Below are 914,329 nucleotides of genomic sequence, written 5' to 3' on the forward strand. Positions count from 1 at the left end.
GGTGACGCGCACGTCGTGCTCGACCGCCGCGGCCACGAGGCGGTAGCCGGGGTCGGACACGCTCGGCATCCCGGCGTCGGTCACCAGCACGACGCGGTCGCCCGCGAGCAGCGCCTCGAGCAGCGCGGGGGTGCGCGCCTGTTCGTTGCCCTCGAAGTAGGACACGACCCGGCCACCGAGGGTGATGCCGAGGTCGGCGCACAGGCGCTTGAGCCGGCGGGTGTCCTCGGCAGCGACGACGTCCGCTCCGGAGAGCTCGGCGGCCAGCCGGGGAGGCGCGTCGCCGGCCTGCCCGATCGGGGTGCCCGCGAGGACCAGGACGCCTGACATGGGTCGATCATCTCAGGCGCGGCGCGGCGTCGACCGCCGGCGTGCGCGGCACCCGACGCGCCGCCCGGCTCTGGCTAGAGTGCCCGCGTGACCCCGACTGCCGCCGAGCGGAACCGCCCGCGCTGGCGCTCGGAGGACCCGCTCCTCGGGTGGGTGGGTGCCCTGTGCCTGACCGCCTTCGCATTCTTCCTGCGCAGGTGGCACCTCGGCACGCCGCACCAGTTCTCCTTCGACGAGACCTACTACGCCAAGGACGCGTGGTCGCTGCTCCAGCACGGCTACGTGCGCGGCTACGTCGAGGACGCCGACAAGACCATCCTCAACGGCGACCTCACGGGCCTGTTCCAGGACGGTCCGTCGATGATCGTCCACCCGGAGGTCGGCAAGTGGCTCATCGCCGCGGGCATCGAGGTCTTCGGGATGGACCCGGAGGGGTGGCGCACGGCGTCGGCGGTCGTCGGCGCGCTGATGGTGCTCCTCATGTGCCGCTTCGTCCGCCGGGTGTCGGGGTCGACGGCGATCGGGCTGGTCGCGGGGCTGCTGCTGGCGGTCGACGGCTTGCAGCTCGTGCTCTCGCGGCTGGCGCTGCTCGACATCTTCCTGGCGTTCTTCGTGCTCTGCGGCGTGCACTGCGTGGTGGCGGACCGGCAGTGGCTGCGCGACCGGCTGTCCCGCGAGGGCGGGCAGGGCCGGTGGCTGGCCTGGTGGCGGCCCTGGCTGCTCGCCGGCGGCCTCGCGTTCGGCCTGGCGTGCGGCACCAAGTGGTCCGGCGCCTACCCGCTCGCCGCCTTCGGCCTGCTCGCCTGGCTGTGGAGCGCCGGGGCTCGGCGCGCGTTCGGCCAGCGCCGCCCGCTGCTGCGCTCGGTCGTCCTCGACGGCGTGCCGGCGTTCGTCGCGCTCGTCGGCGTCGCGCTGGCGACGTACGTCGCCTCCTGGACCGGCTGGCTGGTGCACGCAGAGGTCTACGAGGAGGCGTTCAGCAACACGCAGTACACCTCGTACGGCGGGGACGACCCGTGGCCGAGCGCGAGCGAGCCGGACGCCGACGGGCTGGGCGAGGTCACGCAGTCGTTGCGCTCGCTGTGGTCCTACCACCAGGACGTCTACACGTTCCACAGCCACTTCCTGGACGACTCCTCGCACGTCTACGCGTCCAAGCCCTCGACGTGGCTGGTCATGGGGCGTCCGGTCGGGGTGGACGCGCAGACGGACATCCAGCCGGGGTCACAGGGGTGCGAGGCGCCGTCCGGGTCGTCGTGCCTGCGGCAGGTCCTGCTGATCGGCAACCCGGTCGTCTGGTGGGGCGGCTGCCTCGCGATGGTGGCGTCGCTGCTGCTGTGGATCGGTGCGCGCGACTGGCGGCACGGGGTGGCGGTCGTCGGGCTGGCGAGCACCTGGTTGCCGTGGTTCCTCTACGACGACCGCCCGATCTTCTTCTTCTACGCGATCACCTCGCTGCCCTTCCTGGTCCTCTCGACCGCACTCGTGGCCGGCCACCTCGTCGGAACCTCGGACGTGCCGACGCCGCGCCGCACCTTCGGCGTCGTCGTCGCCGGGAGCTTCACCGTGCTGGCCCTCGTCGCCTTCGCCTGGTTCTGGCCGATCTGGACCGACGCGCTCCTCACCAAGTCGGAGTGGGACGCCCGGATCTGGTTCCAGCGCTGGATCTGAGCCTCCGCTCGGGGCCGTGAGCCATCTCGGCGCGACGCCGACGCGGGTCGAGGTTTCGTCAAGGTCGCTCGGAACTTCCCTCTGGACCCTGTTCCTCGCCGCCGTGATCGACCGACCATGGGTCACCGATCCGCTCCGGTCGACACGAGGGAAGACTGCGATGGACCCCACGACGATCCACGTGTGCCTGCAGACGCCGGGCGCCCCGACCGACGAAGGCCACGAGGTCGGCGCGCGCTGGGTGTGCGGCTGCGGGGACACGTTCGTCTACCGCGAGGGCTTCAACCGCGCCGGCTACCGCACGTTGCAGTGGTGGCCGGCCCCGGCGATCCCGCAGCCCCGCGACGGGCGCGTGCGCGGCCTGCTCTTCGGCCCGCGGAAGGGCTGAGCCGCCCCGAGTCGCGAGCGCTCCTGGACCCGACCCCGCCCGGCCCCATCCGGGCGGGGTCGCCTGCGTGCCGGCACTGCGGGCGCGGCCACCGCTGCGTCACCAGGATCCGGGGAACCGGTTCGACCCTGCGACCAGGAGCAGGCCGGCCGGCACGGCGACACCGACCGCCACCAGCAGCGCCAGGCCGACGTGGCGCCGACCCGGCACCACGAGCAGCACCCGACCGGCGACCGCGGTCAGCGCCGGCAGCACCCACACGGGCACCAGCGCGGCGAGCACACCGGCGAGCACCGCGAGGCCGACGCCGCCCGCCGCCGCCGGGCCGAGCGGGACGGGGCGGGGGGCGCGGGGCAGCCCGACCTCGGTGACCGACCCCGCGGCCGGCAGCTGGTCGGGGGCGAGCACGCGGAGCAGCAGCGTGATCGTCGCGGGGTCGGCCACGACCACCACGTCGCGGTAGCGGTCGGCGACCGCGTGGCGGCGTACGACCTCGTCGAGGCGGTGCCCCCGGTCGGTGTCGGGGAAGCGGACCGGCGCCAGCACGACCTCGGGCGCCGCCTCCCGCCCGAGCCCCTGCACCACCCGCTTGGCCTCACCGGTGGGCGCCGTGAGGACGACCGCGGACGACCCGAGCGCCTTGCGCACCCGGCCGACGTCGGCCGCGCTGGCGTGCGTGCTGACCACGACGATGCGCTGGTAGTCGGTCACCAGACGACGGTAGCGCCGAGTCCGATCGGGGTCGGCATGGCCGCGGCGCCCCTCGCGGACGATCAACGGCACGTCAACGCCTCGGCCACGCGCGGGACACCGTTCCTCCGTCCCGCGGACGGTGGCACCGACCGCGTCTAGCCTCCTGGCAGGACCCAGCCCTCGGTGCTCGAGCCGTCCGCCGGGCGAGTCCTGACGACGCCCCGCCCTACGGGTGTGCGGCGGCGTTGCCCCGGCACTGCCGGGGTACCGCCAACGGGATCGAGCGGTCGTGGGGACCTTCGATCCGGCCCCGCCGGTCCCCCGTGCCCGGTGGGGCCGTCCCGTGCGCTCGGGCGGGCGCCGTCGCCGCGCGTCGGTCGCGTCCGGCGTGGCGGCCGGGCCGGGCCCGCCTCATCCCGAGGGTCGGTGTCAGCGGCCGTGCGCCCTTGTACGGTTCTCGACCATGCAGCCGCTGAGCGACTTCGAGAGGTCCGTCCTCGACTTCGAGCGTGCCCTCTGGCGGCACCTGCGTGCCAAGGAGGAGGCCATCGAGGAGACCTTCGGCGTCTCCCCGGCCCGCTACTTCCGGTTCCTCGACGTCATCATCAGCAAGGACGCGGCCCTCCGGCACGACCCTCTCCTCGTGCGGCGCCTGCGGCGGCTGCGCGACACCCGGGTCGCGGACCGGCGGTCGGCACGGCGCCCCGGCCCCGGCGACGAGCGCGAGGCCTGACCGGGCCGGGCTCGACCCCGGGACCCCGGCAGACCAAGGCCTCCCATCCATCTGGATGTCGCGTGCCGCGATGGGCGTTGCGTCTGGAGCAACGCATCGAGGACCCGTGGAGACTCCACACCTGACCGTGGCGGCCGCGCTGGCGTACGCCACCGAGACCATCAGCCAGCCGCGCACCCTCGAGGACACCCTCGACGCGGTCGTGCACGCCACCCCGCGCCTCCCTCCCGAGCTTCGGGCACGTCAGCGTCTCCGAGCGGCACCGGAGCGGGACGATCGAGACGCGAGCGGGCACCGACCAGCTCGTCTGGGAGCTCGACGCCCTGCAGTACGACCTCGACGAAGGACCGTGCGTCGAGGCGCTGGAGCACGAGCCGGTCGTCGCCGTCGAGCACCTGCGCCACGAGCAGCGACAGCCCCGGTACGTCCCGACGTCGCCGAGGAGATCGTCACCACCAGCATCGAGCAGTACCGCCGCTCCTGACGCGCTGGAGCAGTCGCCCGCCCGACGGGCTGGAGACACAGGACCGCCCGCCACCTGTCGCAGGTGCCGGGCGGTCCTCACGTGGTGGAGCTGAGGGGATTCGAACCCCTGACCTTCTCATTGCGAACGAGACGCGCTACCAACTGCGCCACAGCCCCAAGCGCCTCACGGCGCGACGCCAAGATACACGAGCGGTCGGTGACCGACCGAATCGGCTCCTCGTCAGGCGCCGCTGGCGCGGCGGGCCTCCGCCGCGTCGTGGGCCTCGCGCGTCGTCCGCGCCGACTGCTCGGCGGAGCGGGCCAGGGCGGAGTCCTCGTCGTTGCGCCCGCTCGACCAGACCCCGGTCGAGTCCAGGTCGATGGTCGACACCGTGCGCCGCTGGGCGGCGGGCTTGCTGACGTAGGTGGGCAGCGTCGTGGGCACCATGTCCCAGCCACCGACGACCGGGACCTCGCCCGTGGCGACGGCCGGCGCGTCGGCGGCCGCAGACGGCTCGAGAGCCGGTTCGTCGGGGGACATGGGCGTGACCGGCGCGGGCACGGCCGGCACCTCGCCCGTGAGGTCGACGTCGTCGTCCGGCTCACCGACCTCCGGAGGGACGCCCGTCTCGATCGCCCCCCGGCTGGCGCGGCGGCTGCGCTCGGCACGGACCGAGACGCGGCAGGCGACCAGCCAAGCGACGAGGGGCACGGCCGGCGCGGCGAGCCACGGCCAGGCGACGACGTCCGCGACGGCCAGGGCGGCCACGACGGCGTTGGCGAGGACGACGAGGGCGAGGACGTTGCGGCGGCGCCTGGCGGCGCGGCGCGCGGAGGCGCGCTCGGTGGGGCGCTCGATGGGGGGCTCGGTGGCGGCGGACCGCGACCGCGATGGCGTACGTCGGGGGACCACCGAGGTGGTGACCTCGCGGGTCACCGTCGTCGTGACCGACGCGGCCACGGCCTCGGGCGCCGCGTGCGCCTTGGTCTCGACCGGCGGGCGCGAGGTGGGGCGGACCGGCGACACGACGAGGCGGGCGTTGCGGCGGTCGACGGGCTCGCGGCGGGCGAGGACGCGCATGGTGTGGGAGAACTTCTCGACGGAGCGGCTCCGGACGACCTCGTCGTGGTGCTTGAGGGCCTTCGGGATCAGGTAGACGGCCCACGCCACGGCAAGGGCGACGAAGATGAGAGCACTCAGGTCCACGCTCGAAGCGTAGGAGCGGGGAGCGGGACCGGGGCGGATGTCAAGTGGTGTGTCGCAGAACTACTGCTGTGACTGGTGTGCCACCAGCCTGACGAGCACCCCTTCGGGCGCCTCCTCGGCGGTCACGGCGAAGATCCGGTGGTCGCGCCACGCCCCGTCGATGTGGAGGAAGCGCGGCGCGTAGCCGACCTGCTCCAGGCCGAGCTTCTCCACCACGCGCAGCGAGTTGGTGTTCTCCGGGCGCACGCAGATCTCGATCCGGTGCAGCCCCACTGGGCCGAGGCAGTGGTCGATGACCATCCCCACGGCGCGGGGCACGATGCCGCGGCCGGCCACGTCGGCGGAGATCCAGTAGCCGATCGACCCCCACTGGGCCGACCCGCGGGCGACGTTGCTCACCGTCACCTGCCCCACGAAGCGGCCGTCGACCTCGATGACGAACGGCAGGCACTGGCCCTGCTTGGCCTGCTGCAGCAGCGAGCGGGTCACGACCTTGTACGACGCCGGGCGCGGCGCCGCACCCGGCGGGACCGTCGCGTCCCACGGCCGCAGCCAGTCGTGGTTGCGGGACCGCACGGCCTGCCACTCCTCCGCGTCGGAGCGCCGCAGCGGACGCACCACGACACCCTCGGACTCGAGGCGGGCGGGCCAGCCGGGCGCCGAGCCGGGCGTGGCGCTCAGTGGTCGCTCCCGACGACCTGCTCGACGGCGTGCCGCACGACCGGCTCGAGCACCCCGAGCCCGTCCTTCACGCCGCCGCGTGAGCCGGGGAGGTTGACCACCAGGCAGTCGCCGGCGATCCCGGCGAGGCCCCGCGACAGCATCGCGGTCGGCACGCCGGCCGCGACCCCGGCCGCGCGGATCGCCTCGGCGATCCCGGGCACCTCGCGGTCGAGGAGCGGGCGGGTCGCCTCCGGCGTGCGGTCGGTCGGCGTCAGTCCGGTGCCGCCCGTCGTCAGCACGAGCCGGGCACCCGAGGCCAGCGCGGCCGCGACCGCCTCGCGCACGGGGTCGCCGTCGGGCACGACCACCGGGTCGGCGCAGTCGAAGCCCTGCTCGCGCAGCCACGTGGCGATGAGCGGGCCGGTCTCGTCGGCGTACGTGCCCGCGGCGGCGCGGTTGGACGCGACGACCACGGCCGCGAGGAGGCTCATTGCGACCAGTCCCCCGACCGGCCGCCGGTCTTGGTCTCGACGCGGACGTCGGTGATGACCGCCGCCTTGTCGACCGCCTTGACCATGTCGACGACGGTGAGCGCCGCCACCGACACCGCGGTCAGCGCCTCCATCTCCACGCCCGTGCGGTCGCTGGTGCGCACGGTCGCGGTGATGTCGACCGACGCGTCGCTGACGGCGAGGTCGACGGTGACCCCGGAGATCGCGAGCGGGTGGCACAGCGGCACCAGGGCCGGCGTCTGCTTGGCGCCCATGATCCCGGCGATGCGGGCCACCGCGAGCGCGTCGCCCTTCGGCACGCCCTCGCCGCGCAGCAGCTCCACGACCGCCGGGCTGACGAGCACTCGGCCGCTCGCGGTCGCCGTGCGCGTGGTGACCGGCTTGTCGCCGACGTCGACCATGCGGGCCGCCCCCGTCTCGTCGACGTGGGTGAGCCTGCCGTCGCCGGACGCCATTCAGAACTCCTCGTCGAGCTTGCGGATCGCGACCATCTCGCCCGCCGCGATCGCGGTGGTCCCGGCCGGCACCTCGATGAGGCAGTTCGCCGCCGCGAGGTCGCCGATGAGGTGGGAGCCGTGGCCCCCGACGGGCGAGACGAAGGTGCCGCCGCGGTCGGTGTCGTAGAGGGCGCGCACGAGCTGCACCTTGCCCTCGGGCGAGGACAGCCCGTGGGTGAGCCGGGCGCGGCCGGTGGGTCGGACGTAGGGCAGCTTGCCCATCATCCGGCGGATGGCCGGGAGCACGAACATCTCGAAGGAGACGTACGACGAGACCGGGTTGCCCGGGAGCGTGAACACAGGGGTGTCGTCCTCGCCGATCGTGCCGAACCCCTGCGGCTTGCCGGGCTGCATGCCGACGCCGCCGAACCACATCGAGCCGTGGTGCGACAGCGACTCCTTCACGACGTCGAAGTCGCCCTCGCTCACCCCGCCGCTCGTCACCACGAGGTCGGCGCGGACCAGCTGGTCGCTCAGCGCCTCGGTGAAGGCATGCGCCTCGTCGGGGACGATGCCGACGCGGTAGGCGATGGCGCCGGCGGCGCGGGCGGCCGCGGCGAGGAGGTAGGAGTTGCCGTCGTAGATCGAGTCGCGGCCCAGCGGCGTGCCGGGGTCGCGCAGCTCGGAGCCGGTGGAGATCACGACGACGCGCGGCCGGGGCCGGGTGCGGACGGTCGCGCGGCCGACCGCGGCGAGCATGCCGAGGTGCCGCGGGCCGAGGACGGTGCCCTCCTCCAGCAGCATGTCGCCCTGGGCGATGTCGTCCCCGGTGGGGCGGATGTGCTGACCCGGGATCGCGGCGCGCTCGATGCGCACGGTCGCGACGCCGCGGTCCGTCCACTCGTACGGCACGACCGTGGTCGCGCCGGCGGGCACCGGGGCCCCGGTCATGATCTTGACCGCGGTGCCGGGCGACAGGGCCAGGATCGACGACTGGCCGGCACCGATCTCGCCCACGACCGGCAGGGTGACCGGCGCGTCCGCGCTGGCACCGGCGACGTCGTCGGCCACGACGGCGTACCCGTCCATCGCGGAGTTGTCGAAGCTCGGCAGCGAGATCGGCGCGACGACGTCCTCGGCGAGGGCGAGGCCGAGGGCCTCCATGAGCGGCTGCGGGAACGCCGGCAGCGGGGAGACGGTAGCGAGGATGCGCTCGACGTAGTCGGCCACGGGAAGGAGGCCCGGGAGCCGGTCGGGGAGCGGGTCAGCCATGCCGCTCCTGCTCGTCGAGGACGGTGCCGCCCTCCACGCGCTTGGCGGCCGTCGCGCTCAGGGTCACGTCGCCGACGACCTTCACGCCGGGCCCGAAGGTCCAGTCGCCCTCCACGGTGAACGAGTCGGCCTCGCGCAGCGACGGCGCCCCCTCGGGGAAGCGCTTGTCGAAGTCGCCGACCAGCTTGTAGAAGTCGCCGTCGAGGGTGACGTACGGGACGTCGTGGGCGGCCCGGTCGAGCACGAAGTCCTTGCCGATGTCGTAGACGTCGGAGCGCAGCACCAGGAGGTCGTCGGTGGTCTTGACCGGGACGAACCGGTCGCGGCCGACCTCGATGGTCCGGGCCCCCTCGAACACCTCGATCGCCGCACCCATGGCGGTCTCGACCTGGATGACCTCCGGAGTCGACGGGTCGGCCGGGTCGAGGTGCTTGACGTTCTTGATCAGCGGCAGGCCGAGGATGCCGCCGCGGGCGTCGAGCGCCTCGACCATCGCCTGGAGGTCGAACCACAGGTTGTTGGTCGAGCAGTACCGGTGGCGGCTGAGGTCGGCCAGGGCCTCCTTGTCGGCGTCGGGCGTCTGCGCGGTCTCGCGGAGCACGATCCGGCCGTCGGCCTTGCGGCGGGCGAAGTGACCGCCCTTGCGGTCCGAGGGGGTGCGGCGCACGGCCTCGATCGCGAACGGGGCGCCGCTCTGGGCGAACCACCCCGCGACCCTCGCGTCGGGCACCGCGCCGAGGTTGTCGGAGTTCGAGACGAAGACGTAGCGGTAGCCGGCGTCGATGAGCCGGGTGAGGAGGCCGGTGCCGCGGAGCGCGGTGTAGATGTCGCCGTGGCCGGGCGGGCACCACTCGAGGTCGGGGTCCTTGGGGTACGCCGCCGGCATCAGGTCGGCGGCGAGGAGCTTGGGCTCCTTGTTCTGCAGGAACTCCAGCGGCAGCCCCTCCACCGGCAGGTCCTCGTAGCGCTCGAGGGCCGCCATGGTGTCGGCGGAGGTGCGGAAGGAGTTCATGAACATCAGCGGGAGCGGCGCGTCGTACTCCTTGCGCAGGTGCAGCACCTGCCGCGCGATGATGTCGAGGAAGCTGAGCCCGCGCCGCACGCACAGCAGCGACTTCGCGCGGTCCATGCCCATCGACGTGCCGAGGCCGCCGTTGAGCTTGATCACGGCCGTCCGGCGGATCGCCTCCGCCGCGGTCTCGTCGGGCACCTCGACGTCGGCCAGCGCCTCCATGTCGATCGGCTCGATGGTGTCCTCGGGGATCATCCCGGTCTCGCCGTGCTCGAGGAGCCGGTAGTAGTGCGCGAACGTGTCGATCGCGACCTCGTCCACCCCGGCCTGGCGCATCTTCTCGCGCGCGATCTCCAGGCCCCGGCCGCTGCCCTTGCTTGCCATGGTTCGATCGTAGGCTGCCGACGTGAGCACGCCACAGTCGGCCGACAGCGCAGCGGCGAAGACCGCCCTCCGCGACCAGCTGCTGGCGGCGCGCAAGCGGCGCCCGCTGTCCGTCGCGGCCGAGGCCGCGGCCTCCCTCGCGGACGTCGCGCTGCGGTGGGACCGCGTGCGCGACGCGGCCACCGTCGCGGCCTACGTCTCCGTCGGCGGCGAGCCGGGGACCGGGCTGCTGCTCGACGCGCTGCTGGCGGCCGGCAAGCGCGTGGTGCTGCCGGTGCTCCTGCCCGACAACGACCTCGACTGGGCGGCGTACGCCGGACCGGCGCGCCTCACGAAGGCAGTTCGCGGCCTCTACGAGCCGGCCGGAGCGCGGCTGGGCGTCGACGCGGTGCGAACTGCCGACGTGGTGCTCGTGCCGGGGCTCGCGGCCTCACCCGCCGGCGACCGGCTGGGTCGTGGCGGCGGGTCCTACGACCGGGCGCTGGCCCGGGTGCCCGCCGGGACGCCGACCGCGGTGGTGCTCTACGACGACGAGGTCGGCCTGGCCGTGCCCACCGACGCCCACGACGTCCGGGTCGGCTTCGCCCTCACCGCGGGCGGGGTGCGGGCGCTGCAGGGGTCCTGAACCCGCGTTCCTCGGGGACCGCTACTCCGCGGCGGGGGTCAGCACCAGCCGGTCCTCGGCCGCCGACTCCACGGCGCCGCGGGTGTACGCCCAGGGCAGGGTCTCGCCGTCGACGTAGAGCTCGGTCTGGTCGGAGTAGTGCGAGGACGCCGGGTGGCCCGAGACGCCGGTGAGGTTGATCCAGCGCGAGTCGTCCCAGTCGGCCAGCGAGACCACCATGCGCATCGAGGGCGCGGCGGTGACCTCGTAGCCCTCGACGGCGTTCCACGAGGTGGCGTCCACGATCGAGGAGCCGCCGCCGACCTCCCAGCCGTCGCGGTTGAACAGCCGCTCGACCGGCTTGATGCCGGAATCCCCGAGCGTCGCGTTGCGCAGGTTCAGCCGGTGCAGGTGTCCCCAGGTCCACAGCCGGGGGTCGCGCGACTGCCGCCGGGTGAGCTCGTCGCGCGCCTCGATCAGCGCCGCGCGCAGGATGTCGTCGCGGGTCTCGACCCGGTCCTCGGTGCCGGCGTCGTCCCACCACGGCCCCGCCGGCTCGGTCAGCATCGCGCTGACCACGCGGAACCACCGGTCGCCGCCGTCGGGCCACGTGCGCTGCCGCAGGTCGTCGTGGAAGGTCAGCTCGAGCAGCGTGCGCCACACGACGTTGAAGTACGCCGCCGCGGCGCTGTCGGCGGGCGAGGTGTGGTCCCAGTCGCGCAGCAGGTTGAGCGCGTTGCGGTAGTAGGGCGAGGGCAGCCGCTCCACGTCGAGCAGGTAGGGGACGAGCGTCTCCGCCATCGGGTTCGTGGTGTCGAGCTGGAGCTCCGACATCTCCGCGACCGACAGCTCGCCTTCCGCCTCGAGCGCCTCGCGGATGCGGGTGGCGCGGTAGCCGTAGTCCCAGTCGTGGGTCAGCAGGTAGGGGTAGCGCTCGTCGATGACCGCCTGGTTGGCCGTCGCGATGAAGCCCTCCTCCGGGTCGAGCACGCTGGGGAGGCCGTCGAAGGGGACGTGGTCACCAGTCCAGTCGTTCGCGCTAACCCAGCCCTCGACCGGCATGGTGCCGTCGTTGCCCGCCCGGCGGACCGGGATCCGGCCCGGCGCCTGGTAGCCGATGTGGCCCTCGCGGTCCGCGTACACCAGGTTCTGCGCGGGCACCGCGAAGTCCGCGGCGGCCGCGCGGAACTCGTCCCAGTCCGACGCGCGGTTGAGCCCGAGGATGGCGTCGGCCGTGGGCGCGGGCTCGAGGGCCGTCCACGCCAGCGCGACGGCGTACCCGCTCCCCCGCTCTCCCGACTCGTCCGTCGGCGCGTTGGCGCCGACCGTCGCGAACTCCGGCGACACGTCGCTGATGAGCGGTCCGTGCACGGTCTCCCGCACGCGCAGCTCGACGTCGTCCTGGCCGCGCACCTCGATCGTCTCCGTGCGGATCTCCAGCGGCTCCGTGGCGCCGTCGCGGACGTAGCGGTCGTCGCCCTCGGTCTGCTCCAGGAAGAGGTCGGTGACGTCGGGACCGAGGTTGGTGAAGCCCCACGCGATGTCGGCGTTGTGGCCGATGATCACCCCGGGCACGCCGGAGAAGGTGAACCCCGAGGTGTCGAGCGTGCAGTCGGCGGTCCGCTCGCGGCAGTGCAGACCCATCTGCATCCAGATCCCGGGCTGGCTGACGCCGAGGTGGGGGTCGTTGGCCAGCAACGGCATCCCGGTCGCACTGTGGTCGCCGTCGACCACCCACGAGTTGCTGCCGATGCCGCGCCCGCGGCCCACGAGCTCCGGCATCGCGTCGAGCCGGTCCTGCACCCGCTCGAGCGCCTCCACGACGCCGCGCGGGTACGCCGGGCGCCGCGGGTTGCGGGTGGCGTTGGACGTCGCGTTCTGCTCGAAGACCCCGTCGACCACGCCGCCGCCGGACACGATCGGCGGGTGCTCGTCGTAGGGGTAGTCGGGCCACAGCGCGGCGATCTCCTCCTCGCTGTGGTCCAGCGACAGCAGCACCCGGTCGACCTCGGCGTCCATGTTGCCGCGCAGGTCCCACGCCATCGCCTTGAGCCAGGCCAGGGAGTCGACCGGCTCCCACTCCTCCGGGGCGTAGTCCAGCCCGGTGAGGCCGAGGATGCTGTACTCCGCCGCCAGCCGCGAGGGGCTGCGGTCGGCGATGTAGGCGTTCACGCCCGCGGCGTACGCCGTGAGCGCCTCGCGGGTCGCCGGCTGGAGGAGGGCCCACTCCTGCTCCGCCACCCGCCGCCAGCCCATCGTGCGGATGAAGCGGTCGGTCTCGAGGGTCTCGGCGCCGAAGATCTCCGAGAGCCGGCCGGCCGTCACGTGCCGCCGGACGTCCATCTCGAAGAACCGCTCCTGCGCGTGCACGAAGCCCTGGGCGAACATGAGGTCGGCGTCGGTGTCGGCGTACACCTGGGCGATGCCGTGGGCGTCGCGGACGACCTCCACCGACGCGGAGAGCCCCGGGACCTCGATCTCGCCGTCGACCTGGGGCAGCGGGCGTCGTACGACGACCACGGCGGCCGCCGTCAGCGCGAGCAGCACCAGGACGAGGCCGAGCGCCGTCCACGCCGCCCAGCGCACCGGGCGGGGCGCGCGCCGGAAGGCCTGCCAGCGGCTCCGGCGCGGCGGGTCGGTGTCGGGGCTGGGCGTGGTCGCGGGGGTGGGTGACGGCTCGCTCATCGCTTGGCCATTGTGCCGTACGATTGGCAGTCGAAGGGCCCGAGTGCCAGCGCGTTTCGCCGGCCCGGCCGAACGCCCGTCGTGACACCCTGACCGAGGACCAGATGCCGACCTACCAGTACGCCTGCACCGAGTGCGGCCACAGCTTCGAGCAGTTCCAGAGCTTCAGCGAGGACGCCCTCACCGTCTGCCCCGAGTGCAACGGCCGCCTGCGCAAGCTCTTCAACGCCGTGGGCGTGGTCTTCAAGGGCTCGGGGTTCTACCGCACCGACAGCCGCTCCGGCTCCTCGCCGGCCGGCTCGAACGGCTCGTCGGGCGGGTCCAAGGACGGCACGTCCGGCACCGGGGGCAGCGCGTCGACCTCGTCGACGCCCTCGACCTCCTCCACGTCCTCCTCGTCCTCCTCGTCCTCCTCCACGTCGTCGTCCGACTGACCGCACCTGTGGAGAGGCGCAGCGGGCGCCGGCCTCCCCGGCCTAGCGTCGGGACATGTTCCCGGGACTCCCGCCGGCGCGCCGCCGGCTCCGTGCCGTACGCCACCAGCTCCGGCGCCGACGCCGCCTGATCGCGGCTACGCTCGCCGCGGCGGCCGTGTTCAGCGCGCTGCGCACCCTCGCCCCGCCGCCACCGGACACCGTCGACGTCCTCGTCGCCGCGCGCGACCTGCCCGCGGGTTCGCTGCTCGGTGACGACGACCTCGTCCGGCGCGCGTGGCCGGCCGAGCTCGCGCCGCCGGGCGCGGCGGACGTGGCGGCCGGGCGGGTGCTCGCCGGTGCCGTCGGACGCGGCGAGGTGGTGACGGGCGTACGCCTCGTCGGCCCGGACCTGGCCGACGCCGAGCCCGGTCGGACGGTCGTGCCGGTCCGGCTGCCCGACGCCGGCATGGCGACCCTGCTCCGGCCGGGCGACGAGGTCGACCTGATGGCCACCGACCCGGGCACCGGTGAGTCCGAGCTGGTCGCCGGCGGTGTGACGGTCCTGGCGACGCCGACCGGCGTGCCGGAGGGACCCGCGGGCGGCTCGGGCGGCGCGCTCGTCGTGGTGGGCACCAGCCCTGCGGAGGCGGTGGCCGTCGCCGGGTCGGCGCTGACGCACTACCTGACGGTGTCGTGGCGCTAGCGTGGCCCGCGGTCATCCATCCGCGGCCCCCAGGGGGCCCTTCCACGAGGGGAAGCACACATGAGCGGCTTCAAGAACTTCATCCTCCGCGGCAACCTCGTCGAGCTGGCCGTCGCCGTCATCATGGGCACGGCGTTCGCGGCCGTGGTCACCGCCTTCACCGGCATGCTGCTGTCCGCGGTCACGCGGCTCACCGGCGGCAAGGAGGTCAACTTCGACAACTTCGCCCCCGGCGAGGTCCTGGTCGGCCCGTTCCTCACCGCGCTGATCGCCTTCCTGATCCTCGCCACGGTGATCTACTTCTTCGTCGTCCTGCCCTACACCAAGGCCAAGGACAGGTACTTCCCGGCCGAGGAGGCCGGCACCCCCGCCGACGTCGCCGTGCTCGAGGAGATCCGCGACCTGCTCAAGGCGCGCGGGGGCGACACCGGGACGACCGGGACCCCCGGCAGCACCGTCTGACTCGGCGCCAGCGCTTCGGGGCGGTAGTCGCCTGCCCGCGCCCGAGCCCGCCGTCCCCGGTAACGCCACCAACCGGCCACTCCCGCCCCCGCCGTCCCCGGTGACGCCACCAAACGAGCACTCCCGCCCCCATCAGTGCTGGCGGGAGTGCCCACGTCAGGGCGTTACCCGTTGTGGGCGGGACCTGCTCGCGATACCAGTCGCCTGCCCGCGCCCGCGCCCGCGTCCCGGTAACGCCACCAAACGAGCACTCCCGCCCCCACCAGTGCTGGCGGGAGTGCTCACTTCGGGGCGTTACCCGTGGTGGGACGGGGCGGGTCACCCCTGGTGGGACAGGGCGTTACCCGTGGTGGGGCGGGACCTGCTCGCGGTACCAGTCGTCGCCCTTGCCGGCGCGATCCTCGCGGTCGTCGCGGTCGTCGCTGGTCTGCTCGGGCACGCCGTCGCCGAAGACGGCGGCCAGGCGGCGCCGGCGCTTCCACTCCGGTTCCCGCTCGGCGGCCGGGGAGGTGGCGTCGTCGGCAGGGCTCACGCGCAGATCCCGGGGACGGGGTCGGGCTTCGTCGTCTCGGGCGCCTCAGGAGTGGCCGTGTCGCTCGGCGAGGCGGTGTCGGTCGGGGTCTCCGGCGTGGCGGGCGACTCGGTGGCCGAGGGCGACTCGCTCTCGCCGGCGTCCGGGGTCTCCGAGGAGCCGGCACTGGGGCTCGGCGACGAGCCGGGCGGGCCCTCGGCGCTGACCGAGGTGTCGCCGATCAGCTTGGCCGGCAGCGGCTTGTCCTGGGCGACGAGGTCCCAGATCTTCTCCGCGTCCTCGGTCCAGTAGACCTTGCCCCAGAACTCGGAGTCCCGGGAGTAGTACTCGGTCGGCAGGGTGACGAACCTGACCTTGTCGAGACCGATGCCCTGCAGCTGCATGGCCACCTTGCCCAGCCGCGTCACCGACGCGAACTCCTCGTCGGTCTGCAGGGCGTTGGTGGCGGCGTCGAGGAACCGGACGACCTTGTCGAGGCGGGTGAGCGTGCCGGCCGACATCACCTCGCGGACGAGGGCGCCGATGAACTCCTGCTGGCGCCGGATGCGCGAGATGTCGTTCTGCTGGAGCTGCTCGCCGACGTAGCGGGCGCGCACGTAGTCCAGCGCCTCGTCGCCGGTGAGCACGGACGGGTTGCCCTTCGGCACGAAGATCTGGTGCTCGCGGTCGACGATGTCCTCGGGCACGCACACCGGCACGCCGCCGACCGCGTCGACCATGGATCCGAAGCTGGCGAAGTCGACGACGACGAAGTGCTCGACCCGGATGCCGGTGTTCTGCTCCACCTGGGCCAGCGTGCAGACCGGGCCGCCCCTCTGGAACGCCTCGTTCCACATGACGTCGGTGCCGCCGGAGTCGCACCCCGTCTCGGGCCGGTCGACGATCGAGTCGCGCGGGATCGAGACGGCGTACGCCCGGCTGCGGTCGGCGGACAGGTGCACGAGGATGGTGGTGTCGGAGCCGCCGCCACCCTCGGCGTCGATGTCGCAGCCCTCGCACTCGCGAGAGTCGGACCCCATGACGAGGATGTCGAGCGGCTCGCCGTTGCCCCTGTAGACCTCCTCGGGACGGTCGTCGCCGAGCTCCTCGAGCGAGATGCCCTCGATGTTGCCGTTGAGGTGGCGGATGAAGTACACCGTGCTGAGACCGGTGATGAGCGCCAGCACGACCGCGCTGATCAGGACGACCCGCCCCACGGTGTGCTTGCGGGCGGCCTTGCCGCGGCGCTTGGGCGCGCTCGAAGGAGGCTCCGGGCGCGACTCATCGGACACGGGGCTCACCTTCGACAGGGGGACGTACTGACCGGAACGGAAATCTACTTCACTTCGGCAACTTCCCAGCCGTCCGCGAGACCGGGTGCGCCTCGTGCCGCTGCGTGGTCGCGGTGGACCAGTCCGCCTCGCCTAATACCCCCGGGGGGTATAAGATGGTGGTCAGGACAGGCCCACACGCACGACGACGGAGGTACGTCCCATGGCCGCCACACCGCACCAGCACCACTCCCCACCCTCGGACCCACCCTCGGACCAGAGCCACGGGAGCCACCCCGCCCCGCACCACGCGACCGCCCACGACCACGCGGCCATGGGCGGCACGAGGGCGATGGCGCTCAGCGCCACCCTGCACTGCCTCACCGGTTGCGCGATCGGCGAGATCGCCGGACTCATGATCGGCACCGCGATCGGACTGAGCACCGGGTGGACCGTCGCGCTGGCCGTCACGCTGGCCTTCGCCTTCGGCTACCTGCTCTCGACCCTGCCGCTGCTCAGGGCGGGGCTCGGGCTCGGTGCGGCACTCTCGGTCGTGCTCGCCGCGGACACCCTGTCGATCGCGACCATGGAGGTCGTCGACAACGCCGTGATGGCCCTGATCCCCGGCGCCATGGACGCCGGCCTGGTGAACTGGGTGTTCTGGGTCGCCATGATGGTCGCCCTCTCAGCCGCGTTCGTCGCCGCGTACCCCGTCAACCGCCACCTGCTCGCGCGGGGACGCGGCCACGCCCTGACCCACGAGTACCACGGGGCGCCCGCGGCCAGCGGCGCGCGGCGGCACATCCCGGCCCTCTCGACGCCGACGCTCGCGGGCGCCATCGTCGCCTTCATGCTCGGCGGGCTGGTGGTGTCCGTCGCCGCGGCCCTCGACGACGGCGCGGACACCAGCGGCAGCCACGCATTCGCCTCATCACGCGACGGCTGACAAGATGTGCCCGCCGGCGTGCTGCGCCGGCTCGCCCCAGTAGCTCAGTGGATAGAGCAGCCGCCTCCTAAGCGAAAGGTCGCAAGTTCGACTCTTGCCTGGGGCACCTCGTGGCCTACGACGTCGCCCGGGCGCCGGCCCGACGAGGGCGCGGCGTGCCGACGGACGAGCCGGATGCGACGCGGGGGACATGCCGACGGCCCCGTCCCCGGCATCACCGGGGCGGGGCCGCGTGGCGTGGTCGGTCAGCGCAGGACGCCGCACAGGGCGGGGTCGGTGGCCTCGGCCGGCAGGCTCGGGTCGAGCTCGCTCGCGCCCGCACCCTCGAAGTCGTAGGTCCCGTTCCCGTTGTGGTCGACACCGTGGATCACGATGACGCCCTTGCCGCTCTTGATCGCGCGCAGCACGGCACCGGGGGCGAAGTTGATGGTCCGCTCGTACTTCTCGACGCCCTTGGGGGTGGTCGGGAAGCGGTCGACGGCCAGTCCGCTCTTGGGGCTGGTGTCGCCGGAGGTGGTCAGGGACTTCAGGATCGGGCCGTAGTCCGGGACGCCCTCGACGACGTTGAGCCGGTGGTCGTTGTTGGCGTCGTCGAAGACGTTCGGGCACTCGTTGCGCGCGTCGGCGCCGAAGTGGAGGTGCTGGGCGTGCGGGAGGTTCTTGGCGAGGCCACGGGCGTGGATGTGGACGCGCGCCTTGCGCCCCTTGAACTCGGCGTGGACGCGACCCTTGGCGCCCGAGTCGTTCAGCGACTTCAGGTTGGCCTCGAGCTGCACGTTCCCGCGAGCGGACGAGGACGTGGTCGACTCGTTGGCGTTGCTGGCCTGGATCCCGGCGATGCCGGCGGTGCTGGCGAGGACGAGGCCCCCGATCCCGGCATAGAGCTTGCGATGCTTCATGGAGACTCCTAGGTGACGAAGGTCGGACACGGCATCCGTCCTTGGGTGGGGTTCGTCACACCGCGCCGGAACGGATTGGTCCGACTTCGATCTGATCGCCGGCGCTCGATCGGCCGGCGGACCGGGACGTCGCTGCGCGCCGCGGAGACGTCCCGCCGACGTCGTCAGACCGTCTCGAAGCGGATCCCCGCCGCCTGGAGGCGCGCGAGCAGCGCGTCGCCCATCGCCTGGGCCGTGGTGACCTGCCCAGCGGTCACGGGGTTGTCGTCGAGGGCCAGGCAGAGCGCCGCCTCCGACAGCATCTTCGCCGTTCCGGTGTAGCCCGGGTCGCCGCCCGAGACGCGGGTGCGGACCGTCCGGCCGCCACCCTCACCGACGAAGTCGACGGTGAACCACGACCGGGCGCGCTTGCCCTCGTCGGGACCGGTGCCCTGCGGCACCTTGCTCCGCAGCAGCTCGCGCAGCGGTCCCACTTGGGCGGCGGCCGCCAGCGCCCCGACCCCCAGGGCTCCCCCGGCGGCGAAGCGCAGCGTCTTCGTGCCGGCCCAGTGCGAGTAGCGGAAGCGCGGGCCGTACGCCTCGAGTGCGGCGCCGCTGCGGGCGACGACCATCGGGTCGATCGTCGGCAGCGGGAGCAACCAGTAGCCGAGCACCGGGTCGCGGTGCGGCTTGCCGCCGACCGCGCGCGAGGACCGGCCCTCGGGTCGGGCCTCGGCGCGCCGGCGTGCGGCGTGGGCCTTCTTCATCTCCTTCCCCCGCGCGAACTGGTTCAACGCCGAGTGGAACGTGCCTCCGGAGAAGGTGCCGCCGGAGCGGACGACCCCGCGCAGCGTGATCGGCTGGTCGGCCGGCAGCTGCTGCACGGTGAAGTAGGCCCCGAGGTCGTGCGGGACCGAGTCGAAGCCGCAGGCGTGCACGAGCCGGGACCCGGTGCGCTCGGCGGTGCGGTGGTGCTCGAGGAACATCCGGTCGACGAACTCCGGCTCGCCGGTGAGGTCGAGGTAGTCGGTGCCGGCCTCCGCGCAGGCGGCCACGAGGGGGGCCCCGTGCTCGAGGTAGGGGCCGATCGTGGTCACGACGACGCGGGTGCGGCGCGCGATGTCGGCCAGGGCGGCGGCGTCCGTGGAGTCGGCCACCAGCACCTCGACCTGCTCGGCCGCGCCGGCGCCCAGGCGGCGGCGTACGCCCTCGAGCTTGGCGGCGTTGCGCCCCGCGATCGCCCAGCGCAGCCCCGCCGGGGCGTGCGCGGCGAGGTAGTCGGCGGTGAGGCCCCCGGTGAAGCCGGTGGCGCCGAACAGGACGATGTCGAGGTCGCGGGCGCGGTCGTCGCTCATCGCGCCATCGTGTCACGCGGGGTGCGGCGGTCGGGTCCGCCGGAACCCCGGCCCGGACCGGACCGTCCCATGCCCATGAGCCTGCGCACGACCGTCACCAGCATCGCCGTCGTCACCGGCCTGGCCGCTGCCGCGGGGCTCGGCTACGCGATCGGCGACGACGCCGGACCCGGGGGGCCGCCGACCTCGCCGCGGCTCGTGCTCGCGAACGCGGACCTCACCGTCGCCGACGGCTGCGACGCGCTGCTCGCGTCGTACGTCGACCGGGCGCTCGACGAGGTCGGCCCGTACGGCTGGGGCGACGGGATGGTCTTCGGCGAGTCCGCCGGTGCCGACGCGAGCTCGTCCGCCGCGTCGGGGAGCGCGCGCTCCACGGTGACGACCTCGCGAAGCGTCAGCAACGGGACCGGCACGAACGTGCAGGAGGTCGGCGTCGACGAGTCCGACGTCGTGAAGGTCGCCGGCGATCTGCTGGTGCGGTTGCGTGACGGCGAGCTGGTGGCGTACGACGTCGCCGGGACGACGCCGCGCCTCCTGTCGTCGACCGCGATGGACCACGCCCGCGGCACGACGGGCTGGGCCGGCGACCCGGGTGGCGAGCTGGTGCTCGTCGACGGACGCGCGGTGGTCCTCGGGACGTCGGCGGACGGGCTCACGACGACCATCACCACCGTCGACCTCGCGGACCCGACCTCGCCGGCCGTCGTCGACACGACGACGATCCGCGGGCGCGCGTCCGCCGTGCGGCTGCACGGCGACGTCGTGCGGGTCGTGCTGCAGAACCGCCTGCCCGAGCTCGGCTTCTCCTTCCCCGACGGGGCGTTCGGCGGGATCCGGTCGCGGCTGCGCAACCGCGCGCTCGTGCGTGACACCACGCTCGCCGACTGGCTGCCGACGGTCGACGGCGAGCCGGTCGTCGCCTGCGAGGACGTCGCCATCCCGGACGACGAGGTCGCGCTCGGCACCACCACGCTGCTGGCCTTCGACCCCGCGGACCCGACGTCGCGCACCACGACCGCCGTGGCGACCGACTCGGACGTGTCGTACTTCTCGACCGACCGCTTCTACCTCGCGGCGGCCGCTCCCCTGTGGGGATGGACCGACTGCATGGGGTGCCGCCCCGCCGTGCCCGCCGGCAGCGGGACCACGCCGCTGTTCGCCTTCGCGCTCGACGGCCTGGACGCGACGTACGTCGCCTCCGGGGAGGTCGCGGGCACGATCGCCGACCGCTGGTCGATGGACGCCGTCGACGGCTCGCTGCGGGTGGCGGTCGGGCCGAGCAGCGAGACCGGCAACTTCAACTCGGTCGTGACGCTGCGCGAGGACGGCTCGGACCTCGTCGAGGAGGGCCGCGTCGACCGGCTCGGGGTCGACGAGCAGATCATGTCGGTCCGGTGGTTCGACGACCTCGCGATCGTGGTGACCTTCCGCCAGGTCGATCCCCTCTACGCGGTCGACCTCTCCGACCCCGCGGCGCCCCGGTTGCTGGGCGAGCTCAAGATCCCCGGCTTCTCGGAGTACCTCCACCCGCTCGGCGAGCACCGCCTCATCGGCATGGGCCAGGACGCGACGCTGTCCGGGACCACCCGGGGGGCCCAGGCGGCGCTGTTCGACGTCACCGACCTCACCGAGCCGCGCCAGATCGACGTGGTGCGCTACGCGCCGAACAGCCAGGCCGGCGCCGCGACCGACCCTCGCCAGTTCACGTGGCTGCCGGACCGGCGGATCGCCCTGACGGTCGTCTCCGAGGGCTGGACCGGCACCACCGGCTGGGTCTCGGTGCTCACGCTGGACGACGGCGCGATGCGCAACCGGATGATCGAGGTGGAGCACGGCAGCGACGTGGCCGACGTGCGCCTCGTGCCGCTGGCGTCGGGCGAGGTGGTGCTCGTGACGGGCCGGGACGTCTCGTTCCTCCCGCTGCCCGGCTGAGGTGCCACGCAGCGACCCTCGAATCCCGGCCGCCACCGGACGTACGCTCGTCGCATGTGCCGCAACATCCGACCGCTCAACAACTTCGAGCCGCCCGCCACCTCCGACGAGGTCACCGCGGCCGCGCTGCAGTACGTCCGCAAGGTGGCCGGGACGACGAAGCCGTCGCAGGCCAACGAGGAGGTGTTCCACGCCGCGGTGAGGGAGATCGCCCACATCACCGAGCACCTGCTCGCCGACCTCGTCACGTCGGCGCCGCCGAAGAACCGTGAGGTCGAGGCCGCCAAGGCCCGCGCCCGGGCGCAGGCGCGCTACGCGTGACCCTCGCAGCCCCCAGGCCCGTCGCGGGCGAGGTCCTCGACCTGCTGGCCACCCGCCCGCTGGTCGCGCTGACCGGCGCCGGGCTGTCCACCGACTCCGGGATCCCGGACTACCGCGGCCCGGGAGCACCCGCGCGGATGCCGATGACCTACCAGGAGTTCGTCGCCACCCCCGAGGCCCAGCAGCGCTACTGGGCGCGCAGCCACCTGGGGTGGCAGCGGATGGGGCGCGCCCTGCCCAACGACGGCCACCGCGCGCTCGCCGCGATCGACCCGCTGCTGCTGATCACGCAGAACGTCGACGGCCTCCACGAGGCGGCCGGGGCGCGGTCGGTCGTCGCCCTGCACGGCCGTGTGGCGGACGTGGTCTGCCTCGGCTGCCGCACCACCTCGTCGCGGGCGGCCCTCGAGCGCGAGCTCGACGCGCTGAACCCGGGCTGGCTCGAGCGGCACGGGTGGGTGGAGTCGCGGCCCGACGGCGACGTCGACCTCGACGACACCCGCGACTTCGTGGTCCCGCGGTGCCCGTGCGGCGGCTCGTTGAAGCCCGACGTCGTCTTCTTCGGGGAGAACGTGCCTCCCGACCGGGTCGCGCGGTGCTACGCCGCGGTCGAGGCGCTCGGTCGCGACGGCGCGCTGCTGGTCGCCGGCTCGTCCCTGACCGTGATGAGCGGCCTCCGGTTCGTCAAGCGGGCGGCCTCGACGGGGACGCCGATCGTCATCGTGAACCGCGGCGAGACCCGCGGCGACGCGCTGGCGACGTACAAGCTCGAGGTCGGCTGCAGCGAGTTCCTCGTCGCGCTGGCGGAGGTACGGGCGCCGGGCGCCCCGGTTGGGGCTCGTTGAAATCCCCCGCTTAAGCGGGGGATTGCGAACATATCGGGGTCTGCACGCCCCTATAAGTTCACACTCCCCCGGCTAAGCGGGGGAACAAGGGACGGATGTGGCTCAGCGGCGCACGAAGATGTGCTCGGCCGCCTCGACCACCAGCTCGGCGGTTTCGCCGCCGGACCCGATGAGGATGCCCTCGTCGGTGCGCGCGATCGTGACCGTCTTGCCCGGGAGGGCGCCGACGCGACGCAGGAGGCCCATGAGGTCCTCGTCCTTCTGCATCTCCTCGGAGATCCGCTTGACGTGGACGCGCTGGTCCTCGCTGACGGCGGCGTCGGACAGCGGCTCCACGTTGTCCATGAACTCCTCGCCCACCTGGTCGCCGAGCTCGTCGAGCCCGGGGATCGGGTTGCCGTACGGCGACTCCGTCGGGTGGTCGAGCAGGTCGAGCAGCCGGCGCTCGACGGTCTCGGACATCACGTGCTCCCAGCGGCACGCCTCGGCGTGCACGAGCTCCCAGTCGAGGCCGATGACGTCGGTCAGCAGGCGCTCGGCGAGCCGGTGCTTGCGCATCACGCGGGTGGCCAGGCGCCGGCCCTCCTCGGTCAGCTCGAGGTGGCGGTCGCCCTCCACGGTGAGCAACCCGTCGCGCTCCATGCGGGCGACGGTCTGCGACACCGTCGGCCCCGACTGGTGCAGGCGCTCGGCGATGCGCGCACGCAGCGGGACGATGCCCTCCTCCACGAGCTCGTAGATCGTGCGGAGGTACATCTCGGTGGTGTCGATCAGGTCGCTCACGGTCGTCATTGTGTCCCATCCGCCAACTGCGGCGCGCACCCGTGGCATGGCACAGTGAGGCCGTGACCGAGCTGATCGTGCCGCGGCGCTTCTGCGGCCCTCCGGACTCCGGCAACGGCGGCTGGACGGCGGGGGCGCTCGCCTGCCTCGAGGACGCCGACGCCCCCGGGCACCGGTCCCCGAGCCGGCCGCCGATCGAGGTGTCGCTGCGCAAGCCGCCGCCCCTCGACACCCCCCTGCTCGTCACCGCCGGGCCGGCCGGGACGACCGCGTCGTACGACGGAGCGACGGTGGCGACGGCCCAGCGGGTCGAGCGCGCCCTCGTCGAGGTCGAGCCGGTCGACCCGCACACCGCAGCGGCCGCCGAGCCGGCGTACCCCGGGCACGACTTCCACCCGTTCCCGACGTGCTTCTCCTGCGGCACGGCGCGTGCGGAGGGCGACGGCCTGCGCATCTTCCCCGGCCCCGTCCGCGAGGGCCCCGGCGGCGACCTCGTCGCGGCCACCTGGACCCCGCACGAGAGCCTGCGCGAGGACTGGCACGCGTACGTCGACGAGCACCCGCGCGCCTCGGTGGCCGCCACCTGGGCGGCGCTGGACTGCGTCGGCGGCTGGGCGGGCGACCTCACCGAGCGCCTCATGGTGCTCGGCCGGATGACCACGCGGGTCGACGACCTGCCCGTCATCGGCGAACCGCACGTGGTCGTGGGCGAGGGCCGCGGCCACGACGGACGCAAGACGCACACGGCCTCGACGCTGTACGACGCCGACGGCCGCGTCGTGGGCACCGCCGAGCACACCTGGATCGCCGTCGACCCGGCGATGTTCGGCGGCGTGGCCCCCACCGCCCGCGGTTGACCAGTCGGCCCCGGCCTTTGAGAGGATGGGTCCATGGCCGATTTGAACGATCCAACGACGTCGTGGTGGCGCAACGCCGTCGTCTACCAGGTCTACGTCCGCAGCTTCGCCGACAGCGACGGGGACGGCGTCGGTGACCTGCCCGGCATCACCTCGCGGCTGCCGCACCTCGCCGAGCTCGGCGTCGACGCCCTCTGGATCACGCCGTTCTACACCTCCCCGCAGCACGACCACGGCTACGACGTCGCCGACTACCGCGACGTCGACCCGCTCTTCGGCAGCCTCACCGACGCCGACGACCTCTTGGCGCGCGCGCACGAGCTCGGGCTGCGGGTGATCGTCGACCTCGTCCCGAACCACACCTCCGAGGAGCACGAGTGGTTCCGGGCGGCCCTCGCGGCAGGCCCCGGGAGCCCGGAGCGCGCCCGCTACCTCTTCCGCGACGCCCCCGAGGGCGAGCTCCCCAACAACTGGAGCTCGGTCTTCGGCGGCCCGGCGTGGACGCAGGTCGACGACGGCCAGTGGTACCTGCACCTCTTCGACTCCACCCAGCCCGACCTCGACTGGCGCAACCCAGAGGTGCCGGCGATGTTCGAGGACGTGCTGCGCTTCTGGCTCGACCGCGGCGTCGACGGCTTCCGGGTCGACGTGGCGCACGGCCTGTTCAAGGAGGCGTCGCTGCGCGACCAGGAGGTGGGCGAGGACGAGCGACCGACGTCCGGCGCCACCACCGAGCACTCGATGGTGGAGCGCGACTTCAAGGACGAGCCGATGTGGGACCAGCCCGAGGTGCACGAGGTCTACCGGTCCTGGAGCAAGGTCCTCGACGAGGCGGGCCCCGACCGGATGGCCGTGGCGGAGGCCTGGACGCAGACACCGGAGTCGATGGCGGCGTTCGTCCGCCCCGACGAGCTCGACCAGGCCTTCAACTTCGCCTGGCTGCTGGCCGACTGGTCCGCCGAGGCGTTCGCCGGGGTCATCACCGACACCCTGGCGGCGGTCGCGCCGGTGGGCGCGTCGCCGACGTGGGTGCTCAGCAACCACGACGTCGTACGCCACGTCACCCGCTACGGCGGCGGCGCGCAGGGCCTCGCCCGCGGCCGCGCCGCGACGCTGGCCATGCTCGCGCTCCCCGGCTCGAGCTACCTCTACCAGGGCGAGGAGCTCGGCCTGGAGCAGGTTGACGTCGCGCCCGAGCACCGGCAGGACCCGTCGTACCTCCGCACCGGCGAGGTCGGTCGCGACGGCTGCCGCGTGCCGATGCCCTGGGGCGGCAGCGAGCCGCCGTACGACTTCGGCCCGGCGGCGGGCCAGCCGTGGATCCCGCAGCCGGCGGACTGGGCGGCGCTCACCGTCGAGGCGCAGACCGGAGACCCCGGCTCCACGCTGGAGTTCTACCGCAGCGCGCTGCGGCTGCGGCGCGAGTTCGCGTGGACGGCCGGCGACGCGGTCGAGATGCTGGACCTCGGCGCGGAGGTGCTCGCCTTCCGCCGCGGCCCGCTCACCGTCGTGGTCAACTGCGGCGACAGCGCCGTCGGACTGCCGGAGGGCGAGGTGCTGCTCGCCAGCGGTCCCCTCGAGGGCGGGCTGCCCGCCGACACGGCCGTCTGGCTGCGCTGACCCGTTCGGCGTCCGGCGTACGCCCGCCGCCCGCGGCTCTGCGTCATGCGTTCCGGCACCCATGGGTGCGGGTCCGCATGACGCCGGGCCTCGGGGGCGGCGCCGTCCCCGGGGCGGCGGCGTACCGGCGGAGGTCAGTCGTCGGAGAGGAAGCGGTTGTACTCCGCCAGCTGGTCGGCGAACCGCTCGACCTCCGCGTCCGACCAGCCTGAGAGCCGCTGGTCGAAGCGGTCGCTGCGGCGCCGGCGCATCACCTCGAGCCGCTTGCGGCCCTCCTCGGTCGCGTCGAGCAGGATCGCCCGTCGGTCCTCGGCGTCGGGCCGCCGCTCGACGAGCCCGAGGTCGACCAGCGCCTGCACCTGCCGGCTGACGCCGCCCTTGTCCATCCCGAAGGCGTCGGAGAGGTCGGCGCCGCGCATCGGCCCCTCCTTCGCCAGGTGGGTGAGGATGAGGAACGTCATCGGGTGCAGGTCGGGGTGCACCTCGCGGGCACGCTCGCCCATCACGCGCTTGACGCGGCGGATGAGCGTGCCGACCTCGGACTCGATGCGGCGGAGGTCGTCGTACCGGGCGCTCATGCCTGCGGGGTGGCCGGGGAGATCTCGGCCGCGAGCTCGTCGTCGCGCTTCACCGAGGTGCGCAGCGGCACCTCCTTGATGAGGAGCACCGCGATGAGCGCACCGATCGCGAACGGCAGGGCGACGAGGAAGATGTGCCCGGTCGCGTCGCCGAACGCGCTCTCGAAGACCACGCGGACCGGGGCGGGCAGGTCGGAGACGTCCGGGATGCCGCCGGTGTCGTGCGAGACCGCCGCGGCGTACTCCGGGTGGGTGGCGAGCAGCTTCGTCAGACCGGACTCGACGGCGTCGGCGACCTGGTGGGCCAGCACGGCCCCGAGCGCGGCGATGCCGATGGAGCCACCGAGGGAGCGGAAGAACGCGACGACCGACGAGCCGGCGCCCATGTCGGCCAGGGCGATGGTGTTTTGCACGGCCAGGACGAGGTTCTGCATCGTGGCGCCGAGGCCCAGGCCGAGGACCGCCATGAAGAGACCGGTGCGCCACAGCGGGGTGTCCGCGTCGATCGTGGCAAGCAACCCGATCCCGGCGATGACGGCGACCATGCCGCCGACGAGCCAGCGCTTCCACAAGCCCGTGTCGGAGATGACGCGGCCGCTCACGATGCTCGAGACGAGCAGTCCGCCGACCATGCAGATCGACATCAGGCCGGCCTCCGTCGGGCTCATGTCCTTGGCGCGCTGGAAGTACAGGCTCAGGTAGACCGTCGAGCCGAACATCGCGACCCCGATGAGCACCGACGCGATCGTGGCAAGGGTGAGGGTGCGCTCACGGAACAGGCGCAGCGGGATCACCGGGTCGACGGCGACGTTGGCCTCGACGTGGACGGCCAGGGCGGTCACGACCACCGCGGCGACCAGCAGGGCGCCGCTGGTCCAGGAGACCCAGTCGAAGTTCTGGCCACCGAGGGACATCCAGATCAGGAGGATCGAGACGCCCCCGACGAGCAGGAAGGCGCCGAGGTAGTCGATGGACACCTCGCGCTTGACGACCGGCAGGTGCAGGGTGCGCTGCAGCACGACGAAGGCGAGGGCGGCGACGGGCAGTCCGGCGAAGAAGCACCAGCGCCAGCCCACCGTGTCGACGAGCACGCCGCCGATGAGCGGGCCGCTCACGGTCGCGAGGGCGAAGACGGCTCCGATGTAGCCGCTGTAGCGGCCGCGCTCGCGCGGCGAGACCATCGTGGCGATGACGACCTGGACCAGTGCGGTCAGGCCGCCGACGCCGAGGCCCTGCACGACGCGCGCGCCGATCAGCACCTCCATCGACGGCGCGAAGCCGGCGATCAGGGAGCCGACGGAGAAGATCACCAGCGCGGACTGCACGAGGGTCTTCTTGTTGAACATGTCGGCGAGCTTGCCCCAGATCGGGGTGGTCGCGGTCATCGCGAGCATCGTCGCGACGACGACCCAGGTGTAGCCGGTCTGGCTGCCCTTCAGGTCGTCGACGATGGTCGGCAGCGCGTTGCTGACGATCGTGCTGGAGAGCATCGCGACGAACATCGCGAGGAGCAGCCCGCTGAGTGCTTCGAGCACCTCGCGGTGGGTCATCTGCCCGGACGGCGCAGGGCTGACGGTGGGAGCTTGGGTCACTACGTGCCTTCGATTCTGGTTGCTTACCGCAATAGTTGTTGTACACAACCATAGGCGCGACTCATGCCTGCGCCAAGTCGGTACCCACATGAGGTGGCACACACCGGCTCGGCCGGGGCGGCGGTCGGCGTTGGGGAGCGGTCGGGCCGGTGGGCAGGGGCGGCTGCGTCATGCGAAGGCGTACGCATGGGTGCGGGTCCGCATGACGTACGACGGCGGCGTCATGCGGACCCGGACATGCAGCGACCCGCAGGCCTGCTGCTCCTGGTGGAGGAGCCCCGGAGGATGACGCCGGGAGCCTGCGGGTCGGGTGGCTGCAGTGGATTCGCCGGCAGCTGTCGGCGGACCGGGCTGCCTAGCGGGCAGCCACCTCACTCATCCGAAAAGAACTCATTCTTCGGATCACCTCCCTTCTGTGTGCTTCGAGCGTACGTCGGCGCCGGACCCCGCTCAACGCATTTCCGCACGCCTGGACTTCTCGGGGGTTGTGCGAACTTCTGGGGGCGTGCAGACCACCGGAAGTTCGCAATCCCCCGCTTGAGCGGGGGATTCGAAATACAACCTCTACGGAGCCAGGCGCTCGATCGCCCAGCCGGCGCCGGCGCGGCGGTAGACGAGGCGGTCGTGCATCCGGCTGCGCCGCCCCTGCCAGAACTCCAGCACGTCCGGCACCACGCGGTAGCCGCCCCACTCGGGCGGGACGGGGACCTCGCCGGCCCGGTCGTCGCCGCCGAAGCGCTCCTCGGCGCGGGCGAAGGCCTCCGCGAGCGCCGAGCGGGAGGCGACCGGTCGTGACTGCGCCGAGGCCCAGGCGCCGAGCTGCGCCCCGCGCGGGCGCGAGTGGAAGTAGGCCGCCACCTCCTCCGCGCCCAGCGGCGATGCCGTCCCCTCGACGCGCACCTGCCGCTCGAGCGGGTGCCAGGGGAAGAGCAGCGCGCAGTGCGGGTTCGCGGCGAGCTCGGTGCCCTTGCGCGAGGCCTGGTTGGTGAAGAACACGAAACCGTCGGGACCGACGCCCTTGAGCAGCACCATCCGGCTCGACGGACGTCCCTCGGGTGTCGCCGTGGCGAGGACCATCGCGTTGGGCTCGTGCAGGCCGGCGTCGACCGACTGCTGCAGCCAGCGCTCGAACATCTCGATCGGGTCGTTGGTCAGGTCGGGCAGGTCGAGGCCTCCCCGGCCGTACTCCTCGCGCAGTCCGGACAGGTCCATGCCGCGACACTAGAACGGGATCGCAACGTGCGACCGCGCGCGGCGCGTCCACCGCGGACGGCTCAGCCGGCCGCCGCCGGCACCTGGGCGGCGTACCACGACGTCCTGCCCCTCGCCCCCTTGCGGGTCAGCGAGATGTGCATGTGGTCGCGGTGCCGCAGGGTCGGCGAGCACGTCCGCCGGCTGCGGCAGCCGGAGCTGAGGTAGCGCTCGGCGACGAAGCCGTCGTACGAGGCGTAGATCCGGTCGTCCCAGATGATGTACATGATCCCCATCCGGCGGGCCAGCGCGTGCGTCTGACCGGTGTCGTCGGGCGCGAAGACCTCGTCGAGGAGCGCCGCCGCCAGCGCCTTGTCCGCGGGGTCGCGGGCGTCGAGCAGCCAGTCGAAGGCACGCGCCTCCTTGTGCTCGCTCGTGGACGAACCCGCGCACGACCGGCTGATCGGACCGTAGCCACCGCCGCGCGCGACGAGCCAATCCGCCAGCGCGAGCACGCCCGCCCGCGGGCTGTGCCGGCACGTCGTCTGCGGCTGGTAGCCGGCGTACGGCTCCACCGGCTGGAGGTACGGCGCCGAAGGCGTGACGGTGCCGCGGCGAACCGGCTCCTGGGCGCTCGCGACCGCGGGCCCGCTCGGCAGCAGCGCCACCAGCAGGGCGGCGGTCCCCACGACCCGTGCGACGACACCCCTCGTGGCTCGCATCGCGACGCCCCACCTCTTCCTCCGACCACACGTGCCCGGCGACCGTACGAGGTCCCGGGAGCGCGGGTCAGGGGTTCAGCCGAACATCAGCGCTGTAGTTCGCAGGCCGGCGTGCCACCCGGGAGGCGGGCCCGGTTGGCGGCCACCCAGTGGTACGCGCGACGGGCGAGCGGGTCGACCGGCCAGACCGTCATCAGACGGCCGACGAGCCGCCAGGGCGCCGGGCCGGTGCGGAGTATCGCCGCGAAGGCACGGTGGCCGTAGTCCACCCGGCCGTCGGGATGGACGTACGGCATCTCGACCACGGCTCGCTCGGGGTCGACCCCCAGCGCAGCGAGGTCCGCGGCCTGGACGGTGGAGCTGTCGACGTCGACGCCGAGTCGCGGGACCAGCCGCGCGGTGCGCATGCAGAAGCCGCAGTCGGCGTCGTTGAGCATGAGTCCCCGGGCCATGGTCACCACGCTACGCCGCCGCGCTGCGCCTCGTCGCCGGCACCGTCAGATCCGGCGACCGAAGGTACGGCTCAGCGGGGCGTCGGCGTAGAAGCCGAAGGCGGGCACCGGCTCGTAGCCGGACGAGAGGTAGAGCGCGATGGCCTCGGGCTGCTTGGTGCCCGTCTCGAGGACGAGCGCCTCGATCCCGGCGGCGGCAGCGGTCGCCTCGAGGTGGGCCAGCATCCGCCGCGCGAGGCCGCGCCGCTGCGCGGCGGGCACGACGTACATCCGCTTGACCTCGGCGGTGACCTCCGCTCCCAGCGCCCGGACCGGGCTGCGCCGCCAGGCACCGGTGGCGACGGGCGCGCCGTCGAGGTAGCCGACGAAGAACTGGCCGACCGGGTCCTCGAAGTCCGCCGGGTCGACCGGCGACTCGTCGCGGCCGCCGTAGCGGGCGACGTACTCCTCCTGCACGGCCTCGACCAGCAGCTGCGCGTCGGGATGGGTGATCGGCAGCCGTTCGATCCGGAGGTCGGCTGCGACCCTGGCGTTGCTCATCCTTCGTCCCCCTCGGACAGCGGGCTCCTGCGGGTGCCACAATAGGGACCGCTGACAGCGTCGTCAGGACCACCCTTCCGCACCCCACGTGAGGTTCCTCCATGACCGACGCCTCGACCGACGCCCTGCAGATCCCCGCCGAGCTCCTTCCGGCCGACGGCCGCTTCGGCGCCGGACCGTCGAAGATTCAGACCAGCCACCTCGACGCGCTCGCCGCGACGGGCTCGTCGCTGATGGGGACCTCCCACCGGCAGGCGCCGGTGAAGAAGACCGTCGGCCGCGTCCGCGAGGGCCTGACCGCGCTCTTCGAGGTGCCGGAGGGCTACGAGGTGGTGCTGGGCAACGGCGGGGCGACCGCCTTCTGGGACATCGCCTGCTTCGGCCTCATCCGCGAGAGGAGCCAGCACCTCTCCTTCGGCGAGTTCTCCTCGAAGTTCGCCACGTCGGCGAAGAAGGCGCCGTGGCTCGCCGACCCGTCGGTCATCGCCAGCGACCCGGGATCGCGTCCCGAGCCGGTGGCCGAGGAGGGCGTCGACGCCTACGCCTGGGCGCACAACGAGACCTCGACCGCGGTGATGGCTCCCGTACGCCGCCCGGTGGGCGTGGACGACGACGCCCTGGTGCTCGTCGACGCCACGTCGGGCGCCGGCGGCCTGCCCGTCGACCTCGACCAGGTCGACGCCTACTACTTCGCGCCGCAGAAGTGCTTCGCCTCCGACGGAGGCCTGTGGGTGGCGCTCATGTCGCCGCGCGCCCTCGCGCGGGCCGAGGAGATCGCCGCGAGCGACCGCTACGTGCCGCCGTTCTTCGACCTGCCGACCGCGATCGACAACTCCTCGAAGAACCAGACCTACAACACCCCGTCGGTCGCCACCCTCTTCCTGATGGCGGAGCAGCTCGACTGGATGAACGGCCAGGGCGGCCTCGAGGGGATGGTCGCACGCACCACCGCCTCCTCCGACGCGCTCTACGGATGGGCCGAGCGCACGGCGTACACCACGCCGTACGTCGCGGACCCGGCCGACCGCTCGCTCGTCATCGGCACCATCGACTTCGACGACGCCATCGACGCCGCCGCGGTGGCCGCCACCCTGCGCGCCAACGGCATCGTCGACACCGAGCCCTACCGCAAGCTCGGCCGCAACCAGCTCCGCATCGCGATGTACCCCGCGGTCGACCCGGCCGACGTCGAGCAGCTCACCCGGGCGATCGACTTCGTCGTCGAGAACAGCTGACCGCCCGCGACGCCGAGCGGGTCGTGCTCAGGCCGCGAGGAGCTTGAGCACGGCTCGCTCGAGGGCCGCCTGCCGCGCGTCGGCGGACTCGTACGACGTCCTGACCTTGATCGTCCGGCCGCGCTCGTAGGCCTCCACGACCCGCGGGTCGACGTACGACGACCGGGCCAGGGTCGGCGTGTTGCCGAGGAACTCCGAGACCTCCTTCATCGCCCCCGAGACGGCGCGCTTGCGCGAGGCCTTGGTCGTGCCCGGCTCGGAGGTCTCGGCTAGGGCCGCCGCGGCGATGACGGTGGCGTGCCACGTGCGGAAGTCCTTGGCCGTCGCCTCGATGCCGAAGCAGCTGCGGATGTAGTCGTTGACCTCGGCGGCCGAGAGGTCACGCCAGGTCTTGCCGTCCTTCCAGGCCAGCAGCTCGTCGCCGCCCCCGCGACGGCGCCGCATGACGTCGAGCGACTCCACGGCGGCGGGGTCGTCGATGTCGATGCAGTGCTCGACGCCCGACTTGCCGACGAAGCAGAACCGCATGCCGCCGCGGTGGCGCGAGACGTGCTCCTTGCGCAGCGTGGTGAGGCCGAACGACCCGTTGGTGTCGGTGTAGACGTCGTTGCCGATGCGGAAGTAGCCCAGGTCGAGGAGACGGACCGCCACCGCGCAGGCGCGCTCCTTGGACATGCCTTCGGCGCCGATGTCGGCCAGCACCCGCTCGCGAGCCTTGGACAGCGCCTTGCCGAAGCCGAGGATCCGGTCGAACTTGGCCGCGTCGCGGCTGCTGCGCCACTGCGGGTGGTAGAGGTACTGGCGCCGACCGGCGTCGTCGGTGCCGACCGCCTGCAGGTGGCCGTTGGGGTACGGCGTGATCCAGACGTCCTTCCACGCCGGCGGGATGACCAGGTCCTTGCAGCGCTGCACCTCCTCGGCACCGAGGCGCTGGCCGTGCTCGTCGAGGTAGACGAAGCCCTTGCCGGACCGGCGGCGGGTCCAGCCGGGCTGGTCGGGGAACGTACGCCTCAGTCGCGGCATGCGGCGAACCTAGCGAACGCTTCACAGGTGTCCGGCCACCCGCAGGGATGGCTAGGCCCCCAGCGCGGCTGCCACCTCGTCGAAGGCGGCCCGGCCGAAGGCGACGATGCGGGCCTCCTCCACCGACGTGCGCGTCGAGCGCAGGGTCTCGACCGCCGCGGCGATGGCGTCCTCCCGCGGCCATCCGTAGATGCCGGCGCTCACGAGGGGAAAGGCCACCGTGCGGGCGCCGAGCTCGTCGGCCACGGCCAGCGCGTTGGCGTAGCACGAGACCAGCAGCGACCGGTCGCGCTCGCCGCGGCGCCAGTTGGGGCCCACGACGTGGATCACCCAGGTCGCCGGCATGGCGCCCGCGGTGGTCCACCCGGCGGCGCCGGTGGCGAGGCCGTCGGGGAAGCGCCGGCGGCAGTCCTCGAGCACCGCCGGCCCGCCCGCCGCGTGGATGGCGCCGTCGACGCCTCCGCCGCCGCGCATGGCCTGGTTGGCGGCGTTGACGACGGCGTCGACCTGCTGGGTGGTGATGTCGCCCTCGACGACCGTGACCCGCACGCTCAGACCTCCGTCGTGCCGGACCCGAGGATGCGCCGGGCGAGCTCGGCCTGGCTTCCGGTCAGCAGGTGCTCGGGCACCCGCACCGGGGCACCGCCGTCGACGGTGAACGTGTAGACGAACATGTCGGGCTTCGGCGGTGCGTCGTGCGTCGGCGACGACAGCACCGCCTGCTGGACGAGGTCGCCCAGGTCGGGGTCGTCGGTGGCGAGGTCGACCTCGGCGGACTCGGTGCGGCCGGCGAAGCCGCCGCTGCGCTCGACGCGCAACCGGCCGCGGGGCTGCGGGTGGACCGCGCGCTGCCCGCCACGGCGGCCCGGCTCCACCCCGACCCGGGCCCACGCCTCCTGCACGGCGTCCGCGTGGCTCCCGGCGGCCGCGACCGTGGCGGCGGCGAAGGCCGCGAAGTCGGCATCGGGCGGGACGTCGCCACCGGTGAGCGCGGCGTACCAGATGCGTCCGGCCCCCTCGACCGCCGTGCCGCCGATGGCCACGGCCGCGAGCTGGAACGCCTTGTTGGGGATGCCGGAGTTGAGGTGGACGCCGCCGTTGTCGGCCGTGGTGTCGACGTAGTCGTCCATGTGGCCGACCTGCGGGTCGGTGCCGACCTCCGGGTCGTCGTAGGCGGTGCCGGGAGCCGCCATGTCGCGCAGGGCCCGGGCCCGGACGGCCGGCGTGAAGATGCCCTCGCCGATGAGCCAGTCGCCGTCGGCGGCCTGCTGCCCGAGCAGACGCTGCTTGAGGCACGAGGCGAAAGCGTCGGCCACCGACTCGTTGAGCGCGCCGGACTGGCCGCTGTAGGCGAGGTCGGCGGTGTGCTCGACGACGGCGTGGGCGAACTCGTGGGCCAGCACGTCGACGGGCTTGGTGAACCGCTCGAACACCCGGCCGTCACCGTCGCCGAAGACCAGCTGGGTGCCGTCCCAGAAGGCGTTGTTGTAGCTCGAGCCGTAGTGCACGGTGAGGCTGACCGGTGCGCCCGCGTCGTCGTGCGAGTCGCGGCCGAGCACGTCGGCGAACATCGCGAGGGTCGCCGTGATCCCGTCGGCGGCCTCGTCGACGGCGACGTCGCCGGTCTCCGGCTCGCCCGCGCGGCGGACCGGCGTGCCGGGGAGCGAGGTGCCCGAGCCGGCGTCGTGGACGGTCCACGCGGGACCTCCGGCGGTGGGCACGGCGGTGGTGCGGGCGGCGCGTTGCGCGCGCGCCCGCCGCAGCGCCTCGTCACGCTCGACCTGCTGCGGCCCGTCGACGAGCTCGGCGAGCCAGGGAGGGATGAAGGCACACCGACGCGGAGGGTCGTGAGGAGCAGCCGTACGGAGGTCCCGAGAGGTCATGGGACAGGTCTACCCGCCTGCTCCGACAGCGGGAAGGGCCTGGGGGGCGGATCGGCCGGGCGGGTGGCGGCGGGTTCCGGGCGGGCAGAACCTGCACCACGCACCGCTGGTGCGGTGACGCCGCCCGCGGCGGTGCGTGAGACACGTTCCCCGCCAGCAGAACCTGCACCACGCACCGCTGGTCCGGTGGCAGGGCCCGCCGCGGTGCGTGAGACACGCTCCCCGCCGGCAGAACCTGCACCACGCACCGCTGGTCCGGCAACGCCGCCCTGCGGTGCGTCAGGCAAGTTTCGCACCTCCAGAACCTGCACCACGCACCGCTGGCCCAGCAACGCCGCCCGCGGCGGTGCGTGAGACACCTTCCCCGCCGGCAGAACCTGCACCACGCACCGCCCGGCCGGTCGTCACGAAATCTGGATCTCGGGGCCCGCGCACTAGACTCGGCACGCTGCGGCCGTGCTGGCCGCGCCCGGCCGCTGGCCGCTCGTTCTCCGCCCGGAAGGCTCCTGCATGTCCACCCAGTCCCGATCCGACCTGCGCAACGTCGCGATCGTCGCCCACGTCGACCACGGCAAGACGACGCTGGTCGACGCGATGCTCCGCCAGGCCGGCGCGTTCACCGCGCACCAGGCCGAGAGCGTGGCCGACCGGGTCATGGACTCCGGCGACCTCGAGCGCGAGAAGGGCATCACGATCCTCGCGAAGAACACCGCCGTCCACTACACCGGCCCGTCTGCGCCCGAAGGCATGACGATCAACATCATCGACACCCCGGGCCACGCCGACTTCGGCGGCGAGGTCGAGCGCGGCCTGTCGATGGTCGACGGCATCGTCCTGCTCGTCGACGCGTCCGAGGGCCCGCTGCCGCAGACCCGCTTCGTGCTGCGCAAGGCGCTGAACGCCGACATGCCGGTGATCCTGGTCGTCAACAAGACCGACCGCGGCGACGCCCGCATCAGCGAGGTCGTCGACGAGTCCTACGAGCTCTTCATGGACCTCCTGGACGACAGCCACAGCCAGGACGCGCTCGACTTCCCGGTCGTCTACGCCTCGGGCAAGGCCGGCATCGCCTCGCTCGAGCAGCCGGAGAACGGCTCCATGCCCGAGGGCTCGGACCTCGAGCCGCTCTTCAAGACGATCCTCGAGACCATCCCCGCGCCGCAGTACGACGACGAGGCGCCGCTGCAGGCCCACGTCACCAACCTCGACAGCTCGCCGTTCCTCGGCCGCCTCGCGCTGCTGCGCATCCACCAGGGCACGCTCAAGAAGGGCCAGACCGTGGCCTGGATGCGCCGCGACGGCGAGGTCAAGAACGTCCGCATCACCGAGCTGCTCGTCACCGAGGGCCTCGAGCGCAAGCCCGGCGAGTCCGCCGGCCCCGGCGACATCGTCGCCATCGCCGGCATCCCCGACATCACGATCGGCGAGACCCTGGCCGACGCCGAGAACCCGGTCGCCCTGCCGCTGATCCACGTCGACGAGCCGGCCATCTCGATGACCATCGGCACCAACACCTCGCCGCTCGTCGGCAAGGTGAAGGGCTCCAAGGTCACCGCCCGCCTGGTCAAGGACCGCCTCGACTCCGAGCTCATCGGCAACGTGTCGCTGCGCATCCTGCCCACCGAGCGTCCCGACGCCTGGGAGGTGCAGGGCCGCGGCGAGCTCGCGCTCGCGATCCTCGTGGAGCAGATGCGGCGCGAGGGCTTCGAGCTCACGGTCGGCAAGCCGCAGGTCGTCACCCGCGAGATCGACGGCAAGCTGCACGAGCCCTTCGAGCGCCTCACCATCGACGCCCCCGAGGAGTACCTCGGCACCATCACCGAGCTCCTCGCCGTCCGCAAGGGGCGCATGGAGGGCATGACCAACCACGGCACCGGCTGGGTGCGGATGGAGTTCGTCGTCCCGGCGCGCGGCCTGATCGGCTTCCGCACCGACTTCCTCACCGAGACCCGCGGCACCGGCATCGCCCACCACATCTCCGAGGGCTACTTCCCCTGGGCCGGAGAGATCCGCTCGCGCAACAACGGCTCGCTGGTGGCCGACCGCGCCGGCGCCGCGACGGCGTACGCCATGACGTCGCTGCAGGAGCGCGGCGTGCTCTTCGTCGAGCCGGCCACCGAGGTCTACGAGGGCATGATCGTCGGCGAGAACTCGCGCGCCGACGACATGGACGTCAACATCACCAAGGAGAAGCAGCAGACCAACATCCGGTCCGCGACCTCCGACAACTTCGAGAAACTGATCCCGCCGAAGAGGCTCAGTCTCGAGCAGTGCCTGGAGTTCTGCCGCGAGGACGAGTGCGTCGAGGTCACGCCGGAGATGGTGCGCATCCGCAAGGTCGTGCTCGACGCCAACGCCCGCGCCAAGACGGCCTCCCGGGCGCGCAAGGCCAACAAGTAGCCCGGACGGTCCCGATGCCCTGCTCCTCCCCCGACCCCCGGCTCGCCGAGCAGCTGGCGGGCTGGCTGGAGGACCTCGGCCTGGCCGACCAGCTGGCCGCGGCGGGCCTGCCGACGTACGTCCGCGACGCCGGCGGCGTGCGGTGGACCGACCCGGCCAGCGGCGACCCTCTGGGGCCCGACCGACTGGTGGAGCTCGACCGGCTGCTGCGCGCACAGGGCGACGACCCGGCGCACGCCGTCCCCGTCGCCCTGGTGCAGCTGCGGCGGGAGACCCGCCTGCGGCAGTCGCTGCTCGAGCACGGGTCGCTGGACTACGCAGGCGTCGCCGCGCTGCGCGGCACCTCGGAGAACGCCGCACGGTTCGCGCTGCACAAGGCTGCCGGTCGGCGAGCCGTCCTGCTCGTCCAGCACGAGGGGGCCACGCTGGTGCCGTCCTTCCAGCTCGACGAGGCCGGGGAGGTGCGCCACGAGCTGCTCGCGGTGCTGGAGACCCTCCTGGCCGCCGGGCTGGACCCGTGGCGCGCGTGGATCTGGCTCACCTCGCCCGCCGCGCTGCTCGGCGGCGCCGTGCCGCACGAGGCGGCACGCGATCCCGAGGAGCTGCCGGTCGTGCAGCGGGCGGCGGTGGCGCTGGCCGAGCGCGCCCGCGCCCCCCAGCGCTGAGCCGGCCGCCGGCACGTACGAGGTGACCGCGGGCGGTCCGGCGGCACTGACCGCCGCTCGGCTCAGGCCCGGGCGGAGCGCAACGTCGGCGCCAGCACCACGAGGCCGAGCAGCGGGAGGACCGCGAGCACGAGCACCGCGCCGGCCATGCCGATCGGCCCGCTCAGCCCGGCGACCACGGCCGAGCCGACGCTGCCACCGATGAGGAAGAGCAGCGTCGAGACGCCCAGGGCGACGCCGCGCACGTCCTCGTGGACGGCGTCACCGACCACCGCGCTCAACGCCGGCTGTCCGAGACCGAAGGCGAACGTCACCCCGATGATCGCGACGACCAGGACCGGTGCGCTCGACCAGTGGGCGCCGGCGGTGGCGACCAGCAGCGCCCCCGAGGCGACGAGGCCGGCGACGGCCAGCGCGCGGCCCGGACCGATCCGGGTCAGCATGGGTCCCGTCACCTGCGGGACGGCGAGCGCCACCGCGGCGCTCGGGACCATCGCGAGGCCGACCTGCCAGGCCTCCCAGCCCTCCCCCAGGAGGATCGCGGGCAGGGCGATGAGCAGGGCGAACCACGATGCCGGCACCGCGGACGCGGCGACGGCGCTGCGCACCACCGTCCCGTTGCGGATCACCTCGACCGGCAGGAAGCCGTCGGGGCGCCGGCGTACGGTGGCGCGCACGGCGGGCACGCCCACCACGAGGAGGACCGCGCCGATCCCGGCGACGAGGAGTCCGGCGGACGGCGACTGGACGAGCAGGACCATCCCGGCGGCGGTGAGGGCGACGACGACGGCTCCCACGATGTCGAGCCGGGCACCACTGCCTCCTGTGGGCAGGGCGCGCCACAGCAAAGGTACGACGAGGGCGCCGAGGATCGGCAGCGCCATCACCGCGCGCCAGCCGAACGCCGCCTCGACCAGCCCACCGATCAGCGGACCGAGGCAGCTGACCGCCGCGGCGACCCCGGCCAGCCGTCCGAACGCGAGGCCGCGGACCTCGCCGGTGTACCTGGCCGACAGGACGGCGACGCCGAGCGTCGGGACGGCGGCGGCGCCTGCGCCCTGGACGATCCGGGCGACGAGCAGGACCTCGAACGTCGGCGCGAGCGCGGCGACCAGCGCGCCGACCGACATGAGCACCAGCCCGGCGAGCAGTGGGCGGCGCACGCCGACCAGGTCGGAGATGCGGCCGTAGAGGGCGGTGGTCACCGCGAGCATCAGCACGTACAGGCTGATGACCCAGGCCGCGAGGCCGGCGCTCACCTCGAGGTCGTCGGCGAGCAGCGCGAGCGCGACGGCAGCGCTCGACGAGCCCATGCCGGCGAGGCCGAAGAGGAGGCCGAGCAGCACGGAGACCCGGCGCGAGTCGTCAGCGTGGTCGGTGGCCGGGTTCCGGGCGGTGGAGGTCATCAGGGAGCGACAACAGCCTGCGGCGCCGGCTTGTTCCCCTCGCGCGAGGCAGCACGGGTGACGAGCGGCGACCGACGCCGGGGCGCGGCGCACTCGGGCGACGTGGTCAAGGCTCCGCGGGAGGCCCATGACCAACGTCTGTCTAAACTTCAACGGTTCCGGTAGTCCACCCGTCAGAGGTTGTCTCATGCCCCCCTCGGTCCGCAACGGCAGCGTCGCTTCCCAGTCCGGGCTCCCCCGCCGCACCGTGGTTCGCGCCGGCGCATGGACTGTCCCGGTCGTCACTGTTGCGACGGCCGCGCCGTCGTTCGCCGCGTCGCCGTGCGCCACGGACTACTCCTACCTGCTCGACTGGGGGTCGAGCACGTCGAGCTTCAGCCGCGGCATCGGCGGCACCGCTGCAGCGGCGACGGCGACGACCACCTCCGGCGCGGGAGGCCAGTCGGTCCGCGTGGAGTTCGCCAGCGCTCTCATCGGCACGGTCGCCAATGGCTACACCCTCGACCCGACGTACAACCTGTCCGTGCCCGGTCCGAGCGGCGGCGGTACCGCGCCGAACGTCACCAACCTCGGGAACCTCACGCCGGGCGGCGCAGAGCGTGGGCTGTGCCTCCAGCACTCGACCAGCACGACGGCCTCGGTGAACGCGACGACGGGCAACCCCGACCGCGGCCAACGCCTGACCATCAGCTTCCCTCGTGCGGTCTCCAACCTGTCGTTCTGGCTCGTCGACATCGACAGCACGAGCACCGGCTACTGGGACCGTGTCCGGTTCACCACGGTTGCGCCCACTCCCAGCGAACCGAGCCCCAACATCAACGGCACCGGCTTCGGAACCTCGCCCTTCCGATACGGCACGGCACAGTCCAACAGCAACATCGACGAGAACAGCGCGGGCGCGCGCGTACGCGTGTCGTTCGGCGGCCCGGTCTCCACGCTCGTCCTGGAGTACTGGAACGCCGCGTACAGCAGCGGCAGCAGCATCCAGCGCCTCTTCCTGAGCGACCTGAGCTTCACCGCGAAGGGTTGCTAGGCCCGGACACCCAGGCGTGGCCGCTCCTATCCTTGTGACATGTCGTCGGCACCGCTCCCTGCCCTCGTCGTCGCGCTGACGCTGGTGGCGGTCCTGGCGACGAGCGGGGCCGCGAAGCTGCGTGACCGCCGTGCCACCCGCGACGCCTTCACCGCGCTGCGGGTGCCGGGGGTCGTGCCCGCCGACGCAGCGGCAACGGTGCTGCCGTGGGCCGAGCTCGCCCTCGCGGTCGCGCTGGTGCTGGCGCCGGACGGGTGGCTGACGGTGGCTGCGGCGGCCGTGCTCGCGCTGATGCTGGCCTACACCGCCCTCGTGGCGCGGGCCCTGCGCTTCGAGGAACCGGTCACGTGCTCCTGCTTCGGCAGCCTGGGACGGCACGACGTCGACCGCACGACCGTGGCCCGCAACCTCCTGCTGTCCGCGCTGGCGGCGGCCCTCCTCGCATCCTCGCTCGACGGCGGCTCCGTGGTCGCTGCCCTCGGTGCCCTCGACCGTGACGGGTGGTGGGCGCTGCTGGCCACCCTCGCTGCAGCCGCCGTGGCCGTGCTCGTGGTCGGCGGTCCGGGCTGGTCCCGGTCGCCGGCGGCGGACGACGACCTGCTCGACTACGAGAGGCAGGCCGTCCCCTACGGCTCGCTCACGCTCCGCGACGGACGTACGGCGTCGCTCCTCGAGCTGAGCGCGACCCAGGCCCGACTGTTGGTGGTCCTGACCCCGGGGTGCGGCCCCTGCGTGCGGACGGCCGAGAGGCTCGACGCCTGGGCCGCCCGGCTGGGACCGGCGGTGGGGGTGCTCGCTGTCTACCCGGACGAGCAGTCCGCTGAGGCGGCCGTCGGACACGCTCCGGAGCTGGCCGCGTGGGAGCCGGAGCTCAACGTGCGCCGGTTGTTCTCCGTCGGCGCGCCGGCCGCGGTCCTGCTCGGCGCCGACGGCTACCTCGCCGGCGGTCCGGTGGCCGGCGAGGAGGGCGTGGCCGACTTCGTCGAGGAGGTGCTGGCGGCCCTCGCCGACCAGCCCGATCCCACAGGTGACGCCCCAGCCCACCTCTGAGCCGCCTATTGAGCCCCCCACGTCATCGGCCGCGGCACGAGCTGCTCCGACCCCAGCCCGACAGCGGTCAGGAGGTCCGAAGGACCACGGCCATCGGATCCGCCTCGTCCATGAGGACGGTGACGATCGAGTCGCCGGTCGTGGGCTGGTGGTCCGACCAGTACAGCTCCAGGCCTGCCTCACGGAACCGGGCCTCCGGGTCGTCGCCCATGTAGGCCCGAGCGCCCGGGCCGGCCAGGTAGGCCGATCCGCCCACCATCCGCACCTGCTCGACGAGGCGCTCGGCCGCCGCCTCCTTCGGGGGCTCCGTGATGAGCAGGGGCGTGTCGATCCCCAGCATCTCGCGCACCACCTCGATCATCGCCGTGTTTACCTCGTGGAGCAGGTGGCCCTGGCAGGCACGGATCCTCTCGACGAGCTCGACGCCACGGCTCTGGAAGTAGGTCGCACCGGCGTAACGCCCGCGGATGACGTCGGTGATCCGCTGCTGCCAACCCTCGGCCACCTCCACGGTGTTGATCGGCACCAGCGCCGGCTTGCCGACCAGCTGGTGGGAGCACCAGGCGTCGCGCATGGTGACCCGCCGCTGGTAGCCGTGCTTCTGGAACTGGTCGTGCACCGAGAGGATGAAGGCGTCGGAGGTCGCCATCTTGAACCAGAAGCCGGAGTAGGGCAGCAGGTCCGGCTGATGGATGGTGACCTTCACCGGCGGACCTGCCGCACGAGGGCGTACTGCTCGGCGAACTCGACCTTGCGCATGTGACCGACCGTTGCGGCGATCTCCTTGATGCTGTTCATCGGGTGCGGGCCGCCCGGGTTCTCGGAGACGTACGCGGCGCATGCCGCCGCCTTGAGGTCCGCCTGCTCCTCCGTGAGGGCCTCGAAGACGTTCCACCGGAGGTCCGAGGGGTAGAGGTTCACGTCGTAGACGGCGATGTCGTAGACCAGCACGCTGTTGGGCACCCAGTGACCGAGCGACATCGAGAGCCGCGCGGAACGCATTCCTGCTTCGTAGACACCGATGTGGTCCTGGTGCAACGACGGGAAGGGGAGGTAGACCTCTTCGGGTTCCACCTCTGCCATGACGAGGTCGAGCTGATGGACCAGGTCGGACATGTGCTGCTGGGTCGTGCCGTCGACGAAGTCGAGGCAGCGCGAATCCGTGACCCCTAGGACGTCCATCGCCTCTGCGTGCTCCCGGCGTCGGGTGTCACCGCTTTGCGTCACCACCACCACGGTGGACTCCTGGGGGAACTTGGCCAGCAGCCCTCCGCACCCGAGGGACTCGTCGTCCATGTGCGGAGCAACGATGAGACGTCGCACAGTGATCGTTCCTCCATCGGGGGCTCGGCGGCGAGGGCGCCGGTTGCGTCCAGTCGTGGTCGCGAGTCGCGGACAGGGTAGCGGCGATCACGAGCACGCCGTTGCCTACGATCGAGCCATGCCAGGTGACCCTTCGGTGTCGATTGTCGTCCCGAGTCGCGGCGGGGCGGGACATCTCCCGAGGCTGTTCGAGGCACTGGCTCGTCAGTCCCTGGACGACTGGGAGGCCGTGGTGGTCCTCGACGGTGACGTGGACGACTCCTCTGCGGTCGTCAGGCTCGCTGCGAAGGAGCTGCCGGTGCGCCTCGTGGTGTTCGACGACAACCAGGGACGCCCGGCTGCCCTCAACGCCGGCTTCCGGGCCGCCAAGGGCGACGTGCTGGTGCGCTGCGACGACGACATGGTCCCGGGCCCCAACTACGTCGAGAACCATGCGCGAGCGCACGAGGAAAGGGACGTGGGGGTGGTGGGTCTCGTCCGCAACGTCTACCCGGACACCTCGTACGCCCGCGCCTACGGTCGAGCGTGGGACGCGCGGTACCGACGCGACGCCTACCGGGTCGACCCCGCGGAGACCTGGCGGTACTGGGCCGGGAACTGCTCGGTCACGCGGCGGTTGTGGGAGAGGGTGGGCCCGTACGACACCGCGTTCCGGTCGTATGGGTGGGAGGACGTCGACTGGGGCTACCGGCTGTCCCGCACGGGCGTCCCGATCGTGCTCGACCCGAGGCTGGAGACCGAGCACAGGGGCCCGGCTGCTACGACGGCGGCGCGCGCCCAGCGGGCGTTCTACGCCGGCGCCGCCAAGCGGCGCTTCGACTCCAAGCACGGCATGGTGCCGGCCAGCGGTACCCAGCGCTCGGCCTGGCGGAGCGCGGTGATGGGCTTGCAGCTGGGTCTCGACGAGAAGCGGGTCACCCGCCTCGGTCGTGCGGTCGACCGCGCCGCCATGTTCCTGCCGCGACCGCTTGCCCACAAGGCCGTGGCGCTCGTGGTCGAGGCGTCGAGCGAGGCGGGCCAGCGGATCAGCGCCGCCGGCGACGCGATCTAGACACGCGACCCGGGTGGGCCACCTACGCCTGCGGTGTCCTGCGGAACCTGTGCCTCGCCCCGGGCAGTGTGGTCGGCGAGGCGAGGGTGGAGCCGGGCGTAGCGGTCGAGACGCTCCGTGATCCAGCACCACCGCCGTACGTGGGTCCTCAGCTCCCAGACCTCCTCCTCGAGCTGGTTCCGGTACGTGAACAGGCTCTCCGCGTGGTCCGCGAAGAACTCGACGTTGTTGCGGAACACGACCGCCTGCGCGGCGGCAGTCTTCCCCGGGTCCTCGGCGATCCTCGTCGTCAGCGAGTCGCTGCGGATGCGGTAGTGGAAGAGGATCTCGTTCAGCCTGACGACTCCGCGCGGCAGCGAGGTCACCCGCAACCAGAAGTCCCAGTCCTCGAGCCCGAGCGCGGCGTCCTCGTTGAGACCCCCGACGCGCTCCCAGTCCCCGCGCCGGAACATCGCCGAGGCGAAGATGACGTTGCCGCGCGCCATCTCCTCGGGCGAGTAGTCCGGAAGGTCCCACGTCCCGGTCCGACCGTCGAAGAACTCGGCGCGGCAGTACACGACGCCGACATCGGCGCGGCCCTGCATCACGTCGACGGCCCGGCGCACGTAGTCGGGGTGGATCCGGTCGTCGGCGCTCAGCGGCAGCACGTAGGCACCCCGTGCCGCGGCGACGCCCGCGTTCAGCGCTGACGGGCAGCCAGCGTTCTGCTTACGGATGACGCGGGTACGCGGCTACCGCGCGTGGTCGAGCACTCGCCGGGTGGCGACGTCCGTCGACCCGTCGTCGACCACGACCACCTCCACGTCGGCGTACGTCTGGTTCAGCGCCGAACGCACCGCCTCCTCGACGTACGCGCCCAGGTTGTAACAGGGCACGACGATGCTGACGAGCGTCACTGCTTCTACTCCCCCATGCTTGCCGATGGGCGCGAGCGTGTGCCTCCACCCGCATAGGATCATCACACCATCAGCGCAAGGAGGGCGATGAGCGAACCGGGGCCAGTCGACGTCGCGGTCTTCGTACCAGGCCTGGACTCGGGCGGGGGAGCCGAGAAGACGGCCCTGGTGACCGCCCGGGCTCTCGCCGACGCGGGACTGACGGTGACCTGCTTCACCGACTCGCGGGTCTCCCCCGGTCACCTGCGCGAGCACTTCGGAGTCGACATGGGGAACGTGCAGCTGGAGCAGCTGCCGTCACCTCGCGTGCACCGTCGCCTTCCTCGCGCCGTGCGGGACCTGGTTCGCGACGTCGCACACGTGAAGGCGATGCGCGCGCGTGTCCCCGGGTTGTTCATCAACATGAAGTTCAAGAGCGAGCTCCCCGGCATCGGCGACCGCAGCTGGTACTACACCCACTTCCCGCACGTCCTGCACCTGCCGACGCGATCGGGCGCACACGCCTTCTACCTGCGACTGGTCGCCGCCGCGCGGCACAGGCTGCTGCTCCGGGGCGCGTCCCGGTTCATCGACACCTACGAGGTCGTCCTGGCCAACTCCGAGTTCACCCGGGAACACGTCCACCGCCGCTGGAACGTCGACGCCATCACCCTCCACCCACCGTGCGCGCAGCTCACAGGCGCCGCGGCGGCGGATCGCGCGAAGACGATCCTCAACGTCGGCCGCTTCCAAGCCGACGGGCCGAACATCCCGCACAAACGACAGGATGTGCTGGTGCAGACGCTCGCCGACATGCCCGACCTGGCTGCCGACGGCTGGTCGCTGCACCTCGTCGGCGCCGTCGGGACGAGCGCGGCGGACCGCGCCTACCTCGAGCACGTCCGCACCATGGCCCACGGCTTGCCCGTCTCACTCCATCCCAACGCCTCCCACGAGCTGCTGAGCGAGCTCTCGGCCCACGCGCGCCTCTACTGGCACGCGCAGGGATACGGCACTGACAGCGACCGGCACCCGGAGGCGCAGGAGCACTTCGGGATCTCCACCGTCGAAGCGATGTCAGCCGGCATCGTGCCCCTCGTCTACGCCACCGCGGGTCCGGCCGAGGTCGTGCAGGACGAGCCCGACCTGACGTGGCGCACCCCTGCGGAGCTGGCGGCCAAGACGCGAGCACTCCTCGACCCCGAACGATGGACGAGCTGGCACGAGCGTTGTCGCCGACGGGCCGAGGAGTTCTCGACCGACGCGTTCTCGGGATGCCTGCGCGAGCTCTACGCGAGCCGCGTCGGTCCGCTCCCGGCGCACCGGCGAGGTGGAGGATGACCCGCGCCCTGATCCTGGCCGAACGCAACTTCGACACCTGGCACCAGCAGTACCTGCGTGGCGAGGCGATCGCCCCTCTGCCCTACGGACTGGAAGCGCTCGAGCGCCACGGCTTCCAGCTCGAGTGGGCACGCCGTCAGGAGGCGGCGCCATGGCGCAAGCCGCGTGACGTGTTCGAGCACCGCACCGGGATCCCTGTCGAGCGCGCGATCCGCGGAGCGAGGCTGGCAGCCGAGGCCGACGTCGTGATCGCGCTGCTGGAGCAGCAGGGCTACGCGGTGGGACGGGCGAAGCGCTGGAGCATTCCTCCGTACGCGCGCACGCCCCTGGTCATCTGGACCTGCTGGTTGGCAGACGAGCTCGTCACCGCGACGCCGCGCCGCCGCTCGTGGCTGCTGCGCAATGTCGCCGCCGCCGACCTGATCACCTACTTCGGACCATCGGGAGCCGACGTCCTGGCTGACATGGGGTTCAGCGCCGAGCGCATCCTGGAGCTGACCTGGGGCGTGACGACCGCGTTCTATGCACCGGGCGACCGGGCCCGTGACATCCAGGTGCTGGCAGTGGGGCAGGACCGTGGCCGGGACTACGGCTCCCTCCTGGCCGCGTTCGAGGCCCTCGACTTCCCTCTCGACCTGGTGTGCAAGCCGGAGAACATCGCGGGACTCAGGGTCCCGGCGAACGTCCGGCTGCACGGGACCGTCGGCATGGCTGAGTACCGCGCGCTGCTGCAGCGTGCGCAGGTGGTCGCAGTCCCGACCCATGAGCTCGTCTACCCCACCGGCTCGAGCGTGGCCCTCGAGGCCGCCTCCACCGGCTGCGCGGTCGTGGCCACCGCGACCCCGGGGCTGAGCGCCTACTTCGACGACGGCGTCGACGGCCGCCTGGTGCCGCGCGGGGACGTCGACGGCTGGCGGCGGGTGCTGCGCGAGCTCGTCACCGACGAACCCCAACGTGAACGCCTGGGCGCCGCCGCGCGGGAGCGGGTGGTCCGGCGCAACAGCTCGGAGGTCATGTGGCGTGAGCTCGCGCAGGCACTCGACGAGCGCGGACTCACCACGACGTCCAGGACCGCCACGTGACCGGGCCCGCGACGAGCGCGCCCGCCACCGAGGTGACGGTCATCGTGGTCAGCTACAACCACCGGGACTACGTGGCGGAGGCACTGGACTCGATCGCCGCCCAGACCTTCCCGCCGCGCCGGATCGTCGTCGTCGACGACGCCTCGACGGACGACTCGACCGAGGTGATCGACCGGTGGATCGAGGGGCACGCCCACCTCGACGTCCACACGATGTTCCACCGGTCGAACACAGGCCTGTGCACCAGCCTCAACGAGGCTCTCGCCGATGTCGACACCCCGCTCTACACCTACCTCTCGGCCGACGATCGCATGCTCCCCCACCGTCTCCAGGCGCAGCTCGACCGATGGGAGCAACGCGACTCGCCCTCCTGCGCGGTCTACTCGAACGCCCTGCGCATCGACGAGCACGGCCAGCCCCTGGCTCCGGACTACGGGACGCTCAACGACTGGGAACGCGTCACGTCGTTCGAGGGCCGGCTGCACACGGAGCTCTTGAAGCACAACTGGATCCCTGCGGCGTCCGTGCTGCTCGACACGCGAGCGGTACGACGTGTCGGCGCGTACAACGACGAATGGTTCTACGAGGACCACGACCTGTGGCTACGGCTCGCGGCCACTGGCGACGACATCCTGTGCGTGGACCAGCCGCTGGTGGCGGTCCGGGAGCTCCGCACCTCCCTGGGCAGCACACACTTCGGTGCCGACAAGCCGCTCCACCTCGCCGCTCGGCTGGGCATCCTCCTGGACCAGTGCGGCGTGTCGGACGCCGGCGACGCCTACATCCGGGACACCGCGCCGCACCTGGCTCTCATGCTCTGGCGCACGGGAGAGCGCCCCGACCTCGTCGCCCGAGCACTTGCCCTCCCCGGAGTGTCCTCGAGCCCACGGTGGCAGGTCCGGGCGCTTCTCCTGCGCCTGGGGTTCGCGCAGGAGCCGCGGCTCCTACGACGGGCGACGGCCGGCGTACGACGGCGACGGGAACTGGGAGGATGAGCGGGGTCGGGGTCCAGGGCTGGCCGGGCGGGTGCGAGCGCGTCGTGTTCTTCGCGCCGCGGACACCGGAGACGAGCGGCGGCGCCAAGGTGGTGCACACCTTGTCCGCCGCCCTCGTCGCGAGCGGGGTTCCGGTCGAGCACATCTCGCTCCGACCCGGGAGCCGGGCCGCCCAGTTCCCGACCCACGTGGTCGACGCCCACCCGGAGCGCCAGCGGCGGTCGTCGTTCCGGATGTCGCAGGGCTGGCGCAACCGCGCACGCGGGCTCGTCGAGGTCGTGGTGAAGCGCGTTGACCGGGTACGCAACCGAGCCCGCCTGCGCCGCCTGCTCCAGCGTTACGGCAGCGAGACGGCGCTGGTCTTCTCGCACGTCAGCACGAAGATCGCCGCCGACGAGACGGGTTGGAAGCGCGACGGCAGCGGCCCTCTGCTCGTCGGTCAGCACCATTCCCAGTTCGAGAGCATCGACCTCGAGCCGTGGCTGCGAGGCGCCATAGCAGACCACTTCCAGGACCTCGACGTGTTCATGGCGCTGACGGAGGCCGACGCCGCGCGGTTCCAGGAGATGCTGCGGCCGCGATGCGTGGCGATGCCCAACCCGGTAGAGCCCTCCGAGGTCGCACCGCGGACCAGGCGACCGACCGCCGTCGCGATCAGCCGCTTGTCGGGCGAGAAGGCCGTGGACGTGATGGTGAGGTGCTTCGCTGCAGCCACCCGCGACGATGCACTGGGTGACTGGCAGCTGGACATCTACGGCGAAGGGGACCAGCTCGACGTGGTGAGGTCTGCGATCCACGACTCGGGATGCACGAGGATCCGGCTGGCCGGGCACTGCGACGACCCCTACGAGGTGCTGGCGGAGGCTTCGGTGCTCCTGATGACGTCATGGATGGAAGGTCTGCCGATGTCCATCCTCGAAGCGGCTGTCATGGGGGTCCCCGCGATCGCGTTCGACTGCTCTCCTGGCGTCCGTTCGCTCGTCGGTGAGGACCGTGGCTACCTCGTCCCGCCGGGCGATGAGGGGGAGTTCACGCGCGTGCTCCATTCCGCCCTGCAGTCGCCCGACGAGCTCGCACGACGAGGCGAGGCCGCGCGAGCGCGAGCCGGCGAGTTCCTTCCCGGGCCGGTGCTCGAAGCCTGGGGACGGGCCTTGACGTCGTGCTACGAGCTGCGCGATGAGCGGTGCGACTGAGCCGGGGCCAGGCGGTCGATCGCGCGACGAGCAGTCGCTCGCGACGCGACGCGGAGGCGGTTCCACGGGTCGGTCGCGGGAGCATGCGCTTGATAGTGGCTCAGCACGACACTCTCTCGGATCATCGACCCGGAACCGGGAGCGAGTATCTGGTCGAACGCCGCCTCCAAGCCGGCGCGTGACTGCGCGACGTTGTAGTGATCGGCGACGAAGCGCGCGGCTGCGCTCGTGCGCTCGTCGAACTGCGCTCGGTCGTCGCTGAACCACCGCATGGCCTCGAGGGTCCGTGCCGCGGCCTGGACACAGTCGGACTCGGGAACCGGAGACGAGTGCTCCTCGAGCATGTACTCCTTCGCGCCGTCCCCGGTGAACCCGACCACGTAGCATCCAGCTGCCATGGCCTCCGCACCGGGCAGCCCGAAACCCTCCCTCTCGCCGCCGAACAGGAAGATCGCAGCGGTCCCCAACGCACGCGCCACCTCGGCCTGTGACATCTTGTCGATCAGCACGATCTCCCAGCCGTCGAGGCGGCCCGAGCGCCGCAGCAGGTGCACCGTGGCCAGCAGGTCCTCCCGGCGGCGCCTCGGCATGAGGGCGATCTGCGGTCGCTTCTCGCGCGGGACGAAGTAGTCCTCGATCTCCAGCGGCACGTGGTGGATCGGGAAGTCGGCGGGACAGGCAGCCCTCAAGAAGGCGTCGATCGACGTCGACGTCGCGATCGCCGCGGTGGCATCGGGCCACCCCGGATAGTCACCGCGCTCGTCGACGAGGAAGTCCGACGAAGCGAAGATGAAGTCGACCCCCTGGCACAGGACGACGAACGGGTTGCCCTCGGCGAGGAAGTTCCAACGACCGACCTCGGACATCACCAGGACGTCACCGGGATCGAACCGCAGGCGCAGACCGGTGTCGACGGGAGCATCCGAGCGCCACGAGTCGAAGGAGAAGCCGGGAGCTCCGTGCCACACACGAGCGTCGTGACCCAACGCCCGGAGGTTCTCGACGAAGCGGTAGATCACCTTGATCCCACCGCTGGGGGCGGCCAGGTCGGGCGCCATGACACGAACAACCACACGCCGACCCTAGTAGGTGCGCGCGATCGGGGAACCGCGGTCCGGGCTGCACCTAGCATGTAGCCATGAGCGAGCCGGTACCCCCACACGCGGTCTACACCGACGAGGAGGTGGTGGCCTTCTACTCACGCTTCGAGGAGCAGCGGCCCGCGGAGCTGGCGTGGGTCCAGGAGAACCGGGAGCTCCTGGGCGAGTCCAGGGTCCTCGACCTGGGTGTGGGGGCCGGCCGTACGACGCCCCTGCTCATGCCGTTGAGCAGGACCTACGTGGGTGTCGACTACTCACCCCCGCTCGTCCACGCCGCTCGCGAACGCTTCCCGGATGCCGACCTGCGCGTCGGCGACGCGCGGTCCATGCCGTGGATCGAACCGGCGTCGATCGACGTGGTGGTCTTCTCCTTCAACGGCATCGACACCATGGGGAGCGACGACCGCGCCCTGGTCCTCGCGGAGGTCTTCCGCGTGCTGCGTCCGGGGGGATGGTTCCTGTTCTCGTCGCACAACCAGGACGCACACGGCTACCGGCGGCTCGCCCGCTTCGAGCGACCGCGCCTGAGCCGCGTGTGGTTGAAGCGCACGGCCCGCCGCCTCAGCGCCCTGGCCCGACACGCGCGCATGCGACGCGACGAGGTGTTTGGGGATGGCTGGTCGATCATCAACGACGAGGCGCACGACTACCGGCTGATGCACTTCTACGCCACCAAGGAGTACCAGGAGCAAGCCCTGGCCGGGGCCGGCTTCGAGCTGGCGCAGGTGTACCGCCAAGATGGTCGTCACTGGACCGGGCCCGACACGGAGTCCCTCGACCTGCACTACTGGTGCTGGAAGCGGGGCTGAGTCCGCTGAGCGACGGTGCTTCGCAGACCGTGTCGACCAGCGCGGGATCAGTCCACCTGGTGCGCCGAGCCCTCGCCCTCTTCGACGCAAGCACCACGCGTCGGTTCTTCCTCGCGATAGCCGGATCAGTGGTCGTCGCGCTGGGCGAGGTGCTTGCGCTCCTCCTGGTCCTGCCCCTCATGCAGCTCATCACCGGCGACACCGCCGCCGGGGCCCTGCCGCGCCTCCGGGAGCTCCTCGGCAGCCCCGACGACAGCCGCCTCGCGATCTACCTCTCCAGCGCCGTCATCGGGGGGTTCATCGCGAAGAGCCTGGTGGCTCTGGCGATCAGGTGGTGGACCAGCGGGTTCGTGCTGCGCCGAGGCGCTGTGGCCTCCAGCGCGTTGATGCGCTACTACCTCAACGCCCCGTACTCGCTGCATGTCCAGCGCGGCGCCGCCGACCTCCTGCGTCGCATGTCCGACGCCATGGCGCAGGTGTTCGACCGCGTCCTCAACCCGGCCATCTCCTTGGCGACCGAGCTGGTGACGATCGCCGCGATGGCGACAACCCTCCTCGTCGTGGCCCCCGTCCCCACGCTCGCCGTCACCATCTACTTCGGCCTGGCCGCCTACCTGCTGCAGCGCCTCGTCCGCGAACGCATGAGGCGCTCGGGGCAGGAGCTGATGACGGCCAACCTGGAGATCCTCCGCTACGCGCTGCAGGCCCTGTCCGGGATCAAGGAGATCCAGCTGCGCAACGACCAGGAGGTCTTCGTCCAGCGCTACGAGGGCGCCAGGCTCAGGGCCGCCATGGAGCATCGCACCATGGGCTTCATCAGTGAGCTGCCCAAGTACGCGATGGAGATCCTCTTCATCGGCGCCATCGGCATCATGACGGCGTTGTCCTTCGCGCTCGAGTCCCGCACCCAGGCCCTCGGCGTGCTGGCCCTGTTCGCGGTAGCCGGCTTCCGCGTCCTGCCCAGCTGCGTCCGCTCCATCGCCTCCCTCAGCCTGCTGCGTTCCGGCGAGGAGGCTCTCGACCTGGTGGAGGAGGACAGCAGAGCGGCTCACCGGACCTTGGTCGAGGTCACCGGCGCACACCCTGCGGCTCTGCCGTTGAACGACGCGCTCACGGTCCGCGACCTGACGTTCCAGTACCCGGATGCCGACGCACCCGTCCTCGTCGACGTCAACCTCACGATCCCTGCTGGCTCGTCCCTGGCCCTGGTCGGCAGGAGCGGATCGGGCAAGTCGACCCTGGTGGACCTCATCCTCGGCCTCCAGCGACCCACAGCCGGCGTCATCCTTGCCGACTCCGTCGACATCGGGGGTGCCTTGAAGGCCTGGCAGGCCGGCCTCTCGATGGTGCCGCAGGACGTCTACCTGCTCGAGGGGTCGATCAGGGACAACGTGTACTTCACCCCAGGGGTGGACGACCCCGGTGACGCGCGCCTGCACGCGGCGATCGAGCAGGCCTCGCTCGCCGACCTCATCAGCGAGCTCCCCGACGGCGTGGAGACCGAGGTCGGGGACCGCGGCACCAGGCTCTCCGGCGGCCAGAGGCAACGCGTCGGCCTGGCGCGCGCCCTCTTCCGGTCGCCCCACCTGCTCGTGCTGGACGAGGCCACCTCCGCTCTCGACAACGAGACCGAGCACGAGGTCAGCCGCACCATCCGCGAGCTGCACGGTCGCATCACCACCATCTTGGTGGCGCACCGGCTCTCCACGGTCAAGCACTGTGACCAGGTGGCGTTCCTGGAGGGTGGACGGGTCAGCGCCATCGGGACGTTCGACGAGCTGAAGGAGAAGAGCCCGGCCTTCGCTCGCCTCGTCGCGCTCGGGTCGCTCGACTCGGGCCTCGACGCGACGTCCCCGGGGACCGCCAGGTGACACGCGTCCTGCTCGTCGCGCCCGCCTTCCACGGCTACGGCGACTCGATCGCGAGCGCGCTGAGTCGGGCCGGGCACGAGGTGCGCGTCCACTCCTACGACCTCAACGCGTCCCTCGGCGCCAAGCTCCGGACGAAGCTCGTCCATGAGCTCCCCAGCCGCCTCGGATCGCCCGCCGGGGACCGCGCCCGGCGACGGCTGCTCACCGCGCGGGCGGTCGATGTCGTACGGGCCGAGCGGCCGGACGTCGTCGTCACGGTCAGGGGCGACGTCCTCGGCCCCGCCTACTGGGAAGCTGTCGACGCCTCGGGGGCCCGTCAGCTGCTCTGGCTCTACGACGAGCTCGCGCGCATGCGCTTCGACGACGAGGTCCTCTCCTCCCGCCCCTCCGTCGTCTCGTACTCGCCCGACGACGTGTCGCACCTCCGCTCCCGCGGCCTCCGGGCACATCACGTGCTCGACGCGTTCGACCACACCGTGCCGTTCACGCCGGCTCCCAGCGACGAGGTCGTCTTCATCGGCGCTCGCTACCCCGACCGCACCCACCTCCTCGAGGGCCTGCACGAGCGAGGCGTGCCCGTGCGGGCCTACGGCCGGGACTGGTCGCACCACCCGTTCGACCGGGTCCGCACCTGGCAGGTGCGGCGTCCCGGTGTCCCGTCGGCGCGCGAGGTGGACCGCGCGACGGCCTACGGGCTGACGGCCGGGGCTGTCGCGGCCCTGAACTCCCACACCGACCAGGACGGCTTCACGATGCGCACCTTCGAGCTGCCCGGCACGGGCTCGCTGCAGCTCATCGACCGCCCCGACGTCGACCGGCTCTACGAGCCCGGCACGGAGGTGCTGGTCTTCTCCGGGCTCGACGAGCTGGCCGACCAGTGCCGGCGTGCCGTGGTCGACCGCACGTGGGCCCGCACGATCGCCGAGCGCGGGAGGGCCCGCACGCTCGCCGAGCACACCTTCGACCACCGGGTGCCCGTGCTGGAGGCCGCATGGGGCTGAACCACCCCCGGGACCTCGCGGCCTGGCGGGACTGGCAGCAGTCCCGGCACCGCCTGCGCCGGCTGCGTCACGCCGTCCGCCCCGCCGGCGGACCGCAGGTCGAGCGATTCGTGCTGACGACGTACGACACCGAGCCGCGGCTGCTGGTCGCCGTCGACTCCGCGTCTCCCACGAACCACGCCGCCCTGGTCGAGCCGCTGCGCCACCTCGAGCTGCCGGTCGCCGTGCTGTCGCCGGGACCGCCGCCCGAGCTTCCCGGGCGGACACCCCTGTCGAGCGCGGAGGTGGCGACCGACGTGCCCGTCGCGCTCCGCGGCCTCACCGCCGTCCTGTCGCTCGGACACCACCTTCCCCGCGGAGAGGTCGCGCAGCACTGGGCGAGCGTCCTCGGCGTCACCTCGGTGGTGGTGCAGCACGGCGCCCTGACCCCTCACGCCCCGCCGCTGCCGCAGGGCGCGCGGCTGCTGGCCTGGAGCGACGTCGACGCCGACTTCTGGCGCTCGGGTCGCAGCGACGTCGAGCACGAGGCCGTCGGCAGCCAGCTGCTCTGGGGTGCCGCCGGCCGGCGGGCGGACGGAACCGGCCTCAGGCTCACCTACCTGGGGCAGATGCACGCCGCGGAGCTGTCGCGGGGCCGGCTCGTGACCGCAGCCGCCGCCCACTGCCGCTCGCACGACGCCGTCTACCGGCCGCACCCCTCGGAGACGGACCGCCTGTCGCGACTGGTCCACGGCGCCTACCGGCGCTCGGGCATCGAGGTCGACGGATCCACCCCGCTGGCCGGGCTCGACGGCCCCGTCGTCAGCGTCTTCTCCACCGGCGTCCTCGAGGCGGCCGCGCAGGGCCGCGACGCGTGGGTCGACTTCCCGCGTCCTCCGGCGTGGCTCGTGGAGTTCTGGGAACGTTACGGCATGCACCGCCTCGGGACCACCTCCACGCCCGCACCGAGCCGGCCGGCCACCGAGCCGGCGCGGCGGATCGCCGAGATCGTGACGGCGGCCGCGTCGTGAATCCTCTCGACACCCTCTGCGTCATCCCGGCCCGCGGCGGCTCGAAGGGCGTGCCGCGCAAGAACCTCCTCGACGTGGGCGGGAAGCCGCTGATCGTCTGGACGATCGAGCAGGCGCTCGCCGTTCCGGAGCTGGACGTTCTGGTCTCGACCGACGACGAGGAGATCGCGCACGTCGCCCGCGAAGCCGGCGCGCGCGTGCCGTGGCTGCGGCCCGCCCACCTCGCCCAGGACACCACCCCGACCGAGCCGGTCGTCCGGCACGCGATCGAGCAGGTCACCGCGGAGCGCGGTCGTCCCGACGCGGTGATGCTGCTCCAGGCGACGTCGCCGGTGCGGCACGACGACACGCTGGCCCGCGCCCTCGCCGAGTTCGCCGCCACCGGGGTGGACTCGATGGTCGGCGTCGTCGAGCAGCCGCCGTTCGTCTGGCAGGCCGGCGACCCCCCGCAGGCCGCGTACGACGTGGCGGCGCGCCCGCGCCGGCAGGACCTCACCGCCGAGAACCGGCGCTACCGGGAGACCGGCTCCCTCTACCTCACCCGCACCGAGGTCTACGAGCAGCACGACAACCGGCTGGGCGGGCGCATCGGCCTCTTCGTGATGGCCGAGGACGAGGGCGTGGACATCGACACCGATCTCGACGTCGCGCTCGCAGCGAGGTTGCTGGAGCGACGCGACCGATGATGAACACGTTGCGGCGCATCGCCTCGCTGCCCGGGCTTCGCCGGGTGCTGCTGCGACCGCGGGTGCGACGGGCCGTCGCCGCGCTGCTCGCCCTGCGGTTCCTCAGGGCAGCACTGCTGACCACGACCCCGATCCGCTTCGCGGTGGCCGACCTGCTGACCTCACGCGGTCGGGTCCGTTCGTGGACGCTGCGAGACGGTGGCACTGTCACGCTGATGCACCGACGTGACCTCGAGGCCTTCCACGAGCTCATGGCCGCCGGCGAGTACGAGCCCCCCGCTGCGCTTAGGTCACGCCTCGCGCGCCCCGGTCGCGTCCTCGACATCGGCGGCAACATCGGGATGTTCGCCCACTGGGCGCACCGCCGCTGGCCCGACGCCCGCATCACCTCGATCGAGCCCGACCCGGACAACCTGGCGGTCTTCCGCGCCGGCCTGACCGACCAGCCGATCGTGCTCGTCGAGGCCGCCGCCATGACGCGGCCCGGCCACGCGGCCCTCTCGTCGGGCTCCGGCGCCGGCCGGCAGGTCGAGTCGAGACCGGACGCCCTCGCGGGATCGGTGCCGGCGGTCGACGTCTACGAGTTCCTCCGAGACGCCGACTTCGTGAAGATGGACATCGAGGGCGGGGAGTGGCCGATCCTGGCCGATCCCCGCCTCGCTGAGCTGGACGACCTCGTCTGGGTGATCGAGTTCCACCGGGCCGGGGCACCGACCCTTCCCGCCCGGGACGCGGCACAGCGGCTGTTCGAGGCGGCCGGCTTCCGGGTCGGTCACGAGAGGCTGAACCACTGGGGGCACGGCACCCTGTGGGCGTGGAAGGACTGATCCGTCCCCACGGGTGTCGCCATCGGGCTACCCGGGCTGCGGCGAGCGGTTAGCGTTGCGCCCGTGATCATCGAGCGCGACCTCACGCCGTACGTCGTCTACTCGGGCGACCCGGTCCTGCGCGCCTTGGAGAAGATCACCGCCAACAAGGCCCGCGTGATCTTCCTCGTCGACGCGCACGGCCACCTCGACGGCGTGCTATCCGACGGCGACTTCCGCCGCTGGGTCAGCAGCGCCGCCAGCCTCACCGTCGACGTCCCGGCCATCGAGGCCGCCAACACCTCACCGCGCAGCCTGCCGGTCGGCAGCAGCCCTGCCGAGATCTCCCACGCCTTCGGCTCGGGCATCGACCACGTGGCGCTCGTCGACGAGCGCGGACACCTCGTCGCGATCGCGATCAACCGGGCCGACGAGCTGCGCATCGGGCGCCACGTCGTGGCTCCCGACGCCCCCGCGCTGATGGTCTCCGAGATCGGGATCAACCACCAGGGCGACGTCTCGCTCGCCAGGAAGCTCGTGGACCTGTCGGTCGAGGCCGGTGCGGACGTCGTGAAGTTCCAGCTGCGCGACATGGAGTCGCTCTACCGCCAGGGCAGCTCCGGCTCGGGTGGCGAGGACCTCGGGCCGCAGTACACCCTCGACCTGCTCGCGAAGTACGACCTCGGCGCCGACGGGCTCTTCGAGGTGTTCGACCACTGCGGCGACGTCGGCATCGACGTCATGTGCACGGCCTGGGACCCGGTCAGCGTGGACCGACTCGTCGACTACGGCGTCCCCTCGCTGAAGGTGGCCTCCGCCGACATGACCAACCACGCGCTGCTGCGCCACATGGCGGCGAGCGGCACCCCCATGGTGATCTCGACGGGCATGTCCACCGAGGGCGAGATCCGCGAGACCGTCGACCTCGTCCGCGGCACCGGCGTGGCGCACGCGTTCCTGCACTGCCAGTCGACCTACCCCGCGCCGTTCAAGGACGTCAACCTCGCCTACCTCACCCGGCTCGCGGAGCTCACGCAGGCGCCGGTCGGCTACTCCGGCCACGAGCGCGGCTTCCACGTCGTGCTCGCGGCCGTCGCGCTCGGCGCCCGGATCATCGAGAAGCACGTCACCGTCGACCGCGACCTCGAGGGCAACGACCACAAGGTCAGCCTGCTGCCGGGCGAGTTCGCCGAGATGGTGCAGCGGGTGCGGGAGGTCGAGGAGGCCCTCGGCACCGCGGCCCCGCGCGCGGTCTCCACCGGCGAGATGATGAACCGGGTCAACCTCGCCAAGTCGCTCGTCGCGGCGCGCCGCATCGAGGTCGGCGAGACCCTGACCGACGCCGACATCGACATCAAGAGCCCCGGCCGCGGTCTGCAGCCCAACGCCTACGACAAGCTCGTCGGCCGCACGACCACCCGCGCGCTCGACGCCGGCGACTTCTTCTACGCCACCGACCTCGGTGACGCCGTGCCCCGCGGCCGGGAATACGCGTTCCGGCGCCCGTGGGGGCTCGCCGTGCGATACCACGACATCGACGCGATGACGAAGGACACCACCCCGGACTTCCTGGAGTTCCACTTCTCCTACAAGGACCTCGACCTGCCGGTCGCCGACGTGTTCGCGAAGTACCCAGGCGGGCTGCCGACGGGGTTCACGACCCACTCCCCCGACCTGTTCGCCGGCGACTTCCTGCTCAACCTCGCCTCGCCCGACGACGACCACTGGGAGCGCTCGATCCGCGAGCTCCAGCGGGTCGTCGACACCACCCGCGAGATGCAGCAGCACTTCACCCGCGGTGCGGACGCGCGGGCCGACGCGGAGGGACCGGTGGTCGTGGCCAGCCTCGGCGGCTTCACCAGCGACGCGTTCGTGCGTCCGGAGCAGCGCGCTGCGATGTACGACCGGGTGGCCGCCGGGCTGGCCCGGGTCGACGACTCGGGGGTGCGGCTGTGCGCGCAGACGCTGCCGCCCTACCCCTGGTACATGGGCGGACAGCTCTACTGCAACCTCTTCGTCGACCCCCGCGACACTGCCGAGTTCGCCGAGCGCCACGGTCGTCGCCTGTGCTTCGACGTCTCGCACTCCAAGCTGTCGGCCAACTACCTCGGCATGTCGTTCGCCGAGGCCACCGACCTGCTCGCACCGCACACCGAGCACCTGCACCTCGTGGACGCGACGGGCGTGGACGGCGAGGGGGTGCAGGTCGGCGACGGCGAGATCGACTGGGCCGTGCTGGCCCAGCAGCTCGACGCCATGGCTCCGGGAGTGAGCTTCATCCCCGAGATCTGGCAGGGACACGTCAACGACGGCGAGGGCTTCTGGATCGCCCTCGAGCGGTTGGAGCAATGGTTCTAATCCCACCCACCGCGCTCTGGGTGGTGCCGGTCAGCGACCTGGCGGGAGTGGCGCGGCACGTCCTTGACGTCGCCCGCCACGGCATCCCCGGCTGGCGCCTCGTCGTGCTCACGCCCCCCGGCGCGTTGCCGGCGCGGCTGCGCGAGCTGGGTGCGGCGGTCGTCGAGGCGCCGTTCGGCCCGGACCACGGGACCCGCCCGTCGGTGTCCTCCCTGCACCACGCCGTCCGCACCCTGCGGCCGGCCGTCGTGCACAGCCACCTGTCGTACGCCGACGTGGTCGCCGCGCTGGCCGTCGGCGGCGCCGCCCGGCTGGTGACCACCGAGCACGGGATCGCCCGGGACGACGTCGTCTACCACCGCTCGGCCGCCAAGGCGCGCGTGATGGGAGCCGTCCACACGGCACGGCTGCGGCGCTTCGACGCCGTGATCGCGGTGAGCCAGGCGACGGCCGGCGTCATGCGCGAGAAGTGGCACGCCGGCCGTGCGGTCGAGGTCATCCCCAACGGCGTCGACGTGCCGGCCCGCGTGCCGAGGCGCGAGCCGGGGCTCCGCGTCCTCAGCCTCGCCCGGCTCGCGCCGGAGAAGCGGCTGCCGGCCCTGCTCGATGGCTTCGCCGAGCTGCGTCGGCGGCATCCCGACGCCCGGTTGACCTTGGCCGGCACGGGACCGGAGGAGGCGGCGCTCCGCGCCCGGGTCGAGCGCCTCGACCTGGTGGACGCCGTGTCGCTGCCCGGCTTCCTCGACCCCGAGGACGCGATGGCCGAGCACGACGTCCTGGCGATGCTGTCGGTGTGGGAGAACTGCTCCTACGCGCTGCTCGACGCGGCGGCGCGGCGTCTCGGCGTCGTCGCCAGCGACGTCGGCGGCAACCCGGAGATCCTGCCACCCGCCTCCCTCGTCGACGCCGCGGACGCGTCCGCCGTGGCCACCGCCCTCGCGACCCAGGGACTCGACCCCGCCGCCCGCCCGACGCTGCGCGACTGGCCGACGGTCGACGACATGTGCCAGCGGGTCGCCGCGACGTACGACGCCCTCGGGGTGCCCGCGTGAGGGGGCGGGTCGTCTCACCGTGGGACCTGCCCGACACGTCGGTGCAGCGCGCCGACGACGCGGACCGCCAGGTCCGCGCCACCGACTTCCTGCTCATGGCGATGGTGCCGCTGCGGGTGGTCGAGGTCGCCGGCCTCCCGCTCAACGAGCTGGCCATGGCGGCGCTCGTCGGCCTCTGCCTGCTCCGGCCGGCGCGCGGCGGAGCCCGGCTGCCCGGGACGGTGGTCGTGCCCCTCGGCGGCCTCCTCGCGCTGCTGACCTGGTCGGGCCTCGCCAACGACGTCGACTGGATCCGGCGGGTGGGACACGTCGCGGTCTGCTGCGGGCTCGTCTGGGCCTTCGGCACGGGGCGGATCTCGCTGCGCTCAGCCGGCGCGGGGCTGGCGGCGAGCCTGGTCGCGGTGATCGGGCTGGCCCTCGTCGGCATCGGCGGCGACTCCTACCCGGGTCGCCTCACCGGGTACCTCGGCGACCCCAACGCCGGCGCCTTCTTCATCGCCGTGCTGGGCGTGCTGGCGGTCTTCTTCTGCGACGACCGGTGGCAGGTCCGCCTCGCCGTCGCCGTGCCCGTGGTCGCGGGGCTCGTGCTGACCTACTCACGGACCGGTCTCCTCGCCGGCGCCTTCGCGGTCGTCTGGGTGCTGCTCGGCCGCCGGCTCGGGCCGGCAGGCGGAGCGATCATGGCGGCCGGGCTCGTCTGGATCGTGGACAACGTCCCCCGGAGCCTGACGACCTTCGGGCCGTTCTCGGACCGCTCCGGCAGCGACGCACTCCGCGAGCGGATCGTGGCCCAGGAGAAGGTCGAGCTGGCGGGTGCGCCCTGGTACGGCAACGGGCCCGGCACGGCGAAGGTCGACATCCGCGACCTCGAGTTCTTCTTCCACAACAGCTACCTCGCCGTCCGGCAGGAGGGCGGGTGGCTCGCGCTGCTGCTCGTCCTGGGCCTCATGGTCGTCGCGTTCCTGCGGCTGTCGCGGCGGTCGCGGGCCGGCGACCTGGCCGCGGCCGGGGCACAGGCGGCGATCATCGGCACCGCCGTCATGGCCATCACCCTCGGCGAGGTGCTGCTCGACACCCCGATGGCGATCGCGGTCGGCTCCGCGCTCGGGCACGCGCTCCGCTGCCCGCCGGAGGCGTCCTCCGATGGGTGAGCGGATCCACCTCGCGGCCAACAACCCGGACCTGGGCGGCGGCGAGCAGGTGCTGCTGCGCCACGCCGAGGCGCTGCTCGACCTCGGGCACGCGGTGACGGTCGTCTCGGCGGACCGGCCCACGGAAGTGCTCGACGCGGCCGCGGCGGCCGGCGCCGAGGTGGTGGCGATCCGCGCCGACGACCGGCGCGACTACCTCCGTCGGCTGCGGGCGTGGGACCGGGCGGAGCGCGACGGGGTGGTGTGGTGCCACGGGCTCGTGCCGGCGGTCGCGACCGCCGGCCACCGCAGGCGCATCGTGCACCTGCACCAGGATCCGCGCGGGCGCGGACAGGTCGCGGCCGCCGCGGTCGCACGTCGCGGCGCTCTGGTGACCCTCGTGCCGTCGACCGACATGGCCCGCCGTGTCCCGGGCAGCCGCGCACACGCCAACTGGACGGCCGACCTGCCGCTGCTCGACCGCTCCGCCGTCGGGTCGCGGGACGTCGGCTACCTCGGCCGCCTCTCGACCGACAAGGGTGTCGACGTGCTCGCCGACGCCGTCGGCCGGCTGTCGGGCGTCGGGGACCTCGTGGTCGCCGGCGACGCCCGGTACGTGCCGGAGCCGGACGTGCGGGTCGTCGAGCGGGCGCTGTCCGCCCTCGGGTCGCGCGTCGTACGGTTGGGCCACGTCGCGCCGGGCGAGCTGTTCGCCCGTGCCACGGTCGTCGCCTTCCCCAGCGTCTGGGCCGAGCCCTTCGGCCTCGTTGTCGCCGAGGCGATGGCGGCCGGCGTCCCCTTCGTCGTCTCCGACGCCGGGGCGCTGCCCGAGGTGGCGGGGCCCGACCACCCGTGGGTGGCCCGGGCGGGCGACGCCGCGGACCTCGCGCGGGTCGTCGGCGACGCCCTGGCGGCCACCCCGTCCGAGGTGCGTGCCGTGACCGATCGCGCGCGCAGCCGTTGGGCGGAGCACTACTCCCCGCGCGCCGGCCGGCTCCGGGTGCAGCGGCTCCTCGACGACCTGGGGGTGGGATGAGCGCCGGCACGACGTCGCCGCCCGTCGCGATCGCCCACGACTACCTCACCCAGCGCGGCGGCGCCGAACGGGTCGTGCTGACGATGCTGCGGGCCTTCCCCGGCGCTCCGCTGCACACCACGCTCTACGACCCGGAGGGCACCTACCCGGAGTTCGCCGGGGCCGACCTGCGGACCTCGCCCATCAACCGGGTCAGGACGCTGCGGCGCGACCACCGGCTGGCGCTCCCGGTGCTCGCAGCGGCCGCCTCGCGGATGCGGATCGACGCCGACGTCGTCGTCGCCTCCAGCAGCGGCTGGGCCCACGGCTTCGACACCGACGGTCGCACGGTCGTCTACTGCCACAACCCCGCCCGGTGGCTCTACCAGACCGACGAGTACCTCGGCGGTGCCCCGTGGCGCTCACCGATCGGGCCGCCCCTGATGGCGATGCGGCCGTTCCTCCGGCGGTGGGACCGCACCCGCGCCGACCGCGTCGACGTCTACCTCGCCAACAGCCTCGTCGTGCAGCAGCGGATCCGCGCGACGTACGGACGCGAAGCCGAGCTGCTGCCACCCCCGCACGGGATGGACGCCTCCGCACCCCGCGAGCCCGTGCCCGAGCTCGCGGACTGGGACCCCGGCTACGCCCTCGTCGTCTCCCGGCTGCTGCCATACAAGAACGTCGACGCCGTCATCGAGGCCGTGCGCGGCACCGGCCGCCGGCTGGTGGTCGTCGGTCGTGGCCCGGAGGAGGGGCGGCTGCGTGCGACGCTGCCCGACAACGTGCACCTGTTGGGCGGGTTGAGCGACGCACAGCTGCGATCGGTGTACGCCGGCGCGGGGGTGCTCGTCGCTGCCAGCCACGAGGACTTCGGCCTCGCGCCGCTGGAGGCCGCCGCCTTCGGAGTGCCGGCCGTCGCCCTGCGCGGGGGCGGGTTCCTCGAGACGGTGCTCGAGGGCGAGACCGGGGTGTTCTTCGACCAGCCGGACCCCGACCAGGTAGCCGCGGCCCTGGCGGCGTCGGATCGCCACGACTGGGACCCTGCAAGACTGCGAGCCCGGGCCGAGGAGTTCGGCGAGGCTCGCTTCATCGCCCGGATCCGACAGATCGCGTCAGAGGAAGGGAGGCGAGCCTGACGTGCGGCCCGAAGGCATCCGCCTCCTCCCGTGGCTCGTCGGCGCCGTCGACCTGCTGATGCTGGCCGTCGCGACCGTGCTTGCCATCCGGTTCCGGCTGACTCTCTCGATCTTCGACACCGCCGCCGACCTCCTCGAGAACACCGCCCTCGCCAGCGTGTTCTTCGTCGCCACGTGGCTGGTGCTGCTGGGGTTCTTCGGCACCTACGAGCGCCACGTGTTCGGAGCCGGCACCGAGGAGTTCAAGCTCGTCGTCAACGCCTCGTTCTTCACCGCCGCCCTCGTGGCGACCATGGCCTACCTCATGCAGTACCCGCTCTCCCGCGGCTTCTTCCTCCTCTACTTCCCCATCGGGGTCCTGCTGCTCCTCGTCGGCCGCCTGGCCATGCGGCGCACCCTCCAGCGCCTCCGAAGCGCCGGACACTTCACCGAGCGGGTGCTGCTCGTCGGCACGCCGGGCTACATCGGCGAGATCCACACGGTGCTGGCCCGCGAGGCGTGGCTGGGCTACGAGGTGATGGGGTGCCTGGTGCCGCCCGAGTACGCCGGGCTCGAGGTGACCTCGGCCGGGGTGCCGGTGCTGGGCCTCACGGGCGAGGTGCGGCAGGTCGTCGACGACGTCTCCCCCGACATCGTCTTCTTCACCGCCGGCGCGGTCAGCTCGTCCACCGCCCTGCGCCGCCTCGCGTGGGACCTCGAGGACCACGCCGACGTGCAGATCATCGTCGCCCCCAACGTCACCGACGTATCGAGCGAGCGGGTGCGCATCCGCCCGGTCGCCGGCCTGCCGCTGATGCACCTCGGCCGGTCGCGGTCGCAGCTGGCCACCAACGACGCCAAGCGCGCCTTCGACGTCGTGGGAGCGCTGCTCGTCCTCGCCGTGGTGTGGCCGCTGCTCCTGGCACTCATGGTGTGGATCAGGCGGCACGACGGCGGGCCCGCGCTGTTCCGCCAGACGCGCGTGGGCCGCGACGGAGCCCACTTCACCTGCCTGAAGCTGCGGTCGATGTCGGTCGACGCCGAGGAGCGCATCGCCGAGGTCGAGGCCCGCGACCACGTGCTGCTCAAGAGCACCCGGGACCCCCGCGTCACCCGGCCGGGGCGGTTCATCCGGCGCTACTCCCTCGACGAGCTGCCGCAGCTGTGGAACGTGCTCCGCGGCGAGATGAGCCTGGTCGGGCCGCGTCCCCCCCTGCCGTCGGAGGTCGAGCAGTACGAGGACGACATGCTCCGCCGCCTCAACGTGATGCCGGGGATGACCGGTCTCTGGCAGGTCTCGGGCCGGTCGGACCTGTCCTGGGAGGACACCGTCCGGCTCGACCTCTACTACGTCGACAACTGGTCGATGGTGCAGGACCTGCTCATCCTGGCGCGCACGGTCACCGCCGTGCTCGCCAGCCGCGGCGCGTACTGAACCGCCGCTCGGTCAGGACCGGGCGGCCTTCGCCTCCCTGCGACGGCGCCCCTTGCCCGCGGTGGAGTAGGCCTCGAGCGAGGCGTACTCGGCCTTGTAGCCGCCGTAGCCCCCGTAGCCGTCGTAGCCGCCGCCGTAGGCGATGGCGGAGGCGCCCTTGACCGGCGCCTTGTTGAGCACGACGCCGAGCAGCCGGCTGCCGACCTGGTCGAGGATGCGGCGGCAGTGCTGGCTCTGCTCGATGTGGGTCTTCCCCGCCGCCTGCACGAGCAGCGCGCCGTCGCAGAACGCCGACAGCAGGCCCGCGTCGGTCACCGGGAGCAGCGGCGGGGCGTCGAGGATCACGAGGTGGTCGTGCGAGAGGTCGTCGACGAACTGCTTCATCCGCAGCGAGCCGAGCAGCTCGCTGGGGTTCGGCGGGATGCGGCCGGCGGGCAGCAGGCTCAGGTTGGGCGTCCCGCTCTCGACGATGACGTCGCGGACGTCCACGTCGCCGGCGAGCGCCTGGGTGAGGCCGACGGCGCCGTCGACCTCGAAGGTCGTCGCGATGGTCGGGCGGCGCAGGTCGGCGTCGACGAGCAGCACGGGCGTGCCGGCCTGGGCCACGAGCCGCGCGATGTTGGCCGACACGGTCGACTTGCCCTCCCCGGCCAGCGCCGAGGTGACCACGATGCGCCGCGGCTCGTTGTCGACGTCGACGAAGCGCAGGTTCGTGCGCAGCTGCCGGAACGCCTCGGCCGCCCGGCCAAGGTCGCCGCGCACGCCGCGGTGGGCGCGGCCGAGCGCGTCCTCCTTGGGGATGATGCCGAGCACGGCGGCGCCGGTGGCCTCCTCGACGTGCTTGGCCGAGCGGATGCGCCGGTCGACGAGTCGCCGCGCGATGAGGACGGCGTACGCCAGGACGAGCCCGCCGGCGGCGCCCTCCATCGCCGCGCGGCGGTAGTCGGGCGTGAACGGGGCGCCGGGCAGCTGTGCCGGCTGGAGCGGGACGATCCGGGTCAGGGGCTCTCCTCTGGGCGCCTCCCCGGTCTCGATCTCCTGCGCCACGACCACCACGGCGTCCACGACGGCGTTGGCCAGGTCGCGCGCCTCCTCCGGCGTGGTGCCCGTCGCGGTCACGGTGAGCGCGTTGACCGAGGCGTCGACGGACGCGGAGAACCGGCCGGCGATCGCCTCGGGCGGGACCTCGAGGCCGAGGTCGTCGACGACCTGCTCGGCCACGGGCGCCGTGGAGACCAGGAACGCGTAGAGCACGGCCTTGTCCTCGGCGAGCTGGGTGTTGCCCTGCTCCTCGCCCGGGGTCGTGGCCTGCCCGACCCGGACCAGGCCCGACGACGTCGCCGCGTAGAGCACCGGCTCGCGCGTCGTCTTGGCGACCATGAGGAGCGCGCCGAGGACGGTGCAGCCGATCAGCACCCAGACGTAGGCCCGGGTGAGGCGTACGAAGTCCCCGAACGTCATGCGCGCGAGTCTAGGGCGCGCGACCGGGCCGACCACCCGAAACGGCGAGACGCCGGCTGGCACCATGGGGGCATGAGCGATGAGGGCGAGGGCCGGTCGGCGCCCATCGCCGCGCGGGTGCACCTCGCCCACGCCGTCGTGCAGAAGCTCGCCGACGACCGCTCGATCGACCTGCTGCACCTCAAGGGCCCGGCGGTCCTGCCCGGGCTGCGCCCCGAGGGCCGGCAGTCCAGCGACGTCGACGTCCTGGTGCGGCCCAGCCACCTGCCGCGCCTGGTCGCGGCGCTCGAGTCCGTCGGCTTCGAGCAGCGCACCGACTTCTCGACCGGGTCGGTGTTCGCCCACGCCGCCAACTGGTGGCACGACGACTGGGGCTGGGTCGACGTGCACACGAGCTGGCCGGGCGTCATGCTGGACGCCGAGGCCGCCTTCGACGTGCTGGCTCGGACCAGCGTCCAGCGCCAGATCGCGCACTGGGACTGCCCGGTGCCCGATCGCACCGCCCAGCGGCTCATCCTCGTCCTGCACTCCGCCCGCTCCGAGGGCACGACGGACGTCGACCACGCATGGCTGGGCGCCGAGCCGGCCGAGCGGGACGACGTGCGCCGCCTCGCCGCCGAGCTGCGTGCCGAGGTGGCCCTCGCCGCCGGCATCGGCGAGCTCGACCGGCACCGCGGGGCACCGACGTACGCCCTCTGGCGTCACTTCACCGAGGGCGGCAGCCGGTTCGACGAGTGGCGTGCCCGGTTCGCGGCGGCACCGACCGTGCGCGCCAAGGTCGCCCTGCTGACGGCCGCGATGCGCGTCAACCGCGACCACCTCCGGATGGAGCTGGGACGTCCGCCCACGCGCGAGGACGTGCGGGCGCGCCAGCGGCTCCGCGTGAAGAAGGCGGTGGCGGAGCTCTCCGACCGGATCGGGCGGTCGTGACGCGCTACCGGATCGCCGACGACGTCGCGTGGGTGAGCGAGGAGGGCCTCGACGGCGGTGACGCGCCGACGGCGTACCTCACCCGCGTGCCGAAGGGGCCGCCGATCCTGCTGGAGGGGTCCGGGTGCGTGGTGTGGCTCGCCCTCGCGGAGGGAGGCACGATGGAGGACGTGGTCGCGGCGGCCGCCGCGATGGCGGGCGCCGGGGCCGAGGACATCCGCGACGACGTGGAGACCCTGGTCGACCAGCTGGTCGTCATCGGCGTCGTGCGCGAGGACTGACCAGCAGCGCCCCGAGCGCCGCCCCCAGCGTGTTGGCAGCCACGTCCTGCCACGTCCCCTCGCGCGCCAGCCACAGCCCCTGGACGAGCTCGATCGCGGTCGACCCGGCCGCGGCGGCCAGCGCCGCCTGCCACCACGGCCGCCGCGTGAGCAGCACGAACAGCGCGCCCAACGGCACGAACAGCACCACGTTGAGCAGCACGCCGTAGTGCTCGGGGGCCACCCACGCGGGGGCGATCGGCCAGTCGTGACGGAACCGGACGTAGCACGCGACGGTGAGGCGGTTGAGCGCCCAACCCCACGGGCCCGCGACCAGCACCGCGAGACCGACGAGGTAGACCGCCGCGAGGCCGACCAGGAACCGACGTCCGCGCGACCAGTCCACGCGGCCACCCTAGAGTGACCCGCGTGAGCCGAGGAGGGACGTCGCCCGAGGTGGTCGTCGAGGCCCTCGGCGTGCCGATCGGCATCCCGGTCACCGGCGCGGCCGCCGACCGGCTGCGGCGGCAGTGGAGCCGCGCCCTCACCGACCGGGAGCCGGCCACCGTCGTGGACCTCGAGCACCTCGACGGGCACGACCCGGTCGCCCTCGACTACGCCCTCACCTCACGCGTGACCCTCGCCGCCCTCGATGCCACGGCCGGGTCGCGCGTGAACCTGCACGCCGGCGCCGTCGCCGACGACGAGGGCCGGGCGCTCGCGGTGGTCGGTGCGTCCGGCGCGGGGAAGACGACCGCGGTCCACCACCTCGCTCGCCGCCTGGGCTACCTCTCCGACGAGACCACGTCGGTCGACGAGGGCCTCCTCGTCCATCCGCACCCCAAGCCGCTGTCCGTCATCACCGACGCCGACGCCCCCCGGGTCAAGCAGTCGCTGTCACCCGACGACCTCGGTCTCCTGCGCGCGCCGGCGACGTCGTACCTCCACCGGATCGTGCTGCTGCACCGCGGGGAGGACGACTCCGGCCTGGCGCCCCTCGCGCCGGCCCGGGCGATCGCGGAGATCGTGTCGCAGACGTCGTCGCTGCCGCGGCTGGAGGACCCCGTCCGACGCCTGGCCGACATGCTCGACGCGTGCGGTGGCGCCTGGGGGCTGCGCTACCGCGAGCTCGAGCACTGGGTCGACGACCTCGTCGGCCTCCTCGACGTCGAGGGGCAGCCGCCGCTCCCCCGACTGCACCACCCCGGGCGCCGGACCGACGACCCCGCCGGCGACGACCCCGCACCCCACGCCTGGGTGCGGGCCTCGTGGCGCGACGCGGTGGAGTACGACGACGAGCTGGTGGTGATGGTCGGCGACCGCGTGCACGTCCTCGCCGGCCTCGGCGTCGTGCTGTGGCTCGTCCTCGAGGTCCCGCGGACCACCGACGACCTCCTCGCCGAGGTGCGCGAGCTCTGGGGGGACCACCCGGACGCCGTCGGGCTCGTCACCGGCGCCCTCGAGCTGCTGGCGCACGAGGGGCTGCTCCGCGCGCCCGACGCGGCCGGCTGAACCGGCCCCCACCCGCGGCCGCGGAGCACGCTCGGGCCCGCGGGTAACGTGCGCGGCATGACCGCCCGCCGCCAGCTGCCCACCGACGAGGCCCGCGACCTGCTCGCCCTCACCCGCGAGATCGCGACCAAGGAGCTCGCCCCCCGCTCGGCCGAGGCGGAGGCCACCGAGACCTTCCCGCGCGACGTCTTCCGGATGCTCGGCCAGGCCGGGCTGCTGTCCCTGCCCTACCCCGAGGAGCACGGCGGGGGCGACCAGCCCTACGAGTTCTACCTCCAGGTGCTGGAGGAGATCGGTGCCGTGTGGTCGTCGGTCGGGGTAGGAGTGTCGGTGCACGCCCTGTCCTGCTTCGGGCTGGCCCACTTCGGCACCGACGAGCAGCGGGCCGAGTGGCTGCCCGACATGCTGGGCGGTGAGCTGCTCGGCGCGTACTGCCTCTCCGAGCCGCACGCCGGCTCCGACCCGGCCGCGATGCGCACCACCGCCCGCCGCGACGGCGACTCCTACGTCCTCAACGGCGCGAAGGCATGGACGACCCACGGCGGTCACGCCGACTTCTACAAGGTGATGGCGCGGACCTCCGACGACCGCAACGGCATCTCCTGCTTCCTCGTGCCCGCCTCCGCGGAGGGCCTGTCGGCCGACCCGCCCGAGCGCAAGATGGGCCTGACCGGCTCGGCCACCGCGACGATGCGCTTCGACGGCGTGCGCGTGCCCGTGGAGCGCAGGCTGGGCGCGGAGGGCGAGGGCCTGCGGATCGCGCTCGCCGGGCTGGACTCGGGCCGGCTCGGCATCGCCGCGGTGGCCGTCGGCCTCGCGCAGGGCGCCCTCGACGCCGCGGTGGCGTACGCCAAGGAGCGCGAGACCTTCGGCACGAGGATCATCGACCACCAGGGACTGGCCTTCGTCCTGGCCGACATGGAGGCCGCGATCGTCTCGGCGCGCGCGACCATGCTGCACGCCGCCCGCCTGCGCGACGCGGGCCTGCCGTTCTCCCGCGAGGCCTCGATCGCCAAGCTCGTCGCGACCGACAACGCCATGAAGGTCACCACCGACGCCGTGCAGGTCCTCGGCGGCTACGGCTACACCCGCGACTTCCCCGTCGAGCGCTACATGCGCGAGGCGAAGGTCATGCAGATCTTCGAGGGCACGAACCAGATCCAGCGCATGGTGATCTCGCGCTCGCTGGCGAGGGACAACGCCGGCCTGATCGGCTGAGGCCGGCCGCGGTCGGCCCGCGGTCGGCCGCGCCACCCACCGATCTCACACGTCGGTGACGCGCACCCCCGCGTGCGCCTTGTAGCGCCGGTTGATGGCGATCAGGTTGGCCGTCAGGGCCTCGACCTGGTGGGCGTTGCGGAGGCGACCGCCGTACATCCCTCGCATGCCCGGCACCACGTCGGCCAGCGCCTGGACGAGGTCGGTCGCCTCGCGGTCGTCACCGAGGACGAGGACGTCGGTCTCGACCCGCTCGACGTCGGGGTCCAGCAGCAGGACCGCGCTGACGTTGTGGAACGCGCCCACGACGCGCGACTCCGGGAGGATGGCGGCGGCCTGCTGGGTGGCCGAGCCCTCCTCGACCGGCAGGGCGTACGCCCCCTGCTTGTCGAAACCGAGGGGGTTCACGCAGTCCACGACGACCTTGCCGGCCAGCTCGCTGGTGAGCGAGGAGAGCAGCTCGGCGTGGCCCTCCCACGGCACGACGACCAGCACGACGTCGCCCGCCGCGGCGGCCTCGTGGTTGTCCGCCCCGCGCACCCGGCCCACGTCGCCGAGCCCCGTGGCGGCCTCGCGCGCCCGGTCCGCGCTGCGCGAGCCCAGCACGACGTCGAGGTCCGCGGCCGCGAACCGGCGGGCCAGGCCCCGCCCCTGCGGCCCCGTGCCGCCCAGGACGGCGATGGTCAGCGAGGCGAGGTCGTGGTCGGTCATTGCGCCGACGCTAGCGAACGGCCCGACCCGTCCGGTGCCCGCCCGTCCCGTGGGTGCGGACGAGCGGCCCACCCCTCCGTGGGTTGTCCACCCTCCAGGTGCGAGCGAGCGTGGAGGCATGACCAAGCGCATCGCATTCCTGACCGCTCTCGAAGGTGTCGAGGAGGTCGAGCTCACCAAGCCGTGGCAGGCCGCCGTCGACGCCGGCCACACCGCCGAGCTGCTGTCGCTGGACGAGGGCGAGGTCCAGCTCTTCCAGCACCTCGACAAGTCCTCCACCCAGCGCGTCGACCGACGCGTGAGCGACGTGGCCGTCGCCGACTACGACGCCCTCGTCCTGCCCGGTGGCGTCGCGAACCCCGACGCCCTGCGCATGGACGAGGAGGCCGTCGCGTTCGTGCGTGACTTCATCGACTCCGGCAAGCCCGTCGCCGCGATCTGCCACGCCGCCTGGACCCTCGTCGAGGCCGACCGCGTGCGGGGCAAGCGGGTGGCGAGCTGGCCGAGCCTCCAGACCGACATCCGCAACGGCGGCGGCGACTGGGTCGACGAGGAGGTCGTCGTCGACGGCAACCTCATCACCAGTCGGAACCCCGACGACATCCCGGCCTTCTCACAGGCGCTGCTCGAGGCCCTGTCCTCGCGGTGAGGCCCGGCCGGGGCCGGTGGACGTCCGGCCTCGGCGTCGACTACCCCGGCTGGACCAGCCAGCGGCCCAGCAGCGTCCCGTCCTGCTCGAGCAGCAGGGCGGGACGCAGCCGCACGTCCACCTGCGCACCGGTCGCCATGCGCACGGCGTCCCCGCCGGCCAGGCGCGGCACCACGGTCCAGCACAGCTCGTCGACGACGCCGGCCGCCAGCAGGTCCGCGAACAGCGACGGCCCGCCCTCGCAGAGGATCTCGCTCCACCCCCGGTCGGCCAGCGCCGGCACGAGGGCGGCGAGGTCGATGTCGTCCTCGCCGAGCACGAGCACGTGCTCGTCCCCGAGCCGCTCCCGGGCGGCGTCGAGGCCCTCCGACGAGGCCACGGTCGCCATCAGCACGCGGCCGCGCGGCGCCTCGCGCAGCGTCGGCGGCACGTCGGCCGACCGGCTCACGACGACCAGCGGCAGCGGTGGGACGTCGTACCCCTCCGTGCGCAGCGTCCCCGCGCCGACCACCAGGCAGTCCGCCCGGCTGCGCAGCATGTGGAAGACCCGCTTGTCGGCGGCGTTGTTGATGCTCTTGCTCAGCCCGTCGCCACCCTGGGCGGCGCCGTCGACCGTGCTGACGAAGTTCACCCGCAGCCAGGGCCGACCGTCCGGGGCGTACGCCGCCGCCAGCTCCTCGTCGGACAGGTCGGCCAGTCGTCGCAGCTCGAGGGGGTCGCTCACCCCCCTACTGTTGCACCGTGATCTCGCTCGCCGACCTGGCCGCCCTCCAGAACGCCCACGGCGACGCCTGGGCCGCCCCGGTCGCGCCCGTCGTGCTCGACGGGCCGCGGGGGCCGGCCGTCATCGGCGACGGGCCGGTCACGCTGATGGGTTGCATCAACCTCTCGCGCGACTCCACCTACCGCGAGAGCATCGCGACCAGCCCCGCCGACGCCGTGCGGATGGGACGCATCCAGGTGGCGCAGGGCGCCGCGATCGTCGACCTGGGCGCGGAGTCGAGCACCGCCGCGGCCGCCCGGGTCTCCGCCGATGACCAGGTCGCCACCCTGGTGCCGGCCGTCGAGGGGCTCGCCCCGGAGACCGTGGTCTCGGTGGAGACCTACGAGCCCGACGTCGTGCGCGCCTGCCTCGACGCCGGGGCGCGGGTCCTGAACATGACCGGCCGGCAGCACGAGGACGAGATGCTCGCGCTCGCCGCGGAGTACGACGCTGCGGTCGTGATGTGCTTCGGCACGACCACCAACGTCCGCGAGGTCGCCGACGTGCCTCCCGACGACGACCCGGTCCCGGCGCTGCTCGACCACTTCGCGCCGCGGCTCGCTCGCGCCCGCTCGCTCGGGGTGGACAAGGTGGTGATCGACCCGGGCATGGGCTTTTACTACGGCAACCTCGTCGAGCCGATGACCCGTGCCCGCCACCAGGCGCGGGTGCTGGCGCAGACGTTCCGCCTGCGGCCGCTGGGCGTGCCGGTCTGCAACGCGCTCCCGCACACGTACGACATCTTCGGCGACGAGTTCCGCAAGGCGGAGGGGTTCTACGGGACGATCGCCGCGCTCGGCGGTGCGCACCTCCTGCGCATCCACGAGGTGGCCCACCTGCGCGTGGTGCTCCGGGGGCTCATGGAGCTCGAGGTTCGCTGACCGTCACCGTGCAGGCAGCTCGCTCCGACGAGCCGGTGGCCCACGCTCAGGCGGCGAGGGCGTGACGCCCACCTGCCTGCACGGTGCGCCGGACGACGACGTCGGCGATCGCGGCCGCCACGTCGTGGGCCCGAACATCACGTCGGACCAGGAGAACCGGAGCACGACGAGCCCCAGCCGCGCCGCCGAGGTGTAGCGGTCGACGTCGCGCTGCAGGCCGGCCCTGGTCCAGTGGTGTCCTCGAACGACTCCGCCCCGCTGCCGGAGTCATCCACAGGCCGCGGTCGTGCACCAGGACGGCCGTCCGGGCACGCCGGCCGGAGGCGGGCGCGGCCTCAGCCGGCGTACCCCTGGGGGTTCTGCGACTGCCACCGCCACGCGTCGGCCGCCATCTCGTCGACGGTCTTCTTCGTGCTCCAGCCGAGCTCGCGGTTGGCCTTGCTCGGGTCGGCGTAGGACACCGCGACGTCACCGGGCCGGCGCGCGACGACCTCGTAGGGGAGCTCGCGGCCGACCGCCCGCTCGAACGCGTGCAGCAGCTCGAGCACGCTGGTGCCGTGCCCGGAGCCGAGGTTCCACACGTTGACGCCCTCGGCGGTGGTGGCGAGCGCCTCGAGTGCGGCGATGTGCCCGGCGGCGAGGTCCTCGACGTGGATGTAGTCGCGCACGCCGGTGCCGTCGGGGGTGTCGTAGTCGTCACCGAAGACCGACAGCTTGTCGCGCTTGCCCACCGCCACCTGGGCGAGGAAGGGCATGAGGTTGTTGGGTGTGCCGGACGGGTCCTCGCCGATCGTGCCGGACTCGTGCGCCCCGACGGGGTTGAAGTAGCGCAGCAGCGCGAAGCGCATCCGCGGCTCGGCCGCGGCCACGTCGCGGAGGATCTGCTCCTGCATGACCTTGGTCCAGCCGTAGGGGTTGGTGGCGAACGTGCGCCGGTCCTCGGTGGCTCCCGCCTGGTCGGTGCCGTAGACCGTGGCACTGGAGGAGAAGACGAGCTTGTCGACGTCGTGCTTCTGCATCGCGCGGACCAGCGAGAACGTGGAGACGAGGTTGTTCTCGTAGTAGTCGAGCGGCTTGGCGACGCTCTCCCCCACCGCCTTGTAGCCCGCGAAGTGGATGACGGCGTCGAAGTCCTCGGCGGCGAAGAGGTGCTCGGTCTTGTCGTAGTCGCACAGGTCGAAGGAATGCGTGGGCAGGCTGGTGCCGGTCAGCGACTCCATCCGCGCCAGCACCGTCGGGTGCGCGTTGCTGAAGTTGTCGACGATGACCACGTCGTGTCCGGCGGCGACGAGCTGGATGACGGTGTGCGAGCCGATGTAGCCGGCACCCCCGCTGACGAGGATCTTCATGAGGCCCACCCTAACGAGCAGCGCCCTGACAGACTGTCGGCCATGCCCTCCGCACTCATCACGGGGATCACCGGCCAGGACGGCCTCTACCTCGCCGAGCTGCTGCTCGCCAAGGGGTACGACGTCCACGGGCTGATCCGCGGCCAGAACAACCCGCGCCGCGAGCTGGTCTCCAAGGTCGTCCCCGACGTGCAGCTGCACAACGGCGACCTGACCGACCTCTCCAGCCTCATGCGCGCCATGCGTGACTCCGAGCCCGACGAGGTCTACAACCTCGGCGCCATCTCGTTCGTGGCCTACTCGTGGGAGAACGCGTTCGTCACCAGCGACGTCACCGGCATGGGCGTGCTCAACATGCTCGAGGCCGTGCGCCTCCACGCCGGCGACGACCCGGCCGCGATCCGCTTCTACCAGGCGTCGAGCTCGGAGATGTTCGGCAAGGTGCAGGAGGTCCCGCAGTCGGAGACCACGCTGCTCTGGCCGCGCTCGCCCTACGGCGTGAGCAAGGTCTACGGCCACTACATGACGATCAACTACCGCGAGTCCTACGGCATGCACGCCTCGTCGGGCATCCTGTTCAACCACGAGTCGCCGCGCCGCGGACCCGAGTTCGTCACCCGCAAGATCAGCCAGGCGGTCGCCAGGATCCACCTCGGCCGGCAGGACTCCGTGGCGCTGGGCAACCTCGACGCGCAGCGCGACTGGGGCTACGCCGGCGACTACGTCGAGGCGATGTGGCGGATGCTCCAACAGGACGAGGGCGACGACTACGTCATCGCGACGGGGGAGACCCACTCGATCCGCGACTTCCTCGACCTCGCGTTCGCCCACGTCGGCATCGACGACTGGAGCAAGCACGTCACGCAGGACCCGCGGTTCATGCGGCCCGCCGAGGTCGAGCTGCTGATCGGCGACGCGTCCAAGGCGAGGGACAAGCTCGGCTGGACGCCGACGGTCTCCTTCGCCGAGCTCGTGGCGATGATGGTGGACAGCGACATCGCGGCGGTCAAGGCGGGCTGGTGACCGCTCGCGCGTTCATCACGGGCATCGGTGGGCAGGACGGCACGTACCTCGCCGAGCGCCTGGTCGGTGAGGGCATGGAGGTGCACGCGCTCGTGCTCTCGTCCGACGGGCACCCGGCGCACTGCCCCGACGAGGTCGTGCTCCACGACGGCGACCTCGGGGACGTGGCGGCCACCCGCAGGCTGGTGCTCGACATCGCGCCGCAGGAGGTCTACAACCTCGCCGCCATCAGCTCGGTCGCCCAGTCGTGGGCCGAGCCGGACCGCACCGCCCACGTCAACGGGCAGGCCGCGGTCGCGCTCATGGAGACCGCACGGCAGGCCGGCGGCGTACGCCTCGTGCAGGCCTCCAGCGCGGAGATCTTCGGCGAGGCCGCCGAGTCGCCGCAGGACGAGCAGACGCCGATCGCGCCGGTGAACCCGTACGGCGCGGCGAAGGCCTTCGCCCACCTCGCCGCCCGGGTCTTCCGGCAGCGCGACGTGCACGTGTCGAGCGTGGTCCTCTACAACCACGAGTCGCCGCGCCGCCACCCCCGCTTCGTGACGCGGAAGATCACCTCGACGGTCGCGGCCATCGCTCGCGGCCGCGCCGACGAGCTGGTGCTCGGCAACCTCGACGCCCGCCGCGACTGGGGCTGGGCGCCGGACTACGTCGACGCGATGGTCCGCGCCGCCCGCGCCGAGGCCCCGTCGGACTACGTCGTCGCCACCGGGACGGCCCACTCGGTGCGTGACTTCGTCGCCGCGGCGTTCGCCGCCGCCGGCATCGACGAGTGGGAGCACCTGGTGCGCCAGGACGAGGCGTTCCTCCGGCCGGCCGACCCGACCGAGCTGGTCGGCGACGCCGGACGGGCTCGCGAGGAGCTCGGGTGGGCCCCTACCGTCCACTTCACCGAGATCGTCCGGCGGATGGTCGCCGCGGACCAGGCCGCGGTTGGCTGACCACCCGCCGTCAGTCGAGCGGGATCTCCTCGGAGTTGTCGCGGTCGACGGGCTCGGTGTCCTTCGGTACCTCGACCTCGCCCTCCTGGTCCAGGCTCAGCACCAGCTCGCGCTCGCCGACCTTGGTCCAGCCGATGGTGGTGCGGAAGTCGTCGCGCTCGAGCTGCACCCACGGCTCGGTGGAGTCGAGACCCTCGGCCTTCCGCGTCCAGCCGGCCCCCTCGAGCGCGGTCGCGGCGCGGTCGACCTGCTCGCCCTCCGCGCCGTCGCCGAGCACGACCGCGGTGGCGCGGTAGTCCTCCGCGCGGTAGGTCGACATGCCCTCGCTCTCGACGCGGCCCGTCGCGCGCTCGACGGCGAGGCCCTCCCCGGTCAGCGCCGCCGCCATGTCGCGGAGCTCCGTGTTGACCGCGGACTTCATCGACGCGAGGTCGTCGGCCGCCTGCTCGGGGTCGGGGTCGCCGCACGAGCCGAGGCCCATCGCGAGGGCGAGGGCGAGGAGCAGTCGGAGCGGCAGCAGTCCTGTGCGCATCATGGCCTCATCATCACCGGCGGGCGGTCGTGTCGGAGCGGCCGGGCTGGTCCGCCGTCGGGTCGCGGTCCCACTCCGGGTCGACCGCCGGCCCGTACCACGGGTCGTAGCTCTGCGGGGCCTCGTTGATGTCGCCTCCGTGCCCGTCGACGATGCGCCCGATGTTGTAGAGCGACTCGGTGTCGTTGTCGAGGTAGGAGCTGTGCGCGTCACCGGTGTTGCGGTGCCAGGACCGGTCGACGTCCTCGGCCTCGAAGCGGTGGGCGTCGAAGTCCTCCGAGGAGGGATCCGTGCCCAGGCCGATGCCGAGCTTGCCGATCCAGCCCTCGTCGCCCAGGACCGCGACGAAGTCGCGGCTGTCGCGGCCGACGTAGACGTGGTCGGCTCCCGGCCCGAGGTCGTCGGCGTGGCCGGCCGGACCGGCGCCGGGGCTGCCGATGAGCACCACCTCGTCGACGTCGGAGGCGTCGCCGTGCGTGGCGTACGCCGTGGTGGTCGAGCCGTAGCTGTGGCCGATCGCGGTGAGGTGTGCGGGGTCGTCGGGCCGCGAGGCACGCAGGCCGTCGATCGCGTCGGCGAGGTTGCGTCCGCCCTCCTCGGCCCGCCCCTCGCTCAGCGTCGCCAGGTCCGTGGGGCCGTGCGGGGCGTCGTAGCCGAGCCAGAACATCGTCGCCACGCTCGAGCCGTCGCCGTTGTAGCGCGTCGACTCGTAGAGGTTCATCATCCGGTCGGTGTAGTAGGTGGTGTCGGTCATGTCGGTGTTGATGCCCGGGGTCATGACGGCCACGTCGCTCGCGTGGTCCAGGTCGCCGACCGCCACGGCCACCCGGCCGTCCCCGTCGTAGGCCGCCGGGTCGTAGAGCCAAAGCGTGCCGCCGGGACGGAGCGACGGGTCGAGGGGGTCGGTGTAGGCGTCGGCGTTGACCAGCGCGTCGCGGGCCTGCCCGGCGTTGGCGAGGATGCGGCGCTCCAGCTCGGAGAGGGTGCCGTCGTCGTCCTTGGCGCCCAGCCGGGCGAGGTCGTCGTCGAGCATCACGCGGTTGGCCTGGTCGCGCGCGTCCGCCGGCAGTCCGTCGCCCTGCCCGATCCGCTCGGGGTAGGCAGCGATCACCGCCTCGCGCTCTGCCTCGCTGAGGCCTTCCCACCAGCGCCGGACCTGCTCGGGGCTCGCGCCGCTGCCCGGCGCGCCCGGGCGGTTCATGGCGGACTCCGCGATCGGGGGTACGCCGCCGTCCTCCGACAGCGACTCCGACAGCGTGTCGGCCGCCTCGAAGACCTGCCGCAGGAGCGTCTCGTTCTCACGCACGCGGCGCCGCAGGTCGTCGTCGGCCCTCACCAGATCGCTGTAGCCGGCGCGCAGGTCGACCGACCGCTCCCGGAAGGCGGCGATCTCGTTGTCGGTGGCGTCGGTCGCGGCGTTGATGTCGGCGATGAGCTGGGCTCGCCGGTCGTCGAGGCCGCGCTTGCGCTCGACGAGGTCGTCGTGGTCGGAGACCAGGTCGCGCAGGGTGTCGGCGAAGGCCGTCACCCCGCGGGCGACGCGACGCACCGTGGTCGCCATCGCGGCGTGCTCACCGGAGGCCTTCGCGGAGGCCTCCTTGTAGCCCTGGTAGGCGACACCGGCCCAGCTGCCGAGCTCCTGCAGCTCGCGGGAGCGGTCGGCGAACTCCTCGTAGCGCCCGGCCGCGGTGTAGAGCGTGGTGGCGAGGGCGTCGGCGCCGCCGGCGTCACCCTCGGGCCGCTCGAGCCGGGCGGGGACGGACGCGGGGATCTCGATCGTGACGGTCATCGCCGCGGCCCCAGCCGTCCGTCGAGGTCGCTGAACTGCCGGTCGACGGCGTCGTCGGACGTCGAGTAGTCGTCGGCGGTCGCGTGGAGGGCGCCGACGAACCGCTGCGCGATGGCGGTGCTCTCGTCGGCGTACCCGGCCCAGCGCGACAGGAACGCCGTGGCGGCGCCCTGCACGCTCGGCGGCAGCGCCGACGCCGAGGCGTTGCGGAAGTCGCGTGCGGTGGCGTCCATGAGGGACTCCTGGTCCTCCCACCCGTCGGTGCCGGTCCGCAGGCTCGCGAGCTGCCAGATGAGGTGGCTGCCCATCAGGCACCGCCGTCCAGCGCCTCGCGGACGGCCCGGGGACCGACGACGACCAGGGCCGAGCGGACGCGGACCACGACGCGGGAGCCGCTCGGCACGAGCACCTGGACGTCCTCGCGGCCGAGCCGGGCGGGCCGCCCGGCCAGGACCCGCGGGATCCCGTCGGCCGGTGCCAGGACGTGCCAGCCGTCCTCCTCGACCAACAGGTCCCGTGCCCGCCGCAGGGCGCCGGAGGCGACGACCGGGTCGAGCTCGTCGAAGGTCGCGGTGCCCTGCCACCGCAGCGTGCCGGGCGCACTGCCCGCGAACCAGACGTCGTCGAGGTGGGTCGGCTCCGCGTCGACGCCGAGCGCCGCCCAGAGCGCCGCCATCCGGCCGCGCAGCTGCTCGCGGGCGGTCGCCGGGTCCGTCGTCGGCTCGTCGCCGGCGACCTCGGGCGCGGCGGCCGCCTCAGGAGGGAGTACCACGACGTCGACGTCGGGATGCCGGCGCACGACGGTGGACCAGAACGGGTCCTCGGCGACCTGCCGGGCGGCTGCCGCGCCCGTGACGAGGTCGAGGGTTGACGGGTCCGGCACGGCGCCCTCCTGCGGGTCAGGTCGGGACCGGGGTGGTCCCTGTCCCTGACCCTCCCCCGCCGGTGGCGGGTCGAAACGCGGTCAGCCGTGCTTGAGGAGAGCGGCGAGGTACTCGCCGTAGCCGCTCTTGCGCAGCGGCTCGGCGCGCTCGAGCAGCTCGTCGTCGGTGAGGAACCCCATGCGCCAGGCGACCTCCTCCGGCGCGCCGACCTTGAAGCCCTGTCGGCCCTCGATCGTGCGCACGAAGTTGGAGGCGTCGTTGAGCGAGTCGAACGTGCCGGTGTCGAGCCACGCCGTGCCGCGGGGCAGGACCTCGACCTGCAGGCGTCCCTCCTCAAGGTAGCGGCGGTTGAGGTCGGTGATCTCCAGCTCGCCGCGCGCGGACGGGCGGAGGTCGGCGGCGTACTGCACGACGTCGTTGTCGTAGAAGTAGAGCCCCGGGACCGCGAAGTCGCTCTTGGGGTGCTCCGGCTTCTCCTCCAGCGAGAGCGCCCGGCCCTCGGCGTCGAACTCGACCACGCCGTAGGCCCGGGGGTCGGCGACGTGGTAGCCGAAGACCGCGGCGCCGTCGAGGTCCTTGAAGCGCAGGAGCGTCGTGCCGAGGCCCGAGCCGTAGAAGATGTTGTCACCGAGGACCAGGGCGGACGTGTCCCCGCCGATGTGGTCGGCCCCGATGATGAAGGCCTGGGCGAGCCCGTCGGGGCTGGGCTGCACGGCGAAGGTCAGGTTGATGCCGAACTGCGAGCCGTCGCCGAGCAGCCGGTGGAAGCCGTCGGCCTCGTGGGGCGTGGTGATGATGAGGATGTCGCGGATGCCGGCGAGCATCAGCGTGGACAGCGGGTAGTAGATCATCGGCTTGTCGTAGACCGGCACGAGCTGCTTGCTGATCCCCTGGGTGATCGGGTGCAGTCGGGAGCCGGTGCCACCGGCCAGGATGATTCCGCGCATGGGAGCACCCTAGGGCCACGGTCCGCCCGACGACGCGCAGACGGTTTGGCACCATGTGCGCATGCCGTCCTCCCGTCCCACGTCGAAGCGGCGGCTGGTCCGACCCTCGACGGTCGTCGGCGGCCTCCTGCTGCTGCTGGTCGGCCTGGCCCTGCTCGCCGTCCCGTTCCTCAAGGCGCCCGGTCACGCGCAGGGCGCGAGGACCGACCTCGAGGCGGCGCGCAGCTCGCTGGCGGCGGGCGACGTCGCCTCGGCCGAGGCGAGCGTGCAGAGCGCGCGGCGCCACGCCGACGAGGTGCAGGGCGCGATGCAGGGCATCGGCGGCGACATCTGGAGCCTGGTGCCGGTGCTCGGCGAGCCGGTCGCGGACGTGCGCCACCTCGGCAACGCCCTCGACCACCTGACCTCGGCGGCCGAGGTGGCCGTCGGGACGTGGCCGGCCGTCAACGGCAGGCGGGCCACCCTGTTCGGCAACGGCTCGGTCGACATCCCGACGCTCGACCGGCTCGTGCGGGCAGTCGATGCGGTCAGCACCCACCTCGACACCGCCCAGCTCGAGCTCAGCGAGGTCGGCGACTCCTCCGTCGGTGTCGGCACGCGCCTCGCCGACGCCCGCGACGAGGCGACCCGCGTCGTCAACCCGCTGGCCGCCGCGGCACGCCGTGCCCGTCCGCTCACCGACGTCCTGCCCGAGCTCTTCGGCGCCCAGGGCGAGCGGACCTACCTGCTGGCCCTGCTCAACCCGAGCGAGCAGCGCTTCTCCGGCGGCGCTCCGCTCACGGTGGTGCCGATGGACGTCTCTGACGGCAGGCTGGCGATGGGCGTGGCACGCGACACCTCCGACCCCGACCTCTTCCGCGTCGGCCGCTGGGACAAGGTCGAGGGCAACCCGTTCCACGACGGCAAGCTGCGCCTGTCGACCTCGACGTACGCGCCCGACTGGTCGGTCTCGGGCGAGGAGCTGCTGCGGGGATGGGAGCGGCGCACCGACTCCGAGGTCGACGGCCTCGTGGCGGTCGACGTCGTCGCACTGGCCGACATGCTGCGGATCACCGGGCCTGTCGAGGCCCCCGGCTACGGGACGCTCGACGCCGTTACGTTCACCGAGAAGCTCGTCGGTGACTACGACACCTTCCCCGACAACGAGGCCCGCAAGGAGCTCAACCGCGCGATCGTCCCCCTGTTCGCCGAACGGCTGCTCCAGCCCGGCGACGGCGTGGCGAAGATCGAGTCGCTCCGGGCGTCGGCCCGGGGCCGCCACTTCGCGCTGTGGATGCGTCACCCCGACCTCCAGGCGGCGGTCGCCGACGTCGGCCTCTCCGGGGAGCTCTCCGACACCCCTCACGACTACGTCGCCGTCTTCAACCAGAACACCAACCGGAGCAAGGCGGACTACTGGCAGCAGCGCGACGTGACCAGCGACGTCCGGCTCGCCGAGGACGGGTCGGCCCGCGTGCGGCTGACCGTCTCGGTCCACAACGACTCCCCGCCCTACGTCCAGCCGTTCCCGGACCCCCGCGCCGGGACCTACGTCACCAAGTGGAACGGCATGACGATCGGCGTGTTCCTCCCCGAGGGGGCCGAGGTCACCCGTGCCGTCGCCGGCGGCACGCCCCAGGGCACCCGCGTGTTCGACTACTACGGCCGCCCCTACAAGCTGCTGCGGCTCACGCTGCCGCCCGGCGCGACCCGGGAGGCGGTGCTGGAGTACGACGTGCCGGCGGCCGCGGTCGCACCCGGCGACGGCACCGTGACCTACCGGCTCGACGCGACTCCCCAGGGGCTGGTTCGTCCGCAGGCGCTGTCGGTGACGGTGCACTGGCCCGAGGGCTACGACGTCGACGAGCTGCCGGAGGGCTGGACGCGCACGGGCCGCGGGGTCGCGTCGTACTCCGACCCCGGCCTGGTGACCCAGCCGGGGTTCAGCGTCACCGGGTCGGTCGCTGCGGCCGCTGCGCCCTAGACTCCCCCGCATGGAACGCCTTCTCGTGACCGGAGGCGCGGGGTTCATCGGGTCGAACTTCGTGCACCACGTCGTGAACCACACAGATCTGCACGTCACGGTGCTCGACAAGCTGACCTACGCGGCCTCGCGCGAGTCGATCGCCGGGCTCCCCGAGGGCCGGGTCGAGCTCGTGGTCGGCGACATCGCCGACGACGACGCCGTGGACCCGCTCGTCGCGGCGCACGACGCCGTGGTTCACTTCGCGGCGGAGTCGCACAACGACAACTCGCTGCACGACCCGAGCCCCTTCATCCGCACGAACATCCTGGGCAGCTACACGATCCTCGAGGCGGTCCGCCGGCACGACAAGCGGCTGCACCACGTGTCGACCGACGAGGTCTACGGCGACCTCGAGCTCGACGACCCGAAGCGCTTCACCGAGGACACGCCCTACAACCCGTCCTCGCCCTACTCGGCGTCGAAGGCCGGCTCCGACCACCTGGTCCGCGCCTGGGTGCGCAGCTTCGGCGTCCGGGCGACGGTCTCGAACTGCTCGAACAACTACGGTCCGTGGCAGCACATCGAGAAGTTCATCCCGCGGCAGATCACCAACGTCATCGACGGCATCCGTCCCAAGCTCTACGGCTCCGGTGAGAACGTCCGCGACTGGATCCACGCCGACGACCACTCCTCGGCCGTCCTGGCGATCCTCGAGCGGGGCCGCATCGGCGAGACGTACCTCATCGGCGCCGACGGCGAGAAGAACAACCTCGAGGTGGTGCGCCTGATCCTCAGGCTGATGGGCCGGTCGGAGGACGACTTCGACCACGTCACCGACCGCGCCGGTCACGACCTGCGCTACGCCATCGAGTCCGGCAAGCTGCGCCAGGAGCTGGGCTGGCAGCCGAGGTTCCAGGACTTCGAGTCGGGCCTCGCCGACACGATCCGCTGGTACCAGGAGCACGAGGACTGGTGGCGCCCCCACAAGGACGCGACCGAGGCCAAGTACGCGGAGAAGGGCCAGTGAGCCTGCCGTCCCTCGAGACCACGCCGATCCCGGGCCTCGTCGTCGTACGCCTCGACCGGCGCGACGACGACCGGGGGTTCTTCAAGGAGAACTGGCAGCGCGAGAAGATGCTCGCGATCGGGCTACCGGACTTCGGTCCGGTGCAGAACAACGTCTCGTTCAACACCGACCGGGGCGTCACCCGGGGCATCCACACCGAGCCGTGGGACAAGTTCGTCTCCCTCGCGACCGGCCGCGTCTTCGCCGCCTGGGTCGACATGCGGGAGGGGGACACGTTCGGGACGACCTTCACCCTCGAGATGGACACCTCGGTCGCGGTCTTCGTGCCGCGCGGCGTCGGCAACAGCTACCAGACGCTGGAGGACGCGACGGCCTACACCTACCTCGTCAACGAGCACTGGCGCCCGGGCATCGCCTACCCGGCCCTCGCGCTCGACGACCCGACGGTCGCGATCGACTGGCCGATCCCGCTGTCGGAGGCCATCGTCAGCGAGAAGGACCGCGGCAACCCCGCACTCGACCCCGCCACCGCCATCGCCCCTAAGCGGACCCTCGTCCTCGGCGCCGGGGGCCAGCTCGGCCGCGCCCTCGCCGCGGCGTTCCCCGGAGCCGACACCCGCACCCGCGCGGAGCTCGACGTGAGCGACGCCGAGGCGGTGGCCGCGTTCCCCTGGCACGAGTACGCCGTCGTGCTCAACGCTGCGGCGTACACCGCCGTCGACGCCGCGGAGACGCCGGAGGGCCGCCGGGCGGCCTGGGCCGCCAACGCCTCGGCGCCGGCGACGCTCGCCGGGCTGTCCCGCCAGCACGCCTTCACGCTCGTGCACTACTCCACGGAGTACGTCTTCGACGGCACGGCGCCGCTCGCACCGGGGCACTCCGAGGACGAGCCGCTGTCCCCGCTCGGGGTCTACGCCCAGTCGAAGGCCGCCGGCGACCTGGCGGTGGGCCTCGCGCCGCGCCACTACGTGCTGCGCACCTCGTGGGTGATCGGCGAGGGCAGGAACTTCGTGCGCACCATGCAGGCGCTCGCGGAGAAGGGCGTCTCGCCCAGCGTGGTCGAGGACCAGGTCGGGCGGCTGACGTTCACCGAGGAGCTGGTCCGCGCCACGCGGCACCTGCTGGAGACCGGCGCCGCGTTCGGCACCTACCACGTCTCCAACGGCGGCCCCGCGATGTCGTGGCGCGAGGTCGCCCAGGCCGTCTTCGCCCGGTCCGGCCGGCGGGCCGAGGACGTCTCCGGCACCACCACGACGGCGTACGCCGAGGGGGTGTTCGCGCAGGGCAACCCGTTCGCGCCGCGCCCGCTCAACTCGGCGATGTCGCTGGACAAGCTCCGCGCCACCGGCTTCGAGCCGGAGGACGCGATGGCCGCCCTCGACCGCTACCTGGGCCGGCCCGGCATTTAGCGGGGCGAGGTCACCTCGCGGAGGGCGGGGCGGACGTCGGCGAGGTAGACGAGCGCCGCGATGGTGAACACCAGGCTGATGATGTTCAGCGGCGACCCCAGCAGGATCAGCTGCGCGGCGAAGCCGAGCCCGGTGATCGCGCACCACGCCTGCTTGGTCAGCTTGCCGGCCGCGTCGTAGGCCTCGGCCGACCACATCAACGAGCTAACGAACGCGAAGCCCTTGATCGCGAGCAGCACCACGAGCACGACGAGGAAGAACGTGCCCTGGACCTCGTAGATGTTCACCGCACCAGAGTAGGGGAACGCAGGAAGGCCCCCGTCCGCGCGGACGGGGGCCTCCTGCTCCGGAACGACTGCGGGCTGCGCTCGCGACGGCCGGCTCGCGTCAGTCGCCGACCTTCTGGGCGGCGTCGGTGACGGCCTGCGCGGCGCTGGCAGCGGTCTTCCTCGCCGCGGCGGCGGTGTCCTTCGCGCTGCCCCCGGCGGCGCTCGTCTTGCGGGCGGCCGTCCTGCGTGCGGTGGTCGCTGCGGCCTTCTTGGCCGCGGCCTTCCGCGTGGCCTTCTTCGCGGTCGGCTTCGGGGCCGGCGCGACCTTGGTGGCAGCGGTCCTGTCAGCGGCGTCGGCATTCGCCTCGGCGGCCTCCCTGGCCTGCGCGGCGGTGGCCTTGGCTCCGGCGACGGTGGACCGCGCCGAGGAGACGGTGGCGGTGGTCGACTCCTGGCGGCGGATGCGACCCACCAGCGACTCGCCCCGCTTGACCAGGTCGGCGTAGGCGGCGTTGGCGGCCGCGACGTTCTCCCCGAGCAGGCTGGAGACCTGGGTGGTGATCTTGGCCGGGTACGTCCTGGCGCCGGCCCGGAGCTCGGCGACCCGGGCCTCGACGGCGGCGCGCTGCACCCGGGCGTCCAGCCTCTGCACGGCGGCGACCCGCTTCTGCACGTCGCCGACGGCCTCACGGACGGCCTCGACGGCGAGGTCGGTCGCCCCGACCCCGGCCAGGACGGGCTTGAGGGCCTCGGTGACGTCGAGCTTGATGTCGAACCTGCTGGGCATGTGGTGCTCCTTCTGCTGCGGGGCCCGGGCGGATCTCACTCGGGCGGGTCGGTGGGTCGTGCGGTGGTGGCCTCGGGAAGGTCGTTCAGCGCGAGGAACGACGCGTAGACGTCGAGGAGCGAGTTCTTCTGCCGCTCGGTCAGGCCGGTGTCGGCGAGGATCGCGAGCTCCACCGATCCGGCCTGTCCCGGATCGGGGTGGACGATCCCGGCGCGCACGTAAAGCTGCTCGGCCGAGACACGGAGCGCCCGCGCGAGCTGCTGGAGGACCTCGGCCGACGGCTTGCGCAGGCCACGCTCGATCTGGCTCAGGTAGGGGTTGCTCACGCCGACCTGGTCGGCGAGCTGCCGCAATGACAGTTGGGCGGCGAGGCGGTGCTCCTTGAGGTAGTCCCCGAGCGAGCCGATCGAGCCGGCGACGGCCTTGGTGGCCCGGTCGCCCGCCTTCGTGCTCCTGTCCTTGGCCATGCCTCCCAGTGTGCTAACAACGGTTAGCAGCCGCAACCCCGCAGAACGGTGAGCAGCCTCACAAAAGCCATCCCTATCGTGATGGAAGGCGCTAGCTAGAAGGCAGCACGGATCTCGCCGACGGGCTTGCCGCCGCCCATCAGCGGGAGTCGGCCGGTGGCGGCAACGGCGGCGGCGTCGACGCCGTCCTCCTCGAGGACGCCGGACCGGCGCAGCGCCTCGGCCATCAGCACGGGTCGCACCCGCGCCGCGCCGTCGTCTGTCTTGAGGGCCCACGCCCGCCCGTCGGGCACGGCGACGGCGTAGCAGGACTCGGCGCCGGCCTTCCCGATCAGGCCGGGCACCGCGCGGTGCAGCGCCAGCTCGTCGCGGGTGGTGCCGCTAACGAGCTCCGGGTGGCGCCTGATCGCCTCCGCGACCCGGTGTGCCGGGCCGTCGGTCGCCGTGGCGAGGTGGGCGAAGGCGCGGGCGAGCCCGGTGAGCGAGGTGGCCAGCAGCGGGGCGCCGCAGCCGTCGACGGCGACCGCGGCGACGGGCTCCCCGGTCACCCGGGCGAAGGTGTCGTGGATCGCGACCTGCAGCGGATGGGCGGGGTCGAGGTAGGTGGCGGTGTCCCAGCCCCGGGCGACGCAGGTCGCGAGCATCGCGGCGTGCTTGCCGGAGCAGTTCATCAGGATCGGCGCCCTGGCTCCGCCCGCGCGGACCACGGCTTCCCGGGCGGCGTCGTCGAGCGGGTAGTCCGCCGGCGTCTGCAGGGCGGACTCGTCGAGCCCTGCCGAGGCGAGCGTGCGGCGTACCCCCTCGACGTGGAACGGCTCGCCGGAGTGGGACGCGCACGCGAGCGCGAGCAGGTCGTCGGGCAGGTCCAGGCCGAGGTCGACCATCGCGAGCGCCTGGAGCGGCTTGTTGCACGACCGCGGCAGGACCGGTGCCGCGACCTCGCCGACCGACCACTCGACGGTGCCGTCCGCGGCCAGTGCCACCACGGACCCGTAGTGGTGTCCCTCCACGAACCCCGACCGGACGATCTCGGCGACGACGGGCAGACCAGCGGCGGCGGCAGACGACATGGGCGCAGGCTACTTCTCGCCCGGGTGAGAGGATGCGCGGGTGATCCAGCACTGCCCGACGCCGACCGAGCTCGACGACCTCGAGCTCCTCGCCTCCGGCGCCTACGCGCCGCTCCGCCGTTTCAACGAGCCGGGCAGCGTCGTCACCCTCCGGCTCCCCGAGGGCGTCGACGAGGCGGAGCTGGTGGACCCGGAGGGGCTGCCGCTGGCGCGGGTGTCGGCCGACGGGTCGCTGGAGCCGCTGACCCACGCGCAGTACGGCCCCTTCCGCCGGCTCCACCTCACGCCCGCCGAGGTCCGTGCGCAGCACGCCGGCGCCACCTTCGTCCCCGTCGCCGATGCGCTCACCGACGGCGACCTGGCGCAGCTGCGCGAGCTCGGCCGCGTGGTGCTGCTGGCCCTGACCGGCACCGGCACCGCCACCCTCTCCCCCGTCGCCCTGGTCCGGGCGAGCCTCGCGGCGGCCGAGCTGCTCGGCGACGCGACCGTCGTCGCGGTGCCGTTGCCGTCCCACGGCGACGCCGAGGCGGACCACGCCCTCGGCACGCAGGTGGTCGCGACCTACGCCGGGGGCGACCCCGTGCGTGCCCTGGCGGACCACGACGGGGACCTGCCGGCCCCGATCGCCGCCATCGTCGACGAGGACCGGCCCGCGGCTGACGAGCAGGGCCTCGTCCTCTTCTTCACCGGGCTCTCAGGGAGCGGCAAGTCCACCCTCGCCCGCGCCCTGATGGACCTGCTGCTCGAGCGCGGCGGCCGCACGGTCACCAGCCTCGACGGCGACGTCGTACGCCGCCACCTCTCGGCCGGGCTGACCTTCTCGCGGGCCGACCGCGAGACCAACATCCGCCGCATCGGCTGGGTCGCCGCCGAGATCGCCCGCCACGGCGGGGTGGCGGTGTGCTCGCCCATCGCGCCGTTCGCCGAGACGCGCCAGCAGGTGCGCGAGATGGTGGAGGCGGCCGGCGGGGCGTTCTTCCTCGTCCACGTCGCGACGCCGCTCGAGGAGTGCGAGCGTCGCGACCGCAAGGGCCTCTACGCCAAGGCCCGGGCGGGCGAGATCCCCGACTTCACCGGGATCTCCTCGCCCTACGAGGAGCCCGAGGACGCCGCCGTCCGCGTCGACACCACCGGCCGCTCCGTCGAGGACGCGCTCCACGACGTGCTGGTCGCGCTCGACGAGTCCGGCCACCTCCACCTCACGGGCGGCCATGCCTGAGCCGCTCCGGGTGCTCTTCGTGTGCACCGCCAACATCTGCCGCTCGCCCACGATGGAGCTCATCGCCCGCGACCTGGCCGGCGACGCCGACATCGTGTTCGGCAGCTGCGGCACGCACGCCCGCGACGGCCACCCCATGGACGCCGAGGTCGCCCCGACCCTCCCCCCGACCCTCGCGCCGGGGGCGGGCGACGGGTTCCGCAGCCGGCTGCTCACCGCGCAGCTGCTCGAGGAGTCCGACCTGGTCCTCACGGCCGAGTCCGTGCACCGCCAGCACATCCTCGACGACTTCCCGCAGCTGCACCGCAAGGTCTTCACCCTCGGCCAGTTCGAGGCGACCATCGCCGACCTGCCCGGCCTCAGCGGACGCGAGCTCGTCGAGGCCGCCGGCCAGCGGCGTGCCCCGACCTCGCCCGACCACGACGTCGCCGACCCCTACCGGCGGGGCAGGGCGGCCGCCACGACGGCGACCGGCAGAATCACTGCCATGCTGAGCGTCGTCGTACCCCGACTCCTCGGAGACCGTTGATGCTCGAGCTCCTCACCGTCACCTTCTTCTCGATCCTCGCGGCCGGCTTCTTCGTCGGCATCGTGGTGGGGCTCACCGGCATGGGCGGCGGCGCCCTGATGACGCCGGCGCTGATCTTCCTCGGCGTGGGCGAGGCGGCCACCGTGGTGACCGCCGACCTCACGGCCGCCGCCGTCTACAAGTCCGGCGGCGCGCTCGTGCACAAGCGCGAGGGCTCGCCCAACATGAAGCTCGCGATGTGGCTGATGATCGGCTCCATCCCGATGGCCCTGCTGGGTCCGCACCTCGTGTCGTGGGCGGTCGATCCCGAGGACATCGACGAGACGTTGCTGCTGTGCATCGGCTTCGCCCTGCTGCTGGCGGCGGCGACGTACGCCCTCCGGCTCTACCTCAACCTGCTCCGCGTGCGCGGCGGCGAGCACCCCGACGACAACCCCCGACTGCGCCCGGTGCCGACCCTCCTGGTCGGCGCGCTCGGCGGCCTCCTCGTCGGCATCACCAGCGTCGGCTCGGGCTCGGTGATCATGATCGCGCTGCTGATGCTCTACCCGGGGCTGTCCGCGGTGAAGCTCGTCGGCACCGACCTGGTCCAGGCCGTCCCGCTGGTGCTGGCGGCCGCGGTGTCCAACATCGTCCTGCACGGCATCGACTGGGGCATCCTCGTGCCGCTGCTGCTCGGCTCCGTCCCGGGCACGCTCATCGGCTCCGCGCTCGCGCCGCGCGTCCCGCAGTCCTTCATCCGGCGCGGCATCGTCGTCGTGCTGACGATGAGCGGCGTGGCGCTGCTCGACAAGGCCGGCTGGGCGCCGCTCGGCAAGGAGGAGACCCACCCCATGCTCATCGCCGGCGTCGGCATCGCGGTGCTCCTCGTGCTGCCGATCGTGTGGGGCTTCATCCGCAAGCAGCAGGGCCTGCCGATGTTCGGCTCGCCCACGATCGCCCAGCTCGAGGACCCGTCGTACCGTCCGGGGCTGGTCGGCATGAAGAAGGTCGACGGCTCGTAGGTGCCGGCGGGCGTGGCGCCGGCGGGCGTCATACGAAGCCGCACCTATAAGTGCCGGTCCGCATGACGCTGGCGCCGCCGCGGGCGGACGTCATACGAAGCCGCACCTATAGCCCCCGATCCGCATGACGCTGGCGCCTCGGGCGCCGGCGGGCGTCATACGAAGCCGCACCTATAGCCCCCGATCCGCATGACGCTGGCGCCTCGGGCGCCGGCGGGCGTCATACGAAGCCGCACCCATAAGCGCCGGTTCGCATGACGCTGGGGGCCCGCCCCGCCCCCCGCCCCCCGCCGCCTGCCGCCGCGCGCGGAAGTCAGGACAGCCCGAGCAGCTCCCGGCACTGCGCCGGCGCCATCGGGGTCCGCTGCGCGATCCGGCCAAGGTCGACGGCGCGCGAGACCAGCTGGGCGTTGGACTCGACGGGTACGCCGCGGCTGATGGTGAGCACGTCCTCCATGCCGACGCGGAGGTGACCCCCCATCGACAGCGAGGCGAGGGCGACCGCGAGGGTGGAGCGACCGATGCCGGTGGCCGACCACGAGGTGACCTCCGTGGGGAGGGCCGCGACGCCGGCGACCAGGGCCGGCGCCGTGCCGGGCATGCCGCCCGGGACGCCCATGACGAAGTCGACGTGGACCTTGCCGCCGGCCGGGACGCCGTACTCCCGGACGAGCCGCCCGAGCGCATGGACCTGCCCGAGGTCGAAGAGCTCGAACTCGGGGGCGACGCCGCGCTCGAGGGCGAGCTGGTAGAGGTCCTTCACGAAGGGCCACGGGTTGAGGAAGACGTCGTCGCCGAAGTTCGTGGTGCCCATGGTGAGGCTGCACGAGTCGGGCTCGGCGTCGAGCACCCTCAGCCGCTCGTCGAGCGGGTCGTGCACCGAGCCGCCGGTGGAGAGCTGCACGACGAGCGAGGAGGACGAGCGCACCGCGGCCACCCACTCGCGCAGCAGACCCTGGTCGAGCGTGGGCTGGTGCGAGGTGTCGCGGACGTGGATGTGGATCATCGCCGCGCCGGCCTCCTCGCACTCGGCCGCGGTGCGCGCGATCTCCTCGGGGGTGGTGGGGAGCTGCGGGCAGTCGGCCTTGGCGGTCTCGGCCCCGGTGGGGGCCACCGTGATCAGCAGTGGGTCAGCCATGGCGGCATCCTTGCACCATGCGCGCCGTCATCCAGCGGGTCCTCTCCGCCACCGTCCGGGTCGACGGGGAGGTCGTGGGCGAGCTCCACCGACCCGGCCTGCTGGTCTACCTCGGGGTCACCCACGACGACGGCACCGCCGAGGTCGCGTGGATGGCCCGCAAGGTGTGGGAGCTGCGCCTGCTCCGCGACGAGCAGAGCGCGAGCGACGTGGGCGCACCCGTGCTCGTGGTCAGCCAGTTCACGCTCTACGGCGACGCGCGCAAGGGCCGCCGACCCACGTGGCAGGCGGCGGCGCCCGGCCCGGTGAGCGAGCCGGTGTACGACGCCGTGTGCGCCGAGCTCGAACGTCTCGGCGCGCACGTCGAGCGCGGCCGCTTCGGGGCCGACATGCGGGTCGAGAGCGTCAACGACGGTCCGATCACCCTCGTCCTCGACAGCCCCTGACCCACGGGAACACCCAAGGTTCCCTCAAGCCCCTGCGCCACCTCCCGCCACCAGGGAGCATCGTCGCCGTGACCAACCTGCCGCGCCGGTGGTGGCGCAGGACCCGCTGTCGGCTCAAGCACGGGCAGGCCTGCCCGCACATCGCCCGCTACCACCGCTGACCGCCCGCTGGTCGAGCAGCGAGCGACCCCTCTGCTGGTCCAGCAGCGAGCGCAGCGAGCGTATCGAGACCCCTACTCCGGCCCGGTCTCCCACACCCGCGCCCAGTCGACCTTCATCGTCTCGGGCAGCTCGCCGTTGAAGCGGGGCAGCTCGTAGTCCGACGACAGGAGGCTGAGGATGAGGAACTCCTCGCGCCCCGACGTCGGCCCTTCGAGCCGGTGGGTGACCTGGCCGTCGATGCGGAAGACGTACTCCTCGGGCGTCCACTCGACCGAGAAGACGTGGAACTCCTCCGCCCAGTCCTCGCCGTACTCCTCGAGGTCCTCCACCCAGCCGCCGTCGGTCTGCTTCTCGCCGTCCTCGTCGAGGTAGTAGGTGAAGCTGGTGAGCCCGCCGAGCGGGTGGTCGTCGCCGAAGTACTCCATGACGTCGATCTCCGCCCCGCCCTCCTCCGGGCCGCCCGCGCTCTGGCCGCCGGTCGCCTGCAGCCAGAAGGCCGAGTGCTGGCCGCGCGCCGCCTGCGTCTTGATGCGCGCCGCGGCGAAGCCGTAGGTGAAGCCGTACACGCCCTCGGTGCCGACGTGGCCGTTGAGGCGGTAGGGGAACTGCTTGCGCCGACCCGGCAGCCGGCACTGCCCGGACGCGTCCTCGTCCTCGAGGACGCTGAGGCGCAGCACGCCGTCGCCGACCTCGGCGGCCGAGGCGTCGGCCCGCGAGCACGTGCGTACGCCGATGTAGCCCTGGTCGCGCGTGAACCAGCTGCCGCCCTCGGCGTCGACGGTGTCGGAGTCGAAGTCGTCGGTGAAGGTGGCCTCGGGAGCGTCGTCGGTCGAGACCTCCGTGCCGATGGCGTCGGCGCCGTCGCCGACCACCACGTGCAGCTCGCCGGACGACCGGCCGGTCAGCGCGACGCGGCCCTCGTCGTCGGTCTCCTCCTCGTCGACCTCGGCCCACCCGTCGTCGGTCCTGGCGACCAACGCGACGGCGGTGCCGTCCTGGGCGTCCGCGACCGTGACGTCCACGACCCACGCGGCGTCGTCCGCCGCCTCGACCTCCGGACCGGTCGCCGCGAGCTGCGGCAGCACCCGTGCGCGCACCGCGTCGCTCCGCTCGTACGACGGCGACGCCGCCGGCTCGTCCCCGCCAGAGGACGAGCAGCCCGCCGTGACGAAGACCACGGCGACGAGGCCGCTGGACAGACGCCTGCGCGAGGCGGAGCGAGGAGCGAGTCGAGGGGTGCGGCTCATTCGGCCGAGTCTGGCCGACCGCGCCCGGCAGTGCGAATTCTTCGTGGCGACGCTCGTCGCTACGATGAGGGCTGCTGTCCCAAGAGAGGCCCTTGCCACGCCATGACCACCACCCACGTCGACTACCAGCTGAGCCAGCTGGACCAGCTCGAGGCGGAGTCGATCCACATCTTCCGTGAGGTCGCCGCCGAGTTCGAGAAGCCGGTCCTGATGTTCTCCGGCGGCAAGGACTCCATCGTCATGCTCCGCCTGGCGGAGAAGGCGTTCTTCCCGGCCAAGCTGCCGTTCCCGCTGCTGCAGGTCGACACGGGCCTCGACTTCGACGAGGTCCTCGCCACTCGCGACTCCTGGGTCGAGCGCCTCGGCGCCCGCCTGGTCGTCGCCTCGGTCGAGGATGCGATCAAGGCCGGCCACGTCGTCGACGACGGCAAGACCAGCCGCAACCGCCAGCAGATCGGCGCGCTGCTCGCCGCGATCGAGGACAACGGCTTCACCGCCGCCTTCGGTGGCGGTCGCCGCGACGAGGAGAAGGCACGCGCCAAGGAGCGCGTCTACTCCCACCGCGACGAGTTCGGGCAGTGGGACCCCAAGATGCAGCGCCCCGAGCTGTGGAGCCTCTACAACGGCCGCATCCACGCCGGCGAGCACATGCGCATCTTCCCGCTGTCCAACTGGACCGAGCTCGACATCTGGCACTACATCCACCGCGAGCAGATCGAGATCCCGTCGATCTACTTCGCCCACGAGCGCGAGGTCGTCGAGCGCGACGGCATGCTGCTGTCGATCGGCCCGGAGATCCAGCCCAAGGGCGACGAGCAGGTCGAGAAGAAGATGGTGCGCTTCCGCACCGTCGGCGACCGCACCCAGACCGGCTGCGTGGAGTCGGTGGCCACCGACACCGCGGCCATCATCGACGAGATCGCCATCGCCCGAGTGACCGAGCGCGGCGCCACGCGTGGCGACGACCGCTTCTCCGAGGCCGCCATGGAAGACCGCAAGAAGGAAGGCTACTTCTGATGGCCAGCACCCCTCAGACCTCCGACGCCCACACGATGGCGCAGGGCGAGATGGACCTGCTCCGCTTCGCCACGGCCGGGTCTGTCGACGACGGCAAGTCCACCCTCATCGGGCGCCTGCTGCTCGACTCCAAGTCGATCTTCGAGGACCAGCTCGAGGCGGTGGAGTCGACCAGCCAGTCCAAGGGCTACGACTACACCGACCTCGCGCTGCTGACCGACGGCCTGCGCTCCGAGCGAGAGCAGGGCATCACCATCGACGTGGCCTACCGCTACTTCGCGACGCCCACCCGCAAGTTCATCATTGCCGACACCCCGGGCCACATCCAGTACACCCGCAACATGGTCACCGGCGCCTCGACCGCCGACCTGGGCCTCGTGCTGGTCGACGCCCGCCAGGGCCTGACCGAACAGTCGCGCCGCCACGCTGTGCTGCTGTCGCTGCTCCGCGTGCCCCACCTCGTGCTCGCGATCAACAAGATGGACCTCGTCGACTGGTCGCAGGAGGTCTACGAGAAGATCCACCGCGAGTTCACGCAGTTCGCGACGAAGCTCAACATCCCCGACCTCGAGGTCATCCCGATCTCGGCGCTGCAGGGCGACAACGTCGTCAACCGCTCCGAAAACACGCCGTGGTACAGCGGACCCACGCTCATGCACCACCTCGAGCACGTCCACGTCGCTTCCGACCGCGACCTGGTCGACACCCGCTTCCCCGTGCAGTACGTCATCCGTCCGAAGTCGGACCAGTACCACGACTTCCGCGGCTACGCCGGGCAGGTCGCCGGCGGCGTCCTCAAGAAGGGCGACGAGGTCGTCGTCCTTCCCAGCGGCATGCCGTCCAGGATCGCGCGGGTCGAGCTCTTCGACCATGAGATCGCGGAGGCGTTCCCGCCGATGAGCGTCACGGTGCACCTCGAGGACGACGTCGACGTCTCCCGCGGCGACATGATCGCCCGGCCCAAGAACGCGCCCAAGCCCAGCCAGGACATCGATGCGATGGTCTGCTGGATGACCAACGAGCCGCTCAAGCCGCGGCAGAAGCTGGCCATCAAGCACACCACCCGCACCGGCCGGGCCATGGTCAAGGACATCCAGTACCGCCTCGACGTCAACAGCCTCCACCGCGACCAGGACACCAAGGAGCTCGGCCTCAACGAGATCGGCCGCGTCCAGCTGCGCACCACCGTGCCACTGCTGTGCGACCCCTACTCGAAGAACCGCACCACGGGCTCATTCATCCTGATCGACGAGGCGACCGGAGTGACCGTCGGCGCCGGCATGATCAACAGCGGCAGCTGACGCCAGCAGCCAGTCGAACGCGCACCAGCGGCGGTCCCGTGCTTAGCGGACCGCCGCTGTTCGCGTATGCGCCGCCGACCCCGCGTTAGTGGCGGCCAGAAGCGCGCCCGGTCCCGTGTGCTTGCTCATGACACCGTCGCGTCGCGCTTGCCTCGCAAGCCCGCTACCAGGAGCGCCACGACGAGCACCTGCCCGACGACAGTCGCCGCGGTTGCTCCGACGACCCCCCATACCGCAGCTGCGGGCAGCGTGACGACCACCAGCACGAGCGCAGCGAGCGAGTACGACAGTGCGGCCGCACGCGCAGAGTCGCCCGCCACGAGGACGCTGAAGGCCCAGACCTCGAGCCCGGCCAGCAGCAGGGCAACGGAGAAGAGCTGCAGCACCAGGACCGCGACGGGCGCCTCGACACCCAGGTAGGATGTCGTAATCCACTCGGCGCTGAGGAAGATCGCCACGGCGAGGACCGCATGCGGAACGACGAGCGCCAGGAACGGCCGGCGCTCCCACCCCTGCACTCCACTCGCGTGGGCCAGGGACATCTGCGGGAAGAGAACTGTCTGCACCGGAGTCACCGAGCTCCGAGCCGCAGCAACGATGCGTGCCGCCCCGCTGAAAATGCCCACCTCAGCTGGTGTTCGGAGGACGCCGAGCGCGATGCTGCCGGCACCGATGAGCACCGCACTGGCAAGGGATGCGGTGAAGGCTGCCGAACCAGATCCGAGGGCCCGCGCCATGCCGCCGGTCGGCCTGGGAAGCCGCACCTCTCCTCGCACCATGAGGAGCACCCAGCCGATTAGCGCAGAGCCCAGCACGGGCGACAGCATCAGAGCGAGGGCCACCTCGCGGTCACCTGGGCCGTCCACCATCAACGCCAAGGCGCCGAGCGCGACGAGCCGCGACGCCCCCAGCGAAAACGCGAGCGCTGCGACTTGCTGCAACGCCTGTAAGATCCACCCGACTTGGATGACGTTCCCAAGCAGGGACGCAGCGGCGATCAGCAGCAGAGGAGCGTCCAAGGTGGGGACGGTGAGCGCCACGGTGGTGGTCACCGTCGCGGCGAGCGCGGCAAGCAGCATGCGGGCACTGACCGTACGGGAGACTACCTCGTGCATCCGTTCCGGATCCTCGACGCGAGCTACCGTAAGGGCGTGCATCGAGCTGACGTTGAACCCGAAGTCGACCAATACGCCGAGATACATCGCGATGGTGAAGACGAACATCACCTCGCCGAAACCCGACAGGCCTAGCCTGGAGATCAGCAGCGGGGTCGCCAGTAGGGGAAACAGCATCGCGGTTGCTTGGCCAGCGAACATAAGCAGGAGCGCGCTACTGAAGCGCGCGCGGAGTTCACGCACGCGGCTCATCGTCGAGGTTTCTCGATGCCCGACGTCAGTCACGACATCCCGGATTGCGAGCGCGACGCAGCCTCGTCGGAGCCGGTGAGCATCGCGTTGAGCACCCCGGCGGCGAGCGCGACCCCCCATCCGTGACCGTAGGTCTGCAGGTAGGGGTTCGACCCGTTGGCGATCAGCAGGCACAACGCAGCCGTCGTGCAGGCGGCGATCACCGGTACGTGCCCTGGGTGCGTGCGGGCGGCCGTACGCACGGCTCCCACCGCTATTAGCACCAAACAGATCGCCGACAGCACGCCCACCAGACCGAAGTTGAACAGAAACTGGTGATACTGCAGCTCGAACAACCACGGCCGCTCGAAGTTGCGCTCGAACCCGGTCGCCAGCTCGGCACCGAGGCCGCGCCCGAAAACGGGGTCCTCTCCCCAGGCAGCGATGAGCTGGTCGGCAGAAGTCCGTCGTAGCCGATCGTCGAGTTCCTTGTCTGTGGACACAGCGGAGCCGAGCCCGAGGAAAAGCGCCGCGCCGTCTCGAACTGCGGTCCAGCCGCGGGCCACCAAGCCAACACCCGCGGGCACGACCACGACGGCGAGCACCAACCCCGGGGCGAGGACGACCAGCGAAGGGGGGATCCGAAGCTGACGGGGGCCGGGGCGCAGGACCGACTGGATTTGGAGCATCAGCACAGGACTGAGGAGGGTCACGGCGGCAATGGCTCGTCTCCCGGCCACCAGGGTGGCGACTACCACCAACACGCCTGCCAGGACGGACAGCCATCGACGGGGCAGCAGGTCGTTCTTGCGCGCCACCATGCACGCTGCCATCAACGGCCCACCGGCAGCCAACGTGGACAGACCGTACAGCCGGATCGCGGAGCCACCGTCTGTCTCGGCGAACCCGGCTTCCTGACTTTCGAGGAGGGATGCAGGAAGGAGAGCGGGGACGAGACCCCGCTGTGCGGCGACGTAGTACACGATAAGCGTGCTGAGCGCGACGATGACGACCGCGATGCCCTCGAACATGGCTCGCAGCCGTTCGACCTGGATGGCCAGCGTCCACGGGAGCCAGATGACGAGCATCCCGACCCACAACTGGCACTGATGGAGAAGGCCCGGGTTCCCGTGGAAGGAACCAACGAGGAGTCCGACGGACAGCAGGCAGAGGATGCCGAACAGCATCCCGCCCAGGTGGGCCGACAGGCGCGGCGGTGACGTGCGCATCACGATCAGGGCCGAGCTGGCGGCGAGCACACCGAGAACGGCCAGGAGCACGGCCTGGTTCGAGACGGGGCGCCAGAGGACGTAGGCGAGGCACAGGAACGACGTCACGCGCAAGGCGCTCCGAGGGGGGACGCTCGCCGCCGTATTGACCGTCCCACGTGATCGAGCGACGACGAACGGACATCGATGAGTCATGGCCTGCGGCTCCGTCCTGCGTCGCGCCGGAGCCCATGGCTGGACCGCCGGGCACGGAAGGCGACGCCGTACAGCCACGGGCTTACCTTTAGGGCGGCGCAGCTCAGGGCCAGCCTTAGGTCCCCCGCCTCGATACACACTTTGATTCTGTTCCACGTCAAGTGGCCCATCGCGACGCCTCGAACTTCACGTGCGAGCTCCGAGTCGCTGCCGAATGCAAACGCCTGGTGACAGACCGTTCGACTCAGACGGAGCACCACCTGCGCGTCTAGGTGAGTCGCACGAGGCTCTCCGATGTGTGCGTGGATGGACTGCACTGCCACGTCCATCCCGACGAAAAGGTGCAACACCGACGGCCGCAGCACGCCCGTCTCCGATCCACCCCGCCTGAAGTACCGGTACATCGGTTCAGGTAACACCCGCACGCTGCGAAGCGAAGGCAACGCCTCGGCCAGAAAGATGAAGTCCTCGAAGCGGTACCCCTCGGTGAAACGCGCGGAGTCGAACACCTCGGCGGCGAACAGCATGAAGCAGACGGACGAGGGGAATCGACCCGTGCACATCCTCTCGAAGACTTCGATGCCAGCGAGGGTCTCTGCCGTGGTGGTTATGCCAAGGCGCTCCCCCGGCCGCCCGCCGATGACGGTCGCGCCACAAGCGGCCGCTTCGGTCTCCGAGGACAGGGCCGCTGTCGCGAGCGCCTCAAACATTCCGTCCTCGACGACGTCGTCCGGGTCGACGAAGCCGATGTACTCACCACCGGCCGCCCGAACTCCTGTGTTGCGAGCACTCGACACGCCGGAATTGCGTGCGAGTCGGATCAACCGGCCCCGGAAGCCCGGGTGACTCGCGAAGTAGTCTGCGACGACGTCAGCGGAGCGGTCCGTCGACGCGTCGTCGACGACGAGAACTTCCAGAGACCGCCACGTCTGCCGCCGCAAGGAGTCCAGGCAGGCGACGACGAAGGGCTCTGCGTTGAAGAGCGGGACGACCACGGTCACTAAAGGCGCCGACGGGGCGTTCACGCTGGCCTCCCCACGGGCGTGACCGGCAGGGCCAGCGCGGCGCACCACGCCTCACGCCAGGACTCGAACGAGTACTTCCGCGCGACCCCCGACGCAGCGGCCATACCTCGCGCCTGACGAAGGTGCGCAGGTTCGGCCAGGAGTTGCACCAGTGCGTCGACCCACTCCGACGCGTCTGCTGCGGCAATGCCGGCGAAGTCGGCCAGCGCCGCCTTGTTGGCGCCCACCGGGGAGCCGACGATGGGCAGTCCAGTCGCTGCGTACTGCAGCAGCTTGTATGCGCACTTTCCACGCGCATAGGGCGTGTCGGCCAGCGGCGCAATCGCGACATCGGCAGCGCTGAGGTGCTGCGCGAAGGTGTGCGGGTGCCACGGGACACGCCGCAAGATGGGCTCTAGGGCGGACAACCGTGGGTTCTCTTTACTCGAGCTGATGAGCGTCAGTGTCGCTCCGGTCAGTCGATGTACCTCGAGCAGGGGACGAGCGACGTGCTCCACGTACTGCTCCGTCGCGAACGACCCCAGCCACACGATCGAGGGCCTGTCGCCACCACTCCAGCTCGACTTCAGCTCGTAGTCAGCAGGCTCGATGCACGACGGGATCATACGTACGTCACGCGCGTGGGCAGTGGCCCAATCGGCGAGCACCTCGCTCCCGGCGATGACCACGTCCGCGGCTCGGCTTAGACGCTGAGCCTTGTGCGTACCGCCCGATGCGCGCCTTGCAAGGCTCGGGGGCAAGTAGATGGCATCGTCGAAGTCAAACACCCCATGGTCCGCGCGACGGAGAGCCCGGGCTTCCGCCACGCCACGGCCGAATGGCGTTGCCTCGCGCGACACGATCATCCGTGCAGCGAGGGGCGAGAGGCGCCGCGTCCTCACCTCAGCCTTCAAGGTTCGGACCGGGTGCGAGCACAGCGTGCGCGGGGTGTTGTCCGCCGTACCGGCGTAATCCGACAGCACCGATCGCAGACCCAGGTGGCGAATCCAGTCGTGGAGCCGGACTCGCGCACTCGATCCACCACGCCCGTACGAAGCGACTGCGTGCAGGTCGTACGTCATGACTCGTCCGACCGGGGCTGCAGACGGAGAACGTCGGCGACGATGGCTCGGGGCTCGAAGGCCGACACGACCCAGTCTCGACCCGACCTGCCCAGCGACTGCCGGTCGGCGTCCGAGGCAAGAGCCTCGATGGCATCGGCTAGCGCCGTCGCGTCGCCCACCGGGAAGATCAGGCCGGTCTTCCGGTCCAGAACACTGTCGACGCAGCCGGTTGCGTCGGAGACCACGCTCGGCACGGTCATCGATGCAGCCTCGAGCACCACGTTGGGGAAGCCCTCGCGGCGCGAGGGCAGGACGTGCACATCCGTGACCCGGAGGTACGGTCGTGTGTCGACGACCGCCCCGGTCAGGATGACGCGCGCCGGGAGCCGCTCGAGCCTCTCGACCAGGCTCGGTGCGTCGGGCTCGTCCAGCGGGCCCACCACCAGCAGCTGGTGCGCCACGTCACGGGCGGTCAGGATCTCCGAGGCCAACGCAAGCTCCTCGATCCCCTTGTCCCGCGTCAGCCGACCGATGAAGGTGATGGTCAGGAGTCCGTCCTGCAGGCCCATATCGCCCTTGGCGACCGGCGGGACGACGGACTCGTCGAAGTGGGCGGCGTCGACGCCGTGGCTAGAGCCCGGACTCGTCACGCGAAGCTTCCGTGACGGGGCCAGCCCCAGCTCCTCGTAAACGTCCCGGAGGGACCGGGAGTTCACGACGACCTCGGTCGCGCAGGCGACCGTCAGCTTCTCCGTCAGCGTCAGGACGGAGCGCCGGAGCCCGGCTTCGCTTTCGAGCCGGAGTCCACCCGACAGGTAAAGCCTCCGGCGGGTCCCGACGACACGGCCCGCCATCATCGACAGCAGCGCCGCCTTGGGCGTCATGGCCACGATCACGTCTGGACGTGACGCGCGAAGCCGGCGCACCCAGGCGATCAACGCGACGAGGTCGCGTAGCGGTGTCACCTCGCGAGCCATCGGCAACGCGACCACTTCCGCCCTCGGGTGCCTGCGTGCGAGCGTCGCGAGTTCGGATCCGGGCGACGTGACGACCACCGTCTGGTGGTCGCCTGCCTCTAGCTGGTCCACGTACTCGCCCATAAACTTGTCGATGGTGACCGGCACGGTCGTCGTCACGATCGCGCGCTTGCGCCTCATCGTGCCGGTACCCCCTTCACCACGCTGCCACCGGCAACCTGCCGGACGACGCACGCCGCGGCCCCGACGACGGCGTCTCGGCCGACGGTGAGCTGGTTCAGCACGACGGCGCCCACTCCTACAAGCACGCCGTCCTCGATGACGCAGTCACCCGAGATGGATGACGATGGGTTGAGGCTGACGAAGTTAGCCAACGTGGTGTCGTGGCCGACCGTGGCGTTGGGGTTGACGTGCACGTGCCTCCCGATCTGGATGTTGGTCGTCAGGCGAGCGCCGGCGCAGATGACAGACCCGGCGCCGACGGTTACCTCGGAGCCGAGGGTCGCCTGAGGGTGGATCAGCGTCGTCGCGGAGAAGCCCGCCGCATCGAGACGCTCGGCAATGCGTCGGCGCACCGAGGGTGATCCGATGCCCACGACGTAGCGCGGGCGTGACTCGCGCGCGAGCAGGTCCTCAAGAGATCCCAAGTGCCGCAACCCACGCGCGCGAAGGCGCTCGGCGTTTCGCGCTGTTAGGGCGTCGTCGACCAGCCCGCAAAGGTGCCAGGACGGAACGGCGGCAGCGGCGTTGATCGCCTCCACGACGTCAACGGTTTCTCGTCCGAAGCCACCGGCGCCAACGATGATCAGGTCCTCAGCCACGCGTCGGCCCCATGAATTCAGGCATAGTCACATCCCCGCTCGCGGAAATGCCGTCACGGCGGGCCACCTGGGCGAAGGTGCGCCAGATGACCGCCAAGTCGAGTCGAAGGCTCCGGTTGTCGACGTATTCGATGTCCTTGGCGAACTTCTCGTCCCACGTGATGGCGTTGCGACCGCTCACCTGCGCCAGCCCAGTGACGCCGGGGCGCACCTCGTGGCGGCGGGCATGCTCGGATGTGTAGCGGTCGAGATAGTCCACGAGCAGCGGACGGGGTCCGACCAGGCTCATGTCGCCCTTCACCACGTTCCATAGCGACGGCAGCTCGTCGAGGCTGGTGGAGCGGAGGAACGATCCGAAGGCTGTCATCCGCTGCTCGTCTGTGACGAGCCCTCGGGACTCGTCGGGCTCCAGCATCGTGCGAAACTTGGCCAGCTCGAAGATCTCGCCGTCCTTGCCCGGACGCGGCTGGCGGAAGAGGACGGGCGAGCCCAGCTTCCGGCGCACGATCAGTGCCAGTACACCCTGCAGGGGGGCGGAGAGAATCAGTGCGACTGATCCAACCACGACGTCGATGCCGCGCTTGACAAGGTCGTAGGGCTTCACGCGACCGTCACCTCCAGGATCGCGTGTTCGATCCGCTCGAACTCGCTGTCCGTCAGCACGGAGCCGGCCGGGAGGGTCAGTCCATGAGCGAAGAGGCGCTCGGACGTTCCGTCGAGCGTTCCGCGAAGTCCCTCCGAAACCGGCTGCAGGTGCATCGGCTTCCAAACCGGCCGCGTCTCGACGTTCGCCCGGTCGAGGGCGGCGCCGAGATCGGCGGCCGTCCATGCGGACGTGTCAGGGTCGACGACGATCGCCGTCAGCCAGCAGTTGTCACCCGCGTCGTCCGCGCCGCCGAGGATCGACACACCCGGCTGGTCAGCGAGGAGTGCCCGGTAGCGCTCGCGCCACTCACGACGCCGCTTCAGCATGTCGTCGAGGCGCACGAGCTGCGCCCTGCCCATCGCAGCGAGGATGTTGGAGAGTCGGTAGTTGTAGCCGATCTCGGTGTGCTCGTAGTGCGGCAGGGGCTCGCGCGCCTGGGTGGACAGCTTTCGGACGTGCTGGGCAAGCGCAGCGTCGTTGGTCAGCAGCATGCCGCCGCCCGACGTCGTCATGATCTTGTTGCCGTTGAAGGAGATGACCGAGGCGTCACCGAAGGAGCCGGCGGGCTTACCCCGGTAGGTGGCGCCGAACGATTCGGCCGCGTCGCAGAGGAGCCGGGCACCTGCACCGACGGCAATCTCGCCGATCGTCGCGTAGTCGACGCACTTGCCGAGCATGTCGACCGGCACGATCGCCGGGACGCTCCGCCCACGGGTGCGCAGCTGGTCCACCGCGTCCTGCAGCAGCACCGGACTCATGTTGCCCGTCTCGTCGCAGTCGACGAAGAAGGGCTCGGCACCGACGTAGCGGATGGCGTTGACCGTCGCAGCGAAGGTGAACGTCGAAACGGGCACGACATCACCAGGTCCGACGCCCCACGAGACCAGAGCGAGATGGAGCGCTCCCGTGCCGGATGCCAGGCCGACGGCGTGGTCGACGCCCACGCGCGCCGCGACCTCGGCCTCGAAGGCGTCCAGGTCGGGACCGGCAGGGGCCACCCAGCCGGAGCGCATGGCGCGCATGACGTACTCCTGCTCGATCTCGCCCACGTCAGGCGGGGAGAGGAGGATCCGAGACTCACTCACAGACGAATCCTTCACGAGACTGCCACAGGCTCGTCAATTCGCGCATCGACGACGGGCGCGTCCACCCGTGACGGGTCGGGCAGGTGCACCCAGTCCTCGAAGGCCTGCAGCATGCCGAGGTGGGTGCCGCGGAGGTCGTGCGCGCGCACCACGTCGACACTGAGCGGCGCGACGTTGGCGTGCGACACCATCGGGTGACGGGACCGCTCGTCGTCCTCAGCGCCGCCGAAGAGCTGCTCGTGCAGCTTCTCGCCCTCGCGCAGGCCGGTGAAGACGACCTCGATGTCCTTGCCCGACTGGGCGATCAGCTGGTGGGCGACGTCGAGGATCTTCACGGGCTCGCCCATGTCGAGGATCATCACCTCGCCGTCCTCGCCGATGGCGCCGGCCTGGATGACCAGCTGCACGGCCTCCTCGACGGTCATGAAGTAGCGGGTGACGTCGGGGTGCACCACCGTGACCGGACCGCCCGCAGCGATCTGGGCGGTGAAGGTGTGCAGCACCGAGCCCCGACTGCCGAGGACGTTGCCGAAGCGGACGCTGAGGTAGGAGCCCTCTGCCCTCTCGGCCATCGAGGCAGTCAGCCGCTCGGCGATGCGCTTGGAGTAGCCGAGCACGCTCTTGGGGTCGGCCGCCTTGTCGGTGGAGATGTTGACGAAGGTTTCCACGCCGACCTCGCACGACACTTCGAGGACGTTGGCCGTGCCGAGCACGTTGGTCTTCATCGCCTCGTAGGGGTACTGCTCCAGCATCGGCAGGTGCTTGAGCGCCGCGGCGTGGAACACCACCTCCGGCCGACGCTCCTGGAAGATGCGGCGCAGTGCCTCGATGTCCCGGATGTCGTTGAGCACGACCTCGTCGCTGTCGAGCAGGGCCTGGCCGCGGATCGACAGCTGCACCGCGTGCAGCGCCGACTCGTCCCGGTCGAGCATCATCAACTCTGCGGGGCCGAAGTGGTCAAGCTGGCGGCACAGCTCCGAGCCGATCGAGCCGCCGGCTCCGGTGACCAGCACCCGCTTGCCGGTGACGTAGCCGGCGATCGACGCGACGTCGGTCTCCAAAGCGGCACGACCGAGGATGTCGTGGAGGTTGACGTCGCGCACGTCGCGCACGTCCGCCTTCGAGGCGAAGCTCTCGGCGAAGCTCGGCAGCACCTTGAGCTCCACTCCAGCGAGCCGCGCCTGCTCGGCCAGTGGTCGCAGGAGGTCCTTGTCCGCCGACGGGATCGCGACCACGACGGTGTCGGCGTCGGTGCGGGCCACCACCTCGGGGAGCTGCTCCAGCGTGCCCAGCACCGAGATGCCGTAGTGGCTGCGACGTCGCTTCCACTGGTCGTCGTCGACGAAGGCGACCGGCCGGAAGCCGGTCTCCGGACGGCTCAGCATCGACCGCACCAGCCGGGTGCCGCTGTAGCCCGCTCCTACGACGACGGTGCGCTTGCCTTGGCTGGGAGTCAGCACGAAGACGTGGTCGGCACGGTAGCGCCACACCGCGCGAGCGACCAGCATGAGGAGCAGCGCCAGCGCCGTGCCGGTCAGCGGGACGCTGCGCGGCAGCCAGAACGGATCGGTGAGCATGTTGAGCACCGTGAAGGCGATGCCTATCGATCCCGTCACTCCCCCGAGCAGCAGGGTCTCCTCGATGGAGGCGACCGCCACCCGACCCCGGTAGAGGTAGGTGACGAGCCCCAGCACGAGCTGAAGCAGCAGGGCGACGACCGCCGTGGTGGCAGCGTGTCCGAGGTAGCCCTCGGGACCCGCGGTACGCACGAAGACCGCAACGACGTATCCCGCTACCAGGGCGACGGCGTCGAACGTCATCAGCACAGCCGGGCGTCGGCCGCGCACGGCAGAGTGAATCGTGGTGCTCATCAGATCAACATGTCCCCACAGCATGCGAACGGCCGCCCCCACGACGGCCTCGAACCCCGCCGCAAACCCACCGGCAGGCAATACCCACCCTACGTCAGATCGCCCTTGACATCCGGAACTTGACGATTAAACGAGACGTTCTTTGCGGTGGGTGCGCTCACTGTTCATCGACCCGGCACGGTGCAGGCACGAACTGCTCGGCTCCTCCGTGGTGCACACCGGGCGTGCTGATGAACTCGACGCCGCCCGAGTGACCGGGCCCGGACGTCGCCCGCCAGGTCAAGGTGACCACGTCGCCGGGAGTGAGCAGGATCGGCACCGACACCACCGGGCGTCCCCGGAAGGTCCGGTTGGTCCCCCGCGACTTCACGCCGTTGACGGTCACGTCGGTGATCTCGCCGCCGGTGGGCGCCACCAAGTCGAAGACGTTGAGGTGGTCGCCCCGGGCCACGCCGTAGCTGCCCGGACCCGTGACCGTCGGCGGCAGCGACGCGGCATCCGCGGGAGCCCTGGACTGGATTCGGAGCGTGCCGTTGAAGCCGATCACGTCCGCGGCGCACGACACGCTGCTGATGCGGGCGTCGTAGTCGAGGAAGTATCCCATCTTCGAGCCGGTGGCGTCGTTGACGTAGGCCGCGGCCTGCGCGGGTCCCTCGCTGCCGTGCGGGAACTCGCCCGCGATGCGCGTGCCGGCGAATGCCTCCTGGTCGGCGGGGTCGGAGGAGCGCACGAGCAGCCGACCCTCCTCGGCACCTCGCGACAGAGCGCTGACCAGGGCGGACGGGTCGGTGCCGGCACCCAGGATGCGATCGAAGAGGGTAGTCAGCACGCCGGAGAAGAAGGCGTCCTCTGCGGCCGGGTCGTCCTGGTAGCGGAGGTAGGGCTGGTGCAGCATCTCATCGACGAAGTTGTCGCTCGTCAGCTCGCGGCCGTCGATCGCGATCGGCCCGGTCGCCTCGAGCAGGTAGGACATCGCCACCGGGTCGACGGACAGGACGCCGTCGACGGACGCCCCGGTCTCGAGCTCCCAGCGCGCGGCCATGAGCTGGGCGGCTCGCTCGAAGTCCGGGATGAAGACGGCGTCCTGGAACCACGTCCCGGGCTGGTCGTGCCAGATCCCCTGCTCCTCCTCGGTCAGGGGCAGAACCGGCTCGTCCAGCTCACCGAACGTGCTGGTCGCGACGGTGTCACCTAGCGTGACCGCGCCCATGTCCGCCCGCAGCGGCGCCATGAGTCCCGGCATGCCGCCCAGCGAGCGCGGCTCGGCGTTGTTCTGGAAGACCAGGAGGTAGTCCCGGGCGCTGTCGGACCCGAGCATGGTCGGCAGCACCTCGGCCGCGCGGGTGGCGCCGTCGAGCGTCCGAACGCCGTCGTCCACCTGTTCGATGAGGGTCTCGAAGTCCGGGCGGAGCTCCCGCGCCAGTCGGTCCACCTCGATGGGCTCGAGCTCGGCGCGCGCCGCCTCGAAGCCCCGCCGGGCTGCGGCCAGCGGTTGCGCGGCGTCCGCGATCCTTCCGACGGGCAGCCGTCCGTTGCGCGGGGCGAAGGTCTTCGCGCTCAGGCCGCTGGCCACCAGCGGGTCGACGGCCTCGCGGGCCAGGACGTCGACGGCCCGAGCCGCGTGCGCGGCAGCCCCGAAGTCGTCACCGACCACCGGGACGGCGCTCAGCACGCGCCAGGTGGCGCCGGAAGTGCGCTTCTCCGCAGCGGAGGCGTGCTGCTGGAGGTCATCGGCCAGCCGGGCGGGCTCGCCGCCGCCCCGCGTGAGCGCCGCGGGCAGACCGACAGCGGCCGTACGCGCAGCGCTGATGTCGCGCTGCGCCTGCCAGACCGTCCAGCCTGCCCACGCCGCCGCGAGGCCCAGCACCACGGCGACGCCGAGCGCGGGCCAGCGCCAACGACGCCGGACGGCTCGTTCGTTGCGCTCCCGAGAGGTCACGGTCACACCAACACACTCCCTGAACGAGACTGCTGCCCACTGGCGACGCCAGTGGGCAGCAGGCCGACTTGATGCTGAAGGCCGCGATCAGAAGCGGTTGCGCACCTTGATCTTGGCGGTCGAGGCGGAGCAGTTGCGGAAGACCGAGGTGCTCTTCGCGGCGGTGTCGAACTCGACGTAGTAGTTGCCCTTGCGCTCGAACGAGAAGTTCTTCGTCTGGGCCTTGTTGGCCGCGCCGCTCCAGAAGGAACCGGTCTCGACCACGCCGGTGCGCACCCGCCTCACGACGTACTCCACACGACCCTTGGGCGTGATGTTGCCGTCGGCGGTCCACTTGAACTTGATCTTGACCGTGTCGCCGGGGCCGACCGTGGTGTCGGCGGCGACAGCAACGCACTCGGTGTCGATGGAGCGCGGGTAGGGGTCCGCCTGCGCCGCGGGCGCGACGACGAGCGAACCGAGAGCGGCAATGGTGGTGGTCGCAGCAGCGACGGCCATCTTCTTCATGCGGAAGACCCTTCCATAGGTCTGAGAGTGGAACCGCCCCCTGCGTGTTCGGCCCCAGACGACTGCGCCCGATCTCCTTGACGAGTCAACGAGGCACACCGTAACCGAGACGTCCACGGGACGGGCAATGACCGTCAACATTCGGCCAAGTTGCCCTGCGCGCCCGCCGTGGCTGAGACTGGCCGCTGCTCGTCGACCGCTGGGGGATGGAGAATCGTGGAGCTGGCCGACTACCTGCGCATCCTGCGGCGCCGTTGGCGCCTTGTGATGGCAACGGTCCTCCTGGTCGTCGTCGCAGCAGCGCTGGTCACCTGGCGGACCACCCCGCAGTATCAGTCCACCACCCAGCTCTTCATCTCGACGAGCGCCTCGTCGTCGGCCGAGGCCTACCAGGGCAACCTGTTCAGCAGCCAGCGACTGGCGTCGTACGCCGACCTGGCCACCGGCACCGAGCTTGCCACGCGCGTGGTGTCCGCGACCGGCAGCTCGCTGTCGCCCAAGGAGCTGGCCGCCAAGGTCACCGCTCAGGCCTCGCCGGACACCGTCCTGCTGAGCATCTCGGTCACCGACCCCGACCCGGAGGTCGCCCAGCAGCTCACCCAGACCTACGGGGAGGAGCTGGTCGCCCTCGTGGCCGAGCTGGAGACCCCTCCCGGTCAGAGCAGACCGGTCCTCAAGGGCACGATCGTCGACGCGGCCTCGCTGCCCGGTGGACCGATCTCCCCCAACCCCGTGCGCAACCTCAGCCTGGCGCTGGTGCTCGGACTTCTGCTCGGCGTCGGGCTAGCCGTGGTGCGCGAGCTGCTCGACACGAGCACGAAGTCGGCCGACGACCTCACCAACGCACTCGACGCGCCGATCCTCGGGACGATCGCCTTCGACCCCGAGGTGGCCAAGCGCCCGCTGGTCACGCAGCTCACTTCGCACGAGCCGCGCGCCGAGGCCTTCCGGGTGCTGCGGACCAACCTGTCGTTCGTCGACATCGACGCGACGTCCAAGGCGATCGTCTTCACCAGCGCCCTGCCCGGAGAGGGCAAGTCCACGACGGCGGTCAACATCGCCCTGGCCTTGCACCAGGCCGGCGAGCGCGTGCTTCTCGTCGACAGCGACCTGCGCCGGCCACAAGCCGCGGCCCTGCTGAACCTCGACGGCACGATAGGTCTCACGACGGCCCTGGTGGGCAAGGTGGCGGTCTCGGACGTCGTGCTGGCCCACAGCTCCGGGCTGCACGTCCTGCCCTCAGGACCGGTACCACCCAACCCGGCCGAGCTGCTGCAGTCGCGGGCGATGGCCGTCGTGCTCGGGGAGCTGCGCGCGGCGTACGACGTCATCGTCATCGACGCGCCGCCCCTGCTCCCCGTCACCGACGCGGCGTTGATCGCGTCGCAGGTGGACGGAGCCGTCGTGGTGGTCCGGCACGGGAAGACCACCCGGGAGCAGCTCGCCGCCGCCCGCGAGCGCTTGACAGCCGTGGGCGCCCATACGCTCGGCGCGGTGTTCAACATGGTGCCGAAGAAGGGTCGCGGCGACTACGGCTCGGGATACGGGTACGGCTACGGGTACGGCTACGCACCCGAGGCGGCGCTCGAGGAGCGTCCCAGCGGCGAGTCCGCCGGGCGCCGACGCAAGTGAGTTGCTGCGGCTAACCAGTTGCGCGAGATCTTGCCCGAAATCGACACCGTCGTGGCAAGACGTGCACCACAATGTCCGGATGGACTCGCGTCACGCCGAGCTGCTGGAGCACACCGACCGGAAGGCACTGGGCCGTCGCCTGCGCGCGGCACGCCTCGCTCGCGGACTCACGCAGGGTGAGGTCGCCCGGACGATCATGTCGGTCGCCTACCTCTCCCGCATCGAGGCCGGGCACCGCGGGCCGACGTACCCGCTGCTGGTCGCGCTGGCCGAACGGCTCGACGTCACGGTCGAGTCGCTGCTCGGCGAGCCCGACCGCCACGCGGTCGACGAGATCCGGCTCGCGCTCGACTACGCCGAGCTGTCCCTGGAGTCCGGCCAGCCCGAGGACGCCGAGAGGCACCTCACGTCCGCCCTCGAGCAGCTGCAGACCTCACGGGTCGAGGGCATGCGCGATCGCGCGCGGCTCCTGCACGCGCGCGCTCTCGAGGCGACCAACCGCGAGGACGACGCGATCGTCGAGCTCGAGTCGCTGGTCGACGACGGCGAGGCCGACGGGCTCACGCGGATCCGCGCCGGCATCGCCCTCAGCCGCATCTACCGCGAGACGGGCGACCTGGGCCGCGCGATCGAGTGCGGCCAGCGGGTGATGGCCTACGTCGAGGAGGCCGGGCTCGACGCGTGCGACGAGGCCGTGCAGCTCGCCGTCACCATGGCCGCGGCCCACTTCGAGCGCGGCGACACCGGCCACGCCGTCCGCATGTGCCGCAAGGCCATCACCCGCGCGGAGTCGCTCGGGTCGGCCCAGGCGCGCGCCTCGGCCTACTGGAACGCGAGCGCCATGCAGGCCAGGCGCGGCGACGTCACCGCCGCGGTCCCCCTCGCCGAGCGCGCGTTGGCGCTGCTGAGCGAGGGCCGCGACGCCCGCAACCTCGCCCGCCTGCGCACCGAGGTGGGCCGGCTGCAGCTCGAGCTCGACCCGCCCGCGATCGACGAGGCGCGCACGAACCTCGAGCAGGCGGCCGCCGAGCTCGAGTGGAGCAGCGGCACGCCGGTGGACCGCGCGTGGACGCTGCTCGGCCTCGCGCGCGTGGCGTTCCTCGCCGGCGACCCGTCGACCTGTCGCGAGCTGATCGCGCAGGTGCACGCCACCGCCGACGGGCACGCGCCCCTGGCCGAGGCCGAGGCGCTGGTCCTCGAGGGCAGGACCCTGGCAGCGGAGGGCGAGGCAGACCTCGCCGCGCAGGCCTACCAGCGGGCGGTGCACCGGTTGTCGGCCATCGGCGCCGACCAGAGCGCCGCCCAGCTGTGGTTCGACCTCGCCGACCTGCTCTCGAGCGTCGGCATGGCCGAGGCCGCCATGGACGCCTACCGGCGCGCGGCGGTCTCCACCGGGCTGCGGGCGCGCGTGGCGTCCACCACGCTCGCCCGCAGCTGAGTCGGCGTCAGCCGGACGCGAGGGCCGGCCGAGCGCTAGAGGGTCAGCAGCACCACACGGTGCGGGTCGTCGTACGGACCTGCGCCGCCTCGGCGGGCGCGGCGAGGCCGGCCACGCTGACGAGGGCGACGGCGGCGACGAAGAGGCGGGTGGCGCGGTTCATGGTGTCTCCAGGGGTGAGTGCTGAGTGGGGTTGGCGGGCGTCCCGAGCCGGTCCAGCAGAAATCTTGTCAAAACAGATGCCGAGTGTCGCCGCCTTTGGCAAACTTGGGCAAGCCCCCTGGCAAATGGCCTCGGCGTCGGGTGGGCGACCTCGCAGGCTCCCCCCTGCGAGACCTGCACCGGACCCCACCCGGTTGCCGCTCGGACCCCCCGCCCGCGGCGGGGGGTCCCAGCACGTCCGCGGGACGACGGGCAAGCCTCGGACCGGCGGGTCAGTCGTGGCCGCCGGGCAGGAGCACGCGGACGCAGGTGCCGGCCCCGGGGGCGCTCTCGAAGCGCACCTCGCCGCCATGGGCCTCGATGATCGTCCGTACGTTGTGCAGCCCCAGGCCCGCCCCGGGGACCCGGAGCCGGCGGGCGTTGCGGCCGCGGAAGAAGCGCTCGAAGACCTCGCCGACCTCGTCGTCGTCCATCCCCGGACCGTGGTCGGCGACCGTCACCACGGCGTGCGCCCCGTCCCGGACGAGGTCGACCGCCACGGTCCCGCCGGGCGGGCTGTAGGCGATCGCGTTGGCGAGCAGGTTGTCGAGGACCTGGCGCAGCCGCATGCCGTCCGCGACGAGGGCCAGCGACGCCGGGCGGCGGCAGGTGATGCGTACGCCCCGGTGCGCCGCGTCGAGCTGTGCTGCGTCGACGGCCTGGTCGAGCACCGACGCGAGGTCGACGGGGTAGCGGTCGACGAGCGCGGACCCGGCCGAGGCGCGCGTGCTGTAGAGCAGGTCCGCGACGAGGTGGGACAGCCGGAGCACGTTGCGGCGCACGGCGTTGACCTGCTGCTGGTCCTGGCGACTGACGTCGCTGGACTCGTCGAGCAGCTCGAGGTAGGCCAGGGCGGACGTCAACGGCGTCCGCAGCTCGTGCGACACGGTGGCCACGAACTCGTCCTTGACGTTGAGCGCGCGGACGAGATCGGTGACGTCGTGGTAGGCCAGCACGGCACCCGAGGCCGTCCCGGCGCGGTCGACCACGGCCCGCGAGGAGACGGAGAGGGCGCGGCGCGCGGCCGGGTCCTTGCCGACCCACACGCGCAGGTCGTCGAACTCCTCGCCCCGGGCGGCGCGCGCCGAGGGCATGTCGCGCGGCGCCAGGACGTGCCGCTGGTCGGCGCTGTAGGTGAAGCCCGCCTGGCCGGCGAGGCCGCGGTGTCCCGACGGGAAGGCCAGGGCGAGGAAGTCTCGGAGCCGGTCGTTGCAGGCGAGGTAGCGACCGCGGGTGTCGACCTGCAGGAGCCCGACCGACACGCCCTCGAAGATGGCGTGCGCCTTGCGCCGCTCGGTCTCGGCGGCGCTCTCAGCGGCGTCCAGCCGCTCCACGAAGGCCTGACGCTCGGTGAGGTCGGCGACCTGGGAGACGAAGTGGACCGGCGCACCGCCGGCGTCGCGGAGCAGGGCGACGGAGAGGTCGCCGACGACGATGCGCCCGTCGGAGCGGACGTAGCGCTTGGTGATCCGGTAGGAGCCGATCTCGCCCGCGAGCGTCCGGTCGACCAGCCGCAGGTCGTCGGCCAGGTCGTCGGGGTGGGTGATGTCGGACAGGGTGAGCGTCGCCAGCTCGTCGGGCTCGTAGCCCAGCATGTCGCAGAGCGCGCCGTTGGCGGTGACGACGCCGCCGGCCAGGGAGACGATGGCCATTCCCACCGGCGAGTGCTCCATGGTGAGCCGCCAGAGGTCGTCGGCGAGGGAGACCCGACTGTCGGGCACGACCACCTCTGCCCCTTCCGACGACATGGTGCGAACCTCCACCGTAGGGGTGGGTCCATGCCGCCGTCCGGCCCTGTGGCCGATCAGTGGTGAAAATGAGGAGATCACCCCGGACTCGGGCGTCCGGGGTGATCTCGGGTGTCCAGACCAGTGCTGCTCGGCCGGCGGCTAGGCGGTGACGAGCACCTGCACCTCGGCCACCGACCCGGTCGCGGCGACGACCCGGGTGTCGACCGGCTGCGCCTTGGGAGCGAGGGTCCGCAGGGTCCACTCCCCGTCGCCGGCGAAGAAGCGGAAGTGCCCCGTCGCCGAGGTCGGGACCTCGGCGGTGAACTCACCGCTGCGGTCGAGGAGCCGGACGTACGCGTTGGGGACGGGCTCGCCCCCGGCCGCGCCGCCGCGCAGGACCTGGCCCTGGATGACGGCCTCCTTGGCGACGTTCACCCCGTCGAGCGACAGGCCGCCCTCGGTCGCGCCGCACATCAGGCTTCACCCGGCTCGTCGCCGAGGGCGACCGGGACGCCGACCAGCGAGCCGTACTCGGTCCACGAGCCGTCGTAGTTCTTCACGTTCTCGTGACCGAGGAGCTCCTTGAGCACGAACCAGGTGTGCGAGGAGCGCTCGCCGATGCGGCACAGGGCGATGGTCTCCTTCGTGTCGTCGAGGCCGGCGTCGGCGTAGATCTGGCGCAGCTCCTCGTCGGACTTGAAGGTCCCGTCGTCGTTGGCCGCCTTGCTCCACGGCACGTTGATCGAGGTCGGCACGTGGCCGGCGCGCTGCGCCTGCTCCTGCGGGAGGTGCGCCGGGGCCAGCAGCCGGCCGGCGTACTCGTCGGGGCTGCGGACGTCGACCAGGTTCTTCACGCCGATGGCGGCGACGGCCTCGTCGCGGAACGCGCGGATGGAGTGGTCCTGCTCGGTCGCGGTGTACGACGTCTTCTCGCGGGTCGGCACCTCGGCCGTCAGCTCGCGGGAGTCGAGCTCCCACTTCTTGCGGCCGCCGTCGAGGAGCTTGACGTCCTGGTGGCCGTAGAGCTTGAAGTACCAGTAGGCGTAGGCGGCGAACCAGTTGTTGTTGCCGCCGTAGAGGACGACCGTGTCGTCGTTGGAGACGCCGCGCTCGGACAGCAGCGCCTCGAACTGCTCCTTGTTGACGAAGTCGCGGCGGACCTGGTCCTGGAGGTCGGTGGTCCAGTCGAGCTTGATCGCTCCCCGGATGTGGCCCTTGTCGTAGGCGGTGGTGTCCTCGTCGACCTCGATGAGGACGACGCCGTCGGTGTCGAGGTTGTCCTCGACCCACTGGGCGGTGACGAGCGAGTTCTCGCGGCTCATGGTTGGTGTGCTCCTTGCTGGTGGTGAACAGTCGGGGTGCGGTGCGGTGGAGGGTGCTGGGTCGGACGTGACGTGCTGTCAGGAGGCGATGCGTCGGGCCGTGGCCCGGCGGATCAGGAGGTAGGCCTCGCAGCCCAGGCAGAGCCCGAAGGCGGCGTTGAGGAGGGCGGCCACCAGCGCGAGGCCGACCGCGACCTGGCCGACCACGGTGGCACCGGCCAGGAGCGCGAGCAGGCCCACGAGGGCGAACCCGAGGCCGACCGCCTGCGCGAAGCGGGGCGGCTCCGGCGCCTCCCACTCGCTGGGCGGGGCCAGTCGCGGGCGGACGAGCGTGCGGAAGAGCCACGCCTGCGGCGTGGCCTGCACGCCGCGCACGGCGCCGGAGGCGAAGGCCCCTGCCTGCGCGGCGAGCAGCACCACGTCGTACGGCGACGGGAGCAGGAGCACGGCGAGCAGGACGACCGAGGTCAGGGCGGCGGCGAGCTGGGGCCCGCGGGGGTCGATGCCCCCGTCCGGACGGGACGCGCCCGCTGCGGAGCGCGGTGTGGCGGTGGTGGTCATGTCTCTCCTGGGATGTCGGCGCCGCACGAGGCCGGGCGCACAGGGGCGCAGGCCAGGGCGGGTCCCACCGACGAGCACGGTCCCGTGGCGGGAGGACGTCGGGCTCAGGCGAGCGGCGGGACCGCTACGACATTCGACACAGCGCCGAGCGCACGCGGCAGTGGTCCACTGCGCGGCGCCGGGTGAGCATGGTCGAGGACATGACCACGACAGTAGGCGGTCCTGCGAGCCGCTCGCGCCGTGGTCTCACGATGTGGTCGACGCATCCGGATCTTGAGACGGCACGCGGGCCAGAGCCGTCAGGACCTGGTCGCGGGTGGGTGCGCCGGTCGCGCGGGTCACCTCGGCGCCCGACCCGTCGAGGACGAGGGTGGTCGGCGTGCGCAGGATGCCGAAGGCCCGCGTGGCGTCGAGGTGCTGCTCGGCGTCGACCTCGACGTGGGTGACCCCGGGGACGAGCCGCGAGACGTCCTCCAGCACGCGCCGGGTGGCGCGGCACGGCGCGCAGAAGGCGCTCGAGAACTGCAGCAGGGTGGCCCGCTCGCCCAGCTGCTGACCGACGACGGCGGCGACGTCCGCGCCGGGCGGCACGTCGGCGGGCGGAGGCGCCGCCACGTCGTCCGGGTCCTTCCCGTGCTCCACCTCCCGCAGGTGGGCCGGTGCCGGCGAGTCCCCCGCGCCGGGCGCGGCTGCAGCACCCACCGCGCGGCGCGGGCGGAAGCGGCCGTCCGTCGCGTTGCGCCACAGGCCGAGGCCGACCGTCAGCACGACGGCGGCGACGGCGATCCAGGCTCCTGTGGTCACACCCGACGAACGTCGTGGGTGCAGCAGTTGTTCCGCACGACTGCGTCCCGGTTCGGAGCAGGCTCCGGAACTCGCGACGCGGCGGCGCCTCCTGCCGCTCGGCGGGGACGCTCGCTCAGCCGCCCGCGAAGGGCGGCAGCAGCTCCACCACCGTCCCCGGCGGCACGACGACCGCACCCGGGTCGCGCGACCCGACCGGCTGCTCGCCGAGGAGCACCGAGCAGACGGCGACGGTGCGTGCCATGCGGTCGCCGGGGTGACGCTCGAGGACCAGGTCGACCACGTCGGCCAGGGTCAGCTCGGTCCCGGCGACGTCGAACACGTCCTCCGCGGTCCCGGCCGCAGCCCGGGCACCCGCCCAGTAGCGCACGGTGATCGCTGTCTCACGCCTCCGGTCCCGGTCCGTGGGGTCGCTCATGCGGACTATCCTTCACCATTCCCGGCTGGTCACCGGTCGGCCCGGCGAACGAGGAGGGTCCGCATGAGCGCACTGCTGCTGCTCACCAGCGCGCTCCAGCCCTCGGCCGAGGTGCTGCCGGGCCTCGCCCTGCTGGCCCACACCGTGAAGATCGTCCCGGCCCAGGGCAGCGCGCTGCTCGACGCCCCGGAGTCCGACCTGGTCCTCGTCGACGGCCGCCAGGACCTCGCCGCCGCGCGCGACCTCTGCCGCCTGATCCGCACCACCGGTGCGGACGCGCCGGTCCTCCTGGTGGTCACCGAGGGCGGCCTCGCCGTCGTGGCCCACGACTGGGGCATGGACGACGTGGTGCTGCACACGTGCGGGCCCGCCGAGCTCGACGCCCGGATCCGCCTCGCGATCGGCCGGGCGAGCGCCGCCGCACCCGACGACCCGTCGGCCCACGTCATCCACCGCGGCGAGGTGGTCGTCGACGACGCGACCTACACGGCGCGGATCGGCGGCCGCGCGCTCGACCTCACCTACAAGGAGTTCGAGCTCCTCAAGTACCTCGCGCAGCACCCGGGCCGGGTCTTCAGCCGTGAGCAGCTGCTGCAGGAGGTGTGGGGGTACGACTACTTCGGCGGCACCCGCACCGTCGACGTCCACGTGCGCCGCCTGCGCGCCAAGCTCGGCACCGAGCACGAGCACCACATCGGCACGGTCCGCAACGTCGGCTACCGCTTCGTCGTGCCCACGCGCGACTCCGCCGGCGCGGAGACCGAGTCCGCCTCGTCCTGAACCCGGGTCCGGTCCGGGTCCGGCTGGGTCCGGCTCGGGCTCCGGCTCGCGTCGGACACCGGGCTCGCTAGGGTCGCGACATGGACGTCGTCGACCGGGTGCTGCAGATCGCCGGAGAGGCCGCGGCCGCCGACGGCGCCGACCCCCTCGACGAGGCGGCCCGCATCGCGCTGGCCGACGGCGTCGCCGAGGTCGGCCTCGAGGACGACGGGTTCACGCTGCTCCACGACGGCGACCTGGCGCTCGTGGTGCGCCCGTCGGCGCGCCGCCGCGGGACGGGCGGCGCCCTGCTCACCCGCGCCGAGGCGTCGTACGACGGCGCGCTGACCGCCTGGTCGCACGGCGACCACCCGGGCGCCGCCCGGCTCGCGGACCGGCACGGGTGGGACCGGGTGCGTGACCTCTGGGTGATGCGTCGAGCGGCGTCGTTGCCGCTCCCGCCGCTCGTGACGCCGTCGGGCGTGAGGATCCGGTCGTACCGGGACACCGACGCCGCCGACGTCGTCGCGGTCAACGCCGCGGCGTTCGCCCACCACCCCGAGCAGGGCGCGATGGACGAGGACAACCTCGCCCGCCGGATGGCCGAGCCGTGGTTCGACCCGGCGGGGCTGCTCGTGGCAGAGGACGACTCCGGGATGCTCGGCTTCCACTGGACCAAGCAGCACGACGCGCGCCACGGCGAGGTCTACGTCGTGGGGGTGGCGCCGGCGGCGCAGGGACGCGGGCTCGGCAAGGTGCTGACCCTCGCCGGGCTGCACCACCTCGCCGGGCTGGGGGTCGACGAGGTGCTGCTCTACGTCGAGTCCGACAACGCCCGAGCCGTCGCGGTCTACTCGGGGCTGGGGTTCGGCCACGCGGACGCCGACACGCACGTGCAGTACCGGCGCCGCTGACTGGTGCCGCTGGCGTCGCTCCTGTCGCCGCCCGCCGCTACGTGTCGCTGACGGTCGCTGCGTCATGCGAAGGCGTACGTATAGGTGCGGGTTCGTATGACGCTCGCGCCGGCGCGCACCCGGAGCCTGCGTCATGCGAAGGCGTACGTATAGGTGCCGGTCCGTATGACGCCCGCGCCGGCGCGCGGACTGCGTCATGCGAAGGCGTACGTATAGGTGCGGGTTCGTATGACGCCCCCGCCGGCCCGGGGCCCGCGTCATGCGAAGGCGTACGTATAGGTGCGGGTCCGCACGACGCCCGCACCGGCGCGCGCGCGGCCTGCGTCATGCGAAGGCGCACCTATAGGTGCCGGATCGCATGACGCAGGCGCGACCTCAGCGGAGGGGGCGCACGTGCAGGCCGACCTCGGGGTCGACGACGACCTCCTGGGCGGCGGGCATCCCGTCGACGACGAGGGGCGCGTCGACCGGGACGTTGCGCTTGACCAGCGCCAGCGCGATGGGGCCGAGCTCGTGGTGACGGGCGCTCGACCCGACGAACCCGAGGTCACGGCCGTCGTGCGAGACGGGCGAGCCCGCGACGGGCAGCCGGTTCTCCGAGCCGTCGAGGTGCAGCAGCACCAGCCGCCGTGGGGGCCGGCCGAGCGTGTGGACGCGCGCGACGGTCTCCTGGCCGCGGTAGCAGCCCTTGTCGAGGTGGACGGCCGCACCGATCCAGCCGACCTCGTTGGGGATCGTGCGGTGGTCGGTGTCGATGCCGAACCGCGGCTCGCCGCGCTCGATGCGCAGCGCCTCGTACGCCCACAGGCCGGCGGCGGGCCCGGCCGCCTCGGCGTACGCCTCCAGCCGCTCGCGCGGGACCAGGTCGTGGCGACCGCTGCCCTCCCCCGGGCGCCACATCACCGCGAGGTCCTCGACCAGCGAGACCTCGACGCGGGTCATGAACTTCATCCGCTCCAGCCACTGCACCAGGGCCGGCGCCGCGCCGGGCTCGGTGTGCGCGGTGAACGCCTCGCCGTCGTCGACGCCGGTGAAGGCGTGCTCGACGTGGCCCTGCGGGCTCAGCACGAGGGCCTGCGTCCAGGTGCCGGGCGCGAGCCCGTCGAAGTACTGGGTCGTGAGGCTGTGCAGCCACGAGAGCCGGTCGGGCCCCGCCACGCGGAACACGTCGCGGTGCGAGAGGTCCACGAAGCCGTCGCCCCGGGCGAGGCTGCGCTGCTCGGTGTTGAACGAGCCGTAGTGCGCGGCCACCGGCGCGTCGATGCCGTCGCCGGCGACGGCTCCCGGGAGGGCGAGGAGGGGGCTGGCCATGCCCCGAGTCTAGGTCGGCCGTGGCTGCTCGTCCGCGGCGGAGCAGTCCGCGCAGGTGCCGAAGATCGCGAGGTGGCCCACGTCGACCACGAAGCCGTCGTCGGCCAGCGCCGCGACGAGCGGCTGCACGAGCCCGGGGTCGTAGGAGCGCACGGCGTGGCAGCGGCGGCACACGACGTGCACGTGCTCGTGCTCGTCGGTGGAGTGGTACGTCGGCGCGCGGTCGCTGAGGTGGGTGTGCCGGACCAGGCCGAGCTCCTCGAGCACCTCCAGGGTGCGGTAGACCGTGGAGGCGTTGACCGAGCTCACCTGGTCGCGGACGTGTGCGAGCACCTCGTCGGGCGTCGCGTGCCGCAGCTCCTCGACCGCCCGGAGGATCAGCTGGCGCTGCGGGGTGAGCCGCAACCCCTGCTCGCGCAGCCGCTGGGCGAGGTCGTCGCTCATGGGATGGTCCTCATGGCGTCAGGCCCGCTGGAGCCGGGCCCACGTGTGCGGCTGGAGCTCCTGGCCAGCGGCTGCGAGGTCGTTGGCGTACAGCAGGTCACCCTCGACGTTGCCGTACATGCGCGACCCGGCCGTGACCTCCTTGGCCGTCTCGGTGTAGGAGACACCCGCGGTGTGCAGCTCGATCCGGCCGCCTTCGGCCGCGCCGTACCAGATCTCCGAGATGCCGGTGTTGTGCGCGAGGAGGAGCTCGACCTTGCCGGGCTCGGGGCACCTCAGGAACCCCGTCTCCATCGCGCCCTCGCGGACGAACTCCCCCTGCTCGTCGACGACCCAGGCACGCGACATGTAGTGGAAGAACGGGCGGCCGTCGTGGGTGAAGATCAGCTCCTGGCCGAACTGGAACGACTCGATGGTCGGGTACGCCCCGTGGCCGTTGCCGCGCCACGTGCCGAGCAACCAGGCGACGGGGCCGCAGTTGGGATGCAGGTTGTCGGGCAGCTCGAAGGGCATGGGTCGACTCTAGTCCGCCCGCTTAGGCTGCCGGCATGGCTCGATCACTGGTCGTGAAGGTCACCTGCGGGGCCGAGGACGCCGAGCGCTGCAACCAGGGGTTCACGGTCGCCGCGGCGGCCGCGGCGTCCAGTGCGGAGGTCTCGCTCTGGCTCACCGGGCAGGCCGCCTGGTTCGGGGTGCCCGGCCGGGCCGAGGAGTTCAACCTCGACCTCGCCACGCCTCTCGACCAGCTGATGCAGGCCGTGCTGGCGTCTGGGTCGGTCACGGTCTGCTCGCAGTGCGCTGCGCGTCGCGGCATCGTCGCCGGCGACCTGCGCGACGGCGTCACGATCGCCGGCGCCGCGGTGTTCGCCGAGCAGGTGCTGGGTGAGGGCGTGCAGGCGCTGGTGTACTGAGGCGGACGTCACCCGGCGTTCACCAAGCGGTGCCACACTGGAAGGCATGACCGACCCGGCCACCCTCACCAGCGCTGCCTCCCCGTCGGTCGAGGAAGGGCCGGTCGCCGAGCCGTTCGGGCACCCGAGCGACACCTTCGACGTCGAGCCGCCCTACACACCCGACGCCGCGGCGATCGAGGCGGTGCAGAAGTTCGAGGACCGGTTCATCGACCGCGAGACCTCGTGGGTGCGCTTCAACCAGCGCGTCCTCGAGCTCGCCGAGGACCCCATCCTGCCGCTGCTGGAGCGGGCCCGGTTCCTCGCGATCTTCGCCAGCAACCTCGACGAGTTCTTCATGGTCCGCGTCGCCGGACTCAAGCGCCGGATCGCCGCGGGCGTCGCCGTGCGCGCGGCGAGCGGGCTCATGCCGCGCCAGCAGCTGATCCAGCTGTGGACGGGTAGCCGGGAGCTCATGGAGCGCCACGCCCAGGCGTTCGTCGACCTCCTGCCCGAGCTCAGCGAGCAGGGCATCGAGATCGTGCGCTGGGACGAGCTGAACCGGGAGGAGCAGAAGGTCTGCAAGAAGCTCTTCAAGGAGCGGATCTTCCCGGTCCTGACCCCCCTCGCGGTCGACCCGGCCCACCCGTTCCCCTACATCTCCGGCCTGTCGCTCAACCTCGCGGTCGTCGTACGCCACCCCAAGACCGGCACCGAGCACTTCGCCCGGGTCAAGGTGCCGCCGACCTTCGGCCGCTTCGTCGGCCTGGGCAACCAGCGCTTCGTGCCGATCGAGGACGTCATCGGCGAGCACCTCAAGAAGCTCTTCCCGGGGATGGAGGTCATCGGCTCGCACACGTTCCGTGTCACCCGCAACGAGGACCTCGAGGTCGAGGAGGACGACGCCGAGAACCTGCTGAAGGCGCTGGAGAAGGAGCTGCAGCGACGCCGCTTCGGTCCCCCCGTCCGGCTCGAGGTCGAGCAGTCGATGGACCCCAAGGTGCTCGACCTGCTGGTCTCCGAGCTCGGCGTCGGCCGCGACGAGGTCGTGTCGCTTCCCGGTCCGCTCGACCTCACCGGGCTGCACTCCATCGCCGACCTGCCGCGCGACGACCTCAAGTACGCCGCCTTCCTGCCGTCGACCCACCCCAGCCTGGCGGAGGTGGAGTCGTCCTCGCCGGTCGACGTCTTCGACTCGGTCGGGCGGCACGACGTGCTGCTGCACCACCCCTACGACTCCTTCGCCACGTCGGTGCAGCGCTTCCTCGAGCAGGCGGCCGCCGACCCGCACGTGCTGGCGATCAAGCAGACGCTGTACCGCACCTCCGGCGACAGCCCGATCATCGAGGCGCTCATCGACGCCGCCGAGGCGGGCAAGCAGGTCTTGGTGATCGTGGAGATCAAGGCGCGCTTCGACGAGCAGGCCAACATCCGCTGGGCACGCAAGCTCGAGCAGGCCGGCTGCCACGTCGTCTACGGGCTGGTCGGGCTGAAGACCCACTGCAAGCTGTCGATGGTGGTGCGCGACGAGCCCGAGGGGATCCGGCGCTACGTCCACCTCGGCACCGGCAACTACAACCCGAAGACCGCCCGCGTCTACGAGGACCTGGGCTTGCTGACCGCCAACCAGGAGATCGGCGAGGACGTCGCGCTGCTGTTCAACAACCTGTCCGGCATCAGCCGCAACCGCACCTACGACCACCTCCTCGTCGCGCCGCACAGCGTCCGCGAGGGCCTCATCGCGCAGATCCACCAGGAGATCGCCCACCACCAGGCGGGGCGACCCGCCGGCATCCGGATCAAGGCGAACTCGGCGGTCGACGAGGCGGTGATCGACGCGCTCTACCTCGCCTCGCAGGAGGGCGTGCGCGTCGAGATGCTGATCCGCGGCATCTGCGCCCTGCGCCCCGGCGTACCCGGGCTGTCGGAGACCATCCGCGTGCGCTCGATCCTCGGTCGCTTCCTCGAGCACAGCCGCATCTTCTGGTTCGACAACGGCGGCGACCCCGCGGCCTGGATCGGGTCGGCGGACATGATGCACCGCAACCTCGACCGCCGCGTCGAGGTGCTCGTACGCCTGCGCGACCCGCACGTCGTCGAGGAGGTCGACGCGCTGCTGGACCTCGCGCTCGACGAGCGGACGACCGCGTGGGAGCTGGGGCCAGACGGCGAGTGGCAGCTGCGGCACGGCGAGCGTCACCTCCACGACGAGCTCATCGTCCGCCAGCGCAGCCGGCGGCGCTGAGCGCTCCGTCACACGAGCGTGCGCGGAGGCACCCGAACTTGCGTCGTTGGGCCGTCGACCCCCTAGCATGAGGCACGGTTCATCCGCCCCCCGTTCGGAGTTCGCCGTGCGTTTGAAGTTCCGCCCTGTCGACAGCTCGTTCTACGACCTCTTCAGTGAGGCCGCCAACCACCTCGTCGTCGGCGCCCAGCTGCTCAGCGAGATGCTGTCGGCCGGCAACTCGAAGGCCGAGATCGCGCAGCGCATGCGTGAGGCCGAGCACGCTGCCGACGAGACCACCCACTCGATCGTGCGCCGGGTCAACAGCACCTTCGTCACCCCGTTCGACCGGGAGGACATCTACTCCCTCGCGTCGGCGCTCGACGACGTCATGGACATGATGGACGAGGCCGTCGACCTGGTGCTGCTCTACGAGGTCACCTCGCTGCCCGCGGAGACGACCCAGCAGGTGGAGGTGCTGCAGCGCTGCGCCGAGCTCACCGCTGCCGCCATGCCGTCGCTGGAGTCGATGAGCTCGCTCGACGAGTACTGGATCGAGATCAACCGGCTCGAGAACACCGGGGACAAGGCGTTCCGCCGGATCCTGGCCAACCTCTTCAGCGGCGAGTACGAGGCGCTGGAGGTCCTGAAGCTGAAGGACGTCGTGGAGTCCCTCGAGGGGGCGATCGACGCCTTCGAGAAGGTCGCCAACATCGTGGAGCAGATCGCCGTCAAGGAGTCCTGACCCTGATGGAGATCGGGATCATTCTCGCGGTGGTCGTCGTCGCCCTGGTGTTCGACTACACCAACGGCTTCCACGACGCCGCCAACGCGATCGCCACGTCCGTCTCGACGGGCGCCCTCAAGCCGCGGGTCGCCCTGGCGATGGCCGCGGTCATGAACTTCGTCGGCGCCTTCCTCGGGCAGGAGGTCGCCACCACGGTGTCCGACACGATCGACCCGGGGACGGGCAGCCACGGGCTGGTGATCGTCATGTGCGGCCTCCTCGGCGCCATCACGTGGAACCTCATCACCTGGTACTACGGCCTGCCGTCGTCCTCCTCGCACGCGCTCATCGGCGGCCTGGTCGGCTCGGCCGTCGCGGCCGGCGCGACCGCGAACTGGGACGTCGTGCTCGAGAAGGTCGTCATCCCGATGTTCCTCTCGCCGCTGGTCGCCTTCAGCCTCGGCTTCGCCCTGATGGTCCTGATCATGTGGGCGTTCCGCAACGCCAACCCCGGCCGCGCCAACCGCGGGTTCAAGGTGGCGCAGACCATCTCGGCCGCCGCCATGGCGCTGGGTCACGGCCTCCAGGACGCGCAGAAGACGATGGGCGTCATCTTCCTGGCGCTGCTCGCCGGTGGCTACGTCGCGGAGTCCGACCCGCTGCCGCTCTGGGTCATCTTCGCCGCCGCGGCCGCCATCTCCGCCGGCACCTACTCCGGCGGCTGGCGCATCATGCGCACGCTCGGCCGGCGCATCATCCACCTCGACCCGCCGCGCGGTTTCGCCGCCGAGGCGGTCGCGGCCTCGGTGCTCTACACGACCGCGTACGCCTTCCACGCCCCGATCTCGACCACGCACACCATCACCTCGGCGGTCATGGGCGTCGGCGCGACCAAGCGGCTCTCGGCGGTCCGCTGGGGCGTGGCGAAGTCGATCCTGACGGCGTGGGTGCTGACCTTCCCGGCCGCTGCCTTCGCCGCGGCGGTCTGCTACTGGGTCGCGCGGATCTTCCTCCCCTGACCTCGCGGCCCGGGGTCCTCGGGCGTCCGAGGGTCGCCGGAGGGTCTTCGCGGCGTCGTTCCGGCGGCGCCGGCCAGCGTCATACGAAGCCGACGCTATAGGTGCGGGTCCGTATGACGCGCGGGGCGGCGTCGGGCTTGGGGCGCCGGGCTCGGAGCGCCGGCGAGCGTCATGCGAAGCCGTTGCTATAGGTGCGGGTCCGTATGACGCTCGGGGCGCGGGCAACGCAGCGTCATACCAAGCCGTTGCTATAGGTGCGGGTCCGTATGACGCTCGGGGCGCCAACGACGCAGCGTCATACGAAGTCGTCCCTATAGGTGCAGGTCCGTATGACGTCCGGGGCGTCAACTTGGCGCCGGCGGCCTCTCGCCGGCTGCAGCTCGAGGGCGTACGCCGTCCGGTCAGGCCGCGGGACCAAGGCCGGACCATCCGGCGTCCACGAGGGCGCGCTCGATCTGCGCGAAGAACTCGTCCGCCGCCACACGGAGTCCGAGGACGGGCAGCCGGAGGACGGTGAGGTTGACCAGGGTGACGTCGTTGTGCCGGAGCGCGTCGGCGACGACGTGGTCGGCGAGGACGTGCTGGATGCCGTCGACCTCGACGACGACGCCCCACTCCTCCCAGAGGACGTCGAGGTAGTAGCGGCCGTCCGGCCCTCGCCGTACTGCCTGGCGGGACGGTTCGGGCAGCCCTCGGTCGCGGCACGCGCGGGCGAAGTCGAGCTCGGCGAGGCTGCGGACGCCACCGAGCAGGTCGGTCACGACGTCGGTGACGAGCGCCAGTCGACGATCCCTCTTCACCCGCAGCAGCGCGCGGGCCACGAGCTCGGCCGACGCGACGCCCTGCTGCACCGCCATCGTCAGCAGCAGTGCGGCCTGGCGGTCGCTCCTCGCCCACAGCGCGGCTCGTACTGCTGCGACCTCGGTCCGCGTGCGGGCCGGGCCGGGGCCGGGCGCGAGGTCGTCGTCGCGCCACCTTCGGGTCTGGCGTACGTCGACGAGCTCGTCACGGAACACCCTCGCTCCTCTCGGGACCGACACCCGGTGGCGCTCGACGGTGAAGCCCGTCAGGCCGCTCGCGACCAGTGACGACGCCCCGTCGAGCCGCGCGCGCGGTCCTCCCGAGAGCTGGGCGGCCCACAGCACCGTCTCTTCGGCCAGCGGACCGTTGTGCACGACGACGACGTGCCGTCCCACCCGCTGCCAGCGTCGCGCCCTCACGTTGGCCCTCACCTCCGCGCGCGTGAACCCGGCGGCGTAGAGCTGGCTCCGGGAGAGCGCGCCTCCCTGTCGGCTGGCGGCGCGCTCGGCGCGGCGCCGCCGGGCGTGCCGCAGCGAGGCGGAGGCGGAGCGGGGCTCGGGCTCGGGCATGCCCCCACGGTCCTCCTGGCGCGTGTCCGCCGCACGCGGGCGATCGCCGCCCTGGTGATCGTCCCGCGGAACGGTGCCCTGTGGAGGTTTTGCGCGCCGACCCGTCGGAGGCGAGCCGCCAGCGTCATACGAAGCCGAACCCATAGGCGCCAGCCCGCATGACGCAAGCCCCGGCCCAGGGAAACGAACCGCCCCAGGACCGCCAGCGTCATACGAAGCCGAACCCATAGGCGCCGGTCCGCATGACGCAAGTCCCGGCCTGGGGGACGGACCGCGACCCCCGGCCCGGGGGACGAACCGCGAGCCCCGGCCGCGCCGGGGCTGTCGGCTCAGCCGAAGCGGCCGGAGATGTAGGCCTCGGTCGCCTCGTTGTCGGGGTTGGCGAACATCTTCTGCGTGGAGTTGAACTCCACGAGGTGTCCGGGCTGGCCCGCCGCCTTGAGGTTGAAGAAGCCGGTCTCGTCGGAGACCCGGGCGGCCTGCTGCATGTTGTGGGTGACGATGACGATCGTGTAGTCGGACTTCAGCTCGTGGATGAGGTCCTCGATCGCCGAGGTGGAGATCGGGTCGAGGGCCGAGCACGGCTCGTCCATCAGCAGCACCTGCGGCTTCACGGCGATCGCGCGGGCGATGCAGAGGCGCTGCTGCTGCCCGCCCGACAGTCCCATCCCGGGCTTGTCGAGGCGGTCCTTCACCTCGTTCCAGAGGTTCGCGCCCTTGAGCGAGCGCTCGACGACGTCGTCGGCCTCGGACTTCTTCATCTTCTTGGAGTTGAGGCGGTTGCCGGCGAGCACGTTCTCGTAGATCGACATCGTCGGGAACGGGTTCGGGCGCTGGAAGACCATGCCGATCTGGCGGCGTACGGCGACCGGGTCGACGGCGGCGTCGTAGAGCGACTGCCCGTCGACGGTCACCTTCCCCTCGACGCGGGCGCCCGGGATGACCTCGTGCATGCGGTTGAGCGAGCGCAGCACGGTGGACTTCCCGCAGCCCGAGGGGCCGATGAAGGCGGTCACGGAGCGCGCCTTGATGTGCAGGTTGACTCCCTGCACGGCGAGGAAGTCTCCGTAGTAGATGTCGAGGTCGGAGACGTCGATGCTCTTGGCCATGGTGGGGGTGACTCCTTGAGGGGGCTCGGTCGAGCGGGCGCTCAGCGGCCGGTCTTGGGGGCGAACGCCTTGCCGACGATCCTCGCGACGAGGTTGAGCGACATGACGATGATGATGAGGAAGAGGGCGGCGCCCCAGACCCGGTCGGTCCAGATCTCGCCGTACTTGAAGTGGGTGGTCTGCCCGAGGGACTGGAAGATGTAGACGGGCAGGGTCTGCACGGGGCCCTCGAACGGGTTCCAGTTCGCGACCCGAGCCGTGCCGAGGATGAGGAGCAGCGGTGCGGTCTCGCCGGCGACGCGCGCGATCGCCAGGGTGACGCCGGTGACGATGCCCGCGACCGCGGTCGGGAGGACCACCTTCACGATGGTGCGCCACCGCGGCACGCCGAGGGCGTACGACGCCTCGCGCAGGTCGTCGGGCACCAGCTTGAGCATCTCCTCCACCGACCGGATCACCGTCGGCAGCATGAGCAGGGACAGCGCGATGGCGCCGCCGATGCCGACCCGGGGCAGCGGGTCGCCGGTGATGACGATGAAGAGGGCGATGGCGAACAGTCCGGCGACGATCGACGGGATGCCGGTCATCACGTCGACGAGGAAGGTGATGACCTTGGCGAGGCGGTTGTTCTTGCCGTACTCGACGAGGTAGATCGCGGTGAAGAGGCCGATCGGCACCGCGATGACGGCCGCGATCAGCGTGATCATGATCGTGCCCATGATCGCGTGGTAGATGCCGCCGCCGACCCCGAGCAGGGCCCGCCCGCTCATGTCGTCGTTGAGGAACTGCGGGGTCAGCACGGGTGCGCCGCGGGCGACCACGGTCCACACCAGGCTCACCAGCGGCACCATCGCCACGGCGAACGCGGTCCACATGAGGGTCTTCACCAGCGTGTCGGTGGACTGTCGGGAGCCCTCGACGGCGCGGGTCCAGCCGGTGATGCCGACCAGGTACGCCAGCCAGGCGACGACCACCGCGCCGCCGACGCCGAGCCCGAGGAGCCAGGCCAGCACACCCAGCGCCACCGAGCACACGCCGACGAGGACCGGGGCGATGCGCGGCAGCGTGCCGCCGGTGAGGGGCTCGAGCCGGTCGACCGGCTGGGTGTCGGTGTCGATGACGGTGCTCATGCCTTCACCTGCCCGCGGGTCGCGATGTAGCGACCCAGGAAGTTGACCACGAATGTGAGGACGAAGAGGGCCAGGCCGGCGAAGATCAGCACGTTGATCTTGAGGCCGGCCGCGTTGGCGTAGTTGTTGGCGATGCTGGCGGCGATGGTGTTCGAGTTCGCCGACGAGATCACGTCGAAGCTGACGATGGCGCCGGTGGCCGAGAGCACCATCGCGACCGCCATGGTCTCACCGAGGGCGCGGCCCAGGCCGAGCAGCAGCGCGGCGACGATGCCGGAGCGCGCGTAGGGCAGCACGGCCATCCGGATCATCTCCCAGCGGGTCGCGCCGAGGGCGAGGGCGGCCTCCTCGTGCATCGTCGGCGTCTGGGCGAAGATCTCGCGCAGGATCGCGGTCACGATCGGCAGCGCCATCAGCGCCAGCACGACCGACGCGGTCAGCAGCGTGCGCCCCGAGCTCGACACCGGCCCCCCGAAGAGCGGGATCCACCCGAACCAGCTGTTCAGCCATTCGTAGACCGGCACCAGCCGCGGCGCCAGCACAGCGATGCCCCACAGGCCGAACACGACGGACGGCACGGCCGCCAGCAGGTCGACGAGGTACCCCACGGGCTTGGCGACCCGGCGGGGGGCGTAGAGCGAGATCACGAGGGCCAGGCCGATCGCGAGCGGCGTCACGATGACCAAGGCCAGCACCGAGGACAGCACGGTGCCGAAGAGGAGCGGCCCGACGAGGGACCACACACTGGGCTTGCCGTACGCCTGCTCGCCCGAGGCCTCCAGGGCAGGCAGGCCCTGCGCCACCAGGAAGACGGCGACTCCGGCGAGCATGCCGACGACGAGCAGCGCGGCACCGAGCGCGGTGCGGCTGAAGACCGCGTCCCCCACGCGGGTGGTCCGGGCCCGTTCCTGTGGTTCCTGGAGGGGCTCCTGGATCGCGGTGGTCACTCTTCTCCTCCTGTGGCGGCTGCCGGGTGACGACGTGTCGGCAGGGGCCGGGCCTGATCGGCCCGACCCCCGCCGCTGTGCTGGTCGGTGCTCAGCCGGCCGAGATGGTCTCGACGATGGACTGCGCCTCGCTGATGACCGTGTCGGTCAGCGGGGCGGAGCCCGCCTCGGACGAGCCGATCTCCTGGCCCTCGTCGCTGAGGATGTAGGAGAGGTAGCCCTTGACGTTCGCGGCGGTCGCCTCGTCGTCGTAGGTCTGGCAGGCGATCATGTAGGACGTGAGGACGATCGGGTAGACCCCCGCCTCCTCGGTCGTGTAGTCGAGGTCGTAGGCCATGTTGACCTCCGAGCCCTCGTCCACGCGGGGGGAGACCTCGAAGATCTTCGCGGCCGCCTCCGGGCTCGGCGCCACGAACTCCTCGCCCACGCCGATGTTGGCCTGGCCGAGGCCGCCCGCCTGGCTGGCGTCGGCGTAGCCGATGGTGTTGGGGGCGTCGGTGACGACCTGCACGACGCCGGAGGTGCTCTTGCCGCCCTCGCCGCCGGCCTCGTTGGGCCACTGCTCGACCTCGCCGTAGGTCCAGGTGTCGCCGGCGACGGTCGAGAGGTAGTTGGTGAAGTTGCCGGTGGTGCCCGACTCGTCGGAGCGGTGGACCGGGGTGATGTCCTCGTCCGGCAGCTCGGCGTCCGGGTTGTCGGCGACGATGGCCTCGTCGTTCCAGCTGGTGATCTCACCGGCGAAGATGCCGGCGAGCGTCTCGGGCGAGAGGTTCAGCTCGTCGACGCCCTCGAGGTTGTAGATCACCGCGATCGGCGAGACGTAGTTGGGGATGGTGATGGGCTCGGAGCCGCACGTCTCGGTCGCCGCGGTGAGCTCGCCCTCCTCGTCGTCGAGGTAGGAGTCGGTGCCGGCCGTCGGGAAGCCGCCGGAGATGAAGTTCTCGCGACCGCCGCCGGAGCCCACCGGGTCGTAGGAGACCGTCACGCCGGGCGCCACCTCGCCGAAGCCGACCATCCAGGCGTTCTGCGCGGACTCCTGCGAGGAGGCGCCGCCGATGGCGAGCTCGCCGGACAGGTCGGCGTAGTCGCCGCTCGACTCCGAGGAGCCCGTGTCCCCGGTGTCGGCCGCGGCCTCATCGGCCGAGTTGCCGCCACCGCAGGCGGTCAGGGAGATCGAGAGGGCAAGCACGGCCACGCTGGGGGCCAGCAGCTTGCGGTAGGAAGTGCGCTTCACTTCGGGTGCTCCTGATGAGTCTCGTGAGTCTGATGAGTGCTGACGCCGGTGACGGTAGGCAGGCCAGGAGAACGACCACCGCGCCGTCGGTGAACGGCCGATGAACTCGATCAGGCCGGTTGGCGTCGCGCATCCGTGCGTGAGACGGCGATCACATGAACTCGCCCGTCAGGCCTTGACGGGCGCGGCGCCACGCAATAGGCGCCGACGCTCAGGGACGGTGCACCTCGGTGGCCACGACCCGGCCCTTGCGGTGGTGCACCACCAGCATCGCGGCCGGCTCGAGCTTGACGTCGGGCACCTGCAGCGCGTCGAGCACGGTCGGCAGCACGGGCCGGTGGGTGCACAGCACGGTCCCTTCGCCGCTGTCGAGCAGGCCGTCCACGAGGTCGACGACGGCGTCGACCGAGGCGTCCTGCTCGCTCAGCTCGTCGTGGAGCTTGACCGGCCACCCGGTGGCGTCGGCGTACGGCGTCACCGTCTGCACGCAGCGCGTGCTCGAGGACGTGTGGGCGACGGTCACGTCGAAGGCCGCGAGCAGTGGCACCAGCCGCTGCGCCTGCGCCTCGCCGATGGGCAGCAGGGGGCGCAACCGGTCGTCTCGCGTCCACGACCCGCGTGAGCGTGCCTTGGCGTGGCGGAGCACCACCAGGGCACGGGTCCTCCGGCGCAGGGGTCGGGCCTCGGCGAGGGTCGCCCGGTCGTGGGCGTACGTCAGCCGGCTGACCGCGGCCTTCCGGTCCACCCACTCGACCGCGTCGATCTCGTCGTTGGGCTGGTAGCCGCCCACGTCGTCGCTGCCGACCACGCGCGCGGTCCAGTAGTCGACCGTCTTCCACCTGCCGGTGGCCAGCCGGTAGCGCTGCTGCGACAGCGCCGGGCCGAGGCGGACGTGGAGCCCGGTCTCCTCGGCCACCTCGCGCACCGCGGCGGCGAGCACGTGCTCGCCGGCGTCGACCTTGCCCTTGGGAAAGGACCAGTCGTCGTACTTGGGCCGGTGGACGAGCAGGACGTCGTCACCGCGCGTCACCACGGCACCGGCAGCGCGCACGTCGCGGGGCTCCATGGAAGTAGTGTCACACCGACCCCCGGACCGCGAGGAGCGCCGTGCCACATCGTGTCGTGCCCCGCGCCACCCTTGTCATCGCAACCGTCGTGGCGGTCGTCGCGGCGGCCGTCGGGGCCCTCGCCGCCTGGCGCCTCGTGAGCCCGGAGACGCCGCTGGCTCGTGCCATGGCGCTCGTGCCGGCGGACGCCACGCGCTTCTCCTGGACGGACTGGGCGGGAGTGCGCGCCGAGCTCGGCGCCGACCTCGACGCCCGCTCCTCGGCCGAGGAGGTGGAGGCCTTCCTCGCGGAGGCCTTCGAGGAGGACCTGTCCTCGATGTCCGCCCTCGCGACGTCGGCCGGGGTGATGCAGGACGAGCTCGGCTTCTCCCCCGCCACGGTCTCCTGGGAGCTCCTGGCGCAGTCCGGGTCAGGTGCGGTGGCGGTGATGGGCGTCGGCGACGACGTCGACCTGGACCGCGTGGCGGACCTGCTGGCCTCCCACGGCTGGTCGCCGCCCGACGACCCGGGCGGCGTGTGGGAGGGCGGACCCGACGTGCTGTCGGGCGTGGGCCCGATGCTCACGCCCGAGCTGCAGCACCTCGCGCTGCTGGCCGACGAGGGCGTCGTGCTGGCGTCGGACCAGGCGCCCCACCTCGAGCAGGTGCTGCGGGTGGTCGCCGGTGAGGCGGACGGCGCCGACGGGCTCGCGGAGGTCGTGGCGCGGCTGGAGGAGCCGCTGGCCGCGGCGGCGTACGACGGGGCGTACGCCTGCGAGCACCTGGCCATGGCGCAGGCCGACGACGCGGCGCGCGCCGAGGCCGACGGGCTGCTCGCGGCGGCGGGCGAGGTCCACCCGCTCACGGGGTTCGCGATGGGCGTGCTGCCCGGCGGCGACGTGCGGGCGGTGCTGCAGGTGGAGGACGCCGACGACGCCCCGCGCGACGCGGAGGCGCGTGCGGCCCTGGCGTCGGGACCGGCTCCCGGACAGGGTGGCGACTTCACCGACCGCTTCTCGGTGGAGGCGGCGGGGGCGGAGGGGCGTGAGGTCGTGCTCGACCTCAGGCCGGTCGCGGGCAGCTACGTCCTCTCGGACCTCACCAGCGGTCCGGTGCTCTTCGCGACCTGCTGAGCCGCGACGCGGTCAGTCCTGCGGCTTCCTCGGGGTGACCCCGAGCAGCCGGTCGATCTCCTCCTGGGAGAGGTGGTCCTCGGACTCGCTGGCCGCGATGATCAGGGTGGTGGTGAGCTCGACCTCGCCGAGGAGGTCGCCGTCCTCGAGGGTCACGTCGAACTGGTCGTGCACGTCACCCTCCCTTCACTCCCACCTTCGACTGTAGGTGCTCGGATCAAGTCTGACGGACGCCCCGGCCGGACGGAATGACCCGAACGAGTCACCTGCCCCGAAAACGAACCTGGCCCCACCCCGTTACGGGGAGGGGCCAGGTTGCGGTCAGACCTTGAACAGGTCCATCGTCAGCCGATCAGAGCGGACGGACGTTCTCCGCCTGCGGGCCCTTGGGACCCTGCGTGACGTCGAACTCGACCTTCTGGTTCTCGTCCAGCGACTTGTAGCCGTTGGTCTGGATGGCCGAGTAGTGCACGAAGACGTCGTCGCCGCCGTCCTCCTGTGCGATGAAGCCGAAACCCTTCTCGGCGTTGAACCACTTGACGGTGCCCTGAGCCATGATGCTCGTTACTCCTTTGTCGGGGCGGGAGTCGCCACCTCGGCGACCCGCACCAGATGCGGTGACACGCCGCTTGCGACTCACGAGCTGGCAGGGCCCGAAGAACAAACGCCGTTGGATCACAAACTCCGCGGGCGTCGACCTGCTGGAACTTGCACCTGTTGCAGGACAGACACTACCAACAAATCGGCCCACGTCACCGCTCGCGAGCCACGTCGTGGTGAACTCTCACCCCACGGGGCTGCCGAGGGACCTCCCGGAGCCGCCTGACACCATCCGGGAACGTGACCACCGACGCCCGCCGTCCGGCCCCTCCACGCGTCGCCGTGTGCGGCATCAGCCTGGAGGCGTCGACGTTCTCGCCGGCCCTCACCACGGCCGCGATGCTCGCGCCGCGCCGGGGGCGGGACGTCCTCGACGCCTGGGACTTCTGGGGCGAGGGCGGCGCGCTCTTCGACCGGGCGGAGTGGATCGGCATCCTCCAGGCGCGCAGCATCGCCGGGGGCGCCATCCCCGCCGACGACTACGCGACGCTCAAGGCCGAGATCCTCGCCGGCCTGGTCGCCACTGTGGCCGAGGCGCCGCTCGACGGCCTCGTCCTCGACGTCCACGGCGCCGCGAGCGTGGTCGGGCTCGACGACATGGAGGGCGATCTCGCCGTGGCCGTCCGCGCGGTCGTCGGGCCCGACTGCCTCATCAGCACGGGCATGGACCTGCACGGCAACGTGTCCCGCACGCTCGCGGAGACCGTGGACCTGCTGACGACCTACCGGACAGCCCCGCACGTGGACTGGCAGGAGACCAAGGAGCGTGCGGCCCGCAACCTGCTCGAGCGGCTCGCGCTGCCGCCCGGCGCCCGGCGACCCGCCAAGGCGTGGGTGCCGCTGCCGATCCTGCTGCCCGGGGAGATGACCAGCACGCGCCAGGAGCCGGCGAGCAGCCTGTACGCCCGGGTGCCGCGCATCGAGTCGCTCGACGGCGTCCTCGACGCGGGCATCTGGATCGGCTACCCGTGGGCCGACGAGCCCCGCAACGGCGCGGTCGTGATGGTCGTCGGCGACGACGCGGAGCGCGCGATGGCCGAGGCCACCGGGCTCGCGGGCGAGCTGTGGGAGCGGCGCGAGGAGTTCGGCTTCGTCGCGCCGACCGGCACGCTGCCGCAGGTGCTGCGCGCGGCGCTCGCCGCCCCGACGGGGCCGTACTTCATCTCCGACTCGGGCGACAACCCCACCGCCGGCGGTGCCGGCGACGTGACGTGGACGCTCGCCGAGCTCCTCGCCAGCGAAGAGCTGGCCGCGAGCGGCAAGCGGGCGATCTACGCCTCGATCCCCGACGCCGCCGGCGCGCTCGCCGCGGCGGAGGCCGGCATCGGGGCCGACGTCCGCCTCACCGTCGGCGCCCGGGTCGACGCGCGACCGGCTCCACCGCTGGAGGTGTCGGGCGAGGTCGTCGCCGTGGTCCCCACCGACGACAACCTCGAGGTCGTGGTTCGCACGCCGGCGGTCGACGTCGTCGTGACGCGCAGGCGCCGTCCCTACCACCTCGAGTCCGACTTCACGCGGCTCGGCCTCGACCCCCGCCGCGCCGACATCGTGGTGGTCAAGATCGGCTACCTCGAGCCGGAGCTCTTCGACATGGCGGCCGACTGGATGCTCGCCCTCACCCCCGGCGGCGTCGACCAGGACCTCGCGCGGCTCGGGCACCGCCGGATCCGCCGGCCGATGTTCCCGCTCGACGACGTGTCAGACGTGGACCCGCTCGCCCACGCCGTCCTGTTCCCCGGCGACACGGCCGGCTGAGCGGGACCCGGTGGGCGACCTGGTGGGCGACCTGGTGGGCGACCTGGTCAGCGGCCCAGCGCCGCCATGACGTCCGCCAGCACCGCCGCGCTGGTCACGCTGCGCCGGCCGTCGTCGTAGCCCGCGGACACCCCTGCGGGGGTGACGGTCCCGGGTGCGCGCAGGTGGACCTCGCGGGCACCCGTGGCGTCGACGATGCGCGCCACGTTGGCCGGACGTACGCCGCCGCCGACCGCGATGCGCACGTCGTCGCCGCCGCGCCGCACGAGGTCCGCCAGCTCCGGGAGGTGCTCGAGCGCGGGGCCCGGGCCACCCGATGTCAGCACCCGCGAGACGCCCAGGTCTGCGAGCAGCGCCAGCCCCGATGCCTTGTCGGGCACGGAGTCGAAGGCCTTGTGGAAGGTCACCGGGGCGTCCCCGCACGCGGCGACGAGTCGGCGTACGGCGTCCACGGCGACGGCGCCGTCCGGCTCGAGCGTGCCGACCACGAAGCCGAGGGCGGCCGCGTCGCCGATCACGGCCCGGGTGGCCTCGATGTCGGCGACCATCACGTCGACCTCCTGCGGGGAGTGCACGAAGTCGCCGGGCCGCGCGCGGACGAGCACACGGACCGCGAGTCCGGGAGCAGCATCGGCGCAGTGGCGGACGAACCCGAGCGTCGGGGTCGTGCCGCCGTCCGCGAGGCCGGCGCACACCTCCAGCCCGTCCGCGCCCGCGGCCGCGGCGAGGGCCGCTCCCCCGACGTCCTCCAGGCAGATCTCCACGAGCGTCGTCATGGGACCACGCTAGGGCTCCAGGCGGCGCCCGTGCGCACGGCGCGGCTCGCGCCTCTGAGATGATCGGCCCAGGCGCGACGTGCCCGCGCCACGGGCCTCTGGGGGGTCAGGGGATTAGTTCTGACCTGCTAGTTGCAGAGAAGGCTGGCCCCCGGGCACTCGATGAATGGAACGCTCGGACCTCAGTGTCGGAACGACACTCGGCTCTCTGGCCCAAGGTGAGCCCGCGGCGTACGGGTGCAGTCAACAACCTCATGAAGTAGACGACTAACTCCGTGCGCCGTCCGCCCGCTCGATGCTCAGCCGGTACTTCCGACGGAGCCGCGCCTCCTCGACGGCCGTCACCGCCGCGTCCCACAGATGCCCGCCCTCGTCACGTACCCGGACGAGGTCGTCAACAGCAAGTTCTTGGCCCGCGTCCAGGTAGACATCGTGCAGGTACGTCACCCCGATCTGCCGCGCCATCGGGGACAGCTCCAAGTCAAAGATTGGAACTGACGTGGTCATACTTGCGACGGTACCTCGGGGCCGCCGACAGTTGCACCGACCTCAAGGTGAACGAACTGTGCGAACCAGGTTGTTGAATTCGGAACGCGCTCATTGCGGCATGAGCGGACATTGGGCCGAGCCAGGCAGCGTGTCGCCGCCACACTTGTCGGTTGATTGAGGAGCCGTCACGGGGCGGGTCGGGACCACACGGTCGCCGTTCCGACCAGCGGACGTCCCACACCCCTGACCCGCATGCCTTCGGCTTGGTCGAAGGTGAAGCCGAGACGTGTTAGGTGCACGGCGTCCGGGAGGAGCGGGTCGTCCAGCCAGACGATGCTCCCAGGGTCGAGATGAACCGTGTCCTCGACGGTGAACTCCACAGTGCCCGGCTCTTCCCCGTGGGCGGCGAGATCGGTGACGCCGGTCAGGCCGACGGCACCATAGACGGCGAGCTGGCCGAACACGTCGCTGGCTGCGAGTTCGATGAGCCGGTCGGCTGCGTCGAACGAGTCCGCGTAATCACTCGCCGGCCCGGTGAGCGCCCCCACGGCGTCGGCGACGACCTGCTGCCGGTAGGCATCCCGCGGAATGGCGAGGTCGGGCTCATGGGCGTCTACGACGGCCGACTTCAGTGCGTCGGCAATCGCCTTCCGCGCCGCTATGAGCTCGGCGCGGTCGTCCGGCGAAAGCGCGGCGTCGGCCGCGTGGAGCCGCTGCCACTGCGCCGTCCCTGCCAGCGCGAGCGCGAGCTGCCGCGCCGCCTCGCCCGCACGCGCGGCCTGCTGCTCCGTGGCGCCGAGAACCTGCAGCGGCTTGGTAGGCGGGTCCTGGAACTGAAATCCGGCCGCAAGTTCTTCCCGTGTCCACGGGAGCCGATACGTGAACTCGTCGGTCGTCAGGGGCGTTCCCCGCCCTAGCTGCGGGGCGGGGAGCTGCGGGTATCTGGGCAGCCGTGACCGCAGCCACGCGATCGTGACGCGGTGGACCCCCTCCACGTAGGACGCGTCCTCGAGCCACTGGTGGAGGACGCCTTGGTCGACCGATGGAACGCCGTCGCCGACGATGGAAAGCATTTGGGGCACGTTCGTGCCCGACCGCAACGGCCGGCCGGCAACCTCGCCCCCGCTGGCGGTGACGTGTTGGAGCAGGCCCGGGAGTCCGAGCGACCGCTGGGACGCGTTGCGGGGCAGCTGCGCGGCGAAGCGGCGGATCACCGGCAGGTCCGCCCAGACCGACGCCTGCCTTGCCACCGCCTCCCAGAGGGCGGCCTCGCCGCCCGAAGCCACGGTCACAGCCACCGCCCCCCGGCCATCCTGTCGATCGCCTTGCTGACCCGTTTCGCGGCCTCCGCCGACGCTGGGACACCGATCATCGAGTCAAGCGTCCCGCGCGAGAGGTGCACGTCGCCCACCGAAGGCCCGTCGGAGACGCTGACGTCGATGCCCTCGGTCCGCGTGTAGGCCACGGTCCAATCAAAGCCGTCGCGTCGCAGACTATCGGGTGCGGGAAGGAGCTGTCCGGTGAGGCCCTTAGGTCCGATCTCGGCCGCGACGGCGGCGCGGTGCCCGGCAGGTACTGCCGCGCCGACGAGCCTCTCGATCTCGGCGGCAACATCAGCTGCGTGCGACGCCACGGCGTCGCGGGCCTCCTCCGCCGACCTAGGGCGCGGCAGGCCCGCCCCGCCCGAGCCTCGCAGAACGGCGACGAGCCACTGACGCCAGAGCCGGACCGCGACGTCGACTGGTCCGCCCGTTCCTACCACCCAAGGCCGCGAGGCCATCGCTCCGCGGGCGTCGTCATCCGTCAACCACGCGCCAGCGTCGGAGCGGGGGAACGCGACCACCCGGCCGTCGGGGTGGCGCCAAAGGTCCGCCCCAGCGGGTGCGCCGGGCGGGAGGACAGTTCGCAGGACCGCCGACACCTCTTCGGCGGAGCCGTCGCCGAAGCCGCGCTGGTCGAGGGGGGCGAGCCTAGGTAGGGTGAATGGGAGCCGCGACGCGACGGCTTCGGCGAAAGCCCGATCGATCCCGCCGATCTGCGCCGCGAACAGCAGGCGCTCCTGGTCGCCCGGCTTGACGTCAGCGGGGAACGGCACCGCTCCACGGGCGAGCGCCAGCCCCGCGAGGTAGTCCGCGAATGAGTCGTGGACCGCCGCGACCGTCTCCGACTGGCCAAGCCGTACGATCAGGCCGGATCTGCGGGCCGCCTCGTCAATCACGGCCGCTTCGATAGGCCCGATGACGGTAGATTGGTCCCGCACTGCCTCGACCACGAGACGGCGCCACGTGTAAGGATCGGCATAGCGGCGGCCGTCGTCGAGGAGCCGGGCGAAGCACGCTCCGAGCACGACGGTCGCTACGCCGAGCCCGTCGGCGCCTGTCTTGATCGCGAGCTGGTCGAGGAACGCGCTGTACACCGCCGCGCGATCCTCAAACGGCACCCCCGACGCGATCAGGCCGAGCGTCATTTCGAGGAGCATCGGGTTTCCCGCGGCGTCGCCAAGGGCCCTTTCCGCCCGCGCCAGGACGACCCGGGCCGCGCCGTTGTCAGCACTGGTGTCGACGGCGGCCTCCGCGAGGGCCTCTCGGCGCTCGCGCCCGAACGGTTCCATGCGGAACAGGGACGGCGCGGACGACGCCGGCAGAACCGAGCGGACGGCGGCGAGGTCACGCCCGAGCAGGATGAGGCGCGCCCCGCGCCCGGCCGCAACGGGCGCCCGTAGATCCTCTGCGAGGGCGGCCCGGACCGGCTCGGGGACCTCGGAGACGCCGTCGATAACGACGGCGGTGCCGTTGTCCGCAAGGATTTGGCGGCCGGTCAGCGTCGGGATCTCACGGCGCAGGACGTCGGAGACGGCCTCGGCGACGAGTGCGTCGACGCGGCCGGGAATGTAGGTCTCCGCGTGCGCCACGACGACGACGCGGCCTTGCGTAGCCGCCGCGGTCCTGAGCTCGCGGGCCGCGGTCGACTTGCCGGCGCCGGTCGGCCCGGCCACGGCCGCCGGCATGACCCCATCGGCCAGCAGCGCGTCGACGCCCACCGCCAACTGGTCCGCCTCGGGCTTGAGCCTGGCCGGGACGGCCGCTGCCGGGGCCTCAGCGGCGATCGCGGCGAGGTACCGGTCGCGTACGTCGCCGGCCCATGGCCGGACCGCCGTCGAACTCGGCGGGATTCCCAACGCACAGCAGATCTCGTCCCGCGACACCACGCGGTCCGCTGCGTCCGGCCGGCAGGCGCGGTCCAGCAGGAGCCGCAACAGCGCGTCCACGGCGGATCTTGCCTGCTCCATCGCGTCGGTCGCCGACCTGGCAGACGGGAGCAGCGCCATCACCTGCCGGTCCGCCCGTGCGAGCAGTGCGCCCGTGCCGCCGGGGTCTTGGACGACGGTGGCACGGGCAGCCCTGCGCACGGTGGCGCCGTCGGCCTCCTCCCCCAGTAGAGCGGCGAGCGAGTCTCGGCAGCCCGACGCGGCCTCTGCCAGGGCATCGCGGACTTGTTCGCCGGAGGGCCCGAGGCGCCCGTCTGTTACAAACTGGAATGTGGCACCGTCTGGGGCGTCGACCGCCGCCCACCGACGGAGCAGCCCGACCAGGTCGGCTTTGGCCCACGTGTACTCGTCGGCCCGGACCTTGGCCTGCTTTCCGATGGCGACCCGACCTTTTGTGTCAAGCAATTCGATGTCGATGACGTCATCGGCGCCCTCGACCCTAATTGCCGAGAACTCGTCGCTCTCCAGGACGTCGAGCGCGGACAGGACGGCCTGCGCGTGCTGGTAGGCGATGCCACGATACGTGTCGACGCCCCCCACGGGCCGTAACTCTAATCGACGCGGCGGCTTCGTCGATCGGGCCGGGAGGAAGCGGAGCCGGTCGCTCATCGGCATGTCCGTACGTCTCGACCCCAAGGGCTGTCACACCGCAATCGCAGAGCGGCCGCGGGCTCACCGGTTGTCGACAAGTCTGGATGATCGAATAGCAGTAGGAAAACGTGACGTCTGGCGTCCGGTCCTCTTCGATTGACTGGTGCGTTCGGCGGACAACGGTGAGCCGACGCACCTAACATCTCTTGCGATTCGGGCGGGCAGAAGAAATGTCCGTGGAGACCGTCACCATCAGCCACGTCGCTTCCGGGGCGACGCGAGACTCGGCGCCAAGGCAAGCGGCCTGTAGTTCGCGCGTCGTCCTGTGCGGCAAGGCGCTGCTACGCAATGTGAGAAATTTACGGGGGAACCATGAGCACGGTTGACGAGCAGATCACGAGCGCGGCGGGCGCAATTTCACAAAACATTGCTGCGCTTCGCCATGACCGAGCCCTCATGGCACAGAACATCCTCAGCCAGATGCGAAACCTCGTCGAAGGAGTCGCGGTCCGCGCTCAGGCCGGTCGCGGCGACATCACGTTCGACTACGCACTAGTCGGAGCGGCCATCTCGCACGTTGGCTCCCACGGACGGCTGAACTTTCTTTCGAGGCTTCACAAGCTCATTCAGATCAGTGCCTCGCACTACACCATGGGTGGCGATCCGTCCGAACGACTGATGCTGAAGTACTACAGCTACCTTCACCGGATCCGTGACCTGGCGAGCAACGAGCTGGGCATGGCGATCCTGCCGAACCTCGAAGACTTCCCGGTTGATCTGGACCCGTCCCTGCGTGAATTCCACGACAAGATCGCTGCCCGAATCGCGGCCGCGCGCACACGCTCACTGACGAACGCACGAAAGTCTCGGTACTACATCCACGCCGTACGACCCTTCTACTCCGCAGGCCGCATCTACTACGAGGTCACCTTCTACAACGCCGCGAACCGCGTCCCAAAGCACGACCGGATCATCGGCTTCACGGACATCGACATCACGGGCCAGTACTCCGCCAATCTCACGTTGGAGAGCGATTCCATCGACGTGCTCGGCGAAACGATGCCGGTGACCATCATCCGTGAGTGGGAGGTGTCGATCCGACCGTGCGAGTTCGACAACTTCGCGCGCATCTTCGACCACAAGATGAAGGTGTCCACTACTAGCTCCGAGTACCGGCGACTCATGGAGTACCTGACTAGTTCTGCCTCCACGCTGCTCGACGTCGTGGACATGTCTGACGAGCAGTACGCACACCTCACAGCATGGGTGACCCAATCCTCGCAGCGTCCTCAGATTTTCCCGATCCTGGACCGGACGCGAGCGATAATCCAACGCAAGGGTCCCGGAGCGAACGTATTGCGTTACCTACTCCTCCGGATGAACAATCAGATCATCAAGTGGCAGTACGCAACCGAGCCATGCGGTCGACTCTCGGGCCTGCACCTCGAATGGGGCTGCATCCCCTTTGACACGATGCCGTTCTGCACCTCACTGTTCGGCCACAACCCACGCTTTGCGGATCTCGCGGAAAGCATCGACACAACCGACCGAGTCCACGAACTGCTTGCTCGACGAGTCAAGACCAACGTCGAAAGCCGCGGCATTCTCTACACGTCAATCGCTGACCTGCAAGACATGGGTGACGTCGACGAGCTCGTGCGGGCCTACAACTCCAAGCTGTACTACAAGCACACCGGCCGCACCATGATAAAAGACATGGGCCACGTCTTCATGCGCGACTACGAAGACGGCACGGTCGAGATCATCCAGGAGCTTCAAAGCCGCGCCGGAGCCGGCGTCCCCGGTTACCGCACGGCAACCGAGCAGGGGCTGGCGCAGACGACCCCGGCACCCGACGACCCAGTCAAGGTCGATGCCCTAAAGGACTTGTTCGCTGACTCGCAGGTGGCGTTGATCTACGGCGCGGCAGGCACCGGAAAGTCGACTATGGTCAGCCTCATCGCTTCGTACTTCAACAGCAACAACAAGCTCTTCCTCGCGCACACCCACCCGGCCGTAGACAACCTCGAACGTCGAGTCAAGGCGCAGAACTCAACCTTCCGGACGGTTCGGAGCCAGGCCAATCGCAACGACTCCACCGTCTACGACGTCCTCGTGATCGACGAGTGCAGCACGGTGAGCAACGCCGACTTGCTTGCAGTGCTTCGGCGAACCAAGTTCAAGTTGCTTGTCTTGGTTGGCGACGTCTACCAGATCGAGTCGATCCAGTTCGGGAACTGGTTCGGCCTCGCTCGCTCATTCGTCCCTGACACGGCAGCGTTCGAGCTGACCACGCCCTACCGCACCAAGAACGACGACCTCCTCGACTTGTGGTCCACGGTGCGCGAGTTGAAGGACGACATCTCCGAGACGCTGGCACGGAACGGCTACTCCACCGTCCTCGATCAGAGTCTCTTCACCGCTCAGCGCGACGACGAGATCGTCCTGTGTCTCAACTACGACGGCCTGTACGGCATCAACAACGTCAACCGCTTCCTGCAGAGCAGCAACCCCGGTGCTGCCACGGTGTGGGGTGCGACTGTGTACAAAGTCGGCGATCCCGTGCTCTTCAACGAAACGAACCGCTTCGCCCCCCTGATCTACAACAACTTGAAGGGCAGGATCGAGAAGATCGACGTGACGCCGGGCCGCATACGATTCGACGTCTCAATCGATCGGCCCGTGACAGCCATGGACGTTGACGGCGTGAACCTGAGGTACGTCGGCGACGCAACGGTGCAGTTCGACGTGTACGAGATCGGCAACGGTGACGACGATGACGACAGTTGGACCGGGTCCGTGCCCTTCCAAGTTGCCTACGCGGTCTCGATTCACAAGGCGCAGGGCCTCGAATACGACTCAGTGAAGATCGTCATCACAGACGCCAACGGAGACGACATCTCGCACAGCATCTTCTACACGGCTATCACCCGCGCGCGAGAACGTCTCAGCATCTTCTGGACCCCGGAGACCGAGCACGCGGTCATCAACAGCCTGGAGCGCCCTGTGAACAGGAAGGACGCGAGACTGTTGGCGAATCGGCGCGGTCTGACCTTGGCGCCCTAGCGCGACCACACCAGCCTCACGCCTAGCCGATTCGCCTCGTCGCGTATTGCGGCATGTGCGTGCTTGCTGGACACGCGCGCTACCCACCGCGGTCGCATAGGAGCAGCGCGGGCGCCGAACGATGACCGCCTGTCAAAAGCCGCCGTCCGCGGGTTCGTGCTCATACCATCGGAAAGACCAATCAGAGACGGGGAGCATTGGTGGAGACGAACGTTCGTACGCCATTGGATGTGTTCAACCTGCCGCAGCACCTAGTGGTGCCGCTCTTTCAGCGGCCCTACGTGTGGGACGAGACCGAACAGTGGCTGCCCTTGTGGCAGGACGTACGCCGTCTCGCGGAGTTGCGGCTCGCGGACCCGTACGCGCCGGCGACTCACTTCCTCGGTGCTGTGGTGCTGCAAGCGCAAGACAACCCCACGGGCAATCTCCCGTCGCGGAACGTCATCGACGGACAGCAGCGCCTAACCACCCTGCAGCTGTTGATGGACGCCGCTGGGTCGGTGCTCGACGAACACGGCTTCGACACACTGTCCGGGCAGCTCGAGGTGCTCACGCACAATCTGGAGCTCTACGTCACCGGTGACGCCGTCCGGTTGAAGCTGCGCCACACCAACCGGGATCAGGCTGCCTTCGACGAGGTGATGAACGCAGAACCGCCCATCGACCACGACACACTGAAGCATTCCGGAGCGCTGCTCGTTCGCGCCCACCGGTTCTTCACCGACACGGTCGCGACCTGGCTGGGCGAGGCACCAGACGAATCCGGAGTGGTCTCACGTGCGACCACGTTGGTGCAGGTCCTCACCCGGCACCTCCAGCTGGTGGTGATCGATCTCCAAGCACAGGAGAACTCGCAGGAGATCTTCGAGACTCTCAACGCACGAGGAACGCCGCTCACCGCCGCGGACCTGGTGAAGAACTTCGTCTTCCAGCGCCTCGATGCCGAAGGCGTAGACACCCGGCGCGCCTACGCCGAGGACTGGCCGTTCGAGTCGAAGTTCTGGGAGACCGAGGTCAGCGTCGGTCGGTACAACATCTCCCGCAGCTCGCTGTTCCTCAACCAGTGGCTGGGTTCGCGTACGGGCGAGGAGGTGAGCCCGCGCACGACCTTTACCCGGTTCAAGCACTACGCCGATCATCAGGCCGGGCAGAAGATGAGCGAGCTGCTCGCCGTCATCAAACAGCAGGCCGATCTGTACGAGGAGTGGACTCTCGCCGCAGCCGACCCGGACCGGGCCCTGACGCCGGCTCAGATGGCGGTCTACCGGATGCAGGCCGCTGGGATCGAGCTGCTCAAGCCGATCTTGATCTGGCTGCACGACCCGGAGCTCGACATTCCCGAAGCCACCGCCCACCAGGTGATCGCCGCGACCGAGAGCTGGGTCATGCGCCGGCTCATGCTCCGGCTCCCGTCCGCTGACTTGGGCCGCATCGTCGCGGAGATCATTCGCACGCACCGCACCGCACCACCAGACGAGCTCGACGAACGCACGGTGGCACACCTGACCGGCCTCGCCTCGGCCAGCAGCTACTGGCCTGGAGACGACGAGGTCCGCAGCAACCTGGCCACGGAGAATGCGTACCGACGCTTCCCCAGAGCGCGACTCCGGATGCTGCTGGAGACGGTCGAGGACCACCTGCGGGGAAAGTACGACTACCCACCGGTTCCGCGACGGGGGTACCACATCGAGCATGTGCTGCCACAGAAGTGGGACACCCACTGGCCCGTCCACGGCCTGGAGGAAGAGCTGCAGCGGGGCGCCCACGTGCACCGCCTCGGCAACCTCACCCTGCTCACCCGCGGCCTCAACGCCGCCGTCTCCAACGGTCCGTGGGACCTCAAACGGGCCAAGGTCGCTCAGCACGACGTGTTCTTGATGAACCGCCTTTTCCAAGACCCCGCAAGTGAGACCTGGGACGAAGAGCAAGTCGACGCCCGCTCACAGGCGATGATCGATGCGCTTCTCACCACCTGGCCTGTTCCCGCTGGCCACACCGGCGCGGTTCAAGACGCTGGGCAGAAGGATCAGATGTCGTGGGTGGAGCTGAAGCACCTCGTTGGTGCCGGCCTGCTCCAGGCCGGCGACCGGCTCATCCCGCGCGCCGGCCAGTGGACATCCACCGAAGCTGTCGTCCGCGCCGACGGGACGCTCGACATCGACGGCAAGACCTTCGCCACGCCTTCGGGTGCCGGCAAACACGTCAAGGGCGGCATCACTAACGGGTGGCACTTCTGGCGTCTTCAAGACGGCCGGAGGCTCGCAGATGTGCGCGCCGCCTACCGCGGCAGCCGTCCGGCCAGCGAGGTAAAGAAGGCAGCCTTCGACTGGTCCGGGCTCCACGCAATCCTGGAAGAGCTGCCCGAGGGCAGGTGGACCACCTACGGCGACCTTGCAGACGTCGTGGGTACGGCCCCTCAACCGCTGGGCGCCCACATCATGAACTGCGGGCAGTGCGCTAACGCCCACCGCGTCCTCACCAACGACGGACGAGTAGCCGAAGCATTCAAGTGGGGCGACCCAGACGATCGCCGTGACCCCAGGACCATGCTGGCCGCCGAAGGACTTGGCCTGGTGGAGGGAAGAGCGGAGCCGGATCAGCGCCTGAGCTCGTCGGAGTTGACCGCGCTGCTCCGCGAAGCCTGATCAAGGGCGGCGCACCGATTACGCCGGGAAACGTCCGAAGGGACCGACCCAGTTCTGGAGGTGGGGGGCCAGGAACTCCTGCGTGAGGGCGGGCGTGACAGGTACGGCATGCACGTCGCGCATGGGGTCGGTGCGTGCGAGATGCCGTCGCGACCACTCGATCCACTCGATTGCCGCAGCTCGTTCTTGCTCGGGGCGCCCCGCGAGATGCCGTTCGACCTCATGGATGTAGGCGGCTGTGTTCCGCCACTCTCGCCAGGATCGGGCACGCTGCGTGAGTACGTCTGCGCGGTAGGCCCGGGTGGCGCGGATCGCGGCGTCCTCCACAGCCTTTGTCCAGCGTTGTTGCTGCTCACGCGCGTCAACTTCGCGTTCTTGTTGTTCCTGCTGGTGTTCCAGCAGGCGCATCTCGATCTCGCGCACGACCCCAGACACGACCTCCTCCAACCGGTGGTTTCGGGTGTCACTGAATCGGAGCTGGCGGCCCGCGCGGAGACCGTAGGCTCCTCCGACCTGCAAGGTGAGGTTGCCGGTGGAGATGAACTGCTTCTGGCGGCGTGCCTGCCAAGCAGGCAGCGTCTTGAACCGCCCAGTTGTGTAATGCGGGGTTGGAGCTCCACCGGGTGCCGACTTCTCCGAGAGGCGCACCGGAACACTCCAGTCGCCGACTCGGGCGCGGAACTGGCCGTCGGGCGCGTGCCTCGTGTCAAGGACCAGCTCAAGGCCGAGCTCCTCGAGCGTTGTGGCGAGCGCATGCACAATCCGTACAGCACGGGTCACATGCGAATTCGACACCTCGTGGTGGTCACGATCGACGCGATAGTCACGCGCCACCGGATGAGGTTTCGTGAGTCTCGTCGGAACGGGGACGGGACGTGCCGCAACGACCGCCCGCGGGTCGTCGGCGAGGTAGAGAAGCTGGTGGTGCCAGCCCCTACGTCGTGTGCGGAGCACTCGACCGGAAGGCGCGAGCCCTGACTCGAGTAGGTCGCGGGCGGCCCGGCCAACTCCTGCGTCGGCGACCTCCATACGGCCACCCGCCACGAGCAGGCGCAAGTAGAGCCGCTGGGCGTCCGTCGGGGCGGGAGGCTTAGGGGAGTGGCATCCGCGATCGGGTGAGGCTGTCTCGGTTCGGCTGCTAGGTCTGGCGTGCTTGCAGAGAGGCGGCGGCGCGCTCGCGCCGGCATGTTCGCCTCTGGGTCCCGCGGCTCGTCTGGAAACGTCCCATGGTCGAGGAAGTGTGCGCCCGCCTCGGTGATCGACGCTGTCCATCTACCGTCCCTGCGCGTTACGCGCGCAAGCCCACGAGCGGCAAGTGCACGCGCCGAGTGCTTGTGCGACTCGTCGGGCCAAGCCCGGTTCGGACACCCCTCGGCGATCCAACGGAGCACCTCGACTTGGCGTGAGTTCACAGCCCGGTTCATCGCTGCACCGTAAAGGTTGGCAAGCAAACAACGCCGAACCTGTGTATGACTGCTTCTCGACAGGCGCGAGGGGCTTCCGCTGAGATGTCCTGTGCGTTCCTCGTTGGACTTGGGCTGGCGGCATTCGGGCCGGGGCGGGTGCCGTCTTCGAGTGCGGTGTGGTTCACCTCCGATCTGACCGGACTCGGGTTGGGCGACACCCCGGCCCGTCTCGTGGAGCCGCTCGGGTTTGCCTGACTTGTTCCACTCTTGAGTTGTCAAGATTCCCCCAGCCGTGGCGTCACAGCTGACAGCGGCGACCGTCGGCGGTGCCTGCCGCTGCGCAATCGACCTTTTCGGAGTCCGGCGCAAGTGGCCAGCACGGCCCAGCGAGACTTCGGGCGCCTTATTGAGCGTGGCCATGTCCGGTGCGGGACGTGGACCCTCAACCCCGTTAGTCGTGGCGTCACGGATGGACCCGATGGCAGCAGGTGACATCGAGACGTACCAGGCGCCGCACCAACCTGGCATCGAGCACGTGTTCGGTCTTGTGATGCAACTCCGCCCCCTCGGCGAAGCCTGACCTCATGAGCCGGACGGTGGTCGTGGAGAGCCAGTCGGTTGGTGTCGCGCGACCGGTAACGTGCCACGCATGTCAGATTGGGCTGACGAGTGGGTGACCATCGAAGAGGCCGCTCACCTCTTGGGCGTTCACTACTCAGCCGTGCCGAAAATGATCCGTCGCGGAGACCTGACCTCGCGCCGAACACGCCCCAGCCTGTCGCGGCAGGCGATCCTCGAACTGCGTGCCGCCAGAGACGAGCAAGCACTTCTGCGCGCGCTGCCGACCCCGCCTCGCCAGGCGCCGCTACCGCAGCCGCCGGACGAAGAGCACGACTGGGTCGATGCCAAGGCTGTGGCGGCCCATCTCAAGGTCGGCGTCACCGCAGTCCACCAGCGCGCTCGCCGGGGCCGCTTGGCATTCACCGTGGGATCGGACGGACTGACGCGCTTCTACCGGCTGGCCCAGGTTGACATGGCAATTCGCGCGCAGGAGGCCACCCGGCGGCAGCAACTCCCGGACATGTCCTCGGGCTGACCTACGTCCACCATTGCACTCGCACGCGGGTTGCGGACCGATCCCGACCGATACTTTGCCAATGTGTAGGTCGGGATAGGCGCCGGCCCGGCGGGTCGTGGAGTCCCGCGACTCCCTTCCAGGCGGTAGCCACCGCGCGTAGAGCAGCAGATCGCTGACGGCGCCAAAGTCACCGACCGCGTCGGTGACCGTAGTGGCGAGGGCAGCCGTGGTCGTCAGAGCCCGAATGTCGATGGGCTGATCCCAGTAGAAGGTTCCTGCGGCGTGGTTGAACATGAGCGTGAGAAGGGCCCACTCAAGCGGGACGAACCAGGCAATCGGCCCACACCTCTTGAGAAGCTCCTCGTCGTCGTGATCGGGGTCGGTGCTGACTAGGCGCGCTCGATGGGCCGCGATGACAGAGATGAGCGCCGACCAGATGTCCTCGAGGCGTGGGGAGTCAGCCAGGCAGGCGCTGAGATCGTCGAAGACGTCCTGAGCCTCGAGGTCCGACTGGGCGGCCAGCAGATGGGCGATCAAGACATCGGCCACGCCCTCGGGGGCGGGCATGGAGGAGATGAAGTCACGAACGCGAACGAGGGCGGAACGGTCGAGAGCTTCGCGAGTGAAGACAGCAATCGGTTCCCGGTAGGCCATCACGGCCACGTCCTCAAAGTCGTCGCGCGTTCGTGCGTGCGCCAGAAAGGGAGGGGCGTCCCGCGGCGAGGGGCGCAGGGTGCGGAACAGCATGCGCAGGGCGGTGCGACGGGCATGACGGGTGGCCAGCTCGGGCGCTCGTCTCTTCACGGTGCGGGCGTCGACGAATCCGCGACAGTGAAGGGTGGTGATGTCGGCCGGCGCGGTGACCCCCTGCGCATCCAGCCTGCGCGCGAAACGGGTGGCGGTCTCGCCGCACCGGGTCAGGGTCTGCTCCGAGACCTCTCCGGAGGCTGCCCAATGGGCGACCACGGCGGCGACGATCGCAGGGATGACGCCGCGGCCCGGCCGCGGCCCGTCGGCACCCCCAGACGGTTCGAGGTCCGCGGCGACCGCCTTCTCGGGGACCCCGTTGCCGCGCTGGGCGAGCTCGTCTGCGCCGCCGGCCTGGTGGCTGTTCGGTGCTTGCGGATCTGAGGGGGACATCGCTTCTCTCCACCTCTGACGCTAAGGCGCAGCGTCCCCTGACGGCCAGCCTCTGAGCCGTGCCGGAACGCCGGCGGCCGGCTTCCAGAACGGGTAGCGCGAAACGAACTTCGAGATGAGGGGTGCAGCGACTGCGCAGCTCTCTGGGCACCAGACCTTCCTCGGTTGCCAGAACCGGCGCATCAGCGCCGGACCAGAACCGAGTACGGAGAGACCACCCATGCCCATCAACCCCTTTGTGCGAAGTCGCAACACCTCGACCGGTGGATCGAAGATGACCCCCGGCGACCAGATCGTGGCCCTGTTCGGATTCATCGGGCTCCACGAGCTCCGGAACGTGTTCCTTCCCGCCGAGTCCCTTCCCAGCGAGTCCCTTCCCGCCGAGTCCGACGCCTCGGGTGACATCACGTCCACCCCCACGGCTGACTCCGACTGCAACTCCGAATCGACGCCGGCTCAGCGCCGCGGACGCAAGGCGGCTACCCACCGCTGGCGCTCCTCGCCGTCATCGCCGCCGGTCGCAGCACCGGATCGCTGACCTCGGCGCTCGCCTTGCTCCACGACGACAACGCCCTGTGGGAGCGCTGCGTCGAGGCGTTCGAGCAGCGCTCCGGGCTGCGGCTTCCCCCTGTGGCGCCGACCCGCGATCAGGTGGTCTACTTCCGCGACCAGCTCGCCGTGGCCCCCGACCAGATGGAAGACCTGCAGAGGACGTTCCGTGGCCTGGCCATTGGGCAGGCGAGGATGCTGGGCAACCTGCGCACCGGCCAGGAGCCGAACTGGGCCGACCCTCTGGAGTCGCACGTCGTCTACGGGACCGTGATCGCCAAGTACTCCGACGTCCGAGAGGTCGTGCATCCCGCGACCGGTGAGGTCACGGTCCTCGGTAGCCGCGCCAAGCACCCGGCGATGGCACGCATCCAGCGCTTCGCCAGCGCGTTCGACGAGGACGGCAAGCAGGGGCAGGTCCCCGACGGACTGAACATGGTGGCGATGCACACCCGGACGACGAGCGGGCGCGTCACCCTGGGCACCGCGGTAGCACTGGGCGGGGAGGCGTGGGCGGCGATGGAGCTCATCGAGAGCCTGCACGAGATTGCCGGCGACGGCATCCACTCCCTCGTCTACGACCGCGCCATCACCGGCTGGCACGTGGACTCCCTCATGGCGAACCAGCGCATCCAGGTGATCGGAAAGGCCGTCGGCGCGACGTCCGAGCAGCCGGCGTCGGAGCGGATCACCGACAGCGACCTGCGCGACGCGGTTGCCCGGCGCGCGGCCGAGTACGACGTGGCCAGCAGCACCGACACCCTGCACCTGCTTCGCCGCGACCTGCTCGCGGACATGCTCCGCTACCACGAGCGCCTGCCGCTCGGGCTGTGCCTCTACCCCACCAGCAACCGCAACTTCGACCTCGTCCGCGGCTGGACTCGCGAGCTCAACCCGGTCGTGCACCAGGGAACCGACGGCGAGTGCGTGCACCGCATCGCCGTCGACGACGGCGGCCTGTTCGAGGTCGAGGAGCACCCAGACAACGACGACCAGCTCCGCAAGGTCCGGGTCCTGCGCTGCGCGAGCAGCACGCCGTTCAAGAGCGACGACGACCGGTGGGGCACTCGCAACCGCTACCCCATCGCCTGCATCCACGGCGACACCGAGTACCTCCACACCTGGACCCCGGTCGGCGTCCGGCACAAGCCCGACAGCAACCCCAAGAACCGGGCGCCGAAGGACCCCGTCGGATGGCGCCTCAGGCCCCTGTCGCGCGCCGACGACATCGCCGCCTGGTACAACGCCCCGCAGGGAACGACCGACCACTTCGAGACCCCGCGCCCCTTCAGCGACATCTACTCCAGACGCAACGACTCCGAGTCCTTCAACGAGTGGTACCAGCAGAGCCTGCCCCACCACGGGCGCGCCGCCAGCCTGCTCATGGCAGCGCAGGAGATCGACTTCCTCGCCGGCGCACTGCTCAACAACTGCATCACCTGGGCCAACCGCCGGCGCACGCTTTCTGGCGTCGACACAGGTACGCGTGAAAGCGCCACAACTCCACGGTGACGCAAGCCGGGTGCAGCGATTGCCCGACCCCCCGCCCTACGAACGGTTCCACCCGTCCTCTTATCCCCTACCCCAGAAGGACGGGTTACCCATGAGCTCCAAGACCAGCTCCAAGACCAGCTCCAAGAACAAGAAGCCGGACCTCTCTCCGACGTTGCGGACCCTCCCGGCCGTGACGGGCATCGAGCGGCTGCGTGCGCTCAACGACGAAATCGGCCTCATCCCCCAGCCGGCCGCCGCCGGCATCGACGCTCTCCTCGCTGACCTGGAGGAACTCTTCGTCGAACACCAGATTACGACACTCGAGCTGGCCGCCAACGGTGCACGCGTGCTCGGTATCGCAGCAGGAATCGAGGACACGGCGGTTAGCCGTTACCACGCCACCGAAGTCGCCGAACGACTGCACGCCTACCGCAACCTGATGGTCGCTATCGCGGCACTGGCCGCCAGCACGATCGAGACCTCGTCGCCTGGGACCGACCCGGCAACCGTGTACGCCCACGCCGTCCGGCTGACTCGCCGCACCGTGCAGGTACGTCGCGCGTTCGCCGACGACGAGGTCGTGCTGTTCCGGGTCGCGGCGTACCTGGCCGCGACCTCCGACCCTCGCCACCACACCGCCGCCGTGTACACCCTCCTCGACGCCGGCCTCGTGCCAGGCGAGACGACCGCCGTCCGGATCGACGACAGCGACGACGCCGAACAGCCCACCGAGCTGCTGGCCGCCGGCAACGCCCACCTGAAGTCCCGCTTCGTGCACCTCGACCCCTTCACGCGCTTCGTCCTCAGCCGCCACCTCCAGCACGCCCTCCGGGCCGGTTTCGACCCCACCACCCCGCTGCTCTACACGCCGCAGAACCGCGGTAAGGACACGCACCAGCCCGGATCGCCGTCGGCCACCGCCTCCGCTCAGCGGTGCATCGACCGGTTCATCGCTCAGCTCGGCCTTCCCACCGGCGACATCACCGCGAGCAGCATCACCCAGTGGCGGGTCGGTGCCACGCTCTTGAGCCACGGGTCCGACACCGCGTGGGCCCTCAGCGGCCGAAGCAGCAAGGAGGCCATGTGGCGCGCACTGGGAGCGACCAGGCCCCGTACGACCATCCGCCCCGACGACGACGGTGAGTCCTTCGCCGCAGCCATCTGATCAACGACACGGCCACAAGTGCCGACCATCCCGACCGGCCCGCAGCGCACCTCAGCTGCGGGCCGGTCGGCGTCACCCCCCGTCCTCCCGAGACGCAGCAACGTCGTCCAGTGCCCACATACCAGCGCGTCAGCCCGCGGACTTCTCAAGTAGCCACGTGTGAACGACTTCGCTGGGCCACGACCCGTGGGAGACGTCCGCCGGCCACTCAGGTACGGGGATTGCGCCCCCGCAGCCATCACCGACCATCCACGTCGTCCGACCGGCCAGCCCGCTCCTTCTCACGAACGGAGCGTCGCTTCGGAACGGACCTGCCACTTGACAACTCCACAGAGGAACGAGCCCGACCATTGGCGCACGGTCCGTGCTTGAGGGCGGCCGGACGAAAGGAGGTGAAACACCCCGGCCGCCCTCCGGGAACGGGCCGCCGACTGGGTGCCAGACGGGCAAGCAGCCACCGGCCCGTCCCGAGCCTCACTTAACCCCGATGGACCTGCGACACTAGTTTTCTGAAAACTCTTGCAGTCAATGAGTCCACGTGATTGACTGGCGCACGTCAATCAGAAAACCGCTGTTAGGAGTTGGGTATGTCAACAGGTTCACGGGTCGCGCTCCCCGCCAAGAAGCGCATTAGGCAGGGACGACGGCTCGTGTTGGTCGACATCGAGAACCTCGCCGGCGGGGCCGACCTCTGCCCTACGTCGGTAGCGGCGTGGCATGACGATCTGGCCGCCAGTGGCCTCATCCATGGCAGTGACCAGGTCGTCCTTGCCGGCAGCCACCACGCGATGCAGGTCGCAGCCTTTGCCTGGCCCGGCCAGCCGCTGCGCAAGGTTCGTTCGGGTCCAGACGGAGCCGACCTGGCGCTGCTGGATCACCTGGACTACACCGTCGGGCAACGGTTCGACTCCGTCGTCATCGTCTCGGGCGACGGCATCTTCACCTCCGCCGTAGCCCCGCTGACAAGCCAAGGGGTGATCGTCACGGTGGCAGCACGCACCGAAACCCTGTCCGCCCGGCTCCGACTCGCGGCCACCCATGTGGTCTTCCTGTCCGATCTCCTGCATGCCGATGAGAAGGTGTCCGCCTGATGAGCCCCGACCAGAACCCCCCGCGCAACGAACACCTGATCACGTCCAGCGAGATCGCGAACCTCGCCGGCGTCCAGCGCCCGACCGTCAGCAACTGGCGCCGTCGCAACGTCGACTTCCCCCCGCCCGTCGCAGGTAGCAGCACCAGCCCCCTCTTCGATCGACGCGAGGTGGACGCCTGGCTGGCCACCAAGGGGTACTCCCTTGGCCGCAACGCCGAGGAGGAATCGCTGTGGAGGGCGCTGTCGGTGATGCGCGATGCCGGTTTCGGCACCGAGGAGCTCGTCGACATGGCCCTCACGGTCGCCACCGCGCGCAGGCTGTCCGACGAAAGCGCCAGCCTGATGCCGCCCTGGCAGCAGATCGTTGCAGACTCACCCCAGATTGGCTTCGGCGCCCAGCTGACCGTGGCGGCCGCCGAGTCACTTCGTGACAAGCGCTGGAGCGACCTCGCCGACGTCCCGACCCACTGGATCAACAGGGTCCCTCACAACGTCGTGGCCGCCCTCGTCCTGGCAGTCGACCAGATCGACCCGGCTGACTTGGGTGACGTCACCGACCGAATCCTGGCTCGCCTGAACACAACGCGAGGCCGCGGCGGGTTCGAGTTCGGCTTCGTCGGGTCCCGCACCTCCAAGGCGCTCGCCAACATGGTCGAGTTCGTCGACGGACCTGTGTACGACCCCGCGTGCGGTATCGGCGAGGCGCTCCTGCAAGTCGCCAAAGACCACGGCAACGACGACCACTTCGTCGGGCACGAGGTCAACGCCGACGCCGCGCGAACAGCGCAACAGCGTTTCCTCCTCCACGGGGTCCAGACCGATGTCGTGGTGGGCGACGTCCTTGCCAAGGACCCGGACCCCGCGTTGAAGGCAAGGCACATCGTCCTCGAGCCGCCCATCGCCCTGAAGTGGGAAGGGTCTCGCAACATCAACGACCCCCGGTGGCGTTATGGCATTCCACCAGCCTCCTCGGCCGACTTCGCCTGGATCCAGCACTGTCTTGCCCACCTCGAAGACGGTGGTCGCGCCCACGTCATCACCGCCATGGGTTCCCTTTTCCGCGGCGGACAAGAAGGCGCCATCCGTAGCGAGCTGATCCGACACGGGTGCGTGGACGCCATCGTTGCCCTTCCTGGGAAGATGCACCCCGGCATCTCGGTCCCCCTCGCCCTCTGGATGCTGTGCCCACCCGGCGACGCCAACGACGACACGGTTCTCCTCGTCGACGGCAGCGACGTACCCGACGCCGAGAATCATGTCCGACGGTGGATGGCTCTGGGCGGGGGTCAGGAAGCAGAGGATGACCCGCCCTGGGCCGTCGTCCCTTACGCGGAACTGCTCTCCAGCGGATCCGTACTAACGCCGCGCAGGTGGATCGGCGAAAAGGACACCGACACACAGGAGATCCGCCGCCTCCACCACGCGGCGCGACACCAGGTGGCCAGCTCCGCCAGCCTGATCGGCGACCAGGCGCGGCGACTGGAGGAGGGGTTCACACACGCTGCCCCCACCTCGCAGGCTCGACTCATTGCCATGCGGGACCTGATCGCCGTCGACGCCATCAACGTGCGAACGGGGCGCCAGCGCTCCGACGAAGGCGGCCCGCTTTCCGTCATCACGCCTCGCGATGTGCGATCCGGGGCGCTCGCCTCCCTCGAGAACGAGACACCCGCGCTCGGCGACTCTTTGAGCCTCAACCCAGACCTCACCAGGCCAGGCGACGTGCTCGTCACCACGATGAACGGCATCCACGCCATGGTCGACCACCAAGGCGGCCATGCGATCGGCATCGGCGTCCAGCGTGTCCGGGTCTCCCAGCCTGACCAGATCCTCCCCGAGTACCTGGCGGCCGCGCTTGTCGGGTCCTGGAACGAGCGCTTCCAAACGGGGCACACCGTTCCAAAGGCGGACCTCAAGTCGCTGGAAATCCCCGTCCTTCCCCTCGCCGATCAGCAACGACTCGTCGATGCGATCACCGCCCTTCGAGAACTCGGCGCCGGAGCCATCGCATTGCAGGCCGCAGCTGAAGCTGCGGCAAGGACCCTCCTTGAGGCCGTACGGTTCAACGTTGAACTCGACCCCAGCGAGGCCCCCGAATGAGCAGCACGAGCGACCCTTCCGAGGTGCCTACCCCTAGGGTGCCCGACGGTCAGCGCCCGCCGAGCCCTGCTGGTGCACCCCACGCTCACCCCTCAACGTCCCAGAATGGAATCCCACGCGTGTCGCAGATGACCAAGGAAGCCGAGCGCTCCGAACTCCACAAGACCATCTGGAGGATCGCCAACGACCTGCGGGGCAGCGTCGACGGGTGGGACTTCAAGGCCTACGTCCTCGGCATGCTCTTCTACCGGTTCATCTCCGAGAACCTCACCGCGTACCTCAACGCCGCTGAGCGGGAGGCGGGTGACCCCGACTTCGACTATGCGAATTTGGGTCACGCCGACGCGGAGCATGGTCGCGCCGAGATTGTGGCCGAAAAGGGCTTCTTCATCATGCCCGGCGAGCTCTTCGCCAACGTGCGTGCCAACGCCCGGGGCGACGAGAACCTGAACGAGACCTTGGCCCGGGTCTTCGCCAACATCGAGGGCTCCTCGGTCGGCACGCCGTCCGAGCACGACTTCAAGGGCCTCTTCGCCGATCTTGACGTCAACAGCGCCAAACTGGGGCCGACGGTCGCCAAACGGAACGAGCGGCTGGTCAAGCTACTCGACGCCATTGGCGGCCTCCCGCTCGGCGGGGAGTTCTCCGAGAACACCAACGATCTCTTCGGAGACGCTTACGAATTCTTGATGGGAATGTACGCCTCCACGGCCGGCAAGTCCGGTGGCGAGTACTACACCCCTCAGGAAGTCTCCGAGCTCCTCGCAAAAATCGCGGTCGCTGGGAGGACTGAGATCAACAAGGTCTACGACCCCGCGTGCGGATCCGGCTCGCTGCTTCTGAAGTTCGCCAAGGTGCTCGGCCACGGCAAGGTACGCGCGGGGTTCTTTGGGCAGGAGATCAACCTGACCACCTACAACCTCGCGCGCATCAACATGTTCCTCCACGACGTGCCGTACGAGAAGTTCGACATCGCGCACGGCGACACGCTCACCGACCCCGCGCACTGGGACGACGAGCCGTTCGAGGCGATCGTCTCGAATCCGCCCTACTCAGTGTCTTGGCCGGGTGACGCCGACGTCACGCTCATCAACGATGAGCGCTACGCTCCCGCCGGGGTGCTCGCCCCCAAGAGCAGGGCCGACATGGCCTTCGTCATGCACATCCTTCACTGGCTTTCCGTGGACGGCACCGCCGCCATCGTCGAGTTCCCCGGCGTGCTCTACCGCGGTGGCGCGGAGAAGAAGATCCGCGACTACCTCGTCGCCAACAACTACGTTGACGCCGTCATTCAGCTGCCACCCGACCTCTTCTTCGGTACGCCAATCGCGACCTGCGTCATAGTGCTGAAGAAGTCGAAGTTGTCCAACGACGTAGTGTTCATTGACGCTTCCGCCGAGTTTGCCCGGCAGGGCAACAAGAACAAGCTCACCCTGGATAATCAAGGCCGCATCCTCGACGCACTCTCGGCGCGCGAAGATGTCGAACACTTCGTGAAGATCGTCACCAACGAGCAGATTCTCGACAACGACTCCCTGCTCACCGTCTCCTCCTGGGTGAAGGGAGCGGATACCCGCGAAGCCGTCGACATCGTCGCGCTCAACGCCGAGGTCGACCAGATCGTGAAACGGCAGGCGGTCCTGCGCGATCAGCTAGATGCCCTCTTGGTCGAACTCGAGGCTGACTCATGAGCAGGGTCGATGACCTCCTCGCAAGGTTCTGCCCTGACGGAGTCGAGATGCAGCCGCTTGGCGAAGTGGCGCCCTACTCGACTTCGAGAGTCGACTCATCGACACTTGATGCCACGAACTTCGTCGGTGTCGACAATCTCTTGGCAGACCGGAAGGGAAGAACAGACGCTTCCCACCAACCGAACACAGCACGGGTCACCGAGTACAGGCCTGGCGACATTCTGCTGGGCAACATCCGCCCCTACCTGAAGAAGGTATGGCTCGCTGATCGGAGCGGCGGAAGCTCAGGCGACGTCCTAGTGCTGCGAATCAGTGGTCGTTGGAGAGGCCGCGTGCTTCCCGAGTATCTGTACCGCGTCGTCGCCTCCGACAGCTTCTTCGACTACAACTCCGCGAACGCCAAGGGAGCCAAGATGCCCCGCGGCTCGAAGCAAGCCATCGCACGCTTCAACATGGCCGTGCCGCCGCTTGCGGTCCAGCGCGCAGTGGTGGAAGCCCTTGCAGAATTGGAACGGTTGGAAGTTGGCTTACGAACCGAGTTGGCGGCAGAACTTGACGCCCGATCTCGCCTTGCCGAGCATCACAGAAGGACGCTGCTCTCATTCGGATCGGCTGTCCCTCGGGTAGTGCTGCGAGAGATCGTCCACTTCGAGAACGGGCGCGCTCACGAGCGACTAGTCGACCCGGACGGCGACGTCTCGCTCGTCACCGCGCGCTTCATTTCGTCAAACGGACTGCATGTCCGCCGTGTGCCATCGGCGGACGTTCGAACACCTGCATTGAGGGGCGACGTCTGCCTCGTGATGTCCGACTTGCCCAAGGGCCGCGCTCTCGCGCGTGCTTTCTTGGTTCCCGCGGATGGCGAATACGCCGTGAATCAGCGTGTCTGCATCCTACGAACGCTCAGCGAGCACGCAGTCCTGCCACGGTTTGCGTACTACGTCTTGAACCGCAACGACCAACTCCTCCGTTGGGACAACGGACAGGATCAGACGCATCTCAAGAAGGACCAGATACTCAACCTTGAGTTCCCCCTTCCGGCTGTGGAGGAACAGCGGCGCATCATCGACCTTCTCGATGCGTTGACGCAACATACGGATTCACTCGTCAAGAGCCTCTCGGACGAGATCGAGGCCCGTCGCAGGCAGCACGAGTACTACCGCAACCTGCTCTTGAACTTCCCGAGGAAGACGGCATGACCCAGGATTTCGAGGAACTTGGCCAGCCTGGCAGCGCCACTCACTTCGAGCCGATCATGGTCGGCGATGAGTCCACCGTCGTGGCGGCATACGAGCCAGTCGCGGACGATGACGACGGCTACCAGAGTGAGGCAGCGCTCGAGGACGCGTTCATCGCCCAGCTCGTCGCCCAGGCATACGAGCGACTCCACATCACCAGGACTTCCGACCTCGAAAGCAACCTCCGCGCACAGCTCGGGGCGCTCAACCAGGTGACATTCAGCGACCAAGAGTGGATGCGGTTCTTCACCGAGAAGATCGCTTCGCGCAACGACGGCATCGTCGAGAAGACCGCCCGCATTCAGGAGGACCACGTTCAGGTCTTGGTCCGCGATGACGGATCTGTGAAGAACATCAGCCTCATCGACAAGACCCACATCCACAACAACCGGCTCCAGGTCATCAACCAGTACGAGGTCGACGGGCAGGCCGCTGGGGTACGACGCGCGAATCGGTACGACGTCACCATCCTCGTCAACGGGTTGCCAATGGTGCACGTCGAGCTCAAGCGACGTGGGGTGGCGATCAAGGAGGCGTTCAACCAGATCGACCGCTACCAGCGCGAGTCTTTCTGGGCCGACTCCGGGCTGTTCGAGTACGTCCAGTTGTTCGTCATCTCCAACGGACGCCACACCAAGTACTACGCCAACACCACGCGCGACCGCCGCATCAAGGAGGCCGAGGGCGGACGCCGCGGCCGGAAGCAGACCTCCAACACCTATGGGTTCACGTCGTGGTGGACCGACGCCGACAACAAGCGCCTCGGCGATTTGACGTCCTTCACCCAGACGTTCTTCGCCAAACACACGCTGCTCAACATCCTGACCCGCTACTGCGTCTTCGACGTCGCCCGGACCCTGCTGGTCATGCGGCCTTACCAGATCGTCGCCTCAGAGCGGATCCTCCAGCGCATCGCCACAGCAACCAACCATCGCCAGCTCGGCACCAGAGCCGCTGGCGGTTACATCTGGCACACCACCGGCTCCGGCAAAACGCTCACCAGCTTCAAAACGGCCCAGCTGGCCTCGCGGCTCCCCGGTGTCGAGAAGGTCTTGTTCGTCGTCGACCGCAAAGACCTCGACTACCAGACCATGCTGGAGTACGACCGGTTCGAGAAGGGAGCGGTCGACGGCACCCGCAACACCGCGCAGCTCAAGAAGCGCCTCGAGGATCCCGACTCGCGAATCCTCGTCACCACCATCCAGAAACTGGCCCGCTTCATCGAGCAGAACAAGGGCCACGAGATCTACTCGGGCCATCTCGTGATCGTCTTCGACGAATGCCACCGCAGCCAATTCGGGGACATGGGCACCGGAATCCGCAAGGCGTTCAAAAAGTTCCACCTCTTCGGCTTTACCGGCACGCCCATCTTCGGCGAGAACGCTGGCGCCAGCCGCGGCGCTCTGCGAACCACGGAGCAGGTCTTCGGAGACCGTCTGCACACCTACACGATCGTCGACGCAATCAGCGACGAGAACGTACTGCCGTTCAAGGTTTCCTACCACGACACGGTCCGGGTCGCCGACCAAGTCGCGGACAAGGAGGTCGAGGCGATCGACACCGACGAGGTGCTGATGCATCCCGACCGCATCTCCGGCGTCGTCGGGTACATCCTTGACAACTTCGACGCCAAGACGAAGCGCACCGCTGGGTACACGCTGTCCGACAAGCGGGTGCGCGGCTTCAACTCGATGTTCGCCGTCTCATCCATCCCTGCGCTGCGTCTGTACTACGACGAGTTCGCAAAGCAGCAGGCCCAGCGCCAGCAGAACGTGCCGGGATTCCAGCCCCTCAAGGTGGGCACGATCTTCTCCTACCCCGCGAACGAGGAGAGCGGCGGAATCCTTGGCGAGGAGGGTTTCGACACCGGTGACCTCGACGACTCATCTCGGGACTTCCTTGAGCGCGCAATCGCCGACTACAACGCGATGTTCGGCACCAGCTACGACACCTCCGCGACGAAGTTCGAGAACTACTACAAGGACCTCGCCAAGCGCATCAAGTCCCGCGAACTCGATCTGGTCATCGTGGTCAACATGTTTCTCACCGGGTTCGACGCGACGACCCTGAACACGCTGTGGGTGGACAAGAACCTTCGGCAGCACGGACTCGTCCAAGCCTTCTCCCGGACCAACCGGATCCTCAACTCGGTCAAGACCTACGGCAACATCGTCTGCTTCCGGAACCTCGAGGACAACGTCGACGACGCGCTGGCGCTGTTCGGCAACAAGGACGCGCACGGGATCGTGCTGCTCAAGCACTTCGACGAGTACTACTCGGCGTACGAGAGTCTCGTCACGGAGCTGACATCGACCTTTCCGGTCGAGGAGGATCCGCTCGGAGAGGCCGCCGAGAAGCGGTTCGTGAGTCTGTTCGGCGCCATCCTGCGCGTCCGGAACATCCTGACCTCGTTCGACGAGTTCACCGGCGACACCCTGTTGACCCCGCGGCAGCTGCAGGACTACCAGTCCGTCTACCTGAACCTGCACGACAAGCATCGTGGAAAGGATGCCCCGGAGAAGGAATCCATCCTCGACGACGTCGTCTTCGAGATAGAGCTCATCAAGCAGCTTGAGGTCAACATCGACTACATCCTGCTGCTCGTTCAAAAGTGGCGCGACGCCAAGGGCAACGGCTCCGACAGGGAGCTCGAAGCCCTCGTCACCATCCAGAACGCAGTCGACTCCAGCCCGTCCCTGCGGAACAAGCGCGACCTCATCATGGAGTTCGTCGACTCCATCTCCGCCGCCGGCGTGGACAAGGACTGGGCGAACTTCGTCTCAGAACGCAAGGAGGCCGAGCTCACCGACCTCATCGCAGCCGAGAGGCTCAAGGACACCGAGACGCGAGCGTTCGTCGACGAGGCCTTCCGCTCCGGCGCCGTCCCGACCGCGGGGACCGCCATCACCCAGATCTTGCCCCCCACCTCCCGGTTCTCCCCAGGAGGAGAGCATGGCGCGAAGAAGCAGCGCGTGGTCACCAAGCTGACCGACTTCTTCGAGCGCTACTTCGGACTGGGGTGACCGCCATGACCCGCATGAACCCGCAGGCCCCGCTCCACGAACCCGAGTGGCCCCTGCCCCCCGACTGGGCCGGACCGAAGTTCGTCGACGACACGTGGGCCAGTCGCGGCCTTTCGGTGTGGACCCGGGAACCCGGTGAATGGGCGTGGACCTGCATGTCCGAGGACTTCGCGAACCAGCCCATCGTGGAGTGGTCCGACAAGGACCGTGCTGTGGTCACCGCGACGTTCGAGCCGGACCCCGAGGACGAGTGCACCATCGAGGTCTCCTGGCCGCCAACCCCGAGCTTGTGGACCGCCGGCATCGCCGTCCAGACCAAGGACGGCGACCTGGACGTCACCCTTGCGGAATGGCGCTGGCACGTGCACGTGGTAGTCCACGAGATAGTCGAGGGCGGACGAGCCCTTGTGGAGGTGGACAGCACGCGGGAGCACATCCTGACCACCAAGGTGGATCCGCGGTCGGTTGAGTACAGCCACTCGGCACTTGGCTGACCTGCGCCCCATAGGTACCGCGACAAGGTCCCCTCGTCCGCACCTACTCCGTGCCCGGCCCGGGGGACTGCAGCATGCCTGCCCTGACGTCTCCTGCGCGGGACCGGGTAGTGTCGCGACGGGTGGTCGAACTACACAGGAGTTATCCCGAGGGTTCTCCCGACTAATCTACTGACCCCCCGGGCCTCTAGCTCAATGGGTAGAGCAGCGGACTTTTAATCCGTTGGTTCAGGGTTCGAGCCCCTGGAGGCCTACGCCCCAGCCCACGCCCAGCACCACGCCCGGAGTCCCATGCCGCCCACGCCCGCCGCCCCTCCCCTCGACGCACCCGCACGGTGGCAGGGACGGAGCTCGTGGGGCTTCCTGGTCGCCAACGCGGCCCTGATCGGCGCGGTCACCTTCATCGCCAGCGCAGCCCTCGACCGCCCGGTGGCGGACCCCGAGGGCAGCTTCCTCGGTCCGTCGTGGGTGCGGCTCCCGGTCCTGTGCGTCGCTGCCATCGTCATCGACCTGCTCCCCCGCGCCCTGTGGCAGGGGCGCCTGCACCCCGGCCGGACGGTGGCGGCGGTCCGCGAGCGGCTCACCACGCACTGGACCCGGGCCCGGCTGCAGCTGGTCGTGGTCGGGATCTCGGGCTTCTACGTCGTCTACGTGGCCTACCGGAACCTGAAGTCGCTCCTGCCGCTGGTGCGGGAGGTCAAGTACGACAGCGAGCTGCGGGTGCTGGACCGCCTGCTCCTCCTCGGGCACGACCCGGCGACGGTGCTGCAGGACCTCCTCGGGACCACCGTCGCCGCCCACCTGCTGTCGGCCGTCTACCTGGCCTACATCCCCCTCGTGGCCGTCCTGGTCACCGTGTGGCTGGTCTGGTCGCGGAACATCGGGCACGGCTGGTGGTTCGTCACCGCCCAGGGCGTCGCGTGGACCCTCGGGACGGTGTCCTACTACCTGCTCCCGACCCTGGGGCCCGGGCTCGCCTACCCGTGGCTGACCAGCGACCTCGCACCCAACGGGACCTCGGACCTCATGGACTCGCTGGTCTACTCACGGCAGGGGTTCCTCTGGGGCGAGGGTGACTACCAGGGCGTCGCCGGCTTCGCGAGCCTGCACACCGCCATCGCGCTGCTGTGGGCGCTCATGGCGCGGCACACGGTCCGCAGCCACACCGTCCGCGTCGTGCTGTGGGTCAACTTCGCCGCCACGGTCGTGGCGACGCTGTACTTCGGCTGGCACTACGTCGCCGACGACGTCGCCGGGGTCGTCATCGCCGTCGTCGCGTTCCGCGTCGGCGCCCGCGTGACCGGCCACGACCTCTCGCCGGCAGCCCGACAGGAAACCGGCTCGCCGCCGGACGCCGCCCGGGTCTAGCGTCCGCGGGATGGACCGCGACCTCGCCGACCGGATCACCTCGCAGCTGCGGCAGCGCTACGTCGTCCCGGAGGTGGGGGCCCGCACCGCCGACGCGCTCGCGGCGGCGCTGGGCGGCGGCGGGCTCGAGGGCCTGGCCGGCGCCGAGCTCGCCGACGCCGTCACCCGGGTGCTGCGCGAGGCGTCGGCGGACCGCCACCTCTCCCTCCGGTGGAGCGCCACGGCGAAGGCCCCGGCCTCGGGCGACGAGTGGTCCGATCCCGCCTACCTCGCGACCTACTGGGCCGAGCAGGACCACCACAACCAGGGCGTCCCCAAGGTCGAACGGCTCCCCGGCAACGTCGGCCTGCTGGTGGTCGAGTCCCTCGACGAGCCGGAGGGCACGGGCCCGGTGCTGGACGCGGCGCTGTCGTTCCTGGGCCGGTGCGCCGCCCTGCTGCTGGACGTCCGGCTCAGCACCGGCGGCGCGCCGACCGGAGTGGCCTACCTGGTGAGCCACTTCGTGGCGCCGCCGACGCGCAAGCTGCTCGACGTCGTGGACCGCGACGGGACGGTCGTCCTGCAGACCTGGACGCAGACGCACCTCTCCGCACCGCGCTTCGTGACGCAGCCGGTCTACGTGCTGGTGAGCGCCCGGACGCCGTCCGGCACCGAGGAGCTGGCCTACGACCTGCAGGCGATGGGCCGGGCGACGGTGGTCGGGGAGACGACCGTCGGTGCCGCAACCCGGTCGAGTCGGTGGTGGTCGACGCCCACTTCGTGCTGCGCCTGCCGACCCAGCGCGTCGTCGTCGCCGACACCGGCAGCAACTGGGAGGGCACTGGCGTCGTGCCGGACGTGGCCTGCGACGCCGAGGACGCCCTCGCCGTCGCGCACCGCCTCGTAGCCGAGCGGCTGCTGGCCGCCGACGGGCCCGTGCCCGACGCCGTCAGGCGCGAGCTCGAGCAGGTGGTCGCACCGCCGGCCTGAGCCGACGTACGCCGCTCAGGCGCCGCCGACCCGATCGGCCGGCACGCCGCGGATGCCGGAGTCGGTGAGCTCGGCCTCGCGCGCGGCCGCCTGCTCGAGCTCCTGGCGACGCGTCTCCTCCATCATGGCCCGCGTCGCGTCGTAGATGCCGGGGTCGGACACCAGGTCGGCCGCGCCGCGCCGCAGCCGCGCGAGCGCCGCCCGGGCGAAGATCTGCTGCTCGGTGGTGGTGCGCTCGGAGCGGTCGTTGCTGATGAACGTCACCGCCCAGCGCATCAGCGCGGAGACACGGTTCTTGAAGCCGGTCAGGTACACCAGGTGGACCGCCAGCCACATCAGCCAGGCGATGACGCCGGTGAGGCGGAGCTTGCCCACCATCGCGACGGCGCGGAAGCGGCTGATGATGGCCATCGAGCCCTTGTCGAAGTACTTGAACGGGCCCTGCGGCGGCTTGCCCTCGACGCGGTTGCGGATCTCCTTGGCGGCGTACTTCGCGCCCTGGATGGCGACCTGGGCGACGCCGGGGAGGTTGTCGAGGGCGATCATGTCGCCGACGACGAAGACCTCGGGGTGGCCGGGGAGCGTCAGGTCGGGGTTGACGGAGATGCGGCCCGCGCGGTCGAGGGGGGCGCCGGTCTGCTCGGCGAGCGTCTTGCCCAGCGGGTTGGCCTGCACGCCGGCGGCCCAGATCTTGGCGACGGAGTTGATCCGCTCGACGCGCCCGTCCTTGAACTTGACCTCGAGGCCGCGCTCGTCGACGTCGGTCACCATCGCGCCGAGCATGACCTCGACGCCCAGCTTCTCCAGCTCGGACTTCGCCTTCGCGCCGAGCTTGCTGCCGAACGGCGGGAGCACCTGACCGGCGGCGTCGATGAGCACGATGCGCGCGTTGCGGGTGTTGATCGCGCGGAAGTCCTTGCGCAGCGTGCGGTGGGCGAGCTCGGCGATCTGGCCGGCCATCTCCACCCCGGTGGGTCCCGCGCCGACGACGACGAACGTCAGCAGGTGGTCGACGTCGTCGCCGCGGTTGGCGCCGAGCTCGGCCATCTCGAAGGCACCGAAGATGCGTCCGCGCAGCTCAAGGGCGTCGTCGATGCTCTTCATGCCGGGAGCGAACTCGGCGAAGTGGTCGTTGCCGAAGTAGGACTGCCCCGAGCCGGCGGCGACCAGCAGCGAGTCGTACGACGTCACGGTGTCGCGGCCCAGCACCTGCGAGGTGACCGTCCGGGCCTCGAGGTCGATGGCGGTGACCTCGCCGAGGATGACCTGGGCGTTGTCCTGGCCGGCGAGGATCTCGCGGGTCGGGGGCGCGATCTCGCCCTCGGAGAGGATGCCGGTCGCGACCTGGTAGAGCAGCGGCTGGAAGAGGTGGTGCGTCGTCTTCGCGACCACGGTCACGTCGACGTCGGCACGGCGGAGGGCCTTGGTGCCGAAGAGGCCGCCGAAGCCGGAGCCGATCACGACGACCTTGTGACGAGGTGCCTGCGTGGAGGTCATGGAATCTCCTGGTGTCTGGGGGCCGTCGTGCTGTCCGCTCACGTCCATTGTCCTCCGCGACCGCTGAGGCGCGAAACGCCGGGCACGTCTACTTGCTCACACCCACTACCCAGACGTCGGAGAAACTATGGTTGGTCAGGTTTGAACCACTCGCACCCGGGTAGAGGTGCGCCCACTGGACTGTCCGCCCCCCGCTCGCTGAAAAGAGTCCCAGTGCCGCTGAGCTCTGAGTTGACGCTGGCCTCGTCGCCGCGCGCCGCGGCCGACGCGCGGCGGTGGGTCAGCACCATCTGCGAGCGGCTCGAGCGGACGGACCTCGTGGAGTGCGCGGAGCTCGGGGTCTCCGAGCTGGTGGCCAACGCACTGCTCCACGCGTCCGCGCCCTACAAGGTGCGGGTGCGCGGCACGGCGACGCACCCCCGCATCGAGGTGGTCGACGGGTCGACGCGACCGCCGGTGCCGCCGGTCGTGGCCGAGGACGACGACTTCGACCTGCTGCTCACCTTCGGACGCGGCCTGTCGATGGTCGCGCAGTGCGCCACTGCCTGGGGTGCGACGATCGAGGGCGACGGCAAGATCGTCTGGTTCGAGCCCGCCCCCGAGATGACCGACGCCGGCGCCGCCGAGTGGGTGATCGACCACCACGACCGCTCGCACCCGGAGCCGACCAGCGAGGAAGCCGTCGACGTCAGCCTCATCGGGCTCGACATCCCGCTCTACGCCAGCCTGCGCCGGCAGTACCACGAGCTGCGCCGCGAGCTGCGCCTGCTGTCGCTGTCGCACCAGTCCGACTACCCCCTCGCCGGCGACCTCACCTCGATGTTCGCCAACTTCGAGCGGCAGTTCCCCGACTCGTTCGGCGAGCAGGTGCGCGACGCGGAGGCTCGCGGTCTGCCGCGGGTCGACGTCACCTTCCCGATGGTCCGCGAGGCCGGACCGATCTTCGTCACGATGACCGAGATGTTCGACGTCGCCGACGCGTTCTGCCGCGCCGAGCGGCTGCTGTCGATGGCGCGGACCCCGCTCGAGCGCGCCTTCCACAACTGGCTGCTCAGCGAGCTGGTCCACCAGCTCGACGGCGCGGCCGCGCAGCCGTGGAGGGGCAGCCCGCCTCCTGACGCACGCTCGGCCAGCCGGGTCGGGTGACCACCGCGCCCCTGCGAGCCACCGACCTCGCGCTGGTGGCGGTGGGCGGGGCCGCGGGCGCGCTGCTGCGACACCTGGTCGACTCGGTGGCACCCGCCACGCTGCTGCCGTGGCACACGACGGCCGTCAACGTGGTCGGCGCCCTCGCGCTGGGCGCGCTGCCCGCCCTGGCGGCCGTACGCCGTTCGCACCGCGTCGCGACGCTCCTCGGCCCCGGCGTCCTGGGCGGCTTCACCACGGTCTCCACCTGGGCCGGCCAGGTGCGCGAGCTCGCCGCATCGGGCCACGAGGTCGCGGCCGGCGCCCACGTGGCACTCACGCTCGCGGCCGGGCTGGCTGCCGCCGCCCTCGGCCGGTGGCTGGCCCGCCGTCGCGAGCCCGACGAGGCGCTGCGGTGACGGCGCTGCTCGTCGCGCTGGGCGCGGCCGCGGGGGCGCCGCTGCGCTACCTGCTCGCGCGGCTCGACGGGGTGTTCCCGCGCGGCATGCTGCTGGTCAACACGCTCGGGTCGGTCGCCTTCGGCCTCTTCGCCGCGCTGTCGCTCGGGGAGGCGGCGTGGGCACTGCTCGGCACGGGGTTCTGCGGGGGGTTCACGTCGTTCTCGTCCTTCGCCGTGCAGGCGGTCGAGGCGCCGCGCCGCGTGCGGACGGCGTACGTGCTGGCCACGACCGTCCTGGCGATCGGCGGCTGCGCGGCCGGCTGGGCCCTGGGCGCGGCGCTGGTCTAGCCCGCGGCGCCGGTGGTCGAGCCGCCGCCCATCGACACGCCTGCCGGGACGCCTGCCTGGACGCCTGCCGGGACGCCCATCAGGACGCCCGGCGTCACCCCCAGCCCAGCTCGTGGAGCCGGTCGTCGTCGAGCCCGAAGTGGTGTGCCACCTCGTGCACGACCGTGATGCGCACCTCCTCCTCGAGGTCCTCGACCGTCTCGGCCATGTCGAGCAGCGGGCCGCGGAAGAGCAGGATCCGGTCGGGCAGCATCCCGGCGTGGTTGGCCGGCCGCTCGGTCAGCGCGAGCCCGTCGTAGAGGCCCAACAGGTCGGGGTCGTCGGCCGGCGCCTCGGGCTCGACGAGCACCACGACGTTGTCGACCAGGCGCGCCAGCTCGTCGGGGAGCCCGTCGAGGGCGCGACCCACCATCTCGTCGAAGGCGTCGTCGGACAGCTCGATCGGCATGCGCACAGCGTAGGAGCCGCAGGAAGTCCGTCGCGGGCCCGGAAATGCCGAACAGGGTGAGCCTGGTGGCTCACCCTGTTCGGTCGTGCGCTGGCGACCCCGACGGGACTCGAACCCGCGGCCTCCGCCGTGACAGGGCGGCGCGCTAACCAACTGCGCTACGGGGCCAGGTGCTCCTGGTGAAGCGGGTGGAACTCTAACCCATGGCCTTCGGTGCCACACAATCGGCGGCGCCACCGGGGCCTGGTCGCACCCCCAACCGGATTCGAACCGGCGCTACCGCCGTGAAAGGGCGGGGTCCTGGGCCGCTAGACGATGGGGGCCAGCCCGTCCGGGACGGACCCGGTCGAACGACGCCCAGCATAGGGCCAGCACGCGCCCGCCTCCCAACCACGGGCTCGGCGTGCCCGTGGGGTCGCGGGGCCGTCGCACGCGGCGATCGGACACGGAGCAAACTGCGAGACTCCCAGCGCGTTGCCATCGCCTTTGACTAACCTTGACTCGTGAGCAGTGACGGGCGGCACCTGCGGTTCCTCGTGGTGGACGACAACGAGGACATCCGCGACGTCTTCTGCCGCCTCATCGAGCGCGCCGGCCACGACGCCTCGACCGCCGTGGACGGCGAGGACGCGGTCGAGACGCTGCAGGCCGAGTCCTTCGACGTCATGCTGCTCGACCTGACCATGCCGCGCATGACGGGCGTGGACGTGGTGCGGTGGCTGCGGTCGCACCCCGACGTCGCACCGGACCTGCGCATCGTCGTGATCAGCGCCTGGGCGGGCGAGCACAGGGCGGTGCTCCAGGAGCTCGGGATCGAACGAGTCATGCAGAAGCCGCTGCGGATCCAGCAATTGACTGATCTTATTGCCGAGACACTACGCGACATGGAGTCCTGAACCCGTCCCTGAAGCGCAACACCGGGTCCGGGGCTCCGAGTGGTGTCCCTGCACGTCGACCGGCGTGCAGGCCAACCCCAACCCTGGAGGATCACCATGATGAACCGCATCCGCACCCGCATCGAGGCCAAGCGTGCCGCCACCCAGCTGCAGTCGATGTACATGTGGCGCCCGGGCCCCGGCCGTCGCTGACGGGTCGGTGACTCACCACTCGTGAGGCACCAGCCTTGAGGCACGTCGGCAGCGCCGAGTCGGCCGGTGGCCGGCTCGGCGCTGTCCTTGCGGCACCGCGCTCCGGCGTGGTGCCCCTCGGGTCCAGCGGTCCGTGGCTGGCGGCGACGCCCGCCGCGGCGAGGCGCGTGCTGACCGATCCTGCGGTCTTCGACTTCCCGGGGGACGTCACTCGCAGCGGCGACCTGTCGGGCAGCCGGGGCGACACCCGCTCGGGCCACGTCACCTTCCCCCCGCTCACCCCCGACCAGGTCGCCGCCGGCGTGGAGACCTTCGCCCGCGAGTGGGAGGCAGCCGTCGCCGCGCACGTCCGCGAGCTCCGGGGCGAGCCGTACGACGCCATGGTGCTGCTGCGCCGGCCGGTGGCCCGCTCCACGACCGCCGCCGTCCTCCCCTCGGTCGACGCACGCTCGCGCGACGAGGTGGCCGACCTGGTGCTGGCCTGGATCGACGCCCTGGCCCCCGTCATCGCCGCCCGTCGCCCGCCGCGCCGCTGGAGCCGTGCCCGCCGCGCCGAGCACCGGGCGCGGCTGGCCCTGGAGGACGTCCTCGCCGCCGCGCCGGGACCCGGGCAGCCCCCGGAGCTGACCGCCACCCTGCTCGCCGCCGGCGTGCAGGTCCCGATCGCCGCCGGCGCCTGGCTGCTGGCCTGGCTGGGCGGCGCCCCCGGCCGGACCGTGGATCCCGTGCACGCCGTGTGGGAGACGCTGCGGCTCACCCCGCCCACCTGGATCACCGCCCGGGTCACCACGACGGCCGTCGACCTCGACGGCGTGACGATCCCCTCCGGGGCGGTCGTCATGGTCAGCCCGCTCCTGCTCGGCCGCCTCGAGACCCTCGTGCCGGGCGACCCCGCGGGGCTGGCCGGCTTCGACCCGGACCGCTGGCGGACCGCGGACCAGCGCCCGGGCGCCTGGCTGCCCTTCGGCGCCGGACCGCACGCCTGCCCCGGTCGTACGCTCGGACTGGCACAGCTGGTGCGGCTGGCGCAGTGGGCCGGCACGCACGTCATCACGTTGAGCGAGCACGTCGGGATCGACCAGAGCCGCGGCATCCGTCCGTCGCCCTGCCGGTTCACCGTCGCCCCGAGAGAAGGTGGACCGTGAGCACGCACCCCGCGCTGCAGGACGCGTCGGGCGGCGCCGTCTCGGGGGCGGCCGGCGAGCTCGCGACCGCGATCCTGCAGGGTGAGATCAGCCCGGACGACGCCATCGTCCGCACCGCGGCGCACTTCATGTCCGAACCGCGGGTCGAGGTGGTCGCGGTCGCGCTGACCAGCTTCACCCCGGAGGCGACCGGGGACTGGGCCCGGCTCGGCGGCCGCGCGTGGGTGCGTCAGTGGGTGCGACCCGGCTCGCCCTGCACGATCCTGCCGTCCCCGGACGCGGGCCCGGAGGCGGCGCTGAGCATGCCCTGGCTCTCGAAGATCGCCCGCCACGAGCTGGTCGTCCTCACCGACCGCGACCTGCTGCCGCCCGAGGCCGAGCAGGACCGCTCCGAGCTCGCCCGGGTCGGCGTCCAGAGCCTCATCGCGTCGACCTTCGCAGGCAGGGGCACGATGTTCGGCAGCCTCTCCGTGGGGGGCCGGCGGCCCGGCCCCTGGGACGAGCGCCTCGTGCAGGACTTCCGGCTGCTCAACGCCGCGATCCTCTCGCGGCTCACCCTCGAGCAGTCGCGTCGCGCGCTGGCCGAGGCGATCGCGGCCGGCGCGGAGGCGCAGGAGGCCTACCAGCAGTTCTTCGGCGCCGTCGGCCACGAGCTGCGCACGCCGCTGTCCGCGATCCTCGGCTACACCGAGGTGCTGATCGACGAGGCGGACCAGACGCCGGCCGACCCGGTGTCGGGGGCGATGCTGCGCGACGGCCCGGTCATCGTGAGGGCGTGCGAGCAGCTCCTCGGCGTGGTCGACAGCCTCCTCGGCGCCGGACGGACGCTGGCCGGCGACGAGGAGCGACAGGACGTCCTGGTCGCCGACGCCGTGGCCGACGTGGTGCACTGGCACCGGGTGCCGGCGGGGACCGCGAGGGTGGCCCTCGTCGTCGACGTGGACCCGGACGCGACGGTGCGCGCGCACCCCTCGGGAGTGCGGCAGGCGCTGAGCAACCTGGTGGGCAACGCCATCACGCACCACCGCCCGGCGGGCGGCGAGGTCCACCTCACCACCGAGCGGCTGCTCGGGGAGAGCGGCCAGGAGATGGTCCGCATCATCGTCCGGGACGACGGCCCCGGCCTGACGCCCGGGCGGCTCGAGCACGTCTTCGACCCCTTCGTCCGCTACGCCGAGCCGACCGTCCAGGGCAGCGGCCTCGGGCTGCCGATGGCGCGCACCATCGCCGAGCGCGACGGCGGCGCCGTCCGCGGCGAGTCCACCGCGGGCGTCGGGTCGTCCTTCTGGCTCGAGCTGCCCGTGCGCGACCCGGCGGCCTGAGCCGATTGCCACCGCGGGTGTGGGCTCATGTATCCTCGACCACGCTTGGGCAGGTAGCTCAGTTGGTACGAGCGATCGCCTGAAAAGTGATAGGTCGGCGGTTCGACCCCGCCCCTGCCCACAAGCACAGCAGGGCCCCGATCACGTCCCGATCGGGGCCCTGCTGCGTGTCCGGGAGGTGGTCCCCGTGCGGCGTCCGGCGCGTCGGCGAGGATGGACCGGTGCTCCCCCGCCTCGAGATCGTCCGCCGGACGCGGCCCGTCGACCTGGTCTCCCCCGGCTCGGTGCGCCTCGACCGGGCCTCCGGCGGCACCGTGCCGCTGCCCTCGGTGGCGCCGTACGTCGCTGCGACCACGCCCGACGTCGCCGGACCGGTCGCGCTGCACCTCGGCGGCAGCCGCCTCGCGGCCGTCGCCGACGGCGGCTCGGTGTCCCTCGACGTCGACGGCACCGACCACCGCAGCCGGCGCTTCCACCGCACGGAGTCGCCCACCGGGCTCGCGGTGACGCTCACCGGGACCCACGCCACCGCGTGGAGCCTCGAGCCCGCTGGCTGGGTGGCGCGGGCCCGGCACGACCTCCGCGAGGTGCTCGACACCCGCGAGGAGGCCGCGCTGGCCGGTCTCCAGGTCGAGCTCCCACCCGCCGGCGGCCTCGCGGGCGGCTTCGGCCAGCTGGGCCTGCGCGACGTCCGCTTCGTCACCGAGGAGGACGGCGCGCCGCTGCGCGACGGCGGCGCGCTCTGGCTGACCGCGACGTCCGCCGGGCCGGGCTTCTTCGACACCGCCCACACGAGCGTGTGGCGCCTGGACCCCGACACCCTCGACCTTGCGCACAGCGCCGACCTGTTCTTCCGGCGACCCGACCGCCCGGGGGTCTTCGGCGACCACGCCACGCACGTCGTGCGCGCCGCCGGCCGCTGGCTGGTCGCGACGAGCACGTGGGGCGACTTCGAGGCGCCGACGACGCGCGCCGGACGTCGTACCCCGGCCGGCCTGCGGGTCACCCTCGCCGAGCCGCCCACCGGCACCGACGTGCTGCGGGGCACGCACGTCCTCGACACCCGGGAGCTGCCGCTGCCGACCGACGGGCTGGAATCCATCGCCACGTGGGACCCGCACCTCGTGCACCGCGACGGTGGGTGGCTCGTGGGGTTCGTGAGCGCACGGCGCTTCTTCGACTTCCACCCGGCCCTTGCCGGCGGGGCCAGCCTGGAGGACCTGCGGCTGCTCGGCGCCGCCACCGACCGGCGCTCGACCGAGGGCACCACCCTCGTCGAGGTCGACGGCCGGATGGTCGTGCTCGCGAGCGACGGTCGCGACTCGAGACGTGGGCAACGCGCGCGGTTCGCGGCGTTCGACCTCGCGATGCGCGACCTCGGGACGCTGGACGCGCCGTACCCGACGAACCTCCCCTGGCCGACCGTCGCGCGCACCGACGAAGGGTGGCTGATGGTGACCTTCAACGGCCGGGCGGCCGGCGGGAGCCTGCTCGGCTACGGCACCCACGGCGACGTGGTGGTGATGCGGTCGCGGTGACGGCCCGGGTCTACCCTGAGCGTGACGGCGGTCACCACCCCTCGACCGCACGACCAGGTCCGCACACCCCGCGGCCGCACCCACAGAAAAGGACCCACGAGCATGTCTGGAGCACCCACCGGCGTCGACGTCTTCGAGCTCGGCACCGAGCACGAGCAGGTCGTCTTCTGCAACGACAGCGCCACCGGCCTCAGGGCCATCGTCGCCATCCACTCCACGGCCCTCGGCCCGGCCCTCGGCGGGACCCGGTTCTACCCCTACGCCAGCACCGACGACGCGATCGTCGACGTCCTGAACCTCTCGCGGGGGATGTCCTACAAGAACGCGCTCGCCGGCCTCGACCTCGGCGGCGGCAAGGCCGTCATCATCGGCGACCCGGCGGAGCTGAAGACCGAGGCCCTGCTGCGCGCCTACGGCCGCTTCGTCCAGTCGTTGGGCGGGCGCTACTTCACCGCCTGCGACGTGGGCACGTTCAGCGAGGACATGGACCACGTCGCCCGCGAGTGCGACTTCGTCACCGGCCGCACCGTCGCCCACGGCGGCGCTGGCGACAGCTCGGTGCTGACGGCGTTCGGCACCTTCCAGGGCATGCGGGCCGCCGCCGAGCAGGCGTGGGGCGAGCCCACGCTCGCGGGCCGCACCGTCGGCATCGCCGGCGTCGGCAAGGTCGGTCGCCACCTCGTGCGGCACCTCATCGAGGACGGCGCCCGGGTGGTCGTCACCGACGTGCACGCCCCGTCGGTCGAGGCGATCCGCTCCCAGTTCCCGCAGGTCGAGGCCGTCGCGTCCACCGAGGAGCTGGTGGCGAGCGAGATCGACGTCTACGCCCCGTGCGCCATGGGCGGCGCGATCAGCGACGAGGTGCTCGACGTGCTGCGCGCCACGATCATCTGCGGCGCGGCCAACAACCAGCTCGCGCACCCGGGCATCGAGAAGCAGATCGAGGAGCGCGGCATCCTCTACGCACCCGACTTCTGCGTGAACTCCGGTGGGGTGATCCAGGTCGCCGACGAGCTCGAGGGCTTCTCCTTCGACCGCGCCAAGCAGCGCGCCACGGGCATCTTCGACACCACTCGGCGGGTGTTCGAGCTCGCCAAGGCCGACGGCGTCACCAGCGCGGAGGCCGCCGACCGCCTGGCGGAGCGCCGCATGCGCGAGGTCGGCCGCCTGCGCGGCATCCACCTGCGCTGACCCCGCTCGCCGGCGACGGGTCGGCGCGTCCTCACCGTGAGGTCAGGACGCGCCGGCTCGTCGTCCCGGCGCAGCACACCCGTGCACGCTCCGCGCCGGGGCGCGGTCGTACGCCCACCCACCCGGTCCCCCCGGGTGAGGTGATCAGGTGCGATCAGTCAGTCTGCGCGACGACGGGGGTCGGCATAGTCCGACCACTCGTCCTCGTCGGGCTCGACCTCACTCGTGGAGTGAGTCGCCTCTCCGTGCAGCTCCTTCGCCAGCGCGCCGAAGTCCGTCTCGTGAGTCCGGTACTTCAGGTCGCGGGCAACCTTGGTCTGCTTCGCCTTCGCTCGGCCGCGCCCCATAGGGTCGACCCCCTCGCACACTTGGCCGGGGCTGTCGAGGAGCTCCCCGACGCACCCGGTCTGAACGGTTACATATCGTGGGGACAACGCTACCTGAGGGGTGGCTGTTCCCGCACACCGTGGTCCGGCATTTCGCGGGTGAAAGTTGCCCGCGTCTCACCAGCCGGGGTGCTGGCCCTCCAGCAGGACCCGCCCGCCGTCGTCGGCGTCGATGCGCGCCTCGCCCGCGACCCAGGCCCGGATGCCGTGACCGGCGAGCACCGAGATGGCCGTGTCGACGGCGTCCGGCGGTGTCAGCGACACCATCCCGACGCCGCAGTTGAGGGTGGCCTCGAGGTCGGCCTGCGGCACGTCCCCGACGCGGCGTACGACGTCGAAGACCGGCTGCGGCGTCCACGTGGAGCGGTCGATCCGCACCGACAGCTCCGCGGGCAGCACGCGCTCGAGGTTCGCCGCCAGGCCGCCGCCGGTGACGTGCGACATCGCGTGCGTCTCGGTGCGCTCGGCGAGGTCGAGGCAGGCCTTGGCGTAGATGCGGGTCGGCTCGAGCAGCTCCTCGCCGAGGGTGCGGCCGAAGTCGTCGACCTGCCGGTCGACCGTCCACCCGGCCTGCTGCAGCAGCACGTGGCGCACCAGCGAGTAGCCGTTGGAGTGCAGGCCGCTGGCCTCCATCGCGATCACCACGTCACCGGGCCGGACGCGGCCGGGACCGAGCAGCTTGCTCGCCTCGACGACCCCGGTCGTGGCGCCCGCGACGTCGTAGTCGTCTGGGCCGAGCAGGCCGGGGTGCTCCGCGGTCTCGCCGCCGATGAGCGCGCAGCCGGCGACCACGCACGCCTCGGCGATGCCCTTGACGATCGCGGCGATGCGCTCGGGCACGACGCGGCCGCACGCGATGTAGTCGGTCATGAACAGCGGCTCCGCGCCGCACACCACGAGGTCGTCGACGACCATGCCCACGAGGTCGAAGCCGATCGTGTCGTGGACGTCCATCAGCTGGGCGATGGCGACCTTGGTGCCGACCCCGTCGGTCGACGTGGCGAGCAGCGGCGCCTGGTAGCCGGTGAGCGCCGAGGCGTCGAAGAGGCCGGCGAACCCGCCGAGCCCGCCGATCATCTCGGGCCGGCGCGCCTTCTCGACCCAGCCCTTCATGAGGTCGATGGCGCGGTCGGCCGCCTCGATGGAGACCCCGGCAGCGGCGTAGGCGCCCTCGGTCTGGGCACTGTCGTGCTGCTCGGTCACGGCTCTCCTCGGTGTGGGGGGCGGGTGGCGGCGTGCGGGTCAGGGGTTGTTGAGGACCGGCAGCGCCCGGCCCATCGTGGGCGACTGCAGGGTCGCCTCGAGCAGGTGCTTGCCGAGCAGGCTCTCGTCGGGCAGCTCGATGGGGTACTCACCGGTGAAGCAGGCCTGGCACAGGCGCTCGGCCGGCTGGCCGGTGGCCTCGACCATGCCCTCGAGCGAGATGTAGCCGAGGCTGTCGGCCCCGACGCTCGCGGCGATCTCGTCGACGTCGAGGCCGTTGGCGATGAGCTCGGCGCGCGTGGCGAAGTCGATGCCGTAGAAGCACGGCCACTTCACCGGCGGGCTGGAGATCCGCACGTGCACCTCGAGGGCACCGGCCTCGCGGAGCATCCGCACCTGGGCGCGCTGGGTGTTGCCGCGCACGATCGAGTCGTCGACGACGACGACGCGCTTGCCGCGGATCATGTGCTCGAGCGCGTTGAGCTTGAGCCGGATGCCGAGCTGGCGCAGCGTCTGGCTCGGCTGGATGAACGTGCGTCCGACGTAGGCGTTCTTGACGAAGCCCTGTCCGAAGGGGATGCCGGACTCGGCGGCGTACCCGGACGCGGCGGGGGTGCCGGACTCGGGCACCGGCATGACGAGGTCGGCCTCGACCGGGAACTCGCGCGCCAGCCGGCGGCCCATCTCGACGCGCGCCTCGTGGACGTTGCGGCCGCTGATCGTGGCGTCGGGGCGGGCGAGGTAGACGTACTCGAACACGCACCCCTTGCGCGCGGGCTCGGCGAAGGTGTGGGAGCGCAGGCCGTTCTCGTCGATGACGATCATCTCGCCGGGCTCGACCTCGCGGACCACGCTGGCGCCGATGGTGGCGAGCGCGGCGTCCTCGCTGGCGACGACCCAGCCGCGGTCGAGGCGCCCCAGCACCAGCGGCCGGATGCCCTGCGGGTCGCGGGCGGCGTACAGCGTGTGCTCGTTCATCCAGACGAAGCAGAAGGCACCCCGCAGCTGGGGCAGCACCTCGAGGGCGCGCTGCTCGAGGCTGGTGTCCGGGTGGTGCGCGAGGAGCGCGGTGACCAGGCTGGTGTCGTTGGTCGCCTCGACGCCCTTGATGTCGAGCTCGCCGGCCGCTCCGGGCAGCTCCGCGACCTTCTCGCGCAGCTCGTGGGTGTTGATGAGGTTGCCGTTGTGGCCGAGCGCGATCGACCCCTCGACGGTGGGCCGGAAGGTCGGCTGGGCGTTGTGCCACGTCGAGGCGCCGGTCGTGGAGTAGCGCGAGTGGCCGATCGCGAGGTGGCCCTTCAGCGAGTCGAGGGTCGACTCGTCGAAGACCTGCGAGACCAGGCCCATGTCCTTGTAGACGAGGATCTGGCGCCCGTTGCTGACCGCGATGCCCGCGGACTCCTGGCCGCGGTGCTGGAGGGCGTACAGCCCGAAGTAGGTCAGCTTGGCGACGTCCTCACCGGGGGCCCAGACGCCGAAGACGCCGCACGCGTCCTGCGGGCCCTGGTCGTGGGGGTCGATCGCCGTGGTCAGGCGGCCGTCGCCGCCCTTCCGCTTGCTCGTCGGCTGGGGCACCACCCCAGTCTACGGCCGATCGCGCCGCAGCCCCCAGTCGCCGCCGGGCCCCCGCGTCGTCAGGTGTCGGGCAGCAGGCCGCGCAGGCGGTGCAGGGCCAGCCGGGCCGCGGCCCGCCCCGAGGCGGGGAGCGGCACGACGTCGAGCAGGGCGTTGCCGCGCGCCCACGCGGGATCGGACGGCAGCCCGCCCTCGGGGCCGGCGTACATCGGCGTGAGCGCACGCCGTACGGCCTCGTCGAGCCCGAGCAGCGGTCCGCCGGTGCGCGGCTGCCAGGTGTGGGCGGGCCGGCAGACCATGTCGTGGTGCAGGGACTCGACGAGGGCGGTCACGGTGTGGAACGGCGCCGTGGTGACCAGCGCGGTCGCGAGCCCGACGAGCCCGGTCGGCGCGACCGGCGCCGGGAGTCGCAGCCGCGCGAGACGTGCCTCCTGGCCGCAGAGGGCCAGCAGGTCGGGATACTCGACGACGTCCGGCCCGCCGAGGTCGACCGCGCCGCGTGGGCCGTCGTCGCCCAGCGCCTCGCGGATCGCGCGCAGCACGTCGGAGACCGCCACCGGCTGCACCCGGCTGCGCATCCATGCCGGGACCGGCTGCACGAGGAACAGCGTCGCGACCTGCCGCACGATCTCGAACGACGTGGAGCCGGCGCCGATGACGACCCCGGCCCGGAGCGCCACCGCACCGTCGGTCGAGGCCAGCAGGATCCGCTCGACCTCGAGCCGGGACGCGATGTGCGCCGACAGCTCGGGCTCGGGCACGTCGGGCACAAGACCGGAGAGGTAGACCAAGCGGCTCACGTCGCTGTCGGCGACGGCATCGGCGACCGTCCGGGCGCCGACGCGGTCGCGGTCGGGGAAGTTGGGGCGATCGAGGGAGTGGACGAGGTAGACGACGGCGTCCACGTCGCGGACCACCTCCGTCACGGGCACGGGGTCGGTGACGTCGCACTGGACGGCCCGGACGCGGTCGTCCCAGCCGAAGCGGTCCGGTCGGGGCGGGGAGGAGGAGGCCGCGACGACGTCGTGCCCACGCTCGACGAGGTGCGGCACGAGCCGCGAGCCGACGTACCCCGTGGCGCCGAGCACCAGGATCCTCATGCCTCCCCCAGGTGCCGGAGCAGGTTGCGGGAGAAGACCGCGCCCATGTGCTTGACCACGCCCGCCATCACCCGCTCGACGGCCGGACGTACCAGCGCCGGGAGCGGGAGGGTGCAGGCGATCTGCAGGTCGATGCTGACCTCGGTGCCCCCGCCGGGGTGGTCGGCGAGGACGTACGTCCCCATCACCGACGTCATCTCGTCGGGCTTGTCGGGGTCGTGGGTGAACACGATCCGCTCCTGCGGGTGCAGGTCCATCACCTCGGTGAACGTCGGCGCGACCGAGACGCCGAGCACGGGGATCATGCCCATCCGCCAGGTCCAGCGGTCGCCGTCGACCTCGATGCCGGTGACGTAGGGCGTCATCCGCGCAATCAGGGCCGGGTCCGTCAGGGCCGCCCAGACCTCGCTCCGAGCGGAGCGCAGCACCGCCGAGGAGCGGTCGCGGGCACGGAACGTCGCCATGGCGCCACGCTACCGACGGGTTCCAGCGCTCCGCGGTCTGGCGTCGCCGGGGGCGCGGTGCGTGAGGCAGGTTTTGAGGCGCCAGAACGTGCGTGACGCACCGCTCGGGCAGGGGCCGCCCGGGGAGCGGTGCGTGAGGCAGGTTTTGAGGCGCCAGAACGTGCGTGACGCACCGCTCGGGCAGGGGTCGTGCGCGCAGCGGTGCGTGAGGCAGGTTCCGAGGCGGCAGAACCTGCGTGACGCACCGCTCGGGCAGGGGTCGGCCGGGGAGCGGTGCGTGAGGCAGGTTTTGAGGCGCCAGAACGTGCGTGACGCACCGCTCGGGCAGGCGTCAGCCGCGCGGCAGCTCGCCGAGGTTGCGCAGCAGCAGGGCCTCGGCCTTGACGACCTTCTCGAACTCGGCGAGGTGCAGGCCCTCGTTGGCGCCGTGGGCGCGGGTGTCGGGGTCCTCGACGCCGGTGACCAGGACGCTGGCCTCGGGGAACGCCTCGAGGAACTCCGCGATGAACGGGATCGAGCCGCCGACGCCCATGTCGACCGGGGCGGTGCCGTCCCAGGCCTCGGCGAACGCGGCCCGCGCGGCGTCGTACGCCGGACCGCTGGCGTCGATCTGCGTGGCCTCGCCGGTGTCGACGACCGTCGTGGTGAGGGTCGCTCCCCAGGGCGTGTGCTCCTCGAGGTGCGCCTGCAGGCGCGCCACCGCGTTGGCGGTGGTGTCCCCGGGCGCGATGCGCATGCTGATGCGGCAGCGGGCGGCGGGGACGAGGGTGTTCGAGGCTCCCTCGACCTTGGGCGCGTCGAAGCCGGTGATGGTGATCGACGGCTTGGTCCAGAGGCGCTCGACGATCGGGCCGGAGCCGATCCACTCGACGCCGTCGGCGGCGCCGGACTCCGCACGCAGGCGGGCCTCGGGGTACTCCACGTCGGCCGCGGGGCCGGAGTGCAGGCCCTCGACGGCGACGTTGCCGGCGTCGTCGACCAGGGTCGCGACGACGCGGCTGAGGGTGAGGATGGAGTCGGGCACCAGGCCACCCCACATGCCGCTGTGCACGGCGTGGGTGAGGGTGCGCACCTCCACGTCCATGCGCACCAGGCCGCGCAGGCTGGTCGTGAGGGCCGGCTCACCGATGTCCCAGTTGCCGGAGTCGGCGATGACGATGACGTCGGCGGCGAGCCGCTCCTTGTGCGCCTCCAACAGCTCGACGAGGGTGTCGGAGCCGACCTCCTCCTCGCCCTCGATGAACATGACGAGGTTGACCGGCAGGTCGTCGCCGAAGATGCGGACCGCGCCGAGGTGGGCGGCGATGCCGGCCTTGTCGTCGGCGGCGCCGCGCGCGTACAGCCGGACGTCGCCGCGCCCGTCCTCACGCTCCGTGGGCTCCCAGGGCGGGGAGTCCCAGTCGGCGTGGTCGTTCTCGGGCTGCACGTCGTGATGGGCGTAGAGCAGCACCGTCGGCGCGCCCTCGGGGCCCGCCTTGCGCGCGATGACGGCCGGGGGCGCACCGTCGTGGGCACGCACGATCTCGGCCTCGAACCCCTCGGCCGCGAACAGGTCGCGGGTGGCCTCGGCGCTGCGCTCGACCTCGCCGGCCCGGGCGGGGTCGGCGGAGACGGACTCGATGCGGATCAGGTCCTCGAGGTCGCGGCGGATGCCGGGCATGACCTCGGCGAGGCGAGCGGCGATGTCGACAGTCATGCGCACACCCTAGGAGCAGGTGACGGGACGACGGCGAGGCGGGCTCAGCGGAGCGTCTCGAGCTCCTCGAGCAGCTGGCGGGCGGTCCGCGCGAGGCGGTCGATCCGCTCGTCCGCGGCATCGGGGCGCGCCGACGGCGGGACCGACTCGACGTCGAAGGCGGCCAGGTCGCCGCGGTGCCAGGTCGAGAACTCCTCGAGCGCCCGGCCCTCCCGATCCACGCTGCGACCCTCCAGCAGGAGCAGCGGGGCGCCCACGGCCACGCCGAGCAGGTCGGCCAGCGCGGCGGTCGCCGGGACCGCCCGCACCTGGTGGTGGCCGCCGACCACGTGCCGGTCGAGACGGTCGGCCAGCAGCTGGTGCAGCGAGGCGTCGACGAGGTCGTCGCGGCTCACCGCGTCGGCGACGTCAAAGGGCAGCCACGTGCGAATGTAGCTGAGCACCACCCCGCCGACCGACCGGACGCGGCCGAGCTGCAGCACCCGCTCGTCGGGGATCGACCGCAGGTGGTCGGGGCGCGCGACGACGTCGTACGACACCACGCGCGTCGACACCTCGCCGGCGCCGCCGGCCACCAGTCGCAGCCCCGGGCGCCGGACGTCGCGGTGCACCTCCCGGTGCTCGGCGACGACCGAGCCGCGCCCCCGCACCTTCCGGATCAGGCCCTCGGCCTCCAACGTGGCGAGCGCCTGGCGCACGACGGAGCGCGAGACGTCGAACTCCTGCTGCAGCGCCGCCTCGCTGGGGAACAGGTCGCCCGGGCGCAGGTCGCGGCTGTCCAACCGCTCACGCAGCGCCCGCTCGACCTGGGCGTGCAGGGGCAGGGGGCGCTCGCTCACGGCCGCAACCCTATGCGCCGTCTTGGACCCCGGCCGGGCCGAGGCCCGACCTCAGACGGTGACCCGCTGCGCGGTCCGCCACACCGAGTCCCACCCGGGCGCCAGCGCCGCAGCCCGCCGCGTCGCCAGCACGAGGCTGGCCTCGCGGGCGACGCCCGTGCCGGCGATGTCGAAGGCGGTGCCGTGGTCGACGGACACCCGCACGACGGGCAGGCCGACGGTGATGTTGACGCCGTCGTCGCCGTAGACGGCCTTGAAGGGAGCATGGCCCTGGTCGTGGTAGCACACGACCACCAGCTCCCACTTGCCTCGCACCGCCTGGGGGATCAGCGCGTCGGCCGGGAGCGGGCCGTGGGCGTCGATGCCCCGCTCCCGCGCGCGCTGCACCGCCGGCTCGAGGACGTCGGCGTCCTCGTCGCCGAAGAGACGGTTCTCCCCGGCGTGCGGGTTGAGGCCGGCGACCCCGACGGGGGTGTCGGGACGGCCCATCGCCCCGGCGAACGCGTGCACGAGGTCGAGGACGTCGTCGGTGCGCTCGGGGGTGATGCCCGCGATCGCCTCGGTGAGCGAGACGTGCGTGGTGAGGTGGAAGAAGTAGAGGTCTCCGGCCGACAGCACGAGCGAGAAGTTCTGCACGCCGAACTGCTCCGCGAGGAGCTCGGTGTGCCCGGGGTACTTGTGCCCGCCGGCGTGCATCGCCGCCTTGTTGAGCGGAGCCGTGACGATCCCGTCGATCGCGCCCTCCTTCGCGAGATCGCAGGCGGCGACGACGAAGCGGTACGACCCGTCGCCCGCCACGGCGCTGAGCTGGCCGAGCGGGACCTCCTCCATCGGCTCACCGACCTGGAACACCTCCACGAGCCCCGGGTCGTTGGTCGCCTCGGACGGGTGGTCGACGGTGACGACCACCTCGGGGTCGATGCCGACGAGCGCGGCCGCGCGTCGCAGGGCGCCGGCGTCGCCGACGACGACCGGCACGCACTCCTCGCGCAGGTCGGGGTGGTCCAGCAGGGTGCGCAGGGTGATCTCGGGGCCGATGCCGGCGACGTCGCCGAGGGTGAGGCCGAGGACGGGCAGGGTGCTCATGGTGTGCTCCTCAGGCGCCGCGCACGGCGCCGATCAGTTGGGTCAGGGTCTGGGTGTTCCCGAAGCCGCCCGCCTTCGTGGCGACGACGAGGCCCTCGCGGGGCCCGCCGACCAGCGTGCCGACGGGCACGCCCTCGACGGGCGCGTCCAGGACGCCGATGCCGGTCGCGCCGAGGGCGCGCAGGACCTGCGCCGCCCCGTCGCCGCCGACCAGCACGAGCAGGTCGTGGGACCGGTCGGCGAGGACCTCGGCGGCTCGGGCGCCGAGCTCGCGGGCGCGGCGGTCGGCGGTGCCGTCGACACGCTCGGCGGGGGTGACGAGCAGATCGACCGACGCGTCGGCCGCGCGCTCCAGCTCCGCGACCTGGTCGCGGGCCACGGGGTGGAGCGACGAGACGACGACCAGCGTCCGGCCGTCCGCCGGGACGCTCACGTGACCGAGGGTGGCCGGCGGCGGACCGGCGCGCCAGGCCCGGCCGAGGGCGCCGGCCAGGCCGGCCGAGCCGACGGGCACGGCGTCCGGCCCGATGTCGGCGATGGCGGCGGCGAGCCGGTCGAGGTCGGCCTGGTCACGCGCGTCGACGAGGACGACGTCGTGGTCCTCGGCGGCCCGGCGGATGGCCGTCCCGAGGTCGTCGCCCGTGGCGAGCGCCGCCCCCGGGACGAGCGCGCGCAGGTCGGACTGCTCCACCGGTGTGACCGGGTCGTCGCCCGCGGCGCTGCGGTGTACCGGCACGCCCTCGACGAGCACGTGCCCGTCCTCGACCGTGCGGCCCATCGCGGGGTAGGCGGGGCACAGGACGGCGTACGCCCCAGGGCGCGAGCGCCGGCGACCGGCGACCGCGCCGTGCACCTGCTCGGCCACGCGGCCCCGCACCGTCGAGTCGATCTTCAGGTAGAGCAGGTCGGGAGCGAGGTCGCCCACGGCCTGCGCCGTCACGGCGGCGGCCCGCGGGTCGCGGCGGCTGTCCAGGGTCACGGCGACGGCGTCCTGGGCGGGCTCCTGGCGCCACCCCCCGCTCAGCGAGAGCAGGGAGGACCAGCCCGACCGGGCGAACGACACCACGCTGTCGCCCGCTCCGGTCAGGTCGTCGGCGAGGACCAGGACCTTCACAGGCGAGGTTCCTTGACGCCGAGGTCCATGTCGTCGAGGCGCTCGATCTCCTCCTCGGTGAGGAGGCCGCCCTCCTTCTTGAGCACCGCGGACGCCAGCAGCGGCGCCACGATGGCGGTCACGAGCACGGCGGCCGCGACCTGGGCGGTGGCCGTCTCGACGTACGGCGCGAACTCGGGGTCGGCGAGACCGATGATGGCGGGCGTGGCGATCGCGTTGCCCGCCGTCGTGCCGGCGGCGAAGCCGATGCCGGACCGGTAGCCGCGGCGAAGCAGGAAGCGGTAGCCGAGGTAGACGAACAGGCCGGTGACCGGGGCGACGATGACACCGACGACGAGGCCGCTCAGGCCGCCCTTGACGATGTTGTTGAGGTCGATGCCGGTGCCGAGCGCCAGCGCGAAGAACGGGATCACGATGGCCGGGGTGGGACGCAGGACCTCACGCCAGTGCGGGTTCAGGTTGCCGACCAGCATGCCGAGGAGGAACGGGACGATGGCGGCGACCATGGCGCTCACGGGGATGTCCGCGAGGCCCGAGGCGCCCAGGAAGAGCATCGAGAAGAAGGGGCCGTCGTTGAGCGCCGAGGCGATGTAGGCACCGCGGTCGCGCTTGTCGCCGTAGCGGCCGGTGAAGGCCAGCCACAGCCCGCCGTTGCTGTTGTCCACGGCCACCAGCAACGCCAGGATCGAGACGCCGAGGACGCCGTCGATCCCGACGACCTGTCCCAACAGGATCACGATCGTCGCCGGGACGATGCTCTTGCAGAGCAGCACGACGCCCGCGGTAGCCACGACCGGCCCGCTCGTCTTGAGCGTCACCTGCGTGCCGGTGGCGAAGATGAGCAGCGCGATCAGCGGCAGCGCGCTGTCCTGGAACAGTGCCGTGGTGAAGGAGCCCATCTCCAGGAAGCCGGAGGCGAACGTGCCCAGCAGCGAGCCGATCACCAGCGGGATCAGCATCAGTCCGCCGGGGATGCGCGCCATCCACTGGTAGAGCGGGGCGATCTCGCGGTCGCCGGTGGTCGGGTCGGTCATGTCGGTGTCACCTCGGGGGATCCGTCTTGTACGTACAACTTGTACGTACAAGCAGAGTCGCACGTGGACGCGACCGTGTCAACCGTCACAGGGGCACGGGTCCGCGTCAGGGCCCCCCGGGACACGGGTGCGGACCCCGGGCCGAGGCGGGCGCGGCAGGGCTGGGGCGGCAGGCGGCGGGAGCCGCGAGGGGAACGGGCGGCGGACGGCTTCAGCGGTCGTCGAGCGACGCCCACTCGCCGCCGCGCTTCTCCATCATCAGCTGCCGCTCGGCGTCGACGAAGCCCAGCCGGCGGTAGAGGCCGATGGCCTCGCCGTCGGTGTCGGCGACGATGACGAGCGTGCGTACGCCGAGGCGGTCGAGCGCGTGCCGGCCGGCCGCGTGGACGACGGCTGATGCGAGCCCCCGGCGCCTGTGGTCGGGATGGGTCTCGACGCTCTGGAAGCGGGCGACGCCCTCCTCGGTGACGAACACGCCGGCGGTGGAGACCAGCGCCCCGTCGACGAACGCGCCGAAGCGCCGGCCGCGACCGGCGTCGACGAGCCGTCGCTCCTGGACGTTCTTGTTGCGGGCGAAGGCCAGGAACGCCTCCTCGGAGGTCTCCGGGTAGAGCCGCCGGCTCAGCTGCGCGCGCGCCTCCCAGTCCTCCTCGGACTCCAGCGGCCTGACCTCGGCCTCGACCTCGCGGGGAGCGCGGAGCTCGGTGGCGGTGAGCACGGTCGCGACGTCCACGGTCAGGCCTGCGGCCTCGAACGCGGCGCGGGCCTCGTCGGTGAGGTCGGCGGTGTCGATGCCGATGCTGACGTGGTCGGCGTTGGGGAACTCAGTGTGGAACGCCCCCACCACCTCCTTCTCGCCGCCCGGGACGGGAAGCCGGGCGAGCAGGAAGAAGTTGCCCCAGAAGTACGACGGGTTCTCGGGCGAACGGACCACGAGGTGGGTGCCCCGGTCCTCGACGAGGCTGCCGGACGCGGTCAGCAGGGCCAGGTCGGTGCGGAAGCCGAGGGAGCCGACGTTCATGGGCGGAGGTTAGCCCGACGTCAGCGGCAGGTAGGGCGACAGGTCGGTGCGCTCGCCGCTGGCGACGGCAGCCCCCGAGCCGAGCGCCTCGGCCCACGTCGTCCGTCCGGTCGCGAGCGCGAGCCAGGTCTCCGCGTCGGTCTCCACGACGGCCGGCGGCGTGCCTCGCGTGTGCCGGACGCCGGGGACCACCTGGACGGCGGCGTAGGGCGGGACCCGGACCTCCACGGACCGTCCGGGCGCGCGCTCCTCGAGCACTGCGAGGTAGTGCTTGACCAGCGCCCGCGTGTCGGAGTCCCTCCGGGCGGCGTCGAGCTGCTCGGGGGTCAGGACTCTGAGGCGTGCGGGCACGACCCGAGGCTAGACCGGCGTCGTGCAGGCAGTTCGAGCGAGGTGGGCCGGCGGCGAGCGTGGAGCCTCGGCGGCGGCACGCGAACTGCCTTCGGGGTGCTCAGCCGATCGAGTCGAGCACCTCGACGCACGCGGCCCACGCCGGGCTGCTCGGGTCGATGACCCCGAAGTGGCCGCCGGTGACCTCGACGAGGGTGGCGTCCGCGCCGGCTGCCGTCGCGGTCCGGACGTAGGTCGCGGCCTGCTCGAACGGCACCGTGTCGTCGTCGCGTGCGTGCACGGCCCACAGGGGCACGTCGAGGGGGACCTGGGCCAGCGGGTCCGCCTCCGCGTACGCCGGCTCCCCGGCGTCACCGAGGAAGGCGAGGGCGGCACCGTCGCCGAGGTGCTCTGCGACGGCGGAGCGCAGGTCCAGCACGCCGGCCTGGCTGACGACGTGGGTCAGGGGCGGCCCGTCGCGCCACCGCTCGAAGCGGGTGCGGGCGCCGGCCCAGGCGGCGAGGTGTCCCCCGGCGGAGTGCCCCAGGGCGACGAGCGGACCCGCGGCGCCCGTCGGATCCTGCCGGGCAGCCGCGCCGATCGCTGCGTGGACGTCGTCGAGGGTCGCCGGGAAGCCGCCGCCGATGCCGACCCTGCGGTACTCCACGTTGGCCGCGGTCCAGCCGCGCCCGGCCAGGTCCTCCGCGAGCGGGGCGCCGTACTCCGCGCCGTACTGCGCCTTCCAGAAGCCCCCGTGGACCACCACCACGAGGCCGCGGCTGCGACCGGCGGGGGCGTGGAGGTCGAGCCACTGGCTGGGGTCCTCGCCGTAGGCGATCCTGGTCGGCGCGGTCACCCGGCGAGCCTACGGTGAGCCGACCCCGCCGCTCGTCAGGCGCCGAGGACCGCCGGCAGCGTGGCCCGCCACGCGGCCTTCGCCTCCGCCACCGGGAGGTCGAAGACGCCCTCGACAGCGAGGCTGTCGCCGCCGGTCCGCCCGAGCGGCGTGAGGGGTACGCCGTGCTGCCGCGCCAGCTCGACCAGCGCGTCGGCCCGGTCGTCGGCGACCGTGACGAGGGCGCGGGCGGTGGACTCGGAGAAGAGCGCGACGAACGGGTCGTCGGCCACGCCCGCCAGCGAGACCGAGGCCCCGATGTCGGCGCGGAACGTCGACTCCACCAGCGCCTGCGCCAGACCCCCGTCGGACAGGTCGTGGGCGCTGGTCACGACGCGGTCGCGGGCGGCGTCCTGGAGCAGCGCGGCCAGCGCCTGCTCGGCGGCGAGGTCGAGCCGCGGCGGGAGACCGCCGAGGTGGCCGTGGACGACGTGGGCCCACTCGGAGCCCGACAGCTCCTCGCGGGTCTCACCGAGCAGGAACACGCGCTCCCCCGCCGCGCCGAAGCCGGTCGGCGTACGCCGGGTGACGTCGTCGATCACGCCGAGGACCGCCACGACCGGGGTGGGCAGGATCGCGGTCTCGCCGGTCTGGTTGTACAGGCTCACGTTGCCGCCGGTGACCGGGATGCCCAGCTCGAGGCACGCGTCCTTGAGGCCGCGGCACGCCTCGGCGAACTGCCACATCACCGCCGGGTCCTCCGGGGAGCCGAAGTTGAGGCAGTCGGAGACCGCGAGCGGCCGGGCGCCGCCGGTGGCGACGTTGCGGTAGGACTCGGCCAGCGCGAGCTGGGCGCCCGTGTAGGGGTCGAGCTTGGCGAAGCGACCGTTGCAGTCGGTGGCGACCGAGACGCCGAGGTTGGTCGAGGGGTCGACGCGCACCATGCCGGAGTCGGCCGGCTGCGAGAGCACGGTGTTGCCCTGCACGTAGCGGTCGTACTGGTCGGTGATCCACGACTTGTCGCAGAGGTTGGGGCTGGCCACCAGCCGCAGCAGGGTCTCGCGGAGCTCGGCACCGGTCGTCGGCCGCGGGAGCCGCTCCGCACCGTCGGCCTGGAGCTCGTCCTGCCAGTCGGGGCGGGCGTAGGGGCGCTGGTAGGTGGGTCCGTCGTGGGCAACGGAGCGCGGGGGCACGTCGACGACCCGCTCGCCGTGCCAGTCGATCTCCAGGCGACCGGAGTCGGTGACCTCACCGATCACCACGGCCTCGACGTCCCACTTCGCGCAGATCGCCATGAACGCCTCGACGTCGGCGGGCTCGACGACCGCCATCATCCGCTCCTGCGACTCGCTCATGAGGATCTCCTCGGGCGCGAGCGTGGAGTCGCGCAGGGGCACCCGGTCGAGCTCCACGTGCATGCCGCCGTCGCCGGCCGAGGCGAGCTCGGAGGTCGCGCAGGACAGGCCGGCGCCGCCGAGGTCCTGGATGCCGGCGATCACGCCGGCGGCGAACAGCTCGAGCGTGCACTCGATGAGCAGCTTCTCCATGAAGGGGTCGCCGACCTGCACGCTGGGCCGCTTGGCGGGACCCGTCTCGTCGAAGGTCTCGCTGGCCAGCACCGAGACGCCGCCGATCCCGTCGCCGCCGGTGCGGGCGCCGTAGAGGACGACCTGGTTGCCGACGCCCGACGCCTTGGCGAGGTGGAGGTCCTCGTGGCGCAGCACACCCACGCACAGCGCGTTGACGAGCGGGTTGCCGGCGTAGGTCTCGTCGAAGACCGCCTCGCCGCCGATGTTCGGCAGGCCCAGGCAGTTGCCGTAGCCGCCGACGCCGGCCACGATCCCCGGCAGCACCCGCGCGGTGTCAGGGGCCTCGAGCGGGCCGAAGCGCAGCGGGTCCATCACGGCGACCGGCCGGGCACCCATGGCGAGGATGTCGCGGACGATGCCGCCGACGCCGGTGGCCGCCCCCTGGTAGGGCTCGACGAACGACGGGTGGTTGTGGCTCTCGACCTTGAAGGTCACCGCGTAGCCCTGGCCGATGTCGAGCACGCCGGCGTTCTCGCCGATGCCGGCGAGCATCTTGCCGACCGGGGTCTCCTGCGGGATCTCACCGAACTGCTTGAGGTGCACCTTGGTGGACTTGTAGGAGCAGTGCTCGCTCCACATCACCGAGTACATCGCGAGCTCGGAGCTCGTCGGCCGACGGCCCAGGATCTCGCGGATCCGGGCGTACTCGTCGGCCTTCAGGCCGAGGTCCGCCCACGGCTGCTCGCGCGTGGCGTCGGTGGACGCCAGGGCCACCGTGTCCAGGGTGCCGGTCGCGCCGGACGTCGTCAGTCCGGCGGTCGTCAGGGAGGGGGACTGCGGGGCGCTCGTCTCGGGCACGACCCCAATCTACCGGCGCTGTTGCGCGCGCCCCGCCTCGGGAGTCGGCTCGTGGACGCCGTCGACGACCTCGCGGCGCTCGTCATCGGCACGAGCGGCGCGGCCCACCCCGGTGCGGCCCTCCGCCCGGCCCTCCGCCCGGCCCTCCGCCCGGCCCTCCACCCGACCCTCTGCCGGGCGATCCGACCGGCCGCCCGCGAGGCGCTGCGCCTCGCGCTCGGCGCGGCGGGCAGCACGCTCCGCGCGCTTCTCCCCCAGCACCGCCCGCTTGGACTCCCTGGCCGCCTCCCTCGCTGCTTCCGCGGCCGCCTTGTCCCGGGCGGCGCGCGCGGCGGCCTGCTCCGCGGGAGCCCGCTCCGGGCGTGGCGCCGCCGTCGGTGACGGCCCGGTGCGGCCGCTCGGGGTGCCGCGCGACGTCGTCCCGGCGCGCGCGGCCACGGCGCCGGCGCCCACGCCGCCGATGGGCGGCGCGACCGTGGACGCGGGCGTGCCCCCGCGTCGCCGGGCGGGCAGCCCGCCGGCCGCGGCCGCGGCGGCGCCCAACGGCGCGACGGCAGCCGCGGAGATGCCGGTGAGGTCCGGGAGCGACGCCGCGACCCGGCCCAGGGGCGGCAGTGCGGTCGCGACGCCGCCCTGCGCAGCGCCCGGCACGGACGTGGCGACGGCCGGGGCGGTGCCGACGCCGGACGCCTCCGGCACCGGACCGGCGCCGGGGAACGTGCCGCCTGCGAGCGTCGTCAGCTCGGTGCGCACCGTGACGAGATCGGCCCGCGCCGACCGCAGCCGTGCGCCCTCCTGGTCGAGCGCCAGCGTCAGGCGGCGACGGATCTCCTCCGCCTCCGCCTCGCCGGCCGTGACGGTGCCGCGCTCGTCGTCCTCCGCGGGCGCGAAGACCAGGTGGCGCGCCTCACCGACGACCTCGTGCGGGACCATCGCGACCTTCGTCCACGCCTGGTCCAGCTCCTTCTGCGCCTCGGTGAGGAGGGAGCTCACGGCGCAGAGGAGGCGGGAGACCTGGGCGGCGAGCGTGGTGAACCGGTCCAGGTTGTCGAGCACCCGGCGGCGGTGGTCCTCGTAGCTCTCGGCGGACGACGCGTCCCAGCCCTCGGTGGTCCGCCGAGCCGCGTCGACGAGCTCGTCGCCGTGGCGCGCCATGAGCGTGCCCACCTCGGCCCACCGCCGGGCGGCGGTCTCGAGCGGCCGGACGTCGGCACGCAGCTCCCAGGGGTGGGCCGGCACGGTCAGCGACCCCCCTGCCCCGGCGGGATGGCGGGGACGTCCTGGCCCAGCAGGTGGACGGTCCGGTCGAGGTCGGACGCGACGGCGTCGTCGGCCCGTACGGCGTCCTGCGCCGCGTCGACCAGCCCGGAGACGCCGAGGTCGAGGGCGTCGGTCAGCGCGAAGACGACGTCGCCGGCGTCCGTCAGCGAGTCGAGGTAGGACGCCGTGAGGCCGGCAGCGCCCGCAGCGTCGCCGAGGCGGTCACAGGCCGCGGACAGCTCGGGGAGGGCGTCGACCCAGTCCTGGCGCATGGCCGCCAGGATGCGCTCCGACGAGGCCGCCAGCTCGACGAGCCTGGCCGGCTCGACCTGCATCAGGGAACGCCTGCCGCTTCCGCTCACCTCACCTCGATACCCGCGCGGACGACCGGCGAAACACCCACCCGGCGGTCCTGCGGACGAGTCGATCCGCAACCGTCGGTTTCGCCCGGGCGGGATCGGGGAAGTCGACCAACGACGCGCTGAGCGCCACCTCCTCGCCCAGCCACCGGAACCCCCAGGAGCCGCGATGAACGCCGTGATGACCGTCGACCTTTCGGAGCTCGACGCCTGGACCGTCCAGGTGCAGCGAGCCGGCGACGACCTGGCCGGCATCGCGCGCAACGGGGGTCACAGCCTGGTCCAGGCCGACTTCGGCCCCATCCTGGAGACCATGACGGGCGCCTACCACGCGCTCCTCCCGTCGCTGCACCAGTCGCTGGAGGACAACGGCGCCGGGATGCGCGACCACGCCGAGGCTCTGCGCGCCACCGCCCGCGACTTCACCCTGACCGAGGACGGCATCGTCCGTCGCCACCAGGCCCGCGGCGTCGACGGTCGGGACGGATCCGCCGGGTTCTGGGACGTCGCCGACACCACGATCCGCCGTGCTGCTCCGACCGAGACCAGCCTGCCCCGCATCAGCCTCGGGTTCCCCTACGACACCGTGTGCGACCTGGTGCGGATGCTCACCGGCTTCGACATCCGCGCCGAGCTGGCCGACAGGATCGGTGGTGACGTGGTCGGCGCGTCCAGCCAGGGCTCGTGCCTCGGGAACCTCGGTCAGTCGATGCAGGGTGTCGCCGCCAACCTGCAGAGCGGCGGGCAGACCATCTCCCGCACGTGGCAGGGCGGCGCCTCCGACGCGGCGATCAGGCAGATCGGCACCTGGGTCGGGTCGCTCGACGCCCAGGCCGGCCAGCTCGTCCAGATGGGTCAGACCGTCGTCCAGATCTGCCGCGACGCCTGGCAGACCGCGCTGTCGGTGGTGCAGTGCGTGCAGTCCGCGGTGCAGACCGTGTCGTCCGCGCTCGCCACCATGAGCATCCCCGGCGTCGGCTGGGCCCGCGTCGTGCAGGCGGTGTGGCAGGCGTTCGAGGCGGTGATGAAGGCGTACAAGGCCCTCGTGAAGCTCATCGACGTCCTCACGCAGGTGCGCTCGCTCATCGAGAGCGTGAAGGGCTTCTTCGACGGCGATAGGGCGCCCGTCTCCAGGCCGACCGCGCCCGCCGCGACCGGTGCGCTGAGCAGCCTCACACGCGACCCCGGCACCGTCACGACGCCGACCATCGGCCAGCGGCCGGCACCCGTCGCGCCGGCCGCCCCCGCGGCCGTCACGGCGTAGGCGCCCGGCATGGACGAGCCCCGCAGCCAGGCCGAGATCCTCGCGGCCATCGCCGCGGCCCGCGAGGACCTGACGGCCGGCCTCGCCGACCTCAGGGCGACCGTCGAGGAGCTGAACGCCCGCCCGCTGCTCACCGAGGACGAGAGGGAGGCCCTCGAGGAGCAGGCGCGGTCGGGCGAGCTCGGGGAGGACATGCAGGCGCTGGTCGCGAGGATCACGAGCGGGGAGGACACCTGGGAGCGGGTGTTCTCGGGCGAGTCCCCCAACGGCGCCCTGCTGCAGGGACACCTCTCGAGGATGGTCGAGGAGCACCAGGAGGACATCGCCCTCGCCTTCGAGGAGCTGGTCGAGCAGGAGGAGGCGAGGGGCAACTACCTCCTCGACGAGGTGCCGGACCGCGGCTCCGGAACTACCGCAGTGTAGTTCACGCGAACCACTGTTACGGCTGTGACTGGAGTGGTTTCGTGGCGCCCGCCCGCCCACACCCCGCCTGCTGGAGTCCTCATGCGACGCCTCGCCCTCGCCGCCCTCGCGCTCGTCCTCGTCCCCGTCGTCGGACCCGCTCCCGCGACCGCTGACGGAGCCGGCTCCCGCGCGGCCGGCACGCCTGCGGCCGGCGCGCCTGCGGCCGGCGCGCCTGCGGCCAGCGCCCGGAAGCTGGCCACCCAGCGCCAGATCGCCCTGGCCACCCCGGGCGACTTCACCGGTCACGGCTTCGACCAGTGCCTGGCGCCGACGCAGGCGGCGATGGACACGTGGTGGCGCACGTCCCCGTTCTCCGCGGTGGGCATCTACATCTCCGGCGACTCGCGCGCCTGCCGCTCCCAACCGAACCTCAGCCCGACCTGGGTCGCGACCCAGGTCGCGCGCGGCTGGCGGCTGCTCCCGATCGCCCTCGGCCCGCAGGCCTCCTGCCAGCCGCGGTTCCCCCGCTACAAGGACGACTTCTCGATCTCGCCGAACCCGACGGGCGGCTACGCCCAGGCGGCCCGGCAGGGGGCGGCCGAGGCCGACAAGAACGCCGCCGACGCGGCGGCGTACGGGATCGGGCCCGGCAGCACGATCTGGTACGACCTCGAGGGCTTCGACCTCGGCAACACCCACTGCCGCGAGTCGGCGCTGGTCTTCACCTCGGCGTGGGTGACGCGGATCAAGGCGCTCGGCTACGTGGCCGGCTTCTACTCCAGCGCCAGCTCCGGCATCAAGATGCTCGACGACGCGCGGCGGCTGCGGCCCGGCCGGTTCGCGCTCCCCGACCGCATCTGGATCGCCCGCTGGGACGGTGCGGCCAACACCTCCACGACGTACATCCCCGAGGACGGCTGGCGCCCGGGCGGCCGGATGAAGCAGTACCGCGGTGGCCACGACGAGACGTGGGGCGGCGTCACGATCAACATCGACAGCAACTTCATCGACCTCGGCGCAGGCTCCCAGCCCCGGCCGGAGGGCCGCTGCCCCGGCACCCGGCTCGGCTACTGGAAGTACCCGACGCTCTCGCCCGCCTCGGCGCAGGCGACGCGCGTGAAGGTGCTGCAGTGCCTGCTCAAGGAGCAGGGCACCTACTCCGGTGCGGTGAGCGGCTCGTACGACGCGGCCACGATCGCCGCCGCCCGGGCCTGGCAGGCCGCCCGCAGGTTCACCCCGACCGACACCTTCGAGAAGCGGCACTGGGTCGCCCTGCTCTCCGCGGGGGCACGTACGACGGTCAAGCGCGGCTCCTCCGACGAGGCGGTGCACCGGCTGCAGCGCGCGCTCAACGCGGCCGGCGCCGGGCGGTTCCGCGCGACCGGCGTGTTCGACGCGAAGACCGAGTCGGCGCTGCGGGCGTACCAGTCCCGCCTCCGGATCGCGGTCTCCGGGGTCGCGACGCGGCAGACCTGGAACAAGCTCCAGCGGGGGTTGTGAGGGCGGCGGCCTTCTCGAATCCCCCGCTTAAGCGGGGGATTGCGAACTTCCGGGGCCTGCACACCCCGAGAAGTTCGCAGACCCCCGCCTAAGCGGGGGATCAGGGGGCGGGTGGGGCGGACCGGCGGACCGGCGGGCCGCCGCCCGCGCGTCAGGCCGGAGGACCGACGAGGAGCGCCACGCCGGTCAGGCCGGCGACGGCGACGAGGCCGACCAGCAGGCCCTGGGCGGGGCGCCGCAGGAGCCACGCGGTGACCGTCTCCAGCGGCCCGCGGGGGTGCTCCGAGCGCAGCCGCCAGGCGTCGCCGAGCAGCCTGGAGCGCTCGGCGTACCTCTCGAACGGCACCGTCGCGAACGGCGGCACGGCGGCGACCAGGCCCAGCGCCAGGCGGCTCACCGGCCACCGCTGGTCGACCCACAGCAGCACCGTCGCCAGGCAGTACGCGATGAACACGACGCCGTGCACCATGCCGAAGACCCGGACCCCGAGCTCGGTCGTCTCGGTGACGTACTTGAGGAACATGCCGGTCAGGAGCAGCGCCCAGGTGACCGCCTCGGCGACCGCGACGACGCGGTGGAGCCGGCGTGGGGTCACGCGGAGGCTCCGGCGAAGGCGTGCTCCACCAGCGAGGTGAAGAAGCCCAGTCCGTCGGTGCCGGGGCCGGTGAGGTCCTCCACTGCGTGCTCGGGGTGCGGCATGAGCCCCACGACGTTGCCGCGCTCGTTGGAGATGCCGGCGATGTCGCGCAGCGAGCCGTTGGGGTTGCCGTCGAGATAGCGCGCGACGACGCGGCCCTCGCCCTCGAGCAGGTCGAGGGTGTGCTCGTCGGCGACGAAGCCGCCCTCGCCGTTCTTGAGCACGATGGTGACCTCCTGGCCCGGTGCGTACGCCGAGGTCCACGGGGTGTCGACGCGCTCCATGCGCAGCCGCTGGTCGACGCACACGAACCTGCGGTGGTCGTTGCGGATCAGCGCACCGGGCAGCAGGTGCGACTCGCACAGGATCTGGAAGCCGTTGCAGATGCCCAGCACCGGCATGCCCTTGCCCGCGGCCTCGATCACCGAGGTCATCACCGGCGCGAAGCGCGAGATGGCCCCGCAGCGGAGGTAGTCACCGTAGGAGAAGCCGCCGGGCAGCACGACCGCGTCGACGCCCTTGAGGTCCTCGTCGCCGTGCCAGAGGGCGACGGCCTCGTTGCCGCCGATGCTCACCGCGCGGCGGGCGTCGACGTCGTCGAGCGAGCCGGGGAACGTGACGACGCCGACCCTCATCGGCCCGCCCCCTGGGCGACCTCGGCCACGGAGTGCTCCTCGACGTGGACCTCGAAGTCCTCGATCACCGGGTTGGAGAGCAGCGTCCCGGCGACCTCCTCGATCCGGGCCAGCACGGCGTCGGTGATCTCGCCGTCGACCTGCAGCTCGAACCGCTTGCCCTGACGGACGTCGGTGACGAGGTCGAACCCGAGGCGGGGCAGTGCTCCGAGCACCGCCTTGCCCTGGGGGTCGAGGATCTCTGGCTTGGGCATGACGTCGACGACGACTCGGGCCACGAAGTGCTCCTGGGGACAGGCTGGAGGGGGCGAGCACGATTCTAGTGACCGGGCGGCCGGGTCCGAAGTCGGCGACGCATGCCCGGACGCCAGGCGGGTACGCGGGGTGCTCACCGTGCGACGGAGGTGGCAGGAGGTGCCCATGATCCGGGTCGGCATCTCCGGCTGGAGGTACGCCGGGTGGCGCGGGCAGTTCTACCCGCCGGGGCTTCCGCAGCGGCTCGAGCTGGCCCACGTCGGCGAGCGGATGACCAGCGTCGAGGTCAACGGCTCGTTCTACTCGCTGCAGCGGCCGTCGAGCTGGCGGACGTGGGCCGAGCAGGTGCCCGAGGACTTCCTCTTCGCCGTCAAGGGCCCCCGGTTCATCACGCACATGAAGAAGCTCGTGGACGTCGAGGTGCCCCTCGGCACGTTCCTCGCCTCCGGCGTGCTGTCGCTCGGCGACCGGCTGGGGCCGATGCTGTGGCAGCTGCCGCCCAACCTGGGCTTCCACCCCGACCGGCTGGCGTCCTTCTTCGACCTGCTCCCGCGTCGCACCACCGACGCCGCCGCGTACGCCGCCGCCCACCACGACCCCGACCGGCTCAAGGAGCCCGCCGACCCCACGACGCCGGTCGACCGGCCGCTGCGGCACGTCCTGGAGGTCCGGCACCGCTCCTTCCGCACCCCCGAGTTCTGCGAGCTGCTCCGCGCCCACGACATCGGCATGGTCGTCGCCGACTCGGCGGGCACGTGGCCGATGTTCGACGAGGTCACGAGCTCGCTCGTCCACGTCCGCCTGCACGGTGACGAGGAGCTGTACGCCAGCGGGTACTCCGACGCCGCCCTCGACATGTGGGCCGACAAGGTCCGGGGCTGGGCGGCGGCCGGCCTCGACGTGCTCGTCTACTTCGACAACGACGCCAAGGTGCACGCCCCGTTCGACGCGATCGCGCTGCAGGAGCGGCTCGGCATCACGCCCGCGGGGCCGAGGCCCCCGCCCCGGTGACGCTCCGTCGGCCGTAGGTCACCTGGGGCGGCGCGACGCCGCGATCACCAGCGCGACGCCGAGCCCGGCGACGAGCGGCCCGATGATCGCCCACACGGCCTCGTCGGTCATCGGGCTGCCGCCGACGTAGCCGAGGCCCTGGCCGGTCCACAGCGCGCCGACGAGGACCATGAGCACACCGAGGGCGACGAGCAGTGCACGCATCAGGCCAGCTCCCGCTTGAGGATCTTGCCGGTGGCGGTCATGGGCAGCGCGTCGACGAACTCGACGATCCGCGGGTACTTGTAGGCCGCCATCTGGTCCCTGGCCCACGCGACCAGCTCGTCCTCGGTGAGGTCCGCGCGCTCGGCGCGGATGACGAAGGCCTTGATCTCCTCGCCGTGGCTCTCGTCGGGCACGCCGATGACGGCCGCCAGCGACACGCCGGGGTGGGTCAGCAGGACCTCCTCGATCTCGCGGGGGTACACGTTGTAGCCGCCGCGGATGATCATGTCCTTGGACCGGTCGACGATGTAGTACCAGCCGTCGGAGTCCTTGCGGGCCAGGTCGCCGGATCGGAACCAGCCGTCGACGATCGCCTCGGCGGTCGCGTCGGGGCGCCCGTGGTAGCCCTTCATGACGTTGGGGCCCTTGATCGCGATCTCGCCGACGACGTCCTCGCCCTCGTCGAGGTCCTCGCGCACGCCGGGCTCCGGGCTGATCAGCTTCATCTCGACCCCGGGGATGGGGACGCCGATCGAGCCCACCCGCACCGGCTCGCCGTACACCGAGAAGCTGGCCACCGGCGAGGTCTCCGATAGTCCGTAGCCCTCGAGGATCGTCACCCCGAAGCGGCGCTCGAACTCCTTGTGCACCTCGACCGGCAGCGCGGAGCCGCCGGCGACAGCGACGCGCACCCGCTCGGCCACCGTCCGCACGTCGACGCCGGAGTCGTCGAGGGCGCCGAGCAGGCCCCAGTACATCGTGGGGACGCCCGCGAAGAAGGTGACGCCCTCCTTCTCCATCAACGACAGCGCGGGGCCGGCCTCGAACCGCGGCAGCAGCACGATCGTTCCGCCGAAGGCGAACCCGGCGTTCATGATCACCGTCTGGCCGAAGGAGTGGAAGAGCGGCAGGACGCAGAGCAGGGTGTCGGGGCGCTCGGCGTCGGCGTCGAACAGCTGGTCGCTGACGAGGGCGTTGGAGATCATGTTGCGGTGCATCAGCTCGGCGCCCTTGGGCTGGCCGGTGGTGCCGGAGGTGTAGAGGATGACCGCGGTGTCGTCGCCGTCCACGTCGCGGGTCTCGAAGACCGGCGACCGGCCGACGAGCGCCTGACCGAGCGTCTGGGCCCCCGGGATCGGCGACTCGGCGGCCGGGTCGGCGGTGATGACGAAGAAGTGCTCGCAGCCTGCGGCCTGCTCGAAGCCGGCGTGCCCCTCGGCGCCGATCGGCAGCTCGGCGGTGCCCTGGAAGCAGAAGTACGCCTTCGCGTCCGAGTCGTCGAGGTGGTAGGCCACCTCGCGTCCCTTGAGCAGCACGTTGAGCGGCACCACGGTCGCCCCGGCCTTGAGGATCCCGTAGTAGACGATCGGGAAGTGCGGCAGGTTCGGGCAGCTCAGCGCCACCTTGTCGCCCGGCTCGATGCCGCGGGAGACCAGCAGGTCGGCGACCTGGTTGGCGGCGGCGTCCACCTGTGCGTACGTCAGGCGCGTGTCGCCGAGCACGAGCGCCGTGCGGTCGGGGTGGGCCTCGGCGGAGCCTTCGAGGAGCGAGGAGAGGTTCGGCATGGCGCCAACCTACTCAGGGCGCCTGCCGATCGGCGAGGATCCGGCCGGCCTTGCGCAGGTCCGCCGCGATGGCGCCGGAGGCCAGCACGCCGGCCGCCACGGCCGGCAGCGCCCACAGCCCGCGCCCGTCGACCTCGCCCTCCGCGCGCACCCGGCAGCCGCCCGGCAGCTCGGTGAAGTGCAGCGCGAGGGTGGCGGTCACCCCGCGCCAGCGGCCCCGCTCGGCCCAGACGCGGAACGGCACCAGCTCGGTCGTCTCCAGGTGGGGGCGCACGCCGACCGTGGTGGTGTCGCGCCACACCTGCCCGAGGTGCGGCTCCTCGTCGGCGGGCACGTCGACCGAGCGCAGCGAGGACTGCCACTCGGGCCGGTTGCGGGGGTCGCAGAGGTAGCGGAAGGCCGTCTCCGCCGGGACCGGCAGCCGCACGGCCGCCTCGATGCGACGGGCGCTCAGAACCGCTCCCCGGTCAGCAGCTCGTAGGCCTCGACGTAGCGGGCCCGGGTGCGCTCCACGACAGCGTCCGGCAGCGGCGGCGGCGCCTCGCCCGACGTGCGGTCCCAGCCGGACTCGCCGGTGAGCCAGTCGCGCACGATCTGCTTGTCGTACGACGCCTGCGCGCGGCCCGGCTGCCACTGGTCGGCCGGCCAGAAGCGGCTGGAGTCGGGGGTCAGGACCTCGTCGGCGAGGATCGTCGTACCGTCCGGCCGCCGGCCGAACTCGAGCTTGGTGTCGGCCAGGATGATGCCGCGGCCGCGCGCCAGCGCGTGCGCCCGGTCGTAGACCTCCATGGTGAGCCTGCGCAGCTCCGCGGCGGCATCCCCACCGACCGCGTCGACGACGGCGGCGTAGTCGACGTTCTCGTCGTGGTCGCCCAGGGCGGCCTTGGTCGCGGGCGTGAAGACGGGCTCCGGCAGGCGGCTGCCGTCCTCGAGACCCGGCGGCAGCGCGATGCCGCACACCTCGCCGGTGCGGCGGTAGTCGAGCAGGCCGGACCCCGTGAGGTAGCCGCGCGCCACGCACTCGACGGGGAACATCTCGAGCCGCTCGCAGATCACGGCACGGCCGGACACGGCGGCCGGCACGTCGGTCGAGACGACGTGGTTGCCCACCAGGCCGGACAGCTGGTCGAACCACCACAGCGACATCCGGGTGAGGATCTCGCCCTTGTCGGGGATCGTGGAGTCGAGGACGAAGTCGTAGGCCGAGATGCGGTCGCTGGCGACCATCAGCAGCCGGCCCTCGTGCTCACCGCCGTCGATGCGGTAGAGGTCGCGCACCTTGCCGGAGTGCAGGTGGGTGGTGCCCTCGACCACCGGGGCGGCGGGGATGTTCAGCTCGGCCACGCGCCGAGCCTAGTGCGCGCGGCCCGGTCAGGGGACGGCCCGCCGCCGTGCGGGACCTACCGGTGCAGCCACCAGCTCATGCGCCTGGTCATGAACGGCAGGAAGACGTAGGTCATCAGCGGCGTCATCACCGTGGTCACGAGCGCCACGCGCGGCACGAGCGGCCAGTCCGAGATGGTGCGCGAGGCGACGAAGTTGGCGAGCAGGCTCAGCGGCAGGAACACCATGAAGATGACGATCATCTGCTTCCACCGCGGGGGCGCCACCGGTGCGGCGCTGAGCATCTCGACGGACGCCGGCTCGTCGAACCAGCCCTCGATCCCCGTACGCCGCTCACGGCTCTTCTCCTCCACGCTGCCCTGGGCCGCCTCGAGCCACCACGCGCGCTGCGGGGAGGCCTCCCAGGCGGCGAGCGAGTCGGCGTCGGCGAAGCGGTAGAGCATGTGCCACTCCGAGGAGTCCTCGCTGGGACGCACCCAGCCCGACCCGAGGAAGCCGTCGAACCGCTCGGCCAGCGACGTCCCCGCCTGCACCCAGGCCAGCATCTCCGTCGTCCGCGACGGGTCGACGTGGCGGGTGACGGACACGGTGACGGGGGCGGTCATGGCGCCAGTGTCGTGGGCACGGACCCGCCGCGCGAAGCCGAGGACGACGAGATCCCGGCCACGTCGTTCAGCCGACGACCTCGAAGCCGCCGGCGCCGCCGACCTGCGCGTCGCGGACCGCGACGTGCTCCACGCGCGCCGTGGCCGGGCCGTCGTGGCACCACGCGACGAGGGCGTCGACCGCCTCGTCGTCGCCCTCCGCGTGCAGGAGCACCGAGCCGTCCGGCTCGTTGCGCACCCATCCCGCGACGCCGAGCCGGCGCGCCTGCTCCTGGGTGTACCAGCGGAAGGAGACGCCCTGCACCCGTCCGGTCACGCGCACCTGGACTGCCTTCACACCACCATGATGGACCCTCCCGGATGGTCCGCGGCGTGGCACCGGATGGAAGGCTGGCGTCGATGACCCGGAGCGAGGAGACCGACGCCGCCTCGGCGGAGGCGTCGGCGTACGAGCCGGACCCGCGCCGCTGGCGCGTGCTGGCCGTGTCGCTGGTCGTCGGCTTCATGTCGCTGCTCGACGTGACCATCGTCAACGTCGCCGTCCCCTCGATCCGCTCGAGCCTGGACACCTCGGCCGCGACCATCCAGTGGGTCGTCTCGGGGTACGCCCTCGCGTTCGGCATGACGCTGGTAGCCGGCGGGCGGCTCGGCGACGCGCACGGCCGCCGCCGGCTGATGACGATCGGCCTCGTCGGCTTCGTGGTGTCCAGCGCCGCCGTCGGGCTGGCGCCCAACGCCGCGGCCATCGTGCTCGCCCGGCTCGTGCAGGGCGCCAGCGCCGGGCTGCTGACACCGCAGAACTCCGGCCTGATCCAGCAGCTGTTCCGGGGCGAGGAGCGCGGGCGCGCCTTCGGCATGTTCGGCTTCACCGTGGCCGTCGCCTCGGCCACCGGACCGCTCATCGGCGGTGCCCTCATCGGCCTGCTCGGCGAGGAGGACGGCTGGCGCTCGCTGTTCCTCGTGAACGTGCCGATCGGGCTCGTGGCGCTGGTGCTGATCCGGCGGATGGTGCCCGACAACGACGCGGGGGCGGAGGCCGAGAAGGACCCCCGCGTCGACCTCGTCGGCGCGGTGCTGCTCGGCCTCGCGGTCCTGGCCGTGCTCTTCCCGCTCATCAGCCTCGAGGGCGGGGCCGGGCTGCCGCTGGTGCTGCTGGCGGCCTTCCCGCCGCTGGCCTGGGCGTTCGCGCGGTGGGAGCGGCGCACCGTCCGGCTCGACCGCCCGCCCCTGCTCGACGTCTCGCTGCTCAGCGGACTGCCGGGCTACGCCAACGGCCTGCTCGTCGGCACGCTGTACTTCACCGGCTTCACCGGGATCTTCCTCGTGCTGTCGGTGCACCTGCAGGAGGGCGAGGAGTTCGCACCGCTGCACGCGGCGCTGCTGATGACGCCCTTCGCCGTCGGCGCCGCCACCACGTCGCCGCTCGCCGGCCGGCTGGTCGGCCGGATCGGGCGGCGCGTGACGCTCCTCGCGCTGTCGGTGATGATGACCGGCACCGCCCTCGCCGCGTGGCTGGTCACCCAGCCCTCCGACCGGCTCTGGTGGACCTTGGCGCCGGCGATGTTCCTCGCCGGGGTCGGCGGCGGGGGTGTCATCTCCCCCAACTTCACCCTCACCCTCGCCGACGTGCCGCCACGCATGGGCGGGGCGGCGGGCGGCGCCCTCCAGACGGGCCAGCGGATCGGCTCCGCGCTCGGAGCTGCCCTGCTGATGACCGTCTACCAGGCCGTCGACGCCGTGGCCTCGGCGCCGGTCGCGGCGCGCTCGGCCCTGGTCGCTGCGCTCGCCGTGCTGTCGGTCGCGCTCGCCGCCGCTGTCCGGTCCTGGCGGCTCGGGGACTGACCGGTCCGCGCCGACCGGTCCGGCGTCAGAGGATCGCGCCGGGGGCGTACGCCGCCGCGCCGGGATGCCGCTGCGCCAGCGCCTCGACCCGGGCCACGACCGCGCGGGTCTGGGCCACCGCGGCGCCGGTGAACTCGATCGGGTCGGCGACGAGCGTGTCGATCTGGTCGCGGGTGAGCCCGAGCCGCTCGTCGGCGGCGAGCTTGGCGAAGACGTCGTTGTCGGCCTGGCCCGAGCGCATCGCGAGGGCGGTGCCGACGGCGGCCTCCTTGATCGCCTCGTGCGCGGCCTCGCGGCCGACGCCGTTGCGCACCGCCGCCATCAGCACCTTGGTGGTGGTGAGGAACGGCAGGTAGCGGTCGAGCTCGCGCTGGATCACCGCCGGGAAGGCGCCGAACTCGTCGAGCACCGTGAGGAAGGTCTGGAAGAGCCCGTCGGTGGCGAAGAACGCGTCGGGCAGCGCGACCCGGCGCACGACCGAGTCCGACACGTCGCCCTCGTTCCACTGGTCGCCGGCGAGCTCGCTGATCATCGACAGGTGGCCGCGCACGACCACCGCGAGGCCGTTGACCCGCTCGCACGAGCGGCTGTTCATCTTGTGCGGCATCGCCGACGAGCCGACCTGGCCCTCCTTGAAGCCCTCGGTCACCAGCTCGTTGCCGGCCATCAGCCGGATCGTCGTCGCCAGGTTCGACGGGCCGCTGACCAGCTGCACCAGCGCCGACACCACGTCGAAGTCGAGCGAGCGCGGGTAGACCTGGCCGACGCTGGTCAGCACCTGCTCGAAGCCGAGGTGGCGGGCGACCCGCTCCTCCAGCGACGCGAGCTTCGCGGCGTCGCCGTCGAGCAGGTCGAGCATGTCCTGCGCCGTGCCCATCGGCCCCTTGATCCCGCGCAGGGGGTAGCGGGCGAGCAGCTCCTCGATGCGCTGGACCGCGATGAGCATCTCGTCGGCGACGGTGGCGAAGCGCTTGCCGAGGGTGGTGGCCTGGGCGGCGACGTTGTGCGAGCGTCCGGCCATCGCGGTCGTCTCGTGCTCGGCGGCGAGCCTCCCGAGGCGCACCAGCGCGGCCACCGCCCGGTCGCGCACGACCTCCAGCGAGCGGCGCACCTGCAGCTGCTCGACGTTCTCGGTGAGGTCGCGCGAGGTCATGCCCTTGTGGATGTGCTCGTGCCCGGCGAGCGCGGAGAACTCCTCGATGCGCGCCTTCACGTCGTGGCGGGTGACCCGCTCGCGGGCGGCGATCGAGTCGAGGTCGACGCGGTCGACGACGCTCGCGTAGGCCTCGACGACGCCGTCGGGCACCGCGATGCCGAGGTCGCGCTGCGCCTTCAGCACGGCGATCCAGAGCTGCCGCTCGAGGACGATCTTGTGCTCGGGCGACCAGATCTCGGCGAGGTCGGCACCGGCGTAGCGGGTGGCCAGCACGTTGGGGACGTTCACGACCCGATCCTCCCATCCTGCGGCGTCCAGCCGTCCCACGGCGCCCACCAGCGGTCGTCGCGGTCGAGCAGGTCGGCGACCTCGCTCGCGGCGGCGAGGACGGCGAGCAGCTCGTCCTGCGTGATGCGGCCCGACGCGAGCGCCGGCGCGAGGTGGTGGACGTCCTTCCACCGCCACGACCCGTCGGGGTCGATGACGACGTCGAGCTGGAGGTCGTCGACGTCGACGCCGTCGGCGGTGCGCAGGACCGGTGTCTCGAAGTTGACGTACCAGGAAAGGAAGAAGAGGCCGTCGGCGCTGAAGAACTTCCACACCGAGTACCAGTCGCCCGCGCGGCGCAGCTTGAGGACGGTCGTGCCGGTCCACGCGGCGAGGTGTCCCCACGGGTGCGGGAACGGGTGGTCGGCGAACGCCAGGGGTGTGCCGTCGGCCACCACGCTCGCGAGGAGGTGACCGTCGTCGGAGACCACGCGCTCGTCCCACGAGGCCCACTCCGCGCCGTGCAGCACCTCGCGCACGTGCAGCGCGGCGCCGGGCGGGAACGGGGCGTCAGCCACGCGAGGCGGCGCCCTCGACGACGCCGAGCGGCTCGGCGGCGATGTCGGAGCGTCGCTGCAGGCCGTCGAAGGAGATCAGGTCGGCGGCGGCGTACGCGCGCGCTCGGGCGTCGGCGACGTCGTACCCGACGGCGCGTACGGCGAGCACCCGGCCGCCGGCGGTGACGAGGTGGCGGTGGTCGGGGTCGCCCTCCTCGGGTGCGGCGACGATCGCCGTGCCGGCGTGGATCACGTCGACGTCGTGGACGCCGTTCGCGCTGCCGACCCCGCGGATCACGTCTCCCGTGGACGAGGTCTCGGGGTAGCCCGCGCTGGCCAGGACGACCGACACGGCCGCGCCGTCGGCGAACGTCGGCTCGGGTGCGGACGCCAGGTCGCCCTCGGCCGCCGCCAGCAGCAGCGCGCCCAGCGGGGAGGTGAGCAGCGCGAGGACCGGCTGGACGTCGGGGTCGCCGAAGCGGCAGTTGAACTCGATGACCTTCGGGCCCGCGGCGGTCAGCGCGAGACCGACGTAGAGGCAGCCGACGAAGGGCGCTCCGCGGCGCCGCATCTCCGCCAGCGTCGGGGCGACGACGTCGGCCATCACCGTGTCGACGACGCCGTCGGGCAGCCAGGCCAGCGGGGCGTACGAGCCCATGCCGCCGGTGTTGGGTCCGCGGCCGCCGTCGAAGATGCGCTTGAAGTCCTGGGCGGGCAGGAGCGGGCGGCCGACGGCGCCGTCGCAGACGACGAACAGGGAGAACTCCGGACCGTCGAGGAACTCCTCCACCACGACCCGGTCGCAGCCGGCCGCGTGGGCCAGGGCTGCCTCGCGGTCGCCGGTCACGACGACGCCCTTGCCGGCGGCCAGCGCGTCGTCCTTGACGACGTAGGGGGCGCCGAAGGCGTCGAGCGCCGCGGCGACCTCCTCGGGGGTCGTGCAGGTGCGCGAGCCCGCGGTCGGCACGCCGGCCGCGGCCATCACGTCCTTGGAGAACGCCTTGGAGCCCTCGAGCCGCGCGGCGGCGCGGGAGGGACCGAAGACGGCCGCGCCGGCCGCCCGCACGGTGTCGGCGACGCCCGCGACGAGGGGCGCCTCGGGGCCCACGACGACCAGGTCGGCACCGACGGCGGTGGCGAGGGCGGCGACGGCCTCGCCGTCCATCGGGTCCACCTCGTGGAGGGTGGCGACCTCGCCCATGCCCGGGTTGCCCGGAGCGGCGTGCACCTCGCTGCCCGGCTCGGCGGTGAGGGCGAGGACGAGCGCGTGCTCGCGCCCGCCGCTGCCGACGACGAGCGTCCTCACCCGCGCACCACCACGGTCTGCTCGCGGCCCGGGCCGACGCCCACGCCCCAGATGGGGGCACCGGACATCTCCTCGAGCGCCTCGACGTAGGCCTGCGCGTTCCTCGGCAGCTCGTCGAAGGTGCGGCAGCCGGAGATGTCACTCTGCCAGCCGTCGAAGTACTCGTAGACTGGCGTGGCGTGGTGGAACTCGGTCTGCGTCATCGGCATCTCGTCGACCCGCTCGCCGTCGACCTCGTAGGCCACGCACACCGGGATGCGCTCCCACGCCCCGAGGATGTCGAGCTTGGTGAGGAAGAACTCCGTCAGGCCGTTGACCCGGCTCGCGTAGCGGGCCACCACCGCGTCGTACCACCCGCACCGGCGGGTGCGGCCCGTGGAGACGCCGACCTCGCCGCCGAGCTGCTGCAGGCGCGCGCCGTCCTCGTCGAACAGCTCGGTCGGGAAGGGCCCCGAGCCGACGCGGGTCGTGTAGGCCTTGATCACCCCGATCACGCGGTCGATGCGGGTCGGGCCGACGCCGGCGCCGACGCACACGCCGCCGGCGACGGGGTTCGACGACGTCACGAACGGGTAGGTGCCGTGGTCGACGTCGAGCATGGTGGCCTGCGCGCCCTCGAACAGCACGGTCTGGCCGGCGTCGAGCGCCCGGTTGAGCAGCAGCGAGGTGTCGCACACCATCGGCCGCAGCCGCTCGGCGTACGACGTCAGCTCCTCCACGACCGCGTCCACCTCGATGGCCCGCCGGTTGTAGACCTTGGTGAGCAGGTGGTTGCGCACGTCGAGGGCCGCCTCGACCTTCTGCGTGAGGATCTTCTCGTCGAACAGGTCGGCGATGCGCACGCCGACGCGGTTGGTCTTGTCGGCGTAGGCCGGCCCGATCCCGCGTCCGGTCGTGCCGATCTGGTTCTTGCCGAGGAAGCGCTCGGTGACCTTGTCGATCGTGGCGTGGTAGCTCGCGATGACGTGGGCGTTCGCGCTCACCTTGAGGTCGGCCACCTCCACGCCGCGGGCGAGCAGCCCGTCGAGCTCGCGGAACAGCGCCTCCGGCGAGACCACCACGCCGCCGGCGATGACGGAGGTGGCGCCGGGCGTGAGGATGCCGCTGGGCAGCAGGTGGGTGGCGTACTTCTCGCCGTTGACGACGATGGTGTGGCCGGCGTTGTGGCCACCGCTCGTGCGGACCACGTAGTCGATCGGGTCCGTGGTGGCCAGCAGGTCGGTGGCCTTCCCCTTGCCCTCGTCGCCCCACTGGGCGCCGAGCACGACGATCGCGGGCATCTCAGCCCTCCTCTGTCTCACGGCTCTGCCTCACGGCGGGACCACCGGATGGAGCCAGCACATGGGAACAGCCCCGGCACGAGGCACGGGGCTCTTGCGGCCCCACGCTACCGCACCCGGGCGGTGTGCCCCGGCGGGCGTCCCGGGGGCGGGGCCGCGGTGGGCTATGGTCCGGCCGTGCGATCCCTCCTCGTCATCACCAACGCCGAGGCCGGCACCTCCGACGAGGTGAGGCTCAACTCGGCGCTGTCGGTGCTGCGCGACAAGGCGTCGGTCGAGGTGGAGCGGACCTCCAACCCCGGCGAGCTCGACGGCGTGCTGCACCGCGCCGGCGGGCGCACGGTCGTGGTGGCCGGCGGCGACGGGAGCCTCCACGCGGTCGTGACGGCGCTGCACAAGCGCCACGAGCTCGCCGACGCCACGCTCGGGCTGCTGCCGATGGGCACCGGCAACGACTTCGCCCGCGGCAACGACATCCCACTCGACATCGAGGACGCCGCGCGCCTGGTGCTGTCCGGGCGTCCGCGCCGGGTCGACCTCATCGTCGACGAGACCGGCAACGTGGTGGTCAACAACGTGCACGTCGGCGTGGGCGCGCAGGCGAGCCGCAAGGGCGCGAAGTGGAAGACCCGGCTCGGCGCCGTCGGCGTCGGCAGCGTCAACCTCGGCCGCCTCGGCTACCCGATCGGCGCGCTCCTGTCGGCCTTCCACCCACCGAGCTGGCGCCTGCGCGTGGAGCTCGACGGGACGGTGGTCAACGACGTCGACCGGCCGGTCCTCATGGTCGCCATCGGCAACGGCGCGCAGGTCGGCGGCGGCACCGAGCTCAACCCGGACGCCGACACCGAGGACGGCCTGCTCGACGTGATGATCAGCCGGGCCGTGTCGCCGACGGCCAAGCTCGGCTACGCCGCCGGCCTGCGCAAGGGCGAGCACGACGAGCGCGACGACGTGGTCACGCTGCGCGGCACCTCGGTGAAGGTCAGCGGCGACGAGTTCTGGCTGTCCGCCGACGGGGAGGTCTCCGGCCCCGAGCGCAGCCGCAGCTGGCGCCTGGAGCGCGCGGCGTACTCGATGATCCTGCCCTGAGCAGGGGGACCACCGCCCAGGCCCGCCCAGGGCCGCCTGCCTAGAGCCAGCCGCGCCGGACCGCCTCGGCGCCCGCCTGGAACCGGGTGTCGACGCCCAGCTCGGTCATCAGGCTCGCGACGCGGCGACGCACGGTGCGCAGTCCGAGCCCCAGCTTGCGGGCGATGACCTCGTCGGTCGCACCGGCCATCAGCTGGTCGAGGAGGAACTGACGCTCGTCGGGGTGCCCGGTGCCGGTCTCGAGCTCGGGGACCGGCGCGGCGCGCGACCACAGGAGCTCGAACCACATGGTCAGTGCCGCCACGATCGAGCGCTGCCTCACGTGGACGCGCGGCTCGTCGGTGTAGCCGATCGGCTCGGGCAGCACCGCGTGGGCGTCGCCGAGGATGAACATGCGCGTGGGGAGCTCCGACATCACCCGCACCTGCTCCCCGAGCCGCGCCCGGGCCCGCAGCGCCTCGGGCGCCTCGGTCAGCGCGCGGACCGGGTAGATCGCGCGCGAGCGTCGTCCGCTGGCGATCGCCTCCCCGAGCAGCTCGCCGACCCGGGACTCACGAGGCAAGGCCCACGCGTCAGGCCGCAGCCACAGCATGTCGCCCCGGCTGGTCCGCATCATGAGGTGCAGCAGCTCCAGCGGGTCGCCGCCCGAGCTCAGCTCGCCGTCGAGCGGGCGGATGTCGCTGAGGTCCCCGACGTCGGGGCGGGTCGCGGCCGCCACGAGGTGCGGCAGCGCGCGGGACAGCTCGTGCAGCCGGGACGCCGAGGTGGCGGCGAGGCGTGACTCCTGCTCGACGAGGTCCGAGAGCACCTCCGCGAGCGGCGGCACGACCAGCCTGTCCTCGTCCAGCACCACCAGGCCGAGGGCCTGCAGCGGGGCGAGCCGCCCCAGGAGGCTGGCGGGCGGCTCCTGCACGAGCCGGGCGACGCCGACGAGGGTGTGCCCCGAGACCGGCACCAGCCGGAAGTACAGCTGCTCGGCCCGCCGGTCAAGGCCCAGCGCCGCGAGGACCGAGGACGGGTCTGCTGCCATGCTGGCAGGTTACTGCCAGCGGCACTTATGACCACGGTGGCAGCGACCGGCCACTTCATACTGGTCCCGGCCGGTCGCGGACGGGGGTGCGCGGCGGCCCGCTCCCTGGGAGCACAGCGTCGGAGCCGCCACGGGGGACGGCTCCGACGCCCCGGCAGCCCCGATAGCCTTGCGCCCATGGCACGAGGTGGACAGCAGGGCGATCCGGTCGACTGGGTGACGCGGGCGGCGGACGACGCCGTACGCCACGCCGGCGACGGCCTGGTGACCGTCGCCTCCGGCGCCTCCCCCAGCGGCCCGATCCACCTGGGCAACCTGCGCGAGTTCATCACCCCGCACTTCGTCGCCGAGGAGCTGAGGCGCCGCGGCGTGCCGGTGCGCCACCTGCATTCCTGGGACGACTTCGACCGCTTCCGCAAGGTCCCGGCGGGCGTGCCGGCCGAGTGGGCCGACCACATCGGCCGCCCGCTGACCGCCGTGCCGGACCCGTGGGAGTGCCACGCCAACTGGGCCGAGCACTTCAAGGCGCCCCTGCAGGCGGCGCTGCGCGACCTCGGCGTCGAGATGGAGGAGATCTCCCAGACGCAGATGTACACCTCCGGCGCCTACCGCGAGCAGGTCCTCCGGGCGGTCGCACGGCGCGACGAGATCGAGGCGGTGCTCGCCCGGCACCGCACCAGGAAGGTCACCGCCGGCGAGGACGCGTCCGCCCAGGAGGCCGCCGACCTCGCCGACTCGGTCGCCAACGAGGACGCCGAGCCGGCCGCCGGGGGCACCGGCGACGCGATCGCCCGGTTCCCCTACCGCCCCTACTGCCGCCAGTGCGGCCGCGACACGGTGACCACCACGGCGTACGACGACGCCACCACGACGCTGTCCTACACCTGCTCCTCGTGCGGCTACGAGGGCACCACCGACCTGTCCACCGACACCGACGGCAAGCTCGTGTGGAAGGTCGACTGGCCGATGCGCTGGGCCTACGAGTCGGTCAACTTCGAGCCGGCCGGGCGCGACCACATGACCCCCGGCTCGTCCTACACCGTCGGCACCGAGATCGTGTCGTCGATCTTCGACTGGCGCGCGCCGGCACGCGTCATCTACGCGTTCGTCGGGTTCGCCGGCGTGCAGAAGATGTCGTCGTCGGCCGGAGGCGTCCCGACCGCCGCCGACGCGCTGCGGATCCTCGAGGCGCCCCTGCTGCGCTGGCTCTACGTCCGCCGCGCCCCCACCCAGGCCTTCGACATCGACTTCGGTCCCGCCGTCGTCCGCCTCTACGACGAGTGGGACGCCCTCGGCCGCAAGGCCGCCGACCCCGCCAAGGCCGACGTCGCCACCCTGGCGTGGCACCGCGCCTCGGCGACCGCCTCGGCGGGGCGCCTGCCGACCCCGGCCGTCGCGGTCCCGTTCCGCACCCTGTCGTCCGTCGCCGACGTGACCGCCGGCTCGGCCGAGCTCATCTCGCGGGTCATCGAGTCCTCGGGCTTCCCCCACGCCTCCGTCGCCGACCTCGAGCCGCGGCTGTCCAAGGCGATGCAGTGGACCGCCGAGCACGTGCCGGCCGACGAGCGCACCACGGTGCGCGAGACGCCCGACGCCGAGCGCCTCGGCTCGCTCACCGAGGACGAGCAGCTGTGGCTGCGGATCTTCCTCGACCGGCTCCCCTCCGACCCGGACCTCGACACCGTGACGTCCGTCGTCTACGGCGTCCCGAAGGTCGCCCGCGGCCTCGGGTTCGACGACGCGCCCACCGACGAGGTGAAGGCCGACCAGAAGGACTTCTTCCGCCTGCTCTACAACCTGCTGGTCTCCGCCGACCGCGGGCCGCGCCTGCCCACCCTGGTGCTGGCGCTGGGGCCGGCGAGGGTGCGGCAGCTGCTGGGCGCGCCCGAGTCCTGACCTTGCGTCGCCCGGGCCCGGGAGGGGCTCGACCGGAGGTTCAGCGGCGGAAGCCCACCGGGTCGCCGAGGTAGCGCTCGAGATCGGTGCGCACCGCGTCACTGATCGTCCACGCGGACTGGGCATGGTGGTCCCACAGCACGTTCACGCATTCCCACACCGCCGCCGGACCCCCGCCCGCCTCGACGCGGAGCTCGGCGGCGACGGTGAACGACGAGCGGCCGACCCGTGAGACCCAGAGGGAGGCGAGGAACGGCTGGTAGGGCACGAACCGCATCTCGGAGTGGTACTCGATCGTCTGCGAGGCGACGAGCTCGGAGACCCCGGGATCGGTCCCGTGGAGCAGCCCGGTCGCGCCGTCCGGCAGGCCCGGCAGGCGGGCGAACCGCAGAAACTCGTAGCGCGCCTCGTCGAGCACCCGGACCGCCTCGACGTTGTCGACGTGCCCGGCGAGGTTGATGTCGCGGTAGCGCGCCTGGATCTCGGTCGTGAAGGTCTGGCCCATGGGGGAAGTGTGTCGGACCCCCGCCTAGGGTGGGGCCATGACCTCCGCCTTCGGCCGTGACCTGATGGCCGGTCCGCCGCCCACGCACCTGCCCGCCGACCCCGCCGACGCCGAGCTGTCCGGCGGTGACGCACCGGCAGCCGTCGTACGCCGCCACCCCGCCTCGCCGGCCGCCTGGGCCGCGCTCGCCCAGCAGGCGCTGGACGCCGGGGCCGACGACGTGACCGTCTACGCCTACGCGCGCGTCGGCTACCACCGCTCGCTCGACATGCTGCGCCGCAACGGGTGGAAGGGCCACGGGCCGGTGCCGTGGGAGCACGAGCCCAACCGCGGGTTCCTGCGCGCCCTCGCCCTGCTCGCGCTCGCGGCACGCGCCATCGGCGAGACCGACGAGTGGGGGCGCTGCTCGACGTTCCTGCGCGACTCCAGCCCCGCGGCGGCCGACGCGCTGCTGGGCTGAGCCGCCGGCCGCTCGTACCGCTCGGCGCGCCGGAGCGACCGCTGGCCGCGTCACCGCTGAGGGTGGGTGACGACCGTCACGGCGGGAGTAGTGTCTCGCGCGTGAATTCCGGGACCACACCGCCGCCGCGCCCCGACCAGGGCCCACCCCCCACCGACAAGCGCAAGATGGCCCTCGCGGCCGTCCTGCTCGCGATCCCCGTCGTCGTGCTCCTCTGGGTGCCGCACTACGCCCGGGTCGAGCCCAGGCTGTTCGGCTTCCCCTTCTTCTTCTGGTACCAGTTCCTCTGGGTCTTCCTCTGCTCGGCGATGACCTACGCCGCCTTCCGCCTCACGCTCTCCGCGCGCGGCAAGACCTCGCACGAGGCCGGTGAGGACCGATGACCCCCCAGCTCACCGGGCACTCCCTCGCGGCGGCGGCCGACACCGGCGGCGTCAACGGCGTCGCGCTGTCGGTGCTGATCGCCCTGTTCCTCCTCGTCACCGTGGCCGGGTTCATGGCCACGCGGTTCAAGCGCGCGGAGTCCATGGAGTCGCTCGAGGAATGGGGGCTCGGCGGGCGCACGTTCGGCACCTGGATCACGTGGTTCCTGCTCGGCGGCGACCTCTACACGGCGTACACCTTCGTCGCCGTGCCCGCGGCGATGTTCGCGACCGGTGCGGTCGCCGGCTTCTTCGCGGTGCCCTACACGATCATTCTCTACCCGATCATCTTCATCTTCATGGCGCGGCTCTGGTCGGTGAGCCACCGTCACGGCTACGTCACCCCGGCCGACTTCGTCCGCGGCAGGTACGACGACCGCGGGCTGTCGCTGGCCGTCGCGATCACGGGCTTCGTGGCCACGATGCCCTACATCGCCCTGCAACTCGTCGGCATCCAGGCGGTGCTCGAGGTGGCCGGGCTCGGCGGCGGCGACAACATCGTCGCCAAGGACGCGCCGCTGTTCATCGCCTTCGCGGTGCTCGCCGCCTACACCTACTCGAGCGGCCTGCGGGCGCCGGCGGTGATCGCCTTCGTCAAGGACATCTTGATCTACCTCGTGATCATCGTCGCGGTGATCTACCTGCCCGGGCAGGTCGGCGGCTGGGAGGCGATCTTCGGCGCGGCCGAGGAGAAGATGGCCGCCAACAACGCCGCCGCGACCGAGGCGGGGCTGAACCCGACCTCGTCGTTCGTGCCCGGCTCCGGCGCGTTCTGGGCGTACGCCACCCTGGCCCTCGGGTCGGCGATGGCGCTGTTCATGTACCCGCACTCCGTGACGGCGTCGCTGTCGTCGAGCTCGCGCAACACGATCCGTCGCAACGCCTCCATCCTGCCGGCGTACTCCTTCGTGCTCGGCCTGCTGGCCCTGCTCGGCTGGGTGGCCATCGCGGCAGGGACGCAGCCGATCGGGCTCGACGGCGAGCCCAACGCGCAGCTGGTGATCCCGCAGCTGTTCGAGGACATGTTCCCGTCGTGGTTCGCGGGCGTGGCCTTCGCCGCCATCGCGATCGGCGCGCTGGTGCCGGCCGCGATCATGTCGATCGCCGCGGCCAACACGTTCAGCCGCAACATCTACAAGGAGTGGCTGAAGAAGGACGCGACCCCGGCGCAGGAGGCGAAGGTCTCCAAGCTGATGTCGCTGCTGGTCAAGGCCTTCGCGCTGGTGTTCGTGCTGACGCTCGACAAGCAGAACGCCATCAACTTCCAGCTCCTCGGCGGCATCTGGATCCTGCAGACCTTCCCGGCCATCGTGTTCAGCCTCTTCACCCGGTGGTTCCACCGCTACGGCCTGCTGGCCGGCTGGGCGGTCGGCATCGCGTACGGCACGATCGAGGCCTACCAGGTCGTCAACCCGGTGACCGGCAAGCACTTCGGCGGCTCGACGGCGCTGATCCCGGGCATCGGCGAGCTGGGCTACATCGCGGTGACCGCGTTCGTGATCAACGTCGTGGTCGCTGCCGTGGTGAGCGCGATCCTCCACGCCACGAAGGTGTCCAACGGGCGCGACGAGACGATCCCGTTCGACTACTTCGCCGACGCCGACGACCCGCGGGTGCAGAAGGACCTCGTCGAGCACGACGCCGACGACGAGACCAGCTCCCGGGCCCCGCACCACGAGGCCGACGGCGACGACGTGACGGGCGGCGCGCCGGCGCGCTGACGTTCGGGGCTGCCCCCGTCCGCCGCCCGCCGACCGCGGACTCCCCCGCCGACCGCGGGCTCCCCCGCCGACCGCGGGTAACGCCTCCGTCCGCGCACTCCCGCCCCCACCAGTGGGGGCGGGAGTGCCGGCGTGGTGGCGTTACCCGGGCGCAGGCACGCCGACCGGCCCCCTGAGGAGGCCGAAGGACGTCCACAGGCGGTCGACCGTACGCGCCCTCCACAGCGCCGGCGCCCACCTCGGGCACGGGGTGATCGCCGGACACAGACTCCCGGGGTGGACCTCCTCAGCCACCAGACCGCTCGCACACAGCACGGCCTCATCACGCACCAGCAGGCCCTCGCGACGGGCCTGTCCCCGCGCGACATCGCCCGGCTGGTGCGCGCCGGGGCATGGGCGAGGATCCGCAAGGGCGTGTACGCCGACGCGGAGGCGTACGCGGCCGCCGATCCCCACCGCGAGGCGCCGATGATGCGCATGCGGGCCGTGGTCCTGTCCCTCGCGCGGACCCCGGTCTTCTCCCACGACTCCGCGGCCATCGTGCTGGGCCTGGGGGTCCCCGACGCGGCGCGCGCGGCCGTCCACGTCGCCCGGCCCGAGCACCGAGCGAGCAGGAAGTCCGGTGGCGTCGTGACCCACGGGGCGCCGTTCCGCGACGACGAGGTACGGGTGGTCGCCGGCCTGCGGGTGATGGGCGCGGCCCGGACCGCTCTCGACATGGCGCGCTTCCACGGGCTGTGGCCCGGGCTGGCGGCCTGCGACGCCGCGCTGCGGTCGGGCGTCACGCGCGCCGATCTCGAGGCCGCGGCCGCCGTGATGCGCGGCTGGCCGTACAAGGCTCGTGTCGACCGAGCCGTCGAGCTGGCCGATGCCGGGTCCGAGAGCTACCTGGAGTCGCTCGCCCGAGGCCTGGTCGTCGACCTGGGCATCGGGACACCGCAGACGCAGTTCGGCCTCACCGACGGGCACCGCGTCGCATGGTGCGACATCCGCGTGGACCGGCACGTGTTCGAGGCCGACGGCCTCCTCAAGTACGCCGCCGACCCCGACCGGGCCCTCAAGGAGGAGAAGAACCGCCAGGACTTCGTCTGCGGGTTCAAGCTCGGGGTCTCGCGCATCACCCTGCACGACTGCCTCGCCGGGCGGCGGGCCGCGCTGCGCCGCCTGGCGCGGGAGTACGCCGACACCTGCACCCGCTTCGGCACCTCGATCGACGACCTGGCCCCGTACGTCCTCCCGAGCTCGGCCCGGCTCGCCCGCCGCAGCGGCTGAGGCGTCCTGCCGCGCGGCGGCGTACCTCCTCGAGGTGCCCTCCTGCGGCCCGGCCGGCGCCGGTAACGCCACCATCCGCGCACTCCCGCCCCCGTCAGTGGGGGCGGGAGTGGTCGCGGGGTGGCGTTACCCGGGAAGCCGGGTGTCGCGCGGTGGCGTCACCCGGGCAGGGGCCAGGCGGGGGCAGGGGCCAGGCGGGGGCCGGTCGGGGCGGGGCGGGAGCCGTACGCCGGTCAGCGGCCGAGCGAGGTACCCGCGGAGCGGAGGTTCTCGCAGGCCTCGACGACGCGCTGGGCCATGCCGGCCTCGGCGGCCTTGCCCCAGGCGCGGGGGTCGTAGGCCTTCTTGTTGCCCACCTCGCCGTCGACCTTGAGGACGCCGTCGTAGTTGCTGAACATGTGCGCCGCGACCGGGCGCGTGAAGGCGTACTGCGTGTCGGTGTCGACGTTCATCTTCACCACGCCGAAGTCGACCGCGTCGCTGATCTCCTGCGCGGTCGAGCCCGACCCGCCGTGGAAGACCAGGTCGAACGGACGGGCGTCGGCGCCGAGGCCGAGCTCGGAGGCGGCGGCCTCCTGGGCGGCCTTGAGGATCTCCGGGCGGAGCTTGACGTTGCCGGGCTTGTAGACGCCGTGCACGTTGCCGAAGGTGAGTGCCGTCATGTAGCGGCCCCGCTCGCCGGCGCCGAGCGCCTTGACCGTCGCGATGGCGTCCTCGGGGGTCGTGTAGAGCTGGTCGTTGATCTCGTTGGCGACGCCGTCCTCCTCGCCGCCCACCACACCGACCTCGATCTCGAGGATGATGTTGGCGGCCGCGCACTTGGCGAGCAGGTCCTCGGCGATCCGCAGGTTCTCCTCCAGCGGCACGGCCGAGCCGTCCCACATGTGCGACTGGAACAGCGGCGCCTCGCCGCGCGCCACGCGCTCGGCGGAGATGTCGAGCAGCGGCCGGACGAAGCCGTCGAGCTTGTCCTGCGGGCAGTGGTCGGTGTGCAGCGCGATGTTGACGGGGTAGTTCTTGGCGACCTCGGCGGCGTACGCGGCGAAGGCGACGGAGCCGGTGACCATGTCCTTCACGCTCGGACCGGACAGGTACTCCGCGCCACCGGTCGAGACCTGGATGATGCCGTCGGAGCCGGCGTCGGCGAAGCCCTTGAGCGCGGCGTTGAGCGTCTGCGAGGACGACACGTTGATGGCCGGGTAGGCGAAGGACTTCGACTTCGCCGCGTCGAGCATCTGCGCGTACACCTCGGGGGTGGCGATGGGCATCGGGAATCTCCTCTGAAGCGGTCAGGCGAGCGCTGCCAACCCTAGTGGCTACCCACCGGTCCGGGACGACGCGGAACGTCGTCTCACGACGTGGCAGCCGACGTGGCAGCCGACGTGCAGCCGGTGCGGTCGCCGGCGCTAGCCGCGCCAGGCGTCCTCGCCGGTGAGGTCGGCGTGCGCCCGCACCCAGCCGTGCATCGCGATCGCGGCGGCCGAGCTGGCGTTGATCGAGCGGGTCGAGCCGAACTGCGCGATCGAGAACGTGCCGTCGCACACCTCGCGCGCCGCCTCCGACAGGCCCGGTCCCTCCTGGCCGAAGAGGAAGCACACGTCCCGCGGCACCTCGGTCGTCTCGAGGTGCATCGACCCGGGGAGGTTGTCGATGCCCAGGAGCCGCACCGGGGGGTCGAGCGCGTGGAGGTACGCCGCCAGGCTCGCCGGGTCGGGATGGTGGCGCACGTGCTGGTAGCGGTCGGTCACCATCGCGCCGCGGCGGTTCCACCGGCGGTTGCCGACGATGTGCACCTCGGCGGCGAGGAACGCGTTGGCCGTGCGGACGATCGTGCCGATGTTGAAGTCGTGCTGCCAGTTCTCGATGGCGACGTGGAACGCGTGCCGGCGGGTGTCGAGGTCGGCGACGATCGCCTCGAGCGTCCAGTAGCGGTAGCGGTCGACGACGTTGCGGCGGTCGCCCTCGCGCAGCAGGTCGGGGTCCCACTGCCGGCCCTCGGGCCACGGCCCCTGCCACGGGCCGACCCCCACCACCGGCGGTCCGTGCGGCATCGGGTCGTACGGCGCCCGCTGCTCCTCGTCCCGCGGATCGTGCATGCGAGCACCCTAGGCACCCCCGGCGCGACGGGAGCTGTCGGGAGCCGCCGGGAGCGCTGGCTAGGGTGGCGCCCGTGAGCGCTCCGTGGGTCGACGTCCTCGCCCAAGCACCCCTGCACGCCGTCCAGCCCCTGCTGCTCGGCATCGACTGGATGGATCCCAACTGGCTGCTGGACAGGTTCGGGGCGGAGCTGTTCTGGATCAGCCTGCTGATCGTCTTCGTCGAGTGCGGGCTGTTCTTCCCGATCCTGCCCGGCGACACCCTGCTCTTCGCGCTCGGGCTCTTCATCGCCACCGGCCAGCTCGACCTGTTCCCCGGACCGCCGTTCGTCGAGCTGCTGCTGGCGATGGCGGCGCTGTCCGCGGCGGGGTTCCTCGGCAACGTCGTCGGCTACGAGATCGGCCGCAGGATCGGTCCCCCGCTCTACGAGCGCGACGGCCGCATCATCAAGCGCAAGTACTTCGACCAGACCACGGCGTTCTTCGACCGCCACGGCAGCAAGGCCCTCGTCATCGGCCGCTTCGTCCCCTTCGTGCGCACCTACATCACCGTGGTGGCGGGAGTGACCCGGATGGACCGCCGCCGGTTCTTCGTGTGGAGCCTGGTGGGCGCCGTGCTGTGGGTGCTCTCGATCTGCCTGCTCGGCTACTTCCTCGGTGACGCCTTCCCCCACCTCGGCGAGAGCATCGACAAGCTGATCATCGTCATCGTGGCGTTCTCGCTCGTACCGATCGTCATCGAGTGGTGGCGGCACAAGCGCACGAACGCGCCCGGCGCGGAGGTGGGGCCGCACGACGGCGGCCCGGACCGGGACATCACCGGCCGCGACCTCTGACGCGGGCCTCCGGGCTCGTACGACGCCCGCACGTCAGCGGTGGACGGCGTCCAGGTCGTCGCGGGTGAGCACCGAGCGGACCTCCAGGCCGACGTCGGCCAGGGGCTCCTCCCCCGCCGGTGAGCGGTCGATCGCGCAGACGACGACCTCGACCGTGGCGCCGGCTGCCCGCAGCTCACGGGTGGCGTCCCGCACAGCGCCGCCGGTGGTGACGACGTCCTCGATGATCGTGATCCGCCGGCCGGCCACGTCGGGACCCTCGGCCAGCTTGCAGGTGCCGTACTCCTTCGCCGACTTGCGCACGAACAGAGCGGGCAGGCCCGTCTTCGCCGACACCATCGTGGCGATCGGGATGCCGCCGAGCTCGAGGCCCCCGAGCAGCTCGGTGTCCCCGGGCAGCAGGTCCAGCATGCGGGTCGCGACCCGGTCGAGCAGCGCCGGCTGGCTCTCGAAGAGGTATTTGTCGAAGTAGGTGTCCGCGACCTGGCCGGACCTCAGGGTGAACTCCCCGGTCAGGCGGCAGGCCGCGTCGATGTCGCGTGCGAGCGTCTCGTCAACCACGACCGCAGCCTAGTCACGGCCCGCGCCGGCGCGCGTCAGCGTCCGGCGCGCTCGCGCGAGACCAGGTGCCCGAAGGCGACGAGCCGGTCCTCGTTGTGGAGGTCCCAGCGGGCGCCTGCCAGGGTGTCGGCCATGCCTGCAGGGTGCAGCCGGCTGACCCGGACGGCCCTCCCGACTAGCCTCGACGGCATGCCCGCGACCGTCCCGCTGTCCGCCCGCCTGGCCCACGTCCCGCCCACCGTCTTCAGCGAGATGTCGGCCCTCGCGGTGCGCACCGGCGCGCTCAACCTCGGTCAGGGCTTCCCCGACGTCGACGGCCCCCCGTCGGTCATCGCGGCGGCGGTGGAGGCGCTCGAGGCGGGCGCGAACCAGTACGCCCCCGGCATCGGCGTGCCGGCGCTCCGGGAGGCCGTCGCGCGGCACCAGCAGCGCCACTACGGCCTCGCCGTGGACCCCGACCGCGAGGTCGTGGTGACCACCGGCTGCACCGAGGCGGTCGCCGCGGCCCTCCTCGCGCTGGTCGACCCCGGCGACGAGGTGGTCGTGCTCGAGCCCTACTACGACTCCTACGTCGCGATTCTCGAGATGTGCGGCGCCGTACGCCGCCCGGTGACGCTGCGGGCGCCGCACTTCCGGCCCGACCTCGACGAGCTCCGGGCGGCCGTCGGCGACCGCACCCGCGCGATCCTGCTCAACTCCCCGCACAACCCCACCGGCACGGTGCTGACCCGCGACGAGCTGCAGGTGGTCGCCGACCTCGCGACCGAGCACGACGTCCTCGTGATCACCGACGAGGTCTACGAGCACCTGGTCTTCGACGACGCCCGCTCCGCCGAGGGCCACGTGCCGATCGCCACGCTGCCCGGCATGTGGGACCGCACGCTGACGCTGTCGAGCGCCGGCAAGTCGTACTCCTTCACGGGCTGGAAGGTCGGCTGGGCCACCGGCCCCGCGCCGCTGGTGCAGGCGGTCCTCGCGGCCAAGCAGTGGCTCACCTTCACCTCCGGGTCACCGCTCCAGCCCGCCGTCGCGCACGCGCTCGACCACGAGCCCGACTGGCCGCGGGCGCTGGCCCGGGACCTGCAGGTCCGGCGCGACCTGCTCTGCGAGGGCCTCACCGCCGCTGGGCTCGTGCCGCGCGTGCCGGAGGGCACCTACTTCGCCACCACCGACGTCAGCCACCTGGGCTGGGCCGACGGCCGCGAGCTGTGCCTGGCCCTGCCGGAGCGCGCCGGGGTCGTCGCGATCCCGGTCCAGGGGTTCTACGACGACCCGCACGAGGGCAGGCAGCTGGTGCGGTGGGCCTTCTGCAAGGAGCCCGACGTCATCCGCGAGGGCGTGCGCCGGCTGGCCGCGGCCGACCTGCACCGCTGACGGACCGCCCGGTCAGCGCCCCGAGCCCTCGGGGCCGTCGCCGCCCGAGGGCGGCCGGCCGTACGGGTCCTGGCCGTAGGGGTTGTCCCGCCCGTAGGGGTTGTCCTGGCCGTACGGGTCGGGCGAGGCGTCGGAGCCGGTGGCCCCGCTGCCCTGGTGGCTGGTGCCCGGGTGCTGCTGGCCCTGGTACGCCGGCACCCCGCCGGAGGCCTGTCCCCTGAACCAGTCGCCGGCGCCGCCGACGAAGAGCAGCACGATCACCGCCAAGGCGGCCACGAGCGGCACGACCGAGATGCCGCTGGCGATGCCGATGAGCGAGAAGAGCGCCGTCACGGCGCTCGAGATGACGAGCAGCACACGCGCGACGTTGGACCGGCGCAGCACGAAGACCGCGAGCACGAGGGCGATCAGCGCCCAGATCGCGAAGGCCACGAGCACCGCCACGATCACGCCGGCCAGGGACTCGGCGTCGACGTCGAGCTCGGAGGCGCCCACGCCGTTGCGCATCTCCTCCTCGAAGGCGGTGACGAAGTCCTCGCGGGCGACCACGAAGACGACGGCCACCAGGGCGAAGAGGATCGCGGTCAGCGCCGAGAAGACGATCGTGATCCACGCCGCCGCGGTGACCGTGCCGGGGCGCCGGTCACCGGCGGGCTGCTGCCCGTAGGCCTGCTGGCCGTAGGTGGGCGGCTGGCCGTAGGAGGGCGGCTGCCCGTAGGGGCTCTGGCCGCCGGTGGGCGGGACGCCGTAGGGGTCGGACTGGCCGTAGGGCCGGTGCGTCGGGCCGGGCTGCTCCTGGTCGCTCATGGCTACATCTCACCACGCCGGCCCACGGCCCGGCCCGCGTCGCGGCCGCGGCTCAGCGCGCGTCGAGGGCGAACCAGCGGCGTACGTCGCCGCGCCGCAGGCACACCACCGTCGCGACGGCCGCCGCGGCCGGGACGAGCACGATGGGCGCCGTCAGCACGAGCACGAAGCAGGTGCCGGCGCTGAAGGCCGCGCTGGCCATCAGTCCCCGCCGCGCCCACTCGCGCCGGGCCATCGCGAAGCCGGCGAGCACCAGCGCGACGGCGCACCAGACGATGAAGGCGCCGGAGACGGCGACGACCACCGCGCGCACCTCCTGGAGCGTCATGCCGTCCTCGACCAGCTGCGGCTGCTCCTGCTCCAGCACGCTCATCAAGAAGTCGGGCGACAGCCCGGCGATCGCCAGCCAGAGCAGGGACATCGCGAGCAGCCCCCCGGCGGTGACGACCGTGATCACGAAGGCAGCGACCAGCGCACCGGGACGCGCCTGCGGACGCGCGGGCTGGTGCCAGGGGGCCGCCGCGCCCTGGGCGTGCCCGGGAGGGTACGGCTGGCCGTAGGGCGAGGTCGACGCGTGGGGCGCGACCGGTCCCTGCGCCGGCGCGCCCGGCTGCCCGGGTCGGCCCGGCTCCCCCGACGGCGCCGGCTCGCCGAACGGGCGCGAGGCCGGCGGCGGGCTCGTCGGCCCCTGCGGGGCGTCCTGCGCCGGCCGGGCCCAGGGGTCCGGGGGGCTCGCCGGGTCCGCCGGCGGCGCACTCCTGCCCGCCCCGCGGCCCCGTCCGGCGGCGGGGTCGGGCGGGGTCCACCTGCCGGTGGCGAACCACTCGCGGGCGGGCTGCAGCCAGAGCATCGCGGCGCCGGCCGCGACGAAGGAGCCGGCGAGGCCCCCCGCGGCCATGCCGGTGACGAAGACCGGGACGGCGAAGAGCGTCAGTCCCAGCCGGGCGGCGCGGTCCGGCCTGCGGGCGTACCACCCGAGGATGGCGGTCGCGCACGCGCACGCCGCGGCGACCATGCACATGACCCGGATCAGGTCGGTCGTGGCGTTGACGGTGAGGTCGAGGGAGGAGAACGGCGCCTCGGCCAGCGCGTCGCGGACCGCCTCCTGCGTCTCGAGCGAGCCGAGCGTGGTCACCCGCTCCCAGACGGACAGCAGCACCACCACCGACGACAGCACGACGATGCCCACCGCCAGGGTGACCTGGGGTGGACGCTGGCTGGTCGGCTGGCTCACGCGCCCATTGTCCCAAGGTCGTCCCAACGGCCCGCGCGGGCACCCCCGAGCACCGGCTGCGGGGTTCCTCGGGGTCGACCTCAGGGGCCGGCGGGGCCCTGTCCCCGATGCGCCGGCGCCTGCCCGGCCGGGACGCTGGGACGCATGATCAGCGTCGAGCACCTCACCAAGCAGTACGGCTCCTTCACAGCCGTCGACAACGTCTCCTTCACGGCCGCGACCGGTCGGGTCACCGGCTTCCTCGGTCCCAACGGCGCCGGCAAGTCCACCACCATGCGCATCATGGTCGGCCTCACCCGCCCCGGCTCGGGCCGCGTGACCATCACCGGCCGCGACTACCGCGAGCTCGTCAACCCCGGCCTGGAGGTCGGCGTGCTGCTGGACGCCTCGGCCCAGCACGCCGGGCGCACCGGCCGCGAGATCCTCGCGATCGCGGCGCAGACGATGGGCCTGCCCAAGAGCCGCGTCGCGGAGACCCTGGCCCGGGTCGGCCTCACCGAGTCCGAGGCCGAGCGCCGCGTGCGCAACTACTCCCTCGGCATGCGCCAGCGCCTCGGCATCGCCACCGCCCTCATCGGCGACCCGCAGGTGCTGATCCTCGACGAGCCCGCCAACGGCCTCGACCCGGCCGGCATCCGGTGGATGCGCGACCTGCTCCGCGGCTTCGCCGACGAGGGCGGCACCGTCCTGCTGTCCTCCCACCTGCTGCACGAGATCGAGGTGATCGCCGACGACATCGTGGTGATCGGCCAGGGCCGCATCGTGGCGCAGGGCAGCAAGACCGAGCTGCTCGCCGCCGCCGGCACGCTGGTGCGCACCGCCGACGTCGACCGCCTCGCCCGCGCCCTCCACGAGGCCGCGGTCGTCACCACCCCCGTCGACGGCGGCCTGCGCGTCGACGCGGACCCCGAGCTCGTGGGCGCGACGGCCCAGCGCGCCGGCGTCGTCCTCCGCGAGCTGCGGCCCGCCGACGGCGCCGGCCTCGAGGAGATGTTCCTCGAGCTCACCGCCCAGACCTCCCGCGACGAGACCGCCCCCGAAGGAGCAGCAGCATGAGCACCAGCACGAGCACCGCCACCCGCACCCCCGACCACACCGCCGGCCACACCGCCGGCCACACCGCCGGCCACACCGCCGGCCCGCACCCCGCCCCGGGCGTCGCGCGGGCGAGCGCCGGGGCACCCCGCCCGGCGCGCGCCGTACGCCCCATCCCGACCACCCGCCTCGTCGGGGTCGAGCTGCGCAAGATGTTCGACACCCGCGCGGGCTTCTGGTTGATGGCCAGCGTGGGCATCGTCGCGGTGCTCGCGTCGGCGGCGGTCATCCTGTGGGCGCCCGACGAGGCGATCACCCTCGAGACCTTCGCGTCGGCGATGGGCATGCCCCTGTCGGTCGTGCTGCCGATCATCGCGATCCTGTCGGTCACCAGCGAGTACAGCCAGCGCACCGGCCTCACGACGTTCACGCTCGTCCCGTGGCGCGGCCGCGTGGTCGCCGCCAAGCTCGTCGTCGCCGTCGCCATCGGCGTGGCCGGCATGGCGCTCGCGCTGGCCGTCGGCGTCGTCGGCAACCTCCTCGCCTCGGCCGTCACCGGGCTCGACCCGGTCTGGGACGTCTCCGCCCTCGAGTTCGGGCGCATCGTCCTGGCCAACGTGCTCGGCATGCTGATCGGCTTCACCCTCGGCGTGCTGTTCCGCAGCTCGGCCGGCGCCGTGGTCGGCTACTTCGTCTACTCGCTGGTGCTGCCCGGTGCCTTCGCCGCCCTGGCTGCGTTCCAAGAGTGGTTCCGCGACCTCCAGCCGTGGGTCGACGTCAACTACGCCATCACGGGCCTGTTCAACGACACCGTGACCGCCGAGCAGTGGCAGCACCTCGGCGTGACCACCCTCGTGTGGCTCTGGATCCCGCTGGCCCTCGGCCTGCGCGCGGTCCTCCGTGCCGAGGTGAAGTAGCCGCTTCCCTCGTGCCCACCAGCGGCCGCCGGTCGGGGGACCGGCGGCCGCTGCCTGCCGTGGCGGGGGGCGGGCGCCCGCGTGCGGGTGGCCGCCGCAGGGCTGCGCACCCGACCCGCGGCTTCTGACAGGGTGGTCGCCATGCACCCCGACGCCTGGCTGGTCGTCATCGACCCGCAGCGGATCTTCGCCGATCCCGCCAGCCCCTGGGGCTCGCCGATGTTCCCCGCGGTCGTCGAGCCCGTACGACGCCTCGCCGCCGCGGCGGCCGAGCGCACCGTGGTGACGCGCTGGGTGCCGTCGGCGGAGCCGGAGGGCAGCTGGCAGGCGTACCTCGACGCATGGCCGTTCGCGCAGGTGCCGGAGGACGACCCGCTGCTCGAGGTGGTGCCGGAGCTGCATGACCTCACCGACACCGTCGTCTCGCTGCCGACCTTCGGCAAGTGGAGCAAGGAGCTGCAGGCGGTGACCGGCCCGACGCCGCACCTCGTGCTGGCGGGCGTGTCGACCGACTGCTGCGTGATCTCCACGGCACTGGCGGCTGCGGACGCCGGGGCCACGATCACCCTGGTCACCGACGCGTGCGCGGGGTCGACCCCCGAGAACCAGCGGGCCGCCCTGGACGTGATGGCGCTCTACCCGCCGCAGATCACCCTGGCCACCAGCGAGGACGTGCTGCGGTGAGCCGGGTGGTCCACACCGGCCAGGCCCTGGTCGACGTGGTGGTCGAGGTGCCCGACCTGCCCGCCCGCGGCCAGAACGTGATGGCGTCCTCGGCCACCGACTACGCCGGCGGGGCGGTGACCGTGCTGGTCGCCGCGGCGCGCTTCGGCGCGGACTGCGTGCACGCGGGAGCCGTCGGCACCGGACCGCACGGCGACCTGGTCCGCTCCGTCCTGGCCGCCGAGGGGATCGCCGCCTCCGCGGCCCCGGTGCCGGGGCTCGACACCGGCATCTGCGTCGTCATGGTCGAGCCGAGCGCCGAGCGCACCTTCGTCACCACGCTCGGGGCCGAGCGCCGGATCTCCGTCGCCTCGTTGGCGACGTCGGTCCCGCAGCCGGGAGACCTGGTCTGCGTCACCGGCTTCTCGCTCGCCCTCGCGAGCACCCGCGACCCGCTGCTGGCCTGGCTGCCGCAGCTGCACCCGGACGTGGTCGTCGTGCTCGACCCCGGCGCCGCCTTCGCCGGTCTGCCGGACGACGTGCGCCGCGAGATGCTCGAGGTGACCGACGTGTGGTCGAGCAACGCCGAGGAGGCCGAGGACCTCCTGCGCGTCACGGGCCGCACGCCGCCGGCGGGTCTGGCCGACCTCACCACCGCGGTGGCGCCGCTGCTGCGCGGCGACGCGGTCGCCGTGGTGCGCGACGGACCGCAGGGGTGCGCCGTGCGCGTCGCCGGCGCGACGACGTACGTCCCAGGGTTCCCGCAGACGCCGGTGGACACCAACGGCGCGGGCGACACCCACACCGGCGCGCTGCTGGCGGAGGTCGCCGCCGGCACGCCCTGGGTGGAGGGCTGCCGCCGCGCGAACGCCGCGGCGGCGATCAAGGTCACCCGCCGCGGCCCGGAGTCCGCGCCGACGGTGGCGGAGGTCGACGCGTTCCTCGCGGCGGCGGGCTGACCGCCGCTCGTCAGGACTCCTTGCCGCGCGACGCGCGCAGCCGCCGTCCCCGCTCGATGTCCTCCTGCTCCTTCGCCGCCGCCTTGTCGGACTTGCGCGTGTCGCGCGGCGGGAGCTGGAGCTCCTCCTCGGCAGCAATGCCGGCCTGCAGCTGCCGGCCGCGCTCGAGCTCGGCGTCGAGCTCCGCCCCGAACAGCAGGGCGAGGTTGGTGATCCACAGCCACAGCAGGAAGGCGATGACACCGGCCAGCGAGCCGTAGGTCCTGTTGTAGTTCGAGAAGTTCGCGACGTAGAAGCCGAAGGCCGCCGAGGCGATGACCCACACGATGATCGCGGCCAGGGCGCCCACGCTGATCCAGCGGAACTTCGGCTGCTTGACGTTCGGGGTGGCGTAGTAGAGCAGGGCCACGATGAGCACCACCACGGCCAGCAGCACCGGCCACTTCGCGATGTTGAACACGGTCACCGCGGTGTCCCCCAGCCCGATAGCCCTGCCGACGGCCTCGGCGGCCGGACCGGTGAGGACCAGGCCGACGGCGACCACCGCGGCGAGCAGCACGGTGACGAGCGTGATGAGCAGCATGACGGGACGCAGCTTCCAGACCGGTCGCCCCTCCTCGATCTCGTACACGCGGTTCATGCCGCGGCTGAAGGCGTTGACGTAGCCGGACGCCGACCAGAGGGCGGTCGCCAGGCCGATGACCAGCGCGAGGCCGGCGCCCTGGCTGCCCGCCAGCTGGGTGAGGGTCGGCTCGAGGGTGTCGGCGGCCGAGGACGCGCCGATGTCGCGCAGGATCTGCAGCAGCGTGTCGACGGTCTGCTGCTGCTGCCCGACGAGGCCGACGAGCGACAGCAGGGCGATCATGCCGGGGAACAGGGCGAGGACGGCGTAGTAGGTGAGCGCCGCGGCGAGGTCGGTGCACTGGTCGTCCAGGAACTCGCGCAGGGTCTTGCGCAGGGAGTAGCCCCAGGTCGGCTTGCGCAGGTCGTCGGGCGAGTCGGGCTTGCCGGCGTCCTCCGGGTCGGGGGCCGAGCGGTCGCGCTGGGCACTGTCGGATGCGGGCTCGTCCTGTCCTCGGTGCGTCATGCGTTCTCAGTGCCCGGGGCCGTCCGCGTCATGCGCTCCGGGCGACGGCCACGTCGACCGGCGTGAGCCGCACCCGGTCGCTCCCGTCGGGGAGGGTCGGCATGCGCGCGGCGTCGATCCGGACGCCCGGGAAGTGCGCGTCGAAGCCCGCGAGCACGCGCGTCGTCTCGCTCAGCAGCCGCAGGGTCAGTGACTCGCCCGGGCACCGGTGACCCGAGGGGTGCCCGCCGCCCTGCGGCACGAGCTCGAAGGCCAGCGGCGCCGGGACGGTGCCGTGGTCGAGGAAGCGGTCGGCCACGAACCGGTGCGGCTCGGGCCACCGCGACGGGTGGTGGTCGATGCCGATGACGTCGAGCAGCAGCCGGTTGCCCCGGCGCACGCGGACGCCCGACACCGTCGCCCCGCGGAGAGCCGTGGCCGTCAGGACCGGCACGAAGGGCGAGGTCCGGCGCACCTCTTGTGCGAACGCGAAGCGCTGCCGGTCGCCGGTGGCGGAGCGGAGCACGGCGCGCTGCTGCGGCGTGGTCGCGGCCAGCGCCACGGCCACGAAGGTGCCGAGCCAGCTGACGGCGACCGTCGGCCGGAGCACGTTGAGCAGCTCCACCCCGGCCGTGCGGGCGTCGAGGTCGCTGTCGGCGAACGCGCGCACCGCGGTCCCGGGCGGCGCGTCGATGCGCCCCCGCCGGGCGTCCGAGACGACCCCGCGCGCCCAGCGCTCGGCCCAGCGCCGTCCCCGCCAGCCCCGGACGTAGGCCCGGCCGGCGAAGCCGAAGCCGTCCACGATCTCGGACAGGCGCCGGCTCACCAGGTCCGCCTCCCGGCGGGGCAGGTCGAGGCCCGCCCAGCGCAGAACCGCCGAGCCGTAGACCGACACGAGCTCGCGGTGGAGGTCGGCCTCCCGGCCGGCCCAGCCGGCCGATCGCGTCACCAGCGCGCCGCGGACCTCGTCGAGGAGGAGGTCGAACCCGGCCGGGTCGAGGACGTCGAGGAAGAGCCGCTTGCGGTCGCGGTGCGGGGTGCCGTCCATCCCGTGCACGGCGCCCCGGCCGAACAGCAGCCAGGCGAGGGGCGGCGGGATGGCACGGGCGCGCCGGGCCAGCGACTCGTCGTAGAAGGCCCGCGCCCCCTCGGGCTCACCGAGGACCACCGTCCGGCGGCCGAGGAGCCGCGAGACGTAGGTGTCCCCGCCGCTGCGGGCGGCACGGTCGCGGGCGACCGCGGTGTAGCCGTGGCGGGCGAGGAGGAGTCCGAGGTCCGTCATGGGCGCCCGTTCCCGTCGCCGAGGCACGGCATGCGCTGCGGAGCCGGCGTGCGGACCGCCTCAGCGTCCCGTCACCGGACCAGGCACGGCCGCTTGGGGTCGAACGCCCAGTCCTCCACGAGGTACTGCATGGCCACCGCGTCGTCGCGCGCGCCGAGCCCGTGCTCGCGGTAGAGCTCGTGCGCCTCGGCCAGCCGGTCCCGGTCGAGCGTGACGCCCAGGCCGGGGGCGGTGGGCACCTCGATCGCGCCGTCGCGGATCCGGAGCGGCTCCGTCGTCAGGCCCTGTCCGTCCTGCCAGATCCAGTGGGTGTCCAGGGCGGTGATCTCGCCGGGCGCCGCGGCACCGACCTGCGTGAACATCGCCAGCGACACGTCGAAGTGGTTGTTGGAGTGAGAGCCCCACGTCAGGCCGAAGTCGTGGCACAGCTGCGCGACCCGGACCGAGCCGGCCATCGTCCAGAAGTGCGGGTCGGCGAGCGGGATGTCGACGGCGTTGGTGCGCACGGCGTCGGCCATCTGGCGCCAGTCGGTGGCGACCATGTTGGTGGCGGTGCGCAGGCCGGTGCGGCGCTTGAACTGCGCCATCACCTCCCGACCGGAGTAGCCGCCCTCCGCGCCGCACGGGTCCTCGGCGTAGGCGAGCACGTCGTGCGTGCCCGCCAGCAGGCGCACCGCGTCCTCGAGCAGCCAGCCGCCGTTGGGATCGAGGGTGATCCGGGCGTCGGGGAAGCGTTCGTGCAGGGCGGTGACGGCCGCGACCTCCTCCTCACCCGGCAGCACACCGCCCTTGAGCTTGAAGTCGGCGAAGCCGTAGCGGGTCTGCGCGGCCTCGGCGAGCCGGACGACGGCCTCGGGGGTCATCGCCTCCTCGCGGCGCAGGCGCTCCCAGTCGTCGGCACCGTCCGGCTCCCGCAGGTAGGGCAGGTCGGTGCGGTCGGGGTCGCCGACGTAGAACAGGTAGCCGAGCATCGGCACGCTCGCCCGCTGCTGTCCGTCGCCGAGCAGCTCGGCGACCGGCACGCCGAGCGCCTGGCCGGAGAGGTCGAGCAGCGCCGACTCGAGCGCGGTGACCGCGTGGATCGTGGTGCGGAGGTCGAAGGTCTGCAGGCCCCGACCGCCGGCGTCGCGCTCGGCGTACGCCGTGGCGACCCGCCGCAGCAGGCTGCGGAACGCCGCGACCGGCTGCCCGACCAGGATCTGCGCGGCGTCGGCGATGGTCTGCCGGATGGCCTCGCCGCCCGGCACCTCGCCCAGGCCCTCGCGGCCCTCGGAGTCGGTGACGATCGCGATGTTCCGGGTGAAGAACGGGCCGTGCGCGCCACTGAGGTTGAGCAGCATCGAGTCGTGCCCGGCGACCGGGACGACGTCGACCTTCGCGATCGTCGTGGCGCTCACTCGAGCTCTCCGTCGATCCGGCGGCGCAGGCCCCAGGGGTTGTCGTCGCTGACCGCGGCCGGCAGGAGCGCGGGCGGGACGTCCTGGTAGGCGACGGGACGCTGGAAGCGCTCGATGGCGAGGCTGCCGACGCTGGTGCTGCGACCGTCGGAGGTGGCGGGGAACGGGCCCCCGTGCACCATCGCGTGGCCCACCTCCACGCCCGTGGGCCAGCCGTTGAACAGGATGCGTCCGGCTCGCAGCTCGAGCACCGGGAGCAGCGCCGCGGCGTCCTCGCCGTCGGTGTCCGGGTCGGCGTGGACGGTGGCGGTGAGCTGGCCCTCGAGGCCCTCGAGGCGCGGCAGCAGCTCGGCGACGTCGTCGAAGCGGACCACCACGCCGGACGCACCGAACACCTCGTCGGTGACCGTGGTGTCCTCGAGCGCGAGCAGCTCGGCCGGCGCCTCGTAGATCACCGGCGCCGGGGCGTGGTCGCCGGAGGCCGTGCCCTCGCCGACCACCCGGATGCCCTCGGTGCCGCGCAGGCTGGCGGTGCCGCTGGCGTACGCCTCGGCGATGCCGGGCGTCAGCATCGGCTGCCCGGCGGCCGCGGCCACCGCGTCGCCGGCGGCGCGCAGGAACGCGTCGCCCCGGTCACCCGACGGCAGGAACAGCAGGCCGGGGTTGGTGCAGAACTGGCCGGCGCCGAGCGTCAGGCTGGCGACGTACGCCTCGGCGAGCGCGGTGACGTCGCCGGCCAGCGCGCCGGGCAGGACGACCACCGGGTTGATCGACGACATCTCGGCGTAGACCGGGATCGGGACCTCGCGGGCGGCCGCGGCCTGCACGAGGGCGAGCCCGCCACCGCGGGAGCCGGTGAAGCCGACCGCGGCGATGCGGGGATCGGCGACGAGCTCCTGGCCGGTCTCGATGCCGCCGAGCACGAACGAGAACGTGCCCGCGGGCAGGCCGCACCGCTCCACGGCGCGGGCGACCGCTCGCGCGACGAGCGTGCCGGTGACCGGGTGGGCGGGGTGGCCCTTGACGACGACCGGGCAGCCCGCCGCGAGCGCGGAGGCGGTGTCGCCGCCGGCGGTCGAGAAGGCGAGCGGGAAGTTGCTGGCGCCGAAGACCGCGACCGGGCCCAGCGGCACCATCCGCTGGCGGATGTCGGCGCGCGGCAGCGGCGCCCGCTCGGGCATCGGGGGGTCGATGCGGACGCCGAGGTGGTCGCCGCGGGCCACCACGCCGGCGAACATGCGCAGCTGGCCGGTCGTGCGGCCGACCTCGCCGGCGATGCGCCCCTCGGGCAGTCCGCTCTCGCGGACGGCCTCGGGGACGATGGCGTCCTTGTCCGCCTCGATCTCGGTGGCGACCGCCTCGAGGAAGGCGCTGCGCTCCTGCGGCGTGGTCGAGCGGTAGGCGGCGAACGCCGCGGCCGCGGCCGTCGTGGCGGCGGCGACGTCGGGCTGCTCGGAGTCGGTGCCGGCGATGATGCTGGTGGCCTGATCGGTCACGGGGGTGTTCCTCCCAGTTGTCCTGCTGGTGCTGGCGGGCTGCGGGTTGGAGACGCTCAGGCCTTCGAGCCTGCCACCTTGTCCACGAGCGTCTGGAGCTCGGAGCGCTCGGCCTCGGTGAGGTCCGACAGCGGCGGGCGCACCGGGCCCGCCGGGCGGCCGACGGCGGCGAGGCCCGCCTTCACGATCGACACCGCGTAGCCCGACTCGCGGTCGCGGATCTTGGTGTAGGGGATGACGAAGTCGTTGAGCATGGCGTAGACCGTCGCCTGGTCCTGGCGGCGCACCGCGTCGTAGAAGTCGAGCGCGAACCGCGGCACGAAGTTGAAGATCGCCGAGCTGTACGTGGTGACACCGAGCTGGAGCAGCGGCAGGGCGAACACCTCGGCGGTCGGCAGCCCGCCGACGTAGACGAGGCGGTCGCCGAGCTGGGCGTAGGTGCGGGTCATCTGCTCGATCGAGCCGACGCCGTCCTTGAACCCGACGAGGTTGGCGTTGCGCGCGCAGGCCTGCTCCAGCGCGTCGGTACCGAGGACGGCGTTGGCGCGCGAGTAGTAGATGACCCCCAGGTCGGTGGCCGCGCAGACGGCGCTGATGTGCTCGACGAGGCCCCGCTGGCCCGCCTCGGTGAGGTAGGGCGGCATGAGCAGGATGCCGTCGGCGCCGGCCTCCTCGGCCGCCCGGACCTGCGCCACCGCGTTGACCGTCGAGCCGGTGGCGGGCGCGAGCACCGGCACCTTCCCGCCGGCTCCGGCGATCGCGGCCCGCACCACGCGGTCGGCCTCGTCGGCGCTCAGCGAGAAGCCCTCGCCCGTGCCTCCGGCGGCGAACAGCCCGGCGACCGGGTAGCCGCTGAGCCACTCCAGGTGCTCGCGGTAGGCCGGCTCGTCGAGCTGCAGGTCGGCGTCGAAGTGGGTGACCGGGAACGACAGCAGTCCGCCGCCCAGGGTCTCGACGAGCTCGGTGGGGCTGTACTTCGTCACGCTGCGTCCTTCGGTCCGAGGCGGGTGCACGGTGTCGTGCCACCGCCGGGATGTGGCGGTGCTCACCAACCTAGGAAGAGGTGACGATGCCTGTCCAAGCCCCATTTTGTATCTGGTGATGCTCCTCCGGCATCCAACCGCGGGTAACGCCACCAACGCCGCGCTCCCGCCCCCACCGGTGGGGGCGGGAGTGTCGGCGTGGTGGCGTTACCTGGGGGCGGGGGTACGGACGGACGGCCCGGCGGGAGCGGAGGACGCCCACGGAGGTGCGAGGTCGTGGTCGTGGGCGGGTACGTTCGCCGCATGACCACCGACGTCCTGCTCGTCGGCTGCGGCGACCTCGGGGCCGCGGTCGGGCTGCGGCTTGCCGGACTCGGCCACGGCGTGCTGGCGCTGCGCCGCAACGCCGACCGGGTGCCTGCCCCGCTGGTCGTCCGGTCGGTGGACCTCTCGCGCGAGGCGCCCGACCTGGGCGACGTACGCCCCCGCCTGGTGGTCGTCGCGCTGACCGCGCGGCCGCGGACCGAGGAGGCCTACCGGGCGACGTACGTCGAGGGGATGGCGCGCGCGCTCGACGCGCTGGCCGCCCCGCCGGAGCGCGCCGTCCTCGTCTCCTCGACCGCCGTGCACCCGAGCGGTGCACGCCCCGACCTCGAGGACGAGACGACCCCGGCCGCACCGGCCGACGGGCCCGGACGGGTGCTCGTCGAGGCGGAGGAGGCGTTCCACCGGCGCCTTCCGCGGGGCACGGTGCTGCGGCTCTCGGGGCTCTACGGCGGCAGCAGCACCCGCCTGCTCGACACGGTCCGGGAGGGGCGCGTCGACGACCCGCACCGCTGGACGAACCGCATCCACCGCGCCGACGCCGCCGCGGCGGTCGTGCACCTGCTGACGATGGACGCCGAGCCCGAGCGCCTCTACCTCGGCACCGACGACGAGCCGGCGCAGATGGGCGACGTGGCGGCGTACCTGGCGCAGCGGCTCGGGGCGCCCGCGCCCCCGCCGGCCGACCCGGAGCAGGGGCACGGCAAGCGGCTGACCAACGCCCGGCTCCGGTCGACCGGCTGGGCCCCGGGCTTCCCGACCTACCGCGAGGGGTACGCCGCGCTCACCGCGCGCCGACCCCACGCGACGACGTCATGAGGATCTCCGGCCCGGAGCGGAGATCCTCATGACGTCCGGTGCGCGGGTGGCGCTCACATCGTGACCGGCTGCCCCCCGGTGACCGCGATGACCTCGCCGGTGATGAAGCTCGACTCGGGCGAGGCCAGGAAGACGAAGGCGGTCGCGACCTCGGCCGGCTGGCCCGCCCGTCCCATCGGGGTCTGCTCGCCGAACGTCTTCACCTTCTCGGGCGGCATCGTGGCCGGGATGAGCGGCGTCCAGATGGGCCCGGGCGCGACGGCGTTGACCCGGATGCCCTTCTCGGCGACGGTCTGCGCGAGGCCGCGGGTGAAGTTCACGATCGCGGCCTTCGTCGCCGCGTAGTCGAGAAGCTCGGGCGACGGCGAGGACGACTGCACCGAGGAGGTGTTGATGATGGAGGCGCCCTTCTTCATGTGCGGCAGCGCCATCTTGGACAGCCAGAACATCGCGTAGACGTTGGTGCGCATCACCCGGTCGAGCTGCTCGGTCGTGATGTCGGCCAGGCCGCCGGGCTGCGCCATCTGGTACGCCGCGTTGTTGACGAGGATGTCGATGCGCCCGAGCTCCGCGACGGTCCTGTCCACCAGCGCCTGGCAGGCCTCCTCCTCGACGAGGTCCGTCGGCACGAGCACGGCCCGGCGTCCGGCGTCCTCGACGAGGCGTCCGGTCTCGCGGGCGTCGTCGTCCTCCCCCTCGAGGTAGGCGATCACCACGTCGGCACCCTCGCGCGCGAACGCCAGGGCGACCGCGCGGCCGATGCCGGAGTCGCCGCCTGTGATCACGGCGACCTGGTCGAGGAGCCGGTCGTGCCCCCGGTAGGTCTCCTCGCCGTGGTCGGGCTTCTCACCCATCTCCGCGGTGACCGACTGGTCGTCGCCGGGCTTCGGGAGCTGCTCGCCCTCGGTGTCGGGCTGCTCGTGCACCTGGGTGGGGTCCTGCCGGGTCTGGTCTGCCTGTCCGTCGCTCATGCTCGGCGGTACCCGGCATGGAGGAGTCGATGCGGGGCACCGGGGGCCCATGGCACCCAAGGACGCAGCGGTCGCGGCCACCGACCGGTGGACCGACCCCGACGGCTTCCGCGCCCCCGCCGGCCTCGTCCACGCGTGGCTGCGGGGCACCAACCAGACGCTGTGCGGGATCCCCCTCAGCAAGGCGCGCCTGCACCGCTTCCCGCACATCCAGTGGGTCGACGCCCAGCCCGCCACCGGCCGTGACGCCGACCGGGTCAGCGAGGTCTGCCGTCGCTGTGCCGCCGGCATGGGCGAGAAGCGCGACAGCCGGCCGTGGAAGCGGACGAACCCGCGGCCCTGACCGGATCCGGCCACGTCGGCCGGGGGGCTCTGGTGCCGTGTCGGACGATCGACGTACGGTGCGTGCACCTGTCGATCGCTCGGCTCGCCGGGCACAACTGATGTGGAGAACGCATGTCTGCACGACGTTGGACGGCCGTCCTCACCGGACTGGCCCTCCCTCTCGGGATCGTCGCCATGACCACCTCGTCACCCGCGACCGCCATCCCGCCGGAGTCGCACTGCGGCACCGAGGCCTCGGGCTCGGGCAACAACGGCTTCGTCAACCACGCGCAGCTCACCCGGACCCTCGAGGGCATCGAGCGCTCGACCAAGGGCGTCGTCGACGTCGAGGTCGTGGGCGAGAGCAACCAGGGCCGCGAGATCTACACCGCTCGCGTCGGCGAGGGCGACACCGTCGTCTTCGTCCAGTCGCAGATCCACGGCAACGAGAACCACGGCACCGAGGCGCTGCTCGACCTGCTCCGCCGCTGGGGCGGGGCGACCCCGGAGGCCGCGGCGCTGCGCGAGGAGGTCACCATCGTCGCGATCCCCCGGCTCAACGTGGACGGGGGCGAGCGCGACACGCGGCAGAACGAGATGACGTGGGCGGACGTCGTGGCGGCCTTCCCGCAGCTCGCGGGCGTCGCCCCGGCGTGGAACTACAACACCCGCGTCGGCGGCTTCGACGTCAACCGCGACTTCAACCCCGACCTCGACTACGTCCCGCAGCCGGCCGACTTCCCCGGCAACAGCGCCGACACCGGCTGGTACATCACGCCGGAGGCCCAGACGGTCCGTGACGTCTACCGCGGGCTGGAGGCGGAGTTCGGCACGGTCGACTACTTCGTCGACCTCCACAACCAGTGGTCCTGCTACGCCACCGAGGACCTCGAGAGCATGTCGCCGCTCTCGATCTCGGCGAAGTTCATCGACGACCCGAGCGAGTTCGGCACGTGGCCGGAGTTCGACATGGAGGCGTCCAAGCGCGCCAACGTCGCGGTCTACGAGGCGCTCCAGGACTACGGCCGGTCCGGCTACGGCGACCTCACGCTGTACCCGCAGGACACGAACCTGCCCGGCACCGCGCTCGGCTCGTTCGCCCTCCGGGGCAGCGCGGTCGTGCTCTTCGAGACGTCCAGCCAGACGCAGTACGACGGCATGAAGCGCAACGGCATGCTGCGCAAGCAGATCGAGATCGGGCTCGGCGGCCTGGTCGACGCCGTCGCCGACGGCTCGATCGCCACGCTCGACCCGTCCGTCTACGACACCATCCCGCAGCGGGTCTACCTGCCCGCCGACTGACCGGACGCGAGCGCGGTGGCTGGGGCGCACCACCCGGTGCGCCCCAAGCCACCGCGACGTCACCTCTGCGAAACATCGCTGTCCCACACTGGCCCCGTGCACATCTCCCGCGCCGACTTCACCGATCCGCGACTCGCCGCGTTCCTCCAGGCGCACCTCGACGACATGGAGCCGACCGCCCCTCCCGAGAGCCGCCACGCCCTCGACCTGACCGCGCTGCAGGCCGACCACGTACGGCTCTGGGTCGCGGTCGCGACGCGGGACGACGACGGGGCCGACGGGGCCGACGGGGCCGACGGTGACCGCAGCGCCGGCGCCATCGTCGGCACGGCCGCCCTCGCCGGGCTCACCGAGCGGCACGAGGAGCTCAAGAGCATGCGCACCGAGCCACGGTCGCGGGGGCGGGGCGTCGCGACCGCCCTGCTGGCGCACGTCCTGGACGACGCACGGGCGCGCGGGGTCGAGCGGGTGTCGCTGGAGACCGGCAGCATGGCGTTCTTCGAGCCGGCGCGGAGGTTCTACGCCGCAGCGGGCTTCGTGCCGTGCCCACCGTTCGGGTCCTACGTCGAGGACCCGAACAGCACGTTCATGACCCTCACGCTCAGCCGTCGCTGACGTCGCCCTCGTAGGCGGGCAGCGAGACCGTCACGGTCGTGCCCCGACCCCGCTCGGAGTCGAGCTCGATGGTGCCCGCGTGGCGGTCGACGATGCGGGCCACGATCGCGAGCCCCAGTCCGGTCCCGGGCCGCACGAGCGCGGCGGGGTTGGTGGAGCGGAAGAACTCACGGAAGAGCTGCTCCTGGTCGCGGCGGGAGATGCCGATGCCGGTGTCCTCGATGCTGATCGAGACCCGGCCGTCGCACTGCTCGACGCGGGCGGTGACCCGGCCGCCCGGATCGGTGTACTTGATGGCGTTGGAGGCGAGGTTGGTCAGCAACCGGTGCAGCTCGTCGGGCTGCCCGGCCACGAACGCCGGCTCGTTCGGCAGGTGGGCCGCGCACTCCACGCCGCCCGCCGACGCGGCGGCGTGGCACTCGTCGTAGACGTCGTGCACGACGCGGCGCAGGTCCACCGGGACGGGATCGAACTCCCGGCGCGGGTCCGACATCTGCGCCACCGTGAGCATGTCCTCGATCACCGCCCGCATGCGGGTGGCGCCGCGACTGGCGGCCGCCACCGACCGCCGGCTCTCCTCGTCGAGGTCGCCGACGTCGAGCAGCTCGAGGTTGGCGCTCATCGAGAAGAGCGGGTTGCGCAGCTCGTGGCCCAGGGTGTTGACCACCTCGACGCGGTAGCTGTCGAGCCGGCGGAGCCGGTCGGCGACCGCACGCTCGCGTTCGAGCTGCCGGGCGTTGGCGACGGCGCGACCGAGGTCGCGCCCGATGTCCATCGCCGCGTCACGTTCCACGTCGGTCCACGCACGCACGTCCGAGACCCGGGTCAGCACGAGGAAGCCCAGGCACCGCGGTCCCGCGCCCAGCGGCACGAACAGCACGGACCCGATGCCGATGCGGTCGAGGAAGGCGAGGAGGCGCTCGGCGTCCTCGGGCGGCAGGCCGGGCTGGGCCGCGTTGGCACGCGAGAAAGGGGCGACGTACTGGTCGGCCCAGTAGCGGTGCGCCAGCCGCACCACGACGTCGTCGATCTCGGAGAAGGGCGGCGCGACGTCGCTGCCGCGGGAGTAGGAGATGGTGGAGGTGGCGCCGTCGTCGTCGAACGCGGTCAGCCAGATGCCCGCGGCGCCGAAGCACGACACCAGCGTCGACCGGCAGGCCTCCAGGACCAGGTCGAGCGTCGGCTCGCCCGACGCCTGGCGGACGATCTCGCGGGCCTCGGTCGCCATCCGCACCCGCTCGGCGAGCTCCTCGCGCTCGAGCGCGAGGAGGACCAGCGTGCGGGCGAGGCCGGCGTACTTGGTGAGCACCGCCAGCTGGTCGGGGCCGGGGACGCGGCCGTTGTGCGGGCTGTCGACCGACAGCAGGCCGCGCAGCCGTCCCTCCTCGTCGTGGAGCGGAGCGGCGAGCAGGTTGTGGGGGTGCCAGGCGTCGTCGCCTTCGAGGGGCGTCACGTCCGGGACGTAGCTGTACTCCAGGACCTCCGCTGTCGTGCGGTCGTGCGGCACGAAGCGCCACACTCCCCAGTCGTCGGCGCCGGCCAGGTCCTCCTCGATGGCCCGGGTCGGCACGAGCCGTCCGACGAAGCCCTCCTCGACGCCGGCCGCGGCGACCACCTCGAAGTGCCCGTCGCGGCGCAGGCTGATGGCCGACTGCTCGAAGCCGGCGAGCGTGGCGACGCCCTCGACGAGCACCTGCAGGTGCTGGCGCGTCTGGTCGTCGGCCCACGGGACTCCCGTGTCCCGGCCTGCTGTCTGGTCCTGCATCGCACCCCCTGCCGCACCTCGGCAGACGGCACGTCCCTCCAACTGTCACACGGGAGCGGGCGCCATGGAACCGAAACGGCGCGGATCAGCGGTCCGCGGCCGTGGCCACCACGTCGAGCACGCGGCGCACGACCGGGGTGACCGCCTCGCGGGACCAGATGGCGTGCAGCTCCACGGGCCGGTCCGGGTCGGCGTCGACGCGGGTGTCCCCGCCGTGGTGCGCCAGCTCCTTGAAGACCACCCCGTCCACGTGCAAGGACTCCGCGGAGGCCGGCGCGAGGGTGACCCCGCGCTCGGCGCTGACGAGCAGCATCGCCGTGAGCACCTGGTGCACCCGCTGGTCGATGCGCGGGTGGGCGTTGGCGAAGAAGCGCACGGACAGCTCGTGGAAGTAGCGGGACTGGTCGGGGTTGTAGCCGATGACCGTCGCGCCCTCGAAGTCGTCGGGCGTGAGCGGCCGCTCCACCCCGGCCAACGCGTGCGAGACCGGCACCACCGCCATGAACGGCTCGCGCAGCACGACGCGCGAGCGCAGCAGCGAGGTGTCGAACGGCGGTCGCGCCAGGCCGATGTCGAGCTCGCCGCGGCGGATGCCGTCGACCTGTGCGTTGGTCACCCGCTCCGAGAGCACCACCTCGACGTCGGGCAGCTCGGCGGTCAGCCGGCGCAGCAGCGGGCCGAGGATCGAGATCGCCGAGACGGCGGTGAACCCCAGGCAGACGACGCCCGCGGCCCCGGCGTCGACCCGGCGGGCGAGGTCGCCCGCGCCCTCGACGAGGTTGAGCAGGCGGTAGGCCTCGTCGAGGAACGCCAGACCGGCGCCGGTCAGCTCGACGCGACGGTTGTCCCGCTCGAGCAGGCGCGCGCCGACCGACTTCTCGAGCTTCTGGATCTGCCGCGACAGCGGCGGCTGCGTCATCCGCAGGCGCTCCGCGGCGCGCCCGAAGTGCAGCTCCTCCGCGACCGCGACGAAGGAGCGGACCTGGTCCAGGGTGATCACGCGGCGAGGGTACGATGCACGGGATGGATCAGTCCATGCCGAAACGGGCTTGGACCGGCATCGTCGTCGAATCCTAGTGTCGGTGGTCACACCCCGAACAAGGAGCACCACCATGCGCAAGCAGACCCTCAGCCTGGCGGCCGTCGCCACTGGCGCCGCCCTTGCCCTGTCCGCCTGCGGCGGCGTCTCCACCACCACCGGCGGGGACGACGGCGGCGCGTATCCCTCCGGCTCGGTCGAGATGTACGTCGGCGCCGACCCGGGCGGCTCTTCGGACCTCATCTCGCGCCAGATCGCCGGCGGCCTGTCCGACGAGCTCGGCGAGACCTTCTCGGTGCTCAACCGCTCCGGGTCCAACGGCGCTCTCGCGGCGGCCGAGGTCCAGCAGGCCGAGCCCGACGGCTCCATCATCTCGATCCAGAACGCCTCGCTCTTCGCGATCACGCCCCTCGCGGTGGCCGAGGACGAGGTCACCAGCATCGACGACTTCGACGTCGTCGGCGGCGTCTCCCGCGACGACTACGTGCTCGTCACCAACTCCGAGAACCCGTGGACGAGCATCGACGACCTGAAGGGCGCCGGCAAGAAGCTCACCTACGGCACCACCGGCGTCGGCACGGGCGCCCAGCTCGCCTGCGCGCTGACCTACGAGAGCGGCGACATCGACTCCGAGGCGGTGCCCTTCGACGGCGGCGCCCCGGCCCTGACCGCGCTGCTCGGCAACCAGGTCGACACCGCCTGCCTGCAGACCGGCGAGGCCATCGAGAACATCGAGAACGGCAAGCTCACCGCCCTGTCGGTGTACGCCCCCGAGCGCATCGACTTCCTGCCCGACGTCCCGACCGCCACCGAGCAGGGCCTCGACGTCGAGGTCTACCAGTACCGCTTCATGACGACCCCCAAGGGCACGCCCCAGGACGTCAAGGACACGATCTGGGAGGGCATGCAGGCCACCTTCGAGACCGAGGACTACCAGGCGTTCAACGAGCAGAACAGCCTCACTCCGCTCGAGGTCCCCGGCGACGAGGTCGTCGAGATGCTCGAGAGCGACCGCGAGCGCTACGCCTCCCTGGTCGAGGAGTACGGCATCGACCTCGGCGACGCCAGCTGACCACCCCCACCCCGGAGGAACGACGATGAGCGACGAGCGCACCACCGCGCGGCGGGTCGGCGAGGGCGACATCCTCGCCGAGCTCGAGGCCGAGGTGGCCCACGAGCTGGAGGAGCAGCGACCGCCCGCGGGCGGCCCGGCCTACCAGGTCGTCGCCGCGCTCGTCACGCTCGGGGTCGGCCTCGCCGGCGCGGTGCTCGCCCAGGGCTACGGGCTCGGGTCGCTCGCGCGACCCGGCCCGGGCCTCTGGCCGATGGTCGTCTCGGTGGTCGTCGTCGTGCTCTCGCTCGCCCTGCTCCTCGTCGGTCGTGGCCTCACGGACAGCGAGCGGTTCAGCCGCGCCAGCGCGCTGCCGCTCGTCGGGGTCGCGACCTTCGTCGCGCTCGGCCTCCTGATCCCGACCCTCGGGTTCGAGATCCCCGCCTTCGCCCTGTGCGTGGTGTGGCTGCGCTTCCTCGGCGGCGAGTCCTGGCGCTCCACGATCGCGGTCTCGCTCGGCACCGTCGCGGCCTTCTACGCCCTGTTCCTCTACGGCCTGCGCATCCCGCTGCCGCACCTGTTCTGAGAGGCGGACACATGGACGCGTTCCTCGACGGCTTCTCCGTCGTCACCCAGCCGGGCAACCTGCTCTACTGCCTGATCGGCGTGCTCATCGGCATGCTCATCGGCGTGCTGCCCGGCCTCGGCCCGGCCGCGACGATGGCGATCCTGCTGCCCATCGTCGTGACCGTCGACCCGGTGGCGGCGGTCATCATGCTCGCCGGGATCTACTACGGCGCCCAGTACGGCGGCACCATCACCTCCGTGCTCCTCCGGCTGCCCGGCGAGGCGTCGTCGGTGGTGACCGTCTTCGACGGCTTCGCCCTCGCCAAGCAGGGCAAGGCCGGCACCGCGCTCGGCATCGCCGCGATCGGCTCCTTCGTCGGCGCCACGGTCTCCATCGTCGCGCTCAGCCTCACCGCCCCGATCGTGGCCGGCTGGGCGCTGGACTTCGGCCCCGCCGAGTACGCCGCGCTGGCGCTGCTCGGCGTCCTGCTGATCGCGACCATCGGCAGCGGCCACCCCGTCAAGGCGCTGATCGCCGCGTCGGTGGGCCTGCTCCTCGCGACCGTCGGCCGCGACAGCTTCAACAACTCCCAGCGCTTCACCTTCGACAGCCTCCAGCTCGCCGACGGGCTCGACTTCGTGGTCGTCGCGATGGGCCTCTTCGGCGTCGGCGAGATCCTCTACAACCTCGAGGAGCGGCACGGGAAGGTGCACGTGCCCGCCGCGGTCGCCAACGTCTGGCCCTCGCGCACGGAGCTCCGGCAGGCCGCCCCCGCCATCGGGCGGGGCTCGGCGCTGGGATTCTTCCTCGGCGTGCTGCCCGGCGGCGGCGCCGTGATGGCCTCGCTCGCGGCGTACGCCACCGAGAAGCGCGTGTCGAAGACGCCCGAGCGGTTCGGGCGCGGTGCGATCGAGGGCGTGGCGGCGCCGGAGACCGCCAACAACGCGGCGGCGACGTCGTCGTTCATCCCGCTGCTCACCCTCGGCATCCCGGCGAACGCCTCGATGGGCATGCTGTTCGCCGCCCTGCTCGTCCTGGGCATCACGCCGGGACCGCAGCTGCTCGAGGAGCGGCCGGACCTGTTCTGGGGCGTGGTGAACTCGATGTACATCGGCAACCTGCTGCTGCTGGTCCTGAGCCTGCCGCTGGTGGGGATCTTCGTGCGGATCCTGCGGGTGCGTCCCGCGATCCTGGCGCCGATCACCGCCCTGATCACGATCCTCGGCGTCTACACGATCAACAACTCCGTGTTCGACATCTTCGTGATGATCGTCTTCGGCGTCCTGGGCTACCTGATGAAGAAGGTCGGCTTCGAGCCCGGCCCCATGGTGCTGGCCTTCGTTCTCGGCGCGCTGCTGGAGAACAACGTCCGGCGGGCCCTGCTGATCTTCGAGGGAGACCCCACCGGCTTCGTCACCCGACCGATCTCGGGCACCATCCTGGCTCTGTTCGTCCTCGCCGCCGTGCTCCCGATCGTCCAGGCCGTGCGCCGCCGCCGCACCGCGACCCCCCACCCGAACACCCAGCGAGAGGACTCCCTGCGATGACCATCGTGATCGGCTACGTACCCAGCGCCGTCGGCGCGGCGGCCCTGGAGGCCGGGCTCGCCGAGGCCGCCGCCCACGGCGAGGAGGTCGTGATCCTCAACAGCCCGCGCCGGCGCAGCACCGTCGACGCCGACCTCATCGACACCGCCGCGGCCGACGAGCTGGTCGCCCGCGCCGCCGCGGTCGGGGTGACGGCCAGGGTCGACCACGCCGACCACGGCGACGACCTCGTCGAGACCTTCGAGCGGGTGGTGGCGGCCGCCTCCGCGCGGCTCGTGGTCATCGGGCTGCGCCGGCGCTCGCCGGTCGGCAAGCTCGTCACCGGCAGCGACGCCCAGCGCCTGCTGCTCGACCTCGACGTGCCGATCCTCGCCGTGAAGCCGGCGAAGTGACCCCCGGGGTCAGCCGCAGCCGCATCTCCCGGGTCGTCGTCACCCCGGTCGCCTTCGAGGACCCGCCGCTGCTCAACGTCGTCGGCGTCCACCAGCCGTACGCCCTGCGCGCCATCCTCGAGCTGCACACCGACTCGGGCCTGCTCGGCCTGGGCGAGACGTACGCCGACGAGACGCACCTGGCCCGGCTGCAGGCCGTCGCCGCCGCGCTGCCCGGCCACGACCCGTACGACCTGCACGGCCTGCGCCGCCTCGTCACCGACGTGCTCGGGCGGGAGACCGGCGGAGGCGGCGCGTCGTTCGGAGGCATGCTCGACGTCGGCTCCGCCGTCGACACCGTCTGCTCCCCCTTCGAGGTCGCCTGTCTCGACCTGCAGGGACGCGCAACCGGCGTGCCGGTGAGCGACCTGCTCGGCGGCGCCGTTCGCGAGCGCGTCCCGTTCAGCGGCTACCTGTTCTACAAGTGGGCCGGTCATCCCGGACGTCCCGACGACGCGTGGGGCGAGGCGCTGACGCCCGACCAGGTCGTCGCGCAGGCACACCGGATGGTCGACGGCTGGGGGTTCGGCTCGCTCAAGCTCAAGGGCGGCGTCCTCCCGCCCGAGGAGGAGTGCGCCGCCGTCGAGGCGCTGCGCGACGCCTTCCCCGACCTGCCGCTGCGACTGGACCCCAACGGCGCGTGGACCGTCGAGACGTCGGTGGCGGTCGCCGACCGGCTGGCCGGCGTCGTGGAGTACCTCGAGGACCCCACGCCGGGCATCGAGGGCATGGCCGCCGTCGCCGCGCGCACCGACGTGCCGCTGGCGACGAACATGTGCGTGATCGCGATGGAGCACCTGCCGCCCGCGATCGCCCAGGACGCCGTCCAGGTCGTGCTGTCCGACCACCACCTGTGGGGCGGGCTGCGGAAGTCCGCGCTGCTCGGCGGCATCACCGAGGTCTGGGGGTTGGGGCTGTCGATGCACAGCAACTCCCACCTCGGCGTCTCGCTCGCGGCGATGGTGCACCTGGCGGCGGCCACGCCGAACCTCACCTACGCCTGCGACACCCACTACCCGTGGAAGACGCAGGACGTCGTCGCGGGCGACGCCCTGGCGTTCGCCGGAGGTTCGGTCGCCGTGCCGACCTCGCCGGGTCTCGGCGTCGAGCTCGACCGCGACAAGCTGGCCGAGCTGCACGAGCTGTACCTCTCCTGCGGCGTGCGCCGCCGGGAGGACACCGTCTACATGCGCTCGATCCGGCCGGACTTCACCCCGAACACCGCCCGCTGGTGACGAGCAGGCGCCAATGTCCCGGGATCTCCCGTCGAGTCGGCGCCAGTGTCCCGCCACCCCGGGGCGAGTCGGCGCCAGTGTCCCGCCACCTTGCGGCGAGGCGGCCCCAGTGTCCCGTAGTTCGCTGGGACACAAGCGCCCACTCGGCCCCCAATGCTGGGACGCACGCGCCCACTCGGGCCGCGATGCTGGGACGCACGCGCCCACTCGGGCCGCGATGTGGGGACGCAGGCGCCCAGTCGCCCCTGCTCAGGTGACGCGGCGGCGGGTGTTCCCCAGGTGCAGCCGCATCGCCGCCCGTGCGGTCTCCGCGTCGCCCGCGAGCACGGCTGCGGCGACGTTGTCGTGCTCACGCTGGACGCGCTCGACGTGGGTGGCGTCGGTCATGGAGTACGCCTCGCCCAGGCGGGTGCGCGGCAGCATGATCATCATCGGGCCGAGCGAGCCCATCAGGTCGACGTAGAAGCGGTTGCCGGTCGCTCGGGCGACGGCGAGGTGGAAGGCGAAGTCCGCCTCGACCGCGCCCTCGTGCCCGGAACGGACGAAGCCGGAGAGCGCCTCCTCGATCGAGGTGGCGTCGGCCGACGTGTGGTGCACCGCCGCCAGCGCGGCCGCCTCGCTCTCGACGCCGATGCGGAAGTCGAGCATCGCCAGCACGTCGGCGTGCGTGCGGATGGCGGACGCCTCGACGCTGAACGACGAGGCCTCGGGCACCGCGAGCACGAAGGACCCGCGGCCCTGCTGGGTCTCCACCAGCCCCTCGGCCCGGAGCCGGGTCACCGCCTCGCGCACCACGGTGCGGGAGACGGCGTACTCCTCGATGAGCTCGGCCTCGGAGGGCAGCTTGGCGCCCGGGGCGAGGTCGCCGGCCAGGATCTTGTCCTTGAGGCCGGCGACCACGCGCTGGGCGAGCGTGGTGGTCACGCGCCGAAGGTAGCGGTCTCCACGGTGAGCGAGCGCATCTCCTCGGTCAGCGTGAAGCCGAGGCCCGGGCGGTCCGGCACGAAGATCCGGCCGTCGCGGATGTCGATGCGCTCCTCGAAGAGCGGGTTGAGCCACTCGAAGTGCTCGACCCACGGCTCGGTGGGGTACGTCGCCGCGAGGTGGAGGTGGATCTCCATCGCGTAGTGCGGCGCGAGGTCGAGGCGGCGGTGCGCGGCGAGCGTGGCGAAGCGGAGGAACGGCGTGATGCCGCCGATGCGCGGCGCGTCGGGCTGCACGATGCCGCGGTAGCCGGCGTCGACCAGGCCCATGTGCTCGTCGACCGAGGTCAGCATCTCACCCGTCGCGATCGGGGTGTCGAAGGCCTGCGACAGGTCGGCGTGGCCGGTGTGGTCCCAGGCGTCGAGCGGCTCCTCGATCCAGACGAGGTCGAACCGCTCGAGCTCGCGGCACATCCGGCGGGCGCGGGCGCGGTCCCACTGCTGGTTGGCGTCGACCATGAGCGGACCGTCGCCGAGGTGCTCGCGCAGGGCGGCCACCCGGCGCAGGTCCTCGCGCCAGTCGGGTTGGCCGACCTTGATCTTGATGCCGCCGATGCCGGAGGCGAGCGAGGCGGTGGCCTTGTCCTTGATCTCCTCGACCGAGGCCTGGAGGAAGCCGCCCGAGGTGTTGTAGACGCGGCACGAGTCGCGGTGCGCCCCGAGCAGCTTGGCCAGAGGCAGGCCGGCACGGCGGGCCTTGAGGTCGTGGAGCGCCACGTCGAGCGCAGCCACGGCCTGCGTCGCGACACCCGAGCGGCCCACCGAGGCCCCGGCCCACATCAGCGACTCGTAGATCTTCGCGATGTCGCTCGGGTCCTGACCGATGGCGACGTCGACGACCTCCTTGAGGTGGGCGTACTGCGCGCGGCCGCCCGCCCGCTTCGAGTAACTGAACCCCATGCCCTCGAAACCCTGCTCGGTGGTGAGCTCGACGAAGAGCATGACCGTCTCGGTGAGTGGCTTCTGGCGACCGGTGAGCACCTTGGCGTCGCTCACCGGGGTCGGCAGGGGGAGCACCACGTGGGAGAGCGTGATGCTCCGGATGCGGTCACCGGTGCCGGTCGGGGTCGGTGCCGGCGGGGTGGCGGTCTGGGTCATGGGGGTTCCTCGGGTCGAGCCTGACTTGTATGATGAGTGTGCAACTTGTTACATGAGTCAGTCAACCCCGTCCCGCGAGGAGCCCACCGATGACGCAGCTCAGCAGCCGCCGCCAGGTCCCGCGGTGGCGGGACCTCGAGCCCTTCCTCCGTCCGCGACCGCTCGAGCGCGACGTCGTACGCCGCCGGCTCGCGCGCTGCCTGTCGGTCGACGACGTCGAGCGCCTCGCGCGCCGCCGGGTGCCCGGCGCGGTCTGGGACTACGTCGCCGGCGGGTCGGACTCGGAGATCGCCATGCGCCGCAACCGCGACGCCTTCGACCGCGTCGAGCTCCGCCCGACCGCCTTCAGCCAGGTAGCCGAGCCCGAACTCGCGACCACGCTCCTCGGGCGCCCGGCAGCGGCCCCGATCGCGCTGGCCCCGACCGGGTACACGCGCCTGGGCCACCACACCGGGGAGCGGGCCGTCGCGGCTGCGGCGGAGCGCGCCGGGCTGCCGTACACCCTCTCGACCTACGCCACGACCTCGATCACCGACGTCGCGCGGGCCGCACCGGGCGGTCGCAACTGGTTCCAGGTGTACCTGATGAAGGACCGCGCGGTCACCGGGGCGCACCTCGACGAGGCGCGCGCCCAGGGGTTCGAGGCGCTGGTGCTCACCATCGACACGACGGTCACCGGGATGAAGCGCAAGGACAAGCTGAACGGCTTCGCGATCCCGCCACAGCTCACGGCGCGCACGATGGCCGGGATGGCCAGGCACCCTCGCTGGGTCGCCGACATACTCACGACCGAGCCGCTGAGCTTCGCGACCTTCCCGGCGGGCTCGGAGTACGCCCGCTGGGGCATGTCCAACCAGCTGCGCGAGCAGCAGATCCGCCCCGCGGATGTCACGTGGCTGCGCGAGCGGTGGGATGGCCCCGTCGTGGTCAAGGGCGTCCAGTCGGTCGGCGACGCTGTCGCCGCGGTCGACGCCGGGGCGGACGCCATCGTGCTGTCCAACCACGGCGGACGCCAGCTCGACCGCGCCCCGGTTCCCCTGGAGCTGCTCCCGCAGGTCGTCGAGGCGGTCTCAGGCCGCACGGAGGTCTGGCTGGACTCGGGCGTGCGCAGCGGGGGCGACGTGGTGGCGGCGGTGGCCCTCGGCGCCACCGGCGTGATGGTCGGCCGGGCCTACCTCTACGGCCTGATGGTCGGTGGGGAGCGCGGCGTGACCCACGTGCTCGACCTGCTCGCCGAGGAGATGCGCCGCGCGATGTGCATGCTCGGCACGCCCACGATCGCCGACCTCACGCCCGAGCACGCACGGCTGCGGGACCGATGACCTCATCCGACGGGGGTGACCAGCTCGCCGCGCTCGAGGAAGGCGTCGATGTTGGCGAGCACGAGCCGGCCCATCGCCTCCCGGGTCTCGGTGGTCGCACTGCCGACGTGCGGCAGCAGCACCACGTCGTCGCGCCGCAGCAGCGCCTCGGGCACGTGCGGCTCGTCGGCGAAGACGTCGAGCCCGGCCCCGGCGATCCGGCCGTCCTCGAGCGCGGCCACCAGCGCGTCCTCGTCGACGACCGAGCCCCGCGCGACGTTGACGAGGTAGCCCTCGGGGCCCAGCGCGTCGAGGACCGCTGCGTCGACGAGCTTGTCGGTACCCGCTCCGCCGGGCGTGAGGACCACCAGCACGTCGCTCGCGGCGGCGAGCTCGACGGGGCTCGGGTGGTAGGCCCACGCGACGGCCTTGCGGCTGCGGGAGTGGTAGTGGATCTCGGCCCCGAAGGCCTCCAGCCGCTCGGCGGCGGCGGTGCCGATGCGGCCGAGGCCGAGCACGCCGACCACCGAGCCCCGCACGTCCCGGGTCAGCGGCACCCGCTCGCCGCGCGACCACGCGCCGCTGCGGACGAACCGGTCCGCCGCGGTGATCCCGCGCAGCACGTCGACGACCAGGGCGGCCGCCAGGTCGGCGACGGCGTCGGTCAGCACGTCGGGGGTGTTGGACACGACGATGCCGCGGCGGGTCGCCTCGGCCACGTCGACGTTGTCGTAGCCGACGCCGAAGTTGGCGATCGCCCGCAGGTCCGGCAGCGCGTCCAGCTCGGCCGCGCCCACCTTCGCGCCGCCGCCCACGACCGCGACCTCGACGCCTGCCGGGTCGGCGAGGTCGGCGAGCCGCGGGGCGGCGTACCGCTCCGTCAGCCACTCGCGCACGAACGGCATGAGCCCGCCGAGCTGGACGACGCGGACCTGGTGCGTGGTGTCGGTGGTCACCGCGCCATCCTTGCCGTGCGGCGGTCGTCGCGTCCAAGACGAGCTCGACATCGCGCGATACCCCGTGCGGCGCAGAGGGAGAGGGAGCCCGCGTGGGTCTGCTGATCGGCTTCACCACGATCCTCCTCGTCATCGCCGCCGGCGCCGCCCTGGCCCACGTCGGCGTGCTCGACAGCCGCTCGCAGCGCACCCTCGGCGAGATCGCGTTCTTCGTGGCGTCGCCGGCCCTGATGGTGGTGACGATCAGCGAGGTCCACCTCGAGGCGGCCGCGGCCAACCTAATCGCCTCGAGCGTCTCGCTCGGCGCGTGCTTCTGGGCGTACGTCGCCATCGCCCGGCTGCGGTGGCGCCTCGACACCGGCGCGCTGCTCATCGGGGCGCTGTCGGCGTCCTACGTCAACGCCGGCAACCTCGGCATCGCGATCGCGGCCTACGTCGTCGGCGACATCACGGTCGTCGTGCCGACGCTGCTGGTGCAGATGCTGCTCGTGCAGCCCGTCGCGCTGGTCGTCCTCGACCGGGTCACCGGCCGCGGCGACGGCGTGCGCGCCGCCGTCCGCCGCCTCGTCACCAACCCCCTCACCGTCGCCGCCCTCCTCGGCCTGGTGCTCGCGGTCACCGGGTGGCGCCTGCCCGCCCCGGTGCTGTCGCCGCTCGAGCTGCTCGCGGGCGCGGCGATCCCCCTCATGCTGATGTCGTACGGCGCTGCGCTCCGGCTGAGCCCGCCCGTCGGCAGGGCCGGCCACAACGGCGAGGTCCTCCTCGTCACAGGCCTCAAGATGGCGGTCATGCCGGTCGTCGCCTGGCTCGTCGGCGTCGGCCTCGGGCTCGACGGCCCGGTCCTGCTCGGCGTGGTCATCACCGCCGCCCTGCCCACCGCGCAGAACATCTTCCTGCACGCCACCCGCTACCGCGTGGGCGAGGACGTCGCACGCGAGACCATCCTGATCACCACCCTGGCCTCGCTGCCCACCGCGCTGCTCGTCGCGGTGCTGCTGGGCTGAGACCCACCGAGGAGACCACCGTGACCGACCTGCTCGAGCAGCTGCGCGCCGCTGTCGGCGACGCCCACGTCCTGACCGACCCCGAGGACGTCGCGGCGTACGTCGTCGACTGGACCGGCGTCCACACGGGGCGCGCGCTCGCGGTCGTGCGCCCCGGCTCCACCGACGAGGTGGCGGCGGTCGTGCGCGCCTGTCGCGGGGCACGCGCGCCGATCGTCCCGCAGGGCGGCAACACCGGACTGGTCGGCGGCGGCGTGCCGGACGGCTCCGGCAGCCAGGTGGTGCTTTCCCTCGGCCGGATGCGGACCGTCCGTGCCGTCGACCCGGTCGCGGGCACGGTCACCGTCGACGCCGGGGTGGTGCTGGCGGACGTGCAGGCCGCGGCGGAGGCGGCCGGTCGGCTCTTCCCGATGTCACTGGGCTCCGAGGGCAGCTGCACGATCGGCGGCAACCTCGCCACCAACGCGGGCGGCACCGCGGTGCTGCGCTACGGGATGACCCGCGAGCTGGTGCTGGGCCTGGAGGTCGTGCTCCCCGACGGGCGGGTGTGGGACGGGCTGCGAGGCCTGCGCAAGGACAACACCGGCTACGACCTCACCCAGCTGTTCGTCGGGTCGGAGGGCACGCTCGGCGTGATCACCGGGGCGGTCCTCCGGCTCTTCCCGGCCACCCCGCGGCACGCCACCGCCTGGGTGGCGGTACCCGACGTCGCGGCCGCGGTGGCGCTGCTCGCGGTCGCCCAGGAGCGGGCGGGGGCCCACCTCACCACCTTCGAGATCGCCAACCGGCAGGCCCTCGACCTCGTCCTCGCCCACCTGCCGGGCGCCGTCGACCCGCTCGACGAGCCGAGCGACTGGTACGTCCTCGTCGAGCTCGCCGCGACCGAGGCGGACCACGGGCTCGACGACACCCTCGAGGCGGTCCTCGGGGAGGCGGTCGAGACGGGGCTGGCCACCGACGCCGCGATCGCCGGCAGCCGCGCGCAGCGCTCGGCGCTCTGGTCGCTGCGCGAGGGCATCTCCGAGGTGCAGAAGGTCGAGGGGGCCACCCTGAAGCACGACGTCACCCTGCCGATCGCCGACCTCGCCGCCTGGACCGACGCCATGGGCCCGCGGCTGCAGCAGATCCTGCCGGGTGTGCGGCCGGTGACCTACGGCCACGTCGGCGACGGCAACCTGCACTACAACCTGAACGCGCCGGTGGGTCGCGACGACGACCTCCGGGCGGCGGCCGCCCAGCTGTCCACGGCGATCTACGACGCGGTGGCCGCGGCCGACGGCTCCATCAGCGCCGAGCACGGCCTCGGCCGGACGAAGGCGGCGGCCGCGGCGTCGTACAAGTCCGACGTCGAGGTCGACCTGATGTGGGCGGTCAAGCGGGCGCTCGACCCGGAGGGCCTGATGAGCCCCGGGGTCCTGGTTCCGGACTGATCCGCGCGCCCTCCTAGGATTCGCGCCGTGAACGACGCGCACGTCCTGGTCTACTTCGGCGAGGACCCCTCCCGGGCCTACCAGCTCGTCCAGTGGCTCGACGTGCTGGCCGTGCTCGACGCCACCCGCCCGGTCACCGTCGTGCTGCGCGACCCCGCCGTCGCCAGGCTGCTCGACGGCAGCACCCGCCTGCCCGTGGTCACCGCGGAGTCCTACCCCGAGCTGATGGAGGCCTACGCCGAGCTCGACGCGAAGGTGGTGCTCTACGTCAACAACTCCCCCACCAACTTCGCCTCCCTCGTCGACAGCCGGATGCTCCACGTGCACATCAACCACGGCGAGAGCGACAAGCACAGCATGGCCAGCAACAACGCCAAGGCCTACGACCGCGTGCTGGTCGCCGGCGAGGCGGCCGTGCGCCGGCACACCGAGGCGCTGATGGAGCTCGACACCTCCCGGCTGGTGCGCGTGGGCCGACCGCAGCTCGACCTGCCCCGACGGCCGCTGATCGAGCGCTCGGACCGGCGCACGATCCTCTACGCACCGACCTGGGAGGGGGACGCCGACTACAACGACTACACGTCGCTCGACGTGCTCGGCGTGGAGATCGTCCGGGCCGCGCTCGCGGTGCCCGGGGCCCGCCTGGTCTACAAGCCGCACCCGAAGATCGTCACCAGCCTCACCCCCGCCGTCGCCGAGGCGCACCTGGCCGTCCTCGAGCTCGTCGAGCAGGCCGCCGCCGCGGACCCGGCCGCCGGGCACACCGCCGTCGTGTCGGGCGACATCCTGGCCGTGATGTCGGACTGCGACCTGCTCGTGTGCGACGTCTCCTCGGTGGGGCTCGACTGGCTCTACCTGTGCACGGACCGGCCGCTGGTGCTCACCGACCGGCACGACGACGCCGCCCTGTTCGCGCGCGACGTGCCGGTGAGCCGAGGAGCCGACGTGGTCACGGCGCGGACCGTCGCCGACCTCGCCGACCTCCTGGCCGACCGCCTGGAGCAGGACGAGCACCTGCTCGCCCGCCATCAGCTGCGCCGCTTCTACTTCGACGACCTGGCGGTGGGCGAGAGCACGGTGCGCTTCGTGCGCACCGTCTCCGACCTGTGCGACCGGCGCGACCGGCTGCAGGGGCTCGGCACCGACGAGGCGCTGCCCGTCCCGTCCTAGCCGGCCGCACGACCAGCAGGACCGGCAGGACCGGCAGGACCGGAGGGTTTGGGCCCGCCCACCGGGGGCACGAAGGGCCCGAGAGAGAAGGGGGACTCCCATGTCCAGCACCACGAAGCTGTCGGTCGGCGTGGCCGGCCTGTGCGCCATCGCACTGGCCGCCACCACCGCACCCGTCACCACGGCCACCGCATCGGCCGACGAGGACGCCCGTCCCGTCGCGCTGCTCAGCGCCGCGCCGGCCGCGCGCGCCACACCGGGCGCCGCGGGTGAGCGGTCCCGGGCCGTCCGCATCGACACCGCCGCGCTGCGCGGCGTGCGAGCCGGCGACCAGGTCAGGCTCGACCTGTTCGGCGACGCCAGCGTCGTCGCGGCCGTCGCCGACCGCGACACCGCGGACGGCGTCACCTCGTGGACGGGCGCGCTCGTCGGCACGGCCGGCACGTTCAGCGCCGTCGAGGTCGACGGCGTCGCGCACGTCAGCGTGACGTCCGCCGAGGACGGCTCCTTCGAGGTGCGCAGCACCGGCAGCGGCGGCTACGAGGTCGTCGAGGTCCCGGCGAACCCGGCGGCCGGTGACGACGCCGTACGACCGGGCGACGAGCACGCGCTCCACGCCGCCGAGGACGCCGGGCACGCGGGGCATGCCGGGCACGCAGAGGACACCGGGGACGCCGGCGCGCCGGACGGTCGGGCCGCGCGCAGCACCGACGCCTCCGAGGCGCCGGTCGCCGCGGACGCTCCGTCGGTGATCGACGTGGCCATCGTCTACCCGGCCTCGCTCCCCGCGCAGTTCGGCACCCCCGCCATGGAGGCGATGTTCGCCCAGGGCATCGCCCAGACCAACCAGGCCCTCGCCGCCTCGGGCGTCGGCACCACGGTGCGCCTCGTCGGGACCCGCCAGGTCGCCGCTCCGCAGGCGTCGACCCTGATGGCCAACTACACGGCGCTCGGGACGCCCCGTGACGGCGTCTTCGACGAGGCGCAGGCACTGCGCGAGGAGACGCACGCCGACCTCGTGAGCCTCTGGCTCGGCGGCACCTACCCCTCCGGGACGTCCTGCGGGCTCGGGTCGCTCGGCGGCTCCAGCCCCCAGCACGACCCCGAGCGCGCCGCGTGGACGGTGGTGTGGGCCGACAGGTGCGCCGTCGGCAACCTCACCTTCGCGCACGAGATCGGCCACAACCTCAGCGCCGACCACGACGCCAGCGCCTCCGCTCCTCCCACCGGCGGCAAGCCGTACGCCCGCGGCTACGTCGACGTGGCGGGGAAGTTCGTGACGGTGATGGCGTACCAGAACAGCTGCAGCGACTGCACCCGCATCGGCTACTTCTCGAACCCCGGCGTGTCCTACGGCGGCCGGCCCACCGGCACCCCCGCCGCACACAACGCCCTCGCCATCAGCGAGCAGGTCGGTGCCGTCGCGAACTACCGGCAGTCGCAGATCTACCCGGGGCAGGTCAGCATCGCCGGGCGCGCCCGCTCCAAGGGCACCGCCTCGGCCGCCTCGACCCCCTGGGCGCCCGCCGTCACGCTGGGCTACCAGTGGCTGCTCGACGGGGTCGCCGTCCCGGGCGCCACGGGCAGCACCTTCAGGCTCTCGCGCCGCGACATCGGCAAGGTCCTCACCCTCCAGGTGTCCGGCTCGGCGCCCTGGTACCAGACGGTCGCGGTCACCACGCCGCCCGTCGTCGTCGGCAAGGCCCAGTTCAGGACCTCGCGACCCAGGCTGAGCGGCGTGCCCCGCGCCGGGCGGGTCCTGTCGGTGACGGTGAAGGGCTGGAAGCCCAAGCCGGCCAAGAAGGGCGTCAAGGTGCGCTACCAGTGGCTGAAGAACGGGAAGAAGATCAAGGGCGCCAGGAAGGCGACCTACCGCGTCCGCCCCAAGGACCGCGGCACGAAGATCTCCGTCCGCGTCACGACCAAGGCCACCGGCTACGAGAAGGCCTCACGCACCTCGAGGAAGGTCAAGGTCCGCCGCTGAGACGCGGACGTCCTACGGACGCGCGAGGCATCGCGCGTCCGTGGGACGTCCGGACATCACAGGGTCGGCAGCCAGTCGACCCGCCCGGCGAGCGCGGCGTACCCCACGAACGCGCCCACGTCGAGCAGCGTGTGCGCCACCACGAACGGCAGCACCCGTCCCCAGCGCCGGAAGAGCCAGCCGAAGAGCAGCCCCATCGCGAGGTTGCCGACGAAGCCGCCGAGCCCCTGGTAGAGGTGGTAGCTGCCGCGCAGCAGCGCCGCGAGCCCGATCGCCGCGGAGTCGCCGAAGCCGATCTGGCGCAGCCGCACCTGCACGAAGCCGAGCACGACCAGCTCCTCGAGCACCGCGTTCTCCGCGGCCGCGAGCACCAGAACCGGCACCTGCCACCACTCCCCCGGCAACGACTGGGCGACGACGGTGAGGTTGGTGCCGAGCGCGAAGGTCGCAAGGTAGAACACCACGCCGAGCGACCCGACGCCCGCGGCCAGCAGGGCCCCGCGGCCCCAGTCGGCCCCCGTGCTCCAGCCGCCGTCGCGGGCCCAGACGTCGCGCAGACGGGTGCCGGAGCGCACGAGGAGGTACGCCGCCAGGGCGACGGGCACGAGCGCGAAGGCGATCCGCAGCAGCTGGTAGGTCAGGTCGAGCCACGGCCGGTCCGGCGCGAGCGAGTTGTTGAGGGTCGCCGCTTGCGCGGACAGCGGCCCGGGCGCGGTGAGCGCCGAGACGATGCTGACGACCGAGTAGACCGCACTGCGGCCGAGGGAGAGGAGCAGCACGAGCGCCAGCTCCGTCCAGAGCAGCGCCTTCGCTAGGTCGGGCACGCCGCCCGGCACCGGCGTGTCCCGCAGCTTCCACCACGGGCGCGCGGCGTCGGTCAGGGTGCTCACCCTGACAGCATCCCCCAGCGGCCAACTGCGCACCGGCCGCCCCGGCACCCGCCCGCGCCCGCCTGCACCGCTCGAGGGGCCTCAGCCCAGCGGTCGCTCGTGGACCACGGGCACCAGGGCCACCGCCACCAGCGGGAACAGCGCCGCGAGCGCGAACGTGCCGGCGTACCCCGCACTCGCGACGGCGAGCCCGCCGATCGGCGGCACGAGCGCCGCCGCGAGGAACTGGGCGGTGTTCTGCACGCCCAGCGCGCGACCTGACCAGCTCGGCCCGGCGCGCTCGGCGACGGCCGTGAACGCCAGGCCGTTGTCGGCGACGGTGATGATCGTCGCGACGACGAGGAGCGGCACGGCGACCGCTGCGTCGACGCCGGCCGCGAGGCCGAGCAGCGCCATCGACAGGCCCGCCGCGATCGCGACCCACCGCAGCGGGCGCATCCGCGACGCCACGTGGTCGGAGAGCTGACCCGCCCCGATGCGGCCGAGCGCCGCGAGCAGTTGCGTGCTCGCGACGAGCGACCCGGCCGCGGCGGGCTCCCAGCCCCGCTCCTGGATGAGCCACACCAGCGCGAAGGTCCAGACGACGAACTGGGGCACCACGAGCAGGACCGAGACACCGTGGATCCGGGCGAGGTAGCGGTCGCGGTGGTAGGGATTCGGGGCGGCTCCTGCCTCCGGAGCGGTCCGCGGCGGATCCAGCACGACCAGCGCGACGACGACGGCCGCGGCGGCGCAGGCGATCGTGGGCACCCAGAGCGCGGCACGCACGCCTTCGGCATGGGCGACGACGGGCACGGTCAGGGCAGCGACGCCCACGCCGACCGGCTGGGCCATCTGGCGGATGCCCATCGCCAGCCCGCGCCGCCGCGGCGGGAACCAGCCGGCCACGACGCGTCCCGACGCGGCGTTCGTCGAGGCAGCGGCAGCCCCGCCGAGGAAGAGCGCAGCGGCGAGGAGCGCGCCGTCGGACGCCGCGACGGCCAGCAGACCGGCCAGCGTCGCGAGGCCCAGGCCGGCGAGCAGTGCCAGTCGTTCACCGCGCCGGTCGGTGAACCAGCCCCAGGCGACGAGCGTCAGCATCACGCCGACCATCGGAGCCGCCGTCACGAGGCCGGCCTCCGCGAGGCCCATGCCGCGCTGGTCGTGCAGCGCCGGGATGAGGAAGACCGCGCCGTTGGTCATCACGGCTGCGGCTGCCTGCGCCGCCGTGCTCGCCGCGAGCATCGCCCATCGCCGGGCGGTGCCGACCGGGCTGCGGTCGACCAGCCTGCTTCCCGTCACGGCTGCACGCTAGGCGCCGGCGCGGACCGGCGCCCAGCGTGTTCCACCGCCCGAGATTCGGACGGCCGCCCGGGATCAGGTTAGGGCCAGGCCCTCGTCCCCGACGTCGACCGTGACGGAGCCTCCGTCCGTCACCGTGCCGGCGATCAGCATCCGGGCGAGCGGGTCACCGATCGCGGACTGGATCAGCCGCCGCAGCGGCCGGGCGCCGTACGCCGGGTCGTAGCCCGTCTCGGCCAGCCACGCCCGCGCCGCGTCGGTCACCGAGATCGTGATCCGCCGGACGGCGAGGCGCTTCTCCAGCAGCGCGAGCTGGAGGTCGACGATGTGGGCGAGGTCGTCCTTGGTCAGCGCCTCGAACATCACGACCTCGTCGAGCCGGTTGAGGAACTCGGGCTTGAAGTGCGCCCGCACCACGCCCATCACCGACTCCTTCTTCACCGTCGGCTCCATCAGGGGGTCGACGAGGAAGTTCGAGCCGAGGTTGGAGGTCAGGATGAGCAGCGTGTTGCGGAAGTCCACCGTGCGGCCCTGGCCGTCGGTGAGCCGGCCGTCGTCGAGCACCTGCAGGAGGATGTCGAAGACCTCCGGGTGCGCCTTCTCGACCTCGTCGAGCAGCACCACGCTGTAGGGCCGGCGCCGCACCGCCTCGGTCAGCTGGCCGCCCTCGTCGTAGCCGACGTAGCCGGGCGGGGCGCCGACGAGCCGCGAGACCGAGTGCTTCTCGCTGTACTCGCTCATGTCGATGCGCACGATGGCGCGCTCGTCGTCGAACAGGAAGTCGGCGAGCGACTTGGCGAGCTCGGTCTTGCCGGTGCCGGTGGGTCCGAGGAACAGGAAGGACCCGGTCGGCCGGTTGGGGTCGGAGATGCCGGCGCGCGAGCGGCGTACGGCGTCGCTGACGGCCTCGACCGCCTCGCGCTGCCCGATCAACCGCTGGCCGATGACCTTCTCCATCTCGAGCAGCTTGGCGGTCTCGCCCTGCAGCATCTTGCCGGTCGGGATGCCGGTCCACGCCTCGACGACGTCGGCGATCTGCTCGGCGCCGACCTCCTCGCCCACCAGCGGCTCCAGGTCGGCCTGCTCATTCTTCTCGACCTCGGCGATCTGCTTCTCGAGCTCGGGGATCTTGCCGTACTGGATCTCGGAGGCGCCCGCGAGGTCGCCCTCGCGCAGCTTCTTCTCGGCCTCGATCTTCAGCTGGTCGAGCTGGCGGCGCAGCTCGCCCTCGCCCTGCAGCTGGTCCTTCTCGCGCTCCCAGCGGGCCTCGAGGCCGCGCAGCTCCTCCTCGCGGTCGGCGAGGTCCTTCTGCAGGACCTGCAGCCGCTCGACGGACGCGGGGTCGGTCTCCTTCTCGAGCGCGAACTGCTCCATCTTGAGCCGGTCGACCTGGCGGCGCAGCACGTCGATCTCCTCGGGCGAGGACTCGTGCTCCATCCGCAGCCGCGACGCGGCCTCGTCGATGAGGTCGATGGCCTTGTCGGGCAGCTGCCGGCCGGTGATGTAGCGGTCGGACAGCGTGGCGGCGGCGACGAGCGCGGCGTCGGTGATGCGCACGCCGTGGTGGGCCTCGTACTTCTCCTGGATGCCGCGCAGGATCTGGATGGTGTCCTCGACGCTGGGCTCGCCGACGAAGACCTGCTGGAAGCGGCGCTCCAGGGCGGGGTCCTTCTCGATGCGCTCGCGGTACTCGTCGAGCGTCGTCGCGCCGATCATGTGCAGCTCGCCGCGGGCGAGCATCGGCTTGAGCATGTTGCCGGCGTCCATCGCGGAGTCGCCGCCGGCGCCCGCGCCGACGACCGTGTGCAGCTCGTCGATGAACGTGATGACCTGACCGCCGGCGTCCTTGATCTCCTCGAGCACGGCCTTGAGCCGCTCCTCGAACTCGCCGCGGTACTTCGCGCCCGCCACCATCGCGGCCAGGTCGAGCGCGAGCACGCGCCGGCCCTTCAGCGAGTCGGGCACGTCGCCGGCCACCACGCGCTGGGCGAGGCCCTCGACGACGGCGGTCTTGCCGACGCCGGGCTCGCCGATGAGGACGGGGTTGTTCTTGGTGCGTCGCGACAGCACCTGGATGACCCGGCGGATCTCGGCGTCGCGACCGATGACGGGGTCGAGCCGGCCGTCCTCCGCCGCCTGGGTGAGGTCGACGGAGAACTTCTCCAGCGACTCGTACGACGCCTCGGCGCTCTCGCTGGTCACCCGCCGGCTGCCGCGCACGGCGGTGATCGCCTCGCGCAGCCCGGCGGCGGTGAGGCCCGCGTCGGTGAGCACCCTCTGCGCCGGCGACTCGACGGTCGCGATGGCGACGAGCAGGTGGTCGGTGGCGACGTAGTCGTCCTTCATCGACCCCGCGAGGTCGAGCGACGACGCGAGCACACGGGTCAGGGCAGCGGACGCGGCGGGCTGCTGGACGGTCGAGCCGGTCGCGCGGGGCAGCTGCTGCTGGACGCCCTCGGCCTGCGCGAGCAGCGTGGCCGGGTCCACGCCGGCCTTCTGCACGAGGCTGCGGGTGGCGCCGTCCTCCTGCCGGAGCAGGGCGACGAGCAGGTGGATCGGCTCGGTGGTGCTGTTGCCGCCGGTGGTGGCGGCGAGCTGGGCAGCCTCGATGACCTCGCGGCTGCGGGTGGTGAACTTCTCGGCACCGAACTGGCTCAACTCAGTCTCCTGGGTCACGGACGGATCTGCGGGGACCACTCTGGTCCCACCTCGGTCAACGCGCCAGGAGTTGAGTCGATTCCCCTCAACTTTGAGGATTTGGGCGAGCTCGGGCTGCCGGCCCCCCTGCCGCCGCCGCCCCCTGCGTCATACGAACCCGCACGCATAGGTGCCGATCCGCATGACGCTCGCCCCGGGTACGGCCCAGCGTCATACGAACCCGCACCCATAGGTGCCGAACGGCATGACGCTGCGCCCCGGGCCCCCCTGCGTCATACGAACCCGCACCCATAGGTCCCGGTCCGCATGACGCACGGTCACCGGCGCCGGAGCAGGTAGGTGTCCATCACCCAGCCGTCCGCGTCCTTCGCGCGCCGGCGGGCGGCGCGGACGTCGTCCACCACGTCGCCCAGCCGCCCCGCGACGAGCTCCTCGTGCGGGCTGCCGAGGTTGGCACCCCACCAGATGTCCCACGCGCCGGGGAGGGAGGCCGCCTGCAGCCCGCCGTCGAGCATCACGACCAGGTTGTCGTGGCCGGCCGCGACCTCGCCGTGCAGGCGCCGGCCGGTCGTCACCAGCACCGGCCGGCCGACCTCGTGCAGCACGATCCGGTGCCGGGCCGCGAGGAGCGAGAGCGCGGAGACCCCAGGCAGCACGTCGTACGGCAGGTCGAGGCGGTCGACGACGCGGATCGTCGAGTCGTAGAACGCCGGGTCGCCCCAGACCAGGAACCCCACCGTCCCGGGCCGACTCGCGATGAGGCTGCCGTACGCCGCCGCGCGGGCGTCGTGCCAGTCGAGGACCGCGCCGTCGTAGTCGGCCGGGTCGTCGCGGTCGCGCGGGGGGTCGGGGACGGCGACCAGCTCGACGCCGAGGTCCGCGCAGACGGCGCGGCGCAGCGCGAGCAGCGGGTCGTCCGGACCGTCACCGGAGCCCTTGTCGGCCGCGATGACGTAGTCGCACGCCGCGATCGCCTCGCGCGCCTCGGCGGTCAGCTGACCGGGATGGCAGCCGATGCCGACGATGCGGATCCGCGACACCGCGCCGACCTCGATCACCGGTCCTCCAGCTCGCCCTCGACGTCGAGGTAGACCTGCTGCAGCGCTGCCATCACCTCGGCGTCCGGGTGCTCCCACAGCCCCCGCTCGGCCGCCTCGTGCAGCCGCTCGACGATGCCGCGCAGCGCCCACGGGTTGGAGGTGCGCAGGAACTGCTGGGTGGTCTCGTCGAGGACGTACTCCCTGGCCAGCGCCTCGTACATCCAGTCGTGCACGACCCCGGCGGTGGCGTCGAAGCCGAAGAGGTAGTCGACGGTGGCGGCGAGCTCGAAGGCACCCTTGTAGCCGTGGCGCTGCATCGCGCCGATCCAGCGCGGATTGACCACGCGAGCGCGGAAGACGCGGGTGGTCTCCTCCTGCAGCGTCCGGGTGCGGACCGCGTCGGGCGTCGTCGAGTCGCCGACGTACGCCCTGGGGTCGCTGCCGGTCAGCGCGCGCACCGTCGCGACCATGCCGCCGTGGTACTGGAAGTAGTCGTCGCTGTCGGCGATGTCGTGCTCGCGGGTGTCGACGTTCTTGGCCGCGACCTTGATGCGCCGGTAGTTGGTGCGCATGTCGTCGGCGGCCGGCGCCCCGTCGAGGTCGCGGCCGTAGGCGAAGCCGCCCCACGTCGTGTAGACCTCCGCGAGGTCCTGGTCGCTGCGCCAGCTGCCGGACTCGACGACCTGCAAGATGCCGGCGCCGTACGACCCGGGCTTGGAGCCGAAGATGCGGGTGGTCGAGCGCCGTTCGTCGCCGTGCTCGGCGAGGTCGGCGCGCGCGTGCGCCCGGACGTGGTTGTGCTCGTCGGGCTCGTCGAGCCCGGCGACGAGGCGCACGGCGTCGTCGAGCATCGCGACCACGTGGGGGAAGGCGTCGCGGAAGAAGCCCGAGATGCGCACGGTGACGTCGATGCGGGGGCGGCCGAGCTCGTCGAGCGGGATGACCTGCAGGTCGTTGACCCGGCGGGAGGCCTCGTCCCACACCGGGCGTACGCCGAGCAGGGCGAGCACCTCGGCGACGTCGTCGCCGCTCGTGCGCATCGCGCTCGTGCCCCACACCGACAGCCCGACGGACTCTGGGTAGCCGCCGGTCTCGGCGACGTACTTCGCGACGAGCGACTCGGCCATCGCCTGCCCGGTCTGCCACGCCAGCCGCGACGGCACCGCGCGCGGGTCGACGGTGTAGAAGTTGCGGCCGGTCGGCAGCACGTTGACCAGCCCGCGCAGCGGCGAGCCCGACGGCCCGGCGCTGACGAAGCCGCCGTCGAGCGCGTGGAGCACGGCGTCGAGCTCGTCGGTGGTGCGCGCGAGGCGCGGCACGACCTGGGTGGCGGCGAACTCCAGCACCCGCCGGACCTCGAGGTCGTCGTGGAGCTCGGCGGCGCGTGCCGGGTCCCAGTCGGCCTTGTCCATCTGCTCGACCAGCTCCCGCGCGAGTGCCTCGACCCGGTCCACCTCGCCCGTGCCCTCGGTGGTCGTGTCGAGCCCCAGGCCCAGCGCGGAGCGCAGCCCCGGCACCGCCTGCGCCTGTCCGCCGAACACCTGCGCGGCCCGCAGGATCGCGAGCACGAGGTTGACCCGCGCCTCACCTTCCGGGGCCTGGCCGAGCACGTGCAGGCCGTCGCGGATCTGCGCGTCCTTGATCTCGCACAGCCAGCCGTCGACGTGCATGATGAAGTCGTCGAAGTCCTCCGCGTCCGGCTGCTCCTCGAGCCCGAGGTCGCGGTGCATCTCCGCGGCGTGCATCAGCTGCCAGATCTCCCCGCGGATCGCCGGGAGCTTGGCCGGGTCCATCGCGGCGATGTTGGCGTGCTCGTCGAGCAGCTGCTCGAGGCGGGCGATGTCGCCGTAGGACTCCGCGCGCGCCATCGGCGGCACGAGGTGGTCGATGATCGTCGCGTGCGCGCGGCGCTTGGCCTGCGCGCCCTCGCCCGGGTCGTTGACGAGGAACGGGTAGATGAGCGGCAGGTCGCCGAGCGCCGCGTCGGTGCCGCAGCTCGCCGAGAGCGCGGCGTTCTTGCCGGGCAGCCACTCCAGCGACCCGTGCTTGCCGAGGTGCACGACCGCGTCGGCGCCGAAGCCGCCCTCCTCGACGGGACTGCGGAGCCACCGGTAGGCGCCGAGGTAGTGGTGGGTCGGCGCGAGGTCGGGGTCGTGGTAGATCGCGATGGGGTTCTCGCCGAACCCGCGCGGCGGCTGGATGAGCAGCACGACGTTGCCGGCGCGCACGGTCGCGAGCACGAGCTCGCCGGCGTCGTTGACGAACAGCGACCCGGGCGCCTCGCCCCAGGCCTCGACCATGTCGGCGCGGAGGTCGGCGGGCAGGTCGGCGGTCCACGCGGCGTACTGCTCCGGGGTGATCCGCGCGTGCGCGTCGGTCAGCTGGGCGTGGGTGAGCCACTCCTCGTCCTGGCCGCCGGCCGCGATGAGGGCGTGGATGAGCGCGTCGCCGGCCTCGGTCTCGTCGGCCATCTCGAGGATCCGCGTCACCTCGTTGTCGCCGCCGAGGTCGTAGCCCTCCGCCCGCAGCCGCCGCAGCAGCCGGACCGCCGAGACGGGGGTGTCGAGGCCGACGGCGTTGCCGATGCGGGCGTGCTTGGTCGGGTACGCCGACAGCACCAGCGCGAGCCGCTTGTCCGCGTTCGGGACGTGGCGCAGGCGCGCGTGCCGCACCGCGATGCCCGCGACGCGGGCGCAGCGCTCGAGGTCGGGGACGTAGTGCGGCAGCCCGTCGGCGTCGACCTCCTTGAACGAGAACGGCGCGGTGATGATGCGGCCGTCGAACTCCGGGATCGCGATCTGGGTGGCGGAGTCGAGCGGGCTGACGCCGTCGTCGGACGACTCCCACTCCGCGCGGCTGCTCGTCAGGCAGAGCCCCTGGATGATCGGGATGTCGAGGGCGGACATCCGTGCGACGTCCCACGACTCGTCGTCGCCACCGGCGCCGGCGCCCGCCGGGACGCTGCCGCCCGCGGCGAGGACGGTGACGATCAGCGCGTCCAGCGTGCCGAAGGCGTCGTACAGCTCGTCGGGCGCGGCACGCAGCGACCCGGCGAAGATCGGGACGCCGACCGCCCGGCCCGTCGCGTCGACGGCGTCGGCCAGCGCGTGGACGAAGGCGGTGTTCCCGCTGGCCTCGTGGGCGCGGTAGTAAAGGACACCGATGCGCGGCAGGTCGCTCGTCGCCGCCGGCCTCGCGGCGTACCCCCACTGCGGCAGCACCGTCGGCGCCTCGAACCCCTCGCCGGTGAGCAGCACCGTGTCGCTGAGGAACGCGTGGAGCTGGCGGAGGTTGTCCGGCCCGCCCTCGGCGAGGTAGCGGTGCGCCTCCGCGGCGACCCCCATCGGCACCGACGACAGCTCCATCAGCTCGGCGCTCGGCGTCTGCTCGCCGCCGAGCACGACGACGGGCGTGCCCGTGGCTGCGATGCGGGTGAAGCCGGAGCATAGGTCCTGCGGCGAGCCCAGCAGCCGGCCGACGACGAGGTCGCAGCCCTCGAACACCTCGGCCATCGACTGGTGGCCGGGCCGCGCCGGGTTGGCCAGGACGTAGTCGGCGCCGGACGCTCGCGCGCTCAGCAGGTCGGTGTCGGACGTGGACAGCAGCGCGATGCGCACGGTTTCCTCCCGGGGGTTCTCGCCCCTCGTCGTCGGATCCCGCGTGGACCAGTGTCTGGCTGGGACCGGTGATGCTGGCCCTCACAGTGGCGGAACCGCCCCGGACTCGCACCGGGTTCCTGGGTTCCACGCAGGTGGCCCGCGCAGCCTAGCGGGTCGCTCGTGCCAAGATCGCCGTCGTGACCGCGCGGACCCGAGGCGACCTCTGCCCGGGCGTCTTCCGTCCCTGGCCGGCCGACGACGGAGCGCTCGTCCGCCTCCGCATCCCCGGCGGCCACCTCACCCGGACGACGCTCCTGGCGCTCCTCGACGTCGCCGAGACGTACGGCGACGGCCGGGTGCACCTGACCAGGCGCGCGAACCTCCAGCTCCGCGGCCTTCCTCTGTCAGACGGTGCCGTCCCCGCCGAGGTCGTGTCCGCGGTCCGCGGCACCGGACTCCTCCCGCACCCGGACCACGAGCTGGTCCGCAACATCCTCGTCTCACCGCTGACGGGGCTGGCCGGGGGCCGCGCCGACCTGCGGCCGGTGACCGCCGAGCTCGACGAGCGCATCTGCGCGACCCCGTCGCTCGCCGCGCTGCCCGGCCGCTTCCTCGTCGTCCTCGACGACGGTCGCGGCGACGTCGCCGGGCGCTCGTGCGACCTCGGACTGGTCGCCCTGTCACGCGACGAGGCCCAGCTCCGCATCGGCTCCACCGGCTGGGGACCGGTGGTCGCACTGCACGAGGCCGCCGCCCGGCTCACCGGCCTGGCTCGCGCGTTCCAGCAGGTTCGCGGCCGCGGCGACGACGCCGCCTGGCACGTCGACGAGCTGCCCGTCCCGCCGGCCTGGCAGCCGCCGGACCCGCGCGCCCTGGTCGGCTCTGCTCCGCCGGCGTACGGACACCTCACGGGGGACGTCGTGCACCTGGAGGTCCCGGGCGGGGTCCTGGACCGCGGACGTGCGGCCGACCTGCCCGAGCAGCTGGTCGTCACACCCTGGAAGTCCCTCGTCACCACGGGTTGACCACCGACACCGGGAAGGCAGTTCGGGTGCCGCCGGGCGACGGCCACGCTCAGCCCGCACGCTCGCGCCGCGAGCTGCCCGCCGTCACGCCAGCGCGTACGGCGGGACCAGCAGCGCCGTGTCGGCCGCGCGGACCCGCCTGCCCTAGGCTGCCCCCGTCACGCGACGCAGGAACCCGGTGCGAGTCCGGGGCGGTTCCGCCACTGTCAGTCCCTCCAGCCGGATCGGAGGGGCGAGCCAGACACTGCGCGCGCGGCGTACCTGCCACCCAGGGGCGCGAACCCCGAGGAGCCGTGATGACCCTGCTTGCCCGCCCGACCCGGCGCTACGACTACGTCGCCGACGGGGCCGCGATCTACGACGAGTCGTTCGCGACCATCCGCCGCGAGGCCACCTTCGACCACCTGCCGGCCGACGCCGAGCGCGTCGCCGTCCGGATGGTGCACGGCACCGGCCAGACCGACCTCGCCCACGACCTGGTCGTCCACCCGGGCCTGGTGGCCGCGGCCCGTACGGCGCTCGAGGCGGGCGCGCCGATCCTCACCGACGCCCACATGGTCGCCAGCGGCGTGACCCGCGCCCGCCTCCCCCGCGACAACGAGGTGCTCTGCGCGCTCCGGGACCGGCGTACCCCCGAGCTCGCGCTGGCGTTGGGCACCACCCGGTCCGCCGCCGCGCTGTCGCTGCTGGCCGACCGCCTCGAGGGCTCGGTCGTCGCCATCGGCAACGCCCCCACCGCGCTCTTCCACCTCCTGGAGATGCTGCTCGACGGCGCGCCGCGACCGGCCGCGATCATCGGGGTCCCCGTCGGCTTCATCGGCGCCGCCGAGTCCAAGCAGGCGCTGGAGGACGCCCCGGCAGACTGGGGGCTCGACATCCCGTTCCTCACGGTGCGCGGCCGCCGCGGCGGCTCGGCCATGGCCGCCTCCGCCCTGAACGCCCTCGCCCAGGAGCGGGAGTGACCGGGCGGCCGGAGGGCCGGCTCTACGGGGTGGGCCTCGGCCCCGGCGACCCCGAGCTGATCACCCGCAAGGCCGCGCGGCTCATCGGGTCGGCCGACGTGGTCGCCTTCCACGCCGGCGTCGGCAAGACGTCGAACGCCCGCACGATCGCCGCCGACCTCGTCCCGGCCACGGCGATCGAGGAGGAGCTGCGCTACCCCGTGACCACGGGCACCACTGCGCACCCGGGCGGGTACGCCGGCGCGATGGCGGAGTTCTACGAGGAGTGCGCGTCCCGGCTGGCCGCCCACCTGTCGGCCGGGCGCACGGTCGTGGTGCTGGCCGAGGGCGACCCCCTCTTCTACGGCTCGTTCATGTACCTCCACGACCGGCTCTCGCCGCGCTTCGAGACCGAGGTCGTGCCCGGCGTGCCGGCCTTCGCCGCCGCGACCGCCGTCCTCGCCTCGCCGCTCGTGCGGCAGACCGACGTGCTGACCGTGCTGCCCGGCACCCTGCCGGTCCCCGAGCTCGCCCGCCGCCTCGCCGACACCGACGGCGCGATCATCATGAAGCTCGGCCGCCGCTTCCCCGGCGTCGTCGACGCCCTGCGCCAGGCCGGCCGCCTCGAGCACGCGCTGTACGTCGAGCGCGCCTCGATGCCCGCCGAGCGCTGGATGCCCGTCGTCGACGTCGACCCCGCGTCCGTCCCGTACTTCTCGCTGATCGTCGTCCCCGGCGACTCCAGGGCCGCCCACCCCCACGGCCGCCGCCGATCCGGGTCGAGTGCGCGCGCGGTAGCGGTCGACGCGGAGCCGCGCACTCGACTCCTCGTCGTCGGCCTCGGCCCCGGACCCGACCGCTGGCTCACCCCGGAGGCGGCCGAGGCGCTGCGCACCGTCGACCACGTCGTCGGCTACGCCCCGTACGTCGACCGCGTCCCGCAGCGCGAGGGCCTCACCCGCCACGCGTCGGGCAACACCGTCGAGGTCGACCGCGCCCGCCTCGCCCTCGACCTCGCGAGCACGGGCGAGCGCGTCGCCGTCGTCTCCGGCGGGGACGCCGGGGTCTTCGGGATGGCCAGCGCGGTGTTCGAGGCCGCCGCCGCCCGAGCAGAGGAGGGGCTGCCGGACGTGCCCGTCGAGGTCCTTCCCGGCGTCAGCGCGGTCCAGGCCGTCGCGGCCCGGGCCGGCGCCCCAGTCGGCGCGGACTTCGCAGTGGTCTCGCTGAGCGACCGGCTCAAGCCGTGGCCGGTGATCGAGAGGCGCCTGCGCGCGATCGCCGAGGCCGACCTCGTGCTCGCGGTCTACAACCCCGCCTCGCGCAGCCGCACCACCCAGGTCGCCGACCTGCAGAAGCTGTTCCTCGAGCACCGCAGCCCCGACACGGTCGTGGTGGTCGGTCGCGACGTCGGCCGCGCCGAGGAGTCGCTGACCGTGACCACCCTCGCCGAGCTGGAGGCCGACACCATCGACATGAAGTGCCTGCTGATCGTCGGCGCCTCGTCGACCACCGTGACCGCGGCCGGCCGGGTCTGGACGCCTCGCTTCGTGGAGGAGCGGTGAGCGTCCACTTCGTCGGCGCCGGCCCGGGCGCGGCCGACCTGATCACCCTGCGGGCGGCGTCGCTCCTCGCGGCCGCCGACGTCGTGCTCTACCCGGGGACCTACCTCGACGCCGAGGTCCTCTCCCACTGCCCGGACGCCCGCCTCGTCGACACCCAGACCCTCGACCTCGACCGGATCACGTCGGTGATGGTCGACGCCTCGGCCGAGGGCTTCGAGGTCGTCCGCCTCACCTCCGGCGACCCGTCCCTCTACTCCGCCCTCGCCGAGCAGACCGCCCGCCTCGACGCCGCCGGGGTCGCGTGGGACGTGTGCCCGGGAGTCCCGGCGTACGCCGCCGCTGCCGCCGCGGTCGGCCGCGAGCTCACCGTCCCGCTGGTCGCGCAGTCGGTCGTGCTGACCCGCACCCAGGCCCGCTCCACCGCAATGCCGGAGTCCGAGTCGCTGGCGGCCTTCGCCGCCACGCGCGCCACGCTCGTGCTCCACCTCGCGATCACCAGGACGCGCGAGCTCGCCGCGTCGCTGGTCGACGAGTACGGCGCCGACTGCCCCGCCGTCGTCGTCCACCACGCCTCGCAGCCCGACGAGTTCGTCCTCCGCGGCACGCTCTCCGACATCGCCGAGCAGGTGGAGGCGGCCGGCCTCAGGCAGGCCGCCGTGATCCTCGTCGGCCGGGCGTTGGCCCGCGACGGCGCCGAGTCCTGGCTCTACCAGGCCGACCGCCTGCGGGCGTCAGCGGAGTCCTGAGCCGGACCTCCGACGGAGCCGAGCGGCGTAGCGGCGGCGGCATGGTCTGGTCCAGTTCTCAACCACTCGGCAACAGGACAGCCACCGCGCGGCGCGCAACGGACACAAGAGATCCATTCGTCGTGGGTGGGAGTCCCCGCCGACCGAGTGTGCGGACATACGCATCGTGTCGCGATGCCCCGCACTCCTTCGGAGGAGACATGCACAAGCACAGCAAGCTGGGAGGCGCCGCACTCGCCGTCACCGTGGGGATCACGTCGGCGCTTCTCGTCGCCGCGCCGGCGGAGGCCGCCAAGCCGACCCGCATCAAGGGTCTCGTCGCCACGGCGGACGGGGTCGGCCTCGCCGGCATCGTCGTGACGACCCTCGCCGACCCCACGGGCACCGGCCAGTGGGTGCCGGTGGACGACGCGGTCACCGGCATCGACGGGAAGTACAACGTCGGCAAGCTCGACGACGGCTGGTACCGCGTGCGGTTCGACGACCCCACCGGCGCCTACGCCACGGAGTTCCACCACGACGCCACGCGCATCGAGTCCGCGACGCCGGTGGACCTGACGAACGGCGGCATGCCGACGCTCGCCACGGCGTACCTCGACGGAGCGGCCCACCTGCTCGGGACGGTGTCCGGCAGCGACGGCAACCCCGTCGCCGGCGCCGAGGTGACGGCGTACGTCGTCCAGGGCGCCGCCTGGACGTCCTTCCGGACCGTGGTGGCCGGACCCGACGGCGCCTACGACGTGGGCGGCCTCCCGGCGGGCGACTACACGCTCGGCTTCCGCGACCCGGCCTCGGGCGTCACCGAGTACTGGAACGACCGGCACACGATCAGCGAGGCCGACCCGGTGACGGTCCCCAGCGTCGACCGCTACGACGTCGAGCTGGCCACGCCGGGCACGCCGCAGGAGCCCACGCCGGAGCCGGACCCCACGCCCACGACGCCGGACCCGGCGCCCGCGCCGACCGTCGCGGCGACGCCTATCACGACGACCACCGCGACGCCCGCCACCACGTCCCCGGCCCCCGCCGCGTTGAGCGTGGTCAGGAAGCCGCGGATCAGGGGGCTGGTCAAGGTCGGCCAGCGCCTGCGGGTCACCAAGGGGACCTGGAACGCCCCCTCGCTCACGCGCAAGGTGCAGTGGCTGGCGAACGGCAAGGTGATCACGAAGGCGACCAAGACCCGCCTGCGCCTCACTCGCAAGCTCCTCGGCAAGCGGATCTCCGTGCGCGTGGTCGCCACGGCTGCAGGGCACACGCCCGTCACCGTCACGACGCGGCGGACCAAGAAGGTCGCGGGCTGACACCGACGAGCTGCCGTCCCGCCGTCCCGCCGTCCCGTTCCCGGGGAGCGGGACGGCGGCGACGCGGACACCGCTCGCCGCCCCGAGGCGGCGGCGTGCCGCTGCCGGTCATCGGCCAGGCGTGCCGGTCCAGGCCCACTGCGTCACCGTCCGGGCGGGCGTCCAGCCGGTGAAGGTGCCGATGGGAGCGGCGGTCTCGACGCCGATCCGGGTGAGCTCGCCGCCGTGGTCGGCGTACGCCTGGGCCAGCAGTGCCTCGGTCTCCACCGTGACGCCGTGGACCACCAGGCGGCCACCGGGCCTGATCGAGGCCAGGCAGCTCTCGAGGACGCCCTCGCGTGTGGCGCCGCCCCCCACGAACACCGCGTCCGGGCGTTCGAGGCCGGACAGCGCCGAGGGGGCACGGCCCTGCACGACCTGGAGGTCGGGGACGCCGAGGGCTGACGCGTTGCGGGCGATCCGGGCGGCTCGTCCCGGGTCGGACTCGATGGCGATCGCGCGGCAGGTGGGGTGCGAGCGCATCCACTCGATGCCGACCGAGCCGGCTCCGGCGCCGACGTCCCAGAGGAGCTGGCCGGGGGCGGGCATGAGGCGGGCGAGGGCGGAGGCTCGCAGGTCGCGCTTGGTGAGCTGGCCGTCGTTCTCGTAGGCGTCGTCGGGGAGTCCGGGCGACCAGGAGGCGAGGCCGTCCCCGGAGACCTCGACGGCGACGACGTTCAGCGCCGGGGAGTCCAAGGACCACGAGGACGCGACGCCCGACACCGAGGCTTCCGACGACGAGCCGAGGTCGCCGAGCACGGTCATCCGTGACGCACCCCAGCCGGAGGACGTCAGCAGCGCAGCCACCGACGCGGGGGTCGAGGCGTCCGACGACAGCACCAGGACCCGGCGGCCCGGCGCCAGGGCCGGCACCAGCCGCTCCAGGGGCCGGCCGACCAGCGACACGACCTCGCACGACTCCGCCGACCACCCCATCCGCGCCCGGGCCAGCGCGACCGACGACACCGCCGGCACCACCCGCACCGGCGCGCCGAGGGCGAGCAGGGTCGAGGCGATCCCCGACACCAGCGGGTCGCCCGACGCCAGCGCGACGACGCGACGCCCGGCGTACCCAGCGAGGAGGCCGGGGAGAGCCGACGACAGCGGCGACGGCCACGGCACCCGCTCCTGTCCGTCGACGGACGGCACCAGCGACAGGTGCCGCGCCCCGCCCCACAGCACCGGCGCCTCCAGCACCAGCGAGCGCGACGACCCGGGGAGGCCGGCCCAGCCGTCGGCGCCGATCCCGACGACCACGACCTCGCTGGGCACCCCGCTGGCGGACATGGCCGCAGACGCTATCGTGACGCGCACCAGGCGAGAGGTGCCCCGAACTCTGGGGAGAATCTGGGAAGCCGGTGAGAATCCGGCACAGGGCCCGCTGCGGTGACTCGCGACGTCGAACATGGCGATGGCGAGAAGTCCGAAGACCGGCCTCCCGCCGTCCATGAAGCTGGCAACGAGAGCGGGAGCCCCCATGCCACTGCAGTACCCCCTGTCCGCCGTCGTCCCCTCGCGGGACACCGGGGACGACATGACCCTCGCCCTCGTGCTCACGACCATCTCCCCCGAGGTCGGCGGCGTCCTCGTGCGCGGCGAGAAGGGCACGGCGAAGTCCACGACCGTCCGGGCCCTCGCGTCCGTGCTGCCGCCGATCGAGGTGGTCGCCGGCGACCGGTTCTCCTCAGCCCCCGGCGAGACCTCGCCGGACGGCCCGGCGCCCGATCAGGCATGGCCGCTCGACGCCGAGACCGAGACCCGGCCCGTACGCCTCGTCGAGCTGCCCGTCGGCGCCACCGAGGACCGCGTGCTCGGCTCGCTGCACCTGTCCAAGGTGCTTGCCGACGGCGTCGCCGAGTACGAGCCCGGCCTGCTCGCCCGCGCCCACCGCGGCATCCTCTACGTCGACGAGGTCAACCTGCTGCACGACCACCTCGTCGACCTGCTGCTCGACGCCGCCGCGATGGGCCGCTCCACCGTCGAGCGCGACGGCGTCTCGGTCGCGCACGCCGCCCGCTTCGTCCTCGTCGGCACGATGAACCCCGAGGAGGGCGAGCTCCGCCCCCAGCTCCTCGACCGCTTCGGCCTCACCGTCGAGATCGCCGCGCCGCGCGACCCGCGGCTGCGCGCCGAGGTCGTGCGCCGCCGGCTGGCCTTCGACGCCGAGCCCGAGGCCTTCGTCGCGTCGTACGCCGACGCCGAGCGCGCGCTGACCGACCGCATCGCGGCCGCCCGCACGCTGCTGCCCGAGGTCGCGCTCACCGACGCGGTGCTCACCAAGGTCGCCGAGGTCTGCGCCGCCTTCGAGGTCGACGGGATGCGCGCCGACATCGTCACCACGCGTACGGCGATCGCGCACGCCGCCTGGAACGGACGCACGCACGTCACGAGGGCCGACATCCGGCAGGCCGCGCTGCTCGCGCTGCCGCACCGGCGACGGCGAAACCCGTTCGACGCGCCGGGACTCGACGAGGAGCTGCTCGACGAGGTGCTGGGCGACGAGGAGCCGGACCCCGAGCCGCCGGCACCGGACCCGGAGCGTCACGAGGACGGGTCGTCCGAGGAGCCGGACTCCCCGACGTCCGAGGGTCCCGCCGACGGCAGCCGAGCCGACAGCGACCCGGGACGTCCTGAGGATCCGCGCTACGAGCCGGAGGATTCCCTGACGTCCGCCGAGTCCCCCGACGTCGAGCCGCCGAGCGACCCCCGTGCGGGTGCGCTCGCGCCGACGTCGGTCGTCGGGGCGGCCGATCCGTACAAGGTCCGCCGGCTCGAGGTCACCGGCACCGGAGCCGGGGAGTCCGGCAGGCGGAGCCGCGCGCTCACCACGAACGGCCGGAGGGCCGGCGTCGACCCCACCGGCACCGGCGGGCTGCACCTCGTCGAGACGATCCGCGCCGCCGCGCCGCACCAGCGGAGCAGGGGCCGGAGCGACGGCCGACTGAGGTTCGAGACGAGCGACCTCAGGACCGCCCGGCGCGAGGGCCGCGAGGCCAACCTCGTCCTCTTCTGCGTCGACGCCTCCGGATCGATGGCCGCGCGCAAGCGGATGGAGCAGGTCAAGACCGCCATCCTCAGCCTGCTGCTCGACGCCTACCAGCGCCGCGACAAGGTCGGGCTGGTCACCTTCCGCGCCGACTCGGCCGACGTCGCGCTGCCGCCGACCCACTCGGTCGACATCGCAGCGTCGCGCCTCGCCGAGCTGCCGGCGGGTGGGCGTACCCCCCTCGCCGAGGGCCTGCTGCGGGCGGCGGAGGTGCTGCGCGTGGAGCGGGTCCGTGACCCGAGGCGCCGTCCCCTGCTGATCGTCGTCACCGACGGGCGGGCGACGCACGGCCCGGACGCGGTCGGACGGAGCCGGCAGGCAGCCGCCTGGATCGCCGAGCAGCAGACCACCACCGTCGTCGTCGACTGCGAGCAGGGCCCGATGCGGTTGGGTCTCGCCGGACACCTCGCGGCGACCATGCGGGCCACCCACCTGCCGCTCGCCGACGTCAGCGCCGACGCCCTCACCAGCGTGGCGCGTGTCGCATGAGCCTCCCCCCGAGCACGGACCTGTACGACGTCATCGCCCGCCGGCGCGACGTACGCGCCGAGTTCAGCGGTGAGGCGATCGACTGCGACGTCCTGCGGCGCGTGCTGGACGCCGCGCACAGCGCACCGAGCGTCGGGCACTCCCAGCCGTGGGACTTCGTCCTCGTCGCCGACGAGGGCAGGCGGAGCACGTTCGCCGAGCACGTCGAGACCGAGCGGCGGGTCTTCGCCGACCAGCTGGCGGGCGAGCGGCGCGAGAGGTTCGAGCGGATCAAGGTCGAGGGCATCCGCGAGTCCGGCCTCGGTGTCGTCGTCACCTACGACAGCAGCCGCGGCGGGCAGCACGTGCTCGGCCGCCACGCGATCGCCGACACCGGCCTCTACTCCACCTGCCTGGCCATCCAGAACCTCTGGCTCGCCGCGACCGCCGAGGGCCTCGGCGTCGGGTGGGTGTCGTTCTACCGCGAGGAGTTCCTCGCCGACCTCGTCGGCCTGCCCGACGGCGTACGCCCCGTCGCCTGGCTCTGCCTCGGGCCGGTCACGCAGCTGCAGGACGTCCCCGACCTCGTGCGCCACGGCTGGCGCACGGGCCGGTCCCTCGACGACGCCGTCCACCTCGAGACCTGGAGGTCCTGAATGCCGCAGGGAGTGCCGACCACCGTCCCCGACGACGGCCTGACCACCCGCCAGCGCCGCAACCGCCCGCTGCTCGCCGTCCACACCGGCGACGGCAAGGGCAAGTCGACCGCTGCCTTCGGCCTCGCGCTGCGCGGCTGGAACCAGGGCTTCGACATCGGGGTGTTCCAGTTCGTGAAGTCGGCGAAGTGGCGCATCGGAGAGCAGACCGTCCTCGAGCGCCTCGGCCGGCTCCACGAGGAGACCGGCGAGGGCGGGCCCGTCGCGTGGCACAAGATGGGCTCCGGCTGGTCGTGGTCGCGCAAGGGCGGCACCGACGAGGACCACGCCGCCGACGCCGCCGAGGGCTGGGCCGAGATCACCCGCGCGCTCGCCGAGGAGCGGCACGACCTCTACGTGCTCGACGAGTTCACCTACCCGATGAAGTGGGGCTGGGTCGACGTCGACGAGGTCGTGGCCACGCTGACCGACCGGCCCGGGCGGCAGCACGTCGTGATCACCGGCCGGTACGCCGACCCGCGCCTCCTCGACGCCGCCGACCTCGTCACCGAGATGACCAAGGTCAAGCACCCGATGGACGTCGGGCAGAAGGGTCAGCGGGGCATCGAGTGGTGACCCGCCTCCCCCGGCTGGTCGTCGCCGCGCCCGCCTCCGGACACGGCAAGACCACCGTCGCCACCGGGCTCATGGCCGCGCTCGCCCGCGCCGGTCACAAGGTGAGCGGCCACAAGGTCGGCCCCGACTACATCGACCCCGGCTACCACGCGCTCGCCACCGGCCGCCCCGGCCGCAACCTCGACCCGCACCTCGTCGGCGAGGAGCGGCTCGTGCCGCTGCTGCTGCACGGTGCCGCCGGCGCGGACCTCGCGATCGTCGAGGGGGTGATGGGGCTGTACGACGGCCGGATCGGCGGGGACGGGTTCGCGTCGACGGCGCACGTCGCGGCGGTCACCCGCACGCCGGTCGTGCTGGTGGTCGACATCTCGTCGGCGTCGCGCACCATCGCCGCGACGATCCACGGTCTCTGCACCTGGGGCGCGCCCCCGGTCGACGTCGTGGGGGTGGTCCTCAACAAGGCCGGCTCCGAGCGGCACGCGCAGGAGGTCGTCCGGTCCATCGGCGACCGGGTACCGGTGCTCGGGATCCTGCAGCGCGACGACGGCATCGAGGCGCCGTCGCGGCACCTGGGGCTGGTGCCCGCCGCGGAGCGGGCCGACGCGGCGGCGGCGCTGGACCGGCTGGCCGCGCAGATCGGCGAGGCCGTCGACCTCGAGCGGGTCGTACGGCTGGCGTCCGCCGCGCCGGACCTCCCCGAGGCCCCGTGGCACCCCTCGGTAGTCCACCGGGAAGTGGCTGCCAGCGAGGGTCCGGGACGACCGTCTCCCGGTGGACTACCCGGGAGGGGGGCGAGGATCGCGGTCGCCGGCGGACGCGCGTTCACCTTCCGGTACGCCGAGACCGTCGAGCTGCTGGAGGCCGCCGGGGCGGAGGTCGTCGACCTCGACCCCCTCACCGACACCCGGCTGCCGGAGGGCACGACCGGGCTCTACCTCGGCGGCGGCTTCCCCGAGATGCACGCCGTCGAGCTGGGCGCCAACGAGCGCCTCCGGCGCGACATCCGTACGGCGATCGCGCGGGGCCTGCCGACCGTGGCCGAGTGCGCCGGGCTGCTCTACCTCTGCGAGTCGGTGCAGGGCCCCGACGGCCCGCCCGTGCCGATGGTCGGCGCGATCGAGGCGACGGCCGCGATGGCGCCGCGGCTCACGCTGAGCTACCGCACCGCCACCGCGCCGGCCGACAACCTCCTGGCCCGCGCCGGCGACGTGGTCACCGGTCACGAGTTCCACCGCACCCACCTCACCCGTCTCCACCAGGGCGACCCGGCGTGGCTGGTGCCCGACCCGGCGGGCGTCGCGACCACCCGCCTGCACGCGTCGTACCTCCACACCCACTGGGCCGGCCATCCCCGCCTCGCGCGGCGGTTCGTCGAGGCGGCCGCCGCGTTCCGGGGCCCCGACCTCCGCCACCACGGCGACAGGGACGCCGCGCCCGGACTGGTCGACCTCGCCGTCAACGTCTTCGACGGTCCGCGCCCCGCCTGGCTCGACCGGGCCCTCGCCGACAGCCTCGCCGAGGCCGGGTCCTACCCCGACGCCCGCGACGCCGAGGCGGCGGTCGCGCGGCGCCACGGCCGGAGCGCCGACGACGTCCTCGCCACCGCCGGCGCCGCGGAGGCGTTCACCCTGCTCGCCCGGCTCCGCGAGTGGCGCCACCCGGTCGTCGTGCACCCGCAGTTCACCGAGCCCGAGGTGGCGCTCCGCAGCGCCGGACACACGCCGGGCCAGGTCCTGCTGACCCGGAAGGACGGCTTCCGGCTGCGGCCCGAGGAGGTCCCCGACGACGCCGACCTCGTGGTCATCGGCAACCCGACCAACCCGACCGGCGTACGCCACCCGGCCGAGGCGATCACGGCGCTGGCGCGGGACGGCCGGCTGGTCGTCGTGGACGAGGCCTTCCTCGACGACGACGTCGAGACGCTGGCCGACCGGCGGCTCGAGGGGATCGTGGTCCTCCGCAGCCTCACCAAGCTGTGGTCGATCCCCGGGATCCGCGCCGGCTACGTCCTGGCCGAGCCGGCGGTCGTACGCCGGCTGCGCGACCTCCAGACGCCGTGGTCGGTCTCCGCGCCGGCGATCGCCGCCCTCGTCGCGACGAGCACCCCGCACGCGCAGGACGAGGCCCGCAGGAGGGCCGACGAGCTGGCGACGCGACGCGCGCACCTCGAGGCCGGGCTCCGCGAGCTCGGGATCGAGACCGTCGCCAGCACGGCGCCGTTCGTCCTCGCCCGCACCGGTCCGGGCAGCCGGGAAGCCCTGCTGCGCCGCGGTCTCGCGGTCCGCAGGGCCGACACGTTCCCCGGGCTGGGCGAGGAGTGGGTCCGCATCAGCGCCCGCCGGGCGGCGGTGACCGACGAGCTCCTCGGTGCGCTACGCTCGCTCCACCCAGTCCCGAGGAAGCCGGTGGGAATCCGGCGCAGTGGCGCTACTGTGACATCGCTCCGAGGCAACGCGGAGCGGTGAAGTCAGACCCGACGGACTGGAAGTCACTCCCATCGACCCGGGACGCTTTCATCCCGAAGGAGGAACCATGGCGCACGCCATCTCCAGCCCTGCCTCGATCTCCGGTGCGGGCTCCGCGCCGTCCGACCTCGCCATCCCCGTCCGCGAGCTGGCCCCCTGGCTGGTCCTGGGCGCCCTGCTCGCCCTGTCGGTCCTCGTGCTGATCAGCTCGGTGCAGGGCGCGATCACGATCCCCGAGGGCACCGCGATCCACGAGTGGGTCCACGACGGCCGGCACCTGCTCGGCTTCCCCTGCCACTGACGTGCGCGGGTTGAGCACCCGGACCTTCCTGGTCCACGGTCTGCTCGCTGGTCTCCTCGCCGGTCTCGCCGCGTTCGTCGTGGCGTACGCCGTCGGCGAGCCGCACGTCGACAGGGCCATCGCGCTCGAGACCGGTGCCGCCGACGAGGCCGCCGGCGCCCCGGCGCCCGACGGGCACGACCACACGCACGAGCACGCCGCCGCGGACGGCCACTCCCACGGCGAGGACGCCGCGGTGTCGCGCACCACCCAGTCGACCTGGGGCCTGGCCACCGGCACCCTCGCCATCGGCGTCGTCCTCGGCGGCCTCACCGGCCTCCTGTCCGCAGCGGGGCTGGGCCGCCTCGGCTCCCTGCGGCCGGCGGCCAGCACCGCGCTGGTCGCCCTGCTGGGCGCGGTGTCGTTCAGCCTCGTGCCGTTCCTCAAGTACCCCGCCACCCCGCCCGCCGTCGGCTCCGGCGAGACCGTCGACAGCCGCACCGCGCTCTACTTCGGGTTCGTCGCGGTGTCGCTGGTCGCGGTCGTCGCCGCCGTCGCCGCCGCCCGGCGGGCGATGCACCGGTGGGGCGCGGTCCCCGCCGTCGTCGCGGGCCTGGCGACGTACGTCGCTGCGGTGACGGTCGCGGCGCTCGCGTTCCCGAAGGTCGACGAGCTGGGCACCTTCCCGGCCGGCGTCCTGTGGGACTTCCGCGTCGCGTCGCTGCTGACGCTGCTGGCGACGTGGGTGGTGATCGGCGCGGCGCTCACGGTGCTGGTCGACCGCACGTGGCGGCGGCAGGCCGCGGTGGAGGCGCAGCGCGCGTTCGCCGCGTCGCTCTGACGGCGGGCTGAGAAAGGTGAGCCGCGCGCCAGCCGGCCGGGCCGTCGGCATCGTGCTCGGCCACCTCGCCGACCGGCGCTTCGGCGACCCGCGCCGCGGGCACCCCGTCGCGCTCTTCGGCCGGGTCGCGACCGCCCTCGAGGAGCGGACGTACGCCGACGCGCGCGGCCGTGGCGCCGTCCACCTCGCCCTCCTGGTCGGGGCCGTCGCGGGAGGCGGCCTCGTCCTGGAGCGGCGAGTGGCGGAACGCCCGCTCACCCACGCGCTGGTCACCGCGGCGGCGACGTGGACGGTCCTCGGCGGCACGTCGCTGGGGCGCGAGGCCCGAGCGGTCCACGGCCACCTCGACGCCGGCGACCTGCCGGCCGCCCGGCGGCGGCTGACGCACCTCGTCGGCCGCGATACCTCCGTCCTCGACGAGGCCGAGGTCAGCCGGGCGGCCGTGGAGTCCGTCGCGGAGAACACCTCCGACGCCGTCGTCGCCCCGCTGGTGTGGGGAGCGGTGCTCGGCGTGCCCGGCCTCCTCGGCTACCGCGCCGCGAACACCCTCGACGCCATGGTCGGCCACCGCGGGGCGCGCTACGGCCGCTTCGGGTGGGCCTCGGCGCGCCTCGACGACCTGCTCAACCTGCCCGGGGCGCGGCTCAGCGGCCTGCTGGCCGCGGTGCTCGCCCCGGTCGTGGGCGGGCGACCGGCTGCCGCCGTCACCGCCTGGGCCCGCGACGCGCGGCGCCACCCGAGCCCCAACGCCGGCGTGGTCGAGGCCGCGTTCGCCGGCGCGCTCGGCGTACGGCTCGGGGGGCGCAACCACTACGCCCACGGCATCGAGGACCGCGTGCTGCTCGGCGACGGGCCGGCGCCCGGCCGGGACGACATCGCCCGCGCGGTGCGGCTCGCCGACGCGGTGGGCGCCGCGGCCGTGGCGGTCGCGGCGCTGGTCGCGTGGCGGGCCCGACCGGGTCGGGTGCGCGTCTAGGCGAACGGGTTCGGCAGGGCTCCCGGCAGCCCGGCGAGCAGCTCGCGCGCCCGCGCGGCGTGCTTGTTCTCGACGAGCACCTCGTACTTCGTCGCGACCACCTGGGTGACCGAGGAGAAGTCGCGCTGCCCGCGGGTGAAGGCGTAGCCGATGAGCGCCCAGACCAGGCCGAAGGTCGCGCCCATGAAGGCGGTGCTCAGCAGCACCTGCCACAGGTCGGAGGTGGTGAACAGCGCGAAGATCAGCCCGACGAAGACGCCGAACCAGAGGCCGGACAGGATGCCGCCGACCGCAATCCGGGCCCACGTGAGCCGGCCGGTGATGCGCTCGATGCGCTTGAGGTCGGTGCCCACGATCATCAGCTGGTCGACGGGGAACTCCGCGTCGGCGAGGAAGTCGACGGTCCTCTGCGCGGCGGCGTAGTCGTCGTAGACCGCCAGCGACTGCGGGAACTGCAGCTTCACGGGCGAGGCGGGGGTGAGGCCCGGTGTCGACATGTCACCACGATACGTGCGGCACGCAGGCTCAGGACGTCCGGCGCAGGACCCACTCCGCGGCGGCGGCCGCGTCGGGCACGGTCGCCACGCCGGGCACCTCCGGCTGCCGGCGTACGACGACCACGGGCACGCCCAACTGCCCGGCCGCCTCCATCTTGGGCCAGGTGTGGCGGCCGCCGGAGTCCTTGGTCACCAGCACGTCCACCCCGTGCTCGCCGAACAGCTCCAGCTCCCCGGCGAGGTGGTACGGCCCCCGGTCCAGCAGCACCAGCCACGACGCCGGCACCTCGACCTCCGGCGGGTCGACCACACGGGCGACGGCGCGGTGCCCGGCCAGCGGCCCGACGAGCTCGGCCAGGGGCTGGCGCCCGACGGTGAGCAGCGGGCGGCGGCCCAGCGACGCGGCGAGCGCGGCCGCGGTCGCGTGGTCGTCGACCCAGTGCCAGTCCTCCGCGCCGGGCGCGTCGCCCCAACCCGGTCGCGCCAGCCGGAGCAGCGGGACGCCGGAGGCCGCGCACGCCGCGGCGGCGTTGGCGGAGATGCCCTCGGCGAACGGGTGGGTCGCGTCGACCACCGCGGTGGCGCGGTGCTCCGCGAGCCACGACCTGAGGCCGTCGACCCCGCCGAAGCCACCCGAGCGCACCTCGCCGACCGGCAGCCGCGGGCGCTCGACCCGACCCGCGAGCGACGACACGACGCGCACGCCCGCCTCGTCCAGGAGCGCCGCGAGCTCGCGCGCCTCCCCCGTGCCGCCGAGCAGCAGGACCGTCATCGCGACGCCCCCGGCTCGAGCGCCGGCAGCCCGGCAGGCGCTCCGGACGTCGCGAGGTCGAGCAGGGCGTCGAGGTCGAGGTGCTCCTCGGCCAGGTCGCCGAGCAGGTCGAGCCGGCGCTCGCGCATCTCCGCGAAGCCGACGTCGCCCGGCTCGTACGCCGCCCCGGCCGCGGTGGCGACCTCGGTGAGCAGCGCCCGGCGGAAGTCGTCGCCCTCCAGGCTGCCGTGCCACATGGTCCCGAAGACCGCACCGGCCCGGGCGCCGCCGAGGAACTCCTCGCCGCCGTGGCGGGTGGTCCGGCCGTGGTGGATCTCGTAGCCGTGGGCGTCGGCGCCGAGCGCGGTGCCGGTCGGGAGCCGCAGCACCTTGTCCGCCGCGAACGTCGTCGTCACGTCGAGCAGGCCCAGGCCCGCCTCGTCCGCGCCCGTCGCGCCCTCCACGCCGTCGGGGTCGAGGATCCGCCGCCCGAGCATCTGGAAGCCGCCGCAGATCCCGAGCACCGGCCTGCCCGCGCGGGCGTGGTCCGCGACCGCGCGGTCGAGTCCGCGGGCGCGCAGCCACTCGAGGTCCGCCAGCGTGGCACGCGTGCCCGGCAGGACGACGAGGTCCGCGCCGGCGAGCGCGCGGGCGTCGGACGCGAACGTGACGTCCACCCCTGGCTCGATGCCCAGCGCGTCGACGTCGGTGAAGTTGGAGATCCGCGGCAGGCGGACCACCGCGACGCGCAGGCGCGCGTCCGCATCGGTCGCGCGGCGCCCGCCGAGGTTGAGCGCGTCCTCGGAGTCGAGCCAGAGGTCCGGGTGCCAGGGCAGCACGCCGTACACCTCGCGCCCGGTCAGCGACGTGAGCTCCTCGAGGCCCGGGCGCAGCAGTCCCACGTCGCCGCGGAACTTGTTGACCACGAAGCCGGCGACGAGCGCCTGGTCGGCCGCGGACAGCAGGGCGAGGGTGCCGAACATCGCCGCGAACACGCCGCCGCGGTCGATGTCGCCGACGACCACCGTGGGGACCGCGCCGTGCCGCGCCAGCCCCATGTTGACGTAGTCGCCGGCGCGCAGGTTGATCTCGGCCGGGCTGCCCGCCCCCTCCACGACGACGAGCTCGTGGCGCGAGCGCAGGTCGTCGAAGGCGGCGTACGCCGCGTCGCGCAGGTGGGTGCGTCCACCGACGAAGTCCGTGGAGTCGATCGTGCCGGCCGGCCGGCCCATCACCACCACGTGGCTGCGCCGGTCACCGCCCGGCTTGAGCAGCACCGGGTTCATCGCGGCCTCGGGCTCGGCGCCCGACGCGACGGCCTGGACCCACTGGGCGCGGCCGATCTCCGCGCCGTCGGCACAGACCATCGAGTTGTTCGACATGTTCTGCGCCTTGAAGGGTGCGACGGCGAGCCCCCGGCGCGCGTACGCCCGGCACAGGGCCGTGGTGACGATGGTCTTGCCGGCGTCCGACGTCGTCCCGGCGACCAGCAGCGCACTCACGCCGCCAGCCTAGGCGTCCCCAACGCGGGCGAAGTTTTACCTCCGAGCTGTTTGATTCCGCGGACGAGCGGGCACAGTGGGTGCTATGAGCAAGCTCCTCCTCGACAACCGGTTCGTGGGGGCCGCGTTCGTGTTGCTGCTGGTCGTCAACGCGTTCGCGATCCAGCACGGCTGGTACGCCTGACGCCTCGTCCGCGAGGCGCCCACGTCCGTGCGACGATGCCCGCGTGGCGACACCCGGGCTGACTTCCGACTGCGCACGGTGCTTCGGCCTCTGCTGCGTGCTGCTCCCGTTCTCGGCGGCGTCGGGCTTCGGGGTCGACAAGCCGGGCGGGCGGGCGTGCCACCACCTCGCCGACGACGACGGCTGCCGCATCCACGCCACGCTGCGCGAGGACGGCTGGCCCGGCTGCACCGTCTTCGAGTGCTTCGGCGCCGGCCAGCAGGTCTCGCAGGTCACCTATGGAGGGGTCTCCTGGCGGGAGCAGGGCAACCTCGGTGAGATGGCCGCCGTCCTGTCGGTGATGCGCCAGCTCCACGAGATGCTCGCGCACCTCGTCGAGGTCGCCCGTCGCTGCCCGGACGCCGTGGCGGCCGCGGTCCGCGCGGACGTGGAGGACCTCACCGGTGCCGATCCGGAGACGCTGCTCCTCGCCGACGTCGACGACCTGCACGCGCGGGTGGGCGGGGTGCTGGCCGACGCCAGCGCCCGGGTACGCCGAGGGTGGCCGGCCGCGCGGGACTCCTCGCGGGCCGACCTGGCCGGGCGGCGGCTCGCGGGCGACCACCGCGGCTGGACGTTCCGCGGCGCGCTCCTGCTCGGCGCGGACCTCCGTGAGGCCGCGCTCGCCGACGCCGACCTGCTGGGCGCCGACCTCCGCGGGGCCGACGTACGCGGCTGCGACCTCTCGAACGTGCTCTTCCTCACCCAGCCGCAGGTCAACGCCGCGAACGGCGACGCCACGACCGTGCTGCCGGCGGGACTGGACCGTCCCGGCCACTGGACGGGCTGAGCCCGGCCGGAATACGTCCCCGCCGCCCTGCGCTGTGCCTGGCATGACCGTTCCCACCATCAAGCTCCACGACGGCACGTCCATCCCGCAGCTCGGCTTCGGGGTGTACCAGATCCGTCCCGCCGAGACCGCCGAGGCCGTGACCCAGGCCCTCGAGGTCGGCTACCGCCACATCGACACCGCCGAGATGTACGGCAACGAGAAGGAGGTCGGCGAGGCGCTGCGCGCCGCCGGCCTGCCGCGCGAGGAGGTCTACGTGACCTCCAAGCTCAACAACGGGTTCCACCGGCCCGACGACGCCGAGCGCGCCTTCGAGCAGACCCTCACCGACCTCGGCCTGGACCGCATCGACCTCTTCCTCATCCACTGGCCGCTCCCGACGCGCTACGACGGCGACTTCGTCTCCACCTGGCGCACGCTGGCGTCCTTCGTCGAGGACGGCCGGGCCGCCTCGGTGGGCGTCTCGAACTTCCAGCCGGCCCACCTGCAGCGCATCGTCGACGAGACCGGCGTCGTGCCGGTGATTAACCAGGTGGAGGTGCACCCCTACTTCACCAACGAGGCCGTGCGCGCCGCCAACGCCAGGCACGGCGTGGCCACCGAGGCGTGGTCGCCCATCGCGCAGGGCGCGGTGCTCGACGACGCGGTCCTGACCGAGATCGCCGAGGCGACGGGCAAGTCGACCGCCCAGGTCGCGCTGCGCTGGCACGTGGAGCGCGGCGACATCGTCTTCCCGAAGTCGGTGAACCCGGGCCGGATGAAGGAGAACTTCGACATCTTCGACTTCTCCCTCAGCGACGACGACGTCGCCCGCATCTCCGGCCTCGACCGCGGCGAGGCGGGCCGCACCGGCCCGAACCCCGACACCTTCGACTGGATCCCCGCCTGATCAACGCACCCGCACGGGCCCGGCTCCTCGTAGGAGCCGGGCCCGTGGCGTGTGTGGCAACACGGTTCGCGTACTCAGGCGCGCCCTCGCCCGGTGCCCCACACTCTGCGCATGGACACCAGCACCTGGCAGCGCCCCGGCCTGCGCGCCGCCCTCCTCTACGCCGTCGCCGCCGGCCTCCTCGGCGCTGTCGTCTCCGCCGTCAGCCGGCTCGAGCTCACCCGCCGCGGCGTCCCGGACGGTGAGCTGCCGGACGGCCCCGTCATCGTGGTCGCGAACCACACCAGCTTCGCCGACGGCGTCCTGCTCGCCCTCGTCGGGCGCCGCCTCGGCCGCTCGCTGCGGCTGATGGCGACCGGCGGGGTGTTCCGCTCCGGCCTCGTCGGGCCCGTCGTGCGACGGCTGGGCTTCATCCCCGTGCTGCGCGGCACCAGCTCCGCGGCCGGCTCCCTCGACGCCGCGGCCACGGCCCTCGAGGCGGGCGAGGCCGTCGGACTGTTCCCGGAGGGACGGATCACCCGCGACCCGCAGCACTGGCCCGAGCGCTCGAAGACCGGCGCCGTGCGTCTCGCGCTGCGCACCGGGGCCCCCGTCGTCCCGGTCGCCCTGGTGGGAGCGCAGCAGGTCGTGGGCAGGACCGGCATCGTGGCGAGGCTCCTGCGCAACACCGTGCTGCGCCCGCGCGTCGCCGTCGCTGTCGGGGAGCCGATCGACGTACGCCGGCTCGCGGGCGTCGTCGGCGACGCTCCCGTCGACGAGGCGACCGTACGCCGCCTGGCCGACGAGGTGATGTCGGCGCTGGTGGCGCAGGTGGCCGAGCTGCGGCAGGAGCCCGCGCCGTACGCGGCCGGGGTGCCGGAGGAGGCGCTCAGCGCCTGAGTCGGGCGTCAGGAGTAGCGGTGGGTCTTCGCCGCGTGGCCCCGCTCGCGGGTGCACGTGCGCCCGCCCATGTTGCGGTGCCCGCAGAGCTCCTCGGCGGCGGGGGCCTCGCCCCGGGCGGCCCGGGCGGCCGGGGCTGCCGTGCTCGCGCTGCCGCCGGCAGCAGGGGGCGCCACCGGGGCCTTCGGCCGTGCCGGCGCCGAGGCCGCGCGCTTCTGCGCCTCGGCGTAGCGGGCCTCGCGCATCGCCCGCAGGTTGTCCATCTTGCTCATCGCTCACTCACGCCCCTGACCCTAGGCGGCGGGACGGACATCCGCAGACTCAGCGCCCGAGCCGGGACGCCGGTCGGGCGAGGGAGGGGCCGGACCCGCCGCCGGCGGGTCTTCGGCGTCGGTCAGCGACCTCGCCGCCAGACGACCAGGGACTGGCCGGCGGCCTGGTGGAGCACCGGCAGCTTGTTGGCCGGCTGCGCCGCGGCGGCCCGGGCGGCCAGTCCGCGACGGACGGCGTCGAGCTCGGCGACGAGCTCCTCGTTGCGGGCGCGCAGCGCGTCGACCTGGTGCTCGAGCTCCATGATGCGCCGCACCCCCTCGATGCCGATGCCGGCGCTGGTGAGGTCGGCGATCTCGCGCAGCCGCTCGATGTCGCGGTGGGAGTAGCGGCGACCGCCGCCGCCGGTGCGGCCGGGCTGGATGAGGCCCATCCGCTCGTAGGCCCGCAGCGTCTGCGGGTGCAGGCCGGTGAGCTCGGCGGCGACGGAGATGACGTAGACGGCCGCTTCCGGATTCGGTTCACGTGAGAAGTGGGATCGACTCATGCGGGGGCCTCGCGGCGTCGTCCGGCGGAGGAGCGAAGCGGAGGAGACGGGGAACGTCGTGGGGTGCACTGGACGGCCGCGTCGGGGGACGGCGCTCCGAACGGGCTGCTCATTCGAACAGCCCTGCCCGCAACGGCTTGCCGGCCGTCGCCGCGCGGTAGGCCTCCAGGGCCTCACGGGCGGTCTGGTCGAGGCTCGCCGGCACCTGCACCTCGACGGTGGCCAGCAGGTCGCCCTTGCTGCCGTCGCGCTTGGTGGCGCCCTTGCCGCGGACGCGGAAGGTGCGCCCGTTGGGCGTCCCCGGCGGCAGGCGGAGCGTCACCGGCGCGCCGCCGAGCGTGGGGATCTTCACCTCGGCACCGAGCGCGGCCTCGTCGAAGGAGACCGGCACGGTGAGGGTGAGGTTGTCGCCGGACCGGCCGAAGATGCGGTGCGGCGTGACCTTCACGGTGACGAACAGGTCGCCGGCCGGTCCGCCGTTCTCGCCGGGCGCGCCCTTGCCCTTCAGGCGGATCCTCGCCCCGTCCTTGACCCCGGCCGGGATCCGGGCCTGGATGGTGCGCGCCGACGTCCCCCGGCCGCTGCCGTGGCAGGTCGGGCAGGCCTCGTCGTAGACGAGCTGCCGGCCGCCGCAGGACGGGCACGTCTCGTTGATCGAGAAGGCGCCGCCCGTGCCGGACACGACGAAGCCGGCGCCCTCGCACTCGGGGCAGATGTGCGGCCTGGTGCCGGGCTTCCCGCCCGTCCCGGAGCAGGTCGGACAGGCCGTGTCGGACGTGAGCCGCAGCGACACCGTCACGCCCTCGAGGGCGTCGGTGAAGCCGATCGTGGCCGAGCTCTCCACGTCGGCGCCCCGCCGCGGGCGTCCCTGTGTCTGGGTACGCCCGCGCTGGGCGCCGCCGAAGAGGTCGCCGAACATGTCGCCGAGGCCGCCGCCGCCCGCGCCGCGGTCGCGGAGCAGGTCGTCGAGGTTGAACCCGCCCCCGCCGGCGCCCCCGCCACCGAAGCCGCCGCCGAAGCCGCCGCCCATGCCGGGTCCGAAGCCGCCGCGCGCCGCGAGCGAGCGGAGCTCGTCGTACTTCGCGCGCTTGGCCTCGTCACCGATCACGTCGTAGGCCTCGGCGACCGCCTTGAACCGGTCGTGCTTGGCGTCGTCGCCGGGGTTGGAGTCGGGATGGTTCTCCCGGGCGAGCTTGCGGTAGGCCTTCTTGATGTCGGCCGCGCTCGCGTCCTTGGCGACCCCGAGGACCTGGTAGAAGTCCTTGGTCGCCCAGTCGTTGCGCCAGCCGTCGTTCCGCTGACCGTCGTTGTCAGCCATGGGTGGACCCCCTCTCCAGGATCGGCGTGGTCATCGCTGCGCGGCGGGCGTCAGGCGTCGGCCGGGTCTACCACGAGCACCTGGGCGGCGCGGACGACGCGCTCGCCGAGGCGGTAGCCGCCCTTCGCGACGTGCTTGACGGTGGTCACCTCGACCTCCGGGTCGGTGCCGAGGTGGCTCAGCGCCTCGTGCAGTGTCGGGTCGAAGGCGTCGCCCGGCTCGCCGAAGCGGACCAGCCCGGCGGCCGTGACGACCCGCTCGAGCTGGTCGGCGACGGCCTTGAAGCCGCCCTCGAGCTCGCCGTGCTCCTTGGCCCGGTCGATGGTGTCGAGCACCTCGACGACCGGGGTGAGCGCCTTGTAGGCGGCGGTCTCCGCGACCAGCTGGCGGTCCCGGTCGACGCGCTTGCGGTAGTTGGCGTACTCGGCCTGGAGGCGCTGGAGGTCGTTGGTCAGGTCGGCGATCGCGTTCCTCAGCGAGGACTGCTCGTCGTCCTGGGGGCGCTCCTCCGGGGTGCCGGGCTCGTCGCCCGCGACGGCGTCGCCGGCGACCTGCTCCTCGACATCCGTCTGGGCCGGTGCCTCACCGGCGGCCTCGCCGAACCCCTCGGCGGGACCGCCCTCCGGAGAGGGAGCCGCGGTGGGCTCCCCCTCCGGGAGGTCCTGCGCCTCGGCGCCCGTGGTGGGCTCGTCGGGGCGGTCGGTCACTTGGACTCACCCTCCGAGCCGGCCGTGCCGGTCGCGTCGCCGGAGCCGTCGACCGTCTCGTCGACGATCTCGGCGTCGACGACGTCGTCGTCGGCCTCGCCCGTGGCGCCGGTGGCACCGCCCGCAGCGGCCTGGTCGGCCTCGGCGGCGGCGTACATCGCGGCGCCCATCTTCTGGCTGGACTCGTTGAGCTTCGCCACCGCGGTGGTGATCTCCTCCGCCGAGGCGTCCTCCTTCTCGAGGACGACCTTGAGGGCGTCGACGTCGGCCTGGACCTCGGTCCTGACGTCCTCGGGGAGCTTGTCGGCGTTGTCGGCGAGGAACTTCTCGGTCGTGTAGACCACCTGGTCGCCCTGGTTGCGGGCCTCGACGGTCTCGCGACGCCGCGCATCCTCCTCGGCGTACTGCTCCGCCTCCTTGACCATGCGGTCGATCTCGTCCTTGCCGAGCGCGGAGCCGCCGGAGATGGTCATCGACTGCTCGCGGCCCGAGGCCTGGTCCTTGGCGGAGACGTGCACGATGCCGTTGGCGTCGATGTCGAAGGTGACCTCGATCTTCGGCACGCCGCGCGGGGCCGGCGGGAGGCCGGTCAGCTCGAAGTTGCCGAGCGGCTGGTTCTGCGACCACATCTGGCGCTCGCCCTGCGCCACCTTGATCTCCACCGACGGCTGGTTGTCGTCGGCGGTGGTGAAGATCTCCGACCGCTTGGTGGGGATGGTGGTGTTGCGCTCGATGAGGGTGGTCATCACGCCGCCCTTGGTCTCGATGCCGAGCGAGAGCGGGGTGACGTCGAGGAGCAGCACGTCCTTGACCTCGCCCTTGAGGACACCGGCCTGGAGCGCCGCGCCGACCGCGACGACCTCGTCGGGGTTGACGCCCTTGTTGGGCTGCTTGCCACCGAGCAGCTCGGTGACGAGCTCGGTGACCGCCGGCATGCGGGTGGAGCCACCGACGAGGACCACGTGGTCGATGTCGGCGACCGCGACGCCGCCGTCCTTGAGCACCGACTGGAACGGGGCCTTGGTGCGCTCGAGCAGGTCGGCGGTGAGCTTCTGGAACTCGCTGCGGGTGAGCCTCTCCTCGAAGTGGAGCGGACCCGACTCGCCGTGGGTGATGTAGGGCAGGTGGACCGTGGTCTCGCTCGAGGAGGACAGCTCGATCTTGGCCTTCTCCGCGGCCTCCTGCAGGCGCTGCTTGGCGATCTTGTCGGCGCCGAGGTCGACACCGTTGTTGTCCTTGAACTTCTTGACCATCCACTCGACGACGCGGTTGTCCCAGTCGTCGCCGCCGAGGTGGTTGTCACCGGAGGTCGCCTTGACCTCCACGACGCCCTCACCGATCTCGAGCAGGGACACGTCGAACGTGCCGCCACCGAGGTCGAAGACGAGGATCGTCTGGTCCTCGCCCTTGTCGAGGCCGTAGGCCAGCGCGGCCGCGGTCGGCTCGTTGACGATGCGGCTGACGTTGAGGCCCGCGATCTCGCCGGCCTCCTTGGTGGCCTGGCGCTGGGCGTCGGAGAAGTACGCCGGGACCGTGATGACGGCGTCGGTCACGGTCTCGCCGAGGTAGGCCTCCGCGTCCCGCTTGAGCTTCTGCAGCACGAACGCGCTGATCTGCTGCGGGGTGAAGGTCTTGTCGTCGATGTCGACCTTCCAGTCCTCGCCCATGTGGCGCTTGACGGACCGGATGGTGCGGTCGACGTTGGTGACCGCCTGACGCTTGGCGACCTCGCCGACGAGGACCTCGCCGGACTTGGTGAAGGCGACGACGGACGGGGTGGTCCGGGCGCCCTCGGCGTTGGCGATGACGGTGGGTTCGCCACCTTCGAGGACGGCGACGACGGAGTTCGTCGTACCGAGGTCGATGCCGACGGCTCGAGCCATGGTGTGTTCCTCCTGCTGGGATCTCGCGTGGATGCCTGGGTTGTCGCCATCCTGCCGCGCTGCGGATCAGGAGGCAAAACAGTTGAGTCGATCTGACTCAAGTCTGCTCATGGGTTCCAACGCAGGGGCGGTCCGGATGTTCCCGGATCCGGACACTTTTTCCGACGAGTTCGCGTGCGCCCTAGCCTTGCCGCATGATCCGGCACACCGTCGCCTTCCGGCTGCACCACGCCCCCGGCTCGAGCGAGGAGCAGGACTTCCTGACCGCTGCTCGCGCGCTCGCCGACATCCCCGGGGTCGAGGCGTTCGAGCAGCTGCGGCAGACCAGCCCGAAGAACGACTTCGCCTTCGGCTTCTCGATGGAGTTCGCCGACCAGGCGGCGTACGACGGCTACAACGAGCACCCGGTGCACACGGCGTTCGTCGCCGAGCGCTGGGTGCCGGAGGTCGCCGACTTCCTCGAGATCGACTACACGCCGCTGGGCTGAGGCCGACTTCCCGAGGGTTGTCGGAACTTCCGGGGGTGTGCAGGCCCCCGGAAGTTCGCAATCCCCCGCTTAGGCGAGGGATTCGCGACAGGCACGGACCGACAGAAGTCAGGGCGAGGCGGCCGACCGCTCCCACACGTACGGCGTCGTGGTCGTCACGGCCTTCAGGCCCGCGCGCTGCAGGATCGGGCGCGACATGTCGGTGCAGTCGGAGTGGATCAGCCGGATGCCGCGCGACACCGCGGAGCGGGCGCGCGCGGCGACGAGGGCCCGGTAGATGCCGCGGCCGCGGAGCTCCGGCAGCGTCGAGCCGCCCCAGATGCCGGCGAAGTCGGTGCCCGCGACGGGCGTGAGCCGGCCGCCGGAGACCACCCGGCCGCCGACCTCGGCGATCCAGAACTCCGACTCCCCGGCCTCGAGCTCGGCCAGCGACGAGCGGACGGAGGGTCCCCGACCGGTGCCGAAGACCGCCTCCTGCGCCTCGAGCATCCGGGTCACGTCGGCCTCCGCGCCCGGACCGGGCTCGATGCGGCGTACGACGACGGGGCCGGCCGGGGTGTCCTCGAGGGGCACCTCGACCGCGAGCTTCGACGCCTCGCCGACCATCACGGTCTCGACCGGCTCGGGGACCAGCCCGTGGGCGACCAGCCGGTCGCCGAGGTCGGCGGGCCGGTCGTGGCCGCGGGTCTTCCACTCGAACGACGCCACGTCCGTGTCGTCGCGGTAGTGCGCGACGGTGCGCGCGACGAGGTCGTCGAGCTCCTCGCCCTCGAGGCCCCCGAGGTCGCGGTAGGACACGAAGCCACCGTGGTCGAACACGCCCCACAGCAGCGGCCCCTCCCGCCGCACGTCGAGGGCGCGCGCCATCTCGGCGTCCGTGCGCAGCTGCTCGTCGTAGGCGGCCAGGAGGGGGTCCGACGTCATGGCGGGGAGCCTAGGACGAACCGGCTCCCGGGCGCCGCCGGTTTTGTCCGCACCGCCTCGCCCGTGCGCGGGTCCCCTCACGCGGGGCGGGCGCGGGACCACCGCCGCCGGATGTCGGGGAAATCTCAGGGGGATTCCCCTGCCAGGGGCGAGGCGCAGGCCGCACACTTCTTCTCGTGGTCCTTCGGGGAGACGTGCGCCGGGTCGTCGGCGCCGCAGCGGTCGTGACGCTGCTCGCTGCCCTGATGGCCTTCTACGTCGCCGGCACCGCCGACGCCGGCCCGACGCGGTGCCAGCAGCACCGCCTCGACGCGCGCGAGCGCGCCGGCACCGTCACCGGTGAGGGGGCGCCGGTCCTCGTCATCGGCGACTCGTGGTCGGTCGGCCTCGGGCAGGACGACCTGGCACGGTCGTGGCCCAGCCGGCTGCCGGGCGCCGTGCACGTGCTCGGCTTCTCCGGCTCGGGATTCAGCGCCGGGGCGAGCCGCTGCGGCGCCGTTTCGTTCCACGACCGCGCGCCGACCGCGGTCGGCGTGCGGGCCCGGCTCGTGGTGGTCCAGGGCGGGCTCAACGACTACGACCAGCCCGGAGCGGCGATCGACCACGGGTTCCGGTCCCTCATGGCCGACCTCGCGGGTCAGCGCGTGGTGGTCGTCGGCCCCGCCGACGCACCCGCTCGCTCCGGCGCCGTGCCGCGGGTGGACGCGCAGCTCGAGGTGCTCTCCGAGCTCTACGGCGTTCCCTACGTCCGCACCAGCGACCTCGACCTCGACTACCTCCCCGACCGGCTGCACCTGACCGAGGAGGGCCACCGCGCGTTCGGCGACGCCGTGGCGGCACGTGTCGCCGAGGCCGTCCCGGCCCGCCCCGCCGCCCTCGGTCGCTGAGCCGCACCACGGAGAGCCCGGCGCCCGGTCGACCACCGGACGGGAGGCCGTCCGCGCGGCGGGGGCCGGTGCCGGTCCGCTACTCCGCGAGCCAGGCAGCCCAGCTGTCGAAGGAGTAGGGCCGGCCCAGGAAGTCGGCGACGAGGTCGGCGGCGTCCCCGCGACCGCCCATCGCCAGCACCTTGTCGCGGTACGCGTGGGCCACCTCGGGGGCGAACAGGTCGTCGGTGTCGAAGGCGGAGAACAGGTCCTTCGCGATGACGAGCGACCACATGTAGGTGTAGTAGCCCGACGAGTAGCCGTCGAGGTGCCCGAAGGCGCAGTGCATGTGCGCGCCGTCGAGCGGCGGGAACACCGAGTAGCGCCGCTGGAGCTCGTCGCCGTAGGCGGTGAGGTCGTCGTGCGGGACGGCGTGGAACCAGTAGGACCGGGCGGCGTACGACATCTGCTGCACGGCGTAGGTCCCCTTGCCGAAGTGGTCGGCCCGGCGCATCGCCGCGACCAGCTCGGCGGGGATCGTCTCGCCGGCGCCGTTGCGGGCGAAGGTCGCCAGGACGTCGGCGTCCCAGGCCCACTCCTCGAGCATCTGGCTGGGTGCCTCGACGAAGTCCCACTCGGTGGCCACGCCGGAGAAGCGTGCCCACTCGCCCTGGCCGGCCAGGACGTGGTGGACGAGGTGGCCGAACTCGTGGAAGAGGGTCACCACCTCGTCGTGCTCCATCAGGCCCCGGCTGAAGTTGCACACGAGGACGCCCTCGGGCAGCTGCGCACCGGCGATGCCCTTGACCAGGTCGAACTGCGCGGCGTGCTTGTACTTCCCCTCACGCGGGTGCAGGTCGAGGTGGATCCGGCCGATCCTCCTGCCCTCGAGGCCGACGTCGTAGCTGGCGACCTCCTCGTGCCAGGTGCGCGCGTCCTGGGGCGACACGGGCGTCCACTCGAGGCCGAAGAGGCGACCCGTCACGTCGAGAAGGCCCTGGCGGACCTGCTCGAACGGGAAGTAGGTGCGCACGACCTGCCCGTCGACGTCGTACTGCTCGCGGCGGACCAGCTCGGAGTAGTAGCGCGCGTCGTAGGTGGCGACCGAGTCGGCCGACGGGTCGTCGCGGCGCTTGCGCTCGAGCAGCACGGCGACCTCCTCGGCGGCGCGCTCCTTGGCGGCCTCGCCGACCCGGTCGATGAAGTCGGCCACCGCCTGGCCGGTGCCGATCATCTTGACCTCGGTGTCGTAGTCGGGCCACGAGTCGTAGCCGAGCAGGCCCGCGGTCTCCCGGCGCACCGCCAGCAGGTCCTGCAGGACGCCGTCGTTGACCGGCCACGCGACGTTGTTCTGCGCGAGCGCGAGCTCGTGCCGGGCCTCGGCGTCCGAGCCGAAGGTGAGGAACGGCACGAGGTCGGGGTAGTCGGTGGTGATGGTGACCAGGCCGTCGTCGTCGGGCCGGTGGGCGTCGCGGTAGTCGTCGGGGAGCCCGGCGAGCCGCTCCGGGGCGATCCGGATGGAGCGCACGTCGTCGCGGATGTTGCGGCCGAAGTCCTGCGACAGCCGGACCCCGCGCTCGCTCAGCTCCCGCAGGCGGTCCCGGGTGGCCTCGTCACGGTCCACGCCGGAGCGGCGGAAGTCGCGCAGCGTGTGCTCGAGGACGCGGCGGCCGTCGTCGTCGAGGCCGGTCGTGTCGCCGGACAGGGAGTCGAACGCCGCGTAGAGGTCACGGTCGAGTCCCAGCTCGGTGACGTACTTCTGCACCTGCTGGCTGAGGTCGTCGGCCCGGTCGCGCACCCCCGCGTCGGGGTGGACCTCGGCCCACAGCGCGACGGCCTCCGCGTTGGCGAGGGCGGTCTCCGCCTTGTTCCACGCCGCGAGCACCACCGGCGCGTCGGAGGAGCCGGCCTTCACCAGGCCGACCTGGCGCCGTGCCTCCGCGAGCTGGCCCTCGCAGTGCTCGGAGACCCAGGCGAGCCAGTCGCCGGTCCCCGGCAGGTCGAGGGGTGCGGGCTGTATGTCGGTGCGGGGTTCGGAGGCCACGCCCGCGAGCCTACGGGCGAGCGGTGTGGCGCTCCACCGGGTTGCGCGTCGAGCGGTCGGCCGGCGCCCGTAGCGTGTGTCCGTGAGCACCTCGGGGGACGCCGCGTTCCGCTTCCGCGACATCTGGCTCGTGGCGTACGGCCCCTCCATCGTCTCCGCCGTCGGGCACGGCGCGATCATGCCGGTGCTCGCCATCCGCGCGCGCGACCTCGGCGCGGACGTCAGCACGGCGGCCGCCGTCGTCGCGCTGACCGGGGTCGGGATGCTGCTGGCGAGCCTGCCGTCGGGCGCGCTGGTCGCCCGGATCGGCGAGAGGCGGGCCCTGGTGGCGGCCGGCCTCGTGGACGCCGTGGCGATGGCCTTCGCGGCGCTCACCGACTCGGTGCTCGGCCTCGCCGTCGGCGTCCTGCTGAGCGGGGTCTGCTGGACCCTGTTCCTCATCGCCCGGCAGGGCTTCATGATCGACGTCGTCCCGGCCACGCACCGCGCCCGCGCCATGTCGCTGCTGGGCGGGTCCTACCGCGTCGGCGTCCTCGTCGGGCCGCTGATCGGCGCGGGACTGATCCACCTCACCGACCTCACCAGCGTCTTCTGGCTGGGCGCCGCGATGTCGGTCCTCGCCTCGATGCTCGCCGCCACGATGCCCGACCTCGGCGAGGAGAAGCGCGCGGCGGCCCGGGCGAGCGGTCACCTCCGCGTGTGGGCCGTGATCGCGGCGCACCGCCGGGTGCTCGCCACGCTCGGCTCCGCCGTGGTCATCCTCGGCACGAGCCGCTCGCTCCGGCTCAGCCTGCTGCCGCTGTGGGCCGACCACCTCGGGCTGGCGGCGTCGACGACCTCGCTCATCTTCGCCGGCGCCGCGGCCCTCGACGTGGCCTTCATGTGGCCGGGCGGGTGGCTGATGGACACGCGTGGGCGCATGGTCGTCGCCGTGCCGGTCGTCCTCTCGATGGCGGTGGCGTGCCTGCTGCTGCCGCTGGCGACGGACGCCGTCTCGGTCGCCCTCGTCATGGCCCTCATCGCGTGCGGCAACGGCCTCGGCTCGGGGATCGTGATGACGCTCGGCGCCGACGCCTCACCCAGCGACGGACGGCCGCAGTTCCTCGGCGCCTGGCGACTGTGCGGCGACATCGGCAACACCGGCGGCCCGCTGGTGGTGGGCGCGGTCGCTGCCGTCGCACCGCTCGCGACGGCCTGCCTGGTCGTCGGCGTGCTCGGGCTCGCCGGAGCCGCGTGGGTGGGCTACTGGACGCGACGCGTCGACGTGGCCCGCGAGCAGCAGCTCAGCCGACGGTGACCGTGACCTCGTTGGAGACCACGTCGGAGTCGGTGTCGACGACGCGGAACTTGTTGGGTCCCGTGCGGCTGGTCTGGACGTACGTCGCGAACGTGCCGCCACTGACCGACATGGTCACCGGGAAGTCCGACCACGTACCGTTCTCGAGGCGCTGCACCTGCAGGATCGCTCCCTCGCCGGCCTGGTAGGTCCCCGTCAGGTCGATCTGCTGCATCGGGCTCACCGACTGCTGCGTGGCCGACAGCGAGATGCCCTGCGCGGGGGCGGCCTCGGACGAGGTCTCGGTGCCGGGACCGGGCTCCACGGGGTCGGTCGGCACGGTCTCGGTGCTGGTCTCGCTCGGCTTGGGCAGGCTGAAGGTCGCGGGCGTGCCGCCGCCACCCCCGGCCGACGAGGTCTCGCCGATGCCCGTGGCCTTGACCCCGACCAGCACGGCGAGCCCTGCGAGCAGGCCGATGGCCACGGCGACGCCAACCAGGGCGACGAGCCCGGTCAGGACGGGGCGGTTCTCGGTGTCCATGGAGACCTCTCACGCGGGTGCTGGGGCCCGAGGTGCTGGGCCCGGCCATTGTCCAAGACGGGTGGTGAGGAGGCCAACCGAGGCCCGTCGGGGAGGATGGGCGCATGCAGTCCCCGTTGCGACACGGCAAGGCCGCCCTCGGCACCACGATCGCCGGCGGTGCGCTCGCCGCGCTGTCCCAGGCCCCCGAGCGCGCGTCCCGCCTGCTCCGGCACCGCTACCCGACGGTCGCGGTCACCGGCATGACCGGCGTCGGGAAGACCCGCCTGGCCGACCGGCTGTCCCGCCGTGCCGGGTCGCAGGCGGCCGCCGGCGGCGGGCCCGACGTGGGTTCGGCGGTGATGGAGCGGCGTACCCGCCGCACCTCCCGGTTGCGCGGCTACCGGTTCCGCGTGGTCCCGGGGGAGAACGCCGCGACCCGCCTCGGAGCGCTCGACGAGGTCTTCCACGACGAGCCCGTCGACGGCGTGCTGCACGTCGTGGCGTACGGGCACGCGACGCCCCGGCGCACGGCCGGCACCACCGGCGCGGCGGTCGCCTCGCGTGAGGAGCAGCTGGCCGCCGAGCTGGACGACTGGGCGATCACGGCCCACCGGATCGCGAGCATGGCGGTGCGGCGCGAGCGCCCGACGTGGTTGGTGGTCGCCGTGACCAAGGCCGACCTCTTCGCCGACGACATCGACGCGGCCGTGCGCTACTACTCCCCCGGCAGCGGGTCGCCGTTCGGCGACAGGCTCGACGAGCTGCGCGCCCTCGCCGGCGGGGCGAAGCTCTCGATCGACGTGCTGCCCGTGTGCGCGCAGGGCGGCGACAAGCGGTCCGCCATGCCGGAGAAGGGGTGCACCGACCTGCTCGACCGGCTCGAGCTGCGCCTGGCGCAGCTCAGCGGCCACGTGTGAGCGCCGTGCGACGGGGCCGTCTCGCACTGCTCGTCGTGGCGGGGACGTACGCCGTCGCGCTGGCGTGGGCGGCCGCCGTCCTGCCCGCCCGCGCACCCGCGCACTTCGACGCCGCGGGGCGGGTGGACGACTGGTCCAGCCGCGGCGGCCTGCTGGCGCTGTGGACCGTCGTCGGCCTGGTCGTGCTGGTCGGCGTGCCCGTCCTGACCCGCCTCGGGCTGCGCGGCGACGGCACGTGGGTCAACCTGCCGCAGGCCACGAAGGACCACTGGCTCGCCCCCGAGCGGCGTGCGGAGCTCCGGGCGCGGTTCCAGGACGACATGGAGGGGTTCAGCGCCCTCACCGGCGGGCTCCTGCTGGCCGTCCTGGCCGTCACGACGTGGGTCGGCACCACCGGGCGCGACGATGCGCCGTGGTGGGTCCTCGCCGGGCTCGTCGGCGGCTACCTCGTCATGGCGGGGGTGTGGGCGGTGAAGACGCGCCTGGCGTACCGGCCACCTGGCGCGGGCTGACGCACCGCGCGGTCCAGACCAGCGCGCGAAGTGGTTCACAACTTCACCACTTCGGGTTTCGGCTCCGTACATCGGGGCAGGAGGTCGCCATGAGGCCGATCGCGATCAACCAGCGGGCGCTGCGCGGCGCCAAGGAGGAGCTCGACTCCGCCCGGGAGGCGCTGCGGGCCGCCCTCGGCGAGATCGACCACCCCGCCGACGACTTCCCCTGGCGCGACCTCGTGGTCGAGGGCGTCCGCAAGCTCGTCGAGGACGCCGAGCAGGTCGCGAAGCGGTGCCGCACCATCGCCGGTGCCATCGACGACTCGGTCGTCGACTTCGACGAGCTCGACGTCATGGTGGGCGAGGCTGCGCGGGCGGCCGCGCGGCTCGACCAGGTGACGCCATGACGAGGACCGCGGCCGACCGTCTGGAGACCCAGCGCGACCAGCTCCGGTTCGGCGACCCGATCGGCTGTCACTACCACTGGCTCGAGCCGGGCGCGATCGAGGGCTACGGAGACTCCGTGCGCCGTCTCGCCGGCAAGGTCGACGGCGCCGCCGACGGCTTCGAGCGGACCGCGACGATCTCGGAGGAGGTCTTCGCCGGCGAGGCGGCCGACGCCCTGCGCGCGCGAGCCGCCCGGCGCCACGAGGAGTCGGTGACGGTCCGTGACGACCTCCGCGGCCTCGGTCGCGCGATCATCGCCTACGCCGACGTCCTGCGGCAGCACCGCGAGGGCCTCGAGCAGCTGCGCGCGTTCGCCACCGGCCGGGGCCTCGAGGTGCGCGACCACCGCATCTGGCCGCCGGTCGCCTCGTTGCCCGGCGACGCCACGCAGGACCAGGCCGATGCGTGGGAGGCCGACTGGAAGGCCTACCAGGCGTGCTTCGAGACCAAGGTCGAGCTGCGCGACACCCGCCGGGCCGGCACGCGTGAGCTGGTCGAGGCGCTCGCCGAGCACGCCGGCGTGCACCCCGACGAGGCCGAGAGGAGGCTCGTCGCGGTCGGCGCCGGCCAGGTGCGGTTCGGCGACCTGCGGCGGGAGGCCGCCGAGGAGGCCAGGGAGGCAGTGGACGCCGCTGGTGCCGCCGACGCCGCCCGGCGCACGGTTGAGGGGCTCAAGCGCCGCGAGCTGGCCGCGCTCGACGGCCTCGAGGCCCTGGTGATCGCCGAGGCGCCCGCGGAGGAGATCCAGGCGCAGGCCGCCCGGGTGCAGGCGCTGCACCGCGAGCTCACCGAGGCGCGCGTCGAGCTGCGCGACGCCGAGGCGGTCGCCGAGCGTGAGCAGGCCCAGGCCAACCGCGCGGCGCGCCACCTCGAGGCGGCCCAGGAGGGCGGTCCGCGGGAGCGGGTCGCCTGGCAGCATGCCCCCGAGACGGGCTCGCGTCCTGTCGACCTCCGGCACCGGCTGGGCTGAGCCCGACGGCCCACGCTCGGCTCAGGGCACCTCGCGGACCTCGACGACCTCGTGGCGCCACACGGCGCTCTCGCGGCGCGCCGAGCAGGTGAGCTGGTACGTCGCCTCGTCCGGGACCCGGCGCACGACCACCTCGCGCCGGCCCAGGCCGCGCACCTCGAACCGGGCGGTCGTGAGGTCGCCGTCGGAGCGCACCGCCTCGGGACGTACGTCGTCGAACCCGGTCAGTCCGTGCTCGCGCCGCACCGCGATGTCGGCGGCCTGCGCCGCCATCGGCAGGTCGGAGCGGCCCCGGAGGTGGTCCAGCAGCAGCTCGTCCGCGGCCGTGGCCGCCGCGACGCCGAGAGCGGTCTCGGGGTCGAGGCCGCCGTAGTAGTAGCCGCGCGGCAGCACGACCAGGTTGCCGGCGAACCGGTCGCCCCCGACGTGCGAGACCTCCCACACCGCGGCGGCGTGGGCGCCATCGGCCAGTGCCCGGGCCACGGGGCGGCCGAGCTCGGCGCAGCAGGCGTCGTGGCGGCCGTGCGTGCAGACCGCCATCAGCGGAGCGTCGTGCCGCTCCAGGCCGGGCGAGCGTCCGGCGCCCAGCGCGGCCAGGTCGAGGTCGCGCACGTCGTCGATCCGGTCGAGCAGCGCCGTCTCGAGCCACGAACCCGCCCCTGCTGCCCGCGCCGCGAACACGCGGGTACCTCCGCCGGCGGCCTGGCGCCCCGGGCGTCGCACGAGGAGGACGCGGACCCGGTGGCGGCCGGCCGCCTCGCGCAGGTGGGCGCCGAGCCCGTCGGGCATCCGGGCGTCACGGAGGGCCTCGGCACCCCACGGTCCCGGGTGCTCGACGAGCAGGAAGCTGCGCACGGTCGAGGCGGTGCCGGCCAGCTCGTCGGCGCGCGCCCGGCTCGCGACCGCACAGCGGAAGTCCGTCACCGGGCGACCTCGAGCAGCCCCTCCCGGACCAGTCGGCGACACAGCACCACCGCGCTCTCGGCGTCGGTCGAGGGGAGCTCGCCCGGCGTCAGCCGGGTGTGCGTCGCGACGTGCTCGAGCGCGGGCCGCACCCGGGAGGGGATGCGCAGGACCCGGTCGCCGATCAGCACCCGGACGGCGTCGCCGTCGTCGACCAGCACGCACGGGTGCCCGGACCGACGCCTCAGCGCGGTGTCGGCGGTGATGCCGGTCGTCAGGGCGTCGCGGTCGAGCAGCGCGCCCGCCATGCGCGGCGGGCGGCCGCTGAGGAACGCCTCGGCCTGGCCCGCCGCCAGCCCGGCGGGGTCGAGTCGGCGTACGTCGTCGGCGAGCGCGGCGAGGTGGTCGGCGAGCCCGTCGGCCAGGCGGGCCGGGTCGTCGAGGTAGCCCGCCGGGAGGTGCTCGTCGGGCACCTCGGCCAGCAGGCGGCCGACCTCGCGCTGCAGCAGCGTCCGCCACGTCAGCTGGTTGATGCCGATGGTCAGGTGCAGGGACACCGACTCCTGCGCGCGGGCGGCGTGCGGCGTGCCGGTCGGGAGGTAGGCCACGACGCCCGGCTCGAGGAGCAGGTCGCCGGGGCCGCCGTCGCCGTGGACCTCCCACATCTTGGTGCCGTGGGTCTGCATCACGAAGACGTCGTGGGAGTCGGAGTGGACGGCGAATCCCTGGGCGCCGGGCGGGGTGAGATAGGCGTTGGCCTGGCACGGGTGGCCGAGCTCGAGCTCCAGCTCCGCGACCAGGTCGCCGACGGGAGACCAGTAGCGCTGCAGCCCCTGGAGCACGATGGTGGCGCCCTCGTCGAGCAGGCGCATCAGCTTGACCGGGTCGACCAGGCCGGTCAGCGGCTTGCCGGCGAGGCTGCCGCCGCGGGTGTACGACGCCTCCGGCAGCACCGACCCGTCGCGCGCCACGCGGACGGCGGGCGTCCGGATCGCGGTCTCGGTCAGCAGGTGGTCGACGTGCGCGAGGGACAGGACCTCGGCGCCGTGGCCCGGGTCGGTGCGGTGCACGTGCACGCGCGACGCCCAGACCTTGTCGAGGAAGGTCTGGGCGTCGCCCGTGAGGCGGTCGAGAGCGCTCAGAGCGCGGTCCCGTCGGTGCCGTCGGCGTCGGTGGAGTCGCCGTCGGTGCCGTCGGCGTCGCTGCCGTCGGCGTCGGTGCCGTCGGCGTCGGTCGAGTCGCCGTCGCTGCTGTCGGTCGAGTCGCCGTCGCTGGAGTCGCCGTCCGTGCCGTCGGCGTCGCTGCCGCCCGCGTCGGTGCCGTCGGCGTCCGTGCTGGGCCCGGCCGACACACCGGTCGGGTCGACGCCCTCGGTGGTCATCTCGTCGTCGCCGAGGGGGTTGTCAGGAGTCGTCGTCATGGATCCTCCTTGTCGTGCCGCGACGGACCGTCCGTCCCGGGTGCGCCTCGAGTCTGGTGGCGTGGCACTCACGGTCCCACACCCCTGGGGACGGGTCGCCCGCCGCCCGCGCGGCTGCGCGGCGGACCTCAGACCAGGCCGCGCCGGCGGGCGACCGCTGCCGCCTCGGTGCGCGAGGCGGCGTCGAGCTTGGCCAGGATGTTGGAGACGTGGACCGACACCGTCTTGGTGCTGATGAAGAGCTGCTTGCCGATCTCGCCGTTGGAGCGCCCCTCCGCCACGAGCGCGAGGATCTCGGACTCGCGCGGCGTCAGCGCGGCGACCTCCGACACGGCGACCGGAGCCGGGGCCGAGCCCTGGGCGGTCAGCTCGGCCAGGAGCGCGCGGGACCGCAGCGCGTGCGCCGCCTCGCGCGCCTGGTCGCCCACGGCTCGAGCGGCCGCGGCGTCGCCGGTCGCGCGCAGGACGCCCGACAGGCGCACCCGCACCTGGGCGACCTCGGGGACGCTGCCGTAGGCCACCGCCGTGTCCTCGGCGGCCCGCCACGCCTCCACGAGCTCGTCGGAGGACGGCGGGTCGACCTGGGCGAGCCACCGCCACCGCAGGTGCTCGGCGGTGCGGCGGGCGACCCACATGCGGTACTCCGGACCGTGGCTGCCGTCGTAGGGGGCGTAGAAGTCGATCACCCGGGCACCGTCGGCCATCATCCGGTCGACGACGGCGGCGGACGCCTCCCGCTCCTCCGCGGACTGGTGCGGCGCCGCTGCGGCGAAGGCGCTCACGGCGATGGTGGCGAGACGCATCCGGGCCTGGAACCACTCGTGCCAGAGGGGTACGACGGCCGCGAGCACGTCGTCGTAGACCGAGACGGCGGTGGCCGCGTCGCCCGCCGCGGCCGCGCGCAGGAGCTCGGCGGTGCCGGCCGAGATCGCGGTCAGGCCGTCGGTGCCCCAGTAGTCGCGGAGCCGCTCGAGGGCCTTGGGCTTGGCCTCGCCGCGGATGCCGATCGTGATGAGCATCTGGTGGGCGAAGTAGAGCCACTCGAAGACCATGGGCGGGTTCTGCCCGCTGACGTCGAGCAGCTCCCACGCGTCGTCGAGCAGCCCCTGGTGGGTCAGCGCGACGGCGAGCAGCAGGCGCGCCTCCGCCGGGTACGGCGACCAGGTGAGGCCGCCCACCTCGCTGCGGGCGATGACCTCGCGGTAGACCGCGACGGCCGCCCCCAGGTCGCCCTCGTCGTGGTGGAGGCGGCCCAGCAGGTAGAGGGCCCGCAGCTCCGGCTCGATCAGCCCCGCGCGACGCGCCCGGTCGGCGGCGGCCCGCCATCCCGCCACCGGGCTGGAGCCCGACGTGGGGTCGAGGCCGGCGATCGTCGTGTGCAGCTCGACGGCGAGGCTCTGGAGGTCGTGGCGCTCGGCCAGCTCGAGCGCCTGCAGCGCGACGCTCCGCGCCTCGTCGCCGTGCCAGCTCCCGAGGCTCTGGGCCAGCACGAGGAGCGCCCGGGCCAGCAGCTTGGGCGGCCCGTCCTGCAGCAGCGCGACGGCCTCCTCCGCGGCCTCGCGCGGCGAGTCCGTGGTGTCGGTGAGCAGCAGCGCCGACGCCAGGGCGGTCAGCAGCTGGCCGCGGTCGACGTCGGACGCCCCCGGCGGGAGGGTCGCGAGCCGGGCGCGGAGCACCTTGACGGCCTTGGGGACGCGGCCCGCCGCGATGAGCGCCTCCGCGCACCGGCGGGCGAGGGCGTGCACGTCGACGTCGGTGACCGGGGTGCGCGCGGTGTCGATGAGCTCCAGGGCGTCGAGGAAGTGCGTCGAGGCCTCCGACGGCCCACCCACCGCGAGCGCCTCCTCGCCGGCCTCGATCGAGGCGCGGATGGCCACGGGACGGTCGTCGGCGCGGCGGGCGTGCTGGGCGAGCTCGGCCGCCGTGCCCACGGCCCGGCCCTCCCCGAGCGCCGCGACGAAGTCGGCGTGCAGGCGCATCCGCTCGCCGGGCAGCAGGTCGTCGTACACCGCCTCGCCGAGCAGCGCGTGCCGGAAGGCGTAGGTGCCACCGCGCGAGGCGACCAGCACGTGGGCGTCGACGGCCGCGCGCAGGGCGGACTCGAGCTCGGTGGAGCCGAGGTCGGAGACCGCGGCGAGCAGCGCGTGGCTCACCTGGCGTCCGGCGACCGACACGAGGCGGACCACCTGGCGGGTCGTCTCGTCGAGGCGGTCGAGGTGCACCAGCAGCACGTCGGCGAGCTCGCCGGGCACCTGTCCCGACCACGTGGCGCCGACGAGCTCCTCGATGAAGAACGGGTTCCCCTCCGCGCGGTCGACGATCGAGACGTACTCCGCCTCCGACAGCGTGGTGGGGTGCAGCGCGCGGACGAGGCGGCGTACGGCGTCCTCGGCGAGCGGCTCGAGCTGGAGGCGGTCCACGCCGCGCAGCCGCATCCACTCCGCGACCTGGCGGCGCAGCGGGTGGCGACGGTGGAGGTCGTCGGCGCGGTAGGAGACGGCGAGGGAGACGCCGGGCAGGGGACGGGAGAAGAGGAAGCTGAGCATGTCGCGCGTCGACTCGTCGGCCCAGTGGGCGTCCTCGACGAGGACGAGGAGCGGCGCCTGCTCGGCGACGGCGGAGAGGAGGTCGCCGACCGCGTCGTAGACGTTGCCGCGGTCGAGGGCCTGGTCGCCCGACGCGGTCTCGCTGCTGCGGATCCGGCGGCCCGGCTGGAGGCGGGCCAGCGTGGGGTGCACGTCGAGCACACGGCCGGCGACGTCGGGGAGGTCGGCCATGACGCGGCCGAGGATCTCGGAGAAGGGGAGGTAGGGCAGGGAGGAGTCGGCGAGGTCGAGGCAGTGGCCGGCCACCACCTGCCAGCCGGCGTCGAGGGCGGCGTCGCGCAGCGCCATCAGGACGCGGGTCTTGCCGACTCCGGCGTCGCCGGCGACGAGCACCGCCCGGGCGGTCGCCTCGTGCGGGTGGTCGGCCCCGGACGTGCGGATGCCGAGCTGGGCGGTGAGCTGCTCCAGCTCGGCATCGCGTCCGATGAGATCGGTGGTCCGCAGCGCCGGCACGGACGACATTGTGTCGTGCGCGTCGGACGACGGCGGGTCGATCGCGGTGCGGGTCACTTCTGGGTGGCGTCGGAGCGGACGCGGGTCCAGCGGCGGAGCCCGTAGTCCTTCCTGATGCGGTCCTGTCGGTAGGCGATCTCGGCACCCAGGAAGCTGTCGGTGGTGAACATGTCCTTCTCCTCTTCTCGGCACGGTCCTCGTCGACCGTGGGACGAGGTTCCGTCCGTGAGGTAGGGGCGGACATCGGGCGGGTGCCCTATTCGCGCGCGGGCGGCTACCTCAGACGCGCGCCGGGCGGCGTACGACGACCGCCTGAGGTAGCCGGTAGTCCACCGGCGAACGGTCGTCCCGCGGCCGCCGCGGCAGCCACGTGCCGGTGGACTACCGGGTGACGGCCGGGGGACGGCCGGGGGACGGCCGGGGGACGGCCGGGGACGGCGGGGGACGGCCGGGCAGCCACGTGCCGGTGGACTACCGCGAGACGACCGGGCGGCCGGCCTGCCACACCCCGGCGACGAGCGGGACGCCGGGCCGGTAGGCGAGGTGGAGGTACGACGGCGCGTCGAGGAGGACGAGGTCGGCGGCCTTGCCGGGGGCCAGCACGCCGACGTCGTCACGGTCGAGCGCGGCCGCGCCCATGGCGGTGGCCGCGTGGAGGGCCTCGGCCGGGCTCATCCGCATCTCGCGCACGGCGAGCGCGATGCACAGCGCCATGGAGGAGGTGAAGCACGAGCCGGGGTTGCAGTCGCTGGCGAGGGCGACCCGGACGCCGGCGTCGACCAGCCGGCGGGCGTCGGGGTAGGGCTGCCGCGTGGAGAACTCGACGCCCGGCAGGAGCGTCGCGATGGTGCCGCTGGCCGCCAGCGCGGAGACGTCGTCGTCGGCGAGGAACGTGCAGTGGTCGACCGCCACGAGACCGAGCTCGCAGGCCAGCCGCACGCCGCCGCCGTAGGTCAGCTGGTTGGCGTGCAGCCGTCCGCGCAGCCCGCTGGCGGACCCGGCCGCCAGGATGGCGCGCGCCTGGTCGACCCCAAAGGCGCCCTCCTCGCAGAACACGTCGATCCACCGGGCGTGCGGTGCCGCCGCCGCGAGCATGGGGCCGGTGACGAGGTCGACGTAGTCCTCGGGGGTGGTGCCGGCGGGGACGACGTGGGCACCGAGGAACGTCGTCTCGTCGGTGAACTGCCGGGCCACCGCGAGGCTGCGGGCCTCGTCGTGGACCGTCAACCCGTAGCCGCTCTTGATCTCCAGCGAGGTGGTGCCCTGTGCCCGCATCTCGGCGACGAGCCGGGCGACGTGGGAGGTCAGCTGCTCGTCGGTGGCGGCGCGGGTGCGCGCCACCGTCGTGCGGATGCCGCCGGCGGTGTAGGGCTCGCCGGTCATCCGCGCCTCGAACTCGGCGGCCCGATCGCCGGCGAAGACGAGGTGGCTGTGGGAGTCGACGAAGCCCGGGATGACGGCCCGGCCACCGGCGTCGACCTGCACGTCCGCCGCGGGGGCGTCCGCGGCGGGCCCGACCCAGGCGACCCGGCGGCCCTCGACGACCACGGCCGCGTCGCGGACGAGGCCCAGCAGGCCGCCCTGCTCCGCACGGGCGGGGTCGTTGGTGACGAGCTCGCCGATGCCGGTGATGACGGTGCTGCTCATGCGAGGGCCTCCCAGGTGCGCGTGACGGCGTCTTCGAGCTCGCGCCCGATGGCGGCGCGGTCACCGTCCTCGACGATCCAGCGTCCGTCGGCCATCACGCGCCGGACGTCCTCGGCCGCGGCGGCGAAGACCGCGGTGAACTCGTCACGGCCGGTGCCCGCCGTGCGCGGGGTGCCGGGGTCGATCACGACGAGGTCGGCGCGCCGTCCGACCGCGATCGCCCCCGCGTCGGGCCAGCCGAGCGAGGCGTGCCCGTCGGTGGTCGCCGCGGCGAGGAGCTCCGCGGCGGTCCAGTGCCCGCGCTGCTGGGTGGCGAGCCGCTCGTCGAGCTCGACGGCGCGCATCTCCTCGAAGGGGTCGATCACGGCGTGGCTGTCGCTGCCGAGGGTGAGCCGGGCGCCGGCGTCACGGAGCCGGCGGCTGGGACCGATGCCGTCGCCGAGGTCGCGCTCGGTGGTGGGGCAGAACGACACGTGGGCGCGCGCCGCGCCGATGAGGTGGATGTCGTCGTCGGTCAGGTGGGTGGCGTGGACCAGCGTGGTCCGGTCGTGGAGCAGGCCGTGCCGGTCGAGCAGCCGCGCCGGGGTCACGCCGGAGGCCGCCAGGCAGCCCTCGTTCTCGGCGACCTGCTCGGACAGGTGCACGTGGAACGGCTGCGAGGGCTGGTCGCTCATCGTCGCGGCCACCGCGGCCAGCTGGGTCTCGGCGACGGCCCGCACCGAGTGCACCGCTCGTCCGACCCGCGCGGCGGCGGCGTCGACGCCCGCCTCGAGCCCGGCCACGCGCGCGGCCCAGCGGGCGACCGAGCCGTCGCTGTAGCGCACCTGCACGCCCTCCGCGGGCGCGCCGAAACCCGACGACAGGTAGAGCGTGTCGAGCACGGTGACGCGGATCCCCGCCTGCCGGGCCGCCTCGACCAGCGCCAGCCCCATCGCGTTCGGGTCGTCGTACGGCGTGCCGTCCGGCCGGTGGTGGAGGTAGTGGAACTCCCCGACGCAGGTGATCCCGGCCGCCGCCATCTCGCGGTACGTCGCCCGCGCGAGCGCGAGGTAGGCCTCCGGGTCGAGCCGCGCGGCGACGTCGTACATCTGGTCGCGCCAGGTCCAGAACGTCCCGCGCCCCCGCTGGGTGCGACCGCGCAGCGCACGGTGGAAGGCGTGGCTGTGGGTGTTGGCGAGGCCCGGCACGACGAGGCCGCGGACCGGCACCGCGCGTGCCGGGTCGGCGTCCGGCGTGACCGCGGTGAAGCGACCGTCCTCGACCTCCACGAGCACGTCGTCGCGCACGCCGCCGGACTCCGGCAGCCAGGCCCGTTCGAGGAGGTACGCCGTCACGCCGGGGCCCCGGTCAGCTCGGCCAGCACGTCGGCCAGGGCCTCGACGCCGGCCAGGCAGTCGCCGGCCTCGGCGTGCTCGTCGGGCGAGTGCGAGACGCCCGTGGGGTTGCGGACGAAGACCATCGCGGTGGGGATGCCCGCGGCGGAGAGGATCCCGGCGTCGTGGCCGGCCTGGGTGGGGATGACCGGCCAGTCGCCGAGCGCCGCGAGGCGGGCGGCCAGGCCCGGGTCGAAGGCGACGGACCCGGACACCGACTCGGCGGTGACCGCGAGCGACGTGCCGTCGCGGCCCGCTCGATCACCGGCCTGCCGCTCGATCGACGCGACCAGCTCGGCGAGCGCGTCGTCGGACGACGCGCGGGCGTCGAGCCACGCCGTCACGAGGGACGGCACGGCGTTGGTGCCGTTGGGCTCAACGGCGAGCCGGCCGAACGTGGCGCGCTCGCCGGACAGCCGGGCCTGCTTGTTCGCGGCGAGGGCCGTCATGGCGTAGGTCAGCATCGGGTCGTGCCGGTCCTCCATGCGGGTGGTGCCGGCATGGTTCGCCTGGCCGCGGAAGTCGAAGCGCCACCGCCCGTGCGGCCAGATCTCGCTCGCGAGTCCGACGGCCGCGCCCCGGTCCACGAGGTCGCGACCCTGCTCGACGTGGAGCTCGACGAACGTGCCGACCCGGTCGAGCGACAGCAGGCCCCTCGACGGGTCGAGCCCGGCGTCGGCGACGGCGTCGGCGAGGAAGACCCCGTCGCGGTCGCGGAGCTCCTTCGCCTCGTCCCACGTGGTCGCGCCGGTCACGAGGCGCGAGCCGAGGCAGGCCCGGCCGAAGCGGGAGCCCTCCTCCTCGACGAAGACGCCGATGCCGAGCGGCCGGGCGGGCGTGACGCCGCGGTCGCGCAGGACGTCGACCGCCGCGAGCGCGGAGGCGACGCCCAGCGGGCCGTCGTACGCCCCGCCGTCGAGGACGGAGTCGAGGTGCGAGCCGGTGAGCACGCCGGGCACGTCGGCGTCCCCCCACCAGGCGACCTGGTTGCCCAGCCCGTCGGTCTCGACGGCGAGGCCGCGCGTGGCGCACTGCTCGGCGAACCACGAGCGGAGCTCGGTCTCCGCCGAGGTCCACGGCTGGCGGAAGTATCCGCCGGAGGAGGCCGACCGGCCGACCGGGGCCAGCTGGCGCCACATGTGCTCGAAGTCGGGTGGCGCGGGCATGCCAGCAGTCCACCGGGATCGCCCCGGAGGGTCAACGCACCGCGGCGGCGAGTCGTCTCGGATCCGAGACGTGGTTGGCTCGGCGCATGGAGTTCCGCGAGGTCGTCCGCCGCCGCCGGATGGTGCGCCGCTACTCCGGCGACCCGGTCGACCCCGCCGTGGTCGACCGGATGCTCGAGCACGCGCAGCGCGCGCCGACTGCCGGGTTCACCCAGGGATGGGCGTTCCTCGTGCTCGACACGGCCGAGGACGTCGCGCGCTTCTGGGAGTCGACGGGCGCCGACCCGGAGACCCACAACGCCTGGCTCGACGGCATGCGCACCGCCCCGGTGGTGATCGTCCCGCTCGCGTCCAAGGCGGCCTACCTCGAGCGCTACGCCCAGCCCGACAAGGGCTGGACCGACCGCAGCGAGGAGCGCTGGCCGGTGCCCTACTGGTACGTCGACGCCGGGATGGCGGCGCTGCTCGTGCTGCAGACCGCGGTGGACGAGGGCCTCGGGGCCTGCTTCTTCGGCATCCCCGGGGAGCACCTGGCGTCGTTCCGCGCCGCGTTCGGCGTCCCCGACGACCACGCGCCGGTCGGCGCGATCACCGTGGGCCACCGGGTGCCCGACGCCGGCGCGGCGGGGTCACCGACGCGCCGCGAGCGACGCACGGACGTCGTCCACCGCGGGCGCTGGTGAGCACAGCGGCTCGAGCGCCGAGCGCACCTGGCCCAGCAGCGGACGCGCGGACGGGTCGAGGCTGACGCACGCGGTCAGCACCTCGCGCACCTCCTCGGGCAGCTCGTCGACGCCGTCCGGCGTGCGCGGCATCCGGCGGTGCACGAGGGGCCAGCGGCGGCGACTCTCCCACGTCGCCTCGTCGCCGTACGGCGCCGTCCGGGCGAGGGCGTCGATGAGCGTCATGCCGAGCCCCCAGACGTCGGTGGCGGGCGAGAGCCCGCGGCCCGTCGCCTGCTCCGGCGCCAGGTAGCCCCGCGTCCCGGCGCCCGGGCGACCCCGCCCGGGGCGGCCGGCGAGGCTGAGGTCGATCAGCACCGCCAGGCCGTGGTCGACGACGACGTTGTCGGGCTTGAGGTCGAGGTGCAGCCAGTCGTGCCGGTGCAGGTAGCCGAGCACCGACGCGAGCTGGCAGCCGAGCTGCGCGACGTCGGACAACCCGAGCGGCTCCTCCTCGACGAGGGCCGAGAGGGTGGCACCGCGCAGCGTCTGGAGGACCACCGCAGGAGGGTCGTCGAGGACGTCGTAGCCGCGCACGAGGTGCGGGTGGGCCAGGGTGGTCGCCAGGTGTCCCTCGAGCAGCACCGCCTGGCGCACCCGCGGGTCGTGGCGGCGGTCGGCCCGCAGCAGCTTGACGACGCAGCGGGTGCCGCGCGCCTCGTCCCAGGCGTCCCACGTCTCGAGCCGCCGCCCGTCGGCGAGCAGCGCCAGCGGCCGGTAGCCGGCGGGGAGGTCGCCGGTCGGCGTACGTCGCCGGGTCACGCGGTGACCTCCGCGGGGGTGCGGTCCAGCGACACCACGCGGTCGACGTGCTGGAGGACGGCCGGGTCGTGCGTGAGGACGAGGACCGTGCGGTCGCGCGGCCCGGTCGTCAAGGCGACCATCAGCCGCCGCGCGGCCTCCGGGTCGAGGCCCGTCGTCGGCTCGTCGAGCACGAGCACCCGTCCCGGGCGCAGCAGCGCCCGCGCGAGCGCCAGCCGTTGGCGCTGTCCGCCCGAGAGGGACCGGCCGCGCTGGCCGATGCGTGTCTCGTAGCCGCGCGGCAGGGCCTCCACGAACTCGTGCGCACCGGCGTCGCGCGCGGCCGCGCGCACCTCGGCGCGGGTGGCGTCCGGACGGCCGAGGACGAGGTTGTCGTGGACCGAGGCGTCCAGCATCAGCTGCTCCTGGTGCACGACGGTGACCGCGTCGCGCACCGATGCGGCGGTGTGCCCCGCGACGTCGTGCCCGTCGACCGCGACGACGCCCGCGTCGGCGACGAGCTGTCGCGACAGCAGCCGGCCGAGGGTGGACTTCCCCGACCCGCTCGGTCCCACCAGGGCGACCACCTCGCCGGCCGCGACGTCGAGGGAGAAGCCCGCGAGCGCGGGAGCGGCCGCGCCGGGATAGGCGTACGACACCTCGCGCACCGAGACGGCACCGGGCCCGGGGGGCAGCGGCGCGGCACCGTCGCGGTCGCCGCCGGCCGGCTCGTCGAGGAGCTCGACGACCCGCTCCACGCCGGCGCTCGCGGAGTAGAGCGCCGGCACCAGGTCCGCCAGCGTCCGCACGGGTCCGAAGCACTGCAGGAGCAGCGTCAGGAACGCGAGCAGGCCACCGAGGGTGAGCCGGTCGGTCGCGAGCGACCAGACGCCGAGGCCCACGACGAGGAGCACGCCGACGAGCTCGGCCAGGTCGACGAGGGGCAGGAACAGCGCGCGGATGCGGCTGGCGGCGAGCTCGGCGCCGGCGATCGCGCGGTTGTGCCGGTCGTACGACGCCACCGCGGCGTCCTCCCCGCCGTAGGACTGGACGAGTGCGGCGTTGCCGAGCGCCTCCTCGGTCACGCTGCCGAGGGAGCCACCACGGCGGCGACGTTCCCTCGAGACGTCGCGGGTCAGCCGGGCGAACCGGGTCGAGACCCACCAGAACAGCGGCGCCACCACCAGCGAGGCGAGCGCCAGCTGCCAGTCCATCCAGACCAGCGCCCCGACGAGGACGAGCAGGCGCACGAGCGCGCCCACCCCGTCGCCGACCTGGGACACCATGAAGCGCTCGACCGCGGCGACGTCGGAGGTCAGCCGGGTGAGCGTGTCCCCGAGCCGTCGGCGGTCCGAGGCGGCGGCCGGCAGGGACAGGACGTGGGCGAACACGTCACGGCGCAGGTCGACGAGGAAGCGCTGCGAGACGTACGTCCCGAGGTAGTCGTCGGCGCCCGACACCACGCCGCTGACGAGGTTCAGCCCGATGTAGAGGAGCGCGAGGAGGACCAGCGGCTCGAAGGCGGCCGGGACGAGCACGTCGTCGACGAGCCGCTGGTAGAGCACGGCCTCGGCGACCGAGACGGCCGGGGCGGCGAGGAGGAGGACCAGGCCGAGCAGGAGCCAGCCGCGCAGGGGGCGCAGCCGCGGCCAGAAGCGTCGGGCGATGTCGACCAGCCGGAGCGTCGCGGCGACGTCGACGAGCGCCGACTCCTCCGGGGCGGCGCGCAGCGCCTCGGCGAGGCGGCGGCGTACGGACATCGGCTCTCCCCCTGGGCTCGTCGGCGGGTGGTCGGCGGGTGGCGCGGGTGGCGCGGGTGGCGCGGGTGGCGCGGGGACGGGTGGGCAGCCCGGGTGGGCGCCCACCCGTCGTGGTGGCGCTGCTCGGCTCAGTCGGTGCGCGAGCGCGAGCGGCTGCGGTTCCGGCGCCGACGACGGCGACGGCGACGGCGGCCGTCGTCGCTGGAGGAGTCGTTGCGACGAGCCTGGACGGCCGGCGCGAGGGCGGTGAGGATTCCGGAGCGGGCCATGGCGGCCTCCTTCGGTCTCGGTTCCCGGGTCTTCCCGGCTGACGTCGATGACTCTGGTCCCCCGACGTGATGCGGGGATGAGTTGCTCGTGAGAGCGCCCTCATGGACCGGCGGGCGACGTCACCGTGTCGCCCGGGAGCGACGCACCGGCCGGCTCGCGCACCCGCGCGCCCCGGCGCGTCTAGTGTCGGGGCAGGCTCCGGCGACCGGCCGGACGAGCAGGCGGGGGACCAGATGAGCGAGACGACGACCGGACCGGGCACGACCGCGGCAGTCGACGACGGCGCGAGGTTCCGGGCCTTCACCGGGCTGGGCCTGGCACTGGTGGCGCTCACGGGTGGCGGCGTGGTCGCCAACGGCGTCCAGTGGCTGGTCATCGGCCGGTTCCCGGCCGGCGACGACCTGACCTACTGGTCCGTGGTCGGTGGCGTGCCGCTGCTGATGGGTCTCGTGGGGCTGTGGCTGGGCACCGGTGCGGCCTCCTCCGCGGATGCGCTCGCCCGGCCCCTGGGCCGAGCGACCCAGGCCCTGTCCGCCCTCGCGGTGCTCGGCGCGGTCGTGCTGGTCGTCGCGCTCGTCCTCGGACAGTGAGCGCGCGCGCCCGCGGCTGCTCGTACGCCCGCTCCGTCGACGTCACGTCGGAGCGTCCGACGACCTGAAGTAGCGGCGGGCGGCAGCGGCACACGGGCCGTCGCGTGCACCGGGCCGGTTGAGGTCGTCCGACGCGCCGGACCGGCGCCGACCGCGGCCCCCGCCCCTCAGCGCGTCGGGTTGCAGCCGCCGCCGGGTTGTCCTCGCTCGGCATGAGGAACCACAGCAGCGGATAGACCAGCAGCTGGCTCCCCGGGATGGCGAAGAGGGTGACGACGAAGAGCAGCCGCGTCGTCCACGGCGTGAGCCCGAGGCGCCGGCCGACGCCGGCGCAGACCCCGCCCAGGACGGCACGGTCGGCGGGGCGGACGAGTCCCTGGCGGGCGAGCGAGGTGCGGATCTTCTCCATGCCCCCAGCCTGCGCCGTCCACGTCCTGGCGACCATGGGGATCGACCCCCGCCGACCCCGAGACGCCCCGAGCCGCCCCGAGCCGCCCCGGCCCGACCCCGAGCCGCCCCGAGCCGCCCACGGGTGCTAGTCGGCGCCCACCAGCCCGTGCTCGTGCGCGAAGACCACGATCTGCACCCGGTCGCGCAGCGACAGCTTCCGCAGCACCGAGCCGACATGGGTCTTCACCGTCGACTCGGAGGCGAAGACCAGCCCGGCGATCTCGGTGTTCGACAGCCCGCGGGCGACGGCGGCGAACACCTCGCGCTCCTTGTCGGTGAGGGAGAGGTACGCCGCGGGGGCGGGCGCCCGTGCGACGAACTGGCCCTGCAGCAGCAGGGACAGGTCCGCGGGGGCGAGCACCGCGTTGCCGGCGTGCACCGTGCGGATGGCGTCGCGCAGCATCACCGGGGTGGTGTCCTTGAGCAGGAAGCCGCTCGCGCCGTAGCGGATCGCCGTGGCCGCGCGGTCGTCGAGGTTGAAGGTGGTGAGGACCACGACGCGCAGGGGGCTCTCGCGCTTCGACACCCGGTCCGGGGCGAACAGCTGGCGCGTGGCCTCGACGCCGTCCATCTCGGGCATCCGGATGTCCATCAGCACCACGTCGGGCTGCAGCTCGTCGCAGACCGACACCGCCTCGAACCCGTCGCCGGCGACGCCCACGACCTGCATCCCGTCCTGGGCGTCGATGATCGTGCGCACGCCCTCGCGGAACAGCTCCTGGTCGTCGACCAGCACGACGCGGATCACGCGCCGCCCCGCACGGGCACCCACGCGGTGGCGGTGAACGTCTGGCCGCCCGCCTCGTCACGACGACGTACGTCGAGCCTGCCGCCCACCGCCTCGAGCCGCCGGCGCATGCCCTCGACGCCCTGCCCGGGCGCCGGGGCGGTCGCGGAGGACGCGTCGCCGGGCACGGCGCGGATCGGCTGGGTGACGTCCTGGACGGCGTCCTGGGTGACGGCCTGGGTGACGGTCGGGGTGGCGTCCTGAGTGGCGTCCCCGCCGGCGTCCCGGGAGGCGTCCGGTCGGACCACGTTGCGCACCTCGAGGCGCAGCTCGCCCTCCCAGTGGCGCTCGACGGCGACCGGGGTGTCGCGGCGGCCGTGCTTGATGGCGTTGGTCAGCATCTCCTGGAGCACCCGGTAGGCGACGGTCTCGAGCTCCGGCGGCAGCGGCTGCGGCCGGCCCACGACGGTCGACACCACCTCGTGCCCGCTCGACCGCACACCCTCCACGAGGCTGTCCAGGCTGCCGCTGCGCCCGGACGACGTGGCGCCCTGCGTGGTGGTGAGCACCTGCCGGACGTCCTGCAGCGAGGTCCGCGCGGACGACGCGATGGTCGCCATCGTCGCCTTCAGCCTCTCGGTGTCGGCGTCCTCGATGTACTGGGCGGACTCGGCCTGGGCCAGGATCACCGCGAGCGAGTGGCCCACGACGTCGTGCACGTCGCGCGCCATCCGCGTCTGCTCCTCGCGCAGCCGGGCGATCTCGCGGGCCTGCTCCGACTCCTGCACCGCGCGGGCGGCATCCCGCTCGGCCGCGACCTGCGACACCCGCGACTGCTCGGCCCGCGAGCCGAAGCGCAGCGCCAGACCGGCCAGCCACGGCGCACCGAGCACGAGCATGCCGAGCACCGCGGCCCCCACCTGCCAGGTCGGACTGAACCGGTAGGCGTTGTTGATCACGCTGTTGTAGTCGATGACGTCGGTGACGACTCCGAAGATCTCGAACGCGGCGAAGCCGACGGCGATCACCGCGGCGGCCGGGATGGAGAGGGCGCTCAGCCACAGCGTGGCCGTGCTGCCCCACCGGGCGGTGCCGAAGGCCACGAACGCGACCGTCAGCTGGGTGATGAGCACCGGGGTCCCGCTGGCGACCTGGAGCAGGCACGTCACCCACACGATCGCCAGGGACAGGCCAGGCGCCCGCCGGCTCAGCCCGACGGCGCCGGCGAAGGCCAGCACGACGAGCACCAGCGGGACCTGGCTGCCGTACGCCTGCACCGTGTTCACGCCCTCGAGGAACCCGAGGAGCAGCACCAGCCCGGCCAGGGCGAGGTCGGGCGCCGAGGCCCGCAGGCGCTCGAGGTCCGGGCTCATGCCGCCACCGCCTCGGGCGTACGCCGGACCGGCTGCGCGCGGACCTCTACGAGGTGCCAGCTGACCGCCGCCATCACGAGGGTGAGCGCGGCCGCGACCGGGCCGGCGAGGCCGTCGAGCGACGGGCGCAGCCACAGGGTCAACGGGTAGTTCCACAGGTACGCGCCGTAGGACACCGTGCCGAGCACGACGAGGGCCCGCAGCGGTCCGGTGACCGTCGTCCAGGTGCGCCACGACAGCAGCAGGACCACGGTCAGCGCGGCGATGGCGGGGCCTCCTGCCAGGTAGGTGAGGGCGTGACCCCGCAATGGAACCACGCTCAGGACCGCGAGCCCGACCAGAGCAGCGGCTGCCGGCCACGTGCCCCGGACCGGCGCGGCCTCGCCCGCCGGCCGGGCGAGGAGCCGGGCCGCGCCCCCGACCACGAAGCAGAGCGCCCACGAGGTCGGCAGGACGTACGCCAGGTCGGGGTCCTCGCGCAGCCACAGCACGGTCGCGACACAGGCGAGCAGGCAGGCCACGCCCGCCGCGAGCAGCGCGAGCCGCACCCGTCCGCGGACCAGCGCCAGCACCAGCACCGCGGGCCACAGCAGGTAGAACTGCTCCTCGGTGGCCAGCGTCCAGAGGTGGAAGGTCGCCTCGCTCGTGTGCCCGACGGGCAGGTTGGCGGTCCAGGTGAGCGCCACCAGCACGGTGCGGCCGAGCTCGTCGCGGTCGCCCAGCGGGTCGAGGAGCAGCGTCACGACCACCACGCCGGTGACCAGGAGCAGCAGCGCGGGCACCAGCCGCCGGGCCCGGCGCGCGTAGAAGCGGCGCAGATCCACCCGGCCGGTGCGAGCGGCCTCGTCGGCCAGCACCCCGGTGATCAGCCAGCCGCTCAGGGCGAAGAACATCACGACGCCGACCACTCCGGCGCCCGGGAACAGCGACGGCCAGGCGTGCCGCAGCATCACCAGGCCGACGGCGATCCCGCGCAGCAGGTCGACGCCCTCGATGCGTGCGCTCACCGGGGCAGGACGTCGCAGACGAGCCGGTCGAGGAGCTGGGCGTACGACAGGCCGGCCGCGGCGAACATCTTCGGCACCTGCGACTGCGCGGTGAAGCCGGGCATCGTGTTGACCTCGTTGAGCACCGGCCCGTCGGGGGTCACGAAGAAGTCCACGCGGGCGACCCCGGCGCAGCCGAGGGCGTCGTAGAGGGCGAGCGCGGCCTCCTCGAGGGCCTTGCGCTCGACGTCCTCCAGCGGCGCCGGGATCCGGAACTCCGCTCCCCCGCCGTACTTCGCCTCGTGGTCGAACCACCCGTCGACGACCACCTCCAGGGCCGGCGGGACGAGCCGGCCGCCGTCGGCCGTGCCCAGCACGGCGACGTCGACCTCGCGACCGATGACGACGTCCTCGACGAGGACCCGGTCGTCGAGCGCGAGCGCGGCCTCGAGGGCGTCGGGCAGCTGCGCGGCCTCGCGCACCATGCTCACGCCGTGGCTCGACCCGGCGGCGACCGGCTTGACGACGACGGGGTGGGTCCACGCGTACGTCGCCGCGCCGGCCGCGGTCAGCAGCACCGCAGGGGCGGTGGCGATGCCGACCGCCTGCGCCACGAGCTTGGTCGCCCACTTGTCCATCGCGAGCGCGCCGGCCGCGACCCCGGAGCCGACGTAGGCGACCCCGGCCAGCTCGCAGAGCGCGGCGAGGGTGCCGTCCTCGCCGCGGGGTCCGTGCACCACGGGCAGCACCGCGGCGCAGGACTGCAGCACCGCGACGGCCTCCCCGAGCGGGAGCGCGCGGTCGCCGACGCGCCAGGCGCCGTCCGGCCCGATGGTCAGCCGGACGACGTCGTACGACGCGGGGTCGAGGGCGTCCGCGACCGCGGCGGCGGACGCGAGCGACACCTCGTGCTCGCAGCTCTGCCCGCCGCCGACCACGGCGACGCGGGTGGGAGCCGGCGGCGCGGTGACGGCGGTGGCGGCGGTGGCGGTCACGACAGGCTCCTGAGACGAGGGGACGGGCTGGGGGCGGGGGAGGTGGCGCGTCGCACGCGCGAGCCGATGCCGGTGACGACCTCGTGCTCGATCGTCCCCGCCCAGGCGGCCCACTCGGCCACCGTCGGCTCGCCGGCGTCGCCGGGGCCGAAGACGACCGCGACGTCGCCGGGGTCGACGTGGTCCTCGCCGAGGTCGACCACGAGCTGGTCCATCGAGATGCGGCCGACCACCGGCCGGCGGCGACCGCGGAGCAGCACCTCGGCACGGCCGGCGGCGGCGCGCGGGACGCCGTCGGCGTACCCGAGGGGCAGGAGGGCCAGGTTCGTCACGGCGGGCGCGGTCCACGTGTGGCCGTAGCCGACGCCCGACCCTGCTCGCACCCGCCGCACCGTGACGACGGGCGCGGTGAGGGTGAGGGCGGGGCGCAGCGGCGTCGTGCGGGTCGGGTCGATGCCGACGAGGCCGGCCCCCAGCCGGACCACCGTGTGGTGGCTGCGGACGTCGAGGAGCGTCGCGGCGGTCGCCGCGAGGTGACGCTGCGCGGGCCGGAGACCGGCCGCACGGGCGGTCTCGACGCCCCGCGCGAAGCGGCGGCGACCCAGCACGTTGCACACGTCGGCGGGGTCGTCGGCACAGCCCAGGTGGCCCATCACGCCGACGACCCGCACCAGGCCGGCCCGCTCCGCCCGGCGGGCCGCCCGGCAGAGCGCGGGCCACGCGGCTGGTTCGGCACCGTCCCGGGCCATGCCGACGTCGAGGTGCAGGTGCACCCGGGCGGGGCGCCGGCGCGGCCCCGCCTGCTGGGCACGCACGACGGCGTCGAGGTGCTCGCGGGAGGGGACGGCCAGCTCGACCCGGGCGGCCAGGGCGGCGTCGTACGCGGCTCCGAGCGGGTTGAGCCAGCTCAGCACGGGGGCGCCCACCCCCTCGCTGCGCAGGGCGAGCGCCTCGTCGATGCTGGTGACGCCGAGCGACGTCGCGCCGTGGGCGAGGGCGGTGCGCGCCACGTCGGCGGCGCCGTGCCCGAAGCCGTCGGCCTTGACGACCGCCATCACCTGCGCCACGGTGCGGGAGGCGAGCAGGCGGGTGTTCGCGGCCACGGCCGAGAGGTCCACCTCGAGCCGCGGGCCGGTTGCGGTCGACCGGGTCACGACGACGGCGAGCGCGCTCACGCCGCCGTCTCCGCGTCCACGCCCGGGTCGACCGGTCCGTAGGACGCCGCCTCGGCACCGGTCGCGAGCGCCCAGTAGCGGTCTCCGTGGCTCCAGTGCCACCACTCGGTCGGGTAGTTCACCAGCCCGGCGCCGGTCAGGGCGCGGGAGAGGAGGTCACGGTTCGCGCGCGCGTCGGCGCTGATGCCGGTGGCGGCGGAGTAGCAGGCACCGGCGGACTGCTCCGGTGTCGCGTCGATCGGCGTGCCCATGTCGAGCTCGTGGCCGCACGCGTCGACCAGCGTCAGGTCGACGGCGGCGCCGGCGACGTGGGGCGCGACCTCCACCGGCGAGACGAAGCGGCTGGTGAGGCGGTGCAGGTCCGCGGGGGAGATGCCGGGGTGGGCCGCGCACACCTCGGCGGCGTAGGCGGCGATGATCGCGCGCTGGTCTGCCACCGACCGGTGTCCCTCGACCACCCGCACCCGGACACCCGCCGGGAGTGCGAGCTGCGCCGCGGCGAGACGGTCGGCCAGGCCGAGCCGCACCAGGGCCCGCTCCGGGCCGAAGGAGGCGTCGAGGCGCGTCAGGGCCTCGCCGGACTCGCGGACGGGGACCGCGGCGACGCGCGGGTCGGAGAGCAGGATCACCATGACCACGAGGTTCGCTGTCCGTGAGGCGCCTGCGCCTCCACCTCAGGTGCCGGACCGCTGTCCTCGAGGACGAGACGTCCTGGCCCTCCGTAGACTCGGGGCCATGCCGGAGCGAGACCGGGACGACGCCTTCGACGTCGCGGACACCGAGTCCGTGCGCCGCGAGGCCGAGCGCGACGACCGCACCGGACGCTCGGCCGCCGCGGCCCGCATCGCCCATCAGGCCAGCTGGGTCGACCTGCAGGTCCGGCAGGCGATGGAGCGCGGCGAGTTCGACGACCTGCCCGGGCAGGGGAAGCCGATCGCCGACCTCGGGGTCGAGCACGACCCGGACTGGTGGGTGAAGAAGCTCGTCGAGCGGGAGAACATCGCCCTGCTGCCGCCCGCCCTCGCCCTCCGCAAGGAGGACGCGGAGCTCCACGACCGGCTCGACGCGATCACCGTCGAGGCAGAGGTGCGGCGCGAGCTGGAGGACTTCAACCGCCGGGTGGTCGAGACGCGCAGGCAGCTGCAGGGGGGTCCTCCGGTGATCACGCCGGTGCGCGACGTCGAGGCCGAGGTCGCGGCGTGGCGCGAGCGCCGCACCGCCAGGATCGAGGCGCAGCGCGCGGCACTCGCCGCCGAGGGCGAGCGGCCCGCCGCCGCGAAGCGGAGCTGGTGGCGGCGACGGCCCGGCGCCCGGCGCGGGTGACGTCCGCGGCCCCTCTCCCCTCGCCGGTGGCCGGCCGCGGCGCGAGACATGCGTCATATCCGCCGCCCGCTACGCGGCGGTAGTTTGCGGGCCATGACTCGTTCCGCCAAGGACTTCTTCGCTCCCCTGGCCGTCGGAGCACCGGCGCCGCTGCGGGAGATCCCGGCCCGGCCGAGCCGCGCCATCCACTTCTTCGACCCGGGCAACCCGAAGATGGCCGCCAAGGTCCCGGGCATGGTGGGCACGGTCGACGTGCTGCTCGGCAACCTCGAGGACGCGGTCAAGGCGGAGAACAAGGAGGCGTCGCGCCAGGGCCTGGTGGAGATCGCGCGCAGCACCGACTTCGGGCCGACGCAGCTCTGGACCCGGATCAACTCCCTGGACAGCCCGTGGGTGCTCGACGACCTCACCACCCTCGTGCCGGAGATCGGCCACAAGCTCGACGTCATCATGGTCCCGAAGGTGCAGGGCGCCGAGGACATCCACTACGTCGACCGGCTGCTCGCGCAGCTCGAGGCGAGGGCCGGGCTCGACCGGCCGCTGCAGGTGCACGCCATCTTGGAGACGGCCCGAGGAGTGGCCAACATCGAGGAGATCTGCGCGGCCAGCCCGCGGATGCAGGGCCTCTCCCTCGGCCCGGCGGACCTCGCGGCCGACCGCCGCATGAAGACCACCCGCGTCGGCGGGGGCCACCCCGGCTACCTCGTCCGGCAGGACGCCCCGCGCGACGAGGCCGGTGGGACGCGGTACGACGCCGCGCGGGCGACGTACCAGCAGGACCTGTGGCACTACACGATCGCCCGCATGATCGACGCGTGCGCGATGCACGGCATCTACCCCTACTACGGGCCCTTCGGCGACATCGCCGACACGGTGGCCTGCGAGGACCAGTTCCGCAACGCGTTCCTCCTCGGCTGCGTCGGCGCGTGGAGCCTGCACCCGGTGCAGATCGCGATCGCGAACAAGGTCTTCTCCCCCAGCGTGGAGGACGTCGCCCACGCGCGTCGCGTCATCGCGGCGATGGGCGACGGCACCGGTGCGGTGATGATCGACGGCAAGATGGAGGACGACGCCTCGGTCAAGCAGTGCCGGGTGATGGTCGCCCTGGCCGACGAGCTCGCCGCGATCGACCCCGACCTGAGGAAGGCCTACGACGCCATCCCCGACCAGCCGGAGGCCTGACATGAGTGACTTCACTCCCCTGCGCTCTGTGCTCTACATGCCGAGCTCCAACGAGCGGGCGCTGGAGAAGGCCAAGACCATCGCCTGCGACGCGCTCATCCTCGACCTCGAGGACGCCGTCGCGCCCGACGCCAAGCCGGCGGCCCGCGACGCGGCCGCCGCCGCAGCCGCGAGCGGCGCGTACGGACGGCGCGCGGTCACCATCCGCGTCAACGGCATCGGCACCGAGTGGCACGACGACGACATGGTCGCCGCCAGCCAGGCCGGGCCGGCCGCGATCGTGGTGCCGAAGGTGAGCAGCGCGGAGGAGGTCGCCGGGCTGGTCGCGGCGATGGAGCGGGCGGGCGCCCCGGAGCACACCCGGCTGTGGGCGATGGTCGAGACCCCGGTCGCGGTCCTCGACGCCCTCGCGATCGCCCGCGCGTCGGAGCGTCTCGGCGCCTTCGTGCTGGGCACCAACGACCTCGTCAAGGAGCTGTACGCCGAGCACGTCCCGGGCCGCGCGCCGATCCTGCCGAGCCTCCACACCGCGCTGCTGGCGGGGCGCGCCGCGGGGATCGCGGTGATCGACGGCGTCTACAACGACGTGTCGGACGTCGAGGGGTTCCTCGCCGAGTGCGAGCAGGGCCGCCAGATGGGCTTCGACGGCAAGACCCTCGTCCACCCGCGCCAGGTCGAGGGCGCCAACGCCGCGTTCGCGCCGAGCGAGCGGGCCGTCGCCGACGCGGAGGGCCTGATCGCGGCGTTCGAGGAGGGCAGCGGCGCCGGCGTCGTGACCTACAACGGCCGGATGGTGGAGAACCTGCACGTCGAGTCCGCCCGCCGGACCCTCGCCATCCACGAGGCGATCCGCGCCCTCGGCTGACCTCGCCGCCCCCTCGGCCCACCGGCAGGGCCGCGCCACGTCCCGCCGGGGCTCAGGCGCTCTCGCCGCGGCGGAACCGGTCGTTGAGCCAGGTGCTCGCGGTGCCCATCCAGCCGGCGAGGTCGTGGACGAGCCGGCCGAGGGTGTCCTGGGTGCGCTCGAACGCCACCGCGTAGCTCGCGGCTGCCTCCTGCGCGGCCTCGCTGACCGAGGCGCTGTCGTCGTCGGCCCGGCGCGGGTAGTCGCCGCCGAGGATGGCGGTGTAGGCGCCGGAGTCGATCCAGCGCCGCAGCTCCGTGGCCCGGACGACCGCGAAGGGGTGCGACTGCTGCTGGAGCAGGGACAGCTTGATCAGCGACTCGCGGACGTCGCCGCCCTCGTCGTACTCCGCGCCCTGCGAGAGGAACGAGGTGACGTCGAGCTCCTCGAGCGTGCCGCCGCTGGCGATCTTCATGTGCGTGCGCAGCACGGCGGTGGGGTCCTGGGTGGCGAGCAGGCCGGCGCGGTCCGCGGACAGCTCGGCCTTGCGCGACCACTCCAGCAGCGCGACGGTCACCATCCGGATGCCGAGCGCTCCACCGGGGACCGCGTTGAGGAGCCCGCCCAGCCCGAGCAGCCGCAGCAGCAGGGTGCGGTAGACCGCGTGCCCGCTGATGGCGTGCCCGAGCTCGTGGCCGATGACGAACCGCAGCTCGTCGTCGTCGAGGTGGTGCACCAGGCCGGACGACAGCACGATGATCGGTCGGTCCATGCCGATGGTCATCGCGCTCAGCGCCGGGTCCGCCTGGACGTACATCTCGGGCAGGTCGGTGGCGTCGAGGCTCCGGCCGACCTCGGCCAGCAGCCGGTGCAGCCGCGCGAACTGGCGCTCGTCGACGCGGACCGCGGAGCCGAGCAGCGTCAGCCGCCAGGCCCGCTCGCGGAAGACCCCCGACATGGTCTTGAGCAGCACGTCGAAGCCCTTGAGCTTGCGGAGCGCGACCAGTGCGCCCTTGTCGGCGGGGTGCTCCCACGCCCGCGAGCTGATGTCGGTCAGCACGACGCGCGAGCGCGCCGGCTTGTTCTCCCCCGTGGCCATGGAGGGATCCTGACCTACGGGGCCGGGATTGTCAGCCGTTCGAGAGTCTCCCCCGCGCCGCACCACTGCGGCGCGTCGGACGACCAGAAGTCCAGCGCAGCGACTGGGTGCAGCCTGACCCGATCGGCACCGAGCACCTCCGGTCGTCCGACGCGCCGACCGTCCGTGTCGCGGGGTCCTCCGCGCCGCACCACTGCGGCCCGGCCTCAGCCGCGCCGCATTGGGATCGGCACCCCGCGCTCCTCCGCCACCTCGACCGCGCGGTCGTACCCTGCGTCGACGTGCCGGATCACCCCCATGCCGGGGTCGTTGGTGAGGACCCGCTGGATCTTCTCGGCAGCGAGCTCGGTGCCGTCGGCGACGGTGACCTGGCCGGCGTGCAGCGAGCGGCCGATGCCGACGCCTCCGCCGTGGTGGAACGACACCCACGTGGCGCCGGACGCGGTGTTGACCAGGGCGTTGAGGATCGCCCAGTCCGCGATGGCGTCGGAGCCGTCGAGCATCGCCTCGGTCTCGCGGTACGGCGAGGCGACCGAGCCGCAGTCGAGGTGGTCGCGGCCGATGACGATCGGCGCGGACAGCTCGCCGCTGGCGACCATCTCGTTGAACCTCGCGCCGGCCTTCGCGCGGTCGCCGTAGCCCAGCCAGCAGATGCGCGCCGGCAGGCCCTGGAACTGCACCCGCTCGGCCGCCATGTCGAGCCACGTGTGCAGCCGTGCGTACTCCGGCTTCTCGTCGGCCGGGAAGAGCTCCTTGATCGCCCGGTCGGTGGCGGCGATGTCGGCCGGGTCCCCGGAGAGGGCCGCCCAGCGGAAGGGACCCTTGCCCTCGCAGAACAGCGGCCGGATGTAGGCCGGCACGAAGCCCGGGAACTCGAAGGCCCGGTCGTAGCCGCCCTTGCGCGCCTCGTCGCGGATCGAGTTGCCGTAGTCGAACACCTCGGCGCCGGCGTCCTGGAGCTCCACCATCGCCCGGACGTGGCACGCCATCGACTCCTGGCTGCGCTTGGTGAAGCCACGCGGGTCCTCGGTGCGCTCGCGCTCCCAGTCCTCGTACGCCGTGCCGGACGGCAGGTAGAACAGCGGGTCGTGCGCCGAGGTCTGGTCGGTGACGATGTCGACGAGCGGGCCTCCGCCCTCCTCGCCGGCCCGGCCCGCGCGGTCGAGGTGCCGCTCGAGGATCTCGGGCAGCACGTCTGCGGCGTTGCCGAGCAGGCCGATCGAGAGGCCGCGGCGGGCCTCGCGCGCCTCCAGGGCCAGCTCGATCGCGTGGTCGAGGTCGCGGGCCTGGACGTCGAGGTAGCGCGTCTCGAGGCGCCGGTCGATGCGGTGCTGGTCGCACTCGACGCAGATAGCGACCCCGTCGTTCATGGTGACCGCCAGCGGCTGCGCACCGCCCATGCCGCCGAGCCCGGCGGTGACGGTGATGGTGCCGGCGAGGGTCCCCCCGAACCGCTTGTCCGCGATCGCGGCGAAGGTCTCGAACGTCCCCTGCAGGATGCCCTGGGTGCCGATGTAGATCCACGAGCCCGCCGTCATCTGGCCGTACATCGTCAGGCCGAGGTCCTCGAGGCGGCGGAACTCCTCCCAGTTGGCCCAGTCGCCGACGAGGTTGGAGTTGGCGATCAGCACGCGCGGCGCCCACTCGTGGGTGCGCATGACCCCGACCGGCTTGCCCGACTGCACGAGCAGCGTCTCGTCGTCCTCGAGGTCGCGCAGGGTGCGCACCAGCGCGTCGTACGCCTCCCAGCTGCGGGCGGCCTTGCCCGTGCCGCCGTAGACGACGAGGTCCTCGGGACGCTCGGCGTTGTCGGGGTCGAGGTTGTTCATCAGCATCCGCAGCGGCGCCTCGGTCTGCCACGACTTCGCGGTCAGCCCGGTGCCGCGCGCGGCGCGGATGGGCAGGCGGGGGTTGGTCTCGGTCACTTCAGCTCTCCGATCACGGACTCGGCGGCGGCGAGCACCGCGCCTGACTGGACGAGGTCGACGGTCGCCTCGATCTCGGGTGAGAGGTGGCGGTCGGGGCCGGGGCCGGCGACCCCGTTGCTGCGCAGCAGCTCCACGACCGCGCCGGTGGCGGGTGCGGGGGTGAGCGGCGCGCGCAGGTCGAGGGCACGGGCCGCGGTGAGCACCTCGACGGCGACCACGCGGGAGAGTCCGTCGACCGACCGGCGCAGCTTGCGGGCGGCGTTCCAGCCCATCGACACGTGGTCCTCCTGCATGGCGCTGGAGGGGATCGAGTCGACCGAGGCCGGCACGGCCAGCCGCTTGAGCTCGGAGACGATCGAGGCCTGGGTGTACTGCGCGATCATCAGGCCGCTGTCCACGCCGGGGTCGTCAGCCAGGAACGGCGGCAGCCCGTGGTTGCGGGCCTTGTCGAGGAAGCGGTCGGTGCGGCGCTCGCTGATGGAGGCGACGTCGGCGGCGACGATCGCAAGGAAGTCCAGGACGTACGCCACGGGCGCGCCGTGGAAGTTGCCGTTGGACTCCACCCGGTCGCCGACGACGACCGGGTTGTCGATGGCGCTGGCGAGCTCGCGGCCGGCCACGAGCGCCGCGTGCTCGACGGTGTCACGGGCGGCGCCGTGCACCTGCGGCGAGCACCGCAGCGAGTAGGCGTCCTGGACGCGGTTGCACTCCACGGTGTTGCCGGGCCCGGTCCGGTGCGAGGCGACGACCGCCGAGCCGGCCATCAGCGCGGTGAGGTTGGCCGCCGACAGCGCCTGTCCGGGGTGCGGGCGGATGGCCTGCAGCTCCGGTGCGAAGACCCGGTCGGTGCCGAGCTGGGCCTCCACGCTCATCGCCGCGGCGATGTCGGCGGTGCGCAGCAGCATCCGCAGGTCGGCGATCGCCATCACCAGCATCCCAAGCATGCCGTCGGTGCCGTTGATCAGCGCCAGTCCCTCCTTGGCCGCCAGCTCCACGGGCACGAGACCGGCGGCGGCGAGCGCCTCTGCGGCGGGCAGGAGGGTGCCCGACGCGTCGCGGACCTCGCCCTCGCCCATCAGCGCGAGCGCGCAGTGCGACAGCGGCGCGAGGTCGCCGGAGCAGCCGAGCGAGCCGTGCTCACGGACCACGGGCGTGATGCCGTGCGTGAGCAGGTCGGCCAGCAGCATCGCGGTCTGCCGGCGCACGCCGGTGTGCCCGGTCGCGAGCGTCGACAGGCGCAGCAGCATCAGGGCGCGGACCACCTCGCGCTCCACCTCGGGGCCCGAGCCGGCGGCGTGCGAGCGGACGAGCGAGCGCTGGAGCTGGGCGCGCATCTCGGCCGGGATGTGACGTGTGGCGAGCGCGCCGAAGCCGGTGCTGACGCCGTACGTCGGCGTCTGCGCCGCCGCGAGCGACTCGACGACGCCGCGGGCGCCGTCGATCGCCGACAGCGCGTCCTCGGCGAGGCTCACGGGAGCGCCCTCCCGGGCGACGCGGACGAGGTCCTCGAAGGAGACGGGGCCAACCCCGACCTGGATCTTCTGCATGCCTCCATGGAACACGCGCCCGAGCCGGTCCACCAGCGGTCCGCAGCGCGGAAGGGTCTCACATACGAGACACCGCGCTCACCCGTTCGGAGGGCACCCGTCGCGCCCCGGTTGTGGCACCGTGGACGGAGGAGCGACCCGCCCCGGGTCGCCGGAGGAGGGAGGTCCCCATGGACACGACAACCTGGATCATCGTCCTGGTCGTCGTCCTTGTCGTGGCGGCACTCGTCGCCTGGCTCGTCGTGCAGCAGCGCAAGAAGAAGCAGCACGAGCACGCCGAGCGGCTGCGGACGGAGGCTCAGGAGCACGCAAGTGGGATCCCGGAGGCGCAGGTGCGCGCCAAGGAGGCCGAGGCCGAGGCCGAGCGGGCCCGGCTCGAGGCGGAGCGGGCCCGAGAGCGTGCGCAGGAGGCCCAGGTGGCCGCCACCCAGCAGGAGGCGGTGCACGAGGACCGCCTCCGCACCGCGGACCGGGTCGACCCGCACGTCGACACCTCGTCCGACGACTACACGCCGGGCAGCACCGGCGACCCGGACACGGTGCTCGATGCCGACGACCCCCGTCGCACCGGCGGCGGCGGCACCGGCGGCACCGGCGGAGCACACTCCGCCTGACGCCGAGCCACCCGAGGGAGCGGCCGTCCAGCACCGCGACGCGGTGCTGGACACCGCCGCGCCCACTGACACACTGAACGCTCGCCCTGCCCTACGAGAGGTGCCTCGTGACCGCGCTCATCATCATCGTCGTCGTCCTCCTCGTCCTGCTCGCCGTCGGGGCCCTCGTCGTCCGGCGCAGGAACAGGGAGGCGAACATCCAGCGGGCCGACGAGCTGCGCCAGCAGGCCGCGTCGCGCGCCCAGGCGACGATCGCGCCGGCGCAGGAGCGGGCGGCGGCTGCCGAGGCGCAGGCGGCCCAGGCCCGCGCCGCCGCGGAGCGGGCCGAGGCCGAGGCGGCCGAGGCCCGCGTGGCGGCCCAGCAGGTCGAGGCGTCCCACGAGGGCCAGCTGCGCGCCGCCGACCGGCTCGACCCGCGGGTGGACCACACGGCCGACGACTACTCCCCGCAGGTCCCCGGCACGGCCGACCAGCAGCCGGCGGCCGGCCAGCCGCCGCTGCTGCCGCGCCGCACGCCGGGCGCCAACGAGATGCCGGGCAAGCCGATCGAGAAGACCGACGGCGGCGGGGGCTGGTTCACCAAGGGCTCGGACCGCGACCGGTCGTGACCGGGCGCCGGTGAGCCACGTCCCGGCGGCGACACGCGCCCTGCGGGTGCTGCGGTTCCTCGCCACCCAGGCCGACCCGGTCCCGCTCGACCGGATCTCGCGCGCGTGCGACCTGCCGCGCAGCACGGCGTACCACCTGCTCAACACGATGATCGACGAGGGCTTCGTCGTGCACCTGCCCGACGAGCACCGCTACGGGTTGGGAGTGGCGGCGTTCGAGGTCGGCAGCGGCTTCACCCGCCAGGAGCCCCTCGCCCGCCTGGCCCGGCGGCCGCTCGCCGAGCTCGTCGACCGCACCGGCCACGGCGCGCACCTCGCCGTGCTGCACGGCCGCGACGTGCTCTACGTGATCGAGGAGCGGGCTCCGGGTCGACCGCCGCTCGTCACCGACGTCGGCGTCCGCCTCCCCGCCCACCTCACCGCCTCCGGCCGGGCGATCCTCGCGGCGCTCCCGGCCAGCCAGGTCCGCGCGCTCTATCCCGACCGCGCCGCGTTCGTCGACCGCCACGGCAAGGGGCCGGCCTCCCTCAGCGCACTGCGCACGGTCCTCTCCGCGACCCGGCAGCGCGGTCACGCCACCGAGGACGGCGAGGTGACCCCGGGCCTGCGCAGCGTGGCCGCCGCCGTGCTCGACCACAACGCCCACCCGGTGGCCGGGGTGGCCGTGACGTTCCCGGGTGAGGCCGGCGACGACGACGCGACGGCTCAGGCGATCGCGGCAGCCGTGACGGCGACGGCCCAGCGGCTGACCCGGCGGGTCAGCGGCGCGGCTGCGTCGTCGCGCTGAGGCGCCGGCGGTGCCCGAAGGCCCGGCTCAGCCGGCGCTCGCGGCGGCGTCCAGCACGGCGAGGTCGACCGCGTGGGCGTCGAGGTGGAGCACCTCGGCAAGACCGGCCGGACGGCCGTCGACCAGCAGGACCAGCGGCACCCCGGCCGCGCGCTGCACCGCAGTGCTCAGCACGATCGGGTCCGGGCCCCCGCCGAGGACCGAGTAGACGGGCCACGTGCGGCCGCCGATGCCGACGAGGGTGGCGACGGCGCGCCGCACGACCGCGCCGTCGCCGTGCTCGAGCAGGGCCGCGCGGACGCGCCGGTCCAGGTCTGTCATCGACTCCGGCCCTGCCTCCACCCGCAGCTCCTCGCCCTCGGCCGCGGTGAGCGCGGCCGGCACGGGAAGGCCGTCGGCCACCGCGAGCACCTCGCGCGCCATGGCCGGCGGGACGACCTGCTCGGACGCCAGGCCCGGGTCGATCCTCACCCCGAGCGGCCCCTCGGCGCGGTCCACGAGGTCGGCGACGAAGGCCTCGCGGATCGTCAGCTCCTCCACGTCGGCCCCGACCCCGGCCGTGAGCCGCACGGGCGTGGAGTACGCGTGGACGTAGGACTCGCCGTCGGCGCGCGACGTCTCGGCGCGGCCGTCGTCCCCCACCCGGAGGTAGACCGGCGTGACGGCGAGCGCGCGCACGAGGATCGGCCACGGGGAGGTCGCGGCGGCCACGTTGCGCACGACGTCGAGCACCGAGGCGGTCGTCGACGACGTGGCGAGCGCCTGCCAGCGGGCGTACGCATCGCTCACCGGCGCCCCGGTCGCGTCACCCATCGGCCGGCCCCCGGTGCGCCTCCACCGCGAACCGCATCGAGGACAGGCGCCAGGAGAGTGCGTCCACGCCGCTCCGGACGAGGTCGGCTGCCGGCCGCAGGGCCTGCCACTCGACCTCGGAGTAGCGGTGCTCCTCGACCGCCCGCTCGACCATGCCCAGGCCGAGCGGGTCGGCGTAGCCGACGGAGGCTCTGGTCTCGCAGCCGGGGTACCAGCGGACCTGGCCCAGCGCGCGGCCGGGGTGCAGCTGCACGGCGCGCCACGGCTGGACCGCACCGGCCGCGGCCCGCCACGCCCGCTCGGCCGCCAGGTGGCGCTCGTCGCGCTCGGGCAGCACCTCGCGGGCCGCCGGGTCGGTCAGCGCCGCCTCCACCAGCCGGCTCCACCGCGCGCGGGTGCCGGCGGCCGGCTCCCCCGGACGGCGACCGGACAGCTGCGCCTCGGCGTCGAGCAGCGGCGCGGCGGCGGAGGGCTCCTCCCCCAGCGCCGTGAACAGGTCGTCGAGGCCCCCCGGCGTCGGCTCGTGACCGAACCACGGCGAGGTCGGCCCGTCGACGAGCGACTCCCCGAGGAGGGCGACCGCGAGCCGGCCGCCGGGACCCAGCCCCGCGGACGCCGCCTCCGCGGTCGCGGCCCAGCGCTCGAGCGCCTCGTCGGCGGGCGCCGCCTGCGGCGCGGGCGGCCGGGCGGAACGACCGAGCAGCCGGTCGACCAGGCTCACGGGCCGCCGTCCTCGGCGGCGGCACCGACCAGGAGGCTCCCGCCGAGGCCGGCGGCGGCCCCGTGGCCGAAGCCGGCCCACGCGCCGTCCGGGACCGTGCTGACCCACGGAGCGGGCCCGGTCCACTGCGACGCCTGCCCCTGGGAGTAGAACGGCTCGTCGAGACCCATCACGTGCTGGGTCGCCCCGCCAGGGGTCGTCGGCTGGGGCCCGATCGTGCCCTCCTGGACCCGCATGCCGTCCCCCTCGGTGAAGTCGCGCACGGTGATCTCGTCACGCGGCTTGTAGGTGCCGTCCCCATTGTCGTACCAGCTCTTCTCGAGCGCGAGCCGGTCCATCGCCTGGGCCTCGGTGCGCAACGACGCCGCCTCGCGGGTGTCGGTCCAGAACGTGCCCGACCCGGGGTCGCCCGCGCCGTGCAGGTTGACCAGGGTCTCGCTGCGCGGGACCGCGTCGTACGACGTGACGGGTCCGTCGAACGTGTCCGCCACGCGGCCGTAGTCGGTGTCCCACCTGTGCTCGCCGAAGACGTCCTCGAACGTCCCCAGCTGCGGCTCCGACCCGCGGCGCAGCAGCCGCGCCTGGTCCTCCGGGGAGAGGGAGTCGAGGTGGCGCCCCAGCTGCACGTCGTCCATCCGCGACAAGCCGGTCAGGTCCCCGAGGTCCATGCCGCGCAGCGACCGCAGCCCGTGCAACGGGCGGGCGAGCGTGGAGATGTCGTGCAGTCCGTCGAGACCGCGCAGCGCCTTGAGGCTGGCGCCGGCACCGCCCGTGGCGATGGTCGCGATCGCGTCGGGGACCAGGTGACCGATCGCGCGGGCAGGGTCGTCGGCCCAGGTGTCCCAGTCGAGCAGGCTCTTGCCGAGGTTCTTGCCGAAGCCCACGGGGTCGGTGGTCAGCCCGGTGTAGATGCCCTGCGCCATCGTCCAGGCGTTCTCGGCGGAGAGCTCGTACTTGGTGCTCAGCTCCTCCGGCGTGATGTCGCCCGTCGCGAGCTGGTAGGAGTCGATGACCAGGTTCACGGGACTGAAGGGCACCATCGTGAGCAAGTCCCAGACGGCCTCGCCGGCTCCCTCGAGGATGCCGCCGACGAACTTCAGGCCGGACTCCAGCCAGTTGGGCTCCTCCGGCGCGTCGGCGCACCCCGCGCGCACCTCGCCGGCGCAGGTCGCGGCGGCGGCGTCGAGGTCGGCGCGGGCGGAGGCGAGCGCCCGCAGCGCCTCCTGCTGGATGGGCTCGCCCCAGTCGACGAACGGCTCCGCCTGCTCGGTGCCGCCGCTGCTCCAGTAGGAGCGCATCCGGTCCATGTAGGTGCCGTACTGCGCCCGGGCGTTCTCGGACTCGCGCCGGCCACGCTCGTGCTCGGCGCCGGCCTCGGCGGCGCGCCGCTGGACGTCCTCCAGCACGCCGGCGTACGCCGTGAGGGCGGCGGCGGCCCTCTTGAAGCCGTTGCCGGACGCGACCCAGCGCTCCGGCTCGAGGTCGTGCGCCTCCCGGAACTCGTCGGCGGCGCGGCCCACCCAGCCCGAGACGTCGATCCTGCCGAGCGCGTCGCCGGTGTCGTAGAAGAGCTGGCCCTTCTGCTCCAGGGTGAGGGCCTTGGCCCGGATGTTGCCGGGACTGCCCTCGATCTCGAAGTCCGGCACGTCACATCACCCTGATCGCGGCGATGGTGCCCTTGAGCGCCGAGAGGGCGTCGTGGCCGGCCTTGTCGGTCTCGAAGTAGTTCATCGCGATCTTGCCGAGCCGCCCGGCCATCTCCTCGACGTCCTGGCAGAGGTTGTTCACGCCCTCCTCCCAGCGGTTCTTGAACTCGTCGAGCGCGTCCCACACGACGTCGCTGCCGACGTCGCCGCGGGACGGCACGAGGTCCTCGACGTCCTTGTCCTTGAAGAGCTGGAGCGTCTCGCTGAGCCCCTGGGCCGCCTTGCCCATGCTCTCGAGGTCGACTTCGTAGTCGTAGGACGGCATGGCAGGAGGCTTCCCCAGCGGCTGCGCCCTCAAACTGCGGAGTTTTCCCGCGGCGCGCGTGTAGATGGCCGGCGCGGAGGGTAGGAGGGCGCCGATCGACCAGCGAAAACCCAGCGACCCGAGGAAGGGGGCGGCCGTGGCCGTCGGACTTGTCTACGCCGAGGTGCAGGCGGCGGCCCAGGCCGCGGCCGAGGCGGTGGAACCGCTGCAGGAGACCCTGCGCACGCTCGGGGCCACGATCGAGTCCGAGGCCGGCACCGGGTTCCGGGGGCAGGCGGCCGCCGGCTTCGGCGAGGCGATCAACGCCTGGTTCGACGTCGCCGTCACCCTCGGCCCGATCCTCGAGGCCTACTCGCAGGACCTCGTCCACCTCGCCCAGGAGCACGCCACGAACGACGTCGCGCAGGCCGAGCGCGCCGGACTGCTCGCCGACCGTCTCGGAGGCGGTGCCCGGTGAGCGAGCGCGGACTCGTCGTCCACCAGGGCGCCCTGTCGAGCATCGAGTCGGCGCTCGCCGACGCGACCACGTCGATCACCGGCCAGGTCCAGGACCTCCTCGAGCGAGTGGAGGCGCTCACCCCCGGGTGGGACGAGACCAGCGACTCGCACGCGGCCCACCTCGAGCACCAGCAGAAGCTGCGCGACGGCGTCGAGCGCCTCACCGACGCGCTCGACCAGCTGCGCACCCGGCTCGCGGCACACCGGGAGGACGCCCGGGAGATCGAGGTCGAGAACGTCGCGCTCGTGAACTGACCCTCACCGCGTCCCGGTCACAAGTTACCTGCGGGTAGGATCTTTCTCACTCGGCAGAGCCCTGCCGTCGGTCCGTAGGGCCGACCTATGCTCCGGCTCTGTACGCCCCGACCGAGGAGCCGCACCTCATGCAGACATTCGCGATCGTCGTCTCGTTCGCACTGACCGCCGTCGCCGTCGCGATGCTGGTGCCGGCCGTGCGCCGGATGCTGGGCGTGATCCGCGCGGCCCAGCCGGCTCCCGGCCGCGCGGACAACCCGGTCGGGCGCACCGCGACGATGCTCAAGGAGACCTTCCTCCACACGCGGATGCTGCAGCGGCCGTGGATCGGCGTCATGCACTGGTTCGTCTACGCGGCGTTCCTGTTCCTCAGCACCGCCGTGGGAGCGGCGTACTTCCAGCTCTTCGAGCCGTCGTTCGCGTGGCCGCTGATCGGCCACTGGTACCCGTACGAGTGGTTCAGCGAGCTCATCGGCGTGCTCAGCACCGTCGGCATCGTCTTCCTCATCCTCGTCCGCCAGCGGCACCACCCCCGCACCGAGGGACGGGGCAGCCGCTTCTTCGGCTCGACCTTCTGGCAGGCCTACTTCGTCGAGGCGCTGGCCCTGCTCGAGGGCGCGGCGATCCTCTTCGTGCGCGCGGCGGAGTGGAAGCTCGACGAGGACGCCGGGCGCAGCCACTACCCGGTCGCGTCCTGGATCGGTGACGCGTTCTACCCGAGCTCGACCGAGGCCCTCGAGAACACGATCTACGCCATCGCCGCCTTCAAGATCGTGCTCGCGATGATCTGGCTGATGGTGATCGCCCGCAACCTCACCATGGGCATCGCCTGGCACCGCTTCACCACCTGGTTCAACATCTGGTTCAAGCGCGAGGCCGACGGCAGCACCGCCCTGGGCGCGATGAAGCCGCTGACCTCCGACGGCAAGCCGGTCACCCTCGACGACATCGACGACCTCGACGAGGAGTCGGTCCTCGGCGCCGGCAAGGTGGAGGACTTCTCGTGGAAGGGCATCCTCGACTTCACCACCTGCACCGAGTGCGGCCGCTGCCAGTCGCAGTGCCCGGCGTGGAACACCGAGAAGCCGCTGTCGCCGAAGCTCGTGATCACCAGCCTCCGCGACCACGCGTACGCCAAGCACGACGGCGACCCGGCGCACGCCGAGCGGCAGCTGGTCGGGGCCGGCTCCAAGGGCGAGACCCACGGCGCCGGCACCGACGTGCTCGACTACTTCTACAACCCCACCGACGGCGACTTCGTCATCGACGAGGACGTGCTCTGGAGCTGCACGACCTGCGGCGCCTGCGTCCAGCAGTGCCCCGTCGACATCGAGCACGTCGACCACATCATGGACATGCGGCGCTACCAGCTGCTGGTGGAGTCGAACTTCCCCGCCGAGCTCAACCAGCTGTTCAAGGGCCTGGAGAACAAGGGCAACCCGTGGAACATGTCGGCCTCGGCCCGCATGGACTGGGCCAAGGGCCTCGACTTCGACGTGCCGGTCGTCGGCGAGGACCTGGAGTCCCTCGAGTCCGTGGACTGGCTCTTCTGGGTCGGCTGCGCGGGTGCCTACGAGGACCGCGCGAAGAAGACCACGCGTGCGGTGGCCGAGCTGCTCGACATCGCCGGCGTCTCCTTCGGAGTGCTGGGCAACGGCGAGACCTGCTCCGGAGACCCTGCCCGGCGTGCCGGCAACGAGTTCGTCTTCCAGGGCCTCGCGCAGCAGAACGTGGAGACCTTCAAGGAGTACAAGGTCAAGAAGGTCGTCTCGACCTGCGCCCACTGCTTCAACACCCTCAAGAACGAGTACAAGGACTTCGGCATCGAGCTCGAGGTCGTGCACCACACCCAGCTGCTCAACCGCCTCGTGCGCGAGGGCCGCCTGACCCCGGTCAAGGACGGCGCGGGCGCCGCGAAGCGCTCGATCACCTACCACGACCCCTGCTACCTCGGTCGCCACAACCAGGTGTACGAGCCCCCGCGCGAGCTGCTCCAGGTGCTGCCCGGCGCGGAGGTCGTCGAGATGGAGCGCAACAGCGAGCGCTCCTTCTGCTGCGGCGCCGGCGGCGCGCGCATGTGGATGGAGGAGAACCTCGGCGAGCGCATCAACGTCAACCGCACGAAGGAGGCCGTCGGCACCGGCGCCGACCAGATCGCGGTCGGCTGCCCGTTCTGCCGGGTGATGCTCTCCGACGGGCTCACCGCCCAGCAGGCCGCGGGCGAGGCGCGCGAGGAGGTCGAGGTCCTCGACGTCGCGCAGATGCTGCTCGCATCGGTCAAGGGCGAGCAGGCGACCAAGGCCGCGCCGGGCTCCGCTCCGACCGCAGCTCCGGCCGCAGCTCCGGCTGCCGCCTCCGGCGCCGCTGCCGCTGCTCCGGCCGGCGACGTGGCCACCAAGGACGAGCCGGAGGCCGGCGACGTCACCGTCACCGACGACACCGTCACCTCGACCGCGGACGCCGGCCCCGCCGCCAAGGCGTCCGGCGGGACCTCGCTCTTCGACACCCCGGCCGACTCCGCCGGCTCGTCCGACACCACCCCCGCTGACTCCGCCGGCTCGTTGTTCGACACCCCGGCCGACTCCGCCGGCTCGTTGTTCGACGTGCCGGCGCCCGAGGCCGCGGCGACGACGGACGCCGGAGCGCGGGCCGGGTCCTCCGCCGAGGCGGCCCCCGGGCCGGCGTCGAGCGGCTCGCTGTTCGACGTACCCGCGCCGGAGCCGGAGCCGGAGCCGGCGCCCGAGGCGGCGCCCGAGCCGGCTGCGTCCATGGACCTCGGCGCGGGCGGCTCGCTCTTCGACCTCGGCACGCCCAGCGAGCCCGAGACCGCTCCCGCCGCGGAGTCCGCTGCTGACGCGACGGTCGGCGAGCCCGACGAGGCAGCTCCTCCTGCCACCGCGGCCCCTGCGCCGACCGCCGGCCTGGGTGGCGGCGGATCGCTCTTCGACATCGCAGCCCCGGAGCCGACCTCGTCGAGCACTCCCGCAGCGGCACCGGAGGCCTCTTCGGCAGCGGGGACGCCGGCGTCGGAAGCGGCCGCTGAGCCAGAGGCCGAGGCCAGGGCGGGCGCTGGGGAGGCTGCCCCGCAGGTCGCACCCGCACCGGAGGCGGCCGCGACCGGCACGACGTCGACGCCCACCACGGACGCCGACATCTCCAGCCTCGGCTCGCTGTTCGACCTCGAGGCCCCGGCCGCCGACGCCACGCCGGCCGCCGGTCAGCAGCCCGAGTCGGCCCAAGCGCCCGCAGCCGCCGAGCCGGAGCCGGGGGCCGAGCCGGAGCCGGGGGCCGAGCCGGAGGCCGAGTCGGAGGCCCTGCCGACGGCCGCGGAGGCCCGAACCCCGGCCGCACCGCAGCCTGCGGCCGCCCCGAGCGCCGGGGCGACCCCGACGCCTCGCACGGACACCGACATCTCCAGCCTCGGCTCGCTGTTCGACCTCGAGGCCCCGGTTGCCGAGCCTGAGCCGGTCTCCGCCGCTGCCGACCCGTCCGTCGAGGGCTCCGGGGTAGAGGACTCGCGGGTCGAGGACTCCGCGCCGGCCGCGCCCCCGAGCGGCGCGGACCTGAGCCAGGCGGCGACGTTCAGCGACGCGGAGCCGGACGGCGAGCCGGCGGTGAACGGCGAGCCGCAGGCCGAGGTCGGGTCTGCGCAGGAGGCCGAGCCGGAGCGGGAGGCTGAGTCGGAGCTCGAGCCGGAGGCCGAGTCGGAGGCCGAGCCGGAGGCTGAGTCGGAGGCCGCGTTCGAGGTCGAGGTCGAGGACCGAGGGAAGCCGAGGACGCCCAGCGCCTCGTCGCCCGACGCCCCCGCGCACACGCCCAGGACCGACGCCGACATCAGCGGAACGGGTTCGCTCTTCGACCTCTGAGGGGACGGGGACCGGCAACGAGTGGCAGCCCCGCCGCCATCCGACGTCCCTGCGCGCCTCGTACGCCCGGCGGGTCACGCCGGCCCCGCCCGCCCCGCTTGCCCGCCCGCCCGCCCCGTGCGTCATACGGACCCGCGCCCATAGGTGCGGGTCCGTATGACGCACGACCCGGACGCGCCTGCAGCGCGACACCGCGTGACGTCACTCCCCCCTTGACGTGACGTCATCATGATGTCATCGTGGTGCGCATGGACATCACGCCGTACGTCGACTCCCTCCGTCGCGACCTCGTCGCGGCGGCCGAGGCCGGGGGCGACGAGCTGAAGCAGGCGGCCGAGCGCCTCGCCTTCGCCCTCGACCCCAGCGCCCGGCTGGCGCTGATGGAGGCCATCTCCCACGCCGCGGCCGAGATCACCGCCGAGCTCCCGGACGGCAGCGTCGACGTACGCCTGGCGGGCCGCGAGCTCGACTTCGTGGTCGAGGTCGCCCCGCAGGCCGCCATGCCCGCGCCGCCCCCGCCGCCGGCACCGCCGGCTCCCCCCGAGGAGGAGGACGGAGAGCTGGCCCGGATCACCCTCCGCATCCCGGAGGCCGTCAAGGCCCGTGCCGAGGAGAAGGCGGCGGCCGCCGGGCAGAGCCTCAACACGTGGATGGTGGCCGTCGTGCGCCAGGCCACCAGCGAGCACGCCGTCAACATCGACATCGACCTGAGCAGCGTGCCCTTCGTGGGCTACGACCCGTTCGCCGCCACCCGCAAGCAGGGGAGCCGCCGGATGACCGGCTGGCTGTGACGCCCAGAGGCTGACCGGCCCGGCCGCCCGGCGCCCGGCCCGAGTCCCGCCCGCACCACCCCAACGCACCGGCCCCGCCGGCGCGTCGGACGAGCACACCCTCGGCCACTCACCTGCATCCCCACCTGCACCCTCGACCTGCACCCGACCACCGACTGGAGACCCGGATGAGCAACCAGCTCGACCTCACCTTCGACACCCCCGAACCGGTCGACCTCTACGTCGAGAACCGCCGCGGAACCGTCGACGTGACCGCCACCGACACCACCGAGACGACCGTGCGCATCACCGGCGAGCGCGCCGAGGAGTTCGACGTCCGCGACCTCGGCGACCGGATCGCGATCATCGCCCCGCCACGCTCGAGCGGCCTCCTGGGCAGGGACCCGCACGCCACGATCGCCGTGGAGGTGCCCGTCGGCAGCGGCCTCACCGCGAAGGTCGGCAGCAGCGACGTCGTGGCACGCGGCCGCTTCGCCGACAGTCGCGTCGACAGCGGGTCCGGCGACGTCACCCTCGACGTCGTCGAGGGGGACGCCGTCGTCCACTCGGGCTCCGGCGACCTGGTCGTCGAGCACATCGTCGGCGAGGCGCACCTCAAGTCCGGCTCCGGCGACGTCGTCGTGCGCCGCGCGGAGTCGTCCCTCGTGGTCGCGACCGGCAGCGGGGACGTACGCGTGGAGTCCGCGCGCGACGACCTGGCGATCAAGACCGGCTCGGGCGACGCCCTGGTCCGGTCGCTGGGCGGCGAGGCTGTCTTCACCACCGGCTCGGGGGACCTCGTGGTCACCGAGGTCGCCTCCGGGCGCATCACCGCCAAGACCGCCAGCGGCGACGTCCGGATCGGCGTGGTGCCGGGCACCCCGGTGTGGACCGACGTGCGCACCGCCAGCGGCCGCCTCGCCTCCACCCTCCCGAGCACCGGCGAGCCCGCACCCGACCAGCCCTACCTGGAGGTGCGCGCCACCACCGCATCAGGCGACGTCACGCTCCACCAGAGCTGACCGCACCGCGACACCCACCACCGCGACGCCGAACTGAAAGGAGAAGGCCGTGCACGACTCGTTCACCGACCTCGAGCTGATCGCCCGCCACCGCATCGCGGAGCGCGTGCGCTACTCCCCGCGCACCCGGAAGCGCCGCTGACCGCGACCCTCTACGTGCCCCACCGCCCCCGGCAACGCCCCGGAACCGGCACTCCCGCCCCCGTCAGTGGGGGCGGGAGTGCCGGTTTCGGGGCGTTACCTGCAAGGGGCCGGGCGGGAGGGGTCGGGCGTCAGGACCTCATCGCGACGCCGCGGCGCCAGTAGCCCATGAACGCCACCTGGCTGCGGTCGAAGCCGAGCTCCTTGACCAGGTGCCGGCGCAGTCCCGTCACCACCGTGGACTCCCCCGCGATCCAGGCGTACGTCCCGCCCACGCCCGTCACGTCGCCGGGCACCTCCTCGCCCGACGAGGAGTAGAAGGGCGTCTCCCACAGGTCGGGGTCGACCTCGTCGGCGGAGACCTCGACCCGCGCGCCCGGGATGCCGAGGTGCGCGACGACCGCGTCGTGCAGGCCCTGCCCGAGCTCGGCCCCCTCGCGGGCCAGCCACACGACCTCGAACCCGGCGGGCGCGCGTACGTCCTGGACGTCGCCGGCCTCCGGCACCTCCATGAACGCCGTGCCGCGGGCGTCGGCCGGCAGCTGCTCGAGCACGGCGCAGATCGCGGGGACCGCCGTCTCGTCGCCGACCAGCAGCAGGTCGGCGCCCGGGGCGGGCGTGAACTCGATCCCGCCGTAGGGGTAGCCGCGGCGCGGCGCGAGCATCACGATCCGGTCGCCCACGGCCGCCCGCGAGGCCCAGGTCGAGCCCGGCCCGACGAGCTCGCCCTCGAGGTGCAGCACGATGTCGACCACGAACCGGGTGTCCGCGCCCGACCCGACGACGTCGCGGATCGTGTACGTGCGCATGTGCCCCCGCTCCTCGGCCGGCTGCTCGAGCCAGGTGGCGAGCCACGAGTCGTCCGCACCCTCGGTCGAGGTGATGCCGCCGGTCACGGGGTCGGGGAAGATCAGCTTGATCCGCTGGTCCCACCGCTGGCCGTCGACACCGAACTCGGCGAGCTCGGCGCTGCCGAGCTCGAGCCGGACGAAGCTGGGCGAGATCCGCTCCACGGAGACCACCTCGACCTCGGCGAACAGCATGGGCAGGACGGAGGTGGTCACGGTCATCGGGTCTCCTGGAGCGGGGCGGGATGCTGGTCGGTGGGCGGCTGCGGTGCGGACGGCTGCGCGCCGGACCGGCGCCGGAGCCGGGGCTGGTGGCGGCCGACGGGGACCACCATCGGCGTGTGCGAGACGGGGTCGTCGATCACCCGGTTCTCGAGGCCGAAGACGGTGCGGACGAGCTCCTCGGTGACCACCTCGCGCGGCGTCCCCTCGGCGACGACGCGGCCGGCGTGGAGGGCTACGAGGTGGTCGGCGTAGCGGGCGGAGAGGTTGAGGTCGTGCAGCACCATCACGATGGTGGTGCCGCGGCGGGCGTTCAGCTCGGAGAGGAGGTCGAGCATCTCCACCTGGTGGGCCACGTCGAGGTACGTCGTCGGCTCGTCGAGCAGGAGGAGGTCCGTGCCCTGCGCCAGCGCCATCGCGATCCACACCCGCTGGCGCTGGCCGCCGGAGAGCTCGTCGACGACGCGGTCGGCGAGACCGAGCGTGTCGGTGAGGGTGAGCGCCTCGGCCACGGCGTCGTCGTCGGCGCTGGTCCAGCGGCCGAACGTGCCGTGGTGGGGGTGCCGGCCCCGGGCCACGAGGTCCGCCACCGTCACGCCCTCGGGGGCGACCGGGTTCTGGGGCAGCAGCCCGAGCGTGCGGGCCACCTGCTTGCTCGGCAGCCGGTGGATGGCCTCGCCGTCGAGCAGCACCGCCCCCGAGGCTGGGCGGAGCAGCCGCGCCATGCCGCGCAGCAGCGTCGACTTGCCGCAGGCGTTGGCCCCGACGATCACCGTGACCTGTCCGTGCGGCACCTCGAGGTCGAGGCCGTGGACGACCGCCGTGTCGGCGTAGCCCAGCGTCAGGTCGCTCGCAGCCAGCCGGGTGGTCGGGGTCGGGCCACCGGTGCCGGTCGTTCCGGCGGAGCCGGTCCTGCCATCGGTGACGGTCATGCCACCCTCCTTCCGGTGTGGCCGCGGGCGAGCAGCCAGAGCAGGAACGGCGCGCCGAAGGCGCCGGTGACGACGCCGACGGGCAGGTTGAGGTCGGCGAAGGCGTAGGCGCCGACGTGGTCGCCGACCAGGACGATCACGGCACCGACGAGGCCGGCGGCCAGCAGCGTCGTGCGCCCACGGTTCAGCGCGCGGGCGATGGGACCGGAGAGGAACGCGACGAACGCGATCGGTCCCGCGGCGGCGACGCCCACGGCGACGAGGAGCACGCCGAGCAGCATCAGCACGTCGGTGCGGCCGCGACCCACGCCGAGTCCCGCGGCGGTGTCGTCGCCGAGCTCGGTGGCCGGCAGCGACCGGGCGGCCCACGCCGTGGCGGGCAGCAGCACGGCCAGGGAGAGGGCGAGCAACCCGATGCTCGGCCAGGCCACGCCGTTGACGCTGCCGGTCAACCAGCGCAGCACCAGCTGGACGTCCCACTCGTCGACGCGGGTGAAGACGTACTGGATCACCGACTGCATGGCGGCCGCGAGCCCGATCCCCGCGAGCACGAGGCGGAACCCGCCGTGGTCGCCGGCCACGCCGCGCACGGCGAGGGCGACGCCGAGCGCGCCGGCGACCGCCGCGGCCGACACCGGCCAGCCGGACCACCCGGCCAGCGTGATCGCGGAGACGGCCGCGGCGCTGGCGCCCAGGCTGACGCCGACGATGTCGGGGCTCGCCAGCGGGTTGCGCAGCGTGGTCTGGAAGATGGCGCCGCCGATGCCGAACGCCAGGCCCGCCAGCACGGCGAGGACGGCGCGCGGGAGCTTGGACTCCATGACGATGTAGGTGGCACCCGGGATCTGCTCCCCGCCGAGGATGCGGACGAAGTCGGGGATCGTGACCGTGTAGTCGCCGAGCAGCACCCGTGCCGCGAACGCGCCGACCAGCACGACGACGAGCACGCCGACGAGCCGGAGGAGGTGGCGCCGGGGCGCCCGGCGCGCGCGTCGTACGACGACGCGGGCGTCGGCGGCGTCGGCCGCCCTGCCGGGCGCGGGGGAGGCGGTGACGGGGCGGTGCACCGTGAGGCTCACAGCGCCCTCCCGGTGCGGCGGACCAGGGCGAGGAAGACGGGGACGCCGACGGCGGCGGCCATGATCCCGACCTGCACCTCCGAGGGCGGCAGCACGACGCGGCCCACCGTGTCGGCGACGACGACCAGTGCGGCGCCGGCCAGCATGGAGAACGGCAGCACGCGCGCGTGGTCGGGTCCCACGAGCCCCCGGACGACGTGCGGCACGACCAGGCCGACGAAGGCGATCGGCCCGGCCAGCGCGGTGGCGGTGCCGGCCAGCAGCACGATGGCCAGGGCGATCACGAGCCGGTCGCGGGTCGTACGACGCCCCAGGCCGCGTGCCAGGTCGTCGCCGAGCGCCAGCGTGTTCAGCAGCCGGGCGCCCGTCAGCGCCAGGAGCGTGCCGGCGGCGAGGAAGGGCAGCCCGGAGAGCAGGACGTCGAACCCGCGCCCGCCGATCGTGCCGACCTGCCAGTAGCGGAAGGACTCCATCGTCCGGCGGTCGGCCAGCAGCAGGCCGGTGGTCCAGCTCGACAGGCCCGCGGTCAGGGCGGCGCCGGTGGTCGCGAGCTTCATCGGGGTGGCGCCGTCACGGCCCAGCGAGGCGATCGTGTGCACGAGCACGGCGGCCAGCGCCGCGCCCGCGAAGGCCAAGGGCAGGAACTGGCCCATGGTGGCGAGGCCGAACGTCGACATCCCGACGACCATCGCGAACGTGGCGCCGGCGTTGACGCCGAGGATGCCCGGGTCGGCGAGCGGGTTGCGGGTGAGCCCCTGCATGAGGGCGCCGGCCAGGCCGAGCGCCGCCCCGACGGCGAGGCCCAGGACGGTGCGCTCGAACCGTGCCTGCACGACCGGGGCCAGCGGGTGGCCCGGCTCCCAGAGCGCCTCCAGCGGCACCGCCCGAGCCCCGACGACCAGCGAGAGCACGCCGGCACCGGCCAGCACCGCGACCGTGATCGCGGCGCTGGCCGGCAGGGCGAGCCGTCGCCTCGGACCTCCCCCCGGAGGGTCCGTGGCGGCGTCCCGCGTCGGAGCGAGGGCGGACACGGGCCTAGCCCTCGAGGGCCTCGACGACGTGGGGCACGAAGTCGCTGATGATCGTGGGGATCGAGAGCGGCGTCGGGTTGGTCGACGCCATGGCCGTGGCCTTGTCGGTCTCGGCGTACCAGTGGCCCTCGGCGATCGCCGGGATCCTGCCGAGCAGCTTGTCGTCCTCGATGGTCTCGACCGCGTCGGCGGAGTCGACCCAGGTGAGGAAGACGTCGGAGTCCAGCTCGCTGGACTGCTCGGCCGAGACGCTGCCGTAGAACGCACCCGGCTCGATGGCGCCGGCGACGGCCGGGGCGTCGACCATGCCGAGGTCGCGCAGGAACGCCACGCGCGGGTCCTCCGGCGCGTAGATGCCCACCGACGAGAGGTCGGCGGGGGTGAGGTAGCCGTAGATGAGCTCGGCGCCGTCCAGCTGCGGGTTGGCGGCCCTGGCCTCCTCGATCGCCGCGTCGGTGTCGGCGAGGACCTCCTCGGCCAGGGCGGTGCGCCCCAGTGCCTCGCCGACCATCTCGAGCGAGGTCTGCCACGGGGTGGTCCACGGGTCCTCGGGGTAGGCCACGACCGGCGCGATCTTGGAGAGCTTGGCGTACTCGGCCTCGGTGATCCCGGAGTTGGTCGCCAGGATCAGGTCGGGGGCGAGCTCGGCGATCTCCTCGACCGGCGCGCCGTCGGCGTCGTCGTACCGGACCGGCGCCTCGGCACCGGCCTCCTCGACCGCGGCGTCGAACCACTCGGTGGAGCCGCCCGCATTGCCGCCCCACGCGATCTTGGTGGCGCCGACCGGCACCACGCCGAGGGCCAGCGCGTGGTCCTGGTCGGTCCAGCCGAGCGTCGCGACGCGGGTGGGCTCGGACTCGATCGTCGTCTCGCCCAGCGCGTGCTCGATGGTGACGGGGAAGGCGTCGGCGTCGGCCGTGGTCGTGGCCGTCGGCTCCGATGCGGTGTCGCCGGTGGTCGAGCCGGTGCTGCAGCCGGTGAGGGCGGAGAGCAGCAGGGTGGCCGCGGCGACGGGCGCGGCGAGACTTCGCTTCATGAGGACTCCGTGTGCGGGGGTGACGTCAGGCTTACTTAGGACAGCCTAACCACACATCGTCCGCATTAGGTCATGCGGGTGTGCCGTAATTCGGGCGACCGCGCCCTCAGATCTCCGTGCGGTGGAAGCCCTGGAAGGACCTGCTCGGGGTCGGCCCGCGCTGGCCCTGGTAGCGCGAGCCGTACCTCTCCGAGCCGTAGGGGTGCTCGCTCGGCGAGGTGAGCCGGAAGAAGCAGAACTGACCGATCTTCATGCCCGGGTAGAGCTTGATGGGCAGCGTCGCGACGTTGGCCAGCTCGAGGGTGACGTGGCCGGAGAAGCCCGGGTCGACGAAGCCGGCGGTCGCATGGGTGAGCAGCCCGAGCCGGCCGAGCGACGACTTGCCCTCCACGCGAGCCGCGATGTCGTCGGGCAGGGACACCACCTCGTACGTCGAGCCGAGGACGAACTCCCCCGGGTGCAGGATGAACGGCTCGTCGCCGACCGGCTCGACCTCGCGGGTGAGGTCGGACTGGTCGGCCGCCGGGTCGATGTGGGGGTAGCGGTGGTTCTCGAAGACGCGGAAGAAGCGGTCGAGGCGCACGTCGACGCTCGAGGGCTGCATCATCTGCGGGTCCCACGGCTCGAGGGCGATCCGGCCGGCGTCGATCTCAGCGGTGATGTCGCGATCAGAGAGCAGCACGCGGCCGACCTTAGCCCTCGTGCCGGGTCGCGTGGCGCCCTGATCACAATGGACCGGTGACCTTCCACCGCTACGTCGCCCTGGGCGACTCGTTCACCGAGGGCGTCGGCGACCCCGACCCCGCGCGCCCCAACGGCCTGCGCGGCTGGGCCGACCGCGTCGCCGAGGTCCTCGCCCTCCAGACCGACGACTTCGGCTACGCGAACCTCGCCATCCGGGGCCGCAAGCTCGGAGCCATCGTCGCCGAGCAGCTCGAGCCGGCCATCGCGCTGGAGCCCGACCTCGTCACGATCCACGGCGGCGGCAACGACGTGCTCCGACCCCGGGTGGACCTCGATGCGCTCGCGCGGACGTACGACGACGCCGTCGCGCGGCTCGCGGCGACGGGCGCCCGGGTCGTGATGTTCACGCTGTTCGACCCCGGCGCCGGCGGCATCTACGGTCCGGTCCGCGGCCGGATGGCCATCTTCAACGAGTGGGTCCGCGAGATCGCCGACCGGCACGGCGCCACGATCGTGGACATGTGGCGGATGCGCGACGTCGAGATCGACGGCGCGATGGACACCGACCGCATGCACCTCAACCCCTTCGGCCACACCTACATCGCGCGCGCCGTGCTCGAGGCCGTCGGCGTCGAGCACGGCCTGGAGGACGTGGCCATCGAGCCGCTGCCGGTCCTCGGCCGGCGCCAGGCCTGGGCGGCGAACGCCCGGTGGACCCGCGAGTTCCTCGTGCCGTGGGTGCACCGTCGCGTCACCGGCCGCTCCTCCGGCGACATGGTCTCCCCCAAGCGCCCGAGCCTGTCGCGGCTCCGGTAGCCCGGTCCGGTAGCATCGCCCTCGCCGTCTCCGGACGGCACTGCGGATGTAGCTCAGTTGGTAGAGCGCGACCTTCCCAAGGTCGATGTCGCGAGTTCGAGTCTCGTCATCCGCTCCACCTGCTCGACTGCTGCCCACTGCCGCTTGCGGCCGCTCCTCGACGAGCACACCAGCCGTCCGGGTGGCGCGTCCCTCACCTCGCCGGTTCGCTCCGCCGCCCGCCCGTGCGCGCCGGATGGGGGACTTGCTTACTCCTGTGACCAGAGGGGACAGTGGGACGTCCGTCTGACTCGGATCGAAGGTTCCTTCCCCATGCCCGCTCCCCGTTTGCTGCGCCGTTCGGTCGCCCACCGCATCGCCACCGAGGACGGCTCGCGTCCGCTGTGGCGCCACCCCGCCGCCATCGCCCTCGCCGCGCTGGCGCTGGTCCTCGGCACCGGCCGGCTCCTGCCCGACGCCCCGCAGGAGCCGGACCGCGACGACCGCGGCGCCATCGCGCCGGCCGCCACGTCCGCCGCCGCGCCGCGCGCGGTCGCCCGCGGCGGGCTCACCCCCGCGATGCAGGCGGAGATCGACCGCGTGCTGGCCGAGGGTGCCGCGCTCGACCGCGCACAGGGGCGAGCGGCGCTCGCGCGGTCGTCCGTGCGGTGCGCCGTCTTCGAGGGCCAGCGCTACTGCCTCGGCTTCGGGTGGACCGACCAGTCGCGCGAGGACCTCGCGGCGCGCCTGGCGAGCCGTCCGCCGCGCCAGCGCGAGCGCACCGGCGACCTCGACGCCAGGGGCATGCTCGCCCGTGCCGAGCGGCGGACGCCTGCCGCGCGCACCGAGGCCGAGCGCGCCGAGCTCGAGATGGCTGCCCGCTCGGTCGACAAGGTCTGGCTGCTCCGCCACGAGATCCAGGGCGTCCCGCTGCCCGACGGCTTCAGCGAGCGCCACCCCGAGGCCGCGGCCGGCCTCGACGCCCGCGGCGGGTTCGGCGCGTCGTACCCGACCCGGTCGAAGATCCTCACGAGCACGGTGGCCCGCGCCCAGCGCCGGACCTGGTGGTGCGGACCGGCCACGATGCAGGCGATCGGCTGGTCCGCGCAGGGGGAGCGTCGCACGCAGTCCTACTGGGCGCGCCGCCTCGGCACCACCACCGCCGGGACCGCCATCACCGACATCGTCCGACAGGTCAACGAGACGACCGACTACGACGACGAGTCCCACGCCGGGCCCTACGTCGTCCTCGACATCGGCGACTTCACCTTCAAGCAGTGGTACCGCCTGATGATGCGCCACGTGCACGACTACCGGGCCCCGGTGGTGCTGCACCCGGTGCTGCTCAAGCAGTACTACCCCTACCTCGACGACGACGCGAGCGGGCACTTCCAGGTCGGCCGCGGCTTCGACCAGGACCCGGGCGGGAACCGCAGGATCGGCTACTTCGAGCCCTGGGACCAGTCGCGGTTCGACCCCAGCGAGCCGGCCATCGGTCGCGTCCAGTGGCGCAACGCGTACCGGTCCTACCGCGCCAACCTCGACCACTTCCAGCACAACGTCGGGGTCTGAGGTGCGGGCGCGTACGGCGGTCGCACTGGCGCTGCTGCTCGCGCTGGCCGCCTGCGCCGACGGCGACGAGCGGCCCGAGCTGCAGCCGGACGGGCCCTCGCCCACCAGCGAGCCGGCGCAGCCGCCGACCGACGGACCGCAGACCCCCGAGCCGACCCCCGAGCCGACCCCCGAGCCGACCGTCGCGCCGCTCGACTGGCGAGACACCGGCGTCGAGGCCGGCACGAGGTACGTCCGGGGCACGGACTGGGAGGCGGTCGTCGACGCCGGCGGGAGCCGCGTGGAGCTGAGCGCCGGCGACCGCTCCGTCACCGTCGCCGCCGGCCGGGACCGCAGGATCTCCGAGGTCCTGATGAGCGAGGACTGGGCGGTGGTGGTCCGGCAGGACCGGGCCGAGACCGCGCCCAGCCTCGTGGTCGCGGTCGACCTCGCGACCGGCGAACGACGCGACGTCACCACGCCGCCCGCCGCGAGCGGCGGCTCGTGGGCGCTGAGCGGCGGTGACCTCCACTACCCGACGTACGGCGACGACGGGGCGTACTGCCTCGCGACGGCCGCGCTCGCCGACAGCAACGGCGAGGACGGCTGGTGCGCGCCCAGCCGGTCAGGCTTCTCGGGCCTCACCGCGAGCGAGCACGGTGTCGGGCTGATGACCTTCGACGACGCGCGACCGGTCGCCTGCCGCACCGTCAACCTCCTGCAGGCCGGTGTGCCGCAGCCGGTCGAGGGGCCGAGCGACTGCCTCGCCTGGGACGTCGCCGCCACGGCCGACGGCGCGGTGTGGTCGGAGGTCCCCCGGCCCCGCCGGCAGGAGGAGGCGGTCGTCCACGCCGACGCCGACGGCACGGTCGTCGACCTCGGCCCCGGCACCACCGGCACGGTGACGCCCTGCGGCGGCTCCGTCTTCTTCGTCCGCGATCCCCAGTCCGCTGACGAGCCGGCGCGCCTGATGCGCTGGACGCCCGACCACACGCTGGAGGTCGCCTACGAGTCCTCCTCCACGGGCAACGCCTTCCTCGGCGAACCGACCTGCGGCGGCGGCGTGCTCACCGTCGCCTCCTTCGGCGACGAGGGCGACGAGCACGTGTGGGCGCGCGTCATGCCCTAACGTCGCGGCGTGAGCTTCACCGGATTCCCCGTCGCCGCGCTGGACTTCTACGACGACCTCGAGATGGACAACTCGAGGTCGTTCTGGGAGGCCCACCGCCAGGTCTACAAGGACGCCGTCGAGGCACCGATGAAGGCGCTGACCGCCGAGCTCGAGCCCGAGTTCGGTCCGGCGAAGGTCTTCCGTCCCTACCGCGACGTCCGGTTCGCGAAGAACAAGACGCCGTACAAGACGCACCAGGGGGCGTTCGTCGCGGCGGGGCCACGCACCGGGTGGTACGTCGAGATCTCCGCGCGCGGCACCCGGGTAGGCGCCGGCTTCTACGACGCGGACGGCCCCACGCTGGCGGCCATCCGCGCAGCCATCGCCGACGACACCACGGGCACGGCGCTCGACCGGCTGCTGAGGCGGCTCGAGAGGGACGGCTTCGAGGTGGGCGGTGAGCAGCTCAAGACGTCGCCGCGTGGCTACGACGCCGCTCATCCGCGCATCCACCTGCTGCGCCGCAAGCAGCTGTTCGTCGGTCGGTCCTACGGCTTCGAGCCCGACGCCATCGACGCCGGCCTGGTCGACCGGGTCCGCGCCGACTGGACGGCCCTGCGCCCGCTCGTCCGCTGGATCGCCGCGGTCGAGGTCGACTGAGCCGGCGGTCGGCGGCGGCCTGCGGACCGGCGGAGTTCCGCGGGACGACAGCCCGGGTTCACGCGCCCGACGCCCGGCCGCAGCAGGCTGGCGCCATGGCCAAGAGACTGTTCCTGCTCCACCTCGGCCCCGGCGCGGTGGACGTGTCGGCGATGACCGAGGCGCTGGCCCTGGGCGGCGTCACCGTCCCGACGGCCGACTCCGAGGTCTTCGAGCACGCGGAGATCGAGATCCTCCGCTCCCACAAGGCGGCCGGACTCAAGCGCAAGCAGGTCGAGGGCGCCTGGGCACGGGTGTGCCGTCGCGCGCGCAAGACCAGGTCGCACTGCTTCGTCAGCATGCCGGCGCTCTTCACCGCCACGCCCGAGCAGGCCGCGCTGGCCCACGACGCGCTCGCCGAGTTCACCGTCGTGCTCGTGGTGACCAGCGGCTTCACGGTCGAGCCGCCGGCGGCGTGGACCTCGCTGGTGAAGGAGGGGCGCACGCACGTGCTGCCCTCGCGCCTCGACGCCGAGAGACTGGCCGCCCAGGTCGCCCGGATCGCGCTGATCGAGGAGGAGGCGCGCCTCGACAAGCGGCTGGCGAAGCTCGGCCGACGGCGCACGCTCGTCAACCGCAGGCTCGCTGCCTGAGCGCGGACGGCGCCGGTGCCGGCCTCGGCCGGACGGCACGGTGGGCGTCAGTGCGGCTGCCAGGCGTCGTCGTCCTCGGTGAGGGCCGCGACGCCGCTCGGCAGGGTGCCGTCGGCGAGGTCCTGGATGGTGACCTGCTCGAAGACCCCTCGCAGCGAGCTGCGCGCTGCGATCCACACGTGCTGCAGGACCTTCGCCGAGTCGTCGTACTCCACCGCCTCGGGGCGCAGGCCGTAGACCGAGACGAGGGGGCCGTCGACGGCGCGGATCACGTCGGCCACGCTCACGGCCTCGGGCTTGCGGGCGAAGCGCCAGCCGCCCGACTGGCCACGCTGCGACACCACGACGTCGGCGCGACGCAGGTCGGCGAGGATGGCCTGGAGGAAGCCGTGCGGGATCCCCTGCGCCTTGCCGAGCTGCTCGGCGCTCACGGCCGCCCCGTCGCTGCGCACCGCGATCTCGATCAGTGCCCGGAGGGCGTAGTCGGCCTTGGCGGAGACGCGCATATGGCCAGTTTGTCAGATATGTCGGCAGAGTCAGTGCTCTTGGGGGGCGGCGGCCCGGGACGGGCCGAGGCGGCTGCGCGCCGCCGCGCCGGCCGAGGAGAGGCCGGGGCGGCGGCGTGCGACGCGCGATCAGGCGGTGGCGGGCTCCATCTCGGGCTCCTCGAGGCGGGCCGCCCTGGCGGCGCGCTCCTGCTTGACGGCCCACGTGATGGCCGAGATCCACAGCACGAAGACGACCGCAGCGGTCACCGCGACGCCGATGCCCGGCACACCGACGGCCTCGAGCAGGGTCTTGGAGTTGGTCAGGATGATCAGGCCACCGGCGGCGGTGCCGAGGACGCGGGCGGCGAGGTGCTTGACCAGCCACGCGGCGATCGGGGCGGCGACGACGCCACCGGCGAGGAGGGCACCGGCGTACCCCCAGTTGATGCCGGCCGCGCCCAGCCCGAACAGGAAGCCCAGCGAGCCGCCGACGGCGACGACGAACTCCGAGGTGTCGATCGAGCCGACGACCTTGCGGGGCTCGAGGCGGCCGCTGGAGAGCAGCGACGTCGTGCCGACAGGACCCCAGCCGCCGCCACCCACGGCGTCGAGCGTGCCGGCGACGAGGCCCATCGGGGCGAGGAACGCGGCCGACGGGTGGCCCTTGAAGCTCGGTCGGGCGCCGCCGAGGCGCAGGAAGCGGTAGACGACGTAGAAGCCGAGGCTCAGCAGGATGACCGCGACGACGGGCTTGGCGACCGCGGCGTCGAGGTTGGAGAGCAGGGTGGCGCCGAGGAACGCGCCGACGAAGCCGGGCACGGCGAGGATCGACACGGTGCGCCAGTCGACGTTGCCGAGCTTGTGGTGCGAGGCGCCGGAGACCAGCGACGTGCCGATCTCGGAGAAGTGGACGGCGGCGGACGCGGCGGCCGGGGCCACCCCGGCGGCCAGGAGGAGCGTCGAGGACGTCACGCCGTAGGCCATGCCCAGGGATCCGTCGATGAGCTGGGCGATGAGGCCCACGACACCGAGAACGATGAGCTTGCGCATGGGGGTCCTTCCGGGGTTCCTCCGGCGCTCGCGCCGGGTAGTCATGTGACTGCGGTATGTCGCGTCAAAGAGTAGACATACTCTGGGTGATAGACAAAACCGACGAGATGGTCGGCGTGTCCTGCCACCTCGTTTCCGCTTCCTCGGACCCTCGTCGGGAGAAGCCGTGATGCCTCGCCACCGGCGACATCCCCGAGTCCGTGTTGCGCGCACGTCCGCGCCGAGGCATGATTTGTTACCGGCGAGTAGCCGCACCGCCCCTCGCCCCTACGACCGCCCGCACACGGAACAGGTGGAAGCTGTGAGCCACTACAAGACCAACCTCCGCGACATCGAGTTCAACCTCTTCGAGGTGCTCGACCGGGACGCCGTGCTCGGCACCGGCCCGTTCGGCGAGGTCGACGGTGAGAGCGCGCGCGAGATCCTGCGCGAGGTCGAGCGCCTCTCCCGCGAGGACCTCGCGTCGTCCTACGAGGACAGCGACCGCAACCCGCCGGTCTTCGACCCCGCCACGCACACCGCCCCGGTGCCGCCGTCGTTCAAGGCCAGCTACCAGGCGTGGATGGACTCGGAGTTCTGGCGCCTGCAGGTGCTCGAGGAGATGGGGGGCACGCCGGCGCCGTCGTCGCTGATCTGGGCGATCGGCGAGATGGTCCTCGGCGCCAACGCCCCGGTCTGGATGTACGCCGCCGGACCGGCGTTCGCCAACGTCGTGCACCGCAACGGCAACGAGCGCGACAAGCGCATCGCCCAGCACATGGTCGAGCGCCAGTGGGGCTGCACCATGGTCCTCACCGAGCCCGACGCCGGCTCCGACGTCGGCGCCGGCCGCGCGAAGGCCGTCGCCAACGACGACGGCTCGTGGAGCATCACCGGCGTCAAGCGCTTCATCACCAGCGCCACGCACGACATGAGCGAGAACATCATGCACCTCGTGCTCGCGCGCCCCGAGGGTGTCGAGGGCGCCGGCGGTCCGGGGACCAAGGGCCTGTCCCTGTTCTGGATGCCCGAGCACCACTTCGACCACGAGACCGGCGAGCTGACCGGTGAGCGCAACGGCGTCTACGTCACCAACGTCGAGCACAAGATGGGCATCAAGGTGTCCAACACCTGCGAGGTCACCTTCGGCGACCCGCAGGTCGGCGGCGGCGAGCCGGCGCGCGGCTGGTTGCTCGGCGAGGTCCACGACGGCATCGCGCAGATGTTCCAGGTCATCGAGAACGCCCGGATGATGGTCGGCACCAAGGCCATCGCCACGCTGTCCACCGGCTACCTCAACGCGCTGGACTACGCCAAGGAGCGGGTGCAGGGCGCCGACCTCACCCAGGCCGCCGACAAGACCGCGCCGCGCGTGACGATCACCCACCACCCCGACGTACGCCGCTCGCTGATGACGCAGAAGTCCTTCGCGGAGGCCATGCGCGCGCTGGTGCTCTACACCGCCACCTGGCAGGACCAGGTCATGCTCGCCGAGCACGCGGGCACCGCCGACTCCGACGAGGCGCGGCTCGCCGCGGCCGTCAACGACCTGCTGCTCCCGATCGTCAAGGGCTACGGCTCCGAGCGTTCGTGGGTGCTGCTGGGCACCGAGTCGCTGCAGACGTTCGGCGGCTCCGGCTTCCTGCAGGAGTACCCGATCGAGCAGTACGTCCGCGACGCCAAGATCGACACGCTCTACGAGGGCACGACCGCCATCCAGGGCCAGGACTTCTTCTTCCGCAAGATCGTCAAGGACCAGGGCCGTGCCCTGGGCCACCTGGCGAAGGAGATCGAGGCGTTCATCGCCTCGGAGGCCGGCAACGGGCGCCTCAAGAACGAGCGGGCCCTGCTCGCGACCGCGCTCGAGGACGCCAACGCCATCGTCGGTCACATGATCAACGACCTGATGAGCTCGCAGGACGACGTGCGCAACATCTACAAGGTCGGCCTCAACACCTCGCGCCTGCTCATGGCGCTCGGCGACGTGGTCTGCGGGTGGCTGCTGCTGCGCCAGGCCGACGTCGCGCTGGGCAAGCTCGCCGGCGAGGTGTCGGCGAAGGACAAGGCGTTCTACGACGGCAAGGTCGCCGCCGCGCAGTTCTTCGCGCAGACGAACCTGCCGCGGATCAGCGCCGAGCGCGCGATCGCCGAGGGCGCCGACCTCGACCTCATGGACCTCGACGAGTCGGCCTTCTGACGGCCGTCCTTCGGGTAACGCCCTGATCCGGGCACTCCCGCCCCCACCAGTGGGGGCGGGAGTGCGCGTTTGATGGCGTTACCGGGAGCGGGGGGCCGGTGCCGCCGGATGACGGGGATGACAGGTGTCACGGGGAGGTCGTGACACTTCCGTCAGGGACCGGGGGCCGTACGTCGGCAGGCTGGGCGCATGACCTCCCCAGCCGCCGTGCCCGCGATCCGCGCGACGGGGCTGCGCAAGCAGTTCCGCGGCTCCGACCAGAGCACCGTCGTCGCCGTCGACGGCATCGACCTCGTCGTCCAGCCGGGCGAGATCGTCGCGTTCCTCGGCCCCAACGGGGCCGGCAAGACGACGACGGTCGACATGATGCTCGGGCTCACCCGGCCCGACGCCGGCCGCCTGGAGGTCTACGGCACCTCCCCCGGCGAGGCCGTGCGCCGGGGCCTGGTCTCCGCGGTCATGCAGACCGGCGGGCTGCTCAACGACTTCACGGTCGAGGAGACGGCCCGCGCCATCGCGGCCCTGCACGGCCGGACGGACCGGGTCGAGGTGGTCCTCGAGCGTGCCCGGCTCACCGATCTCGCCCGCCGCCGCGTCGAGGCGTGCTCGGGCGGGGAGCAGCAGCGGCTGAAGTTCGCCCTCGCGCTGCTGCCCGACCCGGACCTCGTCATCCTGGACGAGCCCACCACCGGCATGGACGTCGGCGCCCGCCAGGAGTTCTGGCAGGCGATGCGCGCGGACGCCGCCCACGGCCGCACGATCGTGTTCGCCACCCACTACCTCGCCGAGGCCGACGAGTTCGCCGAGCGCACGGTCCTGATGAACCGCGGCCGCATCGTCCACGACGCGGCGACGACCGACGTGCGAGCGGCGTACGGCGGACGCACCGTGACCCTCCGGCCGCCGCCCGCGGTCGAGCGGGCCGACGGCATCGACCCGGCCTGGCTGGCGCAGGTGCGCCGGGTGCTCGAGCCGCTCGGCGTCACCGACGTGGAGGTCTCCGCCCCCAGCCTGGAGGCGGCGTTCCTCGCGCTGACCTCGGGAGCCGGCCACCCCGACCGCCCCGGCCACCGCGACCACCTCGTCGGAGCCACCCGATGACCGCCAGCGCCCTCCGCGCCGCGCGGCCGGCCGCCGACCCACGACCGGTGCCCCGCCCCGCGATGCTGCGCTACGCCCGCCTCGACCTGCGCCGCCAGCTGCGCGACCGGATCGGGATGTTCTTCATCGTCGGGCTGCCGACGTTCATGTACCTCGTCTTCGGCCTCGGGTCGCAGGACCCGGTCGGCAGCGGCAACGTCGCCATGTACGTGATGATCTCGATGGCCTGCTACGGCGCCGTCACCGCGACCACCGGCGTGGCCGGCAGCGCGGCCACCGAGCAGGTGATGGGCTGGGGGCGCCAGCTCGGCCTGACGCCCATGCGCCCGCTCGCGTTCGTCGCGGTCAAGGCGGCGCTGGCGATGGTCGTCGCCGCCCTGCCCGTGGCGCTCATCTTCGCGATCGGCGCGGCCACCGGCGCCCGCGGCGCGTGGTCGGACTGGCTCACCTCGGCCGCCGTCGTCTGGGCGGGGTCCGCGCTCTTCGCGGTCTACGGGCTGGCCGTCTGCCTGGTCTTCCGCGGTCCGAACGCACCCGGGATCGCCTCCGGGATGATCGTGGTGATGGCCTTCCTCGGCAACGTCTTCACGCCCATGAGCGGGTTCATGCTCGACCTCGGCCGGCTGACGCCGCTCTACGGGTACGCCGCCCTCGCGCGGTTCCCGCTCACCGACGGCTGGCTCCCGTCGGGCGTGCGCGACCCCCTGTGGCTGCCGGTCGCTAACGTGCTCGCGTGGACGGTGATCTTCGCGCTGCTGGCGCTGTGGGGCGTACGCCGGAGCCGGGCGCGCACGTGACCACCGACCCGGCCGGGGCCGCGCTGCCCGCGAACCCGTGGGAGAAGTGGGGGTGGGCGTTCGCGTCCGTCTGGCTGTTCTTCCTGGTCTTCCCGATCGTGGCCGTCGCCGAGTCCGCCGTCCCGACCTGGGCCAAGGCGGGCGCGCTGCTGTGCATCGTCGGCTTCGCGGTGGCCAACGTCCTGGGCTACTCGCAGCGGCACAGCACCTGGCTGTCCCTGGGTGCGATGCTGCTGCTGGCCCTCGCCACGGTGCCCGTCATCGGCATCGGGGTCATCTCGTTCACCCCGTACCTCGCGATCCTCTCCGCCCTCGAGCTGCCGGCCCCCGCCTGGAAGTGGGCCGTCGGGTTCTGGGCGGCGGTCCCCCTGCTGTCGCTGCTGGGCATCGACGGCTTCCCGACGGGCTTCTTCCTCATGCTCTGGCCGATCATGATCGGCGGCGTCATGCTGCGCATCTTCGGCGAGCGCGAGCACGCGGCCCACGAGGCGCGCCGCTCGTACGCCGTCGTCGCCGAGCGCGAGCGGGTGGCGCGCGACGTGCACGACGTGCTCGGCCACTCCCTCACCGCGCTCTCGGTGAAGGCCGAGCTCGCGGCGCGCCTGGTCGACCTCGACCCCGAGCGCGCCAAAGCCGAGCTGGAGTCCATCCAGGCCACGGCGCGCCAGGCGCTCGCCGAGGTGCGCGCGACCGTCGGCGGCCTTCGGGCCGGCAACCTGGAGGCCGAGCTCGCGGCGGCGCCCCGGGTGCTGGCCGACGCCGGGATCTCCACGACCGTCGTCGGCGGCATCGCCGACACCGACCCGCGCCACCGCACGCTGCTGGCGTGGGTGCTGCGCGAGTCGGTGACCAACGTCGTGCGCCACGCGCGGGCGCACACGGTCGTCATCGAGCTCGGCCCGCACGGCATCACGGTCACCGACGACGGCACCGGGTGCTCCGGCGCCGAGGGCAACGGCCTGCGCGGGATGCGCGAGCGGGTCGCCGGGGTGGGCGGCACCCTCCACGTCGGCGCGGCCGGGCCGGGCACCCGGGTGGAGGTGGCCCTCCCGTGATCCGGCTCCTGCTGGCCGACGACCAGGCACTCGTCCGCGGGGCGTTGGCCGCCCTGCTCGACCTGGAGTCCGACCTCGAGGTCGTCGCGCAGGTCGGGCGCGGCGACGAGGTGGTCACCGCCGCGCGGGACTCCGGCGCCGAGGTGTGCCTGCTCGACATCGAGATGCCCGGCCTCAACGGCATCGACGCCGCGGCCGCCGTCCGGCGGGAGCTGCCCGGGGTGCGCTCGCTGATCGTCACCACGTTCGGGCGGCCCGGCTACGTGCGGCGGGCGATCGAGGCGGGGGCGTCCGGCTTCGTCGTCAAGGACACCCCCGCCCGCCAGCTGGCCGACGCCGTGCGCCGCGTGCACTCCGGGCTGCGGGTCATCGACCCGGACCTCGCGGCGGAGTCGCTCATCGACGGCCCGAGCCCGCTCACCGGTCGGGAGCGGGAGCTGCTGACGCACGCCCTCGACGGGTCGCCGGTGGCGACGATCGCGGCGCGCGTGCACCTCTCGGAGGGCACGGTGCGCAACCACCTGTCGGCCGCGATCGGCAAGACCGGCGCCACCACCCGCAGCGAGGCGGCCCGGATCGCGCAGGAGCGCGGCTGGCTGTGAGCCGCCGGGAGCCCGTCGGCCCGCTCAGATGTCCCGCCGCTCCTCCACGTGGGTGGTCCGCGCGCGCTGGTTCATCACCAGGGCCAGCACGAGCGAGAGCACGCCCGCGATGACGAGGATCCAGCCGACCGTCGTCGGGTCGACGAACTCCTGCACCGAGGCCGGGAACTCCTTGATGGCGAACAGGAGGATGAGTCCGATGACGAGCAGCAGGATGCCGATTCCGATACCCATGACGACTCCTTTGTCGGGTGGTGCGGCCCGGGTCCGGTCCGGGCCGTCCCGAGCAGGGTAGGCCCGCCCGGCCGGGGATCGGCGTACGTGTGGGTCGGCGCCACCCCGTGCGGGTGCGCGGCGCGGTGACGGCTCCGAGCCCTACGCTCGGCACCATGACCGAACAGGAGCGGCTCGCCGCGCTCGTCGCCGTGTGGTGGGAGGCCGTGGACTCGTTCACGCGCGTGCTCGAGCACGTCGCGGTGGACCAGTGGAGGACTCCCACCGACCTCCCCGGCTGGGACGTGCACGCGGTGGCGGCGCACACCGCCCACCTCGAGGCGCTCCTGGCCGGGCGCGACCACGAGGAGGTCGAGATCGGGCAGGTCCCGCACGCCCGGGGCGTGATGGGCCGGTTCACCGAGCAGGGGGTGGTCGCCCGTCGCACGATGACGCCCGACGCGCTGATCTCCGAGATCCGCGAGTCGACGACCGCTCGGCACACGCGGCTCCTCGCCGACCCGCCGACCGACCCGTCGGCGCCGGCGCCCGGCGTCTTCGGGGCCCTCGGGTGGACCACCGGGCTCCTGCTGCGCAACCGGCCGCTCGACGTGTGGATGCACGAGCAGGACGTCCGCCGCGCGCTCGGGATGCCGGGCAACCTCGACTCGGCGCCGGCGGTCCACAGCGCCGACTACCTGATGGAGAGCCTGCCCTACGTCGTCGCCAAGCGCGCGCAGGCGCCGGCGGGCAGCGTCGTCCGCGTGGAGGTGGCCGGTCACGAGCCGGCGACCGTCGTGGTGGGCGACGACGGCCGCGGGCGCCCCGGCACTGCGGAGGACGGGGAGCCGGCGGTGACCCTGGCGATGGACCGGGAGACCTTCGTGGTGCTGGCCGGTGGTCGGCGGCCGGTGGAGCCGGGCGTCGTCGCGGTGGAGGGTGACGCCGCGCTCGGCGAGCGGGTCCTGGCGTCCATGGGCGTCACGCCGTGAGCGTCGCGTGGACGACCTCCGACATCGGAGACCTCACCGGGCGGACCGCGGTCGTGACCGGCCCGACCCTCGGCGGCCTGGGCTTCCACACCGCGCTCGAGCTGGCCCGCCACGGCGCCCGGGTCACCCTCGCGGGACGGACGCCGGCGAAGCTCGACGGGGCAGCCGAGGCGGTGCGCGCCGACGTGCCGGGCGCCGCGCTGGAGACCCTGGTGGTGGACCTGTCCGACCTCGCCTCGGTGCGGTCGGCCGCCGAGGCGGCGAGGGGTCTCGGCCCGATCGACCTGCTGGTGAACAACGCCGGCATCATGGCCCCTCCCCTCCGCCGGACGGCGGACGGCCTCGAGTCGCAGATGGCGACCAACCACTTCGGACCCTTCCTGCTGACGGGCCTGCTGCTCGAGCAGCTGGTGGCCTCCGGCCAGGGCCGCGTCGTGACCCTCTCCTCGCAGATGCACCGGGTGGCGCGCTCGGCCCCGGTGGGCGACCCGCGGGCGCGGCGGCGCTACCGGCGGTGGCGGGTCTACGGCGAGACCAAGCTCGCCAACCTGCTCTTCACCTTCGAGCTCGACCGCCGGTCGCGGCAGGCGGGGCTGCCCGTCACGGCGCTGGCCGCGCACCCGGGCCTCGCCGGCACCCACCTCGTCGTCAACGGCCAGGTGGGCACCAGCCGGGGGCGCCGCGCGTCGATCCTCGACGCCGCCGTCAAGGCGGTCTCGCAGCCTGCTGCTGCCGGTGCGTGGCCGACGCTCATGGCCGCCACCGCCGACCTGCCGGGCGGGACCTACGTCGGCCCCGGCGGTCCCGCACAGGCGACGGGGCGCCCCCGCGTCGTCGACACGGCGCCTCTCGCCCGGGACGAGGTGGCGCAGCGGCGCCTGTGGGAGACCAGCGAGGCCACGGTCGGGCTCGCGTGGCCGTGAGCGTCGTCAGCTGCGGTCGCGCACCCGGACCAGCCCCGCCGCCGTGCCGACGAACGCGGAGCCGTCCCTGCCGAGGGTGATGCGCGACCCGCCGCTGCGGGCGAGGAGGCCGGTGCCGGTCCGCACTCCCCACATGGCCCGCCCGGAGGACGCGTCGATCGCGGTGAGGTACCACGCGCTGACCCCGGTCAGCGAGGGCCGCTTGGTCCACGCGTAGACCAGGCCGTTCGGGCGGCTGGCCACGGCGCCGGAGCCCGGCGAGACGGCGTCGCTGGTCCAGGCGACGACGCACCCGCCGTCGGCGAGGTCGACCCGGGCGACCCCCGGGGCGGGGGTGAAGCCCAGCAACGTGCGGCGCGGTGACGCGTACCCCCCGTCGTTGGTGACGACGACACCGCCGCCGAGCGCGGCGAGGTCGCTGCCGGTCGAGCCGCCGTCGTCGAAGACCGGCTGGCGGCACAGCTCGCGGCCGTCGTCGCGGGCGAGGAAGAGGACGCCCAGCCGGTCGTCCGCCTCGTCGGTGATCGCCACGGCCCCGCCGTCGAGGAGGACCGGGGCGGAGCCGCTGGAGCCGGTGTACGCCGTGCGCCAGACGGGCTGCGGCGTGCCGTCCTCGGCGGCGACCAGGCGGTGCAGCGCCTCGTCGGTGACGACGTACGCGCCGGCCTCGTCCGTGGCGATGCCGCGACGGACCTGCTCGCCCAGGTCGGCGACGCCCACCTGCCCGCTCGCCGGGTCGAGGGTGCCGACGAGCCCGGCGCGCGTCGCCCACCAGACCCGACCGGACCATCCCGGGGCGAGCGCCACCAGGCAGTCGCCGTAGGGCACGTAGGGCTTGAGGTCCCAGGTGGCGTCGGGCGCGAGGTCCGGCTCGCCCTTGCTCGCGGTGCGCACGGCCAGCACCTGCCGGTCGCCGGCGGCGACGACGGCCCGGTCGGCCGCGTCGAGGTAGACCACGTCGCCGGGGCAGGCGGAGTCCTCGGGGCGTTCGGGCAGCTCGTGCGTGGCCGTCGGCCGCAGGGAGTCGGGGTCCACGACCCGCAGGCTCTGGCCTCCGCGTCCGGTGCAGAGCGCGACGAGGCGGTCGGCCGAGGTCACCTCGAGCCGGCCGCACCGCTCGAGGCCGTACCAGGCGGTGGCGACCTCGGGCTGGCGCCCGAGCGGGCCGGGCCGGTCCGCGGGGTCCTCCGCGGCGAGGTGGGGGTTGCGCGTCGGCGCTGCGGCGACCGGACTCGGCACGGCCGGGCGGCCGACGTAGGACGGACCGGCCCACACCCCCGGCGCCGGCGGGATCGGGAGCCAGCCGTCGGGCACCGCCATGACGGCGGCTGCGAGGAGGGCGGCGGCGCCCGCCAGCCGGGCGGCGCCGCGGCGGCTGACGTACGCGCGGTCGCGGGCCCACCAGCGGACGCGGGGGACGCAGAGCGCCGCGGCGGCGACGAGCAGGACGACCGGCCCCCAGGCGAGCCAGAGCAGCAGGAGCGCGCCGACCAGCCAGACCACCGGGCGACTGTAGGCGAGGCGCGACCCCGCTCAGCGGAGGCGCATCGGGGCCGCTCGCGACGCGTGCGTCACACGACGCCGTGCCGCTCCGGTCAGTCGGCGCTCGCGCGGGGCCGTGGCGCGGTGACGGTGAGCTCGGCGAAGGTGCCCAGTCCCCCGCCGCCGCGCAGGAAGACGCGCGCGCGGCGAGGCCTCAGCACGCGCGAGGGCGGCGCGTCGTCGGCCGGTGCGTCGTCGTGCCCCGCGCCGGTCCTCGGCCGGGCGACCAGCGACCCGCGGAACTGCTCGAGCGAGGTGATGCGCGCGCTCAGGTCGATCGACCCGTCGCCCGTGTGGTTCTTCATCGTCGGGCTCCTCTCGTCCCCACGCGGCGGGCCCCACGGACCGCCTGGACGCAGACTAGGAGCGGATGCGGGGACGCAGCCCCGGCTGCGAGAAGCCTGCGGGAAGTCTGCGGAAGACGGTCCAGACCAGCCGGGTCCTTCCCTGGTCCCGCGCGGGCCCGCGGGCCGCACGTCCGGGAGACGGCAGAGGGCCGGACGCCGGCGTGGACCCCTCCCACGCGGACGTCCGGCCCGGTGACGGACCGGCGGCTCCTGCGCTGCCGGTCTCGCGTACCTCAGCCGGCCTGCGCGCGCGCCACGGACCCCACGTCCGCAGCGGCACGCGGCCGTGGCAGTGACGGCCGCGCCACCTCGGGGCGGGCGTCGTGCGCCGGCTCCCCCACGGAGCCGATGCGGATCATCGGGACGCTCCCGACGTGCCTGCCGTGCTCGTGCTCATCGCTGTCTCCCCGTGTCGGATGCTCACGACTGGAAGGATGCGCGCGAGGCGGTCCTGATACATCCGTGTTTTCACGGAGGTCCAGACCGCTGGCCGATCGGAGTCAGGCGGCCTTGGCCCGCGCCTCGCTCTCGAGCTTGCGGCCGAGCAGGCGGCGCGTACGACGGTCGCCCGTGGCCATCTTGTAGAGGATGCCGAGCTGCTGGGGCACGTTCTTCTTGTTCGTCGTGGCGAGCCAGCCGTTGGGCAGGGAGAGCCGGATGACCTTGTGCCAGGCCGAGGCGACCTGCGGGACCAGCGGCCGCGCGCAGTAGGTGAGGTCGTACTTGTCGAACAGCGCCTGCACCTTGGGGGCGATCTCGGCGTAGCGGTTGGACGGCAGGTCGGGGAAGAGGTGGTGCTCGATCTGGTGCGACAGGTTGCCGGTCATCAGGTGGAGGAACTTCGAGCCGGAGATGTTGGCGCTGCCGAGCATCTGGCGCACATACCACTCGCCCTTCGTCTCGCCCTCGATCGAGCGCTTCTCGAAGGTCTCCACGCCCTCGGGGAAGTGACCGCAGAGGATGACCGAGTTGGACCACAGGTTGCGCACGACGTTGGCGGTGAAGTTCGCCGCGAGCGTCGGGAGGAACGAGCCGGTCGGGATCGACAGCGCCGGGTGCACGACGTAGTCCTTGGTGGCCTGGCGGCGGATCTTGCCCAGCACCTGCTTGGCGCGGCGACGGAACTCCGGGTCCTTGGTCTGCTTCTTGGCGATGACCGCACCGAGCTCGAGGTCGTAGGCCGCGATGCCGTACTCGAAGAACACGGCGTTGATGAAGCACCACAGGGGCTGGCCCAGGTGCGCCGGCGTCCAGGTCTGGTCCTCGTCGACGCGCATGATGCCGTAGCCGAGGTCGTTGTCCTTGCCGATGACGTTGGTGTAGGTGTGGTGGAGCTCGTTGTGGCTGTGCTTCCACTGCTCGGCCGGCGAGGCCATGTCCCACTCCCAGGTGCTGGAGTGGATCTTCGGGTCGCGCATCCAGTCCCACTGGCCGTGGAGGATGTTGTGGCCGATCTCCATGTTGTCGAGGATCTTGGAGATGCTCAGGCCCAGGGTGCCGAGCACCCATGCGGGCGGGAAGGCGCTGAAGAGCAGCACCGCGCGCGAGCCGAGCTCGATCTTGCGCTGGGTGTCGATGACGCGCCGGATGTACGCCGCGTCGCTCGCGCCGCGGGTGTCGATGACCTCCTGGCGGATCGCGTCGAGCTCGTAGCCGATCTGCTCGATGTCGGCCTCGGTGAGGTGCGCGATGGGGTTGGACTGGCCGGGGAGCGCGGCCTTCTTCTGGATGGTCGTCATGGCGATCTCCTGGGGGGTGTCGGGGAGGTCGGGCGTCTGGTCAGTGGTCGATGTGGCAGGGGCCGGCGGCGGCGTTGATGCAGGTCTGCACCTTGAGGTCGCCGGTCTCGCCGGGGACGGCGGTGGTGATGGCGCCGTTGCGCAGGTCGCGGACGCTGCCCTCGCGGAGCGGGATCACGCAGCCCATGCAGATGCCCATGCGACAGCCGCTGGGCATGAGCATCCCGGCCTCCTCGGCCGCGTCGAGGATCGGCGTCGCGCCGTCGAGCTCGAGGGTGGTGCCCGAGGTGAAGGTGATGGTGCCGCCCTCGCCCGGCTCGACCCGCGCGGTGCGGAACTGCTCGGTGGTCAGGCTGAGCCCGGCGGCCTCGTGGTGCGCGGCGAGCGCGTCGAGCAGACCGGCCGGCCCGCACGCCAGGGTCGCCCGCTCGGCGATGTCGGGCACGAGGTCGCCGAGCCGGTCGACGTCGAGGACGCCGTGCTGGTCGTCGTACCGCGCCACGAGCCGGATCGCCCCCGCGGCGTCGAGGGCCTCGAGGTCGCGGATGAAGATCGAGTCGGGGTGGCTGGGCGCCACGTGGACGACGACGATGTCGTGGTCGGCGCTGCGTGCCGGGCGCAGCACGCCCTCGTCGGTGCTCGGGAAGAGGTTGCGGAGCATGCCGATGACCGGCGTGATGCCGGACCCGGCGGTCACCATGAGGACCTTGCCGCCCTCGGGCGGCAGGACGAACTCGCCGGCCGCCTGCTCGAGGTGCACGAGGGTGCCGGGGCGGGCCTCGCGCACGAGGTGGTTGCTCACCATGCCGTCGGGCACGGCCTTGACGGTGATGGAGATGCGGCCGTCGCGGCGCGGGCCGTGGGTGAGGGAGTAGGCGCGCCACTGGCGCACCCCGTCGACGTCGATGCCGATGCGGAGGTACTGGCCCGGCACGTGGCCGGCCCAGTCGGCGCCGGGACGGATCACGATGGTGGCGGCGTCGGCGGTCTCGGGGATGACCTGCTCGATGCGCCCGCGCAGGTCGGCCCCCGAGCGGAGCGGGGCGAAGATGTCGAGGAAGTCGGCCGGCAGGTAGGGGGTCGTGGCAGCCTCGGCGACGCGGACCAGGTGGTCGCGCATGCGGCTGCCGCGCACCGGCGGCTCGAGAGTCGTGCTCATGACACCAATCTCCCCGAACCGGACGCCGCATTCATGGTCTCGGCACGTGAATCGGGCCTAGACTCTTGTTCGTCACGAACAAAACCGACCACAGGAGACGCGATGCCCAGTCGTGACGTGCGCCCGGCCACACAATTGCCCACCGTTGTCGCGTTGGAGGCGCAGGTGGCCGAGGCGTTGCGCGCGCAGCTGGCCGAGGTCGCCGACCGCGCCGTCCTCACCATCATCGACGAGGTGCCCAGCTATGCCGGCGCGTTGAGCGGCCGGATGGGCGAGGTGATCCGCAACGCGGTGCAGCTCGCTCTCGGCGGGTTCCTGACGCTGGCCACCCGCCAGCACGGCAACGCCCCCAAGGCGCCGGCGATCGAGGGCGCCTACCAGCTCGGCCGCGGCGAGGCGCGCAGCGGCCGGACCGTCGAGGCCCTGCTCGCCGCCTACCGCGTCGGTGCCCGGGTGGCGTGGCGCGACATGGCCGACGCAGCGGTGGGGGCGGGCATCGCTCCCGCCCAGCTGGCCCGCTTCGCCGAGCTCGTGTTCGCCTACATCGACGAGCTCTCCGCCGCCTCGGTCGCGGGGCACACCGACGAGCTGGAGAGCAGCGGGCGGGTGCGCCAGCGCAACCTCGAGCGCCTCGCCCGCGCCCTGCTCACCGGCGCGCCGGCCGATGCCGTCAACGCCGCGGCCGAACGCGCCGACTGGGTGCCGCCCGGCGCCCTGACGGCGGTGGTGCTGCCGGAGTCGCAGGTGTCCCACGCCCTGACCGCGCTCGACCCGCTCACCCTCCAGCCCACCGACGACGTGGCCGGCCTCCCCGACGGCCACGCACTGCTGCTCGTCCCGACCACCGGGTCGGCCACCGCCCGTCGCACGCTGCTGCAGTCGCTGCGCGGCACCGACGCGGTCGTGGGCCCGGGTGTGCCCTGGCTGGAGGCCGCGGCGTCGTACCGCCGGACGCTGCGGTGCGCGGCGCTCGGCCTGGACGGCCTGGTCGACTCCGACGACCACCTCGCCGCGCTCGTGCTGTCCGCCGACCCCTCGGCCCGCGAGGACCTCCGCGCCCGCGTGCTGGCACCGCTGGCGGACCTGCGGCCCGCCACCGCCGAGAAGCTCACCGACACGCTGCGCAGCTGGCTGCTCCACCACGGGCGCCGGGAGGCGGTCGCCGAGGAGCTGTTCGTGCACGCGCAGACCGTCCGCTACCGGGTCGGGCAGCTGCGCGAGGTCTACGGCGACCGGCTCGAGGACCCGGCGTTCGTGCTCGACGCGACCCTGGCGCTGGCGTGAGCGGTGCGTGGAGCAGGTTCTGCTGCTCGCAAACCTGCGTCACGCACCGCCGTACGACCTCCGCCCGGCCCAGCGGTGCGTGAGGCAGCTTCTGCCGCTCGAAAACCTGCGTCACGCACCGCCGCTCCCGCCGAGCCCCGCTCAGCGGTGCGTGAGGCAGCTTCTGCAGCCGGAAAACCTGCGTCACGCACCGCCGCTTGCGCAGAGCCCGGCTCAGCGGTGCGTGAAGCAGCTTCTGCGCTCGGAAACCTGCGTCACGCACCGCCGCTCGCGCAGAGCCCCGCTCAGCGGTGCGTGAGGCAGCTTCTGCAGCCGGAGAACCTGCGTCACGCACCGCTCGCGCGGAGCCACGACGCGACGGCGTCCGACAGCAGGTCGGGGTGGGTGAGGGGCACCATGTGCCCGCCGCGCGCAAGGGTCACGGCGCGCGACCCGTCGGGCGCGAGGGAGGCGAGGTGGCCCGACCAGTCCTCGGGGCAGATGCGGTCGTGCCGTCCGCGCACCACCAGGACGGGGCACGTCAGCGACCGGAGGTCGGCACGGACGTCCTCGCGACGGGCGGCCTCCATCGCCCGGGCCATCCACCCGAGCCCGGTCCGCGAGTAGCTGCGGGCCAGGACCGGGACCTGGTGCGGGCGCTCCCACGCCGCCGTGCGCAGCCAGCGCGCGGCCAGGCGGGGCCAGGAGGCGGCGCGGGGGTCGGTCGTCGGGCCGACGAGGACGAGCGCGGAGACGCTCCCGGGTGCCAGCGCGGCCGCCCGGGTGACGACCTGGCAGGAGGCGGAGTGCCCGAGCAGCACGGCGCGCTCGGGGAGCTCCGCGACGAGCCGCTCCGCGAGGGCGCGCGGGCGGAGGTCGTCGCCTACGTCCGGGCGCAGTCCGTAGCCGGGCAGCGGGCGCAGCGTCGTACGCCGAGCGCCGACGCGCCGGCCGATCGCGTCACCGGCGGCTCGCCACTCGGCGGCCTCCAGACCGAGTCCGGGGACGCACAGCAGCTCGACGGGCATCTCGGGCTCAGTCGCGCGCGTACGCCGTCGCCCCGGCGACCCAGGTCGCCGCGACGTGCTCCGCGAAGGACCTCAGCCGCAGGGCGTGGTCGCGGTCGGACCCGCCGTCGAGCGGGTCGGCGTCCAGCAGGACGAGGTCGGCGGGGTGGCCGACGGACACCGTGCCGCGGCCGTCGGTCGAGGCGGCGAGCGCCTCGCGGGCGGTGATCGACTGCTCGGGGTGCCACGGCTCGCGGTCGCCCGCGGAACGGTGGACGGCGCAGGCCACGGCCAGCCACGGGTCGAGCGGCGAGACCGGGGCGTCGGAGCCCAGCACGACCTCGACCCCCTCGTCGAGCATCCAGCGCAGCGGGAAGCAGCGCTCGGCGCGACCCGGCCAGAGCCGCTCGGTGACGTCGCGGTCGTCGAGCAGGTGCGCCGGCTGCACGCTGGCACGGACGCCGAGCCGCGCCATCCGGCGTACGTCGTCGCGGGTCGTGAGCTGCACGTGCTCGATCCCGCCACGAGCGCCGGTCCCCTCGAAGGCGGCGAGCGCCTCGGTCACCGCGCGGTCCCCGATGGCGTGCACGGCGACCTGGAGTCCTCCTGCGGCGGCGCGCGCCAGGAGGGTGCGCAGCTCCTCGGGCGTCTGGTTGGGCTGGCCCTCCTCGAAGCCGGGCACGGCCTTCTCGGCGTAGGGCTCGCAGCACCAGGCCGTCCGGGTGTTGAGCGAGCCGTCGCTGATGATCTTCAGCGGTCCCATCGTCAGGCGCGGGTCGTCGCCGAGCGGGTCGCCGGTGCGCAGCCCGCGCGCGAGCACGTCGTCGAGCCCGTCGGCGTAGCAGGCGTGCCGGACGCGGATGAGGTCCGCGCCGCCCGACCACCGCGCGAGCCAGTCGGCGACGCCGCCGCTGAACTCGAGGTCGGCCACCCCGACCACCCCCTGCGCGGCGGCCGCCTCCATCGAGCGGCGGTAGGCGTCGGGGCCGGTGCCGTCGGTGCCGAGGACGCCGGCCAGCCGGCCGTAGGCCATGAACCACTCCGCCTCGCTCACCACGCTCTCGCGGATCGGCAGTGCCAGGGCGTGCAGCGCGACGGTGTTGAGCCAGCCGTGGTGGCCGTCGCCGGCGATGAGCACGATCGGCTGGTCGGTCGCGATCGCGTCGAGGTCGGACACCACGGGGTTGTCGGGCCAGGCGGTCGGCCGGTGGCCCCAACCGATGACGGGCAGGTCGGGCCACTGAGCGAGCCGCTCGCGCACGAGCGCCACCGCCTCGGCGCTGGACCGGGCGGAGCCGAGGTCGAGCCGCGCGGACGCCAGCGTCCACTGCCCGAGGTGGACGTGCTGGTCCCAGAGGCCGGGCATGAGCCAGCGCCCGCCGGCGTCGTGGACGGCCTCGTCGCCCGCGAGCCCCGGGCCGACCTCGACGACGCGACCGTCGTCGACCCGTACGTCGACGAGCCGCGGCACGGCGTCGGTGAGGGCCACCAGGCGGGTGTTGCGGATCAGCACGGGACCACCGTAGGAGGTGCCCGTCACCGCATGACGGCGACCCCGCCCACCCAGACCGCGGACGGCCGGGACAGCGCGGTGACGTCCGCCGCGACGTCGCCGTCCACCACGAGGAGGTCGGCGAGCCGGCCCGCCGCCAGGCGTCCGGCTTCCACCCCGCAGTCCGCGGCGGCGACCGACGTCGCCGTGGCGAGCGCCTCGTCGACCGGCCAGCCGCCGCGGACCAGCTCGGCCACGGAGCGCCACAGGTGCCCGTGCGGCTTGGCGGGCATCGCCCCCGCGTCGAGGCCGGACACCACGCGGATGCCGTGCTCGCGCAGCCGCAGCGAGCCGGCCGCGACCCGGGCGAAGTGCTCGTCGCGGTCGGAGATGCCGAGCCGCTCGAGCATCTGCAGGATGTGCGGCGGCATCGCGGACACGGGCGGGAACCGCGAGGGGTCGTTGCCCAGGGTCGGGCAGACCGTCACGTCCGCTGCGGCGACCCGGTCGAGGAGCGCCTCGGGCGCGTGGGCGCCACCGGGCGCCAGGCAGGTGAAGTGCTCGATCCCGTCGACACCGGCCGCGAGGGCGACCTCCGCACCGACGACCGAGTGGCTGTGGGCGACGACCCGCAGGCCCGCGGCGTGGACGCGGTCGACCAGGCAGCGCAGGTGGGCGGCCTCGAACTGGGCACCGAGCTGGTCGCTGCCGGGCGTCAGGAAGCCGCCGCTCGCCATCACCTTCACCAGGTCGACACCGTGCTCGACCCGCTCCGCGACCGCCCGGTCCAGCGCACCGGGGTCGTGGACGTCGACGGCGCCGCCGAGGAACCAGCAGTGCCCCTGCGGGGTCGTCACCGGCGGCCCGGCCGCCACCACGCGCGGCAGGCCCTCGGCGTGGCGACCGCGGTGGGACAGCGCCCGGTACGCCACGTCGCCGAGGTCGCGCACGGTCGTCACACCGGCGGCCACCTGCTCGCGGAGGCTGGCGACGACGACCGCGTCGACGGCGTCGGCGGCCGCCCCGCCGGCCCACTCCAGGCTCCCCGGTGTACCGGGGAAGGAGCCGGACCCGACGAGGTGGACGTGGCAGTCGACGAGCCCGGGCAGGAGCGTCCCCGCGACGTCGGTCACGGGCACGTCCCCGGGCAGGGCGAACGACGCGTCCTCCACACCCACGACGCGCTCGCCCTCGACCACGACCGTCGCACCGCCCGGCCGGAACCGCGCCCCGTCGAAGGCACGGCCCACCCGGAGTGCCCACCGCGACCGCATCCCCCGATGGTGCGCCCACCGGCGCAGCGGCGCACCCGTCGTCGTCCGTGGACCAGACCATCCGGGCGGACTGACATGATGGGCGCGTGGAGTGGCGGGGGCCCGCGGTGCTGGTCGCGCTCCTGGCGGTGGGCGCCGGGAGCGGGTACGCAGCGTCCGCGCAGAGCCGCGACACCACGCTCGGCACCGGCGTGCCCGCACCGGTCCCGGCGCAACGGCCCGAGATGCCGGTCGAGGCGCCCCGGCCCTTCAGGACCGACCCGGACGACCCGCCGCTGCGACCCGGCATCCCGCTCGCACCCGAGACCGTCGGCACGGGCAAGTTCGAGATCTCCTTCCCCGCTCCGGTCGGGTGGAGCACGAACGCCAACGCCACCAACGAGTGGAAGTGGAAGCAGCCCGGCACGTCCAACAACACCTACGTGATGCGCGTGGAGCAGATCCAGAGCCAGGACATCACCATCGAGGACGCGATCGACATCCGCATCGACCGCCTGGGCGCCGAGCAGGAGGACGTCGTCATCGTCGACCGCGGCGCCGACTCGCTGGAGTACACCTACCGGAGCAACGAGGGCAACGCCCGCCACAGCTTCATGCGCTGGCTCGACCTCGACGCCAGCGGACAGGCCGACGTCGAGATCGTCGTCCACGGCCGCGAGCGCGACGTACCGGGCACCCGGGACCTCATCCGCCGCGTCGCCGAGGGCATGGGGGGCGCCGGCGGACGTCCCGTCGACTGACCCGTCCGCTGCCCACTCGGCTGGCGCACCCACCCGCCGGCACGGCGAGGATGGCCTAGATTGGCGGCCGTGACGTGGCGGGGGACGGCCGTGCTCGCGCTGCTGCTCGCCGTCGGCGCAGCGGGCGGCTTCGGTGCGTCCCTGCTGGCCGGGGAGAACCCGCGTGCCGACGGCAGGGCCGCTCCGGTGGCGGCCGCCTCGCCGAGCCTGCCCGTGGACCCGGTGCCGGACCTCCTCCCCGACCCGCCCACCCCTCCCCTCGCCCCGGGCCTGCCGCTCGAGCGGCGGGTCGTCGGCAGCGGGGACTTCCGGATGACCCTGCCCGCACCGGTGGGCTGGGACTTCTCCGAGAACTCGCTCAACGAGTGGCAGTGGCGCCCGCCGGACCAGCCGGACTTCGGCTACGTCATGCGGGTGGAGCAGGTGCTCAGCAACCGCCGCTCGATCGACTGGACCCTGGACCGACGGATCGACGAGCTGCGCGAGGACGAGAGCAACGTCGAGGTCCTCGGCCAGACCGCCGACAGCCTGCACTTCTCGTACGTCACCTCGAACCACCTGCGCCACGGCTACCTGCGGTGGGTGGACCTCACCGGCTCCGACAACGCTCAGGTCGAGATCGCGGTGACCGGGCGCGAGGTCGACGACGCCGGCATGGCCGACCTCGTCGCGCGGGTGGGCTCGGGGATCAGGCTCGGCTGACGGCGACTGCCGGGCGGCTGACGGGTCGGCGACTGGCGGCCGACGGGTGGCGGCGCCCTGCACTCAGATGCCGAAGGTGTCCACCGACTCGAGCACCCGGTTGGCGGTGCGGGGGTCCTCGCTGCGGACCTGCACCCAGAGCAGCTGGCTCTGGTTGACCCGGATCACGCGCTCGACGGTCACGTCGGCGCCGGGACAGCCGGTGAAGACCACCGTCATGGAGCTGTCCCCTTCCTTCTCGTCGTAGATCGGCGAGCGGGACTCCGCGCAGTCGGCGTGCTGGGGCACCCGCGAGGGGAGCTCGTCGCCGGCGAGCACCCCGATGAAGACCCCCGGCGCCGGGTCGTCGGCGCTGTTCCAGCCGGGCCGGGTGCCGGCCGCGAGCGACGGCTGCTCGCGCTGGCCGTCGACGGGGGTCCACTGCTCGGGGTCGACCTGGCTGGTCCAGTCCTCCGGGACCGTGACGGCCAGCGTCCCCGTGGCGTCCTCGACGGTGCGCTCCGCCGTCACGGCGCGCTCGACCGACCAGCCGGCGCCGGCGCCGACGGCGAGCGCGAGGACCGCTGCCACCGCGGCGGGCCACCTGCGGCGGCGCCGCGGCGAGCCCGGCGGGTCCGGCAGGCCGTCGGCCACACCCGTCCCCTCGGGGCGCGGAGCGGTGCGGGTGAGGTCGGGATCGACCGGGATCCACGCCTGCGGCGCCTCGTCGACCGGGCCGCCCATGGTCTCGGCGAGCGCCGCGGTGAAGGCCTCGACGTCCTCGAACCGGCACTCCCGGTCCTTGGCCAGCCCCCGCAGGACGACCGCCTCGACGGCCGGGTCGACGCCCATGGGCGGCGGCGGTGCGGGGTCCTCGGCCGCGGCCAGCGTCTTGTGGTCGAACGGCTGCCGCCCGGTCAGCAGGTGGTAGGTCAGGGCCGCGAGGGAGAACTGGTCGGCCCGCGGGTCGAGACCCTCCCCGAGCGCCTGCTCGGGCGCGACGTAGGTCGGGGTGCCACCGACCATGGTGAGCCGCGACGACATGTCCATCGCCTTGCCGAGGCCGAGGTCGCCGAGCATCGCGACGACCCGCGACCCGCGACCGTTCTCGACGGTGCGGAACAGCACGTTGGCCGGCTTCACGTCGCGGTGCAGCACGCCGCGGTCGTGCAGGGCGCTCAGTCCCCTCCCGACCTGCACGAGCACGGCGAGCGCCTGCGACCGCTCCAGGGCGGACAGCTCGAGGCGGTCGGCCAGCGTGCCCTGGTCGGCGTACGCCATCACGAGGTAGGGGCGGTCGTCGGCCAGCTCCCCGGCGTCGTAGACGGGCACGACGTGCGGGGACTCGACCTTGCGCAGGAAGCGCCCCTCCTCGAGGAAGCGCTGGCGGATGTGGAGGTCGGTCGTCCAGTTGTCGGCGAGCACCTTGATCGCCACCGGGCAGTCGAGGTGCTCGTCGTGGGCGAGCCACACCGTCGCGAACGCCCCCGACCCGATGCGGCGGCGCACCGGGTACCGACCGAGACGAGAGGGAGCGGACACCCGGGCATTATCGTGCAGTCCGTGAGCTATTCGGGGGACCACGGCGACGCGCTGGGGCCGGACGACATCGACGACCTCGCCCGGCGCGCCCGCGACGGGGACCGGGACGCCCTCGAGCTGCTGCTCGCCGCCGTCCGCAGCCGGGTGCTCAACATCTGCCGCGGCGTGCTCCCCTACTCCGGCGACGCGGAGGACGCCTGCCAGGAGGCGTTGCTCAACGTCGCGACCAAGATCGGCACGTGGGGCGGTCGCGGCCGGTTCACCACCTGGCTGCACATCGTCGCGGTCAACAGCGCCCGCTCGACGTACCGCCGGCTGCGGAACCTGGCAACGCCGACGGACTTCGAGGACGGCTCGCACGATCGTCCGGACCCGCGCACCACCAGCGTCATCGCCGGCACGCGGCTCGACCTGCTCGAGGCGATGGAGACCATCGAGAAGGACCACCCGCAGTACGTCGAGCCGCTGCTGCTGCGCGACGTCTACGGACTCCCCTACGACGAGATCGCGGACCTCGTCGACGCACCCCTCGGCACCGTCAAGGCGCAGATCCACCACGGCCGCAAGCTGGCCCGGCCGCTGCTGCGGGGCGAGAGATGACCCGCCGGCGGGCCCTCCCGGCGCTCGCCGTGTGCCTCTCGCTCGCTGTCGCCGGGTGCTCCGAGGACGCCGCCGACCCCGCACCGGCCCGGCCGGCAGGCTCACCGAGCGGCGCGGCGCCCGCCGACGATGCGGCGTCCGGCGCGCCGTCGCGCGGACCGGTGGTGGGCGACCGGGTCGAGCCCGACCTCGACCTCGCCCGGTCCACGCCGGTCGAGGACAGCGTCTACCCCGACGTCGGCGACCCCCGCGTCGACGCCCTGCACTACGACCTCGACCTGACCTGGGACCGCGACGCGCGGCGCCTCACGGGGCGGGCGGTCGTCACCTTCCGGGCGGCCCGCTCGGCGCCGCGCTTCCAGCTCGACCTCGGGGCACCGCTGCGCGTCGACGCGGTGACGCTCGACGGACGTGCCGTCCGCACCGCCCACCGCGGCAAGGACCTCGTCGTCCGCGCGCCCATCGAGGAGGACCGGCACTACGAGCTGGCCGTCGCCTACGCCGGCACGCCCGAGCCGGCGGCCGCGCCGACCACGCGCAGCGACTTCTCCGAGACCGGCTTCACCGTGACCCGCACCGGCGAGGTGTGGACGATGCAGGAGCCCTACGGCGCCTTCACGTGGTACCCCGTCAACGACCAGCCGGCCGACAAGGCGCTCTACGACATCACGGTGCACGCGCCGCCGCGCTGGACCGGCGTCGCCAACGGCACGCTGACCGAGCTCGCCACGGACGACGAGGGCACGACCACGTCCTGGCAGCTCGTGGAGCCGGCGTCGTCGTACCTGATCACCCTCGCGATCGGCGCCTACGACCACAGCAGCAACACCTCGCGGAGCGGCCTGCGCGTCGACTACTGGACGCCACGCCGCTTCACCCGGCCGCTCCAGGGCGTCCGGACCGCCGCCGACACGGTCGACTGGATCGAGTCCCGGCTCGGCGACTACCCCTTCGACACCCTCGGCCTCGTCGTCACCGACTCGATGAGCGCGATGGAGACGCAGACGATGATCACGCTGGGCAGCAACGACTACGTGCTCTCCCCCCAGGTGGTCGCGCACGAGCTCGTGCACCAGTGGTACGGCGACCAGGTCTCGCCGTCGGACTGGCGCGACGTGTGGCTCAACGAGGGCATGACGATGCTCCTGCAGTGGATCTACGAGGACGAGCACGACATCCGGCCGCTGCGGCAGAGCCTGCGGGCGGCGCGTGCCGCCGACCAGCAGCTGCGCGACCAGTACGGCCCGCCCGGCGCGTACGACCGCCGTCAGTTCGGCAGCTCCAACATCTACTGGACGCCGGCGTTGATGTGGGACGAGCTTCGGGTCGAGCTGGGCGACGAGGAGTTCTTCCGCATCGCCCGCTCCTGGCTGGAGGCGAACGACAACGCGTCGGCCTCGCGCGAGCAGCTCTACGAGCACTGGGAGCGGGAGACCGGCCGCGAGCTGTCGGCGTTCTTCGACGGGTGGATCACCGGCGACCGCACCCCCGAGCCGGGGGTGCCGGTGCGCTGACGCGCCGTCCTCGGCGACCCGCCGCGGCTACCCTGCCCGCATGACCCGCCTCTCCGCGCGCGAGCTCATCGACCTCGTCCTCGACGAGGACTCGTGGTCGTCCTGGGACAGCCCGCCGTCGCGCGAGGGCATCAGCGAGGCGTACGCCGCCGAGCTGGCCGCCGCCGAGGAGCGCTCGGGCGTCGACGAGTCCGTGCTCACCGGCGAGGCCCGGATGCACGGGCGTCGGATCGCGGTGCTCGTCGGGGAGTTCGGCTTCCTGGCCGGCTCGATCGGCCGGGCCGCCGCCGACCGGATCGTGGCCGGCATCGAGCGTGCCACCCGGGAGGGGCTGCCGCTCGTCGCCGCCCCGGTCAGCGGCGGCACGCGGATGCAGGAGGGCACCCCCGCCTTCGTGCAGATGGTCCGGATCTCGGCCGCCGTGGCGGCCCACCGCACCGCGGGACTGCCGTACCTGGTCTACCTGCGCCACCCCACCACGGGCGGCGTCATGGCGTCGTGGGGCTCGCTCGGGCACGTCACCGTCGCCGAGCCCGGCGCGCTCGTGGGCTTCCTCGGGCCGCGCGTCTACGAGGCGCTCTACGACCGGCCGTTCCCCGCCGGCGTGCAGACCGCGGAGAACCTCTACGCCCGCGGCATCATCGACGCGGTGCTGCCGCCCGAGGAGATCGCCGCGATCCTGGACCGCGCGCTGACCACGCTCATGGCCGCCCGCGAGGGCGTCGACGCGGTGCCGGACCCCGGCCACGAGGACGTGCCCGACGTCGACACCTGGGAGTGCGTGACGCGCTCCCGGCGGCCCGACCGACCCGGCGTACGCCGCCTGCTGCGGTACGCCGCGAGCGACGTCGTGCCGCTCAACGGCACGGGGCAGGGCGAGTCCGACCCCGGCCTGCTGATCGCGCTGGCCCGCTTCGGCGAGGCGCCGTGCGTGTTCCTCGGGCAGGACCGGCGCGGGCAGACCACCGACCATCCTCTCGGCCCCGAGGCGCTGCGGGAGGCACGGCGCGGCATGCGCCTGGCCTCGGAGCTCGGACTGCCGCTGGTGACCGTCATCGACACCCAGGGCGCCGCCCTGTCGGCGGACGCGGAGAACGGCGGGCTGGCCGGCGAGATCGCCCGGTCGCTGGCCGACCTCGTGACGCTCGACGCGCCGACCCTGTGCCTGATGCTCGGGGAGGGCAACGGCGGTGGGGCGCTGGCGCTGCTGCCGGCCGATCGGGTCGTCGCCGCCCAGCACGCCTGGCTCTCGCCGCTGCCGCCCGAGGGTGCGTCGGCCATCGTGCACCGCGACCTCGACCACGCCGCGGAGATGGCGCGGGCGCAGCAGGTGCGCGCGCTCGACCTGCACCGGCGCGGGATCGTCGACCGGGTCGTGGCCGAGAAGCCGGACGCGGCCGACGAGCCGGAGGCCTTCTGCCGCCGGGTCGGCGCCGTGCTGGAGCACGAGCTCAGCACGCTGCTCGCCGCCGGCCCGGGGTCCCCGGAGGAACGCGCGCGCCGCTACGTGTGAGTGCGCCCCGCCTCTCCTCGGGTTCGAGCGGTGCGTGAGGCAGGTTCCGGACGCCCAGAACCTGCGTGGCTCACCGCCGCTCGCACCGGCGGTGCGTGAGGCAGGTTCCGGACGCCGAGAACCTGCGTGGCTCACCGCCGCTCGCACCGGCGGTGCGTGAGGCAGGTTCCGTACGCCGAGAACCTGCGTGGCTCACCGCCGCTCGCACCGGCGGTGCGTGAGGCAGGTTCCAGGCGCCCAGAACCTGCGTGGCTCACCGCCCCCCTGGCCAGCGGTGTGTGAGGCAGCTTCCGGACGCGCAGAACCTGCGCGGCTCACCGCCGCCCGGGCCAGCGGTGCGTGAGGCAGCTTCCGGACGCTCAGAACCTGCGTGGCTCACCGCCGCCCGGGCCAGCGGTGCGTGAGGCAGGTTCCGGACGCTCAGAACCTGCGTGGCTCACCGCCGCTCGCACCGGCGGTGCGTGAGGCAGGTTCCGGACGCTCAGAACCTGCGTGGCTCACCGCCCCCCTGGCCAGCGGTGCGTGGCGCAGGCTTCGTACGCTCAGAACCTGCGTGGCTCACCGCCGCCCGGGCCAGCGGTGCGTAAGGCAACTTCCGGACGCGCAGAACCTGCGTGGCTCACCGCTGCTCGGGAGACTCCTCGGCCTCGCGCGACGCGTCCGCAGCGGGCTTCGCGTCGGACTGCGCCGCGTCGGACTCCGCAGCCTCGGCCGGGACCGGCTCGTCGACGGGCTCGTCGGCGGGTACGGCGGCCGCGGCCGGCTCCGCGACGGGCAGCGCGACACCGGGCACGGTGCCGGTGAGCGTGGCGAGCATCTGGCGGACGTTGGAGAGCTGGGCGTTGATGCTGTCGCGACGCTGCGCGGCGGCGGCGAGCTCGCGCTCGGACTCGGCGCGGACGCGGTCGGCGGAGGCGCGCGCCTCCTCGACCATCGTCGTCGAGCGCTGCTCGGCGTCGGCGAGCATGCGGGCGATCCGCTCCTCGGCCTCGGCCCGGTTGCGCTCCATCGTCGCCTCGGTGTCCTTGTTGCGCGCGGCCATCGCGTCGAGCTCGGCCCGGATCGCGGCCTGCTGCGCCTGGAACTCGGCCGTGGCCTTCTGGCGACGCTCGGCCAGCGTGGTCTCGAAGTCGGCGGCGGCCTGGGCGGCCTTGGCGCGCTGGTCCTCGTGCAGCGCCTCGGCCTCGGCCCGGCGGGCGGAGGCGTCGCGCTCGGCCGCGTCGCGCTCGCTGTCGGCGGCCTTGCGCGCGTCGGCGAGCACCCGGGCACCCTCGGCCTCGGCGTCGCGGCGGGTCTCCTCGGCGTAGCGGTCGGCGTCGGCCCGCAGCGCGCCGGCCTCCTGCTCGGCCTCCTTGCGCAGGGTCTCGACCTCGCCCTTGACCCGGTCGCGGATCTCGGCTGCCTCGGCCTCGGCGAGGGAGAGGATCTGGCCGACCCGCTGCCCGAGGTGCTCGTACGTCGGCAGCTCGGGCGCCTGAGCCTCACGCGAGACGAGCGCCTCGCGGGCCGCGGCGGCCTCGCCGCGAGCCTGCCGGGCGGCGGCCTCGGCGGCCTCGAGCCGCCGGCGGAGGTCGGCGACCTCGCTCTGCGCCTGCCCGACGGCACGCTCGACCTCGGTCGGGTCGTAGCCGCGGCGCACGGTCGTGAACATCTCTTCAGGCATCGGTGCTCTCCTGCTGGTGTGGCGGGGCGTGGGGTGGCTGGGCGTGGGGTGGCTGGACTCGCGGTGGCTGCGCGTGGGCGTCGCCTGCGGCGGTGCCGGCGGCGGAGGCCTGCTGGCGCTCGGGCACGGAGAGCGCCTCGATGACCCCGGAGAGCTGGCCCAGCTCGGCGGCGATGCCGTCGCGCCGCGCCTGCAGCTGCGCGACCTCGGCCCGGGCGCGCTCGAGCGCGCGGCGGGCGCTGTCGCGGAGCTGGTCGGCCTCCGCCCGGCCCTCGGCGACGAGGGCGACGGACTCCTCCCGGGCGCGGCGCCGCTCCTCGGCGGCCTCCGCCCGGATGCGGGTGACCTCCTCGGCGACCAGGGAGCGGAGGCTCGCCGCCCCCGCCTCGGCCTGCGCCCGACGGCGCTCGAGGCGATCGACGGCGCGCTGCGACTCGTCGGTCGCGTCGGCGAGGATGCGGGCCGCCTCGGCCTCGGCGCGGGCGAGCGCGGCCTTGGCCTCGCTCTCCATCTCCGCGGCCGCCAGCGCGGCGGTGCGGGTGATCTCGTCTGCGCGCTGCTGCGCGTCGGCCAGCTGCAGCGCCATGCGTCCGGCGACCGCCGCGATGACCGCCTGGAGCCGGCGGCGCACCACCCGGGCGTGGTCGCCGACCTCGACGTGGCCGGCCCTGCGGATGGCGTCCGCCTCCGTCGCCGCGCCGTCGAGCACCGAGCGCACGGTCCGCGTGGCCCACTCGGTCTGCTCGGCGGCCTGGCGGAGCTTCTCCTCGCTCTCGGCGCGAGCGGCGGCGAGCGTCTCCGCGGCTGCCTGCCGGACCTGCTCGGCCTCCGCGCCCGCGGTGCGGCGCAGCTCCTCGACGTGGGCGGAGGCCTCGTCGCGCATCCGCGCCGACTCGGTCGAGGCGCTGGCGCGCAGGGACTCCGCCTCGGCCATGGCGGTGTCGAGGTGCCGCTGGCCGCCTGCGCGACCCTCCTCGACCAGGTCCGCGGCCCTCTGCTGGGCGGCGGTGACGACGGCCTCGGCCTCGGCCCGCGCGGCGTCGAGCAGGGCGGCCCCCTCGGCGGCAGCGGCGTCGCGCAGCTCGCGGGACTCCCCGCGGAGGGCGGCCGCCTCCTCCTGCGCCTCGGCGCGCAACCGGTCGCCCTCGACGCGTGCGGCGGCGACGTGCTGGTCGCGGGCGTCCTCGGCGGAGGACATCAGCAGCGCGGCCTGCTCGTTGGCGTCGACGACGATCGTGGCGGCCTCCTCCGACGCGCCGGCGAGGACCTGCTCGGCCTGCCGTCGTGCCCGTCCGGCCTCGGCCCGGTCCGCCTCGGCCTCGGCGTGGAGCCGGCGGAGCTCCTCACGCAGCGTCGCCAGCTGGGCGGTCAGCCTCTCGGCCTCCAGCCGCGCCTCGTCGACGAGCTGGTCGGCGACCTGCTGCGCCCGGGCGAGGAGGGCGGCGGGGGTGGTGTCGCCGGTAGCAGTGGAGGCTTTGAACGCCACCCGCCAGCTCCTTCCACGCGATCCGAGGGCGCCATTGTCGCAGCGCCGGAGCGATGGTGCCAAAGAGCCGGGCTCCTGTCTGCCGAACGCCCATCCCGCGGTCGCGCGGCGGTCGCAGCCCGGTCGCGGACCGCGTCACGGCGCCCCCGGCCCGTCGGTCACAGGTGCAGCGCGAGGGTTGCGCCCACCGCGAACAGGGTTGTGGTGCGTGCCCGGACGGCCGTGTAGTGGTCCCGTGGAGCTCCTCGTCCTCGGTGGCACCCGGTTCCTCTCGCGCGAGGTCGCGGCCCAGGCGGTCGACGCCGGCTGGGACGTCACCTGCGCCTGCCGCGGCGAGTCCGGGCCGCTCCCGGCAGGTGCGACGCACCTTCCCTGGGATCGCGCCGAGCCCGTGCCGGCCGGGGTCGCCGAGGGCCGCTGGGACGCCGTCGTCGACGTCACCAGGCTGCCCTCGCACGCGCGCCGGGCCTTCGAGGCGACGGCCGGGGCGCACTGGGTGTTCGTGTCGACGATCAGCGTCTACGCCGACGACTCCTCCCCGGCGATGGCGCCGCTGGTGGAGCCCGTCACCGACGACGTGGACCTGGCGGTCGACCCGGACGCCTACGGCGGCATGAAGGTCGCCTGCGAGCAGGTAGTCCAGGCGGGCGCGCGGTCGTCGGTGGTCGTCCGACCGGGGCTGATCGTCGGTCCCGGCGACCCGACGGGACGATTCGCCTACTGGCCGCAGCGGCTGGCGCGCGGCGGCGAGGTGCTGGCGCCGGGCCGTCCCACGGACGTCGTGCAGGTGATCGACGTGCGCGACCTCGCGGCCTGGCTGCTGCGGCTGGCGCAGACGCGGACTCCGGGCACCTTCGACGCGGTGGGCCGGCCGACGTCGTTCGAGGACCTGCTGACGGCCGTGGCGGCCGGCGTCCGCGACGACGCCCCGACGCTGACGTGGGTGGACCAGGGCTTCCTGCAGGAGCACGGCGTCCGGCCGTGGGCGGGCGAGGACTCGCTGCCGCTGTGGCTGCCGCGACCGGAGCACGACGGCATGCTGGCCCACGACCCCGCGCCGGCGTTCGCCGCCGGGCTCAACCTCCGCCCTGTGGCCGAGACCGCGCCCGACTGTCTCGACTCTCCCGTCACCGCGCTCTCACCCGAGCGCGAGGCCGAGGTGCTCGCTGCCTTGGCACGCCCGCTCGAGCGGGCGCTAGCGCACCCGGAGAGCACGTCGAGTCGGCGCTCGTGCGCCGCGAGCGCACGTCGAGTCGGCGCCAGTGTGCTGGCAAGCAGGCCGAGTCGGCGCCAGTGTGCTGGGGACACCAGCGCCGACTCGACGCAGATCCTCGGGACACCAGCGCCGCCTCGACGCCGACTGGCGGGACACTCCCGCCCACTCGTCAGAACAGCAGCGCGGTGCCCGGGTCGGAGAGCACTCCGGCGACGTCGGCGAGGAAGCGCGAGCCCTTCTCGCCGTCGATGTGCCGGTGGTCGAACGACAGCGCGAGCGTCGTGACGTCGCGGACGACGATCTCGCCGGTCTCCTCGTCGACCCACGGCCGCTTGTTGATCGCGCCGAAGCACAGGATCGCGGATTCCCCCGGGTTGATGATCGGCGTGCCCGCGTCGACGCCGAACACGCCGACGTTGGTGATCGTGAACGTGCCGCCGGCCATCTCCGCGGGCTGGGTCCTGCCCTCGCGCGCCGTGGCCGTCAGCTCCCCGAGCGCCGCCGCCAGCTCGGTCATCGAGAGCGCGTCGGCGTCCTTGATGTTGGGGACCACCAGCCCGCGCGGGGTGGCGGCCGCGATGCCGAGGTTGACGTAGTGCTTGTAGACGACCTCCTGGGCGGACTCGTCCCAAGTGGAGTTGATCTCCGGGGTGCGCTTCATCGCGAGGATCACCGCACGGGCGAGGACCAGCAGCGGGCTGACCTTCGTGTCGCGGAACTCCGGCCGCTTGCGCAGCCGCGCGACGAGCTGCATCGTCGCCGTCACGTCGACGGTGATCCACTCGGTGACGTGCGGGCTGGTGAAGGCCGACTGGCTCATCGCCGACGCCATCATCTTGCGCACGCCCTTGATCGGCTCGCGGGTCTCGCGCTCGCCGGACGGCGTCGAGCCCGACAGGTCGCGCTGCGCCGAGCCGCCGTAGGAGGCGCCCGGCACGTCGCCGCCGCCGCTCGGGGCGACGGGAGCAGGCGCGGGCGCGGCGGAGCCGTTGGCCGCTCCGTGCACGTCGTCGCGGGTGATCGAGCCGGACGGGCCCGAGCCGGTCAGCGTGGTGAGGTCGACGCCCAGGTCCTTGGCGAGCTTGCGGACCGGAGGCTTCGCCAGGGCGCGTACGGCGCCGGGCTCGCCCTGCGCGGCGGCCGGGACGAGCGCCTCGGCGGGCGCCGCCTGCGGCGCGGGCCGCTGGTCGACGGCCGGCACCGGGGACTCGTCGGCCGGCACCACCTCGTCGGACTGCGCGCCGCCGGGCGCGAAGGCGCCCTGCACCTGCATCTGGGTCTGGGCGCCGGCCACCGTGCTCGGGGAGGCCGAGCCGCGCCGGGCGCGACGCATGGGGCCGCGGTCGGCCTTGATGCGGCCGACGAGGGACGCCCCCTCCATCGATCCGGAGGCGGCCGGGTTGGAGAGGTCGATCTCGGTCGGGTCGACCTGCGCGGCCGCCTGCCCCGCGTCCTCGGCGCCGGCCTTCAGGGCCATGCCGAGGTAGGGGTCGGACTCGGTCTGGGGGGCGGCGCCGCCGGCAGGCTCGGCAGGCGCCTCGCCGGCCGCGCCGATGGAGATGATCGGCGTGCCGACCGGGACGGTCTCGCCCTCGGGGACGAGGAGGGCCAGCACGGTGCCCTCGAACGGCGAGGGCAGCTCGACCAGCGACTTCGCGGTCTCGATCTCGACGATCACGTCGTTGATCTCGACGGTGTCGCCGACCTTGACCTTCCACGCGACGATCTCGGCCTCGGTGAGGCCCTCGCCGACGTCGGGGAGCAGGAACTCGGACATCAGGGGACTCCTCTCAGTAGGCGAAGGTGCGGTCGACGGCGTCCAGCACCCGGTCGAGATCGGGGAGGTACTCCTCCTCGATCCGCGACGGCGGGTAGGGCGTGTCGAACGCGCCGACGCGCAGCACCGGCGCCTCGAGCGAGTAGAAGCACTGCTCGGTGACCCGGGCGGCGAGCTCGGCGCCCATGCCGAGGTTGACGTGCGCCTCGTGGGTGACCACGCACCGGCCGGTGCGGCGCACGGACTCGTAGACCGGCGCCATGTCGAGCGGCGACAGGGTGCGCAGGTCGATGACCTCGAGGCTGCGGCCCTCGGACTCGGCGGCCTCGGCGCACTTGAGCGCGGTCTTCACGGTCGGGCCGTAGGCCAGCACCGTCGCGTCGGACCCGGCGCGCACCACGCGCGAGGTGAATAGCGGCTCCGGCGTCGCGGACTCGTCGAGCTCCGCCTTGTCGGCGTGGTACTGCCGCTTCGGCTCGAGGAAGATGACCGGGTCGTCGTGGGCGATCGCCTGCTGGATCATCCAGTAGCCGTCGACGGGGTTGGAGCAGGCCACCACCTTGAGGCCGGGGGTGTGCGCGAACTGCGCCTCGGGGCTCTCGGAGTGGTGCTCGACCGCGCCGATGCCGCCGCCGAAGGGGATGCGGATGACGATCGGCATCTTCACCTTGCCCTGCGAGCGGTAGGTGTACTTGGCCACCTGGCACACGATCTGGTCGTAGGCGGGGTAGACGAAGCCGTCGAACTGGATCTCCACGACGGGCCGGTAGCCGCGCAGCGCCATGCCGACCGCGGTGCCGACGATGCCGGACTCCGCCAGCGGGCTGTCGATGACGCGGTCCTCGCCGAAGTCCTTCTGCAGCCCGTCGGTGATGCGGAAGACGCCGCCGAGCTTGCCGACGTCCTCGCCCATGAGGAGGACCTTGTCGTCGTCCTCCATCGCCTTGCGCAGGCCCATGTTGAGGCCCTTGGCGAGCGTGATCTTGCTGGTCACGAGTGGCTCCCCTCGAAGGATGCGAGGTAGGCGGCGAACTCGTCGCGCTGGGCGGCGATCTCGTCGGTCATCTCGCTGAAGACGTAGCCGAACTGGTCCAGCGGCTCGGGGTCGGGCAGCGCCTTGCAGCCCTCGCGGAGGTGGTGGCCCAGCTCCTTGGCCTCGGCGTCGAGGTCGTCGAAGAACTCCTGGTCGACCAGGCCGTTGCGGCGGAGGTACACCTTGAGCCGCTCGATCGGGTCCTTGAGCTTCCAGTGCTCGAGCTCGTCGTTGAGCCGGTAGCGCGTGGGGTCGTCGGTCGTGGTGTGCGCGCCCATCCGGTAGGTGTAGGCCTCGACGAAGGAGGGACCGTTGCCCTCGCGCGCCCGCTGGAGCGCGGCCCTGGTGACGGCGTACGTCGCCAGCACGTCGTTGCCGTCGACGCGGATGCCCGGGAAGCCGAAGCCCAGCGCCCGCTGGTAGAGCGGGATGCGGGTCTGCCGCTCGATCGGCTCGGAGATCGCCCACTGGTTGTTCTGGCAGAAGAACACGACCGGGGCGTTGTAGGACGCGGCGAAGATGAACGCCTCGTTGACGTCGCCCTGGGAGGACGCGCCGTCGCCGAAGTGGGCGATGACGGCCGCGTCGCGCTCGGGGTCGCCGGTGCCGACGACGCCGTCGCGCTGCATGCCCATGGCGTAGCCGGTGGCGTGGAGCGTCTGGGCGCCGATGACGATCGTGTAGAGGCCGAAGTTGTTCTCGGTCGGGTCCCAGCCGCCCTGGTCGACGCCGCGGAACAGGCCGAGCAGGCGCAGCGGGTCGACGCCGCGGCAGTAGGCGACACCGTGCTCACGGTAGGTCGGGAAGACGTAGTCCTGGGGACGCAGGGCGCGGCCGGCGCCGATCTGCGCGGCCTCCTGGCCGAGCAGCTGGGCCCAGATGCCGAGCTCGCCGTGGCGCTGGAGGGCGGTGGCCTCGACGTCGATGCGCCGGGTGAGGACCATGTCGCGGTAGAGCCCGCGGAGCTCCTCGGCGGAGAAGTCGTGGTCGAACTCGGGGTGGTGGACGCGCTCGCCCTCGGGCGTCAGCAGCTGGACGAGGTCGGGGCCGCCGTCGGAATGCGAGGGTCCGAAGACCTCCGCCAGGTCGGGGCCGAAGGTGTCACTCCGGGGGGAGGCAGGATCGGACAACGCAGTCTCCTTCTACAGCTAGCGGCAGTCACGGGATCGCCGGACGCCGACGGCGTGCAAGCGTGGCCGCCGGCGTGTGTGACCCCGACCACATGGTGGTGCTCAAGGTATCGGCCGCAGCCTGACAGCACCAATCTGGCGGTCGGCGCGAGCGCGCGCTCAGCCGCGGCCGTGCGGCGTGTGCCAGCCCGCCTCGTCGGGGCCGGCCGGGACGATCTGCGTGGGGTTGATGTCGGTGTGCACGACGTAGTAGTGACGCTTGATCTGCTCGAAGTCGACCTCGTCGCCGAACCCCGGCGTCTGGAAGAGGTCGCGCGCGTAGCCCCAGAGGTTCGGCATCTCGGTCAGCTTGTTGCGGTTGCACTTGAAGTGTCCGTGGTAGACCGCGTCGAAGCGGACGAGCGTGGTGAAGAGCCGCACGTCGGCCTCGGTGAACGCCTCGCCCATCAGGAAGCGACGGTCGGCGAGCCGCTCCTCGAGCCAGTCCATCGTGGTCCACAGCCGCGCGTACGCGTCGTCGTACGCCTCCTGCGAGCCGGCGAAGCCGCAGCGGTAGACGCCGTTGTTGATCTCGGTGAAGACGCGCTTCATCACCGACTCCATCTCCTCGCGGACGTCCGCCGGCCACAGGTCCGGCGCGTCGGGGCGCTGGTGCTCGCGCCACTCGAAGAAGAGGTCGTGGGTGATCTGCGGGAAGTCGTTGGTGACGACCTCGCCCGACTCGACGTCCACGATCGCGGGCACCGTGATGCCGCGCGGGTAGTCGGGCTGGCGGGCGAAGTAGGCCTGCTGGAGGCGCTCGATCCCGAGCACCGGGTCGACGCCGCCGGGGTCGAGGTCGAAGGTCCAGCTCCGGGCGTCGTGGGTGGGGCCGGGCGCGCCCCAGGAGATCACGTCCTCGAGGCCGAGCAGGGTGCGCACGATGATCGAGCGGTGCGCCCACGGGCAGGCGCGGGCGGCGACGAGGCGGTAGCGCCCGGGCACGGCCGGCCACACGGGGACGTCGCGCGGGCTGTCCTTTGACCCGCTCGGGAAGTCGTCGTCGAGCGGGTCGGCGGAGCGCTCGCCCGCCAGGATCCGGTCCGGGAGGTAGGACATGTCGCGCTCGAAGGGCTGTCCCTTGGTCGTGTAGCTCGCCGTGTCGTTCACCCTTCAACCGTACCCATCCCACCGCATCCCAATCGGCAGCGAACTCTTTGCAAACGGTCGTTTGCAGTCCTACGATCCCGGCATGGGCTCCTCGATCACCCCGGACATCGCAGGCCTCCGCGCCCTGAGCCACCCGGTGCGGCTGCGGATGCTGACGCTGCTGCGCGGCGAGGGGCCCGCGACCGCGACCAGCCTCGCCCAGCGGCTCGGGCTCAACACCGGCGCGACGTCGTACCACCTGCGCCAGCTCGCGCAGCACGGCTTCATCGAGGAGGACGCCGACCGGGGCAACGCCCGCGACCGCTGGTGGCGGGCCGCGCACGCCAGCACCCGCACCGACTTCCGCGCCCGGGGCGTCGTCGACAGCGACGTCGAGGCCTACCTCACGACCGTGGTCCTCCTCTACGCCGACCGCATGCGGACGGCGGTCTCCGAGATGCCGTTCCTGCCGCCGCCGTGGCGCACCGTCGGGACGCTCAGCGACTGGGAGGTCCGCCTCACGCCGGCTCGCGCCGAGGCGCTGGTGAAGAAGCTGGCCGAGGTCATCGAGGAGGTCGAGGACGCGGACTCCGACGACGCGCGGCCGTTCGTGGTGAACCTCAACGCCTACCCGCGTCCGGGCCAGCCCTGGGGCGAGGAGGAGCAGTGACCACGCGCAGGCCGCTCGTCGGCGGGCTCGTCGCGGAGGGCATCTCCTTCGTCGGCACCCGGATCTCGATGATCGCCATCCCGTGGTTCGTGCTGTCGACGACCGGGTCGGCGACCCAGACCGGGCTCGTCGCCGCCGCCGAGATCACCCCGCTGGTGGTCTTCAAGGCGCTCGGCGGCCCGCTCCTCGACCGGCTCGGCCCCCGCCGGGTCACCCTGGCGTGCGACCTGACGTCGTCCATCGTGGTGGCCGCGATCCCGCTGCTGCACGGGCTGGGCCTGCTGTCCTTCCCGTTGCTGCTGGTCCTCGTCGCCGTCGCGGGCGCCCTGCGGGGCCCGGGCGACGCGGGCAAGGCAGCGATGAGCCCCGAGCTCGCGCGGGTCGCGGGCTGGTCGCTCGAGCGGGTCTCCGGCCTGGCCGCGGCGGTCGAGCGCACCTCCTCGATGGGCGGCGCCGCGCTGGCCGGCCTGCTCGTCGCGTCGTTGGGGGCCGCCAACGCGCTCTACGTCGACGCCGCGTCGTTCCTGGTCTCCTTCGCCGTCTTCGCGGTCGCCACGGCCGGTCTCGGGCGGCCGGTCCCGCCGGAGCCCGACGCCGCCCCCACGTCGTACGGCCAGGAGCTGCGGCAGGGGTGGGACTTCCTGCGCACCGAGCCGGTGCTCATCGCGATCTGCGTCATGGTCGCGGTCACGAACCTCGTCGACCAGGCCTACAGCGCCGTGCTCGCGCCGGTCTGGGCCAAGGAGTCCGGCGCCGGCGTTGCGGTCCTCGGCACGCTCTTCGCCGCGATGAGCGGCGCGTCCGTGCTGGGCGCGCTGGCGGCAGCGCGGTGGGGCGAGACGCTGCCGCGGTTCCGGACCTACGTCGTGGCCTTCCTCGTCGCAGGCGCGCCGCGCTACGTCGTGATGGCGCTGGAGTCCCCGGTGTGGGCCGTCTTCGCGGTCACGGTCCTCGCGGGCGTGGCCTCGGGGTTCCTGAACCCCATCCTCGGCGCGGTGATCATGGAGCGGATCCCCGCGCACCTGCTGGGCCGGGTCACCTCGCTCAACACCGCGATCTGCTGGTCGTTGATGCCGCTCGGCGGCGTGCTGGCCGGCGTCGCCGTGGCCGGCCTCGGGCTCTCCCCGGCGCTGCTCGTGGCCGGCGCGGTCTACCTCGTCACGACGATGGCGCCGACGCGGGTGCCGTCGTTCCGGCAGATGGAGCGGGCTCCGGTCGTGGACGCCCGCACGCCGAGCGGTGCGTGACGCAGGTTTCTGCGGTCCGGAAGCTGCGTCACTCACCGCTCAGGACGACGTCCGCCGCCGAGCGGTGCGTGGGACAGGTTCCTGCGGTCCGGAAGCTGCGTCACTCACCGCCCAGCACGACGTCCGACGACCAGCGGTGTGTGGGGCAGGTTCCTGCGGTCCAGAAGCTGCGTCACGCACCGCTCAAGACGGGATCCGCCGAGCGGTGCGTGGGACAGCTTTCTGCGGTCCGGAAGCTGCGTCACTCACCGCCCAGGACGGAATCCGCCGATCAGCGGTGCGTGGGGCAGGTTCCTGCGGTCCGAAACCTGCGTCACCCACCGCTCAGAACGAGATCCGCCGCCGAGCGGTGCGTGAGACAGGTTCCTGCGGTCCAGAAGCTGCGTCACTCACCGCTCGACGCTCAGGACGACGGGACGGCGAAGCGGGCAGCGACCTCGACCACCCGGTCGAAGGCCTCGACCTCGCCGATGCTGACGCGGACGCCGTCGCCGGCGAAGGGACGCACCGAGATCCCGACCTCGCCGCAGGCCGCCGCGAAGTCGAGCGCCCGGTCGCCGAGCGGGAACCACACGAAGTTGCCCTGGGCGTCCGGGAGCTCCCAGCCGACCTCGCGCAGGCGGGCGACCAGCCCGGCGCGACGCGCCACGAGGTCCTCGACGCGGGCAAACAGCTCGTCGCGTGCCCCGAGGGAGGCGATCGCCGCGGCCTGGGCGACGTGGCTGACGCCGAAGGGCAGCGACACCGCACGCAGCGCGGCCGCGAGCGGGGCCGGCGCGACCGCGTACCCGACCCGGAACCCGGCGAGCCCGTAGGCCTTGGAGAAGGTGCGCGTCAGCACGACGTTGTGGTGGCGGCGGTAGGTCGCGATGCCGTCGATGGCGTCGTCCATCCGCACGAACTCGAGGTAGGCTTCGTCCACCACGACGACCACGTGCGGGGGCACCTTCGCGATGAACGCGTCGAGCTCGGACTGCGTCACGGCCGGCCCGGTGGGGTTGTTGGGCGTGCAGACGATGACGACCCGGGTGCGGTCGGTGACCGCCGCCGCCATGGCGTCGAGGTCGTGGCGGCCGTCGGCGGTCACCGGCACCTGGACGCTCGTCGCGCCGCCCGCGGTGACCGCGATCGGGTAGGCCTCGAACGAGCGCCAGGCGTAGACGAGCTCGTCGCCCGGCCCGCAGAACGCGTTCACGAGCTGGTAGATGAGCCCCACCGAGCCGGTCGCCGCCGCCAGGTCCTCCACCGGCACGCCCATCGCCTCCCCCAGCGCCGCGTAGAGCGCGGTGCTGCCCATGTCGGGGTAGCGGTTCATCGAGGCCGCCGCCTCGGTCGCCGCCTCCAGCACGCCGGGCAGCGGCGGGTAGGGGTTCTCGTTGGACGACAGCTTGTACGACGTGAGCCCGGGTCGGGCGACGGGCGGCTTGCCGGCGACGTACGCGGGGATGGCGAGCACGTTGGGCCGGGGCTGCGGGGCGGAGCCGGAGGGGGTAGCCATGGCCCGCACCCTAGTGAGGCGCGCGACGGCCCCGCCACGGCCGCACGGCTGGCAGCAGCGCCAGGCCGAGGAGGAAGCCGATCCCGGCGCCGAGCACGTTGTCGACCAGGTCGGTGACGTCGCAGGCCCTGTCCAGCCGGGCGAGCTGCAGCTGGACCAGCTCGATGGCGAGGCTGTACGCCGCCAGCAGGCCGAGGCCGACGGGCGCGAGCACCAGCGCCGAGCGCCAGCGGCCGACGGCGAGGACCAGGAACACCCCCGCGGGCACGAACAGCAGCACGTTGAGGGCGCGCTGGTCGAGGCCGAGGACCTCGAACGCCGCGCCGGTCGGCCCGCCGTAGTCCCACGAGCACGACTCGCTGCGGCCCTCCGCGGGGACGACCCCGACGTCGGGGCGGGTCGGCACCAGGGTGACCAGCGCGATGGCCGCGAGCGACCAGCACAGGCCGCCGATCGAGACCGCCGAGGCGGTGCCGAGCCGGCGGCGGGTGGCGAGCACGAGCAGGACCGCGAGGGCTCCAGCCACCAGCCCACCGAGCACCATCACGCCCGCGCCGCCGGTGCTCATCACGTCGGCGAGGGTACGCGGGAGGGATAACCTCGCCCGCATGCGCTTCGTGACCTGGTTGCTGACGTACGCCGCCGGGCTGGCCGTGGCGGCCCAGCTGCTGGCGGGCATCTCCTTCGAGGGGCCCGACTCCGGCCAGGCGGAGCTGCAGGAGAAGATCGTCCCGCTGCTCCTCGTCGCCCTCATCCTCGGCCTGGTGTCGACCTTCGTGGAGCCGGTGGTCAAGCTCGTCTCGCTGCCCTTCATCATCCTGACGCTCGGCTTGCTCCTCCTGGTCATCAACGCGCTGATGCTGCTGCTCACCGCCCGGCTCGCGGACGCGTTCGGCCTCGGCTTCGACGTCGACGGCTTCTGGAGCGCGCTCGTGGGGGCTCTGGTCGTCACCGTCGTCGGCTGGGGCGTCCGGATCGCCCTGCCCTCCCGGGACTGACGGGGTGCCGGCCCTCCCCGCCGCCCGCGTGCCCGGCCGCTACCGGGTGGCGCTCGTCTGCCTGGGCAACATCTGCCGCTCGCCGACCGCGCACGTCGTCCTCGAGCACCGGCTGAGGGACGCCGGCCTGGCCGATCGGGTGCAGGTCGCCTCCTCGGGCACGGGCGGCTGGCACGTCGGCAACCCTATGGACCCGCGCGCCGCGGCGACGCTGAGCGCGGCGGGCTACGACCCGACCCGGCACCGTGCCCGGCAGTACGACGCGACCTGGCCCGACGCGTACGACCTGGTCCTGGCGATGGACGAGACCAACCTCCTCGACGTGGGCGGGCGCACGGACCGGGTGGGCCTGTTCCGCGACTTCGACCCGGTCGGTCCGGGCGGGGAGGTACCGGACCCGTACTACGGTGGAGCCGACGGCTTCGAGGAGGTGCTGGCGATGGTGGAGCGCACGAGCGACGCGATCGTCGCGGCCCTGCCGCGCGCGCTGGAGGGCAGAGCCTGATGGCTCGCCAGCCGATCGTGGCCCGGCGCGCCGAGGAGCTGCTCGGCACGTCGGTGGTCGCGACCTCTCCGGTGGCCGGCGGCGACGTCGCGACCGCCACCCGGCTGCGCCTCTCGAGCGGCCAGACGGCGCTCATGAAGACGCTTCCCCACGCCCCGGAGGGCTTCTTCGAGGCCGAGGCCGCCGGGCTGCGGTGGCTGGCCGAGGTCGAGGGCGGCGTGCCGCTGCCCGAGGTGCTCGCCGCCGCCAGCGACTGCGTGATCCTGGAGTGGATCGAGCCGGGCTCGAAGACGCCGGTCGAGGCGGCCGTGGCGTTCGGCCAGCAGCTCGCCACCACCCATGCCGCGGGCGCCGACGGCTGGGGCCTCGACCACGACGGCTACATCGGCCGGCTGCCGATGCCCAACCGGAGCGCCGACTCGTGGCCGGAGTTCTACGCCGTGCGCCGCGTGCTGCCCTACCTCAAGCTGGCCCGCGACCGCGGCGCCATCACCGACGCCGACGCCGCGGCCGTCGAGGCGGTGGTGGGCCGGTTGACCGGGCTGCTCCCGGAGGAGCCGCCCGCCCGGCTGCACGGCGACCTCTGGAACGGCAACTGCCTCTGGGGGCAGGACCTCGCCATCCACGTCATCGACCCCGCGGCGCACGGCGGCCACCGCGAGGTGGACCTGGCGATGCTGCACCTCTTCGGGCTCCCGCACCTGCCGCGGGTCGTCGCGGCGTACCACGAGGCGTACCCGCTCGCGGAGGGCTGGGAGGACCGGCTCGGGATCCACCAGCTGTTCCCGCTGCTGGTGCACGCGTGCATGTTCGGCGGCGGCTACGGCGCGCGCGCCGGCAGCATCGCCGCGCGCTACGCCTGACCCACCCGTCGGGCTGGTCCGCGCGCCGCCGCCGCGCGGCAGGGTGGAGCGATGGCCGAGCCCACCGACGCGACGCCCTGGGTCCCCGACTCGCGCGAGCTGGAGGACCTGGAGTCTGCCGCCCACGAGTGCCGCGGCTGCGAGCTGTGGCAGCCCGCCACGCAGGTCGTGTTCTCCAGCGGCGACCGGTCCGCGAGGATCATGCTCGTCGGCGAGCAGCCCGGCGACCAGGAGGACCGGGCGGGCGAGCCGTTCGTCGGGCCCGCCGGGCGGGTGCTCGACGAGGCGCTGACGGAGGCCGGCATCGCGCGGGAGGCGGCGTACCTCACCAACGCGGTCAAGCACTTCCGCTTCGAGCAGCGCGGCAAGCGGCGCATCCACGCCAAGCCCGAGGTGCGCCACGTCGGCGCCTGCCGCCCCTGGCTGGACGCCGAGCTTGAGGCGGTCTCGCCCGGGGTCGTCGTCGCCCTCGGCGCCACGGCGGCGCGGGCCGTGCTGGAGCGGCCCGTGAAGATCGGCGAGGTCCGGGGCACGGTGCTGGACGAGGCCGGTCCACCCGAACGACCCCGTCCACCCGTGGTCGTCACCACGCACCCGTCGGCGGTCCTGCGGCTGCGCGGGCGCGACGGGTACGACGAGGCGTTCGCCGGCCTCGTCGGCGACCTCCGGCTGGCCGCGCCCTTCGCCTGACCCGCCGATCTCAGGATCGCCTCAGGCGTGGCTGGCATCCTTGCCGCGTGAACGAGTCGAAGCCGCGCGTGCTCGTCGTCGACGACGACCGTGCCGTGCGCGACTCGCTGCGCCGGTCGCTGGAGTTCAACGGGTACGACGTGGTGCTGGCCGCCGACGGCGCCGAGGGCCTGGTCGCCGTGGGCGCCCAGCACCCCGACGTGGTGGTGATCGACGTGATGATGCCGCGGCTCGACGGCATCGAGACCACCCGGGCGCTGCGCGCGGCCGGCAACGACGTACCCGTCCTCGTCCTGACCGCGCGCGACGCCGTCGGCGACCGCGTCGAGGGCCTCGACGCCGGCGCGGACGACTACCTCACCAAGCCCTTCGCGCTCGAGGAGCTGCTGGCCCGGCTGCGCGCGCTGCTGCGCCGGGTCGTCCCCGGCGCCGACGGCGAGAGCGAGGTGCTGTCGTTCGCCGACCTGCGCATGGACGTCGCGAGCCGCGACGTGTCCCGCGGCGGCCGGCCGATCGAGCTCACCCGCACGGAGTTCACGCTCCTCGAGATGTTCCTGCGCCGGCCGCGGCGCGTGCTCGACCGCTCCTTCATCCTCGAGGAGGTGTGGGGCTACGACTTCCCGACCAGCGCCAACTCGCTCGAGGTGTACGTCGGCTACCTCCGGCGCAAGACCGAGGCCGAGGGCGAGCCGCGGCTGATCCAGACCGTGCGCGGCGTCGGCTACGTGCTGAAGGAATCATGAGGTCGGCACCGTGAGGTCGACCGCCTGGCCCGACGGGACCTGGCCCGACGGGCGCTGGCACTACCGCCGGTCCCTGGCGTCGCGGGTCGCCGTGCTGACCACGCTCGCCGTCGGGCTGTCGATCACGATCATGGCGTTCACCGCGTTCGTCGTGATGCGCCAGCAGCTCATGAGCTCGCTCGACCAGTCGCTGCTCAACCGCGCCCACAAGGCCACGGCGATCTCCACCCTGTCGGACCTCACCGTCCAGGGCTTCCCGCCGTGGGTCCTCGGCGCCGCCGACGTCCGCGTCATCTTCGTCACCGCCGACGGCCCCCCGAGCGGCACCGACATCCCGAACTTCCGGCTGGGGCGGCCCGAGTACGACGTCGTGACCGGCCGGCGCGAGTCCGTCGTGCGGACCCTGGTCACCGCGGAGGGCGAGCGGTTCCGGGTCGCCACGGTGCCCGCCGGCAGCGGCCAGGCGCTGGTGCTCGCCCAGCCGCTCGCCGCCAACGACCGGACGCTGGAGAAGCTCGGCGGCGTGCTGTTCGTCTTCGGCGCCCTGGGCGTGCTGGCGGCGCTGCTGGCCGGCTGGCTCGTGGCCCGCAACGGCCTGCGCCCCGTACGGCGCCTCACGTCCGCGGTGGAGCGGATCGCGGTCACCGAGGACCTCACGCCGCTGCGGGTGGAGGGCGACGACGAGGTCGCGCGTCTCGCGACCGCGTTCAACCAGATGCTGCTCGCGCTGGGAGCGTCGCGGGACCGGCAGCGCCGGCTGGTGGCCGACGCGAGCCACGAGCTGCGCACGCCCCTCACGTCGCTGCGCACGAACCTCGACCTGCTCCGGCAGGCCGAGGGCAACGCGGCGCTCCCGCCCCAGGCGCGGCTCGAGCTGCTCGACGACGTGCGCGGCCAGATCGAGGAGCTCAGCGCGCTCGTGGGCGACCTCGTGGAGCTCGCCCGCGACGAGCCGACGAGCCGCGTGGTGACGCAGGTCGACCTCGCCGAGGTCGTCGAGCGGGCGGTGACGCGCGTACGTCGCCGCGCGCACGGCGTCGCGTTCGAGGTGTCCCTGCACGAGTGGCCGGTCGTGGGCGATGGCAACAGCCTGGAGCGCGCCGTGACGAACCTGCTCGACAACGCCGCCAAGTGGAGCCCGTCGGGCGGCACGGTCACGGTGCGCCTGGCCGACGGCGTGCTCACCGTCGACGACGAGGGCAGCGGGGTCGCGGAGGCGGACCGGCCACACGTCTTCGACCGCTTCTACCGCGCCGAGGAGTCACGCGCCATGCCCGGCTCCGGGCTGGGCCTCGCGATCGTGCGGCAGGTGGTGGACCGGCACGGCGGACGCGTCGAGGTGTCGCAGGCACCGGGCGGCGGGGCGCGGTTCTCGCTGTGGATCCCCGCGGCACCCGCGTGAGTGGGCGCTGGCGTCCCGTGCTGCCGCGTCGAGTGGGCGCTGGTGTCCCGCGCTGCCGCGCCGAGTGGGCGCTGGTGTCCCGCGCCGCCGCGTCGAGTGGGCGCTGGCGTCCCGCGCCGCGGCGCCGAGTGGGCGCTGGCGTCCCGATCGGAGCGCATTAGCGCCGACTCGACGGGAACTCCCGGCGCACTAGCGCCGACTCGACGGGAACTCCAGGCGCACCAGCGCCGACTCGACGGGGACTCCCGGCGCACTGGCGCCGACTCGACTCAGTCGAAGACGCGCAGCAGCCGCTCTGCCTTCCACTGCGACTCGGCCCACTCCTCGGCGAGGTCGGACCTCACGGTGATGCCACCGCCGGTGCCGAGCGACCAGGTCCCGCTGCCGTCGGTGGTGAGGGAGCGGATGACGACCCCCAGGTCGGCGGGGCCGTCGCCGCTGATCCAGCCGAAGGCGCCGGCGTACACGCCCCGCGGCGTCGACTCAACCTCCTCGACGACCTGCATGGTGCGCAGCTTGGGCGCACCCGTCATCGAGCCGGCGGGGAACAGCGTCCGCAGCGCCGCGACGGTGCTGACGTCGTCGCGCAGGCGGCCGCGGACGGTCGAGACCAGCTGGTGGACCGACTCGTAGGTCTCGACCTGCATCAGCGCCGGCACCTCCACGCTGCCGACCTCGCAGACCATCGAGAGGTCGTTGCGCAGCAGGTCGACGATCATCAGGTTCTCCGCGCGCGTCTTGGGGTCGCTCGCCAGCCGGTCGCGGTGCGCACGGTCCTCCTCCGGCGACGCGCCGCGCGGGGTCGTGCCCTTGATCGGCTTGGTCTCGAGGTGCCGGTCGGCGCTCACGAGGGCGTACCTCTCCGGCGAGCTGCTGAGCAGCCAGGCGCGCGCGCCCGCGACGTCGTGCTGGAGGAAGCCGGAGTACGGCGCGGGGTTGAGCCGGCGCAGGCGGAGGTACGCCGTCACCGGGTCGAGGTGGGAGGTGCGGGTCAGGCGGTGGGTGAGGTTGACCTCGTAGGAGTTACCGGCGTGGAGGTGCTCCTGCACGCGGGCGAAGGCGTCGGCGTACTCGGCGGGAGGTGCGGACATGGCGGGCGGCGCCGAGGGCCGAGCCTGCGGACTTCCTGGGGTCTGCGTGAACTTCCCTGGGTGTGCAGGCCCCCTGAAGTTCGCAATCCCCCGGGTAAGCGGGGGATCAGGGGAATCGGGGGGATCCTGGGGCGGGCGGGACGGAGCGGCGACCGCGTGCTCGAACACCCGCACGGCCCGGGGCCGCATCCACACCGCGTCGGGCAGCAACGGGTCGGGGGTGGCGGGCAGGTCGGTGCGGGCGGCGTACCCGAGGTAGCCGAACCACTGCTCCCCCGCGCGGATCCGTTCGCCGAGCACCGTGAAGACGTCGTCGCCGACGACCGTCGCGGACCCACGGGCGTGCTCGGTCACCTCGCGGGTCGTCGCGGACCACGACAGCGAGACGTCGTCGGGGTCGAGCCAGCCGATGATCGAGCGCCGGCCCGACCACTCGCGCGCGCCGCCCCCGTCGAGCCAGAAGCAGCGCGCGTGGCGGGCGGCGACGTCGCGGAAGAAGGCGACCGGGTCCGTCACGACAGGAAGTTCCGCACGAGGTCGTCGCCGTGCGACGACAGGACCGACTCGGGGTGGAACTGCACCCCGTGCAGCGGCAGGTCGCGGTGGCGGACGCCCATCACGACGCCGTCCTCGCTCCACGCCGTCGCGACGAGGTCGTCGGGCAGCTCGAGCGCGCCCAGCGAGTGGTAGCGCACCGCCGCGAACCCCTGCGGCAGCCCGGCGAACACCCCGCGGCCGTCGTGGCGCACGGACGCGACCTCCCCGTGCGCCGGGGGCAGCCGCTCCACCGTGCCGCCGTACGCCGCCACCAGGCCCTGCATGCCCAGGCACACGCCGAGCACCGGCCGGGACCCGTCGCGCAGCACCGCGGTGCCGACGGTGAAGTCCGCGGGCGACCCCGGGTGCCCCGGGCCCGGTGACAGCACCACGTGGGAGTGCCGCAGCACGTCGGCGGCCGTCACCTCGTCGTGCTGGACCACCCGCGGCAGCACCCCGGTCACGCGAGCCACCAGGTGCACGAGGTTCCACGTGTAGGAGTCGTGGTGGTCGACCACGATCACGTCCGGCGTCACGCCGCGAGGCTAGTCCTAGCGACGGACTCCGCGACACGCCGCGGACACCGGCTGGTCCCCGCTCTCGCGACAGGTGTCGAAGACGGCGAGCTTCGCCATCAGGGCCGCGACCTCGTCGCGGTGCTTCCTGCTCGCGAAGGTGTTGCGCTCCTCCCACCTGTGGCGCTGGTAGCTGTAGAACTCGTAGCCCCACACCACCTGGTCGCGCCGCGGGTCGAGGTCGAAGCGCGCGAGCAGTCCCGTCCGGCTCCGCACGGCCGTGAACGACGGGATGCGGTCCAGCTCGGAGCCGCTGAACGCCGCGTCGGGGTCACCGCCGGTGAGCGTCTGCTGGGTGTGCTCGAGGAAGGCGTGGGACTGGCGCACCAGCCGGGGGTCGGTCAGCGTCGGCACCAGGGAGAGCCCGCTGCGGTAGGGCGCCGGGGCGAGCCCGGCGAGCTCCTCGAAGGTGGGCGCGAGGTCGATGTTGCTGGTGACCTCCTTGCGCGCACCGGGCACCACCCCGGGGCCGGTGACGAGCAGGGGGACCCGGGCGTCGGTGTCGTACGGCGTGCCCTTGCCGCGGCCCATGCCGTTCTGGCCGAGGTGGAACCCGTTGTCGGAGGTGAGCACGACGTAGGTGTCGGGACCCACGGCGCGGAGGATCCGCTGCACCAGGCGGTCGGCCGAGCGTGCCATCCGCGCCCGGTCCCGCAGGTCGCGGACCGCGAGCGGCGCGGCGAGCGTGCGCACCGTGTTCCACGCCCGCGCCGGCCTGCCGTCGGCCAGTCGCGGCCGGTTGTCCTTGCGGGCGTCGCCGAAGCCGGGCAGGTCGTCGACGGTGAGCTTGCGGCAGGCGACGCGCCCGCAGCTGCGCCGCCCGGTGCGGTCGCGGAACATCGGGGGGAAGAGCGGGTCGCCGGCGTAGTGCGGCTGCGGGTTGGTGCGGTTGTGCGGGGCGTAGAGCGCCACCTCGAGGAAGTACGGGGCGTCCGAGGCCTCCCGGTCGGCGATGAGGTCCATGGCCAGGTCGCCGATCACCGCACCGACGTACGCCTTGTCCTTGGCACGGTCGCTCGCGCTCGCCGGCGGCGCCGGGTGCTGCACCAGCTGGAGCCGCTCGTCGCGCAGGGTGGTGCTCGCGAAGTCCCAGCCGTCGTAGGCCGACCCGAACACCGTGTTGAACGTCGTCCAGCCCGGCACGACCGGCGGCATCGCCCGGCCGGGCTGCCACTCGTACTCGTTGAGGAACTTGCCGACGAACGCCGTGTGGTAGCCGGCCTGCTGCAGCCGCACGTTGAAGGCGCGCTCGGGGTTGCCGTGGGTGTCGTAGGCCGGCCAGCCGCCGAGCATCGACGAGCCGCCGTGCGAGGTGTTGGTGCGCACCCCGGTCTGGTGCGGGTACTGCCCGGTGAAGAAGCTCGACCGCGACACGCAGCACAGCGAGTCGGTGACGAACGAGTACGGATAGCTGGCTCCGCTCCTGCGCATCGTCTGCACCGACCGCATGGTCTGCACGAGGTCCATCGAGAAGTCGTCGAGCATCACCACGACGATGTTGGGCCGCTCGGCCGGCGCCGCGGCCGCCCGCAGGTCCGCGACCGTCGACACGGCCCTCGTCGCGGCCGGCGGGTCCCCGCCGCCCGGCCGTGGCGGTCCGTCGCCCGCCGCCGTTCCTGCGCCCGTGCCGGCGCCGCCGGCGCCGCAGGCCATCAGGGCCAGCAGGCAGACGCCGGCCCATGCTCCCTTGAAGTTCCGCACTGCTCCCCCGGTCGTGTCGAGCTGGCTACCAAGGGTGACGCGGTGCGCCCCGGTTCGGTTGCCTCCCCCGCTGGAATGGACGTCCAGCCTGCGGCTCGAGGTCAGTGTGCACGATCAGGTGAGCAGGTCGCGCACCGCCTCGTGGAGCAGGTCGTAGCCGTGCTCGGTGAGGATCGACTCGGCATGGAACTGGATGCCGCGGTAGTGCGGGCCGACGACCGCATGGATGTCGCCGGTCGCCTCGTCGGCCTCCACGCGCACGCCGTCGGGCAGCGCGACGCCGTCGGGCACCCGGCCCACGAAGGTGTTGTAGAAGCCGACCCGCTCGGTGCGGCCGTCGATGCGCACCGGCGACTGCGTCCCCTGGAAGACCACGTCCTTGTAGCCGAGCTCGAGCCCGAGCCGGTCGCAGAGGGTCTGGTGCCCCAGGCAGACCGCGAGGAACGGCCGGGCCGACGCCAGCAGGTCGTCGACGGCCCGCCGGAACGCCGCGATCTTGGGGTGGTCGCCCTCCCGCGGGTCGCCGGGTCCGGGGCCGACGACCACCAGGTCGGCGCCGTCGAAGGCGTCCGGGGCGTAGTCCTCGTGGCGCAGCACGCGGGAGGTCATCCCGAAGACCCCGAACACGTGGACGAGCATGTTCACGAAGTCGTCCTCGCCGTGCAGGATCACCACCTCGCGGCCCGCCAGCCCGGGGTCCGCGGGCTCGCCGGCCTGGTCGGTCAGCCAGAAGCGCGACAGCCGCTGGTTGCGCGACCCCAGTGCCAGCACCACGTCCTCGTCCCGCGCGAGCTCGGCGATGTCCGTGCCGTCGGAGGACGCCGCCGGCGCGAGGCCGAAGGCGCTGAGGATCCCGCCCGCCTTCGCCCGGGTCTCCGCCACCTCGTAGGCCGCGTCGGAGTCACGCACCAGCGTCGCTCCCGCGGTCACCTTGAGCTCGCCCGCGGGGGAGACGTCGGCGGTGCGGATGAGGATGGGGCTGTCCATGGTGGGCGTGCCGTCGGGTGCGCGCCCGAAGAGCGCGAGGGCGGCGCCGTAGTAGCCGCGGCCCTCGGGCTCGTAGTCGGCGATCAGCCGGCACGCGTTCTCGACCGGCGCACCGGTCACCGTCGCGGCGAACATCGTGTCGCGCAGGATCTCGCGGTGGTCGCGGTCCGAGCGGCCGGCGAGGAGGTACTCCGTGTGGATCAGGTGGGTCATCGGCTTGAGGAACGGGCCGAGCACCTGCCCGCCCTCCTGGCAGATGTCGCACATCATCTTGAGCTCCTCGTCAACGACCATGAAGAGCTCGAAGATCTCCTTCTCGTCGGCCAGGAACTCCAGGAGGCGGTCCTTGAGCGCGTCGCCGTGCCCTGCCACGCGGAACGTCCCCGAGATCGGGTTCATGCGCACGTCGCCGGAGCGCACCGACACGTGCCGCTCGGGGCTCGCGCCGATGAGGAAGCGATCGCCGGTGTAGAAGCAGAAGGTCCAGTACGCCCCCCGCTCCCGCTCGAGCAGCCGACGCAGCACCGTGAGGGCCTTCGTGGCGTCCCAGTCGGCGACGACGGCACGGTAGTGCCGGCCGATGACGAGGTTCGCGCCCTCGCCCTGCCCGATCTCGTCGCGGATGATCGCCTCGACGACGTCGCCGTAGTCGTCGTCGCTGGTCGCGAACCCGCCGCGGTCCGCGAACTCCACGGGGACGTCCGGCAGCGCGGCGAGCAGGTCGTCGACCGACACCTCGTGCTCGGCCTCGATGTTGACCACCGTCAGCGGTGTCCCGTCGTCGATGGCCGCGAACCCCCGCTCGCGGACCTGGCGGAACGGGACGGCCACGAGCCGGTCGGCGCTGCGACCGGGGTCGGGGACCCCGGTCTCGAGCGGGATGTCGAGGAGCGAGGCCACCTCGTGCGGCGTGCCGCCGACGATCCCCGCGGTCGGTGCGGCCTTGCGGCGGATGACCGCCCACGCGCCGTACCCCTGGACCTGCTCCAGGAGGTCGCGGACGGTGGGGGTCTGGGCCATGCGCAGCACCCTACGGCGGCGGGGTCGACGCTCCGACGGGCGTCTCAGCCCGGGTCAGCCCAGCTGGGTGGCGATCCACTCCTGCAGCCCGGCGACGCCCTCGCGGAGGCCGACCCGCGGCTGCCAGTCGAGCGTGCGCAGCGTGACCTCGACGTCGCACGACGCGTGACGGACGTCGCCGTCGCGGTACTGGCCGGTGACGTGCGGCTCCGGCGCCGAGTGGTAGGCCGCGATCTCGCGCGCCAGGTCACCGATCGTCGTGCGCACCCCGCTGCCGACGTCGACGGTGCGGACGTGGTCGGCGGGCTTGTGCGCCATCGCCGCGACGATCGCGCCGACCACGTCGTCGACGTGGACGAAGTCGCGGGTGATCTCGCCGTCCTCGTAGAGCGGGATGGACCGCCCCTCGCGGGCCAGCCGGCAGAACAGCGACACGATGCCGGTGTAGGGGTTGGACAGCGACTGGCGCGGGCCGTAGACGTTCTGCAGGCGCAGGATCGACAACCGGGTGTCGTGCGAGCCGGTCCACGCCGAGAGGATGTGCTCCTGCGCGAGCTTGGTCGCGCCGTAGACGTTGACGGGGTTCGGCTGGGTGCCGGCGACGGTGTTCGGCACGTGGGCGGCGCCGTCGCCGTGGTCCCACCTCCCCGCCTCGAGCTGGGCGTGGGTGCGCAGGCCGGGCTGGAACGTCGAGCCGTCGACGTTGCGCCACACGCCCTCGCCGTAGACGGCGCGCGAGCTGGTGAGCACGACGTGGCTCGGCACGTGGCCGGCGCGGGTGAGCGAGTCCAGCAGCTGGGTGGTGCCGACGACGTTGACCATGCCGTGGCGGGTGCTCTCGGAGAGCGACTGCGCGGTGCCCGTCTCCGCCGCGAGGTGGACGACGGTGTCCGGCCGCAGGTCGGCCACGACGGCGTCGAGGTCGTCGGCGCTCGTCACGTCGCCGACCCGCAGGTCGACCGACTCCGGCAGGTCCGCCGGCGGCTCGGAGCCCGGGTGCACCTGCGGGTGCAGGTTGTCGACGACGACCCACTGCTCGGCGGAGTCCGCCAGCCGGCGCGCGAGCGTCGTACCGATGAAGCCGGCGCCGCCCGTGACGAGGACGCGGCCCCCTGCCTGCTGCGAAGAGGACATGGGCGCCACCCTAGGGAAGGTCGGTCCCGACCGCTCCACGTCTACGGGCGCTTCACCTCGACGCTGACCCAGTCCACGAGCATGCTGTGGCGCTCTCCGCCGGGCAGGGCGTGCTGGGCCTCGACGTCCTTGTTCGACAGCCGCAGGTGGAAGGGCACCGTGTCGCTGGGCACGCGCCGGGGGTCGGGGGTGGAGGTGACGCTGTAGAGCCGCTTGCCCCCGCCGTCCGCGGCCGAGTACTGCACCGTGTCGGCGCCGATGGTGAACTCGGCGGCGTACTGCCAGTACGCGTTCCAGGGCTCCGCCCCGGCGGGGAAGGCGTGCGACACCGGCCACAGCTCGGCCGGCATGCCCGAGACCTCGCAGGCCTCCGTGCCGACGCCGACCATCTCGTCGTAGCAGATGTGCGAGCCGACCTGGGCGCCCGTCGGCTTGAAGGGTCCGTAGCTCTCGATCACGTCGATCTCCCGTGGCTCCGCGCCGTTGGGGTGCTGGAGCCAGAAGGCGGCGTAGTTGGTGCCGGTGTCGGGCATCATGAGACTGACGGTCGCCCGTACGCGGGTCCCGACCGGCAGCGTCCACCCCTGGTGGGTGCGCACCTGCGAGAGGTGGCCGACGTCGAGCTGGCCCTGACCGGTCTGGGCAGCGCCGTTGAACCCCACCATGCTGTGCCACTGCTCCGGCGAGGCGCCGGCTGGTCCGTCGAAGCCGTCGAAGAACACCCGCTCCCAGCGCCGGGGCGACGCGGGGTCGGCGCCGCGGGAGTCACCGCGCGGAGGAGCCGAGACATCGGGTCCGGTCCCGATCCCCGAGGCGGGCGCGACGACCAACGCCACCGCCAGGAGCAACGCCCACGCGAGCAGGGCCGGCCGTCCCACGTCCGGACGGCGTAGGCGGTGCATCAGCCTCCCCAGCTGTCGGCACGAGCGGGTCCTGCGTCGGTCGCCGCCCATCGTACGAGCCGGGCGCACGGCCCCGAGCCGGCACGCTCCCCGCCCACGCGTGCCGGCCTCAGCCGACGGTGGTCAGCAGCTGCGTCGCGCGGGTCAGGACGACGTAGAGGGTGGCGCGGCCGGTCGCCGACTCGTCCTCGATCTCCTGCGGGGACACCACGACGATGCCGTCGAACTCCAGGCCCTTGGTGTCGAGGCCGGTCAGCACGACGACGCGGTCCTCGCCGCTCGGGGTCACCCGCGAGTCGACGGCGGCGCGCGCACCGGGCGCGTCCTCGGCGAGCTCGGGCCACGAGGCGAGCCAGGCGTTGACCTCCGAGCGCCGGGCGACGGGCACCACGATGCCGACGGTGCCCTCGACCCGGCCGGCGATCGTCGTGACGGCCTCGCGCACGGCGTCCTCGAGGTCGTCGACGGGACCGACGACCGTCGGCTCCTCGCCGGTGCGGCGTACGGCGTCGGGCAGGTCGGCGTCGAGGCCGACGCGCTGGGCGTAGTCGGCCGCGAAGGCGTAGATCTCCGCGGAGTTGCGGTAGTTGGTGGACAGGTGGAACTCGTGGAGCTCCTTGCCCTCCAGCGCCTCCGCGCGCGCGGCCGCGGCCTCGGGGGCGTCGGGCCACGACGACTGCGCCGGGTCGCCGACGATCGTCCAGCTCGCGGTGCGGCCGCGACGGCCGACCATCCGCCACTGCATGGGCGTGAGGTCCTGCGCCTCGTCGATGAGGACGTGGGCGTAGCCGTCGTCCTCGATGCGGTGCGTCGGCGGTGCCCACTGGCGCCCGCCCGGCGCGTAGTCACGCTCGGAGACGGTCGTGATCTCCTGCAGGTCGATGCCGCCCTCGAGCAGTCCGGTCTCGTCGAGGTCGCGCTCGTCGTCGGTGCGCTGCGGGATGTCGCCGAGGGCGTAGCGCAGCTCGTCGAGCAGCGGCACGTCCTCGATGGACAGGTCGGCCGCGTCCCACGACTTCAGCAGCAGCAGCTGCTCCTCGCGGGTCACCACGCCCTCGCCGACGCGGGCCAGGAACTCGGGGTCGCGCAGCCAGCGGAACACGGTCGGGGCGTCGAGCGGCGGCCACCAGGCGCTGGCGAACTCGACGAACCCCTCGTGGCCGAGCATGTCGTCGTCGAAGGCCTCGCGGCCCCGCTCCCGGCCGCGCTCGCCGGTGACCTGGCGCCACATGGCGTCGAGGAGGGTGCGGGCCACCCGCGGCAGCTGGCGGTTGCGCCGGCCCTGGGACATGAGCTGGCGCCGCAGCCGGCCGAGCAGCCCCGGGTCGAGCACGATCGTCTCGTCGCGCCAGTAGATGCGGAAGTTGGTGGGGGCGCCGGGGGCGTGCTGGCGAGCGGTGCGCCGCATCAGCTCGGCCATCTTGGTGGCGCCCTTGACGTCGGCGACCGCCGGCTCGTCGTGGCGGGTCGCGCGGACACCGCCCACGACCTCGCCGAGCGAGCGCAGCGCGACGGCGGTCTCGCCGAGGCTGGGCAGCACCCGCTCGATGTAGCGCATGAAGACGCCGCTGGGACCGACGACCAGCACGCCGCCACCCTCGTAGCGCCGGCGGTCGGAGTAGAGGAGGAAGGCCGCGCGGTGCAGCGCCACCACGGTCTTGCCGGTGCCCGGGCCGCCCGAGATCGACACGACACCCTTGCCGGGGGCCCGGATGGCCTTGTCCTGCTCGGCCTGGATCGTCGCGACGATCGAGTGCATGGAGCGGTCGCGGGCCCGCGAGAGCTGCGCCATCAGCGCACCCTCGCCGACGATCGGCAGGTCGGTCTCGACCTGGTCGTCGAGCAGCTCGTCCTCGACCCCGATGACCGTGCGGTGCTGCGAGCGCAGCACGCGACGGCGCACGACGCCCGACGGGCTGGCGGCCGTCGCCTGGTAGAAGACCCCGGCGGCCGGCGCGCGCCAGTCGATGAGCAGGACGTCGCGGTCCTCGTTGCGCACGCCGATGCGGCCGATGTAGCGCGGCTGCGGGTCGATCGAGGGGTCGAGGTCCAGGCGGCCGAACACCAGCCCCTCGTGGGCGGCGTCGAGCTGGGCGATGCGCTTGGCGGCCTGGAAGACCATGGCGTCGCGCTCGACGAGGCCCCCCTCGTGCTCGAGCTTGCCGCGACTGTGGCCCTCCGCGGCCAGCGCCCGCGCGCTGCGCGTCGACGCCTCGAGCTGGACGTAGACCTCGTCGACGTACTGCTGCTCCGCCGCGATCTCCCGCGCCTCGAGCTCCTCGCTCACACCTGCTCCTCATCCCCCGTGCACCCGGTGCCCACCTCCCGCGGGCAGACCGACAAGCGTACCGGCGGGCACCCACGACCGCCGACTTACCGGCATTCCATGGTCCCGATCCGTGCGCCGTCACCGAGCCGGCGTGGCCCTGTCGCGCTTCGGTGCCGGGTCCGCCTCGGATGGGGGCAGCTTCAGGCGCCCAGCAGGAGGGCACCGAGCGCGCAGACGGCGGCCCCGGCCGTCCGGACGCGGTCGGCGCGCACCAGCCGCAGCACGAGCGCCGGTCGCTCCTCGGGCGGGGCGGACGCCAGGCGCCGGTGGGCGGGTGCGGCGACGAGCGCCGTGGTCCCCGCCGCCACCGCGGCACCGAGCAGCGCCATCCACGTGCCCGCCTCGAGCGGTCCGGCCACGGCCGTCCAGCCGAGCAGCCCCACCAGCACCGGGTAGAGCACCGCGACCACGGGCGTGATGCGCCGCGAGTGCCGCGCGTGGGCCTCGGCCCGCCGGTCGTCGGGCACCTCGGCGAGCGCGGGGTAGACGACCAGGTCGACGGTCACCTGGAAGCCGAGGTGCGCGCCCGCGACGAGCAGCAGCCACGGCCCGGGATCGGACAGGTCCACGGCTGCTCCTCTCCTCCCGACGACCCGGCCGACGCAGCCGGGCTACCGTGCCAGGAACGCGGTCATCGCCTGACGGGCCTCCTCGGAGGCGAAGAGGCGCGCGCTGGTCGCGGCCATCTCCTCGCCCAGCTCGTCGATCCGGGCGACGAGGTCGCGGTTGAGGATCCGCTTCGACTCGCGCAGGCCCTGGGCCGTGCCGGTCGCCAGGCTTGCGCACACCGCCGCCACCTCGTCGTCGAGGGCGTCGGCCGACACCGCCCTCGTCACCAGTCCGTACGCCGCCGCCTCGGCGCCGCTGAACACCCCCCCGCCCAGGGTGGCGAGGGCGGCGGCCCGGGGGGTCATCCGGTGGTGGACGGTCAGGCTGATGATCGCCGCCGCGAGGCCGAGCTTGACCTCGGTGAGGGCGAAGGTGGCGTCGTCGGCGCTGATCGCGACGTCGGCGGCCGCGACGATCCCGATGCCCCCGGCCCGCACCGCCCCGAGGTTCTTGGTGACGACCGGCTTGTCCAGGGTCGCGATCAGCCGCTGCAGGTCGACGATGCGGCGGGCACCGACCTCCATGCCCTCCGTGGACGCCTCGGTGAGGTCGGCGCCGGAGCAGAAGACCTTGGCCGAGCTCTCGATCAGCACCACGCGCACGTCGTCGTCGGCCGCGGCACGCTCGAGGTGGGCGAGCAGCCCGGTCACGAGCCGGCGGCTCAGCGCGTTGCGGTTGGCCGGGCTGTCGAGGGTGATCGTCGCGACGGCGTCCGCCACCGCGTAGCGGACCAGCTCGGAGGGGGCGTCGGTCATGGCGGCCATCCTGCCGCACCGCGGCGGCACGCCCGCGACCCATCTCCCGCGCCCGCCGCTCCGAACACCGCGCATGGACACCCCCGACGCGCGGTCCCGGTCACGCACGCTCCGCCACGCGGCGTACGGCGTGCTGGCCACCCTCGTGGGCCTCGCCGCCGCGCACCTCGTGGCCGCGGTGACCGTGCCCGCCGCCTCGCCGGTGCTCGCGGTCGGGTCGACGGTCATCGACCTCACCCCGACGCCGCTCAAGGAGTGGGCGATCCGGCAGTTCGGCACCGCCGACAAGCTGGTGCTCGTCGGCTCGGTGACGCTCGTCGTGCTGGTCCTCGCCGCGCTCGCCGGCGTCGTCGCCGCGCGCCTGGAGACCGCGGGGCTGCTCCTGCTCGTGGGCCTCGCCGGCGTCGCCGGCGTGCTCGCCGTCCTGCGGCCCGGCTCCGGGCCGCTGGACCTCGTACCCGCCCTGGTCGCCGCGGCCGTCGGCGCCACGTCCCTGTGGTGGCTGCACCGTGTGGACGACCGGGGCGCTGGGGAGCCGTCGCCCGGGGTCGACGGTCCGAGTCGGCGCGGGGTCGTGCTGGCGTCCGGCGGCCTCGCCGCGGCCGCGGTGGCCATGGGGGCGCTCGGCCGGTGGGTGACGTCGTACCGCCTCGGCGGCACCGACGTCGCGCTGCCGGCCGCCACCGACCCCGCGTCGTCCTTCCCCACCGGCCTCGAGGAGCGGTACGCCGGCATCACGCCGCTGCGCACCCCCACCGCGGAGTTCTACCGGGTCGACACCCGGCTCACCGTGCCGGCCGTCGACGTCGACTCGTGGACCCTCACCGTCGACGGCGACGTCGAGCGCGAGGTCACCCTCACCTTCGACGACCTCGCCGGCATGCGCACGATCGAGCGCGACATCACCCTCACCTGCGTCTCCAACGAGGTCGGCGGGCCGTACGTCGGCGGCGCGCGCTGGCTCGGCGTACCGCTCGCCGACGTGCTGGACCGGGCCGGCATCGGCGCCACGGGGGCCGATCAGGTGCTGTCCACCGACGTGGACGGGATGACGATCTCGACGCCGCTCGCCGTGGCCCTCGACGGCCGCGACGCGATGATCGCGATCGGGATGAACGGCGGGCCCCTGCCCCGCGAGCACGGGTTCCCGGCGCGGATGGTGGTGCCCGGCCTCTACGGCTTCGTCAGCGCGTGCAAGTGGATCAGCCGGATGACGCTCACGACGTACGAGGCCGAGCAGGCGTACTGGACCGAGCGGGACTGGGCGACCGACGCCCCGATCAAGATCTCCAGCCGGATCGACACGCCGAAGCCGCTGTCGAGGACCGCGGCCGGGAAGGTCGTCATCGGCGGGATCGCCTGGGCGCAGGGCGTGGGCATCGACACGGTCGAGGTGCGTGTCGACGGCGAGGCCTGGCGGCCCGCGCGGCTCGGCCCGCAGGTGAACGACGACTACTGGCGGCAGTGGTACCTCGAGTGGGACGCCGAGCCCGGCCAGCACTTCATCGCCTGCCGGGCGACCAACAAGGACGGCGACGTGCAGTCGGACGTGCGGATGACGCCGTTCCCCGAGGGGTCGAGCGGCCTGCAGGAGATCTCCGTCTCCATCACCTGACCGGCTTCCCGCATGAACCTGCACGTGCCGTCGAGCTTCTCGTCGAGATTTCCGAGGAATCGACCCATCCGCCGACCGACCGGCGCCGAACACCTCCCGACAGCAGGCCCCCACGGCCTACCGATCCCCCCGACCGAAAGGCACACGCCATGAACACGCTCCGCACCCGCACCCTGGGCATCGCCGCCCTCGCGCTGACCGCCTCCATGAGCCTGGCTGCCTGCAGCAGCGAGGAGGACGCCTCGTCCGCCACCGACACGACCAGCTCCGAGACGTCCGAGACCACGGAGTCCGAGACCCCGACGGAGTCGGAGTCGCCGATGGAGTCCGAGGAGCCGATGGCCGCCGACGCGCCGTTCGGTCCCGGCTGCGCCGGTGTCCCCACCTCCGGCGAGGGCTCGGTCGAGGGGATGGCCGACGACCCGGTCGCCACCGCCGCGTCCAACAACCCCCTCCTCAAGACGCTGGTCGCCGCCGTGACCGAGGCCGGTCTGGTCGACACCCTGAACTCGGCGGAGAACCTCACCGTCTTCGCGCCGACCGACGACGCGTTCGCCCAGATCCCGAAGAAGGACCTCAAGGCGCTGCTGGCCGACAAGGAGGCGCTGACCACCGTCCTGACGCACCACGTCGTGGGCGAGCGCCTCAGCCCCGAGGACGTCGCGGGCGAGCACGAGACGCTCGCCGGCGACATGATCACCGTCGAGGGCTCCGGTGAGGACTTCACCGCCGAGGGCGCCGCGGTGGTCTGCGGCAACGTGCAGACCGCCAACGCCACCGTGTACGTCATCGACTCGGTGATGATGCCGCAGATGTGAGCGTGCACCGGCGAGCACTGCGAGGATGACTGACGTGGACCACGTGAGGCCCGTACCGGACGGGACGCCCCAGGGCGTCCCGTCCGCGGGCGACGCCGCCCGGCTCGCCGACCTGCTGCACCGCGCAGGACTCGGCGACGAAGCCGCCTTCGCCGAGTTCTACGACGCCACCTCGGCGCGGGCGTACGGCCTCGCGCTGCGGGTGGTGCGCAACCCGGCGCACGCCGAGGAGGTCGCCCAGGAGGCCTACCTCGACGCGTGGCGCTCCAGCACCAGGTACGACCGCTCGAAGGGCAGCGCCGCCGGGTGGCTGCTCACGATCGTCCACCGCAAGGCGGTCGACCGGGTCCGGTCGGTGGAGGCGGCGACCGCGCGCGACGAGACCTGGAACCGCGAGACCGCCCCCACCGAGCACGACCAGACCGCCGAGGAGGCACACGCCTCGCTGGACGCCGCGCGCGTCCGCAGCGCGGTCGCCACCCTGACCGACGTCCAGCGCCGGGCCGTCGAGCTCACCTACTTCGGCGGCTACACCCACACCGAGGTGGCCACCCTGCTCGACGTCCCGTTGGGCACGGCGAAGACACGAATACGCGACGGACTGATCCGCCTGCGAGACCTGATGGGAGTTGCGTCATGAGCGAGCGCATGAGTGACCTGCACAAGCTCACGGGCGCCTACGCCCTGGACGCCCTCGACGACCTCGAGCGCGCCCGGTTCGAGCAGCACCTGGCCGGGTGCGACGACTGCCGTGCCGAGGTCGCCGAGCTGCGGGAGACCGCGGCCCTGCTCGCCGGCTCCGTCGCCACGCCGGCGCCCGCGTCGCTGCGCGACTCCGTGCTGGCCGGCATCTCCCAGGTGCGGCCCCTGCCGCCCGAGGTGCCGGAGCAGGCACCCGGCTCGACGCACCGGGGCCGGCGATGGATGCCCTTTCTGGTCGCGGCGGCGCTCGCGCTCGTTCTCGGCGTCGGCGCGGCGCTGACCCGCCCCTGGGTGGGCGACGACGCTCCGCGGCTCACCGTCGCCGAGCAGGTGCTGCAGGCTCCCGACGCCCAGGAGGTCTCCGTCGACCTCGGGGAGGCCGGGCGCGCGACCGTCGTGCGGTCGAGGTCGGAGGACCGTGCGGTCATCGTCACCGAGGACATGGTGGCGGCGCCCGACGGCAAGGACTACGAGCTCTGGCTGCAGACTCCCGACGAGGAGATGGTCCCGGCCGGCCTGATGCCCGACGACCCCGACCAGACCGTCGTCCTCGACGGGTCCGCCGCCGAGGCGATCGCGGTCGGCATCACCGTCGAGCCGGACGGCGGCTCCGAGCAGCCGACCAGCGACCCGATCGCGCTGTTCGACCTCACCGAGGGCGTCTGACCGGCACGCGCCGGGGGCAGCCTGTCGGTGGGGACCGACCGCGGGTGACAATGCGCGGGTGGCTGGGGAGGGCGGCCTCGACCGGGCGGTCGAGGCCCTGCGGGACGGGGACGAGGCGGCTTTCCGCCTGGTCTACCGCCACGTGCAGCCCCCGCTGCTGCGCTACCTGACCGTCCTGGTCGGCCCGGACGACGCGGAGGACGTCGCCAGCGAGGCGTGGGCGCAGGCGGTCCGCGACCTCGACCGCTTCCGCGGCGACATCGACGGGTTCCGCGGCTGGATGACCACGATCGGCCGCCACCGGGCGCTCGACCACCTGCGCCACGGCCGCCGCCGACCGGTGTCCGAGCGCCGCGTCGACGAGCTGGTCGACCTGCCCGACGTCACCGACGTGGAGGGCGACACCCTCGCGCGGGTGGGGTCGGAGGTGGCGCTGGAGCTCATCCGCTCGCTGCCGCGGGACCAGGCCGAGGCGATCATGCTGCGCACCGTGCTCGGCTTCGACGCGCCCACCGCTGCACGCATCCTGGGGAAGCGACCGGGCGCCGTGCGTGCGGCGTCGCACCGAGGCCTGAAGCAGCTGGCGAAGAAGATGGCGCCGGAGGCGTAACACCCGTGATGACCGAGACGCTGGAAGGAGTGAGATGACCACTCCCGACCCTCGCCTGTCCCGCCGCGAGGCCGAGCGCCTGCTCGACGCCCCGGAGGAGCACGGCGGCGCCCTCGGGGCGGCTCTCGGCGCCGCGCGCGGCCCGGGCACCCCGCGGGAGCTCGCGGGCGAGGAGGCCGCCCTCGGCGCCTTCCGCGCGGCGCGAGCGACCCCCTCGGCCGCCGCTCCGGCCGCTGCTCCGGCCGCACCGGCCCCGCGCCGGCGGGCAGCCTCGCGCGCGGTCGTCGCCACCGGGGCCGTCGTCGCCCTCGTCTCGGGAGGCCTGGCGCTGGCGGACGTCGCCGACGTCCCGCTGCTGCCGGGGCCGTTCGAGCGCACGTCGGAGTCGGCCTCGGAGCCCCCCTCCCGCTCGACGTCCGGCTCGGCGTCGGGCTCGACGCCGGGCTCGACCTCGGGCTCGACGTCGGGCTCGACGACCGGCTCGACCTCAGGGCCCGGCGACGGGACGAGCGAGCCCTCGACCGGTGGCCCGACGAGCGGGTCGTCCTCACCGGGCACCTCCGACGGCTCGTCCAGCCCGACCCGGCCGGGATCGCCCAGCGGCTCCGACCCCGGCTCCCCCTCGTCGCCGTCCTCCCCCACGGCGTCCTCCCCGACCTCGCCCGCACCCACCTCGTCCACGCCGTCCTCGCCCACCTCGCCCTCCCCGGCACCCGACCTGCGCGGGCTCTGCCGCGCCTACCAGGCCAGCCAGCGCGGCGGCGCCCCCCTCGACAGCGCCGCGTTCCGGACGCTCGCGGCCGCGGCCGGAGGCGCCGGGCGGGTCGCCGACTACTGCGTCGCCCTGATCGGCGAGCCGGACCGCGACAAGCCCGGCAAGCCCGGCAAGCCCGAGCCCGATCCGGACAGGACCGGTCAGTCCGGCAAGCAGACCCCGTCCGGCCAGCAGACCCCGTCCGGTCAGCAGACGCCGTCCGGCCAGCAGGGCCCGTCCGGCCAGCAGGCCCCGTCCGGCCAGCAAAGCCAGCAGAGCGAGCCCGGCCAGCCCGCTCACGTGGGACAGCCCGCCCGGGACGGCGACCTCTAGACGTCGGGCCATCCGGACGTCACGTCATCCGGGCGGCGCGGTCGTCGGTGTGTCGTAGGTTCGTCCCATGGGGCGGTCGCTGTCGCAGCAGGAGGACACCAACCGCCGCATGCTGCGCGCCCGCGACGAGATGGACCGGCGCTACGCCGAGCCCCTCGACGTACCGACGCTCGCTGCGATCGCCCACCTCTCCGCGTCGCAGTTCGGCCGGGTGTTCAAGGACGTCTACGGCGAGACGCCGCACCGCTACCTGCAGCGTCGCCGTGTCGAGCGGGCCATGACCCTGCTGCGGCAGACCGACCGTCCCGTCACCGAGGTGGCCTGGGACGTCGGCTTCGCCAGCCTCGGCACGTTCAGCCGCACGTTCAGCAACATCGTCGGCTGCTCACCCACCGAGTTCCGCGCCCAGCACGCGCCCGTCGCGGTGCCGTCGTGCTTCATCGCCGCGTGGACCCGGCCGCGCGAGCACCCCGCGCCCACGGCGCCGCCCCGGACAGCGGTTTCGGAGAAGCGGGAGGAGGTCGACGCTGGCTAGCGTCCTCGTCATGACCACCAACCACATCACCAGCCTCCACCTCCGCAGCGTCCCGGTCCTCGACCAGGACGAGGCGCTCGACTTCTACACCACCCACCTGGGCTTCGAGGTCCGCGACGACATCGACCTCGGCTTCATGCGCTGGCTCACCGTCGGCGTGCCCGGCCAGGACACCGCGCTCCTCCTCGAGCTCGTCGGCGGGCCGCAGCACGACGAGTCCACGGCGAAGCAGGTGCGCGAGCTGGTCACCAAGGGTGCGCTGGGCGGGCTGTTCCTCATCAGCGACGACGTGCAGGCGACGTACGCCGCGCTGCGCGACGCCGGTGTCGAGATCACCCAGGAGCCGGTCGAGCAGCCCTACGGCACCGACTTCGGCATCCGCGACCCCTTCGGCAACCACGTCCGCATCAACCAGCCGAGCGGCGCGGCGGCGGGCGAGGTGCAGGACGCCTACGACGCGGCGGGGGCCAGGTGAGCTACCCGCCGCCGATCTACCACGGCGACTCCGGGGAGGTCTCCGCCCGCGTGACGCCGGCGGACGTCGAGCCGGCGGTCGTCTATCCCAACGGCAACAAGGTGTTCTACCTCGCGCAGGGCACCGAGACCGCGGGGACGTTCGGGCTCTACCGCTGGGAGTTCGCCGGTCCGGCCAGCGGTCCAGGAGCCCACTTCCACCGGACGATCACCGAGTCGTTCTACGTCCTCGAGGGCACCGTGACCATCTTCGACGGCAGGGACTGGGTGAAGTGCCGCGCCGGCGACTTCGCCCACGTCCCCGCCGGGGGGATCCACGGGTTCCGCAACGAGGACGGGGCCGCCACGATGCTCCTGCACTTCGCCCCGGGCGCGCCGCGTGAGGCCTACTTCGAGGGGCTCGCGGCGGGCATGGGCAACCTCGACGGCGACGCCTACGACCGCTTCATGCGCGAGCACGACAACACCTGGGTGTGATGGCCGTGGACCCGGTGTCGGCTGCCTTCGACGCGACTCCGCGGCGGGACTTCCTCCCGCCCGGGTTGCGCGGGCGGGCGTCGTACGACGGCCCGCTGGAGATCGCGGCCGGGCAGACCAGCTCCCAGCCGCGCACCGTCGAGGACATGCTGCGGCTGCTCGACGTGCGGCCGGGGCAGCGGGTGCTCGACGTGGGCGCCGGGTCGGGCTGGACCACCGCGCTCCTCGCGCACCTCGTCGGGCCCACCGGCTCCGTGCTGGGGCTGGAGCTCGAGGAGGAGCTGGTGGCCTTCGGCGGCGCGAACCTCGCGCGCGCCGACCGGCCGTGGGCGGCCATCCGGCCGGCGGCCCCGGGGATGCTCGGCGACCCCGCCGGCGCGCCGTACGACCGGATCCTCGTCTCGGCAATGGCCGACGAGCTGCCCGCCGCGCTGGTGGCGCAGCTCGCCGACGACGGCGTGCTGGTGGTTCCCGTGGCCGGCACGATGCTGCGGGTCGCGAACCCCGGCCCGGTCGTCACCGAGCACGGGCGCTACCGGTTCGTGCCGCTGCGCTGAGCGCCGCTCAGGCGCCCGGGCGCTGCACCTGCGCGGCGAGGTGGGCGGGCGCCTGGATGCAGTAGGAGTCGGTGAGCAGCTCGGCGAGCTCGTCCCAGTCGGTGTCGTCGTCGAGGAGCATCCCGATCGCGTTGCCGCCCCACCCGGAGCGGAAGTAGGGCTCGCCCAGGTGCTCGAAGGCCGCGACCTCGTCGGGCTCGCCGCGGAACGTGATGCGGAACAGCTGGTCCTCGCCGCCGAAGACGTGCGCCACGGTGGCGCCCCCCACCCGCCACCGGGTGCCCGTCCAGGCCTGCTCCTGCGTGCAGCGGGGCAGCCGGCCGAGGATGGCGTCGATGCGCAGCACTCACTCCTCGGGCACGAGCGGACGGTCGGCGAGGGCCACGCGGCGATCCTGCCACCGGGCGCCGACAGTCGCCGCCGTCCCTCTTCCGCCGCTGCGGTCCCGGCTTCGGCCGCTGCGTCATACGAACCCGCGGCTATACGTTCCGATCGGCATGACGCAGCCCGCTCCCGGCCCCGGCTTCGGCCGCTACGTCATACGAACCCGCGCCTATACGTTCCGATCGGCATGACGCGGCACGGGGCTCGCGCCGCCGGCGGGCTTGTCAGGCATCGACTCACGAGGAGGAGTCACACCTCCACCACCGCCTTCATCCGCTCCAGCGTCGTGCGCATGCCGCGCTGGTTGGTACGCCGCCGCAGTGGCCCGAGGACCAGCCAGTAGAGCCGCGTCGGGAGGTTCGGGTCGAGACGGAAGTACTCCGTCACCAGGGTGCCGCCGTCCTGCGGTTCGAGGCGGTAGCCCCAGTTGTTGACCGTGACGGAATCGGTCCCGACGGAGAACTCGAAGACGCGCTCGGGCTCGCACCGCGTCACCCGGCAGCCCGACCAGTAGGTCGGCCCGACGCCGTTGCGCTTGACGTGGCCCTTGAAGTACGCGCCCACCTCGGGCCCGGTCGATCCCCGCGTCCACCGCGCCTCGAACGTCTCCGGGCTGAACTCGCCGATGCGCGTGACGTCGCTGACGAGGTCCCACACCTCGGCCGGCGAGGCGTCCATCCAGAGGGAGACCTCGTCCCCGAGCGACGGAAGCGTGATCACCCTCGTCCCCCATGTGACCGCTGGCTCGACGTCGCCCGGGCGTCCGCAGGCCGGCAGGGGCGTCCGCGCCGCGCGACCACGCGCTCCGCAACGGGGCGACGAGGTCGACGGCGAGCTGCTCGACCGGCGCGTCGAGGCCGTGCGCCCGCAAGGTCCAGGGGTACGGATGCGCCCACAGGGGGCGCCGTGGCGGACTCGGGTGCCGGGGTCACCGCGCCAGCCTGACGGCGTACGGACGAAAGTCAAGCCTGACCCCTCCTCGGACGGCTTGGTTTGCGGGGGTCGACGCGGGGCAGGTAGGGCTCGACCGCCCGACCCACGCCTCCCGAAAAGATCGCATGTCCCAGCCCGGTGACCACCAGCAGCAGCCCTACGGCCAGCCGACCGCCCCGTACGGCCAGCCGCCCGCCGGTGGCGCGTACGGCGGCGGAGGATCGTACGGCGGGGGCGGCTCCTACGGGGGCGGCGGCTCGTACGGCGGCGGCTCCTACGGTGGCGGCCCGGTGGGCAACCAGCCCGCCGGCAAGGGGTTCGTCGGCGCGCTGTTCGACCTGAGCTTCACGACGTTCGTGACCCCGATGATCATCAAGGTCGTCTACGTGATCGGGCTCGTCCTGATCGGCCTGGCCACGCTGTTCTTCGCGTTCAGCGGCTTCGCCGCCGACAACGCGGCGCTCGGGATCGTCACGCTCGTCGTCAGCCCGCTGGTCGGCCTGCTCTACCTCTGCTTCTTCCGGATGATGTGCGAGTTCTACCTCGCCGTCACGAGGATGAGCGAGGACATCAACCGGCGCCTGCCCCGCGTCTGAGCCGGTTGCCGCCGCGACCTCCTGACCCTTCTGTGAACTTCCGGGGGTGTGCAGGCCCCCGGAAGTTCGCAGTCCCCCGCTTGAGCGGGGGATTCGAGATCACACCGCCGCGACCGTCAGCACGACGCGGGCCCGTTCGTCGTCGGTCAGCCAGCGACGACGCGCCCGGAGGAACCGGCCGCCCGACCAAACCAGGAACGGCAGGGCGAGGACCGCGGGCGCCCAGGCCCAGGGCAGGGCCGCCGCACCGGTGAAGAGCATCGCGGTGAGGGTCGTGACCAGCGAGAGCCGGCCGGCGTAGCCCGCCATCGCGGCGTGCGGGGCAGGCGTGGCGCGCGGCGACGAGAGGTCGACGGCGTAGGGCGAGCGGATCGACCACGTCATCGCCATCGCGAGCACCTGCACGACCACGACGAGCCAGCACGCCGCCACCGCGATGCCCGTGACCAGCGGCGGCGGCCCGTTGCGGAGCAGCGCCAGGACGACGGTGACGCCCGAGACGAGCGCCATGCACTCCGCGACGACCTGGGCGCGTACGTCGAACACGTCGCCGGCCGAGACCGGCAGGGTCTCGCGCCACACCATCCCCCGACCGTCGAGGCAGAAGGCGTTCACCCCGAAGAGCAGCGCCGCGCCGCTCGCCGTCAGCCCGGGCAGCAGCAACACCGAGCGCCACTCGAGGCCGGCCACGAGCGCCACCACCCCCGGCCCGAGGCCCAGGACGAGGAGGCCGCGTCGCATGCCGACCGACCGCCATACGGAGCCGCGGTCGAGGCGGCGCAGCAGGGCGCGGTCCGGCGATCCCCGGCGCGGCGTCGGCACGGGACGCGCCTCGTGGACGCCGGACTGGACCCGCAGCTCCTCGCGGGGTGGCAGGCGGAGCGCCCAGGCGGCCGGCCGGGCGCCGGCGACCACCCCGGCAACGGCGACCGCGAGCAGGAGCAGGACGACGACGGGCCACCCGGCGGTCTGCCCCGTCGCGGCGACCCAGGTCGTGGGCAGCGACCGCACGAGCGGCAGCAGCACCCCGGCCAGGTGGAGGCCGGCCAGGGCGGCGGCGGCCAGGACGGCGGCGAGCCGGACGACGAGGACGCCGTGCGCGGTCCGGCGTACCCCCTCCACCACCCAGCCGACCACCTGCCCCCAGGCGGTGGCCGCGAGCACCCAGGCGAGCACCACGAGCTGCGCGCCCAGCAGGCGCCCGTCCGGCGCGACGAGGGCGGTGACCGCCAGGAGGGCCCAGGCCTGCACCAGCCAGGCGAGGTTGACCGGCGCGAGCAGGAGGGCGCCGAGGTGCTCGGTCACGGGGCCGATCGGGTGGACGGCCGACTCGGTGCGCGACAGCAGCTCCCGTCCGCCGCCGCTGGCCACCGCCGAGCTCACGGCCAGCAGCACGAAGCCGGCAAGCGCGGCACCGAGGTTGTCCTGCAGGGCGCCGAGGGCGCGCTCCAGGGCCGGCTGGTCGACGGATCCGACGTCCACCGCACGGGGCCCGAGCGCGAAGGTCACAGTGAGGCCCAGCACGACCGCGAGGCCGAGGGCGCTCGCGCGGCGGCGTCGTACGGTCCGGGCGCGGAAGGCCACCAGGTGGCCGGTGTCGCGCACCGCGTCCCACCAACCGCCGGGCCCCGCCTCAGTCGAGGAGCGCACGGTAGGCCTCGCCCGTGAGCTCGGCGGCCTGCATCGCGGCCACCCGGTTGCCCCCGCGCAGCACGACCGCCTCGCCGCAGGCCTCCAGGGCGAGGTCGCGCAAGTGGGTGGAGAGCAGCACGCACGCGCCCCGGGCCCGCGCGTCGGCCACCACCTCGAGGGTCGCCTCGACGCCGATCGGGTCGACGCCGTCGAAGGGCTCGTCGAGCAACAGCACCGCCGGCTCGTGCAGTGCAGCCAGGACGACGCTGAGCCGGCGGCTCATGCCGTGGCTGAAGCCGCCGACCACGCGGTGCGCGACGTCGCCGAGCTCGAAGCGCTCCAGCAGGTCGCGCCCGCGCTGCTCCCAGTCGTCCATCCGGCGCAGCCGGGCGCTCAGCTGGAGGTGCTCCCAGGGGGTGGCGCGCGGCACCAGGCCACCGACGTCCGGGCAGTAGCCGACGGCGCGCTTGACCCCCAGCGCGTCGGTGGCGGCGTCGTGTCCGGCCACGGTGACCTCGCCGGCGGTCGGCGGCACCACGCCCGCCAGCACCTTCATGGTCGTCGACTTGCCGGCGCCGTTGCGGCCCAGCAGCGCGGTCGCGCGGCCGCTCGCTGCCGTCAGGTCGACGCCCGACACGGCCTCGACGTCACCGAACCGGACGTGCAGGTCGCGGACGACGACGGCGGGCGCTCGACTCACCCGTCCATCCTCCCCGAGTCGGCGCTTGTGCGCTGCCGAAACGCGTCGAGTCGGCGCTCGGGGACTTCCCAGGGGCGCCGAGTCGGCGCTGGGGCACTCCGTGGAGGGGTCGAGTCGGCGCCAAGGTCCCCGAACGCGGGACCGAAGCGCCGACTTGGCACCCGCACGCGGGACCGAAGCGCCGACTCGACACCCGCACGCGGGACCGAAGCGCCGACTCGGCTCAGGCGGGGAAGGACCCGCCCGTCGCGGCCAGCTCGCGGAGGTACGCCGTCGGCCGGAAGCGCTCGCCGTAGGCCTCGGCCAGCTCGTCGGCGCGGTCGAGGAACGCCTGCAGCCCCACCGGCCCGACGCCCCGGCCCGTCTCGTCGAGCGCCTGCCACCCGGTCATGAACTGCGCGGCGCCACCGGTCATCGCCGGGAAGCCGATGCCCATGATGGAGCCGATGTTGGCCGCGGCGGCCGAGGTCACCACGCCCTCCTCGAAGCACTTCGCGGTCTCCAGCGCCTCGATGAACAGCATCCGGTCGCGGACGTCGCGGATCGGGACCTGCTGCTCGGCCACCGGGAACGTCTCCGCGAGGCCGGGCCACAGCGTCGTGCGCCGCCCGTCCGCGTCGTAGTCGTAGAACCCGGCGCCCCGCAGCCGCGAGGGCCGGCCCAGCGCGATCATGGTGCTGATGACCTCGCCCGCGGGGTCGGGACCGAGGTCGACGCCCTCGCGTGCGGCCGCGTCGGCGGTCGCCTTGCGGATCTTCGCCATCAGCTCCATGTTGAGCTCGTCGCTGATCTGCAGCGGACCGACGGGGAAGCCCGCCGAGGTCGCCGCCCGCTCGAGCGAGACCGGGTGCACGCCCTCGGCGAGCATGGTGAGGCCCTCGTTGATCTGGGTGCCGATGACGCGCGAGGTGTAGAAGCCGCGCGAGTCGTTGACCACGATCGGCGTCTTGCGGATCTGCTGGACGACGTCGTACGCCCTGGCCAGCGCCGCATCGGACGTCTCGGCACCGCGGATGATCTCGACCAGCGGCATCTTGTCGACGGGGCTGAAGAAGTGCAGGCCGATGAAGTCGGCCGGACGGTCGACACCCGTGGCGAGCTCGGTGATCGGCAGCGTCGAGGTGTTGGAGCACAGCAGCGCGTCGGCGTCGACGTGGGGCGCCACCTCCGCGAACACCTGCGCCTTGAGCGTCGGGTCCTCGAAGACGGCCTCGATGACGAGGTCGCAGCCGGCGAGGTCGGCGGCGTCGGCCGTCGCGGTGATCCGGCCGAGCAGCTCGTCGGCCTTCTCCTGCGTGATCTTGCCGCGCGCGACGCCCTTGGCGTTGAGCTTCTCGGTGTACGCCTTGCCCTTCTCCGCCGCCTCGGTCGAGACGTCCTTGAGCACGACCTGCATGCCGGCGCGGGCGCAGGAGTACGCGATCCCGGCGCCCATCATCCCGGCACCGAGCACCCCGACCTTGGTGGCGGTCCACCTCTCGAAGCCCTGGGGTCGCAGCGAGCCGGAGTTGATCGCCTGCAGGTCGAAGAAGAACGCCTGGATCATGTTCTTGGCCTGCTGGCTGACCACCAGGCTGGTGAAGTAGCGGCTCTCGATGCGCGAGGCGGTGTCGAAGTCGACCTGCGCACCCTCGACGGCAGCGCTCATGATCGCGCGGGGAGCGGCGTAGACCGCACCCTTGGTCTGCTTGCGCAGCAGCGCGGGGAACGCGGGCAGGAACTGCGCGAGCGCGGGCGTCCTCGGCGTGCCGCCCGGCATCGTGTAGCCGGCGCGGTCCCACGGGTTCTTCGCCGCCTCCTCGTCCTCACGGTGCTCGAGGATCCACGCCCTCGCCGCCGGCAGCAGGTCCTCGCGGGTCGCAACGAGCGCGTCGACGAGGCCCTTGGCGAGCGCGCCCTGCGGGTCGAACTGGGTGCCCGGCATCAGCACGTCCATCAGCGCCGTCTGCAGCCCCAGCATCCGGACGACGCGGGTCACGCCGCCCCCGCCGGGCAGCAGGCCGAGCGTCGACTCCGGCAGGCCGATCCTGACCGACCGGTCGTCGACCGCGATGCGGTGGTTGGCGGCGAGGGCGATCTCGAGGCCGCCGCCGAGCGCAGCGCCGTTGATCGCCGCGACGACCGGACGCGGATAGGTCTCGAGGGCGCGCAGGCTCGCCTTGACGGCCTCGCCCATCGCGAAGATCGCCTCGGCGTCGTCGGGGGTCGCCCTGATCATGCTCTTGAGGTCGCCGCCGGCGAAGAAGGTCTTCTTCGCGCTCGTGACGACCACGCCGGTCACCTCGTCCTGCTCGTCGCGCAGGCGCCGGACGGCCGCCTCCATCGACGACTGGTAGAGCTCGTTCATCGTGTTGGCGCTGGACGTCGGGTCGTCCAGCGTCAGGGTCACGATGCCGTCGGCGTCGCGGTCGTAGCGCACGGCGCCCGGCTCGTCGGTGCCTGCGGTCCCGGTGCCTGCGGCCTCGGTGCCTGCGGTCTCGGTGCGTGCGGTCTCGGTGGTGCTCATGGTGTCCAGTCCTCCTCAGACCAGCTCGACGATCGTGGCGATGCCCATGCCGCCGCCGACGCACAGCGTGGCCAGGCCCCGCTCCTGGTCGCGGCGGGCGAGCTCGTCGATCAGGGTGCCGAGGATCATCGCGCCCGTGGCGCCGAGCGGGTGGCCCATGGCGATGGCGCCGCCGTTGACGTTGGTGACGTCGTGGCCGATGCCCATGTCGCGCATGAAGCGCATGGCGACGGCCGCGAAGGCCTCGTTGATCTCCCACAGGTCGATGTCGTCGACCTCGAGACCGGCGCGGGCGAGCGCCTTGCGGGCGGCCGGGGCGGGCCCGGTCAGCATGATCGTGGGGTCGGCGCCGGACACGGCGGTGGAGACGATGCGGGCGCGAGGCGTGAGGCCGAGCGACGTACCGACCTCCTCCGTGCCGATCGCCACCACGGCGGCACCGTCGACGATGCCGGAGGAGTTGCCCGCGTGGTGGACGTGGTCGATGGCGGGGATCCAGTGGTACTTCTCCAGCGCCACGTCGTCGAACCCGGCGTCGCGGCCGATCTGCGCGAACGACGGCTTGAGGCCGGCGAGTCCCTCGACGGACGTGTCGGGACGGACCGTCTCGTCCCGGTCGAGCACCGTCACGCCGCTGAGGTCCTTGACCGGGACGACGGCGGCGTCGAAGTAGCCGTTCGCCCAGGCCTTGGCCGCGCGGTGGTGGGACTCGGCGGCGTAGGCGTCGACGTCCTCGCGGCTCCAGCCCTCGATCGTGGCGATGAGGTCCGCGCCGATGCCCTGCGGAACGAAGCCCGTCTGCAGCGCGGTGGCCGGGTCCATCGCCCAGGCGCCGCCGTCGCTGCCCATCGGCACCCGGCTCATCGACTCCACGCCGCCGGCGACGACGAGGTCCTCGAAGCCCGAGCGCACCCGCTGGGCGGCCTGGTTGACCGCCTCGAGCCCGGAGGCGCAGAAGCGGTTGAGCTGCACCCCGGCCACGGTCTCGGGGTAGCCGGCCTTGAGCGCGGCGGTCTTGGCGATGTCGCCACCCTGGTCGCCGATCGGGGTCACGACGCCCAGCACGACGTCGTCGACGCGGGCCGGGTCGAGGGTGGGGTTGCGGGTGCGCAGCTCGTCGAGGAGCCCGACGACCAGGTCCACCGGCTTCACCTCGTGCAGGGAGCCGACGGCCTTGCCGCGGCCGCGCGGCGTGCGGAGGTGGTCGTAGACGAATGCTTCAGCCATGCGCATGATTGTGACACCATCACTGTCACAGTCCAACAGGTGTGGCGCGGGTCACCACGGCGGGCCGCTCGCGCGCCCGCCCACCCGCGACGAGAGGATGGGCGCGTGGAGACGGAGTCGGACGAGGCCGGGCTGCTCACGCTCGAGGAGCTGACCGAGCGCACCGGCGTGAGCGCGCGCAACGTGCGCTTCTACACCTCCCGCGGCCTCGTCCCGTCGCCGATCCGCCGCGGCCGGTCGGGCTACTACGGCCCCGACCACGTCGCGCGCCTGGAGCTGGTCCGCGAGCTGCAGGGCCACGGCTTCACGCTGTCGGCCATCGAGAGGTACGTCGAGCAGATCCCCGCCTCGGCCACCCCGTCGGACATCGCGCGGCACCTGTCGCTGCTCGCGCCCGTCACCGCCGACAGGGACGTCGACGTGTCGGGCGACCTGTCCGGGATGGGCATCTCGCCCGAGGCCGCGGAGGCGGTCGCCGAGGTCTACGCCGAGCACGGGCGGCAGGTGGCCCAGGAGCTGTCGGAGATCGTCCGGACCATGGTGTGGCCCCAGTTCCGCGAGGCCGGCTACACCGCCGAGCAGCTGCGGGAGTTCATCCACCGCCTCAAGCCCCTCACCATCGCCGGGCTGGTGACGGCTTACGAGCAGGCGATCGACGAGAGCCAGGCGTCGTACGACGGCCGGCGGGCGCGCTGACCGCCCGTCGGGGTGTTCGGTGGCCGCCCGGCCGCTGGGAGGCTGGGGACGTGCCTGACGACGCGACGCCGCCCGGGACCCGGACGCGATGACCGGCGCCACGGTCTACCTCCTCCTCGGACTCTCGCTGCTGCTGGCGACGGTCCTGCCCCACGCGACCCGGCGCATCGCGCTGTCGCCGCCGATGGTGCTGGTGGGCGTCGGCATGGCCTTCGGCTTCCTGCCCCTGGTCGACGAGGTGAGCCTCGACCCCGAGGAGCACCGCGAGCTCATCACGCACGTCACGGAGTTCACCGTCCTGGTCTCCCTGATGGGCGTCGGACTGGCGATCGACCGCGCCCTCGAGGCGCGGTCCTGGCGGTCGTGGCGGTCGTGGTCGCCGGTGTGGCGGCTGCTGCTGGTGACCATGCCGCTCACCATCGGCGGCGTGCTGCTGCTCGGGTGGTGGGTGGCCGGGCTCGCGCCAGCGGTCGCGCTGCTGCTGGGCGCGGTGCTCGCGCCCACCGACCCGGTGCTGGCCTCCGACGTGCAGGTCGGCGAGCCGATGACCGAGGACGTGGACCGGCCCGAGGGCGAGGACCCCGACGGGACCGAGGAGGACGACGACATCCGGTTCTCGCTCACCGCCGAGGCAGGCCTGAACGACGGCCTGGCCTTCCCCTTCGTGCACCTCGCCCTGCTGCTGCTCGCCGGCGGGTTCGGCCTGTCCGAGACGGCTGAGTGGGTCGGCTGGTACGTCGCAGGCAAGATCGCCGTGGGCGTGGCCGTGGGTGGGGCGATCGGCTGGCTGCTCGGACGCCAGGCGTTCCACGCGCGCGCCGACACGCTGCGCCTCGCCGAGGTGGGTGAGCCCCTCCTCGCCCTGGCGGCGCTGCTGGCGTCGTACGGCGCCGCCGAGCTGATCGGCGGCTACGGATTCCTCGCGGTCTTCGTGTGCGCCATGCGGCTGCGCGCCTCGCAGCGCGACCACTCCTACCAGCGCGCCATGCACGGGCTCGTGGAGCGGCTGGAACGGCTGATGACCCTGCTGGTGCTGCTCGTGCTCGGCATGGCGATGACGCAGGGCCTGCTCGACCACCTCGACTGGCGCGGCATCGTCGTGGCGCTGGCCCTCGTCCTGGTCGTGCGACCGGTCGCGGGCTACGTCGCGCTCGCGGTCCTGCCTCGCGGCGAGCAGCACGACGGCGGACTGGACCGCGGCGAGAAGCTCGCCGTGTCGTTCTTCGGCGTCCGCGGCGTCGGCTCGCTGTTCTACCTGGGCTACGCCACCAGCCACGAGCACGTGCCGGACGAGCCGTGGCTGTGGTCCACCGTCGCGTTCACGATCATCGTCTCGGTGCTGCTGCACGGGGTCACCGCAACGCCCGCCATGGCGCGCATCGACGCCCGCCGCGGTCGCGAGCCGGCGACGGCCTGAGGCGCGGGGTGCACAGGGTTCGGGTCGGGCTGGGAGAGTGGGCGCCATGGCCACCGTCCTCGTGACCGGCGCGACCGGCTTCATCGGCCGCCGGCTCGTCCCCGCCCTCCTCGACGCCGGGCACGACGTCCGTGCGATGACCCGTCGCCCCGAGTCGTACGACGGTCCGGGCGAGCCCGTCGGCGCCGACGTGATGGACGCCGAGTCGCTGGCGCCCGCCCTGCAGGACGTCGACGTCGCGGTCTACCTCGTCCACTCCCTCGACGACCCCGACTTCGAGCGCAAGGACGCCGAGGCGGCCCGCCACTTCAGCGCCGCGGCGGCCCGGGCCGGCGTGCGGCAGATCGTCTACATGGGCGGCCTCGGCGACGAGGACCACGACCTGTCGGCCCACCTGCGCTCGCGGCGCGAGGTCGAGCGGCTGCTCGGCGGGGACGGCGTGCCGGTCACGGTGCTGCGCGCCGCGATCGTCGTCGGGCACGGAGGGATCTCGTGGGAGATCACCCGCCAGCTGGTGAAGAACCTGCCCGCGATGGTGGTCCCCCGCTGGGTCGGGACGCGGACCCAGCCGATCGCGATCGACGACGTGGTCCGCTACCTCGCCGGGGTCGTCGACCACCCCGACGCGATCGGGCGGGTGTTCGAGGTCGGTGGCTCCGAGCAGCTGACCTACAAGACGATGCTGGAGGTCGCCAACGAGGTCGCCGGCGGCCGGGCGTTCCCGATCGTCGTGGTGCCGATGCTCACCCCCCGGCTCTCGTCGTACTGGCTGGCGCTGGTCACCGACGTGGACGTCACGACCGGTCGCAACCTCATCGACTCGATGTCCACCGAGGTCGTCGTGCGCGACACGTCGATCCGCGAGGTGGTCCCGGGCGAGCCGCTGTCCTACCGCGAGGCCGTGCGTCGGGCGCTGGCCGAGCAGGACGCCGCCGACTCAGAACAGCAGCGGTAGCAGGAACAGCATCGACAGCGACCAGGTGATGTGGGTGAGGATCGGCGCGAGCACCCCGCCGCTCGCCCGCCGCTCGAGGCCGCAGACGGTGCCGAGCAGGATCGCCGCGAAGGCCAGCATCACGTTGCCGGTGGCGAGCGTGGCGACCACGTAGGCGATGGTGGTCCACAGCACCGGGTGGTGCGGGATCGCGGCGTACATCGCGCCGCGGAAGAACAGCTCCTCGGCGATGCCGTTGACGAAGGTGATGGCCGCGAGCAGGGTGAGCGAGCCCTCGTCGGCGTACTCCAGGACGGAGGCGACGTAGGTGGCCAACGGCTCGATCTCGCGCACCACCAGCGCCCCGAGGACGAAGACGCCGACGATCAGCAGGCCGAGCAGGACGGGCGCGAGGATCGGGCGGATGAAGACCTCACCGTCGCCGGCGATGCGCCCGAGGTGCAGGCGCCCGGACAGGAACGCTCCGGCGGCCCAGACGCCGGCCAGCACCACGGCGGCGACGTAGAAGGTGTTGCCCCCGGGCTCGAGGCGCAGCGACCAGCCGAGGACGGTGGCACCGACGAGGACGACCGCCGCTGCCACCACCTGCCGTCGGCGCAGCGCCTCGGCGGTGTCGCGCTGGTCGCGGGGGACGACGTCCCACAACGACCGCTTGATCCAGGTGCGCATGCGGCCAGCCTAGAAAACGCTCACTCGTCGACCGTGAGGCGGCTCAGCGCGACGACGGCCTGGGCCAGGGCGTCCTGGTCGTCCGGGTCGAGGCCGTCGAGGAGCTCGCGCTGCCGCTGTGCGCCCGTGCCCCCGGCGAGCAGGCGCTCGAGCCCGTGCGACACGTGGTCGTGGTCGCCGGCGTCGCGCAGGGCGTCGCCGACGTGGTCCAGCAGCGCGCCCAGCACGTCGGCGGCCGGGCGCGACGTGCCCGTGGGCGGGTGGACGAGCTCGGCGGTGAGGCCGTGGCGTCCGGCCTTCCACCCGGCCAGCCGCACGAGCGGGGCCGGCACGTCGGGCGCCGGCACCCCCTCGGCCCACTCCCTGGCAGCGGTCTCGACGAGGGCGCGGGCGAGCGCGGCCACCAGCACCGTGTCGCGCACGTCGAGGCACACGTCGGCGGTGCGGATCTCGAGCGTCGGGTGGTGCGCCGAGAGTCGGGCGTCGGTGTAGACCATCCCCTCGTCCAGCGGCACGCCGGTGGCCAGCATCGCGTCGACGTAGCCGCGGTAGGCCTCGAGCGAGCCGAGGACCGGCATCGGGCCCGCGCTCGGCCACCGCATCTGCATCTGCCAGCGGTAGCTTTCGTAGGCGGTGTCGACGGACTGCGACCACGGCGAGTTGGCGCTCACGGCGAGCAGGAGCGGCAGCCAGGTCCGGATCCGGTCGAGGACGCCGACGCCCTCCTCGGGCCCCGACACGTCGACGTGCACGTGGCAGCCGCACACCAGCTGCTCGGCGATCATCAACCCGTAGCGCTGGGCCATCGCGTCGTAGCGCGGACTGCGCTCCATCTTGGTGTCACCGGCGAGGGGCGAGGTGCCCGAGGCCAGGACCCGGGCGCCGACCTGCAACGCGGCCGTGCGCACCCGCTCCCGCCAGGCACGCAAGGCGTGGTCGAGGGCCGGGAGGGACTCGAGCGGGGGTGTGTCGGTCTCCACCTGGGTCTGATGGAGCTCGTGCCCGAGCGAACCCCCGTGCTCGTCGCTCGGCGCCGGGTTGCGCGCGTCACGTGCCGCTGCCGCCCGGATCACCTCGGCGGCGACGTTGCGCGGTCGGCCCGAACGCGCGTCGACCAGCAGCAGCTCCTCCTCCACGCCCATCGATCGCATGGCACGATCCAAGCAGTGGCGACGGGGCGCCGCTCCATCCCTTCGGACCTCCGGCAGGTCAGCCCGCCGCGAGCAGCCGGCGCACGCGCGGGATCACTTCCTCGCCGTACAGCCGGATCGACTCCATCCGCTGCTCGTGGGGCAGCGAGCCGACGGAGTACTTCAGCTGGAACCGCGAGAGGCCGAGCGTCTGCACGGCCCAGGCGATCTTCCGGGCCACGGTGTCCGGCGAGCCGACGAACAGCGCCCCCTGGGGCGAAGCCCCCTGCTCGAACGCGATCCGGCTGTAGGGGCCCCACCCGCGCTCACGTCCGATGCGGGTGACGAGCTCGGCCTGGTGGGGGTAGAGCTGCTCGCGCGCCAGCTCGTCGGTCGCCGCGACGTGGCCGGGCGAGTGCATGCCGATCGGCAGGTCGGGGCGCCCGTACTCCGCCAGGGAGCGCCGGTAGAGGTCCGCGAGCGGCACGAACTGGGCGGGTGAGCCGCCGATGACGGCGAGCATCAGCGGCAGGCCGTGGTGGGCGGCGCGCACGACCGACTGCGGCGTGCCCCCGACGCCGATCCACGCCGGCAGCATGCCCGCGGCCGTCGTCGGGTAGACCCGCTGGTCGACCAGCGGCGGGCGGACCGTGCCCTCCCACGTCACGGGCTGCTCGGACTGCAGGGCGACGAAGAGGTCGAGCTTCTCGGCGAAGAGCCGGTCGTAGTCGGACAGCTCGAGGCCGAAGAGGCCGAAGGACTCGACGAAGGAGCCGCGACCCAGCTGCACCTCGGCGCGGCCACCCGAGACCGCGTCGAGGGTGGCGAAGCGCTGGTAGACCCGGATGGGGTCGTCGGAGGACAGCACGGTGACGCCGGTGCCGAGCCGGATCCGCTCGGTCTGCCCGGCGATCGCGGCGAGGACGACGTCGGGCGCCGAGATCGCGTAGTCGGGACGGTGGTGCTCGCCCAGGCCGACGTAGTCGACGCCGACCCGGTCGGCCAGCGCTGCCTCGGCGACGACCTCCCGGATGGCCGCGGGGTGGTTGTCCGGTGCGCCGTCGAGCGGCGCGTCGCCGAAGCTGTCCATGCCCAGGGTCGGGTGCTCGCGGGTGCCGAGCACCGCGTAGTCGAAGCTCGTGTCCGGCTCAGCCATCACGCTCGTCCTCCGCCTTCGTCGGTCGGAGGATGAACGCCGGCGCCCGCGCACGGATTCCCGTGCAGCCTCGCCAGGGATCCCCGGGCCGGCCGGGGATCCCTCACGGGCCGGTTCAGCGGCCGCGGCTGAACGAGGTGGCGCTGTGCCCGCCGCTGCTGCGCTGGCCCTGTCCGGACGCGTTGGCCGGACCGCCCTGGCCGCCGCGACGGCGGCGGCTGCCACCGCCGCCCTGGCCGTTCTGGCCGCCCTGGCCGCCGCCGGAGCGACGGCGCTGGCCGCCGGTGGAGCCGCCGGCGCTGGGGCCGCTGCCGGCGGAGCCGCCGGTCGGGTTGCCGCGTCGCGACTGGCCGTTGACCTGGCCGGCGCTGCGGGCCCGCTTGCGCTGGGCGTTGGCGCCGGTGGAGCGGCCGCCGCCGGTGGACGACGGCACGTCGACGACGAGGCCACCGGGGACGAGCGTGCGCTCGCCCGGGGCGAGCTGGACGAGCACCGGGTGGCCGGGACCGTCGACCTTCGTCGTGACCGGCTTGATGCCCGCCTGGCGGGTCAGGTCGCGCACGTCGCGCACCTGCTCGTCGGTCATGAGCGTGATGACGGTGCCCTCGTTGCCCGCGCGCGCCGTACGGCCGGAGCGGTGCAGGTAGGCCTTGTGCTCGACCGGCGGGTCGGCGTGCACGACCAGCGCGACGTCGTCGACGTGGATGCCGCGGGCGGCGATGTCGGTGGCGACCAGCGTCGTGGCGGTGCCCGAGTGGAACGCCTCCATGTTGCGGGTGCGCGCGTTCTGCGACAGGTTGCCGTGCAGCTCGACGCTCGGCACGCCCGACTTGTTGAGCTGGCGGGCCAGCGCCTTGGCGCCGTACTTGGTGCGGGTGAAGACGACCGTGCGGCCCGGCGCGCTCGTGAGGTCGACCAGCACCGGGACCCGCTGCTCGCGCGCGAGGTGCAGCACGTGGTGCGACATGGTCGCGACCGGCGACTGCGCCGAGTCGGCCTCGTGGGTGACCGGGTCGGTCAGGAACCGCTTGACCAGGACGTCGATCGCCTTGTCGAGCGTCGCCGAGAACAGCAGGCGCTGGCCCGACCGCGGGGTCTTGTCCATGATGCGGCGCACGCCGGGCAGGAACCCGAGGTCGGCCATGTGGTCGGCCTCGTCCAGCACGGTGATCTCGACGGCGGACAGGTCGGCGTGGCCCTGGCCCATGAGGTCCTCGAGGCGCCCCGGGCAGGCGATGACGATGTCGACGCCCTTCTTGAGCGCGGTGACCTGCGGGTTCTGGCCGACGCCGCCGTAGACGACGACGGTCGACAGGCCGGCGGCCTTGGCGAGCGGTGCGAGCGAGGCGTGGATCTGGCCCACGAGCTCGCGCGTCGGCGCGAGGATGAGGGCGCGGGGCTTGCGCGGCATGGCCGGCAGCTTGGACGCGTCGAGGCGGGCGACCAGCGGCAGGAGGAAGCCGTACGTCTTGCCCGAGCCGGTGCGGCCGCGGCCGAGCACGTCACGGCCGGCGAGGCTGTCGGGCAGCGTCGCGGCCTGGATGGGGGTGGGAGTGGTGATGCCCTGCTGCTCGAGGATCTGGACGAGCGAGGACGGCACGCCGAGGTCGGCGAAGGTCATGTGTTGTGCTTTCGGTTGGCGTCTCGCCACCGTGAGCCGCGAGCCATCGCGGCGTACGTGCCTCAGAGTGAGGGAGGGTGTCGCGCTCGCGACACCTGCGCCCGGGGCAAGACCGGCCGGGCGGCTGTGGTGGGAACGCTAGTGGGACCGGGGGTGTTCCCGTGAATCGGTGGCGGTGTGATGCGCGCCCGGCAGGCAGCTCGCGGTCCGTCTCGCCGCTCGCGCGCTCGAGGACGGGGCCGGACCGGCGAGCTGCCATCGAGGTGCACGTCAGGCGCAGCACACAACGGGCTCGGCCGGCTCGGCCGGCGTGTCGTCGGTGACCGTGTAGACCTCCCACCGCTCGCCGTCGGGCGCGCCACCCACCCAGAACTTCTCCTGCCGGGCATGGCAGCAGTCGGTGTCGCGCTCCTCGCTCGTCGCCAGGCCCGCCCCGGCCAGCCGGGCCTGCTCGGCGTCGACGGTGGCGACGTCCCCGACCTCGATGCCGAGGTGGTTGATGCCGCCGCCGCGGCCGGGGCTCTCGACCAGCACCAGCTTGAGCGGGGGCTCGGCGACGGCGAAGTTGGCGTAGCCCGGACGGACCTTGTGGGGCCCCGTGCCGAGCAGCGCGGAGTAGAAGGCGATGGACGCGTCGAGGTCGTCGACGTCGAGGGCGAGCTGCAGTCGGGACATCAGGTGCTCCTGTCATATAGATGGATGTCGATGTTGTGGCAGCAGGTTGCACCCTTATATCGACATCTGTCAATATCGACCCGTGTCGAAGTCCCAGCTGACCCTCACGCCGGTCGAGACCGTCGCGTGCTGCTCGCCGCTCGTGCGCGAGCCGCTCTCCGCCGAGCGGGCCGAGCGGGTCACGCCGCTGCTCAAGGCCCTGGCCGACCCCGTCCGGCTGCGCCTGGTCTCCATCGTCGCGGCGAGCGAGGGCGGCGAGGCGTGCGTGTGCGACCTCAACGACGCCTTCGACCTGTCGCAGCCGACGATCAGCCACCACCTCAAGGTGCTCCACGACGCCGGCCTGCTCGACCGGACCAAGCGCGGCGTGTGGGTCTACTACGGCGTACGCCGCGACGTGCTGGCCGACGTCGCCGCCCTCATCGGCGGGGGCGCGTGAGCCCGTCGCTGGCCGCGCGGGCCACGGCGGAGCTGGTCGGCACGGCGCTGCTCGTCGCCACCGTCGTCGGCTCGGGCGTGATGGCGACGCGGCTCACGCACGACGTCGCCGTGCAGCTGCTCGCCAACTCGCTGGCGACCGGCGCGGTCCTCGTCGCCCTCATCGTGTCCCTCCAGCCGGTCTCGGCCGCGTTCAACCCCGTCGTCACGCTCGCCGAGGTCGTCCTGCGGGTGCTGGCGCCGCGCGCGGCCGTGGCGCTCGTCGTCGCGCAGCTCCTCGGCGGGGCGATCGGCGCCGTGCTCGCCAACGTCATGTTCGACCTCGACGCGGTCAGCGTCGCGACCCGCGACCGCACCGGCGCAGGCGTCTGGACCGGCGAGGTCGTCGCGACCCTCGGACTGCTGCTGGTCGTGCTCGGCTGCGCTCGCGCGAGGCGTCCGGACGCGATCCCGTGGGCCGTGGCCGGTTGGATCGTCGCCGCCTACTGGGCCACCTCCTCCACCAGCTTCGCCAATCCGGCCGTGACCGTCGCCCGCACCCTGTCCGACTCCTTCGCAGGGATCAGCCCCGCGTCCGTGCCGATGTTCGTGCTGATGCAGCTGCTGGGCGGCGCCGTCGCCCTGGGCGTTATGCGGCTGCTGCACCCGAGCCCCCCGAGCCCCCTGGAGGCCACCGATGGCTGAGACCACCGTCCTGTTCGTGTGCGTGCACAACGCCGGCCGCTCCCAGATGGCCGCCGGCTGGCTGCGCCACCTCGCCGGCGACCGCGTCCGGGTGCTGTCCGCAGGCTCCGCACCGGCCGACGGCGTCAACCCCGTCGCGGTCGCGGCGATGGCCGAGGTCGGCATCGACATCGCGGGGCGGCAGCCCGAGCTGCTCAGCGACGCGGCCGTGCAGGAGTCCGACGTCGTGATCACGATGGGTTGCGGCGACGCCTGCCCCTTCCACCCGGGCAAGCGCTACGAGGACTGGGCGCTCGACGACCCCGCCGGCCAGGGCATCGAGACCGTCCGGCCGATCCGCGACGAGATCCGGCGGCGGGTCGAGGAGCTCATCGCCTCGCTGGACTGACGGCGCTCAGGCGCTCTGCCGGTGCACCGGCGTCGGCGGGATGACGGGCGTCACAGGTCACGCCCAGCGCAGCACGCCGTCGTCGAGCCGGGCGGTGCGCAGCGCCACGGCGTCGTGCAGGTAGCTCTGCTTGAGCGTCCACGGCGCGGCCGTCCCCTGGCGGGGCAGGGTGTGCACCGCCCGCTGGACGTAGCCGGCGTCGAAGTCCATCAGCGGCACCTCGGCCATCGACTCGTCGCGTACCGGGACGACCGAGCGCGCGCCGGTGGACCGCATGCGCTGCAGCAGCCGGACGACGTACTCGGCGACGAGGTCGGCCTTCAGCGTCCAGGAGGCGTTGGTGTAGCCGATGGTGAAGGCGAAGTTGGGCACGCCCGAGAGCATCATCGCCCGGTAGGCCATGGTCTCGTGCAGCTTGACGGCCTCCCCGTCGACGCTGAGCTCGGCGCCGCCGAAGACCTGGAGGTTCAGGCCGGTGGCCGTCACGACCACGTCGGCCTCGAGCCGCTCGCCCGAGGCGAGCTCGAGACCGGTCTCGGTGAAGGTCTGGATGCGGTCGGTGACCACCGAGGCGGCACCCGACCGGATGGCCCTGAAGAGGTCACCGTCCGGCACCAGGCACAGCCGCTGGTCCCACGGGTCGTAGGACGGCTTGAAGTGGGTGTCGACGGCGTACCCGGGCGGCAGCTGTGCGACGTTGGCCTTGCGCACGATCCTGCGCACGAGGTCCGGTCGCGAGCGGCTGAGCTTGTAGAGCGCGGACTGGACCGCGATGTTCTTCCACCGCGTGACGGCGTACGACGCGCCCTCGCCCAGGATCGGCGTCAGCCGGGCCTTGACCGCGTCCTCGGCGGGCACGGACAGGACGTAGGTCGGCGAGCGCTGCAGCATCGTCACGTGCGCCGCGCCCCGCGCCGCGATCGCCGGCACCAGCGTCACCGCGGTCGCGCCGGAGCCGATGACGACGACCCGCTTGCCCGCGAGGTCGAGGTCCCCGGGCCAGTGCTGCGGGTGGACGAGCCGACCCCCGAAGCGCTCCCGGCCCGCGAAGTGCGGCGCGTGGCCCTGGTCGTAGTCGTAGTAGCCGCTGCACGCCCACAGGAAGTTCGCGGTCGTCGTGCGCGGCTCGCCGTCGACCACGGCCGTCACCGTCCAGCGCGCGGCGGCCGAGTCCCAGGCGGCGGAGGTGACGTGGTGGCCGTAGCGGATGTGCCGGTCGACGCCGTACTCCCGTGCGGTGTCGCGCACGTAGCGCAGGATCGAGGCGCCGTCGGCCAGCGTGGTCTCGCCGCGCCACGGCCGGAAGCGGTAGCCGAGGGTGTGCATGTCGGAGTCGGAGCGGATCCCCGGGTAGCGGAACAGGTCCCACGTCCCGCCGCTAGCCGCGCGACGCTCCAGCACGGCGTACGACGTCCCCGGCAGGTCCTTGGCGAGGTGGGCCGCCGCGCCGACGCCCGAGAGGCCCGCTCCGATGATCAGCACGTCCACGTGCTCGACAGCAGTCACGCCCCGAGCCTAGGCGACGCGGACGACGATCCGTAACTGCGAGTTACACCTGCCGGAGGTCGCGCGCCATCGCGACCAGCCCGAGCACGGGGCCGGGGAGCAGGAGCCACGAGACGTGGGCACCGAGGTCGCCGACGAGCGCCGTGCCGAGCGCGATGGCGCCGATGGTGAGCCCGAACCCCAGGCCGTTCTGGATGGCGAGCGCGCTGCCCACGAGGTGCGGGGGGCAGGCCCGGGCCGACAGCGCGGAGAACTGCGCCGAGTCGGCGACGACGGCGACACCCCACACGAGCAGCAGCGCGAGCACGACGGCCGTCGGCGCGGGTGCTGCGAGGGGGAAGGTCAGGCAGCAGACGCCCGAGACCGTCAGCGCCGTGGCCGCGACGCGGACACCGCCGACGCGGCGGCTCCACAGCCCGCCGGCGACGGACCCGGCGGCGCCGATCCCGATGACGGCGAAGGACCAGCCGCTGACGCGGGCACCCCCGCCGTCGAGCACGCCCGCCAGGAGCAGCGGCACGAGGGTCCAGAAGGCGTACAGCTCCCACATGTGGCCGAAGTAGCCGAGCGCGGCGCCCCGGTAGGCCGGCAGGCGGAACGCTCCGAGCACGGCGCCGGGTCGCCACCCGCTCCGCCTGCCCCGGGGCAGGTGCGGGCCGTCGCCGAGGGACAGGACCACCGCCCCGGCGAGGAGGGCGAGCACCGAGGACGCGAGCACGGTCCCCTCCCAGGGCCACCCCACGCCGACCGACGTCACCAGGTGGGGCAGGGCGGTGCCCAGCGTCAGCATGCCGACGAGCCAGCCCAGCGCCTCGCCGGACCGTGCCGGAGCCCACGACACGACCAGCTTCATGCCGAGGGGGTAGATGCCGGCCAGGCTCAGGCCGGTGACGAACCGCCACGCCGTCCCGGCGCCCGTGCCGTCGGCCAGCAGCGCGAACCCCGCGTTGCTCGCGGCGCCCAGCACGCACGCGGCCGCGAAGATCCGGCTGGCCGGGAAGCGGTCGGCCAGGCTGGTCACCGCCGCCAGGACCGTGCCCAGCGCGAAGCCGGACTGCACGGCGATCGTGAGCCGGCCGAGGTCGTCGTCGGTGAGCGCCCACACCTCCCGGAGGTCGGCGGCAGCGGCATTGGCGCTGAACCACAGCGACGTGCCGAGCAGCTGCGCGACCACGACGAGCGGCACGGCGTGGCGGGCCCGCCACGCTCCGCGCGCTCCCCCGGCTGCCTCGTGCCGCTCGTCCGGCGACGGCCTCATGCCTGGGTCGCGGCGCCCGAGGCGAGCAGCGCGTCGACGTCGGCCACGCCCCAGGCCGCGAGCGCCTCGCGGGTGTGCTCGCCCGGGAGCGGTGGCGGCGCGCCCAGGGTGGCGCGGGTGCGCGAGAACCGCGGGGCGGGCGCCGGCTGCACCACCCCGTCCGGGGCCACGAAGGTGCCGCGGGCCGCCAGGTGCGGGTGGTGCGGCGCGTCCGCCAGGCGTACGACCGGCGCGACGCAGGCGTCGGTGCCGTCGAACGTCGCGGCCCACTCGGCCTGCGTGCGCTCCTTGAAGCGCGCGGCCAGCGCTGCCCGGATCGCGGCGTGGTTGGCCGGGTCGTCGCGGTCGGGGAGGTCGACCCCGACGCGCTCGACGAAGGCCGCCCAGAACTGCGGCTCGAGCGCCGCGAGGCTGACGTGCTCGCCGTCGGCCGTCTCGTAGAGGTTGTACCACGGGACCCCGCCGTCGAGCAGCCCGGCAGCGCGCCTGCCGGTGGCCATCCCGGCGGCCGCGAAGGCCGACGCGATGGCGTTGAGGTGGGCGGTGCCGTCCACGATCGCCGCGTCGACGACCTGGCCCGTGCCACTGGTGCGCGCCTCGAGGAGGGCGGCGAGGATGCCGACCACGAGGTACGTCGAGCCGCCGCCGAAGTCGCCGAGCAGGTTGCCCGGGAAGTGCGGGCGGTCCGGGTCCTGGCCGAGCCCGTGGAGGGCGCCGGTGACCGCGACGTAGTTCATGTCGTGACCCGCCGCCGAGGCCCACGGGCCGTCCTGGCCCCAGCCGGTCATCCGCCCGACCACGAGGCGCGGGTTGCGCGCCCAGCAGTCCTCGGGGCCGAGGCCCATCCGCTCGGCGGTGCCGGGCCGCATGCCCTCGACGAGCACGTCGGCCTCCGCGACGAGGTCGAGCACCGTCGCCACCGCCTCGGGGTGCTTGAGGTCGAGCGCGACGCTGGGCCGACCTCGGTTGAGCAGGTCCGAGCGGCCGCCGGCGAACATGCCGCCGCCCGGGCGGTCGACGCGGATCACGTCGGCGCCGAGGTCGGCGAGGAGCATGCACGCGTGGGGCCCCGGCCCGATGCCGGCCAGCTCGACCACCTTGACGCCCCGCAGCGGACCGGTGCCGTGACCCAGCTCGTACGCCATGCGGACGATCATGACACCGGCGCTGTCAGGGTCGCGAGCGCCGTCGTCGCCGACCACGCCGCGAGCGAAGGCTTGCAACTCGTTGCATAGGTGGGCACACTGCCCGTCATGCCCCTCGAGCACGCCCTCCTCGTCGCGCTCAGCGAGCGTTCCGCGAGCGGGCTCGAGCTCACCCGGCGCTTCGAGAAGTCGCTGGGCTTCTTCTGGCACGCCACCCACCAGCAGATCTACCGCGTCCTGGGACGGATGGAGGCCGACGGCTGGGTGAGCGTGGAGGTCGTCGAGCAGGAGGGCCGCCCCGACAAGCGGGTCCACACCCCGTCGCCGGAGGGCCGCCGGGTGCTCGCCGAGTGGCTGGCCACGCCCATCCCGCCGGAGACCTTCCGCAGCGAGCTCGCGGTGAAGCTGCGCGGAGCGTCGTACGGCGACCGCGCGACGCTCACCGCGCACCTCGTGGAGGTCCGCGCCGACCACGCGGCCCGGCTCGCGCACTACGAGACGCTCGAGCACGAGCAGTTCCCTGACCCCGGGTCGCTCCTAGGGCCCGGGCTCGACCAGTGGCTGGTGCTGCGCGGCGGCATCCGGCTCGAGCGGTTCTGGGTCGAGTGGATCACCGAGTACCTGCAGGCCCACGAAGGAGCCACATGACGCACCCCCGCTACCCCCACCTGCTCGAGCCGCTGACCCTCGGTGCCGGTCCGGACGCGCTGACGCTGCGCAACCGGGTGGTCATGGGGTCGATGCACACCGGGCTCGAGGACCGCCCGTGGGACATCGACAGGCTCGGCGCGTTCTTCGCCGAGCGGGCGCGCGGCGGCGTCGGCCTCATCGTCACCGGCGGGTACGCCCCGACCAAGCGCGGCTGGCTCAAGCCGTTCGCCTCCGAGATGACCAACCGCCTGCACGCGATGCGCCACGAGCGGATCACCGGGGCGGTGCACGACGCCGGCGGCGCGGTCGCGCTGCAGGTGCTGCACGCGGGCCGCTACGGCTACCACCCGCTCTCCCAAAGCGCGTCCGCCCGCAAGTCGCCGATCACGCCGTTCACGCCGAGTGCCATGTCGAGCCGGGAGGTCGACCGCACGGCCACGGCCTTCGCCCGGAGCGTCGCGCTGGCGCGCAAGGCCGGCTACGACGCCGTCGAGGTCATGGGCTCGGAGGGCTACCTCCTCAACCAGTTCCTCGCCGCGCGCACCAACGACCGCGACGACGAGTGGGGCGGCTCCCCCGCGCGCCGGATGCGCTTCGCCGTCGAGGTCGTCCGCCGCTCGCGCGAGCTGGTCGGCGGGGACTTCCCGATCGTCTACCGGATCTCGCTGCTCGACCTCGTCGAGGGCGGCCAGACGTGGGAGGAGACCGCCGAGCTCGCGCTGCGCCTGCAGGACGCCGGCGTCACCGTGTTCAACACCGGCATCGGCTGGCACGAGGCGCGGGTGCCCACGATCATCACGCAGGTCCCGCGCGGGGCGTGGCGCTCGTGCACCGCCCGGCTCAAGCAGGTCGTCGACGTCCCGGTCTGCGCGTCCAACCGGATCAACACGCCCGAGCTCGCCGAGGACATCCTGGCCTCGGGGGAGGCCGACCTGGTGTCGATGGCCCGCCCGCTGCTCGCCGACCCGGCCTTCGTCGGCAAGGCGATGGACGAGCGTGCCGACGAGATCAACACCTGCATCGCCTGCAACCAGGCGTGCCTCGACCACGTGTTCAGCAACGAGCGGGCGTCCTGCCTGGTCAACCCGCGCGCGTGCCGGGAGACCGAGCTGGTGCTGCTGCCGGTCCCGTCGGTGCGCGCGCCGGCCCCCTCCGCTGCGTCATCCGGAGCCGCGCCCACGGGTGCGGGTCCGCATGACGTCGCGCGGCGGCCCACCCTCGCGGTCGTCGGTGCGGGACCGGCCGGCCTGGCGGCCGCGACGGCCGCGGCGGAGCGGGGCTTCGAGGTGACGCTGTTCGAGAGGTCGCCCGAGATCGGCGGGCAGTTCCGCCTCGCGATGGAGGTCCCCGGCAAGGAGGACTTCGCCGACACGCTGCGCTACTTCGGTCGCCGGCTCGAGGTGCTCGGGGTGGACGTACGCCTCGGCGTGGAGGCGACGGCCGACGACGTCGCCGGCTTCGACGATGTCGTCGTCGCGACCGGCGTGGAGCCGCGGATGCCGGCCATCCCGGGCATCGAGCACCCTTGCGTCGCGTCGTACGCCGACGTGCTGAGCGGCGCGGTCGTCCCGGGTCGCCGCGTGGTCGTGATCGGCGCCGGCGGCATCGGCGTCGACGTGAGCGTCTTCCTCACGCACGAGGAGGAGGACCTGGAGGACTGGATGGCCCACTGGGGCGTCGGCGACCCCGCGCTCCACGAGGGCGGGCTGACCGAGCCCAAGCCACGCAGCCCTGCCCGCGAGGTGACGCTCGTGCAGCGCAAGACCACGCCGATCGGCATCGGCCTCGGCCGGACGTCGGGCTGGGCGCACCGGGCGGTGCTCAGGCAGTCCCAGGTCACCCAGGTCAGCGGCGCGACGTACGACCGCATCGACGACGACGGCCTGCACGTCACCGTCGACGGCGTCGCCCGGGTGATCGAGGCCGACACCATCGTGGTCTGCGCCGGCCAGGACTCCGTGCGCTCCCTCTACGACGCGCTGGACCGCGAGGCGCACCTGGTCGGCGGCGCCGACCTGGCGGCCGAGCTCGACGCGAAGCGCGCGATCAGGCAGGGCACCGAGGTCGTCGCGGCGCTCTGAAGCCTCGGGCACGTGTCGGACTCGCGACCCGAGCGCTGCCCGGGTGCACCGGCGGCACCGGCGGGCCGCACCTGACGATCCGGCCCGCCGGGCAACCCCTGCCGATGTGGTCGTACCACTGTTCACGGATCCCGGTCGCCGCGCAGGTCGAGCCTGCGGAGCCCGGCCGCCCCAGGGGTGAGGCGAGGACTCGAGTCCAGGCGGGCCGTCGGGCGGCACGAGGGCTCAATCGTCCCGGCGGCTGGGCGGATCCGGCCGCGCCGCGGGCTCAGGCCAGCGGCGGGAGCGTCACGACCTGGCCGGCGTAGCTCAGGCCGGCGCCGAACGCGATCAGCAGCGCGGTGTCGCCGGCCGAGGCCTCGTCCTGGCGGAGCATCGCCTCCATGGCGAGCGGCACCGACGCGGCCGAGGTGTTGCCGGCGTCGATGACGTCGGTCGCGACCGCGACCGAGTCGGGCAGGTCGATCTTCTTCGCGAGGGTCTGCGTGATGCGCAGGTTGGCCTGGTGCGGAATGAAGGCGTCGAGCTCGTCGACCGAGACGCCGGCCAGGCGCAGCGCCTCGTGGGCGACGTCCGCCATCGCGAACGGCGCCCACCGGAACACCGCGGTCCCCTCCATCTGCACGACCGGGTGGCCCGTCGACCCGTGCCCGCCGAGGCAGCTGGGCGACTGGGTGATGACGTGCGCCTGCGACCCGTCCGAGCCCCACGCGGTCGGGCCGATGCCCGGGGCGTCGGACGGTCCCACGACCACGGCGCCCGCACCGTCGGCGAAGATGAAGGCGGTGCCGCGGTCCGTCGGGTCCATGAACCGGCTGAGCTGCTCCACGCCGACCACGAGGACGTACGTCTCTGCGCCGGCGCGCACCATGGAGGCGGCCAGGTTCAGCGCGTGGCAGAAGCCCGCACACCCGGCCGAGATGTCGAAGGCCGCAGCGGTGATGCCGAGGTTGGTCGCGACCTGCGGCGCCGCGGCCGGGGTGTGCTCCGGATGGGTGGAGGTCGCGACGATGACGCACCCGAGCTGGGCGGCGTCCACGCCGGCGGCCGCGAGGGCGCGCTCCGCGGCGGCGGTCGACATGCCGATGAGCGTCTCGTCCTCGCCCGCGAAGCGCCGCGTGCGGATGCCCGAGCGCGTCTGGATCCACTCGTCGGAGGAGTCCAGGACCTCGCAGATCTCGTCGTTGGTGACGACCCGCTGCGGGCGGAACACGCCCAGGCCGAGCATCGCGGCGTGGGTGAGGTCGGTGGACTGCTGGATCGTCATGGCGCGAGCATAGGCAGGGGCACGGGCAGCGGTACGAATCGGCCAGCCGGCTAGCGCGGACCGTCCGGCTGCGTCTCCGGGATCGGCGAGTCGGGCACCTGACCCGGGTCGATCGGGCTGACGTCGGGGTCGCCGGAGGGCACGACCGTGGGCTCGACCTCGGGCTCGCTCGGTGTGGTGGTCATCCGTCAGTCGTACGCCGCCGGCAGCGCTCGCGCAACGGCCGGTCACCCCTTGTGATGGGCCGAGCCCCGCCGAGCCGCCCCCTCGCGGAGCCGCCCCCGAGCCGCCCCCGCGCGGGTAACGCCGCCAAGACGGCACTCCCGCCCCCACCGGTGGGGGCGGGAGTGCACGTTTCGAGGCGTTACCCGAAGGAGGAAGACCACGGCGGACGTCCGGCAGCGGCAGAGGGAGCGCAGGCGGCGTCGCCGGGCTGCTCGCACGCGGCGCGACCCGTCCGCGCGAGCAGCCGCACTGGACGGCGCTCGCCCGCCCAAGGGCGACGAGCTCTGCGAGCCCGGCCGGACCGAGGGCCCTGTCGGGCCCCGAGCGGATCAGCGCGGCCTGCGGCGCTCCTGCACCTTCTGCATGGCCGCCCTGATCTTGGCCTGGTTGTGCGGCTTGCGCGCCTCGTCGTAGACCTTCTTCGCGATGCCGAGCGCCGCGATCTTCTTCGCCATACCCATGTCCCGACCGTACCCAGCAGCAGCAAGGGTGATCCCCACCCATCCGTGACGCGGGCCACTCCGAAGCACCGGCGAGCCGCCGGTCCGGGCGGCCCCGCCGACGAAGGGTCACACGCTCATGCGCCTCCCCGCTCTCCGCCGCCCGTCCCCCTCCATGGCCGTCTCGGTCATGGCGCTGGTCGTGGCCTCCACCGGGACCTCGTACGCCACCGGTCTGATCGGCTCCGCCGACATCCGCAACGACTCCGTCCAGTCGCGAGACGTCAAGGACCGGACCCTCAAGGGCCGCGACCTGAAGAACGGCGTCATCGGCTCGAACAAGGTCCGCAACGGGTCACTCAAGTCGAAGGACTTCTCGGCCGGCCAGCTCCCCGCCGGTCCCCAGGGCCCGGCCGGCGTCGGACGCTGGGCGCTGGTCGACGCGACCGGGGCGATCGTGGCGCAGTCGGGCGGGTTCTCGGTGACCGCCGCCTACCCGACCCTCGCGCCGTCCGGCGCCGACACCGCGGGGCTCCGCGCCAACGGCAACGTCTACATCAACGCGGGCGAGAACCTGGCCGACAACGGCATCCTCGCCGTCGTCGCGCTGCAGAACACGGTGGACCAGAACGGCGACTCGATCACCAACGGCCGCGCCGCGGGCGCGGACGCGAACCCGGAGTTCTCCGGCGAGATCACCGCGGCGATGTGCCAGCCCGGCGTGGTCAACTGCGCGCCCCCCGGCACCGGCAACGCCAACCACCTCGTGGTGAGCCCGCGCAACAGCGACGGCAGCGTCACCACCGACGGCACCCGGAAGCGGTTCTACGTCGTGGTGACCGGGAACTCCGCCGACCGCGGCTGAGCCCCAGCCGGTGGACCGGTAGACATGGACCGTGCGGCTGCTCGAGGTCACGATCACCTGGCTGCGCGTCGCGCTCGCCCGGTGGACGGGGCCCGGGCGGCCGCCGGTCGTCGCCGGTCCGGCACCGCTCGGCGCGGGCCGGCGCGTGGTGGTGGCAGGACTCGTCCAGCCCGACCGGACCAGCTGCGGCTCCGCGTGCCTCGTCGTGGCGCGGATGCTCGGGGACCCGTCGTACGCCCGGTGGCTGGCGACGGGTGAGGCCGGCGGGAGCCGGCGCGACGTGCGCGCGCCGGAGCGCCGCTTCGCCGACGAGGCCCTGGCCGCTCACGCGCGCACGAGCCACTGGGCGGACGCCGACGGCCACCTCCAGGTCCCGTGGCCGCGCCGGTACGGCACCGCGCCGTGGTCGCTGGCCCGCGAGCTGAGCCTGATCGGTGGGACGACGCCGCCCGGGACCAGGCACCGCGTCCGGACGATCTCACCCCGCCGGCGCGGAGAGGCGTTCGACGAGGTCGCCGTGAGCGTCGGCACCGGTCACGCCGTCCCGCTCTTCGTCGGCAACCGGCTGCTGCCCCGCCACGTCGTGCTGGTCGTCGGTGCGAGCGCCGACCGCCTCACCGCGTACGACCCGGCCACGGGCCGGCGCGTCGTCCTCCCCCGCGACGCCTTCGTCACCGGGACGCTGCGGGTCTCGGGCTGGTCCGAGCCGTGGTTCGCGGTGCTGCCCGAGCCGCCGCAGGCCGACGGGTGAGAGCCGGCCGCAGAGCGCTCACCGCCCAGGTTCGGTAGGTGCGCCCGGAGTTCACCTCCCGGCCGGCCACGTGCGGCAGACTGAACGCCGTGACCACGAAGATCTCCGTCGCCGGCCTCGGCTACGTCGGCCTCTCCATGGCGGTGCTGCTCGCCCGGCACAACATCGTCGTGGGCCTCGACCTCGACGCCGCCCGGATCGAGAGGCTCAAGGCCGGCCAGAGCCCGATCCACGACGAGGACATCTCGCGGTTCCTGGCCGAGGAGGACCTCGACCTCACCTTCACCACCGACCCGGAGGAGGCGCACGCCGGCGCCGACTTCGTCATCATCGCCACGCCGACCAACTACGACCCGGTCACCAACTACTTCGACACCTCCTCGATCGAGGCGGTCATGCGCGACGTGCACCGCATCAACCCGCACGCGACGATGGTCGTGAAGTCCACGGTGCCGGTCGGCTACATCGAGGACGTCCGCGTCCGGCTGGGCATCCCCGACGTCATCTTCTCGCCCGAGTTCCTGCGCGAGGGGCGGGCGCTGCACGACAACCTCCACCCGGCGCGGATCGTCGTGGGCGAGGACTCCGAGCGCGCACGGGCCTTCGCCGAGCTCCTCGTCAAGGGCGCGGACGCCGACGACGTGCCCGTGCTCTTCACCGAGCCCACGGAGGCCGAGGCGATCAAGCTCTTCGCCAACACCTACCTCGCGATGCGGGTCGCGTACTTCAACGAGCTCGACTCCTTCGCGCTGTCCCGCGGGCTCGACACCCGCCAGATCATCGACGGCGTCGGGCTCGACCCGCGGATCGGCACGCACTACAACAACCCGTCGTTCGGCTACGGCGGCTACTGCCTGCCCAAGGACACCAAGCAGCTGCTCGCCAACTACTCCGACGTCCCGCAGACGCTGATCTCGGCGATCGTCGACGCCAACACGACCCGCAAGGACTTCATCGCCTTCGACATCCTCGACCGCAACCCGAAGGTCGTCGGCATTCACCGGCTGATCATGAAGGCAGGCTCGGACAACTTCCGCGAGTCCTCGGTGCAGGGGATCATGAAGCGGCTCAAGGCCAAGGGCGTCGAGGTCGTGGTCTACGAGCCCGAGCTCGGCGAGGACACGTGGTTCGGCTCGGAGGTCGTCGACGACCTCGACGGCTTCAAGGAGCGGGCGGATCTCATCGTCGCCAACCGCATGGTCGAGGAGCTCCACGACGTGCGCGAGAAGGTCTACACGCGCGACCTGTTCGGCGGCGACTGATCGGCGGACGACGGCGGTGTCCGACGGGTCGGCTGGTCCGGCGACGCGTCAGCGGCGGCGGCCGAACAGGCCCCGCTTGTGCTCGCCGTCGGCGGGCGGCTCGGTCGGCAGCGCGGGAGCGGCCTCGTCGGCCTTGCGCAGCGCCTTGCGCAGCCGGTTCTCCGACTTGTCCGGGTCCATCGGCGGACGGGCCCCGAGGGTGAACCGCTCGACGACGCGCTGGTCGGCGGGCACCCAGCCCACGTCCGTCGCCGGGTAGGTCTTGACCCCGAACGACTCCTCGAGCAGCGCCTCGCGGTCGTCGTCCGGGCCGGCCAGGCGCGCCACCCGCGCCGACGCCGACGTGCGCTCGAGACGCGCGAGCGCGCCGTCGGCGTACGACAGCAGGCGGGCGCCGTGGTGGGTGCGCTCGAGGTCGTCGAGCAGGGCTCCGAGGGCCGCGGGCAGCGGCGCGAGCGAGACGTCCGGCAGGTGCAGCACGAACTCGGCGTCGGACACCGCGGGTGCCTCGACGAGCCGGACGCGCGGCTCGTGGAGGTACGAGCGGTGCACCAGCCGCGTCTCGAGCACCGGGTCCTCCACGGGCTGCACTCGCTCGTCGTGGACCGAGGACCACGGCCCGACGACCGTCACCCGCAGGTCGGGGACGTCGCCGTCGAGCAGCGAGTCGACGACCCGGATGGTCTGGTCGGCGGGTCCGGCCTCGAGGACCACCTCGAGGTAGGGCACCTGGTAGGCCCGGCCCCGCTTGTTGCGCTTGGGCCGCATGGTCGGCACGAGGTCGGCGAGGTAGGGGTCGTTGAAGCGGTTGACCTGCTCGGCCCGTCGGAGCACCTGGGAGCGACCGAGGTGCCAGCTGCGGGCCTCCCGGTCGACGACGAAGACGCCGCCGGCCTGGGCGAGCGCGTGGCCGAGGTGCATGTCCTCGCCGAGGCGCAGCGTGCGGTCGAAGCCCTCGGAGTCGAGGTAGAGCGCCTTGGTCACCGAGCCCGTCATGCCGATGTGGTAGCGCTGCGCCCGCGGACCGGCCGTGCGGAGGTCGTCGGTCTTCGCCCAGTAGTCCTCCACCCACTGGTGCGGCTCGTGCTCCAGCCCGGGGAACAGGTCGCCGGCACCGCCCGCGGCGACGCGGTCGCGGACGGTCGCGGGGTCGAGCTCGAGCAGGGACGTCGGGTCGACGAACAGCTTGTGGCCCCCGGGGACGGCGTAGTCGACCAGGTGGTGCCAGCGGGCGTGCGCCTCGACCTCCTCGCGGTAGGCCAGCATGTCGGCGTCGTACCAGTGCAGGACGTCGCCACCGGCGGCGAACGCACCGAGGTGGCAGGCGTTGGCACGGCCCCAGCCCTCCTCGACGCGCACCAGCGTGGTGTTCTCCGGGCGCACCTCGGGCAGCTCCTGGGGAGGTGAGCTCTGGTCGTCGACGACGACGACCTCGAGCAGGTGCGCGGGGTAGGACTGGGCGGCGAGGCCGGCCAGGACGTAGGGCAGGGTGCGCTGGTAGTTGAACGTCGGCACGACGACGCTCACCGCCAGCCGCGGCTCCCAGTCGCCGAGGGTGGGCGGCGTCAGGCTGCCCCAGTCGTTGTGGCGCACCACAGGCTGCCGCGGCACCGACTCACCCCCCATCCGTCGTGACCGACACCGGTCGGTCGAGCGGGTCGGCCTCCAGCGCCCGGCTCGGCCGGAAACCCTCCCACTCGGAGGCCACGATGTCAGGTCGGCGGAACTCCTCGTCGTCACGGACCCAGGTGTGTCCCTCGCCGGTGCGGCGCAGCACGTAGCCCAGTCCGTGGGTGCGGTAGATCCGTCCGCCCGCCGCCTCCACCCCGGAGAGCAGCTGGGCGTCGACGAACCTGCGCACGCGCCGGAAGTCGCCGAGCGAGCGGAGCAGGCCGCGCTCGAGCAGGAGGGTGCCGCCGGCCACGAACCGCGCGAAGACCTCCGAGGGGTGCCTGCGTCGCACGGTGAGGTCGCCGCGGTGCAGGTAGACGAACTCCGACGGCATCCCGACGACGTCGGCGCCGGAGAAGCGCCGCGCCATCAGCAGGTCGTGGACGGCGTCGGGCGAGTACCAGTCGTCGTCGTCGACCTTGAGCAGCACCTCGCTCGACGCGGCGCGCGAGGCAGCGGTGAGCACGTCGCCGAAGAACGCCGACGCGTCGAAGGTGAGGACCTGGTGCGGTCGGTCGCCGAGCGCGCGGCGCACGGCGTCGCGGTCGGGGTCGAACCCGTGCGCGGCCAGCACCAGCTCGACCTCCGCGCCCCGCTGGCGCGCGACCTGTCGCAGCGCGAAGTCGAGCATCTCCGGGCGCCGGGTCGCCAGCAGCGCGCTGACCGGCGGGAGGGCGACGTGGCGCACCCCGGCGCGCGAGGCGAGGGCGGAGCGCCAGGCCAGCGTGGAGTGGTGGTCGAAGGCGGCGCGCCGCACGGCGAGGCTGTGCTCCTCGCGACGCAGGGGGTCGTCGAGGTCGACGTCGGCGTCGAGCGCCTCGGCCAGCGGCGGGGCGACGTCGAGGACGCCCGAGGTGACCAGGGGGACCCCGGCGCTCGCGAGCGCGAGGAGGTCGGCGGTGCGGGTGTCGGTCGGGAGGCGTACGGCCTGGAAGGCGCGGGCGGCCGCCACGACGTCCTCGGTGACCGGTCCGCGTCCCGAGCCGGTGACGAGCCGGGCGAGGTCGACGACGGGGTGGTCCCAGTCCTTGCGGAAGCCGACGGGGTTGAACACCAGCTCGTCGACGGGCTCCGGGCCGGGGTCGGTCACGACGGTCGGGGCTCGGTCGATCACGTGGTGCTCGGCCACCTCGCCACCGCGGCTGGCGACGACCACGTCGGGCGGGACGTCGCGCGCGCCGTCGCCGGCGTCGGCGACGTCGGCCAGCAGGACCGAGCGGGCGTCGAGCCCGGGCGCGGCGGGTCGGCCGGCGTAGGACACGACGAGTCCGCCGTGGGTGGTCTCGCCGGGCCCGGCGGCCTGCCGGGCCATCTCCATCACCACGAGCTGGGCCCGCGCCCCCGACGCGAAGCGGGCGACGGTGAGCACGCCGCGGTCGCCGGCCTCGCGGGCGGCGAGGTGCACCAGCCGCGGCCACTCCGGGCGCGGCACGAGCACCCACGGCGTGGGGGCGTCGGTGAGCCAGCACGCGACGGCCTTGCACTGGCCGAGCAGCGGCACGGCGCTCGCCATCCGGCGCAGCCGGGCGCGGTCGGCGGCGACGACCAGCACCGAGCCCCAGCCCTTGAGCGGCCCGTCGAGGGAGGACAGCGTGACGACGCGCGGCTCGATGCCCGGGACGTCCTCGACGCCGCGCAGCGCGTCGAGGGCGAGGCCGTCGGAGTCGTCGACGAGGACCAGCGTCGGGCCGGGGAGCCGGAGGTCGTGGAGGGGGTGCTGGGCGGGTGGGTTCACGGTCGCGCGCGCTCCTTGAGCGAGGCCGGCAGTGAGTGCTGGACGAGCGGACGCGGCTGGCGCCAGAGCCAGTCGCGGCTGACGTGGTCGATGATGTGGACGCCCTCGGGTGCGGTGACCTTCACCAGTCCGCCGAGCGCCTCCGGGTCGCCCGTGCGGATCGCCTCGTCGACCTCGAACTCGCGCAGCTTGCGGTAGAGCCGGGTGTTGGTGAAGTCCACGCCGTCGCGTCGCCAGTGGGCGTACTCGTCGGCGTCGAGCCACTTGACCTCGAGCACCAGCCCCTGCTGCAGCACGATCCGCTCGACGCCGGGCGGGAACTCCCGCAGCTCCCAGTCGAAGGCCTTGACGAAGGTGAACTCCGGACCCATCGGGTAGACCCACGGCTCGAGGAAGCGCAGCGAGAGGTCGAGCCAGCCGGTGCGCTCGTCGACGACGGTGAGCGGGTGGCGCGGGATCGCGACGATCGCGCGCGTCGCCTGCAGCTGCCACGACAGGTCGCGCAGGATGCCGGTGCCCTCCGGGGTGAGCACCATGTCGCCGTCCCACTTCATCGAGTAGGTCGTGCGGACGTGCGAGAAGCACCAGTTGTAGAAGTGCGTCAGCGAGTGCACGCTCGTGGCCGGCGTGGCCAGGTGCTCGCTGCCGGCGCGCGCGACCCGGTGCGGGTAGTCCAGCACGGTGAGCCGGTCCACGGCGCCGCACCGCTCGGCGACCTCGCGGGCGACGTCGGCGGTGCCGTCGTCGGAGCCGTTGTCGACGAGCAGCACCTGCTGCACGGCGGCGAGGATCGGGGGCAGCACCCACGGCAGGTTGCGGGCCTCGTTGCGCACCCGGAACACGCAGGTCAGCCCCGGCGCCAGCGGCTCGCCGGAGGTCCACGGCCACGTGACGTCGTACGCCGGGTCTCCCTCGAGGGAGACGATGTCGGGCATCAGGCCTGGCCCCGGGGGCGCTCCCGGCCCACGGCCCTCCGCAGCCTTCGCCGGGCGGCTGGCGGCACCATGGCGCGGACGGCGTGGGGCACCCGGTCGGCGACGCTGCGCGCGGCACCCTGCCGCTCCGCCGGACCTCGTGCCGCCTCGGTCGCCGCCGCCCGCCGCTGCGCGACGACGGTCGAGTGCGCGAACGCCTCCGCCTCGGCGTACTGCTCGGCGTAGGCCGCCCGCAGCTGGTCGCAGGTCTGCTGCAGCTCGGCCGAGTCGTCGGCGGCGAGGGCGTCGAGGGCGTGCCAGGTCTCGTCGGCGAGCTCGCGCAGCCGGTCGGGCACGGGGACGTCGTCCCACGTCATCGTGACGCGTCGCAGCGAGGGGTCGATGAAGCGGTGCACCTCGGCAATGTCCACGGCCATGGCCGTCTTCACCGCCGCGAGGTCGAACGCCTCGCCCAGCGCGAACACCGGCCGCGTCCAGTCGTCGAGGAGGTCGGCGTAGTGGACGAACGCGCGCTGCTGGCCGCGAGTCGCGCGCTCGGTGTGCAGCATCATGTTGACCCAGGCGGCGGTGCGGGTGACCGCGCCCCGGTCGGAGCCGGCGCCCATGCGGCCGTAGTAGGTCTGCTTGGAGCCGACCACCTCGGTGACCGGCCGGAGCATGGTGACGTACGACGACGTGGCGCCGCAGCGGTCGGCCGCCGCCCGCCAGAGCCCGAGGAACCAGGCGGCGCGCGGGTCCTTGATGACGAGCTCGTCGCCGACGGCGAGCTGCTCCTCCAGCCAGGCGGTCACCCGGGCGCGGGTGGCGTGGTCGCCGCTGGTGGTGCCGGTGTCGAGCCAGGCCCGCGGGCGGGCGTCGGAGACCTGGACGTTGCTGCGCGCCAGCAGCTCGGCGTGGAGGTCGACGACCCAGCGCGGCTCGCCGAACCCCTTGGGGTTGGTGGCGTCGGCGACGACCTCGGGCTGGGGCACGTGCAGCCCCAGCGTGCGCAGGGTGCCGGCCATCGTGCTCGTGCCGCTGCGTCCCGAGCCGACGACGAACACGACCCGTCGGCTGGTCGGCTCCGTCATGCGTCAGAGACTATCGGTGGGGACGACCGCCCCTGACCCGCCCGGGGGCGGGGTCGGTCCCCGGATCCCCCGCTTGAGCGGGGGATTGCGAACTTCCCGTGGCATGCAGACCCCCGGAAGCTCACGGAACCCTCGCGAGGTCCGGCGCCCCGGAGGCAGCCGGCTACAGGTGCTGGGGCTGCGCCCTGATGAGGTCGGCGTACCACTGGAACGACGCCTTCCTGGTGCGCGCCTGGGTCTCGAAGTCGACGTGCACGAGGCCGAAGCGCTGGGTGTGGCCCTCGGCCCACTCGAAGTCGTCCATCAGGGACCAGCAGTAGTAGCCGCGGACGTCGACGCCGCGCGTGACGGCCTCGGACACCGCGTTGACGTGGGCCCGGAGGTAGTCGATGCGCGCCTGGTCGTCGACGACGCCGTCCTCGCCGGGACCCGTGTTGTAGCTGCAGCCGGACTCGGTGATCACGATGGGCGGCAGCGCCGCGCGGAAGCGCGCGCGGAACATGACCAGCCACTCGCGCAGGGCGTCGGGCACGACCGGCCACCCCGCGTCGGTGGTGGGGTAGCCGACGATCTCGCGCAGCTCGAAGGGCACCTCCGCGTCCTCGTCGGCGGCGGCGACCTTCATCGGGTTGTCGTAGTTCACGCCGTAGAAGTCGAGCGGCTGGCGGATGGTGGCCAGGTCGCCGTCGGCGGCCACGCCCTCGAAGAGCGGCACGAGGTCGACCGGGTAGCGCCCGAGCAGCATCGGCTCGAGGAACATGCCGTTCCACAGGGCGTCGAAGATCTTGCTCATCCCGACGTCGGCGTCGTCGTCGCTGGCCGGCCAGATCGGCGCGTGGTTGTTGGCGCAGCCGACGGACGTCGCGCCCGCCCGGCGCAGCTCGATCGCGGCCCGTCCGTGCGCCAGGAGCAGGTGGTGGGCCGCGGGCAGGCAGTCGAAGAGCAGCGCCTTGCCGGGCGCGTGCTTGCCGAGGCCGTAGCCGAGGAGCGAGGCCACGTTGGGCTCGTTGACCGGGATCCAGTGCTCGACCCGGTCGGCGAGGCGCGCGCCCACGATGGCGGCGTACTCCGCGAAGCGCTCGACGGTGTCGCGGTTGAGCCACCCGCCGTCGTCCTCGAGCGCCTGGGGCAGGTCCCAGTGGTAGAGCGTGACCATCGGCTGCTGACCGTGGGCGAGCAGCGTGTCGACCAGCCGGTCGTAGAACGCCAGGCCCTTCTCGTTCACGGGCCCCCGGCCGGTGGGCTGGACCCGCGGCCACGCGACCGAGAAGCGGTAGCCGCCCGTGCCGAGCTCGCCCATCAGCGCGACGTCCTCGTCCACCCGGTGGTAGTGGTCGCAGGCGACCTCGCCGCTCGTGCCGTCTGCCACCCGCCCCGGCTCGGCGGTGAACGTGTCCCAGATGCTCGGCCCGCGTCCGTCCTCGGCCACCGCGCCCTCGACCTGGTAGCTCGCGGTGCTGGTCCCGAACCGAAAGCCCGGTGGGAGCAGGGGGAAGTCATGCGGGGGCATTGAGCGAAGATATCGGCATGGCAGTCGCCCTGTACGCCGGTTCGCGGAGGTCGTCCTCCGCCGGAGCGGGGCGGCTGACCCGGCACTCCTTCTCCTTCGGCCCGCACTACGACCCCGCGAACCTCGGGTTCGGCCCGCTGGTGTGCCACAACGACGACCTGCTCGACCCGGGCGCCGGCTACGGCGAGCACCCGCACTCCGAGCTGGAGATCGTCACCTGGGTGCTCGAGGGGTCGCTGGTGCACACCGACTCGACGGGCGCCCGCCACGTGGTGGACGCGGGCCGGGCCCAGGTCCTCTCGGCGGGCGCCGGCATCCGGCACAGCGAGGTGGCCGACGCCGGGTCGGGACGCTGCCGCTTCGTGCAGGCGTGGCTGCGGCCCAGCGAGCCGGGCGGGCAGCCGTCGTACGTCGTGGGCGAGGCGCCGACGCCCGGCTCGGGCGGCCTGACCGAGGTGGTCGGCGGCGACGGCCTCCCCATCGGGGCGTCGGGTGCGCGACTGCTCGTGGCACGGCTCGCGGCCGGTCAGTCGGTGACGCTGCCCGAGGACCCGCGCCAGCACGTCTTCGCCGCGACGGGATCCGTCGACCTCGCCGGCACCTCGCTCGGCGACGGCGACGCGCTCCGGATCGAGGGCGAGCCCGGGCAGGTGGTCACCGCGAGCGCGGCGGCCGAGCTGCTGGTCTGGTCGTTCTCGGCCTGACCGGCCGCGGCCGCTGGTCGAGGAGGGCGACCTCCTCGACCAGCGGACCGCATGGACTACCTCCGCCGCTGGACGACCTTCAGGCGGAGCGTCCTGCTGGTGGCTGCGGCGTGCTGCTCGCCCGCGACCACCTGGAGCCGGATCTTGTGCTTGCCGGCCTTCAGCCGGGGCAGGGTGATCGTGCTCCGGCCGGTCACCGACCGGGTGCGGACCACCTCGGCGCCGACGTGGACCAGGACGGTCGAGGCGCCGACGCCGCCGACCGCGACCCGGACCTTCGCCTTGGTGCCGACCTTGATCCTCGACTTCACGAGCGCGGCGGTGATGCTCGGTGCCGCCCTGTCCACCTTGAGCGTCGCGGTCGCGGCGCTCGGCGCCACCGTCGGCGAGCCGGCGTACGACGCGGTGACGAGGTGGGTGCCCACCGGCGTGCCGGCCGGGAGGGTGACGGTGGCCGTGCCGCCGGCGAGGGTGCCGGTGACGCTCGTGCCGGCGACCTCGACGGAGACCGTGCCGGTGGCCGCGGGGTCGGCCGCGACGGTGACGGTGGCCGTGGTGGCGGTGCCGTACGTCGTCGCGGTGGCGGCGAGGCGCACCGAGGTGGTCGACGCCGCCGGACCGCTCCAGGCGAGGGCCGGGGCGAAGTCGGTGCGCACCGCGGCCTTCGCCTGCTGCTCGACGGCGTACGCGTAGCCGAGCACCGCGGCGTCGTCCCAGGCCCGGCCGACGATCTGCACGCTGTTGGACTGGCCCTCGTCGTTGGCGCCGACCGGCAGGATCGCGGTCGGCAGGCCGATGCCCTGGGTGATCACTCCCGAGGCGCGGTCCGAGCTCATGATCGCCGACGCGGCGTCGTTGTTGCCGACGCTCGAGAGGAAGCCCGGGTAGACCACCGCGTCGACCGACCGGCCGAACGCGGTGTCCATCCACGCGTCGGCGTTGACCTTGTACGCGTCGCGCCGGGCCAGCAGGTTGGCGACGCTGGCGTCGTCCATCGGGTTGTAGTTGTAGTTGGCGGAGACGTTGTAGGGAAGGTTGGCCTGGTTCTCCAGCAGCTGCTTCGCGGTGAGCGGGAAGGTCGCCGGACGCTCCTCCGCGATGTAGCGCTCCCAGCCCTCTGAGCCCGCGCTGCCCGAGGTCGGGCCGACGGCCGGCGGGTTGGTGGGCGCCGTCGCGGCGCCTGCGGGCAGCGCCACGAGGGTGCCGCCGGCGGCCTCGATGGCGGCCCGGACGCCCGCGAGCGCGACCGCGCCGGCGTTGTCGTCGACGATCGCGGTCGAGGCGAAGGCGGTGGGCACGTAGCCGATGACCTTGCCCTGCAGCGCACCCGCCTCGAGCGAGGACTTCCACTCGACCGGCCGCAGGCTGTTGTCCACGCGGCTGGTGAGCAGGTCGTCGGGGTTGTTGCCGGTCGCCTGCGTCGAGGTGGCGTCCAGCAGCGACGCCACGTCGGTGACCGACTTGGCCATCGGGCCGGCGTAGTCGGTCGCCCACGTGAGCGGCATGACGCCGTTGGTGCTGGCGAGGCCGTCGGTGCCGCGGAACGTCGTCAGACCGGCACCGGTCGACGGCGCGTAGAGCGAGACACCGGTCTGGGTGCCCATCGCCGCGGCCGCGAGGTCGGCGGCGACCGCGGTGGCCGAGCCGCCGCTGGAGCCGAACGACGTCTTCGACGGGTAGAGCGCGTTCCAGACCTGCTTGAAGCCGCTCTCGCTGAAGGACCCCGAGTTGGCGAACTCCGAGAGCACGGTCTTGCCGATGATGACGGCGCCGGCCTCGCGCAGCCTCGCCACCTGCCAGGCGTCCTTCTTCGGCTCCCAGTCCTTGAGCGCGAGGGTGCCGCCGGAGGTCGGCATGTCCTTGGTGTCGTAGATGTCCTTGAGCGCGATCGGGATGCCGAGCAGGTCGCCGGTGCGACCGCCGCGGCGTGCCTCGTCCGCGGCGAGCGCCTGGGCGACGGCGTCCTTGGCGACGGTGATGAAGGAGTGGAAACCGAGGGCCCCGTCGTCGTACGCCTCGATCCGGTCGAGGTAGGCCTTGGTGACCTGCACGGAGGTGACCCGTCCCGCGACCATGTCGGCCTGGAGCTCGGCGATGGTCTTGCCGGTGACGTCGTAGGCCACGTCGGTGGTGTGCTCGACCTCGACGTCGGCGGCCGGCAGCTGCAGCGGCTCCGCGCCGGCGCAGGCGGCGGCGTACGCCGAGAGGTCGACGTTCTGCAGGGTGCAGATCTCGTCGATGGTGAGCGTCGAGAGGTCCGGGGTGGCCGCCAGCGCCGCCGTGTCGGCGGTGATCTGGGTGGTGTCGGCGAGGGCGCCCACGACGACGTACTGCATCAGGGACTCGGTGGCGCCGGGCTCGATCGTGAGCGTCCGGACGAAGCCCAGGTCGTTGGCGCGGCTGCCGGTCGGCACGTACGCCGTCTCGAACGGGTTCGACTGCTGGTCGCCCAGCTGCGTCACGCCGGTCCCGACGACGACGCCGGTCGGGCGGGTGTTGCCCGGGGTGGTCGCGGTGACCCAGGTGTCGGCCGGACCCACGGCGGCGTCGCCGCTGCTCGAGGCGCTGATCGTGGCCTTGTTGGGACTGGTCGTGGACGTCAGGCCCGAGCCCAGCGAGCCACCGAAGGACACGTCGAGGGTGACCGGCTCGGTCGAGGTGTTGGTGAAGGTGTCGAAGAAGCTCGTGGTGCTGCGCGCCGCGCCCACCTGCACCTTCCGGGTCATCAGCACGTCCCCGAGGCGCACCGACCTCGTGGAGGCGTACGAGCCGGGCGTGGTGGCGGTCAGGCCGAAGCCGCGCATCATTTGGTCGTTCATCCGCGGCTCCTCGCCGGCGGGCGCGTCGACGTGGACGAAGATGTTGCCGAAGCCCTCCAGGCGCGACCCGCTCACGTTGCGGATCGAGCCGGTGTCCAGGCCGGGGCGGCGGGCGTCGTTGATGTTGACGGTCGCACCGTTGGCGGTGGCGACGCCGGTCAGCGCCTGGGAGGCGGGCGTGACGGCGAGGGTGCCGACGGCGACCGCCGTGATCGCCGGGAGGGCGACCAGGCGGGCGGCGCGGCGCCCGGGTGTGCAGAAGGACATGTGGGATCGAGCGCCTCTCGGGGACGGGGAATGAAGGCGCTGCCTGTCTATGAGCCGCACGTGACGGCCGTCGACGGCATCCGTTTCGCCCATGTAACGTTTCAACGCCGTCGGCGTCATACCGATCCGCAGCTGTACGTGCCGGTCCGCATGACGCAGGCGGGTCTTGCCGCGGGTGGCCGCGGGGGCCGCCGGGGTCCCGCCGAGGATCGTGCGGGCGGGAGCAGCGGCTAGGGGACCAGCACCCCGGGGTTGAGGATCCCCTCCGGGTCGACCTCGGCCTTCACCGCACGCAGCAGCCGGACCCCCACCTCGCCGACCTCGGCGGCGAGCCACGGCAGGTGGTCGGTGCCGACCGCGTGGTGGTGGGTGATGGTGGCGCCGGCGGCGACGATCGCGTCGCTCGCTGCCGCCTTCGCGGCCCGCCACTGCGCGACGGGGTCCTCGCCCTGGCGGGCGGCGACGGTGAAGTAGAGCGAGCACCCGGTCTCGTAGACGTGCGAGACGTGGCAGAGCACCAGCGAACCCTCGCCGAGCGCGGCGGTCAAGGCCCGCTTCACCTCGGCGTACAGCCGCTCGCGGCCGGACCAGAAGGTGGCGGTCTCGAGGGTCTCGACGAGCACGCCGTGGTCGAGGAGCGCGTCCCTCAGGTACGGCGCCGCGAACCGGCCCTGCGCCCACCTCTCCCCCGGCTCCGGGCCGAGCGGCGCGCCGCCGAGGCCCTCCAGGGCGGCCGCGACCGCGGCCCGTCTCGTGCGCACCTGCTCGGGGGTGCCCTCGTAGCCGGCGACCATCAGGCAGCCGGGGTCCTCGGCGCCGCCGATCGAGGACGGGTCGGCGAGGTTGATCGCCGTCTCGGCCTCGTCGGAGAGCCGCAGGACCGTCGGCAGCAGTCCCGCCTGGGCCAGCACGCGCATCGCCTCGGACCCGGCGCCGAACGACGGCCAGCGCCACCCCTCGTACGCCGTCTCCTCCGGCGCGCGACGAACGCGCACCCGGACGGAGGTGATCACGCCGAAGGCGCCCTCCGAGCCCAGCAGCAGCTGGCGCAAGTCCGGGCCGGCGGCGCTGGCCGGCGCCGCGCCGAGGTCGAGCGAGCCGGTCGGCGTGGCCGCCGTGAGCCCGACGACCATCGCGTCGAACCGGCCGTAGCCGGCGCTGGACTGGCCGCTCGACCGAGTGGCGGCGAAGCCACCGATCGTCGCGTGCTCGAAGGACTGCGGGTGGTGGCCCAGCGTGAGGCCGTGCCGGCCGAGCAGCGCCTCGGCCTCGGGCCCGCGCAGGCCCGGCTCCAGCGTCGCGGTCATCGACACCTCGTCGACGGCGAGCAGGCGCCTCATCCGGGCCAGGTCGAGGCTGACCAGCCCCGCGAAGCCGTCGCGGCGCGCGGCCAGCCCGCCCGTCACGCAGGTCCCCCCACCGAAGGGCACGACCGCGACGCGGTGCTCGTGGGCCCACCGGAGGACCGCCTCGACCTCGTCGTGGCCGTCGGGCCGGACGACGGCGTCGGGCGCGTCGGACAGGTCGCCCGCGCGGGCGCGCAGCAGGTCGGGGGTCGACTTGCCCCGGGTGCGCCGGGCGCGCGTCACGTCGTCGACCAGCACGTGCTCGCGGCCGACGAGAGCCCGCAGCTCCTCGAGCAGCTCCGCGCCGAGGGCGGGCGGCGGCGGCGTCGCCAGCGCGGGTGAGCCGAGCCGCTGCAGCCCGAACGCCAGGGCGACCAGCTCCAGCGCGGGGGCGGGCAGGCCGACGGCGGCGGCCGGGTCGCCCCAGCGCTGTGGGTGCATCTCGACGGCGAACGGCACGGTGCTCATGCGTTACAGTGTGACACATGTCGTCACTTCGTCACACAACCGACCCGCGGCTCGACGCGTACCTCGACTCCGCACGCGACTGCATCCTCGACCTCGGGTGGCGCCGCACGACGCTCACCGAGGTCGCCCGGCGCGCCGGGGTCTCCCGGATGACGATCTACCGCGCGTGGCCCGACATGGGCTCCCTCCTCGGCGACCTGATGACCCGCGAGTGGGTCGCCGTCGCGGCAGCGACGCGCGTCGCGGCGGACGACACGACGAGTCCGGCGGGCATCGCCGCCGCAGCGCTCAGCACCGTGCGAGCGCTGCGCGACAACGAGCTCTTCGTCCGCATCGTCGAGCTCGACCCCGACCTGATGCTCCCCTACCTGCTGCACCGCCGTGGCCGGTCGCAGGAGGCGCTGATCGAGATCCTCGCCTCCGAGATCGCGAGCGGGCAGGCCGCCGGCGCGATCCGGCCGGGCGACCCCGTGCTGCTGGCGCGGACCCTGACGCTCGCCGGGCACGGCTTCGTGTTCTCCGCGATGACGATGACCGACGACCGGATCGGTCTCACCGAGCTCGACGCGGAGTACGCCCGGCTCATCACCCGGACCCTGGAGCCCTGAATGCCGCCGGGCCGCGCGATCACCCCGGGGCTCGCTGGGATCCGGGACGAGGTGGACGTGGTGGTCGTCGGCCTCGGCATCACCGGCGCCGGCCTCGCGCTCGACGCGGCGGCCCGCGGGCTGACGGTGCTCGCGCTCGACGCCCACGACCTCGCGTTCGGGACCTCGCGGTGGTCGTCCAAGCTCGTGCACGGCGGCCTGCGCTACCTCGCCCGGGGACACCTCGCGATCGCCCACGAGAGCGCCGTCGAGCGCGGCATCCTGATGGACGTCACCGCTCCGCACCTCGTGCACCCGCTGCCGATGCTCACCCCGGTCGGCCACGACCTGACCCGGGCCCGCGCCGCGATGACGTGGGCCGGGCTCCACGCCGGCGACGTGCTCAGGCGCACGGCCCGCACGAGCGCGCGCACGCTCCCCCGGCCGCGCCTGCTCAACGCGACCGAGGCCCTGAGCCTCGCCCCGTCGCTGCGCGCGGACGCCCTCCGCGGCGGCCTGCTCGCGTGGGACGGGCAGCTCGAGGACGACGCCCGCCTCGTCGTGACGGTCGCCCGCACCGCGGCGTCCCTCGGGGCCGACCTGCGCACCCGCGCCCGCGTCACCGCGGCGACCGGCACCCGCGTCGCGGTGCGCGACGAGCTCACCGGGGTGGCGTACGACGTGCGCGCCAGGGCGGTCGTCAACGCGACCGGCGTGTGGGCCGGCGGCCTCGACGAGGAGGTGCGGCTGCGTCCGAGCCGCGGCACCCACCTGGTCCTGCGCGCGTCCACCCTCCCCCACACGCGCGTCGCCGTGATGGTGCCGATCCCCCGGACGAGCGCGCGCTTCGCGATGGTGCTGCCGCAGCCGGACGGCACGCTCTACGTCGGCCTGACCGACGAGGCGGCGACCGGACCGGTGCCCGACGTCCCGGTGCCCAGCGAGGCCGAGGTCGACTTCCTGCTCGACGTGGTGGCGTCCGCCTTCGCCAGCCCGCCGACGCGTGCCGACGTCGTCGGGGCGTACGCCGGGCTGCGGCCGCTGCTGGAGGTGCCCGGCACCCGGTCGACGTCGGACCTGTCGCGCCGCCACGCGATCCTCACCTCCGACACCGGCCTCACCACGGTGGTCGGCGGCAAGCTCACGACCTACCGCCGCATGGCCCAGGACACGCTCGACGCGCTCGTGGCCGACGGACGCCTCGACGCCGGTCCGTGCCGCACGTCCTCGCTGCCGCTGCTGGGCGCAGCGCCCCCCGACGAGCTGCGGCGCCTCGACGCCGACGCCCGGCTCGTACGCCGCTTCGGCACCGACGCGGAGCTGGTGCTGTCCACGGCCCGCGGGGTGACCGGGCTCCCCGACGACGACCTACTCGCGCCGGCCTCGGACGACGTGCCGGTGACCCTCGCCGAGCTGGTGTTCGCCGTCACCGACGAGGGCGCGCACGACGTCGACGACCTGCTCGACCGGCGCACCCGGGTCGGGCTGGTCGCCGCCGACCGGGTCGTCGCGGAGCCGCTCGCCAGACGGGCGCTGGAGCTGGTCCGCGCCGCGCGACAGGGCGCCCGTGACCCGCGCCTGCACCGCACGTGACGCCGGCCACACCGGAATCCCGGGCGACTTCGGAGGAATTCCGGACAGGACGGGAGCCGGGTGGGAAGGTTCTCTCCGGCGCGCCCCTTGCCGACCCCATGCGGCAAGGGGCGGCCAGTCCATTCCGGGCCCGGAGCGACGCCCCGGGGCTCACTCGACGGTGACCGACTTGGCGAGGTTTCGGGGCTTGTCGATGTCGTGACCGAGGTGCAGCGCCGCGTGGTAGGCGAGCAGCTGCAGCGGGATCGTCAGCAGGACCGGGTCGAGCTCGGGCTCGTTGCGGGGGACGACGATCCGGCGGGCGCCGATCTCACCGAGGTCGACGTCCTCGTGGGTGACCACGACGAGGGGACCCCTCCGCGCGGCGATCTCGTGCAGGGCCCCGACGTTGCGCTCGGTCAGCTCGTCCCGGGGCACCAGCGCGACCGTCGGCACCTCCGGGTCGATGAGGGCGAGCGGACCGTGCTTGAGCTCGGACGTCTGGTAGGCCTCGGCGTGGCGGTAGCTGATCTCCTTGAACTTCTGCGCGCCCTCCCGAGCCACCGGGAAGCCCCGCACCCGGCCGATGAAGAACAGGCTGCGCGCCTCGGCGAGCTCGTGGGCGACGTCCACGAGGTCGGCCTCGCCGGCGAGGACCTCCTCGATCTGGCCCGGCAGCCGCTCCAGGCCGGCCACGAGCCGCTTGCCGTCGGCGATCGAGAGGTCACGCACCCGGCCGAGCTGCAGCGCCAGCAGCGCGAAGCCGAGGAACATGTTGGTGAGGGCCTTGGTGCTCGCGACGGCCACCTCGGGCCCGGCGTGCAGGTAGATCCCGCCGTCGCACTCGCGCGCGATCGCCGAGCCGACGACGTTGACCAGGCCGACGCAGCGCCCGCCCTTGCGGCGTACCTCCTGCACCGCGAGCATGGTGTCGATCGTCTCCCCGGACTGGCTGACCGCGACGTAGAGGGTGTCCGGCTCGATCACCGGGTCGCGGTAGCGGAACTCGCTGGCGGCCTCGGCGTCGGCGGGGATGCGCGCCAGCTCCTCGACGAGGGCGGCGCCCATCTGGCCGACGTAGTAGGCCGAGCCGCAGCCGAGGATCTTGACCCGGCGCACCGCCCGCAGGTCGCGCGCGTCCATCTCCAGGCCGCCGAGGTGCGCGGTGCCGAACCGCTCGTCGAGCCGACCTCGGAGCACCGCCTGCGCCGTGGTGGGCTGCTCGAGGATCTCCTTACGCATGTAGGACTCGTGCTCCCCCGCCTCGTACGCCGCAGCGTCGATGTCGACCTGTGCGGCGGTCTTGCCGGTCGAGGCGAGGTCGCTGTGCCGCATCGTGCTGAAGCCCGCGGCGGTCACGGTGGCCATCTCGCCGTCGTCGAGCACCGCGACCGTGGTCGTGTGGCGCACGATCGCGGCGAGGTCCGAGGCGACGTACATCTCCTTGTCGCCCACCCCCACGACCAGCGGGCTGCCGTTGCGGGCGACGACGATGCGGTCGGGGAAGTCGGCGTGCAGCACGGCGAGGCCGTACGTCCCGACGACCGCACGGAGGGCGTCGCGCACCTTGCCCTCGAGCGTGTCGGCGTCGCTGCGAGCGACCAGGTGCGCGAGCACCTCGGTGTCGGTGTCGCTGGCGAGTTCGACCCCGGCGCGGGTGAGCTCGGCGCGCAGGGCGGCCGAGTTGTCGATGATGCCGTTGTGCACGACCGCGACGCGTCCCGACTCGTCGGTGTGCGGGTGGGCGTTGACGTCGGTCGCGGGGCCGTGCGTCGCCCACCGGGTGTGGCCGACCGCCGTCGTGCCGGCGAGACGCCTGGGCAGCGCGGCGGTCAGGTCGCGCACCCTTCCGGCCTGCTTGGCGACCCGGATCCCGCGGCCGCCGAGCACGGCGACCCCCGCCGAGTCGTACCCGCGGTGCTCGAGGCGGGTGAGACCCTCGAGGACGACGGGCGCCGCGTCCTGGCGCCCGATGTAGCCGACGATTCCGCACATAGTTCTTGCTTCCTATCCGTAGACGATCCGGCGCAGCTGCCGCTCGGAGAGCTCCGGCGGCGCGACGACCCGGCTGCCGAGCTCCTCGGCGATGGCGGCGAAGATCTCGGGGTTCTTGGCGCCGTACGCCTTGAGGTGGGCGTGACGCATCCGGACGTAGTCCTCCACCGGCTGGGCGTGGAAGGCGATGACGTCCTCGATCACCCGGACCGCCTCTCCCGGCGTCAGCGACGTGGTGGCGACGACGTGGGAGACGAGAGCGGGGTCGGGCACTCCCCGAGCATGGGCCGAGGCCGGTCGTCGTGCAACTTCCTGCCCGAATCCGGGCAAGAACAGTTTCCGTAGCGCCAGGTTCTCGACCAAGCCGCACCACTGCTGCGAAAGAGGTGGAGCACCGAGGGCCGCCAGCCGCGGATTCCGTCCACCGAGTGGGGGACGAGCGGGATGTCTCGCGACCACGATGGTGCGTGGGTGGGGCTGTGGTACCGTGAGTGAACGGAAGGTGAACGGGAGGTGTCACATGAGCAAGCAGTCAATGACCGGAGCTCCGGTCTGCACCTGGGTGGCCGTGACGGATGCGTCGGGTCGCACCCGCATGGAGGCACGCTGGTCGGTCGCCACCGCGGTCGCCGCGCAGGCCGCCTGACCTCGGTCCCAGAGACGAGCCACGCCCCACGGGGGCGTGGCTCGCCGGCATTTCGGCCCAGCGGCGACGCCCGGCTCGGGCGCGGCGGGAAAAATCCTCGCGCCGGGGAATGAAACTGGACCGCGGTCCGTTCCAGTGGTTGAATCTTCTACCAACACCCCGACTCAGGAGCTCTCATGACCACCGGTTTCGACGCCCCCACCACCGCCATCGACAACACCACCGGCGACTACACCATCGACGTCACGCACAGCCGCCTCGGCTTCGTCGCGCGCCACGCCATGGTGACCAAGGTCCGCGGCCAGTTCACCTCGTTCAGCGGCACCGCTCACGTCGACGAGGCCAACCCCAGCGCCTCCAAGGTCGACCTCTCCATCGACGTCGCCTCGATCGAGACCGGCACCGCCGACCGCGACGGCCACCTCAAGTCCGGCGACTTCTTCGACGCCGAGACCTACCCGAACATCACCTTCTCCTCGACCGACGTGCAGCGCGACGGCACCACGTGGACCATCACCGGCGACCTCACCATCAAGGACGTCACCAAGCCCGTCACGATCGAGTTCGAGCAGACCGGCTCGGCCCGCGACCCCTTCGGCAACCTCCGCGTCGGCTTCGAGGGCGAGACCACCATCAACCGCAAGGAGTGGGGCCTCACCTGGAACGCCGCGCTCGAGACCGGCGGCGTCCTCGTCTCGGACAAGATCAAGCTCGAGTTCGACGTCTCGGCGATCCAGAACGCCTGACGCCTCGGGCCTCCCGGCCCTGGAGTCCTCGAGGAGCCCCGCCTGCGACCCCCGGTCGCGGCGGGGCTCCTCCGCGTTCGGGCGTGGACGCGGTGCGTGGACCGACGTGCGGTCGCCGCGGGGCACCGCTGCCGGGACGCCGGCTCAGTCGCGGGGGCGCTTGCCCTGGTAGCCGCCGCCCTTGCGGTGACCGCTCGGACGGCTGCGCGGCGGGCCGTCGTCGGCCTTGATCTCGATCAGCTTGCCGGAGATCCGGGTGCCGGCGAGCCGGTCGAGCGTGCCCGGGGGCAGGTCGGCGGGCAGCTCCACGAGGGAGAAGTCGGGCTTGATCGAGATGTAGCCGAAGTCCCCGCGCGACAGGCCGCCCTCGTTGGCGAGCGCTCCGACGATCTGGCGCGGCTCGACCTTGTGCCGCTTGCCGACCGCGAGGCGGTACGTCGCCATGGGCACGCCGCTGCGCGACTCCCGCGGGCCTCGGGAGGCCGACCGGTCGGCCTTGCCGCCGTGGCTGGCGCGCTCCTCGAACGTGCGTCCCCGCGGCTCGGGCTCGGGCTCGAGCAGCAGGGGCTGCTCCCCGTGCATCACGGCGGCGAGGGCGGCTGCCACGTCGACCTCGGCGACGCCGTACTCGCTGACGTAGTGCGAGACCACGTCGCGGAAGAATTCGATCCGCTCGGGCTCGGCCAGCGCCTGGGTGATCTGGTCGTCGAAGCGGGACAGGCGCGTGGCGTTGACGTCGTCCACGGTCGGCAGCTGCATCTGGGTCAGCGGCTGGCGCGTGGCCTTCTCGATCGCCCGCAGCAGGTGGCGCTCACGCGGGGTGACGAAGGCGATCGAGTCGCCGGTGCGCCCGGCGCGGCCCGTGCGGCCGATGCGGTGGACGTAGGACTCGGTGTCGGTCGGGATGTCGTAGTTGACCACGTGGCTGATGCGGTCGACGTCGAGCCCGCGCGCGGCGACGTCGGTGGCCACGAGGATGTCGAGCTTGCCGGCCTTGAGCTGGTTCACCGTGCGCTCGCGCTGCACCTGGGCGACGTCGCCGTTGATCGCCATCGCCGAGAAGCCGCGGGCCCGGAGCTTCTCGGCCAGCGTCTCGGTCTCGTTCTTGGTGCGGACGAAGACGATCATCGCCTCGAAGTTCTCGACCTCGAGGATGCGGGTGAGCGCGTCGACCTTCTGCGGGTAGGACACGATCAGGTAGCGCTGGGTGATGTTGGCCGCGGTCGAGGTCTTGCCCTTGACGGAGATCTCCACCGGCTCGGTCAGGTAGTTCTCCGCGATGCGGCGGATGGCCTTGGGCATGGTCGCGGAGAACAGCGCCACGTCCTTGTCGGCCGGGGTGTCGGCGAGGATGGTCTCGACGTCCTCGGCGAAGCCCATGTTGAGCATCTCGTCGGCCTCGTCGAGGACGAGGAAGCGCAGCTCGCTCAGGTCGAGGGTGCCCTTGTCGAGGTGGTCCATGACGCGGCCGGGGGTGCCGACCACGACGTGCACGCCGCGGCGCAGCGCGGAGAGCTGGACGCCGTAGCCCTGGCCGCCGTAGATGGGCAGCACGCGCACGCCCGGCAGGTGGGCGGCGTAGCGCTCGAAGGCCTCCGACACCTGCAGCGCCAGCTCGCGGGTGGGCGCGAGGACGAGGGCCTGCGGGGTCTTCTGGTCGCGGTCGAGCCGGGAGAGGATCGGCAGCGCGAACGCGGCGGTCTTGCCGGTGCCGGTCTGCGCGAGACCGACGACGTCGCGGCCCTCCAGCAGCGGCGGGATGGTGCGCGCCTGGATCGGGGAGGGCGACTCGTAGCCGACGTCCGCCAGCGCCTTCAGCACCTCGGCGGAGAGGCCGAGGTCGGAGAAGGTCTGCTCGGGTGCTGCGGGCTGGTCGTCACTCACGCTCCAACGGTAGGGCCTCACGGGGGAACCACGCATTCCCCGGACGGCCGCTGCCGCCCCGATAAGCGCGCGACAGCGCACCACGTGAGGCAGCACACTCCTCCCATGCCCGACCAGCCCTCCCGCCAGGCGCGCCCGCCCCTCCCCGCCGGCCTCGCCACCCGACCGCTGCGGACGTCCGACGCCCGCGACGTGCACCTCCTCATCGCCGCGCAGGAGCAGGAGGACGTCGGCGAGGTCGTCATCGAGGAGGCCGACCTCGTCGGCGACTGGGCCAAGCCGAGCCACGACCTCGGCGCCCGCTCGGTCGGCGTCTGGGACGGCGAGACCCTCGTGGCGTACGCCGAGCTGATGGGCGTCGACCGCGCCGACACCGCGGTGCTGCCCAGCCACCGCGGTCGGGGGATCGGCACCTGGCTGGCGTACTGGCTCCAGGACCTCGGGCGCAGCCTCGGCTCCCCGGTCCTCGGCATGCCCGTCCCGGAGGGCTCGCCGGGCGACCGGCTCCTGGAGTCCCTCGGCTACCGCGTGCGGTGGACGAGCTGGGTGCTCCGGCTGCCCGAGGGCGCGGCGATCCCGGACCGGGAGCTGCCCGAGGGGTACGCCGTCCGCACGGCACGGCCCGAGGAGCTCCGGGCCGCCCACGACGTGCTCGAGGACGCCTTCCTCGAGTGGTCGGTGCGCGAGCGGGAGCCATTCGAGGACTTCGGGGCCGCCACGCTGGGCCGGCCCGGCTTCGAGCCGTGGAACCTGCGCGTGGCGCTCGACCCCGAGGCACGGGTCGTCGGCGTCTCCCTGGTGCTGGTGGCCGACGACGGCCGGACCGGGTACGTCGACCGGCTGGCGGTCCGACGCGACCAGCGCAACCGGGGGCTCGCGCAGGCGTTGCTCGTCGACTCCTTCGCGACGGCCCGCGCCCACGGCACCACCACCTCCGAGCTGAGCACGGACTCGCGCACCGGAGCCCTGGGCCTCTACGAGAAGGTCGGCATGGTGGCCAAGGGCGTCTGGGTCAACCGCGCCGTCGACCTGAGCTCCGTGGAAACCGCATCCTGACGAGTTCGCAGCAAAAGTTTCCGTCGATTCGCGCGGTCTAGACAGGAGTTCACCCACGGAAACGCCTCTAGGCCTGAACCGTGTGTGGCATTAGCATCAATCGACGCCGCTCGGGCGGCGACACGGCGGGGGCGTGGGGCCCTTGTCTCGCTTTTTCTGTGGGGGTTGTCGTGCAGGAACTTCATGCTCTGGTCGTCGAGGACGATCCGGACATCTCGTCAGCGCTGGTGGAGACCCTCGAGGGGGCGGGTTTCCGGGTGACGTCGGCACGGGACGGACGGGAGGCGGTCGGCGTCGCAGCCGCCGATCCGCCCGACCTGGTCACGCTCGACCTGACGCTCCCGCACATGGACGGCATCGAGGTGTGCCGCCGCATCCGCGAGACGAGCGACTGCTACATCGTGATCGTCTCCGCCCGCTCCGACGAGGTCGACAAGCTGATCGGCCTGGAGGTCGGCGCCGATGACTTCGTGCTCAAGCCCTTCTCGCCGCGCGAGCTCCGGGCCCGGGTCGCAGCGCTGTTCCGGCGGCCCCGCTCGGGGGCGCCGGCGGACGAGCCGGCGCGCCCGGCGCCGCACGTGCCCAGCCCGTCGCAGCCGGCGGACGAGCCGGCCACGATCTCCGCGGGGGCGGGGCTCGTGATCAACCCGGCCCGCCGCGAGGTGCAGATCGACGGCACGATCGTCGAGCTCACACGCATCGAGTACGACGTCCTGGAGTACCTCGCCAGGCACCTCTCGCGCGTCTGCACCCGCGAGGAGATGGTGCTGGCGATCTGGAGCAGCGCGCTCACCCACGACCACCACCTCGTGGACGTGCACGTGGCCAACCTGCGCGGCAAGCTGCGGCGCCACTCGGACGCGACCTGGATCCACACGATCCGCGGCATCGGCTACCGGATGGACCGCGAGGACGGCGGCCAGCAGGACCGGCGCGCGGGCGGCGGGCCCTACCTCGTCGCCCGGATCGACTCCGAGGACTGGGCACGCGGCCTCGACTTCTGAGGACGACGCCTCCGAACGGCGAAACCGGGCGCCGAGCAGGGGGAGGCCGCCTACGATCGCGGGGCCGGCCTCGTGCACGGCGGCCGGGATTCCGCGTTTCGGCCCCGGCGGGACCGGGTAGGTGGTTGACTCCTCAACCGGGAGCACAGGTGATGATGGACGAACGTAGCGCCGTGGTCGTCGAGGACGACCCTGATCTCGGCGACGCCATCTCCCAGGTGCTGCAGCAGGCCGGGTTCCACACGGTCGTGGCGTCCACGGGCGCCGACGCCCTCGCACTGGTGCACGGCACTGCTCCCGACCTCGTCACGCTCGACCTCACGCTCCCGGACATCGACGGCGTCGAGGTCTGCCGCCAGATCCGCACCGTGAGCGACTGCTACGTGATCGTGATCAGCGGTCGCTCCGCGGAGGTCGACCGGCTCATCGGGCTCGAGGTGGGGGCGGACGACTACCTGGTCAAGCCGTTCTCGATGCGCGAGCTGCAGGCCCGCGTGGCGGCGCTCTTCCGTCGCCCACGAGGCACCGACCCGGCCGTGGCCGTGGCCGCCGCCGCCCCTCCGGCGAGGCGGGCGGAGCCGCCGGCGTGGACCCCCCCGCCCGGTTGCGACGACCTCGTCCTCGACGAGAGCGCTCGCGAGGTGCTCGTGAAGGGTGCGGAGGTCGACCTGACCCGCACGGAGTTCGACCTGCTCGCGCACCTGGTCAACCGACCGGGTGTCGTCATCGCGCGCGACGACCTGATGCGCGCGGTGTGGGCGAGCGACTACGTCCCCGACAGCACACACGTCGTCGACGTGCACCTGGCCAACGTGCGTCGCAAGCTGCGCCACGCGGCCGCCGGCAACCAGTGGATCCGCACGATCCGCGGCGTGGGCTTCCGCTACGACCCCTGCTGCACCTGAGCGCGGCCGGCAGGGCCCGGTGAGCCCGGTCGCCGGAAAACGGTTCACGGCCGCCGAACCGCAGTACGTTGAACACATGGTCATCCGGGTCGCGCTCGTGAACGACGACGAGGTCGTCGTGCGCGGCCTCGACGCGATGCTCCGCAGCTACGGCCACCGGGTCGAGGTGGTCGAGCTGGCCGCGTCCAAGCCGGTCGCCCACCCGGTCGACGTGGCGCTCTACGACACCTTCGGCATGGGTCAGGGCAACGGTTCGGCGGTGCGCGAGCTGGTCCAGAACCCTCAGGTGCGCACCGTCGCGGTGTACACGTGGAACTTCCAGCCGTGGCTGACCCGGGAGACCCTCGACCTGGGGGTGCGCGGCTATCTCGCGAAGAGCCTGCCCGCGGCGCGGCTCGTCGACGCGCTCGCCGCGATCTCCGCCGGCCAGCTGGTGGTCTCCCCGTCGCGCGGACGCTCCTCCCTGGTCGGCGGCGACTGGCCCGGGCGCGAGGAGGGCCTCACCGCCCGCGAGGCGGAGGTGCTGTCGCTGATTACGATGGGACTGAGCAACCAGGAGATCGCCGAGCGCACGCTGCTCTCGCTCAACTCGATCAAGTCCTACATCCGCTCCGCGTACCGCAAGATCGACGTGGACTCGCGCTCCAAGGCGGTGCTGTGGGGCGTCGAGCACGGCATGCGGGCCGACCGGGTCCGGATCACCGGCTCGCCCGCCCGGGAGGCGTGACCGTCGGAGCCGGGGAGCCGGCGACCGCGGCGGTCGCGGCCCGTACCCTGCTCCGGTGACCCAGCCGGAACCCGTCGTCCTCGACAGCCCCGCCGGCGTCGACCCCGAGAAGCTGGCGGTCGCGCTCGACGTGCTGCGCCAGGTGTCCGCGCTGCCGCCGGACCACGACGACGTACGCACGGTGAAGCGCGCCGCGTCCTGGATGTACAAGCAGCTCAAGAAGCAGCGTCGCGCCGAGATCCGCCTCGAGCGGCAGCGCCACGACCAGCGGATCATCGAGCGCACCGCGACCGGCTCCCCGATGCGCATCGACGACGAGACCGCGGGCATCCCGCTGGTGCCAGGCACCACCGGCGCCTTCGCCGGAGAGCTGATCACCGCCCGCGGCTGCTACATCTGCAAGCAGGACTTCACGCTGGTCGACGCGTTCTACCACTGGCTGTGCCCCACGTGCGCGGCGATGAGCCACGCGAAGCGCGACCAGCGCACCGACCTCACCGGCCGGCGCGCGCTGCTCACCGGTGGGCGGGCGAAGATCGGGATGTACATCGCCCTGCGCCTGCTCCGCGACGGCGCGCACATCACCATCACCACCCGGTTCCCCAGGGACGCGGTGCGCCGCTTCTCCGCGCTGCCCGACTCGCACGAGTGGATCGACCGGCTCAAGGTCGTCGGCATCGACCTCCGCGACCCCACGCAGGTGCTGTCGCTGGCCGACGACGTCGCGGCCGCCGGACCGCTGGACATCCTCGTCAACAACGCCTGCCAGACCGTGCGTCGCACGCCCGGCGCCTACGCGCCGCTCGTCGACGGCGAGTCCCGTCCGCTGCCCGTAGGGGTCGCGCTGCCCGAGCTGGTCACCTTCGACCACGTCTCCGAGGCCCACCCCGCCGCCATCGCCGGGGCCCTGCGCGACACCGCCGTCGCGCACCACGAGGGCGAGTCGCGCGAGCACGCACGTGCCGCCCACAACGCCGCGACGCTCACCGCGCTGGCGCTGAAGGCCGGCCACGCCTCCCTCGACGCCCACCTCGCCGGCACCGCCGTCGACGCCGGCGGCCTGCTGCCGGACGTGCAGGTCAGCAACTCGTGGACCCAGACGGTCGGCGAGATCGACCCGCTGGAGCTGCTCGAGGTGCAGCTGTGCAACTCGATCGCACCGTTCCTGCTGGTGTCCCGGCTGCGCCCGGCCCTGGCCGCAGCCGCGTCGGCGGCCGCGTCGGGGCGGTCGTACGTCGTCAACGTCTCGGCGATGGAGGGGCAGTTCAGCCGCCGCTACAAGGGCGCCGGGCACCCCCACACCAACATGGCGAAGGCCGCGCTCAACATGCTCACCCGGACCAGCTCGGGGGAGATGTTCGAGACCGACCGCATCCTCATGACGGCGGTCGACACCGGCTGGATCACCGACGAGCGTCCGCACCACGAGAAGCTCCGGATCGCCGCCGAGGGCTGGCACGCGCCGCTCGACCTCGTCGACGGGGCGGCCCGCGTCTACGACCCGATCGTGCTCGGCGAGGCGGGCACCGACCTCTTCGGGTGCTTCGTCAAGGACTACCAGCCCTCGCCGTGGTGAGCGCCGGCGCGGCGCCGCGGCATGGCCCGGCCACGGCTGGGTAACGACAGGCGGTGAGCCTCAGTCGCAGGTCCGTGCTGGTCGGCGGCGCGACGGTGTCGATGACCGCCACGCTCGGTGCCTGCGGCCGGGAGCCGGGGGTGGACGAGAGGAGCCCCGCGATGGACGCGTCGACCGCCGAGGTGCGGCGGGGCCGCCTGGCGTTCCGGCCGCCGGAGCAGCCCCGAGCCGCCACAGGACGAACGGGGACGTTCGCGATGTCGGGGGGCGGCGGGGCGCCGCCCGCGGAGCTCCACGTGCCTGCGCTCGACGGCCGGGAGCCGCTGCGCCTCGTGGTGATGCTCCACGGCGCCGGCGGTGTCGCTCGCAGTGCCCTCGACCGACTGCGTGGCGCGGCGGACGCGCACCGGCTGCTCGTGCTCGCCCCGAAGTCGACCTCCACCACGTGGGACGTCATCGGAGGCGGCTACGGTCCCGACGTCCGCAACCTGGACCGGCTGCTGGCCGAGCTCGCGGCCGCCTACCCGCTCCGCGGCTTCACCATCGGCGGGTTCTCGGACGGCGCGAGCTACGCCCTGTCGCTGGGGATCGGCAACGGTGACGTCTTCGACTCCGTCATCGCGTTCTCACCCGGGTTCCAGGCCGCCGGGACGACGAACGGTCGACCGGACTTCTTCGTCTCGCACGGCACCGCGGACCGGGTTCTGCCCATCGATCGCTGCAGCCGCCGCATCGTCCCGGCGCTCGAGGACGCCGGCTACGACGTGACGTACCACGAGTTCGACGGTGGCCACGTGGTGCCGGAGCCGGTCCGGGACGAGGCGGTCGCCTGGCTCGACGCGCGCTGACCGGCGGGCGGTCCGGCCTCCCCGCTCAGCCCGCCGGAGCGCCGGCGATGTTGACCATCCAGCTGATGCCGAACCGGTCCACGAACATCCCGAACTCGTCGCCCCAGGGCGCCGGCTCGAGCGGTTGACGCACGTCGCCGCCCTCGGAGAGGCCCGCGAACCACGCGCGCATCTCGTCGGCGTCCTCGGGGCCGCCCGACAGGCTGACCGAGACGTTGTCGCCGTAGGTCACCTGCACCATCTCCGCGGGCGCGTCGGCGCACATCAGCGTGAAGCCCGACGGCGTCTCCAGCTGGCCGTGCATGACCTGGTCGGCCAACGGGCCCCCGGTGCCCATGTCGCCGAAGGTCATCACCTCGAGCTCGCCGCCCAGCACGGACCGGTAGAACTCGATCGCCTCCCGAGCCCTGCCGTCGGGGAAGTTCAGGTAGGGGTTCAGCCTGGTGGTCACGGGACGCTCCTCGCACGCTCGGACGGCGAGCACCACGCTAGCCAGCGGCGGCGGACGGCGGAAGGCTCAGCGGCCCATGTTCAGCAGCACCGTCAGCAGCACCGAGAGCACGACCGACACCAGGATCATCATCAGGCAGCCGATGCCGCCGCCCAGCGGGCGGATGCGCACGGGGCTCATCGCTCCCCCACGTTCCCGCCGGCGCCCTCGCCCGTCGACCAGGAGTCGCCGGGCAGGTCCTCGCGGTTCTCGTGGCCGGTGCGCTGCGTGTAGTGCTCGGCGTGCAGGCCCCGCGACGTCTCGTCCCAGGTCCCCTCGTCGTAGTCCGGGGCGTCCTTGACCTGGTCCTTGCTGACGTTGACGATGATGCGGCGTCCCTCGTGGTCCATGCCGACCACGGTGCCGGCGGGGATCACCCGCTTCTTGCCGAAGATCCAGAAGCCCGTGTCGACGACGAGCCACGCGCCGTCGGTGTCGGCGGTCGCCTGGTCGACCGTGCCGAGCGAGCCGTCCTCGCCCTCGACGTCGTAGCCCACCAGGTCGCGGTCCTCGGCCCACTCGCTGTCGCGGTAGCTCCAGACGATGTCGCTCATGGTCTCCTCCAGGTTCGGCGGTGCGGTCCCCCCGACGCAACCATGCCGCCGCACCCGCCACCACCCGCGTCGGGGTGGGTGTCGCGGGGGACGTGAGCCGGACCTGCGTCAGTCGGAGCCGGAGTGGCCGCGCAGCAGGTCGCCGAACGGCGTCACCTCGGCCTCGACCTGCGCGCCGGACGTACGCCGGGGGCGGGCCGCGAGGTCGGGGCCGAAGCCGCCGACGCCGTAGCCGTCGCGGCCCACCACCAGCGCGGCGAGCTCGGAGGCCGCGCGGGCGATCCGCTCGGACAGGCCGTGGCTGCCGAAGTCCTCGGTGGCGGCGAAGACGCCGGTCGGCACCACGACCGCGCGGAGGTAGGCGAACAGCGGCCGCATCGCGTGGTCCAGGACCAGCGAGTGGCGGGCCGTCCCGGCGGTGGCCGCGACCAGCACCGGCGTACCGGTCAGCGAGTCCTTGTCGAGGGCGTCGAAGAACATCTTGAACAGCCCGCTGTAGCTGCTGTTGAAGACGGGGGTCACGGCGATCAGGCCGTCGGCGGCGGCCACCTGCTCGCGCAGCTCGGTGAGCCGGGGGGTGGGGATGCCGCCGGTCACCATGAACTGCGCGAGCTCACCGGCGACCTCGCGCAGCTCCACGAACTGCACCTGCAGGGCCTCGCCCCGTGCCGTCACCTGCGCCGAGGCGGCCTCGGCCAGCTGGTCGGCGAGCAGCCGGGTGGACGACGGGACGGTCAGTCCCGCCGTGACGACGACGACGCGCCGGCTCATGCGGTGGCCTCGGCGGCCTGCTCGGCCTGCAGCTTCTCCACGTGCGCGCGGGCGGGCTCGACGAGGTGGTGCGGGGCGTCTGCGCCGGCGGCGACGAGGGAGGCGTGGGTGGGCGGGTCGCTCGGCACGTGCGCCGGGCGGCGTCGCTCGAACTCGGCGCGCAGCACGGGGACGACCTCGGTGCCGAGCATCTCGACCTGCTCCAGCACCAGCGACTCGGGCAGGCCGGCGTGGTCGGCGAGGAACAGCTGCCGCTGGTAGTCGCCGACGTAGTCGGCGAAGCCGAGGGTGCGCTCGATGACCTGCTCGGGGGTGCCGACGGTCAGCGGCGTCATCTTCGTGTAGTCCTCCAGCGAGGGGCCGTGGCCGTAGACCGGGGCGTTGTCGAAGTAGGGACGGTAGACGCGCTTGGCCTCCGCCTCGCTCGAGGCCATGAAGACCTGCCCGCCGAGACCGACGACGGCCTGGTCGGCCGCGCCGTGGCCGTAGAACTCGAAGCGGCGCCGGTAGAGCCGCACCATCTGCTCGGTGTGCTCCTTGTTCCAGAAGATGTGGTTGTGGAAGAACCCGTCCCCGTAGTAGGCCGCCTGCTCGGCGATCTCCGTGCTGCGGATCGACCCGTGCCACACGAAGGGCGGCGTGCCGTCGAGGGGCGCCGGGGTCGAGGTGTACCCCTGCAGCGGCGTGCGGAACTGCCCCTGCCAGTTGACGACCGGCTCACGCCACAGCTTGCGCAGCAGGTGGTAGTTCTCGACCGCGAGCTTGATGCCGTCGCGGATGTCCTTGCCGAACCAGGGATAGACCGGGCCGGTGTTGCCGCGGCCCATCATGAGGTCGACGCGCCCGCCCGACAGGTGCTGCAGGAAGGCGTAGTCCTCGGCGATCTTCACCGGGTCGTTGGTGGTGATCAACGTCGTGCTGGTGGAGAGCAGCAGCTTCTCGGTCTTGGCCGCGATGTAGCCGAGGTGCGTGGTCGGGGACGACACGACGAAGGGCGGGTTGTGGTGCTCACCGGTGGCGAAGACGTCCAGCCCGACCTCCTCGGCCTTGAGCGCGACCTTCGTCATCAGGTCGATGCGCTCGGCCTCCGACGCGGTGCGCCCCGTGGTCGGGTCCGTGGTGACGTCGCCGACGCTGAAGATGCCGAACTGCATGATGTCCTCCGGTGGTGGTTGAAGATTGTACGACCTTCAACGGGCCTGGCGTGCCCAGTATTCCGCGCGTTCGGCTGCACGGTGGCCGGCGCCCACCTACGCTCGCGTCCCATGCGCTCCTCCCTGGCCTCGATCGCCGCCCTCGCGACCCTGGCGGCCCTCGCCCCCATGGGCCAGGCGGCGCATGCCGCGGCGCCGGGCGACTGGCGTACCGCCGCCTGTGCGGCCGACAACCACGACGACCTCGCCCTCGGCGCCTACACGGTGACGCAGGCGAAGAGCCACCGCGTGCGACAGATCCGCTCGCTCACCCTCACCGCCGAGCGGCTCGTCTTCGCGAGCGGGACCCGGTGCGACCTGCTCAGCGTCGACGGCCGGGTGCGAGGTGGCCACGAGCTCACCGGCCACGGCTCGGACATGGCCTTGATGGGCGAGCTGGTCGTGGGCGGCGTGAGCCAGGGCGAGATGGAGGGCCACAGCTCGCAGACCGGCGCTGGTGGCACCGAGCCGATCCGTCACGCTCGGCACCGGGTGCTGGACGCGATGGTCTTCCGCGACGTGGAGAGCGGCACCGTGCCCGACTCCGCGGCCGTCCCGGAGGCCTGGCGCAACCAGCCCTACACCTTCACCCACACGAGGACGACCTTCACCGCGACGGTCACCGGCCGGGTGGCCCGGAGGAAGACCTTCACCGTCACGCCGGCCACGACGGCCGCCGCGGATCGCCGGCTCGCCGCAGCGCTCGCGGTCGCCGACTCCACCGCCGAGCGCAGGGCCGCGCGCAAGGTGCACCGGCTGGCACTGCGTGGGGTCCGGGTCGTCATGAGGAAGTTCCGCCACGACTGGAGCGACGAGCTGCCGCGTTGACGCCCACCCTCGCGGCGCCGCGCCCGAGGAATGCCTCCCGCGTCCCGGGCGTTGAGCGGGGCACCATCGATGTCATCGATGTGACCGACCCGCCACCGGGCCGTGCGAGAGGAGCGACGATGACCGACTTCACCCCCTTCGAGGACCTGCTGCGCGGGCACGCGGGCCTGCTCGAGGACACCACCCACGACCGCTGGGTCCGCGCGCAGACGCTCTTCGAGGAGCGCGCCTACCGCGAGGCCGCCGTGCTGCTGACGGAGCTGCTCGACGACCACGGTGAGGTCGTGCACGAGCTCACCGACGTACGCCTGCTGCTGGCGCGCTCGCTGTTCCACTCCGCCCAGCTCGAGGGCACCATCCGGGTCGCGACCGAGCTGCTCGAGCACGACCCCAACGAGCCCTACGCCCACCTGCTCCTGGGCCGGGCGATGCAGCGCCAGGGCCGCAAGGACGAGGCCCAGCCGCACCTGCGCCTGGCCGAGCTGCTGGGCGGCTACCGCAGCTGAGCGCGCCCGCGACGGCGCGTCCGGGAGCTGACGTACGACGCCTCCCGGACCTCCGCGCGAAGGCTGGGTGAACACTCGCCGCAGGGCGCCTCGCGGGCGCGACAGCGTCCTGCGAGCGGCCCATGCTGGGGACGTGACCAGCTACGGCGACCACACTGGACCGCTGGCCATCGCCCACCGCGGTGGCATGGCGCTCGCCCCCGAGAACACCTTGGCAGCCTTCGGGCGCGCCACCGCCCTCGGCCTCACCCACCTCGAGACCGACGTGCACACCACCCGCGACGGGCACGTGGTCTGCTTCCACGACGCGACGCTCAGGCGCGTCACCGGCCACCGCGGCCGGGTCGCCGACCTCGACCTCGCCGACCTCCGCCGGCTGCGGGTGCACGGGACCGACCAGGTGCCCACGCTGGTCGAGGCGATGGCGACCTTCCCGCACGCGCGCTTCGCGATCGACCTCAAGAGCGAGGCCTCGATCGGGGCGATGGCGCGGCTCCTGCGTGCGCACCCGGGGTGGGCGGAGCGCGTCTGCGTGGCCGGCGCGTGGAGCCGGTGGCTGCGCCGCCTCCAGGACGACGCGCCGGGCGTCACGACGGCGCTCGGCTGGCGGTCGTTGACGACGCTCATCGCCTGCTCGCGCGGCGGCGTACGACCGCCGGGGATCGGGCCGGCGGGCGGCGCCTTCGCGCACGTGCCGATGCGGCTGGGCCGGCTGCCGATCCACTCGGATCGGGTCATCGCGCGAGCCCACGAGCTCGGCATCCGCGTCGTCGTCTGGACCGTCGACGACCCGGCGACGATGCGCGGACTCCTCGACATGGGCGTCGACGGGATCATCACCGACCGGCCGGACGTGCTCCGCGAGGTGCTGATCGCGCGCGGCGAGTGGTCCCGGCCCGCGCCCGTGCGCCCCGCGGCCCCCGCGCCGCGGTAGCGCCCCCGACCCTCAGGCGGGGTCGCCCACGGACAGGTCGGCGAGCGCCTCGGCGCCGAGGCCGTGCGAGACGGCCCACAGCACCGCCTGGCTGCGGCTCTGCACCCCGGTCTTGCGGTAGGCGTTGCGGATGTAGGACTTCACCGAGTTGAGCGAGATCTGCATCTGCCGGGCGATCTCGTCGTTGCTCTTCCCGGTCGCGATGTGGGCGAGCGTCTCCCGCTCGCGCACCGTGAGCAGGTCGACCTGCGTGGTCGAGCGGAGCTCCTTGGTCGGCAGGACCGGCAGCAGCGGCGCCACGACCGTCTCCCCGAGGTGGATGCTCCGCAGGGCCCGCCCGAGCTGGGCGGCGTTCAGGCTCTTGGAGAGGTAGCCCGCGACACCGTGCGCGAGCGGCTCGTGCGACAACCCCGGTTGGTGGTTCCACGTGTAGACCGCCACGTGCCGGATGAAGGGGTCGGCGACCGCGCGCTGCAGCGTGGTGTCACCCCGGGGCGCTCCGAAGGTCTCGACCAGCGCGACGTCGACGGGCGTGCGTGCGCGGTCCTTGACCGACACCAGCTCGAAGCCGCCCAGCGTTTTGAGCATGCTGTCCAGACCGCGCCTGACGAGCTCGTCGCCGCCCAGCAGCGCGACACGGATGTCCATGAGGGGTCCCCAGTCGTCCAGGAGGCGTGGACCGTCCACTCCTCGACGACCCCCCAGCCGTCACAAGGACAGTAGACCGCGCCGGCCCGGTTCATGCGTCGCCGTCGACCGGCCCCCACGCGACTACACCCCCACGGGTGAGCCTGGCCGGTTTGGAACTGATACCCCCTAGGGGTATAGTCGACGGCATGAGCGAGCAGCACGGTCACCTCGAGGGCAACGCCGACGCGGTGCAGGCCCACCTGAAGCGACTCCGCCGGATCGAGGGCCAGGTCCGCGGCATCCAGCGGATGGTCGAGGAGGAGAAGTACTGCATCGACATCCTGACCCAGGTCTCGGCCGCGACCAAGGCGCTCCAGGCGCTGGCGCTCTCGCTGCTCGACGACCACATGGCGCACTGCCTCGTCGACGCCGCCCGCGAGGGAGGCGCTGAGCAGGAGCAGAAGCTCAAGGAGGCGTCCGAGGCCATCGCGCGCCTCGTGAGGTCCTGAGCCGCCAGGCTCCCCACCGCGCACTCCCGCCCGCACACCGTCCGACCAGCCCGACCCGCCTGACCCCATCCCACCGCCTGACCAGGAGCCCACCATGAGCCAGACCCAGACCTACGCCGTCACCGGCATGACCTGCGAGCACTGCGCCGCGTCGGTCACCGAGGAGATCTCCGAGATCGCCGGCGTCGAGGACGTCGACGTCGTCGTCGAGACCGGCGCCGTCACCGTGACCAGCACCGCCCCCCTCGACGAGTCGGCCGTCCGGGCCGCCGTCGAGGAGGCCGGCTACACGCTCGCCTGATGAGCACCCCCGTGCGCGTCGTCGCCTTCGTCACCGCCCTCGCCGCCGCCTTCGCGGTGGCGTGGGGCGGGGGCCGGCTCGTCGGCCCCCTGGACACCGAGCCCGTCGCCGCCCACGGCGGCATGGCCGGCGTGTCCGCCCACGACGAGCAGGCGGACGCGGCGGGTCGCGGTGCCGCGGACGGGCACGGCGCGCACGCAGCCGGCGTCGCCGCGGCTTCGGGGCTCACCGCCCGGGCGGACGGCCTCACCCTCGCCCTCGCGGACCGCACCCTGCGCCCCGGTCGTCAGCGGCTGGACTTCCGGGTGCTGACGTCCAGCGGCCGGCCGCTGCTCGACTACACCCGCGAGCACGAGAAGGACCTCCACCTGATCGTCGTACGTCGCGACCTCACCGGGTTCCAGCACGTCCACCCGACGCTCGACCGGTCCACCGGCACGTGGTCGGCGCGGGTTCGCCTCACGCCGGGCGCGTGGCGGGTCGTGGCCGACTTCACCCCCGAGGACCGTGACGGCACCACGCTGGCCGACGACGTGGCCGTGGCCGGGACGTTCGCGCCGGCCGACCTCCCCGTCGACGACCGCACGGCGACGCTCCGGACCGACCAGGGCACCTACACGGTCACCCTCACCGGCGACACCGCTCCCGGCGCGCCCACGGTGCTGACCACCCGCATCGAGCTGGACGGCGAGCCGGTCACGGACCTCGAGCCCTACCTGGGCGCCCACGTACACCTCGTCGCGATCCGTGCCGGCGACCTCGGCTACCTGCACGTGCACCCCGAGGAGGGCGCGCCCGGGCCGGGGATCGACTTCGCCACCGGGTTCCCCGAGCCCGCGACGTACCGCCTGTTCCTCGACTTCCGGCACCGCGGCACGGTCCGGACGGTCGCGTTCACCGTGGCCTCCGGCGCCGCGCGGGGCGACGCCACCACCGAGCACCCGACCCAGCACCCGAGCCAGCACCCGAGCCAGCACGAGGAGGACGACCATGACCACTGACACCTCCCCGGCCCAGCTCAGCGACGTCGAGCTCGCCATCACCGGCATGACCTGCGCCTCGTGCGCCAACCGGATCGAGCGCAAGCTCAACAAGCTCGACGGGGTCACCGCGAGCGTCAACTACGCCACCGAGAAGGCGAAGGTCTCCTACCCGCGGACGGTCTCCACCGACGACCTGCTGCGCACCGTCGAGGCGGCGGGGTACGCCGCCGCGCTGCCGGCAGCCCCCGACGCGGCGACGGCGACCACCGGGTCCGAGCGCGACCCCCTGCTGCAGCGGCTGCTGGTCAGCGCCGCGCTCAGCATCCCGGTCGTCGCGATGGCGATGGTGCCGGCGTGGCAGTTCACCTTCTGGCAGTGGGCCTCGCTCACCCTTGCCGCGCCGGTCGTCGTCTGGGGCGCGTGGCCCTTCCACCGCGCCGCGTGGACCAACCTGCGCCACGGCGCGACGACGATGGACACGCTCGTGTCGCTCGGCGTGCTGGCCGCCTTCGGCTGGTCGCTGTGGGCGCTGTTCCTGGGCACCGCCGGCGAGCCCGGCATGACCCACCCCTTCCGGCTCTCGATCGACCGCACCGACGGCGCGGCCAACATCTACCTCGAGGCCGCGGCCGGGGTGACGACGTTCCTCCTCGCCGGCCGCTGGCTCGAGCACCGCTCCAAGCGGCAGGCCGGTGCCGCGCTCCGCGCCCTGCTCGAGCTCGGAGCGCGCGACGTCGCGGTGCTGCGCGACACCCCGTCCGGCGAGCGTCGCGAGACCCGCATCCCGGTCGACCAGCTGGTCGTGGGCGACGAGTTCGTCGTCCGTCCGGGCGAGAAGGTCGCCACCGACGGCGAGGTGGTCGAGGGCACCTCCGCGGTCGACGCGTCGATGCTCACCGGCGAGTCCGTGCCGGTGGAGGTGCGTCCGGGCGATGCCGTCGTCGGCGCCACCGTCAACGCCGGCGGGCGGCTCGTCGTCCGCGCGACGCGGGTGGGAGCCGACACGCAGCTCGCCCAGATGGCGCGCCTGGTGGAGGACGCGCAGAACGGCAAGGCGGAGGTCCAGCGCCTCGCCGACCGGATCTCCGGCGTCTTCGTGCCGATCGTGATCGGCCTGTCGGTCGCGACCCTCGGCTTCTGGCTCGGGGCGGGCGGCGGCGCCACGGCCGCCTTCACCGCGGCTGTCGCCGTCCTCATCATCGCCTGCCCGTGTGCGCTCGGCCTGGCCACGCCCACCGCGCTCATGGTGGGCACCGGCCGCGGCGCCCAGCTCGGCATCCTCATCAAGGGCCCGGAGGTCCTCGAGTCCACCCGCCGCGTCGACACCGTCGTGCTCGACAAGACGGGCACCGTGACCACGGGCGAGATGACGGTCCACGAGGTGGTGGCCGCCGACGGCGAGTCCGTCGACGACGTACGCCGCCTCGCCGCCGCCCTCGAGCAGGCCTCCGAGCACCCCATCGGCCGGGCCATCGCCGGCACCGGCGACCGGCTGCCCCCGGTGGAGGACTTCGTCAGCCGCGAGGGGCTCGGCGTGCAGGGCCTCGTCGAGGGTCACGCCGTCGTGGTCGGTCGCCCGCAATTGCTGGCCGAGTGGGCACAGCACCTCGACGACGACCTGCGCGCGGCCGTCGAGCGGGCCCAGGCCTCCGGTCGTACGCCCGTCGCGGTGGGCTGGGACGGGCGGGCGCGCGGCGTCGTGGTGGTGGGGGACACCGTGAAGCCGACGTCGGCCGAGGCCGTCGCCCGCCTGCGCGACCTCGGGCTGGAACCGGTCCTGCTCACCGGCGACAACGAGGCGGCGGCCCGCCACGTCGCCGAGCAGGTCGGGATCGAGACGGTCGTGGCCGACGTGCTGCCCGCCGACAAGGTCGCCGAGGTGCAGCGGCTCCAGGCCGCCGGCAAGGTCGTCGCGATGGTCGGCGACGGCGTCAACGACGCCGCGGCGCTCGCGCAGGCCGACCTCGGTCTCGCGATGGGCACCGGCACCGACGTCGCCATCGAGGCCGGCGACCTCACGCTCGTGCGCGGCGACCTCCTCGTCGCCGTCGACGCGATCCGCCTCGCCCGCAGGACGCTGTCGACGATCAAGGGCAACCTGTTCTGGGCGTTCTCCTACAACGTCGCCGCCCTGCCGCTGGCCGCGGCGGGGCTGCTCAACCCGATGCTCGCCGGTGCGGCGATGGCGTTCTCGAGCGTCTTCGTGGTGACCAACAGCCTCCGGCTGCGGGGGTTCCGCTCCTCGGTCGCCTGAGCGGTGCGTGAGGCAGGTTCTGCGCTCCCGAAAACTGCCTCACCCGCCGCTCGCCACGCCGCCGCCTCTTCAGCGGTGCGTGGAGCAGGTTCTGCGCTTTCAAAACCTGCCTCATGCACCGCTGACCGCTTCGCCGCCTCTCCAGCGGTGCGTGAGGCATGTTTCGCGCCTCAAGAACCTGCCTCACCCACCGCTCGCCACGCCGCCGCCTCTTCAGCGGTGCGTGAGGCAGGTTTCGCGCCTCCGAAAACTGCCTCACCCACCGCTCGCCACGCCGCGTTCCCCCGGCGGTGCGTGAGGCAGGTTTCGCACCTCAAGAACCTGCCTCACCCACCGCCGCCGGGGGCGGAGGGTCGGCGCGGGGCAGCCCGCCGCGAGGCGTCTGGGACAATCGGCCCTCGTGGACGGACCCCTGCCCCTCGCGCTGCTCGTCGGCTCCCTGCTGTTCGCGGCGGTCGTGCTGGTCTACGTCGTGCTCGACCGCACGCCCGACTGGGGCCTGCTCGGGCTCGCCGGCGTGGTCGAGGCGGCGACGCTGGTGCTGCTGGTGGTCGCCGCGGTGCAGGTGGGCGGCGTGGACCTCTCCGGAGGCGCGGTCGTCACCCTGTTCGGCTACCTGCTGGCCGGTCTGGTGCTGCTGCCCATCGGCTTCGTGTGGTCGCTGGCCGAGCGGAGCCGCGGCGCGACCGCGGTGCTGCTGGTCGCCGGACTCGCGCAGGCCTTCGTCGTGCTGCGCGTCATGCAGGTCTGGCCGTCATGAGGACGAACCCTTCCACCCGCACAGGCGCCGGCCGCGCCCTCGTCACCGTCTACGGCGTGTTCGCGCTCGCCGCGACCGCGCGCTCGCTCGTCCAGCTGCTCACCAAGGCCGACGAGGCGCCCCTGGCGTACGCGCTCTCGGCCGTCGCCGGGCTCGTGTACGTCGCGGCCACGATCGGCCTCGCCGAGCTCGGTCCCAACCCGCGCCGGCTGGCGTGGGCCGCGGTGGGCTTCGAGCTCGTCGGCGTGCTGACCGTCGGCACGCTCACGGTCCTGGACCCCGAGCTCTTCCCCGACCAGACGGTGTGGTCGGCGTACGGCGCCGGCTACGGCTGGCTGCCCCTGGTGCTCCCCTTCGCCGGCATCGCGTGGCTGTGGCACACGCGGCCGCGGCCCTGAGGCGGCGCCAGGCGCCGAACCGGATCCACTCCTCTCGGAGACCGCCTCGAGGGACCCGTCCACGACCCGGATCGCGGTCTGCTCGTCGATCGCGTACGCCGGTCCGCCGACCCGGCTGCCCACCGCTCCGCCTCGGACGGCGAGTTCTCCGGGAACGCGCCGAGGTGGGGGAGGACCGAGAAGTCGACGACGCTGAGGGTGCAGTCGTCCGGCGCCGCCGGCCGCCCGACCGCCGAGGTCAGTGGCTCTCCGGCGGCAGGTGCTTCTTCATCAGCCGCCGGACCCGCTTCTGCTTGCGGTCGGGGATCATCGAGCGCATCTCCTCCAGCTTGCCGAAGCACAGCAGCCGGTCCTCGCCCTCGAGCACGGTCTTGTTGCGGGGGTTCGGGATGACGTGGGTGCCGCGGTGCAGCGTCAGCACGGTGATGTCGCGCTCGTCGAGGCCGGACTCGCCGAGCCTCTTGCCGACCATCTCCGAGCCGGCGTGCACGACGATCTCGGCCACGCCGTAGCCGGTCGACACCGTCAGCCGCTGGCGTACGTCGATGTCGGGGAAGGCGACCTGGTTAGCCATGTAGTCGACGATCGCGCCGGCGACGTCGAGCCTGGTCGCGGTCTCGATGCCCTCGAGCCCGGGCGAGGAGTTCACCTCCATCACCTGCGGGCCCTTGCGGCCCTCCAGCATGTCGACGCCGGCGACCCGGAGCCCCATGATCTGCGCGGACCGCACGGCGACGCGCTCGAACTCCTCGTCGAGCTCGACCGCCTCCACGCTGCCGCCGCGGTGGACGTTGGAGCGGAACTCGTCTCCCTGTGCGACCCGGCGCATGGCCGCCACCACCCGGTCGCCGACCACCAGCGCGCGGATGTCGCGGCCCTTGCTCTCCTTGACGAACCGCTGGATGAGCACGTTCTGCCTGGTGCTCTGCAGCGTCTCGATGATGGCCTCGGCGACCTTGAGGGTCGGCGCCAGGATCACGCCGATGCCCTGCGTGCCCTCGAGCAGCTTGATCACCACCGGGGCGCCGCCGACCCGCTCGATCGCCGGGATCACGTCGGCGCGGTCGCGCACGAACGTCGTGGCCGGCATCGGGATCTTGTGGCGCGACAGGATCTGCGTGGCGCGCAGCTTGTCGCGGCTGTTGGCGATGCCGTAGCTGGTGTTGGGCGTGTAGACGTCCATCTGCTCGAACTGGCGCACCACGGCGGTGCCGAAGTAGGTGATCGAGTTGCCGATGCGCGGCAGCACGGCGTCGTACGTCGAGAGCTGCTTGCCGCGGAACAGCAGGTCGGGCTCGTCGCCGGACAGGTCGATGCCGAAGCGCAGCGTGTTGAGCACCTTCACGTCGTGGCCACGGTCGAGGGCTGCCGTCCGGAGCCGCTGGGTGCTGTAGGAGCGCGGGGCGCGGGAGAGGATGGCGAGCTTCACGGGCGTCATACAAGCACGCCCCCTCCTGGTCCGGACCACCTGACAAGATGGGCCCGTGTCGTCCCCCGAGCCGCCCGAGCCGCCCGAGCAGCCGGCGCAGCCGCACGTCGTCGTCGGGTGGCGTGAGTGGGTGGCGCTGCCGCAGGCCGGCCTGCCGTGGGTGAAGGCCAAGATCGACACCGGGGCCCGGTCGTCCTCCATCCACGCCTTCGACCTCGAGTCGTTCGACCGCGACGGCGAGGAGTGGGTGCGCTTCTCGATCCACCCCTGGCAGCGCTCCGACGAGGACCACGTCGAGCTCGCCCTGCCCGTGCTCGACCGCCGGGAGGTGCGCTCGAGCAACGGCCAGGCGGAGGAGCGGTACGCCGTCGCGCTGGACGTGACGCTCGCCGGGCGCACCGTCACCACCGAGATGACGTTGAGCAACCGGGACGAGATGGGCTTCCGGATGCTGATCGGGCGCGAGGCGCTCGAGCGCGGGTTCCTCGTCGACGCGTCGCGCTCCTACGCCGGCGGCCGGCCGCGCCGGTCCGTGCGGCGGAAGAACTGGGGGAAGTAGTGGCGCGCGAGTCGTTCGCCATCGGGGGCGTGAGGATCCGCTCCGGGACCGCGCGCGCCCTGGAGCTGCCCATCACGCGGCTCGTCACCGGCGCCGACGTCACCCTGCCGGTCCGCGTGGTGCACGGACGAGAGGACGGGCCGAGCGTGTGGATCGACGCGGCGATCCACGGCGACGAGGTCGCCGGCGTCGAGGTGGTGCGGCAGGTGATGGCCGGCCTCGACCCCAAGAGCTTCCGCGGCACCCTGGTCGCGGTGCCGATCGTCAACGTGCTCGGGTTCATGACCGGCGACCGCTACCTGCCCGACCGGCGCGACCTCAACCGCTCCTTCCCCGGCTCCGCGCGGGGCTCGCTCGCGAGCCGCATCGCCCACCTGTTCATGCGCGAGATCGTGGCGGGCTGCGAGGTGGGCATCGACCTCCACACCGGCTCCGACCGGCGCAGCAACCTGCCGCAGGTCCGCGCCGACCTCGACGACCCGCGCACCCGCGAGCTCGCCGCCGCCTTCGGGGCGCCGGTCATGCTGCACGCCCGGATCCGCGACGGCTCCCTGCGCCATGCCGCCCGGGAGCAGGGCGCGAAGGTGCTGCTCTACGAGGCCGGCGAGCCGCTGCGGTTCGACGACTACGCCGTGCAGGCCGGCGTCCTCGGCGTACGCCGGGTGCTGGCCGCGCTGGGCATGACCGAGGCCGTCGACGAGCCCCCCGTCGAGCCGAGCCTGGAGTGCCGCGCCAGCGGCTGGGTGCGCGCGCGGCGCACCGGGATCCTCCACCTCGACGCTCAGCTGGGCCAGAAGGTGAGCGACGGGGAGCGCCTGGGCACGCTGTTCGACTCCTTCGGCAAGACGCTGCGGGCGGTCTACGCCAACCGCGACGGCATCGTGATCGGCCGCACCGAGGCGCCGCTCGTGAACTCCGGCGACGCCGTGGTGCACATCGCCGAGTGAGCGGCCCGGCGCGTTTGGTTGAGTGCGCGACATGGTCTTCGACGCTCCTGCCTTCGACGTGGCGGCCTTCCGCGCCGGGTTCCCGTCCCTCGACTCGGGCATCGCCCACTTCGACAACCCGGGCGGCACCCAGACACCACGCGTGGTCGGCGACGCGATCGCCCGGACCCTGACCGGGCCGCTCTCGCAGCGCGGCGCCGCGACGCTGAGCCAGCGCAACGCCGAGGACGCCGTCGCCGGGTTCCGCTCGGCGGTCGCCGACCTCGTCGGCGGCGACCCACGCGGTGTCGTGCACGGTCGGAGCGCCACCGCGCTGACGTACGACGTCTCCCGCACGCTCGCGGCGACGTGGGCCGCCGGCGACGAGGTGGTCGTCAGCGAGCTGGACCACGACGCCAACGTGCGGCCGTGGGTCCAGGCGGCCGAGCGCGTCGGGGCGAGCGTCCGGTGGCTCCGGCTCGACCCCGCGACCGGCGAGCTCGACCTCTCCTCCCTCGACGTCATCGGCGAACGCACCCGGCTGGTCGCCCTGACGGCTGCCTCCAACCTGCTCGGCACGCGGCCGCCGGTGGCGACCGTCGCCGCCCGGGCGCACGAGGTGGGCGCGCTGGTCCACGTCGACGCGGTGCACCACGCCGCGCACGCGGCTCCGGACGTCGCCGCGATGGGGGCCGACCTGCTGGTCTGCTCGCCCTACAAGTTCTTCGGTCCCCACTGCGGCGCCCTCGTCGCCGACCCCGCGCTCCTCGAGACGCTGCGGCCGGACAAGCTGGTGCCGTCGAGCGACGCAGTCCCCGAACGGTTCGAGCTCGGGACGCTGCCCTACGAGCTGCTCGCCGGGACGACCGCCGCGGTCGACCTCATCGCCTCTCTCGGCTCCGGTGCCTCCCGACGGGAGCGGCTGGTCTCCGCAGCAGGCCTGATCGCGGCGCACGAGCTGCGGCTGCGGGAGCGGATCGAGGAGGCGCTGGGCTCGCTCGGCGACCACCTGACCCTCCACTCGCGGGCGGCCGACCGGACGTCCACGCTGTTCCTCACCTTCCACGAGCGCCGGCCCGTGGACGCGTACGAGCACCTCGCGAAGCGCGACGTCCTCGTGCCCGCTGGCACGTTCTACGCCCACGAGACGTTCCGGGCGCTGCGGCTGCCGGTCGACGCCGGCCTGCGGATCGGGCTGGCGGCCTACAACGACGACAGCGACGTCGACCGGCTGCTCGACGGGCTGACCGACTTCCTCGGGGCCTGAGGCGGCGGGGTCCGGCTCAGCCGCGCCGCCACCCGTACGTCCGGGTGCGGGCGCCCGCGCGGAACCCGATCCGGCGGTGGAGCCGCCCCGGCGCGGGGTAGCCGTCGTCCCCGCGCGGGCCGGTCACGACGTGGTCCAGGCCGGGGTCGTAGGGCGCGAGCGTCATGAGCCCGCTCATACCCCGCGGCGGTGACCCGGGACGTGGCCGACCAGGCGGCACGGTGGACCGCCGCCCGGCGCTCGTGCTCGACGTCGAGCCGCACGAGGGTCATGACCGCACTGTGGCACCGCGCGGGGGGACGCGCGCGGGCTCCGCGCGCCGTCAGCCGTCGTGGACCTGCTCGGCCACCTCCTCCGAGGCGAGGCCCTGCTCGTGGGCGCGCGAGTCCACGCCGTCGGCGTCGACCATGTCGCCGACGGTCGCGTTGCCCGTGGGCTCGGCGTCGAGGGCGGCCTGGCGCTCCTCGTCGCTGACCCGCTCGCCGGCGGTCGGGAACGCCGACTCCTCGGGGTGCGGGGCGTAGGGGTCGGGCTCGGTGCGGTCGTCGCTGGTCATGGTCCGACCGTACGCCGCCGGCGCTCCTCCACAATGGACGGGTGGACGGCGAGGCTCACTGGGTGCTCCACGTCGACATGGACCAGTTCCTCGTCGCCGTGGAGCTGCTGCGCCGTCCCGAGCTCGTCGGCCTTCCGGTCGTGGTCGGCGGCCGCGGCGACCCGACCGAGCGCGCGGTGGTGTCGACGGCGTCCTACGAGGCCCGCGCGCGCGGCGTGCGCAGCGGCCTCGCGCTCAAGCTCGCGAAGCGGCGCTGCCCCGACGCGGTCTTCCTCCCGGTGGACTTCCCGGTCTACGAGGAGGCCTCTGCGCGCGTGATGGAGACGCTGCGGTCCCTCCCCGGCGCGGTGGTCGAGGTGCTCGGGTGGGACGAGGCGTTCGTCGGCATCGAGACCGACGACCCGCTCACCACGGCCCGGGCGATCCAGGCGGCGGTGCTCGAGGCGACCGGGCTGCACTGCTCGGTCGGCATCGGCGACACGCTGGTGCGCGCCAAGATCGCCACCGACTTCGGCAAGCCGCAGGGCACCTTCCTGCTCACCCGCGACAACTGGATGGAGGTCATGGGCGACCGGCCGACGACCGCGCTGTGGGGGGTCGGCACCCGGATCGGGGCCCGCCTGCAGTCGATCGGGATACGCACGGTCGCCGACCTGGCCCGCGCCGACGAGGCCGCCCTCGTCGCGGAGTTCGGGCCGTCCAACGGACCGCACCTCGGCCGGCTCGGTCGCGGCGGCGGACGCGCGAAGCCCGACGACACGCCGTGGGTCGCGCGCGCCCACGGCCGCGAGACGACCTACCAGGCCGACCTCACCACGCCCGTGGAGGTCCGCGAGGCGCTGCGTGAGCTCGCCGAGCGGGTCGTCGACGACGTCCGCGCCGAGGAGCGCCCGGTGCAGCGGGTGCACCTCAAGGTCCGCTTCGTCCCCTTCTTCACCGTCACCCGCATCCGCAAGCTGCCCGAGCCCACGTACGACGTCGAGGTGATCGCCCGGACGGCCTTCGAGCTGTTCCTCGCCCTCGACGACGTCCGCCCGGTGCGGCTGCTCGGCGTGCGCGGTGAGATGGTGCCGCCCGACGGCGGCTACTGACGGCTACCGCCAGCAGCGACAGACCGGCCGCCGAGGCGCGCCGCGCTGGCGTCCGGGGGTCGGTGGCCGTGAGCCGGTCACGACCGGAGCCGCGGCGCCGCCGCGGGTGCGGCGCGCCGCCGCGCTACTCGGTCGCGATGGCGTCGAGCACCTTCATCCGCGAGGCGCGGACGGCCGGGACGATCGCCGCGAGCACGCCGAACACCACGGCGACGACCAGGAACACCACGAGGGAGCCGAACGGGATCGCCAGCACCGTGAGGTCCTCCGCGAGCGACTGGCGCAGCGCGACGCCGACCAGCAGTCCGACGACCAGCCCCAGCACGGCGCCGAGCACCGCGATGGCGATCGACTCCAGCGTGATCATCCGGCGCAGCCGGCGACGCGACAGTCCGACCGCGCGGAGCAGGCCCACCTCGCGCGTGCGCTCGATGACGCTCAGACCGAGCGTGTTGACGATGCCGATGACCGCGATGATCACGGCCAGCGCGAGGAGCCCGTAGATCATGAACAGCAGCTGGTTGACCTGCTGCTTGATGAGCTCGGCGAAGCCCTCCTTGTCCTGCACCGTGACGATCGGGGTGTCCGCGACGACCTCGTCGAGGGCCTCGTGCACCTCGTCGACGTCCGCGGACTCGGTGACGTTGACGCTGAGCATGCTGTCGGTGCGGCGCAGTCCGGCCTCCTCCAGGACGCTGATGGGAAGCGTGACGCCGTTGGTGATCGGCGTGTCCTCGAAGATCCCGACGACCTCGAGGTCGACGACCTCGCCCCCGGGGAGCGCGACCGGCACCTCGGAGCCCACCTCGGCGTCGAGCTCGGCGGCGCTGCTGGCGCTGAGGATCGTCTGCTCACCCGACATCTGCTGGGTCCCGCGGCGCATCTCGAGCTCGTAGATCTCCGCGAAGGCCTCGTCGACCCCCATCACGAAGCCCTGGTCCTGCTTCACCATCGCCACCGAGCCCTGCATCCGCGAGACGGTCTCGACGCCGTCGACCGCCGCGATCTCGTCGCCGATGGTCGTCGAGAACCCCTGGAAGGTCGGCGACTGCACCAGGAAGTCGCTGCGGAACTCCTTGTCGACGAGCTCGTCGTTGGTGGCGCTCAGCGAGGACGCCAGCACGCCGACGGCGGACACCACGGCGAGGCCGATCATCAGCGCGGAGGCGGTCGCGCCCGTACGACGGGGGTTGCGCAGCGCGTTCTCCCCGGCGAGCTTGCCGGTGGTGCCGAACACGCGACCGAACACCGTCCGGCAGGCCAGCAGCACCGGGTGCCCCAGCACGGGGGCGAGCACCGCGACAGTGATCACCCAGATCACCGCGCCGGCGCCGATCCAGGCGGCGTCGGCACCCGGCGCACCCAGCAGGCCGGCGCCGATGAGGGCGGCACCCACGAGGAGCGCGAGGCTGCCCAGCACGATCCGTCGGCGGCCGAGCGCCTTCTCCTGCACGGTCAGGTCGTCGCGCAGGGCGGCCACCGGCGGGACCTTCGCCGCGCGGCGCGCGGGCACGAAGGCCGCCACCATGGTCACCCCGATCCCCACCGCGAAGGCGGCCACGACGGTCGAGGTCGTGAGCACCAGGACGTCGCCGGCGATGTCGAGGCCCTGGGCGCGGAAGATCGCGGCGAGGCCGCGCGAGAGGCCGAGACCGAGCAGCAGCCCGAGGGCGGAGCCCAGCAGGGCCATCAGGAACGCCTCGACGAGCACCGACCGCGTCACCTGGCGCCGGCTGGCGCCGAGGGCGCGCAGGAGGGCGGACTCGCGGACCCGCTGCGAGACCAGGATGGAGAAGGTGTTGAAGATGATGAAGGCACCGACGACGATCGCGATTACCGCGAAGGCGATGAGGAAGTAGCCGATGAGGTCGAGCAGCTGGCCGATCTGCTCGTCGGACTCGTCGATGACCTGCTGCCCCGTGACCGCGGTGAAGCCGTCGGGCAGGACCGTCCTCGCCGCGTCGGCGAGCTCGGTCTGCGAGACGCCGTCGGCGGCGGTCAGGGTGACCGTCGTGTAGGCGTCCGCGCCGTCGAGGAAGGCCTCCTGCGCCTGGCTCGTCTCCAGCAGCGCGAGGGTGGCGCCGGCGGTGCCGCCGCCGTTGAAGTTCGACGTGCCGACCAGCTCGAAGGTGCGGCGCTGCTCACCGGTCGGCATCAGGAGGGTGACCTCGTCGCCGATCTCGTACCCCCCGCGCTCGGCGGAGGACACGTCGAGGTTGATCTCGCCGGGCCGCTCCGGCCAGGCCCCCTCCTCCAGGATCAGCACCGGCTCGCCCTGGACGTTGACGCTGTCGTAGTAGTTGAAGACCAGGGTCGGCGCACCCGTGCCGCCGACCAGCTTGCCGTCCTCGTCGAGGAGGTTGGCCCCGACGCCGTCGACGGAGCCGTCGGCCGCGGCGACCTCGGGCAGCGCCCGGAGCCGCTCGACGACCTCCGGCTCGACGAGGTTGGTGGTGCCGGCACCGGAGGCCTGGAAGGACACCTCGCCCTCGGTGCGCACGACCGCGTCGGAGGTGGAGCCCTCGATGATGTTGTCGAACGTCGCACCCAGGCCGTGGCTGAACGTGAGCACGCCGGCCAGGAACCCGATGCCCAGCACGATGGCCAGGGTGCTCATCACCAGCCGGACCTTGCGTGCGACCAGGTTGCGCCACGTGAGGCGGAGCACCGGCTCAGCCCGCCTTGCGCGCGGAGGCGTCGTGCAGGCGCCCCATGCGCTCGAGGATCGCGTCGCGGTCGGGGTCGCGCAGCTCGTCGACGATGCGGCCGTCGGCGAGGAAGAGCACGCGGTCGGTGTACGACGCCGCCACCGGGTCGTGGGTCACCATCACGACCGTCTGGCCGAACTCGTCGACGCTGCGGCGCAGGAAGCCGAGCACCTCCGCCGAGCTGGTCGAGTCGAGGTTGCCGGTCGGCTCGTCGGCGAAGACGATCGACGGCCGGCTGACCAGCGCGCGGGCGCAGGCCACCCGCTGCTGCTGGCCGCCCGACATCTCGCTGGGCCGGTGGCCCAGGCGCGGCCGGAGCCCGACCGCGTCGATGACCGCGTCGAACCACTCCTGGTCGGCCTTCCTCCCGGCCAGGTCGAGGGGCAGCAGGATGTTCTCCCGAGCGGTCAGGGTGGGCACGAGGTTGAAGGCCTGGAAGACGAACCCGATCCGGTCGCGGCGCAGGGTCGTCAGCGCCTTGTCCTTCAGGCTGCCGAGCGAGGTGCCCGCGACGACCGCCTCGCCCGAGGTCGGCGTGTCCAGCGCCGCCAGGCAGTGCATCAACGTCGACTTGCCGGAGCCCGACGGACCCATGATCGCGGTGAACTCGCCGCTCATCAGGTCGACCGTCACCCCGTCCAGCGCCCGTACCTCCGCCTCCTGCGCCCCGTAGGTCTTCACCAGGTCCCGAGCGCTCGCCGCGACGCCGCGCGTCGCCTCCCCCGTCGCGTGTCCAGTCATGCGGCAAGTCTGGCAGCGGGCTCCGACGCCCTGCCATGGGATAAGACCCGCAGGCGACCCTGACATCTGTCAGGGACGCACCGGGCGCGCACCGGGCGCGCACCGGGGGCGCCCGTCGACGTACCGGGGGCGGACCGCCGGTCGGGGCAGGGCCGGCGAGGCCCTAGGTTGTCGGGCGTGGGAGACGTCGCGGCCGGGCTGCTGACCGGGCTGTCCCTCATCGTGGCGATCGGGGCGCAGAACGCCTTCGTGCTGCGCCAGGGCCTGCGCCGCAGCCACGTCGGCCTGGTCGTCGCGGTCTGCGCGGTCTCCGACCTCGTGCTCATCCTGGCCGGCGTCACCGGCATCGGCGTGGTGGTGGACCGCGCGCCGTGGGCCGTCGAGGTCGTGCGCTGGCTCGGCGTCGCGTTCCTCACCGTCTACGGCGTCGGCTCGCTGCTGCGCGCCCGCCGGCCGCAGGTGCTCGCCGTCGGCGAGGGCGCCGTCGAGTCGCGGCGCGGCGTGCTCGCCCGGGCGGTCGCCCTGACCTGGCTCAACCCGCACGTCTACCTCGACACCGTGCTGCTGCTGGGCTCGATCGCGGGCACGCACGGGGACCCCGGTCGCTGGTGGTTCGCGGTGGGCGCGGGCGTGGCGAGCATCCTCTGGTTCGCGGGGCTCGGGTACGGCGCGCGCCTGGCCGCACCGCGGCTCGCGAGCCCCCGAGCGTGGCAGGTGCTCGACGTGCTGATCGGCCTCGTGATGCTGGCGATCGCCGTACGCCTCGCGCTCGGCTGACCGCTCCCCTCCCCCCGGCCCCCGCGGGGGTAGTCCACCGGGAAACGGTCGTCGGGGGCGCGTCGCGGCAGCCGTTCTCCGGTGGACTACCGCAGCTAGCGGCGGCAGGCCCCTCGGCCCACAGGCGGTAGGCCCCCTCGGCCACAGGCGGTAGTCCACCGGGAAACGGTCGTCGGGGGCGCGTCGCGGCAGCCGTTGCCCGGTGGACTACCGCACCTGGCGACGGCTGGCGGCGGTGGGCCAGCGATGGGCGGCGGCCCGTCAGTCGGCGTCGGGGGCGGACGCGGCGTCGCGGGCGACGGCCTCCTCGTGGCGCCGGTGCAGCCGCTCGCGGATCTCCGCCGCGTCGTAGTGGCGGCGTACGCGCTCGTCGCGGGCGACGGCCGCGCCCGTGGCCACCCCGGCGAGGATCCCGGCGAGGCCGAGCCACTTCCATCCCTGCACGGGCCGAGCCTAGACGCGTCGTGCGGCAGACTGCCACGCATGGCAACGCCCCTGACCCTCGACGAGGCGGTCGACCTCACCCGCAGCGGCGACATCTGGTTGTTCCGGGGCCGCCGGGCGCCGGACCGCGCGATCCGGGCCGTCACGAACTCGCCGGTCAACCACGTCGGCATGGCCGTCGTCGTCGACGACCTGCCGCCCCTGATCTTCCACGCCGAGCTGGGCAAGAAGCAGGTGGACATGTGGACCGGGGCCAACCACCGCGGCGTGCAGCTGCACGACCTGCGCGAGGCGGTCGCGCGGTGGCAGGGGGAGTACGCCCAGGACGCGTGGTTCCGCCAGCTCGAGCCCGAGATCGGGCGGGACGAGGAGGACGGCATGCTGCGGGCCATCGCCCGGCTCGACGGCGTGTCGTTCCCGAGCCTTACCCGGCTCGGCGCGCGCTGGCTGCGCGGCCGGGACGCCTACGTGCCGCGGCGCAAGCGCGGCCACCGGGTCACGCCCGAGGCGGCGTTCTGCGCGGAGATCGTCGCGACCTGCTACATCGAGATGGGCATCCTGCGCGACGACCGGCGGGCCACCTGGTACGACCCCGGCACGTTCTGGAGCGGCGACTACCTGCCGATCTCCTCCGGCTGGAGCCTCGGCACGGAGGTCGCGGTCAGCCGCTGACGGCCCGGGCCAACCGGTCCGCGACCACCCGCACGGCGGCACGCAGCTCGTCGCCGCCCACCACCGTGAACGGGATCGGCACGTGCGCCAGCCACTCGCCGGCGTACGCCTCGGGGTTGCTGGTGCTGCCCACGAGCTCGCAGCGGCCGTCGGACAGCTCGCGCAGGTCGCCGAGCGTGGGGCGCACCCACGGCCGGACCTCCGCGAGGGGCGCGTCGAAGACCACGTGGGTGTCGTGCTCCCAGCCCTTGCCGAGGTTCGCCTCGAGCGCGGCCGCCGGGTCGAGGTCGGCCGGCACCTCGAAGACCCCGTCGAGCCGGGTGACCTCGGTGATGCGGTCGATCCGGAAGGTGCGCAGCGCGTCGGCGTGGTGCGAGTGGCACAGCAGGTACCACCGGCCGTAGCGCACCACGACCGACCACGGGTCGACCTCGAAGGTGCGCGCGTTGCCGGCCGCCGTGCGGTAGCCGACCCGCACCCGGCGCTGCGCCGCGACGGCGGCGACGAGCTCGCTGGTCACCTCAGGGTCGGGCCGGGCCGGGTGCCGCTGCGGCACCGCCCGGGCCGTCTCCCGCAGCGCGACCGCCTGCCGCGCGACGTTCGTCGGCAGCACCCGCAGGATCTTGCCGAGCGCCGAGCCGACCGGGTCCTCGGGGTCGGCCACCGCGTGCTGGGAGTCCAGCGCCGCCATCACCAGGCCGAGCGCCTCGGTCGCGGAGAAGACGAGCGGCGGCAGCCGCAAGCCGCGTCCGAGCGTGTAGCCGCCGTACGGACCGCGCGTGGACTCCACCGGGATGTCGGCCTCCCGCAGGATCGCCACGTAGCGGCGAGCCGCCCGCTCGGTCACCCCGAGGCGCTGGGCCAGCTCCGCGGCTGTGGTGCCGGGACGGCCCTGGAGCACGTCGAGGGCACGCAACGCCCTGGCTGTGGGGCTGGTCGGGCTCATGCACAGATCCTGCCACCGGTTCCGGACGCGGACCGTCCGGAATGCTCCCTAAGGTCGGTGTCGGGATCGGTGCTGCCGACCCCGCCATCCCATCACCACCGAAGGAGAACCCATGGACATCGTGCTCGTCGCCGGACTCTGGCTCGACGGATCGGCGTGGGACGCCGTGCTGCCCGAGCTCGAGCGGCTCGGCCACCGCGGCATCCCCCTGACGCTGCCCGGCCAGGGCGACGGCGCGACCTCGTCGACGTACGACGACCAGGCGGCGGCCGTGGCCGCGGCGGTCGACGCCGCCGACGGGTCGCCGCTCGTCGTGGGTCACTCCGCCGCGTGCACCCTCGCCTGGGTGGCGGCCGACCGGCGCCCGGAAGCCGTCACCGGCGCGGTGCTCATCGGCGGCTTCCCGGCCACCGAGGGCAGCACGTACGCCGACTTCTTCGAGCCGGCCGGCGAGAGCGTCCCCTTCCCCGGCTGGGAGCCGTTCGCCGGGCCCGACTCCGACGACATGTCACCCGAGCTCAAGGCCGAGGTCGCCGCCGGCGCCCATCCGGTCCCGGTCGGCGTCACCAAGGGCGTCGTGCACTGGACCGACGAGCGCCGCCACGGCGTGCCGCTCACGCTGGTCTGCCCGGAGTTCAGCCCGGCCCAGGCGCAGGAGTGGATCGCGTCCGGTGACGTGCCCGAGCTCGCCGCCGCGACCGCCCTGGAGCTCGTCGACATCGACTCGGGCCACTGGCCGATGTACACCCAGCCGGCCGCCCTCGCGTCACTGCTGGACGAGGCGACACGCCGCTGAGCCGCTGCTCAGTCGAGCAGCTCCTCGGGACCGGCCGCCATCGTCGGCATGTCGGCCGGCGCCCGGTCCGCGGGTCGGACCGCCTCGAGCGGCGTCGGCGGCGTCATAGGGGTGATCGGCAGGACGACGTACCCGCTCGGGACCCCGGCGGCCAGGTCGACGTCGAGGTCGACCAGCTCGGCCGGCGCCACGCCCAGCATCACCGCGACCGTGAGGGCGTTGTCGGGCCGGTCGGCGGGGTCCTTCTGCAGCAGCGCCGCCACGACCTCTCGCAGGTCCTCGGGCACGTCGTCGCCCAGCGGCGGCGGCGGCTCGTTGACGTGGCACATCGCCGTCGCGATCGGGGTGCCGCGGTCGAAGGGGCGCTGCCCGGTGAGCATCTCGTGCCCGACGACGCCGAGGGCGTAGAGGTCGCTGGCCCCCGTGGCGCGCTCGCCGACGGCCTGCTCGGGGCTGATGTAGTTGGGGGTGCCGAGCATCTCGCCCACCCGCGTGTGGCCGATGGCGTCGATCGCCCGGGCGATGCCGAAGTCGGTCAGCTTCACCAGTCCGTCCTCGCGCACCAGGATGTTCGCCGGCTTCACGTCGCGGTGGACCACTCCCGCCTCGTGGGCGGTGCCCAGCGCGAGGGCCGCCTGGCCGAGGATCGAGCGCACGGTGTCGGGCGGCATGGCCCCGTGCTCGCGGATCAGCGCGGAGAGCGGCAGGCCCGGCACGAGCTCCATCACCAGGTAGGAGAGGTGGTCGTCCTCGCCGTAGTCGAACACGGTGGTGATGTTGGCGTGCAGCAGCGCGGCCGAGTGGAGCGCCTCGTCGCGGAAGCGCTGGGCGAAGATCTCCTCGTTGTCCGGGTCGGGGCGCATCACCTTCACCGCGACGTCGCGCTGGAGCACGTCGTCGAGGGCACGCCACACGTCGGCCATGCCGCCGGACGCGATGCGCTCCTGCAGCACGTAGCGGTCCCCGAGACGGAGTCCTTCCACGAGCCTGTGCATCGGGCTGTGCCCCACTTCCCTCGGAATCGGTGCAGATGACCGCACCAGCCGGTGATGCTACGCCGCCTCCTCGCCATCCCGCTCGTCGTACCCCCCTGCGGGTGACCGCTTGACAACGTACAACCACTCGGTTGTATGTTTGTCCTGTGAACGAGACGGACGAGGACCGGGCCGATGCCTGGTTCCACGCGCTCGCCGACCGGACCCGGCGCGACATCCTGCGTCGCGTGCTGGCCGGGGAGCACTCCGTCTCCACCTTGGCGCGGAGCTACGACATGAGCTTCGCCGCCGTCCAGAAGCACGTCGCCGTGCTGGAGCGGGCGGGCCTGCTGACCAAGCGTCGCCAGGGACGCGAGGCCCTGGCGAGCGGCGACGTGGAGGCGGTGCGGTCGGTGGGCGCCATGCTCACCGAGCTCGAGGCGCTCTGGCGCGGCCGCATCGCGCGGATGGACGAGCTCTTCGCCACGGACCCCGACCCCCAGCAGTAGCACCCACTCACCGGAGGATCACCGCCATGCCCGTCACCGACGTCCAGCACGACCTCGACGCCCTCACCCTGACCATCACCGCCGACTTCGCCGCGCCGGTCGAGCGGGTCTGGCAGGTGTACGCCGACCCGCGCCAGCTCGAGCGCGTCTGGGGCCCGCCCGGGTGGCCGGCCACCTTCGTCGACCACGACCTGTCGGAGGGCGGCCGGATGACCTACTACATGACCGGTCCCGAGGGGGAGAAGTACTACTCCTACTGGAACGTCGTCGAGGTCCACGAGCCGCACCGCTTCGACTTCAAGGACGGCTTCGCCCTCGACGAGACCTTCGCGCCCAACACCGAGATGCCCGAGTCGTTCAACACCTACAACTTCTCCGGCACCGCCGACGGCACCCGCGCGACGTTCATCGCGACCTACGGCTCGGCCGAGGCGCTGCAGCAGGTGCTCGACATGGGTGCCGTCGAGGGCTCGACGCAGGCCATCAACCAGATCGACGACCTCCTCGCCTCCTGACCACGCTCGTCCCCCACCTCTCCAGACCCCGACCCGGAAGGCTGCACCCATGCGACCCATCGTCGTGACCGAGTTCATCACCCTCGACGGCATCGTCGACTCCCCCGGCGGCGGGGACCACCCCCACGCCGGCTGGACGTTCAAGGACGTCCCCTTCGAGGAGGCGGCGTACGAGATCAAGGGCCGCGAGACCGACCAGGCCAGCGCGCTGCTGCTGGGCCGCCGCTCCTACGACGAGTTCGCGCCCGTGTGGCCCTCGATGGAGGAGTTCACGACCTACAACGCCATGCCGAAGTACGTCGTCTCCACGACGCTCGCCGGCGACACCGCTCCCTGGGGCGACGGCGAGGTCGCGGTGCTGCGCTCGATCGACGACGTCGCCGCCCTGCGGGAGACCGACGGCGGCGAGATCCACGTCCACGGCAGCGCCACGCTCGCGCAGGGCCTCGCCCGCGCCGGGCTCGTCGACCGCTACCACCTCCTGGTCTTCCCGCTCCTGCTCGGCGGCGGCAAGAAGCTCTTCGGGGAGGGCGACAAGACGTCGCTGCGGCTCACCGAGCACGTGGCGTACGCCAACGGCATCACCCTCCAGGTCTACGAGGTCGCCCGATGAGGTCCCGCTGAGGATCCGCTGAGGTCCCACGCCGACGAGGTCCCGCGCCGACGAAGCCCCGGGTAACGCCACGAAACGTGCACTACCGCCTCCACCGGTGGGGGCGGGAGTGCACGTTTCGTGGCGTTACCCGGGCGGCGGGTGGGACGGCGGGGCGCGGCGGGTGGGACGGCGGGACGCGGGCGCGTCCGGGACCGGCGGGACCGGCGGAGCGGCGAGCTGCGTTCTGCCAGACTCGGCGGGTGGAGCTCGCCCTACTGCTGGTCTCGATGGCGGCCGTCGTCCTGGCGGCCACCGCGGTCAGCGACCGCCTGCACGTCCCGGCGCCGCTCCTCCTGGTCGCGGTCGGCGCCGCGGTGGCGTACGTCCCGGGCGTGCCGACCATCCACCTCGAGGCCGAGGTCGTCCTGCTCGGCCTGCTGCCGCCCCTGCTGTACGCCGCTGCGATCCAGACCTCGCTCGTCGACTTCAACGCCAACCGCGGGACCATCCTGCGCCTGTCCGTCCTCCTCGTGGTCGTCACCGCGCTCGCGGTCGCGGTGGTCGTCCACTGGCTGGTGCCGAGCCTGGGCTGGGCCGCGGCCATCGCGATCGGCGCGGTCGTCGCGCCGCCGGACGCCGTCGCCGCCACCGCGGTGGCGCGACGGATCGGGCTGCCCCGCCGGGTCGTGACCATCCTCGAGGGCGAGTCGCTGCTCAACGACGCCACCGCGCTCGTCGCCCTGCGCACCGCGATCGCCGCGCTGTCGGGCGGTGTGGCGCTCGCCGAGGTGGGCATCGACTTCCTCCGCGCGGCTGGCGGCGGGCTCGTCATCGGCGTCGCCTGCTTCCTGCTCGTCGCGTGGCTCCGCAAGCGCGTCACCGACCCCCTGATGGACACCGCCATCTCCTTCCTGACGCCGTTCGCGGCGTTCGTCGCCGCGGAGGAGGTCCACGCCTCGGGGGTGATCTCGGTCGTCGTGGCGGGCCTGCTGCTCGGGCACAAGGCGCCGATCATCCAGACGGCCCAGTCACGCATCACCGAGCGGATCACCTGGCGCACCGTCGCGTTCGTCCTCGAGAACGCCGTCTTCCTCCTCATCGGCCTGCAGCTCGACTGGATCCTCGAGGACGTCAGCGAGTCGACCCTCCCCGCCGGACGGATCATCCTGCTGTGCCTGGCCACCCTCGCCACGGTCGTCGTCGTCCGGGTCGTCTACATGCAGCTCACCTGGTACCTCCGGCGCTCCAACCCGATCCCGGCCAGCTGGACCTTCCTCCTCGGCTGGGCCGGGATGCGCGGCGTCGTCACCCTGGCCGCCGCCTTCGTCATCCCCGAGGACGCCCCGCACCGCGAGGTGCTGCTGCTCGTGGCGTTCAGCGTCGTGGCGGGGACGCTGTTCCTCCAGGGGCTCACGCTGCCGCTCCTCACCCGCATGCTCCACGTCCCGCCCCCCGACCCGGCGGAGGACGCGCTGTCGCGCGCCGCCCTGCTCCAGCAGGCCGCGGACGCGGGCATGAAGAAGCTCGAGGAGCTGGAGTACGACGACCACCACGGCGTCGTCGACCAGATCCGGGCCCGCGTCGACCAGCGCACGTTCGCCGCCTGGGAGCAGCTCGCGACCGCGGACGGCGAGGAGACCCCGTCCGAGCTCTACGCGCGCATCCGCGGCGAGATGATCGACGCCGAGCGGGCCAAGGTGCTGCTGGTGCGCAGCCGGGGCAAGGTGCCCTCCGACGTCGTCAGCCAGGTCCTCGGGATGCTCGACATCGAGGAGTCGATGCTCGACGCCGGGGCCCAGGCGCGCGAGGGCGTCCGGTCCGGGTCGCTCGCCTTCACGGCCGGGCGCTCCTGCGACGACCTCGCCGCGTTCCCCGCGACCGACACGGTGGCCGACCCCGCGTGCGCGACCTGCCTGGCCGACGGCACGAGGTGGGTCTCCCTGCGCCAGTGCCTGGAGTGCGGCCACGTCGGCTGCTGCGACTCCTCGGTCGGCAAGCACGCCACGGCGCACTTCCACGAGACGCTGCACCCCGTCATGCAGTCGGCGCAGCCCGACGAGTCGTGGCGCTGGTGCTACGTGCACAACCTCACCGGCTGAGCCGCACTAGGCTCCTCGGCATGGGCACCCCTGCCATCGTCATCGCCACCGCGAACCACGCGACCGAGCTGGGCGAGGCCTTCGCCCGCTACGAGCGTGAGTACGACGTCCGCCTCGCCGGCGACGAGATCGCCGCCAAGGCCACCGCCAAGGAGCTGATCGGCTCGGGCCACCAGGTCGCGCTCTTCGTCGTCGACAGCGACCAGGACCAGGACGCGCTCTACCACCTGATCGGCGGCACCCGGCAGGCCGTGCCGACCGCGCGACGGCTGATCGTGACGCACGTGAGCCGGTTCCGCGACGACAACCAGACCTTCCGTCACGCCGTCGCGGCCGGGAAGGTCGACGCCCTCCTGCTGATGCCGCAGGGTCCGCGCGACGAGGAGTTCCACCTCGCGGTCGGCGAGCTGCTCAACGAGTGGAACGCCACCGTCGCCGCGCCCGTCGTCGAGAACGTCCGCATCATCACCCCGGAGAAGGACACGCTCGCCCGCGAGCTGCTCGACTACCTCGCCCGCGTCGGCATGCCCGCCGGCGTGCACCACCCCGACAGCGAGGTCGGGCGCGCGGTGATGGAGCAGTGCCCCGAGGAGCACGGCCGCTGGCCGGTCGTCTCCTCCCTCGCCGGCTGGTGCGGCCACTGCCCCGACGTGCGCGCGCTGGCCAACCAGCTCTACGGCCGGCCCGACGACATCGACGTCGACGAGGTGGTCGACCTCGTCGTCGTCGGGGCGGGCCCCGCGGGGCTCGCCGCCAGCGTGTACGCCTCGAGCGAGGGCCTCACGACGGTCTGCCTGGAGGCCGAGGCCATCGGCGGGCAGGCCGGCACCAGCTCGATGATCCGCAACTACCTCGGCTTCCCGCGCGGCATCTCCGGGATGCGGCTGGCCCAGCGCGCCCGCGGGCAGGCGCTGCGCTTCGGCACCCGCTTCTTCACCGGCTGGCCGGCCACCGGCATCTCACCGTGCGAGGACGGCGGCCACCACGTCGTGCACACCGACGGCGGCGACGTGCACACCCGGTCCGTGCTCGTCTCGACCGGCGTCGACTACCGCCGCCTCGGCGTGGAGTCGCTCGAGGAGCTCGTCGGCCGCGGCGTCTACTACGGCGCCGCGATGGCCGCGGCGCGCGAGCTCGCCGGCGACCACGTCGTCATCGTCGGCGGCGGCAACTCCGCCGGGCAGGCGGCGATCCACGCCGCCCGCTTCGCGCAGTCCGTGACGATCGTGGTGCGCCGCCCGGACCTCACGGCCACCATGTCGTCGTACCTCATCGACGAGATCGAGTGGAACCCGCGCATCGAGGTCCGCGGCTGCACCCGCGTCGTCGACGGCGGCCCGGACGACGTCGGGCACCTGGCGTGGTTGACGGTGGAGGACGTCGGGTCGGGCGAGCAGGAGCGCGTCGAGGCCCGCGGCCTGTTCCTCCTGCTCGGCGCCGCCCCCGAGTGCGGCTGGCTGCCCGACGCGGTGCTGCGCGACGAGCGCGGCTTCGTGCTCACCGGTCGCGACATCCCGCCCGAGCGGTGGGCCGGGGACGTGCCGCCGGAGGACCTCGCCACGACGGTCCCGGGCATCTTCGCCGGCGGCGACATCCGCTCCGGCTCGATGAAGCGGGTCGCCTCGGCGACCGGCGAGGGCGCCTCCGTGGTGTCGTCGGTGCACGCCTTCCTGGGCCGCTGACCCGGAGCGCGCGCCTACCCCAAGGTGGGTGGTACGACGCTGCGCCGGGGACGCACAGTGGGGCGAGGCGGCAACCCGGCCGTGAGGATCGAGGGAGGTCCCCGTGGGACGACTGATCGGCATCCTTCTCGTGATCTGGCTCCTCATCGGGGCGTTCGCCGCCTACCAGCGCGGCTACTTCGACGACACGCGGACGAACTGCTCCGAGGCCAGCGACATCGCGCTCAACGTCGTCGCCGGACCGCTCAACTACGCCGGCCTGAACCCGAAGGTGTCGTGCGCCGACGTGGACGTCGACACCCCCGAGCCCAGCCAGTAGTCACCACCGCACCCGGCGCCGCGTCAGCAGGGGCCACCACGCGGGCGCCGGCTAGGCTCGAGCGGTGCCCGACCTGACCAGCGTCCCCACCGCTCCCCTGCTCGCCGGCGGCCTCGTCGGCGGGTTCACCCTCGCCCAGCGGACCGGCGTACGCCCCCTCGGCGGCGCCGCGATGCTCGCCGCGAACGCCGCCGCCGCCCGGCAGTGGTACGCCGTGGGCGGCGCGCCCCTGGCGGCCGGCCTCAGCGCGGCGTACTGGTCCGCGATGGGGGTCTCGCACCCGCTCGCCAGGAGGGTCGGCACCTGGCCGTCCGTCCTCGGCGTGGCAGCGGCCGCCTCGGGCGCGGCGTGGCTGCTCTCGGACCGTCGCCGCGCTCGCTGAGGACGCAGCTCACTCCTCGGGCAGGTCGGCGAAGGCCTGCCTCATGTCGCGGTACCACCCGAGCGACTTCTTCGGGTGCCGCCACCGCTTCTTCATCTCCCCCCGCGCCGGCTGGTGGGCGACGTCCCCGTCCTTCTCGGCCTGCTTGAGGTGCTGGTCCTGGGCGTTGATCACGTCGTCGTGCGTCTCGCCGCGGTGCGCGAGGTCGCAAAGCCGCCGAGCTGGCGGCAGGTCATGGTCTTCATCGCTGGCCTCCGTGGTGGGTGTGGTCGTGGTCGTTGCTGCTCTGCTGGTCCGACGGTCGGGCGGGGACCGATGTGACGGGGCGTCACCTCCGGGCGGCGCCGTCGCGACGCACCACCCGGGCGAGCACCGACGGGTCCGCACGGAAGGTGATGCGCCGGACGTGACCGTCGCGGACCTCGAAGTCGAAGACGACGGCGGCCGCGCCGCGGTGGAACCAGGCGGACCCCGGGCGGTCGCCGACGAAGACGGCCAGGGCGGCCTGCGCGCTGCCGTTGAAGAACGCGGCCACCTCGTCGCGGCCCTCGATGGCCGCCGGCGTCCCGACGAGGATCGCCGCCTCGTCGGCACCGACGACCGCGTCGGGCGCCAGGAGCTCGAGCAGCCGCTCGAGGTCGCCGCCCCGGGCGGCGGACATGAAGGCGTCGACGACCTCCCAGTCCGCCAGCGCGTCGTCCGTGGCCGGCTGCGCCACCTTCGCCCGAGCCCGGGACGCGAGCTTCCGCGCGGCCGCGGGCGTGGTGTCGAGGACCGCGGCGATGGTGGCGAACTCGAACCCGAAGCTGTCGTGGAGGACGAACGCCACCCGCTCGCGCGGCGAGAGCCGGTCGATCACGGCCTGGAGCGCCACGCCCACCATGTCGGCCAGGGCGACGTCGTCGGCCGGGTCGCTGGCCGGCCTCGCCCAGGCCCCGCCGGCGTCGAGCTCGAGGTCCTCCACCGGCACGGGCGTGCGGGCGCGCAGGCGGTCCAGGCACAGCCGGGTGGTGACCGTGGTCAACCAGGCGGGCAGGTTCTCGATGTCGGTGCCGTCGCCGGACACCGCGCGGTCGAGCCGCAGCCACGCCTGCTGGACCACGTCCTCCGCCTCCGCGTGGTCGTCGAGCACCCGGCCCGCGAGGCGGAGCAGGCGCGGCCGCTCGGCCTCGAAGATCTCCGTCTGGTCCATGGCTCCCACCCTCTGTCGTCGGCATCATCGACCATCCGACGCGCGCGGCGGCGCGAGTGTGACACGCGCGCGGCGACCGGGCGTCCCGCACACTGGTGGACATGGCAGCCCAGCACCGACGTGCCGCCGGCCCGATCGCGACCGTCACCGCTGCCCTCGTGCTGCTCGCCGGGTGCTCCGCGGCGTCGGGGCCCGGGTCCTCGGAGTCCTCCGGGTCCGGATCGTCGGAGTCGGCGCCCTCGGACCCGGCCGCGAGCGACCCCACCGACCAGCCGGCCGACGAGCCGACCGACCAGCCCACCGAGGAGCCGACCGAGGAGCCGACCGAGGAGCCCGAGCCGGCGCACCCGATCTCCGTCGCCGCCCTCGCCCGGGCCGACCTCACCGGGGGCGGTCTGCGGCTCGGCTCCGTGCGCGAGCGCACCGCGGCGTACACGTCGTACGACGTCACCTTCGCCTCCACCACGATGGGAGCCGGGACCGAGCCCCTGCGGATCAGCGGGGTGCTCAACGTGCCGGCGGGCCGCGGCCCCTTCCCCGCGGTGGTGCTCGCGCACGGCTACATCGACCCGGCGTACTACGTCCGCGGGCAGGGCATGACCCGCGAGCGCGGCTTCCTCGCCCAGCGGGGCTACGTCGCGCTGCACGTGGACTACCGCAACCACGCCGAGTCCACCGACGACCCCCGCGTCGAGCAGGCCGTCCGGCTCGGCTACGCCGCCGACACGATCGCCGCCCTGCACGCCCTGCGGAGGTCCCGGGACGTCCGCGTCGACCCCGAGCGGATCGCGCTGTTCGGACGTTCGATGGGTGGCGGGGTGATGATGAAGGCGCTGGCCGCGAAGCCCGGCCTCTTCGCCGCCGGCGTCGGCTGGGCGTCGGTCTCCAGCCTCGAGGCCGAGAACTTCCGCCAGTTCCAGCGGCCGGACGCGCCGCTCGCCCAGCTCGAGGCGGGGTTCCGCGGCCGGCACGGCCTGCCGGGCGAGGACCCGGCGTTCTGGCGCGGCGTCTCCCCGCGACCCCTCTTCGGTGCGATCACCGAGCCGGTGCTGATGGTGCACGGCCGCTTCGACGACACCTGCCCGCCGGCGTGGGCCCGCGCGACCCATCGAGCCATGACGCGGGCCGGCGTCGACGCGACGCTCGAGTGGTACGACGACGGGCACGCGTTCGGACCGGCCTTCGTCGCGGCGATGGACCGGACCGTGCGGTTCCTCGACGCGCGGATGCCGGCCTGACGCCGCCCGGTCGACGGGAGGTCGCGGCTCAGTCGGTGGCGCCGCTCGTCTCGAGCTGCTGCGGCGGCGCCGCGGCGTACGCCGAGGAGAGCCGCCGGTAGGGAGCCGAGGCCAGCGCCAGCAGCACCGTCACGAACATGATCGCCCCGGCCGCGAGGAAGACGAGCGCGATGCCGCGCGCGTCGCCGCCGCCGAGCAGCCAGCGCCACGTGTCGCGGCCCTCCGCGGACTCCATGTAGGGGATGAGCGCGAACTCCGCGACCGGACCGATGAGGAACGCCGACAGCGGGCTCGCCGCCAGCTCGACGCTCTGCGCGAAGCCGAACACCCGGCCCTGCGTGCGGTAGGGCACGACCCGCTGCAGGATCGTCTGCTCCGCCGACTCGGCCATGGGGATGATCGCCATGAAGACGAAGATCCCCAGGACGTAGAGCCAGGCCCACTCCCGGAGCGTGAAGGTCATGCCCAGCACGGCGATGCCGAGGTCGACGAGCAGCAGGGTGCGCACCGGGTCGGAGCCCAGGCCGAGCTTGGCGACCAGGCCGCCGCCGACCACGAAGCCGAGGCCGGTGACACCCAGCACGATCCCCCACGCCTCGACGCTGAAGAGCGTCAGGCCGTAGGGGTCCATCAGGGCGATGTAGACGCCGTTGACGAGGTTGTTGAACGTCGTGAAGAGGATCAGCGCGACGAGGCCCGGGACGGCGGTGATGGCGCTGATCGCGCCCCGGACGTCGATGCGGGGCCCGCCCTCCTCGGGGTCCGGGTCGAGCTCGGGGATGGTGACCGGCACGAGGTGCAGCAGGGCGACGCCGGTGAGGACGATCGCGATCGCGAGGGTCCACCCCATGCCGAGGAGGCCGACGCTCAGTCCGCTGAAGACGCTGGTGATCATGAACGAGACGCCCTGGACGGTGCCGACCAGGCCGTTGGCCTTGTCGCGTCCGTCCTCGGGGACGAGCAGGGTCACGGTCGTGGACAGCGCGATGTTGCGCAGGCTCTCGACCACGCCGCCGACGAGGATGACGCCGGTGAACAGCCAGAACCAGGCGCTCCCCCAGTCGGCCAGCCGCTCCTCGCCCAGCAGCAGCCACAGGCCGCCGGACGCCGCGTAGGCCAGGAGCGTGACGGTCGAGGAGGCGACCATGACCTGCTTCTTGCGGTGCCGGTCGACGAGGGTGCCGAAGAAGGTGCCGAGGACTGCGGTGAACAGCATGTAGCCGCCGCCGATGATCGCGGTGGCCATGACCGAGCGGGTCTCGAGGTAGGCCCAGAAGGTCAGGGCGAACCACAGGTAGCTCGAGGTCACGTTGGCGACGAGGGTGTTGGCGAGGACCTTCCGGAACGCGCGGAGCGTCCCCTCCCCCCGGGTCACGCCCGGTGGGAGGTGCGCCTCGACGTGCGGCGCCGAGGGGTCCGCCGGCACGGGGTCCGTCTCGTCGATGGGCACGTCCGGCACCCTAGGCGGCACCACCGACAGCGCGCCTCCGAGTTTCCGGGCCGTCGCGCTGGTGCGGGCGCTGCCTGTCCGGGCACTGGGTCGTCCGCGACCGCGTTGTGCGCGGTCGTACGGTCGCACCGTGAGGACCCGCGTGCACGCGATCCACGTCGCGCCCGGACGGCGGGTGCCAACGAAGGCGGTCGCGCAGGTCGAGGCCGAGGCGGGCGCGGGGCTCGTCGGCGACCGCTACCACGGGACCAGGCACCGCCACGTGACGGTGCAGGCGCTCGACGACCTCGCGGCGGCGGCCGAGGTCCTCGGTCGCCCGGTCGATCCCGGCCTGACCCGCCGCAACGTCACCGTCGAGCACGGGCCGCTCCCGACCCGCCCCGGCGAGCGGCTGCGCATCGCGGACGTCGAGCTCGAGGTCGTCCGGATCGCCGCCCCGTGCCGCCTCCTCGACGACTGGCTGGGGGCGGGCGCGATGCGAGCGATGCGGTCGCCGCGCGGCGGGACCGTGTTCCGCCTGCTGTCGTCGGGCACGATCCGCCTCGGCGACGAGGTGGTCGGCGGCGACGACCTCGACGGCGCCCCGGCCGGGGACGCCATGGGAATCGACGGCCCTGGGCGGAGATCGCCATGACGTCCCGCGGTGGGCGCACGGCGGCGGTCCCGGCCGGGACGCGCGACGGCCCGGACCCCAGCGGGGTCCGGGCCGTCGTGGTCGTACGAGCCGTCAGCGCAGGTCGAACCGGTCGTTGTCCATGACCTTGACCCAGGCGGCGACGAAGTCGCGCACGAACTTCTCGCGGGCGTCGTCGCTGGCGTAGACCTCGGCCAGTGCGCGGAGCTGCGAGTTGGACCCGAAGATGAGGTCGACCGCGGTGGCGGTCCACTTCAGGTCGCCCGTCGCGGCGTCGCGGATGTCGTAGACGTTCTCCTCCGACTCCGAGGCCTTCCACTGCGCGCCGGGGGCGAGCAGGTTGACGAAGAAGTCGTTCGTGAGCACGCCGGGCCGGTCGGTGAGCACGCCGTGCTGCACGCCGCCGACGTTGCCGCCCAGTGCCCGCATGCCGCCGACCAGGACGGTCATCTCCGGGGCCGTCAGGTCGAGCATGTAGGCCCGCTCGACGAGCAGCTTCTCCGGCTGCAGCTTCTCACCGGCACGCAGGTAGTTGCGGAAGCCGTCGGCGCGCGGCTCGAGCACCCGGAAGGAGTCGACGTCGGTCTGCTCCTGCGAGGCGTCGGTGCGACCGGGGTGGAACGGCACGGTGACCTCGACGCCGGCGTCGCGGGCGGCCTTCTCGACCGCGGCCGATCCGGCGAGGACGATCACGTCCGCGAGCGACACCTGGGCACCGCCGCGGCCGTTGAACTCCGCGCGCACGCCCTCGAGGACCTCGAGGACGCGCTCGAGCTGCTCGGGCTGGTTGACCGTCCAGCTGCGCTGCGGCTCCAGGCGGATGCGGGCACCGTTGGCGCCACCACGCTTGTCGGTGGAGCGGAAGGACGCCGCGGACGCCCACGCGGTCGAGACCAGCTCGGCGACGGTCAGGCCCGAGTCGAGGACGGCGGCCTTGAGCGCGGCGACGTGGGCGTCACCGACGAGCTCGCCCTCGTGCGCCGGCACCGGGTCCTGCCAGAGCTGGGTCTCGGGCACCCACGGGCCGAGGTAGCGCGTGACGGGACCCATGTCGCGGTGCAGCAGCTTGTACCAGGCCTTCGCGAACGCCCGGGCGAACTCGTTGGGGTTCTCGAGGAAGCGGCGCGAGATCTTCTCGTACTCCGGGTCGAAGCGCAGGGCCAGGTCGCTGGTGAGCATCGTGGGCTTGCGCTTCGGCGAGTCCGGGGTCGGGCCCGGGACGATGTCGTCGGCGTCCTTCGCGACCCACTGCCAGGCGCCGGCCGGGCTCTTCACGAGCTCCCACTCGTACTGGAAGAGGAACTTGAAGTAGTCGTTGCTCCACCGGGTCGGGGTCGAGGTCCAGGTGACCTCGAGGCCGGAGGTGATGGCGTCCTTGCCCTTGCCGGAGCCGAACGAGCTCCGCCAGCCGAGGCCCTGCTCCTCCAGGGGAGCGGCCTCCGGCTCCGGGCCGACGAGGTCGGCGTCGCCGGCACCGTGGGTCTTGCCGAAGGTGTGGCCGCCGGCGATGAGGGCGACGGTCTCCTCGTCGTTCATGGCCATGCGGGCGAACGTCGTGCGGATGTCGCGGGCCGAGGCCAGCGGGTCCGGGTTGCCGTTGGGGCCCTCGGGGTTGACGTAGATCAGGCCCATCTGGACCGCGCCGAGGGTCTCCTCGAGCTCGCGCTCGCCGGAGTACCGCTCGTCGCCCAGCCAGGTGTCCTCGGGACCCCAGATGATCTCCTCCGGCTCCCAGATGTCCTCGCGGCCGAAGCCGAAGCCGAAGGTCTGGAACCCCATGTCCTCCATGGCCACCGTGCCGGCGTACACCAGCAGGTCGGCCCACGAGATCTTCCGGCCGTGCTTCTGCTTGACCGGCCACAGCAGGCGACGGGCCTTGTCGAGGTTGGCGTTGTCGGGCCAGCTGTTGAGCGGGGCGAAGCGCTGCGAGCCCTCGCCGGCGCCGCCGCGGCCGTCGAAGATGCGGTAGGTGCCGGCCGCGTGCCAGCTCATCCGGATGAAGAGCCCGCCGTAGTGGCCGAAGTCGGCGGGCCACCAGTCCTGGGAGGTGTTGAGCACCTGGACGATGTCGCGACGCAGCTCGGCGAGGTCGAGCTTCTCGAACTCCTCCGAGTAGGAGTAGTCGGGGCCGAGCGGGTTGCTCTTCGAGGAGTGGGCGTGCAGCGGCGTCAGGTCGAGGGTGTTGGGCCACCAGTCCTGGTTGGTGCGGGGGCGGCGGTTCGTCGCCGGCGTGGGCGAGTCGATCGCCGGGTTCTCGCTCTCGCTGCCCTGGGCGGCGGCGGAGTCGTGCATCACCGGGCACCCGGCCTCGGCCTTGCGGTCCACCCCCTGCGGGCTCTCGGTCACGTTGTCCTGGCTGTCGGTCATGGCGTTCCTTCCGGATGCGGGGCGGGTGTCACGGGTGTGCGAGTGGCTCAGGGCGCGGCAGCGGCGGGGGCACGGTCCGCGGCGCAGGTGGGGCACAGCCCCCAGTAGGTGACCTCGGCCTCGTCGATCACGAAGCCGTGGGTGTCGGAGGCGTCGAGGCAGGGGCGTACGCCGACGGCGCAGTCGACGTCGGCCACCGTGCCGCAGGAGCGGCACACCACGTGGTGGTGGTTGTCGCCGACGCGCAGCTCGTATCGCGCGACCGAGCCGGCGGGCTGGATCCTGCGCACGAGGTCGGAGTCGGTCAGCGCGCCGAGCACGTCGTAGACCGCCTGGTGCGAGACCGACGGCTCCTCGACGCGCACCGCTGCGAGCAGCGTGGCGGTGTCGGCGTGCGGCTGGCGCCGGACGGCGCGCAGCACGGCGAGACGCGGGCGGGTGACCCTCAGGCCGGCGCTGCGGAGCAGGTGCTCGAACTCGCTGTCCTCCATCGGGTCAACCCTGCCCGGCTTTCTTGAACGAGTCAAGTTTTCCGGTCCGCTCCCGCCGGGCCGCTGCGTTCAGCTGGCGTCGAGCCTCTCCAGCTCGTCGGCGGTGAGCTCGAGCTCGGACGCGGCCGCCGAGTCGAGGATCGAAGAGGGGCGCTTGGCCCCGGGGATCGGGATCACGACCGGCGACTGGGCCAGCTCCCAGGCCAGCGCGACCTGCTGGGCGCTGACGCCCCGGTCGGCGGCGATCTCGGCGAAGGCGGGATGTCTGTCGGCCAGCTCCTTGGCGTCGGACAGGCCGCCGAGCGGGCTCCAGGGCAGGAACGCGAGGCCGAGCTCCTCGCACACGTCGATCTCCGGCCTGCTCGAGCGGAACTTCGGGCTGAACTCGTTCTGCACGCTGACCAGGGCGTCGCCGAGGACGGCGTGGGCGTCGCGGATCTGCTGCGGGTTCGCGTTGGAGAGCCCTACGTGGGCGACCTTGCCGCTGTCGGCGATCTCCTTGAGCGTGCCGATGACCTCGTCGTAGGGGACGTCGGGGTCGGGGCGGTGGTGCTGCCACAGCGACAGCTGCTCGACGCCCAGCCGCTGCAGGCTGGCGTCGACCGCCCTGTGGAGGTGGGCCGCGGAGCTGTCGGTGTCCCAGCCCCCGCCCTCGGTGCGCACGTGGCCGCCCTTCGTGGCCAGGAGGACGCGGTCGCGGGCACCGAGCTCGTCGAGGATCGAGGCGATCAGCCGCTCGTTCGCGCCCTGCGCGTCGGCCCCCAGCTCCTCCCCGGGCCCGTAGGCGTCGGCGGTGTCGAACAGGGTGACGCCGGCGTCCAGCGCGGCGGTGACGGTGTCGACGAGCTGCTGGCGGGGCTGGGTGCCGGTCTGGTCGAAGGTCATCAGGCCGAGGCCGATCGCGCCGACCTCCTGGCGTCCGAGGGTGCGAGTCTGCATGCCGTCGACCCTACGGCCCGGGGTGTCGCGGCCGTCGGGGGCGCCGGGAGCTCGGCCGGCCGGCCGTCGACGGCGCCACGTGCGCGCCGCGGTCGCACGGCTGGGGCCTCAGCCGGCCTCGGCCCGGAAGGTGTCCAGCAGCCTGAGTGCCGCGACGGCGTGGGCGCTGAGGTCCTCGGCTACCGACCGGCGAGCGAACTCGGTGACGTCCCGCAGCTCGTCGACCTCGCGGGCGGTGACGTTGCGGAAGCCCATCGACCACGTGGCGAACGCGCGGTCGTCGACGATCCGGCGGTCCACGACCTGCAGCTCGGTGTGGCGCGGGTCGTCGACGATGGCGCCGTACACCTCGTCGACCGCGTCGGTCGTGCCCTCCAGCGTCTGGATCACGTTCCCGCCGCTGTAGAGCAGCAGGCCGGTGATGCCGAGCCGCTCGTTCTTCGGCCGGATCTGCTCGATCAGCTCGACCAGCTGCGGGACGTCCAGCAGGTCGGTCGCCGAGCTGGTGTAGGTCAGGGTCAGCAGCGGTGGGTCCGTGTCCATGGCGTGACCGAGACTAGCCCGGGGCGTCGCGGGCCCCCCTCGGACGAGGTCCCGGCCCGCGGGTCGGCCCTCAGATCGTGACGGCGATCTTGCCGCCGGGGCTGCCCTCCCGGGAGAGCCGGTGGGCGTCCGCGATCCGCTCGAGGGGGAAGGTGTGGGCGACCCGCACGCGCAGACGCCCCGACTCGACGAGGTCCGCGAGGGCGTCGAGACCCGGGCGGTCGGGGCGTACGAAGACGTAGCGACCCCCCAGCCCGAGGACCGTCTCGGGCTCGATCACCGAGGCGATGCGTGCCGTGTCGCGCACCTGCCGGGGTGCATCGGCGAGCGCGGCGCCGCCCACCAGGTCGAGCACCGCGTCGACGGGGCCGCCGTGCGCGGCGAGCTGACCGCTCACCGGGCCGGCGCGGTGGTCGAGCACCGCGCTCGCGCCGAGGCCGCGCACGAGCTCATGGTGGGCGGGCGAGGCCGTGCCGACGACCTCGGCGCCGAGGGCCACCGCGATCTGCACGGCCAGCTGGCCGACGCCCCCGGACGCGGCGTGCACGAGCACCCGGTCACCCGTCCCGACGTCCAGCGCCTCGGTGAGCGCCTGGTAGGCCGTCAACCCGGCGAGGGGGACCGACGCCGCCTCCTCGAACGACAGCGACCGCGGCTTCAGCGCGACGGTGCGCTCGGGCGCCGGCACGAGCTCGGCCGCGGTGCCGTGGGCCACGTCGTCGCGACGCACGTAGCCCCAGACCTCGTCGCCCACCTGGAGGCCGGTGCGCACCGAGGGGCCCGCCGCCTCGACCACTCCTGCCACGTCCCAGCCGGGGATGATCGGCAGGTGGTGCGGGTAGGCGCCGCGGAGGTGGCCCTCGCGGATCTTCCAGTCGACGGGGTTGACGCTGGTGGCGCGCGCCCGGACGAGCACGGTGTCGGGCCCGACCGGCGGGTCCGGCCGCTCGCCGATGGTGAGGACCTCCGGCCCTCCGTACGTGTCGTAGCTGGCTGCGCGCACCACTGTCTCCTCACCTCGTGTCGGCCCCGCCGGACGGCGGGCACCTCTCGCCAACACGGTCGGGGGCCGGCCTGTTCCGGACGGCGTCGGGTGCGGCGCCTCAGTCGTCGTCGAGGTCGATGGTGCCCACCCAGCGCTCGCCGGGGTCGCCGCCCCAGGCGTCCCAGGCGACGCGGCCCGGCGAGGGGAAGCCGTCACCGCCCTGGGCGAACCCGTCGGCGTCCTTGTCGACCGTGTGGCGGGCGAAGTAGGCCTGCATCTTCTTCACGTCCTCGTCGCTCACGTCCTGGCCCTCGGCGAGCTGGTGCGCGCGGTGGCGTCCGACGTCGGTGAAGCCCTTGCCGGCCTTGCCGTCCTCGATCCAGCGGACGGCGCGCTGGGCGGCCTCCTGCACGTCCTTCGGGGGCTTGTGCGGCATGGCTCCTCCTCGGGTCGGTGGACGCTCCACGCTAGGCACGTGGAGCGACGGTGCGCCTCACCCCCCGGACGGTGGTCGCGGCACCGGGGTCGGTCGAAGGCAAGCCTGTCCTGTCTGGACGGGCGGCGGTTCGAGGCGCATGGTCGGAGCATGACCACCATGAACCTCCCCATCGTCAGCTCGTGCAGCGTCGACGGCTGCTCCTACAACCACGACCACGACTGCCACGCCGGCGCGATCACCGTCACCGAGGCCGCCGGGCCCGCCTGCGGGACCTTCGTCGACGCCCACGACAAGGGCGGTGTCGACGCCAGCGGGCACGTCGGCGCGTGCCACCGGTCCGACTGCACCCACAACGACCACCTCGAGTGCACCGCTGCCGGGGTCGACGTGGGCGCCGGCGAGGACCGCGCCGACTGCCTCACCTTCGCGCCTGCCTGACGCGGCCCGCGTGCTCGCGTGGAGCCCGCCGGCGGAGCGACGCGTGGTCAGGAACGCTGCACGGGCTCGGCGAACCAGATGGTGCGGTGGCTCCAGTCGCCCGGGCCGCGCCGCGTGCCCGAGCACACCAGGATGGCGAGCCGGTGCCGTCCGGTGGAGGCGTAGTAGGCCGGCGCCGTCCGCTCGGCCCGCACGTCCAACCGCCTCGTGACCCGGTAGCACAGCCGGTCCCCGCCCCCACCGGCGACGACCAGCCGGTCGCCGCGGCTCAGGGTGGACAGCAGCCGGTTGCCCAGGGCCAGGCCGTGGCTGCCGTCGCGCGGATAGGTGTGCGCCGTGAGCCTCATGACACCTCGAGGCGCACCCGCCGCGACCTGGCGGTCCCAGCCCACCTGCCACTTGCCGCGGTCGGTCAGGGGCGGTGTCCGCGGCACACCGCCGCGGTCCCGGCCCAGCGCGAGCACCCTCGTCGCACCCACGACCCCCCGGATCGTCATCTGCCGGGGAGCGAAGGCGCGGTCGCCGGTCCCGCAGGCCGGGCTCGTGGGAGCCGGGGCGGCGGCTCGGGCCGGCGCCCCGACCGCCGGGCCGGGACCCGCCCCGGGACCGGCCAGCGCGGTGCCGGACAGTGCGGTGCCGGACAGCGCCGCGCCCGCGAGCACGGTGGCTGCGACGCGCAGCGTCCATCGAGTCGTGGCGTCCATGCGGCGGTCCTCTCAGTCCCGGCGGGCGTTGCCGCGCCCGGCGGAGCGGAAGCCGGTCCCGGGCAGCGCCGGCGGCGCGGAGACCCTCACCCCGGCGACGTCCCGGTTGTCCGCGGGCCGGGTGTCCCGACCGCCCCTGACGGTGGCGACGTTGACGGTGCGGCCCGTGGCCGCCGCGGTGGCGCGGGCGACGAGGACGACGGCGGGAGTCCTCGCGCCGGGGCGGAGCGCGCTCGTGCGTGTGCACACGGCGCGGTCGGCGCCCCGCTCGACCTCGCACTCCCAGCCCCGGCCCTTCGCCGAGAGCAGCTCGAGCCCACGCGGGAGCCGGTCGCGGACGACGATCGGCCCGGCCGCGACCGCAGGTCCCTCGTTGGAGACGCGCAGCGTGTAGCGGATCCGGTCGCCCACGAGCACCTTGCGACCGGAGACCACACGCTTCGCGAGGGCCAGGTCGACGTCGGAGGCGGCGACCGGGTTCGAGGTGCAGTCGGACTGGCCGGCACGTGCCGTCGGCGGCGTGCTGCACGACGTCGGCGGTGCCTGGCCGGGGTCGATGAGGTGGTTGACCAACCGGTCGTCGCCTCGCCGGCCGTCCGGTCCGACCTCGACGGTGTAGGTCACGGTCGCGGTCGTCCCGGCGGGGACGGTGCCGGTGACCGAGATCCGTCCCGCGACCGGCGCCCCGGCCGCCAGGCCGGGAGTCGACGCGGTCGGACCCGCGACGAGCGCGGCGTCGTCCAGCACGCCACTGAGGTCGTCGACCCGGTGGACGCGGACCGGACCGGTGCCGGAGCCCTGGAAGTGCAGCGTGTACGTCACCCTCTCGCCGGCACGCACCGCGCTCCCGGCCGACGGCGCCACGGTCTTCCAGTCCACCAGGTCGCCGACGGGGTGCCTGGTCGTGGCAGGCGGCACCGGCGTGCACCCGGAGACGGTGCAGCCGACCTGCGGGGTGTCGGGGGCCAGCACGTTGAGGAGCGAGTTGTCACCGTGCCGGCCGGCCGGCCTCACGAGCACGACGTAGGTGACGGCGACGGTCTCCCCCGGGGCGAGCGGCCCGGTGACGCGCAGGCGGTCGCCCGTGCGGGTCGCCGTCACGGCCGGGTCGGAGCTGGTCGGCTCCTGCACCACCTCGGCGTCGTCGAGGACTCCGGACAGGTCGTCGGTGCCGTCCACGGCACCGACCGCCCGGCCGTCGTTGCTCCACGTCAGCGTGTAGGTGACCCGGTCCCCCGGCTGGACGGGCTGGCCGCCCGCGGGCGTGGCCGACTTGCCCGGCACCACGTGCGGCAGCGGCGTCACCACGGGGTCGGGCGTGCACTCCGCGAGGGCGCACCCGCTGACGGAGGCGATGTTGACGAGCCGGTGGTCCCCGAGGTTCGTCACCACGACGGAGTAGACGACGCGCGCCGTCTCGCCGTGGGCGAGGGCGCCGGTCCAGGTGAGCTCGGGCTCGGAGAACGTCACCGCACCGGTGGAGGCGCTCGCGTCGTCGGCCCAGGTCGCGTCGTCGAGCACGCCCGCGAGGTCGTCCACGACCTCGGCCGGGTCGGCGCTGGTCCAGTCGCCCGCGCCGTCGTTGCGCACGGTGAGGGTGTAGGTGACGCGGTCGCCGGTGTCGGGGGACGTCGGCGAGGTCTGCTCCTTGTGCAGGGTGAGGTGGCGCACCGGGTTGGACGTCGTGGCCGGCGCGCAGGGCGTCGGGTCGCCCGGCTCGCACGCCAGCGCGTTGGTGAGGACGTGGTCGCCCTGGCGATCGAACGGCTTCACCGTCACCCGGTAGGTCACCGTGCGGGTCGCGCCGGCGGGCACGGTGCCCGTGACGGCGATGGTGTCCGGTGCGCCGGCCGGGTCCGGCGTGGCGGTGAGCCCGGCGCCGGCGGTGACGGACGCCTCGTCGAGCGTGGCGTCGTCCACGACCCGGCGGAGGTCGTCGGTGGTGTCCACGACGGCGGCAGCGGCGCCGGCGGTGTTGTCGAAGGTGAGCGTGTAGGTGAGCGTGTCACCCACCTCGACGGCGGTGCCGGACGCGGGGTCGACGGTCTTGCGGTGCACGAGCCCCGAGCCCGGGACGGACGCGGTGTCGCACGCCGCCGCGGGGTCCTGCGCCTCGGCGGCCGGGACGCAGGCGGTGTTGTCGAGGACCCGGTCGCCGGTGCCCCGGTAGGTCACGGTGTAGGTGACCTCCGCGGCGTCGCCGGGCGCACCCAGCACGCCGGTCCACGACAGCTCGTCGCCGTCGAGGGTCGCCTCGCCCACCGTGGCGGTGGGTGCGCCGACGGTCCCGTCGTCGGTGACGTCGGAGAGGTCGTCGGTGAACGTCGCCGGGTGCTCGGCGGTGTAGCCGCCGGGGCCGGCGTTGGCGACCCGCACCGTGTAGGTCACGGTCTGCCCGACGGCGGGCAGGTCGGCGCGGTCGGCCGACTTGTCGAGGGTGAGCTTGGGCAGGTCGAAGGACTCGGTGATGCAGGGCACCGTCGCGGTGGCGCAGTCCGGGGTAGGCCCCGGGTCGCGCGGGTCGGCCGGCTGCCAGGCGACGTTGCGCACGACCCCGTCGCCGCCGCCCTTCAGCACCACCTCGTAGGTGATCCGGACCTCCGTGCCGGCCCGCAGCGGCCCGGACCAGCTGAGCTGAGGCGCGTCGTACGTCGGGGCGGGACCCTGGTTGACGTTCGCGACGCCGGAGAACGTGGCGTCGTCGAGCACACCGGTGAGGTCGTCGACCACGGTCGCCGGGGCCGCGGCGGTGTAGTCGCCGGCCCCGTCGTTGCGCAGCCGGACCGTGTAGGTGACGGTGTCGCCCGGCTTGCTGTCCGCGGTCGCGTCCGAGGTCTTGCCCACCACCAGGTGGCGCACCGGGTTCGACGTGGTCGTCGGGTCGCACGGCTGGGGGTCACCCGGCTGGCAGGCCAGCGCGTTGGTGACGACGTGGTCGCCCTGGTCGGCGAAGGCCCGGACGCGCACCCTGTAGGTGACGGTCAGCACCTCCCCGGTCGGGACGGAGCCGGTGATCGTCAGCGCCTCGCCGCCCGCGTCGGGCGTCACGACCAGGCCGGCGTCGGCGCTGATCGAGTCGACGAGGAGGTCGGCGTCGTCGACGACGCCGGACAGGTCGTCGACCGTGTCCACGGTCGCCGCGGCGGGGCCGACGTTCTCGAAGGTCAGCGTGTAGGTGAGCACCTGGCCCTCCACGACCGAGGTGCCGGTGCGGGGGTCGACCTTCTTGGTCTGGCGCAGGCCCGATCCGGGGGTGTGCACCGTGCGACAGGGCTCGTCGGGGTCGAGTGCCTCGTCGAGCGGGATGCAGGCGCGGTTGTCCACGACGAGGTTGCCGGTCTCCTCGTAGGTCAGCGTGTAGGTCACCGTCGCCGACTGGCCGGCGGGGAGTGCCCCGCTCCAGTCGAGGGTGTTCCCCATGAGGGTGGCGGTGCCGGTCGATGCCGCGATGGACCCGTCGTCGAAGGTGGCGTCGTCGAGGACGTCGGAGAGGTCGTCGGTGAAGCTCGCCGGGGCCGACGTCGTGTAGTCGCCCGGACCGCGGTTGGTGACGGTGACCGTGTAGGTGATCTTGTTGCCCGCCGCGGGGAGCTGTGCCCGGTTGGAGGTCTTCCTGATCGTCAGCTTGGGCAGGTCGAACGACTCGGTGGCGCAGGCGCGGGAGGCGCCGGTGCACGCCTCGTTGTCGACCTCGCCGTCGCCGCTGCCGGTCAGCGTGACGGTGTACTCGACGGTGACGCTCGCGCCGGCGGCGAGCGCTCCGGTCCAGGTCAGCCGCGGCGCGGCGTACGACGTGCTGCCGGCGCTGGCGGTGGCGGTGCCGTCGAAGTCGGCGTCGTCGAGCACGTCGCCGAGGTCGTCGACCAGCGTGGCCGGGTCGGTGGCGGTGAAGTCGCCGGTGCCGTCGTTGGTGGCCGTGACGGTGTAGGTCACCTGGTCGCCGGGCCGGCTGTCGGCGGTGGCGTCGGAGGTCTTGGTGACGGCGAGGTGGCGCACCGGGTTGGTCGTGGTCTCCGGCGCGCAACCGGCCGGCTCCCCGGGCTCGCAGGCCAGCACGTTGCTCAGCACGTGGTCGCCCTGGTCGGCCCACGGGAGGACCTGCACCCGGTAGGTGACCTCGAGGGTCTGCCCGGGCGGCACGCTGCCGGTCACGGCAATCGCGTCGCCGGAGGCGCTCGGGGTGGCGACGAGACCGGCGTCCACGGTGACGGACGTCGGGTCCAGGACGGCGTCGTCGACGACGCCGTCGAGGTCGTCGGTGGTGTCGACGGTGGCCGGCGTCGGCCCGACGTTCTCGAACGCCAGGGTGTAGGTCAGAACCTGCCCGGCCTCGACCGGCGTGCCGGAGGCGGGATCGACGGACTTGTCGTGCCGCAGGCCCGAGCCCGGGACCGACACGGTGCGGCAGGCCTCGTCGGCGTCGGCAGCCTCGGCGGCCGGCACGCACGCGCTGTTGCGCAGCACCTGGTCGCCGGCGCCGGTGTAGGTCAGCGTGTAGGTGACCGTGGCGCTCTGGCCGGCCGCCAGGGTCCCGGTCCAGGCGAGGGTCGAGCCGGACACGGTCGCGGTGCCGCGACTGGCCGTGACGTCGGCCAGCGCCAGCGTGGCGTCGTCGAGGACCTCACTGAGGTCGTCGGCGAACGTCGCGGGGTGGTCCGCCGTGTAGGCGCCGAGACCGGCGTTGGTCACGGTGACCGTGTAGCTGACCTGCTGCCCGACCGCGGGGAGCTGGGTGCGGTTCGCGGTCTTGGTGATGCTGAGCCTGGGCAGCTCGGTGGTGGTCGTCGCGCAGGGCCGCGCGGTCTGCGCGCAGTCGGGCGTCGGCGGGTTCGGGTCGCCCGGCGGCGGCACGAAGGCGGTGTTGCGGACGTGGCCGTCTCCGCCGCCCTCGAGGTCGACCGCGTAGGTGATCACCACCGAGGCCCCTGCTGCGAGCGGGCCGGACCAGGAGACCCGCGGCTCGGCGTACGTCGGGGCGGCGACGGCGGTGCCGCCGACGGTGGCGGTCGCGCCGCCGGGGTACGTGGCGTCGTCGAGCACCGCGGACAGGTCGTCGACCACCCGCGCCGGGTTGGCGGCGGTGAACGCGCCGCTGCCGGTGTTCGTGAGCGTGACGGTGTAGGTGACGGTGTCGCCGGGACCGCTGTCGGCGGTGGCGTCGGAGGTCTTGGTGAGCGTCAGCGCCGGGTTGAGCACGGTCACGCGGTGGTCCTCCACCTCGCCGACGGGGCCTGCGCCGGTCGGCTGGGGGTCGGCGATCGCGCCGCGCAGCAGCCGGAACCGGACGTAGGTGTCCTGCGTGGTCGTCACCGCACCGAGGTCCACGGTGTACGTCGCCGTCCCGGAGCCGGCGGGCACGGGGACCATCACGCGCTCGTCGGCGTCGAACGTGCCGGAGCGGTCACGGTCGAGCCAGGCGGCCAGCGTGGCGGGGTCGGCGAGGTCGTTGGTCACGCTGACCTCGGCCGACGACGGCTCGCCGCGAGTCACCGAGATCGGTGCGGCGACGGCGTCCTCGTCGTCGTTGCGGTTGGTGTCGTCGCCGTCCGCGGCCGCGGTGGGCTGCCCGTCGGCGTCGAACTGCACGTCGGCGCCCATCTTGAGCGACTGGGACGCGAAGTTGCGGGCGCCGTCCCTCGCCAGGGTGGTGCCGTAGGTGTCGGGGGCGTCGCCGTAGTCGTCGCACGACGTGGGGACGGGGGTGTCGCCGTCGCCGTCCACCAGGAACCCGGAGCCGGCGAACCCGCGCCAGATCGCGCCGACGGCGCTCCTGTTCTTGAACCACACCTGATAGCGGCTGCGGGTGTCGTTGTTGCCGCTAACCGTGCCGCTGAAGACCAGACGGCCGCCCGAACGGCTCACCGCCACCATGCTGCCCGGGGTGAGCGCGTAGTCCTCGACCTGGGTGTCCGGGACGAAGTCCGTGCGCTCGGTGGCGTCCATGTCGTTGATGGTCCACACCGAGTTGAAGGCCACCGGTGTGCTGGTCCCGGTCCGGACGAAGCTGAAGGTCACCGCCGTGGCGGCACCGCTGCCGTTGAGGTTCCACGCCGCGTCGTCGCCGGCCACGAAGAAGCCGTTGGCGTTGATCGTGCTTCCGGGGTTGCCGGTTGTGGCCACCGCATCGACGACCTCGCCCCTGACGACCGCGACCCGTGGGTACCTCGCGGAGGTGCCCGGGGCGCCCGCGCCGCTCTTGTCGGTGACCGAGTTGAAGGTCATCGCGTAGTACGGCTCCGCCACAGGCGAGCACGCCGCCGGGACGATGAGCCGCTCGACGAGCACCCGGTAGTCCTCGACCTCGCCGTCGGGGGCGATCCCGACGGGTGAGTGGACGGCCGACGCGTCGGTGCTGTAGCGGACCCGCACCAAGGCCTCGATGTCCGGCGGGTTCACGCCCTCGGTGAAGGTGATGATGTTGGCCCCGGCCACGACGGGCGCCGCGTCGACCTCGCGCTCGCCGTCGTCGCCGAAGTCGCCGTCGCCGTTCAGGTCGACCCACACGCTGACGAAGCCGGCCGAGGAGGCCGTGACGTCGAGCGTGTTGACGACCGGGTCCAGGGTGATGGCGTCCGTGCCGGTGCGCAGCACGGGCGCGGCGTACCCGAGCGAGGTGTTGAAGGCAACGCCGTCCTCGTCGTCGACGCCGGCGTTGTCGTCGCCGTCCGCGGCCGGGCCGGGCGCGCCGTCGTCGTCGAGGTCGATCCGGTCGCCGAGCATCACCGGCGCGGTCGAGCGGGCCGCGTCGTGGTCGGGGACGAGGTGGCGCGCACCGTTGTCCGCCGCCGTGGTGCCGGCCGTGTCCGGTGCGTCGCCGTAGTCGGCGCGAGGCACGACGACCACCGCGTGGTCCTCGACCTCGCCGGCGGTGCTGACGCCGGTCGGGCCGGCTACGGCGGCGGCGTCCGGACCGATGCGCAGCCGCATGAACGTCGGACCGGTGTCGGGGCGAGCCGGCACGTCCCAGGTGAGGGCGACGCTGGAGCCGGTGCAGCTCGGCTGGTCGGACCGCTCGCTCGGCTCGAAGGTGCCGTTGCCGTTCCAGTCGACCCAGCCGCTGACCACACCCGGGCCGGTGCAGGCGACGTCGGGCAGGGTGTACGACGTGCCGGGAGTGGGGCGCAGGCGCACCGGAGCGGCGAGCGCGTCCTCGTCGGCGCCGTCCGCGCCGGCGGCCGGCCCGGCCTGGTGTGCGCCCTCGGAGTCCACGGTGGCGCCGAGCCGGGGCGCCGGTTGGGTCGGCGAGGCGAGGGGTCGGGCGAAGAGGGCTGTGGTGCCCTGCGGCACCGGGTCACCGGTGAATCCGGGCGAGTACAGCGCACCGGCGTCGCCATAGCTGGCCGGGGCGTCCCCGAAGTCGTTGAAGAGCATGACGCCCAGGGCGATCGCCGACGCCCCACCGCCCTGGATCACCACGTCGGCGGAGGTTGCGCCTTCCATGAAGGCCACACCCGTAGGCCCGGAGGGGCAGGCCTGGGCGTTGCCTGCAAGGCGCAGGGTCTGGCCGGTACGCACCACGGCGGTGTCGTTGGTGCAGCCCGCCGTCCGTCCGCGGTCGATGATCCGCCAGTCGGCGCCGGCCGGGATGGTGGCCTGGACGTACTCGTTGGTGATGCTCTGCTCGGCATCGGCCATGACGAGACCGGCCAGCGGGACGGGGACCCCGTCGAGGGTGACGTCGCACGAGAGGTGGAAGAGGACCGGCCCGCCGCCGATCCACAGGCCCGAGATGAGCTGGTTGGCGCTGCCGGACTGGGCGCCGATGCGGTACATGTCGTCCAGGCCGTCACCACCCCAGTGGCCCGGCCGGTAGGCGGACAGCTTGTTGCTCGCGCCCTGGGCCCGGTCGTCGATGTCGGAGAGGGTGCAGGTGGTCGCCAGGGTCCCGCCCGCCACGACCCGCGTGTTGGTCCTGGTCAGCCCTGCGGGCGGGATCTTCTCCAGGTGCGCACCCCACTCGAACCAGTCGATGGCGCCCAGGTAGGTGCCCGTGCCGTGGGTGGCGTACCTCGCCTCGGCCGGCGAGGCCGTCAGCAGCGTCACCGGGACGACCGCGAGGAGCGCGCCGAGGAGCGACGTGACGACCGCCGCCGTCGACATCCGACGCCGGCGTCCCCGACGAGCAGTGCGACCGGACCGAGATGTACCCGAGTGCTTCACGATGCCTCTTCCCCCGTGCACGGGGAACCGGCAGTCCCCCGACAGACTACGACGACGGTAGGGGCAGGTCCTCGCTCACGTCTGGAGAACGAGGAAATCGGGCGATGTCAGCTGCACGCGACAGGACCGGCAGCCGGCACCCGGTCAGCCCTGCGCCATGTCGACGAAGCGCGAGTAGTGGCCCTGGAACGCGACGGTCAGGTCGCGGGTGGGGCCGTTGCGGTGCTTGGCGACGATGAGGTCGGCCTCGCCGGGGCGGGTCGACTCCTTCTCGTAGACGTCGTCGCGGTGCAGCAGGATCACCATGTCGGCGTCCTGCTCCAGCGACCCGGACTCGCGCAGGTCGCTCATCATCGGGCGCTTGTCACCACGCTGCTCGGGACCGCGGTTGAGCTGGGAGAGGGCGATGATCGGCAGCTCGAGCTCCTTGGCGAGGAGCTTGATGTTGCGGGAGAACTCCGAGACCTCGAGCTGGCGCGACTCGACCTTGCGGCCCGAGCTCATCAGCTGCATGTAGTCGATGACGATGAGCTTGAGGTCGTGGCGCTGCTTGAGGCGGCGTGCCTTGGCCCGGATCTCCATCATCGTCATGTTCGGGCTGTCGTCGATGAACATCGGCGCCCCGGAGACCTGGCCCATCTTGCGGGCGAGCTTCTCCCAGTCGTCGTCGCGCATCGTGCCGTTGCGGATGTGGTTGAGCGGCACCTTCGCCTCGGCCGAGAGCAGGCGCATCATGATCTCCGAGCGCGTCATCTCCAGGCTGAAGAAGACGCTCGTGAGGTTGTTGTGGATCGACGCTGCGCGACAGAAGTCCAGGGCGAGCGTCGACTTCCCCATGGCGGGACGGGCCGCGACGATGATCATCTGGCCGGAGTGGAGGCCGTTGGTGAGGTCGTCGAGGTCGGCGAAACCGGTGGGCACGCCGTAGAGGCCGGCCTCCCGGTTGCCGATCATCTCGATCTCGTCGAGGACGCCGCTCATGATGTCGCTCAGCGGGGCGTAGTCGAGGGTCGCGCGCCGGTCGGTGACCTTGTAGACCTCGGCCTGCGCGCTGTCGACGACGTCGTCGATCTGTCCCTCGCCGGCGTAGCCGAGCGCGGCGATGCGGGTGCCGGCCTCCACGAGGCGGCGCAGCACCGCCTTGTCGCGCACGATCTCGGCGTAGTAGCCGGCGTTGGCCGCGATCGGCACGTTGGCCGACAGCGTGTGGAGGTAGGGCGCGCCACCGATGCGCTGCAGCTCGCCGCGCTTCTGCAGCTCGGCCGCGACCGTGATCGGGTCGGCCGGCTCGCCGCGGCCGTAGAGGTCGATGATCGCGTCGTGGATGACCTCGTGGGCCGGCCGGTAGTAGTCGACGCCCTTGATCACCTCGACGACGTCGGCGATCGCGTCCTTGGAGAGCAGCATCGAGCCGAGCACGCTCTGCTCGGCCGCGTTGTCCTGGGGCGGCGTGCGGTCGCCGGCCGAGCGCGGCGACTCCCCCGGCTCGTAGGCCGCGGGACCGTCGCCCCACGCCTCGTCGGTGTCTCCCCCGAAAGCGATGCTCACCGGCGCTCCTCCCCTGTCCACTGATCCTGTCCGCCGACCGCCTGCCACGACCCTGCCGACGACGGTAGGGACGACCACCGACACCGCCGACGGCCTTCGCACGCCCCGGGAGCCGGATCCCGGAGACCTCGTCCGCGCGAGACCGTACGTGCTCCGCGGCCGTGGGGGGAAGCCGGCGGCGCCGACTTGTCCACAGGCTCTGTGGACAAGCTGGGCACTCAGGTGGACGACACGCGCGCGGAGGTGCACACGCCGTGGAACCGGCTGTGGAGAAGCCGGGGCCGGTGCCGATGATGCGCCGTCTGACCTGCGCAAACTCGGTCCCCATCCTGTGGATCGAAATTCCTTGGTCGGCTCGGTCGTTCACCTGTCCGACATCTGGGAGATGCCGGGCGCTGGGTCGCCACCGACGCGTGACGACCGACACCGGCGGCGTCATCCACACGGCCATTCACAGGTAGTCCGAAGAGACTATGGACACGTCCGGCCGGCCGACCGGCCGTCGCTGCACGCGGCCGGTGGCACGGTCCCTAGGCTGGGCCGCGTGAGGGCGGTCGACCGGGAGATCCTGCGCCTGGCCGTGCCCGCCTTCCTCGCGCTGGTCGCCGAGCCGCTGTTCCTGATCTCCGACGCCGCGATCGTCGGCCACCTCGGCACCCCCGAGCTGGCCGGGCTCGGCGTCGCGGCGGTGGTGCTCCAGACCGTGGTGGGCCTGTGCGTGTTCCTCGCCTACGGCACGACCGCCAGCGTCGCGCGCCACCTCGGTGCCGGCGACCTGCGCGCCGCCCTGGCGCAGGGCGTCGACGGCGTCTGGCTGGCGGTCGTCATCGGCACGATCGCCACCGTCGGCGGTGTCCTGGCGACCCCGGCTCTCGTGGGCGCCTTCCACACCGGCGCGGACGTCGCCGAGCACGCCGAGACCTACCTGGCCATCGCGTTCCTCGGCACCACGCCCCTGCTGGTCATGCTGGCCGCGACAGGCGTGCTCCGCGGCCTGCAGGACACCCGCACGCCGCTGCTGGTCGCTGTCGTCGGCAACGGCCTCAACATCGTCCTCAACGTCGTGCTGGTCCACGGCCTCGACATGGGGATCGCCGGGTCGGCCCTCGGCTCGGTCGCCGCACAGGTGATCAGTGCCGGCTGGTTCCTCGTCGTGGTCGTCCGCGCGGCGCGCGAGCACGGGGCGCCCCTGAGCCCGGACCGCGCCGGCATCCTGGCTGCCGCCCACGCCGCCGTGGCGCTCGTCGTCCGCACCGTCGCGCTGCGCGCCTGCCTGCTCGTGGGCACGTACGCCGTCACGCGCGTCGGCACGCAGGCCAGCGACGTCAACGTGGCCACGCACCAGGTCGCGATCACGCTGTGGAGCTTCCTCGCCTTCGCCCTCGACGCCATCGCCATCGCCGCGCAGGCGCTCACGGGGCGGGCGCTGGGCAGCGGCGACGTCGACGGCACTCGTCGACTCACCCGACGGATGGTCGCGTGGGGCTGGGGCAGCGGCATCGTCGCCGGGCTCGGTCTCGCAGCCGTCTCGCCCTTCATCGGCGCGCTGTTCACCAGCGACCCCGCGGTGCGCGACCTGCTCGTGCCCGTGCTGCTGGTCGCCGCGCTCGGGCAGCCGGTCGCCGGCGTGGTCTTCGTGCTCGACGGCGTCCTCATCGGCGCCGGCGACGGCACCTACCTGGCCTGGGCGGGCATCGTCGTGCTGGCGCTGTACGCCCCGGCGGCCCTGTGGGCGGCCACGCTCCCGCACGGGGTGGTGGCCGTCTGGGTGGCGATGACCGTCGTGTTCATGGGCGCCCGGTGGGTGCTGCTCTCCCGACGGGCACGGAGCGACCGCTGGCTCGTGACCGGAGCGAGCGTCGTTCGTTGAGCCGTGCAGTCCTCGCCGGAGGACTGAGTCGAGACGAGGGGGGACCATGGCAGGCCACAGGATCGCGGCCCGGCTGGGAGTGCTGGCGCTGCTCGCGGGGGCGCTCGTGCCGCTCGGCGCCGCGCCCGTGAGCGCCCAGCCCGGGTGCGTCGACGAGACCTCGCCCGGCATCCTGCAGAACGGCTGCGACGACAGCACCCCGCCCGAGACCACCCTCACCGCGTCCGCGACGCCGAACGCGGCCGGACTCGTCGCCGTGCCGTCGATGACCTTCGCCCTCGGCTGGCAGGTCTCCGACGGCGACGCCGGACCCTTCGGCCTCGAGTGCCGGCTCACCGGCGGCCCGCAGGCGCACGACTGGCGGGCGTGCACCAGCCCCGTGACGTACGCGGGCCTGCCGGACGCCCCGGCCGGGACGTACGTCTTCGCGGCGCGCGCCGTCGACCTCGGCGACCGGGCCCGCACCCCCGACGTCGCGCCGCTGCTGCCACCCGCCGTCGAGGACACGCCCGACGAGGACCCCACGCCCGCGACGCTGACGTGGGGCCAGGACACCACGGCGCCGTTCGTCTACGTGACCAGCACCTCCTACGACGAGGCGACGCCCACGCAGCCGGTGGTGACCGGCGCGAGCGTGCCGATCAGGATCAACACCAGCGAGCCCGGCTCGACGTTCGAGTGCACCGACAACGGCCGTGCCGTGGCCTGCGCGGGCGGCCGCTGGCAGCTCGAGCACCCGCGGTCGGGCCGTCACACCTTCGCCGCGCGGACGATCGACCGTGCCGGCAACGCCAGCGCGTGGTCGGCGCCCATCGAGTTCTTCGTCCCGCGCAACGTGACCCGGCAGCGGGGCTGGAGGAAGCTGCGCGACGCGGCCTGGTTCCGCGGGGACGCCGTCACGGCGTCGCGGCGTGGCGCCCGGCTGGTGATGCCGCGCGCCGACGTCGGCGAGCTGCGCCTGATCGCGCCGAGCGGCCCGCGCTACGGCAAGGTGCGGTTGCGCGTGGGCAAGCGTGACTGGCACGTGGTCGACCTCGCCGGCACGAAGGCGGCCCTGCGCCAGCACGTCGTCATCGACCGCTACTCGGGCATGCGGACCGGCCGGATCGTCATCGAGTCGCTGAGCGACAAGCGGGTCGTGATCGACGCGGTCGTCGCGCGCCCGAACCGGTTCCCCGCGGCGACCCGCCGCCACACCCGCTGAAAGCCCCCTGAAAGCCTTCCGGGGTTACGTCTCCGTTACGGAAGAAGTTCCAGGTCAGGAATTCGTTGACACCTGCCCCACCGGTGACTTCAGATACAGGGGCTCCACCACCCTCCGCCTGCACCGCTACGTGTCTCGTCCTCGGGGTCGCTTCGTGCTGCAGTCGGGCCATCCTGAGTCGAACGGGGAATACGCGTGATCCGTCGTACCATCGCGGCCGGCGCTGCCACCAGCGTCGCTGCCGCACTACTCGCGCCGTGGGGGGTGGCGGCCACCGCGGCCGACCTCGACCCCGGCCGGCTGACACCGGCGAAGGCGTCGCCGGCGAAGGCGCTGAAGAAGGGCACGGTGCTCGAGCTGGGCACCGGGACCGCGCCCGAGACGTACATCGTCCAGCTGGACGCGCCGGCCGTCCCGACGCGCGAGCAGGCCGAGGACCGCGGCCTCGCCGCCGCCGCCGACTCCGAGTCGGCCTACCGGAGGGGGCTCAAGGCCGAGCAGGCCGACCTGGTCTCCTCCATCTCCCGGGTGACCGGCCGCCCCGCCAAGGTGCTCCACCGCTACACCGAGGCGCTCAACGGCATCGCGGTGCAGCTCACCCGCGGCCAGGCGCAGAAGGTCGCCGGGATCGACGGCGTCTCCGCCGTGCAGGTCGACTTCGAGCGCCAGCTCACCACGGACAAGGGACCCGAGTGGATCGGCGCGCCGACCATCTGGGACGGCTCGAACGTGCCCGCCGGCTTCGAGGGCACGAAGGGCGAGGGCGTCGTCGTCGGCATCCTCGACTCCGGCATCAACCCCGCCAACCCGTCCTTCGCGGACGTGGTCCCGGCCGAGGACGGCGGTGACGGCTACGACCACACCAACCCGCTCGGCGCGGGCACGTACCTCGGCATGTGCGACCCGGCCAACGCCGCCCAGTACGTCGCGGACTGGGGCTGCAACGACAAGCTGATCGGCTACTACAACTTCGAGAACCCCGCCACCGGTGGCAACCCGTTCGACGACCCCTACGACGACGACGGCCACGGCAGCCACACCGCCAGCACCACCGCCGGCAACCAGGTCGAGGCCACGGCCTACTCGGCGAGGGGCACCGAGCACGAGTTCTCCGTTACGTCGACGATCAAGGGCGTCGCACCCCACGCCAACATCATCGGCTACGACGTGTGCGACGGCGGCTGCCAGGGCTACTCGATCCTGGCCTCGATCAACCAGGCGATCCTCGACGGGGTCGACGTCATCAACTACTCGATCGGGTCCAGCGCCCCGTCGAACCCGTGGACCGATGCCGACGCGGTGGGCTTCCTCAACGCCCGCGCCGCCGGCATCCACGTGGCGACCTCCGCCGGCAACGACGGGCCCGGCGAGGCCACGCTCGGCAGCCCCGGCGACGTCCCGTGGATGACGACGGTCGGCGCGACCACGCACGACCGGAAGTACGTCGCCTCGGTCACCGACATCAGCGCCACCGACGGAGCCACCCTGCCCGACATCGCCGGTGCCGGCCTGGCCGGCGCGACCGACGGCACCTTCCCGGTCGTGTACGCCGGTGCGGCGCCGTACAACAACCCGCAGTGCGGCCTGCCGCCGGACAGCACGCCGGCCGGCACCTTCCCGGCGGGGACGGACCTCAGCGGCCTCATCATCATCTGCGACCGCGGCGGCAACGGCCGGGTCGAGAAGGGCGAGAACGTCGAGTCCCTCGGCGCCGAGGGCATGATCCTGGCGAACGACCAGGCCAGCGGCACCTCGCTCAACGGTGACGCGCACGCCCTGCCGGCCGCGCACATCACCTACGCCGACGGGCAGGCGCTCAAGTCGTTCATCGCCGCCCACCCCGGCACCGAGGCCGCCCTGTCCGGCTCCGTGGCCGACGTCGCCGACGAGAACGGCGACATCATGGCCGCCTTCTCCAGCCGCGGTCCCAACCGCGCGCTGTCCTCGATCAGCCCGTCCGTGTCCGCGCCCGGCGTGGACATCCTCGCCGCCGCCGGCGCGGAGAACAGCGTCGAGTGGCACTTCATCTCGGGCACCTCGATGGCGAGCCCCCACACGGCTGGCGCCTTGGCGCTGCTGCGGGGCATGCAGCTCGACGACGAGGACGCGTGGACCCCCGCCGAGGCGCAGTCGGCGCTGATGACCACCGCGGAGCGCGACATCACCGACTCCGACGGCACGGCGGCCGACTGGTTCGACATGGGCTCGGGCCGCATCGAGCTCCGCCGCGCGGCCAAGGCCGGCCTCGTGCTTGACGAGGACCTCGCCGGCTACCAGGCCGCCGACCCCGCCAAGGGCGGCGACGTGCGCGACCTCAACACCGCCAGCATGGCCGACGACGAGTGCCTGCAGACCTGCGGCTGGACGCGTACGTTCACCGGCACCGCGACCGGTGCCGGCACGTGGACCGTGTCCGTGGAGGACCTCTCCGAGGGCATCACGCTCGACACCGACGTCGAGTCCATCGAGGTGACCGACGGCGGCACCGCCGACGTCACCGTCACCGCGACGGTCGACAACGGCGCGGCGACCGACGAGTGGCTGTTCGGCACCCTGGTGCTGACGCCCCCCGCCGGCTCCGAGGCACCGGTGGCCCACCTGCCCGTGGGCGTGCTGCCCTCGGCGGGCGTGCTGCCCACCTCGATCGACGTCACGACCCGTCGTGACGCCGGCTCGCAGCTCACCACGGACCTCGAGGCCATCGCGATCACCGACCTGCAGGTCGACGCGAGCGGCCTGGTCCCCGAGGACCGCACCGAGCTGTCCATCTTCGCGGACTCGACGAACACCGACCCGTACGACGGCAACGGCACGCACGTCGAGATGATCGACGTGCCTGCGGGCGCCACCAGCCTGATCGCGAGGCTGCAGGACCCGACGGCGCCCGACTTCGACCTCTACGTCGGTCGGGGCGAGGTCAGCGCCGCCAACGAGATCGCGATGAGCGCCAGCGCCGGCTCCGACGAGGCGATCACGATCGCCGACCCCGAGCCGGGCACCTACTGGGTCCTGGTGCAGAACTGGGAGGCCTCCACGGCCGGCGGGACCGACACCACCGACCTCGTCACCGCGGTGGTGGCCGGCGACCAGGGCAACCTGTGGGCCGAGGGTCCTGAGGGCCCCGTCCCTGCCGCCACCCCGTTCGACATCCGCACCTTCTGGGACGAGAACGAGATGGACGCCGGGGAGACCTGGCACGGCACGCTGACCCTCGGCACCTCGCCAGCGACCCCGGGCGACATCGGGGTCGTCCCGGTGACCGTGTCCCGGGTGGCCGACGACGTGACCAAGACGGCCGACACGACCGAGGCGGCACCGGGTGACACCATCACCTACACCGTCGACGTCGCGCCCAACGTCTCGCAGGAGGACCTGACCTACTCCATCACCGACGCGCTCCCCGAGGGCACGACGTACGTCGAGGGCTCCGCCACCGACGGCGCCACCTTCGCCGACGGCGTCGTGTCGTGGAGCGGTGTCCTCGACTCCACCTACGGCGAGGAGGGCAACTACACGCTGACCACCAGCGCGGACGACCCCGAGGCCTGCGAGCCGGGCTACCTCGACCTCGCGTCCCTGGGCATCCCCGCCCAGGACGCGGTGGTGGGCGACACCGAGACGTTCTCGGCCTTCGGCTCGGGCACCTTCGGGTTCTACGGCCAGGACCACAAGGGCCTGACGTTCTCCGACGACGGCTTCCTCGTCTACGGCGACGGCTACGCCGGCTCGCCGTGGGTCCCGCAGTCAGTTCCCAACGCCGCCGCGCCCAACAACGTGGCAGCCCTGCTCTGGCAGGACATGGAGATCCGCTACGACGCCGCCTCCGGCGCCGGGGTGACGCTGGCCAGCACGGCCGGCGCCAACGGGGTGCTCGACCCGGGCGAGATCGCGATCGTCGAGTACGACGACATGCGCCTCTACGACGACGACGCGGGCGCCGGTGGGCAGCTGGACATGCAGGTCATCGCGACGGCCGGCAGCAACGACCTCGTGTTCGTCTACGACAACGTGGACGCGGGAGCGATCCTCGACGACGTCACCATCGGCACCGAGAACGCCGACGGCACCGTGGGCGCGGCGCTCATCAACGCCGGCGACGCCTCCGCGGTGATCGAGGACGACCTCGCCGTCTGCGCGACGTACTCCGAGCCGGAGGCGGAGGGGGCCAGCTTCAGCTACCAGGTCACCGTCGACCCGACCGTGGGTGAGAAGGACCTGACCAACAAGGTCGTCCACACCACCGACGACCCCGGCGCGAAGCCCGTCACGGCCCGGCACACCGTGCGGATCACGGGCTCCGCCGTGCGCACCAACGTGGCGCTGTCGCTGGACCCGACCACCATCGAGACCGGAGGCACCACCACCGCCACCGCGCAGGTGTTCAGCACCGGCCCGAAGGCGCCGACGGGCACCGTGGAGTTCTGGGCGGGCACCCGCCTGGCCGGCACGGGCACCCTCGACGCCACCGGGAGGGCGACCGCCACCCTGTCGGGCTTCGCCACTGCCGGGACCGTCCCGGTGACGGCGAAGTACCTCGGTGACGCCGCCAGCGCGCCGGCCACCTCGGCACCGGTCAACCTGGCCGTCACCGCGAACGGTCCGGTCGACAAGGCCCGGGCCAAGATCGCCACCAAGGTGGTCAAGCCGGTCGAGGTCGGAACCCGGGTCAAGCTGCGGGTCACCGTGCGGGCACGGGACATCGTGCCGAGCGGCACGGTGAGGATCGTGGTCCGCGGAGCCGGCCAGGAGAAGACCTGGACCGAGACGTTGAACGACCGGGGCAGGACCAAGGTCGTGCTGCCGAAGTTCACGAGGACCGGGAAGGTCAAGGTCCGCGTCGTGTACGCCGGCGACGCCGCGACCGAGCCGGCCACGAAGGACATCCGGTTCCGGGTGGTCGACCGGCGCACCGTGCGCTGAGGTGGAGTGAGCTCCAACGAAGGGGCCGTCGGTGCGATGCACCGGCGGCCCCTTCGCCATGTCGGACCCTTCGCCATGTCGGACCCTTCGCCATGTCGGACCCTTCGCCATGTCGGTCATGCTGGTGACATGACGGTCGTCCGTGCCTGGGTCCTGGCGGCGGCGTGCTGCCTGGCCCTCGCGGGGTGCGCCGACGGTCCCGCTCAGCCGCCCGAGAAGGAGACCCCCGTGGACGAGCCGTCCTCCGCGCCCTCGACGGCGTCCCCGCCCCCCTCGGCGGTCCAGCAGTCCGTCGCGGACCTGGCTGCGAGCCTCGGCCTCCCCGCCGACGAGGTCGAGGTCGTGTCGGTCGAGGAGGTCACCTGGCGCAACGGGAGCCGCGGCTGCGCCCGTGCCGGCATGGCGTACACCCAGGCGCTGGTCGACGGCTCACGGATCGTCCTGCGCGCCGGCGGCCGGACGTACGAGTACCACGCGGGCGGGCGCCGACCACCGGAGCGGTGCGACGAGCCGACGGAGTGAGCGCGACGCACCCCGGGACGCCGAACGGCCCGCCGCCTCCGAGGAGGCAGCGGGCCGTCGGGTGCTGCGTGACGTCGGCGGTCAGGCCGGGACGACGTTGAGGGCCACCGTGGCGGACACCTCGTCGTGGAGCTTGACCGTCACCTCGTGGGCACCGAGCGACTTGATCGGGTTGGCCACGACGATCGTGCGGCGGTCCACCGTCTCGCCGGAGACGGCGGTGACCGCGTCGGCGATCTCGGCGGTGGTGACGGCGCCGAACAGGCGACCACCCTCACCGGCACGCACCTTCACGTTGACCGCGTTGGCCTCGAGCTTGCCCTTGATCTCCTGGGCGTGGCTCTCGTCGCGGGCCGCGCGGCTCGCGCGGGCGGACTTGATCGACTCGATGGTCTTCTCGCCACCGCGGGTCCAGCGGATGCCGAGGCCGCGGGGGACGAGGTAGTTGCGGCCGTAGCCGTCCTTGACCTCGACCACGTCGCCGGGGGCGCCGAGGCCGTCGACCTCCTGGGTCAGGATGAGCTTCATGTCCCGTGCTCCTCTCAGCGACCGGTGGACGTGTAGGGCAGCAGGGCCAGCTCGCGCGCGTTCTTGACGGCGATGGCCACGTCGCGCTGGTGCTGGACGCAGTTGCCGGTCACGCGGCGGGCGCGGATCTTGCCGCGGTCGGAGATGAACTTGCGGAGCAGCGTGGTGTCCTTGTAGTCGACACCGGTCGCCTTCTCCTTGCAGAACTGGCAGACCTTCTTCTTCGGCTTGCGCAGAATTGCCTTGGCCATTGTGGTGCTCCCTTTCAGTGAGCCCGGCCCTGAAGGCAATCAGGGACGGAATGGTGATGGATGAAAGTGTCCTCGGGCCCCAGGCAGCGTGCTGCATGTGGCCGAGGGGATCAGAAGGGCGGCTCGTCGTTCCCGCCGCTGACCCCGGGCGTGGCCCAGGGATCGTTGGTCGGAGCGGACTGGCCGCCACCCTGGGACTGACCGCCCCAGCCGCCGCCACCCTGGGAGGGAGCCGGGCTGGCCCACGGGTCGTCGGCCGGCGCGGACTGACCGCCGCCGCCCGAGTAGCCGCCGCCGGAGTAGCCGCCACCGCCGCCCTGCCGCGTCGTCTTGGTGACCTTGGCCGATGCGTTGCGCAGCGACGGGCCGACCTCCTCGACGTCGATCTCGAACACGGTGCGCTTCTCACCCTCGCGGGTCTCGTACTGACGCGACTTGAGGCGACCCTGGACGATCACGCGCATGCCCCGCTGGAGGGACTCGGCGACGTTCTCCGCTGCCTGCCGCCACACCGCGCAGGAGAGGAACAGCGTGTCGCCGTCCTTCCACTCGTTGCTCTGGCGGTCGAAGGTGCGCGGCGTCGAGGCGATCCGGAAGTTGGCGACGGGCGCCCCCGAGGGGGTGAACCGCAGCTCCGGGTCGTCGACGAGGTTGCCGATGACGGTGATCGTGGTCTCGCCTGCCATGTCAGGTCTCCTCAGAATGTCCTGCTGCTGATCCGGGGTCCGCCCCCGGCGATGCGCCCATCAAACAGGCACGCACCGACGGCGGGAAGGGTCTTTCCACAGACGCCCGTGGGCGGTCAGTGGGCGTCGGGACGCATGACCTTCGTGCGCAGGATCGACTCGTTCAGCGTGAGCTGGCGGTCGAACTCCTTGACCGTCGCGGGCTCGGCCGTCAGGTTGATGACGGCGTAGATGCCCTCGGCGTTCTTCTTGATCTCGTACGCCATCCGGCGACGACCCCACACGTCGAGCGACTCGATCGAGCCACCGTCCTTGCGGATCACGTTGAGGTACTTGTCGAGCGACGGCTCGATGGTGCGCTCGTCGAGACTCGGGTCGAGGATGACCATCACTTCGTAGGCACGCACAGCGTCTCCACCTCCTCTGGGCTAGAGCGGCCACGGGCTCTCCGTGGCAGGAGGACTCTGCGTTCGTGGCCGCGACACCGGTCGCACGCCACGGTCGCCCGAAGGCAACCGGGCAAGATTACCAGCGGCCGCGCGGCAGGCCCGCATCGCGGAGCGCCCGGCCGCCCGGTCCCGCCCGACCCGCCTCGCGCGCCCCTGTGGAGGGCGCGCCCGCGGCGGGGCGGCTCGGGGCTAGCGTCGAGCGGTGTCCAGGACCGCAACGCCCCGGTCCGCCATCGTGGTGGCGGGACGCTACCGCCTGCTCGACCAGGTCGGCACCGGGGGCATGGGCTCGGTGTGGCGCGCCCGCGACGAGCGCACGGGTCGCCTCGTCGCGGTGAAGGTGCTGGGCCGGCACGGCTCGGCGGTGCTCGCGCGGTTCGTCCGCGAGCAGGCCGTCCGCGTGCGCCACCCCCACGTCGTGGCACCGCACGGCTGGGCCGCCGAGGACGAGCTGGTGGTGCTCGCGATGGAGCTGGTCACGGGCGGGTCGGTCGCCGACCTGCTCCGCGAGCACGGCGCGCTCGACGCCGGCACCGCGGGGCTCCTGGTCGGGCAGCTGCTCAGCGGGCTCGCGGCCGTGCACGGTGCCGGACTGGTGCACCGCGACGTCAAGCCGGCCAACCTCCTGCTCGAGGCGACCGGCGACGGACCACCGCACCTGCGCCTCGGCGACTTCGGCGTCGCCGCCCCGGTGGCCGACCGGCGCTTCACCACCGTCCCCGGCGCCATCGGCACCGACGGCTACATGGCGCCGGAGCAGGCGCGTGGCGCCCCGCCCGACCCCGCCCAGGACCTCTACGCCACGGGTCGCGTCGCCCTCGAGCTGGTCACGGGGCTGCCTCCCGCCCTCCAGCGGGGGATCCCCTCCCACCCGCTGCGGCCCCTCGTCGAGCGGCTGGTCGTCGACGACCCGGAGCAGCGCATCGCCACCGCCGAGGCGGCGCTCCGCCTGCTCCGCCGGCTCCCCCTGCCGGCGCCCGACGGCCCGCCGGTGCCCGACCGCCTGGGTCCCCCGCCGCGCCGCCGCACGCCCTCGGCGTCGGTCCGCGGCGACGTCGACTGGGCCGGCTGGACGGCCGTCGCGGTCCTGGCCGGCGTGGTCGTGGCGTGCCTGTGCCTGCTCCTAGGCTGGACCGCATGAGCACCCAGCTTGCCGTCGGCGCCCACGTCGCGCAGGAGGACCCGGTCGGCGAGGCCGTCGCGCGCGACACCTCGCTCGTGCAGTTCTTCCTCGGTGACCCGCAGGGCTACAAGGGTCCCGAGGTCCGCTTCGACGGCGGGGCGGCCGCGCTGCGCGCCGCGGCGGAGGACGCCGGGGTCGACCTCTACGTGCACGCCCCCTACGTCGTCAACGTCGCCACGACCAACAACCGCATCAGGATCCCGAGCCGCAAGCTGCTCCAGCAGCACATGGTCGCGGCGGCGGAGATCGGCGCCAAGGGCCTCATCGTCCACGGCGGGCACGTCAACAAGGCCGACGACCCGGCCGTCGGCTTCGACAACTGGCGCAAGGCGATCGAGGCCACCGACATCCTGGTCCCCCTGCTGATCGAGAACACCGCGGGCGGCGAGAACGCGATGGCGCGCCACCTCGACCGGATCGCCGGCGTGTGGGACGCCATCTCCTCGGCCGACGGCGCCGAGCGTGTCGGCTTCTGCCTCGACACCTGCCACGCGTGGGCCGGCGGCATCGACCTCGGTGACGCCGTCGAGAAGGTCCGCGGCATCACCGGCCGCATCGACCTCGTCCACGCCAACGACTCGCGTGACGACTTCGGCTCGGGCGCCGACCGCCACGCCAACTTCGGCCGCGGCCGACTGCCCGCCGACGAGTTCGCGGCGGTGGTCCGCGAGGCCGGCGCGCCCGTCATCTGCGAGACGCCCGGCGGGGCGGCCGACCACCTCGCCGACTTCGCCTGGCTGCGCGAGCGCCTCTGACCGGGCTCAGCTCGTGGGGAGAGCGGTCACCACGACGTTGCTGAGGTAGGCGGTCCCGTCCCAGTCCTCGCAGGTGATCAGGACCAGCCGTGCGGGTCCGCCCCGGCCGAGGACGCGCTCGTTGCGGCGAGCCAGCTCGCCGCGGCCCAGCACCTCGACCGACGCGACGGCGTACGACGAGCGGCGGGTGCCGTCGAGCACCAGCACCTCGTCGCCGCGACGCAGGTCCTCGAGGTCGTCGAAGGCACCGCCCCCGCTGCTCACGGTGTGCCCGGTCAGGACCGTGGCGCCCGTGGCGGAACCGGGGCGGGCCCCATCCGCCCACCAGCCCACGCGACGAGGGTCCGCGGGAGGGGTCAGCACGCGGCGGACGGCGACGATCGGCGTCACCGCGGCGCGCACGCCGAGGGCGGGGACGACGACACGCCGCGGTCGCCGGGCCGGGACCGAGGACGCCGGCGGCGTGGCAGCCGTCGGCTCGGCCCGGTCGGCGCGGACGACGCCGGCGGTCTCGCGGGACCGCTGCCCGTCGACGGCCGGAGCCTCGCCGGGGCGCAGCCCGACGAGGACGCCGGCGACGACGAGCGCCGGCGCGGCGAGCACCGCCCCCAGGTGGAGGAGGCGCTCGCCGCGTCGAGAGGAGGTCGGCTCAGCCACGAGCCCGTCGGGTCCACGCGAGCCGTCCGGCGACGCCACCGAGCAGGACCAGCAGGAGGGCGAGCAGCGAGGTGCCGGCCGCAGCATCGGAGGCGTCGGAGCCCCCGCGGGCGTCCACGCCGGCGTCGACCGCGGTGGGGAGCGCGCTCGACGCGCCCTGCTCCGTCGCGAGCGTGGCGTCCGATGCGAACGCCTGCTCCCCGAGGACCTCGGCGTCGGACGGCCAGGGCGACTCGGGCGACTCGAGCGACTCCGACGGCTCTGTCGACGCGGGAGACGTCGGGGACGTCGGGGACGTCGGCGAGGACGTCTCGTCGTCCACGTCGGTCGAACCGGGCGTCGTCGACGTGGGGGTGCCCGGCGTCCCCGGCTCGGTCGGCACCGACGACGTGCCAGGCGCGCACTGCTGCACCCAGAAGACCTTGGTCTTGGTGTCGTTGCCGTTGGAGCGCGGCGTGCTGATCGTCAGGCGCACGTGGTAGCCCTGCTTCGGGTGCGGTTCGCCGGTGAAGGAGAGAGTGTACGCCTGGCGGCCGTCGAGGCCGGTCTCCGTGCCGGCACCGCTGGCCGGGTCGCCCCCGACGAACACCTGCGCCGGTCCGTCGACCGTCATGCCGACGCCGGTCGTCGGCGCGTGCTCGGTGAACGTCACCGTCGAGATGATGTCGGCGCCCTGGTCGAAGCCGTACCACTCGACCTGGAAGGTGCATCCGGGGTGCGGGGTGTTGTTCGGGATCCGGTCGAGCTCGCCGAGGGGGGCGATCTTCACCGTGCCGTTGTTGCCGGCGGGATCGCCCTGACCGTTGCCGTTCCCGGCGTTGCCGTTGCCCGGGTTGCCGTTGCCGTTGCCGGGGTTGGCGTTGCCGGCGTTCCCGTTGCCGTTGCCCGGGTTCGCGTTGCCGTTGCCCGGGTTCCCCTGATGGCCGTTGCCGTTGCCGTTGCCCCGGCCGCCGCCGTTGCCCTGGCCGTTGCCCTGGCCGTTGCCGTTCGCCTGACCGTTGCCCCGGCCGCCGCCGTTGCCGTTGCCGTTGGCCTGGCCGTTGCCGTTCGCCTGGCCGTTGCCCCGGCCGCCGCCGTTGCCGTTGCCGCTGGCCTGGCCGTTGCCGTTCGCCTGACCGTTGCCCCGGCCGCCCCCGTTGCCGTTGGCCTGGCCGTTGCCGTTGGCCTGGCCGTTGCCGTTCCCCTGGGCGTTGCCCTGGCCGTTGCCCTGCGGCGCCGGCGGCTGCTGGGCGGCCGGCGGGGGTGTCGGCGTCGCAGCCTGGGTCCCGCCGATGCCGTTCGTGAGCCCGTGCGCGTTGCCGTTCCCGTTCCCGTTGCCGGGGTCGGCGGCGGCGGGCGTTGCCGCGAGCCCGAGGCCCAGACCGGTGCTCACGGTGAGGATGGCCGCAGCAGCGAGTCTGGCCTGCGGCCGGATCCGGTGACCGGCCGAGCGAGACGTGGGTGACATGTGTTCCTCCCTGTAGTCCGGCGACGTTGCCGGAGACCTGTACGCGACCCGTCGGCTCAGCCGTCCCTCCCGAGTGGACTCGAAGCGCCGTAGTCCCGGGTTCAACCACCGGCCCGCCGATGGGTTACGGCTGGTCACCCGATCGGGTGGGGGTCACCTCACCCGTTCGGGCCATGCGGTGCGGGCCGACCGGGGCGGAGGCTCGCCGGATGAGAGTCGGCAGGAAGTCGGGACGGCCGTGCAACCGAACCGGCGGGCACTGCGTCTCTCCTCACGAAGGGACCAGACACGCACGGGGGTCGTGTCTGGTCCCTTGTAGCCTTTCCGGAGTGACGACCCCCCTGACGCTGCGCCCTGTCTCCGCGCCCGAGCACCGAGACTTCATCGCCGGCCGGTCGTCCGCCAGCTTCCTCCAGACGCCCGCCTGGGCGCAGGTGAAGGCCGAGTGGAAGGCCGAGTCCATCGGCTGGTTCCGCGGCGGCGAGCTGGTCGGTGCCGGCCTGGTCCTCTACCGCCAGCTGCCGAAGGTGAAGCGCTACCTCGCCTACCTCCCCGAGGGTCCGGTCATCGACTGGTCGGGCGACGACCTCGAGTCCTGGCTGCGCCCGATGGTCGCCCACCTCGCGCGCCGGGGCGCGTTCGCCGTGCGGATGGGTCCGCCCGTGGTGACCCGCCGCTGGTCCGCCGAACAGGTGAAGGCCGGGATCGCCGACGAGTCGGTGCGGCGGCTCGGCGACGTACCTCCTCTCGAACGCTGCCAGGACGGGGCGCGGGTGATCGCGCAGCTGCACGAGCTCGGCTGGCAGCGGCAGTCCGCCGAAGGCGGCTTCTCCGCCGGACAGCCGCAGTTCAACTTCCAGGTCCCCCTCGTCGACGAGGACGGCCGCCCGCGAGCGGAGTCCGACGTCCTGGCCGGGATGAACCAGCTGTGGCGCCGCAACATCAAGAAGGCCGACAAGGCGGGCGTGGAGGTCTCCCTCGGCGAGCGGGCGGACCTCAAGGCCTTCCACGACCTCTACGTGCACACCGCCGAGCGCGACGGCTTCACCCCGCGCCGCCTCGCGTACTTCCAGACGATGTACGACGCACTCGCCGCCGAGGACCCCGACCGGATCCAGCTCTGGCTGGCCCGCCACGAGGGCGACCTCGTCGCCGCGACGATCGCGATCCGGGTGGGGACCCATGCCTGGTACTCCTACGGCGCGTCCTCGACGGAGAAGCGCGAGGTGCGCGGCTCGAACGCCGTCCAGTGGGCGATGATCCGCCACGCGCTGGCGGCCGGCGCGCACGTCTACGACCTCCGGGGGATCACCGAGACCCTCGACGCCGACGACCCGCACGTCGGGCTGATCCAGTTCAAGGTCGGCACCGGCGGGCAGGCGGTCGAGCACGCGGGCGAGTGGGACCTGCCGGTCAACCGGGTCATCTACAAGGCGTTCCAGCTCTACCTGGCGCGCCGGGGGTGACGGGTCGATGAGCCTCACCCTGACCGTCGACGGCGAGCGCTGGCGCGCACACCTCCTGGCCACCGTCGCGCGCCACCCCGGCATCGTGCCGGTCGCCAAGGGCAACGGCTACGGGATGTCCGTCGGACGCCTCGCGCGCCGGGCGCAGTGGCTGGCCGACCACGCCGCCGAGACCGGCACCGACGTCGACCTGCTCGCGGTCGGCACCTACGACGAGGTCGAGGAGGCGGCCAGCCGCTACGCCGGCGACCTGCTCGTCCTCACGCCGTGGCGCCCGTTCGGCGCCGCCCTCGAGCTCGATGACCGGACGGCCCGCCGGGTCGTGCACACCGTCAGCCGGCCCGAGGACCTCGCCGCCCTGCGGGGGCGACACCCCGACGCCAGGTTCGTGCTCGAGCAGCTGACCTCCATGCTGCGGCACGGGATGACCCGTCGCGACCTCGCCGCCGTGGCCGAGGCGCTCGGCCCGGGTCGTGGCGGCCTCGGGGGCGTGGCCATGCACCTGCCGCTCAACACCACCTCGCACCTCGGCGAGGTCAGCCGGCTCGTCAACGACGTCGTCGCCTCGGGACTGCCCACGCGCACGGTGTTCGTCTCGCACCTCACCCACGCCGAGCTCGCCCAGCTGGCGGCGGCCTACCCCGACTTCACGGTGCGCCCGCGCATCGGCACCGACCTCTGGCTGGGCGACCGCGGTGCGCTGCGGGCCACGGCCACCGTGCTCGACGTGCACGAGGTGGAGCGCGGCGACACGTTCGGCTACCGCGGCCGCACCGTGCCCAAGCCCGGGCACATCGTCGTGGTCAGCGGCGGCACCGCGCACGGCATCGGCCTCGAGGCACCGACCGGGGACCAGTCGCTCAAGGCGCGCGCCGCGACCCTGGCGCGTGGCGGCCTCGACGCGGTCGGCTTCGTCCGGTCGCCGTTCTCCATCGACGGCAAGCAGCGGCTGTTCGCCGAGCCGCCCCACATGCAGGCGTCGATGCTGTTCGTCCCCTCAGGGGCGCGCGTCCCGAGCGTCGGCGAGGAGATCGACGTCCGCGTCCGCTTCACCGCCACCGACTTCGACCGCGTCGTCGTCGCCTGAGGCGTCCTTCAGCACCGCGACGACCAGCCACACCAGGCCCAGCACGCGCAGCACGACGGCCAGCCAGTAGGCCCTGCCGTCGTCCTGCACGGTCGGCACGAGAGCCTGGCCGACGTACCACCCGGTGAGCACCCAGCTGACGAGGTGCAGCCCCTGCCAGACGAGCAGGTCGCGCCAGCGGCGTACGGCGAGCGCGGCCAGCGGGAGCAGTAGCAGCGCGGTCTCCGGCGGCGCCGACGGCGCGACCACGAGGGCGGCGGCCAGCAGCACCAGGCCGGCACGCGCACTCGCCCGCGGGGTCGGGGGCCCGCCCCGGATCACCCACCACGCAGCAACCGCGGCGACGGCGAGCACCACGAGCTGCGCGACGGCGCGGGCGGCGCCCGAGCTGCCGACGCCGAGCTGCTCGAGCAGCAGCCAGATCGAGCCGAGGTCGGGGTCCTCGCCCGTCGCCCGGCCGGGCAGGGTGACGACGACGTACGCCGCCGCTGCCGCGAGGATCGCGTCGACGCGGTCGCGCGTGCGGCCACCGACGGCCACCACGCCGAGGAGCGCCACGGCCACCGGCAGCGCGAACGCCGCACCGACACCGGCGCCGACGCCGGCGAGCCAGGCCCGCCCGGACGTCCAGCCCCAGAGCAGCACCGCGACACCCGCGGCCGCGACGAGCTCCCACGACAGCCAGTGGACGAGCAGGACCGGGCCGAGCGCCCACCCGGCGGCGGCCCACGGACGCCGGCGGTCGACACGCACGAGCAGCACCGTGGTGAGCAGCGCCAGGGCGGCGAGCAGGACCGCCAGCCCCGCTGTCGTCGACACCGTGCCCGAGCCCGGGTGGAGCGCCGCGAGGCGCTCGATCCAGGCCGCCACGCGCGGCGGGGTGCCCGCGTCGGCGGAGGCGCCCGCCAGCTCGGTCCAGCACAGCTCGGCGTAGGGCTGGTCGGGCTTGCTCCACCCCGAGGGCACGCATGCCGCCTTCGTCGCCATGCCGGCCGCCAGCACCACGGACGTCGCGCCCACGAGCGCCCGGGACGCGTTCCACCACCGGTGGCCGCCGGCGTGGTCCCCGACCGGTCCGCCGAGCACCTCCGACATCGCGGACGCCACCGGGTCGGTGCGCGTGGGCGCCTCGCGGTCGGGCCGCACGGTCAGGGTCGGGTGTCCGGCACGGCCCGGCGCGCGGCCGGCGACCACGACGAGCGCGACGTCGGGGTGGGCGTCGGGGTGGGCGTCGGGGTGGCCGTGGGCGGCGGCGGGGGCGGCACCGGGGTGGTGGGCGGCGGCGGCACCGGGGTGGTCGGCGGCGGCGGCACCGGGGTCGTCGGCGGCGGCGGCACCGGGGTCGTCGGCGTCTCCGTCGGCGTCTCGGTCGGCGTCTCGGGCACCACGGTGGGCTCCCCGGTCGGGCTGGGGTTCCGCGTCGGCTGCTGGGTCTGCGACGGCGTGGTCGGCGGCGGGACGTACTCGTGCCCGTCGTCGGGCGCGTCACCGTCGACGAAGACCGGCTCCGGGAAGTCCTCGACGTCCTTGCCCTCCATCACGCGCTGCATGATCGAGGTCCAGGTCTTGGCCGGGTAGTTGCCGCCGAAGTAGCCGGACCGGCCGTCGGAGCTGGTCGGCAGCCAGAGGTCCGCGCCGTCGGGGCGCGGGACGTCGAGCCCCTCCCGGCCCTTGCCGCGGACGTACATCACCGCGGTGGAGATCTGCGGGGTGAAGCCGACGAACCAGGACGACGAGACGTCGCCGTCGTCGTTGGTCGCCGTGCCGGTCTTCGCGGCGGCGGGACGGGCCAGGCCCAGCGCCTCGGTGCCCGAGCCGCTCTCGACGACCTGCTGCAGCGCGTAGGTCACGTCGGCCGCGATGTCGGGGTCGACGGTCTCCTTGCTGCGCTGCTTCGCCTCGTAGAGGACTTCGCCGTCCTTGTCGACGACCTTCTGCAGCACGTGCACCTCGTTGCGGGTGCCGCCGTTGGCGAGCGTGGCGTAGGCGTTCGCCATGTTGATCGGGCTGACCTGCGCCGTGCCGAGCGTGACGCCGACGTTCTCCTGGAAGTCGATCGAGCGGCGCGGGATGCCCCAGCGCTCGCCCCCGTTCCCCGGGATGCCGAGGTCCTCGGCCGCCTGGATGACCTTCTGCGGGCCGTCCTCCATCGAGTCGACCATGTCGACGAAGGCGGTGTTCACCGAGTTCTCGGTCGCGGTGATCATCGAGACCGCCGACCCGTAGTCCTCGTCGCCCTGGTTCTCGAACTCGGTGCCGGCGATGTCGATGGGACTGTTGCCCTCGAAGGTGTCGTTGAGCGAGAAGCCGTCACGGATGGCGGCGACGTCGGTGGCGGCCTTCATCGTCGAGCCGGCCATGCCGCCGGAGACCGCCCAGTTGATCTGGGACTCGAGGTAGTCCTGACCACCGTAGAAGCCGAGCAGCTCGCCGGTCCGGGTGTCGACGGTCGCGGCCCCGACGTGCAGCTCCTTGTTGCCGGCCGGCCCGGGCATGCCGGCGTCGGGCCGCTGCTCCTCGACCGCCTCCTGGACGTCGGCCATCACCTGGGGGTCGAACGTCGTGGTGATCCGCAGGCCGCCGCCGTCGATCTCGTCCTCGCTCGCGATGCCGCGGTCGAGGATCTCCTGCTTCACCAGCGAGAGCATGTGGCCGCGCTGGCCGCCGAACTGGCTCTGGGCCTTCACCTTGGGGAACTTCGGGAGGCGCTGGACCGCCTGGTCGCGCTCCTCGGTGGTGATCGTCCCCATCTCGGCCATGCCGTCGAGGACGTACTCGTAGCGGACCCTGAGGTCGTCCTTGGCCTCCTGGCCGTTCGCCGGGTCGTAGCGCGAGGGGTTGTTGAGCACGGTGGCGAGCACCGCGGACTCCCGGAGGCTGAGCTCGCTCGCGTCGTGGTCGAAATAGGCCTTCGACGCCGCCTGGATGCCGTAGGCGCCGCGGCCGAAGTAGATGGTGTTGAGGTACCCCTCGAGGACCTCTTCCTTGCTGAGCTGCTGCTGGATCTTGAGGGAGACGATCGCCTCGCGGATCTTGCGCTTGTAGCTCTGCTCGCTGGTCAGGTAGAGGATCTTGACGTACTGCTGGGTGATCGTGGACGCACCCTGGCGGTCGTTGCCGCGGGCGTTGGAGAACAGCGCGCGCAGGATGCCCTTGGGGTCGATGCCCTTGTCGGTCCAGAACGTGCGGTTCTCGGCGGCGACGACCGCGTCCTGCATGGTCTGCGGCATCTCGCCCAGGGGGATCGACTCCCGGTTCTGGTCCTCGTAGTAGGTGCCGAGCTGCTGCTTGCCGTCGCGGTAGTACACGAAGGTGGTCTGCGCCTCGAAGGCGGAGTTGGGCGTCGGGATGCTGATCGCCTGGTAGAGCACCACCACGATCCCGCCCAGCACGAGGGCGCCGACGACGCCGAGGATCGAGAGGACCTTGACGACCTGGGCTGCTCGCTGCTTCCCCGTACGCCGCGGCTGGGGCCGCCGGGTCTGGGCCTTGCCGTCAGCCCTCCGCTTCTTCGCACTCACGCGGGCAAGCGTACGGTGACCGGCGCGGCAACCCGGATTCGTCACCGGCGGATATATCGCTACGATAGGTCACATGGCGCGCCGTGGTGACACCATCGAGCTGGCAGTCCTCGGGCTGCTGCACGAGGGACCCATGCACGGCTACGAGCTGCGCAAGCGGCTCAACCTCATGCTCGGCTGGGGCCGTGTGCTGTCCTACGGCTCGCTGTACCCCGCCCTGAAGAAGATGCTGCGCGCCAACCTGATCCGCGAGGTCAGCGCCGCTGCCACCCCGACCAGCCGTCGGCCCCGCATCGTCTACGAGGTCACCCCCGCCGGCAACGAGGAGTTCCAGCGCCTGATGTCCGAGGTCGGCCCCACGGCGTGGGAGGACGACAACTTCGACATCCGGTTCGCGTTCTTCTCCTCCACCGACATGGAGATCCGGCTCAGGGTCCTGGAGGGTCGCCGCTCGCGGCTGCAGGAGCGGCTGGCGCGCGTCCAGGCCGAGCTCGCGCGCACCCAGGCCGAGGTCGACCGCTACGCCGGCGAGCTCCAGCGCCACGGGGTGGAGTCGGTGGAGCGCGAGGTCCGCTGGCTCTCCGACCTGATCCGCGCCGAGCGGGGCGACTCCGAGGCGCCACCGACCCGGTCCGCCGGCACCGCCGGCGTCCCCACCCCGAGCGACTGACGGCAAGACCGGCACACAGACCCCCAACACAGACCCCAGCACAGAGCCAGGACAGAGAAGGAGAGCCCCATGGGTTCGGTACGAGTAGGCATCGTGGGAGTCGGCAACTGCGCCACCTCCCTCGTCCAGGGCGTGGAGTACTACAAGGACGCGGACCCCGCAGGGACCGTCCCGGGCCTCATGCACGTCGTGTTCGGTGACTACCACGTGCGCGACGTGCAGTTCGTCGCCGCGTTCGACGTCGACGACAAGAAGGTCGGCAAGGACCTCTCCGAGGCCATCAACGCCTCGCAGAACAACACGATCAAGATCGCCGACGTCCCGACCCTCGGCGTCGAGGTCCTGCGTGGGCCGACCCTCGACGGCCTCGGCAAGTACTACAGCCAGACCATCGAGGAGTCCGGCGCGGAGCCGGTCGACGTCGTGCAGGCGCTCAAGGACGCCGAGGTCGACGTGCTGGTGTCCTACCTGCCGGTGGGCTCGGAGGAGGCCGACAAGTTCTACGCCCAGTGCGCCATCGACGCGGGCGTCGGCTTCGTCAACGCGCTCCCCGTCTTCATCGCCTCCGACCCCGAGTGGGCCAAGAAGTTCGAGGACGCCGGCGTCCCGATCGTCGGCGACGACATCAAGAGCCAGGTCGGCGCGACCATCACCCACCGCGTGATGGCCAAGCTCTTCGAGGACCGCGGCGTGGCGCTGGACCGCACCTACCAGCTCAACGTCGGCGGCAACATGGACTTCAAGAACATGCTCGAGCGCGAGCGCCTGGAGTCCAAGAAGGTCTCCAAGACCCAGGCCGTGACCTCCAACCTCAAGGGCGAGCTCGCCGACAAGGTCAGCGACCGCAACGTCCACATCGGCCCCTCCGACTACGTCGAGTGGCTCGACGACCGCAAGTGGGCCTACGTCCGCCTCGAGGGCCGCGCGTTCGGCGACGTCCCGCTCAACCTGGAGTACAAGCTCGAGGTGTGGGACTCCCCCAACTCGGCCGGGATCATCATCGACGCCGTCCGCGCCGCGAAGATCGCCAAGGACCGCGGCATCGGCGGTCCCATCATCCCCGCGTCGACCTACCTGATGAAGTCGCCGCCGGTGCAGATGCCCGACGACCTCGGTCGCGCCGAGCTCGAGAAGTTCATCGCCGGGGAGTGATCTCCCCGCGTCGCACGACGCGCGCAGCAGCGGCCCCACAGGTCCACGTCCCGGACCTGTGGGGCCGCTGTCGTCCCCTGCCTATGGATAGAAGCGCTTCTCGTCGGGTACAACCGGACGAGGCCACCGGAGACACCGGTCGGGGAGGAGGACCCACATGCGAGGCGTACGACGGATCAGCGTGGCGGCCGCGGCGATGCTGCTGGCGGGGTGCGCGCAGGGCACCGGCGACTCGGAGGACACGTCCGACGCGACGTTCGACAGCGACGCGGAGCTGTCGGGCGAGGTGCAGGTGATGGGCTTCGGCGCCGGCGACGAGATCGCCACGGTGCGCCTGGACCGGGCCAAGGAGGCCCTGGGCAGCGAGGCCGACGTCAAGCTGATCGAGGGCGACCTCGACATCCAGCAGTTCCTCTCCTCCGTGGCCTCGGGCGAGCCCCCGGCCCTCGTCTACGCCGAGCGGTCCCAGATCGGGACGTTCGCCTCGCGCGGTGCCGTCGTGCCCCTCACCGACTGCATCGAGGGCGAAGGCATCGACACCTCCGTCTTCCGCGAGTCGGCCCTCGGCGAGGTGACCTTCGACGACGAGGTCTACGGCATCCCCGAGTTCAACGTCGTCCAGCTCACCCAGGCCAACGCCGACCTGCTCGAGCAGTCGGGGCACACCATCGAGGACGTCAACGGCTCGGACTGGGACGCCGTCTCCGCGGCCAACGAGGACCTGATGAAGATGGAGGGCGGCAACCTCGCCACCATCGGCTACGACAGCAAGCTCCCCGAGTTCCTGCCGCTGTGGGCCAAGGCCAACGGCGCCGACCTGATCTCCGAGGACGGCCGCACCGCGCAGCTCGACGACCCGGCGGTGGTCGAGGCGCTCGAGTGGGCAGTCTCGATCTACGACGCGCAGGGCGGCTTCGGTGAGGTCAAGGCGCTGCGCGACTCGGCCGACTTCTTCGGCGACGGCAACCAGTTCGCCACCGGTGTGCTGGGGGCGATGCCCATGGAGCAGTGGTACGTCAGCGTGCTCAACGACGTCTCGCCCGACGCGCCGATGGCCTTCGACACCGTCCGCGACCTGCAGGGCGAGCCGATCGCCTGGGCCTCCGGCTCGGCCTGGGCGATCCCGAAGGGCAGCCCCAACCCCGAGGCGGCCTGCCGGCTCGCCCGCGTGATGACCGAGACCGACTCGTGGATCGCGGCCGCCGAGGAGCGCGTGCGGCTCCGCGAGGAGAGCGGCGGGCTGTTCACCGGCATCCTCACCGCCAACGAGGCGGCCGACGAGGCCGTCCGCGAGATGGCGCCCACCGACGGCGACTCCGTGTGGTCGCAGGCCGTCGCCGCGATGTACGAGGCGAACGACCACACGTTCGCGATGCCGGCCAACCCGGCGGGCGACGAGTTCGAGCAGGCCTGGCAGGACGAGGTCAACAAGGTCCTGACCGACGGCAAGGAGCCGGCCGACGCGCTGGCCGACGCCCAGACCGCGGCGCAGGAGGCGCTCGACGAGGCCTGGGCGACCTGGGACGAGAAGTGAGCGTCGCCGCCCCTCCGGCCCGACGGGCGGCCGGAGGGCGGCGGCGGCGCGAGGGCCGCGCCGCGCTGCTGTTCATCAGTCCGTGGCTGATCGGCTTCGCCGTCTTCATGGCCTACCCGGTCCTCTACACGATGTACCTCTCGCTGACCGACTACGACGTCATCAACGACCCGACGTTCGTCGGCCTGGAGAACTACCGGGAGCTCGTCTCGGACGAGAAGGTCACGCTGGCCCTGCGCAACACCTTCATCTACACCGCCATGGCCGTGCCCGCCCAGCTGGTGCTGTCCCTCGCCCTGGCGCTGCTGCTCCAGCGGGCGGGGCGGGCGGCCGGGTTCTTCCGCACCGCGTTCTTCCTGCCCAAGATGACGCCGCCGGTCGCCGTCGGCGTGCTCCTGCTGATGCTGCTCAACGGCCAGAGCGGCCTGCTCAACGAGTTCCTCGGCTGGTTCGGCATCAACGGCCCGAACTGGACCACCGACCCGGACTGGGTCAAGCCCGGCCTGGTCGTCATGTCGCTGTGGACCGTGGGCTCCTCGGTCATCATCCTGCTCGCGGCGCTGCAGGAGGTCCCCGACGAGCTGCTCGACGCCGCGCGCGTCGACGGCGCCGGATGGTGGGGCCGGCTGCGGCACGTGGTCCTGCCCATCATCAGCCCGGCCATCTACTTCATCGTCGTGGTCGACACCATCGCCTCGCTGCAGTCGTTCACCGAGGCGTACACCGCCTTCTTCGGTGCCGGCAACACCACCTACAGCAACGACGCGGCGCTGTTCTACGCCATCTACCTCTTCCAGCAGGCCTTCGAGTTCCTGCACATGGGCTACGCGTCGGCGATGGCGGTGCTGCTCTTCGGGATCGTGATGGTCGTGACCGCCGTGCAGGTGATGCTGAGCCGGCGCTACGTCCACTACACGGGGGGCCCGAGATGAGCTCACCCCACGTCGTTCTCCGACTCCTCCGCTTCGCTCCCCCGCCGAACAACGACGAGGGGACCCCGAGATGAGCACGCTCGACCGGGCCGGCGAGGTCGGCCCCACCACGGTTCCGCCCCTCGTCGAGGACGAGGCGGTCACGCCCCCGGCGCCGGCCGCCTCCCGGAGCCGGCGACCGCGCGGGCTCGCCGCGCGCGTCTTCGTCACCGTGGCGCTCGTGGTCATGACGGTCGCCTTCGTCTACCCGTTCGTCTGGCTGATCAGCGCCTCGCTCAAGCCGCGCAGCGACGTCTTCGACAACAGGCTGATCCCCGAGACGCTGACGTTCGACAACTACGTCGAGGTGTGGAACGCCGCCCCGATGGGGGCGTGGCTGCTCAACACGGCGTTCGTCACGGTCATGGCGACGCTCACCGTGACGCTGTCCAGCGCGCTGGTGGCGTGGGGGTTCGCCCGCTACCGGTTCCGCGGGCGCAACGTGCTCTTCGGGCTCGTCCTCGCCTCGATGATGATCCCCGGCGCCGCGACGATGATCCCGACCTACCTGATCTGGGACTCGCTCGGCATGGTCGGGACGCTCACGCCGCTGTGGGCGGGCAACCTGTTCGGCACGGCGTTCTACATCTTCCTGCTGCGGCAGTTCTTCCTCGGCCTGCCGCCCGAGCTCTTCGACGCCGCCGAGATGGACGGCGCCGGGCACTGGAAGGTGTTCTGGCACATCGCGCTGCCGCTGACCCGCCCCGCGCTGGTCGTGGTCGCGCTGTTCGAGTTCCAGGCCGCGTGGACCGACCTCATGCGGGGCCTGATCTACCTGCGCGACCGCGAGGACTTCACCGTGCCGCGGGGGCTCAAGTCGATGCTCGACCAGTTCGGGTTCGGCGGCGAGTGGCACTGGGAGCTCGTCGTGGCGGCCAGCGTGATCGCGACGCTGCCGATGATCGTCGTGTTCTTCATCGGCCAGAAGCAGATCATCCAGGGAGTCGCCAGCACGGGCACGAAGGGCTGAGCACACCGGCCGCCCACGCGCGAGTAACTTCGCGACCACGACGTCGTTCTCAGGTCGTCGACGCGCCCCCGACGCGTCCTACCACTGAGGAACCCGATGTCCCGATCCCGTCGGCTCGCGGCCACCACGGCCGTACGCGCCCTCGCCACCACCACCCTCCTCGCCGGCCTGCTGACCGCCACCACGGTTGCCACCGCCGGCTCCGCCACCGCCGCCGGCTCCCCCAGCGCCCCGGCCGCGTCCCCCACCGTCGTCTCGGAGGGGGTCGTGGGCGGCCTCGAGGTGGAGAACTCCTTCGTCTCCGCCGTCGGCTGGGTCAAGCCCGGCGAGACCTACCCCTCGCGCATCATCGTCCGCAACACCTCCGCGCTCCCCGTCGTCGGGGCGAGCGTCGCCATCACCGCACCCACCGGCAGCCGCATCCTCAAGGCCGGCGCCACCACGGTGGACGCCCGCAGCCACACCTGGCAGGTCGGCAGCCTCGCTGCCGGCGCGACCCGCACCCTCGTCCTCGAGAGCCGCGCCGACGACCTCGCCCAGCTGCCCACCGTCGTGTGGCGCGACCTGTCCACCACCGCCACCGTCACCGTCGCAGGCGCCAGCCGAGCCTTCACCAGCCACGGCCCCAAGGTGATCCCGCCCGGTTCCGAGTACGACACCGCGCGCTACGGCGACCGGCCGTTCCCCGTCGTCCCGGTCGCCTACACCGACCGCGGCTACGGTGAGCACGAGCGCTCCCTCGACACCGTCATCAACGACCCCTCCTTCGAGGGCTCGACGTTCAACCTGTTCCAGGAGATGAGCCTGGGCCAGCTCTACCCGGAGGGCACCGTCCCCTCCGCCGGGATCGAGTCCGCGGACTTCGCCTACGAGGGCAACACCGCGACGGGCGGCCAGAAGGCGTTCCCGTTCACCAAGGTGGTGCCGGGCCAGACCTGCCTCGGCGTGACGCACGCCGACGTGCCGCTGCCCACGAACCCGCTCTACACCCAGCGGATCCGCGACGGGGTCTACCAGCTTCCGGGCAGCACCGGCTACTACGGCTCCGACGGCAACGGCTCCGCCGTCGTCGGCTCGCTCGCCGGCGCCGCGGCGCTCATGCAGATCGACTCCGGCTGCGGACCCACCGGGAAGATCGTCGTCGACGCGGCCGCCATCGCCGACCCGGAGATCGACTACTCCGACTACGACACCGACAAGGACGGGGTGGTCGACTTCTTCATGGCCGTGTTCGCCGGGTGCGGCGGCAACGGGTCCTCGCAGCTCGGCCCCGCCGGCTGCGACTTGCCCAACCCGACGACCGGCACGCCGGACCTGCCCTACGACAACATCTGGCCCCACTCCTCGAGCCTGGAGTTCTACTACACCGACCCCGTCACGGGCCTGCCCGGCTTCACCACCGACGACCAGCTGAAGGACCTCGAGGGCCGGCCCCTCTGGTACACCGACGACAGCTACGACGAGATGACGACCACGCCGGGTCCCGACGCCCTCAAAGTGTTCGTGCGCGTGGGCCCCTACAACCTCAACCCGGAGACGGCCATCGACCACGCGTCGGTCATCTCCCACGAGTACGGCCACTCGCTCGGCCTGCCGGACTTCTACTCCCTCGGCGGGCGCGAGACCTACGGCGACTGGAGCCTGATGGCGACCGACAAGTCGCACCACATCGACGCCTTCGGGCGCCAGGAGCTCGGCTGGGTGGTCCCCGAGGTCCTCGACTCCTCACGCACCGAGTCGGGGATCACCGACTCCAAGCAGGACACGAACACCATCACGTGGCAGACGCCCACGGGGACGGCGTACACCCTCACCGAGGGCCAAGGCGGCGTCGGCCGGGTGCAGAACTCCCAGATGTACGTCGCGAAGCTGCCGGGCCGCGTCCTCCTCGACCCGGCGAAGTTCGACACCGGTGACACCGCCACCGCCTCGCACACCTGGTGGTCGCGCTCCGGCAACGACTTCGGCTGCTCGACCGACGGCGGCGGGCACAACATCGACGTCGCCCTTCCCGAGGCGGCCGACCTGCCCGCCGGCACCACGCTCTCGCTCGACTTCAAGTCGATGTGGGACATCGAGTGGGACTACGACTACGGCTTCGTGCTGACCTCCGGCGACGGCCGGGACTACGTCTCCCACGCGTCCGCCGAGGGCTACACCACCTCCAACACCGACCTGCTCGCCGGCAACCCCAACCAGAACGGCTGCCAGGCGGCCTACGACAACGGGATCACCGGCACGTCCGGCTCCTACGCAGCCGGCACCGAGGCCACCGACCGCAAGCTGGGCGAGACCCCGGAGATGGTCTTCCTCGCCGACTCCTACGACATCTCCGACCTGGTCGGCACCGACGCCCCGGTGCTGCGGTTCAGCTACGCGACCGACCCCGGGCTGGCGCGCCCCGGCTGGTTCATCGACGACGTCACGGTGACCGCGACCCTGCCCGACGGCACCACGCGGGAGATCTACGCGACCGACTTCGAGACCAGCGGCTCGTCCGCCGACCCGCGGATCTTCAACGGCGGCTGCCGGGCCGACGGCCCGGGCGGGGACTGCGGACAGGGGTGGCAGTACGTCGCCGCCGGCGCGGAGGGCCCGTCCGACCACGCGTACTACCTCGAGATGCGTGACCGGTCCGGGTTCGACCTCGACGGCAACGGCCAGGTCGACCGCGACCCGATCGCCTTCCAGTCCGGGTTCTACACCGCCTACACCGACGAGGCGCACGGCTACGGCAATGCCGGGACCGACGACCCGCCCGCCCAGTCGCCGCTCGACAGCCAGCCGGAGCCGGGCAGCATCACCCCCGACCTCGGCGACGCGGCCTGGACCGCGGCCGACGGCGACTCCCACTTCTCCGACGGCGGCGAGGGGTGGACCGACAACTACGCCGACCCGAGCAGCCCGTCGGGCAACTGGGAGTTCCGCCACGACTGCCTCACCTTCGACGTCCTGCGCATGACCGGCAACGGCGACGGCACGGAGACCGGCGAGGGTCCGCAGCAGGCCGACGGCGACCTGACCGGCGACGTCCGGTTCACCCTCGGGAAGGGCTGCGGCACCTTCGACTACGGCTACGACGAGGAGCCCCTGCCGCCGACCAACACCGCGCCCCAGGCGTGGGCGACCGCGACGCCGGCCACCGCCGCCGCGGGGACCGAGGTCACCCTCGACGCCTCCGGCAGCACCGACGCCGAGACACCCGGCAGCCTCACCTACTCGTGGGACCTCGGCAACGGCGGCACCACCAAGGACGCCGAGGGCCCGGTGGTGAAGCGCGTCTTCGGCAGGCCCGGGACGTACGACGTCACCGTGACCGTCTCCGACGCCGAGGGCCTGACCGGCACGGCGACGGTGCGGGTGACGATCACCGAGCGCGGCGGCCCAACCGGTCCCTCGCCCACCCCGGACCCCACGTCCACCCCGGACCCGGGTGCGGGCGGCGCGGGCCAGCCGACGGTCGCCGTGACCTCTCAGGCGCCCGACGGCCTCACGCGCCGGCACCCGTGCCAGGGGCGCTCGGTGGGCCACCTCGGCAGCTGGCGGGTGCTGCGGGGCGAGGCCCCCGGCGGTTCCTACTGCGACAACCGCGGTCGACGCCCGGGACGCGACGTGCTGCGCCTGACCTTCGAGGGCGACGCGGTGGACGTCGTCCTCGGACGCGCGGCGCGGGGCGGCCGGGCCGTGCTGTTCGTCGACGGCGAGCGGATCGGAACGGTGTCCTTCGCGGGACGGCGGGCGCGTCCCCGCCTCGACCGGCACGCGGTGATCAGCGGCCTCGGCGGCGACCGCCCGCACCGGCTGCGGCTCGTGGTCACCCGCGGGACGGCGTACGTGGAGGGCTTCCGCACCGCGCGCTGACCGCCGCCCACGCGGTGCCCACACGGCACCCACACGCGACCCGCCCGGACCCCGTCCGGGCGGGTCGTGCCGTTCCGGCGCCGGTCACGGGTCGGCGGGTCAGCGGGTCGGCGGGTCAGCGGGTCGGCGGTTCCTGGTCCTGCCGCCCGGCCCACCAGGCGCGCAGCGCGGCCTCGGCCTGCTCGGGCGTCTGCGGGCCCTCGTCCATCCGCAGCTCGAGCAGGAACGCGTACGCCTGCCCCACCTCGCGACCGGGTCCGATGCCGAGGACCTCCATGATGCGGTTGCCGTCGAGGTCGGGCCGGATCGCGGCCAGCTCCTCCTCCTCCGACAGCCGGGCGATGCGCTCCTCGAGCGCGTCGTACGTCCGGCGCAGGCGGTCGGCCTTGCGCTGGTTGCGCGTGGTGCAGTCGGCCCGGGTGAGGATGTGCAGCCGCTCCAGCTGGTCGCCGGCGTCGCGGACGTAGCGCCGGACGGCGCTGTCGGTCCACTCGCCCGAGCCGTAGCCGTGGAAGCGCAGGTGCAGCTCCACCAGCCGCGAGACCGCCTCGATGTCGTGGTTGGAGAAGCGCAGCGCCTGCATCCGCTTGCGGGTGAGCTTGGCACCGACGGCGTCGTGGTGGTGGAAGGTCACCACCCCGCCGGCCTCGAAGCGGCGCGTCCTGGGCTTGCCGACGTCGTGCATGAGGGCGGCGAAGCGGCTGATGAAGTCGGGAGCAGCGTCGCGACCGCCGCCGAGGCGGTGCTCGAGGTCGATGGTCTGCTCGAGCACGGTCAGGGTGTGCTCGTAGACGTCCTTGTGCCGGTGGTGCTCGTCGCGCTCCAGCGCGAGCGCCGGCAGCTCCGGCAGCACGTGGGCCGCCAGCCCGGTCTCGACGAGGAGCGTCAGGCCGAGCCGCGGGTGCGGGGCGCACACCAGCTTGACGAGCTCGTCGCGCACCCGCTCGGCCGAGATGATCTCGATGCGCCCCGCCATCGCGGTCATCGCCTCGACGACCTCCGGGGCGACGGAGAACCCGAGCTGCGCGGCGAACCGGGCGGCGCGCATCATCCGCAGCGGGTCGTCGGAGAACGAGTCCTCAGGAGCACCCGGCGTGCGCAGGACCCGCTCGGCGAGGTCGACGATGCCGCCGAACGGGTCGACGAACTCGCGCCCGGGCACGCGGACGGCCATGGCGTTCACGCTGAAGTCGCGCCGCCCCAGGTCGCCCTCGAGGCTGTCGCCGAAGTCGACGTCGGGCTTGCGCGAGGCCGGGTCGTAGGTCTCGGAGCGGTAGGTCGTGATCTCGACCTGCCACGGGCCCTTGCGGCAGCCGATCGTGCCGAAGTCGCGACCCATGTCCCACACGGCGTCGGCCCACCCGGCGAGCAGTCGCTCCGTGACGTCGGGACGCGCGGAGGTGGTGAAGTCGAGGTCGTTCTGCAGCCGTCCGATCATCGCGTCGCGGACCGGGCCGCCGACCAGCGCCAGCTCTTCGCCCGCCGCGGCGAACCTCGCGCCCAGCTCGTCGATCACAGACCCGATGCGCGCGAGCTCGTCGGCGACGCGCGCCTGGATCTCCACGATCGTGAGCGGTTGCAGGGAGGCGTCGGACACGACAGGCCAGTCTACGTGCCGGCGCGGCTCGGCCCAGCAACTAGCATCGGTGCGTGCCCCGCCCGTCCGTGTTCCGTGCTGCCCTGGCGGGGCTCCTGACCTCCGCGGTCGCGGCCGCGGGCCTCGCGGCGCCGGCCGCCGGCGCCCCGGCGCCCGCCGAGGCCAAGGACGCCGACCCGCTCGTGGTGCACCTCGACGCCATCAGCCCCGAGCTGCCGCGCACGGGCGACGTCGAGATCACGGGCACGGTCACCAACGTCAGCGACGAGACCTTCACCCGGATCAACCTGCACGCGTTCTCCTCCCAGACGCCGATCCTCGACTCCGCCACGCTCGGGGTCTCAGCGACCATCGACCCGGCCGAGTACGTCGGCCAGCGGGTGACGGTCCCGGGCACGTTCGACACCGTGGACGAGCTCGCGCCCGGGCAGAGCGCCACGTTCTCCGACACCGTGCCCGTCGAGCTGCTCGAGACCTCCGGCCAGCCGGGCGTCTACTGGATCGGCATCCACGCCCTGGGCGACAGCTCGGTCCCGCGTGACGGCGTGGCCGACGGTCGCGCCCGCACGTTCATCCCGATGCGCCCGACCGGCCGCGACACCCAGGAGGTGTCGGTGGTGCTCCCGATCCGCGGCCGCGTCTGGTTCGACGAGGACGGCGCCGTCGCGGGCACCGAGCGCTGGGCCCGCCGCCTCGCCGAGGGCGGCAGCCTCGACGGGGTGCTCGACATGGCCGACTCCGCCGGGTCGACGCCGTACAGCTGGCTCGTCGACCCGGCGGTGCTGCTGGCGGTCGCGCGGCTCTCGCACGGGAACGTCCCCCGCAGCCTGGGCCCGGACCCGAGCGTGCCCGACCAGCAGCCGACGCCGAGCGAGTCACCGAGCGACGGCACGCAGGACCCGGAGTCCCTCGAGACGCTCACCCCGACCGAGTCGCAGCCCAGCGAGGAGCCGACCGAGGAGGAGGCCGCCCTCGCCGTCGCCGCCGGGGCATGGCTGGCCCGCTTCCAGGACCTGGTCGGCGCCACGCCCGTGCTGACCCTGCCCTACGGCGACATCGACGTGTCGGCGGCCGTCCGCCACGACCGCACCCGCCTCGACCAGGCCGTGGCCCGCGGCGCGGAGGTGATGGCGGCCCTCTCGCTGCCGTCGCAGCCGGTGGTGGCGCCGACCAGCGACGTGCTCAGCCCCGAGGCCCTCGCGCAGGTGCCGGCCGGCACGCAGGTCCTGGTGGGCGACAACGCGTTCGCCGTCCCACCCGCCAGCCCCACCTCGATGGTCCGCGTCCTCGGCCACAAGGTGCTGGTGACGAGCACCGGTGCCGAGGCGGGAGGCCCCGGCCCCACGGCCGCGAACGACCCGCTCGCCCTGCGGCAGCGGCTGCTCAGCGAGGCGGCCCTGCGGCTGAACGGCGACGACACCGCGCCACTGGTGGTCACGCTGCCGACGGTGTGGCGCGGCGAGGACGCGCAGGCCTTCTTCGACGACCTGGAGCAGTCGTGGCTCGAGGTCGTGCCGGTCGCCGACGTCACGTCCCGGCAGGCCTTCGGCGTGCCGGCCTCGAGCCTCGCCTACACCGACGAGGACCTCGCCGCCGAGCTCGACGCCGCGAGCTTCACCGCCGCCAGCCGCGCCACGCAGGCCGCCACCCTGCTGGAGCAGGTCCTGGCCCTGGTGACCCGGGTGGAGGCCCAGGTGCGCGACGAGGTGCTGGTGACCCTCTCCGAGCAGCACCGCGCCCAGCCCGGTCTGGCCCGTGCCGCTGCGGAGCGCGTGGAGGACGCGATGCGCGAGGACCTCGGGAAGATCGACATCGAGGCGCCGGCGGCGGTCACGCTGTCCAGCGACTCCGGACCGCTCGGCGCCACCGTCGTCAACGGCCTCGACCAGCCGGTCGAGGTGCGCATCGAGGCCCGGACGGACGGCGAGGTCACGCTCACCGGCGGCGGCGTGCGCCAGCTGGGCCCCCGGGCCCGCAGCTCGCTGCGCTTCGTGGCCACCACCCGCCAGCCCGGGGTCCACAACGTCCGGCTGAGCGTGCTCAGCGTCGACGGCGTACCGCTCGGCTCGTCGGACCAGCTCCCCATCCGCGCGGCCCGCGTCAGCGCGGTGATCTGGATCCTGATGGGCGTCGGCGCGCTCGTGCTGTTCGGGATGATCGGCTACCGGCTGCCCGGGCAGATCCGGGCCCGGCGCGCGGAGCTCGCGGCGGCCGAGCCACTGGCGGGTGCGCAGGAGCCCCCCAGTCGCGCCGAGCCGGCCGCCGAGCACCCCCCGGGCCCCACGACCCCGCTCTCCGGACGCCCATGAGCGACCAGCGGATCCTCGCCTCCTCGGCCGTGATGGCCGCCGGCACGGTGTTCTCGCGCGCGTCGGGCTTCATCCGCAGCGCCCTGCTCGTCGCCGCGCTCGGTGGCGTGCTGCGCGCGGACCTCTTCACGATCGCCAACACGCTGCCCAACATGGTCTACATCCTGCTGGCCGGCGGCATCTTCAACGCCGTCCTGGTGCCACAGCTGGTGCGACGCATCACCGACGACCCCGACGGCGGCGACGCCTACGCCAGCCGGGTCATCACCTTGTCGGCGCTGTTCCTCGGCACCGTCACGGTCCTGCTGGTCGTGCTCGCACCGCTGCTGCTGCGGGTCTACCTCGACGGTCGCTTCCTCGAGCCCGACCGGGCCGCCCACCTCGAGTCGATCGTGGACCTGACGCGGTGGTGCCTGCCGCAGGTGTTCTTCTACGGCATGTACGTCCTGGTCGGCCAGGTGCTCAACGCGCGCGGACGCTTCGGACCGATGATGTGGGCACCGATCGCCAACAACCTCATCGCGGTCGCCATGCTGCTCACCTACCTCCTCCTCTGGGGTCCCGTCGGCGAGGGACGGTTGCGCGACCAGGCGTTCGACACCGGCCAGGAGGTCCTGCTCGGCCTCGGCTCGACGGTCGGGATCGTCGCGCAGTGCCTGGTGCTGGTGCCCTACCTGCGCGCCTCGGGGTTCACCTACCGCCCTCGCTTCGACTTCCGCGACCCCGAGCTGCGCAGGACGCTGTCGCTCGGGATGTGGACCGTGCTCTTCGTCGTCGTCACCCAGGCGGCGTACCTCGTCGTCGTGCGCCTCGCCTCCGGCGGCGCCGTGGCGGGCGGCACCGGCTACACGGTCTACTCCAGCAGCCTGCTGATCATGATGGTCCCGCACTCGATCGTCACGGTCTCGCTGGCGACCGCGATCCTCCCGCGGATCTCGGGCTTCGCCCACGAGGGCCGGCTCGCCGACCTCGGGAGCACCGTCGGCTCGACGCTGCGGACGGCGCTCGCGCTGGTGCTGCCGTTCGCCGTGCTGCTGCCCGTGGTCGCCGAGGACGTCGCCGGCTTCGCCTTCGGGTGGTCCGACCCCGACACGGCAGCCACCTTCGCCCCGACCCTGGCGCTCTTCGGCCCGGCGCTGGTCCTCTTCACCGTCCACTACTTCATGCTCCGCGGCTTCTACGCCATGGAGATGACCCGGCTGGTGTTCCTCATCCAGGTCGCGGTGTCGCTCACCAACGTGCTGGTGGCCACGGCGCTGGTGCCCTCGCGGCCGCCGGAGGAGACCGCCCCGATGCTGGTGGTCGCCTACCTCGCGTCGTACGCCGTGGGAGCGGTCGCGAGCTTCGCCCTGCTCCAGCGCACCGTGGGCGGGCTCGAGGCGCCGCAGCTGGTCCGGTTCGTGGTCCGGATGGCGGTGGTGCTCGCGGCGGCGGGCACGACCGCCTGGCTGGTCGAGCGCGGCCTGGCCGGCCTCGGCGAGCACCCGGGACCGGTCGTCGCCCTGTTGCGCGGCGGCGCGAGCGCCGGGGCCGGGCTGCTCGTCGTGCTCGTCGGCGCCCGCCTGCTGCGGGTGCGCGAGGTGATGGGGCTGGTCGACACCGTCGCGGCACGGCTGCGGCGCCGGTGAATCTGCCTAGAGTGGCCGCAACAACGGTGAGGCGGGTCGGGACCGACCGGCCGGACGCGGACGGGAGGTGAGCGGTGCCCACGTCGACGCAGGCCGGTGACGTGCTCGCGGAGCGCTACCGGCTCGACGACCTCCTCTCCGAGAACGGGTCCTGCCGGTTCTGGCGGGCCCACGACCTGGTGCTGCACCGTCCGGTCTCCGTCCACGTGATCCCGGCCGACGACGAGCGCGCGCAGCCGGTCCTCGACGCCGCCCGGCGCACCGGGCCCGTCATCGACCGGCGCCTGCTGCGGGTGCTCGACGCCGAGGCCGCGGGCGGGCTCTGCTACGTCGTCAACGAGTGGGGACAGGGCGACTCGCTCGACGCGCTGCTCACGCGGGAGGGCCCGCTGGCCCCCCGGCGGGCGGCGTGGCTGGTCGCGGAGGTGGCCGACAGCCTCGCGGTGGCGCACGCCGCGGGCCTCGCGCACGGGCACCTTGCGCCGGAGAACGTGCTCCTCGACCAGAACGGGCACGTCCGGATCATCGGCTTCGGGGTCGAGGCGGCCCTGCGCGGACTGACCCCCGGCCGGCTCAACGTCGACGAGATCGACCTCGTCGGCCTGCTCTACTGCTCGCTCACCGGCAGGTGGGCCGGTGTGTCACGCTCCGCGGTGCCCCCGGCGCCGGAGGTGCACGGCGAGGTGCTGCGTCCGCGCCAGGTGCGCGCCGGGATCCCGCGCACCCTCGACGCGCTGTGCGACCAGGTGCTCAACCCCCGCCAGGGTCCCGCGGCCACCCGCCCGTCGGCCCAGAGCGTCCGCGACCTGCTCCGCGGCTACGTCGGCGAGACCACTGGGACGCTCGTCCCGGTCCCCGGCGGGCACGCACCTGCTACCCGGGCCTTCCCGCCGGTCGATCCGTCGTCGGTCCCCACCGCCGCGGTGCCGGTCGTGCCCGTCGACGACCCGGCAGCCCGGGCCGGCCGCCCGGAGGCCGCAGAGCCCGCAGAGCCCGCAGAGCCCGCAGAGCCCGCAGAGCCCGCGGAGCCCGAGCACGAGGACCCGGCGGGCCAGGCGGAGGTCGCGGCACCGCAGGACCCCGGTCCTGCGGCCGCGTCGACGGCGCCGCCCTCCAGCACGGACCTGCCCACGGAGGCGGGCATGCCGGTCTTCCACGAGGACGACGAGGTCGACTGGCTGCGCGCCCGCACCGAGAAGCCCACGCCCCCTCCACCGCTCACCGACCCCGATCCGAAGCCGCTCTTCGCCCCCGACCCGCCCGAGGGCCAGCCCGTCCGCCGGCCGCGCCCGGGCAGCCGCGCGCCGTCGGCCCCCGACTACTGGCCGTGGGACGCCTCCCAGGACTCCGGCCGGGACGCCGGCCGCGACTCCGGCACCGGAGCGGTGGGCCGCGACACCGGCTCGTGGGCCTCGGGTTCGTGGGGCACCGGCTCGTGGTCCGACGACCGGTGGGGCACCGGCCAGGGGCTCGACGACACGAACGACCGGGTGCCCGGGCGCAGCTGGATCCGCCTGGCGCTGATCGTCGCGGCGTGCCTGCTCGTCGGCGTGGCCGCCGTCGCCGCGTACCAGCTCGGCCTCAAGCCGCCCACCGTCGGGTCGGACGACGACCCCACGGCGACGGCCAGCCCGACGGCCGTGGAGCCGACCCCCCTCGCCGACCTCGTGGCCGACGACTTCGACCCGCAGGGCACCGACGGCCGGCAGGAGAACCCCGAGACCGTCCCCAACGTCCTCGACGGCGACCCCGCGACCTCGTGGACCACCTCCACCTACGAGCAGAACTTCGGCCCGGCCGGCCTGAAGACCGGCGTCGGCCTGGTCGTCGACCTCGGCTCCACCCGGGCGGTGCGCCGCGTGGTGGTGTCGACCGAGGGCGGGCAGACCTCCCTGGCGGCGTACGTCACCTCCGAGGCGCCGACCGGCGTCTCCGAGCTCACGCCCGTCGGGACGGCGTCGGGCACCGGCGAGCTCACGATCGACCTCAACGAGGCGGTGTCCGGCCAGTACGTGACGGTCTGGCTGACGCTGCTCCCGCCGGTGGACGGCGGCTTCCGCGGCACGATCACCGAGGTGCAGGTGCTCGGGTGAGCGACCGCTCCGACCAGGCACTGCTGCAGGCCCACGTCGACGGGGACACCGAGGCGTTCGGTGAGCTCTTCGCGCGGCACCGCGACCGGTTGTGGGCCGTCGCGCTCCGCACGATGGGCAACCCGGAGGACGCTGCCGACGGCCTCCAGGACGGGATGGTCGCCGCGTTCCGCCGGGCCGGGTCGTACCGTGGCGAGGCGGCCGTGACCACGTGGCTGCACCGGGTCGTCGTCAACGCCTGCCTGGACCGCCTCCGCGCCGCCAAGATCCGCCGCCTCGATGCGCTGCCCGACGACGTCGAGGACCGCGGCACCGTCGTCGCGAGCGCCGTGCGCGACGACCAGCCCGACGCCGTCGCCGAGGACACCGAGCGCCGGCAGCGGGTGCTCGCCGCGCTCGCGACTCTGCCTGCCGAGCAGCGCGCCGCGCTGGTGCTGGTCGACATGGAGGGCTACCCCGTCGCGGAGGTCGCCGCGATGCTCGGGTGCGCCGAGGGCACCGTGAAGTCCCGCTGCTCGCGCGGGCGCACCAAGCTCGCGGCGCTCCTCGCCGACCTGCAGCAGGAAGCCGGTGACCAGTCCGGCGGGAACCCCCCGCCCGACGGACCCGTCCAACCCACCGTGCGTCCGCGCGGACCGCCCGCGTCCTGACCCCGTCCGCACTTCGACCACGCTCACCACGCGCCGCGCCCACGCTCAGCACCCACCCCCGCACCCACCCCTCGAGGAGGTGACCCGCGATGACCGACGCCGGACTGACGCCCGAGCAGGAGGCCGTACGCCGCCTGCTCGCCGACGCCCGCCACGACGGGCCGCCCCCGCCCGAGGTCGTCGCGCGCCTCGAGCGGACGCTCGAGACCCTGGTCGCCGAGCGGGGGTCCACGCCCGACGCCGCACCCGACGCCCCGAGCCACGCCCCGGCCCACGACAGGCCCCACGACACGCCACCGCGGGTCGTCGACCTCGGGTCCCGGCGCCGCCGCCTCGCCTCGGCAGGCGTGCTCGCGGCCGCGGCGGTCGTGGTCGCCGGCATCGCCGTGGGCCAGATCCTGCCGCAGGACGGCGGGGACGACGCCGGCGCCGGCTCGAGCGCCACGTCCGCGGACTCCACCTCCCCCGGGCTGGCCGGCGGCCGCGGCGCCAACGGCGGCGCCCGCACCGAGGAGGACGCCGGGGCCGACGCCGGGCTCGCGCCGGAGTCCCTGAAGGGCTCCGCGCCCTCGGCACCCGGGAGCTATCCGACGCTCTCCTCGACCGACGCCGAGCTGGCCCAGCAGCTGCTAACCCTGCGGCCCGGCGCCGTCCGCCGCTCCTCGGCCACCACCCTGGAGGCCCTCAGCGGCTGCGACGGCCCTCGCCACGGCCCGGGCCGTCGCCTCGTGGCCGAGGTCGACGGGCAGCGCGGTGTCGTCGTGTTCCGTCGCCCGGACGCGGAGGCGCAGCGGGCCGAGGTCTACGTGTGCGGCACCCCGGACCCGGTGCGCACGTTGACGCTGCCCGCGCCCTGAGCGCTCGCGCCACCGGCGGAACAACGGTCGCCTACGATCGGTTGGACAGGCGTACGCCCCATCCGATCCCAGGAGTCACTGACCGCTCATGAGCACCAGCACCGCCACCACCGAGTCGACGCCGCGCAACGTCATCATCATCGGCTCGGGGCCCTCGGGGTACACCGCCGCCGTCTACGCGGCCCGCGCCTCGCTCGAGCCGCTCGTGTTCGAGGGGTCGGTGACCGCCGGCGGTGCGCTGATGAACACCACCGAGGTGGAGAACTTCCCCGGCTTCCGCGACGGCATCATGGGTCCGGCGCTGATGGACGAGATGCGCGCCCAGGCCGAGCGCTTCGGCGCCGAGCTGGTCGCCGACGACGTCGTCGAGGTGGACCTCACCGGTGACCTCAAGGTCGTCAGGACCGCCACCGACACCTACACCGCGCGGTCGGTGATCCTCGCGACCGGCTCGGGCTACCGCAAGCTCGGGCTCCCGCGCGAGGACGAGCTCTCGGGGCGCGGCGTCTCCTGGTGTGCCACCTGTGACGGCTTCTTCTTCCGCGACCAGGCGATCGCCGTGATCGGCGGGGGCGACTCCGCGGTCGAGGAGGCGACGTTCCTGACCCGCTTCGCCTCGAAGGTCTACCTCGTCCACCGCCGCGGCGAGCTGCGCGCCTCCAAGATCATGCAGGAGCGGGCCTTCGCCGACCCCAAGCTCGAGATGGTGTGGAACGCCGAGGTCGCCTCGATCAACGGCACCGACAAGCTCGAGTCGGTCACGCTGCGCGACACCGGGACCGGCGAGGAGCGCCGGCTCGACGTCACCGGCCTGTTCATCGCGATCGGCCACGACCCGCGCTCGGAGCTGCTGACAGGCCAGGTCGACCTCGACGACGACGGCTACGTGCTCGTCGACCACCCCTCGACCAAGACCAACCTGCCGGGCGTGTTCGCCGCCGGCGACCTGGTCGACCACCACTACCGCCAGGCCATCACCGCCGCCGGCACCGGCTGCGCCGCCGCCCTCGACGCCGAGCGGTTCATCGCCGCCCTCGACCACGAGGCGTCCACCGCCGGCGACGCGGCGGCCACGGTGGCGCTGATCGAGGAGCAGGTGGAGACCGCCCGCGCCTGATCGAGGGCAGGCCGCCGACGGGCGGCCGCGCCGGGTCCCGGACGGGAACAACCGTCGCGAGCCCGGTGTTGACCCAGACGTCGGTCGTTGGAGACCGTTCAACGACCCGGACCATCGAAGAGACCCACGAAAGGGGCAACCGCCGTGGCCAACATCGCCGCCGTGACCGACGCCGAGTTCGAGGCGCAGGTCCTCAAGTCCGACAAGCCCGTCCTGGTGGACTTCTGGGCCGAGTGGTGCGGCCCGTGCCGCCAGGTCGCCCCCATCCTCGACGAGCTCAACGCCGAGCACGGTGAGAAGCTCACCTTCCTCAAGATGAACGTCGACGAGAACCCGGTGACGCCGTCGTCCTACCGTGTCACCGGCATCCCCACCATCAACGTCTACCAGGGCGGCGAGGTCGTGAAGTCGATCGTCGGCGCCAAGCCCAAGGCCGCGCTCCTCAAGGAGCTCGAGGGCATCATCTGAGCGACGCGCAGTCGACGAGCACGCTCGTCAGTCGCGAGAGGCGACCCGCACCGATCCGATCGGGCGGGTCGCCTTCTGCGTGGGGCGCACGACGCCCCACACCCGCTCGAGAGCCAGCTCGACCTCGTCCTTCCAGCTCAGCGTGGTGCGGAGCTCCATCCGCATCCGCGGGGTCGTCGGGTGCGCCCGCTGGGTCGCGAAGCCGACGCTGCCGAGGAACTCCGCGGGGAGCACGCAGCCGTTCGGTCGGCCCCGCGTGTCGCCGTACGCCTCGATCGCCGTGTGCCCGCGCTCGACGAGGTCGGCCGCCATCGACTGCACGAGCAGCCGCCCCAACCCGCCGCGGCGGTGCCGCGGCTCGATCCAGGCCGTCGCCGCGAGCACGGCGTCGGGCGAGCCCGGCGCGGTGGGGAGCGCCGCGGCCCCGGGCAGCAGCGCCGCGGGGGCGTACACGATCAGCCCCACGGTGCGGCCGTCGACGCGGACGACCCGCCCACAGGAGCCCCAGTCGCGCAGCGTGCCCGCCAGCCACTCCTGCTTCGCCGCGGCCCGTTCCTGCTCGTCGAGGCGGGCACGCTCCACCGGTGGAAGCTCCCAGAACAGGCAGGAGCGCACCGGGTCACCCAGGTCGACGAGGTGGTCGACCGTCAGCGCTGCGGTCTTGCGGGACACGCAGTCGATGCTAGCCCCGGTGGGCGCCTGAGAGGATGCAGCGTGCGCCCGATCCGACAGAGCAAGAAGCTGCAAGGTGTCCGCTACGACGTGCGCGGGCCGATCCTCGTCGAGGCGCAGCGCCTCGAGGCCGAGGGCCACCGCATCCTCAAGCTCAACATCGGCAACACCGCTCCGTTCGGCTTCGACGCCCCCGAGCAGATCGTCGCCGACATGGTGCACCACCTGCCGCAGTCCCAGGGGTACGCCGACAGCCAGGGCATCTGGTCGGCCCGCACCGCGGTGATGCACTACTACCAGTCGCGAGGACTGCGCGACGTCGGCGTCGAGGACGTCTACATCGGCAACGGCGTCTCCGAGCTGATCTCGATGGTGCTCCAAGCGTTCGTCGACGACGGGAACGAGATCCTGGTGCCGGCACCGGACTACCCGCTGTGGACCGGCGCGGTGACGCTCGCGGGCGGGGTGCCGGTGCACTACCGGTGTGACGAGGAGGACGGCTGGAACCCCGACCTCGCCGACATCGAGTCGAAGATCACGGAGAACACCCACGCCATCGTCATCATCAACCCCAACAACCCCACGGGCGCGGTCTACAGCGAGGAGACCGTGAAGGGGCTGGTCGACATCGCGCGTCGCCACCAGCTCGTCGTGATGTCCGACGAGATCTACGAGAAGATCCTGTTCGAGGACGCCCAGCACCACCACGCGGCGACCTACGGCGGCAACGACGTGCTGTGCCTGACGTTCTCGGGCCTCTCCAAGGCCTACCGCGTGTGCGGCTACCGCGCCGGCTGGGTCATGGTGTCGGGCCCCAAGGAGATCGCCACGGACTTCCTCGAGGGCCTCACGCTCATCGCCAACATGCGCATGTGCGCGAACGTGCCGGCTCAGCACGCCATCCAGACCGCGCTGGGCGGCTACCAGTCGATCGAGGAGCTCGTCGGACCCGGCGGACGCTTCTACGAGCAGTCGATGCTCGCGCACCGCCTGCTCAACGAGATCCCCGGCGTCACGAACGTCAAGCCGCGCGGCGCTCTGTACTGCTTCCCCCGGCTCGACCCGGAGGTCTACGCGATCGACGACGACCAGGCACTCGTCATCGACCTGCTCCGGGCCAAGAAGATCCTCGTCACCCACGGCACCGGCTTCAACTGGCCGGCCCCCGACCACTTCCGGCTGGTGACCCTGCCCGAGGCGAGCGTCCTGGAGGAGGCGATCGGACGGATCGCCGACTTCCTGGCCACGCGTCGCTGACCACCTCGGTTCGCGGGCGGTCACGGCGCGACCCTAGGCTCTCGTCATGCGCGACGTGACCTACCCGGCCATCATCGTCACCGCCAAGGCGGCGTTCCGCGCGCTTGGCCAGCGCATCCACCTCAGCGGCACCGAGCACGTGCCGCGGGAGGGCGGCGTGCTGCTGGCCTGCAACCACGTCAGCTACGTCGACTTCGTCTACGGCGGGCTCGCGGCGAACCCGTCGGGCCGGCTGGTGCGCTTCATGGCCAAGCGCGAGGTCTTCGACCACCCGGTGGCCGGACCGGTCATGCGCTCGATGCACCACATCGAGGTCGACCGGGGCGACGGCGTCGCGAGCTTCCGCACCGCGGTCGACCGCCTCCGCGAGGGCGAGGCGGTCGGCATCTTCCCCGAGGCGACCATCTCGCGCGCGATGGAGCTCAAGGAGTTCAAGACCGGGGCGGTCCGCATCGCCGCAACGGCCGGCGTACCCGTCGTCCCGGTCATCCTGTGGGGAACCCAGCGGATGATGACCAAGGACCGCCCACGCGACTTCTCCCGGGGCAGGTCGATCGTGATCAAGGTCGGCGAGCCGCTCCACCCCACCGGCGCGGACCCCGTCGCGGAGACGGCCACGCTGCACGCCCGCATGTCGCAGCTGCTCGGCGAGGCGGTCCGGGAGTACCCCGCCGATGAGCAGCCCCCCGGCTCCTGGTGGGTGCCCGCGTCGATGGGCGGCTCCGCCCCGACGCTCGAGGAGGCGGCCCGCCTCGACGCCGAGGAGATGCGGGCGCGGGCCCGGAGGCGGGCGGAGCGCGCGGCGGCGAAGCGACAAGGCAACAAGTAGATCCGTCGACAGGTCGACGTGTCGCTTCGTCGTTTAGTCCCTTTGCCGGTTTGTCGACATTACCGCGCGCGGTTGTCGTCCCTGATCCCCCGCTTAAGCGGGGGATTCGAAACTTATTGGGGCATGCAGACCCCTCGAAGTTCACAATCCCCCGCTTAAGCGGGGATTTGCGAGAGGGCCCGTACGCCCGTACCACGGGCGCGCGGGCGAAGGGCCTTCAGATCGGGCGGTCGCCGCGGTTGCGCGGGTCCATGATGTCGACGATGCGGCGGAGGTCGTCCAGGCTGGCGAACTCGACGGTGATCTTTCCCTTGGCCTTGCCGAGGTCGACCTTGACGCGCGTCTCGAGGCGGTCCGAGAGCCGGTCGGCGAGCTCGGTGAGGCCGGGGGCGACGGGCTTGCGCCGCATCACGCGTGGAGCGGCTTCCTCCTCCACACCGAGGGACACGATCTCCTCGAGCCCGCGCACGGAGATGCCCTCAGCCGTGACCCTGGCGGCGAGCTTGTCCTGGAGAGCCGGGTCCTCGACGGACAGCAGGGCGCGGGCGTGACCGGCGGACAGCACGCCCGCCGCAACGCGGCGCTGGACCGCCGGCGAGAGCCGGAGCAGGCGCAGCGTGTTGGAGATCTGGGGCCGCGACCGACCGATGCGCTGGGCCAGCTCCTCATGGGTGCACCCGAAGTCCTCGAGCAGCTGGCCGTAGGCCGCGGCCTCCTCGAGCGGGTTGAGCTGCGAGCGGTGCAGGTTCTCCAGCAGCGCGTCGCGCAGCATGTCGTCGTCGTCGGTCTCCCGGACGATCGCCGGGATCGTGTCGCGACCTGCCTGCTGCGACGCCCGCCAGCGCCGCTCTCCCATGATCAGCTCGTAGGAGTCCTCACCGGTCCTGCGCACCACGACGGGCTGCAGCAGGCCCACCTCGCGGATCGAGTGCACCAGCTCGGCGAGGGCCTCCTCCTCGAAGACCTGTCGCGGCTGCCGGTGGTTCGGGCGCACCTGCGCGATGGGCAGCTCGGCGAAGTAGGCGCCCGCCACGGTGCCGGCCGTCCCGGCCTGGCTGGTCGGCGCCGGGGTGGACGCCGCGCCTGCAGCGGGTCCGGTGCCGGTGGTGCCTGCCCGCGGCGCGGTCGCGGTGGTGCCGGCCCCGCCGTCCGCCGGGCTGCTCGGAGCGGTCGGGATGAGGGAGCCGAGGCCGCGTCCGAGGCCGCGACGGGGCGGGGTGGCGTTCATGCGCGTGGGGCTCCCTTGCTGGCGATCTCTCGGGCGGCCTCGAGGTAGGAGAGTGCTCCGGCCGACGCCGGATCGTAGGTCATCACGGTCTGCCCGTACGACGGTGCCTCCGAGACCCGCACGGAGCGGGGCACCGCGGTCTTGAGCACCTGGTCGCCGAAGTGCCCGCGGACCTCCTCCGCGACCCCCGCGGCGAGCCGCGTGCGCGCGTCGTACATGGTCAGCAGGATCGTCGAGATCGTGAGTCGCGGGTTGAGGTGCTGGCGCACCATCTCGACGGTCTCGAGCAGCATGCCGAGGCCCTCCAGCGCGTAGTACTCCGCTTGGATCGGGATGAACATCTCTCGTCCCGCGACCAGGGCGTTCAGCGTCAGCAGGCCCAGCGACGGCGGGCAGTCCACCAGGACGTAGTCGAACCGGTCGTCGCCCACCTCGGCCGCCGTCCCCACCAAGGGGTGCGCCGCGATCGCCCGGGCGAGGCGCTGCTCGCGCGCGACGACGCTCACCAGCTCGATCTCGGCGCCCGCGAGGTCGATGGTGGCCGGGACGACCCAGAGGCCGGGGAGGTCGGCACACTCGGTCATCACCTCGGCCAGGGGCCGGCCCTCCACGAGCATGTCGTACGTCGAGGGGACGCCGCGGTGGTGGTCGACGCCGAGCGCGGTGGAGGCGTTGCCCTGTGGGTCAAGGTCGATCACGAGGACCTTCTGACCGAGCTGCGCCAGACCGGCTGCCACGTTCACGGTCGACGTCGTCTTGCCGACGCCACCCTTCTGGTTCGCGACGACGAGCACCCGGGTGGCCGCGGGGCGCTCCACTCCCTGGCGCCGGAGCCCACCGGAGCGGGCCAGCACGGAGTGCTGGGCGGCTTGGGCGAGCGGCGTCCCGGGGTCCGTGAACTCGCTGTCCTGGGCCGCGATCTCCGCGGCCGTGCGTACGTGCCGCAGCGGGTTGGTTTCACGTGAAACGCCGGCGTGGCCGGCAGATCCGGACGCATCGGATGCTGTTTCACGTGAAACGTCGCTGTCCACGCCCTGTGGATGAATCGCGACGTCCTGTGGACGGCCGCGCTCAGCCGGGCGGTCTGAGCCGGTGGAAAACGGGTACGGCGCGCCCTCGACGGCGCGCCACCCGGCGTCCTCGGTAGGACCCTCGCTCAACTCAACTCACCTCTCGGCTCGCTCGGCGGTCGCGGCGCGACGAGCGCCGCGGGGACCGCTTCTTCTCCGTCCGCGGAAGGGGCCAACCTATCCGGCCGGGGTCCGCCCAGGGCACCCGCACCACGGTGGTCGCGGGATCGACCACGCCGACCCCGACCTCGAACACCTCGGGCTCACCACAGCGCCACTCGCTCAGGAACGCGCGCGCCTCGGCGATCTCGTCGCGCACGCCCCGGCCCTTCATCGCCACGAGGGCTCCCGTCGGCGCCACGAGCGGCATCGACCAGCCGAGCAGACGCTTGAGCGGGGCGACGGCGCGCGAGGTGACCACGTCGAACGTCGCCCGCCCGTGCAGGTCCTCGGCCCGTCCCCGGACCACGGTGACGTGGGCCAGCTCGAGCTCGGCCACCACCTCGTCGAGGAACGTCGTCCGCCGCAGCAGGGGCTCGACGAGCGTCACGTCGAGGTCGGGGCGGGCGATCGCCAGCACCACGCCTGGCAAGCCGGCGCCGGTCCCGATGTCACAGACGGATGCCTCGGCCGGAGCCGCGTCGCTGAGCACCGCCGAGTTGAGGACGTGGCGCTCCCAGAGGCGCGGCGCCTCCCGGGGACCGATCAGCCCACGGACGACGCCCTCGGTCGCCAGCAGCTCGGTGTAGCGCTCGGCGAGCGGGAGCCGGTCGGACGCGAACACCCTCCGCGCCTCGGGAGGCACGGAGGGTGTTCCACGTGAAACGTCCTCGCTCACGCGGGCAGGATCACCACGTGGCGCCTCGGCTCCGCGCCCTCGGACTCGGAGGTCAGGCCGGCGGCGGCCACGACGTCGTGCACCACCTTCCGCTCGAACGCGCTCATGGGCTCGAGGGAAACCGCCTCGCCCGTCTCCCTCACCTGCGCGATCGACGTCTCCGCCAGGGCGACGAGACGGGTGCGCTGCTGCGCCCGGTGGCCACTGATGTCGAGCATCAGGCGCGACCGCTCGCCGGTCTCGCGGTACACCGCGAGCCGCGTGAGCTCCTGAAGCGCCTCGAGCACCTCGCCGTTGCGCCCCACGAGGAGGCTCAGGTCCGCGCCGCCGATCTGCACGCTCGCCCGGTCGCCCTCGACGTCCATGTCGAGGTCGCCGTCCAGGTCGGCGATGTCGAGGAGCTCCTCGAGGTAGTCCGCGGCGATGTCGCCCTCGTGCTCGAGGCGCTCCACCTTCGACGGGCGGGCCTTGCCCGTGGCGGCGTCCTCGGAGGCGGACGCATCGGCGTCGGTGCTCTCGACGGACTCGCCGTCGGTCAGCTGCTCAGTCACGTGTGTCTCCTGCTTCTCGATCAGGTACGACGGCAGCCACGCGGGCGCCGTCGCGGGATGTCTGGGTCAGCGCTTCTTCTTGCTCTTGGTGCGCTGTGCCTTCGTCTGGCGCTGCGGCTGCTGACGGATCTGCGCCTTCTCCTCGCGCCGCGCCTCCGCCTCGGCCGCGAGCCGCTCCTCCTCGAGCTGCGCCGGCGTCTTCAGGCCCTTGCGCGCGGCCTTGGCACGGTCGCGCTCCTCCTTGGCATCGGCCGCCGGGGTTCCCGGGGCGGGGTTGTTCCGGATGACGTAGAACTGCTGGCCCATGGTCCACAGGTTCGAGGTCGTCCAGTAGAAGAGGACGCCCACGGGGAAGGCGATGCCACCCACCGCGAAGACGATGGGCAGGACGTAGAGCAGCATCTTCTGCTGCTGGGCGTAGGGACCCGAGAGCGCGTCGGCGGGCATGTTCTTGCTCATCAGCTGTCGCTGCGTCAGGAACGTCGTCGCGGTCATGGCCAGCACCAGGACGGCGGCGAGCACCCGGACCTCGACGCCGTCGGCGTTGAGGAACGTGTCGGAGATCTTGCCGCCGGCGAACACCGCCGAGCGGAGCTGCTCGTTGAGCTCCGGCGTCATCAGGCCGCGCTTGTCCTCGGGGTTGCGCGCAGCCTGGTCGAGGATGCGGAAGAGCGCCAGGAAGATCGGCATCTGCAGCAGGATCGGCAGGCAGGAGGCGAACGGGTTCGTCCCGGAGTCCCGGTACAGCTTCATCGTCTCCTGCGCGAGACGCTCCCGGTCGTGCCCGTACTTCTTCTGCAGCTCGCGGACCTTGGGCTGGATCAGCTGCATGTTCCGGCTGGACTTGATCTGCTTGACGAACAGCGGGATCAGGGCCGCCCGCACCACGAGCGTGAGTCCGATGATCGACAGCACCCACGCGAGTCCGGAGGTCGGGCCGAAGAGACCGCCGAACACGTTGTGGAAGCCCACCAGCACGAAGGAGATCGCGTAGTAGAGCGGCGTCATGATGGCGCTGCCGATCGCGCCGAAGAAGTCGAGCACTCATGCTCCTCGAGTTGCAGGGGACTCCGCGGCCTGGGCGGCACGGGAGGGAACGGGGTCGTAGCCGCCGGCGGCCCACGGGTGGCACCGGCACAGGCGACGTACGGTGAGCCAGGAACCGCGCATCGACCCGTGCTGGGTGACGGCCTCGAGGGCGTACGCCGAGCAGCTCGGGTGGTAGCGGCACACCTGGCCGTAGAGCGGGCTGATGGCGAAGCGCCACGCACGGATCAGGCCGATGAGCAGGTGCTTCATGTGGCGCTCACCCTGCCCAAGGTACGGGCCAGGTCGGTACCGAGGGCGGCGTACGGGGCCTGCGCCGCGGCGGGGAGCGCCCGCACCACGAGCACAGCACGACCCGGGAGCTCCTCCAGTGCAGGGAGGTGCTCCCGGGTCAGGTGCCGGAGTCGTCTCTTCACACGGTTGCGGGTGGCGGCGTTGCCCACGGCCTTGCTGACCGTGAACCCCACCCGCACCGGGCCGGGCGCGGCGTCCGGGTCGGTCCACAGGTGGACGACCACGGTCGAGCAGCCCGAGCGACGCCCGCTCCGGACCGCGCGACGGAAACCGTCGCTGTCGGTCAGGCGGTTGACGGCGGAGAGCACGGCGGGCGCCGTGAGCCCGGGGCCGTCAGACGGCCAGGCTCTTGCGGCCCTTGCGGCGACGGCTCGACAGGATCGCGCGGCCGGCACGGGTCCGCATGCGCAGGCGGAAGCCGTGCACCTTGTGACGGCGACGGTTGTTCGGCTGGTAGGTACGCTTGCTCACGGCTATTTCTCCGAAGGTTTCGAGGGATGTCCACTCCACGCGAGTCGGTGCTCGGCCCGGGTCAGGGCTTTCGGCCGGCACCGCCCACCCACGCGGCCGCCAGGTGGCGGATCGTGGACATGCGGCACCCGTCGACACGGAGCGACCGGCCAACGGTACGCGGTCGGGAAACAGAGGGTCAAACCCACGACGGCGGCCTCCCGCCGGCCTGTGGATGACGTCTTGCCCGCGCGCGGACCCGGTTGTTACGTTCCCCTTCTCCGAGGTCTGTGGAAATCGCGGTCTCGTCAGGTTCACCGAGGTGCTGTGAGCCGGGTCACGCGCACGCGCAACCCGGCTCTGACCTGCGGAAACATCGACGAGACGCGCTTGCGCGGCATCGCGGGTGGTCCGATCCCGACGGTCGGTCCGATGAGTTCACAGCTTGTGGACAACTCTGTGGACTCGGTGGGCAGGCGCCAGCCGCGACCTGGGCCCAGACAACTCACGGTGGAAGCGAAGGCGGGTCCGGTGGACGACCAGGTAGATCTCGGAACGGTGTGGCAGCAGATCGTCGCGGACCTCCAACCCAACCAGCGCGCGTGGCTGCGCCCCAGCGTGCCGATGACGCTGCACGAGAACACCGCGATCATCGCCGTCCCCAACGACTTCACCCGCAACCAGCTCGAGGGCCGCCTGCGCAGCCATATCGAGGACGCGCTCACCGAGCGCTTCGGCCGGGAGATCCGGATGCTGGTGACCGTCAACCCCGCCCTCGAGGACGCGGAGCCCGCGCACGCGGCCGTCGACGAATCGCCAGATCGATCTGTCGGTATGTCGACAATGGAGCCGAGCTACGAGCCCGCCGCGCCGATGGCGGCCGAGCAGCACGAGCCGTCCGCGACCGCCACCGAGCGTCGCCCGTCGGCGCTCGAAACCCGGCTGAACCCCAAGTACACCTTCGAGACCTTCGTCATCGGCTCCTCGAACCGCTTCCCGCACGCGGCGGCGGTGGCGGTGGCCGAGGCGCCCGGCAAGGCCTACAACCCGCTCCTGGTCTACGGGGAGTCCGGGCTGGGCAAGACCCACCTGCTGCACGCGATCGGCCACTACGTCCGCAGCCTCTACAGCAACGCCAAGGTCCGCTACGTCTCGAGCGAGGAGTTCACCAACGAGTTCATCAACGCCATCCGTGACGACCGTCAGGACCGGTTCAAGCGGCGCTACCGCGACGTCGACGTCCTGCTCATCGACGACATCCAGTTCCTCGAGGGCAAGACCCAGACGCAGGAGGAGTTCTTCCACACCTTCAACACGCTCCACAACGCGAACAAGCAGATCGTCCTGACCTCCGACCGGGCGCCGAAGCGGCTCGAGGCCCTCGAGGACCGGTTGCGCAACCGCTTCGAGTGGGGGTTGATCACCGACGTCCAGCCGCCTGACCTCGAGACCCGCATCGCGATCCTGCGCAAGAAGGCGGCAATGGACCGCCTCACCGCGCCGCCGGACGTCCTGGAGTTCATCGCCTCGAAGATCCAGACCAACATCCGCGAGCTCGAGGGGGCCCTCATCCGGGTGACGGCCTTTGCGAACCTCAACCGCCAGGAGGTCGACATGACCCTGGCCGAGATCGTGCTCAAGGACCTGATCCCCGAGGGCGGCGAGCCGGAGATCACGCACGCACTGATCATCGCGCAGACCGCGGCCTACTTCGGCGTCTCCCTCGAGGACCTCACCGGTCCCTCGCGCGGCCGGCACCTCGTCATGGCCCGGCAGATCGGCATGTACCTCTGCCGCGAGCTCACCTCGATGTCGCTCCCGCAGATCGGCCGCGAGTTCGGCGGCCGCGACCACACCACGGTGATGTACGCCGACCGCAAGATCCGCCAGCTGCTCGCCGAGCGCCGCGCGGTGTTCAACCAGGTCAGCGAGCTCACCAACCGCGTGAAGATGCAGGCACGCCAGGGCTGACCCGTCCCGCACGGACCGGACGGACCCGACGGACCGGACCGGACGGCTCCCGGGGCGTCCGGCGAGGTGCCGCGTGTGGAGAAGTTGTGATGCGCCCCGACGTGTCGTCCCCAGACCCTGTGGACACCGGGGGACGAACCACACGACGGCGGCGCCCGTCCACACGGGCCGCAGGTCCGGCGAAGCGCGTCCACATCCGTCGTCCACAGGGCGCCACCGCCCTGACCTGCGCAGATCGTGGCCGTCCACAGTTTCCACGGACCCTATGACGACTGTGAACCTCAAGACTGGTCCCATCTCCCACGAACACCGGACCGACCTCCCTCTGGGGAGAACCGTGCCGCCGGCGCGACGGCGCGTGGCAGGATGCACTTCCCACGTGCACGCGTGTGGTTCCCGCCTGCGTGCAGCCGCTCGTTGCCCGCACCACCTCTCGTCGAGGAGATCCCCGTGAAGTTCCGCGTCGAACGCGACGTCTTCGCCGATGCCGTCGCCTGGGCTGCCCGCAGCCTGCCGGTCCGTCCCAGCTCGCCGGTGCTCGCCGGCCTGCTGATCGAGGCGAGCGACGCCGGCCTGGTGCTCTCCACCTTCGACTACGAGACGTCGGCGCGCGCCACCCTCTCCGCGGAGGTCAACGACGAGGGCCGGGCGCTCGTCAGCGGCCGCCTCCTGGCCGACATCTGCCGCAGCCTGCCGGCCAAGCCCGTCGAGCTGACGCTCGAGGGCCCGCGCGTCTCGCTGACCTGCGGCTCGGCACGCTTCAGCCTCCAGACGATGCCGGTCGAGGACTACCCGACCCTGCCGGAGATGCCGTCGGCCACCGGCACCGTGTCCAGCGCCGACTTCGCGCACGCGGTCGCCCAGGCGGTCACCGCCGCGGGCCGCGACGACATGCTCCCCGTGCTCACCGGCGTCAGGATCGAGATCGACGGCTCGACCATGGCGCTGCTGGCCACCGACCGCTTCCGGCTCTCGCACCGTGAGCTGACCTGGAACCCCCAGTCCCCCGACGAGTCCGTCGCCGCCCTCGTCCCGGCCAAGGTGCTCGGCGACACCGCCAAGTCCCTCACCTCCGGCGCGGAGGTCACGATCGCGCTGAGCGCGAGCGGTGCCGGCGAGGGCCTGATTGGCTTCGAGGGCACCGGCCTGGGCGGCGTACGCCGCACCACCACCCGGCTGCTCGACGGCGAGTTCCCCAAGGTCCGCTCGCTCTTCCCGGCCGAGCACCTCACGGTCGCGAAGGTCAACAAGGCCGAGCTCATCGAGACCGTCAAGCGCGTCGCGCTCGTGGCCGAGCGCAACACGGCGGTGCAGATGAAGTTCGCCGACAACCAGATCGTGCTCGACGCCGGCTCGGGCGACGAGGCCATGGCCACCGAGGCGGTCGACGCCGACATCACCGGCGACGACCTCACGACCGGCTTCAACCCCCAGTTCCTGCTCGACGGGCTGACCGCCATCGACGGCGAGCACGTCGACCTCGCCTTCACCCAGGCGACCAAGCCGGTCGTCATCTCGGGCACCGACGCCGACGACGACACCAGCTCCTTCCGCTACCTGCTGATGCCTCGGCGACTGCTCAGCTGAGCACCCGCGCGAGCGCTCGTCCCCGCTGGGCTGCTCGCGCGGCGAGGAGGGGAGGCTAGGCTCCGAGCATGGACATCGGACTCGTCGGACTCGGCAAGATGGGCGGCAACATGCGCGAGCGCATGCGCCGCGCGGGACTCACCGTCGTGGGCTACGACCGCAACCCTGACGTGAGCGACGTGGACTCGCTGTCCGCGCTGGTGGAGGCCCTGCCCAGTCCCAAGGTCGTGTGGGTGATGGTGCCCGCCGGTGACCCCACGCGCGCCACGGTCGAGGAGCTCGCCGGGCTGCTCGGCGAGGGCGACGTGGTGGTCGACGGCGGGAACTCGCGCTGGACCGACGACCTCGTCAACGCCGAGCTGCTGGCGGAGAAGGGCATCGGCTACGTCGACTGCGGCGTCTCCGGCGGCGTGTGGGGTCTCGAGAACGGCTACGCCCTGATGTACGGCGGCGACGAGGCCGACATCGCCCAGGTGCAGCCGGCGTTCGACGCCCTCGCCCCCGAGGGCGACTTCGGCTCGGTCCACGCGGGCAAGGTCGGAGCGGGCCACTTCTCCAAGATGGTCCACAACGGCATCGAGTACGCGATCATGCAGTCCTACGCCGAGGGCTGGGAGCTGCTCGAGGCGGCCGACGTGGTCGAGAACGTGACCGAGGTGTTCCGCTCGTGGCGTGAGGGCACCGTCATCCGCTCCTGGCTGCTCGACCTCATGGTCGCCGCGCTCGACGAGGACCCGGGCCTGAGCAAGGTCGCCGGCTACGCCGAGGACTCGGGCGAGGGCCGCTGGACGGTGGAGGCCGGCATCCAGCACGCCGTCGCCACGCCTGCGATCACCGCGGCGCTCTACGCACGCTTCGTCTCCCGGCAGGACGACAGCCCCGCGATGAAGGCCGTGGCGGCGATGCGCAACCAGTTCGGCGGGCACGCCGTGCGCACGCCCGCACCGAAGGGCGGCGACGTCGAGGACGGCGGCACGGCCGCCCAGACCGAGACCGCGCAGCAGGCCGGTGCCGGCACCGATCAGGAGCCCAGCGAGAGCTGACGGCCCGTGCACGTCGCGCACCTGTCCCTCCACGACTTCCGCTCCTACGTCGACGTCGACGTCGCGCTGGAGCCGGGAGCCACCGCGTTCATCGGGCGCAACGGCCAGGGCAAGACGAACCTCGTCGAGGCGATCGACTACCTCTCGCGGCTGTCGTCGCACCGGGTGGCCACCGACGCCCCGCTGGTCCGCGCCGGCGCGGACCAGGCGGTCGTCCGGGCGTCGGTGGTGAAGGAGGGGCGCACCGCCCTGCTCGAGGTCGAGCTGAACCCGGGTCGCGCCAACCGCGCCCGCATCAACCGCTCCGCGCTGCCGCGCCCGCGCGAGATCATCGGGCTGGTGCGGACGGTGGTGTTCGCGCCGGACGACCTGACCCTCGTCAAGGGTGACCCGTCGGACCGGCGGAAGTTCCTCGACGACCTGCTGGTCCTGCGTGCTCCCCGGCTCGCCGGTGTGCGCTCGGACTACGACCGCATCCTCAAGCAGCGCAACAGCCTGCTCAAGACCGCCGGCATCGCCCGCGGGTCGTCGCGCGACGCCGCCCTGTCGACGCTCGAGATCTGGGACGACAACCTGGCGCGCACCGGCGCCGAGCTGCTCGGCGCCAGGCTGGCGCTGGTGGAGGACCTGCGGCCCTACCTCGGCAAGGCCTACGAGGCGGTCGCCCGGGGGGCCAGCCGCGACGACGCCGACCTGGAGTACCGCGCCAGCGTGGACCTCGACTCCGTGGGCCCGCAGCAGGAGGCGCTGCGGCAGGCGCTGCAGGAGGTGCTGCTGGGCGCGATCGCGTCGCGGCGCAAGGAGGAGCTCGACCGCGGCATCTCGCTCGTCGGACCGCACCGCGACGAGCTGCTGCTCACCCTCGGCGACCCCGAGCTCCGGCTCCCGGTCAAGGGGTACGCCTCGCACGGGGAGTCCTGGTCGTTCGCGCTCGCCCTGCGGCTGGCGTCCTACGACCTGCTCCGAGCCGACGGCGACGACCCGATCCTCGTCCTCGACGACGTCTTCGCCGAGCTCGACGCCGAGCGGCGCAACCAGCTCGCCCAGCTCGTGGCCGGCGCCGAGCAGGTGCTGGTCACCGCCGCCGTGGCAGCGGACGTGCCTCCGTCGCTCCAGGGCGTGCGGTTCCTGGTCGCGGACGGGACGGTCACCCGTGACGAGTGAGGAGACGCCCGGTCCGGGCGGCGAGGACCACGAGGAGGCCGGCGTCGGCACGCCGGCTCCGGAGCACCACCCCGACGGTCTCGACCTCGCGCGCGCCGCCGCGCGCGCCGCGGCCACCGGTCCCGGCACCCCGCCCGCCCGCCGCGGGTCCTCCGCCGCGCGTCGGCGTACGACCGGACGCGTGAGGAGCAGGGCGTCCGGGGCCAGGCCCGACGACCGCGACCCGCAGCTGCTCGAGGAGGCGATCGGTCGCCTCGTCGCCAGCCACGGCTGGGAGGTCGACCTCAAGGTGCAGGGCGTGTTCGGCCGGTGGGTCGAGCTGGTGGGGACCGAGGTGGCCGACCACTGCACGCCGGAGTCCTTCGACGACGGGCGGCTCGTCGTGCGCACCGACTCCACCGCCTGGGCGACCCAGCTCAAGCTGCTCGCGCCCACCGTCGTACGCCGGCTCAACGAGGAGCTGGGGCACGGCACCGTGACGGTGATCGACGTGCTCGGTCCGCACCTGCCGAGCTGGAGCAAGGGCCGGTTCTCCAGCCGCGACGGTCGCGGCCCGCGCGACACCTACGGCTGAGGCGTCGGGACGCGCGGGCCCCGGAGGCCCGCTCTGCCGATCTGGGAGGTCGTCGACCGCATGGGGGCCCACCGACCCCCCTGTTCGTCCGGCTGACAGGCCCTCACGGGGCCGTCAGGGGCACTTTTTCCGCCGGATCCATCCCCAACCCCGGGTCGGTCCTTCGGTCCAGGGGCGCTGGCGGGTAGTATGGGCTCACGAGTCGCACGTCGTGTTGCCGTCGCAACCGCCGCGACTCGACTCATGTCGAGCGTGCCCGGCGAAGGCCGGGCGCGATGAGCAGAAGGCCGTGCCTTGAGCGAAGAGAATCACGAGTCCACCGCAGCTCCGACCCCCGATTCCGCTCCTGACCCGCAGCCCGCCGAGGCCTCCTTCACCGAGGCCGAGCGCGCGGCGGCGCTGGCCGACGCCGTCGAGGCCGCGGGCGACCCGGCCGCCGACCCGGCGTCCGGTGCGGTCGCGGAGCGCCGCTCGAACACCGCCGTGGACTCCGGCGTCGAGTACGACGCCTCGGCCATCCAGGTCCTCGAGGGGCTCGAGGCCGTGCGCAAGCGCCCCGGCATGTACATCGGCTCGACCGGTGAGCGCGGCCTGCACCACCTCATCTGGGAGATCGTGGACAACGGCGTCGACGAGGCCCTCGCCGGCTTCGCGACCCGCATCTGCCTGACGCTGCAGGCCGACGGCGGCGTGCGCGTGGAGGACGACGGCCGCGGCATCCCGACCGACACGGCGCCCGGCCAGGAGATGCCCGCCCTCACGATGGCGCTGACGATGCTGCACGCCGGCGGCAAGTTCGGCGGCGGTGGCTACAAGGTCTCCGGCGGCCTGCACGGCGTCGGCGTCTCGGTCGTCAACGCGCTCTCGACGCGGCTCGTGGCGGAGGTCAGGAACCGCGGTCACCTCTGGCGCCAGTCGTTCCAGCTCGGCGTGCCCGACGCCGACCTCGAGCAGGTGCGCCCGATGGAGCCCGGCGAGAGCACCGGCACGACCGTGACCTGGTACGCCTCGGAGGACATCTTCGAGAGCCTGCACTACAACCTCGAGACGATCACCTCCCGGCTGCGCGAGATGGCGTTCCTCAACAAGGGCGTCGAGTTCGTCGTCCGCGACGAGCGCCCGCAGGCTGACGCGATCATCGACGCCGTCGAGGACGACACCATCGCCAACGACGTCGACAGCGCCGGGCACGACGCGATCAAGCGCGGCGAGTCCGGTGGCCTGGAGCAGGTGTTCAAGTACGACCGCGGCCTCGTCGACTACGTCGAGCACCTCAACCGCCGCAAGGCCACGGCCAACCCGACGGTCATCTCCTTTGAGGCCGAGACCGCCGAGGGCGCCACGGGGCAGCACATGAGCCTCGAGATCGCGATGCAGTGGAACACCAGCTACACCGAGTCGGTCCACACCTTCGCCAACAACATCAACACCCACGAGGGCGGCACCCACGAGGAGGGCTTCCGCGCCGCGCTGACGTCCCTGGTCAACAACTGGGGCGAGGAGTGGGGCCTGATCAAGAAGCGCGAGGACCGCGTCTCCGGCGACGACATCCGCGAGGGCCTCACGGCGATCATCTCCATCAAGCTCAGCGAGCCGCAGTTCGAGGGGCAGACGAAGACCAAGCTCGGCAACACCGAGGCCAAGGGCTTCACCCAGCGCGTCGTCAACGACCAGCTCGGCGCCTGGCTGGAGCAGAACCCCGCCGAGGGCCGCGACATCATCCGCAAGGCGCAGGCCGCCGCCACCGCGCGCATCGCCGCGCGGAAGGCGCGCGAGCTGGCGCGCAGCCGCAAGGGCCTGCTCGGCGGCGGTGGCCTGCCCGGCAAGCTGAGCGACTGCCAGTCGACCAACCCCGCCGAGTGCGAGGTCTTCATCGTCGAGGGCGACTCCGCCGGCGGCTCGGCGCGGCAGGGCCGCGACCCGCGCATCCAGGCGATCCTCCCGATCCGGGGCAAGATCCTCAACGTCGAGAAGGCCCGCATCGACAAGGTGCTGGCCAACACCGAGGTCCAGGCGATCATCTCCGCGCTGGGCACCGGCATCCAGGAGGAGTTCGACCTCGAGAAGCTGCGCTACCACAAGATCGTGCTGATGGCCGACGCCGACGTCGACGGCCACCACATCAACACGCTGCTCCTCACGTTGCTCTTCCGCTTCATGAAGCCGCTGATCGAGCACGGCTACGTCTTCATGGCGCAGCCGCCGCTCTACCGCCTGCGGTGGAACAAGCCGGCCGAGCACGAGTTCGTCTTCTCCGACGCCGAGCGCGATGCGCTGATGCGCGACGGCCTCGCCCAGGGAAAGAAGCTGCCCAAGGAGAACCCGGTGCAGCGCTACAAGGGTCTCGGCGAGATGAACGCCGACGAGCTGTGGGAGACCACCATGGACCCCTCGGCCCGCCTGATGAAGCAGGTGACGCTCGAGGACGCCGCCCACGCCGACGAGATCTTCTCGATCCTCATGGGGGAGGACGTCGAGCAGCGCCGGTCCTTTATCCAGCGCAACGCCAAGGACGTCAGGTTCCTCGATATCTAGGTCGCTAGTCCCCTCTACGACCAGCCCTAGACATCGTCAGACAGCAGGAGAGAACCCATGACCGAGATCCCGACCGACCTCACCGCCGGACCCGGCGACGGCGGTGGCGACGAGCGCGTCGAGCAGGTCGAGCTGCAGCAGGTGATGCAGCAGTCCTACATCGACTACGCGATGACCGTCATCGTCGGTCGCGCGCTGCCCGACGTACGTGACGGGCTCAAGCCCGTGCACCGGCGCATCCTTTACGCGATGTACGACGGCGGCTACCGGCCCGACCGCGGCTTCTCGAAGTGCTCGCGCGTCGTCGGCGACGTGATGGGTCAGTACCACCCGCACGGCGACTCGGCGATCTACGACACCATGGTCCGCCTCGCCCAGCCGTGGGTGCTGCGCGCGCCGCTGATCAACGGGCAGGGCAACTTCGGCTCGCCGGGCAACGACTCCGCCGCCGCCATGCGGTACACCGAGTGCCGGATGGCGCCGCTGGCCATGGAGATGGTCCGCGACATCGACGAGGACACCGTCGACTTCCAGCCCAACTACGACGGTCGCTCGCAGGAGCCGACCATCCTGCCCAGCCGGTTCCCCAACCTGCTGGTCAACGGCTCGGCCGGCATCGCGGTCGGCATGGCCACCAGCATCCCGCCGCACAACCTCGTCGAGGTCGCCGAGGGCGCGCGGTGGGCGCTCGAGCACCCCGACGCGACCAAGGAGGAGCTGCAGGACGCGCTCGTCGAGCGGATCAAGGGCCCCGACTTCCCCAACGGTGCGCTGATCGTCGGCCGCCAGGGCATCGAGCAGGCCTACCGCACCGGCCGCGGGTCGATCACCCAGCGCGCGGTGGTGGAGATCGACGAGGACAGCAAGGGCCGCACGATGCTCGTCATCAGCGAGCTGCCCTACCTCGTCAACCCCGACAACCTCGCGCTCAAGATCGCCGAGCTCGCCGACTCCGCTCGGGTGCAGGGCATCTCCGACGTCCGGGACGACACGTCCTCGCGCACCGGCCAGCGGCTGGTCGTCGTGCTCAAGCGCGACGCCGTCGCCCGCGTCGTGCTCAACAACCTGTTCAAGCACACCGAGCTGCAGACCAACTTCTCGGCCAACATGCTGGCGCTGGTCGACGGCGTGCCGCGCACGCTCAGCATCGACGCCTTCATCAGCCACTGGGTCACCCACCAGATCGAGGTCATCCAGCGGCGCACCCGTTTCCGCCTCGCCGAGGCCGAGCGCCAGGCCCACGTCTACCGCGGCCTGGTCAAGGCGCTCGACGCCCTCGACGAGGTCATCGCGCTCATCCGCCGCAGCCCCGACGTCGAGGAGGCGCGCACCGGGCTGATGGGGCTGCTCGAGATCGACGAGATCCAGGCCAACGCCATCCTCGAGATGCAGCTGCGCCGGCTCGCCGCCCTGGAGCGCCAGAAGATCCTCGACCGCCTCGCAGAGCTCGAGCGGGTCATCGCCGACCTCGAGGACATCCTCGCCAACGAGGCACGGCAGCGGCAGATCGTCTCCGACGAGCTCACCGAGATCGTCGACAAGTACGGCAACGAGCGGCGTACGCAGATCATCGCGGCCGACGGCGACCTCTCGATGGAGGACCTGATCCCCGACGAGGACCTCGTCGTGTCGATCACCCGCGGCGGCTACGCCAAGCGCACCCGCGCCGACCAGTACCGCCTGCAGAAGCGCGGCGGCAAGGGCGTGCGCGGCGCGACGCTGCGCGGCGACGACGTCGTGCAGCACTTCATCGCGACCACCAACCACCACTGGCTGCTGTTCTTCACCACGGCCGGCCGGGTCTACCGCACCAAGGCCTACAACCTGCCGGAGGCCGCGCGCGACGCGAAGGGTGGACACGTGGCGGGGCTGCTGAGCTTCCAGCCCGACGAGGACATCGCCCAGGTGCTCGCGATCCGCGACTACGAGCAGGCGCCCTACCTCGTGCTCGCCACCCGCACCGGACTGGTGAAGAAGACCAGGCTCGCCGACTACAACAGCCCGCGGCAGGCGGGCGTCATCGCGATCAACTTCCGCGAGGACGACGACGAGCTGATCGGCGCCGAGCTGGTCAACGGCGACGACGACATCCTGCTCGTCTCGCGCAAGGGCCAGTCGATCCGCTTCAAGGCCGACGACGAGCAGCTGCGCCCGATGGGCCGGGCCACGGGCGGGGTGCGCGGCATGAAGTTCCGCGACGGCGACTCGTTGCTGTCCATGTCGGTGATCCGCGCCGCACAGATCGAGGCCGAGGAGGCCGTCGAGGGCGACGCCGCGGACTCCGACGAGGTGAAGGAGCAGTACGTCTTCACGATCACCGACGGCGGTTTCGCCAAGCGCAGCCGCATCAGCGAGTACCGGCTCCAGACCCGCGGCGGCCTGGGGATCAAGGCGATGTCGCTGTCCAACGAGGACCGCGGCGGCCTCGTCGGAGCCTTCATCGTGGAGGAGGGCGACGAGGTCCTGTCGATCACCAGCGGTGGTCAGGTCGTGCGCAGCCCCATCGACGAGAACTTCCGGCCCACCGGCCGCTCGACCATGGGCGTGAAGTTCGTGTCGCCCAAGTCCGGGGACTCCGTCGCCGTGGTCGCCCGCTCGGTCGAGGCCAAGGTCGCCGAGGAGGTGGAGGAGCAGGTCGCGGAGAGCGCCGCCGCCGTGGACGCCGAGGCCCGCGAGTCCGCAGCCGTTTCGCCCGACGTGGTCGACGATGCAACAATCGAGGGTCAGGACGCTGTCGAAGCACCTGCCGACGCCCCCGACGAGCACCCCGAGGATGAGTGAGCCATGTCGGAACGCACCGCGACTCCCCGACGTACGTCCGGGAACGAGCCGGAGAAGCGGTCCCTGACGGGGCGGCTCCAGGACACGCTGTCCAACGCGGCCGAGGAGCACCGCGCGAACGCCACGCCGCGTGACGCCCGGGGCAACCGCGTGCGTCGTACGCCGGGGCGCCAGCCGCGGCGCGCCCGCCTGCGGCTGACCCGCATCGACCCGTGGTCGGTGATGAAGACGTCGTTCCTGCTCTCGGTCGCCTTCGGTGTCGTCACCTTCGTCGCCATCTTCATGGTGTGGTCGGTGCTCGGCGCGGCCGGCGTGTGGGACTCCATCAACTCCGCCGTGGCCAGCATCGTCGAGGGCGACAGCGGCAACTCCTCCTTCGACGTCACCGACTACGTCGGCATGTCGCGGGTGCTGGGCTTCACCCTCCTGGTGTCGGTGCTCGACGTCGTGCTGATCACCGCGATCGCGACGCTGACGGCCTTCCTCTACAACCTCGCGGCCGCCCTGCTCGGCGGCATCGAGGTCACCCTCGCAGAGGACGAGAAGTGAGCCGGAGCCGAGCGGTGCTCCTGGGGCGACCCTCGATTGGCACCGCCTGACCGCGGTCAGGTAACCTTCGGCGTCGCCGCTTGCGGCGCATGCGGGCCTATAGCTCAGACGGTTAGAGCGCTTCCCTGATAAGGAAGAGGTCACAGGTTCAAGTCCTGTTAGGCCCACTCCCGTTCGTCGTCCGATCCCGAGGAGAGTGGCGTGAAGAAGCTCCTGCTGGTCGCCCTCGCCGCCGCCGGCGCGGCGTTCGCGAAGCGGAAGATGGACGAGGGCAGGAACGAGCAGGCCCTGTGGGCCGAGGCCACCGACCCCGTCGACAAGGCCTGAGCCCGATCCACCCGGCGCCGCAGGCGCTGCGGGGCCTTGGCGCAATTGGTAGCGCACCTGCTTTGCAAGCAGGGGGTTAGGGGTTCGAGTCCCCTAGGCTCCACCGACAGGCTGACGGCGTGCGTCGGCGATCCCGAAGCGGCCGCATCCTGCCGAGCGGTCAGCAGACGCGGAGGCGGAAGGTCCGCCGTGTCGACACGTCCGACCCGACGAGGGTCACCTGGACGTCGAACCGACCGCGCCGCCGGGCCGCTCCCACGACGACGATCCGCCCACCGCGCCGGCGCGCCTCGAGGCCGGGCGCCAGGCCGCGGATCCTGGCTGTCACGGCAGTACCGGTGAACTCGATGACCCCGCGGTAACGCTCCTTCCGCGTCGCCCGTGGCAGACGAGGGTCCGTGGTGAACGTCGGCGGCCGTGCGACGACAGTCGTGGACACGGAGGTCGCGGAGCCGGTCGGAGCGGCCCCGGGGGTGGGGCCTGGGGTGGGCACCGGGGTGGGCACCGGGGTGGGCGTCGGGGTGGGCTCCGGCTGCGTGGTGTCGCTGCTCGCGTGCAGGACCACCTGGTAGGCGCCGAGCGACCCGTAGTCGTCGTAGCCGCCCGGCGCGAGTGGGTCGCCGAAGCCGGTGCCGTCCACCAGGGCGACGTACGTCCTGGGGGTGTCGGGCAGCGTCACGTTCCACGTCGCGTGCAGGGAGGCGTCGTTCGCCGTGTCGCTCGTCGGGTTGACGGTGGCCACGCGGGCGCCCGCCTCGTCCAGGACGGTGAGCGCGATGTCGCTGTCCGACACCCCCTGGCCTCCTGCGACCGAGAGCTGCGTCGCGCCTGACGCGACGAAGGCGAAGGCGTCCACGTCGGTGCGCGAGCCGATGATCCCGCCGACGGGGACGTCTGCGACGAGACGGGTGGCGCCGGCGGAGGTGGCGCCGTGGTCGTCGACCCGCAACGGCGCCGCACCGGCGACGATCGCGATGTCGTCCTCCTTGTTGGTGGCGCCGGCGTACCGCCCGTTCGACCACTGGGACAGACGCTTGTTGTACGACGCCCCCATGAGCGGCGCCCAGCCGTTGGCACCGGCGTAGTACGCCGAATTCGACGTCCCGTCGTGGTGCAGGCCGAAGTTGTGGCCGACCTCGTGGGAGATGGCCTGGGCGACGTTGTACCCGTTGAGGCCCGTGCCATCGGTGAAGACCCACGCCGGTTGGTAGTAGCCACCACCCACGCTGTCGAAGACGTCGATGTAGGCGACGCCGCCACAGCTGCAGCGCTCGCGCACAGCGTTGGTGGGGGTGATGACCACACGTGTGCCGTACGTCGTGTCCGAGGGCGAGGACCTGACGATCGCCGCGGGGTCGGGTTCACGCGTCGTGACGTTGACGTCGAACGCGGCGAAGTCCTCGGCGACCGTGCGCCAGGCCAGGTGGATCGCAGCGCGCTCGGCGTCGTCGAACCTCGCGTCGACCGGGGCGTTCAGGGAGTATGCGGGCGAGGTGATGGTGGTGCCGTACGTCTGGTTCCACGCGGTGCCGGTGGTGGTGTCGCCGGTGAAGTCGAGGTAGATGGTGCGCGCCGACCCAGGCAGCGACGAGAGGTCCAGCACGTCGGACGGCACCGCCGCACCGGCGGTCGCGGGGGCGGCGCTGCTGGGCGCACCCTCCCCGGCGTGCTCGTCGTGACCGCGGGCGGGCTCGGTGTAGAACACCGCGCCGCAGCGGTCGACCCAGGCGCGGGGGTCCGCGACCACCGTGGACAGACCCGTGGCGGTGAGGTCGTTGCGCTCGCGCACGGCGGCGAGGTCGGCGTGCCGCACCTTGCTGGCGCGCACCGGCTCAGCGAAGGCGTCCGTGGAGCATCCGGCAGCCCCGCCCCGGGGCTGCGACGCCTGCCCGGCCGAGACCGGAGGGGCGGCCGTCACCACAACGGACACGACGGCGGCGAGCACGAGGAGGGCGGAGCACGAGCGGAGCATGCCCCCATTCCATCGGTAACAAGACATCCACAAACGAGTAACAGAATAGGATGGTCAGAACGGACCATGCCGGACCCCCCGGGTGGGTCGCGCGCCGCAGCACCACGCCGGGGCGAGCGCGGAGCATCCGGGTCACCCGGTGGCACTGATCCTCCACGATGTCGCATGACGTCGGGCCGCCCGGCGTCCGTCCGCGGCGACCCGGCTGACCGGCACCGCCGAGATGGCGTACCTCACGCGCAGGAGGCACGAGCTCGCGGCCGCCGGGGGTTGCTGACCGGCCGGCTGGGACAATCGGCGGCGTGACCGCACCCCGCCGACCCGGCCTGCTGACCGACCTGGGCGCGGCGGCCCTGGCGCTGGTGCTCGTGGTGATCGCGGGCCTGCTCGGCAAGTGGCAGTACGACGCGTGGCAGGCGCACCGGGACGCCGAGGCGCGTGACCTGACGGGCCTGGCCCCCGTGCCGATGACCGACGTCCTCGACAGCGACGACCCCTTCCCCGCACCCGACGTCGGCCGGCCGGTCGAGGTCGCCGGCGAGTGGCTCGACGGCGGCTTCTGGGTGGCCGACCGCGAGCACGACGGGGTCCCCGGCTACTGGGCCGTCGCCCCGCTCGACATCGGCGACGCCGCGGTGCTCGTCGTACGCGGCTGGGCGCCGCAGCCGGACGACGACCTGCTCCTCGCGACCGGCGAGGCCGACGTCACCGGGTGGCTGCAGCCGCCGGAGGGCAGCCTGGTCACCGACGACGACCCGAACGACGACGTCTTCCCCGAGATCCGCGTCGCGGACGCCGTGCAGCGCGTGGACGTCGACCTCTACTCGGCCTACGTCATCAGCCAGGAGCCGGCCGGGGGGCTGGAGGACGCCGAGCTCGAGGCGCTGCCCAGCCCCAGCCGCTTCACCGGCGTCCGCAACCTGCTCTACGCCTTCGAGTGGTGGGTCTTCGGTGCGTTCGCGGGCTACATCTGGTGGCGCTGGCGGCGCGACGCCACCGCTGCGGAGGTCGCCTCGCCGACGGTCCAGTAGGCGCTGCCCGATACGTTGGGCGCCGTGTCACGCAACCTCACCGCCTACCGCGTCATGGCCGCCGTCGTGGGCGTCCTGCTCGTGGTGCTCTGCCTGATCGGCGTGCCGCTGGCCAACTTCGACGGCTCCCCCATGTGGGGCGTCTTCGACAGCACGCCGGCTTGGTTCGCGACGGGATCCGACGCCCAGCACGCGGGCGACCTCATCACGACGTACCTCGGTGTCGCGCACGGCTGGCTCTACATGATCTTCCTGTTCAGCGCCTTCCTGCTCTCGCGGCGGGCCGGGTGGGACCTGCCCTTCACGCTGGTGACGCTCGCCTGCGGCACCGTCCCGGTCCTGTCCTTCTGGGCCGAGCGCCGCGCGACCAGGCGGGTGCGCGCCGAGCACCCCGAGCTGGCCTGACCCTCACTACGCTCGGGCCATGACCACCGCGTTCGTGCTGGGGGGCGGGGGAGTCCTCGGCGCCGTGGAGGTCGGCATGCTGCGCGCCCTGCTGCAGCGCGGCATCGGGCCCGACCTCGTCCTCGGCACCAGCGTGGGCGCGCTCAACGGCGCGATGGTCGCGCGCCAGCCCGACGTCGGAGTCGTCGAGCGGCTCACCAGCCTGTGGGCGGCGACCGCCGAGAGCCGCGAGGTGTACGGCGACCGGCCGCTGCGCACCGTCCGGCGCGTCGTGTCGACCGGCACCCACATCTACTCCGCCACCCCGCTGCGCCGCCGGCTCGAGGAGGAGCTCGGCGACGCCCGCTTCGAGGACCTCCCCGTGCACCTGGAGGTGTGCGCGGCCAGCATCGAGCGCGCCGCTGAGCACTGGTTCACGAGCGGACCGCTCGTGCCGGCCATCCTGGCCAGCGCCGCCGTTCCGGGGCTCCTGCCGCCCGCTGAGGTCGACGGCGAGCACTTCCTCGACGGCGGACTGGTGAACTCCATCCCGGTCGGCCGCGCGGTCGAGCTCGGCGCCACCCGCGTCTTCGTGCTGCAGGTCGGCCGCATCGACCGGCCGCTCAAGCCGCCGACCCGGCCGTGGGAGGTCGCGCGGGTCAGCTTCGAGGTGGCCCGGCGGCACCGGTTCATGCGCGACATGGCCACGATCCCCGACGGCGTCGAGGTGCACGTGCTCCCGGCCGCCGGCACGTCCGCGCGGGACGACTCGCTGTGGGCCCACCGCGACTTCCGCGGGGTGCAGGAGCGGATCGACGCGACGTACGCCGCCTCCCGGGCCTACCTGGACGAGCGGCTCGGCCGCTCGTGAGCCGCCTGCTCGTCCGAGCCCTCCGTCGGCTGGTGGTCGCGCCCGCCGTGGTCCTCGTCACGGTGGCGATGTGGGTGACCCTGCCGCTGTGGCTGCTCGCCACGGCGGCGCTCTCCCCGATCCTGCCCGGACGGTGGCGCGCCCTGCGCCTGCTGTGGCTGGTGGTGGTCTACCTGACCTTCGAGACGCTGCTGCTCCTGGTGCTGCTGGGGCTGTGGCTGGCGAGCGGCTTCGGATGGCGGATCCGGTCGCCGTACTTCACCGGGATCCACTACGACCTGGTGCAGGGCACGCTCATCGTGTTCTTCCGCGAGGCCCGCCGCGTGCTGGCGCTGCGGATCCGCACCGACGGCCCCCACCCCTCGCGCGTGCCCGACGAGCCAGTGCTGGTGATGTGCCGGCACGCGGGACCGGGCGACTCGTTCATCCTGATGTACGCCCTGCTCCACTGGTACGCCCGCGAGCCGCGGGTGGTCCTGAAGAACACGCTGGCCTGGGACCCGGCCATCGACGTGATCCTCAACCGGATCCCGGCCCGCTTCATCTCCCCGAACCCTGCGGCCGGCGAGGACCTGGAGTCGCAGATCGCGGCCCTGGCGACCGGGCTGGACGTCAACGACGCGTTCGTGATCTTCCCCGAGGGCGGCAACTTCACCCCCGGGCGCCGCGACCGTGCGATCGCGCGGCTCCGCCGGCTGGGCCTGGAGCGGATGGCGGTGCGCGCGGAGGAGATGACGCACGTGCTGGCGCCGCGACCCGGCGGCGTGCTCGCCGCCCTCGAGGCGGCGCCGGGGGCCGACGTCCTCATGGTCGCGCACACCGGGCTGGACCACCTGCTCACCGTGGCCGACCTGTGGCGCGAGCTGCCGATGGACAAGCAGATCACCATGCGGTGGTGGCAGGTGCCGCGGGAGGACATCCCCGCGGACCGGGACGCGCGCATCGACTGGCTCTACGCGTGGTGGGAGCGGATCGACGACTGGATCGAGGAGAACCGGGTCCCCGCGCCCTGAGACGACGCGAGCGGCGCGCCGGCCACCGGCCCGCGGACGGGGAGTGGCCGGCACGCCGCTCGGTGTGCCGCGGGTGCTGCTCTCGCTACGACCGCTTGGTCGCGTCGTCGATGTCGATGACGTCGGCCGGGTCGTCCGGCGTGGTGGACTCGTGCGGGTCCTCCACCGCGTCGCTGATCGCCTCGCCGGGCGCACCGCCGCCGGCGTCCTGGGTCGCGGGCGGGTCGACGGTCACCACGTCGTCGGCGGTGACCTCCTCGGCGGTGACGTCGGGCAGCGGGTCGGTGAGCGGGTCGCTGAGCTGGTCGGTGAGCGGGTCGGTGAGCGGGTCGCCGACCGGCGCTGCCGGCGCGGCCGCTGCCGTCGAGGTGGTGGCGGGCGAGGCCGGCGTGGGGGGCGGCGTCGGCGCGGTGGGCGCCGGCGGGGCCGGAGGCACGTAGGTGGACTGCCAGTTCGCGTCCGCGTCCTGCTTGCCGCGCAGCTTGCTGAACACGATCCCGCCGATGGCGAGCAGGCCGCCGAGCAGCAGCAGCCGCTTGAGCCGGCTGCCCCGGGGCTCGGACTCGACGCCGCGCAGCTCGTTGATCCTGGTGGCCGCCACCTCGCGGGCCTCGGCGGCCCGCTCGGCGGCGAGCGCCGCGGCGACGGCCGCCTTGTCTGCCCCGGTGGCGCGAGCCTCGGCGAGGATCGGGGCGGCCTTCTCGCGGACCTCGGCGGTCTTCAGCGCGGCCAGCGCGGCGCCGGCGGTGGCCGCCTCGGCCGCGCGCACGCGACCCTCCTCGATGAGCGGCGTGGCCTTCTCACGTGCATCGGAGATGGCGGGTGCGGCCTTCTCCACGGCCTGCTCCCACGCCGACTCCAACTGGGGGATGACGGTCTCGGTGACGGTGTCCGACAGCTGCTCGACGTAGTCGTGGGCCCGGTCCATGAGGGACTTCCTGCGGCCGAAAGGCATGCGTGACCTCCTCAGTCAGTGTGTCTCCATCTCACCATGCCCACCCTGACGCGACCAGCCCCGTCCGGAGCAGCGCGGAGGCGGGCCCGGGTGGGCAGCCGCGGCGGCGCCGGCGTACGGCGGCGTACGACGGCGGGGCGAGGCCTGCGTGCGCCGCGTGTGGGCGGTGCGTGGCAGGATCGAGTCGCACACGCGATCGAGACCCACAGCTGAGAGGCACTTTCATGGCCGACCCCAAGGCGACCTTCAAGACCAACCGGGGCGACATCGTCGTCAACCTGTTCCCGAACCACGCCCCCGAGACGGTCGACAACTTCGTCGGCCTGGCCGAGGGCACCAAGGACTACCGCGACGACGCCGGACGCTCGGGCGAGAAGTACTACGACGGTCTCGGCTTCCACCGGGTCATCGACGGCTTCATGATCCAGGGCGGCTGCCCGCTCGGCACCGGCACCGGCGGACCGGGCTACACGTTCAAGGACGAGATCCACCCCGAGCTGGTCTTCGACAAGCCCTACCTCCTCGCGATGGCCAACGCCGGCCCGGGCACCAACGGCTCGCAGTTCTTCATCACCGTCGGCGCCACCCCGTGGCTCAACCGCAAGCACACGATCTTCGGCGAGGTCGCCGACCAGTCCAGCCGCGACGTGGTCGACGCGATCGCCACCACGCCCACCGGCGCGATGGACCGTCCCGTCGAGCCCGTCGTCATCGAGTCGGTCACGATCGAGCGCTGAGCCGGTCCGCGACCGGTCCACGGACCGACCGATCGACCGACTGATCGACTGACTGATCGACTGACTGAGCCACCATGACCCAGCCGCCCGAGGGGCCGACTGCGGACACGACCGCGGCCGGGGTGCCGACCTGCTACCGGCACCCCGACCGCGAGACGTGGATCCGCTGCCAGCGTTGCGACCGTCCCATCTGCCCCGACTGCATGCGCGACGCCGCTGTCGGGTTCCAGTGCCCCGACTGCGTCAAGCAGGCCAACAAGGGCTCGCGCCAGAACCGCGCGATGTACGGCGGCGAGCGCAGCGCCGACCCGCGGCTGACGTCGTACGTCCTGATCGCCCTGAACGCGCTGGTGTGGCTGGCGATCACCGCGACGGGCGGCCGCCTGTCGCGCGTCGTGGAGCTGCTGGCGCTGGCCCCGACCGGGCTCTGCGGGTCGGCGTCCACGCCCAACCAGTACTACCCGGCCATCACGGATTCCCGGATCTGCGAGACCTTCACCTCCGGTGACGGGGTGTGGCGTGCCGGTGTCGCCGACGGCGCCTGGTGGCAGCTGGTCACCAGTGCCTTCACCCACGTCGAGATCTGGCACGTCGTGATGAACATGTTCGCGCTGTTCGTCTTCGGGCCGGCCCTCGAGGGCATCCTCGGGCGCGCGCGCTTCCTCGCGGTGTACCTCATCGGCGCACTGGGCTCGTCGGTGCTGGTCCTCTACCTCGCCGACGCCGACTCCAGCACGGTGGGCGCGTCCGGTGCCCTCTTCGCCCTGCTCGGCGCGCTGCTCGTCACGGCCCGCAAGGCCCGGCTCAACTCCCAGTGGCTCGTGCAGAACCTCGTGCTCGGCGTCGTGATCACGGTCGTGGGCTGGCGGATGATCTCCTGGCAGGGACACCTCGGCGGCTTCCTCGCCGGAGTGGCTGCCGCCGCCGTCATCGCGTACGCCCCGAAGTCGCGCCGCTCCCTCGTCCAGTGGGCGGGGCTGGGCGCGCTCGCCGTCGTGCTGCTCGTGCTGGCCGTGGTGCGCGCCGGCGCGCTGTCCTGACGCCGGGTCCCGCTGCGCGGCTCGACCCGGCGCCCCGCCCATTTTCTGCCCGGCCGGCGTCATACGAACCGGCACATATGGGTACGCCTTCGTCTGACGCCGGCAGCACCGGCCGCGTCGGCCCAGGAAACCCACAGGTGTGCACATTGCTGTGGACAACTACACCGGTGTAATTCTCCACAACGGTTTTCCACAGTGTGGAGAACCGAGCGGACGTTCGATCCGCTGACCGGCGGCCCTCCTAGCGCCCGACATGCGGCTAACCGGCGCCAGCTCCGCGTCCTGGGTGGTCATGTGCCGGCGCGAGGCGGCCGGCGGCGTCGGGCGCGCCGGGGCGGCGTACGACCTCTGCCGCGCCGAAGGCCCCGCGCCCCGGGCCGGACTTCCCGGGGGTTGTGCGAACTTCTCGGGGTCTGCACGCCACCGGAAGTTCGCAATCCCCCGCTTGAGCGGGGGATTCGAAGCGCCGCCCCCCCCGAAAAGCGGCTCGAGCGGTGAGAGAGACGCCTCCCCTTCCCCAGGAAGGCGCCTCACTCACCGCTCGAGTCGACGAGTGCCCCGCTCAGCGGGACGAGGGAGAACCTACTCCCACTTGGTGGCGAAGCTGAACCCCACCGCCATGAAGGCGATGCCGACGACGAGGTTCCACTGGCCGAGGTCGTTGAGGACCCACAGGCTCGAGAGGTCGTCGGAGAAGACGTAGAACGTGCAGATCCACAGCAGGCCGATGAGGAAGCACGCCAGCATGCCCGCCACGACGCCGCGGCCGCGGCCGAGCGGGGTGGAGCGGTGCGCGGAGACGACGAGGCCGAGCATGAGCAGGCCGAAGCCGATGACGTAGTTCCACCGGCCCAGGTCGGCCACGGCCTTGGGGCTGCCGGCGACCGGGGGGACCGCCGTCGGGTTGCCGCGGCCCTGGACGTAGTAGAAGACAATCCAGGCGATGCCGGCGACGATCAGCAGCAGGGCGATCAGGAACCTGGCGGTGAAGAGCGAGGTCTTCTCCTCGGTGGCGATCGTCTTGAACTTGGACACTGCTGCTCCTGGGGTTGGGCTGGACGGGTCGCGGCGGGTCAGGGCGCGCCGGTCACGGGGCCTCGGCGCCCGACGGGGGGTTAGCGTAGTCGCCATGCCGTCGCCGTCACACTCGTCCCCCGGGCGCCGCCGCGCCTGGCGGGCCGCGACGCCCGTGGTCGTGCTGCTCAGCGGAGCGCTCTTCGCCGTGAGCGCCGAGCAGAGCGACGGCTTCGACCTCCGGGGCGGACGCCTCACCGACCTGGCGTCGGTCGTGCGTGCCGAGCGCGACGAGGCGGGCGACCTGACGACGCAGGTCGCGGCCCTCAACGCCGAGGTCGAGGCGCTCAGCACGAGTCTCGGCGACCGATCGGTCGGGCGGGTGCAGGACGAGATCGCCACCCTCGTCGACCCGGCCGGACTCACGGAGAAGTCGGGGCCCGCGGTGCAGGTGACCCTCGACGACGCGTCGATGGAGGCGCGGCTGGCCTACGAGGGCGACCCCGGGGACCTTGTCGTCCACCAGCAGGACATCCAGGCCGTGGCCAACGCGATGTGGAACGCCGGCGCGGTGGCGGTGACCATCCAGGGCCAGCGCCTCATCTCCACGACCGGCATCAAGTGCGAGGGCAACCAGGTCACCCTCCACGGCCTGCCCTACTCGCCGCCCTACGTGATCGTCGGGATCGGCGACCCCGCCCGCCTCGAGGCCGAGCTCGGCGCCGACCCGATCCTGGCGACCTACCGCGACTACACCGACATCCCCGGTGGCGGCGTCTCGTGGGAGATGACCCCGCTGGAGTCCGCGGTCGCCCCGGCGTACGACGGCCTGCTCGACCTCACCTATGCGACACCGATGACCGACTGAGCGGCGCTGGTCGTCCGCGGCCGTCGTCGGCGGCGCGACCGAGCCGTCGGAGCCCTCAGGGCCGCGGCGGTGCGGTCGTCGGGGTCTCGGTGGGCGTCTCGGTGGGGACCTCCGTCGGCGTCTCGGTCGGGGTCTCCGTGGGGGTCTCGGTCGGCGGCTCGGTCGGCGGCTCGGGCTCCTCGAACACCGAGACGAAGATCGTGACGGTGCTGCCCTGGTCGGCGGTGCCGCCGACAGGGATCTGGTCCACGACGGTGCCCTTAGGCTCGGTCGACGCAGGGTCGGTGCGCACGTCCGGCACGAAGCCCACGGCGCGGATCGCGCGCTCGGCCTCGCGCTGCGTCAACCCGCGGACGTCGGGCACCTGCTCGGGACCGTCGGAGAAGACGATCGTGACCAACGTGCCCTCGGCGAGCGGCGTGCCGGCCGGGGGGTTGGTGCTGAGCACCTGGTTGCGCGGCGCGTCGGCGTCCTCCTGCTGGAACCGGACCCGGAGGTTCTGCTCGAGCATCGCGGCCCGGGCGTCCTTGCGCATCGTGCCCACCACGTAGGGCACCTCGACCTCGGGGCGGCCGAGCGACAGCACGAAGTCGATCGCGCTGCCCGGCTCGGCGAACACGTCACGGTTGGGGTCCTGCTCGATCACCGTGTCGGCCTCGACGGTCTCGGAGGTCTCCCGGTCGACGCGGCCCACGCGGAAGCCGGCGTCGACGATCGCGAGCCTCGCGTCGTCCTCGGTCATGCCGACGACGTTGGGCACGGGGTCGCGCTGCGGCGCCTCCTCGAACAGCACCCCGTTGAGGACGTACGCGCCACCCGCGAGCAGCGCGACCGCGAGGATGCCGGCCAGCACCCACCAGGCGGTGCGGCGTCGCGACGGCTCGTCGCGGCGCGGCGGCGGGGCCGCGCCCAGGGCGCTCGTCGCGTCCGGCGGCGGCACGGGCGGCACGTACTGCGTGTCGGCCGGCGGCGGCACCACGGCCGGGGCCTGGATCGGGTGACCGGCGAGGTAGCGCTCGATGTCGGCCTTCATCGCCGCGGCGCTCTGGTAGCGGTCCTCCACGCGCTTGGCGAGGGACTTCATCACGATCGCGTCGATCTCGGCGTCGAGCTCGTCGTCGAGGTCCGACGGCGGCGCCGCCGGCTCGCGGACGTGCTGGTACGCCACCGCGACGGGGCTGTCCCCGACGAAGGGCGGCCGCCCGGTGAGGAGCTCGTAGAGCAGGCAGCCGGTCGAGTAGACGTCGGACCGCGAGTCCACGGTCTCGCCCCGGGCCTGCTCCGGGGACAGGTACTGCGCCGTGCCCACGACGGCGGCGGTCTGGGTCATCGTCGAGGAGGCGTCGGAGATCGCCCGCGCGATGCCGAAGTCCATGACCTTGACGTCGCCCGACGGCGTCAGCATGACGTTGCCCGGCTTGATGTCGCGGTGGATGATGCCGGCGCGGTGGCTGTAGTCGAGCGCCGAGAGCACGCCCGCGGTGATCTCCAGGGCCCGCTCGGGCAGGATCTTGCGGCCCTCCCGCAGGATGTCGCGCAGGGTGCGTCCCTCGACGCACTCCATCACGATGTAGGGCTGGGCGACGCCCGTCCCGTCGGTCGCCATCTCCTCGCCGGTGTCGTACGTGGACACGATCGCCGGGTGGTTCAGCGACGCCGACGACTGGGCCTCGCGGCGGAACCGGGCCTGGAAGGTCGCGTCGCTGGCGAGGTCGGTGCGCAGGCGCTTGACGGCGACAGTCCTGCCGAGCCGCAGGTCCATGCCCTTGCGCACCTCGGCCATGCCGCCCCGGCCCAGCAGCTCCCCGAGCTGGTAGCGGCCCCCGATCAGCGTCGGGTCCGACTGCGTCATCCCTCGCTGCCCTCCTCGTTGCCGTCCCCCGCGTCCACGCCCTCCACGCCCTCCACGCCCTCAACGTCCCCCGCGCCGTCCGAGCGGCCGGGCGCCCCCTGGCCGTCGGGTCCCTGCCCGTTGCCGACGCCCTCCCCGTTGCCGAGACCGTTGCCCACGCCGTTGCCCTGGCCGTTGCCCTGGCCCTCGCCGCCGGGCTGCTTGCCGGCGTAGGTCACCACGACGGTCTCGCCGACGGGCACGCTGCCGCTCGGGTCGACCGAGGTCACCAGCCCCTCGCCGACGTCACCCGGGTTCTCGACCTCCTGCTCGGTGACGGTGAGCCCCAGCTCCTCCAGCTCGCGGGTCACGTCCTTGTGGTCACGCCCGACGTAGGCCGCGGGGTCGACCTCGACGGTCTCCGGCTCGGTCTCGGTCGGCGTCTCAGTGGGGGTCTCGGTGGGGGTCTGCGTGGGCGTCTCGGTCGGCGTCGGGGTGCTCGGGTCCTGCGTCGGGGTGTCGGTCGGCGACGGCGACCGGTCCTGCGTCGTGCTCGGATCGGCGGTCCCCGACCCGGTGGGCTCGTCGTCGCGGGTGCCCAGCCAGAACGCCAGCAGCACGGCGGCGAGCACCGCGATCAGCCCGATGAGCAGGGGCCAGGGGGTCGTCCGCCGGCTCTCGCGGCGCTCCGGTGCCGGCGTCGGGCGCGCGGGCGGCGGGGCGGGCGCGGCGGCCGGCACAGGCGCGGCGGCGGGCATGACCTGCGTCGTGGACCCGCCCGGAGCGGCCGCCGGTGCCACGACGGTGGACTCGCCCGCCGGACCGGCCGTCGCGGGGTCCCGCAGGGCCGCCGCGAACGCGGCCCCGTCGCGGAACCGGTCGTCGGGGGACTTCGCCAGGGCTCGGCGGACGACCGCGGCCAGGGCGGGGGGCACCGTGCCGGGGAGCTCGGGGACCGGGTCGCGCAGGTGCGCGACGGCGGTGGCGACCGGGGTGTCGGCGGCGAAGGGCTTGCGGCCGGCCAGGCACTCGAAGGCGACGACACCGAGGGAGTAGACGTCGGACGCCGGGGTGGCAGTGCGGCCCTCGGCCTGCTCCGGTGAGATGTACGCGGGCGTGCCGAGCACCTGTCCGGTTTCGGTGAGCGCCATCCCCTCGGCGGCCCGGGCGATGCCGAAGTCGGTGACCTTCACCTGCCGGTCGGGGGTCACGAGCAGGTTCGCCGGCTTCACGTCGCGGTGCACGATGCCGGCCGCGTGCGCGACGCCCAGCGCGTCGGCCGCCTGGGCGAGCAGCAGCTGGGCGGCGGCCGGGTCGAGCGGCGCACCCGGGCGCAGCAGCGCGGAGAGCGGCTGCCCCTCGACGAGCTCCATGACCAGGTAGGGACGCGGGGCCGACGAGCCGTCGTCGGCGGTGCTCTGGCCGTAGTCGAAGACCGCGGCGATACCGGGGTGGTGCAGGGCGGCGGCGTGCCGCGCCTCGGTCTCGAAGCGGCTGCGGAAGAGCGCGTCGTCGGCGTACTCCGGCTTGAGCACCTTGACCGCGACCGGCCGGTCGAGCACGGTGTCGCGCGCCGCCCACACCTCGCCCATGCCGCCGGTGGCGATGCGGGCCTCGAGGACGTAGCGGCGGGCGTCGTCGACGGGCTTGCCCGGGGCGAGCGCGCTCACGGGTCGATCACCGCCTCCATGACCGCCTTGGCGATCGGACCGCCGAGGAGGCCGCCGGCGATCTCGTCGCGCGAGGTGTCGCTGGACTGCACGAGGACGGCGACGGCGACCTTCGGGTCGTCGGCCGGTGCGAAGGAGACGAACCACGCGTACGGCGGGCGGTCGGCGGTGGACTGCGCGGTGCCGGTCTTGCCCGCAACCTCGACACCCGGGATCTGGGCGGGCGTCGCGGTGCCGGTCTCGACGGTGGCCACGAGCATCTTGGTGAGCTCGTCGGCGGTGGTGCTCGACATCGCCTTGCTGATGCTCTGGGGGTCGGTGCGGTCGAGCACCGACAGGTTGGGTGCGCGGACCTCGTCGACGACGTAGGGGCGCATGACGTCGCCGTCGTTGGCGATCGCCGCGGCGACCATGGCCATCTGCAGCGGCGTGGCGGTGACGTTGGACTGGCCGATCCCGGACATCGCGGTCTGCGGCGCGTCCATGTCGCGGGGGTAGAGCGACTCCGCCTGCCCGCCGAGGTCCTCGAGCGAGGTGTCGTTGAAGCCGAACGCCTCGGCCTGGTCGGCCATCGCCTCGGTGCCGAGCTCGTTGGCCAGGGTGAGGAAGGTGACGTTGCACGAGACCTCCATCGCCTGGGTCATCGTGATGCGCCGCCCGCCGCAGTCGCCGCCGTCGTGGTTGCCGATCGTGGTGCTGGACTGCGGCAGCTTGTACCGGAAGCCGCCGGGGACCATCGAGTCCGCGTCGTAGTTGCCCGACTCGATGGCGGCGGCCGCGGTGACCAGCTTGAAGGTCGAGCCGGGCGGCAGCGTCGTGCCGATCGCACGGTTGACGAGCGGCTGGCGGGGGTCCGCGTTGAGCTGCTCGCTGAGGTCGGCCACCGCACCGAAGTCGTGCGAGGCGAGGTTGTTGGGGTCGAAGGTCGGCGTCGAGGCCATCGCCAGGACCCGGCCGGTCGTGGGCTCCAGCGCGACGACCGCGCCCTGGGCGTCGCCGGGGAGGTTCTCCAGCCCCGCCCACGCGGCGTCCTGCGCGGCCGCGTCGAGGGTCAACTGGACGTTGCCGCCCTTGGGGTCGCCGTTGCTGAGCATGTCGACGAGCCGGGTGACGAACAGCCGGGAGTCGTCGCCGGCGAGGACGGAGTTCTGCGAGCGCTCCACCCCGGTCTGGCTGAAGAACGCGAAGTAGCCGGTCACGGGGGCGTACTTGAAGGGCTCGGAGTAGGTGCGCTGGAACTTGTACCTGTCGTCGGAGGGGACGCTGCGCGCGATCGCCTCCTTGCCGACCAGGATCGCGCCGCGCTCGCGGGAGTACGTCGCGGTGATCACGCGCCGGTTGCGCGGGTCGTCGGACAGGTCGTCGGCGCGGACGTACATCAGGTAGGTGGCGTTGACGAGCAGCGCGAGGAAGAGGACCAGGCAGAACACCGAGACGACGCGGATGGGCTTGTTCACCGCAGCTTCACCACCTGGGTGCTCTCGCTGTCGGCGACGGAGTCGTCCACCGGGTCCAGCCGCGGCGCAGGACGGCGCGCCTGGTCGGAGATGCGCAGCAGCAGCGCGACGACCACCCAGTTGGCCACGAGCGACGAGCCGCCGTAGGAGAGGAACGGAGTGGTGAGGCCGGTCAGCGGGATGAGCCCGGTGACGCCGCCGATGACGACGAAGACCTGCAGCGCGATGATCGCCGCGAGGCCGACGGCCATGAGCTTGCCGAAGCCGTCGCGCGAGATCAGCGCGATCCGCAGCGCCCGCTCCACGATCAGGCCGTAGCACAGGACGATCGCCATCACGGCGGTCAGGCCGAGCTCCTCGCCGATGGTGGACAGGATGAAGTCGGAGTAGGCGAACGGCACCCGCTCGGGGAAGCCGTTGCCGAGGCCGCGGCCGATCAGGCCGCCCCACCCCATGCCGAAGAGCGCCTCGACCAGCTGTCCGCTGCCGGGGCTGGCCTCGTAGTACTCGAAGGGGTGCAGCCAGAAGTTGAAGCGGTTCTGCACGTTGCCGACGAAGGTGTACGCCGCGAGCGCGCCGCCGGTGAAGAGCAGCCCGCCCACGACCAGCCAGCCGGCGCGCTCGGTGGCGACGTAGAGCATCACCAGGAACAGGCCGAAGAACAGGAGCGAGGACCCGAGGTCGTTCTGCGCGACGAGGATCATCATCGAGATGCCGAACATGGCCAGGATCGGCCCGAGGTCGCGCCCGCGCGGGAGGTCGACGAAGAGCACCCGTCGGCCCGCGAGCGCGAGCGCGTCGCGGTGCAGGACGAGGTAGCCGGCGAACGCGATCACCAGCAGGACCTTGGCCACCTCACCGGGCTGGAAGCTGAAGCCGGCGACGTAGATCCAGATCTTCGCGCCGTTCTTCGCGCTGCCGATGACCGGCAGGAACGGCAGGACCAGCAGCACGATGCCGGCCAGGCCGGAGGTGTAGGTCAGCCGCTGCAGCGAGCGGTGGTCGCGCAGCAGGAAGAGCGTGGCGACGAAGAGGATCACGCCGAGCGTCATCCAGGTCAGCTGCTGGCGCGCGAAGGTGTGCTGGTCGAAGCCGTTGGCCTCGTAGGTGAGGTCGAGCCGGCGCAGGATCGCCAGCCCGAGGCCGTTGAGCGCCGCGACGAGCGGCAGCAGGACGGGGTCGGCGTACGGCGCGACGAGGCGGACGGTGACGTGCGCCGCGACGATGAGCGCGGTCAGCCAGCCGCCGTAGCCGACGAGGTCCGCCGGCACCACGCCCTCGACGCCGAGGCCGACGGCGGCGTAGGCACCGATGCCGACGACCAGCGCCAGCACGAGCAGGAACAGCTCCGCACCCCGGCGGCGCCGGTGCACGAAGCCCATGAGGGTCCCGGTCTGACTCATCGAGGGGCCCGTCAGTCGACTTCCTGCCACGCGGCGTAGTTGTCCACCGTCAGCCGTGCGTCGTCGAGGTCGTCGGCCTCGATGCCCTCGCGCACCGTCTCGGCGTCGATGTCGCTGAGCTGGGTCAGCTCGACGTCGGTCACCTCGAAGGGGTGCGACAGGGAGATCCCGGGCAGCGAGGCGTCGATGCCACGGAAGATCGCGACCTTGCCGTCGTGCTCGGCGACGTAGAACTGCTGCTGGCTCCACGACCAGCCGGCGGCCAGGACGACCCAGGCCAGCCCGAGCACCACGACGGTGGCCAGCAGCCGGCGCAGCCAGGCGTGGCGGCCGGGGTCGCGCGGGGCGTAGCGCACCGCCTCCGGGTCGATCGGATCGGCGACGTAGGCGCCGGGAGGCAGGTCGTCGGGCACCGGCGCGATCTCGCCGGTGTCGCCGGACCGGTGACCGCGAAACAGCCCGCCGACGGCGCCGCTCAGCGGCATCCGCCGCGGCAGGTCGGCCGCCGCGCCCACGAGGAGCGGCGCCAGCTCCTCGGGTGGCGGCTCCTCGAGGACGTCGGCGACGACGCAGGTGACGTTGTCGGTGCTGCCGGCCTCGAGGCTCGCGCGGACGAGCTCCACCGCGGCGAAGTCGGGGGTGCCGCTGCCGAGGATGTCGGCCATGCGCTCGTGGCTCAGCGTGCCGCAGGCGCCGTCGCTGCAGATGAAGATGCGGTCCCCGGGCTCGGCGGGCAGCTCGAAGAGGTCGGGCTCCTCGTGGCGCACGCCGTCGAGGGCCTTGAGGATGAGGTTGCGGTGCGGGTGGGTCCGCGACTGCTCCTCGGTGATGCGCCCCTCGTCGATCAGCGACTGGACGAACGTGTGGTCGTGGGTGAGCTGGCGCAGCTCGCCGCGGCGGTAGAGGTAGGCGCGGCTGTCGCCGATGTGGCCGATGCCGAAGCGGCTCCCGTCGAAGAGGGCGACGGTCGCGGTGGTCGAGGTGCCGTTGAGGTCGGGGTCCTCCTCCACGAGCTCGGCGATCCGGTCGTCGGCGCGGTGCACGGCGCCGGCCACCTGCCCGAGGAGGTCCTCGTCGGGCTGCTGGTCGAGCTTGCGCAGCGCCTGCACGGCCGTGCTCGAGGCGAGGTCGCCGCGCACGGCGCCGCCGACGCCGTCGCACACGGTGAGCAGCCAGGGCCCGGCGTACCCGCTGTCCTGGTTCTCGCGCCGCACGCGGCCGACGTCGGAGATCGCGGAGTAGTGGAGGTACATCACTTCCGCAGCTCCAGGATCGTCTTGCCGACGCGGACCTGGACGCCGAGGCCGATGGTGGTGGGCTGGGTGATCCGGACGGGGCCGACGTAGGTGCCGTTGGTGGAGCCGAGGTCCTCGACGAACCACTCGTCGCCGGAGGCGGCGACCCGGGCGTGGCGGGTGGAGACGTAGTCGTCGTCGAGCTTGATCGCCGCGTCGCTGCCGCGGCCGATGAGCAGCGGTGCGTCGGCGAGCTCGGCGCGGACGCCGGAGTTCTCGCCCTCGACCACGAGCAGGTGGGTCGGCGCGCCGCGGCGCGGCTTGCGGGGCTTGCCGTTGCCCTTGCGGCTCGTCGGCGCCGGGGCGCCGCCGCGGGCGGTCTCGGGGACGCGCGCGCCGAACATGTCGGAGCGGATCACCGAGATCGCCGAGAGCACGAAGATCCAGAGGATCGCGAGGAAGGCCACGCGGATCAGGAAGAGGGTCAGCTCAGACATTCCAGCCCCCGGCCTCGTCGCGGCCGCCGTCGATGCGGACCGTCATGTCGGTGTGCCCGATGCGGATGGTGGACCCGTCGCGCAGCCGGGCCCGCGTGACCTTCGTGCCGTCGACCAGGATGCCGTTGGTCGAGCCGAGGTCGACCGCCTCGACGCCGTCGATGCTCACCTCGAGCTCGAGGTGGCGCCGGCTCACGCCGGGGTCGTTGATGCGCAGGTCGGCCTCGGTGCCGCGGCCGATCACCAGGCCCGGCGGCCGGAGCGGGTGGCGGGTGCCGTTGACCTCGAGCGTGGCGTGGGAGGAGCGGGTACGCGTGCGGTGGTCGTTGTCGGTGACGCTGGCCTGGGCCTTGCTGCGGATCCGGAAGCGGCCGGTGGTGAGGTCGTCGGCGGACTCGAAGGCGATCGAGATCGGGCCGGTGAACACGTAGCCCTGCGCGTCGGCGTGGTCCTGCAGCTGGTCGACGAGGTCCTGCTCGAGCGCGCGACCGAGGCCGACGATGCGGTCGAGGTCGGTGGCCGACAGCTCGACGTGGAAGTCGTTGGGCACCAGTCGGCGCTGGCGGCTGAGCACCTGGGCGTTGTTGTCGCACTCGCGCTGGAGCGCCGCGGCGATCTCCACGGGCTGCACGGCGCTGCGGAAGGCTCGTGCGAAGACCCCGGAGATGACGGTCTCGAGCCGCTGCTCGAAGCGTTGCAGGGGGTTCATCGTCAGGCCTCCTCTCGTCGCGCTCGGGTCGCACCGTCGTGGTGGGCAGGCTTCACAGACCGCCCGGCCGGTGCCGCCGAGCGTACCGGCCGGGCGCGATGGCGCGACGGTGCCGCCCCGCCGAAGGGGTGGCGTCGCCCGATTGGGAGCGCGCCTCGCGGGTGGGGTAGCCTGAGCCCGCTTCTGGCGCGAGTGGCGGAATAGGCAGACGCGCACGGTTCAGGTCCGTGTGTCCGAAAGGACGTGGGGGTTCAACTCCCCCCTCGCGCACCACCAGAGCACGAAGGCCCTGGATCACCTCCGGGGCCTTCGTCGTCTCGGCGCACTCACCGCTCCGGCACGAGCCGCTCCGCGGGGGCGCCGGCGGCCGGGAGCGAGGGCGCGGTGGCGGTGACCGCGAGGGCGAGGACGGTCGGTCCGACGAGGGTGCGCAGTGCCATGGGTGCCTCCGTGGTCGACTCCTTCCCGTCGTACTCCTCCAGGTGGGCGGCAGCCACACCCCGGCGGGTGCACGAGGCGGCGCGCCGGCCGGTCACACTGGGCCGGTGGCCCAGCCCGACGGATCGCCGGACGACGCGCCGGATGACGCGCCGGACGACGAGAGGTGGCTGGTCGTCGACGGCCGCCGGTGGCGGCGCACGGACCCCGCCATCCCGGCCGCCGAGCTCGCCCGCCTGAAGTCGCACCTCGGTCGCGGCCGCTCCGGGGTCCGCACGGCGCGCGACGACGCGGAGCTCGCGGCGACCCGGCACCGGACGCAGCTCGCGAAGGTCGGGCTCGGGGAGCGTGGCACCCCGTGGTGGGAGCAGACCGACGCCCAGCGCCGGGAGCGCTGGGAGTCGGCGTTGGCCGAGCTCGACGCCCTGGACGACTAGCCGAGCCCGTCGACGGCGCGGACCTCGACGTCCGCCCACCACGACACCGGCTGCAGGGCCATCCTCCGCGCTCGGCATACTCGCCCGATGACCGACCGCGCTCCCCAGCACACCGCCGAGAGCCTCGCCGAGCCGATGCGGTCCCGCTGGAGCACGAGCGTGTACGACGACGCGCACCGGCTGGCCGACCACGAGATCGAGACCCTGCTGCGGGCGGCACAGTGGGCGCCGAGCAAGGGCAACACCCAGCCGTGGCTGTTCTTCGTGTGCGTGCGCGGCACGGCCAACCACGACCGGCTGCTCCTCACCCTGAGCCGCGGCAACTCCGGATGGGTGCCGCGGGCCTCGGTCGTCTTCGTCACCGCCGCCCACGTGCGCACGGGTGCCGAGCCGGACGCGCCGGCGTACAGCGACCACGCGCTCTACGACGTGGGCCAGGCCGCCGCGCACCTCACGCTGCAGGCCCATGCGATGGGGCTGCACGCCCACCAGTTCGCCGGCTTCGACCACGACGCCCTCGCCGCCGCGCTGGGCGTGCCGCCCACTCACCGGGTGCTGACGGGCATCGCCGTCGGGGTGCCCGGGGACCCGGCCGAGGTGGACGAGCGCACCGCCGCGCGCGACCACCGCGAGCGCGTGCGCAGGCCGCTGGAGGAGTGGGCGTTCGGCGGGCGGTTCGGCGAGCCGTGGGTGGCAGACTCGCCGTCATGACATCGCTCACCGACTTCTCGGCGGTCGCCATCGACGGCACCGACACCGACCTGTCCGCCTACGAGGGCAAGGTCGTGCTGGTAGTCAACACCGCCTCGCAGTGCGGCTTCACCGGCCAGTACAAGGGGCTGCAGCAGCTGCAGGACGCCTACGGCGACCGGGGGCTCGTCGTGCTCGGCTTCCCGTGCGACCAGTTCGGCGGCCAGGAGCCGGGGGACGAGGCGGAGATCTCGGAGTTCTGCGAGCGCACCTTCGGCGTGACGTTCCCGCTGTTCGCCAAGGTCGAGGTCAACGGGAAGGGCGAGCACCCGCTCTACACCTGGCTCAAGCAGTCGAGGGGCGGCATGCTCGGCAGCACCATCAAGTGGAACTTCACCAAGTTCCTCATCGGCCGCGACGGGCAGGTCATCGACCGCTACGCCCCCACCACGGAGCCGGAGAAGATCGCCGGCGACATCGAGAAGGCGTTGTGACCCGCGAGCCGGTCGAGCAGCGACCGTGCGCTGACCGGAGGGCATCGACCGGAGCGCGGTGACGCCTCAGGACAGGGTGGGCGCGTCCGGTCCGACGCGCTCGGCCAGCCACTGCGCCACCTGCGCCTCGGACGGCGCGAGGCCGTCACTGATCACGTGCGGCGCGACGCGGGAGAAGTAGTCGGTCACCATCCCGTCGGACTCGCGCACCAGCATCCCCGCAGCCTCGCCGTCGACGATCCACGACCCGAGCACCACGCGGTTGCCCTCGAAGCTCGGGAGGTCGGTGTAGGCCTGGTAGACCCAGCCCTCCGCGCCGTAGCCGCCCGGCATGACGACGTCCTCGAGCATGTCGTCGAGGTGGATCCGGATGTTGTCGCCCTCCCGCCCGTGCAGGGGCTTGGCGACCCAGCGCTCGAGCTCGCGCGGCTCGTCGAAGTACGCCGGCAGCAGCAGGCGGTGGCGCGGGAACAGCTCCCACAGCACCGGGAGCAGCGCCTTGGTGCTGAGGAGCACCTTCCACGCCGGCTCGATCCACTTCGTCGGCCGCGACTCCAGCTGGTCGACGACGTAGCGGCCGAACGGCTCGGCGAGCATCTCCTCCCACGCGTAGAGCTTGAACGCGTTGCGCAGCGGCTCGTCGTGGACGTCGCGGTAGTCGCGGGTGTCTGGGTTCCACCCGACCTCCGCCATGGGGTGGGCGAGGGCGATCCACCCGGCCTGGATGGCGGTGTCCATCAGGTAGTGGACGGTCATCTCCATCTCGCCGCCGTCGTAGGAGTCCTCCTCGCCGAGGTCGTAGAGGAAGTGCAGGCGGTCGCCGTCGAAGTGCCCCGAGCGGCGCAGCTTGCGCCAGCCGGCGATCAGCCGGTCGTGGACGGAGTTCCACTGGTCCATCTCCGGCATGACGTCCTCCATCCAGTTCCACTGGATGATCCCGGTCTCGACGAGCCCGGTGGGGGTGTCGCCGTTGATCTCGAGCATCTTGATGGACCCGTCGGCGCCGTAGGCCAGGTCGAAGCGCGCGTAGAGCGCGGGGTCGCCGGCCTCGATGGACCGGCGCACGACCGCCAGCGAGCCCGGCGGGAGCCCGAGCCGCTCGTCGGTCATCGTCGTGGCCATGTGGGTCACGGCCTGCAGGCACATCGCCCACAGCTCCTCGGTGGCGGCCTCGAGGGCCTCCACCTCCTCCATGGTCACCTCGTACCAGGCGTCCTCGTTCCAGTACGGGAGCTCCGAGCCGTCCGGCATCTTCGTGACCGGGAAGACCAGTCCCTGCTCCACGACGGTGTCGCGCCAGCCCTCACGCGCCCGCGACCGGTGCCGCCACATGTCCGATCCTCCCGCTCGTCCGGGCCGTCAGGCGATGCTGGCGCAGACGATGGCGCCGACGGAGAGGGCGACGGCGGCTGCGACGTGGGCCAGCGGGCGCACGGGACCGGGCTCGGTCACGATCTGGCGCAGGTTGCCCGGGGTGATCGCCTCGACGGCGAAGAACATGGCGGTGTTGAGGGCGATGCCGAGGGCCCCGAAGCACACGGTCCACACCAGCGCCCAGCCCAGCGACGTCTCCCCGTTGGTCCAGATGGCGGTGAAGAGCACCGCTGCGTTGGAGAGGAGCCAGGCCGAGGTGACCACGCCCGCGCCGCGCGAGTGCGCGTGCACCGACTCGTTGCCGTTCTCGTCCACGCCACGCAGGTGCGTGCCGAGGTGGCCCGGCGTCGCCAGGTCGAGGACGTAGTAGGCCGCGACGAGCATCGCGCCGCCGACGAGGGCGTACGCTACGGCGTGGAGGAGGGCGTTGATCAGGTCGGTCACGGGTGTCTCCTGGGAGGCAGGCGGGAGTCGGGACGAGGGGGCGAGCCGGGCGGGGTCCCGGGGATCGGGCGACGCGGCAGTGCTCAGCCGAAGCCGCGGGAGCTGCCGCCGAACCCGCCCTTGGTGGTGGCGGACTTGACGGTGGATCCCCCGGTGGTCGGCAGGCCGCCGCGCTGCACCGAGCCGTTGAGGGTGCTGCCGCGGAACGTGCCGCCCGTGGCCGGCTGGCCGATCGCGGGGATCCGCGAGCTGGCGCCGAGGTAGTACCAGAAGAAGCCGCCGCCCACGCCGTTGTAGTCGGAGTCGTCGTCGCACTGGTCGTCGTCGACGCGCTCCTGGGTCTCGGGGTCGACGCAGACCGCGGCGTAGTCGGCGCTCGACGAGCACCCGGTCAGGCTGCTGGCCATGAGCGCGGTGATGCCCAGCGAGATGCTGGTGGACCGCATGCGGCGGCGGGTGGGCGTGGTCATCGGGTGCCTCCGGGCGGGTCCTGGACGTCGAACTTCGGCTTGAACATCGCGAGCATCTGCTCGGCGACGTCGGTCGTGGCCGCGTCGGCAGCCTCGTGCTCGGCGAGCCGCTGCTCGAGCCACTCGCGACCGTGCTGCGCCTCGAGCGAGGCGAGCGTGAGGTGCTCGAGCCGGTCTATGCGCTCGTGGACGTCCTCGAGGACCGTCGCGACGGCGAGGGACTCCTTGTCGAAGACGAGGTTGGCGATCACGTGCCCGATCGCGATCGGGACGAGCACGAGCATCGACACGATGAGGATCGCGCCGACCGCGCGGCCGGCGGTGGTGGAGGGGTAGAAGTCGCCGTAACCGACGGTCGAGCCGGTGACGATGCCCCACCAGAGGCTCTCGATCGGGCCCTTGTCCTCGAGCAGGGCGTACACGAACGAGCACGCCACCCAGGTGCCGAGGACGACCAGCACCAGCAGGTGCGGTGCGTTGACGAGGGTGCGGACGGGTCGGGTGATGAAGCCGAGCCGTCGGGCCAGGCTCGCATCGGCCTGCTCGACGTCGGTGGCCACCTCGGCCATGCACGCACCCCCGTTCCCTCGCGCTGTCGCGGCGACTATAGGTCTTCCCGCGGGGCCGCCCGTCAAACGTACGCCAGCCGGCGGCTAGCCGGCGACGAGGTCGGCGTACTCCGGGTGCTTCTCGACGTACGACGCGACGTAGGTGCAGGAGGGCACGACCCTCAGCCCGCGCGCGCGGGCGTCGTCGAGCGCCGACGAGGCGAGCGTGGCGGCGTGGCCCTCACCGGAGAAGGCCTCCGGCACCTCGGTGTGCGCCAGGTCGATGACGTCGCCCTCCAGCCGGTAGGCGAGGAGGCCGACGAGCTCGTCGCCGGAGCGGAGCTCGTAGCGATGCTTCTCCGGGTTGTCCACGAAGTCGGTGTCCACACCATGAGCCTAGACCGACCCGACTTGCCCGTAACCCTCGCCGGGGGAGAGGGTCGGGGCATGGCAGCAACCGCGTCGTCCTACTCGATCACCATGCGGTTGTACACCGCCCCGGACCACAGCGTCGTCGGCGCCGTCGCGACCACGATCGCGCACAACGGCGGCGTGGTGACCGCCATCGACGTGACGGAGTCGCGCCACGACCGGCTGACCGTCGACGTGACGTGCTCGGCGGCCGACGCCGGCCACTCGCAGGAGCTCGTGGCGGCGGTGTCCGAGGTCGAGGGCGTCACGGTCCACAAGGTCAGCGACCGGACGTTCCTGCTCCACCTCGGCGGCAAGATCGAGGTCACCTCCAAGGTGCCGCTGCGCACCCGCGACGACCTGTCGATGGCCTACACGCCGGGCGTGGGCCGGGTGTCGATGGCGATCCACGACAACCCCGAGGACGTCCGCAAGCTCACGATCAAGGGCAACTCCGTCGCCGTCGTCACCGACGGCTCGGCGGTCCTGGGCCTGGGCAACATCGGCCCCGGCGCGGCGATGCCGGTGATGGAGGGCAAGGCCGCGCTGTTCAAGCGGTTCGCCGACATCGACGCCTGGCCGATCTGCCTGGCCAGCCAGGACACCGACGAGATCGTGAAGGCCGTCGAGATGATCGCCCCCGGCTTCGGGGGCATCAACCTGGAGGACATCGCGGCGCCGCGCTGCTTCGAGATCGAGGCGCGGCTGCGTGAGTCGCTCGACATCCCGGTCTTCCACGACGACCAGCACGGCACCGCGATCGTGGTGCTGGCGGCCCTGACCAACGCGCTGCGCTGCGTGGAGAAGCAGCTGACCGACGTGCGCATCGTGGTGTCCGGCGCCGGCGCCGCCGGCACGGCCATCGTCACCCTGCTGCTCGCCGCCGGTGCCCGCGACGTGGTGGTGGTCGACCGCGAGGGTGCGCTCGCCGCCGGCGACGGGTCGCTGTCGGTCGCCCACACCGAGCTCGCGGCCGCCACGAACCCGCGCCGCGCGACCGGGTCGCTGCAGGAAGTGCTCGTGGACGCCGACGTCTTCATCGGCGTCTCCGCGCCGCGCATCCTCGACCCGCAGTGGATTCCGACGATGGCGCCCAAGCCGGTGGTGTTCGCGCTGGCCAACCCCGACCCGGAGGTCGACCCGGCCGAGGCCGACAAGTACGCCGCCGTCGTCGCGTCGGGCCGCTCGGACTACCCCAACCAGATCAACAACGTGCTGGCCTTCCCCGGCGTCTTCCGCGGCCTGCTCGACGCCGGCGCCGACGAGGTCACCGTCGACATGCTGCTGCGCGCGGCCAAGGCGATCGCCGACACGGTGAGCGCCGAGGAGCTGCACCCGGCGTTCATCATCCCGAGCGTGTTCCACCCCGACGTGACCAAGCGGGTGGCCTCGGCGATCAGCGGTCGCGAGGGCTGAGCTCCGGCGCCGGGGCGGGCGCGGGGGCGGCGCGGCGGCCGGGGGGCGGGCGGGCGAACGACTGACGGGGCCGGACTTCGAGGGGTCTTCGTGAACTTCCGGGGGTCTGCACGCCACCGGAAGTTCACGATCCCCCGCTTGAGCGGGGGATCCGCGCGTCGCCCGCCTCAGCCCCCGGCCGGCCCCACCCGCCGCGGCCACCAGAACCGCTCCCCGAGCGTCAGCGCGAGCGCCGGGACGAGCACCGTGCGGACGACGAGGGTGTCGAGCAGGACGCCGACGAAGATAATGGCGCCGAGCTGCGCCAGCACCACCAGCGGCAGCACGCCCAGCACGGCGAAGACCGCCGCGAGCAGGATGCCCGCGCTGGTGATGACGCCGCCGGTGGCGGTCAGCGCGCGCAGCATCCCCGTGCGGGTCCCGTGCTCGGCGGCCTCCTCGCGGGCGCGGGTGACGAGGAAGATGTTGTAGTCCACGCCCAGGGCGACCAGGAACAGGAAGGCCAGCAGCGGCACGCCGCTGTCCATCGCGGCGAAGTCGAAGACGCTGCGGAACAGCCACCACGAGGCGCCCATGCTGGCGGCGTACGTCGCCACGACCGTCGCCACGAGCAGGACTGGTGCGAGCACCGACCGCAGCAGCAGCACGAGGGCACCCAGCACGAGCAGCAGGATCAGGGGCAGGATCAGCAGCCGGTCGTCGGCGGCGTAGGCCTGCTCGTCGAGGGCCTCGGCGTCCCCGCCGCCGACGTGGGTGTCGTCGAGGTCGGCGACCGCGGAGCGGATGTCCGCCACGACCGCCTCGGCGGCGTCGCTCCCGGGCTCCGCGTCGGGTACGACGTCGACCTGGGCGACGCCGTCGCCGCGCGAGGTGATCCGCGCAGAGGTCGTGCCCTCGACGCCCTCGACGGCGGCGAGCACCTGCTCGGGGTCGGCGCGGGTGACGACCTGGACCGGGTCGGTCGTGCCGGCGGGGAACGACTCGGCGAGCCGCTTCGCCGCCGTGATCGCCTCGGGCTCCTGCAGGAACTGGTCGGCCGGGTCGAGGCCGGTGGCGATCGAGAGGGTGCCGGTCGCGAGGACGGCCAGGCCGGCCACGGTGGCGACGACGAAGGTGCGCGGGCGCCCGGCGACGGCGTCGCCGACGCGGCGCCACAGCGACCGGGACTCGACCAGCACGGCGTCGCCGACGCGCGGGACGCGCGGCCAGAACACCCAGCGGCCGAAGAGCACCAGCGCGGCCGGGAGCACGACGAGGGCGAACGTCGCCGCGACGACGACACCCACCGCACAGGCGACGCCGAGCCCGCGCGTCGTGGGGATCGCGGAGAGGAGCAGCGTCAGCAGGCCCAGCACGACGGTGGTCGCGCTGGAGAGGACGGCCTCGGTGGTGCGGGCGAGGGCGTGCGCCATCGCCTCGTGGCGCGAGTCGGTGGTCTTGAGCTCGTCGCGGTAGCGCGAGATCAGCAGGAGCGCGTAGTCGGTGCCCGCTCCGAACACCAGCACGCTCAGGATGCCGACGGTCGACTCGTCCCAGGCCAGTCCGGCCAGCTCGAGGACGTTGGTGGCGGCGATGGCGGAGAGCCGGTCGGCGATGCCGACGACGGCCAGGGGCACCAGCCAGAGCACCGGGCTCCGGTAGGTGATGATCAGCAGGACGGCGACCACCGCCGCGGTCGCGCCCAGCAGCCGGATGTCGGCGCCGTCGAAGACCTGGCCGATGTCGGCCTGGATCGCGGCCGGGCCGGTGACCTGCACCTCGAGCCCGTCCGGCACGTCCTCGCGCAGCCGGTCGCGCAGCTCCTCCACCTGGTCGATGTTGTCGGTGTTCGAGGACGAGGCCACGGGCACGACCGCGAGCGCTGCGGTGCCGTCGTCGGCGACCACCAGCGGGGGACGCTGAGGCTGCCGCCCGTCCCGGCCCGCGCCCTGGCCCGCGTCCTGGCCCGCGTCCTGGCCCGCGTCCTGGTCGTCTGCGGGCACCAGCGCGGTGGCTTGGCCCGTCACCGCCTCGACGTCCGCCTCCGACAGCTCGCCGTCGGCGGTCCACAGCACCAGCGCGACCTGTCCCTCGTCGTCGGGCAGCTGCCCGGCCAGCTCGACCGCCGCCGTGCTGTCGGCCCCCGCGGGGAGGGTGTCGCTCGCCCGTGCCTCGTGCTCGCCCTCGGGCACGAGGAGGATCGCCGCCAGGGCGAGGAGCAGGGGCACGAGCGCGACGACCCACGCCGTACGACGGCCGGCGACGATCCGGGCGGGAGCGGGCGGGTGGAGACCGGGCACGGGCATCCTTAGGATCAGGTCGCTAGCGAAGCAGATTGCTAAGCAAGTTAGCGATCTGCGGCCCGTCGACGCAAGTGCAGGAGGTGCCGTGGCCGACCCGTCCGGTCCGCCCGAGGGCTGGCATGCGTCGGCGACCCTCGAGGCCCTGCGCGAGCTGGTCGCCACCGGCGCGCGGGTCAACCACGTCGTGGCGCGTCGCGCGGGCATCAGCGACACCGAGCTGGTGACCCTGGAGCACCTCAGCCGCGAGCAGATCGGACCGGCGGAGGTCGCCCGGCGGCTGGAGGTGTCGACGGCGGCGGCGACGGGCATCGTCGACCGGCTGGTCGCGCGGGGGCACGTCGAGCGCCGGCCGCACCCCGCCGACCGACGGCGTACGCAGCTGGTCCTTACCGACTCCGGTCGCCGGGAGGTGGTCAGGCACCTGCTGCCGATGTTCGTCGCGCTCGACCGGCTCGACCGCGACTTCACCGATGGCGAGCGGGAGGTCGTGGAGCGCTACCTGCGCGGAGCTGCTGCAGCGTTCGAGCGGGTGCTGGAGACCGGCGCCACAGACGACGACGGGCGGCCCCGGGCCTGAGCCCGGGACCGCCCGATCATCGGGTCGGTCAGCGGCGCACCCGGATGGTGCGCTTCACCGTCGTCCGCTCGAAGGACTCGCTCGCCACGAGCACCGCCTTGACCCGGTGCTTCCCGGCGCTGAGCCTCGGCAGCGTGACCCGGACGGTCCCGTCCGCCCGCAACTGCACCGCGCGGAGGGTCCGGCCGTCCACCTTGACCACGACGGTCCCGGTCGGGACCGTGCCCGGCGCGGTGAAGCCGATGGTCGCGGTGGCCCGCTTGGCGGCCTTCGCCTTGGTCACCTTCATCGTCGCGGCGGCCCGCGCCCTGCCGACCACCGACTCGGCCGACGTGGCGGCGACGGGCTCGCGGCCCGTCACCCGGGCGGTGACCCGGACGGCGATGCGCGCGCCGGAGTCGGCCCCGGTGAGGGTGTACTCGCCGCCGGTGGCGCCCTGGATGGGCACCCCGTCGCGCAGCCACTGGACGTCGAACGTGGCCCGGTCGGCGTTGGTCCACCGGCCCTGGTCGGCGGTGACGAGCGAGCCGACCGCGAGGGTGCCGTTGACGGCCGGCCTGGCGGTGTTCACCGGCGCGGGCGCCGGCTGGACCGTCACCTCGCGGGTCGCGACGGACTGGTTGCCGGCCGCGTCGCTGACCAGGTAGACGAGCTGGTAGCGCCCGGCCAGGGAGGTGTCGACCTCACCGAGGACGGAGACCCGGTCGGTGAGATCGCCGTCGCGGTCGTCGGCGACCGAGACCCCGGCCAGCGGGTCGAACGCGGCGCCGTGGGCGACGACGTCCGCCGCGCCCAGGGTGATCACCGGCGCGTCGACGTCGGCGACGCCGTCGGCGGTCGCGGTGAACAGCGCGAGCTGCGAGACCTGGCCGGGCAGCTCCTCGCCGCTGGCGGCGTCACGGCTGACGGCCTGCCAGGCGTACGTCTCGCCGATGGTCAGCCCGTCCCAGGTGACCGAGGCGGGCCAGCCGGACCGCGCGGTGTCGGTGCCGATGACCTCCTCGGTCGGGTCGAGCACGACGAGCGAGTCGGTGGCGAAGCTGGTCGCCCGGTGCTGGAGCTGGATCGGCATCTTGAAGTCGTCCTCCGTGCCGTTGTAGCGGTTGCGGTCGTCGTACTCCGTCGCCCCGAAGTTGTCGAGGAACGGGGAGTAGGTGTCCACGCTCATCTCCGACCGGTCGACGTCGACCTGCAGGAGCCGGAAGAACGACGACCCCATCTGCAGCAGCGTGTCCGGGGTCAGGGTGCCGGTGCCGCCCAGCCCCACGTCGCCCGCGCGGACCTTGTAGAACTGGTAGTCGGCGAGCAGCTCGACCACGTGGTTGCCCGGGCGGCCGAGGTTCTTGCGCACCTCGATGTTGACCCCGTGCTCGTGCCCCGAGAGGACCAGGAACACATTCGGGTTCTCCTTCACGACCGAGTTGCGCACGCTCATGCCGTCGTAGGACATGCCCCCGCCGCGACCGTCCGGGTTGGAGCTCGGCGTGGTGTAGGCGTGGGTCAGCACGATCGCGTTGCGGTCGGCGTACTGCTCGAGGATCCCGTCGGCCCAGGCGGCCTCCTCGGCGGTGACCCCGAAGCCCAGGCTGACCACGACGAAGTCGAGGCCACCGGCGCTGAACAGCACGTAGTTGTTGGCGTTGTCGCCCGGCTTCCACGGCTGGTACGACGCCCGCTCGCCCGCCCACCGCGGGTGCTGCGAGAGCGCGGCGTAGCGCTCCGGCCCGAAGTAGTCGTTGTAGAGCGCGTCCGGACCGTTGTCCTGGCCGTACTGGTTGTCGTGGTTGCCTGGGAGCACCGTGTTGACCAGGCCGGCGTCGTCGAGGATCTTCTGCGCGGCCGAGGCCACCTCGTACTCCCGCACCGCCTTGGCGCGGTTGTCGGTGAGGTTGTGCCAGTTCTCCATGATGTCGCCGGTGTGCGCGGTGAAGGCGATCTTGCGCGACTCGGAGTTGGCGACGATCCACTCGGTGATGTCGGTGTACGCACGGCGCCAGGTGTCGCGCTCGGCCTGCGTCGGCGGCTCGTCGGCACCCTCGGAGAGGTACTGGGTGTCGGTGAGGTGGGCGAGCGAGAAGTCGTACGCGGACGGGTCCTCGAAGGCCGGCCGCACCTCGTTGGGGATGTCGTCGGCGAACGGGTCCTCGCCGGTCACCATGATCGGCACGACGCCGTCGTGGTGGTGGCGGGGACGGACGTCGCCGGTGAGCGCGACGGAGCCCTCGGCGAGCCCGCGGGCGGTGTCGAGCGCCTCCCAGGCCTCGCCGTTCCAGGCGCGCAGGGTGACGCTGCGGGTCGGGTCGACGGTGCCGGACCAGCTGATGCGCTGACCCTCGGCCGCGCTGATCGCGACGTCGTGGCGCTGGAAGGAGATGCCGGTCGCGGAGGGGCTCGTGACGAGCGCGTCGTCACCGGGCTGGAGGGGCCCGGTGAGGTCCTCGGCCTGCTCGTGCTCGAACTCCCGCGTGGTGGGCAGCTCGGCGAAGGAGCCCTGGAAGCCGTCCTCGGCCACCTTGGCCTCGGCGCGGACGAACGTCGTCGTGACGTCGTCGCCGCTCGGGTTGGTGGCCACCGACGAGAGGGTGACCGAGCCGCCGGCCTGCCCCGTCCGGGTGCCGCCGCCGACCGGGATGTTGCCGGATCGGAAGGTCACGGACTGGTCGATCGGACGGCCGAAGACGTCGCTGCCGCGGAGCGTGAGGGCGTGCTCGCCGGCGCGGAGGCCCGGGCCGACCTCGTCGCCGGGCCGGACGAGCGCGCCGTCGATGCGGTACTCGGCCGTGCGGCCCACCGCCGGCGGCATGGAGGTCTCGACCGACAGGGTGGTGGGACCGGTGATGCGGCTGCCGGCCGCCGGGGTGGAGCCGGTGATGGTGACGGGCGCGGTGGCGAGGCCGTCGGCCAGGACGTCGCGGCGCAGGGCGAGGACGTCGGTGCGGTCCACGGGCTCGGAGAAGAGCCGGGCGGTGGCGACGGTGGCGGGCGCGAGGAAGCTCGCCCGGTTGTTGGTGCTGGCGTCGCCGCCGACCACCAGGTTGCGGGCGGTCGCGTTCGGGGGCACGGTCAGCGCGCCCGCGGCCGGTGCCTGCTTGGCCAGCACGCCGTCGACGTACAGGCTGGTCACCTGGCCGTCCCAGGTGCCGACCACGTGGTACCACCGGTCGGCCACCACCGGCACGTTGAGGTTGCGGTAGCTGCCGCCGATGTGGGGGTTGAACGACAGGTTCGGTCCGTAGAGCGTGATCGAGAAGCCGCCGGCCTCCTTGGCGCCGCAGATGTTGCCGCGCTCCTCACCGCTGGCGGCGAGGTCGGCGTCGTACTTGAACGTGCACTCGACCGCGAAGCCGTCGACGAGCGCGTCGTAGTCGTCGGCGAGGGGGTAGAGGTAGGCCGAGGTGCCGTCGAGCTCGCCGACGTTGCGGCCCAGGGGCACGTCGGGACGGACGACCGGCTCGTTCCACTCGGTCACGGGAAGGCCCTGCGCCCGGTCGGTGGGGGTGCCGTCGGCGAAGTCGACGTCGAGGACGTCGGCGGTCGGGGCGACCGGCTCGGCGACGGCGGCCGCGGCCAGCGCGGCGGCGTCGCCGGCCGTCAGGGCCGACGAGTACACCCGGGCGGTGTCGATGGTGGTGGCGGCGAAGAACCCGACGCCGTTGCTCGGCTGGGCGTCGGCGCCGAGGGCGAAGTTCTGCGCGCCCACGGACGGGGCCCTGAACACGCCGGACGCGGCGGTCTGTGCGACCTGCTCGCCGTCGACGTACAGCACGAGCGTGGAGCCGTTCCAGACGACGAGCGTGTGGTACCACTCGCCCGACTCCATCGGGAAGCGCACGTTCTTGTAGCCGCCGCCGATGTGGGCCATGAAGCCGCCGCGACCCCCGCTGACGTACGTCGCGAAGCCGCCGGCCTCCTTGGCGCCGCAGAAGTCCTGCTCGCCGCCGGCGAGGTCGGTGCCGTCGTAGCGGAAGCTGCACTCGACCGAGAAGCCCGACGCCATGGCGTCGTACTGGCCGGCGAGCGGGTAGAGCGCCGCGTCGTCGCCGTCGAGGGCGTACGCCGTCCGGGCGCGCGCCGCGTCGGAGACGATCTCCGGGTCGCCGAAGAGCGTCGGCGTGAGGTCGCGGGCGCGGTCGTCGGCGGTGCCGTCGGCGAAGTCGATGTCGAGGATGTCGGCGACGGGCAGCTCGGCCGCCGTCGCTGGGGAGGCGGTGCCGGGCACGATCGCGAGGAGCGAGCCCGTGACGGCGACCGCGCCGGCCGTGGCCAGCATCGAGCGCCAGCGGTTGCTGTGGCGTTTCACAGAGGGATTCCTGTTCGGTTCGATCCGATGGGGACCAGAACAGGCTTCCGGCGCGGGGTGACCGGAAGGTGGCAGCGGTGCGGACGCGGGGTGGACCGGCGTTGGCCGGTTGCTCGGCGGACGCCCGGGGCGTCCGCCTGAAGTCGCACCTCAGCCCTCGGTGCCCGCCTTGCGGTGCGCCACGAGGGCGGCGCCGACGATGCCGGCGCGGTTCTGCAGGGTCGCGGGCACCATCTCGGTCTCGACCTTGATGAGGTGGCCGAAGCTGTCCCACGACTTGCTGACGCCGCCGCCGATCACGAAGAGGTCGGGGGTGAAGAGGCGCTCGAGGTGCCGGAAGTAGGTGGTGAGCCGCTCGGCCCAGGCCTCCCACGACAGGCCCTCGCGCTCGCGGGCGCTGGTCGCGGCCCGCGACTCGGCGACGGCCCCGTCGATCTCGAGGTGGCCCATCTCGGAGTTGGGGACGAGCCGGCCGTCGTGGATCAGCGCCGAGCCGATGCCGGTGCCGAGCGTGATGACCATGACCAGTCCGCGGCGGCCCTGCGCCGCGCCGTACTCGGTCTCTGCCAGGCCGGCGGCGTCGGCGTCGTTGACGACGTGCACCTCGCGCCCGAGCGCCTCGGTGAAGATCGCGTCGGCGTCCTCGTTGATCCACGACTTGTCGATGTTGGCCGCCGACAGCACGACCCCGCGCCGGACGATGCCGGGCACGGTCACGCCGACCGGCGTCGTCGAGGCCGGAAAGGAGTCGACGATCTGCTGGAAGACGTCGGCGACGGCCTGCGGGGTCGCCGGCTTGGGGGTGTCGATGCGGACCCGGGCGTGGGCGAAGTCGCCGACCTCGAGGTCGACGGGCGCACCCTTGATGCCGGTGCCACCGAAGTCGATGCCGAAGGGGTGATCCATGCGCACAACCTAGCGTCCGCCCTCGCGAGGTGTGACGGGGGCAACACGGTGTGGGACGGCGCCTCGCCGGTCCTGCTCCGCCCACGGGGCGGGGCGTCTCGAATCCCCCGCTTAAGCGGGGGATCGCGAACATCCAGTGGCATGCATGCCCCGAGAAGTTCGCAGTCCCCCGCTTAAGCGGGGATTCATGGGGCGGTGAGCGGTTGACAAAGGGGTGCCTCTTGTCAAACCCGCTTTACAGAACCTACAGTCGTGTACACCCACGGCAGGAGGTCAGGACATGCCCGGCTACCCCACTCGACTCGCCCCTAGCGGCACGGTCCCCGACGGCACGACCGAGCTGTGGAGGGACCGCAAGCGCTACCTGTGGTTGATCGGCCTGGTCGTCCCGAGCCTGGCCTTCGTCGCGTTCGGGGGCTACCTCGCGACCGGGTGGAGCGTGTGGTTCTGGGTCGGTCCGATCGTGGTCCTCGGCATCGTGCCCGCCATCGACCTGCTCGCCGGCCTCGACCGCTCCAACCCGCCGGACGACGTCATCGAGGCGCTGGAGCAGGACAGGTACTACCGGTGGATCACCTACCTGTTCCTGCCGATCCAGTACGCCGGCTTGCTGGCAGCGATGGCGGTCGTCGGCGGCTGGGACGCCTTCGGCCTGCTCGCCGAGATGCCGCTCTCGACGCTCGACAAGGTGGGCCTCGCCGTCTCGATCGGCTGCATCGGCGGCATCGGCATCAACACCGCCCACGAGCTCGGCCACAAGAAGGAGGCCAACGAGCGCTGGCTGTCCAAGGTCGCGCTCGCGCAGGTCTTCTACGGCCACTTCTACATCGAGCACAACCGCGGGCACCACGTACGGGTGGCGACCCCGGAGGACCCGGCGAGCGCCCGTCTCGGCGAGAGCTTCTACGAGTTCTGGCCCCGCACGGTCGGCGGCTCGCTGAAGTCCGCGTGGCGCCTGGAGAAGCGCCGGCTCGCGCGGCGCAAGCAGAGCCCGTGGCGCCTCGACAACGACGTCCTCAACGCGTGGCTGATGTCCGTCGCCCTGTGGGCCGTGGTCGTCGCGGCGTTCGGCGTCGAGGTGCTGCCGTTCCTCCTCGTCCAGGCCGTCGTCGGCTTCTCGCTCCTCGAGGTCGTCAACTACATGGAGCACTACGGGATGCTGCGGCAGAAGGTCGGCGAGGGCGACCGGCAGCGCTACGAGCGCGTGCTGCCCAGCCACTCGTGGAACTCCAACAACATCGCCACCAACGTCCTGCTCTACCACCTGCAGCGGCACAGCGACCACCACGCGAACCCCACCCGGCGCTACCAGACGCTGCGCGACTTCGAGGAGAGCCCGGTGCTCCCGACGGGGTACGCCGGCATGATCGTGCTCGCGATCGTCCCTCCCCTCTGGCGACGCGTCATGGACCAGCGGGTGGTCGACCACTTCGGCGGCGACGTCACCCTGGCCAACATCAGCCCGCGCAAGCGCGAGACGTACCTGCGCCGGTACGACGCCGCCGGGCGCGCCGCGGCCGCCGAGGCAGCCCGCCGGGCGCGCGAGGAGCTGCCGGGCGCGACCGCCGAGGTGCTGGCTGCGCGCTGCCCGAGCTGCGAGTACGTCTACGAGGTCGCAGCGGGCGACGAGCACGAGGGCTTCGCGGCCGGCACCGCGTGGGCCGACATCCCGGACGACTGGTGCTGCCCGGACTGCGGCGTGCGCGAGAAGGTCGACTTCGTGCCGCTGGAGCCGACCGCGCGCTGAGCGGTGCGTGAGGCAGCTTCTCGTGAGCGGAAACCTGCCTCACGCACCGCTCGGGGGCCGACGGGCGGGCCGATCGAGCTGGAACCTGCCTCACGCACCGCTCGGAAGCCGACGGGCAGGCCGACGGGGCCAGAACCTGCCTCACGCACCGCTCGGCAGCCGCGAGCTCAGCGCACGACCTCGCGGCGGTCGTCGGCCAGCCGTCGGGTGCGTCCCGCGCGGTCGAGGTGGTCGAGCAGCGGCAGCGCCACCCGGCGCGTGGTCGCCAGCCGCTCGCGCGCGGCGCTGGTCGTGAACGGCTGCTCGAGGCCGCGCAGCAGCTCGACGGCGCGGTCGACCGCGTCGGGCGCCAGCACGATGCCGGGTCCGAGCCGACGGAGCAGGCCGCTGCGCTCCGCTGCCCCGAGCGCACGCTCGTCGAGGCGGAGCTCGCGCAGCCGGTCGGCGGTGGGCGCGGCGAACGGGGCGTCGGCGAGGCCGCGCAGGACCTCATCGACCGACGCGCGGACCGGCGCCGGGAGCCCGGGGGAGCCGGGACCCAGCACCCGGCCGTCGACGACGCGGAGCGGCGGCCGCACCAGCGCGCGCACGAGGTCGGGGGTGGGCAGCCGCAGCCGCCCGGCGAGCACGGACAGCGGCACCGCCGGGTCCAGCGGGTGGCTGCGCGCGTGCTGCTCGACGAGGCCCGGGAGCCGGTCGGCCAGCGCCCGGGCGACGGCGGGATCCACGAGCCAGGGACCGGCCGCGAGGTGGTCGCCGTCGGTGAGCGGTACGCCGAGCTGCTGGAGGCGGTCGGCACGCGCGATGCCCCGGCGCGCGAGCTCGTCGGCGAGACGGGGGGTGCCGTCGGCACCGGCCAGCTGCCCGGCGCGGCGGGCGGCTGCACCGCGACGACGCAGCCGGGGCGGGTCGGGATCGAGCACGTCGACGCGCCACACCTGCCGCCGCCCGGGGTCGCGCAGCAGGGCCCGGTCGCCGATCCGCAGGGGCAGGGGACGCTCGAGCGAGAGCCGCGCCAGCCCCGCGCCGAGCGGCCGGAAGCGCACCGGCAGGTCGGCAGCACCGACGTGCAGCACCGGCGCGGTGGGCGGCTCACCGGTCCCGGACCACCGGACGTCGACGACGCTGGTGTGGTGCCAGGCGCCGGGGGTGACCAGCACGCTGCCCCGTGCGAGGTCGTCGGTTCGGCCGGTCACGTTCAGCGCGACGCGAGCCACGCCGCTCACCTCGTCGCGGTCGCGGCCGAGCGCCTGCACCTCGCGGACCCGCAGGACCGTGTCGCCGAGCGCGAGCCCGTCGCCGCGTCGCACGGTGCCCGCCGCGAGGGTGCCGGTGACGACGGTCCCGGCCCCGCGGACCGTGAAGCGCCGGTCCACCCAGAGCCGGACGTCGGCGGCGGGGTCGGGCCGGGGCAGCGCGGTGACCATCGCCGAGAGCGCGGCGCGCAGCGCGTCGATGCCCGCGCCGGTCCGGGCGCTCACCGGCAGCACGAGGGCGCCGGCCAACCCGGTCGCGGCCACCTCCGCCGTGGCCCGCGCGACGGCCGGGGCGGGGTCGGCCAGGTCGGAGCGCGACACCGCCACGACCGCGTGGCGTACGCCGATCGCGTCGAGGGCGGCGAGGTGCTCCGCGGCCTGCGGCATCCACGGGTCGTCGGCCGCGACGACGAGCAGCGCCGCGGGCACCGGGCCGATCCCGGCGAGCATCGTGGTGAGGAACCGCTCGTGGCCCGGCACGTCGACGAAGGCGACCTCGCCGGCCTCGGGCCACTCGGTCCAGCAGTAGCCGAGCTCGATCGTCAGTCCCCGGCGCCGCTCCTCGACGAGCCGGTCGGGGTGGGTCCCGGTCAGGGCCTCCACGAGGGCCGACTTGCCGTGGTCGACGTGACCGGCCGTGGCCACGACGTGCATCAGCCCGGCTCCGCCACGCGTCGTACGGCGGCGACGAGGGCCGCGTCCTCGGCGGGGTCGACCGCGAGCAGGTCGAGCAGCAGGCGCCCGCGCTCGAGCCGGCCGACCACCGGCAGGTCCAGCGCGCGCAGCGGCTCGGCGTACGACTCCGGCAGCGCCACCGCGGCGCTCGGGATCACGACGTCGGGGGCGCCGCCCCCACCGACGGCCCCGTCGGAGTCCACGACGTTCGCGCCGAGGTCGTCGGGCAGGGCGGCGACGACGGCCGCTGCGCGGGCGCGCAGGTCGCCGACCGAGCGGGACAGCGCCGCGGCGACGGGCGGGACCGGGCCGGCGAGCGTCGCCTCGAGCGCGGCGAGGGTGAGCTTGTCGACCCGCAGGGCGCGGGCGAAGGGGTCGCGCCGCAGCCGCTCGAGGAGCGCGGCGCGGCCGAGCAGCAGTCCGCACTGCGGCCCGCCGAGCAGCTTGTCGCCCGAGGCGGTGACCAGGTCGGCACCCGCGCGGAGGGTGGTGGCGGCGTCGGGCTCGTCGGGCAGGCGCGGGTGCGGCGCGAGCAGGCCGGAGCCGATGTCGACGACCAGCGGTGCGCCGAGGGTGGCGAGGTCGGCCACCGGGACCGAGGAGGTGAACCCGCGGACGCTGAAGTTGGACGGGTGCACCTTGAGGACGAAGGCCGTCGTGCCGTCGACCGCCGCCGCGTAGTCCTCGACCCGCACCCGGTTCGTCGTGCCGACCTCGCGCAGCCGGGCCCCGACGGACTCCATCAGCTCGGGGATGCGGAAGCCGTCACCGATCTCGACGAGCTCGCCGCGCGCGATCACCACCGAGCCGCCGTCGCGCGCCAGGACGCGCGTCACGAGGGCGAGCGCCGCCGCGCCGTTGTTGACGACGTGCACCGCCTCCGCGTCCGGCACCGCGGCGGCGAGCGCCTCCAGGGTGCCCCTGCCCCGGCGGCCGCGGCGCGCGGTGGTGAGGTCGAGCTCGACGTCGGTGGCACCCGCGGCCGTGCGCAGCGCCTCGACCGCCGCGGCGGACAGGGGCGCGCGGCCGAGGTTGGTGTGCACCACGACCCCCGTGGCGTTCACGACCCGGCGCAGCGTCGTCGCTGCCGGGGGCAGCGCGGCGACCGCCTCGTCGGCGACCGCGGCCGGCGCCAGCGCGCCGTCGCGGCAGCGCTGCTGGGCGGCGGCGACGGCCCGCTTGACCAGCACCGGGCCGAGCCGGTCGGCCGCCTCCCGCAGCCGCGGGTCGGCGAGGAGCTGGTCGGTGCGCGGGACGGCCCGTCGCGGATCCGGCACGCACCCTCCTGCGGTCACGAGTGGCGGAGGCGGACGGGAATCGAACCCGCCTGGCCCAGGTGCTGGGCCACAACGGTTTTGAGGACCGCGTCCGTCACCAGACGAGAACCGCCTCCGTCGTCAGCGTAGCCACAGCCGTCCTAGGTTGGGGCCATGACGTCACCCCTCCGGCTGACCCAGTACGCCGCCGGCGGCGGCTGCGCCTGCAAGGTCCCCCCGGGCGAGCTCGAGCGGGTCCTGGGCGACCTGCCCGGCGGCCGCGCGGGCGGCGACGGGACGGGGGACCTCGTCGTCGGGGTGGAGCACGGCGACGACGCCGCGGCAGTGCGGATCCATCCGGCCGCCGACGGCACCGACCGGGTGGTCATCCTCACCACCGACTTCTTCACCCCGGTCGTCGACGACCCCCGCGACTGGGGCCGCATCGCCGCGACCAACGCGCTCTCCGACGTCTACGCCATGGGCGGCACGCCCGTCGTCGGGGTCAACCTGCTCGGCTGGCCGCGCGAGAAGCTGCCCTTCGAGATCGCCGCCGAGGTGATGCGCGGGGGCGCCGAGGCCTGCGCGGCCGCCGGTGCGCACCTCGCCGGCGGCCACAGCATCGACGACCCGGAGCCGAAGTACGGGCTGGCGGTCACCGGCCTCGCCGACGCCGACCGGCTGCTGCGCAACGACGCCGCGGCGCCGGGACTGCCCCTCACTCTCACCAAGCCTCTCGGCCTCGGCATCCTCAACAACCGCCACAAGGCCACGGGTGAGCGCTTCGAGGAGGCCGTGGCGGTCATGACCACGCTCAACCGGGACGCCTCCGCGGCCGCGGTGTCGGCCGGCCTGCGGGCCGCGACCGACGTCACCGGCTTCGGGCTGCTCGGCCACCTGATGAAGATGATGCGCGCCAGTGGCACTTCCGCGGTGGTCGACGCCGCCGCCGTGCCGTACGTCGACGGGGCTCGGCAGTCGCTGGCCGACGGGTTCGTGCCCGGTGGCAGCCGGCGCAACCTCGACTGGGTGCGACCCCACCTCGAGGCGTCGATCGGCGACGACGAGCTGCTGCTGCTCGCCGACGCACAGACCTCCGGCGGGCTGCTCGTGGTGGGCGAGCTGCCCGGCCACCCGGTGGTCGGCGAGGTCGTCGCGGGCGGTGGCGCGCTGCTCACCGTCCGCTGACCCACCCCGGTGGGCGGTGGACCAGCGGCGCGGCCCGTCGTAGGTTCGGGGGCAACGGTGACGAAGGAGGCTCGGGTGACGGAGACGCCGGCACGGACGAAGCGCTCCCTCCTGCCCTGGCCGGTGCTGCGCCAGCTCGCCGACGGCGACGTGCTGGGTCGCGGCCGGTCGGTCCGCTCGAAGCGCACCGACGAGATCGAGCCGCGCACCGCGACCGCCGACCGCGTCGCGAAGAGCGTGTGCCCCTACTGCGCCGTGGGCTGCGCCCAGAAGATCTTCGTCAAGGACGAGAAGGTCGTGCAGATCGAGGGCGACCCCGAGAGCCCGGTCAACCGGGGACGGCTCTGCCCCAAGGGCTCGGCGAGCAAGAACCTCGTCACCAGCCCGCTGCGCCAGACCGCGGTCAAGTACCGCCGTCCCTTCGGCACGGAGTGGGAGGAGCTCGACCTCCACACGGCGATGGAGATGGTCGCCGACCGAGTGCTGCGGGCGCGGCGCGACAGCTGGCAGGACCTCGACGAGCACGGCCGCAAGGTCCGGCGCACGATGGGCATCGCCAGCCTCGGCGGCGCCACGCTGGACAACGAGGAGAACTACCTCATCAAGAAGCTGTTCACAGCGATGGGGGCCATCCAGATCGAGAACCAGGCGCGTATTTGACACTCCGCCACCGTCCCCGGTCTGGGGACCAGCTTCGGACGCGGCGGCGCCACCGGGTTCCAGCAGGACCTGGCCAACGCTGACTGCATCGTGATCCAGGGCTCGAACATGGCCGAGGCCCACCCGGTGGGCTTCCAGTGGGTCGTGGAGGCGAAGAAGCGCGGCGCGCGGATCATCCACGTCGACCCCCGGTTCACCCGCACGAGCGCGCTGGCCCACCAGCACGTGCCGATCCGCGTCGGCAGCGACATCGCGTTCCTGGGCGGGATCATCAACTACGTCCTGCAGAACGAGCTCGACTTCCGCGAGTACGTCGTCAACTACACCAACGCGGCCAACATCGTCAGCGAGGACTTCCAGGACGCCGACGACCTGGACGGCCTGTTCTCCGGGTTCGACACCGAGACCAGGACCTACGACCCGACCAGCTGGCAGTTCGCCCAGGAGGACGACCAGGGCGACCTCGGCCCGGCGCAGGCCGACGACGCGGGGGACAGCGCGGAGCAGCGCAACACCGCCAGCGGCCTGCAGAACGAGGCGCACGGCATGCAGGTCGGCAGCCGCCCGCCCCGCGACGAGACCCTGCAGCACCCCCGGTGCGTCTACCAGGTGCTCAAGCGCCACTACGCGCGCTACACGCCCGAGGTGGTGGAGCAGGTCTGCGGCGTCTCGCAGGAGGACTTCCTGGAGGTCTGCCGGGCGTGGACCGAGAACTCCGGTCGTGAGCGCACCACGGCGCTGGTCTACAGCGTCGGCTGGACCCAGCACAGCGTGGGCGTGCAGTACATCCGCGCGGGCGCCATCCTGCAGCTGCTCACCGGCAACGTGGGCCGGCCGGGCGGCGGGATCATGGCGCTGCGCGGCCACGCCAGCATCCAGGGCTCCACCGACATCCCGACGCTGTTCAACATCCTCCCCGGCTACCTGCCGATGCCCAACGCGGAGAAGCACCAGACGCTGACGGAGTGGATCGACGCCGTCCGCAACCCGGGCAGCAAGGGCTTCTGGGCCAACGCCGGGGCGTACGGCATCAACCTGCTCAAGGCCTACTGGGGCGACGCCGCGACCCCGGACAACGACTTCTGCTTCGACTACATGCCGCGGATCACCGGCGACCACGGCACCTACCGGACCGTGCTCGACATGATCGACGGCAAGGTCAAGGGCTACTTCCTGCTCGGGCAGAACCCGGCCGTCGGCTCCGCCCACGGCCGTGCGCAGCGCCTCGGGATGGCCAACCTCGACTGGGTGGTGGTGCGCGACCTGTTCGAGATCGAGAGCGCCACCTTCTGGAAGGACTCGCCCGAGGTGGCGACCGGCGAGATCGTCCCGGAGGAGTGCCGCACGGAGGTGTTCCTCTTCCCCGCCGCCTCGCACGTGGAGAAGGAGGGGACCTTCACCCAGACGCAGCGGATGCTGCAGTGGCGGGAGAAGGCGGTGGAGCCGCCGGGCGACGCCCGCTCGGAGCTGTGGTTCTTCTACCACCTCGGCCGGATGCTGCGGGAGCGGCTGGCGGGGTCGGAGGACGAGCGCGACCGCCCGCTGCTCGACCTGGCCTGGGACTACCCCATGCACGGCGACCCCGAGCAGGTGTCGTCCGGCTGGGGCGAGCCCAGCGCCGAGGCGGTGCTCAAGGAGATCAACGGCTACGAGGTCGCGACCGGCCGTCCCCTCTCCGGGTTCCTGGAGATGAAGGACGACGGCTCGACGCTCGGCGGCTGCTGGATCTACAGCGGTGTGTACGCCGACGGGGTCAACCAGGCCGCGCGCCGCAAGTCCCGCCACGACCAGTCTTTCGTCGCCTCCGAGTGGGGCTGGGCGTGGCCGATGAACCGCCGCATCCTCTACAACCGCGCGTCCGCCGACCCCGAGGGGCGGCCGTGGAGCGAGCGCAAGGCCTACGTCTGGTGGGACGAGGACAAGCAGGAGTGGACGGGCGACGACGTGCCCGACTTCGAGAAGACCAAGCCGCCGTCCTACCGGGCGCCTGAGGGCTCGGACGGCGTCGCGGCCATCGAGGGGGTCGACCCGTTCATCATGCAGGGCGACGGGAAGGGTGCCCTCTACGCGCCGCAGGGACTCATCGACGGCCCGCTGCCGACCCACTACGAGCCGGTGGAGTCGCCGTTCCGCAACCTGCTGCACGGCCAGCAGGCGAACCCGACGCGCAAGGAGTACCGCCGCGCGGACAACCCGATGAACCCCGACCCGCGCTCGCCCGGGGCGGCGGAGGTGTTCCCGTTCGTGTTCACCACGAGCCGCCTCACCGAGCACCACACCGCCGGCGGGATGAGCCGCTACGTCGAGCACCTCGCCGAGCTGCAGCCCGAGATGTTCGTCGAGGTCTCCCCGGAGCTCGCGGCGGAGCGCGGCCTCGAGCACATGGGCTGGTGCCACGTCATCACCGCCCGCTCGGCGATCGAGGGACGCGTCCTGGTCACCGAGCGGCTGCGCCCGCTGCGCGTCGAGGGCCGGACCGTCCACCAGGTGTGGATGCCCTACCACTGGGGGCAGGGCGGGCTGGTGGCCGGTGACTCGGCCAACGACCTCTTCGGGATCTCCCTCGACCCCAACGTGCTGATCCAGGAGAGCAAGGTCGGCACCTGCGACGTCCGGCCGGGCCGCCGGCCCACGGGCCCGGCCCTGCGCGAGTACGTCGAGGGGTACGCCCGCCGCGCCGGCGTGCTCGACGGCAGCGAGGGCCCCGTGGTGACGGCCTCGGCCGCTGCCCAGCGGGAGTCCGCCGCCGCCCAGGACGGCGACGACCAGCACGCCCCTCACCAGCGGGAGGACCAGTGATCGGCCGCAACAGCCTCTTCGGCCCGCTCGACCCGGCGCCCGACGCCGGCTACGCCGACGCCCCGCCCCGCAAGGGGTTCTTCACCGACACCAGCGTGTGCATCGGCTGCAAGGCCTGCGAGGTGGCGTGCAAGGAGTGGAACGACGTCCCGGAGAACCTCTTCCAGATGCTCGGCACCTCCTACGACAACAGCCACTCGCTCAACGCCAACCAGTGGCGCCACGTGGCCTTCATCGAGCGGCCCGGCCGGGCGCCCGCGCCGGACCAGCCGGCGGTGCCCACCACGCCGCCCGTCGACATCGGGATGCCGACGGTGGGTGCCCCGCCCAGCGACGTGCCGGACGAGGCCAAGCCCGACTTCCAGTGGCTGATGTCGTCCGACGTGTGCAAGCACTGCACGCACGCCGCCTGCCTCGACGTGTGCCCGACGGGCTCGCTGTTCCGCTCCGAGTTCGGCACCGTGGTGGTGCAGGACGACATCTGCAACGGGTGCGGATACTGCGTCGCGGCCTGCCCCTACGGCGTGATCGACCGGCGCAAGGGACCCGACGGCGACCCTCGCGTCGGCATCGCCCAGAAGTGCACGCTCTGCTACGACCGGCTGACCGACAACCAGCGACCCGCCTGCGCGCAGGCGTGCCCGACGGAGTCGATCCAGTTCGGCGACGTCGAGGAGCTGCGCGAGCGCGCCAGCGCGCGGGTCGCGACGCTGCACGAGCAGGGCGTCATGGACGCCCGGCTCTACGGCAACGACCCGGAGGACGGCGTCGGCGGCACCGGCGCCTTCTTCCTGCTGCTCGACGAGCCGGAGGTCTACGGGCTGCCGCCCGACCCGGTCGTCACGACCAAGGACCTCCCGCGCATGTACCAGCGGGCCGCGATGGCCGCCGCGGCGATGCTCGCCGGCGCCGCCGTGTCGTTCGTGAGGAGGAAGCCGTGACGGAGGTGTCGCACCAGCACGGCGGCAGCCCGTCGCGGCAGCGCGGCCAGCGTGGCGGCGGCGACCGCGTGATGGTCCCCGAGGCCGACTTCACCTCCTACTACGGCCGGGCGATCGTCAAGCCGGCCCCGTGGGAGAAGGACATCGCCTTCTACCTCTTCACCGGTGGGGTCGCGGCGGGCAGCTCGCTGCTCGCCGCCGGGGCGGACCTGACCGGCCGTCCCGGCCTGCGCCGCGTCGCCCGCCTCGGCTCGCTCGGCAGCCTCGGGCTCAGCGTCGGCTTCCTCGTCCACGACCTGGGCCGGCCGAGCCGCTTCCTCAACATGCTGCGGGTCGCCAAGCTGACCTCGCCGATGTCGGTCGGCACCTGGATCCTCAGCCTGCACGGCCCCTTCGCGGCCTTGGCGTCGGGCGCCGAGATCGTCTCCATGCTGCCGGCGTCGTGGCAGCGCGGGCCGCTGCGGCTCGTCGCCGTGCTGGGCCGCCCGGCCGGCCTCGTCGGCGCCCTCACCGCGACGCCCGTCGCGGCGTACACCGCGGTGCTGCTGGCCGACACCGCCACCCCTGCGTGGCACACCGCCCACGAGGAGCTGCCGTTCGTCTTCTGCGGCTCGGCGGCCGCCGCCTCCGGCGGGCTCGGCCTGCTGGGCGCGCCGGTCGCCCAGACCGGCCCGGCGCGTGCCTTCGCCGTGGGCGGCGCGGTGGTGGAGCTCGCGGCCGAGAGGCGCATGGAGCGGTCGATGGGGATCTCGGCGGAGACGCTGCACCACGACACGGCGGGCCGCTGGATGCGCGCGAGCACCCTGCTCACCGCGGCCGGCGCGCTCGGCGCGCTCGTCGGACGGCGCAGCCGGCTCCTGTCCGCGGTGTCCGGCGCGGCGCTCATGGCGGGCTCGCTGTCCACCCGGATGGGCGTCTACGAGGCGGGGCTCGCCTCGGCCGAGGACCCGAAGTACACCGTCGTGCCGCAGCGTGAACGAGTCGACCGAGGGGTACCGGTGCGCCACCGCCAGTGAGCCGGCGTCCACCAGCCAGGGGCGCCGTCGCGGCGCTCGGACCGGAGGAGGACACATGAGCCAGACCAGCGACACCACCACCCGAGACACGGGCACCTCGCCCGGTGGCTCCCGCTGGCTGCTGGTGGCCGCGGGGCTGCTGCTGCAGTTCTCGATCGGCGCGGTCTACGCGTGGTCGGTCTTCGGCGGCGCCCTGGAGAAGGCCGAGCCGTGGCAGCTGAGCAAGCTGCAGGCGTCGCTGCCGTTCACCGTCACGATCGGCATGATCTTCATCGGCAGCTACGTCGGCGGCCGGCTGCAGGACGCCCGCGGGCCGCGCCTGGTCGCCCTGGTCGGCGGGGTCGTCTACGCCGTGGGCATCCTGCTCGCGTCGTTCACCAACGGCGAGGAGGACTACTGGCTGCTCATCCTCGGCTACGGCGTCATCAGCGGCTTCGGCCTCGGAGCGGCGTACATCGTGCCGATCGCGATGCTGCAGAAGTGGTTCCCGGACAAGAAGGGCCTCATCACGGGCCTCGCCGTCGGTGGCTTCGGCTTCGGCGCCGTGCTCACCTCGCCGGTCGCGCAGTGGCTGATCGACCGCGACCCCGACGACCCGACCGGCGCGTTCCTGCCGCTCGGCATCGCCTACCTGGTGATGTCGCTGGCCGGCGCGGCGTTCTTCCGCAACCCGCCCCAGGGCTACACCGTGCCCGGTTTCGAGCCGGTGGCCGAGGCCGGCGGCGCCCCGGAGGCCGGGCACGACTACACGCAGGGTGAGGCCCTGCGCACCAAGCAGTGGTACCTGCTGACCGCGATCCTCGCGCTGAGCGTGAGCGCGGGCATCTCGCTGATCTCGCAGGCCAAGACCAGCGCCACCGACATCGCCGGCTACAGCGTCGGCGGGGCGGCCGCGCTCGTCGGCGTGCTGGCGATCTTCAACGGCGGCGGGCGGATCGTGTGGGCCGCGATCTCGGACTACATCGGCCGGATGCGCACCTTCGCCGCGATCCTCGTCCTCCAGGGCGTCTGCCTCATCCTGCTGCCCCACGCCGACAACGTGGCGTTCTTCGCGATCCTCGCGGCGATCGTCTACCTCTGCTACGGCGGCACCTTCGGCACCATGCCGGCCACCGCCGGCGACTTCTTCGGCGTCCGCAACGCCGGCGCGATCTACGGCCTCATGCTCATCGGGTGGAGCGTCGGCGGGATCATCGGCCCGGTCATCGCCTCGGCGCTGATCGGCGAGGACAAGGCGTACACCCTCGCGTACACGACCATCGGGATCATCGCGCTCGCCTCGGTGCTGCTCACGGTCCTCACCAAGGTGCCTGCGGGCCGGCGGGCCGCCGACGGCTGAGGACTGCCAGACTCGCCCCATGGCGACGACCACCCGCGAGCGCATCGTCGCCGCGGCCGTCGAGATGACCACCGCGTCCGGATGGGCGTCGGTGACGATGGCGCGGCTCGCGAAGGCCGCCGGGGTGAGCCGGCAGACCGTCTACAACGAGGTCGGGTCCAAGCCGGCACTCGCGGAGGCGATGATCCTCGACGAGCTGGCCCGGTTCCTCGGCGTCGTCGAGCAGGCCTTCGACGCCGAGCCCGACGACCTCACCCGCGGCATCGAGCGGGCGGTCTCCGACGTGCTGACCTACGCCCACGCGAACCCGTTGCTGCACGCGGTCGTCAGCGCCACCCACGGCGCCGACACCGAGCTGCTGCCGCTGCTCACCACCAACGCCGCCGGGTTGCTGGGCGTCGCCAAGGAGGTCATCAGCGCCCGGGTGACGCCGTACGAGCCCGGCATCGACCCCGACCACCTCGGCCCGGCGATCGACATGGTCGTCCGGGTCGTGCTGAGCCACGTCATGCAGCCCTCGGGGACGCCGGAGCAGACCGCAGCCGACATCGCGTGGCTCGCCGGGCGGGTGCTCGGCGGCCGACCGGCCGGCTGAGCCCCCCGCTCGGCGGGCGCCGGGCGGGGCTGCCCCTAGCCTTGCCCCGTGAGCGGAGTGGCCTGGGGTACGCCGGCGGCGCGGGGCATCGTGGCCGCGGCCACCCTCGGCTCGGGGCTGACGCTGCTGGACGGCACGGTCGTCAACGTGGCCCTGCGCTCGATGGGCGACGACCTCGGCGCCTCCCTGGAGCAGCTCCAGTGGATCACCAACGGCTACTTCCTCTCCCTCGCCTCCCTCATCCTGCTCGGCGGCTCGCTGGGCGACCGGCTCGGCCGGCGGCGCGTCTTCGTCGTCGGCACGGTGTGGTTCGCGCTGGCGTCGCTGGTGTGCGGCATCGCGCCGAACGCCGAGGTCCTCATCGCCGCCCGGGTGCTGCAGGGCATCGGCGGCGCGCTCCTCACGCCCGGCAGCCTGGCGATGATCCAGGGGGCGTTCCGCGCCGAGGACCGCAGCCGCGCGATCGGCGCCTGGTCGGGACTGGGTGGGATCGCCGCCGCGCTCGGACCGCTGGTGGGCGGGCTGCTCGTCGACCACGCCTCGTGGCGGTGGATCTTCCTCATCAACCTGCCGCTCGCGGCGCTCACCGTCTGGCTGGCGCAGCGCTGGGTGCCCGAGACGCGCGACCCACGCGGGCAGTCCCGCTTCGACCTCCCAGGTGCCGCACTGGCCTCGCTGGCGCTGGCTGGGACCACGTGGGCGCTCACCGACGCCGGCGGACGGGCGACGTGGTGGGCGGCCGCCTCCGGCCTGGCCGCGGCCGTCGCCTTCGTCGTCGTCGAGCGGCGCTCGCGAGGACCGATGGTGCCGCTCGGCCTCTTCGCCGACCGCACCTTCAGCGCCGCCAACCTCATGACGCTGCTGGTCTACGCCGCCCTGGGCGCGATCCTGTTCTTCCTCGTGCTCCAGCTGCAGACGGTGGGCGGCTACAACGCCCTCCAGGCGGGGCTCGCGACCCTGCCGGTCACCGCCTGCATGCTCCTCCTGGCGGCGCGCGGCGGCGCCCTCGGCGATCGCATCGGGCCGCGCCTGCCGATGACGCTGGGGCCGCTCGTCATGGCTGCCGGCACCGTCTGGCTGCTGGCGGTCGGTCCGGGGGTGACCTGGTGGCGCGACGTCGCACCCGGGCTGACGGTGTTCGGGCTGGGGCTCGCCCTCATGGTCGCGCCGCTCACCTCGACCGTGCTGGCGGCTGCGCCCGACGAGGTCGCGGGCATCGCGAGCGGCATCAACAACGCCGTCGCACGGGCCGGGTCGCTGCTGGCGGTCGCCGCGCTGCCCATGGCCGTCGGCATCGCCGGCGACGACTACCGGGACCCGGCGCGGTTCGACACGGCGTACGGCACCGCGATGCTCGCCTGCGCGGCGCTGCTCGCGGTGGGCGGCCTGGTGTCCTGGTTCACCATCCCGCACCGCGTCCGCACCTCGGATGCCTAGGCTTGGCGCCATGCGCGCACGACGTGGGGCCGGCCTGGTGGCGACGGCCGCCCTGCTCGCCCTGCTCGGCGCGTGCAGCGACCCCGCCGACCCCGCGGTGGGCGACCCCGCACCGGCCGCGTCCGGCACCGATCCCACCTCGCCGGACCCGAGCCCGGGCGGGGATTCGACCGGGAGCCCGCCGGCGACACCGGCCGCCCCCGTCGCCGACCCTGCGCACGCGGTCGACCCGCCCGGCGAGCGCGACGGCCGGCTCTGGAGCGCCGACATCCTCGTGCAGTGGGACCGGTCCATCGACGACGAGCTCCTGCAGCGGATCGAGGACCTCGCGGGCGTCGCCCACACCGAGCGCATCGGCCTGGGCCAGGTCAGCCTGGAGAACCGGGTGCTCACCGTCGCGGCGGTGGACCCCCGCGGCTACCGGCACTTCACGCGGGCCGAGGTCGCCGACTTCCAAGAGGCGTGGGACCGCGTCGCCGGCGGCGAGCTCGCGATCGACAGGACGGTCGCCAAGCGCCTCGCCGACGAGGACGGGATGATCCGCCTCGGCACCGACGACGGCGCACCGACCCTGCACGTCGGCGCGTACACCCCCCAGGTCCCGACGATCGACATGGTCGTGAACACCGCGTGGGCCCCGGACATCGAGATGGCCACCGACAACGGCCTGCTGATCTCGACCGACAACGCCACGCCGTCGAGCATCCGCGAGCCGCTGGAGCGGATGGTCGGCGAGGACGCGTCGGTCCAGATGCTCGACGTCGCGTCCCGCATCGGCCTGGACCCCGAGGCCAAGCTCACCGCCATCCCGACGGGCGGCACCCTCGGCAGCGTGGTCGGCACGTACCGCTACCGCGTCCTCGGAGGCGGCCGGATCGCGCCGGACCCGGCATGGGTCGCGGCGAACATCCGCACCGAGGCCGTGCCGATCCTGGGCAGCGTCACCTGCCACAAGGACCTCTTCCCCCAGCTGCGGGCGGCCCTGCTGGAGGTGCAGCAGCGCGGGCTGGCCGACGAGATCGACCCGGACGAGTACGCCGGGTGCTACTACCCGCGCTTCATCGCCGACACCACGACGCTGTCCAACCACTCCTTCGGCCTGGCCCTCGACCTCAACGTCCCCGGCAACCAGCGCGGCACCGTCGGCGACATCGACCGCGACGTCGTGGCGATCTTCAAGACCTGGGGCTTCGCCTGGGGCGGCGACTGGCGCTGGACCGACCCCATGCACTTCGAGCTGGCCGAGGTGAAGGCGGTCGGCTGACCAGCGGCCCCCGGGGTAGTCCACCGGGAAGTGGCTGCCCTGAGGCGGTCCTGACGACCATTTCCCGGTGGACTACCCGCCCCGCCGGCCCGGGTAGTCCACCGGGAAGTGGCTGTCCGGGGGCGGTCCTGTCGACCATTTCCCGGTGGACTACCTAGGGTCGGGCGCATGAAGGCAGTGAAGGTCGTCACCCTCACCGGCCCCGCCGACGTCGAGGTCCGCGAGGTCGACCCTCCGGCCCCGGGCCCGCACGACGTCCTCGTGGAGGTGCACAGCGTCGGTGTCGCGTTCCCCGACCTCCTCCTCAGCCGCGGCGAGTACCAGTTCCGGCCCGAGCCGCCGTTCACGCTCGGCGTCGACTTCGCGGGCGTGGTCCTCGACCCCGGCTCGCCGGAGTCGAGCGGGTTCACCGTGGGGCAGCGGGTCGCCGGCGTGAACCTGCACGGCGGGGCGGCCGAGGTGGTGGCCAACCCCGCGATCTTCACCTTCGCCCTCCCCGACGCGCTGTCGTACGACGAGGGGGCGGCGCTGCCCATGAACTACCTCACCGCGCTGTTCGCGCTGGAGGAGCGCGGCGGCCTGCGTGAGCGGGAGACGGTCCTCGTCCACGGCGCGGCCGGGGGCGTCGGCACCGCGAGCCTGCAGGTGGCGCGCGGGCTGGGTGCGCGGACGATCGCGGTCGTCAGCACCGACGAGAAGGCGGCGTTCGCCCGGGCGGCCGGCGCCGACGAGGTGTTGGTCGGTCCGGACTTCAGGGACGCCGTTAAGGACCTCACCGGCGGCCGGGGCGTCGACGTGGTGGTCGACGTGGTGGGCGGCGAGGCCTTCACCGACTCCCTGCGCTGCCTAGCCGAGCTGGGCCGGGTGCTCGTCGTCGGCTTCGCCGCGGGCCAGGGCATCCCGCAGGTGAAGGTCAACCGGCTGCTCCTGGGCAACACCGACGTCCGCGGCGTCGGCTGGGGGGCGTACGCCATGACCCGCCCCGGCTACATGCAGAGGCAGTGGCACCGCCTCGTCCCCTTGATCGAGGCGGGGACCGTCAGGCCGCCGATCGGCCAGACCTACGACCTCGCGGACTTCGGACGCGCGCTGGTCGACATGGACGAGCGGCGCACCCTCGGCAAGTCGGTCGTCCGGGTGAGGTGACCGACCCCGTCGGCCACCCCACCCGCGTCCTCAGCCGCGCTCAGCCGCCGTCCGTCACCGGCGGACCCTGAGGACGGTGGCGCCGTCCGCATGACCGCGTGCCATGACCTTCGCCTGGATGCGTCGGGGACGGCCCGCGTCGAGACGCAGGGTGCACCGGCCGCTCGATCCAGTGCGGCACGTGGCTCCGGCACCGCGCACGCGCGCCCCGGCGACGGCGTCACCGGCGTCGGTGACCCGGAACGTAATGCGCTTCGCCTGCCCTGCGCGGAGCCGTCGTGTCGATGCGTCGAGGCGCAGGGTCGGCAGCAGCCTGGTCAGGACGTGCCCGCCACGGGCCATCAGGAGGACGTCGGCGAACCCCAGCGACGACTCCGCCGCACTGTGCGGGAAGCTGAACTCGTCGCCCATCGGCCGCACGCTGGGATCGCTCACCGCCGTCCCCGACCGGTTGGTCCGGACTCCGGTCAGCTCGCTGCTGTCGCTGCGCCAGGTGATCCACATGCGGCCCTCAGGGGCGGGACTGAGGGTGATGGCCCTGGCGCCCGCGGATCCCGGCACCTTCTGCACGTGACCCGTCGTGATGTTCCACAGGCTGATGTGACGGCACTCGAACTCGCCTGTCCCGGTGCAGTACGCGGAGTACAGCTGCCCCGTGGTGCTCGCTGCGAGCGGACTCGGGTTGCTGGAGCCGACCGCGTCCGCCGAACCGGAGCTTCCGGGCGCGGGCACGACCGGTCCCAGGGCCGGGTGCACGCGCTGGACGAAGGTGCCCGGACCCGAGCCGGCCAGGACGTTCCACGCGACGTACACCTCGTCCCCGAGCCGTTCGAGGTTCGGGTTGTACGCGCCGGACGCGCCGGCCTGCTGGTGCGCCGGAGCGTGCGTGTTGTCGGTGGTGAAGCTCCCGGTGTGGGTGAACAGCCCGCTCCAGTGCAGCACCGCAGTGAGCGGGGTGCCGTCGACCAGGGAGACCGCGTCGGTCCCGCCCCAGAACTTGTTCAGCCGTTCCGTCGGCAGGGTCCACGCGCCGCTCCCGTCGCCCGTCGCGCTGTAGGCCCCGCTCTGGTGGTAGGCGCCCTCGTCGTGGCCGTTGAGGACCACCCGCATCCTCCCCCCGGGCGCGGGCACGATGGTGCTGGCCGTCTGGGAGAGCCACGGTCCGGTGATGTCGGTACGCCGCAGCACCCGGCCCGTCGGGCTGATCGCGGCGTGCGCCGCCTGGACGTACCCCGGGCTGGTCGCGCGGGTGTAGGACACGTGCAGGACGCGGTCCGGGGTCCGGAGCATCCCCGCGTGGTCGGTGATCGGGACGGTGCCGGACGAGATCGTCACCGGGTCGCCGGCTGTGAGGCCCCGGACGGACGTCTCGGTCAGGCTCGGATCGGCTGCTGTCGGCTCGGCGTGCGCGGGCGTGGTCGCCAGACCGCCGGCGGTGAGCGCGACGACGGCAGCGATCGTGGTGGTGCGTGCGAAGCGGCCGGTGCGGCCGTGTCCTCGTGTGGTCATGCACCGACCGTCCTCCGCCCCGGTCGCGCCCCGGTCGCGCCCCGGTCGCGCCCCGGTCGCATCCGGGCCGCGGCGGCTCACCTGCAGGTCGAGCGCCACTCCCGGTCAGGATGGATCACGGCCCACTCGTCCTGGGTGAGCTGGCGACCGGCCAGGGAGCAGGCGCGCGCGACCCAGTCCGCGGGGTCGAGGCTCACCGTGTGCGCCACGCCCCGGCGGTCCTGCTCGAGCTGCTCGAACCACGCCGTCAGCGACCGCGAGTCCTCGGCGAACTCGAGGACCCCCCACGATCCGTCCTCGATGACCGCGTTGCCGAGGGGCGCCCAGGTCGCGGTGTCCCAGAGCAGGACGTCGCCGTCGGTGCCCATGGTGGCCAACCAGCGCCCGTCCGGGCTGACCTCCGCCTGGAGCACCCAGCCGTCGATCTCGAGGCGCGGCGGGGCCACCCGGTCGAGCGACATGGCGTCGACGAAGTGCAGCGAGCCCTCGAACGAGCCGAGGACCAGCACGTCCTGGTCCGGCGTCCACGTCACGCTCGTCAGGTCGAGCTGGTCACCCTCCGAACCGTCACCCGAGCCCGCACCGGGATCCTCGATCTCCGCGCGACGCAGCTCCTCGCCGGTGGTCGGATCGACCACGACCACCTCGCCGTTGCGCACCAGGGCGGCCTCGCGACCGTCGGGTGAGACGCGGACCTGCCCGACGGGCTCCGCACCACTTCCGAGCGGCTCGGCCGTGACGGTCCCGACCAGCCGCCTGTCCTCCATGTCGACGGCGGCCCAGCCGAGGGAGCCGTTGACCACGGCGTACCGGCCGTCGGGCGTCATGTCGACCCACCGGGGGTGCCACGGCAGGTCCAGCGTGCCTTCGAGCGCGCCGTCGCGCGCCGACCAGAACGCCAGCTTCCCGCGGTCCTCGTGGATGGCGGAGAAGTCCGGCTTCCACTCGTGCACGGCGCCCACGACCGCGGAGTCGTCGGGAGTCGTGGTCACCGAGCCGACCTGGCACGGGCAGCCCTCGACCTGGTCCAGCTCCCCCACGACGTCACGGCCCTCCGCGAGGTCCGCGACGGCCGCGCCGTTGCGGTCGAAGCTGTTGACGCGGACGTACGCGGTGAGCCGTCCGGCGCTCGGTCCGGCGAGGTGCGGTTCCACCCGGACCGGCTGCTCCGTCGTCACGCCGCGCACCTGGGGCAGGTCCCAGGAGGTCCCGAGGCCTTCCCGGCCGGCCACCCACAGCAGGTTGCTCCCGGCGGCGAAGGTCGCGTCGATCGTGGCCCCGCTGTGCGCGCCGTCGAGGGTGGCGACCAGCTGCCCCCGGCGGGCCTCGCGCACCTGTACCTCCTCGTCGAGCGCGACGGCGAACCTGGACCCGTCCGGGCTCCACACGACCCGCTGGACGAAGGAGGGCATCACGATCTCGCCGCCGACGGGCCGGAACTCGAGGTCTCGTAGCTGCAGGAAGTAGCCGGTCGGGGTCTCGCGGGCCGTGACCAGGCGGTCGCCGGCAGGGGCGACCGCGATCGGCAGGTGGGGAAGCGGCCGACGCGGGGCGGGACGGTCCGGATCGAGGATCGCGCCGACCCCGGGGTCGACCGCGAGGCTCACCCGTCCGTCCGGCCACGGCTGCAGGAAGTCGCTGAAGGTGCCGATGTGCCTGCTGCCGTCCAGGGAGCCGTCGGGGCGGAGGAGGAGCAGCTTGTCGGCGGCGGTCGTCGCGATCCGCCCGTCCGGGAGGAACACCGCCTCGAACCCGAGCAGCCGAGGCTCCCCGGCAGGTGGACCCTGCAGCCGTTGCCACGGGACGTCGGACGACCGAAGACGCCACTGCTCGTCGCCGGTCCGCGGGTCGAGCAGCGTCAGCATGCCGCTGCTGGGGGTGCCGACCGGGACCAGCAGCCCGGCGGGACCGGACGCGATCGCTCCCGGCTGGCCGGCCTCGCCGTCCAGCGAGAACGTCGTGCGCCACAGCTCGGTGCCTCGCTCCGCATCGAACGCCAGGACCTGCCGCTGGTCGGCGAGGAAGACCCGGCGACCGTCGGGCGAGGTCGCAGCCTGCAGGAAGCGTGCGCGGGGCGTACGCACCATCCTGACCAGGCGTGGCGTGCGAGCCAGGAGCGTCAGCAGGGCGCCGTATGTCTCGGGGCTCTGCTCCACCCTGACCGCCTCGACGGCCTCCAGCAGCGCGGTGTCGAGGAAGTCCTCGTTCAGGGCCTGCGCCGCGAGGCGCTTGGCGTCGGCGGCGATGGCAGAGGCCTCCGCCCGACCCGTGGCGGCCTGCGCCTCCTCGCGTGCCCGGAGGGCCAGCAGACCCGCCACCAGCGCCACGAGCAGCAGCACCACGAGGCCCACGAGCGTGCCCCGGAGCCGGCGGTTCTGGCGCACTGCGCTCCTGGCCCGCTCCTCCGCCGCGGCGGTCTCGGCCCTGAGGGCGGCCACAGCGGCGTCGAGGAAGGACTGCTCCGTGGCCGTCAGCGGTTCGGCGCGGGTCGCCTCGAGGGCCGACTCGAGACGCACCCCGCGCCACAGGGACCCGGGGTCCCGCCCGTCCGCGTCCCACTCGGCGGCGGCGTCGGCCAGCCGGCGGCGCGCGTCGCGGGTGGCCTCGTCCTCCCGGATCCAGCCCGTCAGCCTCGGCCACTCCCGGAAGAGCGACTCGTGCGCCACCTCGACGTGCCCGCCGGCCCTCGTGAGCAGCCTGGCGTCGGTCAGCCGGTCGATGACGGCAGCCGCGCCCGGAAGGGCGGCGAGCTCGGGCTCGGGGACGCGGCGGCGGACGACCGAACCGGCGGTGCCTGGACCGGTCAGCCGCAGCAGCACGGTGCGGGTGGTCTGCTGCTCGGCCTCGGAGAGGCCGAGGAAGGCCTGTTCGGCGAGGTGCACGATCGACCCCGCGAGCCCGCCCATGCCGACGTAGGCGGCGAGCGTGAGGCGATGCCCCTCGCGGGCCTGCCACAGCTGGGCGAGGGCGACGGAGAGCAGGGGGAGCAGCCCCGGCTCGTCGCCGGCGTCGGAGACGATCGCGTCAGCCAGCCCCACCTCCAGCTCCAGGCCGGCGGCAGCGGCGGGAAGGTGGATCGCCCGCGCGACCTCGGCGTGACTGGGTGAGCCCACGAGCACCGTGTCGTCGGAGAGCGACTGCGCCAGGCGGGGGTGCTCGGCGAGGTGCCCCACGAAGTCAGCCCGGAGGGCCACCACGACGCTCACCGCTGCGGACTCGTCGCAGACGAGGTCGGCGAGGAGGTCGAGGAAGCGTGCCCTCTCGTCCGCGTCCGTGCACAGCGTCCACGCCTCCTCGAGCTGGTCGACCACGAGCACCGATCGGTCGGCGACCGTCTCGTCCTCGAGCAGTCGCGCGAGCAGGTCGCCGGCGTCGGGTGCTCGTGCAGCCGTCCCCAGCGCCGAGGTGGCGAGCTCCTGGACGGGGTGATGGCCCGGCCTCATCACCATCGCCCGCCAGGTCTCGCTCGCCGGGAGCCGTCCCGCGGCGAGCCCGGCGAGGAGGCCGGCGCGGACCAGCGAGGACTTGCCGCTGCCGCTCGCCCCGACCACCGCCACGAGCCGACCCGACGCCGTGCGCGCCAGGAGCTCGGCCACCAGTCGCTCCCGGCCCGCGAACCACTCGGCGTCCTGGACGTCGTACGCCGACAACCCGCGCCACGGGCACTCCGCGCGCGAGCGCGGCACGCGGGCGGCGGCAGTCCCGAGTGCGACCATCCCCTCCACCACCTCGGCCCGGGCGCGCCCGAGCTGGTCGACGGCGAGGTCGAGCCGGCCGGCACCGGCCGCGACGCGGGCGCGGGCGGTGTCGCGTGCCCAGCCCGCGGCGGCGTCGTGGACGGCACCGGGCCACGCCGGCCCTGCTCCCAGCACGAACCGCGTGGCCTCGTCGAGGTCTGCCGTGGCCACGTAGGGGGCGACCAGCGCGCGGACCGCGGGCTCGTCGAGGGGCGTGAGGTCCAGTCCGAGCCCGGCGGCGGGGAGCTCCGCCCCGGGCCGGTCGAGCCGCAGCACCATCGTGCCCGGCCCTGCCGGGCGCACCGGGTGCTCGGCGACGAGCAGCCCGCCCGTCGGCGGGACCGCGTCGGGTCCGTCGGCCAGGGCGACCGGGCGGCCGTCGCGAGCCACGACCGAGGCGAGAGCCATCGCGAGGCGAGTTGCTCCCGCGCCGCTCGGTCCGCGGACCACGACGGTCACAGCCTCCCCGGCTGCCGCGCGCAGCCATGCGTCCTCGAGCATCCGCTGCTCCGCGTCACGGCCCACGAGGCCGGACCTCGGGGGAACCAGCGCGTCGGGCACCGCGGGGCGGGTGCGTCGGAGGTCGGGGTCCTGCCGGAGCACGCGACCCTGGAGGGCCCGCATCTCCTCACCCGGCTCGACCCCGAGGTCGTCGCCGAGCAGCGTCCGGCAGCGCTCGACGGCCGCCAGGGCGTCCCCCTGCCGTCCGGACCGGTAGAGCGCGAGCACGAGCAGGGTCCACAGCCGCTCCCGGTACGGGTGCTCCTCGAGCAGGCGCTCCAGCTCGGGAACCGCTGCGGCCTCGTGACCGACCTCGAGCTCGGCGCGCCAGAGGTCCTCCAGCACGGCGACGCGCAGCTCCTCGAGCCGACGGCTCTCGGCGGCGCCGTACGGCGTGTCCTCCAGGCCGTGGTAGGCGGGCCCCCGCCACAGGTCGAGGGCCTCCCGCAGGATGCTCGAGCAGGAGGCGTAGCGGCCCTCCTCGAGCGCGGCGTGTCCGAGAGCGGCCAGGCGCGCGAAGCGATGGGCGTCCACGGAGTCGGCCGGCACCGCGAGCCGGTAGCCCCCGGGGTCGGTGACGATCACGGACGCGGCGGCCGTGCGGAGCGGGTCCAGCGCCTGCCGGACCCGCAGCACGTAGGTCTGCAACGACTTCGCCGCCGTGCGCGGCGGGTCCTCGCCCCAGAGCGAGTCCACCAGGTCGGTGACCGGCACGGTGCGGCCCACGTGGGCGACGAGGTGGCCGAGCAGCGTCCGCTCCTTGGCACCGCGGAGCTCGACCGGTCCGTCGTCGCCCGCCACCCGCACGGGCCCGAGCACCTCGAACTCCATGCGGGCAGGGTAGGCCCACGCCGGCATCACGGGCCCCGGAACAGCGGGACTGCTCCTCCGTGCCGCCACGTCTCCTCGGTCACCCGCACGCGGCGGGTCGGCGTCACGGACGTGGGCAGCCCGAAGTGCTGCGAGCCCGGAGCCAGCACCCTGAAGTGCAGCGTGGCCGGCGCGCGCGGCGCGCGGTGGGTGAATCGGAACAGTCCGTCGACCCGCGTCGTCCTGTGCGCGAGGCGGGTCCATCCCCCGGCCCGACGCACCTGCAGCCAGACCCGCCGTGGCAGGTCGTCACCGACGGTGCCGGTGAGCAGGACGAGCCGGCCGGGGCCGACCTCGGGGGGAGAGGCGACGAGGCGACCCTTCACCGGGAGCGCCACGAGCCGCGGCGCGCGGTCGGCGACCCTCCTGACCCGGACGGCCCGCGAACGGGCGACGCCGGCACGGTGGTCGGCTCGCAGCGCCCTGACCTGCACCACGAGCCTCGCCCCGACGTCGGCCCGTCTCACGCGGTAGGTGCGGGCCGTGGCCCCGGCGACGACCGTGCCGTCGCGCAGCCAGCGGTAGCGGTAGGCGCTGGGCGTCGGGCTCCACGAGCCCGGAGTCGCCCTGAGCCTCGCGCCGGCGAGCGCGGTGCCCCGGATCGCCGGACGTCGCACGAGGGTGACCGCGGGCGAACCCGTGGGCTGCGGTGTCGACGACGACGGCGAGGTGGTCGGAGGTGCGGGCGTGGGTGAGGGCGGGCTCGGGACGGCCGGTGGCGTGCCGACGCTGATGTCGCGCTGGAGGCTCGTGACGTTCTGGACACCGTCGACCGCTCGGACCGTGATCCGGTAGTCACCCGGCGAGGTGTAGGTGTGGCGCGGCACGGTCGACCAGCCGGTCCCGTCGCCCCAGTCCCAGGTGACGGTGGCGCCGGACCAGACGTCGGACGCGGCGGCGGATCCGACGACCTCCTGCCCGGCGACCCCGGTCCCGCTCACCGTCGCCTCCAACCGCGGTCCGGCGGCGTCGTACGTCGACATGCGCAGCTCGTCGCCGTTGGCGAGGTGGAGCGTCGAAGCGCTGCCGCCCCCGTCGAGCCCCAGGGCCACATGGCCGCCGGCACGTGTCGACGGGGTGGACCACGATCCCGTCGAGGAGTCGAAGATCGCCACGGGGGCGGCGGCGTCACCCAGCACGGCGACCCGTCCGTCCCTGTCGGGGGTGAGCTCGCGCGCCACGAACTCCCGGCGCGCCAGTCCACTGGCGCTCACGCCGCTGAGCGGCTCGTACCGCACGTAGTGGGTGTCGACGCCGTGCCGGTAGACGACCAGGCGGGTCGAGGCACCCACCGACGCGACCAGCGGTTCGTCGGACCGCACGGTGGTGGCGGGGGTCAGGGGGAGGGCGCTCGTCCAGCCGGCGAAGCCGAGGGTGCGCTCGAGGATGGCGTGGCGTTCGGGGGAGACTCGCTCGGACCACACGACACTCGCTGCTCCGCGCCGGTCGACGACGACGTCGTGACCCTGGACCACGGAGGAGTCGGGCGTGAGCTGGTAGGGCTCGGACCACTCGTCGCTCCCGGGGAGTCGGTGGCTGGCCCGGAGGACGCCGTGGCTGGTGGCGGGGTGCAGGGCGCGCCAGGCGACCACCACCTGGCCGTGCGGTCCGGTGGCCACGTCGGGTCGCGGGTCGGGCATCGAGGTGGGGTCGAGGGTCACGACCGGCTGCCACGTCCCTGCGGTGAAGGTGCGGACCTGCACCTGGCTGGCGTGGGACCCGGTGCCCAGGCTGCGTCGCCAGGTGGCGGTGGCCGTCCCGTGCTCGTCGAGGACGACCCGGGCCTGGTCGGCGGAGTAGGACGTGTCCGACAGCCGGGCGGCCGGGGACCAGGCGCCACCGGCGGTGCGGACCCGCCCGTGGTAGGCGTGGATCGAGGGCAGGCAGCCGGCGCAGGCCGGCACCTGCGTCCGCCAGAGCACGACGACGTCCCCCCGCGCGTTGACCACCAGCTCGAGGTCGGTCACCGGCATCGCGCCCGAGGACACGCGTTCGGGTGCCTCCCAGGGTCCGCCGGGAGGTCGACGCACCAGCGCCACCGAGGCGCCGTCGGCCCAGGCCACCGTGGCGGTGCCGTCCGCCGCCACCTCCAGGTCGGCGAGGGCGATGTGCGTCCCGGTGGCGACCGTGTGCTCCGGCAGCCAGGCCGGTTCGGCGGGTGCGGCCGGAGGACGCGCGAGGACGAGGGCGGTGGACAGGAGGGAGAGCAGCACCAGACGGATCTTCATGCCGTCAACCTCGGACGTGGCGGTCGCGTGGCGGTCGCGGTCCGGTCGCACCGCCTGCGGGATCGGTCGTCCGGGTGAGGTGAGGCGCCCGCTGGGCGGTCAGGGTTAGGGTCGCGGCGTGACGATCCTCGACGCTGCCCGCGACGGCATGAACCCCGCCATCCGACCCCAGGACGACCTCTTCGGCCACGTCAACGGACGCTGGCTGGACGAGACCGAGATCCCGTCGGACAAGTCGAGCTGGGGCGCCTTCATCGCGCTCGCCGACGCCGCCGAGCAGCAGGTGCGCGACATCATCACCGAGCTCGCCGACCGCCCCGCCGCGGGGCTCGACGAGGAGGAGCGCAAGATCGGGGACCTGTACGCCTCGTTCATGGACACCGACACGATCGCGGCCAAGGGCCTGCGCCCGGTCCAGGGGCTGCTCGACCGCGCGCACCAGGTGGCCGACCTCACCGGCCTCGCGGCGTTCCTCGGCGTCTTCGAGCGCATCGGCGGTCCCGGGCTGTTCGGGTCCTACATCACGCCCGACCGTGCCGACGCCTCGCGCAACATCGTCTACCTCGCGCAGGGCGGCCTCGGGCTGCCCGACGAGTCCTACTACCGCGACGAGAAGTTCGCCGAGATCCGCGAGAAGTACCTCGCCTACCTGACCACGCTGCTGCGCCTCAGCGAGCACGACGACCCCGAGGGCGCTGCGGCGCGTGTGCTGGCCTACGAGACGCGGCTGGCCGAGGGCCACTGGGAGGCCGCCGAGACGCGCGACGTGCAGAAGACCACGAACCACAAGAGCCTCGAGGAGCTGCTGGAGCTCTGCCCGGCCTTCGACTGGATCACCTACGTCACCGGCCTCGGTGGCACCGAGGAGACGCTGCGCCGCACGATCGTCATGCAGCCTGACTTCTTCACCCACCTCTCGACGGTGCTCGAGGAGACGCCGATCGAGACGTGGCGCGACGTCCTGCACGTCCGCGTCGTGCGGAGCTCCGCGCCGTACCTGCCCGACCCGTTCGTCGAGGCCAACTTCGACTTCTACGGCCGCACCCTCAACGGCACCCCGGAGCTGCGCGCCCGCTGGAAGCGGGGCGTCGACTTCGTCGAGGGCGCCATCGGCGAGGCGGTCGGCAAGGTCTACGTCGCGCGCCACTTCCCGCCCTCGTCGAAGCAGATGATGGACGAGCTGGTCGCCAACCTGGTCACGGCCTACCGGCGCTCGATCGAGGCGCTGGACTGGATGGGCGAGGAGACCAAGCAGAAGGCCTACGACAAGCTCGACCGCTTCTACCCCAAGATCGGCTACCCGGAGGAGTTCCGCGACTACTCAGCGCTCACCATCTCCGCCGACGACCTCATGTCCAACGTCGCGGCGGCGTCGGCCTTCGAGACCGACCGCCAGCTGGCGAAGGTCGGCCAGCCGGTCGACCGGGACGAGTGGCTCATGCTGCCGCAGACGGTCAACGCCTACTACCACCCCGGCACCAACGAGATCTGCTTCCCGGCCGCGATCCTCCAGCCGCCGTTCTTCAGCCCCGACGCCCACCCCGCGGAGAACTACGGCGGCATCGGCGCCGTCATCGGTCACGAGATCGGCCACGGGTTCGACGACCAGGGCGCGCAGTACGACGGCGACGGCAACCTCCACGACTGGTGGACCGCCGACGACAAGGCCGCCTTCGAGGAGAAGTCGCGCGCGCTGATCGAGCAGTACGACGCCTTCGAGCCGCGCACCCTGCCGGGTGAGCACGTCAACGGCAGCCTCACCGTGGGGGAGAACATCGGCGACCTGGGCGGACTGACCATCGCGCACAAGGCGTTCGTCATCAGTCAGGGTGGCGAGGCCTCCATCGAGGACCGGCGCACGCTCTTCCTCAACTGGAGCCACGTGTGGCGCACCAAGCGGCGCAAGGAGCAGGAGCTGCAGTACCTCACCATCGACCCGCACAGCCCGGCCGAGTTCCGCGCCAACATCGTGCGCAACCTCGACGAGTTCCACGAGGTCTTCTCGACGCAGCCGGGTGACGGCCTGTGGCTCGAGCCGGAGGCCCGCGTCCGGATCTGGTGACCCGCGCTCAGCGGCCGCCACTCGGCCCGGGGTCCTCGGCCGAGGACCCCAGGCCGAGCGCGGTCGGCGTCAGCCGGGGATGGCGGCGCAGACCACCTCGAGGGAGAGCGTCTGCGGCGTCGGCAGCAGGTTGACGCCCGTGGCGCGGAAGGCGCTCTCGCTGGTGCGCGTGACCTGGCTGAGCAGGTTCGCGACCGGGGCGGCGTAGGCGGCCGTCGCGGCGATGGCCTTCTTGCCCTCGGGGCACGCCGCGGTGAGGGTGTCCGTGCCGCCGACCCCGCCGAGGATCCCGGGGATGGGCAGGCTGCGGGTGACGACCTCGAAGCCGCTCAGCCCGGACGCGCCCGCGGGCCCGGCGGGGCCGGTCGCGCCGCGCGGGCCGACCGGGCCTGCCGCGCCCTTGAGCTTGGCGGTGGCGCGGGGCGAGAGGTCCTTGACCTTCAGCGAGCGGTTCTTGATGTCGCGGCTGGAGACCGTGCCGTCCTTGATCTGCTTGCCGGTGATGAGCAGGGAGGCGGTGGCGCCCGCCCCGGCGGACAGGACCAGCGCGATGACGGCGACGGCGACGGCGAGCGCCGTGCGAGGTGTTGCGTTCATGTGAGGGCTCCGTGGTGGTGATGAGTGTCCGGTGGTGAGCCGGACAGTAGGTGGCGCGGCGGCCCGCGGGAGGTCGTTTCACGATTTCCGCGAACCGGACGTGCGGGCTGTTGAATGAGCACGTGATGCTGCCCGGCCACGACCAGTCCACCTACCGGCTGCGGATGGAGTGGGGCCCGACGGGCGCCGAGGCGGTGCCTGCCGACTTCGCCGTGGTGGTCGACGTGCTGTCGTTCACCACCACGCTCAGCGTCGCGATCGAGCGCGGCATCGAGGTGTTCCCGTTCCGCTGGCGCGACGCGCGCGCCGCCGAGCACGCGATGCGCCACGGCGCGACGCTGGCGGTCGGCCGGTTCGAGGCGCTCTCGCGCGGCGACGCCCGGCACGTCTCGCTCTCGCCGGCCAGCCTGGCCGAGGTGGAGGGCGTCGAGCGGCTGGTGCTGCCCTCGCCCAACGGTTCCACGATCGCGTTCGCGCTCGCCGAGTCCGGGGCGCAGGTCGTGGGGGCGTGCCTGCGCAACGCCGGCGCCGTCGCCCGCTGGCTGGCGCCCAAGGTGGCCGAGGGCGCCAGCGTGGTCGTCGTACCCGCCGGGGAGCGCTGGTACGACGACACGCTCCGGCCGGCGGTCGACGACCTGTGGGGAGCCGGCGCCGTCCTCGCCGCGCTCGACCGGGAGGCGGAGGCCGAGGCCAGCCCCGAGGCCCGCACGGCGATGGCCGGGTGGCACGCGGCGGTGCTGCCCTTCGACCTGCTCCACTGTGCCGGCGGACGCGAGCTGGCCGAGGCGGGGTTCGTCGCCGACGTCGAGATCGCCGCGCAGCACGACGTCAGCGAGGTGGTCCCGGTGCTGGTCGGTGAGTCGTTCCGCGACGCCACCGACCTGCTGCCGCCCGGGCCCCGGCTCAGGCGGGTCGGCGGCTGAGCCGCTCCCGGGTGCGACCGCGCCGGCGTCCTAGGATGCCGCCGGGCGCACCGACGGGGGGGAACGCGTGATCGAGGTCCTGGGGCCGTTGCAGGTCCGCAGCGGGGGCACGGACGGCCCGAGTGGGGGCGGGACGGTCGACATCGGCTCCCCGCGCCACCGCGAGGTGCTCGCCGCGCTGGTCGCCGACGCCGGCCGCGTGGTCTCCACCGACACGCTGCTCGAGCGCGTGTGGGGCGACGTCGGCCGCGGTGCGAGCACGTCGAACCTGCACGCCGTGATCTCCCGCCTGCGCGCCCGTCTGGCCGGCGCCGGCCTCGGGGTCGGCATCGCGACGGCCTCGCCGGGCTACCGGCTCGACGCGCCCGGGGCCGTCGACGCGATCCGCTTCCAGGACCTCCTCGCCCGCGGCCGGGCCGCGTACGCCGCGGGCGACCTGTCGCCGGCCCGGGAGCTGCTCGACGAGGCGCTCGCCCTGTGGCGCGGACCGGCGTACGCCGACATCCGGCTGCCGTTCGCGGAGGTCGAGGCGGCCCGGCTCGAGGGCCAGCGGCTCGCGGCGTGCGAGCTGCTGGTCGACGTCGAGCTCGCGCTGGGCAGGTACGCCACCGCGCTCGACCGGCTGCCGCCGCTGGTCGCCGAGCACCCGCTGCGCGAGTCGTTCCGCCGCCAGCAGATGCTCGCGCTCTACCGCACCGGACGGCAGGCCGAGGCGCTCGAGGTGTACGCCGACCTGCGGGGCGTGCTCGCCGAGGAGCTGGGCATCGACCCGGGCCCGGAGCTGCAGGAGCTCCACCAGCGGGTGCTGGAGCAGGACGAGGACCTGCGGGTCACCGAGGCGGACGACCCCGCACCCGCCCCGCCGGCCGCGGCGCCGCTGTGGCACTCCGAGGTGGTGGTGCCGGCCGACGACCTGGTCGGGCGCGAGCACGACGTGGCGCAGCTGACGGACCTGCTCACCGGCTCCGGGCAGCGCCTGGTCACGGTCACCGGGGTGGGCGGCGTCGGCAAGACCCGGCTGGCGTACGCCGTGGCCCGCGCGTCGCGCGAGGCCTTCCCCGACGGGGTCGTGCTGGTCTCGCTCGCCCCCGTCACCGACCCGGCGCTCGTGCTGCCCCTCGTCGGTCGGGCCGCGGGACTGGCCGGCGCAGAAGGGCTCGACCCGCTGGAGGCGGTGGCGGGGCACCTGCGCTCGCGCAAGGTCCTGGTGGTCGCCGACAACCTCGAGCACCTGCTGGACGCGGCGCCCGACCTGGCCCGGCTGGTGGCCATGTGCCCGCGGTTGAGCGTCCTGGTCACCAGCCGCACGACGCTCCGCGTGCGCGGCGAGCTGCACTACCAGCTCGCACCGCTCGAGCTGCCCGGCGAGGGGGAGGCGGACGCCGACGTGCTGGCGCGGTCGGCGGCCGTGGCCCTCTTCGTCGACCGGGCGCGGGGCGTCCAGCCGGACCTCGTCCTCGACCCACCGACCGCCGCCGCCGTCGCCGGCATCTGCCGCCGGCTGGCGGGGATCCCGCTGGCCATCGAGCTCGCGGCCGCCCGCGCCAACCTCATGCCGCCGGCCCTGCTCCTGGAGCACCTCGACCGCGTGATGGCGGGGACCGGTGCGCGCGACCTGCCGGCCCGTCAGCGCACGATGCGCGCGGCGCTGGAGTGGAGCCACCGGCTGCTCGGGCCGGAGCAGCAGCAGGTGCTGCGCCGGCTGGCGGTGTTCTCCGGCGGCTTCACCCTCGACGCGGTGCAGGCGGTGGTGCCCCCGGGCACCGACGCCTTCGGGGTGCTCGAGGAGCTGGTCGCCCACTCGCTCGTGCAGCGCGACCTCGACGACCCCGGCGTGCTGCGGTTCCGGCTGCTCGAGCCCGTCGCGCAGTTCGCGGGTGAGCTGCTCGGGGGCGACGAGGCTCGCGCGGCCCGGGACGCGCACCTGGCGCACTTCCTGCGGTTCGCGGAGGACACCGAGCCGGGCTTCCGCGGAGCCCGCACCCGGGAGGCGCTGGCCGTCACCCACCGTGAGCACGCCAACCTCGTCGCCGCCACCGAGTGGGCGCTCGCGTCCGGGCAGGGCGACCTCGCCGGCCGCATCGTGTGGGCGATGTGGCTCTTCTGGTGGCTGCGCGGCAACCTCCTCGAGGGTCGCCGGCTCGCGCAGGGCGTGCTGGACCAGCCGACCAGCGACGAGGTCCGCGCGCGGGCGCACGCCGTGATGGGCGCCATGACCTTCGCGCAGGGCGACACCCGGCTGGCGCGCCACTGGTGCACCGGGGTCAGGCTGGCGCGCAGCATCGGCGACGTGGAGGCCGAGGCGCACAACCTCGCCGGCGAGGGCCTCATCGCCCTCGCCGAGGGCCACCTCGACGAGGCCGAGGTCCGCTTCGTCGACACCATCCGGCTCACCGAGGAGGGTGGGCTCGCCGGCGGGTGGCTGTGGACGCTGGCGCACGTGTGGCAGGCGACCGTACGCCTCGTGCTGGGCTTCCCGGACCAGGCCGAGCCCCTGCTCGCCGCGGCGCTGGCCGCCGCCCGCGCCCGCCGCGACCCGCTGGCCACCTACATCACCCTGTTCACCTCGGTGCAGGCCGCTACGGCGTCCGGCGACCTGGCGACGGCCCGTGCGCAGCTCGACGAGGGCATCGCCCTCAGCGTCGAGACCGGCGACCTGGCCAACCTGGCCTACTTCGTCGAGGCACTCGCGGTGGTGGAGTCGCAGCAGGGCGGCCACGACAGGGTCGCGGTGCTCCACGGCGCCGCGACCCGCCTGCGGGAGACCGTCGGCGCCAACGTCTACGGCTACTACAAGCCCGACGAGCAGCTGCTGGCCGCCTCGCTCGTCGCGTCGCGCGAGCGGCTCGGGGCGGCGTACGACGAGGCCGTGGCGCACGGGCGCTCGCTCGACGTCCCCGCCGTCGTCCGGTTCGCCGTCGGCTGACGGGGACGCAGGCGGGCGAGGCCGGCCGCAAGGAGCCGCAAGGAGCCGCAAGCCGGCCGCAGGCGAGCCGCAAGACCGGCCCGGGAGCGTGAGGGCTCCCGGCGAGGTACGTCGGGACACCGAACCACCGGAGAACCGACGCCATGAGCTCATCGACGAGCACGCCCGCGGCAGACGCCCGCTGGCTGCCCACCGACTGGACCCACCCGGTCCACGTCCCGGTCGGCGCCGACCACCACCTGCGGCCCATCCGGGCCACCGACGTCGACCTCGACCTGCCGGCCGTCCACGGGTCGCGCGAGCGCCTGTGGGCGATCTACGGCCGTGCCTGGGGCTGGCCGCCCGTGGCGATGACGCGCGAGCAGGACCTCGACGACCTCGCCCGCCACGAGGCGGAGATCGAGGCGCACGAGTCGTTCAACTACGCCCTCTTCGACGCTGCCGAGACCCGCCTGCTCGGCTGCGTCTACATCGACCCGCCCGAGAAGGTCGGCGCGGACGCCGAGATCTCGTGGTGGGTCGTCGACGAGCTCGTGGGCAGCGCCACGGAGGCCGCCCTGGACGCCCTCGTCCCGGCCTGGATCGCCGCCGACTGGCCGCTCGAGCGGCCCCGCTACGTCGGCCGCGACCTCACCTGGGACGAGTGGCTGGACCTGCCCGACCTGCCGACCCAGGAAGCCTGAGGAGGACCGACATGCCCACCCACACCCAGCACCCGACCCAGCACCCGCGCCGCCGCTCGCTGCTGCGCGCGCTCCTCGCCGGTCTCGCCGCCCTGGCCGCGACCACCGGCCTCCTCGCCACGACGTCCGCGCCCGCGAGCGCGGGACAGGTCGGCGTCACCGTCGGCATCCGCGGCGCCGGCTCCGTCACCGTCGTCGAGGGGTCCATCGAGGACGGCGCGCAGTTGACCTGCCAGCGCCACGACAACCAGGACCAGCGCGTCACCGCCTGGTGCCCGCGGATGCGCAACTCCGAGGCCTTCGAGGCCTGGGTCTGGCTCCGCGCGACGCCTGCGTTCCAGCCCGCCGACCAGTGGGTGTTCCACCGCTGGACCGGCTGCGACCAGACGCGCGAGCGCAACGGCTTCCAGGAGTGCGCCGTGCACTCGGGAGCGTTCAGCAGCGACGAGAAGTACCCCGTCGCGGAGTTCCTCGACGTCGTGGCGCCCGAGGTCTCCGGTCCCATCGCCGGTCCCGTGGCCGGCCAGGACCGCACGTTCTCCTTCCTCTTCAGCGCCAGCGACGGCGTCACCTCCTGCCGCGTCGTCGGCGTGGTCGAGTGGTTCCGCTGCGCCAACGGACACCCGGTGCAGGTCCCGGAGGGGGCACACAGCTTCCAGGTCCGCGCCACGGACCCGTCCGGCAACGAGGGTCTCGAGACGGTCGGCGTCGTCGCCGTCGACACCCGCATCGCCTCCGGGCCCCCGTCGCGCACCAACGACCCGACGCCGAGCTTCGACCTCAGGACCGGCGCCGGCAAGGGCTTCTGGTGCTCTCTCGACGGCGGCGACTGGGCCGCCTGCGGGACCGGCATCGCCGCGACGTACGAGACGCCCGCCCTGGCCGACGGTGCCCACCGACTCCTCGTCCAGGCCCGCAGCGGCACCTGGCTGGACTCGGTCCCGGCCGAGTGGCGGTGGGTGAGCGACACGGTCGGCCCGACGACGACCATCAGGGCCGTCACGGCGGGCAGCACGGCCGAGGTCACCCTGACCAGCGCCGACGCGGTGCGCTACGAGTGCCGCCTGGACCGGCCCACCGGCGCCGGTGCCTGGGCCGAGTGCGCCTCCGGGATGCGCTTCCTCGGGCTCGCGGACGGCGAGCACAGCCTGTCGGTCCGCGGGGTCGACGACGTCGGCAACGTGGAGTCCCCCGCCAAGGTCCACCGCTGGACGGTGCGCACCAGCCCCGACCCGGACCCGGGCCAGGACCCCGGTCAGGACCCGACCCAGGACCCCGCCCCGCTCCAGCTCCCCGGCGACACCACGCCGCCGGAGACCACGGTGACCAGCGGACCCTCCGGCTTCGTGGCGGCGCCGTCGGCCACCTTCGGGTTCACCAGCGAGGTGGGCGCCGGCTTCCGGTGCACCCTCGACGGCGCACCGGTGGCCTGCGGCAGCGCGCTCGCGCTGAACGGCCTCCGCAGCGGCACGCACGCCCTGGCCGTCGCAGCGGTGGACGCCGCGGGCAACGTCGACCCCACGCCCGCGGTCCGCACCTGGACCGTGCCGGCCACGGCGGCCGAGCTCCGGCCCGGACGCGGCTGGAGGCTCGAGCGCAGCGCGAAGGCGTACGGCGGCAGCCACCTCGAGTCGAGCCGGCGCGGCGCGGCCCTGACCCGCAGGGTGCAGGGAGCGCGTGAGGTCGCCCTCGTCGTCGGCAAGGGCCGGCGCCACGGCACGGTGAAGGTCTACGCCGGCTCGCGCCTGGTCGGCACGGTCCGGCTGGCGGCCACGCGGTCCACGACCCGGCAGGTCGTGCCCGTCACGAGGTTCGCCACGCCGTACACCGGCCGCCTCCGCGTCGTCGTCGCGACGCAGGGCCGCCCGGTCCGCATCGAGGGACTGGGGGTCGCCACCGGATGACCACCCGTCCCGGGCGAGCGGCGACACCGCTCGCAGCACTGCTCCGCAGCACCCACACACATCAGCACACCCATCCCAGCACCACCACGAAAGGCACTGCCATGAAGAAGCTCCACCTGGCCCTCACAGCGATGACCACCGTCGCCGCGGGCCTCCTCGCGCCGCTCTCCCCGAGCGCGGCCGCCACCGCATGGAACGACGGGTTCCACGACGAGGACCAGATCATCGACTGCATCACCAGCAGCCCGGCGACGGGCGTCAGCGCGAACGTCGGCTGGTCCTCGCCCACGGGCAACGTCCCGAAGGTCGGGGAGACGTTCTGGCTGCGCGGCTACGTCGGCCTCGTCGGCCTGCCCTGCAGCGGCAAGGTCGGCGTCCTGCCGGAGATCCTCGTCCCACGAGGGGTGGAGTACGTCGACCAGGACGTCCGCTGGGACCTCACCCCCGCCGGCCAGCAGCAGCAGCTCGGCACCGGCGGCCTGGCGTTCGACTGGGGCGCCAACGGCGGCATCCTCATCGGCAACGCCGACTTCACGCCGTTCACGCTGCGTCAGGGCGACATCCTCGAGTTCCAGGTGCCGGTCCGCGCCACCCGGGAGCTGAAGGGCCCCGCGACCCAGCAGCCGCAGTGCCAGTCGAGGCTCGACGGCGACGCGCCCTGCCCGATCGCCCAGTCCGGCGACCACCTGCAGATCGCCTACACGGTCACCGGGCACGGCGGTGACAAGCACTACGTCACCCCGTTCGTCGGGCTCTTCGCCAGCGGCGCGGGCACCACCCCGAACCCGTCGCCGAACCCGTCGCCGAACCCGTCGCCCCAGCCCGGGGCCGGGAAGGCCGCGTCGACGACCAAGGCGACCTGGAAGCCGTCCGCCGCCCGCAAGGGCAAGGTCACCGTGGTGGTGTCCTCGGCGGCCACGCCCACGGGCGCGGTCGTCGTGAAGGACAACGGCAAGACGATCGCCAAGGCCGTGCTGAAGGCGTCCCACAAGGGCCGGGTGATCATCACCCTTCCCCGGATGCGCAAGGGGACCCACACCCTCGTCGCCTCCTACCGCGGATCGGACACGACGTCCCCGTCGTCCTCCGCGAAGCGCACCGTCCGGCTGCGCTGACCCCGCCGCCGCACCCGCCCGGGCTCCCCACACCCGGGCGGGTGCGGCACCCTGCCTGCTCCCGCAGCCGCCGCTGACCCGCGCAGCCCTCCGGGGCCGCGCCGTCGCCGGCGTCGGTGGCGGTTGGTAGACAGGACGCATGACCACGACCGCCAGCGACGACGTACGCCTCACCGCGCGGGAGGCCGCCGAGCGGCACCTGCGCGCCCTCGTGGGCCGCGACGACGCCCGGCTGCGCGAGGACCAGTGGGCCGCGATCGAGGCGCTCGCCGTCGACCGACGGCGTGCGCTGGTCGTGCAGCGCACCGGCTGGGGCAAGTCGGCGGTCTACTTCGTGGCCACCAAGCTCCTGCGCGAGGCCGGTGCCGGGCCGACGGTGATCGTGAGCCCGCTGCTCGCGCTGATGCGCAACCAGATCGCCGCCGCGGAGCGCGCCGGCATCCGGGCGGTGACGATCAACTCCACCAACATCGACCAGTGGCAGCCCATCCACGACCAGATCCACGCCGGCGAGGTCGACGTCCTGCTGGTGAGCCCGGAGCGGCTCAACAACCCCGGCTTCCGCGACGAGGTGCTGCCGCGGCTCGCGGCCACCTGCGGCCTGCTGGTCGTCGACGAGGCGCACTGCATCTCCGACTGGGGCCACGACTTCCGCCCCGACTACCGCAGGCTCCGCACCCTCCTCGCCGAGCTCCCGTCCGGCATCCCGGTGCTCGCCACCACCGCCACCGCCAACGCCCGGGTGACCGACGACGTCGCCGAGCAGCTGGGCGTCCACGCCGACGGGTCCGCCGACTCCGCCGTCCTCGTCCAGCGCGGCACCCTCGACCGCGAGTCGCTGCGCCTCGGCGTCGTGCAGCTCACGACCGCCGAGCAGCGGCTCGCCTGGCTGGCCGACCACCTCGCCGAGCAGCCGGGATCCGGGATCGTCTACTGCCTGACCGTCGCCGCCACGCAGGAGGTCGCCGGATACCTCCGCGACCGCGGCCTCGAGGTCGCGGCCTACTCCGGGCAGACCGAGGCCGACGAGCGGCACGCGCTGGAGCAGGCGCTCGTCGAGGGCCGGGTGAAGGCGCTCGTCGCGACCAGCGCCCTGGGCATGGGGTTCGACGCCAGCCTCGGCTTCGTCATCAACCTCGGTGCGCCGTCCTCGCCGGTCGCCTACTACCAGCAGGTCGGTCGTGCGGGCCGCGGCACCGACGACGCGACCGTCGTGCTGCTGCCCCAGGTCGAGGACCGCGACATCTGGGCCTACTTCGCCTCGCTCGGCTTCCCGCGGGAGGAACAGGTCCGCGAGACGCTGGCCGCGCTCGCCGGCTCCGACCGGCCCCTGTCCACCGCGACGCTCGAGACGCGCGTCGAGCTCGGTCGCAACCGCCTCGAGTCGATGCTCAAGGTGCTCGACGTCGACGGAGCGGTCCAGCGCGTGCAGGGGGGCTGGGTCGCCACGGGCCGGCCGTGGAGCTACGACGCCGAGCGCTACGCGCGGGTGGCCGAGGCGCGCGAACGCGAGCAGCAGGCGATGCTCGGCTACCTGCGCACCACCGAGTGCCGGATGCGCTACCTGCGTGAACAGCTCGACGACCCCGACGCCGCCGACTGCGGTCGCTGCGACAACTGCGGCGGCCTGACCCTCTCGACCTCCGTGAGCGAGGCGGCCGTCGCCGAGGCCGGCGAGCGCCTGTCGCGCCCGGGCGTCGTCCTGGAGCCGCGCCGCATGTGGCCGACCGCCCTCGCGAACCTCGGCCTCGACCTCAAGGGCAAGATCGCCGAGGGTGCCGAGCCGGGCCGAACCATCGCCCGCCTCACCGACCTCGGGCACGGCCAGGCGCTGCGCGCCCTCTTCCGCGAGGACACGCCCGACGGGCCGGTTCCGCCTAGCCTGGCCCGGGCCGTGATGGACGTGATGAAGGACTGGTCGTCGGAGTGGACGTCGCGCCCCGACGCCATCGTCGTCGTCGAGTCGGCCACCCGACCCACCCTGACCCGCGACCTCGCCGACGGCCTCGCCCGCGTGATGCAGGTTCCCGTCGTGGGCACGTGGTCGATCCGCGACGGCTCCGTGCCGCCGCGCGCCGGACAGTCCAACTCCGCGCAGCGCGTGGCCGCCGTACGTCGCCGCGGTGGCCTCGACGCCGACATCCCGCCCGGCGCGACCGTCCTCCTCGTCGACGACCAGGTGGCCACCGGCTGGACCCTCACCGTCGCCGCCACCGCGATCCGCGCCGCCGGCGCGAGCGCCGTGCTGCCCCTCGCCCTCGCGACCCAGGGCTGACCCGGCTCGCCTCGGTCCGCCTGCCGGCCGCGCCCGCTCGCCGCGCCGCTTCCGGCGGGCCGCCTCTCGCTCGCCGCCGCTGCGTCATACGAACCCGCACCCATAGGCGCCGGAACGTATGACGCAGGCCACGCCGCAGCTCGAGCGTCATGCGAACCGGCACCTATAGCGTCCGCTCCGTATGACGCAGGGCCCGCGGGTGCCGTCCGCGCCGGCCACCGCCGACCTGAGCGTCATACGAACCTGCACCTATAGCCGTCGGAACGTATGACGGACGCGCCGCCCGCGCCGGCAGCTCGAGCGTCATGCGAACCCGCACCCATAGCGTCCGCTTCGTATGACGCAGGCGCCCGCCCGACGCAGGCGCCCCCCGACGCGGACGCCCGCGCGCGGCAACAGACCGCTCGGAACGACAGCGGCCCGCCCTCGAGAGGAGGGCGGGCCGGGAGTCGTCGTACGACGTCGGGCTTCAGTGGCCCATCATGGCGGTCGGGTCGACCGGGGCGACCTTCTTGCGGGGCAGGAACGCCGCCGGGATCAGGCAGCAGGCCACGAGCACCGTCGCCACGATGAAGACCGTCGCGAAGGCGTCGGCCATGTCGCTGGTGACCAGCTGCTCGAGGTTGCCGAGCTGGTCGGGGGAGATGCCGAAGCGCTCGATGACCGCGGCGACCTGCGACTGGTCGTCGCCGGCCTCGGCCAGCGCGGCACCGGCGGCCGCGAACTTCGAGTCCTTCAGCTCGTTCGTGAGGATCACCGAGAAGAGCGCGGTGCCGATCGAGGCCGCCACCTGCTGGGTGATGTTGAGCAGCGTCGAGCCGCGGGCCACGTTGTGCGCGGTCAGCGTCGCGAGCGCGGCGGTCATGATCGGCATCATCGTGCCGCCCATGCCGAGGCCCATGATGAAGAGCGCGCCGAGGATGTACCAGTACGACGTGTCCGCGCCGATCTGGGTGAACATCGCCATGCCGACGGTGATCACGGTGATGCCGACGAGCACGATCTTCCCGGGGCCGATCTTGTCGGCGAGGATGCCGGCGATCGGCATGGTGATCATCGCGCCGACGCCCTGCGGGGCCAGCAGCCAGCCGGTGAACAGGGTGCCCTCGCCGCGGACCTGGATGAAGTAGAGCGGGAACAGCAGCGACGCGCCGAAGAACGCGATGGCGAACAGCGTCATCGCGATGACCGCGACGGTGAGGTTCTTGTTGGAGAACAGGCGCAGCTCGACGAGCGGGTGGATGTTCTTGCGGTTGAGCGCCCACGGGACGAACGCGGCGATGAGCGCGAGGCCGAGGACCATCGGGACGAGGACGCGGGCGGCCATCGCGGTGCCCTCCTCGGGGATGGAGCTGACGCCGTAGAGGAACGCCGCCAGGCCCGGGGAGAGCAGGATCATGCCCAGCCAGTCGAAGGTCTCCGACGGCTCGACCTCGTCCTTGGGCAGGACGACCCAGGCATAGGCGATCGCGGCGATGCCGATGGGCAGGTTGATCAGGAAGATCCAGTGCCACGAGGCGCTCTCGATGAGCGCGCCGCCGATGATCGGGCCGAAGATCGGGCCGAGGAGCATCGGGATGCCCAGCACAGCCATCACGCGACCGACCCGCTCCGGACCGGCGGCGCGGGTGAGGATCGTCATGCCGAGCGGCATGAGCATGCCGCCGCCGAGGCCCTGGAGGACGCGGAACAGGACCAGCAGCTCCAGCGAGGTCGCCGCGGCGCACAGCACGGAGCCGGCGGTGAACAGGGCGACGGCCAGCAGGTAGAGGCGCTTGGTGCCGAAGCGGTCGGCGGCCCAGCCGGTCAGCGGGATCACGCTGGCCAGGGCCAGGGTGTAGCCGGTCATCGTCCACGCGACCTCTGCGGCGGTGGCGTCGAACTCCTCCTGGAAGGTGTTGAGCGCGACGCTGACGACGGTGATGTCGAGGATCGACATGATGGCGCCGAGGACGACCACGCCGGCGACCATGAGGACGCCCCTGTCGAGCTTGTCGGATGGCTCCGGCTGGATCTCACCGGGCTGGATCTGGGTGTCAGTCACCCGGAAAGGCTATTGGTTGCATCCGACAACGACCCAATTGTTTTTGCGGTGTGCTGGGTCACGTCGAGGCCGTGCGCGAGGACCCGCCCAGGACCCGCCCGGGCCCGGCCCAGCCTCGGGCGAGCGTCGACGAGACGCACCCGGTACGCCGTCGCGCATCGCCCCTGGACCGGCGCGGCGCCGCCGGCCCCCGCGCCGGAAGGTTCGAGGCCAGGCGCTCGTCGCGCCGGGCCGCCCACGCCGAGGACGCTCGCCCGGAGCTCTCGGAACTCCGTGTCGGTGCGAGGCGTTAGCGTCCCTGTTAGCCGTCCTGCCGAGAGGTGCCTGCATGAGCGTCGTCCCGGTCACCGGTCCTGCCCGGCTGCTGGTGGGCCAGCCGCCCCGCGACGGCTCCGTGGAGTTCACCGACGACCGCCGCACGATCGTCATGCCGATCCGGGGGGCGCTCCCGGTCCTGGGCAAGGTGCGCGACCGCCCCGACGTGCACCCGTCGGTCGCCATGCTGGCGGGCGCCGCGCTGATGGGGCTGCAGCTCGTCGCCTCGGGCCGGTTCGCACCCGACGCCGAGGGGCGGCACTGGCAGGTCGCGGGGCTCGACGCCGACGACGAGCGCCGCATCGCCGAGCTGGCGCGCGCCCGGGCGTGGGACGGCTTCGACGAGGCGACCGCCGAGGGCATGGTGCGCGGGCTGCTCGACGCCGTGGTCGACACCATGCCGCGCACCTCCCCGGGGCGGTCGCGGCACCGCGCGCCGGCTCCGGTGGGCGGGGCCCCCGAGCCGCGCAGCCCCGACGACTTCAGCGACGAGCTCCGCCAGCGCATCGCCCGGATCCGGGCGCGCGGCCGCGACGACCGGCCGCACCTGGTGTCGATCTCGTTCCGGATCGAGGCCGACGAGGAGGAGCTCGTCGCCGGCGCGGTGCGCCTGGTGCTGCAGGTGCACGCGGTCGACAACGCCGCCCACGTCGCCGACGCGTCCGAGCTGTGGGCCGACTCCGGGCCCGACGCCGCGCACGGCTTCGGTGACCGCGCGCGCACCCACGCCGCGATCGCGCTGCGCTCGGCGGCCGACGCCTGGCCGGTCCTCGACCGGCTGCTCGACCTGCGCGTGCCCGACGAGATCACCCTCGACAGCGACGAGATCCTCTCGCTCCTCGACGGCGGCGCCGCTGCGCTCACCGAGTCCGGGCACCCGGTGATGTGGCCGAAGTACCTCGACCGCGAGGTCACCCACCGCGTCGAGCTGGGCCGGCGGACGGCGTCGTCGCCCCGGGAGGAGATGCTGCAGGACGGGCTGTTCGGGCCGCAGGCGCTCTTCGGGTTCGAGTGGCAGCTCTCGCTGCACGGCGAGGAGCTCACCCAGGAGGAGATGGATGAGCTGGCCCGCACGACCAGCCCGATCATCAAGCTCCGCGACAATTGGGTCGCCGTCGACTCGGCGGTGATCAAGCGTGCCCGCAAGCGGCTGATCCGCACGGTCACGCCGGTGCAGGCCCTCGCCGCGACCCTCACCGGCGTGGTGGACGTCGAGGACGCGCCCTACAAGGCCGTCGTCGGCGCCAGCCTGCTGAAGGTGCGCGACCGCGTCCGCGACGCCGGCTCGGGAGCGCTCGTCGAGGTGCCGGCCGCCCTGCAGGCCGACCTGCGCGACTACCAGCGCCGCGGGCTCTCCTGGCTCGCCGAGCTCACCTCGCTCGGGCTCGGCGGCTGCCTCGCCGACGACATGGGCCTCGGCAAGACCATCACGGTGATCGCGCTGCACCTCCATCGCGCGGCAGCCGGGGCCGGCGGGCCCACGCTGGTGGTCTGCCCGGCGTCGCTGCTCGGCAACTGGGAGGCGGAGATCCGCCGGTTCGCACCGGGGGTCGACGTACGCCGCCACCACGGGAGCGCCCGGGACCTCGACGGCGTGAGCGGCGGGTTCGTGCTCACCACCTACGGCACGATGCGCAACGACGCGGCGCTGCTGGCCGAGGTGCCGTGGGAGCTCGTCGTCGCCGACGAGGCGCAGCACATCAAGAACTCGCGGTCGGCCGCGGCCCGGGCGCTGCGCACGATCCCCGGCACGGCGCGCGTCGCGCTCACCGGCACCCCCGTCGAGAACGACCTCACCGAGCTCTGGTCGATCCTCGACTGGGCGATCCCCGGCCTGCTCGGCAGCCGCAACGCCTTCCGCAAGGTGTGGGCCGGGCCGATCGAGTCGGGGCTCGAGCCGACGAAGGCGCGCCAGTTCGCCGACCTCATCGGCCCCTTCCTGCTGCGACGGCGCAAGTCCGACCCCGGCGTCGCGCCGGAGCTGCCGCCCAAGACCGAGACCGACCACGTCCTCGGCCTGACCCGCGAGCAGGCGGTCCTCTACGAGACGCTCGTGCGGGACTCAATGCGCCGCATCGAGGAGGCCGACGAGGAGACCCGCCGCGGCCTGGTGCTCAAGCTGCTGACCGGGCTCAAGCAGATCTGCAACCACCCCGCTCACTTCCTGCGCCAGCCGGCGCCCAAGCTGCGCGGACGCTCGGAGAAGCTCGAGCTGCTCGACGAGCTGGTCGGCACCGTCATGGCCGAGGACGGCGCGGTCCTCGTCTTCACCCAGTACGTCGCGATGGCCGACCTGCTCGTCCGGCACCTCGCCGCGGCCGGCGTGCCGCACCAGCTGCTCCACGGCGGGACGCCGGTGCGCCAGCGCGACGCGATGGTGGCCCGCTTCCAGGCGGGCGACGTCCCGGTGTTCCTGCTCTCGCTCAAGGCCGGCGGCACGGGGCTGAACCTCACGCGGGCCGACCACGTCATCCACTTCGACCGCTGGTGGAACCCCGCCGTCGAGGACCAGGCCACCGACCGCGCCCACCGCATCGGCCAGACCCGGCCGGTGCAGGTGCACCGCTTCGTCACCCAGGGCACGATCGAGGAGCGCATCGCCGAGCTGCTCGCCCGCAAGCGCTCGCTCGCCGACGCGGTGCTGTCCACGGGCGAGGCGGCGTTCACCGAGCTGTCGGACGACGAGCTGCGCGACCTCGTGGAGCTGCGACGGTGAGCGCGTCGCCGAGGCCGGTCACCACCCACCCGCGGCTGCCCGCCCGCCGCGGTGGCGGCGCCGGCACGTGGTGGAGCAAGGCGGTGCTGCGGGCGGTCGAGGAGGCCGCCTTCAGCGTCGCCGACCTCCGCCGCGGTCGTACGCTCGCCCGCGCGGGCGCGGTCGGCTCGATCACCGTGTCCGAGGGCGGCGCCCTCGCGGCGGTCACCGACGGGCAGGACGCCTGGACCGTCGAGGTCACCGTCCCGGTGCTCGACGACGGGGACGCCGCGGCGTTCGTGGAGCTCGTCGCCGCCGAGTCCGGCCGCATCGGCGCGCTGCTCGCGGGACAGCTGCCGCACTCGCTCGTCGAGGCGGTGGAGGAGGCCGGCGTCGAGCTGCTGCCCTACGGCGGCGAGCTGGGGTCGGCGTGCACCTGCGACGCGTGGCTCGACCCGTGCCCGCACGCGCTGGCCGTGCTGACGCAGCTGGCGTGGCTGATCCAGGCCGACCCCTTCGTGCTCACCCACCTGCGCGGGCTGTCGCGCGACCGGGTGCTCCGCGACCTGCACGCGCTGACGTCGCCGCGCGACCCCGACCCGGGGTCGCCCGGGGACCAGCCGGCCCTCGACGACGAGGTCCTCGACGACCTCGTGGTGGCCGAGGACGCGGCCGTCCGTGCGGCGCGGCTGCTCGGCCGGGAGCGCCCGTTCGACGCCTGGTGAGCCGGCGCTCAGCGCGCCTCGGGGGCGGGGGCCGGGCGCGCGCCGAGCTCCTCGTCGAGGCGCAGCAGGCCGGGACCGTCCTCATTGATCATCCGCACGCGGCCGACGATCTCCTTGACCGTCGCCTCCTCCTCGATCTGCTCCTCGAGGAACCAGTTGAGCAGCGGGCGGGAGTCGAGGTCGCCCTCGGCCTCGGCGAGGCGGTAGAGCCCGCGGATGGACTCCGAGACCTTCTCCTCGTGCGCCAGGGCCGCCTCGAAGGCGTCGAGCACCGACGCGACCGGGACCTGCGGCGCCTCGACGGCGCCGATGCGCGGGTGGTTGTCGCGGTCGGCGACGTGGTCGATGAACCGGTGGGCGTGCAGCAGCTCCTCGTCGGCCTGGTGGCGGAACCACGTGGCGATGCCGGAGAGGTCCATCAGCTCAAGCTCGATCGCGAGCTGGCGGTAGACCAGCGACGCCTGGAACTCGAGCGTGATCTGCGCGTTGAAGGCCGTCTCGAGGGTGGCGCTGAGCTTCATGGCCGCACCCTAGCCGGTGCCGGTCGCGGCGGCCGCCGGGCGCAGCGCTCAGGCGAGACCGAGGGCGCCGTGCGCCATCTCCCGCAGCACGTCGTGCATCTGCGGGTCGGGGAGCCGGCCGCTGTGCGGCGTGGAGTTGAGCAGCCCGAAGAGCACGTGCGCCCGGGTGCGGGAGGCCTCCGGGCTGAGCGCGGGGTCGTGGCGCCGCACCTGGGTGGCCCAGACGTCGACGTACGCACGCTGGAGGGCGCGGACGCGCTCACGGGCCTGGTCGGGCAGGTTGCTCCAGTCGCGGTCCTGGACGACGATGAGCGCGCGGTGGTCGAGGGCGAACTCGATGTGCCACTCCACGAGCGCCTCGAGCGCCTCACGGGGGCTCGCGGCGCTCGCGACGCGCGAGCGGCCCTCGGCCAGGAGCGTCTCGCTGATGGTCACCAGCATCTCGGCGAGCATCGCGTCCTTGGACTCGAAGTGCTTGTAGAGCGCCGGTCCCGAGATGCCGCACGCCGAGCCGAGCTCGGCGACCGACACGCCGTGGAACCCGCGGGCGGCGAAGAGGTCCGCCGCGATGTCGAGGATCTGCTGGCGGCGGGGCGTCACGAGCTCGAGGTTAGTGCCTGCTAACCCGTCCCGTGGCGTGCGCGGGGCCGGGAGCGCCATGCCACGCTCCGGATCCTGCCTGACGGCGAGCGGAATCACACGTACCTCCCCTGTTGCGGTGCACCCAGTGGGCCGCACCCCCGCGGCGGCCCACTGATCCCTCCACGAGTCAGCGCACCTTCCCCGCTCAGGATTCTGGGTGAGGCCTCGGACAGGCGCAGTGGTGCCAGCACCACCTTCGGTCCTCGCGGCCGCGGTCGTGCCTGCTCTAGCGACGCAGGGGCGCGCGCGTGGCTACAGTGCGCGCATGTCGCAGATCCGCGTCGTCCTGGCCGAGGACGGTGACCTCCTCCGCGCCGGCGTGCTCGCGCTGCTCGAGGCCTACGACGACATCGACGTGGTCGCGACCGCGACGAGCCTGCCGGAGCTGGTCGCGGCGGTGGACGAGCACCGGCCCGACGTCGTGCTCACCGACATCCGCATGCCGCCCGACTTCACCGACGAGGGCATCCGCGCGGCGGGCGAGCTGCGGCGTACGCACCCGGGCATCGGAGTGGTCGCGCTCACGCAGTACTCCGACGTGGAGTACGCCCTCGACCTGGTGCGCGACGGCAGCGACGGTCGCGGCTACCTCCTCAAGGAGCGCGTCGCCGACGTCGACGAGCTCGTGGCGGCGCTGCGTTCCGTCGCGGCGGGTGGCTCGGTGATCGACCAGATCGTGGTCGACGCGCTGATGGCCACCGGCACCAGGCGTCACGACTCGCTCCTCGACCGCCTGACGGCGCGCGAGCTCGAGGTGCTGGGCATGGTGGCGCGGGGGATGACCAACGCCACGATCGCCGACGCGCTCGTGATCACCGACCGAGCCGTGGAGAAGCACATCGGCTCCATCCTGACCAAGCTCGACCTGCCGTCGGACGCACCGGTGCACCGCAGGGTCGCCGCCACCTTGGTCTTCCTCAGCGAGGCAGGCGTCGGCGGCGGGGTGTCGCCGCGCCGATGAGGGGGCTGCTGGCGGGTTGGTCGAGCCTGGACCCCGCCCTGTGCAGGCTGCTGCACATCAACCTGCTGGTGCTCACGGTGTCCACGGCGGCGCTCGGCGCGGCCTACGTCCTGGGGTTCGAGCACACCGCCGTGGAGATCGACCTCGCGGTGATGGTGGCCGCCCTCGCGATCCTGCTTGCGACCCCACCCCTGTGCCGCCGTCACGGCGCCGTCGCGGCGGTCGTCGGCCTCACCCTGGCCTCGCTGTTCTTCGCCGTCGGGGCCACGTGGGCGACGCCCGTCCTCACCCCGCTCACCGTTCTGGTGACGACGGTGCCGCTGCTGGTCGGCTTCCCGTACCTCAGCCGGCCCTGGATCGGCGCCCTCATGGTCGTGGCGGTCGTGGGCAGCGCCTCGGTCGCCGCCCTCGGCGAGTGGCGTCGTGTCGAGGCGGTCCACGAGCAGTGGTGGGTGAACGCCGTCGTGGTCGCGGCCTCCCTGCCGGCCGGCGTGGCCGTCGTGGTGTTCCTGGTCCGCGACGCCTACACGCGGCTGCGCGACCAGACCGACCAGCTCGCCGAGTCCCGCACCCGGATCGTGGAGGTCGCCGACGCCGCACGCCGCAGCCTCGAGCGCGACCTCCACGACGGCGCCCAGCAGCACCTGCTGACGATGAGCGTGACGACCGAGCGGGCGCGCAAGGAGCTGCTCGCCGGCCGGCACGAGGGCGCCGCGGCGCTGCTCGACCAGCTGGCCGCCGACACGCGGCAGGTGGTGCAGGAGCTGCGCGAGCTCGCCCGCGGCATCTACCCGCCGCTCCTCACCGAGCGCGGGCTCGTCGCGGCGCTGCAGTCCACCGCCCGCCGCTCCGCGGTGCCGGTCACGCTCGACGTCGCCGACTTCGAGCGGCCGAGCCGGCAGGTCGAGGCGGCGGCGTACTTCTGCATCCTCGAGGCGCTCACCAACGCCGCCAAGCACGCCGGCGCCAGCGAGGTGCTGGTGACCCTGCGCGGGCGGCCGCACCTGACCTTCAGCGTCTCCGACGACGGACGCGGCTTCGACCGCGCGCAGATCGGCGAGGGCGGCCTGCTCGGCATGGAGGCGCGGGTCGCGGCCGCGGGGGGCACGCTCACCCTCGAGACCGAGCCGGGCCACGGCACGGTGCTGCGCGGGGAGTTCCCGCCGCCCCCGCCCGGCCGATGGACACCGGAGGTTAACGATCGCTAACCTGAGCCGGTGCCCGAGCCCCTGAGCCCTCCCGCCGGTCCCACCGCGGGTCCCACCGCGGGTCCCGCGCCGACCATGCGCGAGCTCGTCGACGACCTGCGCGCCCGGCTGGCCCGGGTCCGCCAGGGCGGGTCGGAGAGCGCGCGCCGCAAGCACACCGACCGCGGCAAGCTGCTCGTGCGCGACCGCGTGGACCGGCTGCTCGACACCGGCAGCCCGTTCCTCGAGGTCGCGCCGCTCGCGGCGTACGGCATGTACGGCTCGGGCTCGGGCGACGACCACGCGGTCCCCTCCGCAGGTGTCGTCGCCGGCATCGGCCGTGTGTCGGGGCGCGAGTGCGTGATCGTCGCCAACGACGCCACCGTCAAGGGCGGCACGTACTACCCGATGACGGTCAAGAAGCACCTCCGCGCGCAGGCGATCGCCGCGGAGAACCACCTGCCCTGCATCTACCTCGTCGACTCCGGGGGCGCGTTCCTGCCGATGCAGGACGAGGTGTTCCCCGACCGCGAGCACTTCGGCCGGATCTTCTTCAACCAGGCGACCATGTCGGCGCGGGGGATCCCGCAGATCGCGAGCGTGATGGGCTCCTGCACCGCCGGCGGCGCCTACGTGCCGGCGATGTCGGACGAGACGGTGATCGTGCGCAACCAGGGCACGATCTTCCTCGGCGGGCCCCCGCTGGTGAAGGCCGCGACGGGCGAGGTCGTGACGGCCGAGGACCTCGGCGGCGGCGACGTGCACGCGCGGACCTCCGGCGTGGTCGACCACCTCGCCGAGGACGACGCCCACGCCCTCGCCATCGTCCGCTCGATCGTCGACACGCTCCCGGCCCGCACCGCGGTGCGCACGCCCGGCGCGGACGTCGAGGAGCCGCACGAGCCGCCGGAGTCGCTCTACGACGTCGTGCCGACCGACACCCGCACGCCCTACGACGTGCGCGAGGTCATCAGGCGGGTGGTCGACGGCAGCCGGTTCCACGAGTTCAAGAGGCTCTACGGCGACACGCTGGTGTGCGGCTTCGCCCGGATCTTCGGCCACGAGGTCGGCATCGTCGCCAACAACGGCATCCTGTTCAGCGAGTCGGCGCTCAAGGGCGCGCACTTCATCGAGCTGTGCAACCAGCGCGGCATCCCGCTGGTCTTCCTGCAGAACATCACCGGCTTCATGGTCGGGCGCGAGTACGAGAACAAGGGCATCGCCCGCGACGGCGCCAAGCTCGTCACGGCCGTCGCGTGCAGCGTCGTCCCCAAGTTCACCGTCGTCATCGGCGGCTCCTTCGGCGCGGGCAACTACGGCATGTGCGGGCGGGCCTACGACCCGCGCTTCCTGTGGATGTGGCCCAACGCGCGGATCTCGGTCATGGGCGGCGAGCAGGCGGCGTCCGTGCTGGCGACCGTGCGGACCGACCTCCAGGACGAGGCGGCGGTGGAGGCGTTCAAGGCCCCGATCCGCGAGCAGTACGAGACCCAGGGCTCGCCCTACTACGCCAGCGCCCGGCTGTGGGACGACGGCATCATCGACCCGGCCGACACCCGCCGCGTGCTCGGCATGGCGCTGGCCGCGACGTCGTACACCCCGATCCCCGAGCCGTCCTACGGCATCTTCAGGATGTGATGGCGCCCCCGTGACCACCTTCGACCCGACCATGCGCGTGCTGATCGCCAACCGCGGCGAGATCGCGATCCGCGTCGCGCGGACCTGCCGGCGGCTCGGCCTGCCGACGGTCGCCCTCTACACCGACCTCGACGCCGACGCCCCCCACGTCCGCGCGTGCGACGAGGCCGCCCACGTGCCGTCGTACCTCGACGTCGAGGCGGTCGTCGCCCGCGCTCGGGCGCACGGGTGCTGGGCGGTCCATCCCGGCTACGGCTTCCTCTCCGAGCGGGCGCCCTTCGCCCGCGCGCTGGCGGACGCCGGCATCACCCTGGTCGGGCCGTCGGCCGAGGTGATGGACGCCATGGGGCGCAAGGACGCCGCCCGCGAGGTCGCCGTGGCGGCCGGGGTGCCGGTCGTGCCGTCGTACGTGCTGGACGGACCGGACGCCACCGACCCGGCGCGATTCGCCTACCCGGTGCTGGTCAAGGCCGCCGCCGGCGGTGGCGGCAAGGGCATGCGGGTGGTTCGCTCGGTCGAGGAGTACGCCGAGGCCCTGGCCGCGGCGCGGCGCGAGGCCCGGTCCTTTTTCGGCGACGACACGATGCTGGTGGAGAAGTACGTCGAGTCCGGTCGCCACATCGAGGTGCAGGTCATGGGCGACGCCCACGGCACCGTCCTGCACTTCTTCGAGCGCGACTGCTCGACGCAGCGCCGCCACCAGAAGGTGCTCGAGGAGGCGCCGGCGCCCACGATCAGCGACGAGCAGCGGGCGGCGATCACCTCGGCAGCGGTCGCGCTGGCCCAGCAGTGCGGCTACACCGGCGCCGGCACCGTCGAGTTCCTCCTGGACGCCGCCACCGGCGAGTTCTACTTCCTCGAGATGAACACCCGCCTCCAGGTCGAGCACCCGGTCACCGAGGAGGTCGTCCGCGTCGACGGGTGGGGCGACGGCGGGCGCGTCGACCTCGTCGAGCTCCAGCTGCTCGTCGCGGCCGGCGAGCCGCTGCCGTTCGACCAGGACGCGATCTCGCTCGAGGGCCACGCGGTCGAGGCGCGCGTGTACGCCGAGGACTCCTTCTCCGGCTTCCTGCCGCAGGCCGGGCGCACGTCGATCGTGCGGTGGGGCGACGGCGCCCGCGTGCGGGTCGACCACGCGCTCGGGCCCGACCAGGAGGTGAGCACCTCCTACGACCCGATGCTCGGCAAGGTGATCTCATGGGCGCCGACGCGCGAGGAGGCCATCGACGAGCTCGCCGACGCCCTGGGTCGGACCGCGATCCTCGGCATCACCACCAACACCGGCTTCCTGCGCGCGCTGGTCGCGTCGCCGGAGTTCCGCGAGGCGACGATCGACACCGCCTGGCTGGACCGCCACGAGGTGCCGGCTCCCGACGGGCGTCTCGCGCGCGTGATCGGCGCCTGGACTCAGGTCCTCCTGGACACCTCCGGCGCGACCGGCCCGTGGCAGGCCGACGGATGGCGGATGGGTGCGGACCCGGCGCCCGACACGGTCGTGCTGGGCGACGACGTCGTCGTGGTCGACCGCCACCGCGGACGCGTGAGCCTCGACGGGCGCAGCCACGACGTCCGGATGGTGTCGGCAGCCGACCACACCGTGCACCTGCTCGTCGACGGTGTCGCCGAGCACGCCGTGCTGAACGTGCAGCGCGACGCCGTCGACATCGTCCACCGCGGGCAGCGCTGGGTGTGGGAGCGCCCCGACCCGTTCGGCGACCACGCCGCCGCCGGCGGCGACGGCACCCTGCTCGCACCCATGCCCGGCACCGTCCTCGCCGTCAACGTCTCCGCGGGTCAGCCGGTGGCCGAGGGTGAGACGCTGGGGGTGATGGAGGCGATGAAGATGGAGCTCGCGCTCAAGGCGCCCTTCGCCGGCACGGTGACCGCTGTCGGTGCGGCGCCGGGCGACCTGGTCAGGCTCGGCGCCGTGCTGTTCACCGTGGAGGCCTTCGATGACTGACCTGCCGATGACCGTCCGCGCCGACGGCCTTCCCGAGCGGGTCACGATCTACGAGGTCGGCCCCCGCGACGGCCTCCAGAACGAGCAGGCGGTCGTGCCCGTCGAGGTCAAGGCCGAGTTCGTCCGCCGGCTGCTGGCCGCGGGCCTCCCGGTCGTGGAGGCCACCAGCTTCGTGCACCCCCGGTGGGTCCCACAGCTCGCCGACGCCGCCGAGCTGATGGCTGCGCTGGGCGAGGAGGGCCGGCGCCTGCCGGTGCTGGTGCCCAACGAGCGTGGCCTCGACCGCGCCCTCGAGCTCGGCCTGCAGCACGTGGCGATCTTCGGCAGCGCGACCGAGACCTTCGCGACGAAGAATCTCAACCGCACCTTCGACGAGCAGTTCGCGATGTTCGAGCCCACCGTCGACCGCGCCCGCGCCGCCGGGATGGACGTCCGGGCGTACCTCTCGATGTGCTTCGGCGACCCCTGGGAGGGGGCGGTGCCGCTCGAGCAGGTCGTCACGGCCGGCACGCGGCTGCTCGACCTCGGCGCGAGCCGGCTCAGCCTCGGCGACACCATCGGCGTCGCGACCGCCGGGCACGTCAAGGCGCTGGTGGCGGCGTTCGCCGACGCGGGCGTCGGGGCCGACCGCCTGGCGATGCACTTCCACGACACCTACGGGCAGGCGCTGGCCAACACCTACGCCGCGCTCGAGGCCGGCATCACGACGTTCGACGCGAGCGCGGGCGGGCTCGGCGGGTGCCCGTACGCGAAGTCGGCCACCGGCAACCTCGCCACCGAGGACCTGGTGTGGATGCTCGACGGCCTCGGCATCGACCACGGCGTGGACCTGGCCGCCGTCGTCGCCACGAGCGCCTGGATGGCGCGCGAGCTGGGCCGGCCGAGCCCGAGCGCCGTCGTACGCGCGCTCGCCTCGGCCGGGTAGTCCACCGGCATGCGGTCGTTCCAGGGGACACCTGGCAGCCATTTCCCGGTGGACTACCCCGCTCGGGCACAATCAGCGCCATGAGCCGCGTCGTCCACCTCCACATCGGGGCCCCCAAGACCGGCACGACGTACCTCCAGGACCGGCTGATGCTCAACGCCGCCTCCCTCGGCCGGCACGGCGTCGCCGTCCCGGGCACGCGCACCGGCCGCACCGACGTGTTCCACTTCCGCGCCGCGCTCGACCTCCTCGACCAGGACTGGGGCGGCGCGCCCGGCCACGCCAAGGGCGCCTGGGACGCGATGGTCCGCAAGGTCGGCCGTGCCGACGGCAACGTGGTGATCAGCCACGAGATCCTCGCCGGGGCCAAGCCCGACAAGGTCGCCAAGGCGATGAACGACCTCGCCGGCGCGGAGGTGCACGTCGTCTACTCCGCGCGCGACCTCGGCCGGCAGCTCCCGGCGGCGTGGCAGGAGTCGATCAAGCAGGGCCGCAAGTGGCCCTTCCGCCGCTTCCTGACCAAGGTCGAGCGCGGGCAGACCTGGTTCTTCAACGCGATGGACCTGCCGACGGTCCTGTCGCGCTGGGGCGCCAAGCTGCCCCCCGAGCGCGTGCACGTCGTGACCGTGCCGCACGACCGCGGGCCCAACGGCGACGAGCTCTGGCTGCGCTTCTGCCGCGCCTTCCGCATCGACCCCGCCTGGGCGCCGCTCGACTCCGAGCGCGACAACCGCTCGCTCGGCATCGCGGAGACCTCGTTGCTGCGCAAGCTCAACCGGCGCCTCGAGCTCGGCGTGTGGCGCGACCCGGCGTACGACAACCTGATCCGCGAGATCCTCGCCCAGGAGGTGCTCGTGTCCCGCGACGCCGTTCCCGTCCGGCTGCCTCCCGACCGCTACGACTTCGCCGAGCACCAGGCCGGCCTCTGGATCGACTGGATCAAGGGGAGCGGGGTGGACGTCGTCGGCGACGTCGAGGACCTGCGACCGCGCCGGCCGGCGGAGGGGGACTCCTGGAAGGACCCCGACCACGTGCGCGCCAAGCTCGAGCTCGGCGCTGCGCTCGACGCCCTCACTGTCATGACCCAGGAGGCCGCGAACCGCACCACGAGCGACACCGTGGGCGCCCGCCTCCGCGACACCGCGCGCCGGCTGCGGGTCCGGTGACCGCCGCCGGCTCGACGGCTCGCGCGCACGGCTGGGTCGCCCACCTCCGCGACGGAGGTACGACGCCGTGGCTGGCGTGGGCCGACGACGGCGGGTCCGCCGCGTCGGTCCGCGCGCTGCCGGGGGCCCAGCAGCTCGAGCTGTTGCGCCGGCTGAACCTCGCCGTCGCGTCGGGCGCGGGCCGGAGCGGCGCCCGCGGGCGCGACCACGCGCGGCTCGCGGACCGCGTCCTGACGGCGTCGGCCGCCGGCCGCGGCAAGGCCGACCTCCCCCTCCTCGGGCTGCCCGCCTCCTCCTTCGGCCCGCGGCCGGTCGACCCGGCGGGCGTGAGCGCCCACGAGCTCTTGCGGGTGGCGAGCGCCGTGCTGGCCGACGACCTCGTCGAGCTGGGCGCCGACCCGGTGCGCCGGACCTGGGCGAAGCCGTGGCGTCGCCGCTTCCGCCTCGTCGGCGACCCCCTCGTGACCACCGCGGCACGCGAGCACCTGCTCGGGCGCGGTCGCCCCGAAGGCGGGCCGCGGCCGTTCGTCGTCGCCGTCGGTGCGCCGCTGGACGTCCTGCTCGCGCACACCTGGACCCAGCGCTGCTTCGAGCACGGCAGCAGGCCCTGGGAGGACTGGCTGCGCTTCTGGCGCCAGCGCGACCAGCTGCCCGCCCGCGTCGACCTCGGCGACTCCGTACGCCGCTGGAACGGTCGGCGCCCGTTCGTCCGGGTCGTCACCGACCTCGACCAGCTGCCGCGGCACCTCGGCGTGCGGCACCTGCCGGAGGTCCGGGTGCCGGGGGCCGACCAGGCCGAGCTGGCGCGCCGGATCGCCGCCGTCGTCGGCCTGCGCGCGCCCGCGTCCGAGCGTCCCGCGCTGATGCGGACGCTCCAGCGACGGATCCCCGACAGCGGCGTCGCGCCGGTCGGCGTACCCGCCCGGGAGCGTGCGTGGGTCGCGTCGTCCGCGGCACGCATGACCCGCGAGCTGACCCGCGCTGGCTACCCTGTCGTCGGCGACCTCGCCGACCTCGCCCCCCGCTCCGCGCCCGCCGCAGCGACCGGCGCCGACGACGAGCAGGTGCTGGAGCTGGCGATCAGGATGATCGTGGACCCGGCGTGGCGACGGACGCGGGCGACGACGAGGGAGGTGGAGCGGTGAGCAGGCGGGTGCTGCTGCACGTGGGCTGCCCGAAGACCGGCACGTCGTACCTCCAGGACGTCCTCTTCCGCAACCAGGCGACGCTCCGCGAGCACGACATCCTCTACCCCGCCGAGCGGTTCGACGCGCACTTCCTGGCCGCGCTCGACCTGATGACGCTCCCGTGGGGCGGCATCGAGACCGAGGCGGTCGGTGCCTGGGACCACCTCGCCGAGCAGGTCCGGGACTGGCCCGGCACCTCGATCGTCAGCCATGAGATCTTCGCCCGCGCGACGCCGACGCAGGTCGAGCGCGCGCTCGCGTCGCTCGGTGACGCCGAGGTCCACCTCGTGCTGTCGGCGCGCGACCTCGTGCGGCAGGTCCCGGCGGAGTGGCAGGAGAACGTCAAGCACCGCAGCCACATCACCTACGCGGCGTTCCTCCGCACGATCCGCGACCCCGGGCGCGACTCGCGGATCGGCTCGTGGTTCTGGGCGGTCCAGGAGGTCCCCGACATCCTCGAGCGGTGGGGCGCGTCCCTGCCCCCCGAGCAGGTGCACCTCGTGACGCTGCCGCCGCCCGGCTCCGACCGCGGCGAGCTGTGGCGGCGGTTCTCGCGGACCTTCGGCCTCGACGGCCTGCCGCTCGACCTCACCGCGGAGCGCGAGAACCCCTCCCTCGGCGTGCCGGAGACCTCGCTGCTGCGCACCATCAACGAGCGGGTCACCTCGATCATCGCGCCGCCGGACTACCGTCCGCTGGTCCGCGAGACGCTCGCGCACCAGACCCTGTCGCGCAGCGTGGCGTCGGCACGGCTGGGCCTCTCGCCCGACGACCACGCCTGGGCGCGCGAGCTGTCGCGCAGCTGGATCGACGCCCTCGCGGGGCGGGGGTACGACGTCGTCGGCTCGCTCGACGACCTGCTCGGTCCCGACCCGGGGACGTTCACCGACCCCGACTCCGTGCCGGCCGACGAGCTGCTGCCCCCGGCGCTCGACGCGATCAGCGCCCTGCTGGTGGAGGGCGCGCGGCTGCGCGCCGTCGAGGAGCGGCTGCACGAGGAGCTGCGGGAGGCGCGCGAGGAGCGCGACCGGGCGCTGATGACGACGACCCACCGGGTCAAGCGCAAGATCGTCACCACGCTCGAGGACAGCCCGGCCGGGCGGGGCACGCTCGACGCCTACCGGCGGATCAAGCGCCGGAGCTAGCGGCGGCTCAGCGCTTGCGCGGCAGGAGCTCGCGGTCGGCGTAGCGGCCGATCTTCCAGGTGGCGTAGCCGTCGGCGCCCATGCCCACGACGCCGCCGATCACCGGCACCCGGCGACCCACCGTCGTCGCGAACCGCTTGCCGGCGACGCGGGCGATGATGTCGGTCGCGACGACGGCCGAGATCGTGCCGTCGATCGTCGGGTCGTGCGCCGGAGCCGTCGCCAGCGCCATCGGCGTGCCGGCCAGCTTCTTCCTCTTCACGAGGGCGGTGACCTGGTCCTCGCCGAGCAGCAGGGCGAGGATCGCGTTGCGCACGCGCGGGTCGGAGAGGTCGTGGCCGCGCAGGTGCGCGATGCCCGCGACCATCCGGCACTGGATGAGGGCCAGGCCCGTGACGTTCGCCGGGATGGTGACCGCCATCGTCACCAGGCCGCCGATGTTCGTGGCGAACCCCTGGGCGCCGGCGATGCGCACGTTGTTCTCGATGACCTCGTGGATCGCGCGGTCGACGTCGCCCCGCTGCTCGGCGAGCTGCTTGTCGGCGGCCACCGCCGCGGGAGCGAGCGGCCCCACGCCGTCGATCGCGCGGTTGAGCGCCTCGCGCACGAAGCCGCTGGTCAGCCCCGGAGCCAGCTCCTGGATCCTCGGCGCCAGCTGGCGCCCGACGGTGTGCTTCAAGCCCATGCGGCGATCGTACGGTCGGTGCCGTAGCCACGCCTAGCGAGGCGGCAGCGCCGCGCTCGGTGCCACGGGCGCGCCGGCCCGCCGGGGCGTTCGGTAGCGTGCGAAGCGTGCCGACCGCCCCCGCTCCGACGCCGTGGGCCTTCCCGGAGCACGCGACGTGGGACCCCGAGGACGACCTCGTCGCGCTCGGTGCCGACCTCGAGCCCGGCACGCTGGTGACGGCATACTCCCTCGGCCTTTTCCCGATGCCGGTCACGCTGGACGGCGAGGAGCACCTCGGCTGGTTCTCCCCGGTCGAGCGGGGGGTGCTGCCGCTCGACGGGCTCCGGGTGTCCCGCTCGCTGCGGCGCTCGCTGCGCGACTTCGAGATCCGGGTGGACACCGCCTTCGACGAGGTGGTGTCGCGGTGCGGCAGCCCGGACCGTCCCGACGGCTGGATCACCTCGGACTTCGAGCACGCCTACGGTCGCCTGCACCGGCTGGGGTGGGCGCACTCGGTCGAGACCTGGCGCGACGGGCGGCTCGTGGGCGGGCTCTACGGGGTGAGCATCGGCGGGCTGTTCGCGGGGGAGTCGATGTTCCACCGCGAGCGGGACGCCTCGAAGGTCGCCCTCGTCGCGCTGGTCGACCTGCTCCGCGACGAGCACGCCGACCAGCGGGTGCTCGACGTGCAGTGGCAGACACCCCACCTGGCGTCGCTCGGCGTCGTGCGCCGCCCGCGCGCCGAGTACCTCGAGCAGCTCGAACGGGCCCTGCGGGTGCCACTGCCGGCGGCCTTCCGGTTGGACGGTTGACCGACGTCGCGGGAGGCTGGGCCCCACCACGAGCGGCGACCCCGCCGCACGTCGGGGCCGACACGAGGGGGAAGCCCATGCACATCCGTACCCGCCTGACCCTGGCCGGCGCCGCGGTGCTGGTCGGCACCGTGACCGCGGCCTGTGGCGGCGGGGGCGGCGGCGCCCCCACCGACGCGAGCGAGAAGGGCTTCCGCGCGGCGGCCAACAGCCTGTGGGCCGACCTCGCGCCCGAGGACATGAGCGCGCCCGAGGCGCCCAGCGACGAGGAGATGGCGCGGGTGGTCGAGGACTGGGGCAACGAGATGGAGGAGGTCGGCACGCCCGAGGGCATCCCCGACGACGCGCGCAAGGGCTTCGAGGCCGTCGTCGACCAGGCCAAGGACGTCGACGCGGCCGACTTCTCCGCCGAGAGCCTCGAGGAGCTCGGCCGCGGCGGCGCCGACGCCTCCGAGGAGGTCCGGCAGCAGGCCGAGGCGTTCGCCGACTACCTCACCGAGACCTGCGGCAACCCGCTCGACGACATCGAGATGCCCGAGCTGGAGGCGCCCGGGACCACCGGGTGACCGCGTGCCGGTGCGCGGCCACCCGACGTGCACCGGCTCGTCGGCGCACCGACACCCGCCCATCAGGCGTGACGGTGCATCATGGGAACCGCGGCGGAAGGAGGGTGCACGATGGCGATCACACGCGCCGGCAAGATCTGCTCGTTCTGCGGTGAGCCCGGTGGTCCCGGCACCGACCTGCCCCTGATCGGCGGGCTCGGCGCCCAGGTGTGCGCCCGGTGCGTCGACGACTTCCACGCCACCCTCCACGACGAGCAGCGGCTCGCGGCCGCCCGCGGCGCGTCCCCGTGGGACACGATGGACGAGGCCGAGCTCGTCGCGACGCTCCCGATGATCCTGGCCTCCGCCGAGCAGAACACCGCCTTCGCCCGCGAGTGGGTCGACCTGCTGCGCAGCCGCAACGTCTCCTGGGCGCAGATCGGCCGCGCCCTGGGCGTCTCGCGCCAGGCGGCGTGGGAGCGGTTCGCCCGCAAGGGCGACCGGACGGCGAGCGCGTGAGACGATCGACCCGTCGTCAGGCTAGTCTTGACGCACGGGGTGCGGGCCGGATCTCCACGGGGGTGGGTCCGGCCGGCACCTCGCCTGCCTCGTCGGCGGCGACGCCCGCCCCCAGCCGCGCTACTTGAGCAGCCTCGACATCCGCCGGTCCGCCAGCGGCTTGCCGCCGGTCTGGCACGTCGCGCAGTACTGCAGGCTCGAGTCGGCGAACGACACCTCGCGCACCACGTCACCGCACACCGGACAGGTCTGGCCGGTCCGGCCGTGGACCGCGAGGTTGCTCTTCTTCTCCCCCTTGAGCTCGCTCGCCGCGAGCCCGCTCGAGCGCTGCACGGCCTCGCCCAGCGTGCCGCGGATGGCGTCGTACAGCGTCTGCAGCTCGGCCTCGTCGAGGCTGTTGGCGGGCTTGAACGGCGACATGCGCGCGGCGTGCAGGATCTCGTCGGAGTAGGCGTTGCCGATGCCGGCGATGATCGACTGCATCCGCATCACGCCCTTGATCTGCTTGCGCCCCTCGGACTCGAGGATCCGGCGCAGCGCCTCGAGGGTGAAGTCGTCGGACAGCGGGTCGGGGCCCAGCCGGGCGATGCCCTCCACCTCGCGCGGGTCGCGGACGAGGTAGATCGCGAGGCCCTTCCGGGTGCCGGCCTCGGTGACGTCGAGGCCCGGCTGCGCCTCGAGGTCCGGGTCGTCGATGACGATGCGGGCGGCGAGCGGGTTCTTGGCGTTCGGCCGCGCGGGCAGGGCAGGCACCTCGTCGCGCCAGCGGATCCAGCCGGCGCGGGCGAGGTGGATCACCAGGTGCACGCCGCTGGCGTCGATGTCGAGGAACTTGCCGTGCCGCTCCACGCCGTCCACGAGCGTGCCGTGCAGCGCCTGCAGGGGCGGGTCGAACGTCTTGAGCGCGCTGAAGGCGGTCAGGTCGACGCGGCTGATCGCCCGGCCGACCAGGCGGCCGCGCAGGTCCTGGACGAGGGCTTCGACCTCGGGCAGCTCGGGCACGACCCGAGTCTAGGCAAGGCGCTGTGCCCCGGGTCACAATGGCGCATGGCGCAGCGTCAGCTTCCTCGCACGGGGGCGGTCTTCCTCGACCCCCGCGGGCAGGACCGCTCGCTGCGCGTCACGTGGCACCAGGAGTCGCAGCTCGTGGTGCTCTCCCTGTGGCGCGACAACGTCTGCGCGGGGACGTTCCGCCTCTCGGCCGACGAGGTCCCCGACCTGATCGCCCTGCTGCGCCGCGGCCTCGACGAGGCGTACGACGCGGCGCGGGAGCGGGTCGAGCGGGTCGACGGCGCGCCTCGCGCGGGCTGACGAGGGCCGCCCCTGCCGTACGGTGCCGCCGCCGGGCGCCCTTTCGAATCCCCCGCTTAAGCGGGGGATTGCGAACTTCTCGTGGTCTGCATGCCCCCTGAAGTTCGCACATCCCCGCTTAGGCGGGGGAACAGGAGGCGGGAGTGACGTGGGCAAACCCGCGACTCGCGGAGTATCGGCGAATCTAGGGCCGCGCCTAGAGACGCGAATAAGGTGCGATCGTGGACCCGATCCGGAACCCGTACGCCCCGGGCGCGGGGCAGCGGCCGCCCGAGCTGGCCGGTCGTGACGAGCAGCTCGCCGCCTTCGAGGTGGTCCTCGAGCGGGTCGCGAGGGGCCGCCCTGAGCGCAGCCTGGTGCTGACCGGGCTGCGCGGGGTGGGCAAGACGGTCCTCCTCAACGCGCTGCGCGGCGCCGCCGTACGCAAGGGGTGGGGCACCGGCAAGCTCGAGGCGCGCCCGGGCCAGGGCCTGCGACGGCCGCTGAGCAGCGCGCTGCACCAGGCCGTGCGGGAGCTCGGGCACCGCGACGAGGAGTCGGTCGACCACGTGCTCGGCGTTCTCAAGTCCTTCGCCCACCGAGACGCCGGGACCGGGGCGCGGCTGAAGGACCAGTGGAGCCCGGGCATCGACGCGCCGGCCGTGCGCGGTCGTGCCGACTCCGGGGACGTCGAGATCGACCTCGTCGAGCTCCTCGCGGACGTCGGCGGGCTGGCCGCCGACGTCGGCAAGGGCGTCGCCGTCTTCATCGACGAGATGCAGGACCTCGGCGTCGACGACGTCTCGGCGCTGTGCGCCGCCTGCCACGAGCTCAGCCAGTCCGGTCTGCCGGTGATCGTGGTGGGGGCGGGACTGCCGCACCTGCCGGCTGTCCTGAGCGCGAGCAAGTCCTACAGCGAGCGGCTCTTCCGCTACCAGCGCATCGACCGGCTCGGCCGCGACGCCGCCGACCGGGCGCTCGAGGCGCCGGCCGCCGAGGAGGACGCGGCCTTCGAGCCCGACGCCCTGGCAGCGATGTACGACGCGACCGGCGGCTACCCGTACTTCATCCAGGCCTACGGCAAGGCGGTGTGGGACCTCGCGCCCCGCTCGCCGATCACCGCCGCGGACGTCGCGGTCGCGGCACCGGAGGCGGAGTCGGAGCTCGCCGTCGGCTTCTTCGGCTCGCGCTACGAGCGGGCGACCCCCGGGGAGCGGGACTACCTCATGGCGATGGCCGACGTGGCCGCCGCTGGGGCCGCCGACGCCGGCGTCGAGGGCGACGCCGTGCTGAGCGCCGACGTCGCCGCGGCGCTGGGCAAGAAGCCGCAGTCGCTGTCGCCGGCGCGCGACTCCCTGCTCAAGAAGGGGCTCGTCTACTCGGGCGAGCGCGGCCGGATCGCGTTCACCGTCCCCCACTTCGGCCGCTACCTGCGCGAGCGGGGCTGACCCCCGCTCCTTGAGCGGTGCGTGAGGCAGGTTCTGCCGCCCGGAAACGTGTCTCACGCACCGCTGGGCCCGGGGCCGGCAGGCGCCCAGCCTCCCGAGCGGTGCGTGAGGCAGGTTCTGCCGCCCGGAAACGTGTCTCACGCACCGCTGGCGGGGGTGGGATGGTCGCCCGCTCCCCGAGCGGTGCGTGAGGCAGGTTCTGCCGCCCGGAAACGTGTCTCACGCACCGCTGGGCCCGGGGTCGGCAGGGACGCCGCTCCCCAACCGGTGCGTGAGGCAGGTTCTGCCGCCCGAAAAGGTGCCTCACGCACCGCTGCGGCTGCGGCTGCGGCTACCGCTGCGGCTACGGCTACCGCTACCGCTGCGGCGGGGTGCGGAACGACCGCGGCAGCTCCTCGAGCAGCCGGAGGTAGAGCTCGGAGGCGGTGGGGTACGACGCCACGGCGTGCCGCAGGACGTGCACGGGGACCCCGCCAGTGATCGCCACGGTCGCGGCGTGCAGCAGCTCGCCGGCTGCCGGACCCACGAAGGTGGCGCCGAGCAGCAGGTGGGTCCGCGCGTCGACGACCAGCTGGGCGTGGCCGGTGACGTGGTCGCGCAGCAAGCCGGTCCCGGCGACCGCTGAGCTCGGCACCCGCGAGACCGCGACGTCGTACGCCGCCTCCCGGGCCTCGGCCTCGGTCATCCCGACGCTCGCGACCTCGGGCTCGGTGAAGACGACCTGCGGCACCGGCGCCTCCCGGTCCGGCTCCCACGCCGCGCCGCCGGCCGCCGCAGCGGCGATGCGGGCGCCGACCACGCGTGCCTGGTGCTTGCCCCAGTGGGTCAGCGGCGCCCCGCCGCTCGCGTCGCCGACGGCGTGCAGCCACTCCGGCATCCGGCCGCCCGTGACGTCGTCGGGGGTCAGGCCGATCGCGTCGAGGCCGACGTCGTCGAGCCGGGGGGACCGCCCGGTCGCCAGCAGCACCTCGTCGACCTCGAGCCGGCCGCTCGAGGTGTCGAGGGTGACGGGGCCGCCGTGGATGCGCCCGGTCGCGGTGGCCGCGGCGTCCGGGCGGTGCACCGACTCGACCGTGGTGTCGAGCCGGACGTCGACCCCGCGCTCCCGCAGCCCCTCGAGCACCGCCTCGCCCGCGAAGGGCTCGGTCCGGCCGAGCAGTCGGCCGCCGCGCACGAGCAGCGTGACCGAGGACCCGAGGGCCGTCATCCAGGCCGCCGCCTCGCAGGCGACCACGCCGCCGCCGACGATCGCGAGGCGGCCGGGCACCTCCACCACGCCCGTCGCGTCGCGCGAGTCCCAGGGCAGCGCGGCGGCGTACGGCTCCGGCACGTGCGGCGAGCTGCCCGTGGCGATGACGACCGCCTGCCGGGCGCGGACCAGCCGGTCGCCCTCGGGGGAGGAGACGCGGACCTCCTTCTCGCCGACGAGGCGGCCGGCGCCGCGCAGCACCGCGAGCCCGGCGCCCTCGGCCCACGAGACCTGGCCCGCGTCGTCGTAGTGCGAGACCCAGTAGTCGCGCCGCTCCAGCAGCTCGCGGGGCGAGACGTGGGCGGTGGAGACGCCGCTGAGGTCGGCGGACGCGTCGGCGACGGCGACCGGCCGGAGCAGCGCCTTGCTGGGCATGCAGGCCCAGTAGCTGCACTCACCGCCCAGCAGCTCGTGCTCGACGATCGCCGCGGTCATGCCGGTGCCCTCCACCGCGTACTGGGCGGCGTTCTCCCCGGCCGGTCCACCGCCGATGACGACGACGTCGTACTCCACTGCGTCCATGGCGGTGAGACTACGGGCGCCGTCGTGCGGGTCGCTTGAGCGCGGCGAATAGACTCCTCCGCGAGGGGAGTACCCCACCAACCTCCGTCGGTCACTACGGCGCCCCCGCGGGCGCCCCGGCGGGGACCGGCTCCGGCCGGTGGGGGAGACCTCAGGAGATCGATCCTGAGGAGACCCATGTCGTCCATCGCGTCCCCCACGCTGTGGTTCGCCACCATCGCGGTGGTGCTCGCCCTGCTCGCCGTCGACTTCGTCGCCACCCGGCGACCGCACGAGGTCTCGATGAGGGAGGCCATCGGCTGGTCGGCGTTCTACGTCGCGCTGCCGCTCGCCTTCGGCCTCTACGTCTGGAGCGCCCACGGCGGTGACCGCGGGCTGGAGTACTACACCGGCTACCTCATCGAGAAGACGTTGAGCGTCGACAACCTGTTCGTCTTCATGCTGCTGCTCGCGGCGTTCGCGGTGCCGGAGGTGCTCAAGCAGCGGGTGCTGCTCTACGGCATCATCGGCGCGCTGGTGCTCCGCGGCGTCTTCATCGCGCTGGGCGCGGCCGCGCTCTCCGCCTTCGACTGGGTGTTCCTCGTCTTCGGCGCGATCCTGCTCGTCACGGGCGTGAAGATGCTGCGCGACGCGGTGCGTGGCGAGGAGCACCAGGTCGAGGTGTCGGAGATGCGCACGGTGCGGCTGATGCGTCGCATCATGCCGGTCACCGACGAGTACGACGGCCCGCGCCTGACGGTCGTGCGCGACGGGGTGCGCGCGCTGACGCCCTTCGCGCTCGTGACCGTCGCCGTGCTCGCCACCGACGTCGTCTTCGCCGTCGACTCCGTGCCGGCCGTCTACGGCATCACCGGCGACCCCTACCTGGTCTTCGTGACCAACGCCTTCGCGCTCCTCGGCCTGCGCGCGCTCTACTTCGTGCTCGAGGGTGCGCTGTCCGCCCTCGTCCACCTCGGCTACGGCCTGGCCGCGATCCTCGGCTTCATCGGCGCGAAGCTGGTGCTGCACTGGGCACACCTGGTGTGGCCGTCGGTGCCCGACGTGCCGACCCTGGCCTCGCTGTTCGTCATCGTCGGCATCCTCGCCGTCACCGTCGTCAGCAGCCTCGTCGCCTCGAGGCGAGGCCGGGCAGCCGACGTCGACCCGCGCGAGGACCAGGACGAGGACCGCGACGAGGTCGCAGTGCGCTGACGCGAGGCAAGGCGTCGGAGGACCCCGCGAGGCGGGCGGACGGCGGTGGCGTGGCGCGCCCCCGGGCAGGCGTCACTCGGCTGCCAGCATGGTGGCACCGAGCCCCACCATCATGGTCCCGCCGGCGGCGCCGAGCGCGTCGAGCCGACCCGGCCGGCGCGCGAACCAGTCGCGGGCGGTTCCCGCTGCGACCGCCCAGACGCTGTCGGAGGCGGCCGCCAGCACGCCGAAGACCAGCCCGAGCAGCATCGTCTGGAGCGCCACCGGGCCACCCGGGTCGGTGAACTGCGGCAGGAAGGCGACGAAGAACACCAGGGTCTTGGGGTTCGTGGCGCCCACGGTGAAGCCGATGCGCACCGGGTGGCCACGTCGCACCGGCGCCGCCTCGGCCATCGCCAGACGGGCGTCGGCGCGGTGGCGGATCGCCTGGACGCCCAGCCAGATGACGTACGCCGCCCCGGCGAGCTTGATCACCGTGTACGCCGTCGCGCTGGCGGCGACGACGGCGCCGAGCCCGACCGCCACCAGGCCGACCTGCGCCGTCACGCCGAGGGCGTTGCCCACCACCGACAGGAGCGCCTCACGCCGCCCGACGGTCAGTGCGCGGCCGATGGTGAAGAGCAGGCTCGGTCCGGGCACCTGGATGAACAGGATCGACGCGACGAGGAACGCGACCCACTGGCTCGAGGACGGCATGGCCCCAGTGTGGGGCCAGGCGGGTCCCGCTGTCGCGTGGGTTCGGCAGCGGCAGCGCTCGACCCGCCAGGTCCCGATCGAGCGCCAGGAGGTCCCGCCGTGGGAGGCGCACTGGCTGCCGGGGTTCCGTCGACGGCACTGGCTGAACGGGCGCGGACGCGGCACTCTGGTCCCATGACTGCTGGACGTCAGGGCATCGACCCCGAGGTGGCCCCCTCCGGCCCGGGGTGCGTGGAGTGCGAGGAGGCGGGCGGCTGGTGGGTGCACCTGCGCCGCTGCGCCGCGTGCGGGCACGTCGGCTGCTGCGACACCAGCCCGTCCCAGCACGCCACGGCCCACTTCGAGGCGACGGGGCACCCGGTGATGCAGAGCTTCGAGCCGGGTGAGGACTGGTTCTGGGACTTCACCCGGTCGGTGGGGGTGACCGGTCCGCGCCTGGCCGACCCCCAGAGCCGGCCGGAGGAGCAGCCGGTGCCGGGACCGGCCGGCCGGGTGCCCGAGGACTGGCAGGACCACATCCACTGAGCAGGGCCGCGGCGCCGGCCCGTCCAGCGGCCGGTCGCACGGCCGGTGCGGGCGAGCGTGGCATGCTCGACCCATGCGTCGTACGCCGCGCATCCGCCGGCCCCGCGAGCCCGCCTCCCGGCCGCAGGTCGTCGCCCACCGCGGCAGCAGCCACGAGAGCGCCGAGCACACGCTCGGGGCCTACGTCAGGGCGCTCGACGAGGGTGCGGAGGCGCTCGAATGCGACGTCAGGCTGACCGCCGACGGGCACCTCGTGTGCGTCCACGACCGTGACCTCCGGCGCACGGCCGCCACCCACGGGGTCGTGTCCACGATGAACCTCGCCGAGCTCGACGAGCTGGACTTCGCGTCGTGGAAGAACCCGTGGGCCGACCTCGACGACGAGGCGCCGGACCGCGACCCGGAGGAGGGCAGGGTCCTGACCCTGCGCAGGCTGATGGAGATGGTGGCCGACTACGACCGGCGCGTCGAGCTGGCGATCGAGACCAAGCACCCGACCCGGTACAGCGGGCTCGTCGAGCGGCGCGTCGTGGAGACGCTCGGCGACCTCGGCTGGGACCGGGCGGGGTCGCCGGCGCGGGTGATGAGCTTCTCCTTGAACGCCGTCAACCGCGTGCGGCGGATGGCGCCGGACCTCGACGTGGTGATGCTGGTCGAGCGGGCGCACCTGTGGCCGGTGCTGCGGCCGGTGGTCGGCGAGGACTGGATCATCGGCCCCGGGGTCCGCGAGCTGCGCGCGCACCCCGGGCTGGGTCGTCACCTGGTCAGGGCGGGCCGGGAGATCCACGTGTGGACGGTCAACACCCCCGAGGACCTCGACCTCTGCCTCGACCTCGGGGTCACGGCGGTCATCACCGACCGGCCGGCGTACGTCCTGGGGCTCCTGGACGGGTAGGCCGGCGACCACTCACCGGGGCGCGCACCGGTGCCTCGTGCCCGACTAGGGTTCGGGGCATGGCCAAGAAGTCCCGTCGTCACCAGCCCGCTGCCGTCGCCCCGGGGGAGGTGGGCCCTCGCCAGCCCTGCCCCTGCGGGTCGGGGAAGCGCTACAAGGCCTGCCACGGGGCAGCCGGCGGTGCCGCGCCGACGTTCGTGGCCCGGCCGTTCGAGGGGATGCCCAGCGAGTGCGACGTCATCGCGCTGCGCGAGCTGGTTCCGGCCGCCACGGCTCCGCTGACCCTCGCGGAGGGCGACCGCACCGTGCGCCTCGCCACGCTGCTCCCCGGCGCCGCGCCGGCGATGGTGCGCGAGTCCGGCGACATCTGGCTCGGCCTGCAGGTGCAGCACTCCTACGGCAACCCGGCACGCGACCTCGGCGCGGTCCTCGAGGCGGCGCTGGCCACCGACGAGCCGGGCGTCGTCGGGCTGCTGAGCGCTCCGGGGGAGGGGCCGAGCATCCAGGACCTCGTCGTCGGCAGCGACCTCGAGATCACCGTCCACGAGGGCTTCGAGTACTGGATCGACGACATCCCCGAGCGCGACGCCGCCATGGAGGCCGCTCTCGAGCAGGCCAACGGCGGCGTGATGCCGACCAGCCGGCTGGCGTCGGTCGAGGCGGCGTACTGGACCAACGTCGGGACGAAGGAGCACCTGCGCTGGGTCATGCCGCACCCCGAGGACCAGCTGCTCGACGCCCTCGCCCGCCTCCACGCGGCCGGCCAGGACTCCATCGCGGAGGGCTCGCGCCTCGTCGGGATGTTCCGCGCCCACGGCCTGCTCGCCCCGGTCTGGGACCTGCCCGTCGGGACCGGCGCGGAGGTGCTGGAGGAGCCGGCCGCGAGGTTCGCCGCGGACCTCCAGGAGGCGCTGGAGGGCGGCGAGCTCGACGCGGCTGAGCGCTCCGCCCGCGCCGGTCTGGCGAACCGTCAGGTGACCATCCGCTGAGGTCCGCGCTCGTGTGGCCGAGGTCTCGAACAGACCTGGGACAATGGTTGTGCGGGCGCTGACCGGCGGAGTAGATTCGACCAGGCCCGGTCGTTGTCGTTTCCCCCGTCGACAACGGCCGGGCTCTCACGTGCAGGGGCGCCGCGAGGCCTCGTCCGGCTGCGATCAGTCGTCGTCGCGCGGCGGCTTCACCCGCCAGGCCTCGAGGTTCGTGAAGCCCTTCGCCGAGACGCGGCGGACGCGGCGCCAGCGCCACGGGGAGCCCTCCGCGCGCGCGTCCTCGTCGTCGCCGGCGAGCGCCTCGTGCACGCCTGCGTCGACCAGGACCGTGCCCGGTCGGGCTGCGGAGGTCAGCCGGGAGGCGGCGTTGACCGTGGAGCCGAACACGTCGCCGAGGCGGCGTACGACCGCGCCGTGCGCGACACCCGCGCGCACCGCGGGGAAGGGGTCCGCGTCGTCGGCGCCCCGCGCCGTCAGCTCCATCGCGATCGCCACCGCGGCCGCCGGCTCCGCGACGGTGAACAGCACCTCGTCGCCGATGGTCTTGATGACCTGGCCGCCGTGGTCGACGACGAGCGCCGTGGTGTCCTGCTCGAACCGGTCGACCCACTGCACGAGCTCCGCGCCGTCCAGGCTGCGGCTCTGCGTGGTGTAGCCGACGATGTCGATGAAGCACACCGACATCCGCGCCTCGCTCGTCGTCAGCGCGCCGGCGTCCTCGAGCAGGTGCTGGGCGGCGCTGGCCAGGTGCCGGCGCCAGACGTAGGACTGCAGCGCCTCGACGCGGGGGAGCACGTCGCCCGCGAGCCGGGTGAGCCCGCCGGCCGGGTCGCCGCCCGCCACGGCGAGGCCGGCGAGCAGGGTCGTCTGCCACTCGGCGAGCCGGGCGTAGCTGCGGCCCCACGTGCGCACGAGCGCGGCCTGCGACTCCGGCGACAGCACGCCGATCCGCACCAGGTCGGCCGTCAGCCGCAGCGCCTCGACGTCGCTCCCGCCGAACGCGACGTCCTCGTCGGTGCGGTGGGGGAAGCCGAGCTGGTGCCACAGCACGACCGCGACGTCGAGGGGCACGCCGGCCCGCTCGGCGACCTCGACCCGGGTGAGGGTGGGCTCCTCGCCGAGCAGGAGGGCCTCCATCGCGGCGGCCACGTCCGGAGTGACGTCGAGGGCCGGCGCCGCCCCGTCCGGGTGGGGCTCGGCCACCGGGCTCAGCTCCCGCCGAGGCGTCCGGCGGCGGCCGCGCGGAGGGCCGCGCCGAAGGCCGGGACCTCGTCGACGAGCTCCTCGATCGTCTCGCTCGTGAAGTGCACGACCCGCAGCGGAGTGAGGGCGACGACGGTCGCCGAGCGGAGCGTGCGGTTCACGATCGCCGCCTCGCCGACGACGGCGCCGGGGCCCAGGGTCGCGACCTCCACGCCGCCCTTGCGGACCGACACCTCGCCCTCGGTGATGAGGTACGCCTTGTCGGCCGGCGTGCTCTCCGCGATGGGGGACCAGCCCTGCGGGACCGTCAGGGCACGACCCGCGGCCAGCACGCGCTGGGCGTCAGCCGGGTCGAGGGCATCGAGGATCGACTCAGTCATGTCCCCTCAACGATCCACCGTGGGGAACGTGATGGGCGAGGTGGGGGGTGCGTGGGGGCGCGGCGCCTGTTTCGAATCCCCCGCTTAAGCGGGGGATTGCGAACTTCCGGTGGCATGCAGGCCCCCCGAAGTTCGCGACACGCTCAGGAAGTCCGGGCGTGGCTGGCCCCCGGCCCGCGGCGGACCGCAGCCCGCGGCTGACCGCAGCCCGCGCCCGACCCACCGGCAGCCGCGCCGGCAGCCGGACCGGGCGGGCCGCAGAGGGCGACCACCGGGCCCCGCTCAGTCGACGTGCAGCGGCTCCCGCGCGATCGGGCAGCTCATGCACCGCGGGCCGCCCCGCCCCGAGCCGAGCTCGGAGCCGGCGATGCGGACGACCTCGATGCCGGCGTCCTCGAGCCGGTCGTTGGTCTCGTCGTTGCGCTCGTAGGCGACCGCCACCCGGGGCGCGAGCGCCAGCGTGTTGTTGCCGTCGTCCCACTGCTCGCGCTCGGCGGTGACCGGGTCCAGGCCGGTGTCGATCTGGTGGAGCGTGTCGATCTGCATGGCCTTGGCGGCGGCGACGAGGAACGGCTCGGACTCGCTGACGTCGAGCGTCAGGTCCGACTCGCCGGAGCCGGGGTCGGCCAGCGTCACGGTGACCGCGCGGAGGGTGTCGGCGACGTTGGGGTACATCACGACCTTGTCGACGTCGACCATCGTGCAGACGGTGTCGAGGTGCATCGTGGCGCGCTCCTGCGCGATCGGCACCGCCAGCACCGTGTGGGCGAGGTCGGCGTGGAAGACCTGGCGCGCCAGCCGCTCGACGCCTGCGGGGGTCGTACGCTCCCCGACGCCGACCGCGATCACGCCCGGCGCCAGCAGCAGGACGTCGCCGCCCTCCACGTGCTCGTTGTGCCAGCCGTGGATCTTGCGCGTGCCGGCGAAGCGCGGGTGCTCGGTGTAGATGAGCTCGGTCAGCTGCGTCTCGCGCTTGCGTGCGGGCATCGCGAGGCTCGTCACGGCCACCCGGTCGCGCACCCACACGCTCGAGTCGCGCGTGAACAGGAGGTTGGGCAGCGGGTCGATGAGGAAGTCGTGCGGGTCCAGCAGGCTGGTCACCAGCCCGTGGCCGCCGCGCACCTCGTCGTTGCGGATGCCGGCGGTCAGCACGTCGGTGAGCTCGGCCGGCGCCAGGTCGCGCAGCGCCTGTGCGAGGTAGCGGCGCATGGTGTCGCCGAGGTGCAGCCCCGACAGCGCGCTGGTGATCGCGTGGTTGCGGGCGAGCTCGCTCTCGAGGGTCTCGGTGAGCAGCTCGGTCAGGTACAGGACCTCCACGCCGCGCTCGCGCAGCGTCTCGGCGAACGCGTCGTGCTCCTCCTGCGCTCGGTTGACCCACGGGATGCCGTCGAACAGCAGGCGGTCGTTGTTGCGCGGCGTCAGCCGCTTCAGCTCGTTGCCGGGGCGGTGCAGCATCACGGTGGCCAGGCGGCCCACCTCGCTGTCCGCTCCATGAGGGGTGGAGACCATGGCCGGACTCTATCCCTGCCGGCCTCGTCGACCGCTGTCCGAGCGGCCCCGGGGTCAGCTCCCGGCGCGCCACTCCTCGCGCAGCAGGGCGTACTCGTAGGAGCTGGTCCACGTGCCCTTCGACCAGAAGTCGCCGACGCGGTGGACCTCACGGCGCATGCCGAGCCGCTCGCAGAGCGCGGCGGAGCGGTCGTTGCGGACGTCGAGGTTCGCCACGATGCGGCGCAGCCCGTAGTGCTCGAAGCCCAGCCGCAGCACGGCCCGCGCGGCCTCGGTGGCGTACCCCCGACCGCCGTGCTGGGGGAGGATCGTCCAGCCGATCTCGCCCTCGCTGAGGCCGGTGCCCTGCAGGTGCAGGATCGAGTCGCCGACGACCGTGCCGTCGTGGGTGGTGACGACCAGGCCCACGAACTCGACGCTGTCGGACTCGGTGCGGCGGCGCACCATCTCGACGACCTCGGCGCGGTTCATCGGCCGCGTCAGCAGGAGGCTGGTCCACTCCTCCGAGGCCCACGCGTCGACGAACGCCTCGGCGTCCGAGGCGGCGTACGGGCGGAGCAGGAGCCGCTCGGTGCGCACCGGCCACACCGGCGGCGCCGGGGTGAGGAACGCCGCCCGAGGGGCGTCGACCCACTGCTCGCGCGGCGTCGGCCCGCCGAGGCGGAGCCGGTCGTACGCCGTCATCGGCAGCAGCAGGGAGTCGAGGCCGGACACCCCGAGGACGCCGTCGACGGCCTCCCCGAGCATGCCGCGCGCGACCGGGTCGTGCGGATCGCGGCGCAGCAGGTCGACCGCGGCCGCCGCCTCGGCGACCCGCTCGGCCACCTGCTTGATCCGCACGGGCGTCACCTCGCGCAGGCAGACGTGCTGGCCGGAGAGGTAGCCCACCCACTCCTGCTCACCGGCGGCGGGGTCGTCCTCCCAGAACGCCACGAACCAGTCGTGGAGGCGGTCCACGCCGCCCGCGACCTCGGCGAGCCGGCCGTGGTCCGCGGGCACCATCGGCGTGCCGTCGGAGAGCACGTACGACGGCAGCGGGAGGCGGCCGGCCAGCATCAGCTCGAGCGCCTCGGGCGTGGCCGGCACGAAGTGCTGGCGGGCGTAGGCGTCGTCGGCGACGGTCATGGGGTGGTCGCCGTTGACCGCGACGTAGCGGTCGTGGACCGCCATCCGGGTGGCGTCCGGACTCAGCGCGTCATCTCCCACACGGTCAAGGCTGCCATGAGGACGCAGACGCTCGCACCGACATAGTGCAGGACGGCGAGCCTGATCCGCTGCAGCAGCAGCCGGCCGACGATGACCGCGAGGCCGGACACCGCGAGCAGGGCCCCCCAGGCCCCCAGGAAGACCGACACGGGCTCGTCGTACTTGGCGACGAGCGAGATCGTCAGCAGCTGCGACAGGTCGCCCCACTCCGCGGCGAAGAGCACCAGGAACGACGTCGCGACGACGCGGAAGCCCTGCGCGGTGGCATCGGCCTTCGAGGCGTACTCGTCCTCCTGCTCGGCCTCCTCCTCGTCGGCCGTGCGGGCGGCGCGGAAGAGGATGACCGCGCCGATGACGAACATCAGCGCCGCGACCGTGTGGATGAGCTGGTCGGGCAGGAACGACGCGGCCTTGCCGACGCCGACGGCGACGCCGGTCTGCACCAGGAACGCCAGCCCCACGCCGATCCAGACGAAGAGCGGGCGCATCTTCGTCGACATGACCAGCGTGGCGATGAAGGTCTTGTCGGGCAGCTCGACGACGAAGATGGCCCCGAAGGCCAGGGCCACCACCAGCAGATCGATCACCGGGGAAGTGTGTCAGTCACCCGGCCCGGAACGGGTCCGCGGGGTAGACCCCGAGCACCTTGACCTCGGTGGTGAAGAAGGCGAGCTCCTCCAGCGCGTTGCGCACGGCCGGGTCCTCGGGATGGCCGTCGACCTCGGCCAGGAACTGGGTGGCGGTGAACTGACCGTCCACCATGTAGCTCTCGAGCTTTGTCATGTTCACGCCGTTCGTCGCGAAGCCGCCGAGCGCCTTGTAGAGCGCGGCCGGGAGGTTGCGGACGTTGAAGATGAACGTGGTGACCACGGGCCCGTCGCCCACGGGCGCCTGCTCGAAGTCGCGCGAGAGCACGACGAAGCGGGTGGTGTTGTGCTCCTCGTCCTCGATCTCCTCGCGCAGCACCTGCAGGCCGTAGATCTCGGCGGCCAGCGGCGGGGCGATCGCGGCCTGGGTGGGGTCGCCCGACTCCGCCACCTCGCGGGCGGCGCCGGCGGTGTCGCCGGCCACGACGGGCGTGAGCCCGAGCTCGCGGATCACGCCGCGGCACTGCCCCAGCGCATGGACGTGGCTGTGCACGGTGCGCAGCGAGTCCACGCTCGCCTCCGGCAGCGCCATCAGGGAGAACTGGATGCGCAGGAACCGCTCCCCGACGATGTGCAGCGTCGACGTCGGCAGGAAGTGGTGGATGTCGGCCACCCGGCCGGCGATCGAGTTGTCGATCGGGATCATCGCCAGGTCGGCGTCGCCGTTCTCCACCACGGCGAAGGCGTCCTCGAAGGACGCGCACGGCAGCGGCTCCCAGTCGGGGTAGGCCTGCTGGCACACCAGGTGGGAGTTGGCGCCCGGCTCGCCCTGGTAGGCGATCCGCCTCGGCGCACCCGCCACGTCCGACTCGGTCACGGTCGCGAGTCTGGCACGACCGGCCGTGTCCCCCCGCCGGTGACCGCCCACCGAACATAGGGTCGAGGCATGCTCGACGTGCTCGCCGTGGTCCTCGCCGCCGTCGCCTGCGTGCTCGCCGCGCTGGCCCTCCGACGTACGGCCCCCCGCTCCGCCGGGGAGGGGGTCGACGCGCTGCCCGAGGACGTGCACGGCCTGCGCCAGGAGGTCGCGGCCCTCAAGGCGGAGAACGCCGACGCGCTGCGGCACCTGTCGGTGGTGCGGTACGACGCCTTCGGCGACGTCGGCGGGCACCTGAGCTGGAGCCTGGCGGTGCTCGACGACGCGGGGCACGGCGTCGTGCTGACGTCGATCCACGGCCGCAGCGAGGCCCGGACGTACGCCAAGTCGATCTCCTCCTGGTCGTGCGAGCAGCAGCTCTCGCCCGAGGAGGAGGAGGCGATCGAGCACGCGCGTGCCTGAGGTCATCCCCGCAGCCGAGCGCGAGCGGTGGTGAGCACCCAGGTGCCTGAGGCCATCTGCCGAGGTCAGCGCGGGACGCGGACCAACAGCCGCCCGTGGATGCACTCCATCCGCAGCTCGCGGCCCTCGCCGATGGAGTCACCGTCGAGCTGGCGGGGGGTGTCGGCGGAGGCCCTGATCCGCACGCGCGTGCCGGTGCGGCGGTCGAGCGTCTCGTCGACGACGGGGCTCTTGCGCAGCACCCGCATGGCCACCGTGATCCACGACAGGAACTGCCGGGGATGGATGATCACCACGTCGAGGATGCCGTCGTCGATCGTGGCGTCCGGCAGCAGCGGCATCCCGGCCTGGAGGAAGCCGACGTTGCCCACGACGACCGTGCGGGCGCGGTGGACGGTGGGCTCGCCGTCGTCGATCTGGATCTCGACCTTCACCGCGGGGAACATCAGCGACTTGAGGCCGGAGACGACGTAGGCGATCCAGCCGATCCGCTTCTTGATGTCCTCGTTGACGCCCTCCATGATCGCGGCGTCGAACCCCATGCCGGCCATCACCATGAAGTGGGTGTCCTCGATGCCGTCGCCGCCCACCTCGACGAGGTCGATCGCCCGGTCCTGGCCGTTGAGGGCGACGTCGATGGCCGAGCGCAGGTAGAGCGGGATGCCGAGGTTGCGCGCCAGCAGGTTGCCGGTGCCGGCGGGGATGATGCCGACCGGGATGCCCGTGCCCGCGAGCTCGGCGCACACCTCGCGCACCGTGCCGTCGCCGCCGCAGACGATGACGAGGTCGGCGCCCGAGACGGCGGCCTGCTCGGCCATGCCGGTGCCGGGGTCCTCGATCGTCGTGTACTGCCAGGTCGGCTCGGACCAGCCGGACTCCCTGGCCATCGCGCTCACGATGGAGCGGAACTGGCCGACGTCCTCCACCTTCACCGGGTTGAGGATCACGGCCAGCCGCCTCGCCGAGGCGTACACCTGGGGCAGCGGCTCCGCCTTGGCCGCGATCGAGCGCGGGCGCGGGTCGATGAACGCGAGCGCGAGCAGGAAGATGCCGACCCCGACGAGCGAGCCGCCGATCACGTCGCTGGGGAAGTGGCGTCCGAGCAGCACCCGGTCCAGGCACACCAGCAACCACCACGCGACGACGAGCGCGATCCCGACGCGACGGACGTTCGCGCGGCGTACGAAGAGCACGAGCAGCATCACCAGGATGGAGGCGAACGCGGCCGACGAGGTCGCGTGGCCCGACGGGAAGCTGTGGTTGGTGTGGAGCCCGAGGGTGTCCTGCCAGTCCGGCCGGTCCCGGCCGAGCCAGGTCTTCAGGCCGGTGGTCGCCAGCGACGTCGCGAGCATCACCACCGCGGCGAGGAGCGCGGCCCACCTGTGGCGGCGCAGGAACAGCACCCCGACCAGCACGACGGTGAGGATCGTCATCCCGACGGTGCCGAACGCCGCCTCCACCCCCCGCAGCACGTCGACGAGCAGCGGGAGGTCGTCGGCCCAGTCCTCCAGGCGCCGGCCGCCGACGTCGAAGGAGTCCAGCGGCGCCCGGTCCCGGGTCACGAGGTAGCCCAGCACGGCGAACAGCGCTGCGGCCACGACCGCGCCGGTGAGCGAGCGGGTGCGGAGGACGGGAGTCACCCGCGAAGTATGCCCAAACCGGTTCGTGGGCCCCACGCCGCTCCGGATAGCCTTCCGATGTGATCGACCCTCGCCTGCTCCGTGACGACCCCGACCGCGTACGCGCCGCCCAGGCCAAGCGGGGGCTGTCCGACGACGTGGTCGACCGGGCGCTGGAGGCAGACGCCGCCCGCCGCCGGGCCATCGCCGACTTCGAGGCCAAGCGCGCCGAGCAGAAGGCCAGCGGCGCGCTCGTCGCGAAGGCGCAGGGCGAGGAGAAGCAGGCCCTCCTCGCGCAGGTCAAGGAGCTCGCCGCGAGCGTGAAGGAGGCCGAGGCGACCCGCAGCGCCGCCGAGGCGGCGTGGGACGACGCCATCAAGGCGATCCCCAACCCCGCGGCGGACGAGACGCCCGCCGGCGGCGAGGACGACTTCGTCGTGCTCGAGCACGTCGGCACCCCCCGCGAGTTCGACTTCGAGCCCCGCGACCACATCGAGCTCGGCAAGCTGCTCGGCGCGATCGACCTCGAGCGCGGCGCCAAGGTCAGTGGCTCCCGCTTCTACTTCCTCACCGGCGTCGGCGCGCAGCTCGAGCTCGCGCTCGTCAACATGGCGATGGACCAGGCCCGCAACGCCGGCTTCACGCAGGTGATCGCCCCGTCGCTGGTCAAGCCACGCGCGATGGAGGGCACCGGCTTCCTGGGCCAGGCCGCCGACGACGTTTACCGCATCGAGGGCGAGGACCTCTACCTCGTGGGCACGAGCGAGGTCGCGATGGCGGCCTACCACTCCGAGGAGATCCTCGACGCCGCCACGCTGCCGCGCCGCTACGCCGCCTTCAGCCCGTGCTTCCGCAAGGAGGCCGGCAGCCACGGCAAGGACACCCGCGGCATCATCCGGGTGCACTGGTTCGACAAGGTCGAGATGTTCGTGCACACGACCGTCGAGGAGTCGTACGCCGAGCACGAGCGGCTGCTGGCCTGGGAGAAGGAGTTCCTCGACAAGCTCGAGCTGGCCTACCGCGTGATCGACGTGGCCGCCGGCGACCTCGGCCTGTCGGCGCAGCGCAAGTTCGACTGCGAGGCGTGGATCCCCACCCAGGGCAAGTACCGGGAGCTCACCTCGACCTCCAACTGCACCGACTTCCAGTCCCGCCGCCTCGACATCCGCACCCGCAAGGACGGCCAGACCGTCCCGGTCGCGACGCTCAACGGCACCCTGACCGCGATCACCCGCGCCATCGTCGCGGTCCTGGAGACCCACCAGAACGAGGACGGGTCCGTGACCGTGCCGCAGGCGCTGCGTCCCTACCTCGGCGGCCTGGAAGTGCTGAAGACCGTTGGCTGACTGGACCCCCAAGCTCGTCGCCCTCGACATCGACGGCACCCTCCTCTCCTGGGTCGACGGGCAGACGCACGACTACGAGACGATCACCGAGCCGGTGCACGACGCGGTGCACCGTGCCCTCGACGCCGGCGCCCACATCGTGCTGGCCAGCGGTCGCTCGCCGCACGGCATGACCGGCATCGCCGACCTGCTGCACATCCCGCGCGAGGACGCCGACCGGCTCTGGGTGGTGGCCTCCAACGGTGCCGTGGTCTTCCGCTACCCGCCGATGGAGGTCGTCCACGAGGAGACCTTCGACGCGGCGCCCGCCGTCGCGGCGGTGCTGGAGCACCACCCGCACGCGCTCGTCGCGGTGGAGGAACGCACGGTCGGCGGCTACCGCGTCAACCGGGTCTTTCCCGAGGGCGAGCTCTCCGGCGAGCAGCTGATCACCTCCGTCGACGACATCGTCGGCGAGCCGGTCAGCCGCGTGATCATCCGCGACCCGGAGGCGACCGCGGAGGACTTTATCGAGCTCGCCGCCCGGCTCGGGCTGCACGGCACCGACTACGTCGTCGGCTGGACGGCGTGGATGGACCTGTCCCCGGTCGGCGTCTCCAAGGCCTCCGGGCTCGAGCACGTCTGCGACAAGGTCGGCCTCGGCGCCGCGGACGTGCTGGCCATCGGTGACGGCCGCAACGACATCGAGATGCTGCGCTGGGCCGGTCGCGGGGTCGCGATGGGGCAGGCCGTCGAGGAGGTGCGGGCCGCCGCCGACGACGTGACCGCGCCGGTCCACGAGGACGGCGCCGCCGTCGAGATGTTCCGCTGGTTCCCGCCCGCCGGCGGCTGAGGTGGCGCCGGTCAGGCAGCCGCGCCTCGTGGCGACCGACCTCGACGGGACCCTGCTGCACTCCGATGGCACCGTCACGGCGCGGACCCGCGCCGTCCTCGACGAGCTCGACGCCGCCGGGGTGCCGGTCGTCTTCACCACCGGCCGCCCCATCCGCTGGATGGAGGAGCTGTGGGACGCGGTCGGCGGCCACGGCCTGGCCATCTGCAGCAACGGCGGGATCGTGTACGACGTCGCGCGCCGGGAGGTGCGCACCGCACGCACCATCCCGGCCGACGTGCTGGTCGAGGTCGCCGCCCTGCTGCGCAGGGAGGTGCCGGGGACCGTCTTCGCGCTGGAGCGCACGACCGGCTTCGCGAAGGAGCCCGGCTTCCTGCCGCGGCTCACGGTGAACCTCACGTCCGACGTCGACGAGGGGCCGCTGGAGGAGCTCGTCGACGACACCGTGGTCAAGCTGCTGGCCCGGCACGAGGAGCACGAGCCCGAGCCCTACTGGCACCGGGTCGCCGAGGTCGTCGGTGCGCAGGTCGTGACGACGTGGTCGTCGGTGGGCACCCTCGTCGAGATCAGCGCCGCCGGCGTCACCAAGGCCACCACGCTGGCCACGATCGCGGCCGAGATGGGGCTCGGGCCCGACGAGGTGGTCGCGTTCGGCGACATGCCCAACGACCTGGCGATGCTGGAGTGGGCCGGCACGTCCTACGCCATGGCCAACGGCCACCCGACGGTCCGCGAGCTCGCCGACCACGTCGCTCCGGCGAACGACGAGGACGGCGTGGCCGCCGTGCTGACGGACCTCTTCGGCCTGTCCGGCCGGTCTCGGTAGGCTGCCCGCCATGCTCCGCACCGCCCGGCTCGCCGCCGCACTCCTGCTCGCGTGCCTTGGGCTGGTCGTCACGGTCAGCGCCCCGGCCTCGGCCGCCTGCTCCTGCCGGGAGGGCACGCTCGAGCGGCAGGCCGCCCGCGCCGACGCCGTGTTCGTCGGCACCGTCGAGGCAGTCGAGGCGGCCGGCAACGACTGGACCTACGACATCACCGCGTCCCGCGCCTACAAGGGCGTCCCCGAGCGCTCCACGCAGGTCTTCTCCGCCGGAGGCAGGAACGCCTGCGGCCTCGGCGAGCTCGCCGTCGGCACCGACTACCTGTTCCTCGCGACCGGCGAGGCGGCGCCCTACGACGCCGACAGGTGCGGCGGCACCGCCGAGCGGACCGACGCCAAGGTGCAGCGGATCGAGCGGATCCTCGGCGCCGGCACCTCGATCGAGCCGCCCCCGCCGCCGACGGCCGAGCTCACCCGGGTCGAGGACTCGCCGCCGGCCGGCTTCGCGCGCACGGCGGCTCCCGGCGCGGCGGCCGTGCTCATCGGCCTCCTCGGCCTGGTCGTCGTACGCCGCCTCGCCCGCCGCTGATCCCCGGCGGTCCACCGCCCCGGCCGCGGCCGGGGACCCCGGTCAGAGGTACATGCCTCCGGAGTGACCGCCCTGCTCGCCGGGGGCGTCGGAGGTCGGCATGGTGGGCATCCCGGTCGGCTGCTGCTGTCGCCCGCCGTGGCCGGCCGCGGGGAGGGCGCGGCGGATCTGCTCGAGCTGCGCGCGCGAGGCCATCTGCTGGGCGTAGATCGCGGTCTGGATGCCGTGGAAGAGGCCCTCGAGCCATCCGACGAGCTGCGCCTGCGCGATCCGCAGCTCGCCCTCGGACGGCGTGCCGCCCTCGGTGAACGGCAGGGACAGCCGCTGGAGCTCGTCCACCAGCTCCGGGGCGAGGCCGGACTCCAGCTCGGCGATCGAGGCGGCGTGGATCTCCTTGAGGCGCTGGCGGCTGGCCTCGTCGAGCGGTGCCGCCTTCACCTCGTCGAGCAGCTGACGGATCATGCTGCCGATGCGCATCACCTTGGCCGGCTGCTCGACGAGCTCGGTGACGTGCCGCTCCCGCTCGCCGTCGTCGTCGGAGGCTTGGGACATCTCCGGGAGCGCGCTGGCGGGGATCGTCCCGATGGGCTGGCCGTCGGGTCCGATCACCACGACCTGGTCCTCGCCCTGGGAGCGGCTGGCGGACTCCGGCTGCTGCTGCTCGGTCATGCGGCCCACCCTAGTCCGGGGGTGGGGAGGTCAGAGCGTGAGGACGATCTTCCCGGCGCGGCCGCCGTCCTCCATCAGCTGGTGGGCGCGGGCGACGTCGTCGAGGGGCATGGTGGCCTCCACGATGGGCCGCACCCGGCCCGAGGCGACGAGCGGCCACACGTTCTCCACGACCCCGCAGCAGATGGCGGCCTTCTCCGCGCGCGGCCTCGCTCGCAGCGACGTCGCCGTGACGGACGCCCGCCTGCGCAGCAGCGCGTTGATGTCGAGCTCGCCCTTGGTGCCGCCCTGGAACCCGATGACCACGAGGCGCCCGTTGGTGGCCAGCGCGGAGACGTTGCGGGCGAGGTACGCGGCGCCCATGTTGTCGAGGATGACGTCGGCGCCGCCCGCCTGCTTCAGCACCTCGACGAAGTCCTCCTCGCGGTAGTCGATGGCGTGCGAGGCGCCGAGCGAGCGGCACAGCTCCAGCTTCTCCGGCGAGCCGGCGGTCGTGAACACCTCGGCGCCGCGGGCCGCGGCCACCTGGATCGCCATCGTGCCGATGCCCCCGGCGCCCCCGTGGACGAGGAAGCGCTCGCCGCGGGCGAGGTGCGCGGTCATGAACACGTTGGACCACACGGTCGCCGCGACCTCGGGCAGGCAGGCCGCCTCGACGAGCGGGACGCCGGCGGGGACCGGCATGACCTGGCCGACCGGCACGACCACCCGGGCGGCGTACCCCCCGCCGGCGAGCAGCGCGCACACCTCGTCGCCCACCGACCAGCCCCCGACGCCCTCGCCGAGCTCGGCGACGCGACCGCTGCACTCCAGGCCGATCACCTCGGACTCGCCGTGCGGCGGCGGGTAGAAGCCGCGCCGCTGGAGGGTGTCGGCGCGGTTGACGGCGGTCGCCACCACGTCGATGAGCACCTCCCCGGCACCCGGACGCGGGTCGTCGACCTCGCCGACGGACAGGACCTCGGGGCCACCGGTGCCGGTGGCGACGACAGCGCGCACGCGATCAGTCCTCGTAGAGGTCGTCGGAGTGGTCGACCGAGGAGTCGTCCGGCACGTCGTCGTCCACCTCGTCGAGGTCGCGCGCGGCGGCGGGCCGGTCCCAGCGCTCCGCGAGCTGCTGCGCACGGGCCGCGAGGCGCTCGACCGACTCGGGGTCCGCGTCGGTCGAGCCGGCGGCGAGGCCCAGCAGGTACGCCGTGATGGGGGCGGCCGTCTTCTGCACGTTCTGGGAGGCCGTCCTGGCCAGGTCGAGGATCAGACCCTCGTCGACCTCGGCCTCGACGTCGAGGACGTCGCTCAGCTCGTCGATCCAGTCGTGGAGGTTCACCCCACCAATGTCTCGCAACCCGACGGCACCCGGCAAGGAGCCGGACGCAGCAGGACGCTCGCACGCCTCGGACGGACCCTGTCCGCTAGCGACCCGTCCGGGAGCCGAGGTCGCGCAGGTCCGCCCACGAGTCGATGTCGGCCGCCTCGTCGCCGACCGGGGCCACCCGCGCGAGGTCGAGCGGCGCGAGCAGCCGGTGCAGAGCCATCCCGTGTTGGCCCTCGAGGTCGGGGCGCACCGCGTCGAGCCGCGCCGCGTCGAGGACCCCCGCGAGCTGCCGCCGGCCCGTGTCGTCGACGAGGAACGCGCCGTCGCGCCCGGCCGCGGCGTCGCGCAGCCGCCGCATCGTCGCGGGCGTGACCCGCGGCATGTCGACCGCGAGCACCCCGACGAGCCGCGGCCGGCGCAGGAGGGCGTCCACGCCGGTGAGCAGTCCGGCGACCGGGCCCCCGCGGGGCGGGTCCTCCCACACCGTCGTCACCGGCCGCTCGGTCCGGGCGCCCGGCGGCCCGACGACCACGACCTCCTCGGCGTCGAGGAACGCGTCCACGGCGTACGACAGCAGCGTCCGGCCGGCCAGCTCGATGCCCGCCTTGTCGATCCCGTCCATCCGCGCGGCGGTCCCGCCGGCGAGGACGACGCCGCAGAAGCCGCCGGCGCCGGGGTCGAGGTCCATCCCCTCATCCTCCTACGCTGGGGTCATGGCCGACCAGCTGCGGGTCCGCGTCCACCAGTGGGCGAGCGGGCTCGACCCCGCCGCGAACCGCGCCCGCCTCGCGGACCTGGCGCCCGGTGCCGACCTCGTCGTCCTCCCCGAGGCGTTCGCGCGCGACTTCGGAGAGGCCGGCTCCGACGTGAGCGCGTACGCCGAGCCGCTCGACGGCCGGTTCGTGCAGGGCCTCCAGCAGGCGGCGGAGGCGGCGTCGTGCACCGTGGTGGCCGGGATGTTCGAGGCCGCCGACGACCCGGCCCGGCCCTACAACACCCTCGTGGTCGCCGGCGCGGCCAGCGCGGCGTACCGCAAGATCCACCTCTACGACTCCTTCGGCTACCGCGAGTCCGACCGGCTCACCGGCGGGCCGCTCGAGCCGGTCGTCGTCGAGGTCGCGGGATGGCGGGTCGGCCTCATGACCTGCTACGACCTGCGGTTCCCCGAGCTGGGCCGTCGGCTGGTCGACGCGGGCGCCGAGGTGCTCGTCGTGCCGGCCGCCTGGCTGCCGGGCGAGCGCAAGGTCACCCACTGGCGGACGCTGCTCGCCGCGCGCGCCATCGAGAACACCTGCTTCGTGGTCGGCGCCGGCCAGCCGGAGCCGCGCTACAGCGGGCACTCCGCGGTCTACGGACCCCTCGGCGACACGCTCGCCGAGGCCAGCGGTGGGGAGGAGACGCTCGAGGTCGTCCTCGACCGTGCCGACCTCGACGGGGCCCGCCGCACCAATCCGTCGCTGGCCAACCGCCGGCTGTAACCTCGTCCGACGTGCCTTCCCCCACCTCCGACAGCGCGCGCGGGTCCTCCCGCGGCAAGCGGGCTGCGGAGCGCCCGCCCTCGCGGCTGCGCCGGAGGCGGAGGTCGGAGCCCGGCCCCGCCCGCGTGACGGAGCCGGCCGCACCCGCGGCGACTCCGCAGCCCGCCGCCCCCGACCCGGCCGCCGGCCGCGAGCCGACCCAAGTAGCCCCGCCCGCCCCGGTCGCCCCGCCCGCCGTCGAGCCGGCCCACCGGCCCGCCGACCGCCCCTCCGACAGCGCCTCTGACGGCGCCTCCGACGGCGCCTCCGACGGGCCCCGCCGCTCCGTGCTGGTCGCCTGGTTCGGGGTGCTGCTGCTCGGCGCGCTCGCCCTCGCCTGGTCGGCGCTCACCGGTGTCCTGGGCGACCGGGCCCCCACCGGCCTCCCCCCTGCCCCCGAGTGGCTCGACGGCGCCGGCTCGGTCGCCGTCGTCACCGCCCTGTCGTGGCTGCTCGCCACCCGCACCGCCGGCCGCGCGCTCGTCTCGGCGGGCCTCGCCCTCGTCCTCGGCGCTGCGAGCCTCCTCGTGGGCGGGCGCGTCCTGCCCACCGGGGCCGCGGTGATGACGTGCGTCGTGGGCAGCGTGTACGCCGTCATGGTGACGGTCCCCGCCGTCACCGGTCTCAAGGCCGTGCGCGAGGCCCTGGTCGCCAGCCTGGTCGCGGCCGTCACGGCGTTCGCCGCCGTGGGCTTCGAGCCGACCGTCGCGACCGAGCGCTTCGAGATCGTGGCGCTGCTGCTCGCGCTCGTCCTGGCGCTGGCCATCGTGTGGCGGCTCGGCGCCGGCCTCCACGGCCTCGGCCGCCGCGGCATCGTCGTCGTCGCCGTCGGCCTCGGGGTCCTGCTCGCCACCCTTGCCTACGCCGAGCTGCTGCGGCGCTACGGCGCCCAGGCCTTCGTGTCGTCGGTGCTCGACTTCGCCGACTGGACCTCCGAGCGCATCGGGGCGTTCCCGCGGCCGCTCGTCGTCCTGCTCGGCATTCCCGCGCTGGTGTGGGGCACCCACGTGCGCGCCCGCCGGCGCCAGGGCTGGTGGGTGTGCGCGTTCGGCGTCGCGGCGACGGTGCCGCTCGCCACCGGGCTGGTGTCGCCCGAGAGCAGCTACGCCCAGGCCGGCCTGCGCGCGGCGTACTCCCTCGTCCTCGGCCTCGTGATCGGTTACGTCGTCATCCGCGCCGACCTCGCGCTCACCGGGCCGAAGGGCCGTCGCGGGCGTCGCGCCGAGGAGGCCGGCCCGCACCGGCCCGAGCCACGACGCTTCGCCGAGCTCTGACCGGCGGGCGCTCCCGCGATCAGCGGCTACGCCCGGGTAACCGCTAGCGTCGACCGCATGGCCCGCACCACGCCGCTCGAGATCGTCTCCGAGCTGGTCGCCAACGTCCTGACCATCGAGGTCGCCGAGGGTGATCGCGTCGAGGCCGGCGACACCGTCGTGCTGCTGGAGTCGATGAAGATGGAGATCCCCATGCTCGCCGAGCGGGGCGGCACGGTGACCGCGATCAAGGTGACCGTGGGCGACGTCGTCCAGGACGGCGACGTCCTGGTCGTGCTCGACTGAGGCGCTGCTTCGCAGCCCCACTAGGGTCGTGGCATGGAGTTTCGATACCTCGGCAACAGCGGACTGAAGATCTCTGAGATCACCTACGGCAACTGGCTGACCCACGGCTCCCAGGTCGAGAACGACGTCGCGACGCAGTGCGTGCGCGCCGCGCTCGACGAGGGGATCTCCACCTTCGACACCGCGGACGTGTACGCCAACACCGCGGCGGAGACCGTGCTCGGCGAGGCGCTGAAGGGCGAGCGGCGCGAGTCGCTGGAGATCTTCACCAAGGTCTACTGGCCCACCGGACCGAAGGGCAAGAACGACACCGGCCTGTCCCGCAAGCACATCATGGAGTCGATCAACGGCTCGCTGCAGCGGCTGCAGACCGACTACGTCGACCTCTACCAGGCCCACCGCTACGACACCGAGACGCCGCTCGAGGAGACGATGCAGGCCTTCGCCGACATCGTCCGCCAGGGCAAGGCCCTCTACATCGGCGTCAGCGAGTGGACCGCCGACCAGATTGGCGCCGGCGTCGAGCTGTCGAAGGAGCTCGGCTTCCAGCTGATCTCCAGCCAGCCGCAGTACTCGATGCTGTGGCGCGTCATCGAGGAGGAGGTCGTGCCGACCTCCCGCGAGCTGGGCGTCTCCCAGATCGTGTGGAGCCCGATCGCGCAGGGCGTGCTGACGGGCAAGTACAAGCCCGGCCAGGCGCCGCCGGAGGGCTCGCGCGCCACCGACACCAAGGGCGGCGCCGACATGATCTCGCGCTTCATGAAGGACGAGACCCTCACCGCCGTGCAGGGCCTGGAGCCGATCGCCGCCGACTGCGGCCTCACCATGGCGCAGCTGGCCATCGCCTGGGTGCTGCAGAACGACAACGTCGCCGCCGCGATCGTCGGCGCCTCGCGCCCCGAGCAGGTCGCCGACAACGTCAAGGCCGCCGGGGTGAGGCTCGACGCCGACGTCATGCAGCGCATCGACGACGCCCTCGGCGCCGTCGTCGTACGCGACCCGGCCAAGACGGCCGAGGGTGCCCCGAAGGCGCGCGTGGCCTGACGTACGCCGGGGGTCCCGCGCCTGCCCGCGCTTCCCCCGCCCGCTTCCCCCGTGCCCGCCCCCGCCCCGCCCCGCGCGGGTAACGCCCCGACGCATGCGCTCCCGCCCCCACCAGTGGGGGCGGGAGTGCCGGTTCGGGGGCGTTACCCGAGCCGACGGGTGCGCGTCGTGACGCGGTAGCGCACGAACGCCGGCACCGCCAGCGCGGCGACCACGGTGAGGACGACGACGAGCACGCCGCCGCCCGCCGCCGCGACGGCGGCTCCGGTCGCGGCCGCGGTCGCGCCGTGGGCCACGTCGGCGACCCGCGGCCCGCCGGCGACCACGACGATGAAGATGCCCTGCAGCCGGCCCCGGACCTCGTCGGCCGCGGCGGACTGCAGCATCGACATGCGGAACGCCGAGGACGCCATGTCGGCGGCACCGCCGACGGCGAGCATGAGGACGGCGACGCCGAGCATCGCCGCGGGCGCGTGCGGGGCCAGCATCGCCGCGACCCCGAAGCCCGTCATCGCCAGACCCCACACCACGATCGCGACGATCACCGCCAGGCCCTGCCGCTCCACGTGCGAGACCCATCCCGACAGGACGCCGCCGACGACGGCGCCCGCCGGGATCGCGGCGAACAGCAGCGCGAACGCGAGGCCGCCCTCGCTCGGCCCGCCGAAGTCGAGGTGCGCCATCTCGGGGAACAGCGCGCGCGGCATCCCGAAGACCATCGCGATGATGTCGACGACGAACGACATCATCAGCACCGGTTGCGTGCGGAGGTAGCGGAAGCCGTCGACGACGGCCCGGATGCCGGGCGCCACGGTGACGCCGACGACCGGCATCGGCGGCAGCCGCACGACGGCGGCCAGGGTCGCGAAGAGGGTGATCGTGTCGAGCAGGTAGAGCCAGGAGTAGCCGATCAGCGGGATCAGCGCCCCGCCGACGAGCGGGCCGGCGATGCCCCCGGCCTGCATGACGGTGGTGTTGAGCGAGTTCGCGGCGGGGAGCAGGTCGTCGTCCAGCAGCCGCGGCAGCAGCGCCGAGCGGGTGGGCTGGTTGACGGCGAAGAAGGCCTGCTGCACCGCGAACAGCCCGAGCAGGAGCCACACGTCCTCCCCGCCGAACGCCGCCTGCAGCCAGAAGCACGCGCTGGTCGCGATGAGGCCGGTGGTGGTGATCATCAGGAGCGTGCGCCGGTCGAAGGCGTCGGCCAGCGCCCCGCCCCACAGCCCGAACACCACGAGCGGCACGAGGCCGAACACCCCGGTGAGGCCGACGTACGCCGACGAGCCGGTCATCGCGTAGATCTGCGCGGGCACCGCCACGACGGTGAGCTGGGCGCCGATCACCGTGACGATGTTCGCGAGCCAGAGCCGCTTGAAGTGGGGGTTGGCCAGGGGACGGGTGTCCGCCAGCAGTCGCCTCTCCACGTCGGCAGGGTAGGTGGCGACCGCGCGTCGCCGGCGCGCGCATGGCCTAGCATCGTTGTGTGGCGATGGAAGCGGACGCGACGGGGCTGACGGCCGAGGCGGCGCTGTTCCACGCGCTGTCCGACCCGTCACGGCTGCTCATCGTGCGACACCTCGCCCTCGGCGAGCACCGGGTGGTCGACCTGACCGCCCACCTCGGCCTGGCGCAGAGCACCGTCTCGCAGCACCTCGCCTGCCTCCGCGACTGCGGCCTGGTGAGCTCCCGCCCGGAGGGCCGGGCCTCGATGTGGTCGCTCAACCACCGCGAGGAGGCGCTGGCGGTCGTCGCGGCGGCCGAGCGCCTGCTGGCGCTGACCACCGTGCAGGGCGGGCACCACTACGAGGAGCGGCACCGCTGACCCGCCGGGTCAGACCAGCGTCGACCAGTAGGACCAGAAGCGCTCGAGCACCAGCAGCACGACGACCATGTAGGCGCCGAAGAGCAGCGGTGCCCGCCACTCCCGCAGCCCGGTGACGAGGCGGCTCCCGGCGGCCGCGTCGCCCAGCACGCCGGTCGTGAGGTTGCGCACCGTGACGTAGACGAACATCGGGATCACCACCACCCACACGACCATGCAGTACGGGCACAGCGCGCCGATGCGGTAGATGCTCTGGAAGACCAGCCAGCAGATCAGGGCGAACGCCGCGGTCACGCCCGCCTGCAGGCCGAGCCAGTACCAGCGGGCCAGGCGGGCACCCGCGAGCAGGGCGGCGCCGGTGGCGACGACGACGGGGAAGCCGGCGACGCCGAGGATCGGGTTCGGGAAGCCGAGCAGGGCGGCCTGTGCGGACTCCATCACGTTGCCGCAGCTGAGCACCGGGTTGATGCTGCAGGTGGGCACGTAGCTGCTGTCCTCGGCCAGCCGGATGCGCTCGACGAGCAGGACGGCCGCCCCGAGGAGGCCGACGAGTCCACCCAGGACCAGGCCGATGGCGAGGCCACGCTCCTGCGGCACGTCGGCGACGGGCTGGCTCATGGGGTGGGCGTCCTCCTGGGGCGTAGGGGCGGCAGTCGGGTACATCCTGCGCGATGGCGGCAAGGTGGACGACACCGGCTCCACCGGCTAGCATCGTCGTACGGCGATGACACGGATCGTCGACGATGGAGGGGACATGGGCGCCGGACACGGGCACGACCACGCCGGCGGCCGTCACCGCTGGCGCCTGGCCGTCGCGTTCGCGCTCGTCGCGGCCTTCTTCGGCGTCGAGCTCGCCGTCGGCCTTGCCACGGGCTCGCTGGCGCTCGTCTCCGACGCGGGCCACATGGCGGCCGACGTGGTCGCCCTCGGCGCCGCGCTGCTCGCGACGACGATCGCGACGCGTCCCGACGGCACGGGCCGCCGGACCTACGGGTCGTACCGTGCCGAGGTCCTCGCCTCCGGCCTGACCGTCCTCGTCATGCTCGGCGTGTCGGCGTACGTCGTCGCCGAGGCCGTCCACCGCGCCGGCCGGGCCGTCGAGGTCGCCTCCGGCCCGCTGCTACTGGTGGGCGGGCTCGGACTGGTGGTCAACCTCGCGTGCCTGGTGCTGCTGCGCGGCGGCGCGCGCGAGTCCCTCAACGTCAGGGGCGCCTACCTCGAGGTCCTCGCCGACGCCGTGGGCAGCATCGGGGTGCTCCTGGCCGGCCTGCTCGTCGCCCTCACCGGCTCGGGCCGGTGGGACACGGCCGTCGCGCTGGCGATCGGGGTCTTCGTCGCGGTGCGGGCGCTCCTGCTCGGCCGGGAGGTGCTCGCCGTGCTCGCCCAGCACGCGCCGCGGGGCGTCGATCTCGACGCCGTGGTCGACGACCTCGAGCGCGTTCCGGGGGTCGCCGAGGTGCACGACCTCCACGTCTGGACGCTGACGTCGGGGATGGACGTCGCGACCGCGCACCTCGTCGTCTGCGTGGGTGCCGACCCCCAGGTCGTCCTCGGCGCGGCGCAGTCGGCGCTCCGTGAGGGCCACGGGATCGACCACGCGACCCTGCAGGTCGAGGCCAATCCCGCCCGGGAGTGCCACGCCGCGACCTGGTGAGCGGGCGGGGGTAGCCGGGCCGGGGGTCGGCGGCCAGCGAGCCGGACGGCGATGTCTATGCTCGCAGCACGGAGCCCACCCGCTCCGACCCTCGAGCCACAGGAGCAGGACATGATCGGATTCCTCGTCGCCGGCCTCATCATCGGAGCGCTGGCCCGGCTCATCAAGCCCGGCAAGCAGAACCTCGGCATCCTCGCCACGCTCGGCCTGGGCCTCGTCGGCTCCCTGATCGGCGGCGTGATCGCGCAGTTCTTCGGCACCGGCAGCATCTGGGAGCTCAACGTCATCGGCTTCGTGCTGGCCGTCATCGCCGCCGTGCTGCTGATCGGCGTCGCTGAGTCGGTCGCCGGCAAGAACAAGAGCACCGTCTGACGGACTCGCGCCAGAGCAGCCGTAAGTCGAGTGACTGACTTGACTTCGGGTGCTGCTGGCGGTTCCATGCACCCGTGGACCCAGCGACCGGCCCGTCGAGCCCCGTGACCGCCCCGGACTCCGCCGGACCCGCGCGTCGCCCCCGCGACGTCATCCCCCTGCGCGAGGCGACCCGCGCCTGGTTCGCCATCTCGCTGCAGACCTTCGGCGGGCCGGCCGGACAGATCGCGGTCATGCAGCGCATGCTCGTCGACGAGAAGCGCTGGATCGGGCAGCAGCGGTTCCTCTTCGCCCTCTCCTACTGCACGCTGCTGCCCGGGCCGGAGGCGCAGCAGCTCGCGACGTACGTCGGGTGGCTGCTCAACGGCGTGAGGGGCGCGCTGATCGCGGGCGTCCTCTTCGTCCTCCCGGGCGTCGTGGCGCTGCTGGTGCTCTCCGGGGTCTACGTCGCCTTCGGCGACACCACCCTCGTCGAGTCCCTGTTCCTGGGGCTGGCGCCCGCCGTGATCGCCATCGTGGTGCAGGCGGTGGTCCGGGTGGGCCGCAAGGGGCTGGGCCACCCGGCCCTCGTGGCGCTGGCCGTCGCCTCCTTCGTCGCGCTGACCGCGTTCGGCGTCCCGTTCCCGGCCGTCGTGCTCGCGGCCGCGCTCATCGGCTGGGTGCTCGCCCGGCGCATCCCGACGTTGACCGCGCCGCCGAAGGTGGCCGCCGACGCCGGCCCGCCGCCGCTCATCAGCGACGACCAGCTGCACACCGAGCGGCCGTCGGGGCGCCGGGCGGCCACCACGCTCGTCGTGGGCCTTCTCGCGTGGTTCGTGCCCGTCGCGGTCGCTGCTCTGCTGTTCGGGCGCTCGAGCATCTTCGTCGACCAGGGCGTGTTCTTCTCCGGTGCCGCGCTCGTCACCTTCGGCGGCGCCTACGCCGTGCTGGCCTACGTCGCGCAGCAGGCGGTCGAGGTCTACGGCTGGCTGGCGCCCGGGGAGATGGTGCGCGGCCTGGCGCTCGCCGAGACGACCCCCGGCCCGCTGATCATGGTGGTCCAGTTCGTCGCGTTCGTGGGTGCCTATCGCGCCCCCGGCGACCTCGACCCGTGGGTCGCCGCCGTGGTGGCGGCGCTGCTGACGACCTGGGTGACGTTCGTCCCGTGCTTCCTCTTCATCCTGCTCGGGGCGCCGTACGTCGAGCGCCTGCGCGGCAACCGCGGCCTCGCCGCCGCGCTCGCGGGCATCACGGCGGCCGTCGTCGGCGTGATCGCGAGCCTGGCGCTGTTCTTCGCGCTGCACACCCTCTTCGACGACACGTCCCGGCTGGCGGCGGGTCCGCTGGACCTCGAGTACCCGGTGCTCGGCTCCCTCGACGTGCCCTCCCTCGCCATCACGGCCCTGGGCTGCGCCCTCGTCTTCTGGCGGAAGTGGTCGGTGCTCCGCACGCTCGGCGCGTGCGCGCTCGCCGGGATCGTGCTGGGCCTCGCGCTGGCCGCCTGACCCGGCGCGGATGGCGCCGGGCGCCGTGGGTACGGGAGCGGGTGTTCCTCTTCTTCAGCAACCGCCTCGGCTGTGCCGGCTCCGTGCTCGTCTCGCTGCTCGTGACCGTCGTCATCGTGGCGATCTTCATCCTCTGACGTCTCAGGCCTCCTCGGGGAGCACGCCCTCGCTGACGAACGGCAGCACGTCGGCGATCGAGTCGACCACGCGCGTCGGCCGGTAGGGGAAGTCCTGCACCTGGTGCCGCTCGGTCGCGCCGGTGGCCACCAGGACCGTGCGCATCCCGGCCTCGAGCCCGCTGATGATGTCGGTGTCCATCCGGTCGCCGATCATCACCGTCGTCTCCGAGTGCGCCTCGAGGCGGTTGAGGGCGCTGCGCATCATCAGCGGGTTGGGCTTGCCGATGAAGTACGGCGCACGCCCGGTCGCGGTGCTGATCAGCGCGGCGACCGACCCGGTCGCCGGCAGCATCCCCTGGGCGCTGGGGCCGCTGGGGTCGGGGTTGGTGGCGATGAACCTGGCGCCGTCGTTGATCAGGCGGATCGCCCGGGTGATCGCCTCGAACGAGTACGTGCGGGTCTCCCCGAGCACGACGTAGTCGGGGTCCTGGTCGGTCATGACGTAGCCGATGTCGTGCACGGCCGCGGTGAGGCCGGTCTCCCCGACGACGTACGCCGACCCGCCGGGCCGCTGGTCGTCGAGGAACTGCGCGGTCGCGAGCGCCGAGGTCCAGATCGACTCCTCGGGCACGTCGATGCCGCTGCTGCGCAGCAGCCGGACCCGCAGGTCGCGCGGGGTGAAGATCGAGTTGTTGGTCAGCACCAGGAACGGGACCTCCTGGGCGCGCAGCGCGGCGATGAACTCCTTGGCGCCGGGGATCGGGTCCTCCTCGCGCACGAGGACGCCGTCCATGTCGGTCAGCCAGGTGGTCACGGTGCGGGTGTCGCTCACCCGCACATTGTGTCGTCAGTCGGCGTGGCCGTGCACCGGGTGGCTGCGCTCGAGACCCGCTCCCTCGACGTCGACGTCCGGCAGCAGCCGGTCCAGCCAGCGCGGCAGCCACCACGCCGCCTCGCCGAGGAGGTGCATCGCCGCCGGGATCAGCAGCATCCGCACCACGAAGGCGTCGAGCAGGACCCCGAAGGCCAGGCCGAAGCCGATGGGCTTGATGGTCGCGTCGTGGGAGAAGACGAAGCCGGCGAAGACCGAGATCATGATGATGGCCGCCGCGGTGACCACGGCGCGTCCCGCGTGCAGCCCGTGCTGGACGGCGACGCGCGCCGGCGCGCCGTGGGCGTACGACTCGCGCATCCCCGAGACGAGGAACAGCTGGTAGTCCATGGCGAGGCCGAAGAGGATCCCGGTCGCGATGATCGGCAGGAAGCTGAGCACGGGGCCGGGCTCGTGCACCCCGAGGGCGTCGGCGAGGAAGCCGAGCTGGAAGATCGCCGTGATGCCCCCGAACGCCGCGAGCAGCGACAGCACGAACCCGAGCGTCGCGGTCAGCGGCACCAGGATCGAGCGGAAGACGAGCACCAGGATCAGCAGCGAGAGCCCGACCACCAGGACGAGGTAGGTCGGCAGCACGTCGGAGAGCTGCTCGGAGATGTCGATGTTGGCGCTGGCGTTGCCGGCGACGCCCAGGGTGGCCCGGCCGCCGTCGGTGGTCTGCGGGGTCATCTCGCGCAGGGCATGCACGAGCTCCTGGGTCGACTCGCTGGAGGGCGCGCCGTGCGGGATGACCTGGAAGGCCAGCGCCGTGCGGTCCCGCGAGGCGCCGATGGGCACCACCGCCTCGACGGACCACATCGTGCCGATGCCCTCCGCGATCGCCGCCTGCTCGGCGACGACGGCGTCCTGGCCGATGGCGTCAGGCAGGTCGGCGACCACGAGCAGCTGCCCGTTGGAGCCGTCACCGAACTTCTCGGCCTGCACCTCGTAGGCCAGGTAGCCCGGGGAGTCGGGCGGCTGCGTGGACCCGTCGGGGAGCCCGAGCCGCATCTGCGTGGCCGGGGCGGCGACGGCGAGCAGCGCCACGACGCCGACGGCCAGCACGGCCCAGGCCCGGCCGGTGCCCATCGGCCGGTCGCGCTCGCCGGCCGTGTCGTCGTCCGCCAGCTCGCCGGCGGCCAGCCGCTCGCGCTCGCGCCGCCGCAGGATCCGCGTGCCGACCAGCGACAGGACGGCCGGCGTGAGGGTGACGGCCATCAGGATCGCGACGAGCACCGCGACGGCGCCGACCGTGCCCATCAGCCCGAGGAACCCGACGCCGGTCACGTTGAGCGCCAGCAGCGCGACGATGACGGTGACGCCGGCGAAGACGACCGCGTTGCCCGACGTGCCGTTGGCGATCCCGATCGACTCGTGGACCTCGGCGCCGCGCTTCAGCTGGCGGCGGTGGCGGTTGATGATGAACAGCGAGTAGTCGATGCCGACGGCGAGACCGAGCATCACACCAAGCACCGGCGTGACGGAGACGAACTCCACGAGCCCGGAGAACGACAGCGACGCCAGCGAGGCGACGCCGACGCCGAGCAGGGCGGTCAGCAGCGGCAGCGCAGCTCCCAGCAGGGTGCCCAGCATGACGGTCAGCACGACAGCGGCGATGACGACGCCGGCGACCTCGCCCGGACCGAGGATCGAGGGCACGGTCTGCGCGATCTCCTGCGAGGGGTGCAGCTCCACGCCGTCGATGCCCGGGTCGGCGACCAGGGCCTCGACGTCGGCCCGCGTCTCCTCGCTCACCTCGTTGGTCGGCGTGGAGAAGACCACGTTGGCCACGGCCGCCGACCCGTCCTCGGAGACCGTGCGGAACCCCGAGGAGAGCCCGGCCAGGACGGCCGCCTGCTCGAGCCGCGGAGCCTGCGCCTCCACCTCGGCGCGGCGCCCGTCGAGCTCTGCCTGCCCCTCGTCGAGCTGCCGCTGCGCGGCGGCGAGCTGACGGCGTACGTCGACCAGGGTGCCGGCGTCGCGCGCCTGCGCGCGCTGCTGCGCGAGGGCGTCGCGACCCAGGTCGATGCGTGCCTGGGCGTCGCGGAGCTCCTGCAGGCCCTTGCTCAGCTGCTGCTGGCCCTCGGCCACCCGCGCGGCCGACTGATCCACCTGGTCCTGGGTCCGGAACGGGTCGCTCACGTCGGCGACCCCCTCGACCTGCGCCAGCCGGTCGAAGAGGTCGACCAGCGCCTCCTCCTGCTCCTCGGTGAAGCGGGAGCCGTCGGTCGTCTCGACGACGATCGAGCCGTTGCCGCCGCCGGTGCCCTCGAAGTCGCGCTCGAGCCGCTCGGAGACCCGCGTCGTGGGGGTGTCGGGGAGGGAGATCGACGACGACAGCGCCCCCGCGAACGACACGTACGTGACCGCGGTGACCGCCAGCACGGCGAGCCAGGCGCCGACGACGGTCCAGTGCCGGCGCGCCGCGAAGCGTCCGATGCGGTAGAGGAGCTCGGCCATGGAGGAGTCGTGCCTTTCGTCGGAGCGGTCAGCCCGCGTGCCCGACGCGGAGCCGGTGCAGCAGGCGGTCGACCAGCCGGTCCCAGTCCGCGCGGGCCACGGCCGGGACGTCGGCGGTCAGGTCGGGGTGTTGCGCGAGCCAGTGACCCGCGAGGAGGGTCAGGCCGTTCGTGAGCAGGGTCAGCGTCAGCTCGAGGTCGAGCGGGTCGAGGTGCGGTGCCCGGTCGAGCAACCGGCCGCGCAGGCGGCCACCGACGTGCTCGAACGCCCTCCGCGAGATGGCGGCCGCCCGCTCGTCGCCGGCGGCAGGAGCGCCCAGGACGCGGTGGATCGTGACGATCGCCGTGGCGAGGTCCACCTCCCGGGTGGCCTCGACGAGGGCGTCCAGGGCGGCGCGCCCGCCGGCGGGGCCCGTGGGGAGGTCGCCGGTCAGCCGGCCCACCGCCGCGAGGAGGTCGGCGGTCGCCTCGGCGAGCACCTGGTCGCACACGGCGACGAGGAGCTGCTCGATCCCCCCGAAGTGGTTGAAGACGGTGCGCCGCGAGACGCCCGCGAGCGCGGCGACCTGGTCGATGGTGAAGCCGCGCGCGCCCCGCTCGCTGGCGAGCGCACGTGCGGCGTCGACGAGCGCGCGGCCGTGCTCCTCGCGCACGGCGCTGCGGCCGTCGGGGGCGGGAGGGGGCAGCACACGTCGATTGTTGCACTCAGTGCAAAAACTGCCCTGTTCCTGCGGGGTGCGAGGATCTGCGGCATGTCAGGGGAGCGGCCGGTGGCCGCGGAGCGCGAGCCGGCCGGGCTGGGCGCCTGGTCCGCAGCGGCTCTCGTGTTCGGGTCCTCCGCCGCGGTGCTCGTCGTCGAGCTGGCCGCGCTCCGGCTGCTGGCGCCGTACTTCGGCCTGACACTCGAGACCAACACGCTGGTCATCGGGCTCGCGCTGGCGGCCATCGCGGCCGGCACCTGGGCCGGGGGCTGGACGGCGGACCGCGTCGCGCCGCGCACGCTGCTCGCGCCGCTGCTCGGCGTCTCCGGGGCCGCGGTCGCGCTGACGCCCGTCGTGGTCCGCGGCTCGGCCGCAACGGGCCCCGGCGCGCTGATGCTCGCCGCGACGCTGTCCATCCTGGTCCCGGGGGCGCTGCTCTCGGCGGTGAGCCCGGTGGTCATCAAGCTGCGGCTCACCAGCCTGCGCGAGACCGGGTCGGTCGTGGGCCGCCTGTCCGGCATCGGGACGGTCGGGGCGATCGCCGGCACGGTGGTCACCGGATTCGTGCTGATCTCCCGCGTGCCGGTCAGCGCGATCCTCGTCGGGCTCGGCGTGCTGCTGCTGGCGACGTCGGTGCTCGTCCAGGCGGCGGGCCGGCGCGGCCGCGGGGACCTGCTGCTCGGGGCGGTCGTGGCGCTCGGCGGCCTGGGCGCGAACCTCGCCCCGAGCGGCTGCGACACCGAGACGACGTACCACTGCCTGGCCATCGACGCCGATCCCGACCGCCCGACCGGGCGGACCCTCGTGCTCGACGGCCTGCGCCACTCCTACGTCGACCGCGAGGACCCGACCTTCCTGGAGTTCGAGTACGTCCAGGCGATGGCGTCGGTCGTCGACACGGCGTACCCCCCGGGCGAGCCGATCCGCGCCCACCACCTCGGCGCCGGCGGGCTGACGCTGCCGAGGTACGTCGCCGCGACCCGCCCGGGGTCGGCCAGCACGGTGTCCGAGATCGACGGCGGCGTGGTGGCCGCCGACGAGCGGCTGCTCGGCGACGACTTCCCCGCCGGTACTGACGTGCGGGTGGAGGACGGCCGGCTCGCGATCGACGGCCTCGGTGCCCGGAGCCTCGACCTGGTGGTCGGCGACGCGTTCGGCGGGGTCAGCGTGCCGTGGCACCTCGCGACGCTGGAGGCGCTCGACGGGCTGGGCCGCGCGCTGGACGACGACGGCCTCTACGTCGCCAACGTCATCGACCACGGACCGCTGCACTTCGCCCGCGCCTACGTGCGCACGACGGCCGAGGTGTTCGGGGAGGTCGCGCTCCTCGCCGACCCGCGGGTGCTGGCCGGCGAGGACGGCGGCAACCTCGTGGTGGTGGCGTCGCGCTCGCCGGTGGACGTCGCCGCGATCCTCGACCGCATGGCGGCACGCGGGCTCGGCTGGGGAGCGCTGGCCGGCGACGAGCTGGACACCTGGACCGGTGCCGCGCCGGTCCTCACCGACGACTTCGCCCCGGTCGACCAGCTGCTGACGCCGTACGGCGCCTGAGCCGAGCGCCGCCGCCGTACCCTCGGAGCGTGGACGACGACACCCCCGCCCTGCGCGCCCTCGCGGCCAGCGGCATCGCGCACACGGTCACCCGGCACGGCCGGGTCGGGTCGCTCGCCGAGGCCGCCGCGGCACGAGGGGTGGAGCCCTCGGCGATCGTCAAGACGATGGTCGTGCGTCGCGGCGAGGGCGACCACCTCTTCGTGCTCGTGCCCGGCGACCGGCAGATCTCGTGGCCGAAGCTGCGGGCGCTGCTCGGCGTGAACCGCATCTCCCTGCCGGACGCCGAGGCGGCCCGCGCGGTGACCGGCTACGAGCGCGGCACCATCACGCCCTTCGGCTCGGCGAGCGCCCTCCCGGTCGTCGCCGACGAGCGGATCGCCGGCACGGTCGTCTCCCTCGGTGCCGGCGCCCACGGCGTGGCCGCGACGCTCGCCGGCGACGACGTCGTACGCCACCTCGGCGCGCAGGTGGCGGACGTCACCGACCCGGCGTGAGCCCCGCGTGCGTCCCGAACCCGAGCGTGGCCCCAGCAGACGCAGATCGGGCCGGCCCACGGAGGACCGGCCCGATCGGCTGGGGGGCGGCGACCCTTTGCGGTTTGGTGGTCCTGACCTGCACAGATGTGTGAGTGCAATTGAGCGTTTCCCAGTGGATCGGCCGCCATTTCCCGGGTCTCAACCCTCCATCGTGGGCGCTGACGGTTTTCCCGCGGGTAGAGCGCGAGTCGGCGGCACGCAAGCACCCCGTACAGCCGGACGGTGTGCTTTGCTGCACATCACCGTGTCCCATACATCAGTGAAGGACGAACGAAGTGTTCGGATTGTTCAGGAAGGCCAAGGCGGCGATCGCACCCGAGCCGGTACGGGAGTGCGGGTACGCCTACCCCCACCACTCGACCGGGATTCACTACCACGCTGGACACCCGCGCAAGAAGCGTGAAGAAGCGCGCCCTGGCACTGGTCCGTACGACGGAAAGCAGCGCTTCGCCAACACCGGTGTTCCCAAAAACCCCGACGGCGAGACGTACGCCAACCTGTCGGAGTGATCGATGGCAGGGGATCCCAACCTGTATGACGCGATCGAACGGGCCATTGCGAGAGTGCGTTCCGGTCTTCCTCGGATGGTGCCGCGGCCGACGACGTCACGCAATGGACTGCTGACGACCGCGCGCTAATCGACCAGTTGCAGGACGATTACGGCCTGCTGCAGCGTCATCGAGACGTGGTCCTGGGCAAAGTGTTCGTGGCGAGTGAACCCACTCGTTGCCGCACGTGTGACCAGCCGCGACCTTGTTCGAGCGCGTTGGCTCTGGCGGAGCGCTACGGGGCGACCGGTGACGGCACGGGTGACAGTTCGGCGGTGTCCGGGTTGCTCTCGGCTGCTGAGAAGGACTTAGACAGTGGTGCGGGTCTGTGTGCTTGCGGGCTCTACGGCCGGAAGACGCACCAACGCGTGTCGGGGGCGGGTGTCGAGCCGGAGGTTTGGGTCCGATCTGGGTTCGTGTGCACCCCGACCCGGCCTGGGCCGCACTTCCCGGTGGGGTGACGGTCGCCAAGCCGGTGTCGATCGACTGGCTTCGGTGAGATAATGCGGCGGTGGCGTATGAGCCGTTGGCTGGCTGGGTTCAGGTGACTCGTGTGGTCGCGACGGGCAAGGTGAAGTCGCAGCGGATGCATCAGGACAGGTCGTGTGCTGATGCGGCCGTGCGGAAGGCCCTGTCCAAGAACGGCACGGGTAGTGCCCTAGTGGACAGTTACCTATCCGAGTGGATGACGTACGGGGCGGCCCGCAGGTTGAAGCCGCTGTCGGTGTGCCGTTGCTCTGGAGGTGGGCATCGGAAGCACTACGTCGCTGACTCTGACCGGCGCCCGGGTGAGGTGCAGGCGGGCTCGCAGGGCACGGGCCGTCGACGCTGAGTCTCATCCGACACCGGCCACGCCACGATGAGGGCGACGACTGTGCTTCCCAGTCATCATCACGGGCCGTATGGTCGACGTTGAGTGTTCCGGTCTGTTGTGACAGGCGGACCGGCCGCTCGGCAGTGGCCGCGAGGTCGGTTGCAGGGCTCTCGCGGCAGCGACTGATTCGTTGAGCGGTTGACAGGCTCACCGAGCCGACCCGGGTGGCCCGAACCGGATAGGCAGCGGCTCGGGCCACCGTCACGTCTCCTACACCACCCTCGGGCAGGGCGTCTGTCGGCGCCGCTGCGTACCGTGAGGCGCGTGAACCGGGAAGAGGTACGTGCGTGGGCCGAGGAGGTCGCCCAGCACCTCTACCCTGTACTGCTCGCGCGGGCGAGGACGTGGGATCGTCTTGGGTTTCAGGCACCGGACCCTGAGGACCTCGTGGACCGCATCGTCGCGCGGTTACCAAGAATGGTGAACCGACAATCTGAGCACTGAGGACTGCTCGACGGCTCGCTCCCGCCCGACCCGGTTCGATGTTCAGGGTTGGCGATTCCTCTTCGCAGCGTCGCGGGCGACGGCGGAGGTCCATGAGGGATCTCCAACGAACTGTTCCCGCGCGGACCCGGCGGTCTTGGCAGGCAACGTTAAGGGTGCCGCCGCCGCCCGCTCCGGTCGTGACAAACGCGACGGTGTTGTAAGCCCCGCCTGCAAGGGGGGCGAGTCTCGATGGAGACACGCTGCCCCGCCACCCCGGCTCCGTTCACTCGTCTGAACTGGCTGGCCATCCGTGACGACCCGGAGCGGTTCCGGTCGGATGGCGTCCGGGTGCTCCTACCACCGTGGCAGGCCTCCGACGACACGGAGTGACGGTGGAGGCACGAGGACACGCCTCCCAAGCCGGGCGTCGCGCTGTTGACCTCGACGCCTGGCGCCCAGGCGTGCGGAGGACGGACCGGGTGTGCGACGCCCCGTTGGCGCTGCCGAGTTCGCAGTAATGGAGGGAGTGGTACGGGTCCTCAGCACCGTGGCATGCCGGGTGGCAACCCGTTCACGTTGATATCGCGCGCGACGGCTGAGGGGACCCATAGGCCGATCACACGTCCGCCCCAGGTGTCCGTGCTGCGCAGCCAGGTGTTCCATGTCTGGGTGGTTCCGTTGCTGAATCGAACCCCATACGGCGCCGCGTAGGTGCCGCACGAGAAGCCGACACCGAGCCCGTTCGCCCACCAGTAGTCGGCGGCGTTGGGTGGTCGGTTGCTGCGGGAGTACCAGGTCCCGTTCCATGGGTCTGTACGTGGCCACGTTCCGCCAAGGACTGCATCGGCGATGAAGTAGCCGCCCGTGAATGGTGGGTTGCCCGAGGTAGGCGGCGGTGGTGGGTTTGGTGAGGACGGCGGTGACGGTGGGACGGTAGGCGTGGGCGTCGGGGTAGCGGTTGGTGGGTCGTTGACTCCGCACGTGCCGCTGTACTCGCATTCAGGCGCATGCAAGGTGCAGGCACCGAGCAACTCGAAAAGGTCGATGGACCAGTTGGAGGGGGTGAACGGTTCGCAGGCGTCGTACTCGTTGAAGAGCCCGACGATCTGCTTGCCGATCCATTCTGGGACCTTTCGTATCCCCAAACCGATCAAGCACTTCGCCACCGTGACGGCCACACCAGGCGAAGGCTTCTTCAACGCTTTGAGGCACCCCACGAGGTTGGTGAAGGTGCTGAGTTGGCGGACGTGCGCTACCGCGAAGCGACGGCCGTCAGACTTCGCGCGCTCCGCCTTCCACCGTCCGTCCACGTTATGCATGATGAGCGGGCGCCCCATCACCTTCGGCAGGCGGATGGCCACCCGACCACGCCACCGTGCGTAGATGTGGAAGTCGTACAGTTTGTCGCCGAGGTGAGCGATCTCAACTCGTCCACGGAAGCGCATGACGCCCGTGGGCACGCGAATGCTGACGCCATTGGATGCCTTGACGACTCCGCCCTCGGGGCCAAGCGTCCTGGCGGCGATGACCTTCCCGCCGAAGGGTGCCGTACGTGCGGACTCGGAGGCTGGTCCCGATGGCCCCTCGGGCGTTGCGACCACTGATGGCGCAGACAACTGCAGGATGAGGCCGAGGAGTGCTGCGACAGCGAGCAGCGCCGTAAACGGTCGCGAAGAGTTGCGAAGCATTGGTCCGCCTCCCGTTGGTTTCGGGGAGAGTAACTGCCAGGCGCTGTCCTGAGCACTGAGATCCACGCCTGTACCCCACCCGACTAGACCGGACCCGGCGGGGGCTGAGACAGCACGGGTGGCTGACGATGTGGCGGACATGCGGCACTACGCGGATGTCGAGTCCGCGGTGGTTCGCCACACAAACCGAGGCGTGGTTGTGAAGGTGCGCCATCAGAGCCTGCGCCGCGATGGCGATGCCGGGGTCTCGGTGTTCTTCGATGTCAACCGGGGGCGGTCGGGGCCGGAGTCGTCCTCAACGGCGGCCTGTACGAAGGCACGGACTACGTGTTGTGGCGAGCACGGGGACTGAAGCCGAAGGGTCAGATGCTCATGTGCTCGTACCGCATGGGGGCTGACTATGCGAAGGACATCACCACGATGTGGGTGAGCCGAAGGTGTCTCGACGACCCAGCCAAGGTGCGCGCCGCCATCCGCGTTAGCGGGGGCATCGATCCGGACTTCGCCCAGGACTGGGTTGGCGAGCGTCGCTGGACCGATTGGCTGGCCCGCGCCTGACGCGCCAGGGTGGGCGACCGCGCGCTCCGGTACTTCTTCGAGTGGCTAGCCGACAAGGTGTAAGCCCGGCCCTCCATGGCAGGTTGGCGCCGGGTGAATAACGTCACGTCGCATCTGCGCTTACTCCAATCCGGCAGACGAGTAGCCAGGCCGAGAGAGAACACCCGGTCTTGGGCCCCGACTCCGGGCGCTCAGTAGGAGCGGCCTTTTCCAGCGGAGCAGCCGACCTTTCAGATCGAAGCCCGCTCACGCGTCGCCGGGGTCGCTCTAGTTGCCGGAACCCACGTCGTTCGGGTTCTTCGCCTCCACCTCTGGCAGCATGAGCCGCATGTACCACTCCGAATTGGTGGTGCCTGTTGCAGGGACCCTCGTCCACGAGTTGCTGACAGAGATGCTCCGCGAGGGGCATGTGGGCGTGTACATGGTCGGCGGGCATGGTCGGCGGTGGCGCCTCGACCAGGACCACTATGGCCCCCTCGAACGCCTTGACTTCAACATCTCGCAATGCGTGCGCGAGGTTGCCGACTCGATGTCTCCAGTAGACGGCTATCCCGCGCACTACCTGTATCTCGACCGCTTGATTGCCACCATTGAGATGCCATGGGCTGGCCTCATGACCGAGTGGAACCTGGTATACGACCGGGTGCCCCGCGGAACTCTTGTCATCTCTGCGGCCGAGTCGCCTTCAGACCATGACTCTGGTACTTCGCTCATGCGACGTCTCCGGCGATGGTTCGGCCCGAATCACTGATCCGTCGGCCCCACTCGGGTGCCTCAGCGCCTGTCGTCGAGACCCCAGACTGTCTCTCCGCGCCGGTCGGGTGGGTCGATGAGGATGACGGCCTTCTGGCTGAGATAGTCGGGCGAGGATCCGGGTTTGGCGTGTTGGAGCCAGTGGCGGATGACTGTGACGGGTTCAGCGTCGGGTCGGCAGTGCAGTCCGCGCATCATGAGGTCGACGCGGCGGCCCTGGTGTTCGCGATGCCATGTGGTCCAGCGGGTTGCTTCTCGGTCGGAGCGAGCGTTCGCCATCGCGTAGCGTTGGCGGCCTAGGTCCGAGGAACCGAAGTCGACGTGTTTGGTGCGCTTGTCTTCGGGGAACCGTCGGGCGCCCCTGGGTAGTGCGAAGAATGACCACACGTCGAGGTCCTTCACCCCGTTGCGTCGGTCGAGGTAGTGCAGGGCCGCGCCTTGCGCCAGGACGACTGCGATGAGGCGTCCGCGGTACTCGGGGTGCCGTTCGTAGAAGCCTTCGTGGTCTTGGGTGGCGATCTCGGAGAGTCGGCGCAGGTGGCGCTTAGTGAGGGGGACCTTGGAGCGAGCCGACCGGGCCGTGGTGGTGAGAGGCGTCACGGGTTCTCCTTCACGGCGCCGTCTTCGCTGACGAACCACATGCGAATTCGGGCGGCGTCGAGCGAGGTACGGGTGTCCGCCCAAAGTCGGCGGTAGGTGGGGAAGTCCGGAAGGGCGATGACGGAGTGCCAGTCGGGCTCGTGGGTGCGCAACCGCATGGCGGCAAGAACGGCTTGTGAGTACCAGTGCCGGGCTTGGGTGGCGGGGTTGGTCTTCTTTGTTTCTCCTGCGCGGCGGGGGTCGGCGTAAGTGCCGCGGGTGGGGTAGCCCTTCACCTCGATGCCGATCCGCTCGGGTCCTCGTTCGGCAACAACGTCTACGCCTGGTTCCTTGGTCGCCGTGTTCGCGGTTCGGGTGATGGTCCAGCCGCTGGCGCGTAAGTGTCTGACGACGAGGCTCTGAGTGTTCGCTTCGGTGTGCCAATCGCCTTGCTGTCCTCCGGCGCGGGCGGCAGCGACGCTGGTGCCGCTGGACGCCGCGCCGCCTGCCGGTGTCGGCGCCCCGGCGAGGTAGTCCGTGATTTCACGTTGCGTGGCGCGTCGGAACGTTCCGTGCGCAATCTTGGTCAGGAACGGCGTCTTGGGGGTGAACTGCTCGCGATTCCCGACGTTCGAGCAGGCGCCGCGAACATGGGCGCGGATCGTGCGGGGGTTGCTGCCGGGGTAATGCCGGTCGAACCACGAGATGACCTCTGCCGCGGTGAAAGGTTCGGGCAAGGTCCGGACGCATTCGACGAGCCGCTCCCACGTCGTCGTTGCGGTCCGCTCCACAAGCCCATCGTGCAAGACGAAAGTGTCAATGCACTGCGCCTCCGAGCGGGCGTACCGTGGAGTGGTGACACGGGTGGAGGAACTGGCGCGAAACTTACGACGCGTGCATGAGTTGGATGGGCGATGTCGTCAATGAGGCTCGGCTGCTTCGTTGCACGTCGCCAGCACAACCCCGTAGGGGCAGCGTCTCGTGCCTGCGCCTGTGGTGGGGGTCAGTCGCCCTCTGCCCATGCCCCGATACGCACGAACATCGCCATCGCGGCAACGAAACCAGCCGCTAGTCCCCCCATCCCGTAGGTCATGTGGCCCCAGACCGCCATGTACGGCACGCTCAGCAGGCTGAGGAACATGGGGAGCATGGCAAGGCCGCGCGGGGGCAGGTGGCGGGGCTTCTTGTATGAGCGACGGCCGATGCCGAAGATGGCGAACAGGACCATACAGGCCGCGGCCCACGCGAACGGTTCCACTTCGCGCACCTCACAGTCGGCTTGGACGGTTCTCAGTGAGCGCTCGACCGCTAGCCCGGCCGATCGGGCGGTCACGTTCTCGCCGACCGTGCCATCGATGTTGACTGCCCCAGCGTAGGCCGCCTTCGGGATCAGTGCGAAGGGTGGCCCGCGCGCAAGTACCGCTGCCGCAGCCTCCGCGGGGTACTCGCGGTCGTAGCGAGTTTCCGCCGTCGATCTCGGTCAAGGACTCGCTCGGATAGGCACATGTGTCCCGCTGCGCGCGGATCTGCCGATCTGCGGACGGCATCGCAAGTGACGCTCAGTCTCGGCGGGATCCTCCTATGAGCGGTTTGCGTTGTGCCTCCAGCGGTGGATGCGAGCCTTGAGGCCCGTCCAGGCATTCTGGCGCCAGGTGCGACCGGGTTCGCGGGTCCACTCGCAGAGGCAAGGCAGTTGGCTGGGCTCGGACATCAGAACATCCCGTTGGGGTTGTTGGGGTGCTCGGGTAGGGGTTGGAGCACGTCCCAGTGTTCGACGACCTTGCCGTTGTCGTCGAGGCGGAAGATGTCGATGCCTGCGTATTCGAGGTCGCCGGGCCAGGTCTGGTGGCAGTGAAGGATGACGTGGTTGCCTTCGGCGAAGGCGCGGACGAACTCGACGTGCTTGCCGGGGTACTCGGCTGCCATGCGGTTGAAGTAGTCGATGAACGCCTGCTTGCCGTCGCCGACGTGGGGGTTGTGCTGGATGTAGTCGTCCCCGGCGTAGTTCTCGATGGCTTCGGCGGGTCGGTTCTGGTTGAACATGAGGTCGTAGAAGGCCTTCACGTTCTCCTTGTTCCTGTCCAGTGGGGCGGTGGCGCTGGTGCCGAGGTCTGTCATGGCCGTCCTTCAGGCTCGTGGGTTGCTTGTAGGTCAGTGGTTGGTACGGGTGAGGTGGCCGATGGCGGCCTGTGCGTCTCCGGAGAGAGAGAACGCACGGTCAGTGAGGTCGGCTGGCACGTCGGGATGGTCGCGGTTGATGCGGATGAGGGTGGCGTTGGGCAGCGCGCGGGTGATCTGCTCGGTGGGCCAGCGGATGACGCCGGGGGTGTTGTAGCCGGAGCCGATGTCGAGGACGGCGACCTTGGCGGAGGTGCCCTGGGCGTTGCGCAGCCAAGCCTGCAGGTCTCGCCCGGTTGGGGCGAAGTGGTCGGCGATGTAGAAGCGTCCGGCGTTGACGTTGAGGTACACCTCGCCGCCGCAGTCGGGGCAGGTGGGTACGGCGTCTTCGTCGATCTGCCCGGTCTGCGGGTCGAGGGTGGCGTAGGCGCGTTCCAGTATGGGGCGGGCGTCCCACACCTCGCGGGTACACGGGGTGTGGCACTGGTAGAGGGCGTAGTCGCCTTGCGGGGTGAAGACCCGGTCGGGGTCGAAGCCGTTGCGGGCGAACAGGCCGTCGACGTTGGAGGACATGACGAAGTGGTCACGTTCGCCGACCGCGGCTCGGAGTTGCTGATAGATCGCCGACGGTTCGTCGCCGAGGCGGATGTCGCGGACGTGGACGGCCCAGAAGCCCCATTGGTGGCGCGGAGGGAGGGGATAGCCGATGAGTTCGTAGCGGGCGTTGAACCCGGCCTTCTTGAGCCACGGGAACAGGTCGGCGAATCGGTCGCGGTCGGTGTAGTCGTACCCGGCTGCAGCCGACAGTCCGGCCCCGGCGCCGATGAAGACGCGCTCGGCGTCCGCGAGCGCGGCGGCCGCGGCGTCCAGGTTCTGCGATCCGCGCACCGAGTCGTGATGATGGGCGTGGGTGTGGGAGGTGTGGGTCACGGGAGTCGGCCGTCAAGGGTGGTGCGGTAGATGGCGGCGTGGTGGTCGGAGAAGGTGTTGAAGATGACCTGCATCTCGGACTCTGGGTGCGCGGTGAGCCACCGGGTCACGGTGTCGACGGCGACGACGGTGGCGGCTTCGATGGGGTAGCCGAAGACGCCGGTCGAAATGGAGCAGAACGCCACCGAGGCGATGTCGCCGTGGCTGTCGGCGGCGTCGAGGCAGGAGCGGTAGCACGAGGCGAGGGCTTCGGCGTCGGCAGCGGATGGTTCACCACCCGCCACGATGGGGCCGACGGTGTGCAGTACGTGCCGGGCTGGCAGGTGGTAGCCGCCCGTGAGGGTGGCGGCACCGGTGGGTTCGAGGTGACCCTGCGCGGCCATGTGGGCGGCGCATTCCTCGCGTAGCCGGGGTCCGGCGACGGCATGGATCGCGTTGTCGATACACGCATGGCCCGGGGCGAAGCAGCCGAGCATCCGGTTGTTGGCAGCGTTGACGATCGCATCGGCACGAAGGGCGGTGATGTCGCCCTGCCACAGCGACATCCGCGACCCGACACCCGCCAAACGCAAGCGCGGCAAGTTGGCGGTGTCGGTGACCGGGCGTTGGGCGTTCTCCCACGCCAACACGCCATCAAGGAGCCTCGCGAGGTCGTCGGGCAACGGGTCCGGCGGCCGCACGGTCAACACGTCGGCCAGCGCGACCTTTCGCTGACGCGCTGTCGCGCCGACGGTCTTTGCAGCAGCCTCGGGCGCGAGGTGGTCGAGCAGGTCCACGACAGCGCGGTCCACTTGCTGTTGGGTCAACTCGGTGGCGCTCACGCGTCTGCTCCGACGGTCGTCGCGTCGTAGGTTTCGCGAGCCGCGAGCACGCCGCTCATGTGCTCCTTGGCCCACTCCTCAAGGGCGGCCAGCGGCTTACACAGGGAGCGTCCCGCCGCGGTGAGTTCGTACTCCACGCGTGGGGGCACCACCGGGTAGACAGTGCGCTTGACCAGACCGTCGCGCTCCAGCCCGCGCAGGGTCTGGGTGAGCATCTTCTGGGAGATGCCGTCCACGCGCTCGGTGATCGTCTTGAACCGATGCGGCCCGTCGGACAGCGCTCCAATGATCAGCACGGTCCAGCGGTCGCCGATGCGGTCCAGCAGTCGCCTGCTGGGGCAGTTGCGGTCGTAGGGGTTCCACTGCGAGGTGTCGAGGCTCATGGCTCACTCACTAATCCGGTAGTCAGGCACTTTGGGGTGCCTTATTTCTTTCCGTGCGTCAGTCACCAATAGTAAGTGATGTGACTTCATTCCGCCATCCCCACCACCAGACCAACCCGAGCCAGATCGCTCCCACCACCCGAAGGAATCGTCCAATGACCACCGCCTCTCGCTCCATCGCCCGCCCACGCACCCCTCTGTCCACCCTCGCCGCGACCGCCGTCGGCGCAGTCGCTGCCGGAGCGCTCGCCCTGCCGACGGTCACTGCTGCAGCCGCCGCGGACGCTGCCCCCTCGGCCAGCCGTACGGCCACATCGCCCGTCCCCGCTGGCGAGAAGGGCCTCACCAGCCAGGAGAAGGCCAACCGCCGCGCCGCCGTCCGGCTGCTCGTCGGCGCGTTCACCAAGCACGACCCCGACACCTACGCGCGCCGCTACATCGACGCCAACACCTACATCCAGCACAACCCGCTGTTCGACAACGGCCGCGACGCCTTCATCGCCGGGGTCACCGCCTACTTGGAACAGTTCCCCGACTACACGCTGCGCGTCCGCCGCACCGTCACGCAGGGCAACTACGTCGTCGTCCACGCCCTCGCCAAGGTCGACGCCTCGGACCGCGGCACCGTCGAGATCGACGTCTTCCGCTTCAACAAGGCCGGAAAGATCGTCGAACACTGGGACGCACTCCAGCCTGTAGCCGAGACCTCCGTCAACGGCAATCCGCAGGTCTGATCGACAGCCACATCGGAGCGGGCCGCAGCCTCATGCGTGCGGCCCGCTCCAACGATTGGTCCAGCGGGGTGGAACGTCCGGATCTGCCGCGATTCGTCCTAGCCCGGCAATATTCGCGGTCTGTCCGGTCACGACAGCGGGCACCAGCCCCCTAGAGGCCGGTGCCCGCTGTGGGTGAGGGACTTCGGTCTACCAGCAGGTGTTCCAGAGACCGCGAATGTTGTTGCGCGCGTTGTTGATGGCCTTGACGTACTGGCCGTCGCGAGCAACGGGCTTGCCGCCGAAGACGTACCGCTTGGTGTAGCCGTTCCACGCCTGCCGGTATGAAAGGTCCTTGAAGCCGCCCTGTCGGGCGACGTAACGCAGCAGGCGGCCGTAGCGGTCCTTAGCGGCTTGGGTGCGGTCGGACACGAGGTTCACCGTCGACCCGACGGGTGCGAGGCGGCGCAGGTTGTCGGTTGCTTCGCCGTATCCGCATCGGCCGCGCTCGGGGGTGTTGATGCCGAGCATGCGAACGTCGACGACGCCGCCCTTGCGGAGGCGGACCTTGAGAGTGTCTCCGTCAACGACCCGCACCACGTTGCCGGTCTCGCGGTAGATGGTCGGACCCGGGTTGTTGTTGGTGGTGGGCTGCTGCGGGTTCTCGTTCCCGCGACCGATGCACGGGCACGGGTTGCTCTCGCAGGCGATGCCGTCGCCCTCGTCGTCGAGGCGGTGCGGGTCGTTGCGCGGTCCCCCGTTGGCGAGGAAGAAGTTCTGAGCCGCCGCCTGCGACGGGAAGTCGCTGCAGTCGCGGTCGTAGAACGCTTGGGCGGGCTGGGTGAAGGTGGCGAGGCCGAAGCCGAGCATGAGCAGGGTGAGGGCTCGGGCCATGTGCTTGTTCATGATGCTGTTCCCCGTCGGGAGTGGTGACTGACGGGGGCACGGTGTCACCTGTGTGCTGGTCGCGCGGCCTTTTCGCGGGTGGATGGTACTTAGGTCGCGTCGTCGCCAGTGCTGGTGGTGTAGTTGTGTGGTCGCCTCCGGTTAGTTCCGCAGATGGCTGCTGCGTGACTGCGGAGATACGCGGAACAGGAATCCGGGACGCTCCCAGTCTCCGTCGCCCGCGGCCTTATTCGCCAGGGGCGCACGCATCATCCGTTGAGTCAGGTGTCCCGTTTGGGACACCTGACCGCAAGGCGTGCATGGAACGTCGTCTTGGCGGTGTACTGCGCGCGGTTGGCGACGTTCAGCAGGCGCCCCGGACGCGGACCCGAATAATGGAGGTTGTACCGGGGTAGTGCCGGTCGAACCACGGTGCACGTTGAGAGGTGAACCGGGCCAACCATGAGCCCCAGCCGACGTGGGTCAGACGGCTCGGGCCTCACCTCTACCGGCTCCGGCCGCTAGGCGTGGGCCAGTGCCTCCCGGGCGGGGCAGGTCCCTGTGACGAAGGCTCCACACACCTCGCAATGCGCATTCGGGTCGGCAGCACGAACAGAGCCACCCGACGCCCAGTCGGACATAGCCGAGACGACGGGACGCAGTGGCGAGTCCGAGCCGCTCATCTATCCATGATGCGCTCGAACCGCTGGGAACGGAAGGCGGAAAGCCTGTCCTCCGACGGATGCAGTTGCTTGCGCCACCAAGGCCGCTTCCGAGGAGAAGGTGCACGAGTACGTCCTCGGCTTCTAAAGAACCATTACCTACGACGTGCGCACTATGGCACTACGCACTGTGGTGCACCTTGAACGCGTGCATGTACCGGCCGGGCCGGTCCGCCTGTCACCGCGGACCGGACCCCCGATGGTCGACAGTGTGCATCGGCTACGCCGACCAAGGGAAGCGTGTGTGGTTGGGCTGTCGGACGGCATGTCTACGGTTCGACGCCTCAGGTCGCATGGCCGAGCGACGCCGCCCGCGGAGATCGGCTACGGGGATGACCTTGTTCGAGGAGACCCACGTCGCTTGGCCAGTCGAGTTGCTTGCGCGGTTGGGTTTCCATCCCCGAGACGCCGCCCGACTCCGAGCCGTGCTGCCGTCTGTCGACAAGAGCACGGTGACCTACCTTCACCAGCGGACGGAGACGGAACCGCGTTCCGTGTTTTGGAACAACCCCGGCACGTACGTGGTGTGGGCTATCCACAACATCACGATCACGCAGGCCATCCGGTTGACGGAGGCAGGACGAGGCGTCGTCGATGTGCTCACGATCCTCGATGCCGTCCGCAAGCACGTCCACCCCCGGTTGTCCATCAACGGGGTCGACCTGGCACACGCATGGGTGATGGAACGACGCGTGCCGCGACATCGCCTCGCCCGCTACATCGAACTGGGCCTCCCGCCAGCGACGGCGGCGGCGCTGGAGGCCGACCCATCCTCGCCCCCATCCGACGCCGCACTGGAAACGCTGGCCGCTCTCAGACGCCCGTGATAGCCCCTCAGGCGCCCGCGGCCGTCGTCCGTGATGGCCGGGGTGGGGTGTCAGTCAGCGGTTGCTGACCGGCTTAAGCAGAACTTCACATGCAGGTATGCGCCGGAGTGTCCGGTGGGGTGGCTGCAGTGCTGGACGGCACACCAGTCACATCGGGCACACGAGCCCGGCTCAGTGAGGCAGGTACGTCCGGTGGGTCATGGCGGTGGGGCCGTCTCGTGGAGATGCTCAGGTCAGCGAAGGTCGAGGCAGTTGCGGCTTTGCTCGCTGTTCTCCGCCATGAGGCGCTCGTAGTCGGCTTCGCTGATGAGACCTTGGTTGAGCATGGCGACGACTTCGCCTGCCTGCGCATCCACGGAGTCCAGGCAGGTCTCGATGGCATTGTCACTGTCGCTGTCACCGCCGCCGGTGACGCCGGGATTGTTGCCTGAACTGGCGTCGGGGTTGGAGTAGCCGTTCGAGTCGGTGGGGTCGGGTGTCGAGGTCGGCTTGGTGTCAGGTGCGGTGTCGACGGAGAGTCGTGGTGTGCAGGCGTGCAGGGTGCGCCATAACGCGAACCGCGTCCCGTAGGGAGAGGGGTCTGCTCCACTGATGACACCGACACCCGCGACACGGTGCCACGGTGCCACGGTGCCACCCCTAGCGGGCCACTTCTGGTGTTCACTGCCTCGCTTCATCGACCAACCGCAGCGTTCCGTCAGGCTCCGCAACGTAGTCCCGGCGATGAGGACAAAGCCGAGGGAGCCGCTCGCGGAGACAGATCGCGGCGTACGCGGCGTCGATGTTCTCCTCTTGGACCTGATGCATCATCTCGTCCGTGCAGGCCTCCCGTGCCGCTTCCATGTGGCCGTGTGTGTGGATCAGGCGCTGTAGGCGCTGGCGAGCCTCGGTAGTGAAGAACGCGTCCTCGACGGACCTTGCGCCGGTGGCGTCAGGTTGCGGAACGGTCGAGGTTTCGACCGCGAATCGGATGGCTCGACTCAGTGGTGTCGGTTTCATGTTTAAAGGGTGCACCCGATTCGGGGTTTTGAGAATAGTTCTCAAAAAGTCATGGGAAAGTGTCGACCAGCATTGGCGATAGGCCTGTGCATACTGCGTTTGCCTATTCCGCGTAAGTCATGACTTTCCGTCCTATGGGGCCATGGCAAAGGTGTCCATCTCTGACGGGTTCCGCGACATGGTTAGCGAACACGTGAAGCCTCCCCGGAGGAGGATTCGCTCGTTCGAGCACGTCGAGTCTGTTGCGGGCCTAGCATCGACGGCTATGAGAGGACGGTGCATGGTTGGGGTAGCGGCGCCCCTCGTCCTTATTGCACTTCTGCAGGGCGGATGTGCCTCCCCAGGTGGCGATGTGGACGAGCCAAGAACCCGTGCTGATTGCCGAGACTCGCCTTGGCGCGACGGTTGCACTGACGGACTTCCTGACGAGGTGGCACAAGATCGTCTAGCCCGCTCGCAGGAGCGAATGACTCGCGAAAGCAAGCAACGAACGCGACGCGAAGCCCAGCGGGAGCAAAAACAACTGCAGCGCGCACGAGCCAACGGTCCCTCCGACCCGTGCGGCACGCTCACCAAGAGGGAATTCGAAGCGCTAGATTTCATCGCTCACCAGGCAACGTACGGGTGTCTGCCCACCGTCGTTCCCGACCTAGTGGTTCAGGGTGGCGGGTCGGGCAACCCCTCTGGCGGCGGCTGGGGGTGCGCGTATCTACCAACGATGAACAACTGGTGGCACGACGACGTGCTCTGCAGTAACGGAGCCGAGCACTTTCGGCCCGACCTTCTGCCGGACGACTCATTCATCACCGAAGCCGAGATGGTCGCGGAGGCGCGACGGTACGAGGCGTACCTGAACTCCCAGTGACCTTTGCTGTCCGTGACTGGAGGAGGCTCCGGCGGCGCCTCCTTCTGATAGGGCCGTCCATCGTCGTCACCCCGGGCCGTCTACTCGACGGGGTCCGAGGGCTACGTCCGCGCATGTTCCCCAAATGTGGGCGTCGTCGTCCAACGCCTCGCCCGTGGTCGGCACGTCTGCCAGTCTTTTGCTGTGGTCGAACGAGTGGATGCAACACAGTGGCTCGTTGACGTGCAGCGCGCCCTCGACCATGTCAGAAGCGCACAGGCTGCCCTCTCCTTAGGCCCAGGGTCGTCCGGCGCAGCGATCGAGCATGTTCGACGGTTGAGGACTGATCCGGACTATGCGAAGTTGAGCGCCCGACTGGTGTCTGCGGCTGAGGCATGGACAGGCGAAGTGTCGGAGTTCGTCGAGCGACATGCGGCGCTGCTTGACCGCTTGCCGCGGGGCGTGCGCCCCGGCGTGCGCCCTTCCGGGCTACGACTGCTCGCTTGGGCTTCTCGCTTGCCCGGATTGCCGAGGGCAGAATCGCGGCTACAGGAGGCACGCGCGATCTTGTGTGCTGTAACCGGCGAAAGCGATGCCGGTGCAGCGGAGCGACTCGCTAGGGCGAGCGAACCCCTATTGGCGTGGGAACACATGACGACCCACGCGCCGACGGGTGTGGGAACCCAAGCAGGTGACGACGCTCGCCATCTGAAGTCAAAGCCTCAACATCACCGAGGAGCATCCTTGCCGGAGGTGGTGGCGGCACTGGAGCGTTATCGCGCCGAATTGGGGCGAGCAGAACTCGAACGCCGATACATAGAGACGCTGCCAAGCGGAGCAACGCACGTCAGCACCATCGGGCAACTCGTCAAGCATCCCGAAAGTTGGGCAGTCCGCCGTCTTAGCCCCGAAGCAGAGGCTGAGGTGCGCAGTGCGCTGCATGCGCTTGGGTATCCAGACGCGAGTACGACCCCAGAGGTTGCGCGACAGGTCAGGACTGCCCTTCTGACGACGCCGGAGCATGTGCAGCGCTTGTTCGAGAGGGCCGGGTCTGCCGCGGAGGAGTTAATGAAACTCACCAAGACCGACAGCCTTGAGGACGCGGTCAACAAGGCTGAGATCATCCTCGACACAAACCGGCAGCGCATCGTACCGGCGCGCAGCGGCATCGTGGTTTATCGCGGAGGACTTCCCGGTCTCGGTAAGCGACGCTGACAATCCTCTCGGAAACTCTCCAAGTAGGCGGACTTGAAGAGGTGTCTGGCGCTCGCCGCGCTCTCCTCGATGGCCTCACCCCGCTCGGCTATCTCGTCGGCCTCGCTGTGGGGTGGCCGTGCAGTTTGATGCTAGGTGCCGTGTCGAGTCCCTTTTGGGATAGTCGGCGCCGACCCATACTGTCGACCACGGACGCGTCCCTCAGTGGTCGGTGTGCCGGGCCACGTAGCGAACGATCGCTTCGCGCAGTGGAAGCGCTTCGCGCTCGTAACCATCGCCGTCAGCGCCTGGCGGGCTGGGTGACAGGTCAATGACGCAGACTTGCGGAGGTGCGGCGCGGCTGGGGTGCTCTATGAAGCCCCAATCGCTGTCGTCGTCGATCGTGTGCACGTCAGGGACTCGCGCTAGGCATTGGATGGCACGTCCGCCCGGTTCTATCCCTGCCTGTCCCAGTCGTCGCCAAAGTTGTCGCGGCTCCGGCGGTGGAGCGAGGCCTTCAAGGACTGGTTCGGTGGTGGCCCGGTAGAGAGGCCTGACCTCTCCCCGAAGCAGGTCCCCGTCCGTTGTTAAAACTAGGACCCGGTGAACCAGCCAGCCCTCCCTGTCGAGCCGCGCGAAGGAGTGAGGGGCTAGAAGTGGCAGGGCGGGAACGTCCGCTGTCAGCAGGATGTTGGCGGCCGGGGCTGCGTAGTCGCGGAGGATGGCCGAGAGGTCGTCCTCAACGGCTCGAACGTGACGCTTGCGGGCTGCGACTGCGGGGTGTGGTGGCGCCTCATGTTCGCGTGCGCGCCCCTGCCCGGCTGCGGCAAGATGTTCGTCGAACGGACTGCTCACGCGCTCGATGCTAGGTCCTCCGCTCCCGAGACTGGGACTGTTGCGATGGCGTGTGAGCGCTGGCGGCTTCCCAGTCGCGCATACGTGGGGCCGTTCGGGACTGGTCAGAGCGATCATGCCGCAGAGATGAGGGGCGGGCGTGTGACCGGTTCGAGACGGCCGTACCGCCGCCGGAAGGCACAACGGTGGTTCACGGGTCGCGCACACACGATCCAAACTGTTGACGACCGGGTGTTCCGGCGCGTTGTGACAGGCCGACGGCCGCCCGTTGGCCAGCGCCGCGTCTGCGGGAAATTGGTCGACAGGTCAGTCTCACACTGCGCCCTTGTGTTGGATCTGCCGTTCTCGACCACATCTTCATAGCCACGCCATAGGGTCCTCGTGACATTGACATTGCTACGACAGACGAACCGATGACCGGCTCGTGAAGGCACGGCTCAGCATCGGTCGTCGGAAACACTCTGGAAGGGGGCCACGGGGACCATGGGCTGCTCCGTTCACTTCATCACCCAGAGCGACTGTCCAGGCTGTCAGGGTCGTCTGACACGCAAGACCATCGAGCGTGAGCACGCGATAGATCGTGCGCTCGCGATGGAACTCCAATCCAGCACCGGTGACTCTGGCATTTCGACGGGCACGTACTAGAAGAAGGAAGGCGTTGCGCCCAATCCACGTAGCGTGCGCGAGATGATCGGAGACGCGCTATCCGGCGTCGTTGTTCTGATCGCAGTACTCGCCGTGCCCGTATCCGTGTACGCGGGCCTGAACCTACTGCAGACCATGCCAGACATATGGGCTCGCTGGTGGTGGTTGAATCTCCCGATGGCTGCGGTCCTCGGACTTCATCTCGGCTCTCGCCGTTGGCTCCCGGCCCATCTTGCACTCAGCCCGGTAGCAGCGCTCTGTGGTTTCGTCATCATGCTTCAGGTCGGCTGGCTCGCTACTGCCGTCGTGTTCTTCCTGCTGTCCGAGTACCTGAACTCACGAGGAATCGGACCTGCGGTGCTTGGGCTTTCGATTGCCCTGGTGATGGCGGTGGGGACGCTGATCGTCGCTTCGTTCACAGCAATGCGGGTAGTCGCCGGAGGGAGTCGCGCGGAACTGCCTGATCGAAGGGAAGCACACAGGGCGTTCTGTGCCATGACTCACCGCTTGTCGTTGAGGCCCCAGACTGTGTCCCCGACGCTGGTCAGGCGGATCAATGAGGATGACGGCCTTCTGGCTAAGGTAGTCGGGCGAGGAGCCGGGCTTGGCGTGTTCGAGCCAGTTTCGGATCGCGGTGACGGGATCGGCTCCTGGTAACCTGGCTCAGGCAGGCCAGTCTTCGCGGAGGGCTTGCAGGTAGCCGGGTTCGAAGATGTCGTTGGCGCTACCCGCGGTCGCCTCGATCACGGCGAGCCGTGCTGCCGTGTCCAGTTCGCCCGTGGCCATGTCGTCGATGGTAGGACCAACGCTGGGTCCGGTGTCGAGTGACTTCCCTGGACGTAGGTGTCGATCCATGCTGTCGACGAACGGTTGTCCCGGTGTGTTGTTGCAGGCGGACTGGGCCACTCGCCGCGTGGTCGCGAGGACCGGTGACAGGGCTCTCGGGAGTCGCGTTAGGCCCGGTGGGCGTATGGCAGGTTCACCGTGCCGCCCCTGGTGGCCCGAGTCGCGGTGAACAGCGGCTCGGGCCACATCGGTCGCAGCAACACCGCGCCGGTGTCGGAGCGGGTGTCTACGGTCGCGCCATGAAGCCGAACGACATCGAGCAGTGGGTTGTCGAGGTGGTGGACGCCCTCCGTCCTCGGCTGCTCGCTCAGGCTCGGACGTGCCACCGCCTCCGCCTCGCCGCTCGACCCCCGGAGGAAGTGGCGGCCCTGATCGCAGACGGCGTGCAGGCGCGGCTGAGGACCTCTGTTGAGGAGACCGAACGCACGGGTGCCGCTGAGCGCCCAGAGACGTAGCCTCGACACCATGGCGGGAGGTATGAGTGCAGGCCGTGGCGGGAGCCTCGCCGCCCGTGTGGCGAACACGCGAGCACGGCAGGCACAGGACGCTGCAGGAGCGGCCGTTCCGGCGGCTATCCCCACCGCGACGCCGAAACCGTCCCACTTAACGGCAGGCTTCCACGCACCAAGGCCCGAGCGGGTGGCTGAGCCGCCCCAGGCCAAACACTGCTGGTACCTCGGACCGTACGGCCGACAGGCTGCACTCCTTGTGCGGTGGCGGCAGGTCGGCGGTGGCTACGACGGCCCCATACTGGTGCCCGTGCCCGATGACGGGGGTTGGACGCTGGCCGAGATGTGGGTCGAGTCCAACATGCTCAAGCCTGCCTGACGGTCGTCTCCTATGGCGAGCCCCGCCGCTTGGCTTCCTCGGCTCGCAGAATGAGTTCGAGATGGTCGCGCCGATACCAACGACGGCCGCCCGCAACCACACTCGGAAGCCGTCCGCGTCGGGCGCGCGCATTGACGGCGACCCGGCTGATGCCCATAACGGCGCCCGCCGCCTCGGCCAGCAACCAGTCGTGTTCCATGTCAGGCGGGGCGGGGCTCGTGAGTTGGCTGGCCAGATCGCGCTCTTCGTCGCGCGCTTGAACGGCTGCTAGCCGGGCGTCGCGGTAGTCGTCCACATCGGCGCGACTCAGGATGGGCCTCTGTTCGCGTTTGGCGAGGTCGCCGCGGCGGATCATTTTCGGGACCGCAGACATGTGCACTCCAAGAATCTGCGCTGCCTCACGCACGGTGATCCAGTCCGTCATGGGGGCACGGTAGCGACGGCGATGACGCTCCGCACCCCGCTCATCCACAGTCGACGTAGCGGTGTTCCGGTTTCCAGAAACCTTCGGTTGGTCTATGCGTCGAGTGGCAACGGTTGGTCATCCCCACGCTTCTGCACAAGGGACGTGGTGTTGATGACCAAGGAGATGGTCTCGGGGGTGACCTCACCGCGCTTGAGATACCCAAGGACGACTGCTGGCAGCCCGAGCCGCAGGCAGGTGTCTTGGAGGGCCTGCCGGACGTATGGGTAGACCATGAAGTACACGTTGCCGAACACCCAGTTGCCGACAGACTCGTCGTCAAGGGTGAGTCCCTCGTTGTAACTGAACCGAGCGGCGTGCACGAGCGAGATGTTGGCCACGGTTTCGCCGTCGGTGTTCTCGAACGTCGCTGAGTGCTCGAACTTCGCGATGATCTCTGAGGGGTTCTGGCCGACCTCGACCTGTCCGGCCTTGAAGTCGACCGTCATCTCTGCGGGTAGGTCAAGAACCTCGGCGGTGACACCGACCAGCCGGACCTCGCGAATCTCGGTTTCCCCGATCAGGTTGACCAAGGTCTGGTGAGCGTCAGGCGTACTCACGCTGGTCCGCGATCTCGTCGATGCGCGCATGTGCGTTGTGTGACGTGTAAGCCATCCATCCCGCGGTCTTGAGTGTGAGCGCAGTGAAGTGCGAGAAGTCGGCTCGATACACGCTTGCGGCGCCGTGCTGCTCGTGCGTGAACAGCATGCGGTGCACGTGGTCGGAGGCATAGTCGGTGAGGCCGCAAAGGGCTGCGTTGATTGCTGTGACCTGCTGCTCGGTGGGGAGATCCTCGTCGAGCGCGAGGCTCTTGTGCTCCTGAAGCCAAGCGACGACCTCTGCCCAGTCCCACACCTTCGAGGCGCCGCGGGCGCCGTCGTTGTTCTGGGTGGAGCGGTGCTCGGGGAACGTGGGGTCGTTGGTCCACTTGCGAACCGCTTCGCGCGACGGGTTGCCAAGGCGGCGGGTGATCTCGCCGATGTTGGGGCGGTCCTCGTAGACGCGCAGCACGTTGAAGCCTGCGTTCCGGGCGCAACGGACAGCGGCGATGGTGTCGGCGACGACGTCGCCGGTGGTGTGGACGGTCATGGTGGTGGTGCCTGAGATGGTCTTCCAGGCGAGCGTGCGCAGGGTCTCGTTGGAGGCAATGCGCTCCACGATGTCGTCGGCGGTCAGGTCTACGGCAGCAACATGCAGTCGTACGGCGGTCATCGGGGTGAGTCCTTCTGTGGCGGTGAAGCAACGGTACAACCGTAGTTGGCAAACGCCAACTCTGTGTTAGGTATCGGTCACCTGATCGTCGATCTGATCACGAATGCCCTCATTCTTTGCCCGCAGGGCATTGAGTTGCGCTTCGAGTTCGGCGCGCTCGTCATGCTTCGCCGACACCTCTTCGAGAGCGTCGGCGGCGTCATCGGCAGCGTCCTCGGCCGCTTGAACGACCGTGCTGGGGTCGGTCTCGCCAGCGAGGTCAGTCTCAGACAGGGTGGCCTGGGCCTCTTTCTCGTGATGGCCAGCCCACCACTCTGATTCTTCGAGGTCAGCGATGATGGCGTCGTCATCGCGAGGGTGAAGCAACTCGTCTGCAGCGTCCGCCTGCTGATCGGCCTCCTGCCATAGGTCCTCGACCTTGGCTCGGCTGGCTTGCGCCTTCAGTTGGCGCTCCGCAGCGTCGGCGAATGTCTCGCCCACGCGAAGGTGGTCCCTGGTGCGCTGGACGCGTGTCACCTGTTCATCACTGCCATGGGGACAGTTCCGGACGTCTCTGAGGTATTCCTGCGCGACGTTCTCTGTGCCGCTCGCGGTACTCCAGATGGGTCCGAGGACGCATTCCTCGGTCGGGCATACAAGGTACGTGGAATTGTGGCTGGAGTGCTTGCGGAGTTGCCATCCGCGCGCCTTCGCCTCGCCATAGGTCGTGTTCCAGGCGCCGACCTTGTGGCGCGGCCACTTGCCGTAGGGCTCAAGCGTCGTCACGGGCGCAGGCTCCTATCGGCGGGTGGGGTGAAGATGGGCGATCACACGTTCTACCAGAGGTCATCGACATGAGAAGTGATCTCCACACCAGCCTGCGGATGGCTGCACGGCGTAGCACGGTGCTCACGAGCCACTGGCGGGGGAGGGCAGGCTGGCCCAGCGAGTCAGTTCCTCGTCGGTGGGGTCCCGTGTCTCACGGTGCCACGGCTTTGCCTCGACCGTGGTCTGGATGACCGCGACGCTGGGTCCGTCTGGGAACGATACGACGGCACGTCCTCCGCGAGAGTTGTCGATAACGGCTTGGTGGGTCTCGTAGCCAAGGTCGCTCGCCACCCGCTGGGCGACGTCGTCGGCAGCCGACGTCACCATCATGTCCGCGTAGGTCCAGCCGTCCTCGTTCGAATCGGCTGAGAACTCGACGACGCGACCGAGGTAGACGCCCTCGCTGTTGGGTTGCCCGTAGAGATCTGCCCAGTCCGCGTGCTGCCGCGCTTCGTTTGCGATGTCGTGGGAGTCGCGGACGTGTTCGAAGGCGAAAGGCAGGAAGCCGGGCTCCTCGCCGCACATGACGTAGACGATGTGGTTGATCCATGCTGCCCACGATGGATCGATCGGGGGTAGGTCGGCCTCGCGTGCACGCAACTCGGATTCGAGGTGTTCCCGGTTCCGTAGTTGGTACAGCACCTTGGCTTCTTCTGGTGTGACACCCGCTTTGATGAAGTCGAGCACGCTGACCGAGTCGATGCCGGTGTCCAGCCAGGCGCGCTTGTAGGCGTCGAGGTCGTCGATGTCGAGCCTCGTGGACAGTAGCCACAGCAGGCTGCTTTCGCCGACGTACCAGCCCTGGTTGGCGAAGAGGGTTGCGAACTCCAATGTCTCGTCGGAGAACACCGAGCCGGGCCGTAGCCACGTGTGGGCCTCGTCGGCAGTGAAGCCTGCGGCCCGCCACGAGCGCGCTGTCAGCGGAACGTCGTACGGGTCGTCATGCTCGGTGATTGCGTTGCGCCAGGCTCGCGTCTCGGCTGGGGTGAATCCGGCGATCTTCCACACCTGAGCAATGGCGGCCACGTCGACGTCGGCGGGTTCAGGGTTCTCTTCCGTGCGAACCAGCCACCGCCCGACGGCGTACCAGTCGTTCGCCTCGTCAGAAGAGAAGCCAGCCCGCCACATAGCGTCTGCCTGGCCGTGCTTGGTGATGTGCTCGCCGAGCCACGGCTCAGCATCATCGACTGGATCGAGGAAGACCACGCGGTACTCGGCCTGGTCCTTGCCGCCTGCGGTCATCTACGCAGCACCGTCGGCGATTACTTCGGCTTGCCGGAGGATGAGGTCGGTGGCGGTGGCGTAGTAGTCGGGCTCGGGTGGGTAGCCGTACTTGCGGAGAAGCCTCTTGATGGTGGCTCGCAGGTTGGCGCGGACCTGTTCCTTGACGTTCCAGTCGGTTTTGGCGTCGCGGCGCACGATCTCGGTGAGTTCGTGGGCGATCTTCTTCATGGTGTCGTCCGGCATGGTCTCGACGGCGGTGACGTTGTCGCACAGCGCGTCGTAGAAGGCGAGTTCGTCGGTGGTGAGGCCGGAGTTGTCGCCGCGTTCCTTCTCGGCGCGTAGGGCCTTGGCTAGTTCGACGAGTTCCGCGACGACGGTGGCGGTGTCGAGGGACCGGTTCTGATAGCGCAGCAGGGATGCGGTGAGCATCTCGGAGAACTTCTTGCCGGTGACGATGTTGCGCCTGCCGATCGACTTGACCTCCTGCGAGAGGAGCCGTTTGAGGGCTTCGAGTTGGAGGTTCTTCTGCTGGGAGCGGCCGAACCGTTCCATGAAGTCGTCGTCGATGAGGGAGATGTCGGGCCGCTCCATGCCTGCTTCGGCGTAGATGTCGATGACGCCGGTGCCAGCGATGTGGGAGGACACGACCTGCCGCACTGCGGTGTCGAGGGCGGCGTCCGCGTCGCCGCCAGGTGCGTCTGAGCCTTCGATCTTGGCGATGGAGGCACGGACGGCGTCGAAGAAGGCGACGTCGTCGCGAATCTGCGTGGCTTGCGGGCTGGTGGGCACGGTGGCAAACAGGGTGACGAGTCGCCTTGCGTGCGCCATGAATCGCTTCTTAATGGACGGCTCGTCGTCGCCGGGGTCGCGGGCGAACTCGCCGTCGCTGTCGGGGTCGGGGAGTTCGTCGGGCTCGAATTCGAGGAGGTGGTTCACGGTTGCCGCGACGGCGTTGAGCCAGGCGCGGTCGCCGCCACTGCCGAGGATGGTGACCCAGTCGATCCCGTGGAGCAGGTCGGAGCAGACGGAGTGTTCGGCCAGGAGTGCGGGGACGACCCGGGCGTACACGTCCTCGCCCACTTCCTCGTTGGCCTGGTCGCGCTTGGTGTAGTTGGAGAGCGCGTCCTTGAGGTCTTCGGCGATCCCGATGTAGTCGACGACCAGGCCGGAGGGCTTGTCGCGGAAGGTGCGATTGACGCGCGTGATGGCCTGCATGAGGGACGCGCCCCGCATCGGCTTGTCGACGTACATGGTGTGCATCGGCGGCGAATCGAAGCCGGTCAGCCACATGTCGCGGACGATGACGAGTTCCAACTTGTCGTGGGGGTTGGTGGCGCGTTCCTTGATGGCGTTGCGGTCGCGCTTGTTGCGGATGTGGGGCTGGAACTCCGCCGGGTCGGTGGCGTTGCCGGTCATGACGACTTTGATGACGCCGTCGGCGTCGTCATCGGAGTGCCACTCCGGGCGCAGCGCGACGATCTCCTGGTACAGCGCAACGGCGATGCGACGCGACATCGTGACGATCATGGCCTTACCGGCGAGGACCTCGCGGCGGCCCTCCCAGTGCTCGACGATGTCGGCGGCGAGTTCCTTGATGCGGTCCTCGGAACCGACGATGGCCTCGACCTTAGCCCACTTGGACTTGAGCCGCTCGCCGACCTCTTCCTCGGCGCCGACGATGGCGTCGGCGAACTCGTCGTCGAGTTCCTCGCGAGTGTCCTCCGGGAGTTGCACCTTCGCGAGCCGGGGCTCGTAGTAGACCTTGACCGTGGCGCCGTCCTGCGTTGCCTGGGTCATGTCGTAGGTGTCGATGTAGTCACCGAACACGGCCTTGGTGGAGCGGTCCTTCGACTCGATCGGGGTGCCGGTGAACCCGATGTAGGACGCGTTCGGCAGACCGTCACGAAGGTGGCGGGCGAACCCGTCAATGAGGTCATAGTTCGAGCGGTGCGCCTCGTCGACCATGACCACGATGTTGCGGCGATCAGAGAGCAGCGGGAACTTGCGGCCCGCGTCCCTGTCGGCCTGGCTGATGCCGAACTTCTGGATGGTCGTGAAGATGATGCCGCCGGACTGGCGGCCCGTGAGCAGTGCCTTAAGGTCGTCGCGGTCCTCAGCCTTGACCGGCGCCTCGGGCAGTGGTGAGCCGATCTTCGAGGCAGCGAAGGTCTCCTCGAACAACTGGTCATCGAGGTCGTTGCGATCAGTCACGACCACTACGGTGGGGTTTGCCATGTCCTTGTGGCGCATCACCTTGCCGGTGAAGTACTCCATCTCTAAGGACTTGCCGGAGCCTTGGGTGTGCCACACGACACCGATGCGGCCGTCACCCTTGATGGCGTCGATCGTGGCGGCAACGGCTTTCCTGACGGCCCAATACTGGTGGTACTTGGCCACCTTCTTCACGGTCTTCTCGCCGTCGCCGAACGTCGCGATGAAGTTGCGGCACAGGTCGAAGAACACCTCGGGTTCGAAGATGCCCTTCACAAGCACCTCAATCTGCGGCATCGCGCCCGAGGCGAGGTCCTGTCCGTTGATGGTCTTCCAGGGCGCGTAGTGCTCCCATGCTGCGGAGAACGAGCCAGCCCTCGCCTGAATCCCGTCAGACAGCACCACCAACTGGTTCCACTTGAACACGTCCGGGATTTGGTCCCGGTAGGTGCGGACCTGGTTCCACGCACCAGACAACTTCGCGTAGGTCTTGCCCGGTCGCTTCAACTCGAACAACGCGAGCGGAAGCCCGTTCACGAAGCAGATGACGTCAGGGCGTCGCTCCTTCTTCTCACCCTGGATCGTGAACTGGTTAACGACCAACAGGTCGTTCTTCTCGGGCTCCTCCCAGTTCACCAGACGCGCCCGCGTCGCCCGCAGGCTTCCATCGGCTCCCCGGTACTCCACCGCGACGCCATCAACGAGGAGGCGATACGCATTCCAGTTTTCGGATTCGACCAGAGGGGACTGAGCGCGCTTGACGGCCGTCACCACACCTGCGATCGCGGGGCCGGGAAGGGACGGATTCAGGTCACCGATAGCGGCATTCAACCGCTGCTCCAGCACGACCTCGCGGTAGTCAGTCCTCTCGGCTCCGGGCATCTCAGGGGCAATGTCCGGCCCAAAGGCGTACTCCCATCCCAGTTCGCGCAACCACTCGATGACGAGTTGTTCGAGTCCGTCCTCCGTCATCCCGACCATCAGGCGACCATCCCTTCAAAGTCTCTGACACGCACGCGGCCTGACAGAAGGAGCGGCAGCAACTCGTCGCGCGCTTGTTTGAGGTCAGCGATCTCGTCGCTAAGGCTGGATATGGCAGCGAACATCTCCGCAGCGAGCGGCCGAAAGCGCGCCAATGCCGCCGCAGACGGCTCCTTTACCTCGTACTTCGCAATTGATTCGGCGGAGCAACGTTGCCGACCCGAGGAGCCGTTCATGTGACGGATCGCATACTCGCGAAAGCGCCCGCTTCTCGTCAGGAGGTAAGGCCACTCCGGTCCAACGGCGTCTCCTCCGCGCAGCACGATGAACTCGGTTGAGCCGATGCCAACTTCGTCTTCTTCGAGCACGTCGACCAACGCCGCCTTGCCGTTTTCGAGGCATGGCGTCAGACGGGCAAGCAGGGCATCCCCATTCTGGAACCTGGCACCGCCGACCGCAGTACGCCTTGCTACGCGTTCGATTCGCGAGCCTCTTGTGGGCAGAGCGGCCATATCGACGTAAGCGGCATCGCCTACTGGTTTAGGTAGGCGTGGATTGACGTCCACAAGGTCCGCAAGCCGCACCGATGAACCGCCCGGGCTTGCATCAAAGCCGAGGCGGTCGAACTCAGCGGTGACGATGGCCTCCATGCTTGCGATCAGATCCCGATTGGTGTCGATGAGATCGTCGAACGAACCTAGCGCCTTAGCAATACGCCGCTGCTCTTCGATCGCAGGGCGCAGAAATCGGAACTCGCTGATCTGCTGCTGACTGATGTGCGGAACCGTTGACCCGGTCTGAACTGCGAGAACGTGAGCAGTGAAGTTCGGGGAGTAGAGAAGCCACTTCAAGAAGCCTTGGTCCAGCCCTGTGGTTGCCCGCAAACGGGCGACCCGTTGTACCAGGTAGGCGTCTTCGTCGGCCTCCCGAATTGCGGAGACCTTGAGACCCGCCTCGATCCACGGGCGATCCATCGCTACCACAACGTCGCCTGCCTGCAACCGGTACTCATCTAGCGATTCCAAGAGCGACACCGGATACCGCTTGGCGCCGTCCCAACGAAGCGACCGTTGGACGACGTTGTCGCCGCGTAGGAGCCGGGGACTCACGCCATCGTCCACGAACTCCGCACTCTTGAAAGGATGCCCCGTGAGAATGTCGACGTGGTCCCCGAGCATCGAGTCACCCACGGCCGACCTCCAGCGCGTCGAGAACAGCCTTCACCGCGACGTGCAGATCCTCGCGCTGCTTGAGGCCGCTCCGGATCATCCCGGACAGGCGCACGAGACGCTCATCTAGGGGCTCGGCGTCATCCTCGACGACCTCGGAGCCAACATACTGCCCTGGCGTCAGAACGAAGTTGCGAGCGGCGATGTCGGCAGTCCGGACTGCAGCGCAGAAGCCAGCGAGGTCCGAGTACGGTTCTCCATCGTTGGTCTCCGTGCCACGCCACGAGTGGTAGGCGTCTGCAACCTTGTTGATGTCGGCCTCGGTGAATGCACGGACGGTACGCGTCTCCATGTAGCCGACGCTCCGGGCGTCGATGAACAAGGTCTCTCCGCGGCGGTCGCGCGTCCTGTGTCCGTTCAGTGCACCCGCCTTGTTCGGTGTGAGGAACCAGACGCATACGGGAATCTGTGTCCCGAAGAACAACTGCCCCGGTAGAGCCACAACGCACTCCACCAGGTCCGCCTCGACTAGTGCTTTACGAATCTCCCCCTCGCCGTTCTGCTGCGACGAGAGGGAACCGTTCGCTAGCAGTGTGGCCATGGTGCCGGTAGGAGCCAGGTGGGCGAGCATGTGCTGGATCCACGCGTAGTTGGCATTCCCGGTTGGCGGCACCCCGTGCTTCCAGCGGGGATCCTGCCGCAGGTGAAGGTTGTCGTCCCAGTCGTCCTGGTTGAAGGGCGGGTTGGCGATGACGTAGTCGGCACGGAGGTCGGGGTGCTTGTCGGCGTGGAAGGTGTCGCCCCACTCGTTGCCTAGGTTGGCGTCGATGCCGCGGAGGGCGAGGTTCATCTTGGCGAGGCGCCACGTCGTGGGGTTGGACTCTTGGCCGAAGACGGAGATGTCGTTTCGGGTGCCGCCGTGGGCGCGGGTGAACTTGTCGGCTTGTACGAACATGCCGCCGGAGCCGCAGGCGGGGTCGTAGACGCGCCCCTTGTAGGGCTGGAGCATCTCGACGAGGAGGGAGACGACGGAGCGGGGGGTGTAGTACTCGCCGCCGCGCTTGCCTTCGCCGCCAGCGAATCCGCCGAGGAAGTATTCGTAGACACGGCCGAGGACGTCGAGGTCGCGGTGCTCCTCGCTGGCGAGGTCATCGCGCGAGAAGACGTCGATGAGCCCGGCGAGCATCTCGGGGGTGAGTTCTTGTCGTGAGTAGTTCTTGGGGAGGACGCCTTTGAGTGAGGGGTTCTCGCGCTCGATGGCGTCCATGGCTTCGTCGATGCGCACGCCGATGGACTTGTCGGTTGCCTTGGCGTTGGCGCGGAGGTCGTCCCAGCGGTGGTTCTCGGGGATCCAGAAGACGCCTTGGCTTGTGTACTCGTCCCGATCTTCGAGCACCATCTGCTTCGCTGCCTCGTTGGGCATGAAGTAGTCGGAGTCCGGGTCGTCGACAAGCGCGATCAGTTGGTCGCGGCGCTGGGTGAAGACGTCGGAGACGTACTTGAGGAAGATGAGGCCGAGGACCACGTGCTTGTAGTCGGCGGTGTCCATCTTGCCGCGGAGTTTCGTCGCGGCAGCCCAGAGCGTGGCTTCGAGACTCTGCTGCGTTGCTGCCTTCTTCTTCGGGGGCACGTTTCGACTTCCTCACTCGGTACTGCGCGGCTTGTGGCGTCGACATCGGCATAAATGGAAGGATTAGCAGCCCGAAAGTGCGTCGCCCCTGCATACACCCCGTCACGTCGCAGGCTCACCCTAAGCAAGGTGGCGTACTTCGGGTGCCGATTCCGTTGGGCGTCGTTTCGAACAGGTGTCCCACATGGGACACCTGACGCCGGTTGGCCGCTGCGGCGGCCAGTTGCTACGGCTCGCTTGTAGGCGCGGCCTGAGCCGCGGCGACCCGGCGCTGGGCGAGCGCCACATAGTCCGGCTCGATGTCAGCGCCGATGAAGCGCCTGTCAGGAAGCGCCAGGGCAGCAACTGCGACGGTCCCTGACCCGATGAAGGGGTCGACGATGAGGTCGCCGGGTGTGGTGAGGCGTTCGATGAACGTGGCTGCTTCCTGAACGCCTTGCTGCCACGGGTGAGCGGAGTCCTTCTCTTTCCCGTCGCCTGTGACGGGGTCGGACGTGTAGCGGGGCACGCCGGAGCCGCCTGTCTTGCGGTAGGCGAGCACGGGGCGCCAGGAGGGGGTGATAGCGCGTGACCAGACCTGGGTGCCGGAGTTGATGTTGGGGAAGGTGACGGCATACGTCCACCAAAATCCGAGTCCGTCCGCCTCGTAGGGCGCGAGCACGCTGATGGCTCGTGCGAGGTGGATGTGCGCGCAGTAGGCGAGCAGGAGGCCACCCGGTTTGAGCCACGTCGCGGCGCGGCTGCCGAGCAGGTCCCATGGTCCGCCGGTGGCGAAGTCTGCTTGCATGTAGGGCGGGTCGGTGAGGATGAGGTCCACGCTGCCCGCAGCGATGTCGAGGTCGGCGATGCTGGAGTGCCGGATGTCCACCCGTCCGGGGAGGTCCGCGATGCCGGGCCGGTCGTGGAGCGCCTTGCGGGAATCCTCAGCCACCTTGGCCCGCCGGAGGCGCTCCAGCCCGCGCAGGTCCAGCGTCCGCGCGGGGACCTCGCTACCTAGGTCATCGAGCGCCGTCTGTGCGGTGCGGTGCTGGTGATCGGAGTGCACGTACACGCTCGCAGGCCTCTTAGGTCTGCGCGCCTGGTACGTCCGGCCGTCGTCCCCGACGACGGCGTCCGGCCCCCGATCGGGTGCGCCTTGGACATCCCGTGCCACGGTGCTCTTGGGGATGCCGGTCGCTGAGGCGATGCGCCGCACGCTCCACCCAGCGTCCCGCAGTCGCATCACCGCTTCAAAGCGTTGCGTCGGTGTCAGGTGGCGGCGGTGGACGTTCAGGGCCAGTGCGTGGGCAACCTTCTCGCTGTGGCTGCCGAGCCCGGCTCGGATGACCCGGGGATGATTTGTCACTCCGAGTTCGCGGAGCGCTCGAAGCCGGTGGTGACCGTCGAGAACGTTTCCGTCTTCGTCGTACTCGATCGCTACCAAGCAGCCGTGTTCGCGCAGGCTGGCCTTGAGCGCTGCGAACTCCTCGTCGGAGAGCGCGGGCATGACCTGGTACGGCTCGGCGGTGTCGCCGGTATGGGTCGGGGCGCCACCGGCGTCAGGGACTGGCATGAGGGATGTGGAGGGGTCGGTCGGGCTCATCGGTCGCTCCTGCCGGGGTGGGCGCCTCTGGAGTTGCCGGACGGTCCGGTCAAGGGGTCGACGGTGACGTGGAGTTGTCGGTCGATGGCGGCCGCGAGTTGATGCATGCGCGCCAGCGACAACTCTGACTCCCCTCGCAGTAGCCGCCGGGCCTGCTCCTCGGAGATGTCGAGTTGCTCAGCGATGAAGTCCCAACCCAGTTCATCGCGCCGCATCTTCGAGTGCACCTCTTGAGCGAGCCGGTGCTGGTCCAGCACGGCAGCCACGATGTGCGGGGGAGTGCCATCGACGAATTGAGGGTCATCGGTGTAGCCGAACTGTTCGGGATAACGCAGACGCCGACGTGGACCGCGCACAACTTCAGCGCGGATGGCAGGACGACGTGGCACCGGGCAACCGTAGGAACAACATGACGTGTGGTCCCGCATACGAGGCACTTCGTGCGCTTCAACTACATGCTGTGTGGTACACGGCCACATCTACGTGCACAACGGTTTCAGGTTCGTCCGGAGTACTCCGAGAGCCAGCCCATGACCTTCCTCCTGGCGCTCGCCGCCTTCCTCTTGTGTCGAACATGTGTTCGACACCTGTCCCCTTTGTGTGGTAAGACGTCGACATGCATCTGCTCCTGGGACGACACCGAAGGTGCGCCGGAAGACCCGGCACACCGTAGTTCGACCCGGCAACGCCTGTGCCCTAACACGAGGCTCCTCCGGGTCGGTGTCACCCAGGAGAACCCGTGCCCGAGCCTGCCCAGGCGAAGCGCTACTTACGACTCGCCGACCCAGACCTACCCTCACTCGATCCTCCGTCCTGTGCGCCGTCACGGGGCGACGGCGGGCGTCGTGGTCGGCCGTCGCGGGCCGACTACTCCATCAAGTGGACCGAGACTGGTCTCGTCGGTTCGCTGCCCGCTGACGCCGCAGGGGACTGGCCCTCGGACCGGTGGCGTGCTCACCTCGCAACGTGCTCGGATGGCCGCAGGTGCCGCTGCCGTGTCCCGGACCCCGAGTGGTGGGTTCTGATGGCGGGCCGTGGGTTGCCGTTCCATCCCGACGCTGAGGTCGCGCGGGAGATGGCACACGAGAAGATCACACGATTCAAAGGCCAGCCTGCTCTGCCCGAGGCCGAGCGCACGTTCGTACAGGAAGTCGTGCGCGACGCACTGTTCATCGCTCCGCAGCCCATCGAGAAGGGTTGGGTCGGGTCGTCCCTCTCGATCGTCACGCGACTGGTGCGGTTCCTCTCTGAGGAGAACGCGCCGCTGACACGCGAGCACGCGTTCTCCCAGCGGTCGCTGAACCGGTTCAACCACGTGCACATGGCTAACCACGCGGACGACGGCACCCAGCGGTACTACGAGTCTCGACTCAACCTCATCGCCGCCGCACTCAAGGGAGTCACGTACCGGGACAAGAAAAACCAGCCCGCACGAAGCAAGGACGTTCCCGTCACTCCGCTAACGCCTGCACAAGAAGCCGCCCTCTACGTGTGGGCGACCGGCGTTCGCTCCCCGAAGCGGCGCCGACGGATGACAGCCATGCTCGCGACCGGGCTCGGGGTCGGCATGCAGACGGGCGAGTTCATGGAGGCGCGCCGTCGCGACGTCGAGATCACCGACAGCGGCGTGCACGTCCGCATCACCAACATCCACAACGGCGCCGAGCGGACCGTGACGTGCCGACGTGTCTGGGAGGACGTCCTGCGGGACCTGTGTAAGGACCTCGCCCCAGAGGCGCTGCTGATGGAGCCTTCACGCACCACGCTGATGTCCGAAGGCAGCCACAACTCGATGGTAAGCCGCACTCAGAACGAGACGGAGCCCCCTGAGTGGATCAACCAGCGGCGGCTGCGCCTGACTTGGCAGGTCAGGCTTTTGGAAGCCGGAGTCCCGATCCCGACCATCATGAAGGCCGCCGACGTCGTCACGACCGACGCCCTCACCCGCCTCATGCTCTACGTCACTCCGCAGACCGAGGCCGACGCCTCAGCAAGCCTGAGGGGCTGACCGTGGCGACGAAAGAGAACAAGGAGAAGAAGCCGGACATCCCCACCGTCACTGCGAGCAGTCACCGGCCCAAGGTGCCTACGGGCACCATGACGGAATTGCGCGCAATCCAGCCGCCAGTGCCTGCATTGGAGGCCGACGACCTCGACATCCGCGCGTACCACGAGCAGTACATCGACCCGCACGTTCAATCCGCGTCGGCGTTCATCAAGCGCTCGGGCATCGACCACTTCATGCAAGAGCACCACAACGCCTCGAAGGAGACACGAGGCCGAAAGGAGACCATTCCGTTCCACGCCATCCTCGTCGCCATGTGGCTCGTCGCGTCCACCGGCGGGAACCTGTGGATGACGAACATCCGCGACGTGCTGTTCCACAAGATCAACGACCGCTCCCGCCACGCGCTCGGCATCACCTACCCCAACCGACCAACCCACCCGCACCACCAGGCCCGCAACGACAAGGCCAGCGACGCCGACCGCCGCTGGGACGAAGCCTCCGAGCGGGCGGTCGCTCGCACCGTTCAGCGGATGCTTCGCACCATCGACCCCTCGGTCCTGCCCAAGAACCGGAACCTGCCCTACTCAGAACTGCTAGAGAAGGCGCGCCCGCTCACCCTCGCCGAGCAGCAGGAACTTCAAGCCCGTCTGGACTGGGTGTGCAACCGGCTACTGGAGACCGCATTCAAGACCCTGCCCCGCCGCATCCGCCGCAAGTACAAGGGCTCCGCGTGCATCGACGGCACCCCCATGAGGCTCTCCTCCAAGGGCCGCGGAGTCGAGAACGAAGAGTGCTCAGCCGACCCCGACGGCGGCTTCTACCGCCGCGGCGGTGACCACTCCGAGACCGGCGGCTTCGGCAAGAGTTTCTACGCCCTCGACATCTCACTGCTCGTTGCCGTCGACTGCCACCACGGCGACAAGCAGTACATGCCCGCTCTCCCGCTGGCGATGACCACCGACCGCCCCGGTGTCGACCCCGCCGGAGCAGCGCGGCGCATCTTCGCCTACATCGAGCAGGCCGGGTACCCGGTCCGCTGGCTCGCCGGAGACCTTCTCTACACCGACCAGAAGGCCGAGAAGTTCCAGACCGCCGCCCGAGAGATCGGCTACAAGCCCGTCCTGGGCTATGGGCCCAAGCACCACGGACTCCAAGGCACCCACAAGACCGGCGCCACCATGGTCGAAGGGAACTGGTTCTGCCCGCACATGCCCGAACCGCTCGTCAACGCCACCGTCGACCGCCGAAACCCCGACAAGGACCAGCGCATCAGCCACGAAGAGTGGCAGCAGCGGATCGACCAGCGCGCGACCTACGCGTTGCGCGGCAAGGAAACACGACGCGACGACGGCAGCCAACGCTTCGGCTGCCCCGCATCCGGCGCCAACCCCACCGCAGCGTGCTCACTCAAGCCCAAGTCGGAGCGCGACCGGCCCACCAAGCAACCCGACGGGTCCGTCATCGACGCACGCCCAACCATCAACCCCGGCAAGACCATCGGGGACGAACACCCGCCGGTCTGCAAGCAGGACACCATCACGATCCGCCCCGGCGACAAGGAAACCTTCGACCGGTATTGGCAGGACCTCATGTACGGAGGCGTCCAGCACCACACCACCTACGTGCGTCTGCGTCAGGCACAAGAAGGCGTGCACGGCTTCGCCAAGGCCCACGCCGCACAGGCTCTCGACAACCCTCAGGCGCGACTCGTGCGCGGCAAGGCTGCCCAGTCGCTGTTCGCTGCCTTCCTCCTGGCCGCGGCCTCCGTTGCCAAGATCCGCACGTTCCTGCACACCGCCGAGACCGATGCCGCTGGTGAGCGGTGGGTCGAGCGCGCGCCCCTGACCTCGGCGTTGCGCACCCCGCCCGGCGACAAGGACCCCGACGCGGAACCCGACCCGCCACCAGGCGAGTTGCCCGAGGCCGCCTGACCCCTGCCGCGGCACCGCAACTACATCGAAACCGCCACAGACCCGGACCAACCAATCCGGGTTACAGGTATGCCCGCACAACAGTTCAGCGGCCAGCGGCTGGCCGGGATCCGGCCCATCGAACGGGGCATCCAGTTCGTCAAGCGCCACCAGAAACGACGAAGCGCCGCCCCTGACCTCGAATCTGGGGCCAGAGAGCGGCGCTTCGCTCAAAAGGTCGGGGGAGCGACTCCAAAAAGTCGCTCCCCCGCTGGCGGTGACGGAGGGATTTGAACCCTCGGTGGACTTGCGCCCACAAACGCTTTCGAGGCGTTCTCCTTAGGCCGCTCGGACACGTCACCGCCGGGAAGGCTACCGGAGGGAGCGCGCGAGGATGAAACCGGCGCCGGTCGAGCGGACCGGTCGTGTGGACCGCCGAGCGGGCCGACGCGACGGCCGGCTGCTCCGGCCGGGCCGGTCCCCGCGGCCCGTCATCCCCCGTAACGCCTCGACCCCGATCCCGGGTAACGCCTCGAAGCGTGCACTCCCGCCCGCACCGGTGGGGGCGGGAGTGCACAGATGGAGGCGTTACCCGGGCGGCGGCGCGCCTCACCGGGGCGGGAGTGCACTCACCGAGGCGTTACCCGGGCGGGCGCGCGCGTCACCGGGTGGGGCCGACGTAGCAGAGCATCCGGTAGTCGGTGCCCTCCTCGATCGTGACGAAGCCGTGCCGCTCATAGAACCGGCGGGTGTCGACGTCGACCTCGTCGACGTTGATGTGCATCTCGGGGGAGCCGAGCTCGCGGACGAGGCGGCGGCACCGCTCGAGGACCTGCGTGCCGATGCCGTGGGAGCGGCGATCGGGCACGACGTAGAGCTCCTCGAGCTGGGAGACGGGACCGTCGAACCAGATGGCCGGCCGCAGGCTGACCAGGGCGAACCCGACGGCCCGTCCGTCGTCCTCGGCCAGGACCGCGACGATGCCGTCCAGGCCGAGGATGCGACCGAAGCGCGCGGCCAGCACGTCGACGTCGTCGGTCTCGGTGTCGAACTCGGTGTTGAAGTCCCACAGCAGGCGGGCCAGCACGTCGGCGTCGGTCGCGCTCGCGCGGCGGACGACGGTCATCGCACGTCCGGGGACAGCGGCGGGGACAGCGGCTGGGACCGGTGGCCCGCGAAGAAGCCGTCGAGCAGCGCGGCGGACTCGGCGGCGAGCACGCCGGACACGACCTCGGGCCGGTGGTTGAGCCGGCGGTCGCGCACGACGTCCCACAGCGACCCGACGGCGCCGAGCTTGTCGTCGTACGCGCCGAAGACGAGGCGGTCGACCCGGGCCAGCACCAGGGCGCCGGCGCACATGGTGCACGGCTCGAGGGTCACGACCAGGGTGCAGCCCGCGAGCCGCCACTCGCCGCGCGCGGCGGCAGCGCTCCGGAGGGCGACGACCTCGGCGTGGCCGGTGGGATCGGCGTGCGCCTCACGCGTGTTGTGGCCGGTGCCGATGACGGTGCCCGCCTCGTCGACGACGACGGCGCCGACCGGTACGTCGTCCGCGCCGAGGGCAGCCTGCGCCTCGGCGAGGGCGAGGCGCATGGCGTCGTCCCAGGGGGTGGCACGGGTCATGCGGACGTGAGCCCCACGGCGTCGTCGAAGAGCTCGCCGAATCCGAGCTGCCGTGCGATCTCCGAGAGCATCTCGTCGGGGTAGAGCTCCACGTCGTCGAGCAGGGCGCCCATGTCGATGGCGTGCAGGCCCAGGTCGCCGAGGAGGTCGAGGTCGCCGGCGGGCACCTCGACGTCGTCGTCCTCCGGCGGCGGCAGTCCGAGGAAGTCGATCGCCGACTGCGCGAGCTCCCACTCGTCGGCGGCGGTGACGTCGGAGAGCAGCACCCGGGTGCGCGGGCCGTCCACGCGGACCAGCACGAAGAAGTCCTCGTCGACCGCGACCATCCCGACCGCGCCCTCGTCGCCGGAGACCTGGCGCAGCGCGTGGCTCAGGGAGTCGATCGTCTCGTAGGCCGGCGGCGCGATGTCCTGGAGCTGCCAGACGCCGTCCTCGCGGAACGCGACCAGCGCGAAGTCGACCTCGCCGTTCTGCTCGGACATCGACGCGACCTCCCACGCGCTGCGGACCCGTCCAATGTCCCAGAAAGGCGGGGGTGCGCCAACCCTCTTTCGTCTCGTTCGGGAACGAGCGCCGCCACTAGGGTGGCCCCCATGCGCCTGCACGTGGTCAACCACCCCCTCGTCTCCCACAAGCTGACGGTCCTGCGCGACGCGCGCACCGACTCACCGACGTTCCGCCGGCTGACCGACGAGCTGGTGACCCTGCTGGCCTACGAGGCGACGCGGGAGGTCCGTGTCGAGTCGGTGGACATCACCACGCCGGTGTGCCCCACCACGGGCGTGCGCCTCGCCTCGCCCAAGCCGATGGTCGTGCCCATCCTGCGCGCCGGGCTCGGCATGCTCGACGGGATGATGCGGCTGCTGCCCACGGCCGAGGTCGGCTTCCTCGGCATGGTGCGCAACGAGGAGACGCTCGAGGCGTCGACGTACGCCGAGCGCCTGCCCGAGGACCTGTCGGGCCGCCAGTGCTACGTCCTCGACCCGATGCTGGCCACCGGCGGCACCCTCGCCGCCGCGATCCGCTTCCTCACGCACCGCGGCGCGGACGACATCACCGCCATCTGCCTCCTCGCCGCCCCCGAGGGCGCCGAGAACCTGGAGAAGGGCCTCGAGGGGCTCGACGTCCCCGTCACGGTCGTCACCGCGGCCCTCGACGAGAAGCTCAACGACAAGGGCTACATCGTGCCGGGCCTCGGCGACGCGGGCGACCGGTTGTACGGCGTCGCGCACTAGTCCGCCACTCCCCGCGGTCCCCCCGGTCGAGTGCGCCGGCGGTAGTGGTCGCCGCAGGACTGCGCACTCGACGCCGGTGCTGCATGGTCGAGGGCGCATGAGGTGGCAGCCGCCGAGGCGCGGACCCCTCAACCGAGGGGGGGTACGCCGAGCGCGATCAGGTCGCGCATGACCTCCGCGGGCTCGTGCCGGAGCTCCCACGCCGAGCACTGCACGACGAGCAGACGGGCGCTGCCGAGCCGCCGGTTGCGACGTCGGTCGGACGTGGACTGCTGGGGGTCGTCGTGGAAGCCGCCGTCGACCTCCAGCACCAGCACGCGTCCATCCGGCAGCAGCCACTCAGCGTCGGTGTAGCGCGTCCTGCCGCGGCTGTCGCGTCGCCTGTTCTGCGACCGAGGTGGCCGTACGCCGAAGTCCCGGCACGCTCTTCGCAGGTCGAGCTCGGCCATCGAGTGGGCGCCGTCGCTCACCTCGGCGAGCAGAGCGCGCAGGTCGCGCGACCTGCGCAGTGGTGCCAGGCGGTCGATCCAGTCCACGAGCGCGTCGGCGGTCGTGAGGCGCTGCTGCACCGTGGCGGCGACGGCACCGAGCGCCGTACGCAGGCGAGGTTCGTGCGCGGCGAACATGAGCACCGCGGGCTCGAGGCGGCACGCGGGCAGGTCGCCCGACCCGAGCAGGACGTCGTAGGGCCGTCGGGTCCGGAAGAAGCGGTAGCCCGGCAGTGGCTCGAAGCTCAGGGGGTTGGCGACCAGGATCGTGATGTCGGCGCGCTCCCAGCGCGTCAACCCCCGCACGGCCGCCGCACTCAGCGCGCCGACCATCGCGCTGGGGCCGCCGTGGAGCACCCCCAGCCAGAGCGCCTGGTCGGGCGAGAGCGGGCCCGTCGTCGTGCTGACGACCTCACCGGACCGTACGGCCCAGCGACCGACGCGCAGGTGGTTGCGGACCTCGCCGCGCGACACCCCGAGCTCGCGCAGCTGCCGGTGGCTCAGCAGGCCCGCCTGCGACCGTGCGAGCTCCGTCCAGCGAGCGTCCCCCATCGGCGCAGTCTGCGCCGGCGCGGCGGTCCTCCGCGCGGCTCGTCCACAGGCGTCGGGGGTCGCGTGCGCACTGACGCGGCGACTACTACCGCGGGAGCACTCGACCGCGGCCGTCGGTCAGCCCAGGGTGGAGACGCGGGCGATCAGCTCGGGGGTGAACTCGACCTGCTGGTGCTCGTGGTCGGGGTTGTTGACCTCGTCGATGAGCAGGTCGGCGGCGGTGCGGCCCAGCGCCTGGCGCGGCTGGCGCACGGAGGTGAGGGGCACGGCGGCGCCCGCGGCGAAGGCGATGTCGTCGTAGCCGACGATGGCGAGGTCCTGCGGGACCCGCTGCCCGGTGGAGATCACCTGCTGCAGCAGCCCGAGGGCGACCAGGTCGTTGGCGCAGAAGACGGCGGTGGGCCGGGCCCGCTTGGGAAGCCCCGCCAGCCGCTCGCCGGCCACGCGACCCTCCTCCACCGACAGCGCCTCGGTCTGCACGTGGATGAGGTCGGTGTCGCGGTGGCCGGCGTCCCGCCACGCATCGCACGCGCCCTCGTAGCGCTCCCGCACCTGGCCGATCGAGACGGGGCCGCCGACGTACGCGACGCGGGTGTGGCCGCGATCGACGAGGTGCTCGATGGCCATGCGTCCGCCGAGCCGGTCGTCGACGGTGACCGAGCAGAACGAGCCGGAAGTGGTGGCGCGGTCGACGATCACCACGGGCGTGCCCTGCAGCGTGATGCGCTCCAGCTCCGCCGACTCCGGGTCGACCGGCGTGATGAGGATGCCGTCGACCCGCTGCTGCTGCAGGTGCTCGAGGTGGGCCCGCTCGCGGGCGTCGCGCCCGTCGCTGTTGCACAGGAACAGGGACAGGTCGGCCTTCTCGGCAGCCAGCTCGATGCCCCGGGCGACGTCGGTGAAGAACGGGTTGGTGGCGTCGAGCATCACGTAGGCGAAGGTGTTGCTGCGTCCCATCCGCAGCTGGCGCGCGGTCTCGTTGAGCACGAAGCCGAGCTCGGTCATCGCGCGCTCGACGCGCTCGCGGGTCCCGGCGCTGACGCGGTCGGGACGGTTGAGCACGTTGGACACCGTGCCGAGGGAGACCTGCGCGCGCTCCGCGACGTCCTTCACGGACGGGCGGCGCGCGTTGCGGGGCGTGGCGCTGCGCTTCGACATCGGGCTCCTCGGCCTCAGGGGACCTCCGGAGAGTAGTGGACGGGGGGTGAGGAGTGAAACGTCACAGAAAAGTTCGGTCGGTGCTTGACGGATGTGATGGCCGCCACTTACGGTCTATCCCGTTCTGAAACCTTTCAATGCAAGGACGCCCATGCCCGCCACCTCCACCGCCGCACCGGTGCTCGAGCTGCGCGACGTCTCCAAGTCGTTCGGTCCCGTGGTCGCCCTCCGCGCCGGCAGCCTCGCCGTGGACGCGGGCTCGATCCACGCGCTCATCGGTGAGAACGGCGCCGGCAAGTCCACCCTCGTCAAGGTCGTCGCCGGCGTCCACCGCCGCGACTCCGGCGTGTTCCGGCTGGGCGGGGAGGCGGTCGACTTCGGCTCGACGGCCGAGTCCAAGCAGGCCGGTGTCGCGGTCATCTACCAGGAGCCGACGCTCTTCCCGGACCTCTCGGTCACCGAGAACATCTTCATGGGCCGCCAGATCCTCGCCCGCGGCCGCCGCGTCGACCGCCAGGCGATGTACGCCGAGGCGGAGCGGCTCTTCGAGCGCCTCGGGGTGCGGATCGACCCCCGCCGGCCGGCCGAGGGGCTCTCCATCGCCGACCAGCAGATCATCGAGATCGCCAAGGCCATCTCGCTCGACGCGCGGCTGCTGGTGATGGACGAGCCGACCGCCGCGCTGAGCGGGGTCGAGGTCGACCGGCTGTTCGCCGTCGCTCGGAGCCTGCGCGACGAGGGTCGTGCCCTCGTCTTCATCTCCCACCGCTTCGACGAGGTGTTCGCGCTGTGCGACACGGTCACCGTGATGCGTGACGGCTCCTACGTCGACACCCGGCGCATCGACGCGACGACGCCGTCCGAGCTGGTCTCCCTCATGGTCGGCCGCGACGTCGACGAGCTGTTCCCGAAGGTCGCCGCCGAGATCGGCGAGCCGGTGCTGCAGGTCCGCGGGCTCAGCCGCGCGGGCGTCTTCCACGACATCGACCTCGAGGTCCGCGCCGGCGAGATCGTCGGCCTGGCCGGGCTGGTCGGTGCGGGACGCAGCGAGGTGGCCCGGGCCGTCTTCGGGGTCGACGCCTACGACTCCGGCTCCGTGACCATGAGCGGCAAGACGGTGCGACCGCGTGACCCGCGGTCGGCGATCCGCGCCGGCATGGCGTTCATCCCCGAGGACCGCCGCAAGCAGGGCCTCGTCATCGACTCCTCCGTGACCCGCAACGTCGCCGGCGTCATCCGCCGCAGCATCGCCAAGGCCGGCCTGCTGACGGGTGCGATGGAGAACCGTGCGGCCGGCCCCTGGGCCGGGCGCCTCGAGGTCAAGACCAGCGCGCTCGACATGAACGCCGCCACCATGAGCGGCGGCAACCAGCAGAAGGTCGTCATCGCGAAGTGGCTGGCCACCGACCCCAAGCTGCTGATCATCGACGAGCCCACCCGCGGCATCGACGTCGGCACCAAGGCCGAGGTGCACCGCCTGCTGTCCGAGCTGGCGGGCCAGGGCCTCGCCATCTTGATGATCTCCTCCGAGCTCCCCGAGGTCCTCGGCATGGCCGACCGCGTCGTCGTGCTGTGCGAGGGACGCATCACCGCGGAGCTCGACCGCGCCGAGGCCACCCCCGAGGCCGTCATGCACGCCGCCACCCACCACCTGGAGGACGCCCGATGAGCCACACCGACGTCGAGCGCCCCGAGACCGCGGACGTGCCCGCCGGCGAGGCGCTGCTGGTCGAGCCGAGCCGCCTGTCGCCGACGCGCCGAGCGGTCACGACCGTCCTCCGCTCGCGCGAGCTGTCGATCTTCCTGGTGCTGGTGGCCGTCGTGGTCCTCGCGACCAGCAAGAACAACGGCTTCCTGTTCAGCGCCGACGGCTGGCGCAACTTCCTGCTCAACCCGTCGATCCTGCTGCTGCTGGCCGTGGGCCAGGCGGTCGTGATCATCACCCGCAACGTCGACCTCTCGGTCGGATCGGTGATGGCGCTGACCGCCTACCTCACCGGACGGCTGTTCATCGAGCAGCCCAACCTCCCGATCGTCGCGGTGCTGGCGGCGTGCCTGCTCCTCGGCGCCGTCCTCGGCTTCGTCAACGGCGCGCTGGTCGCGTACGGCGGCGTACCGGCCCTCGTGATCACCCTCGGCACGCTCTACATCTACCGCGGCATCATGCTCACCTGGGCCGGCAGCGACCGGATCAACGCCGGCGACCTGCCGCGCGAGTTTCTCCAGCTGGGCACCCGGTCCGTGCTCGGGGTGCCGCTGCTGACGATCCTCGCGCTGGTCGTCCTGGCCGCGGTCGGCTACTACCTCCACACCGCACGCGGTGGCCGCGAGCTCTACGCGATCGGCTCCGACCCCGACGCCGCCGTGCTCTACGGCCTGCCCGTGCGCCGCCGGCTCCTCGCCGCGTTCGTCCTCAGCGGTGCGCTGGCGGGCCTCGCCGGCGCCCTCTACACCGCCCGCTACGGCACGGTCAGCTCGAGCGTCGGCAGCGGCATCGAGCTGCAGGCGGTCGCCGCGGCGGTCATCGGCGGCATCGCGATCTTCGGCGGCAGCGGCACGGTGTGGGGCGCGGCGATCGGCGCCTTCCTGCTCGTCACCATCAACCGGGCCCTGCCCAGCCTCGGCATCGAGGACTTCTGGCAGCGCGCCGTGGTCGGTGCGCTCATCCTCGGCGCGATCGTCCTCGACCGCGTCCTCGCCCGCCGACAAGCACGCAAGCTCGCCGAATCGAGGGACCACTCATGAGCACCGCGACCCAGGCTCCGGCTGCGCCGACCCGCACGTACGCCGACTACTCGGCGCCGCTGTGGAAGCGCCTGCTGCTGACCCGCGAGACCGCCGTCATCGCGCTGACCGTCGCGGTCTTCGTCTACGCGACGCTCAACGTGGAGAACTTCGACGGTCCGCTGACCGTGAAGTTCCTGCTCCAGGACATCGCGCCCATCCTGCTGATCGCCCTGCCGATGACGCTGATCATCATCACCGGCGAGATCGACCTGTCGGTCGCCAGCATCATGGGCCTGAGCAGCGTGCTGCTCGGCGTCTTCCACGACAGCGGCATGTCGATCCCGGCCGCCGCGGCCCTCGCCCTGCTGGCCGGGCTCGCGTGCGGCGCCCTGAACGGCTTCCTCATCGCCTACGTCGGACTGCCGTCGTTGGCCGTCACCATCGGCACGCTCGCGCTCTTCCGCGGCATCGCGGTCGGCCTGCTGGGCACCACCGCCATCACCCAGTTCACGGACACGTGGGCCGACCTCGCCACCGACACGATCGGCGAGACGCGCATTCCCCTGGTGATGATCCCGTTCGCGGTGCTCGCGATCGCGTTCACGGTGCTGCTGCACTTCTCCACCTTCGGCCGCGGCGTCTACGAGATCGGGCTCAACGACGAGGCGGCGCACTTCACCGGCGTCGACGTCGCCCGGACGAAGTTCATCCTCTTCGTCCTCTCCGGCGTGGTGTCGGCCTTCGCCGGCATCTACTTCACGCTGCGCTACGGCTCGGCCCGCGGCGACAACGCCACCGGGTACGAGCTGCAGGTGATCGCCGCGGTGCTCCTGGGCGGCGTCTCGATCTTCGGCGGCCGCGGCCGGCTGCACGGCGTGCTCGCCGGCGTCGTGCTGATCGGCGTCATCTCCAGCGCCCTGCGCCTGGAGTCCGTGACGGTCAACGTCACCAACATCATCGTCGGGCTGCTGCTCGTGGCCTCGGTGGTGCTCCCCAGCGTCCTTGGGTGGGCCGGCTCGCGGCTGCCCCGCAAGGCATCAGCGGATCCTGCGGGACCGCGCCCCGACAAGGACGCGGCGACCGCCGGCGTCTGAACACTCGAAAGGTAGGACCAGATGAAGTTCCAGAAGAGGCGGACCACCGCACTTGCGGCGCTTGCCCTGACGGCGACGTTCGCCTTCGCCGGCTGCGGCAGTGACGACGGCGGCAACGGCGGCTCGTCCGGGTCCGGCAGCGAAGGTGGCGACCTGAGCATCACGATGCTGCCGAAGAACCTCGGCAACCCGTACTTCGACACCAGCACCGACGGCGCCGAGGCGGCCGCGGAGGAGATCGGCGCCGAGCTGGAGGAGGTCGGCCCGGAGACCGCCAGCCCCGACGCCCAGGTGTCCTACATCAACACCGTCGCCCAGCAGGGGCAGGACGCCCTGATCCTCTCGGCCAACGACCCCGAGGCGCTGTGCGACGCGCTCGAGGAGGCCCGCAGCGCCGACGTCAAGATCGTCACCTTCGACGCCGACACCAACCCCGAGTGCCGCGACCTGTTCGTCAACCAGGCCACCGCCGAGGGCATCGCCGCCAAGCAGCTCGAGCTGATCTCGGAGCAGATCGGCGGCGAGGGCGAGATCGCCATCCTGTCGGCCGCCGCCAACGCGACGAACCAGAACGCGTGGATCGAGATGATGGAGACCGAGCTCGCCGAGAACCCCGACTACGCGAACATCGAGCTGGTCGACACGGTCTACGGCGACGACGACGACCAGAAGTCGTTCGACCAGACCGAGGCGCTGCTGCAGAACCACCCCGACCTCAAGGGCATCATCAGCCCGACCACGGTCGGCATCGCCGCCGCGGCCCGCTACCTCTCCGACAGTGAGTACAAGGGCAAGGTCGCGCTGACCGGTCTCGGCACCCCGAACCAGATGCGCGAGTACGTCGAGAACGGCACGGTCGAGGCGTTCGCGCTGTGGAACCCGGGTGACCTCGGTGCCCTCGCGACGTACGCCGCGGCCGCGCTGGCCAACGGCGACATCTCCGGCGAGGAGGGCGACACCTTCGAGGCCGGCGACCTGGGTGAGTTCGAGGTCGACGCCGACGGCGTCGTCCTGCTGGGCGAGCCGTTCACCTTCAACGCCGACAACATCGGGGACTTCGACTTCTGAGTCGGACCCCCGGGCCCGGACGCCCGCCCGCGCGACGAGCGGGCGTCCGGTCCCCACGGCCAACCGGGAAGGACCACGCGATGCATCGCGTCTGCTTCACCCTCCAGGTCCGACGGGACCGGATGGAGGAGTACGCCGAGCGGCACGCGGCCGTGTGGCCCGACATGCTCCGCGCCCTCGCCGACACCGGCTGGCACAACTACTCCCTCTTCCTGCGCGAGGACGGCCTGCTCGTCGGCTACCTCGAGACACCGGACCTCGTTGCCGCCCAGGAGGGCATGGCGCGCACGGACGTCAACGCCCGGTGGCAGGCCGAGATGGCCGAGTTCTTCGAGGACCTCGACCTTCCCCCAGACCAGGGCTTCTGGCAGCTCCGCGAGGTCTTCCACCTCGAGGACCAGCTCGCCGCCCTCGACTCCCGACCCGACTCGGCCACCCGACCCGAGGACTCCACCCGTACGAGCTCCACCACGAGCTCCACTTCCAGCCAGGACCAGTGATGACTTCCTTCTCCCAGATCAGCGACCGGCTCGGCGACCTCGCCATCGAGGTCCCGTCCTGGGCCTACGGCAACTCCGGCACCCGCTTCAAGGTGTTCGGCTCGCCGGGCACCCCCCGCAGCGTCGAGGAGAAGATCGCCGACGCGGCCGCCGTGCACCGCTTCACCGGCCTCGCGCCGACCGTCGCGCTGCACATCCCGTGGGACAAGGTCGACGACTACGCGGCCCTCTCGGCGTACGCCAAGGAGCAGGGCGTCGCGCTGGGCACCATCAACTCGAACACGTTCCAGGACGACGACTACAAGCTCGGCGCGCTCACGCACACCGACCCGCGGGTGCGCCAGAAGGCCATCGACCACCACTTCGAGTGCATCGAGATCATGAACCGGACCGGGTCGCGCGACCTGAAGATCTGGCTGGCCGAGGGCACGAACTACCCGGGCCAGGGCGACATGCGCGCCCGGCAGGACCGGCTGGCCGAGGGCCTGCGCACGATCTACGACCAGCTCTCCGAGGACCAGCGCCTGGTGCTGGAGTACAAGTTCTTCGAGCCGGCGTTCTACCACACCGACGTCCCGGACTGGGGCACGTCGTACGCCCACGTGGCCGCCCTCGGCGAGCGCGCCCTGGTGTGCCTCGACACCGGCCACCACGCGCCGGGCACGAACATCGAGTTCATCGTGGCGCAGCTGCTGCGGCTCGGGAAGCTCGGCTCGTTCGACTTCAACAGCCGCTTCTACGCCGACGACGACCTGATCGTCGGTGCCGCCGACCCGTTCCAGCTGTTCCGCATCATGGTCGAGGTCATCCGCGGCGGCGGCTTCGGCGCCAAGGCCGACGGCAGCCCCAACGACGTGGCGCTGATGCTCGACCAGTGCCACAACATCGAGGACAAGATCCCCGGCCAGATCCGCTCGGTGCTCAACGTGCAGGAGATGACCGCCCGCGCCCTGCTCCTCGACACCGAGGCGCTCGACGCGGCGCGCTCGGCCGGCGACGTGCTGCTCGCCAACCAGGTCTTCATGGACGCGTTCTACACCGACGTCCGCGCCGACCTGGCGGCGTGGCGCGAGGAGCGTGGCCTGCCCGCCGACCCGATGCGCAGCTACCTCGAGTCCGGCTACCAGCAGCAGATCGAGGCCGACCGCGTCGGCGGCTCGCAGCTCAGCTGGAACTGACCCCCACCCGATCGACCCGACCCCGATCGACCCGACCCCGATCGACCCCGATCCGAAGGAACCCGCACCGTGAGTGACCTCAACCCCACCGTCGCCGCGCTCGTCGAGCGCTCGAACCGGCTGGGCTCCGACCCCAAGAACACCAACTACGCCGGCGGCAACACCTCCGCCAAGGGCACCGAGACCGACCCCGTCACCGGCGAGGACGTCGAGCTGCTGTGGGTCAAGGGGTCCGGCGGGGACCTCGGCACGCTGACCCCCGCGGGGCTCGCGGTGCTGCGGCTGGACCGGATGCGGGCGCTCGTCGACGTCTACCCGGGCGTCGAGCGCGAGGACGAGATGGTCGCGGCCTTCGACTACTGCCTGCACGGCAAGGGCGGTGCCGCGCCGTCGATCGACACCGCGATGCACGGCCTGGTGGACGCCGCCCACGTCGACCACCTGCACCCCGACTCCGGCATCGCCATCGCCACCGCGGCCGACGGCGAGGAGCTGACCCGCACGATCTTCGGCGACGAGGTCGTCTGGGTGCCGTGGCGCCGGCCCGGCTTCCAGCTCGGCCTCGACATCGCCGAGATCAAGGAGAAGAACCCGCAGGCCCGCGGGTGCATCCTCGGCGGCCACGGCATCACGGCGTGGGGCGACACCACCGAGGAGGCCGAGGCCAACTCACTGTGGATCATCGACACCGCCGCGGCGTACATCGCCGAGCACTCGAAGGCCGAGCCCTTCGGCCCCGCGCTCGAGGGCTACGCCGCCCTGCCGGCCGACGAGCGCCGCGCGAAGGCCGCCGCCCTCGCTCCGACGATCCGCGGCATCGCCTCGGCCGACCGCCCGATGGTCGGCCACTTCACCGACTCCGACGTCGTCCTCGACTTCCTCGCGCACGCCGAGCACCCCCGGCTCGGCGAGCTGGGCACCTCGTGCCCCGACCACTTCCTGCGCACCAAGGTCAAGCCGCTCGTGCTCGACCTGCCGGCGTCCGCCTCGGTCGAGGACAGCATCGCCCGCCTCCAGGAGCTCGCGGTCGCCTACCGCGAGGACTACCAGGGCTACTACGACCGCAACGCCACCCCCGACAGCCCCGCCATCCGCGGCAAGGACCCGCTGATCGTGCTGGTGCCCGGCGTGGGCATGTTCAGCTTCGGCAAGGACAAGCAGACCGCGCGCGTGGCCGGTGAGTTCTACGTCAACGCCATCAACGTGATGCGCGGCGCGGAGGGCCTGTCGTCGTACGCCCCCATCGACGAGTCGGAGAAGTTCCGCATCGAGTACTGGGCGCTGGAGGAGGCCAAGCTGCAGCGGATGCCGAGGCCGAAGCCGCTCGCCACCCGCGTCGCCCTGGTGACCGGTGCCGCGTCCGGCATCGGCCTGGCGACCGCGAAGAAGCTCGCGGCCGAGGGCGCTGCCGTCGTGATCGCCGACCTCGACCTCGCCAAGGCGCAGGCCGCCGCCGCGGAGATCGGGTCGACCGACGTGGCCGTCGGCGTGCAGGTCGACGTCTCGGACGAGGCCGCCGTGCAGGCCGCCGTCGACGCCACCGTCCTCGCCTTCGGTGGCGTGGACCTCGTCGTCAACAACGCGGGTCTCTCGCTGTCCCGCTCGCTGCTCGAGACCACCGAGAAGGACTGGGACCTGCAGCACGACGTGATGGCGAAGGGCTCGTTCCTCGTCGCCAAGGCGACCGCGAAGGCCATGATCGAGCAGGGGATGGGCGGCGACATCGTCTACATCTCGTCGAAGAACTCAATCTTCGCCGGCCCGAACAACGTCGCCTACGGTGCCGCGAAGGCCGACCAGGCGCACCAGGTGCGGCTGCTCGCGGCCGAGCTCGGCGAGCACGGCATCAAGGTCAACGGGGTGAACCCCGACGGTGTCGTCCAGGGCTCCGGCATCTTCGCCGGCGGCTGGGGCGCCTCGCGCGCCGCGGTCTACGGCGTCGAGGAGAAGGACCTCGGCAAGTTCTACGCGCAGCGCACCCTGCTCAAGCGCGAGGTGCTGCCCGACAACATCGCCAACGCGGTCTTCGTGCTCTGCTCCGACCAGCTGAGCCACACCACCGGCCTGCACGTGCCCGTCGACGCCGGCGTGGCCGCGGCGTTCCTCCGGTGACCCGCGGGGCCGGCCCCGTCAGCGTCGCCGCCGTGGACCTCGGGGCGTCGAGCGGCCGGGTGATGCTCGGCGAGGTCGGTCCCGACGTCCTCCGGCTGACCGCGGCGGCGCGGTTCGGCAACGACCCGGTCCGCACGCCCGACGGGCTGCACTGGAACATCCTCGAGCTCTACCGCCAGGCCCTCGTCGGTCTCGCGGCTGCGGCGCGGCTGGCCGCCGGCACTCCCGCGGGCCGGCTGGCCAGCGTGGGCATCGACAGCTGGGCGGTGGACTACGGCCTGCTGCGCGACGGCCGGCTGCTGGGGCAGCCGTTCCACTACCGCGACGAGCGGCGGGGCGGAGCCGGGTCGCGCGCGGTGCACGTCGTCGTGTCGGCGGAGGACCTGTACGCGCGCAACGGCCTGCAGTTCCTGCCGTTCAACACCGTCTACCAGCTCGCCGCCGACAGCTGGCACCGCGACGCAGACCGGGTGCTCCTCGTGCCGGACCTCCTCGCCCACTGGCTGACGGGGGAGGAGCGGACCGAGCGCACCAACGCCTCGACGACCGGGCTCCTCGACGTCACCACGGGCGACTGGGACACCGACCTGATGACCCGGCTCGACCTCGCACGCCACCTGTTCGCCGACCTGGTCGACCCCGGAACCACGGTGGGTGCCGTGCAGCCCGGGGTCGGCGAGGCGGTCGGCGCTGCGGAGCTGAGCGGCCTGCCGGTGGTCGCGGTCGGCTCGCACGACACGGCCTCCGCCGTCGTCGGCGTGCCGTTCGCGCGGCCGGAGTCGGCTTACATCTCGCTCGGGACGTGGGGACTGGTGGGGCTCGAGCTCGAGACGCCGGTGCTCACGGACGAGAGCCGGCTGGCGAACTTCACCAACGAGGGCGGCGTGGACGGCACGGTCCGCTTCCTCACCAACGTGATGGGCACCTGGCTGCTCAGCCAGACGCTGCGCACCTGGGGACGCGACGACCTCACGGCGCTCCTCGCCGCCGCAGCCGACGTGCCGGCGAGCACCGTGCCACTGGTCGACGTGCAGGACCGCCGCTTCGTGCCGCCCGGCGACATGCCGGCCCGCATCGCCGAGTGGTGCGCCGAGCACGACGTCGCGCCGCCCCGCGACGCGGCGTCGACGGTGCGGTGCATCATCGAGTCGCTGGCCGCGGCGTACGCCGACGCGCTGGCGACAGCGACCCGCCTGGCCGACCGGAGCGTCGAGGTCGTCCACGTCGTCGGCGGCGGCAGCCAGAACACCCTGCTGTGCCAGGCGATCGCGGACCGCACCGGCCTGCCCGTCGTGGCCGGGCCGGTCGAGGCGACCGCCCTGGGCAACGTGCTCGTGCAGGCCAGGGCCGCGGGGGCGGTCACCGGCGGGCTGGACGACCTGCGGCGGCTGGTCCGCACGACGCACGACCTGCGCCGCCACGAGCCCGTGGGGATCCGATCGAGCGCATGAACGAGGTGCGCAGGACGGTCCTGTCCGACGACGAGATCCGGGTCCTCCGGCTGATGGCCGAGGGGGAGACGGTGCCGGTCGTGGCACGCAGGCTGGACATGTCCGAGCGCACGGTGCGACGCAAGGCACGCAGCGCGTGCGACAAGCTGGCGTGCGACTCCACGATCGAGGCGATCGTGTGGGCCGTGCGCAACCGGCTCTTCTAGCAATCTCTTGCAGCAACGAGGAGCACACTGTGAGGCAGACGAGAGGAACGGTGACGTGAAGGTCGCTCTCCAGGTCACGTGCGTCAACGACGCCATGTTCCCCGACACGGGGAAGGCGGTCGTGCGCCTGCTGCGGCGGCTCGGCGTCGACGTCGACTTCCCCGGCGCGCAGACCTGCTGCGGGCAGCCGATGGTCAACACCGGCTACCTCGACGAGGCGGTGCCGGTCGTGCGCACCTTCGTCGACGCCTTCGCCGGTTACGACGCCATCGTGACGCCGTCGGGGTCGTGCGCCGGGTCCGCCCGGCACCAGCACTCCATCGTGGCCGAGCGCTCGGGCGACCCGGCACTCGTCGCCGCCGTCGCCGAGACCGCTCCGCGGACCTACGAGCTCACCGAGTTCCTGGTCGACGTGCTGGGCGTGACCGACGTCGGCGCCTACTTCCCGCACCGGGTGACCTACCACCCCACCTGCCACAGCCTCCGGATGCTCGGCGTGGGTGACCGGCCGCGGCGGCTGCTCGAGGCGGTGCGGGGGATCGAGCTGGTCGAGCTCCCGCAGGCGACGGAGTGCTGCGGGTTCGGCGGCACCTTCGCGCTCAAGAACGCCGACACCTCGGTGGCGATGGGTGCCGACAAGGCGCGGCACGTCCGTGACACCGGCGCCGAGGTGCTGGTCGCGGGCGACAACTCCTGCCTGATGCACATCGGCGGGATGCTCTCGCGCCAGCGGGCCGGCGTACGCGTGATGCACCTGGCGGAGATCCTCGCCGCCACCGAGGTGTCTGAGGGCGAGACCGGCGGTCCGGCCGTCGGCGCGAGGGCGGCCGGGGCATGAGCGGCACCTTCGTCGGCATGCCGGCCTTCCCGACGGCTGCGCGCGAGGCGCTGGCCGACACCCAGCTGCGCCGCAACCTGGCCCACGCCACGCACACGATCCGCGACAAGCGCGCGCGGGTGGTCGCCGAGGTCGAGGACTGGGAGGACCTCCGGCTGGCCGGAGCCGGCGTGAAGGAGGCCGCGCTCCGCGACCTGGCCACGCACCTGGAGACGCTCGAGGCCTCGCTCGTCCGAGCCGGTGCGACCGTGCACTGGGCCCGGGACGCCGAGGAGGCGTGCGCCATCGTCGCCGACGTCGCGCGCCGGCACGGCGCCGACGAGGTGGTCAAGGTCAAGTCGATGGCGACCCAGGAGATCGGCCTCAACGAGGCGCTCGAGGCCGAGGGCATCGCCGCCTGGGAGACCGACCTGGCCGAGCTGATCGTCCAGCTCGGCGACGACCTGCCCTCCCACATCCTGGTGCCGGCGATCCACCGCAACCGGGCCGAGATCCGCGAGATCTTCCGCCGGCGGATGGCCGACGTCGGCCGCGCGGCGCCCGACGACCTCAGCGACGAGCCCGGCGTCCTCGCCGGCGCGGCGCGCGAGCACCTGCGGGAGAAGTTCCTGCGCGCCAAGGTCGCGGTCAGCGGCGCGAACTTCGCCGTCGCCGACACCGGCACCCTCGTCGTCGTCGAGTCCGAGGGCAACGGCCGGATGTGCCTGACGCTGCCCGAGGTGCTGGTGAGCGTGGTGGGGATAGAGAAGGTCGTGGCGACCTGGTCCGACCTCGACCCGATGCTGCGCCTGCTGCCCCGCTCGTCGACCGGCGAGCGGATGAACCCCTACACCTCGACGTGGACAGGCGTGACCCCCGGGGACGGGCCGCAGGAGGTGCACGTCGTCCTGCTCGACAACGGCCGCACCCGGGCCCTCGCCGACGAGGTCGGGCGCCAGGCGCTGCGCTGCATCCGCTGCTCGGCCTGCCTCAACGTCTGCCCCGTCTACGAGCGGGTCGGCGGCCACGCCTACGGCTCGGTCTACCCCGGGCCCATCGGGGCGATCCTCAACCCCCTGCTGCGCGGGGTCTCCGACGAGCAGACGGCCTCGCTGCCGTACGCGTCGTCCCTGTGCGGCGCCTGCTTCGAGGTCTGCCCCGTCCGGATCGACATCCCGTCGGTGCTGGTCGACCAGCGCGCCGCGGTCGTCGACTCGCACCGCGGGGACCGCGTCCCGAAGGCCGAGGCGGCGGCGATGAAGGCCGCGGCCTGGACCTTCGCCGACGCCCGGCGCCTCCGGTGGGCCGAGCGCGCCTCCGGTCTCGCCGGACGGGTGCTGGGCCGCTTCTCCCGGACGACGCTGCCCGGCGGTCGCGCCGCCGCCGGCCGGCTGCCGGGGCCGGGCGCCGGCTGGACCGGGGCCCGCGACCTCCCAGCCCCTCCCGCGGAGTCCTTCCGCGAGTGGTGGGACCGCACCGACGGCGGACAGGACGGTGACCGACGATGAGCGCCCGTGACGAGATCCTCGGGCGCGTGCGCGCCGCGCTGGCCGACGTGTCGCCCGCCGTCTCGGTCCCGGCCGCGCCCCGCGTCCCCGACCGGGGCGACCTCGTCGGCCTGTTCGTCGAGCGCGTCGAGGACTACCGGGCGGTGGTCACCCGGTGCGCGGAGGCGGACCTCGCGTCGGTCGTCGCCGACGTGCTGGGGACGGCGCGCGCCGTCGTACCGCCGGGCCTCGGACTCACCGTCGCCGACGCCGTGGTCGACGAGGGGCTCAGCGCGGCCGACCTCGACGCGATCGACGCCGTCGTCACCCGGGCCGCCGTGGGCATCGCCGAGACCGGCACGATCGTGCTCGACCACCAGCCCGACCAGGGGCGGCGCGCGATCAGCCTGGTGCCCGACCTCCACGTCTGCATCGTCGACGAGAGCCAGGTCGTGGCCGACGTGCCAGACGCGATCGCCCTCCTCGACCCGGCCCGGCCGCTGACCTGGATCAGCGGGCCGTCGGCGACCAGCGACATCGAGCTCGACCGCGTCGAGGGCGTCCATGGTCCTCGGACGCTGCACGTGGTGCTCGTGGGCTGACGTCACTCGACACCTCTCGCACCCCGGGCGGTGCGTGAGGCAGGTTCTGAGCCCGCAGAACCTGCATCACTCACCGCTGGGCTCCCGGCCGCGCCGGCTCCGAGACGTACGACGTCAGATGTCGACGACCAGCGCCCGGTGGTCCGACAGGGGCAGCTCGACGACCCGACCGGTCGCCGGCGGCAGGTCGCCGTCGAGCAGCACGTGGTCGAGCTGCTCACGGGGGGAGCCGGCGGGGAAGGTGAGGCCGCTGACGAGGGGCCGCATGCGCGAGATCCGAGCCGCCCGCTCGGGCCCCATGTTGAGGTCGCCCATGAGCACGAAGGGCCGGTCGGCCCCGGAGAGGGAGTCGCGCACCCGGGCGAGCTGCCGGCCGTTCCACCACTCGACGAAGGTGAGGTGCACGTTGGCGACGGTGATGACGCCGTGCGGGGTCTCGACGGTCGCGGCCACCGCCACGCGCGGCTCGTCGCGCACCAGCTCGGGGCGCCTGGATCCCGAGAACATCATCGGCACCCGTACGGGCACCGGAGCGAGCCGGACCGTGTGCCAGGCCCGCACCGGGCACCGCGACAGCAGCGCGATGCCGTACGCCGCGCTGTCCGGCTGCTCGTCGCCCACGGCCGCCATCCACGTGGCGCCCGGCACGCCCGCGAGCGCGGCGACGAAGCGGTGCTCCGTCGCGCCCATCGCCTCGGCGGCGAGCGCGGTCAGGTCGACCTCCGACGAGCGGGACTGGTAGCGGTCCACCTCCTGCAGCGCCAGCACGTCGGCGTCGAGCGAGGCGATCGCCCCCGCGAAGCGGTCGAGGTCGACCCGGTCGTCGCTCTGCGACCGGCCGTGGAGGATGTTGAAGGTGGCCAAGCGCACGCGCCCCGGTGCCCGACCCCGGTGAAGTCATGCGTGGTGGGTACCTGCTGCCCATGCCCCGTTCCGCCGTACCGGAGTCGCAGGAAGCCCTGCGCGAGGCGCTCAAGCGCGTCGCCGTCGTGCTGAAGGAGGGCGGTGTCCCGTTCGCGCTGACCGGCGGGTACGCCGTGTGGGCGCGAGGCGGCCCGGAGTCGGTGCACGACGTCGACTTCCTGATCGCGGCCGAGGACGCCGAGCGCGCCGCGGAGGTGCTCGAGGCCGGTGGCGTCGAGGTCGTGCACCCGCCGGAGGACTGGCTGTTCAAGGCGTACAGCGACGGCGCGATGGTCGACCTCATCCACCGGCACTCGGGAAGTCCCGCGCCGCGCGCGATCGTCGAGGACGCCGACGTCCTGGAGGTGCTCTCGGTCCAGATGCCGGTGCTCTCCGCCACGGAGGTGCTCGTGCAGAAGATGCTGGCGCTCGACGAGCACTACTGCGACTTCGGCGCGATGATCCCGGTGGTGCGGGCCCTACGCGAGCAGGTCGACTTCGCGCGGGTGCGCGAGGAGACCGCCGGAAGCCCGTTCGCGGCGGCGCTGCTGTTCCTGCTCGAGCGCCTGGACGTGGTGCCGCCGGCCTGAGCCGCCCAGGCGCGGAACGCCGGGGCGGGCGGGCTGACGCGGTGATGTGGTCCACGCCACACCGGGTGGCGCTGACCGGAGCGCTGACTTCGGTACGTTGTGCCCGGTCCCGCACGCCTGTCAGCTCCGTCCACCCACCCGAGCCCCCACCCAGGAGGCAGCAGTGCGCATCGGCATCCCCCGCGAGTCCCGGCCCGGCGAGACCCTCGTCGCCGCCACCGCGAAGACGGCGGCCCAGCTGGCCGCGCTCGGCTACGACGTGGTCGTCGAGCGAGGCGCTGGCGCGGCCGCGGACCAGCCGGACGGCGCGTACGTCCACGCCGGCGTGCGGGTCGGCGATCGCGACGAGGTGTGGGCGAGCGACGTCGTGATCAAGGTCGACGCGCCGACCGACGACGAGGTCGCGCTGCTGCGGCCCGGTGCGACGCTCGTCGGCCTGCTGGCCCCCGCGCGCAGCCCTGAGCTGGTCGAGCGGCTCGCCGCGGCAGGCGTGACGGCCCTCGCGATGGACGCCGTGCCGCGGATCTCCCGGGCGCAGTCGATGGACGTGCTGTCGTCGATGGCCAACGTCGCCGGCTACCGCGCCGTCATCGAGGCGGCACACGAGTTCGGCCGGCTCTTCACCGGCCAGGTCACCGCAGCCGGCAAGGTGCCGCCGGCCCGGGTCTTCGTCGTCGGCGCGGGCGTCGCGGGCCTGGCGGCCATCGGCGCCGCCGGCTCGCTGGGCGCGGTCGTGCGGGCGTTCGACGTACGTCCGGAGGTCGCGGAGCAGGTCGAGTCGATGGGCGCGGAGTTCGTCAGGGTCGACATGCAGCAGGAGGTCTCCTCCGACGGCTACGCCAAGGAGATGACCGCCGAGCAGGAGGCCGCGACCGCGGCGATGTACGACGAGGAGGCGCGCGCCGCCGACATCGTCATCACGACCGCGCTCATCCCCGGCCGGCCCGCGCCCCGGCTGATCACCGCCGAGACGGTCGCGACGATGCGCCCCGGCTCGGTCGTGGTCGACATGGCCGCGGCCAACGGTGGCAACGTCGCCGCGACGGTGAAGGACCAGCGGGTGGTGACCGGCAACGGCGTCACGGTGCTGGGCTACACCGACCTCGCCGGACGCCTGGCCGCGCAGACCAGCCAGCTCTACGGCACCAACGTCGTCAACCTGCTCAAGCTGCTGACGCCGGCGAAGGACGGCGTGCTGACCCTCGACCTGGACGACGTCATCCAGCGCGGCATCACGGTGACCCGTGCCGTCGAGGCGGGCGCCGAGGTCATGTGGCCCCCGCCGCCGGTGCAGGTGTCCGCGGCCGCCCCCGCGACCCAGGTGCTGCCGGCCGCCGAGCCGGCCCCGCCTCCCCGGCCGGCGGACCCCAGGAGGAAGTGGTACGCCGCCGGGCTGGCGGCCGTCGCGTTCGCGGTGCTCGCGTCGCTGGCCCCTGCCAGCTTCCTGGGCCACTTCACCGTCTTCGCGCTGGCCGTCGTCGTCGGCTACTACGTCATCTCCAACGTCTCGCACGCGCTGCACACCCCGCTCATGGCGGAGACCAACGCCATCTCCGGGATCATCCTGGTCGGCGGCATCCTCCAGGTCGGCAGCGACGACGTCGCCGTGATGCTGCTCGCGCTGGTCGCGGTGTTCGTGGCGAGCATCAACATCTTCGGCGGCTTCCTCGTGACGCTGCGCATGCTCGAGATGTTCCGGAAGGACTGACGTGAGCGACTTCTTGACGTCCGACAACCTCTTCGGCCTCGTCACCGGCGCCTACATCGTCGCCGGCCTCCTCTTCATCGGTGCTCTCGCCGGGCTGTCGAGGCACGAGACGGCCAAGCTGGGCAACCTCGCGGGCATGGCCGGGATGGGGCTGGCGCTGCTGGCGACCCTCCTGCTCGCCGCCCAGAAGGCCGAGATCGCCCGCGAGCGCAGCTTCGCCGTCACCCTGCTCCTGGTGCTCCTCATGATGGCTGCCGGCGCCGCGGTGGGCGCCTGGCGGGCACGCACCGTCGAGATGACCGGGATGCCCGAGCTGGTCGCGATGCTGCACAGCTTCGTCGGCCTCGCCGCCGTGCTGGTCGGCATCAACTCCTACCTCGAGCTCGACGGCCACGCCGACGCCGCGCACGACGTCGAGGTCTTCGTCGGGGTGTTCATCGGCGCGGTGACCTTCACCGGCTCGGTCGTCGCCTGGGCCAAGCTGAGCGGCCGGATGTCGTCCGCGCCGCTCACCCTGCCGGGACGGCACCTGCTCAACCTCGCCGTCATCGTCGCCTCGGTGCTGCTGATGGCCTGGTTCGTCGCGCTCGACGGGGAGCTCGCCCTGGGCCTGGTGCCGCTGCTCGCGATGACCGTGCTTGCCCTGCTGCTGGGCTTCCACCTCGTCGCGGCCATCGGTGGCGGCGACATGCCGGTCGTGGTGTCGATGCTCAACAGCTACTCCGGCTGGGCGGCGGCCGCGGCCGGGTTCATGCTCGGCAACGACCTGCTGATCATCACCGGAGCGCTGGTCGGCTCGTCGGGTGCGATCCTCAGCTACATCATGTGCAAGGCGATGAACCGCTCGTTCATCAGCGTCATCGCGGGCGGCTTCGGCTCCGACGGCGGCCAGGCCGGCGGCTCGGACCGCGACTACGGCGAGCACCGCGAGATCCAGGCCGACGGGGTGGCCGAGCTGCTCGCGAACGCCTCGTCCGTCGTGATCACGCCGGGCTACGGCATGGCGGTCGCGCAGGCGCAGTACCCGGTCGCGGAGATGACCAGGAAGCTGCGCGAGAAGGGCGTCGAGGTCCGCTTCGGCATCCACCCGGTCGCCGGCCGCCTGCCCGGCCACATGAACGTCCTGCTCGCCGAGGCCAAGGTGCCCTACGACATCGTGCTGGAGATGGACGAGATCAACGACGACTTCCCCGACACCGACGTCGTGCTGGTCATCGGCGCCAACGACACCGTCAACCCGGCCGCCCTCGAGGAGCCGGGCTCGCCCATCGCCGGCATGCCGGTGCTCGAGGTGTGGAACGCCCGCGACGTCGTGGTGTTCAAGCGCTCGATGGCCACCGGCTACGCCGGGGTGCAGAACCCGCTGTTCTTCAAGGAGAACACGCAGATGCTCTTCGGCGACGCCAAGGACAGGGTCACCGAGATCGTCGCCGCGCTCGGCTGAGTGTTTCGGGCAGGCTCAGCCCAGCGCGTACGTGCCGACGACCTCGTGCCGCGGCCGCCGGCGGGGTCCCTCGCCCAGGTGCGAGGCCACCAGGGCGAGCTCGTCCACGGTCCACGCCGGGCCGTCGTAGGCGTCGAGCAGCCGTACCCACGACGTGACGTTGTCGGGCCGGCCGAGCCGGCCGAGGGTGAGGTGGGGCCGGAAGCGCTGGCCGTCGACACGGGCACCGGCCCCGGACATCGCCGCGCGGCAGCCGGCCGCCAGCCGGTCCAACGCGTCGGCTGCCGTGTCGTCGGCGGCGAGCCGTGCGTAGAGCACGCGCGCCCGGTCGGGGTCCGGGAAGGCGCCGCCGCCGGCGACGCGCAGCGCGAACGGCGCGCGTCGCCGGGCGAGGGCGGTGAGGCGCTCGTCGAGCTCGTCGAGGCCCCGCTCCGGGACGGCGTCGGAGAAGGCGAGCGTCACGTGCCACTGGCCCGGGTCCGACCAACGGAACGCCGCCGCGTCACGGCGCACGGCCAGGAAGTCGTCGAGGTGCTCGACGACCTCTGCGGGCGGCACCACGGCCACGAACATCCTCATCGGACGGCTCTCACAGGCCGAGGTCGCGCCCGATCAGCATCTTCATGATCTCGTTCGAGCCGGCCCAGATCTTGGTGACGCGGGCGTCGCGCCACGCGCGGGCGACGCGGTACTCGTTCATGTAGCCGTAGCCGCCGTGGACCTGCACGCATTGGTCGAGGACGTCGTTCTGGACCTGCGAGGTCCACCACTTCGCCTTCGCGGCGTCGACGGGGGTGAGCTCCTTGCGGGTGTGCGCGATGACGCACTGGTCGACGAAGGCCTGCGTCACGTCGATGCGGGTCACGAGGTCGGCGAGCAGGAACTGCGTGTTCTGGAAGGTGCCGATCGGCCGGCCGAACGCCTGCCGGTCCTTGGCGTACTGGATCGTCTCCTCGAGGATCTGCTTGGCGTGGGCGAGGTTGGTGATCGCCGAGCCGAGGCGCTCCTGCGGCAGGAACTGCATCATCGAGATGAAGCCGGTGTCGAGCGGGCCGACGAGGTCGTCGTGGCTGACGCGTACGTCGTCGAAGGCGAGCTCGGCGGTGTCGGACTCGTCCTGGCCCACCTTGTCGAGCACACGGCCCACGCTGAAGCCGTCGAGGCTGGTGTCCACGGCGAAGAGCGAGATGCCCTTGGCCTTCTTCTCCGGGCTCGTGCGCGCGGCCACCAGCACGAGGTCGGCGGAGCCGCCGTTGGTGATGAAGGTCTTGGAGCCGTTGATGACCCAGTCGTCGCCGTCGCGCACGGCGGTCGTCCTGAGGTTCGCGAGGTCGGAGCCGCCGCCGGGCTCGGTCATGCCGATCGCCGTGACGATCTCACCGCTGGCGCACTGCGGGAGCCAGCGGGCCTTCTGCGCGTCCGTCGTGAGGTGCACGAGGTACGGGACGGTGATGTCGGCGTGGATGCCGAGGCAGCTCGGCAGGGTCATGTTGACCTTCGCGAGCTCCTCGGTGAGCACGGCGTTGAAGCGGTAGTCGCCGGCCTCGGCGCCGCCGTACTCCTCGGGGATCTCCAGGCCGAGGAAGCCCTGCTTGCCTGCGGCGAGCCAGAAGTCCCGGTCGAGGCCGTGGCCGGCGGCGTAGCCCTCGAGTTGAGGGGTCACCTCGCGGTCCAGGAACTGCTTGACCGACGCCCGGAAAGCCTCGTGGTCCTCGTTGTAGATGTCGCGCTGCATGGCGCTATGTTACCCACCAGTCAACTAACGTGGCGCGTTCATCCCGAAGTTCGCTGCCGCCCCCGGCCGCGCCCGCGTAACGTCCCGGGGCGGAACGCGTTGTCGGGGGCGGGGGCATCGATGAGGCAGGACGACGGGACGTGGGTGCGTCCTCGGGCACAGGCGTGGGGCAACGAGGCCCAGCGTGCGGTGCTGCACGCGCTCGCCGAGGACATCGCCCGGCGCTCGGAGCACCGGGTGGCCGCCATCCAGGTGCTGCGCTCCGACGGCCACCTCGAGTTCGCCGCGATCACGGGCGACCCGGACGTCCGGGCCCGGCTGCTGGGCCAGGCGGCGCCCTTGGCGCTCGAGCCGATGACCGCGTTCGGCTCGCCCGTCGAGGGCTGGATCCACATCCCGGGCGAGCGGCTCGACGACGACGCGCGCGCCTGGCTGGCCGAGTACGGCCACACCCCCGACCTGCCCGCGCCGGACCGGCAGGACGGGTGGCGCCCGGACGACCGGCTGGTGCGGTTGCTGCGCAACGACGCCGGCGAGCTCCGGGCCACCCTCTACCTCGACGAGCCCCTGTCGGGCCTGCGACCCACGAGGGCCTCGGTCGCGGCGATCAACGCGGAGGCGCACGTGCTGTTCGACGCGATCGTGGGCGTCGTCGAGCGCGAGCTGTACGCCCAGGAGGTGCGCATGCTGGCGCAGGTCCGCACGGCGCTGCACAGCGTACGGCCCGGACTGCCCCTCCAGGACTTCGTCGCGGAGGTGTCCGGAGCGATGGTCGCGGCGCTCGACGTGCACTCGGTGGACCTCGTGGTGGCCGGCGGCACGGTCCCCGACCTCGAGCCGAGCACCGCCGCCGCCCTGGAGGCCCACGTGCGCGACGCGTGGGCGGACCGTCGGCACTTCGTCGTGGAGCGGACGCAGACCTGGGGAGCCGCCGAGGCGGCGGTCGCCACCCCGCCTGCGCTCCGCGCCCTGATGGAGGGTCGTGGACTCGAGTCGCTGCTCCTGGTGCCGATCGGGATGGGCGAGGACTACCTCGGGACGCTGGCGCTCGGCCGGACGCGAGCACAGTCGCGCTGGATCGACTCGGAGGTCAACGCCGCGACCACGGTGGCCAGCGACATGGCCGGCGTGCTCCTCGGGTCCCGCCTGATGGACCGTGAGCGCAGGCTCAACGCCGAGCTGCGCAGCGTCAGCGACTACCGCCGTGACATGGTCCTCACCCTCGCGCACGAGCTGCGCAACCCCGTCAGCGTGCTGTGGATGCACCTCGAGATGCTGGGCGAGGTCGTCGGGTTCCGTCCGGTGCAGGAGTCGCTGGCCGCCATGGACCGTGCCACCCGGCGCATCGAGGACATGGTCGAGGACCTCATGGCACTGGCCTCGGTGAGCGACACCGGGCACGACTCGCCGTCCGACGTCGACCTGTCCGCCCTGGTCCGGGAGGGCGGCGAGTTCCTCGCGCCGACCGCTCGGGCGTCGGGCGTGGCGTTCGAGCTCCGCGTGGCCGACGACCTGCGGGTCGTCGGTGAGCCCGCCGGGCTGCAGCGCATGGTGAGCAACCTGCTGTCCAACGCCTTCAAGTACACGCCCGCCGGCGGCCGGGTCACGATGGAGGCCGGCAGCCGCGCGGTCGGCGGCCGTGACGGCGTCTCGATCACGTGCGCCGACACCGGCATCGGCATCGGGTCCTCCGAGCTCGGGCAGGTCTTCTCACCGTTCTTCCGCTCGCGCGACGCCGAGGCCCGCAAGCGCCCGGGCACCGGGCTCGGGCTCGCGATCGTCGAGCGGGTGGTCGCGCGTCACGGCGGCACCGTGGAGGTGCAGTCGGTGCTGGGCGAGGGCACCACGCTCACGGTGTGGCTGCCGCTGGCGCCGCCCGACGACGTACCGTGAGCCCGTGCCCTCCGTCCTCTCCGCCGCCCTCGGGGTCGACGCGCTCGTCGCGGCCCTGGTCCAGGCGCTGCTGACGGTCTCGGGTGTGCCGGTCGCGGTCCCGGACGAGTCGGCGCGGCCGCCCGCCCGGGCGGCGGCGCGCAGCGTCGACGGCACGCAGCCGCTCCCGGCGACCGGCTTCGGGAGCGTCCCCCCGCGCTGGCTGGGCACGCGCGTGCTGCCCGAGGACCCGCGCACGGGCTACGGCCGGGTGCTCCCGACGCCGTCGGTCATGCGGCACCGGCGCTGGACCCTGCCCGACGACGTACGCCCCCTGCCGGGACGCGGCTATGCCAGCGAGGTCGTCGCGCCGGCGCCGCGGCGCGTGGTCCGGCGGTCCACCTGGCGGCCGGGCTGCCCGGTCGCCGCCACGGACCTGGCGTGGGTGCGCCTGGCGTTCTGGGGCTTCGACGGCCGGCGCCACACCGGCGAGCTGCTGGTGCACCGTGCCGTGGCCCACGACGTCGCGCAGGTCTTCGGCGTGCTGTACCGCGCGCGGTTCCCGCAGGAGCAGGTCGGCATCGTCGGGTCCTACGACCCCGACGCTCCCAGCACCGGCGACGGCAACGGCACGGGCGCGTTCGTGTGCCGGTCCTCCACCGGCGCCTCGTACTTCTCCCAGCACGCCTACGGCTTGGCGATCGACCTCAACTCCTTCCAGAACCCCTACGCCAAGGGCGACGTCGTGCTCCCGGAGCTCGCGTCCTCCTACCTCGCCCGGGCCCGGGTGCGGTCCGGGATGGTGACCGCCGACGGCCCGGTCGTGCGGGCGTTCGCGCGCATCGGCTGGGAGTGGGGCGGCGCCTGGCGCTACTCCAAGGACTACATGCACTTCAGCCGGAACGGTCGCTGACACCGTCGGACGACAGTCCGACGACAACGCCGCCCAGTCCGGACCCGGTCCGGCGGAACGCCTGCCGGGACGCGGCCGGCCACCTACGATCCCAGTGGTGGACAGGAGGACGGGTGGCTCATGGATCAGCGGCAGACGGGTGAGCGCAGGACGCGCGACCTGAACTGGGGCGACGCGCGCGCCCGCGCCCTGATGGACGCGCTGGCCGCAGACGCCGCCGCCCGCACCGGCTTCCGGGTCTGCGCGATCGAGGTGGTGAGGCCCCGGGGCCTCCTCGAGTTCGTCGCCATCCACGACGACGCCGACAACGCTGCCGATCGCATCGGCACCGCCTCGCGCCTCTCGGACATGGAGCAGGTGTTCGCCGACGGCAAGCCCTTCGGGCACCTCGTCTGGATGCCGCAGGAGGTCTACTCCGACGCCTCCCGCGAGGTCATGGCCGGGGTGTCGTTGATTCCGGACATCCCGGCCACGGGCGACCCGGCCGACTGGCACCCGATGGACATGCTCGCCGCCCGCATCACCGACGAGCGCGGCGACCTCCGGGCCCTGCTGTACCTCGACGTGCCGGTCGACCTCCGGCGCCCCGACGAGGACCGGCTGTTGCGGATCAGCGACGAGCTGGCGATGACGCTGCGGTCGGTGGTCACCGCCGTGGAACGCGAGGAGTACGCCCACCACATGCGGGTCATCCGGGCCACTCGCCGGCTGGCTCGGTCGGCGCCGGCCCGGCACGACGTCAACCACCTGCTGCGCGAGGCCCGCGCGACGCTGCTGACCGCCTTGTCGGTCGACGAGCTCGAGATCCGGCTCTTCATCTGCGACGAGTCCGGCGCCACCGACGCCCTCGGCCTCGGCATGGCGCCGGACGTCCGGCAGGCGCTCGACGAGGCGGCCGGCCGCGCGTGGACCGGCCAGCGGGTGCTCATCGTCGAGCCGGGGCAGGTGTGGGGCGACGACGGCCTGGCGGCGCACGCCGACTGGTTCACCGGTGCGCTGGCCGCCGCGGGCTTCGAGGCGGTCGTCGTGGCGCCCGTCGGCGTCGACGACGAGGTCCTCGGGATGCTGATGTGCGCCCGGCGCACCGGCTCCCGGCGCTGGACCGACGGCGAGGGGATCGCCGCGCTGGAGCTCGGTCACGACCTCGGCCGGGCGATCGCCAACGCGCACGCCACGCAACGCGAGCGGCGCCTCCTCGAGGAGCTCCGCGGTGTGGAGGAGGCGCGGTACCGCTTCCTGCGCGAGCTGACGCACGAGATGAACAACCCGCTGACCGTGGTCACCGCCAACGCCGAGCTCCTCGCGGTCAGCGGCCTCGCGGACGAGCACGAGCGCCGTGTGCGGGCGATCCTGCGCGGCAGCGAGCGGCTCGGCGGCCTGCTCGAAGGCCTTGCGACGCTCTCCCGCGTCAGCGACCCCCACCACCCGCCGAGCATGCAGCGGGTGGACCTGCTGGCGATCGTCGAGGAGACGCTCGCGTCGATGGCGGCCGTGGCGGAGCGGGCGGGCATCGCCCTCCACCGCGTCGGGGAGTCCGACGAGGCGGTCGTGCTCGGCGACCCGAAGGAGATCGCCAGCGCCGTGGCGAACCTCGTCGACAACGCGGTGAAGTACTCCGACCCCGGTGACGAGGTCTGGCTCGGGATCGAGCGTCGGGCGGACGGCGGCCTGACGTTCGGCTGCAGGGACGAGGGCATCGGGATCTCCGACAGCGACCAGGCCGACCTCTTCCTGCCCCTCTTCCGCTCGACGAACCAGGCGGCGCTGCTGCGCCCGGGCACCGGTCTCGGCCTCGGCATCGTGCGGGAGGTCATGCACCGCCACGGCGGCACCGTGGAGGTGGAGTCGGCGCTCGGCCGCGGCACGCACGTGCGACTCCACTTCCGGTCCTGACCCCGCCCCACCCGAGGTCGGGTCCGGCCCGCTCAGGCCAGGAGCTCCTCCACCCACGCCGGCACCAGCCGGGTCGCCGGTCCCTGCCGCGACTCGGCGAAGTCGGTGGCGCCGGCGCTCGGCTCGAGGTTGAGCTCGAGGGTGGCGCCGCGAGCCCAGTGCACGAACGCCGCGGCGGGGTACACCAGTCCGGACGTGCCGACCGAGACGAAGAGCTCGCACTCCCACAGCGCCTGCTCGACGCGGTCCATGCCGTAGGGGATCTCCCCGAACCACACGATGTCGGGCCGCAGCGTCGCGGACCCGCACCGGGGGCACGGCGGCCCGTCGGCCAGCGGCCCGTCCCACTCGTGCCGCGCGTCGCACGTCGTGCACCACGCCGACCGGAGCCGGCCGTGGATGTGGTGCACCCGCTGCGACCCGGCACGCTCGTGGAGGTCGTCGACGTTCTGGGTGACGACGAGAAGGTCGTCGCCCAGGGCGTGCTCGAGCCGGACGAGCGCGTGGTGCGCGGCGTTGGGCTGCACCCGCGAGAGGGCCGCGCGACGGTCGTCGTAGAACCGCTGCACGAGCCCCGGGTCCGCGGCGTACGCCGCGGGGGTCGCCACCTGCATCGGGTCGACGCCCTCCCACAGGCCGCCGGAGTCGCGGAAGGTGGTGAGGCCGCTCTCCGCGGAGATGCCGGCACCGGTGAGCACGACGACCTTCATGGCTGTCCCGAGCCGCTCAGTAGTACCAGGGGTACGGCGACCAGTCCGGCTCGCGCTTCTCGAGGAACTGGTCGCGGCCCTCCTGCGCCTCGTCGGTCATGTACGCCAGGCGCGTGGTCTCGCCGGCGAAGAGCTGCTGTCCCACGAGCCCGTCGTCGAGGAGGTTGAAGGAGTACTTCAGCATCCGCTGGGCCGTCGGGGACTTGCCGTTGATCCTCCGGCCCCAGTCGAGCGCGACCCTCTCGAGGTCGGCGTGCGCGACCACGCGGTTGACCGCGCCCATGCGGTGCATCTCCTCGGCGTCGTACTCGTCGGCGAGGAAGAAGATCTCGCGGGCGAACTTCTGGCCGACCTGCCGGGCGAGGTACGCCGAGCCGTAGCCGCCGTCGAAGGAGCCGACGTCGGCGTCGGTCTGCTTGAAGCGCGCGTGCTCGCGGCTGGCGAGCGTGAGGTCGGCCACGACGTGCAGGCTGTGCCCGCCGCCCGCGGCCCAGCCGGGGACGACGCAGATGACGACCTTGGGCATGAAGCGGATCAGCCGCTGGCACTCGAGGATGTGGAGGCGGGCGAGCCTCGCCTTGTCGATGGGGTTCGGCGGCGCGCCCTCGTCGACGTGGCCGTCGGTCTCGTACTGGTAGCCGGCCCGGCCCCGGATCCGCTGGTCGCCGCCGGTGCAGAAGGCCCACTTGCCGTTCTTCGCGCTGGGACCGTTGCCGGTCAGGATCACGCAGCCGACGTCGGCCGACGTGCGCGCGTGCTCCAGCGTGCGCAGCAGCTCGTCGACGGTGTGCGGCCGGAACGCGTTGAGCACGTCCGGGCGGTCGAAGGCGATGCGCACGGTGCCGTGCTCGCGCGCGCGGTGGTAGGTGAGGTCGGTGAGGTCGTCGAAGCCCGGGACGGCGTCCCACGCCTCCGGGTCGAAGATCTCGCTGACGCCCTCGATCGCACTCATGCCTCCGGAGGCTAGTTCACCGGGGAACGGTCGCCCGGACCGACCGTCGACGACCCTTTCCCGGTGGACTACCCGCGGTGAGGAAGACGACGGCGCGGCGCGGTGTTGTGGCAGGCATGGCACTGACTGGAACGTACGTCCCGAGCGCGGCCGAGTGGGTCCGCAACCAGGTGGCCGAGTACGAGGCCACGAACGGCGAGAAGGCCGGCACGCTGCGCGACACGGGCTACCCGATCGTGGTCATCACGTCGGTGGGCTCGAAGTCGGGCAACCTGCGCAAGAACCCGGTGATGCGCGTCGAGCGCGACGGCGCGTACCTCGCGGTCGCGTCGAAGGGCGGCGCGCCCGAGGACCCGGCGTGGGCCGACAACTTCCGCCAGCACCCCGAGGTCGAGCTCCAGGACAAGGCCGAGAAGCACCTCTACCGCGTGCGTGAGCTCAGCGGCGAGGAGCGCGCGGACTGGTGGGAGCACGCGGTCGCGACGTGGCCGACGTACGCGTCGTACCAGGAGAAGACCGACCGGGAGATCCCGCTCTTCCTGCTCGAGCGGGCTGACGCGCCGGCCGGCTCGTAGGGCTGCTGCCCGGCTCGGCTCGTCGGGTCGGGCCGCCGAGCCCGGCGCGTCAGCCGGGCCGGTGGGCTGTGCTCGTCGGCGGGACTCGCGGGACGTGCGAGCGTGGGCCTGTCAGCTGGGCTGGGGCGGGGACGGGTCGGCGCCGTCCACCGTGGCCTCGTCGTCGTTGTCGCGGTGCGCCGCGGTCTCGGGATCGGGGTCGACGTGGGCGGGCGCCTCGGGCTCGAACGGGTCGGCCGGCTGCGGCGACCCGGCCTCCTCGGGCATGTCGGGCTGTACGTCCTGGCTCATCGGGCGTCCTCTCGTCGGGTGCGTCGGGGTACCCGGGCAGCGTAGGCGGTATGCCGGGTAGGGCAGATGCGGCGGGCGCGGGGTGGGCGCGGGCCGGGCCGGGCGCGGGGCGGGCGCGGGCCGGGCGCGGGCCGGGCGCGCCAGAGCGCGCGAGACCGGGCCGGGCGCGGACTTCGTGAGCGTGTCGCGAACTTATCGAGGCCTGCACGCCCCCGGAAGTTCGCAATCCCCCGCTTAAGCGGGGGATTCGAAGAAGGCCCGGACCCGGACCCGGACCCGGACGCCCCGGCCGCGGAGGCGCCCCCCGGGCTCAGCCCCGGCTGATCGTGGTCGCGAGCCCGAGCAGGTGCGACAGCCGGGCCAGCTCGGAGTCGAGGAACTCGGGACCACCGCGGCGGCCCATCAGCACCAGGTCGTCGCCGAAGGGGGCGGCGCACTCGACGTAGACGTCGTCGCCCGGCAGCCGGGTCGGGGACTGGACCTGTCCGACCGTGAACTCGGTCGGGGCGGCGTCGGTGGCGTGGACGACCGCGACGCCCGTCCCGCTCGGCCGCACGCGCGCCGCCCAGTCGACGCGGAACGCGATGGGCAGCAGGTCGACCAGTCGGTCGCCGGCCGAGGCGGGGTCCTCGGTGAGCGCCTCGACGACCTCGAGGTCGAGGAACAGGTTCCCGCCGGCCGCGTAGCGGTTGATCCACAGGACGCTGACCCCGTCGAGCACGCTGCAGGCGGAGACGACGGAGTCGGGCATCGTGCTCGGCGCCATCTCGAGCAGCACGTCGTCGACGGCGAAGCCGTCACGCTTCTCGACGATCTCGATCGCCTCGATGTCGCCGCCGGCCTCACCGATCGCGCTCGCGACGCGACCCAGCGACCCGGGGACGTCCGGGAGCTCCACGCGCATCAGGTAGGGCATGGCTCGAGGCTATCGGCCCGGTGTGTCGAGGAGGTTTCGCCGTCCACCAGCGGCGTGGCGGCGGGTCAGGGCGCGTCGCGCAGGCGTACGGCGAGCCCGCTCGCGCGCTGGGCGCGCCGGCCGATCGCGGCGCGCACCGCGTCCTCGGACCCCACCACCCGCACCCGTCGGCGTGCCCGGGTGACGGCGGTGTAGAACAGCTCGCGGGTCAGCAGCCGGGACCCCTCGTCGGGGAGCAGCACCGTCACCTCGTCGACCTGGCTGCCCTGGCTCTTGTGGATCGTCATCGCGTGCATCGTCTGGGCGGCGCCGAGCCGGGCGGGAGCGACGAGGGTCGGCGCCGCGTCGGCCGTCGGGAACGCGACCCGCGGGCCGTCGTCGGTGAGGACCACCACGCCGGAGTCGCCGTTGTAGAGGCCCAGGGCGTAGTCGTTCGCCGTGACGAGGACCGGTCGGCCGGGGTACGCCGGGTCGTGGACGGCGTCGCCGGTCTCGGCGGCCAGCCAGGCCTCGATGCGCCGGTTCCAGTGCTCCACGCCAGCGGGACCGTCGCGGTGCGCGCACAGCATCCGGTGGGTCTCCAGCACGCGGAGGGCGTGCGCGGCGTCGCCGGACCTCGCCGCGTCCCGGGCGGCGAGGGCGGACGGCAGCGTGGCCGCACGGATCGCAGCGGACGGCTGCTCGTCGGCGACCCAGTGGACGGCGTCGTCGCCCGAGGCCAGGATCTCCAGCGCCTCGTCGGCGTCGGCGTCGCGGACCGCGCGGGCCAGCGCGCCGATGCGGTCGCCGAAGCGGTGGGAGGTGCGCAGCGCGACGACCGGTGAGTCCGCGCGCGGTGCGAAGCCCGCGACGAGGTCGCCGAGCACGGCGCCGGCCTCGACCGAGGACAGCTGGTCGGGGTCGCCGACCAGCACCAGGCGGGTGTCGGGCCGGACCGCCTCCAGCAGCCTGGCCATCATCGTCAGCGACACCATCGACGTCTCGTCGACCACGACCACGTCGGCCGCGAGCCGGTTGCCGCGGTGGTGGCGGAAGCGCGTCTCGCTGTCGGGGCGGCGACCCAGCAGGCGGTGCAGGGTCATCGACTGCAGGCCGGCCAGCCAGGTGCGCTCCTCGTCGGTGAACCGGTCGGGCTCGCCCTCGCGGCGCCGGGTCGCCTCGCCCAGCGACTCCTGCAGCCGCGCCGACGCCTTGCCGGTGGGTGCCGTCAGCGCGACCCGCAGCGGCGGGCCGTCGACGGGGTGCTGGGCACGCAGCGCGACGAGGAGCCCCGCCACGGTCGTGGTCTTGCCGGTGCCCGGACCACCGGTGAGAACGGTGGTCCACTGCCCGGCGGTGCGCAGCCCGGCCTCGCGCTGCTCGGCGTACTGCTCGCCGGGGAACACGCGGTGCAGGACGGGGGCGAGCGCCTCCGGGACGGGCGGCGGCGTGCGGGCCGCCCGCTCGGCCAGGTCGCGGAGCACCTGGGACTCCTGCTCGTGGTAGCGATCGAGGTAGACCAGCCCGTGCTCCCAGCGCACGACGCCGTGCTCCACGAGCGGGCTGGCGGCCAGTGCGGCCGCCCAGCGCCCGGTCTCGGGCCACGGCAGCGCCGCGACCGCGTCGTCCTCGCCCGCGGCGGCCGCGACGGAGCCGGCCGCCCCCGCCAGGTCGAGGCACACGGAGCCGGAGCGTACGGCCCGGCACGCCAGGGCGACGGCCAGCAGCACCTCGTCGTCGGCCTCGCGCGTGAGCAGCCCGACGGCGCGCGCGACGTGGACGTCGCCCGCGGTGAGGATGCCGGCGGCGTTGAACTCGCCCAGCAGCCCGGTGGCCGCGAGCGCGAAGCGCGGGTCGGCGGGGTCGGTGGTCTCCCAGATCTCCGTCACCGCGCCCCCCTCCCCGGTCGTACGCCGTCGAGCAGGTCGGACAGCTCCAGCACGAGCGGCACCGGTGGGCGCCACTCGAAGACCCCGGGGACCCGTCCGTCGAGGCCGGGCAGGTCGGCCGCGTCGGGCCCGCAGAGGCCGCGCAGGTAGAGGTAGAGGACCCCGCCGAGGTGCTGCGCCGGGTCGTAGGCGGGCAACCGCCACCGCAGGAAGCGGTGCAGCACGACGGTGTAGAGCAGCGCCTGCAACGGGTAGTCGGAGTGGCCCATCGCCTCGTCGAGCACCTCCGGCCGGTAGTCCCAGGCGGTGAGCTCGGCCGTGGGGTCGCCCAGCCGGTTGGTCTTGTAGTCGACGGTCACGAAGCTCGGACCCGCGTCGGTCGGCACCCGCATCACCACGTCGATGGACCCGGTGAGGTAGCCGCGCAGCGCCTGGCCCGCGAGCGCCGGCTCGGAGGCGAGCGTGTCGGCGTAGGAGAGGACCGGGTCGCCGGTCGGCAGGTGGCGGCGCAGCAGCGGCTCCAGGTCGCCGAGGGTCACCCTGTCGACGTCGTGGCCGGCGAGGTCGCCACCGCTGAGCGGCAGCTCGAAGTCGAGCTCGGGGAGCCGGTCGGCGGCGGCGATGTCGGTCAGGGCCCGTCCTCCCGTCATCGAGCCGAGGGGCGTGCGGCACACCGGGACGAGCGCGTCGGCCAGCGCTCCGCTCTCGATCTCGACCGGCCACCACGACCGCTGCTCCTCGATCCGGTGGAGGAGCTCCTGACGGAGGTCGTCGGCCTGGAGGTCGGCATGCTCGAGGACGGCGTGCACCAGGGAGCCGAACGCCGCCCCGGCGGGGAAGTCGGACATCGGGGAGGCGAGCGCGGTGAGCGCGAGGTCGTCGCCCGCAGCGGCGTCCGGATCCAGGTCGGGCGTCCACTGGTCGGCCGTCTCGAGGTCCTCGCCGATCTCCGGCTCCGACAGCGGGACGTCGGCTCCGTGGGCGGGATCCGTCGCGGCGGCCGACAGCGCGGTGTAGGAGGTGCGCCGCCACTCCGTGTCGACCCGGCGGGCGAAGGACCGCACCTGCAGGTCGTGCACCGGCGCGGGGAGCGGCTCGGGACTGGGGGCGACCACCTCCGCGAGCTCGGGCCACACCGCTCCGGCGTCGCGCCAGTGACCGAGGATCTCCACGATCCGGTCGTCGTCGACCACCGGCTGGCTGTCGGGCACCTCGGCCGTGCCGGGCCGGCGTCCGAACAGGATCCGGTGCAGCGCCGACCCCGGCGTGTTGTTCGACGGGCAGTACCAGGCCACGACCTGCGAGCGCGCCCGGGTCATGGCGACGTAGAGGAGGCGGAGCGCCTCCCCGGCGTCCTCGGCCTGGTGGCGGGCGACCGCCTCGGGCCGCCACCGGCTGGGGCCGCCGACGTCGCGGCACCGCCGACCGGTGGCGTCGTGGTAGCGCGGCACGTCGGGCTCGCGCCCGGTGAAGCGGTCCCACAGCGAGGGGAGGTAGACGACGGGGTACTCCAGGCCCTTGCTGCCGTGGATGGTCACCAGCTGCACCGCGGCGGCGTCGGAGTCGAGCCGGCGGGCGCGCTCGGAGGCGACCTCCACCTTGTCCTCGGCGACCTGCTCGCGCAGCCAGGCCAGCAGGCCCACCACCCCGAGACGGTCCTCCACCGACACCCGGTGCAGCGCCTCGCCCACGTGGCGGAGGTCGGTGAGGAGCCGCTCGCCGCCCACCCGGCCCAGCACCCGCGCGGTCATGCCGCCCACGACGGCGTACTCGAGGACCGCGGCGACGCCCTTGGCCTCCAGCAGGTCGGCGAGCGTGCGGGCCCGGTCGGAGAGGCGGTCGGTGAGCTCGTCGCCGCCGGCGTCGAGGGCCGTGGCGGTGTGGCCGAGGAAGCTGGTGAGCGCGGCGGCGCGTACGCGGTCGGTGCGGTGCGGCTGCTCGAGCGCCTCCAGCAGCGTCAGCCACTCGGTCGCGGCCGGGCTGTGGAACACCGACCCTCCGGACGTCACGACGGACGGGACGCCGACGTCGGCCAGGGCGCGCTGGATGGCCTGCAGCATCGTGTGGGTGTAGGCCAGCACGGCGACGTCGCCGGCGCGCACCTCCCGCCCGTCGATGCGGGCGTCGCCGGTGAGCAGCCGCTTGACGTCGGCGGCGAGGTCGGCGACCACGTGGCCGCGCCAGCGGTCGACCGGCGGCTTGCTGCGCGGGCCCTCGCCGAGCTCCCGGCGGCGCGCTACCCGCAGCCGCACCGGCGGACCGGCGCCGACGAGCCGCGACCGCTCGTGGTGGGCGTCGACCTCGCGGACGACGATGTCGGGGTGGCCCAGCTGCGCGGGCGCCAACAGTCGCTGGAGGGCGTCGACGAGCGGCTTGTCGCTGCGCCAGTTGACGCCGAGGGTCTGCCGGTCGCCGGCGGTGCGGGCTGCCTCGAGGTAGGTGGCGACGTCGCCGCCGCGGAAGGCGTAGATGGCCTGCTTGGGGTCGCCGATCAGCACGAGGGTCGCGACGCCCGAGAAGGCGCGGTCGAACACCTGCCACTGCACCGGGTCGGTGTCCTGGAACTCGTCGATGAGCGCGACCTTCCAGCGCGCCTGCATGCGGGCCCGTGCCGGCCGGCGGGGGTCCTCGAGGGCGTCGGCGAGCTGGCCGAGGAGGTCGTCGTAGCTGAGGATCCCCAGGCGACGCTTGCGCAGGTCGAGCTCGCGCAGCACCGAGCGGGCGAAGCGGACGCGCTGGGCCGCGGGGGAGTCCGGCGCGTCGTCAACCGCCGCCTCCGGCTGGACCGCGGCGCGCGGGTCGCCGACGACGGCGCGGGCGATGGCACCCGCCGTGGCTCGGTCGAACGCCGGGGCCTCCGCGTCGGCGAAGGCCGCGAGGTAGCAGTCGTCGACGACCTCCTCCGTCAGCTGCTCGAGGTCCTCGACGAGACGCGCCTGGCGGTCGGTGTCACCGGCGACACCGAGGCTGCGCAGCACCAGCTGGCAGAACTGGTGGATGGTGGCGATCGTCGCGGCGTCGAAGTCGGCCAGCGCCTCGGTGATCCGGCGCAGCCGCGTGGCACGCCCCTCCTCGTCGACGTCGAGGAGGTGGGCCTGCAGCTCGTCGCGCTCGGCCTCGGGCGGCGGGTCGGCGAGCGCGCGCTGGGCGCTCACCAGGCGTTCGCGGACCCGCTCGCGGAGCTCCTGGGACGCGGCGCGGGTGAAGGTCACGACGAGCAGCTCGTCGAGCCGCAGGCCCTGCTCGGCGACGTAGCGGGTCACCAGCGCGCTGATCGTCCAGGTCTTGCCGGTGCCGGCGCTCGCCTCGAGGAGAGTGGTGCCGGTGGGCAGAGGGGCGGTGATGCGGAACGTGCCGGGGCTCGGGTCGGGGCCCGCGGTCGGCGTGGTGGTCTCGGGGGTGGACGTCACAGCGGCTGCACCACCTCGTGCTCGAGCAGCGGCTGCCACAGCGCCCAGGCGTAGCGACCCAGGCGGTGCCGCTCCGTGCCGGGGTCGCCGGGCCGGGGCGGGCTGCAGAGCACGTCGAAGGGGGCCTGCTCGCCCCAGGCCAGCCGGTGCCAGGCGTCGGCGTCCTCGGTGGGCACCGGGGTCTCGCTGAATCGGGGCGTCGTCCACTCCCGGTCGGCGGCGCGGTCGGCGTCGGCGTTGCCGCGGCCGGCGACCTCGTGGACGTGCTCGGCGGCCCACGCCAGCGACGTCTTGGGCGGTGCCGGCAGGGGCTCGCACAGCCCCGCCGCCCGGATCTCGAGCAGCCGGTCGAGCCACCCGCGCGCCTCGTGCTCGGCGAGCGGCCCGATGCGCGCCACCTGGCCGCCGTTGCGGCCGCGGCCGATGCTGTGGACGGTCCAGTTCTCGTCGGGCAGGCCGGCGGCGAGCGCGAGCGCGTCGATCCAGCCGGCGACGCGGTGCTTCGCGGCGAGCCGCGAGTAGGTGACGGTCACGAGGTGGTTGCCGAACAGGTCGTCGACCGTGCCGGTGACCCGGCGCCCGCCGAGGTCGATGTCGACGTCGACGGTGCGCGGCGCCCCCCGACGGGCCGCGAGCCCTGCGGTGACCAGCGGTCGCACCTGCTCGACGATGGAGCCCAGCACCGACTCGCCCAGGCAGCGCGGGGGCAGCAGCCCCCGCAGCTGCTCGGCCGTCATGGCCTGCGCCGGGTCGGCCCCGGCGAGCACGTCGCGGATCAGCCGGTCGCCGACGTCCCAGCGCTCGAGGCCGTCGAGCTCGATGGGAACGGCGTCGGACAGCTCGTCGGCGGCCAGCGGCGTGGACACCCGCAGCCGGCGCCGCAGGAACGAGCGGACCGGGTGGGCGAAGAACTCGTGGAGGTCGGCGAGCGCCACCTCGGTGTCGTCGCCGGCGGGGGCGGGAAGGGACTCCGCGACGACCTCGCGGACCACCGGCCGTTGGTCGCGGGCGGCGAGGGCGCCGGCCAGCGACGTCCGGTCGAAGGTGAACGGCTCGTCGGTGAGGGTCAGGTGCGGCACGCCCGGCGGCCGGTCGCGGCCGGCCAGCAGGTTGGCCTCGTCGAAGGGCTGCAGGGGGTGGAAGACCCGCGCCTGGTCCTGGACGCGTCCGCCGTCGGCGGCGGTGGCAGTGACGTCGAGGGTGTCGAGGAGCTCGCCGAGCGGGACCGCGGGCGGCCGGTCGGCGCCGGTGTGCTCGCCGCGGCCGGTGTAGGTGACGACCAGGGTCTGCCCGGCGGCGGCGATGGCGTCGAGGAAGAGCTGGCGGTCCTCGGCGCGGACGTCGCGCTCACCGGTCAGGGGCGCCCGTGCGAGGACGTCGTCGCCGTCGATGCTGTCGAGTCGCGGGAAGACGCCGTCGTCGAGGCCGAGCAGGCACACCACGCGGTGCGGGACCGAACGCATCGGCACCATGGTGCAGACCGTCAGGGTGCCGGTGCGGAAGTTGGCCCGCGTCGGCCGGCTCCGCAGCCGGTGGGCCAGCAGGGCCCGGACGTCGGCGTGCCGCAGGACGGTGCGCTCGGCGCCGCCGTCGACCACGCTGGAGCCGATGCGCGCGAGCTCGCGGTCGAACTGGGCCACCTGCCAGGTGTCGTCGGGCAGCGTGCGGGTGAGGCTGTGCACGCCGCCGGCGAGGGCGTCGGTCCACTCCCCGGCGGACGTGGCTGCGCGCGCACGGTCGAGGGTCCGCTCGAGCCGGTCGACGTACTCCACGAAGCGGCCGAGCAGGTCGAGCTGGGCGTCGCCGACGTCGTCGAGCGGGAGGGCGTCGCCGACGAAGCGGTGGCCGCTGCCGGACATCGCCGCGCCTAGCAGCATCCGCCGCAGGCCGGACTGCCAGGTGTTGTCGGCCAGGGCGAGACCGAACCGTCCACGGTGGGCGGGGTCCTGCCCCCACCGGACGGCGGCGCCGCGCACCCAGCGCTGCGCCTGCTCGAGCTCGTCGTCGTCGAAGCCGAACCGTCGCCGCACCGGCTCGGTGCCGGCGAGGTCGAGCACCTCGGTGGCGGTGAAGCGGCCGCCGGCGAGCTCGACGAGCGTCGCGGCCATCGCGAGCAGCGGGTTGGTCGCGCCCGGCGACCGGTCCGCCAGCCGGACGCGCAGCTCGTGGGCGGGGTGCCCGGCGCCCCCGGCGAGGTCGGCGAGGCCGAAGGCGGCGGAGATCAGCGGTGCGTAGGACTCCACGTCGGGGCACATGACGACGATGTCGCGTGGCTCGAGGGTCGGGTCGTCGGCCAGCAGGCCGACCAGCACCTCCCGCAGGACGTCGACCTGGCGGGCCGCGCCGTGGCAGGCGTGCACCTGCACCGACCGGTCCGCGCGGGCGACGACCCGCGCGGCGCGCTCCTCGGCGGACGGCAGCCGATCGGCGCGGAGGTCGGCCTGCAGCCACCCGAGCAGCGAGTCGGGCGGTGGTCCGGCACCGAGCGGGGCCGCCTCGGCGGCGCCGGTCGCCCCGAGGGTCCGGCGCAGCTCCCGGGCGTCGCGGCCGAGCGAGGCGAGCAGGGGATGGCGCACCAGGGCCGCCGAGGTGTCGGCCGCCCGCGGCACCGGCCCCTCCGCTGCGGTGGGCGCGAGCGACTGCCACGACCGGGGCGAGACCTGCGGGAGCCACAGGTGCACGTCGCGCACCTCACCGAGCGCTCCGACGAGCTCGGCCTCGGTGCGCGGGATGCGGGTGTGCCCGAACAGCGAGAGCCGGGGCGGCAGGTCGACCCCGTCGCCGCCGGAGCGCAGCAGGGCCAGCGTGTCGAGGTGCCGCTGGTCGGGAGGTGGTGCGCCCACCCGGGACACCAGCCGACGCCACAGCTCGGCCTGCCACCTGAGGTCGTCGGGCACCGGGCCGCCCGCCCCGTCGGTGTCGCGACCGGCGCGCCAGTCGGTGACCAGCTGCGGCCGCTGGACGGCGTAGCGGTGGTAGAGGCCGGCGAGCCGGTGCGCGACGGAGTAGCGCCGGGCCGAGCGCTCGTCCGCCGGGTCGCCGCCACCGAGGTGGTCGGTGAGCGCCTCGAAGCCCGGCTCGCCCATCGCGTCGTCGACGACCTCCAGCAGCGGCCACGCCAGCGCGTCGGGCTGCCAGGGGTCCGAGTCCTCGGTGCCGAGCAGCAGCGTCACCAGCGAGCGCGGGCTGACGAACCGCACGCCGGCGCACACGCCGTCGGCGGCGCGCTCGCCGGTGCCGAGCCGGTGGGAGAGCCGCTGGGTCAGCCAGCGCTCGACCCCTCGGGCGGGCACGACGACGACCTCGCGCGCGAAGGGGTCGGGGAGCGGGGTGACCAGCAGGCCCGCGAGGCCGTCGGCCAGCGCGTCGGTGCGCTCGGCGGTGTGGAGGTGCAAGGTCACGGGCAGCACCCTACGAGCGGGTGCCGACAGCGCCTGTCGGTCGCGGCCCGATCCTGGGGACGACGAGGACCGTCCGGGGTCAGGAAGCCCGGTTGTAGACGAGGATCAGCAGGGCGAGGACGACCAGCAGCGACACGACGGCAGCCGTGATGATCAGGGGGCGGCCCGACTGCTTGGTCGGGTCGACGCGGTTGGGATCCTGGCCTTGGGTCATGCGTGGTCCGTACCCAGCAGGTCGGGCCGCATGCGCGGCGGCCGCCGGGGCGCGGCCGCCGCCGCTGGCGACCACCGGGAGGTGGCCGCCGGCGAGGGCGGGCGCGGGCGGACGGTCAGTGCTTGAAGGCGTCCTTGACCTTCTCGCCGGCCTGCTTCAGGTCGGCGCCCATCTGGTCGCCCTTGCCCTCGGCCTCGAGCTGCTCGTCGTCGGTGGCCTTGCCGGTGTGCTCCTTGGCCTTGCCCTTGAGCTCGTCGGCCTTGTTGTCGAACTTGTCGTCCAAACCCATCGTCGTTCCTCCCTCTGAGGTCGGTGCGGACCGGGGTGGCCCTGCCTCCAACGTGCCACGCAGGGGCACGGGCAACGACACCCGTGTGGGTGGGCTCGGGTGGGCGGCCGCGCGTCGTCACGGGGCGGGCGACGACGCCGGACCGGGGTCGTCCGACGCGCCGAGGGCGGGCCGGGCGCGTTCCGGGCGGACGAGGCGGATCTCCTCCGCGCGCTGGGCGTCCAGCCGCCAGATGACGGCGCAGCCGACGATGGCGACGAGGATCGCGACCGTGCTGATGAGGATCATGCTGACCATGGGAGTCTCCTGACACAGGGGGTGGATGGAAAACTTCTACATACCTGTATAAGTAGTTTCTGCAAGAAGCGCAAGGGTTGCCGACGCATCCGCGGCGCGGCGGGACGCCGGCGCGTGGACCGGGACTGACGGAGGAGTGGTGGTGGAGGGCTTCAGCATCGGCGTGCTGGCCGAGCGTGCCGGCGTGACACCCGGGGTGCTGCGCACGTGGGAGAACCGGTTCGGCTTCCCGTCCGGGACCCGCTCGGCATCGGGGCACCGACGCTTCACCGACGCCGATCTCGAGATGGTGCGCCAGGTGCTGGCGGCGCGGGCTGCCGGCGCACCGCTGCAGCTGGCGATCGACGCGGTCGTCCGCGGTGGCGGCGCCCCGAGGCGCTCCGTCTACGCCGCCGCCGCGCAGGAGGCGCGACCGCTCAGGCTCGGTCGGCGGTCACTGGTGGCCGCCTCGCACGCCGTCGAGGACGAGTGCCTGGCCCGGGGCGAGCGCGCCGTGGTCCTCGGCGCCTTCCAGGTCGGTCACCGGTACGCCGCCTCGGAGCACCGGTGGGCCGAGCTGGGCCGGACGGCCGCGTGGGCGGCCGTGCTGGCCGACTTCGGCGACGGAGAGCGCGAGGCGGGAGGCTCGCCCGCCCGCTACCAGCTGCCCGCGGACTCCCCGCTCCGCCGCGAGTGGGCCGTGGTCTGCCTGGGCGAGTCGTACGCCGCCGTGGTGGCGGCGTGGGAGGTGCCGGTCGTCCCCGGGGCCGCCCCTTCCTACGAGGCGGTGATCAGCACGCACCGGGGCGCAGCCAAGGCGGCGGCCGGGGTGCTGGTGAGCGCCGTGCGCTCCGTCGGGGGCACGGTCCCGGACGAGGCGGCGCGGGTGGTCGAGGACCCGGCGCCGGGGCCGGCGACCTCGGCGGCTGACGCCGACCGGACCTGGCTGCGCGTGCTCGCGGAGCTCGACCCGCTGAGGTGAGCGGGCCCCAAGCGGTGCGCCCGCACTCACCCGTGGGGAGGTTGGCGGCCCGGACGGAGTGAGTACCGTCCCGGTGATGACGAAGGGCAGGCGGGACGAGACCCCCCAGGAGCGAGCGGACCGGAACTGGAACGACCTCCTGCAGGAGCTGCGTGTGAGTCAGACGGGCGTGCAGGTGCTTGCCGGCTTCCTCGCCACGCTGCCGTTCCAGGAGCGCTTCGAGGACCTCGACGCCTTCCAGCGCGGTTGGTACGTGGGGCTGCTCTCGCTGTCGTTCGCGACGGTCAGCGTGCTGCTGGCGCCGGTCGCGATCCATCGCCATGTCTTCCAGCGGGACGTGAAGGCCGAGCTCGTGCGGGCCGGCCACGTGCTGATGTCGGTGGCCCTCGCCCTGATCGGCCTGCTGCTCGGCGGCATCCTGTTCTTCATCGTCGACGTGGTGTACGACCGCAGCGCGGCCGCGTGGAGCGCCGTCGGGTCGGTGGTCGTCCTGGTCGGCCTGCTGGGCGTGCTGCCCCGGCGCGCGATCGGGGGCTGACCCTCGTTCTTGACGGGCCCCACGTGGGACCGTTTCCTACGGTGCTAAGGTTTCGACCTCTGCTACTGAGGAAGGACCGAGATGCCCCGCGCAGGTCTCACCAGCGCCCGCGTCACCGAGGCGGCCGCCGGGCTCGCCGACGAGGCGGGCCTCGACCACGTGACGCTCGCCGCTCTCGCCAAGCACTTCGGCGTGGCCGCCCCGAGCCTCTACGCGCACGTCCGCAGCCAGGCCGACGTCCGCACCCGCGTCGCCCTCCTCGCGCTGGAGGAGACCGCGGACCGCATCGCCGCCGCGCTGGCGGGGGTGAGCGGCCGCGACGCGCTCGCCGCGATGGGCGGGGTGTGGCGCAGGTACGCCGTCGAGCACCCGGGCCGGTACGCCGCCACCCGGCTGCCGCTGGACGCGGCGACCGCCGCGGCGAGCGCCGGTCCCCGTCACGCGGAGCTCGTGCGGGCGACGCTGCGCGGCTACCGCCTCGGGGAGGACGACACCACCCACGCGGTCCGCCTGCTCGGGGCCACCTTCCACGGCTACGCCGCGCTCGAGGCCTCGGGTGCGTTCGGTCACGGCGCGGCCGGCACCCCGACGTCGGAGGAGTCCTGGCAGCGCGTCCTCGACGGGCTGGACGCGACCCTGACCTCCTGGGGGACACGATGATCGACCCGTCCCTCGTGCTCGGTGCGCTCGAGATCGAGCGCACCCCGCGCGGCCTGCTGCCGCACCGGCTGCCCGCCTGGGCACGAGCCCAGTGCGGCGACCCGCAACTGCGGCTCGTCGAGGCCCAGCCCGCCGGCGTACGGCTCGCGATGCGGACGACGGCCACGCGGCTCGAGCTCGACGTGCTGCCGACCAAGCGCCGCTACGTCGGGGCGCCGCAGCGCCCGGACGGCTGGTACGACGTGCTCGTCGGCGGCGAGCTGGTCGAGCGTCAGCAGGCGCCCGGCGGCAACGTGCTTGACGTCGACATGATGACCGGCGCGAGCACCTTCCACCCGGGCGCGCCGACGACCCTCACCATCGCGCTCGCCGGTGGTGAGCAGGAAGTGGAGGTGTGGCTGCCGCACGACGAGCAGACCGAGCTCATCGACCTGCGTGCCGACGCGCCGGTGACGCCGCTCGCGGGCGGCCGACCGCGGTGGGTGCACCACGGCAGCTCGATCAGCCACGGATCCGTCGCGACGTACCCCACCGAGCCGTGGCCCGTCGTCGCTGCCCGCCTCGCGGGGCTCGACCTGGTCAACCTCGGCCTCGGCGGCAGCGCGCTGCTGGACCCGTTCGTGGCCCGGACGATCCGTGACACCCCGGCCGACCTGGTCAGCCTCAAGATCGGGATCAACCTCGTCAACCAGGACCTGCTGCGCCGCCGTGCCCTCGGGCCGGCGGTCCACGGCTGGCTCGACACGATCCGCGACGGCCACCCCGACACGCCGCTGCGACTGGTCTCGCCGCTCCACTGCGCGATCCAGGAGGCGGTGCCCGGGCCCACCGTGCCCGACACCGCCGCGCTCGCCGAGGGTCGCGTCGCGTTCCTCGCGGGCGGCGACCCGGAGCGGGTGGCGCGAGGGGCGCTGACGCTGGAGGTGGTGCGCGAGGTGCTCGCCGAGGTGGTCGACCGCCGCGGCGACCCGCACCTGTCGTACGTCGACGGGCTCGCGCTCTACGGCCCGGCCGACGCCGAGCGGCTGCCGCTGCCCGACAACCTCCACCCCGACTCGGCGACCCACCGGCTCATCGGGGAGCGGTTCGCGGCGCTGGGCGAGTGGCGGGCGGCTTCCAGGTGGGGTGCTGGGGCTGGTCTCGAATCCCCCGCCTAAGCGGGGGATTGCGAACTTCCAGCAGCGTGCACGCCCCCAGATGTTCGCGAAACCCTCGGGAAGTCCCGCGAGGAGCACCCGACCGAACACCCCGGCGGCCGGACGGCCCTAGAGTCGGGCCATGACCCGCTACGGCGCTCAGTTCGGTCCCGACATCACCTTCCTCGGCGTGCCCGCGTGCGACCTCGACGACGAGGCGACGTACGCCGACGCGGACGTCGTGATCGTCGGCGCGCCGTTCGACGGGGGTACGTCGCACCGGCCGGGCACGCGCTTCGGGCCGCAGGCGATCCGCATGACCGACTACCTGCCGCACGACGGCTCCCGGCCGTCGCTGGCCCTGCGCACCGACGCGCTGCGTGACCTCGTGGTCTACGACGCGGGCGACGTCGAGATGTACTCCGGCGACATCGAGGTCGCCCTCCCCGCCCTGGAGGCCGCCGTCGAGAAGGTGGCGCGCGCCGGTGCGATCCCGGTCGTGCTGGGCGGCGACCACTCGATCGCCTACCCCGACGCCAAGGGCGTGGCCAACGTCCTCGGGCACGGGCGGGTCTCGATGATCCACTTCGACGCCCACGCCGACACCGGCGACATCGAGTTCGGCTCGCTGTGGGGCCACGGCCAGCCGATGCGCCGGCTCATCGAGTCGGGCGCGCTGCGCGGCGACCGCTTCCTCCAGGTCGGCCTCCGCGGCTACTGGCCCGGACCCGAGACGCTGGACTGGATGGCGGCCGAGCGGATGCGGTCCTACGAGATGACCGAGATCGTCCACCGCGGCCTCGAGGAGTGCCTCACCGAGGCCTTCGCGATCGCGACCGACGAGTGCGAGGGCGTCTTCCTCTCCGTCGACATCGACGTCTGCGACCCCGGGCACGCGCCGGGCACGGGTACGCCGGAGCCCGGCGGGCTGTCGGCTCGCCAGCTGCTCGACTCGGTGCGCCGCATCTGTCTCGAGCTGCCGGTCGTCGGCGTCGACGTGGTCGAGGTCAGCCCGCCCTACGACCACGCCGACATCACCGCGGCCCTCGCCAACAGGGTCGTCCTCGAGGCGCTCTCGGCGATCGCCCGCCGACGGCAGGACGAGCGCGACGGCACGACCTGGGACCCGGGGCGCCCGCTGCTGGACCGCTGATCAGCGCACCGCCAGCAGCGTGTCGACGTACGCCCGCGCGACCGACGCGGCGTCGACGTCGACGACCACGTCCACCCAGCGGCCGTCCGCCACCTCGGTGAGCACGTCGCCGACCACGCCGAGCCGTCGCGGCTCGACCCGGAACAGGTGCGGGTGCGTCAGCAGGACGAGCGCGCCGGCGTCGCCGACCAGGTGTCCCCGGCGCACCGCGAGCAGCTCGCCGGCCAGCCGCGCCGCCGGCCGGTCGGACGACCTCAGTCGATCCACGTCGGCCGGGGTGACCGAGACCTGCGCGAAGACGTCGGCGACGTAGAGGGTCGTCGGCCGACCCGCGGCGAGCACCCGGGCGGTGGCGTCGGCGTCGTGGGCGGCGTTGAACTCCGGCGGGTCCTCGGGCACCAGCTCGCCGGCCACCGCGACCAGCCGCTCGGCGAGCGGCGCGAGCCCGGCGACGTTGGTGAGCGGTGCGAGCCCCACGAGCGTGACCGCAGCGCTCCCGGCCGCCTCGGCGACAAGGTCGCGCACGCCGATCCGCGCCGGGTGGGGGCCGGGCGGCACGCGAACGTCGCCCAACCCGTCGGGTCCGTGGTTGGTGGGTCCGCTCCGCGGCCCGGCGCCCGTCGTCGTGCGCGAGGCGCCCACGACCACCGGCACGTCGGCCGCACCGGCGTGGGAGAGCACGGCCGCCGAGTTGCGGGCAGCCACCTCGACCGGCACGTTGCCCGCCACGGTGGTCACCGCGCACAGCTCGAGCGCCGGGCTCGCGACGGCGTACAGCAGCGCCAGCGCGTCGTCGATGCCGGTGTCGACGTCGAGGACGACCCGCCTCGGCGCTGCCCGATCGGTCATGACGGCAGGCTAGGCCGCGTCGGGCGAGTGGGGTACGACGAGGCGGTTGAGCCGGTCGACCACGACTCCTCCGGTGCGACGGACGCCTCAGCGGTCGGATCAGGAGCAGGTCGTGGTCAGCCCCAGCCCCAGCAGCGACTTGCGGCCGGTGGCGACGGTCCCGGTCGACGAGGCCCACGACGGCGAGTCCGCCAGGAAGGCGCTGACGCGGACCGTGAAGCCGCCGAGGGGGAGGTCGGCAGCCGCATACGCCACGCTGTACGTCGTCGTTCCCGACCTGGGCGCCACCACGCGGTCCGCGCCGTGGAGCATCCCCTGGGCGTCGGTGAGCCGCACCCGGTAGCCGTAGCGCGGGTCCTGGTCGGGCCACGAGTACGTCAGCGCCTCCAGCAGGCCGCCACCCGCGCAGCTCACGGACGGGGGAGGCAGGACCGCGTGCGCGCGCAGCGAGGTGCCGCTCAGGGCCACGGTGTCGGTCCACGACGCCCACCCCGGGGCGCTGTGGGTGACGCCGGTCGCTGCGCCGGCGATCAGCAGCACGGCGAGCGTGAGGACGCGCAGTGGTCCACGCCGCCCGCGCCCCGCGTCCGCGCGAGGGTGGGGAACCGGCGACGCGGCCGGGACGGCGTCGACGGGGGGCTCCGCGGACGGGCGGAGCGCCACATGCAGCAGGCACGCCCCGTAGAGGAGGAGCGCGAAGCGTCCCGCCCCGGTCCCGAGCCAGCCCAGGGCGTACCCGAGCCACGGCACGTCGAGCACGACGCGCTCGGCTGCGGTGACGTGGTACGGCTGGGGGTCCGGCACGCGGTTGGCGTCGCCCTGCAGCCGCAGCGTCGCGACGTCCCCCTCGAGGGCCGCGCCGACGACGCGGTGGGTGACCCGAGCCCCGTTCGTCGTGGTCACGGCGACCACGTCGCCGGCGGCGATGTCGGCGGCGTCGACCCGGTGCACCCACGCCAGCGCGCCGGTGGGGATGGTCGGGGACATGGACCCGGAGCGGAAGACGATCGGACGGACGTCGAACGCCAGCGCGCACACCGTGGCGAGCAGGCACAGGCAGCCCAGGACCGCTGACGCGGTCAGCAGGGCGTGGCGGACGCGCGTCACGACACGTCCGAGGTGCCGTGGACGGTGATGCGCACGGACGTGGTCGCGCCCTGGAGGGCGGCCGCCGCGGTCGACGGCATCGTGACCTGCACGCAGACCCGCTCGGACCCGCCCGGGGCGAGCAGCCTGCCGCTCGCGATCAGGGGGCCGTCGAGGCTGGCGGCGGTGCCGGACCATGCCGGGCCCGGACACGTGGCGGCAGGAGCGACACCGGTGGTCGCCGTGTCGCCGGTGACCTTGACCGCCAGCGCGCCGGCGAGCCCCTTGCCGTCGGGGTTCGTGGCGGACGTGGCGGCCGTGTACCTCAGGGGCGCCGTCCCGGTGTTCCTGACGGTCAGCACGGCGGCCGTCGAGCTCCCCGGGACCATCGCTGACAGGTCCAGCGCGGTGTAGCCGGCGATCTGGTCCTGGCCGTCCACGCGGAGGTCGAGCGTGCCCGCGGTGACGGTGGTGCCGGCGACCTCGGCCTCGTCGGTCCAGTGCGCGTACGTGCCGGGCGTCGCGAGGACGAGCACCGTCCCCAGGCCCAGGAGGGCTCGGACCCGTGCGGAGGTCCGGCCCGCCGTCCGCGTCGAGGGACGCCCCGGCCCGCCGGTGGGCGCCGCAGCGTCCCTGCGGGGGAGCCACGGCGTGGCGCGCCCAGACATGGCGCGCCTGGACATGCTGCGCTTAGACATGTTGGGCCCTGACGTCGTCGCGGGCCGGGCGCCGCGCGCGGAGCCCCGACCCCAGCAGCACGGCCGCGTAGACGAGCAGCGCGGCCGCGACGAGGCGGGTCCCGGCCTGGCGTGCCTCCGCGGTCAGCAGCTGACCTGCGAAGCCGAGCCACGGCACGGCGTACCACTCCTCGCCCCTGACCTGCACCGGCCGCACCCAGCGCCGGTCGGGCACAGCGTTCGCGTCCCCGCGGGTCTGGAACACCGGCTCGCCCTCGGCGTCGACGCCCTGGCTGACGACCCGGTGGGTGACCACCGTCGGCTCACCGGAGTCCAGCTGGTAGGTGATCACCGAGCCGACCCCGATGTCCTCGGGCTCGGTGGGACGTACGACGACGAGGGTGCCGGGAGGCATCGTCGGTTCCATGGAGCTGGTCAGCACCGTGTAGGGCACGGCCCCCGCGAGGCGCGGCACGACGACCGCGAGGGCCATCGCCGCGCCGGCGGCGAGCAGCACCGCCCACGTGGTCACGCGCCACGCCCGCCTGAGGACCGACATCGACGATCAGGCGTGCTGCTGGCTCAGCGAGACCGTCAGCGCGTCGAGCGTCGCGGTGACGCCCTGGGCGGTCGTGCCGGCAGTGGCGGCGTCGAACGTCACGCTGACGACAGCGGTCAGGACCTTCCCGTTGTCGGCACTGGTGATGGCGTCTCCGTCAGCGAGCGCTGCGGCAGCGGTTCCAGCACCCGCGGCGCCGAGGGTGTAGACGGCGCTCGGCTTGAGCTGCTTGACGAGGTCGGCGTCGCTTGCGGCGGCGAACTCCGGCGTGCCGAGACCCGCCGTGGCCTTGAGGTGCGCGCCAGACGCGTTCACGGTGTAGGTGCACGTCCGGGTGATGACGTCGCCCGGCACGAGGAGAGTGGATCCGGGCGAGAAGACCTCGCCACCGCCCGCGGCGTCCAGGATCCATTCGCCGCAGCCCTGGCCCGCCGCCTCGACGAGGCTCAGCGTGCCGGACCTGATGTCACCGCCGCTCACCGACTCGCTGTCGTTCCAGGACGCCAGTGTCCCGGCTCCGCCGATCAGCAGGACCGATGCCGTGGTGACCGCGAGGGCGGCCTTGGTGTTCTTGTGCATCTGTTGCTCCCGTGGTGTGGATTACGGATCGCCGACGGGGGTCGACGGCAACGAAGTGGAACCTGAACGGTTACGCCTCGGTGAGCGAACAGGGTCGATATCACCCGACTGGGCCAGCGCGGACCACCCGCCTGCGTGGGCCTGGTCGGCGGACGGGTCATGCGTCGCTTCCGCGCGGGTCAGCCGCAAGGGGTGGGGCCTGGCGCGCCCGCCGAGGGGGCGGCCGGTTCCCCGCAGCCGTGCTGCGGGACCCGGACGCTCCACGACCGCAGGCTGACGACCAACGGAGAGCTGTCCACCCGCAGTGAGGACTCCGGTTCGAGGCGGCGGGTCACACGATGCCCTCACGGACCGCCTGGACGATGACCTGGATCGTCGTACGGACCCCGAGCCGCCGGCGCAGGGCGCTCGTACGACGGTCCACGGTGGCGGCCGAGCACCCGAGCTCGCGAGCAATCTCCTCGCGGCCGGCGTTGCGCGCCAGCATCGCGACGATGGCGACGTCGCGGGCGTCCCATTCGTGGGCGAGCAAGCGGCCGCTGCCAGTCCGCGCGCGCTCGCGTGCCGCGCTCTCGCTCGCGGTTGGTGAAACGGTCAACTGAGACGAACGACGTATGGACACGCGCCTAGTGGACGCCTTGCCGATGTGGGCCGTCAAGGAGGCTGTCCGTCGATGACAAACACCGGTCAGAAGCCTTGCAACGTTTCAAAGACGCCGCCTACTGTGAGCGTCGTCACGAGACAACCCCGTCCCGGCGACCACAGGTGTATCGATAAAGCACTGGAGAACGAATGTCGAAGCACACGATGCCGGGACGCGCCGTCCGCGCCGCCTCCCTGGCCACGTCAGCACTGCTCGTCGCAGGCGGCCTGTCGCTCGCCGTGACGGGTTCCGGCAGCGCCGCGCCGTCCACCCCGCCTGCGGGTGAGGCGAGCTGGCACAAGTACGTCCTCGGCCCGGACTCGCCCCAGGTGTACCCGACCGCGGTCACGGAGACCCGTGGCGACGTCAACCGGGCAGCGGCGCTCGTCGAGCGCAACGGCGGCGTCACGCTCACCACCCACCAGGGACAGACCCCCGCCTCGGTCCTCGTGGACTTCGGCAAGGAGATGAGCGGGCCGCTCTTCTTCGACGTCGTCCGCACCGCCGCAGCGTCCTCGGGCGGAAGTCTCCCGACGATCCAGGTGGCGACCGGCGAGGCCCGTTCCTTCATCCGCCGCCCGCTCGCCACGACCATCACGGCGGACACGCCTGCGGGCTCGACGGTCATCCCTGTCGCGTCGACCAACAACATCGAGGTGAACAGCGATGTCGTCATCGGGTCCGGTGAGGGCGCCCAGCGCCGCACCGTGGTCGCCTTCGCGCCCAACGCGGGCACCGGAAACGGAGCCGGCACCATCACCCTCAGCTCCCCGCTGACGGCTCCGGTGTTCCGGTCCGCCCCCGCCCAGCCCGGACCCCCGCCCGTCCCGGCGGTTCCCGCAACCCCCGTGACCAGCGCTGCCGAGGGACCCTCGTCGGACGAGAACCCCGGTCAGTCACTGGTCGGCGGGAACGACCTGCTGACCCCGACCGGCCCCGGTCGCGTCGACACCGGCGTCCACCCCGGCTTCCGCTTCGCGCTCCTCACCCTCACCACGCCGGGGACGATGACGATCCGCGACCTCGGCGTCGACTTCCAGGCCTACCGGGCGACCCCGAAGGACTACAAGGGCTGGTTCGAGTCGAGCGACGACGAGCTCAACCGCCTCTGGTACGCCGGCGCGTACACGCTCCAGACCAACCTCAAGCTCCCCGGGCTGCGCGGTTTGCCCGACGGCCGGATCTACGACGGCGCCAAGCGCGACGGCAGCATCTGGACCGGCGACCTGATCATCCAGGGCCCGACCGCCATCAGCACGCTGGGCGACGTGGGGGAGCAGTACGTCAAGTGGTCGCTCGAGGAGCTGATCCGCGAGCAGCGCGCCGACGGCCACCTGCCGGGGTCGCCCGACTTCAACAAGGGACGGCTCAACACCAACCCGGCCAGCGGCCCCAACGCCCCGTACGAGGTCGGGCAGGGCGCACCGATCTACTACTCGGTGAACTACTCCGGCTACGGCGCCCGCTCGATCATCGACTACTACCGCTACTCCGGTGACGAGGCGTACGCGCGGCAGACCCTGGGCGACGTGCGGGAGGCGGTGGCCTACAACCACCGGTTCCTCGACACCGAGAAGAACCTGATCGCGCCCCGCAACCCGGCGAACCCGGACGACCCGACCTACACCCGCGGCGACCGGGACTACTTCCAGTCCTACATGCCCGGCTACGTCACCAAGTTCAGCATCGACTACTACATCCTGCTGCGCGAGATGGCGTGGTACGAGCGCGAGATCGGGTCCGCTGCCAAGGCGGCGGAGTACGACGCGACCGCCGACAAGATCAAGCAGGCCGTCACCAGCACCCTGTGGAACCAGCGCCTCGGCGTGTTCGGCCAGAGCGACCTCAAGCCCGACCTGATCGCCGGTGACGTCAACGGCCTCGCGTTGCAGTACGGCTTCGTGCCCAAGGGCCAGGAGCAGCGGGTGCTCGAGGCGCTGAAGGTCAACTGGAACCCCCACGGCGCCATCATGGGTGAGGGGCTCGTCGACCCGACCGGGCACACCATCGAGCCCTTCGGCATCGGCATGGAGACCGGCGGCCGGCTGGCCGTCAACGACACCGCCGGAGCCTTCGACCTCATGCGCCGCACCTGGGGCACCATGATCGACCCGGCCAACCCGCTCTACACCGGAGCGTTCTGGGAGTTCAAGAACACCAACGGCGGCGTCAACCGCACCACCGCCAGCCTCGCGCACGGCTGGGCGGCGTCGCCCACCGTGCAGCTGACCGAGTCCGTCCTCGGTGTCAGGCCGGTCGGCGCCGGCTACTCCACGTGGGCCATCAAGCCGCACCCCGGCAACCTGGCCTACAGCAAGGGCGTCGTTCCCACCGAGACCGGCGCGATCGACGCCTCGTGGACCTCCGACAAGAAGGCCGGGACGTTCGACATGGACGTCACCACACCTGCCGGGACCTCCGGCACCGTCGCGGTCCCCGCCGACGCAAGCTCGGTGGTGCGCGTGAACGGCCAGCGCGTGTGGCTGGCCGGGAAGTCCCGGGCACGTGACGCGAAGTTCGCCGACGGGTACGTGACGTTCGAGGCCGCCGGCGGCGCGCTGGACATCTCCGTGGCCCCGCTCGCGAAGAAGGCGGCGACCACGGTCAAGGTCAAGGTCAAGCCCGGCAAGCTCGCGCCCACCGAGCGCGCGACCGTGAAGGTCAAGGTCCGCTCCACCGGTTCCCCGAGCGGCAAGGTCAAGGTCCGCGTCGACGGTCGACTCGTCAAGCGCGTCAAGCTGAACAGCTCGGCGAAGGCGACCACCCGGCTGCCGCGCCTGAAGGCCGGCAAGCACAAGGTCGTCGTCATCTACCCAGGCGACAAGGCGACCAGGGCCAGCCGCGGCAAGGCGACGGTCAAGGTCGTCCGCCGGAGCTAGTACCGGCAACCGAACGGACGGTGGCGGGGGTCCGCGAGCCCCCGCCGCCGTCCATCGGTGCGTGACGTGAAAGGCAACGCCGCGAGCGGCTGACCGTACGATGTGCTGGCCATGTCCGAGGTCCGCCATCCCGCCACGATCCGTGACGTAGCTGCCCTGGCGGGCGTCTCGGCGACGACGGTGTCGAACTTTTTCAACAAGCCCGAGCGCATGTCCGCGGCCACGCGGGAGCGGGTGCGGTCGGCGGTCGACACCTTGAGCTTCGCCCCCAACGACGCCGCGCGCAACCTGCGACGGAGGACAAGCACCGTCGTCGGCTACATCTCCTACGAGCTCGCGAGCGCGCGGACCCCGGCCATCACCAACGCGATGAGCGCGAGGCTCGCGGAGGCCGGCATGCATCTGCTCTCGGCCGTCGACGGAGGCGATCCGGAGCGCGAGCGCGCCTTCATCGACCTGTTCGAGCGGCAGCGAGTCGCGGGTCTGGTCATCACCCCGGTCACCGACCTGGAGCCCGACCTGGCCCGCCTCCGGCGAGCCGGTATGCCCAGCGTGCTCAGCGCCCAGCGTGCCACCCGTCCCGATCAGCCGTCGGTGTCGGTCGACCATCGCCAAGGAGGGCGACTGGCCGCGGAACACCTCATCTCGACCGGCCGTCGTCGGCTGGCGTTCGTGACCGACACCCTCGACCTCCACCAGATCTCGGAGCGCTTCCGAGGAGCGATGGAGGTGGTCGCCGAGCACCCCGATGCCACTCTCGAGGTCGTCTCCTGCGCTGAGCGTTCGGTCGCCGGTGGGGAGTCGGCAGCCGCCCAGTTGCTGCGACGCCCCGCGGGCGGGTTGCCGCAGGGGGTCTTCTGCGTCAACGACCTGGTGGCCCTCGGGCTGTCCCAGACCCTGCGGTCCTCGGTCTCCGTCCCAGAGGACGTTGCCGTCGTCGGCTACGACGACATCGAGTTCGCTCGACTCGGTGCCGTGCCACTGACCACCATCAGCACCCCTCAGGAGGGCATGGGCGTGGCCGTGGCCGAGCTGCTCCTCGCCCAGATGGAGCCACCAGCCCCCGGCTCCGAGCCAGTCGGGCCGCTGCAGGTCGAGCTGGAGCCGCGGCTGGTCGTCCGCGCGTCGACAGGTGGCGCCCCGTCGTGACAGCGTCCTCCGGTACGCCGAGCGAAGGCTCTCCGGAGGTTGAGGCGGCCGCTTCCCACCAGCGAGGAGCCACGCTGCGGCTCGTGCTCGTGGCAGGGTCCGCGTCGTTGCTGGACAGCTCGGCGATCATCTCGGTGGGCTCCGCGTTGCCGCTGTGGCGGGTCGACCTGGCTCTGAGCAACGCCGAGGTGGGGGCGGTGAGCGCCACGATGACACTGGCGATCGCTGCCGGCGCCCTCATCGGCGGACCGCTGGCCGATCTGATCGGTCGAGGTCGTGTGTTCGCCGCCATGGTCGGCTTGTACGTCGTGGGCGCGGGTCTGGTGGCAGGCGCGTCCTCGTGGCCGGTGCTGGTCGCCGCGGTGGGGATCCTCGGGTTCGCGTCCGGGGCCGACCTGCCCGCGTCCATCGCGCTCGTGGCCGATCGGGTCCCACGACGGCTGCGAGGACGCATGGTGGCGGCCACCCACGTGATGTGGACGGTCGGCATCGTCGTGTCCAGCGCAGCGGCGTTCGCGGTCGCGTCCCGCGGACTGGCAGGCATGCGGGGGGTGTTCGCTGGTCTGGCGGTCGTGGCGATGGTGACGTGGGCTGCCCGCCGTCATGCACTCGCAAGGCTCCCACCCGCCGCAGATCCCGGCACGACCGCACCCGACGCGACGCAGCACCATCAGCCCGCGGAGACGGCGCGTGGCCTGGCGCGGATAGCCGTCTTCTACGTGCTCTACACCCTCGTGGCCAACACCTTCGGCAGCTTCCGCCCCTACCTGCTCGTCACGGTCGGCGGCGCCAGTCAATCAGCTGCCACCGGCTTCGCCTTCGCAACGACCCTGGTCGGCCTAATCGGCACGCTGGTCTTCAGCTTCGTGGCGGACTCACCGTGGCGCCGCGCGGTCTACCCCTGGGCCGCAGCACTGCTGGTCGTCTCCCAGGGCATGCTGGCCATGACGGTCGATCGTTCCCTCACCACGATCGTGGCGGCCCTGGTGCTCTACGCGCTGGCCTACCCCTACGTGGGAGAGGCGCTGTACAAGGTGTGGGCACAAGAGGTCGTCGCGCCGCGGCACCGCGCGGCCTTCCAAGGTGTCACGATCGCCGCCGCGAGGGCCGTGGCGGCGCTGTTCGCGCTGGTCACACCGTCGCTGCTGGCCCGGTCGCCGTCGGGCATGTTCTGGCTGCTGACCGTCGTTGCCTCAGCGGCGGTGGCCACCGGGTGGCGCTCGCGTTCGTCGCAGGCTCGAGAGTGAGCTTCGCCTGCCCTCGGCGAGGCCGCGCGACCGGGTGACCCGGCGCGGCCTGGCCTGCAGCGGTGCACGGCCGGGACCGGGACGAGAGGGGTCGTGCTCGACGTCGACACCGAGCTGTCGGGCCGCACCGGGAGCGACCGGCCTCACGGGGGTGGTGCCGGCCGGCCCTACCGAGCCGCGCGCAGGTACTGCACCGGCCACAGGTCGTGGTCGGTCTCGCCCAGCTCGTGGGCGGCCCGGAGCGGCCAGTGCGGGTCGCGGAGCAGCTCCCGACCCAGCAGGACGACGTCGGCCGAGCCCTCGGCCAGGATCTCCTCGGCGTGCTTGGGCTCGACGATCAGGCCCACGGCGCCGGTGGGGACGTCGGCCTCGGTGCGGATCCGACGGGCGAACGGCACCTGGTAGCCCGGCTCCACCGGGATGTCGGCGGCGACGTTGCCGCCGGTCGAGGTGTCGACGAGGTCGACGCCCTCCGCGCGCAGCATTGCCGCCAGGCGCACCGTCTCGTCCGCGGTCCAGCCGCCCTCGATCCAGTCCGTGGCGGAGACCCGGACGAGGAGCGGCACGCCGGCGCCCACGCGGTCGCGTACCGCCCGGGTCACCTCGAGCACGAGCCGGACGCGGTTCTCGAAGCTCCCGCCGTACTCGTCGTCGCGGAGGTTCGACACGGGCGACAGGAACTCGTGCAGCAGGTAGCCGTGTGCGGCGTGCACCTCCACCACGTCGAAGCCCGCGGCCACGGCGCGGCCGGCGGCGTCCGCGAAGGCCTCGACCACGCTGCGGATGCCGGCACGGTCGAGCGGCTCGGGGTCGTCGCGGAGGCCGGGGTAGGGGGCGGCCGACGGGCCGACGGGACGCCAGCCGCCGTCGGAGTCAGGCACGCCGCCCCTCCTGCCGTCGAACCCGGAGTACGTCGACGCCTTGCGACCCGCGTGGGCGAGCTGGACGCCGGCGGTCGCGCCCTGGGTGTGCAGGAAGTCGACGATCCGCGACCATGCCGCCTGCTGCTCGTCGTTCCACAGGCCGGTGTCGTCGGGGGTGATGCGTCCCTCCGGGACGACCGCCGTCGCCTCGGCGAGCACCAGGCCCGCCCCGCCACGGGCGAACGAGCCGAGGTGGACGAGGTGCCAGTCACCGGGGACGCCGTCGACGGCCGAGTACTGGCACATGGGCGCCACCCACGCCCGGTTGCGGATCGTGACTTCACGGAGGGTGATGGGGGAGAACAGCAGGCTCATGCCATCGTCAAGGTGCTCGACCCGTCATCGATTCCGCGCAGTGGGCGAGATCACGAGCGCTGCCGGCGGCCGGTCGACGACGCGCGGCGTGCAGTCAGGAGATGGACGAAGCCGCAGGCAGCTTCGCTGACCTGCGGCTCCGTGTGCTGCGCGCCTGTAGGGATTCGAACCCCAAACCTTCTGATCCGTAGTCAGATGCTCTATCCGTTGAGCTACAGGCGCCCGTCTGCGCGAACCGTGCGGCCCGCGAGGACTGGTCGAGGATAGCCGACGTACTCCGGACGAGCGAAATCAGCACGTCCGAAGGACCGGTCCCGACCCCGTGGCGGTGCCCTATGGTGCCTAGCACCCGCACACGCGGCGGTCCGCACCCGCCGCAGACTGAGAGGCAGCGCGATGGCAGATCTCGAGGCAGTCATGGACGAGGCCGGGCTCACGAACCCCCGGGTCCGCGAGTTCGTCAAGGAGTACGCCGAGCTCACCGGGGCGGCGCGGATCGAGGTGGTCAACGCCTCGGACGACGCCCGACTGCTCGAGGAGGCCGTCGAGGCCGGCGAGCTCCAGCGCGCGGGCGAGGGCCGCTACTACTCGCGCAGCTACCACAAGGACACCGCGCGCTCGGAGGAGCGCACGGTCGTCGCGACCAGCGACGAGAAGGACCGCGGCGTCTACAACAACTGGCGTCCGGCCTCGGAGATGAAGCCGCTGCTGCACGACCGGATGCGCGGCGCCTCCGAGGGCAAGACGATGTACGTCATCCCCTACCTCATGGCTCCGGCCGGCAACGTCCTGGAGCCGTGGGCCGCCGGCGTCGAGCTCACCGACACCCGCACCGTGGTCCTGCACATGATCCGCATGTCCCGCGTCGGCGTGCAGTTCGTCAACGACCTCGACGACCCGGACTCGTTCGTGCGCGCCGTGCACGTCACCGGCGACCTCGAGCACCTCGGCCAGGGCACGGCCGACGACCAGCGGTGGTTCGTCACCGTCGCCGACGAGCGCACGATCCTCCACTACGGCTCGTCCTACGGCGGCAACGCGCTGCTCGGCAAGATCGCCCACGGCCTGCGGCAGGGGGCGTACGACGGCTGGGCGAGCAGGAAGTTCCTCGCCGAGCAGTACATGCTCATAGGCATCCACGACAAGCAGACCGGCAACATCTGGCACGTCTGCGGCGGCTTCCCGAGCGCGTCGGGCAAGACGAACCTCGCGATGATGGCGGCTCCGGACGCCCTCGGCGACCGCTACCACGTGTCCTTCTACGGCGACGACATCGCCTGGCTGTGGGTCGACGAGGAGTCCGGCCGGCTCATGGGGATGAACCCGGAGTACGGCGTGTTCGGCGTCGCCAAGGACACCAACGAGGTGACCAACCCCAACGCCCTGCAGTCCATCGGCGAGGGCTCGCAGGCGATCTTCACCAACGTCGCCTACAACCCCACGACCGGTGAGGTGTGGTGGGAGGGCAAGACGCCGCGGCCGCCGGCCGACGTGCGGGGCTGGCTCGACTGGACCGGATCCCCGCTGGCGGACCGCAAGGACGACGACACCGCCGCCTGGGCGCACCCCAACAGCCGCTTCACCACCACCCTGGCCAACGTCCCCAACATCGCGCCCGACTACGACGAGCCGGCGGGCGTGCCGATCGACGCGATCATCTTCGGCGGACGCACCCGCGACCGCGAACCGCTGATCCGCGCGATCACCGACCTCGCCGAGGGCGTCTACGACGGTCTCACGCTCGGCGCCGAGGCCACGTTCGCCGCCGAGGGCGTCGACGGACAGCTGCGCTACGACCCGATGTCCAACCGCCCCTTCATGGCCTACGGCGAGGGCGACTACGCGCGTCACTACCTCGACGTCGTGGGCGCGGCCGCCGAGCAGCCGATCTTCGCCCACGTCAACTGGTTCCAGCGCGACCCCGAGGACGGCCACTTCCTGTGGCCGGGCTACCGCGAGAACCTGCGGCCGCTGCTGTGGCTGCTGCAGCTCAAGGCCGGCGAGGTCCAGGGGCGGCGGACCGCCGTCGGCATCCTGCCGACCGAGGAGGAGCTCGACCTCCGCGGCGTGGACGTGCCCGCGGAGGACCTCGAGCGGATCCTCAGCATCGACAAGGCTCGCTGGCAGCAGGAGATGGGCTTCCGGGAGGAGCACCTGTCGCAGTTCGAGCGGATGCCGGAGGAGATCTGGGAGGCGCACCGACGTGTCGCCGCCGACCTCGAGCAGGAGGACTGAGCCCCGCCGGGGCCGCGAGGCACATCCCGGCACCGTCGCGAAACCCCCGCCGGGACGGGGGTTTCGTGCGTCCGGGAGGCCCCACGCGTGCTGAAACGACTCAACGGATGAGCGGCGAGACGCAGGTCACAACCCTGTGATCGATCCAATATGTGGACATGGGGCAGAGGGCTAGTTTCCCCGCAAGTCGCCGACAACGAGGCCGCGCGAACCAGACGCTCCGCACGCTGAAGGAAACGGTCATGACAGCAACGATCGACCCGCAGACGCCCACGATGAATGACGCCGAGCCGCCGACCACCCACCAGGGCATCCTGGCCTGGGTCAGCGAGGTCGCCGAGCTCACCCAGCCCGACGCCATCCACTGGTGCACCGGCTCGGACGAGGAGTGGGAGCGGCTCACCGCGGCCCTGGAGGCGACCGGCACGTTCACCCGGCTGAACCCCGAGGTGATGCCCAACTCGTTCCACGCCGCCTCCGACCCGACCGACGTGGCACGCGTCGAGGACCGCACCTACATCTGCTCGGTCGACGAGCGCGACGCCGGTCCCACGAACAACTGGATGGACCCGGCGAAGATGAAGGACCTCATGCGCGGGCTGTACGCCGGCTGCATGCGGGGTCGCACGATGTACGTCATCCCGTTCGTGATGGGTCACCTCGAGGCCGAGCAGCCGATGTTCGGCGTCGAGGTCACCGACTCGGCGTACGTCACCGTCTCGATGCGCGTCATGGCCCGCATGGGCACCGACGTGCTGCGTCGCATCGAGGAGCTCGAGGCCCGGGGCGAGGACCCGAGGTGGGTGCCTGCGCTGCACTCCGTCGGGATGCCCCTCGAGCCCGGCCAGGACGACGTCGCGTGGCCGTGCAACGACACCAAGTACATCGTGCAGTTCCCCGAGGAGCGGATGATCTGGAGCTTCGGCTCCGGCTACGGCGGCAACGCGCTCCTGGGCAAGAAGTGCTACGCCCTGCGGATCGCGTCGGTCATGGCGCGCGACGAGGGCTGGCTGGCCGAGCACATGCTCATCCTCAAGCTCACCTCGCCGCAGGGCGTGACCAAGTACGTCGCCGCGGCGTTCCCGAGCGCGTGCGGCAAGACCAACCTCGCGATGCTCAAGCCGACGATCCCCGGCTGGACGGTCGAGGCCATCGGTGACGACATCGCCTGGATGCGCATCGGCGAGGACGGGCGGCTGTGGGCGGTCAACCCGGAGTTCGGCTTCTTCGGCGTCGCGCCGGGCACCAACGAGCACACCAACCCGCACGCGATGGAGACCATCCGCAAGGGCAACTCGGTGTTCACCAACGTCGCGCTGACGCCCGACGGCAACGTGTGGTGGGAGGGCCTGGAGAACACCCCCGCCGAGGCGACCAGTTGGAAGGGCGAGCCGTGGACGCCCGAGTCGGGCGAGCTCTCCAGCCACCCCAACAGCCGCTACTGCACCCCGATCAAGCAGTGCTCGATCCTCGCCGACGAGTACGACGACCCGCGTGGCGTGCCGATCGACGCGATCCTCTTCGGCGGTCGCCGCAAGACCACGATCCCGCTGGTCACCGAGGCCCGCGACTGGAACCACGGCACCTTCATGGGTGCCACCCTGTCCTCGGAGACCACCGCTGCGGCCGTCGGCGCGGTGGGCGTGGTGCGCCGCGACCCCATGGCGATGCTGCCGTTCATCGGCTACAACGCCGGTGACTACTTCGGGCACTGGATCGGCATGGGCAAGGACCACGACGCCGCGAAGCTGCCGAAGATCTTCTACGTCAACTGGTTCCGCCGCGGCGAGGACGGCGACTTCCTGTGGCCCGGCTTCGGCGAGAACAGCCGCGTGCTGAAGTGGGTCATCGAGCGCATCGACGGGCAGGCGGCGGCGGTCGAGACGCCCATCGGCCACGTGCCGGCGCCGGGCTCCCTCGACATCGACGGCCTCGACGTCACCGAGGAGCAGCTCGCGCAGGCCCTCGCGGTGGACCCCGAGGAGTGGAGGGCCGAGATCCCGCAGATCGAGGAGTGGTTCGCCAGGTTCGGCGACGACCTGCCGGCCGTGCTCTGGAGCGAGCTCGACACCCTGAGGGCACGCCTGGACGCCTGACGGCTCGGTCCGTCGTCCGCCCAGCCACGTGGGGAGGGGTGTGGCACCATTCCTCCCCACGGGACGAGGTCTAGTGGAGGTGGGCCATGCCCTTAGGGCCGCAGGAGCGCATCCTCTTCGAGGAGCAGTCGTCGCCCCTCTACGAGGAGATCGTGAGCTCCGGAGGCATCAGCCGCACCGACGAGCGCATCCTCGAGGGCGGTGAGCTGCACCGCGCGTTCGAGCTCCTCGTCGACGTCGGGCTGGTGGCCGAGGACGACGACCAGTGGCGCGCCGTGGACCCGGCCGCCGTCCAGGCGCAGGTGGTCGCGCCGCTGGGCCAGCAGGGCGCCGAGCTGATCGCCGAGTCGGCCCACTGGGCACAGGCCTTCAGCACCCTGACCCACGCCTGGCGCCGCTCGCCCCACGCGGTGGGCGGTCCCTTCGCGGAGATCCGGGGCCTCGCCACGATCGGCAACTTCCTCGCCTCGCTGGTGAGCGACGCCGAGGTGGAGCTGCTCACCGCCCAGCCCCAGGACCGTCGCGGGGTCAAGCAGCTCGGGGCGGCGGGCGCGCGTGAGATCGCCGCCCTCAAGCGCGGGGTCAAGATGCGCACGCTCTACCAGCACGCCGCCCGACGCGGAGCGGACACCCGCAAGTACGTCGCCGCCGTGACGGCGGCCGGCGCCGAGGTGCGCACCCTCGACGAGTTCTTCAACCGCTTGATCGTGGTCGACCGGCGGATCGCCCTGATCCCCAGCCACGAGGGGCTGACCACGGCGATGGTCATCAACGAGCCGTCGATGGTCGGCTACCTGGTCGACATGTTCGAGCGGCACTGGGAGCGCGCGCGGCCCTTCACCAACAGCGAGAGCTCCCTCATGCGCGACATCGCCGCCGAGCAGCGCGCGATGACGATCCGGATGCTGCTCGAGGGTCGCGCGGATCCCGCCGGCGCCAAGCGCCTGGGCGTCAGCCCCCGCACGTACGCCGCCTACGTGGCCGACCTCAAGAACGAGTTCGAGGTCGAGACGCGCTTCCAGCTCGGCTACGAGATGGGCAAGCGCGGCATCTCGGGGCGCGAGGACGACGAGCCGGCTCGCTGAACCGAGCGCGCCCGTGCGTGCCGGAGCAGGTCCCTCGAGCCGGGACAGAGACGAGGGCAGCACCTCGGTGAAGTGCTGCCCTCGGTGCCGGGACGGGCCTGTGGGGGAGGCCGTCGGACCAGAACTCGTGGGGGGTTGAGGGGTCCGTGTCCCAGCTCTCTTGCTACGTGCCCATCATGGCACGGCTCGTGTCAGCGGGGGGCCTTGATCTTTCCCCCCCAGGTGGTGTCGATGCTCGTGGGGGCCTTGGCTTTTCCGCCCCACGTGGTGTCTGCGTTGGCAGGGCCGGCCCCGATGCCGACGACTCCGAAACCGAGGACTGCCACGATGGCAGCGGCGGCGATGCGGCGTACTGGGGTCATTGCTCTTCACCTCGAATATCACGTGTCACAGGGGGATGACCGGACCATTCTCTCCCACCGTCCGCGAGGACGTCCCCTCGCGGCGGTTGCAGGTCTGTGCATTGCAGGATCCTGCAAGAAGGTAACGGACGGCGCACGCGAACGGCCCCCTCTGAAAGAGGGGGCCGATCGGCGGAGGCGGAGGGATTTGAACCCTCGATGGGGTTTTAGCCCCAAACCCGCTTAGCAGGCGGGCGCCATAGACCGGACTAGGCGACGCCTCCATGCCCGACCGGGGCCGGGCGCACAGAAGGTTACAAGGATCGACGCTCCCGCGCCGAATCAGGTCACCACTTGCGGAGGCCGTGCCCGCGCTGGAGGTGGTCCTGGACGTCTCGGACGAAGGCCTCGCGGTCGATGGCGAGCACCTCGACCGGGATGGTGGTCGTCCGGCCGTCGCGCAGGCGCAGCACGACCACGGGCGAGCCGGCGACGGTGGTGGTGACCGCGTCCTCGACGTCGCGCCAGCGGGCCGAGGCGACACCCACGCCGCGGACCCACTGCACGCGGTAGCCCTCCTCGGTCAGCCGGACGACCCAGCCCTTCTGCCGCCAGGTCCACCATGCAGCGAGCAGGAGCAGAAAGGTCAGCACGACCGGCACGAGCAGGAAGACGGTGTGCAGGTCGGCGACGGCGATCACCACGGTGCTGACGAGGATCAGCACGGCCACCGCGCACAGCACGACGCCCAGCAGGCGCGCCGCGACGGCGGGGGCGAGGCGGTGGACGGTGGCAGTGTCGGTCGGCACGCTCGAATTCCACCACGGGAGCGACGTACGCCCCGCGCTCGGGTCGGCCGGCCGGCTCCCCCGCCGGACCGGTTGGGTAGAGTCCGGCGGTGTGCGGCGCCGCGGCGTGGCACGAGGAGGGGTGCCGGAGCGGCCGATCGGAACCGCCTTGAAAGCGGTCGTAGGGAGACCTACCGCGGGTTCGAATCCCGCCCCCTCTGCGGATGCGAGCGGAGCGAAGCCTCCGCTGAGGCCCCGTGCGTCATACGAAGCGGGACGTATAGGTGCCGGTCGGTATGGCGCAGGGCGGCCCAACCGGCGGTGGCGCCTTCTGCGTCATACGGAACGGGACGTATGGGTGCGGCTCGGTATGACACAGCGCGGCCCGAGCGTCGGCCCGAGCTCCGTACGTCATACGGAGCGGGACGTATAGGTGCGGATCGGTATGACGCAGAGCGGCGGCGGCAGCGAGGCGCGGGCGAGCCGCAGCGGCGAGAAGGCGAGGGGCGTCAGCCGGCGAGGAAGCCGAGGTCCTGCATCCGGCCGATCTCCGCCCGCAGCTCGGGATGCTCGGCGCTGTCGGCGGCCCGGGCGCCGGCGAGGTACAGCGGCGTGCCGTCGGCGCCGCTGCCGTCGAAGACCACCGTGAGCCGGTTGGCGGCCGACGCGTTGATCAGCGAGCCGAGCAGCGCCACCGGATCGGAGCGGTCCTCCAGCGAGAGCACGCGGGTGGACTCGGGGATCCGCGGCACCTGCGCCGACGGGGCGCCGGCCGTGACGACCTGGTCGACGACGAAGCGCGACGAGCCGGCGGTCGCCGCGATCTCGGCAGCGATCGTCCCCCCGGAGGCGGACCCCACCAGCATCACGCGGGCGTCGTCGTCGGTGACGGCCTTCTCGATCGCACGGATCACCTGGCCGACAGCGGTGGTCGGATCGGCTCCCACGAGGCGCAGCCGGCCGGACTCGTTGCCGAGCGGGCCCGGCAAGTAGGCGATGTAGCGGCCGGCGCCCACCCGCTGCACGCTGACCCTGCGGTCCTCGGCGAGCAGGTTGCCGATCAGCTCCTCGAGCGAGCGCGGGGCGTCGCCCGCCGACGTACCGGCCTCGGTCCCCGGCTCTTCGACCACGACGAAGGAGCCCGCGGAGTCGCGGAACGCGGAGACCGCGTCGGTGGGGAACGAGTCCACACCGATCGCGCGGAGCCCGCCGCGGGCGGCATGGGAGCCCCGGTCGGAGCCGAGCACGCCGGCGGTGAGCAGCGAGCGCATGTGGAGGCCGTCGAGCAGCCCGCCGCCACCGGACAGGTGATCCATGAGATCGGGGTTGTTCTCGGCGAGCTCGCTGAGGTACGCCGTCACGCCGTCGCGGTCGAGGGTGTCGGTCTCGATGAGCCCGGCGCTCACGATGGCGCCGCCGAGGGCGACCTCGGGTGCGAGGTAGCCGATGGCGCGGCCCGCAATGGAGCCGAGCGTCTTGTAGGCGGCCTGCTGCAGCTCGTCGATCCAGCGGTAGGTCAGCACCGTGGCGCGTACGACGAGGGCGTCGGCGTCGAGCTCGACCGACCGGGTCAGCAGGCCGTGCTTGCCCGTGGTAGCGGCGCGGACGTCGTCCTCCGCCTGCGCCCAGGTGGCCCGGGACAGCTCACCGGTGTCGACCACGTCGTCGTCGGCGAGGATCTCGGTCCCGAGGCACGCGCGGGTGCGCATCTCGTTGCCCGCGGCGTCGAACAGGTCCGCCAGGGCGAGCATCCGGTCGTACTTGTCGGCGGCGACGGACGCCGAGGAGTCGGCCGTCGGCCCGGCGGGCTGACCCGCGTGCGAGCCGGCGCCATGGGCGCGGAGGTCGTCGAGGTCGCTCATCTCACGCCACGTCCTCTCGGAGGGCGACCTGCGCCAGGACCGGGGCCAGCTCGGTGGCGAGGTCGTCGGGGTCGACGCGAGCGACGGCCACGCGCGCCCCGTCGTCGTGGCGGGGGGTCAGCGAGTGCCAGCCGTCCCCGAGCAGCACCCACGACACCACGCCGACCGACGTGGTCGCCCGCTCGGACACCTCGGCCGCCAGGATGCGCATGCGGCCGCGGCTCTCAGTGTGCACCGCGGAGACGGCAGCCGCCGCCTCCGCGTCGCCGAGCTCGGCGCCGTCGGCGAGGACCGAGCCGCCCGACTGGCCCACGAGCACCGGGACGAGGTCGGCGCGGCCGGCCCGCAGCGCCTCGCCGACGGTGTCGGCCAGGGCGTAGGGGACGTCGAGGAGCGCCGGCACCTGCGAGGCGCCGAGGGGCAGGTCCTCCGGCGGCGCGGTCACGCGGGCCAGCTCGGTGGTCCACTGGTCGACGGGGAACCACGCCAGCTCGAAGACGACGCCGTCGCAGGTCGACAGGCTCGCGACCGCCTGGCCGGACTGGCGGTGCCACGCCTTGACCTGCGCCTGGCCGGCGGCGACGTCGATGTCGAGGGCGAGGCGGGGGGTGGCGAGGAGGCCGACCGCCCCGACGAGGCCGGGGTCGGCGCCCTCGTCGGTGACCAGCCCGCGCCGCCGGAGGGTGTCCTCCGGGTCGTGCAGGGTGGCGAGCGCGTCGGCGTAGGCGGAGTCCTCGACCGAGCCGAGGCTCCGGCCGAGCCGCCCCGAGAGGGTGCTCGCGTCGGAGCGCGCGGCGTCCTCCGCAGCGAGGTAGAAGGGCAGCGGTGCGCCGCCCGCGAGGTCGGCGACCAGCCGGAGCTCGGGCAGGGTCAGCGCGAGCCTGCGGGCCATGCCGTCGAGAAGACTGGTGGGCGGCGGGGGAGGCGCGGTCAGGTCGATGGTCACCATGTCAGAGCCCCGGGAGTGTGACGGTCAGCCAGTCCTTGTGGCCGGCGGGCGGCGGGTCGAAGGCCAGGAGGACGGCGTCGGTGTCGTCGGGTGTCGCTCCCTCGCCGGCCTCGCTGAGGCGAGTGCGCGCGTCCTCCACGAGCGTGGTGGCCTTGCGGGAGCGGAGCTCGATCGCGTCCTTGAGCGTGTCGACCTCGGCGAGGTGCCGCGCGAGGGACTCCGCGGCGGTCTCGTGGTGCGCGGCGGCGACGCGGAGGTGGGTGGCACGCTCCTTGATGCGCTCGCGCATCGCATCCGCCGCCTTGCCGTGCCACGGCACGGCCTCCGCCTGGGACACGAGGCGGGCGGCGAGGGCCCGGATGTCGCCACCCTGCTCGCGGAGCTGCGCCACGCGCCTGCGGCCCGCGGCGGTGTCGCCGTACATCGATCACACCCTTTCGTCCGTCCACGCCTACCCACCGGGACGCACGTCAAACGCCCTCCGCCCCGGCTGATTGTGCCGCAGGTCCCGCCCGCGGTGCTGCCTCCACGCTGGTGCGGCGACGGGTCGGCGGGGCGTGGGACGCGGCGTCCCGGGGGGTCGCCGGCCGATAGGATCGGGCCCGCCCCGACCGTCACGACACGAGGTGTGCATGACCTTCGACGTCCACCAGCTCGACCTGTTCGTGCTGGTCGGGGCGGTCGTGACGCTCGCGGCGATCCTGGCCGTGCGGGTGTCAGCGGGCGTCGGCCTGCCCTCGCTGCTGATCTACCTCTTCATCGGCGTGCTGCTGGGGGAGGGCGGCCCCTTCGGGATCCCGTTCGAGGACGCGCAGCTCGCGCACGCGCTCGGGTTCGGGGCGCTGGCGATCATCCTCGCCGAGGGCGGACTGACCACCGACTGGCGCCAGATGCGCTCGAGCATCAGGCTGGGGCTGTCGCTGGCCACGCTCGGCGTCGCCGTCTCGGTGGCGGTGGTGGCCGTGGGCGCGCACTACTTCCTGGGCCTGCCGTGGGAGCTCGCGATCCTGCTCGGGGCGATCTGCTCGCCCACCGACGCGGCCGCGGTGTTCTCGGTGCTGCGCGCCCTGCCCCTGCCGAAGCGCCTGACGGGTGCGCTCGAGGCGGAGTCGGGGCTCAACGACGCCCCGACCGTCGTCCTCGTCGGCATCATCTCCAGCGGGGCGCTCGCCGGGTCGAGCGCCGTCGAGACGGCCGGCATCATCGTGTTCGAGCTGGTCGCCGGCGCGTTGGTCGGCGGCGCCTGCGGCGTCGCCGGCGCGTGGATCATGCGCCGGGTGGCGCTGCCGTCGTCGGGCCTCTACCCGCTCGCCGTGCTGTGCCTGGCGTTCCTGGCGTACGGCATCGCGGCGGCCGCGCACGCCTCACCCTTCGCCGCAATCTACGTCGCCGCGCTGATCCTGGGCAACAGCGAGCTCCCGCACCGGGTCGCGACCCGGTCGTTCGCCGAGGGTGTCGCCTGGCTGGCCCAGATCGGGCTGTTCGTGATGCTCGGCCTGCTGCTCTCGCCCGGTCGCATCGACCTGGAGACCGTGGTGCAGGCGCTGGTGACCGGACTGGTGCTCACCGTCGTCGCCCGGCCCCTGTCGGTCCTCGTCAGCACGGTGGTGCAGCCCATGGCGGCGCGCGACGTGGCGTTCCTGTCGTGGGCCGGGCTGCGCGGTGCCGTGCCCATCGTGCTCGCAACGATCCCGCTGGCCGAGGGCGTCGAGGGGGCCGACGACCTCTTCGACATCGTCTTCGTGATGGTCGTCGTCTACACCTTGCTGACCGGCCCGACGCTGCCGTGGGTGGCCCGCCGGCTGCGGGTGGCCCGCCGCTCGCAGCCCCGCGGGCTCGACGTGGAGGCCGCACCGCTCGACAAGGTCGCCGCCGACCTCCTCCAGGTGACCATCGCCCCCTCGTCGAAGATGCACGGCGTCGAGGTGGGGGAGCTCCGGCTGCCGAAGGGCGCCTCGGTCTCCCTGGTCATCCGGGCCGGCGACGTGCTCGTGCCCGAGCGGCGTACGGTCCTGCGGGCCGGCGACGACCTGCTGGTCGTCACCCCGCGCAAGCTGCGCGAGGCCACCGAGGCGCGGATGCGGCACGTCTCGGACAACGGACGCCTCGCGCAGTGGCTCGGCGACCCGTCACGGCGCGAGCGCGACTAGACCGGCGGCCTCCGCCTCACTCGGAGCCGGTGGCCCGGCAGTAGGTGGCGTCCGCCTTCGCGACCACCGACTCCACCTGCTTCTTGCGCAGCGTCTGGAACCTCTCGCCCACCACGACCACGATCCCGGGTCCGATCGCGTCGCCGGGGACGACCTCGGCCTGCTTGAACTGCCGCTGCACGAGCACGACGGCGGGGTTGGTGGGGTCGGCGGACCAGATCTGCGTGGTCGCGGCCGGCAGCGGCGAGTCACCGACCTCTCCGGTGACGAAGCCACGCTCCTCCAGCTGCGCGCTGGTCGCGCTCGCGAGCCCGCTGCGCTCGCTGCCGTTGAAGACGCTCACCACGACCTGGTCGCGCCGCACCTCCGACCCGGCGGCGACCGGTGTGTCCTCGCAGATCGCGACGGGCTCGTCCTCGGGGAACGGCTCGGTGAAGGCCGCCCACCCCCAGAGCGCCGCCACGAGCACCAGCGCCGCGAGCACCGCCAGCGTGAGGGCCGACCTCAGGGCGCCGCTCACTGGTCGGCCACCTGGTGGACCCGGGCGTGGAGCACGCTGCGCTGGTGCAGGGCGGCGCGCAGCGCCCGGTGCAGGCCGTCCTCGAGGTACAGCTCACCGCGCCACTGCACGACGTGGGCGAAGAGGTCGCCGTAGAAGGTGGAGTCCTCGTCGAGCAGCGTGTCGAGCCGGAGGGTGTCCTTGGTCGTCACCAGCTCGTCGAGCCGCACCTGTCGCGGGGGCAGCTCGGCCCAGGCGCGCGACGACAGCCCGTGGTCGGGGTAGGGCCGGCCGACGCCCACCCGCTTGAAGATCACGCCGGTGATCATAACGACGCCCTCCTCCGCGACGCCGCGTGCGAGGCGCGTGCGCGGCTAGGCTCCGGACATGAGCGAGACCTCCGACGTGGAGCCGAACCCCGACGACCCGATCTCCGCGGCCGTGGCCCCGGGCTACCGGTTCGAGGGGCCGGCGCTCGAGCTCGGCGGGCTCATGCTCGACGCGGAGCGCCTCGGCGACACCCGCATCCGGATCCCACTGGGCATGCTGAACCGGCACGGCCTCGTGGCCGGCGCCACCGGCACCGGCAAGACCAAGACCCTGCAGCTGCTGGCCGAGCAGCTCAGCGCCAACGGCGTGCCCGTCTTCGCCGCCGACATCAAGGGCGACCTCTCCGGCATCAGCGTCCCCGGGGAGGGCGGCGACAAGGTCACCGCGCGCGCCGCGAGCGTCGGCCAGCAGTGGACGGCGACCGGCTTCCCGACGGAGTTCTACGCGATCGGCGGGCAGGGCGTCGGCGTACCCGTCCGCGTCACGATGAGCGCGTTCGGGCCCACCCTGCTCGCCAAGGTGCTGGACCTCAACGAGACCCAGGAGTCCTCGCTCGGCCTGGTCTTCTACTACTGCGACAAGCAGGGGCTGCCGCTGCTCGACCTCGCCGACCTGCGCGCGGTGCTGCAGTACCTGACCGGGGACGCGGCCGGGAAGGCCGAGCTGAAGACGATCGGCGGGCTGTCGCCGCAGACGGCCGGCGTGATCCTGCGGGAGCTGGTGGCCTTCGAGGCGCAGGGCGCCGACGTCTTCTTCGGCGAGCCCGAGTTCGAGACCAAGGAGTTCCTCCGCGTCACCGAGGACGGCCGGGGGGTCGTCAGCCTCCTCGAGCTGCCACACCTCCAGGACCGGCCGGCTCTCTTCTCGACCTTCCTCATGTGGCTGCTGGCCGACCTGTTCCACGACCTGCCGGAGGAGGGGGACCTCGACAAGCCGAAGCTGGTGTTCTTCTTCGACGAGGCGCACCTGTTGTTCGACGACGCCTCCGAGGCCTTCCTCGACCAGGTCGCGCAGACCGTGCGGCTTATCCGCTCCAAGGGCGTCGGCGTCTTCTTCGTGACGCAGTCGCCGACCGACGTCCCCGACGAGGTCCTGGCGCAGCTCGGGTCGCGCATCCAGCACCAGCTCCGCGCGCACACGCCGAACGACGCCAAGGCGCTGCGGGCGACCGTCGACACGTACCCGAAGAGCGCGTACGACGACCTCGGCGAGGTCATCACCAGCCTCGGCATCGGCGAGGCCGTCGTGACCGTCATGAACGAGCGCGGTGCGCCGACGCCCGTGGCCTGGACCCGGCTCCGCGCGCCCGAGTCGCTGATGGACCCCGCGCCCCCCGCGGTGATGGAGGCGGCGGTCGCGGCCTCCCCGCTCCGCGCCAAGTACGCCGAGCCGATCGACCGGGAGTCCGCGCGCGAGCTGCTCGCCGCGAAGCTCGAGGAGGGCGCACGGAAGGCGGCCGAGGACGCCCGCATCAAGGAGCTCGAGCGGGAGCAGAAGAAGGAGCGGGTGACCGAGGCCTCCCGGAAGTCCTCGCGGGCGCCGCGCGCGCCCCGGGCGCCCGAGGAGCAGGACGGCATGGTGGAGACGGTCGTGAAGTCGGCGGCGTTCAAGGACTTCATGCGCACCGCGGCCCGCGAGGTCGCGCGGGGGATGTTCAAGAGCGGGCGTCGCTGACGGTCGGCGGCTGGCTGCGGTTGGCCGCCGGGCTGACCGCCGGGCGTCGCCGGGCCGGCGCCAGCGTCATGCGGACCGGCGGCTGTAGGTGCGGCTTCGTATGACCTAGCCGGCCGTCACCGCCGGAGCCACCGCCGGGCGTCATGCGGACCGGCGCCTATAGGTGCGGCTTCGTATGACGTAGCCGGCCGTCACCGCCGGAGCCACCGCCGGGCGTCATGCGGACCGGCGCCTATACGTACGCCATCGTATGACGCAGCCCCCGCCACCGCCGGGCGTCATGCGGACCGGCGCCTATACGTACGCCTTCGTATGACGCAGCCGGCCCCGCCGGGAGCAGGGGCCCCCCGGGAGGAGGAGCAGCGCAGCGCAGCCGCGCGCCCCGGCCGGCAGCCACGTCACATCGTGGGCTCGAGCCAGGCCAGCTGCGTGGTCTGCGTGCCGCCGTCGCGGGTCACGACGCGCGCGCGGCCCTCGGGCGCCGGCTGCGGGCGGAGGTTGCCGATCAGCACGCCCTCGTCGCGCGGACCCGACAGCATGACGCCGGGCATGGCGAGGTCGCGCAGCGACTGGATGACCGGCTCGTAGAGCGCGCGCGAGGCACCGCCCGTGCGCCGAGCGACCACTACGTGCAGGCCGACGTCGCGGGCCTGCGCCATCAGCGGCTGCAGCGAGGAGACGGGGGAGGACTGGGCGGTCGCGACGAGGTCGTAGTCGTCCACCACGACGAAGACCTCGGCGCCGGTCCACCACGACCGGTTGCGCAGCTGCTCGGGCGTCACGTCCGGTCCGGGGATGCGGCCCTCGAGGTAGGTCGCGATGTCCTTGAGCGTCGGCGTCGCCTGCGTGCCGGAGGTGAGGTAGTTGAGCAAGTACTCGTCGGGCACCTCCCCGAGCAGCGAGCGCCGGTAGTCGACGAGGACGATCTGCGCCTCCTTGGGCGTGCGGGTGCGCATGACCTCGTGGACGTACGCCCGCAGCAGCGCGCTCTTGCCCGACTGGCCGTCACCGAAGACGAGCAGGTGCGGCTCGGCGTCGACGTCGAGGCCGACGGGGGCGAGCTCCTTCTCGTTGATGCCGAGCAACAGGTGCCTGGCCGGCAGCTGCCGCCGCGCGGCGTCCTCGCGGACCGCGTCGAGGGTGACCATCTCAGGCAGCAGCCGCAGCTTGGGGCCCTGCGGGCCCTGCCACGCCTTCGCCACCCGGTCGATGAGGTCGTCAACGCCGTCGCCGAGGGTCTCGGGGTCGCCGACGCCGTCGATGCGGGGCAGCGCTCCGAGGAAGTGCAGCTTGGACGGCACGAGCCCGCGGCCCGGTCGGCCGGCCGGGACGAGCGCCGCGACCTTGCGGTCGACCTCGGAGTCCAGCGGGTCGCCCAGCCGCAGCTCGAGCTTGGAGCCGAACACGTCGCGCATCGCGGCGCGGAAGTCGGCCCAGCGCGTGGAGGCGGTGACGATGTGCAGGCCGAACGTCAGGCCGCGCGCGGCGAGCTGCTGGATCTCCATCTCGAGGTCGTCGAACTCCGCCCGCAGGGTGCTCCAGCCGTCGATGACCAGGAAGACGTCGCCCCAGCCGTCGTCCGCGCGGCCCTGGGCGCGGCGGGAGCGGTAGGTCTCGATCGAGTCGATGCCGTTGTCCCGGAAGTAGGCCTCGCGCCGGTCGACGATGCCCTCGACCTCGGCCATCACGCGGCGTACGACGTCGGGCTCCGAGCGGGTGGCGACGCCGGAGACGTGCGGCAGCCGGCCCAGCGGCGCGAACGTGCCGCCGCCGAAGTCGAGGACGAAGAACTGCGACTCCAGCGGGGTCGTCACCAGGGCCATGCTCGTGACGATGCTGCGCAGCATGGTGCTCTTGCCCGAGCGGGGGCCGCCGACGACGGCCACGTGGCCGGCGGCGCCGGTGAGGTTGAGGGTCATCGTGTCGCGGCGCTGCTCGCGCGGCCGGTCGACGGTGCCGAGCGGGACCACCAGGCCGGGCAGGTTGCGCCACTGCGGGGACGTGAGGCCGAGCTCCGGGCTCTCCACGAGGTCGGGCATGAGCTCGTCGAGGGTGTCGGGCACGTCGAGCGGCGGCAGCCACACCTGGTGGGCCGCGGGACCCCTCCCGGCCATCCGCTGCACGGCGATGTCCAGCAGGGACGGCTGCTCGCCCTGCTGCTGCGGCTGCGGCGCGGCCACCTCGGCCACCTCCTCGGCCAGCGGCTCGAGCGCCTGCACCTCCGAGATGGTGAACGGCAGGATGCCGCGGATCGCTCCGCCCTCGTCGCGGGTCACCCGGGCGCGGCTCGACGGCGGACCCGAGACGTACGCCGCCTTGAACCGCAGCAGCGTGGACTGGTCGGGCTTGAGGTAGCCCAGGCCGGGCACGGCGGGGAGCTCGTAGGCGTCCGGCACCCCCAGCACCGCGCGGGACTCGCCGGCGGAGAACGTGCGGAGGCCGACGCGGTAGGACAGGTGCGACTCCAGGCCGCGCAGGCGACCCTCCTCGAGCCGCTGCGAGGCCAGCAGCAGGTGCAGCCCGAGCGAGCGGCCGAGGCGCCCGATCGCGACGAAGAGGTCGATGAACTCCGGCTTCGCCGACAGCATCTCGGAGAACTCGTCGACGACGATGAAGAGCGAGGGCATCGGCTCGAGCGGCTCGCCGTTGGCGCGGGCCTTCTCGTAGTCGCGCACCGAGGCGTAGTTGCCGGCGTCGCGCAGCAGCTCCTGCCGACGCGTCATCTCGCCGGACAGTGCGTCCTGCATGCGGTCGACGAGGGTGAGCTCGTTGGCGAGGTTGGTGATGACGGCCGAGACGTGCGGCATGCCCGCCATGCCCGCGAAGGTCGCGCCGCCCTTGAAGTCGACCAGCACGAGGTTCAGCTGCTCCGAGGAGTGCGTCATCACCAGGCCCAGCACCAGGGTGCGGAGGAACTCGGACTTGCCGGAGCCGGTCGCGCCGATCACCAGGCCGTGGGGGCCCATGCCCTGCTGGGCCGACTCCTTGATGTCGAGGTGGATCAGGCCCCCGGAGTCGCCGATGCCGATCGGCACGCGCAGGCGGTCGCGGGCGGGCCGGGGTCGCCAGGCGGTGTCGGGGTCGTAGGAGAAGATGTCGCCCAGGCCGAGCAGGTCCATGTGGTCGGGCGTCGCCGAGGTGATGTCGACGGCGCCGCCGGCCGAGGACGCCTCGGCGCTCGCGGTCTTCAGCGGCGCGAGGCGCCGGGCGAACGCCTCGGCCGTCGCGATGTCGCACTGGTCGGCCAGCGCCCTGACCGGCTCGCCGCGCAGCCGCAGCGCTCTGACCGGGCGCTTGCCGAGCTCGTCGGGGGCGTCCGCGTACTCCAGGCGCAGCCGGGTGGGGTCCTCGAGCTCGTCCCACCGGCTCGGCAGGTCGAGCAGGGTGACGCCGTGGAGGCCGTCGGGCGGCACGATGTGGTTCCCGGGCGGCAGGTGGCCGCCGTCGATGACGAGCAGGATGTGCGGCGTCGCCGCGCGCTCGTCGGCGCCGAAGCGCGGCCGGTCGCTCAGGTCGGGCGGCAGCAGGTTGCCGAGGTCGTCGAGCGAGGTCGAGACCAGGCGCATCGGGCCGACCGCGTCGGCCTCCCGGGTGCTCTGGGTGTGCGGGAGCCACTTCACCCAGTCCCAGTGGGTCAGGTTCTGCTCGGAGCTCAGCACCGCGACGATGAGCTGGTCGGGGTTCTGGAACGCCGTCGCCGAGCAGATCATCGCGCGTGCCGTCGAGCGGACCTCCTCGGCGTCGCCGCACAGCTCGATCCGGTCGAACGCGCGGAGGTCGATCGACGCCGGCAGGTGCGGCTGGAGCCGGTGCACGACCAGCAGGCGGTGCAGGGCCGACGCGGCGGCGGGGTCGACCTGGTCGACGGGCGCGCTCTCCGGGGGCACCAGCTCCAGCGACAGCGGCTGCGAGCACAGGCCGTAGCGCACGTGCAGGAAGTTGTCGTCGGACGCGGTGTGCTCCCACAGCCGGGTGCGGTCCTCGGCGAGCGAGGGCAGCGCCGAGGGCTCGGGGTGGTGCCAGTTGAGCGCGCGCCGCTGCTGGTCCGCCGCCTCACGGGCCACCTGGCGGATGTTGCTCAGGTAGCGCAGGTACTCGGTGCGGGAGCCGGTGACCTGCTGGGCGCGCTGCTTCCGCTGCCGGTCGATCTGGACGACGATGAAGCCGAGGGTCGCGAAGAGGAACATGCCCGCGGCGAGGAAGCTGCGCCCCTTGTTGGCGCCGCCCATGGTGGCCACGAGCACGATCGAGCCGAGGCTGCCGAGCATCGGGATGGCGTTCATGAGCACGCCGCTCGCGCCCTCGCCCTCCTGCAGCTCGGGCGGCGGCTGGAGCACGATCTGACCGCCCGGCATCTCGGGCTCGTCGAGCCGCTGCCCGCCCCGCAGTGTCGTGCTCACGCGTCCCCCCGTGCCTCACCCGATGACGTCGCGACGATGATAGGTGGTGTGCTGCTCAGCGCCCGCGACTACTGTGTGGCGCGCAGGAGCGCCCGCACGACGCGAAGGGGGTGTCCGTGTCGGACGTCGCGATGCCCGGCTCGACCGCCGCGACGATCGCGCTGAGCATCCGCGGGCCCGCCGGGGTGCTCGACCTCGTCGTGCCGGCCGGCGCGACGCCCGTCGACGTCGCACGCGAGTACGCCGCCCAGGCCGACGTCGCCGGCATCCCGCTGCTGCAGACCGCCCTCGGCGAGCGCCTCAACGCCGCGGTGCCGCTCGCCGATGCGGGCATCCAGACCGGTGACCTGCTCGTGGCGACGACCGGGGTGCACCGCCCGCGCCGGGTGACGCTGCTCGAGGCCGCGAAGAACGCGCCCGAGAGCCCGGCGCTGGCGTCGCTGGTCGCCGCGACCGCCTCGCTCGTCGCCGGCCTCGCCGCCTGGTACGCCGGACGGTCGGGGGACGACACGGTCCGCACCGTCGCCGTCGGCCTGCTGCTCGCGTGCGCCCTCGGCGGCGCGCTGCCGATCGGCCGGCACACGCGCCAGCGCGCCGCGGCGGCGCCGGCCTTCGGCGCCGCCGCCGCCTTCGCGGCGCTCCACGAACCCGGTGTCCACCTGCTTCCCGCCATCCTCGGCGCCGCCGGCATCTCGGCGGCCGTGGTCGCCGGCATCGGTCGTGCGCTCGCCGTCGACGACGGGGCGGAGGTGGCCACGGTGTGGATCGCCGGCGGGCTCACGGTGTTCGGGTGCTGCGCGCTGCCGACCCTGCTCGGGTGGGACGACCGGATCGCGTGGACCCTGCTGGTCCTCATGTCGATGATGGCCGCGCGCTTCGCGCCCGCGCTCGCCGTCGACGTGCCCGACGAGGCCCTCCTCGACCTCGACCGGCTCGCCGTCACCGCCTGGTCGGCGCGCGACGGCGGGCGGCGGGCACGCCGCGGCCGGGTCGTCGTCGCCGCGGACGCGATGGAGCGGCTGGTGCGTCGCGCCTCGCGCACCGTCACGGGCGCCGCAGCCGCGGTCCTGGTGACCGTCGTCATCGCGAGCCCGCTGCTGCTGACCAGCGCGACCATCGACCTCGACCGCATCGGGGCGCGATGCCTGGTGCTCTTCGCCGGCTGCGCGCTGCTGCTGGCCGCCCGCTCCTACCGGCACGCGGCCGCCCGCGCGCTCCTGCGGCTCGCCGGGCTCGGGGCCCTGGTCGCGCTCGCGGTGCACCTCGTCGCAGGACCCGGCGCGGCGCACCTCGACACCTTCGGCTACCTGGCCGTCGGGCTCGGCCTCGTGGCGGTCGCGGCGGCGGTGGCCACGGGCCGCGGCTGGCGCTCGGTGTGGTGGTCGCGGCGGGCGGAGGTCGCGGAGTCGCTGTGCGGCAGCCTCGCCTTCGCGGCGGCGGTCGTCGCGGCGGGCGTCTTCCGGCGCCTGTGGGAAATGACCTCGTGATGTTTAGCGGTGACCCGGTCGGGTAGACGCCCGATCAGCGCGGGGGGTCGGGACGTCTCCCCGAGCGCAGGACGCCGTCCGGCGGACCACCAAACACACACGAGACTCGGTCGGTTCGACCGCCGAGGGAGAAGGATCTTTCATGAGCGAGATGTACGGCCAGACAGAGAAGGCCCTCTCCAAGGGTGCCGACTTCGTCGACCAGGCCCGCGGCGACGTCAAGAACAAGTGCGGCGTGCTGTCCGGCAACATCCAGTCGATGATGGCTGGCTGGGGCGGTCAGGGCGCCACGGCGTTCAACAACCTGATGATCGCCTGGGACCAGAAGCAGGAGACCATCCTCAAGGCCCTCGACCAGCTCTCGGCCGCGATGAAGGAGACCGAGCGCGACAACGTCTCGACCGACGAGGCCCAGTCCGCCACCCACGCCAACCTCCAGAGCCGTCTCGGCTGACGCCGGCGCCCCGACCCGACAGACCAGGAGATCGACATGACTTTCGACGGAATCAAGGTCCAGCACGGACACCTCGACACGGGTGCGGCCGACGTGATGAAGGCCGCCAAGGACATCGAGGCCCGCCTCGACCAGCTCGAGAACGAGCTCAACCCGCTCAAGTCGGACTGGAACGGTAACGCCAAGATGGCCTACGACCAGGCCAAGGCCCGGTGGGACCAGGCGATGTCCGAGATGACCCTCCTGCTCCAGCAGGCCAGCCAGGGGGTCGACGCGTCCAACGCCGAGTACAAGGCCGCCGACGCGCGCGGAGCCAACCGGTTCTGAAACCCACCGGCTCGGCGCCCGCGCCGGCCACCGAGGCCGGTCGTCCCTCTCGGGCCGACCGGCCTCGGCCCGATTTCGGGGTGCGCCTTCGCCTAGGCTGCTCCCCGTCCGGCGCCGCCGCACCGCACGCGCGCGTGGGAGAACGACGATCAGGGGGAGACGCCAATGAGCCAGGGGTCCTCGGTCGCCTCGGGACTGGTCCGGGTGACCATCGCCTCGGGGTCCCGTCGCGTCGACCTGGTGCTGCCCGGCGCCATCCCCGTCGCCGAGCTCGTGCCCGAGCTCGCCCGGTCGGTCGGCCTGCTGGACGCCTCCACCGTCTACGGCGGCTATCGCCTGGTCACCCAGGAGGGCCGGGTCCTGGCCGACAACGCCGGACTCACCATGCAGGGCATCGAGGACGGCGGCCTGCTGACCGTCACCGCCGGCGTCGACGAGAAGGCGCCCCGCGTCTACGACGACGTGGTGGAGGCGATGGCCGACGTCGTGGAGAACGAGCTCAAGCCGTGGGAGCCCGCGGCGGGGCGGCGTACGGCACTGGGTGCGGGCAGCATCCTGCTCGGCCTGGGTGCCCTCGCGCTCCTGCTGCAGGGCGAGAGCCTGCTCGGCGGCGTGGCCGCGGCCGTCATCGCCTGTCTGCTCGTGGTGGGTGGCGTCGTGCTCGCCCGCGCCCAGCGCGAGCCGGAGGCCGCCATCGCGGTCTCGCTGCTGGCCGCGCTCTACGCCGGCGTCGCGGGCCTGCTCCTCGCGCCGGGTGAGCTGCCCATTTGGAGCTGGCCGCTCGCCGACACCTTCTTCGGCGACCCGCTCCTCTACGCGGGGCTGGGTGTCCTCGCCGTCGGCCTGTTCGCGGTGGTCGGGCTCCAGGACGGCCGACCGCTGGTCATCCCGGCCATCGTGGTCGGCGGCGTCCTCGTGGCCGGCTCGCTGCTGGTGCGGGTCGCCTCGCTCGAGCCGAGCGTCGTCCTCACGGTGCTGCTCACCCTCGTCGTGCTGGCCGGCAGCGTCTTCCCCTGGCTCGCCCTCGGCGTCACCGGCACCAGCGTCGACCAGCTCTACTCGCTGCACGACATCACCGCCGACCCCGACGAGATCGACCCCGGCGAGGTGGCCGACGACGCCCGCGTCGGACACGAGATCCTCTTCGCGGTGTCCGCCACCGTCGGGACGCTGCTCGTCCTCCTCGCGCCGTTCGCGGTCGGCCGCGGCGTCCACGGCACCGTCCTCGCTGCGGTGTGCTGCCTGGCGGTCATGTTCCGCACCCGCCAGTACCGCACCGGCTCCGAGGTCCTGGCCGGGCTCGCCTCCGGCATCCTCGGCCTGGTGTCGGTGGCGGTCGCCATGCTGCTGATCCACGACGAGTGGCGCGCCGGGGCGGCCATCGGCCTCGCCGGTGTCGGTGCCGTGCTGCTGTCGCTCACCCTGGTCCCCGCCTCGCCCTCCGTTCGCCGGGGACGCATGGGCGACGTCGTGGAGACCATGACCCTGCTGGCGCTGCTGCCGCTGATGGTCCTCGCGGCCGGGTTCGTCTCCGCGGTGGCGGGCTGAGGCGGCACCGGTACCCATGGCGACCAAGAAGGACCTCGTCGAGGCGCACGCGTTCAGCCGGCGACGCCTGGTGACGGCGTTCGTCTCGGGCGCTCCCGGCGGCCGCGAGGTCGAGCCGGTCCGACCGGGGCGGGTGCTGATCGGCGGCATCGCGCTGTCGGTGCTGCTCCTCGCCGGCGCCGCCATCGCCGGCTTCCTGCTCGGCCGACCCCCCGCGGAGTGGCTCGACAAGGGCAGCTTCGTCATCTCCAAGGACACCGGCGAGCAGTACGTCGTCCTCCGCGGTGGCGAGGACCCCCTCCTCCAGCGGGTGCCCAACTACGTCTCCGCCCAGCTGCTGCTCGGGCAGGCGGAGCTCACCCCGTACACGGTGCGCGACAAGTACATCCGCACCGTGCAGCTCGGCGAGGACCTCGGCATCGAGGGCGCGCCGGCCGGCCTGCCGTCGGCCGACGAGCTGGTCGGTGACGGCTGGACCGCGTGCACCGGGTCCGGGGTCGGCATCCAGCTGGCGATCCAGCAGACGCCGGCGGTCGAGGACCGGGTGGGCTCGGCGTTCCTCGTCGAGAGCAGGGGGAGGCAGTGGCTGATCGCGACCGCGCCGGCGGTCGGCAGCACCCCGGGCCGCGCCTACCGCTTCGCCATGCCGAGCGACGAGACGCAGTCCTCGACGCTGGGGACCCGCCTGGGCTTCGGTGCCTCGGCCACCGAGGTGGACGAGGCCTGGCTCAACCTCTTCCCGGTGGGCGACGAGCTCGAGCGTAACGCGTTCGGCGTGACCCGCGCGGGGGAGCGGGTGCCGTACGCCGCCACCGGCACGGACCTGTCCCGCTACCGCATCGGCGACCTCCTGCGGTCCGGCACCGGTGCCTACTACCTGCTCGGCGACGAGAAGCCCGAGCGCCTCACCGACTTCGCCGCCATGGTCTACGGCGTGGTCGGCGGCCCCGCCGAGGACCTCCCGGAGGACCTCATCGCCTCCTTCGGCGACGTCCGGTTCCCGGCCGAGTGGCCGGACGAGGTCCCGCAGCCGATCGCCGACGGCGCGCTGTGCGCGGTGCTGCACCCCGGTGCGGACCGGGCCGCCTCGGTCAGCCTGGCGACGAACCCGACGGGCGCAGCCGACCCGGCGGAGGTCGGCGCCGGCCACCACGCCGTCGACGTCGAGCCCAGCGCGGGCGCCTACGTGCTGTCCGGCTCGGGGGAGACCGCCGACAGCGGCACGCCCTACGTCGTCGACACGAAGGGCGCCAAGTACCTGCTCATCGGCTCCGAGGTGCCCGACTACATCGGCTACGCCGAGGTCGACCCCCCGCTGGTGCCGAGCTCGTGGCTGGAGTTCTTCGAGCCGGGCGTCCCGCTCTCGACCAACAGCGCGCGACGCGTGCCCGAGGACGCCCCGCCGGCCGACGACGCGGCGGCGGACGCGGGCTGATGGGCCGCACGCGACTGCGGGCGACGGTCGCCGCCGGTGTGCTGGCCGCCTCGGTCGTCCCCGCCTGGGCCCCCGCGGCCGAGGCCGACCACTCGGCGCCGTGCCTCACCGACCAGGTGCCCGGCTCGGAGCGTCTCGCCGACGCGCACGCCGACGAGAACCTCGCGCTCGAGCGCATGCACGTCGAGCAGGCGCACGAGGTCGGCACCGGACGCGGCGCGAAGGTGGCGGTGATCGACAGCGGCGTCGCGCCGGTGGACGGCCTCGCCGTCACCGGTCGCGTCGCGATCCCGGGCGTCGCACCCGACGCCGTCCTGTCCGGCCACGGCACGATCGTCGCCGGCCTGATCGCCGGGCCGCGCGGGGTCGCGCCCGACGCCGAGGTGTTCGACGTCAAGGTGTTCGACGTCGAGCAGGCAGACCCGAGCCGCGGCGAGCGGCCGCTGACCTCCGCCGGCATCGTCGCCGGCATCGAGGCGGTCATCGCCGCGCAGCCGCGGCAGCGGTTCGACGTCGTCAACATCTCCCTCGCGGTCCGTCAGTCCGACCCGGCGCTCGAGGCGGCCGTCGCCCGCCTCGTGGCGCTCGACGTGGTGGTGGTCGCCGCAGCCGGCAACGTCGACGGCGACGCCGACACCGGCCGGGGCACGCCCGGCAACGACGCCGAGGTCTTCCCCGCCGACTACCCCGGCGTGCTCACGGTGAGCGCGACCCCGCCGGGCGACGAGAGTCCCGCCGGCTACGTGCTGCCCAACCTGGACACCGACGTCGCCGCGCCGACACTGGGCGCCGTCTCCCTCAACGCCACCGGGCAGGTCTGCGTCGTCGACGAGGTCGCGACCTCATGGGCCGCCGCCGAGGTCAGCGGCGTCCTGGCACTGCTGGCGCAGCGCTTCCCGCGGGAGACGCCTCGCCAGCTCGTGGCACGGCTCCGGGCCACCACCGAGGGCGGCGGCGCCTCGCAGCGGCACGCCGTCGAGAACCCGTGGACCGGCGCCGGTGTCGTGCAGGCCCACGACGCGCTGACCCGCCAGATCGAGCCGGGACGCCGCGGCACGGTCCGCACGACGGTGCGGGAGACCCGCGCCGACGCGCAGGCGCCGCCGGCGCCGGAGCGGGTCGACCTGTTCAGCACGCCGCGAGCGATCCTGCTGTGGTCGGGCCTCGCGGCCGGGTCGCTGCTCGCGCTCGCGTTCATGCTGCGGCCGCTGGTGCGCCGGTCGCGGCCGTAACGGGGGTGGCGCGTGGTGCGGCATGATGGAATGGACCATGACCGACACCGCGGACGAGCCCGTCGCCGTGATCCTGGCGGGCGGCCAGGGGTCGCGCCTGTGGCCGATCAGCCGGGACCGCGCCCCCAAGCAGTTCCAGCCGGTCGTCCGCGACCGGCCACTCCTCACCGGCACGATCGAGCGGCTGAGCGAGATCGTCGACCCGCGCCGAATCCATGTCTCCACGCGGGCTCGCTTCGCCGACGCAGCGCGCGCGAACCTCGGCCCGGTGCCGGCCGAGAACCTGATCCTGGAGGAGGACCCGGCCGGCCCGGCGACCGCCTTCGCGCTCAGCCTCGCGACCCTCGCCCAGGAGTACGGCGACGTTCCTGCACTCATCGCCCCCTCGGACCACCTCATCAACGAGGAGGAAGCCTTCAACGCGGCCTCGCGCGACATGCTCGCCCAGCTCGAGGAGTCCCCGGGCTCGATGGTGGTGCTGGGTGCGCAGCCGACGCGGTACGACCCCAGCCTCGGCTACATCCACACCAAGGGTGGGGACGGCGCGGTCGAGGTGATCGCGTCGTTCCACGAGAAGCCCGACGCGGAGACGGTCGACGAGCTGGCAGGCACCGGTTCGCTCTACTGGAACACTGCCTGCTACGGCGTACGGGTGGGTCCGGCGTGTGACGCCTACCGGACGGCGCTGCCGTTGATCTTCGACGCGATCGAGCGATTCGCGCGCGGCCGTACCGCCGACCAGGCCTACCGGGGAGCGGCCATCGGCGGCCACGAGATCCATCCCCTGATGTGGGCCGGGATGGAGTGCCTGGTCGTGCCCCGCCAGCTGGGGTGGACCGACGTCGGCACCTGGACCCGCCTGGAGCGGGTGCTGCACGACCAGCGGGTCACCTCGATCGGTCCCGCGCTGCAGCTGGACGCCGAGGACACCCTCGTGGCCAGCATGGACGGGCGCCCCGTCGTCACGCTGGGTGCCCGGGGACTCATCGTGGTCACCCACGAGGACGCCGTCTACGTGCTCGACAAGCAGAAGGCACTTGACACCGGCACGCTGGAGCGGCTGCGTTCGCTCCTCGCGGCCAGCACGCGCGAAGATCTCCTCTGACCCGGCACCGGACGCGACGCACCCGAGCGAAGGAACCCATGTCCCACGAGAACAGCCAGCACATCGTCGTCGTCGGCACCAAGCCCGACATCATCAAGCAGGCGCCGATCTACCACGAGCTGCGCGCCCGCGGTCACGACGTCGTGCTCTGCCACACCGGGCAGCACTACGACCACAACCTCTCGCAGTCGATGCTCGACGAGTTCGGCGTGCGCGAGGACATCAACCTGGAGGTACGCGGCGGCGTCAACGACCTCGTCTCCGGCATCACCGCCAAGCTCGCGCTCTACCTGCGCGGCTTCGCCGAGCGAGGCGGCTTCCCGATCACCTACGTCCACGGCGACACCACGACGGCCATGGCCGGCGCGCTGGCCACCTTCGGCGAGCGCCAGGCGCTGGTGCACGTCGAGGCCGGCCTCCGCACCCTCTCGCCCACGGCCGAGGTGCTCCGCGGCTGGCTCGAGCAGGGCGCCGACCTCGACTGGGCGTCGTTCCGCGAGCAGTCGATCGACCGCGCCAGCTGGTCCAAGGGCAGCCGCGAGCCGTCGCCCGAGCAGTTCAACACCCGCGTCGCCGACGCCGGCTCCGACCTGCACGCCGCGCCGGTCGAGCTCAACCGCGAGTTCCTCGTCGAGGAGGGCTTCGCGCCGGCGGCCATCGACGTCGTCGGCAACTCCGTCGTCGACGCGCTCGCGCAGGCGGTCGCTGGCAGCGACAAGAACCAGGTGCTCCAGAAGTACCCGCAGATGGGCGACGGCTCGTTCCTCCGCTTCTGCGTGCACCGCCGGGAGAACACGACCAACCGCGACCGGTTCAACCTGCTGATGGACGCCATGGAGGACCTGCTCGAGCAGGGGCACCACGTCCTCTTCATCCGTCTGCTGGGCACCGAGGCGGCCATCGACAACTTCGGCCGGCGCCAGTGGCTGGAGGACCTCGAGGCGCGGTTCGGCGACGCGCTCATCTCCACGCCGGTGTGGGACAGCTACCTCGACGTCGTCGCCGCGATGTCGATGTGCGCGGTCATCGTCACCGACTCCGGCAGCATCGTCGAGGAGGCCAACGTGCTGCAGGTGCCCTGCGTGACGCTGCGGTTCGGCTCCGACCGCTCCGAGACCTTCCTCGCCGGCAGCAACTTCCTCGCCCCGCCCGTCGACAAGACGCTGATGGTGAGCGTCATCCACAACGTCTTCGAGCACCGCGCGGAGCTCTCCTGGGAGCGGGTCTACCCCGAGAAGGCGTCGGCGATGCTGGCCGACGCGGTCGAGCGTCGCCTCGATGAGGGCAGCCTGCTGATCTCCGAGGAGTGGCGCTACGGGCTCAAGGCCAAGCTGCGCTGACGCCCTCACGACGCCGTCGCGACGTGACGAGGGCCCCGCACCTGCTCGGTGCGGGGCCCTCGTGCCGGCGGAGGTAGGGGGATTCGAACCCCCGAGGGCTGTTAACCCAACCCGCTTTCCAAGCGAGCGCCATAGGCCACTAGGCGATACCTCCGCGGAGGAGAGTACCGGTCGGCTCTCCGGCCGGTGAAATCGCCCGGGCCGGGTTTGGGCCGCCGTCCCCGGCTCGCCTAGACTCCCGGCCAACCCCCCACGCGGCGTCACCTCGCCCAACTCCCCCAGGGCCGGAAGGCAGCAAGGGCAAGCGAGCTCTGACGGGTGCGTGGGGGGCCTTCTCATGTCCGGCGCCGTGTCGCCCGGGCCGGTCGTACGCGCGGTGGTCGCTGTGGGCGGGCCCGGTTAGGGTTTCCGACGTGGAGTCACCGCTCGCGCTCTATCGCCGCTACCGGCCCGAGACCTTCCAGGAGGTCATCGGGCAGGACCACGTGACCGAGCCGCTCCGGGCCGCCCTGGCGGCCAACCGGGTGAACCACGCCTACCTGTTCTCCGGCCCGCGCGGCTGCGGCAAGACCACCTCCGCGCGCATCCTGGCCCGGGCGCTCAACTGCGCCCAGGCCCCGGTGGCCGATCCCTGCGGCGAGTGCGACAGCTGCCGCGACCTCGCCCGCGGCGGGCCCGGGTCGATCGACGTCATCGAGATCGACGCGGCCTCCCACGGTGGCGTCGACGACGCCCGCGACCTGCGCGAGAAGGCGTTCTTCGCGCCCGTCCGCGACCGCTACAAGGTCTACATCATCGACGAGGCGCACATGGTCACCACGCAGGGCTTCAACGCCCTGCTCAAGCTCGTCGAGGAGCCGCCGCCGCACCTGCGGTTCATCTTCGCCACGACCGAGCCCGACAAGGTGCTGCCGACGATCCGCTCGCGCACCCACCACTACCCCTTCCGGCTGATCCCGCCCCGGCTGCTGAGCGACTACCTCACGCAGCTCGCCGCCGAGGAGGGCGTGGCGATCGAGTCCGCCGCCCTGCCGCTCGTCGTGCGCGCCGGAGCGGGCTCCGCGCGCGACACGCTGTCCGTGCTCGACCAGCTGCTCGGCGGGGCCGGTCCCGACGGGGTGACCCACAAGCTCGCGACCGACCTGCTCGGCTTCACCCCCGACTCGCTGCTCGACGAGGTGGTCGAGGCCTTCGCCACCCGCGACGGCGCCACGGTCTTCTCGGTCGTCGACAAGGTGGTCGAGACCGGGCAGGACCCGCGCCGCTTCACCGAGGACCTGCTCCGGCGGCTGCGCGACCTCGTCATCGTCACCGCGGTGCCCGACGCCCCGGCGACCGGCCTCATCGACGTCTCGGAGGACGCCGGCGAGCGCCTGGTGGGTCAGGCCGCCCGCTTCGGCGCCATCGAGCTCAGCCGGGCCGCCGACATCGTCGCGGCCGGGCTCACCGAGATGCGCGGCGCCACCGCGCCGCGCCTGCTCCTCGAGCTGCTCTGCGCGCGCGTGCTGCTGCCGGGCGCCAACCACACCTCCGACGGCGTGATGGCACGCCTCGAGCGCATCGAGCGCCGGCTGGACGTCACCGGCGCGCCCGCACCGGCCCCGCGGTCGGCTGACCCGGCCCCCGCGGCGAGGCCTGCCGCGTCGTCGGCTCCGGCCGCCTCCGGGGCTCCGGCCGCCCCCGCTGCCCCGTCCCCGGCAGCTCCGGCAGCCTCCGCGGCCGCGTCCCCAGCGCCCACCCGCACCGACGAGCCGGCGCCGCCTCCGCCGATCCCGTCCGCGGCTCCCCACGACGACGGCCCGCCGCCGCCTCCGCCCATGCCCACCTCGGCGCCCACCTCGATGCCCACCTCGGCGCCGACGTCCGCGCCGCAGGCGCCTCCGGTCGTGGCCGACCCGGCGCCGGCCACCGCGTCCGCGGTCGGGCCCGACGCGCCGGTCGCGCAGCAGCCGGCCGGTCCGCGCGGCGGCCTCAGCCTGGTCGACGTACGTCGCCTCTGGCCCGACATCCTCGAGCAGACCAAGAACCGTCGCCGGCTCGCGTGGATGGTGCTCTCCCAGCACGCACACGTGGTCGACGTGGACGGCGTGCGCCTGACCGTCGGCTTCGCCAACGCCGGCGCTCGTGACTCCTTCGTCAACGGCGGCTGCGACGAGATCCTGCGCCAGGCCGCGATCGACATCGTGGGGATGGACTGGCGCATCGAGTCGATCGTCGACCCGTCCGGCGCCGGGGCCGACGCGCCGGTGGTCCGCCAGGCCGCCACCGACCCCGCTCCGGTCGGCGCGCCCCTGCGCGCTCCCGTGCAGGCGGCCCCGGACACGCCGCCCGCATGGGTGACCGGTGCCGCCGCCCCCGCCGTCGTGCAGGCCGCCGAGCCGCCGGTCTCGGCCGCCTCGGCGCGCGAGGCACTGGAGGCGGCCCGTTCCGGGGGCGGCACCGAGCCGTCCGGGCCGGTGCGCTCGGCCGACGACGACGTCGACCCCGACGACCCCGACGCCGAGACGGCAGCGCTCGACACGGAGTCGCTGCTGAGCCAGACCCTCGGCGCCCGGCTGATCGAGGAGATCACCAACGACTGAGCGCTGCGACCAGGCGCCCGACCCCCCGACCCGACGCTCGACCCGACCCTCGACCCGACCCTCGACCCCGACCCTGACGTGGGAGACCCGATGACCCAGAACCCGTTCGACGCCCTCGGTGGCGGCTTCGACATGAACGCCCTCCTCCAGCAGGCGCAGCAGATGCAGCAACAGCTCGAGCAGGCGCAGGCCGACCTCGCCGAGCAGACCGTCGAGGGCACCGTCGCGGGCGGTGCGGTCACCGTCACCGCCAACGGCGTGGGCGAGCTGGTCGAGGTGACGATCCGCGCCGGGGAGTTCGACGGCAGCGACCCCGACGACCTGTCCGACCTCTCCGACCTCATCGTCGCCGCCTACCGCGACGCGCGGGCGAAGTCCGAGGCCCTGGCCGGTGAGTCGCTCGGGCCGCTGGCCGGAGGCCTGGGCGGTCTCGGCGGTGGGACCGGCGGCGGGCCGGGCCTGCCCGGCCTGGGCTGAGGCACCCCTTGTACGAAGGTGTCGTCCAGGACCTGATCGACGAGCTCGGCAGGCTGCCGGGCGTGGGCCCGAAAAGCGCACAGCGCATCGCCTTCCACCTGCTGCAGGCCGAGCCCACCGACGTCCGCCGCCTCGCGGACGTGCTGATCGAGGTCAAGGCCAGGGTGAAGTTCTGCTCGACCTGCTTCAACGTCAGCGAGGACGAGCAGTGCCGCATCTGCCGCGACGAGCGGCGCGACCCGAGCGTGCTGTGCGTCGTCGAGGAGTACAAGGACGTCGTCGCCATCGAGCGCACCCGCGAGTTCCGCGGCCGCTACCACGTCCTCGGCGGTGCGATCTCCCCGATCGACGGCATCGGCCCCGACCAGCTCCACGTGAAGGAGCTGATGCCCCGACTGGCCGACGGCGCGGTCACCGAGGTGATCCTGGCCACCGACCCCAACCTCGAGGGCGAGGCCACCGCGACCTACCTCACGCGACTGCTCCTGCCGATGGGGTTGCGCGTCACCCGCTTGGCGAGTGGACTTCCGGTGGGTGGTGACCTCGAGTACGCCGACGAGGTCACGCTCGGCCGGGCGTTCGCCGGAAGGAGATCAGCCGAATGACCGACGATGACCAGATCAGGTTCGAGGAGCAGATCGCCGACTCGGTGACGAGCTTCCTGCTCGCCCTGCGCGCGATCGCGCGCGAGGGCAACGGGGCGCAGGCGGTGTCGCTGCTGCTGCTCGAGATCAGCCAGGTGCTGCTCGCCGGAGCCCGGCTCGGCGCGCAGACCGACTTCACCCCCCGCGAGGAGTTCCAGCCCGACGTGGGTCCCGAGGCCGACATCGACGACCTGCGACTGCGCCTGGCGGACATGCTCGGGGGCGTCGACGCCTACACCTTCGTCTTCGACCCTTACGTCCCGGAGCTGGTCGAGAGCCGGCTCTCCGACGACCTGGCGTCGATCGCCATCGACCTCGAGAACGGCCTGCGCCACTTCCGCGCCGGTGACGTCGAGGAGGCGCTGTGGTGGTGGCAGTTCTCCTACGTCAACAACTGGGGCAACCTTGCCGGGGCGGCGCTCAACGCGCTGCTCACCGTGGTCGCACACGACCGCTTCGACACCGACTTCGAGGCCGACGCCGAGGCGGTGGCCGTCGCCGATGAGATGCTCGGCAGTACGCCTGTGGTGCAGCCGTAGAATCGTCGGTGGCCTCCCGGCAACGGCGCCGGTGGGCACGCCACACCAACGCGGCCGCTGACGGCTGCACCCCGACCCGAGGACCAACCGTGGGCATTGTCGTGCAGAAGTACGGCGGCTCCTCGCTCGCCGACGCCGACGCGATCAAGCGCGTGGCGCGGCGCATCGTGGACGTCAAGAAGTCCGGCCACGACGTGGTCGTCGCCGTCTCCGCCATGGGCGACACCACCGACGACCTGCTCGACCTGGCCACCGGCGTCTCGCCGCTGCCGCCGGCGCGCGAGATGGACATGCTGCTGACGGCGGGGGAGCGCATCTCGATGGCGCTGGTGGCGATGGCCATCAGCGACCTCGGCTTCACCGCCCGGTCGTTCACCGGCTCGCAGGCGGGCGTGATCACCGACTCGGTCCACGGCAAGGCCAAGATCATCGACGTGACGCCCGGCCGCATCACGCAGGCGATCGGCGAGGGCCACATCGTCATCGTCGCGGGCTTCCAGGGCGTCTCGGCGGACACCAAGGAGATCACCACGCTCGGTCGCGGCGGCACCGACACCACGGCCGTCGCGCTGGCGGCCGCCCTCGAGGCCGACGTCTGCGAGATCTACACCGACGTCGACGGCGTCTTCACCGCCGACCCCCGGATCGTCCCCAGCGCCCGCAAGCTGGGCCGGGTCTCCTACGAGGAGATGCTCGAGCTGGCCGCGTGCGGCGCCAAGATCCTGCACCTGCGGTGCGTGGAGTACGGCCGCCGCTACGGCATCCCGATCCACGTGCGCTCGTCGTTCAGCCAGCTCGAAGGCACCTGGGTCGTCAACGACCCGCAGCTCAGCGGACCCAGCCAGGGAGAGACCATGGAACAGCCCATCATCGCCGGCGTGGCCCACGACCGCAGCGAGGCCAAGATCACCGTCGTCGGCGTGCCGGACAAGGTCGGCGAGGCCGCCCGCATCTTCGAGGCGCTCGCCGACGCGCAGATCAACCTCGACATGATCGTGCAGAACATCTCCGCGGCGGCGACGAGCCTGACCGACATCTCCTTCACCCTGCCCCGCAGCGACGGGCAGACGGCGATGACCGCCCTCGCGCGCATCCAGGCCGAGGTCGGCTACGACAAGCTGCTCTACGACGACAAGATCGGCAAGGTGTCGCTCATCGGCGCCGGCATGCGCTCGCACCCCGGCATCACGTCGAAGTTCTTCGGTGCCCTGGCCTCCGCGGGCGTCAACATCGGGATGATCTCGACGTCGGAGATCCGCATCTCGGTGATCGTCGACGAGAACGCCGTGGACGACGCCGTCCGCGCCACCCACACGGCGTTCGACCTCGACGCCGACGAGGTCGAGGCCGTGGTCTACGGAGGGACCGGACGATGAGCGACACCGTGAACATCGGCATCGTGGGTGCCACCGGGCAGGTCGGCGTCGCGATGCGGCAGATCCTCCTCGAGCGGGAGTTCCCGGCCGACCGGGTCCGCTTCTTCGCCTCCTCGCGGTCCGCCGGCACGGTGCTGCCCTTCGGCGACCGTGAGATCACCGTCGAGGACGCCGCGAGCGCCGACCCGGCCGGGCTCGACATCGCGCTGTTCTCCGCCGGTGCCACCACCTCCCGCGCCCTCGCGCCGCGGTTCGTCGACGCCGGCGTCGTCGTCGTCGACAACTCCTCGGCCTACCGCAAGGACCCCGACGTCCCCCTCGTGGTCTCCGAGGTCAACCCCGACGCGATGGCCGGCGTGATCGAGTCGGGGCGCGGCATCATCGCCAACCCCAACTGCACGACCATGGCGGCGATGCCGGTGCTCAAGCCGCTGCACGACGAGGCCGGCCTGGCCCGGCTCGTCGTCTCGACCTACCAGGCGGTCTCCGGCTCCGGCGTCGCCGGGGTCGACGAGCTCGCCAACGGCGTGGCGCAGGCGGGCGACAAGGCGCGCGAGCTGGCCTACGACGGCTCGGCGATCACCTTCCCGGACCCGGTGAAGTACGTCGAGCCGATCGCCTACAACGTGCTGCCGATGGCGGGATCGATCGTCGACGACGGGCTCAACGAGACCGACGAGGAGCAGAAGCTGCGCAACGAGTCGCGCAAGATCCTCGGCCTGCCCGACCTGCTCGTCTCCGGGATCTGCGTCCGGGTGCCGGTCTTCACCGGCCACTCGCTCGCCGTCAACGCCGAGTTCGAGCGGGCCATGACCCCCGCCCGCGCCCGCGAGATCCTCGCGTCCGCGCCGGGCGTCGAGCTCGACGAGGTGCCGACCCCGCTGAAGGCCGCCGGGCGGGACCCGTCCTACGTCGGCCGGCTGCGGCAGGACCCCGGCGCGCCGGGCGACCGCGGCCTGGCGATGTTCATCAGCAACGACAACCTGCGCAAGGGCGCGGCCCTCAACACCGTGCAGATCGCGGAGCTCGTCGCAGCCGCGCGCTGATCACCGGACGTCGTGGGGTGCGCTGCCCCCGACGGCCGGCTCACCGCCCCCCACGGCCGTGGTGACCCACCACGACCCCGCGTAGGCGACCAGCGACGCCACCGGGACGGCGAGGACGCCCCACCACTCGTCCAGCGAGCCCAGCAGGAACACCATCACCAGCACGGCCAGGACGCCGACGGCCAGGAGGCTGGTCGAGCCGGCGTCGGCGACGCCGCAGGCGCGCAGCAGCAGTGTGCCGGCCCAGGCCAGCGCGACCAGCGTGGCGAGGAGGATCGGCAGTCCGGCAGCGCCCCCGCACGACGACGTCCCGCGCGCGGCGCTGCAGCCCGCGGCGGCGAGCCAGCCGAGGAGGACGGCGAGCCCTCCGACCAGGACGCCGGTGACTGCCGCGGCCGGCAGCCCACCGAGCCGGATCGTCCGTCCCTCGCGCGGCCCCCGGCGGGCCGAGGGCCGGGAGGGCTCGGAGGGCTCCGAGGGCCGGCGAGGCAGGGAGGGCTGGGAGGGCTCCGAGGGCTGTGGAGGCAGGGAGGGCTGGGGAGGCCCGGCGGCGGGCCCGGCCGCGGACGCACCGCCGGTCGGGGCAGGGGGACGCCCCTCGCGCGCCCTGCTCCTGCGCCGCAGCGACAGGGAGGGCATCTCCAGGGAGGGACCGTCGTCGGGCGTGCCGTCTGCCATGGGGGGAAGTGTGCCAAATGGCAGGAGCTCCCGGACCCGTGACGGGTCCGGGAGCTCCACGCTGTCGGGCTGACAGGATTTGAACCTGCGGCCTCCTCGTCCCGAACGAGGCGCGCTACCAAGCTGCGCCACAGCCCGCCGCCCGGCCAGGATCTGGCCGGGCAACGCGGGCGAGCATACCGGAGCGGTCAGGCCGCCCCGAAATCGCCCCGGCGCCGGGTGAGGGTCAGGTGCGTGACACCCGTCGGCGACGACACCGACTCCACGTGGAAGGCGTCCTCGATCCCCTCGAGGCCGTCCCACAGCCGGGCGCCGCGACCCAGCACGATCGGCACGACCACCACGTGGAGGTGGTCGACGAGCCCGGCGGCGACGAAGTCGCGGATCGTGGTCGCGCCGCCTCCGAGGCGTACGTCGAGGTCGCCGGCCGCCTGCTGCGCGACGGCGAGCGCCTCGGCGGGCGAGGCGTCCAGGAAGTGGAAGGTGGTCCCACCCGACATCTCCAGCGGTGGTCGGGGGCGGTGGGTCAGGACGTACGTCGGGGTGTGGAACGGCGGGTCGTCGCCCCACCATCCCCGCCAGTCGGGATCGTCCTGCCAGCCGGGCGGACCGAACTTGTTGGCTCCCATGACCTCGGCACCGAAGCCGACTGCGTGGCGGGCCGCGAACGCGGCGTCCACGCCTCGCGCGCCGCCCTCGGGGTCCCAGAAGTCCGTCGCGAACATCCACTGGTGCAGGCGTTCGCCGGCATGCCCGAAGGGGGACTCCAGCGACTGCGGCTCACCCGCGCCGAAGCCGTCGAGCGAGATCGAGAAGTTGTGGACGCGCACGAGCGGCACGGAGACCTCCTGGAGGCCGGCGGGGTCCTGTCGACCCAGGATGTCAGGACGCCGCCACCAGTGTCAGCAGCGTCGCCTCGGGACGGCACGCCACCCGGAACCGGATGTAGGGGTTCGTGCCGAGCCCGGCCGAGACGTGCAGCCAGGCGGAGCCCTCGTCGCCCGGCGCGGACGTCGCCGGGTGGCGGTGCAGGCCGCGGGCCCGGCCGCGGTCGAGGTCGCAGTTGGTGGTGAGCGCCCGGCCGGGACCTCCGAGCGTGGGCAGGCAGACCTGGCCGCCGTGCGTGTGTCCCGCGATGATGGCGTCGTAGCCGTCGCGCGCGAACTGGTCGAGCACGCGGAGGTACGGCGCGTGGGTGACGGCGAGGCGCACGTCCGCGGTCCTGTCGGCCGGTCCGGCCACCCGGTCGAGGTCGTCGTAGCGCAGGTGCGGGTCGTCGACGCCGACGAACGCGAGGGAGGTGCCGCCCACGGTCAGGGCCGCGAAGCCGTTGGTGAGGTCCAGCCAGCCGGCCGAGTCGAAGCGGTCCTTGAGGTCGGGCCAGGGCAGCTGGGGAGTCGTGGTGTTGCGGTCACCTGTGTCGGGCAGCAGGTAGCGCACCGGGTTGCGTAGGCCCGGTGAGTAGTAGTCGTTGGAGCCGAGGACGTAGACGCCCGGGACGTCGAGCAGCGCGGCGAGGGCGTCGGCGACGACCGGCACCGCCCGCATGTGGGCGAGGTTGTCGCCGGTGTTGACGACGAGGTCCGGACGGAGGTCCGCGAGCCCGCGGAGCCACTCCTGCTTGGCCCGCTGGTCGGGCGTCATGTGGATGTCGCTGAGGTGCAGCACCCGCAGGGGGCCGTGCCCGGCCGGCAGCAGAGGGACGGTGACGCGCCGCAGCGTGTACTGCCGTGCCTCCCAGGCGGCGTACGTCGCCAGCCCCGCGCCGGCGACGGCGCCCGCGGTCGCCGCACGACGGACGAATGGGAGGGGGGGCACGGCGCAAGGCTGCCACAATGGCCCCATGAGTGCTCTGAAGGACCGTCTCCGCGCCGATCTCACCACCGCCATGAAGGCGCGTGACGAGCTGCGCTCCTCGACCCTGCGGATGGTGCTGACCGCCATCACCAACGCCGAGGTGGCCGGCAAGCAGGCGCGTGAGCTCTCCGACGACGACATCATCGGGGTGCTCTCCACCGAGGCGAAGCGGCGCCGCGAGGCCGCCACCGCGTTCGAGGAGGGCGGGCGCGCCGAGATGGCGGCCAAGGAGGCCGCCGAGGGCGAGGTCATCGCCGAGTACCTCCCCGCCCAGCTCAGCGGCGAGGAGATCGCCCGGCTGGTGTCCGAGGCGATCGAGCAGACGGGCGCCGCCGGCGAGGGCATGCGGGCCATGGGCAAGGTGATGGGCGTCGTGACGCCGCAGGTCAAGGGCCGGGCAGATGGCGGCGCGGTGGCCGCCGAGGTGCGTCGCCAGCTGGGCTGACGACGCGCCCGCGGACGTCGCCCCCGGGACGACGGGACGCGGGGGCCGGGTCAGCCCCGGCCGCCGCCGTTGCCGCGACCGCGACCGCCGCCGTTCCCGTTGCCGGTGGAGGGCTCGGTGCCCGTCGAGGTGTAGAGGGTGACGGTGTCCCCGCTGCTGAGCTGGGTGCCTGCCTCGGGGGAGGTGGACACCACGGTGCCCTCGGCGGTCTCCGAGTCCACCGGGCCGCCGTCGGCGACGGTGAACCCGGCCGCCTCGATCGCCTGTGTCGCGGCCTCGACCGTCTGGCCGGTCACGTCGGGCACGCTGGTGAGCACGCCGGCGACCTGGTCGCCGGGCGGGGCCTGGAAGTCCTCGTAGGGCAGCTTGGCCGAGACGGCCGCCATCGCGTCGCCCCAGATCGGTCCGGCCACGGTCGAGCCGAAGGCCTCGCCGATGTAGCTGCCGCCGACGACCTGCCCGTTGAGGCTGACCCACTCGCCGAACTCGTTGGCGCCGGCGACCATGGCGACGGTGGACAGCGACGGCGTGTAGCCGGCGAACCACACCGACATGTTCTGCTGGTTGGTGCCGGTCTTGCCGGCCGACGGCTTGTCGATCGCGATGTTCTGCCCGAAGCCGCCCGGCTCCATCACGCCGCGCAGGATGTCGTTGACCGCGTCGGCGGTGGCGCCCGGCATCACCTGCTCGCACTGGGACGCGAAGTCCTTGAGCACCTGGCCGGAGGAGTCGAGCACCTGCGTGACGGGTCGCGGGTCGCAGTGCAGGCCGCGCGCCGCGAAGGTGGCGTAGGCCTGCGCGAGCTCCAGCGGGTTGCTGTCGGAGACGCCGAGGATCCACGACGGGACCTCGTGCATCTTGGGGATCCTGACGCCCATGCTCTTGGCCAGCGCGATCGGCTCGCACATCCCGGTCATCACCTCGAGCTGGGCGAAGAACGTGTTCACCGACTGCTGCGTGCCCGAGTAGAGGTCGTAGGTGCCGAAGCCCGTCGAGTTGGAGACCGGCCAGCCCTTGCCGTCACCGGCGTAGGGACCGTCGCAGGTCTCGAACTCCTCGTCGGGGATCAGCATCTCCTGCGGCGAGTTGATGCTCGTGCTCAGCGGGATGCCCTGGTTGATCGCCGACGCCAGCACGAACAGCTTGAACGTCGAGCCGGCCTGGAAGCCGTTGGCGTCGCCGTACTTCTTGGGCACGACGTAGTTCAGGTAGGTCTCGCCGGCCGCCTTGTCCTTGCCCATCGGGCGGGACTGCGCCAGCGCACGGACGTCGCCGGTGCCCGGCTCGACCATCGCCAGGCCGCCGATGGCCTGGTCGGTCGGGAAGACGTGCGCGGCCACGGACTCGTCGGCGGCCCTCTGCATGTCGAGGTCGATCGTGGTGTTGATCGTCAGGCCGCCGTTCTTGAGCGTCGTACGCCGCTCCTTGGGCGTGTCGCCCAGCACGGGGTCCTTGAGCAGCCAGTTCACGACGTAGTCGCAGAAGAACGGCGCGCGGGACTGCTGGCAGCCGTTGGGCGCGGTCTCGATCTTCAGCGTGTCCTTCAGCGGCGTGGCCTTGAGGCGCTCGGCCTTCTTCTCGGTCAGGATCCCGAGCTGGGCCATGCGGTCGAGCACGACGTTGCGGCGGCCCTCGGCGCGCTCGGGGTTGTCGATGGGGTCGTAGCCGACGGGGTTCTTGACGAGGCCGGCGAGCGTCGCCGACTCCAGGAGGTTGAGGTCCTTGGCGTTCTTGGAGAAGAAGTGCCGGGCGGCGGACTGCACGCCGAACGCGCCGTCGCCGAAGTAGGCGATGTTGAGGTAGCGCTCGAGGATCCAGTCCTTGCTGTGGTTCTTCTCGAACGCGATGGCGTAGCGCAGCTCGCGGATCTTGCGGGCGTACGTCTCCTCCGTCGCGGCCCTGCGCTCCTCCTCCGTCTCGGCCTGGTAGAGCAGGGTCTGCTTCACCATCTGCTGGGTGATCGACGAGCCACCCTGCACGGCACCGCCGTTGGCCTGGTTGGTGATGAAGGCGCGCAGCGTGCCCTTGAGGTCGAGCGCCCCGTGCTCGTAGAAGCGGTAGTCCTCGATGGCGACGATGGCCTTCACCATCGGGCGCGAGATCGAGGCCAGCGGCACGTTGATGCGGTTCTGGTCGTAGAGCGAGGCGATCAGGTTGCCGTTGACGTCGTAGATGCGCGTCTTCTGCGACAGGTCCTTCGCCTCGAGCGACTCGGGGAGGTTGACCATCCCCTTGCTGACGTCCTTGGCCGCCACCCCCACCAGGCCGGCGAAGGGGATGGCGAGGCAGGCGACGAGGACGCCCATGACCACGGCGACGGCCCCCATGACCGCGAGGTGGGAGGCGACGCGGCCGGCGTCGGGCCGGGAGGGCGAGGACGAGCGGGAAGGCATGCCCACCAGAGTACGGGTGGATCGCATAGCACCTCACATCCAACGTGCGCAGCGGGATAGTTACATCGGACTATTCGATTTGGGCCACCTGGCCCTGCCGCGGTCGTTGGACTTTCGTTTACTTTTCTCGAGGAGTCAGGGATGGCCGCTATGGGGGCGGCTGACCGGCTCTTCACACACCGTGGGGATCACACTATGTGGGTCGAGGACTGGGCATCACGCGCCGCGTGCAAGGGCGACACTCCGGACGCGCTGTTCGTGCGTGGCGCCGAGCAGAACAAGGCCAAGCAGGTCTGCGCCGGCTGCCCCGTGCGCACCGAGTGCCTGGCAGAGGCGCTCGACAACCAGATCGAGTGGGGCGTCTGGGGCGGGATGACCGAGCGTGAGCGCCGCGCGCTGCTCCGCCGCCGCCCCGGCTCCTCGTGGCGCTCCATCCTGGAGACCGCCCGCACCAAGGTCGAGACCCCCTCCGAGACCCGCTCCGCCTCCGTCTGACTCCCCCCCGCGCCGGGGACGTCAGGCCTGCCGTGCCAGGCTCTCGCCGATCGCGCGCAGGCCGTCGAGGTCGTGGACGTCGCCGGCCATCGCCGGTACGACCGCCGTCGGCACCCGCGGGTGCGAGGCGGCGAAGCGCCCGCACAGGTGCTGCTCGCGCTCGACGAGGCGGACGCGGTCGGCGTGCAGCTGGAGCAGCCCCGCGGTCACGGACGACGGGTCCGACGACCGGAGCCGGTCGGCTGCGGCGATGGCCTCCTCGGCGGACAGCGCGGTGCGCGCCGACGGGCTGGCGCGGTTGACCACGAGCCCGGCCAGCGGCATGTCGTCGTCGGTGAGCCGGTCCACGAAGTACGCCGCCTCGCGCAACGCGTCCGGCTCGGGTGCCGCCACGACGACGAACGCCGTGCCGCGCGCCTGCAGCAGCGCGAACGTCTGCTCCGCACGCTGGCGGAAGCCGCCGAACAGGGTGTCGAAGGCCGCCACGAAGGTCTGCATGTCGCGCAGCACCTGCGCCCCCAGGACCTTGGTCAGCGCGCCGGTCACCACCGAGAAGCCGGCCGTCATCAACCTGGCCGGTCCGCGGGCCGGGGCCAGCAGCAGCCGGATGAAGCGGCCGTCGAGGAAGCTGGACAGCCGCTCCGGCGCGTCGAGGAAGTCCAGCGCCGAGCGCGACGGCGGGGTGTCGACCACGATGAGGTCGTAGGTGTCGTCCTGCCTGGCCCGCCGGTACAGCTGGCCCAGCTTCTCCATCGCCATGTACTCCTGCGTGCCCGCGAACGAGCTGGACAGCGCGACGTAGAACGGGTTCTCCAGGATCTGCCGGGCCTTCTCCGGGCTCGCCTGCCCCTCGACGACCTCGTCGAAGGTGCGCTTCATGTCGAGCATCATCGCGTCGAGGGAGCCGCCGGCGCCGGGGCGCACGCCCGGCACCGGGCGCGGGGTGTTGTCCAGCTGCTCGATCCCCATGGACTGGGCGAGCCGGCGGGCCGGGTCGATCGTCAGCACCACGACCGAGCGGCCGCGCTCCGCCGCGCGGAGCGCCAGCGCGGCGGAGGTGGTCGTCTTGCCGACGCCTCCCGAGCCGCAGCAGACGATGATCTCGGTGGTCCGGTCGTCGAGGAGCGCGTCGACGTCGAGCACCGGCGCCGGCCCGTCCGGCCGGGCGGTCCTCACGCCATCCCCTGGCGGCGGAGGAGCTGCGCCAGCTCCACCAGCGCGCCGTGGTCGATGCCGCTCGCGAGCCGGGGCAGCTCGTAGGTCGGCACGCCCTCGGCCGCGACGAGGTCGCGCTGCTCGTCCTCGAGCCGACGGCGTACGGCGTGCTCGCGTGCCTCGGCGACCAGGGAGGCGACCAGCTCGGCGTCCACGTCGACGCGGGCCCGCTGGAGGTCGGAGGTGATGGCGGAGGGGTCGAGCCCGCCGTCGCGGACGCGGGCGAGGGCACCGGCCCCCAGCGCTCGCGGCCGGACCAGGTTCACCACGACGCCGCCGACCGGCAGGCCCGCCGCGCGCAGCTCGGCGATCCCGTCGGAGGTCTCCTGCACCGGCATCTCCTCCAGGATCGTGACGAGGTGGACGGCCGTGCGCGGGGAGCGCAGCAGGTCCATGACCTTGTCGGCCTGTGTCTTGACGGGGCCGACCCGGGCCAGGCCCGCGAGCTCGGAGTTCACCCCGAGGAACTGGCTGATCCGTCCGGTGGGCGGCGCGTCGAGCACCACGGCGTCGTAGGTGGTCGTCCCCCCGGGCCCGTCGGTGCTCCGCCCGCCCCGCGGTCGCTGCACCGCCTCGTAGACCTTGCCGGTGAGCAGCACGTCGCGCACCCCCGGCGCGATGGTCGTGGCGAAGTCGACGACCCCGAACCGGTCGAGCGCCTTCCCCGCGCGCCCGAGCCGGTAGTACATCGCCAGGTACTCCAGGAGCGCCGACTCCGCGTCGATGTGCAGCGCGTGGACCCGTCCGGACCGGCCGTCCGCCTCGGGCGCGCCCTTGGCGATCCGGCGCTCCTCGTAGGGGAGCGGGTCCACGTCGAACATCCGCGCGATGCCCTGGCGCCCCTCCACCTCGCACAGCAGCACGTTGCGGCCGGCGGTGGCCAGCGCGAGCGCCAGCGCGGCGGCGACGGTCGACTTGCCGGTCCCGCCCTTGCCGGTCACCACGTGGAGACGCACGTTCGGCCAGTCGTCGGGCCGGTCGGCAGGCGCGGTCACGCCCCGAGGATAGCGACGGGCGACGGCGTCCTACTTTGGTCGCTTCTTCACGCTCGTCGGCGTCCTTCTTGTCCATCGCGGGCGACTTTTGCTTGACCGGTGCACAAAAGTCTGCGAGCGTCCGTGAGATACCGGTCGTGACGCCTGTCACACGCGCGTCCTGCGGCCGTTGCCACCCGTCAGCACCTTGGAGGCCCTGGGATGTCATCACCCACCGCTCGACGCTTCACCGTCGGCACCGCACTCACGACAGTCGCGACCCTCGTCGGCAGCGTGCTGCTCGGCGTGGTCGCGGCCGTCCCCGCCCAGGCCCACGAGGGCCACGGGCACGTCCTGATCTTCACCGAGGACGCCGCCGGCGACTGGCACGACGCGGCCATCGCGCAGGCGACGCCGAAGGTCCAGGCGGGCCTCGAGGCGGCCGGCATGCAGGTGAGCGTCGTCCACAAGGAGACGCCCGGTGGCTCCGAGGCGGTGTTCACCGACGAGGGCCTCGCGCCGTTCGACGCGATCCTGGTCTTCCAGGCCAACGGCGACCCGTGGAACGCCGACGAGAAGGCGGCCCTCGAGCGGTGGCACGCGAAGGGCAACGGCATCGCCGCGGTGCACAACGCGCTCGACATGCGCGGCAACTACCCGTGGTGGGACAACATGGTCGGCTCGCTGATGCCCGGCCACGCGCCCACCGGCACCGACCCGGGTCCCGCGGGCGTGGTGCGCAACGAGGACACCGTCCACCCCTCCACCGAGCACTTCCGCGGCACTCCGGACGCGACCCGCTGGCTGCGCAACGACGAGTGGTACAACTTCAGCAACAACGTCCGCGGCACCGCGCACGTGCTGCAGTCCATGGACGAGTCGACCTACTCCGGCGGCAACATGGGCTACGACCACCCGATCACCTGGTGCAAGCCCTACGAGGGCGGCCGCTTCTGGGGCACCGCCCTGGGCCACTTCCCCTCGCACTACGACGAGCCCGAGTTCATGGCCGAGATCGTCGGCGGCGTGAAGTACGTCGCCGGCCTCGATGAGGGCGACTGCGGCGGCACCGTGTGGAGCAACTACGAGCGCATCCCGCTCGACCAGAACACCTCCGCGCCGTTCGCGATCGACGTCGCCGACGACGGCAAGGTCTTCTACACCGAGCTGGTCCGTGGCCAGCTGCGCATGTACGACCCCAAGACCCAGGCGGTCACCACCGTGCTCACGCTCCCGGTCTACTCCGGCGGTGAAGACGGCCTCCTCGGCGTGGCGCTCGACCCGGACTTCAGCACCAACGGGCACATCTTCCTCTACCGCTCCGCGGAGTCGCCGGACAACGCGAACCCGAACAACTTCTGGTCCACCGTCTCCCGGTTCACCTTCGAGAACGGGTCGGTCGACCCCGCCTCGGAGAAGGTGATCATCAAGATCCCGGCCCGGCGCCTCCCCGACGAGCCCGGCCACACCGGCGGCGGCCTCGACATCGACGACAAGGGCAACCTCTTCATCGGCGTGGGCGACGACGTCAACCCGCACTCCGAGCCCTCCGGCGGCTACGCCCCGCTCTCCGAGCGCGCCGGCACGTTCCACGACGCCCGCGCCACCTCGGCCAACACCAACGACCTCCGCGGCAAGATCCTGCGGATCAACCCGGTCGACAACCCGGGCGAGCCCGGTGTCGGCAGCAGCTACACCATCCCCGAGGGCAACCTGTTCCCCGAGTCCGAGGACGCCGGGCGTGACAAGACCCTGCCCGAGATCTACGCGATGGGCTTCCGCAACCCGTTCCGGTTCTCGATCGACAGCGAGACCGGCTGGCTGAGCATGGCCGACTACTCGCCCGACAACGGCACCGACGCGCCCGCGACCCGCGGCCCCGCCGGCATCGCCGAGTGGAACCTCATCAAGAGCGCCGGCAACTACGGCTGGCCGATGTGCATGGGCGGCAACCACCAGGGCCAGAACCCCAACGGCGAGCCGTTCCGCGACGTCGACTACGGCCACACCACGCCGCTCAACCCGCCGGTCGTCGGTGGCTACTTCGACTGCGCCAAGCCCATCAACGACTCGGTGCACAACACCGGCCTGACCGAGCTCCCGCCGGCACGCCCCGCCGACATGTACTACGGCTACCGGCGCTCCTCGGTGGGCGCGATCCCGCAGGGCGGCGGCCTGGCCCCCATGGGCGGCCCGATCTACCGCTACGACGAGACGCTCGAGTCGGACACGAAGTTCCCCGAGTACTACGACGGGAAGCCGTTCTTCTACGACTGGGCCCGCAACAAGATGTACAACATCCAGCTCAAGGACGGCGGCGGCGCCCAGCCCGGCGCCGCGGTCGAGAAGGTCAACCCCTTCCTGCCCAACGTGCCCTTCCTGGCGCCGATCGACTCCAAGTTCGGTCCCGACGGCTCGATGTACGTCCTCGACTGGGGCGGCGGCTACGGTCGGGACAACCCGACCTCGGGCCTCTACCGGATCGACTACATCAGCGGCTCCCGCTCGCCGGTGGCCCGCATCGATGCCAGCCCCGACTCCGGCCAGGCGCCGCTGACGGTGACCTTCGACGGCGGCGACTCGACCGACCCCGAGGGCGAGCCGATCACCTACGCGTGGGACTTCGACGGTGACGGCGAGACCGACGCCACCGGCGAGACGGTGACCCACACCTTCACCGAGAACGGTGTCTTCAACCCCCGCCTCACGGTCACCGACCCCGCGGGCAAGACCGGCACGACGACGGTGCCGATCACGGTCGGCAACACCCGGCCGGTGGTCGAGCTCCAGATGCCGCCGGACGGATCGTTCTTCGACTTCGGCGACGAGGTGAGCTGGAAGGTCCAGGTCACCGACCCCGAGGACGGGACCATCGACCCGCAGCGCGTCGAGGTGCAGCCCGCGCTGGGCCACGACGACCACGCCCACCCGCTGGTCGCCTCCCGCGGCCTGACGGGCAGCACGGTCACCAGCATCGGCGGCCACGCGGCCGACGAGAACATCTTCTACTCGATCGACGCCCGCTACACCGACACCGGCGGCGAGGGCGGGGCCAACCCGCTCCTCGCCTCCGACACCTCGGTGATCTTCCCGAAGCTGCGCCAGGCGGAGTGGTTCGACGCCAAGTCGGACACCGCCACCCTCGCCCCCGGCCGTGACGCCGCGGGCGGCGGCCAGGTCGTGGTCGGCAAGAACAACGCCTGGGTGAACTTCGAGCCGGTGAGCTTCCACAACATCGACACGTTCAACCTGCGCGTCCAGGCAGCCGCCGCCGGCGGCACGATCGAGCTGCGTGACGGCGGCCCGACGGGACAGCTCATCGGCACCGCCGCCGTCCCCGCCACCGGGCAGCAGTTCCGCGACGTGGCGGTCGACGTGAGCGAGCTCGGCGACGAGACGTTCGACCTCTACCTGGTGTTCACCGGGACGAACGACATCAAGCTCAACTTCTTCGAGGCCATCGGCCAGGGCATCTCGCCCGAGGCCAAGCCGGTCGTCGCCATCACCTCGCCGGCCGACGGTGAGAAGTTCGACCCCGGTGCCGCCGTGACCCTGACCGCCGACGCCTCCGACGCCGACGGCTCGGTCGCCAAGGTCGAGTTCTTCGCCGGCGACACCAAGATCGGCGAGGACACCACCGCGCCGTACACGGTGACGTGGACCGCCCCGGCCGCGGAGGGTCTCTACGACCTCACGGCGAAGGCGACCGACGACGCCGGCAACACCACGACGTCGCGACTGGTGCAGGTGCAGGTGGGCGAGCTCTTCGGCGACCTCCTCCCCTTCACCAACGTCAACGGCGAGTTCGAGCGGCTCGGGGCCGGCCAGTTCCGGATCTCCGGTGCCGGCTCCAACGCCTGGCAGGGTGTCGACCAGTACACGACGCTCTACAAGCCGGGTGCAGGCGACGACTCCTACGACGCGATCGTGCGGGTCGACGCCAGCACGCTGGTGAACAACTCGGGCAAGGCCGGGCTCATCATCCGCAACGACATGACGCAGCCCGGCGTCTCGCCCGGCTACGCCATGCTCGCGTGGCGTCGGGCCGCCGGGATGGAGTTCCTGACCGACCCCGACGGCAACGGCCAGCTCAACCAGTCGATCGCCGGCGGCACCAGCACGGTGCCCAAGTGGCTGAAGCTCAGCCGCCGGGGCAACCAGGTGTCGGCCTTCTGGTCGAACAACGGCACGGCGTGGACCCAGATCGGGACGGCGGTGACGCTGGCGAACATCGGCGCCACCCAGGACGTCGGCATGTTCATCATGGCCCACGAGACCGGGGTCCGGACGGCTGACTTCTCGCAGTTCTCGGTCGACACCGACCCGCAGGCCCCCCAGCCGCAGGCGCCGAGCGACCCGCTCAGCTGCGTGGGCGGACCCCTCAGCGACGACTTCACCTCGCCGTCGCTGCTGCCGAAGTGGGCCCTGCGCCACGACCCGGCCCGGCCGATCACCCAGTCGGGCGGCGCGCTGAACCTGCCGGTCACCAACGGCGACATCAACGAGGCGTCGGCCGGTCCGGTGAGCTTCGCCGGTCAGGCCGTTCCCGCCGGGAACTGGGTCGCCACCACGAAGCTGACGCTCGCGCACACCTCGCACTGGCAGTGGGCCGGCCTGGTCGTCCACCGCTCCGACGACGAGTACAACAAGCTCGGCTTCGTGCGGGGGCAGAACGGCGCGGCGAACCGGTTCGTGGAGTTCCAGTCCGAGACCAACGGACAGCGCACCACGCCGGGCAGCTCCGACCTGCCGGCCGACTTCCCGTCGACGATCCACCTCCGCCTGACCAACACCAACGGGACGCTCACCGCGGCGTACTCCAGTGACGGCCAGGCCTGGACCAACGTCAACGGCTCGACGCCGCTGAAGACCGGCGCCGGCACCCGCATCGGCGTGATGGCGGCGGGCGACCTCGGCACCACCCCGGTGTCCGCCGCGGTCGACTCGTTCACCATCACCCCCGACGGGACCGCCGCGGCCTTCGAGCCCGGCGACGAGTTCGACGGCACCGCGCTGAACGGGTGCCGCTGGGCGGAGTCGGTGCGCTACAACTCGCACACCGAGTCGGTGGCCGACGGCCACCTGAAGATCGCGACGGAGCCGGGCGACATCAACGGCAACAACCCGATCAAGCCGCGCAACTTCATCCTGCAGGACGCCCCGGCGGGCGACTGGGTGGCCGAGACGAAGCTCAAGGCTCCGCTCAAGCACCGCTACCAGCTCGCCGGCCTGCTGATGTACGGCAACGACGACAACTACGCCAAGGCCGACATCGTCGCCTACAACGCCCCCGGCGCGGCGCTCGACCTGCGCGCCGAGCTGGCCGCCGAGAAGGGCGGGAGCGGTGTCGCGGGCGGTGACGCGGTCAACATCCCCGACACCACGGAGAGCGGCTACTGGTGGGTCCAGGTGACCAAGGTCGGCACGCGGTACACGGCGGCGGTCAAGTCCACCGCTGGCGCCTCGTGGACGCCCATCGGTGACGGCATCACCTACGACGGTCCGCTCAACTCGCTCGGCCTGATGGCGATCGGCCCGGAGCAGGAGGAGCCGGTCACGGTGGAGTTCGACTACTTCCACCTCGACACCGAGGAGGAGCCGCCGGCCGACACGACCGCCCCGGTCACCTCGGCCAGCCAGGCCGTGGTCGAGGGTGGCGTGCAGGTCACGCTGACCGCGACCGACGAGACCGGCGGCAGCGGCGTGAAGTCCACCGAGTACCGGATCGACGAGGGCGCGTGGACGGCGTACACCGCGCCGTTCACCCTCACCGAGGCCGGCACCCACACCGTCGAGTTCCGCTCGACCGACGTGGCCGGCAACGTGGAGGTCGCCAAGAGCATCGAGGTGGTCGTCGAGGCCGCCGACGCCGACGCACCGACCACCACGATCACCTGGTCGCCCGCCACGGCGGACGGCGAGGAGGGCTGGTACGTCACCGCTCCGAGCTTCACCCTCGCCGCCGAGGACGGCGACGGCTCGGGCGTCGCCTCGACCGAGTACCGGATCGACGGCGGTGAGTGGACGGCGTACGACGGTGCCGTGACGCTCGCCGACGGCGTCCAGACGGTCGAGTACCGCTCGACGGACGAGGCGGGCAACGCCGAGGACGTCCAGCAGTCCGAGGTCAAGGTCGACACGGTCCCGCCGGCGACCGGAGCCACCCAGGAGCGGGCCGGCAACGGCGTGCGGGTGGTGCTCGAGGCGACCGACGCCACCTCGGGCGTGGCCACCACCGAGTACCGCCTCGACGGCGGCGACTGGACCGACTACTCCGACCCGGTCGTGGTGACCGGCGCCGGGGACCACACGGTCCGCTTCCGCTCGACAGACGTCGCGGGCAACGTGGAGGAGGAGGGGTCGATCGAGGTCACCGTTGACGGTCCCCCCGCCGACACCACGGCCCCGGAGACCACCGTGACGACCGCCCCGGCCTCGCCCGACGGCAGCGCCGGCTGGTTCACCACGGCTCCGAAGGTCACGCTCGCCGCCACCGACGCCGACTCCGGGGTCGCGCGCACCGAGTACCGCCTCGGCAACGGCGCGTGGACGGCGTACTCGGCTCCGTTCACCGTCACCACCCAGGGCCGCCAGGTCCTCGAGGTGCGGTCGGTCGACCGGTCGGGCAACATCGAGACGGCGCAGTCGACGACCCTGGCGGTCGACACCGGCGAGCCGGACGTCGCGATCTCCGGGATCCGGGCGCGTACCTACCCGAGCCACAAGGCGACGGCGGTGGCGTGGACGGCGACGGACGCGACCTCCGGGGTCCGCGGAGTGCGGGCGACGCTCGACGGGGAGCCCGTCGAGGCCGGCGAGTGGGGCATGTGGAACCTGTCCACCGGCCGCCACGTCCTCACGGTCACGGCGACGGACGTCGCCGGGAACACCGACTCGCAGACGGTGGTCTTCACCGTGCAGGCGACCGGCAAGTCCCTGGAGAAGGTCGTGACGACCGTGGCCGCCGACGGCGACCTCGGGCCGAAGCTGGCCAACAAGCTCCTCCAGCTCGACAAGGACGCCCGCAAGGCCGAGCGGCAGGGTGACCGCCGCGAGGCGCGCCAGCACCTCAAGGCGCTGCGCGAGCTCGTCCGCAGCAAGGTCGAGGGCGAGCTGCGCGCGGCTCTCCTCGCCCAGGTGAAGGAGCGTCTGGCCAAGCGCTGATCGGCGCTCATCCGGTGGACGGCCGGGCCCGGGGAGACCCCCCGGGCCCGGCCGTCCGCGTCTGCCTCCGCCGTCGGGCGGTCGCGGCCCAGGCAGTGGCGGCGGTCACACGGCCGCTAGTGTCTGCGCCATGGACAAAGTGGTCTCCTCTGCGGCCGACGCGGTCGCCGACATCCCGGACGGCGCGACCCTCGCGGTCGGCGGGTTCGGGCTGTCCGGCGTCCCGTCGGTGCTCATCGACGCGATCCTCGAGGCGGGCACGACCGACCTCGAGGCGGTCTCGAACAACTGCGGCGTGGACGAGTGGGGCCTGGGTCGGCTCCTGTTCGCCAAGCGGATCCGACGGATGATCTCCTCCTACGTCGGTGAGAACAAGGAGTTCGCGCGGCAGTACCTCTCCGGCGAGCTGGAGGTGGAGCTGACCCCGCAGGGCACGCTGGCGGAGCGGATGCGCGCCGGCGGGTCCGGCATCCCCGGCTTCTACACCGCGACCGGGGTCGGCACGCAGGTCGCCGAGGGCGGGCTGCCCTGGAAGTACGACGCCGAGGGCACCGTCGTGGTGGCCTCGCCGCCGAAGGAGACCAAGGTCTTCTCGACCGCCGAGGGGGAGAAGGAGTACGTCCTCGAGCGGGCCATCGTCGCCGACTTCGCCCTGGTGCGGGCCTGGAAGGGCGACCGCCACGGCAACCTCGTCTACCGCCGGTCCGCGCGCAACTTCAACCCGCTCGCCGCGATGTGCGGCCGGGTCACCATCGCGGAGGTGGAGCACCTGGTCGAGCCCGGTGAGCTCGACCCCGACCTCGTCCACACGCCGGGGGTCTACGTCCAGCGGGTGGTCCCGCTGACGCCGGAGCAGGCGGCTGACAAGAGGATCGAGAAGGTCACCACGCGACCCCGGCCCGAGCAGGGCGCCGACCCGGTGCAGGGCTCGGACGACGCGGCGAGCTTCGGACTGGGAGGCTGACATGACCGACAAGAGGGGCTGGACGCGGGAGCAGATGGCGGCGCGGGCGGCGTCGGAGCTGCGGGACGGGTCCTACGTCAACCTCGGCATCGGGCTGCCGACGCTGGTGCCCAACTACGTCGCCGACGACGTGGAGCTGGTGCTCCAGTCGGAGAACGGCATCCTCGGAGTGGGGGCCTACCCCTACGAGGGGGAGGAGGACCCCGACCTGATCAACGCGGGCAAGGAGACGGTGACCCTGCGCAAGGGGGCGTCGTTCTTCGACTCCGCGCAGTCGTTCGGGATGATCCGCGGCGGCAAGATCGACGCCGCGATCCTCGGCGCCATGCAGGTCTCCGCGGCCGGCGACATCGCCAACTGGATGATCCCGGGGAAGATGGTCAAGGGCATGGGCGGCGCGATGGACCTGGTGCACGGTGCCAAGCGGGTGATCGTGCTGATGGAGCACGTCGCCAAGGACGGGTCGCTGAAGATCCTCCACGAGTGCGACCTGCCCTTCACCGGCAAGCGCGTGGTGCAGCGCATCATCACCGACCTCGCCGTGATCGACGTGATCGACCCCGCCACCGGCGAGGTCGCCCCGTCGGGCACGGCCGGCGACCGCGTGCTCAGGCTGGTCGAGCTCGCCCCGGGCGTGTCGGAGGACGAGGTGCGCGAGAAGACGCAGCCCGACCTCGTCTGAGCGCGCCCCAGCCGGTCTGGACCGGTCAGGCCCTCGGCGGAGGGCCTGCTCGCGCGCAGGCATGGTCGAGCCATCGCCTCGTTGACCCCTGCCTCGTGCCGGGAGCACGATCGACGGTGGCCGCGCGCCACCCGGGCGCGCCAGGAGGGGAGCGGAGCCATGCAGCACGACACATTGAAGGGGACCCCGGTGGCGATCAACGCCTCGCGACCCCTCAACGGCCACATCGTCGACGTCGGCAGCCGGGACGACGGGTCGCCGCACGAGGTCATCACGTACTGGGAGTGCTCGGGCGGGCACATCGTCATCCACACCGGCCACACGGACGCCACGACGATGACCTCGGTCGAGGACGGGTCGGTGACCACCAGCATCCCCTGCGGTTCCTCCGACTCGCCGTCGTCGGGGTCCGGCTGGAGCATCGAGGTGCAGGGCAGCGGCTTCCTCGCCACCGTCCCGCCCGACCTCGTCGACCGCGTCGACGTGGGCGACAGCACGTTCGTCGTGGCCACGCAGAGCGGCGCGGAGGACTCCGACCGCTCGCTGACGATCTGGAGCACGGCCACGTGCGAGGGCGGCCACGTGGTCATGCACTACGGCCACGAGGACGCCGGTGCCGGGACCTCCGTGTACGACGGCTCGGTGGTGACGTCGGTCCCCTGTTGAGCAGCAGTCGCGGTGTCGCCCTGCAGCCGACGGCGAGGCGGCCGGCCTCCAACCTCCGCGGAGGGCGGACCGGCTGTCGGCACGGAGGGCCTCGGACCTACTGCTCGAGGGCGCGCATGGCGAGGCCGCGTGAGCCGAACAGCTGGCGGGCCTTCCTCGACCACTCGGACACGTCGGCGTCCTGGAGGCTGCGGAGCTGGTGAGGGTCCCGGGCGAGGTCGTAGAGCTCCCACTCGCCGGCGTCCTGGTGCTCGACGTAGACGTGGGAGCCCTCGCGCACGAGCACCCAGTCGAGGTGGGTGTTCTCGACGGCGAGGCGGCGGCGCCAGCCCGACCAGTCGCCGGAGGTGAGCGGACCGAGCATGGAGCGGCCGTCGAGGTCGCGGCCGGCGTCCGGGTCGAGCCCGGCGAGGTCGAGGGTCGTCGGCATCAGGTCGACCTGGGAGACCAGCGCGTCGACGGCGCGCGGCTCGACGCCCGGCCCGCGGACGACGAACGGGACGCCGGCCGACTCCTCGTAGGGCTGCGACTTGTGGAACAGGCGGTGCTCGCCGAGGAGGTAGCCGTTGTCGGAGACGAAGAAGATCCACGTGCGGCCGAGCTGGCCGGTGTCCCGCAGGACGTCCAGCACCTCGGCGACCTGGTCGTCGACGTCCTGGAGCTCCTCCAGCTTGCCCTCGTAGATCCGGCGCATGCGGCGGCGGTCCTGCGGCGGCAGGTCGCGCAGCCACGTGGGCTTGTCGCTCATGTCGGCCTCGTTCGACGCCGGCGGATCCCACTCGACGGCGTCGAAGTCGTCGGCGTGCTGCGGACTCGGCGTGTAGGGACCGTGCGGCGCCGTGGGCGAGAACACCGCGAACCACGGCCCGCTGTCCTGACGACGGCGGATGAACCGGCGCAGCCGCCGGGCGGCGAACCGGTCGAACGCCCGCTGTCCCTCGACCCTGCGGATCTCCCCGTCCACGCTGACCCGGGGGTCGTCGATCATCCCGTCGAGCAGCGCGACCCAGCGGTCCCAGCCCGGCGCCACGTACGTCGGGTCCTGGGCGAGGCCGTTCATGTACTTGCCGAAGTAGCCGGTGTCGTAGCCGGCCGCCTGCAGCCTCGTCGCCACCGTGTCGCGGTCGCGCCGCTGCGCCACGAACGGCTGGTGCGTCATGTTGGTGTCGCACCCGTGGTTGTGCGGGTAGAGGCTCGTCAACATCGACGCCCGCGCCGGCCCGCAGAGCGGCATCGCGCTGTAGCCCTGGCGGAAGTGCACGCCCTTCCCGACCAGGCGCCGCCACGTGCTGTCCATCGACCTGAGCGTCGAGCGCGGCTGGTCGTCCGTGATGATCCACAGGACGTTGTCGGGCACGGGGTCAGGTTACGTCGGCCCGGGGCCGACGGGTGCCCGCATCCGGGTGGGCTCGTCGGAGGGCAAGACCTTCGCCGCGCGTGTGGCCCGCGCTCAGGGGGGACATGCCGCAGCCGGCCCCACGTGTCGGACGCGGCGTACCGTGGACCTCGGATTCCTGGGGAGGGACAGTGCGTGGAGACCGGCGCCGCATCAGGCTCAGGCCGCATCCGTGGTTCGGCACCATCGCGGTCGTGGTCGCCGTGCTCGCGATGACCACGACCTTCTCCTGGCTGAGCCTCGAGGATCATCGGTCCCCGCGGCCGCGGGACAGCGAGACGGTGGCGATCGATCCCAGCACCTCTCCGCCCGCCTCGGTCGACAGGGAGTCACTGCAGGCCGCCATCGACACGGCCGTCGAGGAATGCCGAGGAGTCTGGGAAGCACAGGAGCAGCCGTTGCAGGCTGCGGCTGTCTCTCTCGCGCAGTGGCAGCTGCACGTCGACGCGATGAACCAGCTGGTGGCCGATGAGATCACCTTCGCCCAGGCGACGGCGTTCTGGGAGCAGACCCGAGTCCAGGCTGCCGACAACGTCACGGCGTTCACCGAGGCCGACAGCGGTTACGTCGCCAGCGACCCCTCCTGCCCGACGCCGGTCGTGCCCGACGGCATCGTCGTGGACACCGAGGCCCTCACTGCGTGCGAGGACGGCATCGAGGTGAGGGACCAGGCGCTGGACGCCGCACGGGTGTCGATCCGAACCTGGCACCACCACGTCATCGACATGGACCTGCTTCGCGCGGGCAAGCTGTCGCCCGAGCTCGCCCTCGAGCTGTGGCGGAGGTACTGGAGGCAGGGTGTCGAGGAGCTGGCCGCCTACCGCGAGCAGCTCGGGCGCGCCGAGCAGGAGTCCTGTGCCGGAGCGTGAGCCGCCGGGGCTCGCGGCTACTCGACCACCGACGCGGCCGCGGACCGGTCGGGCAGCTGCTGGAGTGCCCAGCCGTTGCCGTCGGGGTCGGCGAAGAACACGAACCGGCCCCACTGGAGCTCCTCCACCTCGCTGACCTCGACACCGCGCCCGACCAGCTCGGCGCGCACGGCGTCGGCGTCGGCGACCACCATCTGGAGGTTGTCGAGCGAGCCGGGCTCGAGGCGGGTGAGCCCCTTGCCGAACGCGATGGAGCACGCCGACCCCGGCGGCGTCATCTGCACGAACCGCACGTCGTCGCTGACGACGTGGTCGTGGTCGGCGGCGAAGCCGACCCTCCCGTAGAACTCCTTGGCCCGGTCGACGTCGGTGACGGGCACCATCACCAGCTCCAGCTTCATGTCCATGCTCCGAGGCTAGGGCCGACCCAGGCCGACCGCCGGCCGCTCTCGCGTCCGACTCGCGTCCGACTCGCGACCACCTGCGGGCAACGGGGGTGCGCGTGTGTTATCTCTAGTAACCCACTAGACAATAGCCCGATACGCAGCGCAGGAAGGCTCGCTCGATGGAGTTCCTCTGGTACATCCCCAACCAGGTCACCCCGGGTCACCGGCTCGACGACACCGTCGCGGAGCACAACAGCCTCGGCCGTCTCACGAGACTGGCGCGTCTCACCGAGGACCACGGTTGGGGCGGCGCGCTCATCGGCACCGGCTGGAAGCGGCCGGACACCTTCACCGTCGCCACCGCGCTGGTCGCGGCCACCACCACGTTCAACCCGCTAATCGCGATCCGCCCCGGCTACTGGACGCCCGCCCACTTCGCCTCGTCCGCGGCGACGCTCGACCAGCTCAGCGGCGGGCGGGTGAAGGTCAACATCGTCTCGGGGCCGGACCACCAGCCGGAGTACGGCGACGACGAGGGCGACCAGGCGCAGCGCTACGCCCGCACGCGCGAGTTCATGCGGCTCGTGCGGCGCTACTGGACCGAGGACGACATCACCGTAGAAGGCGAGCACTACACCGCCGAGGGCGCCACCCTCGAGCACAAGCCGGTCGTCCGCGAGGGCCGACCGCACCCGCAGCTCTACTTCGGCGGCGCCTCCGAGGCCGCCCAGCGCACCGCCGCCGCCGAGGCGGACGTCCAGCTCTTCTGGGGCGAGCCGCTCGACGGCGTCGCCGCCCGCATCGAGCACCTGCGCGCGCTCAGCGCCGAGCTCGCCCGGGACCTCCCGCCGCTCGAGTACGGCCTGCGCATCACCACGCTGGTGCGGAACACGACCGAGGAGGCGTGGGCCGACGCCGAGGCCAAGGTCGCCGCGATGGCCGCGGGCCAGGACGAGTCGGCCGCCGACCCGGGACGCCGCGTGGCCGTCGGGCAGCAGCGGCTGCTCGACCTGGCCGGACGCGGCGACGTCCTCGACGACTGCCTCTACACCGCGCCCGGCCGCGTGGGCGGCGGCGGCGCCGGCACGACGTGGCTCGTCGGCTCCGCGGACGACGTCGCCAAGGCGCTGCGCCGGTACGCCGACCTCGGCGTCACCCACTTCGTCCTCAGCGACACGCCGTACGAGCGTGAGATCGCCCGCGTCGGCGATGCCCTCCTGCCGCTCCTCCGCCCGGCCTGAGGAAGGCGCCGGGTGCAAGGGAGAACCGCGCGCGCAATGTGCAGTAAAACGACCAAACTTGTGTACTTTAGTTCCGACCCGAGAAGGAGAACACCCATGCCACGACGAGGGCCACACCGCCCCCTGATCCACACCGCCCTGCTGACGACCGTCGGCCTGCTCGCGCTGTCCGCCTGCGGCGGTGCCGAGGCCGGGCCGCGGCTCGAGCTGTCCGCCGCCCTGCCCGACGCCCCTGCCGAGGGCACCGTCCTCCGCGTGGGCGACCCGGCCACGCAGGTCGCCCTGGAGACCTCCGGCATGATCGACGAGCTCGACGTCGAGGTCGAGTGGGCCAACGTCACCGGCGGACCGAAGACGCTCGAGGCCTTCCGCGCCGACGCCATCGACATCGGCTCCGTGGCCGACATCCCGCCCCTCTTCGCGCACTGGACCGGCACGGACGTCCGCATCGTCGCCGCCCGGGAGACCGTGGACCCGATGGAGCACCCGACCTACGAGCTCGGTGTCGCGCCCGGCGTGGACGTGCGGAGCACCGAGGACCTGAAGGGCAAGACGATCGCCTACAGCCCCGGCCAGGCGCAGGGCGCGCTGGTGCTCAACGTGCTGCGCGAGGCCGGCCTCACCCAGGACGACGTCGAGTTCGTCGAGATGCAGAGCGTCGACGACGCGTTCTCGGTCGCGCTGGCCAGCAAGCAGGTCGACGTCGCCCCGCTGGGGCAGACGCTCGCCAAGACCTACCTCGCGAAGTACGAGCAGGACGGCGCCACCACCATCGACCCCGGTGTGCGCGACGACGCCTGGACGCTCTACACGCCGACCGCCGTCGTGCAGGACGCCGACAAGGCGGCCGCGATCAAGGAGTACGTCGCCATCTGGGCGAAGGCGCAGCAGTGGATCTCCGACAACCCCGACGAGTTCGCCGAGGCCTACTACGTCGACCACGAGGGCCTCTCGCCCGAGGACGCGCAGCACGTCGTCGAAGCCCTCGGCGAGTTCACGGTGCCGACGAGCTGGGACGAGTTCATCGCTCGCCACCAGGAGACGGTGGACACCCTGGTCGAGGCGCAGGACCAGGAGCCCCTGGACGTGGAGACGCTCTACGACCGCCGGTTCGAGAAGGCCATCGCGGCCGCGGTCGGCGGGTCGTGATGGCCACGCTCACCGCACCCTCGCGCCCAGTCGCGACCGCGCAGGACGTCCGTCCGGTCCGGCGGCGGCTCGGTCCCGGCGAGCCGATCCGCTTCGGCGGGCTCGTCGGCATCGTCGCCCTGCTCGCAGCGTGGGTCGTCGGCTCGGCCACCGGCCTGCTGGACCCCCGCACGCTGACGGAGCCCTGGACGGTCCTCGAGACGGCGGGCATGCTCGTGGAGAACGGGCGGCTGCAGGAGAGCCTGGTGACCTCGGGCGTCCGCGCGGCGCTCGGCCTCGGCCTCGGCGTGGCCGTCGGCACGGTCCTGGCGCTGGTCTCCGGACTGTCCCGGATCGGCGAGTCGTTCATCGACGGGCCGATCCAGGTCAAGCGCTCGATCCCGACGCTCGCCCTGATCCCGCTGCTCATCCTGTGGCTGGGGATCGGCGAGCCGATGAAGATCATCACCATCGCCCTGGCCGTCTTCGTGCCCGTCTACATCCACACCCACAACGGCCTGCGCACCATCGAGGGCCGTTACGCCGAGCTCGCCGAGACCCTCGGCGTGACCCGCGGCGAGTTCATCCGCCACGTGGTGCTGCCCGGCGCCATGCCGGGCTTCCTGCTCGGCATGCGCTTCGCGGTGACCTCGTCGCTGCTCGCACTCGTCGTCGTCGAGGTCATCAACGCCACGAGCGGGATCGGCCACATGATCACGCTCGCGTCCAACTACGGGCAGACCGACATCATCGTCGTCGGCCTGGTCGTCTACGCGCTGCTCGGCGTCACCGCCGACGCGGCGGTCCGGCTCATCGAGAGGAAGGCCCTGTCATGGCGTCGCACCCTGGCCAGCTGACCCCCGCGGTGCGGGTGAGGTCCCTGCACCGCAGCTTCAACGAGACGGGCGGTGTGCTCAACGGCCTCGACCTCGACATCGCGCCCGGCGAGTTCGTGGCCCTCCTCGGGCGCAGCGGATCGGGCAAGAGCACCCTGCTCCGCGCCCTCGCAGGTCTCGACCGCGGCGTCGCCGGCACCGGCGTCATCGACGTCCCCGAGAAGGTCTCGGTCGTCTTCCAGGACTCCCGGCTGCTGCCGTGGAAGCGCCTGCTCGACAACGTCGTGTTCGGGCTCCGCAGCCGCGACGCCGCCGAGCGCGGGTCGCAGGCGCTCGCGGAGGTCGGCCTCGGCGGCCGTGAGAAGGCCTGGCCCCACGAGCTGTCGGGCGGGGAGCAGCAACGTGCCTCGCTCGCGCGGTCCCTGGTCCGCGACCCCCAGCTGCTGCTGGCCGACGAGCCGTTCGGTGCCCTCGACGCGCTGACGCGCATCCGCATGCACACCCTGCTGCGCAAGCTCTGCGAGGTGCACCGGCCGGCCGTGCTGCTGGTGACCCACGACGTCGACGAGGCGATCGTCCTGGCCGACCGCGTCATCGTGCTCGACGGCGGCGTCGTGCGTCACGACGCACGCATCGACCTCGGCACCCGCCGCTCGCAGGCCGACCCGGCGTTCGCGCTGCTGCGCTCGCGGCTGCTCGCCGAGCTGGGCGTCGAGGACGACCACGACGCCGTGCCCGGACGCCACGCCGACCTCCCCGTGGAGAGGGCCGCCTCGTGACCGCTCAGCTGCACCTCAACCTGTTCATCTACCCCGACGGCCACCACGAGGCGGCCTGGCGGCGCCCGGAGTCGCAGCCCGAGCGGATCACCGACATCACCTACTACCAGGAGCTGGCCCAGCGTGCCGAGGCGGCGAAGCTCGACGCGGTCTTCTTCGCCGACGGCCCGGCGCTGGCCGACAACATCCGCTACGCCGCGCGCGGCGGGCTCGAGCCGATCACCAAGATGACCGCGATCGCCGCGGCCACGGAGCGGATCGGTGTGATCGGAACGTCGTCGACGACCTACAACGAGCCCTACAACCTGGCCCGGCAGTTCGCCTCGCTCGACCACCTCAGCAACGGGCGGGTCGGGTGGAACATCGTCACCACCTCCTCGGCCGCGGCGGCGCACAACTTCGGCCTCGACGCGCACCCCGCCCACGCCCAGCGCTACGAGCGCGCCGAGGAGTTCCTGGACGTCGTCACCAAGCTGTGGGACAGCTGGGAGGACGACGCGGTCCTCGCCGACCGCGCGAGCGGCATCTACGCCGACACCGACAAGATCCATCGCATCGACCACGTGGGACCGCACTTCTCGGTCGCCGGACCCCTCAACGCGCCGCGCTCGCCGCAGGGACGGCCGGTCTACGTGCAGGCGGGGTCGTCGGAGGACGGCAGGGCGTTCGCGGCCCGCTGGGCGGAGGCGATCTTCACCGCGCACCAGACCCTGGAGAACGCCCGGGAGTTCTACGCCGACATCAAGTCGCGGACCCGATCCCAGGGCCGTGACCCCCGCCAGCTCAAGGTGCTGCCCGGCATCAGCCCGTTCATCGCGTCGACGGCCGCCGAGGCCCGCGCGCTGGAGGAGGAGTTCAACGACCTCACCCAGCCGGCGTACTCCCTCAGGCAGCTGAGCAACCTCGTCGGCGTCGACCTGACGGCGTACGACCTCGACGGGCCGTTCCCGACCGAGGTCGTGGCGCCCGTGGGGGAGCGCGCCTTCCACAGCCGCTCGCAGCTGGTGCTCGACATCGTGGCCCGCGAGGACCCGACCATCCGGCAGCTGTGCCACCGCCTGGCCGGTGCGCGCGGTCACCGCGTGGTGGCGGGCACCCCGGTCGACGTCGCCGACACCATGCAGGAGTGGGCCGAGAACGGCGCCGCCGACGGGTTCAACGTGATGCCGCCGTGGCTCCCAGGTGGGATCGAGGTCTTCATCGAGGAGGTCGTGCCGATCCTGCGCCGCCGCGGCTTGTTCCGCAGCGAGTACACCGGACGCACGCTGCGCGACCACCTCGGCCTCGACCGCCCCGACAGCCAGTACGCCCCCCGACCCGCCTCGATCCAGAAGGAGACTGCATGAGCTACGAGTCCTACCGGCCGCTGGGCCGCACCGGCGTCCAGGTCAGCCCGCTGACCCTCGGCGCCATGATGTTCGGCGAGTGGGGCAACCCCGACCACGACGAGTCGATCGCCATCATCCACCGTGCCCTCGACGCCGGCATCAACGTCATCGACACCGCCGACGTCTACGCCCGCGGCGAGTCCGAGGAGATCGTCGGCAAGGCGCTCCGGGCGCGCAGCGGCAGTCGCGACGACGTCTTCCTGGCCACCAAGTTCCACGGCAGCATGCACGACGAGGACCCCAACCAGGCGGGCAGCTCGCGGCGGTGGATCATCCGCGAGGTCGAGCACTCGCTGCGCCGCCTGCAGACCGACCACATCGACCTCTACCAGGTCCACCGGCCCCGCCCCGAGGTCGACGTCGACGAGACGCTCGGCGCGCTGACCGACCTGGTCCGGCAGGGCAAGGTGCGCTACATCGGCACGTCCACGTTCCTGCCGTCGCAGGTGGTGGAGGCGCAGTGGGTCGCGGAGAAGCGGCAGCGGGAGCGTCCCGTCACCGAGCAGCCGCCGTACTCGATCCTCGCCCGCGAGGTCGAGCGCGACATCCTGCCGACCGCGCAGAAGTACGGCCTCGGGGTCCTGCCGTGGAGCCCGCTCGCCGGGGGGTGGCTGTCGGGCCGCTACCGCCGGGGCGAGGACCCGCAGGTGACCTCGAGCCGGCTGCGGCGCCAGCCCGCGCGGCACGACCCCGCGTCCCCGGAGAACAGGGTCAAGCTCGAGGCCGTGCACCAGCTGCAGGAGCTGGCCGACGACGCCGGTCTCTCCCTGATCCACCTCGCGCTGGGCTTCGTGCTCGCCCACCCGGCCGTCTCGTCGGCCATCATCGGCCCGCGCACGCTCGAGCAGCTCGAGTCGCAGCTCGGCGTGGAGAAGGTCGTCCTGCCGCCCGACGTGCTGGACCGCATCGACGAGATCGTCCCGCCCGGCACCACGCTCAACGAGGCCGACCGGGGTTACGCACCTCCGGCGCTCGTGGAGGCGGCGCTCCGGCGCCGCTGACGTCCGCCGCCTGGTCCCACGGGGGAGGATCAGGCGGCGGGCGCCGCCCGCACCGCGGCCAGCACGCCCAGGACGCCGATGGCGACCGACAGCGCGTAGACCGCCGGGAACGGGTCGTGACCCGCCCTCTCGGCGGTCGCGTAGGCGATGCCGCTGACCGACAGCGCGAGGGCGGCACCCAGCGAGTCGGCCACGGTCAGGGCGGAGGAGTTGAAGCCCCGGTCCTCGTCGGTCGTCGCTGCGAGCATCGCCACCCCGGTGCGCGGGTAGGCGAACCCCATGCCGACGCTGGCCAGGACGTACGCCGCGACCGGCACGGCCGCGGGCACGCCGGCGCCGCCGGAGCGCAACCACACCAGCACGGCGATCCCGGCGACGCCGACCAGCACCACCGTCGTGCCGAAGCGCAGCGCGGCGACGTCGGAGACCCGCTCGCCCAGGCGCGATGACGCCTGGCTGGACGTCGCCCACACGACCCCCACGCAGGTCAGCGCGATGCCGGCCTGGCCCGGGGTGAGGTCCCAGCGCTCCTGGAGGACGTAGACGATGTAGGCCTCGGCGCAGAAGAACGACGCGGCCAGCAGGCCGCGCGTGGCGATGACCGATGGCAGGCCCCGGCCGCCGGTGAGCGTGCCGACGGGCAGCAGCGGCCGGAGGCCGACGACGACGAGCACGAACGCCCCGGCCGCGGCCGCGAGCGTCGCGCCGGTGCCGGAGCCCAGCAGCTCGAGCGCCAGCACGGCGGCCGCGGCCAGCACCGCCCAGCCGAGCCGCGAGCGTGAGGCGGCGCCGGGCTGCTCGGGCACCGGCTGGGAGCGCGCGGTGCCGGTGACCAGCGCCGCCGCGACCGCCACCAGCACGACGATCCCCAGGAAGACCCAGCGCCAGCCGAGCGCGTGCGCGACGAACGCCGCCACGCCGGGTCCGAACAGCGCGGGCAGCACCCACGCGGCGGCGAACGACGCGAACACCGCGCCCTGCAGCCGTGCGGGGTAGACGAGCCCCACCAGCACGTAGGCCACCACGATCATGGCGCCGCTGCCGAGCCCCTGCACGATGCGCCCGAGGACGAACACCTCCATCCCCCACGCCGTGCCGCACACGGCGAGGCCGAAGGAGAAGGTGGCCAGCGACGCCAGCAGCGGCTGCAGCGGTCCGCGCCGGTCGGTCCACATGCCGGCTCCGACCATCCCCACCACGCCGCTGGCGAAGGGCGCTGCGAAGGCCAGCGCGTAGAGGTCGAAGCCGTCGAGGCTGCGGGCCACCGTCGGCATGACGGTGGTGACCGCCATGGACTCGAACGCCGCGAAGACGATGAGGGAGAACAGGCCGATGGTGGTCGTCGCGTAGGCCGGGGAGAGGAGGCCCCCGCGGGGGCGGCTCGTGCCCGACCCGGTGCCGGGGGTGGTGCTGCTGGTCACTGTCGAGACGGTATGACCTCGGCCGCACCCGGGGGCACCCGGGTGGTGCGCCGGAATAACCGGGCACGCCGGCACGCTGGGCCGACAGTGACTGCCCTCTCCGTGCTCGACCTCGTGCCCGTCCGCAGCGACCAGAACACCGGCGACGCCATCGCCGCCTCGCGCAGCCTGGCGCGGGTCGCCGACGAGCTGGGCTACCGCCGCTACTGGGTGGCCGAGCACCACAACATGCCGGCCGTCGCGGCGACGAACCCGCCGGTCCTCATCGCGATGCTCGCCGCCGCCACCGAGCGGATCCGGCTCGGCTCGGGCGGCGTGATGCTGCCCAACCACGCGCCGCTCGTCGTGGCGGAGCAATTCGCGCTGCTGGAGGCCGCCTTCCCCGGCCGCATCGACCTGGGCATCGGCCGCGCGCCCGGCACGGACCCGTTGACCAGGTACGTCCTGCGGGGCGGCAGCGCGGAGTCGGCCGACGAGGCCGTGAGCAAGTTCCCCGACTACGTGGAGGACATCCGCACCCTGATGACCTCCGACGGCGTCGAGCTCCAGGTCGGCCCGCGCCGCCAGCCCCTCCGGGCTACCCCCTCCGCCCGGTCCGTCGCGGACATCTGGCTGCTGGGATCGAGCGACTACTCCGCCCGCCTCGCCGCGGAGAAGGGGCTGCCCTACGTGTTCGCGCACCACTTCTCCGGCGAGGGGACCGCCGTCGCGCTGGACCTCTACCGGTCGTCGTACCAGCCCTCACCGGAGTACCCGGAGCCGCGCACGTTCCTCACCGTCAACGCCGTCGTGGCCGAGACCGAGGAGGAGGCGCGCCGCCAGGCGCTGCCGAACGTGCAGCAGATGCTCGCCCTGCGCACCGGTGGGCCGCTGCTGGCGCAGCGGCTCGTCGAGGAGGCGGAGGCCGTCGAGATGACGCCCGACCAGCGGGCGTTCGGGCAGGCCATGGCCAGCCGCTGGATCGTCGGCTCGCCCGACCAGGCGCGCGCCCGGCTCGAGGAGCTCGCGGCCGAGCACGGCGTCGACGAGGTGATGGTGCACCCCGTCGCCGGGGCGGCCACGGGGACCGACGTGCGCACCTCGCCGAACCGCGAGACGACGCTGCGGCTGCTGGCCGGCTGAGCCCTAGTGCCGCTCCTCCAGGCCGACCGCCTCGCGGAGCCTCGTGACGGCCTCGGTGAGCTCGGGGTCGTCGGCGGCACGTGACGCCATGAGCGCGGCGAGGGCCTCGGCCAGCACGTTGAGCTTCTCCTGCATGGCCTCGGTGCTGCGCCGCCCGGCGTTCTCGAGGAGCACCAGGAGCAGCAGCGAGAGGACCGCGCCGAAGGTGTGGATCGCCAGCTCCCACTTCGTGGTGCTGGTCCACAGCGGATAGCTGAGGGCCCAGATCGCGACGACGGCCACGCACACCGCGAAGAACGGTGCGCGGCTGATCAGCTTCGTCGACAGGTCGACGAACCGCTCGAACGGGTCGGGACCCGCCTTGTTCTCGCGGCTCTCCGCCGCGTCGGTGCGCTGCTCCATCCCCGGAACCTAGCGCCTGCTCAGCCGTCGCGCCCCAGGCCGGCGTCGCGCGCGCGGATGATCACGTCCGCCCGGTCGGTGGCCTGCAGCTTGGCCAGGATGCTGGTGATGTTGTTGCGGATCGTCTTGGGGGAGAGGAACAGCTGCTGGGCGATCTGGCCGTTGGTGCGCCCCGCGGCGATGAGGTCGAGCACCTCGGTCTCCCGCTCGGTGAGCTCGGGGAAGGGCCGCTCGGGTCGGGCGGCCGGGGCGAGCACCTCGGCGATGCGTGCGGCGAGGGAGGCGCCGAAGACGACCCCGCCGGCATGGACCGTCGACACCGCCCGGACGATCTCGTCCTGCTCGGCGCCCTTGCGGAGGTAGCCGCGGGCACCCGCCCGGAGCGCCGACAGCACCGTGCCGTCGTCCTCGCCCATCGTCAGCACCAGCACGCCGACCTCGGGCTGCGCGGCGACGACCGCGCGAGTGGCCTCGATGCCGTTCATCACGGGCATCTGCACGTCCATGACCACGACGTCGGGCCGGTGCTCCGCGGCCAGCGCGACCGCCTCCGCGCCGTCGGAGGCGCGAGCCACCACCGTGATCCCGGGCAGCGGGTCGAGCAGCGAGGCGAGGCCGTCGCGGAAGACGGGGTGGTCGTCGGCGATCAGCAGCCGGATCGGGTCGGACGCATCGGTCATCGCACGCTCCCCTCCTCGCGGGGCACCGCCGCGGTCTCGCTCACAGCGGTGCCGTAGGGCAGCACCGCGCGCACGGTCGTGCCGCCGCTCTCCGGGCAGGAGACCTCGCAGCGTCCGCCGAGCTCCTCGGCCCGCTCGCGCAGGGAGAGCAGTCCCACTCCCGCGGAGACGTCGGCGGCGATGCCGCGCCCGTCGTCGGCCACCACCACGGTGAGGGCGCCCGGCCCCGCCTCGAGGCACACGTCCGCGCGGCTCGCGCCGGCGTGGCGCACGACGTTGGTCAGCGCCTCGGCGACGATGCGGTACGCCGCCACCTCCACGGCGGCCGGGAGCCCGGAGACGCCCGAGGCGGTCACGGTGACGTCGAGCTCGGAGCGCACCCGCTCGGCCTGCTGGCGCACCGCCGCCTCCAGGCCGAGGTCGTCGAGGGCCGGCGGGCGCAGGTCGTGCACCAGGCGGCGCACGTCCTCGAGCGCGTCGCCGACCTCGGTGCGAGCCAGGCGCACCAGCTCACGAGCACGCACGGGATCGGCGTCGATCGCGTTGCCGGCCGCCTGCAACCTCAGGGCGACCCCGCCGAGAGCGGGGCCCAGCCCGTCGTGCAGGTCGCGGCGGATGCGGCGTCGGTCGTCCTCCCGACCGATGACCAGGCGTTCGCGGCTCTCCTGCAGCTCGGTCGCGAGCAGCCGCGCGCGGATCGCGACGGCCGCCTGGCGGACGAGGTCGACGAGCAGGCCCCGGTCGCGGTGGGACAGCATCGACCGGAAGCCGTCGACGGGGAGCACGAGCCGGCCGACCTGCTCGCCCTGGTAGGCGATGTCGATCTGGTGCACCTCGGTGGGCGCGGTGCCGTGGGCCGCGGACAGCAGGCCGCCGTCGGGGGTCAGCACCTCCACCCGCACGTGCCGCACCTTGAACGCGTCGGCCACCGCGCCCGCCAGCGCCGGCAGCTGCTCGTCGACGCTGTCGCTGGTCTCGAGGCGGGCGGCCAGCGCCGACACGGCGCCGTACCGGTCGCCCCGCCGACCCAGCAGCAGGCGCCGGACGAGACCTCCCAGCCAGGCGCGCAGGGGACCGTAGACCACGACGGCCAGCACGAGCACCACCACCGTCACGTCGCGCTCGTCGAGCCGCTCGCCCAGCACGGCCGTGCCGGCCGCGAGCACGAGCAGGTCGACGGCGACGACGACGGCCGCCACGACGGCGGTCGTGAGCGTCCAGGCGACGAGGGCGTCCACGTCGAGGGTGCGTGGGCGCACGAGACCGATCGCCACGGAGACCGAGAGGGCGGCGACGGCGAGGTCGAGCAGGACCGTCGTCACGAGGCCGCCCACCGACAGGGTCGAGGCGGCCACGACCATGAGCACGCACATGATGCCGGCCCAGAGCAGCCACCGCAGCTGCGTGCGCTCGTACGCCGACGCGCCGCGGTGACGCACCCACAGCAGGGCGACCGCCAGGACGACCGAGCCGAGCGTGAGCACCTGTCCCGCCCGCAGCATCGCCTCCGCGGCGGCGTCGGAGAAGGGGAACGGGACCAGCTCGGTCGAGCCGACCGGCTCGCCGGCGCCGAAGACGACGGCGTCGGGGGCGAGGAGCAGCGCGACCGGCAGCGCCACCGAGGCCGCGGCGGCGAGGACGGCCAGCGGTCGCCAGCGGCCCGGCAGCAGCCGACCGGTGGGGTAGAGCAGGAGCAGCCCGACCAGGCCGGAGAGCAGGAAGGCGCCGGACCGGGCCACGAACCAGAAGCCGAGGTCGGTGCCCGGGAGCCCACGGGCGAGGCTGAACGCGATCCAGCCGTAGAAGCTGCCGTCGAGGGACCACCAGCACGCCACCACGCCGAGCAGCCGGCCGACGGTGTCGCCGGGCCGGGCGAGCAGGACGACCACGGACGCGGCGGCGAGCATCAGGCCCGGGACGGCCGTGCTGGTGGCCGCCTCGGTCGAGGCCGCGGCGCGCTCGGCGTCGGTGGTGACGAGGTCGAGCCAGAGCGACGCGCCGACCGCGGCGAGCGACGTCACGGCGACCGCGAGGGGCTCGAGGAGTCTGCTCACGCGAGCAGTATCGCCGCGCCGGGGTCCCGTCGTCAGGGGACCGCGGTCCCGTCCGCGCGGGACACCCGGACGGGACGTGCCTCGGGACGGCTGTCCCTGTGGCTCGGGCCGCCAGGACGGCGAGGGTTCCGGTGTGCCGCACTCCGCGGCGTACCACCTCCGACACGACAGGAGTCACGACCGTGACGATCTCGCAATCCCCCGCTCCCGCTCGCTCCGACGTCGCCGCCGCGACCTCCCCCGGGTCGAGCCCGCGCCACCCCTACACCGTGCACGGCGCCGTGCTGACCGCCGGCGCCCTCGCCTGGGCCGGGGCCATGGCGTTCACCGGCATCGACCCGCAGACCCGCGCCACCGAGGTGGCGTTCTCCGTCTCCTCGGGCCTGTTCCAGGTCGGCCTGCTGTTCCTGCTCCGCACCCTGTGGCGCACGCAGGCCCTCGGCACGGGCCGCCTGGCCCGGGCCGTGCTGCGCATCGAGGCGGTCGCCGTGGCCCTGGCCATCGGCTCCACGGCCGGCGACGGGCTCGGCCTCACCGACATGGACCAGCTGGGGTGGATCCTCCTGGACATGTTCTGGCCGCTGTCGATGATGGGGATGTTCCTCATCGGCATCCGGATCGCGGTCGCCGGCCGCTGGAAGGGCGTCACCCGGTTCTGGCCGATGGTGGCGGAGAGCTGGGCCGTGGTCACCATCCCGGTGCTCGCCGTGTTCGGCGACACGGCCGCCCACGTCGTCGCCTGCGCCCACCTGGTCGTCGGCTACGCCGTCCTCGGCGTGCTGGTCAGCCGCAAGCAGGACTGAGCCTCGTGCCGCAGGCCCCGGGCCCCTCCGCGGAGGGGTCCGGGGCCTGCGTCGTCCGCCCGGTCGCCGCTGCGGTCCCTCGGTCGTCGCCGCGTCGGTCCACGGGAGGACGCGGGGTGGCGGTGCGTCCGGCCCGAGTAGGGTGCCGAGCATGACCAAGTGGGAATACCAGGTGGCGCCGATTCCGCTCCACAACGAAGCGCTCATGCTCAACAACTTCGGCCAGGACGGCTGGGAGCTGGTGGCCATCCACACCAACGCCCAGGGTGGCCTCGTGGCCTTCCTCAAGCGCCCGGGCCAGGCCTGACGTGGCGCCCTCCCCGTCCCCCGAGGCGCGGCTCGCCGAGCTGGGCATCACCGTCCCGGAGGTCGTCCCGCCGGTGGCGGCCTACCAGCCCACCGCCCGGAGCGGGAACCTCGTGTTCACTGCCGGGCAGCTGCCCGCCCGCGACGGCGAGATGATCGCGGTCGGCAAGGTCGGCGGTGAGGTCACCGAGGAGCAGGGCTACGAGTGCGCGCGGCAGTGCGCCCTCAACGCACTGGCTGCGGTGAAGGCCGAGGTGGGCTCGCTCGACGAGGTCAAGCGGGTGGTGAAGGTCGTCGTCTTCGTCGCCTCGACTCCCGACTTCACCGGCCAGCCGAAGGTCGCCAACGGCGCGTCCGAGCTGCTCGGCGAGGTGTTCGGCGACGCCGGCAAGCACGCCCGCTCGGCCGTCGGCGTACCCGTCCTGCCGCTGGACGTGCCCGTCGAGGTCGAGATCGTCGTCGAGGTCTGAGCGTGCAGCGTCTCCCGCTGCCCGAGGCGCTCGTCGCCCAGGCGCGGTCCTACGCCGAGGGCGGCGGGCGACCGGCCGAGCCGCGTGACGCGGCCACGGTGGTGCTGATGCGCCCCGGGGCCGCGGGGCCGGAGGTCTACCTGCTCCGGCGGCAGGCGTCGATGGCCTTCGCGGGCGGCATGTGCGTCTTCCCCGGCGGCGGGGTCGACCCCCGCGACTTCGACGCCGAGCTCGTCGACCGCAACCTCTGGGCCGGTCCGTCCCCGGCCGAGTGGGCCGCCCGGCTGGGGTGCGAGGAGCCGAAGGCCCGCGCGCTGGTGTGCGCGGCGGTGCGCGAGACGTTCGAGGAGTCCGGTGTCCTGCTCGCCGGAGCGGCCGCCGGCGAGGTCGTCGCCGACACCACGGGCGACGACTGGGAGGCCGACCGGGTCGCCCTGGAGTCGCGCGAGCTGTCCCTGACGGCGTTCCTCGAGCGGCGCTCGCTCGTGCTGCGCACCGACCTGCTCGGCGCCTGGTCGGGCTGGCTCACGCCGGTCTTCGAGCCGCGGCGCTACCGCACCTGGTTCTTCGTCGCCCGCCTCCCCGAGGGCCAGGTCACCCGCGACGTGTCGAGCGAGTCGTCGTCGGTGACGTGGGCCGGCGCCATGGAGGCCGTCGAGCAGGTCGAGCAGCAGCGGCTCTCCATGCTGCCGCCGACCTGGCTGACGTGCCTCGAGCTGGGCCAGTACGCCGACCCCGACGCGGTGCTCGAGGCCTCGCGGGGGCGGACGGTCGAGATGTACATGCCGGAGGTCGTCGCCGACGGCGAGGAGTTCGTCCTCTCCACGCCTCCGGCCTACGCCGCGCTGGCGGCGGCCCGGTGAGCCAACCGGCGCCCTGGGCCGGCGGGTCCTTCGGCGAGACGGGGACCTGTGTGCTCGCGCCCAACGCCGGCGTGATGACCCTCGACGGCACCAACACCTGGGTGCTGCGCGACCCCGGCTCCTCGCGCTCGGTCGTCGTCGACCCCGGGCCCTCGGTGCGCGCACACCTCGACGCCGTCGACGAGGCCGCCGGCGACGTCGCGGTGGTGCTGCTGACCCATCACCACGCCGACCACAGCGAGGCGGCCCGGGAGTACGCCGAGCGGCACGGCTGTGGCGTACGTGCCCTCGACCCGGCGTACCGGCTCGGCTCGGAGGGCCTCGGCGAGGGTGACGTGGTCGCGGTCGGCGACCTGGAGGTGCACGTCGTCGCGACGCCGGGCCACACCGCGGACTCGCTGTCCTTCGTCGTCCCCCGGGACCGTGCGGTGCTCACCGGCGACACCGTCCTCGGGCGGGGCACCACCGTCGTGGCGCACCCCGACGGCCAGCTCGGCGCCTACCTCGCCTCGCTGCAGCGGCTCCACGCCCTGTGCGGCGAGCAGGGCATCACCACCGTCTGGCCCGGCCACGGTCCGGTGATCGACGACGCGCTCGGCGCCCTCGACCTCTACCTCGCCCACCGCGAGCAGCGGCTGGAGCAGGTACGCGCGGCGCTGGCCACGCTGCCCCACCTCGACGACCCGGCGCGCGCGGTCGTGGAGATCGTGTACGCCGACGTCGACCCCGTGCTGTGGGGAGCCGCCGAGCTGTCGGTGCGCGCGCAGCTGGCGTACCTCGCCGGCTCCTGACCCTTGCGCGGGCCCGCGCGCAGTAGTGGCATGGGGTCATGAGCTCCGAGCACCAGCCCGTCGTCGTCCTGTCCCGTGCCCTCGACCAGGCCGGCGACGCGCTCGCCGCGATCCGCGCCGACGACCTCGACAAGCCGACGCCGTGCGAGGGCTGGACCGTGCGGGAGCTGGCCGACCACCTGGCCGCGGCGCCCGAGCACTTCCTGCAGATGGCGCGCGGGGAGGAGGTCGACTGGTCGGCGGGCACCGGTGTGGAGCCGGAGCGGCTGGCCGCTCACTTCGAGTCGCGGGCCGACGACCTGATCCACCACTGGCACGGCCAGCCCGACGACCAGGTCGCGACGGCCGACTGGCAGAGCGCCGAGCTCGCCGTCCACACCTGGGACCTCGTGCGGGCCCTCGGCCGGCCCGTGGCGCTGGACGAGGAGGTCGCCGAGCGCGGCCTCGCCTTCATGCAGCAGGGCCTGACGCCCGACAACCGCGGCGAGGCGTTCCGCGCCGAGGTCGCCGTCCCGGCCGGCGCGACGGCGTACGACCGGCTGGCGGCCTTCGCGGGCCGCGACCCGCGGGCCTGACGCGGCCGCAGGATCTTCCCCGCTGCATCGCTCCGCGCCCCCGGGTAGTCCACCGGGAAACGGCTGGCGATGACCGCGATCCGCAGCCACTGCCCGGTGGACTACCCCAGCGCTGGGGTCAGCGGGCCCGGCGGGAGAGCCTCTCGATGTCCATGATCACGACGGAGCGGGGCTCGAGGCGCAGCCAGCCGCGCGAGGCGAAGTCGGCGAGCGCCTTGTTGACGGTCTCGCGGGAGGCGCCGACCAGCTGGGCGAGCTCCTCCTGGGTGAGGTCGTGGTGGACGTGCACGCCGTCGTCGGCGGTGCGGCCGAACCGGTCGGCGAGGTCGAGCAGCGCCTTGGCGACGCGTCCGGGGACGTCGGAGAACACGAGGTCGGCGACGACGTCGTTGGACTTGCGCAGCCGGGACGCCAGCTGGGACAGCAGGCCGCGCGCGACCTGGGGGCGGCCCTCGAGCCAGCGGAGGAGGTCGTCGTGCGACAGCGAGGCGAACGACGCGTCGGTGACGGCGGTGACGGTCGCGGAGCGCGGGCCCGGGTCGAAGAGGGACAGCTCGCCGAACATCTGGCCCGGGCCCATGATCGCGAGGAGGTTCTCGCGGCCGTCGGAGGAGGAGCGGCCGAGCTTCACCTTGCCCTCGGTGACGATGTAGAGCTTGTCGCCGGAGTCGCCCTCGTGGAAGAGCACGTCGCCACGACGGAGCGTGGTCTCGGCCATCGAGCCGCCCAGGGCGGTCGCCGCCTCGTCGTCGAGCGAGCTGAACAGCGGTGCCTGCCGAAGCACGTCGTTGTCCACGTCAATCCTCCATGTGAGTGCGTCCCGTCGAGGTGGGGCCCGGGATCGACACGATCCTAGCCGTGGTGCGGCTCACAACGACCACTCCCCGCCGTGCCGACGCCGTTTGCGCCGGCTTCGGAGGTGTCGGTCCCGGACCGTAGGCTGGGCGGGTGCCCGCCTCCGCCAAGGTCGTCAAGGTCGAGATCCCGAAGCCCGACACCTCGCTCGTGCGTCGGGCACGCAAGATGGACCGGATCCTCGCCGAGACCTATCCCGACGCGGCGACCGAGCTCGACTTCACCAACGCGTTCGAGTGCCTGGTCGTCACCGTGATCTCCGCCCAGACCACCGACCGCAGGGTGAACGCCGCCAGCCCCGCGCTGTTCGCCGCCTACCCCACGCCCGAGGCGATGGCCGCTGCGCCGCGCGAGCACATGGAGCAGCTGCTCGGGCCGCTGGGATTCTTCCGGCAGAAGACCGACGCGCTGCTCAAGCTGAGCCAGGCGCTGGTCGACACCTTCGGCGGCGAGGTGCCGTCCCGGCTCGAAGACCTGGTCACGCTGCCGGGAGTGGGGCGCAAGACCGCCAACGTCGTGCGCGGCGAGGCGTTCGGCCTGCCGGGCATCACCGTCGACACCCACTTCGGGCGCCTGGCGCGCCGCTTCGGCTGGACCGAGGAGACCGACCCGGTCAAGGTCGAGCACGCCGTGGGCGCCCTGTTCCCCAAGCGTGACTGGACGCCCCTGTCCCAGCACCTGATCTGGCACGGCCGGCGCCGCTGCCACGCCAAGAAGCCGGCGTGCGGCGCCTGCCCGATCGCGAGGCTGTGCCCGTCCTTCGGCCTGGGCCCGACCGACCCGATCGAGGCGGAGAAGCTGGTCACCACCCAGGGCCCCGCATGAGGAAGGCCCCACCGGCCGCCGTCCTGGCCGTCGTCCTGGCGGTCGTGCTCGCCGCGCTCTCGGCCTGCACCACCGGGCCCCGTCCGGTCGACGTACGCCCGCCCGACGTCGAGGTCGACACCCCCGCGATGCGGAAGGTGAAGGCGCGCATCGGCATGGAGTCCTGCGAGCCCGGCACCGGGGCGCCGGTGGAGGGCGGCCTGCCCGAGATCACGCTGCCGTGCCTCGGCGGGGGGCCCGACGTGGAGCTCTCCTCCCTGCGCGGGCCGACGGTGATCAACCTCTGGCAGGCGCGGTGCGAGCCGTGCCGGCTGGAGATGCCCGCCCTGGAGGAGTTCCACCAGCGGCACGGCGACCGGGTGCGCATCCTCGGCGTCGACTTCAACGACGTCCATCCCGACGCCGCGCTGGCGCTCGCGGAGGAGACCGGTGCGACGTACCCCTCCATCGCCGACCCCGGCGGCGAGCTCATGGCCGAGGACGCCTTCGCGATCGGCCGACGCGGGCTGCCCGCCTTCGTCTTCGTCGACGCCGACGGCGTCGTCGTGGGGCACAGCTCGGGTGGCGTCGACTCGCTCGCGGAGGTCGAGGAGCTGGTCGCCGAGCACCTCGGGGTCGACCTGTGAGTCCCGCCCTCCCGGGCTGGCTGGCGCCGGTCGTGGAGGCGGCGTCCACCATCACCGTCCACGAGCTCACGCACTTCGTGCCGCCGGAGGGCACCGACCCCCGGCGCGGCGCGGTGCTCATGGTCTTCGCCGACCGCGACGCCGACCCGGCCTCGCCCGACGACCTCGCCCACCGCGGCGAGCTCCTGCTCACCGAGCGCAACCACCACATGCGGTCCCACCCGGGCCAGGTGTCCTTCCCGGGCGGCCGGCTCGACCCCGGCGAGACCCCGCGGGAGGCGGCGCTGCGCGAGGCCCACGAGGAGATCGGGCTCCAGCCGGCGGAGGTGCAGGTCTTCGGCGAGCTCCCCGAGCTGTGGCTGCCGCCCAGCAACTTCGCCGTGACGCCGGTCCTGGGCTACTGGCGCGACCGCGGCCAGGTGCGCATCGAGAGCCCCGACGAGGTCCACGAGATCCACCACGTGGCGATCGCCGACCTGCTCGACGCCGACAACCGCGTGAGCGTGCGGCACCCCAGCGGCTGGACGGGTCCGGGGTTCCTCATCGGCCCGGACCGCGACGTGGTCCTGTGGGGCTTCACCGCCGGGATCATCGCCCGGCTGTTCTCCTACCTCGGGTGGGACGGCGACTGGGACCGGGCGCGGGTGCGTGACCTGCCCGACCACATGCTGCAGGGTGTCCCCAGGAACACCGACCTTGCACCGAACACCAAGCTCGAGGAGTAGCGCATGAACGTCCTCGACTGGTGCCTCGTGGCGCTCGTGGGGATCTACGCCCTCTCGGGCTACTGGCAGGGGTTCATCACCGGCGCGTGCGCCACCGCCGGTCTCCTGCTCGGCGGCCTCGCCGGCATCTGGGCCGCCCCGCTCGCGCTCGGCGACGCCGCCCCGTCGCTGTGGGTGTCGCTGGGGGCGCTGTTCATCGTGATCATCTCCGCCTCGCTCGGGCAGGCCGTGCTCCAGTACGCCGGCGCCAAGGTGCGCGAGCGCATCACCTGGCAGCCGGTGCGCGCCGTGGACGCCGTCGGCGGGTCGGCCCTCAGCGCGGTCGCGGTGCTCCTCGTGGCGTGGGCGCTCGGCGTCGCGGTCTCCGGCACGCGCATCGGCGCCATCACGCCGCTGGTGCGCGACTCCACGATCCTCGCGAAGGTGGACCGGACGCTGCCGGCGGACTCCGGCACAGTGCTCCAGGCGTTCAACAACGTCGTCGGCACGACGTTCTTCCCCCGCTACCTCGAGCCGTTCGCGCCCGAGCGGATCGTCGCGGTCAAGCCCGGCGACCCGCGGATGCTCACCGACCCCGACGTGGTCGCCGCCGAGGCGAGCGTGCTCAAGGTGCGCGGCACCAACGGCTGCGGCAGCGGCGTCGAGGGCACCGGCTTCCTCTTCGCGCCGGGCCGGCTGATGACCAACGCGCACGTCGTCGCCGGTGTGACGCGCCCCGAGGTGGAGGTCGGTGGGTCGTCCGTCACGGCGTCGGTCGTGCTCTACGACCAGGACCTCGACATCGCGGTCCTGTCGCTGCCCGACACCGGCACCCCCCACCTCGTCCTCGACACCGAGGCGCAGCCGCGGGACCCCGTCGCCGTGCTGGGCTACCCCGAGGACGGCCCGTACGACGTCGAGTCCGGCCGCATCCGCTCCGAGCAGCGGCTGCGCTCACCCGACATCTACGGTGAGGGCACGGTCCTCCGCCAGGTGTTCTCGCTGCGCGCGCTGATCCGCCCGGGGAACTCCGGAGGCCCGATCGTCACGTCGGCCGGCGACGTCGCCGGCATGGTCTTCGCCGCCTCGGTCAGCGACCAGGACACCGGCTACGCGCTGACCGCCGACCAGGTCGCGGAGTCCGCGGCGGCCGGCGTCACCCGGCAGGCGCCGGTCGACACCGGCACCTGCGTGCGCTGAGCGTCGTACGACTGCCCGGGTGCGGGCTCAGCCCCTGCCCTTGAGCGCCTGCGGGATCTGCCTGCCCTGCTCGATCGCCCGCTCGGGCGCCTTGACCTTCTTCACCTGCTTGACCCCGATGAGGGCGAGCAGCCCGGCGAGCAGCAAGTAGACGGCGAAGACGATGAGGAACGCCCAGTGCAGGTCGAGGCCCTGCCCGTTCCAGTGGATGAGGTAGGCGATCGCCACCGACAGCATGATGACGGCGAGCAGGCCGAGGAACGCCGCTCCCGCGAACAGCCCCACTCCCACGCCGCCGTGCTTGACGCTGACCTTGAGCTCGCTCTTGGCGAGCTGGATCTCCTTGGAGATCAGGGTCGAGATGTCGCGCTGGGCGTCGATGACGAGCTTGCCGAGCGTCGGATCGGTGTCCCTGACGGGTTCGTTGGCCATGGGTGCGGTCCTTCGGTCGTGCGCCGGCGAGCTGTCGTTGCGACCCTACCAACGCCGACGGGGCGCCCAGCCGCCCGGCTAGAGTGGTGTCAGGTGCGCCGGGAAGTCTGGTCGGCCCGTGGCGTGGAGCCGCGGTGACAAGTGCCCCCGCCGACCCCGAAGGATGCGTAGCCGCATGGCCACACCTCGCAAGTCCCGCCCGAGCGCCCCCGACGACCTGTGGCAGTCCGGGCCCGTCTACAGCGCGAGCGGCAAGCCCCTGGCCCGCCTCGTCGCGCGACCGGTGCGCGAGTTCCTCCGCATCGAGGCCGCCGGCTCGATCCTGCTGCTCCTCGCGGCGGCCGCCGCCCTGGTGTGGGCCAACAGCCCGTGGGCGGCGTCGTACGACTCCCTCTGGCACACACATCTGGCCCTCGACGTGGGTCCGCTGCACCTCGACGAGTCGCTCCAGCACTGGGTCAACGACGCCCTGATGGTGATCTTCTTCTTCGTCGTCGGGCTCGAGATCAAGTACGAGCTGGTCAACGGCGACCTGCGCGACCCCAAGGCCGCGGCGCTGCCGATCGTCGCGGCGGTCGGCGGGATGCTCGTGCCGGCCGGGATCTACCTCGCGCTCAACCCGCCGGGCAGCGCGGGGAGTGCCGGGTGGGGGATCCCGATGGCCACCGACATCGCGTTCGCCGTCGGTGTGCTCGGCGTGCTGGGACGGCGGATCCCGTCGGCGGCGCGGCTGTTCCTGCTGACGCTGGCGATCGTCGACGACATCGGCGCGATCCTCGTGATCGCGGTCTTCTACACCAGCGACCTGTCCCTGGGCTGGCTCGCGGCCGCGCTCGCCCTGCTCGCCGTCATGGTGCTGGCGCGCCGGATGCGCATCTGGACGATCGTCGTGTACGTCGTCCTCGGTGTCGCCGTCTGGTTCGCGCTCCTCGAGTCGGGCGTGCACGCCACGCTCGCCGGGGTCGCGATCGGCCTGCTCGCCCCGGCCCGCCCGCTGCTCAACGAGGACGTCGCACGCGGCTACGCCATCGACGCCCTGCGCGACCACCACATCGACCCCGACGAGCTCGCCCGGCTGCGCTTCCTGCTCAAGGAGTCGGTGTCGGTCGTCGAGCGCCTGCAGGCCACGCTGCACCCGGTCTCGGCGTACGTCGTCCTGCCGGTGTTCGCGCTCGCCAACGCCGGGGTCGAGCTCGGCGCGATCGGCGAGGTGTTCACGGCGCCGGTCGGCCTGGGGATCGTGCTCGGGCTCGTGCTGGGCAAGCCCGTGGGCATCACGCTCGCCTCGTTCGTCGCCGTCCGCCTCGGCCTCGGCAGGCTGCCCGAGGGCACGACCTGGCCGATGGTGTTCGGGCTGGGCGCGGTCGGCGGCATCGGCTTCACCGTCTCGATCTTCGTCGCGGGGCTGTCGTTCCCCGGCTCCGACCTCCTGACCGAGGAGGCGAAGATCGCCATCCTGCTGGCCTCGCTCATCGCCGCCGTCGTGGGTGTCGCGCTGCTGCTGGCCTCCACCCGCGGCTCGGGGGCCGAGCGTCATGCGGAGCCGCACGCATAGGTGTGGGTCCGCATGACGCCGGGGGCTGCCGCGCGGGGGTCGGGCCGGACGTCATACGAACCCGCACGTACAGGTGTGGGTCCGCATGACGCCGGGGGCTGCCGAGCGCGGTCGGGGCCGGACGTCATACGAACCCGCACGTATAGGTGTGGGTCCGCATGACGCCGGGGGCTGCCGCGCGGGGGTCGGGGCCGGACGTCATACGAACCCGCACCGATAGGTACGAGTTCGTATGACGCAGCCGCCCGGGGCGGGCTCCCGGGGCGGGCAGGCGCGGGCCGCCGGGCCGGTCGAGGTCAGTCCTCCGCCGGCGCGGAGGTCTCCTTCGACTTGATCAGGTCCATGACGGTCGAGTCGGCGAGCGTCGTGACGTCGCCGACCTCGCGGTGCTCGGCGACGTCCTTGAGCAGGCGCCGCATGATCTTGCCCGAGCGGGTCTTGGGCAGCTCGGGAACCACCATGATCTGCCGCGGCTTGGCGATGGCGCCGATCTCCTTGGCGACGTGCTTGCGCAGCTCCTCGACGATGTCCTCCCCGCCGTCGCCGGCGGAGTCGCGCAGGATGACGAAGGCGCACACGGCCTGGCCGGTGGTGTCGTCGGCCGCTCCCACGACCGCGGCCTCGGCGACCTTGGGGTGCGAGACCAGGGCGGACTCGATCTCGGTGGTGGAGAGGCGGTGGCCCGACACGTTCATCACGTCGTCGACCCGCCCGAGCAGCCAGATGTCGCCGTCCTCGTCCAGCTTGGCCCCGTCGCCGGCGAAGTAGAGGCCCGGCCAGCGCGACCAGTAGGTGTCCTTGAAGCGCTGGTCGTCGCCCCAGAGCGTCCGCAGCATGGCCGGCCACGGCTCGCGGAGCACGAGGTAGCCGCCGTTGCCGTTGCCCACCGACCGGGCCTCGTCGTCGACCACGTCGGCGGAGATCCCGGGCAGCGCCTTCATCGCCGAGCCGGGCTTGCCGGCGGTGACGCCGGGCAGCGGGCTGATCATGATCTGGCCGGTCTCGGTCTGCCACCAGGTGTCGACGACGGGGCACCGGCCGCCGCCGATGACCTCGCGGTACCAGATGTACGCCTCGGGGTTGATCGGCTCGCCGACCGACCCGAGCAGCCGCAGCGACGACATGTCGTAGCCGTCGGGGATCTCGCGGCCCTGCTTCATGAAGGTCCGGATGGCCGTCGGCGCGGTGTAGAAGATCGTCACCTTGTAGTCCTGCACGATCTGCCACCAGCGGCCCTTCTCGGGCGTGCCCTCGTACATCACCTGCGTCGCGCCGTTGGCCAGCGGGCCGTAGACCATGTAGGAGTGGCCGGTCACCCAGCCGACGTCGGCGGTGCACCAGTAGACGTCGGTCTCCGGCTTGAGGTCGAAGACCGACCAGTGCGTGTACGACGTACCGGCGAGGTAGCCGCCGGTCGTGTGCAGGATGCCCTTGGGCTTGCCGGTCGTGCCCGAGGTGTACATGACGTACAGCGGGTGCTCGGAGTCGTGCATCTCCGGCTCGTGGTCGGTCGACGCGTTGTCGACGACGTCGTGCCACCACACGTCGCGGCCACCCTCTTCCCGGCCGTGCCAGTCGACGTCCTGGCCCGTACGCCGGACGACGAGGACGTTGCGCACCAGGTCGCCGGTCTTCTCGACCGCCTCGTCGACCGCCGGCTTCAGCGCGCTGGCGGCGCCACGGCGGTAGCCGCCGTCGGAGGTGATGACGACGTGGGCCTCGCAGTCGGTGATGCGGGAGGCCAGCGCGTCGGCGGAGAAGCCACCGAAGACGACGGTGTGCGGGGCGCCGAGCCGGGCGCACGCGAGCATCGCGACGACCACCTCGGGGATCATCGGCATGTAGATCGCGACCCGGTCGCCCTTCTGCACGCCCAGCTCGGTCAGCGCGTTGGCGGCCTTCGACACCTCGTCCTTGAGCTGGGCGTAGGTGATGTCGCGCGTGTCGGCGACCCCGTCGTGGATGGGCTCGCCGACCCAGTGCAGGGCGACCTTGTCCCCGCGGCCGGCCTCGACGTGGCGGTCCACGCAGTTGACCGCGGCGTTCAGGGTGCCGCCGACGAACCACTTGGCGAACGGCGGGTTGGACCAGTCGAGGACCTGGTCCCACTTCCGGCCCCAGTCGAGCCGCTCGGCGGCCTCGGCCCAGAAGGCCTCGCGGTCGGCGTCCGCACGGTCGTACGCCTCGGCCTTGACGTTGGCGTTCTCCGCGAGGTCCGCCGGCGGCTCGAAACGGCGGTCCTCGTGCATCAGGTTCGACAGGGTCTGCTCGGACAAGGCTCTCTCCTCGTGCGGGACGCGTGCGGGTGCGGGCAAGCTCTCGGGGATGGGGCGACCCCTCCGCCGAACCTACTCCGGCTCGGCGAAGGGGTCACGGGGCGATCAGTGCTGGACGGCCTGCTCGGCTCCGGCGCCGGTGAGGGCGCGGACCTCGAGCTCGGTGAAGCGGTCCTCGGCGGCCGGCTCCCGGGAGGTGACGGTGCCGATGTAGCCCAGCAGGAACCCGATCGGGATCGAGATGATGCCGGGGTTGTTGAGCGGGAAGACCGACCAGTCGGAGTCGGGGAACAGCGACGTGGGCAGCCCCGACATGACGGGCGAGAAGAACACCAGCCCGACGGCCGCGATCAGACCGCCGTAGATGCTCCAGGTCGCGCCGCGGGTGTTGAAGCGCCTCCAGAACATGTTGTAGATGATCGCCGGCAGGTTCGCCGACGCGGCGACGGCGAAGGCCAGCGCCACGAGGAACGCGATGTTCAGCCGCTGTGCCGGGATCGACAGGGCGATGGCGACCGCGCCGATGACGAAGGCGGCGATCCGGGCGACCTTGACCTCGTCCTTCTCGGTGACGCCCTGGTCCTTGCGGATCACGCCCTTGTAGAGGTCGTGCGCCACCGACGACGAGCTCGCCAGGGTCAGGCCGGCCACCACCGCGAGGATGGTCGCGAACGCCACCGCCGCGATGAGGGCGAGCAGCACCGCTCCGCCGGTCGAGTCGCCGCCTCCGCCGACCGCCTCGGCGAGGAGGGGCGAGGCGAGGTTCTGGTTGCCGCCCTCGAGCGGGTCGACCTGGCTCCGGTCGAGCAGCGCCGCGGCGCCGAAGCCGAGCACCAGCGTCATCAGGTAGAAGGCGCCGATGAGCCCGATCGCCCAGAGCACGGACTTCCGCGCGTCCTGGGCGGTCGGCACGGTGTAGAAGCGGATCAGGATGTGCGGCAGGCCCGCGGTGCCGAGCACGAGGGCCAGGCCGAGGGAGAGGAAGTCGATCTGCGACGTCAGCGTGGCGCCGTACTGCAGGCCGGGCTGCAGGAACGCCTCGCCCTTGCCCGAGTTGTCGGCCGCGGCGCCGAGCAGCTCGGAGAGGTTGAAGTTGAACTTCGCCAGCACCAGCAGCACGATCAGCGCGGAGCCGACCATCAGCAGGACGGCCTTGACGATCTGGACGTACGTCGTGCCCTTCATGCCGCCGACGACGACGTAAAAGATCATCAGCGCGCCGACGCCGATGATCGTGACGTTCTTGACCGCCTGGCTGTCGACGCCGAGGAGCAGCGCGACGAGCGAGCCCGCACCGACCATCTGGGCGAGCAGGTAGAAGATCGACACGACGACGGTGGAGATCGACGCGGCGGTGCGCACCGGGCGCTGCTGCATCCGGAAGGCGAGCTGGTCGGCCATCGTGTAGCGGCCGGCGTTGCGGAGCATCTCGGCGACGAGGAGCAGCGCGACGAGCCAGGCCACGAGGAAGCCGATGGAGTAGAGGAACCCGTCGTAGCCGTAGACGGCGATGGCGCCGGAGATGCCGAGGAACGACGCGGCGGACATGTAGTCGCCGCCGATGGCGAGACCGTTCTGGAAGCCGGAGAACGACCGGCCACCGGAGTAGAAGTCGGCGGCCGTCTTGGTCTGGCGGCTCGCCCAGAAGGTGATGCCCACCGTCGCGGCGACGACGAGCAGGAACAGGCTGGTGGTGAGGACCTGGGTGTCCATCAGGCGTCGCCTCCCTTGCGGTAGTCCGCGTCGAGCTGGCGAGCCAGCGGGTCGAGCTTCTTCTGCGAGTAGCGGGCGTACATGTAGGCGAGGCCGAAGGTGGTCACGAACTGCAGCAGGCCGAAGACCAGCGCGACGTTGATGTGACCCACGACCCGGGTCGACATGAAGTCGCCGGCCCAGTTGGAGAGGATGACGTACAGCAGGTACCAGACGAGGAAGGCGACGGTCGCCGGGAACACGAAGCCGCGGTAGCGGCGCCGCAGCTCGGCGAACTCGGGGGTCGCATGCAACCGGTCGTAGATGGGATCGTGGCGCGCGGCCTGGTCGGGCTCTGTCACGGATCGGTCCTTCCGAGCATGGGTGGCCACCGGGTGTGACCGCCGTCACGGTGGCACCGCCGGGGCCGCGGACGGGAGGGGCGCGCCCGCCCGGGTCGGCCGGTGGAGGCGGCTCGTCGCCCAGCGGTCGGTGTCGTACGACGAGCGGTCGCCGGTCTGGTCCTCCGGGTAACGCCTCCGTCCGTGCACTCCCGCCACCACCGGTGGGGGCGGGAGCGCACGGATGGTGGCGTTACCGGGCGCGCGGCTGCCGCGTCGTGGCCGCCGCCGCGCAGGCCGCCACCGGCCCTTGACCGCCCACGCACCGGGTCGAGGACGATGGCCGCATGAGCGATGTCCAGGAGTTCCGCATCACCCTCACCGTCGACGACTTCGACGCCGCCGTACGCCTCTACCGCGACGCGCTGGGCCTGCCCGAGGTGGCCGACTGGAGCAGCGAGCAGGGGCGCGTGCTGCTGCTCGACGCCGGCCGCGCGACCCTCGAGCTGTTCGATGCCGCCCAGGCCGCCATGGTCGACGACCTCGAGGTCGGGCGCCGGGTGTCGGGCACGGTGCGCTTCGCGCTCCAGGTGCCGGACGCCGACGCGGCGGCCGCGTCGCTCGTCGAGGCCGGGGCGACGTCGGTCGCGCCCGCCGTCGACACGCCGTGGGGCGACCGGAACGCGCGCGTCGCGGCGCCCGACGGCATGCAGCTCACGCTGTTCACGCCGGCCGAGGTGTCCTGACCGGCTGCCTCTGCCGACGCCGGCACCGAGAGTTCTCCGGCGTTCGCCCTGCCGCACGCGTCCGGTCACCCGGAGTTCGCCCGCGGGAGGTGGGCTCGCAGGCATGTCTCGGACGCTGCGCGCACTGCTCGCGCCCCTCCTCGCCGCCCCCCTGCTGACCCTCGCCCCGACGCCGACGACCGCCGCGCCGGCCGGGCCGCCGGAGCCGCGCGTGCGGCCCCTGCCGCAGGCCCACGCCCACAACGACTACGAGCACGACCGCCCGCTCCACGACGCGCTGTCGCACGGCTTCACCAGTGTCGAGGCGGACGTCTGGCTCGTCGACGGGGAGCTCCTGGTCAGCCACGACCGGCAGGACGTCGACGCGTCCCGCACCCTCGAGTCGCTCTACCTCGACCCGCTCGTCGAGCGCACCCGCCACGAGGGCGGCCGGGTCCACCGCGGCGACCGGGGCGTCTTCCAGCTGCTGATCGACGTCAAGAGCGAGGCCGGCCCGACGTACGCCGCCGTGCACGAGGCGCTCGCCGAGCACCGAGGCATCCTGACGACGTTCCGCGACGGGCGGGTGGAGCAGGGCGCGGTCACCGCGGTCATCAGCGGCAACCGTGACCTCGCCGCCATGCAGGCGCAGCGAGTGCGCTACGCCGGGTACGACGGACGCCTGGGCGACCTCGGCTCGGGGGTGCCGGCCAGCGACCTGCCGCTGCTCAGCGACAACTGGACCAAGCACTTCAGTTGGCTCGGCGTGGGTCCCATGCCCGAGGCCGAGCGCGCGAGGCTGCACGACCTGGTGGACCGTGCCCACGCAGCCGGGTACCGCGTGCGGTTCTGGGCGACCCCCGATGCCGCCGGACCGGCGCGCGACGCGCTGTGGGACGAGCTGCTCGACGCCGGGGTCGACCACCTCAACACCGACGACCTGGCCGGCCTCGAAGCCTTCCTCCGGGCTCGCCCGACGGCGCCGTCGCGGCCCGGGCGCGGTGCGCCGTACGCCATGCTCCAGATGAACCTGTGCCTGTCCGGCCTCGCCGGCTGCTTCGGCCGCACCGCCTATCCCGCGGTCGTCGACGAGGCGGTCGCGACCATCGAGGGCCAGGACGCGGAGGCCGTGTCGCTCAACGAGGCCTGCAGCGGCGACGCCGCGGAGATCGCGCGCCGCACCGGCTACCACCTCCGCTTAGCGCCGGTGATCTACCGCGGCGCCGAGCTGCCGTGCGTGAGGCCCGAGGGCCGCGGCGTGTTCGGCAACGCCGTGCTCACCAAGGAGCGGATCGTGAGCTCGCAGGACCGGGCCTTCGCCGTGCAGTCCGGGGTCGAGGAGCGCCGCTGGATCTGCGCGACCACCGCGCGCGGCGTCACCGCGTGCTCGGCCCACCTCAGCACGCGGGGCACCGCCGACGCGCAGGCGGCCAACGACGCCCAGTGCGCCGAGCTGGCCACCGTCCTGTCGTCGTACGCCGACACGGCGGTGGTGCTCGGCGGTGACGTCAACCGGCAGGCGTCCTGCGCGCCGGCCGGCTGGTGGACGCTCACCGACGCGGCAGCGGCGCAGGCGCCCGGCATCCAGCACGTCTACGGCAACGACCGGTTCCGCGGCCCGGCGGGCACCGTCGTACCAGCCATCCACACCGACCACGACTTCCTGCTCGCGGACTCCCGGCTGGTGCGACCGGGCCGCTGATCGCGTCCGACTTCTCGGGGTCTGTGTGAACTTCCGGAGGCATGCACGCCCCCGGAAGTTCGCAATCCCCCGCTTAGGCGGGGGAATTAAACCCCCGCCCCCCCACCTGGGGCAGGCTCGACCCGTGACCGAGCACACCCGCCGCGCGAGCGCACGCACGCTGGCGTCGGCGTGGGTCCTGCTGGTCCTGGCCGTGCTCGCCGTCGGGTGGGTGGTCACCGGCCCGCTGGAGCCGCGCGTGGACCCGTGGGACGACGGCGTCGCCCGCGACATCGCGGCCGGACGCACCCCCGGGCTGGACAGGGCGGCGGCCGCCGGCAGCGCGATCGCCGACACGGTCGTCGGCGTCGCGCTCGCGCTCGTCGTCGCCGCGCTCGGAGCGCGGTGGCGGCGCTCGTGGCAGCCGGTGGTCTACTTCACCGTCCTGGTCGGCGGCAGCCTGCTGCTCTACGTCGTGGTGACGCACCTCGTCCCGCGCGACCGCCCACCGGTGCGGATCCTCGACCCGGGCCTGGTGCCCGACCACAGCTTCCCGTCGGGGCACGTGGCGACCGCGATCGTGGTCTACGGCGGCATCGCGCTGTGGCTCGCACGAGTGGCGCCGCGGTGGCGCCGGTGGTCGTGGCTGCTGTTCCTGGCGCCGCTGGTCGTGCTGCCCGCCCGCCTCTACCAGGGCGCGCACCACGTCACGGACGTGCTGGCCAGCGTGGTGTTCGCGACGGCCTGGCTGCTCGTGGTCGCCCGGGTGCTGCTGCCGCGCACCGCCCGTCGCCAGCGCTAGGACGGGCTGTCAGGGTGGGGGCATGACCTCCCGCATCGTCGTCGTGACCGGAGCCAACGGACTCGTGGGCAGCCACGTCGTGTCCGCCCTCAGCGAGCGGGGAGCCACGGTCCGTGCCGTCGTACGCCGCCTCGGGACCGCCCCGGTGCTGCCGGGCGTCGAGGAGCACGTCGGCGACTTCGCGGACCCGGCCTTCGCGGCACAGGTGGTGGCGGGCGCGGACACCCTCGTCACCACCGTGCACCCGCTCGGGAGCGGGCGCGACGACCAGCGCCGGGTCGGCCTGGACGGCACGCTGACGATCGCCGAGGCGGCCGTCGACGCCGGCGTGCCGCTCCTCGTGCACGTGTCGACCGCCGGGGTATACGACCGCAGCCCCGGCGTCGGCGACGTCGACGAGTCCGGGACCCTCGTGGGCGACGACTCCTCGGCCTACAACGTCATCAAGCGTGACCTCGACGCGGCGCTGGAGCGGCTCGAGGGCACGACGCGCGTGCTTCTGCGGCCCCCTGCGATCCTCGGAGCGGGGGAGACCTCGGTCTGGAACACCGTCCGGCCCGCGCAGGTCCGCGACGACACGACCCAGCGGCACGCCAACCCCGACCAGAGCTTCGCCTGGGTGCACGTCGACGACCTCGCCCACCTCGCGGCCGACGTCGCCACCGGCGCGATCGCGACGGCCGACGACGCGGGCTCCGGCCCCGTGGCGGCCGGGTGCACGGCCGTCAACGTGGCCGCCGGGCCGGCCACCCAGCGCGACTACCTCGGCTCCGTCACCGAGGCGCTCGGCATCGAGCCGGTCTGGGAGGACGGGCCGGCGTGGACCGGCCGGATCGTCGCCGACCGGGCACGGGCCTGGGGCTGGACGCCGCAGGTCGACCTCCCGCAGGCGCTCGAGGAGCTGCGGGCCGGGTTGCGCCCCTGACCGGCGCGGGGCCGGGGCGCGGCCGGCGCGGGGCCGGCGCGGGGGTTCACACCGCGAGGGCCACGAGCGCCACCGCCGGCAGCACCGACGACGCCACCGTGCCGCGCACGCTCCCGCCCCGCGGCCGCCAGTAGCCCAGCAGGTCGGCGACGCCCATGGCGAGCGACGCCAGCAGCATGTAGGCCAGCGACACCACGACCACGACCGTGCCGGTCTGCTCGTCGCCGCGGTGCACCATCCAGAGCCCGGTGAGCGCCCCCACCCCGGCCAGCGCGTTGCGGGCCCCGATGCAGAACGACCACAGGTGCACGTTCGCGATGCCGTGCGGCTCGATGCCGAGGAACCGCTGCACCCAGGGCCGGTCCACGAGGAAGGCCTCGAGCGGGAAGACCGCGATCAGCACGACGGCCGACACGACCGTGCAGACCTGCGCGAGCGCGTCCACCTCAGGTCACCGGCCGAGCCTCGACGAGGGACACCGTCGAGACGGTGGGGACCACGCGCGTCAACCGGAAGCCGGCACGCTCGAGGAGGGCGGCGTACTCCTGCTCGGTGCGTTCGCGTCCGCCGACGAAGAGCAGCATGTCGAGGTCGAGGGACGTCGCGAAGTGAGGACCGCCGTCCGGCGGCACGACGCTCTCCATCAGCACGAGGGTGGCTCCGGGCGGCGTGTGCGCCCGGAGGGTGGTGAGGACGGCGACCGCCTGCTCGTCGTCGAGGTCGTGGACCACGCGTCGCAGGACGTAGAGGTCGCCGTCGTCGGGCGCGGTGTCGAAGAACGACCCGCCCACGAGGCGGCACCGTCCGAGGACCCCGGCCTCGCGCAGGTGCCGCTCCGCGTGGGGGAGGAGCGCCGGTCGCTCGAGCAGGACACCCCTGGCCGCCGGGGCCACGCCGAGCACGGACGCCAGCAGCTGCCCGTGCCCGCCGCCCACGTCGACGACGACGCCGTACGGCGTGAAGTCGTACGCCGCCGCGACCGTCGGCCAGTCGAGCGCGGTCAGGCGCGTCATCGCGTCGTCGAAGACGGCGGCGTAGTCGGGCTCGCGGTCGAGCAGCTCCCACATCGACACCCCGTGGACCGCCTCCGCGCGCGGAGTGCCCGTGACCACCGCCTCGGGCAGCTGGCCCCACACCGCCTGGTAGCGCGGGTCCCCGATCATCAGCACCACCGGGCGCATGGACCCGGGGTGCTGCGACACGAGCGCGCGGCCGAGGGCGGTGAGGGCGAAGCGGTCGCCGGACCGGGTGAGCAGCCCGTGCCCGGCGCACGCACGCAGCAGCCGGTAGGTCGCGTCGGGGTCGGTGCCCGCCTCGGCGGCCACCTCCGCGGCGGTGCGGGGGCCGCTCGCGAGGGCGTCGGCAGCGCCCACCCGCGTCAGGGCGTACGTCGCGTGGGTGGCCATGAAGGACGACATCACCTCCAGTACGCCGACCTCGGGCGGCACCATCCGCCGGGTCAGCCCTTGGAGCGCGGTGCGGACACGGGTCGCCGCGCGGGCGAGGGGCACCGGAGGAGGCTTCGTCATGCGCACTCCTATGATCGTCAGGAATGCTGACCATAATGGTCAGCGAGGCTGACCAATGTCAAGGGGAGCGATGGACCTCGCCACGCTGATGTTCGTCTCGTACCGGGCCATGGACGAGCGAGTCATCGCGGCGATGCGCGGGGCGGGCTACGACGTCACGGTCGCCCAGTCGCGCATCGCCCAGCGGATCGCCGACGACGGCTCGCGGCTGACCGAGCTCGCCGACCGGGCGCAGGTGACCAAGCAGACCGCCAGCCTGCTCGTAGCCGCCCTCGAGCGTCAGGGACTCGTCGAGCGGGTGCCCGATCCGGCGGACGGCCGGGCCCGGCTGATCCGGCTCTCCGGCCGCGGCCGGGAGGCGGCGCGGCACGCCGCCGAGGTCGTGCAGGGCGTCGAGCGGGAGTGGGTCGAGCACCTCGGGCCCGAGCTCGCGGGGCACCTGCGCACCGCGCTCGTCCGGCTGCGCGAGGTCACCGACCCCTTCGCGTGACGTAGCCCCTGCGGCGGTTACTCGTTGGTACGTGTGACCCCCGTCATAGGAGACCGTCCATGCACCGACTCGTCGCGTCCGCCGTCGCCACCGTCCTCGCCGCCGCCTCGACGCCGTTCCTCGGCCCGCCGGCCTCGGCGGCCGAGGTCACCACGACCAACGGCTGCGTCCAGAGCATCGCGGACCCCGGCACGAGCGCGCCGGTCGACATCTGCTGGACGATGTTCCGCCCCGCCGGCGCCACCGAGGACCGCCCGGTGCCGCTCGTGATGCACAGCCACGGCTGGGGTGGGAGCCGGACGACGGATCCCGCCGCCTTCGCCTACCTCACCGACGCCGGGTTCGGCGTGCTGAGCTTCGACCAGCGCGGGTTCGGGGAGAGCGGCGGGCACGCCCACATCGAGGACCCGGACGTCGAGGGCCAGGACGTGCAGCGGCTCGTCGACCTCGTCGCCGCCCAGGACTGGGTGCGCAAGCAGCGGCCGGGCGACCCCGTGCTGGGCGCGATCGGCGGATCGTACGGCGGCGGCTACCAGTTCGCCGGAGCGCTGAGCGAGGTCCGCGACCGCGGCGCGACCCGCTTCGACGCGCTGGTCCCCGAGATCACGTGGTTCAGCCTGACCGAGAGCCTCTTCCCGCAGGGCGTGCCGCGGACCGAGTGGGCCACCGCGCTGGTGGCGGCCGCGCTGCCCACCGACGCCCTCCCGCCCATCGTGCTGCAGGGATTCGTCGAGGCGGCGGCGACGGGCAACGTCCCGCCGTACCTCCACGAGTTCCTCGACCAGAACGGTCCCGAGTGGCACGTGCGCCAGGGGCGGCGACTCGACGTGCCGGTGCTCTTCGGCCAGGGCGCGACCGACAACCTCTTCCCGCTCGACCAGGGGCTGGACAACTTCTCCCGGCTGCTCACCGACCGGGCGCGGGCGCGGAGCATCTTCGTCGGCTACAACGGCGGCCACACGCTGCCGTCCGTGCTCCCGGCCGGCACCAACGCCGACGTCCCCGTCGCCGGCGGGACCGACGCCTGCTCGCCGGTGCTCGGCAGCGAGTCCTTCGCCGACCTCGGCCTGCGCTTCCTCCAGCAGCGCCTCCAGGGGACGAAGAGCGGCCTCACCGGCTTCGGCCGCTACCACCTCGCCACCGCCGGCGGTCGCTGCGTCAGCGTCGCGTCGGTCGCGCCCAACACGTCGGTCGAGCTCGGCGAGGTGGTCAGCACCGTCGGCGTGGGCGTCCCGGTCGCCTACCCGATCGCGCACGGACCGCTCACCGTCGCCGGGTCGCCCAGCCTCGACGCGCGGCTCACCACCATCGGCCTGGACAACCGCGCCTTCCTCGCCCTGTCGGTCGGCACCAGCCCGCTGGACGCCAGGGTCGTGCAGAACAACATGCTGCCGATCCGGGAGAACGGCATCGCGATCGGCAAGCCGCGCACCGGCGTCGAGCTGCCGTCGGTCGCCGTCGACGTGCCGGCCGGCCAGACGCTGTTCCTCACCGTGTCGCCGGTGTCGGACATGTCGGTGGGCTTCGGCAGCCGGGTCGTCGGGGCGATGCGGATGCGCGACGTGGTGGTGCACCTCCCCGTGGCCGGTCGGTGACGGCTCAGAAGTCTGCGGTCCCGCGGAGCGCCCTCGGCCTGCCGTCGGGGTCGTACGCCAGCCGGTAGGCCGGTCGCGCCCAGAGCGCCGTGCCGCGCGGCAGCCGCGGCGGCTCGTGGAGCGAGACACGGCTGCCCGGGGCACCGACGCGCGACGTCCAGAGGGCCATCGCGTCGTCGAGGTCGGCGAGCCGGTCGTCGTCGTCCGGCAGCCCCAGGTGCTCGGCCCACAGGGACGTGCGCAGGCGCCGCGGCAGCTCGTCGTCGGGATCGACGACCGCGCACGTGAGCTCGGAGTCGTGCGTCCACGAGCGGAGGTTGAGGTTGTCGGACCCGATGGTCATCCACTGGTCGTCGACGATGCAGACCTTGGCGTGGACGTAGATCGGCGTGCCCGCGGCGTTCTCCAGGTCGAACATCGCGAACCGTTCGCCACCGGCCTCGCGTAGCCGGTCCCACGCGATCCGCTGGCCGTACTTCATCGGCGGGCCCCCGACCCTGCTGTCCTCCTCCGGGTGGCGCGGCACGACGGCGATGACCTGCAGGGTGGGCTCACGGCGCAGGGCGTCGGCGAGGGTGGTGGCGACGACGTCGGACCAGAAGTACTGGTCCTCGACGTAGACCAGCCTCCTCGCCCTGCTGAAGGCCCGGGTGTAGGCGCGGGCGATCGACCGCTCGCCCTCCGGCGCGAACGGGTAGCGGGGCCGCTTCGCCGGGTAGGTCCGCAGGATCTGCACCCGGTGCCGCCCGGCCTCGGGCGGCGGGTCCCACCGCTCGGGCAGCCGCTCGGGGTGCCGCGGCATCCGCGCGACCCGGTGGGCGAGGGCGCGGTAGGGGTTGCGGTGGTCGAGGGGGGTGTCGTCGTCCCAGCGCTCGGTGAAGGTGTCGAGCACGTGGGCGACCGCCGGTCCGCGGATCTCGGCCATCGCGTCGTGCCACGGCGGAGAGTCGCCGTACCTGTCGTCGAGCGGCGGCGCCTGCGGGTCGCCGGCGTGCCGCGCGTCGTCCCGGCGGCCGTGGCAGAGGTCGATGCCGCCGACGAAGGCGACGTCCTCCTCCGGCCGGCCCTTGCGGCGTACGACGAGCAGCTTCTGGTGGTGCGACCCGCCGCGGCGCACCCGCTCGTCGAGCAACGCCTCGCCGCCGCACTGGTTGAGGACCCGGCCGAGGTGGCCGTTCTCCTCGCCGTTGAGGCGGCCCGGGTGGGAGCGCCACATGAGCGCCCGCACCTCGACGCCGCGCCCCGCCGCGGCCTCGAACAGCTCGGCGACGGTCGGCCCGTGCTCGGTCAGCAGCTCGTCGGAGTCGCCGCGCCAGTCGGTGAAGAAGATCCGGTCGCCCGCCTCCGTCGCCTCGACGAGCTCGACGACCCGCGCGAAGTAGTCGGCGCCGTGGACCCGCGGGACGACCAGGTTGCCGGACGTCCAGGGACGCTCCGACTCCGGCAGGAACCAGTCGCTCACGCGCCCACGCTCGCACCCGCCGTGGCTGCGTGTCGACGGTGTGCCACCCTCAGGGAGTGGCAGCTCCCGCTCGCGCCCTGACCGTCGACACGCTCGGTGCGTGGCTCGTCAAGGCCAGCGGCGCCGCGCCCTCGACCCGGTCGCACGTGCTGGGCGGTTTCGCGCAGGCGGACACCTGGTGCGTGCGCCCGACGTACCGCACCGACCTCGTCGCGGCCGGCCAGCGGGTGCTGCTGTGGGTCAGCGGCAGCGAGGCGGACCTGCCCGCCGGGATCCACGCGCACGGTCGGACGACCGGCCCCGCGCGCGAGGGCGTGATGCCGGTCGAGCTGACCCCGCTCGGCGTCCCGGTGCTGCGCACCGAGCTGGTGGGCCATCCGCGGCTGGGGGCGATGGAGGTGCTCCGGATGCCGGCCGGCAGCAACCCGTCGTACGTCACGCCCGAGCAGCTCGACCTGCTGGCGGCGATGTGCCCGGAGCTCGCCGCGCCCCTGCGATAGCGGCGCCGGGCCGAGCACCGTGCAGGCGGCTCGCGGCTGCGGTGGTCGGGTCGAGCGTGGCGGGTCGGGCTCGGCGCCCGAACTGCCTGCGTGGTGCACGGGCAGGTCAGCGCTGGAGCTGGACCGCCTCGGGCGTGTGCAGCCGCACCATGAACCGGCCGGCGTGCGCCGGCACCGAGGCCCGGGTCAGCCGCGAGACGACCACCATCGCGAGGAAGGACGCCGGCACCGACCAGGCCGCCGGCTGCCCGAGCAGCGCCGGACCCCAGCCCGACGACGGGGAGGCGGCCAACGTCCAGGCGACCGCGGCGCCCGACCCGAGCCCGCCGACCAGCAGCCCCGCCACCGCACCGGCAGGCGTCAGGCCGCGCCACCAGATCCCGAGCATCAGCAGGGGGGCGAACGTCGATGCGGTCACCGCGAAGGCCAGGCCGACGGTCCGGGCCACCGCCACGTCCTGGGCGGGCAGCGACATCAGCAGCGGTACGACGACCGCGACCGCCGCGGCCACCCGGAACGCCGCGACCCCGCCGAGGCGGACCGACCCCCACCGCCGGCCGGTCACGTCCTGCGACAGCACGCCCGCGACCGCGATCGTGAGCCCCGAGCTCGTCGAGAGGAAGGCCGCGAACGCCCCGGCCGTGACGAGGCCGGTCAGCACGGCGCCCGCGACGCCGCCCACCATCAGCGACGGCAGCGCGAGCACCAGCACGTCGGAGCCGTCCTCGACGAGCGACGGCGCGTAGATGCGCCCCAGCGCGGCGTACACCGGCGGCAGGACGTAGAACACGCCCAGCAGGCCGAGCACCGCCAGCGTCGTGCGCCGCGCCGCCCGGCCGTCGGGGTTGGTGTAGAACCGCACGACCACGTGCGGCAGGCCCATCGTGCCGAGGAACGTCGCGACGATGAGGGAGTACGTCGTGTAGAGCCCGATGCCGCCACCCGGGGCGGCGAGGGGGACCGACCAGGAGTGCGGCGCGGCGGCGGCGGGGTCGGCCGCGCCGTCGGCCAGCCAGACGGCGACCAGCACGAAGACCGGCACCAGCAGGGCGGTGAGCTTGAGCCAGTACTGGAAGGCCTGCACGAAGGTGATCGACCGCATCCCGCCGGGGCTCACCGACGCCAGCACGACGACGGCCACCACCAGCGAGCCCGCCCACGGCGGTGCGCCGATCGTCGCTCGCAGCGTGACGCCGGCGCCCTGGAACTGCGGCAGCAGGTAGAGCCAGCCGATGCCCACGACCAGCACCGAGCAGAGCCGGCGCACGCCGCTCGACCCGAGCCGCGCCTCGGCGAAGTCCGGCAGCGTGTAGGCGCCCGAGCGTCGCAGCGGAGCGGCGACGAGCACCATCAGGACGAGGTAGCCCGCGGTCCAGCCGACCGGGTACCACAGCATCTCGGCGCCGAACGTCAGCAGCAGTCCCGCGACGCCGAGGAACGACGCCGCCGAGAGGTACTCCCCGCCGATCGCGCTCGCGTTGAGCCGCGGCCGCACCGTCCGCGAGGCGACGAAGAAGTCGCTGGTGGTGCGCGAGATCCGCAGGCCCCAGGTGCCGATCGCGAGGGTGGCGATCGAGACGAGGACGACGGCGACGACGCCCGGGACGACGTCGGTGCTCATCGGGCGCTCACCGGTCCTCCTCGGGCAGCACCGACCCGACCAGGTCGGCGAAGTCGCGCTCGTTGTGCTCGGCCCGCCGGATGTAGGCCCAGCCCAGCACGACCAGCCACGGGTAGGTCAGCACCCCGAGCAGCAGCCACGCGACCGGCACGGGCCCGACCCTCACGTCCCCGAGCCCGGGGAACAGGTGGAACAGCAGCGGCAGCAGTCCGACGGTCAGCGCCAGCGCCGCGAGCACGCGCAGCGCGAGGACGAGCTGCTCGCGCAGGAGCGAGCGCATGAACACCTCGCCCAGCGCGGTCTCCGCGTCGATCTCCCGCGTGCGGGCCGCGCGTACGACGTGCGCACGCCGCCGCGGTGGACCGGTGACCCGGACCCGGGACGGCGGGTCGCTCATGGCCGCGTCCTCACGACTGGCGCCGGGTGAGGACCGAGCGGAGCTCGCGGGTGTGGCGGCGGCTGACCGGCAGCTCGGTGCCCCCGATGACCACGCTCACCCGACCGCCCTCGCTGCGCACCTCCTCAACATGGGGGAGCGCGACGAGCACCGAGCGGTGGATCCGCACGAAGCCGGCCGCGGCCCACTGCTCGGCCAGCGAGGAGAGGGGGGTGCGGACCAGGTGCGAGCCGTCCGCGGTGTGCAGCCGCGCGTAGTCGCCCTGCGCCTCCACGTGGGTGATCTCGGAGCGGTTGACGAAGCGGGTGACCCCGCCGCGCTCGACGGGGATCTGCACGTCGCCCGACGGCGCCGGTCCGCCGGCCTCGACCACGCGGCGCACGGCCTCGGCGAGGCGCTCCTCGCGCACCGGCTTCAGGACGTAGTCGACCGCGCGGAGCTCGAAGGCGGCGACCGCGTGCTCCTCGTGGGCCGTCACGAAGACGACCGGGGGCGGCTGCTTGAAGCGGGACAGGACCTGCGCGAGGTCGAGCCCGGTGAGGCCCGGCATCTGGATGTCGAGGAACACCGCGTCGACCTCCTCCGCCTGCAGCACGCGCAGCGCATCGGTCGCGGAGTCGCTGCCGGTCACCTCGCCGATGCGCGGGTCCCGGCCGAGGAGGAAGGTCAGCTCGTCGAGGGCGGGGCGCTCGTCGTCGATGGCGAGCACCCTCAGCCGGGCCGTCGACTGCGTCATACCTGCACTCCGGGGGCGAACTTCGGCACCCGGACGATGACCTTCGTGCCGGCCCCGGGTGCGGTCTCGACCACCAGACCGTAGTCGTCCCCGTACGCGTTGCGCAGCCGGGCGTCCACGTTGCCCAGTCCGACGGAGTCCATCGAGGCGTCACCGGCGAGCGCGCGGCGTACGCGCTCGGGGTCCTCCCCGGTGCCGTCGTCCTCGACCTCCAGCACGCACTCCTGGTCGAGGTCGCGGGCGGTGATCGAGAGGCGGCCGACGCCGTCCGCCTTGTCCGCGCTGGCCTCCAGCCCGTGGCGCACGGCGTTCTCCACGAGGGGCTGGATGCACAGGAACGGCACGGCGACCGGCAGCACCTCCGGGGCCACCTGGAGCGTCACCTGCAGCCGGTCGCCGAAGCGCGCCTGCTCGAGGAGGAGGTAGCGCTCGACGGAGCGGAGCTCCTCGGCGAGCGTCGTGTAGTCGCCGTGCCGGCGGAAGGAGTAGCGGGTGAAGTCGGCGAACTCGAGCAGCAGCTCGCGGGCCCGGTCGGGGTCGGTGCGCACGAAGCTGGCGATCGCACCGAGGGAGTTGTAGATGAAGTGGGGGCTGATCTGCGCACGGAGGGCCCGCACCTCGGCCTCCATGAGCCGGGTCCGGGACGCGTCGAGCTCGGCGAGCTCGAGCTGGCCGCTGACCCACGAGGCGACCTCGTCGGCCGCGCGCACCAGGCCACCGGTGGTGTGCGGGGCGCCCACGACCAGGGCGCCGACGAGCGTCTCCTCGACGACCAGCGGGCTGACGATCGCCTGCCGCACCTGGCAGCCGCCGTCGTCGCAGACCAGCGTGCGCTCGTCGACGATCATGGTGCGGCCGGTCTCCGCGACCTGGCCGACGGTGGCCGCGAGCTGCGAGCGGTGGTGGCCGCCCAGGCCGTCCCACGCGAGCAGCCCCCTCGCGTCGCCGAGCCCGGCGGCCGGCGTGCCGAGGAGGGCCCGGAGGTGGCCCACGGACCGCTCCGCGCTCGACGACGTCAACCCCTCCCGCAGCGCCGGGCTCGCCAGCGAGGCGTTGTGCAGGGCGCGGAAGGGGGCGCGGTCGGCCTCGCCGCCCAGCGACGTGCGCCGCCACCTCCACATGGCGCGACCCTAGCCCTACCCCCCGGGCAGGTGTCAGCGCTCGCACCGCTTCTCGCGCTCGGCGACGCAGCGGTCGCGGCCGCGGCTGCCATCGGCCCGGTCGCGCCCGGGGCCGCCGACCAGCACGTCGGCCGCCATGTGTCCGTCGAGCCGGTCGGGCCCGCCGTTCCCGCGCACGTCGTCGCGACCCTCGCCGCCGTCGATGGCGTCGCCGGCTGCGTTGCCGCGGATGCGGTCGTCCCCGCCGCGCCCGGCGATCGTGTCCTGCCCCCCGCCGCCGAGCAGCCGGTCCGCTCCCTGTCCGCCCTGCAGCACGTCGGCGCCGGAGCCGCCCGTCATCCTCGTCCTCGTGGCGCACTCGTAGGTGTAGTTCTCGAAGTAGCTGTCGAAGACGTTGAGCAGGCGGTCGCGCCCGTCGTTGCCGCGGAGGGTGCCCGTGCACCCGGCGAACGACAGGTTGTTGCCCCGGGCGTCGCCGACCATGGTGACGTCCGGAGCCAGGAGGAACGCGTCCTGGATGCCGGCGGCGGTCACCGAGGTGCCACCGACCACGAGCTCCTGCTCGCCGAGGTCGAGCGCCATGGTGCCGCTCCGGCTGGCGGCGACGAGCACATTGCGGCCCTCACCGCCGTCGAGGCGGCTGCCGGCGGCGATGGTCGCCGGCTCGACGACGATCTCGTCCTGGCCCGCAGCGGTGCTGATGTCGAGCAGTGGCGCGCCGGCGGTCGGGTGCACCCTGACCAGGTCGTTGCCGGGCGTGCCGCGGTAGGTCAACCGGCCCGGCCCCGTGGTGATGACGGCGCTCTCGAGGGAGGCGAAGGTCGCCGTTCCGGCGGGCGTGGTGAAGGTGCCCGCGGCCATGTCGATCGCCAGGTCGGGTGCGTCGTTCGCCAGGCGCAGCACGTCGGTGCCGGCGCCGCCGCTGACGGAGGCCTGCTGTCCGAGCTCGGGGGACGGGAGGTTGACGGAGTCGTCACCGGGTCCGGTGTCCACGACGTCGCGGTTGACGGCGCCGCCCGAGCCGCTGATGACGCTGTCCCCACCGTCACCCGTGGTGATGGTGTCGGTGTCCGTGTCGGTACGCGGCTCCGTGCGCACGCCGCCGTGGACCGTGTCGCGGGCCGGCCCACCCGCGAAGGTGTCCGCGCCGGCGCCGAGGACGGTGGTGAGCAGGTGGCTCGCGGCGACAGCGGTGGCGTCCACCAGGTCGTCGCCGCTGCCGGCGTCGACGACGAGGACGTTCGAGCTGGTCACCGTGCCTGCGACACAGACCAGGTCGTCACCGCCGCGGGCGTCGACGACAACGGCCGTGCCGGTCACGATCACGTCGCGTCCCTCGGTGCCGGTCACGCTGGCGCCGGTGCCCACGATGGTCGCCGCCTCGCCCCGGCAGGTCCCGCCGGCGGCGGTGGCCGACGCGTTTGGTGCGAGCAGGGCCAGGCCGAGCAGGCCGGCAGCGGTCAGTGTCGTCGTACGACGCATGGGTCCCCCTGGGACGGATCAGCGGAAGTCGATGAGCAACATGTCGGTGTCGGTGCCGTCGCTCACGACCGGACCCTGCTGTGACGGCTCGTCCCCGCCGGAAGTTGTGGGCTCGTCGCGATCGACCACGACGGCGCGGTAGCAGCGCGCCACGTAGGGGATCCGCATGCCGTCCATGCCGCGGCCGTAGTCGTCGTAGAACGCCAGCAGCCGGCCGAGCCTCTCCTCGCGCTCGTCGGCGGCCATGGTCGCGAAGCTGGAGCGCGAGCGGGCCAGGTCGAGGATCGTCTCGCGGTTGACCTCCTGCCAGTGCTTGAAGCTCGCCTCCTCGACGAAGCCGAAGAGCTCGCTGTGCACCAGGTGCTCCGCCGACGACGTGTCGAGGTCCTCACGCCCGAGGATGTCGCCCATCCGCCGCACCCACGGGATCCGCTCGTCGCGGCTGTTCCACACGAGCGCGAGGTGACCGCCCGGCTTGAGGATCCGCGCGATCTCGGTCAGCGCCGCCTCGTGGTCGAACCAGTGGAACGCCTGCGCGACGACCACCACGTCGACCGAGCGGTCGTTGGCCGGGACGTCCTCCGCGGTGGCCACCTTCGCGCTCACCTCCGGCACCCGCTCCCGCAGGACCTCGAGCATCGCCTCGTCGGGCTCGGTCGCGAAGACCGCGTGGCCCTGGTCGACGAGCGCGCGGGTCAGCTTCCCGGTGCCGGCGCCGAGCTCGAGGACGACCTTCGCCCCGCCGCCCGCCAGCCACGCGACCGCCTCCGCGGGGTACGTCGGCCGGCCGCGGTCGTACGCCTCCGCGACCGAGCCGAAGGACCGCGCGCGGTCGGCAGGGGCGGTGGGCTCGGGTTGCTCGTCGCTCATCCCGGTCAGGCTACAAGCGGACCGCCCCGCGGTGGGGAGGCACTGCCCGGCGACGCCGCACCCGCGACTACCGTCCTGCCCATGACCGACCCGCTGGCCTGGCTCACCGACCTCGAAGGGGTCCGCTCGGCCTACGCCGGCACCCGCGACGGGATCGACGTGATGCTCCGCGACCGTGGACTGCGGCGCACGACGCCGGAGCTGACCGCCGAGTCGCTGCTGCGTGGCGCCCACGCGAGCGCCGTGCTGGAGGGGTCCTCCTCGACGGTGGACCAGGTGCGGGCCGGGGAGGGCGACGCGGTGGCAGCCGACGCGGTGCGCCTCTCCGCCTCGATGCTCGCGCTGGCCCCGCTGCTCAAGACCGCGCCGCTGCAGGCGATCGCCCGGCTCCACACGGTCGTGGCGGCCTCGGCCCTCCCGGCCGAGCAGCTCGGCCGCCCGCGCGACGCCGCCTCGGCCGACCGGCTGCGGGGCGTCGCCGAGCTGCTGCTGTCCGGCACGTCGGCCCCCGCGCTGCTCGTGGCCGCCGTCGCGCACGCCGACGTCGCGACCGCCGCGCCGTTCGCCTCGCACAACGGGATCGTGGCCCGGGCGCTCGAGCGGCTCGTGCTGGTCTCCCGGGGGGTCGACGCGAAGTCGCTCGTCGTGCCCGAGGCCGGGCACCTCGCCCACCGCGCGGCGTACGAGTCGAACCTGCGCGCCTACAGCGAGGGCGGTCCCCGCGGGGTGCACGCATGGGCGCTCTACGGGGCGGAGGCGTTCGCCGCCGGAGCCGAGGCCTCGCCGCTGGTCACGGGCTGAGCGGTCCGCGCATGCGAGCGGCACCCGCTCGCGTGGATCGGGTGCCGCCGCTGACACGTGACGCCAGGGTTACCAAGCGTGCTCTGCTCAATCGCTGCCTCGGGCTGATCCCGACCGGCCAGCACCCCATCGGATGGGTGGATCGCCGCGTGGGTACCCGGGTCACGTGCTGCTTGTGGAGTTGACACTCCAGTTGTAGCCCCGTCGGGCGGCACCTTCAAGCCTTGACTTTGCCGGCCGTCGGTGGGTGTCGCTCAGGCGCCGGGGCGCTTGCGGCGGTTGGCCCACAGGACGCCGCCGGCGGCGACGGCCCCGCCGACCGCGAGCGCGGCGAGCGTCGGCCGAGCGGGCGGCACCGGGATCCGGCGACGCAGCGCGACGGGGCGCACGAAGCTGAGGATGGGCCACTCGTTCGCGGTCGCCAGGCGCCGCAGCTCCTTGTCGGGGTTCACCGCGAAGGGGTGCCCCACCACCTCCAGCATGGACGAGTCGGTGACCGAGTCGCTGTAGGCGTAGCACTCCGCGAGGTCGTAGCCGACCGCCTCGGCGAGGCCCTCGATCGCCCGCGCCTTCTCCTCGGCGTAGGCGTAGTAGTCGATGTTGCCCGTGTACTTGCCGTCGGCGATCTCCATGCGGGTGGCGATGACCCGGTCCGCCCCGAGCATCTCGCCGATCGGCTCGACGACCTCGGCGCCCGACGCCGACACGATGACGATGTCGCGGTCGGCGAGCCGGTGCTCCTCGATGAGGCTGACGGCCTCGTCGTAGACGAGCGGCTCGACGATGTGGTCGAGCGTCTCGTGCACGATCTCGCGGACGGTCGCCACGTCCCAGCCGGCGCACAGCTGGGACATGAACTTGCGCATCTTGTCCATCTGGTCGTGGTCGGCCCCGCCGGTGAAGAACACGAACTGGGCGTAGGCCGAGCGCAGCATCGCCCGCCGGGAGATGAGCCCGCCCGCCTGGAACTCGCGGCTGAAGGCCAGCGTGCTCGACTTGGCGATGATCGTCTTGTCGAGGTCGAAGAATGCCGCGGTCGGGCGGGTCATGCCGCCATCGTAGGTGTCGCCCGACAACGGTCGCCGCCCTTCTGGGGCTGTTCGCGGTGTTTCCGGCTCCGCGCCGGAGTGCGGCGTCCTCGTGTCGGTCGCGAGCGGCTCGTGTGCGGGCGTGCGTGGGCCCGGAGGTGTCCACAGGGCGGTGTTCCGCGGCCTCGTCCACAGGGTCCGCCGACGCGGGCTGTCCGGCGTCGGGCCCGGCGCGGAGGCTCGTCGCCATGCCCGTCCTCCTGGTCACCCGGTCCCCGTCCGTCCACGAAGCAGTCGTCCCCCTCTGTGCGGCGGCGGGCGTCGGGGCCGAGGTGTGCGGCGACGCCGCGCTCGCCCTGGCGTCGTGGCGCGACGCCGAGCTGGTGCTGGTGGGCGCCGACCTCGGCGATGCCGTCGCTGCGCTGTCACCGCCTCGCCGCAGCGACGTCCACGTCGTCGGCTGCTCGCCGGGCCCGAGCGCCTTCCGGTACGCCGTCGAGCTGGGTGCGGCGTCGGTGGTCGACCTGCCGGGGGCGTCCGGCTGGCTCTCCGACGCCCTCGCCGACGTCGGCGAGCGCGCCTCGCCGGGGCGTCTCGTCGGCGTCGTGGGCGGCACCGGCGGCGCCGGTGCCACCACGCTGGCCTGCGCGCTCGCGCAGTGGCACGCGACCCGCGCTCCCACGCTGCTGGTCGACACCGACCCGCTCGGCCCCGGGCTCGACCGGCTGCTCGCGATGGAGGACGTCGCCGGTGTCCGGTGGGAGGCGTTGGCCGAGACCGATGGGCGGCTCGGGGCGCGGGCGTTGCGCGAGGGCGTGCCGCGGGCGGGCCGGCTGGGGCTGCTCACGTGGGCGCAGCTGCGGCGGCGGCTCGACGTGCCGACCGTGCGCCGGGTCCTGCCGGCGGCGGTGCGCGGCCACGACCTGGTCGTGCTCGACCTCGCCCGGCAGGGCGGTGCGGCCCTCGCCGAGCTGGCCGACCGGTGCGACGACCTGCTGGTCGTGGCGCCCGCGTCGGTGCCGGGGCTGGCGGCGACCGCGCGCCTGGTCGCCGACGTCGGCCGCGACGGCCGCACCGGCCTCGTGCTCCGCCCCGGCTCCCTGGGCGACGCCGACGCCGAGCGCGTCACCGGGCTGCCCGTGGTCGCCGTCGTCGGCGATCAGCGCGGTGTCGCATCGTCGCTCGACCGGGGCCTCGGCCCGCTCTCCGCCCGCGGTCCCCTCGCGCGTGCGGCTCGCGCCCTCCTCCCGGACGCGGCATGAGCACGCCTGCAGGGCCGCCCGTGCCCACCGCGGTCCTCGACGACGTACGACGGCGGCTCGCCGGTGCGACCGGCGAGCTCACGCCGCACCGGGTGGCGGAGGCCCTGCGGGCGTCGGGCTCGCCGGTCGGGGACGCCACCGTGCTCGCGGTCCACGACCTGCTGCGGCGTGACGTGCTGGGCGCAGGGCCGCTGGAGGACCTGTTGCGCCTCCCCGGCGTCACCGACGTGCTGGTCAACGCGCCCGGCGAGGTCTGGATCGACCGGGGATCCGGTCTCGAACGGACGGCGGTGTCGTTCCCGGACGACGCCTCCGTCCGGCGGCTCGCGCAGCGCCTCGCGGCATCGGCCGGGCGGCGGCTCGACGACGCCACCCCGCACGCCGACGTGCGCCTGCCCGACGGCACCCGCTTCCACGCCGTGCTCTCGCCGGTCGCCCGGTCCGGCACGGTGCTGTCCCTGCGCGTCCCGCGCGGTCGGGTGTGGACCCTGCCGGAGCTCGTCACGGCCGGGGCCGTGCCGCCCGACGGCGCCTTCCTGCTCGAGGAGGTCGTCGACTCCCGCTGCGCCTTCCTCGTCACCGGAGGCACCGGCACCGGCAAGACGTCCGTCCTGTCGGCGCTGCTGTCGCTGGTCGACCCCGGGGAGCGCCTCGTGGTCGTGGAGGACGCGAGCGAGCTGCGACCCGAGCATCCACACGTGGTCGCCCTCGAGGGGCGGCCGGCCAACATCGAGGGCGCCGGGGAGGTCTCCCTGCAGACGCTGGTGCGGCAGGCGCTGCGGATGCGCCCCGACCGCCTCGTGGTCGGCGAGGTGCGGGGCGCCGAGGTCGTCGACCTGCTCGCCGCGCTCAACACGGGCCACGGCGGTGGCTGCGGCACCCTGCACGCCAACTCCGCCGCCGACGTCCCGGCGCGCATCGAGGCGCTGTCCCTGGCCGCCGGGCTGCCGAGGGCGGCTGCGCACAGCCAGCTGGCGTCGGCGCTCGACGTGGTGATCCACCTCGGCCGGGGGCGCGACGGGCGCCGCCGCGTGCTGGAGCTCGGCGTCCCCGAGCGCGCCGAGTCGGGGCTCGTGGTCCTGAGGACCGCCGCGACGTTCGCCGACGACCGGGTCGCCCGCGGTCCCGCGGCCGCGGCGCTCGCCGCTCGGTTGCGGGCGGTGGCGTCGTGAGCGGCTGGCTCGCGGCGGTCGCCCTCGGCGCGGCGGTCGCGCTGCTGCTGCCCGATGCTCCGCGCGCCCGCCGCCGTGAGCCCCGGGCGCGCCCGCCTCGGCCGTCGCCGCCGCTGCTGCTCGCGCGCCGCCGGCGCATCGCCGCGGACCAGGCCGCGGTGCTCGAGGTCTGCGACCTGCTGTCCGCCGACCTCGCGGCCGGCAGGCCACCGGCCGCCGCCCTGGCAGCCGCGAGCGGTCGGTGGCCGCCGCTGGAGCAGGTCGTCGAGGCCGAGAGGCTCGGCGCCGACGTCCCCGAGGCGATGCGGCTCCTCGCCGACCGCCGCCCCGGAGCCGCCGACCTGCGGTGGCTCGCGGGCGCCTGGCACGTGGCACACGAGTCCGGGCACGGTCTGGCGGCCGCGCTGGACCGCACCGCGGATGGACTGCGGGCGAGGCGTCGCACCCGTCGGCTCGTCGACTCCGAGCTGGCCTCTGCTCGGGCCACCGCGCGCCTGGTCGCGTGCCTGCCGCTCGCCGTGCTGGTCATGGGGTCCGGTGCCGGCTCCGACCCGTGGTCCTTCCTCCTCGGCACGCCGGCCGGGTGGGCCTGCCTCGCGGCGGGCGTCACGATGATCGCCGTCGGACTGTGGTGGATCGAGCTCCTGGCCGACAGGGCGACGGCGCCGTGACCGGGCCGAGCGTGGTCTGCGCAGCACTGGCGGTCGCCGTGTGGGTGCCGCCGGTGCCCCGTGCGGGGCGCGCACGCCCCAGGTCCGCTCCGGACAGACGGCCGGTGGCCGTGGCCGGCGTGGGGATCGGAGCCTGGTTGCTCGTCGGCGGCGTGCCGGGAGTCGTCGCGGCCCTCGTCGCCGCGGCCGCAGCCCGGCACCTGCTGTCCTCCGCGGAGACGACGTCGAGGCGCCGCGACCGCGAGGAGGTGGAGAGGACCCTTCCCCACGTGGTCGACCTGTTCGCCGCGACGCTGCGCTCGGGCGCCGAACCCGTGGCGGGGCTCGCGAAGGTGTGCGCTGCCCTCCCGGGGCCGGCAGCGGAGCGTCTGCGTCCGGTCGTCGAACGCTCGCGGTGGGGCGCCGGCGGGATCGAGGCATGGGCGGCGGTGGCCGACGACGAGGCGCTCGCGCCGCTGTCCCGCGCCATGGTGCGCTCGCAGGCGTCGGGCGCCTCGGTCGTCCGCACCGTCGAACGCCTCGCCGAGGAGCTCCGGCGCGAGTCGCTGGCCCACGCCGAGGACGCCGCCCGTCGCGTCGGCGTGGCCGCGGCGATCCCCCTGGGGGTGTGCCTGCTGCCCGCCTTCATGCTCCTCGGAGTGGTGCCGACGGTGGCGTCGCTCTTCCGCAGCATCGCGCCCTGACGACGGGCGACTGCGACGGTCCGCGCTGCGCTCAGTCGCGTCGGTGACGCATCCGGCGCTCCAGCGGGGCGTCGTCGGGCCATCCGTCGGGCACGCCGAGGTCCACGAAGCCCACCCGCGCGTAGGAGCGGATCGCCGCCGCGTTGTCGTCGCGCACCATCAGGAACGTCGGCCGCTCCCGGTCCCGCGCCCAGCCGACCACCCGGTCGATCAGGCGTCCCGCCAGGCCCGACCCACGGTGAGCGGGCGCGACCCACACGGAGATCAGCTCGACTCCGTCGTCCGCGTCCACCCCGGAGGCCACGCCCACCGGGCCCGTCGCCGAACGCGCCACCACCGTGAACGGGACCTCGGTCAGCCGCTGCCGCCAGCGCTCCTCGGAGGCGTCGACCCAGTCCGCGTGCGTCGCACCGAAGGCGCCCGGGGCGTCGCTCAGCGACGCAAGCCGGACCTCGCGGAACTCACGCCAGTCGTCCGGACCGATGCGCACGATCTCAACCCCCACGTCGCCGAGGCTAGCCACCGGTGAGGCGGAGGTCCCACCGATTTCCGTCCACAGGGCCGCGGTGCGGGGCGTCCTCCACACGCTGGCCGGCGGGCAGGTGCGGGTGCCGGCCCGCGACCCGAGGCTGGAGGCACTCGGGGCTCGTCGGGAGCCCCACGAGGACAGGGGATGCGATGAAGGTCCGTCGTCACGCGAAGACACGCACGGAGTCCGGGATCACCACCGCCGAGTACGCCGTCGGCACCGCTGCCGGGGCCGGGTTCGCCGGCCTGCTCTACACCCTGCTAACCGGTGCGTTCGGTGACCAGCTGCTCGAGCGGTTGTTCCAGCACGTCATGAGCCTGCTCGGCATCGGCTGATGTCCACGCGGCGCCGCGGTGAGCGGGGTGCTGCGACCGCCGAGCTGGCGGTCGGCATCCCACTGCTGGTCGCGCTGACCGCCGGTCTGGTGTGGATGCTGGCGGTCGGTGCGGCCCAGGTGCGCGTCATCGACGCCTCGCGCGAGGCGGCCCGGGTCGTGGCCCGCGGCGACGACCCGGCCGCGGCCGAGGCCGTGGCGCTGCGGATCGCGCCCGACGGGGCGCGGCTGCGCATCGCCGTCTCCGCCGACGAGGTGCTGGTCAGCACCTCCGCCAAGGTGTCCGGCCCCGGGGGCGTCCTCGACGTCCTGGGATCGGTCACGGTCTCGTCGGACGCCGTGGCGATGGTGGAGCAGTCGTGACGCCGCCCGACGGCGTGCGCGAGTCGGGGGCCGCCACCGTCCTCGTGGTGGCCATGGCGGGCGTTCTGATGTTCGTGCTGGTCGGCGTCTCAGCGGTGGGTGGCCTCGTGACCTCGCAGCGACGCACCCAGGCGGCCGCCGACCTCGCCGCTCTGGCCGCCGCGGCCGAGCTCGCGGGCGACGGCTCCGGTGGCGGTCCCTGCGCCCGGGCCGGCCGGGTGGCCGGAGCCAACGCCGCGGCCCTCGAGGAGTGCGTCGTCGACGGACGCAGCGTCACGGTGGTCGTGTCCGCCAGCGGGCCGCACCTGCCGTGGTCGTCGCGCTGGTCCCGGGTGCGGGTGAGCGCCGAGGCGCGCGCCGGACCGGCCTGACGCGGGCCCGACGGGGGCTCCGCCGCCTTCAGACGGTGTCGCGTCGGTCCGGGTCGTCCCCGCGCCGCTCGGCCTCCACCCGCTCGAGCTTCTGGTTCAGCTCGGTGAGCTCCTTGCGCTCGCGGCGGTGCGCCAGGCTCCGCTTGGTGCCCCACTTGAGGATCGCGAAGCCCCACAGGATGGCGGCGCCGGCGCCCACGCCGACGAAGAAGGACTCCAGCGTCGTGACGTCGAAGCCGAGGAGCTCGCCGCCGGCGCCCGGCTCGCTGACGAAGATCGCGGAGAGGACGGCGATGCCGCCGAGGATCATGAGGCCGAGTCCGAGGATCACCATGCAGGCAATCTAGCCCTGTCCGACGGGGCGTGGCGCCCCCGCGAGCAGGGCGTCCAGCAACACGATGGCGCCAACCTTGTCGAGCGGGTTGTTCTGGTTGCCGCACTTGGGCGACTGGATGCACGACGGGCACCCCGCGGCGCACTCGCAGCTCGCGATGGCCTCCCGGGTGGCCCCCAGCCACGCGGCGGCCGTGTGGAACCCGCGCTCGGCGAAGCCGGCGCCGCCGGGGTGGCCGTCGTAGACGAAGACGGTGAGCACCCCGGTGTCGGCGTGCCGGGCGGTGGAGACGCCGCCGATGTCCCAGCGGTCGCAGGTGGCGAAGAGGGGCAGCAGGCCGATCGAGCAGTGCTCGGCCGCGTGCGCGGCACCCGGCACGTCCAGCGCGAGCAGCCCGGCCTCGGCCACCACGTCGTCGGGCACGGTCCACCACACCGCGCTCGTCCGCAGCGTCCGCTCGGGCAGGTCGAGCGGCTCCTCCGACATGACCTCACCGCCCGGTTGCCGCCGCTTCAGGAAGGAGACCACCTGGTGGGAGACGTCGACCTCCCCCAGCGCGAGCTCGCAGCCCGCCCACGACCGGCGCTCGCGGGTCTCGACGATGCTGATGTCGGTGACCTCGCGGGCCGTCGTGCTGTACGCCGGCTCCTCGCGCCGCATGACCGCGACGTGCTGCTCGAGGTCGAGGTCCTCGACGAGCCAGGTCTCGCCCTGGTGCACGTAGACCGCGCCGGGGTGGGCCTGGTTGTGCGCGCCGCCGGCGTCGACGGTGCCCACCACGCGCCCCGTCCCGGCCTCGACGAGCTGGACGGGCGAGCCGCCCGCCGAGCGGATGTCGGCGAGGTCGGCCGCCCGGCTGCGGTCGGTCCAGAACCACCCGCGCGGCCGGCGGCGCAGCACCCCGAGGTCGGTCAGCCGGTCGACGACCTCGCGCGCGGTGGGGCCGAAGAGCGGCAGGTCCGCCTCGGTGAGCGGCGACTCCTGCGCGGCGGCAGCGAGGTGCGGCCCCATCACGTGCGCGTTCGAGGGGTCGAACACCGACGCCTCGACGGGGGCGCCGATGAGCGTCTCGGGGTGCGTCACCAGGTAGGTGTCGAGCGGGTCGTCCTTCGCGACGAGCACGCCGAGCGCGTCCTGCGCCCCACGGCCCGCGCGACCCACCTGCTGCCAGAAGGCGGCGCGGGTGCCCGGGAAGCCGGCGATGAGCACCGCGTCGAGGCCGCTGATGTCGATGCCGAGCTCGAGGGCGTTGGTCGCGGCCAGTCCGACGAGGTCGCCGCGCCGCAGGGCCGCCTCGAGGGCGCGGCGCTCCTCGGGGAGGTAGCCGCCTCGGTAGGCGGCGATCCGTTCCGGCAGCGACGGGTCCACCTCGGCCAGCAGCTCGGCGGCGTTGAGCGCCACCTGCTCGGCACCGCGTCGCGACCGGATGAAGGCCAGGGTTCGCACGTCCTCGGCCACCAGGTCGGCGAGCAGGTCGGCGACCTCCGACGACGCGGCCCGCCGCACCGGCGCGCCGTTCTCGCCGCCGTGCGAGGTGAACGGCGGCTCCCACAGCAGCAGCGAGACGCGACCGCGGGGGGAGTCGTCGCGGGTGAGCGCCACGACGTCGAGGCCGGTCAGCCGACCGGCGGTGACCTCCGGCTGGGCGACCGTCGCCGAGGCGAGCACGAACGTCGGGTGGGCGCCGTACATCGCGCACACCCGACGCAGCCGGCGCAGCACGTGGGCGACGTGGGCCCCGAACACCCCGCGGTAGTGGTGGCACTCGTCGACGACGACGTACTGCAGCGATCCGAGGAACCGCGCCCACCGGTGGTGCGACGGCAGCAGCGAACGGTGCAGCATGTCGGGGTTCGTGAGGACGTACTCCCCGAAGTCGCGGGTCCAGTCCCGCTCCTCGCGCGAGCTGTCGCCGTCGTGCGCGGCCAGACGTACGTCGAGGCGCAGCGACGCGAGCCCGGCGAGCTGGTCGTGGGCCAACGCCTTCGTCGGGGCGAGGTAGAGCACCGAGGCGCCGCGCTCGCCGCGGGGACCGCGAGAGGCGCGGATCGCCGAGAGGGCCGGCAGCTGGTAGGCCAGCGACTTCCCGGAGGCGGTCCCGGTCGCGACGATGACGTGGTCGCCCGCATGGGCGGCGTCGGCGGCCACGACCTGGTGCCGCCACGGACGGGCCACCCCCTGCGCGGCGTACGCCCCGCGTACGTCATCGGGCACCCACTCCGGCCAGTCCTCGTGGACGGCCTCCCGGGCCGGCAGCACCTCGAGGTGCTGGAGCCGGTCCTCACGTCCGGGGACCCCGGTGAGTCGACGGACCAGCGCCTCGACCGAGGGCGCCGCGCGCGGGTGGGACCGACTCACCCGGGCAGTCTGGCAAACGCCACGGACGTCGCCGCAGGCGGTGAGTTGTGAGGGAGTCCTGCGCGACGCTTGGGACTCGTGGTTTGATACCACCCGGAACGAACAAGGGGTACGTCGTCGTGCCCGCAGGCACACTGTCCGAACGAGTTCGGGGACCGGGGAGCAGTCGTGGATCTCACCCTTGCGACACGCGAGGTGGATGGTCGTGCCGTCGTCGCCGTCGGCGGGGAGATCGACGTCTACACCGCGCCCAAGCTGCGTGACTGCATCACCGAGCTCGTCGGCGCCGGCACCTATGACATCGTCATCGACCTCGAGGCCGTCGAGTTCCTCGACTCCACCGGCCTCGGTGTGCTCGTCGGCGGGCTCAAGAAGGTCCGTGCCCACGACGGCTCGCTCGACCTGGTGTGCACCCAGGAGCGACTGCTCAAGATCTTCCGCATCACCGGCCTCGCCAAGGTGTTCGTCATCCACGACTCCGTCGGCCTGGCCCCCGGCGCCTGACCGCCCGGCCCACGCCCGGCCGACCCGGCCACCACCCCTCCGGACGTGACCCGGAGGGGGTTTTGCACGTTCCGAGCAGGTCCCCGGTGTGGTGCGGGCCACCCGTCCCCGTGATCTGGATCACGTCTGCGTAGACTCCGGCGCGTTCATGGATGCACACGAAGTCCTAGGAGGACGCGCATGACGGGGATCCTGCCCGCGGTCGTGAAGCCGGAGCTCGAAGGTGGCAACCTCGTCCTGGTCGTCGTCGTCGCCCTGATCGCGCTCGGCGCGCTCGGGATGGCGGCGATGTTCAGGTCGCAGGTGTTGGCCGCCGGTGAGGGCACCGACAACATGAGGACCATCGCCCAGGCCGTTCAGGAAGGCGCCAACGCCTACCTGCAGCGGCAGTTCCGCACTCTCGGGATCTTCGCCGCGGTGGCGTTCGTGGTCCTGTTCGCACTGCCCGCAGACGACGTCACCGTCCGCATCGGCCGCTCGATCTTCTTCCTGGTCGGCGCCGGCTTCTCCGCCGCGATCGGCTACCTCGGCATGAGCCTCGCCGTCCGCGCCAACCTGCGCGTCGCGGCCGCCGCCGAGACCGAGGGCCGCGACCCCGCCATGACCATCGGCTTCCGCACCGGCGCCTTCGTCGGCATGGCGACCGTCGGCCTCGGCCTCCTCGGCGCGAGCGTCGTCGTGCTCCTCTTCGAGGACGAGGCGCCGCACGTCCTGGAGGGCTTCGGCTTCGGCGCCGCGCTGCTGGCCATGTTCATGCGCGTCGGCGGCGGCATCTTCACCAAGGCCGCCGACGTCGGCGCCGACCTCGTCGGCAAGGTCGAGCAGAACATCCCCGAGGACGACCCCCGCAACGCCGCCACCATCGCCGACAACGTGGGCGACAACGTCGGCGACTGCGCCGGCATGGCCGCCGACCTCTTCGAGTCGTACGCCGTCACGCTGGTCGCCGCGCTGATCCTCGGCGCCGCGGCATTCGGCGACAAGGGCCTGGTCTTCCCGCTGCTGATCCCCGCCATCGGCGCCCTGACGGCCGTCGTCGGCATCTACATCACCAAGCCGAAGGCCGGCGAGAACGGCCTCACCACGATCAACCGTGCGTTCTACATCTCTGCGGCCATCGGCGCCGTGGCGTCGGTCGTCCTGTCCTACCTCTACCTGCCCGGCGAGTTCGCCGGCTTCGGCGAGGACTTCGCCGGCATCGGCGGCGACCCGCGCTTCATCGCCAGCGCCGCCGTGGTGATCGGCATCGTGATGGCCGCCGGCATCCTGGCCCTCACCGGCTACTACACCGGCACCGAGCACCGCCCCGTCAAGGACGTCGGCAAGACCTCGCTCACCGGACCGGCGACGGTCATCCTGTCGGGCCTGAGCGTCGGCTTCGAGTCCGCGGTCTACACGACGCTGGTCATCGGCGCGGCCGTGTTCGGCGCCTTCCTCCTCGGCGGCGCGACCCTCACCGTGTCGCTGTTCGCCGTCGCGCTCGCCGGCTGCGGCCTGCTCACCACCGTCGGCGTCATCGTCGCGATGGACACCTTCGGCCCCGTCTCCGACAACGCCCAGGGCATCGCGGAGATGTCGGGCGACGTCAGCGAGAACGGCGCGCAGATCCTCACCGAGCTCGACGCCGTCGGCAACACCACCAAGGCCATCACCAAGGGCATCGCGATCGCCACGGCCGTGCTCGCCGCGACCGCCCTGTTCGGCTCGTACGCCACGTCGGTCGCCGACGCCCTCGTCGAGTCGGGCTCCACCGAGGTCCTCGACTTCCAGGTGTACAACCCGGCGGTCCTCGTCGGCGTGCTGCTCGGTGCCGCCGTGGTGTTCCTCTTCTCCGGCCTCGCGATCAACGCGGTCGCGCGCGCTGCGGGCGCGGTGGTGTTCGAGGTGCGCCGCCAGTTCCGTGAGATCCCGGGGATCATGGAGGGCACCGGTCGCCCGGAGTACGGCAAGGTCGTCGACATCGTCACCCGCGACTCGCTGCGCGAGCTGGTGACCCCGGGCATCCTGGCCGTGATGGCGCCGGTCGCCGTCGGCTTCGGTCTCGGGGTGACGGCGCTGGCCGGCTTCCTCGCCGGTGCGATCGGCGCCGGCACCCTCATGGCCGTCTTCCTGGCCAACGCGGGCGGCGCCTGGGACAACGCCAAGAAGCTCGTCGAGGACGGCCACCACGGTGGCAAGGGGTCCGACGCCCACGCCGCGACCGTCATCGGCGACACGGTGGGCGATCCGTTCAAGGACACCGCCGGCCCGGCCATCAACCCGCTGATCAAGGTGATGAACCTCGTCTCCCTGCTCATCGCGAGCGCCATCGTCTCGATGAGCGTCGGCAAGGACGAGAACGACGCGCTCCGCGTGGTCATCGCCCTCGTCGCGGTCGCGATCATCACCGTGGCGGTGGTGCTCTCGAAGAAGCGTGACGTCGCCATCGCCGACGAGGAGCCGGCGGTCGGCAGCACGCTCTGACCCCCGCTCCGCCACGTACGACGTCATGGCGGCCGGTCGCCCGAGGCGACCGGCCGCCATGGTGCTTCCCGGACCCGGTACGGCCGCGCCGGACGCCGGCCGCCGCCCGGCGCTGGCCGGCTCCCCTCGACATGGCTGCAGCCCGGTCGCGCGCGTCGCCTGAGAGGCTGGTGCCATGAGCACCGACGTCGCCGCCCCGCTCCGCGAGGCGCTGCTCGCCGCCGACTTCACCTACGACCGCGTCGCGGAGGCGCTCGGCGACGACGCCCACCGCGCACTCGGCCGCAACGAGACCCTGCCGGCGCTGCGCCGTACGGCGTCGGGCCGGCCGCTCGACACGCTCGTCCGGCTCTTCCTCCTGCAGACGACGGTCACCCGCGAGGCGGCCGACCGCGCGCTCCCGGGGCTGGTCGACCGCCTCTGCAACGCCGGTCTGCTCGAGCAGAGCGTCAGCGAGGTGGCCGCGCGCACCGACTGTCGCCCCTACGCCACGTCCGAAGGAGACGAGGAGCGCGACCTCTGGGTGGTCTCCGACCTCACGCCCGGCCTCGACGGCGCGCCCGTCGCCGTGGGCCCCGACCACGTCCTCGGGATCTCGAGCGCCTCCACGAGCCTGGCGCAGCTGACCATGCGCGAGCCGGTCGCCCGCTCCCTCGACCTCGGCACGGGCTGCGGCGTCCAGGCGCTGCACCTGGCCGCGCACTCCACGGCCGTCGTCGCGACCGACGTCAACGAGCGCGCGCTCTGGATGACGCGGCTCAACGCCGAGCTCAACGAGGTCGAGGTCGACGTGCGCGGCGGCTCCTTCTTCGAGCCGGTGGCAGCGGAGCGGTTTGACCTCGTCACGACCAACCCGCCGTTCGTGATCTCGCCTGCGACCGGTGAGCGGCTGGTCTACCGCGACTCCGGGCTGCCGGGCGACCGCGTCGTCGAGCACATCGTCCGCACCGGCCCCGACCACCTCACCGACGGCGGCTGGCTGCAGGTGCTGGCCAACTGGGCGGTCGTGGAGGGCCGCCCGTGGGACGAGCGCCTCGCCTCGTGGCTGCGCGCGGACTGCGACGCACTGGTCGTGCAGCGCGAGACCCTCGACCCCTCGGCGTACGTCGAGCTGTGGCTCAAGGACAGCGGGCACCACGGCGGGCCCGACTACGCGCGGCGCTACGACACCTGGCTGTCGTGGCTCGAGGAGTCCGGGATCCGGGGCGTGGGCTTCGGCTGGATCAACGTCCGCCTCGGCGGTGCCGGGCACCACGAGCTGCTCGAGTGGCCCTACGACGTCGAGCAGCCGATCGGTCCGGCGGTCCACGCCTGGGGCGAGGCCGTCACCGACCTGCGCGGGCTCGCCGACGACGACCTGCTCGGCACGAGGCTGCGCGCCCGCGAGGACGTCCAGCAGGAGACGGTGGGGCGTCCGGGCGCCGAGGACCCCGAGGCGATCGTCCTGCGGCAGCACCGCGGGTTCCGGCGCGCGCGCACGGCGGACACGGTCGACGCCGCCCTCGTCGGGGCCTGCGACGGCGACCTCACCCTCGGCCAGATCCTCGGTGCCCTGGCGGCGCTGCTCCAGCGCGACGAGGCCGAGCTGCGGCGTACGTACCTGCCGGTGGTGCGCGAGCTGGTCGGCGAGGGCTTCCTGCGCGTCTGACGACCGCGGCCGGGACCAGCGGGCCGGCTGATGACGCGCAGGAGATTGGGTACTGCCGCGCCATGACGATGCGACGACCAGAAGCACTGTCCACCCTCAGGCGGGCCGCCGAGCTCTACGGCGACGTGGTGACCGCCTACGTCGACGTGAGCCGGGCCAGCGAGACCGGCGCCCGGGAGGTGGAGCTGCGAGCGGACAACGTCCGCCGCGAGCTCCTCGAGTCCGGGGCCGCCGAGGACCTCGTCGAGACGGTGGTCGCCAGGCTGACCGAGCCGACCGGCCACGGCGGCGACGCCTCCCGCGTCGTCGTCGCGCACGACGGCACCCTCGTCACCGACCTCGTCCTGGCGGGTGCCGTGGCGGGTCACCAGCACCACGGGCCCGTCGCGCACCTCCTCGAGCTGGCGCGCGCCATGAGCGACGACGTGCGCTACGCCGTCGTCCGCGTCGACCACACCGGCGCCGACATCACGCTCGCCAGCACCATCGGGGCCGTCGAGCGGGAGCTGACGAGCGAGGGCGACCACGACGTGTTGCACAAGGTCAAGGGCGGCGGCTGGTCCCACCGGCGCTTCCAGATGCGGGTCCAGGACTCGCAGGACCAGAACGCCGACACCGTCGCGCGCGACCTCGACAGCCTCCTCACCAAGGAGCGCGTGGACCTGGTGCTCCTCACCGGCGAGCCGTCGGCCGTCTCCCGCGTCAGCGAGAGCGCCGGCCAGCAGGTCTCGGAGCGGCTCCAGGTGCTCGAGCACGGCGGCCGGGCCGAGGGAGCCGACGACGAGCAGCTCGACGAGGAGGTGGCGGCGGCGGTGCAGCGGTGCCGGAGCCTGCGCATCGACGAGGTGCTCGACCGGCTCGGTCCCGCCGACGCACCGAAGGCCATCGGTGTCGGGGAGACCCTCGAGGCGCTGCGCCGCGGCGAGGTCGAGACCCTGATCCTGCAGGACGGGGCCCTCGACGACCGTCGGGCCTACGCCGGCCCGGACCCGATGCTGCTCGCCACCGACCCCGAGGAGCTGCGCTCCCTCGGCGTGGAGGAGCCCGCGGCCGAGCGGCTCGACGAGCTGCTCCTGCGGGCGGCGATCGCGCAGGACGCCGACCTGCTGCCCCTGCACGCGCCCATCGGCGCCCTGCCCGACGGCGTCGGCGCCGTGCTGCGCTTCTCGTCGCGCCCCGATCCCCGACCCAGCACCCGTGACGACGGAGAGGACCTCTGATGGCCGAGTCCCACATCAGCGACGAGCTCTGGCAGGAGTTCCACGAGGTGGTCAACATGACCTCCCGCGAGCTCTCCGACTGGCTGCGCACCGACGCCACCCAGGAGGACGGCCAGCTCGTCGAGCCGGACAGCGTCCTGCCCGAGCACGAGATCGGCACGCAGGTGGTCGCCATCCTCGCCAAGCGCCGCACCGACCTCACCCCCGACGACGTCGACACGATGCAGCAGGTGGTCGACCAGGTGCGCACCATCCGGGGCGACGAGCCCGAGCCCGAGGCGTACGACGACGACCTGCGCCGGACGCTGATGCTGTTCGGCCACGACCCGCTGAAGCCGGCGGGCGCCTGACCGGAGGTCCCCCGGTCAGGCCCCGACACCCTGGCCGGGGGACCCCGCCCACTTGTGTCGGCAGGCGAGCAAAAGTCGTCCGGTCGTTGACGTGACCGTCATCACCTGCCTACGTTGCTAGTCGCTCCTCACATCTCGGAAACAGGAGAACCCTCGATGACCCACCCCCTCCGCACAGGGCTGGTGGCCGCCGCCGGCGCCGCCCTCTGCCTGCCGCTCCTCGCGGCGACCACCGCGACTCCCGCGGCCACCGCCCACGAAGGGCACGCCGACACCGCCCCGCCGCCCGCCAAGGGGGCGTTCC

The 914,329-nt window shown here is 72.8% G+C and carries 836 protein-coding genes, 17 tRNA genes, 1 other RNA gene, 2 pseudogenes and 3 riboswitches (2 of these 859 cut by a window edge); of the genes and pseudogenes, 443 read left to right on the forward strand and 413 right to left on the reverse strand.

All coding sequences use genetic code 11. The features are described 5' to 3' along the window. On the reverse strand, nt 1-330 hold the start of the coding sequence (gene rsmI / locus J3P38_RS05655; protein WP_210502930.1) for a 16S rRNA (cytidine(1402)-2'-O)-methyltransferase. 501 nt of this gene lie to the left of the window's left edge; 330 of the gene's 831 nt are visible here — the first part of the coding sequence; the start codon lies at nt 328-330; its stop codon lies beyond the left edge, outside the window. An 87-nt stretch (nt 331-417) separates the two neighbouring features. On the opposite strand from rsmI, the gene J3P38_RS05660 reads away from it, so the two are divergent. Beyond that, nucleotides 418-2,001 carry a dolichyl-phosphate-mannose--protein mannosyltransferase gene (locus J3P38_RS05660; RefSeq protein WP_210502931.1) on the forward strand — a complete coding sequence of 528 codons (1,584 nt, stop codon included), beginning with the start codon at nt 418-420 and terminating at the stop codon, nt 1,999-2,001. 160 nt (nt 2,002-2,161) lie between these two features. Further along, nucleotides 2,162-2,389 (forward strand): hypothetical protein, encoded by a 228-nt coding sequence (locus J3P38_RS05665; RefSeq protein ID WP_210502932.1) that lies wholly within the window; start codon nt 2,162-2,164, stop codon nt 2,387-2,389. A 99-nt stretch (nt 2,390-2,488) separates the two neighbouring features. Here J3P38_RS05665 and J3P38_RS05670 read toward each other — a convergent pair whose 3' ends face one another. Continuing rightward, entirely contained in the window at nt 2,489-3,100 is a 612-nt protein-coding gene (locus J3P38_RS05670) for a hypothetical protein (RefSeq protein ID WP_210502933.1), read from the reverse strand. A gap of 445 nt (nt 3,101-3,545) precedes the next feature. Here J3P38_RS05670 and J3P38_RS05675 point away from each other — a divergent pair, with 445 nt between their 5' ends. Then, nucleotides 3,546-3,815, forward strand: a complete 270-nt coding sequence (locus tag J3P38_RS05675) for a DUF3263 domain-containing protein (RefSeq protein WP_210502934.1) — start codon at nt 3,546-3,548, stop codon at nt 3,813-3,815. Nucleotides 3,816-4,381: 566 nt separating this feature from the next. On the opposite strand, the gene J3P38_RS05680 is transcribed toward J3P38_RS05675, so the two are convergent. The 7 genes from J3P38_RS05680 to J3P38_RS05710 form a co-directional block, all read right to left on the reverse strand. Next, a tRNA-Ala gene (locus J3P38_RS05680) sits at nt 4,382-4,457 on the reverse strand. A 64-nt stretch (nt 4,458-4,521) separates the two neighbouring features. Beyond that, nucleotides 4,522-5,487, reverse strand: coding sequence for a divisome protein SepX/GlpR (sepX, locus tag J3P38_RS05685; RefSeq protein ID WP_210438864.1), 966 nt, complete (start codon nt 5,485-5,487; stop codon nt 4,522-4,524). Between the two features lie 60 nt (nt 5,488-5,547). Further along, on the reverse strand, nt 5,548-6,105 hold the full coding sequence (locus J3P38_RS05690; RefSeq protein ID WP_307807740.1) for a GNAT family N-acetyltransferase: 558 nt from the start codon (nt 6,103-6,105) through the stop codon (nt 5,548-5,550). A gap of 59 nt (nt 6,106-6,164) precedes the next feature. Further along, nucleotides 6,165-6,641, reverse strand: coding sequence for a MogA/MoaB family molybdenum cofactor biosynthesis protein (locus J3P38_RS05695; protein ID WP_210438865.1), 477 nt, complete (start codon nt 6,639-6,641; stop codon nt 6,165-6,167). Beyond that, complete coding sequence (moaC, locus tag J3P38_RS05700; RefSeq protein ID WP_210502935.1) at nt 6,638-7,117, reverse strand: cyclic pyranopterin monophosphate synthase MoaC; 480 nt, start codon at nt 7,115-7,117, stop codon at nt 6,638-6,640. Before moaC ends, J3P38_RS05695 begins: the two co-directional genes overlap by 4 nt. Next, nucleotides 7,118-8,371 (reverse strand): molybdotransferase-like divisome protein Glp, encoded by a 1,254-nt coding sequence (glp, locus tag J3P38_RS05705; protein ID WP_210438867.1) that lies wholly within the window; start codon nt 8,369-8,371, stop codon nt 7,118-7,120. Beyond that, nucleotides 8,364-9,767, reverse strand: a complete 1,404-nt coding sequence (locus tag J3P38_RS05710) for a UTP--glucose-1-phosphate uridylyltransferase (protein WP_210438868.1) — start codon at nt 9,765-9,767, stop codon at nt 8,364-8,366. The genes glp and J3P38_RS05710 overlap by 8 nt, the downstream gene beginning before the upstream one ends. A 22-nt stretch (nt 9,768-9,789) precedes the next feature. Here J3P38_RS05710 and J3P38_RS05715 point away from each other — a divergent pair, with 22 nt between their 5' ends. Further along, nucleotides 9,790-10,392: a 5-formyltetrahydrofolate cyclo-ligase gene (locus tag J3P38_RS05715; RefSeq protein ID WP_210438869.1), complete on the forward strand. Its 603-nt coding sequence runs from the start codon at nt 9,790-9,792 to the stop codon at nt 10,390-10,392. A gap of 21 nt (nt 10,393-10,413) precedes the next feature. On the opposite strand, the gene J3P38_RS05720 is transcribed toward J3P38_RS05715, so the two are convergent. Next, the gene (locus tag J3P38_RS05720) at nt 10,414-13,056 is read right to left on the reverse strand and encodes a penicillin acylase family protein (protein WP_210502936.1); all 2,643 of its coding nucleotides are present in this window, start codon (nt 13,054-13,056) and stop codon (nt 10,414-10,416) included. A gap of 104 nt (nt 13,057-13,160) precedes the next feature. On the opposite strand from J3P38_RS05720, the gene J3P38_RS05725 reads away from it, so the two are divergent. Genes J3P38_RS05725 through J3P38_RS05735 form a run of 3 tightly spaced genes read left to right on the forward strand, consistent with a single transcriptional unit; the run spans nt 13,161 to nt 14,637 of the window. Then, nucleotides 13,161-13,490 carry an FmdB family zinc ribbon protein gene (locus J3P38_RS05725; RefSeq protein ID WP_210438871.1) on the forward strand — a complete coding sequence of 110 codons (330 nt, stop codon included), beginning with the start codon at nt 13,161-13,163 and terminating at the stop codon, nt 13,488-13,490. Nucleotides 13,491-13,545: 55 nt separating this feature from the next. Then, the gene (locus J3P38_RS05730) at nt 13,546-14,175 is read left to right on the forward strand and encodes an SAF domain-containing protein (RefSeq protein WP_210502937.1); all 630 of its coding nucleotides are present in this window, start codon (nt 13,546-13,548) and stop codon (nt 14,173-14,175) included. Between the two features lie 60 nt (nt 14,176-14,235). Next, nucleotides 14,236-14,637, forward strand: coding sequence for an MscL family protein (locus J3P38_RS05735; RefSeq protein ID WP_210438873.1), 402 nt, complete (start codon nt 14,236-14,238; stop codon nt 14,635-14,637). 340 nt (nt 14,638-14,977) lie between these two features. Here J3P38_RS05735 and J3P38_RS05740 read toward each other — a convergent pair whose 3' ends face one another. Continuing rightward, nucleotides 14,978-15,169, reverse strand: coding sequence for a hypothetical protein (locus J3P38_RS05740; protein ID WP_246855633.1), 192 nt, complete (start codon nt 15,167-15,169; stop codon nt 14,978-14,980). Continuing rightward, nucleotides 15,166-16,440, reverse strand: coding sequence for an LCP family protein (locus tag J3P38_RS05745; RefSeq protein WP_210438874.1), 1,275 nt, complete (start codon nt 16,438-16,440; stop codon nt 15,166-15,168). The genes J3P38_RS05740 and J3P38_RS05745 overlap by 4 nt, the downstream gene beginning before the upstream one ends. Nucleotides 16,441-16,642: 202 nt before the next feature. On the opposite strand from J3P38_RS05745, the gene J3P38_RS05750 reads away from it, so the two are divergent. Beyond that, on the forward strand, nt 16,643-17,365 hold the full coding sequence (locus tag J3P38_RS05750; RefSeq protein WP_246855634.1) for a DUF4396 domain-containing protein: 723 nt from the start codon (nt 16,643-16,645) through the stop codon (nt 17,363-17,365). Between the two features lie 33 nt (nt 17,366-17,398). Next, nucleotides 17,399-17,471: transfer RNA gene (locus J3P38_RS05755), tRNA-Arg, on the forward strand. Nucleotides 17,472-17,610: 139 nt separating this feature from the next. Here J3P38_RS05755 and J3P38_RS05760 read toward each other — a convergent pair. Further along, nucleotides 17,611-18,264: a hypothetical protein gene (locus tag J3P38_RS05760; protein ID WP_210502938.1), complete on the reverse strand. Its 654-nt coding sequence runs from the start codon at nt 18,262-18,264 to the stop codon at nt 17,611-17,613. 164 nt (nt 18,265-18,428) lie between these two features. Continuing rightward, the gene (locus J3P38_RS05765) at nt 18,429-19,598 is read right to left on the reverse strand and encodes a saccharopine dehydrogenase family protein (protein ID WP_210502939.1); all 1,170 of its coding nucleotides are present in this window, start codon (nt 19,596-19,598) and stop codon (nt 18,429-18,431) included. Nucleotides 19,599-19,673: 75 nt separating this feature from the next. Here J3P38_RS05765 and J3P38_RS05770 point away from each other — a divergent pair, with 75 nt between their 5' ends. From J3P38_RS05770 to J3P38_RS05780, 3 genes are read left to right on the forward strand one after another with little or no spacing between them, the layout of a single operon-like run. Then, nucleotides 19,674-21,530, forward strand: coding sequence for a beta-propeller domain-containing protein (locus J3P38_RS05770; protein WP_210502940.1), 1,857 nt, complete (start codon nt 19,674-19,676; stop codon nt 21,528-21,530). Between the two features lie 54 nt (nt 21,531-21,584). After that, entirely contained in the window at nt 21,585-21,851 is a 267-nt protein-coding gene (locus tag J3P38_RS05775) for a DUF2277 domain-containing protein (RefSeq protein WP_210502941.1), read from the forward strand. Beyond that, nucleotides 21,848-22,696: a Sir2 family NAD-dependent protein deacetylase gene (locus J3P38_RS05780; RefSeq protein ID WP_210438879.1), complete on the forward strand. Its 849-nt coding sequence runs from the start codon at nt 21,848-21,850 to the stop codon at nt 22,694-22,696. The genes J3P38_RS05775 and J3P38_RS05780 overlap by 4 nt, the downstream gene beginning before the upstream one ends. A gap of 102 nt (nt 22,697-22,798) precedes the next feature. On the opposite strand, the gene J3P38_RS05785 is transcribed toward J3P38_RS05780, so the two are convergent. After that, nucleotides 22,799-23,479, reverse strand: coding sequence for a metal-dependent transcriptional regulator (locus tag J3P38_RS05785; RefSeq protein WP_210438880.1), 681 nt, complete (start codon nt 23,477-23,479; stop codon nt 22,799-22,801). Nucleotides 23,480-23,541: 62 nt separating this feature from the next. On the opposite strand from J3P38_RS05785, the gene J3P38_RS05790 reads away from it, so the two are divergent. Continuing rightward, a complete protein-coding gene (locus J3P38_RS05790; protein WP_210502942.1) occupies nt 23,542-24,336 on the forward strand; it encodes a hypothetical protein in 795 nt (264 codons plus the stop codon). A gap of 33 nt (nt 24,337-24,369) precedes the next feature. Continuing rightward, nucleotides 24,370-25,956: a glycoside hydrolase family 13 protein gene (locus J3P38_RS05795; protein WP_210502943.1), complete on the forward strand. Its 1,587-nt coding sequence runs from the start codon at nt 24,370-24,372 to the stop codon at nt 25,954-25,956. Nucleotides 25,957-26,090: 134 nt separating this feature from the next. On the opposite strand, the gene J3P38_RS05800 is transcribed toward J3P38_RS05795, so the two are convergent. From J3P38_RS05800 to J3P38_RS05825, 6 genes are all read right to left on the reverse strand, one after another. Further along, nucleotides 26,091-26,534 (reverse strand): MarR family winged helix-turn-helix transcriptional regulator, encoded by a 444-nt coding sequence (locus tag J3P38_RS05800; protein WP_210438883.1) that lies wholly within the window; start codon nt 26,532-26,534, stop codon nt 26,091-26,093. Next, nucleotides 26,531-28,126 carry an MDR family MFS transporter gene (locus J3P38_RS05805; RefSeq protein ID WP_307807741.1) on the reverse strand — a complete coding sequence of 532 codons (1,596 nt, stop codon included), beginning with the start codon at nt 28,124-28,126 and terminating at the stop codon, nt 26,531-26,533. The genes J3P38_RS05800 and J3P38_RS05805 overlap by 4 nt, the downstream gene beginning before the upstream one ends. A 564-nt stretch (nt 28,127-28,690) precedes the next feature. Next, nucleotides 28,691-29,338 carry a pyridoxamine 5'-phosphate oxidase gene (pdxH, locus tag J3P38_RS05810; protein WP_210502945.1) on the reverse strand — a complete coding sequence of 216 codons (648 nt, stop codon included), beginning with the start codon at nt 29,336-29,338 and terminating at the stop codon, nt 28,691-28,693. A 62-nt stretch (nt 29,339-29,400) separates the two neighbouring features. Next, complete coding sequence (locus J3P38_RS05815) at nt 29,401-30,039, reverse strand: hypothetical protein (protein WP_210502946.1); 639 nt, start codon at nt 30,037-30,039, stop codon at nt 29,401-29,403. Nucleotides 30,040-30,125: 86 nt separating this feature from the next. Next, nucleotides 30,126-30,491: a thiol-disulfide oxidoreductase DCC family protein gene (locus J3P38_RS05820; RefSeq protein WP_210502947.1), complete on the reverse strand. Its 366-nt coding sequence runs from the start codon at nt 30,489-30,491 to the stop codon at nt 30,126-30,128. A 45-nt stretch (nt 30,492-30,536) separates the two neighbouring features. Then, the gene (locus tag J3P38_RS05825; protein ID WP_210438888.1) at nt 30,537-31,031 is read right to left on the reverse strand and encodes a GNAT family N-acetyltransferase; all 495 of its coding nucleotides are present in this window, start codon (nt 31,029-31,031) and stop codon (nt 30,537-30,539) included. Between the two features lie 101 nt (nt 31,032-31,132). Here J3P38_RS05825 and serC point away from each other — a divergent pair, with 101 nt between their 5' ends. Continuing rightward, nucleotides 31,133-32,266: a phosphoserine transaminase gene (gene serC, locus J3P38_RS05830; protein ID WP_210502948.1), complete on the forward strand. Its 1,134-nt coding sequence runs from the start codon at nt 31,133-31,135 to the stop codon at nt 32,264-32,266. Between the two features lie 27 nt (nt 32,267-32,293). Here the strand turns inward: serC and J3P38_RS05835 are convergent, their stop codons facing one another. Genes J3P38_RS05835 through J3P38_RS05845 form a run of 3 tightly spaced genes read right to left on the reverse strand, consistent with a single transcriptional unit; the run spans nt 32,294 to nt 35,172 of the window. Next, nucleotides 32,294-33,289 (reverse strand): DNA topoisomerase IB, encoded by a 996-nt coding sequence (locus J3P38_RS05835; protein ID WP_210502949.1) that lies wholly within the window; start codon nt 33,287-33,289, stop codon nt 32,294-32,296. Nucleotides 33,290-33,340: 51 nt separating this feature from the next. Continuing rightward, the gene (locus tag J3P38_RS05840; RefSeq protein ID WP_210502950.1) at nt 33,341-33,838 is read right to left on the reverse strand and encodes an O-acetyl-ADP-ribose deacetylase; all 498 of its coding nucleotides are present in this window, start codon (nt 33,836-33,838) and stop codon (nt 33,341-33,343) included. 2 nt (nt 33,839-33,840) lie between these two features. Next, nucleotides 33,841-35,172 (reverse strand): protealysin inhibitor emfourin, encoded by a 1,332-nt coding sequence (locus tag J3P38_RS05845; protein ID WP_210502951.1) that lies wholly within the window; start codon nt 35,170-35,172, stop codon nt 33,841-33,843. 510 nt (nt 35,173-35,682) lie between these two features. Between J3P38_RS05845 and typA the strand changes: the two genes are divergently transcribed. After that, entirely contained in the window at nt 35,683-37,572 is a 1,890-nt protein-coding gene (gene typA, locus J3P38_RS05850; protein WP_210502952.1) for a translational GTPase TypA, read from the forward strand. 14 nt (nt 37,573-37,586) lie between these two features. After that, nucleotides 37,587-38,237 (forward strand): hypothetical protein, encoded by a 651-nt coding sequence (locus tag J3P38_RS05855; RefSeq protein ID WP_210502953.1) that lies wholly within the window; start codon nt 37,587-37,589, stop codon nt 38,235-38,237. Between the two features lie 62 nt (nt 38,238-38,299). Here the strand turns inward: J3P38_RS05855 and J3P38_RS05860 are convergent, their stop codons facing one another. After that, the gene (locus tag J3P38_RS05860; protein ID WP_210502954.1) at nt 38,300-39,643 is read right to left on the reverse strand and encodes an MFS transporter; all 1,344 of its coding nucleotides are present in this window, start codon (nt 39,641-39,643) and stop codon (nt 38,300-38,302) included. 187 nt (nt 39,644-39,830) lie between these two features. Between J3P38_RS05860 and J3P38_RS05865 the strand changes: the two genes are divergently transcribed. Both J3P38_RS05865 and J3P38_RS05870 read left to right on the forward strand, forming a co-directional pair. Further along, nucleotides 39,831-40,676, forward strand: a complete 846-nt coding sequence (locus tag J3P38_RS05865) for a hypothetical protein (protein ID WP_210438896.1) — start codon at nt 39,831-39,833, stop codon at nt 40,674-40,676. Between the two features lie 39 nt (nt 40,677-40,715). Then, nucleotides 40,716-41,726 carry a TlpA family protein disulfide reductase gene (locus tag J3P38_RS05870; protein ID WP_210502955.1) on the forward strand — a complete coding sequence of 337 codons (1,011 nt, stop codon included), beginning with the start codon at nt 40,716-40,718 and terminating at the stop codon, nt 41,724-41,726. Between the two features lie 67 nt (nt 41,727-41,793). Here J3P38_RS05870 and J3P38_RS05875 read toward each other — a convergent pair whose 3' ends face one another. Then, on the reverse strand, nt 41,794-42,432 hold the full coding sequence (locus J3P38_RS05875) for a WbqC family protein (protein WP_210502956.1): 639 nt from the start codon (nt 42,430-42,432) through the stop codon (nt 41,794-41,796). Continuing rightward, nucleotides 42,429-43,049 carry a PIG-L deacetylase family protein gene (locus J3P38_RS05880; RefSeq protein ID WP_307807743.1) on the reverse strand — a complete coding sequence of 207 codons (621 nt, stop codon included), beginning with the start codon at nt 43,047-43,049 and terminating at the stop codon, nt 42,429-42,431. Before J3P38_RS05880 ends, J3P38_RS05875 begins: the two co-directional genes overlap by 4 nt. 118 nt (nt 43,050-43,167) lie before the next feature. Here J3P38_RS05880 and J3P38_RS05885 point away from each other — a divergent pair, with 118 nt between their 5' ends. Beyond that, on the forward strand, nt 43,168-44,100 hold the full coding sequence (locus J3P38_RS05885; RefSeq protein WP_210438900.1) for a glycosyltransferase family 2 protein: 933 nt from the start codon (nt 43,168-43,170) through the stop codon (nt 44,098-44,100). Here the strand turns inward: J3P38_RS05885 and J3P38_RS05890 are convergent. Continuing rightward, nucleotides 44,097-45,059: pseudogene (locus tag J3P38_RS05890) on the reverse strand (glycosyltransferase). The gene J3P38_RS05885 and the pseudogene J3P38_RS05890 sit on opposite strands and share 4 nt — an antisense overlap. 24 nt (nt 45,060-45,083) lie before the next feature. Here J3P38_RS05890 and J3P38_RS05900 point away from each other — a divergent pair. From J3P38_RS05900 to J3P38_RS18295, 4 genes are all read left to right on the forward strand, one after another. Then, nucleotides 45,084-46,316 carry a glycosyltransferase family 4 protein gene (locus J3P38_RS05900; protein WP_210438902.1) on the forward strand — a complete coding sequence of 411 codons (1,233 nt, stop codon included), beginning with the start codon at nt 45,084-45,086 and terminating at the stop codon, nt 46,314-46,316. Beyond that, nucleotides 46,313-47,398 carry a glycosyltransferase family 4 protein gene (locus J3P38_RS05905; RefSeq protein ID WP_210502958.1) on the forward strand — a complete coding sequence of 362 codons (1,086 nt, stop codon included), beginning with the start codon at nt 46,313-46,315 and terminating at the stop codon, nt 47,396-47,398. Before J3P38_RS05900 ends, J3P38_RS05905 begins: the two co-directional genes overlap by 4 nt. Continuing rightward, the gene (locus J3P38_RS05910) at nt 47,395-48,393 is read left to right on the forward strand and encodes a glycosyltransferase family 2 protein (protein WP_210438904.1); all 999 of its coding nucleotides are present in this window, start codon (nt 47,395-47,397) and stop codon (nt 48,391-48,393) included. The genes J3P38_RS05905 and J3P38_RS05910 overlap by 4 nt, the downstream gene beginning before the upstream one ends. Nucleotides 48,394-48,581: 188 nt before the next feature. Beyond that, nucleotides 48,582-49,586, forward strand: a complete 1,005-nt coding sequence (locus J3P38_RS18295; RefSeq protein ID WP_210502959.1) for a glycosyltransferase — start codon at nt 48,582-48,584, stop codon at nt 49,584-49,586. On the opposite strand, the gene J3P38_RS05920 is transcribed toward J3P38_RS18295, so the two are convergent. Then, nucleotides 49,556-50,659 (reverse strand): glycosyltransferase, encoded by a 1,104-nt coding sequence (locus tag J3P38_RS05920; RefSeq protein ID WP_210438906.1) that lies wholly within the window; start codon nt 50,657-50,659, stop codon nt 49,556-49,558. The genes J3P38_RS18295 and J3P38_RS05920 overlap by 31 nt on opposite strands. Nucleotides 50,660-50,724: 65 nt before the next feature. Here J3P38_RS05920 and J3P38_RS05925 point away from each other — a divergent pair, with 65 nt between their 5' ends. The 12 genes from J3P38_RS05925 (at nt 50,725) to J3P38_RS05980 (ending at nt 64,977) form a co-directional block, all read left to right on the forward strand. After that, nucleotides 50,725-51,495 carry a class I SAM-dependent methyltransferase gene (locus J3P38_RS05925; RefSeq protein ID WP_210438907.1) on the forward strand — a complete coding sequence of 257 codons (771 nt, stop codon included), beginning with the start codon at nt 50,725-50,727 and terminating at the stop codon, nt 51,493-51,495. 59 nt (nt 51,496-51,554) lie between these two features. Next, nucleotides 51,555-53,366, forward strand: coding sequence for an ABC transporter ATP-binding protein (locus J3P38_RS05930; protein WP_210502960.1), 1,812 nt, complete (start codon nt 51,555-51,557; stop codon nt 53,364-53,366). Further along, nucleotides 53,363-54,367 (forward strand): CgeB family protein, encoded by a 1,005-nt coding sequence (locus tag J3P38_RS18300; RefSeq protein WP_210438909.1) that lies wholly within the window; start codon nt 53,363-53,365, stop codon nt 54,365-54,367. The genes J3P38_RS05930 and J3P38_RS18300 overlap by 4 nt, the downstream gene beginning before the upstream one ends. Next, nucleotides 54,358-55,377 (forward strand): hypothetical protein, encoded by a 1,020-nt coding sequence (locus J3P38_RS05940; protein ID WP_210502961.1) that lies wholly within the window; start codon nt 54,358-54,360, stop codon nt 55,375-55,377. The genes J3P38_RS18300 and J3P38_RS05940 overlap by 10 nt, the downstream gene beginning before the upstream one ends. Then, entirely contained in the window at nt 55,374-56,063 is a 690-nt protein-coding gene (locus tag J3P38_RS05945) for an acylneuraminate cytidylyltransferase family protein (protein ID WP_210502962.1), read from the forward strand. The genes J3P38_RS05940 and J3P38_RS05945 overlap by 4 nt, the downstream gene beginning before the upstream one ends. Beyond that, nucleotides 56,060-56,890 (forward strand): FkbM family methyltransferase, encoded by an 831-nt coding sequence (locus J3P38_RS05950; RefSeq protein WP_210502963.1) that lies wholly within the window; start codon nt 56,060-56,062, stop codon nt 56,888-56,890. The genes J3P38_RS05945 and J3P38_RS05950 overlap by 4 nt, the downstream gene beginning before the upstream one ends. 63 nt (nt 56,891-56,953) lie before the next feature. After that, on the forward strand, nt 56,954-59,227 hold the full coding sequence (locus J3P38_RS05955; RefSeq protein WP_210502964.1) for an N-acetylneuraminate synthase family protein: 2,274 nt from the start codon (nt 56,954-56,956) through the stop codon (nt 59,225-59,227). Next, complete coding sequence (locus J3P38_RS05960) at nt 59,218-60,279, forward strand: glycosyltransferase family 4 protein (protein ID WP_210502965.1); 1,062 nt, start codon at nt 59,218-59,220, stop codon at nt 60,277-60,279. Before J3P38_RS05955 ends, J3P38_RS05960 begins: the two co-directional genes overlap by 10 nt. After that, a complete protein-coding gene (locus tag J3P38_RS05965; protein WP_210438914.1) occupies nt 60,276-61,430 on the forward strand; it encodes a hypothetical protein in 1,155 nt (384 codons plus the stop codon). The genes J3P38_RS05960 and J3P38_RS05965 overlap by 4 nt, the downstream gene beginning before the upstream one ends. Then, nucleotides 61,423-62,445 (forward strand): glycosyltransferase family 4 protein, encoded by a 1,023-nt coding sequence (locus J3P38_RS05970; protein ID WP_210502966.1) that lies wholly within the window; start codon nt 61,423-61,425, stop codon nt 62,443-62,445. Before J3P38_RS05965 ends, J3P38_RS05970 begins: the two co-directional genes overlap by 8 nt. Further along, nucleotides 62,442-63,563 carry a glycosyltransferase gene (locus tag J3P38_RS05975; protein ID WP_210502967.1) on the forward strand — a complete coding sequence of 374 codons (1,122 nt, stop codon included), beginning with the start codon at nt 62,442-62,444 and terminating at the stop codon, nt 63,561-63,563. The genes J3P38_RS05970 and J3P38_RS05975 overlap by 4 nt, the downstream gene beginning before the upstream one ends. A gap of 1 nt (nt 63,564) precedes the next feature. After that, the gene (locus tag J3P38_RS05980) at nt 63,565-64,977 is read left to right on the forward strand and encodes a sugar transferase (RefSeq protein ID WP_210502968.1); all 1,413 of its coding nucleotides are present in this window, start codon (nt 63,565-63,567) and stop codon (nt 64,975-64,977) included. A gap of 12 nt (nt 64,978-64,989) precedes the next feature. Here the strand turns inward: J3P38_RS05980 and J3P38_RS05985 are convergent, their stop codons facing one another. Continuing rightward, complete coding sequence (locus J3P38_RS05985; protein WP_210502969.1) at nt 64,990-66,438, reverse strand: polysaccharide biosynthesis tyrosine autokinase; 1,449 nt, start codon at nt 66,436-66,438, stop codon at nt 64,990-64,992. Nucleotides 66,439-66,510: 72 nt separating this feature from the next. Between J3P38_RS05985 and J3P38_RS05990 the strand changes: the two genes are divergently transcribed. Both J3P38_RS05990 and J3P38_RS05995 read left to right on the forward strand, forming a co-directional pair. Further along, the gene (locus tag J3P38_RS05990) at nt 66,511-67,368 is read left to right on the forward strand and encodes a nucleotidyltransferase family protein (protein ID WP_210438919.1); all 858 of its coding nucleotides are present in this window, start codon (nt 66,511-66,513) and stop codon (nt 67,366-67,368) included. Then, a complete protein-coding gene (locus J3P38_RS05995) occupies nt 67,365-67,649 on the forward strand; it encodes a PqqD family peptide modification chaperone (protein WP_210438920.1) in 285 nt (94 codons plus the stop codon). The genes J3P38_RS05990 and J3P38_RS05995 overlap by 4 nt, the downstream gene beginning before the upstream one ends. Here J3P38_RS05995 and J3P38_RS18305 read toward each other — a convergent pair. Beyond that, nucleotides 67,624-68,034: a VanZ family protein gene (locus tag J3P38_RS18305; RefSeq protein WP_210502970.1), complete on the reverse strand. Its 411-nt coding sequence runs from the start codon at nt 68,032-68,034 to the stop codon at nt 67,624-67,626. The two genes, J3P38_RS05995 and J3P38_RS18305, sit on opposite strands and share 26 nt — an antisense overlap. Before the next feature lie 23 nt (nt 68,035-68,057). On the opposite strand from J3P38_RS18305, the gene J3P38_RS06005 reads away from it, so the two are divergent. Then, nucleotides 68,058-69,140 carry a hypothetical protein gene (locus J3P38_RS06005; RefSeq protein WP_210502971.1) on the forward strand — a complete coding sequence of 361 codons (1,083 nt, stop codon included), beginning with the start codon at nt 68,058-68,060 and terminating at the stop codon, nt 69,138-69,140. 57 nt (nt 69,141-69,197) lie between these two features. Continuing rightward, nucleotides 69,198-70,358: an acyl-CoA dehydrogenase family protein gene (locus tag J3P38_RS06010; protein ID WP_210502972.1), complete on the forward strand. Its 1,161-nt coding sequence runs from the start codon at nt 69,198-69,200 to the stop codon at nt 70,356-70,358. Between the two features lie 45 nt (nt 70,359-70,403). On the opposite strand, the gene npdG is transcribed toward J3P38_RS06010, so the two are convergent. Beyond that, nucleotides 70,404-71,069: an NADPH-dependent F420 reductase gene (gene npdG, locus J3P38_RS06015; RefSeq protein WP_210502973.1), complete on the reverse strand. Its 666-nt coding sequence runs from the start codon at nt 71,067-71,069 to the stop codon at nt 70,404-70,406. Between the two features lie 118 nt (nt 71,070-71,187). Between npdG and J3P38_RS06020 the strand changes: the two genes are divergently transcribed. Continuing rightward, nucleotides 71,188-71,718 carry a type 1 glutamine amidotransferase domain-containing protein gene (locus tag J3P38_RS06020; RefSeq protein ID WP_210502974.1) on the forward strand — a complete coding sequence of 177 codons (531 nt, stop codon included), beginning with the start codon at nt 71,188-71,190 and terminating at the stop codon, nt 71,716-71,718. A 40-nt stretch (nt 71,719-71,758) separates the two neighbouring features. On the opposite strand, the gene J3P38_RS06025 is transcribed toward J3P38_RS06020, so the two are convergent. Continuing rightward, on the reverse strand, nt 71,759-72,442 hold the full coding sequence (locus J3P38_RS06025) for a dihydrofolate reductase family protein (protein WP_210502975.1): 684 nt from the start codon (nt 72,440-72,442) through the stop codon (nt 71,759-71,761). Nucleotides 72,443-72,459: 17 nt separating this feature from the next. Between J3P38_RS06025 and J3P38_RS06030 the strand changes: the two genes are divergently transcribed. Together J3P38_RS06030 and J3P38_RS18025 are read left to right on the forward strand one after the other, a co-directional pair. Continuing rightward, nucleotides 72,460-73,362: a dihydropteroate synthase gene (locus tag J3P38_RS06030; protein WP_210502976.1), complete on the forward strand. Its 903-nt coding sequence runs from the start codon at nt 72,460-72,462 to the stop codon at nt 73,360-73,362. 61 nt (nt 73,363-73,423) lie between these two features. Then, nucleotides 73,424-73,558, forward strand: coding sequence for a hypothetical protein (locus J3P38_RS18025; RefSeq protein WP_282593966.1), 135 nt, complete (start codon nt 73,424-73,426; stop codon nt 73,556-73,558). A gap of 139 nt (nt 73,559-73,697) precedes the next feature. Here the strand turns inward: J3P38_RS18025 and galE are convergent, their stop codons facing one another. Next, nucleotides 73,698-74,711: a UDP-glucose 4-epimerase GalE gene (gene galE / locus J3P38_RS06035; protein ID WP_210502977.1), complete on the reverse strand. Its 1,014-nt coding sequence runs from the start codon at nt 74,709-74,711 to the stop codon at nt 73,698-73,700. A 42-nt stretch (nt 74,712-74,753) separates the two neighbouring features. On the opposite strand from galE, the gene gmd reads away from it, so the two are divergent. Together gmd and J3P38_RS06045 are read left to right on the forward strand one after the other, a co-directional pair. After that, the gene (gmd, locus tag J3P38_RS06040; RefSeq protein WP_210502978.1) at nt 74,754-75,734 is read left to right on the forward strand and encodes a GDP-mannose 4,6-dehydratase; all 981 of its coding nucleotides are present in this window, start codon (nt 74,754-74,756) and stop codon (nt 75,732-75,734) included. Continuing rightward, on the forward strand, nt 75,731-76,675 hold the full coding sequence (locus J3P38_RS06045) for a GDP-mannose 4,6-dehydratase (RefSeq protein ID WP_307807744.1): 945 nt from the start codon (nt 75,731-75,733) through the stop codon (nt 76,673-76,675). Before gmd ends, J3P38_RS06045 begins: the two co-directional genes overlap by 4 nt. Nucleotides 76,676-76,685: 10 nt before the next feature. Here the strand turns inward: J3P38_RS06045 and J3P38_RS06050 are convergent, their stop codons facing one another. From J3P38_RS06050 to rfbA, 5 genes are all read right to left on the reverse strand, one after another. After that, a complete protein-coding gene (locus J3P38_RS06050; protein WP_210438930.1) occupies nt 76,686-77,210 on the reverse strand; it encodes a hypothetical protein in 525 nt (174 codons plus the stop codon). A gap of 10 nt (nt 77,211-77,220) precedes the next feature. Then, on the reverse strand, nt 77,221-78,996 hold the full coding sequence (locus J3P38_RS06055; protein ID WP_210438931.1) for an alpha/beta hydrolase: 1,776 nt from the start codon (nt 78,994-78,996) through the stop codon (nt 77,221-77,223). Then, nucleotides 78,993-79,304 (reverse strand): hypothetical protein, encoded by a 312-nt coding sequence (locus tag J3P38_RS06060; RefSeq protein ID WP_210502979.1) that lies wholly within the window; start codon nt 79,302-79,304, stop codon nt 78,993-78,995. Before J3P38_RS06060 ends, J3P38_RS06055 begins: the two co-directional genes overlap by 4 nt. Next, a complete protein-coding gene (locus J3P38_RS06065; protein WP_210502980.1) occupies nt 79,304-79,879 on the reverse strand; it encodes a hypothetical protein in 576 nt (191 codons plus the stop codon). Before J3P38_RS06065 ends, J3P38_RS06060 begins: the two co-directional genes overlap by 1 nt. An 81-nt stretch (nt 79,880-79,960) precedes the next feature. Next, complete coding sequence (gene rfbA, locus J3P38_RS06070; RefSeq protein ID WP_210502981.1) at nt 79,961-80,827, reverse strand: glucose-1-phosphate thymidylyltransferase RfbA; 867 nt, start codon at nt 80,825-80,827, stop codon at nt 79,961-79,963. Nucleotides 80,828-80,888: 61 nt separating this feature from the next. On the opposite strand from rfbA, the gene J3P38_RS06075 reads away from it, so the two are divergent. From J3P38_RS06075 to J3P38_RS06085, 3 genes are read left to right on the forward strand one after another with little or no spacing between them, the layout of a single operon-like run. Further along, a complete protein-coding gene (locus J3P38_RS06075; protein ID WP_210502982.1) occupies nt 80,889-82,790 on the forward strand; it encodes a DUF4012 domain-containing protein in 1,902 nt (633 codons plus the stop codon). A gap of 10 nt (nt 82,791-82,800) precedes the next feature. Further along, nucleotides 82,801-83,799 carry a dTDP-glucose 4,6-dehydratase gene (gene rfbB, locus J3P38_RS06080; protein ID WP_210438936.1) on the forward strand — a complete coding sequence of 333 codons (999 nt, stop codon included), beginning with the start codon at nt 82,801-82,803 and terminating at the stop codon, nt 83,797-83,799. Further along, a complete protein-coding gene (locus J3P38_RS06085) occupies nt 83,796-85,208 on the forward strand; it encodes a sugar nucleotide-binding protein (RefSeq protein WP_210502983.1) in 1,413 nt (470 codons plus the stop codon). The genes rfbB and J3P38_RS06085 overlap by 4 nt, the downstream gene beginning before the upstream one ends. Here the strand turns inward: J3P38_RS06085 and J3P38_RS06090 are convergent. The 4 genes from J3P38_RS06090 to J3P38_RS06105 form a co-directional block, all read right to left on the reverse strand. Beyond that, nucleotides 85,205-85,495 (reverse strand): DUF2516 family protein, encoded by a 291-nt coding sequence (locus J3P38_RS06090; protein WP_210502984.1) that lies wholly within the window; start codon nt 85,493-85,495, stop codon nt 85,205-85,207. The genes J3P38_RS06085 and J3P38_RS06090 overlap by 4 nt on opposite strands. Before the next feature lie 100 nt (nt 85,496-85,595). Further along, nucleotides 85,596-86,264 carry a hypothetical protein gene (locus J3P38_RS06095; RefSeq protein ID WP_210438939.1) on the reverse strand — a complete coding sequence of 223 codons (669 nt, stop codon included), beginning with the start codon at nt 86,262-86,264 and terminating at the stop codon, nt 85,596-85,598. Nucleotides 86,265-86,299: 35 nt separating this feature from the next. After that, nucleotides 86,300-86,731, reverse strand: coding sequence for a helix-turn-helix domain-containing protein (locus J3P38_RS06100; RefSeq protein WP_210438940.1), 432 nt, complete (start codon nt 86,729-86,731; stop codon nt 86,300-86,302). 95 nt (nt 86,732-86,826) lie between these two features. After that, a complete protein-coding gene (locus tag J3P38_RS06105) occupies nt 86,827-87,801 on the reverse strand; it encodes an asparaginase (RefSeq protein ID WP_210438941.1) in 975 nt (324 codons plus the stop codon). A 40-nt stretch (nt 87,802-87,841) separates the two neighbouring features. Between J3P38_RS06105 and cysC the strand changes: the two genes are divergently transcribed. The 3 genes from cysC to J3P38_RS06115 are packed head-to-tail and all read left to right on the forward strand — an operon-like array spanning nt 87,842 to nt 90,553. Next, nucleotides 87,842-89,020, forward strand: a complete 1,179-nt coding sequence (gene cysC, locus J3P38_RS18310) for an adenylyl-sulfate kinase (RefSeq protein WP_307807745.1) — start codon at nt 87,842-87,844, stop codon at nt 89,018-89,020. Beyond that, nucleotides 89,013-89,549 carry an arsenate reductase/protein-tyrosine-phosphatase family protein gene (locus J3P38_RS17625; protein WP_246849932.1) on the forward strand — a complete coding sequence of 179 codons (537 nt, stop codon included), beginning with the start codon at nt 89,013-89,015 and terminating at the stop codon, nt 89,547-89,549. The genes cysC and J3P38_RS17625 overlap by 8 nt, the downstream gene beginning before the upstream one ends. After that, nucleotides 89,549-90,553 carry a sulfite exporter TauE/SafE family protein gene (locus J3P38_RS06115; protein WP_210438942.1) on the forward strand — a complete coding sequence of 335 codons (1,005 nt, stop codon included), beginning with the start codon at nt 89,549-89,551 and terminating at the stop codon, nt 90,551-90,553. Before J3P38_RS17625 ends, J3P38_RS06115 begins: the two co-directional genes overlap by 1 nt. Nucleotides 90,554-90,866: 313 nt before the next feature. On the opposite strand, the gene J3P38_RS06120 is transcribed toward J3P38_RS06115, so the two are convergent. Next, nucleotides 90,867-91,691 (reverse strand): BKACE family enzyme, encoded by an 825-nt coding sequence (locus tag J3P38_RS06120; RefSeq protein ID WP_210502985.1) that lies wholly within the window; start codon nt 91,689-91,691, stop codon nt 90,867-90,869. A gap of 17 nt (nt 91,692-91,708) precedes the next feature. Between J3P38_RS06120 and dtd the strand changes: the two genes are divergently transcribed. Beyond that, entirely contained in the window at nt 91,709-92,137 is a 429-nt protein-coding gene (gene dtd / locus J3P38_RS06125) for a D-aminoacyl-tRNA deacylase (RefSeq protein WP_210502986.1), read from the forward strand. A 233-nt stretch (nt 92,138-92,370) separates the two neighbouring features. Here the strand turns inward: dtd and J3P38_RS06130 are convergent, their stop codons facing one another. Further along, entirely contained in the window at nt 92,371-93,546 is a 1,176-nt protein-coding gene (locus J3P38_RS06130) for a glycoside hydrolase family 16 protein (RefSeq protein ID WP_210502987.1), read from the reverse strand. A 102-nt stretch (nt 93,547-93,648) separates the two neighbouring features. On the opposite strand from J3P38_RS06130, the gene cysD reads away from it, so the two are divergent. Further along, nucleotides 93,649-94,563 carry a sulfate adenylyltransferase subunit CysD gene (cysD, locus tag J3P38_RS06135; protein WP_210502988.1) on the forward strand — a complete coding sequence of 305 codons (915 nt, stop codon included), beginning with the start codon at nt 93,649-93,651 and terminating at the stop codon, nt 94,561-94,563. Further along, nucleotides 94,563-95,864, forward strand: coding sequence for a sulfate adenylyltransferase subunit CysN (gene cysN, locus J3P38_RS06140; protein WP_210502989.1), 1,302 nt, complete (start codon nt 94,563-94,565; stop codon nt 95,862-95,864). Before cysD ends, cysN begins: the two co-directional genes overlap by 1 nt. A gap of 125 nt (nt 95,865-95,989) precedes the next feature. On the opposite strand, the gene J3P38_RS06145 is transcribed toward cysN, so the two are convergent. The 11 genes from J3P38_RS06145 to J3P38_RS06195 form a co-directional block, all read right to left on the reverse strand. Further along, complete coding sequence (locus J3P38_RS06145) at nt 95,990-97,222, reverse strand: oligosaccharide flippase family protein (protein ID WP_210502990.1); 1,233 nt, start codon at nt 97,220-97,222, stop codon at nt 95,990-95,992. A 38-nt stretch (nt 97,223-97,260) separates the two neighbouring features. Then, nucleotides 97,261-98,547 (reverse strand): hypothetical protein, encoded by a 1,287-nt coding sequence (locus J3P38_RS06150; RefSeq protein WP_210502991.1) that lies wholly within the window; start codon nt 98,545-98,547, stop codon nt 97,261-97,263. A gap of 83 nt (nt 98,548-98,630) precedes the next feature. Beyond that, entirely contained in the window at nt 98,631-99,635 is a 1,005-nt protein-coding gene (locus tag J3P38_RS06155; protein ID WP_210502992.1) for a glycosyltransferase, read from the reverse strand. Nucleotides 99,636-99,655: 20 nt separating this feature from the next. After that, entirely contained in the window at nt 99,656-100,720 is a 1,065-nt protein-coding gene (locus tag J3P38_RS06160; RefSeq protein WP_210502993.1) for a glycosyltransferase, read from the reverse strand. After that, nucleotides 100,717-101,859: a glycosyltransferase gene (locus tag J3P38_RS06165; protein ID WP_210502994.1), complete on the reverse strand. Its 1,143-nt coding sequence runs from the start codon at nt 101,857-101,859 to the stop codon at nt 100,717-100,719. The genes J3P38_RS06160 and J3P38_RS06165 overlap by 4 nt, the downstream gene beginning before the upstream one ends. Beyond that, on the reverse strand, nt 101,856-102,500 hold the full coding sequence (locus tag J3P38_RS06170) for a NeuD/PglB/VioB family sugar acetyltransferase (protein ID WP_210502995.1): 645 nt from the start codon (nt 102,498-102,500) through the stop codon (nt 101,856-101,858). Before J3P38_RS06170 ends, J3P38_RS06165 begins: the two co-directional genes overlap by 4 nt. Continuing rightward, entirely contained in the window at nt 102,493-103,104 is a 612-nt protein-coding gene (locus J3P38_RS06175) for a sugar transferase (protein WP_210502996.1), read from the reverse strand. Before J3P38_RS06175 ends, J3P38_RS06170 begins: the two co-directional genes overlap by 8 nt. After that, nucleotides 103,101-104,195, reverse strand: a complete 1,095-nt coding sequence (locus tag J3P38_RS06180) for a DegT/DnrJ/EryC1/StrS family aminotransferase (protein WP_210502997.1) — start codon at nt 104,193-104,195, stop codon at nt 103,101-103,103. Before J3P38_RS06180 ends, J3P38_RS06175 begins: the two co-directional genes overlap by 4 nt. A 47-nt stretch (nt 104,196-104,242) precedes the next feature. Continuing rightward, nucleotides 104,243-106,102 carry a polysaccharide biosynthesis protein gene (locus tag J3P38_RS06185; protein WP_210502998.1) on the reverse strand — a complete coding sequence of 620 codons (1,860 nt, stop codon included), beginning with the start codon at nt 106,100-106,102 and terminating at the stop codon, nt 104,243-104,245. Between the two features lie 157 nt (nt 106,103-106,259). Further along, nucleotides 106,260-108,047, reverse strand: a complete 1,788-nt coding sequence (locus J3P38_RS18315; protein ID WP_210502999.1) for a DUF4012 domain-containing protein — start codon at nt 108,045-108,047, stop codon at nt 106,260-106,262. A gap of 81 nt (nt 108,048-108,128) precedes the next feature. Next, complete coding sequence (locus J3P38_RS06195) at nt 108,129-108,548, reverse strand: hypothetical protein (RefSeq protein ID WP_210438958.1); 420 nt, start codon at nt 108,546-108,548, stop codon at nt 108,129-108,131. Nucleotides 108,549-108,815: 267 nt separating this feature from the next. On the opposite strand from J3P38_RS06195, the gene J3P38_RS06200 reads away from it, so the two are divergent. Then, nucleotides 108,816-110,180 (forward strand): polysaccharide biosynthesis tyrosine autokinase, encoded by a 1,365-nt coding sequence (locus tag J3P38_RS06200; protein WP_246855635.1) that lies wholly within the window; start codon nt 108,816-108,818, stop codon nt 110,178-110,180. A 79-nt stretch (nt 110,181-110,259) separates the two neighbouring features. Beyond that, entirely contained in the window at nt 110,260-111,618 is a 1,359-nt protein-coding gene (locus J3P38_RS06205) for a helix-turn-helix domain-containing protein (RefSeq protein WP_210503001.1), read from the forward strand. A 434-nt stretch (nt 111,619-112,052) separates the two neighbouring features. Here J3P38_RS06205 and J3P38_RS06210 read toward each other — a convergent pair whose 3' ends face one another. The 6 genes from J3P38_RS06210 to J3P38_RS06235 all read right to left on the reverse strand — a co-directional run bounded on the left by J3P38_RS06210 (nt 112,053) and on the right by J3P38_RS06235 (nt 116,654). Further along, nucleotides 112,053-113,567, reverse strand: a complete 1,515-nt coding sequence (locus J3P38_RS06210) for a sensor histidine kinase (RefSeq protein ID WP_210503002.1) — start codon at nt 113,565-113,567, stop codon at nt 112,053-112,055. 141 nt (nt 113,568-113,708) lie between these two features. Then, nucleotides 113,709-114,023: a DUF1416 domain-containing protein gene (locus J3P38_RS06215; RefSeq protein WP_210438962.1), complete on the reverse strand. Its 315-nt coding sequence runs from the start codon at nt 114,021-114,023 to the stop codon at nt 113,709-113,711. After that, nucleotides 114,023-114,871 (reverse strand): sulfurtransferase, encoded by an 849-nt coding sequence (locus J3P38_RS06220; RefSeq protein WP_210438963.1) that lies wholly within the window; start codon nt 114,869-114,871, stop codon nt 114,023-114,025. The genes J3P38_RS06215 and J3P38_RS06220 overlap by 1 nt, the downstream gene beginning before the upstream one ends. 78 nt (nt 114,872-114,949) lie before the next feature. After that, nucleotides 114,950-115,432: a DUF4395 domain-containing protein gene (locus tag J3P38_RS06225; protein ID WP_210503003.1), complete on the reverse strand. Its 483-nt coding sequence runs from the start codon at nt 115,430-115,432 to the stop codon at nt 114,950-114,952. Between the two features lie 246 nt (nt 115,433-115,678). After that, on the reverse strand, nt 115,679-116,236 hold the full coding sequence (locus tag J3P38_RS06230) for a thioredoxin family protein (RefSeq protein WP_210503004.1): 558 nt from the start codon (nt 116,234-116,236) through the stop codon (nt 115,679-115,681). A gap of 115 nt (nt 116,237-116,351) precedes the next feature. Beyond that, the gene (locus tag J3P38_RS06235; RefSeq protein ID WP_210438966.1) at nt 116,352-116,654 is read right to left on the reverse strand and encodes a ubiquitin family protein; all 303 of its coding nucleotides are present in this window, start codon (nt 116,652-116,654) and stop codon (nt 116,352-116,354) included. Between the two features lie 63 nt (nt 116,655-116,717). Between J3P38_RS06235 and J3P38_RS06240 the strand changes: the two genes are divergently transcribed. Together J3P38_RS06240 and mshD are read left to right on the forward strand one after the other, a co-directional pair. Beyond that, complete coding sequence (locus J3P38_RS06240; protein ID WP_210438967.1) at nt 116,718-117,434, forward strand: winged helix-turn-helix transcriptional regulator; 717 nt, start codon at nt 116,718-116,720, stop codon at nt 117,432-117,434. Between the two features lie 80 nt (nt 117,435-117,514). Beyond that, entirely contained in the window at nt 117,515-118,327 is an 813-nt protein-coding gene (gene mshD / locus J3P38_RS06245; RefSeq protein WP_210503005.1) for a mycothiol synthase, read from the forward strand. Between the two features lie 375 nt (nt 118,328-118,702). On the opposite strand, the gene ygfZ is transcribed toward mshD, so the two are convergent. Genes ygfZ through J3P38_RS06260 form a run of 3 tightly spaced genes read right to left on the reverse strand, consistent with a single transcriptional unit; the run spans nt 118,703 to nt 120,595 of the window. Continuing rightward, nucleotides 118,703-119,638 (reverse strand): CAF17-like 4Fe-4S cluster assembly/insertion protein YgfZ, encoded by a 936-nt coding sequence (ygfZ, locus tag J3P38_RS06250; RefSeq protein WP_210503006.1) that lies wholly within the window; start codon nt 119,636-119,638, stop codon nt 118,703-118,705. A gap of 9 nt (nt 119,639-119,647) precedes the next feature. After that, nucleotides 119,648-120,082, reverse strand: a complete 435-nt coding sequence (locus tag J3P38_RS06255; RefSeq protein WP_210438970.1) for a Fur family transcriptional regulator — start codon at nt 120,080-120,082, stop codon at nt 119,648-119,650. Nucleotides 120,083-120,100: 18 nt separating this feature from the next. Next, the gene (locus J3P38_RS06260) at nt 120,101-120,595 is read right to left on the reverse strand and encodes an FABP family protein (protein WP_210503007.1); all 495 of its coding nucleotides are present in this window, start codon (nt 120,593-120,595) and stop codon (nt 120,101-120,103) included. A 35-nt stretch (nt 120,596-120,630) separates the two neighbouring features. Between J3P38_RS06260 and J3P38_RS06265 the strand changes: the two genes are divergently transcribed. The 4 genes from J3P38_RS06265 to J3P38_RS06280 all read left to right on the forward strand — a co-directional run bounded on the left by J3P38_RS06265 (nt 120,631) and on the right by J3P38_RS06280 (nt 124,942). Beyond that, on the forward strand, nt 120,631-120,993 hold the full coding sequence (locus J3P38_RS06265) for a DsrE family protein (protein WP_210503008.1): 363 nt from the start codon (nt 120,631-120,633) through the stop codon (nt 120,991-120,993). A 46-nt stretch (nt 120,994-121,039) separates the two neighbouring features. Beyond that, nucleotides 121,040-123,217: an RNA degradosome polyphosphate kinase gene (locus J3P38_RS06270; RefSeq protein ID WP_210503009.1), complete on the forward strand. Its 2,178-nt coding sequence runs from the start codon at nt 121,040-121,042 to the stop codon at nt 123,215-123,217. A 106-nt stretch (nt 123,218-123,323) separates the two neighbouring features. After that, nucleotides 123,324-123,941: a DUF47 domain-containing protein gene (locus J3P38_RS06275; RefSeq protein WP_210438974.1), complete on the forward strand. Its 618-nt coding sequence runs from the start codon at nt 123,324-123,326 to the stop codon at nt 123,939-123,941. A gap of 5 nt (nt 123,942-123,946) precedes the next feature. Beyond that, entirely contained in the window at nt 123,947-124,942 is a 996-nt protein-coding gene (locus tag J3P38_RS06280) for an inorganic phosphate transporter (protein WP_210438975.1), read from the forward strand. Between the two features lie 401 nt (nt 124,943-125,343). Here the strand turns inward: J3P38_RS06280 and J3P38_RS06285 are convergent, their stop codons facing one another. From J3P38_RS06285 to J3P38_RS06310, 6 genes are all read right to left on the reverse strand, one after another. Beyond that, complete coding sequence (locus J3P38_RS06285) at nt 125,344-126,312, reverse strand: PDDEXK family nuclease (RefSeq protein WP_210503010.1); 969 nt, start codon at nt 126,310-126,312, stop codon at nt 125,344-125,346. 329 nt (nt 126,313-126,641) lie between these two features. Continuing rightward, on the reverse strand, nt 126,642-127,421 hold the full coding sequence (gene pstB / locus J3P38_RS06290) for a phosphate ABC transporter ATP-binding protein PstB (RefSeq protein ID WP_210503011.1): 780 nt from the start codon (nt 127,419-127,421) through the stop codon (nt 126,642-126,644). 41 nt (nt 127,422-127,462) lie between these two features. Further along, complete coding sequence (gene pstA, locus J3P38_RS06295; RefSeq protein ID WP_210438978.1) at nt 127,463-128,551, reverse strand: phosphate ABC transporter permease PstA; 1,089 nt, start codon at nt 128,549-128,551, stop codon at nt 127,463-127,465. Beyond that, entirely contained in the window at nt 128,548-129,498 is a 951-nt protein-coding gene (gene pstC, locus J3P38_RS06300) for a phosphate ABC transporter permease subunit PstC (RefSeq protein ID WP_307807747.1), read from the reverse strand. The genes pstA and pstC overlap by 4 nt, the downstream gene beginning before the upstream one ends. Before the next feature lie 91 nt (nt 129,499-129,589). Continuing rightward, nucleotides 129,590-130,732 (reverse strand): phosphate ABC transporter substrate-binding protein PstS, encoded by a 1,143-nt coding sequence (locus J3P38_RS06305; protein WP_210503012.1) that lies wholly within the window; start codon nt 130,730-130,732, stop codon nt 129,590-129,592. 211 nt (nt 130,733-130,943) lie between these two features. Then, nucleotides 130,944-131,798, reverse strand: a complete 855-nt coding sequence (locus tag J3P38_RS06310; protein WP_210503013.1) for an NUDIX hydrolase — start codon at nt 131,796-131,798, stop codon at nt 130,944-130,946. 41 nt (nt 131,799-131,839) lie between these two features. On the opposite strand from J3P38_RS06310, the gene J3P38_RS06315 reads away from it, so the two are divergent. After that, nucleotides 131,840-132,910, forward strand: coding sequence for a hypothetical protein (locus tag J3P38_RS06315; RefSeq protein ID WP_210503014.1), 1,071 nt, complete (start codon nt 131,840-131,842; stop codon nt 132,908-132,910). A gap of 12 nt (nt 132,911-132,922) precedes the next feature. Here J3P38_RS06315 and J3P38_RS06320 read toward each other — a convergent pair whose 3' ends face one another. Then, entirely contained in the window at nt 132,923-133,084 is a 162-nt protein-coding gene (locus J3P38_RS06320) for a hypothetical protein (protein WP_165356104.1), read from the reverse strand. Nucleotides 133,085-133,262: 178 nt separating this feature from the next. Beyond that, nucleotides 133,263-133,466 (reverse strand): cold-shock protein, encoded by a 204-nt coding sequence (locus J3P38_RS06325; RefSeq protein ID WP_045548871.1) that lies wholly within the window; start codon nt 133,464-133,466, stop codon nt 133,263-133,265. A 284-nt stretch (nt 133,467-133,750) separates the two neighbouring features. On the opposite strand from J3P38_RS06325, the gene J3P38_RS06330 reads away from it, so the two are divergent. After that, a complete protein-coding gene (locus J3P38_RS06330; RefSeq protein WP_307807748.1) occupies nt 133,751-135,265 on the forward strand; it encodes a M81 family metallopeptidase in 1,515 nt (504 codons plus the stop codon). Nucleotides 135,266-135,312: 47 nt separating this feature from the next. Here J3P38_RS06330 and J3P38_RS06335 read toward each other — a convergent pair whose 3' ends face one another. The 4 genes from J3P38_RS06335 to J3P38_RS06350 all read right to left on the reverse strand — a co-directional run bounded on the left by J3P38_RS06335 (nt 135,313) and on the right by J3P38_RS06350 (nt 140,338). After that, nucleotides 135,313-136,041, reverse strand: a complete 729-nt coding sequence (locus J3P38_RS06335) for a copper homeostasis protein CutC (RefSeq protein ID WP_210503015.1) — start codon at nt 136,039-136,041, stop codon at nt 135,313-135,315. A gap of 267 nt (nt 136,042-136,308) precedes the next feature. Further along, nucleotides 136,309-136,506 carry a hypothetical protein gene (locus J3P38_RS06340; RefSeq protein WP_210503016.1) on the reverse strand — a complete coding sequence of 66 codons (198 nt, stop codon included), beginning with the start codon at nt 136,504-136,506 and terminating at the stop codon, nt 136,309-136,311. 209 nt (nt 136,507-136,715) lie between these two features. After that, entirely contained in the window at nt 136,716-137,828 is a 1,113-nt protein-coding gene (locus tag J3P38_RS06345) for a hypothetical protein (RefSeq protein WP_210503017.1), read from the reverse strand. Continuing rightward, nucleotides 137,819-140,338 (reverse strand): NACHT domain-containing protein, encoded by a 2,520-nt coding sequence (locus tag J3P38_RS06350; RefSeq protein ID WP_210503018.1) that lies wholly within the window; start codon nt 140,336-140,338, stop codon nt 137,819-137,821. The genes J3P38_RS06345 and J3P38_RS06350 overlap by 10 nt, the downstream gene beginning before the upstream one ends. Nucleotides 140,339-140,761: 423 nt before the next feature. On the opposite strand from J3P38_RS06350, the gene J3P38_RS06355 reads away from it, so the two are divergent. Next, nucleotides 140,762-143,455, forward strand: a complete 2,694-nt coding sequence (locus J3P38_RS06355) for an ATP-dependent DNA helicase (protein ID WP_210503019.1) — start codon at nt 140,762-140,764, stop codon at nt 143,453-143,455. A gap of 200 nt (nt 143,456-143,655) precedes the next feature. Then, on the forward strand, nt 143,656-146,100 hold the full coding sequence (locus tag J3P38_RS06360; protein ID WP_210503020.1) for a GmrSD restriction endonuclease domain-containing protein: 2,445 nt from the start codon (nt 143,656-143,658) through the stop codon (nt 146,098-146,100). Between the two features lie 18 nt (nt 146,101-146,118). Here the strand turns inward: J3P38_RS06360 and J3P38_RS06365 are convergent, their stop codons facing one another. Together J3P38_RS06365 and J3P38_RS06370 are read right to left on the reverse strand one after the other, a co-directional pair. After that, nucleotides 146,119-146,934, reverse strand: a complete 816-nt coding sequence (locus J3P38_RS06365; RefSeq protein ID WP_210503021.1) for a hypothetical protein — start codon at nt 146,932-146,934, stop codon at nt 146,119-146,121. Nucleotides 146,935-148,371: 1,437 nt separating this feature from the next. Then, the gene (locus J3P38_RS06370) at nt 148,372-149,724 is read right to left on the reverse strand and encodes a hypothetical protein (protein WP_210503022.1); all 1,353 of its coding nucleotides are present in this window, start codon (nt 149,722-149,724) and stop codon (nt 148,372-148,374) included. 220 nt (nt 149,725-149,944) lie between these two features. Here J3P38_RS06370 and J3P38_RS06375 point away from each other — a divergent pair, with 220 nt between their 5' ends. From J3P38_RS06375 to J3P38_RS06430, 12 genes are all read left to right on the forward strand, one after another. Then, nucleotides 149,945-150,262: a hypothetical protein gene (locus tag J3P38_RS06375; protein WP_210503023.1), complete on the forward strand. Its 318-nt coding sequence runs from the start codon at nt 149,945-149,947 to the stop codon at nt 150,260-150,262. Between the two features lie 14 nt (nt 150,263-150,276). Next, nucleotides 150,277-151,785, forward strand: a complete 1,509-nt coding sequence (locus tag J3P38_RS06380) for a hypothetical protein (RefSeq protein ID WP_210503024.1) — start codon at nt 150,277-150,279, stop codon at nt 151,783-151,785. A 172-nt stretch (nt 151,786-151,957) separates the two neighbouring features. Next, nucleotides 151,958-152,932, forward strand: a complete 975-nt coding sequence (locus tag J3P38_RS06385) for a site-specific integrase (RefSeq protein WP_210503025.1) — start codon at nt 151,958-151,960, stop codon at nt 152,930-152,932. A gap of 650 nt (nt 152,933-153,582) precedes the next feature. Next, the gene (locus J3P38_RS06390; protein WP_210503026.1) at nt 153,583-154,023 is read left to right on the forward strand and encodes an NYN domain-containing protein; all 441 of its coding nucleotides are present in this window, start codon (nt 153,583-153,585) and stop codon (nt 154,021-154,023) included. Beyond that, nucleotides 154,023-156,125, forward strand: a complete 2,103-nt coding sequence (locus J3P38_RS06395; RefSeq protein ID WP_210503027.1) for an N-6 DNA methylase — start codon at nt 154,023-154,025, stop codon at nt 156,123-156,125. Before J3P38_RS06390 ends, J3P38_RS06395 begins: the two co-directional genes overlap by 1 nt. 128 nt (nt 156,126-156,253) lie before the next feature. Then, nucleotides 156,254-157,816 (forward strand): type I restriction-modification system subunit M, encoded by a 1,563-nt coding sequence (locus tag J3P38_RS06400; RefSeq protein ID WP_246855860.1) that lies wholly within the window; start codon nt 156,254-156,256, stop codon nt 157,814-157,816. Further along, nucleotides 157,813-159,015 carry a restriction endonuclease subunit S gene (locus tag J3P38_RS06405; protein WP_210503029.1) on the forward strand — a complete coding sequence of 401 codons (1,203 nt, stop codon included), beginning with the start codon at nt 157,813-157,815 and terminating at the stop codon, nt 159,013-159,015. Before J3P38_RS06400 ends, J3P38_RS06405 begins: the two co-directional genes overlap by 4 nt. Further along, nucleotides 159,012-162,077 carry a type I restriction endonuclease subunit R gene (locus J3P38_RS06410; protein WP_210503030.1) on the forward strand — a complete coding sequence of 1,022 codons (3,066 nt, stop codon included), beginning with the start codon at nt 159,012-159,014 and terminating at the stop codon, nt 162,075-162,077. Before J3P38_RS06405 ends, J3P38_RS06410 begins: the two co-directional genes overlap by 4 nt. Nucleotides 162,078-162,082: 5 nt before the next feature. Beyond that, the gene (locus J3P38_RS06415; RefSeq protein WP_210503031.1) at nt 162,083-162,571 is read left to right on the forward strand and encodes a hypothetical protein; all 489 of its coding nucleotides are present in this window, start codon (nt 162,083-162,085) and stop codon (nt 162,569-162,571) included. Between the two features lie 181 nt (nt 162,572-162,752). After that, nucleotides 162,753-162,825: transfer RNA gene (locus tag J3P38_RS06420), tRNA-Lys, on the forward strand. Nucleotides 162,826-162,862: 37 nt separating this feature from the next. Beyond that, nucleotides 162,863-163,939, forward strand: coding sequence for a phosphatase PAP2 family protein (locus J3P38_RS06425; protein ID WP_210503032.1), 1,077 nt, complete (start codon nt 162,863-162,865; stop codon nt 163,937-163,939). 10 nt (nt 163,940-163,949) lie between these two features. Then, complete coding sequence (locus J3P38_RS06430) at nt 163,950-164,825, forward strand: S41 family peptidase (protein WP_210503033.1); 876 nt, start codon at nt 163,950-163,952, stop codon at nt 164,823-164,825. Nucleotides 164,826-164,923: 98 nt separating this feature from the next. Here the strand turns inward: J3P38_RS06430 and J3P38_RS06435 are convergent, their stop codons facing one another. Continuing rightward, nucleotides 164,924-166,405, reverse strand: a complete 1,482-nt coding sequence (locus tag J3P38_RS06435) for an NAD(P)/FAD-dependent oxidoreductase (protein ID WP_210503034.1) — start codon at nt 166,403-166,405, stop codon at nt 164,924-164,926. A 213-nt stretch (nt 166,406-166,618) separates the two neighbouring features. Between J3P38_RS06435 and J3P38_RS06440 the strand changes: the two genes are divergently transcribed. From J3P38_RS06440 to J3P38_RS06450, 3 genes are read left to right on the forward strand one after another with little or no spacing between them, the layout of a single operon-like run. Then, entirely contained in the window at nt 166,619-167,551 is a 933-nt protein-coding gene (locus J3P38_RS06440) for an ATP-binding protein (protein WP_210503035.1), read from the forward strand. Beyond that, the gene (locus J3P38_RS06445) at nt 167,548-167,949 is read left to right on the forward strand and encodes a fluoride efflux transporter FluC (protein ID WP_210503036.1); all 402 of its coding nucleotides are present in this window, start codon (nt 167,548-167,550) and stop codon (nt 167,947-167,949) included. The genes J3P38_RS06440 and J3P38_RS06445 overlap by 4 nt, the downstream gene beginning before the upstream one ends. Continuing rightward, on the forward strand, nt 167,946-168,278 hold the full coding sequence (locus tag J3P38_RS06450) for a fluoride efflux transporter FluC (RefSeq protein ID WP_210503037.1): 333 nt from the start codon (nt 167,946-167,948) through the stop codon (nt 168,276-168,278). The genes J3P38_RS06445 and J3P38_RS06450 overlap by 4 nt, the downstream gene beginning before the upstream one ends. Before the next feature lie 94 nt (nt 168,279-168,372). Here J3P38_RS06450 and J3P38_RS06455 read toward each other — a convergent pair whose 3' ends face one another. From J3P38_RS06455 to J3P38_RS06465, 3 genes are all read right to left on the reverse strand, one after another. Further along, nucleotides 168,373-168,726, reverse strand: coding sequence for a metallopeptidase family protein (locus tag J3P38_RS06455; RefSeq protein WP_210438992.1), 354 nt, complete (start codon nt 168,724-168,726; stop codon nt 168,373-168,375). A 91-nt stretch (nt 168,727-168,817) separates the two neighbouring features. Further along, nucleotides 168,818-168,894: transfer RNA gene (locus J3P38_RS06460), tRNA-Asp, on the reverse strand. Nucleotides 168,895-168,976: 82 nt separating this feature from the next. Next, nucleotides 168,977-169,049: transfer RNA gene (locus J3P38_RS06465), tRNA-Glu, on the reverse strand. Between the two features lie 180 nt (nt 169,050-169,229). Here J3P38_RS06465 and J3P38_RS06470 point away from each other — a divergent pair. The 6 genes from J3P38_RS06470 (at nt 169,230) to J3P38_RS06495 (ending at nt 175,010) form a co-directional block, all read left to right on the forward strand. Further along, entirely contained in the window at nt 169,230-169,622 is a 393-nt protein-coding gene (locus tag J3P38_RS06470; RefSeq protein ID WP_210503038.1) for a response regulator, read from the forward strand. A gap of 227 nt (nt 169,623-169,849) precedes the next feature. Next, complete coding sequence (locus J3P38_RS06475) at nt 169,850-170,959, forward strand: cytochrome P450 (protein WP_210503039.1); 1,110 nt, start codon at nt 169,850-169,852, stop codon at nt 170,957-170,959. Then, entirely contained in the window at nt 170,956-172,281 is a 1,326-nt protein-coding gene (locus J3P38_RS06480; protein WP_210503040.1) for a sensor histidine kinase, read from the forward strand. The genes J3P38_RS06475 and J3P38_RS06480 overlap by 4 nt, the downstream gene beginning before the upstream one ends. A 47-nt stretch (nt 172,282-172,328) precedes the next feature. Then, a tRNA-Phe gene (locus tag J3P38_RS06485) sits at nt 172,329-172,402 on the forward strand. Nucleotides 172,403-172,502: 100 nt separating this feature from the next. Then, nucleotides 172,503-173,819 carry a hypothetical protein gene (locus J3P38_RS06490; RefSeq protein WP_210503041.1) on the forward strand — a complete coding sequence of 439 codons (1,317 nt, stop codon included), beginning with the start codon at nt 172,503-172,505 and terminating at the stop codon, nt 173,817-173,819. Between the two features lie 102 nt (nt 173,820-173,921). Then, the gene (locus tag J3P38_RS06495; RefSeq protein WP_210438997.1) at nt 173,922-175,010 is read left to right on the forward strand and encodes a Glu/Leu/Phe/Val family dehydrogenase; all 1,089 of its coding nucleotides are present in this window, start codon (nt 173,922-173,924) and stop codon (nt 175,008-175,010) included. Between the two features lie 158 nt (nt 175,011-175,168). Here the strand turns inward: J3P38_RS06495 and J3P38_RS06500 are convergent, their stop codons facing one another. From J3P38_RS06500 to J3P38_RS06575, 16 genes are all read right to left on the reverse strand, one after another. Next, nucleotides 175,169-175,357, reverse strand: coding sequence for a DUF3073 domain-containing protein (locus tag J3P38_RS06500; RefSeq protein ID WP_210438998.1), 189 nt, complete (start codon nt 175,355-175,357; stop codon nt 175,169-175,171). 156 nt (nt 175,358-175,513) lie between these two features. Further along, complete coding sequence (gene purM / locus J3P38_RS06505; protein ID WP_210438999.1) at nt 175,514-176,599, reverse strand: phosphoribosylformylglycinamidine cyclo-ligase; 1,086 nt, start codon at nt 176,597-176,599, stop codon at nt 175,514-175,516. A gap of 39 nt (nt 176,600-176,638) precedes the next feature. Then, nucleotides 176,639-178,174: an amidophosphoribosyltransferase gene (gene purF, locus J3P38_RS06510; protein ID WP_210439000.1), complete on the reverse strand. Its 1,536-nt coding sequence runs from the start codon at nt 178,172-178,174 to the stop codon at nt 176,639-176,641. Between the two features lie 59 nt (nt 178,175-178,233). Then, nucleotides 178,234-179,274: an NAD(P)H-binding protein gene (locus J3P38_RS06515; protein ID WP_210439001.1), complete on the reverse strand. Its 1,041-nt coding sequence runs from the start codon at nt 179,272-179,274 to the stop codon at nt 178,234-178,236. Continuing rightward, nucleotides 179,271-179,738, reverse strand: coding sequence for an SRPBCC family protein (locus tag J3P38_RS06520; RefSeq protein WP_210503042.1), 468 nt, complete (start codon nt 179,736-179,738; stop codon nt 179,271-179,273). Before J3P38_RS06520 ends, J3P38_RS06515 begins: the two co-directional genes overlap by 4 nt. 331 nt (nt 179,739-180,069) lie before the next feature. Continuing rightward, nucleotides 180,070-181,434 (reverse strand): dipeptidase, encoded by a 1,365-nt coding sequence (locus J3P38_RS06525; protein ID WP_210439003.1) that lies wholly within the window; start codon nt 181,432-181,434, stop codon nt 180,070-180,072. Nucleotides 181,435-181,478: 44 nt separating this feature from the next. After that, nucleotides 181,479-182,273 carry a GntR family transcriptional regulator gene (locus J3P38_RS06530; RefSeq protein ID WP_210439004.1) on the reverse strand — a complete coding sequence of 265 codons (795 nt, stop codon included), beginning with the start codon at nt 182,271-182,273 and terminating at the stop codon, nt 181,479-181,481. Between the two features lie 51 nt (nt 182,274-182,324). Continuing rightward, nucleotides 182,325-183,359, reverse strand: a complete 1,035-nt coding sequence (gene pdxA / locus J3P38_RS06535) for a 4-hydroxythreonine-4-phosphate dehydrogenase PdxA (protein ID WP_210439005.1) — start codon at nt 183,357-183,359, stop codon at nt 182,325-182,327. A gap of 10 nt (nt 183,360-183,369) precedes the next feature. Beyond that, on the reverse strand, nt 183,370-184,473 hold the full coding sequence (locus J3P38_RS06540) for a four-carbon acid sugar kinase family protein (RefSeq protein ID WP_210439006.1): 1,104 nt from the start codon (nt 184,471-184,473) through the stop codon (nt 183,370-183,372). Beyond that, nucleotides 184,470-185,507: a 2-keto-3-deoxygluconate permease gene (locus J3P38_RS06545; protein WP_210439007.1), complete on the reverse strand. Its 1,038-nt coding sequence runs from the start codon at nt 185,505-185,507 to the stop codon at nt 184,470-184,472. Before J3P38_RS06545 ends, J3P38_RS06540 begins: the two co-directional genes overlap by 4 nt. 211 nt (nt 185,508-185,718) lie before the next feature. Then, complete coding sequence (locus J3P38_RS06550) at nt 185,719-186,528, reverse strand: GNAT family N-acetyltransferase (RefSeq protein ID WP_210503043.1); 810 nt, start codon at nt 186,526-186,528, stop codon at nt 185,719-185,721. Between the two features lie 9 nt (nt 186,529-186,537). Continuing rightward, nucleotides 186,538-186,879 (reverse strand): sterol carrier family protein, encoded by a 342-nt coding sequence (locus tag J3P38_RS06555; protein WP_210439009.1) that lies wholly within the window; start codon nt 186,877-186,879, stop codon nt 186,538-186,540. 100 nt (nt 186,880-186,979) lie between these two features. Further along, nucleotides 186,980-187,714: an alpha/beta hydrolase gene (locus J3P38_RS06560; RefSeq protein WP_210503044.1), complete on the reverse strand. Its 735-nt coding sequence runs from the start codon at nt 187,712-187,714 to the stop codon at nt 186,980-186,982. 35 nt (nt 187,715-187,749) lie between these two features. Continuing rightward, nucleotides 187,750-190,032 carry a phosphoribosylformylglycinamidine synthase subunit PurL gene (gene purL, locus J3P38_RS06565; RefSeq protein WP_374222613.1) on the reverse strand — a complete coding sequence of 761 codons (2,283 nt, stop codon included), beginning with the start codon at nt 190,030-190,032 and terminating at the stop codon, nt 187,750-187,752. Nucleotides 190,033-190,089: 57 nt separating this feature from the next. Continuing rightward, nucleotides 190,090-191,319, reverse strand: coding sequence for a hypothetical protein (locus J3P38_RS06570; RefSeq protein WP_210439011.1), 1,230 nt, complete (start codon nt 191,317-191,319; stop codon nt 190,090-190,092). Between the two features lie 2 nt (nt 191,320-191,321). Continuing rightward, complete coding sequence (locus tag J3P38_RS06575) at nt 191,322-191,675, reverse strand: hypothetical protein (protein ID WP_210439012.1); 354 nt, start codon at nt 191,673-191,675, stop codon at nt 191,322-191,324. A gap of 205 nt (nt 191,676-191,880) precedes the next feature. Here J3P38_RS06575 and J3P38_RS06580 point away from each other — a divergent pair, with 205 nt between their 5' ends. From J3P38_RS06580 to J3P38_RS06590, 3 genes are all read left to right on the forward strand, one after another. After that, nucleotides 191,881-192,963 (forward strand): hypothetical protein, encoded by a 1,083-nt coding sequence (locus J3P38_RS06580; RefSeq protein ID WP_210503045.1) that lies wholly within the window; start codon nt 191,881-191,883, stop codon nt 192,961-192,963. 9 nt (nt 192,964-192,972) lie between these two features. Next, entirely contained in the window at nt 192,973-193,386 is a 414-nt protein-coding gene (locus tag J3P38_RS06585) for a hypothetical protein (RefSeq protein ID WP_210439014.1), read from the forward strand. Nucleotides 193,387-193,467: 81 nt separating this feature from the next. After that, complete coding sequence (locus J3P38_RS06590; protein WP_210503046.1) at nt 193,468-194,868, forward strand: glycoside hydrolase domain-containing protein; 1,401 nt, start codon at nt 193,468-193,470, stop codon at nt 194,866-194,868. Between the two features lie 151 nt (nt 194,869-195,019). Here J3P38_RS06590 and J3P38_RS06595 read toward each other — a convergent pair whose 3' ends face one another. Genes J3P38_RS06595 through purS form a run of 3 tightly spaced genes read right to left on the reverse strand, consistent with a single transcriptional unit; the run spans nt 195,020 to nt 196,418 of the window. Continuing rightward, nucleotides 195,020-195,463, reverse strand: a complete 444-nt coding sequence (locus J3P38_RS06595; RefSeq protein WP_210439016.1) for a DUF3817 domain-containing protein — start codon at nt 195,461-195,463, stop codon at nt 195,020-195,022. Next, nucleotides 195,460-196,140, reverse strand: a complete 681-nt coding sequence (gene purQ / locus J3P38_RS06600) for a phosphoribosylformylglycinamidine synthase subunit PurQ (protein ID WP_210439017.1) — start codon at nt 196,138-196,140, stop codon at nt 195,460-195,462. The genes J3P38_RS06595 and purQ overlap by 4 nt, the downstream gene beginning before the upstream one ends. Further along, nucleotides 196,137-196,418, reverse strand: coding sequence for a phosphoribosylformylglycinamidine synthase subunit PurS (gene purS / locus J3P38_RS06605; RefSeq protein WP_210439018.1), 282 nt, complete (start codon nt 196,416-196,418; stop codon nt 196,137-196,139). Before purS ends, purQ begins: the two co-directional genes overlap by 4 nt. Nucleotides 196,419-196,560: 142 nt before the next feature. Here purS and J3P38_RS06610 point away from each other — a divergent pair, with 142 nt between their 5' ends. Continuing rightward, nucleotides 196,561-197,406: a DUF72 domain-containing protein gene (locus tag J3P38_RS06610; protein WP_210503047.1), complete on the forward strand. Its 846-nt coding sequence runs from the start codon at nt 196,561-196,563 to the stop codon at nt 197,404-197,406. A gap of 18 nt (nt 197,407-197,424) precedes the next feature. Here J3P38_RS06610 and J3P38_RS06615 read toward each other — a convergent pair whose 3' ends face one another. From J3P38_RS06615 to J3P38_RS06640, 6 genes are all read right to left on the reverse strand, one after another. Beyond that, nucleotides 197,425-197,610 (reverse strand): hypothetical protein, encoded by a 186-nt coding sequence (locus J3P38_RS06615; RefSeq protein WP_246849954.1) that lies wholly within the window; start codon nt 197,608-197,610, stop codon nt 197,425-197,427. Beyond that, nucleotides 197,610-199,175 carry a long-chain-fatty-acid--CoA ligase gene (locus J3P38_RS06620; protein WP_210439020.1) on the reverse strand — a complete coding sequence of 522 codons (1,566 nt, stop codon included), beginning with the start codon at nt 199,173-199,175 and terminating at the stop codon, nt 197,610-197,612. The genes J3P38_RS06615 and J3P38_RS06620 overlap by 1 nt, the downstream gene beginning before the upstream one ends. 13 nt (nt 199,176-199,188) lie before the next feature. After that, the gene (locus J3P38_RS06625; RefSeq protein ID WP_307807856.1) at nt 199,189-199,737 is read right to left on the reverse strand and encodes an SRPBCC family protein; all 549 of its coding nucleotides are present in this window, start codon (nt 199,735-199,737) and stop codon (nt 199,189-199,191) included. After that, complete coding sequence (locus tag J3P38_RS06630) at nt 199,626-200,519, reverse strand: phosphoribosylaminoimidazolesuccinocarboxamide synthase (RefSeq protein ID WP_210439022.1); 894 nt, start codon at nt 200,517-200,519, stop codon at nt 199,626-199,628. Before J3P38_RS06630 ends, J3P38_RS06625 begins: the two co-directional genes overlap by 112 nt. 56 nt (nt 200,520-200,575) lie before the next feature. Further along, nucleotides 200,576-201,124, reverse strand: coding sequence for an antibiotic biosynthesis monooxygenase (locus tag J3P38_RS06635; protein ID WP_210439023.1), 549 nt, complete (start codon nt 201,122-201,124; stop codon nt 200,576-200,578). Between the two features lie 67 nt (nt 201,125-201,191). Next, entirely contained in the window at nt 201,192-201,461 is a 270-nt protein-coding gene (locus J3P38_RS06640; protein ID WP_210439024.1) for an acylphosphatase, read from the reverse strand. Between the two features lie 62 nt (nt 201,462-201,523). Here J3P38_RS06640 and J3P38_RS06645 point away from each other — a divergent pair, with 62 nt between their 5' ends. Then, a complete protein-coding gene (locus J3P38_RS06645) occupies nt 201,524-202,966 on the forward strand; it encodes an MFS transporter (protein WP_210439025.1) in 1,443 nt (480 codons plus the stop codon). A gap of 25 nt (nt 202,967-202,991) precedes the next feature. On the opposite strand, the gene purB is transcribed toward J3P38_RS06645, so the two are convergent. The 4 genes from purB to J3P38_RS06665 are packed head-to-tail and all read right to left on the reverse strand — an operon-like array spanning nt 202,992 to nt 207,532. Then, nucleotides 202,992-204,410 (reverse strand): adenylosuccinate lyase, encoded by a 1,419-nt coding sequence (purB, locus tag J3P38_RS06650; protein WP_210439026.1) that lies wholly within the window; start codon nt 204,408-204,410, stop codon nt 202,992-202,994. After that, the gene (locus J3P38_RS18320; RefSeq protein WP_210503048.1) at nt 204,407-204,967 is read right to left on the reverse strand and encodes a DUF402 domain-containing protein; all 561 of its coding nucleotides are present in this window, start codon (nt 204,965-204,967) and stop codon (nt 204,407-204,409) included. Before J3P38_RS18320 ends, purB begins: the two co-directional genes overlap by 4 nt. Next, nucleotides 204,960-206,252: a phosphoribosylamine--glycine ligase gene (gene purD, locus J3P38_RS06660; protein WP_210503049.1), complete on the reverse strand. Its 1,293-nt coding sequence runs from the start codon at nt 206,250-206,252 to the stop codon at nt 204,960-204,962. The genes J3P38_RS18320 and purD overlap by 8 nt, the downstream gene beginning before the upstream one ends. Next, the gene (locus J3P38_RS06665; RefSeq protein WP_210439029.1) at nt 206,249-207,532 is read right to left on the reverse strand and encodes an adenylosuccinate synthase; all 1,284 of its coding nucleotides are present in this window, start codon (nt 207,530-207,532) and stop codon (nt 206,249-206,251) included. The genes purD and J3P38_RS06665 overlap by 4 nt, the downstream gene beginning before the upstream one ends. Before the next feature lie 177 nt (nt 207,533-207,709). Between J3P38_RS06665 and J3P38_RS06670 the strand changes: the two genes are divergently transcribed. Next, nucleotides 207,710-208,621, forward strand: coding sequence for a diacylglycerol/lipid kinase family protein (locus J3P38_RS06670; protein WP_307807750.1), 912 nt, complete (start codon nt 207,710-207,712; stop codon nt 208,619-208,621). Nucleotides 208,622-208,661: 40 nt separating this feature from the next. Here J3P38_RS06670 and J3P38_RS06675 read toward each other — a convergent pair whose 3' ends face one another. Then, nucleotides 208,662-209,651: a helix-turn-helix transcriptional regulator gene (locus J3P38_RS06675; protein ID WP_210439031.1), complete on the reverse strand. Its 990-nt coding sequence runs from the start codon at nt 209,649-209,651 to the stop codon at nt 208,662-208,664. A gap of 177 nt (nt 209,652-209,828) precedes the next feature. On the opposite strand from J3P38_RS06675, the gene lysS reads away from it, so the two are divergent. After that, nucleotides 209,829-211,547, forward strand: coding sequence for a lysine--tRNA ligase (lysS, locus tag J3P38_RS06680; protein ID WP_210503051.1), 1,719 nt, complete (start codon nt 209,829-209,831; stop codon nt 211,545-211,547). 40 nt (nt 211,548-211,587) lie between these two features. On the opposite strand, the gene J3P38_RS06685 is transcribed toward lysS, so the two are convergent. Next, nucleotides 211,588-212,052: an acyl-CoA thioesterase gene (locus J3P38_RS06685; RefSeq protein ID WP_210503052.1), complete on the reverse strand. Its 465-nt coding sequence runs from the start codon at nt 212,050-212,052 to the stop codon at nt 211,588-211,590. Nucleotides 212,053-212,089: 37 nt separating this feature from the next. On the opposite strand from J3P38_RS06685, the gene J3P38_RS06690 reads away from it, so the two are divergent. The 4 genes from J3P38_RS06690 (at nt 212,090) to J3P38_RS06705 (ending at nt 215,927) form a co-directional block, all read left to right on the forward strand. Then, nucleotides 212,090-212,512, forward strand: coding sequence for a DUF3151 domain-containing protein (locus J3P38_RS06690; protein ID WP_210503053.1), 423 nt, complete (start codon nt 212,090-212,092; stop codon nt 212,510-212,512). A 101-nt stretch (nt 212,513-212,613) separates the two neighbouring features. Then, nucleotides 212,614-212,895, forward strand: a complete 282-nt coding sequence (locus J3P38_RS06695) for a DUF3311 domain-containing protein (protein ID WP_307807751.1) — start codon at nt 212,614-212,616, stop codon at nt 212,893-212,895. Then, complete coding sequence (gene mctP / locus J3P38_RS06700) at nt 212,892-214,655, forward strand: monocarboxylate uptake permease MctP (RefSeq protein WP_210503054.1); 1,764 nt, start codon at nt 212,892-212,894, stop codon at nt 214,653-214,655. Before J3P38_RS06695 ends, mctP begins: the two co-directional genes overlap by 4 nt. A gap of 276 nt (nt 214,656-214,931) precedes the next feature. Continuing rightward, the gene (locus J3P38_RS06705) at nt 214,932-215,927 is read left to right on the forward strand and encodes a type IV toxin-antitoxin system AbiEi family antitoxin domain-containing protein (RefSeq protein ID WP_210503055.1); all 996 of its coding nucleotides are present in this window, start codon (nt 214,932-214,934) and stop codon (nt 215,925-215,927) included. A gap of 233 nt (nt 215,928-216,160) precedes the next feature. Here J3P38_RS06705 and fbaA read toward each other — a convergent pair whose 3' ends face one another. Together fbaA and J3P38_RS06715 are read right to left on the reverse strand one after the other, a co-directional pair. Continuing rightward, nucleotides 216,161-217,195: a class II fructose-bisphosphate aldolase gene (fbaA, locus tag J3P38_RS06710; protein ID WP_210439037.1), complete on the reverse strand. Its 1,035-nt coding sequence runs from the start codon at nt 217,193-217,195 to the stop codon at nt 216,161-216,163. A gap of 138 nt (nt 217,196-217,333) precedes the next feature. Then, a complete protein-coding gene (locus tag J3P38_RS06715) occupies nt 217,334-217,978 on the reverse strand; it encodes a TrmH family RNA methyltransferase (protein WP_246855870.1) in 645 nt (214 codons plus the stop codon). 119 nt (nt 217,979-218,097) lie between these two features. Between J3P38_RS06715 and J3P38_RS06720 the strand changes: the two genes are divergently transcribed. Further along, complete coding sequence (locus J3P38_RS06720; RefSeq protein ID WP_307807753.1) at nt 218,098-218,859, forward strand: DedA family protein; 762 nt, start codon at nt 218,098-218,100, stop codon at nt 218,857-218,859. 33 nt (nt 218,860-218,892) lie between these two features. Here J3P38_RS06720 and pyrE read toward each other — a convergent pair whose 3' ends face one another. Next, the gene (gene pyrE, locus J3P38_RS06725; RefSeq protein ID WP_210503057.1) at nt 218,893-219,420 is read right to left on the reverse strand and encodes an orotate phosphoribosyltransferase; all 528 of its coding nucleotides are present in this window, start codon (nt 219,418-219,420) and stop codon (nt 218,893-218,895) included. A gap of 189 nt (nt 219,421-219,609) precedes the next feature. Here pyrE and J3P38_RS06730 point away from each other — a divergent pair, with 189 nt between their 5' ends. Then, a complete protein-coding gene (locus J3P38_RS06730) occupies nt 219,610-220,794 on the forward strand; it encodes a pyridoxal phosphate-dependent aminotransferase (RefSeq protein ID WP_210503058.1) in 1,185 nt (394 codons plus the stop codon). A 12-nt stretch (nt 220,795-220,806) separates the two neighbouring features. Here J3P38_RS06730 and J3P38_RS06735 read toward each other — a convergent pair whose 3' ends face one another. Together J3P38_RS06735 and J3P38_RS06740 are read right to left on the reverse strand one after the other, a co-directional pair. Beyond that, nucleotides 220,807-221,601: a hypothetical protein gene (locus tag J3P38_RS06735; protein WP_210503059.1), complete on the reverse strand. Its 795-nt coding sequence runs from the start codon at nt 221,599-221,601 to the stop codon at nt 220,807-220,809. 52 nt (nt 221,602-221,653) lie between these two features. Then, nucleotides 221,654-222,835: a hypothetical protein gene (locus tag J3P38_RS06740; RefSeq protein ID WP_210503060.1), complete on the reverse strand. Its 1,182-nt coding sequence runs from the start codon at nt 222,833-222,835 to the stop codon at nt 221,654-221,656. A 144-nt stretch (nt 222,836-222,979) separates the two neighbouring features. On the opposite strand from J3P38_RS06740, the gene J3P38_RS06745 reads away from it, so the two are divergent. The 4 genes from J3P38_RS06745 to J3P38_RS06760 all read left to right on the forward strand — a co-directional run bounded on the left by J3P38_RS06745 (nt 222,980) and on the right by J3P38_RS06760 (nt 226,409). Beyond that, a complete protein-coding gene (locus J3P38_RS06745; RefSeq protein ID WP_210439046.1) occupies nt 222,980-223,891 on the forward strand; it encodes an ABC transporter ATP-binding protein in 912 nt (303 codons plus the stop codon). Further along, on the forward strand, nt 223,888-224,787 hold the full coding sequence (locus tag J3P38_RS06750; RefSeq protein WP_210439047.1) for an ABC transporter permease subunit: 900 nt from the start codon (nt 223,888-223,890) through the stop codon (nt 224,785-224,787). Before J3P38_RS06745 ends, J3P38_RS06750 begins: the two co-directional genes overlap by 4 nt. Nucleotides 224,788-224,928: 141 nt before the next feature. Beyond that, nucleotides 224,929-225,471: a cysteine hydrolase family protein gene (locus J3P38_RS06755; RefSeq protein ID WP_210503061.1), complete on the forward strand. Its 543-nt coding sequence runs from the start codon at nt 224,929-224,931 to the stop codon at nt 225,469-225,471. Continuing rightward, complete coding sequence (locus tag J3P38_RS06760; RefSeq protein ID WP_210439051.1) at nt 225,468-226,409, forward strand: PfkB family carbohydrate kinase; 942 nt, start codon at nt 225,468-225,470, stop codon at nt 226,407-226,409. The genes J3P38_RS06755 and J3P38_RS06760 overlap by 4 nt, the downstream gene beginning before the upstream one ends. 10 nt (nt 226,410-226,419) lie before the next feature. Here J3P38_RS06760 and J3P38_RS06765 read toward each other — a convergent pair whose 3' ends face one another. The 5 genes from J3P38_RS06765 to kdgD form a co-directional block, all read right to left on the reverse strand. Beyond that, nucleotides 226,420-227,496, reverse strand: a complete 1,077-nt coding sequence (locus tag J3P38_RS06765; protein ID WP_210439053.1) for a YihY/virulence factor BrkB family protein — start codon at nt 227,494-227,496, stop codon at nt 226,420-226,422. Nucleotides 227,497-227,524: 28 nt separating this feature from the next. Beyond that, nucleotides 227,525-228,757: a cytochrome P450 gene (locus tag J3P38_RS06770; RefSeq protein WP_210439054.1), complete on the reverse strand. Its 1,233-nt coding sequence runs from the start codon at nt 228,755-228,757 to the stop codon at nt 227,525-227,527. A 71-nt stretch (nt 228,758-228,828) separates the two neighbouring features. Next, on the reverse strand, nt 228,829-230,154 hold the full coding sequence (locus J3P38_RS06775; protein ID WP_307807755.1) for an enolase C-terminal domain-like protein: 1,326 nt from the start codon (nt 230,152-230,154) through the stop codon (nt 228,829-228,831). Next, nucleotides 230,151-231,650, reverse strand: a complete 1,500-nt coding sequence (locus tag J3P38_RS06780) for an aldehyde dehydrogenase (NADP(+)) (RefSeq protein WP_210503062.1) — start codon at nt 231,648-231,650, stop codon at nt 230,151-230,153. Before J3P38_RS06780 ends, J3P38_RS06775 begins: the two co-directional genes overlap by 4 nt. A 56-nt stretch (nt 231,651-231,706) precedes the next feature. Then, on the reverse strand, nt 231,707-232,633 hold the full coding sequence (gene kdgD / locus J3P38_RS06785; protein WP_210439058.1) for a 5-dehydro-4-deoxyglucarate dehydratase: 927 nt from the start codon (nt 232,631-232,633) through the stop codon (nt 231,707-231,709). 303 nt (nt 232,634-232,936) lie between these two features. On the opposite strand from kdgD, the gene J3P38_RS06790 reads away from it, so the two are divergent. Continuing rightward, nucleotides 232,937-233,776, forward strand: coding sequence for a Rossmann-fold NAD(P)-binding domain-containing protein (locus J3P38_RS06790; protein ID WP_210439059.1), 840 nt, complete (start codon nt 232,937-232,939; stop codon nt 233,774-233,776). 53 nt (nt 233,777-233,829) lie between these two features. Here the strand turns inward: J3P38_RS06790 and J3P38_RS06795 are convergent, their stop codons facing one another. Beyond that, nucleotides 233,830-234,747, reverse strand: a complete 918-nt coding sequence (locus J3P38_RS06795; protein WP_210439061.1) for a glucose 1-dehydrogenase — start codon at nt 234,745-234,747, stop codon at nt 233,830-233,832. Nucleotides 234,748-234,796: 49 nt separating this feature from the next. Here J3P38_RS06795 and J3P38_RS06800 point away from each other — a divergent pair, with 49 nt between their 5' ends. The 3 genes from J3P38_RS06800 (at nt 234,797) to J3P38_RS06810 (ending at nt 236,988) form a co-directional block, all read left to right on the forward strand. Beyond that, entirely contained in the window at nt 234,797-235,090 is a 294-nt protein-coding gene (locus tag J3P38_RS06800) for a hypothetical protein (protein ID WP_210439063.1), read from the forward strand. A 176-nt stretch (nt 235,091-235,266) separates the two neighbouring features. Beyond that, a complete protein-coding gene (locus tag J3P38_RS06805; RefSeq protein ID WP_210503063.1) occupies nt 235,267-236,373 on the forward strand; it encodes a M14 family zinc carboxypeptidase in 1,107 nt (368 codons plus the stop codon). Between the two features lie 96 nt (nt 236,374-236,469). Further along, the gene (locus tag J3P38_RS06810) at nt 236,470-236,988 is read left to right on the forward strand and encodes a GNAT family N-acetyltransferase (RefSeq protein WP_210503064.1); all 519 of its coding nucleotides are present in this window, start codon (nt 236,470-236,472) and stop codon (nt 236,986-236,988) included. On the opposite strand, the gene J3P38_RS06815 is transcribed toward J3P38_RS06810, so the two are convergent. Together J3P38_RS06815 and J3P38_RS06820 are read right to left on the reverse strand one after the other, a co-directional pair. Continuing rightward, the gene (locus J3P38_RS06815; protein ID WP_210439068.1) at nt 236,975-238,753 is read right to left on the reverse strand and encodes a sensor histidine kinase; all 1,779 of its coding nucleotides are present in this window, start codon (nt 238,751-238,753) and stop codon (nt 236,975-236,977) included. The genes J3P38_RS06810 and J3P38_RS06815 overlap by 14 nt on opposite strands. Nucleotides 238,754-238,838: 85 nt before the next feature. After that, a complete protein-coding gene (locus J3P38_RS06820; protein ID WP_210503065.1) occupies nt 238,839-239,753 on the reverse strand; it encodes a LysR family transcriptional regulator in 915 nt (304 codons plus the stop codon). Between the two features lie 112 nt (nt 239,754-239,865). Here J3P38_RS06820 and J3P38_RS06825 point away from each other — a divergent pair, with 112 nt between their 5' ends. Genes J3P38_RS06825 through J3P38_RS06845 form a run of 5 tightly spaced genes read left to right on the forward strand, consistent with a single transcriptional unit; the run spans nt 239,866 to nt 244,624 of the window. Further along, nucleotides 239,866-240,864 (forward strand): Bug family tripartite tricarboxylate transporter substrate binding protein, encoded by a 999-nt coding sequence (locus tag J3P38_RS06825; RefSeq protein WP_210439072.1) that lies wholly within the window; start codon nt 239,866-239,868, stop codon nt 240,862-240,864. A 25-nt stretch (nt 240,865-240,889) separates the two neighbouring features. After that, nucleotides 240,890-241,429 (forward strand): tripartite tricarboxylate transporter TctB family protein, encoded by a 540-nt coding sequence (locus J3P38_RS06830; RefSeq protein ID WP_210439073.1) that lies wholly within the window; start codon nt 240,890-240,892, stop codon nt 241,427-241,429. An 11-nt stretch (nt 241,430-241,440) separates the two neighbouring features. Next, nucleotides 241,441-242,958 carry a tripartite tricarboxylate transporter permease gene (locus tag J3P38_RS06835; protein ID WP_210439075.1) on the forward strand — a complete coding sequence of 506 codons (1,518 nt, stop codon included), beginning with the start codon at nt 241,441-241,443 and terminating at the stop codon, nt 242,956-242,958. Next, entirely contained in the window at nt 242,955-243,350 is a 396-nt protein-coding gene (locus tag J3P38_RS06840) for a universal stress protein (RefSeq protein ID WP_210439076.1), read from the forward strand. The genes J3P38_RS06835 and J3P38_RS06840 overlap by 4 nt, the downstream gene beginning before the upstream one ends. Then, a complete protein-coding gene (locus J3P38_RS06845; protein WP_210503066.1) occupies nt 243,347-244,624 on the forward strand; it encodes a glucarate dehydratase family protein in 1,278 nt (425 codons plus the stop codon). Before J3P38_RS06840 ends, J3P38_RS06845 begins: the two co-directional genes overlap by 4 nt. A gap of 249 nt (nt 244,625-244,873) precedes the next feature. Here the strand turns inward: J3P38_RS06845 and J3P38_RS18325 are convergent, their stop codons facing one another. After that, nucleotides 244,874-245,548: a FadR/GntR family transcriptional regulator gene (locus J3P38_RS18325; RefSeq protein WP_210439080.1), complete on the reverse strand. Its 675-nt coding sequence runs from the start codon at nt 245,546-245,548 to the stop codon at nt 244,874-244,876. Further along, complete coding sequence (locus J3P38_RS06855; RefSeq protein ID WP_210439081.1) at nt 245,545-246,705, reverse strand: L-talarate/galactarate dehydratase; 1,161 nt, start codon at nt 246,703-246,705, stop codon at nt 245,545-245,547. Before J3P38_RS06855 ends, J3P38_RS18325 begins: the two co-directional genes overlap by 4 nt. A gap of 89 nt (nt 246,706-246,794) precedes the next feature. Here J3P38_RS06855 and J3P38_RS06860 point away from each other — a divergent pair, with 89 nt between their 5' ends. Further along, nucleotides 246,795-248,027, forward strand: coding sequence for an alpha-hydroxy acid oxidase (locus tag J3P38_RS06860; protein WP_210439083.1), 1,233 nt, complete (start codon nt 246,795-246,797; stop codon nt 248,025-248,027). Between the two features lie 2 nt (nt 248,028-248,029). On the opposite strand, the gene J3P38_RS06865 is transcribed toward J3P38_RS06860, so the two are convergent. Further along, entirely contained in the window at nt 248,030-248,962 is a 933-nt protein-coding gene (locus J3P38_RS06865) for a 2-hydroxyacid dehydrogenase (RefSeq protein WP_307807757.1), read from the reverse strand. Nucleotides 248,963-249,054: 92 nt separating this feature from the next. Here J3P38_RS06865 and J3P38_RS06870 point away from each other — a divergent pair, with 92 nt between their 5' ends. From J3P38_RS06870 to J3P38_RS06885, 4 genes are all read left to right on the forward strand, one after another. Continuing rightward, nucleotides 249,055-249,966: an AEC family transporter gene (locus tag J3P38_RS06870; protein ID WP_210503067.1), complete on the forward strand. Its 912-nt coding sequence runs from the start codon at nt 249,055-249,057 to the stop codon at nt 249,964-249,966. A gap of 20 nt (nt 249,967-249,986) precedes the next feature. After that, on the forward strand, nt 249,987-251,396 hold the full coding sequence (locus J3P38_RS06875) for an FAD-binding oxidoreductase (protein WP_210503068.1): 1,410 nt from the start codon (nt 249,987-249,989) through the stop codon (nt 251,394-251,396). A gap of 27 nt (nt 251,397-251,423) precedes the next feature. Beyond that, complete coding sequence (locus J3P38_RS06880; protein WP_210439090.1) at nt 251,424-252,566, forward strand: CDP-glycerol glycerophosphotransferase family protein; 1,143 nt, start codon at nt 251,424-251,426, stop codon at nt 252,564-252,566. Nucleotides 252,567-252,666: 100 nt separating this feature from the next. Then, entirely contained in the window at nt 252,667-254,550 is a 1,884-nt protein-coding gene (locus J3P38_RS06885) for a reprolysin-like metallopeptidase (RefSeq protein ID WP_210503069.1), read from the forward strand. Nucleotides 254,551-254,606: 56 nt separating this feature from the next. Here J3P38_RS06885 and J3P38_RS06890 read toward each other — a convergent pair whose 3' ends face one another. From J3P38_RS06890 to cobN, 5 genes are all read right to left on the reverse strand, one after another. Further along, nucleotides 254,607-255,440: a CPBP family intramembrane glutamic endopeptidase gene (locus tag J3P38_RS06890; protein WP_307807759.1), complete on the reverse strand. Its 834-nt coding sequence runs from the start codon at nt 255,438-255,440 to the stop codon at nt 254,607-254,609. 81 nt (nt 255,441-255,521) lie between these two features. Then, complete coding sequence (locus J3P38_RS06895; protein WP_307807760.1) at nt 255,522-256,721, reverse strand: MFS transporter; 1,200 nt, start codon at nt 256,719-256,721, stop codon at nt 255,522-255,524. 75 nt (nt 256,722-256,796) lie between these two features. After that, the gene (gene clpB, locus J3P38_RS06900; protein WP_210503070.1) at nt 256,797-259,379 is read right to left on the reverse strand and encodes an ATP-dependent chaperone ClpB; all 2,583 of its coding nucleotides are present in this window, start codon (nt 259,377-259,379) and stop codon (nt 256,797-256,799) included. 317 nt (nt 259,380-259,696) lie between these two features. Continuing rightward, entirely contained in the window at nt 259,697-260,437 is a 741-nt protein-coding gene (gene cobF, locus J3P38_RS06905; protein WP_307807762.1) for a precorrin-6A synthase (deacetylating), read from the reverse strand. Further along, on the reverse strand, nt 260,434-264,036 hold the full coding sequence (gene cobN / locus J3P38_RS06910; protein WP_210503071.1) for a cobaltochelatase subunit CobN: 3,603 nt from the start codon (nt 264,034-264,036) through the stop codon (nt 260,434-260,436). Before cobN ends, cobF begins: the two co-directional genes overlap by 4 nt. A 29-nt stretch (nt 264,037-264,065) precedes the next feature. After that, nucleotides 264,066-264,194: riboswitch (cobalamin riboswitch) on the reverse strand. A 21-nt stretch (nt 264,195-264,215) separates the two neighbouring features. Here cobN and J3P38_RS06915 point away from each other — a divergent pair. The 5 genes from J3P38_RS06915 (at nt 264,216) to J3P38_RS06935 (ending at nt 269,593) form a co-directional block, all read left to right on the forward strand. Continuing rightward, nucleotides 264,216-265,043: a nitrite reductase gene (locus J3P38_RS06915; protein ID WP_307807763.1), complete on the forward strand. Its 828-nt coding sequence runs from the start codon at nt 264,216-264,218 to the stop codon at nt 265,041-265,043. Between the two features lie 168 nt (nt 265,044-265,211). Continuing rightward, nucleotides 265,212-265,290: riboswitch (cobalamin riboswitch) on the forward strand. A 49-nt stretch (nt 265,291-265,339) separates the two neighbouring features. Beyond that, nucleotides 265,340-266,005, forward strand: coding sequence for a precorrin-8X methylmutase (locus J3P38_RS06920; RefSeq protein WP_210439094.1), 666 nt, complete (start codon nt 265,340-265,342; stop codon nt 266,003-266,005). Further along, the gene (locus J3P38_RS06925; RefSeq protein ID WP_210503072.1) at nt 266,002-267,546 is read left to right on the forward strand and encodes a precorrin-2 C(20)-methyltransferase; all 1,545 of its coding nucleotides are present in this window, start codon (nt 266,002-266,004) and stop codon (nt 267,544-267,546) included. Before J3P38_RS06920 ends, J3P38_RS06925 begins: the two co-directional genes overlap by 4 nt. Beyond that, nucleotides 267,543-268,292, forward strand: a complete 750-nt coding sequence (locus J3P38_RS06930) for a cobalt-precorrin-4/precorrin-4 C(11)-methyltransferase (RefSeq protein ID WP_210503073.1) — start codon at nt 267,543-267,545, stop codon at nt 268,290-268,292. The genes J3P38_RS06925 and J3P38_RS06930 overlap by 4 nt, the downstream gene beginning before the upstream one ends. Before the next feature lie 200 nt (nt 268,293-268,492). Further along, entirely contained in the window at nt 268,493-269,593 is a 1,101-nt protein-coding gene (locus J3P38_RS06935; RefSeq protein ID WP_210503074.1) for a carboxypeptidase regulatory-like domain-containing protein, read from the forward strand. A gap of 108 nt (nt 269,594-269,701) precedes the next feature. Here the strand turns inward: J3P38_RS06935 and cbiE are convergent, their stop codons facing one another. After that, nucleotides 269,702-270,919: a precorrin-6y C5,15-methyltransferase (decarboxylating) subunit CbiE gene (cbiE, locus tag J3P38_RS06940; RefSeq protein ID WP_210503075.1), complete on the reverse strand. Its 1,218-nt coding sequence runs from the start codon at nt 270,917-270,919 to the stop codon at nt 269,702-269,704. Between the two features lie 18 nt (nt 270,920-270,937). Beyond that, a riboswitch (cobalamin riboswitch) is annotated at nt 270,938-271,085 on the forward strand. 24 nt (nt 271,086-271,109) lie between these two features. Here cbiE and J3P38_RS06945 point away from each other — a divergent pair. From J3P38_RS06945 to J3P38_RS06975, 7 genes are all read left to right on the forward strand, one after another. Next, a complete protein-coding gene (locus J3P38_RS06945) occupies nt 271,110-273,167 on the forward strand; it encodes a magnesium chelatase subunit D family protein (RefSeq protein ID WP_246855636.1) in 2,058 nt (685 codons plus the stop codon). Next, nucleotides 273,164-273,802 carry a 5,6-dimethylbenzimidazole synthase gene (gene bluB, locus J3P38_RS06950; protein WP_210503076.1) on the forward strand — a complete coding sequence of 213 codons (639 nt, stop codon included), beginning with the start codon at nt 273,164-273,166 and terminating at the stop codon, nt 273,800-273,802. The genes J3P38_RS06945 and bluB overlap by 4 nt, the downstream gene beginning before the upstream one ends. Then, nucleotides 273,803-274,417: a cob(I)yrinic acid a,c-diamide adenosyltransferase gene (gene cobO, locus J3P38_RS06955; RefSeq protein ID WP_210439100.1), complete on the forward strand. Its 615-nt coding sequence runs from the start codon at nt 273,803-273,805 to the stop codon at nt 274,415-274,417. Further along, nucleotides 274,411-276,882 (forward strand): cobyrinate a,c-diamide synthase, encoded by a 2,472-nt coding sequence (locus J3P38_RS06960; RefSeq protein ID WP_210503077.1) that lies wholly within the window; start codon nt 274,411-274,413, stop codon nt 276,880-276,882. The genes cobO and J3P38_RS06960 overlap by 7 nt, the downstream gene beginning before the upstream one ends. A 67-nt stretch (nt 276,883-276,949) precedes the next feature. Continuing rightward, nucleotides 276,950-277,183, forward strand: coding sequence for a CbtB domain-containing protein (locus J3P38_RS06965; RefSeq protein WP_210439102.1), 234 nt, complete (start codon nt 276,950-276,952; stop codon nt 277,181-277,183). Between the two features lies 1 nt (nt 277,184). After that, nucleotides 277,185-278,003, forward strand: a complete 819-nt coding sequence (locus J3P38_RS06970) for a CbtA family protein (RefSeq protein ID WP_307807764.1) — start codon at nt 277,185-277,187, stop codon at nt 278,001-278,003. Nucleotides 278,004-278,019: 16 nt separating this feature from the next. After that, the gene (locus J3P38_RS06975) at nt 278,020-278,979 is read left to right on the forward strand and encodes a cobalamin biosynthesis protein (protein WP_307807767.1); all 960 of its coding nucleotides are present in this window, start codon (nt 278,020-278,022) and stop codon (nt 278,977-278,979) included. On the opposite strand, the gene J3P38_RS06980 is transcribed toward J3P38_RS06975, so the two are convergent. From J3P38_RS06980 to J3P38_RS06990, 3 genes are read right to left on the reverse strand one after another with little or no spacing between them, the layout of a single operon-like run. Further along, nucleotides 278,976-279,476, reverse strand: a complete 501-nt coding sequence (locus tag J3P38_RS06980; RefSeq protein WP_210503078.1) for a general stress protein — start codon at nt 279,474-279,476, stop codon at nt 278,976-278,978. The two genes, J3P38_RS06975 and J3P38_RS06980, sit on opposite strands and share 4 nt — an antisense overlap. Nucleotides 279,477-279,504: 28 nt before the next feature. Continuing rightward, nucleotides 279,505-280,248 (reverse strand): cobalt-precorrin-6A reductase, encoded by a 744-nt coding sequence (locus J3P38_RS06985; protein ID WP_210439105.1) that lies wholly within the window; start codon nt 280,246-280,248, stop codon nt 279,505-279,507. Further along, complete coding sequence (locus J3P38_RS06990; RefSeq protein WP_210503079.1) at nt 280,245-281,729, reverse strand: cobyric acid synthase; 1,485 nt, start codon at nt 281,727-281,729, stop codon at nt 280,245-280,247. Before J3P38_RS06990 ends, J3P38_RS06985 begins: the two co-directional genes overlap by 4 nt. Nucleotides 281,730-281,956: 227 nt before the next feature. Between J3P38_RS06990 and J3P38_RS06995 the strand changes: the two genes are divergently transcribed. The 3 genes from J3P38_RS06995 (at nt 281,957) to J3P38_RS07005 (ending at nt 284,510) form a co-directional block, all read left to right on the forward strand. After that, nucleotides 281,957-282,742 (forward strand): pentapeptide repeat-containing protein, encoded by a 786-nt coding sequence (locus J3P38_RS06995; protein WP_210439107.1) that lies wholly within the window; start codon nt 281,957-281,959, stop codon nt 282,740-282,742. Nucleotides 282,743-282,785: 43 nt separating this feature from the next. Then, nucleotides 282,786-283,631: an aldo/keto reductase gene (locus J3P38_RS07000; RefSeq protein ID WP_210439108.1), complete on the forward strand. Its 846-nt coding sequence runs from the start codon at nt 282,786-282,788 to the stop codon at nt 283,629-283,631. A gap of 111 nt (nt 283,632-283,742) precedes the next feature. Then, a complete protein-coding gene (locus tag J3P38_RS07005; protein WP_210439109.1) occupies nt 283,743-284,510 on the forward strand; it encodes a lysophospholipid acyltransferase family protein in 768 nt (255 codons plus the stop codon). 8 nt (nt 284,511-284,518) lie between these two features. On the opposite strand, the gene J3P38_RS07010 is transcribed toward J3P38_RS07005, so the two are convergent. From J3P38_RS07010 to dnaK, 5 genes are all read right to left on the reverse strand, one after another. Beyond that, on the reverse strand, nt 284,519-284,782 hold the full coding sequence (locus tag J3P38_RS07010; protein ID WP_210503080.1) for a hypothetical protein: 264 nt from the start codon (nt 284,780-284,782) through the stop codon (nt 284,519-284,521). A gap of 122 nt (nt 284,783-284,904) precedes the next feature. Next, nucleotides 284,905-285,327: a heat shock protein transcriptional repressor HspR gene (locus J3P38_RS07015; protein ID WP_210439111.1), complete on the reverse strand. Its 423-nt coding sequence runs from the start codon at nt 285,325-285,327 to the stop codon at nt 284,905-284,907. 109 nt (nt 285,328-285,436) lie between these two features. Then, on the reverse strand, nt 285,437-286,645 hold the full coding sequence (gene dnaJ, locus J3P38_RS07020; protein WP_210503081.1) for a molecular chaperone DnaJ: 1,209 nt from the start codon (nt 286,643-286,645) through the stop codon (nt 285,437-285,439). Between the two features lie 50 nt (nt 286,646-286,695). Beyond that, nucleotides 286,696-287,352 carry a nucleotide exchange factor GrpE gene (grpE, locus tag J3P38_RS17640; RefSeq protein WP_210503082.1) on the reverse strand — a complete coding sequence of 219 codons (657 nt, stop codon included), beginning with the start codon at nt 287,350-287,352 and terminating at the stop codon, nt 286,696-286,698. Further along, complete coding sequence (gene dnaK, locus J3P38_RS07030; RefSeq protein WP_210503083.1) at nt 287,349-289,235, reverse strand: molecular chaperone DnaK; 1,887 nt, start codon at nt 289,233-289,235, stop codon at nt 287,349-287,351. The genes grpE and dnaK overlap by 4 nt, the downstream gene beginning before the upstream one ends. A gap of 194 nt (nt 289,236-289,429) precedes the next feature. Here dnaK and J3P38_RS07035 point away from each other — a divergent pair, with 194 nt between their 5' ends. Beyond that, nucleotides 289,430-289,723 carry a Dabb family protein gene (locus J3P38_RS07035; protein WP_210439115.1) on the forward strand — a complete coding sequence of 98 codons (294 nt, stop codon included), beginning with the start codon at nt 289,430-289,432 and terminating at the stop codon, nt 289,721-289,723. Nucleotides 289,724-289,831: 108 nt separating this feature from the next. Here J3P38_RS07035 and J3P38_RS07040 read toward each other — a convergent pair whose 3' ends face one another. Then, a complete protein-coding gene (locus J3P38_RS07040; protein ID WP_210503084.1) occupies nt 289,832-290,647 on the reverse strand; it encodes a GNAT family N-acetyltransferase in 816 nt (271 codons plus the stop codon). Nucleotides 290,648-290,823: 176 nt separating this feature from the next. Here J3P38_RS07040 and J3P38_RS07045 point away from each other — a divergent pair, with 176 nt between their 5' ends. Then, a complete protein-coding gene (locus J3P38_RS07045; RefSeq protein ID WP_210439117.1) occupies nt 290,824-291,534 on the forward strand; it encodes an SGNH/GDSL hydrolase family protein in 711 nt (236 codons plus the stop codon). A 79-nt stretch (nt 291,535-291,613) separates the two neighbouring features. Here the strand turns inward: J3P38_RS07045 and J3P38_RS07050 are convergent, their stop codons facing one another. Further along, nucleotides 291,614-293,557: a M3 family metallopeptidase gene (locus J3P38_RS07050; protein ID WP_307807769.1), complete on the reverse strand. Its 1,944-nt coding sequence runs from the start codon at nt 293,555-293,557 to the stop codon at nt 291,614-291,616. A gap of 82 nt (nt 293,558-293,639) precedes the next feature. Between J3P38_RS07050 and J3P38_RS07055 the strand changes: the two genes are divergently transcribed. Beyond that, nucleotides 293,640-294,854 carry an MFS transporter gene (locus tag J3P38_RS07055; RefSeq protein ID WP_307807770.1) on the forward strand — a complete coding sequence of 405 codons (1,215 nt, stop codon included), beginning with the start codon at nt 293,640-293,642 and terminating at the stop codon, nt 294,852-294,854. Here the strand turns inward: J3P38_RS07055 and J3P38_RS07060 are convergent. Beyond that, nucleotides 294,841-295,374: a hypothetical protein gene (locus J3P38_RS07060; protein ID WP_210439120.1), complete on the reverse strand. Its 534-nt coding sequence runs from the start codon at nt 295,372-295,374 to the stop codon at nt 294,841-294,843. The two genes, J3P38_RS07055 and J3P38_RS07060, sit on opposite strands and share 14 nt — an antisense overlap. Before the next feature lie 104 nt (nt 295,375-295,478). Here J3P38_RS07060 and J3P38_RS07065 point away from each other — a divergent pair, with 104 nt between their 5' ends. The 4 genes from J3P38_RS07065 (at nt 295,479) to J3P38_RS07080 (ending at nt 298,184) form a co-directional block, all read left to right on the forward strand. Further along, nucleotides 295,479-296,273, forward strand: coding sequence for a hypothetical protein (locus tag J3P38_RS07065; RefSeq protein WP_210439121.1), 795 nt, complete (start codon nt 295,479-295,481; stop codon nt 296,271-296,273). After that, nucleotides 296,270-296,785 carry a DUF1648 domain-containing protein gene (locus J3P38_RS07070; RefSeq protein ID WP_210503087.1) on the forward strand — a complete coding sequence of 172 codons (516 nt, stop codon included), beginning with the start codon at nt 296,270-296,272 and terminating at the stop codon, nt 296,783-296,785. The genes J3P38_RS07065 and J3P38_RS07070 overlap by 4 nt, the downstream gene beginning before the upstream one ends. A gap of 89 nt (nt 296,786-296,874) precedes the next feature. Beyond that, nucleotides 296,875-297,174 carry a hypothetical protein gene (locus J3P38_RS07075; RefSeq protein ID WP_210503088.1) on the forward strand — a complete coding sequence of 100 codons (300 nt, stop codon included), beginning with the start codon at nt 296,875-296,877 and terminating at the stop codon, nt 297,172-297,174. Next, nucleotides 297,171-298,184, forward strand: a complete 1,014-nt coding sequence (locus tag J3P38_RS07080; protein WP_210503089.1) for a hypothetical protein — start codon at nt 297,171-297,173, stop codon at nt 298,182-298,184. The genes J3P38_RS07075 and J3P38_RS07080 overlap by 4 nt, the downstream gene beginning before the upstream one ends. A gap of 21 nt (nt 298,185-298,205) precedes the next feature. Here the strand turns inward: J3P38_RS07080 and J3P38_RS17645 are convergent, their stop codons facing one another. The 7 genes from J3P38_RS17645 to J3P38_RS07115 form a co-directional block, all read right to left on the reverse strand. Then, the gene (locus J3P38_RS17645; protein WP_210503090.1) at nt 298,206-299,108 is read right to left on the reverse strand and encodes a sucrase ferredoxin; all 903 of its coding nucleotides are present in this window, start codon (nt 299,106-299,108) and stop codon (nt 298,206-298,208) included. Then, complete coding sequence (locus J3P38_RS07090) at nt 299,105-300,163, reverse strand: JmjC domain-containing protein (protein ID WP_307807771.1); 1,059 nt, start codon at nt 300,161-300,163, stop codon at nt 299,105-299,107. The genes J3P38_RS17645 and J3P38_RS07090 overlap by 4 nt, the downstream gene beginning before the upstream one ends. Nucleotides 300,164-300,225: 62 nt before the next feature. After that, a complete protein-coding gene (locus tag J3P38_RS07095) occupies nt 300,226-300,507 on the reverse strand; it encodes a hypothetical protein (RefSeq protein WP_210503091.1) in 282 nt (93 codons plus the stop codon). 128 nt (nt 300,508-300,635) lie between these two features. After that, nucleotides 300,636-303,566, reverse strand: coding sequence for a helix-turn-helix transcriptional regulator (locus J3P38_RS18040; RefSeq protein WP_210503092.1), 2,931 nt, complete (start codon nt 303,564-303,566; stop codon nt 300,636-300,638). Between the two features lie 471 nt (nt 303,567-304,037). Further along, nucleotides 304,038-305,213, reverse strand: coding sequence for an imidazolonepropionase (gene hutI / locus J3P38_RS07105; RefSeq protein ID WP_210503093.1), 1,176 nt, complete (start codon nt 305,211-305,213; stop codon nt 304,038-304,040). Then, nucleotides 305,210-306,547 (reverse strand): formimidoylglutamate deiminase, encoded by a 1,338-nt coding sequence (locus J3P38_RS07110; RefSeq protein WP_210503094.1) that lies wholly within the window; start codon nt 306,545-306,547, stop codon nt 305,210-305,212. The genes hutI and J3P38_RS07110 overlap by 4 nt, the downstream gene beginning before the upstream one ends. Beyond that, nucleotides 306,544-307,752 (reverse strand): allantoate amidohydrolase, encoded by a 1,209-nt coding sequence (locus J3P38_RS07115; protein WP_246849958.1) that lies wholly within the window; start codon nt 307,750-307,752, stop codon nt 306,544-306,546. Before J3P38_RS07115 ends, J3P38_RS07110 begins: the two co-directional genes overlap by 4 nt. Nucleotides 307,753-307,838: 86 nt before the next feature. Here J3P38_RS07115 and J3P38_RS07120 point away from each other — a divergent pair, with 86 nt between their 5' ends. Continuing rightward, entirely contained in the window at nt 307,839-308,435 is a 597-nt protein-coding gene (locus J3P38_RS07120; protein WP_210503095.1) for a nitroreductase family protein, read from the forward strand. On the opposite strand, the gene J3P38_RS07125 is transcribed toward J3P38_RS07120, so the two are convergent. The 3 genes from J3P38_RS07125 to J3P38_RS07135 form a co-directional block, all read right to left on the reverse strand. Next, a complete protein-coding gene (locus tag J3P38_RS07125; protein ID WP_210503096.1) occupies nt 308,382-309,236 on the reverse strand; it encodes a serine/threonine-protein kinase in 855 nt (284 codons plus the stop codon). The genes J3P38_RS07120 and J3P38_RS07125 overlap by 54 nt on opposite strands. Beyond that, nucleotides 309,233-310,975 (reverse strand): ABC transporter ATP-binding protein, encoded by a 1,743-nt coding sequence (locus tag J3P38_RS07130; protein ID WP_210503097.1) that lies wholly within the window; start codon nt 310,973-310,975, stop codon nt 309,233-309,235. The genes J3P38_RS07125 and J3P38_RS07130 overlap by 4 nt, the downstream gene beginning before the upstream one ends. 128 nt (nt 310,976-311,103) lie before the next feature. Then, nucleotides 311,104-311,244, reverse strand: coding sequence for a hypothetical protein (locus J3P38_RS07135; RefSeq protein WP_210439133.1), 141 nt, complete (start codon nt 311,242-311,244; stop codon nt 311,104-311,106). Between the two features lie 234 nt (nt 311,245-311,478). Between J3P38_RS07135 and J3P38_RS17660 the strand changes: the two genes are divergently transcribed. Then, nucleotides 311,479-311,835: a hypothetical protein gene (locus tag J3P38_RS17660; protein WP_246856043.1), complete on the forward strand. Its 357-nt coding sequence runs from the start codon at nt 311,479-311,481 to the stop codon at nt 311,833-311,835. Between the two features lie 214 nt (nt 311,836-312,049). Here the strand turns inward: J3P38_RS17660 and J3P38_RS17665 are convergent. From J3P38_RS17665 to J3P38_RS07170, 7 genes and pseudogenes are all read right to left on the reverse strand, one after another. Beyond that, a pseudogene (locus J3P38_RS17665) lies at nt 312,050-312,280 on the reverse strand (PspC domain-containing protein); the annotation flags it as partial. A gap of 90 nt (nt 312,281-312,370) precedes the next feature. Next, nucleotides 312,371-313,033, reverse strand: coding sequence for a response regulator (locus J3P38_RS07145; RefSeq protein WP_210503099.1), 663 nt, complete (start codon nt 313,031-313,033; stop codon nt 312,371-312,373). Further along, on the reverse strand, nt 313,030-314,385 hold the full coding sequence (locus J3P38_RS07150) for a sensor histidine kinase (RefSeq protein ID WP_210503100.1): 1,356 nt from the start codon (nt 314,383-314,385) through the stop codon (nt 313,030-313,032). Before J3P38_RS07150 ends, J3P38_RS07145 begins: the two co-directional genes overlap by 4 nt. Next, a complete protein-coding gene (locus tag J3P38_RS07155) occupies nt 314,382-315,392 on the reverse strand; it encodes an acyltransferase family protein (protein ID WP_210503101.1) in 1,011 nt (336 codons plus the stop codon). Before J3P38_RS07155 ends, J3P38_RS07150 begins: the two co-directional genes overlap by 4 nt. Beyond that, nucleotides 315,389-316,366: a D-alanine--D-alanine ligase family protein gene (locus J3P38_RS07160; RefSeq protein ID WP_210503102.1), complete on the reverse strand. Its 978-nt coding sequence runs from the start codon at nt 316,364-316,366 to the stop codon at nt 315,389-315,391. The genes J3P38_RS07155 and J3P38_RS07160 overlap by 4 nt, the downstream gene beginning before the upstream one ends. Then, on the reverse strand, nt 316,363-317,541 hold the full coding sequence (gene alr, locus J3P38_RS07165; protein WP_307807773.1) for an alanine racemase: 1,179 nt from the start codon (nt 317,539-317,541) through the stop codon (nt 316,363-316,365). The genes J3P38_RS07160 and alr overlap by 4 nt, the downstream gene beginning before the upstream one ends. Next, nucleotides 317,538-318,173: a M15 family metallopeptidase gene (locus J3P38_RS07170; RefSeq protein ID WP_246855637.1), complete on the reverse strand. Its 636-nt coding sequence runs from the start codon at nt 318,171-318,173 to the stop codon at nt 317,538-317,540. Before J3P38_RS07170 ends, alr begins: the two co-directional genes overlap by 4 nt. Nucleotides 318,174-318,276: 103 nt before the next feature. Between J3P38_RS07170 and J3P38_RS07175 the strand changes: the two genes are divergently transcribed. The 3 genes from J3P38_RS07175 (at nt 318,277) to J3P38_RS07185 (ending at nt 320,911) form a co-directional block, all read left to right on the forward strand. Continuing rightward, a complete protein-coding gene (locus J3P38_RS07175) occupies nt 318,277-318,864 on the forward strand; it encodes a DnaJ family domain-containing protein (RefSeq protein ID WP_210503104.1) in 588 nt (195 codons plus the stop codon). Nucleotides 318,865-318,957: 93 nt separating this feature from the next. Continuing rightward, nucleotides 318,958-320,046, forward strand: coding sequence for an HpcH/HpaI aldolase/citrate lyase family protein (locus J3P38_RS07180; RefSeq protein ID WP_210503105.1), 1,089 nt, complete (start codon nt 318,958-318,960; stop codon nt 320,044-320,046). Nucleotide 320,047: 1 nt separating this feature from the next. Beyond that, nucleotides 320,048-320,911: an HpcH/HpaI aldolase/citrate lyase family protein gene (locus tag J3P38_RS07185; protein ID WP_210503106.1), complete on the forward strand. Its 864-nt coding sequence runs from the start codon at nt 320,048-320,050 to the stop codon at nt 320,909-320,911. A gap of 52 nt (nt 320,912-320,963) precedes the next feature. On the opposite strand, the gene J3P38_RS07190 is transcribed toward J3P38_RS07185, so the two are convergent. The 3 genes from J3P38_RS07190 to hutH all read right to left on the reverse strand — a co-directional run bounded on the left by J3P38_RS07190 (nt 320,964) and on the right by hutH (nt 325,464). Beyond that, nucleotides 320,964-321,989, reverse strand: coding sequence for a M48 family metallopeptidase (locus J3P38_RS07190; RefSeq protein WP_210503107.1), 1,026 nt, complete (start codon nt 321,987-321,989; stop codon nt 320,964-320,966). A 206-nt stretch (nt 321,990-322,195) separates the two neighbouring features. Then, nucleotides 322,196-323,914, reverse strand: a complete 1,719-nt coding sequence (gene hutU, locus J3P38_RS07195; RefSeq protein WP_210503108.1) for a urocanate hydratase — start codon at nt 323,912-323,914, stop codon at nt 322,196-322,198. After that, the gene (gene hutH / locus J3P38_RS07200) at nt 323,911-325,464 is read right to left on the reverse strand and encodes a histidine ammonia-lyase (RefSeq protein ID WP_210503109.1); all 1,554 of its coding nucleotides are present in this window, start codon (nt 325,462-325,464) and stop codon (nt 323,911-323,913) included. Before hutH ends, hutU begins: the two co-directional genes overlap by 4 nt. Nucleotides 325,465-325,634: 170 nt before the next feature. Here hutH and J3P38_RS07205 point away from each other — a divergent pair, with 170 nt between their 5' ends. From J3P38_RS07205 to J3P38_RS07215, 3 genes are all read left to right on the forward strand, one after another. After that, a complete protein-coding gene (locus tag J3P38_RS07205; protein WP_210439148.1) occupies nt 325,635-326,078 on the forward strand; it encodes a hypothetical protein in 444 nt (147 codons plus the stop codon). A 107-nt stretch (nt 326,079-326,185) separates the two neighbouring features. Then, nucleotides 326,186-326,686, forward strand: coding sequence for a hypothetical protein (locus J3P38_RS18330; RefSeq protein ID WP_210503110.1), 501 nt, complete (start codon nt 326,186-326,188; stop codon nt 326,684-326,686). A 10-nt stretch (nt 326,687-326,696) separates the two neighbouring features. Next, nucleotides 326,697-327,473, forward strand: coding sequence for an IclR family transcriptional regulator (locus J3P38_RS07215; RefSeq protein ID WP_210439150.1), 777 nt, complete (start codon nt 326,697-326,699; stop codon nt 327,471-327,473). 27 nt (nt 327,474-327,500) lie between these two features. Here J3P38_RS07215 and J3P38_RS07220 read toward each other — a convergent pair whose 3' ends face one another. The 4 genes from J3P38_RS07220 to J3P38_RS07235 are packed head-to-tail and all read right to left on the reverse strand — an operon-like array spanning nt 327,501 to nt 330,978. Further along, complete coding sequence (locus tag J3P38_RS07220; RefSeq protein WP_210503111.1) at nt 327,501-328,286, reverse strand: hypothetical protein; 786 nt, start codon at nt 328,284-328,286, stop codon at nt 327,501-327,503. Next, nucleotides 328,279-329,007, reverse strand: a complete 729-nt coding sequence (locus J3P38_RS07225; RefSeq protein ID WP_210503112.1) for a hypothetical protein — start codon at nt 329,005-329,007, stop codon at nt 328,279-328,281. The genes J3P38_RS07220 and J3P38_RS07225 overlap by 8 nt, the downstream gene beginning before the upstream one ends. Continuing rightward, on the reverse strand, nt 329,004-330,653 hold the full coding sequence (locus tag J3P38_RS07230; RefSeq protein ID WP_210503113.1) for a putative T7SS-secreted protein: 1,650 nt from the start codon (nt 330,651-330,653) through the stop codon (nt 329,004-329,006). The genes J3P38_RS07225 and J3P38_RS07230 overlap by 4 nt, the downstream gene beginning before the upstream one ends. 1 nt (nt 330,654) lies before the next feature. Beyond that, complete coding sequence (locus tag J3P38_RS07235; protein WP_210439155.1) at nt 330,655-330,978, reverse strand: hypothetical protein; 324 nt, start codon at nt 330,976-330,978, stop codon at nt 330,655-330,657. A 136-nt stretch (nt 330,979-331,114) separates the two neighbouring features. Between J3P38_RS07235 and J3P38_RS07240 the strand changes: the two genes are divergently transcribed. From J3P38_RS07240 to J3P38_RS07260, 5 genes are all read left to right on the forward strand, one after another. Continuing rightward, nucleotides 331,115-331,435 (forward strand): WXG100 family type VII secretion target, encoded by a 321-nt coding sequence (locus J3P38_RS07240; RefSeq protein WP_210439156.1) that lies wholly within the window; start codon nt 331,115-331,117, stop codon nt 331,433-331,435. Continuing rightward, nucleotides 331,432-331,731: a WXG100 family type VII secretion target gene (locus tag J3P38_RS07245; protein WP_210503114.1), complete on the forward strand. Its 300-nt coding sequence runs from the start codon at nt 331,432-331,434 to the stop codon at nt 331,729-331,731. The genes J3P38_RS07240 and J3P38_RS07245 overlap by 4 nt, the downstream gene beginning before the upstream one ends. A 128-nt stretch (nt 331,732-331,859) precedes the next feature. Next, the gene (locus tag J3P38_RS07250; RefSeq protein WP_210503115.1) at nt 331,860-335,597 is read left to right on the forward strand and encodes a (Fe-S)-binding protein; all 3,738 of its coding nucleotides are present in this window, start codon (nt 331,860-331,862) and stop codon (nt 335,595-335,597) included. A gap of 248 nt (nt 335,598-335,845) precedes the next feature. Next, nucleotides 335,846-336,388: a toxin-antitoxin system HicB family antitoxin gene (locus J3P38_RS07255; protein WP_210503116.1), complete on the forward strand. Its 543-nt coding sequence runs from the start codon at nt 335,846-335,848 to the stop codon at nt 336,386-336,388. 167 nt (nt 336,389-336,555) lie between these two features. Further along, nucleotides 336,556-337,389, forward strand: a complete 834-nt coding sequence (locus J3P38_RS07260) for a DUF4097 family beta strand repeat-containing protein (protein ID WP_210503117.1) — start codon at nt 336,556-336,558, stop codon at nt 337,387-337,389. 272 nt (nt 337,390-337,661) lie between these two features. Here the strand turns inward: J3P38_RS07260 and J3P38_RS07265 are convergent, their stop codons facing one another. The 6 genes from J3P38_RS07265 to dcd all read right to left on the reverse strand — a co-directional run bounded on the left by J3P38_RS07265 (nt 337,662) and on the right by dcd (nt 343,360). Continuing rightward, entirely contained in the window at nt 337,662-338,600 is a 939-nt protein-coding gene (locus J3P38_RS07265) for a siderophore-interacting protein (protein ID WP_246855638.1), read from the reverse strand. Continuing rightward, a complete protein-coding gene (locus J3P38_RS07270) occupies nt 338,597-339,532 on the reverse strand; it encodes an ABC transporter ATP-binding protein (RefSeq protein WP_210439161.1) in 936 nt (311 codons plus the stop codon). The genes J3P38_RS07265 and J3P38_RS07270 overlap by 4 nt, the downstream gene beginning before the upstream one ends. Then, entirely contained in the window at nt 339,529-340,611 is a 1,083-nt protein-coding gene (locus tag J3P38_RS07275) for a FecCD family ABC transporter permease (RefSeq protein ID WP_307807776.1), read from the reverse strand. Before J3P38_RS07275 ends, J3P38_RS07270 begins: the two co-directional genes overlap by 4 nt. Then, nucleotides 340,608-341,642 carry a FecCD family ABC transporter permease gene (locus tag J3P38_RS07280; protein ID WP_307807777.1) on the reverse strand — a complete coding sequence of 345 codons (1,035 nt, stop codon included), beginning with the start codon at nt 341,640-341,642 and terminating at the stop codon, nt 340,608-340,610. The genes J3P38_RS07275 and J3P38_RS07280 overlap by 4 nt, the downstream gene beginning before the upstream one ends. Before the next feature lie 4 nt (nt 341,643-341,646). Continuing rightward, complete coding sequence (locus J3P38_RS07285) at nt 341,647-342,678, reverse strand: iron-siderophore ABC transporter substrate-binding protein (RefSeq protein ID WP_210439162.1); 1,032 nt, start codon at nt 342,676-342,678, stop codon at nt 341,647-341,649. Between the two features lie 106 nt (nt 342,679-342,784). Next, nucleotides 342,785-343,360, reverse strand: a complete 576-nt coding sequence (gene dcd, locus J3P38_RS07290) for a dCTP deaminase (RefSeq protein ID WP_210439163.1) — start codon at nt 343,358-343,360, stop codon at nt 342,785-342,787. Nucleotides 343,361-343,416: 56 nt separating this feature from the next. On the opposite strand from dcd, the gene J3P38_RS07295 reads away from it, so the two are divergent. From J3P38_RS07295 to J3P38_RS07320, 6 genes are all read left to right on the forward strand, one after another. Then, nucleotides 343,417-344,178, forward strand: coding sequence for an SGNH/GDSL hydrolase family protein (locus J3P38_RS07295; protein ID WP_210503118.1), 762 nt, complete (start codon nt 343,417-343,419; stop codon nt 344,176-344,178). A gap of 42 nt (nt 344,179-344,220) precedes the next feature. Further along, nucleotides 344,221-344,296: transfer RNA gene (locus tag J3P38_RS07300), tRNA-Gly, on the forward strand. Between the two features lie 194 nt (nt 344,297-344,490). After that, nucleotides 344,491-345,729, forward strand: a complete 1,239-nt coding sequence (locus J3P38_RS07305) for a hypothetical protein (RefSeq protein WP_210503119.1) — start codon at nt 344,491-344,493, stop codon at nt 345,727-345,729. Between the two features lies 1 nt (nt 345,730). Beyond that, on the forward strand, nt 345,731-346,837 hold the full coding sequence (locus J3P38_RS07310) for a hypothetical protein (RefSeq protein ID WP_210503120.1): 1,107 nt from the start codon (nt 345,731-345,733) through the stop codon (nt 346,835-346,837). 9 nt (nt 346,838-346,846) lie between these two features. Next, nucleotides 346,847-347,479, forward strand: coding sequence for a DUF2461 domain-containing protein (locus J3P38_RS07315; protein ID WP_210503121.1), 633 nt, complete (start codon nt 346,847-346,849; stop codon nt 347,477-347,479). Nucleotides 347,480-347,574: 95 nt separating this feature from the next. Next, a complete protein-coding gene (locus J3P38_RS07320) occupies nt 347,575-348,111 on the forward strand; it encodes a hypothetical protein (protein ID WP_210503122.1) in 537 nt (178 codons plus the stop codon). A 47-nt stretch (nt 348,112-348,158) separates the two neighbouring features. On the opposite strand, the gene J3P38_RS07325 is transcribed toward J3P38_RS07320, so the two are convergent. Beyond that, nucleotides 348,159-348,617 carry an RrF2 family transcriptional regulator gene (locus J3P38_RS07325; protein ID WP_210439169.1) on the reverse strand — a complete coding sequence of 153 codons (459 nt, stop codon included), beginning with the start codon at nt 348,615-348,617 and terminating at the stop codon, nt 348,159-348,161. A 129-nt stretch (nt 348,618-348,746) separates the two neighbouring features. Then, nucleotides 348,747-349,649 (reverse strand): sulfite exporter TauE/SafE family protein, encoded by a 903-nt coding sequence (locus J3P38_RS07330; RefSeq protein WP_210439170.1) that lies wholly within the window; start codon nt 349,647-349,649, stop codon nt 348,747-348,749. Nucleotides 349,650-349,950: 301 nt separating this feature from the next. Between J3P38_RS07330 and J3P38_RS07335 the strand changes: the two genes are divergently transcribed. From J3P38_RS07335 to J3P38_RS07355, 5 genes are all read left to right on the forward strand, one after another. Next, complete coding sequence (locus tag J3P38_RS07335) at nt 349,951-351,825, forward strand: acyl-CoA dehydrogenase (RefSeq protein WP_210503123.1); 1,875 nt, start codon at nt 349,951-349,953, stop codon at nt 351,823-351,825. Between the two features lie 189 nt (nt 351,826-352,014). Continuing rightward, nucleotides 352,015-352,926, forward strand: coding sequence for an ABC transporter ATP-binding protein (locus J3P38_RS07340; protein ID WP_210503124.1), 912 nt, complete (start codon nt 352,015-352,017; stop codon nt 352,924-352,926). After that, nucleotides 352,923-353,723, forward strand: coding sequence for an ABC transporter permease (locus J3P38_RS07345; protein WP_246855639.1), 801 nt, complete (start codon nt 352,923-352,925; stop codon nt 353,721-353,723). Before J3P38_RS07340 ends, J3P38_RS07345 begins: the two co-directional genes overlap by 4 nt. Then, a complete protein-coding gene (locus J3P38_RS18335; protein WP_210503125.1) occupies nt 353,720-354,778 on the forward strand; it encodes a sensor histidine kinase in 1,059 nt (352 codons plus the stop codon). Before J3P38_RS07345 ends, J3P38_RS18335 begins: the two co-directional genes overlap by 4 nt. Then, the gene (locus J3P38_RS07355) at nt 354,775-355,380 is read left to right on the forward strand and encodes a response regulator transcription factor (RefSeq protein ID WP_210503126.1); all 606 of its coding nucleotides are present in this window, start codon (nt 354,775-354,777) and stop codon (nt 355,378-355,380) included. Before J3P38_RS18335 ends, J3P38_RS07355 begins: the two co-directional genes overlap by 4 nt. Nucleotides 355,381-355,404: 24 nt before the next feature. On the opposite strand, the gene J3P38_RS07360 is transcribed toward J3P38_RS07355, so the two are convergent. Beyond that, nucleotides 355,405-355,614, reverse strand: a complete 210-nt coding sequence (locus J3P38_RS07360) for a DUF6458 family protein (RefSeq protein ID WP_210503127.1) — start codon at nt 355,612-355,614, stop codon at nt 355,405-355,407. A 155-nt stretch (nt 355,615-355,769) separates the two neighbouring features. On the opposite strand from J3P38_RS07360, the gene J3P38_RS07365 reads away from it, so the two are divergent. Together J3P38_RS07365 and J3P38_RS07370 are read left to right on the forward strand one after the other, a co-directional pair. After that, the gene (locus J3P38_RS07365) at nt 355,770-356,585 is read left to right on the forward strand and encodes a maleylpyruvate isomerase family mycothiol-dependent enzyme (RefSeq protein ID WP_210503128.1); all 816 of its coding nucleotides are present in this window, start codon (nt 355,770-355,772) and stop codon (nt 356,583-356,585) included. Next, entirely contained in the window at nt 356,582-357,508 is a 927-nt protein-coding gene (locus J3P38_RS07370; protein ID WP_210503129.1) for an oxidoreductase, read from the forward strand. Before J3P38_RS07365 ends, J3P38_RS07370 begins: the two co-directional genes overlap by 4 nt. Before the next feature lie 6 nt (nt 357,509-357,514). Here the strand turns inward: J3P38_RS07370 and J3P38_RS07375 are convergent, their stop codons facing one another. The 4 genes from J3P38_RS07375 to J3P38_RS07390 form a co-directional block, all read right to left on the reverse strand. Continuing rightward, nucleotides 357,515-359,011: a PQQ-binding-like beta-propeller repeat protein gene (locus J3P38_RS07375; protein ID WP_210503130.1), complete on the reverse strand. Its 1,497-nt coding sequence runs from the start codon at nt 359,009-359,011 to the stop codon at nt 357,515-357,517. 92 nt (nt 359,012-359,103) lie between these two features. Then, nucleotides 359,104-359,355: a hypothetical protein gene (locus tag J3P38_RS07380; RefSeq protein WP_210439179.1), complete on the reverse strand. Its 252-nt coding sequence runs from the start codon at nt 359,353-359,355 to the stop codon at nt 359,104-359,106. 542 nt (nt 359,356-359,897) lie between these two features. Next, nucleotides 359,898-361,136, reverse strand: a complete 1,239-nt coding sequence (locus tag J3P38_RS07385; RefSeq protein ID WP_210503131.1) for a fatty acid desaturase family protein — start codon at nt 361,134-361,136, stop codon at nt 359,898-359,900. A gap of 40 nt (nt 361,137-361,176) precedes the next feature. Beyond that, nucleotides 361,177-362,295: a ferredoxin reductase gene (locus J3P38_RS07390; RefSeq protein WP_210503132.1), complete on the reverse strand. Its 1,119-nt coding sequence runs from the start codon at nt 362,293-362,295 to the stop codon at nt 361,177-361,179. 153 nt (nt 362,296-362,448) lie between these two features. Between J3P38_RS07390 and J3P38_RS07395 the strand changes: the two genes are divergently transcribed. Then, nucleotides 362,449-363,579 (forward strand): PucR family transcriptional regulator, encoded by a 1,131-nt coding sequence (locus J3P38_RS07395; RefSeq protein WP_246855640.1) that lies wholly within the window; start codon nt 362,449-362,451, stop codon nt 363,577-363,579. Between the two features lie 326 nt (nt 363,580-363,905). Here J3P38_RS07395 and J3P38_RS07400 read toward each other — a convergent pair whose 3' ends face one another. From J3P38_RS07400 to J3P38_RS07410, 3 genes are read right to left on the reverse strand one after another with little or no spacing between them, the layout of a single operon-like run. Then, nucleotides 363,906-364,586, reverse strand: a complete 681-nt coding sequence (locus J3P38_RS07400; RefSeq protein ID WP_210503133.1) for an alpha/beta fold hydrolase — start codon at nt 364,584-364,586, stop codon at nt 363,906-363,908. A gap of 7 nt (nt 364,587-364,593) precedes the next feature. Next, on the reverse strand, nt 364,594-366,078 hold the full coding sequence (locus tag J3P38_RS07405) for an amidohydrolase (protein WP_210503134.1): 1,485 nt from the start codon (nt 366,076-366,078) through the stop codon (nt 364,594-364,596). 23 nt (nt 366,079-366,101) lie between these two features. Continuing rightward, entirely contained in the window at nt 366,102-367,331 is a 1,230-nt protein-coding gene (locus J3P38_RS07410; RefSeq protein ID WP_210503135.1) for an amidohydrolase family protein, read from the reverse strand. 86 nt (nt 367,332-367,417) lie between these two features. Here J3P38_RS07410 and J3P38_RS07415 point away from each other — a divergent pair, with 86 nt between their 5' ends. Both J3P38_RS07415 and J3P38_RS07420 read left to right on the forward strand, forming a co-directional pair. Beyond that, nucleotides 367,418-368,071 carry a hypothetical protein gene (locus tag J3P38_RS07415; RefSeq protein WP_210503136.1) on the forward strand — a complete coding sequence of 218 codons (654 nt, stop codon included), beginning with the start codon at nt 367,418-367,420 and terminating at the stop codon, nt 368,069-368,071. Between the two features lie 69 nt (nt 368,072-368,140). After that, nucleotides 368,141-368,773: a hypothetical protein gene (locus J3P38_RS07420; RefSeq protein WP_210503137.1), complete on the forward strand. Its 633-nt coding sequence runs from the start codon at nt 368,141-368,143 to the stop codon at nt 368,771-368,773. A gap of 63 nt (nt 368,774-368,836) precedes the next feature. Here the strand turns inward: J3P38_RS07420 and J3P38_RS07425 are convergent, their stop codons facing one another. Beyond that, nucleotides 368,837-370,294, reverse strand: coding sequence for a serine/threonine-protein kinase (locus tag J3P38_RS07425; protein WP_210503138.1), 1,458 nt, complete (start codon nt 370,292-370,294; stop codon nt 368,837-368,839). A 21-nt stretch (nt 370,295-370,315) separates the two neighbouring features. Here J3P38_RS07425 and J3P38_RS07430 point away from each other — a divergent pair, with 21 nt between their 5' ends. Genes J3P38_RS07430 through J3P38_RS07440 form a run of 3 tightly spaced genes read left to right on the forward strand, consistent with a single transcriptional unit; the run spans nt 370,316 to nt 373,921 of the window. Beyond that, nucleotides 370,316-370,894 (forward strand): RNA polymerase sigma factor, encoded by a 579-nt coding sequence (locus tag J3P38_RS07430; RefSeq protein WP_210439189.1) that lies wholly within the window; start codon nt 370,316-370,318, stop codon nt 370,892-370,894. Then, nucleotides 370,891-372,408, forward strand: a complete 1,518-nt coding sequence (locus J3P38_RS07435; RefSeq protein ID WP_210503139.1) for a M1 family metallopeptidase — start codon at nt 370,891-370,893, stop codon at nt 372,406-372,408. Before J3P38_RS07430 ends, J3P38_RS07435 begins: the two co-directional genes overlap by 4 nt. A 40-nt stretch (nt 372,409-372,448) precedes the next feature. Beyond that, entirely contained in the window at nt 372,449-373,921 is a 1,473-nt protein-coding gene (locus J3P38_RS07440) for a carboxyl transferase domain-containing protein (RefSeq protein ID WP_210503140.1), read from the forward strand. Nucleotides 373,922-374,540: 619 nt separating this feature from the next. On the opposite strand, the gene J3P38_RS07445 is transcribed toward J3P38_RS07440, so the two are convergent. Both J3P38_RS07445 and J3P38_RS07450 read right to left on the reverse strand, forming a co-directional pair. After that, nucleotides 374,541-375,584 carry a coiled-coil domain-containing protein gene (locus J3P38_RS07445; protein ID WP_210439192.1) on the reverse strand — a complete coding sequence of 348 codons (1,044 nt, stop codon included), beginning with the start codon at nt 375,582-375,584 and terminating at the stop codon, nt 374,541-374,543. Beyond that, the gene (locus tag J3P38_RS07450; protein WP_210503141.1) at nt 375,577-377,070 is read right to left on the reverse strand and encodes a coiled-coil domain-containing protein; all 1,494 of its coding nucleotides are present in this window, start codon (nt 377,068-377,070) and stop codon (nt 375,577-375,579) included. The genes J3P38_RS07445 and J3P38_RS07450 overlap by 8 nt, the downstream gene beginning before the upstream one ends. Before the next feature lie 235 nt (nt 377,071-377,305). Here J3P38_RS07450 and J3P38_RS07455 point away from each other — a divergent pair, with 235 nt between their 5' ends. Further along, nucleotides 377,306-378,571, forward strand: a complete 1,266-nt coding sequence (locus tag J3P38_RS07455) for an NAD-dependent epimerase/dehydratase family protein (RefSeq protein WP_210503142.1) — start codon at nt 377,306-377,308, stop codon at nt 378,569-378,571. Here the strand turns inward: J3P38_RS07455 and J3P38_RS07460 are convergent. The 4 genes from J3P38_RS07460 to J3P38_RS07475 all read right to left on the reverse strand — a co-directional run bounded on the left by J3P38_RS07460 (nt 378,456) and on the right by J3P38_RS07475 (nt 383,375). After that, nucleotides 378,456-380,063 carry a dihydrolipoamide acetyltransferase family protein gene (locus J3P38_RS07460; RefSeq protein WP_210503143.1) on the reverse strand — a complete coding sequence of 536 codons (1,608 nt, stop codon included), beginning with the start codon at nt 380,061-380,063 and terminating at the stop codon, nt 378,456-378,458. The genes J3P38_RS07455 and J3P38_RS07460 overlap by 116 nt on opposite strands. A 13-nt stretch (nt 380,064-380,076) precedes the next feature. Continuing rightward, entirely contained in the window at nt 380,077-381,057 is a 981-nt protein-coding gene (locus J3P38_RS07465; protein ID WP_210439196.1) for an alpha-ketoacid dehydrogenase subunit beta, read from the reverse strand. After that, nucleotides 381,054-382,226 (reverse strand): pyruvate dehydrogenase (acetyl-transferring) E1 component subunit alpha, encoded by a 1,173-nt coding sequence (gene pdhA, locus J3P38_RS07470; RefSeq protein WP_210503144.1) that lies wholly within the window; start codon nt 382,224-382,226, stop codon nt 381,054-381,056. The genes J3P38_RS07465 and pdhA overlap by 4 nt, the downstream gene beginning before the upstream one ends. Before the next feature lie 159 nt (nt 382,227-382,385). Then, a complete protein-coding gene (locus tag J3P38_RS07475) occupies nt 382,386-383,375 on the reverse strand; it encodes a glutathione S-transferase family protein (protein ID WP_307807780.1) in 990 nt (329 codons plus the stop codon). A gap of 82 nt (nt 383,376-383,457) precedes the next feature. Here J3P38_RS07475 and J3P38_RS07480 point away from each other — a divergent pair, with 82 nt between their 5' ends. Both J3P38_RS07480 and J3P38_RS07485 read left to right on the forward strand, forming a co-directional pair. Continuing rightward, a complete protein-coding gene (locus J3P38_RS07480) occupies nt 383,458-384,024 on the forward strand; it encodes an ArsR/SmtB family transcription factor (RefSeq protein ID WP_210503145.1) in 567 nt (188 codons plus the stop codon). Further along, nucleotides 384,021-385,271 carry an MFS transporter gene (locus J3P38_RS07485; protein ID WP_210503146.1) on the forward strand — a complete coding sequence of 417 codons (1,251 nt, stop codon included), beginning with the start codon at nt 384,021-384,023 and terminating at the stop codon, nt 385,269-385,271. Before J3P38_RS07480 ends, J3P38_RS07485 begins: the two co-directional genes overlap by 4 nt. Nucleotides 385,272-385,674: 403 nt before the next feature. Here J3P38_RS07485 and J3P38_RS07490 read toward each other — a convergent pair whose 3' ends face one another. Both J3P38_RS07490 and J3P38_RS07495 read right to left on the reverse strand, forming a co-directional pair. After that, entirely contained in the window at nt 385,675-386,769 is a 1,095-nt protein-coding gene (locus J3P38_RS07490) for a histidinol-phosphate transaminase (protein WP_210503147.1), read from the reverse strand. A 10-nt stretch (nt 386,770-386,779) separates the two neighbouring features. Then, the gene (locus J3P38_RS07495; protein ID WP_246855913.1) at nt 386,780-387,337 is read right to left on the reverse strand and encodes a VanZ family protein; all 558 of its coding nucleotides are present in this window, start codon (nt 387,335-387,337) and stop codon (nt 386,780-386,782) included. Nucleotides 387,338-387,377: 40 nt separating this feature from the next. Between J3P38_RS07495 and J3P38_RS07500 the strand changes: the two genes are divergently transcribed. From J3P38_RS07500 to J3P38_RS07525, 6 genes are read left to right on the forward strand one after another with little or no spacing between them, the layout of a single operon-like run. Then, the gene (locus J3P38_RS07500) at nt 387,378-387,767 is read left to right on the forward strand and encodes a phage holin family protein (protein WP_210439202.1); all 390 of its coding nucleotides are present in this window, start codon (nt 387,378-387,380) and stop codon (nt 387,765-387,767) included. A gap of 4 nt (nt 387,768-387,771) precedes the next feature. Continuing rightward, on the forward strand, nt 387,772-388,272 hold the full coding sequence (locus J3P38_RS07505; protein ID WP_210503149.1) for a low molecular weight protein-tyrosine-phosphatase: 501 nt from the start codon (nt 387,772-387,774) through the stop codon (nt 388,270-388,272). Next, nucleotides 388,272-389,135 carry a fructosamine kinase family protein gene (locus tag J3P38_RS07510; RefSeq protein ID WP_210503150.1) on the forward strand — a complete coding sequence of 288 codons (864 nt, stop codon included), beginning with the start codon at nt 388,272-388,274 and terminating at the stop codon, nt 389,133-389,135. Before J3P38_RS07505 ends, J3P38_RS07510 begins: the two co-directional genes overlap by 1 nt. A gap of 51 nt (nt 389,136-389,186) precedes the next feature. After that, nucleotides 389,187-389,825, forward strand: a complete 639-nt coding sequence (locus tag J3P38_RS07515) for a UdgX family uracil-DNA binding protein (RefSeq protein ID WP_210503151.1) — start codon at nt 389,187-389,189, stop codon at nt 389,823-389,825. Nucleotides 389,826-389,872: 47 nt separating this feature from the next. Next, complete coding sequence (locus J3P38_RS07520) at nt 389,873-390,568, forward strand: response regulator transcription factor (protein WP_210439206.1); 696 nt, start codon at nt 389,873-389,875, stop codon at nt 390,566-390,568. A 10-nt stretch (nt 390,569-390,578) separates the two neighbouring features. Continuing rightward, nucleotides 390,579-391,970: a sensor histidine kinase gene (locus tag J3P38_RS07525; protein ID WP_307807782.1), complete on the forward strand. Its 1,392-nt coding sequence runs from the start codon at nt 390,579-390,581 to the stop codon at nt 391,968-391,970. Nucleotides 391,971-392,239: 269 nt separating this feature from the next. Here the strand turns inward: J3P38_RS07525 and J3P38_RS18340 are convergent, their stop codons facing one another. The 9 genes from J3P38_RS18340 to J3P38_RS07570 form a co-directional block, all read right to left on the reverse strand. Further along, complete coding sequence (locus J3P38_RS18340) at nt 392,240-393,577, reverse strand: anthranilate synthase component I family protein (protein ID WP_210439207.1); 1,338 nt, start codon at nt 393,575-393,577, stop codon at nt 392,240-392,242. Next, nucleotides 393,574-394,134, reverse strand: coding sequence for an anthranilate synthase component II (locus J3P38_RS07535; protein WP_210439208.1), 561 nt, complete (start codon nt 394,132-394,134; stop codon nt 393,574-393,576). Before J3P38_RS07535 ends, J3P38_RS18340 begins: the two co-directional genes overlap by 4 nt. Nucleotides 394,135-394,149: 15 nt before the next feature. After that, the gene (locus J3P38_RS07540) at nt 394,150-395,874 is read right to left on the reverse strand and encodes a sulfatase-like hydrolase/transferase (protein WP_210503152.1); all 1,725 of its coding nucleotides are present in this window, start codon (nt 395,872-395,874) and stop codon (nt 394,150-394,152) included. Between the two features lie 114 nt (nt 395,875-395,988). Then, a complete protein-coding gene (locus J3P38_RS07545; protein ID WP_210503153.1) occupies nt 395,989-397,881 on the reverse strand; it encodes an anthranilate synthase family protein in 1,893 nt (630 codons plus the stop codon). A 54-nt stretch (nt 397,882-397,935) separates the two neighbouring features. Beyond that, nucleotides 397,936-399,015 carry an NAD-dependent epimerase/dehydratase family protein gene (locus J3P38_RS07550; RefSeq protein WP_246855641.1) on the reverse strand — a complete coding sequence of 360 codons (1,080 nt, stop codon included), beginning with the start codon at nt 399,013-399,015 and terminating at the stop codon, nt 397,936-397,938. Nucleotides 399,016-399,056: 41 nt separating this feature from the next. Beyond that, nucleotides 399,057-399,893, reverse strand: a complete 837-nt coding sequence (locus J3P38_RS07555) for a hypothetical protein (RefSeq protein WP_210503155.1) — start codon at nt 399,891-399,893, stop codon at nt 399,057-399,059. Between the two features lie 133 nt (nt 399,894-400,026). Further along, the gene (locus J3P38_RS07560) at nt 400,027-402,204 is read right to left on the reverse strand and encodes a HelD family protein (protein WP_210503156.1); all 2,178 of its coding nucleotides are present in this window, start codon (nt 402,202-402,204) and stop codon (nt 400,027-400,029) included. Between the two features lie 182 nt (nt 402,205-402,386). Then, nucleotides 402,387-402,815 (reverse strand): hypothetical protein, encoded by a 429-nt coding sequence (locus tag J3P38_RS07565; RefSeq protein WP_307807783.1) that lies wholly within the window; start codon nt 402,813-402,815, stop codon nt 402,387-402,389. 42 nt (nt 402,816-402,857) lie between these two features. Next, on the reverse strand, nt 402,858-403,610 hold the full coding sequence (locus J3P38_RS07570; RefSeq protein WP_307807784.1) for an enoyl-CoA hydratase-related protein: 753 nt from the start codon (nt 403,608-403,610) through the stop codon (nt 402,858-402,860). A gap of 73 nt (nt 403,611-403,683) precedes the next feature. On the opposite strand from J3P38_RS07570, the gene J3P38_RS07575 reads away from it, so the two are divergent. From J3P38_RS07575 to J3P38_RS07620, 10 genes are all read left to right on the forward strand, one after another. After that, on the forward strand, nt 403,684-405,225 hold the full coding sequence (locus J3P38_RS07575; RefSeq protein WP_210503158.1) for a molybdopterin-dependent oxidoreductase: 1,542 nt from the start codon (nt 403,684-403,686) through the stop codon (nt 405,223-405,225). Between the two features lie 149 nt (nt 405,226-405,374). Beyond that, the gene (locus tag J3P38_RS07580; RefSeq protein WP_210439217.1) at nt 405,375-406,043 is read left to right on the forward strand and encodes a fasciclin domain-containing protein; all 669 of its coding nucleotides are present in this window, start codon (nt 405,375-405,377) and stop codon (nt 406,041-406,043) included. A gap of 25 nt (nt 406,044-406,068) precedes the next feature. Then, nucleotides 406,069-406,683 (forward strand): ECF RNA polymerase sigma factor SigK, encoded by a 615-nt coding sequence (gene sigK, locus J3P38_RS07585; protein WP_210439218.1) that lies wholly within the window; start codon nt 406,069-406,071, stop codon nt 406,681-406,683. Between the two features lie 8 nt (nt 406,684-406,691). Beyond that, the gene (locus tag J3P38_RS07590; protein WP_246855642.1) at nt 406,692-407,411 is read left to right on the forward strand and encodes an anti-sigma factor; all 720 of its coding nucleotides are present in this window, start codon (nt 406,692-406,694) and stop codon (nt 407,409-407,411) included. Between the two features lie 58 nt (nt 407,412-407,469). Then, on the forward strand, nt 407,470-408,021 hold the full coding sequence (locus tag J3P38_RS07595) for an RNA polymerase sigma factor (RefSeq protein WP_210503160.1): 552 nt from the start codon (nt 407,470-407,472) through the stop codon (nt 408,019-408,021). Between the two features lie 34 nt (nt 408,022-408,055). Next, nucleotides 408,056-409,108 carry a hypothetical protein gene (locus J3P38_RS07600; RefSeq protein WP_210503161.1) on the forward strand — a complete coding sequence of 351 codons (1,053 nt, stop codon included), beginning with the start codon at nt 408,056-408,058 and terminating at the stop codon, nt 409,106-409,108. 67 nt (nt 409,109-409,175) lie between these two features. Next, the gene (locus tag J3P38_RS07605; RefSeq protein WP_246849968.1) at nt 409,176-409,643 is read left to right on the forward strand and encodes a helix-turn-helix domain-containing protein; all 468 of its coding nucleotides are present in this window, start codon (nt 409,176-409,178) and stop codon (nt 409,641-409,643) included. Between the two features lie 10 nt (nt 409,644-409,653). Continuing rightward, nucleotides 409,654-410,118, forward strand: a complete 465-nt coding sequence (locus J3P38_RS07610; protein ID WP_210503162.1) for a VOC family protein — start codon at nt 409,654-409,656, stop codon at nt 410,116-410,118. Then, nucleotides 410,115-410,594, forward strand: coding sequence for a cupin domain-containing protein (locus tag J3P38_RS18345; protein ID WP_210503163.1), 480 nt, complete (start codon nt 410,115-410,117; stop codon nt 410,592-410,594). The genes J3P38_RS07610 and J3P38_RS18345 overlap by 4 nt, the downstream gene beginning before the upstream one ends. Then, entirely contained in the window at nt 410,594-411,151 is a 558-nt protein-coding gene (locus tag J3P38_RS07620) for a protein-L-isoaspartate O-methyltransferase family protein (RefSeq protein ID WP_210503164.1), read from the forward strand. Before J3P38_RS18345 ends, J3P38_RS07620 begins: the two co-directional genes overlap by 1 nt. A 7-nt stretch (nt 411,152-411,158) precedes the next feature. Here the strand turns inward: J3P38_RS07620 and J3P38_RS07625 are convergent, their stop codons facing one another. Next, nucleotides 411,159-411,497 (reverse strand): MmcQ/YjbR family DNA-binding protein, encoded by a 339-nt coding sequence (locus tag J3P38_RS07625; protein ID WP_307807787.1) that lies wholly within the window; start codon nt 411,495-411,497, stop codon nt 411,159-411,161. Between the two features lie 287 nt (nt 411,498-411,784). Then, nucleotides 411,785-412,255: an SRPBCC family protein gene (locus tag J3P38_RS07630; RefSeq protein ID WP_307807788.1), complete on the reverse strand. Its 471-nt coding sequence runs from the start codon at nt 412,253-412,255 to the stop codon at nt 411,785-411,787. Nucleotides 412,256-412,593: 338 nt separating this feature from the next. Between J3P38_RS07630 and J3P38_RS07635 the strand changes: the two genes are divergently transcribed. Then, nucleotides 412,594-413,064, forward strand: a complete 471-nt coding sequence (locus J3P38_RS07635) for a DUF4282 domain-containing protein (RefSeq protein WP_210503165.1) — start codon at nt 412,594-412,596, stop codon at nt 413,062-413,064. A gap of 99 nt (nt 413,065-413,163) precedes the next feature. Here J3P38_RS07635 and J3P38_RS07640 read toward each other — a convergent pair whose 3' ends face one another. The 4 genes from J3P38_RS07640 to J3P38_RS07655 all read right to left on the reverse strand — a co-directional run bounded on the left by J3P38_RS07640 (nt 413,164) and on the right by J3P38_RS07655 (nt 419,129). Further along, the gene (locus tag J3P38_RS07640) at nt 413,164-414,714 is read right to left on the reverse strand and encodes a hypothetical protein (protein ID WP_210503166.1); all 1,551 of its coding nucleotides are present in this window, start codon (nt 414,712-414,714) and stop codon (nt 413,164-413,166) included. Beyond that, on the reverse strand, nt 414,698-415,396 hold the full coding sequence (locus J3P38_RS07645) for an ABC transporter ATP-binding protein (protein WP_210503167.1): 699 nt from the start codon (nt 415,394-415,396) through the stop codon (nt 414,698-414,700). Before J3P38_RS07645 ends, J3P38_RS07640 begins: the two co-directional genes overlap by 17 nt. 223 nt (nt 415,397-415,619) lie before the next feature. Then, on the reverse strand, nt 415,620-417,902 hold the full coding sequence (locus tag J3P38_RS07650) for a 3-hydroxyacyl-CoA dehydrogenase NAD-binding domain-containing protein (RefSeq protein WP_210503168.1): 2,283 nt from the start codon (nt 417,900-417,902) through the stop codon (nt 415,620-415,622). A gap of 15 nt (nt 417,903-417,917) precedes the next feature. Beyond that, on the reverse strand, nt 417,918-419,129 hold the full coding sequence (locus J3P38_RS07655) for an acetyl-CoA C-acetyltransferase (RefSeq protein WP_210503169.1): 1,212 nt from the start codon (nt 419,127-419,129) through the stop codon (nt 417,918-417,920). A gap of 105 nt (nt 419,130-419,234) precedes the next feature. Here J3P38_RS07655 and J3P38_RS07660 point away from each other — a divergent pair, with 105 nt between their 5' ends. From J3P38_RS07660 to J3P38_RS07670, 3 genes are all read left to right on the forward strand, one after another. Beyond that, on the forward strand, nt 419,235-419,825 hold the full coding sequence (locus J3P38_RS07660; RefSeq protein ID WP_210503170.1) for a helix-turn-helix domain-containing protein: 591 nt from the start codon (nt 419,235-419,237) through the stop codon (nt 419,823-419,825). Between the two features lie 88 nt (nt 419,826-419,913). Then, on the forward strand, nt 419,914-421,242 hold the full coding sequence (locus tag J3P38_RS07665) for a cation:proton antiporter (RefSeq protein WP_210503171.1): 1,329 nt from the start codon (nt 419,914-419,916) through the stop codon (nt 421,240-421,242). A gap of 46 nt (nt 421,243-421,288) precedes the next feature. Then, a complete protein-coding gene (locus J3P38_RS07670) occupies nt 421,289-422,197 on the forward strand; it encodes an NAD(P)H-binding protein (RefSeq protein WP_210503172.1) in 909 nt (302 codons plus the stop codon). Here the strand turns inward: J3P38_RS07670 and J3P38_RS07675 are convergent. From J3P38_RS07675 to J3P38_RS07695, 5 genes are all read right to left on the reverse strand, one after another. After that, entirely contained in the window at nt 422,180-422,866 is a 687-nt protein-coding gene (locus J3P38_RS07675) for a CPBP family intramembrane glutamic endopeptidase (RefSeq protein ID WP_210439233.1), read from the reverse strand. The genes J3P38_RS07670 and J3P38_RS07675 overlap by 18 nt on opposite strands. 20 nt (nt 422,867-422,886) lie before the next feature. Further along, nucleotides 422,887-424,017 (reverse strand): glutamate--cysteine ligase, encoded by a 1,131-nt coding sequence (locus J3P38_RS07680; RefSeq protein ID WP_210503173.1) that lies wholly within the window; start codon nt 424,015-424,017, stop codon nt 422,887-422,889. Nucleotides 424,018-424,075: 58 nt separating this feature from the next. Next, on the reverse strand, nt 424,076-425,152 hold the full coding sequence (locus tag J3P38_RS07685) for an LLM class flavin-dependent oxidoreductase (RefSeq protein ID WP_210503174.1): 1,077 nt from the start codon (nt 425,150-425,152) through the stop codon (nt 424,076-424,078). A 115-nt stretch (nt 425,153-425,267) separates the two neighbouring features. Next, the gene (locus tag J3P38_RS07690) at nt 425,268-426,773 is read right to left on the reverse strand and encodes a DEAD/DEAH box helicase (RefSeq protein WP_210503175.1); all 1,506 of its coding nucleotides are present in this window, start codon (nt 426,771-426,773) and stop codon (nt 425,268-425,270) included. 270 nt (nt 426,774-427,043) lie between these two features. Then, nucleotides 427,044-427,448, reverse strand: a complete 405-nt coding sequence (locus tag J3P38_RS07695; RefSeq protein WP_210503176.1) for an ArsI/CadI family heavy metal resistance metalloenzyme — start codon at nt 427,446-427,448, stop codon at nt 427,044-427,046. Nucleotides 427,449-427,530: 82 nt separating this feature from the next. Between J3P38_RS07695 and J3P38_RS07700 the strand changes: the two genes are divergently transcribed. From J3P38_RS07700 to J3P38_RS07710, 3 genes are read left to right on the forward strand one after another with little or no spacing between them, the layout of a single operon-like run. Then, on the forward strand, nt 427,531-427,887 hold the full coding sequence (locus tag J3P38_RS07700; protein ID WP_307807791.1) for a metalloregulator ArsR/SmtB family transcription factor: 357 nt from the start codon (nt 427,531-427,533) through the stop codon (nt 427,885-427,887). After that, a complete protein-coding gene (locus J3P38_RS07705) occupies nt 427,884-428,570 on the forward strand; it encodes an aquaporin (protein ID WP_307807792.1) in 687 nt (228 codons plus the stop codon). The genes J3P38_RS07700 and J3P38_RS07705 overlap by 4 nt, the downstream gene beginning before the upstream one ends. After that, nucleotides 428,563-428,958 (forward strand): arsenate reductase ArsC, encoded by a 396-nt coding sequence (locus J3P38_RS07710; RefSeq protein WP_210439239.1) that lies wholly within the window; start codon nt 428,563-428,565, stop codon nt 428,956-428,958. The genes J3P38_RS07705 and J3P38_RS07710 overlap by 8 nt, the downstream gene beginning before the upstream one ends. A 57-nt stretch (nt 428,959-429,015) precedes the next feature. Here the strand turns inward: J3P38_RS07710 and J3P38_RS07715 are convergent, their stop codons facing one another. The 3 genes from J3P38_RS07715 to J3P38_RS07725 are packed head-to-tail and all read right to left on the reverse strand — an operon-like array spanning nt 429,016 to nt 432,867. Then, nucleotides 429,016-430,464 carry a flavin-containing monooxygenase gene (locus tag J3P38_RS07715; RefSeq protein ID WP_210503178.1) on the reverse strand — a complete coding sequence of 483 codons (1,449 nt, stop codon included), beginning with the start codon at nt 430,462-430,464 and terminating at the stop codon, nt 429,016-429,018. 43 nt (nt 430,465-430,507) lie between these two features. Then, nucleotides 430,508-431,722, reverse strand: a complete 1,215-nt coding sequence (locus J3P38_RS07720; protein ID WP_210503179.1) for an MFS transporter — start codon at nt 431,720-431,722, stop codon at nt 430,508-430,510. Beyond that, nucleotides 431,719-432,867 carry a CaiB/BaiF CoA transferase family protein gene (locus tag J3P38_RS07725; protein WP_282595335.1) on the reverse strand — a complete coding sequence of 383 codons (1,149 nt, stop codon included), beginning with the start codon at nt 432,865-432,867 and terminating at the stop codon, nt 431,719-431,721. The genes J3P38_RS07720 and J3P38_RS07725 overlap by 4 nt, the downstream gene beginning before the upstream one ends. Nucleotides 432,868-432,975: 108 nt before the next feature. Between J3P38_RS07725 and J3P38_RS07730 the strand changes: the two genes are divergently transcribed. Together J3P38_RS07730 and J3P38_RS07735 are read left to right on the forward strand one after the other, a co-directional pair. After that, a complete protein-coding gene (locus J3P38_RS07730; RefSeq protein WP_210503180.1) occupies nt 432,976-433,515 on the forward strand; it encodes a PadR family transcriptional regulator in 540 nt (179 codons plus the stop codon). Further along, complete coding sequence (locus tag J3P38_RS07735) at nt 433,512-435,599, forward strand: NADPH-dependent 2,4-dienoyl-CoA reductase (RefSeq protein WP_210503181.1); 2,088 nt, start codon at nt 433,512-433,514, stop codon at nt 435,597-435,599. Before J3P38_RS07730 ends, J3P38_RS07735 begins: the two co-directional genes overlap by 4 nt. A gap of 268 nt (nt 435,600-435,867) precedes the next feature. Here J3P38_RS07735 and J3P38_RS07740 read toward each other — a convergent pair whose 3' ends face one another. The 3 genes from J3P38_RS07740 to J3P38_RS18050 all read right to left on the reverse strand — a co-directional run bounded on the left by J3P38_RS07740 (nt 435,868) and on the right by J3P38_RS18050 (nt 437,552). After that, entirely contained in the window at nt 435,868-436,866 is a 999-nt protein-coding gene (locus tag J3P38_RS07740) for a beta-ketoacyl-ACP synthase III (protein WP_210503182.1), read from the reverse strand. A gap of 50 nt (nt 436,867-436,916) precedes the next feature. Then, on the reverse strand, nt 436,917-437,051 hold the full coding sequence (locus J3P38_RS18045; RefSeq protein WP_282593971.1) for a hypothetical protein: 135 nt from the start codon (nt 437,049-437,051) through the stop codon (nt 436,917-436,919). Nucleotides 437,052-437,420: 369 nt separating this feature from the next. After that, complete coding sequence (locus J3P38_RS18050; protein WP_282593972.1) at nt 437,421-437,552, reverse strand: hypothetical protein; 132 nt, start codon at nt 437,550-437,552, stop codon at nt 437,421-437,423. Nucleotides 437,553-437,670: 118 nt separating this feature from the next. On the opposite strand from J3P38_RS18050, the gene J3P38_RS07745 reads away from it, so the two are divergent. From J3P38_RS07745 to J3P38_RS07755, 3 genes are all read left to right on the forward strand, one after another. Beyond that, the gene (locus J3P38_RS07745; RefSeq protein WP_210439245.1) at nt 437,671-438,396 is read left to right on the forward strand and encodes a hypothetical protein; all 726 of its coding nucleotides are present in this window, start codon (nt 437,671-437,673) and stop codon (nt 438,394-438,396) included. Between the two features lie 31 nt (nt 438,397-438,427). Beyond that, a complete protein-coding gene (locus J3P38_RS07750) occupies nt 438,428-439,147 on the forward strand; it encodes a hypothetical protein (protein ID WP_210503183.1) in 720 nt (239 codons plus the stop codon). A gap of 137 nt (nt 439,148-439,284) precedes the next feature. Continuing rightward, nucleotides 439,285-440,409 carry a nucleotide sugar dehydrogenase gene (locus tag J3P38_RS07755; RefSeq protein ID WP_210503654.1) on the forward strand — a complete coding sequence of 375 codons (1,125 nt, stop codon included), beginning with the start codon at nt 439,285-439,287 and terminating at the stop codon, nt 440,407-440,409. A gap of 48 nt (nt 440,410-440,457) precedes the next feature. Here J3P38_RS07755 and J3P38_RS07760 read toward each other — a convergent pair whose 3' ends face one another. From J3P38_RS07760 to J3P38_RS07780, 5 genes are all read right to left on the reverse strand, one after another. Next, the gene (locus tag J3P38_RS07760) at nt 440,458-442,020 is read right to left on the reverse strand and encodes a glycosyltransferase family 2 protein (RefSeq protein ID WP_210503184.1); all 1,563 of its coding nucleotides are present in this window, start codon (nt 442,018-442,020) and stop codon (nt 440,458-440,460) included. 4 nt (nt 442,021-442,024) lie between these two features. Further along, nucleotides 442,025-443,815, reverse strand: coding sequence for a glycosyltransferase family protein (locus tag J3P38_RS07765; RefSeq protein WP_210503185.1), 1,791 nt, complete (start codon nt 443,813-443,815; stop codon nt 442,025-442,027). Next, nucleotides 443,812-444,750, reverse strand: coding sequence for a glycosyltransferase family 2 protein (locus tag J3P38_RS07770; RefSeq protein WP_210439249.1), 939 nt, complete (start codon nt 444,748-444,750; stop codon nt 443,812-443,814). The genes J3P38_RS07765 and J3P38_RS07770 overlap by 4 nt, the downstream gene beginning before the upstream one ends. Next, complete coding sequence (locus J3P38_RS07775) at nt 444,750-445,820, reverse strand: sulfotransferase family protein (RefSeq protein ID WP_210503186.1); 1,071 nt, start codon at nt 445,818-445,820, stop codon at nt 444,750-444,752. The genes J3P38_RS07770 and J3P38_RS07775 overlap by 1 nt, the downstream gene beginning before the upstream one ends. A gap of 163 nt (nt 445,821-445,983) precedes the next feature. Continuing rightward, nucleotides 445,984-447,330 carry a GH1 family beta-glucosidase gene (locus tag J3P38_RS07780; RefSeq protein ID WP_210503187.1) on the reverse strand — a complete coding sequence of 449 codons (1,347 nt, stop codon included), beginning with the start codon at nt 447,328-447,330 and terminating at the stop codon, nt 445,984-445,986. A 17-nt stretch (nt 447,331-447,347) separates the two neighbouring features. Here J3P38_RS07780 and J3P38_RS07785 point away from each other — a divergent pair, with 17 nt between their 5' ends. Then, a complete protein-coding gene (locus J3P38_RS07785) occupies nt 447,348-448,034 on the forward strand; it encodes a pirin family protein (RefSeq protein WP_210503188.1) in 687 nt (228 codons plus the stop codon). A 56-nt stretch (nt 448,035-448,090) separates the two neighbouring features. On the opposite strand, the gene J3P38_RS07790 is transcribed toward J3P38_RS07785, so the two are convergent. Beyond that, nucleotides 448,091-451,120, reverse strand: coding sequence for an amidase family protein (locus tag J3P38_RS07790; RefSeq protein ID WP_210503189.1), 3,030 nt, complete (start codon nt 451,118-451,120; stop codon nt 448,091-448,093). 230 nt (nt 451,121-451,350) lie between these two features. Next, nucleotides 451,351-452,934 carry an FAD-binding oxidoreductase gene (locus J3P38_RS07795; protein ID WP_246855644.1) on the reverse strand — a complete coding sequence of 528 codons (1,584 nt, stop codon included), beginning with the start codon at nt 452,932-452,934 and terminating at the stop codon, nt 451,351-451,353. Between the two features lie 17 nt (nt 452,935-452,951). On the opposite strand from J3P38_RS07795, the gene J3P38_RS07800 reads away from it, so the two are divergent. Both J3P38_RS07800 and J3P38_RS07805 read left to right on the forward strand, forming a co-directional pair. Beyond that, a complete protein-coding gene (locus tag J3P38_RS07800; protein WP_210503190.1) occupies nt 452,952-453,542 on the forward strand; it encodes a TetR/AcrR family transcriptional regulator in 591 nt (196 codons plus the stop codon). Beyond that, nucleotides 453,543-455,114, forward strand: a complete 1,572-nt coding sequence (locus tag J3P38_RS07805) for a glycerol-3-phosphate dehydrogenase/oxidase (protein ID WP_210503191.1) — start codon at nt 453,543-453,545, stop codon at nt 455,112-455,114. Nucleotides 455,115-455,264: 150 nt separating this feature from the next. Here the strand turns inward: J3P38_RS07805 and glmS are convergent, their stop codons facing one another. Together glmS and J3P38_RS07815 are read right to left on the reverse strand one after the other, a co-directional pair. Continuing rightward, nucleotides 455,265-457,088 carry a glutamine--fructose-6-phosphate transaminase (isomerizing) gene (gene glmS, locus J3P38_RS07810; RefSeq protein WP_210503192.1) on the reverse strand — a complete coding sequence of 608 codons (1,824 nt, stop codon included), beginning with the start codon at nt 457,086-457,088 and terminating at the stop codon, nt 455,265-455,267. Between the two features lie 12 nt (nt 457,089-457,100). Continuing rightward, nucleotides 457,101-457,361 carry a hypothetical protein gene (locus J3P38_RS07815; RefSeq protein ID WP_210439257.1) on the reverse strand — a complete coding sequence of 87 codons (261 nt, stop codon included), beginning with the start codon at nt 457,359-457,361 and terminating at the stop codon, nt 457,101-457,103. 247 nt (nt 457,362-457,608) lie between these two features. Here J3P38_RS07815 and J3P38_RS18055 point away from each other — a divergent pair, with 247 nt between their 5' ends. Beyond that, entirely contained in the window at nt 457,609-457,734 is a 126-nt protein-coding gene (locus J3P38_RS18055; protein WP_282595336.1) for a hypothetical protein, read from the forward strand. Nucleotides 457,735-457,910: 176 nt separating this feature from the next. Then, the gene (locus J3P38_RS07820; protein WP_210503193.1) at nt 457,911-458,480 is read left to right on the forward strand and encodes a YceI family protein; all 570 of its coding nucleotides are present in this window, start codon (nt 457,911-457,913) and stop codon (nt 458,478-458,480) included. Between the two features lie 144 nt (nt 458,481-458,624). Here J3P38_RS07820 and J3P38_RS07825 read toward each other — a convergent pair whose 3' ends face one another. Beyond that, nucleotides 458,625-460,364 carry a DEAD/DEAH box helicase gene (locus J3P38_RS07825; RefSeq protein WP_307807794.1) on the reverse strand — a complete coding sequence of 580 codons (1,740 nt, stop codon included), beginning with the start codon at nt 460,362-460,364 and terminating at the stop codon, nt 458,625-458,627. Between the two features lie 105 nt (nt 460,365-460,469). Here J3P38_RS07825 and J3P38_RS07830 point away from each other — a divergent pair, with 105 nt between their 5' ends. The 6 genes from J3P38_RS07830 (at nt 460,470) to J3P38_RS07855 (ending at nt 466,480) form a co-directional block, all read left to right on the forward strand. Further along, nucleotides 460,470-461,420 carry a GNAT family N-acetyltransferase gene (locus J3P38_RS07830; RefSeq protein WP_210503195.1) on the forward strand — a complete coding sequence of 317 codons (951 nt, stop codon included), beginning with the start codon at nt 460,470-460,472 and terminating at the stop codon, nt 461,418-461,420. A 170-nt stretch (nt 461,421-461,590) separates the two neighbouring features. Next, nucleotides 461,591-462,424: a response regulator transcription factor gene (locus J3P38_RS07835; protein ID WP_210439261.1), complete on the forward strand. Its 834-nt coding sequence runs from the start codon at nt 461,591-461,593 to the stop codon at nt 462,422-462,424. A 155-nt stretch (nt 462,425-462,579) separates the two neighbouring features. Beyond that, on the forward strand, nt 462,580-463,329 hold the full coding sequence (locus J3P38_RS07840; protein WP_246849974.1) for a response regulator transcription factor: 750 nt from the start codon (nt 462,580-462,582) through the stop codon (nt 463,327-463,329). Between the two features lie 76 nt (nt 463,330-463,405). Further along, nucleotides 463,406-464,056: a response regulator transcription factor gene (locus J3P38_RS07845; RefSeq protein WP_210439263.1), complete on the forward strand. Its 651-nt coding sequence runs from the start codon at nt 463,406-463,408 to the stop codon at nt 464,054-464,056. 55 nt (nt 464,057-464,111) lie between these two features. Further along, nucleotides 464,112-465,632, forward strand: a complete 1,521-nt coding sequence (locus tag J3P38_RS07850; RefSeq protein WP_210503196.1) for an SDR family NAD(P)-dependent oxidoreductase — start codon at nt 464,112-464,114, stop codon at nt 465,630-465,632. A 53-nt stretch (nt 465,633-465,685) separates the two neighbouring features. Beyond that, a complete protein-coding gene (locus tag J3P38_RS07855) occupies nt 465,686-466,480 on the forward strand; it encodes an alpha/beta hydrolase (RefSeq protein WP_210503197.1) in 795 nt (264 codons plus the stop codon). Between the two features lie 25 nt (nt 466,481-466,505). On the opposite strand, the gene J3P38_RS07860 is transcribed toward J3P38_RS07855, so the two are convergent. From J3P38_RS07860 to J3P38_RS07875, 4 genes are all read right to left on the reverse strand, one after another. Continuing rightward, nucleotides 466,506-466,931: a VOC family protein gene (locus J3P38_RS07860; RefSeq protein ID WP_210503198.1), complete on the reverse strand. Its 426-nt coding sequence runs from the start codon at nt 466,929-466,931 to the stop codon at nt 466,506-466,508. A gap of 176 nt (nt 466,932-467,107) precedes the next feature. Then, nucleotides 467,108-467,524 (reverse strand): PRC-barrel domain-containing protein, encoded by a 417-nt coding sequence (locus J3P38_RS07865; protein ID WP_210439267.1) that lies wholly within the window; start codon nt 467,522-467,524, stop codon nt 467,108-467,110. 108 nt (nt 467,525-467,632) lie between these two features. Beyond that, on the reverse strand, nt 467,633-468,295 hold the full coding sequence (locus J3P38_RS07870) for an FMN reductase (RefSeq protein WP_210503199.1): 663 nt from the start codon (nt 468,293-468,295) through the stop codon (nt 467,633-467,635). After that, nucleotides 468,292-469,449 (reverse strand): LLM class flavin-dependent oxidoreductase, encoded by a 1,158-nt coding sequence (locus J3P38_RS07875; protein ID WP_210503200.1) that lies wholly within the window; start codon nt 469,447-469,449, stop codon nt 468,292-468,294. The genes J3P38_RS07870 and J3P38_RS07875 overlap by 4 nt, the downstream gene beginning before the upstream one ends. Nucleotides 469,450-469,560: 111 nt before the next feature. On the opposite strand from J3P38_RS07875, the gene J3P38_RS07880 reads away from it, so the two are divergent. From J3P38_RS07880 to J3P38_RS07890, 3 genes are all read left to right on the forward strand, one after another. Continuing rightward, on the forward strand, nt 469,561-470,316 hold the full coding sequence (locus J3P38_RS07880) for a hypothetical protein (RefSeq protein ID WP_210503201.1): 756 nt from the start codon (nt 469,561-469,563) through the stop codon (nt 470,314-470,316). A gap of 119 nt (nt 470,317-470,435) precedes the next feature. Further along, a complete protein-coding gene (locus J3P38_RS07885; protein ID WP_210439271.1) occupies nt 470,436-470,822 on the forward strand; it encodes a tetratricopeptide repeat protein in 387 nt (128 codons plus the stop codon). Nucleotides 470,823-470,955: 133 nt separating this feature from the next. Beyond that, nucleotides 470,956-471,756, forward strand: a complete 801-nt coding sequence (locus J3P38_RS07890) for a glycerophosphodiester phosphodiesterase family protein (protein ID WP_307807795.1) — start codon at nt 470,956-470,958, stop codon at nt 471,754-471,756. A 12-nt stretch (nt 471,757-471,768) separates the two neighbouring features. Here the strand turns inward: J3P38_RS07890 and J3P38_RS07895 are convergent, their stop codons facing one another. Then, nucleotides 471,769-472,404: a helix-turn-helix transcriptional regulator gene (locus tag J3P38_RS07895; RefSeq protein ID WP_210439272.1), complete on the reverse strand. Its 636-nt coding sequence runs from the start codon at nt 472,402-472,404 to the stop codon at nt 471,769-471,771. 188 nt (nt 472,405-472,592) lie between these two features. Here J3P38_RS07895 and J3P38_RS07900 point away from each other — a divergent pair, with 188 nt between their 5' ends. The 6 genes from J3P38_RS07900 (at nt 472,593) to J3P38_RS07925 (ending at nt 477,591) form a co-directional block, all read left to right on the forward strand. Next, a complete protein-coding gene (locus J3P38_RS07900) occupies nt 472,593-472,895 on the forward strand; it encodes a metal-sensitive transcriptional regulator (protein WP_210439273.1) in 303 nt (100 codons plus the stop codon). 94 nt (nt 472,896-472,989) lie between these two features. After that, complete coding sequence (locus tag J3P38_RS07905; RefSeq protein ID WP_210503202.1) at nt 472,990-473,196, forward strand: heavy-metal-associated domain-containing protein; 207 nt, start codon at nt 472,990-472,992, stop codon at nt 473,194-473,196. Beyond that, nucleotides 473,196-474,197, forward strand: coding sequence for a hypothetical protein (locus J3P38_RS07910; RefSeq protein WP_210503203.1), 1,002 nt, complete (start codon nt 473,196-473,198; stop codon nt 474,195-474,197). Before J3P38_RS07905 ends, J3P38_RS07910 begins: the two co-directional genes overlap by 1 nt. Further along, entirely contained in the window at nt 474,187-476,433 is a 2,247-nt protein-coding gene (locus J3P38_RS07915) for a heavy metal translocating P-type ATPase (RefSeq protein WP_210503204.1), read from the forward strand. Before J3P38_RS07910 ends, J3P38_RS07915 begins: the two co-directional genes overlap by 11 nt. Before the next feature lie 400 nt (nt 476,434-476,833). Next, nucleotides 476,834-477,193, forward strand: a complete 360-nt coding sequence (locus J3P38_RS07920) for a hypothetical protein (RefSeq protein WP_210439277.1) — start codon at nt 476,834-476,836, stop codon at nt 477,191-477,193. Continuing rightward, complete coding sequence (locus J3P38_RS07925) at nt 477,190-477,591, forward strand: hypothetical protein (protein WP_210503205.1); 402 nt, start codon at nt 477,190-477,192, stop codon at nt 477,589-477,591. Before J3P38_RS07920 ends, J3P38_RS07925 begins: the two co-directional genes overlap by 4 nt. 238 nt (nt 477,592-477,829) lie before the next feature. Here the strand turns inward: J3P38_RS07925 and J3P38_RS07930 are convergent, their stop codons facing one another. Then, nucleotides 477,830-479,020, reverse strand: a complete 1,191-nt coding sequence (locus tag J3P38_RS07930; protein ID WP_210439279.1) for a RimK family alpha-L-glutamate ligase — start codon at nt 479,018-479,020, stop codon at nt 477,830-477,832. Nucleotides 479,021-479,075: 55 nt separating this feature from the next. Between J3P38_RS07930 and J3P38_RS07935 the strand changes: the two genes are divergently transcribed. Genes J3P38_RS07935 through J3P38_RS07945 form a run of 3 tightly spaced genes read left to right on the forward strand, consistent with a single transcriptional unit; the run spans nt 479,076 to nt 481,772 of the window. Beyond that, entirely contained in the window at nt 479,076-479,579 is a 504-nt protein-coding gene (locus tag J3P38_RS07935; RefSeq protein ID WP_210503206.1) for an ATP-dependent zinc protease family protein, read from the forward strand. 29 nt (nt 479,580-479,608) lie between these two features. Next, on the forward strand, nt 479,609-480,526 hold the full coding sequence (locus J3P38_RS07940; RefSeq protein ID WP_210503207.1) for a succinylglutamate desuccinylase/aspartoacylase family protein: 918 nt from the start codon (nt 479,609-479,611) through the stop codon (nt 480,524-480,526). 31 nt (nt 480,527-480,557) lie between these two features. Then, nucleotides 480,558-481,772, forward strand: coding sequence for a cysteine desulfurase-like protein (locus J3P38_RS07945; RefSeq protein WP_210503208.1), 1,215 nt, complete (start codon nt 480,558-480,560; stop codon nt 481,770-481,772). 16 nt (nt 481,773-481,788) lie between these two features. Here J3P38_RS07945 and J3P38_RS07950 read toward each other — a convergent pair whose 3' ends face one another. Both J3P38_RS07950 and J3P38_RS07955 read right to left on the reverse strand, forming a co-directional pair. Continuing rightward, nucleotides 481,789-481,938 (reverse strand): hypothetical protein, encoded by a 150-nt coding sequence (locus J3P38_RS07950; protein ID WP_210503209.1) that lies wholly within the window; start codon nt 481,936-481,938, stop codon nt 481,789-481,791. A 156-nt stretch (nt 481,939-482,094) separates the two neighbouring features. Further along, nucleotides 482,095-482,328: a hypothetical protein gene (locus J3P38_RS07955; protein WP_210439284.1), complete on the reverse strand. Its 234-nt coding sequence runs from the start codon at nt 482,326-482,328 to the stop codon at nt 482,095-482,097. A gap of 41 nt (nt 482,329-482,369) precedes the next feature. Between J3P38_RS07955 and J3P38_RS07960 the strand changes: the two genes are divergently transcribed. Then, entirely contained in the window at nt 482,370-483,419 is a 1,050-nt protein-coding gene (locus J3P38_RS07960) for a DNA polymerase IV (RefSeq protein WP_307807796.1), read from the forward strand. Between the two features lie 124 nt (nt 483,420-483,543). Here J3P38_RS07960 and J3P38_RS07965 read toward each other — a convergent pair whose 3' ends face one another. Together J3P38_RS07965 and J3P38_RS07970 are read right to left on the reverse strand one after the other, a co-directional pair. Then, nucleotides 483,544-486,087: an ABC transporter permease gene (locus J3P38_RS07965; RefSeq protein ID WP_210503210.1), complete on the reverse strand. Its 2,544-nt coding sequence runs from the start codon at nt 486,085-486,087 to the stop codon at nt 483,544-483,546. Between the two features lie 4 nt (nt 486,088-486,091). After that, nucleotides 486,092-486,868 (reverse strand): ABC transporter ATP-binding protein, encoded by a 777-nt coding sequence (locus J3P38_RS07970; protein WP_210503211.1) that lies wholly within the window; start codon nt 486,866-486,868, stop codon nt 486,092-486,094. Between the two features lie 177 nt (nt 486,869-487,045). Between J3P38_RS07970 and J3P38_RS07975 the strand changes: the two genes are divergently transcribed. After that, nucleotides 487,046-487,645, forward strand: coding sequence for a LysE/ArgO family amino acid transporter (locus J3P38_RS07975; RefSeq protein ID WP_307807797.1), 600 nt, complete (start codon nt 487,046-487,048; stop codon nt 487,643-487,645). Nucleotides 487,646-487,906: 261 nt separating this feature from the next. Here J3P38_RS07975 and J3P38_RS07980 read toward each other — a convergent pair whose 3' ends face one another. Continuing rightward, nucleotides 487,907-488,089, reverse strand: coding sequence for a hypothetical protein (locus tag J3P38_RS07980; protein WP_210439287.1), 183 nt, complete (start codon nt 488,087-488,089; stop codon nt 487,907-487,909). A 39-nt stretch (nt 488,090-488,128) separates the two neighbouring features. On the opposite strand from J3P38_RS07980, the gene J3P38_RS07985 reads away from it, so the two are divergent. Continuing rightward, a complete protein-coding gene (locus J3P38_RS07985) occupies nt 488,129-488,761 on the forward strand; it encodes a hypothetical protein (RefSeq protein ID WP_210439288.1) in 633 nt (210 codons plus the stop codon). Here J3P38_RS07985 and J3P38_RS07990 read toward each other — a convergent pair. Further along, nucleotides 488,751-489,707 (reverse strand): helix-turn-helix transcriptional regulator, encoded by a 957-nt coding sequence (locus J3P38_RS07990; protein ID WP_210439289.1) that lies wholly within the window; start codon nt 489,705-489,707, stop codon nt 488,751-488,753. The two genes, J3P38_RS07985 and J3P38_RS07990, sit on opposite strands and share 11 nt — an antisense overlap. Before the next feature lie 112 nt (nt 489,708-489,819). Between J3P38_RS07990 and J3P38_RS07995 the strand changes: the two genes are divergently transcribed. Beyond that, complete coding sequence (locus tag J3P38_RS07995; protein WP_210439290.1) at nt 489,820-490,503, forward strand: alpha/beta fold hydrolase; 684 nt, start codon at nt 489,820-489,822, stop codon at nt 490,501-490,503. 8 nt (nt 490,504-490,511) lie between these two features. Here J3P38_RS07995 and J3P38_RS08000 read toward each other — a convergent pair whose 3' ends face one another. Next, entirely contained in the window at nt 490,512-491,486 is a 975-nt protein-coding gene (locus J3P38_RS08000; protein ID WP_210439291.1) for a serine/threonine-protein kinase, read from the reverse strand. Between the two features lie 158 nt (nt 491,487-491,644). On the opposite strand from J3P38_RS08000, the gene J3P38_RS08005 reads away from it, so the two are divergent. The 7 genes from J3P38_RS08005 to J3P38_RS08035 all read left to right on the forward strand — a co-directional run bounded on the left by J3P38_RS08005 (nt 491,645) and on the right by J3P38_RS08035 (nt 497,578). Beyond that, on the forward strand, nt 491,645-491,986 hold the full coding sequence (locus J3P38_RS08005; protein ID WP_210439292.1) for an ArsR/SmtB family transcription factor: 342 nt from the start codon (nt 491,645-491,647) through the stop codon (nt 491,984-491,986). 26 nt (nt 491,987-492,012) lie between these two features. Beyond that, a complete protein-coding gene (locus J3P38_RS08010; protein ID WP_210439293.1) occupies nt 492,013-492,501 on the forward strand; it encodes an SRPBCC family protein in 489 nt (162 codons plus the stop codon). Between the two features lie 49 nt (nt 492,502-492,550). Then, a complete protein-coding gene (locus tag J3P38_RS08015; RefSeq protein ID WP_210503212.1) occupies nt 492,551-493,114 on the forward strand; it encodes a dihydrofolate reductase family protein in 564 nt (187 codons plus the stop codon). Between the two features lie 242 nt (nt 493,115-493,356). Beyond that, complete coding sequence (locus J3P38_RS08020) at nt 493,357-495,195, forward strand: Na+/H+ antiporter (RefSeq protein ID WP_307807798.1); 1,839 nt, start codon at nt 493,357-493,359, stop codon at nt 495,193-495,195. A gap of 20 nt (nt 495,196-495,215) precedes the next feature. Further along, nucleotides 495,216-496,877, forward strand: coding sequence for an FAD-dependent oxidoreductase (locus tag J3P38_RS08025; protein ID WP_210503213.1), 1,662 nt, complete (start codon nt 495,216-495,218; stop codon nt 496,875-496,877). 103 nt (nt 496,878-496,980) lie between these two features. Next, a complete protein-coding gene (locus J3P38_RS08030) occupies nt 496,981-497,196 on the forward strand; it encodes a hypothetical protein (protein ID WP_210503214.1) in 216 nt (71 codons plus the stop codon). A gap of 64 nt (nt 497,197-497,260) precedes the next feature. After that, the gene (locus J3P38_RS08035) at nt 497,261-497,578 is read left to right on the forward strand and encodes a hypothetical protein (RefSeq protein ID WP_210503215.1); all 318 of its coding nucleotides are present in this window, start codon (nt 497,261-497,263) and stop codon (nt 497,576-497,578) included. Nucleotides 497,579-497,587: 9 nt separating this feature from the next. Here the strand turns inward: J3P38_RS08035 and J3P38_RS08040 are convergent, their stop codons facing one another. Both J3P38_RS08040 and J3P38_RS08045 read right to left on the reverse strand, forming a co-directional pair. Then, a complete protein-coding gene (locus tag J3P38_RS08040) occupies nt 497,588-497,752 on the reverse strand; it encodes a hypothetical protein (protein WP_246855645.1) in 165 nt (54 codons plus the stop codon). 154 nt (nt 497,753-497,906) lie between these two features. Further along, nucleotides 497,907-498,770, reverse strand: coding sequence for a sigma-70 family RNA polymerase sigma factor (locus J3P38_RS08045; protein WP_210503216.1), 864 nt, complete (start codon nt 498,768-498,770; stop codon nt 497,907-497,909). Nucleotides 498,771-498,871: 101 nt separating this feature from the next. Between J3P38_RS08045 and J3P38_RS08050 the strand changes: the two genes are divergently transcribed. After that, nucleotides 498,872-500,008 (forward strand): alpha/beta hydrolase family protein, encoded by a 1,137-nt coding sequence (locus J3P38_RS08050; RefSeq protein WP_246855646.1) that lies wholly within the window; start codon nt 498,872-498,874, stop codon nt 500,006-500,008. A 28-nt stretch (nt 500,009-500,036) separates the two neighbouring features. On the opposite strand, the gene J3P38_RS08055 is transcribed toward J3P38_RS08050, so the two are convergent. Then, complete coding sequence (locus J3P38_RS08055; protein WP_307807799.1) at nt 500,037-501,458, reverse strand: MFS transporter; 1,422 nt, start codon at nt 501,456-501,458, stop codon at nt 500,037-500,039. 130 nt (nt 501,459-501,588) lie between these two features. Here J3P38_RS08055 and J3P38_RS08060 point away from each other — a divergent pair, with 130 nt between their 5' ends. After that, nucleotides 501,589-502,092 (forward strand): MOSC domain-containing protein, encoded by a 504-nt coding sequence (locus tag J3P38_RS08060; protein WP_210503217.1) that lies wholly within the window; start codon nt 501,589-501,591, stop codon nt 502,090-502,092. Nucleotides 502,093-502,185: 93 nt separating this feature from the next. Here the strand turns inward: J3P38_RS08060 and katG are convergent, their stop codons facing one another. The 6 genes from katG to J3P38_RS08090 form a co-directional block, all read right to left on the reverse strand. Continuing rightward, entirely contained in the window at nt 502,186-504,459 is a 2,274-nt protein-coding gene (katG, locus tag J3P38_RS08065; RefSeq protein WP_210503218.1) for a catalase/peroxidase HPI, read from the reverse strand. Nucleotides 504,460-504,506: 47 nt separating this feature from the next. Further along, nucleotides 504,507-504,950, reverse strand: coding sequence for a Fur family transcriptional regulator (locus J3P38_RS08070; RefSeq protein WP_210439302.1), 444 nt, complete (start codon nt 504,948-504,950; stop codon nt 504,507-504,509). 69 nt (nt 504,951-505,019) lie between these two features. Continuing rightward, complete coding sequence (locus tag J3P38_RS08075) at nt 505,020-505,889, reverse strand: aldo/keto reductase (protein WP_210439303.1); 870 nt, start codon at nt 505,887-505,889, stop codon at nt 505,020-505,022. Between the two features lie 108 nt (nt 505,890-505,997). Further along, complete coding sequence (locus J3P38_RS08080) at nt 505,998-506,432, reverse strand: BLUF domain-containing protein (protein WP_210439304.1); 435 nt, start codon at nt 506,430-506,432, stop codon at nt 505,998-506,000. Nucleotides 506,433-506,502: 70 nt separating this feature from the next. Continuing rightward, nucleotides 506,503-507,435 carry an NADP-dependent oxidoreductase gene (locus J3P38_RS08085; protein ID WP_210503219.1) on the reverse strand — a complete coding sequence of 311 codons (933 nt, stop codon included), beginning with the start codon at nt 507,433-507,435 and terminating at the stop codon, nt 506,503-506,505. A gap of 100 nt (nt 507,436-507,535) precedes the next feature. Further along, nucleotides 507,536-507,853: a hypothetical protein gene (locus tag J3P38_RS08090; RefSeq protein ID WP_210439306.1), complete on the reverse strand. Its 318-nt coding sequence runs from the start codon at nt 507,851-507,853 to the stop codon at nt 507,536-507,538. Between the two features lie 150 nt (nt 507,854-508,003). Here J3P38_RS08090 and J3P38_RS08095 point away from each other — a divergent pair, with 150 nt between their 5' ends. Continuing rightward, nucleotides 508,004-508,294: a DUF1540 domain-containing protein gene (locus J3P38_RS08095; protein WP_210439307.1), complete on the forward strand. Its 291-nt coding sequence runs from the start codon at nt 508,004-508,006 to the stop codon at nt 508,292-508,294. 47 nt (nt 508,295-508,341) lie between these two features. Here J3P38_RS08095 and J3P38_RS08100 read toward each other — a convergent pair whose 3' ends face one another. From J3P38_RS08100 to dnaB, 3 genes are all read right to left on the reverse strand, one after another. After that, nucleotides 508,342-508,998 (reverse strand): class F sortase, encoded by a 657-nt coding sequence (locus tag J3P38_RS08100; RefSeq protein ID WP_210503220.1) that lies wholly within the window; start codon nt 508,996-508,998, stop codon nt 508,342-508,344. A 12-nt stretch (nt 508,999-509,010) separates the two neighbouring features. Then, complete coding sequence (locus J3P38_RS08105) at nt 509,011-517,098, reverse strand: CshA/CshB family fibrillar adhesin-related protein (RefSeq protein ID WP_210503221.1); 8,088 nt, start codon at nt 517,096-517,098, stop codon at nt 509,011-509,013. A gap of 204 nt (nt 517,099-517,302) precedes the next feature. Next, nucleotides 517,303-518,700 carry a replicative DNA helicase gene (gene dnaB / locus J3P38_RS08110; RefSeq protein ID WP_210440702.1) on the reverse strand — a complete coding sequence of 466 codons (1,398 nt, stop codon included), beginning with the start codon at nt 518,698-518,700 and terminating at the stop codon, nt 517,303-517,305. A gap of 550 nt (nt 518,701-519,250) precedes the next feature. Here dnaB and J3P38_RS08115 point away from each other — a divergent pair. The 4 genes from J3P38_RS08115 (at nt 519,251) to J3P38_RS08130 (ending at nt 527,222) form a co-directional block, all read left to right on the forward strand. Then, the gene (locus tag J3P38_RS08115) at nt 519,251-520,576 is read left to right on the forward strand and encodes an MATE family efflux transporter (RefSeq protein ID WP_307807801.1); all 1,326 of its coding nucleotides are present in this window, start codon (nt 519,251-519,253) and stop codon (nt 520,574-520,576) included. Between the two features lie 46 nt (nt 520,577-520,622). Next, complete coding sequence (locus J3P38_RS08120; protein ID WP_210439310.1) at nt 520,623-521,780, forward strand: hypothetical protein; 1,158 nt, start codon at nt 520,623-520,625, stop codon at nt 521,778-521,780. A gap of 195 nt (nt 521,781-521,975) precedes the next feature. Continuing rightward, nucleotides 521,976-526,700 (forward strand): S8 family serine peptidase, encoded by a 4,725-nt coding sequence (locus J3P38_RS08125; protein ID WP_210503222.1) that lies wholly within the window; start codon nt 521,976-521,978, stop codon nt 526,698-526,700. 129 nt (nt 526,701-526,829) lie between these two features. Next, nucleotides 526,830-527,222 carry a hypothetical protein gene (locus tag J3P38_RS08130; RefSeq protein ID WP_210503223.1) on the forward strand — a complete coding sequence of 131 codons (393 nt, stop codon included), beginning with the start codon at nt 526,830-526,832 and terminating at the stop codon, nt 527,220-527,222. Between the two features lie 81 nt (nt 527,223-527,303). On the opposite strand, the gene rplI is transcribed toward J3P38_RS08130, so the two are convergent. From rplI to rpsF, 4 genes are all read right to left on the reverse strand, one after another. Further along, nucleotides 527,304-527,750 carry a 50S ribosomal protein L9 gene (rplI, locus tag J3P38_RS08135; RefSeq protein ID WP_210439313.1) on the reverse strand — a complete coding sequence of 149 codons (447 nt, stop codon included), beginning with the start codon at nt 527,748-527,750 and terminating at the stop codon, nt 527,304-527,306. Between the two features lie 14 nt (nt 527,751-527,764). Beyond that, complete coding sequence (rpsR, locus tag J3P38_RS08140) at nt 527,765-528,001, reverse strand: 30S ribosomal protein S18 (protein ID WP_056603689.1); 237 nt, start codon at nt 527,999-528,001, stop codon at nt 527,765-527,767. Between the two features lie 110 nt (nt 528,002-528,111). Beyond that, entirely contained in the window at nt 528,112-528,687 is a 576-nt protein-coding gene (locus J3P38_RS08145) for a single-stranded DNA-binding protein (RefSeq protein ID WP_210439314.1), read from the reverse strand. A gap of 116 nt (nt 528,688-528,803) precedes the next feature. Further along, on the reverse strand, nt 528,804-529,094 hold the full coding sequence (gene rpsF, locus J3P38_RS08150) for a 30S ribosomal protein S6 (RefSeq protein WP_210439315.1): 291 nt from the start codon (nt 529,092-529,094) through the stop codon (nt 528,804-528,806). Nucleotides 529,095-529,338: 244 nt separating this feature from the next. Between rpsF and J3P38_RS08155 the strand changes: the two genes are divergently transcribed. After that, entirely contained in the window at nt 529,339-530,277 is a 939-nt protein-coding gene (locus tag J3P38_RS08155) for a serine/threonine-protein kinase (protein ID WP_210439316.1), read from the forward strand. After that, nucleotides 530,274-531,074 (forward strand): deoxyribonuclease IV, encoded by an 801-nt coding sequence (locus J3P38_RS08160; RefSeq protein ID WP_210439317.1) that lies wholly within the window; start codon nt 530,274-530,276, stop codon nt 531,072-531,074. The genes J3P38_RS08155 and J3P38_RS08160 overlap by 4 nt, the downstream gene beginning before the upstream one ends. Before the next feature lie 6 nt (nt 531,075-531,080). Here the strand turns inward: J3P38_RS08160 and J3P38_RS08165 are convergent, their stop codons facing one another. Together J3P38_RS08165 and J3P38_RS08170 are read right to left on the reverse strand one after the other, a co-directional pair. Then, nucleotides 531,081-531,731 (reverse strand): class F sortase, encoded by a 651-nt coding sequence (locus J3P38_RS08165; RefSeq protein ID WP_307807802.1) that lies wholly within the window; start codon nt 531,729-531,731, stop codon nt 531,081-531,083. Then, the gene (locus tag J3P38_RS08170; RefSeq protein WP_307807803.1) at nt 531,724-533,103 is read right to left on the reverse strand and encodes a hypothetical protein; all 1,380 of its coding nucleotides are present in this window, start codon (nt 533,101-533,103) and stop codon (nt 531,724-531,726) included. The genes J3P38_RS08165 and J3P38_RS08170 overlap by 8 nt, the downstream gene beginning before the upstream one ends. Before the next feature lie 404 nt (nt 533,104-533,507). Between J3P38_RS08170 and J3P38_RS08175 the strand changes: the two genes are divergently transcribed. Both J3P38_RS08175 and J3P38_RS08180 read left to right on the forward strand, forming a co-directional pair. Then, the gene (locus J3P38_RS08175) at nt 533,508-534,644 is read left to right on the forward strand and encodes a lipid II:glycine glycyltransferase FemX (RefSeq protein WP_307807804.1); all 1,137 of its coding nucleotides are present in this window, start codon (nt 533,508-533,510) and stop codon (nt 534,642-534,644) included. A 7-nt stretch (nt 534,645-534,651) separates the two neighbouring features. Next, entirely contained in the window at nt 534,652-535,731 is a 1,080-nt protein-coding gene (locus J3P38_RS08180; protein ID WP_210439320.1) for an alanine racemase, read from the forward strand. Here the strand turns inward: J3P38_RS08180 and J3P38_RS08185 are convergent. Together J3P38_RS08185 and J3P38_RS08190 are read right to left on the reverse strand one after the other, a co-directional pair. Continuing rightward, on the reverse strand, nt 535,642-536,877 hold the full coding sequence (locus J3P38_RS08185; protein ID WP_210503227.1) for a hypothetical protein: 1,236 nt from the start codon (nt 536,875-536,877) through the stop codon (nt 535,642-535,644). The two genes, J3P38_RS08180 and J3P38_RS08185, sit on opposite strands and share 90 nt — an antisense overlap. Nucleotides 536,878-536,879: 2 nt before the next feature. Continuing rightward, nucleotides 536,880-539,252: a transglycosylase domain-containing protein gene (locus J3P38_RS08190; protein WP_210503228.1), complete on the reverse strand. Its 2,373-nt coding sequence runs from the start codon at nt 539,250-539,252 to the stop codon at nt 536,880-536,882. A 73-nt stretch (nt 539,253-539,325) separates the two neighbouring features. On the opposite strand from J3P38_RS08190, the gene J3P38_RS08195 reads away from it, so the two are divergent. From J3P38_RS08195 to J3P38_RS08220, 6 genes are all read left to right on the forward strand, one after another. Beyond that, the gene (locus J3P38_RS08195; protein ID WP_210439323.1) at nt 539,326-539,922 is read left to right on the forward strand and encodes a PadR family transcriptional regulator; all 597 of its coding nucleotides are present in this window, start codon (nt 539,326-539,328) and stop codon (nt 539,920-539,922) included. 69 nt (nt 539,923-539,991) lie between these two features. Further along, the gene (locus J3P38_RS08200; protein ID WP_210503229.1) at nt 539,992-541,074 is read left to right on the forward strand and encodes an inositol-3-phosphate synthase; all 1,083 of its coding nucleotides are present in this window, start codon (nt 539,992-539,994) and stop codon (nt 541,072-541,074) included. Between the two features lie 157 nt (nt 541,075-541,231). Then, nucleotides 541,232-542,608, forward strand: coding sequence for an extracellular solute-binding protein (locus tag J3P38_RS08205; protein ID WP_210503230.1), 1,377 nt, complete (start codon nt 541,232-541,234; stop codon nt 542,606-542,608). Continuing rightward, nucleotides 542,605-543,540 (forward strand): carbohydrate ABC transporter permease, encoded by a 936-nt coding sequence (locus tag J3P38_RS08210; protein WP_210503231.1) that lies wholly within the window; start codon nt 542,605-542,607, stop codon nt 543,538-543,540. Before J3P38_RS08205 ends, J3P38_RS08210 begins: the two co-directional genes overlap by 4 nt. A gap of 70 nt (nt 543,541-543,610) precedes the next feature. Further along, nucleotides 543,611-544,549 (forward strand): carbohydrate ABC transporter permease, encoded by a 939-nt coding sequence (locus J3P38_RS08215; protein WP_246855648.1) that lies wholly within the window; start codon nt 543,611-543,613, stop codon nt 544,547-544,549. Nucleotides 544,550-544,645: 96 nt separating this feature from the next. Beyond that, nucleotides 544,646-548,410, forward strand: a complete 3,765-nt coding sequence (locus J3P38_RS08220; RefSeq protein ID WP_210503232.1) for a PKD domain-containing protein — start codon at nt 544,646-544,648, stop codon at nt 548,408-548,410. A 115-nt stretch (nt 548,411-548,525) separates the two neighbouring features. Here the strand turns inward: J3P38_RS08220 and J3P38_RS08225 are convergent, their stop codons facing one another. Beyond that, the gene (locus J3P38_RS08225; RefSeq protein ID WP_210503233.1) at nt 548,526-550,007 is read right to left on the reverse strand and encodes a CCA tRNA nucleotidyltransferase; all 1,482 of its coding nucleotides are present in this window, start codon (nt 550,005-550,007) and stop codon (nt 548,526-548,528) included. 53 nt (nt 550,008-550,060) lie between these two features. Between J3P38_RS08225 and J3P38_RS08230 the strand changes: the two genes are divergently transcribed. The 7 genes from J3P38_RS08230 (at nt 550,061) to trxA (ending at nt 559,129) form a co-directional block, all read left to right on the forward strand. Continuing rightward, on the forward strand, nt 550,061-552,316 hold the full coding sequence (locus J3P38_RS08230; RefSeq protein WP_210503234.1) for a DUF6049 family protein: 2,256 nt from the start codon (nt 550,061-550,063) through the stop codon (nt 552,314-552,316). Further along, nucleotides 552,313-553,944 carry a murein biosynthesis integral membrane protein MurJ gene (gene murJ, locus J3P38_RS08235; RefSeq protein ID WP_210503235.1) on the forward strand — a complete coding sequence of 544 codons (1,632 nt, stop codon included), beginning with the start codon at nt 552,313-552,315 and terminating at the stop codon, nt 553,942-553,944. Before J3P38_RS08230 ends, murJ begins: the two co-directional genes overlap by 4 nt. A 74-nt stretch (nt 553,945-554,018) precedes the next feature. Beyond that, nucleotides 554,019-556,037, forward strand: a complete 2,019-nt coding sequence (locus tag J3P38_RS08240; RefSeq protein WP_210503236.1) for a protein kinase domain-containing protein — start codon at nt 554,019-554,021, stop codon at nt 556,035-556,037. Beyond that, a complete protein-coding gene (gene sigM, locus J3P38_RS08245) occupies nt 556,034-556,687 on the forward strand; it encodes an RNA polymerase sigma factor SigM (RefSeq protein ID WP_210503237.1) in 654 nt (217 codons plus the stop codon). The genes J3P38_RS08240 and sigM overlap by 4 nt, the downstream gene beginning before the upstream one ends. An 89-nt stretch (nt 556,688-556,776) precedes the next feature. Beyond that, complete coding sequence (locus J3P38_RS08250; RefSeq protein ID WP_210503238.1) at nt 556,777-557,544, forward strand: hypothetical protein; 768 nt, start codon at nt 556,777-556,779, stop codon at nt 557,542-557,544. 88 nt (nt 557,545-557,632) lie between these two features. After that, complete coding sequence (gene trxB, locus J3P38_RS08255; RefSeq protein ID WP_210439335.1) at nt 557,633-558,661, forward strand: thioredoxin-disulfide reductase; 1,029 nt, start codon at nt 557,633-557,635, stop codon at nt 558,659-558,661. Nucleotides 558,662-558,805: 144 nt separating this feature from the next. Then, nucleotides 558,806-559,129 carry a thioredoxin gene (trxA, locus tag J3P38_RS08260; RefSeq protein ID WP_056603764.1) on the forward strand — a complete coding sequence of 108 codons (324 nt, stop codon included), beginning with the start codon at nt 558,806-558,808 and terminating at the stop codon, nt 559,127-559,129. A 27-nt stretch (nt 559,130-559,156) separates the two neighbouring features. Here trxA and J3P38_RS08265 read toward each other — a convergent pair whose 3' ends face one another. Further along, nucleotides 559,157-559,801 carry a GNAT family N-acetyltransferase gene (locus J3P38_RS08265; RefSeq protein WP_210503239.1) on the reverse strand — a complete coding sequence of 215 codons (645 nt, stop codon included), beginning with the start codon at nt 559,799-559,801 and terminating at the stop codon, nt 559,157-559,159. A 42-nt stretch (nt 559,802-559,843) separates the two neighbouring features. On the opposite strand from J3P38_RS08265, the gene J3P38_RS08270 reads away from it, so the two are divergent. Both J3P38_RS08270 and J3P38_RS08275 read left to right on the forward strand, forming a co-directional pair. Next, nucleotides 559,844-561,058, forward strand: a complete 1,215-nt coding sequence (locus J3P38_RS08270; protein WP_210503240.1) for a pyridoxal phosphate-dependent aminotransferase — start codon at nt 559,844-559,846, stop codon at nt 561,056-561,058. Between the two features lie 46 nt (nt 561,059-561,104). Further along, nucleotides 561,105-561,887, forward strand: coding sequence for a lysophospholipid acyltransferase family protein (locus J3P38_RS08275; RefSeq protein ID WP_210503241.1), 783 nt, complete (start codon nt 561,105-561,107; stop codon nt 561,885-561,887). Nucleotides 561,888-562,104: 217 nt separating this feature from the next. On the opposite strand, the gene J3P38_RS08280 is transcribed toward J3P38_RS08275, so the two are convergent. The 8 genes from J3P38_RS08280 to rpmH form a co-directional block, all read right to left on the reverse strand. Then, nucleotides 562,105-563,115 (reverse strand): ParB/RepB/Spo0J family partition protein, encoded by a 1,011-nt coding sequence (locus tag J3P38_RS08280; RefSeq protein WP_210503242.1) that lies wholly within the window; start codon nt 563,113-563,115, stop codon nt 562,105-562,107. Further along, nucleotides 563,112-564,146, reverse strand: a complete 1,035-nt coding sequence (locus J3P38_RS08285) for a ParA family protein (RefSeq protein WP_210503243.1) — start codon at nt 564,144-564,146, stop codon at nt 563,112-563,114. Before J3P38_RS08285 ends, J3P38_RS08280 begins: the two co-directional genes overlap by 4 nt. Before the next feature lie 130 nt (nt 564,147-564,276). Continuing rightward, the gene (rsmG, locus tag J3P38_RS08290) at nt 564,277-564,969 is read right to left on the reverse strand and encodes a 16S rRNA (guanine(527)-N(7))-methyltransferase RsmG (RefSeq protein WP_307807805.1); all 693 of its coding nucleotides are present in this window, start codon (nt 564,967-564,969) and stop codon (nt 564,277-564,279) included. Nucleotides 564,970-565,019: 50 nt separating this feature from the next. Then, a complete protein-coding gene (locus tag J3P38_RS08295; protein WP_307807806.1) occupies nt 565,020-565,574 on the reverse strand; it encodes a R3H domain-containing nucleic acid-binding protein in 555 nt (184 codons plus the stop codon). A gap of 66 nt (nt 565,575-565,640) precedes the next feature. Further along, nucleotides 565,641-566,618, reverse strand: a complete 978-nt coding sequence (gene yidC, locus J3P38_RS08300; RefSeq protein WP_210503244.1) for a membrane protein insertase YidC — start codon at nt 566,616-566,618, stop codon at nt 565,641-565,643. After that, a complete protein-coding gene (gene yidD, locus J3P38_RS08305; protein ID WP_210503245.1) occupies nt 566,619-566,873 on the reverse strand; it encodes a membrane protein insertion efficiency factor YidD in 255 nt (84 codons plus the stop codon). Beyond that, entirely contained in the window at nt 566,870-567,223 is a 354-nt protein-coding gene (rnpA, locus tag J3P38_RS08310; RefSeq protein WP_210503246.1) for a ribonuclease P protein component, read from the reverse strand. Before rnpA ends, yidD begins: the two co-directional genes overlap by 4 nt. A gap of 25 nt (nt 567,224-567,248) precedes the next feature. Next, nucleotides 567,249-567,386, reverse strand: coding sequence for a 50S ribosomal protein L34 (gene rpmH / locus J3P38_RS08315; RefSeq protein ID WP_011758123.1), 138 nt, complete (start codon nt 567,384-567,386; stop codon nt 567,249-567,251). 411 nt (nt 567,387-567,797) lie between these two features. Between rpmH and dnaA the strand changes: the two genes are divergently transcribed. From dnaA to J3P38_RS08370, 11 genes are all read left to right on the forward strand, one after another. Beyond that, nucleotides 567,798-569,336 carry a chromosomal replication initiator protein DnaA gene (gene dnaA, locus J3P38_RS08320; RefSeq protein WP_210503247.1) on the forward strand — a complete coding sequence of 513 codons (1,539 nt, stop codon included), beginning with the start codon at nt 567,798-567,800 and terminating at the stop codon, nt 569,334-569,336. Nucleotides 569,337-569,786: 450 nt separating this feature from the next. Continuing rightward, nucleotides 569,787-570,923, forward strand: a complete 1,137-nt coding sequence (gene dnaN, locus J3P38_RS08325; RefSeq protein ID WP_210439346.1) for a DNA polymerase III subunit beta — start codon at nt 569,787-569,789, stop codon at nt 570,921-570,923. 68 nt (nt 570,924-570,991) lie between these two features. After that, complete coding sequence (gene gnd, locus J3P38_RS08330; RefSeq protein ID WP_210503248.1) at nt 570,992-571,966, forward strand: phosphogluconate dehydrogenase (NAD(+)-dependent, decarboxylating); 975 nt, start codon at nt 570,992-570,994, stop codon at nt 571,964-571,966. Between the two features lie 6 nt (nt 571,967-571,972). Continuing rightward, nucleotides 571,973-573,130, forward strand: a complete 1,158-nt coding sequence (gene recF, locus J3P38_RS08335) for a DNA replication/repair protein RecF (RefSeq protein WP_210503249.1) — start codon at nt 571,973-571,975, stop codon at nt 573,128-573,130. Then, nucleotides 573,120-573,704, forward strand: a complete 585-nt coding sequence (locus tag J3P38_RS08340; RefSeq protein WP_210503250.1) for a DUF721 domain-containing protein — start codon at nt 573,120-573,122, stop codon at nt 573,702-573,704. Before recF ends, J3P38_RS08340 begins: the two co-directional genes overlap by 11 nt. Nucleotides 573,705-574,187: 483 nt before the next feature. After that, nucleotides 574,188-576,239 carry a DNA topoisomerase (ATP-hydrolyzing) subunit B gene (gene gyrB / locus J3P38_RS08345; protein WP_210440706.1) on the forward strand — a complete coding sequence of 684 codons (2,052 nt, stop codon included), beginning with the start codon at nt 574,188-574,190 and terminating at the stop codon, nt 576,237-576,239. Nucleotides 576,240-576,296: 57 nt separating this feature from the next. After that, nucleotides 576,297-579,020 (forward strand): DNA gyrase subunit A, encoded by a 2,724-nt coding sequence (gene gyrA, locus J3P38_RS08350; protein WP_210503251.1) that lies wholly within the window; start codon nt 576,297-576,299, stop codon nt 579,018-579,020. Between the two features lie 3 nt (nt 579,021-579,023). Beyond that, nucleotides 579,024-579,569, forward strand: coding sequence for a DUF3566 domain-containing protein (locus J3P38_RS08355; RefSeq protein ID WP_210439351.1), 546 nt, complete (start codon nt 579,024-579,026; stop codon nt 579,567-579,569). 93 nt (nt 579,570-579,662) lie between these two features. Next, a tRNA-Ile gene (locus J3P38_RS08360) sits at nt 579,663-579,736 on the forward strand. Nucleotides 579,737-579,770: 34 nt separating this feature from the next. Beyond that, entirely contained in the window at nt 579,771-579,896 is a 126-nt protein-coding gene (locus J3P38_RS08365; RefSeq protein WP_210439352.1) for a DLW-39 family protein, read from the forward strand. Between the two features lie 30 nt (nt 579,897-579,926). Continuing rightward, nucleotides 579,927-579,999 (forward strand) — tRNA-Ala (locus J3P38_RS08370). Between the two features lie 57 nt (nt 580,000-580,056). Here J3P38_RS08370 and J3P38_RS18060 read toward each other — a convergent pair. Next, complete coding sequence (locus tag J3P38_RS18060; RefSeq protein WP_282595337.1) at nt 580,057-581,868, reverse strand: zinc-dependent metalloprotease family protein; 1,812 nt, start codon at nt 581,866-581,868, stop codon at nt 580,057-580,059. A 302-nt stretch (nt 581,869-582,170) separates the two neighbouring features. Here J3P38_RS18060 and J3P38_RS08380 point away from each other — a divergent pair, with 302 nt between their 5' ends. From J3P38_RS08380 to J3P38_RS08395, 4 genes are read left to right on the forward strand one after another with little or no spacing between them, the layout of a single operon-like run. Continuing rightward, nucleotides 582,171-582,899, forward strand: coding sequence for an SURF1 family protein (locus J3P38_RS08380; RefSeq protein ID WP_210503252.1), 729 nt, complete (start codon nt 582,171-582,173; stop codon nt 582,897-582,899). 24 nt (nt 582,900-582,923) lie between these two features. Further along, nucleotides 582,924-583,304 (forward strand): DUF3817 domain-containing protein, encoded by a 381-nt coding sequence (locus tag J3P38_RS08385; protein WP_210439354.1) that lies wholly within the window; start codon nt 582,924-582,926, stop codon nt 583,302-583,304. A gap of 19 nt (nt 583,305-583,323) precedes the next feature. Continuing rightward, nucleotides 583,324-584,154 carry a patatin-like phospholipase family protein gene (locus J3P38_RS08390; protein ID WP_210503253.1) on the forward strand — a complete coding sequence of 277 codons (831 nt, stop codon included), beginning with the start codon at nt 583,324-583,326 and terminating at the stop codon, nt 584,152-584,154. Beyond that, on the forward strand, nt 584,151-585,167 hold the full coding sequence (locus J3P38_RS08395; RefSeq protein ID WP_307807807.1) for a lysophospholipid acyltransferase family protein: 1,017 nt from the start codon (nt 584,151-584,153) through the stop codon (nt 585,165-585,167). Before J3P38_RS08390 ends, J3P38_RS08395 begins: the two co-directional genes overlap by 4 nt. A gap of 85 nt (nt 585,168-585,252) precedes the next feature. Here the strand turns inward: J3P38_RS08395 and J3P38_RS08400 are convergent, their stop codons facing one another. After that, nucleotides 585,253-586,122, reverse strand: coding sequence for a hypothetical protein (locus J3P38_RS08400; protein WP_210503254.1), 870 nt, complete (start codon nt 586,120-586,122; stop codon nt 585,253-585,255). A gap of 224 nt (nt 586,123-586,346) precedes the next feature. Here J3P38_RS08400 and J3P38_RS08405 point away from each other — a divergent pair, with 224 nt between their 5' ends. Together J3P38_RS08405 and J3P38_RS08410 are read left to right on the forward strand one after the other, a co-directional pair. Continuing rightward, complete coding sequence (locus tag J3P38_RS08405; protein WP_210439357.1) at nt 586,347-586,859, forward strand: peptidylprolyl isomerase; 513 nt, start codon at nt 586,347-586,349, stop codon at nt 586,857-586,859. A gap of 74 nt (nt 586,860-586,933) precedes the next feature. Beyond that, a complete protein-coding gene (locus J3P38_RS08410) occupies nt 586,934-587,899 on the forward strand; it encodes a rhomboid family intramembrane serine protease (RefSeq protein WP_210439358.1) in 966 nt (321 codons plus the stop codon). A gap of 582 nt (nt 587,900-588,481) precedes the next feature. On the opposite strand, the gene J3P38_RS08415 is transcribed toward J3P38_RS08410, so the two are convergent. Further along, complete coding sequence (locus J3P38_RS08415; RefSeq protein ID WP_307807808.1) at nt 588,482-588,934, reverse strand: cell division protein CrgA; 453 nt, start codon at nt 588,932-588,934, stop codon at nt 588,482-588,484. A 94-nt stretch (nt 588,935-589,028) separates the two neighbouring features. On the opposite strand from J3P38_RS08415, the gene J3P38_RS08420 reads away from it, so the two are divergent. Continuing rightward, nucleotides 589,029-589,781 carry a DUF881 domain-containing protein gene (locus tag J3P38_RS08420; RefSeq protein WP_210503256.1) on the forward strand — a complete coding sequence of 251 codons (753 nt, stop codon included), beginning with the start codon at nt 589,029-589,031 and terminating at the stop codon, nt 589,779-589,781. A 55-nt stretch (nt 589,782-589,836) separates the two neighbouring features. Here J3P38_RS08420 and pknB read toward each other — a convergent pair whose 3' ends face one another. Genes pknB through J3P38_RS08455 form a run of 7 tightly spaced genes read right to left on the reverse strand, consistent with a single transcriptional unit; the run spans nt 589,837 to nt 598,583 of the window. Continuing rightward, entirely contained in the window at nt 589,837-591,633 is a 1,797-nt protein-coding gene (gene pknB, locus J3P38_RS08425; RefSeq protein ID WP_210503257.1) for a Stk1 family PASTA domain-containing Ser/Thr kinase, read from the reverse strand. Then, nucleotides 591,630-593,282: a serine/threonine protein kinase gene (locus tag J3P38_RS18350; RefSeq protein WP_307807809.1), complete on the reverse strand. Its 1,653-nt coding sequence runs from the start codon at nt 593,280-593,282 to the stop codon at nt 591,630-591,632. Before J3P38_RS18350 ends, pknB begins: the two co-directional genes overlap by 4 nt. After that, the gene (locus J3P38_RS08435) at nt 593,279-594,739 is read right to left on the reverse strand and encodes a peptidoglycan D,D-transpeptidase FtsI family protein (protein ID WP_210503258.1); all 1,461 of its coding nucleotides are present in this window, start codon (nt 594,737-594,739) and stop codon (nt 593,279-593,281) included. Before J3P38_RS08435 ends, J3P38_RS18350 begins: the two co-directional genes overlap by 4 nt. Continuing rightward, nucleotides 594,736-596,142: an FtsW/RodA/SpoVE family cell cycle protein gene (locus J3P38_RS08440; RefSeq protein WP_210439364.1), complete on the reverse strand. Its 1,407-nt coding sequence runs from the start codon at nt 596,140-596,142 to the stop codon at nt 594,736-594,738. The genes J3P38_RS08435 and J3P38_RS08440 overlap by 4 nt, the downstream gene beginning before the upstream one ends. Before the next feature lie 11 nt (nt 596,143-596,153). Then, on the reverse strand, nt 596,154-597,395 hold the full coding sequence (locus J3P38_RS08445; protein ID WP_210503259.1) for a PP2C family protein-serine/threonine phosphatase: 1,242 nt from the start codon (nt 597,393-597,395) through the stop codon (nt 596,154-596,156). After that, the gene (locus J3P38_RS08450) at nt 597,395-597,874 is read right to left on the reverse strand and encodes an FHA domain-containing protein FhaB/FipA (RefSeq protein ID WP_210439366.1); all 480 of its coding nucleotides are present in this window, start codon (nt 597,872-597,874) and stop codon (nt 597,395-597,397) included. The genes J3P38_RS08445 and J3P38_RS08450 overlap by 1 nt, the downstream gene beginning before the upstream one ends. Then, nucleotides 597,867-598,583 carry an FhaA domain-containing protein gene (locus J3P38_RS08455; protein WP_210439367.1) on the reverse strand — a complete coding sequence of 239 codons (717 nt, stop codon included), beginning with the start codon at nt 598,581-598,583 and terminating at the stop codon, nt 597,867-597,869. The genes J3P38_RS08450 and J3P38_RS08455 overlap by 8 nt, the downstream gene beginning before the upstream one ends. A gap of 186 nt (nt 598,584-598,769) precedes the next feature. Between J3P38_RS08455 and J3P38_RS08460 the strand changes: the two genes are divergently transcribed. After that, nucleotides 598,770-598,856, forward strand: a tRNA-Leu gene (locus J3P38_RS08460). Between the two features lie 53 nt (nt 598,857-598,909). Here the strand turns inward: J3P38_RS08460 and J3P38_RS08465 are convergent. After that, complete coding sequence (locus J3P38_RS08465; RefSeq protein ID WP_210503260.1) at nt 598,910-599,080, reverse strand: hypothetical protein; 171 nt, start codon at nt 599,078-599,080, stop codon at nt 598,910-598,912. A gap of 48 nt (nt 599,081-599,128) precedes the next feature. Between J3P38_RS08465 and J3P38_RS08470 the strand changes: the two genes are divergently transcribed. From J3P38_RS08470 to J3P38_RS08480, 3 genes are all read left to right on the forward strand, one after another. After that, nucleotides 599,129-599,458 carry a hypothetical protein gene (locus tag J3P38_RS08470; RefSeq protein ID WP_210503261.1) on the forward strand — a complete coding sequence of 110 codons (330 nt, stop codon included), beginning with the start codon at nt 599,129-599,131 and terminating at the stop codon, nt 599,456-599,458. Nucleotides 599,459-599,545: 87 nt separating this feature from the next. Next, on the forward strand, nt 599,546-600,169 hold the full coding sequence (locus J3P38_RS08475; protein ID WP_210503262.1) for a nitroreductase family protein: 624 nt from the start codon (nt 599,546-599,548) through the stop codon (nt 600,167-600,169). After that, a complete protein-coding gene (locus J3P38_RS08480) occupies nt 600,166-600,642 on the forward strand; it encodes a glutathione peroxidase (protein ID WP_210503263.1) in 477 nt (158 codons plus the stop codon). The genes J3P38_RS08475 and J3P38_RS08480 overlap by 4 nt, the downstream gene beginning before the upstream one ends. A gap of 66 nt (nt 600,643-600,708) precedes the next feature. On the opposite strand, the gene J3P38_RS08485 is transcribed toward J3P38_RS08480, so the two are convergent. From J3P38_RS08485 to J3P38_RS08505, 5 genes are all read right to left on the reverse strand, one after another. Then, nucleotides 600,709-601,974 (reverse strand): glutathionylspermidine synthase family protein, encoded by a 1,266-nt coding sequence (locus J3P38_RS08485; RefSeq protein WP_210503264.1) that lies wholly within the window; start codon nt 601,972-601,974, stop codon nt 600,709-600,711. A gap of 27 nt (nt 601,975-602,001) precedes the next feature. Further along, nucleotides 602,002-602,460 carry a DUF350 domain-containing protein gene (locus J3P38_RS08490; RefSeq protein ID WP_210439373.1) on the reverse strand — a complete coding sequence of 153 codons (459 nt, stop codon included), beginning with the start codon at nt 602,458-602,460 and terminating at the stop codon, nt 602,002-602,004. An 83-nt stretch (nt 602,461-602,543) separates the two neighbouring features. Next, nucleotides 602,544-602,930, reverse strand: coding sequence for a hypothetical protein (locus J3P38_RS08495; RefSeq protein WP_210439374.1), 387 nt, complete (start codon nt 602,928-602,930; stop codon nt 602,544-602,546). Next, on the reverse strand, nt 602,927-603,499 hold the full coding sequence (locus J3P38_RS08500) for a potassium channel family protein (RefSeq protein WP_210503265.1): 573 nt from the start codon (nt 603,497-603,499) through the stop codon (nt 602,927-602,929). The genes J3P38_RS08495 and J3P38_RS08500 overlap by 4 nt, the downstream gene beginning before the upstream one ends. An 84-nt stretch (nt 603,500-603,583) precedes the next feature. After that, nucleotides 603,584-603,865 (reverse strand): GNAT family N-acetyltransferase, encoded by a 282-nt coding sequence (locus J3P38_RS08505; protein WP_210439376.1) that lies wholly within the window; start codon nt 603,863-603,865, stop codon nt 603,584-603,586. Between the two features lie 60 nt (nt 603,866-603,925). Between J3P38_RS08505 and J3P38_RS08510 the strand changes: the two genes are divergently transcribed. Next, nucleotides 603,926-605,305 carry an NAD-dependent malic enzyme gene (locus tag J3P38_RS08510; protein ID WP_210439377.1) on the forward strand — a complete coding sequence of 460 codons (1,380 nt, stop codon included), beginning with the start codon at nt 603,926-603,928 and terminating at the stop codon, nt 605,303-605,305. Between the two features lie 167 nt (nt 605,306-605,472). On the opposite strand, the gene J3P38_RS08515 is transcribed toward J3P38_RS08510, so the two are convergent. Continuing rightward, on the reverse strand, nt 605,473-607,584 hold the full coding sequence (locus J3P38_RS08515) for an MMPL family transporter (protein WP_307807810.1): 2,112 nt from the start codon (nt 607,582-607,584) through the stop codon (nt 605,473-605,475). A gap of 88 nt (nt 607,585-607,672) precedes the next feature. Between J3P38_RS08515 and J3P38_RS08520 the strand changes: the two genes are divergently transcribed. Then, nucleotides 607,673-608,164, forward strand: a complete 492-nt coding sequence (locus tag J3P38_RS08520) for a MarR family winged helix-turn-helix transcriptional regulator (protein WP_210503267.1) — start codon at nt 607,673-607,675, stop codon at nt 608,162-608,164. A 28-nt stretch (nt 608,165-608,192) separates the two neighbouring features. Here J3P38_RS08520 and J3P38_RS08525 read toward each other — a convergent pair whose 3' ends face one another. Together J3P38_RS08525 and ppgK are read right to left on the reverse strand one after the other, a co-directional pair. Beyond that, a complete protein-coding gene (locus J3P38_RS08525; protein WP_210503268.1) occupies nt 608,193-612,464 on the reverse strand; it encodes a LamG-like jellyroll fold domain-containing protein in 4,272 nt (1,423 codons plus the stop codon). Nucleotides 612,465-612,614: 150 nt separating this feature from the next. Continuing rightward, a complete protein-coding gene (gene ppgK / locus J3P38_RS08530; protein ID WP_210503269.1) occupies nt 612,615-613,370 on the reverse strand; it encodes a polyphosphate--glucose phosphotransferase in 756 nt (251 codons plus the stop codon). Between the two features lie 280 nt (nt 613,371-613,650). Here ppgK and J3P38_RS18520 point away from each other — a divergent pair, with 280 nt between their 5' ends. Continuing rightward, the gene (locus J3P38_RS18520; protein ID WP_210503270.1) at nt 613,651-615,117 is read left to right on the forward strand and encodes a fatty acid desaturase; all 1,467 of its coding nucleotides are present in this window, start codon (nt 613,651-613,653) and stop codon (nt 615,115-615,117) included. Nucleotides 615,118-615,284: 167 nt separating this feature from the next. On the opposite strand, the gene J3P38_RS08540 is transcribed toward J3P38_RS18520, so the two are convergent. From J3P38_RS08540 to J3P38_RS08550, 3 genes are all read right to left on the reverse strand, one after another. Further along, the gene (locus tag J3P38_RS08540) at nt 615,285-617,027 is read right to left on the reverse strand and encodes a selenocysteine-specific translation elongation factor (RefSeq protein ID WP_210503271.1); all 1,743 of its coding nucleotides are present in this window, start codon (nt 617,025-617,027) and stop codon (nt 615,285-615,287) included. Then, complete coding sequence (selA, locus tag J3P38_RS08545; protein ID WP_210503272.1) at nt 617,027-618,325, reverse strand: L-seryl-tRNA(Sec) selenium transferase; 1,299 nt, start codon at nt 618,323-618,325, stop codon at nt 617,027-617,029. Before selA ends, J3P38_RS08540 begins: the two co-directional genes overlap by 1 nt. Nucleotides 618,326-618,346: 21 nt before the next feature. Continuing rightward, a tRNA-Sec gene (locus J3P38_RS08550) sits at nt 618,347-618,441 on the reverse strand. Nucleotides 618,442-618,478: 37 nt separating this feature from the next. On the opposite strand from J3P38_RS08550, the gene selD reads away from it, so the two are divergent. From selD to J3P38_RS08600, 9 genes are all read left to right on the forward strand, one after another. After that, a complete protein-coding gene (gene selD, locus J3P38_RS08555; RefSeq protein WP_210503273.1) occupies nt 618,479-619,492 on the forward strand; it encodes a selenide, water dikinase SelD in 1,014 nt (337 codons plus the stop codon). Nucleotides 619,493-619,567: 75 nt separating this feature from the next. Then, entirely contained in the window at nt 619,568-622,951 is a 3,384-nt protein-coding gene (fdh, locus tag J3P38_RS08565) for a formate dehydrogenase (protein WP_307807811.1), read from the forward strand. Continuing rightward, a complete protein-coding gene (locus tag J3P38_RS18355) occupies nt 622,948-623,892 on the forward strand; it encodes a 4Fe-4S dicluster domain-containing protein (protein WP_307807812.1) in 945 nt (314 codons plus the stop codon). The genes fdh and J3P38_RS18355 overlap by 4 nt, the downstream gene beginning before the upstream one ends. Further along, nucleotides 623,889-624,908: an NrfD/PsrC family molybdoenzyme membrane anchor subunit gene (gene nrfD, locus J3P38_RS08575; protein WP_210503276.1), complete on the forward strand. Its 1,020-nt coding sequence runs from the start codon at nt 623,889-623,891 to the stop codon at nt 624,906-624,908. Before J3P38_RS18355 ends, nrfD begins: the two co-directional genes overlap by 4 nt. Nucleotides 624,909-624,963: 55 nt before the next feature. Beyond that, nucleotides 624,964-626,247 carry an L-lactate MFS transporter gene (locus J3P38_RS08580; RefSeq protein WP_210439389.1) on the forward strand — a complete coding sequence of 428 codons (1,284 nt, stop codon included), beginning with the start codon at nt 624,964-624,966 and terminating at the stop codon, nt 626,245-626,247. A gap of 19 nt (nt 626,248-626,266) precedes the next feature. Further along, nucleotides 626,267-626,842 carry a TetR family transcriptional regulator gene (locus J3P38_RS08585; RefSeq protein ID WP_210503277.1) on the forward strand — a complete coding sequence of 192 codons (576 nt, stop codon included), beginning with the start codon at nt 626,267-626,269 and terminating at the stop codon, nt 626,840-626,842. A gap of 48 nt (nt 626,843-626,890) precedes the next feature. Then, nucleotides 626,891-628,279, forward strand: a complete 1,389-nt coding sequence (locus J3P38_RS08590; RefSeq protein ID WP_210503278.1) for an MFS transporter — start codon at nt 626,891-626,893, stop codon at nt 628,277-628,279. Between the two features lie 10 nt (nt 628,280-628,289). After that, complete coding sequence (locus tag J3P38_RS08595) at nt 628,290-629,543, forward strand: M15 family metallopeptidase (RefSeq protein WP_210503279.1); 1,254 nt, start codon at nt 628,290-628,292, stop codon at nt 629,541-629,543. Between the two features lie 168 nt (nt 629,544-629,711). After that, complete coding sequence (locus J3P38_RS08600; RefSeq protein ID WP_210503280.1) at nt 629,712-630,689, forward strand: NADPH:quinone oxidoreductase family protein; 978 nt, start codon at nt 629,712-629,714, stop codon at nt 630,687-630,689. Between the two features lie 54 nt (nt 630,690-630,743). Here J3P38_RS08600 and J3P38_RS08605 read toward each other — a convergent pair whose 3' ends face one another. From J3P38_RS08605 to J3P38_RS08615, 3 genes are all read right to left on the reverse strand, one after another. After that, complete coding sequence (locus tag J3P38_RS08605; protein ID WP_210503281.1) at nt 630,744-632,198, reverse strand: hypothetical protein; 1,455 nt, start codon at nt 632,196-632,198, stop codon at nt 630,744-630,746. Between the two features lie 77 nt (nt 632,199-632,275). Then, nucleotides 632,276-637,267 carry an nSTAND1 domain-containing NTPase gene (locus J3P38_RS08610; protein ID WP_210503282.1) on the reverse strand — a complete coding sequence of 1,664 codons (4,992 nt, stop codon included), beginning with the start codon at nt 637,265-637,267 and terminating at the stop codon, nt 632,276-632,278. 26 nt (nt 637,268-637,293) lie between these two features. After that, complete coding sequence (locus J3P38_RS08615; RefSeq protein WP_210503283.1) at nt 637,294-639,534, reverse strand: PKD domain-containing protein; 2,241 nt, start codon at nt 639,532-639,534, stop codon at nt 637,294-637,296. 118 nt (nt 639,535-639,652) lie between these two features. Between J3P38_RS08615 and J3P38_RS08620 the strand changes: the two genes are divergently transcribed. Continuing rightward, entirely contained in the window at nt 639,653-641,596 is a 1,944-nt protein-coding gene (locus J3P38_RS08620; RefSeq protein ID WP_307807813.1) for a M13 family metallopeptidase, read from the forward strand. Nucleotides 641,597-641,665: 69 nt separating this feature from the next. Here the strand turns inward: J3P38_RS08620 and J3P38_RS08625 are convergent, their stop codons facing one another. Beyond that, on the reverse strand, nt 641,666-642,193 hold the full coding sequence (locus J3P38_RS08625) for a hypothetical protein (RefSeq protein ID WP_210503284.1): 528 nt from the start codon (nt 642,191-642,193) through the stop codon (nt 641,666-641,668). A 125-nt stretch (nt 642,194-642,318) separates the two neighbouring features. On the opposite strand from J3P38_RS08625, the gene J3P38_RS08630 reads away from it, so the two are divergent. The 6 genes from J3P38_RS08630 (at nt 642,319) to J3P38_RS08655 (ending at nt 652,019) form a co-directional block, all read left to right on the forward strand. Then, a complete protein-coding gene (locus J3P38_RS08630) occupies nt 642,319-643,116 on the forward strand; it encodes a 2-phosphosulfolactate phosphatase (RefSeq protein ID WP_210503664.1) in 798 nt (265 codons plus the stop codon). 67 nt (nt 643,117-643,183) lie between these two features. Further along, nucleotides 643,184-646,042, forward strand: a complete 2,859-nt coding sequence (locus tag J3P38_RS08635; RefSeq protein WP_210503285.1) for an AfsR/SARP family transcriptional regulator — start codon at nt 643,184-643,186, stop codon at nt 646,040-646,042. Between the two features lie 143 nt (nt 646,043-646,185). Continuing rightward, the gene (locus J3P38_RS08640) at nt 646,186-646,725 is read left to right on the forward strand and encodes a GNAT family N-acetyltransferase (protein WP_210503286.1); all 540 of its coding nucleotides are present in this window, start codon (nt 646,186-646,188) and stop codon (nt 646,723-646,725) included. An 11-nt stretch (nt 646,726-646,736) separates the two neighbouring features. Next, nucleotides 646,737-648,629 (forward strand): hypothetical protein, encoded by a 1,893-nt coding sequence (locus tag J3P38_RS08645; protein ID WP_210503287.1) that lies wholly within the window; start codon nt 646,737-646,739, stop codon nt 648,627-648,629. A 101-nt stretch (nt 648,630-648,730) separates the two neighbouring features. After that, on the forward strand, nt 648,731-649,744 hold the full coding sequence (locus J3P38_RS08650; RefSeq protein WP_210503288.1) for an Ig-like domain-containing protein: 1,014 nt from the start codon (nt 648,731-648,733) through the stop codon (nt 649,742-649,744). 139 nt (nt 649,745-649,883) lie between these two features. Then, nucleotides 649,884-652,019 carry a RecQ family ATP-dependent DNA helicase gene (locus tag J3P38_RS08655; protein WP_210503289.1) on the forward strand — a complete coding sequence of 712 codons (2,136 nt, stop codon included), beginning with the start codon at nt 649,884-649,886 and terminating at the stop codon, nt 652,017-652,019. Between the two features lie 469 nt (nt 652,020-652,488). Here J3P38_RS08655 and J3P38_RS08660 read toward each other — a convergent pair whose 3' ends face one another. Further along, entirely contained in the window at nt 652,489-654,063 is a 1,575-nt protein-coding gene (locus J3P38_RS08660) for a DHA2 family efflux MFS transporter permease subunit (RefSeq protein ID WP_307807814.1), read from the reverse strand. Nucleotides 654,064-654,391: 328 nt separating this feature from the next. On the opposite strand from J3P38_RS08660, the gene J3P38_RS08665 reads away from it, so the two are divergent. Next, entirely contained in the window at nt 654,392-657,094 is a 2,703-nt protein-coding gene (locus J3P38_RS08665) for a DEAD/DEAH box helicase (RefSeq protein WP_210503290.1), read from the forward strand. After that, complete coding sequence (locus J3P38_RS08670; protein ID WP_210503291.1) at nt 657,091-657,798, forward strand: SWIM zinc finger family protein; 708 nt, start codon at nt 657,091-657,093, stop codon at nt 657,796-657,798. The genes J3P38_RS08665 and J3P38_RS08670 overlap by 4 nt, the downstream gene beginning before the upstream one ends. A gap of 8 nt (nt 657,799-657,806) precedes the next feature. Here the strand turns inward: J3P38_RS08670 and J3P38_RS08675 are convergent, their stop codons facing one another. Then, the gene (locus tag J3P38_RS08675) at nt 657,807-658,319 is read right to left on the reverse strand and encodes a ferritin (protein WP_210439401.1); all 513 of its coding nucleotides are present in this window, start codon (nt 658,317-658,319) and stop codon (nt 657,807-657,809) included. A gap of 48 nt (nt 658,320-658,367) precedes the next feature. After that, on the reverse strand, nt 658,368-658,919 hold the full coding sequence (locus J3P38_RS08680) for an SACE_7040 family transcriptional regulator (protein ID WP_307807815.1): 552 nt from the start codon (nt 658,917-658,919) through the stop codon (nt 658,368-658,370). 307 nt (nt 658,920-659,226) lie between these two features. Between J3P38_RS08680 and J3P38_RS08685 the strand changes: the two genes are divergently transcribed. The 8 genes from J3P38_RS08685 (at nt 659,227) to J3P38_RS08720 (ending at nt 669,130) form a co-directional block, all read left to right on the forward strand. Then, the gene (locus J3P38_RS08685) at nt 659,227-659,922 is read left to right on the forward strand and encodes a response regulator transcription factor (RefSeq protein WP_246850003.1); all 696 of its coding nucleotides are present in this window, start codon (nt 659,227-659,229) and stop codon (nt 659,920-659,922) included. Beyond that, a complete protein-coding gene (locus tag J3P38_RS08690) occupies nt 659,919-661,130 on the forward strand; it encodes a sensor histidine kinase (protein ID WP_210439403.1) in 1,212 nt (403 codons plus the stop codon). Before J3P38_RS08685 ends, J3P38_RS08690 begins: the two co-directional genes overlap by 4 nt. A gap of 9 nt (nt 661,131-661,139) precedes the next feature. Next, nucleotides 661,140-662,747 carry a carboxyl transferase domain-containing protein gene (locus J3P38_RS08695; protein ID WP_455430090.1) on the forward strand — a complete coding sequence of 536 codons (1,608 nt, stop codon included), beginning with the start codon at nt 661,140-661,142 and terminating at the stop codon, nt 662,745-662,747. 10 nt (nt 662,748-662,757) lie between these two features. Then, nucleotides 662,758-664,707 carry an ATP-binding protein gene (locus tag J3P38_RS08700; protein WP_307807816.1) on the forward strand — a complete coding sequence of 650 codons (1,950 nt, stop codon included), beginning with the start codon at nt 662,758-662,760 and terminating at the stop codon, nt 664,705-664,707. Further along, nucleotides 664,700-665,632, forward strand: coding sequence for a hydroxymethylglutaryl-CoA lyase (locus J3P38_RS08705; RefSeq protein WP_210503292.1), 933 nt, complete (start codon nt 664,700-664,702; stop codon nt 665,630-665,632). The genes J3P38_RS08700 and J3P38_RS08705 overlap by 8 nt, the downstream gene beginning before the upstream one ends. 80 nt (nt 665,633-665,712) lie before the next feature. Next, a complete protein-coding gene (locus J3P38_RS08710; protein WP_210503293.1) occupies nt 665,713-666,798 on the forward strand; it encodes a hypothetical protein in 1,086 nt (361 codons plus the stop codon). Next, the gene (locus J3P38_RS08715; RefSeq protein ID WP_210503294.1) at nt 666,795-667,943 is read left to right on the forward strand and encodes a hypothetical protein; all 1,149 of its coding nucleotides are present in this window, start codon (nt 666,795-666,797) and stop codon (nt 667,941-667,943) included. Before J3P38_RS08710 ends, J3P38_RS08715 begins: the two co-directional genes overlap by 4 nt. After that, nucleotides 667,940-669,130 (forward strand): hypothetical protein, encoded by a 1,191-nt coding sequence (locus J3P38_RS08720; RefSeq protein WP_210503295.1) that lies wholly within the window; start codon nt 667,940-667,942, stop codon nt 669,128-669,130. Before J3P38_RS08715 ends, J3P38_RS08720 begins: the two co-directional genes overlap by 4 nt. A 7-nt stretch (nt 669,131-669,137) precedes the next feature. On the opposite strand, the gene J3P38_RS08725 is transcribed toward J3P38_RS08720, so the two are convergent. Next, nucleotides 669,138-669,815: an EcsC family protein gene (locus tag J3P38_RS08725; protein ID WP_210503296.1), complete on the reverse strand. Its 678-nt coding sequence runs from the start codon at nt 669,813-669,815 to the stop codon at nt 669,138-669,140. A gap of 107 nt (nt 669,816-669,922) precedes the next feature. On the opposite strand from J3P38_RS08725, the gene aat reads away from it, so the two are divergent. From aat to J3P38_RS08740, 3 genes are all read left to right on the forward strand, one after another. Next, nucleotides 669,923-670,609 (forward strand): leucyl/phenylalanyl-tRNA--protein transferase, encoded by a 687-nt coding sequence (gene aat / locus J3P38_RS08730; protein WP_210503297.1) that lies wholly within the window; start codon nt 669,923-669,925, stop codon nt 670,607-670,609. Nucleotides 670,610-670,686: 77 nt separating this feature from the next. Then, complete coding sequence (locus tag J3P38_RS08735; protein WP_210503298.1) at nt 670,687-671,175, forward strand: hypothetical protein; 489 nt, start codon at nt 670,687-670,689, stop codon at nt 671,173-671,175. 111 nt (nt 671,176-671,286) lie between these two features. Next, nucleotides 671,287-671,673 carry a ClpX C4-type zinc finger protein gene (locus J3P38_RS08740; RefSeq protein ID WP_210439411.1) on the forward strand — a complete coding sequence of 129 codons (387 nt, stop codon included), beginning with the start codon at nt 671,287-671,289 and terminating at the stop codon, nt 671,671-671,673. 120 nt (nt 671,674-671,793) lie between these two features. On the opposite strand, the gene J3P38_RS08745 is transcribed toward J3P38_RS08740, so the two are convergent. Beyond that, complete coding sequence (locus tag J3P38_RS08745; protein ID WP_210503299.1) at nt 671,794-672,675, reverse strand: Fpg/Nei family DNA glycosylase; 882 nt, start codon at nt 672,673-672,675, stop codon at nt 671,794-671,796. Between the two features lie 45 nt (nt 672,676-672,720). Here J3P38_RS08745 and J3P38_RS08750 point away from each other — a divergent pair, with 45 nt between their 5' ends. Both J3P38_RS08750 and J3P38_RS08755 read left to right on the forward strand, forming a co-directional pair. Then, nucleotides 672,721-672,984: a hypothetical protein gene (locus tag J3P38_RS08750; RefSeq protein WP_210503300.1), complete on the forward strand. Its 264-nt coding sequence runs from the start codon at nt 672,721-672,723 to the stop codon at nt 672,982-672,984. Nucleotides 672,985-673,205: 221 nt separating this feature from the next. Then, complete coding sequence (locus J3P38_RS08755; protein ID WP_210439414.1) at nt 673,206-674,411, forward strand: ATP-binding protein; 1,206 nt, start codon at nt 673,206-673,208, stop codon at nt 674,409-674,411. Nucleotides 674,412-674,766: 355 nt separating this feature from the next. On the opposite strand, the gene J3P38_RS08760 is transcribed toward J3P38_RS08755, so the two are convergent. Beyond that, nucleotides 674,767-676,182 carry a dihydrolipoyl dehydrogenase family protein gene (locus tag J3P38_RS08760; protein ID WP_210439415.1) on the reverse strand — a complete coding sequence of 472 codons (1,416 nt, stop codon included), beginning with the start codon at nt 676,180-676,182 and terminating at the stop codon, nt 674,767-674,769. Nucleotides 676,183-676,359: 177 nt separating this feature from the next. On the opposite strand from J3P38_RS08760, the gene J3P38_RS08765 reads away from it, so the two are divergent. Then, entirely contained in the window at nt 676,360-677,373 is a 1,014-nt protein-coding gene (locus J3P38_RS08765) for a TerC family protein (protein WP_210439416.1), read from the forward strand. A 72-nt stretch (nt 677,374-677,445) separates the two neighbouring features. On the opposite strand, the gene J3P38_RS08770 is transcribed toward J3P38_RS08765, so the two are convergent. Further along, nucleotides 677,446-678,069 (reverse strand): LysE family translocator, encoded by a 624-nt coding sequence (locus tag J3P38_RS08770; RefSeq protein WP_210503301.1) that lies wholly within the window; start codon nt 678,067-678,069, stop codon nt 677,446-677,448. 174 nt (nt 678,070-678,243) lie between these two features. Between J3P38_RS08770 and J3P38_RS08775 the strand changes: the two genes are divergently transcribed. The 3 genes from J3P38_RS08775 to J3P38_RS08785 all read left to right on the forward strand — a co-directional run bounded on the left by J3P38_RS08775 (nt 678,244) and on the right by J3P38_RS08785 (nt 680,478). Beyond that, entirely contained in the window at nt 678,244-678,594 is a 351-nt protein-coding gene (locus J3P38_RS08775; protein WP_210503302.1) for a UBP-type zinc finger domain-containing protein, read from the forward strand. 73 nt (nt 678,595-678,667) lie between these two features. Further along, entirely contained in the window at nt 678,668-679,489 is an 822-nt protein-coding gene (locus J3P38_RS08780) for a glycerophosphodiester phosphodiesterase family protein (protein WP_210503303.1), read from the forward strand. A 59-nt stretch (nt 679,490-679,548) separates the two neighbouring features. After that, a complete protein-coding gene (locus J3P38_RS08785; protein ID WP_210503304.1) occupies nt 679,549-680,478 on the forward strand; it encodes a DUF5926 family protein in 930 nt (309 codons plus the stop codon). A gap of 165 nt (nt 680,479-680,643) precedes the next feature. On the opposite strand, the gene J3P38_RS08790 is transcribed toward J3P38_RS08785, so the two are convergent. From J3P38_RS08790 to J3P38_RS08815, 6 genes are all read right to left on the reverse strand, one after another. Beyond that, a complete protein-coding gene (locus J3P38_RS08790) occupies nt 680,644-681,681 on the reverse strand; it encodes an adenylate/guanylate cyclase domain-containing protein (RefSeq protein ID WP_307807817.1) in 1,038 nt (345 codons plus the stop codon). 5 nt (nt 681,682-681,686) lie between these two features. Continuing rightward, the gene (locus J3P38_RS08795) at nt 681,687-682,061 is read right to left on the reverse strand and encodes a cyclic nucleotide-binding domain-containing protein (protein WP_210503305.1); all 375 of its coding nucleotides are present in this window, start codon (nt 682,059-682,061) and stop codon (nt 681,687-681,689) included. A gap of 282 nt (nt 682,062-682,343) precedes the next feature. Next, nucleotides 682,344-683,570, reverse strand: coding sequence for an arginine deiminase (locus J3P38_RS08800; RefSeq protein ID WP_210503306.1), 1,227 nt, complete (start codon nt 683,568-683,570; stop codon nt 682,344-682,346). A gap of 54 nt (nt 683,571-683,624) precedes the next feature. Then, nucleotides 683,625-684,776 carry a GNAT family N-acetyltransferase gene (locus J3P38_RS08805; protein ID WP_210503307.1) on the reverse strand — a complete coding sequence of 384 codons (1,152 nt, stop codon included), beginning with the start codon at nt 684,774-684,776 and terminating at the stop codon, nt 683,625-683,627. Next, entirely contained in the window at nt 684,758-685,363 is a 606-nt protein-coding gene (locus tag J3P38_RS08810; protein ID WP_307807818.1) for a TMEM165/GDT1 family protein, read from the reverse strand. Before J3P38_RS08810 ends, J3P38_RS08805 begins: the two co-directional genes overlap by 19 nt. 16 nt (nt 685,364-685,379) lie before the next feature. Then, on the reverse strand, nt 685,380-686,240 hold the full coding sequence (locus J3P38_RS08815; protein WP_307807819.1) for a prephenate dehydratase: 861 nt from the start codon (nt 686,238-686,240) through the stop codon (nt 685,380-685,382). 69 nt (nt 686,241-686,309) lie between these two features. On the opposite strand from J3P38_RS08815, the gene J3P38_RS08820 reads away from it, so the two are divergent. After that, complete coding sequence (locus J3P38_RS08820; protein ID WP_210439424.1) at nt 686,310-686,702, forward strand: DUF4446 family protein; 393 nt, start codon at nt 686,310-686,312, stop codon at nt 686,700-686,702. A gap of 65 nt (nt 686,703-686,767) precedes the next feature. On the opposite strand, the gene J3P38_RS08825 is transcribed toward J3P38_RS08820, so the two are convergent. Further along, nucleotides 686,768-688,342: a YegS/Rv2252/BmrU family lipid kinase gene (locus tag J3P38_RS08825; protein WP_210503308.1), complete on the reverse strand. Its 1,575-nt coding sequence runs from the start codon at nt 688,340-688,342 to the stop codon at nt 686,768-686,770. 59 nt (nt 688,343-688,401) lie between these two features. On the opposite strand from J3P38_RS08825, the gene serS reads away from it, so the two are divergent. From serS to J3P38_RS08845, 4 genes are read left to right on the forward strand one after another with little or no spacing between them, the layout of a single operon-like run. Then, nucleotides 688,402-689,667: a serine--tRNA ligase gene (gene serS / locus J3P38_RS08830; RefSeq protein WP_210503309.1), complete on the forward strand. Its 1,266-nt coding sequence runs from the start codon at nt 688,402-688,404 to the stop codon at nt 689,665-689,667. Continuing rightward, nucleotides 689,660-690,499, forward strand: coding sequence for an HAD family hydrolase (locus tag J3P38_RS08835; RefSeq protein WP_210503310.1), 840 nt, complete (start codon nt 689,660-689,662; stop codon nt 690,497-690,499). Before serS ends, J3P38_RS08835 begins: the two co-directional genes overlap by 8 nt. Before the next feature lie 28 nt (nt 690,500-690,527). Beyond that, on the forward strand, nt 690,528-691,325 hold the full coding sequence (locus tag J3P38_RS08840) for a Cof-type HAD-IIB family hydrolase (protein ID WP_307807820.1): 798 nt from the start codon (nt 690,528-690,530) through the stop codon (nt 691,323-691,325). Nucleotides 691,326-691,335: 10 nt separating this feature from the next. Further along, complete coding sequence (locus J3P38_RS08845) at nt 691,336-691,908, forward strand: hypothetical protein (protein WP_210503312.1); 573 nt, start codon at nt 691,336-691,338, stop codon at nt 691,906-691,908. 42 nt (nt 691,909-691,950) lie between these two features. On the opposite strand, the gene J3P38_RS08850 is transcribed toward J3P38_RS08845, so the two are convergent. The 4 genes from J3P38_RS08850 to mobA form a co-directional block, all read right to left on the reverse strand. Then, on the reverse strand, nt 691,951-692,577 hold the full coding sequence (locus J3P38_RS08850; RefSeq protein WP_210503313.1) for a bacterial proteasome activator family protein: 627 nt from the start codon (nt 692,575-692,577) through the stop codon (nt 691,951-691,953). A 30-nt stretch (nt 692,578-692,607) separates the two neighbouring features. After that, on the reverse strand, nt 692,608-693,576 hold the full coding sequence (locus J3P38_RS08855) for an NAD(P)H-quinone oxidoreductase (RefSeq protein WP_210503314.1): 969 nt from the start codon (nt 693,574-693,576) through the stop codon (nt 692,608-692,610). Between the two features lie 4 nt (nt 693,577-693,580). Next, nucleotides 693,581-693,904 carry a DUF6457 domain-containing protein gene (locus tag J3P38_RS08860; protein WP_210439432.1) on the reverse strand — a complete coding sequence of 108 codons (324 nt, stop codon included), beginning with the start codon at nt 693,902-693,904 and terminating at the stop codon, nt 693,581-693,583. 85 nt (nt 693,905-693,989) lie between these two features. Then, nucleotides 693,990-694,580, reverse strand: a complete 591-nt coding sequence (gene mobA / locus J3P38_RS08865) for a molybdenum cofactor guanylyltransferase (protein ID WP_210503315.1) — start codon at nt 694,578-694,580, stop codon at nt 693,990-693,992. Between the two features lie 25 nt (nt 694,581-694,605). Between mobA and J3P38_RS08870 the strand changes: the two genes are divergently transcribed. Genes J3P38_RS08870 through J3P38_RS08885 form a run of 4 tightly spaced genes read left to right on the forward strand, consistent with a single transcriptional unit; the run spans nt 694,606 to nt 698,012 of the window. Next, on the forward strand, nt 694,606-695,370 hold the full coding sequence (locus tag J3P38_RS08870; protein WP_210503316.1) for a carbon-nitrogen hydrolase family protein: 765 nt from the start codon (nt 694,606-694,608) through the stop codon (nt 695,368-695,370). Nucleotides 695,371-695,381: 11 nt separating this feature from the next. Beyond that, entirely contained in the window at nt 695,382-696,683 is a 1,302-nt protein-coding gene (locus J3P38_RS08875) for a hypothetical protein (RefSeq protein WP_210439435.1), read from the forward strand. Between the two features lie 57 nt (nt 696,684-696,740). Beyond that, the gene (locus J3P38_RS08880) at nt 696,741-696,968 is read left to right on the forward strand and encodes a biotin/lipoyl-binding carrier protein (protein WP_210503317.1); all 228 of its coding nucleotides are present in this window, start codon (nt 696,741-696,743) and stop codon (nt 696,966-696,968) included. A gap of 33 nt (nt 696,969-697,001) precedes the next feature. Then, entirely contained in the window at nt 697,002-698,012 is a 1,011-nt protein-coding gene (locus J3P38_RS08885) for an aldo/keto reductase family protein (protein ID WP_210439437.1), read from the forward strand. Between the two features lie 143 nt (nt 698,013-698,155). Here the strand turns inward: J3P38_RS08885 and J3P38_RS08890 are convergent, their stop codons facing one another. Continuing rightward, nucleotides 698,156-699,433, reverse strand: a complete 1,278-nt coding sequence (locus J3P38_RS08890) for an MFS transporter (RefSeq protein ID WP_210503318.1) — start codon at nt 699,431-699,433, stop codon at nt 698,156-698,158. Nucleotides 699,434-699,498: 65 nt separating this feature from the next. On the opposite strand from J3P38_RS08890, the gene J3P38_RS08895 reads away from it, so the two are divergent. Continuing rightward, nucleotides 699,499-699,831 carry an ArsR/SmtB family transcription factor gene (locus J3P38_RS08895; RefSeq protein ID WP_210440718.1) on the forward strand — a complete coding sequence of 111 codons (333 nt, stop codon included), beginning with the start codon at nt 699,499-699,501 and terminating at the stop codon, nt 699,829-699,831. Nucleotides 699,832-699,840: 9 nt separating this feature from the next. On the opposite strand, the gene J3P38_RS08900 is transcribed toward J3P38_RS08895, so the two are convergent. Beyond that, nucleotides 699,841-700,449, reverse strand: a complete 609-nt coding sequence (locus tag J3P38_RS08900; protein ID WP_210503319.1) for a vitamin K epoxide reductase family protein — start codon at nt 700,447-700,449, stop codon at nt 699,841-699,843. Nucleotides 700,450-700,555: 106 nt separating this feature from the next. On the opposite strand from J3P38_RS08900, the gene J3P38_RS08905 reads away from it, so the two are divergent. From J3P38_RS08905 to chrA, 3 genes are all read left to right on the forward strand, one after another. Then, a complete protein-coding gene (locus J3P38_RS08905; RefSeq protein ID WP_374222610.1) occupies nt 700,556-701,485 on the forward strand; it encodes a cation diffusion facilitator family transporter in 930 nt (309 codons plus the stop codon). A 111-nt stretch (nt 701,486-701,596) separates the two neighbouring features. After that, nucleotides 701,597-701,857 (forward strand): GlsB/YeaQ/YmgE family stress response membrane protein, encoded by a 261-nt coding sequence (locus J3P38_RS08910; protein WP_210439441.1) that lies wholly within the window; start codon nt 701,597-701,599, stop codon nt 701,855-701,857. 74 nt (nt 701,858-701,931) lie between these two features. Beyond that, a complete protein-coding gene (gene chrA / locus J3P38_RS08915; RefSeq protein WP_307807821.1) occupies nt 701,932-703,341 on the forward strand; it encodes a chromate efflux transporter in 1,410 nt (469 codons plus the stop codon). A 141-nt stretch (nt 703,342-703,482) separates the two neighbouring features. On the opposite strand, the gene J3P38_RS08920 is transcribed toward chrA, so the two are convergent. The 3 genes from J3P38_RS08920 to J3P38_RS08930 are packed head-to-tail and all read right to left on the reverse strand — an operon-like array spanning nt 703,483 to nt 707,479. Beyond that, nucleotides 703,483-704,253, reverse strand: a complete 771-nt coding sequence (locus J3P38_RS08920) for an HAD-IIA family hydrolase (RefSeq protein WP_210440720.1) — start codon at nt 704,251-704,253, stop codon at nt 703,483-703,485. A 54-nt stretch (nt 704,254-704,307) separates the two neighbouring features. Continuing rightward, complete coding sequence (locus J3P38_RS08925) at nt 704,308-706,791, reverse strand: MMPL family transporter (RefSeq protein ID WP_210503320.1); 2,484 nt, start codon at nt 706,789-706,791, stop codon at nt 704,308-704,310. 28 nt (nt 706,792-706,819) lie between these two features. Beyond that, entirely contained in the window at nt 706,820-707,479 is a 660-nt protein-coding gene (locus tag J3P38_RS08930; protein ID WP_210503321.1) for a TetR/AcrR family transcriptional regulator, read from the reverse strand. Nucleotides 707,480-707,542: 63 nt separating this feature from the next. Between J3P38_RS08930 and J3P38_RS08935 the strand changes: the two genes are divergently transcribed. The 3 genes from J3P38_RS08935 to J3P38_RS08945 all read left to right on the forward strand — a co-directional run bounded on the left by J3P38_RS08935 (nt 707,543) and on the right by J3P38_RS08945 (nt 710,090). Next, a complete protein-coding gene (locus J3P38_RS08935; RefSeq protein WP_210503322.1) occupies nt 707,543-709,042 on the forward strand; it encodes a fused MFS/spermidine synthase in 1,500 nt (499 codons plus the stop codon). Between the two features lie 29 nt (nt 709,043-709,071). Then, complete coding sequence (locus J3P38_RS08940; RefSeq protein ID WP_210439445.1) at nt 709,072-709,539, forward strand: aminoacyl-tRNA deacylase; 468 nt, start codon at nt 709,072-709,074, stop codon at nt 709,537-709,539. A 317-nt stretch (nt 709,540-709,856) separates the two neighbouring features. Then, complete coding sequence (locus tag J3P38_RS08945) at nt 709,857-710,090, forward strand: hypothetical protein (protein ID WP_210503323.1); 234 nt, start codon at nt 709,857-709,859, stop codon at nt 710,088-710,090. 1,878 nt (nt 710,091-711,968) lie between these two features. Here the strand turns inward: J3P38_RS08945 and J3P38_RS08950 are convergent. Further along, on the reverse strand, nt 711,969-713,117 hold the full coding sequence (locus tag J3P38_RS08950; RefSeq protein ID WP_210503324.1) for a hypothetical protein: 1,149 nt from the start codon (nt 713,115-713,117) through the stop codon (nt 711,969-711,971). 372 nt (nt 713,118-713,489) lie between these two features. Here J3P38_RS08950 and J3P38_RS08955 point away from each other — a divergent pair, with 372 nt between their 5' ends. Next, nucleotides 713,490-713,675: a hypothetical protein gene (locus tag J3P38_RS08955; protein WP_210503325.1), complete on the forward strand. Its 186-nt coding sequence runs from the start codon at nt 713,490-713,492 to the stop codon at nt 713,673-713,675. A 328-nt stretch (nt 713,676-714,003) separates the two neighbouring features. Then, nucleotides 714,004-714,426 carry a hypothetical protein gene (locus tag J3P38_RS08960; RefSeq protein ID WP_210503326.1) on the forward strand — a complete coding sequence of 141 codons (423 nt, stop codon included), beginning with the start codon at nt 714,004-714,006 and terminating at the stop codon, nt 714,424-714,426. Nucleotides 714,427-714,449: 23 nt separating this feature from the next. Here the strand turns inward: J3P38_RS08960 and J3P38_RS08965 are convergent, their stop codons facing one another. From J3P38_RS08965 to J3P38_RS08995, 7 genes are all read right to left on the reverse strand, one after another. After that, nucleotides 714,450-715,028 (reverse strand): hypothetical protein, encoded by a 579-nt coding sequence (locus J3P38_RS08965; RefSeq protein ID WP_210503327.1) that lies wholly within the window; start codon nt 715,026-715,028, stop codon nt 714,450-714,452. After that, the gene (locus J3P38_RS08970; RefSeq protein WP_210503328.1) at nt 715,025-715,798 is read right to left on the reverse strand and encodes a DUF7669 domain-containing protein; all 774 of its coding nucleotides are present in this window, start codon (nt 715,796-715,798) and stop codon (nt 715,025-715,027) included. The genes J3P38_RS08965 and J3P38_RS08970 overlap by 4 nt, the downstream gene beginning before the upstream one ends. Nucleotides 715,799-716,010: 212 nt before the next feature. Beyond that, nucleotides 716,011-716,265, reverse strand: coding sequence for a hypothetical protein (locus tag J3P38_RS08975; protein ID WP_210503329.1), 255 nt, complete (start codon nt 716,263-716,265; stop codon nt 716,011-716,013). 452 nt (nt 716,266-716,717) lie between these two features. Further along, nucleotides 716,718-717,125 (reverse strand): nuclear transport factor 2 family protein, encoded by a 408-nt coding sequence (locus J3P38_RS08980; protein ID WP_210503330.1) that lies wholly within the window; start codon nt 717,123-717,125, stop codon nt 716,718-716,720. 33 nt (nt 717,126-717,158) lie between these two features. After that, nucleotides 717,159-718,055: an SIR2 family NAD-dependent protein deacylase gene (locus J3P38_RS08985; protein WP_210503331.1), complete on the reverse strand. Its 897-nt coding sequence runs from the start codon at nt 718,053-718,055 to the stop codon at nt 717,159-717,161. Continuing rightward, entirely contained in the window at nt 718,052-718,876 is an 825-nt protein-coding gene (locus tag J3P38_RS08990; protein WP_210503332.1) for a protein-ADP-ribose hydrolase, read from the reverse strand. The genes J3P38_RS08985 and J3P38_RS08990 overlap by 4 nt, the downstream gene beginning before the upstream one ends. Next, a complete protein-coding gene (locus J3P38_RS08995) occupies nt 718,873-719,259 on the reverse strand; it encodes a winged helix-turn-helix transcriptional regulator (protein ID WP_210503333.1) in 387 nt (128 codons plus the stop codon). Before J3P38_RS08995 ends, J3P38_RS08990 begins: the two co-directional genes overlap by 4 nt. Nucleotides 719,260-719,414: 155 nt before the next feature. Here J3P38_RS08995 and J3P38_RS09000 point away from each other — a divergent pair, with 155 nt between their 5' ends. Beyond that, nucleotides 719,415-719,993 carry a nuclear transport factor 2 family protein gene (locus J3P38_RS09000; RefSeq protein WP_210503334.1) on the forward strand — a complete coding sequence of 193 codons (579 nt, stop codon included), beginning with the start codon at nt 719,415-719,417 and terminating at the stop codon, nt 719,991-719,993. Between the two features lie 189 nt (nt 719,994-720,182). On the opposite strand, the gene J3P38_RS09005 is transcribed toward J3P38_RS09000, so the two are convergent. Further along, complete coding sequence (locus tag J3P38_RS09005; RefSeq protein ID WP_210503335.1) at nt 720,183-720,878, reverse strand: thermonuclease family protein; 696 nt, start codon at nt 720,876-720,878, stop codon at nt 720,183-720,185. Nucleotides 720,879-721,911: 1,033 nt separating this feature from the next. On the opposite strand from J3P38_RS09005, the gene J3P38_RS09010 reads away from it, so the two are divergent. Next, the gene (locus J3P38_RS09010) at nt 721,912-722,406 is read left to right on the forward strand and encodes a hypothetical protein (RefSeq protein ID WP_210503336.1); all 495 of its coding nucleotides are present in this window, start codon (nt 721,912-721,914) and stop codon (nt 722,404-722,406) included. Between the two features lie 233 nt (nt 722,407-722,639). Here the strand turns inward: J3P38_RS09010 and J3P38_RS09015 are convergent, their stop codons facing one another. Further along, nucleotides 722,640-723,035 (reverse strand): hypothetical protein, encoded by a 396-nt coding sequence (locus J3P38_RS09015; RefSeq protein ID WP_210503337.1) that lies wholly within the window; start codon nt 723,033-723,035, stop codon nt 722,640-722,642. Nucleotides 723,036-724,993: 1,958 nt separating this feature from the next. Here J3P38_RS09015 and J3P38_RS09020 point away from each other — a divergent pair. Continuing rightward, nucleotides 724,994-725,464, forward strand: a complete 471-nt coding sequence (locus J3P38_RS09020; RefSeq protein WP_210503338.1) for a hypothetical protein — start codon at nt 724,994-724,996, stop codon at nt 725,462-725,464. Nucleotides 725,465-725,665: 201 nt separating this feature from the next. Here J3P38_RS09020 and J3P38_RS09025 read toward each other — a convergent pair whose 3' ends face one another. Next, nucleotides 725,666-725,854, reverse strand: a complete 189-nt coding sequence (locus J3P38_RS09025; RefSeq protein WP_210503339.1) for a hypothetical protein — start codon at nt 725,852-725,854, stop codon at nt 725,666-725,668. 1,122 nt (nt 725,855-726,976) lie between these two features. Here J3P38_RS09025 and J3P38_RS09030 point away from each other — a divergent pair. Continuing rightward, nucleotides 726,977-727,600, forward strand: a complete 624-nt coding sequence (locus J3P38_RS09030) for a hypothetical protein (protein WP_210503340.1) — start codon at nt 726,977-726,979, stop codon at nt 727,598-727,600. Between the two features lie 6 nt (nt 727,601-727,606). On the opposite strand, the gene J3P38_RS18080 is transcribed toward J3P38_RS09030, so the two are convergent. After that, complete coding sequence (locus J3P38_RS18080; RefSeq protein ID WP_282595338.1) at nt 727,607-727,729, reverse strand: hypothetical protein; 123 nt, start codon at nt 727,727-727,729, stop codon at nt 727,607-727,609. Nucleotides 727,730-728,028: 299 nt separating this feature from the next. Here J3P38_RS18080 and J3P38_RS09035 point away from each other — a divergent pair, with 299 nt between their 5' ends. Further along, nucleotides 728,029-728,244, forward strand: a complete 216-nt coding sequence (locus tag J3P38_RS09035) for a hypothetical protein (RefSeq protein WP_210503341.1) — start codon at nt 728,029-728,031, stop codon at nt 728,242-728,244. Nucleotides 728,245-728,627: 383 nt separating this feature from the next. On the opposite strand, the gene J3P38_RS09040 is transcribed toward J3P38_RS09035, so the two are convergent. The 10 genes from J3P38_RS09040 to J3P38_RS09085 form a co-directional block, all read right to left on the reverse strand. Further along, complete coding sequence (locus J3P38_RS09040) at nt 728,628-729,041, reverse strand: helix-turn-helix domain-containing protein (protein WP_210503342.1); 414 nt, start codon at nt 729,039-729,041, stop codon at nt 728,628-728,630. Nucleotides 729,042-729,133: 92 nt separating this feature from the next. Beyond that, nucleotides 729,134-729,613 carry a hypothetical protein gene (locus J3P38_RS09045; RefSeq protein ID WP_210503343.1) on the reverse strand — a complete coding sequence of 160 codons (480 nt, stop codon included), beginning with the start codon at nt 729,611-729,613 and terminating at the stop codon, nt 729,134-729,136. 13 nt (nt 729,614-729,626) lie between these two features. Then, the gene (locus J3P38_RS09050; RefSeq protein ID WP_210503344.1) at nt 729,627-730,292 is read right to left on the reverse strand and encodes a hypothetical protein; all 666 of its coding nucleotides are present in this window, start codon (nt 730,290-730,292) and stop codon (nt 729,627-729,629) included. Nucleotides 730,293-730,358: 66 nt separating this feature from the next. Next, complete coding sequence (locus tag J3P38_RS09055; protein WP_210503345.1) at nt 730,359-731,057, reverse strand: hypothetical protein; 699 nt, start codon at nt 731,055-731,057, stop codon at nt 730,359-730,361. Between the two features lie 123 nt (nt 731,058-731,180). Further along, complete coding sequence (locus J3P38_RS09060; RefSeq protein ID WP_210503346.1) at nt 731,181-732,341, reverse strand: hypothetical protein; 1,161 nt, start codon at nt 732,339-732,341, stop codon at nt 731,181-731,183. Beyond that, on the reverse strand, nt 732,342-735,515 hold the full coding sequence (locus J3P38_RS09065) for a type I restriction endonuclease subunit R (RefSeq protein ID WP_210503347.1): 3,174 nt from the start codon (nt 735,513-735,515) through the stop codon (nt 732,342-732,344). Further along, a complete protein-coding gene (locus tag J3P38_RS09070; protein ID WP_210503348.1) occupies nt 735,515-736,705 on the reverse strand; it encodes a restriction endonuclease subunit S in 1,191 nt (396 codons plus the stop codon). The genes J3P38_RS09065 and J3P38_RS09070 overlap by 1 nt, the downstream gene beginning before the upstream one ends. Continuing rightward, nucleotides 736,698-738,314, reverse strand: a complete 1,617-nt coding sequence (locus tag J3P38_RS09075; protein ID WP_210503349.1) for a class I SAM-dependent DNA methyltransferase — start codon at nt 738,312-738,314, stop codon at nt 736,698-736,700. The genes J3P38_RS09070 and J3P38_RS09075 overlap by 8 nt, the downstream gene beginning before the upstream one ends. 226 nt (nt 738,315-738,540) lie before the next feature. Next, nucleotides 738,541-739,896, reverse strand: coding sequence for a ParB/RepB/Spo0J family partition protein (locus J3P38_RS09080; protein ID WP_210503350.1), 1,356 nt, complete (start codon nt 739,894-739,896; stop codon nt 738,541-738,543). Next, entirely contained in the window at nt 739,893-740,285 is a 393-nt protein-coding gene (locus J3P38_RS09085; protein WP_210503351.1) for a hypothetical protein, read from the reverse strand. The genes J3P38_RS09080 and J3P38_RS09085 overlap by 4 nt, the downstream gene beginning before the upstream one ends. Before the next feature lie 686 nt (nt 740,286-740,971). Between J3P38_RS09085 and J3P38_RS09090 the strand changes: the two genes are divergently transcribed. Further along, nucleotides 740,972-741,904, forward strand: coding sequence for a site-specific integrase (locus tag J3P38_RS09090; RefSeq protein WP_210503352.1), 933 nt, complete (start codon nt 740,972-740,974; stop codon nt 741,902-741,904). A gap of 2 nt (nt 741,905-741,906) precedes the next feature. Continuing rightward, on the forward strand, nt 741,907-743,835 hold the full coding sequence (locus tag J3P38_RS09095; protein ID WP_210503353.1) for a hypothetical protein: 1,929 nt from the start codon (nt 741,907-741,909) through the stop codon (nt 743,833-743,835). Nucleotides 743,836-744,086: 251 nt separating this feature from the next. On the opposite strand, the gene J3P38_RS09100 is transcribed toward J3P38_RS09095, so the two are convergent. From J3P38_RS09100 to J3P38_RS09115, 4 genes are all read right to left on the reverse strand, one after another. After that, nucleotides 744,087-744,176 (reverse strand) — tRNA-Ser (locus J3P38_RS09100). 299 nt (nt 744,177-744,475) lie between these two features. Then, nucleotides 744,476-744,940, reverse strand: coding sequence for a GNAT family N-acetyltransferase (locus J3P38_RS09105; RefSeq protein WP_210439446.1), 465 nt, complete (start codon nt 744,938-744,940; stop codon nt 744,476-744,478). Beyond that, complete coding sequence (gene tadA, locus J3P38_RS09110) at nt 744,937-745,407, reverse strand: tRNA adenosine(34) deaminase TadA (protein ID WP_210440721.1); 471 nt, start codon at nt 745,405-745,407, stop codon at nt 744,937-744,939. Before tadA ends, J3P38_RS09105 begins: the two co-directional genes overlap by 4 nt. A 26-nt stretch (nt 745,408-745,433) precedes the next feature. Beyond that, nucleotides 745,434-745,919, reverse strand: coding sequence for a tRNA adenosine deaminase-associated protein (locus tag J3P38_RS09115; RefSeq protein ID WP_210503354.1), 486 nt, complete (start codon nt 745,917-745,919; stop codon nt 745,434-745,436). Between the two features lie 111 nt (nt 745,920-746,030). On the opposite strand from J3P38_RS09115, the gene upp reads away from it, so the two are divergent. Further along, complete coding sequence (gene upp, locus J3P38_RS09120; RefSeq protein WP_210439448.1) at nt 746,031-746,672, forward strand: uracil phosphoribosyltransferase; 642 nt, start codon at nt 746,031-746,033, stop codon at nt 746,670-746,672. Between the two features lie 128 nt (nt 746,673-746,800). Here the strand turns inward: upp and J3P38_RS09125 are convergent, their stop codons facing one another. Together J3P38_RS09125 and J3P38_RS09130 are read right to left on the reverse strand one after the other, a co-directional pair. Next, nucleotides 746,801-747,712, reverse strand: a complete 912-nt coding sequence (locus J3P38_RS09125; protein WP_210503355.1) for a PDDEXK family nuclease — start codon at nt 747,710-747,712, stop codon at nt 746,801-746,803. A 117-nt stretch (nt 747,713-747,829) separates the two neighbouring features. Further along, entirely contained in the window at nt 747,830-748,870 is a 1,041-nt protein-coding gene (locus J3P38_RS09130; protein ID WP_210503356.1) for a LacI family DNA-binding transcriptional regulator, read from the reverse strand. A gap of 151 nt (nt 748,871-749,021) precedes the next feature. Here J3P38_RS09130 and J3P38_RS09135 point away from each other — a divergent pair, with 151 nt between their 5' ends. The 12 genes from J3P38_RS09135 (at nt 749,022) to J3P38_RS09190 (ending at nt 762,112) form a co-directional block, all read left to right on the forward strand. Beyond that, nucleotides 749,022-750,539 (forward strand): sugar ABC transporter ATP-binding protein, encoded by a 1,518-nt coding sequence (locus tag J3P38_RS09135; protein WP_210503357.1) that lies wholly within the window; start codon nt 749,022-749,024, stop codon nt 750,537-750,539. After that, a complete protein-coding gene (locus tag J3P38_RS09140) occupies nt 750,536-751,615 on the forward strand; it encodes an ABC transporter permease (protein WP_210503358.1) in 1,080 nt (359 codons plus the stop codon). Before J3P38_RS09135 ends, J3P38_RS09140 begins: the two co-directional genes overlap by 4 nt. Next, nucleotides 751,612-752,691, forward strand: a complete 1,080-nt coding sequence (locus J3P38_RS09145) for an ABC transporter permease (protein ID WP_210503359.1) — start codon at nt 751,612-751,614, stop codon at nt 752,689-752,691. Before J3P38_RS09140 ends, J3P38_RS09145 begins: the two co-directional genes overlap by 4 nt. Nucleotides 752,692-752,712: 21 nt before the next feature. Next, the gene (gene rhaS / locus J3P38_RS09150; protein WP_210439455.1) at nt 752,713-753,759 is read left to right on the forward strand and encodes a rhamnose ABC transporter substrate-binding protein; all 1,047 of its coding nucleotides are present in this window, start codon (nt 752,713-752,715) and stop codon (nt 753,757-753,759) included. An 80-nt stretch (nt 753,760-753,839) separates the two neighbouring features. Continuing rightward, nucleotides 753,840-754,259, forward strand: a complete 420-nt coding sequence (locus tag J3P38_RS09155) for an L-rhamnose mutarotase (protein ID WP_210503360.1) — start codon at nt 753,840-753,842, stop codon at nt 754,257-754,259. Next, on the forward strand, nt 754,259-755,437 hold the full coding sequence (rhaI, locus tag J3P38_RS09160; protein WP_210439457.1) for an L-rhamnose isomerase: 1,179 nt from the start codon (nt 754,259-754,261) through the stop codon (nt 755,435-755,437). The genes J3P38_RS09155 and rhaI overlap by 1 nt, the downstream gene beginning before the upstream one ends. A 69-nt stretch (nt 755,438-755,506) precedes the next feature. Then, a complete protein-coding gene (locus J3P38_RS09165) occupies nt 755,507-757,549 on the forward strand; it encodes a bifunctional aldolase/short-chain dehydrogenase (RefSeq protein WP_210503361.1) in 2,043 nt (680 codons plus the stop codon). Nucleotides 757,550-757,581: 32 nt separating this feature from the next. Continuing rightward, nucleotides 757,582-759,000 carry a rhamnulokinase gene (locus J3P38_RS09170; RefSeq protein WP_307807822.1) on the forward strand — a complete coding sequence of 473 codons (1,419 nt, stop codon included), beginning with the start codon at nt 757,582-757,584 and terminating at the stop codon, nt 758,998-759,000. Next, a complete protein-coding gene (locus tag J3P38_RS09175) occupies nt 758,997-759,206 on the forward strand; it encodes a response regulator transcription factor (RefSeq protein ID WP_210439459.1) in 210 nt (69 codons plus the stop codon). Before J3P38_RS09170 ends, J3P38_RS09175 begins: the two co-directional genes overlap by 4 nt. A gap of 55 nt (nt 759,207-759,261) precedes the next feature. Continuing rightward, the gene (locus J3P38_RS09180) at nt 759,262-760,044 is read left to right on the forward strand and encodes a (Fe-S)-binding protein (RefSeq protein ID WP_210503362.1); all 783 of its coding nucleotides are present in this window, start codon (nt 759,262-759,264) and stop codon (nt 760,042-760,044) included. Next, nucleotides 760,041-761,531, forward strand: coding sequence for a lactate utilization protein B (locus J3P38_RS09185; protein ID WP_210503363.1), 1,491 nt, complete (start codon nt 760,041-760,043; stop codon nt 761,529-761,531). The genes J3P38_RS09180 and J3P38_RS09185 overlap by 4 nt, the downstream gene beginning before the upstream one ends. Further along, complete coding sequence (locus tag J3P38_RS09190) at nt 761,528-762,112, forward strand: LutC/YkgG family protein (protein ID WP_210439462.1); 585 nt, start codon at nt 761,528-761,530, stop codon at nt 762,110-762,112. The genes J3P38_RS09185 and J3P38_RS09190 overlap by 4 nt, the downstream gene beginning before the upstream one ends. Before the next feature lie 114 nt (nt 762,113-762,226). Here the strand turns inward: J3P38_RS09190 and J3P38_RS09195 are convergent, their stop codons facing one another. Next, a complete protein-coding gene (locus tag J3P38_RS09195; protein WP_210503364.1) occupies nt 762,227-762,982 on the reverse strand; it encodes an endonuclease/exonuclease/phosphatase family protein in 756 nt (251 codons plus the stop codon). Between the two features lie 53 nt (nt 762,983-763,035). On the opposite strand from J3P38_RS09195, the gene J3P38_RS09200 reads away from it, so the two are divergent. From J3P38_RS09200 to pntB, 3 genes are all read left to right on the forward strand, one after another. Beyond that, nucleotides 763,036-763,605 carry a nucleotidyltransferase family protein gene (locus tag J3P38_RS09200; protein ID WP_210439464.1) on the forward strand — a complete coding sequence of 190 codons (570 nt, stop codon included), beginning with the start codon at nt 763,036-763,038 and terminating at the stop codon, nt 763,603-763,605. Nucleotides 763,606-763,768: 163 nt separating this feature from the next. Continuing rightward, a complete protein-coding gene (locus J3P38_RS09205) occupies nt 763,769-765,313 on the forward strand; it encodes a Re/Si-specific NAD(P)(+) transhydrogenase subunit alpha (RefSeq protein WP_210503365.1) in 1,545 nt (514 codons plus the stop codon). A gap of 1 nt (nt 765,314) precedes the next feature. Then, on the forward strand, nt 765,315-766,757 hold the full coding sequence (gene pntB / locus J3P38_RS09210; RefSeq protein WP_307807823.1) for a Re/Si-specific NAD(P)(+) transhydrogenase subunit beta: 1,443 nt from the start codon (nt 765,315-765,317) through the stop codon (nt 766,755-766,757). Between the two features lie 15 nt (nt 766,758-766,772). Here the strand turns inward: pntB and thpR are convergent, their stop codons facing one another. Further along, on the reverse strand, nt 766,773-767,336 hold the full coding sequence (gene thpR, locus J3P38_RS09215; protein ID WP_210439466.1) for an RNA 2',3'-cyclic phosphodiesterase: 564 nt from the start codon (nt 767,334-767,336) through the stop codon (nt 766,773-766,775). A 10-nt stretch (nt 767,337-767,346) separates the two neighbouring features. Beyond that, nucleotides 767,347-768,492, reverse strand: coding sequence for an acyl-CoA dehydrogenase family protein (locus tag J3P38_RS09220; protein WP_210503366.1), 1,146 nt, complete (start codon nt 768,490-768,492; stop codon nt 767,347-767,349). Nucleotides 768,493-768,612: 120 nt separating this feature from the next. Between J3P38_RS09220 and J3P38_RS09225 the strand changes: the two genes are divergently transcribed. The 3 genes from J3P38_RS09225 (at nt 768,613) to J3P38_RS09235 (ending at nt 773,170) form a co-directional block, all read left to right on the forward strand. Then, nucleotides 768,613-770,385 carry a sensor histidine kinase gene (locus J3P38_RS09225; protein WP_210439468.1) on the forward strand — a complete coding sequence of 591 codons (1,773 nt, stop codon included), beginning with the start codon at nt 768,613-768,615 and terminating at the stop codon, nt 770,383-770,385. 4 nt (nt 770,386-770,389) lie between these two features. After that, nucleotides 770,390-771,277, forward strand: coding sequence for a M15 family metallopeptidase (locus J3P38_RS09230; RefSeq protein WP_307807824.1), 888 nt, complete (start codon nt 770,390-770,392; stop codon nt 771,275-771,277). A gap of 120 nt (nt 771,278-771,397) precedes the next feature. Next, a complete protein-coding gene (locus J3P38_RS09235; protein WP_210439469.1) occupies nt 771,398-773,170 on the forward strand; it encodes a sensor histidine kinase in 1,773 nt (590 codons plus the stop codon). Between the two features lie 32 nt (nt 773,171-773,202). Here the strand turns inward: J3P38_RS09235 and J3P38_RS09240 are convergent, their stop codons facing one another. Then, a complete protein-coding gene (locus J3P38_RS09240) occupies nt 773,203-773,880 on the reverse strand; it encodes an NAD-dependent deacylase (protein ID WP_210503367.1) in 678 nt (225 codons plus the stop codon). A 16-nt stretch (nt 773,881-773,896) separates the two neighbouring features. Next, nucleotides 773,897-774,832, reverse strand: coding sequence for a 1,4-dihydroxy-2-naphthoyl-CoA synthase (locus J3P38_RS09245; RefSeq protein ID WP_210439471.1), 936 nt, complete (start codon nt 774,830-774,832; stop codon nt 773,897-773,899). Nucleotides 774,833-774,948: 116 nt separating this feature from the next. On the opposite strand from J3P38_RS09245, the gene J3P38_RS09250 reads away from it, so the two are divergent. Further along, entirely contained in the window at nt 774,949-775,407 is a 459-nt protein-coding gene (locus J3P38_RS09250) for a nitroreductase family deazaflavin-dependent oxidoreductase (protein WP_210503368.1), read from the forward strand. A 111-nt stretch (nt 775,408-775,518) separates the two neighbouring features. On the opposite strand, the gene J3P38_RS09255 is transcribed toward J3P38_RS09250, so the two are convergent. The 8 genes from J3P38_RS09255 to J3P38_RS09285 all read right to left on the reverse strand — a co-directional run bounded on the left by J3P38_RS09255 (nt 775,519) and on the right by J3P38_RS09285 (nt 786,093). Then, the gene (locus J3P38_RS09255; protein WP_210503369.1) at nt 775,519-775,698 is read right to left on the reverse strand and encodes a hypothetical protein; all 180 of its coding nucleotides are present in this window, start codon (nt 775,696-775,698) and stop codon (nt 775,519-775,521) included. A 310-nt stretch (nt 775,699-776,008) separates the two neighbouring features. Further along, on the reverse strand, nt 776,009-776,614 hold the full coding sequence (locus J3P38_RS09260; protein ID WP_210439474.1) for an ACT domain-containing protein: 606 nt from the start codon (nt 776,612-776,614) through the stop codon (nt 776,009-776,011). 65 nt (nt 776,615-776,679) lie between these two features. Beyond that, complete coding sequence (gene recD, locus J3P38_RS09265) at nt 776,680-778,482, reverse strand: exodeoxyribonuclease V subunit alpha (RefSeq protein WP_210503370.1); 1,803 nt, start codon at nt 778,480-778,482, stop codon at nt 776,680-776,682. Continuing rightward, nucleotides 778,479-781,892 carry a UvrD-helicase domain-containing protein gene (locus J3P38_RS09270; protein WP_210503371.1) on the reverse strand — a complete coding sequence of 1,138 codons (3,414 nt, stop codon included), beginning with the start codon at nt 781,890-781,892 and terminating at the stop codon, nt 778,479-778,481. The genes recD and J3P38_RS09270 overlap by 4 nt, the downstream gene beginning before the upstream one ends. Continuing rightward, a complete protein-coding gene (gene recC / locus J3P38_RS09275) occupies nt 781,889-785,293 on the reverse strand; it encodes an exodeoxyribonuclease V subunit gamma (RefSeq protein WP_210503372.1) in 3,405 nt (1,134 codons plus the stop codon). Before recC ends, J3P38_RS09270 begins: the two co-directional genes overlap by 4 nt. A gap of 79 nt (nt 785,294-785,372) precedes the next feature. After that, complete coding sequence (locus tag J3P38_RS18090; RefSeq protein WP_282593977.1) at nt 785,373-785,507, reverse strand: hypothetical protein; 135 nt, start codon at nt 785,505-785,507, stop codon at nt 785,373-785,375. A gap of 115 nt (nt 785,508-785,622) precedes the next feature. Next, a complete protein-coding gene (locus tag J3P38_RS09280) occupies nt 785,623-785,796 on the reverse strand; it encodes a CsbD family protein (protein WP_210503373.1) in 174 nt (57 codons plus the stop codon). Between the two features lie 117 nt (nt 785,797-785,913). Continuing rightward, a complete protein-coding gene (locus J3P38_RS09285) occupies nt 785,914-786,093 on the reverse strand; it encodes a hypothetical protein (protein WP_210503374.1) in 180 nt (59 codons plus the stop codon). Between the two features lie 142 nt (nt 786,094-786,235). On the opposite strand from J3P38_RS09285, the gene J3P38_RS09290 reads away from it, so the two are divergent. The 5 genes from J3P38_RS09290 to speB all read left to right on the forward strand — a co-directional run bounded on the left by J3P38_RS09290 (nt 786,236) and on the right by speB (nt 790,541). Beyond that, the gene (locus J3P38_RS09290) at nt 786,236-787,054 is read left to right on the forward strand and encodes a DICT sensory domain-containing protein (protein WP_210503375.1); all 819 of its coding nucleotides are present in this window, start codon (nt 786,236-786,238) and stop codon (nt 787,052-787,054) included. Nucleotides 787,055-787,130: 76 nt separating this feature from the next. Beyond that, the gene (locus J3P38_RS09295; protein WP_210439479.1) at nt 787,131-787,592 is read left to right on the forward strand and encodes a DUF6328 family protein; all 462 of its coding nucleotides are present in this window, start codon (nt 787,131-787,133) and stop codon (nt 787,590-787,592) included. A gap of 81 nt (nt 787,593-787,673) precedes the next feature. Next, nucleotides 787,674-788,252, forward strand: a complete 579-nt coding sequence (locus J3P38_RS09300) for a TetR/AcrR family transcriptional regulator (protein ID WP_210503376.1) — start codon at nt 787,674-787,676, stop codon at nt 788,250-788,252. Beyond that, on the forward strand, nt 788,249-789,409 hold the full coding sequence (locus tag J3P38_RS09305; RefSeq protein ID WP_210503377.1) for an SGNH/GDSL hydrolase family protein: 1,161 nt from the start codon (nt 788,249-788,251) through the stop codon (nt 789,407-789,409). Before J3P38_RS09300 ends, J3P38_RS09305 begins: the two co-directional genes overlap by 4 nt. A gap of 121 nt (nt 789,410-789,530) precedes the next feature. Further along, nucleotides 789,531-790,541, forward strand: coding sequence for an agmatinase (speB, locus tag J3P38_RS09310; RefSeq protein WP_210503378.1), 1,011 nt, complete (start codon nt 789,531-789,533; stop codon nt 790,539-790,541). Here the strand turns inward: speB and J3P38_RS09315 are convergent, their stop codons facing one another. From J3P38_RS09315 to J3P38_RS09340, 6 genes are all read right to left on the reverse strand, one after another. Beyond that, nucleotides 790,542-791,390: a nucleoside hydrolase gene (locus J3P38_RS09315; RefSeq protein WP_210503379.1), complete on the reverse strand. Its 849-nt coding sequence runs from the start codon at nt 791,388-791,390 to the stop codon at nt 790,542-790,544. It lies immediately after the preceding gene. Between the two features lie 99 nt (nt 791,391-791,489). Continuing rightward, the gene (locus J3P38_RS09320; RefSeq protein WP_210503380.1) at nt 791,490-792,497 is read right to left on the reverse strand and encodes a signal peptidase I; all 1,008 of its coding nucleotides are present in this window, start codon (nt 792,495-792,497) and stop codon (nt 791,490-791,492) included. After that, nucleotides 792,494-793,174 carry a SipW-dependent-type signal peptide-containing protein gene (locus tag J3P38_RS09325; protein ID WP_307807825.1) on the reverse strand — a complete coding sequence of 227 codons (681 nt, stop codon included), beginning with the start codon at nt 793,172-793,174 and terminating at the stop codon, nt 792,494-792,496. The genes J3P38_RS09320 and J3P38_RS09325 overlap by 4 nt, the downstream gene beginning before the upstream one ends. After that, nucleotides 793,167-793,685 (reverse strand): signal peptidase I, encoded by a 519-nt coding sequence (locus tag J3P38_RS09330; protein WP_210503382.1) that lies wholly within the window; start codon nt 793,683-793,685, stop codon nt 793,167-793,169. Before J3P38_RS09330 ends, J3P38_RS09325 begins: the two co-directional genes overlap by 8 nt. A gap of 33 nt (nt 793,686-793,718) precedes the next feature. Continuing rightward, on the reverse strand, nt 793,719-794,291 hold the full coding sequence (locus J3P38_RS09335; RefSeq protein WP_210503383.1) for an alternate-type signal peptide domain-containing protein: 573 nt from the start codon (nt 794,289-794,291) through the stop codon (nt 793,719-793,721). 331 nt (nt 794,292-794,622) lie between these two features. Beyond that, on the reverse strand, nt 794,623-794,823 hold the full coding sequence (locus tag J3P38_RS09340; protein WP_210503384.1) for a LuxR C-terminal-related transcriptional regulator: 201 nt from the start codon (nt 794,821-794,823) through the stop codon (nt 794,623-794,625). 260 nt (nt 794,824-795,083) lie between these two features. Between J3P38_RS09340 and J3P38_RS09345 the strand changes: the two genes are divergently transcribed. The 3 genes from J3P38_RS09345 (at nt 795,084) to J3P38_RS09355 (ending at nt 800,209) form a co-directional block, all read left to right on the forward strand. Further along, a complete protein-coding gene (locus tag J3P38_RS09345; RefSeq protein ID WP_210503385.1) occupies nt 795,084-797,813 on the forward strand; it encodes an alpha-L-rhamnosidase C-terminal domain-containing protein in 2,730 nt (909 codons plus the stop codon). A gap of 111 nt (nt 797,814-797,924) precedes the next feature. After that, nucleotides 797,925-798,962, forward strand: a complete 1,038-nt coding sequence (locus J3P38_RS09350) for a LacI family DNA-binding transcriptional regulator (RefSeq protein ID WP_210503386.1) — start codon at nt 797,925-797,927, stop codon at nt 798,960-798,962. Between the two features lie 83 nt (nt 798,963-799,045). Then, nucleotides 799,046-800,209: an MFS transporter gene (locus J3P38_RS09355; protein WP_210503387.1), complete on the forward strand. Its 1,164-nt coding sequence runs from the start codon at nt 799,046-799,048 to the stop codon at nt 800,207-800,209. A gap of 167 nt (nt 800,210-800,376) precedes the next feature. Here the strand turns inward: J3P38_RS09355 and J3P38_RS09360 are convergent, their stop codons facing one another. Together J3P38_RS09360 and J3P38_RS09365 are read right to left on the reverse strand one after the other, a co-directional pair. Then, the gene (locus J3P38_RS09360; protein ID WP_210503388.1) at nt 800,377-801,447 is read right to left on the reverse strand and encodes an NADH:flavin oxidoreductase/NADH oxidase; all 1,071 of its coding nucleotides are present in this window, start codon (nt 801,445-801,447) and stop codon (nt 800,377-800,379) included. A gap of 149 nt (nt 801,448-801,596) precedes the next feature. Then, nucleotides 801,597-801,669: transfer RNA gene (locus J3P38_RS09365), tRNA-Arg, on the reverse strand. Between the two features lie 174 nt (nt 801,670-801,843). Here J3P38_RS09365 and J3P38_RS09370 point away from each other — a divergent pair. From J3P38_RS09370 to J3P38_RS09380, 3 genes are all read left to right on the forward strand, one after another. Further along, on the forward strand, nt 801,844-803,682 hold the full coding sequence (locus J3P38_RS09370) for a phosphoenolpyruvate carboxykinase (GTP) (protein WP_210503389.1): 1,839 nt from the start codon (nt 801,844-801,846) through the stop codon (nt 803,680-803,682). 242 nt (nt 803,683-803,924) lie between these two features. Further along, nucleotides 803,925-805,778, forward strand: coding sequence for a phosphoenolpyruvate carboxykinase (GTP) (locus tag J3P38_RS09375; protein ID WP_210503390.1), 1,854 nt, complete (start codon nt 803,925-803,927; stop codon nt 805,776-805,778). A gap of 86 nt (nt 805,779-805,864) precedes the next feature. Further along, complete coding sequence (locus tag J3P38_RS09380; protein ID WP_210503391.1) at nt 805,865-806,863, forward strand: phospholipase D-like domain-containing protein; 999 nt, start codon at nt 805,865-805,867, stop codon at nt 806,861-806,863. Nucleotides 806,864-807,397: 534 nt separating this feature from the next. Here the strand turns inward: J3P38_RS09380 and J3P38_RS09385 are convergent. Next, nucleotides 807,398-807,488 (reverse strand) — tRNA-Ser (locus tag J3P38_RS09385). A 63-nt stretch (nt 807,489-807,551) separates the two neighbouring features. Continuing rightward, nucleotides 807,552-808,013: a hypothetical protein gene (locus tag J3P38_RS09390; protein WP_210503392.1), complete on the reverse strand. Its 462-nt coding sequence runs from the start codon at nt 808,011-808,013 to the stop codon at nt 807,552-807,554. Between the two features lie 115 nt (nt 808,014-808,128). On the opposite strand from J3P38_RS09390, the gene J3P38_RS09395 reads away from it, so the two are divergent. After that, nucleotides 808,129-808,213: transfer RNA gene (locus tag J3P38_RS09395), tRNA-Ser, on the forward strand. Between the two features lie 288 nt (nt 808,214-808,501). Here the strand turns inward: J3P38_RS09395 and J3P38_RS09400 are convergent. From J3P38_RS09400 to J3P38_RS09410, 3 genes are read right to left on the reverse strand one after another with little or no spacing between them, the layout of a single operon-like run. After that, the gene (locus J3P38_RS09400; protein WP_210503393.1) at nt 808,502-809,854 is read right to left on the reverse strand and encodes a hypothetical protein; all 1,353 of its coding nucleotides are present in this window, start codon (nt 809,852-809,854) and stop codon (nt 808,502-808,504) included. A 1-nt stretch (nt 809,855) separates the two neighbouring features. Beyond that, the gene (locus J3P38_RS09405) at nt 809,856-810,803 is read right to left on the reverse strand and encodes a hypothetical protein (protein ID WP_210503394.1); all 948 of its coding nucleotides are present in this window, start codon (nt 810,801-810,803) and stop codon (nt 809,856-809,858) included. 1 nt (nt 810,804) lies between these two features. Continuing rightward, on the reverse strand, nt 810,805-811,227 hold the full coding sequence (locus J3P38_RS09410; protein ID WP_210503395.1) for a hypothetical protein: 423 nt from the start codon (nt 811,225-811,227) through the stop codon (nt 810,805-810,807). A 208-nt stretch (nt 811,228-811,435) separates the two neighbouring features. On the opposite strand from J3P38_RS09410, the gene J3P38_RS09415 reads away from it, so the two are divergent. Next, on the forward strand, nt 811,436-812,953 hold the full coding sequence (locus J3P38_RS09415; RefSeq protein ID WP_210503396.1) for a potassium/proton antiporter: 1,518 nt from the start codon (nt 811,436-811,438) through the stop codon (nt 812,951-812,953). Between the two features lie 16 nt (nt 812,954-812,969). On the opposite strand, the gene J3P38_RS09420 is transcribed toward J3P38_RS09415, so the two are convergent. Then, a complete protein-coding gene (locus J3P38_RS09420; RefSeq protein WP_210439497.1) occupies nt 812,970-813,473 on the reverse strand; it encodes a LytR C-terminal domain-containing protein in 504 nt (167 codons plus the stop codon). Further along, nucleotides 813,470-813,769, reverse strand: a complete 300-nt coding sequence (locus J3P38_RS09425; protein WP_210503397.1) for a type II toxin-antitoxin system VapB family antitoxin — start codon at nt 813,767-813,769, stop codon at nt 813,470-813,472. The genes J3P38_RS09420 and J3P38_RS09425 overlap by 4 nt, the downstream gene beginning before the upstream one ends. 70 nt (nt 813,770-813,839) lie before the next feature. Here J3P38_RS09425 and J3P38_RS09430 point away from each other — a divergent pair, with 70 nt between their 5' ends. Then, on the forward strand, nt 813,840-815,456 hold the full coding sequence (locus J3P38_RS09430; RefSeq protein WP_210503398.1) for a helicase HerA-like domain-containing protein: 1,617 nt from the start codon (nt 813,840-813,842) through the stop codon (nt 815,454-815,456). Between the two features lie 398 nt (nt 815,457-815,854). On the opposite strand, the gene eccCa is transcribed toward J3P38_RS09430, so the two are convergent. Continuing rightward, nucleotides 815,855-819,856 (reverse strand): type VII secretion protein EccCa, encoded by a 4,002-nt coding sequence (gene eccCa / locus J3P38_RS09435; protein ID WP_307807826.1) that lies wholly within the window; start codon nt 819,854-819,856, stop codon nt 815,855-815,857. A gap of 116 nt (nt 819,857-819,972) precedes the next feature. On the opposite strand from eccCa, the gene J3P38_RS09440 reads away from it, so the two are divergent. From J3P38_RS09440 to J3P38_RS09475, 8 genes are all read left to right on the forward strand, one after another. Then, nucleotides 819,973-821,343, forward strand: a complete 1,371-nt coding sequence (locus J3P38_RS09440; protein WP_210503399.1) for a hypothetical protein — start codon at nt 819,973-819,975, stop codon at nt 821,341-821,343. Between the two features lie 142 nt (nt 821,344-821,485). Beyond that, entirely contained in the window at nt 821,486-821,797 is a 312-nt protein-coding gene (locus J3P38_RS09445; RefSeq protein WP_210439501.1) for a WXG100 family type VII secretion target, read from the forward strand. 36 nt (nt 821,798-821,833) lie between these two features. Then, nucleotides 821,834-822,124, forward strand: a complete 291-nt coding sequence (locus J3P38_RS09450) for a WXG100 family type VII secretion target (protein WP_210439502.1) — start codon at nt 821,834-821,836, stop codon at nt 822,122-822,124. Between the two features lie 165 nt (nt 822,125-822,289). After that, entirely contained in the window at nt 822,290-823,672 is a 1,383-nt protein-coding gene (gene eccD, locus J3P38_RS09455) for a type VII secretion integral membrane protein EccD (RefSeq protein ID WP_210439503.1), read from the forward strand. A 16-nt stretch (nt 823,673-823,688) separates the two neighbouring features. Continuing rightward, nucleotides 823,689-825,107 carry a type VII secretion protein EccB gene (locus J3P38_RS09460; protein WP_210503400.1) on the forward strand — a complete coding sequence of 473 codons (1,419 nt, stop codon included), beginning with the start codon at nt 823,689-823,691 and terminating at the stop codon, nt 825,105-825,107. Next, entirely contained in the window at nt 825,107-826,339 is a 1,233-nt protein-coding gene (locus J3P38_RS09465; RefSeq protein WP_210439505.1) for a S8 family serine peptidase, read from the forward strand. Before J3P38_RS09460 ends, J3P38_RS09465 begins: the two co-directional genes overlap by 1 nt. Nucleotides 826,340-826,376: 37 nt before the next feature. Then, the gene (locus tag J3P38_RS09470) at nt 826,377-827,444 is read left to right on the forward strand and encodes a sugar phosphate nucleotidyltransferase (RefSeq protein ID WP_210439506.1); all 1,068 of its coding nucleotides are present in this window, start codon (nt 826,377-826,379) and stop codon (nt 827,442-827,444) included. Nucleotides 827,445-827,482: 38 nt separating this feature from the next. Continuing rightward, complete coding sequence (locus J3P38_RS09475; RefSeq protein WP_210439507.1) at nt 827,483-828,784, forward strand: UDP-N-acetyl glucosamine 2-epimerase; 1,302 nt, start codon at nt 827,483-827,485, stop codon at nt 828,782-828,784. A gap of 68 nt (nt 828,785-828,852) precedes the next feature. Here the strand turns inward: J3P38_RS09475 and J3P38_RS09480 are convergent. Beyond that, nucleotides 828,853-828,938 (reverse strand) — tRNA-Ser (locus tag J3P38_RS09480). 89 nt (nt 828,939-829,027) lie between these two features. On the opposite strand from J3P38_RS09480, the gene ffs reads away from it, so the two are divergent. The 7 genes from ffs (at nt 829,028) to J3P38_RS09515 (ending at nt 835,448) form a co-directional block, all read left to right on the forward strand. Further along, an RNA gene (ffs, locus tag J3P38_RS09485) (signal recognition particle sRNA small type) lies at nt 829,028-829,120 on the forward strand. A 77-nt stretch (nt 829,121-829,197) separates the two neighbouring features. Next, entirely contained in the window at nt 829,198-831,366 is a 2,169-nt protein-coding gene (locus J3P38_RS09490; RefSeq protein WP_210503401.1) for a DNA polymerase III subunit gamma and tau, read from the forward strand. 90 nt (nt 831,367-831,456) lie between these two features. Then, nucleotides 831,457-831,843, forward strand: a complete 387-nt coding sequence (locus J3P38_RS09495; RefSeq protein ID WP_210439509.1) for a YbaB/EbfC family nucleoid-associated protein — start codon at nt 831,457-831,459, stop codon at nt 831,841-831,843. Nucleotides 831,844-831,851: 8 nt separating this feature from the next. Beyond that, a complete protein-coding gene (gene recR, locus J3P38_RS09500; RefSeq protein ID WP_210439510.1) occupies nt 831,852-832,448 on the forward strand; it encodes a recombination mediator RecR in 597 nt (198 codons plus the stop codon). Then, entirely contained in the window at nt 832,445-833,026 is a 582-nt protein-coding gene (locus J3P38_RS09505; protein ID WP_210439511.1) for a DUF5063 domain-containing protein, read from the forward strand. The genes recR and J3P38_RS09505 overlap by 4 nt, the downstream gene beginning before the upstream one ends. A gap of 89 nt (nt 833,027-833,115) precedes the next feature. Further along, a complete protein-coding gene (locus tag J3P38_RS09510) occupies nt 833,116-834,402 on the forward strand; it encodes an aspartate kinase (protein ID WP_210439512.1) in 1,287 nt (428 codons plus the stop codon). Continuing rightward, on the forward strand, nt 834,399-835,448 hold the full coding sequence (locus J3P38_RS09515; protein ID WP_210439513.1) for an aspartate-semialdehyde dehydrogenase: 1,050 nt from the start codon (nt 834,399-834,401) through the stop codon (nt 835,446-835,448). The genes J3P38_RS09510 and J3P38_RS09515 overlap by 4 nt, the downstream gene beginning before the upstream one ends. On the opposite strand, the gene J3P38_RS09520 is transcribed toward J3P38_RS09515, so the two are convergent. The 4 genes from J3P38_RS09520 to J3P38_RS09535 all read right to left on the reverse strand — a co-directional run bounded on the left by J3P38_RS09520 (nt 835,449) and on the right by J3P38_RS09535 (nt 837,944). Beyond that, nucleotides 835,449-836,126, reverse strand: coding sequence for a hypothetical protein (locus J3P38_RS09520; protein WP_210439514.1), 678 nt, complete (start codon nt 836,124-836,126; stop codon nt 835,449-835,451). Between the two features lie 64 nt (nt 836,127-836,190). Further along, nucleotides 836,191-836,264: transfer RNA gene (locus J3P38_RS09525), tRNA-Pro, on the reverse strand. Nucleotides 836,265-836,314: 50 nt separating this feature from the next. Then, complete coding sequence (locus J3P38_RS09530; RefSeq protein ID WP_210439515.1) at nt 836,315-836,965, reverse strand: dihydrofolate reductase family protein; 651 nt, start codon at nt 836,963-836,965, stop codon at nt 836,315-836,317. A gap of 43 nt (nt 836,966-837,008) precedes the next feature. Continuing rightward, complete coding sequence (locus J3P38_RS09535; protein ID WP_307807827.1) at nt 837,009-837,944, reverse strand: metallophosphoesterase; 936 nt, start codon at nt 837,942-837,944, stop codon at nt 837,009-837,011. Between the two features lie 25 nt (nt 837,945-837,969). Between J3P38_RS09535 and J3P38_RS09540 the strand changes: the two genes are divergently transcribed. Next, nucleotides 837,970-838,428, forward strand: coding sequence for a GatB/YqeY domain-containing protein (locus tag J3P38_RS09540; RefSeq protein ID WP_210439517.1), 459 nt, complete (start codon nt 837,970-837,972; stop codon nt 838,426-838,428). A 50-nt stretch (nt 838,429-838,478) separates the two neighbouring features. On the opposite strand, the gene J3P38_RS09545 is transcribed toward J3P38_RS09540, so the two are convergent. Next, nucleotides 838,479-840,821, reverse strand: coding sequence for a penicillin-binding protein (locus J3P38_RS09545; RefSeq protein WP_210503402.1), 2,343 nt, complete (start codon nt 840,819-840,821; stop codon nt 838,479-838,481). A gap of 195 nt (nt 840,822-841,016) precedes the next feature. Here J3P38_RS09545 and J3P38_RS09550 point away from each other — a divergent pair, with 195 nt between their 5' ends. Continuing rightward, nucleotides 841,017-841,316: a WhiB family transcriptional regulator gene (locus J3P38_RS09550; protein ID WP_210439519.1), complete on the forward strand. Its 300-nt coding sequence runs from the start codon at nt 841,017-841,019 to the stop codon at nt 841,314-841,316. A gap of 21 nt (nt 841,317-841,337) precedes the next feature. Here the strand turns inward: J3P38_RS09550 and J3P38_RS09555 are convergent, their stop codons facing one another. Together J3P38_RS09555 and J3P38_RS09560 are read right to left on the reverse strand one after the other, a co-directional pair. After that, on the reverse strand, nt 841,338-842,492 hold the full coding sequence (locus J3P38_RS09555; RefSeq protein WP_210439520.1) for an ArsA family ATPase: 1,155 nt from the start codon (nt 842,490-842,492) through the stop codon (nt 841,338-841,340). Continuing rightward, nucleotides 842,489-843,526, reverse strand: coding sequence for an ArsA-related P-loop ATPase (locus tag J3P38_RS09560; RefSeq protein WP_307807828.1), 1,038 nt, complete (start codon nt 843,524-843,526; stop codon nt 842,489-842,491). Before J3P38_RS09560 ends, J3P38_RS09555 begins: the two co-directional genes overlap by 4 nt. Nucleotides 843,527-843,727: 201 nt before the next feature. Here J3P38_RS09560 and J3P38_RS09565 point away from each other — a divergent pair, with 201 nt between their 5' ends. The 4 genes from J3P38_RS09565 to J3P38_RS09580 all read left to right on the forward strand — a co-directional run bounded on the left by J3P38_RS09565 (nt 843,728) and on the right by J3P38_RS09580 (nt 852,981). Further along, on the forward strand, nt 843,728-850,669 hold the full coding sequence (locus tag J3P38_RS09565; RefSeq protein ID WP_210503403.1) for an OmpL47-type beta-barrel domain-containing protein: 6,942 nt from the start codon (nt 843,728-843,730) through the stop codon (nt 850,667-850,669). A 130-nt stretch (nt 850,670-850,799) separates the two neighbouring features. Then, nucleotides 850,800-851,633, forward strand: coding sequence for a CoA transferase subunit A (locus tag J3P38_RS09570; RefSeq protein WP_210439522.1), 834 nt, complete (start codon nt 850,800-850,802; stop codon nt 851,631-851,633). A gap of 1 nt (nt 851,634) precedes the next feature. After that, entirely contained in the window at nt 851,635-852,315 is a 681-nt protein-coding gene (locus J3P38_RS09575) for a CoA transferase subunit B (RefSeq protein ID WP_210503404.1), read from the forward strand. A gap of 159 nt (nt 852,316-852,474) precedes the next feature. Next, nucleotides 852,475-852,981 carry a hypothetical protein gene (locus tag J3P38_RS09580; RefSeq protein WP_210503405.1) on the forward strand — a complete coding sequence of 169 codons (507 nt, stop codon included), beginning with the start codon at nt 852,475-852,477 and terminating at the stop codon, nt 852,979-852,981. 97 nt (nt 852,982-853,078) lie between these two features. On the opposite strand, the gene J3P38_RS09585 is transcribed toward J3P38_RS09580, so the two are convergent. Next, entirely contained in the window at nt 853,079-854,338 is a 1,260-nt protein-coding gene (locus J3P38_RS09585; protein WP_210503406.1) for a sulfatase family protein, read from the reverse strand. A 233-nt stretch (nt 854,339-854,571) separates the two neighbouring features. Between J3P38_RS09585 and J3P38_RS09590 the strand changes: the two genes are divergently transcribed. Further along, nucleotides 854,572-855,246 carry a hypothetical protein gene (locus tag J3P38_RS09590; protein WP_210503407.1) on the forward strand — a complete coding sequence of 225 codons (675 nt, stop codon included), beginning with the start codon at nt 854,572-854,574 and terminating at the stop codon, nt 855,244-855,246. Between the two features lie 17 nt (nt 855,247-855,263). On the opposite strand, the gene J3P38_RS09595 is transcribed toward J3P38_RS09590, so the two are convergent. Further along, complete coding sequence (locus J3P38_RS09595; RefSeq protein WP_210439527.1) at nt 855,264-855,653, reverse strand: VOC family protein; 390 nt, start codon at nt 855,651-855,653, stop codon at nt 855,264-855,266. 158 nt (nt 855,654-855,811) lie between these two features. Between J3P38_RS09595 and J3P38_RS09600 the strand changes: the two genes are divergently transcribed. From J3P38_RS09600 to J3P38_RS09625, 6 genes are all read left to right on the forward strand, one after another. Beyond that, nucleotides 855,812-856,873 carry an LLM class flavin-dependent oxidoreductase gene (locus tag J3P38_RS09600; protein ID WP_210503408.1) on the forward strand — a complete coding sequence of 354 codons (1,062 nt, stop codon included), beginning with the start codon at nt 855,812-855,814 and terminating at the stop codon, nt 856,871-856,873. A gap of 96 nt (nt 856,874-856,969) precedes the next feature. Next, a complete protein-coding gene (locus J3P38_RS09605) occupies nt 856,970-858,022 on the forward strand; it encodes an ABC transporter substrate-binding protein (RefSeq protein ID WP_210503409.1) in 1,053 nt (350 codons plus the stop codon). Next, nucleotides 858,022-858,858 carry an ABC transporter permease gene (locus J3P38_RS09610; RefSeq protein WP_210439530.1) on the forward strand — a complete coding sequence of 279 codons (837 nt, stop codon included), beginning with the start codon at nt 858,022-858,024 and terminating at the stop codon, nt 858,856-858,858. Before J3P38_RS09605 ends, J3P38_RS09610 begins: the two co-directional genes overlap by 1 nt. Beyond that, the gene (locus tag J3P38_RS09615; RefSeq protein WP_210503410.1) at nt 858,834-859,616 is read left to right on the forward strand and encodes an ABC transporter ATP-binding protein; all 783 of its coding nucleotides are present in this window, start codon (nt 858,834-858,836) and stop codon (nt 859,614-859,616) included. Before J3P38_RS09610 ends, J3P38_RS09615 begins: the two co-directional genes overlap by 25 nt. After that, nucleotides 859,613-860,962 (forward strand): LLM class flavin-dependent oxidoreductase, encoded by a 1,350-nt coding sequence (locus tag J3P38_RS09620; protein WP_210503411.1) that lies wholly within the window; start codon nt 859,613-859,615, stop codon nt 860,960-860,962. The genes J3P38_RS09615 and J3P38_RS09620 overlap by 4 nt, the downstream gene beginning before the upstream one ends. Continuing rightward, on the forward strand, nt 860,959-862,005 hold the full coding sequence (locus J3P38_RS09625) for an aldo/keto reductase (protein WP_210439533.1): 1,047 nt from the start codon (nt 860,959-860,961) through the stop codon (nt 862,003-862,005). Before J3P38_RS09620 ends, J3P38_RS09625 begins: the two co-directional genes overlap by 4 nt. Before the next feature lie 29 nt (nt 862,006-862,034). Here J3P38_RS09625 and J3P38_RS09630 read toward each other — a convergent pair whose 3' ends face one another. Continuing rightward, on the reverse strand, nt 862,035-863,426 hold the full coding sequence (locus tag J3P38_RS09630; protein WP_210439534.1) for an MFS transporter: 1,392 nt from the start codon (nt 863,424-863,426) through the stop codon (nt 862,035-862,037). Nucleotides 863,427-863,513: 87 nt separating this feature from the next. Between J3P38_RS09630 and J3P38_RS09635 the strand changes: the two genes are divergently transcribed. Then, nucleotides 863,514-864,548 (forward strand): LLM class flavin-dependent oxidoreductase, encoded by a 1,035-nt coding sequence (locus J3P38_RS09635; protein WP_307807829.1) that lies wholly within the window; start codon nt 863,514-863,516, stop codon nt 864,546-864,548. Between the two features lie 3 nt (nt 864,549-864,551). Here J3P38_RS09635 and J3P38_RS09640 read toward each other — a convergent pair whose 3' ends face one another. The 3 genes from J3P38_RS09640 to J3P38_RS18360 are packed head-to-tail and all read right to left on the reverse strand — an operon-like array spanning nt 864,552 to nt 867,684. Continuing rightward, nucleotides 864,552-864,950, reverse strand: a complete 399-nt coding sequence (locus tag J3P38_RS09640) for a low affinity iron permease family protein (RefSeq protein WP_210439536.1) — start codon at nt 864,948-864,950, stop codon at nt 864,552-864,554. A gap of 20 nt (nt 864,951-864,970) precedes the next feature. Beyond that, nucleotides 864,971-865,630, reverse strand: coding sequence for a response regulator (locus J3P38_RS09645; protein ID WP_210503413.1), 660 nt, complete (start codon nt 865,628-865,630; stop codon nt 864,971-864,973). Continuing rightward, nucleotides 865,627-867,684 (reverse strand): sensor histidine kinase, encoded by a 2,058-nt coding sequence (locus J3P38_RS18360; protein WP_210503414.1) that lies wholly within the window; start codon nt 867,682-867,684, stop codon nt 865,627-865,629. The genes J3P38_RS09645 and J3P38_RS18360 overlap by 4 nt, the downstream gene beginning before the upstream one ends. Nucleotides 867,685-867,866: 182 nt before the next feature. On the opposite strand from J3P38_RS18360, the gene J3P38_RS09655 reads away from it, so the two are divergent. The 6 genes from J3P38_RS09655 (at nt 867,867) to J3P38_RS09680 (ending at nt 871,492) form a co-directional block, all read left to right on the forward strand. Next, nucleotides 867,867-868,487 carry a hypothetical protein gene (locus tag J3P38_RS09655; protein WP_210503415.1) on the forward strand — a complete coding sequence of 207 codons (621 nt, stop codon included), beginning with the start codon at nt 867,867-867,869 and terminating at the stop codon, nt 868,485-868,487. A 151-nt stretch (nt 868,488-868,638) separates the two neighbouring features. Next, complete coding sequence (locus tag J3P38_RS09660; protein ID WP_210439540.1) at nt 868,639-868,794, forward strand: hypothetical protein; 156 nt, start codon at nt 868,639-868,641, stop codon at nt 868,792-868,794. Between the two features lies 1 nt (nt 868,795). Continuing rightward, complete coding sequence (locus J3P38_RS09665; RefSeq protein ID WP_210503416.1) at nt 868,796-869,263, forward strand: RidA family protein; 468 nt, start codon at nt 868,796-868,798, stop codon at nt 869,261-869,263. A 2-nt stretch (nt 869,264-869,265) separates the two neighbouring features. Then, nucleotides 869,266-870,126 carry an NUDIX hydrolase gene (locus tag J3P38_RS09670; RefSeq protein WP_307807830.1) on the forward strand — a complete coding sequence of 287 codons (861 nt, stop codon included), beginning with the start codon at nt 869,266-869,268 and terminating at the stop codon, nt 870,124-870,126. 50 nt (nt 870,127-870,176) lie between these two features. Next, nucleotides 870,177-870,917 carry an MBL fold metallo-hydrolase gene (locus J3P38_RS09675; protein ID WP_307807831.1) on the forward strand — a complete coding sequence of 247 codons (741 nt, stop codon included), beginning with the start codon at nt 870,177-870,179 and terminating at the stop codon, nt 870,915-870,917. A gap of 38 nt (nt 870,918-870,955) precedes the next feature. Continuing rightward, complete coding sequence (locus tag J3P38_RS09680) at nt 870,956-871,492, forward strand: TIGR03086 family metal-binding protein (RefSeq protein ID WP_210503417.1); 537 nt, start codon at nt 870,956-870,958, stop codon at nt 871,490-871,492. Nucleotides 871,493-871,610: 118 nt separating this feature from the next. Here the strand turns inward: J3P38_RS09680 and J3P38_RS09685 are convergent, their stop codons facing one another. Further along, nucleotides 871,611-872,288: a Crp/Fnr family transcriptional regulator gene (locus tag J3P38_RS09685; protein WP_210439543.1), complete on the reverse strand. Its 678-nt coding sequence runs from the start codon at nt 872,286-872,288 to the stop codon at nt 871,611-871,613. Nucleotides 872,289-872,515: 227 nt separating this feature from the next. Here J3P38_RS09685 and nth point away from each other — a divergent pair, with 227 nt between their 5' ends. Genes nth through J3P38_RS09705 form a run of 4 tightly spaced genes read left to right on the forward strand, consistent with a single transcriptional unit; the run spans nt 872,516 to nt 875,702 of the window. After that, on the forward strand, nt 872,516-873,172 hold the full coding sequence (gene nth / locus J3P38_RS09690) for an endonuclease III (protein WP_210503673.1): 657 nt from the start codon (nt 872,516-872,518) through the stop codon (nt 873,170-873,172). After that, nucleotides 873,169-873,798, forward strand: coding sequence for a TlpA family protein disulfide reductase (locus tag J3P38_RS09695; protein WP_210503418.1), 630 nt, complete (start codon nt 873,169-873,171; stop codon nt 873,796-873,798). Before nth ends, J3P38_RS09695 begins: the two co-directional genes overlap by 4 nt. Next, nucleotides 873,795-874,523, forward strand: coding sequence for an NUDIX hydrolase (locus J3P38_RS09700; RefSeq protein ID WP_210503419.1), 729 nt, complete (start codon nt 873,795-873,797; stop codon nt 874,521-874,523). The genes J3P38_RS09695 and J3P38_RS09700 overlap by 4 nt, the downstream gene beginning before the upstream one ends. Nucleotides 874,524-874,526: 3 nt before the next feature. Further along, nucleotides 874,527-875,702 (forward strand): MarP family serine protease, encoded by a 1,176-nt coding sequence (locus J3P38_RS09705; protein WP_210439546.1) that lies wholly within the window; start codon nt 874,527-874,529, stop codon nt 875,700-875,702. A gap of 27 nt (nt 875,703-875,729) precedes the next feature. On the opposite strand, the gene J3P38_RS09710 is transcribed toward J3P38_RS09705, so the two are convergent. Next, nucleotides 875,730-876,134 carry a phage holin family protein gene (locus tag J3P38_RS09710; RefSeq protein WP_210439547.1) on the reverse strand — a complete coding sequence of 135 codons (405 nt, stop codon included), beginning with the start codon at nt 876,132-876,134 and terminating at the stop codon, nt 875,730-875,732. A 175-nt stretch (nt 876,135-876,309) separates the two neighbouring features. On the opposite strand from J3P38_RS09710, the gene nhaA reads away from it, so the two are divergent. Further along, complete coding sequence (gene nhaA, locus J3P38_RS09715; protein WP_210503420.1) at nt 876,310-877,689, forward strand: Na+/H+ antiporter NhaA; 1,380 nt, start codon at nt 876,310-876,312, stop codon at nt 877,687-877,689. A 296-nt stretch (nt 877,690-877,985) separates the two neighbouring features. Here the strand turns inward: nhaA and acs are convergent, their stop codons facing one another. The 3 genes from acs to J3P38_RS09730 form a co-directional block, all read right to left on the reverse strand. Then, nucleotides 877,986-879,938, reverse strand: a complete 1,953-nt coding sequence (gene acs / locus J3P38_RS09720; RefSeq protein ID WP_210503674.1) for an acetate--CoA ligase — start codon at nt 879,936-879,938, stop codon at nt 877,986-877,988. A 132-nt stretch (nt 879,939-880,070) separates the two neighbouring features. After that, entirely contained in the window at nt 880,071-881,678 is a 1,608-nt protein-coding gene (locus J3P38_RS09725) for a solute symporter family protein (RefSeq protein WP_210439549.1), read from the reverse strand. Continuing rightward, the gene (locus J3P38_RS09730; RefSeq protein ID WP_210439550.1) at nt 881,678-882,019 is read right to left on the reverse strand and encodes a DUF485 domain-containing protein; all 342 of its coding nucleotides are present in this window, start codon (nt 882,017-882,019) and stop codon (nt 881,678-881,680) included. Before J3P38_RS09730 ends, J3P38_RS09725 begins: the two co-directional genes overlap by 1 nt. Before the next feature lie 326 nt (nt 882,020-882,345). Here J3P38_RS09730 and J3P38_RS09735 point away from each other — a divergent pair, with 326 nt between their 5' ends. The 4 genes from J3P38_RS09735 (at nt 882,346) to J3P38_RS09750 (ending at nt 886,131) form a co-directional block, all read left to right on the forward strand. Then, the gene (locus tag J3P38_RS09735) at nt 882,346-882,744 is read left to right on the forward strand and encodes a VOC family protein (protein ID WP_210439551.1); all 399 of its coding nucleotides are present in this window, start codon (nt 882,346-882,348) and stop codon (nt 882,742-882,744) included. Nucleotides 882,745-882,847: 103 nt separating this feature from the next. Beyond that, complete coding sequence (locus J3P38_RS09740) at nt 882,848-884,425, forward strand: phosphatidylinositol-specific phospholipase C/glycerophosphodiester phosphodiesterase family protein (protein ID WP_210503421.1); 1,578 nt, start codon at nt 882,848-882,850, stop codon at nt 884,423-884,425. Between the two features lie 124 nt (nt 884,426-884,549). Continuing rightward, the gene (locus J3P38_RS17715) at nt 884,550-885,206 is read left to right on the forward strand and encodes a phosphatase PAP2 family protein (RefSeq protein WP_210503422.1); all 657 of its coding nucleotides are present in this window, start codon (nt 884,550-884,552) and stop codon (nt 885,204-885,206) included. Between the two features lie 22 nt (nt 885,207-885,228). Further along, nucleotides 885,229-886,131 (forward strand): NAD-dependent epimerase/dehydratase family protein, encoded by a 903-nt coding sequence (locus J3P38_RS09750; RefSeq protein ID WP_210503423.1) that lies wholly within the window; start codon nt 885,229-885,231, stop codon nt 886,129-886,131. Between the two features lie 46 nt (nt 886,132-886,177). Here the strand turns inward: J3P38_RS09750 and J3P38_RS09755 are convergent, their stop codons facing one another. Together J3P38_RS09755 and J3P38_RS09760 are read right to left on the reverse strand one after the other, a co-directional pair. Beyond that, nucleotides 886,178-886,576 (reverse strand): DUF1304 family protein, encoded by a 399-nt coding sequence (locus tag J3P38_RS09755; protein WP_210503424.1) that lies wholly within the window; start codon nt 886,574-886,576, stop codon nt 886,178-886,180. A gap of 1 nt (nt 886,577) precedes the next feature. After that, nucleotides 886,578-887,660, reverse strand: a complete 1,083-nt coding sequence (locus J3P38_RS09760) for a methyltransferase (RefSeq protein WP_210503425.1) — start codon at nt 887,658-887,660, stop codon at nt 886,578-886,580. A 55-nt stretch (nt 887,661-887,715) separates the two neighbouring features. On the opposite strand from J3P38_RS09760, the gene J3P38_RS09765 reads away from it, so the two are divergent. Next, complete coding sequence (locus J3P38_RS09765) at nt 887,716-888,150, forward strand: MarR family winged helix-turn-helix transcriptional regulator (RefSeq protein ID WP_246850025.1); 435 nt, start codon at nt 887,716-887,718, stop codon at nt 888,148-888,150. A 59-nt stretch (nt 888,151-888,209) separates the two neighbouring features. Then, nucleotides 888,210-889,745, forward strand: coding sequence for an alpha/beta hydrolase family protein (locus tag J3P38_RS09770; protein WP_210439557.1), 1,536 nt, complete (start codon nt 888,210-888,212; stop codon nt 889,743-889,745). A gap of 4 nt (nt 889,746-889,749) precedes the next feature. Here J3P38_RS09770 and J3P38_RS09775 read toward each other — a convergent pair whose 3' ends face one another. Next, a complete protein-coding gene (locus tag J3P38_RS09775; RefSeq protein WP_210439558.1) occupies nt 889,750-891,207 on the reverse strand; it encodes a phospholipase D family protein in 1,458 nt (485 codons plus the stop codon). Between the two features lie 56 nt (nt 891,208-891,263). Between J3P38_RS09775 and J3P38_RS09780 the strand changes: the two genes are divergently transcribed. Next, nucleotides 891,264-891,707, forward strand: a complete 444-nt coding sequence (locus J3P38_RS09780; protein ID WP_210439559.1) for a hypothetical protein — start codon at nt 891,264-891,266, stop codon at nt 891,705-891,707. A gap of 106 nt (nt 891,708-891,813) precedes the next feature. Here the strand turns inward: J3P38_RS09780 and J3P38_RS09785 are convergent, their stop codons facing one another. The 6 genes from J3P38_RS09785 to J3P38_RS09810 are packed head-to-tail and all read right to left on the reverse strand — an operon-like array spanning nt 891,814 to nt 897,934. Beyond that, the gene (locus J3P38_RS09785; protein ID WP_210439560.1) at nt 891,814-893,328 is read right to left on the reverse strand and encodes a sodium/solute symporter; all 1,515 of its coding nucleotides are present in this window, start codon (nt 893,326-893,328) and stop codon (nt 891,814-891,816) included. Nucleotides 893,329-893,335: 7 nt separating this feature from the next. Next, nucleotides 893,336-893,725, reverse strand: coding sequence for a hypothetical protein (locus tag J3P38_RS09790; RefSeq protein WP_210503426.1), 390 nt, complete (start codon nt 893,723-893,725; stop codon nt 893,336-893,338). Nucleotides 893,726-893,735: 10 nt separating this feature from the next. Next, nucleotides 893,736-894,461 (reverse strand): LytR/AlgR family response regulator transcription factor, encoded by a 726-nt coding sequence (locus J3P38_RS09795; RefSeq protein ID WP_210503427.1) that lies wholly within the window; start codon nt 894,459-894,461, stop codon nt 893,736-893,738. Next, nucleotides 894,458-895,582, reverse strand: coding sequence for a sensor histidine kinase (locus J3P38_RS18100; RefSeq protein ID WP_210503428.1), 1,125 nt, complete (start codon nt 895,580-895,582; stop codon nt 894,458-894,460). The genes J3P38_RS09795 and J3P38_RS18100 overlap by 4 nt, the downstream gene beginning before the upstream one ends. A 33-nt stretch (nt 895,583-895,615) precedes the next feature. After that, nucleotides 895,616-897,064 (reverse strand): calcium-binding protein, encoded by a 1,449-nt coding sequence (locus tag J3P38_RS09805; protein WP_210503429.1) that lies wholly within the window; start codon nt 897,062-897,064, stop codon nt 895,616-895,618. Between the two features lie 18 nt (nt 897,065-897,082). After that, the gene (locus tag J3P38_RS09810; protein WP_210503430.1) at nt 897,083-897,934 is read right to left on the reverse strand and encodes a class I SAM-dependent methyltransferase; all 852 of its coding nucleotides are present in this window, start codon (nt 897,932-897,934) and stop codon (nt 897,083-897,085) included. Nucleotides 897,935-898,015: 81 nt separating this feature from the next. On the opposite strand from J3P38_RS09810, the gene J3P38_RS09815 reads away from it, so the two are divergent. Beyond that, complete coding sequence (locus J3P38_RS09815; RefSeq protein WP_210439566.1) at nt 898,016-898,735, forward strand: Fic family protein; 720 nt, start codon at nt 898,016-898,018, stop codon at nt 898,733-898,735. Nucleotides 898,736-898,989: 254 nt separating this feature from the next. Here J3P38_RS09815 and J3P38_RS09820 read toward each other — a convergent pair whose 3' ends face one another. Next, nucleotides 898,990-899,784, reverse strand: coding sequence for an HAD family hydrolase (locus tag J3P38_RS09820; RefSeq protein ID WP_210439567.1), 795 nt, complete (start codon nt 899,782-899,784; stop codon nt 898,990-898,992). Between the two features lie 227 nt (nt 899,785-900,011). On the opposite strand from J3P38_RS09820, the gene ssd reads away from it, so the two are divergent. The 4 genes from ssd (at nt 900,012) to J3P38_RS09840 (ending at nt 903,551) form a co-directional block, all read left to right on the forward strand. Beyond that, nucleotides 900,012-901,025 (forward strand): septum site-determining protein Ssd, encoded by a 1,014-nt coding sequence (gene ssd / locus J3P38_RS09825; protein ID WP_210503431.1) that lies wholly within the window; start codon nt 900,012-900,014, stop codon nt 901,023-901,025. Continuing rightward, complete coding sequence (locus J3P38_RS09830) at nt 901,022-902,197, forward strand: TadA family conjugal transfer-associated ATPase (protein ID WP_210439569.1); 1,176 nt, start codon at nt 901,022-901,024, stop codon at nt 902,195-902,197. Before ssd ends, J3P38_RS09830 begins: the two co-directional genes overlap by 4 nt. Then, complete coding sequence (locus J3P38_RS09835; protein ID WP_210439570.1) at nt 902,194-902,868, forward strand: type II secretion system F family protein; 675 nt, start codon at nt 902,194-902,196, stop codon at nt 902,866-902,868. The genes J3P38_RS09830 and J3P38_RS09835 overlap by 4 nt, the downstream gene beginning before the upstream one ends. A 119-nt stretch (nt 902,869-902,987) precedes the next feature. Beyond that, nucleotides 902,988-903,551 carry a type II secretion system F family protein gene (locus tag J3P38_RS09840; protein ID WP_307807832.1) on the forward strand — a complete coding sequence of 188 codons (564 nt, stop codon included), beginning with the start codon at nt 902,988-902,990 and terminating at the stop codon, nt 903,549-903,551. A 31-nt stretch (nt 903,552-903,582) separates the two neighbouring features. On the opposite strand, the gene J3P38_RS09845 is transcribed toward J3P38_RS09840, so the two are convergent. After that, a complete protein-coding gene (locus J3P38_RS09845; protein ID WP_210439572.1) occupies nt 903,583-904,056 on the reverse strand; it encodes a GNAT family N-acetyltransferase in 474 nt (157 codons plus the stop codon). A gap of 173 nt (nt 904,057-904,229) precedes the next feature. On the opposite strand from J3P38_RS09845, the gene J3P38_RS09850 reads away from it, so the two are divergent. Genes J3P38_RS09850 through J3P38_RS09860 form a run of 3 tightly spaced genes read left to right on the forward strand, consistent with a single transcriptional unit; the run spans nt 904,230 to nt 905,148 of the window. After that, nucleotides 904,230-904,415, forward strand: coding sequence for a DUF4244 domain-containing protein (locus J3P38_RS09850; RefSeq protein ID WP_210503432.1), 186 nt, complete (start codon nt 904,230-904,232; stop codon nt 904,413-904,415). Next, nucleotides 904,415-904,777: a TadE family protein gene (locus J3P38_RS09855; protein WP_210439574.1), complete on the forward strand. Its 363-nt coding sequence runs from the start codon at nt 904,415-904,417 to the stop codon at nt 904,775-904,777. The genes J3P38_RS09850 and J3P38_RS09855 overlap by 1 nt, the downstream gene beginning before the upstream one ends. Continuing rightward, nucleotides 904,774-905,148 carry an Rv3654c family TadE-like protein gene (locus tag J3P38_RS09860; protein WP_210439575.1) on the forward strand — a complete coding sequence of 125 codons (375 nt, stop codon included), beginning with the start codon at nt 904,774-904,776 and terminating at the stop codon, nt 905,146-905,148. The genes J3P38_RS09855 and J3P38_RS09860 overlap by 4 nt, the downstream gene beginning before the upstream one ends. Nucleotides 905,149-905,176: 28 nt before the next feature. Here the strand turns inward: J3P38_RS09860 and J3P38_RS09865 are convergent, their stop codons facing one another. Both J3P38_RS09865 and J3P38_RS09870 read right to left on the reverse strand, forming a co-directional pair. Continuing rightward, the gene (locus tag J3P38_RS09865; protein WP_210439576.1) at nt 905,177-905,482 is read right to left on the reverse strand and encodes a hypothetical protein; all 306 of its coding nucleotides are present in this window, start codon (nt 905,480-905,482) and stop codon (nt 905,177-905,179) included. 9 nt (nt 905,483-905,491) lie between these two features. Further along, nucleotides 905,492-907,840: a DEAD/DEAH box helicase gene (locus J3P38_RS09870; RefSeq protein ID WP_210439577.1), complete on the reverse strand. Its 2,349-nt coding sequence runs from the start codon at nt 907,838-907,840 to the stop codon at nt 905,492-905,494. Between the two features lie 168 nt (nt 907,841-908,008). Between J3P38_RS09870 and J3P38_RS09875 the strand changes: the two genes are divergently transcribed. The 6 genes from J3P38_RS09875 to J3P38_RS09900 form a co-directional block, all read left to right on the forward strand. After that, nucleotides 908,009-908,344: an anti-sigma factor antagonist gene (locus J3P38_RS09875; protein ID WP_129427178.1), complete on the forward strand. Its 336-nt coding sequence runs from the start codon at nt 908,009-908,011 to the stop codon at nt 908,342-908,344. 180 nt (nt 908,345-908,524) lie between these two features. Beyond that, nucleotides 908,525-910,807, forward strand: coding sequence for a sodium-translocating pyrophosphatase (locus tag J3P38_RS09880; protein ID WP_210503433.1), 2,283 nt, complete (start codon nt 908,525-908,527; stop codon nt 910,805-910,807). 175 nt (nt 910,808-910,982) lie between these two features. Then, entirely contained in the window at nt 910,983-912,455 is a 1,473-nt protein-coding gene (locus J3P38_RS09885) for a DUF7059 domain-containing protein (protein WP_210503434.1), read from the forward strand. Between the two features lie 62 nt (nt 912,456-912,517). Then, nucleotides 912,518-913,675 (forward strand): baeRF2 domain-containing protein, encoded by a 1,158-nt coding sequence (locus J3P38_RS09890; protein ID WP_210503435.1) that lies wholly within the window; start codon nt 912,518-912,520, stop codon nt 913,673-913,675. Further along, nucleotides 913,675-914,025, forward strand: coding sequence for a DUF3140 domain-containing protein (locus J3P38_RS09895; RefSeq protein ID WP_210503436.1), 351 nt, complete (start codon nt 913,675-913,677; stop codon nt 914,023-914,025). Before J3P38_RS09890 ends, J3P38_RS09895 begins: the two co-directional genes overlap by 1 nt. 156 nt (nt 914,026-914,181) lie before the next feature. Continuing rightward, nucleotides 914,182-914,329 carry the 5' end (the start) of a PQQ-dependent sugar dehydrogenase gene (locus J3P38_RS09900; protein WP_210503437.1) on the forward strand. It continues 1,991 nt past the right edge of the window, so the window shows 148 of its 2,139 coding nt (coding positions 1-148); its start codon is at nt 914,182-914,184; the stop codon falls past the right edge of the window.

The sequence above is a fragment of the Nocardioides xinjiangensis genome (assembly GCF_017916455.1).
Taxonomy (GTDB): domain Bacteria; phylum Actinomycetota; class Actinomycetes; order Propionibacteriales; family Nocardioidaceae; genus Nocardioides; species Nocardioides xinjiangensis.

Bases quoted from the DNA above. Each gene is read 5' to 3' on its own strand.
- J3P38_RS05665 (WP_210502932.1), top strand. From the start codon at position 2,162: ATGGACCCCACGACGATCCACGTGTGCCTGCAGACGCCGGGCGCCCCG.
- J3P38_RS05675 (WP_210502934.1), top strand. From the start codon at position 3,546: ATGCAGCCGCTGAGCGACTTCGAGAGGTCCGTCCTCGACTTCGAGCGT.
- J3P38_RS05695 (WP_210438865.1), bottom strand. From the start codon at position 6,641: ATGAGCCTCCTCGCGGCCGTGGTCGTCGCGTCCAACCGCGCCGCCGCG.
- moaC (WP_210502935.1), bottom strand. From the start codon at position 7,117: ATGGCGTCCGGCGACGGCAGGCTCACCCACGTCGACGAGACGGGGGCG.
- glp (WP_210438867.1), bottom strand. From the start codon at position 8,371: ATGGCTGACCCGCTCCCCGACCGGCTCCCGGGCCTCCTTCCCGTGGCC.
- J3P38_RS05710 (WP_210438868.1), bottom strand. From the start codon at position 9,767: ATGGCAAGCAAGGGCAGCGGCCGGGGCCTGGAGATCGCGCGCGAGAAG.
- J3P38_RS05720 (WP_210502936.1), bottom strand. From the start codon at position 13,056: ATGAGCGAGCCGTCACCCACCCCCGCGACCACGCCCAGCCCCGACACC.
- J3P38_RS05725 (WP_210438871.1), top strand. From the start codon at position 13,161: ATGCCGACCTACCAGTACGCCTGCACCGAGTGCGGCCACAGCTTCGAG.
- J3P38_RS05730 (WP_210502937.1), top strand. From the start codon at position 13,546: ATGTTCCCGGGACTCCCGCCGGCGCGCCGCCGGCTCCGTGCCGTACGC.
- J3P38_RS05735 (WP_210438873.1), top strand. From the start codon at position 14,236: ATGAGCGGCTTCAAGAACTTCATCCTCCGCGGCAACCTCGTCGAGCTG.
- J3P38_RS05750 (WP_246855634.1), top strand. From the start codon at position 16,643: ATGGCCGCCACACCGCACCAGCACCACTCCCCACCCTCGGACCCACCC.
- J3P38_RS05760 (WP_210502938.1), bottom strand. From the start codon at position 18,264: ATGAAGCATCGCAAGCTCTATGCCGGGATCGGGGGCCTCGTCCTCGCC.
- J3P38_RS05765 (WP_210502939.1), bottom strand. From the start codon at position 19,598: ATGAGCGACGACCGCGCCCGCGACCTCGACATCGTCCTGTTCGGCGCC.
- J3P38_RS05770 (WP_210502940.1), top strand. From the start codon at position 19,674: ATGAGCCTGCGCACGACCGTCACCAGCATCGCCGTCGTCACCGGCCTG.
- J3P38_RS05775 (WP_210502941.1), top strand. From the start codon at position 21,585: ATGTGCCGCAACATCCGACCGCTCAACAACTTCGAGCCGCCCGCCACC.
- J3P38_RS05795 (WP_210502943.1), top strand. From the start codon at position 24,370: ATGGCCGATTTGAACGATCCAACGACGTCGTGGTGGCGCAACGCCGTC.
- J3P38_RS05800 (WP_210438883.1), bottom strand. From the start codon at position 26,534: ATGAGCGCCCGGTACGACGACCTCCGCCGCATCGAGTCCGAGGTCGGC.
- pdxH (WP_210502945.1), bottom strand. From the start codon at position 29,338: ATGGACCTGTCCGGACTGCGCGAGGAGTACGGCCGGGGAGGCCTCGAC.
- J3P38_RS05815 (WP_210502946.1), bottom strand. From the start codon at position 30,039: ATGCGAGCCACGAGGGGTGTCGTCGCACGGGTCGTGGGGACCGCCGCC.
- J3P38_RS05820 (WP_210502947.1), bottom strand. From the start codon at position 30,491: ATGGCCCGGGGACTCATGCTCAACGACGCCGACTGCGGCTTCTGCATG.
- J3P38_RS05825 (WP_210438888.1), bottom strand. From the start codon at position 31,031: ATGAGCAACGCCAGGGTCGCAGCCGACCTCCGGATCGAACGGCTGCCG.
- serC (WP_210502948.1), top strand. From the start codon at position 31,133: ATGACCGACGCCTCGACCGACGCCCTGCAGATCCCCGCCGAGCTCCTT.
- J3P38_RS05835 (WP_210502949.1), bottom strand. From the start codon at position 33,289: ATGCCGCGACTGAGGCGTACGTTCCCCGACCAGCCCGGCTGGACCCGC.
- J3P38_RS05845 (WP_210502951.1), bottom strand. From the start codon at position 35,172: ATGACCTCTCGGGACCTCCGTACGGCTGCTCCTCACGACCCTCCGCGT.
- typA (WP_210502952.1), top strand. From the start codon at position 35,683: ATGTCCACCCAGTCCCGATCCGACCTGCGCAACGTCGCGATCGTCGCC.
- J3P38_RS05855 (WP_210502953.1), top strand. From the start codon at position 37,587: ATGCCCTGCTCCTCCCCCGACCCCCGGCTCGCCGAGCAGCTGGCGGGC.
- J3P38_RS05860 (WP_210502954.1), bottom strand. From the start codon at position 39,643: ATGACCTCCACCGCCCGGAACCCGGCCACCGACCACGCTGACGACTCG.
- J3P38_RS05865 (WP_210438896.1), top strand. From the start codon at position 39,831: ATGCCCCCCTCGGTCCGCAACGGCAGCGTCGCTTCCCAGTCCGGGCTC.
- J3P38_RS05870 (WP_210502955.1), top strand. From the start codon at position 40,716: ATGTCGTCGGCACCGCTCCCTGCCCTCGTCGTCGCGCTGACGCTGGTG.
- J3P38_RS05885 (WP_210438900.1), top strand. From the start codon at position 43,168: ATGCCAGGTGACCCTTCGGTGTCGATTGTCGTCCCGAGTCGCGGCGGG.
- J3P38_RS05900 (WP_210438902.1), top strand. From the start codon at position 45,084: ATGAGCGAACCGGGGCCAGTCGACGTCGCGGTCTTCGTACCAGGCCTG.
- J3P38_RS05905 (WP_210502958.1), top strand. From the start codon at position 46,313: ATGACCCGCGCCCTGATCCTGGCCGAACGCAACTTCGACACCTGGCAC.
- J3P38_RS05925 (WP_210438907.1), top strand. From the start codon at position 50,725: ATGAGCGAGCCGGTACCCCCACACGCGGTCTACACCGACGAGGAGGTG.
- J3P38_RS05940 (WP_210502961.1), top strand. From the start codon at position 54,358: ATGGGGCTGAACCACCCCCGGGACCTCGCGGCCTGGCGGGACTGGCAG.
- J3P38_RS05950 (WP_210502963.1), top strand. From the start codon at position 56,060: ATGATGAACACGTTGCGGCGCATCGCCTCGCTGCCCGGGCTTCGCCGG.
- J3P38_RS05960 (WP_210502965.1), top strand. From the start codon at position 59,218: ATGGTTCTAATCCCACCCACCGCGCTCTGGGTGGTGCCGGTCAGCGAC.
- J3P38_RS05970 (WP_210502966.1), top strand. From the start codon at position 61,423: ATGGGTGAGCGGATCCACCTCGCGGCCAACAACCCGGACCTGGGCGGC.
- J3P38_RS05975 (WP_210502967.1), top strand. From the start codon at position 62,442: ATGAGCGCCGGCACGACGTCGCCGCCCGTCGCGATCGCCCACGACTAC.
- J3P38_RS05985 (WP_210502969.1), bottom strand. From the start codon at position 66,438: ATGACGTTCGGGGACTTCGTACGCCTCACCCGGGCCTACGTCTGGGTG.
- J3P38_RS05990 (WP_210438919.1), top strand. From the start codon at position 66,511: ATGAGCGATGAGGGCGAGGGCCGGTCGGCGCCCATCGCCGCGCGGGTG.
- J3P38_RS06010 (WP_210502972.1), top strand. From the start codon at position 69,198: ATGACCGCCCGCCGCCAGCTGCCCACCGACGAGGCCCGCGACCTGCTC.
- npdG (WP_210502973.1), bottom strand. From the start codon at position 71,069: ATGACCGACCACGACCTCGCCTCGCTGACCATCGCCGTCCTGGGCGGC.
- J3P38_RS06020 (WP_210502974.1), top strand. From the start codon at position 71,188: ATGACCAAGCGCATCGCATTCCTGACCGCTCTCGAAGGTGTCGAGGAG.
- galE (WP_210502977.1), bottom strand. From the start codon at position 74,711: ATGAAGATCCTCGTCAGCGGGGGTGCCGGCTACATCGGCTCGCACACC.
- gmd (WP_210502978.1), top strand. From the start codon at position 74,754: ATGCCCTCCGCACTCATCACGGGGATCACCGGCCAGGACGGCCTCTAC.
- J3P38_RS06050 (WP_210438930.1), bottom strand. From the start codon at position 77,210: ATGATGCGCACAGGACTGCTGCCGCTCCGACTGCTCCTCGCCCTCGCC.
- J3P38_RS06055 (WP_210438931.1), bottom strand. From the start codon at position 78,996: ATGACCGTCACGATCGAGATCCCCGCGTCCGTCCCCGCCCGGCTCGAG.
- J3P38_RS06060 (WP_210502979.1), bottom strand. From the start codon at position 79,304: ATGGGCAGCCACCTCATCTGGCAGCTCGCGAGCCTGCGGACCGGCACC.
- rfbA (WP_210502981.1), bottom strand. From the start codon at position 80,827: ATGCGCGGAATCATCCTGGCCGGTGGCACCGGCTCCCGACTGCACCCG.
- J3P38_RS06075 (WP_210502982.1), top strand. From the start codon at position 80,889: ATGCCGTCCTCCCGTCCCACGTCGAAGCGGCGGCTGGTCCGACCCTCG.
- rfbB (WP_210438936.1), top strand. From the start codon at position 82,801: ATGGAACGCCTTCTCGTGACCGGAGGCGCGGGGTTCATCGGGTCGAAC.
- J3P38_RS06095 (WP_210438939.1), bottom strand. From the start codon at position 86,264: ATGCCCAGCAGGTTCGACATCAAGCTCGACGTCACCGAGGCCCTCAAG.
- J3P38_RS06100 (WP_210438940.1), bottom strand. From the start codon at position 86,731: ATGGCCAAGGACAGGAGCACGAAGGCGGGCGACCGGGCCACCAAGGCC.
- J3P38_RS06105 (WP_210438941.1), bottom strand. From the start codon at position 87,801: ATGTCGTCTGCCGCCGCCGCTGGTCTGCCCGTCGTCGCCGAGATCGTC.
- J3P38_RS17625 (WP_246849932.1), top strand. From the start codon at position 89,013: ATGCCTGAGCCGCTCCGGGTGCTCTTCGTGTGCACCGCCAACATCTGC.
- J3P38_RS06115 (WP_210438942.1), top strand. From the start codon at position 89,549: ATGCTCGAGCTCCTCACCGTCACCTTCTTCTCGATCCTCGCGGCCGGC.
- J3P38_RS06120 (WP_210502985.1), bottom strand. From the start codon at position 91,691: ATGGCTGACCCACTGCTGATCACGGTGGCCCCCACCGGGGCCGAGACC.
- dtd (WP_210502986.1), top strand. From the start codon at position 91,709: ATGCGCGCCGTCATCCAGCGGGTCCTCTCCGCCACCGTCCGGGTCGAC.
- J3P38_RS06130 (WP_210502987.1), bottom strand. From the start codon at position 93,546: ATGAGCCGCACCCCTCGACTCGCTCCTCGCTCCGCCTCGCGCAGGCGT.
- cysD (WP_210502988.1), top strand. From the start codon at position 93,649: ATGACCACCACCCACGTCGACTACCAGCTGAGCCAGCTGGACCAGCTC.
- cysN (WP_210502989.1), top strand. From the start codon at position 94,563: ATGGCCAGCACCCCTCAGACCTCCGACGCCCACACGATGGCGCAGGGC.
- J3P38_RS06160 (WP_210502993.1), bottom strand. From the start codon at position 100,720: ATGACGTACGACCTGCACGCAGTCGCTTCGTACGGGCGTGGTGGATCG.
- J3P38_RS06165 (WP_210502994.1), bottom strand. From the start codon at position 101,859: ATGAGGCGCAAGCGCGCGATCGTGACGACGACCGTGCCGGTCACCATC.
- J3P38_RS06185 (WP_210502998.1), bottom strand. From the start codon at position 106,102: ATGAGCACCACGATTCACTCTGCCGTGCGCGGCCGACGCCCGGCTGTG.
- J3P38_RS06195 (WP_210438958.1), bottom strand. From the start codon at position 108,548: ATGAAGAAGATGGCCGTCGCTGCTGCGACCACCACCATTGCCGCTCTC.
- J3P38_RS06200 (WP_246855635.1), top strand. From the start codon at position 108,816: ATGGCAACGGTCCTCCTGGTCGTCGTCGCAGCAGCGCTGGTCACCTGG.
- J3P38_RS06205 (WP_210503001.1), top strand. From the start codon at position 110,260: ATGGACTCGCGTCACGCCGAGCTGCTGGAGCACACCGACCGGAAGGCA.
- J3P38_RS06210 (WP_210503002.1), bottom strand. From the start codon at position 113,567: ATGTCGTCGGAAGGGGCAGAGGTGGTCGTGCCCGACAGTCGGGTCTCC.
- J3P38_RS06215 (WP_210438962.1), bottom strand. From the start codon at position 114,023: ATGTGCGGCGCGACCGAGGGCGGCCTGTCGCTCGACGGGGTGAACGTC.
- J3P38_RS06220 (WP_210438963.1), bottom strand. From the start codon at position 114,871: ATGAGCCGCGAGAACTCGCTCGTCACCGCCCAGTGGGTCGAGGACAAC.
- J3P38_RS06225 (WP_210503003.1), bottom strand. From the start codon at position 115,432: ATGACCACCACCGCCACACCGCGCTCCGCAGCGGGCGCGTCCCGTCCG.
- J3P38_RS06235 (WP_210438966.1), bottom strand. From the start codon at position 116,654: ATGAGCGACCCCACGGACCGGGACCGGAGGCGTGAGACAGCGATCACC.
- J3P38_RS06240 (WP_210438967.1), top strand. From the start codon at position 116,718: ATGAGCGCACTGCTGCTGCTCACCAGCGCGCTCCAGCCCTCGGCCGAG.
- mshD (WP_210503005.1), top strand. From the start codon at position 117,515: ATGGACGTCGTCGACCGGGTGCTGCAGATCGCCGGAGAGGCCGCGGCC.
- ygfZ (WP_210503006.1), bottom strand. From the start codon at position 119,638: ATGGCCAGCCCCCTCCTCGCCCTCCCGGGAGCCGTCGCCGGCGACGGC.
- J3P38_RS06255 (WP_210438970.1), bottom strand. From the start codon at position 120,082: ATGAGCGACGACCTCGCCCAGCGGCTGCGCGAGCAGGGGTTGCGGCTC.
- J3P38_RS06260 (WP_210503007.1), bottom strand. From the start codon at position 120,595: ATGCCCTTCGAGCTGCCCGACAACCTGCATCCCAACTGCGGCCCCGTC.
- J3P38_RS06265 (WP_210503008.1), top strand. From the start codon at position 120,631: ATGGCTCGATCACTGGTCGTGAAGGTCACCTGCGGGGCCGAGGACGCC.
- J3P38_RS06270 (WP_210503009.1), top strand. From the start codon at position 121,040: ATGACCGACCCGGCCACCCTCACCAGCGCTGCCTCCCCGTCGGTCGAG.
- J3P38_RS06280 (WP_210438975.1), top strand. From the start codon at position 123,947: ATGGAGATCGGGATCATTCTCGCGGTGGTCGTCGTCGCCCTGGTGTTC.
- J3P38_RS06285 (WP_210503010.1), bottom strand. From the start codon at position 126,312: ATGCCCGAGCCCGAGCCCCGCTCCGCCTCCGCCTCGCTGCGGCACGCC.
- pstB (WP_210503011.1), bottom strand. From the start codon at position 127,421: ATGGCCAAGAGCATCGACGTCTCCGACCTCGACATCTACTACGGAGAC.
- pstA (WP_210438978.1), bottom strand. From the start codon at position 128,551: ATGAGCACCGTCATCGACACCGACACCCAGCCGGTCGACCGGCTCGAG.
- J3P38_RS06310 (WP_210503013.1), bottom strand. From the start codon at position 131,798: ATGGAGCCCCGCGACGTGCGCGCTGCCGGTGCCGTGGTGACGCGCGGT.
- J3P38_RS06325 (WP_045548871.1), bottom strand. From the start codon at position 133,466: ATGGCTCAGGGCACCGTCAAGTGGTTCAACGCCGAGAAGGGTTTCGGC.
- J3P38_RS06335 (WP_210503015.1), bottom strand. From the start codon at position 136,041: ATGACGACGCTCGTGGAGATCTGCCTGGAGGACGTCGGGGGAGCGGCC.
- J3P38_RS06340 (WP_210503016.1), bottom strand. From the start codon at position 136,506: ATGGCGCGGCAGATCGGGGTGACGTACCTGCACGATGTCTACCTGGAC.
- J3P38_RS06355 (WP_210503019.1), top strand. From the start codon at position 140,762: ATGAGCACGGTTGACGAGCAGATCACGAGCGCGGCGGGCGCAATTTCA.
- J3P38_RS06370 (WP_210503022.1), bottom strand. From the start codon at position 149,724: ATGTCCCCCTCAGATCCGCAAGCACCGAACAGCCACCAGGCCGGCGGC.
- J3P38_RS06375 (WP_210503023.1), top strand. From the start codon at position 149,945: ATGCCCATCAACCCCTTTGTGCGAAGTCGCAACACCTCGACCGGTGGA.
- J3P38_RS06395 (WP_210503027.1), top strand. From the start codon at position 154,023: ATGAGCCCCGACCAGAACCCCCCGCGCAACGAACACCTGATCACGTCC.
- J3P38_RS06400 (WP_246855860.1), top strand. From the start codon at position 156,254: ATGACCAAGGAAGCCGAGCGCTCCGAACTCCACAAGACCATCTGGAGG.
- J3P38_RS06405 (WP_210503029.1), top strand. From the start codon at position 157,813: ATGAGCAGGGTCGATGACCTCCTCGCAAGGTTCTGCCCTGACGGAGTC.
- J3P38_RS06410 (WP_210503030.1), top strand. From the start codon at position 159,012: ATGACCCAGGATTTCGAGGAACTTGGCCAGCCTGGCAGCGCCACTCAC.
- J3P38_RS06415 (WP_210503031.1), top strand. From the start codon at position 162,083: ATGACCCGCATGAACCCGCAGGCCCCGCTCCACGAACCCGAGTGGCCC.
- J3P38_RS06425 (WP_210503032.1), top strand. From the start codon at position 162,863: ATGCCGCCCACGCCCGCCGCCCCTCCCCTCGACGCACCCGCACGGTGG.
- J3P38_RS06430 (WP_210503033.1), top strand. From the start codon at position 163,950: ATGGACCGCGACCTCGCCGACCGGATCACCTCGCAGCTGCGGCAGCGC.
- J3P38_RS06435 (WP_210503034.1), bottom strand. From the start codon at position 166,405: ATGACCTCCACGCAGGCACCTCGTCACAAGGTCGTCGTGATCGGCTCC.
- J3P38_RS06455 (WP_210438992.1), bottom strand. From the start codon at position 168,726: ATGCCGATCGAGCTGTCCGACGACGCCTTCGACGAGATGGTGGGTCGC.
- J3P38_RS06495 (WP_210438997.1), top strand. From the start codon at position 173,922: ATGTCTGGAGCACCCACCGGCGTCGACGTCTTCGAGCTCGGCACCGAG.
- J3P38_RS06500 (WP_210438998.1), bottom strand. From the start codon at position 175,357: ATGGGGCGCGGCCGAGCGAAGGCGAAGCAGACCAAGGTTGCCCGCGAC.
- J3P38_RS06515 (WP_210439001.1), bottom strand. From the start codon at position 179,274: ATGAGGATCCTGGTGCTCGGCGCCACGGGGTACGTCGGCTCGCGGCTC.
- J3P38_RS06520 (WP_210503042.1), bottom strand. From the start codon at position 179,738: ATGGCGACGTTCCGTGCCCGCGACCGCTCCTCGGCGGTGCTGCGCTCC.
- J3P38_RS06525 (WP_210439003.1), bottom strand. From the start codon at position 181,434: ATGACTGTCGACATCGCCGCTCGCCTCGCCGAGGTCATGCCCGGCATC.
- pdxA (WP_210439005.1), bottom strand. From the start codon at position 183,359: ATGAGCACCCTGCCCGTCCTCGGCCTCACCCTCGGCGACGTCGCCGGC.
- J3P38_RS06545 (WP_210439007.1), bottom strand. From the start codon at position 185,507: ATGACCGACCCGACCACCGGCGACCGCGAGATCGCCCCGCTCTACCAG.
- J3P38_RS06550 (WP_210503043.1), bottom strand. From the start codon at position 186,528: ATGAACGTCGGCTCCCTCGGCTTCCGCACCGACCTGGCCCTGCTGACC.
- J3P38_RS06575 (WP_210439012.1), bottom strand. From the start codon at position 191,675: ATGCAGGTCGAGCCGGCCAGGCTCGTCGAGCTGGCGGCCTCGTCGGAG.
- J3P38_RS06580 (WP_210503045.1), top strand. From the start codon at position 191,881: ATGACCGTCGACCTTTCGGAGCTCGACGCCTGGACCGTCCAGGTGCAG.
- J3P38_RS06585 (WP_210439014.1), top strand. From the start codon at position 192,973: ATGGACGAGCCCCGCAGCCAGGCCGAGATCCTCGCGGCCATCGCCGCG.
- J3P38_RS06590 (WP_210503046.1), top strand. From the start codon at position 193,468: ATGCGACGCCTCGCCCTCGCCGCCCTCGCGCTCGTCCTCGTCCCCGTC.
- purQ (WP_210439017.1), bottom strand. From the start codon at position 196,140: ATGAGGGTCGGCGTCGTCACGTTCCCCGGCTCGCTCGACGACGTCGAC.
- J3P38_RS06610 (WP_210503047.1), top strand. From the start codon at position 196,561: ATGATCCGGGTCGGCATCTCCGGCTGGAGGTACGCCGGGTGGCGCGGG.
- J3P38_RS06615 (WP_246849954.1), bottom strand. From the start codon at position 197,610: ATGCGTGCACTGCTCGTCGCCCTCGGTGTGCTCATGGTCCTCGTCGGC.
- J3P38_RS06620 (WP_210439020.1), bottom strand. From the start codon at position 199,175: ATGCCGAACCTCTCCTCGCTCCTCGAAGGCTCCGCCGAGGCCCACCCC.
- J3P38_RS06635 (WP_210439023.1), bottom strand. From the start codon at position 201,124: ATGACCGCCCCCGTCACCGTGTCCGTCACCCGCCACGTCGACCCGTCG.
- J3P38_RS06645 (WP_210439025.1), top strand. From the start codon at position 201,524: ATGACCCGGAGCGAGGAGACCGACGCCGCCTCGGCGGAGGCGTCGGCG.
- J3P38_RS06665 (WP_210439029.1), bottom strand. From the start codon at position 207,532: ATGCCCGCGATCGTCGTGCTCGGCGCCCAGTGGGGCGACGAGGGCAAG.
- J3P38_RS06675 (WP_210439031.1), bottom strand. From the start codon at position 209,651: ATGGCAGCAGACCCGTCCTCGGTCCTCGCGGCGCTGGGCCTTGACCGG.
- lysS (WP_210503051.1), top strand. From the start codon at position 209,829: ATGGCACGAGGTGGACAGCAGGGCGATCCGGTCGACTGGGTGACGCGG.
- J3P38_RS06685 (WP_210503052.1), bottom strand. From the start codon at position 212,052: ATGGGCCAGACCTTCACGACCGAGATCCAGGCGCGCTACCGCGACATC.
- J3P38_RS06690 (WP_210503053.1), top strand. From the start codon at position 212,090: ATGACCTCCGCCTTCGGCCGTGACCTGATGGCCGGTCCGCCGCCCACG.
- mctP (WP_210503054.1), top strand. From the start codon at position 212,892: ATGACCCCCCAGCTCACCGGGCACTCCCTCGCGGCGGCGGCCGACACC.
- fbaA (WP_210439037.1), bottom strand. From the start codon at position 217,195: ATGCCCATCGCCACCCCCGAGGTGTACGCGCAGATGCTCGACGCGGCG.
- J3P38_RS06715 (WP_246855870.1), bottom strand. From the start codon at position 217,978: ATGCCGCACGGACCGCCGGTGGTGGGGGTCGGCCCGTGGCAGGGGCCG.
- J3P38_RS06730 (WP_210503058.1), top strand. From the start codon at position 219,610: ATGCCCGCGACCGTCCCGCTGTCCGCCCGCCTGGCCCACGTCCCGCCC.
- J3P38_RS06735 (WP_210503059.1), bottom strand. From the start codon at position 221,601: ATGAGCGACCAGGAGCAGCCCGGCCCGACGCACCGGCCCTACGGCCAG.
- J3P38_RS06745 (WP_210439046.1), top strand. From the start codon at position 222,980: ATGATCAGCGTCGAGCACCTCACCAAGCAGTACGGCTCCTTCACAGCC.
- J3P38_RS06750 (WP_210439047.1), top strand. From the start codon at position 223,888: ATGAGCACCAGCACGAGCACCGCCACCCGCACCCCCGACCACACCGCC.
- J3P38_RS06755 (WP_210503061.1), top strand. From the start codon at position 224,929: ATGCACCCCGACGCCTGGCTGGTCGTCATCGACCCGCAGCGGATCTTC.
- J3P38_RS06765 (WP_210439053.1), bottom strand. From the start codon at position 227,496: ATGACGCACCGAGGACAGGACGAGCCCGCATCCGACAGTGCCCAGCGC.
- J3P38_RS06770 (WP_210439054.1), bottom strand. From the start codon at position 228,757: ATGACGGACCTCGGACTCCTCCTCGCCCGCCACGGCTACACCGCGGTC.
- J3P38_RS06790 (WP_210439059.1), top strand. From the start codon at position 232,937: ATGACCACCGACGTCCTGCTCGTCGGCTGCGGCGACCTCGGGGCCGCG.
- J3P38_RS06795 (WP_210439061.1), bottom strand. From the start codon at position 234,747: ATGAGCGACGGACAGGCAGACCAGACCCGGCAGGACCCCACCCAGGTG.
- J3P38_RS06800 (WP_210439063.1), top strand. From the start codon at position 234,797: ATGGCACCCAAGGACGCAGCGGTCGCGGCCACCGACCGGTGGACCGAC.
- J3P38_RS06805 (WP_210503063.1), top strand. From the start codon at position 235,267: ATGACCACCTCGTCACCCGCGACCGCCATCCCGCCGGAGTCGCACTGC.
- J3P38_RS06815 (WP_210439068.1), bottom strand. From the start codon at position 238,753: ATGCAGGACCAGACAGCAGGCCGGGACACGGGAGTCCCGTGGGCCGAC.
- J3P38_RS06825 (WP_210439072.1), top strand. From the start codon at position 239,866: ATGCGCAAGCAGACCCTCAGCCTGGCGGCCGTCGCCACTGGCGCCGCC.
- J3P38_RS06830 (WP_210439073.1), top strand. From the start codon at position 240,890: ATGAGCGACGAGCGCACCACCGCGCGGCGGGTCGGCGAGGGCGACATC.
- J3P38_RS06835 (WP_210439075.1), top strand. From the start codon at position 241,441: ATGGACGCGTTCCTCGACGGCTTCTCCGTCGTCACCCAGCCGGGCAAC.
- J3P38_RS06840 (WP_210439076.1), top strand. From the start codon at position 242,955: ATGACCATCGTGATCGGCTACGTACCCAGCGCCGTCGGCGCGGCGGCC.
- J3P38_RS06855 (WP_210439081.1), bottom strand. From the start codon at position 246,705: ATGACCCAGACCGCCACCCCGCCGGCACCGACCCCGACCGGCACCGGT.
- J3P38_RS06860 (WP_210439083.1), top strand. From the start codon at position 246,795: ATGACGCAGCTCAGCAGCCGCCGCCAGGTCCCGCGGTGGCGGGACCTC.
- J3P38_RS06885 (WP_210503069.1), top strand. From the start codon at position 252,667: ATGTCCAGCACCACGAAGCTGTCGGTCGGCGTGGCCGGCCTGTGCGCC.
- J3P38_RS06920 (WP_210439094.1), top strand. From the start codon at position 265,340: ATGACCCTGCTTGCCCGCCCGACCCGGCGCTACGACTACGTCGCCGAC.
- J3P38_RS06935 (WP_210503074.1), top strand. From the start codon at position 268,493: ATGCACAAGCACAGCAAGCTGGGAGGCGCCGCACTCGCCGTCACCGTG.
- cbiE (WP_210503075.1), bottom strand. From the start codon at position 270,919: ATGTCCGCCAGCGGGGTGCCCAGCGAGGTCGTGGTCGTCGGGATCGGC.
- J3P38_RS06945 (WP_246855636.1), top strand. From the start codon at position 271,110: ATGCCACTGCAGTACCCCCTGTCCGCCGTCGTCCCCTCGCGGGACACC.
- bluB (WP_210503076.1), top strand. From the start codon at position 273,164: ATGAGCCTCCCCCCGAGCACGGACCTGTACGACGTCATCGCCCGCCGG.
- cobO (WP_210439100.1), top strand. From the start codon at position 273,803: ATGCCGCAGGGAGTGCCGACCACCGTCCCCGACGACGGCCTGACCACC.
- J3P38_RS06965 (WP_210439102.1), top strand. From the start codon at position 276,950: ATGGCGCACGCCATCTCCAGCCCTGCCTCGATCTCCGGTGCGGGCTCC.
- J3P38_RS06980 (WP_210503078.1), bottom strand. From the start codon at position 279,476: ATGTCGACACCGGGCCTCACCCCCGCCTCGCCCGTGAAGCTGCAGTTC.
- J3P38_RS06985 (WP_210439105.1), bottom strand. From the start codon at position 280,248: ATGACGGTCCTGCTGCTCGGCGGCACGGGGGAGGCGCGCGAGCTCGCG.
- J3P38_RS07000 (WP_210439108.1), top strand. From the start codon at position 282,786: ATGACCGTTCCCACCATCAAGCTCCACGACGGCACGTCCATCCCGCAG.
- J3P38_RS07005 (WP_210439109.1), top strand. From the start codon at position 283,743: ATGGACACCAGCACCTGGCAGCGCCCCGGCCTGCGCGCCGCCCTCCTC.
- J3P38_RS07010 (WP_210503080.1), bottom strand. From the start codon at position 284,782: ATGAGCAAGATGGACAACCTGCGGGCGATGCGCGAGGCCCGCTACGCC.
- J3P38_RS07015 (WP_210439111.1), bottom strand. From the start codon at position 285,327: ATGAGTCGATCCCACTTCTCACGTGAACCGAATCCGGAAGCGGCCGTC.
- dnaJ (WP_210503081.1), bottom strand. From the start codon at position 286,645: ATGGCTGACAACGACGGTCAGCGGAACGACGGCTGGCGCAACGACTGG.
- dnaK (WP_210503083.1), bottom strand. From the start codon at position 289,235: ATGGCTCGAGCCGTCGGCATCGACCTCGGTACGACGAACTCCGTCGTC.
- J3P38_RS07035 (WP_210439115.1), top strand. From the start codon at position 289,430: ATGATCCGGCACACCGTCGCCTTCCGGCTGCACCACGCCCCCGGCTCG.
- J3P38_RS07040 (WP_210503084.1), bottom strand. From the start codon at position 290,647: ATGACGTCGGACCCCCTCCTGGCCGCCTACGACGAGCAGCTGCGCACG.
- J3P38_RS07060 (WP_210439120.1), bottom strand. From the start codon at position 295,374: ATGGACACCGAGAACCGCCCCGTCCTGACCGGGCTCGTCGCCCTGGTT.
- J3P38_RS07065 (WP_210439121.1), top strand. From the start codon at position 295,479: ATGCAGTCCCCGTTGCGACACGGCAAGGCCGCCCTCGGCACCACGATC.
- J3P38_RS07075 (WP_210503088.1), top strand. From the start codon at position 296,875: ATGAGGCCGATCGCGATCAACCAGCGGGCGCTGCGCGGCGCCAAGGAG.
- J3P38_RS07080 (WP_210503089.1), top strand. From the start codon at position 297,171: ATGACGAGGACCGCGGCCGACCGTCTGGAGACCCAGCGCGACCAGCTC.
- J3P38_RS07095 (WP_210503091.1), bottom strand. From the start codon at position 300,507: ATGACGACGACTCCTGACAACCCCCTCGGCGACGACGAGATGACCACC.
- hutI (WP_210503093.1), bottom strand. From the start codon at position 305,213: ATGAGCAGCACCGTCATCACCGGCATCGGCGAGCTCGTCACCAACGAC.
- J3P38_RS07115 (WP_246849958.1), bottom strand. From the start codon at position 307,752: ATGCCCGCGCCACCCGACTTCGAGCACATGTGGCGCCAGCTGGCCCCG.
- J3P38_RS07120 (WP_210503095.1), top strand. From the start codon at position 307,839: ATGGAGTTCCGCGAGGTCGTCCGCCGCCGCCGGATGGTGCGCCGCTAC.
- J3P38_RS07130 (WP_210503097.1), bottom strand. From the start codon at position 310,975: ATGTCCGTACGCCGCCGCCTCGCCGAGGCGCTGCGCGCCGCCCCGGAG.
- J3P38_RS07135 (WP_210439133.1), bottom strand. From the start codon at position 311,244: ATGGCCCGCTCCGGAATCCTCACCGCCCTCGCGCCGGCCGTCCAGGCT.
- J3P38_RS17660 (WP_246856043.1), top strand. From the start codon at position 311,479: ATGAGCGAGACGACGACCGGACCGGGCACGACCGCGGCAGTCGACGAC.
- J3P38_RS07150 (WP_210503100.1), bottom strand. From the start codon at position 314,385: ATGAGCCCGGACCTCGAGCGCCTGCGGGCCTCGGCGCCCGACCTCGCC.
- J3P38_RS07170 (WP_246855637.1), bottom strand. From the start codon at position 318,173: ATGGTGATCCTGCTCTCCGACCCGCGCGTCGCCGCGGTCCCCGTCCGC.
- J3P38_RS07175 (WP_210503104.1), top strand. From the start codon at position 318,277: ATGCCGGAGCGAGACCGGGACGACGCCTTCGACGTCGCGGACACCGAG.
- J3P38_RS07180 (WP_210503105.1), top strand. From the start codon at position 318,958: ATGACTCGTTCCGCCAAGGACTTCTTCGCTCCCCTGGCCGTCGGAGCA.
- J3P38_RS07185 (WP_210503106.1), top strand. From the start codon at position 320,048: ATGAGTGACTTCACTCCCCTGCGCTCTGTGCTCTACATGCCGAGCTCC.
- J3P38_RS07190 (WP_210503107.1), bottom strand. From the start codon at position 321,989: ATGGCCACGGGGGAGAACAAGCCGGCGCGCTCGCGCGTCGTGCTGACC.
- hutH (WP_210503109.1), bottom strand. From the start codon at position 325,464: ATGCAGAAGATCCAGGTCGGGGTTGGCCCCGTCTCCTTCGAGGACCTC.
- J3P38_RS07205 (WP_210439148.1), top strand. From the start codon at position 325,635: ATGGACACGACAACCTGGATCATCGTCCTGGTCGTCGTCCTTGTCGTG.
- J3P38_RS07220 (WP_210503111.1), bottom strand. From the start codon at position 328,286: ATGGGTGACGCGACCGGGGCGCCGGTGAGCGATGCGTACGCCCGCTGG.
- J3P38_RS07235 (WP_210439155.1), bottom strand. From the start codon at position 330,978: ATGCCGTCCTACGACTACGAAGTCGACCTCGAGAGCATGGGCAAGGCG.
- J3P38_RS07250 (WP_210503115.1), top strand. From the start codon at position 331,860: ATGCAGACATTCGCGATCGTCGTCTCGTTCGCACTGACCGCCGTCGCC.
- J3P38_RS07255 (WP_210503116.1), top strand. From the start codon at position 335,846: ATGGACATCACGCCGTACGTCGACTCCCTCCGTCGCGACCTCGTCGCG.
- J3P38_RS07260 (WP_210503117.1), top strand. From the start codon at position 336,556: ATGAGCAACCAGCTCGACCTCACCTTCGACACCCCCGAACCGGTCGAC.
- J3P38_RS07265 (WP_246855638.1), bottom strand. From the start codon at position 338,600: ATGACCGTGACCACCTCCGTCCTGCCCATGCTGTTCGCCGAGGTCGAG.
- J3P38_RS07270 (WP_210439161.1), bottom strand. From the start codon at position 339,532: ATGACCGTCACCGATGGCAGGACCGGCTCCGCCGGAACGACCGGCACC.
- J3P38_RS07285 (WP_210439162.1), bottom strand. From the start codon at position 342,678: ATGAAGCGAAGTCTCGCCGCGCCCGTCGCCGCGGCCACCCTGCTGCTC.
- J3P38_RS07305 (WP_210503119.1), top strand. From the start codon at position 344,491: ATGCCCGCTCCCCGTTTGCTGCGCCGTTCGGTCGCCCACCGCATCGCC.
- J3P38_RS07320 (WP_210503122.1), top strand. From the start codon at position 347,575: ATGGCCAAGAGACTGTTCCTGCTCCACCTCGGCCCCGGCGCGGTGGAC.
- J3P38_RS07325 (WP_210439169.1), bottom strand. From the start codon at position 348,617: ATGCGCGTCTCCGCCAAGGCCGACTACGCCCTCCGGGCACTGATCGAG.
- J3P38_RS07330 (WP_210439170.1), bottom strand. From the start codon at position 349,649: ATGCGCAAGCTCATCGTTCTCGGTGTCGTGGGCCTCATCGCCCAGCTC.
- J3P38_RS07340 (WP_210503124.1), top strand. From the start codon at position 352,015: ATGACCTCCCCAGCCGCCGTGCCCGCGATCCGCGCGACGGGGCTGCGC.
- J3P38_RS07345 (WP_246855639.1), top strand. From the start codon at position 352,923: ATGACCGCCAGCGCCCTCCGCGCCGCGCGGCCGGCCGCCGACCCACGA.
- J3P38_RS07360 (WP_210503127.1), bottom strand. From the start codon at position 355,614: ATGGGTATCGGAATCGGCATCCTGCTGCTCGTCATCGGACTCATCCTC.
- J3P38_RS07365 (WP_210503128.1), top strand. From the start codon at position 355,770: ATGACCGAACAGGAGCGGCTCGCCGCGCTCGTCGCCGTGTGGTGGGAG.
- J3P38_RS07380 (WP_210439179.1), bottom strand. From the start codon at position 359,355: ATGAAGAACCACACGGGCGACGGGTCGATCGACCTGAGCGCGCGCATC.
- J3P38_RS07385 (WP_210503131.1), bottom strand. From the start codon at position 361,136: ATGACGACCATCCAGAAGAAGGCCGCGCTCCCCGGCCAGTCCAACCCC.
- J3P38_RS07390 (WP_210503132.1), bottom strand. From the start codon at position 362,295: ATGAGCACGACTCTCGAGCCGCCGGTGCGCGGCAGCCGCATGCGCGAC.
- J3P38_RS07400 (WP_210503133.1), bottom strand. From the start codon at position 364,586: ATGCCCGTCGAGCTGCTGTGCGTCCCCGGACTCGGTCTGGAGGCCGCC.
- J3P38_RS07410 (WP_210503135.1), bottom strand. From the start codon at position 367,331: ATGCGGTCGCGGTGGGCACTCCGGGTGGGCCGTGCCTTCGACGGGGCG.
- J3P38_RS07435 (WP_210503139.1), top strand. From the start codon at position 370,891: ATGACCCGCCGGCGGGCCCTCCCGGCGCTCGCCGTGTGCCTCTCGCTC.
- J3P38_RS07440 (WP_210503140.1), top strand. From the start codon at position 372,449: ATGACCCGCCTCTCCGCGCGCGAGCTCATCGACCTCGTCCTCGACGAG.
- J3P38_RS07445 (WP_210439192.1), bottom strand. From the start codon at position 375,584: ATGCCTGAAGAGATGTTCACGACCGTGCGCCGCGGCTACGACCCGACC.
- J3P38_RS07460 (WP_210503143.1), bottom strand. From the start codon at position 380,063: ATGTCCGAGTTCCTGCTCCCCGACGTCGGCGAGGGCCTCACCGAGGCC.
- J3P38_RS07480 (WP_210503145.1), top strand. From the start codon at position 383,458: ATGGGCTCCTCGATCACCCCGGACATCGCAGGCCTCCGCGCCCTGAGC.
- J3P38_RS07490 (WP_210503147.1), bottom strand. From the start codon at position 386,769: ATGGCTACCCCCTCCGGCTCCGCCCCGCAGCCCCGGCCCAACGTGCTC.
- J3P38_RS07495 (WP_246855913.1), bottom strand. From the start codon at position 387,337: ATGAGCACCGGCGGCGCGGGCGTGATGGTGCTCGGTGGGCTGGTGGCT.
- J3P38_RS07500 (WP_210439202.1), top strand. From the start codon at position 387,378: ATGCGCTTCGTGACCTGGTTGCTGACGTACGCCGCCGGGCTGGCCGTG.
- J3P38_RS07510 (WP_210503150.1), top strand. From the start codon at position 388,272: ATGGCTCGCCAGCCGATCGTGGCCCGGCGCGCCGAGGAGCTGCTCGGC.
- J3P38_RS07515 (WP_210503151.1), top strand. From the start codon at position 389,187: ATGGCCGAGCCCACCGACGCGACGCCCTGGGTCCCCGACTCGCGCGAG.
- J3P38_RS07545 (WP_210503153.1), bottom strand. From the start codon at position 397,881: ATGGCCCAGACCCCCACCGTCCGCGACCTCCTGGAGCAGGTCCAGGGG.
- J3P38_RS07550 (WP_246855641.1), bottom strand. From the start codon at position 399,015: ATGTCCTCTTCGCAGCAGGCAGGGGGCCGCGTCCTCGTCACGGGCGGC.
- J3P38_RS07570 (WP_307807784.1), bottom strand. From the start codon at position 403,610: ATGACCGACGCCCCCTCCGAGCTGGTCCGCTACGCGGTGGCGGACGCC.
- J3P38_RS07575 (WP_210503158.1), top strand. From the start codon at position 403,684: ATGGACACCCCCGACGCGCGGTCCCGGTCACGCACGCTCCGCCACGCG.
- J3P38_RS07580 (WP_210439217.1), top strand. From the start codon at position 405,375: ATGAACACGCTCCGCACCCGCACCCTGGGCATCGCCGCCCTCGCGCTG.
- sigK (WP_210439218.1), top strand. From the start codon at position 406,069: ATGACTGACGTGGACCACGTGAGGCCCGTACCGGACGGGACGCCCCAG.
- J3P38_RS07590 (WP_246855642.1), top strand. From the start codon at position 406,692: ATGAGTGACCTGCACAAGCTCACGGGCGCCTACGCCCTGGACGCCCTC.
- J3P38_RS07600 (WP_210503161.1), top strand. From the start codon at position 408,056: ATGACCACTCCCGACCCTCGCCTGTCCCGCCGCGAGGCCGAGCGCCTG.
- J3P38_RS07605 (WP_246849968.1), top strand. From the start codon at position 409,176: ATGGGGCGGTCGCTGTCGCAGCAGGAGGACACCAACCGCCGCATGCTG.
- J3P38_RS07610 (WP_210503162.1), top strand. From the start codon at position 409,654: ATGACCACCAACCACATCACCAGCCTCCACCTCCGCAGCGTCCCGGTC.
- J3P38_RS07620 (WP_210503164.1), top strand. From the start codon at position 410,594: ATGGCCGTGGACCCGGTGTCGGCTGCCTTCGACGCGACTCCGCGGCGG.
- J3P38_RS07635 (WP_210503165.1), top strand. From the start codon at position 412,594: ATGTCCCAGCCCGGTGACCACCAGCAGCAGCCCTACGGCCAGCCGACC.
- J3P38_RS07650 (WP_210503168.1), bottom strand. From the start codon at position 417,902: ATGAGCACCACCGAGACCGCACGCACCGAGACCGCAGGCACCGAGGCC.
- J3P38_RS07655 (WP_210503169.1), bottom strand. From the start codon at position 419,129: ATGGCTGAAGCATTCGTCTACGACCACCTCCGCACGCCGCGCGGCCGC.
- J3P38_RS07665 (WP_210503171.1), top strand. From the start codon at position 419,914: ATGACCGGCGCCACGGTCTACCTCCTCCTCGGACTCTCGCTGCTGCTG.
- J3P38_RS07670 (WP_210503172.1), top strand. From the start codon at position 421,289: ATGGCCACCGTCCTCGTGACCGGCGCGACCGGCTTCATCGGCCGCCGG.
- J3P38_RS07675 (WP_210439233.1), bottom strand. From the start codon at position 422,866: ATGCGCACCTGGATCAAGCGGTCGTTGTGGGACGTCGTCCCCCGCGAC.
- J3P38_RS07680 (WP_210503173.1), bottom strand. From the start codon at position 424,017: ATGCGATCGATGGGCGTGGAGGAGGAGCTGCTGCTGGTCGACGCGCGT.
- J3P38_RS07685 (WP_210503174.1), bottom strand. From the start codon at position 425,152: ATGGCTGAGCCGGACACGAGCTTCGACTACGCGGTGCTCGGCACCCGC.
- J3P38_RS07690 (WP_210503175.1), bottom strand. From the start codon at position 426,773: ATGACCTTCGCCGACCTCGGCGTGCCGTCCTCGCTCGTCCAGATCCTC.
- J3P38_RS07695 (WP_210503176.1), bottom strand. From the start codon at position 427,448: ATGTCCCGACTGCAGCTCGCCCTCGACGTCGACGACCTCGACGCGTCC.
- J3P38_RS07710 (WP_210439239.1), top strand. From the start codon at position 428,563: ATGGCTGAGACCACCGTCCTGTTCGTGTGCGTGCACAACGCCGGCCGC.
- J3P38_RS07720 (WP_210503179.1), bottom strand. From the start codon at position 431,722: ATGAGGCCGTCGCCGGACGAGCGGCACGAGGCAGCCGGGGGAGCGCGC.
- J3P38_RS07725 (WP_282595335.1), bottom strand. From the start codon at position 432,867: ATGGCGTACGAGCTGGGTCACGGCACCGGTCCGCTGCGGGGCGTCAAG.
- J3P38_RS07730 (WP_210503180.1), top strand. From the start codon at position 432,976: ATGCCCCTCGAGCACGCCCTCCTCGTCGCGCTCAGCGAGCGTTCCGCG.
- J3P38_RS07735 (WP_210503181.1), top strand. From the start codon at position 433,512: ATGACGCACCCCCGCTACCCCCACCTGCTCGAGCCGCTGACCCTCGGT.
- J3P38_RS07740 (WP_210503182.1), bottom strand. From the start codon at position 436,866: ATGACGATCCAGCAGTCCACCGACCTCACCCACGCCGCGATGCTCGGC.
- J3P38_RS18045 (WP_282593971.1), bottom strand. From the start codon at position 437,051: ATGACCACCACACCGAGCGAGCCCGAGGTCGAGCCCACGGTCGTGCCC.
- J3P38_RS18050 (WP_282593972.1), bottom strand. From the start codon at position 437,552: ATGGGTATGGCGAAGAAGATCGCGGCGCTCGGCATCGCGAAGAAGGTC.
- J3P38_RS07745 (WP_210439245.1), top strand. From the start codon at position 437,671: ATGCGCCTCCCCGCTCTCCGCCGCCCGTCCCCCTCCATGGCCGTCTCG.
- J3P38_RS07755 (WP_210503654.1), top strand. From the start codon at position 439,285: ATGGCGGTGCTGCTCGCCCGGCACAACATCGTCGTGGGCCTCGACCTC.
- J3P38_RS07770 (WP_210439249.1), bottom strand. From the start codon at position 444,750: ATGCCCGACATCGTCTCCCTCGAGGGAGACCCGGCGTACGACGTCACG.
- J3P38_RS07775 (WP_210503186.1), bottom strand. From the start codon at position 445,820: ATGACGGAGCCGACCAGCCGACGGGTCGTGTTCGTCGTCGGCTCGGGA.
- J3P38_RS07780 (WP_210503187.1), bottom strand. From the start codon at position 447,330: ATGCCCCCGCATGACTTCCCCCTGCTCCCACCGGGCTTTCGGTTCGGG.
- J3P38_RS07785 (WP_210503188.1), top strand. From the start codon at position 447,348: ATGGCAGTCGCCCTGTACGCCGGTTCGCGGAGGTCGTCCTCCGCCGGA.
- J3P38_RS07790 (WP_210503189.1), bottom strand. From the start codon at position 451,120: ATGTCCTTCTGCACACCCGGGCGCCGCGCCGCCCGCCTGGTCGCCCTC.
- J3P38_RS07795 (WP_246855644.1), bottom strand. From the start codon at position 452,934: ATGAGCACCGTGCCGTTCGCCGTCGAGATGCACCCACAGCGCTGGGGC.
- J3P38_RS07800 (WP_210503190.1), top strand. From the start codon at position 452,952: ATGTCGTCACTTCGTCACACAACCGACCCGCGGCTCGACGCGTACCTC.
- J3P38_RS07805 (WP_210503191.1), top strand. From the start codon at position 453,543: ATGCCGCCGGGCCGCGCGATCACCCCGGGGCTCGCTGGGATCCGGGAC.
- glmS (WP_210503192.1), bottom strand. From the start codon at position 457,088: ATGTGCGGAATCGTCGGCTACATCGGGCGCCAGGACGCGGCGCCCGTC.
- J3P38_RS18055 (WP_282595336.1), top strand. From the start codon at position 457,609: ATGAGCAAGCAGTCAATGACCGGAGCTCCGGTCTGCACCTGGGTGGCC.
- J3P38_RS07820 (WP_210503193.1), top strand. From the start codon at position 457,911: ATGACCACCGGTTTCGACGCCCCCACCACCGCCATCGACAACACCACC.
- J3P38_RS07830 (WP_210503195.1), top strand. From the start codon at position 460,470: ATGCCCGACCAGCCCTCCCGCCAGGCGCGCCCGCCCCTCCCCGCCGGC.
- J3P38_RS07840 (WP_246849974.1), top strand. From the start codon at position 462,580: ATGGACGAACGTAGCGCCGTGGTCGTCGAGGACGACCCTGATCTCGGC.
- J3P38_RS07845 (WP_210439263.1), top strand. From the start codon at position 463,406: ATGGTCATCCGGGTCGCGCTCGTGAACGACGACGAGGTCGTCGTGCGC.
- J3P38_RS07865 (WP_210439267.1), bottom strand. From the start codon at position 467,524: ATGAGCGACATCGTCTGGAGCTACCGCGACAGCGAGTGGGCCGAGGAC.
- J3P38_RS07870 (WP_210503199.1), bottom strand. From the start codon at position 468,295: ATGAGCCGGCGCGTCGTCGTCGTCACGGCGGGACTGACCGTCCCGTCG.
- J3P38_RS07875 (WP_210503200.1), bottom strand. From the start codon at position 469,449: ATGCAGTTCGGCATCTTCAGCGTCGGCGACGTCACCACGGACCCGACC.
- J3P38_RS07880 (WP_210503201.1), top strand. From the start codon at position 469,561: ATGCGCTCCTCCCTGGCCTCGATCGCCGCCCTCGCGACCCTGGCGGCC.
- J3P38_RS07885 (WP_210439271.1), top strand. From the start codon at position 470,436: ATGACCGACTTCACCCCCTTCGAGGACCTGCTGCGCGGGCACGCGGGC.
- J3P38_RS07895 (WP_210439272.1), bottom strand. From the start codon at position 472,404: ATGGACATCCGTGTCGCGCTGCTGGGCGGCGACGAGCTCGTCAGGCGC.
- J3P38_RS07900 (WP_210439273.1), top strand. From the start codon at position 472,593: ATGAGCGAGCAGCACGGTCACCTCGAGGGCAACGCCGACGCGGTGCAG.
- J3P38_RS07905 (WP_210503202.1), top strand. From the start codon at position 472,990: ATGAGCCAGACCCAGACCTACGCCGTCACCGGCATGACCTGCGAGCAC.
- J3P38_RS07910 (WP_210503203.1), top strand. From the start codon at position 473,196: ATGAGCACCCCCGTGCGCGTCGTCGCCTTCGTCACCGCCCTCGCCGCC.
- J3P38_RS07915 (WP_210503204.1), top strand. From the start codon at position 474,187: ATGACCACTGACACCTCCCCGGCCCAGCTCAGCGACGTCGAGCTCGCC.
- J3P38_RS07925 (WP_210503205.1), top strand. From the start codon at position 477,190: ATGAGGACGAACCCTTCCACCCGCACAGGCGCCGGCCGCGCCCTCGTC.
- J3P38_RS07945 (WP_210503208.1), top strand. From the start codon at position 480,558: ATGGTCTTCGACGCTCCTGCCTTCGACGTGGCGGCCTTCCGCGCCGGG.
- J3P38_RS07950 (WP_210503209.1), bottom strand. From the start codon at position 481,938: ATGACGCTCGCGCCCTACGACCCCGGCCTGGACCACGTCGTGACCGGC.
- J3P38_RS07955 (WP_210439284.1), bottom strand. From the start codon at position 482,328: ATGACCAGCGACGACCGCACCGAGCCCGACCCCTACGCCCCGCACCCC.
- J3P38_RS07970 (WP_210503211.1), bottom strand. From the start codon at position 486,868: ATGACTGGACACGCGACGGGGGAGGCGACGCGCGGCGTCGCGGCGAGC.
- J3P38_RS07985 (WP_210439288.1), top strand. From the start codon at position 488,129: ATGGCAACGCCCCTGACCCTCGACGAGGCGGTCGACCTCACCCGCAGC.
- J3P38_RS07990 (WP_210439289.1), bottom strand. From the start codon at position 489,707: ATGAGCCCGACCAGCCCCACAGCCAGGGCGTTGCGTGCCCTCGACGTG.
- J3P38_RS07995 (WP_210439290.1), top strand. From the start codon at position 489,820: ATGGACATCGTGCTCGTCGCCGGACTCTGGCTCGACGGATCGGCGTGG.
- J3P38_RS08010 (WP_210439293.1), top strand. From the start codon at position 492,013: ATGCCCGTCACCGACGTCCAGCACGACCTCGACGCCCTCACCCTGACC.
- J3P38_RS08015 (WP_210503212.1), top strand. From the start codon at position 492,551: ATGCGACCCATCGTCGTGACCGAGTTCATCACCCTCGACGGCATCGTC.
- J3P38_RS08025 (WP_210503213.1), top strand. From the start codon at position 495,216: ATGGGCACCCCTGCCATCGTCATCGCCACCGCGAACCACGCGACCGAG.
- J3P38_RS08045 (WP_210503216.1), bottom strand. From the start codon at position 498,770: ATGGACCAGACGGAGATCTTCGAGGCCGAGCGGCCGCGCCTGCTCCGC.
- J3P38_RS08050 (WP_246855646.1), top strand. From the start codon at position 498,872: ATGGCAGCCCAGCACCGACGTGCCGCCGGCCCGATCGCGACCGTCACC.
- katG (WP_210503218.1), bottom strand. From the start codon at position 504,459: ATGACCGACAGCCAGGACAACGTGACCGAGAGCCCGCAGGGGGTGGAC.
- J3P38_RS08070 (WP_210439302.1), bottom strand. From the start codon at position 504,950: ATGGAGGACAGCGAGTTCGAGCACCTGCTCCGCAGCGCCGGCCTGAGG.
- J3P38_RS08075 (WP_210439303.1), bottom strand. From the start codon at position 505,889: ATGCAGACTCGCACCCTCGGACGCCAGGAGGTCGGCGCGATCGGCCTC.
- J3P38_RS08080 (WP_210439304.1), bottom strand. From the start codon at position 506,432: ATGGACACGGACCCACCGCTGCTGACCCTGACCTACACCAGCTCGGCG.
- J3P38_RS08090 (WP_210439306.1), bottom strand. From the start codon at position 507,853: ATGCCGCACAAGCCCCCGAAGGACGTGCAGGAGGCCGCCCAGCGCGCC.
- J3P38_RS08095 (WP_210439307.1), top strand. From the start codon at position 508,004: ATGACCACCATGAACCTCCCCATCGTCAGCTCGTGCAGCGTCGACGGC.
- J3P38_RS08100 (WP_210503220.1), bottom strand. From the start codon at position 508,998: ATGGACGCCACGACTCGATGGACGCTGCGCGTCGCAGCCACCGTGCTC.
- J3P38_RS08105 (WP_210503221.1), bottom strand. From the start codon at position 517,098: ATGTCGACGGCGGCGGTCGTCACGTCGCTCCTCGGCGCGCTCCTCGCG.
- J3P38_RS08120 (WP_210439310.1), top strand. From the start codon at position 520,623: ATGGCAGGCCACAGGATCGCGGCCCGGCTGGGAGTGCTGGCGCTGCTC.
- J3P38_RS08130 (WP_210503223.1), top strand. From the start codon at position 526,830: ATGACGGTCGTCCGTGCCTGGGTCCTGGCGGCGGCGTGCTGCCTGGCC.
- rplI (WP_210439313.1), bottom strand. From the start codon at position 527,750: ATGAAGCTCATCCTGACCCAGGAGGTCGACGGCCTCGGCGCCCCCGGC.
- rpsR (WP_056603689.1), bottom strand. From the start codon at position 528,001: ATGGCCAAGGCAATTCTGCGCAAGCCGAAGAAGAAGGTCTGCCAGTTC.
- J3P38_RS08145 (WP_210439314.1), bottom strand. From the start codon at position 528,687: ATGGCAGGCGAGACCACGATCACCGTCATCGGCAACCTCGTCGACGAC.
- J3P38_RS08160 (WP_210439317.1), top strand. From the start codon at position 530,274: ATGAGCACCCAGCTTGCCGTCGGCGCCCACGTCGCGCAGGAGGACCCG.
- J3P38_RS08180 (WP_210439320.1), top strand. From the start codon at position 534,652: ATGAGCCTCACCCTGACCGTCGACGGCGAGCGCTGGCGCGCACACCTC.
- J3P38_RS08195 (WP_210439323.1), top strand. From the start codon at position 539,326: ATGGCGCGCCGTGGTGACACCATCGAGCTGGCAGTCCTCGGGCTGCTG.
- J3P38_RS08200 (WP_210503229.1), top strand. From the start codon at position 539,992: ATGGGTTCGGTACGAGTAGGCATCGTGGGAGTCGGCAACTGCGCCACC.
- J3P38_RS08205 (WP_210503230.1), top strand. From the start codon at position 541,232: ATGCGAGGCGTACGACGGATCAGCGTGGCGGCCGCGGCGATGCTGCTG.
- J3P38_RS08215 (WP_246855648.1), top strand. From the start codon at position 543,611: ATGAGCACGCTCGACCGGGCCGGCGAGGTCGGCCCCACCACGGTTCCG.
- J3P38_RS08220 (WP_210503232.1), top strand. From the start codon at position 544,646: ATGTCCCGATCCCGTCGGCTCGCGGCCACCACGGCCGTACGCGCCCTC.
- murJ (WP_210503235.1), top strand. From the start codon at position 552,313: ATGAGCGACCAGCGGATCCTCGCCTCCTCGGCCGTGATGGCCGCCGGC.
- J3P38_RS08250 (WP_210503238.1), top strand. From the start codon at position 556,777: ATGACCGACGCCGGACTGACGCCCGAGCAGGAGGCCGTACGCCGCCTG.
- trxB (WP_210439335.1), top strand. From the start codon at position 557,633: ATGAGCACCAGCACCGCCACCACCGAGTCGACGCCGCGCAACGTCATC.
- J3P38_RS08275 (WP_210503241.1), top strand. From the start codon at position 561,105: ATGCGCGACGTGACCTACCCGGCCATCATCGTCACCGCCAAGGCGGCG.
- J3P38_RS08280 (WP_210503242.1), bottom strand. From the start codon at position 563,115: ATGAACGCCACCCCGCCCCGTCGCGGCCTCGGACGCGGCCTCGGCTCC.
- yidD (WP_210503245.1), bottom strand. From the start codon at position 566,873: ATGAAGCACCTGCTCATCGGCCTGATCCGTGCGTGGCGCTTCGCCATC.
- dnaA (WP_210503247.1), top strand. From the start codon at position 567,798: ATGAGTTCACAGCTTGTGGACAACTCTGTGGACTCGGTGGGCAGGCGC.
- gnd (WP_210503248.1), top strand. From the start codon at position 570,992: ATGGACATCGGACTCGTCGGACTCGGCAAGATGGGCGGCAACATGCGC.
- gyrA (WP_210503251.1), top strand. From the start codon at position 576,297: ATGACCGAGATCCCGACCGACCTCACCGCCGGACCCGGCGACGGCGGT.
- J3P38_RS08355 (WP_210439351.1), top strand. From the start codon at position 579,024: ATGTCGGAACGCACCGCGACTCCCCGACGTACGTCCGGGAACGAGCCG.
- J3P38_RS18060 (WP_282595337.1), bottom strand. From the start codon at position 581,868: ATGCTCCGCTCGTGCTCCGCCCTCCTCGTGCTCGCCGCCGTCGTGTCC.
- J3P38_RS08390 (WP_210503253.1), top strand. From the start codon at position 583,324: ATGACCACCGCGTTCGTGCTGGGGGGCGGGGGAGTCCTCGGCGCCGTG.
- J3P38_RS08400 (WP_210503254.1), bottom strand. From the start codon at position 586,122: ATGCCTTTCGGCCGCAGGAAGTCCCTCATGGACCGGGCCCACGACTAC.
- J3P38_RS08405 (WP_210439357.1), top strand. From the start codon at position 586,347: ATGGCCGACCCCAAGGCGACCTTCAAGACCAACCGGGGCGACATCGTC.
- J3P38_RS08410 (WP_210439358.1), top strand. From the start codon at position 586,934: ATGACCCAGCCGCCCGAGGGGCCGACTGCGGACACGACCGCGGCCGGG.
- J3P38_RS08420 (WP_210503256.1), top strand. From the start codon at position 589,029: ATGCCGTCGCCGTCACACTCGTCCCCCGGGCGCCGCCGCGCCTGGCGG.
- pknB (WP_210503257.1), bottom strand. From the start codon at position 591,633: ATGACGCAGTCGGACCCGACGCTGATCGGGGGCCGCTACCAGCTCGGG.
- J3P38_RS08440 (WP_210439364.1), bottom strand. From the start codon at position 596,142: ATGAGTCAGACCGGGACCCTCATGGGCTTCGTGCACCGGCGCCGCCGG.
- J3P38_RS08445 (WP_210503259.1), bottom strand. From the start codon at position 597,395: ATGTACCTCCACTACTCCGCGATCTCCGACGTCGGCCGCGTGCGGCGC.
- J3P38_RS08450 (WP_210439366.1), bottom strand. From the start codon at position 597,874: ATGTCTGAGCTGACCCTCTTCCTGATCCGCGTGGCCTTCCTCGCGATC.
- J3P38_RS08455 (WP_210439367.1), bottom strand. From the start codon at position 598,583: ATGAACCCCCTGCAACGCTTCGAGCAGCGGCTCGAGACCGTCATCTCC.
- J3P38_RS08475 (WP_210503262.1), top strand. From the start codon at position 599,546: ATGACCGACCGCGCTCCCCAGCACACCGCCGAGAGCCTCGCCGAGCCG.
- J3P38_RS08480 (WP_210503263.1), top strand. From the start codon at position 600,166: ATGACATCGCTCACCGACTTCTCGGCGGTCGCCATCGACGGCACCGAC.
- J3P38_RS08485 (WP_210503264.1), bottom strand. From the start codon at position 601,974: ATGTGGCGGCACCGGTCGCGGGCGCGTGAGGGCTGGCGCGACACCGTC.
- J3P38_RS08495 (WP_210439374.1), bottom strand. From the start codon at position 602,930: ATGACCACGCCCACCCGCCGCCGCATGCGGTCCACCAGCATCTCGCTG.
- J3P38_RS08500 (WP_210503265.1), bottom strand. From the start codon at position 603,499: ATGGCCGAGGTGGCCACCGACGTCGAGCAGGCCGATGCGAGCCTGGCC.
- J3P38_RS08510 (WP_210439377.1), top strand. From the start codon at position 603,926: ATGGCAGCAACCGCGTCGTCCTACTCGATCACCATGCGGTTGTACACC.
- ppgK (WP_210503269.1), bottom strand. From the start codon at position 613,370: ATGGATCACCCCTTCGGCATCGACTTCGGTGGCACCGGCATCAAGGGT.
- J3P38_RS18520 (WP_210503270.1), top strand. From the start codon at position 613,651: ATGCCCGGCTACCCCACTCGACTCGCCCCTAGCGGCACGGTCCCCGAC.
- J3P38_RS08540 (WP_210503271.1), bottom strand. From the start codon at position 617,027: ATGCACGTCGTGGCCACGGCCGGTCACGTCGACCACGGCAAGTCGGCC.
- selD (WP_210503273.1), top strand. From the start codon at position 618,479: ATGACGTCACCCCTCCGGCTGACCCAGTACGCCGCCGGCGGCGGCTGC.
- J3P38_RS08580 (WP_210439389.1), top strand. From the start codon at position 624,964: ATGAGCCAGACCAGCGACACCACCACCCGAGACACGGGCACCTCGCCC.
- J3P38_RS08585 (WP_210503277.1), top strand. From the start codon at position 626,267: ATGGCGACGACCACCCGCGAGCGCATCGTCGCCGCGGCCGTCGAGATG.
- J3P38_RS08595 (WP_210503279.1), top strand. From the start codon at position 628,290: ATGCGCGCACGACGTGGGGCCGGCCTGGTGGCGACGGCCGCCCTGCTC.
- J3P38_RS08600 (WP_210503280.1), top strand. From the start codon at position 629,712: ATGAAGGCAGTGAAGGTCGTCACCCTCACCGGCCCCGCCGACGTCGAG.
- J3P38_RS08605 (WP_210503281.1), bottom strand. From the start codon at position 632,198: ATGACCACACGAGGACACGGCCGCACCGGCCGCTTCGCACGCACCACC.
- J3P38_RS08610 (WP_210503282.1), bottom strand. From the start codon at position 637,267: ATGGAGTTCGAGGTGCTCGGGCCCGTGCGGGTGGCGGGCGACGACGGA.
- J3P38_RS08615 (WP_210503283.1), bottom strand. From the start codon at position 639,534: ATGAAGATCCGTCTGGTGCTGCTCTCCCTCCTGTCCACCGCCCTCGTC.
- J3P38_RS08625 (WP_210503284.1), bottom strand. From the start codon at position 642,193: ATGAACGCAACACCTCGCACGGCGCTCGCCGTCGCCGTCGCCGTCATC.
- J3P38_RS08630 (WP_210503664.1), top strand. From the start codon at position 642,319: ATGCTGCCCGGCCACGACCAGTCCACCTACCGGCTGCGGATGGAGTGG.
- J3P38_RS08640 (WP_210503286.1), top strand. From the start codon at position 646,186: ATGAGCTCATCGACGAGCACGCCCGCGGCAGACGCCCGCTGGCTGCCC.
- J3P38_RS08645 (WP_210503287.1), top strand. From the start codon at position 646,737: ATGCCCACCCACACCCAGCACCCGACCCAGCACCCGCGCCGCCGCTCG.
- J3P38_RS08650 (WP_210503288.1), top strand. From the start codon at position 648,731: ATGAAGAAGCTCCACCTGGCCCTCACAGCGATGACCACCGTCGCCGCG.
- J3P38_RS08655 (WP_210503289.1), top strand. From the start codon at position 649,884: ATGACCACGACCGCCAGCGACGACGTACGCCTCACCGCGCGGGAGGCC.
- J3P38_RS08665 (WP_210503290.1), top strand. From the start codon at position 654,392: ATGAGCGTCGTCCCGGTCACCGGTCCTGCCCGGCTGCTGGTGGGCCAG.
- J3P38_RS08675 (WP_210439401.1), bottom strand. From the start codon at position 658,319: ATGAAGCTCAGCGCCACCCTCGAGACGGCCTTCAACGCGCAGATCACG.
- J3P38_RS08685 (WP_246850003.1), top strand. From the start codon at position 659,227: ATGTCGCAGATCCGCGTCGTCCTGGCCGAGGACGGTGACCTCCTCCGC.
- J3P38_RS08690 (WP_210439403.1), top strand. From the start codon at position 659,919: ATGAGGGGGCTGCTGGCGGGTTGGTCGAGCCTGGACCCCGCCCTGTGC.
- J3P38_RS08705 (WP_210503292.1), top strand. From the start codon at position 664,700: ATGACTGACCTGCCGATGACCGTCCGCGCCGACGGCCTTCCCGAGCGG.
- J3P38_RS08710 (WP_210503293.1), top strand. From the start codon at position 665,713: ATGAGCCGCGTCGTCCACCTCCACATCGGGGCCCCCAAGACCGGCACG.
- J3P38_RS08725 (WP_210503296.1), bottom strand. From the start codon at position 669,815: ATGGGCTTGAAGCACACCGTCGGGCGCCAGCTGGCGCCGAGGATCCAG.
- J3P38_RS08735 (WP_210503298.1), top strand. From the start codon at position 670,687: ATGCACATCCGTACCCGCCTGACCCTGGCCGGCGCCGCGGTGCTGGTC.
- J3P38_RS08740 (WP_210439411.1), top strand. From the start codon at position 671,287: ATGGCGATCACACGCGCCGGCAAGATCTGCTCGTTCTGCGGTGAGCCC.
- J3P38_RS08750 (WP_210503300.1), top strand. From the start codon at position 672,721: ATGGCGCAGCGTCAGCTTCCTCGCACGGGGGCGGTCTTCCTCGACCCC.
- J3P38_RS08760 (WP_210439415.1), bottom strand. From the start codon at position 676,182: ATGGACGCAGTGGAGTACGACGTCGTCGTCATCGGCGGTGGACCGGCC.
- J3P38_RS08765 (WP_210439416.1), top strand. From the start codon at position 676,360: ATGTCGTCCATCGCGTCCCCCACGCTGTGGTTCGCCACCATCGCGGTG.
- J3P38_RS08770 (WP_210503301.1), bottom strand. From the start codon at position 678,069: ATGCCGTCCTCGAGCCAGTGGGTCGCGTTCCTCGTCGCGTCGATCCTG.
- J3P38_RS08775 (WP_210503302.1), top strand. From the start codon at position 678,244: ATGACTGCTGGACGTCAGGGCATCGACCCCGAGGTGGCCCCCTCCGGC.
- J3P38_RS08780 (WP_210503303.1), top strand. From the start codon at position 678,668: ATGCGTCGTACGCCGCGCATCCGCCGGCCCCGCGAGCCCGCCTCCCGG.
- J3P38_RS08785 (WP_210503304.1), top strand. From the start codon at position 679,549: ATGGCCAAGAAGTCCCGTCGTCACCAGCCCGCTGCCGTCGCCCCGGGG.
- J3P38_RS08795 (WP_210503305.1), bottom strand. From the start codon at position 682,061: ATGACTGAGTCGATCCTCGATGCCCTCGACCCGGCTGACGCCCAGCGC.
- J3P38_RS08800 (WP_210503306.1), bottom strand. From the start codon at position 683,570: ATGGTCTCCACCCCTCATGGAGCGGACAGCGAGGTGGGCCGCCTGGCC.
- J3P38_RS08820 (WP_210439424.1), top strand. From the start codon at position 686,310: ATGCTCGACGTGCTCGCCGTGGTCCTCGCCGCCGTCGCCTGCGTGCTC.
- J3P38_RS08845 (WP_210503312.1), top strand. From the start codon at position 691,336: ATGCTCCGCACCGCCCGGCTCGCCGCCGCACTCCTGCTCGCGTGCCTT.
- J3P38_RS08850 (WP_210503313.1), bottom strand. From the start codon at position 692,577: ATGACCGAGCAGCAGCAGCCGGAGTCCGCCAGCCGCTCCCAGGGCGAG.
- mobA (WP_210503315.1), bottom strand. From the start codon at position 694,580: ATGGACCTCGACCCCGGCGCCGGCGGCTTCTGCGGCGTCGTCCTCGCC.
- J3P38_RS08870 (WP_210503316.1), top strand. From the start codon at position 694,606: ATGGCCGACCAGCTGCGGGTCCGCGTCCACCAGTGGGCGAGCGGGCTC.
- J3P38_RS08880 (WP_210503317.1), top strand. From the start codon at position 696,741: ATGGCCCGCACCACGCCGCTCGAGATCGTCTCCGAGCTGGTCGCCAAC.
- J3P38_RS08885 (WP_210439437.1), top strand. From the start codon at position 697,002: ATGGAGTTTCGATACCTCGGCAACAGCGGACTGAAGATCTCTGAGATC.
- J3P38_RS08895 (WP_210440718.1), top strand. From the start codon at position 699,499: ATGGAAGCGGACGCGACGGGGCTGACGGCCGAGGCGGCGCTGTTCCAC.
- J3P38_RS08900 (WP_210503319.1), bottom strand. From the start codon at position 700,449: ATGAGCCAGCCCGTCGCCGACGTGCCGCAGGAGCGTGGCCTCGCCATC.
- J3P38_RS08905 (WP_374222610.1), top strand. From the start codon at position 700,556: ATGACACGGATCGTCGACGATGGAGGGGACATGGGCGCCGGACACGGG.
- J3P38_RS08910 (WP_210439441.1), top strand. From the start codon at position 701,597: ATGATCGGATTCCTCGTCGCCGGCCTCATCATCGGAGCGCTGGCCCGG.
- J3P38_RS08920 (WP_210440720.1), bottom strand. From the start codon at position 704,253: ATGGACGGCGTCCTCGTGCGCGAGGAGGACCCGATCCCCGGCGCCAAG.
- J3P38_RS08925 (WP_210503320.1), bottom strand. From the start codon at position 706,791: ATGGCCGAGCTCCTCTACCGCATCGGACGCTTCGCGGCGCGCCGGCAC.
- J3P38_RS08935 (WP_210503322.1), top strand. From the start codon at position 707,543: ATGTCAGGGGAGCGGCCGGTGGCCGCGGAGCGCGAGCCGGCCGGGCTG.
- J3P38_RS08950 (WP_210503324.1), bottom strand. From the start codon at position 713,117: ATGCTTCGCAACTCTTCGCGACCGTTTACGGCGCTGCTCGCTGTCGCA.
- J3P38_RS08955 (WP_210503325.1), top strand. From the start codon at position 713,490: ATGTGCTCGTACCGCATGGGGGCTGACTATGCGAAGGACATCACCACG.
- J3P38_RS08960 (WP_210503326.1), top strand. From the start codon at position 714,004: ATGTACCACTCCGAATTGGTGGTGCCTGTTGCAGGGACCCTCGTCCAC.
- J3P38_RS08980 (WP_210503330.1), bottom strand. From the start codon at position 717,125: ATGACAGACCTCGGCACCAGCGCCACCGCCCCACTGGACAGGAACAAG.
- J3P38_RS08995 (WP_210503333.1), bottom strand. From the start codon at position 719,259: ATGAGCCTCGACACCTCGCAGTGGAACCCCTACGACCGCAACTGCCCC.
- J3P38_RS09000 (WP_210503334.1), top strand. From the start codon at position 719,415: ATGACCACCGCCTCTCGCTCCATCGCCCGCCCACGCACCCCTCTGTCC.
- J3P38_RS09005 (WP_210503335.1), bottom strand. From the start codon at position 720,878: ATGAACAAGCACATGGCCCGAGCCCTCACCCTGCTCATGCTCGGCTTC.
- J3P38_RS09010 (WP_210503336.1), top strand. From the start codon at position 721,912: ATGACCTTGTTCGAGGAGACCCACGTCGCTTGGCCAGTCGAGTTGCTT.
- J3P38_RS18080 (WP_282595338.1), bottom strand. From the start codon at position 727,729: ATGGCCACGGGCGAACTGGACACGGCAGCACGGCTCGCCGTGATCGAG.
- J3P38_RS09035 (WP_210503341.1), top strand. From the start codon at position 728,029: ATGAAGCCGAACGACATCGAGCAGTGGGTTGTCGAGGTGGTGGACGCC.
- J3P38_RS09040 (WP_210503342.1), bottom strand. From the start codon at position 729,041: ATGACGGACTGGATCACCGTGCGTGAGGCAGCGCAGATTCTTGGAGTG.
- J3P38_RS09050 (WP_210503344.1), bottom strand. From the start codon at position 730,292: ATGACCGCCGTACGACTGCATGTTGCTGCCGTAGACCTGACCGCCGAC.
- J3P38_RS09060 (WP_210503346.1), bottom strand. From the start codon at position 732,341: ATGACCGCAGGCGGCAAGGACCAGGCCGAGTACCGCGTGGTCTTCCTC.
- J3P38_RS09065 (WP_210503347.1), bottom strand. From the start codon at position 735,515: ATGGTCGGGATGACGGAGGACGGACTCGAACAACTCGTCATCGAGTGG.
- J3P38_RS09080 (WP_210503350.1), bottom strand. From the start codon at position 739,896: ATGAGCCCGACCGACCCCTCCACATCCCTCATGCCAGTCCCTGACGCC.
- J3P38_RS09090 (WP_210503352.1), top strand. From the start codon at position 740,972: ATGGCACACGAGAAGATCACACGATTCAAAGGCCAGCCTGCTCTGCCC.
- J3P38_RS09105 (WP_210439446.1), bottom strand. From the start codon at position 744,940: ATGACCGTCGTCCGCCGCGCGAGCGCGACCGACGCCGACGTGCTGGCC.
- tadA (WP_210440721.1), bottom strand. From the start codon at position 745,407: ATGCGCCTCGCCCTCGCCGAGGCGCAGGCTGCCCTCGGCGCGGACGAC.
- J3P38_RS09115 (WP_210503354.1), bottom strand. From the start codon at position 745,919: ATGTCCGAGCAGAACGGCGAGGTCGACTTCGCGCTGGTCGCGTTCCGC.
- upp (WP_210439448.1), top strand. From the start codon at position 746,031: ATGCGCCTGCACGTGGTCAACCACCCCCTCGTCTCCCACAAGCTGACG.
- J3P38_RS09125 (WP_210503355.1), bottom strand. From the start codon at position 747,712: ATGGGGGACGCTCGCTGGACGGAGCTCGCACGGTCGCAGGCGGGCCTG.
- J3P38_RS09130 (WP_210503356.1), bottom strand. From the start codon at position 748,870: ATGTCGAAGCGCAGCGCCACGCCCCGCAACGCGCGCCGCCCGTCCGTG.
- J3P38_RS09135 (WP_210503357.1), top strand. From the start codon at position 749,022: ATGCCCGCCACCTCCACCGCCGCACCGGTGCTCGAGCTGCGCGACGTC.
- J3P38_RS09140 (WP_210503358.1), top strand. From the start codon at position 750,536: ATGAGCCACACCGACGTCGAGCGCCCCGAGACCGCGGACGTGCCCGCC.
- J3P38_RS09145 (WP_210503359.1), top strand. From the start codon at position 751,612: ATGAGCACCGCGACCCAGGCTCCGGCTGCGCCGACCCGCACGTACGCC.
- rhaS (WP_210439455.1), top strand. From the start codon at position 752,713: ATGAAGTTCCAGAAGAGGCGGACCACCGCACTTGCGGCGCTTGCCCTG.
- J3P38_RS09155 (WP_210503360.1), top strand. From the start codon at position 753,840: ATGCATCGCGTCTGCTTCACCCTCCAGGTCCGACGGGACCGGATGGAG.
- rhaI (WP_210439457.1), top strand. From the start codon at position 754,259: ATGACTTCCTTCTCCCAGATCAGCGACCGGCTCGGCGACCTCGCCATC.
- J3P38_RS09175 (WP_210439459.1), top strand. From the start codon at position 758,997: ATGAACGAGGTGCGCAGGACGGTCCTGTCCGACGACGAGATCCGGGTC.
- J3P38_RS09185 (WP_210503363.1), top strand. From the start codon at position 760,041: ATGAGCGGCACCTTCGTCGGCATGCCGGCCTTCCCGACGGCTGCGCGC.
- J3P38_RS09190 (WP_210439462.1), top strand. From the start codon at position 761,528: ATGAGCGCCCGTGACGAGATCCTCGGGCGCGTGCGCGCCGCGCTGGCC.
- J3P38_RS09200 (WP_210439464.1), top strand. From the start codon at position 763,036: ATGCCCCGTTCCGCCGTACCGGAGTCGCAGGAAGCCCTGCGCGAGGCG.
- thpR (WP_210439466.1), bottom strand. From the start codon at position 767,336: ATGAGGATGTTCGTGGCCGTGGTGCCGCCCGCAGAGGTCGTCGAGCAC.
- J3P38_RS09220 (WP_210503366.1), bottom strand. From the start codon at position 768,492: ATGCAGCGCGACATCTACAACGAGGACCACGAGGCTTTCCGGGCGTCG.
- J3P38_RS09225 (WP_210439468.1), top strand. From the start codon at position 768,613: ATGAGGCAGGACGACGGGACGTGGGTGCGTCCTCGGGCACAGGCGTGG.
- J3P38_RS09235 (WP_210439469.1), top strand. From the start codon at position 771,398: ATGGATCAGCGGCAGACGGGTGAGCGCAGGACGCGCGACCTGAACTGG.
- J3P38_RS09240 (WP_210503367.1), bottom strand. From the start codon at position 773,880: ATGAAGGTCGTCGTGCTCACCGGTGCCGGCATCTCCGCGGAGAGCGGC.
- J3P38_RS09245 (WP_210439471.1), bottom strand. From the start codon at position 774,832: ATGAGTGCGATCGAGGGCGTCAGCGAGATCTTCGACCCGGAGGCGTGG.
- J3P38_RS09250 (WP_210503368.1), top strand. From the start codon at position 774,949: ATGGCACTGACTGGAACGTACGTCCCGAGCGCGGCCGAGTGGGTCCGC.
- J3P38_RS09255 (WP_210503369.1), bottom strand. From the start codon at position 775,698: ATGAGCCAGGACGTACAGCCCGACATGCCCGAGGAGGCCGGGTCGCCG.
- J3P38_RS09260 (WP_210439474.1), bottom strand. From the start codon at position 776,614: ATGCCCTACCTGATGCGCGTGGAGCTCCCGGACGTCCCCGGGTCGCTG.
- J3P38_RS18090 (WP_282593977.1), bottom strand. From the start codon at position 785,507: ATGACCCAAGGCCAGGATCCCAACCGCGTCGACCCGACCAAGCAGTCG.
- J3P38_RS09280 (WP_210503373.1), bottom strand. From the start codon at position 785,796: ATGGGTTTGGACGACAAGTTCGACAACAAGGCCGACGAGCTCAAGGGC.
- J3P38_RS09285 (WP_210503374.1), bottom strand. From the start codon at position 786,093: ATGGTCAGCATGATCCTCATCAGCACGGTCGCGATCCTCGTCGCCATC.
- J3P38_RS09295 (WP_210439479.1), top strand. From the start codon at position 787,131: ATGACGAAGGGCAGGCGGGACGAGACCCCCCAGGAGCGAGCGGACCGG.
- J3P38_RS09300 (WP_210503376.1), top strand. From the start codon at position 787,674: ATGCCCCGCGCAGGTCTCACCAGCGCCCGCGTCACCGAGGCGGCCGCC.
- J3P38_RS09305 (WP_210503377.1), top strand. From the start codon at position 788,249: ATGATCGACCCGTCCCTCGTGCTCGGTGCGCTCGAGATCGAGCGCACC.
- speB (WP_210503378.1), top strand. From the start codon at position 789,531: ATGACCCGCTACGGCGCTCAGTTCGGTCCCGACATCACCTTCCTCGGC.
- J3P38_RS09315 (WP_210503379.1), bottom strand. From the start codon at position 791,390: ATGACCGATCGGGCAGCGCCGAGGCGGGTCGTCCTCGACGTCGACACC.
- J3P38_RS09325 (WP_307807825.1), bottom strand. From the start codon at position 793,174: ATGTCTAAGCGCAGCATGTCCAGGCGCGCCATGTCTGGGCGCGCCACG.
- J3P38_RS09335 (WP_210503383.1), bottom strand. From the start codon at position 794,291: ATGCACAAGAACACCAAGGCCGCCCTCGCGGTCACCACGGCATCGGTC.
- J3P38_RS09345 (WP_210503385.1), top strand. From the start codon at position 795,084: ATGTCGAAGCACACGATGCCGGGACGCGCCGTCCGCGCCGCCTCCCTG.
- J3P38_RS09350 (WP_210503386.1), top strand. From the start codon at position 797,925: ATGTCCGAGGTCCGCCATCCCGCCACGATCCGTGACGTAGCTGCCCTG.
- J3P38_RS09360 (WP_210503388.1), bottom strand. From the start codon at position 801,447: ATGAGCCTGCTGTTCTCCCCCATCACCCTCCGTGAAGTCACGATCCGC.
- J3P38_RS09370 (WP_210503389.1), top strand. From the start codon at position 801,844: ATGGCAGATCTCGAGGCAGTCATGGACGAGGCCGGGCTCACGAACCCC.
- J3P38_RS09375 (WP_210503390.1), top strand. From the start codon at position 803,925: ATGACAGCAACGATCGACCCGCAGACGCCCACGATGAATGACGCCGAG.
- J3P38_RS09380 (WP_210503391.1), top strand. From the start codon at position 805,865: ATGCCCTTAGGGCCGCAGGAGCGCATCCTCTTCGAGGAGCAGTCGTCG.
- J3P38_RS09400 (WP_210503393.1), bottom strand. From the start codon at position 809,854: ATGAGCGACCTCGACGACCTCCGCGCCCATGGCGCCGGCTCGCACGCG.
- J3P38_RS09405 (WP_210503394.1), bottom strand. From the start codon at position 810,803: ATGGTGACCATCGACCTGACCGCGCCTCCCCCGCCGCCCACCAGTCTT.
- J3P38_RS09410 (WP_210503395.1), bottom strand. From the start codon at position 811,227: ATGTACGGCGACACCGCCGCGGGCCGCAGGCGCGTGGCGCAGCTCCGC.
- J3P38_RS09415 (WP_210503396.1), top strand. From the start codon at position 811,436: ATGACCTTCGACGTCCACCAGCTCGACCTGTTCGTGCTGGTCGGGGCG.
- J3P38_RS09430 (WP_210503398.1), top strand. From the start codon at position 813,840: ATGAGCGAGACCTCCGACGTGGAGCCGAACCCCGACGACCCGATCTCC.
- J3P38_RS09445 (WP_210439501.1), top strand. From the start codon at position 821,486: ATGAGCGAGATGTACGGCCAGACAGAGAAGGCCCTCTCCAAGGGTGCC.
- J3P38_RS09450 (WP_210439502.1), top strand. From the start codon at position 821,834: ATGACTTTCGACGGAATCAAGGTCCAGCACGGACACCTCGACACGGGT.
- eccD (WP_210439503.1), top strand. From the start codon at position 822,290: ATGAGCCAGGGGTCCTCGGTCGCCTCGGGACTGGTCCGGGTGACCATC.
- J3P38_RS09460 (WP_210503400.1), top strand. From the start codon at position 823,689: ATGGCGACCAAGAAGGACCTCGTCGAGGCGCACGCGTTCAGCCGGCGA.
- J3P38_RS09465 (WP_210439505.1), top strand. From the start codon at position 825,107: ATGGGCCGCACGCGACTGCGGGCGACGGTCGCCGCCGGTGTGCTGGCC.
- J3P38_RS09470 (WP_210439506.1), top strand. From the start codon at position 826,377: ATGACCGACACCGCGGACGAGCCCGTCGCCGTGATCCTGGCGGGCGGC.
- J3P38_RS09475 (WP_210439507.1), top strand. From the start codon at position 827,483: ATGTCCCACGAGAACAGCCAGCACATCGTCGTCGTCGGCACCAAGCCC.
- J3P38_RS09495 (WP_210439509.1), top strand. From the start codon at position 831,457: ATGACCCAGAACCCGTTCGACGCCCTCGGTGGCGGCTTCGACATGAAC.
- J3P38_RS09505 (WP_210439511.1), top strand. From the start codon at position 832,445: ATGACCGACGATGACCAGATCAGGTTCGAGGAGCAGATCGCCGACTCG.
- J3P38_RS09515 (WP_210439513.1), top strand. From the start codon at position 834,399: ATGAGCGACACCGTGAACATCGGCATCGTGGGTGCCACCGGGCAGGTC.
- J3P38_RS09520 (WP_210439514.1), bottom strand. From the start codon at position 836,126: ATGGCAGACGGCACGCCCGACGACGGTCCCTCCCTGGAGATGCCCTCC.
- J3P38_RS09540 (WP_210439517.1), top strand. From the start codon at position 837,970: ATGAGTGCTCTGAAGGACCGTCTCCGCGCCGATCTCACCACCGCCATG.
- J3P38_RS09545 (WP_210503402.1), bottom strand. From the start codon at position 840,821: ATGCCTTCCCGCTCGTCCTCGCCCTCCCGGCCCGACGCCGGCCGCGTC.
- J3P38_RS09550 (WP_210439519.1), top strand. From the start codon at position 841,017: ATGTGGGTCGAGGACTGGGCATCACGCGCCGCGTGCAAGGGCGACACT.
- J3P38_RS09565 (WP_210503403.1), top strand. From the start codon at position 843,728: ATGTCATCACCCACCGCTCGACGCTTCACCGTCGGCACCGCACTCACG.
- J3P38_RS09570 (WP_210439522.1), top strand. From the start codon at position 850,800: ATGGACAAAGTGGTCTCCTCTGCGGCCGACGCGGTCGCCGACATCCCG.
- J3P38_RS09575 (WP_210503404.1), top strand. From the start codon at position 851,635: ATGACCGACAAGAGGGGCTGGACGCGGGAGCAGATGGCGGCGCGGGCG.
- J3P38_RS09580 (WP_210503405.1), top strand. From the start codon at position 852,475: ATGCAGCACGACACATTGAAGGGGACCCCGGTGGCGATCAACGCCTCG.
- J3P38_RS09595 (WP_210439527.1), bottom strand. From the start codon at position 855,653: ATGGACATGAAGCTGGAGCTGGTGATGGTGCCCGTCACCGACGTCGAC.
- J3P38_RS09600 (WP_210503408.1), top strand. From the start codon at position 855,812: ATGGAGTTCCTCTGGTACATCCCCAACCAGGTCACCCCGGGTCACCGG.
- J3P38_RS09605 (WP_210503409.1), top strand. From the start codon at position 856,970: ATGCCACGACGAGGGCCACACCGCCCCCTGATCCACACCGCCCTGCTG.
- J3P38_RS09610 (WP_210439530.1), top strand. From the start codon at position 858,022: ATGGCCACGCTCACCGCACCCTCGCGCCCAGTCGCGACCGCGCAGGAC.
- J3P38_RS09615 (WP_210503410.1), top strand. From the start codon at position 858,834: ATGGCGTCGCACCCTGGCCAGCTGACCCCCGCGGTGCGGGTGAGGTCC.
- J3P38_RS09625 (WP_210439533.1), top strand. From the start codon at position 860,959: ATGAGCTACGAGTCCTACCGGCCGCTGGGCCGCACCGGCGTCCAGGTC.
- J3P38_RS09640 (WP_210439536.1), bottom strand. From the start codon at position 864,950: ATGGAGCAGCGCACCGACGCGGCGGAGAGCCGCGAGAACAAGGCGGGT.
- J3P38_RS09645 (WP_210503413.1), bottom strand. From the start codon at position 865,630: ATGACCGATGCGTCCGACCCGATCCGGCTGCTGATCGCCGACGACCAC.
- J3P38_RS09660 (WP_210439540.1), top strand. From the start codon at position 868,639: ATGACCAAGTGGGAATACCAGGTGGCGCCGATTCCGCTCCACAACGAA.
- J3P38_RS09680 (WP_210503417.1), top strand. From the start codon at position 870,956: ATGAGCTCCGAGCACCAGCCCGTCGTCGTCCTGTCCCGTGCCCTCGAC.
- nth (WP_210503673.1), top strand. From the start codon at position 872,516: ATGGACCGGATCCTCGCCGAGACCTATCCCGACGCGGCGACCGAGCTC.
- J3P38_RS09695 (WP_210503418.1), top strand. From the start codon at position 873,169: ATGAGGAAGGCCCCACCGGCCGCCGTCCTGGCCGTCGTCCTGGCGGTC.
- J3P38_RS09705 (WP_210439546.1), top strand. From the start codon at position 874,527: ATGAACGTCCTCGACTGGTGCCTCGTGGCGCTCGTGGGGATCTACGCC.
- J3P38_RS09710 (WP_210439547.1), bottom strand. From the start codon at position 876,134: ATGGCCAACGAACCCGTCAGGGACACCGATCCGACGCTCGGCAAGCTC.
- nhaA (WP_210503420.1), top strand. From the start codon at position 876,310: ATGGCCACACCTCGCAAGTCCCGCCCGAGCGCCCCCGACGACCTGTGG.
- acs (WP_210503674.1), bottom strand. From the start codon at position 879,938: ATGCACGAGGACCGCCGTTTCGAGCCGCCGGCGGACCTCGCGGAGAAC.
- J3P38_RS09725 (WP_210439549.1), bottom strand. From the start codon at position 881,678: ATGGACACCCAGGTCCTCACCACCAGCCTGTTCCTGCTCGTCGTCGCC.
- J3P38_RS09735 (WP_210439551.1), top strand. From the start codon at position 882,346: ATGAGCGATGTCCAGGAGTTCCGCATCACCCTCACCGTCGACGACTTC.
- J3P38_RS09740 (WP_210503421.1), top strand. From the start codon at position 882,848: ATGTCTCGGACGCTGCGCGCACTGCTCGCGCCCCTCCTCGCCGCCCCC.
- J3P38_RS09750 (WP_210503423.1), top strand. From the start codon at position 885,229: ATGACCTCCCGCATCGTCGTCGTGACCGGAGCCAACGGACTCGTGGGC.
- J3P38_RS09760 (WP_210503425.1), bottom strand. From the start codon at position 887,660: ATGACGAAGCCTCCTCCGGTGCCCCTCGCCCGCGCGGCGACCCGTGTC.
- J3P38_RS09765 (WP_246850025.1), top strand. From the start codon at position 887,716: ATGTCAAGGGGAGCGATGGACCTCGCCACGCTGATGTTCGTCTCGTAC.
- J3P38_RS09770 (WP_210439557.1), top strand. From the start codon at position 888,210: ATGCACCGACTCGTCGCGTCCGCCGTCGCCACCGTCCTCGCCGCCGCC.
- J3P38_RS09785 (WP_210439560.1), bottom strand. From the start codon at position 893,328: ATGAGCACCGACGTCGTCCCGGGCGTCGTCGCCGTCGTCCTCGTCTCG.
- J3P38_RS09790 (WP_210503426.1), bottom strand. From the start codon at position 893,725: ATGAGCGACCCGCCGTCCCGGGTCCGGGTCACCGGTCCACCGCGGCGG.
- J3P38_RS09795 (WP_210503427.1), bottom strand. From the start codon at position 894,461: ATGACGCAGTCGACGGCCCGGCTGAGGGTGCTCGCCATCGACGACGAG.
- J3P38_RS18100 (WP_210503428.1), bottom strand. From the start codon at position 895,582: ATGTGGAGGTGGCGGCGCACGTCGCTGGGCGGCGAGGCCGACCGCGCC.
- J3P38_RS09805 (WP_210503429.1), bottom strand. From the start codon at position 897,064: ATGCGTCGTACGACGACACTGACCGCTGCCGGCCTGCTCGGCCTGGCC.
- J3P38_RS09810 (WP_210503430.1), bottom strand. From the start codon at position 897,934: ATGAGCGACGAGCAACCCGAGCCCACCGCCCCTGCCGACCGCGCGCGG.
- J3P38_RS09815 (WP_210439566.1), top strand. From the start codon at position 898,016: ATGACCGACCCGCTGGCCTGGCTCACCGACCTCGAAGGGGTCCGCTCG.
- J3P38_RS09820 (WP_210439567.1), bottom strand. From the start codon at position 899,784: ATGACCCGCCCGACCGCGGCATTCTTCGACCTCGACAAGACGATCATC.
- ssd (WP_210503431.1), top strand. From the start codon at position 900,012: ATGCCCGTCCTCCTGGTCACCCGGTCCCCGTCCGTCCACGAAGCAGTC.
- J3P38_RS09830 (WP_210439569.1), top strand. From the start codon at position 901,022: ATGAGCACGCCTGCAGGGCCGCCCGTGCCCACCGCGGTCCTCGACGAC.
- J3P38_RS09850 (WP_210503432.1), top strand. From the start codon at position 904,230: ATGAAGGTCCGTCGTCACGCGAAGACACGCACGGAGTCCGGGATCACC.
- J3P38_RS09855 (WP_210439574.1), top strand. From the start codon at position 904,415: ATGTCCACGCGGCGCCGCGGTGAGCGGGGTGCTGCGACCGCCGAGCTG.
- J3P38_RS09865 (WP_210439576.1), bottom strand. From the start codon at position 905,482: ATGGTGATCCTCGGACTCGGCCTCATGATCCTCGGCGGCATCGCCGTC.
- J3P38_RS09880 (WP_210503433.1), top strand. From the start codon at position 908,525: ATGACGGGGATCCTGCCCGCGGTCGTGAAGCCGGAGCTCGAAGGTGGC.
- J3P38_RS09885 (WP_210503434.1), top strand. From the start codon at position 910,983: ATGAGCACCGACGTCGCCGCCCCGCTCCGCGAGGCGCTGCTCGCCGCC.
- J3P38_RS09890 (WP_210503435.1), top strand. From the start codon at position 912,518: ATGACGATGCGACGACCAGAAGCACTGTCCACCCTCAGGCGGGCCGCC.
- J3P38_RS09895 (WP_210503436.1), top strand. From the start codon at position 913,675: ATGGCCGAGTCCCACATCAGCGACGAGCTCTGGCAGGAGTTCCACGAG.